The 922,746-nt window shown below is 60.3% G+C and carries 804 protein-coding genes, 11 tRNA genes, 1 other RNA gene and 2 pseudogenes (2 of these 818 cut by a window edge); 426 read left to right on the forward strand and 392 right to left on the reverse strand.

Features of this window, described 5'->3' with window-relative positions; all coding sequences use genetic code 11:
- The 5 genes from FPL22_RS04685 to FPL22_RS04705 all read left to right on the forward strand — a co-directional run.
- Window positions 1-531 carry the end of a methyl-accepting chemotaxis protein gene (locus FPL22_RS04685; RefSeq protein WP_144228944.1) on the forward strand. Its footprint begins 996 nt before the window's first position, so 531 of the gene's 1,527 nt are visible here — the last part of the coding sequence; the start codon falls outside the window, past its left edge; its stop codon occupies window positions 529-531.
- 48 nt (window positions 532-579) lie between these two features.
- Window positions 580-1,728 (forward strand): porin, encoded by a 1,149-nt coding sequence (locus FPL22_RS04690; protein WP_144228945.1) that lies wholly within the window; start codon window positions 580-582, stop codon window positions 1,726-1,728.
- A 24-nt stretch (window positions 1,729-1,752) separates the two neighbouring features.
- The gene (locus FPL22_RS04695; RefSeq protein ID WP_144228946.1) at window positions 1,753-2,292 is read left to right on the forward strand and encodes a hypothetical protein; all 540 of its coding nucleotides are present in this window, start codon (window positions 1,753-1,755) and stop codon (window positions 2,290-2,292) included.
- A gap of 29 nt (window positions 2,293-2,321) precedes the next feature.
- Window positions 2,322-3,737: a methyl-accepting chemotaxis protein gene (locus FPL22_RS04700; RefSeq protein WP_144228947.1), complete on the forward strand. Its 1,416-nt coding sequence runs from the start codon at window positions 2,322-2,324 to the stop codon at window positions 3,735-3,737.
- A 226-nt stretch (window positions 3,738-3,963) separates the two neighbouring features.
- On the forward strand, window positions 3,964-5,472 hold the full coding sequence (locus FPL22_RS04705) for a methyl-accepting chemotaxis protein (protein WP_144228948.1): 1,509 nt from the start codon (window positions 3,964-3,966) through the stop codon (window positions 5,470-5,472).
- 157 nt (window positions 5,473-5,629) lie between these two features.
- Here FPL22_RS04705 and FPL22_RS04710 read toward each other — a convergent pair whose 3' ends face one another.
- The 54 genes from FPL22_RS04710 to flgB all read right to left on the reverse strand — a co-directional run bounded on the left by FPL22_RS04710 (window position 5,630) and on the right by flgB (window position 46,288).
- Window positions 5,630-6,016, reverse strand: a complete 387-nt coding sequence (locus FPL22_RS04710) for a nuclear transport factor 2 family protein (protein WP_144228949.1) — start codon at window positions 6,014-6,016, stop codon at window positions 5,630-5,632.
- Window positions 6,017-6,146: 130 nt separating this feature from the next.
- The gene (locus FPL22_RS04715; protein WP_144228950.1) at window positions 6,147-6,605 is read right to left on the reverse strand and encodes a hypothetical protein; all 459 of its coding nucleotides are present in this window, start codon (window positions 6,603-6,605) and stop codon (window positions 6,147-6,149) included.
- Window positions 6,606-6,742: 137 nt separating this feature from the next.
- A complete protein-coding gene (locus FPL22_RS04720; protein WP_144228951.1) occupies window positions 6,743-7,294 on the reverse strand; it encodes a hypothetical protein in 552 nt (183 codons plus the stop codon).
- Window positions 7,295-7,400: 106 nt separating this feature from the next.
- Entirely contained in the window at window positions 7,401-7,733 is a 333-nt protein-coding gene (locus tag FPL22_RS04725; RefSeq protein WP_144228952.1) for a hypothetical protein, read from the reverse strand.
- A 111-nt stretch (window positions 7,734-7,844) separates the two neighbouring features.
- Window positions 7,845-8,063, reverse strand: a complete 219-nt coding sequence (locus tag FPL22_RS04730; RefSeq protein WP_144228953.1) for a hypothetical protein — start codon at window positions 8,061-8,063, stop codon at window positions 7,845-7,847.
- A gap of 121 nt (window positions 8,064-8,184) precedes the next feature.
- Window positions 8,185-8,583, reverse strand: a complete 399-nt coding sequence (locus tag FPL22_RS04735) for a hypothetical protein (protein ID WP_144228954.1) — start codon at window positions 8,581-8,583, stop codon at window positions 8,185-8,187.
- A gap of 93 nt (window positions 8,584-8,676) precedes the next feature.
- Window positions 8,677-9,129: a hypothetical protein gene (locus tag FPL22_RS04740; protein ID WP_144228955.1), complete on the reverse strand. Its 453-nt coding sequence runs from the start codon at window positions 9,127-9,129 to the stop codon at window positions 8,677-8,679.
- Window positions 9,130-9,257: 128 nt separating this feature from the next.
- Window positions 9,258-9,518 (reverse strand): hypothetical protein, encoded by a 261-nt coding sequence (locus FPL22_RS04745; RefSeq protein ID WP_144228956.1) that lies wholly within the window; start codon window positions 9,516-9,518, stop codon window positions 9,258-9,260.
- 116 nt (window positions 9,519-9,634) lie between these two features.
- Window positions 9,635-10,180, reverse strand: coding sequence for a hypothetical protein (locus FPL22_RS17660; protein ID WP_162525193.1), 546 nt, complete (start codon window positions 10,178-10,180; stop codon window positions 9,635-9,637).
- A complete protein-coding gene (locus tag FPL22_RS04755) occupies window positions 10,131-10,676 on the reverse strand; it encodes a hypothetical protein (protein WP_144228958.1) in 546 nt (181 codons plus the stop codon). Before FPL22_RS04755 ends, FPL22_RS17660 begins: the two co-directional genes overlap by 50 nt.
- Entirely contained in the window at window positions 10,673-11,104 is a 432-nt protein-coding gene (locus FPL22_RS04760; protein WP_144228959.1) for a hypothetical protein, read from the reverse strand. Before FPL22_RS04760 ends, FPL22_RS04755 begins: the two co-directional genes overlap by 4 nt.
- A 31-nt stretch (window positions 11,105-11,135) precedes the next feature.
- Entirely contained in the window at window positions 11,136-11,717 is a 582-nt protein-coding gene (locus FPL22_RS04765; protein ID WP_144228960.1) for a Clp protease N-terminal domain-containing protein, read from the reverse strand.
- Window positions 11,718-11,820: 103 nt separating this feature from the next.
- Window positions 11,821-12,276 carry a hypothetical protein gene (locus tag FPL22_RS04770; RefSeq protein WP_144228961.1) on the reverse strand — a complete coding sequence of 152 codons (456 nt, stop codon included), beginning with the start codon at window positions 12,274-12,276 and terminating at the stop codon, window positions 11,821-11,823.
- Between the two features lie 685 nt (window positions 12,277-12,961).
- Window positions 12,962-13,375 carry an ExbD/TolR family protein gene (locus tag FPL22_RS04780; RefSeq protein ID WP_144228963.1) on the reverse strand — a complete coding sequence of 138 codons (414 nt, stop codon included), beginning with the start codon at window positions 13,373-13,375 and terminating at the stop codon, window positions 12,962-12,964.
- Window positions 13,376-13,806: 431 nt separating this feature from the next.
- Entirely contained in the window at window positions 13,807-14,091 is a 285-nt protein-coding gene (locus FPL22_RS04785) for a hypothetical protein (protein ID WP_144228964.1), read from the reverse strand.
- Window positions 14,092-14,433: 342 nt separating this feature from the next.
- Window positions 14,434-14,688, reverse strand: coding sequence for a carbon storage regulator CsrA (gene csrA, locus FPL22_RS04790; RefSeq protein ID WP_144228965.1), 255 nt, complete (start codon window positions 14,686-14,688; stop codon window positions 14,434-14,436).
- Window positions 14,689-14,700: 12 nt separating this feature from the next.
- Window positions 14,701-15,138: a flagellar assembly protein FliW gene (gene fliW, locus FPL22_RS04795; RefSeq protein WP_144228966.1), complete on the reverse strand. Its 438-nt coding sequence runs from the start codon at window positions 15,136-15,138 to the stop codon at window positions 14,701-14,703.
- A gap of 15 nt (window positions 15,139-15,153) precedes the next feature.
- On the reverse strand, window positions 15,154-16,050 hold the full coding sequence (locus FPL22_RS04800; protein WP_144228967.1) for a flagellin N-terminal helical domain-containing protein: 897 nt from the start codon (window positions 16,048-16,050) through the stop codon (window positions 15,154-15,156).
- A gap of 106 nt (window positions 16,051-16,156) precedes the next feature.
- Window positions 16,157-17,575 (reverse strand): flagellar hook-associated protein FlgK, encoded by a 1,419-nt coding sequence (gene flgK, locus FPL22_RS04805; protein WP_144228968.1) that lies wholly within the window; start codon window positions 17,573-17,575, stop codon window positions 16,157-16,159.
- 54 nt (window positions 17,576-17,629) lie between these two features.
- Window positions 17,630-18,121: a flagellar protein FlgN gene (locus tag FPL22_RS04810; RefSeq protein ID WP_144228969.1), complete on the reverse strand. Its 492-nt coding sequence runs from the start codon at window positions 18,119-18,121 to the stop codon at window positions 17,630-17,632.
- Window positions 18,122-18,139: 18 nt separating this feature from the next.
- Window positions 18,140-18,532 (reverse strand): flagellar biosynthesis protein FlgJ, encoded by a 393-nt coding sequence (locus tag FPL22_RS04815; protein ID WP_144228970.1) that lies wholly within the window; start codon window positions 18,530-18,532, stop codon window positions 18,140-18,142.
- 4 nt (window positions 18,533-18,536) lie between these two features.
- Window positions 18,537-19,637: a flagellar basal body P-ring protein FlgI gene (locus tag FPL22_RS04820; RefSeq protein ID WP_144228971.1), complete on the reverse strand. Its 1,101-nt coding sequence runs from the start codon at window positions 19,635-19,637 to the stop codon at window positions 18,537-18,539.
- A 9-nt stretch (window positions 19,638-19,646) separates the two neighbouring features.
- Window positions 19,647-20,261, reverse strand: a complete 615-nt coding sequence (locus tag FPL22_RS04825) for a flagellar basal body L-ring protein FlgH (protein WP_144228972.1) — start codon at window positions 20,259-20,261, stop codon at window positions 19,647-19,649.
- Between the two features lie 4 nt (window positions 20,262-20,265).
- Window positions 20,266-20,991, reverse strand: coding sequence for a flagellar basal body P-ring formation chaperone FlgA (gene flgA / locus FPL22_RS04830; protein ID WP_144228973.1), 726 nt, complete (start codon window positions 20,989-20,991; stop codon window positions 20,266-20,268).
- 11 nt (window positions 20,992-21,002) lie between these two features.
- Window positions 21,003-21,785, reverse strand: coding sequence for a flagellar basal-body rod protein FlgG (gene flgG / locus FPL22_RS04835; RefSeq protein ID WP_144228974.1), 783 nt, complete (start codon window positions 21,783-21,785; stop codon window positions 21,003-21,005).
- A 47-nt stretch (window positions 21,786-21,832) separates the two neighbouring features.
- On the reverse strand, window positions 21,833-22,582 hold the full coding sequence (locus FPL22_RS04840; protein WP_144228975.1) for a flagellar hook-basal body protein: 750 nt from the start codon (window positions 22,580-22,582) through the stop codon (window positions 21,833-21,835).
- Window positions 22,583-22,804: 222 nt separating this feature from the next.
- Entirely contained in the window at window positions 22,805-23,047 is a 243-nt protein-coding gene (locus tag FPL22_RS04845; RefSeq protein WP_144228976.1) for a hypothetical protein, read from the reverse strand.
- Window positions 23,044-23,823, reverse strand: a complete 780-nt coding sequence (locus FPL22_RS04850; protein WP_144228977.1) for a flagellar motor protein MotB — start codon at window positions 23,821-23,823, stop codon at window positions 23,044-23,046. Before FPL22_RS04850 ends, FPL22_RS04845 begins: the two co-directional genes overlap by 4 nt.
- Before the next feature lie 39 nt (window positions 23,824-23,862).
- Window positions 23,863-24,726 (reverse strand): motility-associated protein, encoded by an 864-nt coding sequence (locus FPL22_RS04855; protein ID WP_144228978.1) that lies wholly within the window; start codon window positions 24,724-24,726, stop codon window positions 23,863-23,865.
- Window positions 24,727-24,790: 64 nt separating this feature from the next.
- Window positions 24,791-25,606 carry a FliA/WhiG family RNA polymerase sigma factor gene (locus FPL22_RS04860; protein WP_144228979.1) on the reverse strand — a complete coding sequence of 272 codons (816 nt, stop codon included), beginning with the start codon at window positions 25,604-25,606 and terminating at the stop codon, window positions 24,791-24,793.
- A 28-nt stretch (window positions 25,607-25,634) separates the two neighbouring features.
- Window positions 25,635-25,910: a hypothetical protein gene (locus FPL22_RS04865; RefSeq protein WP_144228980.1), complete on the reverse strand. Its 276-nt coding sequence runs from the start codon at window positions 25,908-25,910 to the stop codon at window positions 25,635-25,637.
- Window positions 25,907-26,995, reverse strand: a complete 1,089-nt coding sequence (locus FPL22_RS04870) for a flagellar GTP-binding protein (protein ID WP_144228981.1) — start codon at window positions 26,993-26,995, stop codon at window positions 25,907-25,909. Before FPL22_RS04870 ends, FPL22_RS04865 begins: the two co-directional genes overlap by 4 nt.
- A 198-nt stretch (window positions 26,996-27,193) precedes the next feature.
- Window positions 27,194-29,371 carry a flagellar biosynthesis protein FlhA gene (gene flhA, locus FPL22_RS04875; protein WP_144228982.1) on the reverse strand — a complete coding sequence of 726 codons (2,178 nt, stop codon included), beginning with the start codon at window positions 29,369-29,371 and terminating at the stop codon, window positions 27,194-27,196.
- Window positions 29,372-29,397: 26 nt separating this feature from the next.
- Window positions 29,398-30,522, reverse strand: a complete 1,125-nt coding sequence (locus FPL22_RS04880; protein WP_144228983.1) for an EscU/YscU/HrcU family type III secretion system export apparatus switch protein — start codon at window positions 30,520-30,522, stop codon at window positions 29,398-29,400.
- A 150-nt stretch (window positions 30,523-30,672) separates the two neighbouring features.
- On the reverse strand, window positions 30,673-31,407 hold the full coding sequence (locus FPL22_RS04885) for a flagellar biosynthetic protein FliR (RefSeq protein ID WP_238991313.1): 735 nt from the start codon (window positions 31,405-31,407) through the stop codon (window positions 30,673-30,675).
- Between the two features lie 36 nt (window positions 31,408-31,443).
- Window positions 31,444-31,713: a flagellar biosynthetic protein FliQ gene (locus FPL22_RS04890; RefSeq protein ID WP_144228985.1), complete on the reverse strand. Its 270-nt coding sequence runs from the start codon at window positions 31,711-31,713 to the stop codon at window positions 31,444-31,446.
- Window positions 31,714-31,728: 15 nt separating this feature from the next.
- On the reverse strand, window positions 31,729-32,535 hold the full coding sequence (gene fliP, locus FPL22_RS04895; protein WP_144228986.1) for a flagellar type III secretion system pore protein FliP: 807 nt from the start codon (window positions 32,533-32,535) through the stop codon (window positions 31,729-31,731).
- The gene (locus FPL22_RS04900) at window positions 32,532-33,002 is read right to left on the reverse strand and encodes a FliO/MopB family protein (RefSeq protein WP_162525194.1); all 471 of its coding nucleotides are present in this window, start codon (window positions 33,000-33,002) and stop codon (window positions 32,532-32,534) included. Before FPL22_RS04900 ends, fliP begins: the two co-directional genes overlap by 4 nt.
- A gap of 150 nt (window positions 33,003-33,152) precedes the next feature.
- A complete protein-coding gene (locus FPL22_RS04905; protein ID WP_144228988.1) occupies window positions 33,153-34,304 on the reverse strand; it encodes an ATP-binding protein in 1,152 nt (383 codons plus the stop codon).
- Between the two features lie 57 nt (window positions 34,305-34,361).
- Window positions 34,362-34,628, reverse strand: coding sequence for a flagellar motor switch protein FliN (gene fliN / locus FPL22_RS04910; RefSeq protein WP_144228989.1), 267 nt, complete (start codon window positions 34,626-34,628; stop codon window positions 34,362-34,364).
- Window positions 34,612-35,643, reverse strand: a complete 1,032-nt coding sequence (locus FPL22_RS04915; RefSeq protein ID WP_144228990.1) for a flagellar motor switch protein FliM — start codon at window positions 35,641-35,643, stop codon at window positions 34,612-34,614. Before FPL22_RS04915 ends, fliN begins: the two co-directional genes overlap by 17 nt.
- Before the next feature lie 11 nt (window positions 35,644-35,654).
- A complete protein-coding gene (locus tag FPL22_RS04920) occupies window positions 35,655-36,242 on the reverse strand; it encodes a flagellar basal body-associated FliL family protein (RefSeq protein WP_144228991.1) in 588 nt (195 codons plus the stop codon).
- A 9-nt stretch (window positions 36,243-36,251) separates the two neighbouring features.
- Window positions 36,252-37,121 carry a flagellar hook-basal body protein gene (locus FPL22_RS04925; RefSeq protein WP_144228992.1) on the reverse strand — a complete coding sequence of 290 codons (870 nt, stop codon included), beginning with the start codon at window positions 37,119-37,121 and terminating at the stop codon, window positions 36,252-36,254.
- Between the two features lie 36 nt (window positions 37,122-37,157).
- A complete protein-coding gene (locus FPL22_RS04930) occupies window positions 37,158-37,589 on the reverse strand; it encodes a flagellar hook capping FlgD N-terminal domain-containing protein (protein ID WP_144228993.1) in 432 nt (143 codons plus the stop codon).
- A gap of 5 nt (window positions 37,590-37,594) precedes the next feature.
- Window positions 37,595-39,136: a hypothetical protein gene (locus FPL22_RS04935; protein ID WP_144228994.1), complete on the reverse strand. Its 1,542-nt coding sequence runs from the start codon at window positions 39,134-39,136 to the stop codon at window positions 37,595-37,597.
- Window positions 39,137-39,147: 11 nt separating this feature from the next.
- Complete coding sequence (locus tag FPL22_RS04940) at window positions 39,148-39,750, reverse strand: MotE family protein (RefSeq protein ID WP_144228995.1); 603 nt, start codon at window positions 39,748-39,750, stop codon at window positions 39,148-39,150.
- Window positions 39,751-39,759: 9 nt separating this feature from the next.
- Complete coding sequence (locus FPL22_RS04945; RefSeq protein ID WP_144228996.1) at window positions 39,760-40,203, reverse strand: flagellar export protein FliJ; 444 nt, start codon at window positions 40,201-40,203, stop codon at window positions 39,760-39,762.
- A 178-nt stretch (window positions 40,204-40,381) separates the two neighbouring features.
- On the reverse strand, window positions 40,382-41,701 hold the full coding sequence (locus tag FPL22_RS04950; RefSeq protein WP_144228997.1) for a FliI/YscN family ATPase: 1,320 nt from the start codon (window positions 41,699-41,701) through the stop codon (window positions 40,382-40,384).
- Between the two features lie 11 nt (window positions 41,702-41,712).
- Entirely contained in the window at window positions 41,713-42,294 is a 582-nt protein-coding gene (locus FPL22_RS04955; protein ID WP_144228998.1) for a FliH/SctL family protein, read from the reverse strand.
- Between the two features lie 14 nt (window positions 42,295-42,308).
- Window positions 42,309-43,361 carry a flagellar motor switch protein FliG gene (fliG, locus tag FPL22_RS04960; RefSeq protein WP_144228999.1) on the reverse strand — a complete coding sequence of 351 codons (1,053 nt, stop codon included), beginning with the start codon at window positions 43,359-43,361 and terminating at the stop codon, window positions 42,309-42,311.
- Window positions 43,362-43,379: 18 nt separating this feature from the next.
- Window positions 43,380-44,975 carry a flagellar basal-body MS-ring/collar protein FliF gene (gene fliF, locus FPL22_RS04965; protein WP_144229000.1) on the reverse strand — a complete coding sequence of 532 codons (1,596 nt, stop codon included), beginning with the start codon at window positions 44,973-44,975 and terminating at the stop codon, window positions 43,380-43,382.
- A 68-nt stretch (window positions 44,976-45,043) separates the two neighbouring features.
- Window positions 45,044-45,394: a flagellar hook-basal body complex protein FliE gene (fliE, locus tag FPL22_RS04970; RefSeq protein ID WP_144229001.1), complete on the reverse strand. Its 351-nt coding sequence runs from the start codon at window positions 45,392-45,394 to the stop codon at window positions 45,044-45,046.
- A gap of 24 nt (window positions 45,395-45,418) precedes the next feature.
- The gene (gene flgC / locus FPL22_RS04975; protein ID WP_144229002.1) at window positions 45,419-45,838 is read right to left on the reverse strand and encodes a flagellar basal body rod protein FlgC; all 420 of its coding nucleotides are present in this window, start codon (window positions 45,836-45,838) and stop codon (window positions 45,419-45,421) included.
- 36 nt (window positions 45,839-45,874) lie between these two features.
- Window positions 45,875-46,288 (reverse strand): flagellar basal body rod protein FlgB, encoded by a 414-nt coding sequence (gene flgB, locus FPL22_RS04980; RefSeq protein ID WP_238991314.1) that lies wholly within the window; start codon window positions 46,286-46,288, stop codon window positions 45,875-45,877.
- A 188-nt stretch (window positions 46,289-46,476) separates the two neighbouring features.
- On the opposite strand from flgB, the gene FPL22_RS04985 reads away from it, so the two are divergent.
- The 4 genes from FPL22_RS04985 to FPL22_RS05000 all read left to right on the forward strand — a co-directional run bounded on the left by FPL22_RS04985 (window position 46,477) and on the right by FPL22_RS05000 (window position 50,372).
- Window positions 46,477-47,292, forward strand: coding sequence for a CheR family methyltransferase (locus FPL22_RS04985; protein ID WP_144229003.1), 816 nt, complete (start codon window positions 46,477-46,479; stop codon window positions 47,290-47,292).
- A 16-nt stretch (window positions 47,293-47,308) separates the two neighbouring features.
- Entirely contained in the window at window positions 47,309-48,484 is a 1,176-nt protein-coding gene (locus FPL22_RS04990; RefSeq protein WP_144229004.1) for a protein-glutamate methylesterase/protein-glutamine glutaminase, read from the forward strand.
- Between the two features lie 79 nt (window positions 48,485-48,563).
- Window positions 48,564-49,835 carry an HD domain-containing phosphohydrolase gene (locus FPL22_RS04995; RefSeq protein WP_144229005.1) on the forward strand — a complete coding sequence of 424 codons (1,272 nt, stop codon included), beginning with the start codon at window positions 48,564-48,566 and terminating at the stop codon, window positions 49,833-49,835.
- 15 nt (window positions 49,836-49,850) lie between these two features.
- Window positions 49,851-50,372 (forward strand): chemotaxis protein CheD, encoded by a 522-nt coding sequence (locus FPL22_RS05000; RefSeq protein ID WP_144229006.1) that lies wholly within the window; start codon window positions 49,851-49,853, stop codon window positions 50,370-50,372.
- A gap of 58 nt (window positions 50,373-50,430) precedes the next feature.
- On the opposite strand, the gene FPL22_RS05005 is transcribed toward FPL22_RS05000, so the two are convergent.
- Both FPL22_RS05005 and FPL22_RS05010 read right to left on the reverse strand, forming a co-directional pair.
- The gene (locus FPL22_RS05005; protein ID WP_144229007.1) at window positions 50,431-51,303 is read right to left on the reverse strand and encodes an HDOD domain-containing protein; all 873 of its coding nucleotides are present in this window, start codon (window positions 51,301-51,303) and stop codon (window positions 50,431-50,433) included.
- Window positions 51,304-51,313: 10 nt separating this feature from the next.
- Complete coding sequence (locus FPL22_RS05010; RefSeq protein WP_144229008.1) at window positions 51,314-53,446, reverse strand: chemotaxis protein CheA; 2,133 nt, start codon at window positions 53,444-53,446, stop codon at window positions 51,314-51,316.
- A 185-nt stretch (window positions 53,447-53,631) separates the two neighbouring features.
- On the opposite strand from FPL22_RS05010, the gene FPL22_RS05015 reads away from it, so the two are divergent.
- Together FPL22_RS05015 and FPL22_RS05020 are read left to right on the forward strand one after the other, a co-directional pair.
- Complete coding sequence (locus FPL22_RS05015; RefSeq protein WP_238991315.1) at window positions 53,632-55,164, forward strand: methyl-accepting chemotaxis protein; 1,533 nt, start codon at window positions 53,632-53,634, stop codon at window positions 55,162-55,164.
- 27 nt (window positions 55,165-55,191) lie between these two features.
- A complete protein-coding gene (locus FPL22_RS05020) occupies window positions 55,192-55,695 on the forward strand; it encodes a chemotaxis protein CheW (RefSeq protein WP_144229010.1) in 504 nt (167 codons plus the stop codon).
- A gap of 116 nt (window positions 55,696-55,811) precedes the next feature.
- Here the strand turns inward: FPL22_RS05020 and FPL22_RS05025 are convergent, their stop codons facing one another.
- The 3 genes from FPL22_RS05025 to FPL22_RS05035 are packed head-to-tail and all read right to left on the reverse strand — an operon-like array spanning window position 55,812 to window position 60,830.
- A complete protein-coding gene (locus FPL22_RS05025; RefSeq protein ID WP_144229011.1) occupies window positions 55,812-57,710 on the reverse strand; it encodes an ATP-binding protein in 1,899 nt (632 codons plus the stop codon).
- Between the two features lie 54 nt (window positions 57,711-57,764).
- Window positions 57,765-59,906 (reverse strand): hybrid sensor histidine kinase/response regulator, encoded by a 2,142-nt coding sequence (locus FPL22_RS05030; protein ID WP_144229012.1) that lies wholly within the window; start codon window positions 59,904-59,906, stop codon window positions 57,765-57,767.
- Between the two features lie 3 nt (window positions 59,907-59,909).
- On the reverse strand, window positions 59,910-60,830 hold the full coding sequence (locus FPL22_RS05035) for an HDOD domain-containing protein (protein ID WP_144229013.1): 921 nt from the start codon (window positions 60,828-60,830) through the stop codon (window positions 59,910-59,912).
- Between the two features lie 216 nt (window positions 60,831-61,046).
- On the opposite strand from FPL22_RS05035, the gene FPL22_RS05040 reads away from it, so the two are divergent.
- From FPL22_RS05040 to FPL22_RS05190, 31 genes and pseudogenes are all read left to right on the forward strand, one after another.
- Window positions 61,047-61,586, forward strand: coding sequence for a DJ-1 family glyoxalase III (locus tag FPL22_RS05040; protein ID WP_144229014.1), 540 nt, complete (start codon window positions 61,047-61,049; stop codon window positions 61,584-61,586).
- A 179-nt stretch (window positions 61,587-61,765) separates the two neighbouring features.
- Window positions 61,766-63,658, forward strand: a complete 1,893-nt coding sequence (gene asnB, locus FPL22_RS05045; protein WP_144229015.1) for an asparagine synthase (glutamine-hydrolyzing) — start codon at window positions 61,766-61,768, stop codon at window positions 63,656-63,658.
- Complete coding sequence (locus FPL22_RS05050; protein WP_162525195.1) at window positions 63,655-64,734, forward strand: glycosyltransferase family 4 protein; 1,080 nt, start codon at window positions 63,655-63,657, stop codon at window positions 64,732-64,734. The genes asnB and FPL22_RS05050 overlap by 4 nt, the downstream gene beginning before the upstream one ends.
- Complete coding sequence (locus FPL22_RS05055) at window positions 64,731-65,564, forward strand: ABC transporter permease (protein ID WP_144229017.1); 834 nt, start codon at window positions 64,731-64,733, stop codon at window positions 65,562-65,564. Before FPL22_RS05050 ends, FPL22_RS05055 begins: the two co-directional genes overlap by 4 nt.
- Before the next feature lie 3 nt (window positions 65,565-65,567).
- A complete protein-coding gene (locus FPL22_RS05060) occupies window positions 65,568-66,821 on the forward strand; it encodes an ABC transporter ATP-binding protein (RefSeq protein WP_144229018.1) in 1,254 nt (417 codons plus the stop codon).
- Window positions 66,822-66,849: 28 nt separating this feature from the next.
- On the forward strand, window positions 66,850-67,626 hold the full coding sequence (locus tag FPL22_RS05065; RefSeq protein WP_162525196.1) for a DUF268 domain-containing protein: 777 nt from the start codon (window positions 66,850-66,852) through the stop codon (window positions 67,624-67,626).
- 2 nt (window positions 67,627-67,628) lie between these two features.
- On the forward strand, window positions 67,629-68,492 hold the full coding sequence (locus FPL22_RS05070) for an alpha-1,2-fucosyltransferase (protein ID WP_144229020.1): 864 nt from the start codon (window positions 67,629-67,631) through the stop codon (window positions 68,490-68,492).
- Window positions 68,485-69,462 carry a hypothetical protein gene (locus FPL22_RS05075; RefSeq protein WP_144229021.1) on the forward strand — a complete coding sequence of 326 codons (978 nt, stop codon included), beginning with the start codon at window positions 68,485-68,487 and terminating at the stop codon, window positions 69,460-69,462. The genes FPL22_RS05070 and FPL22_RS05075 overlap by 8 nt, the downstream gene beginning before the upstream one ends.
- Window positions 69,450-70,988: a glycosyltransferase gene (locus tag FPL22_RS18080; protein WP_144229022.1), complete on the forward strand. Its 1,539-nt coding sequence runs from the start codon at window positions 69,450-69,452 to the stop codon at window positions 70,986-70,988. Before FPL22_RS05075 ends, FPL22_RS18080 begins: the two co-directional genes overlap by 13 nt.
- 2 nt (window positions 70,989-70,990) lie before the next feature.
- Window positions 70,991-72,271, forward strand: a complete 1,281-nt coding sequence (locus tag FPL22_RS05085; RefSeq protein WP_144229023.1) for a glycosyltransferase — start codon at window positions 70,991-70,993, stop codon at window positions 72,269-72,271.
- 23 nt (window positions 72,272-72,294) lie between these two features.
- Window positions 72,295-73,146, forward strand: coding sequence for a class I SAM-dependent methyltransferase (locus tag FPL22_RS05090; RefSeq protein ID WP_144229024.1), 852 nt, complete (start codon window positions 72,295-72,297; stop codon window positions 73,144-73,146).
- An 18-nt stretch (window positions 73,147-73,164) separates the two neighbouring features.
- Window positions 73,165-73,563: pseudogene (locus FPL22_RS18230) on the forward strand (glycosyltransferase); the annotation flags it as partial.
- A gap of 773 nt (window positions 73,564-74,336) precedes the next feature.
- Window positions 74,337-75,356, forward strand: a complete 1,020-nt coding sequence (locus FPL22_RS05100) for a glycosyltransferase family 2 protein (protein ID WP_144229026.1) — start codon at window positions 74,337-74,339, stop codon at window positions 75,354-75,356.
- Window positions 75,353-76,426: a glycosyltransferase family protein gene (locus FPL22_RS05105; protein WP_144229027.1), complete on the forward strand. Its 1,074-nt coding sequence runs from the start codon at window positions 75,353-75,355 to the stop codon at window positions 76,424-76,426. The genes FPL22_RS05100 and FPL22_RS05105 overlap by 4 nt, the downstream gene beginning before the upstream one ends.
- Window positions 76,410-77,438 (forward strand): hypothetical protein, encoded by a 1,029-nt coding sequence (locus FPL22_RS05110; protein WP_144229028.1) that lies wholly within the window; start codon window positions 76,410-76,412, stop codon window positions 77,436-77,438. Before FPL22_RS05105 ends, FPL22_RS05110 begins: the two co-directional genes overlap by 17 nt.
- Window positions 77,439-77,453: 15 nt before the next feature.
- On the forward strand, window positions 77,454-78,449 hold the full coding sequence (locus tag FPL22_RS17665) for a glycosyltransferase (RefSeq protein WP_162525197.1): 996 nt from the start codon (window positions 77,454-77,456) through the stop codon (window positions 78,447-78,449).
- The gene (locus FPL22_RS05120) at window positions 78,446-79,474 is read left to right on the forward strand and encodes a glycosyltransferase (protein WP_144229029.1); all 1,029 of its coding nucleotides are present in this window, start codon (window positions 78,446-78,448) and stop codon (window positions 79,472-79,474) included. Before FPL22_RS17665 ends, FPL22_RS05120 begins: the two co-directional genes overlap by 4 nt.
- Window positions 79,471-80,595, forward strand: coding sequence for a hypothetical protein (locus FPL22_RS05125; protein WP_144229030.1), 1,125 nt, complete (start codon window positions 79,471-79,473; stop codon window positions 80,593-80,595). Before FPL22_RS05120 ends, FPL22_RS05125 begins: the two co-directional genes overlap by 4 nt.
- Before the next feature lie 118 nt (window positions 80,596-80,713).
- Window positions 80,714-81,430, forward strand: a complete 717-nt coding sequence (locus FPL22_RS05130; RefSeq protein ID WP_162525198.1) for a PIG-L deacetylase family protein — start codon at window positions 80,714-80,716, stop codon at window positions 81,428-81,430.
- A 22-nt stretch (window positions 81,431-81,452) separates the two neighbouring features.
- Window positions 81,453-82,076, forward strand: a complete 624-nt coding sequence (locus tag FPL22_RS05135) for a class I SAM-dependent methyltransferase (protein WP_144229032.1) — start codon at window positions 81,453-81,455, stop codon at window positions 82,074-82,076.
- Between the two features lie 32 nt (window positions 82,077-82,108).
- A complete protein-coding gene (locus FPL22_RS05140) occupies window positions 82,109-83,419 on the forward strand; it encodes a glycosyltransferase (RefSeq protein ID WP_144229033.1) in 1,311 nt (436 codons plus the stop codon).
- The gene (locus FPL22_RS05145; protein WP_144229034.1) at window positions 83,409-84,959 is read left to right on the forward strand and encodes a hypothetical protein; all 1,551 of its coding nucleotides are present in this window, start codon (window positions 83,409-83,411) and stop codon (window positions 84,957-84,959) included. Before FPL22_RS05140 ends, FPL22_RS05145 begins: the two co-directional genes overlap by 11 nt.
- 91 nt (window positions 84,960-85,050) lie before the next feature.
- Window positions 85,051-86,115 (forward strand): acyltransferase family protein, encoded by a 1,065-nt coding sequence (locus tag FPL22_RS05150; protein ID WP_162525199.1) that lies wholly within the window; start codon window positions 85,051-85,053, stop codon window positions 86,113-86,115.
- A gap of 26 nt (window positions 86,116-86,141) precedes the next feature.
- Window positions 86,142-87,305, forward strand: a complete 1,164-nt coding sequence (locus tag FPL22_RS05155) for a glycosyltransferase family 4 protein (protein ID WP_144229036.1) — start codon at window positions 86,142-86,144, stop codon at window positions 87,303-87,305.
- Window positions 87,306-87,493: 188 nt separating this feature from the next.
- Entirely contained in the window at window positions 87,494-87,916 is a 423-nt protein-coding gene (locus tag FPL22_RS05160) for a putative colanic acid biosynthesis acetyltransferase (protein WP_144229037.1), read from the forward strand.
- Window positions 87,913-89,031, forward strand: a complete 1,119-nt coding sequence (locus tag FPL22_RS05165) for a glycosyltransferase (protein WP_144229038.1) — start codon at window positions 87,913-87,915, stop codon at window positions 89,029-89,031. The genes FPL22_RS05160 and FPL22_RS05165 overlap by 4 nt, the downstream gene beginning before the upstream one ends.
- Window positions 89,028-90,446 carry an O-antigen ligase family protein gene (locus FPL22_RS05170; protein WP_162525200.1) on the forward strand — a complete coding sequence of 473 codons (1,419 nt, stop codon included), beginning with the start codon at window positions 89,028-89,030 and terminating at the stop codon, window positions 90,444-90,446. Before FPL22_RS05165 ends, FPL22_RS05170 begins: the two co-directional genes overlap by 4 nt.
- The gene (locus FPL22_RS05175) at window positions 90,439-91,305 is read left to right on the forward strand and encodes a glycosyltransferase family 2 protein (protein ID WP_144229040.1); all 867 of its coding nucleotides are present in this window, start codon (window positions 90,439-90,441) and stop codon (window positions 91,303-91,305) included. Before FPL22_RS05170 ends, FPL22_RS05175 begins: the two co-directional genes overlap by 8 nt.
- A gap of 119 nt (window positions 91,306-91,424) precedes the next feature.
- The gene (locus tag FPL22_RS05180) at window positions 91,425-92,777 is read left to right on the forward strand and encodes an exopolysaccharide biosynthesis polyprenyl glycosylphosphotransferase (RefSeq protein ID WP_144229041.1); all 1,353 of its coding nucleotides are present in this window, start codon (window positions 91,425-91,427) and stop codon (window positions 92,775-92,777) included.
- 18 nt (window positions 92,778-92,795) lie between these two features.
- Window positions 92,796-94,196, forward strand: a complete 1,401-nt coding sequence (locus tag FPL22_RS05185; protein WP_238991316.1) for a dihydrolipoyl dehydrogenase family protein — start codon at window positions 92,796-92,798, stop codon at window positions 94,194-94,196.
- Window positions 94,197-94,209: 13 nt separating this feature from the next.
- Window positions 94,210-95,277, forward strand: coding sequence for a M20/M25/M40 family metallo-hydrolase (locus tag FPL22_RS05190; protein WP_144229043.1), 1,068 nt, complete (start codon window positions 94,210-94,212; stop codon window positions 95,275-95,277).
- A gap of 36 nt (window positions 95,278-95,313) precedes the next feature.
- On the opposite strand, the gene clpX is transcribed toward FPL22_RS05190, so the two are convergent.
- The 3 genes from clpX to tig all read right to left on the reverse strand — a co-directional run bounded on the left by clpX (window position 95,314) and on the right by tig (window position 98,693).
- Entirely contained in the window at window positions 95,314-96,615 is a 1,302-nt protein-coding gene (gene clpX, locus FPL22_RS05195; protein WP_144229044.1) for an ATP-dependent Clp protease ATP-binding subunit ClpX, read from the reverse strand.
- A gap of 97 nt (window positions 96,616-96,712) precedes the next feature.
- Window positions 96,713-97,342, reverse strand: coding sequence for an ATP-dependent Clp protease proteolytic subunit (locus FPL22_RS05200; RefSeq protein ID WP_144229045.1), 630 nt, complete (start codon window positions 97,340-97,342; stop codon window positions 96,713-96,715).
- A gap of 28 nt (window positions 97,343-97,370) precedes the next feature.
- A complete protein-coding gene (tig, locus tag FPL22_RS05205; RefSeq protein ID WP_144229046.1) occupies window positions 97,371-98,693 on the reverse strand; it encodes a trigger factor in 1,323 nt (440 codons plus the stop codon).
- Between the two features lie 126 nt (window positions 98,694-98,819).
- On the opposite strand from tig, the gene FPL22_RS05210 reads away from it, so the two are divergent.
- From FPL22_RS05210 to FPL22_RS05230, 5 genes are all read left to right on the forward strand, one after another.
- Window positions 98,820-99,476, forward strand: a complete 657-nt coding sequence (locus FPL22_RS05210) for a peptidase M22 (protein ID WP_144229047.1) — start codon at window positions 98,820-98,822, stop codon at window positions 99,474-99,476.
- 8 nt (window positions 99,477-99,484) lie between these two features.
- Window positions 99,485-100,633, forward strand: coding sequence for an alanine racemase (gene alr / locus FPL22_RS05215; protein ID WP_144229048.1), 1,149 nt, complete (start codon window positions 99,485-99,487; stop codon window positions 100,631-100,633).
- Between the two features lie 119 nt (window positions 100,634-100,752).
- On the forward strand, window positions 100,753-102,246 hold the full coding sequence (locus FPL22_RS05220) for a DUF1800 domain-containing protein (protein WP_144229049.1): 1,494 nt from the start codon (window positions 100,753-100,755) through the stop codon (window positions 102,244-102,246).
- Window positions 102,247-102,260: 14 nt separating this feature from the next.
- Window positions 102,261-103,514 (forward strand): DUF1501 domain-containing protein, encoded by a 1,254-nt coding sequence (locus tag FPL22_RS05225; protein WP_144229050.1) that lies wholly within the window; start codon window positions 102,261-102,263, stop codon window positions 103,512-103,514.
- A 175-nt stretch (window positions 103,515-103,689) separates the two neighbouring features.
- Entirely contained in the window at window positions 103,690-105,033 is a 1,344-nt protein-coding gene (locus tag FPL22_RS05230; RefSeq protein ID WP_144229051.1) for a PEP-CTERM sorting domain-containing protein, read from the forward strand.
- A 43-nt stretch (window positions 105,034-105,076) separates the two neighbouring features.
- Here FPL22_RS05230 and FPL22_RS05235 read toward each other — a convergent pair whose 3' ends face one another.
- The 5 genes from FPL22_RS05235 to FPL22_RS05255 all read right to left on the reverse strand — a co-directional run bounded on the left by FPL22_RS05235 (window position 105,077) and on the right by FPL22_RS05255 (window position 110,832).
- Window positions 105,077-106,435, reverse strand: a complete 1,359-nt coding sequence (locus FPL22_RS05235) for a UDP-glucose 6-dehydrogenase (RefSeq protein WP_144229052.1) — start codon at window positions 106,433-106,435, stop codon at window positions 105,077-105,079.
- 145 nt (window positions 106,436-106,580) lie between these two features.
- Complete coding sequence (locus FPL22_RS05240; protein WP_144229053.1) at window positions 106,581-107,711, reverse strand: ABC transporter ATP-binding protein; 1,131 nt, start codon at window positions 107,709-107,711, stop codon at window positions 106,581-106,583.
- Window positions 107,712-107,771: 60 nt separating this feature from the next.
- Window positions 107,772-108,761, reverse strand: a complete 990-nt coding sequence (locus FPL22_RS05245) for a carbohydrate ABC transporter permease (protein WP_144229054.1) — start codon at window positions 108,759-108,761, stop codon at window positions 107,772-107,774.
- Between the two features lies 1 nt (window position 108,762).
- Window positions 108,763-109,710, reverse strand: coding sequence for a carbohydrate ABC transporter permease (locus tag FPL22_RS05250; protein ID WP_144229055.1), 948 nt, complete (start codon window positions 109,708-109,710; stop codon window positions 108,763-108,765).
- 126 nt (window positions 109,711-109,836) lie between these two features.
- Window positions 109,837-110,832 carry a zinc-binding dehydrogenase gene (locus tag FPL22_RS05255; RefSeq protein WP_144229056.1) on the reverse strand — a complete coding sequence of 332 codons (996 nt, stop codon included), beginning with the start codon at window positions 110,830-110,832 and terminating at the stop codon, window positions 109,837-109,839.
- Window positions 110,833-110,932: 100 nt separating this feature from the next.
- Between FPL22_RS05255 and FPL22_RS05260 the strand changes: the two genes are divergently transcribed.
- Window positions 110,933-111,499 carry a pseudouridine synthase gene (locus FPL22_RS05260; RefSeq protein ID WP_144229057.1) on the forward strand — a complete coding sequence of 189 codons (567 nt, stop codon included), beginning with the start codon at window positions 110,933-110,935 and terminating at the stop codon, window positions 111,497-111,499.
- Window positions 111,500-111,510: 11 nt separating this feature from the next.
- Here FPL22_RS05260 and FPL22_RS05265 read toward each other — a convergent pair whose 3' ends face one another.
- The 5 genes from FPL22_RS05265 to murJ all read right to left on the reverse strand — a co-directional run bounded on the left by FPL22_RS05265 (window position 111,511) and on the right by murJ (window position 116,615).
- On the reverse strand, window positions 111,511-112,161 hold the full coding sequence (locus FPL22_RS05265; protein ID WP_144229058.1) for an NAD(P)H-dependent oxidoreductase: 651 nt from the start codon (window positions 112,159-112,161) through the stop codon (window positions 111,511-111,513).
- An 80-nt stretch (window positions 112,162-112,241) separates the two neighbouring features.
- Window positions 112,242-113,309: an alkene reductase gene (locus tag FPL22_RS05270; protein ID WP_144229059.1), complete on the reverse strand. Its 1,068-nt coding sequence runs from the start codon at window positions 113,307-113,309 to the stop codon at window positions 112,242-112,244.
- Window positions 113,310-113,385: 76 nt separating this feature from the next.
- On the reverse strand, window positions 113,386-114,000 hold the full coding sequence (locus FPL22_RS05275; protein WP_144229060.1) for a TetR/AcrR family transcriptional regulator: 615 nt from the start codon (window positions 113,998-114,000) through the stop codon (window positions 113,386-113,388).
- A 30-nt stretch (window positions 114,001-114,030) separates the two neighbouring features.
- Window positions 114,031-115,014, reverse strand: coding sequence for a bile acid:sodium symporter family protein (locus tag FPL22_RS05280; protein WP_144229061.1), 984 nt, complete (start codon window positions 115,012-115,014; stop codon window positions 114,031-114,033).
- 11 nt (window positions 115,015-115,025) lie between these two features.
- Window positions 115,026-116,615, reverse strand: coding sequence for a murein biosynthesis integral membrane protein MurJ (gene murJ / locus FPL22_RS05285; RefSeq protein ID WP_144229062.1), 1,590 nt, complete (start codon window positions 116,613-116,615; stop codon window positions 115,026-115,028).
- A 99-nt stretch (window positions 116,616-116,714) separates the two neighbouring features.
- On the opposite strand from murJ, the gene FPL22_RS05290 reads away from it, so the two are divergent.
- The 3 genes from FPL22_RS05290 (at window position 116,715) to FPL22_RS05300 (ending at window position 119,362) form a co-directional block, all read left to right on the forward strand.
- Entirely contained in the window at window positions 116,715-117,746 is a 1,032-nt protein-coding gene (locus FPL22_RS05290; protein ID WP_144229063.1) for a phosphate acyltransferase, read from the forward strand.
- Window positions 117,747-117,809: 63 nt separating this feature from the next.
- Entirely contained in the window at window positions 117,810-118,982 is a 1,173-nt protein-coding gene (locus tag FPL22_RS05295; protein WP_144229064.1) for a phosphotransacetylase family protein, read from the forward strand.
- 95 nt (window positions 118,983-119,077) lie between these two features.
- Complete coding sequence (locus FPL22_RS05300) at window positions 119,078-119,362, forward strand: hypothetical protein (RefSeq protein WP_144229065.1); 285 nt, start codon at window positions 119,078-119,080, stop codon at window positions 119,360-119,362.
- 7 nt (window positions 119,363-119,369) lie between these two features.
- Here FPL22_RS05300 and FPL22_RS05305 read toward each other — a convergent pair whose 3' ends face one another.
- From FPL22_RS05305 to FPL22_RS05315, 3 genes are all read right to left on the reverse strand, one after another.
- Complete coding sequence (locus tag FPL22_RS05305) at window positions 119,370-120,557, reverse strand: hypothetical protein (protein ID WP_144229066.1); 1,188 nt, start codon at window positions 120,555-120,557, stop codon at window positions 119,370-119,372.
- A complete protein-coding gene (locus FPL22_RS05310; protein ID WP_144229067.1) occupies window positions 120,557-121,228 on the reverse strand; it encodes a hypothetical protein in 672 nt (223 codons plus the stop codon). Before FPL22_RS05310 ends, FPL22_RS05305 begins: the two co-directional genes overlap by 1 nt.
- Before the next feature lie 62 nt (window positions 121,229-121,290).
- On the reverse strand, window positions 121,291-121,896 hold the full coding sequence (locus tag FPL22_RS05315; protein WP_144229068.1) for a DUF4013 domain-containing protein: 606 nt from the start codon (window positions 121,894-121,896) through the stop codon (window positions 121,291-121,293).
- 40 nt (window positions 121,897-121,936) lie between these two features.
- Here FPL22_RS05315 and FPL22_RS05320 point away from each other — a divergent pair, with 40 nt between their 5' ends.
- Together FPL22_RS05320 and FPL22_RS05325 are read left to right on the forward strand one after the other, a co-directional pair.
- Entirely contained in the window at window positions 121,937-122,827 is an 891-nt protein-coding gene (locus FPL22_RS05320; protein WP_144229069.1) for a polyprenyl synthetase family protein, read from the forward strand.
- 21 nt (window positions 122,828-122,848) lie between these two features.
- Window positions 122,849-125,416 carry a DUF3857 domain-containing protein gene (locus FPL22_RS05325; protein ID WP_144229070.1) on the forward strand — a complete coding sequence of 856 codons (2,568 nt, stop codon included), beginning with the start codon at window positions 122,849-122,851 and terminating at the stop codon, window positions 125,414-125,416.
- A gap of 42 nt (window positions 125,417-125,458) precedes the next feature.
- Here FPL22_RS05325 and ptsP (FPL22_RS05330) read toward each other — a convergent pair whose 3' ends face one another.
- Both ptsP (FPL22_RS05330) and ispE read right to left on the reverse strand, forming a co-directional pair.
- Complete coding sequence (ptsP, locus tag FPL22_RS05330) at window positions 125,459-127,228, reverse strand: phosphoenolpyruvate--protein phosphotransferase (RefSeq protein ID WP_144229071.1); 1,770 nt, start codon at window positions 127,226-127,228, stop codon at window positions 125,459-125,461.
- A 111-nt stretch (window positions 127,229-127,339) separates the two neighbouring features.
- Entirely contained in the window at window positions 127,340-128,221 is an 882-nt protein-coding gene (gene ispE, locus FPL22_RS05335; RefSeq protein ID WP_144229072.1) for a 4-(cytidine 5'-diphospho)-2-C-methyl-D-erythritol kinase, read from the reverse strand.
- A 95-nt stretch (window positions 128,222-128,316) separates the two neighbouring features.
- On the opposite strand from ispE, the gene pyrF reads away from it, so the two are divergent.
- The 5 genes from pyrF to FPL22_RS05360 are packed head-to-tail and all read left to right on the forward strand — an operon-like array spanning window position 128,317 to window position 132,925.
- On the forward strand, window positions 128,317-129,015 hold the full coding sequence (gene pyrF / locus FPL22_RS05340; RefSeq protein WP_144229073.1) for an orotidine-5'-phosphate decarboxylase: 699 nt from the start codon (window positions 128,317-128,319) through the stop codon (window positions 129,013-129,015).
- A 35-nt stretch (window positions 129,016-129,050) separates the two neighbouring features.
- Complete coding sequence (locus tag FPL22_RS05345; RefSeq protein WP_144229074.1) at window positions 129,051-129,731, forward strand: IspD/TarI family cytidylyltransferase; 681 nt, start codon at window positions 129,051-129,053, stop codon at window positions 129,729-129,731.
- Window positions 129,728-130,210, forward strand: a complete 483-nt coding sequence (ispF, locus tag FPL22_RS05350) for a 2-C-methyl-D-erythritol 2,4-cyclodiphosphate synthase (protein ID WP_144229075.1) — start codon at window positions 129,728-129,730, stop codon at window positions 130,208-130,210. Before FPL22_RS05345 ends, ispF begins: the two co-directional genes overlap by 4 nt.
- Window positions 130,211-130,217: 7 nt before the next feature.
- A complete protein-coding gene (locus tag FPL22_RS05355; protein WP_144229076.1) occupies window positions 130,218-131,858 on the forward strand; it encodes a peptide ABC transporter substrate-binding protein in 1,641 nt (546 codons plus the stop codon).
- Window positions 131,859-131,917: 59 nt separating this feature from the next.
- Window positions 131,918-132,925 carry a carboxypeptidase-like regulatory domain-containing protein gene (locus tag FPL22_RS05360; RefSeq protein ID WP_144229077.1) on the forward strand — a complete coding sequence of 336 codons (1,008 nt, stop codon included), beginning with the start codon at window positions 131,918-131,920 and terminating at the stop codon, window positions 132,923-132,925.
- 288 nt (window positions 132,926-133,213) lie between these two features.
- Here the strand turns inward: FPL22_RS05360 and FPL22_RS05365 are convergent, their stop codons facing one another.
- Complete coding sequence (locus FPL22_RS05365) at window positions 133,214-134,455, reverse strand: Zn-dependent hydrolase (protein ID WP_144229078.1); 1,242 nt, start codon at window positions 134,453-134,455, stop codon at window positions 133,214-133,216.
- 225 nt (window positions 134,456-134,680) lie between these two features.
- Between FPL22_RS05365 and preA the strand changes: the two genes are divergently transcribed.
- The 25 genes from preA to FPL22_RS05490 all read left to right on the forward strand — a co-directional run bounded on the left by preA (window position 134,681) and on the right by FPL22_RS05490 (window position 164,447).
- Window positions 134,681-135,820: an NAD-dependent dihydropyrimidine dehydrogenase subunit PreA gene (gene preA, locus FPL22_RS05370; RefSeq protein ID WP_144229079.1), complete on the forward strand. Its 1,140-nt coding sequence runs from the start codon at window positions 134,681-134,683 to the stop codon at window positions 135,818-135,820.
- A gap of 21 nt (window positions 135,821-135,841) precedes the next feature.
- Window positions 135,842-137,329 (forward strand): CoA-acylating methylmalonate-semialdehyde dehydrogenase, encoded by a 1,488-nt coding sequence (locus FPL22_RS05375; protein ID WP_144229080.1) that lies wholly within the window; start codon window positions 135,842-135,844, stop codon window positions 137,327-137,329.
- A 5-nt stretch (window positions 137,330-137,334) separates the two neighbouring features.
- Window positions 137,335-138,717 (forward strand): dihydropyrimidinase, encoded by a 1,383-nt coding sequence (hydA, locus tag FPL22_RS05380; RefSeq protein WP_144229081.1) that lies wholly within the window; start codon window positions 137,335-137,337, stop codon window positions 138,715-138,717.
- A 13-nt stretch (window positions 138,718-138,730) separates the two neighbouring features.
- Window positions 138,731-140,179, forward strand: coding sequence for an NCS1 family nucleobase:cation symporter-1 (locus FPL22_RS05385; RefSeq protein ID WP_144229082.1), 1,449 nt, complete (start codon window positions 138,731-138,733; stop codon window positions 140,177-140,179).
- Between the two features lie 62 nt (window positions 140,180-140,241).
- Window positions 140,242-141,573 (forward strand): aspartate aminotransferase family protein, encoded by a 1,332-nt coding sequence (locus tag FPL22_RS05390; RefSeq protein WP_144229083.1) that lies wholly within the window; start codon window positions 140,242-140,244, stop codon window positions 141,571-141,573.
- Between the two features lie 86 nt (window positions 141,574-141,659).
- Window positions 141,660-143,279: a peptide ABC transporter substrate-binding protein gene (locus tag FPL22_RS05395; protein WP_144229084.1), complete on the forward strand. Its 1,620-nt coding sequence runs from the start codon at window positions 141,660-141,662 to the stop codon at window positions 143,277-143,279.
- A 50-nt stretch (window positions 143,280-143,329) separates the two neighbouring features.
- Window positions 143,330-144,250 (forward strand): ABC transporter permease, encoded by a 921-nt coding sequence (locus tag FPL22_RS05400; protein ID WP_144229085.1) that lies wholly within the window; start codon window positions 143,330-143,332, stop codon window positions 144,248-144,250.
- A 13-nt stretch (window positions 144,251-144,263) separates the two neighbouring features.
- Window positions 144,264-145,172, forward strand: coding sequence for an ABC transporter permease (locus FPL22_RS05405; protein ID WP_144229086.1), 909 nt, complete (start codon window positions 144,264-144,266; stop codon window positions 145,170-145,172).
- Window positions 145,173-145,211: 39 nt separating this feature from the next.
- Window positions 145,212-146,960, forward strand: a complete 1,749-nt coding sequence (locus tag FPL22_RS05410) for an ABC transporter ATP-binding protein (RefSeq protein ID WP_144229087.1) — start codon at window positions 145,212-145,214, stop codon at window positions 146,958-146,960.
- Between the two features lie 22 nt (window positions 146,961-146,982).
- On the forward strand, window positions 146,983-147,369 hold the full coding sequence (locus FPL22_RS05415) for a DciA family protein (RefSeq protein WP_144229088.1): 387 nt from the start codon (window positions 146,983-146,985) through the stop codon (window positions 147,367-147,369).
- Between the two features lie 264 nt (window positions 147,370-147,633).
- Complete coding sequence (gene rpsO / locus FPL22_RS05420; RefSeq protein WP_144229089.1) at window positions 147,634-147,897, forward strand: 30S ribosomal protein S15; 264 nt, start codon at window positions 147,634-147,636, stop codon at window positions 147,895-147,897.
- 327 nt (window positions 147,898-148,224) lie between these two features.
- Complete coding sequence (gene pnp / locus FPL22_RS05425) at window positions 148,225-150,441, forward strand: polyribonucleotide nucleotidyltransferase (protein ID WP_144229090.1); 2,217 nt, start codon at window positions 148,225-148,227, stop codon at window positions 150,439-150,441.
- A 123-nt stretch (window positions 150,442-150,564) separates the two neighbouring features.
- Entirely contained in the window at window positions 150,565-151,359 is a 795-nt protein-coding gene (surE, locus tag FPL22_RS05430) for a 5'/3'-nucleotidase SurE (RefSeq protein ID WP_144229091.1), read from the forward strand.
- A gap of 25 nt (window positions 151,360-151,384) precedes the next feature.
- Window positions 151,385-152,062, forward strand: a complete 678-nt coding sequence (locus FPL22_RS05435) for a DUF2959 family protein (protein ID WP_144229092.1) — start codon at window positions 151,385-151,387, stop codon at window positions 152,060-152,062.
- 143 nt (window positions 152,063-152,205) lie between these two features.
- Window positions 152,206-153,177, forward strand: a complete 972-nt coding sequence (locus FPL22_RS05440) for an ABC transporter ATP-binding protein (RefSeq protein ID WP_144229093.1) — start codon at window positions 152,206-152,208, stop codon at window positions 153,175-153,177.
- Between the two features lie 12 nt (window positions 153,178-153,189).
- Window positions 153,190-153,663 carry an META domain-containing protein gene (locus FPL22_RS05445; RefSeq protein ID WP_144229094.1) on the forward strand — a complete coding sequence of 158 codons (474 nt, stop codon included), beginning with the start codon at window positions 153,190-153,192 and terminating at the stop codon, window positions 153,661-153,663.
- Window positions 153,664-153,867: 204 nt separating this feature from the next.
- The gene (locus FPL22_RS05450; RefSeq protein ID WP_144229095.1) at window positions 153,868-154,446 is read left to right on the forward strand and encodes a methyltransferase family protein; all 579 of its coding nucleotides are present in this window, start codon (window positions 153,868-153,870) and stop codon (window positions 154,444-154,446) included.
- An 8-nt stretch (window positions 154,447-154,454) separates the two neighbouring features.
- Window positions 154,455-155,705, forward strand: coding sequence for a beta-ketoacyl-[acyl-carrier-protein] synthase family protein (locus tag FPL22_RS05455; RefSeq protein WP_144229096.1), 1,251 nt, complete (start codon window positions 154,455-154,457; stop codon window positions 155,703-155,705).
- The gene (locus FPL22_RS05460) at window positions 155,705-157,855 is read left to right on the forward strand and encodes a sensor histidine kinase (RefSeq protein ID WP_144229097.1); all 2,151 of its coding nucleotides are present in this window, start codon (window positions 155,705-155,707) and stop codon (window positions 157,853-157,855) included. Before FPL22_RS05455 ends, FPL22_RS05460 begins: the two co-directional genes overlap by 1 nt.
- A complete protein-coding gene (locus tag FPL22_RS05465) occupies window positions 157,852-159,849 on the forward strand; it encodes an ATP-binding protein (protein ID WP_144229098.1) in 1,998 nt (665 codons plus the stop codon). The genes FPL22_RS05460 and FPL22_RS05465 overlap by 4 nt, the downstream gene beginning before the upstream one ends.
- Before the next feature lie 29 nt (window positions 159,850-159,878).
- Complete coding sequence (locus FPL22_RS05470; protein ID WP_144229099.1) at window positions 159,879-161,129, forward strand: OmpP1/FadL family transporter; 1,251 nt, start codon at window positions 159,879-159,881, stop codon at window positions 161,127-161,129.
- A gap of 49 nt (window positions 161,130-161,178) precedes the next feature.
- Window positions 161,179-162,453 carry a hybrid sensor histidine kinase/response regulator gene (locus tag FPL22_RS05475; RefSeq protein WP_144229100.1) on the forward strand — a complete coding sequence of 425 codons (1,275 nt, stop codon included), beginning with the start codon at window positions 161,179-161,181 and terminating at the stop codon, window positions 162,451-162,453.
- A gap of 57 nt (window positions 162,454-162,510) precedes the next feature.
- Window positions 162,511-163,818 carry a DNA recombination protein RmuC gene (locus tag FPL22_RS05480; RefSeq protein WP_144229101.1) on the forward strand — a complete coding sequence of 436 codons (1,308 nt, stop codon included), beginning with the start codon at window positions 162,511-162,513 and terminating at the stop codon, window positions 163,816-163,818.
- Window positions 163,815-164,159, forward strand: coding sequence for a TIGR03067 domain-containing protein (locus FPL22_RS05485; RefSeq protein WP_144229102.1), 345 nt, complete (start codon window positions 163,815-163,817; stop codon window positions 164,157-164,159). Before FPL22_RS05480 ends, FPL22_RS05485 begins: the two co-directional genes overlap by 4 nt.
- Window positions 164,160-164,177: 18 nt before the next feature.
- Window positions 164,178-164,447 (forward strand): hypothetical protein, encoded by a 270-nt coding sequence (locus tag FPL22_RS05490; RefSeq protein WP_144229103.1) that lies wholly within the window; start codon window positions 164,178-164,180, stop codon window positions 164,445-164,447.
- On the opposite strand, the gene FPL22_RS05495 is transcribed toward FPL22_RS05490, so the two are convergent.
- Window positions 164,428-164,823 (reverse strand): peptide chain release factor family protein, encoded by a 396-nt coding sequence (locus FPL22_RS05495; RefSeq protein ID WP_144229104.1) that lies wholly within the window; start codon window positions 164,821-164,823, stop codon window positions 164,428-164,430. The genes FPL22_RS05490 and FPL22_RS05495 overlap by 20 nt on opposite strands.
- An 85-nt stretch (window positions 164,824-164,908) precedes the next feature.
- On the opposite strand from FPL22_RS05495, the gene FPL22_RS05500 reads away from it, so the two are divergent.
- Genes FPL22_RS05500 through FPL22_RS05520 form a run of 5 tightly spaced genes read left to right on the forward strand, consistent with a single transcriptional unit; the run spans window position 164,909 to window position 172,242 of the window.
- Window positions 164,909-165,871: an AAA family ATPase gene (locus tag FPL22_RS05500; protein WP_144229105.1), complete on the forward strand. Its 963-nt coding sequence runs from the start codon at window positions 164,909-164,911 to the stop codon at window positions 165,869-165,871.
- Window positions 165,872-165,884: 13 nt separating this feature from the next.
- Window positions 165,885-166,814 carry a DUF58 domain-containing protein gene (locus FPL22_RS05505; protein WP_144229106.1) on the forward strand — a complete coding sequence of 310 codons (930 nt, stop codon included), beginning with the start codon at window positions 165,885-165,887 and terminating at the stop codon, window positions 166,812-166,814.
- 3 nt (window positions 166,815-166,817) lie between these two features.
- Window positions 166,818-167,858: a VWA domain-containing protein gene (locus FPL22_RS05510; protein WP_238991317.1), complete on the forward strand. Its 1,041-nt coding sequence runs from the start codon at window positions 166,818-166,820 to the stop codon at window positions 167,856-167,858.
- Window positions 167,855-169,741, forward strand: a complete 1,887-nt coding sequence (locus FPL22_RS05515) for a VWA domain-containing protein (protein WP_144229107.1) — start codon at window positions 167,855-167,857, stop codon at window positions 169,739-169,741. The genes FPL22_RS05510 and FPL22_RS05515 overlap by 4 nt, the downstream gene beginning before the upstream one ends.
- A 17-nt stretch (window positions 169,742-169,758) precedes the next feature.
- Window positions 169,759-172,242 (forward strand): BatD family protein, encoded by a 2,484-nt coding sequence (locus FPL22_RS05520; protein ID WP_144229108.1) that lies wholly within the window; start codon window positions 169,759-169,761, stop codon window positions 172,240-172,242.
- Here the strand turns inward: FPL22_RS05520 and FPL22_RS05525 are convergent.
- The 3 genes from FPL22_RS05525 to ppc form a co-directional block, all read right to left on the reverse strand.
- A complete protein-coding gene (locus tag FPL22_RS05525; RefSeq protein ID WP_144229109.1) occupies window positions 172,239-174,548 on the reverse strand; it encodes a hybrid sensor histidine kinase/response regulator in 2,310 nt (769 codons plus the stop codon). The two genes, FPL22_RS05520 and FPL22_RS05525, sit on opposite strands and share 4 nt — an antisense overlap.
- A 203-nt stretch (window positions 174,549-174,751) precedes the next feature.
- Window positions 174,752-176,971 (reverse strand): 1,4-alpha-glucan branching protein GlgB, encoded by a 2,220-nt coding sequence (glgB, locus tag FPL22_RS05530; RefSeq protein ID WP_144229110.1) that lies wholly within the window; start codon window positions 176,969-176,971, stop codon window positions 174,752-174,754.
- Between the two features lie 115 nt (window positions 176,972-177,086).
- Window positions 177,087-179,876: a phosphoenolpyruvate carboxylase gene (gene ppc, locus FPL22_RS05535; RefSeq protein WP_144229111.1), complete on the reverse strand. Its 2,790-nt coding sequence runs from the start codon at window positions 179,874-179,876 to the stop codon at window positions 177,087-177,089.
- Window positions 179,877-180,036: 160 nt separating this feature from the next.
- Between ppc and FPL22_RS05540 the strand changes: the two genes are divergently transcribed.
- The 5 genes from FPL22_RS05540 to fabV all read left to right on the forward strand — a co-directional run bounded on the left by FPL22_RS05540 (window position 180,037) and on the right by fabV (window position 186,262).
- The gene (locus FPL22_RS05540) at window positions 180,037-182,124 is read left to right on the forward strand and encodes an LPS-assembly protein LptD (protein ID WP_144229112.1); all 2,088 of its coding nucleotides are present in this window, start codon (window positions 180,037-180,039) and stop codon (window positions 182,122-182,124) included.
- A gap of 6 nt (window positions 182,125-182,130) precedes the next feature.
- On the forward strand, window positions 182,131-183,312 hold the full coding sequence (locus tag FPL22_RS05545; protein ID WP_144229113.1) for an RsmB/NOP family class I SAM-dependent RNA methyltransferase: 1,182 nt from the start codon (window positions 182,131-182,133) through the stop codon (window positions 183,310-183,312).
- Between the two features lie 205 nt (window positions 183,313-183,517).
- The gene (locus tag FPL22_RS05550; RefSeq protein ID WP_144229114.1) at window positions 183,518-184,135 is read left to right on the forward strand and encodes a sigma-70 family RNA polymerase sigma factor; all 618 of its coding nucleotides are present in this window, start codon (window positions 183,518-183,520) and stop codon (window positions 184,133-184,135) included.
- On the forward strand, window positions 184,132-184,974 hold the full coding sequence (locus tag FPL22_RS05555) for an anti-sigma factor domain-containing protein (protein WP_144229115.1): 843 nt from the start codon (window positions 184,132-184,134) through the stop codon (window positions 184,972-184,974). Before FPL22_RS05550 ends, FPL22_RS05555 begins: the two co-directional genes overlap by 4 nt.
- A gap of 97 nt (window positions 184,975-185,071) precedes the next feature.
- Window positions 185,072-186,262 (forward strand): enoyl-ACP reductase FabV, encoded by a 1,191-nt coding sequence (fabV, locus tag FPL22_RS05560; RefSeq protein WP_144229116.1) that lies wholly within the window; start codon window positions 185,072-185,074, stop codon window positions 186,260-186,262.
- A gap of 60 nt (window positions 186,263-186,322) precedes the next feature.
- Here the strand turns inward: fabV and FPL22_RS05565 are convergent, their stop codons facing one another.
- From FPL22_RS05565 to FPL22_RS05630, 14 genes are all read right to left on the reverse strand, one after another.
- Window positions 186,323-187,045, reverse strand: coding sequence for a LysM peptidoglycan-binding domain-containing protein (locus FPL22_RS05565; RefSeq protein WP_144229117.1), 723 nt, complete (start codon window positions 187,043-187,045; stop codon window positions 186,323-186,325).
- A 50-nt stretch (window positions 187,046-187,095) separates the two neighbouring features.
- Complete coding sequence (locus tag FPL22_RS05570; protein ID WP_144229118.1) at window positions 187,096-189,306, reverse strand: SulP family inorganic anion transporter; 2,211 nt, start codon at window positions 189,304-189,306, stop codon at window positions 187,096-187,098.
- 62 nt (window positions 189,307-189,368) lie between these two features.
- Window positions 189,369-190,355, reverse strand: a complete 987-nt coding sequence (locus tag FPL22_RS05575; protein WP_144229119.1) for an amidohydrolase family protein — start codon at window positions 190,353-190,355, stop codon at window positions 189,369-189,371.
- The gene (locus FPL22_RS05580; RefSeq protein ID WP_144229120.1) at window positions 190,352-192,595 is read right to left on the reverse strand and encodes an AMP-binding protein; all 2,244 of its coding nucleotides are present in this window, start codon (window positions 192,593-192,595) and stop codon (window positions 190,352-190,354) included. The genes FPL22_RS05575 and FPL22_RS05580 overlap by 4 nt, the downstream gene beginning before the upstream one ends.
- Before the next feature lie 29 nt (window positions 192,596-192,624).
- Window positions 192,625-193,119 (reverse strand): GDYXXLXY domain-containing protein, encoded by a 495-nt coding sequence (locus FPL22_RS05585; RefSeq protein ID WP_144229121.1) that lies wholly within the window; start codon window positions 193,117-193,119, stop codon window positions 192,625-192,627.
- The gene (locus tag FPL22_RS05590; protein WP_162525201.1) at window positions 193,116-194,315 is read right to left on the reverse strand and encodes a DUF2157 domain-containing protein; all 1,200 of its coding nucleotides are present in this window, start codon (window positions 194,313-194,315) and stop codon (window positions 193,116-193,118) included. Before FPL22_RS05590 ends, FPL22_RS05585 begins: the two co-directional genes overlap by 4 nt.
- Before the next feature lie 23 nt (window positions 194,316-194,338).
- A complete protein-coding gene (locus tag FPL22_RS05595; protein ID WP_144229123.1) occupies window positions 194,339-194,788 on the reverse strand; it encodes a MarR family winged helix-turn-helix transcriptional regulator in 450 nt (149 codons plus the stop codon).
- 32 nt (window positions 194,789-194,820) lie between these two features.
- Window positions 194,821-195,495 (reverse strand): hypothetical protein, encoded by a 675-nt coding sequence (locus FPL22_RS05600; RefSeq protein WP_144229124.1) that lies wholly within the window; start codon window positions 195,493-195,495, stop codon window positions 194,821-194,823.
- Window positions 195,492-196,499, reverse strand: a complete 1,008-nt coding sequence (locus FPL22_RS05605; RefSeq protein WP_144229125.1) for an AAA family ATPase — start codon at window positions 196,497-196,499, stop codon at window positions 195,492-195,494. The genes FPL22_RS05600 and FPL22_RS05605 overlap by 4 nt, the downstream gene beginning before the upstream one ends.
- A gap of 42 nt (window positions 196,500-196,541) precedes the next feature.
- A complete protein-coding gene (locus FPL22_RS05610) occupies window positions 196,542-197,615 on the reverse strand; it encodes an ABC transporter ATP-binding protein (RefSeq protein ID WP_144229126.1) in 1,074 nt (357 codons plus the stop codon).
- Window positions 197,612-198,496, reverse strand: coding sequence for an ABC transporter permease (locus FPL22_RS05615; protein ID WP_144229127.1), 885 nt, complete (start codon window positions 198,494-198,496; stop codon window positions 197,612-197,614). The genes FPL22_RS05610 and FPL22_RS05615 overlap by 4 nt, the downstream gene beginning before the upstream one ends.
- Before the next feature lie 26 nt (window positions 198,497-198,522).
- On the reverse strand, window positions 198,523-199,551 hold the full coding sequence (locus tag FPL22_RS05620) for an ABC transporter substrate-binding protein (RefSeq protein ID WP_144229128.1): 1,029 nt from the start codon (window positions 199,549-199,551) through the stop codon (window positions 198,523-198,525).
- A gap of 50 nt (window positions 199,552-199,601) precedes the next feature.
- Window positions 199,602-200,420, reverse strand: a complete 819-nt coding sequence (locus tag FPL22_RS05625; protein WP_144229129.1) for an ABC transporter permease — start codon at window positions 200,418-200,420, stop codon at window positions 199,602-199,604.
- Between the two features lie 69 nt (window positions 200,421-200,489).
- Window positions 200,490-202,007: a sigma-54-dependent transcriptional regulator gene (locus FPL22_RS05630; protein WP_238991318.1), complete on the reverse strand. Its 1,518-nt coding sequence runs from the start codon at window positions 202,005-202,007 to the stop codon at window positions 200,490-200,492.
- A gap of 144 nt (window positions 202,008-202,151) precedes the next feature.
- Here FPL22_RS05630 and FPL22_RS05635 point away from each other — a divergent pair, with 144 nt between their 5' ends.
- The 3 genes from FPL22_RS05635 to rrtA all read left to right on the forward strand — a co-directional run bounded on the left by FPL22_RS05635 (window position 202,152) and on the right by rrtA (window position 205,235).
- Entirely contained in the window at window positions 202,152-204,185 is a 2,034-nt protein-coding gene (locus FPL22_RS05635; protein ID WP_144229131.1) for a VIT and vWA domain-containing protein, read from the forward strand.
- A 129-nt stretch (window positions 204,186-204,314) separates the two neighbouring features.
- Window positions 204,315-204,596 carry a hypothetical protein gene (locus tag FPL22_RS05640; RefSeq protein WP_144229132.1) on the forward strand — a complete coding sequence of 94 codons (282 nt, stop codon included), beginning with the start codon at window positions 204,315-204,317 and terminating at the stop codon, window positions 204,594-204,596.
- Window positions 204,597-204,611: 15 nt separating this feature from the next.
- Window positions 204,612-205,235, forward strand: a complete 624-nt coding sequence (rrtA, locus tag FPL22_RS05645; protein WP_144229133.1) for a rhombosortase — start codon at window positions 204,612-204,614, stop codon at window positions 205,233-205,235.
- Here rrtA and FPL22_RS05650 read toward each other — a convergent pair.
- From FPL22_RS05650 to FPL22_RS05680, 7 genes are all read right to left on the reverse strand, one after another.
- Window positions 205,173-208,091 carry an AsmA family protein gene (locus FPL22_RS05650; RefSeq protein WP_144229134.1) on the reverse strand — a complete coding sequence of 973 codons (2,919 nt, stop codon included), beginning with the start codon at window positions 208,089-208,091 and terminating at the stop codon, window positions 205,173-205,175. The genes rrtA and FPL22_RS05650 overlap by 63 nt on opposite strands.
- A 183-nt stretch (window positions 208,092-208,274) precedes the next feature.
- Window positions 208,275-209,624: a TolC family protein gene (locus FPL22_RS05655; protein ID WP_144229135.1), complete on the reverse strand. Its 1,350-nt coding sequence runs from the start codon at window positions 209,622-209,624 to the stop codon at window positions 208,275-208,277.
- 27 nt (window positions 209,625-209,651) lie between these two features.
- Window positions 209,652-212,753 carry an efflux RND transporter permease subunit gene (locus tag FPL22_RS05660; RefSeq protein WP_144229136.1) on the reverse strand — a complete coding sequence of 1,034 codons (3,102 nt, stop codon included), beginning with the start codon at window positions 212,751-212,753 and terminating at the stop codon, window positions 209,652-209,654.
- A 154-nt stretch (window positions 212,754-212,907) separates the two neighbouring features.
- On the reverse strand, window positions 212,908-214,053 hold the full coding sequence (locus tag FPL22_RS05665) for an efflux RND transporter periplasmic adaptor subunit (protein ID WP_144229137.1): 1,146 nt from the start codon (window positions 214,051-214,053) through the stop codon (window positions 212,908-212,910).
- A 39-nt stretch (window positions 214,054-214,092) separates the two neighbouring features.
- Window positions 214,093-214,665, reverse strand: a complete 573-nt coding sequence (locus tag FPL22_RS05670) for a MarR family winged helix-turn-helix transcriptional regulator (RefSeq protein ID WP_144229138.1) — start codon at window positions 214,663-214,665, stop codon at window positions 214,093-214,095.
- A gap of 244 nt (window positions 214,666-214,909) precedes the next feature.
- Window positions 214,910-215,380, reverse strand: a complete 471-nt coding sequence (locus FPL22_RS05675; RefSeq protein WP_144229139.1) for a Dps family protein — start codon at window positions 215,378-215,380, stop codon at window positions 214,910-214,912.
- A gap of 252 nt (window positions 215,381-215,632) precedes the next feature.
- Window positions 215,633-216,112 (reverse strand): tetratricopeptide repeat protein, encoded by a 480-nt coding sequence (locus FPL22_RS05680; RefSeq protein WP_144229140.1) that lies wholly within the window; start codon window positions 216,110-216,112, stop codon window positions 215,633-215,635.
- A 112-nt stretch (window positions 216,113-216,224) separates the two neighbouring features.
- Between FPL22_RS05680 and FPL22_RS05685 the strand changes: the two genes are divergently transcribed.
- Both FPL22_RS05685 and FPL22_RS05690 read left to right on the forward strand, forming a co-directional pair.
- Complete coding sequence (locus tag FPL22_RS05685; protein WP_144229141.1) at window positions 216,225-216,650, forward strand: hypothetical protein; 426 nt, start codon at window positions 216,225-216,227, stop codon at window positions 216,648-216,650.
- 322 nt (window positions 216,651-216,972) lie between these two features.
- Window positions 216,973-224,907, forward strand: coding sequence for a S8 family serine peptidase (locus FPL22_RS05690; protein WP_144229142.1), 7,935 nt, complete (start codon window positions 216,973-216,975; stop codon window positions 224,905-224,907).
- An 88-nt stretch (window positions 224,908-224,995) separates the two neighbouring features.
- On the opposite strand, the gene tkt is transcribed toward FPL22_RS05690, so the two are convergent.
- From tkt to rpsP, 4 genes are all read right to left on the reverse strand, one after another.
- Complete coding sequence (tkt, locus tag FPL22_RS05695; protein WP_144229143.1) at window positions 224,996-226,984, reverse strand: transketolase; 1,989 nt, start codon at window positions 226,982-226,984, stop codon at window positions 224,996-224,998.
- Between the two features lie 139 nt (window positions 226,985-227,123).
- On the reverse strand, window positions 227,124-227,498 hold the full coding sequence (rplS, locus tag FPL22_RS05700) for a 50S ribosomal protein L19 (RefSeq protein WP_144229144.1): 375 nt from the start codon (window positions 227,496-227,498) through the stop codon (window positions 227,124-227,126).
- Between the two features lie 17 nt (window positions 227,499-227,515).
- Window positions 227,516-228,190 carry a tRNA (guanosine(37)-N1)-methyltransferase TrmD gene (gene trmD, locus FPL22_RS05705; protein ID WP_144229145.1) on the reverse strand — a complete coding sequence of 225 codons (675 nt, stop codon included), beginning with the start codon at window positions 228,188-228,190 and terminating at the stop codon, window positions 227,516-227,518.
- Window positions 228,191-228,282: 92 nt separating this feature from the next.
- On the reverse strand, window positions 228,283-228,549 hold the full coding sequence (gene rpsP, locus FPL22_RS05710) for a 30S ribosomal protein S16 (protein WP_144229146.1): 267 nt from the start codon (window positions 228,547-228,549) through the stop codon (window positions 228,283-228,285).
- A 155-nt stretch (window positions 228,550-228,704) separates the two neighbouring features.
- Between rpsP and ychF the strand changes: the two genes are divergently transcribed.
- Window positions 228,705-229,811 carry a redox-regulated ATPase YchF gene (gene ychF, locus FPL22_RS05715; RefSeq protein ID WP_144229147.1) on the forward strand — a complete coding sequence of 369 codons (1,107 nt, stop codon included), beginning with the start codon at window positions 228,705-228,707 and terminating at the stop codon, window positions 229,809-229,811.
- Window positions 229,812-229,946: 135 nt separating this feature from the next.
- On the opposite strand, the gene FPL22_RS05720 is transcribed toward ychF, so the two are convergent.
- Window positions 229,947-231,233: a glucose-1-phosphate adenylyltransferase gene (locus FPL22_RS05720; RefSeq protein ID WP_144229148.1), complete on the reverse strand. Its 1,287-nt coding sequence runs from the start codon at window positions 231,231-231,233 to the stop codon at window positions 229,947-229,949.
- A gap of 95 nt (window positions 231,234-231,328) precedes the next feature.
- On the opposite strand from FPL22_RS05720, the gene glmS reads away from it, so the two are divergent.
- Together glmS and trpE are read left to right on the forward strand one after the other, a co-directional pair.
- On the forward strand, window positions 231,329-233,182 hold the full coding sequence (glmS, locus tag FPL22_RS05725; RefSeq protein ID WP_144229149.1) for a glutamine--fructose-6-phosphate transaminase (isomerizing): 1,854 nt from the start codon (window positions 231,329-231,331) through the stop codon (window positions 233,180-233,182).
- Between the two features lie 33 nt (window positions 233,183-233,215).
- Window positions 233,216-234,718, forward strand: a complete 1,503-nt coding sequence (gene trpE / locus FPL22_RS05730) for an anthranilate synthase component I (protein ID WP_144229150.1) — start codon at window positions 233,216-233,218, stop codon at window positions 234,716-234,718.
- Window positions 234,719-234,751: 33 nt separating this feature from the next.
- Here trpE and FPL22_RS05735 read toward each other — a convergent pair whose 3' ends face one another.
- Window positions 234,752-235,681 carry a LysR family transcriptional regulator gene (locus tag FPL22_RS05735; protein WP_144229151.1) on the reverse strand — a complete coding sequence of 310 codons (930 nt, stop codon included), beginning with the start codon at window positions 235,679-235,681 and terminating at the stop codon, window positions 234,752-234,754.
- Window positions 235,682-235,783: 102 nt separating this feature from the next.
- Here FPL22_RS05735 and FPL22_RS05740 point away from each other — a divergent pair, with 102 nt between their 5' ends.
- From FPL22_RS05740 to FPL22_RS05840, 21 genes and pseudogenes are all read left to right on the forward strand, one after another.
- Window positions 235,784-236,875 carry a CmpA/NrtA family ABC transporter substrate-binding protein gene (locus FPL22_RS05740; RefSeq protein WP_144229152.1) on the forward strand — a complete coding sequence of 364 codons (1,092 nt, stop codon included), beginning with the start codon at window positions 235,784-235,786 and terminating at the stop codon, window positions 236,873-236,875.
- The gene (locus tag FPL22_RS05745) at window positions 236,850-238,139 is read left to right on the forward strand and encodes a CmpA/NrtA family ABC transporter substrate-binding protein (protein ID WP_144229153.1); all 1,290 of its coding nucleotides are present in this window, start codon (window positions 236,850-236,852) and stop codon (window positions 238,137-238,139) included. Before FPL22_RS05740 ends, FPL22_RS05745 begins: the two co-directional genes overlap by 26 nt.
- Window positions 238,140-238,170: 31 nt before the next feature.
- Complete coding sequence (gene ntrB / locus FPL22_RS05750; protein WP_144229154.1) at window positions 238,171-238,965, forward strand: nitrate ABC transporter permease; 795 nt, start codon at window positions 238,171-238,173, stop codon at window positions 238,963-238,965.
- Window positions 238,966-238,977: 12 nt separating this feature from the next.
- Window positions 238,978-240,744, forward strand: a pseudogene (locus tag FPL22_RS18160) (ABC transporter ATP-binding protein).
- A 97-nt stretch (window positions 240,745-240,841) separates the two neighbouring features.
- Window positions 240,842-242,089, forward strand: coding sequence for an alginate export family protein (locus FPL22_RS05760; RefSeq protein ID WP_162525202.1), 1,248 nt, complete (start codon window positions 240,842-240,844; stop codon window positions 242,087-242,089).
- Between the two features lie 180 nt (window positions 242,090-242,269).
- Window positions 242,270-244,048, forward strand: a complete 1,779-nt coding sequence (locus FPL22_RS05765) for a NirA family protein (RefSeq protein ID WP_144229156.1) — start codon at window positions 242,270-242,272, stop codon at window positions 244,046-244,048.
- The gene (locus FPL22_RS05770) at window positions 244,045-245,727 is read left to right on the forward strand and encodes a diflavin oxidoreductase (RefSeq protein ID WP_144229157.1); all 1,683 of its coding nucleotides are present in this window, start codon (window positions 244,045-244,047) and stop codon (window positions 245,725-245,727) included. The genes FPL22_RS05765 and FPL22_RS05770 overlap by 4 nt, the downstream gene beginning before the upstream one ends.
- Before the next feature lie 180 nt (window positions 245,728-245,907).
- The gene (locus FPL22_RS05775) at window positions 245,908-247,368 is read left to right on the forward strand and encodes a DmsC/YnfH family molybdoenzyme membrane anchor subunit (RefSeq protein WP_144229158.1); all 1,461 of its coding nucleotides are present in this window, start codon (window positions 245,908-245,910) and stop codon (window positions 247,366-247,368) included.
- A 105-nt stretch (window positions 247,369-247,473) separates the two neighbouring features.
- Complete coding sequence (locus FPL22_RS05780; protein WP_144230267.1) at window positions 247,474-249,657, forward strand: molybdopterin oxidoreductase family protein; 2,184 nt, start codon at window positions 247,474-247,476, stop codon at window positions 249,655-249,657.
- A 49-nt stretch (window positions 249,658-249,706) separates the two neighbouring features.
- On the forward strand, window positions 249,707-250,483 hold the full coding sequence (locus FPL22_RS05785; protein ID WP_162525203.1) for a hypothetical protein: 777 nt from the start codon (window positions 249,707-249,709) through the stop codon (window positions 250,481-250,483).
- Between the two features lie 19 nt (window positions 250,484-250,502).
- A complete protein-coding gene (locus FPL22_RS05790) occupies window positions 250,503-250,856 on the forward strand; it encodes a winged helix-turn-helix domain-containing protein (RefSeq protein ID WP_144229160.1) in 354 nt (117 codons plus the stop codon).
- Window positions 250,857-250,969: 113 nt separating this feature from the next.
- A complete protein-coding gene (locus FPL22_RS05795) occupies window positions 250,970-251,701 on the forward strand; it encodes a sulfite exporter TauE/SafE family protein (RefSeq protein WP_144229161.1) in 732 nt (243 codons plus the stop codon).
- On the forward strand, window positions 251,698-252,669 hold the full coding sequence (gene moaA, locus FPL22_RS05800) for a GTP 3',8-cyclase MoaA (RefSeq protein ID WP_144229162.1): 972 nt from the start codon (window positions 251,698-251,700) through the stop codon (window positions 252,667-252,669). The genes FPL22_RS05795 and moaA overlap by 4 nt, the downstream gene beginning before the upstream one ends.
- Before the next feature lie 48 nt (window positions 252,670-252,717).
- On the forward strand, window positions 252,718-252,957 hold the full coding sequence (locus FPL22_RS05805) for a MoaD/ThiS family protein (protein WP_144229163.1): 240 nt from the start codon (window positions 252,718-252,720) through the stop codon (window positions 252,955-252,957).
- Between the two features lie 53 nt (window positions 252,958-253,010).
- The gene (locus FPL22_RS05810) at window positions 253,011-253,394 is read left to right on the forward strand and encodes a molybdopterin synthase catalytic subunit (RefSeq protein ID WP_144229164.1); all 384 of its coding nucleotides are present in this window, start codon (window positions 253,011-253,013) and stop codon (window positions 253,392-253,394) included.
- Complete coding sequence (locus FPL22_RS05815) at window positions 253,391-254,563, forward strand: molybdopterin molybdotransferase MoeA (RefSeq protein WP_144229165.1); 1,173 nt, start codon at window positions 253,391-253,393, stop codon at window positions 254,561-254,563. Before FPL22_RS05810 ends, FPL22_RS05815 begins: the two co-directional genes overlap by 4 nt.
- 3 nt (window positions 254,564-254,566) lie before the next feature.
- Window positions 254,567-255,013 (forward strand): cyclic pyranopterin monophosphate synthase MoaC, encoded by a 447-nt coding sequence (gene moaC / locus FPL22_RS05820; RefSeq protein WP_144229166.1) that lies wholly within the window; start codon window positions 254,567-254,569, stop codon window positions 255,011-255,013.
- Window positions 255,010-255,483 (forward strand): molybdopterin adenylyltransferase, encoded by a 474-nt coding sequence (mog, locus tag FPL22_RS05825; RefSeq protein ID WP_144229167.1) that lies wholly within the window; start codon window positions 255,010-255,012, stop codon window positions 255,481-255,483. The genes moaC and mog overlap by 4 nt, the downstream gene beginning before the upstream one ends.
- 2 nt (window positions 255,484-255,485) lie before the next feature.
- Window positions 255,486-255,980, forward strand: coding sequence for an MOSC domain-containing protein (locus FPL22_RS05830; RefSeq protein WP_144229168.1), 495 nt, complete (start codon window positions 255,486-255,488; stop codon window positions 255,978-255,980).
- Complete coding sequence (gene mobA / locus FPL22_RS05835) at window positions 255,973-256,563, forward strand: molybdenum cofactor guanylyltransferase (protein WP_162525204.1); 591 nt, start codon at window positions 255,973-255,975, stop codon at window positions 256,561-256,563. Before FPL22_RS05830 ends, mobA begins: the two co-directional genes overlap by 8 nt.
- Before the next feature lie 214 nt (window positions 256,564-256,777).
- Entirely contained in the window at window positions 256,778-257,869 is a 1,092-nt protein-coding gene (locus FPL22_RS05840) for a sigma-70 family RNA polymerase sigma factor (protein WP_144229170.1), read from the forward strand.
- A gap of 201 nt (window positions 257,870-258,070) precedes the next feature.
- Here the strand turns inward: FPL22_RS05840 and rpsA are convergent, their stop codons facing one another.
- The 5 genes from rpsA to hisG all read right to left on the reverse strand — a co-directional run bounded on the left by rpsA (window position 258,071) and on the right by hisG (window position 263,286).
- Complete coding sequence (gene rpsA, locus FPL22_RS05845; RefSeq protein ID WP_238991321.1) at window positions 258,071-259,744, reverse strand: 30S ribosomal protein S1; 1,674 nt, start codon at window positions 259,742-259,744, stop codon at window positions 258,071-258,073.
- Between the two features lie 229 nt (window positions 259,745-259,973).
- On the reverse strand, window positions 259,974-260,453 hold the full coding sequence (locus FPL22_RS05850) for a hypothetical protein (RefSeq protein WP_144229171.1): 480 nt from the start codon (window positions 260,451-260,453) through the stop codon (window positions 259,974-259,976).
- The gene (locus FPL22_RS05855; protein WP_238991322.1) at window positions 260,450-261,502 is read right to left on the reverse strand and encodes an agmatine deiminase family protein; all 1,053 of its coding nucleotides are present in this window, start codon (window positions 261,500-261,502) and stop codon (window positions 260,450-260,452) included. The genes FPL22_RS05850 and FPL22_RS05855 overlap by 4 nt, the downstream gene beginning before the upstream one ends.
- A gap of 2 nt (window positions 261,503-261,504) precedes the next feature.
- Window positions 261,505-262,398, reverse strand: a complete 894-nt coding sequence (locus FPL22_RS05860) for a carbon-nitrogen hydrolase (RefSeq protein WP_144229172.1) — start codon at window positions 262,396-262,398, stop codon at window positions 261,505-261,507.
- A gap of 27 nt (window positions 262,399-262,425) precedes the next feature.
- A complete protein-coding gene (hisG, locus tag FPL22_RS05865; protein ID WP_144230270.1) occupies window positions 262,426-263,286 on the reverse strand; it encodes an ATP phosphoribosyltransferase in 861 nt (286 codons plus the stop codon).
- A 174-nt stretch (window positions 263,287-263,460) separates the two neighbouring features.
- Here hisG and FPL22_RS05870 point away from each other — a divergent pair, with 174 nt between their 5' ends.
- Window positions 263,461-264,201: a response regulator transcription factor gene (locus FPL22_RS05870; protein WP_144229173.1), complete on the forward strand. Its 741-nt coding sequence runs from the start codon at window positions 263,461-263,463 to the stop codon at window positions 264,199-264,201.
- Here FPL22_RS05870 and FPL22_RS05875 read toward each other — a convergent pair whose 3' ends face one another.
- The 7 genes from FPL22_RS05875 to FPL22_RS05905 form a co-directional block, all read right to left on the reverse strand.
- Entirely contained in the window at window positions 264,202-266,532 is a 2,331-nt protein-coding gene (locus FPL22_RS05875) for a hypothetical protein (RefSeq protein ID WP_144229174.1), read from the reverse strand.
- A gap of 24 nt (window positions 266,533-266,556) precedes the next feature.
- Window positions 266,557-267,441 (reverse strand): 5'-3' exonuclease, encoded by an 885-nt coding sequence (locus FPL22_RS05880; protein ID WP_144229175.1) that lies wholly within the window; start codon window positions 267,439-267,441, stop codon window positions 266,557-266,559.
- A gap of 113 nt (window positions 267,442-267,554) precedes the next feature.
- Window positions 267,555-270,320: a FecR domain-containing protein gene (locus FPL22_RS05885; RefSeq protein WP_144229176.1), complete on the reverse strand. Its 2,766-nt coding sequence runs from the start codon at window positions 270,318-270,320 to the stop codon at window positions 267,555-267,557.
- Between the two features lie 60 nt (window positions 270,321-270,380).
- Complete coding sequence (locus tag FPL22_RS05890; RefSeq protein WP_144229177.1) at window positions 270,381-271,295, reverse strand: hypothetical protein; 915 nt, start codon at window positions 271,293-271,295, stop codon at window positions 270,381-270,383.
- 1 nt (window position 271,296) lies between these two features.
- The gene (locus FPL22_RS05895; protein WP_144229178.1) at window positions 271,297-272,304 is read right to left on the reverse strand and encodes an Amuc_1100 family pilus-like protein; all 1,008 of its coding nucleotides are present in this window, start codon (window positions 272,302-272,304) and stop codon (window positions 271,297-271,299) included.
- Between the two features lie 10 nt (window positions 272,305-272,314).
- Window positions 272,315-274,030 (reverse strand): pilus assembly protein PilM, encoded by a 1,716-nt coding sequence (pilM, locus tag FPL22_RS05900; RefSeq protein ID WP_144229179.1) that lies wholly within the window; start codon window positions 274,028-274,030, stop codon window positions 272,315-272,317.
- Between the two features lie 65 nt (window positions 274,031-274,095).
- Complete coding sequence (locus tag FPL22_RS05905) at window positions 274,096-274,731, reverse strand: hypothetical protein (protein ID WP_144229180.1); 636 nt, start codon at window positions 274,729-274,731, stop codon at window positions 274,096-274,098.
- A 103-nt stretch (window positions 274,732-274,834) separates the two neighbouring features.
- On the opposite strand from FPL22_RS05905, the gene FPL22_RS05910 reads away from it, so the two are divergent.
- The 12 genes from FPL22_RS05910 to FPL22_RS05965 all read left to right on the forward strand — a co-directional run bounded on the left by FPL22_RS05910 (window position 274,835) and on the right by FPL22_RS05965 (window position 284,938).
- The gene (locus tag FPL22_RS05910; RefSeq protein WP_144229181.1) at window positions 274,835-275,362 is read left to right on the forward strand and encodes an NUDIX hydrolase; all 528 of its coding nucleotides are present in this window, start codon (window positions 274,835-274,837) and stop codon (window positions 275,360-275,362) included.
- A gap of 66 nt (window positions 275,363-275,428) precedes the next feature.
- Window positions 275,429-276,520, forward strand: a complete 1,092-nt coding sequence (pdhA, locus tag FPL22_RS05915; protein WP_144229182.1) for a pyruvate dehydrogenase (acetyl-transferring) E1 component subunit alpha — start codon at window positions 275,429-275,431, stop codon at window positions 276,518-276,520.
- Between the two features lie 51 nt (window positions 276,521-276,571).
- On the forward strand, window positions 276,572-277,552 hold the full coding sequence (locus FPL22_RS05920; RefSeq protein WP_144229183.1) for an alpha-ketoacid dehydrogenase subunit beta: 981 nt from the start codon (window positions 276,572-276,574) through the stop codon (window positions 277,550-277,552).
- Between the two features lie 54 nt (window positions 277,553-277,606).
- Entirely contained in the window at window positions 277,607-278,935 is a 1,329-nt protein-coding gene (locus tag FPL22_RS05925) for a pyruvate dehydrogenase complex dihydrolipoamide acetyltransferase (RefSeq protein ID WP_144229184.1), read from the forward strand.
- A gap of 144 nt (window positions 278,936-279,079) precedes the next feature.
- On the forward strand, window positions 279,080-280,051 hold the full coding sequence (locus FPL22_RS05930) for a 3-oxoacyl-[acyl-carrier-protein] synthase III C-terminal domain-containing protein (protein ID WP_144229185.1): 972 nt from the start codon (window positions 279,080-279,082) through the stop codon (window positions 280,049-280,051).
- A complete protein-coding gene (locus FPL22_RS05935) occupies window positions 280,048-281,097 on the forward strand; it encodes an SDR family oxidoreductase (RefSeq protein WP_144229186.1) in 1,050 nt (349 codons plus the stop codon). Before FPL22_RS05930 ends, FPL22_RS05935 begins: the two co-directional genes overlap by 4 nt.
- Window positions 281,094-281,441: an acyl carrier protein gene (locus FPL22_RS05940; RefSeq protein WP_162525205.1), complete on the forward strand. Its 348-nt coding sequence runs from the start codon at window positions 281,094-281,096 to the stop codon at window positions 281,439-281,441. Before FPL22_RS05935 ends, FPL22_RS05940 begins: the two co-directional genes overlap by 4 nt.
- Complete coding sequence (locus FPL22_RS05945) at window positions 281,383-282,186, forward strand: class-II aminoacyl-tRNA synthetase family protein (RefSeq protein WP_162525206.1); 804 nt, start codon at window positions 281,383-281,385, stop codon at window positions 282,184-282,186. The genes FPL22_RS05940 and FPL22_RS05945 overlap by 59 nt, the downstream gene beginning before the upstream one ends.
- Window positions 282,187-282,193: 7 nt before the next feature.
- The gene (locus FPL22_RS05950) at window positions 282,194-282,421 is read left to right on the forward strand and encodes an acyl carrier protein (protein WP_144229189.1); all 228 of its coding nucleotides are present in this window, start codon (window positions 282,194-282,196) and stop codon (window positions 282,419-282,421) included.
- Between the two features lie 6 nt (window positions 282,422-282,427).
- Window positions 282,428-283,120, forward strand: a complete 693-nt coding sequence (locus FPL22_RS05955) for a ferritin-like domain-containing protein (RefSeq protein ID WP_144229190.1) — start codon at window positions 282,428-282,430, stop codon at window positions 283,118-283,120.
- 11 nt (window positions 283,121-283,131) lie between these two features.
- On the forward strand, window positions 283,132-283,704 hold the full coding sequence (locus FPL22_RS05960; RefSeq protein ID WP_144229191.1) for a ferritin-like domain-containing protein: 573 nt from the start codon (window positions 283,132-283,134) through the stop codon (window positions 283,702-283,704).
- Entirely contained in the window at window positions 283,697-284,938 is a 1,242-nt protein-coding gene (locus tag FPL22_RS05965; protein ID WP_162525207.1) for a class I SAM-dependent methyltransferase family protein, read from the forward strand. The genes FPL22_RS05960 and FPL22_RS05965 overlap by 8 nt, the downstream gene beginning before the upstream one ends.
- Before the next feature lie 103 nt (window positions 284,939-285,041).
- Here FPL22_RS05965 and FPL22_RS05970 read toward each other — a convergent pair whose 3' ends face one another.
- The 8 genes from FPL22_RS05970 to FPL22_RS06005 form a co-directional block, all read right to left on the reverse strand.
- The gene (locus tag FPL22_RS05970; RefSeq protein WP_144229193.1) at window positions 285,042-287,003 is read right to left on the reverse strand and encodes a phospho-sugar mutase; all 1,962 of its coding nucleotides are present in this window, start codon (window positions 287,001-287,003) and stop codon (window positions 285,042-285,044) included.
- A 19-nt stretch (window positions 287,004-287,022) separates the two neighbouring features.
- A complete protein-coding gene (locus tag FPL22_RS05975; protein WP_144229194.1) occupies window positions 287,023-288,444 on the reverse strand; it encodes a UTP--glucose-1-phosphate uridylyltransferase in 1,422 nt (473 codons plus the stop codon).
- Between the two features lie 112 nt (window positions 288,445-288,556).
- Window positions 288,557-291,097: a glycogen/starch/alpha-glucan phosphorylase gene (locus tag FPL22_RS05980; RefSeq protein ID WP_144229195.1), complete on the reverse strand. Its 2,541-nt coding sequence runs from the start codon at window positions 291,095-291,097 to the stop codon at window positions 288,557-288,559.
- 117 nt (window positions 291,098-291,214) lie between these two features.
- Window positions 291,215-292,999 (reverse strand): DNA mismatch repair endonuclease MutL, encoded by a 1,785-nt coding sequence (mutL, locus tag FPL22_RS05985; RefSeq protein WP_144229196.1) that lies wholly within the window; start codon window positions 292,997-292,999, stop codon window positions 291,215-291,217.
- A gap of 35 nt (window positions 293,000-293,034) precedes the next feature.
- Complete coding sequence (gene argH, locus FPL22_RS05990) at window positions 293,035-294,435, reverse strand: argininosuccinate lyase (RefSeq protein ID WP_144229197.1); 1,401 nt, start codon at window positions 294,433-294,435, stop codon at window positions 293,035-293,037.
- Window positions 294,436-294,495: 60 nt separating this feature from the next.
- Window positions 294,496-296,070 carry an ATP-binding response regulator gene (locus FPL22_RS05995; protein ID WP_162525208.1) on the reverse strand — a complete coding sequence of 525 codons (1,575 nt, stop codon included), beginning with the start codon at window positions 296,068-296,070 and terminating at the stop codon, window positions 294,496-294,498.
- Between the two features lie 8 nt (window positions 296,071-296,078).
- Entirely contained in the window at window positions 296,079-296,489 is a 411-nt protein-coding gene (locus tag FPL22_RS06000; RefSeq protein ID WP_144229199.1) for an OsmC family protein, read from the reverse strand.
- Between the two features lie 52 nt (window positions 296,490-296,541).
- A tRNA-Arg gene (locus tag FPL22_RS06005) sits at window positions 296,542-296,618 on the reverse strand.
- 102 nt (window positions 296,619-296,720) lie between these two features.
- Between FPL22_RS06005 and FPL22_RS06010 the strand changes: the two genes are divergently transcribed.
- The 3 genes from FPL22_RS06010 to FPL22_RS06020 all read left to right on the forward strand — a co-directional run bounded on the left by FPL22_RS06010 (window position 296,721) and on the right by FPL22_RS06020 (window position 298,588).
- Entirely contained in the window at window positions 296,721-297,269 is a 549-nt protein-coding gene (locus FPL22_RS06010; RefSeq protein WP_238991323.1) for a hypothetical protein, read from the forward strand.
- A gap of 77 nt (window positions 297,270-297,346) precedes the next feature.
- A tRNA-Asp gene (locus FPL22_RS06015) sits at window positions 297,347-297,423 on the forward strand.
- Window positions 297,424-297,661: 238 nt separating this feature from the next.
- Window positions 297,662-298,588 (forward strand): transglutaminase-like domain-containing protein, encoded by a 927-nt coding sequence (locus FPL22_RS06020; RefSeq protein WP_162525209.1) that lies wholly within the window; start codon window positions 297,662-297,664, stop codon window positions 298,586-298,588.
- 18 nt (window positions 298,589-298,606) lie between these two features.
- On the opposite strand, the gene FPL22_RS06025 is transcribed toward FPL22_RS06020, so the two are convergent.
- Entirely contained in the window at window positions 298,607-298,879 is a 273-nt protein-coding gene (locus FPL22_RS06025) for a DNA-directed RNA polymerase subunit omega (protein ID WP_238991324.1), read from the reverse strand.
- A gap of 125 nt (window positions 298,880-299,004) precedes the next feature.
- On the opposite strand from FPL22_RS06025, the gene FPL22_RS06030 reads away from it, so the two are divergent.
- Both FPL22_RS06030 and FPL22_RS06035 read left to right on the forward strand, forming a co-directional pair.
- Window positions 299,005-299,361, forward strand: coding sequence for a hypothetical protein (locus FPL22_RS06030; protein ID WP_144229201.1), 357 nt, complete (start codon window positions 299,005-299,007; stop codon window positions 299,359-299,361).
- Window positions 299,362-299,464: 103 nt separating this feature from the next.
- The gene (locus FPL22_RS06035; RefSeq protein WP_144229202.1) at window positions 299,465-299,680 is read left to right on the forward strand and encodes a hypothetical protein; all 216 of its coding nucleotides are present in this window, start codon (window positions 299,465-299,467) and stop codon (window positions 299,678-299,680) included.
- A 17-nt stretch (window positions 299,681-299,697) separates the two neighbouring features.
- Here FPL22_RS06035 and FPL22_RS06040 read toward each other — a convergent pair whose 3' ends face one another.
- Window positions 299,698-301,020 (reverse strand): hemolysin family protein, encoded by a 1,323-nt coding sequence (locus tag FPL22_RS06040; protein WP_144229203.1) that lies wholly within the window; start codon window positions 301,018-301,020, stop codon window positions 299,698-299,700.
- Between the two features lie 141 nt (window positions 301,021-301,161).
- Here FPL22_RS06040 and FPL22_RS06045 point away from each other — a divergent pair, with 141 nt between their 5' ends.
- Window positions 301,162-301,842 carry a lysophospholipid acyltransferase family protein gene (locus FPL22_RS06045; protein WP_162525210.1) on the forward strand — a complete coding sequence of 227 codons (681 nt, stop codon included), beginning with the start codon at window positions 301,162-301,164 and terminating at the stop codon, window positions 301,840-301,842.
- On the opposite strand, the gene FPL22_RS06050 is transcribed toward FPL22_RS06045, so the two are convergent.
- The gene (locus FPL22_RS06050; RefSeq protein ID WP_144229205.1) at window positions 301,839-302,276 is read right to left on the reverse strand and encodes a CBM20 domain-containing protein; all 438 of its coding nucleotides are present in this window, start codon (window positions 302,274-302,276) and stop codon (window positions 301,839-301,841) included. The two genes, FPL22_RS06045 and FPL22_RS06050, sit on opposite strands and share 4 nt — an antisense overlap.
- 197 nt (window positions 302,277-302,473) lie before the next feature.
- On the opposite strand from FPL22_RS06050, the gene FPL22_RS06055 reads away from it, so the two are divergent.
- From FPL22_RS06055 to FPL22_RS06075, 5 genes are all read left to right on the forward strand, one after another.
- A tRNA-Ala gene (locus tag FPL22_RS06055) sits at window positions 302,474-302,549 on the forward strand.
- Window positions 302,550-302,796: 247 nt separating this feature from the next.
- Window positions 302,797-303,231 (forward strand): response regulator, encoded by a 435-nt coding sequence (locus FPL22_RS06060; protein ID WP_203235119.1) that lies wholly within the window; start codon window positions 302,797-302,799, stop codon window positions 303,229-303,231.
- Window positions 303,232-303,304: 73 nt separating this feature from the next.
- Window positions 303,305-304,099: an ElyC/SanA/YdcF family protein gene (locus FPL22_RS06065; protein ID WP_144229207.1), complete on the forward strand. Its 795-nt coding sequence runs from the start codon at window positions 303,305-303,307 to the stop codon at window positions 304,097-304,099.
- Window positions 304,100-304,157: 58 nt separating this feature from the next.
- Window positions 304,158-304,796: a DUF47 domain-containing protein gene (locus tag FPL22_RS06070; RefSeq protein WP_144229208.1), complete on the forward strand. Its 639-nt coding sequence runs from the start codon at window positions 304,158-304,160 to the stop codon at window positions 304,794-304,796.
- A gap of 19 nt (window positions 304,797-304,815) precedes the next feature.
- Window positions 304,816-305,877, forward strand: a complete 1,062-nt coding sequence (locus tag FPL22_RS06075; RefSeq protein WP_144229209.1) for an inorganic phosphate transporter — start codon at window positions 304,816-304,818, stop codon at window positions 305,875-305,877.
- Between the two features lie 51 nt (window positions 305,878-305,928).
- Here the strand turns inward: FPL22_RS06075 and phoU are convergent, their stop codons facing one another.
- The 11 genes from phoU to fabF all read right to left on the reverse strand — a co-directional run bounded on the left by phoU (window position 305,929) and on the right by fabF (window position 319,876).
- Window positions 305,929-306,597, reverse strand: a complete 669-nt coding sequence (gene phoU, locus FPL22_RS06080; RefSeq protein ID WP_144229210.1) for a phosphate signaling complex protein PhoU — start codon at window positions 306,595-306,597, stop codon at window positions 305,929-305,931.
- A gap of 94 nt (window positions 306,598-306,691) precedes the next feature.
- On the reverse strand, window positions 306,692-307,522 hold the full coding sequence (gene pstB, locus FPL22_RS06085; RefSeq protein ID WP_203235120.1) for a phosphate ABC transporter ATP-binding protein PstB: 831 nt from the start codon (window positions 307,520-307,522) through the stop codon (window positions 306,692-306,694).
- 29 nt (window positions 307,523-307,551) lie between these two features.
- Window positions 307,552-308,631, reverse strand: a complete 1,080-nt coding sequence (pstA, locus tag FPL22_RS06090) for a phosphate ABC transporter permease PstA (protein ID WP_144229212.1) — start codon at window positions 308,629-308,631, stop codon at window positions 307,552-307,554.
- Window positions 308,632-308,641: 10 nt separating this feature from the next.
- A complete protein-coding gene (gene pstC, locus FPL22_RS06095) occupies window positions 308,642-310,267 on the reverse strand; it encodes a phosphate ABC transporter permease subunit PstC (RefSeq protein WP_144229213.1) in 1,626 nt (541 codons plus the stop codon).
- Window positions 310,268-310,412: 145 nt separating this feature from the next.
- Window positions 310,413-311,219, reverse strand: coding sequence for a phosphate ABC transporter substrate-binding protein (locus FPL22_RS06100; protein WP_144229214.1), 807 nt, complete (start codon window positions 311,217-311,219; stop codon window positions 310,413-310,415).
- Window positions 311,220-311,294: 75 nt separating this feature from the next.
- Entirely contained in the window at window positions 311,295-312,698 is a 1,404-nt protein-coding gene (locus FPL22_RS06105; protein ID WP_144229215.1) for a putative porin, read from the reverse strand.
- A gap of 154 nt (window positions 312,699-312,852) precedes the next feature.
- Window positions 312,853-315,486, reverse strand: coding sequence for a DEAD/DEAH box helicase (locus FPL22_RS06110; protein ID WP_144229216.1), 2,634 nt, complete (start codon window positions 315,484-315,486; stop codon window positions 312,853-312,855).
- A gap of 48 nt (window positions 315,487-315,534) precedes the next feature.
- Window positions 315,535-316,833: a 3-deoxy-D-manno-octulosonic acid transferase gene (locus FPL22_RS06115; protein WP_144229217.1), complete on the reverse strand. Its 1,299-nt coding sequence runs from the start codon at window positions 316,831-316,833 to the stop codon at window positions 315,535-315,537.
- Between the two features lie 8 nt (window positions 316,834-316,841).
- Window positions 316,842-317,879, reverse strand: a complete 1,038-nt coding sequence (locus FPL22_RS06120) for an exosortase/archaeosortase family protein (RefSeq protein WP_144229218.1) — start codon at window positions 317,877-317,879, stop codon at window positions 316,842-316,844.
- Window positions 317,876-318,544, reverse strand: a complete 669-nt coding sequence (locus FPL22_RS06125) for a DUF2238 domain-containing protein (RefSeq protein ID WP_144229219.1) — start codon at window positions 318,542-318,544, stop codon at window positions 317,876-317,878. The genes FPL22_RS06120 and FPL22_RS06125 overlap by 4 nt, the downstream gene beginning before the upstream one ends.
- 6 nt (window positions 318,545-318,550) lie before the next feature.
- The gene (gene fabF, locus FPL22_RS06130) at window positions 318,551-319,876 is read right to left on the reverse strand and encodes a beta-ketoacyl-ACP synthase II (RefSeq protein ID WP_144229220.1); all 1,326 of its coding nucleotides are present in this window, start codon (window positions 319,874-319,876) and stop codon (window positions 318,551-318,553) included.
- 141 nt (window positions 319,877-320,017) lie between these two features.
- On the opposite strand from fabF, the gene FPL22_RS06135 reads away from it, so the two are divergent.
- The 18 genes from FPL22_RS06135 (at window position 320,018) to tsaE (ending at window position 338,345) form a co-directional block, all read left to right on the forward strand.
- The gene (locus FPL22_RS06135) at window positions 320,018-320,512 is read left to right on the forward strand and encodes an HIT family protein (RefSeq protein WP_144229221.1); all 495 of its coding nucleotides are present in this window, start codon (window positions 320,018-320,020) and stop codon (window positions 320,510-320,512) included.
- Window positions 320,513-320,527: 15 nt separating this feature from the next.
- Entirely contained in the window at window positions 320,528-321,511 is a 984-nt protein-coding gene (locus FPL22_RS06140; protein WP_144229222.1) for a PhoH family protein, read from the forward strand.
- Window positions 321,512-321,517: 6 nt separating this feature from the next.
- Window positions 321,518-323,896, forward strand: a complete 2,379-nt coding sequence (locus tag FPL22_RS06145) for an HD family phosphohydrolase (RefSeq protein ID WP_144229223.1) — start codon at window positions 321,518-321,520, stop codon at window positions 323,894-323,896.
- Window positions 323,897-323,905: 9 nt separating this feature from the next.
- Entirely contained in the window at window positions 323,906-324,376 is a 471-nt protein-coding gene (gene ybeY, locus FPL22_RS06150; protein WP_144229224.1) for an rRNA maturation RNase YbeY, read from the forward strand.
- Window positions 324,377-324,420: 44 nt separating this feature from the next.
- Window positions 324,421-325,041, forward strand: coding sequence for a hypothetical protein (locus FPL22_RS06155; RefSeq protein ID WP_144229225.1), 621 nt, complete (start codon window positions 324,421-324,423; stop codon window positions 325,039-325,041).
- Between the two features lie 150 nt (window positions 325,042-325,191).
- On the forward strand, window positions 325,192-327,696 hold the full coding sequence (locus tag FPL22_RS06160; protein ID WP_144229226.1) for an ATP-dependent DNA helicase: 2,505 nt from the start codon (window positions 325,192-325,194) through the stop codon (window positions 327,694-327,696).
- Window positions 327,697-327,725: 29 nt separating this feature from the next.
- Window positions 327,726-328,127 carry a VOC family protein gene (locus FPL22_RS06165; RefSeq protein ID WP_144229227.1) on the forward strand — a complete coding sequence of 134 codons (402 nt, stop codon included), beginning with the start codon at window positions 327,726-327,728 and terminating at the stop codon, window positions 328,125-328,127.
- A gap of 61 nt (window positions 328,128-328,188) precedes the next feature.
- The gene (locus FPL22_RS06170; RefSeq protein ID WP_144229228.1) at window positions 328,189-329,709 is read left to right on the forward strand and encodes a tetratricopeptide repeat protein; all 1,521 of its coding nucleotides are present in this window, start codon (window positions 328,189-328,191) and stop codon (window positions 329,707-329,709) included.
- 25 nt (window positions 329,710-329,734) lie between these two features.
- Window positions 329,735-330,148: a hypothetical protein gene (locus tag FPL22_RS06175; RefSeq protein ID WP_144229229.1), complete on the forward strand. Its 414-nt coding sequence runs from the start codon at window positions 329,735-329,737 to the stop codon at window positions 330,146-330,148.
- A gap of 63 nt (window positions 330,149-330,211) precedes the next feature.
- Entirely contained in the window at window positions 330,212-331,021 is an 810-nt protein-coding gene (locus FPL22_RS06180) for an NYN domain-containing protein (protein ID WP_144229230.1), read from the forward strand.
- A gap of 55 nt (window positions 331,022-331,076) precedes the next feature.
- The gene (gene pyrR, locus FPL22_RS06185) at window positions 331,077-331,610 is read left to right on the forward strand and encodes a bifunctional pyr operon transcriptional regulator/uracil phosphoribosyltransferase PyrR (RefSeq protein WP_144229231.1); all 534 of its coding nucleotides are present in this window, start codon (window positions 331,077-331,079) and stop codon (window positions 331,608-331,610) included.
- A gap of 65 nt (window positions 331,611-331,675) precedes the next feature.
- The gene (locus FPL22_RS06190) at window positions 331,676-332,617 is read left to right on the forward strand and encodes an aspartate carbamoyltransferase catalytic subunit (protein ID WP_144229232.1); all 942 of its coding nucleotides are present in this window, start codon (window positions 331,676-331,678) and stop codon (window positions 332,615-332,617) included.
- Window positions 332,618-332,635: 18 nt separating this feature from the next.
- A complete protein-coding gene (locus FPL22_RS06195; RefSeq protein ID WP_144229233.1) occupies window positions 332,636-333,928 on the forward strand; it encodes a dihydroorotase in 1,293 nt (430 codons plus the stop codon).
- Between the two features lie 46 nt (window positions 333,929-333,974).
- Window positions 333,975-334,871 (forward strand): DUF2167 domain-containing protein, encoded by an 897-nt coding sequence (locus tag FPL22_RS06200; protein WP_144229234.1) that lies wholly within the window; start codon window positions 333,975-333,977, stop codon window positions 334,869-334,871.
- Window positions 334,872-334,888: 17 nt separating this feature from the next.
- On the forward strand, window positions 334,889-336,070 hold the full coding sequence (locus FPL22_RS06205; RefSeq protein WP_144229235.1) for a hypothetical protein: 1,182 nt from the start codon (window positions 334,889-334,891) through the stop codon (window positions 336,068-336,070).
- A 2-nt stretch (window positions 336,071-336,072) separates the two neighbouring features.
- Window positions 336,073-336,945 (forward strand): CPBP family intramembrane glutamic endopeptidase, encoded by an 873-nt coding sequence (locus tag FPL22_RS06210; RefSeq protein ID WP_144229236.1) that lies wholly within the window; start codon window positions 336,073-336,075, stop codon window positions 336,943-336,945.
- A 31-nt stretch (window positions 336,946-336,976) separates the two neighbouring features.
- Window positions 336,977-337,924, forward strand: coding sequence for a thiamine-phosphate kinase (gene thiL / locus FPL22_RS06215; protein ID WP_144229237.1), 948 nt, complete (start codon window positions 336,977-336,979; stop codon window positions 337,922-337,924).
- Window positions 337,908-338,345 carry a tRNA (adenosine(37)-N6)-threonylcarbamoyltransferase complex ATPase subunit type 1 TsaE gene (tsaE, locus tag FPL22_RS06220; protein ID WP_144229238.1) on the forward strand — a complete coding sequence of 146 codons (438 nt, stop codon included), beginning with the start codon at window positions 337,908-337,910 and terminating at the stop codon, window positions 338,343-338,345. Before thiL ends, tsaE begins: the two co-directional genes overlap by 17 nt.
- A 71-nt stretch (window positions 338,346-338,416) precedes the next feature.
- On the opposite strand, the gene FPL22_RS06225 is transcribed toward tsaE, so the two are convergent.
- Window positions 338,417-340,246: a hypothetical protein gene (locus FPL22_RS06225; RefSeq protein WP_144229239.1), complete on the reverse strand. Its 1,830-nt coding sequence runs from the start codon at window positions 340,244-340,246 to the stop codon at window positions 338,417-338,419.
- A gap of 194 nt (window positions 340,247-340,440) precedes the next feature.
- Between FPL22_RS06225 and FPL22_RS06230 the strand changes: the two genes are divergently transcribed.
- A tRNA-Leu gene (locus FPL22_RS06230) sits at window positions 340,441-340,525 on the forward strand.
- Between the two features lie 33 nt (window positions 340,526-340,558).
- Here FPL22_RS06230 and hisA read toward each other — a convergent pair.
- Window positions 340,559-341,338 carry a phosphoribosylformimino-5-aminoimidazole carboxamide ribotide isomerase gene (gene hisA, locus FPL22_RS06235; RefSeq protein WP_144229240.1) on the reverse strand — a complete coding sequence of 260 codons (780 nt, stop codon included), beginning with the start codon at window positions 341,336-341,338 and terminating at the stop codon, window positions 340,559-340,561.
- A 163-nt stretch (window positions 341,339-341,501) separates the two neighbouring features.
- On the opposite strand from hisA, the gene epsC reads away from it, so the two are divergent.
- On the forward strand, window positions 341,502-342,440 hold the full coding sequence (gene epsC / locus FPL22_RS06240; RefSeq protein WP_144229241.1) for a serine O-acetyltransferase EpsC: 939 nt from the start codon (window positions 341,502-341,504) through the stop codon (window positions 342,438-342,440).
- Between the two features lie 100 nt (window positions 342,441-342,540).
- On the opposite strand, the gene FPL22_RS06245 is transcribed toward epsC, so the two are convergent.
- Window positions 342,541-343,605 carry a quinone-dependent dihydroorotate dehydrogenase gene (locus FPL22_RS06245; protein WP_144229242.1) on the reverse strand — a complete coding sequence of 355 codons (1,065 nt, stop codon included), beginning with the start codon at window positions 343,603-343,605 and terminating at the stop codon, window positions 342,541-342,543.
- Window positions 343,606-343,782: 177 nt separating this feature from the next.
- Between FPL22_RS06245 and FPL22_RS06250 the strand changes: the two genes are divergently transcribed.
- Window positions 343,783-344,598: a hypothetical protein gene (locus tag FPL22_RS06250; RefSeq protein ID WP_144229243.1), complete on the forward strand. Its 816-nt coding sequence runs from the start codon at window positions 343,783-343,785 to the stop codon at window positions 344,596-344,598.
- Between the two features lie 80 nt (window positions 344,599-344,678).
- Here the strand turns inward: FPL22_RS06250 and hemB are convergent, their stop codons facing one another.
- Window positions 344,679-345,689 carry a porphobilinogen synthase gene (gene hemB / locus FPL22_RS06255; RefSeq protein ID WP_203235122.1) on the reverse strand — a complete coding sequence of 337 codons (1,011 nt, stop codon included), beginning with the start codon at window positions 345,687-345,689 and terminating at the stop codon, window positions 344,679-344,681.
- A gap of 99 nt (window positions 345,690-345,788) precedes the next feature.
- Between hemB and cysS the strand changes: the two genes are divergently transcribed.
- The 4 genes from cysS to FPL22_RS06275 all read left to right on the forward strand — a co-directional run bounded on the left by cysS (window position 345,789) and on the right by FPL22_RS06275 (window position 350,825).
- A complete protein-coding gene (gene cysS, locus FPL22_RS06260; RefSeq protein WP_144229245.1) occupies window positions 345,789-347,201 on the forward strand; it encodes a cysteine--tRNA ligase in 1,413 nt (470 codons plus the stop codon).
- 65 nt (window positions 347,202-347,266) lie between these two features.
- Entirely contained in the window at window positions 347,267-348,298 is a 1,032-nt protein-coding gene (locus FPL22_RS06265) for a DoxX protein (RefSeq protein ID WP_144229246.1), read from the forward strand.
- 101 nt (window positions 348,299-348,399) lie between these two features.
- Window positions 348,400-350,337, forward strand: coding sequence for a threonine--tRNA ligase (thrS, locus tag FPL22_RS06270; protein ID WP_144229247.1), 1,938 nt, complete (start codon window positions 348,400-348,402; stop codon window positions 350,335-350,337).
- An 8-nt stretch (window positions 350,338-350,345) separates the two neighbouring features.
- Entirely contained in the window at window positions 350,346-350,825 is a 480-nt protein-coding gene (locus FPL22_RS06275; RefSeq protein ID WP_144229248.1) for a tetratricopeptide repeat protein, read from the forward strand.
- 56 nt (window positions 350,826-350,881) lie between these two features.
- On the opposite strand, the gene FPL22_RS06280 is transcribed toward FPL22_RS06275, so the two are convergent.
- The 6 genes from FPL22_RS06280 to aspS form a co-directional block, all read right to left on the reverse strand.
- Window positions 350,882-351,073, reverse strand: coding sequence for a hypothetical protein (locus FPL22_RS06280; RefSeq protein WP_144229249.1), 192 nt, complete (start codon window positions 351,071-351,073; stop codon window positions 350,882-350,884).
- 449 nt (window positions 351,074-351,522) lie between these two features.
- Entirely contained in the window at window positions 351,523-353,280 is a 1,758-nt protein-coding gene (locus FPL22_RS06285; protein ID WP_144229250.1) for a cation:proton antiporter, read from the reverse strand.
- Window positions 353,281-353,393: 113 nt separating this feature from the next.
- On the reverse strand, window positions 353,394-353,705 hold the full coding sequence (locus tag FPL22_RS06290; RefSeq protein ID WP_144229251.1) for a hypothetical protein: 312 nt from the start codon (window positions 353,703-353,705) through the stop codon (window positions 353,394-353,396).
- Window positions 353,706-353,921: 216 nt separating this feature from the next.
- Entirely contained in the window at window positions 353,922-354,260 is a 339-nt protein-coding gene (locus FPL22_RS06295) for a P-II family nitrogen regulator (RefSeq protein WP_144229252.1), read from the reverse strand.
- A gap of 93 nt (window positions 354,261-354,353) precedes the next feature.
- Window positions 354,354-355,559: an ammonium transporter gene (locus FPL22_RS06300; RefSeq protein ID WP_343160872.1), complete on the reverse strand. Its 1,206-nt coding sequence runs from the start codon at window positions 355,557-355,559 to the stop codon at window positions 354,354-354,356.
- A gap of 424 nt (window positions 355,560-355,983) precedes the next feature.
- The gene (aspS, locus tag FPL22_RS06305; RefSeq protein ID WP_203235124.1) at window positions 355,984-357,780 is read right to left on the reverse strand and encodes an aspartate--tRNA ligase; all 1,797 of its coding nucleotides are present in this window, start codon (window positions 357,778-357,780) and stop codon (window positions 355,984-355,986) included.
- A 188-nt stretch (window positions 357,781-357,968) separates the two neighbouring features.
- On the opposite strand from aspS, the gene FPL22_RS06310 reads away from it, so the two are divergent.
- Window positions 357,969-358,292, forward strand: a complete 324-nt coding sequence (locus FPL22_RS06310; RefSeq protein WP_144229253.1) for a hypothetical protein — start codon at window positions 357,969-357,971, stop codon at window positions 358,290-358,292.
- Between the two features lie 80 nt (window positions 358,293-358,372).
- On the opposite strand, the gene gpmI is transcribed toward FPL22_RS06310, so the two are convergent.
- The gene (gene gpmI, locus FPL22_RS06315) at window positions 358,373-359,965 is read right to left on the reverse strand and encodes a 2,3-bisphosphoglycerate-independent phosphoglycerate mutase (protein WP_144229254.1); all 1,593 of its coding nucleotides are present in this window, start codon (window positions 359,963-359,965) and stop codon (window positions 358,373-358,375) included.
- 154 nt (window positions 359,966-360,119) lie between these two features.
- On the opposite strand from gpmI, the gene FPL22_RS06320 reads away from it, so the two are divergent.
- The 5 genes from FPL22_RS06320 (at window position 360,120) to FPL22_RS06340 (ending at window position 368,709) form a co-directional block, all read left to right on the forward strand.
- Complete coding sequence (locus FPL22_RS06320; protein WP_144229255.1) at window positions 360,120-361,700, forward strand: hypothetical protein; 1,581 nt, start codon at window positions 360,120-360,122, stop codon at window positions 361,698-361,700.
- Window positions 361,701-361,815: 115 nt separating this feature from the next.
- Window positions 361,816-362,904: a PEP-CTERM sorting domain-containing protein gene (locus FPL22_RS06325; RefSeq protein ID WP_162525211.1), complete on the forward strand. Its 1,089-nt coding sequence runs from the start codon at window positions 361,816-361,818 to the stop codon at window positions 362,902-362,904.
- Window positions 362,905-362,983: 79 nt separating this feature from the next.
- Window positions 362,984-364,786, forward strand: coding sequence for a tetratricopeptide repeat protein (locus tag FPL22_RS06330; protein WP_144229257.1), 1,803 nt, complete (start codon window positions 362,984-362,986; stop codon window positions 364,784-364,786).
- 58 nt (window positions 364,787-364,844) lie between these two features.
- Window positions 364,845-365,933, forward strand: a complete 1,089-nt coding sequence (gene hemH, locus FPL22_RS06335) for a ferrochelatase (RefSeq protein ID WP_144229258.1) — start codon at window positions 364,845-364,847, stop codon at window positions 365,931-365,933.
- A 73-nt stretch (window positions 365,934-366,006) separates the two neighbouring features.
- Complete coding sequence (locus FPL22_RS06340; RefSeq protein WP_144229259.1) at window positions 366,007-368,709, forward strand: hybrid sensor histidine kinase/response regulator; 2,703 nt, start codon at window positions 366,007-366,009, stop codon at window positions 368,707-368,709.
- 10 nt (window positions 368,710-368,719) lie between these two features.
- Here FPL22_RS06340 and FPL22_RS06345 read toward each other — a convergent pair whose 3' ends face one another.
- Genes FPL22_RS06345 through recF form a run of 3 tightly spaced genes read right to left on the reverse strand, consistent with a single transcriptional unit; the run spans window position 368,720 to window position 371,159 of the window.
- Entirely contained in the window at window positions 368,720-369,340 is a 621-nt protein-coding gene (locus FPL22_RS06345) for a crossover junction endodeoxyribonuclease RuvC (RefSeq protein WP_144229260.1), read from the reverse strand.
- Between the two features lie 2 nt (window positions 369,341-369,342).
- Window positions 369,343-370,080, reverse strand: coding sequence for a sulfite exporter TauE/SafE family protein (locus FPL22_RS06350; RefSeq protein WP_144229261.1), 738 nt, complete (start codon window positions 370,078-370,080; stop codon window positions 369,343-369,345).
- Window positions 370,077-371,159, reverse strand: coding sequence for a DNA replication/repair protein RecF (gene recF / locus FPL22_RS06355; protein WP_144229262.1), 1,083 nt, complete (start codon window positions 371,157-371,159; stop codon window positions 370,077-370,079). The genes FPL22_RS06350 and recF overlap by 4 nt, the downstream gene beginning before the upstream one ends.
- Before the next feature lie 157 nt (window positions 371,160-371,316).
- On the opposite strand from recF, the gene FPL22_RS06360 reads away from it, so the two are divergent.
- Window positions 371,317-372,474 carry an efflux RND transporter periplasmic adaptor subunit gene (locus FPL22_RS06360; protein ID WP_144229263.1) on the forward strand — a complete coding sequence of 386 codons (1,158 nt, stop codon included), beginning with the start codon at window positions 371,317-371,319 and terminating at the stop codon, window positions 372,472-372,474.
- 50 nt (window positions 372,475-372,524) lie between these two features.
- A complete protein-coding gene (locus FPL22_RS06365; RefSeq protein WP_144229264.1) occupies window positions 372,525-375,641 on the forward strand; it encodes an efflux RND transporter permease subunit in 3,117 nt (1,038 codons plus the stop codon).
- A gap of 1 nt (window position 375,642) precedes the next feature.
- On the opposite strand, the gene FPL22_RS06370 is transcribed toward FPL22_RS06365, so the two are convergent.
- Window positions 375,643-376,821: a cysteine desulfurase family protein gene (locus FPL22_RS06370; RefSeq protein ID WP_144229265.1), complete on the reverse strand. Its 1,179-nt coding sequence runs from the start codon at window positions 376,819-376,821 to the stop codon at window positions 375,643-375,645.
- A gap of 138 nt (window positions 376,822-376,959) precedes the next feature.
- Here FPL22_RS06370 and kdpA point away from each other — a divergent pair, with 138 nt between their 5' ends.
- The 7 genes from kdpA (at window position 376,960) to FPL22_RS06400 (ending at window position 385,519) form a co-directional block, all read left to right on the forward strand.
- Entirely contained in the window at window positions 376,960-378,645 is a 1,686-nt protein-coding gene (gene kdpA, locus FPL22_RS06375; RefSeq protein ID WP_144229266.1) for a potassium-transporting ATPase subunit KdpA, read from the forward strand.
- A gap of 61 nt (window positions 378,646-378,706) precedes the next feature.
- Window positions 378,707-380,782 (forward strand): potassium-transporting ATPase subunit KdpB, encoded by a 2,076-nt coding sequence (gene kdpB, locus FPL22_RS06380; protein WP_144229267.1) that lies wholly within the window; start codon window positions 378,707-378,709, stop codon window positions 380,780-380,782.
- A gap of 97 nt (window positions 380,783-380,879) precedes the next feature.
- Window positions 380,880-381,032 carry a hypothetical protein gene (locus FPL22_RS17670; RefSeq protein WP_162525212.1) on the forward strand — a complete coding sequence of 51 codons (153 nt, stop codon included), beginning with the start codon at window positions 380,880-380,882 and terminating at the stop codon, window positions 381,030-381,032.
- 13 nt (window positions 381,033-381,045) lie between these two features.
- Complete coding sequence (kdpC, locus tag FPL22_RS06385; RefSeq protein WP_144229268.1) at window positions 381,046-381,585, forward strand: K(+)-transporting ATPase subunit C; 540 nt, start codon at window positions 381,046-381,048, stop codon at window positions 381,583-381,585.
- A gap of 3 nt (window positions 381,586-381,588) precedes the next feature.
- The gene (locus FPL22_RS06390) at window positions 381,589-384,249 is read left to right on the forward strand and encodes a sensor histidine kinase (RefSeq protein ID WP_144229269.1); all 2,661 of its coding nucleotides are present in this window, start codon (window positions 381,589-381,591) and stop codon (window positions 384,247-384,249) included.
- On the forward strand, window positions 384,246-384,953 hold the full coding sequence (locus FPL22_RS06395) for a response regulator (RefSeq protein WP_144229270.1): 708 nt from the start codon (window positions 384,246-384,248) through the stop codon (window positions 384,951-384,953). The genes FPL22_RS06390 and FPL22_RS06395 overlap by 4 nt, the downstream gene beginning before the upstream one ends.
- Before the next feature lie 50 nt (window positions 384,954-385,003).
- Complete coding sequence (locus tag FPL22_RS06400; RefSeq protein WP_144229271.1) at window positions 385,004-385,519, forward strand: peptidylprolyl isomerase; 516 nt, start codon at window positions 385,004-385,006, stop codon at window positions 385,517-385,519.
- 372 nt (window positions 385,520-385,891) lie between these two features.
- Here the strand turns inward: FPL22_RS06400 and FPL22_RS06405 are convergent, their stop codons facing one another.
- From FPL22_RS06405 to FPL22_RS06420, 4 genes are all read right to left on the reverse strand, one after another.
- Entirely contained in the window at window positions 385,892-386,416 is a 525-nt protein-coding gene (locus FPL22_RS06405) for a PAS domain S-box protein (RefSeq protein ID WP_144229272.1), read from the reverse strand.
- A 118-nt stretch (window positions 386,417-386,534) separates the two neighbouring features.
- The gene (locus FPL22_RS06410; protein ID WP_144229273.1) at window positions 386,535-388,649 is read right to left on the reverse strand and encodes a hypothetical protein; all 2,115 of its coding nucleotides are present in this window, start codon (window positions 388,647-388,649) and stop codon (window positions 386,535-386,537) included.
- Between the two features lie 2 nt (window positions 388,650-388,651).
- Window positions 388,652-389,017: a hypothetical protein gene (locus FPL22_RS06415; RefSeq protein WP_203235125.1), complete on the reverse strand. Its 366-nt coding sequence runs from the start codon at window positions 389,015-389,017 to the stop codon at window positions 388,652-388,654.
- A gap of 17 nt (window positions 389,018-389,034) precedes the next feature.
- The gene (locus tag FPL22_RS06420) at window positions 389,035-390,720 is read right to left on the reverse strand and encodes an ABC transporter ATP-binding protein/permease (protein ID WP_144229274.1); all 1,686 of its coding nucleotides are present in this window, start codon (window positions 390,718-390,720) and stop codon (window positions 389,035-389,037) included.
- Between the two features lie 91 nt (window positions 390,721-390,811).
- Here FPL22_RS06420 and FPL22_RS06425 point away from each other — a divergent pair, with 91 nt between their 5' ends.
- Both FPL22_RS06425 and FPL22_RS06430 read left to right on the forward strand, forming a co-directional pair.
- On the forward strand, window positions 390,812-392,134 hold the full coding sequence (locus FPL22_RS06425) for a LemA family protein (protein ID WP_162525213.1): 1,323 nt from the start codon (window positions 390,812-390,814) through the stop codon (window positions 392,132-392,134).
- A 183-nt stretch (window positions 392,135-392,317) separates the two neighbouring features.
- The gene (locus FPL22_RS06430; protein ID WP_162525214.1) at window positions 392,318-392,806 is read left to right on the forward strand and encodes a dihydrofolate reductase; all 489 of its coding nucleotides are present in this window, start codon (window positions 392,318-392,320) and stop codon (window positions 392,804-392,806) included.
- Here FPL22_RS06430 and FPL22_RS06435 read toward each other — a convergent pair.
- Complete coding sequence (locus FPL22_RS06435) at window positions 392,803-393,336, reverse strand: gamma carbonic anhydrase family protein (protein ID WP_144229277.1); 534 nt, start codon at window positions 393,334-393,336, stop codon at window positions 392,803-392,805. The genes FPL22_RS06430 and FPL22_RS06435 overlap by 4 nt on opposite strands.
- Window positions 393,337-393,418: 82 nt before the next feature.
- Between FPL22_RS06435 and FPL22_RS06440 the strand changes: the two genes are divergently transcribed.
- On the forward strand, window positions 393,419-394,714 hold the full coding sequence (locus FPL22_RS06440) for a NupC/NupG family nucleoside CNT transporter (RefSeq protein ID WP_144229278.1): 1,296 nt from the start codon (window positions 393,419-393,421) through the stop codon (window positions 394,712-394,714).
- Between the two features lie 120 nt (window positions 394,715-394,834).
- Here FPL22_RS06440 and FPL22_RS06445 read toward each other — a convergent pair whose 3' ends face one another.
- From FPL22_RS06445 to FPL22_RS06460, 4 genes are read right to left on the reverse strand one after another with little or no spacing between them, the layout of a single operon-like run.
- Window positions 394,835-395,203: a YdbL family probable chaperone protein gene (locus tag FPL22_RS06445; protein WP_144229279.1), complete on the reverse strand. Its 369-nt coding sequence runs from the start codon at window positions 395,201-395,203 to the stop codon at window positions 394,835-394,837.
- Window positions 395,204-395,214: 11 nt separating this feature from the next.
- The gene (locus FPL22_RS06450) at window positions 395,215-395,406 is read right to left on the reverse strand and encodes a YnbE family lipoprotein (RefSeq protein WP_144229280.1); all 192 of its coding nucleotides are present in this window, start codon (window positions 395,404-395,406) and stop codon (window positions 395,215-395,217) included.
- A 49-nt stretch (window positions 395,407-395,455) separates the two neighbouring features.
- Window positions 395,456-396,658: a hypothetical protein gene (locus tag FPL22_RS06455; protein ID WP_144229281.1), complete on the reverse strand. Its 1,203-nt coding sequence runs from the start codon at window positions 396,656-396,658 to the stop codon at window positions 395,456-395,458.
- Window positions 396,659-396,661: 3 nt separating this feature from the next.
- The gene (locus tag FPL22_RS06460; RefSeq protein WP_144229282.1) at window positions 396,662-396,943 is read right to left on the reverse strand and encodes an FtsB family cell division protein; all 282 of its coding nucleotides are present in this window, start codon (window positions 396,941-396,943) and stop codon (window positions 396,662-396,664) included.
- A 514-nt stretch (window positions 396,944-397,457) separates the two neighbouring features.
- Here FPL22_RS06460 and FPL22_RS06465 point away from each other — a divergent pair.
- The 4 genes from FPL22_RS06465 to FPL22_RS06480 all read left to right on the forward strand — a co-directional run bounded on the left by FPL22_RS06465 (window position 397,458) and on the right by FPL22_RS06480 (window position 401,527).
- On the forward strand, window positions 397,458-398,273 hold the full coding sequence (locus FPL22_RS06465; RefSeq protein WP_144229283.1) for an ExeA family protein: 816 nt from the start codon (window positions 397,458-397,460) through the stop codon (window positions 398,271-398,273).
- A 57-nt stretch (window positions 398,274-398,330) separates the two neighbouring features.
- Entirely contained in the window at window positions 398,331-398,774 is a 444-nt protein-coding gene (locus tag FPL22_RS06470; protein ID WP_144229284.1) for a GxxExxY protein, read from the forward strand.
- Window positions 398,771-399,451, forward strand: a complete 681-nt coding sequence (locus FPL22_RS06475; RefSeq protein ID WP_144229285.1) for a hypothetical protein — start codon at window positions 398,771-398,773, stop codon at window positions 399,449-399,451. Before FPL22_RS06470 ends, FPL22_RS06475 begins: the two co-directional genes overlap by 4 nt.
- A 546-nt stretch (window positions 399,452-399,997) precedes the next feature.
- Window positions 399,998-401,527, forward strand: coding sequence for an O-antigen ligase family protein (locus FPL22_RS06480; RefSeq protein WP_144229286.1), 1,530 nt, complete (start codon window positions 399,998-400,000; stop codon window positions 401,525-401,527).
- A gap of 120 nt (window positions 401,528-401,647) precedes the next feature.
- Here FPL22_RS06480 and FPL22_RS06485 read toward each other — a convergent pair whose 3' ends face one another.
- Window positions 401,648-401,995, reverse strand: coding sequence for a four helix bundle protein (locus FPL22_RS06485; RefSeq protein WP_144229287.1), 348 nt, complete (start codon window positions 401,993-401,995; stop codon window positions 401,648-401,650).
- A 70-nt stretch (window positions 401,996-402,065) separates the two neighbouring features.
- Between FPL22_RS06485 and FPL22_RS17815 the strand changes: the two genes are divergently transcribed.
- On the forward strand, window positions 402,066-403,037 hold the full coding sequence (locus FPL22_RS17815; protein WP_144229288.1) for a WecB/TagA/CpsF family glycosyltransferase: 972 nt from the start codon (window positions 402,066-402,068) through the stop codon (window positions 403,035-403,037).
- 516 nt (window positions 403,038-403,553) lie between these two features.
- Here the strand turns inward: FPL22_RS17815 and FPL22_RS06495 are convergent.
- The 26 genes from FPL22_RS06495 to FPL22_RS06620 form a co-directional block, all read right to left on the reverse strand.
- Window positions 403,554-406,163: a COG1470 family protein gene (locus FPL22_RS06495; protein ID WP_144229289.1), complete on the reverse strand. Its 2,610-nt coding sequence runs from the start codon at window positions 406,161-406,163 to the stop codon at window positions 403,554-403,556.
- A gap of 180 nt (window positions 406,164-406,343) precedes the next feature.
- A complete protein-coding gene (locus FPL22_RS06500) occupies window positions 406,344-406,742 on the reverse strand; it encodes a type II toxin-antitoxin system VapC family toxin (RefSeq protein ID WP_162525215.1) in 399 nt (132 codons plus the stop codon).
- Window positions 406,739-406,960, reverse strand: coding sequence for a hypothetical protein (locus tag FPL22_RS06505; protein ID WP_144229291.1), 222 nt, complete (start codon window positions 406,958-406,960; stop codon window positions 406,739-406,741). Before FPL22_RS06505 ends, FPL22_RS06500 begins: the two co-directional genes overlap by 4 nt.
- Before the next feature lie 463 nt (window positions 406,961-407,423).
- Window positions 407,424-407,804 carry a hypothetical protein gene (locus FPL22_RS06510; RefSeq protein ID WP_144229292.1) on the reverse strand — a complete coding sequence of 127 codons (381 nt, stop codon included), beginning with the start codon at window positions 407,802-407,804 and terminating at the stop codon, window positions 407,424-407,426.
- 907 nt (window positions 407,805-408,711) lie between these two features.
- Window positions 408,712-410,118, reverse strand: coding sequence for an exopolysaccharide biosynthesis polyprenyl glycosylphosphotransferase (locus tag FPL22_RS06515; protein WP_144229293.1), 1,407 nt, complete (start codon window positions 410,116-410,118; stop codon window positions 408,712-408,714).
- Window positions 410,119-410,188: 70 nt separating this feature from the next.
- On the reverse strand, window positions 410,189-410,938 hold the full coding sequence (locus FPL22_RS06520) for a class I SAM-dependent methyltransferase (RefSeq protein ID WP_144229294.1): 750 nt from the start codon (window positions 410,936-410,938) through the stop codon (window positions 410,189-410,191).
- A gap of 5 nt (window positions 410,939-410,943) precedes the next feature.
- The gene (locus FPL22_RS06525) at window positions 410,944-411,921 is read right to left on the reverse strand and encodes a glycosyltransferase family 4 protein (protein WP_144229295.1); all 978 of its coding nucleotides are present in this window, start codon (window positions 411,919-411,921) and stop codon (window positions 410,944-410,946) included.
- Between the two features lie 3 nt (window positions 411,922-411,924).
- Entirely contained in the window at window positions 411,925-412,974 is a 1,050-nt protein-coding gene (locus tag FPL22_RS06530) for a glycosyltransferase family 4 protein (RefSeq protein WP_162525216.1), read from the reverse strand.
- 2 nt (window positions 412,975-412,976) lie between these two features.
- The gene (locus FPL22_RS06535) at window positions 412,977-413,789 is read right to left on the reverse strand and encodes a glycosyltransferase family 2 protein (protein ID WP_144229297.1); all 813 of its coding nucleotides are present in this window, start codon (window positions 413,787-413,789) and stop codon (window positions 412,977-412,979) included.
- Window positions 413,786-415,225: a hypothetical protein gene (locus tag FPL22_RS06540; RefSeq protein WP_144229298.1), complete on the reverse strand. Its 1,440-nt coding sequence runs from the start codon at window positions 415,223-415,225 to the stop codon at window positions 413,786-413,788. Before FPL22_RS06540 ends, FPL22_RS06535 begins: the two co-directional genes overlap by 4 nt.
- A 243-nt stretch (window positions 415,226-415,468) precedes the next feature.
- Window positions 415,469-416,383, reverse strand: coding sequence for a glycosyltransferase (locus FPL22_RS06545; protein WP_144229299.1), 915 nt, complete (start codon window positions 416,381-416,383; stop codon window positions 415,469-415,471).
- A 10-nt stretch (window positions 416,384-416,393) separates the two neighbouring features.
- A complete protein-coding gene (wzx, locus tag FPL22_RS06550) occupies window positions 416,394-417,740 on the reverse strand; it encodes an O-unit flippase-like protein (protein WP_144229300.1) in 1,347 nt (448 codons plus the stop codon).
- Window positions 417,740-419,092 (reverse strand): protoporphyrinogen/coproporphyrinogen oxidase, encoded by a 1,353-nt coding sequence (locus tag FPL22_RS06555; protein WP_144229301.1) that lies wholly within the window; start codon window positions 419,090-419,092, stop codon window positions 417,740-417,742. Before FPL22_RS06555 ends, wzx begins: the two co-directional genes overlap by 1 nt.
- A complete protein-coding gene (gene rfbD, locus FPL22_RS06560; RefSeq protein WP_144229302.1) occupies window positions 419,092-419,958 on the reverse strand; it encodes a dTDP-4-dehydrorhamnose reductase in 867 nt (288 codons plus the stop codon). The genes FPL22_RS06555 and rfbD overlap by 1 nt, the downstream gene beginning before the upstream one ends.
- A gap of 1 nt (window position 419,959) precedes the next feature.
- Complete coding sequence (locus FPL22_RS06565) at window positions 419,960-420,421, reverse strand: dTDP-4-dehydrorhamnose 3,5-epimerase family protein (RefSeq protein ID WP_144229303.1); 462 nt, start codon at window positions 420,419-420,421, stop codon at window positions 419,960-419,962.
- 16 nt (window positions 420,422-420,437) lie between these two features.
- Window positions 420,438-421,568 (reverse strand): CDP-glucose 4,6-dehydratase, encoded by a 1,131-nt coding sequence (gene rfbG / locus FPL22_RS06570; protein ID WP_238991326.1) that lies wholly within the window; start codon window positions 421,566-421,568, stop codon window positions 420,438-420,440.
- 75 nt (window positions 421,569-421,643) lie between these two features.
- Window positions 421,644-422,726, reverse strand: coding sequence for an acyltransferase family protein (locus FPL22_RS06575; RefSeq protein WP_144229304.1), 1,083 nt, complete (start codon window positions 422,724-422,726; stop codon window positions 421,644-421,646).
- A gap of 54 nt (window positions 422,727-422,780) precedes the next feature.
- Window positions 422,781-423,551, reverse strand: a complete 771-nt coding sequence (rfbF, locus tag FPL22_RS06580) for a glucose-1-phosphate cytidylyltransferase (RefSeq protein ID WP_144229305.1) — start codon at window positions 423,549-423,551, stop codon at window positions 422,781-422,783.
- 20 nt (window positions 423,552-423,571) lie between these two features.
- Window positions 423,572-424,510 carry a hypothetical protein gene (locus FPL22_RS06585; RefSeq protein ID WP_144229306.1) on the reverse strand — a complete coding sequence of 313 codons (939 nt, stop codon included), beginning with the start codon at window positions 424,508-424,510 and terminating at the stop codon, window positions 423,572-423,574.
- Window positions 424,511-424,521: 11 nt separating this feature from the next.
- Window positions 424,522-425,244, reverse strand: coding sequence for a glycosyltransferase family 2 protein (locus tag FPL22_RS06590; protein ID WP_144229307.1), 723 nt, complete (start codon window positions 425,242-425,244; stop codon window positions 424,522-424,524).
- Entirely contained in the window at window positions 425,241-425,645 is a 405-nt protein-coding gene (locus tag FPL22_RS06595; RefSeq protein ID WP_203235126.1) for a hypothetical protein, read from the reverse strand. The genes FPL22_RS06590 and FPL22_RS06595 overlap by 4 nt, the downstream gene beginning before the upstream one ends.
- 19 nt (window positions 425,646-425,664) lie before the next feature.
- Window positions 425,665-427,287, reverse strand: a complete 1,623-nt coding sequence (locus tag FPL22_RS06600) for a sugar phosphate nucleotidyltransferase (protein WP_144229308.1) — start codon at window positions 427,285-427,287, stop codon at window positions 425,665-425,667.
- The gene (locus tag FPL22_RS06605; RefSeq protein WP_144229309.1) at window positions 427,284-428,000 is read right to left on the reverse strand and encodes an exosortase-associated EpsI family protein; all 717 of its coding nucleotides are present in this window, start codon (window positions 427,998-428,000) and stop codon (window positions 427,284-427,286) included. The genes FPL22_RS06600 and FPL22_RS06605 overlap by 4 nt, the downstream gene beginning before the upstream one ends.
- A gap of 145 nt (window positions 428,001-428,145) precedes the next feature.
- Window positions 428,146-428,868: a GbsR/MarR family transcriptional regulator gene (locus tag FPL22_RS06610; protein ID WP_144229310.1), complete on the reverse strand. Its 723-nt coding sequence runs from the start codon at window positions 428,866-428,868 to the stop codon at window positions 428,146-428,148.
- Between the two features lie 682 nt (window positions 428,869-429,550).
- Window positions 429,551-430,183, reverse strand: a complete 633-nt coding sequence (locus FPL22_RS06615; protein WP_144229311.1) for a hypothetical protein — start codon at window positions 430,181-430,183, stop codon at window positions 429,551-429,553.
- Window positions 430,184-430,455: 272 nt separating this feature from the next.
- Complete coding sequence (locus FPL22_RS06620) at window positions 430,456-431,007, reverse strand: transposase (protein ID WP_144229312.1); 552 nt, start codon at window positions 431,005-431,007, stop codon at window positions 430,456-430,458.
- A gap of 283 nt (window positions 431,008-431,290) precedes the next feature.
- Between FPL22_RS06620 and FPL22_RS06625 the strand changes: the two genes are divergently transcribed.
- Window positions 431,291-431,905 carry a hypothetical protein gene (locus tag FPL22_RS06625; protein ID WP_144229313.1) on the forward strand — a complete coding sequence of 205 codons (615 nt, stop codon included), beginning with the start codon at window positions 431,291-431,293 and terminating at the stop codon, window positions 431,903-431,905.
- A gap of 296 nt (window positions 431,906-432,201) precedes the next feature.
- Here FPL22_RS06625 and FPL22_RS06630 read toward each other — a convergent pair whose 3' ends face one another.
- Together FPL22_RS06630 and polX are read right to left on the reverse strand one after the other, a co-directional pair.
- Complete coding sequence (locus FPL22_RS06630; protein ID WP_162525217.1) at window positions 432,202-433,254, reverse strand: ATP-grasp fold amidoligase family protein; 1,053 nt, start codon at window positions 433,252-433,254, stop codon at window positions 432,202-432,204.
- Window positions 433,255-433,628: 374 nt separating this feature from the next.
- On the reverse strand, window positions 433,629-435,386 hold the full coding sequence (gene polX, locus FPL22_RS06635) for a DNA polymerase/3'-5' exonuclease PolX (protein WP_144229315.1): 1,758 nt from the start codon (window positions 435,384-435,386) through the stop codon (window positions 433,629-433,631).
- 156 nt (window positions 435,387-435,542) lie between these two features.
- Between polX and FPL22_RS06640 the strand changes: the two genes are divergently transcribed.
- Window positions 435,543-435,950, forward strand: a complete 408-nt coding sequence (locus tag FPL22_RS06640) for an acyl-CoA thioesterase (RefSeq protein WP_144229316.1) — start codon at window positions 435,543-435,545, stop codon at window positions 435,948-435,950.
- Between the two features lie 12 nt (window positions 435,951-435,962).
- Here FPL22_RS06640 and FPL22_RS06645 read toward each other — a convergent pair whose 3' ends face one another.
- The 5 genes from FPL22_RS06645 to FPL22_RS06665 form a co-directional block, all read right to left on the reverse strand.
- A complete protein-coding gene (locus tag FPL22_RS06645; RefSeq protein WP_144229317.1) occupies window positions 435,963-436,160 on the reverse strand; it encodes a hypothetical protein in 198 nt (65 codons plus the stop codon).
- Complete coding sequence (locus FPL22_RS06650) at window positions 436,150-436,641, reverse strand: nucleotidyl transferase AbiEii/AbiGii toxin family protein (protein WP_144229318.1); 492 nt, start codon at window positions 436,639-436,641, stop codon at window positions 436,150-436,152. The genes FPL22_RS06645 and FPL22_RS06650 overlap by 11 nt, the downstream gene beginning before the upstream one ends.
- 36 nt (window positions 436,642-436,677) lie before the next feature.
- Window positions 436,678-437,949, reverse strand: coding sequence for an AMP-binding protein (locus FPL22_RS06655; protein WP_144229319.1), 1,272 nt, complete (start codon window positions 437,947-437,949; stop codon window positions 436,678-436,680).
- Window positions 437,931-438,974: an o-succinylbenzoate synthase gene (locus tag FPL22_RS06660; protein WP_144229320.1), complete on the reverse strand. Its 1,044-nt coding sequence runs from the start codon at window positions 438,972-438,974 to the stop codon at window positions 437,931-437,933. The genes FPL22_RS06655 and FPL22_RS06660 overlap by 19 nt, the downstream gene beginning before the upstream one ends.
- Window positions 438,975-439,229: 255 nt before the next feature.
- Window positions 439,230-439,787 carry a nucleotidyl transferase AbiEii/AbiGii toxin family protein gene (locus FPL22_RS06665; RefSeq protein ID WP_144229321.1) on the reverse strand — a complete coding sequence of 186 codons (558 nt, stop codon included), beginning with the start codon at window positions 439,785-439,787 and terminating at the stop codon, window positions 439,230-439,232.
- A gap of 185 nt (window positions 439,788-439,972) precedes the next feature.
- Here FPL22_RS06665 and guaB point away from each other — a divergent pair, with 185 nt between their 5' ends.
- From guaB to FPL22_RS06680, 3 genes are all read left to right on the forward strand, one after another.
- Entirely contained in the window at window positions 439,973-441,553 is a 1,581-nt protein-coding gene (gene guaB, locus FPL22_RS06670; RefSeq protein ID WP_144229322.1) for an IMP dehydrogenase, read from the forward strand.
- A gap of 126 nt (window positions 441,554-441,679) precedes the next feature.
- Window positions 441,680-443,224 carry an adenylosuccinate synthetase gene (locus FPL22_RS06675; protein WP_144229323.1) on the forward strand — a complete coding sequence of 515 codons (1,545 nt, stop codon included), beginning with the start codon at window positions 441,680-441,682 and terminating at the stop codon, window positions 443,222-443,224.
- 125 nt (window positions 443,225-443,349) lie between these two features.
- Window positions 443,350-443,562, forward strand: a complete 213-nt coding sequence (locus tag FPL22_RS06680; RefSeq protein ID WP_144229324.1) for a hypothetical protein — start codon at window positions 443,350-443,352, stop codon at window positions 443,560-443,562.
- A 10-nt stretch (window positions 443,563-443,572) separates the two neighbouring features.
- Here the strand turns inward: FPL22_RS06680 and FPL22_RS06685 are convergent, their stop codons facing one another.
- The 7 genes from FPL22_RS06685 to FPL22_RS06715 form a co-directional block, all read right to left on the reverse strand.
- Window positions 443,573-444,880 carry a bifunctional folylpolyglutamate synthase/dihydrofolate synthase gene (locus FPL22_RS06685; protein WP_238991327.1) on the reverse strand — a complete coding sequence of 436 codons (1,308 nt, stop codon included), beginning with the start codon at window positions 444,878-444,880 and terminating at the stop codon, window positions 443,573-443,575.
- 37 nt (window positions 444,881-444,917) lie between these two features.
- Window positions 444,918-445,292 (reverse strand): four helix bundle protein, encoded by a 375-nt coding sequence (locus tag FPL22_RS06690; protein ID WP_144229325.1) that lies wholly within the window; start codon window positions 445,290-445,292, stop codon window positions 444,918-444,920.
- A gap of 62 nt (window positions 445,293-445,354) precedes the next feature.
- Window positions 445,355-446,218, reverse strand: coding sequence for an acetyl-CoA carboxylase, carboxyltransferase subunit beta (gene accD, locus FPL22_RS06695; RefSeq protein ID WP_144229326.1), 864 nt, complete (start codon window positions 446,216-446,218; stop codon window positions 445,355-445,357).
- Between the two features lie 11 nt (window positions 446,219-446,229).
- Window positions 446,230-446,961 carry a double zinc ribbon domain-containing protein gene (locus FPL22_RS06700; RefSeq protein WP_144229327.1) on the reverse strand — a complete coding sequence of 244 codons (732 nt, stop codon included), beginning with the start codon at window positions 446,959-446,961 and terminating at the stop codon, window positions 446,230-446,232.
- 4 nt (window positions 446,962-446,965) lie between these two features.
- On the reverse strand, window positions 446,966-447,730 hold the full coding sequence (gene truA, locus FPL22_RS06705) for a tRNA pseudouridine(38-40) synthase TruA (protein WP_144229328.1): 765 nt from the start codon (window positions 447,728-447,730) through the stop codon (window positions 446,966-446,968).
- Window positions 447,730-448,212: a Holliday junction resolvase RuvX gene (ruvX, locus tag FPL22_RS06710; RefSeq protein ID WP_238991328.1), complete on the reverse strand. Its 483-nt coding sequence runs from the start codon at window positions 448,210-448,212 to the stop codon at window positions 447,730-447,732. Before ruvX ends, truA begins: the two co-directional genes overlap by 1 nt.
- Before the next feature lie 86 nt (window positions 448,213-448,298).
- Window positions 448,299-449,387, reverse strand: coding sequence for a mannose-1-phosphate guanylyltransferase (locus FPL22_RS06715; protein WP_144229330.1), 1,089 nt, complete (start codon window positions 449,385-449,387; stop codon window positions 448,299-448,301).
- An 83-nt stretch (window positions 449,388-449,470) separates the two neighbouring features.
- Here FPL22_RS06715 and FPL22_RS06720 point away from each other — a divergent pair, with 83 nt between their 5' ends.
- A complete protein-coding gene (locus FPL22_RS06720; RefSeq protein ID WP_144229331.1) occupies window positions 449,471-449,806 on the forward strand; it encodes a rhodanese-like domain-containing protein in 336 nt (111 codons plus the stop codon).
- A 32-nt stretch (window positions 449,807-449,838) separates the two neighbouring features.
- Here the strand turns inward: FPL22_RS06720 and FPL22_RS06725 are convergent, their stop codons facing one another.
- From FPL22_RS06725 to FPL22_RS06735, 3 genes are all read right to left on the reverse strand, one after another.
- On the reverse strand, window positions 449,839-450,759 hold the full coding sequence (locus FPL22_RS06725; RefSeq protein WP_144229332.1) for an aminotransferase class IV: 921 nt from the start codon (window positions 450,757-450,759) through the stop codon (window positions 449,839-449,841).
- 123 nt (window positions 450,760-450,882) lie between these two features.
- Entirely contained in the window at window positions 450,883-451,332 is a 450-nt protein-coding gene (locus FPL22_RS06730) for a helix-turn-helix domain-containing protein (protein WP_144229333.1), read from the reverse strand.
- Window positions 451,333-451,412: 80 nt separating this feature from the next.
- Window positions 451,413-452,198 (reverse strand): SDR family oxidoreductase, encoded by a 786-nt coding sequence (locus FPL22_RS06735; RefSeq protein ID WP_144229334.1) that lies wholly within the window; start codon window positions 452,196-452,198, stop codon window positions 451,413-451,415.
- Between the two features lie 154 nt (window positions 452,199-452,352).
- Here FPL22_RS06735 and FPL22_RS06740 point away from each other — a divergent pair, with 154 nt between their 5' ends.
- The 10 genes from FPL22_RS06740 to mfd all read left to right on the forward strand — a co-directional run bounded on the left by FPL22_RS06740 (window position 452,353) and on the right by mfd (window position 463,764).
- On the forward strand, window positions 452,353-453,459 hold the full coding sequence (locus tag FPL22_RS06740; RefSeq protein ID WP_144229335.1) for a Gfo/Idh/MocA family protein: 1,107 nt from the start codon (window positions 452,353-452,355) through the stop codon (window positions 453,457-453,459).
- Between the two features lie 49 nt (window positions 453,460-453,508).
- Entirely contained in the window at window positions 453,509-454,339 is an 831-nt protein-coding gene (locus FPL22_RS06745) for an MBL fold metallo-hydrolase (protein ID WP_144229336.1), read from the forward strand.
- Between the two features lie 54 nt (window positions 454,340-454,393).
- Window positions 454,394-455,284 carry an NAD(P)-dependent oxidoreductase gene (locus tag FPL22_RS06750; protein WP_144229337.1) on the forward strand — a complete coding sequence of 297 codons (891 nt, stop codon included), beginning with the start codon at window positions 454,394-454,396 and terminating at the stop codon, window positions 455,282-455,284.
- Window positions 455,285-455,388: 104 nt separating this feature from the next.
- Window positions 455,389-456,870, forward strand: coding sequence for a PAS domain-containing hybrid sensor histidine kinase/response regulator (locus tag FPL22_RS06755; protein WP_144229338.1), 1,482 nt, complete (start codon window positions 455,389-455,391; stop codon window positions 456,868-456,870).
- Window positions 456,871-456,928: 58 nt separating this feature from the next.
- Window positions 456,929-457,002, forward strand: a tRNA-Cys gene (locus FPL22_RS06760).
- A gap of 82 nt (window positions 457,003-457,084) precedes the next feature.
- The gene (locus FPL22_RS06765; protein ID WP_144229339.1) at window positions 457,085-457,864 is read left to right on the forward strand and encodes a ParA family protein; all 780 of its coding nucleotides are present in this window, start codon (window positions 457,085-457,087) and stop codon (window positions 457,862-457,864) included.
- A gap of 64 nt (window positions 457,865-457,928) precedes the next feature.
- Entirely contained in the window at window positions 457,929-458,732 is an 804-nt protein-coding gene (locus FPL22_RS06770; protein ID WP_144229340.1) for an ABC transporter permease, read from the forward strand.
- A gap of 9 nt (window positions 458,733-458,741) precedes the next feature.
- Window positions 458,742-459,536 carry an ABC transporter permease gene (locus FPL22_RS06775; RefSeq protein WP_238991329.1) on the forward strand — a complete coding sequence of 265 codons (795 nt, stop codon included), beginning with the start codon at window positions 458,742-458,744 and terminating at the stop codon, window positions 459,534-459,536.
- Window positions 459,533-460,210, forward strand: a complete 678-nt coding sequence (rnc, locus tag FPL22_RS06780; RefSeq protein WP_144229341.1) for a ribonuclease III — start codon at window positions 459,533-459,535, stop codon at window positions 460,208-460,210. Before FPL22_RS06775 ends, rnc begins: the two co-directional genes overlap by 4 nt.
- A 107-nt stretch (window positions 460,211-460,317) precedes the next feature.
- Window positions 460,318-463,764, forward strand: coding sequence for a transcription-repair coupling factor (mfd, locus tag FPL22_RS06785; RefSeq protein WP_144229342.1), 3,447 nt, complete (start codon window positions 460,318-460,320; stop codon window positions 463,762-463,764).
- 4 nt (window positions 463,765-463,768) lie between these two features.
- Here mfd and miaA read toward each other — a convergent pair whose 3' ends face one another.
- Window positions 463,769-464,683 carry a tRNA (adenosine(37)-N6)-dimethylallyltransferase MiaA gene (gene miaA, locus FPL22_RS06790; protein WP_144229343.1) on the reverse strand — a complete coding sequence of 305 codons (915 nt, stop codon included), beginning with the start codon at window positions 464,681-464,683 and terminating at the stop codon, window positions 463,769-463,771.
- A gap of 133 nt (window positions 464,684-464,816) precedes the next feature.
- Here miaA and FPL22_RS06795 point away from each other — a divergent pair, with 133 nt between their 5' ends.
- From FPL22_RS06795 to FPL22_RS06815, 6 genes are all read left to right on the forward strand, one after another.
- Window positions 464,817-465,986, forward strand: a complete 1,170-nt coding sequence (locus tag FPL22_RS06795; protein WP_203235127.1) for a glycosyltransferase family 4 protein — start codon at window positions 464,817-464,819, stop codon at window positions 465,984-465,986.
- The gene (locus FPL22_RS06800) at window positions 465,983-466,867 is read left to right on the forward strand and encodes a diacylglycerol/lipid kinase family protein (protein ID WP_144229345.1); all 885 of its coding nucleotides are present in this window, start codon (window positions 465,983-465,985) and stop codon (window positions 466,865-466,867) included. The genes FPL22_RS06795 and FPL22_RS06800 overlap by 4 nt, the downstream gene beginning before the upstream one ends.
- A gap of 65 nt (window positions 466,868-466,932) precedes the next feature.
- On the forward strand, window positions 466,933-467,775 hold the full coding sequence (locus FPL22_RS06805; protein WP_144229346.1) for a UDP-2,3-diacylglucosamine diphosphatase: 843 nt from the start codon (window positions 466,933-466,935) through the stop codon (window positions 467,773-467,775).
- A gap of 70 nt (window positions 467,776-467,845) precedes the next feature.
- A complete protein-coding gene (locus tag FPL22_RS17680; protein ID WP_162525218.1) occupies window positions 467,846-467,986 on the forward strand; it encodes a hypothetical protein in 141 nt (46 codons plus the stop codon).
- A 119-nt stretch (window positions 467,987-468,105) separates the two neighbouring features.
- Window positions 468,106-468,516: an Hsp20/alpha crystallin family protein gene (locus tag FPL22_RS06810; RefSeq protein ID WP_144229347.1), complete on the forward strand. Its 411-nt coding sequence runs from the start codon at window positions 468,106-468,108 to the stop codon at window positions 468,514-468,516.
- Window positions 468,517-468,683: 167 nt separating this feature from the next.
- On the forward strand, window positions 468,684-468,869 hold the full coding sequence (locus tag FPL22_RS06815; protein WP_144229348.1) for a hypothetical protein: 186 nt from the start codon (window positions 468,684-468,686) through the stop codon (window positions 468,867-468,869).
- A gap of 69 nt (window positions 468,870-468,938) precedes the next feature.
- Here the strand turns inward: FPL22_RS06815 and FPL22_RS06820 are convergent, their stop codons facing one another.
- From FPL22_RS06820 to FPL22_RS06835, 4 genes are all read right to left on the reverse strand, one after another.
- Window positions 468,939-469,619, reverse strand: a complete 681-nt coding sequence (locus FPL22_RS06820; RefSeq protein WP_144229349.1) for a DUF4197 family protein — start codon at window positions 469,617-469,619, stop codon at window positions 468,939-468,941.
- 44 nt (window positions 469,620-469,663) lie between these two features.
- On the reverse strand, window positions 469,664-470,533 hold the full coding sequence (locus FPL22_RS06825; RefSeq protein WP_144229350.1) for a 23S rRNA (adenine(2030)-N(6))-methyltransferase RlmJ: 870 nt from the start codon (window positions 470,531-470,533) through the stop codon (window positions 469,664-469,666).
- Window positions 470,530-471,036 carry a NanQ anomerase/TabA/YiaL family protein gene (locus FPL22_RS06830; protein WP_144229351.1) on the reverse strand — a complete coding sequence of 169 codons (507 nt, stop codon included), beginning with the start codon at window positions 471,034-471,036 and terminating at the stop codon, window positions 470,530-470,532. The genes FPL22_RS06825 and FPL22_RS06830 overlap by 4 nt, the downstream gene beginning before the upstream one ends.
- An 86-nt stretch (window positions 471,037-471,122) precedes the next feature.
- A complete protein-coding gene (locus FPL22_RS06835; RefSeq protein ID WP_144229352.1) occupies window positions 471,123-471,851 on the reverse strand; it encodes a LolA-like protein in 729 nt (242 codons plus the stop codon).
- A 114-nt stretch (window positions 471,852-471,965) separates the two neighbouring features.
- Between FPL22_RS06835 and FPL22_RS06840 the strand changes: the two genes are divergently transcribed.
- The 5 genes from FPL22_RS06840 (at window position 471,966) to FPL22_RS06860 (ending at window position 476,704) form a co-directional block, all read left to right on the forward strand.
- The gene (locus FPL22_RS06840; RefSeq protein WP_144229353.1) at window positions 471,966-472,778 is read left to right on the forward strand and encodes a metallophosphoesterase family protein; all 813 of its coding nucleotides are present in this window, start codon (window positions 471,966-471,968) and stop codon (window positions 472,776-472,778) included.
- 25 nt (window positions 472,779-472,803) lie between these two features.
- A complete protein-coding gene (locus FPL22_RS06845; RefSeq protein ID WP_144229354.1) occupies window positions 472,804-473,055 on the forward strand; it encodes a hypothetical protein in 252 nt (83 codons plus the stop codon).
- Between the two features lie 10 nt (window positions 473,056-473,065).
- Window positions 473,066-474,712 (forward strand): cyclic peptide export ABC transporter, encoded by a 1,647-nt coding sequence (locus FPL22_RS06850; RefSeq protein ID WP_144229355.1) that lies wholly within the window; start codon window positions 473,066-473,068, stop codon window positions 474,710-474,712.
- 6 nt (window positions 474,713-474,718) lie between these two features.
- Complete coding sequence (locus FPL22_RS06855; protein ID WP_144229356.1) at window positions 474,719-475,537, forward strand: hypothetical protein; 819 nt, start codon at window positions 474,719-474,721, stop codon at window positions 475,535-475,537.
- Between the two features lie 171 nt (window positions 475,538-475,708).
- Window positions 475,709-476,704, forward strand: coding sequence for an O-fucosyltransferase family protein (locus tag FPL22_RS06860; RefSeq protein WP_144229357.1), 996 nt, complete (start codon window positions 475,709-475,711; stop codon window positions 476,702-476,704).
- On the opposite strand, the gene FPL22_RS06865 is transcribed toward FPL22_RS06860, so the two are convergent.
- Window positions 476,694-477,716 carry a CDP-alcohol phosphatidyltransferase family protein gene (locus FPL22_RS06865; protein ID WP_144229358.1) on the reverse strand — a complete coding sequence of 341 codons (1,023 nt, stop codon included), beginning with the start codon at window positions 477,714-477,716 and terminating at the stop codon, window positions 476,694-476,696. The two genes, FPL22_RS06860 and FPL22_RS06865, sit on opposite strands and share 11 nt — an antisense overlap.
- 121 nt (window positions 477,717-477,837) lie before the next feature.
- Between FPL22_RS06865 and FPL22_RS06870 the strand changes: the two genes are divergently transcribed.
- The gene (locus tag FPL22_RS06870) at window positions 477,838-478,719 is read left to right on the forward strand and encodes a glucosamine inositolphosphorylceramide transferase family protein (RefSeq protein ID WP_144229359.1); all 882 of its coding nucleotides are present in this window, start codon (window positions 477,838-477,840) and stop codon (window positions 478,717-478,719) included.
- Here the strand turns inward: FPL22_RS06870 and FPL22_RS06875 are convergent.
- Window positions 478,703-479,389 carry a TVP38/TMEM64 family protein gene (locus FPL22_RS06875; RefSeq protein WP_144229360.1) on the reverse strand — a complete coding sequence of 229 codons (687 nt, stop codon included), beginning with the start codon at window positions 479,387-479,389 and terminating at the stop codon, window positions 478,703-478,705. The two genes, FPL22_RS06870 and FPL22_RS06875, sit on opposite strands and share 17 nt — an antisense overlap.
- Before the next feature lie 101 nt (window positions 479,390-479,490).
- Here FPL22_RS06875 and FPL22_RS06880 point away from each other — a divergent pair, with 101 nt between their 5' ends.
- A complete protein-coding gene (locus FPL22_RS06880) occupies window positions 479,491-480,408 on the forward strand; it encodes a Stealth CR1 domain-containing protein (protein ID WP_162525219.1) in 918 nt (305 codons plus the stop codon).
- Here FPL22_RS06880 and FPL22_RS06885 read toward each other — a convergent pair.
- A complete protein-coding gene (locus FPL22_RS06885) occupies window positions 480,372-481,445 on the reverse strand; it encodes a glycosyltransferase family 4 protein (RefSeq protein ID WP_144229362.1) in 1,074 nt (357 codons plus the stop codon). The genes FPL22_RS06880 and FPL22_RS06885 overlap by 37 nt on opposite strands.
- A 201-nt stretch (window positions 481,446-481,646) precedes the next feature.
- Between FPL22_RS06885 and FPL22_RS06890 the strand changes: the two genes are divergently transcribed.
- From FPL22_RS06890 to FPL22_RS17685, 5 genes are read left to right on the forward strand one after another with little or no spacing between them, the layout of a single operon-like run.
- Entirely contained in the window at window positions 481,647-483,194 is a 1,548-nt protein-coding gene (locus tag FPL22_RS06890; protein WP_144229363.1) for a TolC family protein, read from the forward strand.
- A 10-nt stretch (window positions 483,195-483,204) separates the two neighbouring features.
- Entirely contained in the window at window positions 483,205-484,128 is a 924-nt protein-coding gene (locus tag FPL22_RS06895) for an HlyD family efflux transporter periplasmic adaptor subunit (RefSeq protein ID WP_144229364.1), read from the forward strand.
- Between the two features lie 42 nt (window positions 484,129-484,170).
- Entirely contained in the window at window positions 484,171-485,301 is a 1,131-nt protein-coding gene (locus FPL22_RS06900) for an FtsX-like permease family protein (RefSeq protein WP_162525220.1), read from the forward strand.
- 3 nt (window positions 485,302-485,304) lie between these two features.
- Complete coding sequence (locus FPL22_RS06905) at window positions 485,305-486,444, forward strand: FtsX-like permease family protein (protein ID WP_144229366.1); 1,140 nt, start codon at window positions 485,305-485,307, stop codon at window positions 486,442-486,444.
- A 24-nt stretch (window positions 486,445-486,468) separates the two neighbouring features.
- Complete coding sequence (locus tag FPL22_RS17685) at window positions 486,469-487,575, forward strand: ATP-binding cassette domain-containing protein (protein WP_162525221.1); 1,107 nt, start codon at window positions 486,469-486,471, stop codon at window positions 487,573-487,575.
- On the opposite strand, the gene FPL22_RS06915 is transcribed toward FPL22_RS17685, so the two are convergent.
- The 4 genes from FPL22_RS06915 to FPL22_RS17820 form a co-directional block, all read right to left on the reverse strand.
- Entirely contained in the window at window positions 487,562-488,521 is a 960-nt protein-coding gene (locus FPL22_RS06915) for a hypothetical protein (protein WP_144229367.1), read from the reverse strand. The two genes, FPL22_RS17685 and FPL22_RS06915, sit on opposite strands and share 14 nt — an antisense overlap.
- A 15-nt stretch (window positions 488,522-488,536) precedes the next feature.
- Window positions 488,537-490,153: a phosphatase PAP2 family protein gene (locus FPL22_RS06920; protein ID WP_238991386.1), complete on the reverse strand. Its 1,617-nt coding sequence runs from the start codon at window positions 490,151-490,153 to the stop codon at window positions 488,537-488,539.
- 113 nt (window positions 490,154-490,266) lie between these two features.
- On the reverse strand, window positions 490,267-491,334 hold the full coding sequence (locus tag FPL22_RS06925) for an N-acetyltransferase (RefSeq protein WP_144229369.1): 1,068 nt from the start codon (window positions 491,332-491,334) through the stop codon (window positions 490,267-490,269).
- Between the two features lie 50 nt (window positions 491,335-491,384).
- Window positions 491,385-495,323, reverse strand: coding sequence for an aminotransferase class I/II-fold pyridoxal phosphate-dependent enzyme (locus FPL22_RS17820; RefSeq protein ID WP_203235128.1), 3,939 nt, complete (start codon window positions 495,321-495,323; stop codon window positions 491,385-491,387).
- A gap of 131 nt (window positions 495,324-495,454) precedes the next feature.
- Here FPL22_RS17820 and FPL22_RS06950 point away from each other — a divergent pair, with 131 nt between their 5' ends.
- The 3 genes from FPL22_RS06950 to FPL22_RS06960 are packed head-to-tail and all read left to right on the forward strand — an operon-like array spanning window position 495,455 to window position 497,670.
- Window positions 495,455-496,282 carry an SDR family oxidoreductase gene (locus FPL22_RS06950; protein ID WP_144229370.1) on the forward strand — a complete coding sequence of 276 codons (828 nt, stop codon included), beginning with the start codon at window positions 495,455-495,457 and terminating at the stop codon, window positions 496,280-496,282.
- A complete protein-coding gene (locus tag FPL22_RS06955) occupies window positions 496,279-497,007 on the forward strand; it encodes a CDP-alcohol phosphatidyltransferase family protein (protein ID WP_144229371.1) in 729 nt (242 codons plus the stop codon). The genes FPL22_RS06950 and FPL22_RS06955 overlap by 4 nt, the downstream gene beginning before the upstream one ends.
- A 12-nt stretch (window positions 497,008-497,019) precedes the next feature.
- Window positions 497,020-497,670, forward strand: coding sequence for a LicD family protein (locus FPL22_RS06960; RefSeq protein WP_144229372.1), 651 nt, complete (start codon window positions 497,020-497,022; stop codon window positions 497,668-497,670).
- Here the strand turns inward: FPL22_RS06960 and FPL22_RS06965 are convergent.
- Window positions 497,654-498,778 (reverse strand): inositol-3-phosphate synthase, encoded by a 1,125-nt coding sequence (locus FPL22_RS06965; RefSeq protein ID WP_144229373.1) that lies wholly within the window; start codon window positions 498,776-498,778, stop codon window positions 497,654-497,656. The two genes, FPL22_RS06960 and FPL22_RS06965, sit on opposite strands and share 17 nt — an antisense overlap.
- Window positions 498,779-498,975: 197 nt before the next feature.
- Between FPL22_RS06965 and FPL22_RS06970 the strand changes: the two genes are divergently transcribed.
- The 4 genes from FPL22_RS06970 (at window position 498,976) to radC (ending at window position 503,781) form a co-directional block, all read left to right on the forward strand.
- Entirely contained in the window at window positions 498,976-501,219 is a 2,244-nt protein-coding gene (locus FPL22_RS06970; RefSeq protein ID WP_144229374.1) for a hypothetical protein, read from the forward strand.
- A 216-nt stretch (window positions 501,220-501,435) separates the two neighbouring features.
- On the forward strand, window positions 501,436-502,455 hold the full coding sequence (locus tag FPL22_RS06975; protein ID WP_144229375.1) for a peptidylprolyl isomerase: 1,020 nt from the start codon (window positions 501,436-501,438) through the stop codon (window positions 502,453-502,455).
- Window positions 502,456-502,573: 118 nt separating this feature from the next.
- On the forward strand, window positions 502,574-503,071 hold the full coding sequence (locus FPL22_RS06980) for a hypothetical protein (RefSeq protein WP_144229376.1): 498 nt from the start codon (window positions 502,574-502,576) through the stop codon (window positions 503,069-503,071).
- Window positions 503,068-503,781, forward strand: coding sequence for a RadC family protein (radC, locus tag FPL22_RS06985; protein ID WP_144229377.1), 714 nt, complete (start codon window positions 503,068-503,070; stop codon window positions 503,779-503,781). Before FPL22_RS06980 ends, radC begins: the two co-directional genes overlap by 4 nt.
- A 54-nt stretch (window positions 503,782-503,835) precedes the next feature.
- Here radC and FPL22_RS06990 read toward each other — a convergent pair.
- Window positions 503,836-503,921: transfer RNA gene (locus FPL22_RS06990), tRNA-Tyr, on the reverse strand.
- Between the two features lie 125 nt (window positions 503,922-504,046).
- Between FPL22_RS06990 and FPL22_RS06995 the strand changes: the two genes are divergently transcribed.
- Complete coding sequence (locus FPL22_RS06995) at window positions 504,047-505,483, forward strand: phospholipase D-like domain-containing protein (protein WP_144229378.1); 1,437 nt, start codon at window positions 504,047-504,049, stop codon at window positions 505,481-505,483.
- Window positions 505,484-505,584: 101 nt separating this feature from the next.
- Here the strand turns inward: FPL22_RS06995 and FPL22_RS07000 are convergent, their stop codons facing one another.
- From FPL22_RS07000 to cimA, 4 genes are read right to left on the reverse strand one after another with little or no spacing between them, the layout of a single operon-like run.
- Window positions 505,585-506,814 carry an ABC transporter permease gene (locus FPL22_RS07000; protein WP_144229379.1) on the reverse strand — a complete coding sequence of 410 codons (1,230 nt, stop codon included), beginning with the start codon at window positions 506,812-506,814 and terminating at the stop codon, window positions 505,585-505,587.
- A complete protein-coding gene (locus FPL22_RS07005) occupies window positions 506,811-507,464 on the reverse strand; it encodes an ABC transporter ATP-binding protein (protein ID WP_238991330.1) in 654 nt (217 codons plus the stop codon). Before FPL22_RS07005 ends, FPL22_RS07000 begins: the two co-directional genes overlap by 4 nt.
- Before the next feature lie 19 nt (window positions 507,465-507,483).
- Window positions 507,484-508,596, reverse strand: a complete 1,113-nt coding sequence (locus tag FPL22_RS07010; RefSeq protein WP_144229381.1) for an efflux RND transporter periplasmic adaptor subunit — start codon at window positions 508,594-508,596, stop codon at window positions 507,484-507,486.
- Between the two features lie 55 nt (window positions 508,597-508,651).
- Window positions 508,652-510,214 carry a citramalate synthase gene (gene cimA / locus FPL22_RS07015; RefSeq protein WP_144229382.1) on the reverse strand — a complete coding sequence of 521 codons (1,563 nt, stop codon included), beginning with the start codon at window positions 510,212-510,214 and terminating at the stop codon, window positions 508,652-508,654.
- Window positions 510,215-510,324: 110 nt separating this feature from the next.
- Between cimA and FPL22_RS07020 the strand changes: the two genes are divergently transcribed.
- Window positions 510,325-512,550 (forward strand): CHASE2 domain-containing protein, encoded by a 2,226-nt coding sequence (locus tag FPL22_RS07020; protein ID WP_144229383.1) that lies wholly within the window; start codon window positions 510,325-510,327, stop codon window positions 512,548-512,550.
- Window positions 512,551-512,592: 42 nt separating this feature from the next.
- On the opposite strand, the gene FPL22_RS07025 is transcribed toward FPL22_RS07020, so the two are convergent.
- The gene (locus FPL22_RS07025; protein ID WP_144229384.1) at window positions 512,593-513,432 is read right to left on the reverse strand and encodes a hypothetical protein; all 840 of its coding nucleotides are present in this window, start codon (window positions 513,430-513,432) and stop codon (window positions 512,593-512,595) included.
- A 254-nt stretch (window positions 513,433-513,686) separates the two neighbouring features.
- Between FPL22_RS07025 and FPL22_RS07030 the strand changes: the two genes are divergently transcribed.
- Both FPL22_RS07030 and FPL22_RS07035 read left to right on the forward strand, forming a co-directional pair.
- Window positions 513,687-515,210, forward strand: a complete 1,524-nt coding sequence (locus FPL22_RS07030; protein ID WP_162525223.1) for an adenylate/guanylate cyclase domain-containing protein — start codon at window positions 513,687-513,689, stop codon at window positions 515,208-515,210.
- A 184-nt stretch (window positions 515,211-515,394) separates the two neighbouring features.
- Window positions 515,395-517,119, forward strand: coding sequence for a methyl-accepting chemotaxis protein (locus tag FPL22_RS07035; protein ID WP_144229386.1), 1,725 nt, complete (start codon window positions 515,395-515,397; stop codon window positions 517,117-517,119).
- A gap of 30 nt (window positions 517,120-517,149) precedes the next feature.
- Here the strand turns inward: FPL22_RS07035 and thrC are convergent, their stop codons facing one another.
- Genes thrC through serA form a run of 5 tightly spaced genes read right to left on the reverse strand, consistent with a single transcriptional unit; the run spans window position 517,150 to window position 523,413 of the window.
- Window positions 517,150-518,511 (reverse strand): threonine synthase, encoded by a 1,362-nt coding sequence (gene thrC / locus FPL22_RS07040; protein ID WP_144229387.1) that lies wholly within the window; start codon window positions 518,509-518,511, stop codon window positions 517,150-517,152.
- Between the two features lie 8 nt (window positions 518,512-518,519).
- Complete coding sequence (locus FPL22_RS07045; RefSeq protein WP_144229388.1) at window positions 518,520-519,737, reverse strand: aspartate kinase; 1,218 nt, start codon at window positions 519,735-519,737, stop codon at window positions 518,520-518,522.
- Between the two features lie 20 nt (window positions 519,738-519,757).
- The gene (locus FPL22_RS07050; RefSeq protein ID WP_144229389.1) at window positions 519,758-521,065 is read right to left on the reverse strand and encodes a homoserine dehydrogenase; all 1,308 of its coding nucleotides are present in this window, start codon (window positions 521,063-521,065) and stop codon (window positions 519,758-519,760) included.
- Entirely contained in the window at window positions 521,062-521,778 is a 717-nt protein-coding gene (gene plsY, locus FPL22_RS07055) for a glycerol-3-phosphate 1-O-acyltransferase PlsY (RefSeq protein WP_144229390.1), read from the reverse strand. Before plsY ends, FPL22_RS07050 begins: the two co-directional genes overlap by 4 nt.
- 48 nt (window positions 521,779-521,826) lie before the next feature.
- Window positions 521,827-523,413: a phosphoglycerate dehydrogenase gene (gene serA / locus FPL22_RS07060; protein WP_144229391.1), complete on the reverse strand. Its 1,587-nt coding sequence runs from the start codon at window positions 523,411-523,413 to the stop codon at window positions 521,827-521,829.
- Between the two features lie 248 nt (window positions 523,414-523,661).
- Here serA and FPL22_RS07065 point away from each other — a divergent pair, with 248 nt between their 5' ends.
- On the forward strand, window positions 523,662-524,258 hold the full coding sequence (locus FPL22_RS07065; protein ID WP_144229392.1) for an HD domain-containing protein: 597 nt from the start codon (window positions 523,662-523,664) through the stop codon (window positions 524,256-524,258).
- 78 nt (window positions 524,259-524,336) lie between these two features.
- On the opposite strand, the gene dgt is transcribed toward FPL22_RS07065, so the two are convergent.
- The gene (gene dgt / locus FPL22_RS07070) at window positions 524,337-525,605 is read right to left on the reverse strand and encodes a dGTP triphosphohydrolase (RefSeq protein ID WP_144229393.1); all 1,269 of its coding nucleotides are present in this window, start codon (window positions 525,603-525,605) and stop codon (window positions 524,337-524,339) included.
- Between the two features lie 49 nt (window positions 525,606-525,654).
- Here dgt and FPL22_RS07075 point away from each other — a divergent pair, with 49 nt between their 5' ends.
- Genes FPL22_RS07075 through FPL22_RS07085 form a run of 3 tightly spaced genes read left to right on the forward strand, consistent with a single transcriptional unit; the run spans window position 525,655 to window position 529,523 of the window.
- A complete protein-coding gene (locus tag FPL22_RS07075) occupies window positions 525,655-528,024 on the forward strand; it encodes a S9 family peptidase (RefSeq protein WP_144229394.1) in 2,370 nt (789 codons plus the stop codon).
- A 49-nt stretch (window positions 528,025-528,073) separates the two neighbouring features.
- On the forward strand, window positions 528,074-529,087 hold the full coding sequence (locus FPL22_RS07080; protein WP_144229395.1) for a magnesium transporter: 1,014 nt from the start codon (window positions 528,074-528,076) through the stop codon (window positions 529,085-529,087).
- Window positions 529,088-529,115: 28 nt separating this feature from the next.
- Window positions 529,116-529,523 carry a cytidine deaminase gene (locus FPL22_RS07085; RefSeq protein WP_144229396.1) on the forward strand — a complete coding sequence of 136 codons (408 nt, stop codon included), beginning with the start codon at window positions 529,116-529,118 and terminating at the stop codon, window positions 529,521-529,523.
- Between the two features lie 32 nt (window positions 529,524-529,555).
- Here FPL22_RS07085 and hisS read toward each other — a convergent pair whose 3' ends face one another.
- On the reverse strand, window positions 529,556-530,878 hold the full coding sequence (gene hisS, locus FPL22_RS07090) for a histidine--tRNA ligase (protein WP_144229397.1): 1,323 nt from the start codon (window positions 530,876-530,878) through the stop codon (window positions 529,556-529,558).
- Window positions 530,879-531,027: 149 nt separating this feature from the next.
- Window positions 531,028-531,336: an HU family DNA-binding protein gene (locus FPL22_RS07095; protein WP_144229398.1), complete on the reverse strand. Its 309-nt coding sequence runs from the start codon at window positions 531,334-531,336 to the stop codon at window positions 531,028-531,030.
- A 345-nt stretch (window positions 531,337-531,681) separates the two neighbouring features.
- Here FPL22_RS07095 and ubiE point away from each other — a divergent pair, with 345 nt between their 5' ends.
- Window positions 531,682-532,377, forward strand: coding sequence for a bifunctional demethylmenaquinone methyltransferase/2-methoxy-6-polyprenyl-1,4-benzoquinol methylase UbiE (gene ubiE / locus FPL22_RS07100; RefSeq protein WP_144229399.1), 696 nt, complete (start codon window positions 531,682-531,684; stop codon window positions 532,375-532,377).
- 68 nt (window positions 532,378-532,445) lie between these two features.
- Here the strand turns inward: ubiE and FPL22_RS07105 are convergent, their stop codons facing one another.
- Window positions 532,446-532,757: a HesB/IscA family protein gene (locus tag FPL22_RS07105; RefSeq protein WP_238991331.1), complete on the reverse strand. Its 312-nt coding sequence runs from the start codon at window positions 532,755-532,757 to the stop codon at window positions 532,446-532,448.
- Window positions 532,758-532,873: 116 nt separating this feature from the next.
- Here FPL22_RS07105 and FPL22_RS07110 point away from each other — a divergent pair, with 116 nt between their 5' ends.
- The 3 genes from FPL22_RS07110 to FPL22_RS07120 are packed head-to-tail and all read left to right on the forward strand — an operon-like array spanning window position 532,874 to window position 536,282.
- The gene (locus tag FPL22_RS07110) at window positions 532,874-533,860 is read left to right on the forward strand and encodes a serine/threonine protein kinase (RefSeq protein ID WP_144229401.1); all 987 of its coding nucleotides are present in this window, start codon (window positions 532,874-532,876) and stop codon (window positions 533,858-533,860) included.
- On the forward strand, window positions 533,857-535,323 hold the full coding sequence (gene rpoN, locus FPL22_RS07115; RefSeq protein ID WP_144229402.1) for an RNA polymerase factor sigma-54: 1,467 nt from the start codon (window positions 533,857-533,859) through the stop codon (window positions 535,321-535,323). The genes FPL22_RS07110 and rpoN overlap by 4 nt, the downstream gene beginning before the upstream one ends.
- A 17-nt stretch (window positions 535,324-535,340) precedes the next feature.
- On the forward strand, window positions 535,341-536,282 hold the full coding sequence (locus tag FPL22_RS07120; protein ID WP_144229403.1) for an ArsR/SmtB family transcription factor: 942 nt from the start codon (window positions 535,341-535,343) through the stop codon (window positions 536,280-536,282).
- Here FPL22_RS07120 and FPL22_RS07125 read toward each other — a convergent pair.
- Window positions 536,279-536,818 (reverse strand): NUDIX hydrolase, encoded by a 540-nt coding sequence (locus FPL22_RS07125; RefSeq protein ID WP_144229404.1) that lies wholly within the window; start codon window positions 536,816-536,818, stop codon window positions 536,279-536,281. The genes FPL22_RS07120 and FPL22_RS07125 overlap by 4 nt on opposite strands.
- 62 nt (window positions 536,819-536,880) lie before the next feature.
- Here FPL22_RS07125 and FPL22_RS07130 point away from each other — a divergent pair, with 62 nt between their 5' ends.
- Window positions 536,881-537,357 carry a hypothetical protein gene (locus FPL22_RS07130; protein ID WP_144229405.1) on the forward strand — a complete coding sequence of 159 codons (477 nt, stop codon included), beginning with the start codon at window positions 536,881-536,883 and terminating at the stop codon, window positions 537,355-537,357.
- 16 nt (window positions 537,358-537,373) lie between these two features.
- On the opposite strand, the gene FPL22_RS07135 is transcribed toward FPL22_RS07130, so the two are convergent.
- Window positions 537,374-537,910: a DUF192 domain-containing protein gene (locus FPL22_RS07135; RefSeq protein WP_238991332.1), complete on the reverse strand. Its 537-nt coding sequence runs from the start codon at window positions 537,908-537,910 to the stop codon at window positions 537,374-537,376.
- Between the two features lie 14 nt (window positions 537,911-537,924).
- Here FPL22_RS07135 and FPL22_RS07140 point away from each other — a divergent pair, with 14 nt between their 5' ends.
- Genes FPL22_RS07140 through FPL22_RS07160 form a run of 5 tightly spaced genes read left to right on the forward strand, consistent with a single transcriptional unit; the run spans window position 537,925 to window position 542,181 of the window.
- A complete protein-coding gene (locus FPL22_RS07140) occupies window positions 537,925-539,082 on the forward strand; it encodes a M24 family metallopeptidase (RefSeq protein ID WP_144229406.1) in 1,158 nt (385 codons plus the stop codon).
- A gap of 3 nt (window positions 539,083-539,085) precedes the next feature.
- Window positions 539,086-539,895, forward strand: coding sequence for an Fpg/Nei family DNA glycosylase (locus FPL22_RS07145; RefSeq protein ID WP_144229407.1), 810 nt, complete (start codon window positions 539,086-539,088; stop codon window positions 539,893-539,895).
- Window positions 539,896-539,917: 22 nt separating this feature from the next.
- A complete protein-coding gene (locus tag FPL22_RS07150; RefSeq protein WP_144229408.1) occupies window positions 539,918-540,568 on the forward strand; it encodes an SGNH/GDSL hydrolase family protein in 651 nt (216 codons plus the stop codon).
- Between the two features lie 2 nt (window positions 540,569-540,570).
- Window positions 540,571-541,320, forward strand: a complete 750-nt coding sequence (locus tag FPL22_RS07155; protein ID WP_238991333.1) for a TlyA family RNA methyltransferase — start codon at window positions 540,571-540,573, stop codon at window positions 541,318-541,320.
- A 21-nt stretch (window positions 541,321-541,341) separates the two neighbouring features.
- The gene (locus tag FPL22_RS07160) at window positions 541,342-542,181 is read left to right on the forward strand and encodes an NAD(+)/NADH kinase (RefSeq protein ID WP_144229409.1); all 840 of its coding nucleotides are present in this window, start codon (window positions 541,342-541,344) and stop codon (window positions 542,179-542,181) included.
- 71 nt (window positions 542,182-542,252) lie between these two features.
- On the opposite strand, the gene FPL22_RS07165 is transcribed toward FPL22_RS07160, so the two are convergent.
- The 3 genes from FPL22_RS07165 to FPL22_RS07175 all read right to left on the reverse strand — a co-directional run bounded on the left by FPL22_RS07165 (window position 542,253) and on the right by FPL22_RS07175 (window position 545,764).
- Window positions 542,253-542,606 (reverse strand): EF-hand domain-containing protein, encoded by a 354-nt coding sequence (locus FPL22_RS07165; protein WP_144229410.1) that lies wholly within the window; start codon window positions 542,604-542,606, stop codon window positions 542,253-542,255.
- A gap of 64 nt (window positions 542,607-542,670) precedes the next feature.
- Window positions 542,671-545,235 (reverse strand): M16 family metallopeptidase, encoded by a 2,565-nt coding sequence (locus FPL22_RS07170; RefSeq protein WP_144229411.1) that lies wholly within the window; start codon window positions 545,233-545,235, stop codon window positions 542,671-542,673.
- An 88-nt stretch (window positions 545,236-545,323) separates the two neighbouring features.
- Window positions 545,324-545,764, reverse strand: coding sequence for a Minf_1886 family protein (locus tag FPL22_RS07175; RefSeq protein WP_144229412.1), 441 nt, complete (start codon window positions 545,762-545,764; stop codon window positions 545,324-545,326).
- 189 nt (window positions 545,765-545,953) lie between these two features.
- Here FPL22_RS07175 and FPL22_RS07180 point away from each other — a divergent pair, with 189 nt between their 5' ends.
- Entirely contained in the window at window positions 545,954-546,475 is a 522-nt protein-coding gene (locus FPL22_RS07180; RefSeq protein WP_144229413.1) for a Fur family transcriptional regulator, read from the forward strand.
- An 86-nt stretch (window positions 546,476-546,561) separates the two neighbouring features.
- Here FPL22_RS07180 and FPL22_RS07185 read toward each other — a convergent pair whose 3' ends face one another.
- The 17 genes from FPL22_RS07185 to gatC all read right to left on the reverse strand — a co-directional run bounded on the left by FPL22_RS07185 (window position 546,562) and on the right by gatC (window position 567,053).
- Complete coding sequence (locus FPL22_RS07185) at window positions 546,562-547,335, reverse strand: superoxide dismutase (RefSeq protein WP_144229414.1); 774 nt, start codon at window positions 547,333-547,335, stop codon at window positions 546,562-546,564.
- A 31-nt stretch (window positions 547,336-547,366) separates the two neighbouring features.
- A complete protein-coding gene (locus FPL22_RS07190) occupies window positions 547,367-548,071 on the reverse strand; it encodes a response regulator transcription factor (RefSeq protein WP_144229415.1) in 705 nt (234 codons plus the stop codon).
- Entirely contained in the window at window positions 548,068-549,648 is a 1,581-nt protein-coding gene (locus tag FPL22_RS07195; RefSeq protein ID WP_238991334.1) for a sensor histidine kinase, read from the reverse strand. The genes FPL22_RS07190 and FPL22_RS07195 overlap by 4 nt, the downstream gene beginning before the upstream one ends.
- Window positions 549,649-549,795: 147 nt before the next feature.
- Complete coding sequence (locus tag FPL22_RS07200; RefSeq protein ID WP_144229416.1) at window positions 549,796-550,647, reverse strand: GumC domain-containing protein; 852 nt, start codon at window positions 550,645-550,647, stop codon at window positions 549,796-549,798.
- An 83-nt stretch (window positions 550,648-550,730) separates the two neighbouring features.
- A complete protein-coding gene (locus FPL22_RS07205; RefSeq protein ID WP_144229417.1) occupies window positions 550,731-551,279 on the reverse strand; it encodes a rhodanese-like domain-containing protein in 549 nt (182 codons plus the stop codon).
- A 104-nt stretch (window positions 551,280-551,383) separates the two neighbouring features.
- On the reverse strand, window positions 551,384-551,743 hold the full coding sequence (locus tag FPL22_RS07210; RefSeq protein WP_144229418.1) for a hypothetical protein: 360 nt from the start codon (window positions 551,741-551,743) through the stop codon (window positions 551,384-551,386).
- 51 nt (window positions 551,744-551,794) lie between these two features.
- Window positions 551,795-552,685, reverse strand: coding sequence for a GumC domain-containing protein (locus FPL22_RS07215; protein WP_144229419.1), 891 nt, complete (start codon window positions 552,683-552,685; stop codon window positions 551,795-551,797).
- Window positions 552,686-552,751: 66 nt separating this feature from the next.
- Entirely contained in the window at window positions 552,752-553,936 is a 1,185-nt protein-coding gene (locus FPL22_RS07220; RefSeq protein ID WP_144229420.1) for a VWA domain-containing protein, read from the reverse strand.
- Window positions 553,933-556,227, reverse strand: coding sequence for a DUF5682 family protein (locus FPL22_RS07225; protein WP_144229421.1), 2,295 nt, complete (start codon window positions 556,225-556,227; stop codon window positions 553,933-553,935). Before FPL22_RS07225 ends, FPL22_RS07220 begins: the two co-directional genes overlap by 4 nt.
- On the reverse strand, window positions 556,224-559,295 hold the full coding sequence (locus tag FPL22_RS07230) for a DUF4132 domain-containing protein (RefSeq protein WP_144229422.1): 3,072 nt from the start codon (window positions 559,293-559,295) through the stop codon (window positions 556,224-556,226). The genes FPL22_RS07225 and FPL22_RS07230 overlap by 4 nt, the downstream gene beginning before the upstream one ends.
- A gap of 38 nt (window positions 559,296-559,333) precedes the next feature.
- Window positions 559,334-560,416 carry an ATP-binding protein gene (locus FPL22_RS07235; protein WP_144229423.1) on the reverse strand — a complete coding sequence of 361 codons (1,083 nt, stop codon included), beginning with the start codon at window positions 560,414-560,416 and terminating at the stop codon, window positions 559,334-559,336.
- Window positions 560,413-561,936: a DUF5691 domain-containing protein gene (locus FPL22_RS07240; protein ID WP_144229424.1), complete on the reverse strand. Its 1,524-nt coding sequence runs from the start codon at window positions 561,934-561,936 to the stop codon at window positions 560,413-560,415. The genes FPL22_RS07235 and FPL22_RS07240 overlap by 4 nt, the downstream gene beginning before the upstream one ends.
- Window positions 561,933-563,285 carry an SWIM zinc finger family protein gene (locus FPL22_RS07245; protein WP_162525224.1) on the reverse strand — a complete coding sequence of 451 codons (1,353 nt, stop codon included), beginning with the start codon at window positions 563,283-563,285 and terminating at the stop codon, window positions 561,933-561,935. Before FPL22_RS07245 ends, FPL22_RS07240 begins: the two co-directional genes overlap by 4 nt.
- 68 nt (window positions 563,286-563,353) lie before the next feature.
- A complete protein-coding gene (gatB, locus tag FPL22_RS07250; protein ID WP_144229426.1) occupies window positions 563,354-564,808 on the reverse strand; it encodes an Asp-tRNA(Asn)/Glu-tRNA(Gln) amidotransferase subunit GatB in 1,455 nt (484 codons plus the stop codon).
- 56 nt (window positions 564,809-564,864) lie between these two features.
- Window positions 564,865-565,242 carry a GxxExxY protein gene (locus tag FPL22_RS07255; RefSeq protein ID WP_144229427.1) on the reverse strand — a complete coding sequence of 126 codons (378 nt, stop codon included), beginning with the start codon at window positions 565,240-565,242 and terminating at the stop codon, window positions 564,865-564,867.
- Window positions 565,243-565,287: 45 nt separating this feature from the next.
- Entirely contained in the window at window positions 565,288-566,766 is a 1,479-nt protein-coding gene (gatA, locus tag FPL22_RS07260) for an Asp-tRNA(Asn)/Glu-tRNA(Gln) amidotransferase subunit GatA (RefSeq protein WP_238991335.1), read from the reverse strand.
- On the reverse strand, window positions 566,763-567,053 hold the full coding sequence (gatC, locus tag FPL22_RS07265) for an Asp-tRNA(Asn)/Glu-tRNA(Gln) amidotransferase subunit GatC (protein ID WP_144229428.1): 291 nt from the start codon (window positions 567,051-567,053) through the stop codon (window positions 566,763-566,765). Before gatC ends, gatA begins: the two co-directional genes overlap by 4 nt.
- A 120-nt stretch (window positions 567,054-567,173) precedes the next feature.
- Here gatC and FPL22_RS07270 point away from each other — a divergent pair, with 120 nt between their 5' ends.
- On the forward strand, window positions 567,174-567,530 hold the full coding sequence (locus FPL22_RS07270; RefSeq protein ID WP_144229429.1) for a DUF3127 domain-containing protein: 357 nt from the start codon (window positions 567,174-567,176) through the stop codon (window positions 567,528-567,530).
- A gap of 49 nt (window positions 567,531-567,579) precedes the next feature.
- Here the strand turns inward: FPL22_RS07270 and pheT are convergent, their stop codons facing one another.
- From pheT to rpmI, 4 genes are all read right to left on the reverse strand, one after another.
- Window positions 567,580-570,045, reverse strand: a complete 2,466-nt coding sequence (gene pheT, locus FPL22_RS07275; RefSeq protein ID WP_144229430.1) for a phenylalanine--tRNA ligase subunit beta — start codon at window positions 570,043-570,045, stop codon at window positions 567,580-567,582.
- Window positions 570,046-570,160: 115 nt separating this feature from the next.
- On the reverse strand, window positions 570,161-571,204 hold the full coding sequence (gene pheS / locus FPL22_RS07280) for a phenylalanine--tRNA ligase subunit alpha (protein WP_144229431.1): 1,044 nt from the start codon (window positions 571,202-571,204) through the stop codon (window positions 570,161-570,163).
- Window positions 571,205-571,354: 150 nt separating this feature from the next.
- A complete protein-coding gene (gene rplT, locus FPL22_RS07285) occupies window positions 571,355-571,744 on the reverse strand; it encodes a 50S ribosomal protein L20 (RefSeq protein ID WP_144229432.1) in 390 nt (129 codons plus the stop codon).
- A gap of 80 nt (window positions 571,745-571,824) precedes the next feature.
- A complete protein-coding gene (rpmI, locus tag FPL22_RS07290) occupies window positions 571,825-572,019 on the reverse strand; it encodes a 50S ribosomal protein L35 (protein ID WP_144229433.1) in 195 nt (64 codons plus the stop codon).
- A 162-nt stretch (window positions 572,020-572,181) separates the two neighbouring features.
- Between rpmI and FPL22_RS07295 the strand changes: the two genes are divergently transcribed.
- The 3 genes from FPL22_RS07295 (at window position 572,182) to FPL22_RS07305 (ending at window position 572,528) form a co-directional block, all read left to right on the forward strand.
- Window positions 572,182-572,256, forward strand: a tRNA-Lys gene (locus FPL22_RS07295).
- A gap of 90 nt (window positions 572,257-572,346) precedes the next feature.
- Window positions 572,347-572,421, forward strand: a tRNA-Thr gene (locus tag FPL22_RS07300).
- Between the two features lie 33 nt (window positions 572,422-572,454).
- Window positions 572,455-572,528, forward strand: a tRNA-Gln gene (locus FPL22_RS07305).
- A 65-nt stretch (window positions 572,529-572,593) separates the two neighbouring features.
- On the opposite strand, the gene FPL22_RS07310 is transcribed toward FPL22_RS07305, so the two are convergent.
- On the reverse strand, window positions 572,594-572,872 hold the full coding sequence (locus tag FPL22_RS07310) for a hypothetical protein (protein WP_144229434.1): 279 nt from the start codon (window positions 572,870-572,872) through the stop codon (window positions 572,594-572,596).
- Between the two features lie 91 nt (window positions 572,873-572,963).
- Between FPL22_RS07310 and nadC the strand changes: the two genes are divergently transcribed.
- From nadC to FPL22_RS07365, 11 genes are all read left to right on the forward strand, one after another.
- Window positions 572,964-573,881, forward strand: coding sequence for a carboxylating nicotinate-nucleotide diphosphorylase (nadC, locus tag FPL22_RS07315; protein ID WP_144229435.1), 918 nt, complete (start codon window positions 572,964-572,966; stop codon window positions 573,879-573,881).
- Window positions 573,878-574,891 (forward strand): biotin--[acetyl-CoA-carboxylase] ligase, encoded by a 1,014-nt coding sequence (locus FPL22_RS07320; RefSeq protein ID WP_144229436.1) that lies wholly within the window; start codon window positions 573,878-573,880, stop codon window positions 574,889-574,891. Before nadC ends, FPL22_RS07320 begins: the two co-directional genes overlap by 4 nt.
- A 77-nt stretch (window positions 574,892-574,968) precedes the next feature.
- Complete coding sequence (locus FPL22_RS07325; RefSeq protein ID WP_144229437.1) at window positions 574,969-575,748, forward strand: type III pantothenate kinase; 780 nt, start codon at window positions 574,969-574,971, stop codon at window positions 575,746-575,748.
- A 50-nt stretch (window positions 575,749-575,798) separates the two neighbouring features.
- Window positions 575,799-576,794, forward strand: a complete 996-nt coding sequence (locus FPL22_RS07330; RefSeq protein WP_144229438.1) for an ABC transporter ATP-binding protein — start codon at window positions 575,799-575,801, stop codon at window positions 576,792-576,794.
- 10 nt (window positions 576,795-576,804) lie between these two features.
- The gene (locus FPL22_RS07335; protein ID WP_144229439.1) at window positions 576,805-577,566 is read left to right on the forward strand and encodes an ABC transporter permease; all 762 of its coding nucleotides are present in this window, start codon (window positions 576,805-576,807) and stop codon (window positions 577,564-577,566) included.
- 2 nt (window positions 577,567-577,568) lie between these two features.
- A complete protein-coding gene (locus FPL22_RS07340) occupies window positions 577,569-579,050 on the forward strand; it encodes a GldG family protein (RefSeq protein ID WP_144229440.1) in 1,482 nt (493 codons plus the stop codon).
- Between the two features lie 52 nt (window positions 579,051-579,102).
- Window positions 579,103-581,070, forward strand: coding sequence for a DUF4340 domain-containing protein (locus tag FPL22_RS07345; RefSeq protein WP_144229441.1), 1,968 nt, complete (start codon window positions 579,103-579,105; stop codon window positions 581,068-581,070).
- Between the two features lie 12 nt (window positions 581,071-581,082).
- The gene (locus FPL22_RS07350) at window positions 581,083-583,854 is read left to right on the forward strand and encodes an AsmA-like C-terminal region-containing protein (RefSeq protein ID WP_144229442.1); all 2,772 of its coding nucleotides are present in this window, start codon (window positions 581,083-581,085) and stop codon (window positions 583,852-583,854) included.
- A gap of 175 nt (window positions 583,855-584,029) precedes the next feature.
- On the forward strand, window positions 584,030-587,899 hold the full coding sequence (locus FPL22_RS07355; RefSeq protein WP_162525225.1) for a response regulator: 3,870 nt from the start codon (window positions 584,030-584,032) through the stop codon (window positions 587,897-587,899).
- 166 nt (window positions 587,900-588,065) lie between these two features.
- Entirely contained in the window at window positions 588,066-588,497 is a 432-nt protein-coding gene (gene sufU, locus FPL22_RS07360; protein ID WP_144229444.1) for a Fe-S cluster assembly sulfur transfer protein SufU, read from the forward strand.
- A 39-nt stretch (window positions 588,498-588,536) separates the two neighbouring features.
- Window positions 588,537-589,772, forward strand: coding sequence for an aminotransferase class V-fold PLP-dependent enzyme (locus FPL22_RS07365; protein ID WP_144229445.1), 1,236 nt, complete (start codon window positions 588,537-588,539; stop codon window positions 589,770-589,772).
- Between the two features lie 28 nt (window positions 589,773-589,800).
- On the opposite strand, the gene FPL22_RS07370 is transcribed toward FPL22_RS07365, so the two are convergent.
- A complete protein-coding gene (locus tag FPL22_RS07370; RefSeq protein ID WP_144229446.1) occupies window positions 589,801-590,841 on the reverse strand; it encodes a hypothetical protein in 1,041 nt (346 codons plus the stop codon).
- Between the two features lie 104 nt (window positions 590,842-590,945).
- Window positions 590,946-592,373 carry a hypothetical protein gene (locus FPL22_RS07375; RefSeq protein ID WP_144229447.1) on the reverse strand — a complete coding sequence of 476 codons (1,428 nt, stop codon included), beginning with the start codon at window positions 592,371-592,373 and terminating at the stop codon, window positions 590,946-590,948.
- Window positions 592,374-592,475: 102 nt separating this feature from the next.
- On the opposite strand from FPL22_RS07375, the gene FPL22_RS07380 reads away from it, so the two are divergent.
- Entirely contained in the window at window positions 592,476-593,576 is a 1,101-nt protein-coding gene (locus FPL22_RS07380) for a hypothetical protein (protein ID WP_144229448.1), read from the forward strand.
- A 48-nt stretch (window positions 593,577-593,624) separates the two neighbouring features.
- Here FPL22_RS07380 and prfB read toward each other — a convergent pair.
- Window positions 593,625-594,771, reverse strand: a protein-coding gene (gene prfB, locus FPL22_RS07385; protein ID WP_144229449.1) for a peptide chain release factor 2 whose coding sequence is annotated in 2 segments (ribosomal slippage) — window positions 593,625-594,698 and window positions 594,700-594,771 — 1,146 coding nt in all. Because the reading frame shifts where the segments join, the coding sequence is not laid out codon by codon here.
- Between the two features lie 112 nt (window positions 594,772-594,883).
- On the reverse strand, window positions 594,884-595,267 hold the full coding sequence (locus FPL22_RS07390; RefSeq protein ID WP_144229450.1) for a DUF4870 domain-containing protein: 384 nt from the start codon (window positions 595,265-595,267) through the stop codon (window positions 594,884-594,886).
- Between the two features lie 226 nt (window positions 595,268-595,493).
- On the opposite strand from FPL22_RS07390, the gene FPL22_RS07395 reads away from it, so the two are divergent.
- Window positions 595,494-596,339 (forward strand): HDOD domain-containing protein, encoded by an 846-nt coding sequence (locus FPL22_RS07395; RefSeq protein ID WP_144229451.1) that lies wholly within the window; start codon window positions 595,494-595,496, stop codon window positions 596,337-596,339.
- A gap of 8 nt (window positions 596,340-596,347) precedes the next feature.
- Window positions 596,348-597,217 (forward strand): HDOD domain-containing protein, encoded by an 870-nt coding sequence (locus FPL22_RS07400; RefSeq protein ID WP_144229452.1) that lies wholly within the window; start codon window positions 596,348-596,350, stop codon window positions 597,215-597,217.
- A gap of 37 nt (window positions 597,218-597,254) precedes the next feature.
- On the opposite strand, the gene FPL22_RS07405 is transcribed toward FPL22_RS07400, so the two are convergent.
- Both FPL22_RS07405 and FPL22_RS07410 read right to left on the reverse strand, forming a co-directional pair.
- Window positions 597,255-597,980 carry a phosphoadenylyl-sulfate reductase gene (locus FPL22_RS07405; RefSeq protein WP_144229453.1) on the reverse strand — a complete coding sequence of 242 codons (726 nt, stop codon included), beginning with the start codon at window positions 597,978-597,980 and terminating at the stop codon, window positions 597,255-597,257.
- Between the two features lie 114 nt (window positions 597,981-598,094).
- Window positions 598,095-600,881 (reverse strand): valine--tRNA ligase, encoded by a 2,787-nt coding sequence (locus FPL22_RS07410; RefSeq protein WP_144229454.1) that lies wholly within the window; start codon window positions 600,879-600,881, stop codon window positions 598,095-598,097.
- Between the two features lie 155 nt (window positions 600,882-601,036).
- Between FPL22_RS07410 and glnD the strand changes: the two genes are divergently transcribed.
- The 4 genes from glnD to FPL22_RS07425 are packed head-to-tail and all read left to right on the forward strand — an operon-like array spanning window position 601,037 to window position 608,013.
- On the forward strand, window positions 601,037-603,841 hold the full coding sequence (gene glnD, locus FPL22_RS07415; protein ID WP_144229455.1) for a [protein-PII] uridylyltransferase: 2,805 nt from the start codon (window positions 601,037-601,039) through the stop codon (window positions 603,839-603,841).
- Window positions 603,842-603,882: 41 nt separating this feature from the next.
- On the forward strand, window positions 603,883-605,592 hold the full coding sequence (locus tag FPL22_RS07420; protein WP_144229456.1) for a GAF domain-containing protein: 1,710 nt from the start codon (window positions 603,883-603,885) through the stop codon (window positions 605,590-605,592).
- A gap of 20 nt (window positions 605,593-605,612) precedes the next feature.
- Window positions 605,613-605,789: a hypothetical protein gene (locus FPL22_RS17690; protein WP_162525226.1), complete on the forward strand. Its 177-nt coding sequence runs from the start codon at window positions 605,613-605,615 to the stop codon at window positions 605,787-605,789.
- A gap of 7 nt (window positions 605,790-605,796) precedes the next feature.
- Entirely contained in the window at window positions 605,797-608,013 is a 2,217-nt protein-coding gene (locus FPL22_RS07425) for a TonB-dependent receptor (protein WP_144229457.1), read from the forward strand.
- 16 nt (window positions 608,014-608,029) lie between these two features.
- On the opposite strand, the gene FPL22_RS07430 is transcribed toward FPL22_RS07425, so the two are convergent.
- The 3 genes from FPL22_RS07430 to FPL22_RS07440 all read right to left on the reverse strand — a co-directional run bounded on the left by FPL22_RS07430 (window position 608,030) and on the right by FPL22_RS07440 (window position 611,490).
- Window positions 608,030-608,734, reverse strand: coding sequence for a response regulator (locus FPL22_RS07430; protein ID WP_144229458.1), 705 nt, complete (start codon window positions 608,732-608,734; stop codon window positions 608,030-608,032).
- 102 nt (window positions 608,735-608,836) lie between these two features.
- Complete coding sequence (locus FPL22_RS07435) at window positions 608,837-609,454, reverse strand: HNH endonuclease (protein ID WP_144229459.1); 618 nt, start codon at window positions 609,452-609,454, stop codon at window positions 608,837-608,839.
- 155 nt (window positions 609,455-609,609) lie between these two features.
- The gene (locus FPL22_RS07440; RefSeq protein ID WP_144229460.1) at window positions 609,610-611,490 is read right to left on the reverse strand and encodes a DEAD/DEAH box helicase; all 1,881 of its coding nucleotides are present in this window, start codon (window positions 611,488-611,490) and stop codon (window positions 609,610-609,612) included.
- Window positions 611,491-611,576: 86 nt separating this feature from the next.
- Here FPL22_RS07440 and FPL22_RS07445 point away from each other — a divergent pair, with 86 nt between their 5' ends.
- Complete coding sequence (locus FPL22_RS07445) at window positions 611,577-612,917, forward strand: DEAD/DEAH box helicase (RefSeq protein WP_144229461.1); 1,341 nt, start codon at window positions 611,577-611,579, stop codon at window positions 612,915-612,917.
- 79 nt (window positions 612,918-612,996) lie between these two features.
- Here FPL22_RS07445 and FPL22_RS07450 read toward each other — a convergent pair whose 3' ends face one another.
- From FPL22_RS07450 to infA, 5 genes are all read right to left on the reverse strand, one after another.
- On the reverse strand, window positions 612,997-614,103 hold the full coding sequence (locus tag FPL22_RS07450; protein WP_144229462.1) for an AIR synthase-related protein: 1,107 nt from the start codon (window positions 614,101-614,103) through the stop codon (window positions 612,997-612,999).
- A 38-nt stretch (window positions 614,104-614,141) separates the two neighbouring features.
- A complete protein-coding gene (locus FPL22_RS07455; protein WP_144229463.1) occupies window positions 614,142-616,049 on the reverse strand; it encodes an amidophosphoribosyltransferase in 1,908 nt (635 codons plus the stop codon).
- 303 nt (window positions 616,050-616,352) lie between these two features.
- On the reverse strand, window positions 616,353-617,108 hold the full coding sequence (locus FPL22_RS07460) for a PLDc N-terminal domain-containing protein (protein ID WP_144229464.1): 756 nt from the start codon (window positions 617,106-617,108) through the stop codon (window positions 616,353-616,355).
- A gap of 67 nt (window positions 617,109-617,175) precedes the next feature.
- A complete protein-coding gene (locus tag FPL22_RS07465; RefSeq protein WP_144229465.1) occupies window positions 617,176-618,174 on the reverse strand; it encodes a site-specific tyrosine recombinase in 999 nt (332 codons plus the stop codon).
- A 67-nt stretch (window positions 618,175-618,241) separates the two neighbouring features.
- A complete protein-coding gene (gene infA / locus FPL22_RS07470; protein WP_144229466.1) occupies window positions 618,242-618,511 on the reverse strand; it encodes a translation initiation factor IF-1 in 270 nt (89 codons plus the stop codon).
- Between the two features lie 146 nt (window positions 618,512-618,657).
- Here infA and FPL22_RS07475 point away from each other — a divergent pair, with 146 nt between their 5' ends.
- Complete coding sequence (locus FPL22_RS07475; protein WP_144229467.1) at window positions 618,658-619,206, forward strand: nucleoside deaminase; 549 nt, start codon at window positions 618,658-618,660, stop codon at window positions 619,204-619,206.
- A 96-nt stretch (window positions 619,207-619,302) separates the two neighbouring features.
- Window positions 619,303-620,757, forward strand: a complete 1,455-nt coding sequence (locus FPL22_RS07480; protein ID WP_144229468.1) for a nitronate monooxygenase — start codon at window positions 619,303-619,305, stop codon at window positions 620,755-620,757.
- Here the strand turns inward: FPL22_RS07480 and FPL22_RS07485 are convergent.
- Complete coding sequence (locus FPL22_RS07485) at window positions 620,721-621,800, reverse strand: lipid A deacylase LpxR family protein (protein ID WP_144229469.1); 1,080 nt, start codon at window positions 621,798-621,800, stop codon at window positions 620,721-620,723. The two genes, FPL22_RS07480 and FPL22_RS07485, sit on opposite strands and share 37 nt — an antisense overlap.
- A gap of 137 nt (window positions 621,801-621,937) precedes the next feature.
- Here FPL22_RS07485 and FPL22_RS07490 point away from each other — a divergent pair, with 137 nt between their 5' ends.
- Window positions 621,938-623,176, forward strand: a complete 1,239-nt coding sequence (locus tag FPL22_RS07490; RefSeq protein ID WP_144229470.1) for a pyrophosphate--fructose-6-phosphate 1-phosphotransferase — start codon at window positions 621,938-621,940, stop codon at window positions 623,174-623,176.
- Here the strand turns inward: FPL22_RS07490 and FPL22_RS07495 are convergent.
- The 3 genes from FPL22_RS07495 to FPL22_RS07505 form a co-directional block, all read right to left on the reverse strand.
- Window positions 623,136-625,880 carry a PAS domain-containing hybrid sensor histidine kinase/response regulator gene (locus FPL22_RS07495; RefSeq protein ID WP_144229471.1) on the reverse strand — a complete coding sequence of 915 codons (2,745 nt, stop codon included), beginning with the start codon at window positions 625,878-625,880 and terminating at the stop codon, window positions 623,136-623,138. The genes FPL22_RS07490 and FPL22_RS07495 overlap by 41 nt on opposite strands.
- 66 nt (window positions 625,881-625,946) lie before the next feature.
- Window positions 625,947-626,375, reverse strand: a complete 429-nt coding sequence (locus tag FPL22_RS07500) for a YajG family lipoprotein (RefSeq protein WP_144229472.1) — start codon at window positions 626,373-626,375, stop codon at window positions 625,947-625,949.
- 25 nt (window positions 626,376-626,400) lie between these two features.
- Window positions 626,401-626,823, reverse strand: coding sequence for a hypothetical protein (locus tag FPL22_RS07505; protein WP_144229473.1), 423 nt, complete (start codon window positions 626,821-626,823; stop codon window positions 626,401-626,403).
- Window positions 626,824-626,928: 105 nt separating this feature from the next.
- Here FPL22_RS07505 and rpiB point away from each other — a divergent pair, with 105 nt between their 5' ends.
- From rpiB to FPL22_RS17695, 12 genes are all read left to right on the forward strand, one after another.
- The gene (rpiB, locus tag FPL22_RS07510; protein ID WP_144229474.1) at window positions 626,929-627,369 is read left to right on the forward strand and encodes a ribose 5-phosphate isomerase B; all 441 of its coding nucleotides are present in this window, start codon (window positions 626,929-626,931) and stop codon (window positions 627,367-627,369) included.
- 74 nt (window positions 627,370-627,443) lie between these two features.
- Window positions 627,444-627,893 carry a DoxX family protein gene (locus FPL22_RS07515; RefSeq protein WP_144229475.1) on the forward strand — a complete coding sequence of 150 codons (450 nt, stop codon included), beginning with the start codon at window positions 627,444-627,446 and terminating at the stop codon, window positions 627,891-627,893.
- 82 nt (window positions 627,894-627,975) lie between these two features.
- Window positions 627,976-628,956, forward strand: coding sequence for a potassium channel beta subunit family protein (locus FPL22_RS07520; protein WP_144230282.1), 981 nt, complete (start codon window positions 627,976-627,978; stop codon window positions 628,954-628,956).
- 38 nt (window positions 628,957-628,994) lie between these two features.
- Window positions 628,995-629,513 carry a DUF4339 domain-containing protein gene (locus FPL22_RS07525; RefSeq protein WP_144229476.1) on the forward strand — a complete coding sequence of 173 codons (519 nt, stop codon included), beginning with the start codon at window positions 628,995-628,997 and terminating at the stop codon, window positions 629,511-629,513.
- Window positions 629,514-629,572: 59 nt separating this feature from the next.
- The gene (locus FPL22_RS07530) at window positions 629,573-631,609 is read left to right on the forward strand and encodes an alpha-ketoacid dehydrogenase subunit alpha/beta (protein ID WP_144229477.1); all 2,037 of its coding nucleotides are present in this window, start codon (window positions 629,573-629,575) and stop codon (window positions 631,607-631,609) included.
- A gap of 8 nt (window positions 631,610-631,617) precedes the next feature.
- Entirely contained in the window at window positions 631,618-632,130 is a 513-nt protein-coding gene (locus FPL22_RS07535; RefSeq protein WP_144229478.1) for a KdsC family phosphatase, read from the forward strand.
- Window positions 632,127-632,576 (forward strand): hypothetical protein, encoded by a 450-nt coding sequence (locus FPL22_RS07540; RefSeq protein ID WP_144229479.1) that lies wholly within the window; start codon window positions 632,127-632,129, stop codon window positions 632,574-632,576. The genes FPL22_RS07535 and FPL22_RS07540 overlap by 4 nt, the downstream gene beginning before the upstream one ends.
- Complete coding sequence (locus FPL22_RS07545; protein WP_144229480.1) at window positions 632,573-633,148, forward strand: LptA/OstA family protein; 576 nt, start codon at window positions 632,573-632,575, stop codon at window positions 633,146-633,148. The genes FPL22_RS07540 and FPL22_RS07545 overlap by 4 nt, the downstream gene beginning before the upstream one ends.
- On the forward strand, window positions 633,145-633,921 hold the full coding sequence (gene lptB, locus FPL22_RS07550; protein ID WP_144229481.1) for an LPS export ABC transporter ATP-binding protein: 777 nt from the start codon (window positions 633,145-633,147) through the stop codon (window positions 633,919-633,921). The genes FPL22_RS07545 and lptB overlap by 4 nt, the downstream gene beginning before the upstream one ends.
- 16 nt (window positions 633,922-633,937) lie before the next feature.
- On the forward strand, window positions 633,938-634,942 hold the full coding sequence (gene hprK / locus FPL22_RS07555; protein ID WP_144229482.1) for an HPr(Ser) kinase/phosphatase: 1,005 nt from the start codon (window positions 633,938-633,940) through the stop codon (window positions 634,940-634,942).
- Window positions 634,943-634,972: 30 nt separating this feature from the next.
- Window positions 634,973-635,431 (forward strand): GNAT family N-acetyltransferase, encoded by a 459-nt coding sequence (locus FPL22_RS07560; protein ID WP_144229483.1) that lies wholly within the window; start codon window positions 634,973-634,975, stop codon window positions 635,429-635,431.
- Window positions 635,432-635,456: 25 nt separating this feature from the next.
- Window positions 635,457-635,615, forward strand: coding sequence for a hypothetical protein (locus FPL22_RS17695; RefSeq protein ID WP_162525227.1), 159 nt, complete (start codon window positions 635,457-635,459; stop codon window positions 635,613-635,615).
- A gap of 33 nt (window positions 635,616-635,648) precedes the next feature.
- Here the strand turns inward: FPL22_RS17695 and FPL22_RS07565 are convergent, their stop codons facing one another.
- Complete coding sequence (locus tag FPL22_RS07565) at window positions 635,649-636,563, reverse strand: hypothetical protein (RefSeq protein ID WP_144229484.1); 915 nt, start codon at window positions 636,561-636,563, stop codon at window positions 635,649-635,651.
- A gap of 277 nt (window positions 636,564-636,840) precedes the next feature.
- On the opposite strand from FPL22_RS07565, the gene FPL22_RS07570 reads away from it, so the two are divergent.
- Complete coding sequence (locus tag FPL22_RS07570) at window positions 636,841-637,473, forward strand: superoxide dismutase (RefSeq protein ID WP_144229485.1); 633 nt, start codon at window positions 636,841-636,843, stop codon at window positions 637,471-637,473.
- A 78-nt stretch (window positions 637,474-637,551) separates the two neighbouring features.
- Here FPL22_RS07570 and FPL22_RS07575 read toward each other — a convergent pair whose 3' ends face one another.
- Window positions 637,552-638,760 carry a PD40 domain-containing protein gene (locus FPL22_RS07575; RefSeq protein ID WP_144229486.1) on the reverse strand — a complete coding sequence of 403 codons (1,209 nt, stop codon included), beginning with the start codon at window positions 638,758-638,760 and terminating at the stop codon, window positions 637,552-637,554.
- 89 nt (window positions 638,761-638,849) lie between these two features.
- Here FPL22_RS07575 and FPL22_RS07580 point away from each other — a divergent pair, with 89 nt between their 5' ends.
- Complete coding sequence (locus FPL22_RS07580; RefSeq protein WP_144229487.1) at window positions 638,850-639,935, forward strand: Mrp/NBP35 family ATP-binding protein; 1,086 nt, start codon at window positions 638,850-638,852, stop codon at window positions 639,933-639,935.
- A 252-nt stretch (window positions 639,936-640,187) separates the two neighbouring features.
- The gene (locus FPL22_RS07585) at window positions 640,188-640,466 is read left to right on the forward strand and encodes a hypothetical protein (protein ID WP_144229488.1); all 279 of its coding nucleotides are present in this window, start codon (window positions 640,188-640,190) and stop codon (window positions 640,464-640,466) included.
- A 152-nt stretch (window positions 640,467-640,618) separates the two neighbouring features.
- On the opposite strand, the gene rpmG is transcribed toward FPL22_RS07585, so the two are convergent.
- The 4 genes from rpmG to FPL22_RS07605 all read right to left on the reverse strand — a co-directional run bounded on the left by rpmG (window position 640,619) and on the right by FPL22_RS07605 (window position 643,754).
- Window positions 640,619-640,786: a 50S ribosomal protein L33 gene (gene rpmG, locus FPL22_RS07590; protein WP_144229489.1), complete on the reverse strand. Its 168-nt coding sequence runs from the start codon at window positions 640,784-640,786 to the stop codon at window positions 640,619-640,621.
- A gap of 92 nt (window positions 640,787-640,878) precedes the next feature.
- On the reverse strand, window positions 640,879-642,237 hold the full coding sequence (locus FPL22_RS07595; RefSeq protein WP_144229490.1) for a diadenylate cyclase: 1,359 nt from the start codon (window positions 642,235-642,237) through the stop codon (window positions 640,879-640,881).
- A 35-nt stretch (window positions 642,238-642,272) separates the two neighbouring features.
- The gene (locus FPL22_RS07600) at window positions 642,273-642,647 is read right to left on the reverse strand and encodes an NADH-quinone oxidoreductase subunit A (RefSeq protein ID WP_238991338.1); all 375 of its coding nucleotides are present in this window, start codon (window positions 642,645-642,647) and stop codon (window positions 642,273-642,275) included.
- A gap of 54 nt (window positions 642,648-642,701) precedes the next feature.
- A complete protein-coding gene (locus tag FPL22_RS07605; RefSeq protein WP_144229492.1) occupies window positions 642,702-643,754 on the reverse strand; it encodes a DUF362 domain-containing protein in 1,053 nt (350 codons plus the stop codon).
- 123 nt (window positions 643,755-643,877) lie between these two features.
- On the opposite strand from FPL22_RS07605, the gene dnaG reads away from it, so the two are divergent.
- The 4 genes from dnaG to FPL22_RS07625 all read left to right on the forward strand — a co-directional run bounded on the left by dnaG (window position 643,878) and on the right by FPL22_RS07625 (window position 648,300).
- Window positions 643,878-645,749 (forward strand): DNA primase, encoded by a 1,872-nt coding sequence (gene dnaG, locus FPL22_RS07610; RefSeq protein WP_144229493.1) that lies wholly within the window; start codon window positions 643,878-643,880, stop codon window positions 645,747-645,749.
- Window positions 645,750-645,774: 25 nt separating this feature from the next.
- Complete coding sequence (rpoD, locus tag FPL22_RS18140) at window positions 645,775-647,577, forward strand: RNA polymerase sigma factor RpoD (protein ID WP_144229494.1); 1,803 nt, start codon at window positions 645,775-645,777, stop codon at window positions 647,575-647,577.
- Window positions 647,578-647,583: 6 nt separating this feature from the next.
- On the forward strand, window positions 647,584-647,970 hold the full coding sequence (locus FPL22_RS07620) for a hypothetical protein (protein ID WP_144229495.1): 387 nt from the start codon (window positions 647,584-647,586) through the stop codon (window positions 647,968-647,970).
- Window positions 647,971-648,048: 78 nt separating this feature from the next.
- Window positions 648,049-648,300: a Sec-independent protein translocase subunit TatA/TatB gene (locus FPL22_RS07625; RefSeq protein WP_144229496.1), complete on the forward strand. Its 252-nt coding sequence runs from the start codon at window positions 648,049-648,051 to the stop codon at window positions 648,298-648,300.
- A 152-nt stretch (window positions 648,301-648,452) separates the two neighbouring features.
- Here the strand turns inward: FPL22_RS07625 and FPL22_RS07630 are convergent, their stop codons facing one another.
- Genes FPL22_RS07630 through FPL22_RS07640 form a run of 3 tightly spaced genes read right to left on the reverse strand, consistent with a single transcriptional unit; the run spans window position 648,453 to window position 650,700 of the window.
- Entirely contained in the window at window positions 648,453-649,793 is a 1,341-nt protein-coding gene (locus FPL22_RS07630) for a DNA-binding transcriptional response regulator (protein ID WP_144229497.1), read from the reverse strand.
- 51 nt (window positions 649,794-649,844) lie between these two features.
- Window positions 649,845-650,390 carry a hypothetical protein gene (locus FPL22_RS07635; RefSeq protein ID WP_144229498.1) on the reverse strand — a complete coding sequence of 182 codons (546 nt, stop codon included), beginning with the start codon at window positions 650,388-650,390 and terminating at the stop codon, window positions 649,845-649,847.
- A gap of 13 nt (window positions 650,391-650,403) precedes the next feature.
- On the reverse strand, window positions 650,404-650,700 hold the full coding sequence (locus FPL22_RS07640) for a hypothetical protein (protein ID WP_144229499.1): 297 nt from the start codon (window positions 650,698-650,700) through the stop codon (window positions 650,404-650,406).
- A 498-nt stretch (window positions 650,701-651,198) separates the two neighbouring features.
- Here FPL22_RS07640 and FPL22_RS07645 point away from each other — a divergent pair, with 498 nt between their 5' ends.
- From FPL22_RS07645 to FPL22_RS07660, 4 genes are all read left to right on the forward strand, one after another.
- Window positions 651,199-652,215: a rod shape-determining protein gene (locus FPL22_RS07645; RefSeq protein ID WP_144229500.1), complete on the forward strand. Its 1,017-nt coding sequence runs from the start codon at window positions 651,199-651,201 to the stop codon at window positions 652,213-652,215.
- 79 nt (window positions 652,216-652,294) lie between these two features.
- The gene (mreC, locus tag FPL22_RS07650; protein WP_238991339.1) at window positions 652,295-653,131 is read left to right on the forward strand and encodes a rod shape-determining protein MreC; all 837 of its coding nucleotides are present in this window, start codon (window positions 652,295-652,297) and stop codon (window positions 653,129-653,131) included.
- A 4-nt stretch (window positions 653,132-653,135) separates the two neighbouring features.
- Window positions 653,136-653,660: a hypothetical protein gene (locus FPL22_RS07655; RefSeq protein ID WP_144229501.1), complete on the forward strand. Its 525-nt coding sequence runs from the start codon at window positions 653,136-653,138 to the stop codon at window positions 653,658-653,660.
- 3 nt (window positions 653,661-653,663) lie between these two features.
- Window positions 653,664-655,646 carry a peptidoglycan D,D-transpeptidase FtsI family protein gene (locus FPL22_RS07660; RefSeq protein WP_144229502.1) on the forward strand — a complete coding sequence of 661 codons (1,983 nt, stop codon included), beginning with the start codon at window positions 653,664-653,666 and terminating at the stop codon, window positions 655,644-655,646.
- A 14-nt stretch (window positions 655,647-655,660) separates the two neighbouring features.
- On the opposite strand, the gene FPL22_RS07665 is transcribed toward FPL22_RS07660, so the two are convergent.
- The 4 genes from FPL22_RS07665 to FPL22_RS07680 form a co-directional block, all read right to left on the reverse strand.
- Window positions 655,661-657,907, reverse strand: coding sequence for a transglutaminase TgpA family protein (locus FPL22_RS07665; RefSeq protein ID WP_144229503.1), 2,247 nt, complete (start codon window positions 657,905-657,907; stop codon window positions 655,661-655,663).
- On the reverse strand, window positions 657,882-659,081 hold the full coding sequence (locus FPL22_RS07670) for a DUF58 domain-containing protein (protein WP_144229504.1): 1,200 nt from the start codon (window positions 659,079-659,081) through the stop codon (window positions 657,882-657,884). Before FPL22_RS07670 ends, FPL22_RS07665 begins: the two co-directional genes overlap by 26 nt.
- A 20-nt stretch (window positions 659,082-659,101) precedes the next feature.
- Entirely contained in the window at window positions 659,102-660,073 is a 972-nt protein-coding gene (locus FPL22_RS07675) for an AAA family ATPase (RefSeq protein WP_144229505.1), read from the reverse strand.
- Between the two features lie 74 nt (window positions 660,074-660,147).
- The gene (locus FPL22_RS07680; RefSeq protein WP_144229506.1) at window positions 660,148-660,972 is read right to left on the reverse strand and encodes an NAD(P)-dependent oxidoreductase; all 825 of its coding nucleotides are present in this window, start codon (window positions 660,970-660,972) and stop codon (window positions 660,148-660,150) included.
- Between the two features lie 127 nt (window positions 660,973-661,099).
- Here FPL22_RS07680 and FPL22_RS07685 point away from each other — a divergent pair, with 127 nt between their 5' ends.
- Window positions 661,100-662,719, forward strand: coding sequence for a Na+/H+ antiporter (locus FPL22_RS07685; RefSeq protein ID WP_144229507.1), 1,620 nt, complete (start codon window positions 661,100-661,102; stop codon window positions 662,717-662,719).
- 24 nt (window positions 662,720-662,743) lie between these two features.
- Here FPL22_RS07685 and FPL22_RS07690 read toward each other — a convergent pair whose 3' ends face one another.
- A complete protein-coding gene (locus FPL22_RS07690) occupies window positions 662,744-663,442 on the reverse strand; it encodes an MTAP family purine nucleoside phosphorylase (protein WP_144229508.1) in 699 nt (232 codons plus the stop codon).
- Between FPL22_RS07690 and FPL22_RS07695 the strand changes: the two genes are divergently transcribed.
- Complete coding sequence (locus FPL22_RS07695; protein ID WP_144229509.1) at window positions 663,441-664,232, forward strand: hypothetical protein; 792 nt, start codon at window positions 663,441-663,443, stop codon at window positions 664,230-664,232. The genes FPL22_RS07690 and FPL22_RS07695 overlap by 2 nt on opposite strands.
- Before the next feature lie 16 nt (window positions 664,233-664,248).
- Complete coding sequence (locus FPL22_RS07700) at window positions 664,249-665,211, forward strand: acetylxylan esterase (protein WP_144229510.1); 963 nt, start codon at window positions 664,249-664,251, stop codon at window positions 665,209-665,211.
- Here FPL22_RS07700 and FPL22_RS07705 read toward each other — a convergent pair.
- Window positions 665,195-665,503: a 4a-hydroxytetrahydrobiopterin dehydratase gene (locus FPL22_RS07705; RefSeq protein ID WP_144229511.1), complete on the reverse strand. Its 309-nt coding sequence runs from the start codon at window positions 665,501-665,503 to the stop codon at window positions 665,195-665,197. The two genes, FPL22_RS07700 and FPL22_RS07705, sit on opposite strands and share 17 nt — an antisense overlap.
- Window positions 665,504-665,572: 69 nt before the next feature.
- Between FPL22_RS07705 and uppS the strand changes: the two genes are divergently transcribed.
- The 7 genes from uppS (at window position 665,573) to FPL22_RS07740 (ending at window position 674,448) form a co-directional block, all read left to right on the forward strand.
- The gene (gene uppS / locus FPL22_RS07710) at window positions 665,573-666,316 is read left to right on the forward strand and encodes an undecaprenyl pyrophosphate synthase (RefSeq protein WP_144229512.1); all 744 of its coding nucleotides are present in this window, start codon (window positions 665,573-665,575) and stop codon (window positions 666,314-666,316) included.
- A gap of 14 nt (window positions 666,317-666,330) precedes the next feature.
- On the forward strand, window positions 666,331-667,158 hold the full coding sequence (locus FPL22_RS07715) for a phosphatidate cytidylyltransferase (RefSeq protein WP_144229513.1): 828 nt from the start codon (window positions 666,331-666,333) through the stop codon (window positions 667,156-667,158).
- Window positions 667,159-667,172: 14 nt separating this feature from the next.
- Window positions 667,173-668,357, forward strand: coding sequence for a 1-deoxy-D-xylulose-5-phosphate reductoisomerase (dxr, locus tag FPL22_RS07720; RefSeq protein WP_144229514.1), 1,185 nt, complete (start codon window positions 667,173-667,175; stop codon window positions 668,355-668,357).
- 17 nt (window positions 668,358-668,374) lie between these two features.
- Window positions 668,375-669,799, forward strand: a complete 1,425-nt coding sequence (gene rseP / locus FPL22_RS07725; RefSeq protein WP_144229515.1) for an RIP metalloprotease RseP — start codon at window positions 668,375-668,377, stop codon at window positions 669,797-669,799.
- A 60-nt stretch (window positions 669,800-669,859) separates the two neighbouring features.
- The gene (gene ispG, locus FPL22_RS07730; protein ID WP_144229516.1) at window positions 669,860-671,920 is read left to right on the forward strand and encodes a (E)-4-hydroxy-3-methylbut-2-enyl-diphosphate synthase; all 2,061 of its coding nucleotides are present in this window, start codon (window positions 669,860-669,862) and stop codon (window positions 671,918-671,920) included.
- A gap of 528 nt (window positions 671,921-672,448) precedes the next feature.
- Window positions 672,449-673,834, forward strand: coding sequence for a chromosomal replication initiator protein DnaA (gene dnaA, locus FPL22_RS07735; RefSeq protein ID WP_144229517.1), 1,386 nt, complete (start codon window positions 672,449-672,451; stop codon window positions 673,832-673,834).
- Between the two features lie 92 nt (window positions 673,835-673,926).
- Entirely contained in the window at window positions 673,927-674,448 is a 522-nt protein-coding gene (locus FPL22_RS07740; protein WP_144229518.1) for a hypothetical protein, read from the forward strand.
- Between the two features lie 148 nt (window positions 674,449-674,596).
- Here FPL22_RS07740 and FPL22_RS07745 read toward each other — a convergent pair whose 3' ends face one another.
- A complete protein-coding gene (locus FPL22_RS07745; protein WP_144229519.1) occupies window positions 674,597-675,484 on the reverse strand; it encodes a helix-turn-helix transcriptional regulator in 888 nt (295 codons plus the stop codon).
- A 149-nt stretch (window positions 675,485-675,633) separates the two neighbouring features.
- On the opposite strand from FPL22_RS07745, the gene FPL22_RS07750 reads away from it, so the two are divergent.
- Together FPL22_RS07750 and FPL22_RS07755 are read left to right on the forward strand one after the other, a co-directional pair.
- Entirely contained in the window at window positions 675,634-676,404 is a 771-nt protein-coding gene (locus FPL22_RS07750) for a ThuA domain-containing protein (RefSeq protein ID WP_144229520.1), read from the forward strand.
- 97 nt (window positions 676,405-676,501) lie between these two features.
- Complete coding sequence (locus FPL22_RS07755; protein WP_144229521.1) at window positions 676,502-677,566, forward strand: Gfo/Idh/MocA family protein; 1,065 nt, start codon at window positions 676,502-676,504, stop codon at window positions 677,564-677,566.
- 69 nt (window positions 677,567-677,635) lie between these two features.
- On the opposite strand, the gene FPL22_RS07760 is transcribed toward FPL22_RS07755, so the two are convergent.
- The 3 genes from FPL22_RS07760 to FPL22_RS07770 are packed head-to-tail and all read right to left on the reverse strand — an operon-like array spanning window position 677,636 to window position 681,337.
- A complete protein-coding gene (locus tag FPL22_RS07760) occupies window positions 677,636-678,814 on the reverse strand; it encodes a glucoamylase family protein (protein ID WP_144229522.1) in 1,179 nt (392 codons plus the stop codon).
- Window positions 678,815-678,818: 4 nt separating this feature from the next.
- On the reverse strand, window positions 678,819-680,885 hold the full coding sequence (gene ligA, locus FPL22_RS07765; RefSeq protein ID WP_144229523.1) for an NAD-dependent DNA ligase LigA: 2,067 nt from the start codon (window positions 680,883-680,885) through the stop codon (window positions 678,819-678,821).
- Complete coding sequence (locus tag FPL22_RS07770; protein ID WP_238991340.1) at window positions 680,882-681,337, reverse strand: VanZ family protein; 456 nt, start codon at window positions 681,335-681,337, stop codon at window positions 680,882-680,884. Before FPL22_RS07770 ends, ligA begins: the two co-directional genes overlap by 4 nt.
- A gap of 103 nt (window positions 681,338-681,440) precedes the next feature.
- On the opposite strand from FPL22_RS07770, the gene FPL22_RS07775 reads away from it, so the two are divergent.
- Window positions 681,441-683,255, forward strand: coding sequence for a tetratricopeptide repeat protein (locus tag FPL22_RS07775; RefSeq protein WP_144229525.1), 1,815 nt, complete (start codon window positions 681,441-681,443; stop codon window positions 683,253-683,255).
- Between the two features lie 24 nt (window positions 683,256-683,279).
- Here the strand turns inward: FPL22_RS07775 and FPL22_RS07780 are convergent, their stop codons facing one another.
- The 4 genes from FPL22_RS07780 to FPL22_RS07795 form a co-directional block, all read right to left on the reverse strand.
- Complete coding sequence (locus FPL22_RS07780; RefSeq protein ID WP_144229526.1) at window positions 683,280-684,230, reverse strand: hypothetical protein; 951 nt, start codon at window positions 684,228-684,230, stop codon at window positions 683,280-683,282.
- A gap of 124 nt (window positions 684,231-684,354) precedes the next feature.
- Window positions 684,355-684,431, reverse strand: a tRNA-Pro gene (locus tag FPL22_RS07785).
- 126 nt (window positions 684,432-684,557) lie between these two features.
- A complete protein-coding gene (locus tag FPL22_RS07790; RefSeq protein ID WP_144229527.1) occupies window positions 684,558-686,114 on the reverse strand; it encodes a hypothetical protein in 1,557 nt (518 codons plus the stop codon).
- Window positions 686,115-686,192: 78 nt separating this feature from the next.
- Window positions 686,193-686,277 (reverse strand) — tRNA-Leu (locus FPL22_RS07795).
- Window positions 686,278-686,353: 76 nt separating this feature from the next.
- Between FPL22_RS07795 and FPL22_RS07800 the strand changes: the two genes are divergently transcribed.
- A complete protein-coding gene (locus tag FPL22_RS07800) occupies window positions 686,354-687,109 on the forward strand; it encodes an RsmE family RNA methyltransferase (RefSeq protein ID WP_144229528.1) in 756 nt (251 codons plus the stop codon).
- 98 nt (window positions 687,110-687,207) lie between these two features.
- Here FPL22_RS07800 and FPL22_RS07805 read toward each other — a convergent pair whose 3' ends face one another.
- From FPL22_RS07805 to FPL22_RS07820, 4 genes are all read right to left on the reverse strand, one after another.
- Window positions 687,208-688,785 carry a beta-ketoacyl-ACP synthase 3 gene (locus tag FPL22_RS07805; RefSeq protein WP_144229529.1) on the reverse strand — a complete coding sequence of 526 codons (1,578 nt, stop codon included), beginning with the start codon at window positions 688,783-688,785 and terminating at the stop codon, window positions 687,208-687,210.
- 111 nt (window positions 688,786-688,896) lie between these two features.
- Window positions 688,897-689,697, reverse strand: a complete 801-nt coding sequence (kdsA, locus tag FPL22_RS07810) for a 3-deoxy-8-phosphooctulonate synthase (RefSeq protein ID WP_144229530.1) — start codon at window positions 689,695-689,697, stop codon at window positions 688,897-688,899.
- Window positions 689,698-689,721: 24 nt separating this feature from the next.
- Window positions 689,722-691,365, reverse strand: coding sequence for a CTP synthase (gene pyrG, locus FPL22_RS07815; protein WP_144229531.1), 1,644 nt, complete (start codon window positions 691,363-691,365; stop codon window positions 689,722-689,724).
- Between the two features lie 81 nt (window positions 691,366-691,446).
- Complete coding sequence (locus tag FPL22_RS07820) at window positions 691,447-691,638, reverse strand: hypothetical protein (protein ID WP_144229532.1); 192 nt, start codon at window positions 691,636-691,638, stop codon at window positions 691,447-691,449.
- 107 nt (window positions 691,639-691,745) lie between these two features.
- On the opposite strand from FPL22_RS07820, the gene FPL22_RS07825 reads away from it, so the two are divergent.
- From FPL22_RS07825 to FPL22_RS07840, 4 genes are all read left to right on the forward strand, one after another.
- On the forward strand, window positions 691,746-692,129 hold the full coding sequence (locus FPL22_RS07825; protein ID WP_144229533.1) for a DUF6941 family protein: 384 nt from the start codon (window positions 691,746-691,748) through the stop codon (window positions 692,127-692,129).
- A 65-nt stretch (window positions 692,130-692,194) separates the two neighbouring features.
- Window positions 692,195-693,202, forward strand: coding sequence for an adenosine kinase (locus tag FPL22_RS07830; RefSeq protein ID WP_144229534.1), 1,008 nt, complete (start codon window positions 692,195-692,197; stop codon window positions 693,200-693,202).
- Window positions 693,203-693,333: 131 nt separating this feature from the next.
- Window positions 693,334-694,008, forward strand: a complete 675-nt coding sequence (locus FPL22_RS07835; protein ID WP_144229535.1) for a lamin tail domain-containing protein — start codon at window positions 693,334-693,336, stop codon at window positions 694,006-694,008.
- Window positions 694,009-694,146: 138 nt separating this feature from the next.
- The gene (locus tag FPL22_RS07840; protein WP_144229536.1) at window positions 694,147-695,448 is read left to right on the forward strand and encodes a glutamate-5-semialdehyde dehydrogenase; all 1,302 of its coding nucleotides are present in this window, start codon (window positions 694,147-694,149) and stop codon (window positions 695,446-695,448) included.
- On the opposite strand, the gene FPL22_RS07845 is transcribed toward FPL22_RS07840, so the two are convergent.
- From FPL22_RS07845 to FPL22_RS07880, 9 genes are all read right to left on the reverse strand, one after another.
- The gene (locus FPL22_RS07845; RefSeq protein WP_415663377.1) at window positions 695,445-697,817 is read right to left on the reverse strand and encodes a heavy metal translocating P-type ATPase metal-binding domain-containing protein; all 2,373 of its coding nucleotides are present in this window, start codon (window positions 697,815-697,817) and stop codon (window positions 695,445-695,447) included. The genes FPL22_RS07840 and FPL22_RS07845 overlap by 4 nt on opposite strands.
- 56 nt (window positions 697,818-697,873) lie before the next feature.
- The gene (locus FPL22_RS07850) at window positions 697,874-698,548 is read right to left on the reverse strand and encodes a sulfite exporter TauE/SafE family protein (protein WP_144229538.1); all 675 of its coding nucleotides are present in this window, start codon (window positions 698,546-698,548) and stop codon (window positions 697,874-697,876) included.
- A 3-nt stretch (window positions 698,549-698,551) separates the two neighbouring features.
- Entirely contained in the window at window positions 698,552-698,710 is a 159-nt protein-coding gene (locus FPL22_RS17700; RefSeq protein WP_162525228.1) for a hypothetical protein, read from the reverse strand.
- Window positions 698,707-700,143 carry a cytochrome c oxidase accessory protein CcoG gene (gene ccoG / locus FPL22_RS07855; protein WP_144229539.1) on the reverse strand — a complete coding sequence of 479 codons (1,437 nt, stop codon included), beginning with the start codon at window positions 700,141-700,143 and terminating at the stop codon, window positions 698,707-698,709. Before ccoG ends, FPL22_RS17700 begins: the two co-directional genes overlap by 4 nt.
- A gap of 36 nt (window positions 700,144-700,179) precedes the next feature.
- Window positions 700,180-700,716 carry a cbb3-type cytochrome c oxidase N-terminal domain-containing protein gene (locus FPL22_RS07860; protein WP_144229540.1) on the reverse strand — a complete coding sequence of 179 codons (537 nt, stop codon included), beginning with the start codon at window positions 700,714-700,716 and terminating at the stop codon, window positions 700,180-700,182.
- The gene (locus FPL22_RS07865; protein ID WP_144229541.1) at window positions 700,703-700,888 is read right to left on the reverse strand and encodes a hypothetical protein; all 186 of its coding nucleotides are present in this window, start codon (window positions 700,886-700,888) and stop codon (window positions 700,703-700,705) included. Before FPL22_RS07865 ends, FPL22_RS07860 begins: the two co-directional genes overlap by 14 nt.
- Window positions 700,889-700,906: 18 nt before the next feature.
- Window positions 700,907-703,216, reverse strand: coding sequence for a cytochrome-c oxidase, cbb3-type subunit I (gene ccoN, locus FPL22_RS07870; RefSeq protein WP_144229542.1), 2,310 nt, complete (start codon window positions 703,214-703,216; stop codon window positions 700,907-700,909).
- A 35-nt stretch (window positions 703,217-703,251) separates the two neighbouring features.
- On the reverse strand, window positions 703,252-703,539 hold the full coding sequence (locus tag FPL22_RS07875; RefSeq protein ID WP_144229543.1) for a hypothetical protein: 288 nt from the start codon (window positions 703,537-703,539) through the stop codon (window positions 703,252-703,254).
- 597 nt (window positions 703,540-704,136) lie between these two features.
- Window positions 704,137-705,042, reverse strand: coding sequence for a PocR ligand-binding domain-containing protein (locus FPL22_RS07880; RefSeq protein ID WP_144229544.1), 906 nt, complete (start codon window positions 705,040-705,042; stop codon window positions 704,137-704,139).
- Window positions 705,043-705,387: 345 nt separating this feature from the next.
- Between FPL22_RS07880 and FPL22_RS07885 the strand changes: the two genes are divergently transcribed.
- The 3 genes from FPL22_RS07885 (at window position 705,388) to FPL22_RS07895 (ending at window position 707,523) form a co-directional block, all read left to right on the forward strand.
- Complete coding sequence (locus FPL22_RS07885; protein WP_144229545.1) at window positions 705,388-705,831, forward strand: Hsp20/alpha crystallin family protein; 444 nt, start codon at window positions 705,388-705,390, stop codon at window positions 705,829-705,831.
- 61 nt (window positions 705,832-705,892) lie between these two features.
- Complete coding sequence (locus FPL22_RS07890; protein ID WP_144229546.1) at window positions 705,893-706,306, forward strand: Hsp20/alpha crystallin family protein; 414 nt, start codon at window positions 705,893-705,895, stop codon at window positions 706,304-706,306.
- Between the two features lie 218 nt (window positions 706,307-706,524).
- Complete coding sequence (locus FPL22_RS07895) at window positions 706,525-707,523, forward strand: 2-hydroxyacid dehydrogenase (RefSeq protein WP_144229547.1); 999 nt, start codon at window positions 706,525-706,527, stop codon at window positions 707,521-707,523.
- Here the strand turns inward: FPL22_RS07895 and chrA are convergent.
- From chrA to FPL22_RS07920, 5 genes are all read right to left on the reverse strand, one after another.
- Window positions 707,520-708,821, reverse strand: a complete 1,302-nt coding sequence (chrA, locus tag FPL22_RS07900) for a chromate efflux transporter (protein ID WP_144229548.1) — start codon at window positions 708,819-708,821, stop codon at window positions 707,520-707,522. The two genes, FPL22_RS07895 and chrA, sit on opposite strands and share 4 nt — an antisense overlap.
- Before the next feature lie 105 nt (window positions 708,822-708,926).
- On the reverse strand, window positions 708,927-710,162 hold the full coding sequence (locus FPL22_RS07905) for a carbohydrate porin (RefSeq protein ID WP_144229549.1): 1,236 nt from the start codon (window positions 710,160-710,162) through the stop codon (window positions 708,927-708,929).
- 72 nt (window positions 710,163-710,234) lie between these two features.
- On the reverse strand, window positions 710,235-711,176 hold the full coding sequence (gene pfkB / locus FPL22_RS07910) for a 1-phosphofructokinase (RefSeq protein WP_144229550.1): 942 nt from the start codon (window positions 711,174-711,176) through the stop codon (window positions 710,235-710,237).
- Between the two features lie 6 nt (window positions 711,177-711,182).
- Window positions 711,183-713,690: a phosphoenolpyruvate--protein phosphotransferase gene (ptsP, locus tag FPL22_RS07915; RefSeq protein ID WP_144229551.1), complete on the reverse strand. Its 2,508-nt coding sequence runs from the start codon at window positions 713,688-713,690 to the stop codon at window positions 711,183-711,185.
- A gap of 20 nt (window positions 713,691-713,710) precedes the next feature.
- The gene (locus FPL22_RS07920) at window positions 713,711-715,501 is read right to left on the reverse strand and encodes a PTS fructose-like transporter subunit IIB (RefSeq protein WP_144229552.1); all 1,791 of its coding nucleotides are present in this window, start codon (window positions 715,499-715,501) and stop codon (window positions 713,711-713,713) included.
- Window positions 715,502-715,680: 179 nt separating this feature from the next.
- On the opposite strand from FPL22_RS07920, the gene FPL22_RS07925 reads away from it, so the two are divergent.
- Window positions 715,681-716,493 (forward strand): DeoR/GlpR family DNA-binding transcription regulator, encoded by an 813-nt coding sequence (locus FPL22_RS07925; RefSeq protein WP_203235129.1) that lies wholly within the window; start codon window positions 715,681-715,683, stop codon window positions 716,491-716,493.
- A 35-nt stretch (window positions 716,494-716,528) separates the two neighbouring features.
- Here the strand turns inward: FPL22_RS07925 and FPL22_RS07930 are convergent, their stop codons facing one another.
- Complete coding sequence (locus FPL22_RS07930; RefSeq protein ID WP_144229553.1) at window positions 716,529-717,689, reverse strand: pyridoxal phosphate-dependent aminotransferase; 1,161 nt, start codon at window positions 717,687-717,689, stop codon at window positions 716,529-716,531.
- 35 nt (window positions 717,690-717,724) lie between these two features.
- Window positions 717,725-718,579: a Cell division protein CpoB gene (locus FPL22_RS07935; RefSeq protein WP_144229554.1), complete on the reverse strand. Its 855-nt coding sequence runs from the start codon at window positions 718,577-718,579 to the stop codon at window positions 717,725-717,727.
- A gap of 76 nt (window positions 718,580-718,655) precedes the next feature.
- Here FPL22_RS07935 and FPL22_RS07940 point away from each other — a divergent pair, with 76 nt between their 5' ends.
- Complete coding sequence (locus tag FPL22_RS07940) at window positions 718,656-719,645, forward strand: KpsF/GutQ family sugar-phosphate isomerase (RefSeq protein ID WP_144229555.1); 990 nt, start codon at window positions 718,656-718,658, stop codon at window positions 719,643-719,645.
- A 114-nt stretch (window positions 719,646-719,759) separates the two neighbouring features.
- Window positions 719,760-721,430: a fumarate hydratase gene (locus FPL22_RS07945; protein WP_144229556.1), complete on the forward strand. Its 1,671-nt coding sequence runs from the start codon at window positions 719,760-719,762 to the stop codon at window positions 721,428-721,430.
- 6 nt (window positions 721,431-721,436) lie between these two features.
- On the opposite strand, the gene FPL22_RS07950 is transcribed toward FPL22_RS07945, so the two are convergent.
- The 5 genes from FPL22_RS07950 to FPL22_RS07970 form a co-directional block, all read right to left on the reverse strand.
- The gene (locus FPL22_RS07950) at window positions 721,437-721,856 is read right to left on the reverse strand and encodes a secondary thiamine-phosphate synthase enzyme YjbQ (protein WP_144229557.1); all 420 of its coding nucleotides are present in this window, start codon (window positions 721,854-721,856) and stop codon (window positions 721,437-721,439) included.
- 10 nt (window positions 721,857-721,866) lie between these two features.
- Complete coding sequence (locus tag FPL22_RS07955; protein WP_144229558.1) at window positions 721,867-723,273, reverse strand: class II fumarate hydratase; 1,407 nt, start codon at window positions 723,271-723,273, stop codon at window positions 721,867-721,869.
- An 82-nt stretch (window positions 723,274-723,355) separates the two neighbouring features.
- A complete protein-coding gene (locus tag FPL22_RS07960; RefSeq protein ID WP_144229559.1) occupies window positions 723,356-724,255 on the reverse strand; it encodes a hypothetical protein in 900 nt (299 codons plus the stop codon).
- Window positions 724,255-724,887: a sigma-70 family RNA polymerase sigma factor gene (locus FPL22_RS07965; protein ID WP_238991342.1), complete on the reverse strand. Its 633-nt coding sequence runs from the start codon at window positions 724,885-724,887 to the stop codon at window positions 724,255-724,257. Before FPL22_RS07965 ends, FPL22_RS07960 begins: the two co-directional genes overlap by 1 nt.
- A 43-nt stretch (window positions 724,888-724,930) precedes the next feature.
- Window positions 724,931-725,968, reverse strand: coding sequence for a polyprenyl synthetase family protein (locus tag FPL22_RS07970; RefSeq protein ID WP_144229560.1), 1,038 nt, complete (start codon window positions 725,966-725,968; stop codon window positions 724,931-724,933).
- 59 nt (window positions 725,969-726,027) lie between these two features.
- Here FPL22_RS07970 and FPL22_RS07975 point away from each other — a divergent pair, with 59 nt between their 5' ends.
- Window positions 726,028-726,639: a CPBP family intramembrane glutamic endopeptidase gene (locus FPL22_RS07975; RefSeq protein WP_144229561.1), complete on the forward strand. Its 612-nt coding sequence runs from the start codon at window positions 726,028-726,030 to the stop codon at window positions 726,637-726,639.
- Window positions 726,640-726,695: 56 nt separating this feature from the next.
- Here FPL22_RS07975 and FPL22_RS07980 read toward each other — a convergent pair whose 3' ends face one another.
- From FPL22_RS07980 to FPL22_RS08035, 12 genes are all read right to left on the reverse strand, one after another.
- Window positions 726,696-728,270 carry a type II secretion system protein GspD gene (locus FPL22_RS07980; protein WP_144229562.1) on the reverse strand — a complete coding sequence of 525 codons (1,575 nt, stop codon included), beginning with the start codon at window positions 728,268-728,270 and terminating at the stop codon, window positions 726,696-726,698.
- 7 nt (window positions 728,271-728,277) lie between these two features.
- Window positions 728,278-728,760, reverse strand: a complete 483-nt coding sequence (locus FPL22_RS07985; RefSeq protein ID WP_144229563.1) for a hypothetical protein — start codon at window positions 728,758-728,760, stop codon at window positions 728,278-728,280.
- Window positions 728,757-729,320: a hypothetical protein gene (locus tag FPL22_RS07990; protein ID WP_144229564.1), complete on the reverse strand. Its 564-nt coding sequence runs from the start codon at window positions 729,318-729,320 to the stop codon at window positions 728,757-728,759. The genes FPL22_RS07985 and FPL22_RS07990 overlap by 4 nt, the downstream gene beginning before the upstream one ends.
- Window positions 729,317-729,955 (reverse strand): PilN domain-containing protein, encoded by a 639-nt coding sequence (locus FPL22_RS07995; protein ID WP_144229565.1) that lies wholly within the window; start codon window positions 729,953-729,955, stop codon window positions 729,317-729,319. Before FPL22_RS07995 ends, FPL22_RS07990 begins: the two co-directional genes overlap by 4 nt.
- Window positions 729,927-730,979, reverse strand: a complete 1,053-nt coding sequence (locus tag FPL22_RS08000; protein WP_144229566.1) for a hypothetical protein — start codon at window positions 730,977-730,979, stop codon at window positions 729,927-729,929. The genes FPL22_RS07995 and FPL22_RS08000 overlap by 29 nt, the downstream gene beginning before the upstream one ends.
- A gap of 247 nt (window positions 730,980-731,226) precedes the next feature.
- On the reverse strand, window positions 731,227-731,328 hold the full coding sequence (locus FPL22_RS18085) for an AURKAIP1/COX24 domain-containing protein (RefSeq protein ID WP_144229567.1): 102 nt from the start codon (window positions 731,326-731,328) through the stop codon (window positions 731,227-731,229).
- A gap of 79 nt (window positions 731,329-731,407) precedes the next feature.
- Window positions 731,408-734,587, reverse strand: coding sequence for a UvrD-helicase domain-containing protein (locus tag FPL22_RS08010; protein WP_162525229.1), 3,180 nt, complete (start codon window positions 734,585-734,587; stop codon window positions 731,408-731,410).
- On the reverse strand, window positions 734,580-737,480 hold the full coding sequence (locus tag FPL22_RS08015; protein WP_144229569.1) for a PD-(D/E)XK nuclease family protein: 2,901 nt from the start codon (window positions 737,478-737,480) through the stop codon (window positions 734,580-734,582). The genes FPL22_RS08010 and FPL22_RS08015 overlap by 8 nt, the downstream gene beginning before the upstream one ends.
- 149 nt (window positions 737,481-737,629) lie before the next feature.
- Window positions 737,630-737,890 (reverse strand): 30S ribosomal protein S20, encoded by a 261-nt coding sequence (gene rpsT, locus FPL22_RS08020; RefSeq protein ID WP_144229570.1) that lies wholly within the window; start codon window positions 737,888-737,890, stop codon window positions 737,630-737,632.
- Window positions 737,891-738,102: 212 nt separating this feature from the next.
- An RNA gene (gene rnpB, locus FPL22_RS08025) (RNase P RNA component class A) lies at window positions 738,103-738,522 on the reverse strand.
- Window positions 738,523-738,588: 66 nt separating this feature from the next.
- A complete protein-coding gene (locus tag FPL22_RS08030) occupies window positions 738,589-739,308 on the reverse strand; it encodes a zinc ribbon domain-containing protein (RefSeq protein ID WP_144229571.1) in 720 nt (239 codons plus the stop codon).
- Window positions 739,309-739,440: 132 nt separating this feature from the next.
- Complete coding sequence (locus tag FPL22_RS08035; RefSeq protein WP_144229572.1) at window positions 739,441-739,854, reverse strand: RrF2 family transcriptional regulator; 414 nt, start codon at window positions 739,852-739,854, stop codon at window positions 739,441-739,443.
- 159 nt (window positions 739,855-740,013) lie between these two features.
- Between FPL22_RS08035 and gyrB the strand changes: the two genes are divergently transcribed.
- The 15 genes from gyrB to FPL22_RS08105 all read left to right on the forward strand — a co-directional run bounded on the left by gyrB (window position 740,014) and on the right by FPL22_RS08105 (window position 756,120).
- Entirely contained in the window at window positions 740,014-742,527 is a 2,514-nt protein-coding gene (gene gyrB, locus FPL22_RS08040) for a DNA topoisomerase (ATP-hydrolyzing) subunit B (RefSeq protein ID WP_144229573.1), read from the forward strand.
- Window positions 742,528-742,642: 115 nt separating this feature from the next.
- Window positions 742,643-745,153 (forward strand): DNA gyrase subunit A, encoded by a 2,511-nt coding sequence (gyrA, locus tag FPL22_RS08045; protein ID WP_144229574.1) that lies wholly within the window; start codon window positions 742,643-742,645, stop codon window positions 745,151-745,153.
- 354 nt (window positions 745,154-745,507) lie between these two features.
- Window positions 745,508-746,410 carry an SIR2 family protein gene (locus FPL22_RS08050; protein WP_144229575.1) on the forward strand — a complete coding sequence of 301 codons (903 nt, stop codon included), beginning with the start codon at window positions 745,508-745,510 and terminating at the stop codon, window positions 746,408-746,410.
- A 4-nt stretch (window positions 746,411-746,414) separates the two neighbouring features.
- Window positions 746,415-749,309, forward strand: coding sequence for a hypothetical protein (locus FPL22_RS08055; protein WP_144229576.1), 2,895 nt, complete (start codon window positions 746,415-746,417; stop codon window positions 749,307-749,309).
- 178 nt (window positions 749,310-749,487) lie between these two features.
- Entirely contained in the window at window positions 749,488-750,006 is a 519-nt protein-coding gene (locus FPL22_RS08060) for a hypothetical protein (RefSeq protein ID WP_144229577.1), read from the forward strand.
- A gap of 87 nt (window positions 750,007-750,093) precedes the next feature.
- Window positions 750,094-750,705, forward strand: coding sequence for a hypothetical protein (locus FPL22_RS08065; protein ID WP_144229578.1), 612 nt, complete (start codon window positions 750,094-750,096; stop codon window positions 750,703-750,705).
- An 87-nt stretch (window positions 750,706-750,792) separates the two neighbouring features.
- A complete protein-coding gene (locus FPL22_RS18090; protein ID WP_275263033.1) occupies window positions 750,793-750,921 on the forward strand; it encodes a hypothetical protein in 129 nt (42 codons plus the stop codon).
- Between the two features lie 39 nt (window positions 750,922-750,960).
- Window positions 750,961-751,515, forward strand: coding sequence for a hypothetical protein (locus FPL22_RS08070; protein WP_144229579.1), 555 nt, complete (start codon window positions 750,961-750,963; stop codon window positions 751,513-751,515).
- An 85-nt stretch (window positions 751,516-751,600) separates the two neighbouring features.
- A complete protein-coding gene (locus FPL22_RS08075) occupies window positions 751,601-752,464 on the forward strand; it encodes a hypothetical protein (RefSeq protein ID WP_144229580.1) in 864 nt (287 codons plus the stop codon).
- A 263-nt stretch (window positions 752,465-752,727) separates the two neighbouring features.
- The gene (locus FPL22_RS08080) at window positions 752,728-753,711 is read left to right on the forward strand and encodes a hypothetical protein (RefSeq protein WP_203235130.1); all 984 of its coding nucleotides are present in this window, start codon (window positions 752,728-752,730) and stop codon (window positions 753,709-753,711) included.
- Between the two features lie 122 nt (window positions 753,712-753,833).
- Window positions 753,834-754,220: a hypothetical protein gene (locus tag FPL22_RS08085; RefSeq protein WP_144229581.1), complete on the forward strand. Its 387-nt coding sequence runs from the start codon at window positions 753,834-753,836 to the stop codon at window positions 754,218-754,220.
- Window positions 754,217-754,654, forward strand: coding sequence for a GNAT family N-acetyltransferase (locus FPL22_RS08090; protein WP_144229582.1), 438 nt, complete (start codon window positions 754,217-754,219; stop codon window positions 754,652-754,654). The genes FPL22_RS08085 and FPL22_RS08090 overlap by 4 nt, the downstream gene beginning before the upstream one ends.
- Before the next feature lie 49 nt (window positions 754,655-754,703).
- Window positions 754,704-754,961, forward strand: a complete 258-nt coding sequence (locus FPL22_RS08095) for a hypothetical protein (RefSeq protein ID WP_144229583.1) — start codon at window positions 754,704-754,706, stop codon at window positions 754,959-754,961.
- Between the two features lie 54 nt (window positions 754,962-755,015).
- The gene (locus FPL22_RS08100; protein ID WP_144229584.1) at window positions 755,016-755,522 is read left to right on the forward strand and encodes a hypothetical protein; all 507 of its coding nucleotides are present in this window, start codon (window positions 755,016-755,018) and stop codon (window positions 755,520-755,522) included.
- A 28-nt stretch (window positions 755,523-755,550) separates the two neighbouring features.
- Entirely contained in the window at window positions 755,551-756,120 is a 570-nt protein-coding gene (locus FPL22_RS08105) for a hypothetical protein (protein ID WP_144229586.1), read from the forward strand.
- 132 nt (window positions 756,121-756,252) lie between these two features.
- Here FPL22_RS08105 and FPL22_RS08110 read toward each other — a convergent pair whose 3' ends face one another.
- Window positions 756,253-757,974: a hypothetical protein gene (locus FPL22_RS08110; protein WP_144229588.1), complete on the reverse strand. Its 1,722-nt coding sequence runs from the start codon at window positions 757,972-757,974 to the stop codon at window positions 756,253-756,255.
- A gap of 167 nt (window positions 757,975-758,141) precedes the next feature.
- Here FPL22_RS08110 and FPL22_RS08115 point away from each other — a divergent pair, with 167 nt between their 5' ends.
- The 6 genes from FPL22_RS08115 to FPL22_RS08140 all read left to right on the forward strand — a co-directional run bounded on the left by FPL22_RS08115 (window position 758,142) and on the right by FPL22_RS08140 (window position 761,616).
- Complete coding sequence (locus FPL22_RS08115; RefSeq protein WP_144229590.1) at window positions 758,142-758,450, forward strand: hypothetical protein; 309 nt, start codon at window positions 758,142-758,144, stop codon at window positions 758,448-758,450.
- 9 nt (window positions 758,451-758,459) lie between these two features.
- Window positions 758,460-758,972 carry a hypothetical protein gene (locus tag FPL22_RS08120; protein ID WP_144229592.1) on the forward strand — a complete coding sequence of 171 codons (513 nt, stop codon included), beginning with the start codon at window positions 758,460-758,462 and terminating at the stop codon, window positions 758,970-758,972.
- A 177-nt stretch (window positions 758,973-759,149) separates the two neighbouring features.
- Window positions 759,150-759,857 (forward strand): hypothetical protein, encoded by a 708-nt coding sequence (locus tag FPL22_RS08125; protein WP_144229594.1) that lies wholly within the window; start codon window positions 759,150-759,152, stop codon window positions 759,855-759,857.
- Window positions 759,858-759,878: 21 nt separating this feature from the next.
- The gene (locus tag FPL22_RS08130) at window positions 759,879-760,628 is read left to right on the forward strand and encodes a hypothetical protein (protein WP_144229596.1); all 750 of its coding nucleotides are present in this window, start codon (window positions 759,879-759,881) and stop codon (window positions 760,626-760,628) included.
- A 31-nt stretch (window positions 760,629-760,659) separates the two neighbouring features.
- Window positions 760,660-761,211 carry a hypothetical protein gene (locus FPL22_RS08135; protein WP_144229598.1) on the forward strand — a complete coding sequence of 184 codons (552 nt, stop codon included), beginning with the start codon at window positions 760,660-760,662 and terminating at the stop codon, window positions 761,209-761,211.
- Window positions 761,212-761,325: 114 nt separating this feature from the next.
- The gene (locus tag FPL22_RS08140) at window positions 761,326-761,616 is read left to right on the forward strand and encodes a toxin-antitoxin system YwqK family antitoxin (protein WP_144229600.1); all 291 of its coding nucleotides are present in this window, start codon (window positions 761,326-761,328) and stop codon (window positions 761,614-761,616) included.
- Window positions 761,617-761,619: 3 nt separating this feature from the next.
- Here the strand turns inward: FPL22_RS08140 and FPL22_RS08145 are convergent, their stop codons facing one another.
- Window positions 761,620-762,033: a DUF5069 domain-containing protein gene (locus tag FPL22_RS08145; protein ID WP_144229603.1), complete on the reverse strand. Its 414-nt coding sequence runs from the start codon at window positions 762,031-762,033 to the stop codon at window positions 761,620-761,622.
- A 176-nt stretch (window positions 762,034-762,209) separates the two neighbouring features.
- Here FPL22_RS08145 and FPL22_RS08150 point away from each other — a divergent pair, with 176 nt between their 5' ends.
- The 3 genes from FPL22_RS08150 to FPL22_RS08160 all read left to right on the forward strand — a co-directional run bounded on the left by FPL22_RS08150 (window position 762,210) and on the right by FPL22_RS08160 (window position 764,243).
- Window positions 762,210-763,238: a methyltransferase domain-containing protein gene (locus tag FPL22_RS08150; protein WP_144229605.1), complete on the forward strand. Its 1,029-nt coding sequence runs from the start codon at window positions 762,210-762,212 to the stop codon at window positions 763,236-763,238.
- Window positions 763,239-763,307: 69 nt separating this feature from the next.
- Window positions 763,308-763,712 carry a DUF6194 family protein gene (locus FPL22_RS08155; protein WP_144229607.1) on the forward strand — a complete coding sequence of 135 codons (405 nt, stop codon included), beginning with the start codon at window positions 763,308-763,310 and terminating at the stop codon, window positions 763,710-763,712.
- Window positions 763,713-763,730: 18 nt separating this feature from the next.
- On the forward strand, window positions 763,731-764,243 hold the full coding sequence (locus tag FPL22_RS08160; RefSeq protein WP_144229609.1) for a DUF1648 domain-containing protein: 513 nt from the start codon (window positions 763,731-763,733) through the stop codon (window positions 764,241-764,243).
- A 6-nt stretch (window positions 764,244-764,249) separates the two neighbouring features.
- On the opposite strand, the gene FPL22_RS08165 is transcribed toward FPL22_RS08160, so the two are convergent.
- Window positions 764,250-764,837 (reverse strand): hypothetical protein, encoded by a 588-nt coding sequence (locus FPL22_RS08165; protein ID WP_144229611.1) that lies wholly within the window; start codon window positions 764,835-764,837, stop codon window positions 764,250-764,252.
- A 174-nt stretch (window positions 764,838-765,011) separates the two neighbouring features.
- On the opposite strand from FPL22_RS08165, the gene FPL22_RS08170 reads away from it, so the two are divergent.
- Both FPL22_RS08170 and FPL22_RS08175 read left to right on the forward strand, forming a co-directional pair.
- Entirely contained in the window at window positions 765,012-765,632 is a 621-nt protein-coding gene (locus tag FPL22_RS08170) for an adenylate/guanylate cyclase domain-containing protein (RefSeq protein ID WP_144229613.1), read from the forward strand.
- A 28-nt stretch (window positions 765,633-765,660) separates the two neighbouring features.
- Window positions 765,661-765,966 carry a hypothetical protein gene (locus FPL22_RS08175; RefSeq protein ID WP_144229615.1) on the forward strand — a complete coding sequence of 102 codons (306 nt, stop codon included), beginning with the start codon at window positions 765,661-765,663 and terminating at the stop codon, window positions 765,964-765,966.
- A gap of 28 nt (window positions 765,967-765,994) precedes the next feature.
- On the opposite strand, the gene FPL22_RS08180 is transcribed toward FPL22_RS08175, so the two are convergent.
- Window positions 765,995-766,648 carry a hypothetical protein gene (locus tag FPL22_RS08180; RefSeq protein ID WP_144229617.1) on the reverse strand — a complete coding sequence of 218 codons (654 nt, stop codon included), beginning with the start codon at window positions 766,646-766,648 and terminating at the stop codon, window positions 765,995-765,997.
- Between the two features lie 88 nt (window positions 766,649-766,736).
- Window positions 766,737-767,219 (reverse strand): hypothetical protein, encoded by a 483-nt coding sequence (locus tag FPL22_RS08185; protein WP_144229620.1) that lies wholly within the window; start codon window positions 767,217-767,219, stop codon window positions 766,737-766,739.
- 173 nt (window positions 767,220-767,392) lie between these two features.
- On the opposite strand from FPL22_RS08185, the gene FPL22_RS08190 reads away from it, so the two are divergent.
- Genes FPL22_RS08190 through FPL22_RS08200 form a run of 3 tightly spaced genes read left to right on the forward strand, consistent with a single transcriptional unit; the run spans window position 767,393 to window position 769,877 of the window.
- Window positions 767,393-767,869 carry a PTS sugar transporter subunit IIA gene (locus tag FPL22_RS08190; RefSeq protein WP_144229622.1) on the forward strand — a complete coding sequence of 159 codons (477 nt, stop codon included), beginning with the start codon at window positions 767,393-767,395 and terminating at the stop codon, window positions 767,867-767,869.
- Window positions 767,870-767,927: 58 nt separating this feature from the next.
- On the forward strand, window positions 767,928-768,896 hold the full coding sequence (corA, locus tag FPL22_RS08195) for a magnesium/cobalt transporter CorA (protein ID WP_144229624.1): 969 nt from the start codon (window positions 767,928-767,930) through the stop codon (window positions 768,894-768,896).
- Between the two features lie 9 nt (window positions 768,897-768,905).
- A complete protein-coding gene (locus FPL22_RS08200) occupies window positions 768,906-769,877 on the forward strand; it encodes a magnesium transporter CorA family protein (RefSeq protein ID WP_144229626.1) in 972 nt (323 codons plus the stop codon).
- A gap of 10 nt (window positions 769,878-769,887) precedes the next feature.
- On the opposite strand, the gene FPL22_RS08205 is transcribed toward FPL22_RS08200, so the two are convergent.
- On the reverse strand, window positions 769,888-770,916 hold the full coding sequence (locus FPL22_RS08205) for a LacI family DNA-binding transcriptional regulator (protein WP_144229628.1): 1,029 nt from the start codon (window positions 770,914-770,916) through the stop codon (window positions 769,888-769,890).
- Window positions 770,917-771,016: 100 nt separating this feature from the next.
- On the opposite strand from FPL22_RS08205, the gene FPL22_RS08210 reads away from it, so the two are divergent.
- A complete protein-coding gene (locus FPL22_RS08210; protein WP_144229630.1) occupies window positions 771,017-772,591 on the forward strand; it encodes an FAD-dependent oxidoreductase in 1,575 nt (524 codons plus the stop codon).
- A 12-nt stretch (window positions 772,592-772,603) separates the two neighbouring features.
- Here the strand turns inward: FPL22_RS08210 and FPL22_RS08215 are convergent, their stop codons facing one another.
- The 3 genes from FPL22_RS08215 to pepF form a co-directional block, all read right to left on the reverse strand.
- A complete protein-coding gene (locus FPL22_RS08215) occupies window positions 772,604-773,269 on the reverse strand; it encodes a lamin tail domain-containing protein (protein WP_144230287.1) in 666 nt (221 codons plus the stop codon).
- Window positions 773,270-773,312: 43 nt separating this feature from the next.
- Entirely contained in the window at window positions 773,313-775,070 is a 1,758-nt protein-coding gene (locus tag FPL22_RS08220; protein ID WP_162525230.1) for a choice-of-anchor I family protein, read from the reverse strand.
- A 121-nt stretch (window positions 775,071-775,191) separates the two neighbouring features.
- On the reverse strand, window positions 775,192-777,036 hold the full coding sequence (gene pepF / locus FPL22_RS08225) for an oligoendopeptidase F (RefSeq protein WP_144229634.1): 1,845 nt from the start codon (window positions 777,034-777,036) through the stop codon (window positions 775,192-775,194).
- Between the two features lie 135 nt (window positions 777,037-777,171).
- On the opposite strand from pepF, the gene FPL22_RS08230 reads away from it, so the two are divergent.
- On the forward strand, window positions 777,172-777,834 hold the full coding sequence (locus tag FPL22_RS08230; protein WP_144229636.1) for an HAD family hydrolase: 663 nt from the start codon (window positions 777,172-777,174) through the stop codon (window positions 777,832-777,834).
- Here FPL22_RS08230 and FPL22_RS18095 read toward each other — a convergent pair.
- Genes FPL22_RS18095 through FPL22_RS08245 form a run of 3 tightly spaced genes read right to left on the reverse strand, consistent with a single transcriptional unit; the run spans window position 777,809 to window position 780,802 of the window.
- The gene (locus FPL22_RS18095) at window positions 777,809-779,368 is read right to left on the reverse strand and encodes a glycerol-3-phosphate dehydrogenase/oxidase (protein ID WP_144229638.1); all 1,560 of its coding nucleotides are present in this window, start codon (window positions 779,366-779,368) and stop codon (window positions 777,809-777,811) included. The genes FPL22_RS08230 and FPL22_RS18095 overlap by 26 nt on opposite strands.
- A gap of 2 nt (window positions 779,369-779,370) precedes the next feature.
- The gene (locus FPL22_RS08240; RefSeq protein WP_238991343.1) at window positions 779,371-780,180 is read right to left on the reverse strand and encodes a glycerophosphodiester phosphodiesterase; all 810 of its coding nucleotides are present in this window, start codon (window positions 780,178-780,180) and stop codon (window positions 779,371-779,373) included.
- The gene (locus tag FPL22_RS08245) at window positions 780,137-780,802 is read right to left on the reverse strand and encodes a 3'-5' exonuclease (RefSeq protein WP_144229642.1); all 666 of its coding nucleotides are present in this window, start codon (window positions 780,800-780,802) and stop codon (window positions 780,137-780,139) included. Before FPL22_RS08245 ends, FPL22_RS08240 begins: the two co-directional genes overlap by 44 nt.
- Before the next feature lie 125 nt (window positions 780,803-780,927).
- Here FPL22_RS08245 and hisN point away from each other — a divergent pair, with 125 nt between their 5' ends.
- Complete coding sequence (gene hisN / locus FPL22_RS08250) at window positions 780,928-781,692, forward strand: histidinol-phosphatase (protein WP_144229644.1); 765 nt, start codon at window positions 780,928-780,930, stop codon at window positions 781,690-781,692.
- Here hisN and FPL22_RS08255 read toward each other — a convergent pair whose 3' ends face one another.
- A complete protein-coding gene (locus FPL22_RS08255) occupies window positions 781,693-782,373 on the reverse strand; it encodes a DUF2059 domain-containing protein (protein ID WP_162525231.1) in 681 nt (226 codons plus the stop codon).
- A 257-nt stretch (window positions 782,374-782,630) separates the two neighbouring features.
- Between FPL22_RS08255 and FPL22_RS08260 the strand changes: the two genes are divergently transcribed.
- A complete protein-coding gene (locus tag FPL22_RS08260; RefSeq protein ID WP_144229648.1) occupies window positions 782,631-783,374 on the forward strand; it encodes a hypothetical protein in 744 nt (247 codons plus the stop codon).
- Between the two features lie 18 nt (window positions 783,375-783,392).
- On the forward strand, window positions 783,393-784,130 hold the full coding sequence (locus FPL22_RS08265; protein ID WP_144229650.1) for a hypothetical protein: 738 nt from the start codon (window positions 783,393-783,395) through the stop codon (window positions 784,128-784,130).
- A gap of 155 nt (window positions 784,131-784,285) precedes the next feature.
- Here FPL22_RS08265 and queF read toward each other — a convergent pair whose 3' ends face one another.
- Together queF and rny are read right to left on the reverse strand one after the other, a co-directional pair.
- Window positions 784,286-784,669: a preQ(1) synthase gene (gene queF, locus FPL22_RS08270; protein WP_144229652.1), complete on the reverse strand. Its 384-nt coding sequence runs from the start codon at window positions 784,667-784,669 to the stop codon at window positions 784,286-784,288.
- 140 nt (window positions 784,670-784,809) lie between these two features.
- Window positions 784,810-786,390: a ribonuclease Y gene (gene rny / locus FPL22_RS08275; RefSeq protein WP_238991344.1), complete on the reverse strand. Its 1,581-nt coding sequence runs from the start codon at window positions 786,388-786,390 to the stop codon at window positions 784,810-784,812.
- A 259-nt stretch (window positions 786,391-786,649) separates the two neighbouring features.
- Here rny and FPL22_RS08280 point away from each other — a divergent pair, with 259 nt between their 5' ends.
- Complete coding sequence (locus FPL22_RS08280) at window positions 786,650-787,642, forward strand: hydroxyacid dehydrogenase (RefSeq protein WP_144229654.1); 993 nt, start codon at window positions 786,650-786,652, stop codon at window positions 787,640-787,642.
- Between the two features lie 84 nt (window positions 787,643-787,726).
- A complete protein-coding gene (locus tag FPL22_RS08285; RefSeq protein WP_144229656.1) occupies window positions 787,727-788,842 on the forward strand; it encodes a LacI family DNA-binding transcriptional regulator in 1,116 nt (371 codons plus the stop codon).
- A 9-nt stretch (window positions 788,843-788,851) separates the two neighbouring features.
- On the opposite strand, the gene FPL22_RS08290 is transcribed toward FPL22_RS08285, so the two are convergent.
- Genes FPL22_RS08290 through FPL22_RS08300 form a run of 3 tightly spaced genes read right to left on the reverse strand, consistent with a single transcriptional unit; the run spans window position 788,852 to window position 794,255 of the window.
- Window positions 788,852-789,973, reverse strand: a complete 1,122-nt coding sequence (locus FPL22_RS08290) for a PEP-CTERM sorting domain-containing protein (protein ID WP_144229658.1) — start codon at window positions 789,971-789,973, stop codon at window positions 788,852-788,854.
- Between the two features lie 59 nt (window positions 789,974-790,032).
- Entirely contained in the window at window positions 790,033-790,827 is a 795-nt protein-coding gene (locus tag FPL22_RS08295; protein WP_144229660.1) for a hypothetical protein, read from the reverse strand.
- Window positions 790,824-794,255: a hypothetical protein gene (locus FPL22_RS08300; RefSeq protein WP_144229662.1), complete on the reverse strand. Its 3,432-nt coding sequence runs from the start codon at window positions 794,253-794,255 to the stop codon at window positions 790,824-790,826. The genes FPL22_RS08295 and FPL22_RS08300 overlap by 4 nt, the downstream gene beginning before the upstream one ends.
- A 184-nt stretch (window positions 794,256-794,439) precedes the next feature.
- On the opposite strand from FPL22_RS08300, the gene FPL22_RS08305 reads away from it, so the two are divergent.
- A complete protein-coding gene (locus FPL22_RS08305) occupies window positions 794,440-796,338 on the forward strand; it encodes a polysaccharide lyase family 20 protein (RefSeq protein WP_144229664.1) in 1,899 nt (632 codons plus the stop codon).
- Window positions 796,339-796,399: 61 nt separating this feature from the next.
- Here the strand turns inward: FPL22_RS08305 and FPL22_RS08310 are convergent, their stop codons facing one another.
- Window positions 796,400-797,137 carry a helix-turn-helix domain-containing protein gene (locus FPL22_RS08310; protein WP_162525232.1) on the reverse strand — a complete coding sequence of 246 codons (738 nt, stop codon included), beginning with the start codon at window positions 797,135-797,137 and terminating at the stop codon, window positions 796,400-796,402.
- Between the two features lie 130 nt (window positions 797,138-797,267).
- Between FPL22_RS08310 and FPL22_RS08315 the strand changes: the two genes are divergently transcribed.
- From FPL22_RS08315 to FPL22_RS08335, 5 genes are all read left to right on the forward strand, one after another.
- A complete protein-coding gene (locus FPL22_RS08315) occupies window positions 797,268-798,356 on the forward strand; it encodes a Gfo/Idh/MocA family protein (RefSeq protein WP_144229669.1) in 1,089 nt (362 codons plus the stop codon).
- A 43-nt stretch (window positions 798,357-798,399) separates the two neighbouring features.
- Entirely contained in the window at window positions 798,400-799,200 is an 801-nt protein-coding gene (locus tag FPL22_RS08320) for a sugar phosphate isomerase/epimerase family protein (RefSeq protein ID WP_144229671.1), read from the forward strand.
- Between the two features lie 66 nt (window positions 799,201-799,266).
- Window positions 799,267-800,145 carry a DMT family transporter gene (locus FPL22_RS08325; protein ID WP_144229673.1) on the forward strand — a complete coding sequence of 293 codons (879 nt, stop codon included), beginning with the start codon at window positions 799,267-799,269 and terminating at the stop codon, window positions 800,143-800,145.
- A 141-nt stretch (window positions 800,146-800,286) separates the two neighbouring features.
- Window positions 800,287-801,105 (forward strand): tetratricopeptide repeat protein, encoded by an 819-nt coding sequence (locus FPL22_RS08330; protein ID WP_144229675.1) that lies wholly within the window; start codon window positions 800,287-800,289, stop codon window positions 801,103-801,105.
- The gene (locus tag FPL22_RS08335; RefSeq protein WP_144229677.1) at window positions 801,102-802,673 is read left to right on the forward strand and encodes an ABC transporter substrate-binding protein; all 1,572 of its coding nucleotides are present in this window, start codon (window positions 801,102-801,104) and stop codon (window positions 802,671-802,673) included. Before FPL22_RS08330 ends, FPL22_RS08335 begins: the two co-directional genes overlap by 4 nt.
- A gap of 10 nt (window positions 802,674-802,683) precedes the next feature.
- Here FPL22_RS08335 and FPL22_RS08340 read toward each other — a convergent pair whose 3' ends face one another.
- Complete coding sequence (locus FPL22_RS08340) at window positions 802,684-803,712, reverse strand: LacI family DNA-binding transcriptional regulator (protein ID WP_162525233.1); 1,029 nt, start codon at window positions 803,710-803,712, stop codon at window positions 802,684-802,686.
- Between the two features lie 48 nt (window positions 803,713-803,760).
- Between FPL22_RS08340 and FPL22_RS08345 the strand changes: the two genes are divergently transcribed.
- From FPL22_RS08345 to FPL22_RS08360, 4 genes are all read left to right on the forward strand, one after another.
- Window positions 803,761-805,167, forward strand: a complete 1,407-nt coding sequence (locus FPL22_RS08345) for a hypothetical protein (protein WP_144229681.1) — start codon at window positions 803,761-803,763, stop codon at window positions 805,165-805,167.
- 141 nt (window positions 805,168-805,308) lie between these two features.
- Complete coding sequence (locus tag FPL22_RS08350) at window positions 805,309-808,566, forward strand: glycoside hydrolase family 2 TIM barrel-domain containing protein (protein WP_144229684.1); 3,258 nt, start codon at window positions 805,309-805,311, stop codon at window positions 808,564-808,566.
- A gap of 143 nt (window positions 808,567-808,709) precedes the next feature.
- Window positions 808,710-809,945 (forward strand): rod shape-determining protein RodA, encoded by a 1,236-nt coding sequence (rodA, locus tag FPL22_RS08355; RefSeq protein ID WP_238991345.1) that lies wholly within the window; start codon window positions 808,710-808,712, stop codon window positions 809,943-809,945.
- A gap of 102 nt (window positions 809,946-810,047) precedes the next feature.
- Window positions 810,048-811,799 carry an Rne/Rng family ribonuclease gene (locus FPL22_RS08360; RefSeq protein ID WP_144229686.1) on the forward strand — a complete coding sequence of 584 codons (1,752 nt, stop codon included), beginning with the start codon at window positions 810,048-810,050 and terminating at the stop codon, window positions 811,797-811,799.
- Window positions 811,800-811,878: 79 nt separating this feature from the next.
- Here FPL22_RS08360 and FPL22_RS08365 read toward each other — a convergent pair whose 3' ends face one another.
- On the reverse strand, window positions 811,879-812,889 hold the full coding sequence (locus FPL22_RS08365; protein WP_144229688.1) for a Gfo/Idh/MocA family protein: 1,011 nt from the start codon (window positions 812,887-812,889) through the stop codon (window positions 811,879-811,881).
- A gap of 44 nt (window positions 812,890-812,933) precedes the next feature.
- The gene (locus tag FPL22_RS08370) at window positions 812,934-814,502 is read right to left on the reverse strand and encodes a sialate O-acetylesterase (RefSeq protein WP_144229690.1); all 1,569 of its coding nucleotides are present in this window, start codon (window positions 814,500-814,502) and stop codon (window positions 812,934-812,936) included.
- Window positions 814,503-814,754: 252 nt separating this feature from the next.
- Here FPL22_RS08370 and FPL22_RS08375 point away from each other — a divergent pair, with 252 nt between their 5' ends.
- Entirely contained in the window at window positions 814,755-818,192 is a 3,438-nt protein-coding gene (locus FPL22_RS08375; RefSeq protein WP_144229693.1) for a CBM96 family carbohydrate-binding protein, read from the forward strand.
- A 315-nt stretch (window positions 818,193-818,507) separates the two neighbouring features.
- Here FPL22_RS08375 and FPL22_RS08380 read toward each other — a convergent pair whose 3' ends face one another.
- Together FPL22_RS08380 and FPL22_RS08385 are read right to left on the reverse strand one after the other, a co-directional pair.
- Window positions 818,508-821,453: a beta strand repeat-containing protein gene (locus FPL22_RS08380; protein WP_144229696.1), complete on the reverse strand. Its 2,946-nt coding sequence runs from the start codon at window positions 821,451-821,453 to the stop codon at window positions 818,508-818,510.
- Between the two features lie 159 nt (window positions 821,454-821,612).
- A complete protein-coding gene (locus FPL22_RS08385) occupies window positions 821,613-823,466 on the reverse strand; it encodes a substrate-binding domain-containing protein (protein WP_144229698.1) in 1,854 nt (617 codons plus the stop codon).
- Between the two features lie 283 nt (window positions 823,467-823,749).
- Between FPL22_RS08385 and FPL22_RS08390 the strand changes: the two genes are divergently transcribed.
- A complete protein-coding gene (locus FPL22_RS08390) occupies window positions 823,750-826,428 on the forward strand; it encodes a carbohydrate-binding protein (protein ID WP_144229700.1) in 2,679 nt (892 codons plus the stop codon).
- Window positions 826,429-826,578: 150 nt separating this feature from the next.
- Here FPL22_RS08390 and FPL22_RS08395 read toward each other — a convergent pair whose 3' ends face one another.
- Window positions 826,579-827,445 (reverse strand): helix-turn-helix domain-containing protein, encoded by an 867-nt coding sequence (locus FPL22_RS08395; protein WP_144229702.1) that lies wholly within the window; start codon window positions 827,443-827,445, stop codon window positions 826,579-826,581.
- A gap of 79 nt (window positions 827,446-827,524) precedes the next feature.
- Here FPL22_RS08395 and FPL22_RS08400 point away from each other — a divergent pair, with 79 nt between their 5' ends.
- Both FPL22_RS08400 and FPL22_RS08405 read left to right on the forward strand, forming a co-directional pair.
- Entirely contained in the window at window positions 827,525-828,880 is a 1,356-nt protein-coding gene (locus FPL22_RS08400; protein ID WP_144229705.1) for an FAD-dependent oxidoreductase, read from the forward strand.
- On the forward strand, window positions 828,877-830,229 hold the full coding sequence (locus tag FPL22_RS08405) for an FAD-dependent oxidoreductase (RefSeq protein ID WP_144229707.1): 1,353 nt from the start codon (window positions 828,877-828,879) through the stop codon (window positions 830,227-830,229). The genes FPL22_RS08400 and FPL22_RS08405 overlap by 4 nt, the downstream gene beginning before the upstream one ends.
- Here the strand turns inward: FPL22_RS08405 and FPL22_RS08410 are convergent.
- Window positions 830,204-831,121: a helix-turn-helix domain-containing protein gene (locus FPL22_RS08410; protein ID WP_144229710.1), complete on the reverse strand. Its 918-nt coding sequence runs from the start codon at window positions 831,119-831,121 to the stop codon at window positions 830,204-830,206. The genes FPL22_RS08405 and FPL22_RS08410 overlap by 26 nt on opposite strands.
- A gap of 91 nt (window positions 831,122-831,212) precedes the next feature.
- Between FPL22_RS08410 and FPL22_RS08415 the strand changes: the two genes are divergently transcribed.
- The 5 genes from FPL22_RS08415 to FPL22_RS08435 all read left to right on the forward strand — a co-directional run bounded on the left by FPL22_RS08415 (window position 831,213) and on the right by FPL22_RS08435 (window position 839,629).
- Window positions 831,213-832,043, forward strand: a complete 831-nt coding sequence (locus FPL22_RS08415) for a PEP-CTERM sorting domain-containing protein (RefSeq protein ID WP_144229712.1) — start codon at window positions 831,213-831,215, stop codon at window positions 832,041-832,043.
- A gap of 145 nt (window positions 832,044-832,188) precedes the next feature.
- The gene (locus tag FPL22_RS08420; protein ID WP_144229714.1) at window positions 832,189-834,150 is read left to right on the forward strand and encodes a glycoside hydrolase family 16 protein; all 1,962 of its coding nucleotides are present in this window, start codon (window positions 832,189-832,191) and stop codon (window positions 834,148-834,150) included.
- Between the two features lie 50 nt (window positions 834,151-834,200).
- Window positions 834,201-835,505 carry an FAD-dependent oxidoreductase gene (locus FPL22_RS08425; protein ID WP_144229716.1) on the forward strand — a complete coding sequence of 435 codons (1,305 nt, stop codon included), beginning with the start codon at window positions 834,201-834,203 and terminating at the stop codon, window positions 835,503-835,505.
- A gap of 74 nt (window positions 835,506-835,579) precedes the next feature.
- Entirely contained in the window at window positions 835,580-838,129 is a 2,550-nt protein-coding gene (locus tag FPL22_RS08430) for a CBM96 family carbohydrate-binding protein (protein WP_144229718.1), read from the forward strand.
- Window positions 838,130-838,141: 12 nt separating this feature from the next.
- Window positions 838,142-839,629 (forward strand): GH39 family glycosyl hydrolase, encoded by a 1,488-nt coding sequence (locus FPL22_RS08435; protein ID WP_144229720.1) that lies wholly within the window; start codon window positions 838,142-838,144, stop codon window positions 839,627-839,629.
- Between the two features lie 3 nt (window positions 839,630-839,632).
- Here FPL22_RS08435 and FPL22_RS08440 read toward each other — a convergent pair whose 3' ends face one another.
- Window positions 839,633-840,370, reverse strand: a complete 738-nt coding sequence (locus tag FPL22_RS08440; RefSeq protein WP_144229722.1) for a TrmH family RNA methyltransferase — start codon at window positions 840,368-840,370, stop codon at window positions 839,633-839,635.
- A gap of 243 nt (window positions 840,371-840,613) precedes the next feature.
- Here FPL22_RS08440 and FPL22_RS08445 point away from each other — a divergent pair, with 243 nt between their 5' ends.
- The 6 genes from FPL22_RS08445 to FPL22_RS08475 all read left to right on the forward strand — a co-directional run bounded on the left by FPL22_RS08445 (window position 840,614) and on the right by FPL22_RS08475 (window position 847,881).
- The gene (locus FPL22_RS08445) at window positions 840,614-841,693 is read left to right on the forward strand and encodes a LacI family DNA-binding transcriptional regulator (RefSeq protein ID WP_144229724.1); all 1,080 of its coding nucleotides are present in this window, start codon (window positions 840,614-840,616) and stop codon (window positions 841,691-841,693) included.
- A gap of 81 nt (window positions 841,694-841,774) precedes the next feature.
- Window positions 841,775-842,524 (forward strand): DUF1559 family PulG-like putative transporter, encoded by a 750-nt coding sequence (locus FPL22_RS17825; RefSeq protein ID WP_203235131.1) that lies wholly within the window; start codon window positions 841,775-841,777, stop codon window positions 842,522-842,524.
- A gap of 20 nt (window positions 842,525-842,544) precedes the next feature.
- Window positions 842,545-843,888, forward strand: a complete 1,344-nt coding sequence (locus FPL22_RS08460; protein ID WP_238991346.1) for a DUF2334 domain-containing protein — start codon at window positions 842,545-842,547, stop codon at window positions 843,886-843,888.
- Between the two features lie 5 nt (window positions 843,889-843,893).
- Window positions 843,894-845,195, forward strand: a complete 1,302-nt coding sequence (locus tag FPL22_RS08465; protein ID WP_162525234.1) for a beta strand repeat-containing protein — start codon at window positions 843,894-843,896, stop codon at window positions 845,193-845,195.
- Window positions 845,195-846,829, forward strand: a complete 1,635-nt coding sequence (locus FPL22_RS08470) for a glycosyl hydrolase family 28-related protein (protein WP_238991347.1) — start codon at window positions 845,195-845,197, stop codon at window positions 846,827-846,829. Before FPL22_RS08465 ends, FPL22_RS08470 begins: the two co-directional genes overlap by 1 nt.
- Complete coding sequence (locus FPL22_RS08475) at window positions 846,826-847,881, forward strand: hydroxyacid dehydrogenase (RefSeq protein WP_144229728.1); 1,056 nt, start codon at window positions 846,826-846,828, stop codon at window positions 847,879-847,881. Before FPL22_RS08470 ends, FPL22_RS08475 begins: the two co-directional genes overlap by 4 nt.
- Here the strand turns inward: FPL22_RS08475 and FPL22_RS08480 are convergent.
- Window positions 847,878-848,516, reverse strand: coding sequence for a hypothetical protein (locus tag FPL22_RS08480; RefSeq protein WP_144229730.1), 639 nt, complete (start codon window positions 848,514-848,516; stop codon window positions 847,878-847,880). The genes FPL22_RS08475 and FPL22_RS08480 overlap by 4 nt on opposite strands.
- Before the next feature lie 123 nt (window positions 848,517-848,639).
- Here FPL22_RS08480 and FPL22_RS08485 point away from each other — a divergent pair, with 123 nt between their 5' ends.
- The 13 genes from FPL22_RS08485 (at window position 848,640) to FPL22_RS08545 (ending at window position 865,475) form a co-directional block, all read left to right on the forward strand.
- On the forward strand, window positions 848,640-849,686 hold the full coding sequence (locus FPL22_RS08485) for a LacI family DNA-binding transcriptional regulator (RefSeq protein ID WP_144229732.1): 1,047 nt from the start codon (window positions 848,640-848,642) through the stop codon (window positions 849,684-849,686).
- 84 nt (window positions 849,687-849,770) lie between these two features.
- Entirely contained in the window at window positions 849,771-850,817 is a 1,047-nt protein-coding gene (locus FPL22_RS08490; RefSeq protein ID WP_144229734.1) for a hydroxyacid dehydrogenase, read from the forward strand.
- 105 nt (window positions 850,818-850,922) lie between these two features.
- Entirely contained in the window at window positions 850,923-852,332 is a 1,410-nt protein-coding gene (locus FPL22_RS08495) for an MFS transporter (protein ID WP_144229737.1), read from the forward strand.
- Window positions 852,333-852,526: 194 nt separating this feature from the next.
- Complete coding sequence (locus tag FPL22_RS08500) at window positions 852,527-853,576, forward strand: LacI family DNA-binding transcriptional regulator (RefSeq protein WP_144229739.1); 1,050 nt, start codon at window positions 852,527-852,529, stop codon at window positions 853,574-853,576.
- 91 nt (window positions 853,577-853,667) lie between these two features.
- Window positions 853,668-854,462, forward strand: coding sequence for a DUF1559 family PulG-like putative transporter (locus FPL22_RS08505; protein WP_144229741.1), 795 nt, complete (start codon window positions 853,668-853,670; stop codon window positions 854,460-854,462).
- 11 nt (window positions 854,463-854,473) lie between these two features.
- Window positions 854,474-855,811, forward strand: coding sequence for a DUF2334 domain-containing protein (locus FPL22_RS08510; protein ID WP_144229743.1), 1,338 nt, complete (start codon window positions 854,474-854,476; stop codon window positions 855,809-855,811).
- Between the two features lie 64 nt (window positions 855,812-855,875).
- Window positions 855,876-857,195: a beta strand repeat-containing protein gene (locus FPL22_RS08515; RefSeq protein ID WP_144229745.1), complete on the forward strand. Its 1,320-nt coding sequence runs from the start codon at window positions 855,876-855,878 to the stop codon at window positions 857,193-857,195.
- A 10-nt stretch (window positions 857,196-857,205) separates the two neighbouring features.
- Entirely contained in the window at window positions 857,206-858,060 is an 855-nt protein-coding gene (locus FPL22_RS08520) for a polysaccharide deacetylase family protein (RefSeq protein WP_144229747.1), read from the forward strand.
- Window positions 858,061-858,073: 13 nt separating this feature from the next.
- Entirely contained in the window at window positions 858,074-859,402 is a 1,329-nt protein-coding gene (locus FPL22_RS08525) for an autotransporter-associated beta strand repeat-containing protein (RefSeq protein WP_144229749.1), read from the forward strand.
- 108 nt (window positions 859,403-859,510) lie between these two features.
- The gene (locus tag FPL22_RS08530) at window positions 859,511-860,320 is read left to right on the forward strand and encodes a LamG domain-containing protein (protein WP_144229751.1); all 810 of its coding nucleotides are present in this window, start codon (window positions 859,511-859,513) and stop codon (window positions 860,318-860,320) included.
- 152 nt (window positions 860,321-860,472) lie between these two features.
- Window positions 860,473-862,584 carry a DUF4962 domain-containing protein gene (locus FPL22_RS08535; protein ID WP_238991348.1) on the forward strand — a complete coding sequence of 704 codons (2,112 nt, stop codon included), beginning with the start codon at window positions 860,473-860,475 and terminating at the stop codon, window positions 862,582-862,584.
- Between the two features lie 88 nt (window positions 862,585-862,672).
- A complete protein-coding gene (locus FPL22_RS08540; RefSeq protein WP_162525235.1) occupies window positions 862,673-863,863 on the forward strand; it encodes an alginate lyase family protein in 1,191 nt (396 codons plus the stop codon).
- A 67-nt stretch (window positions 863,864-863,930) separates the two neighbouring features.
- On the forward strand, window positions 863,931-865,475 hold the full coding sequence (locus FPL22_RS08545; protein WP_144229755.1) for a tannase/feruloyl esterase family alpha/beta hydrolase: 1,545 nt from the start codon (window positions 863,931-863,933) through the stop codon (window positions 865,473-865,475).
- 9 nt (window positions 865,476-865,484) lie between these two features.
- Here the strand turns inward: FPL22_RS08545 and FPL22_RS08550 are convergent, their stop codons facing one another.
- The 7 genes from FPL22_RS08550 to FPL22_RS08580 all read right to left on the reverse strand — a co-directional run bounded on the left by FPL22_RS08550 (window position 865,485) and on the right by FPL22_RS08580 (window position 878,802).
- A complete protein-coding gene (locus FPL22_RS08550; RefSeq protein WP_144229757.1) occupies window positions 865,485-866,471 on the reverse strand; it encodes a DUF4886 domain-containing protein in 987 nt (328 codons plus the stop codon).
- A 9-nt stretch (window positions 866,472-866,480) separates the two neighbouring features.
- Window positions 866,481-868,139, reverse strand: coding sequence for a glycoside hydrolase family 13 protein (locus tag FPL22_RS08555; RefSeq protein WP_144229759.1), 1,659 nt, complete (start codon window positions 868,137-868,139; stop codon window positions 866,481-866,483).
- Window positions 868,140-868,151: 12 nt separating this feature from the next.
- Window positions 868,152-868,721: a hypothetical protein gene (locus FPL22_RS08560; RefSeq protein WP_144229761.1), complete on the reverse strand. Its 570-nt coding sequence runs from the start codon at window positions 868,719-868,721 to the stop codon at window positions 868,152-868,154.
- A 155-nt stretch (window positions 868,722-868,876) separates the two neighbouring features.
- Complete coding sequence (locus FPL22_RS08565) at window positions 868,877-872,422, reverse strand: hypothetical protein (protein ID WP_144229763.1); 3,546 nt, start codon at window positions 872,420-872,422, stop codon at window positions 868,877-868,879.
- Between the two features lie 120 nt (window positions 872,423-872,542).
- On the reverse strand, window positions 872,543-874,549 hold the full coding sequence (locus FPL22_RS08570; RefSeq protein WP_144229765.1) for a sialate O-acetylesterase: 2,007 nt from the start codon (window positions 874,547-874,549) through the stop codon (window positions 872,543-872,545).
- Window positions 874,550-874,631: 82 nt separating this feature from the next.
- Window positions 874,632-875,966: a trehalase family glycosidase gene (locus FPL22_RS08575; RefSeq protein ID WP_144229767.1), complete on the reverse strand. Its 1,335-nt coding sequence runs from the start codon at window positions 875,964-875,966 to the stop codon at window positions 874,632-874,634.
- A 160-nt stretch (window positions 875,967-876,126) separates the two neighbouring features.
- Complete coding sequence (locus FPL22_RS08580; RefSeq protein WP_144229770.1) at window positions 876,127-878,802, reverse strand: heparin lyase I family protein; 2,676 nt, start codon at window positions 878,800-878,802, stop codon at window positions 876,127-876,129.
- Window positions 878,803-878,952: 150 nt separating this feature from the next.
- On the opposite strand from FPL22_RS08580, the gene FPL22_RS08585 reads away from it, so the two are divergent.
- Window positions 878,953-880,026, forward strand: a complete 1,074-nt coding sequence (locus FPL22_RS08585; RefSeq protein ID WP_144229772.1) for a LacI family DNA-binding transcriptional regulator — start codon at window positions 878,953-878,955, stop codon at window positions 880,024-880,026.
- Here FPL22_RS08585 and FPL22_RS08590 read toward each other — a convergent pair.
- Window positions 879,999-881,693 (reverse strand): glycosyl hydrolase family 28-related protein, encoded by a 1,695-nt coding sequence (locus FPL22_RS08590; protein WP_144229774.1) that lies wholly within the window; start codon window positions 881,691-881,693, stop codon window positions 879,999-880,001. The genes FPL22_RS08585 and FPL22_RS08590 overlap by 28 nt on opposite strands.
- Window positions 881,694-881,900: 207 nt before the next feature.
- On the opposite strand from FPL22_RS08590, the gene FPL22_RS08595 reads away from it, so the two are divergent.
- The 9 genes from FPL22_RS08595 (at window position 881,901) to FPL22_RS08635 (ending at window position 891,828) form a co-directional block, all read left to right on the forward strand.
- Window positions 881,901-882,578, forward strand: a complete 678-nt coding sequence (locus FPL22_RS08595; RefSeq protein ID WP_238991349.1) for a prepilin-type N-terminal cleavage/methylation domain-containing protein — start codon at window positions 881,901-881,903, stop codon at window positions 882,576-882,578.
- Between the two features lie 14 nt (window positions 882,579-882,592).
- Window positions 882,593-883,435: a DUF2334 domain-containing protein gene (locus FPL22_RS08600; protein WP_162525236.1), complete on the forward strand. Its 843-nt coding sequence runs from the start codon at window positions 882,593-882,595 to the stop codon at window positions 883,433-883,435.
- 18 nt (window positions 883,436-883,453) lie between these two features.
- Window positions 883,454-884,647, forward strand: coding sequence for an autotransporter-associated beta strand repeat-containing protein (locus FPL22_RS08605; RefSeq protein ID WP_144229780.1), 1,194 nt, complete (start codon window positions 883,454-883,456; stop codon window positions 884,645-884,647).
- A 20-nt stretch (window positions 884,648-884,667) separates the two neighbouring features.
- On the forward strand, window positions 884,668-885,729 hold the full coding sequence (locus tag FPL22_RS08610; protein ID WP_144229782.1) for a hydroxyacid dehydrogenase: 1,062 nt from the start codon (window positions 884,668-884,670) through the stop codon (window positions 885,727-885,729).
- A gap of 74 nt (window positions 885,730-885,803) precedes the next feature.
- A complete protein-coding gene (locus FPL22_RS08615; protein ID WP_162525237.1) occupies window positions 885,804-888,149 on the forward strand; it encodes a carbohydrate binding domain-containing protein in 2,346 nt (781 codons plus the stop codon).
- Window positions 888,150-888,207: 58 nt separating this feature from the next.
- A complete protein-coding gene (locus tag FPL22_RS08620) occupies window positions 888,208-889,968 on the forward strand; it encodes a pectate lyase family protein (protein ID WP_144229786.1) in 1,761 nt (586 codons plus the stop codon).
- Window positions 889,969-890,056: 88 nt separating this feature from the next.
- On the forward strand, window positions 890,057-890,908 hold the full coding sequence (locus FPL22_RS08625) for an SGNH/GDSL hydrolase family protein (protein WP_144229788.1): 852 nt from the start codon (window positions 890,057-890,059) through the stop codon (window positions 890,906-890,908).
- 155 nt (window positions 890,909-891,063) lie between these two features.
- Window positions 891,064-891,558, forward strand: a complete 495-nt coding sequence (locus FPL22_RS18145; RefSeq protein WP_144229791.1) for a type II secretion system protein — start codon at window positions 891,064-891,066, stop codon at window positions 891,556-891,558.
- Window positions 891,559-891,579: 21 nt separating this feature from the next.
- Window positions 891,580-891,828: an H-X9-DG-CTERM domain-containing protein gene (locus FPL22_RS08635; RefSeq protein ID WP_162525238.1), complete on the forward strand. Its 249-nt coding sequence runs from the start codon at window positions 891,580-891,582 to the stop codon at window positions 891,826-891,828.
- A gap of 9 nt (window positions 891,829-891,837) precedes the next feature.
- On the opposite strand, the gene FPL22_RS08640 is transcribed toward FPL22_RS08635, so the two are convergent.
- The gene (locus FPL22_RS08640; protein ID WP_144229795.1) at window positions 891,838-892,842 is read right to left on the reverse strand and encodes an SAM-dependent methyltransferase; all 1,005 of its coding nucleotides are present in this window, start codon (window positions 892,840-892,842) and stop codon (window positions 891,838-891,840) included.
- Between the two features lie 168 nt (window positions 892,843-893,010).
- Here FPL22_RS08640 and FPL22_RS08645 point away from each other — a divergent pair, with 168 nt between their 5' ends.
- On the forward strand, window positions 893,011-893,241 hold the full coding sequence (locus FPL22_RS08645; protein WP_144229797.1) for a hypothetical protein: 231 nt from the start codon (window positions 893,011-893,013) through the stop codon (window positions 893,239-893,241).
- A 224-nt stretch (window positions 893,242-893,465) separates the two neighbouring features.
- Here FPL22_RS08645 and FPL22_RS08650 read toward each other — a convergent pair whose 3' ends face one another.
- Window positions 893,466-895,982 (reverse strand): ATP cone domain-containing protein, encoded by a 2,517-nt coding sequence (locus tag FPL22_RS08650; protein WP_144229799.1) that lies wholly within the window; start codon window positions 895,980-895,982, stop codon window positions 893,466-893,468.
- Window positions 895,983-896,284: 302 nt separating this feature from the next.
- Window positions 896,285-897,067 carry a 3-ketoacyl-ACP reductase gene (locus tag FPL22_RS08655; protein WP_144229801.1) on the reverse strand — a complete coding sequence of 261 codons (783 nt, stop codon included), beginning with the start codon at window positions 897,065-897,067 and terminating at the stop codon, window positions 896,285-896,287.
- A 199-nt stretch (window positions 897,068-897,266) separates the two neighbouring features.
- Between FPL22_RS08655 and FPL22_RS08660 the strand changes: the two genes are divergently transcribed.
- Window positions 897,267-897,803, forward strand: a complete 537-nt coding sequence (locus tag FPL22_RS08660) for a BON domain-containing protein (protein ID WP_144229805.1) — start codon at window positions 897,267-897,269, stop codon at window positions 897,801-897,803.
- 164 nt (window positions 897,804-897,967) lie between these two features.
- Here the strand turns inward: FPL22_RS08660 and FPL22_RS08665 are convergent, their stop codons facing one another.
- Both FPL22_RS08665 and FPL22_RS08670 read right to left on the reverse strand, forming a co-directional pair.
- Window positions 897,968-899,101 carry a DNA glycosylase AlkZ-like family protein gene (locus tag FPL22_RS08665; RefSeq protein WP_144229808.1) on the reverse strand — a complete coding sequence of 378 codons (1,134 nt, stop codon included), beginning with the start codon at window positions 899,099-899,101 and terminating at the stop codon, window positions 897,968-897,970.
- Complete coding sequence (locus tag FPL22_RS08670; protein WP_144229810.1) at window positions 899,098-899,847, reverse strand: alpha/beta hydrolase; 750 nt, start codon at window positions 899,845-899,847, stop codon at window positions 899,098-899,100. The genes FPL22_RS08665 and FPL22_RS08670 overlap by 4 nt, the downstream gene beginning before the upstream one ends.
- Before the next feature lie 81 nt (window positions 899,848-899,928).
- On the opposite strand from FPL22_RS08670, the gene FPL22_RS08675 reads away from it, so the two are divergent.
- The 4 genes from FPL22_RS08675 to FPL22_RS08690 all read left to right on the forward strand — a co-directional run bounded on the left by FPL22_RS08675 (window position 899,929) and on the right by FPL22_RS08690 (window position 904,449).
- A complete protein-coding gene (locus tag FPL22_RS08675; protein WP_144229812.1) occupies window positions 899,929-900,198 on the forward strand; it encodes a DUF1653 domain-containing protein in 270 nt (89 codons plus the stop codon).
- A 61-nt stretch (window positions 900,199-900,259) separates the two neighbouring features.
- The gene (locus FPL22_RS08680; protein WP_238991350.1) at window positions 900,260-901,600 is read left to right on the forward strand and encodes a DUF1343 domain-containing protein; all 1,341 of its coding nucleotides are present in this window, start codon (window positions 900,260-900,262) and stop codon (window positions 901,598-901,600) included.
- Between the two features lie 126 nt (window positions 901,601-901,726).
- Window positions 901,727-902,884, forward strand: a complete 1,158-nt coding sequence (locus tag FPL22_RS08685; RefSeq protein WP_144229814.1) for a Gfo/Idh/MocA family protein — start codon at window positions 901,727-901,729, stop codon at window positions 902,882-902,884.
- A 53-nt stretch (window positions 902,885-902,937) separates the two neighbouring features.
- Window positions 902,938-904,449, forward strand: coding sequence for a hypothetical protein (locus tag FPL22_RS08690; RefSeq protein ID WP_144229816.1), 1,512 nt, complete (start codon window positions 902,938-902,940; stop codon window positions 904,447-904,449).
- A 201-nt stretch (window positions 904,450-904,650) separates the two neighbouring features.
- Here the strand turns inward: FPL22_RS08690 and FPL22_RS08695 are convergent, their stop codons facing one another.
- Entirely contained in the window at window positions 904,651-905,907 is a 1,257-nt protein-coding gene (locus FPL22_RS08695) for an L-rhamnose isomerase (RefSeq protein WP_144229818.1), read from the reverse strand.
- A 102-nt stretch (window positions 905,908-906,009) separates the two neighbouring features.
- Here FPL22_RS08695 and FPL22_RS08700 point away from each other — a divergent pair, with 102 nt between their 5' ends.
- Both FPL22_RS08700 and FPL22_RS08705 read left to right on the forward strand, forming a co-directional pair.
- Window positions 906,010-906,906, forward strand: a complete 897-nt coding sequence (locus FPL22_RS08700) for an AraC family transcriptional regulator (protein ID WP_144229820.1) — start codon at window positions 906,010-906,012, stop codon at window positions 906,904-906,906.
- A 55-nt stretch (window positions 906,907-906,961) separates the two neighbouring features.
- Window positions 906,962-907,951, forward strand: a complete 990-nt coding sequence (locus tag FPL22_RS08705; protein WP_144229822.1) for a DUF4886 domain-containing protein — start codon at window positions 906,962-906,964, stop codon at window positions 907,949-907,951.
- A 2-nt stretch (window positions 907,952-907,953) separates the two neighbouring features.
- Here the strand turns inward: FPL22_RS08705 and xseA are convergent, their stop codons facing one another.
- Window positions 907,954-909,201, reverse strand: a complete 1,248-nt coding sequence (gene xseA / locus FPL22_RS08710) for an exodeoxyribonuclease VII large subunit (protein WP_238991351.1) — start codon at window positions 909,199-909,201, stop codon at window positions 907,954-907,956.
- 210 nt (window positions 909,202-909,411) lie between these two features.
- Here xseA and FPL22_RS08715 point away from each other — a divergent pair, with 210 nt between their 5' ends.
- The 4 genes from FPL22_RS08715 to FPL22_RS08730 all read left to right on the forward strand — a co-directional run bounded on the left by FPL22_RS08715 (window position 909,412) and on the right by FPL22_RS08730 (window position 914,938).
- Window positions 909,412-910,101, forward strand: coding sequence for a glycosyltransferase family 2 protein (locus FPL22_RS08715; protein WP_144229826.1), 690 nt, complete (start codon window positions 909,412-909,414; stop codon window positions 910,099-910,101).
- A 196-nt stretch (window positions 910,102-910,297) separates the two neighbouring features.
- Window positions 910,298-911,758 carry a hypothetical protein gene (locus FPL22_RS08720; protein WP_144229828.1) on the forward strand — a complete coding sequence of 487 codons (1,461 nt, stop codon included), beginning with the start codon at window positions 910,298-910,300 and terminating at the stop codon, window positions 911,756-911,758.
- Complete coding sequence (locus FPL22_RS08725; RefSeq protein ID WP_144229830.1) at window positions 911,722-912,699, forward strand: glycosyltransferase family 2 protein; 978 nt, start codon at window positions 911,722-911,724, stop codon at window positions 912,697-912,699. Before FPL22_RS08720 ends, FPL22_RS08725 begins: the two co-directional genes overlap by 37 nt.
- Window positions 912,700-912,781: 82 nt before the next feature.
- Window positions 912,782-914,938, forward strand: a complete 2,157-nt coding sequence (locus FPL22_RS08730) for a hypothetical protein (protein WP_144229832.1) — start codon at window positions 912,782-912,784, stop codon at window positions 914,936-914,938.
- On the opposite strand, the gene FPL22_RS08735 is transcribed toward FPL22_RS08730, so the two are convergent.
- Window positions 914,935-915,669 carry a class I SAM-dependent methyltransferase gene (locus tag FPL22_RS08735; protein ID WP_162525239.1) on the reverse strand — a complete coding sequence of 245 codons (735 nt, stop codon included), beginning with the start codon at window positions 915,667-915,669 and terminating at the stop codon, window positions 914,935-914,937. The genes FPL22_RS08730 and FPL22_RS08735 overlap by 4 nt on opposite strands.
- Before the next feature lie 70 nt (window positions 915,670-915,739).
- Between FPL22_RS08735 and FPL22_RS08740 the strand changes: the two genes are divergently transcribed.
- A complete protein-coding gene (locus FPL22_RS08740; protein ID WP_162525240.1) occupies window positions 915,740-917,737 on the forward strand; it encodes an ArnT family glycosyltransferase in 1,998 nt (665 codons plus the stop codon).
- A gap of 6 nt (window positions 917,738-917,743) precedes the next feature.
- Here the strand turns inward: FPL22_RS08740 and FPL22_RS08745 are convergent, their stop codons facing one another.
- From FPL22_RS08745 to nadD, 4 genes are all read right to left on the reverse strand, one after another.
- The gene (locus FPL22_RS08745; RefSeq protein ID WP_144229838.1) at window positions 917,744-919,627 is read right to left on the reverse strand and encodes a glycosyltransferase family 39 protein; all 1,884 of its coding nucleotides are present in this window, start codon (window positions 919,625-919,627) and stop codon (window positions 917,744-917,746) included.
- Between the two features lie 284 nt (window positions 919,628-919,911).
- Window positions 919,912-920,262: a prepilin-type N-terminal cleavage/methylation domain-containing protein gene (locus tag FPL22_RS18100; protein WP_144229841.1), complete on the reverse strand. Its 351-nt coding sequence runs from the start codon at window positions 920,260-920,262 to the stop codon at window positions 919,912-919,914.
- Between the two features lie 126 nt (window positions 920,263-920,388).
- On the reverse strand, window positions 920,389-920,925 hold the full coding sequence (gene rsfS / locus FPL22_RS08755) for a ribosome silencing factor (protein WP_144229844.1): 537 nt from the start codon (window positions 920,923-920,925) through the stop codon (window positions 920,389-920,391).
- A gap of 1 nt (window position 920,926) precedes the next feature.
- A complete protein-coding gene (gene nadD, locus FPL22_RS08760) occupies window positions 920,927-921,511 on the reverse strand; it encodes a nicotinate-nucleotide adenylyltransferase (RefSeq protein WP_144229846.1) in 585 nt (194 codons plus the stop codon).
- 182 nt (window positions 921,512-921,693) lie between these two features.
- Between nadD and FPL22_RS08765 the strand changes: the two genes are divergently transcribed.
- Window positions 921,694-922,746: the 5' portion of a MalY/PatB family protein gene (locus FPL22_RS08765; protein WP_144229848.1), read on the forward strand. The gene runs 117 nt beyond the window's last position; 1,053 of the gene's 1,170 nt are visible here — the first part of the coding sequence; the start codon lies at window positions 921,694-921,696; the stop codon falls past the right edge of the window.

The following is a 922,746-nucleotide window of genomic DNA, read 5'->3' on the forward strand; positions in this document are numbered from 1 at the left end:
GCTATGGACGAGATCAAGGCCGCCTCTCTCGGCATCGCAAAAATCATCAAGACCATTGATGAAATCGCCTTCCAGACCAACATCCTCGCGCTCAACGCCGCCGTCGAGGCCGCGCGCGCAGGCGAGGCCGGCGCCGGTTTCTCCGTGGTCGCCGACGAGGTCCGCGCCCTCGCCCAGCGTTCCGCCACCGCTGCTCGCGAAACCGCCGCCAGCATCGCCGACTCCATCCAGAAGAGTGACCACGGCGTCAGCATGAGCGCCAAGGTCACCGTCGGCCTCACCGATATCGCCGAGAAAGCCCGGCGCATGGACACGCTCGTTGCCGCCATCGCCTCCGGTTCGTCCGAACAGCACGCCAGTATCGCGCAGGTCAACGGCGCCATCGGCGAAATCGACAAGGTCACCCAGGTCAACGCCTCCGCCTCCGAGGAAACCGCCGCCGCCGCCCAACAGCTCAACGCCCAGTCGATCGAGCTCAATGCAGCCGTCGTCAACCTCTCCCTGCTCATCTCCGGCGCCGCCAAATCTTAATCGGATCCGCCCTCAAGTCGCGCCGTTTCCACCCGATACCTAAACACCATGATTACCAAAAAGCTCCGCCGGCTGCTCCTCGTTGCATTAGCCCCGATCCCCGCCCTGCTTCCCGCCGCCACAGTCGAGGAACGCCTGCAGGAACTCGAAAACAAAGTCAGCTCGCTCTCCACTGAAAACACCGCCCTGCGCCAGCAACTCGGTGTGGATTCCGCCAAAGGTTCGCCCGTCTTCATCACGGCATTCGGCAAGGAAAAGTCGCTCGCCGTCGGCGGCTACCTGCAATTTCAGGGTGAGTTTGGCGATTCGCCTGACAGCCGTTTTCCCGCCGAGGACCGCCTGCTCATTCGTCGCGCCCGACTCGGCATCAAGGGATCGTTCGTTGAGAACGTTGATTTTGTCATGCAGGCCGAATTCGGCAGCGGCACCCTCTCGCCGTCCGCCGGCTATCGTGCGCAACTCTCCGACGTCTACGTCGTCTGGAACAAGTTCGAACAGGCCAACGTCACCCTCGGCCAATTCAAAACCCCCTACGGTTACGAACAGCTCGCCGCGGATACCAAGCTGCCGCTCATCGAGCGCTCCTTGCCCAGCGACAAGCTCACCCTTTCCCGCCAGATCGGCGCGATGGTGTCAGGCGACTTCCTCGACAAACGCCTTCACTACGCCACCGGCCTTTTCAACGGCACCGGGGTCAACACCAATACCAACGACAACGACTCCTTCACCTACGCCGGTCGCGTCAACGGCGTGCTCGTCAACAAATCCAAGTTCAAGCTCACCGCCGGCACCAACGTTTTCCAGACCCACGACACGGCCACGGCCCCCGGTTTCACCGGCAGTCGCAGCGGTCTCGGCTTCGACCTGCAGGCGGCCTCCGGTCCGCTTACGCTCGCCGCCGAATGGCTGCAAACCAGCTCCGATCCCGATGTCGGCGCGAAATCAAAGTCCGATGGTTGGTCCGCGCTCGCCGGCTACCAGATCATTCCGAAAAAACTCCAGGCCGTCGTGCGCTACGAGACCTTCGATCCCAAGGACACGGTGGCTGGTGACAGCAGCGATCTTTGGACCCTCGGCTTCAACTACTTTCTCAAGGGGGACGAGCTGAAGCTCAGCCTCAACTACCTCCTGGGTGATCCCGCCGGCCCGCTCTCCGACCAGGGCCGTCTCCTCGCCCGCGTCCAGGTCATTTTTTAACCAAACCCCGTCATCTCTGAATCCATGAAAATCCGCATCCTCCTTCTCTCCCTCGTGCTGGGCTCCGGCTTGCTGCACGCCGCCGATATCGACGCCGCCACCCAGGAAAAAATCCACGCCAAGGTCGCCGAGATCAAAGCCTGGGCATCCGACCCCGCCCTCGCCGGAGCTGTCGCCGCTCAAAACGCCTCGCTCCCCGCCGACTATGCCGCGATGACGCAGGACAAATGGAAATCCCTCACCGTGCTCGACCCGTTCGTGCGCTCCTTCTCCAAGAATCCCGCCGGCCTCTTTCTTAAGTCCAAGAAGGCCGACTGGGTGGCCGAGGCGTTCGTCTCCGATGCTCACGGACTGAAGGTCGCCTTTCTCTCCAAGCCTTCCGGCTGGATCCACGCCGGCAAGCCCAAGCACGACCAGCCCATGGCAGGCCATGACTGGCAGGGCGCCGTCGAGCTCGACGACTCCACCGGTCTCCAGCAGGTCCAGATCTCCGTGCCGGTCATTAAAGACGGCGCCGCGATCGGTGCGCTGGTCGTCGGAGTCGCCCTGTCCAAGCTGGAATAATCCCCCCATCCGCTTTGCGGAGTCCGCCTATGAAACGTTTCAGCCTGCCCCTTCAACTGGGTCTCTACATCGCCGCTTCCGTCCTGCTCACCCTCGCCGTGGCCGCCGGTTTGTATTCACTGGTTCGTTACACACAGAGGGACTCCGAAGGACACATCGACATCATCCGAACCAGCAAGGACAGCGCCTATCGCCTGCTCGAGGAATCCTCGCTGGCCCATGCCGCCCTCAACACCTCCCTGCGCATCAAGGACCCGGACGAACTTGAGTCGGCGCTTGCCAAACTCAAGACCGGCACCGAAGCGATCAACGCGCTCATCACCACCTTCGGTGAACCGGGAACTCCCTTAAAAACCGCCTACGGGCGGGAGACCGAGGCAGGGACCAAAAGCATCGGGTTTCTCCTCGCCGGTGAAAACGCCCGCGCGTTTGAAAACCTTCTGGAAGCGGTCAATCCCGCCCACGACAGTTTCCTCAGCGCGTTGAAGGCCTACAATGACCTCTGCGACGCCCGCGTGCGTGAGTCGGAAAACGAAGCCGCCGTCATGCTCGCCAGACGTCTCAAAATCGTCTTCAGCCTCTCTGCCGCCGGTCTGCTCATGATCATCGTGCTCGGCTGGTTTTTCCGCCGTCGCATCACCGCCCGGCTGCGCGTCGTCACCACCGAGATCGCCACCGCCGCCGATCTGGTGGCCAGCCATGCCAGCCGTGCCGCCGAGATGAGCGAGACCCTTTCCCGCGACGCCTGCAGCCAGGCCGCTTCCCTCGAGGAAACCAGCGCCTCGCTCAACGAGATCAGCAGCCTGTCGAAGGCCAACCACGAGCAGTCGCAGACCGCCGCCACCGTTGCCGCGGAAGCACGCTCCGCCGCCGAAGAAGGCACCCGCGAAATCGCCGCGCTCCAAATCGCCATGCGCGACATCGAGTCTTCCAGCGACGCCATCGGTAAAATTATCAAGGGCATCGACGAGATCGCCTTCCAGACCAACATCCTCGCCCTCAACGCCGCCGTCGAGGCCGCCCGCGCGGGTGAGGCCGGCGCAGGGTTTGCCGTCGTCGCCGACGAAGTGCGCGCCCTGGCCCAGCGCGCCGCCGCCGCCTCTCGCGACACCGCCGATCGTATCTCTGAATCCATCGAACGCAGCCGTCGCGGTGCCGCCCTCGGCAATCGCGCCGCCAAATGCCTCGAAACCATCGTCAGTCGCGCCGCCCAGGTCGACGATATCACCCGCCAGATTGCCACCGCCCTCAACGAACAGGATCAGGGTATTCATCAGGTGAATGCCGCCATCAGCCAGATCGACACCCTGACCCAGTCCGGAGCCGCCAACGCCGAGCAAGGCGCCGCCAGCGCGACCGAACTCCAAGGCCAGTCCGCAATCCTCGGCAAATCTGTCGTCACCCTCGAACAGCTCGCCGGCGTCTCGGCTGCGGCCACGACCTGATTCTTGGCGTGGCAGATGATTCTGCGCGAGGTTCTCACGCACGCTCCCGCCCGGCTTGAGCCTGTGCTCAGGTTCGCTCGGGGGTTGGACGTCAAACATTTCAGAATACACCATAAAACCATCACGATGCGCTCAACTTCTTAATCGACGCGACGAACATAAGGGCAAACCACACCGGGATAATGCAGTCGATTAGGCTGCTTTCCCAGGTGCCCACCTTATCATCATGAAAAACTGGACCATCGGAAAACGTATTATTGTCGGCGGGGGCACTCTCCTTGCCCTCTTGCTGATTGTCGCCGCCATCGGCTTCACCGGGCTTGAACGCATCCACACAAAAAGCATCGAATCGCTCAAGGAGGATGCGATCCCCGGCATCACCAACATCGCCGAAATCGCCACCAATACGCTGCGCGCCCATGTGCGCATGCTCACGGCGGGCACGGCGACGACTGTTGAAGCCCGCGAACAAAACCTGGCCACCATGGGCAAGCTTGCCACGGAGATTCAAGGCTTCCTTGAAACTTACGAAAAATACATAACCCAGGATGAGGACCGGAATAACTTTGAACTGCTCAAAAAGAAGCGTGAAGCCTACGTTCTGGAGCGCGCCCGCTACGTCGAACTGGTGCGTGCCGGCAAGCGTGACGAAGCCCACGCCTTCGCCGCGGAAGCGCTGGAGAAAACCTACGGAGAGTATCGCGACCTCACCCTGCTCATGCTTCACTTCAACGAAGATAATGCCGCGAAGGCAACCGACGATTTGGTTTCCATCGCCCGCCGCTCCGTGACCGCTTCGCTCATCGTCGCCATCGCCAGCCTGGCCATCGCGCTCGCCTTGGGTTGGATCATCATACGCAGCATCAACCGTGCGCTCCGCGAAATGGCGCAGACGCTCGACGACGCCTCCTCGCAAGTCGGTGCCGCCGCCGCCCAAGTCTCCGCCAGCAGCCAGTCCCTCGCCGAGGGCTCCAGCGAACAGGCCGCCAGCTTGGAAGAAACCAGTTCGTCCCTCGAAGAGTTCTCTTCGATGACCAAGCGCAACGCCGACAACGCAACCTCCGCCAAATCCCTCTCCGGTGAGACCCGCGCCTCCGCCGAGACTGGCAACACCGACATGACCGAGATGCGCCAGGCCATGGACGCCATCAAGACGTCCTCGAACGACATCGCCAAAATCATCAAGACGATCGACGAGATCGCCTTCCAGACGAACATACTCGCGCTCAACGCGGCCGTCGAAGCCGCGCGCGCCGGCGAAGCCGGTGCCGGATTCGCCGTCGTGGCCGATGAAGTGCGCAACCTCGCCCAACGCTCCGCCCAGTCCGCCAAGGAGACTGCCAGCAAGATCGAAACCGCCATCCAAAGCGGCGAACACGGTGTGCGCATTTCCGACAAAGTCGCCGCCTCACTCGGCATCATCATGGAAAAAGCCCGCCAGGTAGATGAAATCGTCGCCGAAATCGCGGTCGCCTCCCAAGAGCAGACTCAAGGCATCAGTCAGATCAACACCGCGATGAGCCAGATGGACAAAGTCACCCAGTCCAACGCCGGCAGCGCCGAGGAAACCGCCGCCGCCGCCGAAGAGCTCAACAGCCAGGCCGCCGTGTTGCAGGACAACGTCAGCCAGCTCCGTCATCTCGTCGGTGGCACCCAGGCGTCCCCCGTGCCCTCCACGCAAGTTCGCCCGACCACCAAAATCGGCACCGCCCGCGGCCACGCCATGCCCGCCTGATCTCGCTTCGCCAACCCGCAGACAAAAAAGGCCGGACGTCATAAGTGACGCCCGGCCTTTTTATTCATCAAATTATTTGCCGCGTTTTGCGTTCAACCCCCGCTTTCCACGGTGCAATCACGAGACGTGACAACTAATGTCATTCTTGCAGCGCGCACTATTGGGCCGGATTGGTGGATTCAGGAAGTGGGCTGATTTCCATTTTATCGATCAAGCCCTGCGCAACAGTGAACCGATGCCCAACGTGGACATCGGCCAAGATTGTCCCCGCCAAGTCGCGAACAACCTGATGAACATCGACTAAAATCCTTCCGTCATCTTCCAGATAAAATGCTACTGGATCCACGTGTGGGTTGATCTCGCTCCATTGCTCCGTCCAATAAGCACGAATTTCTTCCGGCCCACGGACAAACCCACCCTTAAACGCTTTCGGCCAAGCTACATCTGGTTTCATGGTAGCGAGAGCAGCGTCGATGTCTCGCGCGTTGAATGCGGTGTAGGCCGCACGGAGCAGTGCGATTTCTGATGCAGATGGATTTGGCATAGGCGAAGCGCTGAAGGGATATAAAAGAGGCTAAATGACGACTGCCTTGCGAAATGCTTTAGATCAGACATGACCGTAGCCGGCGTGACAGTGCGGGTCATTGTCTGTAACGACTGGTTGGGCTCCGTTTTCATTTCTTCTCTAATTCGTAAAATGGTGTTTTGGAGTCTATTTTATATAGCTCACCGCCGTCCTTCAGGCTTCTGAATACATCAGGTAAAGGAAGTAGAGTATCTAAATAAGTCAGTGATTCTTTTCCGTCTAAGACGAAAAGACCGGAGCGTCCCGCCCATGTGCTGCAAAATCCACATAAAGTAACCATCCCGCCTTTATTGTCACCTTTCACAATCTCGACCAGATATCCAGGCGAATGACCACAAAAGGGGACGTCGTTGCTTCGGGATAATTCTTTCTTTAATAATTCGGCCAATTTTTCCGATTCTTTAAGCGTAAGATCACGGGTGCCGATTACATCTGCCTGCTTGTCGCCGTAAAATGTAGGCATGAATTTTTCGGTGAATCGAACACCGCGTGGATCAATCGCATAGACGCGATAGCGGATCGATTCCGCTTTTACTGCGGAGATCAATAGAACGAATAAGACTAAAGCTCGAATTTTCATTATATTGCCTACCGTTCTGGGTCAGACATGCGGGCCCTGTGCTATCGCATTCATGGGGAGCGTAAACCGCATTGTCTGTAGCCGCTGGTTGGGCTCCGTGGTTTTCATTTCTTTTCTTCGGTGAAAATTTGGACTTTCACATCGACTGTCCATGACTGTGGTTTTGTGGGAAATGGATTCAGGAAAAATGAACTGTATTCAGAAGCCTCTAATAATACATCGAAATGACTCTGATCTAATTTGGTGATGGTTCCTGTGATCAAACTCTTACTTGAATTCCCTTCTCCGCCACTCTTTCGCTCTCGCGTAAATATTAATGAACTATCGCTTCGGCTTCTTACGGTGACAGGTTCGACCCACATTGGCGGCCTGTCATGATAGCCTAAAACTAGATAAAAAATTTGGGTCTCTGGGTCTTTGCAGATAGAGAAAAAATCTGGCCTATTCGGGTTCGTTGAGACGCCTTGAAGCAGCGTGTTCTCGACAATAGAAGAATTCGCGATCCATTCGGGCGGAGAACCTGAATAGGAAAATACCCCAGAATGCATATCGAAAGGCCCTAAAAATACCACTGGGTGAATCTTCTTTTGAGTGGGCGCGCTACATCCAGATATGAAAAATACTGTAAGCGCCAGAATTGATACGATTATTTTCATTTTTTGCCCAACGTTCCGGGTCAGACATGCCGAGCCAAAGACTTTAAAAGCTGAAAGGGGAAGCGCCGAGGTATTGTCTGTAGCCGCTGGTTGGGCTCCGTGGTTTTCATTTCATTGGTTCACAATTAAATACAACCGTTCGAAATGTTGCTTCTCCATCCATATAAATACGGATAAAGTCATAAGATCGCTCTGGCTCTCGTGGCCATGCTGAAAGAATCTTTCTTATTTCCGCTTCATCGGCATATCGGGCCATATAGTAAAGCCGACCAGTGGATTCATTTTCTAGTGATATAGAAAACACTCGAACTGGCTTTTTAAAATCCGACTGCGCGATTTTCGACTGCGCGATTTTCAAAGCAGCATCGAATTGGAGGATTTCTTCTGCGCTGCAAAATGTCGACAACGAAATAAATAACAGGGTGATGAGTGATTTCATTTTATTGCCCAACGCTTTAGATCAGACATGCGGTTTGCTGGCGCGACGGGTGCGAAGCAGCCGGCGTGACAGCAAACTGCATTGTCTGTAACGCCTGGTTCGGCTCCGTTTTCATTCGTCTATTCCGATGGTTATGATCTTCGCAACCGGAACAGCGGCAAAATAGGATACAGCACCAGCTGCCAATATTGGCAGAAATGCGCCAAGGGCCATTCCTGCCATGCCGCTCATCATCAGCGCAGTAATTAGCAGTGCAACTGCCCCATAACCTAGGAGAAGAATTCCGATAGATCGGAAAATACAAACGAGAACTTTTTGGTATCGTTTCATGATTTTTATTTTGCCGAACGTCAAAGATCAGACACGACCGCAGCTGGCGCGGTGCGTGCGACAGCACGATCCGTGACAGCTGTGATCGTTGTCTGTAACGACTGGTTCGGCTCCGTGGTTTTCATTTGATTCTGATGTATGAAATTACGCTTTCAGGATTTTCCCATTCGGAAATCGGCTTATCGCTCCACTCAAGCACGACCTTGTAGGTAACTTTATGGTATTTCTCTTTCATCTTTTCGATAGCTTCTTTCCCGATTGTTTGGCCGCCCACCTTTTCTTTTCTTCCTTTTTGTGCGGCACTAAACCAGCCGGAGCCAACAATAGAACTTTGATCGAGATTCCAAGAGCCATCGCCATCAGTAGACCAGCCTTCGCAAATTATAGTGAATCTTAGCGGAGCACCTGAGTCATTAAAGCAACTGACGACTAACGACCCATCGGACGCAGAATATGATTCTGAGCGTGGTGCTCCCAGCAGGAAGGACGGCAAGAGTAGCAGTAGAGTTAGGTATTTCATGTTTTATTGCCCAACGTTTCGTATCAGACATGCCGAGCCGGAGACTTTAAATGCTGAAAGTGGAGGCGCCGAGGCATTGTCTGTAGCCGCTGGTTAGGCGAGTTTGATTTTCCCGACTCTTTCTTCGAATGATCCATAAATTGCGACATCGGCTCCGTAGAAGCCCTGTAACGTGGAGATCCTGAGCAGGGTGCGCTGAATCAAACTACTCAAATTTGCCGGAATGCGGCGCGCATCCTCTCCAAGCCAATCGATAAGGGCGATGTAGCAACTCGCGCCATCAGGGTCCAGAGCGCTATCATCCGAGAGCAAGTAGCGCGAATAGGCCTGAAGGTAATAGCAGCATGGGATAAATGGCATCCACATAACATCCTCCTGATAGAGCATCGAATTCTCGCCGAACATCATTTCCGCTTCTTCTAGCGATTTACCAAAGAAATGTTTGTGGGCGGAAGTCGTGTCCAACGTCCACTCCTCGCTGTGCCATTCTGATTCGCGTGGCAGCTTGGTGAGCAAATCACTGGGCAATACTTTCGGAAGGCGCATTTTTTTGCCTAACGCTTTAGATCAGACATTTCGTGCGGTGGCACACAAAGCGGCTCCGCCGCGACTGTGACAGTGCACGAAATTGTCTGTAATGACTGGTTCGGCTCCGTGGTTTTTATTTTCCAAAATCATGAGGTCTGCTTTAGCTTTCGATAGGCAGCTAATAGTCTTCCGCGATTACCCCAGTCCTCCGTCTCATCCTCGACTTTTGGATTTATGAAAGTCCCATCATCAGATATGATAGGAATAGACTCTAATCCCATCGCTGCGGCTGCTTTTTTCTGCTCCGGCGTTTCGCTTCGAATGCCAAGCATCTCTTTTGTATGCATCCAGTCGGCATCGAAGACCTGTTCGAATGCGGCGATAAACTCTTTTGTTTCGGGGCTCATAATTTTGCCGAACGTTATCGGTCAGACATTTCGTGCGGTGGCACACAAAGCGGCTCCGCCGCGACTGTGACACTGCACGAAATTGTCTGTAACGACTGGTTGGGCCTCCGTGGTTTTCATTTTTTGGGTCTTCTATCGGGCCAATCCCACGCTTTATGATTCAGTCGCTTATCTGGAGGAAGTGGACCAAAAGAAAAGGTGGAGGCTGTAGAAAGATACTTCTGCGGTATTTCTTCTCTTTCAATAAAAGCTTTGATGATAATACGCGCATCGCGCATTTGGAGAACCTGGGATGTATCAACTTCGATATAGCCATCCATACTCTCAATTCCGGTTTTTACGCCTGTGCAGATACTGCGGCCCCAAGTCAGATGCTTAAAATTGCGTTCTGAGTCATAGGTTCTCGTTTCAATAGTAAGTTGATTTTTGGACCCCGCGCATTGGACGTAGCTGCCATCCTTCAGCTCAAAAACGATGAAATCGGGGCCTTTATTTGCGAAGTAGGATAATCGGGATAAAACGATCTCCCAGTCGTATAGAAATATGACTCCACCGTTCGCTGGATGGAGGAGGACTTTTCCCGGGAATGGCATTTTATTTTTTGCCCAACGCTCAAGGTGAGACGCGATCTGCGCTGGCGCGGAGCGTGCTGCTCGGAGCACGATCCGTGACAGTGAGGATCGTTGTCTCTGGCGCCTGGTTCGGCTCATTTTTATTCTTCAATTTGATTAAAATCCAAAAAAATCGGCCGCTCTCCGTTCCGAATCTATTTACTTGGTAGTAGTAGCCGGGTTCGGCCGGTGCGTCTACTCTCACGTCCTTCTCATTTTCCTTCCAGCTAAGATTAATCGATTGGTTGGGATTTCCGACAAATCCCCCCACGTCGTTGTAAGGGCCCTCCGAAGGCCCTCCATACCTAACGACTGTGGCTGCTTCGGTATTATATTGGGCCAAGATCTCGGCCTGACTGCGCCCGACGAACTCGCTGCGGTAGCAGCCTGATAGAGCAATCACGGATGCGATAAAAATAACTACGTTTTTCATTTTTGCCGAACGCTTTAGATCAGACATTTCGTGCGGTGGCACACAAAGCGGCTCCGCCGCGACTGTGACACTGCACGAAATTGTCTGTAACGACTGGTTCGGCTCAGTTTTCATTTCTTCTCCTGAAGTATCAACATGAAGCTACCGCGATCGAATGCATGAAAGTGCTCTGTTTTGCATATCCTCACAAAATGCCCGTGGTATACCGCAGGCTGCGTCGAGCTTAGCGATCCAATATACGTGCTGATCCAAACCCCTTCGCGGCCCTTAGTCTTACGTATCACTGAAAAGGAGCTCTCATCCTTTTCGATTACGGAAACCTTCCCATCGCCCTCCTTGATAATAACTAGACCTTCCGGGTTAACTTCGATGACAATCGATTCCGATTGCGCCAGCGAGATAGCTTGATCGTTCAGCTGCCCCTGCTCAACCAGCAGATATGTGCCAGGCTGAATCTGTAGCACTGGCTGAGGCGGTGGTGGTTCAAGCCCATACGAACTCGTATATAAAAGAATGCTAAGTAGTAGGGCTGTGATTTTCATATTTTTGCCGAACGTTTGAGGTCAGACACGACTATGGCTGGCGCGGAGGCTGCGCAGCAGCATCCGTGACAGCCATAGTCGTTGTCTGTAGTGACTGGTTGGGCTCCGTGGTTTGAAATACTATAGACTCCCGATTGGTCATCAGCATCGCGAAATAAGATGCTGCCGCGTGGGCATCGGAAAATAAATTCTGATTCCGCTCCGAAACTTGTCTGAATATATGTGCGACAAAGCTGGTTCTTTCGGTGCACACGGCAGCTATAAAATGCGATGCCGTGATTTCTTTCTTTTTGCCTTGTTTGGCCCAGCGTCCCGCACGCTCTAAAATAAATTGAAGGCGGGGAGTATGGGGCAACGTGACAGGAATCGGCCTTCCGGTGATAACCTGGGCTCCCTTTTCGAGCTCGGCCCAAAATGCGCCCTGATCAATAGGCAACTGACGAAGTATAGCGGCGGCATGGCTTGATTCTGGCAGATCTCGCAGACTAAGAAAAACATGCTCAACGCCAACATAATCATGCGAATAACGCCGAGCACGTTCATGGGCGGCTTTGATAACCGTCGAAAGCTCTGAGCTGATCTTTGGCTTAAAAAAGTGTGCGAACGGGTTCATTATTTTGCCCAACGTTTGAGGTCAGACACGAATCGCGCTGGCGCGGAATGTGCAGCTCGGAGCACATTCCGTGACAGTGCGGTTCGTTGTCTGTAGTGATTGGTTAGGCTCCGTTTTCAACTTCTTGAAGAATTTGGATTAACTTAGCGGGATAGCTTCTGATTTCCTCGTTGGATTCCTGCATATTTCGTAACTCCCGTCGCACGCCAAACCAATATTTTAGTCCTAAATCTTCTGAGTATTTAGTGGATTCGATATCCTTATAAAAACCCTCAAGCTGCGTGATCTGCCCGTTGCATGTGACTATTGCGGACTCAATACTCTTCTTGTATCTGGGGTCTCGTTTGCTAGACGCCAACTGCAGGGCGGTCTCGAATGATTTAAGATGTGATCTAGCCTCGATGATTTGGAGTCGAATGCCACTGAGTGTATCGTCGCGCATTTGCTCAAAGACCTGCTCTGTCTGGAGGCTGCCCATCGAGCGACTTTCGTTCCAAGCCAATGCGGATATTATCAGGGCGCCGAAGGCTATGATATTTGAGATATTTGGCTTGGTCATATGCTTTATGCCTAACGCTTTAGATCAGACATTTCGTGCGGTGGCACACAAAGCGGCTCCGCCGGGACTGTGACACTGCACGAAATTGTCTGTAACGACTGGTTGGGCTCCGTAGGTTTTCATTTCTGGGCGAGCTTTAAATACACGATTATCGGGAAAATCGAGGACAGTGAAAATATGACACCTGCCGTAACTAAAAAAACATCCTGAAATCTAATTCCTCTGAATAAGCGAGATTCGCTAAAACTGATGGGGTCAAAATACACATCCGTCACATCCCCCCTTCTTAAATAAACACATTCCGGATTTGTTCGAGGTCGATATCAGGGAATTCCATTTTCCGGTATAGGCTCTATCATCAACGACATAATGATACTTAACCTTATACTCTATCGCAATTCGTGATCGTCCTTTGCCTTTGGTTCGGTGGGATTCTTCGGATACCTCCTCAATCAATCCATTGGTTTTTGGCCACTTGCGGGAAGCGAGCGCGCGCTTGACGTCCGGAATTCCTGCGTAGATCGCAATCACGCCAAATGCGACGAATACGAAAGCGATCAAAATGGCGGCGGATAATGGCATTTAATTTTTTGCCCAACGCTTTAGATCAGACATTTCGTGCGGTGGCACACAAAGCGGCTCCGCCGCGACTGTGACACCGCACGAAATTGTCTGTAACGACTTGTTAGGCTCCGTTTTTGTTTTCAAAGGATATACGATTAAATCCGAGCTTTTTCAGATCGTCTAGTATCCGAGTAAATATCTGAAAATCATCAACCTCCATGATGATCTTAATGACTCTGGTTCGATCTTCGTTAGTCAGCTTTTCTTTCAGTTCCGTCACCTTGAATCCTGCGCCATCAAGCGATATCTCACCTGCTGATCTGACCCTAATAAATATCGGTTCCGATTTTTCTGGATCTGGCTTTGGTAGAATTGAATTGGGGACTAGCGAGCTATCTATGACGACTTCTTTCTGCTTAAGATCGATAACTGTCTTCGCTCCGATTTTGTGCGCTTCGCGCATGTCGATGTATGCAAATACACCGACGATCAATAGCGCCACTGCGCCTAGCGATATCCAAATCATTTTATTCATTTTGCCTAACGACTAAGATCAGACACGACCGCAGCTGGCGCGGAATGTGCGGCTCGGAGCACATTCCGTGACAGCTGTGGTCGTTGTCTGTAACGCCTGGGTAGGCTCTATAGTCATTCGATGACTAGGGAGATACACAGGCGAGGGTTTGGTGGTTTGGGTGGATCGAAATTGGATCGAGGCGGTGCCGCTGGGTTCGGACTTGAGAAACGTAAGAAGGCTTCGCCCCGTGGCTTCCACGCTTGCGGTCTGTCTTTGGTTTGAATTTCCGACTTTCATATAACTCTGGCTACTCGCTCGCTGCTTCCGTGAATTCCGTTTTGCCTACCGTTTGAAGTCAGACACGAATCGCGCTGGCGCGGAATGTGCGGCTCGGAGCACATTCCGTGACAGTGCGGTTCGTGTCTGTAGTGACTGGTTGGGCTCCGTTTTCATACGGTGATACTGCCATCGAGCCATCCGGAAATCAGCGATGCTCCGTCCTTCGCTTTCCACACGAACTCACGATCAATCGGATAATATGCGAAGATGCCTTCTTCTTCTTTTTTGACGGCGAAAGAAATGCCATCGACTCCAGGGCCGCCAACTTCGAGCCAACCGCCATCTTCATGTAACTTCCAATCTGCGGACGTGCGCAGAAGCCAATATTGTTCGGTCGCAGAATAGAATCCAGCTTCGGGTATCTGTCTGACAGAGAAGGCTTCGAATGCGCTCATTTTATTTGCCCAACAGTGTTATTCGCACAGACTCAGTGCGGCTTTTGCAGGTTTTTGGAAAGAGGGCAGTAAGCATTTTCTGGTTTGTAAGTCATTGAATTCTAAATGGGTAATTTTCGGGTGCGGCTTTTGCCGGGTTGATATCTGACCGGTAAAACCGGGACTCGACGTTGCGGTGTCCTCAAGGCTGACACGGACTTATTTTCATCTGAGTTGCGACTTTAAAAACTAAATCGCGAGCGGCAATTCGCTATGTCCGGGAGTTTGAAGGCACACGACAAAGGCCGGGCATCCAAAGAAGCGCCCAGCCTTTGTCTCCCCCCGCCTGAAAGCACACTGCGGTTATGGCGCCGGTTTGGGCGGCGCGACGATCTTGGGCAGCGCGAGTTTGGGTAGGGCGGCTTTTTGTCCGGGGGCCACGGCGGCGGATTGGTTGGTCGCGGCGATGTCGGCGAGCACTTCCTTCCGGAACACCGGCACCTCGCGCGGGGCGGAAATACCGATCTTCACCGTGTCACCATCGATGCGCGATATGCGGATCTCGATGTTGTCACCGATGACGATCGATTCATTTACCTTGCGGCTGAGAACGAGCATGGCGGATGGCGTTTAGCTGGCGGTGACGAGCGGGTGGCGGACGTTGAAGCGGGCATGGTTGGACAGCACCACTTGCTTGGCAAGACCCGTGCGCCGGTTGATCACGAGCGGACTGACCAGATTGACCGTCGCGGTGGCCGGCAGGGAGCGACTCACCGTGACGATATTGAGGATGAGCGCATCTTCGGGACCGGTTATGCCGAGAAAAGCCGCATCCTCGTCAAAGAGCTCCAACTCGTAATCGGGAATGACGCCGCCCGGCTCGATCACGACGAACTGGATCGTCTCGGGCCCGTGCAATAAGAGCCACCGAAACGGCGCCTGCTCGGGGTCGAGCAACAGTTCGAACGATTTGAACTCGGAGAAACCGATCAGCCCTTGAGGCAAGCTGAAGCTCGGAAACGGGGCCTCGGGGGACGGGGCAACCAGGGAATCGGAAGTGACTTTCATGGTGTCGGGAAAAAATTAACGGAGATAATCGAGTAGGGAAAGGTTCATGATCTTACTGGCGGACGCGAGAGCCGCTTGATACGAGGTCGTGGTCTGGCTGAGTTTGACCATGGTGCCGGCGAGATCGGCATCGGCCTCGGCGGAGGCGAGGTTCTCCAGACTGTCGGCACGCGATGTTTGCTGGGTCTTGGCCACATCGAGCCGCAGCTGAATGGCGCCGTTTTCGCTGATCGCACCCAGGATCGTGTCGGTCGAACCCTCCAGCCCTACTCCCGCGGCATGCACCGTGGTCGTGTCGTTGACGTTGAGCGCATCGCGCAACGCGACCAGCCGGTTGATCAAATCGCGGATGCCCTCGTTGGTCGCACCATCGGTGCGCGGAGCAATCGTCGCAGTCTCCGAAAGCGGGATCGAGGCCCGCTCCAGATTGCCGGCGTAGGTTGCGGCGGTGATCTGACCGGCGCCATCGCGGGCCACGGTGAATGGCGCGGTGTCGAGCGCGGTGCCGGCAAACAGATAGTCGTTTCCAAAGCGGGTGTTGCCCAGATGCACGGCCTGTTCGAGCAGCTGGTTGACCTCGGAGCCATAAGCGCGCGCCGATTCCAGGTTCAACACACCGCCGCCCAGCGTGGAGAGTTCGCCGGCGCGGGTGAGCAGATTATTGAGGCCGGTGAGCCCGCTGTAGCTCGCCTGCGCGAGGTTCGTGCCGACATCGATGTTTCGTTTATACTGGAGGATCTGGCTCTGCTCGTTGCCGATCGAGAGCATGCGCCCCATCGCAGCGGGATCATCGGAAGGGAGGAAGATGCGCTGATTGGTCGAAACCTGTTTCTGCAACTGGGCCTGCTGCGTGCCCAGTTTTTGCAGTTGGGAGATGACGTTTTCCGAGGTGCTACGAGTGGGGACGCGCATAAAATAAGGTGGTGGGGAAAGTTTAAGTTGAAGGGGACGGAAGCGGAATCAGGCCGGAGGGATGGGGCTTAAACTTAATCTTTTCGCTTAATGAGCCGGGCTTCGCTCAGGCGCCGAGCCGGTTGACGACGGTGTCGAGCAATTCGTCGATCACCTGGATGAAACGGGACGAGGCCTGGAAAGAGCGTTGGTATTTCACGAGGTCGGCGAGTTCTTCATCCATCGAGACGCCGCTGACCGAATCACGCTGGGTGGTCACGATGCTCTGAATGTTGATCTGGTCGTCGTATTGATCGGAGGTGCGCGCCGAGATGGAGCCGAAGTTACTGACCATACTGGCGTAATACTGCGCGAACGTGCCGTCGATGGCGTCGCCGCCGGCGGTGGTGAATTTCTTGCCGGCCAGCTGCGCGACGGCGAGCGCCAGTGTATTGCTGCCGGCCGCGCCGCCGTCGGAAGCTTTGAGATTCGTCGCTGTGAGTCCGGCCTGCAGTTTGATGGTGCCGGCGGTGGTTCCGGCAGAGGCGAAAAAATCGCCGGTGGCGCCGGTTGGATTGTAGGCGGCATTCACCGAATCGACGAGTTGGCCCGCCATGTTGTCGAGCTGGTCGCGCAGCAGCTGCACGGTGATGTCACGGGCCTGAAGATTGCCGTGAATAGCACCGGCGGTCACATCCACGGTGGTGGCCGGACTACCGGCCGTGAGCGCGGAACCGGTGAGCGTGACCGGGCCGGTGACCGCGGCGAGCTGCACCAACGGAATCTCGGTGCCGCCGGCATCGCGCACATACACGTCGATCTGACCGGCGGCGGAGGCCGAAGAACGTGTTTCAAAATTAATCTTGGTCGCAAGTTTTTCGAGCGCGGCCTGGCGTTGATCGCGCAGATCGGCGGCGGAGCCCGGGGTGTTGATTTCGAAATGGCCGATCTCGCCGTTCAACTTGGCGATGGTCGAAAGCAATGTGTTCACTTCGCCCACATCGGTATCGAGTTGTTCGGTGAGATCGCTCTGGAGCTGGTCCAGACGCGTGTCCACCTGCTGCAAGGTGTCGGTGAGGATCGACGCCTGTTGCACCAACGTCTGGCGCACGCCCATGTCGGTCGGGCTGGTCGCAAACGAATCAAACGCGGAGAAGAAATCGCCGAGCGCACCGGCTATGCCACCACCGGTGGATGAAGATGTGGAGCTGGCGCTGGCGGAACGATCAATGGACTGCCCCAAGGCGGCCTCGGCTTTTTGGTAAGCCGACTGGCGCGATGAAAGCGACGCCGTCAGCGCGATCTCCCTTGCGGCCTGGCGATCCAGCAACGTGTCGCGGATTTGCTGCACCTGCTTCGCCTCAACGCCCAGTGACTGCGCGCCGAGCGGAGTCTGCACCGTGCCGCGATCACCCAGCAAAACGCGCTGGCGGGCATAGTTGGCGTTGTTGACGTTGGCGATGTTGCGACCGGCGGTCTCAAGGGCACGCGACTGCGCGTTGAGGGCTTTGACACCGGAGGCGAGACTACCGAAGAGGCCGGACATTGTTTTTTAAATTTGAAGTGAAAAGAGAGCGAAGAGCTGTGAAGACGTGCGCCTTTAACCGGCGGCCTGCCAGGCGGGTTGTTCGCCGCCGATGCTCACCGAGCCGTGCGGAGAATAGGTTCGCGTAAACGCGGCCGGGCGCAGCGCACGCAGCGTGTCCTGATGAATCTCCATCGCGCGATGGATCATCTGGTGGTTGCGCTTCACGCCATTGCGGACGCGGCGGATGAGGTGGTTGATCTCGTCGATCAACGCGGAGAGCAACGGGCGCACCTCGTCGGGAAAGAGCGAAAGGAGCTGACGCAGCGTGGAGGTCGCCGGCTGTTTTTTGGATTCCGCAAAGTGCTGCACCGCGTCTTCACGACGGTCACGCAGCTCGGCGGTGACGCGCACCTGCGCCTCGATTTCGTGGGCGTAGGACAGCACGGCATCGGGATCGCCGCGCAGGAGATTATCCTGTTGTTCGGTGAAGAGCTGCAGGAGACCGCCGTAGGCTTGTAGCTCGGAGCGGAGGTTTTCGACGAGGATTTCCCAGTCAGGATGCATGAGGAGGAATTTTTAAAATTACGTGGAGGGTGAAGATACGTCGGCGTCCGTCGTGGCGGGTGCCGGCGGCGCGAGTTGTTTTTCAAGCATGCGGGCGATACCGAGACCGCCCGAGGCTCCAAGCGAACTGCACAACGTGTCGGTGAGCATGTAGCCGTAAACACTGCCGCCTCCGCCACCGGACGAGCTGCCCGAACCTCCGAGACCACCGCTCATCATCGGCTCGATGCTCGGGCCGAGCAGCTGGCGCAGAATGATCGCTTCAAATTGTCCGGCGGCTTTTTTGACGTCGGCCGGCGTGGGCTTGGCGGGCAGGTTTTTGGTCGAAGGCATGCCCATGGGGCCGCCTAATTCACGGGACCAGCTGGCTTCAGGCGCGGCGGCGACGGCGGATGTGGCGGAGATCGACATGGGGTTAGTTGATGACGAGTTCGGCCTGGAGCGCGCCCGCACGTTTGAGGGTTTGGAAGATGGCCATCATCTCACGGGTGGAGACGCCGAGGGCGTTGAGCGCCGAAGCCAGGCGGTCGATGCTCGGTGTTTCGTTGATCACCGAAAAGCCGCCCTTGGATTCCTTCACGTCGGTCTGCGTGGACGGCAGGACAACGGTCTGCCCGGAGTTGTTAAATGAGTTGGGCTGCGAGACGCCGAGATTGGAAGATACGGTGATGGTCAACGCGCCGTGGCTAATCGCCACCTGCGAAAGACGCACCGATGACGTGGCGACAATGGTGCCGGTGCGTTCGTTGATGATGATGCGCGCCTGCAAGTCCGGCACGACCTCGATGGCTCCCACGTCGGAAAGGAAGGCGACCTCGCGCCCGGCATAGGTTGCGGGAAGTTTCACATCGATACTGGCTGCATCGCGGGCGCCGGCGGCGCCTGGATACACGACATTGATCGCATCGGCCATGCGGGCGGCCGAGGTAAAGTCGGGGTTGTGCAATTGAAACGTGAGCATGCCATCCCGCACGAAAACCGCCGGGATCTCCCGCTCGACGATCGCGCCGTTGCTGATCACGCCGACGGTGGGATGATTTTTCTGCACCGTCGCCCCACCCGCGCCACCGGCACCGCCGAGAAAACCGCCGATCGCAATCGGGCCCTGTGAAACGGCGTAAACACGACCGTCAGCACCAAGTAACGGCGTCTGCAAAAGCACGCCGCCCTGAAGCGACTTGGCATCACCCATCGAGGCAACGGTGACATCGATGCGGGAGCCCGGCTTAAGAAACGCCGCGATGTCCGCAGTGATCATCACCGCGGCGGCGTTCTTGGCCTTGATCTGCGAGGAATCCACCGTGAGACCGCTGCGTTGAAGAATGTTGGCCACGGAGCGCAACGTCGTGACGGCGTTGGAATCACCATCGCCGGCCAGGCCGACCACGATGCCGTAGCCGACGAGTTGATTGTCCCGACTGCCGTCGACGTGCGAAAGGTCTTTCACGCGCGAGGCGGACACCGACGTGGCGAACGAACCCGCCAGACCGAGAGAAATTAAAAAACGAAAGATCATGACGGGAAATCAGTAGGGACGGAGCTTTTCGTAGAGTTTGGTGAGCCAGCCTTTTTTCTTCGCATCGGTGAGGCTGCCCTCGCTGATGAATTCGACGCGCGCATCGGCGATGTTACTCGATAAAACCGTATTGCCCGGGTTCACATCGTCGCCGCGAACGACGCCGTGGAGGACGACGTGCTGGGTTTCGCCATCAAAGGAAACGCGGCGCGCGCCCTCGATGACGAGGTTGCCATTGGGCAGCACGGCTGTGACGAGCACGGCGGCACGCGACGTGACGTTTTGCGAAGCACTGACCTCGCCTCCGCCGGAAAAATCGTTTTTCCCGCCCAGCTTGATGCCGGGCAGCGCGCCATTGTGCGTGCCCAGATTGCTGACTGCGGCGGGAAACAACCACTGGTCGACGCCTGCATCGACGCTGGCGGCGGAATCGGTTTTCTTGCGTTGCGACGATTGCGTGCTGGCGGATTCCTGCACGACGACCGTGAGAATATCGCCCACCGACGCGGCCTTGCGATCGGCCGTGATGGCGCGCTCGGTGGAGCCGGGCGCAGTCCAAAGACTGTCGGCGGAGAGACGTCCCATCAGCAGGGTCGAAACGAGAATGATGATAAAAGATTTCATGATGTTAGAAGCGCACCTCGGCGCGGTTTTCGGCGATCACCTTGGCGGTGAATTCGCGTTTGGATTCGATGTTGCGCACCCGCACAGCGTCACCGTGCGAACCGTCCTGCATGGCGAGCGCCTTCATGGTGATGACCAGCGTGCCATCACTCGCGACCACCTCGACCATCTGGCCGCGATGCACGAGCGAACGACGGATCACATCGCGCCACATGAGCGGCCGGCCGGCGGCAACATCACGGGAGAAAACATAATCCGCACCGGCGACCGAGAGCGGAAGTGAATCGCGCTCGCGTAATACATCGACGCGACGCGTTTCCAAGCCCTCCAGCACGACGGCCGCACCGCGTTTGACGGGCGTGGCGGCGGTAAGACCCTCGCGCCACACGTTCGCACGCACGGCTAGGGTTTCCTCGCGAAGGATGACCGTGTCGCGGGTATAACGCACCCGGACGAGCATCGAAGACGCAAGTGCTTCAGGGTAATCCACCACGGTGGTCACGACCGGCGGCTCCCCGGTCTTGTCAGCTTGGGTGGACGCAGGAATCGCCGGGGCCGTCCACGGACGCAGCAGATCAACCTCAAGCGTATCGGTGACCGCATAATGCGCCGAGAGATCGGTCGTCAGCGTCTTGAGCAAAGCTGCGCGATCAAACGTATCCACTGAATCTGCACGCAACAGTGCGGCAGTGAAAAAAAGCAGGGTGAAAAATAAACGAGGAAAAGACATGGCGGGAAGGATCAACGCTTCATCTGGGCGATGTTTTGCAGCATCTCGTCGGAGGTCTGGATCGACTTGCTGTTGATTTCGTAGGCGCGCTGGGCGATGATGAGATTCACCATTTCCTCCACGATGTTGACGTTGGATGTCTCCGTGTAGCCCTGCAGCACGGTGCCGAACCCTTGCTCGCCGGGCGAACCGGTCTCGGGTGTGCCGCTGGCGGGAGTTTCCTCGTAAAGATTGCCACCGAGACTGCCGAGGCCGGACGGATTGGCGAAACGCGTGAGCGTGATCCGGAACGTCTGGGAGCCGTTGGGGCCCTGATAAGTGACATCACCGTTTTCGGAGATGTTGATGTTCGTCGTGCCGGTGGGAACGGATTGGAAACCGTTGAGCACGGGCAAACCGTCTGTGGTGGTGATGGCACCGGTGGGCGAGAGTTTCAACGTGCCGTCGCGGGTGTAAGCCGAGGTGCCATCGGGACGCTGAACCTCGAGAAATCCGTCGCCCTGAATGGCGAGGTCGAGCTTCTCGCCGGTCGCGGTGACCTGGCCCTGGGTGAAGACCTTCGAGGTGGAGGCGACCCGCGAACCGTTGCCGATCTCCACGCCGGTGGGCACCAGATTGCCGCCGCCCGACTCGGCGCCGGCACTGCGCGGCTTCTGGTAGAGCAAGTCTTGAAACTCGATCTTGCTGCGCTTGAAACCGGGCGTATTCACATTCGCCAGATTATTGGAGATCGTATTGAGGTTGAGCTGCTGGGCTTCCATGCCGGTGGCGGCAGAGTAAAGGGAGAGATTCATGGGAAAAGAGGTGCGGCGTGGAGTGAGTTAAAATGGTTGGTGAAAAATCAGCCGAGGGCATCGAGCGTTTTCTGCATGGTCTGATCGTAGCTTTGAATGAGCTTCTGGTTGGCTTCGTAAGCGCGGGAAATATTCACCAGGTTCACCATCTCGTGCAGAGCGGCGACGTTGCTCGATTCGAGGTAACCCTGAAGAACCTGCGGCTTCTCGACGGTCGTGGGATCGGGGCCGCCGTTGGCCACAAACAAACCGGCGGAAATGGGAACGAGCTTTTTTTCGTCGGCAAATTTCACGACGCTGATTCGTCCCACCGGGGTGTCGCCTTGGCGGATCATGCCATCCGTGTTGATGACGATGGTTCCGCCTTGGGGCAGCAGTTGCAGCGGGAATCCGCTGTCAGAGAGAATTGGCTGATCCTGCGACGTCACAATCGTGCGATCAGGGCGCAGATGAAGTTCGCCGGCGCGCGTGTAGCCCTTGCGACCGTCGTTCATCTGAACCTCGAAGAAGCCTTCGCCCTGCAGGGCAACATCGAGCTCGCGGCGGGTCGGCTCAGTTTCGCCACTTTGAAAATTAATGCCGTAAGTCGCCTTGGGGAAATACATCGGCTCGCCCTCGCCATGCCCGATCTTCTGGCGTGGATTGGTCTGCACTTCACCGGCCGCAACCATGGAAAACTCAACCGTGCGCTTCTTGTATCCGGAAACCTGACTCGACGTGATGTTCTGCGTCACGGCATCCTGCCAGCGTTCGAGAGCGGCAAGCGAAGAGGCACTTTGATAGAGTCCGATACTCATGGATAGCAGAGCTTAGCACCCGCAATGCCACGTTTGCATTTATATAATCAACATTGGGTTACGTAACAATAATTACGATAGGCAACTTTTGCCTTCAACCTGCTGACCGCGTCGCTTGCTGCTGTAAAAAGCCAGCTTTCGCATCGATGCGGGATCGCGTGCAACGCCACGCACGCACGGCAAACCTGTGAGAACCGACGGGTTTTCTAGCGCCCGTTTAATTCAGCTCGTGCTGGGGTAAAGGCAGTCCACTTCGATGCGCTCTCCGCAACTGCACGTCACGATCAAGCGCACGACCTTGTCGCCATCCTTCACGCACTCCACGGAATGACCCGCGGCAGAAGCCGCGCGATCAGCCGGACCGGAATGCGCATGCTGCAAACGCGCGAGGCCTTCACCCGAAGCCGTTTCACGGCCGAGCGACGGTTGATCATGTTGCGCGCGATTGGAGAGGAACGATTTCATGGAGTGGTCGGGGAAGCGGGTTTGAGCGACGATGGCTTTTTTGCTCCGCGCACACCGAGCGAAAGGCTGAGCGTAATGCGTTGATTGCCCTCCGAATCCTCGGCCTGAAACGGCACGGGGCGTGTGTCGGCGAAGCCGGTGACGCGCTCAATCAAATCGGGAGAGACCGCGTAATGTGTAAGGGCACGACGCGCGGCATTGGCGCGATCGGATGAAAGTTCCCACGGACCGTAGTCAGGATTGGTCAACACGAGGCCCTTGCGCGTGTGTCCCTCGATGACGACGTGGAATTTATTCCGGTCGATCAGCCAGGACAGACCTTGCATCGCAAAATCGCCCCACGGGGTAAACTCCGCCGAGCCTTCCTTAAAGAGCGGTTTACGCGCGCGATCAAACAGCGTGATGCGCATGCCGTCGCTGGTCACCTGGATATCGATGGGCTTGTCCTGCAAGTCCTCGTCGAGGTGGAGCAACCGGTAAAAATCCTTGGCCAGGGAATTAAGGAACTGGAGATCGATCTCGGCCGCTTCGGTGGCGGATTTTTTGGAATCGGAGTCCTGGCCGGCGCCGTTTTTGGAACTTAATTGGTTCGAATCCTTGTCGAGCACACCCGACGAAGCCTGCAGCGGGGAGTTGAACGGGTTCTGAAAATAACGCGACGTGGCCACGAGGATTTTCTGATCTTGGGAGGAAATCCACAGCACCATGAACAACGCCATCATCGCGGTGACAAAGTCCGCGTAGGCTACCTTCCAAGCTCCTCCTTTTCCGGCCATGGTGAGTTGCGCGTTGAGCGGGTTAAGAGAGGGGCGTGGTCACTTGACCGCAGGCATGGCCTTAAGAATATTTTCCAGCTCCTCGGAGCCGGGCTGGACCGTGCTGTCGAGACCACGACGCGCCACCTCGACGGCGGTAAGCGGCGCCAGGCCTTTGGCAAAGCCGGCGACGGCACTCATGATGCAACGCAGCGTTTGATTTTCCGCGGCGTTGATTCCGGCGATACGCGCACCCAGCGGAATGACAAAACCGTAGGCGACGAAGATGCCGAGCAACGTGCCGGTGAGCGCGGCCGCGACCTTCTCGCCGACGGCTTCGGGACCTTCGGCAATGGCCGACATCGTGTTGATGATGCCGAGCACCGCCGCGACGATACCGATGGCGGGCAACGAATCTCCCACCATGCCAAGCAGGTGAACCGGGTGGCCCTTTTCCTCATCCTTGGCGCGCAACTCCGCCGTCATGAGCTCCTCGAGCTGGTCGGGTTTTATTTTTCCATCGATGACCGGCTTGATGCCGTTGAGCAGAAATTCCATGTGCTCCTTGTTTCCGGTGAACGAAGGATAACGGGTAAAAATCGAGCTCTGACCGGGGTTCATGACGTGTTCTTCGAGAGCGATGAGACCATTGCGACGACCAACCATGAACACTTCGTAAAGCATCTTCAGGATTTCCACATAGTCGCCGCGCCCGGTGGATTTTCCGAAGAGCGCCTGTTTGATCTTATGAATGAGCTCGATCATTGTGTGCATCGGGCTGGCGATGACAACGACGCCCAAGGCGACACCGAGGATGACCACGAATTCCGACACGTGGAGCAGCACCAGCGGGTTGCCACCCGCGATCATAAATCCGCCCAATGTGGACGCGATGACGATGAAGGCTCCGATTAAGATTAACATGGGTGTGTGCCTGATTAACGACGCACGTCCGCCAAGCTTTAGAGCTTAATGCGGGCAGAAGTGATCACCGGTCGCGCTCGCGCTGAATCATGGCGCGGAGAGAAAGGACGGTTTGTGAATGGATCTGGCAGATGCGGGACTCGGTGAGACTAAAAACCGCGGCGATTTCCGCGAGGCGCAGGTTTTCGTGGTAATACATCGCGAGAATTTTGCGCGGGATCGGCGGCAGCGCTTCGATGCAGCGGGCGACCAGTTGCATGAGTTCTTCCTGCTCGAGACGGTCGCGCACCGGAATCTCGGATTGATCGGCGATGATCTCGTGCAACGACGCTCCCCCGCCCTCCTCGTTTTCACCGGGCTGGTCGATCGCCACGAAACAGACGGGACGGGATTCCTCGACCCACTTGGCGTAATCCTTGGCGGAGAGACCGAGCTCGGCGCGAATTTCCTCCTCAGAGGCGGCACGCTTCACGCGTTGCTCGATGGTGTTGATGGACTCCTTGATTTTTTTGGCCTTGGCGCGGGCGCGGCGCGGGCACCAGTCCATGCGGCGCAACTCGTCGAGGATCGCACCGCGTATCCGCGTATTCGCGTAACCGGCGAAGGTCGTGTTCTGGCTCGGGTCGTATTTGCGCACCGCGGCCAGCAGACCGGTGATACCGACGCTGTAGAGATCGTCGGCATCCACATGCGCGGGCAGGTTGATTTTGATGCGGTCGACGACGTTTCGAACGAGCGGCAGGTAACGTTCAATGAGTTCGTTCTCACTGACGGGGCCGGTCGAAACGGTTTGATAGACACGCCAGGCCGCACCCGCAGTGGCAGGAGCTTGGGTGGGTTCGGCGGCGGTGGTGGCTGGTTCGGATAACACTGAGTTCATGGCTTTGTTCGTGAGTTCCTAGATGACGTTAAAGTGAGCGGGCACGGGCCGGTGCAGCGGCGGCGGGAGCCGGTGCAGGCGCGGGAGAAAGTTCAGCGGCGCGGGCCTCGACACGGCGGCGTTCGATGGTGTCCGCGAGGGCCTTGACCACCACCGACCAGAACCAGCGAAACAACAGGGCTCCGACCAGGCAGCCGATGGCCGCATCGCGTAATACCAGCCCGGAATCGCGTCCGGCGCTGAGACCGGCGATGGCCGCTATGACAAATCCGACGAAGCCGCCGGTGAGAAAAACAAACTTCATGACAGGTGGGGAACGGGTGCTCCCGGCAAGGTGCGGCGCATGACAGCCCCGACGACGTCGGGGACGAGGTCTCCGGTCAGACCGGAGCCGGTGGAGAGAAAGAGCGGGCTGAGTTCTCCCTCGATGAGGAAGTCCCACAGGCGTCCCCAGTGCTCGAGTTCATCGAGGTGGGTGAAAACGAGATGGGTCGCACCGAGATCGCGGCCCGCCGCATATGCATCGCGCAGCACCGGCTGGTCATAGAGCGCGTTGAGGATGAGCACACGGCCCTCGATTTGCGCCGTGTCCAGATAACGCAGCAGCGGCCGATTATCCTGCGGACGACGCACCGACATCGCGGGCATGTCCACGTAGGCAAACTCCGTTCCAGACTGCGGAAGCGGACTGTCGGGCACGGCATGCTCAAGGACCAAACCCAGCGCCTCGCAAAACACGCCGAGCCCTTCCGAAGGATTCGGCCGGTCAAACTCGGCTTTGAAGACGCGGCCCGTGCGATGATGGGAAAACATTTCGCGAGCGAGCCACTTGCACAGCGCGGTGGTGCGTCCCGATCCCGGCGAACCGATGAACGCGGCGCGCGACGGCAGCGGACGCGGCGCACGGCGACGTGCCGCCGCACCCAACGTCGTGCCCACATCAACGAGCACGCGATGGAGCGGCTTCATGTCATGGCCGGACAATTCCGGCGCGGCTTCCAAACGACCGACCAACGATGCCGAAAAACCCGAGCGACGCAGCAAGTCGCCAAGACCGGCCGGCATATCGCGAGAACCTAGACGCGAACGATCCAAGGAAAACGGATTCGCCATCGAGGCCGGACGATCATCGGCGGGCAGACCCAGCGCGGGCTGCATGGCCACCGGCAGTTCGGGCGTGGCGATTTGTGCAATGACCTCCAGGCGAGGCCGGCCGAGCAAACCAGCGAGCCCCTGCGACGGAAGTTGGCGCACCGACAACACGCGGGCGTTCTCGCCCAACTGCTCACGAATCGCCTTCACGGCTTCGTCCGCCGAGCGCACCACCAGCTTGTAAGTGGCAGGGGCGGCGGCCTGGGCGACGGTCGTTTCATTAAGCGCGATTGGCATGGGAATGCAGATGTTTAGCTGTGCGCGTGCCAACCGGTTTTATGATTATGTTAATCATTTTATACCATAGTTTTATAAATTTTAATTTTTCCAGATAGCTGATTTTTTACGGCCTCAAAAATCGATGCGGCAAAAACTTCCGGGCACAAAAAAGCGCCGCATGACAACGCATGCGGCGCTTGGAAAACGGAGTTAAACTCAAGCCGCGCGGGCGAGCTCGACACGGGGAGCCGCAGCCATCGGCGGCAGCGTGATGATGCCCAGATTTTCGATCTCGGTGGTATTGGGCAGCTCTTGGTAGGACAGCACCACCAGACGCGGGAACGAGGGTTCAAGAAAGCGTTTGAGCGCGAGCCGGATCTCCGTGCCCGTGACCAGCACCGGCGAAATGCCGGCCTGCGAAAACTCCCCGGAGAGTCGCGTGAGCTCCTGCAAGAGATGACGACCACTGGTCGGATCGATCGAGAGCCCCACCTCGCCGGGCGTGCGATGGACTTTCGTGGCGAGCAATTGCTCCATGCGCGGATCAAGCGTGGCGGCCTTGATGACGCCGGAGCGGCACTCGAGCTCGGGCACGAAATAAAGCCCCAGGCGGCGGCGGATGAGTTCGCTGAGGTCGTCGGGGTTCTTCGTCAACGCGGCGAAATCGCCGATGCCTTCGAGAATGAGCGGCAGGTTGAGGATCGAGATGTTTTCGCGCAGGAGATTCTGCAAGACGCGCTGGATGATGCCGAGGTTCACCAGATCGGGCAGCAACTCGCTGACGAGCGCCGGATTCTTTTCCTTGAGGTGATCGACGAGCGTCTGCACTTCCTGACGGCCGAGGAGCAAATGCGCGACGCCCTTCAACGACTCGGAAAGATGCGTGATCATGACGGACGAAGGATCGACGACCGTGTAGCCGTTTAACTCGGCGGATTTGCGTTCGCCGTCCTCGATCCACACAGCCTCGAGGTTGAAGACCGGCTCGCGCGTCGGCAGGCCGCGCAGCTTCACTTTGCTGCCGGTCACATTCATCGCCATCAGACGGCCCGGCTGCACCTGGCCGCGGCCAATGGATTTTCCGCGAAGGAGGAAACGGTATTCGTTGGATTCCAGCTCCAGGTTGTCGCGCACCGAAATTGGCGGCACGAGAATGCCCTGCGCCTTGGCGAGGGTCTTGCGAACGCCGGTCACGCGGGACAACAAATCGCCGCCCTGCCGCGCATCCGCCAGCGGAAGCAAACCGTAGCCGATCTCGATCGCAAATACATCGAGATCGATGAGCTTCCGGAAGTCGTCACTCAGACCACCCTTGCCCGGAGCGGCGACTTCACCGGCGGCGCCCGGCTTGCCGGATTTGGTCGCGGTGGCGCCCGCGGCATTGGCGGCCTCGGCTTTCGCCGCGACGGCTTCTGATTTTTTCACGGTTTGGGCGACGTAGTAGATGAGTCCGCCCAAAATCAAAAACGGCAGCGCGGGCATGCCCGGCATCAGGCCGAACAGCGCCAGCATGGCGCCGGTGATCTTGAGCGCCTTGGGATAACGCAGGAGTTGTCCGCCGATCTGTTCGCCAAGATCGCCGGTGCCCGAGGCACGCGTGACGAGCAACGCCGCGCCGACCGAAACGATCAGCGCAGGTATCTGCGAAACAAGGCCATCACCGATGGACAATAGCGTGAATTTTGCCGCCGCTTCGCCGAGCGACATGCCCATCTGCATCGCACCGATGGCGAAACCGCCGACGATGTTCACCACGGTGATCAGAATGCCCGCAATGGCATCACCGCGCACAAACTTGGATGCACCGTCCATCGAGCCGTAGAAGTCTGCCTCCTTTTGAATTTTGAGACGACGGGCGGTGGCGGTCTGTTCATCGATGATACCGGCGTTGAGCTCGGCATCGATGGCCATCTGTTTGCCGGGCATAGCATCAAGGGTAAAACGTGCGCTCACCTCGGCGATACGGCCGGCGCCCTTCGTGATGACCACGAAGTTGATCACGATCAAAATCAGGAACACCACGAAGCCCACGACGTAGTTGCCCTGAATCACAAACTTGCCGAACGACTCGATGATGTTGCCCGCGTGACCCTCCGTTAAAATGAGGCGCGTCGAACAGACATTCAATGCGAGTCGGTAGAGCGTGAGGCCCAGCAGCAGCGTGGGAAATCCGGAAAACTCCGGAGCGTCTTTGACATAGACGACGATCAACAGCACCAGCAGCGAAAGGCCGATCTGCAAGGCGAGCATCAGATCGAGCATCAGCGCCGGCACCGGCACGATGAGCATCAGCACGATGGCGAACAGCGCGCCGATGAAGATGAGATCGGCGCGTTTAAGCAGACCGCCGGAAGCGACTGGCGAGGCGGAGGCGGTGATGGAAGCAGTGGCCATGGGTATAGAAATTCGTTGGTGAAAAATCAGGCGGTGGTGCGTGTGGCCGCACCCTCGGCGGCGGCGCGACGGATCTTAAGATCGTGGAAATACAAGCGGTGCGTGCGGTAAACGAACGCGAGTATCTCGGCCACGGCCTGATAGAGATTATTGGGGATCGGCTCGCCGACCTTGCCCAGCGCGTAGAGCGTGCGCGCCACCGGCTTGTTCTCAATCACCGGCACGTTGTGTTGCGCCGCGAGCGCCTTGATGCGACGCGCAAACTGGTTTTCGCCCTTGGCCAGCAACATCGGGGCGCCATCGCGGCCCCGCTCGTATTTTAACGCGACGGCGTAGTGCGTCGGGTTGGTCACGATCACGTCAGCCGTGGGCACGGCGGCGAGCATCTGTTTTTGCATGAGTCGGCGCGCCATGCGCTTCATCGCCGATTTCGTGTGCGCATCGCCCTCGGCCTGCTTGCTCTCATCCTTCACTTCCTGGCGCGACATCATCAAATCCTGATGCGTCTTAAACTTCTCGTAAGAGTAGCTGATCGCCGCGACGATGCCCAGGGCCAGAATGATCTTGGAGAGAAACTCCATCGTGGCACGGCGCAGGAATTCGCCGAGGTAGCCGGCTTCGATCGGGCTCACAAAAATCGGGTCACTGATAAGCGAGCGCGCGCCCAGCCACAACACGAGCCCGATGGAGATGAGTTTGAGGATATCGACGCCGGAGCGCACAAACGCGCTTTTGGAAAACACCCGGCCGATGCCCTTGCTGAAATCCAGATTCTCCAGCTTGAAGCCGATCGCCTTGGGCGACATGCGAAAACCGCTTTGGAAACCGCCCATGAGCAACGTCGCCAGGCCCACCGAAATGATCACGGGCAGCATGACTTTCGAAAACACCTTGGCGCACTCGGCCACTTGCAAGGGCAGCGCACCCGCCTGCATCGGCGCGGCATCGAGATCACTCCACAACGAGGTCGCGAGTGAACTGATGTCGCGGGTTGATGCCGCCAGAAAGAATGCAATCACGCCAAACATCGCCGTCAGCGTTGCCACGACCTGCAGTTCCGCCGACTTCGCGAACTGTCCGTTCTCAAACGCCTCGCTCAAGCGCTTCTCGCTCGGGAGTTCTGTTTTGGAGTCTTTGTCGGTGTCGGACATGTGGGCAACCGGTGCTAATGCAGAGCCGATGCCAGTCGCCTCAACAGCTTCGCATCATCATAATCATAAACGATTAAAACTTAAAATAATCCCACGCCGTTTCAGGTGTCCGCCAACGCAACGGTCACGGGCAAAATCTGCCTCGCCGGATTAACTCACCGCCGCGGGCAACAGTTCGAGCAAGCGAAGCGGCAGCGCGTAGAATTCGGGCCACAGATAACGCGTCAGCAATCCGCCCGAGCCCGCGAGCAACGCGAAGCCTGCGAGCGAGCGCAGCGAGTAGCTCAACACGAACACTTGCATGCGGGGCACCGCACGTCCCAAGACGGCAAAGGCGAGCGTCACTAAAAAGTTCAGCGCTATAAACGGCGCGGCGATACGCAGTCCCAGTTCAAGCACGCGGGACGTCGCCGTCACCAGACGTTCCGGCGCATCGATTCCAAACGCCGCCGCTCCGGCGGGCGCGAAATCAAAGCTGCGCGCGAAGGCCGCCAGTGAGCCCAGGTGTCCGCCCGCGATGAAAAACATCATGCCGGCAAAGGTTACCAGCAGCGTCGCCACGGGTTCCTGCGCCGGTTGCGGAGCATCGATTCCGGGAATGGCGGTGAGGCCGATTTCGCTGGAGATCACACGTCCGCCCATTTCCACGGCGGCGAAAACCAGACGACCCACCCAGCCCATCACCAGGCCCAGAGCCACTTCACAGGCGGACGCCGCGATCAGTCCGCCGAGCGCGCCGGGAATAGCCGTCACGTGCGGCACCAGTGTGTAGAGTAACGTGGCCAGGCACACCGCGATGGCCGAGCGCAACATCACCGGCAGTGGCCGCCCTGCCAGCGTGGGGAACAACAGGATGAGTCCCAGCGCCCGCAGGAAGATCATCATCCACGCAAATAACAGATCGATCGGCATGGCGCTGCGTCACTGCCCCAGCCCGCCGATGCGTGAGATCATTTCCGCGGTAAACTCGGTCAGCGTGCGCAACAACCACGGCGCGAGCAGAATCATCAGCCCTGAAGTCGCGATAAGTTTGGGCGCAAAGGTCAGCGTCTGTTCCTGGATACTCGTGACCGACTGGATGAGGCTGGTGATCAAGCCCACGACCAGCGTGATCGCCAGGAACGGCGCGACGATGTAGAGGGCAAACACCACCACCGTCTTAAAAATATCGACGGCCATTTCGGGATTCATGGCGGGATGAGGGCGTTAGATATGAAAGCTCTCGACGAGGCTCTTCACCACCAGATGCCAGCCGTCGACGAGGACGAAAAGCAGCAGCTTGAACGGCAGCGAAACGATCGACGGCGGCATCATCATCATGCCGAGCGCCATGAGCACCGATGACACGAGGAAATCAATGACGAGGAACGGCAGGAAAAGCAGGAAGCCCATTTGGAACGCAGTCTGGAGTTCGCTGATCACAAACGCCGGCACCACCACACGGATCGGCAGGTCGCTGACCTTGGTCGGCGGAAACCGGCCCAGCTCGAGGAAGAACTCCAAATCGCGGGTGCGGGTTTGCTTGAGCATGAATTCCTTGAGCGGCGTGGTGGCCTTGTCGAGCGCCTCGCTGGAGGTGACTTGTTTCGCAAGATAGGGTTGGAGTGCTTCGTTGTTCACGCGTTCAAACACGGGCCCCATCAGAAACATCGTCAGAAACAATGAGAGTCCCACGATGATTTGATTGGAGGGAGCCGAGGGAACGCCGATCGCGGTGCGCACAAAACCCAACACGATAACGATGCGCGTGAAGCTCGTCATCAACACGATCATCGAGGGCGCGAGCGTGAGCAGCGTCATCACCACGACGAGCTGGATGGCCACGCTCACATCACCGGTGCCGGCGGAACCTTCGAGCCCGATGTTCAGGCGCAGCGGTGTCGATGCGGCCGGCGGCACGGGCAACGCCATCTCGGCGCCAGTGACCGGTGCAGGCTCGGCTTGGGCAAAACCGGCGGCTTGGAAAAAGCACACGCCGACCACACACACGAAAAGAAGATAGAGGCGTTTCATAACTCGGGGGTGTCGTCGTTTTCGTCGAGTGAACTGAGCATTTGAATCTGCCCAGCGGTCACCCCGAGCAGGAAGCGACGGCCTTCGCAGCCGGCGACGACGAGATACTGGCGGTTGCCGAGGGACTTGGTCTCCTCGATGCGAATGAGCCGGTCGGTGCGCCCGACGCGGGCCAGCGGCATGCCGCGGCGGCGAATCAGCATCCAGCCTCCGCCCATCGCGAGCAGGAGTGCGCCGGCCAGCATCCAGGAGCCGCCACGACCTTCATCGGTCGTTGACGCGGACGCCGGACGCGCTGGCGAATCCTTCGGATAAAGCACGGTGTCGGCCGAGCGTGCATCGGCAGGCGATGCGGACGGCTCGGCGGCACTCATCGGCTGCACCGTCTCCAAAACGGCGCAGCCGACTACTACCACTATCAGCCAGCGGGTGACGCTGGGAATTGTTTGAAGGAGTTTCGGCAACACCCGTTTGCTTTAGCGAGGTGCATGCCATCGAAATCACAACATCCGCTAACACTTAACATCCAATCGCTTAAAACTTTTATTATTAAACCTAACCGCCATTCTTCCGGTCACCGCGAAACCCGGGAGAAGGCCGACGGGAAAAAACTGCCGTCAGGCTCGCACCGGTTTGCGAGGCACCGGCAGATACACGCTCACCGTCGCGCCATAGCCGGCTGACGAGATCACTTCGACGGCCCCTTCGTGAAGATTCACGAGATCGCGCACCGCGGTGAGGCCGAGTCCGCTGCTTGAGAACTTGGTCGTGAAAAACGGCGCAAACATCCGTCCGGCGATTTCCGCGCTGATGCCCCCACCGTCGTCCGTGAGCTGGAGGAATGCATAATCTCCGTCAGCGCGCACGGGTGCTCCGGCCATCGCGGCCAGTTCGGCGGAACTCAACCGGCGGTGACCGGTCACGATCTTAAGCGAACCACGCTGGTTGCCGATGGACTCGGAGGCGTTGAGCGCGAGGTTGAAGAGAATCTGGCGCACACTCAATGGAGCCAGATCCAGATGCGGCAAATCCGTGGAGAGCTGGTAATCAATCGTGATGTTTTTCTTAACGATGGTGCGGATCAGCGTCTGCGATTCCCACACGATGGCGGAAAGTTCGGCCACCGGAGGACCACTCACCGCCGTCGATGAATACTGGAGAAACTCGCGGCATAAAGTGGAGCCCTTCATGCCGGCCTCCACGGCCTGGTCGAGCATCTGACGGGACTTGCTTCCGCGCGGCAGATCCATCGAGGCAATCTGGATGTAACCGAGCACGGCATGCAGGCGGTTGTTGAAATCGTGCACGAGGTGACGACTCATCACGCCGAGGCTCTCGGATTTTTGCACGGCGAGCATTTGTTGCTCGAGCCGGCGACGCTCGCCCTCCACTTGATGGCGGACGATTGCGCTTTGCAGGACGGATTGCAGCTCGCGACCTTCAAACGGGAAATGCACGCAACCATAGGATTTCATGGCGTCCGCATACGCATCATCCATCGCATTACCACGACGCGCCACGGTCACCACGGGCAGGTTGTGCTCCGTGCGCAGACGGCTGTAAACGCACCCGCCGCCCTGCCCGCTCTCCAGATGAAGATCCAACAACACCAGATCGGAATCCGCGCCACGCGAACCGATTTCGGCGGGATCATCGAGCACCGCGACCACATCGTAACCCAGTTCCCCGAGATAACGATCAAGCCCGTCATCATCCGCGAGGGTTTTACCCAAAATTATGAGACGGCCGGCGCTCGATGACTTCATCATTTTTTACGCACTGTATCCAACGGATGTCGGGTGGATCTTATCAAAAGGGAGCGTGGCTCAAGACGGACGCGAACCAACCAGTTCGGTAATCTTGATACCGAAACTGTCCTCGACGACGACGACCTCGCCATAGGCGATCAGCTTGTCGTTGACATAGAGACCGACTGGATCGCTCGCGTGTTGGTTGAGCTGGATGATGGCGCCCGGCGCCAGCGCCAGGACTTCGCGCATGGGCAGCTGGCAGGAGCCGAGCTGGACGGTGACCTTGACCTTGACGTCAAGAACGAGATCGAGCGTGGACGTATCATCAATGAGCGTGGGCATGGGAGGTTTCCTCTGTTTTTAGTTTTTCTGAGATTTTCACGACGACCTTGTCATCATCGAGACCGACGGTGCCGTTGAACTTGGGCACACCGGCGAGGCAGATTCGGGTTTTGTCGACGATATCGACCGGCAGTTCGAGCACGTCACCGACTCGAAGCTGGGTGAGTTCGCGCAACGAAAGATCAAACGCGTCCCACTCGGCGTGGGTCGGCAGCGCGATGTGCGCATACACATCTTTCCATTCGGCGGTGGCTCGCGTCTGGGCGGGCGACGAATCGCGGTTACGTTTGGCCTGAATGGACTTCACCATCGGCTCGATCGTGTAGTATGGCACCCCGATCTGAATCGGCTCCGCACAGTCGCCGAAATCAAACTCGATGGTGAGCGCCAGCATGATGGCGTCCTTGGGTGAAGTCTGGAGAAACCGCCCGTTGTTTTCATGACCGATGATTTCCGGATGCAGATCGGTGTCGTGGTGCCATTGGCCGCACCACTCTTCGAGCACGATACGCAGGATGTCCTCCAGCAGTGCGATTTCGATCTCGGTGAGATAACGATCCACCTTCACCGAGTGTCCGCGCCCCCCGAGCATGCGATCAACGAGCGTGAGTGCGAGGCGAGGATTGATGTCCAAAATACCCACGCCCTGCAACGGTTCGACCTTGAACAGACACAAGTGCGTCGGATTCGGCAGACCCTCGGTAAACTTCGCGTAGGTGAGCGTCGTGAGCTTCGACATCTTCATTGTGCACTCCATGCGCAGGAAAAGCGCGAGTCGTGCGGAAAGATAACGAATGAAATCCTCGTGAATGAGACGCAGACGACGCAGATCGACTTCGGTGAGGAAAACCGGATTCCGGAAATCGTAAGCTTCGACCTTAGGAGCGGCCGCATTGGCATCGCGACGGCCATCGGCGCGGTAGATGAGCGGTTTCGCCGGTTCGACGGCTTGCGAAAGCAGGCGGTCAATCTCGCTTTGATCGAGAATGGACGAGAGATCGTTGTCGTCGGACATGGGAAGGACGTTTACTGCACCACGAAGTCGGAGAAGAAAATCTGCTCGGCGACCTTGCGACCCAGCGCCTGATTGTAGGACTGGATCAGTTTTTCACGGATCAGGTTTTTAGAGCCGGCTTCCTCCAGATCGGCGAGCGAGAGCGAGGACAACACGTTGAGCGTCACATCCAGCAATGCGGGGCGTTTCTCATCGAAGATGGACTTGATCGCGCCATCGGAACCGGTGACCAGGAACGTCGTTTTGAGATAACGAGTGCCCATGGTGCCGGACAGATTCACAACGATGTTTTCAAACGTGTATCCACTGGCGGCGGACGCGGCTTCGCCACCTTTGGCCGCCTTGCCGTGACCGCTGGCTTCTTTGCCGTGACCACCTTCGGCCGCAGTCTCGGCGACATGTGCCGGCTCGCCAGCAGCGGCGGAACCCAACTCTTTTTTCAGCTGCGGGATGAGCACGAACTGGCACACCGCCCAGGTGATCGCCGGTGCGGCCACGATCGCCATGATCGCGGGAAGCATTGAGGAGCCTCCGCCTTTCTTGGCGGCGCCCGCCTCGGCCGGAGCCGACGCTTCGGGAGTTTCGGATTTGGAGGACATGGCGGCTTATCAGCGCTTGAGGTTGACGATGTCCTCGAGCACGGAGTCGGAGACCGTGACAAGACGCGAGCTGGCCTGGAAGGAACGTTGCGTCGTGATCATGTTGGCGAACTCCTCGGTGAGATCCACATTAGAGAGTTCGAGTGTGCCTGACTCGATGGTGCCGAGGCCGTTTTGGCCGGCGCCGTTGGCGGCGGTGAGCGCAACACCACCGATCGCACCGGCGGCAGAAAACCCCGTGTAGAGATTGTTGCCCTCTTTTTGGAGTGCACTCGGGTCGGTGTAGTTTTGCAGGAGCAGACGGTTGCTGGTGAGCGAGGAACCGTCGGAGTAAAACTCAACAACGTTGCCGAGGCGGTCCACCGAGTAGGACTGCAACTCGGTGCCGGTCGGCGGCGTTGTATTCAAGCGGATGTCGCCCACGGTGCCCGGAGCCGAAGAGCTGGTGCCACCGGTGAGGCCCTGCACACGATAACCCTCGGAGGTGACCAAGTAGCCCTGGTCGTCGAAGCGGAAGTTGCCGGCACGCGAGGCGTATTCCTGTCCGTCGACGGTGTTAACGACGCGGAAAAAACCATTACCGGAAACACCGAGGTCGCTGCCCACGCCCGTTGTGGTGAGCGCGCCCTGTCCGTAATTCGACGTGATGCCCGCGATGCGCACGCCGGTGCCCACCTGGATCGATGATTGATTGGGAGTAGTGCCGTTTGACGGAGCGGAACCGCGCAGCGTGTTGCTAAAGCTGTCGGCAAAGCTCGCCTGGGAGCTCTTGTAGCCGACGGTGTTCACGTTCGCGATGTTGTTGCCGATGACTTCGAGGCCTTTGGTGAAACTGCGCAGGGCGCTGACGCCTGAGGTAAGAGTGCCGATGAGTGACATGAGAATGCGGATTTTATGGTTGGTTTAGAATGAGGATCAGGCGGCCGGTTGAACCGGAGCCTGGGAAACGCGCATCAGCCCTTCGTAGGAATAAGCCGTGCCGTTGATGGAAAGTAGCGGGCCGGTCTCGGTCTGCTCGACGGAGTCAACGATACCGGTAACGGCCGCGCCGCTCGGATTGACCACCGTGACCTGGCGGCCGAGCAAGGAACCCGCCGAAGCGAGCTGAGTGTCGAGACGCATGGCCTGAAAACTTTTATTGAGCTCGGTTGTCTGCTGCAGGGAGCTGAACTGCGCCATCTGGGCGATCGACTGCGTGTCGTCCATGGGCTTCATCGGGTCCTGCTGTTGAAGCTGCACCGTGAGCAGTTTCAAAAAATCATTCTGCCCGAGCGCCTTTTGCGGAATGCGGTTGGAGGTGTCGGCCGTGGCGGCCGCGCCGAGGGAATTGACGGAGTTTACTTGCATGATTTTTAAGCGAAGGCGTGGAGAAGGCGGTCATGGGAACTGCGAGATCCGGCCGCCGGAAGAACCGTCGCAGGTGAAAAACGGGAGCTCCGCAAGGAGCCGGAAAGAGTCGCATCAGGCTGCGCGGCCGGATCATTCGCGTGAGAAGAATACTGCTGGCGCGCATCGCCACCGGCCGATGAGCCTGCGTTGCGCTGATCGGGAGAACCGGAGAAATCCGCCGTGCGGGTAAACACCGGTTCGGAAACCCGATACTCGCGCGGCTGCTGGATCGCGGCTGCCGCATAACCCTGCCACTCGTGGCTCAACGCCGCGCGCAGCGAATCCGAATCGGTGCGAAACGTCGTCTGCACATCGCCGTCGCGATAAGCGAGCCGCACAGAAAGTTCGGTGTCGTCCTTAAAATTGAACTTCACCTCTACCGAGTTGCGCTCGCGGGCTCGAAACTCGTGCGTCAGCTCGACGACTTCGCGCACCACGCCGGCGGCATCAACCGCGTGGGAAGAGATTTTGAGCTCGGGCTCACTTGAACTCACGCCAGCCGATCCACCGGCAACGATCGCTGGAGATTGCAGCGGAGTGACGGCAGCAAACTCACGCCCCACGCTCACGCCCGGTTCAGCAACCGGCAGAGATGAGAGGGAATCGGGTTTGGTGCGCATGACGTCGCGAGACTTTGCATTTACGGTGCCAAGCGTCTTTTCACTTCCTACATCTACTTTATTATCAACAATTAAAAAATTATTAATTGGTGCTGAATCCACGGTCTTCAACGCCGGCTCCAGCGCTGCAATCACCGGTGCGGCAATTTTTTCCACGCGCATTTCAGGCTGCGCAACGTCCGCCGGAGTCATTGCGGTGGCGACGCGATTGGCCGGTGTGGCCACGGGGGCCATGGCGTTCATCGGAGTCGATGATTTCTCCAGCTCGTTACCGGCCGACACCGGCTCGGGCACGGAAACCGGAACTGCGCTCACATCTCGTATCTCAGGCTGCGCACGCGTCGTCGCATCAGACAATGTATGCACCTCAGCACTAAACGGCCGGGCGGATCGATTACCCGCTGATGGTGCTTCGATGGTCTTCAGCTCGGGCAACGAAACGATCAAGGGCGCACTGATTGCCTCCGAGAGAATTTCGACGGGAACGATCGGCGTCGCCGGCTGCGCGTCATCTGAAACGGTCTTAGTTTCGACGTCGGCCGCCGGCACCTCACTCGCCACATCGGAATCAATCACCGGCTTTTTCTCGATCACTTGAGCGCTGTTGAGTTGAATGGCTCGCGGTGAAGTGGAAAGCGCCGGCGGAACGGCCGCCACGAAACCAGTCCCTGCGGGCGCGCGGCCCGGCGACTCGGCCCGGAGAGGCTGCACGCTAGGAACGGGCGCGGTGTCGGTGCATTCGCCCAACACACTGGAAAAGATATTGCCGGAGTTATCACCAGAATCGTCGGCTAGCAGCGGAACCAGACCGGAAAAATCCGTGCCGTTGAGAGGGGAAACGATGCCGCCATCGGTCGGCGGAAAACCAGCGGGAAGCGTGGTCATGCGGAGGAGATTCAGGGTGTGCGTTTGGCCGCTTTCACCAGACGAAGTCGGTCGGTGAACTGCGCGGCTCGCTTGGTCAGTTCGGGGTCCGGCGATGATCCCATTTCCTGCAAAATCGGGCTCACAACATCGCTCTTCATCAGATAGAGAATTTTAACCGCAGTGGTTTCATCCAGCTTCTGAAGAATACCGACGGCGGCCTTCGGAGTGAGTTCGCTGTAGGTCTTCGCGAGGGTTTTAAGATTTTTGGACTCCTCGGCTTCAAACTCCACCAGCGTGCCCACGGCTTCGACGCGCAACGCTTCGATCTGTTTGCGGGTTTTCTCCAGCTCTCGTTGATCGGCGGAAAAACGCTCCTCACGAGCGGCCACGGCTTGTTCACGCACGGCCAGCGCAGCCTTCTGATCCTTCAACTCGGCGGCGAGATTCTCGATCTCGAGCGTCCAAAAATCCCACGGTTTCTCAGGGCGAACCGGTTCGTGCGCCACGGTCTGCTCCGCTCGAACCACGCGGGCAAGTTTCATCGCCTCACTCCAGAATACACCGATTCCGGTGCCTACGCCGAGCAGTAGACCCAACGCGACACACACAACAGGATTGGAAAGCAATTTCATGGCTAAAGATCAGCTCGCGCGGGCAACGAGGGCGTTGGTGCGATCATCGAGCAGCGCCTGCTCCTCGCGTTCATAAGCCTGGCGATAAGTGGTGCGCGCCTTGGCCTCCAGCGTCTCGATCAACCGCACATCACGACGCGATTCGATCCAGCTTTCGCGGGCACGATCCATCTCGGTGCGGCGTTGGGCGACGAGTTCCGAGGCCTGGGTCTTGAGCGCGATCTCTTCAGACAACGCTTGCATGAATGCGATCTGCGCGGCGGGCCGGAAAAGTCCGCAGCGCTCAGCCGCGATGATCTCCTCAAGCTCGACGATGCGGGTGTTGATGCGGGCAAGGGCCTCCTCGGAGGCGACGTAGGCATGCACAGCGGCGGCAAAGCGCTCGCGTCGATCACTCTCCCTCAACTTGCGTTGGGTGGCCACCGAGTGGAGCGGGAAGCGGAATTTTTTCATGAGATGAACAAAGTTTATCTGCTATTGCACAGCCGGTGCCATTCGCTCCGGTCAATTTGCTTAACGTTTAATTACAGTGTTTTAAAAATTTAATCCTTTCAGATTCATCCGGTAATTAGCCGCCGCACCATTGACCGGCAAAATCTTCCCTCCCCTCGCCCGCAGGCATACCGCGATCTCAGCCGACGATTTTTTTAAGCGCCGCGTAAGTATCCGATCGCTCGATACGGTCATGCGTAGGCTGGCGAAGAAAGGCGCGTAACGGCTCATGCATTGCGACCGCCTGGTCGAGTGATGGGTTCCCGCCCTTTTGATAGGCGCCGATGGTGATCAGATCCTCGCTCTTGCGATAGTTGGCCAGGTGTTCGCGCGCGCGCCCGACCGAGGCGACTTCGTCGGGGGCACACACGTCGTTTACCAGTCGCGAAACGCTTTCGAGCACGTCGATCGCCGGATAATGATTCGCATGGGCGAGCGCACGGGACAGCACGATATGTCCATCGAGAATACCGCGCACGGCATCGGCCACCGGTTCGTTCATATCGTCGCCATCCACCAGCACCGTGTAGATCGCGGTGATCGAGCCGGTTTCACCCGAGCCGGCGCGTTCCAACAGGCGCGGCAGCTTGGCGAAGACCGAGGGCGTGTAGCCGCGCGTCGCTGGTGGCTCGCCCACGGCCAGACCGATTTCACGCTGGGCCATGGCGAAGCGCGTAACGCTGTCCATGAGCAGAAGCACATTGGCACCGGCATCCCGGTAAGACTCGGCGATCGCCGTCGCGGTGTAGGCGGCACGCATGCGCAGCGGCGCCGGTGTATCGCTGGTGGAGACGACGACCACGCTGCGCTTAAGACCTTCTTCACCGAGATCTTTTTCGAGGAACTCACGCAACTCGCGTCCGCGCTCGCCCACGAGGCCCACGACCACGACATCGGCCTCGGCACCGCGGGCGATCATTGAAAGCAAAGTCGATTTACCCACGCCGGAGCCGGCGAAGAGACCGACACGTTGTCCGCGGCCCAGCGGCGTAAAGGCATCGATAGCGCGCACGCCCGAGACAAACGGTTGTTTGATGCGCTGGCGGCGCAACGGATGCGGCGGCTTGGACATCGTGACATCGCCCCGACGCGTGATCAACGGCCCCAATCCATCCATGGGCCGGCCGAGCGCGTCGAGCACACGTCCCAACAATTGCGGTCCGGGCGCGGGCAACGGCGGCATGTCGCACGCCATGACCTCGGCCCCGGCGTGGAGGCCGTTGATTTCATCGAGCGGCATGAGCAGCACATGCTGTCCGCGGAAACCGACCACCTCGGCCAGACTGTCGAAGTCACCGCGCTCGGAACGGATTTTGCAAAGTTCACCCAAGCCTACGTTCGGGCCTTCGCTCTCGATGATGAGACCGGTGACGCCGGTGACGCGACCGATGCGCCGCACAGTGGGCAAGGCGCGCACCTGCGCGCGGAGGCTTTCAATCATCAAGGGAACTTCCGTCATGGGAGATGGGGTCAGGAGGCGAGCAACTCGCGCTCAAGGTTTTCGAGTTTGTCGGAAATGCGGGCGTCGGTGATGCCGAAGCGACTGCGCACCTGGCAGTCGCCCGGCGATAGCGATGCATCGGCGGTCACCCGCAACCCCGGATAACGTGACGACCAGGACGGGTTCAGTTTTTCCAGCAAGCCCGCGTCGCGGGAGCAAATGATCAGCTCCAGATTTTCACGTTCAGGATAGAGCGCCTCAAGCACCTCGCGGCAATGGGCCTGCACCACATCGACCGGCGGCTCGTAGCCCGCGAGCAAACGACGGGCGAGATCGATGGCCAGGGCGGGCAACGCGTTTTGCAACTGCGCGACGATCGCCGGCTCCACGCCGGTGATCCGGCTCAAAAGACCTTCCTGCAATTGCTGCACATCGTGGCGCAGGTCGACCAGCTGCTGATCGGCAAACGCGCGGGCGGCATCGGCTCCCTCGCGATACGCGGCCGCACGGATTTCGGAGAGTTCCCGCTCATCGAGCGCGCGCGATTTTCCGGCAATGGACGCACCGGCGAGCGGACGATCGAACGGAACCAAACGGGTAAAGGAAGGCATGGCAAAAAATGGAATTAACCAACGACTGCGGAGTCGCCTCCATCGAGCGAGATGACGCCCTCATCCTCGAGACGACGCACGACCTGAATGATCGCATCCTGCGCCACCTCGACATCCTTGAGACGCACGGGGCCGAGCATGCTGATTTCGTCCCGCAGGCTCTCGGCGGCACGCTTGGAAATGGATTCGTAGATCTTTTCCTTGATGGGCTCGCTCGCCGATTTCATGGCGATGCCCAGATTGGCGGAATCGACCTCGCGCAATACGCGTTGCAGATCGGCCGGTTGCAGGCGGCTCAGATCCTCGAAGCTGAACATCTTCTTGCGAATGGCGGCACCGAGCTGGGCGTTGCGCTCCTCGAGACGGATCAGCAGACTCTTGGAAATTTCCTTCTCCATGCCATTGAGCAAATCGGCCACCACCCGCACGCCACCGCTTTGATGGAAGGTCGGGCGGGTCTTGTGATCGAGGTGTTTGCCGAGATTGCGCACGATCTTGCCGACCAGATCGATGGACGTGCTGTCGATCGTTCCTAGACGCTCGATGATTTCCTCGCGCAGGTCGGGACTGAACAACGTGAAGACCTCGGCCGCCTTGTCCTTGCCGAGATACGACAACAGGAACGACACAGTCTGCGGCTGCTCGCTCTTGATGAGATTAAAAATCTGACGGCCCTCCATCTCGGCGATTTCTTGAATGATTTCCACGGTGCTGCCCGAAGGCGTGGCGCCCACGCGGCTGAGGATGGCGTTGGCCTTGTAGTCGCCACGGGCGCGCTCCAAGGCGCCACGGGCGAAATCCATGCCTCCGAGCGTGGATGCAACGCTCTCGCCGACGATCGGTGAAAACTCCTCCAACACCTGCCGCGCCAGCACGTCCGTCACCATGGGAAACTGGCTCATCTCACGGCAAAGAACCTCCGCCTCGGCATCATCAAACTGCTTGAGCACCTCGGAGGCGGCCTGCGTGCCGATCACGATGAGGAAAACAGCCAGCTTCTGCTGACGGTTGAGTTTGGAATAGTCCGCAACGGGTGCGGCGGGAGTGGCTTCGGCGGTGGCGCTCATGGGATACGAAGGACGGGTTTAGTTTTTCTTCACCGCCATGTAATCACGGAGGGCATTGCCGATGTTGGCGGGCTTTTGCTGGATGAGCTGGTTCAACATATCGGGCGTGAGCACCGAGTGTCCGTTGGAACCCAGGGATGCGCCACCGGCGGCGGCCGGCACGGAGAGCAGCTCGATCGGAACGGGCTCGGGCTTCTGCCGGCTCAACATGCGAACGAAGAAAAACAGCACCAAGGCACCCACGCCGATCGGCAGATACGCACCAACGGTTTCAATCCAACTCTGGATACGCGTCTCGGATTGGATCTGCTGAATCTGCGCCGACACGGGCTCGGTAAGAAACGGCAGCTCTTGCAGGCTCACGAGACTGTCGAGGCTCTGTCCGTCGACCGCCTTGAGACCGAGCGCGTTGATCACAATCTTGCGCAACGCCTGGATTTCTTCCGGCGTGCGAATCTGCGCCACGGGCTCGGTGCCGGGCGCGGCGCCGGCGGGAACCGGAGCATACCGCTGCGCCACGAACACGGCGGCCGTGACATTGCGAATGGCACCCGGCTGGCGGCTCGTGTTGGTAAGCGTGCGGTTAATCTCGTAGGATGTGGTGCGGTTTTTGCGATTGGTCTCGGTGATGTTACTGGGGCGGGAGGCGGCGGGCTCGGCGCCGGCTTTTTCAGGCGTGTTGGCGGCCACCCCCGTGGAGCCGCCGGAACGTTGTTCGCTGGAATTGGAAATATCCTCGGTCTGTGTCTGGCTGCGCACGACCTGGCCATCCGGATCATACTTTTCCTCGGTGCGCGTCGTGGACTCGGTTTCGATCTCGGCGGAGACACGCACAACGGTGTTGCCGGCGCCCACGACGGGCAGAAGCATCGTCTCCACTTTTTTCGCGAGGTAGTCTTCGATCTGCTGACGGTAGCGCATCTGCGACGAAGCACTGGCGAGGGTCGGGTCCTGTTTCAGATCCTCGGAGAGCACACGGCCCTTCTGGTCAACGACTGCGACCTGGTCGATGAGCAGACCCTGCACGGCGTTGGCCACGAGATTGCGAATGCTGTTCACCGCCTCGGGTTCGAGCCGGGGTTTGGTGAGTTCGACGAAAACGGAAGCGGTGGGCTTCACGCTTTGGTTGGTCACGAGCAGACGATTCTCAGGCTGCACGATCATCACGCGAGCGCTGCGCACGCCGTCGAGTTGTGAGATGGTGCGGGCGAGTTCGCCCTGCAAGGCACGCAGGTAATTGGTGCGCTGCACGAAGTCGGAAAGGCCGAACTGGCCCTTGTCAAAAATCTCAAAACCCACGCCTTCGCCGGAGGGAACGCCCTTGCCGGCGAGATCCATGCGCAACCGGTGAACCCGATCGGCCGGCACGTAGATCGTGTTGCCGCCGTTGGCTATTTTATGAGGGATGTTTTGCGCCTGAAGCTGCGCGATGATCTGGGACGAATCCTTCTCGGAGAGTTTGCCGTAGAGCAACTGGTAGTCGGGCTGATGCGACCAGAGCACGACACCGATCAATCCCGCGACCACGGCGGCGGCGGCCACCACGAGCGTGACGCGCTGGTTGATCCCGAGTTGGGTCCAAAGTCCGAGAAGTGATTGGGTAAAGGCTTTCATGCGGCGGATGCAGGCGGAGTCAGAAAACGAAATGAAAAAGTGTTAGCTAAAATGGACGCGACGGCGGCTCACACCGGCATGCGCATGAGTTCCTGGTAGGATTCGACGACCTTGTTGCGCGTCTCGACCATCAGCTGAAAAGCCACGCCGGCCTCCTGCATCGCGATGACGCTCTGATGGAGCTGGTCGCTGTCGCCCATCAAAACCTTGCGGGTGATGTCGGAGGCTTCGCGCTGTTTGGTATCCACGGCGGAGACCATTTTATCGAAGACCGAACCGAAATCGGCGGGCGCGGCCCCCGATGTGCCGGCCGGAGCATCGGGGCGCAGAATTTGCGTCGGAGCCTCGGCGCCGCCCGCGCCGGGCAGGCGTTGAATAAAGGCCGAGGGGAGATTTCCAATGGAGCCGATGAGTGCCATGATAACGAGGGATCGCAGGCCGGTTTATTTTCCGATTTCGAGGGTTTTCATCGCCATCTGACGGGCGTTTTTCACGACCGAAAGATTCGCCTCATACGCGCGGGATGCGGTGATCAGATCGACCATTTCAAAGGCGAGATTCACGTTGGGCATCTGCACCATGCCATCCGCACCGGCATCCGGATGCTGGGGATCGTAGATGCGCTGGCCCGGGGTCTTGTCGGTGGTGATCTGGGCCACTTTCACCGACTGGAGGGACTGACCCGCCGCCTGCTGCTGGCGCATGAGCTGGGTTTCAAAGGAGACTACACGCCTCTGGTAAGCACGACCATCGGGACCACGGGTCGTCTGGGTGTTGGCGATATTCTGCGCGACAATATCAAGGCGGGTCTTCTGGGCGTTGAGCGCGCCGGTGGTGATATCGATTCCGGAGATAAGATTCATGATCGCAGGAGTTGAATTTCAGGATGAATAACGGGATCAGCCGGCACGACCGGTGATTGCGAGGCGCAGCTGCTTGATGTTTCGGCTGATGACCTCAGAGAGAAAATCATGCTCCACCATGTTGCGGTTCATCTGGAGCAGCTCGCTGTCGATCTGAACGCTGTTGCCGTCGGGACGCATGCTGCGGGCATTGGAGTCCTCGGTCAGCCGGGCTTCCAACCGCGTCGCCGCAGTCATATCGCCGGCGTTGATGCGCGAACGAAGTTCGGTGGCGAAATCCGGAGCCACATCGATGCGGCGGTAACCGGGTGTTTCCGAGTTGGCGATGTTCGAGGCAATGGCTTCCTGACGCAGCACCGACACATCAAGCAGTTTGCTCGCGAGCTGGTAGTTGGGGGACTGGAAAATCGGATCGACCATGCACGGGCTGTAATGCAGCGGACATGCCACGACCGATTAACGTTTTTTTAATCACTAATAATCATAATCTTAAAAGTTAAAAAATCCATTCGTCCCCCAAATCAGAAAGCCTCCTCCTCGTGACTGGCAGGACATCGGCAAAATCTGCCTCGGGATAATTTGCTGATAAATTACGCTTCATTTTCACGGGCCGAGTCCGATCAACCATTCAACTCCCTATGCTTGATCGTGATTATGAATTTATCCGCGGCCTGGTTTACACGCACAGCCGCATCAACCTGGGTGCCGACAAAAAAGAGCTGGTCTCGGCGCGTCTGGGCAAGCGCCTGCGCGCCACCAATCTGACGACGATAACGGACTACTGCCGTTATCTCCAAGGCCCCAAGGCAAGCGATGAAATTTCCCACCTCATCGACGTCATCTCGACGAACCACACTTATTTCTTTCGAGAAAACGCCCACTTCGATTTTCTCACCCAGACGGTTCTCCCCGAGTTCATGAAGGCTCGGCTACCGCGTATCAACATCTGGAGCGCCGCGTGTTCGTCAGGCGAAGAGCCCTACACGCTCGCGCTCCTCCTCGAGCAGTATTTCAGCCAGCACAGTCCCCGCTGCCCGTGGCAGATCGAGGCGACCGACATATCCAATCCCATTTTACTCAAGGCACGCGCGGGCGTGTATAAGACGGAAGCCTTGGATAAAATCTCCCCGACCCAGCTGCGCACCTATTTTAAGGAAGGCACGGGCGCGCAGGCGGGAACACATCAGGTGAAGCCCTCACTGCAGGAGCATATTCGTTTTCGTCAGCTCAATCTGCTCGGTGCATCGCTGCCGTTTTCGGAGCCATTTCAGATCATTTTTTGCCGCAATGTCATGATCTACTTTGACCGGGCGACACAGGAGGAACTGATCACCCGGTTGACTCGCCTGCTGATGCCCGGCGGCTACCTGCTGGTCGGTCATTCGGAGAGCCTCACGAGCATAAAACACTCCCTGCAACCAGTCCGGCCCGCGGTTTACCGCCGCGTCAAATAGCATCGGCCTCCGCCCCATGAGCCCGCCCAAGATTCGTGTGCTGATCGTGGATGACTCCGCCGTGGTGCGGAAACTCGTGACCGAGGCGCTCGCGCATGATCCAGCCATCGAGGTCGTCGGAACCGCTGTGGATCCGATCATCGCACGCACCAAAATCGAGCAGCTCAATCCCGATGTCATCACGCTCGACATCGAGATGCCGCGCATGGACGGGCTGACTTACCTGCGAGAAATCATGGAAACCCGGCCGCGACCGGTGATCATCATGAGTTCGCTTTCCAAAACCGGCTCCACGCAGGCGCTCGAAGCCTTGCGTCTCGGCGCCGTCGATGTGCTGGGAAAACCCGGCGGCGCGTATTCGTTTGGCGATCTCGGCCCCCAGCTCTGCGAAAAAATCAAAGCCGCCGCCGTGGCTCGTTTGCGCCCCAAGGAGCACACGCCGGCGCTCGCAACCGCACCCGCCTCGCTTCGCACCACGGCTGCCACGGCAATAAATTCCGGATCCACCTCCCCTTCCCCCCTGACCGCACGCGAGGTGGTTGCACGGATTCCCCTCAGCACCACGCATCGCCAGCACCATCCACGTCGCATCATTTTGCTGGGTGCTTCCACCGGAGGCACTGAAGCGCTGCGCTCCGTGCTCACGCGTCTGCCCGCAGGACTTCCCGGCATCGCCATTGTGCAGCACATACCGCCGGTATTTTCCAAAGCCTTCGCCGATCGCCTCAACACCTTGTGCGCGTTTCCCGTGCGCGAAGCCGTCGATGGCGACCGCCTCACGCCAAGCCTCGCGCTGATCGCTCCCGGCGGCCGTCACTTGGTTCTGCAGTGGAGCTCCGACGGCTACCGCGTGCGGCTCAGCGACTGGCCCGCCGTCTGGCACCAGCGCCCGGCCGTCGATATCCTGTTCAAATCGGCGGTCGAATGCGCAGGTCCCCAGGCGATTGCCGGCGTGTTTACCGGCATGGGCAAGGACGGCGCCGAGGGGCTGTTGCGCCTGCGCGAAAAAGGTGCACTGACCTTCTCGCAAGACGAGGCCAGCAGTATCGTTTACGGCATGCCGCGCGCAGCGTGGGAACAGGGCGGTTCTCAAAAACAGATCAGCCTGCCGATGGCCGCCCAACACATCGTATCGCTGGTCGAAACCACTTCAGCCGCGCCCCCGATGGCGGGCGACGCCCATCCCGCCTGAAATTATCCTCATTTTTCCCGTTATCCGCGCGCAACTGTGCCGATAAAGAGGCGAAACCATCCGTGCTGATTTCCACTTTATGAACCCGTCCGGTGATCCACATTCTCCGCGTATCCTTGTTGTCGATGACGAGGCCATCGTCTTGGGCGCGCTCAAGGAAACCCTCGAGCGCGACGGGCACCGGGTAACCGCCACCACCAGTCCGATCCGCGCGCTCGAGATGCTGCGTGACCAGGATTTTGCGGTGATCCTTTCCGACCATCGGATGCCCGAGATGATGGGTCTCGATTTCCTGATCGAGTCGCGAAAAATCCGCCCGAACGCCTCGCGTATTCTCATCACCGCGGTGCTCTCGCTGCCCACCATTGTGGAGGCGATCAACAAGGGTGAGATTTTCCGCTTCGTCGCCAAACCGTGGCTGCGCGAAGAGCTGGCCGCGACCATCCGCAACGCATTTCAACGCCACCATCTCGTCAGCGAAAACGAACGCCTCAGTGCCCAAACGCAGGAGCTCAACTCGCGCCTGATGGTCGCCAACGCCTCGCTCGCCCGGCAGGTCAAGGACCTCGAAAAACAAAAGTCGGCCCTCGACGCGGCCAATCAGGATCTCGCCACCAGTTACGACCACTCGCTCGATCTGTGCAGCCGTATTCTCGCGACGTATGACCCCTATCTCGGAGGCCAGACCAAGGCCGTGGTGGAGATCGCCCAATGCATGGCGGACACCAATCACTTCACCGATGGTGAACGTCACGCACTCCGCACCGGCGCGTGGCTGTGCGACCTCGGGCTGATCGGCATCCCGCGCGAGTTGTTGCGCGCTTTCCGCACGCATCCATCGCGCCTCACCGAGCGCGAGCGCGAGAGCATTCAGACCCACCCGATCTACAGCCAGACGCTCGCCTCTTACGTCGACACCAATCCGCTGGTGGCGGAAACGATCCGCGCCCACCACGAGCGTTTTGACGGCACGGGTTTCCCCGACGCCTTGCGCGCCCAATCGATTCCCTGGCCGGCAAGGTGTCTTGCCGTCGCCGTGTGTTTTGTCGAAAGCGGCCTGGCCAAGGAAAAAGCCATCGAAGCGATTCTTGCCGAGTCGGGAAAAGCCTTCGATCCCGAGGCCGTGCGCCTGTTTCTCAAGGTCACCCACCTGGTTCAACTACCACGGCAGGTGCACGAGATCATGCTCGAAGAACTGCAACCCGGCATGGTGCTCGCCAACGGTCTTTACAGTCCGCACGGCCTGCTTCTCGTCGGTGAAGGCCAGACCTTGAGCGCCAGCACCATCGCCAAGATTCGTAATCACAATCTCATCAGTGCGATCAGCCAGCGGCTGCTCGTATATTCCTGATACACCAACCATTTCATGGCGGGCTCCCCCACTATTTCGATGCTGTTTGCGCAGCGTGTGGTCATTGGCGTCGGCGACATCGCCGTTTCCAACAACAACATGGTCACGCTCACCACCTACGCGCTGGGATCCTGCATCGGAGTCGTTGCCTATGATCCCGTGAACAAAGCCGGAGGCATGTTTCATCTGATGCTGCCGGACTCGTCGATCTCCGCCGAGAAAGCCTGCAAGCAGCCCGCCATGTTTGCCGATACCGGCCTGCCTCTTTTTCTCCGTGAACTCGCCGGTGTGAAGGCCGACCGCAATCGCATCAAAATCTACCTCGCCGGAGGTGCCTGCGTGCTCAGCGGTCCCGACACTTTCAAGATCGGCGAACGAAATTCCGTCGCGATCAAAAGCCTGCTGGCTGCCCAGGGACTTCGCATAACGGGCTCCGATCTGGCCGGCACCTTGAATCGCACCTTGCATCTGGAACTCGCCACCGGACTGCTCACGGTTAAGCTTCCCGATCGGTGCGAAAAGATCACCCTCAACTGAGGGCGCGTCAGACTCCGGCGTGATCTGCGCGTTTAAAACGCCGGCAAAAAAATCCGCCTTAGAACGAGAGCTGCCCGTAGGTCAGTTTCTCCTTCATAATCCGGCTCGCGCGATCGAAGATCACCGGCAATGCGGACTCCAGCAACGCATTCGTAATGCCCCATTCCGACAGCAGTGGAGCATTCAGATTAAAGAGGAATCCATCATCGCCGACGCCGGGGCCCATCGAGGTCGCCAGAAACTTCGCCGCATGCACATGCACCAACAGTGGCAGTGCGGCCGCGGGCGCACTCGCCGTCGGCGGATTATATTGCGCCACCGCGATCAGCACCTCCGGAAAATTCCAGCGACGCAGCAGCATCGCCCCGACCTCCGCATGATTGTAACCCAGCACGGATTTTTCCGCCTCCAGCCAGGTGATGCCCTGCGACTCCTGACGCTCGCGAATCTCTCCAAAATGATTCGCACAGCTGTAAGCCACCGCCAGCTTGCCCACTTCGTGCAGCAGACCCGCCGTATAAGCCGTCTGCGGTTCAACGCGTCCGGTCTGTTCGGCCAGGTATTCCGCCGCCACCGCCGTCACGAGTGAGAACCGGCAAAAGTCGCTCGCCTCCCAACCAAAGCCTTTCACTGGGGTGTTCATCCACCGACCGGTCAAAGCCAGCGCCGCCAGGCGGTAAATCTCGCGCTGCCCCAGTCGTTGAATGGCGTCGCCGAGGTTATCCACACGATTATGCCCCGCTGAAAAATAAGCGGAGTTCGCCAGCCGCAACGTGGATACTGCCAGCGCCGTATCCAGTTTCACCACCGACTCGAACTCGGCCACGGACGAATCTTCACGCGACAGCACGTGAAGGATGCGTGGGATCAAAACCGGCGCGGCCGGAAGCCCGAGCGCCTGGGTGCAAACTTCGGCCAGAGTGGGAATCATGGGAATGAGCTCAGGCGGCGATCAGCGACGGGAGATCCAGAATAAGCGCGATGTTGCCATCACCGAGAATCGCGCCACCGGCGATGCCGGGGAGATTGGCGAGATAACCACCGAGGTTCTTTACGACCACCTCCTGCTTGCCCACCAATTCGTCCACCAGCAGCGCGGTGATGCGATCATGCGTCTCGATAATCACGAGGATACCGCTTTCCGGATTCTCGATCGCACCGGGAATCACAAATTGTCGATGCAAACGGCGGACCGGAACGATGTGTCCGCGGTGATCAAAGACTTCTCCACGACCATGCACCGTGATGATCGACTCCTTGTCGGGACGGAGCGCCATTTGCACGCTCGTGCTCGGGAGGATAAACCGGTCCATGCCCACGCGAACCACGAGTCCATCGATAATGGCGGTCGTCAGAGGAAGCTTGATTTTGAAAGTCGTGCCTTTTCCCAGCTCCGTGAGGATCTCGACCTTGCCGCGCAACTTGTCGATGTTGCGCTTCACCACGTCCATCCCGACGCCTCGACCGGAGACGGAGGTGACTTTCTCCGCCGTTGAAAATCCCGGCGCGAAGATGAGCTGTAAAATCTCATCCCGTCCCGGCGTTTCATCCGCCGACACGATACCTTTCTCGATCGCCTTGCGAAGAATGCGTTCGGGATCGATGCCGCGACCATCGTCGATGAGCTCGATGATGATATGAGAACCTTGATTGTAGGCCTTCAAGCTGAGCGAGCCCTGCTCGGACTTTCCGGCGGCGATGCGATCTGCGACGTTCTCAAGTCCGTGGTCGAGTGAATTACGCACCATGTGCACGAGCGGATCGGCGATCTCCTCGACCACGGTGCGATCCACCTCGGTGTCTTCACCCTCGGTTTGAAAAACGACTTTCTTGCCAAAATCCCGGGCCAGATCACGGGCCAGACGTTCCATTTTTTGGAACGTGGGTTTGATCGGCATGAGACGCAGCGACATGGCGTTACGCTGAAGCTCCTTGGTGATTCGGCCAAGTTGGGCGATGTTGCGCGAAAGCGGCGAATTGGGATCGGTCTGCCCCCGGGCGGACTCCGCGATCTGGCTCTGCACGATCACGAGTTCGCCGACCACATTCATCATCGAATCCAACTTCTCGGTGTTGACGCGGACGGTGCTCGAGGAGCCATTCCCGCGTGCTCCGGAGTTCGCCGTATCCACGGCGGTCAGCGGCAGCGGAACGCCATTTCCCATTTCTTCAGCCGGCGCACCGGTCATGGAAATCACCGGAGCCAGTGTTTTCACGGGAGCAGAGGAACCAACGGGTGGAACCGGTGCCGCCACGGAGGCCACGGGATTTTTAACCAAGGCTTTCACTGTGCGGATCAGATGACCGACGGGCACGATGACCGTGGGCGTTTTCCCCTTTTCCAAGGCAACCGTGATCTGGCCGATCATAGACTGCACGGCATCGCGACTCTGGAGCACGGCGGTGACAATCGTCGGGTTAAGCCGCAGTTCACCATTACGCGCAAGATCCAGCAGCGACTCCACTTCGTGGGTCAGCGTGTGCATCGGCGTGAGATGCAGAAAACCCGACACCCCCTTGATTGTATGGAAAGAACGGAAGAGCTGGTTCAGCGCATCACGATCATCGGGAGTTTCGTCCAACTTGAGCAAAGACGACTCGATTTGCGCGAGATGGTCGATGGCCTCGGCGTGAAACTCGGTCAGCAACTCCGCGTTTTCAGCCATGTTCAAATCAAGCACTTGTTCTTGAAAGGGAACTTCGGTTTCAACGGCGGCCGGCGATACTCCGGCGATGCCTTGGCCTTCGTCGGTCGATTGCCACACTGGCACCTCTTGATCCGCAACGCGCGCCTCGATGGCGGGCCTTAACCACGCGAGCAGCGCGTGCAGCGCATCCAGCGTGCCTTGATCAAACGGCCGGGCGCTGTCGAGCAACGCATCCAGACGGGCACGAAGCGCAACCGCGGGCCCATGTAACGCCGCATCATCCTCGGTGGCCGTAACCAGATCCGACATCAGGCTGTAAGCTGGAATGAGACCGTCATCGCGCCCCACCCTGGCCAGGGAAATCTCCGCGGTCAGGCGGTTGCAGGCGTCATCCAGAGCTTGGTGATAGTGTTCGGAAATAGGCATAAGGAGACAGGGATTTATCCCATCTCATTCGTCGCTTTGTGGGAAAAGTTTACCCCCTTTCTATGAATAATTTCATCCGCCGGCATTAAGAAAATCCTCTGCCGTGACGTATGCACCCACACGACCCGCCTCGTCTTTCATCGGGAGCCACACGTCGTCTTTCACACTCACCTCAAGCCACTGTCATGAAAAACTGGAGCATTAAAAACCGTATCATCGCCGGTTTTGGAATCATTTTACTGATCACACTTATCATCGGCGTATTTTCGTATTTTCGCCTGATGATCATTGATCGTAACAAGCAGGCGCTGACAGAGCGCAGCCTGCCGCTCACGCTCGCGCTCAATCGCATCAACCGCAACGTCACGATCAACAGCAGCCTTGTTCTCAAGCACATCCTGACCGTCGAACCCGACCGCATTGCCGAGATCGACAGCTTATCGAAGCAAAATTCCGCCGAGATCAACGAGCTCTACAAGATCGTTGAAACCAGTAATCTGTCCGCTGACGAACGAGCTCTTTACGAGAAAGCCGTCGCCGAGCGCAAAAGCTACGTGAAGGCGCGCGAAGCCGTCTATGTTCTGAGCCGGGCCAATAAAAACGAAGAGGCTTTCGCCGTTTACCGCGAACAGATGGAGCCCGCCTACAAAGCCTATTCCGGAAGCGTCAATGCCATGGTTGACCACTACGAAGCGGCCGGTCGCACTGCGGGAAATAATATCGATAAAGCCATCACCTCGTCGGTCCGCTTCAGCACCGCCGGAGTGGGCACCGCCCTCGCGTTGGCGTTGCTCACGGGCTTTATAATCATTCGCGGAGTCAATCATCGCCTGCTCACGGCCAGCACCACGCTTGAAAGCGGAGCGTCACAGGTCGCCGCCGCCGCCGCCCAAGTCTCCTCGTCCAGCCAGGCTCTCGCCGAAGGTGCCAGCGAACAGGCCGCCAGCCTCGAAGAATCCAGTGCGTCACTCGAAGAAATGTCGTCGATGACCAAGCGCAACGCCGAGAATGCCCAGAAGGCCCGCGAACTCTCCTTGCAAACCCGTGCCTCCACCGAGTCCGGCGCCGGTCGTGTCGACGAGATGCACAAGGCCATGCACGCGATCAAAGCTTCGTCCGACGACATCGCCAAGATCATCAAGACCATCGATGAGATCGCCTTTCAGACCAACATCCTCGCGCTGAACGCCGCGGTCGAAGCCGCCCGTGCCGGCGATGCGGGCGCGGGTTTCTCAGTCGTAGCCGAGGAGGTTCGTAACCTCGCGCAACGGTCCGCCACCGCCTCGCGCGAAACCGCCGGCAAGATCGAATCCGCCATTCAAAAAAGCCAGCAAGGCGTGTCTCTCGCCGATGCTGTTTCGCAGGCTCTGGGCGACATTCTCGAAAAAGCACGCGGCATGGATTCGGTCATCGCCGAGATTGCCCAGGCTTCGAACGAACAAAGTCAGGGCATCTCGCAGATTAACATCTCCATCACCCAGATGGACCAGGTCACCCAGTCCAATGCCGGTAACGCCGAGGAAACCGCCGCCGCCGCCGAAGAACTCAATGCCCAATCGCTCACGTTGCGCGAAGCCGTCGGTGATCTTCGCAGACTGATCGGCGGCAAAACTCCCGCCGGGGATCAAGCATCCGCTAACTCCGGTTCTCACGACCGCCCGAAGCAGCCAGCCAGACTGGGTGGGCGCCTCGGAAAACCCTCCTTTTCCAAGCTCTGATAAACCCTCTCGTAACCAATTAATCCTATGAAAACGACACTCCAAGCACCCTCCGCCACCACGACCAACTCCGGAAAATACCTGACCGTGGTTCTTGAAAACGAAGCCTACGGCATCGCCGTGCTCAAGGTTCGTGAAATCATTCGCATGCAGAAAATCACCCCCATCCCGCAGATGCCTGAATTCGTGAAGGGTGTTATCAATCTGCGCGGTCGCGTGATCCCGGTGCTCGATTTACGCGTGAAATTCGGCCTGCAAGCCTCGTTCGCCGAACGCACCTGCATCGTCGTGGTGCAGGTCACGCTGCCGGCGTCCGTCGTGCAGATGGGCCTGATCGTCGATAGCGTAGAGGAAGTCGTCAGCCTCACCCCGGCTGAAATCGAGCCCACGCCCGACTTCGGCACACGTATCGACACGACCTACATTCTCGGCATGGCCAAGATCAAGGGCATCGTGAAAACCCTCCTGGATATCGATCGCGTCGTGGCACCGGACACCATGGAAGCAATCGCCCGCAGCGCCGCGGCTTAAACAAAACCGCGTCTGAAAGCCTCACGGCCGAGGTTTTCTCCACGCCCGGACTGAGCCCTACTCAGTCCGGGCGTTTTTATGCCTGAGTTACACCTTCTGAATCCGGTTTGGCTGGATCAACTACTCTCGCAGGCCTCAAACCGCGTAAACGCGGCGCGCAACGCATCAATTTTTAGAGGCTTGGTGAGATAATCATTCATCCCGGCACTGATGCATTTTTCACGATCTTCAGGCATTGCGCTCGCGGTCAGGGCGATGATCCAAGGCTGGTGAACCGGATTCAATTCCGTGCGAATCGCACGCGTGGCGTCGAGACCGTTGAGCTCCGGCATGTGCCAGTCCATAAAAACGATTTCGTAATCCCGGCTGCGCAGGGCCTCAAGCGCCTCCAGTCCGTTGCGCGCGACATCGGCGCGATGTCCGAGATTCGAAAGCATCGCCACCACGATCTGCTGGTTGATGCGTTCGTCATCCACGACGAGAATACGTGTGACCAGGGTGCGACCGGTCGGTGCAGTCGGCACCACGACTTCACGGGGCTTTTCCGCAATACCGACGACGAGCGAACAGCGGAACACCGAACCAACGCCCACCGTGCTCTCGAAGCCGATCTCACCATCCATCAACTCCGTGAGCCGGCGGCAGATCGCCAGCCCCAACCCCGTGCCGCCGAAGCGTCGCTGGGTCGATGCGTCGAGCTGGCTGAACGGTTTGAAGAGCAACGATTGCTTCTCGTGCGGAATTCCCATGCCGGTGTCGCGCACCGAAAACTGAATCCGCATCTTTCCGGGCACCGCATAAGACAGACGCGTGACGTTGATCGCCACTTCACCGCGCTCGGTGAACTTGATCGCATTGCTGGTAAAATTACCCAGCACCTGGCGCACGCGGCCCGCATCGCCCATGACCATCTCGGGCACATCCGGATCAACCGTCATTTGCAAGCGGAGCCGGCGCGCCTGCGCCCTTCCATAAAAAAGCTGCAACGTCTCACGCACACAGCGGCTGGGACTGAAGGGGATGTTCTCCAGCGTAAGCTGACCTGACTCGATCCGCGAGAAATCCAGCACGTCGTTGAGAATTGCCAGCAAGTTGTTTCCCGAGTTGCGGATCGTCTCCAGCGAGTGGCGCTGTGAGGGCGTTAGCTCGTCTTCCAGCAACAGATCCGTGGTGCCCAGCACGCCATTCAGCGGAGTGCGGATCTCGTGGCTCATCATCGCCAGAAAGTTACTCTTGGCCTCATTGGCCGTCTCTGCACGAAGCGCGAGGACATTGGTGCGGTCCATCGCATCGAGCAACTGCGCATTGGTCTCCTGCAAACACGCCTGCGACTTTCTAAACTCCATTTCGATGCGCAGCTGGTTGCGGATTTCCTCGGCCATTTTCGCCTGAGACTCCATGACGATGCTTCCGCTTTCCTGAAGCATCGCCTCAAATTTCTGCGTCTTTTTTCTCTCCTGCCGGAGGGCCTGACCCATCGCTTTCGCGCGCAATAGCATCCGCGCCCGTTGTCGCTGCCAGCGCGTTTTCCCAAGAACGAAACCCGCCGCGCCCAAGGTCAAAACGCCCAGCACCATCGCAGACGCCGGCATTCCTGCCATCAGGGCCGCGCCCACCAAAATGCCGCCGCCCGTCAGCGATGACCACACTTCGGTGTGCAGCCCCAGGACTGGCACCAATAAAAACAAGGCTTCGGGCCGTCCGCTCGCGTGAAAACTCATCGCCCCCATCACCCCGGGAGCCACCGCTTGAATCAACCGGGTGAACCGTGAACTCGGTTTCCAATGCCCCGCCACCAGTGTCGTTGCGGTTAAGCCCGCGAGGAAAGCCGGTGGCGTCCAGTCGTGAACGAACCAGAGCGAACAGGCCGTCGATCCCACACCGGTCAGCAGCAACGCCGGACGAAGCAGCCGATTCGAAAACCGCATGTAAGCCGCATGGCTGTGGACACTCACGTTACGCAGATCGGCATCGTGAAAATCGGGCACGGGCATAGCACGTTCAACAGGGCTCATGGACCTCTGCTAGATCGACCCGCCTGTTCAAAACTTGAACGAAGAACGTTGGGTTCAACGCGATGTAACGGCGGGTTTGTCCAGCACTTGGCGCAAGGCTTCCCCCAGCGTGGCCAGACTGAACGGTTTGCTCACGATGGCCGCGTCTCCAGCCTGCTCGATGTCTTGGCGCAGTTCCGGTGGCACGTGTCCGCTCGCGATCACGATACGGGTCGACGGACGCGCACGACGGACATATTCACGCACCTGCAAGCCGCTCATCCGGGGCAGATCGAGATCGAGCACGAGCGCATCCACCGGTTCTTTATGGCCCATAAGAAAGTCCAGCGCCTGTCCGCCATCCTCCGCGCAGAAGACCCGGTATCCGCTGCTCTCCAAAGTCGCGCACAACAAATTGCGAACGCCCTCCTCATCCTCGACCACCAGCACGGTTTCCGTCCCACGAGGAATCAGCGCCGACGAATTTGCCTCGATCACGCCCGGCGTCTCCCCTTCCCGTTCGAGCAAAGGCAGGTGAATCATGAACGTCGTCCCCTTGCCCGCTGCGCTCCGCACATCGATCAACCCTCCGTGTTTGGAAATAATCCCGACGACCACCGCCAGTCCGAGTCCGGTGCCTTGGTTTTTATCCTTCGTCGTGAAAAACGGTTCAAATATCCGCGCGCGCACATCGTCGCTCATGCCGCAGCCGGTGTCGGCCACTTCAATCGTCACATATTTCCCGTGCACATCGGCTCCCTTGCAGGTGATCTCCGAGCCGGCGTGCAAGCGCGTGCGCAATGTGAGGGTGCCGCCGCCTTTCATGGCATCGCGGGCATTCACGCATAGATTCATGACCACTTGCTGCAGCTGGTTGGAATCGGCCCTCACCATGGGTAGCGACGGCAGCGTCTCCACCACGAAATCGATGTCGCGGGGAAACGTCTCTCTGAGCAGTCGCAAGATGTCTTCGACCAGTTGGTTCAATTTCACCTGCCGCACCCCGTCCTCCGGCTTTCGACTAAACGAGAGAATCTGACGCACGAGCGCCGAAGCACGGCTGGTCGCATCGTGGATCTCGCGCAGATAACGCGTGAGCTTTTCATCCGTGGCCGGCACACGCAGTTGCGACATTTCGCAAAAGCCGCTGATGATCGCCAGCAGGTTGTTGAAATCGTGGGAAATGCCGCCGGCCAGCGTGCCGAGAATCTCCATTTTTTGAGCCTGGCGCAGCTGGGCTTCGAGCAACTTTCGATCAGTGATGTCTTCGCACAAACAGAGCAGGTGCGTGACCCGGTCGCGATGATCGTGGATCGCGGAAACCTGCGCCGATTCCCATCGCGCCTCACCGCGTTTCGAAATCGATTGGAACTCGCCGCGCCAGGTCTTGCCGCTTTGCACGGTTCGCAGGAACGCGCCGTAATCCTCATGATTGGTGAAGCCCGTGCGGAGGACTTCGATACCTTGCTCGAAGATCTCCTCGAGTGTGAAACCGCTGACCTGCGTGAAACGCGGGTTCACATATTCCACGCGCCCATCCGGCATCGCGAGCACCACCGAGAGCTGGGTCTGCTCGACGATACTGGCCAGCTTTTGAAAATGTTCCTCGGCCAGCCTGCGACGGGTCACATCGCGACCAATGGCTCGCGTGGCCACGATCGAGCCCGATGCCGTGCGCACGCCCTGCTCTTCCCAGGATAACCAGCGCCAGCCTTGCGCCGTCATCCAACGATGCTCGTGCGCGACTTGATAAGGCGGCTGCCCGAGACGGCCCACGGCTTCCCGCCAGCCCAGAATGTCATCGGCATGAATCAATTCCTCAGGATCGCGTCCGGTCCACTCATCAGCGGCGGAACCAAACTTGCGCGCAAAGGCCGAGTTCACCGCGAGCAACCGGCCATCCGGTCCGCGCAGCACCGCCAGCTCCACGCTGTCGCTCCACGGCGCCAGCCACTCCGCATGCACACCGGTTTCACCAGTGGTGTTCAACGTGATCAAACGCAGTTTGGTGCGCCGCGTGCCGGACTCCAGCGTATGCAGGCGCAACGTCGCGGAGACATCGGACGGGCGCGTGATCTCCACCCACGGGCGTCCGATCAATTCCGCCAGACCCAACCCGAGTAGCGCCCCCGCGCGGGGCGTGGCGGCGCTCACGCGCTCGTAGGCATCGAGCAGGAGAATGGCATCCTCCGCGTCATTGATGACCGGGGCGGACATGACTCAGATCAACCCGCTCACGATCGCGGGGAGTTGTCGCATGCGGTTCAGCAGCGAGGCCTGCGCGAGTAGCGATTCACGCTCGTTGTCACCGTAAAGAATTTTCCATCCGGGCAACTGCAGCCAGGCTTCCTCGCTGAGGGCGGGCACATTTTCAAACCCACCGCGGATTCCCGCCGTGCGCACCACTTGATCGGCGATCTGCACGGCGGCCGTAAAATGCGCACTGTCGCCCCCCGCCGCCGGATTGTTGTGGTGAAGCACCGCGTCCACGATTTCGGGCGCGAGTTGATGGCGCGTCAGATAATAACCGCCCGCACGCGCATGATCCCAGCCGATCAATTCGCGCTCGCGTTCGCAGACGGCGGCGGTGCCGGAATATTCGCCCTCCACGATGCGCCCAAACTCGTCGGGAAACGTCGAAGCGAGGATGACTTTGCCCACATTGTGCAGCAGCCCGACGATGTAATCCGTATCGTCGTCGATATGAAAATTCGTGGTCGCGAGGATCTCGCGTGTCATGATCGCCGATCCAATGGAGTGCTTCCACAAATCGCGCCAGGGCAGCCGGAGATGGGTGCGGTTGATCTTCTCCAAATCCTCGATGACCGGCGTGGCCATGGACAACTCGCGGATCTGGCGAAGACCGAGATAAAAGACGGCCTCCTCGATGTTGTTCACCTTGGCGCTAAGACCAAAATAAACGCTGTTTACCATGCGTAACAAACGGGCCGTCAACGACGGGTCGCGACGGATGATCTCCGCGATCTGGCTGGTGATGCTTTTCTCGGATTTCACGAGGCCGGCGAGCGCACTGTTGATGCTCTGCAACGAGGCAAGCTTCGGACAGGCGTCGATGCGGCGCATGATATCCTGATCCGAGTAACGACGTCGGTCTTCAGATGGCAAAAGGGGCGCGGTCATGGATAACACGGGAAAGAAAATACACGTCGGTATACCCCTCCTCAATCGACTGAATCCGCCCGAAATTTAGGGTGTTTTTCACGAACGGACGGGATTTTTTATCCATCGAAAAGCCAGGAAATAACTTTAGTGCGCAGTCGTTGCAGGTTACTCAAATCACCGGAACAATCCGCCGGTTTTCGAATCCGCTAAACTCAAGCCATCACCCCTTAAATCATGCCCACCGTCCTGGTTATTTTGCCCGAAGGTTTCGAGGAATTGGAAGCCGTCGCCCCCATTGATGTTTTACGACGCGCCGGAGTCGAAGTGACCGTGGCCGCTCTGGGCGACAACCTCGCGGTCCGCGGGCGCAACGCCATGACGCTGCTCGCCGACACGACACTGGCCGCGGTGGGCACCCGGCTGTTCGACCTGCTTTTCCTGCCCGGAGGCCCCGGCGTAAAACTCCTGCGGGCCGATCCTCGCGTGCGCACAACCGTGCTCGCCCACCAATCCGAAGATCGCTGGCTGGCCGCCATCTGCGCGGCCCCCACCGTGCTGCACGATGCCGGCTTGCTGACCGGTCGCCGCTACACCGCCCATTTCTCGGTGGCCGATGAATTGCCCTCCATACTCACCGCAGAACGCACCGTTGCCGATGGACGTCTGCTTACATCGCGCGGCGCGGGCACGGCGACGGATTTTGGACTCCTGCTCGTCGAGAAGCTGACGTCCCCCGAAAAGTCGCGCGAAGTCGCCCAATCCATTTGCGCTTAATCACCGTATTCTGCCAAAACAAAGGCATTGCCGAACATACTCGCATTTCGTCAATTCATGCAGCGACTAGGGGTTTAACCCTAGTCGCTGTTTTTGCACATGGTGCCCACGCATACGCATTCTTCATCGGTTGCTTCCACGGGAAGTGACGGGGCGAAGCCATTACAATTTCACAAACCATGTGTGGAATAGCAGGTTACATTAACCCAGAGCTAGCACCGGTCCTGCGTGTCGAAGCCGTTGAACGCATGAATGCCGCCATGCTCCATCGCGGCCCGGATGACGCCGGCGTGGAGTCTTGGGGTGATGCGACCCTCGGCATGCGGCGTCTGGCGATTTTCGACCCGGCGCATGGCCACCAACCTATGAGCACGCCGAATGGCCGCTGGCATCTGGTGTTTAACGGAGCCATTTATAATTTCCGGGCACTCCGCGCCGAATTGGCGTCGTCGCACGATTTCAAAACCGAGTGCGATACCGAAGTTCTCCTCGCGGCCGTCGCACGCTGGGGCCAAGGCGCCCTGCCCCGTCTCCGCGGCATGTTTGCCTTTGCGGCCTGGGATTCACTTGAGCGCAAACTGCTGATCGCCCGCGACTCCTTTGGCATCAAGCCGATCTACGTTCACACGAAGCCGGATGGCAGCCTGCTCTTCGCCTCGGAGCTCAACGCGCTGCTGGCCTCGGGCTGCGTCGCCGGTGACATCGATCCGCAGGCCGTCAGCGACTACCTGTCCTGGCTGTCCGTCCCTGCTCCGCGCACGATTTACCAGTCGGTGAAAAGCCTGCAGCCGGGCGAATGCGGCGTGTGGCAAAACGGCCGCCTAACAATCACCGCCTACGACACCGCTCGCTCGCTGTTAACTCCGCCGGCCGGCTTTACCGCCGCGCGTTCGAAGCAAGAGTTCACCGCCGGTTTGCGCGCCCAACTCGAAGACACGGTGCGCGCACACATCGTCGCCGATGTGCCGGTCGGGGCGTTCCTCTCCGGCGGACTCGACTCAACCGCACTCGTCGCGTTGATGACCCGGCTCAGCGGCGCACGACTGAAGACCTTCTCGATCGGTTTTGAAGACGCCGGTTATTCCGAGGCCGAAGCCGCTGCGAGCAACGCCCGTTACCTCGGCGCGGATCATCACGCTTCAGTGCTCACCGGTGCACGCGTCGCGACCGACATCAGCACGCTGATCGCATCCCTCGATCAACCCACGGGTGACGGCATCAACACTTATTACGCAAGTCAGGCCGCTCGTGCCGGAGGCGTCACCGTAGCCCTTTCCGGCCTCGGCGCCGACGAGCTGTTCGGCGGCTACTCCTCGCTCGGAAACACCTTCCGCCTGGACCGCTGGTTACCCGTATGGAACGTAGTGCCTGGACCGATACGCAGCGCCCTCCTCACCCGCTGGGATCGTGGCAACACCCGCTCTCGCAAACTGGCCGATACGTTGCGCCACGCGAACTCACCGGCCTCGCTCGCACTGCTGCAACGCCGGGTATTCGCCGAGTCCACCCGCCGGTCCCTGCTCGCATCCGGCATCGCGTCGGCCTACTCGCCACACGCAGCTGAGGCCGCGCTCGCCGGTGACTTGCGCGACGCCAGTCTCTTCTCCGTGGCCAGCATGGCAGATGTGCGCGGCTACATGAGCGACGTGCTGTTGCGCGACAGCGATGTGATGAGCATGCGCCACTCACTCGAGCTCCGCGTGCCCTTCGTCGATCGCCCGTTCGTCAACTGGGTCAGCTGCCAGCCCGCGGCATTTAAACACACACCTAAGCAACCCAAGTCAGCGCTCGCTGATGCCCTGGCCGACCTGTTGCCGCCCGATTTGCTCACCCGCAAAAAACGCGGCTTCACCCTCCCCTACGCCGTCTGGATGCGCGGGCCGTTGAAACCGTTTCTCGAAGACACGTTCTCCTCCGCGAGCGTGGGCCGCAGCGGCCTGTTCGACGCACCGGCCGTGCAGGCCCACTGGCAAAGTTTCCTCGCTGGCAACGACACACTCGAATGGTCGCGCGTGTGGTCGCTGGCGATTCTCGTCGCGTTCATCAACCGGCCACGGCCTGCTTCCGCATGAATACGCTGCTGCTCGCCCCCGAGCTGTTTACGACCGACAGCGGAATTCCCCGCATTATGCGCCTCTACCTGAAGGCCGTGTGCGAGCTCGCCGAAAAAAAAGAGCGCGTGCGTTTCGTCACGTTGAATGACGTCTCCGTCGACTCCGCCGACCTTCGTCCCTACACAACGCCCGCCTCACTCGAACAATGGGAAGCCTGCGGCCGGGACAAACGCCGATTCATTCGCTCCACACTGCGATTAAGCGCCGGCGTAAAGTTGATCATCTGCGGACATGTCGCCCAGTTACCCGTCGCCTGGCTGGCGAGTTGGTTACGCCCGGGACTTCGCTATGTTCTGGTCGCGCACGGCATTGAAGTCTGGCGATCGTTCAACTTCTGGGAGCGTCGCGCCCTCAAAGGCGCCTGGTGCATCTTTTGCGTGAGTGAGTTTACTCGCACCGAGCTATTAAAAAACATCCCGCTGGATCCATCGCGGGTGATCGTTCTCCCCAATGCCCTCGACCCCGAGCTCGATAAAGACCGGGTGGATTCCGCATCGATCACCACCAGCCAGCCCGTGATCCTTACCGTATCCCGGCTATCCTCCACCGACCGCTACAAAGGCATCGATCACTTGATCGAGGCCATGCCCGCGATCCTCAAAACCGCCCCCGCCACGAAACTGCGAATCGTGGGCCGCGGCGACGACTCGCCCCGACTGCAATCACTGGTGCGCGACTGCGGAGTTTCCTCAAATGTGGAGTTCGCCGGATATGTGGACGACGCTCAACTCCGCCACGAATTCACCCGCTGCACGCTCTTTGCGCTGCCGAGCGAAAAAGAAGGTTTCGGCCTCGTGTATCTTGAAGCGATGGCCCACGGCAAACCCTGCATCGCCGCCAACGCCGGCGGCGCCCCCGAAGTTATCACCCCGGAAAGCGGCCTGTTGGTTCCTTATGCGGATCACGACGCGCTGGCGAAGGCCTGTAGTGAAGCCTTGCACCACGAGTGGTCTGCAACCGCGATCCGCGCCTGCGCGGAAAACTACTCGTATCCGAAATTTAAATCCCGACTATCCTCCTTGCTGTCGACATGAGCACGCCCAATCCCAGCGAAACCCTCGTCATTGAAGCCGGCCGGGCCGAACGCCATTATTGGCGCGATCTCTGGCGTTACCGAGAGCTGACTGAGTTTCTCGCCTGGCGGGATATCAAGGTTCGCTACAAGCAGGCTTCGCTCGGCATCGCCTGGGCACTGCTTCAACCGGTCGTCACGCTCGTGGTTTTCACGTTTGTTTTCGGGCGTCTCGCCAAAATGCCTGATGGCGGCATCCCTTACCCGTTGCTGGTTCTAAGCGGGCTTCTGCCTTGGCAACTCTTCTCCTCGGCGTTCAGCAACGCCAGCAACAGCCTGGTCAGCAATACGCACCTGGTATCGAAAGTCTACTTCCCGCGCCTGCTGATCCCACTGTCTTCGATCATGGTCGCGTTAATCGACTTCGCGATCGTAATCGCCCTCTACGCGCTGCTAGCGCTCTGGTTTGGCCTCATCCCGGACTGGCGCATCATCGCCCTGCCCTTTTTTATTCTGCTTGGGCTGTTCGCCGCGTTGGGGGCCGGACTTTGGCTGGCCGCACTCACCGTTAAATTTCGCGATTTCCGTTTCATCGTGCCATTCATTCTCCAAGTGGGCCTATTCCTATCCCCGGTCGGCTTTAGTGCGGCAAACCTGCCGTCTTGGCGCTGGCTCATTTCCATCAACCCGGTTGCCGGCGTAATCGATGGTTTCCGCTGGAGCCTTCTCCAAGGGCAGCAATCGATCTACATGCCAGGTCTATTCATGTCGGTGGGCATAACCCTCCTGCTCGTGTGCACCGGGGTGCGCTATTTCCGCAAGGTCGAACGCTCCTTTGCCGACATCATCTAATCCATGAGCACTCCGATGATTTCCGTAAAAAACCTGAGCAAACATTACGTGCTCAGTCACGACGCGGGCCATGATACTTTGCGTGATCAGATTGCCGGCTCCGCCCGTAATCTCTGGAAAATGCTGGCCCGCAAACAGGCCGGCCAAGCGACCAACGCAGACGATTTTTGGGCGCTCAAGGATGTTGCCTTCGACATCGCCCCCGGCGAAGTCGTCGGCGTTGTCGGGGGAAACGGCGCAGGTAAATCCACGCTTTTAAAAATCCTCTCACGCATTACCGAGCCAACATCCGGCAGCATCACGTTGCGTGGCCGCGTGGCTTCGTTGCTTGAGGTCGGCACAGGTTTTCACCCGGAACTCAGTGGCCGCGAAAACATTTTCTTAAACGGCGCCATCCTCGGGATGAGCCGGGTCGAAATCCGTCGTAAATTCGACGAGATCGTCGCCTTTGCCGAGGTGGAGCGTTTCTTGGACACTCCCGTGAAACGCTACTCGAGTGGCATGTATGTGCGCCTGGCATTCGCGGTCGCAGCTCATCTTGAACCCGAAATTCTCATCGTGGACGAGGTGCTCGCCGTCGGCGACCAGCAGTTCCAGAACAAGTGCATCGGCAAGATGCAGTCGATCGCCCGCAACAGCGGACGCACCGTTCTATTCGTCAGTCATAACATGTCCGCGGTGCTCAGTCTCTGCAGTAGAGCCTTGTTGCTAGAGCAAGGGCGTCTCTTGATTGACGGTCCGGTAGACCAAGTCGTCATGCGCTATATGCAGCGAACCGGATCCTCTAACGGACGATATGTGAGCACGCGTCCCGCCGGCAGTCTGCCCATCTCCATACGGTCCGTTGAAATCCTGGACAGCCACGGACATGTTTCTCCGGCACTTGATAACGGCCGGCCCATCACCGTTCAAATCGAGTTCACCCGCTCCGCTCATTTTACCGACCCGCTGATTCCTTCTGTCGCATTCCAGACACCGGCCGGCATCAAGGTCTTCAACCATCACAGTCAGCTGAACCAGCAGGTATTCACGTCCCTGCCCGAACACGGAACGATCCGTTTCCAGATCGAAAAACTTCCGCTCCCCGGTGCGTCCTATTATGTTTCGGTCTTTTTCGTGGCACGCGGCCGTATCGTCGATCAGGCCGAGAACGCCTTGGAAGTGCGCGTGGTGGACGGCGGATTTTACGCACAGGACGGAATCAATGAAGGCGCGCACGGTCTGGTTCTGGTCGAGGGAAAATGGTCCGCAAGCTGAGCGTCGCATCCCATTTCGCCGCTCTCTCATGTTGAAATCAATCCGAGCGTTTGCTCCGCGGAGCCTGATCAGAAAACTACGGGCGACATTCCGGAGCCATTGTGAGGAACGTCGGCAACTGGCGCATCTCTCATTACAAAGAAACGCTTTCGTGGCCGCCGGTGGCACACGACGATTCGCGCTAGGCTACGACTACCCGTGCCTCAACGACAACAAAGCCCAGATCCCGTTCGAGCCGCATTATTTTTATCATCCCGCCTGGGCCTGTCGCGTTTTGCGCAGCATTAATCCCGCGCATCACATTGATATATCGTCCATTTTTTCTTTTGCGGGGTGTATATCCGCATTCTGGCCAACCGACTACTACGAGTATCAGCCTCCGACTGTAAAACTGGACGGCTTACAAGCCGGCCGGGTTGATCTCTGCGCGCTGCCCTTCGCTGATAAATCAGTGGCCTCCCTATCATGCCTGCATGTCATTGAACACGTGGGACTGGGACGCTATGGCGATCCGCTCGACCCAGACGGTGATATCAAGGCCGCAAGGGAACTTGTCCGTGTTCTCGCTCCCGCGGGCCATTTTCTCTTCGTTACCCCGGTGGCTGAGATTGCCTCGGTGGAGTTCAACGCGCACCGCATCTACTCGTTCGAAGCCGTCATGGCGCTTTTCCCCTCGCTCAAGTTACAGGAGTTCGCGGTGGTCCTTGACGATCATCATCGCGGGCTCATACGACACGCCGACGCCTCCCTTCTCGCCGGACAGCGTTTCGCCTGCGGCTGCTTTCATTTCACCTGCCCGCTGTAGATATGATCCGTGTCCTCCTCGAAGGTCAGCTGGGCAATAATCTTTTCCAGATCGCCACCGCGCTCGCACTCGCGGAAACGCATTGCACCCGGATTATCATCGATGTCTCTAGGCTGCCTCACATGCACACCGAGTTCGATGCCCGCCGAGTCGCCGCCCTCCGGTTTTCATTTCCTCGCCGGGTAGCCTCAGTCACGCTCGACAAGATTAATCTGCGCCTGCGCGGCCGCCACAGCCATGATTTATCACGCCACGTGCGCCACCGTGAAACATCACCGGAGTTTGACCCCGCCGTGCTCACACTTGGCCGCGATGTCATACTCGGCGGGTTCTTCCAGGATGCGCGGTATTTTGCATCCATAGCCCCAAAAATCACCTCATGGTTCGACCTGTCTCCCTGGCTCGCCCTAGCCGATCCGCTCCTGCGCAAATTGGTCGCCTCGACAAACACCATTGGCATCCATGTGCGCCGTGGTGACTACCTCGACCCGGACAAAGCCTGCTTCAACGTCTGCGGTATTGCTTACTACGAACGAGCCATTCTTCGGCTGCGTGAAACCACGCCCGACGCACGGCTGATTATTTTCTCTGATGACCTTGACTGGTGTCGCACGCATTTTGCCAAGCACGCCCCTTTGATTGCTGATCACCGGCACGAGCCCTACGGCATGTTGGTCGATCTCGCTCTTCTTTCATCCTGTCAGCATCAGATTATCGCCAACAGCTCCTTTTCTTGGTGGGCTGCTTGGCTCAATCCCAACCCAGCCCGACGCGTGCTCATGCCCGACCGCTGGGTTATCGACGAAACAGTGCCCATCTCGACCAAATCCATGCGCGGCTGTGAAACTGTTCCCGTTCATGACTGAAGAGTTCATTACTCCTCCTCCGGTCCTGCTGGTGATTTTCAATCGTCCCGAACACGCTGCCCAAACGTTTGCCCGCATCCGCGCCTCACGCCCGGCCAAGCTCTTCATTCACGCCGACGGTCCGCGCGTCTCCCGACCCGGCGAAGACAAGCGTTGCCTGCTCGCCCGCCAAGCCACCGAAGAAATCGACTGGCCTTGCGAAGTCCACCGCCTCTACCGCGATCAAAACCTCGGCTGCGGCCCCGGTGTGTCCTCGGCCATCACTTGGTTTTTCGAACACGTCGAAGAAGGCATTATTCTTGAAGACGACTGCCTTCCCCACCCCGCCTTCTTTACTTTCTGCGCGCTCATGCTGTCCCGGCATCGCGACAATGATCGCATCATGCATGTCGCCGGTTCCGGACTTGCCCTAGATTCGGTCGCCAGCCCCACGATTCATTTATTGCCGTTTCCTTTGATATGGGGCTGGGCCACGTGGCGCCGGGCTTGGAGCCATTATCAATTTAAGCTGCCCTCCGAATCCGAGGTGGAGGCGACTATTCGCCACTACAATCACACCGCATCCGAACGCTCTTATTGGCGGACGACTTTTATCGCGACCCGCACCGGCGCGATCAACACATGGGATTATCAGTGGGTGCTGGCTCTCTGGCGCCAAGGAGGCTTGGCCGTGACGCCCTCGTTTGGTTTGGTTTCCAATGAAGGTCTCGGCGTCGATGCCACCCACACCCAAGGAATCAACTCAACCACCATCGCCCCACTGCTTGAATCCCTATCGTTGCCATCGGACCTCGAACTCACGACAAACTCGGCGGCGGTCAACATGGGATACATCAACCGCCACTTGTTACAGGTGATTCCGTCCACTTGGGATTTTCGTTTTCAATCGTTTGCCAGAAAAACCTCGTGGACCTGGCGCCTCTACCTCGCGCTTCGCAGCCGTTTACGCCCCCTTTTATGCCGACACTAGACGTGATCATGACGGTGAAAGACGGTGCCACCTATCTCCCGGCCGCGCTCGACAGTCTTGCCGCGCAGTCATTCCGCGACTTCCGGTTACTCGCCTGCGATGATGGATCCACCGACGACACCGCAGCCATTTTCCAGCGCGAAACCCGTTTCCCGGTTGTGCTCGTTCGCAATGCAACCAATCGGGGGATTTCGCAGTCCGCCAATAGTCTCCTGGATCTGCCGTCCGATGCACGCTATGTTGCCCGCTTCGACGGGGATGACGTCTGCGCCCCCGAACGGTTTGAGCTTCAGGTTGCCTATCTCGACAGCCATCCGGATGTAGGCGTCGTTGGCAGCAGTTTGTCCATGATGGATGCCGCGGGAACGATCACCGACCACCGGACCTTTCCCTCCACTGATTCGGAACTTCAGATTGAACTGCTGTTCAACTGTCCGCTTGCCCAATCCGCAGTCATGCTCCGCCGCTGTATCATCGGCCAACACGGCGTGCGATACGACCCCGCGCTTCACACGTCGGAAGACTACGATCTCTGGTGCCGTCTCTCCTGTCTGACCCACCTGGCCAATCTACCCAAAGAACTCACCGCATATCGCCGCCACGGTTCGGCCGCTTACTTAAGCGCCCGCAAAGAAGATTCATTGGCCGTCATGCGGAGCGTTCGCCTGCGTCACATCGAGCGCCTCTCTTTTACCGAATCCGAACGCGCTCTGCTCACTCGCGCGCTCGGACTTCAATCATATGCCGACTCTGTTCCCGGCGTCTTGGATGCCAACGGCATCGTGGGGCTTCTGCGCACTCTGGACCGGCTGTATCTAAAACCTGGATTCGCATCTCATGTCTTGGATCGTCGCAACGAAATCGGGCTGCGTCTCCTTCTGGATTTAAGCGGAGCACAAAAACTCTCCCTGCTATTGCGTGACGCCCGCCTTCGTTGCGCCTATCTTCGCGAAAAATACCGCCAGTCCGTCGGCCTCAAGCGGGAGCGTCAGCTGGCTCAATCGTCACGGGCTAAACTGGCTCGCACGATCCGCAAAAAAATCCTGTCGAGCCACGGCTCCTGCGAAAGCGATTTCCGCGTTTACGGTTTTTCAGGCGCAGATGGGACGTCGTTTGCTCCCGGAACCGTGATCGAGCATGGCTGCAGCCTCTGGTTTCCCACACCGGCCGAAGGCGGTGTGGCCACACTGCAAGCCGGTGAAAATCTGTTCCTCGGTTTTAATACACGCATCAATGTCTATCACCCCGTTGTCATCGGGGCACAGGTTTCTATTGGTGCAAACAGCTATATCGCCTCCAACAACCACCGCTATTCCCGCAAGGATGTCGCCATCCAAAATCAGGGATTCACCGGCGCTCCCGTCACCATCGGTGATGATGTCTGGATCGGCTGCCATGTCGTCATTCTGCCCGGCGTTACCATCGGCCGGGGCGCCGTGATCGGTGCGGGTAGTGTCGTGACCCGCGACGTGCCATCCGACGAGGTCTGGGCTGGCGTCCCCGCAAAAAAACTCAAGTCGCGCTGACCGTGTTGCCCATTCGAACATCCGCACCGCTCGTCACCCACCTTGCCTCCACGCTGGGCGGCGGTGCAGGCGTTGCCTTGCAGCGCACCCACTTGGCTTTGCTAAAGTCCGCTCTTCCTTCGCGCGTGCTCACGGGGCAACCGTCACTCCTCGAACAAACCGGAGTTTGCCCTGCTTCTCCACCCCCCCTCCCCGAACGACTGCTTCGGCGTGTGGGAATCCATCTGGATGGCACTGAACGCATGATGGACGAACTGGTGAAATCACGTCCGCCGTCCGCCCGCCCTGGCGACATTGAATTATATTCTCCGCCCTTCAGTCGCCACCACCCCGAACTTCATCCGTGGGTTGTCGAGGCGGACATTGTCCACCTGCACTGGATCGCCGGCTTTGTCGATTGGCCGCGATTTTTCCGAACCACGCGCAAGCCGGTCGTCTTCACTTTGCACGACCAGCAAAATTATCTCGGCGGGGTTCATTATGAAAACGATTTTACCGCCAACCCATGGCTTGCACCCTTGGAGCACCGAACCCGCCAAACAAAAAAAGCCGCCCTTTCCGGGCACTCGGTTTCGGTCATCGGCAACAGCGAATGGAACACCCGCCTCGCCGCCGCCTCGGGATTTTTCCCCCAGGGGACTACATTCCACACCATTCCCTACGCACTGGATACCGAGCTTTACTCCCCCAGGACAAAGACCGAAGCCAAAGCTGCGTTGGGACTTCCTCCGGATCACCTCGTCATCGGTTTCGCCAGCGACGATCTGGGCAACCGGCGCAAGGGCTTTGACGTCCTCATTCAGGCATTGCGTTCGCTGCCTGCCGCTGACTCGAAAGTTTCCCTTCTGAGTTTCGGCCGTTCTCCCGCCAACTCGCTTGCCGCTTCGCTTGAGCTCCCGTGGACGCATCTCGGGTTCATTGATGCAGACCCCGTCAAAGCCGCCGCCTACTCGGCAATGGATGTGTTTATCGTGCCTTCGCGTGCCGAGGCCTTCGGCCAGACTGCCATCGAAGCGATGGCCTGCGGAACCCCGGTCATTGCATCCAATGTCGGCGGCCTGCCTGAAGCGTTGGATTTCGGCCGTTGCGGACTGCTCGTTGAACCGGACCGTCCCGATCTCTTGTGCGAGGCCATTAAATCACTGCTCGATGATCCGGCTCGCCGTGGAAGCCTTGCGGGCGACGCCCGCCGACACGTTGTCTCACAACACGATTCCGTGCGCCATGCATCGGCCTGCGGGCAAGTCTATCGTCAACTGCTTGATCGCGTGCCTGTCATCTAAACCGATTCACGTTCATACTTACCATGCGCACATTCTTAAACAAATTACGCACGCGACTCCGTCGCTTGCGTAATCTCGCCGACGTTTCCGAAAACCCGATTTCGTTCACCAAATATTATTCGGGCCGCCCGCCCGGCACCGAACTGAACCTGCGCTATCAGCCCACTCCAAGCACCGAAGCCCTCCCCGTCCCTCCGCGTGATCTTTGGCTGGGTTACGGCCAGGATGATGCCTCGTATCTTGAGTCTGGGAAAACCGACGTAGATGCCATGCTGGCTATTCTCCAGTCTGTGGGCTGGGCACATCAGCCCGATCAACCGATACTAGACTTGGGCTGCGGAGGCGGGCGCATGATCCGGCACCTCCGCAGTATCGCCGAAAAGACTCCGGTATGGGGCATGGACATCAGCGCACCGCACATCAGCTGGCTGAAAACCCGACTCGTCCCGCCCTTTCATTTCGCGACCAACACCACGCTTCCCCACCTGCCGTTTCCCGATAATCACATCGGGCTGGTCTATTGCGGCTCCGTATTCACGCACATCGACGAACTCGCAGAATCCTGGTTTATGGAGGTGCAGCGCACGCTCGCCCCCGGCGGCTATTTATTTTGCACGCTCCATGACGAGCATACCCGCGAAAAGCTGATGTCGGATCCATCTCAACCTCTCGCCCGCTCCTTACGCGGGCACGATCTGATTAACTCCGGAGTAACCGTGCCCGATATTCTCGTTCTCGGGCAGGATGCGAATTCCAATGTCTTTTACCACAGCCGCTATCTCCACGCGATGCTCGCGCCCCTCTTCGAAGTCGTGAAAATCGTCCCCGGAGCCTACGGTTATCAGACCGCATGGGTGCTGCGCAAACGCGCCTGATTTCCGTTCGACCGCCACATGCCCGACCACCCCCAACCTCTACCAGCGCCCCCGCCCGGGAAATCCGGCTGGCCGTGGATTGGCTTTGAGGTTTCGGGGGGAAATCGCGACGCCTCCTGGCCGCGGATTTCCATCGTCACTCCATCCTACAACCAAGCCGCGTTTATCGAGGAAACCATCCGCTCAGTCCTGCTCCAAGGATATCCAAACTTGCAATACATCGTCATCGACGGTGGCAGCACCGATGGCTCGGTGGACATCATCCAAAAATACACGCCGTGGATCGACTATTGGGAAAGCACGCCTGATCGCGGCCAGTCACACGCAATCAACAAGGGGCTCTCCCGCTGCAACGGCGAGTGGTTCAACTGGCTCAACAGCGACGACTATCTTTTCCCCGGCGCGCTTCAATTCCTGGCGAGCTCCATCCGTGATCAACCTCAAGTGATGATCACCGCCGGCCGCACCCGCAATCTACGCCAAGGAGAACTCCGTGAAAGCTATGGCTGCCGTCTCTCCCAAGGCCGGCCAGAAGGCCTGTTTTCACTGGGACTCAACCAGCCGGGATCACTTTTACGCCTGGCTCCTGTCCGTGAGTGCGGACTCACCGAGGAACTGCACTACACGATGGACCTCGCGCTCTGGATACGCCTGTTGTTACAAGGCGAACTCAAGCTCATCGACCACGAAATCGCCGCTTACCGCTACCACGAAAACTCCAAAACCTGCAGTGCCGCCGATGTATTCGCACCCGAGGAGTTCTCCGTCCTGCACGATCTATTTCTCTCGCTCGTTTCCTCTAGTGCCACCGAGGCCCTTCGCCGGGTGCGCGCCCTCTGCCCCGCACCGCAGCTCGCCTTCACGGCTGCGTCCCCGGTCAATACAACCTCCATCACTCGAGCCTTTTTCGACCGCCTGTTCGTGACCGATAGTTTGCTCTTCCGCGCTCTGCGGGGATTCCTCAAAGATGATCGCCGCGCCTTCCCGGAGTTTCTTCGCCTGATCGACTGCCTGCGGCCCGTGCTCCAATCCGTGTATGCCGGCAATTTCGCCGCCGTTGAAAGCCGTGCGCTGCTCCACGCCCTTCAGGAAACCGGACGCATCACTTCTTGGCCCGCCGCCCGCCGCGTCTTATTCGCCGCCCGCACGCCAGCAACCGTTCGCGCGCTCCTCCGCTTGTGGCTGAAATCATGAACGCAGCCCCCGCCATCACGGTCCTGATGCCTGTTCACAATGCCGCGCCATTCGTCCGCGCCGCGATCGACAGCATTCTCACGCAGTCTTGGACCGAATTTGAGTTTCTCATCATCGATGACGGTTCTTCCGACGACAGCCTTGCCGTCATCAAAGGCATTGCCGACCCACGCATTCGTCTCGTTGAACAAAAGCCCAACCAAGGCATCGTTAGCACGCTCAACTCAGGTCTCGCGCTTGCCCGCGGCCGCTACATCGCCCGCATGGATGCCGACGACCTCGCGCTCCCCGGGCGCCTTGAGCAACAATTCAACTTCATGGAATCGCATCCCGAGGTCGGCCTCTGCGGCACATACTTCCAAAAAATCGGCGACGATCCCGGCCCCGGCTGGATACGCTTTCACGAAAACGCTTCACTCCAGATCGCCCTGCTTTTTGAGAATCCGTTTTGTCACCCCACGGTGATGATGCGTCGTGAAATCCTCTCGCGACATCAGCTGCTCTATCCCGCGGATGCCCCCCACGCCGAAGAATACGCGCTGTGGGCCCGGCTTGCCCGGCACACACACTTCGCCAACCTGCCTGACACCTTGCTTCACTATCGCACCCATGCTCGTCAAGTGAGCCGGCTGCACAACGCAATCCAGTGCCGCTCGATTGATCACGTCATCCGCACGCAGCTCGCTCATCTCGGATTGCTCCGTCTTTCTTCCGGACAACTCGCCCTCCACCAAGTTCTCGGAGGCGGATTTTATCCGCTGCCCGGTTACATCGCGCACCTTAAAAAATGGACTCGCACACTCGTCGTCGCCAACGCACGCACCGGACTTTTTGATCACGCTGAACTCACACGACAGCTTGAAGAGCGGCTCCGTGTGGCGCGTGATTACCATGAACGCATGCTGGCTGAAATGCCCCCTGTTCGTCGTTTGAAATGGCGAATCTCAACTTGGTTAAGACATCACGCCGACTCGCTCCGCCCCCGCGCTGAGGCAACTCCACTCGCATCTCCATGAGATCTTTTTGCACAGTCGTCACTTGGTCGTATCTGCCCTATGTGCGTGCTCTTCGCGATTCCCTGCGTGAATCGGGAAACTCCGAGCCATTTCACGTTCTCGTCACCGATGCCACACGCGCCCAACTGCCCGCCGCCGAAGACGGACTGATCTGCATCACACTCGACGAACTGGCTCCGCAGCCACCGCGCGCAATGCGTTACTACTTCAGCGCGTTCGAACTGTGCAACGCCCTCAAGCCCTTTGTCGTCTCCCATCTGCTCACCGCCGGGTTCGAGCGCGTCATCTATCTCGACTCCGATCTGCTGGCTTCCGGTTCATTCGCTCCTGTCTGGTCCCTGCTCGACGAGGCTCCACTCCTCCTCACGCCCCACCAGCTCACTCCGCCGCCCATCGACCTGCTCTACATCACCGAAATCGACATCGTCGACCAGGGTCTCTTCAACGGCGGTTTCACCGCCTGGAGGCGCGGCCCCGAGTCAGCCCGGATACTCGAATGGATGCATTCACGTTTCCCTGTTTATGGATTTTGCGATCGCCAGCATGGCATGTTCGTTGACCAAAAAATGCTCCCGCTTGTCGCCGAGTATTTCCCCACCTCGGTAAAAATCCTCCGCGATCCCTGCCTCAATATTGCTTTCTGGAACGCCCACGAGCGCGCCGTCCGCCCGGCAGGTGACGGACGCTGGGAGATCGATGGTCGTCCCGTCGTGTTTTTCCACCTCAGCGGCTACCGCACCTCAAAACCCGGCATCATCTGCACTTACATGGCAGCGTCCGACAACGACGCCTTGATCGCCCGCTGCCCGTGGCTAAGCGGCGTGCTCGCACGCTATCACGCAGGTGTCATCCGCCACGAATCCGGCCACCCGGGAATCCGGTATCCTTATTCCCATTACGAGGGCACCCGGCTCACGTCTGATTTCCGCCGCCTGCTCTTCGAAACGGGCGAACTCGACCGCCGTTCCTTCGCCTACTGGCGCATTCGCATTCGTGAATTCCTCCGGCCGATCAAACATTTCTTCACGCGTAATTTCGCCGCACTCCTTAATCGTGTCCGCTCACGCTGAGTCCATTTCAGAATCGCGCGGCGTCATTATCTGGACGTCGTTGCTACCCGACCCGCCCGAACCGGACCTCGTCGAGCGTTTCGGCGTGTTCCCGCTGGAGTTCCATCACAGCGCCCTTCACGCCGGTTTCGATCTGGTGCGTGGCGACACCCTCCCGCTCCTCCGCGCCGCCCTGCGCGCCGCCCGCGCCCAGGGCCGCAAGGTCATGATCTTCGTTTACAGCCTGCGTCCCTACGACGTGCTCGCCCTCGCTCTCTACGCGCACACCGTCCCCATCGTCATCTACTACCAGAACATCGCGCCGGCCCTCCTCCCTTGGCGCAAACGCCTCTTCGTCACCTACGCTCTGCGCCGCGCCCGTCTTGTTCTTGTTCAGGATACGCGCCGTCTCGCCAGTTTCAGCCGAGAGCAAGGCGCACACCGCACGCGTTTTTTCCCGTGGATCGTCGATGACGTTTTTTTCAAACCGGTCCCCGGCATCAAACACACCAAGACTTTGTTTGTCCCCGGTGATCGCGGGCGTCTCGATGACCTCGTCATCGAAATCGCCCGCCGCACCGGTCGTCATATCGTCCGCGTCTCGCGTTATTATCCGCCTCGCGAACTGGCTGCCTATCAAGCCTGCGAACTCATCGACCTTCGCTATTATGTGCGCTGGGAAACTCTTCTCCACCTCTATCAGGAAACCGCGATGGTGCTCAACGTCACCGACGACGCTGAAACCTCTGCCGGCATGACTTCGTTCCTCGAAGGTCTGGCCATGAACGCCCTCGTCCTCACCCCGGCCGGTCACAGCAGCGCCGGTTACGAATTCGCCGACGGCTTCAAGCCTTACATCACCATCGCCCAACCGCGCAGTGTGGATGCTTGGGTCGAGGCCATCGAAGCCGCCGACCGTCATCCGCGCGACTGGCCCGCCGGCCGCACCCCGCGCGATTTATTTCTTCAACTCTCCGGCATGGCCGCCTCCTCGCAGCGCTGGCGCGAACTGTTCGCCGAAGTCACCGCCTAACTCCCGCCGCTCCGCATGACCGCCCCGCTTTCCCTCTTTTACGCCGAACCCGATCCCGACCGCTGGCTGCCCGGAGACCGGTTTCCTCGTCGCTGGATTCGTCGCCTCGCCCGCGGCCCTCGTCGCCCCGGCGGACAAGAGCGCGTGTTTATCAACCTTTGTGCCGGCCTCGACCGTCTCGGCGTTCCCTACACGGTCAACCGCTACCGTCACGCCTTGCGCAATCCCGATATGCCCATCGGTATCATTGGAAAGTCCCACGTTCTCGACCTCCAACCGTGGCACAATCCCATCCTATTCGGTGCGTCGATCATGTCCCATCCGTTGGAAGATCCGAAGCTACTCGAACGCCTTCCCAACATCCGCCGTGTCCTCGTCCCCGGCGAATGGATGCGCGCCATGTGTGCACCTTATTGGGGGGATCGCGTTCAATCTTGGCCCGTCGGTATCGACACGCAGGCGTGGGCACCACCGGCAACTGCAGATCGCGACGTCGACGTGCTCGTATACGACAAGGTCCGCTGGGAACACGACCACTACCAGCGTGAGTTGATCGACCCCATTCTAACCAAACTCCGCTCCCGCGGCCTGCGTGTCGCCACGATTCGTTATGGTTACTACAAAGAGGAGGATTTCGCCGCCTTGCTGCGCCGCACGCGCTCAATGATTTTCCTCTGCGAACACGAAACCCAAGGCATCGCCTATCAGCAGACCCTCGCCTGCGGAATCCCCATCTTCGCCTGGGATCGCGGCGGCTACTGGCAGGACCCTCAATACTACCCCGACCGCATCCGCTTCGGCCCGGTCAGCTCCGTTCCATATTGGGACGAGCGCTGCGGACTTACCTTCTCCGATGCCACCGCATTCACCGCCACTTTCGACGCTTTCTGGGACAACGTCTCCGCACAACGCTACCGTCCGCGCGACTATATCTTGGAAAACCTCACCCTCGAAAAATGCGCGCAACTCTACCTCGACCAGTGGCACACCACCTTCGGCTCCGTCGCATGACCGACTCCTCCCGCAGCCCCCGCGAACCTTTGTTCCTGTTTTACGAGGAACCCGACCCCGACCGCTGGTTCCCCGGCGATCGCCATATCCGTCGTTTCATCCGCCGCCTCGTGCGCGGCCCGCACAAGCCCGGCGGCGTCATGCGCTGGTATCTGAATCTTCGCGCCGGCCTCGATCAACTCGGTGTTACGTATCGGGTAAACGACTACCGAGGCCTCCGCCGCACTCCGGGAGCCTGGGCGCACGTCATCGGGCAGCACCACGTCATCAACAAAATCCCGGCCGGTCACCCCATTGTCTATGGCCCAGCCATCGCCGACCACCCGCGCGAAACTTCATTTTTTGGCCAAGCTGATATCCGCCTACTCCTCATTCCCTGCGCTTGGTTCAAGGCCATGTATGACCGCGATCTTGCCTGGTCCGGCCCGCGTGCCGTCTGGCCCGCCGGAGTCGATGTGGAACTCTGGCATCCACCCGCCACAACGCCTCCATCCAACGAGGTTCTTCTCTACGATAAAATCCACTGGGACCGAGACCGTTACGAACCCGAACTGCTCAATCCAATCATCCAATCACTCACTCAGGCAGGGATGAAGATCCACCATATGCGCTACGGTTTTTATAAGGAGGAAGACTTTCGCGATCTATTGAAACGTATCGGCTCCATGGTGTTTCTCTGCGAACATGAAACCCAGGGTTTCGCCTACCTCCAGACACTTTCTTCCGGCGTGCCCATCCTCGCCTGGGATCGAGGCGGACTCTGGCAGGACCCCAATTACTACCCCGCTCTTGTGGAGTTTGAACCCGTCTGCTCGGTCCCTTACTTCGACGAACGCTGCGGTGAACGCTTCAAAGACTTTACTGAATTCCACGACAAGCTCCCCGCCTTTCTCGACTCCGTTCGCCACGCCCGCTATCAACCCCGCGCCTACGTCACTGAAAACCTCACGCTAGCAGGCCAATCGGCCGCTTATCTCAAACTTTCCCAAGCAGCCATGCACGGCGACCTGCCCAGTCCATCATGACCACCTTCGATCCCCAAATCGCTATCTTAGTCACCGCCTCAGTCGCCCTAAAAAAAGAAGGCGGCGGCGTGCAACGTTGCACCCATGAATACATCACGGTTCTCGAAGCCGCCGGACTGCGCCTTCACACGGTCGCCTACCCTTTCGAGCATCGCCTGCTTGTGCGTATCCTGCGCAAATTCCACAAACGTCCCTATAAAGACTCCATGCCCCGGGGCATGGCCGCCATCGTCCGGGCCGCTGCGATCGAGCACCGCGCCGGTTGGGTGCTCCTGAACCAGACCGAAGCCGCCCCCCTCGCCGCCGAACTCGCCGATCTCCGCGCCAGCGGCGTGCGCATCGGCCTGCTTTCACACGGAACCGACAGTTGTGACTATATTCATCTCGTCCGCGCCCGCGCCGAACTTCACGGAGGTCCCCCGATTTCCGCTCGTGATGCGCGTTGGTTAGGCGGCCTCATCTTCGCCGAGCAGGAACAGCACCGCAACCTGGACGCCATTTTCTGCCTTTCGGAAACCGACCGCCATCTCGAACAATGGCTCGGTGGCAACAATGTCAGCCTCCTGCCCCGCGTGATCGCCGACAAGACCCTCAATTGGTCACCCGTCGCGGGTCGCATCGGCACCGTTGGCACGCTTACACACGGACCCAACTACGAGGGCATCGTGCTGCTGTGCCGCGCGCTTGCCACCCAACCCGCCGGCTCGATTCGTTTCCGCATTGTCGGCACCCCCGTCAATCTGGGCCAGAAACTCGCCGCCGAGTTTCCGTTTGTAGATTATCTGGGCGGCTTGAGTGACACCGATCTAGCCGCCGAAGCCAGCACATGGTGTGCCTTCGCCAATCCCATCTTCTGCTACCCGCGCGGTTGCAGCACCAAGCTAGCTGTCCCCCTCGAATGGCGCATCCCTATCGCCACGACTCGCGCCGGTGCCCGCGGCTACGTGTGGGATGAATCCCTCGTCCCTTTTGTCGAGACACCCTCGGAACTCGCCATCCTCATTCGTCGCCTCGCCGATCCCGCCGAGGCCGCATTGCAACTCCCCGCCGTGCGCACACTCGCCGAACGCAGCCCCCGGCCCGCCGATCTCGCTGCAATAGTCCGCCGGACTCTGCGCTGATACCCGCATGCCGATTCGCCGAACCCTCCTCCTCAGCGCCTTGTTAGCGCCCCTCTTCGGCGTCACACATAAACGAGTAAAGCTGTGGCTGCGGGTCCGTCTAGGTCGGCTCATGTTCATGCTCTTGCGAAACCGCCATCGCCCATGGCCGGCTCGCTCCGATAAGGTGACCTTGGTTTTCGCACCGCACCAAGACGACGAGGCGCTCGGCTGCGGAGGTTTGATCTCCCACCGCATCGCCCTCGGTGAAGCCGTTCACATTGTCTACATCACCGATGGCGCCGGTTCGCACCCCGCTCACCCCGAATATACTCCACCCATGATCTCAGGTCTGCGCGCCGATGAAGCGCGCGTAGCCGCGGGTATTCTCGGCGTGCCTGGTTCGAACCTCGTTTTCCTGAAGGCTCCCGATGGACAGCTCCCGCACCTCGACCCGAACGTGCGTGCCGATTTGGTCACACGTATCGCCGCCTGCGTGGAACGCATCGCCCCTTCGCAAGTTTTCGTGACCTCACGCCTTGATGGCAGCTCCGAGCACACTGCGGCCAGCGCATTGGTTTCCGACGCACTCGCCGTTATCCGCATCGCCCGCCCCCGCCAACTCGAATACGTCGTATGGTCGCTCTGGAGCCCACGCCTTCTACGTCCGGCCCTTCGAATCGCCAAGTTAGTCCACCGCCACACGCTTTCCACAGAGGAATACCGCCTCAAACAAAACGCCATCCGCGCCTACCGTTCCCAAATTGAGCCGCTGGCCCCTTGGCACTACTCAACCCTTCCCGCAAACTTCACCCGGATGTTTCAGGACTCCGAGGAATTCTTCTTTGAATTTTAAGCCACTTTAACAGCCACACCATATGTCCAATCCTCTCAAACGCGCCTGGAATTTTTTCTACTACCGCTTCATTCACGCTCCTCGTGGCGGCGGCAAGCCGGTGCCCGTTTCCGCCTTGGATCACGAATACAGTTCAGGCAACTGGGATCACTTCACCGGACCGTCCGAACAAGCCCGTCATGAGGTCTTGCTCGAGTTAATCTACAAATACAGCGACGGCCTTCCCTCACTCCTTGACCTCGGCTGTGGTAGCGGACGCCTCGCTGCCATGATCGACCCGTCACGCGTATCAGAACACCTCGGCGTCGACCTCTCCGAAGAAGGACTGGCTCGTGCTCGGGCGCTTAACCTTTCGCATGCCCGTTTCGAATCCGGAAATTTCGAAATATGGCGCCCGGCCAAATCTTACGATGTCATCACCTTTAATGAATGCCTTGGCTACGCGGTGCATCCCGCCACCACGGCCGCCACATTTGGTCGTTATCTCACGCCAGGCGGAGTGATGATCATTTCACACTTTCGCTGGGGCAACCACGCAGCGGTGTGGAAGAGCCTCGAGGACCACTTCACCGTAGTCGAAGCTCGCACCGCCACCAATGACCAAGGTCAGATCTGGGACCTTAAGGTGCTGCGACCCAAACAATGATCGGACTCACTTTCGGTTAACCGGTATATTTTGTGAAAAAAGTTCTTATCATCAGTCCGCACTTCGCGCCCACCAATGCCCCAGATATGCAGCGTGCGCGACTGGCGATACCCTACTTGAAGGAACACGGTTGGGAGCCGGTTGTATTGGCCATCGCCCCCGAGTTTATCGAAGGCGGCGTTTTGGATCCGCTGCTCGAGGCAACCTATCCGGCAGATACACGTATTATCCGGGTGCGGGGAATTTCGCCCAAACTTACGCGATGGCTCGGTATCGGCAGCCTCTGGCTGAGATGTGGACGGGCATTCCGCATCGCTGGCGAAAAATTATTGGCCAAAGAAAAATTCGATCTGGTTTTTTTTACGACGACACAGTTTGACGCCTTTAAACTGGGTCCTCTCTGGAAGCGTAAATTCGGGGTGCCTTACGTCCTCGATTATCAAGATCCCTGGGTGAATGATTATTATGAGCGCACACGCACCAAACCGCCCGGAGGCGCCCTGAAATTTGCCTTTGCCCAATGGCGCGCACGCCAGCAGGAGCCCGAAACATTACGGGAATCATCCGGCGTAGTCGCCGTATCGGATGCCTACGGTCGTAATCTCGCCGCACATTACCCTTGGTTTTCAGCCAATCAAGTCCGGCTACTTCCCTTTGGTGCCGCCGCCAAAGATATCGCAACAGCCCGGCAGCACACTCCCGCAAAACCGGTGGTAGATTTTAACGACGGCTGTTTTCATCATATATATGCCGGTCGTTGCGGTCCGGATATGTCTATCTCGCTCACGACTATTTTCCGCGCTTTCAAAAATTTCCGAGAGCACAATCCGCAAAAAGCGGCCAGCATACGTTTCCACTTTATCGGAACGGATTATGCGCCTCCGCCGCTGGGCAGAGAATGGGCTATGCCCATTGCGCGAGCGGAAGGCGTGGCCGACCACGTAACCGAGCATTGTTACCGTGTGCCGTATTTCGATGCACTTTACTACCTTGTTAAGGCCGATGCGCTGCTTGCGGTAGGTTCCAACGATCCCACGTATAGTGCTTCAAAAATATTCCCCTACATACTTGCTGAACGTCCGATGATAGTCGTTTTTAACCGGCACAGCCCGGTCCTCGCTTTCGCCAAACAGGCCGACTGCGGAGAGCGCTTCAGCTTCGATAACGCCGATGATATCGATGAGATTGCGCGCCAAATCGAAGACGTCTGGTTCAATCAAGACCACATGCATCTCGTTAGAGAACCCAACGTCACGGCATTTCTCCCATTTACAGCTGAAAGCATGACGACTCAGCTTGTCAGCTGCTTCAATTCTGCAGTCTCTGCTTCGAATGAGCAATAGCTCCTACAAAGGACCGGTTACGCTGGACCGCTATACTCGAATCAGTGAGTTGGGTGACACCCTGCATTCACTTTTGAACAAGGGTATTCCCATAGTCGGGATTATCATCCTCCTGCTTGTTCTTAAAATGTTCCTGCAAGATGCCCCGGGCTGGCTGGGGCTTTTATGGATAGGTGCTGGCACGTGTATCGGACTGCTGGTCTGGCATAGTGCAGGAATCGGACTGCCGCTGTTGCCATTGTTAGCCATACAGCATTTTGCAGTTTATGGGATACCGCTAATCAATCGCAACGAAACCCTGGCCGACTACTCCGACACACTCCGGGACCGTGCAGGCATGGAGGTGCTTATATTGATGGTAGTGTGCTCGATTTCATGGAGGTTCGGCATGCAGTTATTCCGCCCTTCCCCTCCTGTTGCGCACACACTGCGGATTTTTGTTACAGAAGGGAATAAAGTGCTCAACCGACTTGGAGTCGCCCTCATTCTCACATCCGCAGGTTACGAACTGCTCAACACCCTGCATCTGACATCCGCTGTCCTGTCTTTATTTCCAGCAGGCACTCAATCGATCGTCGTAGCCATAATTGGCGCAGCTGGCATGTCCGGATATTTCCTGGTATCCATGTTTATTGCCAGCGGTGAAGCGCACCGTAACACACGAACCATTTTTGGAGTAGTGCTGGTCAGTCATCTAATCCTGATGACCGCATCCATCCTTTTGTCTTCGGTTATCAATATCATCGGTGCGGTAACACTGGGACTTTTCTGGGGATCTGGCCGCATGCCCAAAATGTTTCTTTTGATATGCGCGATTACCCTGTCATTTCTTAATATAGGTAAGTTTGAAATGCGGGAACGCTATTGGGGCGCATCAGGCCAAGTGACTACCAACGTCTCAATAGCCAAATTCCCCGCTTACTATTGGGAATGGGCCGGCTACAGCACGAACAAAATTTTCGGTCAAACCGATGATTACGTCGGCAAAAAAAATGATAACCGGCAGACCATGCTATCGCGCATGGATAACATGCAAAACCTGCTCTATGTCTCGAATAAAGTAACGGTCGAAAAAACCCCGGTCTTGGGCGGCGAAACCTATAGCCTAATACCTCCGCTTCTCATCCCGCGAATTCTGTGGCCTGACAAACCGCGCGCACATGAAGGCCAGGCATTGCTGAATGTGCATTATGGACGTCAATCGCAGGCAGACACTTTTACCACCTATGTCGCATGGGGACTTTTACCTGAAGCGTATGGCAATTTCGGGCCCATATGGGGCGCAGTCATTTTAGGAGTTACGCTTGGAATTATTTTCGCATGGATCGAAAATGCCACCGCCGCCAAACCGCTATTATCCTTGGAAGGAATGGTCACTTTTTCACTGCTGATTGGTTTTGCCGCCTCGTTCGAAATGGTCTCCAGCGTGCTGGTCACTTCGTTATTTCAATCGATCGTAACCATATCGATGGCCTGCATTCCCTTCGTTCAAAGCACGAGTGTGATCCGCCCCGAAGAGTCAGAAGCTGAATCCGAGTAAATCCGGGTTAACCCACTACATGTCGCAACCACCAAGTAGCAACACTCCTTCGGAAAGCCACTCACATAGGCATTATGTCTTATTGGATTGGATGCGATTCCTCGCCGCCTTCCTTGTCGTATTATGCCATGCTCGACCCGAGCATTGGGTTGCGTGGTCAGAACTAAATAAAGATCACGAAATCATCTCCAAGTTGTTTTTCCTCTTAATTCGTCCTGGGCCGGAGGCCGTGGTAATTTTCTTCGTTCTCAGCGGCTACTTTGTTGGAGGCAAGGTGATGGAACGTTTTGCAAACGGGACATTTAAGCCGGAAGATTATCTGCGAGATCGCATCAGCAGAATTTTTACTCCACTGCTGCCGAGCCTGCTCCTTACCATAATCTGCGTTTGGATAGTAAATCGTGGATTCACAGATGGGTTTGGCTTGGAGCTACTCGGCAATATTTTCCAGATGCAAGGTATCCTGTGTGAGAGGCTCGAAGGAAACGCACCTCTTTGGTCACTCAGTTACGAAGTTTGGTTTTATACATTTGCCGGAGCATTGGCGACCCTATGCCTGCGCCCCCATAAAAAAAACGTCACTTGGCTAATCTCCGGAGCGTTAATTTTGTTTTCAGCATGGTGTCTCACAATGCTCGATACAGTTTATTTTTTCTGCTGGATCATGGGCGCACTTGCCTACGTTTTGCCCATGCCTGACTTTGGCAAAAAGGGCCTGATCGCAGGGCTTGTGTTAGCATTTATAGCCGCTTCAACAAGTCAGGCGACAGGAACCTACCAAGGCGGATTGATCGCAAACTCCGAGCCCATCCATAAAGCTGCCACCCTGTTATTAGCCGCATCCGTCTCCTTTCTCATCCCTATTCTCGCCAATACTGGATGGCGATTTTCATCATCCCGGATAATGCTATCAGGGCCCTATTTAGCAGCTTTTTCCTATACTCTATACCTGACTCATTATCCGTTGTTGCTCGTGATGAACACACTGCATGCCCCATTCCAAGCATTCACCCCGGTTTCGGTGTGCTTATTTTTCATAAAGATCGGTGTTTGCGTGGCGGTTGCATGGCTTGTTTATCTGCCTTTCGAACGAAATACCGCCCGTGTGCGCGGATTCATCCATAAGCATCAATCGCTCCCCCCTGCATCTTTGTGACCCCACCCCGCATCAGACTAGGGGTGATGGTTTCCCATCCCATCCAGTATTACAGCCCGTGGTTTCGATGGATGAGTGCGCACGGATGGACATTGCGGGTGTTTTTTTTATGGGATTTCGGCGTGGTCAAAAAGACGGATCGCGAGTTCGGGCGCGAACTGGCGTGGGATGTCGATCTTCTATCGGGATATGAACATGAATTTGTCCCAAATGCAGCTCGTGATCCCGGCACCCACCATTTGCGCGGTCTCAATAATCCCAGCCTCAACCATCGGATCCAACAGTGGAAACCCGATGCCATTCTCGTTTTTGGATACAAATATGTTTCCCATCTAAAACTCATTCTAAGCACCGACACTCCGCTGATTTTTCGAGGGGATTCGCACCTGCTTGATGTCCCGGCTCCGCGGCCGTTGAAGCGCGGCCTGCTGCGGTGTCTTTACGCCCGCTTTTCTGCGATCACTTACGTGGGACTCGCCAACCGTGATTATTTTCGGACGTTTGGTGTTCCAGAGAAAAAACTCTTTCATGTTCCGCATTGCGTGAATGCTGAACACTTCGTCGCCAGCGAAAGCAATCGCGCTCAAGCGGTCGCGCTCAAGGAATCGCTTGGTTTGTCCGGCTGCAAAATCCTGCTATTTGCCGGCAAGCTCATCCCCAAAAAACAACCTCGCGAACTGCTCGCTGCGTTTCTCTCAACAGACGTGACCACGGGGGACGCAGCCCTCGTATTCGTGGGTGAAGGCGAAGAGCTTGCCGCCCTCCGCCAACTTGCCGCCACGCGAACGGATAAACTCGTGCGCTTTCTTCCCTTTGCCAATCAAAGCGAGATGCCGTCGCGCTATCTGCTCGCGAATATTTTTGCGCTTCCTTCGCGTGGTCCAGAGGAAACCTGGGGATTGGCCGTCAACGAAGCCATGCACCTCGGGGTGCCGTGTCTGGTGAGTGATCGCGTAGGCTGTCAGCGTGACTTGGTAACAGACAAGGAAACCGGTTGGGTATTTTCCGTGGACACGCCCGACGGTCTGCGTGATGCGCTCCATCGTGCCTTTGCCGACATAGATCGCGATGCCGAGGGATTTCGCCAGCGCGTGGCCGCACGCATCGCCGGTTATACCTACGCCACCGCCACCAAGGGTCTCGCCCTCGCAGTGCAGCATGCGGTCGCCCCTTCCGGACGCGTGGTTTAACGGTTGCCCCGCCAGCACGTTCTCAAACACTTTTATACGTGGCGTCACCTACCTCATCACGGCCTTATCTAGGCGAAGGCAATGTCACTCCAAACCCGCGTGCGGAAATCGCACGTCGTTATGTTTGGGCTCTCATTCAAGCCACTCTGTTTCGTTGGAGTCCGCGAGGGTTGCATAGGTTTCGCGTGATGCTTTTACGCATGTTTGGCGCGAACATCTGCGCCGACGGCCATGTGCGCATTTATCCGACCGCGCGAGTGATTTACCCATGGAAGCTCACCTGTGAAGACCGCGTCATGATTGGACCGGACGTAAACATTTACAACCTCGCCCCAGTCACGCTCGGCTATGGTGCACAGCTGAGCCAAGCTGTTCATTTATGCGCAGGAACGCACGATTATACGCGCTGGGCCATGCCGTTGGTCGCCCGTCCGATCACACTTTCCCCGAATGTCTGGCTGGGCGCCGAGGTTTTTGTGGGACCCGGCGTCACCATCGGAGAACTTGCCGTGATCGGTGCGCGTTCTGTCGTCGTCAAGGATCAGCCTGCTCGAATGGTCTGCGCCGGCAACCCGTGCAAACCGCTCAAGTCACGCCCGGATCCGCAATGAAAATTGCCCAGATTGTCCCCAGTCTTGAAGCCCGCCACGGCGGCCCATCAAGGTCGGTGCGTGGACTCGCCGAGGGGCTCGCCCTCTGTGGCCAACAGGTCGAGCTGCTCACCACGGGACCATTGGTAGCAGCCCACACGGGGGCCAGTGCGCTCACCACCTTTGCATTCCCGCGCCAATGCCCCGAGTCGATCGCCCGCTCGACATCGTTGAGCACACATCTGGGTGCCCATTCCTACGATATCATCCATAGCCATGGGCTCTGGCAGCGCACGTTGCATTACGCACATGCCGCCGCACGCAAGACAGGTGCTCCCCTCGTGATTTCTCCGCGTGGCATGATGAGCCCCTGGGCGTGGCGGCACCGGCGATGGAAAAAACGCCTCGCATCCATGCTCGTTCACCCCGGTGCATTTCTCGGTGCCAGCGGCTGGCACGCGACCAGCCATGAGGAAGCCGAAGACATTCGTCAGCTCGGCTTCACCCAACCCATCTGCGTTGCGCATAACGGGGTCATCCCTCCCTCACTCGCCGAAGAGGAGTCCGCCGCCGCAAACTGGCGCACTTTTTTACCTGATTTAAACGGCCGTCGCGTGGCGTTGTTTTACTCACGGTTTCATTCAAAAAAACGGGTATTGGAACTCATTGATCTCTGGCTTTCAAAGCCGCGCAATGACTGGGTCCTGCTGCTGGCGGGGATCCCCGAACAATACTCGGTCAACGAGCTGGATTCTTACATCACCAGCAACGGAGGCTCCGGACGCATCATCGTGCAAGATGGTGCGAACCGTCCTCCGCCTTACGCCCTGGCATCGCTTTTCCTGCTTCCCTCCCATTCGGAAAACTTCGGCCTGGTTATCGCTGAAGCGTTGGTGCGCGGCGTGCCCGTTCTCACAACCGATGCCACGCCATGGCGGGATCTTGCGGTGCAAGGCGCAGGGCTTTGCGTATCCTGGGAAAACTACAGTGACGCACTCGATTCACTGCTCAATGAATCAGCCTTGTCCCTGCAGCAGTCCGGACAACGCGCACGCGTTTGGGCGAGCGAAACCTATTCATGGGAAAAGGCCGCACAAACGATCCTGGCATTTTACGATCAACTCACCCACCGATGAGCAAAACATCGGCCTCCACGTCAGCGCCCTTGGAAAAGGCCGTGTTCATCCATTCGACTGTATTGCTCCTCTGCTCAGCCTGGATCTATGGCGGCAATATTTGGTGGATGCGCATCGCACTCAGTCTTTGGACATCACTGGGCGCCGGACTTACACTGCTTGCTTTTTGCCAACGCGGCTCGCGAGGCGAAGCCGCACGACGCAAAATTTGGTGGCTGACCCCGCTGGCTCTTTTTAGCGGCCTCATTCTGCTCAGCGTATTTAATCCCAGCTTTCGGACGGTCCACATCGATGATGCCGTTTCATATGTGAAGACCACGGTGCAAAAACCGCATTGGCCCAGCACGATCTCCACTGAGTTAACATTACGTGCCTGGTGGTTTGGAGCCGGAGTCTATTTATCCGCATTCAACATTGTCTGCCTGATTCAGAGTCGTTCGATTTTGAGAAAAATCATGGTCTTGATCAGTGTCAGCACCCTGTTGCTGGCGGTGATGGGCACGCTGCAAAAGCTATCCGGCGTTGGTTTTTATTTCGGCGCGACCGAGTCACCCAATCCGCGTTTTTTTGCCACCTTCATCTACTATAACCACTGGGGCGCTTTCATGCTGCTCGGCCTTACGACCGCGATAGGTCTGCTGTTTTACCACGCCCGACGCTACGAAAGTCGTGATCTCTGGCACTCTCCTTTCAGCGCTGCACTCGTCGGGGTCTTGCTTATCGCCACCAGCGCGCCTGTCAGTGCGTCGCGGGCCAGCACCGTGATTACCGCCCTGGTGTTAGCCATCGGCCTCACTCATGCGCTTTCCCGCATCGTCAACTTGCGGCGCGCACGCAGACAGAATCCCTGGCCGCTGTTGTTAACTATCATTACACTGGCGGTCATCACCAGCAGTGCGATCAGCTGGTTGTCCTATCAAACGCTCACGCAACGTTTCAACGAGACCCAACTGGCGATTGATCAAAATCAATCCGTCTTCGGTGGCCGAGCCGAACTCTATCGCGACACTTGGAGTTTAGCGAAAGAGAAACCCGTGTTCGGCTGGGGCCTTGATACCTATTCAATCGGGTTTCAGATGATCAGGCCCTACACGGTCAATTTACGTGATCGCTCGGAGAATATTTTCGCCACCGCGCACAACGACTGGCTCCAGTCCCTCGCCGAAAACGGATTCGCTGGCACCATCCTGCTGATGGCGATGGGGCTTATTCCATTGATCATGATCCCGACCCGGCAGTTTTTTCACCCCTTGGTTATCTACCCGCTACTAGGTTGCGCACTGTTGCTGCTTTATGCCTTGGTCGAGTTTCCTTTCGCGAATGGCGCCGTTATGATCACTTTTTGGACTCTGCTTTTCACCACTGTTGCCTACGCCCGGCTGACCGACACTGCTTCCCGCACCCACCATGAGTGAGCTTTGCCCTATCTCGATTCTCATTCCCGCCAAAAACGAGATTTCGAATATCCGTGCCTGCATCGAGTCCGCTCGCTTCGCCGACGAAATTGTCGTGGTCGACTCGAACAGCACGGATAGCACGCAGGAAATTTCTATTTCTCTCGGCGCACGCGTGGTGGATTTCAAATGGAACGGAGCCTTCCCTAAAAAGAAAAATTGGGCCTTGGCCAACATAGCGTGGAAACACCCATGGGTATTCATTCTGGATGCAGATGAGCGCATCACTCCAGAGCTCGCCGGCGAACTGCGCGCCATAGCCACACAGCCGGCGCCTGCATGCGAAGGCTATTACGTAAACCGGCGTTTTTGGTTTCTCGATGGCTGGCTCATGCACTGCGGCTATTATCCGAGTTGGAATCTTCGTTTCTTTCGCCACGAACTGGGGCGCTACGAACAATTCACTGGCGTCGGTGACACGCAATCCGGCGACAACGAGGTTCACGAGCATGTCATTCTAAACGGACGCTCCGGTCATCTTAAATACGAGATGGAGCACTACGCCTTCCCCACGATTTCCATCTGGATCGAAAAACATAATCGCTACTCCAACTGGGAGGCACGCTTGCTCCGGTCCGAAGAAGGCAGCGCCTCCGCCTCGTCTGCCTCCATCACGCCGGAATTGGCCCGCAAACGCCGCATTAAACACTTCGCCGCCCGACTCCCCTTCAGACCCACGCTCCGCTTCTTTTATCACTATGTCTGGAGACGCGGCTTTCTGGATGGCTATCGTGGCTACGTATTTTGCCGGCTCATGGCTTTTTATGAATTCATGAACGTGACCAAAGCCGCCGAACTTCAACGCACGGGCACCAAGTGAGTTGAGCGAGAATTTTTTGCATATTACTATCACAAAGTCCCGGTGAAGTAAGCTGTTTGACGCGCTAGGGGTTTAACCCCATTCGCACGATTGTTTAAAGCGCACGGCTCACGCTCTCAATGCATCAAAATCGCAAAGCATCCCTCGCACTTGTCCTGCTTGATTTCGTGATGCTGCTGCTGGCCTTCAATGCCGCAGGTTGGATGCGCGGCATCATCAGCCCGGCGGAATGGATCATCCTGCCGTTGTGCGTGCCCCTACTGCTGGTGGTTGCCAGCATCTACCTCATCGATGGCTACAAGGCTCAGACTGACATGATCAGTCTGGACTACACCAGTGAACACATCATCGCGTTGCTCGCTGCCATGGTGGGCACGTTGCTGTTCACCTTCGTATTTCTGACCGGCGGCTATCCTTTGCAGCAAAGTCGCGGTGTCATCCTCCTCAGTTTCCTGATCTACATTCCGCTTTCGCTAGGCTACCGGCGCGCGGTGTATTCGGCCGGGCGCGCCTTGCGCCGCGAACAGTCGCTCGTGTTTGTCGGCGATGCTGAAACCGGCGCAGTTTTTGAACAGGAATGCCTTCGCATGGGCTGCAAGCAGCCCATCGTTCATGCATCGCCCACCCAAGAAAATGAGGCCCCCGACAACTCTCAGATCGATACGGTGCTCGGCAAAATTGAGCGCGGCGAAATCGAGGTTGAAGCCGTCATTCTGCGTGAGAACAACCGCGATCTCAATTCACACATCTCACAACGGCTGGTCGAACTCTACTTCCGCGGAGTTCCCACCTATACGCTCGAACTCTTTCATCAGGTTTATTGGCGCAAAATCCCCCTCTATCGCCTGAACCAGACCTGGCTTTTCCAAGAAGGCTTCAAGATCGCGCGCGAACCGGTGTTTGAACGTCTCAAACGCCTCAGCGACATCTTTCTTTCATTGTTCGCGCTCACCATCGGTGCCCCGTTGTTTTTGGGCATCGCGCTCGCCATCTGGATCGATGACCGCGGTCCCGTGCTGTTTTGCCAGACACGCATTGGAAAAAATCGCGTGCCCTTCCGGCTTTTCAAGTTCCGCACGATGCGTCCCAACGACGGCAAAGACGTCTACACTAAAGTCGGCGACATGCGCATCACCCGCATCGGGAAATTCCTGCGCTCCAGCCGGCTCGATGAACTGCCCCAGATGCTCAACGTGCTCTTCGGTGACATGAGCCTCATCGGTCCCCGCGCCGAATGGGATAAGCTGGTCGACAAATACGAAACCCAAATCCCCTGCTACCACTTCCGCCATTTGGTGAAACCGGGCATCACGGGGTGGGCGCAGGTCAACTATCCCTACGGCGCCAATCTGGACGACACGCTGCGTAAACTGGAATACGACCTATATTACATCCGGCATTTTTCCTTCCTCATCGATGCGGCCATCGTCCTGAAGACGATTCACATCATGCTGTTTGGCAAAGGCCGTTGATCGCGCATAGTTAGTTACATGTCCAAACCCTACGATCTTCTCGTCATCGGCGGTGGCTCCGCCGGCTTCAACGCCGCTCGCGTCGCGGCCTCGCTCGGCAAACGCGTCGCCGTCGTGGACGGTGCCAAGATCATCGCCGGCCTCTGCATCCTCAACGGCTGCATGCCGTCCAAGACCCTGCTCTACTCCACAGAGATTCTTCATCTCGCTCAAAAAGGGAAAATCTTCGGGCTTAAAATCCCCTCGGCCAAAGCCGACATGAAGGCCCTTCACGCACGCAAAAAAAAGATCATCGGCGAATTCGCCGCCTACCGCGCGCAGGCCCTCGAATCCGGCAAATACGACGTTTACCGCAGCTATGCCCGCTTCGTTGATCCGCACACCGTCGAACTCGCGGACGGCACCACGCTCACCGCCAAAAAATTTCTCATCGCCACTGGCTCCAAGGTCAGCGTCCCTGCAGCCGTGCCTGGGCTCGCCGCCACGCCATTTTGGACCAGCGACGATGTCCTCGAACTCGATTTTATTCCCGAGAGCGTAATCGTCCTCGGCGGCGGCATCGTCGCTTGCGAACTCGCCCAGTTCCTCCGTCGCATCGGCTCCAAGGTCACCCTCATCCAACGCAGCAAAAACATCCTCAAAGATCACTCCGCCGCAGCAACTGAAGTCATCCAGCAGGCCTTCCGCGACGAAGGTATCGATCTTCACACCGACACCAAAATCACCGCCATCTCTGGTGATAAAAAAGGTGTCACCGTGAAATTCACCAGCGCCGGTAAATCTGTCATTCGCAAGGCACGTTATCTCTTCAACGCCCTTGGGCGCGAACCCAACACCTCCAGCCTCAACCTCGCCGCCGCCGGCGTGAAACTCACCGGCGAAGGCCGCGTGCGCGTGAACCGCTGGCAGCAATCCTCCGCCAAACATATTTACGCCGGCGGTGACGTGGCCGGCCCGCACGACATCGTCCACCTCGCAGTCGCTCAAGGTGAACTCGCCGCCCGTCACGCTTTCGGCGTGAAAGGCATCAAACCCATCGACCATGCACTCCTGCTCAATGTGGTCTTCACCGAACCGCCGCTGGCCACTATAGGCGTGCAGGAAAGCGAACTCAGCGAACGCGACGAAAAATTCCTCGTCGCCACGTATCCATTCAACGACCACGGCAAATCCATCCTCATGGATGCGAACTATGGCTACGTGAAAGTCATCGCCGAACCGAAACACGGACGCATCCTCGGCGCCGAGATCGTCGGCGCGCAGGCCGGTGATTTGATTCACATCTTCAGCGGCCCCCTCGCCATGAAGGCGACCGTTTTCGATCTCCTCCGAGCCCCGTGGTATCACCCCACCCTCGCTGAAATCCTCACCTATCCGCTCGAAGAAATCGCCGATCAGATCAAAGTCTCGAAAAAATAACTTCTCTTTATCCATGTCTAAATACCAAGCGCCCGCCTTCCTCGTTGACCTCCTCCACGCCCGCTCACCGTCCGGCGCTGAGTTCGAAGCCCAGAAGGTGTTCGATCACTACGTGAAACCTTCGGCCGATTCTTATGCTAAGGATGCAATGGGTAATCGCATAGCCACGCTCAACACGAAGGGCGATCCCGTGCTCATGCTGGCCGGTCACATGGACGAGCTCGGCCTCATCATCACCTTTGTGAACAAGGATGGTTTCATTTATTTTGATACCATCGGCGGCCACGATCGCACTGTCATTTCCGGTCGTCGCGTGGTCATCCAAACCTCCAACGGTCCTATCAAAGGCGTTACCGGCAAGCGCGCCATCCATCTCATGAACGAAGGCGACCGCAAGAAGGTCCCCGAGATTCACGAGATCTGGATCGATATTGGTGCCTCCTCCAAAAAAGAGGCGCTGGAACGCGTCTCCATCGGCGACACGGTCACTTACGACCACGAGTTTGAACTCATCCACGGCAGCATCGGCACCGCGCGTGCGTTCGACAACAAGGTCGGCGCCTACGTCGTCGGCGAAACGTTGATCCGTCTCGCTGCGACCAAGAAAAAACTCGCGGCGAAACTCGTATCCGTTGCCACCGCACAAGAAGAGATCGGCACGCGTGGCGCGATCACCGCCGCGTATGCGGTCAATCCGCATATCGCGCTCGCGGTCGACGTCGGTCACGCCACCGATCACCCCGACTGCGATCAGCGCAAATACGGCGAGACCAAGCTGGGCGGCGGCCCGATCATCTGCCGCGGTCCGAATATCAATCCCAAGGTCTTCGAGAGACTGGTGAAGGCAGCTAAAAAACTAAAAATCCCTTACCAACTCGAAGCCGATCCGCGCCCCACCGGCACGGACGCACGCGCAATCCAAGTCGGTCGCGGCGGCATCGCCACCGGCCTTGTAAGCATCCCGCTTCGCTACATGCATACCCCGAGCGAGATCGTGGATCTCGAGGATGTAGAGCGCACCGTGCAGCTCTTTGTCGAGTTCGCCCTCGATCTGGAAAAAGGCGAATACCTGCACTGGTAAACGCCTGCGGATTAAGGCGCCACCAAGACGCGCAACTTAAGCCGCGTCCTGCGCTTTTTCGCCTTTGGCGGCTTTGCGCATGACAGGGCGGTGCTTGCCAGCGACCACACCGGCGTCGATCACCACTTCGACCACGTCGTCACGGCTAGGCAGGTCATACATAACCTCGAGCATGAGGTTTTCCATGATCGCCCTGAGCGCACGCGCTCCCGTCTTCAACTCGACGGCTTTTGCGGCAATGGCCTTGATGGCGTCACCCGTGAATTTCAACCGCACGCCGTCCATCGCGAAGAGTTTCGAATACTGCTTCACCATCGCGTTCTTCGTGCGTAGCAAAATTTTTTCCAGGTCGGCGATCTGCAATGGTTCCAGCACCGACACGACGGGCAGGCGTCCAATGAACTCGGGGATCATGCCGTAACGCACAAGGTCCCCCGGTTCGATGGACTTCATGATGCTTTCGGCGCTCATCGTAGCTGACTGCGTTTGCTGCGCGGTGATGGAGCCGAAACCGAGTCCACGCTGACCGAGACGTTTCTCGATAATGCCTTCGAGTCCGACAAAGGCGCCTCCGCAAATGAAGAGAATATTGGCCGTGTTGATCTGCACGTATTCCTGGTTCGGGTGCTTGCGTCCTCCCTGTGGAGGAACGTTGCATACGGTGCCTTCCAAAATCTTGAGCAAGGCCTGCTGAACGCCTTCGCCAGACACATCGCGGGTGATGGAAACGTTCTCGGTCTTGCGGCCAATCTTGTCGATTTCGTCGATATAGATGATGCCGCACTCGGCGCGTTTCACATCAAAGTTCGCGGACTGCAAAAGCCGGAGAACCACATTCTCGACGTCTTCGCCGACGTAGCCGGCCTCGGTCAGAGTCGTCGCGTCCGAAATGGCGAAAGGCACGTCGAGCACCTTGGCGAGCGTGCGGGCTAGCAGTGTCTTGCCGGAGCCGGTCGGACCGGTGAGGAGAATGTTACTCTTCTCGATCTCGACCTCGTTGAACTCGGGTGCGAGCGCACCGTTGTCAGAGGGAGTCTGCCCCGCGCCGAACATGAGGCGCTTGTAGTGATTATAGACGGCAACTGATAAAACTTTTTTGGCGTGATCCTGACCGATCACAAAATCATCGAGTGCCGCCTTCACTTCGGCGGGCTTCACCAGACGGAACGCGGGCTTGGCATCAATGGCGGGCTGCTTCACTTCGCGATCGATGATCGTTTTGCAGACGTTCACGCAGGCGTCGCAGATATGCACGCCGGGACCGGCGATGATCTTTTTGACCTCGGCCTGCGATTTACCGCAAAACGAGCAAAGGGTCATACGTGACGATTTGGCCATGAGAAGAAGGTGCGCCCAGTCGTGCGTTCTGTCCAGTGTGCAGAAAAAAGACGGTGACTGTTAGGTCACCGTCTTCGTTAAAAACATCCAAGGCACCTTATGCCGCGCTGGGGATCGCGCTCGGAACGACTTTTGCCACTTCCTTGGTGGACTCGACGACGTGATCGACGAGACCGTAGGCCTTGGCTTCGTGCGCGCTCAGATAGTAATCGCGATCCGAATCCTTCTCGACCTGCTCGGGGGTCTTGCCGGTGTGCTTGGCGATGACGCCGTTGAGCGTCTGGCGCCAGCGGAGGATTTCCTTCGAGGCGATCATGATGTCGGCCGTCTGGCCGCCGGCGCCACCGCTGGGCTGGTGGATCATCACACGGCTATTCGGCAGGGCGAAACGCTTGCCGGGGGTGCCGGCGGCGAGGAGCACCGTCGCCATGCTGGCCGCCTGGCCGATGCAATAGGTGACGATGTCGCACTGCAGGAAGTTCATCGTGTCATAGATGGCCATGCCACCGGTCACGACGCCGCCGGGTGAGTTGATGTAGAAGTGGATGTCCTTCTTCGGGTCTTCCATCTGAAGAAACAACATCTGCGCGATCACCAAATTGGCGACCATGTCGTCGATCGGCGAACCGATGAAGATGATGCGATCCTTCAGGAGACGGCTGAAGACATCCCATTGACGCTCACCGCGGCCGGTGCTCTCGAGGATGGTGGGAACGTAATAACTCACGAAGTTTTCCTTGGTTTAAGTGAACTGATCACGCCTTCGCTGAGGCGGTCGTCACCGTAGCCTTGGAGACCAGTAAATCAAGGGCCTTGTCGAAAATGATCGACTGCTGGATGGAGCGGAGCTTCTCGCGATCCTTGGTCAGTTCCTTGACGAGCTTTTCGGGCTTCTGGTTGTTCATCACGGACTCACGGTAGATGAAGGTGTCTATGTCGCGCTCGGTGACGGAGAGCTTTTCCTGCTCGGCGATTTTCGCGAGGAGGAGCTGCGTCTTCACACGGGTGCGAGCGGCCTTGCTGGCGCTCTCGTGGAGGGCGGCCTTGTCCTTTTCAAACTGGTCGGCGGGAACGCCGCGACGCATGTTTTCCTCGATGAAGTTGCGGAGAACCTGCTGGGTCTCGGACTCGACCAAGCTCTCGGGAACGGCGAATTCGACCTTGGCATTGAGGGCCTCGGTAACCTGACGACGCTGCGCCTGGCGGTTTTCGTAATCCTTGCGCTGTTTGAGATTGTTGCGGGCGTTGGTCTGAAGGCCTTCGAGGTTGTCGGCTTGGTTGGCTTTGAAGAAGGCTTCGTCCATCTCGGGGAGCACGCGCTCGCGGATTTCAAGGACTTCTACGGTGTAAATCGCGGTCTTGCCAGCGAGGGCCGGAACGGCGGCAAAGTCGGTGGGGAACGTGACGGTGACGTCTTTCTTGTCACCCTTGGAGAAACCGGCGAGCTGCTTGCCGAGACCGGGGATGAGACCTTCGTTTTCGCCATCAACTTCTTCCCACGTCTGAGGGACTTTGGCGTAGATCTGCTTCTCGGGAGCGATTTCGAGGATGGATTTGCCATCGACGGTACCTTCGTAGGAAAGCTTCACGTAGTCGCCCTTGGCGGAGGGGCGCTCGGCGATCTTGAAGTCGGCGCGCTCGGCACGGAGGGCATCAATGGCCTTCTCGACCTCGGCGTCGGTGACTTCGACGGACTGGATCTCGGTGGCGAGACCCGCGTAATCGGGCAGCGTGAAGGTGGGGCGCACGTCCAGCGTAATGGTGACGGTGGCGGATTTGTCGGCGGCGATTTCGCCTTCCTGCACGTCGGTGATGTTGAGGGGCTCAAGCTTGGACTGCTCAAGACCGCCGCGGTAGGCCTTGGCCAAAACCTTCTGCTTGAACTCTTCGCTGATCTCCTTGCCGTAACGCTTGATGATCATGGCGGCGGGAGCTTTTCCGGGGCGGAAACCGGGGAGGCGAGCCTGCTTGGAAATCTCACCGATCACAGCTTGGTGTTCGGCGGCGACTTCGGCTTGGTCGAGGGTGACGACGAGGCTTTTACGGGTTTCGGAGACGTCTTTGATTTCGATGTTCACAGTAGAAAAAGAGCAGAGGGTTTTATTGACAGAATTGGCAAAAATACGCGTCCGGCTCAGGTGCGGTCAATGCCTGATTCTACGCGCTTGAAAGCCGCGCGACGGCCCAGCTTGATGCCATCAACCATGCCCAGCCTACGCCAATTGCTCGCCGAGCACCCCACCCTGCTCCTGATCGACACCACATCAGCGCGCGTGCAGATCGGTCTCTGGGAAAATGGCGAATCACGGGCCGCACGCTGGAAAACGAGCGATACGGAAGCGAGCACAGGGCTGTTCGATTGCGTGGAGTCACTTCTTTCAGAGGCCGATCTGCGCATCGCTGATATAAAAGCCTTCGTGTTTTGCGAAGGCCCGGGATCGGTGCTGGGCATCCGGACCGCCGCAGTCGCTTTGCGGAGCTGGCGCGTGCTTGCCCCCGCTTCTGTCTGCTACCGCTACCAGAGCCTCGACCTCGTGGCCCGTGCACTGAACCAACCTGAAAGCCACATCATCGCCGACGCCCGTCGTGATACCTGGCATGTCGCGCGGATCGGTGAACCGCTCAAACGTGTTCCCACGGCCGAGCTGCGCGGCGAGTTGATCATGCCGGAGTTTTTCCGTCACTGGACGCCACTCCCTGCCGGCGTGACCACCACCCGCTACGCGGTGAATCTATTGTTCATGACTTTGATGGATGCTGAACTTTTTCAACCATCTTCTGAACCCGATGCGTTCATGCATGAGGATCCGACTTACGTCACGTGGTCTCCGCAAGTTCACCAAGCGCCGCGCACCAGCTAATTTTACCGATGTCCACTGCTTCACGTCTGCCACTTCGTTGCTGGGCCGAGATCGACCTTGCGGTGCTTGAACGCAACCTGCGCCTCATCCGCGCGTCCCTGCCCGCGCACATGCGCTACGTCGCGGTCGTCAAAGCCGATGCTTACGGCCATGGCCTGCACCAGACCGCCGCTCGACTCATGCACGCCGGCGCGGATTTGTTCGCCGTGGCCAACCTCGCCGAGGCCGCATCCCTGCGCGAACTCGGTCCCGGCTGGCCGATTCTGTTGTTAAGCGCACTTCTCCCCGACGAAGCCCGCCACGTGCTCGACTACGATGTCGCCGTGACCATTTCCTCCGCCGAAGAAGTGGACCGCCTGGATGCCGTCGCCCGCGCCGCCAGCCGCGAACTCAACGTCCACCTTAAAATCGACACCGGCATGGGCCGCCTCGGCGTCTGGCATGAACGCGCGCCCGCGCTCTACCAAAAAATCATCGCCTCCACGAACCTGCGTCTCGCCGGCGTGTTCACGCATTTCTCCAGCCCCGACGACGATCCCGTCTTCACCGCCGAACAACGCCGACGCTTCTTAGCCGCGCTACAAGCCTGCGAGGGCATCAACCTTTCCTCGCTCTTCATCCATGCCGACAACAGCGCCGGCCTCGAAACCATCGAGGTCGCCGGCCCGTTCAACGCCGTGCGGATCGGTCTGCTCCAGTTCGGCATCCTCCCGCACAACGGCGCCCTGCTCTCCCAAGTCCATGCCGAACCTGTATTCAGTTTTCGGACACGTGTCGGTCTCGTGAAGCAACTTCCCGCCGGTTCCACCGTGAGCTACGGCCGAACGCACACGCTCAGTCGCGACACCACCGTCGCGATTCTCACCGCCGGCTACGGCGACGGCGTGCCCCGCGCCCTGAGCAACCGCGGACAGGTGCTCGTGCGCGGACACCATTGCCCTATTCTCGGCCGCGTGACGATGGACCAGACCATCATCGACGTGACCGATGTGCCCGGAGTCGTCGCAGGCGATGAAGCCGTTCTCGTGGGCCATCAGCAAGGTGCGCAAATCGACCTCACCGAATTCAGCCGCTGGGCCGACACCATTCCTTGGGAGACGCTGTGCTCGGTGACAAAGCGCGTGCCCCGACTCTACAAGACTTCACTCGGGCTCTGATCCTCTGATCGCAGGTTTTTCGCATTGGCGGGAAACTTCCGTATAGGTGGAACGTCCTATTGCCGTAGCGCACTAGAACACGCATACTCGTTTACTCAGTTTGCTTCCCAAAACCCCTCATGAAGCTAAATCTTTCACCGCAAGATGCTTGGCAACCGCTACCGGCCTCCCAATGGAACGAAGACGCCGCGCGCCATCTGCTCCGACGCGCCGGTTGGGCCGCGCAGCCTGCTGAAGTGGCGCGCCTTATGTCCGATGGCTTGAAAGCGAGCCTCGACCGCCTGTTTCCCGCCAAAGCCAATCTGCTGCCCACTCCGCGGCTTATTTCCAATCTTCAAGCGGCATCCCCCGCCTACGCGGAAAAAATCCGCAACGCCGAGACCCGCGAGCAACGCCAGGTCCTGCAACGCGAGCAACGCGAACGCCAGCAGCAAGCCGTCCAGGATCTCTCCATCAAATGGCTCCAATTCGCATCACGCCCCGAGAATGCCGTGACCGAAAAGTGGACGTATTTCCTGAGCGACATCTACGTCGTCAGTCAGGAAAAAGTAAATAATCCCGCCTACATCCATCAGCACAACGACACGATTCGCCAAGGCTGTCTGGGACCGGCTCCCACTCTTACCAAGTCCATCTCACGCGATCCCGCGATGATCCGTTTCCTGGATTTGCAGGACAGCAAGAAAGCCGCTCCCAACGAAAACTTTGCACGCGAACTGTTTGAACTCTTCGTGCTCGGCGAGGGCAACTACACCGAGGACGACATCAAGCAGGCCGCCCGCGCCTTCACCGGTTACCGGCTGCGCGGCGATGAATTCGTTTTTGCCGCCAACCAGCACGATGACCGTGAAAAAACCGTGTTCGGAAAGACGGGAAAATTCACCGGCGACGACATCATCGATCTCGCCTACGGCCTTCCGGCCGCCGGCCGCTTCGTGCCCCATGAAATGGCCAAGTTCTATCTGAGCGAAGAACTGCTTTCCGACGCTTATCTCACGCCTTTGGGCGAATGGTGGAAATCCACCGGTTACGACCTGCGCCAGCTGGCCCAGCGCTTTTTCGGAAGCCGGCTCTTTTTCGATGAGGCATTTCGCGGCAACTACATCAAACGTCCGTCGCAATTCTATCTCGGTCTCGTTCAGGACTTGATGATCAATGTGGCGCCCTACCCGCGTCATTCGCTCAACACACTCCGCCTCATGGGCGAAGAACTGTATCGCCCGCCCAATGTTCGCGGCTGGGTCGGCGGACGCCTTTGGATTAATTCCGGCACGCTCAACGCCCGTCGTCAGCTCGTGGAAACGCTCTTCGCGCCCGTCAACGAAGACAACCTCAACGCCGATGAACAGGTCGAGCTCGTCGCCGCCCGTTCTCAAGGCATCGGCACGTTCACCGTCACCGAGGAGCGTCTGGAAAAAATGCTTCAAAGCATGAACAGCGACCAGATCACCTCGCGCTTCGTCGATTACTTCCTGCCGGTAAAGGTAAGCGATGCCTTCCGCACCAACGTGCATTCATTTCTCGACGGCGAAAAAGAGGAGGCCAAGCGCCTCAACCGCCTTCGCAGCACCGCCGTCACCCTCCTGCAGTCCCCCGAATATCAACTCTGCTGAACCCGTCTCGCGCCATGAACAACGCTTTCCAATCTCTTCCCACCACGCGCCGCGAATTCCTTACTTGGGGCAGCAAAGGCATCGGCCTTCTCGCGTTCAGCCAGTTCGCCCCGTCCTTCCTCGTTCAATCCACCCTCGCCGCCACGCCGTCCCCCGAAAAGGACCGCTCCATCCTCGTGTTGGTCCAGCTCGCCGGCGGCAACGATGGCCTCAACACCGTCATCCCTTACGAAGATCCGGAATACTACCGCTTGCGCCCCACCATCGGCATCAAAAAGCAGGAAGCCATCCGTCTCGACGACACGCTCGGCCTCCATCCTTCGCTGGCCGCCTTGCACGGGCTCATGCAGGATGGTAGCGCCGGTATCATTCAAAACGTCGGTTATCCAAACCCCAATCACAGTCACTTCCGTTCCAGCGAAATCTGGGAGACCGGCAGCGAGAGCAATCAGTTCATGCCTACGGGCTGGATCGGGCGTTTCCTAGACAACGATTGCGGCGGCGCACCCGGCACCGCCGGAACCGGTGGCGATCCCGTGGCCGTCCATGTCACCAACGAGCTTCCTCAATCCTTCCAAGCCGACAAACCGCACTCCACGTTCGGTCTGCGCGGTGGTGGCAATCGTAACAACAAGGAGAACCTCGCGTTCCTGGAAAAGCTCGTGAAAGAGGACGACCATCAGGCCAACGCCAACGCTTCGTTCCTTCGCGCCACCATGATGGATGCGCTCGTCACCGAACAACGCGTGCAAAAGGTCATCGGCAGCTACCGCGCTGAATCCGCCTATCCCGGCAACAACTTCGCGCAATCCCTGCGGAACGTCGCCGCGTTGATTTCCTCGGGCATGTCCACCCGCGTTTACTTTGTCTCCCTCGGTGGTTTCGATACCCACAGCAACCAGACAAATAACCACGCCAATCTGCTCAAAACGCTGTCCGAGGGCCTCGCTGCTTTCCAAAAGGATCTCGTCGCCCGTAAACTCGATTCCCAAGTCCTCACGATGACCTTCTCGGAATTCGGTCGCCGCCCCAACGAAAACGAAAGCCGCGGCACCGATCACGGCACGGCCGCTCCGCTCTTTGTAATGGGCAGCCAGATCAAGGGATCCCTTCACGGCACCCCGCCCTCCCTCGCGTTGCAGAAAAACAAGGACTTGGAATTCAGCACCGACTTCCGGCAAGTCTATGCGACCGTTCTTGATAAATGGTTTTCGTGCCCGACCGACCAAGTCCTCGGCAAAACCTACGCGCCATTACCTTTCATCTAAACAGACCACACGGATTCATAATCTGGATACATCAAATACGGGCAGCTAATTGATTATCTTTAAGATGCCCAAAGGGGTTGCGCCAAGCTACGAATAGGGTTTATTACCTAATTCGAAAAACACCTTGAGCTGCTTCTTCCAAAACGTCCGCCCTCTTCGCCTTTGCGCCAGCTTAATGCTGACGCTGGCTGCGGCGTGCGCTCAAGCGGCCACATTTACTTGGGATGGCGGCGGCGGAGACAGCAATTGGGAAACCGCCAATAACTGGAATCCCAACGTTGCCCCCGGCCACAGCAGCAGCGGAGATAACTTTGTCTTCGCCGGCACCACGCGCCTTTCAAACGACGCCAACAGCGGCGGGTGGGACATTGGTTCGCTCACTTTTAACAGCACGGCCGGCGCATTCACGTTGGGCGGCGGAACCCTGACCATCGGCTCAGGCGGGGTGACCAACAACAGCACCAGCACCCAGACGATCAACAATCAGATCACACTCGCGGCCAACCAGACTTGGACTGCCGCCAGCGGTGCGATCACGTCCACGGGCTACTTCAACGCCAACAGCAAGGATCTTACCCTCGCGGGCTCCAAGACCATCACGGTCACCGGCCAGGTAAACAATGTCGCCACTCTGAATCTTACCGGTTCAGGCAACCGCACATTCAGCAGCACCAATCAGGTCGCCGCAACCAGCGTTAATGTCGCCAACACCGGCACCAATACGTTCAACGGCCAGATGAATGTAGGCACTCTCAATGCCTCCGCCGGCACCAGCACCTTTGCCAATGTCCAGGCGTCTTCCGGCATTAATGTAAGCGGCAGTGCCAACGCCAGCTTCACCGGGCCCGTCTCTGGCGGCACCAGCGGCATTTCGATTAGCAGCAGTGGCAACATCAATTTCTCCGGCTCGATCAACAGCGGTTCTCTGACGCTTAACGGCACCGGCACCACCACTCTTTCGGGTAGTGGCAGCAAGAGCACCGGCGCAGTCGTGGTGAACAGCGGAACACTCGTTCTCAACCAGACCGGCGGCGGTGACGCCATTAACAACAGCCTCACGGTCAACTCCGGCGGCACCGTCATCTTTGCAGGCGACAACCAAGTCCCCGAATGGCAGACTGTTACGCTCAACACGGGCAGCACGCTTTACTTGGGTGACACGACCCAGACATTTGCCAGCTTGGTGATCACGGGCGACTCCGTCATCGATTTCGGCTCCAGCGGCTCCCAGCTGAATGTTACCTACGGTGGCATCAGTATCGCTAGCGGTATCACTATCACCATCGTGAACTGGGATGCTTCCGCGGGTGACGTGTTCGCCGGTTCCAATCCCGGAGCTCCGGTTGTGAACGTCCAATATGCCGATAGCAGCGGGCATGTTTATGCCAGCGGCACGTGGAGCGGTGGTTACGTCACTCCCGGCGCACCTGTTCCCGAGCCTGCCACCTACGGTTTGATCATGCTCGGAGCTGGCATCGGCTTCGTCGTGCTACGCCGCCGCCAGCGCGAGAAACAGTAAGATCGTCGAGGAATTCGATTAATTCCCCGACGATCGAGACGATTCAACGGCCGATGCCGTGAGCCCGGAAACCGATCGCCCGAAGCTTGGCCAAATCGACGATGTTACGACCGTCGAAAAGCGATGCGGGTTTGTGCATGTCTGCAAAAATCTTCGTATAATCCAAAGTCTTGAACTCGTCCCATTCCGTCACGATCGCGATGGCGTGTGCATCCAACGCCGCTTCGTAAGCACTGGTCGCGACTGTCAGCCGCGGGTTCGTCTCACCCTTCCCCAGCACATCGGACATAATCTCCGCAGCCGGCACCTTCGGGTCGTAAACCACGACGTTGGCGTGTTCCGCCAGCAAATCACGCACGACATTAATGGCGGCGGATTCACGCGTATCGTTGGTGTCTTTCTTGAAAGCGAACCCGAATACCGCGATGCGCTTATCCGCCACCGTGTTGAACAATGACTTCAATATACGCGCTGAGAACCGGCGCTTTTGGTAGTCGTTCATCGAGACGACTTGATTCCAATAAGCCGCCACTTCGGGCAATCCGAAGCTCTCGCATAGATAAACAAGGTTCAGGATATCCTTCTGAAAACACGATCCGCCGAAGCCCACCGACGCTTTGAGAAACTTGGGGCCGATGCGCGAATCCTTGCCAATGGCGTTGGCGACTTCGTCCACATCAGCGCCGGTAGCTTCACACAGGGCAGAGATCGCATTGATCGACGAAATGCGCTGCGCAAGAAACGCATTGGCTACCAGCTTCGAAAGTTCGGATGACCAGAGATTGGTCGTGATGATACGCTCCCGCGGAACCCAGCGGGCATAGACGCTCACCAGCGTCTCGACGGCAGCATCACCTTCCGGCGTGCGTTCGCCACCGATCAACACCCGGTCCGGGTTAAACAAGTCCGGCACCGCCGTGCCTTCGGCCAGGAACTCGGGATTCGACAGCACTTGGAATTTTGCGCCCGAGGTATTCGCCGCAAGAATCTGCTGAATCGTTTCGGCCGTCTTCACCGGAATCGTCGATTTCTCCACGATGATCTTGGGCGTCGTAGAAACCTCGGCGATCGTGCGGGCAACCGACTCGATGTAGCGCAGATCGGCGGCCCGGCCTGATCCGACGCCATAGGTTTTGGTCGGCGTGTTGACGGACACAAAAATGATGTCGGCGGCCGCGATAGTCGCCTTCACATCGGTCGAGAAAAAGAGATTCCGTCCGCGCGCCTCTTTGACCACATCATCAAGACCCGGCTCGTAAATCGGCAGCGTGTCGGAATTCCACGCGGCAATGCGCGCCGCATTCATATCCACGACGGTCACTTGGATATCCGGAGCTTTTAACGCGATGACCGCCATCGTCGGTCCACCTACATAACCGGCACCAATGCAGCAGATTTTCATAGAATACGTGGGGGTTAAAGTGTCGGCGCCCTTTCAGAAATCCAAGGAGGATTTTGCCCAAGTGCGTTAAATTCAAACGACCCAAAAAAGCCCGCTCCCATAAAGGAAGCGGGCGGGCTCGATCAGGCTGCGAGCAAAGAAAGATTTATTTAAGAACCTTCTCTGTCGCGGCGTCGAACATGTGGGCGTTCTCCAGCTTGAGCGTGACCTTGATCTTCTGGTCGGTGTCAAAGCGGTCGGTGGGATTGACGCGTGCAATGAACGACGAGGCGCCCGTGGTGAGATAGAGGTAGGTTTCCGAGCCCATCGGTTCGGAAACTTCCACTTTCACCTCGATGGTGCGGCCGGCATCAGGGTTGGTGATGGTCAGCGTGTCCTGCACATCTTCCGGACGAATGCCGAAGACGACCGGCTTGCCGACATAACCCGCCGCCTTGGCGGAGAGCTTGGCATCCAGTGTGATGACGATGGGAGCGGCCTTCTCGTTGGTTTCAACGAATTGAAGCGCATTGTCGTTCTGTTTGATCGTGCCCTTGAAGAAGTTCATGGCCGGGCTGCCGATGAAGCCGGCGACGAACAAATTCTCGGGGCTATTGTAAAGTTCGAGCGGCGCGGCGACCTGCATGATGTAGCCGTCCTTCATGACGCAGATGCGATCGCCCATCGTCATCGCCTCGACCTGGTCATGTGTGACGTAAATCATCGTCGCACCCAGCCGGGAATGGAGCTTGGAAATCTCGGTGCGCGTGGTCACGCGCATCTTGGCATCGAGATTGGAGAGCGGTTCGTCGAAGAGGAATACCTTGGGCTTGCGCACGATCGCGCGACCGACGGCGACACGCTGGCGTTGACCGCCGGAAAGCGCCTTGGGCTTACGGTCAAGATACGGGTCGAGGCCGAGCATGGCGGATGCCTCGCGCACGCGCTGGTCGATCTCGGCCTTGGGGAATTTACGCAGCTTCAGGCCGAACGCCATGTTGTCGTAAACCGTCATGTGCGGATACAGCGCGTAGTTCTGGAAAACCATCGCGATGTCACGATCCTTGGGGAGCACGTTGTTCACCACGCGACCATCGATCGAAATCGTGCCGCCCGAAATCTCCTCCAAACCGGCGACCATGCGCAGGGTCGTGGATTTGCCGCAGCCCGACGGACCGACGAGCACCATGAACTCACGATCATTGATCTCGAGGTTGATACCGTGAACGACTTTTACGTCCGGGCCTCCGCTGCCGGGGTAGATTTTAACGAGATCCTTGATTTGAACAGTGGCCATGAGGTTTATGGAATTTTATGCAACTAAGAGTAATTTCAATGATGCGCGCCGAACAAAAAATCAACCTTTCACGGCGCCGGCCGAAAGACCGCGGACGAAAAGACGCATGCAGAATAGGAAGATGACGATCAAGGGGATCGAAGCAATGAAGTAGGCGGCCATCATCTGGCCCCACTGCTTCACGTATTCGCCGTCGAGGTAGATCAGTCCCACGCCGAGGGTGAAGAGCTCCTTGTCGCGCAGAATGATCAGCGAGAGAAGGAAGTCATTCCATTGCCCAAGGAAGCACAGGATTGAAAGCGTGCCGATGATCGAGCCGGACATGGGGATGACCACGTTGCGGATCTGATCGATGTGGGAAGCCCCATCCATTTCAGCGGCTTCGAACAGGTCCTTGGGCAGGTCCTCGATGAAGTTGCGTAGCACAAAAATATTAAACACCTGGCCGCCGGCGACGCCGACGATGACCAGCGCCCAGAGCGTGTTGAGCAACGACAGCTCCTTCAACAGGCTGAACAACGGCACGATGTTGGCCACGCCCGGCATCAGCATGAGCACGAGAAACGCCGACCAAAGCACGTTGGAAAACGGCATCTTGTAACGCGCAAAGAAATACGCGCCAAAAATAGCCAGCGTGAGCGTGAAGAACGTTCCGGTCACCGCCACGAACACAGTGTTGGCGATGTAAGGTCCGATCAGCTTCAGACCGAAGTTCCAGTTTTTGACTTTGTAGACGGACAGATCGAAGGACTTCTCCGCCGTCTTGACGGAAGGGTCGGACGGCTTGGCCGACGAAAAGGCCTCACTCCAGTCGGCGACGCGTGTTTTCACAGTCTCCGTGCCGTCGGCCGCCTGTCGCGTCTCGACCACACTGAAGGGCGGAGTCGGCGCCCACGGGTTGCGCAGGAAGCTGGCGTTGTCCTTAAAGGACACTTGAAACATCATGTAGAGCGGGAACAGCTCGATGATGATAAATGCACAAATGATAAGGTGCTTGGGCCAGTCCTTCTGCTTGTGCGAACCGACGAAATCCTTGGGAGCGGTGCTCATATTATTTGTCCACCCTCACGTATTTGTTATTTAGGAAAGTCAGCAGGAGAATGAACACGAAGAGGATCATGCCCACCGCGCACGCGTAACCGAATTCACCGGCCACGAACGCTTTGTTATACATCCACAAGCCGGGAACCATGCCACGGCCGCCCGCGCCGCCGGACTCGCCAAGGAGCAACAGCTGCAAGCCGTAACCCTGCAGCGTGCCGATCACCAGCAGCACGAGGGAAAGACGCACCTGCGTGAGAATCAGCGGCAGTTCGATGTAGATAAATTTCTTAAAAGGACCGACGCCATCCAGCTCGGCGGCTTCGTAGATTTCCTGGCCGATCGACTGCAAACCGGCGAGGTAGATGAGCACGCCCACCGCACCGATCCAAGGGAAGCCCCAGATGAAGAGCGAAGGCAGGATCAAGTCCGGTTGCGAAAGCCAGCCAATCGGGGCGTTTTCAAAAAACAGCCCCCAACCAAACACTTGGTCGAGCGATACGAGCAGGGTCTTGATGCCGGTAAAATCGAGGATGTTATTCAACACACCCATGTTCGGATCGAAAAAGAATTTCCAGATGAAGAGCGTCACCAGGCTCGGCACGATCATCGGCACCACGAGCATGACACGGTAAAGATACTGCCACCGGTCGCTTTTCACGCGATGGATGAGCACGGCCATGATGATCGAAGGGATCATCTTGAAGAGATTGAAAACGATCAGGATAGAAACCGTCTTAAACGAGCCCCAGAGCACTTGGTCTCCGAACGCGCGCTTGAAGTTGTCCAAACCGATCAACTGCTTGGTCTCGCCACCGGCCCAATCAAAAAAACTGTGGTAAATGGCACTGGCCGCAGGGAAGTAAGAAAAGGTTACGACGAGCAGCAGCGAGGGCACGATGAGGAAATAGAGTTTCCACTCGCGCAAAGCTTTCTGTCGGGAAATGGGGAATGCCATTGGGTCGGGTTAACAAAGGGTAAAGTCATCCGGTAAACCGGCAGATTTTTAAGACACACCTATGCACGCGCCGCCGTCCACCCTTTTTTACGCGGAAACCAAAAACCAACGCCGCCCCCTTTGGACTTATGCGAACGTAATCACGATTTTGCCGAACTGACCGCCCTTCTCCATCAGATCAAAAGCCGCTTCCGCCTCGGTCAGCGGAAACGTGTCGCTCACCACCGGCACGATCCGGTGGCGGTCAACCAACACCATCATTGCCTCCCAGTCCCCCGGGCTGCCCATCGTCGTCCCCAAAAGCGAAAGCTGACGCCAGAAAATCTTCCGCATCGGTAGCACCGGCGGATTACCCCGCGTCGCTCCAAAAAACACCAAGCGACCGCCCGGCGCCGCCAGATCGACCAGCGACTCAAACCCGTCACCACCCGCGCTGTCCACGATCACATCAAACGCATGCCCCGCGTGAACCGCCGTCTTGGCCCATCCCGTGTGCGTATAATTAAATCCGCCCGCCGCACCCAATTGAATGGCCTTGGCGATTTTTTCATCGCTGCCCGAGGTCACATAGACCTGCGCGCCGTGCGCGACCGCAAATTGCAAAGCGAACAACGCCACGCCGCCGCCCACGCCGCTGATCAGCACTTTCTCACCGGGACGGACTGCCGCCCGACTGAATAACGCCCGATACGCCGTCAGTCCTGCCAAAGGTAACGCCGCCGCCTCGGTCCATGATAGATGCGACGGTTTTACGGCGAGCTGAGTCACCGGCACCGAAATGACCTCGGCCAGCGTGCCGTCGCGCGGCAATCCGAGGATGGTGAAATCGGGGCTTTGCGCGCGCTCCTGCGCCCCCCAGCCAAATGACGGATTTATAATCACCTCGCTGCCCACCCAGACGGGATCGACTCCGGCGCCCACGCTTTCCACCACGCCGGCGCCGTCTGAACCCGGTTGCGCCGGAAACTTCAGCCCGGCGTATTGCCCAAGTTTGATCCATACATCGCGATGATTGAGTGCGGCCGCTTTGAGCCGCACCCGGGCTTCACCCGCCACCGGTTCCGGAGCAGGAATCTCCACAATAGAAAGGGCGTTAATGGCGGTGAGATGGACGGCGCGCATGATTGCCCATCCTATCCCGAAATCGCTCCAACGCCAAAAAAAACATCAAATTCCTGACTTCTGCCCGTTCGCTTCCTGCCCATAAGCTACCGCCCTTCCCGTGCTCCTCGCATTCAACAAACCTTACGGCGTGCTTTCCCAGTTCACGCCCGAGCCCGGCTCGGCCTGGCGCACGCTGGCCGACTTCAAGCTCCCTAAAAACGTCTATGCGCTCGGCCGTCTCGACGCCGATTCCGAGGGTCTGCTCCTGCTCTCCGACGAACCCGGATTAAACTCCCGCTTGCTTGATCCCAAAAACGCCCACCGCCGCGAATACTGGGTGCACGTTGAAGGAGTGCCCTCCGACACCGCTCTCGCTCAACTCGCCGGTGGCGTAAAAATCGGCGACCACCTCACCCTGCCCGCGCAAGCCCGCCGGCTCGATCCCGCACCGGCCATCCCGCCTCGCGATCCACCGGTTCGCTTTCGTAAAACCGTCCCCGACTCCTGGATCGCGATTGAATTGATCGAGGGCAAAAACCGCCAGGTGCGCCGTATGACTGCTGCCGTGGGCCATCCCACCCTCCGCTTGGTGCGCGCGCGGATCGGCACACTTGAATTGGGCCAGTTAAAAGCCGGGGCATGGCGTGAGCTCACCCCGGCCGAACGCACCGCAGTCTTTGGTTAACTACGCGCCGTTCAGATGTGCGTGATCACATCCGCGATCGGGAAACGCACCTTGGGCAGCGCCGCGTATTTATCATCCGCAGCGCGATAACCCGCCGGACACGCACACAGCGTCGTGTAGCCAGTTCCCGTCAGTCCGAGCAGCTCGTCATACTTGGCTGGCTCGATGCCTTCCATCGGGCAGGTATCGATCCCCAACAAAGCGGCCGACGCCATGAACTGTCCCAGCGCGATGTAAACCTGACGCGATTGCCATGTATCCAGAAACCCCTTGGCGCGTGCGCCATCGAGACTGCCCATGATCACCTTTTTGAAAGGTGCCATCGCTTCCGTTGTGATTCCGCGCACCTCGGCAGTGCGCTCCATGTAACGGTCGATATGCGCCTCATCGAGGTTCGTCTTGAAAACAAAAATCACTAGATGCGAGGCCTCCGCGACCTGCGTTTGTCCCCACGAACAGGAAACCAATTTCGCGCGAAGCTCGGCATTATCGACGACGATAAACTTCCACGGTTGAGCGCCAAAGGACGACGGCGACAACACGAGTGATTCCTCGAGCGCGGTCCAGGTTTCAGCAGGTATCTTTTTTTGCGCATCAAACTTCTTGGTGGCGTAGCGCCATTTCAAAGCATCGAGCAACTGGCCGGTCGGAATGGTAGTCATGGTATATAAAAGGAATTAACGCCGCCATCGGCTGATGAGGGAATCAGTATCAATCTGCGCAAATGGCGAGCCCAAGACCGTTACGCCAACGCGGGATAATCGGTATAACCACGGCTGCGATCTCCCGCCTCGCCATTACTATAAAACGTGCCGCTATCCGGCGCGTTCAGTGCAGCCCCGGTGCTAAACCGCTCCGGTAAATCAGGATTGGCAATGAAGAGCTTTCCCCACGCCACCGCATCAGCATTGCCGGCGGCAATCTCCGCTTCCGCGCTTTCGGCGGTGAACCCCTGATTGGCAATAAACACCCCGCCAAACGCCTTCTTCAACGCCGGTCCGAGTCGGGGCTCCGCCTCACCTTCGCGTGCGCACAAGAAAGCAAGTCCCCGCCGCCCGGCTTCACGGGCAACATAACCGAACGTCTCCGCCGGGTTCGAATCCTTCATATCGTGGCTGTCACTGCGCGGAGCGAGATGCAGACCCACACGATCCGCGCCCCACACCGAAACCGCGGCATCCACCGCGGCCAGCATCAACCGCGCACGATTCTCGATCGAACCGCCGTAGTTGTCCGTGCGTGTATTCGTTCCGTCCTGTAAAAACTGATCGAGCAAATAACCGTTGGCCCCATGAATTTCTACGCCATCGAAACCGGCATCCTTCGCGTTTTGCGCACCACGGCGATAAGCCTCAATCACACCGTCAATTTCCGCCAGCGTCAGCGCACGCGGCACGGGGAAATCCTGATAGGGGCGCAACAGGCTCACATGGCCCGCTGCGGCAATCGCGCTCGGAGCGACCGGCTGCGCACCGTTCAGATAAACCGGATGCGAAATGCGTCCGACATGCCAGAGCTGCAAGACGATCAATCCGCCCGCTTCGTGCACGGCCTTCGTGACCGTCTTCCAACCTTCGACCTGTTCTTGGGACCAGATTCCCGGAGTGTCCGGATAACCCACGCCCATCGGGTCGACCGCCGTAGCCTCGGAAATAATCAAACCCGCGGACGCCCGCTGGCGGTAATACTCCGCCATGAGCAGGGTCGGCACGCGGCCGGCGCCTGCACGGCAGCGCGTGAGCGGAGCCATGACGATACGATTGCGAAGGTTGAACGCGCCCGCGCGCAAAGGTGTGTGAAGCTGGGACATGCATCCCATGCTAATTGGCCGCCTCCGCGTAACAAGTGGCCTGCGACGATTTTTCGCAGGAATTTTGTTCTCCGGCTCAGGCCACCTGCGCCTCGGGGCACTTGGCGTGTAAATGCGCCAGCACCTGTTCGCCCAGATCGCGGAGCATCTCCGCATCATTATGAATGCGGGCCTGCGTGATCATGCCGGCGTAATACGCCAGCGCACAACGCGCCTTGGCCGCAGGGTCGCCCGCGCCGATCAGTCCGAGTTCCTGCGCATCGCGGATAGCCGTCTCCCAATACTTCGCGTTTCGCGCCAGGATTTCCTGTATTTTTTCGCGAATACGTTCGTCCTGGTTGCAAATCTCGGAGCCTACCGAACAGAGCGGACAACCCAGAACCTTGCCCGTGCGCACCTTGATATCGACCTGCTTCTGATAGCTGTAGGCGCAGCGCGCACGAATGCGATCCAGCGGATGAACCGCCGGCGAAAAATGTTCGTCCCAAAGAGCGCGTTGGTTGTTGGAATTCAGCTCCAACGCAGCCACGGCGAGATCGGACTTAGATTCGTAGAAGTAGTAAAAGCTGCCTTTTTTGACCTTCGCGCGCTGGCAGATGTCGTCGATCGTGACCGCGCCATAGCTCTCTTCCCACATCAGGTCGAGGGCGGCGGTCATCAGACGTTCGCTGGCATCACTGGTTCTACCCATGGGCGCAACTTGCGCACCGTCCGCTTAAGATCAAGCCGTCTCTCGTAAATCGTCACCTGTCCGTCGCTCCCAGCGCCCCGCCAGAACCCCGCAAATCACCAGTTGCAACGGGTGATAGATCATCAGCGGCAGGAGAATGAGCCCCAACCGCGGATCACCGGCAAAAATCAACTGCGCCATCGGCACGCCCGCCGCGATCGACTTCTTCGAACCGCAAAAAATCGCGGCGATCCGGTCCGGCGCATTGAATCCCGCCGTCTTGGAAATCGCGCTCACCGCGTAAAAAACCACATAGAACAACACCACCGAACCCAATACCGCCGTGATGACCGCCTCGCTTTTTCCCGACCACACGCCGCGCACGATCGAATCGCAAAACGACGTATAAATAATGAACAGGATCGTGCTGCGATCGATCTTGTTGATCAGCTTCTTGTTTTTCACCGCCCACTCTTTCAGCCACGGGCGGCACGCCTGCCCGAGCGCCAACGGCAGCAAGAGCCACAGTAACAGATCAAGGATCACCTTGCCCAGCGGGATACCCGCGCCATCCGTGTGCAGCCACCAGCCGATCAACAGCGGTGTCACGAAAATACCAATCACACTCGAGAGCGTCGCATTGAACACTGCGACCGGCACGTTGCCCCGCGCCGCCGCCGTCATCACCACCGAGGATGAAACCGTCGAGGGCACGACGCATAAATAAAAGAAGCCGATCGCCAGCTCCGGAGCCATCCACTGCGACGGCACCAGCATCATCAGCATGCCCACCAGCGGAAAAATCACGTAGGTGGTCGACTGCACGACTATGTGCACCGGCCAACGGCTCGCCCCGGCTTTCATCGCCACAAACGACAACGAAACACCGTTGAGGAAAAAGATCACCGCGACGCCGAGCTTGTTGACCAACTCCGGATGCAACCAGCCACCGGGCGCGCCCGCCGCCGGGAAAACCCAGGCCAGCGCCACCGCCACCGCCATGCCCACCAGAAACCAATCGAATTTCAAACGCATGAGAATGCGCGCTATTTGGAGCCCTTTATCCGTCTTTGCAACAGAGCCGACACCTCATCGCGTCCTTCCACTCTGAATACCCAGACCAGTCCTGCATAAACACTCGCGCCCAGGACGATCAGCACCGCCAAGGCGACCGCATCGATGAACAAGGCCGGTGACGCAAACCGGCTGCGCACCCACCAGCCTGCCGCCACCACCGCGCCCATCAGCAAACTCGCCAGCAACACCTTCGCCGCATCCTTGGCGAGATGATGAAACGCCAGTGACTGCTGTTTGCGCGCCAGATGCACCTGCAAATACCAGGCTTGCACCACGACCGCTACATTGCTCGCGATGGCCAAGCCCACCGTGGACAGCGGTCCCATCAACGCGAAGCTCAGTCCGAGATTAACCACAAAACTGATACACGCCGCCCGCACCGGAGTCGTCGTGTCCTTCTGCGCATAGAACGCGCGCAGCACCAGATTCACGAATGAGAAAAACGGCAGTCCCAGCGCAAACACGGCCATGATTGGCACCATCAACTTCGTATCATCCGCCGTGAACGCCCCGCGTTGAAACAGCAGCCGGATGATCGCCGGCGCCAGCACCGCCAGCCCGACCGCCGCCGGTGTATTGATCAGCAGGATAAACCGCATGCCTTTCCGATAAGCGGCAGCCAGATTCACGTAATCGCCCTGCGCCGCATATTTCGAAATCAACGGAAACACCACCGTCGACACCGCGATGGCAAACACCCCGATCGGCAGTTCCATCAAGCGCGTTGCCAGGTTCAACACCGACGCCGCCGCGTCGTTGAGCGAAAGCCCCACCATGCGCGACACCGCCATGTTCACGAGGTAGATCGCCGAGCCGAACAGCGTGGGCACCATCAAGCGCACGATGCCGCGCAGCGGATCGCTGGCCCCCAAATCAAACCGCGGACGCCAACCTTCACGCATCAACGCCACCGCCGGCACCACCATCTGCAAAAATCCGCCGATCAACACGCCTGCGCACAACCAGCGCATCGCCCCGTTCAGATCATCCGCCCAACCCAGATAGGCCGCGCCCGCCAGCAGCGAGATCATCGACAGGTTCAGCCAGATCGGCGAAAGCGCCGGTTCCAAAAAGCGATTCAACGTCTGCAACGCCGCGCTGAACGCCGCGGCCAGACACACAAAAATCATGTAAGGGAAAAGCACTACGGCGAGATCCGCGCCTTGCAGCCAGCGTTGAGTCGTTCCCTCCGACACGCCCCAGTCCACCGCCGCCTTGGCCAGATGGCCCGCCTGGCTCAGCGCAATCATCGCCACCACCACGACACTCACCGTAATAATCAGCAGCCAGCTCGCCACCTGGCTCACCAACGCAAACGCACCTTCGCGCTGCTTTTTCTGCATCTCGTCGTGCAACGTCGGCACCAACGCCGCCGTCAGCGCGCCTTCGCCCAGCAGACGTCGAAACAAATTCGGGAGCGTAAACGCCGTCACAAACGCCGAATTCAACGCACCCGCACCGAACACCGCCGTCGTCAGCATGTCCCGGCCCAGACCGAGCACGCGCGACACCAGAGTCGCCGACGCCACGATGCCGATGTGTTTGAGGTTCTTGGACACGCGCGCCGTTTTTTGAAGCGGCCTTGCGGGTTAGCAAGTTCTTTACCCGGAAGCGGCATTGACGCTGCTAAGTTGGACAGACAATTTCCCTCATCCCCTATGCCCATCGTCCCGAAGCTCGTTGAGAAACTCCAGCGCCACCCCAAGCGCATCGTTTTCCCTGAAGGCGGAGACCCCCGCATTCTTCAAGCCGCCCGCCAATGGGTGACCAAGCGTATGGGTGCCCCCATCCTGCTCGGCGATCGTGCCGCCATCAAAGCCGCCGCCGCCAAGCTCGATATCAATCTCCAGGGCATGCGCATCATCGAACCCGAGCGCAGTGAAGAGTTCGAAGCGCTTGCCGTGCAGCTCGAACAGATCCGCCGCATCAAGGGCCTGCGCAGCACCGAAGCCCGCGAAGCGCTCAAAAACACGAGCTACTACGCGACCATGATGCTCGTTACCGGCCAGGCCGATGCGCTCGTCTCCGGCGCCACCGCCAGCGCCGCCAGCGGCCTCCGTCCTATTTTCCAAATCGTGCCGCGCTTCGAGCACGTTCAGACCGCCTCTTCGCTCATCGTCCTCGATTTTGATGAGAAAAAGGTCGGCAGCGACGGTTCTCTCTTCCTCGCCGATTGCGGCGTCATCCCCGAGCCCACCGCCGAGCAGCTTTGCGACATCGCCATCTCGACCGCGATGATCGCCCGCCATCTCACCGGCGAAACGCCGCGCGTGGCCATGCTCAGCTATGCCTCGAAGAGCGCGTCCAACCATCCTTCGCTCATCAAGGTCCGCCAGGCCACCGAGCTCGCCCGCGCCCGCGCCCGTTCCGCGTTTCTCGATCTTGAAATCGACGGCGAACTCCAGGTGGACGCCGCTCTCGACGCGGTTGTCGCCGACATGAAGGGCGTCACCAGCTCGGTCGCCGGCAAGGCCAACGTGCTTGTGTTCCCCGACCTCAACTCGGGCAACATCGCCTTCAAGCTCGTCCACGCCCTCGCCGGTGCGAACGCCTACGGCCAGATTCTCACCGGCCTCACCAAGCCGGCCGCCGAGATCAGCCGCGGTGCCAGCGCCCATGATGTTTTTGGCGCCGCCGCCATCGTCGGCTGCCAGGCCATCGACCGTCGCTTGCTGTTCGGCTCCGCTTAATAAGTCCCGTCAGGAAAGTCCGCCACGGGGAACCCAACCGCCCGTCACCTTACACTCTTCTTCATGCCTAATTCCGACTCGGTCTCGCAAAATCCGTTTCTCCAACCTCCCCTGCCGTTGCTCCCCGCACCGACCAACCGGGAAACGAAACGCGTTTTCGTCGCCGCGACGCGCATGAACGATGGCAAGACGACCACCTGCCTCGGTCTCTTCGCCGCCCTCCAGTCCATCTACCCGCGCGTCGGTTTCATCAAGCCCGTCGGCCAGCGCTTCGTCGATGTGCAGGGCCAGCAGGTGGACGAAGATTCATTCCTCCTCGATACGATCTACGACGTGCGCGTGCCCATCCAGAGCATGAGCCCGGTCACGATCGACGCGACCTTCACGCGCCGCTACTTGAAAAACCCCGGCCAGCTTCTCCCCGAGCTAAAGGACAAAATCTGCCGCGCCTTCGACCGCGTTTCTTGGGAAAAAGATTTCACCCTTATTGAAGGCACCGGTCACGCCGGCGTTGGCTCGGTGTTCGACCTTTCCAACGCCAGCGTCGCCAAACTTCTCAAGTCTCCCGTCGTCCTCGTCTGCCCCGGCGGCATCGGCCGCCCCGTGGACGAAATCGCGCTCAACAAAGCCCTCTTCGACAAGGCCGGCGTCGAGGTCATCGGTGCGATCCTCAACAAAATCGAACACGACAAAATCGACATCGTGCGCGAATACGCCGGCCTCGGCCTGCAACGTCTCGGAGTTCCGCTCCTCGGCGTGCTGCCCATCGAGAAAATCCTCACCGCGCCCAATCTCACGCAGATTGCCGAAGACATCGAGGGCCAGTGGCTCAATGGTCGCAAAGGCGGCGCCAAACAGCGCGTCCAACGTGTCATCGTCGGCGCGATGACCGCCAAGGGCATTGTCGATTACCTCACGCCTGGCACGCTCATCATCACCCCAGGCGACCGCGACGACATCATCCTCGCCGCCGTCTCTAGCGCACGACTCTCCGGTGGCAGCACCATCGCCGGTCTCATTCTCACGAATGACATCCTGCCCCACCCGAAGCTGGCCGAGCTCCTCGCGCAGACCGACATTCCGGTCATCGCGGCCAAGGAGGAAAGCTACACGGTCACCTCGATCATCAATCGCATGACCGTGAAGACCCAGCCGCAGGACACCGACAAGATCCCGGTCATCAAAAAACTGATCACCGACAACGTGGATCTGCAAAGCCTGCTGTCCCGCGTCTAACGCACGACCGCAGTTCCGCCGGTCAGCAACCCGTGCAACTCTTTCAACTCAAGACCTGGCACCGACTGTGTGCCACGGCGTTCATTCTCTTTCCCGTGATTGTTGTCGGCTGGATGCTCACCGAGCGTCCACTCATCCAGACAATCGTCGCGCCCTTTTTCTTTTTATTTATGGTTCTCGGCGTGCTGGGCGCATTTCAAGGGATCCTCTTTGCCTTCAAAAAACTGCATGTCGGCTGCCCGTTATGTCGCAAAAAATCCCACGTCGTCGACGGCAACAAACAGGCCATCTGGCTCGATTGCCCTGATTGCGGCCGGCTTCACGTTACCCATGGACTGGTCCGCTTGAAAATCACCCGGTGCAGATTCGGCCAGGGTTAAACCGCCATCACTTCCTCGGCGCGGTGTCCAACATCGCCCCCACGGCGTCTTCCAGTTCCCGCGCGTCAATCGCGTCTCGTTCCAATGCGGTCATCGCCTCCTTGAGGTTGCCCGCATCGCCCTTCAATGCGGCCGAGTAAACCCGCCCCATCGAGATCGCCGCGTTCGCATAAAACGGATGGATCACGCCGAGAACCGACCGTGTCTGCTGGACCCGCTCGGTCAGTTCAGTTTTCACCCACGGTTCTTTTCTCAGGTCTGCCAATTCCGACAGCGGAAGAACGACCTCACGACCATTGCGTCCGGCCAGCCAGCGACTGCGATCCGCGAGCCAGCTGCGCGACGCCGCCGCCGTCATCACCGGCAAACCCGGCAGCGTGCGCTGATGATGGAATGCAGTCTGCCACCACAGTTCCATCGTGAGGGCATCCGTCCACAATCCCGAATAAGAACGCGGCAGTGTATCCAACGGATCAGCACCGCCGACAATTCCGCGCACCCACCCGCCCCAGCGTGCCGGATCGGTGGCCTCGGCCTGCAATTGCAAAAACAACCACAGCGAGGACAGCTCCCAACCGCGTGATTCGACCGCACCCCGCTCCCACAACAAGAGCGAACGCAGAGGCGGCACCGTGATGCCCGCCGACTCCTGCTGAAATAAATCCCTCATCGCCGGACGCTCGCGCACCAGACTCCACGCCGTGCAGGCCTGCTCCAGCCATAGCGGCACGGTCAGGTTCGGATTGGTCCCATTCCAGGATACCGCCTGCCTCAAAATCACTCCTTGCACAAACGCCCGCCGCACAAACAGCGGATCGGCATCTTTTGACCAGCGCACACTCACGTTAACCTGCCCGCCCGCCTCGACCGTGATGATAAATGGCGAGGGCGATGTCCACTGGTCCGCCGGCACCAACCGCACACTCACCGACGAAGAAAATCCGTCGGCGGGCAATCCCAGTGGAGCTTCCAACGCTCGCCAGACCGAACGCCCCAATGCCAGCGCCTGCTGGGCCTCATCGGCATTGAGCACGATGATCTCAAACTGGCCTTTTTTCGTATAAAATATCCGCGGCACGGGCTGCTCGGCCGCGGCTCGCAACGGCATGGGGGCCGCCTCCTGCGCGCTCGCGAACACGCCACCCGCCGCCAACAAAAAACCGGCCGTCAGCCAGCGCACGCAGGCGATTCCCATCACGGCAGCACGAGGCGCAGCGAATTATCCTCCACCGCGACCAGCTTGAGTTTCTTCCACATGATTCGCAGGTCTTCGGGCAACTCCTGGGCGGCCAATATCCGCTTCATGAGCATCGGCGTCAGACCCGGCACGATGTGCGTGGGCAGCGAACCGATGTAGAGTTCGTCGGCAACAAACTCATATCCATCGGCACCTTGGGCAAACGTCCCGCTCGTCTGGAAAACAAGATCCTGGTTCAGCCCCACGGCCTTCAGCTTTCCTAGCAGGCCCACGTGAAGCACACCTTCGCGGATACGGAAATTAACCCGCTCCGGCGTGAACAATTCCGAGGCGCCCGCCGAACCGGCCTGGGGTTGCTGGGTCGCGCTGGCCATCCACGCGTTCAATTCCTCTTCATTAAAACTTACATCCGCAGAATTACCTTCGGCCAGCATCTGGCGCTTGCGCGTGCCTTGGCGCGCTTTGCTGGTGTTCGAAGAGCCTTCGACAAAATAAACTTGGCCGCGCTCGGGAGCCTCCACCGGCTTGTCCACGATCTCGACGGGCTTAAAAATCAGGTGAAGCGCGGCGAGCAGCACGCCCAGTGTCAGGCTCAGCAGCACGCCCAAGGTGATTTCAAACATTCCCGGACCATTTAAGGCGCGGTCGATCTTCTTATTGGAAGCCATGTGAGTATGCTAAAATTAGAATAGGCCGGCGGTTCCAAGTGGACGCCAGCATCGCGAAAGGTTCAGAGGCGGACCGTGCGTTTGCGAGATTCTTCCACGAAGCGGAACGAGACGGTGTAATACGTCCAACTGGCCGCCAGACCCACAAAAATGGTGAAGGTCATCAGCGGATATCCGGCCACCAGAAAGCCGATCAGGGCAAACGTCGGCACCCAGAAATACGATTTGGTCGAGCGCAACATCGCGATCAGGATCGATAGGCGGAACGCATCACGAAACTCCTCGTGCTTCTGATACTGGTAAATACCCGCCACCGTGAGCGGGCCGGCCAGCATGATCGCCGGCACCAAAGGCAGATAAATAAACGCCCCATAGTTCAAAAAGTGCAGTGGCCACACCAGCGCCCACGCCAGCAAAATCGGAATCACGCCCAGCACCATAAAAATCGCAAAAGCCGCCAGTCCATTGAGAAACAAACGTTTCCAATCGCCCCATTCAGGGAAATCCAGCGTCTCGCCGCGTCGGGCCTGCTCGATCATCGCATACAGGTATCCGAAGGCCAGAAAGTGGGCCACGGGCACGATTAACAACAGGGCTCCGAGGATGGCTTTAAGGAACCACGACTGGTCGGAAAAGAGGCGTTTGCAAACTTGTTCAAGGGAAGGCATTGCGGCGGGCGAAATTTGCCCAAAAGGTAGGTGCGCGCCGATGGACTTCACAACCAAATTAAACCAGCTCATCACCCGGGTCGAAGCCTCGCTTGACCAGCTCGTCCCTGCCCACGTCGGCACCGAGCCCGGCCCCGTCCGCATCCACGCGGCGATGCGCTACACATTGCAAGCCGGCGGCAAACGCCTCCGTCCCGTCCTCGCACTCTCCGCCGCCGAACTCTTCCAACCGCAGGCGTCCGCCCTGCCCGCCGCCGTCGCCTTGGAATGTATTCACACCTATTCGCTCGTGCACGACGACCTGCCGTGCATGGACAACGATGACCTGCGCCGCGGCCGCCCCACGGCCCACAAACAATTCGACGAAGCCACCGCCCTGCTCGCCGGCGATGGTCTCCTCACCCACGCCTTTCTGATTCTCGCAACACACTACGCCGCGGATCCCCGGCTCGTCACCGCCCTCGTCCGCGAACTCGCCGACGCCGCCGGCTCAGCCCGCCTCGTCGGCGGACAAATGCAGGACTTGCTCGCCGAGAAAAAATCCGACGCCACCGCCGCGGAGCTCGATTTCATTCATCTCAACAAAACCGCCGCCATGCTTGAAGCCTCGCTGGTCATGGGCGGGCTCGTGGGCGGCGCCGATGAGGCCACACTCAGCGGATTGCGCACCGCGGGCCGTCACCTCGGTCTCGCTTTTCAAATCATCGACGACGTCCTCGATGCCACCGCCGACAGTGCGACTCTCGGCAAGACCGCCGGCAAAGACGCCAAGTCTGGCAAAACCACCTACGTGAGTTTGCACGGGATCGATGCCGCCCGTCGCATGGCCAAGGATCAAACTGAAGCCGCGCTCGCCGCGATTCGCGCCTTGCCCGGCGACACCAGCTTTCTCCTGCAGCTCGCCGAATCGATGCTCCGCCGCTCCAAGTAATCTCATCATACCAGCACTCGCATGCGCCTGATTTTTTCGTTCCTCGCCTTGATTATCACGAGCGGCGCATGGGGTGCGTCGTTCACCATCGCGCCGCCCTCGTCGTGGGTGGACCCGATAACGCTTCCCGACACCACGACCCTCAAGGCGGCGGATCCCGCCTATGGTTACGACTACTTGTTGATCAACCATCAGGTGAACGTGGCCGAATCCGAGACGTTTGATCAAAACGCCTACCGCCTCACCTCCGCCAGCGCCCTCGGTTCCGGCGCACGGATCACCTGGTCCTTCGACCCCACCTACGAAACGCTGACCCTTCATCACCTCCGCGTGATCCGCGACGGCGTAGTGCAGGAACGCCTGCGCGAGGGCGTCGTGCAAATCATCCAGCAGGAGCGCGATCTCGACCGCCACATGCTCAACGGACGGCTCACGGCCTTTGTGTTGCTTGAGGATGTTCGCGTGGGCGATGTGATCGACTACGCCTCCTCGCGTCGCGGCGCCAATCCCGTCTTCGGCGGGAAATACATGGAGGATCTCAGCACCGGCTGGTCCGTGCCGGTGCGCCACCAACGCATCCGCATCATCGTGCCTTCGGATCGCCCCTTGACCCATAAACAGCTGGGCGACTCCGTGCTCATCCCCAGCTCCATCCGCAGCGGCAACGACACTATTCTCACATGGGAAGGCCGCGATTTGCCCGTGATCCAAGGCGAGGGCGAACTCCCGTCCTGGTATACACCGTATCCCTCGCTTCAACTCACCGAGTTTAAATCCTGGGCCGAAGTCGCCTCGTGGGCGGTCCCGCTCTACGCACTGCCCGATGTGGTGCCCGAATCCGTAGCCACCAAAGCCGCCGAACTCACCGAGGGCCTGTCCACCGCTGAGGACAAAACCATCGCGCTGCTCAACTTCGTTCAGCAGGAGATCCGTTATCTGGGCTTGGAACTCGGGCCCGGCACGCATCGCCCCACCGCGCCCGCCGACGTCCTCGCCCGGCGCTTCGGCGATTGCAAAGACAAGACGCTCCTCTTCTGCACGCTCATGCGCGCATCCGGCCTCAAGGCCTGGCCTGCATTGGTCAACACTGACTACCGCGACCACATCAAAGACTGGGTGCCTTCACCCTACGCCTTCGATCACGTCATCGCCTGCGTTTCTCGCGGTCAGGCGCTCTGGTGGGTCGATCCCACGCTCACCAATCAAAAGGGCGGCGCGCTCTACCGCGGACTTCCCGATTACCGGCTGTCACTCCCCGTCGACCGCAACACCGATGCGCTCGCCCCGATCACCCGGCCCGAACTCGCCCAGCGTCGCATGGAAATCGATGAACGCTTCGACGTCACCGCCTTTGACGCTCCCGCCCGCTTCAAGGTTGTCAGCCGTTACACCGGCCTCAGCGCGGACAGCATTCGCGCCTACTTCGCACGCACGTCCCTCGACGAGATCACCAAGGAATACGTCAACTACTACGCCACGGCCTACCCCGGCCTCACGAGCACGAAGCCCGTTTCGATCAGCGACCGAGCGGAGACCAACACCGTGACGATCGAGGAAAACTACAGCGTTCCCGACCTCTGGAAATCCGAGGACTCCGAGCCCAATATCCTCAAGGCCAATTTCTATCCACAAATCATTTCCGACTACGCTACCCAGCCTTCGACCCGCGTGCGCACGATGCCGCTCGGCATTTCGTATCCGGTGAACGTGCTGCTCACCACACGCATTCATCTGCATAAAGACTGGGAGGTTCCGCTCACCGAAAGCACCGTCACCGATCACGCGTTCCGCCTCACCGACAAGATGGTCGGCACCGGCCGGCTGGTCACGATCAACTATCGCTGGGAGTCGCTCGCCGACAACGTGCCCGCCGATAAAATCGCCTCGCACGTTTCCGCCATCAGCCGCGTGCGCGGCACGCTCGGCTACAACCTCACGCACAACAAAGCCATCGCCGCCGCCAACGCCAACACCGCCGGGACCTCCGATGTCGTCCCTCGCTTTCGTTTCAACTGGATGCCCATCGTGCTCATTCTGGTGACCTCGGTGGTCATGTTTTACGTCGGCCGTCACTTCTACGCATTGCCCGCATTGATGCCGCCTCCCGTGCCCGCTCCCGATGAAACCAACCTCGTCGGCCTCGGCGGCTGGCTCATTGTGGTCGCCTTGGGCGTCATCGGTCGGCCCATCTTCTGCATCGTTCAACTCATCCGCGAGTTTGGCGCCGTCTTCAACCTGGACACCTGGGAAGCGATCACCACGCCGGGCTCGGCAACCTATCAAGCCGCGTTCGGCCCGATCATCATCACGGAGGTCATCGGCAACACCCTGCTCATCACCGGCGGGCTCTGGCTCGCGGTGTTTTTCTTCAAACGCAAACGGGCTTTCCCCGGAGCGTTCATCGCCTTGATGGTTTTCATTCTACTCTTCCTCAGCGTCGATACCTGGGCCGTCGACACGCTGCTCAAATCCGACGAACCGGAAAAGACCAAGACCATCTCAGAAATCACCAAGGTGGTGATTCAATGCGCCATCTGGATTCCCTACATGCTCAAATCGCGGCGCGTAAAACTCACCTTTACCCGCTAAATCAATGCACTCGCTTTCCGCGCAACACGGAAAGCGCGGCGCTCAATTCAACTTCACGCGCATGCGGCTGAACTCATTGCACAGCGTGAAGATTTCCTTCGCGGAGGTGAGTTTCAACGCATCCTCGGCGAGCTTCTGGGAATCGCTGAGCTTCATGGAACGAATCAGGTATTTAACCGCCGGGATCAGCGGGGGCGTCATACTCAATTCATCGACTCCGAGTCCGAGCAACAGCGGCGCATAAACCGAATCACCGGCCATCTCGCCGCACACGCTGACCTTGATCTTGTTCTTGTGGGCTTCATCGACCACGAGCTTCAACATGCGAATCACCGCCGGATGCGTTGGCTCGTAGAGATGCGCGATCCGGTTGTTCACGCGGTCCACCGCGAGCAGGTATTGAATCAGGTCATTCGTCCCGATGCTGAAAAAATCGCAATCCTTCGCCAGCACGTCCGACGTGATGGCGGCGCTGGGGATCTCGATCATGGCGCCGACCTGCACCGCGGCATTGAAGGGGATTTTCTTGGCCTTCAGCTCTTCCTTGCACTCGGTGAGCATGACGTTCGCGCGCGTGAGTTCATCGCGCCCGCTGATCATCGGATACATCATCCGGATGTCACCGTGGGCGCTCGCGCGCAGGATGGCGCGCAACTGGTCTTTGAAAATTTCCGGATGATCCAGGCAGAACCGAATCGCGCGGTAGCCGAGGAAGGGATTGTCCTCCTTCGGGAAAAGGTGCGGGTGGCCCGCCATCGGTTTATCACCGCCGAGATCGAGCGTGCGAATGACGACCGGCGAGGGAGCGAGCGACTCGGCCACGGCTTTGTAAGCGTGAAACTGGTCTTCCTCGCTGGGGATGTGGCCCGCGTTGAGATAAAGAAACTCGGTGCGGAAAAGCCCCACGCCGTCTGCGAGGTATTCCTTCACCAGCGCACACTCGTCGACCTTTTCGATGTTGGCGCGCAGCGTGATCGTGACGCCGTCCAGCGTGGTGGCGGGACGACGGTTGGCCTCCATGAGGCGCTGCTCGAAGCCTTTCTTCTGAATCTGAATCTGTCCGTAACGGAAAAGCGTCTGCTGGGTCGGGTTGAGAATGACCAGGCCTTCGTAACCATCCACGAGCACCCAGTCGCCGGGCATCACTTGCTTCGTCAGGTCGCGCACGGCGACCACGGCGGGCACTTTCATCGAACGCGCCACAATCACCGCATGGCTCGTTTTGCTGCCGGAATCGGTGACGATCGCCAATGCCTGCGAGCTGTCGATACCGGCCGCGTCCGAGGGCGAGATGTCATTGGCGATGACCACGCGTTTTTCCACGAGCTGGCTGAGATTCTGGCTGGAGTGTCCGAGAAGATTCTGGAGAACGCGTTGCGCGACATCGCGGATGTCACCGGAACGCTCGCGCAGGTATTCATCATCGATCTCGGAGAACGCCTTGATGTAACGCTGCGAAACTTTGTTGAAGCAGGTCTCGATGTTTCGCCCGCTCGTCTCGAACTCGCGGATCGTTTCCGAAATCAGCGCCTGGTCTTCGAGGACGAGGAGATGTGCATCAAAAATCTGGGCTTCCTCGGGCCCGAGATTCTTGTCCACCTCGGACATGATCTTCTGGATCTGCTGGCGCGTAACCAAGATCGCGTGATCGAAGCGCGAGATCTCCTGCATGCGTTTCTCGGGCTCGACCTGATAGGCCGGCACTTCGACGTCGCTCTGCAGATACAAAAACGCCTGGCCATAAGCGATTCCCTGCGAGGCGGCGATGCCTTGCACCAGAGTCTCGGTTTTACCGCGTTTATCCGTGGACATTCAGAGTGTCCGTTTGGCCGGGGTTGGACTCGGGACGCACTACGATAACGGCTCCGCGTCGCGCAGCGTCAACTCGCTTTTGTTAATGAGTGCGTGGTTTTTCCACACAAGTCAGGCCAGACGCGTCTCCGTCACAAATGCCTCCGCGCCCCAAAGCTCCCGAATCCGGGCCGTGATTGCGGCGACCGGGGCGTTTTCCGGCAGAAAAGCAAAGCACGCGCTCCCGCTGCCACTCATACGCGGCGCCAGATCGAATTCCTCCCGCAAGCACTCCAATGCCACCGGCAGGGCAATATGTTTGGTGAACGCGGGCACTTCCATATTGTTAAACAACAACTCTTCGGCCGGCGCCGTAGCATCATCCATCCATGTCATCAACTGAGTCTCGGCCGCCACCGACGGCAGGTAACTGGCCGGCGCACCGGCCGCCAGTTGGCGGTAAGCCCAGACGGTGCTGATGCCAAACGCCGGCTTGAAGACCAACACGCGCCGTCCGCGCAACCGGTCGATCGCCTGCGGCGGCGGCACGCGCAACGACTCCCCTCGCCCGCGCATGATGACCGGCCCATCCTGCAAAAACAGCGGACAATCCGAGCCCAGCGTCGCGGCGACCGTCCCGAGTTCTTCCATCGTGAGCACGCCACCGGCCAGTTGATTCAACGCCAGCAGCGCCGTGGATGCATTGCTGCTGCCTCCACCCAAACCTGCTCCCATGGGAATGCGTTTCTGCAAAGAGAAATGCGCTCCACCCGTCCACGAGGCCGCCTCCGCGAAAGCCTGCGCCGCGCGCAGCACCAGATTCGTCCCGTCGATTTCCAAGGCCGGATCGTCACATTCGAGAGAGAATCCCGCCGGCCGCAGTTCGACCGTGAGCGTATCGCCGAACTCCAAAGGCGCCGCCACCGACACGAGGTCGTGAAAGCCGTCTGCCCTCCGCCCCGTGATCGCGAGGAAGAGGTTTAACTTGGCGGGACTGGATAAGACGAGCGTCACAAAATTGTGACCATAACCTTAACCGTGCGCGGGACCGATTCGAACGAATTTTCTTTCGATTGGCGGATATTAGCGTGGATTAGCACCTCAACATCATGCCTTGCGATCTCATCCTCGCCCTCGACGTCCCCACCCGTGAAGAAGCCGCGCCGATTCTCCGTCAGCTCCGTGGCGAACTGCGCTGGGTCAAGATCGGTCTTCAAATGTTCACCGCCTACGGTCCTGATTATGTGAAGGCCGTCGCCGATGAAGGTTTTAATATCTTTCTCGATCTTAAGCTCCACGACATCCCCAACACCGTCGCCAAGGCCGTCGAGTCCCTCGCCCCGCTTCCCATCGGCATGCTCACGCTCCACGCCTCCGGTGGCCGCGAGATGATGACCTACGCCCGCAAAGCCCAGCTTGCCTCCAAGCCCGACTTGCTGCTCCTCGGCGTCACCGTGCTCACCTCGATGGACGCCACCGGCCTCTGCGAACTCGGCGTCTCCGTGTCTCCCGAATCACAGGTCTCGCGTCTCGGCCAGCTCGCCTCCGACTCCGGCCTCACCGGTCTCGTTTGTTCGCCGCTCGAAGTCTCCATGCTCCGCAAACATCTTCCCGCCGGCATCCAGCTCGTCACGCCCGGCATCCGTCCCGCCGGTGAAGCCGGTGGCGATGACCAGAAACGTATCATGACTCCCGGCGACGCCGCCCGCGCCGGCTCCAGTTATATCGTTGTCGGGCGCCCGATTCTCAAAGCCAAGGACCCCGTCGCCGCCACCCGTGCCATCCTCGCCGACCTCGCCTCTGCCTGATCTTCAACTTAAACTTTGAACTTAAACTAAAAAACATGCCACGCACCGCCGCCATCCTTCTCGCCGCAGGCAGCGGCCATCGCATGAACGGGACCGTCGAGGACAAGATCCTCGCCCCCCTCGGTGGTCGCCCGCTCTTCGTGCACTCGGCCACCGCGTTCGCCGAGAGCGGTGTCGCGGATTTCTACGTCATCGTTTACCGTGATCAGAAGCAGATGCTCGAGCTATCTGCCTACGCCCCGACTCCCGCCCTCTTCGTCCCCGGCGGCGAAGAGCGTCAGGACTCCGTGGCCGCCGCGCTCGCTGCTCTCCCGCCCGACATCGGCAAGGTGTTTATCCACGACTGCGCACGCCCGTTTGTCCGCGTCGACCAGCTCATCGCCCTGCACAAGATCGTTCTGCGCGAAGATGCCGTCGTCCTCGCCCATCGCGTGACCGACTCTATTAAAGAGCACCGTGCCGACGGCCACCTCAAGTCCCTCAACCGCGACAAACTCTGGGCCATGGAAACCCCCCAGGTTTTTGCCCGCGATCTGATCGACGCCGCCTACGCCAAGGTCGCCAAGAAAAAGCTCCACATCACTGACGACGCCGCCGCCGTGGAACTCCTTAAACACCCCGTCGCCATCTTGGAAAACTCGCACGCCAACCCCAAGCTCACCACGCCCGCCGACCTGCCTTGGTTCGAGTATCTCCTCTCGCAATCGCAGTCATGACCTCCCTCCGCATCGGTCACGGTTACGACATCCACCGCATCGTCGCGGGACGTCCGATGATCCTCGGCGGTGTGCGCTTCGAAGCCGACTACGGCCTCGACGGTCACTCCGATGCCGACGCCCTCACCCACGCGATTTGCGACGCGCTCCTCGGCGCCGCCGCCCTGCCCGACATCGGTCATTTTTTCCCCAACACCGATCCCGCCTACAAGAACATCGATTCGCAGGTTCTGCTCCAACGCGTGACCGCCGAGCTCGCCAAGCTCGGTTGGCGCATCGTCAACATCGACGCCTCGGTCATCGCCGAAAAACCCAAGATCTACCCGCGCCTCGCCGAGATGAAGTCCGCCCTCGCGCGCTCCACCGGACTCGGCGTCGGCCAGATCGGCCTTAAGGCCACCACCAACGAGGGCGTTGACCAAATCGGCGAGGGTCTCGCCATCGCCGCCCACGCCGTCGCGCTCATCGAGCACGTTTAACTTATCCATGCGTCCGTCCGCCGCCCGTCCTCCGTCCTCCGTCCTCTGTCTTCTGTCCGCCGTCCTCTGTCTTCTGTCCATCACCGGCTGCACCAAACGCGAAACCGCCGTCGAACGCGGTAACCGCGAACAGATTCTCATCCGCGGCATGGGCCCCGAGGTCGCCGATCTCGACCCGCACCTCGCCACCACCGCCAACGATTATACCGTCCTCTCCGCTCTCTTCGAGGGACTCGTGGCCGAAGACCCGCAGACTCTCGCCCCCGTCCCCGGTGTCGCCGAACGCTGGGAACTGTCCGCCGACGGGCTCACCTATACGTTTCACCTTCGCGCCAACGCCCGCTGGTCTAACGGCGAGCCGGTCACCTCGCGCGATTTCATCGGCTCCTGGAAACGCGTGCTCACGCCGTCCCTCGCCGCCGACAACGCGTATCTTCTCTACATCGTCCAGAACGCCGAGGCGTTTCACAAAGCCAAGCTCACGAATTTTTCCCAGGTCGGCTTCTCCGCACCCGACGACCGCACCGTCCGCATCACGCTCGAGCACCCCGCCGCCTCCTTCCTCTCCATGGTGCAGCACTGGGTGTGGTGGCCCGTGCACGTGCCCACGCTCGAAAAATCCGGCTCACCCTACACGCGCGGCAACCGCTGGACGCTCCCCGCCACGTTCGTCGGCAATGGTCCGTTCGCCCTCAAGGAATGGCGCACCGGCCAGCACATCGACGTGGTCAAGTCCGCCACCTACTGGGACGCCGCGACCGTCCGCCTGAACGGCATTCGCTTCCTGCCCATCGAGGATCTCAACGCCGAGGAACGCGCGTTCCGCTCCGGCCAGCTTCACCTCACCGAGGCCATGCCCGTCGCCAAGGTCGACGCCTACCGCAAGGACAACCCCGCCGTCCTCCGCATCGATCCGTATCTCGGCACCTACTACTACACGCTCAACACCAACCGACCTTTCCTTAACGACGTCAAAGTCCGCCGCGCCCTCGCCCTCGCCGTGGACCGCGCAGGCATCGCCGAAAAAATCCTTCGCGCCGGCCAGCAACCCGCCCACGCCTTCACCCCTCCAGGCACCGCCGGCTACACGTCCACCTCCGGCATTGCCACCGACTTCAACGAAGCCCGCCGCCTGCTCACCGAAGCCGGTTATCCCGAAGGCAAAGGCGCGCCCGTCCTCGAAATCCTGCTCAACACCTCCGACAACCATCGCATCATCGCCGAGGCCATGCAGGCGACCTGGCGCGCCGAGCTCGGCTTGGAAATCCGCCTGCTCAACATGGAAGGCAAAAGCGTGCTCGCCGCCCGCCGCGCAAAAGATTTCCAGATCCTGCGTTCGTCCTGGATCGGTGACTACAACGACCCCGCGACGTTCCTCTCCGTGTGGACGGCCGACAGCGGCAACAACCACAGCGGCTGGAGCAACCCCGCCTACGACCAGTTGCTCTTCCAAGCCGCCCGCACCTCCGACGCCACCGCTCGCAACGCACTCTTTGAACAAGCCGAAGCGATCCTCATCGCCGATGCACCGTTCGTCCCGATCTATCATTACACGCACGTCTTCCTGTTAAACCCATCCGTGCAAGGCTGGCATCCAACGATCCTCGATCACCACCCCTACAAGCACGTTTGGCTTCAAAGCCAGTAGTCCACACTGACGGCGCTCCAAACTTTTTATAGAACTATATTTGAGAATGTTCGCTAATTATGAAATCCAAACGAATCTTTTTTGTCGCGATATTTTTATTAATACTAGGTGTCAGCTTATGGTGGTCTATATCCCCAAAAAAGCCGGCCGAATCGTCGCATGCGGCTGCGTTAATCGAACCCTCACAAGAACCAACGCAGCAAATCACGGAACCGACCTTAATCGTTCCGCCTCCTCGCAACGCAAGCCCTGAGGATCTGCATCAATGGTGGCTTAAAATGTCTAAGCTAGATCAAAAATTTGAATGGAAGATGCCAATAGAGTTTTACGGAAAAGTCATAGATGATGAAGGGCTTCCAGTATCGGCCGCAATCGTAAGCATGCATTGGACCGATATCTCTCCCAATGGCACCTCCGAACGGACTATGACAGCTGATACTCAGGGAAATTTTAGTTTAAACGGAGTTAACGGTAAGCGCTTAATTATTCGTATAAAGAAAGATGGTTACAGAATATATGATAGCGGCAACCGATTCAGCTTTGAATACGCTGCCTACTATGAACCGGAGTGGCACGTTCCGAATGCAGGCAACCCGGTCATCTTTAAGATGCATAAAAACCGCCAGGCCGACCCGCTTGTTGTTCGTGAAAATCAAGAGGCTGAACTTTCCTCAGGTCAAAAGCGTTCCTTTGTTATAGGCCCCAAAGGTGCGGCCGTGATGGTGGAACGTTTGCCCAATATAGATACTAGCCGCAAGGGTTGGGCGGCCCGTATAAGCGTTCCCGGTGGTGGTCTCGTTATATCGACAGTAGAGTTTCCGATTGAGGCTCCAGAAACTGATTACATGGAAACCATTGAGGTAACAGATAAAACACCCAAGCCAGTTGTTTGGCAGGGCGATAACGGCGCAGCCTTTTTTGTTAAAACGCAGCAAGGGTATGGTCGGGTCACAGTGCGCAACACACCTGGCGCGGCTTGGGTCTATGTCACGTCCTACTTTAATCCGAACCCGGCCAGCCGGAACTTGGAATTTGATCCCGCCAAAGTGATAAAGCCCGCGCCGTAACGTCTGCGCAACGTCCCCAATCACCAAACGGCACACGTCGCGCCAGCCCTCCGCAGCCTCCGAGCCGTCAAGCAGTCTACTTCCTCCTCCGCCCGCGATAACGCGTGCTCCGTCCGGTGGAGTGCAACCCCGCTGGGAGCGGCCTGGACGGTGCAGTGGCTCGCGCGAAGCGGCACTCCGCCAGTCCGCGCCGTCACGTCTACGACGACCGTGCTCTGTGCCGCCTGTGCACGGAGGTATGCCCTCTTAAAGGTGACCGAAGGACACTTCAGATCCCGCCCAGCCTGCTTATGCGCTATGCTTGATCCACGTCATTGTTTTTTCCGCGAGGCGGTCGAACGCAACCACGCAGGCTTCGAGGTGTTCTTCTTTCGTGTCTTCGATTTTGTTGTGACTGATGCCGTGCAAACTTTGCACGAACATCATCACCGTCGGCACGCCCGCTCCGCACATTTCCGCCGCATCGTGCAACGGGCCCGACGGCATGCGGTGCGATACTCCGCACGTTTCCTTAATCGCCTCGTCGCAGAGTTCGATTAACTCCGGCGCAAACGGACGCGGTTCGATGTGCCACAACCGTTCCCACTCCACGGTCATGCCTCCCTCCATCGCGAAGCGTTCGCTGGCCGCCTTCGCCTCGGCCAGCATGCGCGCCAGCGCGTCCGCATCCAGATGCCGTTGATCGAGCGTGATCCGGCACTCCGCCACCACACTTGTCACGATCCCCGGCTTCGTCGTGCAGGATCCGATCGTGCACACGCCGCCGTTCCGGTCCGTGATCGCATAAATTTCCGGACTCATCCGTGCCGCCGCCAGGAACGCATCCTTGCGCCGATTCATCGGCGTGCTGCCCGAGTGCGCCGCCTGGCCGCGAAACGTGATCGCATGCCGTTCCACGCCGAACGTCCCCAGCACTGCGGCCAGCGGCAGGTCGAGGTCCAGCAGCACCGGACCTTGCTCGATGTGCAATTCGATGTAGGCGGCCGCGGACTTCAACTCCACGCCGCTGTCCTTCACGCTCTCAAACTCCAGATCACACGCCTGCAACGCCTCGGGCAACCTCGTGCCCGTTTTGTCCGTCAACTTTCGTGCCTCGTCCATGTCGAGCGTGCCCGCGCATGCCGACGAACCGAATAAACTTTTCCCAAAGCGCGCACCTTCTTCGTCCGCCCAATCCACGAGCCGCACCGTCACCGGCGGGCGTCCACCATATTGCGTTACGATGCGCCGCAGAATCTCCACGCCCGCGACCACGTTGAGGCAGCCGTCGAGCCAGCCGCCGTTCGGAACCGAATCCAGATGACCGCCGATCACCAGCGCGCGCTCGGAATCACCCTTCAACGTCGCCCAGAAATTCCCCGCCGCGTCCGTGTGCATTTCCACCGGCAGCTCCTCGAGCTTGGCGCGCAGCCACGCGCGCGCGCTCAACCACGTTCCGCCAAACGCCACGCGTTGCGCACCGTTTTCATCACCGGTGAGCCGGCGCAATTCCTTCAGCTCGGCCACTGTTCGCTTCGGATCTAAGGTCATGACATGTCGTGAGGTTGAGGCGGCCGGCATGCCCCGCTGCAGTTTAGGCACGGCCGATGCTAGAACCATGAGTCAGCAACTAATGAGCCAGCCCGCGTTCTCGCCCGCTCGCTCTCGCACGAATGATCTTTCAACAAGACACGCCCGCCGAGCACCCCCGGAGAACCTCACTCCCCATCCAGCGGCTCATTCCTGCGCACACCCACCGCGCACCGATTTTTTAACATGCCCACCCTATCCACTGTCGTCGACGGCCTGAAGCTTCCCAATCCTTTCATCATCGGCTCCGGCCCTCCCGGCACCAACCTCAGTGTGATCAACCGCGCGTTTCGCGAGGGCTGGGGCGGCGTCATTGCCAAGACCGTCAGTCTCGACGCCTCGAAGGTCGTCAACGTTTCCCCCCGCTACGCCAAACTCCACTCCAACAACGGCGAGATCATCGGCTGGGAAAACATCGAGCTCATCAGCGACCGTCCCTTCAAAATCTGGGAGGACGAATTCAAGCGCTGCAAAGATGCCCAGCCTCCCGGTGCGTTGATCGCCTCCATCATGGAGGAGTTCAACAAGGACGCGTGGATCGAGCTCGTGCAGCGTTGCGAGGCGGCCGGCGTCGATGCGTTCGAACTCAACTTCTCCTGCCCTCACGGTTTGCCTGAACGCAAGATGGGCGCCGCCATGGGCCAGGACCCCGCGATTCTCGAGGAAGTGTGCGGTTGGGTGAAGTCCGCCACCAAGCTCCCCGTCTGGGCAAAGATGACGCCCAACATCACCCACATCGAAGATCCGGGCCGCGCCGCACTTCGCGGCGGCGCCACCGGTCTCGCAGCCATCAACACGATCCGCAGCGTGATGGGCGTTAACCTCGAAACGCTGCGCCCCGAACCCACCGTCGAGGGCTACACCACGCCCGGCGGCTATTCGTCGAAAGCCGTGAAACCCATCGCACTTCGCATGGTCATGGAGCTCGCGACCATGATTCAGAAAGAATTCCCCGATCGCAGTCTCTCCGGCCTCGGCGGAATCGAAACGGGCGAGGACGCCGCGCAGTTTATTCTCCTCGGTGCCGACACCGTTCAAGTCTGCACAGGCGTCATGAAGTTCGGCTACGAATGCGTGAAGCCCATGCAGGACCAGCTCCTCGCGTTCATGGAAAAACACAAATTCGAGACCATCGCGGACTTCAAAGGCAAGAGTCTCCCCTACTTCACCACGCACGCCGATCTCGTCGTCAAACAAACCGCCCGCAAGGACGCCCAAAAAGCCGCGGTCGCCGCCTCCGCTTCAGCCACGAAAAAAATGGTCGCCAACGATGCGGAATGGACCGGCGACGATTTCGTCAAGCAGTCCAACGACCTCGCCCGCTAACGTCCGACCAACGGACGCGTCATGTCCCTTCCCATCTGTCAGAACTACATCGGCGGCCAGTGGATGCCCGCGTCGTCTTCAGCGACGACGCCCGTGTTCAATCCGTCGACCGGTGAGATTATCGCCACTTGTCCCGTCGGCACCTGCGTCGACGCCGAGGCCGCGATCGCAGCTGCTGCTGCCGCATTTCCTGCGTGGCGCGACACACCGCCTGTTGATCGCGCACGTGTATTTTTCCGCTATCGCCATCTGATCGAACAAAACTTCGAACGCATCACTGCGTTGATCTGCCGCGAACACGGCAAGACCGCCATCGAAGCCAAAGGCGACCTGCATCGCGGACTCGAAAACGTCGAATACGCCTGTGGGATCCCCACGTTGCTCATGGGCGACACGCTCGAAAATATCGCCCGCGGCGTGGATTGCGAAACAATGAACCAGCCGCTCGGCGTCTGCGTCGGCATCACGCCGTTTAACTTTCCTGCAATGGTTCCGCTCTGGATGTTCCCGTTGGGAATCGCGTGCGGAAACACCTTCGTTTTCAAGCCGAGCGAAAAAGTCCCGCTCACCGCCATCGCACTCGTCGAACTCCTCATCGAAGCCGGCCTGCCCAAAGGCGTGATGAACCTCGTTCACGGTGGTCGTGAAGTCGTGGACACGCTCCTCACCCATCCGACCGTCAAAGCCATTTCCTTCGTCGGCTCAACTCCCGTCGCCAAACACATCCACGAGACCGGCACGCGCCACGGCAAGCGCGTCCAAGCCAACGGCGGCGCCAAAAACTACATCGTCATCATGCCCGATGCCGACATGGGCAAAACCGTCGAAAACCTCGCCACCGCCGCCTTCGGTTGCGCCGGCGAGCGCTGCATGGCGGGCTCCACCGCGATCACTGTGGGCGCCGCCGCCGATAAACTTCTCCCCGATCTCATCACCGCAGCCAAGGCCATCAAGGTCGGCCCCACCGATCGCGCCGCGCAACCACACATGGGCGCCGTTATCACCGCAGCCCACCGCGATCGCATCGCCAGCCTGGTCGACAGCGGCGAATCCGAAGGCGCCAAAATTCTGGCCGACGGCCGCACACTCAAAGTTTCCGAAGCGCCCGCCGGTTTTTATTTTGGACCGACCATTGTCGACGACGTTCGAGACCACATGGCACTCGCCCGCGAAGAAGTTTTCGGCCCTGTGCTCAACGTCATCCGCATGGACGACCTTGATGCCGCCATCGAGACGACCAACCGATCCGCCTTCGGCAACGGTGCGGCGATTTTCACCAATTCAGGTCAGGCGGCCCGTGAGTTCAAACACCGCGTGAAGGCGGGCATGATTGGCATCAACGTGGGCGTGCCCGCCACCATGGCGATGTTCCCGTTCACCGGCTGGGACGATTCTTTCTTCGGCGACCTCCACATTCAGGGCAAGGAAGCCGTCCAATTCTACACGCGCCAAAAAGTCGTCAGCACCCGCTGGTTCTCCGAAGGCGTCGGCGATGTCTGGAAAAAGTAACGCCCATGAGCCTCTTCATTAAAAACGGCGAAATCGTCACCGCCACCGAACGCTACATCGCCGACATTTATTGCGAGGGTGAAACCATTTCAGCCATCGGCCGGAATCTCCCTGCGCCGACCGGAGCCGAGATCATTGATGCCACCGGAAAATACATCTTCCCCGGCTTCATCGATCCGCACACGCACATCTATCTTCCGTTCATGGGAACGTATTCGAAAGATACTTACACCACAGGAACGCAGGCCGCTCTGGTGGGAGGAACCACCACCATCTTTGACATGTGCTGCCCTTCGCGCGCGATGTCAGCCAAGGAGGGCTTCGACACCTGGAATACCCAGTCCGACGGCAAAGCCTGCTGCGATTACAGCTACCACATGGGCGTGACCAAATTCGATGACGCCTCGGCCAATCAACTCCGCGCCATCGTTGCGGCAGGCGTATCGTCTTTCAAAATCTTCCTGGCCTACAAAGGCGCGTTCGGCATCGACGACACGGAACTTTACCGGACCCTCAAACTGGCCAAGGAACTGGGCGTCATCGTCACCGCCCACTGCGAAAACGAGACGCTTATCGCCGAGCGTCAAAAGGAACTGCTCGCCGCGGGAAAAACCGATCCCGCCCAACATCACGAGAGCCGTCCGCCACTCGTCGAGGCCGAGGGCGTCCACCACTTGATGACGTTCGCCGAGTTGACCGGCACTTCCGTTTACATCGTTCACCTGAGTTGCGAAGAAGCCCTCAAGAACGCCGTTGATGCCCGCCTCCGCGGCGTCGATGTCTCCGTCGAAACACTCATCCAATATCTGCTCATCGACAAAACCTACGCCGAAAAAACCGACTTAGAGGGTGCCAAATTTGTCATGTCCCCACCGCTGCGCGACGCCCGCAACCAGCCCGTGCTCTGGAACGCTCTTCGCACCGGCCTCATTCAAACCGTCGCCACGGACCACGCTCCGTTTGATTTCAAAGATCAAAAACCCATGGGTGCCGCCGATTTCACGAAGATACCCAACGGAATCCCCGCGCTCGAGGACCGCATCAACCTACTCTACACGTATGGCGTTAAAACCGGCCGCCTCGACCTGAATACCTTCGTGAATGTCGCCAGCACTCAAGCCGCCAAACTCTTCGGTCTTTTCCCTCGCAAGGGCTGCATTCAAATCGGCGCGGACGCCGATCTCGTCATCTACGATCCGGCTTATCGTGGTAAAATTTCTGCCGCCACCCAGACGATGAACGTGGATTACAGCGGCTTCGAAGGCTGGCCCATCGAAGGTCGTCCGTCCGTCGTCACCGTTCGCGGAGAGGTCGCCGTCCGTGGCGGCAAATTCACCGGAACCATCGGCCGCGGCCAATTCCTGAAACGCGCTCCGAACCATTTCTGATCCGTTAGCCCGCATGGCCGAAATCACCTCCAGCCCTCTCTACAACGCCGACCTCGCCCCCGTCGATCCGGCGAAACGCACGTGGACCACCTGGCACATCGCCGCGCTCTGGGTCGGCATGGCCGTGTGCATCCCGACTTACACGATGGCGGGCAACCTCATTGGCACCGGCATGAACTGGTGGCAGGCTCTCATCACCATCTTCCTCGGCAACGTCATCGTGCTCATCCCGATGACCCTCAACGCCCATCCCGGCACCGCCTATGGTATCCCGTTTCCCGTCCTCCTCCGCGCCAGCTTCGGAACACGCGGTGCCAACATCGCCGCCGTCATGCGCGGTATCGTCGCCTGCGGTTGGTTTGGTATCCAGACATGGATCGGGGGCTCCGCCATCTACGCCACCGCCGCGCTCATCTTCAGTTTCGATCCGGCCACCGCCCCCGCGCTCCCCGTCCTCGGCATCAGCGCCGGACAATTTTTCTGCTTCCTCCTCTTCTGGGCGCTCAACATCTACTTCATCGTGCGCGGCATGGACTCGATCAAATGGCTCGAAGCCCTGTCCGCGCCGTTTCTCCTTCTCGTCGGCGCCGCGCTCATCGTATGGGCCTACAACGCCGCCCACGGCTTCGGCCCCATCTTTTCACAACCCTCCAAGTTCGCTACTACCTCCGAATTCTGGCCGGTCTTCGGCGCCAGCCTTACCGCACAGGTCGGCTTCTGGGCCACGCTCTCGCTCAACATCCCCGACTTCTCCCGCTTCGCCAAAAACCAGCGCTCCCAGATCATCGGCCAGGCCATTGGTCTTCCGCCGACCATGGTGCTCTATTCCTTTGTCGGCATCGTCGCGACCAGCGCAACCATCGTAGTCTTCGGCGAAGCCATCTGGGATCCCGTCCAGCTCATCGCCAGGTTCAACAGCCCCGTCCTCTCCGTCATCGCATTACTCGCGCTTTCCATCGCGACGCTCTCCACCAACATCGCCGCCAATGTCGTTTCACCCGCCAACGACTTCGCCAACCTCGCTCCTCGACTCATCAGTTTCAAAACCGGCGGCATCATCACCGCTGTTATTGGCGTAGCGATGTTTCCGTGGAAGCTCATGGCTGATCCCACCGGCTACATTTTCACCTGGCTCATCGGCTACGGAGCGCTCCTCGGCCCCATCGCCGGCATCATGATCGCCGACTACTTCGTCATCCGCAAACGCCGCCTCGACGTCGACGCCCTCTACGACCCGACCGGCTCCTACAGCTTCACCAAAGGCTTCAGTCTCGCCGGACTCGGTGCGTTCACCCTCGCCGTGCTGCCCAACCTGCCCGGCTTTCTCGCCGTCACTCACGTCATAGCGGCGGATTCGATCCCGCCGATCTTCCACACCCTCTACAACCAAGCGTGGTTCGTCGGCTTCGCCCTCGCCTTCGCCCTCTACATTGCCTTCCGCAAACTCTCCAAACCCGCCTGACCTCAGCCTTTCCCACATTAGTGCCCATTAGTGTTCATTAGTGGTTAAAAATTCACTCCTCCATGCCCACTCTCCCTCCCTGCTCCTACGTCCCTCAGCCCTACACCGGTCCCACTCCCGACGAAATTCTCGCGATGCGTCAGGCGCACGTGAACCCGGGCATTTTTCATTATTATAAAAAGCCACTCACCATCGTTGAGGGCAAAGGCCAGTGGCTCTTCGACGAAACCGGCCGCCGTTATCTCGATGGTTTTGGTGGCATCGTCACCGTCTCCGTCGGCCATTGCCACCCGCACGTCAACGCCGCCGCCAATGCCCAGAACGCGCTCATCCAGCACACGACGACGATCTACCTGAATCCCAACATCGCGCTCTACGCCCGCGACCTCGCGGCCAAGATGCCCGGCGATTTGAAGGTCGTTTACTTCGTCAACTCCGGCTCCGAGGCCAACGACCTCGCCCTCCTGATGGCCCGCGCCTACACCGGCAACTACGACGTCGTCGCCCTGCGCAACGCCTACCACGGCGGCAGCCAGTCCACCATGGGCCTCACCTCCCACCACACCTGGAAATACAACGTTCCCGGCGGCTTCGGCGTCCACCACGCGCTCATGCCCGACTCCTACCGCGGCCCCTTCGTCGGTGATCCCGATGCCGCCACCAAATATGCCGATGACATCCAGAACCTGATCCAATTCGGCACTAGCGGCCGCATCGCAGCCTTCTTCGCCGAATCCATCCAGGGAGTCGGCGGCACCATTGTCTTCCCTGACGGGTATTTGAAAAAGGCTTACGCCCACGCCCGCGCCGCCGGCGGTCTCTGCGTGGCCGACGAAGTTCAGGCCGGCTTCGGTCGCACCGGCACGCACTACTGGGGTTTCGAAACCCAAGGCGTCATTCCCGACATCGTCACCATGGCCAAGGGCATCGGCAACGGCTGCCCGCTCGCCGCCGTCGTCACCACGCCCGAGATCGCCAAAACCCTCGCAGCCCGCATCCACTTCAACACCTACGGCGGCAACCCCGTTTGCACCGCGATGGGTCGCGCCGTCCTCGAGGTCATCGACCAGGAAGGTCTTCAGGCCAACAGCCTCGCTCGCGGCGCCCAACTCAAAGCGGGCTTCGCCAAACTCGCCGAGAAACATACCTTGATCGGCGACATTCGCGGACTCGGCCTGATGCTGGGCGTCGAGCTGGTCAAAGACCGCACCACCAAGGAACCCGCCACCGCCGAGTGTCTCGCCGTCTTCGAAAAATGCCGCGAGCTAGGGCTGCTCATCGGCAAAGGAGGACTCAAGGGCAACACCCTCCGCATCAAACCCCCGATGTGCATCACCGAGGCCGACGCCGACTTCCTCCTCGCCGTCCTTGATGAGGCGCTGGCCGGTGTTTAAGCGGCGTTGATTCAAACAAAAGTTTCCTCGTTAAAAATACATGGGGACTCCCTTGCCGGACGCCCGTCAGACGTTTAACTCGGCGCATGTTCACGCCCCTTTTTCGTCGTGCCGGCCTGCTCGCCACCGCCTTTCTGCTGATCTTCATCGCCGGCTGTTCTAAAAAAGAAGTCTCCACCGAAACCGCGAACGGCAAAGTTCTCCGCATCGGCAACGGCGCTGAACCCGAGGATATCGATCCGCAGGTCGTGACCGGTGTCGGGGAAAACAAGATCATCACCGCGCTCATCGAAGGGCTCGTCACCTACTCGCCCGACGGTGGCATCGCCCCCGGTGTTGCGGAAACCTGGGAAATTTCCGCCGACGGCCTGCTCTACACGTTCCACCTGCGAGACAATGCAAAATGGTCCAACGGCGATCCCGTCACCGCCCAGGATTTCGTGCGTTCATTCCAACGCATGCTCACGCCGTCGCTTGGTGCCGAATACGCCTATAAACTTTTCCATCTCGTCAACGGCGAGGAGTTCAACACCGGGAAAATCACCGATTTCGCCCAAGTCGGCGCCAAGGCCCTCGATGCCCGCACGCTGCAACTCACGCTCAAGCACCGCACGCCCTTCCTCCTCGAATCACTCAAGCACTACGCGTGGTTTCCCGTGCATATTCCCACCGTCGAAAAATTTGGCGGACTCACCCGCAAGGGCAGCGCATGGACCCGTCCCGGCAACTACGTGGGCAATGGCCCGTTCAACCTCGTTAGCTGGAAACCCAACCAGAAAATCACCGTCACCCGTTCCGCGACTTATTGGGACCACGCGACGGTGAAGCTCGATGGCATTGAGTTCTACGCGATCGACAAGGACGACACCGAGGAGCGCCTCTTCCGCACCGGCGAACTCGATTATTCCTACACGCTCCCGCTCAACAAAATCGAGACCTACCGCCGCGAACATCAGGACACTTACCGGCAGACGCCTTACTACGGCGTTTACTTTTATCGCCTCAACACCACCCGAAAACCGCTCGACGACAAACGCGTTCGTCGCGCCCTCGCCCTCGCCATCGATCGTGAATCCTTGATCAAAAATATTCTGCGCAGCGGCGGCCAAAGTCCTGCGCTTAACTTCACGCCCCCTTCCGATAAATTCACCTCGAATGCTCGCATCGCCGGCGATCTCGACGAAGCCAAACGCCTGCTCGTCGAAGCGGGTTACCCTGAGGGCAAGAACATGCCGCCGGTTGAGATTCTCTTTAATACTTCGGAGAGCCACCGCGTCATCGCCGAAGCCATTCAACAGATGTGGAAGACCCGTCTGGGTGTGAATGCCCTGATCGTAAATCAGGAGTGGAAAGTGTATCTCAACTCCCAGCAGACCCTGAATTATCAGGTCGCCCGCGCAGGTTGGATTGGCGACTACGATGATCCCAACACCTTCCTTGATATGTGGGTGACCGGCGGAGGCAACAACCAGACCGGCTGGTCCAACGCCGAATACGATCGCCTGCTTCACGGCGCACTGGCCACGCCCACCGAAGAAGCCCGCATGGCTGTATATCAAAAACTAGAAGCAATCTTGGCCGACGAAGTGCCGGTCATCCCGATTTATTTTTACTCCCGCATCTATGCGATCAGCCCCAAGGTCAAAAACTGGATCACCACGCCGCTCGACAACCGTGCATGGAAGTGGGTGGACTTGGCCGATTAATTCATGTCTGCCTTGGGGTGAGTATTCGCTTTTCACTTTAACCGCCTTCCATGTTTCGCTTCATCGCCCGACGTCTTCTGGAGACGATTCCCGTCCTCTTCATCATCGTCACGGCCACTTTTTTCATGGTGCGGTTCGTCCCCGGCGGTCCCTTTGACAGCGAGAAGGCCACGACGCCCGAGATCCGCGCCAACCTCGAAGCCTACTACGGCCTGAACCTCCCGCTTCACCAGCAATACACCAACTACCTGAAGGCCGTCGTGCTCCACGGTGATCTTGGCCGCTCGACCAAATACGCCAGCCGCACCGTTAACGAAATCATCGCCGACAAGCTCCCGGCGTCCCTCCAACTCGGCGGGCTGTCCCTCCTCATCGCGCTGGCCCTCGGACTCACCGCCGGAGTGATCGCTGCGGTAAAGCGCAACACGAAGATTGATTACTTTGCATCGTCCTTCGCGATGGTAGGCATCTGCGTGCCGACTTTCGTGCTCGGGCCGTTACTGGTTCTCGTGTTCGCCATTCACCTCGGCTGGTTCAGCGCCTCGGGCTGGTATGAATGGCAGGATCGCATTTTGCCCTCAATCACCCTCGGCATCGTTTACGCCGCCGGCATCGCGCGCCTGACACGCGGAGGCATGCTGGAGGTTCTCAACCTTGATTACATTCGCACTGCCCGCGCCAAGGGAGCTTCCGAAACCCGGATCATTTTCAAACACGCGCTACGCGGAGGCCTGCTGCCCGTGGTTTCTTATCTCGGGCCCGCGATCGCAGGTATTCTCACGGGTTCGTTTGTCATCGAGACGATTTTCCAGATCCCCGGCCTCGGCCGCGAATTCGTCAACAGCGCCTTCAACCGAGACTACACCTTGGTGCTCGGCACCGTGATTCTTTACGCAGTCCTTATCATTGCCCTCAACCTCGTCGTCGACGTGGTCCAGGTGTGGCTCAACCCGAAACTCAAATTTGAGTAAGCCACGCGCCCCCATGTTATCGCCCGCCCCCGAAAAATTACCGTCCGCTGATCTCACGATCGCGCAGCTCGAAAAAGGCGTCTCCCCGTGGCGCGACGCCTGGCACCGCCTTCGCCGCAACCGCCTCGCCGTTTTCAGCGGAATAGTGCTGATCACTCTGGGCATCCTCTGCGTGGTCGGCCCTTGGCTCAGTCCTTATGGTTACGAGGACAACAATCTCGACAACACGTTCTCGCCTCCTTCGTTCACGCACTGGCTGGGCACGGATCAGTTGGGCCGCGACCTGTTTACGCGGTTGATGTATGGTGGTCGCATCTCGCTCATGGTCGGCCTCGTCGCGACATTTGTCGCGCTCACCATCGGCGTGATTTACGGAGCCGTTTCCGGTTACGCCGGCGGCAAGCTGGATCGCGTCATGATGCGCATCGTTGATATCATCTACGCACTTCCGTTCACCATTTTCGTGATTTTGCTCACGGTGATGTTCGGGCGGGACATCAAACTCATCTTCATCGCAATCGGCGCGGTTGAATGGCTCACGATGGCCCGCATCGTTCGCGGTCAGATCATGTCGATTAAGCGCATGGAGTTCATCGAAGCCGCCCGCTCGCTCGGACTTTCGCGGCCGCGCATCCTGTTTCGCCACATGATCCCCAACATCCTTGGACCGATCATCGTCTACACGACGCTCACCATCCCGGGCGTCATGTTGCTGGAGGCCTTCCTCGGATTCCTCGGCCTCGGCGTGCAACCGCCCATGAGTTCCTGGGGCGTTCTCATCAAAGATGGAGCCGAGCGTATGGAAGAATACCCGTGGCTGCTCATGTTTCCCGGCACGGTATTTTCGTTAACCCTCTTCTCCCTCAACTTCCTCGGTGACGGCCTCCGCGACGCCCTCGACGTGCGCTCGGCCAAAGATTGAGGTGGAATGCTAGGGTTTCGCAGGGTTTAGTGACTTTTCATGCGTCGTTTCCGTCCCTACTTTTCCTACCTCAAAGCGGTTCGCGGATCCATCATCCTGGCGCTTCTGTGCGGCATCGTCTACGGCGCCGCCAACGGCGCCGGCCTGCCATTGATGGTAAAGAAAATCTTCCCCAAGATTTTCGATCCTGAAGCGGCGCGCCTGACCGATTGGCAGCTTATGCTGATCGCGCTGTGGCTGCCCACCATCTTTGCGCTGCGTGGAGTCGCCGGATACTTCAACAGCTACCTGATCCAATACGCCGGCACCCGCATTCTGGAGGCTTTGCGTCTGGACTACTTCCGCAAGCTGCAGGTGTTGCCCGTATCGTTTCTGCAGCGGCAAAAAACCGGCGACCTCATCTCGCGAGGCATGACCGATACGCAGACGCTGCAGACCGCGCTCACGACGTTCGCCAACGATATTTTCAAACAGCCGACCACCCTGATCGGCGCACTGGGTTATCTGGGTTATCTGGCCTACACGGAACGCGGCGTCTGGCTGGTATTGGTGAGTATGGCGGTGATCCCGCTGTGTATCCTGCCCATTCGCTATGTAGGCAAACGCCTGATCAATCGCGCGCGCCAATTGCAAGGCCAGCTCGGTCAGGTTAGTGAACGCTTCAGCGAGAATCTCAACGCCGCCCGCGAAGTGCGAGCTTTCAGCCTCGAGGAAATCGAAATCAACCGTCTGCGCACGCTCACCAACAGTCTGGTGGTTTCGCAGATGAAGGTGACCAAATATACCCAGGCACTCACGCCTTCGATCGAGCTCATATCGGCCGCCGGCATCTCAATGACCCTAGTGTATGCCTACAAGACCGGCCTGTCCCTGCCGGCGTTTGTCTCCATCATCACCGCACTCTACACCTGCTACGATCCCATCAAGAAACTGGGCGCGCTGCAGAACATTACCAAGATCGGCTCGGCCGCACTGGACCGTCTGGAAGTGGTGTTAAACGCCCCCAACTCCATCGCCGACCCGGTGAATCCCGTGCCCCTTGGCCGCGCCCAAGGCAATCTCGCGTTCGAGCATGTAGTGCTCACGTATGACAACGACACCGCGGCGTTGCGCGATGTGAGCATTTCCATTCCGGCCGGCACCACCTGCGCACTGGTCGGTCCGAGCGGCGCCGGCAAATCGACCTTCGCCAACCTCGTGCCGCGGTTTTACGATGTGTCCTCGGGTCGCATCACGTTGGATGGTGTTGATATTCGCGATGTCTCCCTCGCTGACCTTCGTCGCAATATCGCCATCGTATCCCAGGAGCCGGTGCTTTTTAACGACACTGTCTACAACAACCTTCTCCTCGGCCGCCACGACGCCACGCGCGAAGAAGTCGAACAAGCCGCGCGCGATGCGTTCGCCCACGATTTTATCTTAACCCTGCCGCAAGGCTACGAAACCATCGTGGGAGAGCGCGGCGCCACGCTCTCCGGAGGCCAGCGCCAGCGTCTCGCGGTGGCCCGTGCCTTCCTGCGAAACGCACCGATCCTCATCCTTGATGAGGCCACCAGCGCCCTCGACAGCGAAAGCGAAGCCGCCATTCAGCTCGCGCTTCGCAAACTCGTCGTGGGCAAGACTGTGCTGATTATTGCGCATCGCTTCAGCACCATTCGCGATGCCTCGTTGATCCTGGTGTTTGATCAAGGCCGGATCATCGATGCGGGCCCGCACACCGAGTTGTATGAGCGCAACCCTCTCTACAAGGGTCTCTATAACCGCCAAGGTTCGTTTGAGACGGCCTGATCTACGCCGCCGGCCCCGTCCAATGCCTCCGGAACCAGCACCTTTTTCCTTCCAGGCGGAAAAACTCATCGCCGCGTTACGCCGTGTGCCCGACACCACGCCGGCGCGTATGAAAAAGCGTCCGACCAAGGAACTCTCCGGCTTGGTCGAGGAGCTGATGATCAAATTCCAGATCGGCCGCGACTCCCCCGAACAGTTGATTCGCGATAACTGGGCCGAGCTCGTCGGCGCCGCCAATGCACATTATTCGCACGCCGTGCAGATCGATGCGCGCGGTCGTCTCACGATTCTCGCCGGCCACGCCGTGGTTCGCAACGAGCTCTTCATTCATCGCAAGATGATCGTCGACCGCATCAAAAAGCTTCCAGGCTGCGGACACGTGAAGGAACTGAACATCCGCGCCGGCTGATTCCCCGCAGATCTCCTGCAAATAGATACACCAAACCCAACGCGGGCGAAATTTTCGCTTGCCGACGCCTTGATGATTCGGGAAGTTGGCTCCTTGCGTTAGTGAAGCTCCGTCGGTTACGGGGCTCCACCATGACTGGTTTGGCACTCCGCCAAATTGGAACGGTGACGCCGGCAAACGCCGTGGTTTTCGCCACGTCGGGAGCGGGTGGCACGGGGCCTGCAAATGGTCCCCTACAGTCGTGTAACCCAGTTAAACTAAACCATGTCAACGATCGCCAAACCCGAAATCATCTCCAACTACAAAATCCACGATACGGACACCGGTTCTTCCGAAGTCCAGGTCGCGCTGCTGACCGCTCGCATCAATCACTTGACCGAGCACCTCCGCACCCACCGCAAGGATTTCCATAGCCGCCGTGGCCTTCTCCAGATGGCCTCCCGCCGCCGCAAGCTGCTGGACTATCTGAAGCGCCACAACCTGCCGAAGTATAACGAACTTCTGCAGCGTCTCAGCCTCCGCAAGTAATTGCCCCTTTAGCAACACGGGCGCCCTCATCCGGAGGGCGCCCGTTGTCTATCCGACACTCGAGACTAGCGCGGGACATTTCTGATTGCCGCCGACCATCCGTCGGAACCAACCAGAAATCTCTCGTCCAAGACGAGGATTGCGAGACGGGTCACCCGTTCAGTTCAGATTTCAAAAATTTTCCGCCGACACCCGCGCCTCCGTGCGCGGCCTTCGCCCGCCCTTCCGGCTGGCCTGTCGTCGAAATCCCCGAGCCGTCCCTGCCGCGTGTCGCAGGCCGTCTCTTCTATCCGCGACGCGCAACCGTATCCGAAACAGAACTACATCATGTCCCTTAAGCAGAAACACTCCGTCACGATCCCCGAACTCGGGATCACCCTGTCCACCGGCACCTACGCCGCCCTAGCCAATGGCGCGGTCAACGTTGCCGTCGGTGAGACCAACGTCTTCGTCACCGCTTGCGTCGCCGCCAGCATGAAACCCGGCCAGGACTTCTTCCCCCTCACTGTCGATTACCGCGAGAAATACGCCGCCGCCGGCCGCTTCCCCGGCGGTTACTTCAAGCGCGAAGGCCGTCCGTCCGAAAAGGAAATCCTCACCTCCCGCCTTTGCGACCGTCCTTGCCGCCCCCTCTTCCCCGAGGGTTTCCTCAATGAGGTCCAGATCATCGGCCAGCTGATGTCGGCCGACCAGATCAACGAGGCCGACATCCCCATGGTCAACGGCGCCTCCGCCGCCCTCGCCATCTCCGACATTCCGTGGAACGGACCGATCGCCGCCGTGCGCGTTGCCGAAATCGACGGCGTGTTCGTCGCCAACCCGACCATCGAACAGATGTTCCAATCCTCCCTCGACCTCATCTACGTGGGCAACGAGAAGGACATGCTCATGATCGAAGGCTCCGCCGATCAGATCCCCGAAGACCGTTTCATCGAGGCCCTCGAATTCGCGCACAACGCCATCCAGCCGATCATCCGCGGCATCAAGGAACTCGTCGCCCTCGTCGGCAAGCCCAAGGCCCACTTCGCCCTCGTCGGCGCCAGCCCCGAGGCCCGCGCCATCATCGAGCGCGTCGTCCCCACCGAGCGCATCGTCACCGCGATCTTCGGCCACGAAAAAGCCGTCCGCTCCGCCAACGTCAAGGGCCTCAAGGCCGAAGCCCACGCCGCCCTCTCGCTCGAGCTCGGCGCCGGCCGCTTCAGCGACGTGGACCTCAACGTTGTCTTCGAAGACCTCCAATACAAAGCCTACCGCAAAGCCGTCCTCGAGCGCGGCGTCCGCGCCGATGGCCGCGATGCCAAGAGCCTCCGCCCGCTCCACTCCGAGGTCGGCATTCTCCCCCGCGTCCACGGTTCCGCCTCCTTCAAACGTGGCGACACCCAGAGCATAGTTCTCACGACCCTCGGGCCGACCAAGGAGGCCCAGGACCTCGACGCCCTCACCGGCGGCGTGAAGTCCAAGAGCTTCATCCTCCACTACAACTTCCCGCCGTTCTCCGTCGGTGAAACCGGTCGCTTCGGTTCCCCCGGTCGCCGCGAAGTCGGCCACGGCGCCCTCGCTGAGCGTTCCCTCGTCCCCGTCCTCCCGCCCGAGGATGTGTTCCCCTACTCCATCCGCGTCGTCTCCGAGATCATGGCCTCCAACGGCTCGACCTCGATGGCCTCGATCTGCGGCGGCTGCTTGTCCCTCATGGACGCCGGCGTGCCCATCATCGCCCCCGTCGCCGGTATTTCCTGCGGTCTCATGACCGAGACCGCCGCCGACGGCTCCATCGCCAAGTGGACCACCATCACCGACATCATCGGTGAGGAAGACCATTTCGGTGACATGGACTTCAAGCTCGCCGGCACCACCAAGGGCATCACTGGCTTCCAGCTCGATCTGAAGATCAACGGTCTTCCCTTCGAGATCGCCAAGGTCGCCATCCACCAGGCCCGCGAAGCCCGCGTCGAGATCCTCAAGAACATGATGGCCTCGATCCCCGCGCCCCGCAAAGACCTCAGCGCCTTCGCCCCCCGCATCCAGACCGTGCAGATCGATCCCGAAAAGATCGGCCTCCTCATCGGACCCGGCGGCAAAACCATCCGTCGCATCGTGGAAACGACCGGCGCGCAGATCGACATCGCCGACGACGATTCAGGCAAGGTGTTTATCTACTCCAACAACGCTGAAGCCTCGGCCCGCGCCCTCCAGGAAATCGACTCCCTCTGCGGTGGCGGCAGCGGTGGTGGCGGTCGCGGCGGCAACGCCGGCGGCCCTCCCATCGAGGAAGGCAAGATCTACACCGGTCGCGTAACCGGCGTGAAAGAATTCGGCGCCTTCGTCGAATGCTTGCCCGGCAAGGAAGGCCTCTGCCACATCAGCGAACTCGCCGACTTCCGCGTGCGCCGCACCGAAGACGTCGTGAAGATGGGCGACAGCATCACCGTAAAGTGCATCGGCATCGACGAGCGCTCCGGCAAGGTCCGCCTCAGCCGCAAAGCCGCGATGAAAGAACTCGAAGGCCAGGGCCAGCCCGCTGCCTCCGAAGCCCCCGTCGCCTAATCGGCACCGCTCCCCACAAAGCCGCAGCCTCACCGCTGCGGCTTTTTTGCGTCGTCTGACTCCGTCTCCTTTCCGTCTACTCGCTACCCGCTGCTCACTACTCTCTACTTCTCCAGCCTCCCCATGCGCCTCCTCATCACCAACGACGACGGCATCGACAGTCCGTTCCTCCACGCGCTCACCGACGCCCTCCGCGCCGCCCGCCACGACCTGCGCATCGCCGCACCCAAGACCGAGCAAAGCTGGATCGGCTGCGCCAAATCCCGTCTTCGTCCCGTCGCCTCCGCCGTCGCCATCCGCGACTTCGGCTGCCCCGCCTGGATGATCGATGGCACGCCCAGCGACTGCGTGAGCATCGCCCTCGCCCACCTCCTCCCGCCCGACGAACCCATCGATGCCGTCGTCTCCGGCATCAACATCGGCCGCAACGCCTCCCTCGGCTTCATCCTCGCCAGCGGCACCATCGCCGGCGCCTGGGAAGGCGCCGTCCACGGGCTTCCCGCCATCGCGTTTTCACAAGACCTCACCGCCGCGCAATTCGAGGCCTACCGCACCTCCGGTCACCGCGCCGACGCCGATCTTCAACACACGCTCGACGCCTCCGCCACCCGCGCTGCGCAACTCGTGCCCGGCCTGGTCGCCTCCACGCCCGCACGCGGCTTCATCGTTCACAACGTCAACTTCCCGTATCCATGCGGGCATGACACACCCGTTCATCGCACGATTCCCGCCCGCGTGATCGTCCCCGGCCTCTTCGGCCCCGCCGCCGATGACGGCACGCATCGCTTCATCTTCAAATTTGGCGAAGACATCTCGCCGCCCTCCCCGCTTACCGACGCCGCCGCGCTCTCCGCCGGCTTCATCAGCCACACCGTTCTTGATTACACAGCGTTGGGAACAAACGGGTTCCCAAGCTGACAATGGTAAGGAACAACCCCTTATTATGATGAAACCTCGCACCTCACTCTTTGCCCTTTCGTTTTCGGCCGGTCTCCTCGCGCTGACTTTGACTGGATGCTCGTCCTTCTCCGGTCGCTCCGCCGGCCCCGATGCCACCAAGCCTGTTGGAGGCAAGGCCATCAACCTCCTGCAGCTTCGCGACAACGTAAAAGCCACCCGCGTTTCGCTCAATCGCACGACCGATGCGCTCAACCGCATCCCTACCGCACCGAACGCCCAGGAAGCTTACGCATCCTTCAGCTTGGAGCTGGCCGCCTTCAAGAAACTGTCCGCAGAAACTCTTCAGGACTCAGCCGATGTCCGTAATCGCGGCCGCGAACTGTTCACCCAGTGGGACCTCGAAACCCAATCGATCAAGAACCCCGATATCCGCGCGATTGCCGAGAAGCGCCGTAGCGCTCTTTCCGCCTCCTATAATGAGATGATCACGCCCTTGATCACCGCTCGCGTTGATCTCGCCGATGTCACCTCCGATCTCACCGACATCCAGAAGGCCCTCTCGCTTGATCTCACTCCCGCCGGTATCGACGCCGTCAAAAAGCCCATCGATAAGATCAACCGCTCCGCCAAAACCTCGGCCAACAGCCTTGATGCATTTGCGGACAAGCTGGACAAGATCGTCGCCGAACTTCCCTCGGCCACCGTCGCTCCGGTAAAATAATCGGCATCTAGTCACCGATTCACCCGCCCGGCCCGAAACGGCCGGGCTTTTCATTGCATCCGCCCGACCACTGCGGCGAAAACCGTAACAATCCCCTTTGCGTCAGCTTAGCTTTGCGTCACGTTGAACGACTCCGCTTTCCCATGATCGAAGTTCGCAATCTCACCCGGGTCTTTCGCACCTATAAAAAACAGCCCGGTTTCTGGGGCGGCATCAAAGGGCTCTTTAAACGCGAGTTCGAGGAAACCGCCGCGGCGAAAGATATCACGTTCGACATCGCCGAGGGTGAATTCGTCGGCTTCCTCGGTCCCAACGGCGCCGGCAAGACCACGACCCTCAAAATGCTCTCGGGCTTGATTTACCCGACCAGCGGCACGGCCCGCGTGGCCGGTTACGATCCCACCAAACGCGAAAACGCCTACCGCCGTCTCTTCGCCTTGGTCCTCGGCCAAAAAAATCAACTTTGGTGGGATCTGCCCGCGCAGGAATCTTTCCTCCTGCTCCGCCATATTTACGGCATCCCCGCCAAACAGTATCAAGACACCCTCGACGAACTCGTCGACCTCCTCGATGTCCGCGCCAAGCTCAACGTCATGGTGCGCGAGCTTTCGCTGGGCGAACGCATGAAGATGGAGCTCATCGCCGCCCTGCTTCATCGTCCGCGCGTGCTGTTTCTCGACGAGCCCACCATCGGCCTCGACGTCGTTTCGCAGAAGGCCGTCCGCAATTTTCTCCGCGAGTATAATCGCAAATACAAGGTCACGATCCTGCTCACGAGCCACTACATGGCCGACATCAAAGAACTTTGCGAACGCGTGATCGTGATCCACAAGGGCATCAAGATTTACGACGGCGCACTTGACCGCCTGGAAGCCACCGGCGGTCGCAAAAAGATCATCAAGTTCCGTCCCGCCCAGCTGCCGTTCCCCGCACTGGACGAACTCGCCGGAGGCAAATCGACCGTCGCTGACGACGGTGAAGTCGTTCTGCACGTGCCCAGCGATCAGGTGGTTTCCATTTCGCAACGCATCCTCGCCGCCGGCCCCGTCGCCGACATCACGATCGAAGATGTGCCGCTTGAGGATGTTATCACCGAACTTTTCAACGCGCACTGAGTCTTACGCTTTATGTCACCTACCACCGCCTCCCGCCTGCTCGCCGTTCTTTTTGTCTTCGGTGGTCTCATCGCCTTATCCGGTTGCTTCAGCAGCACTTCACCTGCCAGCGGACAAAGTTCGATCCGCACACTGACCACATTGGGCAACACCAACTGGGTTCTGTCCTCCTGGACATCTGCGGATGGAAAAAAACAGCCCATCCTCAGTCCCGCGCCCACGCTTACGATCGGTTATCAAGGCCGCATCAGCGGCCAGTCCGGCGTGAACAACTATGTGGGCAACGTCCGGGTCTACGATGATCGGCTCAATTGGGGTGAGCATCTGGGAGTCACCCGCATGGCGGGCTCGCCCGAATTGATGGCCAGTGAAAATCGCTACCTCTCGGATTTGAAGCTGACCCAAAGCGTAACCGTGCGCGGCAACCTTTTGGTTTTCATGGGCAAAAAGAGCCCCCGTTTGGAATACGTCCGCGCTGATCCGTAAATCGTAAGCCTGTCTCTCTCGGACCAAACGCCTGAGTGATTCCACCAACCATATCTAGTGAATTCACACTAGCCTTGATGCGAACCAGCTGTAACTCAGGTTAAAGCGTTTTCACATCACGAACATACAGCGCAATTTTTTGAAGTTTCTCCGAGGATAAGTTCGCAATTATTTACTCAGGGCGATTTGAACCTGAACGTATATATGTCCATGCAACCCACCTTGGATTTACTCCCTGTTTTTTGCGCAATCGCTCTCTACATCGCACGCATCCGGGAGTTTTTTGTTAAACGGAATGTCATCGCCGGACAGGTGAATGAACGGGCTACTTTTCTCGCACTTTTGATCAGCGGCACGCTGGTGGTCACCCTCGCCTTGGTTGAGTATTTGGTGCGCGGGACCGGGTTTCATGCGCTGCCGTTTATCTGCGGCCTGATCGTGGCCGGATCGGCCTTCGTCATTCGCGCCGCCGCGGTTCGCGCCCTCGGCCGCATGTGGAGCGTTCATATTGAAATTCGTCGCGAGCACGAACTCGTGCGCGGAGGCCCATTTGCGTGGGTGCGCCATCCGATCTATCTGGCCGCCATTCTTGAACTCGTCGGAGCGATGTTATTGATGAACTCGCTCTATACTTGGATCGTCTTTGTGTTTTTCTTCATCCCGAGTTTATTTGCCCGCATTCGCCTGGAGGAACGCGCCATGATAGCCCAATTCGGCGACGCTTATGTGCGCTACCGTCAAACCACCCCCGCTGTCCTTCCCTGGCGAGGCCGCACCCACTGATTCATCACATGGACAATCCTGAGCGCAGAGTCGTCATCACCGGTATCGGACTGCTCGCTCCCAATGGTCTCACGGTCGAAGCCTTTTGGGAAAGCCTCTGCGCGGGCCGCAGCGGCGCGGCCCCCATCACGCACTTCGACGCCTCCAAGCTGCCCACCCGCATTGCCTGCGAACTCAAGGGTTTTGAAGCCGGCGACTACATCGATGCCAAAAAGGCCAAGCGGCTCGACCCGTCGCTGCAGTTTGGCGTCATCGCCGCCAAGACCGCCTTTGCCGATGCCGGCCTCACCGCCCAGACAGTCGACCCCTCGCGTGTTTCCATTTTCGAGGGCACGTCGGTCGGCGGCATGCGCAGCACACTTGAAGGCAACCTGACGTATTTGGAAAAAGGTTACCGGGCCATGAGTCCGTTCGGCCTCATCAACGCCTACTGCGGTGGCGGCAGCTCCGAAATCGCCTTGGAACTCGAATTACCCGGCCGCGCAGTGACCATTTGCACCGCGTGCTCATCAGGCAACGACGCCATTGGTTTCGGCCTTCAGGCCATTCGCGAGGATGATAGCGACATCGTGATCGCCGGTGCCACCGAGGCTCCCATCGTGGGTGGTTACGTCGGCATCTTCTCCTCCGCCAAATCCCTCGCCCGCGGCAACGACAACCCGCAGACGGCGATGAAGCCCTTTGACCGCAAGCGCGATGGATTCCTGCTCGGCGAAGGCGCCGCCTTTGTCGTTCTCGAAGAATTGTCCCACGCCCTCGCCCGTAATGCGCGGATCTATGCCGAGGTGCTCGGGCAGGGTTCGAGCTGCGAAGCCTATCACTCGGTCGCGCAAAACCCCGAAGGCACCGGCCTGTTTCGCGCCATGCAGAAAGCGATGCGCCTCGCCCGCATCACGCCCGACGAAGTGGACTATATTAACGCCCACGCGTCAGCTACTGAGAGCAACGATTTGGTGGAGACACGCGCCATCAAGCGACTCTTCGGCGTTCACGCCCGTCGCGTCGCCATCAGCGGAACCAAGCCGGTCACCGGCCATCTCGCCGGTGCCGCCGGCGCTCTGGAATCGGTCATTTGCGCGCTGGCCGTGCATCGCAAAGTGATCCCGCCCACCATCAATCTGACGGAGCCAGAGGAGGGTTGTGATCTTGATTATACCCCCAACGTGGCCCGCCCGTATCCGGTGCGCGTCGCCATGAATCTCAATGCCGGATTTGGCGGAAAAAATTCCTGCCTGATTCTCCGGGAGTTCGTCGCCTGATGAACTTTTTTTCGACCGCGCCGCTGATAGCAGCCGCCGGCAACCTGCTAATTGCCATCTTTGTTCTGCTCCAGGCGCCCGGCCAGAAGCTGAACCGGATTTTTTTCTTCTTCGGCATCTGTCTTACGCTTTGGACGTTTGGTGCGTTCATGATGTTTCGGGTTTCCGACGCCGAGGATGCTCTGGTGTGGGCGCGGCTTCTTCATGTCGGGGTCATTTTTCTACCGATCCTGCTTTTCGAACTTTCAATGCAGATCACGCGCTCGCCGCTGATCAAATTCATGCCGTTGCTGTATTGCCTCGGCTTCTTTTTTTTAATCGCCGACGCCACTCCGTATTTCATCCGCGACGTGCACTACGTCGGCTACGGTTATTTCGGAACCGTCGGGCCTCTTTATTGGTTATTCAGTCTCACCATTCCGTCTCTTTCCGTCCCCTCTTTGATCACGCTGATAAAGAAGCGGCAGACGGCTGTCTCCATTCAAAGACACCGGCTTACCCTGCTGATTCTGGCGGTGAGCATGCTGCTTGTTTTCGGTCTGCACGATGTCGGGCCTTTGTTCGGTTTCGATTATTACCCGGGCACCCGCATTCCCGTTTACCCGCTGGGAACCGCGGCCGCGTTGGTCTATGGCGGACTGGTTGCCTATAGCGTGTTGCAACATCAGTTGCTGGACATCCGCCTGGGACTGGGCCGGGTGGCTGCAACCTTCACGCGTTTGCTCTTCTTTTGCGGCATCGGTTTCATGCTGATATTTGTGCTGGCGTTGGGATTCCCTCATTTATTTTCGCTGGGCTCGATTCTCGGATTTTTGATGGTTCTGGCCCTCAGCGGATTGGTGAGTTCAGTGCTCTTTCCCCGGTTATTGGGTGGAAACACCGAGACCTTGGAGCGCCGTATTCTGGGAGACCGGTTCGAGTATCGGGACAAGGTCACCGCATTCATCGACAGCCTGCCGCAATACCGGCTCGTCGCCCCGTTGCTCGATGATTTGTTCACGCTACTTTCCGAAACGGTCAAAATAAACCGGTTTCAACTGACCCTCTTCGCCCCCTCCACCCGCGAAGTTCTCATCGGCCGTGTCTTTCCACCCACGCTATCCGGCACCACCCCGCCTGACTACAATTGCACGCTGATGCAGATCATCCAACAGCACCCGGAAAAACCTTGGTTCGACTTCTCAGACCTTCCCGGACCGACCGGTGAAAAATCCGGCGATGTGCAGAAAATCCGCGACCAGTTCGCCAGCCTTGAGCCGGCCTTCTGTTTCCCGCTTCGCTCCGCCGACGATATTTCGGGACTGCTCATTCTGGGCGAAAAAAGCGACCGCAGCTACTATACCGCTGTAGACCTCGAGGTGATCAGCGAGCTAACCCAGAACATCAGCACGTTGATCGACCAGATCCGTCTCAAGGATCAGATTGGCATGGCCGAGAAACTGGAGTCACTCGCCGTGATGTCGCGAGGACTCGCGCACGATCTCAACAATCTACTGACGCCGATTAACACTTACATCCAGCTCACCGGCTCGTCTCATCAAGTGGAAGATCCCGACCGCGAACTGCTCCAGATCGTATCCAAAAACATCACTGCAATAAAAACGTATGTGCGCGAGGCGGTGTTCTTCTCCACCACGCTGGCTCCCAAAATCGGTCCGCTGCCAATTCGAATGCTACTGGATGGGCTCGCTTCGATCTGCCTGCACCAGCTCAACAAAAAACAAATCGGCCTGCTCTTCGAAGTCCCCGAACCCTTCGAGTTCCGTGGCGACGCCGTCCTGCTGGAACGCCTGCTTTCAAATCTGGTTTTCAACGCCGTCGACGCATCCCCTGTCGATTCATCAATCACAGTTCGCGCCATCCGGTTGCCACGCGTGCCCGGACGTCCGCTCTGGATGCGCCTGCAGGTGATCGACCAAGGCACCGGTATATCACCTGACAATCTGGGGAAAGTATTCGCGCCTTATTTCACAACCAAGGACCTCGGCGATCAAACACGAGGTTTCGGACTGGGCCTGACTATCTGTCAAAAGATTGTTCACCTTCACCACGGCACGATCACTTTGCACAGCATCGAAGGACAGGGAACCACCATTCAAATCGACCTACCGACCGACCCTGACGCCCCGCCCGCCGCCTCCCCTTCATGAACCGGATATTAGTAATCGCAGCCCACGCCCATACCGCCGAGTCACTCAAGACCCTGATCCCCGCCGATCGCTTCAGCATCGTTCACCTGCCGCGTGCCGAGTTGATCCGCGAAACCTTGCCGCCGGCTTGCATCGATCTGTGTGTGCTCGACACCGACCTGATCGACACCGGCGCAATCCGCCTGATCAACGAAGTGCGCCGACATTTGCCCGATGTGCCTTTAGTCGTGGCCGCGTCCGCATCCCTGCGCGAATGGGAGGAAGACGCCATTCTTCATGGAGTTTCGTTCGTCCTCAAAAAACCACTACGCAGCGCACTCGCCATCACAGTCCTTGACCGTCTGCTGGCTGGAAACGCGAGCTCTCCTTCGCGGACGGATGTTCCGGTCGAACCCCCGGCACGCACAGTGGCCGAGCCCACCGCAAGCATGGTCGGCGTGCCGTCCAACCTAGAAATTCTGCGGGATTTTTCACGGCTCTTCAGCCACTCGCTCAATGTGCGCAGTCTCCTTCAAGAGTTCGTCCTGAAGCTGCGCGAGGTCATAAGCGTCAACCGGATCGCGCTCTTCTTGCACCCGCCGCAAAATCCCTTTTTGCCCGGTCCTGTAGCGGCCTCCCGCCGCCTGCCCTGCGCTTGTTCCGCCGGAATCGCCACCGACCTTTATCGTTTTTTTGAACTTTCTCTGGAAGGCGGCATTGGCGCGGCCATAGCCACGCATGGCCGCATCCTCCGTGCCGATGATGGACCGGGGCTGCCCGCCGACGCCCGTCGCGAGTTCGAGATTCTCGGCGGCCACATCGCGATTCCCATTCTTGATCGTGAACGTCTCCTCGGCATCGCCGTGCTCGGCGGCCGCCTCACCGGACTTCGCTTGAACGATCAGGAGCTTCAACTCCTGTTTCATCTCCTCGAAGAACTCGGCCTGGCGATCAAGAACAGCTGGCTCCACGACCAGCTCTCCACCAATCACCGCCTGCTCGCCAACATCCTCGGGCAGATGGGTGCAGGCTGCCTCGTCGTTGCCCGCGATCTCACCATTCTCCAGGCCAATCCCGCGCTTGGGAAAATTCTCAACATCGCGCCGACCGTGGGTCGCGGCCTGGAATTTGCCGATCTCCCTCAACGTCTCGCGAGCATGCTATATGAGGTGCTCAACGGTGGACGCGAATCCGCCTGCTCTCACTATCTTCACGAAACGCGCACGCTCCTCGTCACCATCACCGCGTTTCGCCTGGACGACCAAGCCGCCACCTCGGCCATTCTTGTTACCATTGAGGATCATACCGCGATCGAAGCCGCCCGTCGTGCCGAGGTCGGCAAGGAACACGCCCGCCTCATCGCGCTCATCGCGGAAAAGTTTTCCCACGAGATTCGCAACGCCTTGCTTTCGCTGGAGACGCACCGCCAGTTGTTGCCCACCGATTATGCGCGTGAAGATTTCCGCACTTCACTGGAAACCTCCATCGGTCGCGAAACCGTGCGCATTCTGCGTTGCGTGGATCAACTCACGTTTCTTTCGCGTCCGCTCAATGAGCCCGTGGAAACCCATTCGCTGGGTGACCTCCTCCGGCAGTCCGGCGAATACGCCTCGGCTCATCTGCCCGCGCCGGTGACGATCAAGCTCGCGAATCCCTCCGGTGAAAAACTGCGTATTCTCTGCGAACCTCGCAGCCTGCGCCACGCCTTGGGCGAAGTCATGTTCAACGCCGCCCAGTCCGCCCCCGGCGCCACCGAGATTACCGTGCGCACCGAAACCGTGCTCACTGACGGCGTGCGCCGCTGCCGCATCGGCGTGGTCAACCCCGCTCAAGGGTTTTCAGCCGAGGCCGCGACCCGCGCCTTCGAACCTTTCTACACCACGCGCAGCGTCGGCTTGGGGCTCGGTCTTTCCGTAACCAGGAAAATTCTACGCGATCACGGCGGTGATGCGGAGATTTACTCTCGCCCTCACGGAGCCATCGGCGACATCGTCATCACACTGCCAATTCAGTGATCATCCATTGACCGGTGACCAGCTTTTCGATGAACCACCCCGTCCCGAATATGCACACGACTTCCCTCTACTCGCGTAATCGCGCTTTGCTTGCCCTTTTCCCGCTCGCTCTCGCGGCGATCTTCACGCCCGCAACCGCGTTTGCCAACGGCACGCGGCTGCCCAATCAAGACGCCGAGGCTACCGCGCGAGGCAATGCCTTCGTTGCCACGGCTGACAACCCGTCGGCCATCTACTACAATCCCGCCGGCCTCACCCAGCTTTCGGGTGTGCAAGTGCTGGCCGGCAGTTACGTCATCGAGACGCAGAATGACTATCACCCGACCACCGGCGGCACCGTGGAGGCCAAACGCGAGATCGCGATCATCCCTCATCTCTACGCATCATTTACCCCTGAGAATTCACCCTTGAGCTACGGTCTGGGCGTTTACTCCCCGTTCGGCCAGGCTTCCGAGTGGCCCGACAACTCCGGATTTCGCACCATCGCGACGCGCAACGAAATCACTTTCATCACCATCGCGCCCACCATCGCGTGGAAGATTTCAGACAGTCTATCCATCGGCGCCGGCCTTCAGATCAACTCGGTCGAGGCCAAGCTGCGCAACGGTCTGACGCCGGTCCCTCCCGGCGAACTCCGCTTCGAGGGCGACGACACATCCTACGGCTACAATATCGGCATCATGTGGAAGCCCAGCGAGCACCACGTCTTCGGCCTTAATTATCAAAGCCGCTCCACCAGTCATTTCAAAGGCTCCGTCGAACTCACCTCATTCGGCCTGAGCGCACCCGCATCCGTGGATCTACCGTTCCCCGATGTGATCACGCTCGGCTACTCTTGGCGCCCGACTCCAAAATGGAATTTCGAAGTCGGCGTCGACCGCACCAACTGGGATCTGCTCAACACCGCCACGCTCGATTCGGCCCTGCTTACCGTTCCGATTAACTTCGATTGGAAGCCGAGCTATTATTATCTCTTCGGCGTGACGCGCTACCTGCCCGATGGCTGGCGCGTGAGCGCCGGTTATTGCTACAGCCAGAACTCGGTGCCCTCCGACACCTTCACGCCCGCGGTTCCCGACATGAGCCGTCATCTCGCGAGCGTCGGCGTAGGCCGCACGTTTGGTGCGCTATCGTGCTACCTCACCTATCAACACGGATTCAAAGCATCGCGCTCCGTTTCAGGTTCCCCCACCGGTCCCGCACCCTTCAACCAGTCCGCCGATGGTCGCTATGAAAACACCATCAACGCGATCAGCCTCTCCGGCGGCTACGCATTCTAAATTGTAGCCCGCCCTTCTCGTCCTCACGCCACTTATCCAACGATTTCCCATGAACTACGAGCCGGCCTTCAAATCCATGTCACCCGTTTCCGCCACACCCGCCGTTCCCGTTGAAAACCGTAAATTCACCTTGCTGGTCGTGGACGACGAAGAGGGCCCGCGCCAGTCGTTGCGCATGGTGTTTCGCAACGAGTTCAACGTTCACACCGTGGAGAGCGGCGAAAAAGCCCTCGCCTACGCCCGTGAAAACGTCGTGCACATCGCCATCCTGGACATCCGTATGTCCGGCAGCACCGGCATCGAGGTGCTTCAAGATCTCAAGCTGATCGATTCGCGCATCGAGGTCATCATGCTCACCGCCTACGAGACGCTGGAGACCGCCCGCCAGGCGTTGCGCCTGGGCGCCTGCGATTATCTCAGCAAGCCTTTCGATCTTTCCACCATTCGCAGCGCCGCCGCCCGCGCCCTGCACTTGCGCAAAATTTCCGACACGCTCGCGAACACCTCCGAGCGTCTGCAGGAGCTGAATCAACGCCTCAGCGACATCGCCCTCCGCGAGGAAATGGCCCGCACCACGAACGAGATTTACGCCGGCGTCATCCACGACATCAACAACCCGCTCACCGTCATCGCGGGTTACGTCCAGTTGCTGGAAGAGCGTCTCAAAAACGTCTCCTTCCTCCACGGCAGCGATCTCGACAAGGTCCGCTCCAGCCTCGAATACATCAGCAAACAGGTCGTCACCTGCACCGCCATCGCCTCGCGCTACCTGCGGTTCATCCACAACAACGACACGCCCGGTCGCCAGCTCGCGGTTAACCAGGTGATCGCCGATCTCCAGTCGTTGATGAAAGCGCATCCCGAGGTCCGCTTCAACCGTCTCTGCGTCAAGCCGCTTGACATCGACATGGTGCCGCGCATCGACGCTACCGACCTCATCCAGATTCTGCTCAATCTCACGATCAACGCTTTCCAGAGCACCGAGCAGAAACAGACCGTCTGGGTCGTCGCTGATAACGTCGACCGCCTGCCTGAAAGCCTTTCGCACATCGATCCGGCCACCGAATTGGTGATTGGCCGTGAAAACTTCAAACACGAAGGACCGCTGATCAGCATCAGCGTGCTCGACCAGGGCTCGGGCGTTTCCGCCGAAACGCTGTCGCGCATGTTCGAGCCGTATTTTACCACCAAGGCCAGCCATGGCACCGGTCTCGGCCTCGCGATCGTGTCCCGCCTCATTCAGACCCACAGCGCACTCCTGCATCTCAAGACCCGCCGCAACGAAGGCACCACCGTGACGATTTTCCTGCCGCGGCAGGACTGATCACCGAACGGCGTTTTCTGTCTTTGACGCGCCTCCCGCACCCCTCACGATTGAGGGGTGACTTTGCTTTTCGTCCTCATCGCCGCCGTCGTCGGCGCCATCACGGCCTGGCTTTTTCTTAACGCGCAGCTCGGCGAACGCCTCCGTGCCCGTGAATCCGACATCGCGCGCATCACCGCCGCGCTCGCCGCCGCCGAGAGTTCCGTCGCTCAACTCTCAACCCTCAACACTCAACTCAGCTCCTCACTCGCCGCCGATCGCGCATCGTTTTCCGCCCAGCTCGCCGCCGGCGAACAACGCCTCGCCGAGCGCGAAACCCTCGCCGCCCGTTATCTGGCCGACGCCGAGAAATTAAAGGCCACGCTTCAAACCGAATTCCAGGTTCTCGCCGGCAAGATCCTCGACGAGAAATCCGCCAAGTTCACCGAGCACAATAAAACGCAGGTCGAAAACATCCTGCATCCGCTTCGCCAGCAGCTCACCGATTTCCGCCAACGCGTTGACCTCGTCTATAAATCCGACGGCGAGGATCGCACCGCCCTCAAGACCCAGATCGAACAGCTCCGCCAGCTCAACGTCCGCATCACCGACGAAGCCCGCGCACTCACCACGGCCTTGAAGGGCCAGTCACAGGCCCGCGGCGCCTGGGGCGAACTCATCCTTGAGCGCCTGCTTGATTCCGCCGGTCTGATCAAGGGACAGGATTACCTCACGCAAGAATCGCTCACCACCGACGACGGCCGCCGCCTGCGCCCGGACGTGATCCTGCGTTTGCCCGATGCCCGTCATCTCGTGATCGATTCCAAGGTTTCGCTCATCGCGTATGAACGCGCCGTAAACGCGACCGAAGATCTTGCGCGCACCGCCGCTACCACGGAACACGCGCGCGCCGTCCGCACCCACGTCGAACAGCTCTCCGAAAAAAAATACGAGGATACCGGCAAACTCGTCACCCCGGACTACGTCCTGATGTTTGTCCCGCTCGAACCCGCATTCACCCTCGCGCTCGAAACCGACCGCCAGCTCTACGAATGGGCCTTTGATCGCCGCGTCATCCTTTGCACTGCGCCCACGTTGCTGGTCACGTTGAAAACCGTCGCCAGTCTCTGGAAACAGGACCGGCAGACGAAAAATGTGCAGGCCATCGCCGACCGCGGCGGTGCTCTCTACGACAAGTTCGCCGGTCTCATCGACGACCTCGAATCCCTCGGTCTCCAGCTCGGTCGCAGCCGCGAGAGCTACGATGCAGCCATGAGCAAACTCAAGACCGGCAAGGGCAACTTGATCGCCCAGGTCGAGGATCTCAAAAAGCTCGGCGCCAAGGCCAAGAAATCCCTGCCCGCATCCGACACCACCGAATCATGAGTCTGCACGGAAAATGGCGCCCCGTCCGCGCCGAACTCGACGGAGAACATGCACCCGAACTCGCCTTGGAGCGCATGGAACTCCACCTCGCCGTCACCACTTACGCCGTGCATTTCGCCGGCGAGGTCCATGATCGCGGCGACGTCGTTTACACCGAAACCACCATCACGCTAAACGGCAAACATGGCGAACAGGCCGGCCGCGTGATTCCCGCGATTTACCAGCTCGCCGGAGACCGTCTGCGAATTTGCTACGGGCTCGATGGCACCACGCCGGCCGAGTTCAAAACGCAAACCGGCAGCGCCCGCTATCTCGTCACTTATCGCCGTCAGGCCGAATGAACGCTCACCGCTTTGTCCATGGATCAACCTGAACTTGAAAAAGACCGTCCGTCGCGGCCCGCATCCGAAAACCTGATCGTTCAGGTGATCGACATCATGCCGGTGCGCGTCGTATGCGCGGTGGTCTTCGTGTCCTTCTTTTTCGTCTGGGGCGGCGTGAACAACGTCATCAAGTTCTTCGGCCGCGACATCGCGTCCTTGGAAACCAACTACGGCGTCATTGCCGGTGCGGTCGCCGCCGTTGTCGTCCCCGTCGTGATCGTCTGCGTCAAGCGTCGCGGCCGCTGATCTTCCGACCTGCCTTGATCTCGGCGCGATGGCGTTTGCCCGCCACAAGAATCCCCTTCTGCCGTTTGCTCCGTTTGCGATTTTGCACGCGTTTCTTCGCCGCCTCTTTTTGACGCCCGTGTTCGGCGACGCGCAGAATGGTTTCCAGTTTCGTGCAGAGGTCGGCCCACGCCGTCTCGCGGTTGGCGGCTTGTGAACGTTCGCGCTGGCACCGCACTTCGACCCCGGTCGGTCGGTGTTTCACGCACACCGTGGAGCTGGTTTTGTTAATCTTTTGCCCACCCGGCCCCGAACCGCGCACAAACCGCTCCTCCACGTCGGCCGCCAATACGCCGAGAGCATCCAGCCTGTCCTGAATTTGAGTTGGTAAATCCACGCCACCGCCGTTTTCTCAACGAAACACTTTGGGCGCAAGCGAGTCCCACTACCCTTCGCATCCGCCACAGTCCCTAGTCCCACCCATGATTACCGGTCCCACTTGGTCCCAGAAACTCCGCGACGAAATCGGCAAGGCCGTCATCGGCCAGGACGCCGTCATCGAGCGCCTGCTCGTCGCGCTCCTCGCCAACGGCCACGTCCTCCTTGAGGGCATGCCCGGCCTCGCGAAAACCTTGCTCATCAAGTCCCTCGGCACCGCCCTCGGCGTCCAGTTCGAGCGCATCCAATTTACGCCCGACCTGCTCCCGAGCGATGTCGTCGGCACCATGGTGTTCTCGCCCAAGGACGGCGGCTTCACCCCGCATCGCGGTCCCATTTTCGCCAATCTCGTCCTCGCCGACGAAATCAACCGCGCGCCCGCCAAGGTCCAGTCCGCGTTGCTCGAGGCCATGCAGGAACGCCAGGTCACCATTGGTGGCCACACGCATCCGCTCCCCCGCCCGTTCTTCGTCATGGCGACCCAGAATCCGGTCGAACAAGAAGGCACCTACCCGTTGCCCGAGGCGCAGACCGATCGTTTCCTTTTCAAGCTCATCGTCGATTACCCCTCCATTGAGGAAGAATCGATCATGATGCAGCGCTGGGGCCAGGTAACCCGCCAGCCCGCCCTAGGCGCCGTGGCCAACGGCGACGAACTCCTCGAGCTCCGCACGGATGTCGATAAAGTCCATCTCTCGCCTGCCGTCCAAGCCTACATCCTCGCCCTCGTTCGCGCCACCCGCGACCTCGCCGCGCCCGTCGCCGGCAAAAAACGTTATCTCAGTTTCGGCGCCTCGCCCCGCGCCTCGCTCGCGCTCTACCAAGCCGCCCGCGCCCTCGCCTGGTTGCGCGGACTCGACTACGTTACGCCCGGTCTCGTGCAGGAGATCGCGCCCGACGTTCTCCGCCATCGCGTCGGCCTCACCTATGAAGCCGAGGCCGAGGAAATCACCACCGATCATCTCATCGCACAGGTAATCGAAAAGACCCCGGTCCCCGAAGCCTGAGCCTTCCGCCTCCGTGGCTCTCAACTCTCAGCTCTCAACTCTCAACTCCAAGGGTGACGCCCAAGCGTCTCCCTTGGCTCTCCTGCGCCGTCTCGAATGGCGCGTGCGCCACGCGGTCGAGAACGTGTTGAGCGGCGAATACCGCTCCGCTTTTCGCGGACGCGGCATGGAGTTTGATCAAGTCGTCAAATACGAGTTTGGCGACGACGTCCGCGACATCGATTGGAACGTCACCGCCCGTCTCGGTGAGCCCTATCGCAAAAAATTCGTCGAGGAGCGCGAGGTCACCGTGATGCTCGTCCTCGAAGACACGCCCAGCCTCCAATTCGGCTCCGGCGAGCAATCCAAACGTGAGGCCCTCCTCGAACTCGCCGGGCTCGTCATGCTGCTCGGCGCGGTCAACCGCGACCGCGTCGGTTTTCTGCATGTCAAACCTGATGGCTACACGCTCCGTGAACCTGTTCGCGGACGCGGCCCCATCCTCCACGCCGCCGCCAGTCTCCTCGGCGCCCCCGCTCCGTCTCTCCATCCTCAGTCCTCCGCCCTCAGTCCCTCAGCTATTCCGTGGCGTCTGCTGAGCCGCGCCGCGCCAAAACACAGCATCCTCATCTGGCTCGGTGATTTTGCTCCGCGCCCCGAACCCGATGGCTGGGCCGTCATGCGCAAGCGTTATCAACCGATGGGCTTCCGCGTCGAAGATCTGTGGGAGCGTGCCTTGCCCGAAGGCGATGCATTCGCCGCCTACGATCCGGTCAGCGGCCAGCTCGTCACCCTCGAAAACTCCGCCGCCGAACGCCTTGCCCATGCCCGCTGGCGCGAAGCACGCGACGAATCCTGGCGTAACCTGTTTCCGGATACACTCACGCGTCTCGTCGTCGGCACCGACGAAGACCGACTCGAAGCCCTCGTGCGTTTCTTTCACGCCCGCCAATCCCGCCGCTAACCGGTGAACAACCTCGTTCTCCATTCTCCTTTCTGGCTCCTAGCCTTGCTGCTGATTCCCGGCGTCATGTGGTTTCGACGCCGTCGCTCCGTGCCGGTCCTGCTCGTGCCTTTCGCCGCGGCCTGGCACCGCCCTTCGCTCGCCTCGACTTCACGCTGGCCCGCCGGCCTCGCCGTGCTCGGGTTGGTTTTGCTCATCGTTGCCCTCGCCCGCCCGCAACGCGTCGAGGACAAACGCGAAATCCGCACCGAGGGTTACGACATCATGCTGGCGATCGACCTCTCGGGATCGATGCTCGCCGAGGACTACGAAAAAGGCGACGTGCGCATCAACCGTCTCGAAGCGATCAAGCCGGTCATCAAAGCCTTCATCACCCAACGGCCCAGTGATCGCATCGGCATCGTGGTGTTTTCCGGACGCGCCTACACGCTCGCTCCGCTGACCTTTGACCACGACTGGCTCGCTCGTCAGGTCGAGCGTCTCAAAATCGGTCTCATCGAAGACGGCACCGCCATCGGCGACGGACTCGGCCTTGCCCTCACCCGTCTTGAACAAGCCGCCCGCGAACAAGCGGGTCGTCGCCAGGGCGCATTCGCCGTCCTGCTCACCGATGGTGCCAACAACCGCGGCGCTCTCACTCCGATGCAATCCGCCGCCGTCGCCAAGAGCCGCGGTATTCCTGTTTACACGATCGGCGCGGGTCGTGACGGAATCGTGCCGTTTCCCGTGTTCGACCAACAGGGCGAACGAATCGGCTATCGTCGCGTGACCTCTGACCTTGATCAGAGCACGCTCATCGAAATTGCCAATCTCACCGGCGGACGCTCCTACCGCGCCGACGATTCCAAGACCATCGAGTCCGCCTTCAAGGCCATTGATCGCGCCCAGAAAATCGAATTTCAGGCCAAGAGTTATCTGATCACCACCGAGCTCTTCGTTTGGCTCGCCGCGCCCGGACTCGCCTGTCTCCTGCTCGCCGCATTGCTGTCCACCGGTCTCCGCCAGTCGTCCGCCGTCCTCCGTTCTCCGTCCTCCTCCCGATGACCTTTTACTGGCCCCACGCATTCTGGCTTCTGATGCTCCCGCTCGCGTTGCTGCTGCGCGATCTCCTGCGTCAGCGCACACTCGGTGCCAACACCCACCCGAAAATCACCCAGGCCGAAGCAAAGCATTCGTCGTTGGTCATCCGCTCTGCATCGTCCCAACGGAGTTCACCGCGCGTTCGCATCTTTCTTTATATCGGCCTCGTCGCGGCAACGTTTGCGGTCGCCCGCCCGCAGTGGGGACGCCTTGAAGAACCGGTCTTCGATCAGGCCCGCGAAATCATCATCGCCCTCGATTTGTCGCGCAGCATGTTGGCCCAGGACGTCAAACCCACCCGCCTCGAACGCGCGCGCCTGCTGATCACGAGTCTCCTCGAACGCCTCAAAGGCGAACGCGTCGGTCTCATCGTTTTCTCCGGCACCGCTTTCCTGCAAAGCCCGCTCAGCTCCGACTACGAAATCCTGCGCGAGTTTTTACCCGTCCTCGATTCCGGCTATCTTCCCGAGGGCGGCACGGATTACGATGCGCTGCTCGAAACCACCATCACCGCCTTCAGTTCCTCCAATGCGGCCGATCGTTTCCTCATCGTGCTAAGTGACGGCGAAGCCCAAACCGACACTTGGCGCAAACATCTCGATGACCTCAAGACCAAGGGTATTCGCGTGCTCGGCCTCGGCATCGGCACGAGCGATGGCGCGATGATTCCCGACGGAGCCGGCGCCTTTATGAAAGACGAACGTGGTGCCGTTGTCCTCTCCAAACTCAATCCGTCCACGCTTCGGGAACTCGCCGATAAAACCAACGGCGTTTACTCCGACGCCAGCTCGTGGGTGGATCTCTCGCAACTCATCCAGACCACCGTCGAGCAGGGCAAACAAGGTGAGTTCAAGGAGACCAACCGCGTGCGTCTCGCCGAACGTTTCCAGTGGCCACTCGCCGCCGCACTCGCCTGTTTCCTCTTCAGCTTCTGGCGCGAATTCCCCGTCCGCCCCAAGCCACGCGCCATCCAGCTGGCCGCCAAGGCCGCCGCGCTCGCGTTGATCACGTCACTCATCAGCCCGCCCTCGGCCGACGCCGCCGAACCGTCAACGGCCGCCGAACCCGTGACCCAGATTATCGGCCGGCTCGCCACGCGTGAACAGGCTGACGCCAAAGACTACGCCGAGCTCGCCCGTGCAACCGTGACCTACGGAAGTCGTGCTCAAGCCTCGCAGGAAAAAATCCCCGAGGGCGTCGTGCGCGACGCTCTCGCCGCCGTCAGCAAAGGCGCTGCGCTCGATCCCAAAGCCGCCGACTGGCCTGCGTTGCGTGAAGAGCTCGAAACGCTCCTGCCCAAAAAAGATCCGCCTCCGCCCAAGCAGGATAAACCCAAACCCGACGAGAAAAAGCCGGAGCAAAACAAGGACGGTAAGTCCGACCAGAAAGACTCCGCAAAAGGCGAATCCTCCGACCAGTCCAAAAGCGACAAAAAATCCGAAGACTCCAAATCCAACTCCCCCCAACCTGATGACCAGAAATCGGGCGGTGGCGACAAGTCTGGCGGTTCCCAAGCTCCCCAAGACGACGCACAGAAAAAACCGGGGACTCAGGGCCAGTCCGCATTTGGTGACATGAAGAAGGACGACCCCGCCCAGCCGAAGCCCGCCAAATCTGAGTCACAAGCGGGCCAGCCCGAGCCAGCGCCAACCGACCCCAGCGAGATGCAGCAGGTCGGTGGCACGCCCACAGGACAGTCGTCCGATCCCGCCCGCCAGGATGCGTCTCTGACGATACCCTTGCAAAAACTCGATCAGGTGAAGCAAGGCGACTCACCCGCCCACCTCTTTCAACTCCTCCAAGGTCCTTCCACTGCTCCGTCCGCGCCCAAGGGCAAAGACTGGTGACCCTTCTTTCGTTTCCGATGCCACGCCTTTTTATCCGCTTCCCGTTCCTGCTCCTTTTCGCCGTCTCCCTGCACGCCCAAACCGTTCGCTGGGAGCCCGGCTCTGGCACGCTCGCGCGCAACCAGCTCAGCGAACTCAGCCTCGTGTTTGAACAATGCGAACCCACCGACGATGTGACGCTGCCGACCGTCCCCGGACTCACGTTCAGCCAACCTCCGGCCAAGTCGCAGCAGAGCAGCTACAACGTCGTCAATTTCAAGACCACTTCATTGAAGATCGTCACGTTCACCTACCGTGTGCGTCCAACCGGCAACGACCGGATCACCATCCCCGCATTCGCCGTCGACACCGACAAGGGCCGCCAGCCGGTTGCTTCCGCCACCTTCGATATGGGCACCGCCACCGTCGGCCAGTCCAGTCTCTCGCTCGAATCCGTTGTCCAATCCCGCTTCACGCTTCCCCCCGGCGAACTCTGGGCCGGTGAAGTCTTCCCGCTGACCTATTCCCTAAACGCCGCCAAACGCTACCTCTATCAGCTCGGCAGCGAACCTGAATGGAACCCTGCGCCCCTCACCGTTGAACCTTGGACCAAGCCCGAGCAGGTCGAGGCAGTCGTCAACAACGAGCAGCGCATCTCCCTCATCTACAAAACGCGCGCCTACGCCAAAGCCCCGGGCACGGTTAATCTCAATACCGCCACCCAACTCGTAAATCTCACGACCGGCTCCTCGAGTTTCAGCGTCTTCGCCCGCGCCAACCTCGAACAGTTTTCCATCACCAGCCAACCCGCTTCCCTCACGGTCAAGCCGCTGCCCGCACCCGCACCCGCGGCCTTCAAGGGCGCCGTCGGCAAGTTCACTCTCGATTCCAAAGTCGTCCCCGCCACCGCCACAGTCGGCGAGCCGATCACCTGGACACTGACGCTCGATGGCACCGGCAACTGGCCCGACATCTCCGGCCTCCCCCCGCGCTCCGTATCCAAGGATTTCCGCATCGTCCAACCCCAGGCCAAGCGCGTGAACAAAAACGATGCGCTCTACGACGCCTCGATCACCGAGGACATCGTGCTCATTCCCACGAAACCCGGCGCCTACACGATCGGTCCTGTCACCTACACGTTCTTCAATCCCGGCACCGGCGCCTACGAGACGCTGCAAACCCAGCCCGTCACGCTTCAGATCACCGCCGCAGCAGGTCAGCCCACCGCTCCCTCAACCGGAAAACCCGCATTACCCGAGTCCACCACTCCGTCCATCGCACAACCGGCTCCTTCCACCCCGCAATCTCCCGCCGCCCTGCCGCGTGATCCGATCACCTCAACCGGCCATTCCTCGGCCCCGATCTCGCGCACCCCATTCGTAATCGCCCTCATTGCCTCCCTCCTTGTGCCCGTGGGCATCTGGTTCGCTCTCGCCTTGCGTCGCGCCCGGCAGACCGATCCCGCACGTCTCCTCCGTGAAGCCCATATCCGTTTGGCGAATACACTTCACCGGCTCTCCGCCGACACCGGCAACCTCCAGCTCATCCAAAACTGGCAAAGCGACACCGCCATCCTCTGGCGCCTCACGCAGGCCGTTCCCACGCCCGCCAGTTTCCCTGACGAAACCTGGTCGACGCTCTGGTCGGAAGCCGATCGCACGCTCTACGGCGCCACTGCACTGCCCGGCGATTGGCCATCGCGCGCCACCACCGCCCTCGCCGCCCGTCGTGCCCCCGTATTCTCGGCATTCCAACTTTTCCTGCCGCGCAATCTGCTCCCGATCATCGCCGTGCTTTCGCTGCTGGTTCCCGGCCTGTCATCGTTCGCTGCCGACACCCCGGCCGCCTCTTATGCCCAAGGCGATTTCAGCGCGGCCGAAACCGCCTGGAAGGAAACCTTGAAAACCACGCCGACCGATTGGGCCGCCCGCCACAATCTCTCGCTTGCGCTCCTCCAGCAGAACCACTCCGGCGAAGCCGCCGGTCACGCCCTCGCCGCCTTCGTGCAGCAACCGCAAAACCCCTCGGTTCGCGGCAATCTCGTCTATGCGTTCAAGACCGTCGGAGTCACCCCCGCCGCGCTCAAGCCCTTCCTTACCGATTCGCCGGCGGCTTCACTCGCGCGGATCGCCTCGCCGACGTGCTGGCAGGCCGTGGCGATCGCTTCCGCCTGGCTCACGGCGTTCGCGCTATCACTCGGTATCTATGGCGCCTACACCCGCCGTCGCCTCAAGTGGATCAGCGGCACTGTGCTCGTTTTCGCCACACTGCTCGGCCTCGCCTCGGTCATCAGCCTGCATACTTACGGTCCGCTGACCGACACGAGCACGGTGATGGTCGTCACGCCGACCACGCTTCGCTCAATCCCGACCGACCTTGATACGCCGCAAAAATCCAGCCCGCTCGCCTTGGGAGTGATCGCCACCACCGACAAGGCCTTCCTCGGCTGGCGTCGCATCCGTTTTGACGACGGCCAGACCGGCTGGGTCCGCTCCGAAACGCTGGTTGCCCTCTGGCGTTAAGCCTTGGGGCGATCCAGCACTTCGCGAAGCAGTTTGAGCATCGTCTCGGCGCTGTAGGGCTTCGCGAGGAAATCGCCGACTCCCTTGACCACCTCACGTTTGATCTCAAGTCCGCTGGCCGCGATGATGCGCACCTGCGGATTAATCCCCAGCAAGGCGTTGATCGTCGAGATGCCGTCACAGTTGGGCATCATCATGTCGGTGATCACCACATCGATTGATTTCAGATTTCGCACGTAGAGAGCGATGCCCTCGATACCGTCGCCCGCGACCAACACGTGGTAGCCAAACCCCTCCAGCGTCTGTTGCGCGATGTCGCGGATAGAACGTTCATCATCGATCAAGAGCACCGTTTCGCCCTTCCCTCGCTGGTTGTCGATCATCATGGGCGCGCGCGAATCGGAACGCAGTGACGGGTCCACCGGAAAATAAATCTTAAACGTCGTTCCCACGCCGACCTCGCTGGTGACGTTTATAAAGCCATGGTATTTCTTCACGATCGCATAAACCGAAGCCAGTCCGAGTCCGGTCCCCTTGCCCTCTCCTTTCGTGGTGAAGAACGCCTCAAACATACGCTCAAGCACCTCCGGCGTCATCCCTGTGCCCGAATCCATTACGACCAGCTCGACATAGGAACCGGCAGGCGTTTCGGCCTCGAGCCCCGGGAAATCCGCATCGACCGCCTTATTGTTCGCTTCAAACATGAGCTTGCCGCCCACCGGCATGGCATCACGCGCGTTCACGGCCAGATTCAACAAGACTTGATGGAGCTGCGACGCATCGCCCATGACCGGCCACAGATTGGCCTGCGCGTTAAACTCGATCTCGATGTTTCGGGGAAAGGTTTCCCTCACGATATTTTCGAGCTCGTTAAAAAGATGCCGGAAACTGATGGCCATGTATTCGCCGTCGGCCCCGCGTGAGAACGTCAATACCTGCCGCACCAGATCCGCGCCTCGCTGCGCGCTCGCCCGGACGATCTCCAACATGCGGTGCGCGTGTTCCTTGCCGCGTGAATCCTGCTTCAGGATGTCGATCGACATGAGGATCGGTGCCAGAATATTGTTCAAGTCATGCGCGATGCCACCCGCGAGCACGCCGATGCTTTCCATGCGTTGTGATCGCAGAAGCCGGGCCTCGAAGTTTTTGCGTTCGGTGAGATCGCGCACACCACCGACCATACGCACCGCTATACCGGCGGGATCACGGACGATCTGGGCGTGGTCTTCCACAAAAGCATAACTGCCGTCCCGGCGCAGCACGCGGTATTCCTCGGTCCACGTCTGAAGCGGGCTCATGATCGCAGTCTTCATACTGGCCGCGATGCGCGCGCGGTCATCTTCATGGATGAGCTGTTCCCAACTCGTCTGCAGTTCATCTTCCTCGGATGCAGCCAAACCAAATGCATTTTCGAAACCATCGCTGCGCCAGATAACATTGGAGCGGAGATTCCAGTCCCAGATCACGTCCCCAATCGTCTTGGCGACCAGTTTGAACCGTTCCTGACTGCCCCGTAGCGAGAGCTCCACGATTTTTTTCGAGGTGATGTCGCGGAAGGTCCAGATGCGTCCGTGATAACGACCATCCTTCCCGATGACGGGAGCGGTGTAGCGATCCAGGACGGTGCCATCGATCATCTCCAGTTCATCACGGCTGACCTCGTTCGGATGGGAATCCAAATGAGTGAGCCGCATCCCGAACTCCTCGGGATTTTTCATCAAGGTCATGACGTGCTGCACCTGCAGTTTGTCGTGCTCGAGTTCTGAAATTTCGCGGGGTATCTTGCAGACGACGGCGAAGCGGTCGTTTTGCAGGATGCTTCGGCCCTCTGCATCCACAATCAGGATACCGTCGATCGAGGTGTTTAATTGCGCTTCCAGGACTGCGGTTTTTCCACGCAGCTCTTCCTCTGCCGCCTTGAGTTCGGTGATGTCCTGCAGTGTGCCGATCACACGGGTCGGTTCCGCATCAGGTTCAAGGATCAGCTCCGAGCGCTGCTGCACATAACGGATTTCTCCATCGGGGCGGATGATGCGATGATCGAAGGTGATCCGGGGTAATCCCGGGCAGAGGGTTTGCTGACGCTGCCGGACCGACTCCAGGTCATCGGGGTGGATACGCTCGATAAAGGTTTCCGCCAACCGCTCCGGACTTCCATGAGCAACACCGAGAATATCATACACCTGACTCGAGCAGTCACGGTAGACGTGCTGCGTATCGCTTTCCCAATCACCAATCGTTGCGATTCGTTGCGAGGCTTCCAAACGCGTGCGCAAGAGATCCGCTTCGCTGAGAGAATAACTCATATAGAGGGGGTTGCGTCCGTGGAAATTGCGGAGCCGAGAGTCTCCTTAATTTGGGGGCGCAACCGATTAATAATCCCCGAAGAAAAACGTGTCGATATTGTTATATCGATACTCCAACGAATTACGCATCCCTAGTTCTATCTAGACAACGCGGCGCACCCTGCGCCCGACAGAGTAACTGCCGGGCATTCACCAAGAGTTGATCAAGCGTCGGCCGACCACTTAAAGATCAGCGTGGTGAGCGGCGGAATCGTGAGGCTCAAGCTGTGTGGATAGCCATTGCAGGGAATGTCGTCGGCCAGACGGCCGCCTTCGTTACCCGCGCCGGTTCCGCCATAATAAGCACTGTTCGTATTGAGCACTTCCTTCCACCAACCACCACGTGGCACGCCGACCCGGAAGTTTCCACGCATCACAGGCGTGAAGTGGCCCACCACCGCGAAGAAGGTCTGCTGGAATTCGTCCTGACGCAGGTAGCTCACGACACTGGCGCCGCCATCATGCGAATTGATCCAGCGAAAGCCGCGTCCATCGAGATCGTTGCAGCTGAGCACCGGCTCGTTTTTGTAGAGATGATTGAGCTCACGGACCAGCAGACGGATGCCTTCATGGTCTTTGTATTGCAGCAAGTGCCAGTCGAGGCTGCTGGCGTAGGCCCACTCGCGTGACTGGCCGAATTCGCAGCCCATGAAGAGCAGCTTCTTGCCGGGCCACGCCCACATGTGCCCGTAAAGCGAACGGAGCGTGGCGGCTTTTTCAGCAATATCCCAGGCGCCCATTTTATTGAGCATGGAGCCTTTCCCGTGAACGACTTCATCGTGCGAAAACACCGTGACGAAGTTTTCCGAATACTGATAAAGCGCGCCGAAGGTGAGGTCGTTATGGTGCCACTTGCGATGAATCGGCTCTTTCTGAAAATACTTCAGCGTGTCGTGCATCCAGCCCATGTTCCACTTGAAGTCGAAACCGATGCCGCCGTGCTCGACCGCTCGCGAGATGCCCGAGAAGGACGTGGACTCCTCGGCGATCGTGAGCACGCCGGGATAATACGAGTGAACCAGCTGGTTGGTCTGGCGCAGGAAATCGATGGCCTCGAGATTTTCGCGTCCGCCGAACTTGTTAGGAATCCACTCGCCGTCCTTGCGTGAGTAATCGAGGTAAAGCATCGACGCGACCGCATCCACGCGCAGGCCGTCGAGATGGTAGAGATCAAGCCACGCGAGCGCGTTCGCGATGAGGAAGCAACGGACCTCGTTGCGACCGAAGTTAAAAATGAGCGTGCCCCAATCCATGTGCGCGCCCTGGCGCGGATCAGCATGCTCGTAGAGATGCGTGCCGTCGAACTCGGCGAGGGCAAAGCTGTCGCGCGGGAAATGCGCGGGCACCCAGTCGAGAATCACGCCGATGCCGCGCTGGTGCAGGTGGTCGACGAAGAAAGCGAAATCCGCCGGCGTTCCGAAGCGCTGCGTCGGAGCGAAAAAGCCGGTGACCTGATAACCCCACGAGCCGTCGAACGGATGCTCAGCCAAGGGCATGACCTCGATGTGCGTGAAGCCCATTTCGGTCACGTAGTCAGCGAGCATCGGAGCGAGTTCGCGATAGCTGAACGGACGATTGCCGTCCTCGACCTTGCGTTTCCACGAGCCGAGGTGGACTTCGTAAATGGAAAGAGGCCGGTCGATGCGGCCGGCATCGGCGGCACGTTTTTGCATCCACTCCGAATCCTTCCACGCATGGGTGCGCGGGTTGTAAACGATGGATGCGTTGCCGGGAGGCGCCTCGAAATAAGCACCGTAGGGATCGGTCTTGATGAGGATGTTTTGGGACTGGTCGAGGAGCTCGTATTTATAGAGCTCGCCCTCGCCCAAACCGGGAATGAACAACTCCCAGACACCGGAGCCGCCGAGCGGACGCATCGGATGATAGCGGCCATCCCAGTGGTTGAAATTACCGACAACCGACACGCGGGCGGCGCTCGGGGCCCAGACCGCGAAGGACACGCCGGGAATCCCGTCGATCACGCGCAGGTGCGAACCAAGTTTTTCGTAGATGCGGTGTTCGTTGCCCTCGTTGAAGAGATAGAGATCCTGTTCACCCAGCGTAGGGAGAAATGAATACGGATCAAAAAACTGGCGGATCTCGCCGCTGTGCAAGGTGGCACGCAGTTGATAGCGGAAGACGTCTTTTACCTTGGGGATGAAAACCTCGAACAAACCCTCGGGGGCGAGCAACTCCATCTCGACGCCGGGTGCCGTCTTCTTACTGACATCGACCACTTCGCAGGCCTTCGCCTCGCGAATAAAAGCGCGAACCAACACGCCCTGACTGCGTCCTTGTTTGAAGGGCCGCATGCCCAGAAAATCATGGGGGCAGGCGTTGCGGGCTTCGATGAAGGAGGCGAGTTCTACGGGAGTAAGGATCACGCTTGGTTGGGGGGTTGTGTGAAGTGTGCGGCCAGCAGCTAACTGCGTCCAGAGCGGGTTTTACAAAAACCAACAAATCAGGGCACGCCCCGATGGCTCCGGACGCAGACAAAGATCAACCGGTATTCTTGAGACCGCCCGAGATGCCATTGATTGTAAGTTCAACGACGCCGCGCGTGGCTTCGTCCTCGGACTTCGAAAGCTTTCCGCCGCGCAGTCGGCGCATCATCTCGACTTGGAGATAATTGAGCGGGTCGATGTAGGGATTGCGCAGTTGCACGGACTTCAGGAGGACGGGCTCACGGGCGAGGAGCTGCTTTTGGCCGGTGATCGCCAGGATGGCTTTCTCAGTGCGATCAAACTCCGCCATGAGGATGCCGAAGATCCGAGAGCGGATCGCGGGTTCCTCGACGAGGCCAGCGTAGAGCTCGGCAATGCCCATGTCGGCCTTGCGCATGGTGAGCTGCGCGTTGTCGATCATCGTCTGGAAGAACGGCCACTCGGCGTGGAGCGTGCGCAGGAGTTTTTTGCCCTTCGGTCCGCGCTTGAGCACGGCGTCGAGCGCGGAGCCGAGGCCATACCAGCCGGGGAAGTTAAAGCGGCTCTGCATCCATGAGAAGACCCAGGGGATTGCGCGCAGATCTTCGACGCTCGTGGTGTTGCGACGGAACGTGGGACGCGAACCGAATTTAAGATTACTGATCTCGTCGATGGGCGTGGCTTGTTTCCAGAACACGAGGAACTCGGGATCCTTGTGCACGAGTTTTTCGTAAGCCGCAAAACCGGCGGCACTCATCGTCTCCATCGCATCGGTCCACTCGGCGGGCGGCACGAACGGTTTCTGCGCGGCATGCGAACCGAGGAGAACGCCATAGGCCATCTGCTCGAGGATACGATGGGCGAGGTCGGCATCGTGATAACGCGTGGAAAGCACTTCGCCCTGTTCGGTGACGCGAATGCCGCCATCGCGCAGGCCGATGGGTTGCGCGAGAATGGCCTTCGCAGCCGGACCGCCGCCGCGCGCGATACTGCCGCCGCGTCCGTGGAAAAGCGTGACGCGCACATCATGTTCGCGGCAGACGGCGGTGATGGTTTCCTGGGCCTTGTAGAGCGCCCAATTAGCCGTGAGGTAACCGCAGTCCTTATTCGAGTCGGAGTAGCCGAGCATGACGTGCTGATGATCAGACGCGGCCTTCAAGATCGGAGCATACGCGGGATGCGTGAAGAGCGTGCCGAGAACTTCCGGCGCGAGGTTCAAGTCGTCGAGCGTCTCGAAGAGCGGAGCGATCGGCAGGTTGGTGCCGGTGAGCTTCATCAGGTAAACCACCTCCAGAATATCGGAGACGGCGTCGGTCATGCTGATGATGTAGATACCGAGCGAGGACGGGCCGAACTTCGCGGCGGCCAGCGAGGCGACGCGGAGCGGATCGAGGACGTTGCGCGTGGGAGCGGAGAGTTTGCCGAGCGCCGTCACTCCGAGCGGACGCGCGGAGTCGATGGCGGCGGTGAGCAGTTCACGTTTCGTGTTCTCGTCGAGTTTCGCGTAATCGGCGCGGTCGAGCAATTCGGTGACGGCCGCCTCGTGGTGGCTGGAGTGCTGGCGCAGGTCGAGATGCGATGCGTGCAGGCCGAAAATATCGATCTGGTTACGGAGTGCCTGAAGATCGCCATCGGCCAGCAAAGCACCGCGGCCAGCGAGCAGGCTGTCGCGCATGGTTTCAACGGCTTCACGCAGCGTCTCGACGGGCAGTGCCGGCTCGTCGTCGGCCGTCTCAGGCATCAACACGGTGCCATCGCGCGCCTCGTCAGTGGCGCGGCCCAGACGTTCGCGCAGACCGCCCAGCAGGAGACGATACGGCTCGTGCGGATAGCGGCTCATGAGCTGCTCGACATACGGGGAAAGGTGGCGGCTTTCCTTGAGCAGACGGCGCACGGCCGGCGAGACGGTGTCGCGCAAATCCGAGACCGTCAGCGTGTGCAACAGATGCGACACGGCGGCGTGCATTTTATCGACAGCGGTGCGGCGATGCAGCGTGAGGATGTCGGCGGTGACGCGGGCGTTGACGTTCGGATTGCCATCACGATCGCCACCGATCCAGGAACCGAACACGAGCCAGCGAGCGGGCGCCTTGACCTCGGGATAATGGAGCTTGAGGGCGCTCTCCATGTCGGCGTGAAGACGCGGGAGGGTCTGATAAAGCGTGGAGTCGAGATACCAAAGACCCGTGCGGGCCTCGTCGGCCACTTCGGGACGCGCGGTGCGGCTGCGATCCGTGAGCCAGAGGCAGGCGATCTCACGTTCGACGCAAGCGGGATCGGCAAAGGCGAGGCCGTTGACCTCGGGATAAGCGCGCTGGCGCAGCACCTCACCGAGACTCTGGAGTTTCGCCAGCAACGTGCGGCGCTTCGATTCGGTCGGATGCGCGGTGAACACGAGGTCGATGTTGATGCGATCGACCAATTGTTGCATCGCCGCGCTATCGACGCCGCGCTTTTTGAGTTCAACCACGGCGGCCTCGATGGACTCGCGAATGGGCCGGGCATCAGCGGACTTCGGGTCGGCCCCGAGACGAGCGGCACGACGACGGCGAAGCAGCAGAATGCGGAAGTTTTCCTCGGCCAGGTTCACCAGCTCGAAATAAAGCGTGAAGGCCATGGCCTGGCTGAAGGCCTCGGTCGGCGTGAGGTCGGCGATCGCGCGGCTCAATGCGGGGGCGGCGGCGGCGTCCCCGGCGCGACTGGCTTTGGCCAGCGTGCGCAGGCGCTCGACGGTTTCAAGGGCCTCGGGCCCTTCGATTCGGGTGATCACCCGTCCCAACGCGGCCCCCAAGGTGCGGATCTCGGTCCGGAGCTGGGCAAGTTCTTTGAGCGCGGTGGAGGAGCGGGAGACAGTGGAGCGGGCCATGTGGAATTTAAAGCGGGGGCGGGTCGGGAAGATGGAAGGATGATTGCCGCACGCCTGAAAGCGAAAAGTGCGCCAGTCTGCGTGTTTCCCCGAAGTCTCGGGTATTGAAAGAGTGGGAGCTTGCTAGCCGCCGGACGTCCCGCCTTATTTGCGGGCCACCGTGACCAGACGCTTACTCCCCGTCCTTCTTCTTGCCAGTGCGCCGCTTCTTAATGGAGCTTCCCCCGCCCTGCCCGAAATCACCGCCACCCGCACCGAGATCACCGACGCCGGCACGGTTTTCAATGGTGACGCCCGTCTGAACTACGACGGCGCGCTGCTCCTCGCGGATCAGATTTCCTACGACCCAAAGACCCAGGTAGCCCGTGCCACCGGCCATGTCTCGCTCACCCGCGGCCCGCAGCGCCTCCTCGCCGACGAACTCATCTACAATCTGGAGACTCGCAGCTACAGTGTTAAAGACATGCGCGTCGGCCAGGACCCGATTTATATCTCGGGCAGCAGCCTCGAAGGCACCCCCGACAAGGTCGTCATCGAAGACGCCGTCATCACGTTTTCAGACCCCGGCCTCGCTACGCCCACGGTGCGCGCCAGCTCGGTGACCTATATTCCCAGCGATAGCATCACCGCCAAAAGCGCCCGCGTAGGCGTGGGCCCGGTCATGCCGATCCCGGTTCCGCTCTACAGCCAGACGATCAACGATCCCCTGCTCTCGCACGTAAAGGCCCGCGCCGGTTTCAGTTCCAATTTGGGCGGTGAGCTCGACCTCGGCCTGCTCGCGCCGTTCACCCGCACGGTCAAACTCGGCGGCGATCTCGGTATCTACACGAAACGCGGTGTCATGTTCGGCCCGGCCGGCGCCTACGCGTTTGATAACGCCAACCAATCTTTCCACGGTTCGCTCCGCAGCGGTTACATCAGCGACAGCGGTGATCGCGGTAACGACATTCTGCTCAAGCCGATTCCCAAAGAGCGCGGTTTCGTATCCTGGGAACACTACCAGACCGTGGGTGACGACGTCACGTTGCTCGGCCAGGTCAACTACTGGTCCGACTCCGATGTGCTCCGCGACTTCCGTGAGCGCGAATTCCGCGATGTTCAGACGCCCGACAACTTCTTCGAAGGTTATAAGACCGGCGATAATTACGTCGTGTCGGCCTTCACCCGTTTTCAACCCAACGACTACCACGTCGTCCAGCGCCGCCTCCCCGAAATTCGTTTCGACGGTCTGCCCGTGGATGCCGGCGCCGGCATTTATCATCGCGTCAACGCCAGCATCGCTTCCCTCGAAGACAAGTCCCTCCCCGCCCTTTCCGATCCGGTCAACCGTGTGGATACTTACTACGCGCTCACCCGTCCGTTCACCCCGCGCGAATGGCTTTCCATCAAGCCCGTGGCCGGCGCCCGCTTCACTTACTATGACCGCGCCCTCGGCGGCAAAAGCGACTACACCCGCGTGCTCGGCGAAATCGGTTTCGATGCGGATCTCCAGGCCAGCTCGACCTATGACTACAAAAACGAACGCTGGGACATCGATGGCATCCGCCACGTCGTGAAGCCCTATGTTTCCTACCGCGCCATCGGCAATGCCGACCAGGGCCAGGCCTACATTCCGCCCATCGATCGCGACGCGTTTTCCACCTACCTGCAGCCGCTCGGCCTCGGTGATCGCCGCGACATCGACACCCTCGACAAGACCAACACCCTTCGCCTCGGCTTGGACAACGCGATCCAAACCCGCGATCGCGTTTACGGCTCCCGCAATCTCGCCGAATTGAACGTGGCGACCGACTGGCGTTTCGACCGGGCCGCCAACCAGAGCCACTTCTCCGCCATTCAAACCGAAGCCGCGCTCACTCCCGTCAACTGGCTTCGCTTCGATGTTTACAGCAACATCACGCCGAGCGACCTCACGATGCGCGAGATCAACACCGGCGTGACCTTCCGCGACGCCGGCGTGTGGTCCGCACGCGTGAGCACCGACTTCCTCCGGAGCGATCCCGCCGCCGGCGTGGTCGGCATCCAGGAATACAACCTCGATGTGCGTTACACGCTCAACGAAGCCTACCAGCTGCTTTTCCAGCTCAGCTACGACACCCGCCTCGGCAGCTTCAGCCAGCAGACGTTCGGCCTCCGCCAAAACATCCGTAATATCTGGTTCATCGACTACGTTCTCTCGCTTCGTGAGGGCAACTCCCGCGCCGGCTCCACCAGCTTCAGCGTGAGCATCGAACTCGCCAGCTTCTAAGCCGCAATGGACCGCCCTTCACCCGCCGCCAGCCAAGGTCGGTCTTTCCTGCAACTGTTCTCCGCGCTTCGTCCGCACGTCGCCACCGACCGCAACCTTCCCTCGCGCCTGCAACAACTGCTCGCCCGCGAGAAACGGTTCGGCTCCCGCGACCGCCGCCTTTATCGCGAGCTGCTCTACACCGCGCTCCGCCACTTGCCGTGGATCGACGCCCGTCTCGCCACCGATACACCCGACGACGCCATTCGCGCCACCGCCTGGCTCGCCGCTGACACTGCGGCCACCCGCGCCTTCCGCGCTCATTGGACGGCCGGCTGGCCCGAGGTTCCCGCGACTGTCGCCGAAAGGGCCCGCCACCTTTCCGCCGATCCCGCCGCGTTGCTCCCCGCGTGGTTCGCCGAACATTGCCCCGCCGCGTTTCAATCGCCCGCCTTCGATGCGTTGCACACCCGTGCCCCGCTCTGGATTCGACTCCAAACCGATGATGCCACGCCCGTGCTCGCCGAGTTCGAAGCTCGCGGCTGGTCCGTGCAACCCGCCCCCGTTTTATCCACCGCACTTGAGGTGCTTGCCGAGGCCGATCTCACCACGACCGACGCCTACGCCCGCGGCCTGATCGAGATCCAGGATCTCGGTTCACAACTCCTGCTCGCACGGCTTTCCCCCGCGCCCGCCGGTCACTGGCTCGACGCCTGTGCCGGTGCCGGTGGCAAAACCCTCCAACTCGCCCGCCTGCTCGGCACCTCGGGCAAGGTCGATGCCCACGACATCCGCGCCTCCGCGCTCGATGAACTCGGCACCCGCGCTGCCCGCGCCCGCATTGCCAACATCCGTATTTTGTCCGCCGCTCCGTCCGGCACTTACGACGGTGTCTTGATCGACGCCCCATGCAGCGGCACCGGCACCTGGCGTCGCGCCCCGCATCTGAAATGGTGCACCACACCGCAGACCATCACGAATTCCGCCACCGTCCAACGCCAGCTGCTCGAACGCTACGCGCCGCTCGTGAGCGCCGGCGGGCAGCTCGTTTACGCCACCTGCTCCCTCAGCCGTCAGGAAAACGAAGACGTCATCACCGCCTTTCTCGCGGCGCACCCGGAGTTCACCGCCGCCGCCCCCGCGAGCATGTTGCTGCCGTCCGATTATAACACCGACGGTTATTTCGTCGCCCCGTTACGTCGGGTCTGAGCCTTAACCGCGCCGTTCTCCACCACTCGTGCGCGTCTTCCACCCTTGCCTCCGTTCCTGAAATTCGGAATCACTGCATCCCGCACGACCCGTCGCACGTTTCAATTATGAAGTGCTCACCCTCAACCTCACAGCGTTTGACCGCTTTGACTCCGTCGCCAGCTGGCAACGGGCTGAGGACCATCCTGCGCTTCCTGCCCGCCGCATGAGCAAACCGTCGTCCATCGACGCCGCCTCGCCGGCCGACGACTCCCGCCACGCGCACGATGCGCAACTCGTTCGCCGCGTTGGCACCGGCGATCAATCCGCCCTCGGTGAACTCTACGACCGCTGGGTCCGCCCCTTGCACGCACTCGCCAGCAACATCCTTCACGATCCCACCGAGGCCGAAGATGTGCTCCACGACGTTTTCCTGACTCTCTGGCGCAAGTCCGCCGACTTCGACACCACGCGCGGCCACGCTTTTTCTTGGGCCGCCACGCTCACGCGCAATCGTGCCATCGACCGTCTGCGTTCCCGCTCGCGTCGTTCGGAGCTGCTTAATCAAGCCGCGCCAGCCGATCTCGGCTACGACGAATCCAACCCCGGTGCCGACGGCACGGATTCCGCCGGCCACCTCTGGCTTAAGGAAAAATCCTCCGCCGTCCGGCGCGCCCTCGCCACCCTCCCCGGCGATCAACGCGACGTCCTCCAGCTCGCCTACTTCGGCGGCCTCACCCAGTTGGAAATCGCCGAAAAACTTTCCCAGCCTCTCGGCACCGTCAAAGCCCGCATCCGCCGCGGCTTGCTCAAACTTCGCGACGTGCTCGCGCCGCAGTTATGATCGACGAACGCCACGAAGAACTCGCCGCGCTCTACGCCTTCGACCTGCTCGAAGGTGCGGAACTCTCCGCGTTTGAAACCGCGCTCGCCGGTGATGCCGATCTACGCGCCCTCGTCGATTCGCTGCGCACCACCGCCGCCGATCTCGCCTTCGCCGCACCCGCCGCCCCTGCCCCGTCGGCCGATCTCCGCGCCCGCATCCTCAACTCGGCCGTTCCGGTCGAGCCCGCCGCAGGCCACGTCCTGCCCTTCGCGCCCCCCGCCTGGTTTGGCTGGGCGGCCGCCGCGTGCTTCTTCTTCGCCGCCATTTTCTTCGCGGCCAAGAGCTTCAACGTCCGCGGCGAACTCCAGTCCGCGATCGAGTCCGAACGCGTGGCCCGCCTCGAAGCCGGCACGTTTAAAAACCTGCTCGAAGCCGAGCGTATTCTCTCACGCGGACAGCTCGATCACCTCGCCTCCGCCGACCGGCTCATCGCCGATCTCCGCAACCAGGCTGATGTTGCCCATCTCAAGATCGCGTCGCTCACCTCGCTGGCCGGCAACTCCCCGCAGGCCCGCGCCATCGCCGTGTGGAATCCCGACCGTCAGGAAGGCGTGCTCGTCGTTTCCAAGCTCCCCGCCCTCGCCATCGACAAAGATTATCAACTCTGGGTCATCGACCCGCAATACCCCATCCCCGTCGATGGTGGCGTATTCACCGTCGATGCCGCCACCGGCGACGCCCGCGTGAATTTCAAGCCCGGCAAAAACGTGAAGGCCGCGCAGGTGTTCGCCGTTTCGCTCGAGCGCAAGGGCGGCGTCCCCAAGGCCGAGGGCCCGATGATGCTCATCAGCAACTGAGCCAAGGCTCTTTGCTGGTTGTCCGCGCCCGATTTGGGCTCCGTTTTGTTACTTGCCCCCCGCGCTTCCGACGCGAAACCTGTCGGGCTTTAATCCTATGGTCATCAAACCCAAAGTCCGTGGCTTCGTCTGTGTCACCGCCCACCCCGCCGGCTGCGCCGCGCACGTTCAGGAATGGATCGACTACGTGAAGGCCAAGGGCCCCGTGAAAAACGGTCCCAAGAAGGTCCTCGTGATCGGTTCCTCCACCGGCTACGGCCTCGCCTCCCGCATCTCGGCCGCCTTCGGTTCCGGCGCCGCCACGATCGGCGTCTTCTTCGAGCGCCCGTCCGAGCCCGACAAGACCGCCACCCCCGGCTGGTATAACACCGCCGCGTTCACCACCGCCGCGAAGAAGGCCGGCCTCTACGTCAAAAACTTTAACGGCGACGCCTTCTCCGACCAGCTCAAGACCGACGTCCTCGCCGCCATCAAGGCCGATCTGGGCCAGATCGACCTCGTCGTCTACTCCCTCGCCTCGCCCCGCCGCACGCACCCGAAGACCGGCGTCGTCCACAAATCCTGCCTCAAGCCCGTCGGTCAGACCTATTCCAACAAGACCGTCGATACCGACAAGGGCATCGTCTCCACTATCACCATCGAGCCCGCCAACGAGGCCGAGATCGCCGACACCAAGGCCGTCATGGGTGGCGAAGACTGGGAGATGTGGATCAACGCCCTCGACGAGGCCAAGCTCCTCGCCCCCGGCGCCACCTCCGTCGCCTATTCCTACATCGGACCCGAGCTCACCTGGCCCATCTACAAAAACGGCACCATCGGTCTCGCCAAGAACGACCTCGAGCGCGCCGGCAAGTCAATCAACGCCACGCTCAAGACCAACGGTTACGGCCGCGCCTTTATCTCCGTCAACAAGGCGCTCGTTACCCAGGCCAGCTCCGCCATTCCCGTCGTTCCCCTCTACATTTCGATCCTCTACAAGATCATGAAAGCCAAGGGCAGCCACGAGGGTTGCATCGAACAGATCGACCGTCTCTTCCGCACCCAGATGTTCGGCGGCACCGGTCTCGACTTCGATGATGCCGGCCGCGTCCGCATCGACGACTGGGAAATGAAGCCCGACGTCCAGGCCGAGGTCGCCGCTCTCTGGCCCGAGGTCACGACCGAGAACCTCGCCGCTCTGACCGACATCGCCGGTTACCGCACCGAGTTCTTGAAGCTCTTCGGCTTCGGTCTCCCCGGTATCGATTACGAGGCCGACATCGATCCGCACGTCGAGCTGCCCGCCTAAAAAGCGCACCTCGTTCGCCTCCCCAGCCCGGCCCCACCAAGGCCGGGCTTTTTCGCGCCTTTACGCGTAGCGTTTCTTCATCGCCGCATACGGGAAATAACGTCCCGGACACACTGTGTGGTTTTTGTCCACCCAGCGGTGCACGGTGAATTTCGGTTTCACTCCGAGCGGTGCCTCGTTGCGCAACCAATCCACGAGCGAAATAAACGACGACAACTGCCGCACCCCGGGCCGGCGTTTTTCGAAATTACCCACGAGGCAGATTCCGATGCCGTGCGCATTGTAGAAATCACTGCGCACATGCCCGCCGTCGATCTGCTTGAGCCAGCGCGGACCGATCTCGATCTCGCCGTCGCCTGAATCACGGCCATTCCCGATTACAAAATCATACGCGAGCCCGTTCTCCATACCTCGCCTCCGGTGCGCCGCTCCATAGCTGCGCGCATTACCCGCCTCGATTCCGCTGTGATGCGCGACCACATGCCGCCAACGCCCTCGCGCAATGTTCAAGCCCGCCGTCGCCGCGATCACGTGCGAGATCACCGACACACCGGGAATAATCAAAACCTGCCCGACCATAATGCGGTCGTTCTTCAGGCCGTTAGCGGTCTTCAACGCGACCACCGTGATGTCATGATGAGCCGCGATACGTCCGAGCGTATCTCCGCGCACCACCCTATACGTGCGCCGGCCACTGGAGTCCGCCAGCAAGGAGGGACCGCCCAAGACCAGACCGGCCAGACCGAGTCCGAGGGTATTTATAAATTCACGCCGCGTCGCCACCCGTTAAACCTAACATGCCCGTCAACCCCTTCGCGCGTGTCGCGTATCATTCAAAGAATCGCCGTCTCCATGAGCCGGTTTGCCTCGGACAATCGCTCGGCCAGTTGACGCGCCAGTGTCTCGTGAAACCGCGCCGCTGCCGCCGGATACTGCACCGCAAGCCGGTCCAGAGATTCGCGCGTCAACTTGTAGCCGTGCACCGGCGATTCTGTAATCACCGCCGCGCTCCGCAGCGTTCCCAGATAAAATGCCATCTCTCCGATCACCGTGCCCGCCCGCAGTGTGCGCAGACGGATCGTCTGCCCGTTCTTCATCTCCAGCCGGATGGTGAGCAACCCGTCCTCGACCAGATAAATCTCATCCGATCGCTCGCCTTGTTTCACCAGCACTTCACCCGCCCCCATCTTAAACGGCTCCGCAAACGCGAGCGCCGGCCGCAATCCATCCATAAACGAAAGCGACGCCGCATCCGCGCTCGGCGGACGCTCGCGCACCAGCAGGCGCTCTTCGCACCACTCGAGTCCGCGATCCAGATCATCGAAGCGCCGCAGCTGTGATCCTTCCGTCAATCGCAGTCCGCCCCGCTCCAGACGCTTCAGCACGCCCGTCGAAAATCCCGTGAGTAAAATCGATACCCGCCGCTCCACCGCAATCTGCGAGAGGCGCATGAGTGCATAAGCCGCCGAAGCATCCACTCCACTGACTCTGCGTCCGTCGAGAATCAAAAAACGCACTTCCGGTATATCCACCGCGATATGACGCAACCGCGCCAACAACTGCGTCGCCGTTCCGAAAAAAACGAATCCGTGCAGACGCAACACCTGGATCGCCTTGCCTTGTTCACCCAGCCAGGCGCGATCCGACGGAGACCGTTCCACCGAGCTGCGCAGGTTGCTTCCATCCGTCTGCATCGTGACCACATCCACCAGGCTGAAACTCACGATAAACAGCACCACCGCCCCCGCGATTCCCGCCGCGACCGCCGGCAACAAACCAAACACCACCGTCACCGCCAGAACGATGAGCACCAGCGCGAGATCGAGCGGCGCAAAGCGTTTCCATCCGCCCACCACCCAATCGAGCAGATAACCCAGTCCCGTCGCCAGCGTCACACCGCTCACCACAAACGAGGGCATCCACGACAAGACACTGGAGCCGCCCGCCAGCGCCACCACGCACACCGCCGTGGCAATCCAGCCCACCGTCCGCGTCACCGGCGCCAGTGCCCGCGCCAGCGTCGTGCTCGTCGCCGAGACAAATCCCGGCAGGCCTCCGCCCAACCCTGCTAAAATATTGGCCGATCCCGTCACCTGAAGTTCGCGATTCAAATCGATCTCGGTGCGCGTGCTCACTTCGACTCCGCTTAATGTGAGCAGCAACGCCACCACACCCACGAGCACCAGCGTGCCGAGCTGCGGCAGGATGCTCCACATCGCATCCGGCGGCACATGAAACAGCGCAAACAAGCCTTCGTGATGCCACAGGCTGCCGCCACTGCCTTGACCGATGATCAAGAGTCCCGCCTCGCGCAACGCAGCCTCTGAATGGCCATACATAAACGCCCAGCCATGAAACAACCCGACCGCCGCGATCAACAGCACCGGCACGCCCATACGTTTTTTATACACCCGCTGCGCCGCGACCAAAGCCGCCGCCAGCATGACCGCCAGAGCGCAGGTTCCCGCGTGTGCTCTCACGGCTTCCCACGACCACGGGTGCGGCAACACGATCAACGCGCCGCTCTTGGTGAGCACCCAGCCTACTCCCGCGAGAAATCCGCCAATCACGGGATACGGCACGAAGCGGATAAAATTCCCCCACCCCATCCGGCCCATCATCCACAACACCGCGCCAAATACCCCCGCCGCCAGCGCGCAACACGCCAATAACAATCCGCCAAGTTCTGGCCCCGACGGCAGCACCGCCGATGCCGCAACCATCATCACCGCCAGCGCCGCGCTCGTCTCCGGACTGGCCGTCGCAATCGTGCCCCGATACGCGCTGAACGTCGCCAGCAAGCCGCCGATCACGACTTGGCTGATCAGCGCCGCGCCCAGGCCGATCTCAAAATTAGAGGCCAGCGCTCCTGCAAAAATCACTGCCGACGCCGAAAACGCCCGCACCACCATGACCGCACCCACCGTGATGCCAGCCATGCCCGTGGACACCGCCGCGCCCGCCCAGCCGGCCGGCGGACGCACCGCCGGTTGCACGGAAAGCGTGTTGGCTGAAGGAACGGTCGGAGGATGGGAGGCGGACATCGCAGTAGTGCCTTTCGACTACACAAAGTAGTCTCAATTTCCTTGCGGTTCCAAACCGTAAATCACGCCCTCGTCGGAAGTCTCAACACTCGGCCCGCCCGCGTAAAAGTATCCGGACTAAAGCCCAGCGCCTCTTTCAGTTTCGCATCCCGTTCCAACGGATTCTTAATGCGCGCCGTTTCACGATGCGCCCGCCACGACAACATGCCACCGGCCCACGGCAGCAATCCGCTTGAAGGCACCGGTAGATCGCTTCCGTGCAGAATACGCTCCGCCAGCGCACCTTGTTTCAAGCGACGTAACGCCGAGGGGCGCAGGCGAAAGTTCAGCGCCGCCAGCGCACTGTTATCACCATAAAGATTCGGGAAGCGCTCGGTCATCTCTACAAACACGTCGAGGTAATCGGGATCGAGCAGCATCATGCCGGTCCCGCAATGCGCCGCGATACAGGTCACCCCGATTTCCAGCGGTCGCGTGAGCACACGCGGCGACGCCAGTTTCGCATCCATCACCGGCATCGTGCGTTCACTGCCGGTATGCGCGAGCAGTGGCAGACCCGCCTCCGCCATCAGTTCCAAAAACCGAGTATGTCGCGGATCGTTCCAGTCAATGCCTTGCACATTCGGCAGGCACTTCAGCGCAGCCGCTCCGCCCGTCAGACATTTTTCCAACTCCTCGAAGGCATCCCGTCGCGAGGGGTGAATCGAAACACCTGCCAGAAACTCCGGATGCTTTTGCGCGAGATCCAGCACGTGATCGTTCGACACATAGAACGAGGCGCGATCCGGCAACGGCGTGCCGTCGTCACGATAAGGCAGCTCATGCGCCAGCAGCATCGCCCGATCAATCGACGGCGCGCCCTGCACATAAGCCAGCAAGCGTTCCGCATAAATCCGGTCAAAGTCCGGCCCGTGCAGATCGCGCATCGTCAGCCCGACCGCTCGCACCAGAAACGGCGCACCAATCCGCGTGAGCCCGCGTGGCCGATACCAGCAGCCCGTGCCGCTCGTGCCGGTGCCGACCACGTGGACGTGGCAGTCGATTCTCATGATACGCCCGCGGCCTTCAGCGCGAGATCCTTGCAGCTCTTGAGATCAAGTTTGCCCGTTCCCAGCACCGGGATTTTTTCCACGCGCTCGACGGTCTTCGGTATCCATAGATTGGGAACGCCCGCAGCCGTGAGCTTTTCTTTCACGCTCTCGGCCGTGATCGCATCGTTGGCGGACAACAACACGAGCTGCTCGCCCTTGCCCGGATCAGGCACGCCCATCACCACGAGCGCGTAGCCTTCCGATTGATCGAGCGCAAAAGCCTCGATCAGTTTTTGCTCCACCGTTCCATGCGGCACCATCTCGCCGGCAATTTTTGAGAAACGTGAAAGGCGTCCTTCTATAAAAAGGAAACCGTCTTCGTCGAACCGCCCCAAATCACCGGTGATATACCAACCGTCGTGGAACACTTCGGCGGTCTTCTTTGGATCATCGAGATAACCGCCAAACATATTGGCACCACGAAATGCCACGATACCCGTCTCGCCTGCGGGCAGCTCGTTGCGTGTTTCCGGATCGAGCACCCGCGCTGTCATACCCGCCATCATGCGACCGACCGAACCCAGACGCTTTCCATCCTGATGCCCCGCAGCCTGCGTCGGCACAGCCGGATCCGGCTGGTTGACATTGGTCGCAGGCGACGCCTCGGTCATGCCGTAGCCCTGCATGATCTCGATTTTAAATTTCTCCAGGAAGCTTTCGTAGAGATCCATCGGCATTTTTTCGGCGCCTGATACCAGAACCTCGAGCGAAGTCAGATCGGCGACTTCGGCTTTTTTGAGGATCGGACGCATAAACGTCGGTGCGCCCACCATCACCGTGACTTTTTCTTCGCGGATCGCCTCGATAATTTTCTTGGTGTCGAGCGGACTCGGGACCGTGACCGAACGGCACGGGCGCAGCAGCGGATACCACATGTTCACGGTAAATCCGAAGCTGTGAAACACCGGCAGGCAGCTCAACATGACCGAGCTCGAAGGGAAAATAGACAACGTCGAAAACTGCCAGCAGTTGGCGAGGATGTTGCGATGCGTGAGCGGCACGCCCTTAGGCTCGCCCGAACTGCCGCTGGTGAACAGCAGACCCGCTTCCGCCCGATCCCCTTTGCGCGGCAACCCGAGCAACACCGGCAGCAATTGATTGGGCAGGATCCACGCCGCCAGGAACCAGGGAAACAGCGCGCGCTTGCCGCCGATTTCCTTGATCGTCGTGGTCAGATCAAGCGTGCGCTCAGGCCATGGAAATCCGGCGGCTTTGGACTTCATCGCATCCGCCGAGATGATCGTCTTCACACCCGACATACGCAGGCTCGACTCCACAGCGGAGCGTCCCGCGGTAAAATTAAAATTCACCGGCACCTTGCCCGCGCATAACACGGCGAGGTTGACGATGCTGGCACCGGCCCCCGGCGGCAGCACAATGCCCACGCGCGATTCCGGCACGGTCTTCCTGATGTGACGCGAAAGTGCAGCCGCCGCCGCGAACAGTTGCGCCGCCTTGAGCTCCCGCCGTGACGCGGTGCGATCCACGAGCGCCAGCCGGCCCGGATGCCGTCCGAGGCGACGCACGATTTCACTGCCGAGGTGACGCTTCAGCTGCGGACGTTCCTCGAACGCCTCACATCCGAGATCGAGCAAAGCGCGGCGAACCGTGGAAGCATCGGCTTGAGCGGCGGGAATCGGTTCGCCCCACGCCACGCACACTGCCGTGCGCATGAGACGCGGGGACTTGAATAGATACTTGTTATCCGAGAAGGAAAACAAGGAGCCCCAAAGACCGTCGTGAGCGGCGGGCACCACCGGCACACCCGCCTTGCGCGCCATCATCTCGAAACCGCGCTGAAGTTTCATCAGTTGACCGGTCCGTGAAATGCCACCCTCGGCGAAGACCAGCACGAGTTCGCCGGCTTGGAGTAATTTGGAAACGCGGCGGACGGTTTCGAGTGCGTTGGCCGGCGAAACGGGAACGGTGCCGGTGAGTTTGTAGATGACGCGAAACAGCCAGCTGCGCCGAGGAAACGCTTCATGTCCGACGAACCGGATCGGCCGCGGGCAGGCCAGCTGCATCACGAGGACATCGGCATACGACAGGTGATTCGTCACGATGAGCGCCCCACCCTGCGCGGGGATGCGGTCCACGTTCAGCGCGCGCACTTTGTAAAGTAACCGGCTCAACACGATCACGGGCCAGCCGATGAACCAGGGAGCATGTGCGCGGGGAAATAAAGGAATGTCAGCCATGATAAAAACAACGGAAGTGTTTCGAGTCTTTACGGGAATTTTTTCCCGTCGAGCCACACGTGACGGATATAGAGCCGATGCGCCCCACTGACCGCCGCCTCAACTTCCAGCGTGGTGAACCGCGGTGTGCCCCGACCTTCGGGCACGAAGAACCGCTCGATTCCGTAATCAAGTCGCAGGTTGTTTCCATTCTGCCAAGCCCGCGCATACACCCACAGACGCGGATCGTCGGCGGCAGGCTCCTCCGTGAGAACATCGGCCACTACATGATGCGCGCCCTCGGGCTTGAGCACGACGAACACGTCGCCATTTGCCGCGATCGGAAATTTTTCCGTCCGGCTGATCTCGTAGTTCAAGATCATGTAATCGCCGCGCAGGATATCGCGCGGATCAACCGGCAATGTTTTCAAACGGACCGTCGGCGCAGTGTGCCTCACGCCTTCGTGATAACCCGCCCACGCGAGGAGGAAAACCACCTGCGCCAGCACCACCGCCCAGACCCAACGTGCAGATTTAATATTCATGCGACCTCCTTTTCCGCACGCATGGCGGTGAGCCAGCCGCGACGTTTGCGTTCCAGATAAATTCCCAGCGTCAGGACGATCACGCCCGAAATCACAAAGAACACCCCGCCTTCCAGCATCGTGCCGAAGAGATCGAAGTAGCGCGTGACGATGTTGATCGCGATGAAACCCAGACCGAGGTTAACCCAGCTCTCACGACCCGTCGCCAGACCCAACCGGATCATAAACACATTGAGCACAAACAACGCGGTCCAAGACCACGCGCTCCACAACCAGCCGCCGTCGCCGGTATTCCAGCCAGTCAGCACTGCACCGACCGGAACCAGCGCGATCACTATCCACACACCCAACGACAACATATCACGACGGCTGTGCTTCCACGCGCCCCAGGCACCTAGCGCAATGAGCAGTGCGACAAACCCCACGGGAATCGGCGAGACCGTCCATTCATCACTTCCCCTCGGCCAGAAATGCCGGATGAAACCGAGCACATATAGGCCCGAGCAAAAGAGCAGCGCTCCCCATTTTTCATGGAGCGAGGCAAAGACGTCGTGACGTGTGCCGCGCAAAGCGAGACCGGACATCCATACGGCAACACCCAGCGCCGTCATGATTGCCACCAGACAAATCACATCTTCAAAACGCAGGTTGCCCGTCTGCAGGGAGAGCCACGAACCTTGGGTCGTAAACTCCATACCCAACCACACCAGAAAGGCCAATAAGCTGACCGCCTGCGCGCCCTTTGATCGAACCAGCCACGGCACCGCCACAATGCCCAGCCACCAAGTCAGCACGCCCGAAGCCGGTCGCGAGTTGAGGTGGAAGATCTGACTCACCAGTGCAATTCCGGCCATGAAGAGGCCCGCCCCCAGCATAAAAAACGCATCCCCGGTTTTTGGATACAGCCCTGGCGCGACCTTGAGCCGCCAGCCTGCGAAATACGAACCCGCCAAAAGTGCGACCAGGCCACCGATCTTCAACCAATCCCCGAGGTCCTGCCAGTTCGCACTGATCAACAAACACACGCCGGCCAGCAGCAGTCCGCCGCCGACCGCGCCCAGAATGGCGATAAACCGCCCGCCACCCGCCGCAGCCGGATGCCGGGCCAGCAGCGCGCCGCGTTGCGATTCAGTCAGCAACCCGTCGCCCACCCAATCTGCCGATTCAACGCGGAGGCGTTCTTCGAATGATTTCATCTGTGAATAATTGGAAGTGGAACTCACTCCTCGGGCAGTCGCCATGCCACCGCGCCCGCCTGCAATTCCTTCAATGACTGCAACGTCTCGCGCGCCTGCTTTTGCGTGAGCGCCCCGACGACCTGCATCACCACCGCCTGATAGGCGGGCGAAACTTTTTCCCACAACCGCCGGCCGGCCGGCGTCAGTATCACTCGATACACACGACGATCGGCGGGATCGTCCTCACGCTTCACCCAGCCGGCTTTTTCCATGCGATCGACCAAACCAGTGACGTTCGACCGGTCCACGACCAAAACATCGCCCAGTTCACGCTGACTGATGCCTTCGCCCGCCGACGCCAGCGCACTAAACACGTTATACTGCGCGGCGGTAATCCCGTGCGGACGGAAGAGGCGCTGACTCTCCCGCAGAAAAACATCCGCGGTTGTCATCACCGCACGGGTCAATTCGTGGCCAAGTTCAGGCTGCATGAGAGTCTGTTCTGCCGCCTATTGTTGATACGTCAACTAGTTTCAGGCCACGACTTCAAATCCCAAGCCAGCGAGGCAAAGCCGGGAAAATCATTCTCCAACCGGCGAAGATCGTGCGCATGCCGGCGAGCTTCACGGAGTGCGATTTCAGTTTCGTGCTGTAAGTTGGGTCGCTCGGTTCCGTAGACACGCTGCTTGAGTTCACGCCTCGTGTAGGGCGCGCGACCAAACTCCGGTCCCGCGATCCAGTTTTGTTCAGTCACGGTTTCCTCAAGTCCGCACAGATACCACGCCTCGACCGCCGGCACGGCTACGCCTACCCCGCGCAACACCCGCTCACGGCCGTGCGCCGGCGGCAGCTTCTTCGTTGACTGCCGAAAAATCGCCCGCAGCTGGCACATCCGGCAGAGCGGATGATAATACTCCGGCGCATCGTGCGCGGCGGTATGCACGACCGAGTCATCACTATCGACCACCACCACCAGCCCGTCGGTATCGGTGTTAAAATGCAGGTGTCGCACGATCGATGGCAGCACCTGTGCCACCGACGGCCAGCCACGGGCACGCAGCGCGGGCTGCACGCGCGTAAAGGGTCGCCTCAGCACCGCCTCGATCAACACCGCCACGGCTGCTTCATCGGCCGGCGACTCGCTCAGGATCGCCAGTTTCAATTTGCGCGCGGCGGGTGACGTCGGAGCGTTGCTCATTTGTCTTCGGGGACACCGCCGATCACTCCGGAAAACCACAGGTCACCCAGCGAACCCGAGGACAACATACCGGCAAGATCGGCGCGTTCATCGAGCCGGGTGAAACGGGCCGCATTCCCCTGCTTTTCCGCGATGACGACCTCTTCGGGATGATCGCGAAAGAGATCGAGTAGATAAGGCGAATGGGTCGTCGCGATCACTTGCACCGGCGTGCATTGTGCGCCGGCCTCGGAGGGATAACTCAGCCGGTAAAGTGTATCCCGAATCTCGCGCAACATGCGCGGATGCACGCCACGATCGACTTCTTCGATACACACGATGGCCGGTGGCGCGGGGTCGTAGGCGAGCGTAAGCATCGCGAGCAAGTAGAGTGTCCCTTGTGAAAGATTTTCCGCGGCGATCAACTCCCCTCCCTCAGCCATTCGCAAGCGCAGCTCCACGGTCTGATCGGCACGAATGGAAAGATCGAGGTCATCATACTCAGGCAGCAGTCGGATCAACTCGGTCGTCATACGCGCAAATGCCTCCGGATGCGCATCGCGCCGGGCGGCGAGCACCGCGGCCACATTGCCTCCGTTGGAGACGAGTTCCGTGCCGTCCTTGAGCAACGCGGGCGAAGCGATCGCGTAATGGTCGAACAGATAGCTGCGCATGCTCAACAGGCGCGCGCGCAAACCCGTCCAGTCATCCACGCCTTCCCCGGTGGGCAGCGGCACAACCTGAAGAAGGTCGCAAACCGTGTCCGATACGCAGCTGAGCACCGCTTCAAGACCGTCATGCGGAGCATCAAAACGAAACGTGATCTCGGCACCTTCGGGCCGGCGTTCGGCATCCGCCGTGGCTTGCGCCAGCGGAAGCTTGGCCAGCGCACGCAGACGCAAAATCGCCTGAATGAGGCTGGTTTTACCCGAGCCATTCGGACCGATGAGTAGGTTGAACGGCGACAGCGCAAGACTCGTGCTGCGCAGCGCCTTGAAATTCCGGAAAACAACGGAAGCGATCACGGCTTCACTCTGATTAAACTCCTACCCTTCCGCCAGCCTGCATTACTCCGTTCGCACGACCACCAGATCGTCGGTATGCAACCCGCACCACACGCGGTCGCCTTCATGAATCGCCTCAAGTAACGCGCTCTCGTTGGCGACCACCGCGGTGAGCCGCGTGCCTCCGGTAAACTCAATCAGCAGCCGATCCAGCGCGCCTTGAAACAGCTCCTCGGTCACACGCGCCTCGAAAACATTCTCACAATCGACCGGCTTTTTGGAAACATGCACTTTCTCCGGGCGCACCGAGATGAGCGCGCGTGTTGCGTCCGCCGGCCACTGCGCGGCGTTCACGGAGAGTTCCAGCCCGCCTTCGATCCGCACGCGCGCCGTGGTTGCGTCGCGTGCAACCAACTCCGCCGGCAGCAAATTCGCCTCGCCGATGAAGTCGGCCACGAACGCCGTGCGCGGTTGGTGATAGATTTCCGTCGCGGTGCCGAGTTGCTCCAGACGACCTTTGTTGAACACCGCGATGCGGTCGCTCATGGACAGCGCCTCCTCCTGATCGTGCGTCACGAAGACAAAGGTCATGCCGAGGATTTTCTGGAGTCGCTTCAGCTCGATCTGCATTTGCCCGCGTAGCTTGGCATCAAGCGCGGAGAGCGGTTCGTCGAGCAACAGAACCGACGGACGCGGCACGATGGCACGCGCAAGGGCGACGCGCTGGCGTTGTCCGCCGGAAAGTTGCGCGGGCTTGCGGTTCTCGAAACCTGTCAGCGCCACCAGCTCGATCACTTCCGCAATGCGCACGGCCGCCTCGGCAGCGGGAACTTTCTGCATGCGCAGGCCAAAGCCTATATTCTCGCGCACCGTCATGTGCGGGAAGAGCGCGTAGCTCTGGAAAACCTGGTTCACGTTACGACGATACGGCGCGAGATGCGTGACATCCTCGCCGCCGATTCGAATGAGACCTTCGTCGGGTGTCTCGAAGCCTGACAACATGCGTAGCAACGTGGTTTTCCCGCAACCGGACGGTCCGAGCAACGTGATGAACTCCCCGGCTTTGATATGCAGGTTGACGTCGTGCACGGCGGTGAAATCGCCGAAGCGTTTGGTGACTCCGTTGATTTCGATCATGAGTGCGAATCGCGCGAACCGCGGCGCTGGATTAGCGCGTAGGCGATAATGAACATGAGGGTAAAGACGACGCCGAGCGCGGCGCCGAACGGCCAGTTACGGGCCTTGAAAAACTGATTCTGAATGACGTTGCCGATCATCGGCACCTTGGCGCCGCCCATGAGATCGGTAATCGCAAACATTCCAATCGCCGGCACGAACACGAGGAGGATACCCGCCGCGATGCCCGGCCAAGTCAGCGGCACGATGACTTCGGAAAATGCCCGCACCGGTCCGGCGCCCAGATCATGGGCCGCCTCGACCAGTGCATTATCGAGTTTCTCCGCACTGCCGTAAATCGGCAGAATCATAAACGGCAGATAAGCGTAAACCAAACCGATCACCACGGCGGCCGGCGTGTAGAGAATTTCCAACGGCTCGGGAATCACGCCGGCGGAAAGCAGGAAGCCGTTGAGCAGCCCTTCGCTTTTCAGAATCGTGATCCACGCGTAGGTGCGGATGAGGAAGCTCGTCCAAAACGGAATCATCACGAGCAGCAGCAGCCGGTTGCGAACCGCCTCGCGTTGCCGCGCGATGAACCACGCGACCGGATAGCCAAGCATCACGCACAACGCAGTCGTGAGCGCGGCATAACAAATGGAACGCCAGAGGACGTTCAGGTAGATAGGATCGAAAACGCGTTGGTAATTTTCAAAGGTGAACTCAAACACCACGCGCCCGAGATCATCGCGGGAGCAAAAGCTGTAAACGAACAGGATAGCCATCGGCACGATCACAAACAGAACGAGCCAGGCGAGCATAGGCGCCAGCAGCACCCAGCCCCACAGGCGCGGGCTGCGCGCATGCGGGCTGTCGGAAGATGCCGATGGCAGCGTCTGCATCAGAAATCAGACTGCGAAACGCCGGCTCACTTGGCGTTCTTCAAATCCGTGACCAGTTCGTCGATCAGGGCGCCACTTTCGCCGAGATGACGGAAGGTATCGAGCTTGCGATCGGTCTTCGGGTAGCTGGCGGGATTGGCGAGCTGCTCGGGCGTGAGCTGCTTACGGGCTTCGCCATTGGGATTCGTGTAGGGAAACTCTTCGGAGATCAGCACGCTCACTTCGGGACGCAGGATGTAATCCAGGAATTTGTGAGCGGCGGTCTGGTTCTTCGAGCCCTTGGGGATCGCGAGGATATCGACAAACATGTGGGCGCCTTCGGAAGGCAGGTGATATTGGAATTTCTTGTTTTCGTTCCAGAGGATCGCGGCTTCACCACCCCAGACGAGACCGAGGTCGACATCGCCGTTGAGCAACGCGGTCTTGGGGCTATCGGAGTCGAACAGCTTGATATTCTTAAACCAGCCAGCGAGGACCGGACGGGCTTTTTCGAGGTTGGCAGAGGTGATGTCGTTCAAACCGATGCCGAGCGTGTAGAGCGCACCCACCACGAGTTCGCGGCCGTCATCCAAGGCAACGATGCGTCCCTTATATTTATTAGAGAAAAGATCGGCGTAGCCCTTGACCGGCTCCTTCACTTTTTCGGTGTTCACCACGATGCCAACCGTGCCGGCCATGTAGGGAATCGTAAACGCCTGCTCGGGATCGTGAGGCATCTTCGTAAACTCCGGCAGGATGTTTTTGAAGTTCGGGAGTTTCTTGTAATCGAGAGGGATGAGCAGCTTGTTTTTGATAAGCGCCTCGGCGATGTAATCGGGTGGCTGGATCAGGTCGTAACGCGTGCCGCCGGCGAGCAACTTGGCGAGCATCTCCTCACCGGAGGCGAAGGTCTCGTAGTTGACCTTGATGCCCGTCTCTTTTGTGAAGCCGTCGAGCACGGTCTGCGGGATGTATTCGGACCAGGCGTAAAGGTTGAGTTCTTTGTCGGCAGCGCGACCAGTGACGGCGAACGTCGCGGCCAGCACGAATAGAGGGAGAAGACGGAGGAGTTTCATGGTAAGAAGATTGAAGGTAAAATCGCTTGAGCGGGAAGCGCGCCAGTGGCTCAGCGGGCCGATAGTTTTTTGAGGTGATTGGAGAACAACACGAACGCGACCGTCGTGAGAATAAAAAGGGCTGAAAGCGCGTTGAGCATCGGATTGAGGCCGATCTTGGCCATGCCGAAAACCACCGTTGGCAGCGTCGCCGAGCCGGGGCCGGTGGTGAACACCGTGATGATGAGTTCGTCCATAGAGAGCGTGAACGCCATCAACGCGCCCGAAATAATCGCCGGCCGCAGGCACGGCACGATCACGAGCCAAAAGGCCTTCAGCGGTGACGCTCCTAGGTCCAAAGCAGCCTCTTCCAGTGCCGGGTCCAGTCCCTGCAACCGCGCCTGCACCGCTACCATGACGAACGGGAAGCAAAACGTCACGTGCGCCAGAATCACCGTGAGGTAGCCCAGCTCAAGATGCACCACGGTGAAAAATATCAACAGGCTGATGCCCATCACGATTTCCGGCATGATCATCGGCACGCAGATGAGCGTCTGGATCGTCCGCGTAAACCGGTAGCGATACCGGTGCAACAACCACGCACCGCCGGTCCCGATCACGACTGAAGCTACCGTGGTGAACGCCGCGATGATCAGGCTGTTTTTGAGCGAGCGGATGATGCGCACGTTGTCCCACACATCGGCATACCACCGGACCGTGAAGCCCTCCCATACGATGTTGAGCTTCGACGTGTTGAACGAATACGCCACCAGCACGAGGATCGGCAGGTAGAGGAAGATAAACACTCCCGTCGTCCAGACGCCAAAGCCGAGGTTCAACAACCTCAGGCCCGAAGGCATCAACGGACGCGACGTGGACGATTTCGGCATGGCGCTGCCCTGTGTTTTGCGGGCACCACGGACCGAAGCAAGCGGTTTGGCGAGCGAACTGCCGGCAACTTATAACCGCGCCTTCACCGTGCGACGGTCGAGATCGAGACGGCGTGCGGTCTCCTCCACCGTGCCGACCTGCGCGTGCACCTGCCTCGTGTAACGCCGCAACACCTCCTCCGCCGTAAGCCGTCCGCCCGCCAGCAGCGTGTTCCAGTCCTCCCCTGCCCCGACGCCCAGCGCCGCCGGCCGGTAGCTGCCTCGCACGAGCAGATTGCGCATGCATTGCTCCAGCTCACGGAAGTTGCCCGGCCACGCGTAATCCGCTCCGAGGTTTTTCCCGATCCAGTCCACCGTCTCTCTCGCAAAAGCAGATCCCTCGCCCGCCCCGAGCAAACGCGTGGACACATAACCCACCAGCACCGGCAATTCATCCGGACTGTCATCCAATTGATCGCGCAACGAGGGCGTCTGAATCAAGTCCGAGCACAACCGGTAGTAAAAATCCTCGCGAAAACGCCCCGCGCGGATTTCCGCCGCCAGATCGCGATTGGTCGCCGCGATGATTTTGCCTTTAAACGTGCGCGTCTCGGTATCGCCGAGTCGTTGAAAGGTCCGCGATTGCAGCACACGCAACAGCTTCACCTGGATGCCCGTCTCGACGTCGCCGATTTCATCGAGGAACACCGAGCCCGCGGCCGGACACGTTTCCATCCAGCCTTCACGATCCGCCAGCGCGCCGGTAAACGCCCCGCGCCGGTGACCGAACAACTCCGACTCGATGAGCGTCGGCGACAATGCCGACAGATTGAGCGGGAAAAACGCCGCCGTTGAAAAATCATCCGTGAAGCCGCCCCGGCGCGGATCAAACGGCAAATAACGCGACAGCGCGATCGCCCGCGCGACCAGCTCCTTGCCCGTGCCAGACGGCCCCGTGATCAGCGTCGCAAAGTCCCCCATGCTCGTGTGCAGCACCCGGCGATAACGCTTCAGGTCATGCGTGAACACCGACTGCCAGATCGCCGCGCGCAACCGCGCCATCGGTGCCGAGCCGCCCGCCAGCGAACGAAAAATGTGATGGAATGCCCGGCGGATTTGAAACGCGCACGCGAAGAGGTGCGGTGCCGGTTGCGTGTCCAAAAGCGCCAGTCCCGGCAACGTCAGCAAACGGTCCACATCGGCTTTGAACGCCGGATAAAACTCCACGCGCATTCCCCCCGCACCCCCGTTTTCAGAAAGCTCCGTGCGGATCACCGCGTCGAAGCGCAGCGCATACGTCTGATAAAGCCAGAAGCCCGCCAGCTCCTCGTAGTTGGTCGCCTCGGCTTTCGCTACACGGCCATCTCGCGGCCACCGCGCACGCACCTGTTCGAGCACCGCTGCGGCGCGTTCCGTGAGCCGCAGGTGATTGGGATGCGACGCCTCCGCAGGCGGCAGTTTGTTCCACTCCGCACCCGCCGCCACGAAACCCGCGCCCAAGGCCGCGCGCTCTCCCTCGACCCGCTCAGGCAGGAATGGATTGGTCGTGTTAATCAGCGCCACCGCTTCGGCAAACCGCCGTTCTTCAGCCGTGAACAAGGAAGACATATACATTTTATGTCATACGGCTGTTCTTTTTATGTCAATTAAGCCAACCAATTAAATACTCACAATAACCACTAAACACTCATCATCATGTAGTTAATAAAACTCGCCTCACCTTGGCATCCGCTGAGCAAAGCAAGCGATGTCATGAAAACCAAATCGCTCATTCTCACCGGCCTGCTCGCCTTCGCCGCCGCGCTTACACCTGCGGCGTTTGCGGGCGGCACACTGACGCCTGTCGGCTCTCCGCACGCACCGATCCAGATTCGCTCTCATCAGGTCAACGTGACCATCAACAACGGTTTCGCCCAAACCGAGGTGCTGCAGACGTTCTTCAATCCCAACCCGACCGATCTCGAAGCCCTCTACGTCTTCCCGGTTCCAAAGAGCGCGAGTCTCTCCGAGGTCACGATCACCTCAGGCGAAAAAACCTTGAACGGCGAAGTGCTCCCCAAAAAGGAAGCCGAGACGATCTACGAAGAAGAAAAGTCCAAGGGCAACGATGCCGGCCTCACCACTAAAAACGGTTACCAAAACTACGAGTTCAAGATCACGCCCGTCCGCGCCAACGCCGAGACTCAGTTGCGCTTCGTGTATTACCAACCTCTCGAAATCGACACCGGCGTGGGTCGCTATGTTTACCCGCTCGAGGAAGGCGGCACCGACGAGGTCGCCAAGAGTTTCTGGCAGCCCGCCCACTCGACCGTCGAGGGTCGCTTCGCCATTAACGTCACGCTCAAATCCGCCTGGCCCGTCGCCGATGTGCGCGTCCCCGGATTCGAAAACGCCACCGTCACCAACAAACTCGACGCCGGTCACTACACGCTTTCGCTCGATCGCACCGGCGCGAAGCTCGATCGCGACTTTGTGCTCTACTATCGCCTGGCCGACAACCTCCCCGGCCGCGTAGAGGTCATTCCTTACCGCGCCGACAAGTCCAAGCCCGGCACCTTCATGATGGTCGTCACCCCCGGCATCGATCTGCAGCCCATCACGAGCGCCGACTACACCTACGTCCTCGACGTGTCGGGCTCCATGCAGGGAAAAATCGCCACGCTCGCCAACGGCATCAGCCAGGCCCTCGGCCAGATGCGCCCCGCCGACCGTTTTCGCATCATCACATTTAACAACAACGCCACTGAGATCCTCGGCTGGACGACCGCCACTCCCGAAAACGTCGCCAACGCTACCACGCTGGTGAAAGCCATGCAGCCCAACGGCGGCACCAACATCTACGCCGGCCTGCAGCTCGCCCTCAAAAACCTCGATGCCGACCGCGCCAGCAGTGTCGTCCTCGTCACCGACGGTGTGACCAACGAGGGCATCGTCGATCCCGCCAAGTTCCACGCGCTCTTGAAACAGCAGGACGTGCGCTTCTTCGGATTCCTCATGGGCAACAACGCCAACTGGCCGCTCATGCGCGCCATGGGTGATGCGACCGGCGGTTTCTACACTGGTGTATCCAACTCCGATGACATCGTCGGACAGCTCCTCCTCGCCAAATCCAAGATCGCCTTCGAGTCACTCCATGACGCCTCGTTCAAATTCACCGGTGCCCGCGTGTCCGAGACGACCGGCGATCTCCCGCAGAAAATCTACCGCGGCCAGCAACTCGTGATCTTCGGCCGCTACGACGGCGCCGGCCCGGCCACGGTCTCGCTCAAAGCCAGACTCACCGGCGAAGACAAAACCTACACCACCACGTTCAACTTCCCCGAGGTCGACACCGACAACCCTGAGATCGAACGTCTCTGGGCGCTCGCCCAGATCGAGCAGATCGAACTCAAGGAAGCCATCGGCCAGATGCCCGCCTCTGAATCGAAGGATGCCATCATCAGCCTCGGCGTTACCTACCAGCTCGTGACCGATCACACCGCGATGCTCGTCCTTGATGATGCCACGCACGCGAGCCGCGGTATTGATCGCAAGAATCAGCAACGCACCGCCACCGAGCGCACCGCGCAGAGCGTCCGCTCCTCGCGGCCTGTTAAGAGTTACCAAGTCGATGCCCAACAGCCCACCTACTCCGCTCCGGCTCCTCATGTGAGCCACTCGGGTGGTGGTGGTGGCGGTGGTGCCCTTGATCGCAAGGACATCGTCATGCTCGCCGTCATCATCGGTCTGGTCGGAGGCGCCTACGCCGGTCGCCAAGCCATGAAACGCAAATCGGATAAAGAGTAACCTGCCTCATAAAACCGCGGGCGTGGACGAGCCACGCCCCTACCCACTCCGACGTAGGGGCGCGCCTCGTGCGCGCCCGCTCCGCGAAAAAATTCACTCGACTCACATCTGTTTAAAATTCCAGCCCACATGTCGCTCACACCTCCTCCACTTCCCGAGATGCCCGGACTCACTCCGATCCCAAAGCTACCCAAGCACGGCTTTTTCCCGCCGGAGATCATCAAGGCAGTGGCCTTTTATATCATCTCCTTATGCATCCTGGCCGGCGTCATCGTGTGCATTCTTGCCATCTGGGATTTTGCAAATCGGGACACGTTGTGGCGCTTCGCATCGTCATTCCTCGTCGTGGCCGCCGGCAGCGTGCTGTTTGCTTACGTGAACGGCATGTTTGGCGACAAACGCGGGCTTTAACATTCATCGCCCGTCATGAAACGCCTGCCTTGGTCCACCCTCACCGTCTCCGTGCTCGCAGTGATCATTCACTTCGTGCCGGCGCTGGGTAACGTGTTGCAGTTTGACCGCGCGGCCGTCGCACACGGACAGGTATGGCGTTTCTTCAGCGCGCATCTCACCCACTTCGGCGATGATCATCTGCGCTGGGACCTGCTCGCGTTTGTCATTCTGGGCGCGATGGCCGAACGCATTTCGCGGCGCGCCTTTCTGCTCACGCTGGGTGTGTCCGCGCTCATCATCAGCACCGGCGTGTGGGTCGCCCAACCGCAGTTCACCACCTACCGCGGACTCTCCGGTATCGACTCGGCATTGTTCAGTTTCGTCATCGCGGATCTACTGGCGACCGGCTGGCGCGAACGCCACCGGTTTTCGCTCATCGTAGGTGTCGCAGCACTCGGCGGATTTCTCGCCAAGTGCGTGTTTGAAGTCCTCACTGGCAACACGGTTTTTGTCGAAGCAGGCGAAGTCTTCGCGCCCGTGCCGCTGGCCCATCTCCTCGGCGGAGCCGTGGGCGCGGCCGTGGTGATGTGGCAATCAGTTCGCCATCGCGCGATCCAGCAACCGCTGCAATTGCGAGGTGCCGATCGCCTGCAGTGAGCCATCCAGCTTCAACTCCTCAACCAACGGGGAGTAACCGAGTTTGTCAGGCTGACCTTCGATCAACTTCAACGTGCGCAAGTCGGCGGCGAGTTTGTCCTTTGCGCCTACCTGTAGATTCACTAGCAAAGGCTGCTGCATCAAAGGCACGCCGGGTTGATAAGTGATCTCACCCGAGCCCGTGAGATGAATGAGCGGAGAGATTACGGAAAGAGTTTTGATGCCCAGGTTGTTTTTCTCGTCACGACCGACAACCAGTTCGAGCTGATCAAATTGGATCGAAGTAAACTGCTTGGTCACATCCGCGGCGGCACGCACGCGATCGGCATATTTCACCGTGGAATCGCTGCCGGCGAGCGCGCCGAAAAGCCCCGCCACCGCAGCGACACGGCCGGCATTCTCGGCATTAGCACCCGCTTTCACACTGATTGCTTTCAGTGTGCCTTGGCGACTGGAGAGCTTGATATCGCCGACCACGCTTTCAGTAAAACCCGCAGGCTCAATCGCGCGGCCGGCCAGTTGAGTCGTCAGGTTGAACTTGCCCTCGACCGGCGAAGGCTTGCCCGGTGAAAGCGCCCGCAGAATCGGCGCGGGTTCCACATCCGTGAGCGCGACATCCGCCTTGAGGGCGTAGGGCTGCTTTTGCTTCGCATCGAATTGCAAATCACCGCCGGCCTTAAACGTGCCACCGGTCTTTAAGGCGGCGCCGATGTTTTCCAAGGTCAGCGCAGCGGGCGTGATTTTGATCATTCCTTCCACGCCGGTGACCTGAATATCGCCGGTGTAAATGATCTTCTTGAATGCGATCTTCAACTCGCCCGTCACACCGTCCCACAACGGTGCGGTGGGAGCGGGAGCAGCAGGAGGCGTGACCGGTTTCGTCGGCGCGGGCACCGGTGCGGCCGGGGCCGTCGCCTGGGCCGGTGATGGTGACACCGAAGAGAACAGCATGAGATCGGCGACGTTGAGCGTATCACCGGTGAGCTGGGCTTTGATGTCGGTGTTCTTTTCGGCGGGCGTGATGACCGCGCCGAGCGTCAGGTCGGAACGACGGCCCGCCTGCGTGATCACGATCGGCACCGTGGCATCAATGCGGCCCGCCGCGTTTATGTCGGCCCTCGCCTGCAGCGCGACTGACGGCAGCGCCGAGGACACATCGTTGGCAGCGACCAGATCGGCGAGTTGCAGCGTAAACGTGGCTGACTGCAGCTTGGCAATCGACGCACTGAAATCTCCGCGTGCCAGACCGCGCTTAAGCGCGACCGAACCCGCGGCGACCGGCTGCGTCAGCGCAACTGGCAGATTGATCTCGTAAGCGCCTTCCGCCTTGAGTGGTTGATCGGTGCGCTCGGTTTCCTGCGAAGCGCGCGCAGTGAACTTGAGCAAGGGCGCGGCGGCGCTGAGCACGGTCAGATCGGTGACCTGGGCGGTCCAGCCCTTCGGCGTGTAATCGGCCTCGGTCGCGAGCGAAATGTTCAGCCCGCTCACAATTGGCTTGCCGGCCTTCGAGGCGGAAAAATTCACGAGCGTGATCGGCGTGACCGGACGCAGCTTAAAGCCGCCGTCGCTGGTGATATCGGCGGAGAATTCTCCGCGCACCGGCTCTCCGGTGATCGCGAGATCCCCGAGAAACGGACGCGACCAGGTGAGCGGAATCGCATCCAGTTTCACCCGCAACCATGCAGCCGATTGGTCGCCGGTTTTCAGCACGCCCGTGGTGGTGTTCAGCTCCAAGGAGCTGGCCGCGCTTGCGCTGAAAACGGGCTTGGGGTTCGACACGCGCACATCGAAACCGCTCAGGCGAACAACCTCGCCGTCCTTGGCTGCATCAAAGGTCAGTTCGAAATTGAGCGGACCAAACGCGGAGAACTCCGGCTGGATCGCGTCCAGTTTATCGACGGAAGCGGTGATCATGCCCTTGGCATTCACGAGTGTAAAAGCTCGGTTGGAGCCCAGCGTGCCTGAGCCTTTCACCACAAATTCCGGCAACGGCTTGCCCAGTGAAAACGGCGCGACATCCGCGCTGACTACATCGAGTTTCCATGAGCCGACCACCGGCGCGGCACCTTCCGCGAGTTTGATTTCGACCGCCACGAGTTCGCGCATACCGGAGCGGACATCGGCCTTGTAGTTTTCAACTGCACCGTCGCGGGCGGCCGACAATGCAAAGTTCATCTTGGCGCCAGCCGGCAGCTGCGGGTCGGTCGCCGTCGCGGCGGCGTCGATAGTAAATCGGTCAAAGGTGCGCGGTGAATTCATGCGTGCGCCCAGCACCGCATTCACGGACACGCTCGACGCGCCGGTCTTAAGATCGCTGGTAAGCGTGAACTTACCGTCTTTGCCCGAGGCGATGCCGCCGCCGGTGATCGAAACCTGCGCACGGCCTTCGGGCAGGAAGACTTCGCCGGAGAGATCAACGCCGTCCACCGCGAGGTCCACGGGCAGTTCGATGAGTTTAAAGATGCCGTCGAAGGCGGACTTCGCGGATTCGGCCGGATCTGATGCGGTCGGCCTGACGACCGATCCTGAACGTGGGATCAGGTCGAGCACCCAGCCCTTGGCGACGAGGCGGCGGACTTCGACTTTGCCGCCGACGGCGTCGACGACGTTCACCTCGATCTCGGCAGAGGGAATCGTGAGCACGAGGCCGGGCTGGATGACGCGGATGTTGTCGATACGGGTTTTGTTGATGCCCGCATCCACCCGGCCGATCGCCACGGTGAGCTCCGGCGTGGCGGGAGCGAATTTATGCGCGGCCCACGTTTGCACGCCGGGGGTGAAAGCGAGGGCGATGACGATCAGCACCAGCACTGCGAAGGATGCCAGACCGATGAAAAGAAGACGGAGAGGTTTCATGGCGAAAGGGTTCCGAGGGGACGCCAGCGTGCCCTCATTCAAGGGGACATAGCAAGCGGCGCGGCGTTCCGGTTTTTGCGTTAATCTTTCCGGCTATCATCCGCGCAACTGCCGCACGTGCCCAAAAAAGAGCCGCGAAGGATTTCTCCTTCGCGGCTTTGGGTATCGGACTCGCTGGCGGCGTTACTTCGCGGCGGCCGGATCGGCGAGGTAAACATCCGGCTCGCCCAAGGCGCGGCGGAGGTTGGCCAGCGCCACGTTGTAGCTGTAATTGGCTTGAAGCTGATTGTTGCGAGCCTGGGTCAACGCGACCTGCGCCTGCAACACATCGAGCTGCGTCGCGCTGCCGGCACCGTAGCGGGCATCGGAGAGGCGCACCGACTCCTCGGCCTGACCGACCACCTTCACGGCGGCCTCGGCGAGTTCGGCGGCTTCTTGAAGCGACGACAATGCGGTGCGCACTTCGACTTCCACAGCGAGGGTCTGCTCGCTCAGAGTGAGACCGGCCTGACGCGCCTGCGAGCGGGCCTGCGCCACGCGGCCGGCGGTGGCGCGACCATCGAAGATCGCCCAGTTGGACTCGACGCCGACGGTCCAGCCCTTGCGGGAGTCGTCAAACTCATCGGAGCGCGTGTCTTTGAAGAGACCGTAGCTGCCCACGAGATCGAGCGTGGGGCGATAGGTGGACTTCGCGAAGTCGATATTGCGCTCCTGCGCCTGCACGATCTTCGCAAAACGGAGCAACTCGGGGCGGTTCACGCGGGCGCTGTCGAGGGACGCCTGCAAGTCGTAGGACGCAGGAGTGAACTCCAGCGTGCCGACGAACTCAGGCGTGCGACGGAGGTTTTCCTTCGTGGTATTGATGTAACCAATCGACTGGCGGAGCTGATCGGTCGAGGTGCGGAAGGTGTTGCGAGCGCGAATGAGCTGGGGCTTGGCATTGGCGAGTTCGACCTCGGCGCGGAGCACTTCGAAGTTCGACACGCTGCCGGCTTCGAAACGGTTCTTCGCGTTGGTGAGCTGCTCTTCCAAGAGCTTCACGTTCTGCTCCTGCACCTTGATCGTTTCGCGGGCGAGGAGGACGTTGAAGAAGCGCGTGCGCACTTCGAGCAACGCGTTGTTGATCACGGAACGCAGCTCAAGCAACGAGGCCTCGCGGATAACCTTCTGGGCATCCAGCGCGGACTTGATACCACCGCCGGCGTAGAGGGCCTGGCGCGCCTCGATGGCGATGCTCCAGTTCTGGTCACTAGGCGGAGCGGACTGCGAAATCTCCTCGTCGTTGCGCGTGTAGGAACCCACGGCGGCCACGTTGGGCAGCGCGCGGGCCTTCACTTCAACGATGAGACCTTCCTGCTCCTTGATGCGCTCGCGCGCCTGACGGATGGCGAAGTTGTTTTCGACGGCGTAGATGACCGCCGTGCGCAGATCGAGTTGAACGGGAACATCGGGCACCGGAGCCGGCGCGGGTTGTTGGGCGAAGATCGCCGGAGCAGCCAGCAGGGCGAGCGAAAGACTGAACACTGATTTCATAAATGGAGGAATGAGAACGAGGTTTGATTAATGCGCAACTTGCGGAGGTGAAACCTCCGAGGATTTCACGCCGGCGGCGGAGTTTCCTTTATTATGCTCCTTGGCGATCAACATGTAGAAGGCGGGCACCACCAGGAGGGTGAAGAACGAGCCGACCGCCATGCCCACCACGAGCACCCAGCCGATGCTGTTACGCGAACCGGCGCCGGGGCCGGAGACGAAAATCAGCATGATGTGACCGAAGACCGTCGCGGCCGAGGTCATCAACACCGGGCGAAGACGCGTGGCCGCAGCCTCTCGAATGGCGTCACGCTTGGAACGGCCCTGCTCCTGAAGCTGGTTGGCAAACTCCACGATTAAGATGCCGTTCTTCGCAATCAGGCCCACCAGCGTGATCAGACCGATCTGCGAATAGATGTTGAGCGTCGTTTCCCACAGGAAGATCGGGAGCATCGCGCCGACCAGCGCCAGCGGCACCGAGCCGAGAATGATGATGAACGGATCGCGGAAGCTGTTAAACTGCGCCGCCAGCACGAGAATGATCAGCAGCAGCGCCAGGGCGAATGAGGTCCAGAGTGCACTTCCTTCAGACCGCAACTGGCGAGACTGGCCGCCGTAATCGACCGAGTAGTCGGGAGGGAGAATCTCCTTCGCCTTCGCCTCGAGCTTCTTCAAAGCGACGTCGATGGACGGGCCCACTCCGGTGATCTTGACCGCGTTGAGCTGCTGGAAACGGTTCAGCCCGCGGGGCTCGACCGTGTCCTTGAGCGTGGCGATCGTGGAGAGCGGGATGAGCGAACCATTCGGCCCGCGCACATGGTAATCGAGGAGCTGCGCCGCGTTGAGACGGTCAACACGCTCGACTTGCGGGATGACGCGGTAGCTGCGTCCGTCGTTGACGAAGCGGTTGACGTAGCCACCGCCGAGCAACGAACCGAGGTCCTGCGAGATGTCGCTCAGGTTCAGTCCCATCGCGGCGACCTTGTCCTTGTCGATCACGATCTCGACCTGCGGAAGGTCGAACTTCAGATCGCTGTCGGCGAAGAAGAACGTCGGCATGCCGTTCGGATCGTTGGCTTCGCCGTTCGCATAAATGAGGAGCTGGTTGGCAAACTCATTCATCTGGCGATGGTCGGCGGTGGAGCGGATCACGAACTCGATCGGAAACTGTCCGCTCGCGGGCAAGGGCTCGGGCGTGCTCACGACCGCCTGCATGCCGGCGATTTTCGTGGCCGGGCCTTGCAAGGCCAGCTGGATTTCCTCGGTGGAACGCGTGCGTTCCGAAAAGGGCTTCAGGATGACGCCGCCGAAGCCGAACGCGGTCGAGGTGATCTGGAACGAGTTGGCGTATTCAGGCAGCGTCTTGAACATCGCCTGCACCTCCTCGGCAAACATCTGGTTGTGCTCGATCGTGCCGTTGGGCGGAGGCAGCAGGAAGGTCTGCACGAAGCCTTGGTCCTCCTTGGGAGCCAGTTCGTTTTGCGCCATCATGATAAACGGCACCAGCAGCAGGGAGCAGAGAAACGCCACGGTGATCGTGACCGGCACCCAGTTGAGGCTGTGGTCGATCAGGCGGTCGTAACGCGCGCGCAGCCGGTCGAAGGCGCGGTTGATCTTGCCCGAGAAACCCTTGCCCTCGTGGTCATGGTCCTGGAGCAGGTAGGCGCTCATCATCGGCGAGAGCGTGAGCGCGACGACACCGGAAACCAGCACCGCGCCGGCCAGCGTGAAGGCGAACTCGCGGAACAGCGCGCCGGTCAGGCCGCCTTGGAAACCGATCGGGGCGTAAACCGCCGCCAGCGTGATGGTCATCGAGATGACCGGGCCGACCAGTTCGCGTGCGCCGAGGATCGCCGCATCGATGCGGGATTTACCCTCGCGGATGTGACGCTCGATATTTTCCACCACGACGATGGCGTCGTCCACCACGATACCGACCGCCAGCACGATCGCGAGGAGCGTGAGCAGGTTGATCGTGAACCCGGCGATCAGCATGATGAACAGCGCGCCGATCAGCGACAGCGGCATGGCCACGATCGGAATCAGCACGGAGCGCAGCGAGCCGAGGAAGAAGAAGATCACGATCGAAACAATCAGCAGCGTCTCAAGGAGCGTCTTCACGATCTCCTTGAGCGCGTCGTCGATGTAGGCGGTTCCGTCGTAACCGATCTCGGCATTCAGGCCGGCGGGCAGGCGCTGTTGCAGATCGGGGATCGCCTCGCGCACGCGCTGGATCACCTCGAGTGTGGACTCCGTCGGCAGCACCCAGATGCCCATGAAGGTCGCCTTCTTTCCACCGAAACGAACCGCGTCGTCATAGCTCTCGGCGCCCAGTTCAACTTCGGAGACGTCCTGCAACCGGATGACCGCACCATTCCGCTCGGCAACGACGAGTTGTTTGAATTGATCGACGTTCTTGAGGTCGGTGTCGGCCACGAGGCTCACCGAGATCATCGAACCCTTGGTCGAGCCCACCGCGGCGAGCGCGTTGTTGCTGGCCAGTGCGGCGCGCACTTCGGAGGCGCTGATGCCGCGGGCGGCGAGTTGCTCGGGCTTGAGCCACACGCGCATCGCGAAGACGCGGCCGCCGAGGATGTCGGCGCGCTGCACGCCCTTGATGGACGCGAGCTGCGGCTGGACAACGCGGTTCAGGTAGTCGGTGACTTGGTTTGGCTCAAGCGTGTCGGAGTAGAAACTCAGATACATCGAGGCGAACTGGTTGTCGCTGGTCTCGACGTTGATGGTCGGGGCCTCGGACTCCGGCGGGAGTTCGCTGCGCACCTGGTCGATCTTGGAACTGATCTGCGCGAGCGCCGCGTTGGTGTCGTAGTTGAGGCGCAGATACACGTTGATCGTGCTCATGCCCGCCACGCTCGTGGAGTCCATGTAGTCGATGCCATCGGCACTGGCGATGACGCGCTCGAGCTGCGTGGTGATGTAGCCGCGCACCGTCTCGGCGCTGGCGCCGAAATAGGTCGTGGTCACCTTCACCACCGCGCTGTCACTGCGGGGATACTGGCGGACGTTCAGCTTGCCGTAGGACACCAAGCCGATGACGAGGATCGCTATGCTGACCACCAGTGCGATGACTGGTTTGCGAACGAAGAGGTCGGTAAAACTGGATTTCATTGATATGCCCTCAACGGGGCTGCGGACGGGAAAGGAAAGAGATCGTGATGAGTGATCAGTGAAGAGTGATCAGGAAAAAGCCTGGTTTGCCGGAGTGCCGCGGGATCGGTCTACTCGCTACCCACTACCCGCTGCTCACTCCTTCATCAGCAGCTCAGGTATTATCCGGCTTGGGATTGGGATTGCTGCTCGGCGTGCGACTGTTGTTCACCTCGACGTGGGCACCGTTGCGGAGTTTGAACACACCGGAAGTGACGATGGTCTCGCCGGCCTTGAGGCCGTCGATGATCGCAACCTGGTCGCCGCGGGCGTCGCCGATTTTCACGAACTGCTGGCGGGCGCCGAGGTATTCCTCCTCGGTTTCCTTCCCGTCTTTGCCCTTGGTCTTCTTCTTCATTTTTTCGATCACGTAGATCGAGTTGCCGTAGGAGGCATAGGCGATGGCCGTGGCGGGCACGATCACGGCGGGCTTGTCGGCGGGCATCTCAACCTCGACGCGGGCAAACATACCCGAGCGCAGGATCTCGCCGGGGTTTTCAATCGTGGCCTGGGCCGAGACATTGCGGGAGGAGGCGTCGACCTCGGGGTTGATCGCGGTGATCTTGCCGGCGAACACGCGGTCGGTGAACGCATCCACGCGCACCTTGATCGACTGGTCGACCTTGAGCTGCGGCAGGTAACGCTGCGGGATGGTGAAGTTGACGTAGATCGGGTTGAGCTTCTGCAACGGCAGCAGGGCCGCACCGCGGGAAACATACTGGCCCACGTTCACCAGGCGGATGCCGATGCGCCCGTCGAACGGAGCGCGCACCTTCTTCTTCGCGACTTGGGCGCGGAGGGCTTCGACATCGGCGGCGGTCTGCTTGAGCTGGGCGTCGTTCTGGTCGAGCTCGGCCTGGCTGATGGTGTTCTTCTCGCGCAATTCGACAGCGCGGTCGCGGTCCAGCTTCACGATGGCGAGGCGGGCCTCGCTGGCGGCGAGCTGGGCGGCTTCGACCGTGGTGTCGAACTCGACGAGCAAGTCGCCGGCCTTCACAGCGGCGCCGTTCTCGACCGCGATGCGGGCGATGGTGCCATCGGCATCGGCGCCGAGGGTCACACCCTCGACCGGAGCCAGCGTGGCGATGGCGCTCAACACCGGAGTCCAGGTCTCCTGCACCGCCTCGGCGGAAGTGACCGACGACGGCGGCATGACGTGAGGCACGGACATGGCCTTCTTGATTTGCGAATACTTGACGAGGCCGAGCACGGCGACGACTGCAAGGAACCCGACGATGGCGATGATAAACTTCTTTAACATGGGAGGAAGACTTGGAGTGAAAGTGTGTGTTGGAAAAAATCAGGCCTGCGCAGCGGCGGGCTGCTCGACCTTGGTGAAAATATCGGCGCCGCTCGCGCTGAGCGTGGCCACCTGCATCGAGACCTTGGTCAACAGGCGGGAAAGCGTCTGCTGCTCGTTGTGCGACAGGCTGCCCATGATCTGGGTAATCAACCGGAAATGCTCGGGGATGATGCCGTGCATGAACGCCTGCCCCTTTAACGTCAGGTGGACCGACATCTGACGGCGGTCGGCCGGATCCGGCTCGCGACGCACGAACCCATCGCGCTCCAGCGTATCAAGCAGGCCGGTGATCGTGGCGCGCGACACCGAGGCGAAGTCAGCCAGCTCGGCCGGCGTGCTCGCACGGGGACAGTCCCCGCCCTTGTCCATCAGCAGCATCATCACCAGGAACCTTCCATGGGTGATGTTATGGGAGGCGAAATGGGTGTTCATCACCCGCATGACATCCTCACTGGCCCGCACCATGTGCATAAACGCCTCGCACGCGGCCGGTTCGAGATCCGGAAACTGCTTCGAAGCCTCGACTAGGCATTCGTAGCGCGGGAGTTCTTTGAGGACGAGGCGTTGCATGCGGTGTTGTTAAGCAGTGTCTATTAGAACAGAAACAAGTAAGGAAGCTGATAGTTAGCCTCCTTACTATAAAGGCAAGAACCGTCTTCTTAATTTCTCAAATTAACACCGCTTTCAGACTCGGAAGTTGAATCGCAAAGACGCGAAGTCGCTAAGTCAGATCAATCCAAGGTCCCAATCACTTCCGGACTTTGCTCTCAACTTAGCACCTTGGCGTCTTTGCGATTAGATCGACTCAGAAACCTCACTCGAGGTGTGCGCGTAGCATCCAAGCCGTCTTCTCATGGGCTTCCAGGATGCCCGTGAGGAAATCCGCGGTGCCTTCGTCGCCATGTTTGTCGGCGAGTTCGATCGAACCGCGCAGTGCGCGGGCGATGGATTCGTGGTCGGCCAGCAAGGCGCCGATCATCTCCACATCCTTCGGCGGCTTGCCGGTGGCCTCGGAGAGACGCGCTAGTTTGAGGAACGCCGCCATCGAGCCGGGAGCAATGCAACCCAGCGACCGGATGCGCTCGGCGATCTCGTCGATGGTCTCGGCCAGTTCGTCGTATTGCTTTTCGAAGAGCACGTGCAGCGCACCGAAATGAGCGCCGGTGACATTCCAGTGGAAATTGCGGGTCTTGACGTAGAGCACATGCTCATCGGCCAGCAAGACGGCCAGGGCATCGACTACGGATTCACGGGCTTTGGACGAGAGACCGGTGTTTGTTTTCATGAAGTAGTGAGTAGCGAGTAGCGGGTAGTGAGCAAGTTGCCGAACCAAAAAGTAGCAGACTTGGACCGAGAACTGAGTCGGCGTTAAACACAAAGACGCAAAGGCGCTAAGTTTCGATCTGCCGAAATTTGACCGAGCCGTGACAGTGATTGCGGCTGAAAGAACAAACGCGAAGAGGTCGATCCAAGGTTCGATCACCCTGAATTGTCTCTAACACTTGCTCCGAACTTAGCCCCTTCGCGTCTTTGCGATTCAAGATTGAATCCGCAGCGGCTCCAGGTCCGGGTCGGTTTTACTTAAAGCGACAAACTCCTCCTCCAGCCCGCAAGCCGTATCCAGAAACACCCGCGCATCGTCGAGGTGGCCGAGCTGGGCCTCGTAGCAGGCGAGGTTGAAGTGGAAGACTGCTTCCGTCGGATGTTGCCCCACCCCGCGCATGAGGATTTCACGCGCCTCGGTGAGTCCCTTATGCCGCCGCGCGGCATAGGCCCACTGGATCCAGTGCCCGGGCACATTGGGTTCGCGCTCGCACAACACCGCCCCGATCGCCGCCGCCGGCTTCCAGTCCGCCCGCTCGACATGCACCGCCAGCGACAAAATCAAAACCGAAGTCTCTTTGCGCTGAGCCGCCTCGATTTCCTTCAACGCCGCCGCTGCATCGTCCTTCATGCCGAGCGCCAGATACCCCTCGGCATAACTCAACTGGCGTTTCGTATGCGTGGTAAGATCCATTCGCCCTACCCTCGCGAACTCAAACTTAAGAGACAAGGACACGCTGCGCCGGCGCAGGCCAAACCTTGCCCTGATCATTGCACCTTCGCGTCTTTACTATTCAATTCCGGACATGAAATCCGTCCGCGCTTCCTCCGTGCGACCAAAGGCTGTGAAGGCCGAGCATCCGTTGCAGTGGCTGGCGGATCCCGTGAGTGGCGAGCCGACGTTTGTCTTCAAAGCGTGGTTTGGCGGGCGCTCGATCATGTTGCACGGCATGCATACGCTTTTCCTGACGACGCAGGGCGAGCCGTGGCAGGGCGTGTTGGTGTGCACGTTTCACGAACACCACGAGAGCCTGCTCGCAGAGTTTCCATCGCTGGTGAAACACCCAGTGCTGGGCAAGTGGCTCTACCTGCCGGAGACCAGCGAGACCTTTGAGCGCGATGCGAAGAAGCTGGTTCAACTGGCCCGGGCGCGCGACCCGCGCATCGGCATCCTGCCCTCCCCGCGGAAAAAGAAGGCCGTGAAGAAAGTGCGGTTTGGTGACGCGCTGTAGGCGCGTTGCGCGTGCACAAAGTAGTGAGTTGCGGTAGTGGGTAGCGAGTAGTCGGAATTCGATCTTGAAACGCAAAGACGCGAAGGCGCTAAGCGGGGCGTTCCAAGGTTCGATCCGCCTAAACCTCCCCTATTCGCAACTTTGCGCCTCGGCGCGCCTTATGGTCAAAAATCGACTTGGTTATACGGCAATTAAGACGATTTCGTGAATTGCCACCGGTTGGCCTAAGCTCATCGTCGGCTTTGGAATTACCTATTTTTCCAGCCACTTACCCAAGTCCACCGATACCCCATAACGGTTCGCCGCCAGGCATCTTTTCCGCATGCATTCCCCCCGCCCCTTGAGTCGTGTTGTCTACGTCGTAGCTACGCTTGCCCTGCTCGCCGGCGTTCTGTCGGTCCGGCACCGCGGGCGTTCTGCAACTGAGTTACCGCACACTACGTCCGCAGCGAAGGAAATTATTGCAGCCAATTTACCCATAACACCGGCGGCTCCGATGGAGATACGCCAGGAAGCCGCCCCTACCCTCCGCGACCAACCGGCGTCGTTGCGCACGGAAGACCCGAAGGCCAGCCGTGATCGCTGGGCCAAAAGATTGGACGCCATCCGCATCGTGGAGACCCATGAGTTCCCGGCGGATGAAAACGGCATCGTCCGGCAAATCACCTGGTTTGAAACCGCGCTCAAACAACCGCTGGTGCGACTAGAGCAACGTTGGGGTCGGAGCGACGCAACCGACGGCCCGGGGATGAAACTCTTGAGCGAAGAAGCCGTGTCGGCGGGCCATTTGCTCGTGGGGCTGGATCAAGGCGTGACTACCGAAGCGGCCATCAGAGGTCTGAGCGAAGCCGGTTTCACCGTTTCACCCGTGGCCCAAACGCCGAATCTTCTCTCAGTCGAAGTGCCTAATCCGACACAGGCGGAGTCCTTCGATGCCACGCTGGTCGCCCTGCGTCGTTCCCCCTATCACGTGGTTTATGCCGAGGCCGATCCGCTTATCTTGATAGATGCGGTGCCTTCCGATCCGAAATACGGGTCCCAATGGAATCTGACTTCCTCGGGTGAAGATGCGGACGCCTCCCTGAATGCCGAGGCCGGCTGGCAGGTAAGAACCGATGCCTCCAATGTAGTCGTAGCCGTGACCGATACCGGAACGCGCACGACTCATGAAGATCTCGCCGCCAACCTGTGGATCAATCTCGGTGAAACCCCCGGAAACAATATCGACGACGACAACAATGGGGTGATCGACGACATTAACGGATTCAATGCCATCACCACATCCGGCAATATATCCGACGACAACGGTCATGGCACGCATGTGGCCGGCATCATCGGTGCCCGGGGAAACAATAACCTCGGCATCACCGGTGTCGCCTGGAACGTGCGCCTGCTGACGTGCAAATTCCTCAACAACCGCGGTGTCGGCACGACTTCGGACGCCGTCGCGGCAATCCACTACGCACGTCTTCATGGCGCAGACATTATCAATGCCAGCTGGAGCATGGGGTCGCGCAGCCTCGCGCTTGAAGAGGCCATCCGCCAGGCGGGAGCAGCCGGCATCGTTTTCGTGGCGGCGGCGGGCAACCAAGCGACCGATATCGATGCGGCCCCGCGTTATCCGGCCGCATCCGATCTACCCAATATCGTGGCCATCGGCGCGACGGATCGTAACCGCGCGCTGACCGCCTTCTCCAACTACGGACGTGACCGCGTCCACCTCGCCGCACCCGGCGAAGGTATCCTCTCCAGTTACAACCAGAGCGACAACCAATACGTGCTTCTCAGCGGCACCTCCATGGCCGCACCCCAAGCGGCCGGTGCCCTGGCTCTGCTCAAGGCGATGCACCCATCCGAGGATGGCTTGCAACTCATCCAACGACTACTGGCCGGCACGCGCCTTGCCCCGGCTCTCTCGGGTCTGGTGCAGACCGGAGGCATCCTGCATTTGCCCACGCTGCTGGCCACCGAGTCCGCCGCGACACCTCATGACCTGTGTGAAAGCCCGTATCTATTCACCGGATACCAAGGCGTCTGGAGCGGATCAACCGCCCATGCCGGCCGCTCGCCGAGTGATCCCGCCGGCCTCACCGGCACCCGCACGCTCTGGTTTTCGTGGACCGCGCCGGTCTCCGGACACGCCGAATGGCAGGTGAATGCCACCGACGAGGCGACCTTCGCCACAATCTACCGTCTCGACGGGACGACTCTGTCGTCGTTGCAAACAGACTCCGGCTCCACGCAGAAAATACGTGTATGGGTGGATGCCGGCCGCACCTATCTCCTCGGTGTCGGCACGACGAGTGCCGACGGTCACGCGGTCACCGTCAACCTCGCCCTGCCCCCCGCCAACGACTTGATCGCCGCGGCAGCTCTCTTGACCGGTGAAAGTTTCTCCGCGACCGGCAACAATCGCGGCGCCACTCGGGAAAGCGGAGAACCCCGCCATGCCCGCGTGGGCGCAGGCCGCAGCGTGTGGTGGAGCTGGACCGCTCCGCGCACCACCCGCCAGGTGATCACGACGCTGGACTCGTCCTTTGACACGGTGCTGGCGGTCTATCGTCAGGGCAACGACGGCGCGTTGATCGAGGTATCCTCCAACGATGACTCAGGGTATAATCTTCTCACCAGCCGCGTGGCCTTTGATGCCACCGAAGGAGTGCGATATCTCATCGCCGTGGACTCATGGGGTGGCGATTCCGCATCGGGCGCAATCCGGCTCGGGGGTTACGGACTGGGCAACATCCTCATCCTGAATGGTCCGAGATCACAGTCAGTGCAGCTCGGTTCCTCCATCTCGTTACAGGTGCGCTTCCTTTCCACGATCGATACAACCGTGCACTGGTTCAAGGATGCCCAGCCCATCGGAGGCGGGCGCGACGGCACCCTGGTCATTGGCAATGTCGGGGCGAACGACCTCGGCAGTTATCACGCCGTGCTCTCCAATGCCGATGAATCGGTCACCTCGGAGGCCGCCCTGCTCACCGAACGCATTTCCGCACCCTTCATCACGTGGTCCACGGGCAACCTGAACGAGGTCGTCGGCAACCCGATCACGTTGCGCGTCGTCGCCCAAGGCTCCCAGCCATGGACCCTGCAATGGTTGAAAGATGGCCAACCCATCGACGGCGCGACATCGGAAAGCCTCTTCTTTGGCTCGCTCGCCGCGGGCGACGCAGGGCAATACGAAGTCGTTATTACCAACGCCTCCGGGGTGACCCGCTCCACGGCCTTTAAAGTCACCGTCGCGAACTCGCCGTTCACCGCCTGGAACTGGGTAACCGCACCCGACCAAGGCTGGCCGATCCAGGACATCCGCTACCTTGATACGACCTACCACGCGATCGCCAGCGCCGGTGGCTCCACCAAAGTCCTTCGGTCCACCGACGGTGTAAACTGGCAGGCGCAAATGCTGCCGCCCGCCTTCGATGGCTACCAAATCGACCGGGGCAACAATACGCTCATCATCGCGGGTCGCGACCACACGACGTCGGGTAACGGCAGCATCTACCGCTCCACCGACGGCGGTGAAACCTGGTCGTTGAGCGGACTGCCCTTCCGAGGCAACGTGACTTCGCTGCAATTTGGCGGCGGATACTTTGTCGCTTTGAACAATTACGACGGCACATTGCGCCGCTCCACCAACGGGACGTCATGGCAGGCTCCGGTCACACCGCCCGCCAACGGGATGAACCAGCTGACATTCCAAGGCGGCACTTTCTTCACTTACAACAGCAGCAACAGCACGCTCTACCGCTCCACCGACGGCGGAGCTTGGAGTGCTTATGCAGCAGGCGGCGCCATCCGCGGCATCCTGCACAACGCGGGAGTCTTTCACCTCTGGACCGCCACCACCTACCTCCAATCAAGCGACGGCATCACTTGGACTCTAATCGGCTCAAGCGCCAGCCCGGACACCCCGTTGCTCATCCATGACGGGACCCGCATCATCAGCGCCAGCTCGTCGCAGCTGTCCCTGCGCTTCTCTGATACAGGCATCAGCTGGGCCACCCAAACCATCCTCAACACGGGCGCATCCACGACCATCAAAAAACTGCTGCGCGGTGGTGGACGCACGCTCGCCGGCTGTGCCAACGGAATGATCCTTTCGTCGCCGGATTCAACGCTCCTGGAAAACACGTTCTCCCCGTTCGCCTGGACGGGCGGAGCCTCCAGTCGTGTCGAATTCTGCGAAGACGAGTTCATCCTGACGAGCCGCAGCAACACCACTCCCCACGTCGCCCTGTCCTCCGATGGCCAGACTTGGAAAAAATATGTCATCCCTGATCAGACTGATCTCGCCGGCAGCCGGATTTGGAAAGCGGGCGGTTATTATTGGGCCAACTCCCGCGGCGCTCTTTCGACAAACACCTTCTGGCGCGGCCGTTCGCCCCTCGATCTCAAACGCGTGGCGGGCACTCCTTCCGACTCGCTTAGCAGCATCCTGTTTAAAGACGGGCGTTTCTTCGCCGTAGCCGGCACCCAGTTGATCACTTCGACTAACGAAGGCCTGACTTGGTCGTCTATCAACCCCGGCTTCAGCCTGCCTTCCGGCACGCAACTGTATCGAGCCGGCAGCCGCTGGTTTCTAATCGGATACAATACGCTGGCCTCATCGACCGACGGCTTCTCGTGGAGCCTTGCGTCCAGGCCCAACACCAACTCCCACGACTTCCTCGGCTTTGCGGAAAACAACGGGAAGTTCTATGTGGTCACAGGCAGCTATAACCAGATCTGGGAATCCACCGACGGCATCAACTGGACCATCAACCCGCTCACCTTCAGCACGAGCGGCTTTGGGGGCATCTATGCGCATCGCGGAACCCTGCTGCTCCTGCCCTACCCGAATGTCACCGGTGAACAATTCCTCGCCACCACCGACCTCACCACGTGGCAGACGATCAACACCGGCATAAGCGCCGGCTCCTTCGCCACCGGAAGAGGCATCATGGTGGGAGTGAGCCCCACGCCACACATCGTTTACAACGGGCAGACTCCTTCCCGCGCTCCCGTGTGCCGCCTGCTATCGCCGCTGCCTGATGTTCAGTTCACCGTTAACAATCTGGTCGAACTCAGCGTAAACGCCTCCGCGCCCGATGGAACCTTTGACCGGGTCGAACTCTATGTGGACGACCTGCTGGTTGCGACCTCGACCACCCCGGGTGTTTTCCGCTACGGCTTTTCGGCCACCGAGAACCGCTCCTACAGCTTCCACGCTCGCGCCTACAACACCGATGGCCTCGTCACCACCGATTCGACGCGCGCCACCGCCAAGTCCCCCATGGCCGCACCGCTGTTCGTCACCAGCGATACGCTTACCAGCAGCAATGTGTTCAGTGATGATGACGCCTATTACGCCGTTTCCGGCACTTCGCTTTATCGATCGATCGACGGCATCCACTGGGAATTCCACTCCATCACCACGAGCCTGAGTTCGATCAACGAGTTCAGTTTGGACGATAACTACACGCGACTGCACTACACGAACGGAACTGGAATGGTGGTCTCCCGTGACGGCCTCGACTGGATCAGCATCACAACGAACTCGCCCGTGCAATACCGCTCCGGCGTTTACTTCCGCTATACCAGTTCCGGAGGCAGCGGGACGGGCAGCGTCTCCTTATCCTCCAATGGCAGCGCATGGGTGACCACGCCGGCACGCGCCCAGACGTATTTCACAACAGTCCTCATGGGCGATGGTCCTCGTTATCTGGGCTGGAGCTCGACCATCCACCCCTATGTTCGTCGCTCCGACGACGGAATCAACTGGGTCAACATGATCGACCTTCCCCGTCCCGCGGCCGGCATCGAGGCGTTGGGACGTTTCATCCTGCGTTATCTGGACAACAAGGTCCGCACCTCGTCCGATGGCGGTGTCACCTGGACCACGTCTGATCTCGGTGTCACTGTGGACAAGCTCCTCCCGGTGGGAGACGTCGTGTTCGCGGTTTACGGTTCTTCGATTAAAAAAATCTCCACCGACGGCATCGTCTGGCAAACCCATCAGGTCCCCGATCTCTCGGCCAACGTAGCCTATGGAGACGGGCTCTATGTCAGCGTCGGTTCAAACAACGCCCGGGTGTCTACCGACGGCGTTAACTGGACCACGCACACGCCTCCGTGGGCGGTCCTTAACTCCACGCCCTTCATCGTTCACGGCCCCGCCGGTTTCATCGCATTCCACAGCGGACAGCCCGGCTGGATATCAACGGATGGCGTGAATTGGACCGAAGCGGGACTGACCGCCAGCGATGGTGGCTCCTGGCAAAAATATGCCGCCATCGGCGACACCCAGATCGCGATTCGCGATGTGACCGTTCCATTAAACCCCATCAAACGATCACTGGATGCCGGCAAGACCTGGAGCTTTTCCTCTCCGCCTTATGCACACCCCGTGATGACCCGGGACGTTTACTCCACGGGCTCGTCCTTCGTGCTGCGCGATTCCAACGGAAAACTCTACCGCTCCAACGACGGCACCGCCTGGACCTCGGTCCCGGTGGTCGCTGAAGGCACCAACATCGCCGTGACCCAGCTTATCACCCGCGCCAATCTGTGGCATGCCGTGGCCAACAACGGCTACATGTATCGCTCCACCGACGACGGAGTTTCTTGGAACCGGTATCTGGTCTCCGCTACCCCCGGGGTAAACCTGGTCGAGATTCACTTCTCGGGTTTGCACTACCTCGCGGTGGCCTATGCCTCGTCATCGGCGGTTCCGCCGGTCTTCCGGTCTGACGATGGCGTCACCTGGACGCCCACCACACTCCCCGCAACCGTGACATTTAGCAGCCGGCGCAGTGCCGGCCTCGGCCAGTTCGTCATCATCCAAGGTATCAAGACCTACCTGTCCAACAATGGGACCGATTGGACCGCGGCCGCTTCATCTCCTGTGGTGGATGGCCTCGCCTATCCGGCCAGCGATGCCTTTTACCTGCTTAACAATGGCAGCCTGTATCGCTCCGTAAACGCGGACGGATGGACCCTCATCCGCACCGGGGTGACCGGAGGGCTGGTTGAACTGAACGGTGTTCTCCATGCCTTTGGCGGCACCGCCACTACTCCGCTTTATTTCGCGGACGCTGCCATTCAGGCCGTGCAGGTTTCCTCAGGCACCTACGGCATCGGCGATACACTCACCGCCCAGGTCACCATCGCCAACCTCGGCGCGACTCTGCTGCCCGAAATGGACGCGGAACTCTATCTCTCGCGTGACACCTTCCACGGTAACGGGGACGACATTCGGCTTGGCGCACTCACGATAGCTGCAGCCAGTCTGCCCCCACCGGGAGAGACCCGTATCATCGCACTCTCCCTCGTCCTGCCGCCCAACTTGGAAGGCGGGGAGTTTTATACTGGCATTCGTCTTGATCCCGCCGGACGGGTTGGAGAGTTCAGCAAGTCCAATAACCGCCGCTTCACGACCACGTCGCCCATCAACGTCCCCGAATGGACGCTCGATCTGGAAACAACTGGAAACGGAGGCGTGGCCCAAAGCGTCTCGGCCGTGCGTTATGTGCACGGCTCGACCGTGACTCTCTCGCCCAGCGCGGGTAAAAACGCCTCGTTTGCCGGCTGGTCGGGTAGCGAGTCAAGCGACCGGCCCGACCTCACTCTGACCATGCGCGACAACAAGGTGCTGACCGCGTCATTTGCGGAGATGCGCCAACTTTCGGTTACCGTGCGGGGCGCCGGCGCTGTTCAACTGGATCAAGCTGGCGGACGTTACGCGCAAGGTGCCCAAGCCACGCTACAGGCCATCCCCTCGGCGGGCTGGCGCTTTGTCGAATGGCAGGAAGACCTTGCCGGTGGCACCCCCACCCGCACGCTTTTGATGAACACGGATCGCGCCGTCGTCGCCAAATTCGACTACCCTCTAGAAAACTGGAAGGCCGTCCATTTCACCCCGACTGAACTTGCCGATCCTGCAATCTCGGGCGACGACGCCAGACCCGATCCCCATGGCATCTCCAATCTGATGTCCTACCTCTCGGGCCGTGCACCGCGTTCCAACGAACCGTTCAACACCGCGCCCGAAGTGCAGGGCTCAACTCTGTTCTACCGCTATACACGCAACACCGGAGCCGTGGGCTCCAGCCTGATTGCCGAAGTATCCACTGATTTGGTCAACTGGACGGTTTCGCTGAGTGAACGAGTGATCGATGAAAGCCAAGGTGTGGAAACCGTGGAGGTGGTCGTTCCGCGTGAAAGCCGGCCCCGCCTTTTTATCCGCCTTCGCTCCGTGCCCAATCCCTAATCTCAAAGCCTGATAACCCGACCAACAAAAAGGCCGGCCCCTTTCGCGGGCCGGCCTTTTGCAGCAACAATCAATCCACGCCGCAAGCTCAGCTCAGGCTCTGCACGGCGGTCACCACGGCTTCGGTGGTGATACCGAGTTCCTTGAAGACGGTCGCGCCCGGAGCGCTCATGCCGAAGCGGTCGATGCCGATCACCTTGCCGTCGAGACCAACGTATTGATACCAGAGACCGGTGACGCCGGCCTCGATCGCGACGCGTTTGCGCACGGCGGTCGGGAGGATGGCCTCGCGGTATTCGGCGGGCTGGCGATTAAAGCGCTCGAAGCACGGCATCGAGACGACGCGGGTGCCTTCGCCGAGGATCTTGGCGGCGTTGACGGCGTATTGGAGTTCGCTGCCGCTGGCCATGAGGATGGTCGTGAGCGGGGCGGTCTCCTGCACAGCGACGTATCCACCTTTCAATACACCGGCGCGGCGGATGTGCGGAGGGATGTCGTTGAGGAGGGGGATCGCCTGGCGCGTAAGCGAGAGGAGCGTCGGGCCATCGGTGCGCTCGAGGGCGGCGGCGTAGGCACCGGCGGCCTCTTCGGGATCGCCGGGGCGGATGACGTCGAAGCCGGGGATGACGCGCAGGCCGGAGACAGTTTCGACGGGCTGGTGGGTCGGGCCGTCTTCACCTACGCCGACGGAGTCGTGGGTGTAGATGTAGAGGACGGGCAGCTTGGAGAGCGAAGCGAGGCGCATCGCGGGGCGGGAGTAGTCGGCGAACACGAGGAACGTGGCGACCGAGGGACGGAAAATGCCGTCGTAGGCGATGCCGTTGGCGATTGAAGCCATGGCGTGTTCGCGGATGCCGAAGCGGATGTTGCGACCGGCGCGGTTGGTCTCATCGAAGTCCTTGTCGGAGGCGATGTAGTTCAGCGTGGAACCGTAGAGGTCGGCGCTGCCACCGATGAGCAGCGGGAGCTCGGCGGCGACGGCTTGCAGGATTTGCTGGCCGGCGGCGCGGGTGGCGAGCTTGGCATCGGCCGGGAAGAGCGGGGTCTTCTCGAGGAGGTGCGCGGCGCTGATGCGGGCGTTGCGGCTGTCGAGGAGCGCGGCCTTCTCAGGGTTGGCGGCTTTCCAAGCTTCGAAGGTCTTGACCCACTTCTTGTAGTTACGGACGAGCTTCTTCTTGTGGCCGGCGAAATAGGCGCGGACGTCGTCGCTGACGAAGAAATGCTGGTCGGCGGGCAGACCGAGACCGGAGCGGGCGCCGTCGGAGAACTTTGCGCCACCTTCGCCGTGGCCCTTGGCGGTGCCGGCGACTTCGGGGATGCCCTTGGCGATGGTGGTCTTGGCGATGATGAGCTGGGGCTTGCCGGTGGCCTTCTTGGCTTTGTTGAAGGCTTTCAACACCGCATTGAGATCGTGGCCGTCGATGGTCTGGACGTCCCAGCCGAGGGCTTTGAAGCGCTTGGCGTCATCGCCGCCCTGTGACTTGTTGGCCATGGCGTCGAGGGTGACGTCGTTGGAGTCGTAGATGAGGATGAGGTTGTCGAGTTTCTGGTGGGCGGCGAAGGAGATCGCCTCGAGGGCGACGCCCTCCTGCATGCAACCGTCACCGGCGAGGGCGACGACATGGTTGTCGAAAATGGTGTGCTCCGCGGTGTTGAAACGGGCGGCGGCGGCGGCTTGCGAGAGGGCGAGGCCGGTGGCGTTGGCGATACCCTGGCCGAGGGGACCGGTGGTGCACTCGATGCCGGGGGTCTCGTGGAACTCGGGGTGGCCGGGGGTCTTGCTGTGAAGGGCGCGGAAGTTCTTCAGGTCTTCGAGCGAGAGATCAAAGCCGCTCAGATGGAGCCAGCTGTAGATGAACATCGAACCGTGGCCGGCCGAGAGCACGAAACGGTCGCGATTGAGCCAACGGGGAGCGTCGGGGTTGAACGCAAGGACGTTGCCGAAGAGGACGGCGCCGATCTCGGCGCAGCCGAGCGGAAGGCCGAGGTGGCCGGAGTTGCACTTATGGACGGCGTCGATGGCGAGGCCGCGGGCCTGGTTGGCAGCGAGGGACAGGATGTCGGTCTGGAGTGGCATGGTGTGAAAGGGATGCGGTTCGTGAAATGAAGGATTAAGAATTAGCCATTCTCATGAGCGTGGGGGAAGTCCAAAGGGCATGAAAAAAGCGAGTCTGGAAGACTCGCTTGATTCATACAGCAAAAGGAACTGAAAACAGTTACTTGGTGGCGACGGGCTTCTCGCGCTTCTGGACCTTGACGGCGACGGCGGCTTTGCCGAGACGGTCGCGGAGGTAGTAGAGGCGGGCGCGCATGGGCTCGGAGGTCTGCTCGATCTCGATCTTCTCGATGTTCGGGGAGCTGCTGGGGAAAACGCGCTCGACGCCCTCGCCGTAGCTGATGCGACGGACCGTGAATGTCTCGTGGATGCCAGAGCCTTTGATGGCGATGACGATGCCGGCGAAAATCTGCACGCGCTCTTTATCACCTTCGCGCACTTTGGTGTGCACTTTGACGCCGTCGCCCACCTTGAAGGGAGGGAGGTCTTTTTTGACCTGGCTGGCGGTGATTTCTCTGATGATCGGGTTGCTCATGACGGTTAAATGTTAAGTTATTTAAGTAAATCGGGTCGGACTAGGCGGGTTTTCTCAATACGTTGTGCGTTTCGCCACTCTTCGATCTTGGCATGGTCGCCGGAAAGGAGGACATCCGGCACGGACATGCCGCGGAATTCGGCGGGACGCGTGTATTGAGGAAAGTCGAGCAACTTGCCGGTGAAGGATTCGTGCGTCAATGACTTTTCTTCCCCGAGCACACCGGGAATCAAACGCGCGAGTGCATCGATGACCACGGCGGCCGGGAGCGTGCCGTTCGTGAGCACATAATCCCCGATGCTGATCTCCTGATCGATGACCTTTTCGCGGATGCGTTGATCGATGCCCTCATAATGTCCGCTGAGAAGAATCAAGTGCGTCTCCTGCGCCAGTTCGCCGGCGATTTTTTGCGAATAAGGCGTGCCGTCCGGCGTCAGATAAATGCGGCGGCAACCGGGAGTCTGGAGTTGCTCGATGGCCGCGAAGACGGGCTCGGGCTTCATGACCATGCCGGCACCACCGCCAAAGGGACGGTCATCGGCATTCTTGTGTTTGCTGGTCGCCCAATCGCGGACGTCGTGAACTTTGACGGTCAGCAGGCCGCTTTCGATGCCCTTACCCAAGATGCTCTCGACCAAAAAGCCGTCGAGCATACGCGGAAACAGCGTAAGAACATCGATATGGAGAGGCATGAGAGGAAGCGGGAGAAAGCGGCGGAGAATGGCAAAAAAAATCGCCCGAGCCGTGAAGGCCGGGCGATTCAGAAGCGATTTAAGCCGGAAGCTTAGGCGACGGGGGTCGCAGCGGCGGCCTTGCGGGCCTTCTTAATCAGGGACAGAGCGGTGTCCGTGGGGGTCGCACCCTTGCTAATCCAATACTCGGCGCGCTCGACATTTAAGGTCAGGGCGTCGGCACGGTTGGAGCGGGGGTTATGGGTGCCGAGGAGCTCGACAGCAGCGCCATCACGACGCGAACGGGCTTCGGCGACGACCACGTGATAAATCGGGTTGTGCGTGGAGCCGATGCGGGAGAGACGAATTTTGAGTGCCATGTGAAAAGGTGTGCTGACAGGTTCTTTAGTTGAAAAGCCGTGGAATCCACCGAACGGGCCGAGCGATGTCAAGCAGCCATTTCCCGTGATAATCTCGCGATACGGGCAAACAGACCTTGACCCCTCCCCCACCCGGTCTGAACGTGCGCCCTCTTATGCTCAAAGCTGGCATCGTCGGACTCCCGAATGTGGGCAAGTCCACTCTCTTCAACGCACTCACCCGCTCCCGCAAGGCAGAAGCGGCCAACTATCCGTTCTGCACCATCGACCCGAACGTGGGCGTGGTGGTCGTGCCGGATGAGCGTGCCTATGTATTGAAGGGAATCGCCAAGACCAACGTCGTCGTCCCCGCCGCCATCGAATTCGTCGATATCGCGGGTCTCGTCGCCGGCGCCAGCAAGGGCGAAGGCCTGGGTAACAAGTTCCTCGCCAACATTCGCGAGACCGATGCGATCGTGCACGTCGTGCGTTGCTTCGTGGACGACGACATCATCCACACCATGGGTGCCGTCGATCCGGTGCGTGACATCGAAGTCATCACCACCGAGCTCGTGCTCGCCGACCTCGACGCCGTCGAGAAACGCCTGAGCAAGACCCAGAAGCTGGCCAAGGGCGGCGACAAAGACGCGGCGGCCGAATTCGCGCTACTCGAGCGTCTCCAGCCGCACCTCAACCAAGGCAAGCCGGCCAACGTCCTCCCCGACACCACGGACGACGAGAAGAAGCTCCTCCAATTTTTCCAGCTGCTCAGCGCCAAGCCCGTCATCTACGCGTGCAATGTTGCCGAGGGCGATCTCGCCACCGCAGAGGAAAATCCGTTCGTGAAACAAGTGGCCGCCTTCGTGAAGGCCCACCACGATGCCGCCTATGTGCCGATCAGCGCGCACATCGAGGCGGAGTTGATCGACCTGTCCGCCGAAGAGGCCAAGGAGTTCCTGAAGGATCTCGGCGTCTCCGACTCGGGCGTGTCGCAGCTCATCAAGGGCACCTACAATTTGCTCGGCCTGCAGACCTACTTCACCGCCGGTGAAAAAGAGGTGCGTTGCTGGACGATCAAAAAGGGATGGAAAGCTCCGCAAGCAGCGGGCGTCATCCACACTGATTTCGAGAAGGGTTTCATCAAGGCCGAGGTCGTCGCCTACGACGATCTCACCCGCCTTGGCAGCACGGCCGCGGCTCGTGACGCTGGGAAATACCGGATCGAAGGTAAGGAATATGTCTTTCAGGACGGCGACGTCGTATTGTTCAGATTTAATAACTGAACCTGCGGCGCCCAACCGGCCTGTTCTGGTATGCGCAAAACGAAAAGCGCGCCCCTAGGGATGGGGGCGCGCTTTTTATTGTCCGGTGGCCGGGCACGCCATCGTGCCGGCAGAGCGGAAGGCTCGTGCGGTTCCTTACAACACGGTGCCGCTGGGAACGATCACGCCCTTGGGCACGACCAGCACGCCGTCGCGGATGATGATGCCGTGAGCATAATCACCATCGGGCTTGTCCTTGGGGGAGAGCTTCACGTTGTCACCGATGCGGGCGTTTTTATCGATGATGGTGTGCTCGATGTAGCAGTTGGCGCCCACGCCGATGCTGAAGATGCCCTTCGCTGCGTTGTCGGCCTGCTGCTCGGGCGTCTCGTAATAGTCGGCGCCCATCATGACCACGTTGGACAGATGGGTGTTCTCGCCAACGAAGGAGCGAATACCGAGCACGCAACGGGTGAGCTTCGAATCGGTGATGATCGAACCGTCACCAATCACGACGTGGTCGATGTCGCACTTGTTGAGCTTGGAGGCCGGCAGGTAGCGGTCCTGCGTGTAGATCGGCGCAGTCGGGTCGAAGAAGTTAAACGGAGGCAGCGGATCGGACAGCGCGAGGTTGGTGTCGAAGAAGGCCTTCACGGTGCCGATATCTTCCCAATAGCCCTCGAAGATGTGGGCGAAGAGACGCTTGTTTCCGAGGAGGCTCGGGATGACTTCCTTGCCGAAGTCGGTCATGTTGTTATCGAGCGCGTCGGCCAGAACTTGGCGGTTGAACACGTAGATACCCATCGACGCGAGACAGTGCTTCTCGCCGCTCGAAGAGTGCAGGCCGGCTTCGAGTTTCGGGCTGAGCGTGAGGCTGTCGATGACGGCCGGATCCTTCGGTTTTTCGACGAAGCGGTTAATGGAAAGGTCGTCGTTGACCTGCATAAGACCGAGGCCTTCGACCTTGGAAACGGGGAACGGAATGGCCGCGAGGCTGACGTCGGCTTTGCTCGCGATGTGGTCGGCGATGATCTTGCGGAAATCCATCCGGTAAAGCTGGTCACCGGAGAGGATCAACACCAAGTCGTGAGGGAAGCTGCGGAAGTGTTGAAGATTACGACGGACGGCATCGGCGGTGCCTTGATACCAGTTGGCGTTCTTCTCGGTCTGCTCGGCGGAGAGGATGTCCACAAAGCCGCCGCCGAACGGGTCAAAGTGGTAGGTGTTCTGCGTGTGGCGATGTAGCGACGCGGTGTGAAACTGCGTCAGCAGGAAGATGCGGTTGATCTCGGAGTTGATACAGTTGCTGATCGGAATATCGACCAGACGATACTTGCCCGCGAGAGGGACCGCCGGTTTGCACCGTTCTGCAGTCAGAGGATAAAGACGGGTTCCGCGCCCGCCGCCCATGACCACTGCCAAGACTTGTTTCTGCATGCTCATACGAGTTGATAAGAGAGGATTAGGGATAGTGGGTATTACCTTGCGCCACGTTTAAAGCGGCCCGTAAATTCGCGAGCTTAAACAGGTAAAAATTTATGTGTGGAATCGTAGGCTATGTTGGTCGTCAAAAAGCATCTCCCATCCTGCTCGAGGGCTTAAAGCGCCTCGAATATCGCGGCTATGACTCCGCGGGCGTTGCCATCCAGCAGGATGGCCAGCTGGAACTGGTGCGCCGCGTAGGTCGCGTGGACAACCTCGTCAAAGAAGCCGCCAAACACCGCTTCACCGGCACGACCGGCATCTGCCACACCCGCTGGGCCACCCACGGCGGCGTCACCGAGGCCAACGCCCACCCGCACATCAGCAGCGACGGCATGATCGCCCTCGTTCACAACGGTGTAATCGAGAACTACTCGGCCATTAAGAAATTCCTCCAGACCAAGGGCTATACCTTCCACTCCGAGACGGACACCGAGGTGCTTTCGAACCTCATCGCCTACCACTACGCCAAGGAGCCCGCCGCTCCCGCCGGCGAGAGCCGTTTCCTGCACGCCGTCCGCAAAACCCTCCGCCACGTCGAAGGCACCTACGGCATCGCCGTGCTGTGCAAAGACTGCACCAGCGAAATCGTGGCCGCCCGCAAAGGCTCGCCCCTGATCCTCGGCGTAGGCGAAAACGAATACATCCTCGCCTCCGACGTTTCCGCCCTCGTGAGCCGCACCCAGAACGTCGTTTACCTCAAGGACGGCGAGGTCGTGCACGTCACCGCCAAGCAGTTCTCCATCTCGACCCTCGACATGGAAGACGTGTCGCCGGTCGTGGACAAAGTCACTTGGGCCATCGATGCCGCCGAGCTCAACGGCTACGCGCACTTCATGGAGAAGGAGATCTTCGAGCAGCCCGCCGCTCTCGAGAACTCCATGCGCGGCCGCTTCTCCGAAGACGGCTCCACCGCCAAATTCGGCGGCCTTAACCTCGGCCCCGTGGACTTCCGCCAGATCGACCGCTTTGCGTTCCTCGGCTGCGGCACCGCCTGGCACTCCTGCTTGGTGGCCGAGCACTTGATCGAGCGTTTCGCCCGCGTGCCCGTAGAGGTCGATTACGCCTCCGAGTTCCGCTATCGCAACGCCCCGCTTTCCGGCAACCCGCTCTTCTTCGTAATGAGCCAGTCCGGCGAAACCATCGATACGCTGGGCGCGCTCCGCGAAGCCCAGCGCAAGGGCTACAAGGTTCTCGCGATCAACAACACCGTCGGCTCCACCATCGCCCGCGAAGCTGATGGCGGCATCTACCAGCATGTCGGCCCCGAGATCGGCGTCGCCTCGACGAAGGCATTTACCTCGCAGCTGCTCATTGGAGCGATGCTCGCGCTCCACGTTGCGCGTATGCGTGACATGAGTTTCGCCGACGGCGTCGAATACGTAAACGCCCTCAAATCCGCGCCCAACCTTGTTCGCAAGGCGCTCGAACAAGCCGGCCACATCAAGGCCATCGCGCAACGGTTGGCCAAGTATAACGACATGCTGTTCCTCGGACGCCTGTCGCTCTTCCCTATCGCACTCGAAGGTGCGCTGAAGCTGAAGGAAATTTCCTACATCCACGCCGAGGGTTATCCCGCAGCCGAGATGAAACACGGCCCCATCGCCCTCATCAACGAGCTGTGCCCCAGCGTGTTCTTCGCGCCCAAGGGCGAGATTTTCAACAAGGTCGTTTCCTCCATGCAGGAAGTGAAGGCGCGCAAGGGTCCGGTCATCGCCATCATCACCGAAGGTTGCGAACTCCCCGAAGGCCTGGCCGACGAAGTCATCACGATTCCGGACTGCCACGAAGCCGTGTTGCCCATCGTCGCGACCATTCCCGTGCAGTTGCTCAGCTATTACATCGCCGTCGCCCGCGACTGCGATGTGGACAAGCCCCGCAACCTCGCGAAGTCCGTCACGGTGGAATAACGACCACTGCCGCGCGTCCAACACCGCCCGCCCATGAACATTTTCCCCCGCCGAGAGGACTTCCTGAAACTCGCCGCCCAAGGCAACGTCATCCCCGTTTACACCGACCTCATGGCGGACTTCGAGACGCCGGTCTCCGCCTACGCCAAGCTCAAGACCGCCGGCCCGTCCTACCTCCTCGAATCCGTCGAGGGCGGCGAACAGCTCTCGCGTTACAGCTTCATCGGCTGCCGCCCGCGCAAGCTCTTCATCTGCGGTCCCCAAACCACCGAGATCCGCATCCCCGCGCAGTCCGGCCAGCCCCCGCGTGTTGAAACCGTCCCGACTCCGCAGGACCCTCTCAAGCTGATCGAGGCCGAGATGGCCGGCCACCATCCCGTCAACATTCCCGGCCTCCCCCGCTTCACCGGTGGCGCCGTAGGGTTTATTGGATACGAATACGTCACGCGCATCGAGCCCACCGTGCCCGCCGCGAAAACCGACGAGCTGGGCATGCCCCTGCTCTATTTCATGCTGTCGGACTCGCTCCTGATCTTCGACCGCGCCAAGCAAACCCTCCGTCTCTGCGTCAACGCCCACCTGCGCACCGCTGCCGATCCCGCCGCCGCCTACGACGCCGCGGTCGCCGAGCTCAACTCCCTCTACGCCCTACTACGCGAACCCAGCGCGCTCGCTCCCGCGCCCATCGCCGAACCGGCCAAAGTCGAAGTCCCCGCCGGCAATTTCACCAAGCCCGCCTTCGAGGCCGTGGTCGAAAACTGCAAGGAGTTCATCCGCTCCGGCGACATCATCCAGTTCGTCCCGTCGCAGCGCTTCACCAAGCCGTTCACCAAGTCCCCGCTCGATCTCTACCGAGCCCTCCGCACGGTCAACCCGTCGCCCTACATGTTCATCTTGGAGGCCGACGACTTCGCCATCGTCGGCGCATCGCCCGAGGTGCACGTGCGCCTCACCGACGGACTCGTTGAGATCCGCCCCATCGCCGGCACCCGCAAACGCGGCGTCACCCACGCCGACGACCTCGCGCTGGAGCAAGACCTGCTCGCCGACGAAAAAGAACGCGCCGAGCATCTCATGCTCGTCGATCTCGCCCGCAACGACATTGGCCGCGTCTGCCAATACGGCACCGTCACCGTCCCCGAGAGCTTCGTCATCGAACGCTACTCGCACGTCATGCACATCGTCTCCCAGGTCGAAGGTAAAATCGCCTCTGGCAAGACCGCCTACGACCTCATGCGCGCCACCTTCCCGGCAGGCACCGTCAGCGGAGCGCCCAAGATCCGCGCCATGCAGATCATCGCCCAAAACGAACCGTCCCAACGCGGTTTTTACGCCGGCGCCCTCGGTTACTTTGGCTACGACGGCAACAGTGACACCTGCATCATGCTGCGCACCTCGCTCATCAAGGATGGAAAAATCCACATCCAGGCCGGCGCCGGTGTAGTGGCCGACTCGATACCAACCTCCGAATACCAGGAAACCGTCAACAAGGCCTCAGCCCTCTTCAAGGCAGTCGCCATGGCCGAGCAATTCTAACAACCAATATGCCCGCGCGTGCGGGCGCGTTGGTTAGGCGCCCAGCTCGGATACGCGCCCGAAATCCTGCGTCACCGCTTCGCACAAACCGGCAAACGTTTCCTCGGCCAGCGGCAGTTTACGTCCTTTCAGAAACGACACGCCCCACCGGCGTTTCAGTTTTCGTTTCCCGAGTGGAATCGAAACCAGCGCACCTTTCGCCAGCTCCTCACGTGCGATCCATGGTGCCAGCACGCCCGCCCCCATGCCGATCTTCACCAGCTCCTTGATCGCCTCCATGCTGCCCAGTTCGATCACATTCTGCATCGAGACCCCTTCCTCGCGGAAATACTCGTCCACCAACCGGAACGTATAACTGCTCTTGTTGTAGAGCACCAACGTTTCGGCCGCGATGTCCTCTCGTGGCGCCTTCCGCTTGGCCGCCCAAGGATGCATCGGAGAGACTAAGAACCTCAGCTCGTCCTCAAACAACGGACGAAACACCAGATCCGCCGCGTTCGATTCCGATTCGAGCGTGAGCGCGATATCCACCTGGTTACTGCGCAGGAGTTCCAGCTGTCGCGGATGATCACCGGATTCAATTTTGATCACACACGAGGGGAAGCTCTGCTTAAATTCGCGCAGCACTGTAGGGAGAATGTGGTGACACGCCGTCGTGCTGGCGCCTACACGCAGTCGTCCCTGCCCCCAGTTCTGCAGCTCTTCCAACGCCGTGCGCGCGTCCTGCATCTCCCGCAAAATACGCTCCACAGGGGGAAGCAATTGCTCGCCCGCCTGCGTCAGATGCACTTTTTTGCCCACGCGATCAAAAAGACGCACGCCCATCTCGCGCTCGAAGGTCTTGATGGTATGGCTGACCGCCGACTGCGTCAGGAACAGATCTTTCGCCGCCATGGTAAAACTTCCCCGTCGGGCGAGAGTTGCAAAGGCCAGCATCTGCCGGCTGTCGAGAGTGGCGCTCATCGATGAAGATTCCTCATCATTTTCATTAAATGTTTGAAAAGCATTTCTTGTTCCAAACGCAGTTGGTGGCACGTCGGAGGCTTAACGCAAGGACATCTGCGTATGACCTCGACCATTCGAAAAACACCGGCAACCGCCGCGCCACGCCGCCCATTGCGCATCGGTTTCATCGCGCTCAACGACGCCGCCCCGATCATCGTCGCACATGAAAACGGCTTCTTCCAGAAGCACGGCCTGAGTGTCGAACTCAGCCGCGAGGTCGGCTGGGCCACGGTTCGTGACAAGGTCATTCATCGCGAACTCGACGCCGCCCACGCCCTCGGCGCGATGGTGATCAGCACCAACCTCGGTCTCAACTGCCTGCCCTGCGAGTGCCTCACTGGCTTCGTCCTCAACACCAACGGCAACTGCGTCACCCTTTCCGAGGATCTCTGGAACCGCGGCGTGCGCGATGCCGTCACCATGCGCGACGAGATTATCCGCTCCCGCCACGATCGCACCTATGTCTTCGGCGTCGTGTTCGCCCACTCCTCCCACCGCATTCACATTTGCGACTGGCTGCGCAGCGGCGGCATCGATCCGGAGAAGGACGTGCGCATCGTCGTCGTTCCGCCGCCCCAGCTTTTTCGCAATCTCGCCGCCGGCACCATCGACGGCTACTGCGTCGGCGATCCGTGGAACTCCCTAGCCGTCCGCGAAAAAATCGGCTGGTGCCCCGCCATCAGTCCTGACCTCGCCCCCGGCCACGCGGAAAAAGTGGTCATGGTCCGCAGCGACTTCGCCGAAACCCGCGCCGAAGAACACCTCGCCATGATCGCCGCCCTTTCCGAGGCCGCCGCCCTGTGCGACCAAACCAATTTCCGTCCTGAGCTCTGCAAGATTCTCGCCCGCCGCGAATACATGAACGTTCCCGCGCGCGTCATCCAGTCGAGTCTCGTCGGTCCCTTTGACTACGGCCACGGCCGCACGGTCTCCGCCGACGACTTCATCCATTACCACCGCAACGGCGCCAACGACCCCACCGCCGCCAAAGCCGCCTGGCTCATCGATGGTTTTAACCGCCACCGGTTCCTGCCCGCCGGCATCACGGTTCCCGCCGATCTCGGCGCCCGCTCTTTCCGCTCCGATCTTTACCACCTTGCCCAGAAGCCTTCCCGCACTTCCCGCCATGACAAAACACTCGTTCACGCCTGATTCATTTCGTCCCCGCCAACCGTCGCGACGCTCTTTCATCGCAACCACCGCCGCCTCCCTCGGTCTCGCTGCGCTTCTCAGCCTAGCGCCTTCGATTGCCCACGCCGCGCCCGACTACACTCCCGAGCAATCCGAGGTCTCCTTCGGCTTCATCGCCCTGACCGACTGCTCGCCCATCGTCATCGCCCACGAAAAAGGCTTCTTCGCCAAATACGGTATCAAAGCCACTATCAAGAAAGGCGCCAGCTGGGCCGCCATCCGCGACATGCTCAGCTCGGGTGACATCCAATCCACCCACATGCTGATCGGTATGCCGTTCGCCTCCACCATGGGCCTCGGCGGCGCGACCCCCAAGCCGATGATCATCCCTTGGATGCTCAATCGCAACGGCCAGGCCATCACCTTGTCCAACGATTTCAAGGGCAAGGTCGGTGCTGATCCCAAAGCACTGAAACCCTTCGTGGACGCCGCCAAGGCCAAGGGCACACCCCTCACGTTCGCGATGACGTTCCCTCCCGGCACCCACGCCATGTGGATGCGCTACTATCTCGCCGCCGGCGGCATCAACCCCGACTCCGACGTCTCTCTCGTCACCATCCCGCCTCCCCAGATGGTTGCCAACATGAAGGTCGGCAAGATGGACGGCTTCTGCGTCGGCGAGCCTTGGAACGCCCGCTCCATCGCCGACAACATCGGCTACACGTCCGTCACCACGCAGGACATGTGGAAGGACCACCCGGAAAAAGTCCTCGCCTTCACCGAAGAGTGGGCGACCAAGAATCCCAAGACGGTTAAAGCCATCCTCAAAGCCATCCACGAAGCCTCCGTCTGGCTCGACGACATGGGTAACCGCGACGAGGCCTGCACCATCGTATCCAAACCCAACTACATCAATTGCCCCAAGAATATCATCCTCGGCCGCATGCTCGGTCAGCTCGACTACGGTGACGGCCGCAAGGTTACCGACGAAGCCCCGATGCACTTCTCCATCCGCAACGCCAACTATCCCCAGCCCAAGTTCGGCCTCTGGTGGCTCACCCAGTTCCGCCGCTGGGGCTTGGTCACCGGCGCCCCCGATTACGAAGGTGTCGTGAAGCGCGTCATGCGCCCCGACATCTACGAGGAAGCCATGGCCGAGCTCGGCGTCACCGACCGCAAGATCGACAACTCCCCCGTCACGCTCTTCGACGGCGTCACGTTCGACCCCAAGGGCGACCTCGAAGCCTACGCCACGGGCTTCCCCGTCAACTCACTGAAAAACTGATCCGCTCTCCCGCACCAAGCCGCCGAATCCCATGAACGCCAACGTCCGCAATTTCCTCATCAACTGCGCCTGCCTCCTTGCGGGCGTTGTGCTCACCCTCGGTTTCTGGTCCCTGCTCAGCGCCACCGTCGCCAAAGAACTTCCCACTCCCGCCGCCACGTGGGAAGTAGCCAAGCCCTACGTCCTGGAGCCGCTCGCCAAGCGCGGTGAACAGGACCAGGGCATTCTCCGCCTCGTCGGTTATTCCCTGGCGCTCGTCGCCAAGGGCTACGCCATCGCCCTCATCGTCGGCACGCCGATCGGCTTCTTCCTCGGTCTCTCGAAGGGCTTCTCACGTCTCTTCGATCCGATCGTCCAGGTGCTACGTCCGGTTTCGCCTCTCGCCTGGTTACCGCTCGGCATGGTGCTTTTCCTCAGCACCGGAAAACAGGCCCTCGAAAACGGCGCCCTCTTCACCATTGCGATCTGTGCAATGTGGCCAACCGTCCTCAATACCGCCGTCGGCGTCCGCGCGATTCCTCAGGACTATCTCAACGTCGGTCGCGTGCTTAAACTCTCCCGCACCCAGATGCTCTTCAAGATCATGGTGCCCTCCACGCTGCCTTACATGTTCACCGGTTTCCGTCTCTCCCTCGGCATCGCGTGGCTCGTGATCGTCGCTGCCGAGATGCTCACGGGCCGCACCGGCGTCGGCTCCTTCCTTTGGAACGAATACAACAACGCCAACTACGGAAACATCATCTTCTCCATCCTCACCATCGGCATCATCGGGTTCATCCTCGATCGCCTGATGAGCTTGGTTGAGAGCCGCCTCAAGACCGCCTGATTTCCGCACACCATGGCCTTTCTCGAACTCAAAAACGTCTCCAAGTCCTACGGCGGCACGCCCGTGCTGAGCGACGTGAACCTCTCCATCATCGAGGGTGAATTCGTCGCGATCGTCGGCTACTCCGGCCAGGGTAAAACCACGCTCATGTCGCTCATCGCGGGCCTCATCAAGCCCGACTCCGGCACCCTCACCCTCTCCGGCCAGCCCATCACCGGCCCGAGTCCGGATCGCGGTCTCGTCTTTCAAAACTACTCGCTCCTCCCGTGGCTCACCGTCGGCGAAAACATCGACCTCGCCGTCAAATCCGTCTTCCCCGAAAAAACGTCCGCCGAACGCGCCGCCCACATCGATCGCTACATCGCGATGGTGAAGCTCTCACACGCCAAGGACCGCCGCCCGAGTCAACTATCCGGCGGTATGAAGCAGCGCGTATCCGTCGCCCGCACGCTCTCCATCCAGCCGAGCATTTTGCTCCTCGATGAACCGCTCTCCGCCCTCGACGCCCTCACCCGCGCCAACCTCCAGGACGAGATCAACGACATCTGCCAGTCTGACAAAAAGACCGTCGTCCTCATCACCAACTCCGTAGACGAAGCTCTCCTCCTCGCCGACCGCGTCATCCCGCTCACCATCGGCCCCGGTGCTACTCTCGCCGCGCCCATCACCATCGATCTGCCCCGTCCCCGCGACCGCAAGGCCCTCAACCACGAGCCCGAATTCAAGCGCCTGCGAGCCCAGATCACCGACCAGCTCCTCGGTTTCAATGCCGCCCGCAAGTCCTCGCTTTCCCGCAAGCTCATCCTGCCCGACATCCTCCCGGAAAACCTCGACGCCCCCCGCGTCAACCGCCCGCCCCGCCGTCTCTCCGAGGAAAAGAACGAAACCGTCATCTCCGTCTAAGCCATGAGCTCCTTCCTCGAAATCTCCCAGCTTCACAAAACCTTCCCGACTCCGAAGGGTCCGCTCACGGTCGTCGAGGACTTCAATCTCAAGGTTCGCAAAGGCGAATTCATCGCCCTCATCGGCCACTCCGGCTGCGGCAAGAGCACCGTCCTTTCCATGATCGCCGGCCTCGCCGACGTCTCGCAGGGCGGCATCATCCTCTCCGGCAAAGAGGTCACCGCCGCCGGACCCGACCGCGGCGTCGTGTTTCAATCGCCGTGTCTGCTCCCGTGGTTCACCGCCTTTGAAAACGTCATGCTCGGCGTGAACCAGGTTTACTACACCGCCAGCAAATCCGAGCGCATCCAGATCGCCGAATACTACCTCACCGTCGTCGGCCTCGGTGACGCCATGCACAAGCGCCCCGGCGAACTTTCCCAAGGCATGCGTCAACGCTGCGGCATCGCCCGCGCCTTTGCGCTCAGCCCCAAGATGCTCCTCCTCGACGAGCCGTTCGGCATGTTGGACAACCTAACCAAGATGGAGCTCCAGGATGTGCTCCTCGATCTCTGGCAGCGCGACCAGAAGACCGCCCTCATCGTGACCCACGACGTCGATGAAGCCCTCTATCTCGCCGACCGTGTCGTCATGATGTCCGACGGACCCAACGCCACTGTCGGTGATATTTTGGAGATCAATTTCCCTCGTCCACGCAATCGCAAGCAGCTCCTCGAAGATCCCGCCTACTACGCCGCTCGTGAGCACCTGATCACCTTCCTCGAAGAACGCTCCCACCACCGTCCCGAGAAGAGCGCCCACGCCACGCCTCCCACACCGCCCGCCAAGCCGAGCGGCATGCGCAAGCTCTTCGGAGCACTCGCCGCCACCACCTAACCACCGCCCGCACCGCTCCTTTTCCGAGACCTCACGGGTCACCAAGGCCACTGCCTTGGCCTCACGCCACCACTTCCCGCCAGCAATGACACACACCATGAAATCGCACCTCCTCCATATCGCGCTCCTCGCCTCCATCGGCGCAAGCGCCCTCATCGCCGATCCGGCCCCCGCGCCCGCTTCGTTCACCGAATCCCTCACCCACGGAAAAGTCTCCATCAACGCCCGTCTCCGCTACGAGACCGTCGATCAAGACGGTTTCGCCGATGCCGACGCCCTCACCGCCCGCCTGCGTCTCGGCTACACGACCAAGGCCTACAAAGGCTTTCAGGCCATGATCGAGGGCGAAGCCGTCACGCCGATCGTGAAGGACTACTTCGACAGCACCGGCACCAACGGCTCCAACTACGCCGCCGTGGCCGATCCCGAGGTCTATCACGTCAACCAGGCCTGGCTTGCCTACACCTACGAAAAAACCAAGGGCACGCTCGGCCGCCAGAAGCTTATTCTTGATAACGCCCGCTTCATCGGCGACGTCGGTTGGCGCCAGAACGACCAGACGTTCGACGCCTTTGTCGTGCAGGATAAATCATTTGAGAAGACCACGCTAACCTACGCCTACCTCGAACGCATCAACCGCATCTTCGACGACTCAGGCGCCCAGCCAGATTGGGATTCCAACTCGCATGTATTCAACGCCAGCTATGCCGGTTTCCCCATCGGCACCCTGACCGCCTACGCCTACTTGCTCGACTTTGACGCCGACTCCGCTCCCGCCGTCAAAACCGCCGTCCGCAATAATTCCAACGCCACCTACGGCCTGAGTCTCGCCGGCACCCGTCCCTTCAACAAGGACTGGAAGGCGTCTTACCGCCTCGAATACGCCACCCAGTCCGACTACGGCAACAGCGCCCTCGGCTACAACGCCGATTACTACGTCGCCGAACTCGGCGGTGCCTACAAAACCTACACGCTCACCGCCGGCTACGAGGTGCTCGGTTCCGATAACGGCCTCGTCGGCTTCAAAGCCCCGCTCGCCACCATGCACGCCTTCAATGGCTGGGCCGATGCCTTCCTCGCCACACCCGCCGGCGGCCTCACCGACACCTACCTGAAAGCCGGCGCCAAAGCCCCCGGCCCCGTCCAGCTCCTCGCCGGCTACCATTTCTTCGGCACCGAAGACGCCGCCACCACGCTCGCACAGGAGTTCGACGCCTTGGCCGTCTACAAGCTCAACAAGCAACTGAGCTTCACCGCCAAGTTCGCCAAGTTCTGGAGCGACCAGACCGGTGCCGCCACCGCCGACCGCACCAAGTTCTGGCTCCAGGCCGACTACGCCTACTGATCCCCATTCGCGCCCGACGATTCGCCCCGCTCCTTATTTCCAGAGCGGGGCGTTTCAGCCTCCTTCGCAGACGCTTAACGATGATGAGAAAAACTCATCATTTTTAAAAATACTATTCACGCCCTTAATTAACCGAATGCCGTTCATGGCATCGGCGGTGCTCCCTCAACGCACGCACTCATGACCGAGACATCGACCACATTTCCCGCAGGCACCCCCGGCTCTTTCACCGCCGCGCAGAAGGAATACCTCCAAGGTTTCATGGCCGGCGCAGGTGTCTCGTTTCCTTTCTCCGTAGCCAGCGAGCTCGGCCAAGCTCCAGCCCCTCTGGCCCCCGAACCCACGATCTACGGCACCGCCCTCGCCGATCTCTGCAAAGAGGAACTCTGGAAACACAAAGAGGATCCGCTCGACTCTTGGGAGCGCCTCATCGCCCACGCCGACGCCAACAGGTTTCCCGATGCCGAGAACATGTATCGGTTTAAAACCCACGGCCTCTTCTACGTCGCCCCCGCGCAGGACAGTTTTATGATCCGCCTGCGCGTCCCCGCCTGCGAGATCACCGCCCACCAATTTCACGGTCTCGCCGACCTCGCCTCCGAAATCGGTAACGGCCACGTCGACCTCACCACGCGCGGCAACGTCCAGCTCCGCGAGCTCAAGCCCCGCGACCTCGTCACCGTGCTCACCCGCGTGCAGGAGCTCGGTCTTACTTCGCGCGGTGCCGGCGCGGACAACATCCGCAACGTCACCGCTTCCCCCAACTGCGGTTTCGACCCATCCGAGGTCCTTGATGTGCGCCCCTACGCCAAAGCGGTTCACCACTACATCATGAACCACCGCGACTGCTACGGACTCCCGCGCAAATTCAACATCGCCTTCGACAACGGAGGCAGCCTCACCGTCGCCGCCGACACCAACGACATCGCCTTCATCGCCACCCGCATCAGCGAAAAATCCGTTTCCCAGGTTTCAGGCCTCAACCCTCAGGTTTCTCTCGGCACTTACTTCCGCGTCCAACTCGGCGGCATCAGCGGACACCAGGACTTCGCCCGCGACACCGGCCTGCTCATCAAACCGTCCGAAGCCACTGCCGTCTCCGCCGCCATCGTCCGCGTCTTCGCCGAAAACGGCGACCGCACCAACCGCAAGAAGGCCCGCCTCAAATACGTCCTCGATAAGTGGGGCTTCGACCGCTTTTTCGCCGAGGTTCAGAAAAAACTCTCCTTTCCTCTCGTCCGCGTTCCTCTCACCGCCTGCGAACCGCGCCGCCCGCTCATCAAGCACGGCTGGATCGGCCCCTACAAACAGGCGCAAAAAGGATTCACCTCCATCGGCATCGGCGTCCCCGTCGGCCGCATGTCCGCGAAACAGATGCACGGCCTCGCCACGCTCGCCGCTAACTTCGGCAAGTCCGAGTTGCGCCTCACCATCTGGCAAAACGTGATCATCCCCCACGTCCCCGACGCCCTCGTCGCCTCCGCCTGCCGCCAACTCCAACACCTCGGCTTCACCACCGAAGCCTCCAGCACCACCAGCGGCATCATCGCCTGCACCGGAAGCCGAGGCTGCAAATACGCCGCAGCCGATACCAAAGGAGCCGCCACCAAGCTCGCCAAACACTTCACATCCTCCGACCTCGTCGTCGAGCAACCCGTCAACATCCACTTCACCGGCTGCTCCAACAGCTGTGCCCAGCACTACTGCGGCGACATCGGCCTGATCGGCGCAAAACAACCCGACGGTGCCGACGGTTTTCACATGGTCCTCGGGGGCGGCATGGACCACGAGCAAGGCATCGCCCGCGAGATCTTCCGCGGGGTCCGCGCCACCGAGGTCCCCGCCCTCACCGAAAGAATTCTACGCACCTACAACGCGAAAAAGTCTTCCGGAGAGACCTTCGTCCAATGGACCCGCCGCCACTCCGACAAAGAGCTTCAAGAGTTTCTCTCCGTATGAGCACCATCCCGCAAATTCCCGACAGCGCTCCTTTCTCTCCCGAGCAACGCGCCTGGCTCAACGGCTTCCTCGCCGGAATCTTCAACCGTGCCCCCGTTGCCGGCTCTCAACCCGCAACTCTCACCGCTCAACTCACGCCCCTCACCATCCTCTTCGCCTCGCAGACCGGCACCTCCGAAGCCCTCGCCAAGCAAGCCGCCAAAGAAGCCGGCAAACGCGGCTTCGCCCCCGCCATCCTCGACATGGCCGAAGTATCCGCCGAACAACTACCCAACCACGCCAACCTCCTCGTCATCACCAGCACCTATGGCGACGGCGAACCACCCGATACCGCCAAGGCCCTCCACACCGTCCTCCGCGAAGGCAGCCACGCGTTCGCTGGACTCCGCTACAGCGTCTGCGCCCTCGGTGACACCAACTACACGCTCTTCTGCCAGGCCGGCAAAGATTTCGACGCTTACTTCGAGAAGCACGGCGCCACCCGCATCAGTCCCCGCACCGACTGCGACGTGGACTACGAAGCCCCCTTCAACGCCTGGCTCGACACCACCCTCAACGCCCTCGGAGCATCCTCAGCAGCGCCCGTCCCGGTCACTGAGGCGTCACCACCTTCCGCACCCGTCGCCTACGATAAGAAAAACCCTTTTCCTGCCCCGGTCCTCGCCATCCGCAATCTGAACGGCCCCGGTTCCGCCAAGGAGGTCAACCACGTCGAGTTCGACCTCACCGGCTCAGGCCTCGTTTACGAAGCCGGCGACGCCCTCGGTGTCATCCCGCAAAACTGCCCCGACCTCGTCTCCGCCATAATAGCGTCCCTCGACTGCGACGGCGAGGAAGCCGTCCCCACCCCCGTCGGCGAACTCCCCCTGCGCACCGCCCTCACCGTTCACTACGAACTCGGCAAACCCGCCCCCGCCCTGCTCGAACTCCTCAACGTCACGACCCCCGTCCACCACGTCCTCGACGCCCTCCACGCCACCGCCACCAAACCCGCTCCCTCCGCCTTCGTAGCCACGCTGAAAAAAATCCAGCCCCGTCTCTACTCTATCTCCTCCTCGCCCAAGGCCCACCCGACCCAGGTCCACCTCACAGTCGGCGCTGTCCGCTACGAACTGAACGGACTCCCGCGCAAAGGCGTGTGCTCCACCTTCCTTGCCGAGCGCGCCCTCGCCCACGGCACCGCCGGCATCTTCGTCCACAGCAACAAAGCCTTCCGCCCGCCCGCCGACCTTAACGCCCCGATAATCATGGTCGGCCCAGGCACCGGCATCGCCCCTTTCCGCGCCTTCCTCGAAGAACGCGCCGCTACCCAGGCACCCGGCAAAAACTGGCTCTTCTTCGGCGACCAGAAAGCGTCCTCCGATTTCCTCTACCAAAACGAACTCACCGCGCTCCAGTCCGCCGGCGTTCTCACCCGCCTCGACCTAGCGTTCTCCCGCGACCAACCCGAGAAGATCTACGTCCAGACCAAGATGCTCGCCGCCGCCGACGAACTCTACGCGTGGCTCGAGCAAGGCGCCTACTTCTACGTCTGCGGCGACGCCTCCCGCATGGCCAAGGACGTCGATGCTGCCCTCCACAAAGCGATCGAACTCGCCGGAAAAAAATCCCCCGAGGAAGCCACCGCCTACGTCCAATCCCTCAAGACCGCCAAGCGCTACCAGCGGGACGTTTACTAGGGTGTGTCTTTGAAATAAGCCCATGCTTTGTAACTTCAAAACCATGCTCGGCCAAGGCGGCCGAGACGGAGGCGGGCCAAAGGCCCGTGCCGGCGAGGACAACGCCGGTCCAGCTTGGTTTTCAAGTTACCCGAAGGGCGTAAGCAGAGCGTGGGATTATTTTAAAGACACACCCCAAAAATGACCGACCCGGTCCGCACGCTCATCGACGAACTTATCGAGTCGCAACGCCGCCTCGACACTCCTGTCGCCCGCTTCGCGACGGCCCACGACTCCGGCAACGCTCCGCGCTCCCAGCTCATCCCGCTCTCCGCCCCCGTCCCCGGCGAGCAATACGCCTTCCAAGTCGATCTCGACAGCTGCACCGGCTGCAAAGCCTGCGTCGCCGGCTGCCACTCCCTCAACGGTCTCGACGAAAACGAAACCTGGCGCGACGTCGGCCTCGTCCTCGGCGGCACCGAAGTCCATCCCTTCCAGCAAACCGTAACGACCGCCTGCCACCACTGCGAAGACCCCGCATGCCTCAACGGCTGCCCCGTTCTCGCCTACGAGAAAGATCCGGTCACCGGCATCGTGGTCCACCTCGACGACCAGTGCATCGGCTGCAGCTACTGCGTGCTCAAGTGCCCCTACGACGTCCCCAAGTTCAACGACCGCCTCGGCATCGTCCGCAAGTGCGACATGTGCCACGGCCGCCTCGCCGCCGGCGAAGCCCCCGCGTGCGTCCAGTCCTGCCCCACCGAGGCCATCACCATCATCAAGGTCACCTCCGCCACCGAACCCAGCCAGTGGCTCCATGCCGCCCCGGATCCCTCCTACACGAAGCCCACCACGCGCTACGTATCCAAAAATCCGTTACCCCATAACCTCCGTGCCGCCGACGCCGACACCCTCCGCCCCCAGCACGCCCACTACGCCCTCGTCGTCCTCTTAGTCCTCACCCAACTCGGCCTCGGTCTCTTGATCGGCTCTCTGCTCTGGACCCTAGACTCTGGACTTCCCCTCCTGGCTCTCACCCTCTTCACCGCCGGCCTCGTCGCCAGCGTCGCCCACTTGGGCCAACCTTTCCGCGCTTGGCGTATTTTTCTCGGACTCCGCCGCAGCTGGCTCAGCCGCGAAGCCGTCCTCCTCGGCACCGCGTTTCCCCTCTTTCTCACCTCGGCCATCAGTGAATGGATCGTTCCTTACGTTCCGTCCCTTCTCCGTCCTCTGATCGCTGTCCTCAGTCCCACCGCGATTCTGATCGCGACTGCCGGCGTCTTCTGCAGCGCCATGATCTACACTGACACCCGCCGCCATTTCTGGCGTCTCTCCCAGACTCTCGGCCGCATGGCCGGCACCGTCGTCATCGCCGCCCTCGCCTTCTACAACCCCAAGCTCGCCGCCCTCGCCCTCGCGGCAAAGCTCGCGATCGAACTCATCACCTACCGCGGCGACTCCGTCTCGGCCCGCCTGCAGCAAGGCCCGCTCCGCCGCCTGTGGGGTGCACGTCTCATCCTCGCCTTCCTCACCGCCGGACTCTTCCTCTCCAACCACGCCGCCATCGGCTTCTTCTTCCTCCTCATCGGCGAACTCATCGAACGGACCCTCTTCTTCCAAGCTGTGGACTCCCCAAAAATGCCCGGCGTCCCCTCTTCCTAATCCGTCCGCCCTCCGTCCTCTGTCTTCCGCTCTACGTCCTCCGCGCCCTCCGTGTCCTCTGTGTTAAACACCACTCTCCTCGCGCTCCGCGCCCGCACCGGTCCCATGACCACGGAGCTCGTGCGCCACCCCTCCGACTTCGGCCTCGGCATTCCGCAGCACCCCTCCCGCCTCACCCCCGCCTCGACCACCCAATCCATCTGCGGCTTCTGCAGCACCGGCTGCTCGCTCAACATCCACCGCGACGCCTCCGGCCAGGCCATCAACCTCAGCCCCGACCCCGCCTACCCCGTCAACCTCGGCATGGCCTGCCCCAAAGGCTGGGAAGCCCTCACCCCGCTCGCCGCCACCGACCGCCTCACCACTCCCCTCCTTCGCAACAAAATCACCGGCCTCCTCGAACCCGTCTCCTGGCCCGTCGCCCTCGCCGCGTTCGTCGAAAACTTTAAACGCATCCAGCAAACCCACGGCCCGCACGCGCTCTCCTTCCTCAGCACCGGCCAGATCGTTATGGAGGAAATGGCGCTCCTCGGCGCCCTCGCGAAATTCGGCATGGGCATGCTCCACGTGGACTCCAACACGCGCCAGTGCATGGCCACGTCCCACGTCGCCTACAAACAATCCTTCGGCTTCGACGCCCCGCCCTTCAGCTACGCCGACTTCGAGGAAAGCGACGCCCTCATCTTCATCGGCGCCAACCCCTGCATCGCCCACCCCATCATGTGGCAGCGCGTGATGATGAATAAGCGCAAACCCGAGATCATCGTCATCGACCCCCGCCGCACCGAGACCGCCGTCGCCGCCACCCTCCACGTCCCGCTCCTCCCCAAAAGCGACCTCACGCTCCTCTACGGTTTCGCCCACCTCCTCATCCAACGCGGCGCCGTCCAACGCGACTTCATCGACGCCCACACGTCCAACTACCCCGCGTTCGCCTCCTTCCTCGCCGCCTTCACCCCCGAGCGCGTCTCCACCGAAACCGGCCTGCCCGTCGAGACCCTCCACCGCGTCGTCGAGATCATCGCCACCAAGGAACGCGTCTCCTTCTGGTGGACGATGGGAGTCAACCAAGGCCACGAATCCACCCGCACCGCCCAAGCCATCATCAACCTCGCCCTGATGACCGGCAACATCGGCCGCCCCGGCACCGGCGCCAACTCCATCACCGGCCAGTGCAACGCCATGGGTTCGCGCCTCTTTGGCAACGCCTCGTCCTTGCTCGGTGGATACGACTTCGCCAACGACGCCCACCGCACCCACGTCGCCGCCATCCTCGGAATCGACGCGCAAAAAATTCCCTCCGAAAAAAGCTGGGCCTACGACCAGATTATAGACGGCATCGACAGCGGCGCCATCAAAGGCCTCTGGGTCATCGCCACAAACACCGCGCACTCTTGGATCAACCAAAAGCGTTTCCCCGAACTCCGCCGCAAACTCGAGTTCATGGTCGTGCAGGACATGTATGCCACGACGGAGACCGCGCAGATGGCCGACCTCGTCCTCCCCGCCGCCGGCTGGGGAGAGAAGGAAGGCGTCTTCATCAACAGCGAACGCCGCCTCGGCGTTTCCCGCAAAGTCTCCCGCGCCCCTGGCGAAGCCCTCAGCGATTTCGCCATCTTCCAACTCGTCGCCGAAGCCTGGGGCTGCGGAGACATGTTCCGCCAATGGTCGTCCCCCGAAGCCGCCTTCCGCATCCTCCGCGAACTCACCCGCGGACAACCCTGCAACATCACCGGCATCGAAGGTTACGACCACATCCAACACTCCGGCGGGATCCAGTGGCCCTACCCCGCTGATTCCAGCTCTCAGCTCCCAGCTCTTGGCTCTAAGCTTGGTTCGCATCGCCGCCTCTTCACCGACGGCCATTTCTACACTGCCGACCAGCGCGCCGTCTTCCACTTCGACGAACCGCGCCCCATGCCCGAGCCGCCGGACAAAGCGTATCCCTTCCTCCTCAACACCGGCCGCGGCAGCTCCGCGCAGTGGCACACCGGCAGCCGCACCAACAAAAGCGATGTTCTCGTCAAACTCGCCCCGACCTCCCTCTACGTCGAAATCAACCCCGCCGACGCCGCTCGTCTCGGCATCGCCAACAACGACGATGTCCTCGTGAGTTCCCGCCGCGGCGACGCCGAAGCCTTCGCCGTCGTCACGTCCACCGTGCAACCCGGCCAGCTCTTCATGCCGATGCACTTCGACGCCGTGAACCGCCTCACCTTCCCGTCCTTCGACCCGCACTCCCGCCAGCCGTCCTACAAAGCCTGCGCCGTCCGCCTTGCCCGCAGCTGACCTACGTTCTCATTTGCCCCACCTTGCATTCCGCGTTGGCCTTATCTGTATGCCCTCTCCTTGCTTCAGAAGCCTTCCGGTCATAATCGCGATTCTGATAGCCGCTCCAGTCTTTGGCTCAATCATGGGAGGCAACTCCCTCGAAATCGATTTTACCAAACCCGACGACGCCAAGCTCAAGTCCACGTGGTCAGACACTATCGATATTAGCCCTCAAGGTCTCGGGTGGGATTCATCCCCAGCCTCAGCTAGGAACGGGTGGATTCAAACATCCCCGCTCGCCACCGGACTTTCATGGCGCCCCGCTTCCTCGGTCACCGCAAGAGTGATGATCGAACCGGACAGCCAACCCATTCAGCTCGCCAGCGGACAAACTTCCACACCATGGATCGGCTCTGTGTTCGCACGCTACAGCCCCGATCGCAAAAACTGGTCTAGTTGGCAGGCGCTCACTCCGGCTTACTCCACTGATGGCACACCCACAACAAAACGAATTTTTACTGCCCTGCTGAGCGTGCCAGACCGTGAGCAAAAAGAATATAGAGCCTTGATTAGTGCCTACAGCCAACTCGACGTGGAGTGGAAGAGTGACGAGGAAGCGGCCGTAAAATGGATACTCAAAAAGGATCCCCGTTTCTTTGAGCGCTCCTTGCCGTTTGTAGGCTACGTGGAGTTCTTATTCGAAGCATCATTCTACGGCAGTCAGCGAATTACATCCTTCAAATCCAGTGTAAGCTACGGAATCGGGGGAATGGCATCCGTCCCAAAAGACCCAAAAAACAAAAGAAATCAGGATTTTAGCCCTTGGCGGTTCCAAGCGCCCTAATTTCACAACCTCATCCCCCATGTCCGCCCCCCTCACCGTCGAAGCCAAGATCCGCATGAACTCCGGCCGCCGCTTCGCCTTCGGCCCGGGCAAAGCCGATCTCCTCGCCCGCATCGACGCGACCGGCTCCATCAGCGAAGCCGCCAAGACGATGGAGATGTCTTACATGCGCGCCTGGCAGATCGTGAAGAGCCTGGACGGAGCCTTCGCCGAACCCCTCGTCCTCAAATCCCGCGGAGGCAAAGCCAAAGGCGGCGCCACCCTCTCCGAAACCGGCCGCGAAGTCCTCCGCCTCTACCGCGAAATGGAAACCGCCGCCCAATCCGCCTGCGAAAAATCCGGCGCCCGCATCGCCGACCTGCTGAAGTCCTGACCGTTCGACCGCACGCGAGCCGCTCATCCAAATCCCGCGCAACTTTCATGATCCCGACCGTTATATCCATTTGAATATAACGCCTCCGCCGCCACCTTGGTAACCATCGGCCCATGACCACCGACTGGCTCATCCTCCTGGCTCCCTTGCTTCTCGTCGCCGTCCTCTACGGCGCCGTCGGCCACGGCGGTGCCTCGGGCTACCTCGCCGTCATGGCGCTCGCGGGCATCGCCCCCGCCGTGATGAAGCCCACCGCGCTCACGCTCAACCTCGCGGTCTCCCTCATCGGCACCGTGCTCTTCTTCCGCGCCGGACATTTTGCCTGGCGCCTCTTCTGGCCCTTCGCCGTCACCTCGATCCCCTTCGCCTTCCTCGGCGGACGCCTCTCCCTCCCCACTCCCGCCTTCAAACTCCTGCTCGCCCTCGCTCTCGGCTTCGCCGCCCTGCGCTTGCTCCTCCCCGCACCCAAGACCGACGCCCTCCGCCCCGCCCCGATCCTTCTCGTTCTCATCTTCGGTGCCGTGATGGGCCTCGCCTCCGGTCTCATCGGAGTCGGCGGCGGCATTTTTCTCACGCCACTCCTCCTGCTCATGCGCTGGTCCAACACCAAGACCGCCGCCGCCGTCTCCGCACCGTTCATTTTCGTCAACTCCGCCGCCGGCCTCGCCGGACACTCCGCCTCACTCCATCACCTGCCCTCCGCCTGGCCGCTCCTCGCCCTCGCCGTCATCGCCGGCGGGTTTCTCGGCGCCCTCTGGGGCAGCCGCAACGCACGCCTCTCCCAACTCCGCCCCGTCCTCGCCGCCGTCCTCGGTATCGCCTCGCTCAAACTCGTCATCACATGAACGACCCCTTCGGACGGAAAATCGACTACCTGCGCATCTCCGTCACCGACCGGTGCAACGAGCGCTGCCTCTACTGCATGCCCGAAGGCTACAAGGGCTGGGCGCAACGCCCCGACCACCTCACCGCCGAAGAACTCATCCGCATCGCCACCTCCGCCTCCCGACTCGGCTTCAAAAAATTCCGGCTCACCGGCGGCGAACCACTCCTCCGTCCCGACCTCGCCACCATCGCCGCAGGTATCGCCGCGTTACCTACGACCACATCCCTCGGCCTCTCCACCAACGGCACCCGCCTCGCCTCCGCCGCCCGCGACCTCAGCAACGCCGGCGTTACCTCCGTCAACGTCTCACTCGACGCGCTCGACACCGACACCTACCGCCGCGTCACCGGCGGACGCCTCGCCGACGCCCTCGCCGGCATCCACGCCGCCCTCACCGCCGACTTCGAATCCGTAAAACTCAACGTCGTCCTCATGCGCGGCGTGAACGAAGACCAACTCGTCCCCCTCGTTCGTTTCGCCGCCGAGCACCGCACTCCGGTCCGTTTCATCGAGTTGATGCCGCTCACCCGCACCGACGTCCTCAGCTCCGAAAACTTCCTCTCCTGCGAAGACGCTCGCGCCCGCATCGAGTCCGAACTCGGCCCGCTCGAAACCCTGCCCGACTACCGCGCCGGCCACGGCCCCGCTCGTTACACCCGCGCGCAAAATGGCGCACTCGTCGGCTTCATCGGTGCCTTAACCACTCCTGATTTCTGCGGCACCTGCAACAAGCTCCGCCTCACCGCCGACGGCAAACTCCGCCCCTGCCTCGGCCGCCACGGCGAGATCGACCTCCTCGCCCCCTTGCGCGCCGGCCACGCCGACCTCGACGCGCTCCTCACCGAAGCCATCGCCAACAAACCCGAAGACCACACCTTCCAAACTGACTACGTCCCCTCCCGCCCCATGACCGCCATCGGTGGCTAATCTACACAATCCAAAGTGTAACCTATTAGGTTACACTTCCTCCGAAAAATGACCGTCCTCTACTTCGCCAACGCCCGCCGTATCACCGGCTTCTCCGAGGAAGAAATCCCTGCCACCGAGCCCCTCTCCATCTCCGCCTTTTGGGAGCAACTCGTTCAACGCCACCCAGACCTCGCCAGTCTCCGCTCCTCCTCACGCCTCGCCCGCAACAACGACTTCCTGACTTCCTCCGCACACATCGAACCAACCGACGAGATCGCGGTCATTCCGCCCGTCTCCGGAGGCTGATTTACCTTCGCGTCCTTTGCGTCCTTCGCGAGACACCCGATTGAAATAAACCCGTGCACATCGAGATCCTCATCTCCCCCTCCGTCATCACCCCGCCCGCTTCATCCGTGGACGCCGGTGTCGGCGCGCTCGCCACCTTCACCGGCACGGTCCGCGGCTCCGAAAACGACCAACCCATCTCCGCCCTTGTTTACGAAGCCTATCAACCGATGGCCGAGACCGTGATGCATCGCCTCCTCACCGAACTCGCCGCCACACACCCCTGCCACTTCGTCTTCGTCCAACACCGCACCGGCACCGTCCCCGTCGGCGAAGCCGCCATCCACATCGCCGTCCAAGCCAAACACCGCGCCCCCGCCTTCGCCCTCCTCGCCGCCTTCATGGACCGCCTAAAGCAAGACGTCCCCATCTGGAAAACCGACACCCTGCCCGCATGATTTCCGTCGCCGATCTCTGGATACAACTCGACGCCTTGGTCCCGTCGCCCCTTCCCTCCGAGCGCATCCCCCTCGCCTCCGCCCAAGGCCGCATCCTCCGCGAAACCATCCTCGCTCCCGAAGACCAGCCGCCCTTCGACCGCTCCGCCATCGACGGCTACCTCGTCCACACCGACCAACCCGCCGGCCTCGTCACCCTCGAAGGCACGATCCACCCCGGCGCTCCCGCGCCCGCCTCCGCGCCCTCCCCCGGCACCGCCTACCGCATCCTCACCGGCAGCGCCCTCCCTCCCGAGAAAGCCGCACTCATCATGCAAGAGGACACCAAGGCCACCGACACCGGCCGCGTCCACCTCCTCCAATCTCCGTCCACCAAACACATCCGCCGCCGCGCCTCCCAAGCCCGTGCCGGCGACACCCTAATCTCCCCCGGCCAGCTCCTCAACGCCGGCGCCCTCGCCCTCCTCGCCTCCGTCGGCGCGACCGCCCCGCTCGTCTCCCGTCGCGCCCGCGTCGCGCACCTCGTCACCGGCGGCGAACTCGTCTCTCCTGACGCCACGCCCGCCTCCGGCCAGATCCGCGACTCCAACTCCACGCTCATCGCCGCACTCCTCCGCGATTCCCACGCCGACCTGATCTGGCAGCAACGCGTCTCCGACTCCCGTTCAGCCACCGCCGAAGCCCTTGCCGCCGCGCTCGCGCTCCAGCCTGACATCCTCCTCGTCAGTGGCGGTGCCAGCGTCGGCGACCACGACCACACGGGCGCGCTCCTTGCCGACGCCGGCTTCACGATTCACTGCGACAAAGTCGCCAGCCGCCCCGGCAAACCCTTCATCGCCGCCTCGCGCGAAGGCTGCCTCGCGTTCGGACTCCCCGGCAACCCGCTCTCCCACTTCGTCTGCTTCCACCTCTTCGTCCGCCGCGTCCTCGCCCGCCTCGCCGGAACGGAACCCGTCGCACTTATCCGCGCCAAACTCGCGCCCCGTTCCGAACTCCGCCCCGACCCGCGCGAAACCTGGTGGCCCGCGCTCCTCACCCACGACTCCGTCACTGCGCTACCTTGGCGTGACTCTTCCGATCTCACTGTTCTCGCCCGTGCCAACGCCCTGCTCCGCGTGCCCTCGACTCCATCCGCGAGTTCCCAAGTCGAAGTCCTTTGCTGCTCCTAATTCATGAAAAAATTCTCCCACCTCGACACCACCGGCGCCGCCACGATGGTCGATGTCGGCGCCAAGCCGCCGCAACTCCGCCGCGCCGTCGCCACCGGCGAACTCCGCTGCGCCCCCGCCACGATCCGCCTGCTCAAAAAGCAGGCCCTCCCCAAAGGCGACGTCCTCGCCTGCGCCCGCCTCGCCGGCATCATGGCCGCCAAAAAAACCGCCGATCTCATCCCCCTCTGCCACCCACTGGCTCTCGATAAAGTCTCCGTTGATTTCACCATCAAAGCCGACCGCATCCTCATCACCGCCGAAGCCCGCCTCACCGGAAAAACCGGCGTCGAGATGGAAGCCCTCACCGCCGTCTCCGTTGCCGCGCTCACCCTCTACGACATGATGAAGGCCGTGGACAAACAAATGGTCATCGGCGAAGTCCGCGTTTCACTGAAAGAGAAGAAATGAAAATCGCCCGCGTCACCCTCAGCGACCGCGCCTCTGCCGGCATCTACGCCGACCTCAGCGGTCCCGAAATCGAACGCATCCTCGCCCCCGCATTCGAGCCCGCGCCCGCGTTTCTTTCGTGCCTCATCCCGGACGACCGCGCCACCATCGCTGACACGTTGCGCACGCTCTGCGACACCGAGCACTGCGATCTCATCGTCACCACGGGCGGCACCGGCCCCGCGCCGCGCGACGTCACGCCCGAGGCGACTCGCGACGTCCTCGAACGCGAACTCCCCGGCTTTGGCGAAGCCATGCGCGCCGTGAGTTTCGCCAAAGTCCCCACCGCCATCCTCTCCCGCGCCACCGCCGGCACGCGCGGTCGCACGCTCATCATCAACCTCCCCGGCAACCCCCGCGCCATCGGCGAATGCCTCCCACCGCTCCTCCCCGCGATCCGCGAATGCCTGAAACACCTCAACGGTTCCTAACGATGATCCGCATCGAACATCTTTACGTTTCACCGGGCCACAATTACTTCGGTCATCACGGCCAGCCCGCCGGCGAACATCCGATTCTCTCCGTCTCCGAAATCGAGTGCGTCGCCGGACACGGCATCCGCGGAGACCGCTACTTCGATTACAAACCCGACTACAAAGGCCAAATCACCTTCTTCGCCGCCGAAATCTATGACGAACTCTGCGCCACGTTTCTTCCACTGGCCGGCACTCATCCCGAGCCTTCGGCATTCCGCCGCAATGTCATCACTCGCGGAATCGACCTGAACACGCTCATTGGCCAGCAATTCACGATTCAGGGGATCACGTTTCTCGGCACTGCCGAATGCTCTCCCTGCCATTGGATGGACCAAGCCTTTGCCCCCAGAGCGCACGCTGCACTCAAAGATCATGGCGGCCTCCGCGCCAAGATCCTTACAGATGGTTGGCTGCGGGTTTCGCCGGCCAGTTCCATTTCCACTCATGCCTGATTTCGCGATCACGGGTGCCATTCTCGCCGGCGGACGCTCCTCGCGCATGGGGCGTGACAAGGCATTCCTGCCCTTCCCCGCGCCGGACGGCCCGCCTCTCATCGCCCACCAAGCTGCACTGCTCCGCAGCCTGGGAATCACCGATCTCATCATCTCCGGCCGCCTCGACACGGACTATGCGACCACCCTCCCCAACGCCCGAGTGGTTCACGATACCGTGCCTGATGCCGGCCCCCTCGCCGGACTCATCGCAATCCTAGCGGCCGCGAGCCATCCCTGGGTGCTAATCCTGGCCGTGGATCTCCCACAATTAACCCCCACCTACCTCCAAAAAATGATTTCCACCGGAGGAGGACGCATCGGGGTCGTTCCTTATGGCCCTCACGGCTACGAGCCTTTGGCTGGACTTTACCCCCGAACTCTTCTCCCCCGCCTGCAAGCCGCATTGGACGCAGGCCATTTTAGACTTCAAAAGCTGCTCCACGAATCCACTCAAGAAGCTTTAATAAAAGCACTTCCATTGGAACCAGCCGAAATAGACCTCTTCTCGAACTGGAATACGCCTGCCGACGCGGGCATTTAGGCGTATCTGTGCCTTACCTGCGCATGGCACAGCGCTCGCGCACCTAAAATTGAGCCAAAGTGTCGCCACTAAATTTTGCATTTTTTTGCGTCCACCACTGATAGTTGACCGTTTATCTAGTTGGAACGAATTCAGCTTCCACTAGTCTCATTCTATAACCGCCGATGGCCGGATTTGCCGGGAATAACGGTTACAACGCTCAACTCTTACTATCATGGCCGCCAAATCGAAATCCGCCCGTAAGTATTCCGCCGAAACCGACGAAGTCGACACCCTTGCCCCTGCGGCAACTGCCGTCGTCACCGCCGAGTTGGATGCGCCGCCCTCATTTCTCGAAAAGTCCGATACCGCCGCCGCCCGTGAGCCCCAGCCCGCCCATGGTGACCGTAGTAACCTGCAGCTCTATCTACAGGAAATCGGAAAAACCGCTCTGCTCACCATTCAGGAAGAGGTAAAGCTTGCCCGTCGCATCCGCAAGGGTGACAAGGCCGCCCGCGATCACATGATCTCGGCCAACCTGCGTCTCGTCGTGAAGATCGCGATGGATTATAAGGACTTTGGCCTCCCGCTGCTCGACCTCATCTCCGAGGGCAACATCGGCCTCATCAAAGCCGTGGAACGCTTCGACCCACGCAAAGGTGGCAAGCTCTCCACCTACGCCGCCTGGTGGATCAAACAGTCCATCAAGCGCGCCCTCGCCAACCAATCGAAGACCATCCGCCTGCCCGTTCACTTGGTCGACAAGATCTCCAAGATGCGCAAAACCGCGATGAAGCTCACCGAAGAGTTCGGCCGCGAACCCACGGACGAAGAAATCGCAATCGAGCTCCAGGTCCCCACCAGCCGCGTCGCCCACTTGAAGTCGGTCAGCGTGCGTCCGGCCTCGCTCGACGCGCCCATCGGCGAATCGGGTGACTCGGGCACGTTTGGAGAGATTGTCGGCGATGAAAACGCCGCCAGCCCCTTCGAGTCGTTGACCGAAAAGACCCGCAACTCCGATCTCTACGAAATGATCTCCACGCTCGAACCGCGTGAAGCCGAGATCATCAAATATCGCTTCGGTCTCGACGGCCGCGACGAGCTCACCCTCGAAGAGGTCGGCGAGAAGTTCAAGGTCACCCGCGAACGCGTGCGTCAGCTCCAGAACATCGCCCTCTCGAAGATGCGCAAGGCGATGGCCTCCCACGAGCACCAGCGCACCGTCGAGGAGATCGAACTCGAGGAGCAGGTCCGCGCCCGCCACGAGGTCATCCGTGACTTCATGACGGCAAAGTCCGCCAAGGTCGGTGACGCTCAGCGCAACTAATCGTTTGCGATCTCAAACAAGTAAGGATCCAAAGCCGCCCGGTCCAAACCGGGCGGCTTTTTTGTATCCAGAATTTTTGGACAAGGTGAACCGGATCGGCGCCGGTTACCTCACCGCACAAAAAAAGCGCCCGGTCTTTCGACCGGGCGCTTCGTATCAAACGCGAACTACGTGACTCGATGAACGAATCGACGAAGGAGATTAGTCCTTCTTGTCCGAGGCGGCATCGAGGATGTCGCCGAGGTTCATCATGTCGCCCGAGCTGTCGCGGTTGAGGGCCTCGAAGGAGGCGGTCTCGGCGGCGAGCTGCTGCTCGGAGTAGTTGGCGGCCTTGACGGAGAGGCCGAGGCGGCGCTCTTCGCGGTCGATCTTGATCACGCGGGCGGTGATTTCCTGGCCGGGCTTGAGCACGTCCTTCACCTTCTCGATGCGCTCCTCGCTGATCTGCGAGATGTGCACGAGACCGTCGATACCGTCCTTGAGCTCCACGAAGGCGCCGAAGGAGGTGATCTTCGAGACAACGCCGGTGACGACGTCGCCGATCTTGAAGAAGGCGTCGATGTCGGTCCAAGGATCGACCGCGAGCTGCTTGACGCCGAGGCTGATGCGCTGCTGGGAAGCATCGACATCGAGAACGATGGCTTCGACTTCGTCGCCCTTCTTGAGGATTTCGGTCGGGTGGTTGACCTTGCGGGTCCAGCTGAGGTCGGACACGTGGACCATACCGTCGATACCTTCCTCGAGTTCGATGAAGGCGCCGTAGGTGGTCATGTTGCGAACCTTGCCGCGGACGCGAGCGCCGATCGGGTAGTTGTGGCGGGCCATGTCCCACGGATTGGGCTCGAGCTGGCGGAGGCCGAGGGAGATCTTCTGGTCTTCCTTCTGGATACCGAGGACAACCGCATCCAATTCCTGGCCGACTTTGAGGAGCTCGGAGGGCTTGGTGATGCGCTTGGTCCAGGACATCTCGGTGATGTGCACGAGACCTTCGACGCCGGGCTCGATCTCGATGAACGCGCCGTAGGGAACGAGGTTGACGACTTTGCCGTGAACCTTCGCGCCGACGGGGAACTTGTGCTCGATCTCGTCCCAAGGATTCTTGGTGGTCTGCTTGAGACCAAGGGAAACGCGCTCTTTCTCGCGGTTCACTTCGATGATCATGACGTTGATCTCTTCACCCTGCTTGAGGATCTCGCTCGGGTGAGCGATACGGCCCCAGGACATGTCGGTGATGTGGAGGAGACCGTCCATGCCGTCGAGGTCGATGAACGCACCGAAGTCGGTGATGTTCTTGACGACGCCCTTGCGGACTTGGCCGGGCTGGATGGAGTCGAGGAGGTTCTTGCGCTTGTTGGTGCGCTGTTCCTCGATCAGTTCGCGACGGGAAAGAACGATGTTCTTACGGTCGAGATTGATCTTGAGGACCTTGAAATCGTAGGTCTGGCCGACGTATTGATCGAGGTTCTTCGGGGGCTGGATGTCGATGTGCGAAGCGGGCAGGAAGGAATCGACGCCGATCGAAACGATCAGGCCGCCCTTGACCTTGGCCTTGACGCGACCCGCGGCGATGGAGCCCTCGGGGAACTTGGTGAGAATGTTATCCCAGTTCTTCTTTTGCTCGGCCTTGTCGAAGGAGAGGACCGGCGCGCCGGACTTGTCTTCGAGCTTCTCGACGTAGACGTCGATGGAGGAGCCGATCTGGAGATCACCGATATCGATGAACTCGTTGGCGGGGATGACGCCTTCGGATTTGCCACCGATGTCGACGACAACGTCGTTCTGACGGATTTCGGTGATCGTGGCGGTGACGATTGCGCCCTCTTTCAGCTTATCAAAGCCGGACGAGGCGAGCAGGTCTTGCATTATGGAACTCATGTGAACAGATCGAAAAAACGTCGCGTGCTCCGAAGCGCCGGCTTTCCGAGATGACGCCGGTAAAAGCGCCGTGGGTTGATGGTTATACTGACAAAGAGGGCCGATGGGAGCGTCGCGACGACACCGGCCTGAACCTGAAAAATGCCGCGAACGGTCAGAATCGCTGATTTACGAGGGAAACGGCAAGGGCAAACTTGCCCTGCCGCCACTGCCGCCGGCCCTAGGGCGATCAACGCACTAACTGGCTGCTCATCCCAGCCCAGAACGACTCATACAACGGATGGTCGCGCAAACTGGTTTCAGTCCCCTGCCCTGCGCCTTTATTGAAATCATCCTCCACGACTTCCGTAAAAAGCACTCCGACCTCGATGCTGCCATCCGCCGTGGTTTCCAACCGCACCTTGATGGTGCGCTGGCGCGTGCCACGGAGAGCGGCATCACTGGCCAGACCGGAAACGCCTTCGATCACACCTTGCGCGGCGCCCGAACGGGTGATCCGAAAACCAAGTTGACCCGCCGTAGCAACCGCCGCGTCAAAAACCGCCCTCGATTCGCCGGTGAACACGCGCACTTTGTAGCTGGGCCCGGAGAATTTTTCGCGCACGCCCGCACCGAAGTCGTTGCGAACGGACTCACAGCCCGTGAATCCCAGACAGGTCACGGCAAGCAAAACACCCGCCGCCCCACGTATGTGTGCGATGATGCTCACGCGGGTTGCTGCTGAGAGATGCAATGCAGTGTGCCCAGACCCCAGATAAGCTCGTAACAATCAATCGGGATGACCTCACGTCCGGGGAAACACGATGCAATGATGGCATTGGCCTCGGCGTCGCGTTTCTTCTGACGGAAATTCGGCACGAGCACCGCGCCATTGATGATGAGGAAATTCGCGTAGCTCGCCGGCACCGGCTGGCCTTGGAATGCGAAGGGCTTCGGCATCGGCAATTCAACGATGTCGAACTTCTTGCCCTTCGGCGTGCGGAAGGCTTTCAGGCGCTCCAGATTTTCTGCGAGGATTTTGTGGTTCGGATCACGCTTGTTCGACTCTACCACGGTGATGAAACCGTCGGCTTTGTAGAAGCGCGTGATGTCGTCGATGTGGCCGTCGGTGTCATCACCGATGATGCCATCGCCCACCCAGAGAACTTGGGTAACACCGAGGTAATCCTTGAGGTTCTGCTCGATCTGCTCGCGCGTCAGATGAGGATTCCGGTTCTTGTTGAGCAGGCACTGTTCACTGGTGAGCAGCAGTCCCTCGCCGTTCACCTCGATGGAGCCGCCTTCGAGGACCATGTCGTTTTCGAAGCGACGCAGTTTGAGTTTTTTGGCGACGAGCGGAGGGATCGTGTTGTCGAGGTCATAAGGCGGGTATTTCCCACCCCACGCAGTGTGCACCCAATCGGTTACGGCGATCTCGCCGGACTTCTGGTTTTTAACGAAGATAGGGCCGTGATCGCGGCACCACGCATCGTTGGTCGGATGATCGTAGAGCGTGACCTTCGTCAAGTCCGCGCCGGCCTTGGTGATGAGCGACCACGCGCGTTTTTGAAGCGGCGCGCCGATGTTGATGCGCACTTCTTGGAAGCGGCTGATCTGCGCGACAATCTTAGCGAACACGTAGGGAATCGCGCGAAACTGGCCCGGCCACGAAGCACGCTTGTGCGGCCACGAAAGCCAGATGGCGGTCTGCGGAGCCCACTCGGCGGGCATGCGAAAACCAAGTTTCGCCGGAGTCTCCTTCAATTTTTTAGCGGCCATGCTCAGTCGATGAAACGCTTCGTGAGATTTTCGTAGGCGTCGATGCGGCGGTCGCGCAAGAACGGCCAGTGCGTGCGGGTCACGTCCACTTTGCTCATTTCAACCGGGACAACGAGAACCTCTTCCTTATCGACGCTGGCCTTGGCGAGAATCTGTCCGCTCGTGCCGGCGACAAAGGTCTGGCCCCAGAACTCGAGTCCGTCGCCGCCCACGCCATCGATGACTTCGTGACCGATGCGATTGATCGCCGCGACATAGCAACCGTTGGCCACGGCGTGCGAACGCTGGATGGTTTCCCAGGCGCCGTGCTGGTTGACGCCGTATTCGGATTTCTCCGACGGATGCCAGCCGATCGCCGTCGGATAAAACAGAATCTCGGCGCCCTGCATCGCCGTGAGGCGGGCGGCCTCGGGATACCACTGATCCCAGCAGATGAGCACGCCGATACGGCCGAATTTGGTGTCCCAAGCCTTGAAGCCGGTGTCACCGGGCGTGAAGTAGAACTTTTCGTAGAAGAGAGGATCGTCCGGAATGTGCATCTTCCGGTAGATGCCCAGCAATGTGCCGTCGGCATCGATGATCGCGGCCGTGTTATGATAAAGACCGGAGGCGCGCTTCTCGAAGAGCGAGGCGATCACCACAACGCCATGCTTCTTGGCTGCCTTTTGGAAGGCGGCCGTAGTCGGGCCGGGAATCGGCTCGGCAAGATCGAAGAAACGGTGCTCCTCGCTCTGGCAGAAATACTGCGAGGTCACCATTTCCTGCGTGCAGATAATCTGCGCGCCCTTTTTCGCCGCCTGGTCGAGCAGCGAAAGGGTTTTCTTCAGATTGGCCTTGGGGTCGGCAACACAGGCGTGCTGCAGCAGACCGAGTTTGACGATCTTGGGTTTGGGCATGGTCGTGGTCGGAGAAAAAACGGACGCTTAATAAACGACTTTGTTCAGAGGATATTCCACGATGCCTTCGGCACCGAGTTCCTTGAGCTGGGGAATAATTTCGCGGACAACACTCTCGTCGATGATCGTCTCGACGGCAACCCACTCGGGCGAGCTGAGCGGAGACACCGTGGGATTACGCAGCGAAGGCAGCGCCTTGAGCAATGCATCGAGCGACGACTTGGGAAGGTTAAGCTTAAGGCCGACTTTGCTGCCGGCTTCGAGCGCGCCGCGCAGGAGAAGCGCGATGGTCTCGATCTTCTTGCGCTTCGCCGGATTCGCCCAGCTGGCCTTGTTGGCGATCAGCTTGGTGTTGGTATAAAGGAGCGTATCAACAATACGAAGTTTGTTCGCGCGCAGCGACGAGCCGGTCTCGGTAATATCCACGATCGCATCGACGAGATCGGGCACCTTGACTTCGGTAGCGCCCCAGGAGAACTCGATGTCGGCGACGACGCCCTTGTCGGCGAAGAAGCGCTTGGTCGTGTTCATCAGCTCGGTGGCGATGCGCTTGCCGGCGAGATCCTTGATGGTCTGCACGGGAGACGACTCGGGCACGCAGAGAACCCAGCGTGATTTCAAGGTCGAGGCTTTGCTGTAAACCAAGTCGCAAACCTCAACGACGTCGGAGTTGTTTTCCAACACCCAGTCGTGGCCGGTGAGGCCGCAGTCGAAGAACCCGTGCTCGACATAGCGACTCACTTCCTGGGCACGCACGAAGCGGCCATCAAGTTCCGGGTCGTCAATCGACGGCTTATAAGAGCGGGAACTCGTCGTTATTTTCCAACCCGCTTTTGCAAACAGGTTTTTAGTGGATTCCTCGAGGCTGCCCTTCGGCAGTCCGAGCATAAGCAAGGGAGCATTTGCAGACACGCGGCCAAGGGACACGCCGACGAAAGGCCCTTCAAGTTTATTCGCGACCGACACGGAACTGACACGAACACCACGTTTCTTTTGACATCGGTAGTTGAATTGTAAAAAACCTCTCCAGTCTCCTTCCACACGTTTACTTTATCTCCTCACATGCGCGCCGAACCCAAGCCTCTCATTCTCGTCATCGAGGACGAAGAAGAACTGGCTAAACTGATCTGCCTGCATCTGGAAGAAGCCGGGATGCAAACCCAGGTTTACAACCGTTGCGCCCTCGCCCTTCGGTTCCTTAAAAAGAATTTCGCAAACCTTCTGCTACTCGACGTCAACCTCCCCGATCAATCGGGCTTTGCGCTCCTCGAAGAACTTAAGTCCAACGACATTAACGTCCCCACGATTTTCCTGACCGGCAACGCCCTTGAGGTAAACAAGGTCCGCGGCCTCGAACTCGGTGGCGACGACTACATCACCAAGCCGTTCGGTTTCCCCGAACTGGTTGCCCGCATCCGCGCCGTGCTCCGCCGTGCCGAGTCGAACACGGACATGAATCTCACCAAAAATGTGCGCGTGCTCGACGAGCCCTTTGAGTTCTGCGGTGCTCAAATCGTCCCCGTCCGCCTCGAAATTGAATTCGGCAAAGGCAAAAACGAAAAGATCGGCCGCAAGGAACTCGGTATTCTCGCCTACATTCACGAGAACCGCGGTTCCGTGATCACTCGCAAGGCGCTCATTCATTCCGTCTGGGGCATCCACGCTGACGTAAAAAGCCGTTCCCTGGATCAATACATCGTCAAGGTGCGCGAATTATTTAAGCGCAACGGCCTCAGCCTCGATGCCTTTCGCACCGTTCACGGTGTCGGCTACATTCTCGGCACCGACGAGGAATCGAAATAATCACTGCGGGTTAGCCTGAATCCCGAGTAAGGCATCGGCTTGCTCGGCGCCTTCCGGTCCTTGGCTGCGAAACAAAGTCGCGGCATCTCGCACCAGCCGGCCACGTTCGGCAGCCGGCACCCGTTCAATACCCGCGCGGACAAAGTTAAACGCCTCTTTCACCCGCCCCGAGGCCAGCGCGAGTTCACCTAACCGCAACCACGGTTCCGGTCGCGAGACGTCCGCCGTCATCGCAGCCATAAAACTCGCCTCGGCCAGCCGGCGCTCGCCCAACGAAAGCTGATACCTACCGATGCGTTCATGCGCGATGGACACCGGCGCTTCAAAATCGACCGCGAACACCGCCACCTTGAATCCCAAGGGCGCCAACGGAGTCGGCACGCGATAATTCAACGGACGCAGCCAGACCGGCACTTGATGCCCGTAAAGCAACCGGTAGCCCAACGTCGTTCGATCCTCAACCGGCCCGTCTCCACCGCGCAGCGCATAGTTATATTCCGGCAGGAAATCATAACTTGAAATCAGCACCACGTGCGTGATTCCACGGGCATAGATCCGCGCGGCGGCATCCGCCTCATCGCGTGCACTCAAAATCTCCGCCGCCGCCAAAAGACCGTCACGATTTTCCCAATACAAGGTGCCGACGGTGCGGAGACGCCCGTAATAGCCCACCCCCACCGATGCATTCGGATCACTCAGCACGATGGATTTCTCATTGGCACCGGCTTTCCCCAAAAAGCCGGCGATGTCCCGATAAAGCAGCTGCATCGTTTCCCCCAGTTGAACATCCCGAACTTGCTCTACGTGCAATCGCTCCCGCGCCAATGTCCACGGCCCGGATATAAACAACAGCAAGCCGGCTCCGACTAGAGACCACGTCCATCCCCTCGCTGGATTCCGCATCGAAAAAGTCGCCACCAGAAAGACCGCTAGCACGACCTGCGGTGCACTTCCCGTCAGTAGCCATCGATTCTGATACAAGCCCAGAAGCAAAGCCAGCAACGCCACGGCACTCGAAAACAATACCATCGCCCGTTCATCCCTGGACGGTCTTTTCACCACCCAAATGCCCAATAAATTTAGGATGCCCGCCACGATAATCACCTGATCGCCATAAACACCCCACCCTTTTTTTGATGCTTCCACCCACCACGGTTGAAACTCATGTATCGACTCATGGATACGACCCAGAAACGGATCCAGCGGGCCAAACACCGCCACCCCGCGCCCCCAGATGATTAACGGCACCGCCAGCACCGGCGCACTCCATCCCGCTGCACGCACAGCCAGCCACTTCAACGGACGTGCCTCAATCCGCCATTCGATGATCACCGCAATGAGTTCGCCGGCCGCCCACCACGCCAACGCATAAAGCGGATGATTCACCTCCAGCCGCCAACCGAGCCGGTCAGGAAAGTTTTCCACCAAATAAAAGGCCACGCTTAACGTCGCGCCGATCCTTCCCCATAAACGCCAAGCGTGTGGCACCGCCGTAAAGCTGCCGGGGGCCTTGCCGCCAAGCATAAGCCCGACCACCAGTCCCGCTCCACCCGTAAACGCAATCGTCATCACCAATGATGCGGCGCTCACCCACAAACCAATCGCGCCACATATGGCGGATACCACCATAGAACGCATCACAGTCTTGTTCGTTTTGGGCAGCATAGAAACGTCCATGTGCCCATCAGACGTTCGCCAACCAGCCCCTCCCAACAAAGCACTCAAAACCACGCCCAGCACGGTCGCACTGATCAAGCCATGATGGTCGCAATAGGCTGGATAAAATGCCGCATAAAACCCGCGGTGCCCAACCAGCGCCAAGGCAGTCCAAGCCCCCGCCACGTCGCCCCATCGTTGCCAGACCGAAAACGACGCCAGCGTAATCACTATCAGAAAAAAAGGCAGATTCGCCCACAAGGATGCCTCTTCAATCGCGGTTGCCAATGGCTCACCCGTAAAGGCTTTCCTCACCCGTCCGCATGCTTCCAGCCAAAGCGCCCAGCCCGAGTTCCAATAAATGGACCGGCCGTCCGGCGCATTATCAATCTCAGTGGTGCGTAATCTCCACGCACCGGTTTCGGCCAGCCCCAGTGCATGGCGAACCCATACTTGTCCGTCGGGTGCGATCGCTTGGGGAACTCGCTTCAAGGGCGTCTCCAGCACTTCGTCCGTGAAGCGCGTAGCCGTGACCCGATCCAGATAGCGCTCCACCGCAACCGCGTGCCAGGTTGCAAAGCTCGCTGCGAGCAACCAGCCGCACAACCAGAGCCAAAATCCACGGTAATCCGCACACGCAGGCATCTTTGATGGAGAGCAAGGTTCGGACTTCATACAGACAACAACCGCATGGAACTTTTAGAACAAAAACTCCGGCTGCCCATAGCGGGTGCGCGCTTCATTGAGACTGCCCTTCATCTCAAATCCCTCCAGCAAAACGAACAGCTGCTCCGGATTACTCTTCGGTTTTTCCGCCACGATCGTTGGGAGCGACAGATTGAGCGTCGTTAATTTTAAGTTGCGGCGTAGGTCGTCAGCACGATCCCGCACGGCGTCACGGAACCGTTCGGGAACGATCTCCGCTGCATTCGCAATGACACCTTCAATGTCGCGATATTGCTGCAGCCACTTTACCGCCGTCTTGGGTCCGACACCCGAGATGCCGGGAATGTTATCCGAACTGTCGCCCACCAATGCCAGGTAGTCCGCGATTTGTTCGGGCGGCACTCCGAACTTTTCGACCACTCCGGCCTCATCGCGGAATCGCCAGCCGAGCTTGGGATTCGCCGAAGGCGGCGGCAGCAGTATTTTGATCCGCTCGTTCACGACCTGCGCGAAGTCCTTGTCTGAACTTACAATCAACACGTCGTGTCCCTCTTTGGCTAATGCGACCGCTTGTGCAGCGAGCAAGTCATCGCTTTCGACTCCATGAATCTCGACTCCGACATGCCCCATGGCACGAGTGAGTGCCTTGATCGGCTCGATCTGCTTGCTCAAGGCTTCTGGCATTTCCTCACGCTGCGCTTTGTATTCCGGCAGTAAAACTAAGCGGTCCTGCGATCCGCCAAGATCGAAAAAAACCAGCGTTCCATCCGGTTTCTCTTGATCCTCCAGCTTCCAGAGCGACTTGACCCAGCCATGCAAGGCATTGGTCGGAAATCCATCTGCACGCGTTAATTCAGGCACCGCGTGAAAGCAGCGGTAGGCCAGATTAAACCCGTCGATAAGTAGCCATTTAGACATAAAAAAACCAAGAGCCACGCACTCCATCATGGCAAAGGCAAAGGCTCAAAAAAATCGCCGCCACCCTCTCGGGTGACGGCGATTTGGCCTGATGGAATCCGTCCGGAGAGGAATTACTTGGTGCCGCGGTTACGCGATTCGGCGCTGCCCGGAGTAACGATCGTCGGATTCTGGAAGATCGAGCTCGGAGCAACATTCTTCAGCTGCTGCTTCTTCGGCGAGCCACCGGGGCTGACCAAGTTGGCAGTGACGAAGATCAGCAGGTTGCGCTTGCTGGAGGACTCGCCCTTCGAGCGGAACAGACGCCCGACCAAAGGAATGTCGCCGAGCAAAGGAACCTTGTCATTGGTCTTTTTGACTTCTTCGCGGGTGAGACCACCCATGACGAGAGTCGCACCATCCCAGACTGTGACCTTGGTGGTAACCTCACGCGTCGAGAAGATCGGCTGATAGAAACCGGAAGGCACCGTGACCGTGGTGGTGCCACCGATAGCCACGCTCTGACCACCGTATTCGATGAACCCTTCGAACTCGGTTACCTTCGGATTCAGGTCCAAGCTAATGCTGTAATCGTCTTCCTCAACCGTTGGGGTTACCTTCAGTTCCACACCGACATTGCGCGTGGTGAATTCCTGAGGGGTGCCGGCCGTGATACTAATGGCGGAGCCACCGGTATTGCTGGAGCTCACCGTGCTCTGGGTCTCACCATAGCTCTGCGGATAACGAAGTTCCTGAGCGACAACGATGTTTGCCGGATTACCAGAAAGCACCGTGACTTTCGGGGAACTCAACAGATCCGTGCCCGACTTCTGTGAAAGGGCACGAATGGTAGCAGTAACATCAAAGGCACCCAACACGGCACTCACTCCAAGCAAGTTACCAGAAGCAGCACCCAAGGCAGCAGCACCAGGAACGCCAGGCGCGGCGTTCACAATCGGAGTGGTATTGCTCGTTGTCGTGACAACACCCGTGACCGGGTCAAATCCCGAGATGTCTTGCGTTACAATGCTGCCCTGAGCACTCGTGGCTCCCGAGGAAAACGCATTGGCAAGCGTGCGGTTACTGGTCATCGCATTACGTCCGCTGGCGACGCCTGGGATAAGCGAAGCCGTGTTACGATTATTCTGCTGAACGGCCCAATTCATACCGAGCTCTTCGAGGGCACCCTCTTGGACGTCCATGAACTTGGCTTCAATCTCGACCTGGCGAACGTCGTTATAGCGATTCAGGATATTACGGATACGCTCAATGTTGCGCGATGTCTGGGTGACGATGATCGAAGCACCGTCATAGGCCAGGCTGGAGCCTTCGGTGCCTTCGAAGGGCACGCCGGCCTGTTGAAGGAACGCACGCAGGGCACCGGCTTCACCGCCGCCGCCACCGCCGCCGCCACCGGCCGCCGGCGCAGCTGCAAACGGATCGGAGCTGGCCGCAGGCGTAGCCGCAGCGGAACCAATGCCGGTCATACGGATCACCGTGGACTTTGTCACCGCGAAGAACGCGGTTTCCAAGGAGGTGTTCTTATCGCCGCCTGGCTTGACCGTGATGATGTCGCCTTCGATCTCATACTGGAAGCCGGCGGTGCGGGTGATAAGATCAAGAATCGTCTTCAGCGGCTGATTGCGAAGGGTGATGTTGATAGTGGGGTTTTTGTTGCTCGGATCGAGCAGCACAATGTTCACGCCCTTGTTGGTGGGGGCCGCATCATACTCTTCGGAAATCACCGTCAAAGTTTGAACAACTTTGCTCAACTGAACATCGCTAAAGTTGACGCTCGGGATGATGATGGACTTGAGCTTCTGATCGAGTGCCGAATTGCCGACGAGAGGGCCGACATTACGCGCCTGATCTTGGTAAACACCAGGGCGCTGCCACGAGTTGGCAACTTCTTCCAGCATCTGGTTGCGGGTCTTATCGCGGTTCAGCTCACCGATTTTAGCCTTTTCCTTGGCGATGCGGCTAAGGAAGGACTTGGCCTCGGGATTGTTAGGATCGATGGCTTCAATCTGACGGAAGGTTTCCTGTGCACCATCGGCGTCAGCGGCCAGATACTGGCTGCGACCTTTCGCTGCCAGCTTGGCGATTTCCTTCTGGTCGGCGATAAACCCAGGGCTGACCTTCTCGATCGGGGGCAAGGCCGGATCAAATTCGGCATTGCTGATGGACTTGCTAACGCTCGCAGCCTTCTTCACATCAGGCGAAGAGTTGGACTGCGCGTAGGCGTCGAGGGCGGCGCGGGCACCATCGGTGTCGCCTTGCTTGAGGAGATACTGCGCCTTTTCCAGCTGAAGACCGTTCTTCTCGGCCTGCAGGTTGGCGATCACTTCAGTGGTCGCAGGGTTGGCGGGAAGCGAAGCAATCGCGGTATCCAAGACCGTCGCAGCCTCGTCAAACTTGCCAGCTTTAGCCAGATCGCGGGCGGTGCCACGCTTGGCATTCGCATCGGCAATCAAGCCTTTGATGCGCTGGTTTTCCTGTTTAGCCAGGGAGTCGGCTTGTGAAAGAGAAGCCTCGGCAGGGGTTTTCACCTCGCCAGATGCGCCAGGGAACGTGACGGCAACCGGCTCGGAGGGAGCAGCGGCAACAGACGTGTCGGCTGCAGGCGCACCGGAAGCACGGGCGGCGATGGAGGAATTCACTCCGGACAAAAGGCGCTGCACGGTTGCATCGTTGGGGGCAAGAGCGAGCAACTCTTCCAGGTTCTTCTTGGCGGTATCAAGGTCACCACTGTCACGCGCACGGAGGGCGTCGGCCATGAGACGGATTTTCGTCTCGGTCTGGCCTTGGGCCAGGGCGTGACCGGCGGGAATAACCATCGCGAGAAGCGCTGGTGCGGCCACGGTGACAAGGAGGGACTTGGGGAGCTTTAGCTTTTTCATTTAGGAGATGCTCTGCTGATCTGGGTATGAGACTAAGGAATACAGGGGTTGAAAACGATTTCAGTTACCAAAAGGGAAAGGTGTGGCGGGAGCCGGAGTCGCCGGCTGCTCGGTAGCAGGCTGCGAAGCGGGCACTGGGTCAACAGGAACGAACGGCGTCAAGGTCTTCGTTTCAGGTTCCTTCAACTCAGGTGATTCTTTCACGACTTCAGCCGATGGGGGCTCGCTGGAGACGTTACGAACGGTGTAGGTGACGTTACCGATCGTAAATTTCGAGCCCACCTTGTGTTCGGTGGTTTCAGAGGCGCCGGTGGTCTTGAGAATGGCAAGGGGCGAGCCCTTGATCAGACGGCGTTTGTTGGTCAAAGTGACTTCTTCGCCGGTCTTGCTGTCCACGACCACGGCGGTGGCCTCGGTATCATAGATCGGCATGCTGTCGGGGCTGATGGTCTTGTTACGCTTCACGGTAAAGCTCTTGATCGTCAGACCAAGATCAGCGAACACCTTGCCGGTGCGACCAATCACGGTCTCACCGGAAATGGTATTCTCAAAGGTGCCGCGATAGTCGCCTTCGCCACCAATATAACCAACTAACTGGAGGCGGTAGGCGTCCTGCTTGATGGAGACCAGTTCAAGTCCGAACGGGATCTCTTTCGGCACCTCAACAATAACGGTGACGGGCGGCGTAACACTAAACTTTTTGGTGCTTTCGTTGTAGTAAATCTCCGGCGGAGTGAACACGTCGTAGACCCATTCGGCACCGGTGGGTTGTGAGGGGGCGATCGGCCAAGTGCTGGTGCTGACGGTCGGCGCATCAATGCCGGCCGGAACATAAGGCGATGCGGTGATGCTGGCGTCGGCCGAGGCTCGCAGCTTGGCGAGTTTCGAGCCTTGGAGCGCCATCCAACCGGCGGATGCCAGCAGGAGAACGAGCGCTACGCCAAAGAATATCTTGTCTTGAGATTTTGCGGCCATGTCAGGAAGTCGGGGTGGCTTCAGTCGCGGGGGCTTCGATCAAGTCGATCAACTCGACCGTGACCGTAAATTTGGAAAGGACTTTTTCAACAAGCGGCTTGGGCTCGGGAGCAGCGGCAGGCGTGGAAGACGGAGCGTTACCAAAAATGCTGCTGAGTGAGTTGCTCTGGACGGGAGCGGCGCTCGATTGAGACTTGGGCATGGGCTCGACTTCCACACTTCGAACCACGAGCGGCAGTTCGAAGCTCGCAAGCTTGTTGAGCAGAACGCGCAGCGATTCGGTTTCGCTGACGAAAGTGAGGCGGAAAGCACTCGCACCAACAAAGCCCGGCACACGAGCGGAAATGCGTGGGTCAATATCGAAGAAATCGTTATTCGTGGAATTGCTGTTGGCAGCCGAAGCGGACGACTGGGGAGCAGGCTGTCCCGCGGCAATTGCGGCGAGCGCAGCTTTCGTGAGAGGGCGTTCACGATTGACGGCCAGCAACTCACTCGGGGTTGCCTCGATGAGAGCATCGACCAGATACTCGATAACCTGGCGTTGCTTGAAGACCTGCGGAATCAAATCACGATCAGGGCCCGTGCGATCGTAGGTGTAAAAGCCGAAGCGTTCGTCAGCCTTGATCTTCACCTTGGCGGCCTCCGCCTTTTGGCGGGTCTTCTCAACGAACGTCTCAAGATTAAAGAAGACATCGGTCGGCTCGGAAGGCGCCGGCGTGTTGCGCAGGGCCTCGGCGAACGGACCACTGCCCTTCAGTTCGGCACGCATCTTGACGAGCGCAGCTTCGGTGCGAAGCAAATCAGCCTCGACGGCCGCCTTGCTCACCTCGCTGGGTGCCGGATTGACGGCTTGAAGAGAGTTCAGCTCATTGCGCTTTTGAACCAGCAATGCGGCACTTTTTTCAGAGGCCGCATGGCGATCGTAGATTCCCCAGCCGGCGGCCAAGACCGCCAGACCGAGGACGCCGAGCACGGAGCAATAAATGGGATTGGACTTAAAACTGGCCATGGGGCTGGGGTCAGAGAGGTTTCTTGGGATCAACGACCAGGATGAAGTCGAAGCTCAAGATGCCCGGCTGGTTGGTATTAAAGGTTTCTTTCTCCACGGAAGAGATAAACTGCGAGTCGGCAAAACTCGCGAGCAGGGAGCGGACACGATTCAAGGAATCAGGGCTGACTTTAGACGTCGGGTTAGCTCTATCCAACAGACGCCCGCTGAGGTTGAGTCGCAGCACCGTCGCGACGGGCTGCACAGAGGCGTTGTTTGCACCCGATGTGTCAGCACCAAAAAATCCGCCTGCGGATGCTGTCACGGTGTCCCCGGGAGCCGGACGCAGCACTTGGAGTTTCTCCAGCCAAACGTCCTGAACTTTCACCAAACGCTGCTGCAGATCGGTAAAGAAGTTAATCCAGTTGGATTTCGACTCCACCAAGCCCTGGATCGCAGTGATCTCGTTTTTGAGCGTCTCGATTTTAGCCAGGTTTGCAGTGTCCGCATTTTTAAGGGCCCGCAAGGGCTGCAAACGCGCCTCAAGCAGCTGAGCCTGCTCTGCAGAGACGGCTGCGCGCTGATTGAAATGCACAATGGGGAGCGCGAGCGCCAAGACGACCAAGGCGGCCGCACCGATGTAGAAAGGCTGCTGCTTACGGAAGGCAATCGCCTCGCCAATGGCCGGAGGAAGCAGCGTGAAGCTCTTTTCCCCTGCGGCGTTACCGACAGCCAAACCGATCAGATCGGCCAGAACCGGAGCGTAGTCGCGAGCCAAAGCCGCCGAGGCAGACACTTCCACATTACGCAGAGGATCGAAGACCTCGACGGAGATCTTCAACTTGTCGGCCAGCGTCGTCGTGAGATCAGGAACCAAGGAACCGCCACCGGTGACATAGATCGTGGCGGGCTGCTCGGCACCATTCTGACGGCGGTAGTTCACCGTGGAGCGGGTGATCTCCATGTGCAAACGGCCGATGAACGACTGCGCCGCATGAAGCACGGTGGTGCGAGCAGGCGAGCTCTCTGGGAGATCGCTCGTGCCGCCCAACACCTGAAGCTTGAGGCTCTCCGCATGGGAGAACTCCTGCTTCAACTCGTCGGCAATCGTCTGCGTGACACTGTTACCCGCCAAGGCGATCGTGCGGATGAAAAACCGGTTGCCGTCAATGAACAGCAAATTGGTCGAACGTGCGCCGATGTTGACCACCAGCACCGGACCGGAGGCGTCCGGGTAGTTGTATTTAAAAGAGCGATACAGGGCGACCGTCGAAGGGGCGATCGAAGAAGCGGAAACGCCGGCATCCTGGATCGAGTGGCAAAGCGCCTCGGCGACATCCAGCTTGACCGCGGCAAGCATGACTTCGAGGTCAAGGCCGTCATCGCTGACCGTCAGGTAATCCCAGACCACTTCGGGCAGCGGGTAAGGGATGTTTTGCTGCGCCTCGAATTGAATGACCTTGTCGCGCTTGGCCTTATCAACCGCGGGGGTCTTTACAAACTTCGTGAGGGTATGATGGCCGGGGACGGACAACACGGCCGAGCCCGAAGCGCCGGCGCGCCTCGCAGCTGCCGAAAGAGACTGGGAGACCAGCTCGGTCCATTGCGCCTCCAATGAGGCGTCCGGATTAAAGGATTCCAAGGCAAACTGCTCGAGCACGAGCCGACCGTTTTTTGCGGAAGAAAACAGACCGCAAGCAACATGGCCGGCACCGCTGTCAACAGCAAGGACGCGGGGGGATGACATAGGGGGAGATGGAGTCGATTTCAGAACTGCCGAAATGCGGCAAGCAGAATTTGGGTATTCGCCACTTAGCGAGTCGTTTCGATGCGGATATACGAGGGCGCCTGGCGCGAGTTATCGAATGCAAACGGGGTGAGATATTGCGGGAGCAATATGCCCTCGTTCGCACCGGCTTCGCTCGAAACCTTGGAGCGGAAGCTTTCAACATACTCGGGCTTGGACAGAGTCGAAACAGGGAACTGGTTTTTACCCAGCGGCAACGGCTTACCGTCAACCGACAACTCAACCAGATAATAACGAAGATCGCCGGTGATCTGATCACGCTTCACGATTTCGGGAGGCAGATAAAAACGATAAAGAGTGCGGCCTCCATTTGCCTCGACCGCGACGGCTTCGGCGGAAGCACGATAATACGTGTCGGGGATCTTGGAACCAGCGGGAGCCTTAACGCTAAACACGCCCACGCTCAACGTCACTTTGACGCGATTCACAAACTGACGGTTATCCGCCGCGACACCACCACGAGGCTGAACCTGAACTTCAGTCTCATACCAGGTCCCGGAGTTTATGCGGACGGAATTAAATTTAACATCAAGCACCTCCACAGGGGCAGGCGCAGCGGGAGGAGTCGGTTGGGCAATGGCTGGGGCAACGACCAAGGAGGTGATTACACCGAGCAGGGCAAGACATGCTAGGGGTTTCATACGGGGGATAGTGAGCAAAACATTGTGCATCGCCACGGCTCCGTCACGCTCAAAGTCCGCCCCTCGCATATTATTTTTCGGATACGTTACTTCATTGCATCTCATGACCGTCACGACCGCCTACAAGATCGCCGTCCTTGTATTCATTAAAAATGACAACGATGAACATCTCCTGCTGTTGCGCGCCAAACCGCCAAACCTCGGCTCATGGAGCCCGATTGGCGGAAAACTGGAAACTGCAGTCGGTGAATCACCGTTCGAATGCGCTGCACGCGAGACCGGCGAAGAAACCGGACACATCGTCATGACAGCCGACCTTCATCTCTTTGCCATGATCGCAGAAAAGTCCTACGAGGGCGACGCACACTGGCTGCTTTTTTTATTCAACTGCACGCTCCCCATCAAGTCCCTGCCGCCCGCGATGGCCGAGGGCCGCTTCGGCTTTTTCTCGCGCGGCGAAATCGATTCACTCCCCCTTCCTGAAACCGACCGCACCGCGCTTTGGCCCATTTATGACCAGCATAAAGACAGCTTCATCGCACTGCGCGCCGACTGCGATCCCGCCAGACCGCTGCAAATCACCGTCGAACAAATCACTCCGTCCCCCGCGAATGCCGGCCCGCTTGCTTAAACAACTCTTGATTTCTTAACTGTCTCCCAAAGACTTCCTCTTTTAACACTCAACACGACTCAACCTGTGAGCAAAAAAGCAGCACCCACCGCCGAACCCAAAGCATCTTGCGCAGGCCTGTCCGCCGCGGCTCCGATCAACGCCAGTCTCACCAAAGAGGAAAAGATCGAGCTCCATCGCAAGATGGTGCGCATCCGTCGTTTTGAGGAACGCTCCCTGCGCGCTTACCTCTCGAAAAAAATCGGTGGCTTCCTCCACCTTTACATCGGACAGGAAGCCGTCGCCGTCGGTTGCTGCACGCTCATGGGCAAGGACGACCACGTCATCACTGCGTATCGAGATCATGGACACGCGATGGCCGTCGGTATGGACACCAAAGCCCTCATGGCCGAGCTCTACGGCAAGATCACCGGTTGCTCCAAAGGTAAGGGCGGCTCCATGCATTATTTCGCTCCCTCCCTCAACTACTGGGGCGGCCACGGCATCGTCGGCGGTCAAATTCCCTTGGGCACCGGTCTTGCCTACGCTCTCAAATACAAAAAGCTCAAAGGCGCCGCGATGGCCTTCATGGGTGATGGCGCAGTCAATCAAGGTGCCGTCCACGAGGCCTACAATCTCGCCGCCCTTTGGAATCTCCCCGTGATCTTTGTTATCGAAAACAACGGCTATTCCATGGGCACCTCGCAGGAGCGCTCCTCCGCCGGTCCCGGCCTCGCCAAACGCGCTGAAGCCTACGGCATGAACTGGGGCACCTGCTTCGGTCACGACGTTTACGAGGTCCGCGCTACGATGGACAAGTTCCTCACCCTCGCCCGCGAGAAAAACCAGCCCTCCGTCGTCGAGATCGATACCTATCGTTACCGCGGCCACTCCGTCGCCGATCCCGATCAAACCTACCGCACCCGCGAGGAAATCGAGGAATACCGCAACACCAAGGATCCCATCCAGCTGTTCCAAAAGACCCTTCTCGCCGAAGGCGTGCTGACCGAAGCGCTCATCGAACAGATCGACACTGAAGCCAAGGCCGAGGCCGACCTCGCCGCTGACTTCGCGGAAGCCAGCCCCTTCCCCACGACCGACGACATCCAGAAGGATGTCTATTGGGAGACCGATAATCCCGAAAAGCGCACCTCCAAGGGCCGCATTTTCTTCGACTGATCGCCGCCCGGTCTCTCAACACTCAACCCTCAGCTTTCAACTTTCACTCACATGGCCGTTATCTCTTACCGCGAAGCCATCCGCGCCGCTCTCGCCGAGGAACTCACCCGCGACGAAAACGTCGTCCTCATGGGCGAGGAAGTCGCCAACTTCCACGGCGCCTACAAGGTCTCCGAAGGCCTCCTCGAAAAATTCGGCCCCGACCGCATCGTGGACACGCCCATCTCCGAAGCCGGTTTCATCGGCATGGGCGTCGGCGCCTCCATGCTCGGCGTCCGTCCCGTGATGGAGCTCATGTTCTGGTCCTTCTACTCCGTCGCCTTCGACCAGATCCTTAACAACGCCGCCAACGTCCGCTACATGTCCGGCGGTCTCATCAACTGCCCGATCGTCATCCGCGGCCCCGCCAACGGCGGCACCAATGTCGGTGCCACCCACTCCCACACACCCGAGAACGTCCTCGCCAACCACCCTGGTGTTAAGGTGATCGTTCCCGCCACCGCCGCCGACGCCAAGGGCCTCCTCAAGTCCGCCATCCGCGACAACGACCCCTGCTTTTTCCTAGAGAACACCATTCTCTACGGCGAAAAGGGCGAAGTCTCCGATGATCCCGAGCTGCTCATCCCGCTCGGCGTCGCCGACGTGAAACGTCAGGGCACCGATCTCACCATCGTCACCTACGGGCGTTGCGTTCTCCACTCCCTCGTTGCCGCAGACATCCTTGAAAAAGAACACGATGTGTCCGTCGAGGTCATCGACTTGCGAACCATCCGCCCGCTCGACATCGACACCGTGCTCGCCTCGGTGAAGAAGACCCACCGCGTCCTCATCGTCGAAGAGCAAAAGCCCTTCGCCAGCGTCGGCTCGCAGCTCGCCTATATGATCCAGCGCGAAGCCTTCGACGAACTCGACGGTCCCATCCACCGTCTCGCGACCATCGACGCGCCCGCCATCTACAGCCCGCCCGTCGAAGTCGAACAGCTCCCCAACCCCCAGCGCGTCCTTAAAGCCGCCCTCGCCGCCGTCGAATAATTCTCGCCGCCGTCTACTCACTACCCGCTACTCGCTACTCACTACTTTTCAAAAATGGCCAACATCATCGAAATGCCGAAACTCAGCGACACCATGACGGTGGGCACGCTGGTCAAGTGGCTCAAAAAAGAAGGCGACGTCGTTAAATCCGGCGACAACCTCGCCGAAGTCGAAACCGACAAGGCCACGATGGAGCTCGAGTGCTTCTTTGATGGCACCCTCCTCAAAATCTTCGCCGAAGCCGGTTCCCAAGTCGCACTAGGCGCCCCGCTCTGCGCCGTCGGCAAGGCCGGCGAAACCGTCGAGGCCCCCGCCTCCACCGCTCCTGCTCCGGCCGCCAAGGAAGAACCCAAGAAAGAAGCCTCCGCCAAGGCCGAAGCCGCCCCCGCTCCCGCCGCCTCTGGGGAAAAGAAGGAAGCCGAACTCAAGAAACCGTCCGCCGACACCGCGCCCGCTCCCTCCGCCCCGGCCCGCGCCGAAGGCGAACGCGTCAAGATCTCCCCTCTCGCCAAAAAGCTCGCCGACGAAAAAGGCATCGATCTCTCCTCCGTCACCGGCTCCGGCCCCGGCGGACGCATCGTTCGAGCCGACATTGAAGCCGCTGCCAAAAACCCCAAGCCCGCCGCGTCCGCCAAGAGCGGTGCACCCGCCGCCTCCTTCTCCGGCGGCACCGTCGGCGCCAAGGGTCCGATCCAGGACGAACGCACCGTCACCGTCTCCACGATGCGCGGCGTCATCGGCAAACGCCTCCTCGAGTCGAAGACCACCATCCCGCACTTCTACCTCGAAATCGAAGTGGACGCCGAGCCCCTCATGGCGCTCCGCGAGCAGCTCAACAAAGGCCTCGAAAAGGCCGGCGTTAAACTCTCCGTCAACGACTTCATCCTCAAGGGCAGCGCTGAAGCCCTTCGTCGCGTCCCCGATGTCAACGCCGCTTGGGAAGGCACGCAGATCCGTTACTTCGGCTCTGCCCATGTCTCCTTCGCCGTGGCCCTCCCCGACGGTCTCATCACCCCGGTCGTCCGCGACGCCCATGACAAGTCGATCTTCCAAGTCAGCTCCGAAGCCAAGTCCCTCGGCAAACTCGCCAAGGACAAGAAGCTCAAGCCCGACCAGTTCACCGGCGGCACCTTCTGCGTGTCCAACCTCGGCATGATGGGCATCCCGAAGTTCTTCCCGATCATCAACCCGCCCAACGCCGCCATCCTCGGCGTCGGCACCACGGTAACGAAGCCCGTCGTGAAAAACGGTCAGATCGTCATCGGCCAGACCCTCACGCTGACCCTCTCCGCCGACCACCGCGTGGTCGATGGAGCCGTCGGCGCACAGTTCCTCGCCGCCTTGAAGGCCGTCCTCGAGAGCCCTGCCCTGCTCCTCGTCTAAACGAGGCCGCAAGAACTCGCCCGATAAAAGCCCGGCCTGATCAGCCGGGCTTTTTCGTGCCCATTTCTGCGCGCTTCTCCATGTAAATCAGGAACCCAATCATTTAGTTGACATATCAACCATTTATCTATTCTCATTATTTCCATGCCTGAAATGGATACAGCCGGAATCGGCCTGGGAGGAATTGCCGCCATACTTCCCCCGAATCGCAGCCACCTCGATTCACTGCACGCAAACGGCCTGCTGATCTCAAAACCAGCCGATCTCGTCGCCCTCGGCTTCAGCCACGCCCACCTCGCCGACGCCACCCATGATGCCGCCTGGTTGGCAGCTACCGCCGCCTCAGCCGCGTTAAACGATGCTGGTCTGTCAGCGATCGACATCGACGCCCTCATCTGGGCAAGCGCCCTTCCGGCCAATCATGTTGTCTCCGGCAACCACCCGTCATCCTTCCTCGCCGCGTTCAACTCTCCGGCCAGCCAGCTGCAAGACTCATTGGGGATGGATCGCGCAATCGTTCACGGTATAGCCCAACAGGGCTGCGGAGGCATGTTTGCTGCCCTGCGCAGTGCCCGTGCTTTGCTTGTAGCCGAACCCCAACTACAGCACGTGCTCTGCGTGGGCGTGGATATTCTACCAGTTGGTTCACCACGCGAAATCCTCTACAACGTTATCAGCGATGCCGCTGCTGCGGTTGTTGTCTCACGCTCGGGCGCAAGGCTGCGCTGGATCGACTGCCATCAAGTATCCAAAGGCTATTACTGGGACGTCCCCGCACGCCAAAAAGAGATTATCGCCTCCTATTTTCCGACCTCCCGCTTGGTCATTACTGAACTGCTTGCCCGCAACCAGCTCAGTGGATCCGGACTCGCCCATGTGGTGCCAAACGGCATCGGTGCCGGCAGCTGGGAAATCCTCTGCCAACTGTGCGGTATTCCGATTGATCGGATTCGTAAACCCGCTGGCGAATTCGGCCACACCATAGCCGCCGACAACATCCTTCACTTGGCGGCGCTGAGCAAAACGCAGGCACTTCACACCGGGGATAAACTGCTGCTTTTCACCTACGGTTTCGGCTCGAGCTGGTGCGGCATTTTGCTGGAGCAAATCTCATGAATCGCCCGTCTCTATTGATAACCGGCGCCACCGGTGCAGTCGGCCGTCCGCTTCTGTCCGCACTGCTGGCTTCGGAGCAATTCCACACGATACACGCCTTGGTGCGCGATCCTTCGTCGCTGGCTGCCTCACCCGGCTTAAACCTCATCGTGGGAGATCTCGCGGATCCAACTTGGTCCTGCTTCACGTTGCCGTGCGTCGATGTGATCATCCATGCCGCCGCGAGCACACGTTTCCGCGACACAGCCGAGACGTTGCTAGCCATCAATCTCGCCGGCACCGCCCGCTTGCTTTCGTGGGCCGAATCCCTCGGTAACGCCCCCCGTTTTATTCATCTCAGCACCTGCTGCGTCGCAGGAAAAAGGAGCGGAGAAATCCTCGAAACCCCGCTCTCACACGAGACGGATTTCGTAAACACCTACGAGCTCACGAAGTGGCAGGCCGAACAGCGCGTGCATTCCTCCCCTCTCGGACCCGAGATCGTTCGTCTCGCCACCGTGGCCGGATCGGAGATCGACGGAACTCTCAGCCGCCCCGGTGCTCTTCACGCCTCCCTTAAATGGTTTCGCCGCGGCCTGCTCCCGCTCATTCCCGGAGCAAGCGACACACCCATTGACCTGATCTCAACCGAACTCGTCACGCGTTTCATCACCAAACTGTTAAACACCGCTCCCACTCCTCACGCGATCTATCACCTCTCTGCGGGCTCCCATGCACTATCACTTTCCAAACTGCTCGAACTAGCCGCCTCGCAGTGCCGGATGAGCGATCAGGCCTGGCGGCGCGGTCAAATTCTCGCGCCCGTCATCGCCACAAAAGAGACCTTCGATGCGTTCAGAATCTCCATCATGAAAAGCCGAGATCTCCTCTTCAATGAGGTGCTCGCCTCCGCCGATTTGTTTCTTCCCGTTCTGCTATTTTCCAAGCGTTTTTCCACGAGCCAAGCCGAACACATATGGGGAGGGAAACTCCCGCTGCCAGACCCGACGACCTTCGTTTCGCGGGTGGTCGCCGCCGCCATTCCAACACCGCTTCCTATATTATGAATGCATCTCTTGCGCATGCGAATTCGGCAGAGTTTTCCGCCGCCTTGCGCGATTTCATCAACGTCGAGTTACCCAAGCTCAATCCGCGCATCACCACCTCTCCAGGCGTGGATGCGGCCACACCACTCTTCGAGACCGGCATTATCGATAGTCTCGGAATCCTCCACCTCATCGCCTGGGTCGAGCGCGCCACCGGTCATGAAATTCCGATCGGCAAGGTCGTGATGAAGCATTTCCAGACAATCACCGCCATCACCGAAACTTTTTATTCAACCGACTCCTGCCATGAAAATTGCCACCGCTGCCCTCACTGCAAACGCCGCGCCGATTCGCATGAGCACTGAAATCGCCCGCTTCGAACGCATCGATCAGGCCTTCGTCGCCTGGGCACAAGACTGGCAAGCCGACATTGCTCAATTCCCCGCCTTGATCGCTTCGTCGACTCTTTGCCACGCCGGTTATCCCGCTTCCTTTCCCCATTTGTTGATGAGCGCCTGCGCCTGCGCAGATCCCGCTCAACCACTGACACATTTACTGGCCTCCGAAAATCTCGCGCCCACCGACTGGCTACTGTCCCCCGCCGTCTGCTATCACGCTTACGCCCAATGGAGCGGACAACAACTACCTGAAGGCTCGGGCCGCATTTTGACGGCCCGTGGCCGCTGCTTCCGTCGTGAAATCGAGTTCATCCCCGGACGTCGTCAGATCGAATTTGAAATGCGCGAGATCATCCTCTGTGGAGATCCCGAATGGATGGAACCCTTCCTGACGAATGCTGTAACGCGTATCGACGAGATCGCTACATCCAGCAACCTCTCTGGGGTTTGGGCTCTCGCCGAAGATCCTTTCTTTTTACCGGTCGCCCAAGGAAAAGCGCTCATCCAGCGGCTGCAGGAAACCAAAAAAGAATTCCTCGTTCGCTCAAGCGCTCAACTCGATCCGCTCGCGATCGCCAGCATCAACCGTCACGGGACGTTCTTCGGCGAGCGCTTTGATCTTCGTCTCGCCAACGGAGCGCCCGCCCACACCGCCTGCATCGCCTTCGGACTTGATCGGTGGGCCTCTGCCACCGCCAACGCTGCCGCCTGAACACCACATGGAAACTTCCATTAAACTTCGTCTCGCACGCGTGTGCCCGACCCTCGCTCCAAGACTTTCGCCCGACGTCCCGCTGATTGCCTGTGGCTTGGACAGTTTGGAGTTCGTCGAACTGCTGTGCGCCATCGAGTCCGAATTTCAAGTCCGTCTCAGCGTAGACGATCTCACGCCTGAAACCACCGCCCGAAATCTTTTCGATCTCATCACCAACCGCATGATCCGCTAATTTCCCATGACCTACGCCGATTATCTTTCCCAGTCCGAACGCCAACGCTGGCTCATCGAAACCGACATCGACTGGGACAACGTCAACGCGCCCGCTTCGCTCACGCAGCCAGACTTGCTCAAACGTCTGCGCGACGCCGCCCTCATCGAATCATTTTTCCCCATTCTCACGCCCCGTGTGCTCGACGTTCTCTGGGACGATCCCGCCGCCACCGCCATCTTCAGCGTTCAACTTTACGAAAGCTATAAACACTTCCACGTCTTCAATCTCTACTTGGAAAAAATCGGCTGGAATCCGCTCAACGACGACGACCTCGTGGCCGTCCGCCGTCGCAACATCGACCTGCATTACGATTCCCCCACCCGCGTCCTGACCCAGTATTTCATGAGCGAACATTTCGCTGCTCACGCGTTCTTCAAAGACTCGCGGGCCGCACTCGATCCCGTTCTCAAACGCATTCTCCACCTCGTCGCGCAGGACGAAGTCCGCCACTCCCAATTCGGCTACGAATTACTCTCCGCCCGTATTGAGCGCCACCCAGCCGAGCGAGCCATCGTGATCGAAGCCGCCCGCTCCTACACGCACTTCGGTGCGTTAGTGGTGGACGAAGTTCCCATCGCCGAAAAAAACGACTTCACCGCGATCGTCGGACTCAACCAACGCCTCGTCCGTCTCTGCGGCGAGGGCATAGCCGTTTAACTGGTCTCCGGATGAATACCACCACCCGCAACCTCGCCTGGAAACTCAATTGGTATCGGCAGAGCGAACTCGAGGGCGCACTGTTGCTCGGACGCATGGTGCGTTTCGCACCAGACGGAGATACCGCCTCGCGCCTGCTCAAGCACTGTGCTGACGAGGCTCGTCACGCCCAACTCTGGAGCGAATGCATCGCCACACTCGGCCTGCCGCACGTGCGCATCCACCGCAGCTATCAATCGCTTTTCGCCGATCACGGTGGCACGCCGGCCAACCTTACCGAAGTTCTGTCATTCACCCAAATCTTCGAGCGTCGCGTGCATAAACGATTCACCACCGAGCGCACGCAACCCGAACTACCCGAAATCGTGCGGTCAACTTACGACATCATGATCCGCGACGAACATGATCACCTCGACTGGGTTCACACGTGGCTGCTGTCCCAACCAGAGACGCAGGCCTTGATGAATCGTTATCTCCATATCGACGAAATCGTTTATCGCACCGTCCTCCCCCACGAAGCCGCCCTCTGGGAAATCACGGGGTTAGGCGATGAACTTAAATCGGCCGCGATTACCCATGAATAATCTCTCCGCATTCGCGCTCATCATCACACCCGCCTTCACGTCGTGGTTTGTGCCCTGCATGCTGAATCATCGTCGCGGTGCCTGGACGTTCTCCGCGCTCTCGATGACCACCCTAAGTCTTATCGTTTTCCTTTTTGAGCCCACACTCATCTCCCGCGTTGCGATTCCGCTGATAGCGTCAGCCGTGTTTTTCGGATTTCTGGGCTGCATTTCATGCATCGTCGGTTTTCACGACAAACGCACATCAACGCCGTGGCTGCTCACGGCCTTCGTCTCGCTGGTTATAACTTTTTTCACAGCGTCCAAGGTCGCCCTATCGCTTATGATCATCTTCTCGTTGATAGCCGTTTTGGTAGCGTGGTTTCAACGCGACACCGTTCAACACAACGACCAGCTTCCCGCACTAGCTGCAAATAATCGCACGCGGCGCGCCGGCAGCCTTCCTCGAAAATTTGTTCGCGAGGGCGCGTTCCATTGGCTGCCGATTTATGCGATTGCCCGACTGAGTGACCTTGCCCGAGAAGGCATTGAACATTCCGGCAGTTACCGTTTTGCCGATCACATTTATCGCAATGTCCCGTCTGGGCGCACCGCACTCGGACGCTGGATCGATGCACGTTTTCTGGCCTCGGCCGCATCGCGCGCCTTCCGCTTGCGCAACGACGAAGCCAGCCGCGCACTCGAAGCCGCCTGCGATTGCGATACCACCACCGACCGCACGGTTCGTATGCTCGCGGTTCCCTGCGGTCTGCCTCGTGATTTAAATTCGCTCGTCAAACGCCGCCCTGATGTCGCCTCGAAAATCGACTACCATGGTCTCGATATCGATCCCAATTTGCTCGGCCTGGCCGGGCAGTTCATCGCACCCAGCGCGGCTGCTGGCGCGAAGTGCACGTTTCACGAAGGCAACGCACTGAACCGCACGGATTATCCACGCAACGATTTCGATGTGATCGTGAGCACGGGTCTCGGTGAATTTTTGGACGACGCGCAACTGGCACTTTTCTATCGGAATATCCATGCATCGCTTATTCCCGGCGGCCGATTCTTCACGAGTGCCACCCGCCGCGAAGCACGCACGGAAGCATTTTTAAAGGCATTCGAATTGGATACCAATTATCGCACCCAACCCGATCTCGAACGTGCGCTCGCCTCGGTCGAACAACCGTGGTCACGACTCGAATTTACCACCGATGAAACCGGCCTCCAAACGTTCGTGATCGCCACCAAGTAGGTGTCACGGCGGTTTAGCGGGTAACCAAGCCATAAAAAAGCAGACGGTTCAAAACGAACACGTCTGCTTTTGAATCAACGGACCGAATTCGCCGGTGTTCAGTTCAGCCTTCGGCGCGTTTTTGTGCGTCGGCCTCGATCAGTGCTTTTACACGATCGAGTTCGGCTTTCACCTGCATTTTCACGGTCGCGAGCTCGGCGGAGTTTTTCACCGGTGCGCTGGCGAACACGTAGAACTTCATCTTTGGCTCGGTGCCGCTGCCGCGCGCGGCAAAACTGTAGCCGTTTGATAGCGTGACCAGATACAGATCCTGCTTCGGAATCGCCTCGCCGTCGGCATCCATGAACACCTCGACACCGAAGTCCTGGAATTTCGTCACGCCCACATCGCCAAACACCTTGGGCGGAGCCGAACGATAGGTTTCGAGGATGCGCTTGATCTTGGCCGCACCCGTCGCGCCTTCGTAATACAGGTTGATCACGCCTTCCAGGTAGAAGCCGTATTTGAGATAAATCTCGTCGAGATACTCCGGCACCGTTTTGCCCTGAGCTTTCACGGCGGCACAGACCTCGGCAAACATCAGACAAGCGGCGTTGCCATCCTTGTCGCGCACCGCGTCGTTGGGGAGATAACCGTAGCTCTCTTCGCAGCCGAACGCATAAAACGTGCTGTATTTCTGAAGTAGTTTCGCACGCGCCTCGAACGAGGTCGCATCATAATCAAGAGCGATGCCCTGCTCTTTGAAAAACGCGCCCTTCAACTGCTCTTCGTAGCCCTTGATCTTGGAGGCGATCCATTTGAAACCTGTGAGGGTGTTGATGACTTTGACGCCATGGCCGTGGCCGATCGCGTCTTGCAGCGAGGTGGTCACAAACGTCTTCACAATCGCCACACGGTCGGAACCGGCCGCGGGGATCACGCCTGTCTCCTTGTATTTGGACAGACGATACTCGGCCATCAGCGAACCAATCTGGTTGCCGGTGAGCAGGTGCATCTGGCCGTCCGGTCCGCGCACCGCGCAGCCCATGCGATCACAGTCCGGATCGGTGGCCAGCACGAGATCGAGCCCCTTTTCGTCGGCCAGTTTGACCGCCAGCGAAAGCGCCTCGGCGTTCTCCGGATTCGGCGACTTGACCGTCGGAAAACGCGGGTCGTGAACCGACTGCGCGCCGACTTGGTGCACCTCGCAACCGGCGTGAAGCAGCAGCGGCACCGACATGATGTCGCCCGTCGCGTGGATGTTGGTAAACGCGATCTTGAGCTTGGTCTTCTTGAAGACACCCGGATCAATGGCCGCCTTGGTGGCAACCGCCAGATAAGCATCGTCCGCCGGACGACCCAGCGTGACCACGCGAGCCAAGTCTTTCTCCAAAAACACCGAGAGCCCGGAAAGCGGCACGGCGTTTACTTCGTCGACGATGCCCTTGTCATGCGGGGCAACCACCTGCGCGCCGTCTTCGAAGTAGGCTTTGAATCCGTTGTCGTGCGGAGGATTGTGGCTGGCGGTGATGACCACACCGGCGTGGGCGCGCAGATAACGCACCGTGAAGCTCAGCTGAGGAGTCGAGCGCGGGCCTTCAAAAATATAGGCATTACCGCCGAGTTTCGTCCAAGCCGAGGCGGCCAGCTCGCAGAAATGACGCGAGAAATGACGCACGTCATGCGCGATCACCAGCACGGGCACATCCGCGCGACCGGACAGCGTCAGATAGCTCTTCGTATATTTGAACAGGCCGATCGTCGCGCGCGTGAGCGTGAAATCGTTGAGGATGTTGCTGCCGATGGCCGCGTGCGCAGGAGTGCCTTGGGCGCTCGGCGTGCCGATTTCGTCAACGGTCGGGGTGAAGCCAATCGTGCGGCCGCGAATGCCGCCGGTGCCAAACTCGAGGTCACGATAGAAACGGTTGTTGAGTTCTTCCCACGCACCTTTGGCAACGAGTTCATCGATGCTGGCGACCGCCCAGGCGGGGAGCGAAGCCCCGAGCCAGATGCCGAGGTTTTTGACGGTGTCGGGCAAAAGATTTCCGGCCTGGCCGGCGGCTTGGATGAGGGAGAGCGTGCTCATGCGGGTGGCGTTTGGGTGATTATTCGAGATACAGACCGGCGGTGATGGCGGGCTTGGCCGGAAATTTATTCCAGGCATCGGCAAAAGAGTCTTCGTCGTAACCGAACAGCGGCGACACCTCGATGGCTACGGACGGCAGGCCCGTGTCATCGGTGGTGACTGCAGCATTGTTCTGCTTAAGCCAGCGTGCGAACTGGCGGAGCTGGTCGTCGCTGCAGGTCTTGGGAGAATCGAGACCCTCGGCATTTTTCACCGGGGAGAAATCGTCTTGGCGCCGCGTCTCGATGACCACGGGATTATTGGCAAAGGGCAGCGCATCGAAAACGAACATCTCGAATTTCACGCCATTAGCCTTGTCGGGCTTCACAGGATTGCCGGCAGCATCCACGGTGGGAATCTTTTTATCTGCACGGTGGAAGGGCAGCGAATCGTCACCATGCGCCATGCGCCGGATAAATTTCGTATCCAAAATATGGATAGCTATGCTGCCGGCAATGTAGCGTAGCGCGCCGGTCACGGGGTCGATCTGCTCCTGATACTCCTTGGGCAGGTCGGAGTATTCGATCACGATATTCTTGCCGTGCTGGGTGCAGAAGTGCCCCACCTTTTCGCCCGCGTAGGCCTTGGCGACCATCTTGCTGGACATCTCGGAGCCGCGCAGGATGTGCCAGCCGATGAAAGTCGGATCGATGCCGCGCACCAGCGGGTTATCCACCTGGAAATAGCTGAGGATATCGATGCCTTCCTTGGCCATGAGATCGAGCGCGCCACTGCGATCCAAGGCGCGGAGCGAGCCGCCGTGTCCGTCGGGCGACATGGCAATGGTGCTCTTCGTTTCCAACATGATTTTGCCCTCGATCGTAACGGCGGGCATGCGTCCCTGGCGGAAGAAATGAACGTGGTCTTCGGCCAGACCAAAGAAGCCGTTATCCTTGAAAAACGACTCGGTCTGACCGTGATTCGCGTTGCTGGTCATGATGAACCAGTGGATCGGCTTGCCGTAGCGCACACCGGCGGCGCGGACCTTTTCAGCAAACACTTGGAAAAGCGTCTTCTGCTTGATGGGCGTCACCGGAAAGGTGCCCTTGGGTCCGTCATAACCGAGGCGCGTGCCCTGTCCGCCGGCAACCGTGAAGGCAGCGACTCGGCCGGCCTTGAGCGCGGCTTCACCGGTGGTTTTAGCCGAAGCCCAAGCTGCGGCATCGCCACCGTTTTCGGGACGGCACTCATACGGAGCGGGAGCGAGTCCGGTCAGATCGATGCCTGCCGTTGCGCCCTTGGCCAGCAACGTGCGCGTGAGACGATCAACCTCGGTGAGATCAATCTCGGCCGCCTCGGAGAGCAGATGCTGCTGCTCATTGGGGGTGAGTTCGTTATAAAACGCAAAAACGTGCCCCTGTCCGGCACGCTCAAATTCTTCGATCAACGGAGGTTTGGCCATGATTGGAAGCAAGCAGTCAGCAAGGCGCACAGAGGCGGAGCAACGCCTTTTTGCACTTACATAAACAAGAAAGGCCCGACACGAGGTCGGGCCTTTGCAGGAACGAATGAACTCAGATCGCCACCGAGGGCAGCGACCAGATGTCCTTGGCGTATTCGCGGATGGTGCGATCGCTCGAGAACTTGCCGACACGGGCCGTGTTGAGGATCGCCATCTTCGCCCAGCGCGAGGTGTCGCGATAAGCCGCATCGACCTTCTCCTGCGCCTGCACGTAGCTGCGATAATCGGCCAGCACCTTGTAGGGATCGCCACCGTCTAGCAGGCTGTGGTGCAGCGCGCCGAAGGCATGGCTTTCGCCCGGAGTGAAGTAATCGGAACCGAGCCAATCGACAATGGCGCGGAGTTCGTCGTCGGCACCGTAGTAGTTCCAAGGGTTGTAGCCCTCGGCGTCCAGTTTCTCCACGTCGGGCACCTTGAGGCCGAAGATGAAGATGTTGTCGTCACCGACTTCCTCGCCGATTTCGACATTGGCGCCATCGAGCGTGCCGATGGTGAGCGAACCGTTGAGGGCGAGCTTCATGTTGCCCGTGCCGGAAGCTTCCTTGCCGGCGGTCGAGATCTGCTCCGAAAGATCGGAGGCGGGAATGATCTTCTCGGCGAGCGAGACGCGGTAGTTGGGCAGGAAGGCGACCTTCAATTTCCCATTGATGCGGTCGTCCTTGTTGATGCGGTCGCCGATGACGTTGATCGCGCGAATAATGTTTTTCGCGAGGTCGTAGCCGGGAGCGGCCTTGGCGCCGAAGACGAATACGCGAGGCACGATGTCGAGCGACGGGTTCTGCAACAGGCGGCGGTAAAGCGTGAGGATGTGCAGCAGGTTCAAGTGCTGGCGCTTGTATTCATGGAGGCGCTTGATCTGCACGTCGAAGAGCGCATCGGGCGACACATCGACGCCGCAATCGGCTTTGATGACCGTCGCGAGGTCCTGCTTGTTGGCGCGCTTGATCGCCATGAACTCCTTCTGGAAGGCCTTGTCGTCGGCGAATTTTTCGAGTCCGCGGAGGACGTCGAGATCGCGGGCCCAGATGGTGGGCGAACCGAGTTTTTCGGTGATGAGTTTGGTGAGGCGCGGATTACAATCGAGCAGCCAGCGACGCGGCGTGATGCCGTTGGTCTTGTTCTGGAATTTGCCCGGGTAGAGATTGTCGAAATCGGGGAAGAGATCCTTCTTCAGGAGTTCGGTGTGCAGCGCGGCGACACCGTTGACGGCGTGCGAACCGACCACCGCGAGATTGGCCATGCGGAAGGCCTTGGCACCGCCCTCTTCGACGAGGGAGAGGATGGCTTTCTTTTTGTTGTCACCCGGCCACTTGGCCTCGACCACTTCCATCAGGCGGCGGTTGATCTCGTAAACGATCTGGGTGTGGCGCGGGAGCACACGCGTGAAGAGCGGAACGCCCCACTTTTCCAAGGCTTCGGGAAGCAGCGTGTGATTAGTGTAGCCGAAGGTGTTGGTGACGATCGACCAGGCTTTTTCCCAAGCGAAATTATGTTCGTCGAGGAGGATGCGGAGAAGCTCGGCGACGGCGACGGCGGGATGCGTGTCGTTGAGCTGGACGGCGACCTTGTCGTCGAAGTTTTCCCACGAGTTGCCCTCGTGGCGGAAGTGACGGCGGATGATGTCGCGGAGTGAGCACGAAACGAAGAAATACTGCTGCACCAGACGCAGTTCCTTGCCGTTCTCAGTCTTGTCATTCGGGTAAAGAACCTTCGAAACGGTTTCGCCGATGGCTTTCTCGCGGACGGCATCCACATAGCCGCCGCTGTTGAACGCCACCAAGTCGAATTCCTCGGTCGAGCGCGAGGCCCAGAGGCGGAGCAAGTTGACCGTGGCGGTGCCGTAACCGGCGATCGGAATGTCGTAGGGGACGCCGAGAATGGTCTTGGTGTCGGTCCAGCGCGGGTGTGAGTTGCCGTTGTTGTCGAAGACGTTTTCGACGCGGCCGTAGATTTTGACGTCGGTCGTGTATTCGGGACGGACGACTTCCCACGGGGTTCCGAAAATCATCCAGTTGTCCGGATGCTCCACCTGATGACCGTGGACGAACTCCTGCTTGAAGAGACCGAATTCGTAATGGATGCCGTAGCCGATCGCGGGGAAATCCAGCGTGGCGAGCGAGTCGAGGAAACACGCGGCAAGACGGCCGAGACCGCCGTTGCCCAAGCCCATGTCCACTTCGCTCTCGCGAACGGACTCCCAGTCAACGCCGAGGTCTTTCAACGCGGTGCGGGCTTCATCATAGAGACCGGTATTGTAGAGATTATTCTCAAACAGACGGCCCATCAGATACTCGAGGGAGAGGTAATAAAGACGGCGGACATTCTCTTTGTTATGGACGCCCTGGGTCTTGATCAGGCGGGTAAGGATCTGTTCGCGGACGGCCAGCGAGGTGGCGATCCACCAGTCACGCGGCTTGGCGGTGACCCGGTCACGAGCGAGTGCCGAAGTGAGGTTGCGAAGGATGGCCTGCTGCAAGGACTGCACGGGGTCATCCGTGGAGCGTCGCTGCGGAACCGCGGCCGGCGAGACCGGTGCGGAAGCAGGAGCAATGGCAGGAGCGGTCTTCGACGTGGATTTTTTAGGAGCGGGCATGCGTTATAAAGAAGGAAGTGATTAACCAAGAAGCGTGCCAGCCGGAAGCGGTTGGTCAGGTTCTTTCTACGATAAAAAATTTAAAACAGGCGGAAACCGGGGTGCGTCACCGAAATGTTACCGCTGAAAGCGTCGGGAAAGCTCCCCATGACTGAATTCGATGTGGGTCGGCGTGCCGCCCGGACTGGTCAAAGGAGCCCGGCAGGCGAACAATTGAGCCACGAGCGACTGCATCGCCTCCTCGCTGACAACCTCGCCCAGGCGAATCGCACGTGAGGCCGCCAGTCGTGCAAGTTGCTCCCGCGCGACATCGAGTTTGCGCTCCTGCAATTGTCCGTCTCGCAAAGCCCCCAGCAATTCACGCACAAAGGGCTCTGAATCGGCCGGCTCCATCCACGCCGGCACGCCTTCGATTCGGAAAAAATTACGGCCAAACTCAACGACTTCGAACCCGTGGCCGTTGAGAAACTCCAGCCGGTCCAGCAGCAACGCGCTCGCGATCGGGTCCAGCTCAACAGGAATCGGCAGCAGCAAACGCTGACTCGGCACCGCGCCTTCACTAAACTGGGCCTGCAGGCGCTCGAACCAGATGCGTTCATGCGCCGCCCGACGATCCAGCAGCACGAGTCCGGCTTTCGTTTCAAACAGACCGTAGCTGCCGTGAGCCAAACCCAAGAATCGCCACGCCGGTGCCGAAACCACCGGCGGCGAAATCGGGCGAACGATTTCCGGCAAAACCTGCGGCGCCTGATCATCCATTCGTCGCTCCACGCGCGCTGGCAGGACCGGAGCGAGTTTCGGCGCAGTCGTCGGCGATGGCACAACCGGCGTTCTCATCGCAAAAGGCGGCAGCGTAATACTCCGCGCCGCCACCGGAACAAATACTTCGGGAGCAACCGGCACACTCACCTCGCCGAGCTCGCGCAACCGCATCAGCACACTGCGAATAATGAAGCCACGCACTGCTGTTTCAGAGCGAAAACGCACTTCGCGCTTCGATGGATGCACATTCACGTCGACCGCCGCCGGATCGAGTTCAAAGAAGACAAACGCCAGCGGATACCGCCCCTTTGGCAACGATTCATGGTAACTCTCGATCAACGCGTAGTTGATCGCACGGCTGTCCACAGGACGTTGGTTGATGAACGTGATCATCTCATGGCGCGACGATCTCCCCTGCCCCGGCAAACCGATCAAGCCGCTCAAGCGCATGCCATTCTCCGAGACATCAATCGGGGTGAGCTGGCCGGCGAGCTGACGTCCAAAAATTTCCGTCACGCGTCCCAGCAGATCAACGCATTCCGGAGAACGAAAAATCACCCGTCCATCTTCGATCAACGTGAAGGCGACCTGCGGAAACGCCAAGGCGTAGAGCCGCACGCCGGTGATGATGTGCGCGGCCTCGGTCTGGTCGGTCTTGAGAAACTTGCGGCGGGCAGGAACCGAGTTGAACAGCTGCGACACCTCGATGCGCGTGCCCACCGGACGACCGCAGTCCCGCACGTGCACAAACTTGCCGCCGTTGACGAGAATCTCCGAACCCACGTCCGTGCCGGCCTCGCGAGTTTGTAGTATAAAACGGGATACACTCGCGATGGACGGCAGTGCTTCGCCGCGAAAACCGAAACTCGCGAGACGGTTGAGATCATCGGCCTCGCTGATCTTGCTGGTCGCGTGGCGCTCAAGCGCGAGCAGCGCATCATCGCGCGACATGCCATGGCCGTTGTCCTCTACACTCATCAACGAACGCCCGCCATGCCGGAACTCGACCTCGATGCGTGTCGCACCGGCATCGACTGCATTCTCGACGAGCTCTTTCACCACCGCTGCCGGACGCTCGATCACTTCGCCTGCGGCGATTTGATTGGCGACCCGGTCGGAGAGGATGCGGACTTTGGCCATGAGCAATTGCCGCGACTGGTGCGGGCGGACTCCGGTCAGCCCAGCACTTTGGCCCAACGCGCGAACTGCTTCTTCACTTGCGCGGGGCCGGGCATGCCGGTGCCGCGACGTTTTTCCATGGCGCGCTTCAAGTCGAACACCACGGCCCAGTCATCGCCATAGCCGGCGTGGATTTTTTTCACCTCGGCAGTGGGCAGTTTATCGAGAGGAAGCTTCAGCGTCTCGGCGAGTTTCACGACCGAACCCACCGCGTGATGGGCTTCGCGGAAAGGAACGCCGCGATCCACGAGATAATCGGCAAGATCGGTCGCCAGCAGCGCGGGATCGGCCACGGCTTCGGCGCAACGCGCACGGAAAACTGTCAGTCCTTCGATCGTGCCGGCGAGCACATCGGCGGAGAGCGCAGTCTGGTCAAAGCTGTCAAACACCGGCGGCTTGTCCTCTTGCAAATCGCGATTGTAGGTAAGCGGCAGACCCTTCGTGAGGACGAAGAGCGTGTGAAGATTACCCTGAAGACGCGCCGACTTGCCGCGAAGAAGTTCGCAGGAATCGGGGTTCTTTTTCTGCGGCATCAACGAGGAGCCGGTGCAGAACGTGTCCGGCAGATCGATGAACTTAAACTCGACGCTGGACCAGATGATGAGGTCCTCGGCGATACGCGACATGTGCACGCCGAAGAGCGCGCAAGCCGTCGCAAACTCGATGAACAGGTCGCGGTCGGCCACCGTGTCCATGGAGTTCTGCGTGACGCGCGGACGACCCTTGGCATCAACGAACCCGAGTTGTTTCGCGGTGAATTCACGGTCGATGGGCAGCGTGGTGCCGGCGATGGCGCCAGACCCGAGCGGGCACCAGTTGGCATGATCGGCCACCTCGACGAAACGGGCGCGGTCGCGCTCCAGCATTTCAAGGTAGGCGAAGAGGTGATGCGAAAGGAAAACCGGCTGGGCGCGCTGGAGGTGCGTGTAACCGGGGATGAGCACGTCGCCGTCGCGTTTCGCCACGGAGAGGATGGCGCGTTGGGCGCCGAGAATTTTGTCGGCGAGGACGGCGCAAGCGTGTTTGAACCACAGGCGCATATCGGTCGCAACCTGGTCGTTGCGGCTGCGGGCGGTGTGTAATTTGGCGGCGGCGGGCACGTTTTTCGTGAGCGCCTGCTCGATGTTCATGTGAACGTCTTCGAGCTGCGTGCTCCAAGTGAACTTGCCCGCCGCGATCTGCGCGAGAATGGCGTCGAGGCCGGAGTGAATCGAATCGCGCTCCTTGGCGGTGATCAGGCCGACATGCGCCAGCATGGCCGAGTGGGCTTTGCTGCCGGCGATGTCGAACGGCGCGAGCCGGTGATCGAACGAGACGGACTCGCTAAATTTCAACATCAGATCGGCGGGGCCGGCGGTGAACCGTCCGCCCCAGGTCGCTTGGGATTTCTTCGCCATAAAAATGAACCGTGAGCACACGCGCCCGCCCCACCCTGCGCAATGCGAAATAAGCTCCGATCAGGTGACGGTCTTGAAAAACCGGTTCACCTCGGCCAGTGCCTCGCTCATCGCGAAGGGCTTTTGCAAGTAGCCTTTTGCGCCGGCCCGAAGGATCTCGGTCTTCAGATTCGCTTCCAAGTGTCCGCTCATGATCACCGCATTCACGGAGGGCGTATGATCTTTGATTTTCAAAAACGCCTCCCATCCGCTCATGCGCGGCAGGCCGAGATCGATCACCACGAGCGCGATGCGTTCGGCGTTGCGGGTGAACTCGTCCACCGCCTCCACGCCATCGCGGGCCTTCAACACCGTGAAACCGTTTCGCGTGAGCAAAAAGCTCAGCGCCTGCAGCAACGTGTCTTCATCATCCACGACCAGCACGATTCGCTCGGGGGCCGACGCCGCGGGTGCCACCGGCACGGGTAACTCGGGTGCAGGCGCCGCCTCGATCAATGCCGGCAGATAAAGACGGAACACCAGCGCCGGCCCGGACCATGTGTCGATTTCCAAGTGAGCGCGGTGGCTGGCCATGATGCTGTGCACCACGAGCACCGCCAGATCGCGCCGGCGTTCGGAGAAACGCACCGCGGCATCCCAGGTCCCCGGATTCTCTCCTACGACAAACGCATCGACCGACGGCTCGACGCGCAACGTGAGCGTCACATACGACGGCTCCCGCGCATCGGAAAACTTCGTGCGCACCTCGGCCCCGTCCACCTGGCGGGTCGTAAATGTAATGCGTCCCCCCTCGCCGGTAAGATCGCGCGCCTTCTGGCCGAGATTGGCGAGCACGTGGTGAAACTGTTGCGGATCGAGCGACACCGGCGGCAAATCCTGCGCCAGATCGAGCCGCACTTCGATACCCGGCGTCAGCGTCTCGCCGGCCATGCGAAAAAATTCGCGCACAAATTCGCCCACCGCGATGCGTTGAAAACACAGCTCGTCACGACGCGACAAGTGCAGCGTCTGGCGGATCAGATTGGCCGCACGGCGCACCGCGTGATCGATGCCACCAACCGCGGTGTTGAGACGGTTCACATCGAGCGTGCCGTCCTGCAAAAACGCCGTGTAGCCGAGGATGATCGAAAGCAGGTTGTTGAAATCGTTGCTGATGTCGGATGCCAGCGCGGTGAAGTTTTCCGCCTGCTGGTTCTGTCGCAACTGCTGCACGCCACCGACCTGCCGGCTGAGATCAATCAACGTCGTGACGCGATATACCCGACCATCCAGCGAGTGCACCCGCGTGTCGGAAGCATGCGCAAATAATGGCCGCCCGCTGCGATGAAGATACGTGGTCTCCGCCGTGGCCTGATCATTTCCCGCGATGAACGATGCATGCGCAACCGAACCGCGCACCGCGGCCTCCGCCGCAAACAACCGCATGATGTGGAGCCCCGCCAACTCATCGACTGCGTAGCCCACCGCCTCGGCAAACGCAGTGTTCGTCGAAACGATGATCCCGCGGTCATCCGTGAGACACAGTCCGATGGAGGAGCTCGCCCAGAATTCCGTGAGCATGCCGCCCAAGCCCGCCGGTGCACCAGTAGTCGCTACGCCTTGGACGGGCGTCGTCGTGATGAACGTTTTTTCCATGCCTGAAATCATTCGGCCCAATGAAACACCACCGGTTTATCCACCTGCGGATGGAGACTCTGATGCACCGGGCAGTGATGCGCGGCGTGCTCGAGCAGCTTTGCCAGGTCATCGGTGCGCGCGATCGGCAACCACACCGTCGTGGCGAGCCGCACGATGCGTCGCGGCGCATCGGTGGACATCTCTTTCGTCACTTCGTAACGCAGTCCCTTGAGTTCGACGCCGTGCTTGCGCGCGATGATCGCCATCGTCGTGGCGATACAAGTGGCCAGTGACGTCGCCACCAAGTCCGTCGGGGAAAACGCTTCGCCGCGGCCCTGATTATCCTTCGGCGCATCGGTGACCAACATAGTTCCGGACGGTCCGTGCGTGGCGACGCAATGCAAGTCGCCCTGGTATTCGCCGGTGATTTTAACCATGCCGAAAAACCTCAAGTGTTTTGCGAAGCTGGCAACAGCCAACTTACGAAAATGGCGCGCCTGGCGGGATTCGAACCCACGACCACCAGCTTAGAAGGCAGGTGCTCTATCCAGCTGAGCTACAGGCGCCCTTGAGAAGCCACCGAGCGTTATCGGTCCACCTCCCACGCGACAAGGGCAAAGGCGGGCGTTGACCGCGCGCGCCTCTCAACGATACCAACACGCTTCCTCATGAGCGTTTCCCTGCCTCCTTGTCCGCACCTGCCCAAGCCCCGTGAAAAAATGGACTGGCGGGACTTCAACTCACACGGCGATTCGCGCGACATTGATTTCTATCTCACGGCCCTCGAATACGGCCACTACCTCTGGCAACAGGGTTACGCCGCCCGCGCGATCCTGTGCCTCGACCGCGCGATGGGCGCCGATGTGCGCGCCACCGACATCGCCGTTCAAACCTGGCCGATGCCCTACGCCGCCATGGCCTGGTTCCTCACCCACACGCCGGCCGACGTGTTCATCGGCAACCCGCGCGTTCATTTCCAACACTACGCCGATCGCCTCAAGGCCCCGCGTCGCGATGAACGTCGCTGGCGCGCCTGGGCCTGCTGGGCGCTCGCCCGTCGTTTGCTGCCCCACCTGCCCGCCGATCCCCGCCACGCCGTGACCGAGCCCACCGAAAACGAAATCGCCACCGGCCTCGATCATCACGGACTGCCCGGCGAAACCACTGTTTGGCGCAGCGTCCTGCAAGGCTGCGAACCGTTTTCCGGGGCGATTTAAATAAGAAAAGAAAACGTCCGAAAGGACGCTTGACAGTCGTTAATCGGATTCTACGTTCAGCCCCCTTTCCCCTTTCCGGGGTGATAGCTCAGCTGGTTAGAGCGTCTGCCTGTCACGCAGAAGGTCGCGGGTTCGAGTCCCGTTCATCCCGCCATTTTGGCGAAGCCCGTTTCTCACGAAACGGGCTTTTTCGTTTCCACCAGCCAGGCCGCCTTCGCGCGGGTGCTTCAAACCGTTTGGCCTGAGCACGAGTTACCATTAAATCACTTATTGCGGAGGTATCCATCGCGTGCGGCAGAACCGGCGGCGATAATCGAGGTCCAGATGTCCGTCGCCATGGAGCAGTTCCTGCTAACATCATCCGGCTTCAGACGAATCGCTTCATTCCTATTTTGATCTCTCCTCCCTTCGACCTCACCTTACGCGTCGGCTGCAGCCTCTCTTATGAGGTCACCGGCACAGCTTCGCTCCTCCTGAATTTGCAACCTCTCCCCGATCGCAATCATGCGGTCGTCTTCGAAGCACTCACGCTGGGCGACAACCTTCCCTCCGAGCAATTCACCGACAGTCACGGCAACCGCGTTCATCGCGTGAAGCTGGCGCCCGGCACCAATTTTTTCCGTCACGACGCCATCGTCGCCGTCTCTTCGCACCCCGACAACCAAGACCTGCCCGACTCCGAGCCACTCGCGCCCGATGCCATTCCCGCCGATCTGCTCCGCTACGTTTTGCCGAGCCGCTATTGCGATTCCGACAAGCTGACTGATTTCGCGTGGCAGAAATTCGGCCAGGTTGAACACGGCTTGCCGCGCGTCACGGCCATCAGCCAGTGGATTCACGACAACATCGAGTATCGCTACATGTCGGGCCGCTCCGATCTCTCCGCGTGGGATATCCTGCAACGCGGTTACGGCGTGTGTCGCGACTTCGCCCATCTGGCCATCGCGCTCAATCGCACGTTCAACATTCCCGCCCGCTATGTCACCGGACACATGCCCGATGTCGGCGTCCCTGATCCGGAGAACCACATGGATTTCCATGCCTACGCCGAAGTCTATCTCGGCGGACACTGGTTCACGACGGACGCACGCTTTCACAAGCCTCGCATCGGTCGCATCAAAATCTCCTGCGGACAGGATGCCGTGGACGGCGCATTTTCCACCATCTACGGCGGTGCGATGCTCACTTACTTCCAAGTCTGGGCCTATCAAGTGGCCCGCGGCACGGTCGGCGTCGGCGACCCGCTCGATTTCTCGAAGCGGCTCGATAACCGCACGACGGTGCAGACCGAGCCGCCCTACACCGTCAATCCGACCTGAGTCGGAAGACCCACGTAGTTAGAGACGCGCCAACTCTTCGGCCGTCGCCAGCTGATAAGTGATCTTGCCTTCGGCAACTTCACGCAGCGCGGTGTCTTCCGGAGACAGTTTTTCCAATGACTCGACCAACGGACGGCTGCCACGGCGCAGTTGTTTCACGCGAAGCGAGATGACGTTGATCAGAATATTGGGGTCGGAAATGACCAACAGTGCGTTTTTCAGATAATCGTCTCTCATATAATCGGTAGGATTCAGGTATAATACAGCCGTGTTTTCGGCAGATTCGGCCATTTTAGAAATTAATCGTTATGAACACGATATATATCTGAAATCCGGGCGACGCTCGGCATGAATGGATTGCGCGACCATGCGTTTAGCCGGTTTAATAACTGGCATCGCCAATGCTTAATAGAGGCATGAAGCTCTGCGGACATTGGCTGTCCTTGCTCTGGGTCGCGGTCACCTTGATGTGCCCGCAGATTCAAGCTTCAACGTCGTCGCCCCGTGAGGAAACGACCCGCTGCCTGAATCAGCTTCAAGAGCGTCCGTTGCCCTTGATCAGCGACTTCACGCTTTCGGACCTTAAGAAAACCGAGGATAAAAAAAGCGAAGCAGACCGGCAACCGACCGGACTCATGCTCCCCGAACAGCCGGACCGGTTCCCCGATCCCGCCTTCAGAATTTGCGGACGTATCAATGAACGTGAGTTCCACGCCCGATGCTTGGATGAAATCGGACTGCCGTTGATCTGCGGTCCGCCGGCCCTGGCCTGAGATAGCCCCCGCCGTTTACGCGGACGGAGCCTGTGCGCTCCGCTCCCTGCTCCTGTCAGCAACCGTCCTGAAATCGCATCAGGCAACCGCAGCATTCCACACCATGTCTTTTCTTTCTTCTCATCGTCTTCACTGGGGCGTTCACCACGAGCTCTCCGATAACTTCTGGGTTCACCTCCAGGAAATGGTCCAAGGTCCGGCGAACTCAGCCCACCTTTCAGCAGGCAACCCTGACACAGGTTCACCGAGCGAGGGCATCACCCACACCGGCGGGCTATCCGAGCCCGTCGCGCCCAGTCCCGAAGCACTCGGGCCCTGAGCGATCCCGGTCGCCGGTTATTCGGCGGCCGGAGCCAGTCGCTGCACTTTCACACGGCGCACGCGCTCGGCGTGAACATCGACCACGGTCACGAGATAATCTCCGACCGTGATTGTCTCGCCGCGCTTGGGCAGACCGCCAAATTGACGCTGCGTCCAGAGCGCGACCGTCTCCTTCGGTTGCCATTCAAACGTCCAGCCGGTTTCCGCCTGCAATTCGCGCATGGTGAGCGCGCCGCTCACGACGATGAACTGCTCGTTGAGCTCAAAAATCGGCCCGTGCTCGATATCGAATTCGTCGCGGATATCGCCGACGATTTCCTCGAGCACGTCCTCAAAGCTCACGATGCCCGCGGTGTTGCCCGCATCGTCGAGCACGAGCGCGAGGTGATTACGCGAGGAACGGAACAGCTCGAGCATCGTGTGAATCGGCGTCTTCAGCGTGAACGTGATCACCGGGCGCACCAACGGCTCAAACGAGGCCTGCGGCCCAAGCGCGTGGATCTGCCACAACCACTCGCGCACGAGCAGCACGCCTTCCGCCTGGTCAAACGAATCGCCCCGGCACACCGGAAACCGGCTGTGGCCGCTCATCTGGGCGATGCGCAGATTTTCTTCCATCGGCTTATCAATCCACAACGCCACGATCTGTTCACGCGGACGCATGATCTGGTGCGCGCGGATTTCACGCAGACGCAGCGAACGGATCATGAGTTTGTTGATCAACGAATCGCCCGGATGCGAATGACGCGCATGGCTCAACACGTATTCCAGTTCCTCCGAACTGAACGCGCCCTCGCCCTCGCCCGCCGGATCAAGCCCCGCCCATTTTAGGAAAAGATTGGCGGTGCCATTCAGCGTCCAGATGAACGGAAACAGAATGTAATAAAAAACGATGAGCGGTGCCGCCGTGGCCAGTGAAACCGCCTTAGGCCGCTGAATCGCCAGTGACTTCGGTGCCAGCTCGCCAAAAATAATGTGGAGAAACGTGATCACCAAAAACGCCACGATGAAGGAAACCGACGACACCGTGCTGGCCTCGGTGATACCAAACTTCCCCATCAACGGAGCGATACGATGCGCGATAAACGGCTCGCCGACCCAGCCGAGACCGAGACTCGCCAGCGTGATGCCGAGCTGCGTGGCCGAGAGCGCGGCATCGAGCTTGTTGGTCGCGGCGAGCGCGAATTTCACCCGCCAGCCTCCGGTTTTCACCATCGGCTGAAGCTGGCTCGCGCGAACTTTCACGAGCGCGAATTCCGCCGCCACGAAAAAACCATTGGCGGCCACCAGGGCGAGGACGATGAAAACCTCCAACGCGATACCGAAAAAAGAGTGCATTAGTTAAAGAAAGATTGGCGGCTAAACCCGCGAGCCGTCGAGCGCCAACATGCAAGCCGCGCGCCACGTCGCGTCAGCTGAATGAGTTGAATGAACTTTCGCTTGGCGGCGCGGGCATTCGCAGGCCAACATCCGCGCTTCATGTCACTCCCCACGCGCCCATCCAAGATCCACGGCCTGCGCGGCTGGCGTCGGGCTGCGCTCTGGCCGCTGGGTCTGCTCATGCAGTTGTGGGGACGATCGCTGCACTTGGAAATGTCGCCGGAGTCACTTCGCGCCGTATCCAAAATCGACCAGCCCGTCGCTTTCACGCTTTGGCACAACCGGCTCTTTATCACCGCCGAGATTTTCCGCCGCTATCGCCAGGGCCGGCCGGTTTACGGCTTGGTCAGTCCGAGTAAAGACGGCGCGTGGCTGGAAGCGTTCTTCTCCTTGATAGGCATCCGTGCCGTGCGCGGATCCAGTCATAAACTGGGACGTGAAGCCGTCACCGCGCTCGTTGACGTGATGAGGGCGGGCAACGACATCGGCATCACACCCGACGGACCGCGCGGTCCCATCTACGAATTCAAAGCTGGCGGACTGATCGTCGCGCGCCGCGTGCAGGCACCGCTGCTGCTGTTGGGCTGTGCCTACGAAACTTCTTGGCAACTGCCGAGCTGGGACCGCTTTCACCTGCCGCGTCCTTTTTCACGCATTCGCGTTTACTGCGCTGAAGTGCCCAGCGCTACCTTGGGTGATCGCGAAGCAAGCGCCCTGACATTGCAGGCGCGCTTGCTGGCGATGAGCCCCGATCCCGTCGGCGGACGGGCAGTCGTTTAGAACGAAGGAACCACCGAGGCCTTCACGCCGGACTCGGCGATAAAATCAGCACCCTCGGACCAGCTGAGGTCGTTGATGAGAAGTTTGTAGACCACGGGCTTGCTGGAAGCCGGAAGCGAGATGCTCCACTTGTCGTCGGAGACGCAGTCGAGCGCGATGCCCGCATCCCAGCTCAGGCCGGCACCTTCGCCGCGCACGTAAAGCGTGTTGCCGAAACCGATGTCGATGAGAGCAGTGATCACCGTGGCGGACTGCTTGGCGGCGGAGGCTTTCACAGCAGGTGCTTTGGCCGAAGGAGCCTTCTTCACCGCAGGAGCTTTGGCGGGAGCGACGGAACGCTTCACCGGGGCAGCCACCGGCTTTTTGGCGGCTTTGGCGGGAGCTTTTTTGGCGGTTGCGGTTGGCTTGGCGGCTTTGACCGTGGATTTCTTCATGACTTCAATTCAGACGTTAATTTTTAATACGAGTCGGCCTGAGTGTTGGCCGTCAGTTTTGAGCTTCAATAGCAAATTGGAGACCAAACCATCGCGGCGCGCATATTTTACCGTTCCGTCAAATTACTCAAAGCGAGCTCCTGAAAATTGATGTTTACTCGCACGAGTCGTCTCCCCAAAACATCCCCTTCCTGCATGGGGCAGTAGCTCAGTTGATAGAGCGCGTCGTTCGCAATGACGAGGTCGTCGGTTTGATCCCGATCTGCTCCACCATGATTTGTCGGCAATAATCCGACCCGGCCGGAGATTCCATCGGCCAACTAAAATCAGTTCAGGTATCATCTCTGCGAATGCAGGATTGTCTGTGGGCCGTTGATTGCGCAGAACGCTTCCAGCTCGATTCCATTTCCTGTCCATGACTCACCAAGAAAAGCCGCTTGCGTCCTCATTTAGAGATCCGGCGGACCATGTCGGCAGAGAATCTCGGGGTCATATCTCAGCGCAGCCGAAAACCGTTCTCTTGGTCGAAGATGGAGAAGACGAAATCCTGATTTTCAAAGTCGCCTGCAAGCGCGCCGCCGCCACGTTCGCCCTGCAATTCGCCCGCGACGGTCGCGAGGCGATTGAATACTTTTCGGGCACCGGCCCGTATGCCGATCGTCAGCAACACCCGATTCCCGCCTTGGTGATTTTGGACATCAACATGCCCTCCGTTTCGGGTTTTGAGGTGCTCGAATGGATCCGTAAGCATCCACAGTTTAAAAACGTGCCCGTCGTCATGCTAACGACCTCGATGTTCGATACCGATGTGTCCCGTGCGTATGCACTCGGCGCGAATTCCTATCTGGTAAAACCCGTCGATACCAAGGTGCTGGTTGAAATGATTCCGATGCTCGAACGCTACTGGATCGGCATGAACCGCGTGCCGGGCAACGTGCTCGACCAGCGTTCGTGAGCCCTTCGCGCCCTCGGCACGCGGCTCGGTTTTTTGTTGGGCGCGAACGGAGTTCAGCTCCACGCTGCGCACCATGTTGTTCTGGTTAAAGAAAGTCGCGGGCTACTGGCTCATGCCGCTGCCGTTGTCAGTCGCATTGATCATCGGCGGCGTGGTGTTGATGCGTTTCACCCGGCGGAAACGACTCGGCCGCGGATTCGCACTGGTTGGCGGACTCTGGCTGCTCGTGTGTAGCAACTCCGGTATCGGCACCTGGTTCGTGCGCGGACTCGAAGCCGAATACCCGTCGCAACCCACGCTCACGGCGGGCGCCCCCCTGCCCGATGATCTCGCGCGTTGCGAATTCGTAGTGGTGCTCGGCGGAGGCAATACCCATGCGCCGGAATGGCCGGCCAACAACCAGCTGAGCGCCTCGGCGTTGTCACGGATCGTCGAGGGTGTTCGATTGGTGCGACAGATGCCGCAGGCCCGCCTGATCGTGAGCGGGCCAAACGATGCAGCCATCGGCGGGCCGTCGCACGCACGCTTGCTGGCGGATGTCGCCGTGTCACTCGGCGTGCCGCGCGAGCGTATTTTGGAAATCTCCAGCGCACGCGACACCGAGCAGGAAGCCGTGGCCATCCGCGCACTCGCCGGCGACGCCCCCGTGGCATTGGTCACCTCGGCGTGGCACCTGCCGCGAGCAATGGCACTGTGTCGCCGCCAGGGAATCGATGCAGTCGCCTGCCCGGCCGACTACGCGGGACGTGATATTCACCCCCGATTCTTTGATTTTTTCACATGGAATGTCGGCGGTTTGGAACGGAGCACCAAGGCGGTTTACGAGGTGATCGGGGCAACTTGGTCCCAGTTGCGGGGAAAGACCTGAATCGGCCCAAAAAGCCGGTGTTTACAAATGTGACAGGACTGCTACCGCATGACTTGCCATGCTCTCGCTCAAAAAACTCTTTGGTAAAGACGAGAAGTTCTACGACCTTCTCGAAGCCAGCGCGGAAGAAGCGCTCACCAGCACCAAGCTGCTGGCCAGCTACCTCCAACGCAGCCAGGCCTTTACCTCGGCCAATGACCTCGACGAGTTCATCCAGAGCCGCCGCAAGGACAAGCGCATCACCCAGCAGATCACCGAGGAACTCTGCAAAACCTTCGTCACGCCCATCGAGCGCGAAGACATCGAATCCCTTTCCCTCGCCCTCTACCGCATCCCGAAGATCGTCGAGAAGCTGGTCGAGCGTCTCTCCATTTATCCCGGTCGCGTGCCCACCGAGGGTTTTCAGCGCCAGGCCGCCCTCCTCTGCCAGGCCGGCGAAGCGGTCGCCTTCATGGTGAAACAGCTGCGCCGCGGCGCAAAGTTGGAAAACGTGCAGGAAGCCAACGAGCGCCTGCAATTCGCCGAGGGCGAGGCCGACAAGGTCATGCTCGGCCTGATCAAAGATCTCTACAACGGTCCGTATGACGCCAAGGAGACGATGATTCTCCAGGATCTTTTCGAAATGATGGAGAAAGCCGTGGATCGCTGTCGCGACGCCGGAGCCGTCGTTTTCCAGATCGTGCTGAAATACTCGTAAGCGTCCGCCCGTCCGTCCCATGACGCTTTTCCTGATCGTTCTGTTCGCGGCCTTGGTGTTTGAATACATCAACGGTTTCCACGACGCGGCCAACGCCATCGCCACGGTCGTCTCGACCAAGGTGCTCACACCCCGCCAGGCCATCATGATGGCGGCGTTTTTCAATCTGCTCGGCGCGCTCATGGGCACCGCCGTCGCCAAGACCATCGGCGGCGGCCTCGTGGATGCCAACGTCGCTACCATGCCGACCATCCTGGCGGCGTTGATCAGTGCGATCATCTGGGGCCTCTTCACGTGGTGGCTCGGTCTGCCCTCCAGCTCCAGCCACGCGCTGGTCGGCGGCTTGTGCGGCGCGGCACTCGCCACCGCCAAGGGCAACTGGGGCGTGCTTCACTGGAGCGAGATGGTCGATGGCAAACACATCGGCATCTGGCCCAAGATCGTCATGCCGATGCTGCTCTCTCCGCTCATCGGTTTCGTCGGCGGCGGGTTGCTCATGCTGTTTCTCTACGCCGTGCTCAAGCGCGCGACGCCGCACTTCATCAACAAATGGTTTGGCAAGCTGCAGATCGTCAGCGCGAGCTGGATGGGCTTTTCCCACGGCACCAACGACGCGCAAAAAACCATGGGCATCATCGCCCTCGCGTTGTTCACCGGCACGCAGGCAGGCGCGTTCGACGATGTGCCGTCCTGGCTTCATTTTTTGCGCACGCCGGAGTTTGAAGTTCATCGCTGGGTCATGCTCACCTGCGCCATTGTGATGGCCGCGGGCACCGCCGGCGGCGGCTGGCGCATCATCAAGACGATGGGCCACAAGATGGTGAAACTTCAGCCCATCCACGGCTTCGCCGCCGAGACCACCGCAGCAGCCATCATCGGCGTGGCGTCGCACATCGGCATCCCGCTTTCGACCACGCACGTCATCTCGACATCCATCATGGGCGTCGGCGCCACCAAGCGCCTCAGCGCCGTCAAATGGGGTGTCGTTTCCCGAATCGTGTGGGCGTGGGTGCTCACCCTGCCGATCACCGGTCTGCTCGGTTATCTGGTCTGCCGCTGCTTGCACTCGGCTGGATACTAAAAAAGCGCGGCTTTCAAAGCCGCGCTTTTTTGTGCCCGTATTGGCGAATGCTCAGCCCTTCTTGAGCTCTTCGCGGTGGCGGATGTCCTGGGCCTTCGCGAGGAACACCATTTCCTCGGCGATATTGCAGGCGTGGTCGGCGATGCGCTCGATCGACTTCGAGATGAACATGAGTTCCAGCGCACGCGTGGTCGTAGCGGGATTCTCGATCATGAAGCTGCTCAGCTCACGGTAGAGCTGCTTGTTGATCGCATCGACCTCGGAGTCGCGACGAACGATGGCGAGCGCCTTGTCGGTGTCGCCGTGAAGGAAACAATCCATCGCGTCGCGCAGCATCTCGACCGCGATGTTGGCCATGCGAGGGATGTCGACGTAAGCCTTGAGCGGAGGCGAACCGGCGAGGCGCACGGCCCGCTTGGCGATCGTGGTGCATTCGTCGCCCACGCGCTCGAGATCGTGCGAAGCCTTCATGCCGACGATCACGAGACGCAGTTCGGTCGCGACGGGAGCGCGCAGGTTCATGTAGCGAATGGCCTCGTCGTCGATGCTCATCTCCAGGTTGTCGAGCTCGTCGTCGGCCGCGATCACGCGATCAGCCAGCGCCACGTCGGCATCGACGAGCGCCTTGAGCGAATCGCGCACCTGGCGGATGGCGGTCTCGCCCATGATCATCAGATGGGAGCGGAAGGTTTCGAGTTCGGCGTCAAAAAAACGTTTCATAGAATAAATTGAAAATTAAACACAGGGGTCACGGAGAACACAGAGACGGAAGTTTAAAACTCCGCGATCTCTGAGTCCTCTGTGTTAAGAAAACTCAGCCAAAGCGACCCGAGACGTAGGCTTCGGTCTGGGGGTTGCCGGGGTTCATGAAGATCGTGCGGGTGTCGGCATATTCAATCAACTTGCCCATGTAGAAGAACGCGGTCTTGTCGGAGCAACGGGCGGCCTGCTGCATCGAGTGCGTCACGATGATAATGGTGAACTCTTTCTTCAGATCGTGGATGAGTTCCTCGACCTTGGCGGTCGCGATGGGATCCAGTGCGGAGCAAGGCTCGTCCATGAGGATGACCTCGGGGGAAACGGCGATCGTGCGGGCGATGCAGAGGCGCTGCTGTTGTCCGCCCGAGAGGCCGAGGCCGCTCTCGTGCAGGCGGTCCTTAACCTCGTCCCACAGCGCGGCGCCGCGCAGGGATTTCTCAACCACTTCGTCGAGCTTTGCCTTGTTGGTTTCACCCTGGATGCGCAGGCCGTAAATGACGTTTTCGTAGATGGATTTCGGGAAGGGATTGGACTTCTGGAAAACCATGCCGACGCGTTTGCGCAGCTCGATGGAATCGACGTCGCGACCGTTGATGTCGACGCCGCGGATCTTGACGCCACCGCGCTTCACGCTGGTGCCGTCGATGAGATCGTTCATGCGGTTGAGGCAGCGCAGCAACGTGGATTTACCGCAACCGGACGGTCCGATGAACGCGGTGACGCGCTTGTCGTCGAGCTTCAGGTTGATGTCGAAAAGCGCCTGTTTGGCACCGTAGTAGAAATCGAAATTATCGATCTCAATGAGGGTGTCGGCCTTTTCTTTATCAGTGGCGCGGGTGGGCACCTGAAAAGAACGGGAGGCGGGAGTGGCGGAGGGAGTTTCCATGGGCGCGGCGGTGAGAAGTGTGGAGGCGGTTACCATTGGTAGCGGCTGCGGAGCTTGTTGCGGAAAATGATGGAGGCGGTGGCGATGAGGGCGACGATGCCCAGAAAGACGAAGGCGGTGCCGTATTGGACGCGTGCGGTGTATTCATTCTGCGGGATCTTCGAGGAGACCACGTAGATGTGATACGGCAGCGCCATCACGCCTTGGAAAAAGAAGTCGCTGACCTTCTCGACGTCCCACGGCAGCTTGTCGCGGACGACGTAGGCGGCGGTGAACATGATCGGTGCGGTTTCGCCGGCGACACGGGCGATACCCAAAATGGAGGAAGTCAAAATGCCCGGGAGGGCGTAAGGCAGCACGTTCTTGCGGATCGTCTGCCACTTGGTGGCGCCGAGCGCGAGCGAGCCCTCACGGAAGCCCTTGGGCACGGCCTTGAGCGATTCCTCGGAGGCCGTGATGACCACGGGCAACACCATGAAAGCGAGCGTGAACCAGCCGGCGAGAAGCGAGACGTTCCAGTCGAAGAAAATGACAAACATGCCGAAGCCGAAGAGGCCGAAAACGATCGAAGGCACGCCGGCGAGATTGAGAATCGCGAGACGGATGAAGCGCACGACCGTCCCGTCCTTCGCATATTCATTCAGGTAGATCGCACTGCACACACCGAGGAAAAGCGCGATCGTCATCGAGCCCACCACGAGCAACACGGTGCCCACGATGCACGGCCAGATCCCGCCCGCGGAGTAAACGTAGCTGGAGGATTTGAAGACCGGTGCGGGCTGTCCGGCAGAGGCGGCCTTGGCGGTTTCCGACTCACGGAAGGCGCGATACTCCTTGTCACCCATCTCCATCTTCTGGCCGTTGTGCTCGAAAACGTAGAGCGACTCAGGGGCTTCGAAGAGAAATGTGTTGGTGACGTAGGGAAACGACGAGGTGGTCTTGAATGCGTTGGTGACGGTCGGCAGGCCTTTGAAGATGATGTCGGCGAAAACGATGACGCCGCACAGCAGCACGAAATATGTCGCGAAGCGGAAAACGCCGAGAATGACCTTCTCGAAGGAACGGCTGCGGCTGGGCTTGGTGGCGAAAGGATTAATAGGAGTGCTCATGGTAACAGGCTCAGCCGATGGACACGCGGTATTTGCGCACGATCTTTTGCGCGAGGAAGTTGATCAGCAGGGCGATGAAGAAAAGGACGAGGCCGACCATAAAGAGAGCGCGGTAGTGGATCTCACCACGGACCACCTCACCCATCTCCTGGGCAATGATGCCGGTCATGGTGTGCACCGGCTGGACGAAGGCGGTCAGGCCCTTGGTGAAGTCGGGAATCGCGATACGATTACCGGCGCACAGAAGCACGACCATCGTCTCGCCGATCACGCGACCGAGACCCAGAAGGATCGCCGAAACGATACCGGAGAGCGAAGCCGGAACGATGATGCGGAGAATCGTCTGCATGCGTGAGGCACCGAGGGCGAAGGACGCTTCTTTAAACGAACGCGGCACATTGTTCAGCGCATCTTCGGCGAGGGTGAAGATCGTCGGCACGGCGATGAGCGCGAGCAGACAGCCGGCGGTCAACGCATTGAGACGCTCGGAGAACGGAAAGCCTGGGACCCAGCTCAGTGCCTCGATCTGAGACAAGGCGCGGAGGACCTGGCCCAGCACGGCGATGCCGAAGAAACCGAGCACCACCGAAGGAATCGCCGAGATGAACTCGATAGCGGGCTTGATGAGTTTTTGCTCACGGACACTGGCAAACTGGTTAATGTAGATCGCGGCGCCAACCCCGAGCGGCACGGCGAGGAAAAGCGCGATCACCGAGACCATCAGCGAGCCGATGAAGAGAGGAACGACTCCATACCAATCCTGCCAGAAGCTGGCGGTGAGCCATTCCTTGCCGAAGAGAAACCCGGTGACGGTGTCGAGGAGCGGAACAGGCTTCTGGTAGTCCCACGACTCCAGCTTGCGGCGTGTCTCGGGGAAGGTAGCGAGGTAGTCGGCGTTGAGCTCTTTGAAACGGGTCATGCGCGTTTCGAGTTCGGGCACGGACAACACGGGAGCGGTGGCGAGCACGTCTTTGATGGCGGTGGCCACACCATTGGCGGCCTCAACGTAGGCCGGGGTGACGCCAACCAAGGGAGCCAGCTCCGTCTTAAAATCGACGGTGATGATGTTCACCGCATCGGCCTCGGCGGTCATGCCGGCGGCGAGAAACTGGGCGCGTTCCTTCTTGGCGTCCTCGTTGATTTTATACTTTTCCTTGATGGCGACGGCGACATCGGTGAGTTCGGAAACGAGTCCGCGCACGGGCTCGATGGTGTCGCTGTAACGTCCGGAAAAATCGTCGAACGCGGCGAGCTTCGCATTGGCATCGGCCAGCGAGAGGCCTTCGTTTTCCGTCATCTGCTTCACGGCGCGCATGCGAATATCGAAGAGATAACGCGTGAGTGCGGTGTGCCCTTCCTGGTCGGCGCGCATGTAGTCCACGTATTCGAGACCCGCGGTGCGGTAGAGAGTAATGCTCTCACGGTTCTGACCGAAGAAGGCGGAGCCTTCGCGGAAAAGAAACACCGTGATCAGCGCGAGAACGACGACCGCCATGAAGGCGTTGCCGCCGAAAAAGGCGCGGATTGTCTCGTCCAGAGTGAGGCCGAAAAAGCGGGTGCGCTCCTTTTGAATAAGGAACGGCTTGGGCGGCAGAGGCTGCTTCTGCGGCGGAGGTGTGACGGGCGCGGTCAACATGCGAAACGAGGGCGGCGAAAGTGGTGGAAAAGGGAGAATGGCGCGTAGTTGCGTCCGTTAAAAAAGCAGAGGCCCGCCTGAAAAACCGTCAAGCGGGCCTCTGTGACAATACCGTTACAAACCTACACAAAACACATGGAAACGCTTACTTGACCGGGATGAACCCGACCTTCTCGACGATCTTTTGACCGGCTTCGCTGTGCGTGAACTCGATGAACTTCGCGGCTTCGCCGGAGGGTTCGCCGTTGGTGTAGTAGAAGTTCGGACGGGCGTAGGGATACTTCTTGGAGAGAACCTCTTCCTTGGTGGGCAGGTGGCCTTCGATCGGGATCACCTTCACGCCGGGAGCGTGGATGTAGGCGACGCCGACGTAGCCGATGCCGTTGGCATTCTTGCCGATTTCAGCGGCGATCTGCTCGTTGCCGGCCATCTTCTGGGAGGTGGAGGCGTAGTCGCGCTTCTTCATGGCGAGGTCCTTCCAGTCCGAGTAGGTGCCGGAGGAGGTGTTGCGGGTGTAGAGCGAGAACTTGCCGGGCTTGCCGCCGACAGCGGACCAATCGGTGACGTCGCCGGTGAAGATCTGTTCAACCTGGCGCTTGGTGAGCGTGGTGATGGGATTGTTCTCGTTCACGATGACAGCCATGCCGTCGTAGCAGACGATCGTGGGCTTCATGGCGACGCCCTTGGCGGCGGCGGCGGAGACCTCGGTGGACTTGGCGCGGCGGGACGACATGCCGATGGCGGCGGTGCCGTCGGTGATGGCGGCGATGCCGGTGGTGGAACCTTCAGCGGCGATTTCGAACGAGACGCCGGGGTGGCTGGCCTTATACTCTTCGGAGAGCATGGGCACCAATTTTGCACCGAGGGTATCGGAGCCCTTGATGACGAGCTTCTGGGCCTGCACGGAAGCGGCGGCGACCAGGGCGGCGAGAATGACGAATGATTTTTTCATGATACGGAAAACTGCTCTTTTAAATTAAAGGAAAACCAAGGCGCGGACTCGGAGCCCGCGCCTTGATCGTAAGGGTTAGAACTTGGCGGACAGGTCGATCTGGAGGACCTGGGCCTCACCGAGACCGTTACCACGGGCGCCTGCCACGGAGGAAGGAACGCGGTTACCCTCGATGTTGAACGAGTTGAAGTAGGTGATGGTGGCGGTGATCGCGTTGGTCAGGCTGTAGGAACCCGAGAGGATAAATCCTTCGCCGTTCAGGAGACCGCCGTTGAAGTCGGAATCGAGCAGCAGCGACGAGTAGGAGCCGTTACCAACATGGCGGTATTCGCCGACCAACTGGTAATCACCGGCATTCTTGTTCTCACCGTAACGAACGCCCAAGTTATACATCTGGGAGTCATCATCGACCAGGTTCTTCTGGGCCGTGGTGACCGCAGAAGCTAGGCGCTGAGCGCGCTCCTCACCCTTGAAGTTATATCCGTAGGTGGCATACACCGCAGCGGGCTTGCTGCCCAACTTGAAGCTGTATTCGAAGGGCAGGAGAACGGTCGCGAGGTCATTATAGACAGCGGCGTCCGTGGACTGGGGATTGCCAGCGGGAACGTTGGTGTTCGCGAGACTGCGGTCATGATCGGACGGAGCGGCAAACGCGACAATCGTGGGAGCAACCTTCCACTTCTTGGTCGCATACTCGACCTGGCCCATCAGCAGCAACGAGGGGCTGACACTCTTGTTGACCGCACCGCCAGGGCCGGCACCCGAGTTGGCAGCGTTGTTATTCAAAACAAACTGGCCGGCACGCACTGAGAGGGTGGAGTCCTTCAGGCCGATGTCGCTGTAAACAACCTCTTGGGCGGCACCCTCAAAGTTGATATCGGAGTCGATCCAGAAACCGTTGACGCCGGGATTGAAGAACTTGTGGGGCAATTTGCCAAGACGCACATCGACGGAGTCAGCACCGAGAACGCCCGTGTCTTTGTAGTTCAAGTAGGCCTGACCAAAGAAAGCACCATCGCCGACTTTATCGAAGTTGTCAGTGCCGGCGCCGAGATCGGCATTGGTCGAGGTCGCGCTGCTGGCGGTCTCCAAGCGAAGACCGGCGGACCACTTGGGTCCGAGGTCAGCAAGGAACCCGAGGCGAACACGGTAACGATAGCGGTTACGATCGCGATCGCCTGCGGTGCTGGGGGCACCCGCCGTGTTGGGCTGCTCGTTGTCGTATTGATAACGAACGCGGGCGTCACCGGCGATCTTGAGCTTGGTGACGGCGGAGGAAATTTCGAGTTTACCAGGGGACGTGGTGCCGAAGTCCTTCAGGAGTTCGACGCGGAGGTCTTCGCCTTCCTGGTCGGTCAGGATGCCCTTCTTGACGAGGGTATCGATAAGCGGACCGCTGTCCTGGGCAACAGCCAGGGAGGCCGAGCCGGCGGCGAGGCCGCCGAGCAGCGCGAGCCATTTGAGTGAGTTAAGAGCCATGTTCTTCTTGGGTGTTGGTGTGTTAGCTGAACACGCACTAGGCCGTGCGTTTCAGGCCCCAAGATGACAGGCGATTGTTACGGTTTCGTGGCGGCTTTGTTACGAAGCCGTCATAACCCCTCAATTTGAACGGATTTAAAACCCGTGCGTCTGATTACGACGACTGCTCCGTCTCTTCCTGCGTCGTCGTGAGTTGCACCAGTTCGTGCAACGACGAGAAATGCCGGCTGAGATCGAAATCCCCACCCAGCCCGCCCACGACCTTGTTGAAGAGATCCTTCTTCGACGCCTGCAGCGCCTGAATACGCTCCTCGATCGTGCCGGCCGTCACCATGCGATACACAAACACCGTGCTCTTCTGGCCGATGCGGTGAACGCGATCGACAGCCTGCGCCTCGACCGCGGGATTCCACCACGGGTCGAGCAGGAAAACGTAATCCGCGGCGTGCAACGTGATGCCGGTGCCGGCGGCCTTAAGCGAGACGAGCATCACCGCGGCACCCTCGGCGCCCTGGAACGATTGCACGGGCTTGAGGCGGTCCAGAGTCATGCCAGTGAGCTCGTAACGCGGCAGGTCAGGGAAACTCTCCGCAAGAGCGGCGCGCACGCGGTCGAGCAACATCACGAACTGCGAAAAGATGACGACCTTGTGACCGCTGCCGATGACCTCGGCGAGTTTCTCGACGAGCAGCGTAATCTTGCCGGAGTCGGACAACGGCGCGTGCAACCACGGCAGCATGTCGGGATCGCAGCACACCTGGCGCAGGCGTGTGAGCAACGCGAGGAAGCCAAAGGACTTCTCACGCATGGCCGCACCGACGTCGTCACCGAGGCGGTTGAGACCCTCGGAGCAAATGCGCGCGTATTCGGAGCGTTGCACATCGGTGAGCGGGCACAGCAGGTCGATCTCGACCTTCTGTGGAAGCTCGGTGGCGACGGCGTTTTTGGTGCGGCGCAGGATGAACGGCGCGAGCTGCGCGCGGAGGCGATCCAGCGTGCCGGCGCGGTCGGCGTTGAGCGAAGCCTCAAACGTGACGCGCGTGCCGAGCAATCCGGGAAGCAGGAAACGGAAGATCGACCACAGATCGAGCTGGCGGTTTTCCAGCGGCGTGCCGGTGAGCACGATCCGATGGCGGGCGCGGATCGCGAAACACGTCTGCGTGACCTTCGCATCGGGGTTCTTGATGAACTGGCCTTCGTCGAGCACGGCGTAACCGAACTCGTGTTTGTCGAGCAGCGGGCGGTGCTTGCGGAGCTGCGTGTAGCTCGCGAGCCAGATGACCGGCTCCTTGCGCGTCGTGAAGTCGTTGCCGGTCTTCAGGACATCAACCGCGAGGTGCGGATAAAAACGCAGGATCTCCTCGCGCCACACCGGCACCACGCTGGCCGGACACACGATGATGCTCGAACGATCCGGCAGCGGCCGCGTCGCAAGCAGCGTGAGCACCTGCAGCGTTTTACCGAGACCCATTTCGTCGGCCAGCAGACCGTGGCAACCGACGTCGCAGAGGTGATGCATCCACTCTACGCCGCGACGTTGATACGGACGCAACAGCTCGGGCAGCGTGGGATTCGCCGCGGTGGCGGTAAGCACATTCTGGCGCCAGGCCTCCAACTCGGCGGAGAGCGTGAGTTTGACGCGGCTGTCGCTGTAGAGGGAAAAAATCAGGTAAGGCGAAAGCTCGCCCGTGCTGCGCGCCTCGGCGGCGGTGCGATGCCACGCGCTGATGGAAGCGAGGCGCTCGACGGGCAACGACACGATGCCGATGTCGGGAATGATCATCGTGGACGTCGCCTTGCGCGTGAGCAGGGAAACTTCCTCGTCGGTCAGCATGCGTTCGCCGGCTTTGAAGATCCAGCGGAGGTCGAGCCCCTGCCCGTCCGTCTTGCCCTTGCGCGTGGTGGCCACGGCTTCGACGGAGATTTCCTTGGTGCCTTGGAGCAACTTGCCGGACTGCGCGTCGAGCTCGACGGAGAACAATTTTTTCCACGCGGGCAGCGTTGTGCGCAGGAAGTTGGGAATCTCCACCACCGAGGCGAGGACGTAGAGGCCCGTGACCTGGTTGTAGGCGAAGTGGGCTTTGCGCGCGTAGGCCGCGAGGCCGATCAACTTCGCGCGTTCGCTGGAGCTGACGGTCGCATGACCCTGGCCGGCCGCTTGCGCGGCTTGTCCGAGGGCGGGCACGCGTTTCTTGTCGGGATTGATCCAGTTGGCTTGGAACGTGAGGCCGTCCGCCGTCGTCGTGAAAACGAGAATGAGCGTGCGTGAAACCGCGCGGGCGGCGGCACCCGCAGGTGTGCGACGCGAAGCGGCCGGTGCGCGGGATGCAACCGGAGCCGCCGGCGGATTGGCAAAGGCGTGGCCGTTGCCAAAGCCGTTGCCGTGATGCTGCACGCCGTTGCCAGCCGAGGTCGATGCGGCGGGCGCAGGCGGCGGAGCGTCGTCGGGCAGCGGTGAAATTTCATCGGCCACCAGTTCCTCGATTTCGTGCAGACCGGCCACGGCGAGGGAATGCGCGAGAGCGATGTCGGTGGACGACGATCGCACGGAAACACCGGCGTCGTTCCACTCGATGACGGCGTATTCGTCCTTCTTGTCGATGCGACGGTGGATGATCGCGTCGGAGGCGGTCAGCTCGAGTTCGCGCACTTCGCCGTCACGGTAGATGCGATGGCCTTCCTCCAATTGGGAGTCGCTGAAGTGACGCTCCCAATCGTGTTCGAGTTTACCGAACCAAAATTCAAGCGACTGCGGAGTATAGACTCGTTTCGGGCCGTGCGTTTGCATCCAACGTAAAAGGTCCGACCGTAGGCCGCGCCGGAGGTCCGGCAACCTTTAATTCTCCAGCAACGCCAGTTCCTCGCGAATGACGGCCAGCGTGCGGCCCACCGCGCCTTGATTCGCCTGCCGCCAAACTTGCGCCGCCGCCGCCATGCGCGCCTTCGCGGGAGCATCCGCCCACAGCGAACGCACCGCCTCGCGCAAACCTGCGGCATCCGGCACCGAAAGAGCCGCGCCCATCTGGCGCATGTCGCGCGCGATCACGCGGAAATTCGTGAGCTCCGGACCGAACACGATCGGTTTGCCCAACGCAGCCGCTTCGACCGGCGTCTGTCCTTCGTGATGCGGGGGCAGGCTCTTGCCGACAAACACCAACTCGGCGAGTTGGGTCAACCGGCGCAACTCGCCCGTAGTGTCACCCACCGCTACATCGACCGACAGGCCGGCCGGAGCCGCGCCGCGCGAGCGGAAATGATACGTCAGCCCGCTGGTTTGCAGCAGCGCCTCGATCTCGGCACGACGTTCCGCATGACGCGGCACGATCAACAACCGCACCGCCCTGCCCTCGGCCCGCAACGTCTTGAAGCTTTCAATCAACGCCGCCTCTTCACCCGGCCACGTCGAGGAGCCGAGCAACACCGGGTCGGTTCCCGCGAAACCCAGTTCGGCGCGCAACGCGGACTTCTCGTCATCCGTGAGCAGCGGAATCGTCACGTCGAACTTGATGTTGCCGGTCGTGCTGATGCTGGCCGGATTAAAACCGATCTGGCGGAAACGCTCCGCATCATGCTCTGAACACGCGAGCACACGCGTGATGCCACGAAACAGCAGTGCTGACACCGTGCGCAGTTTCATCATGCGACGGAAGCTGCGGTCCGAGAGACGTGCATTGACCGCCAGCACCGGCACGCCGCGCACCGCCGCCTGCCGCATGTGTTCGGGCCAGCGTTCGCCCTCGGTCAAAATCACCAGATCCGGCGCGATACGTTTCCACGCACGCCGCGAGAACGCCCACCAATCCAGCGGAAAATACCCGAGCGCGATGACCAGCGATGAATAGCGTTCGCGAGCCAGCGCGTAGCCGGTGCTCGTCGTCGTGGTGAGGTAAACTTCCACCGCGGGGTCAGCACGCAGCGACTCCAGCAGCGGAGCGATCGCCAGCATCTCGCCGACGCTCACCGCTTGCAGCCACACACGGCGCACACCGTCGCGTTTCGCCGGCAGCGCCGGAACCGCGCCGAAGCGTTGGCCGAAGTGTTCGCCGTAGCCGCCGCGGCGACGCATGCGAAGCAAGTAATACGGCGAGGCCAGCAACATCACCGGCGGAAACAAAAACCGATAGAGCCAGATCATCGCGTCGCTCAACCCGTCTTGCGATTCGTCACCGGAGCGTCTTCGCCGTCGTGCGATCCGTCGCCCGATACAAACGTTAGATTAAAGAGCGGCAGCAGGCACAGCAGGCCGATCACCGTGAGGCCGAGCACCGCGTAACCGGCGATATCGTGCACCTTGCCCTCGATCGCCTTGGGTCCGTAGTTATAAGCCCAAGCCGTCAGAAAAAGGCTGCGAATCAAATTGGTCATGAAGGCGAACACGATCGCCGAGGCCACGAGACCGACTTTTTTCCAGAGCTTGTCGAGGAACACCGCCGCGAGAAACGAGCCGGCGAACAAACACGCCGTGAACGAGCGAATACCCGAGCACGCCTCGGCCACGCCGACGTCGCCAAGGGGCAGCTTTAGCACGTTGCCCTGTTGCTCAATGGCGAGGCCGAGCGTGTCGAAGGTGAAGAACACCACCGAGGCCACGCGATTGAGCATGAAGAGACTCAGGTTGTTTTCGATGACCGACACCATCGGGGCCGACACCAGCCACACCAGCGCGGGAAACAAAAACGGTGCGACCAACCGCACGCGTCCGTCTTCAAAAAAGCCCACCTTGCCCGTCGTCACGCCAGCCCCTGCTGCCGGCGTGGTCTCCGGTGTGTTGAGCAACAGCAACGGCAGGATCATCGCTCCCGTGCCGAGTGAGAGCGCGAGCGTGCCGGGATAGGACGGCCCCGCACCGGCGCGATACAGCGCACCGATCAAAAACAACAACGCCCCGCCGGCCAGCGCGGCATACGTCAAAAAACTTAATGTGAATTGCGCTCCACCGGACACGCGCGGACTGCCGGGCGCGGCGCAGGCTTTCAGCGCGGCAAGAATTTTCGGCCAGCGGTCATACACCACGAACGCCACGAACGCCGGCACGAGCCAGCCGAAGCCGTAATCTTCCTTCGTGCTCCACCAGTGCGACTGGTCCCAGGCAACGAAGCCCATGAATCCCGCGCCAAGAAACAGCGCGCTCAAAAACGGGGCGGGCACGGTGGCGGTCCATTGCTTCCAGAGGCGCGTCATGGGGAACGTTCGGATTGCCCGATCACCCGCCTCGCGGCCAGCACTTTCTCAATGGAGCGCGTGTGCAGTTTCGCCAGCAACACCACGGCGCACACCGCTCCGGCCAGCGCGAAGGCCATGTCCGACTGCGTGTCCCAGATGTAACCTTGCGTGCCGAGAAAACTTTCCGCGCCTTCACCGCTGAGCTCGGCCACCAGCCACTCGACCAACTCGTAAATCGCGCTGAATGCGAGGCACACGCTCACGACGAGAAATCCCAGCCAGCGGCTCGAGCGTCCGTCACCGCGATCGCGCAGCGGCGAGGTGCGCAACAAAATCTCCCGCGTCAAAATCGCCGGCACGAAGCCCTGCACAAAATGCCCGAGCTTGTCGTAGTTGTTGCGCGTCCCGTCCGTCACCTCGCGCAACCAGTCGAACGCCGGCACGAGCGCATAGGTATAATGCGCGCCCACCAGCAGCACCACGCAATGCACCCACGCGAGCCCGAGCAGCAGCGTGGACAACGGAAACCGTTTCCGAGTCGCCACCAGCAAAACCGCCGCGACCACGACCGGCCCCGCTTCCAACCACCACGTGAACCGGTCGTGCGGCGCGATCCACGACCACGCGACCACCGGCGCAAGCAGCGCAAAGAACCAGAGCAGCCGTCGGTCGTAAGATTTCACGAATGGTTAAACCGCCGTGAACACCACCGAGCAGTTGGTGCCGCCGAAGCCGAAGCTGTTGGCGAGCGCGGCACGCACGGTTTTTTTGACTGCGACGTTGGGCGTCACGTTCAGGCCGAGCGCCTCAATTTCAGGATCCATCGTTTCCTGGTTGATGGTCGGAGGCACCAGGCCCTCGTGAATGGCTTTCACCGCGGCAAACGCACCCATCGCACCCGCGCCGCCGAGCAGATGGCCGGTCATCGATTTCACGCCGCTCACGTGGAGCGTGGCCTTGTTCTCCGCAAACACCGCGGCGATCGCGGCCGATTCCTCGCCGTCGCCGCCGGGGGTCGAGGTCGCATGCGCCGACACATAATCAATCGCTGTCGCCGGCAGTTCCGCATTCGCCAGTGCCGCGCGCATGGAGCGCTGCGAGCCTTCCGCACCCGGAGCGAGCGACGACAAGTGATAGGCGTCGGCCGACGCGCCATAACCACGTAGTTCGGCATAGATGCGCGCGCCGCGTTTCACCGCATGCTCATATTCTTCGAGCACAAACACCACGGCGCCCTCCGAGAGAACGAAGCCGTCACGGTCCTTGTCATAGGGACGCGAGGCTTTCTCCGGCGCGTCATTGCGGGTCGAGAGCGCGCGCATCTGGGCAAACGCACCGACCGCCAGCGGCGTCACCGTGGACTCCGCGCCACCCGCGATCATCACCTCGGCATCACCGCGGGCGATGGCCGCCGCCGACTCGCCCAGCGAGTGCCCGCTCGTCGCGCAAGCCGAGGCGACCGCCATGTTGGGGCCGCGAAAATCGAGCAACAGGCTCACCTGGCCGGCGAGCAGGTTGGGCGCGATTTGAAAAATAAAGTAGGGCGAGATTTTACGAAAGCCGCCGGTTTTAAAGGTTTCCTGCATCGCTTCGATTTCCGGCAAGCCGCCGAGACCGACGCCAAGATTCACGCCCATGCGTTCCGGATTGAGCGAGGCGCGATGGGCATCGAGGCCCGAATCCGCATAAGCCTCGACCGCCGCCGCCGTGCCGAGGTGGGTAAAACGGCCGAATTTCTTCGCATCCTTCAACGTGAAGGCCGACAGCACCGGTTCGCCTTGGGCACCGCGCGGATACAGCGGCTGGGCCAACGGCTTGGTCGGCTCGAAACCTTTAACCTCGCCGGCGATCTTCGCCGTGCAACCGCTCGCATCGAACCGCGTGATCGGGCCGATGCCGGAGCGCCCGGCGGCCATACCTTCCCAGGTTTCCCCCGCGGTTAAGCCCAACGGGCTGACCACGCCCAAGCCGGTGACCACTACGCGACGACGCACAACAGGTTTAAAAGCATGCATGTTTTATAAGTAGAACCCCGATTCATCGCCGCACAAACCCGTCGCGACAATTTCAAATTACCGCAAATACCCGGCGACAGCCTGCGCACAGGGCTTTGACTTTGCCGCGGGCGGACTTTTACCTGTTCGTCCTTTTTACTGATGTCGCAGCTCCATCCTTACTGGCGCATGGAATATATCGAGGCGCCGCGCATGCCTGATCTCAAGCGGCCCTTTACCGAGTTGCCCGCATTGGGCGATGATCGCACCGCGTTCATCGTGCATCGCAGCTCCCTCTCCTACTTGATGCTCAACCGGTTTCCCTACAACCCGGGTCACTTGCTCGCGATTCCTTTACGCGACGTCACCGACATCGAAGAACTCACGCCCGCCGAGAGCGCAGATCTCTTCGCCATCATCACCTTCGGCAAAAAAGTCCTCAAAGCCGCCCTCAAGCCCGACGGCTTCAACATCGGCTTCAACCTCGGCTCGGCCTCCGGTGGCAGCATCCCCCACCTGCACGGGCACATCGTTCCGCGTTGGAACGGCGACAACAACTTCATGCCCGTTCTCGGCCAGACCCGCATCCTTCCGCAGGCACTCGAGTCCACGTGGGAACGCTTGTCCGCCGAAGCCGCCCGTCTCGCCTCCGCCTAAATCATACGCACCCGCATGGCGTCCAAGACCCTTCACTTCCCTTCCGCCCGCCACCTTCACCAGCTCTACGCGAGCCGTGAGGAAAACCTCGCCGTCATTGAGAAACACCTCGGCGTGACCCTCGTTAGCCGCGACGACTGGCTGCAGATCGACGGTCCCGACGCCGCCATCGCGCAGACCGAATCGTTACTCGGCTTCCTTAACGAGGCCCGCACCCAAGGCGTGCAAATCCGCAGCACAGATCTCACGCGCTTCGTCGAGATGATTGCCCGCGGTGAATCCGACCAGTTGAAGGAGCTCTTCGGCAAACCCCTCGTCGTCGCCACCAATCGCAAGACGATCGTCCCTAAAACCCTGGGCCAAAAACTCTACCTCCAGTCGATCCAGACGCACTCGCTCGTCTTCGGCATCGGCCCAGCCGGCACTGGCAAGACTTACCTCGCCATGGCTGCCGCGGTCTCGGCGCTCCTTAAAAACCAGGTCCAGCGCATCATCCTCACCCGCCCCGCCGTCGAGGCCGGCGAAGCTCTCGGGTTCCTACCCGGCGATCTCAACGAAAAAATCCTGCCTTACCTCCGCCCACTCTATGACGCGATGGGCGACATGTTGGACAACGAAGACGTCGCCCGCCTCACCGAAAAAGGCGTCATCGAAATCGCCCCGCTCGCCTACATGCGCGGACGCACCTTGAGCAACGCGTTCATCATTCTCGACGAGGCGCAGAACACCACACCCGAACAGATGATGATGTTCCTCACCCGTCTCGGCGAAGAATCCCGCATGGTCGTCACCGGTGACATCACCCAGATCGACCTGCCCCGCGCCAAACAATCCGGCCTGCTTGAGGTCCAACGCATCCTGCGCGACGTTCCCGGCATCGAATTCCATCAGTTCAGCGGCGCCGACGTGGTCCGCCATCCGCTCGTCCTCAAAATCATCGAAGCCTACGAGCGCTACAAGAATCCCATCGCCGGCGACGAGAGCGGCTCCACTCGTTAAATCCAGATGCTCGCCTTCCTCCACAAGCTGCTCGATCGCAACCAGCCTCGCACCCGCAAGACCGCCGTGGTCTCGGGCACCGTCGAGTTCCTGGAGACGAGCCGTCTCGTCACGATGTTGATCTTCACCGCGACCACCGCGGCCATCGTGCTCATCAGTTTCGTTGGCATTTCCACCGCCAACCTCCCGGTGCTGGAAAATCAAATCGCCAGCCTGCGCATCGTCTCCAGCGCGCCTTTCACCTACGCCAGCAAAGAAAAAACCCGTCTCGCCGGAGAACAAATCCGCGACCGTCTCCCGCCGGTTTACCGCCTCGACTTCGAATCCTTCAACCAGTTCGAAACCCACATGCGCGAGCTCCTCGTCGCGCTCGACGCCTTCGATAAACGCCAGGCCGAGGACGTTATCCTCCCCGCCAAGCGCAAGGAGGACTTCACCGCATTGGTCGCCGCCTTCAACGCCAAGGGCCCCTACCAGGTCTCGCCCACCGACATCACCGTCCTCCACAAGTCGGGTCCTTCCGCTACCCGCACCGCGCTCGTCGAGAGCGGGCTGCGCGTCCTGCGCGACATTTATAACGACGGTATTCATGATGGCCATACACTCGCACCCGACTCGGCCGGACGCGTAACGGTCACCCAGGTCGTCGGCACGGACGGCTCCATCACCCGCCGCTCCTCCGCCTCATTGGAGCAGGCGTTCACCGCACTGCGCATCAATCTCGCCGCCGAAGCCGGCGGACGCGAACTCGGCCTCCCGCTTTTCCGCATCTTCCGCAACGGCGTCACCACGAACCTCATCTTCGACCTCGAAGCCACCCGCCGCCTCCAGGAAAACGCCCTGCGCGAACTCAGCCCGGTCATCGTCGAAGTCGCCCGCGGGCAGACGCTCATCGAACCCGGCATCCGCGTCTCCGCCGAGCAATACGAGATGCTCAACGCTCACCGGAAGTATCTCCTCGAACACGGCGAAATCGCCCTCGAAGAAGGCCTGCAACTCTTCGGCCGCGTGCTGCTCGTGCTGGCCATGGTGATCGCGAGCGTTCTCTACATTCGCATCGAGGACCGCGAAACCCTTCTCAGCAACGGACGCCTCGGCCTGCTCGCGCTCGTCGTTATTCTCAACCTCGCGTTGGTCCGCGCGACCTACGCGCTCGGCAGCCTGCCGTTCTTTATCGGCAACTCCTCGGCCGCCTCGATGCTGCCGTTCCTCGCGCCAGTCGCGATCGCGCCGCTCATCGTGGCCATCCTCATCAATGCCGGCTCCGCCATCTTCATGGCGTTGTTCATCTCGATTTTCACGAGCGTCATTTACGGCAACCGCCTCGACATCCTGGTGCTGACGTTCCTCGCCTCGGTGGTAGCGATTTTCTGCAGTCGCAACACCCGCAAGCGCGGCAACGTCGTGCGCGCCTCGGTCTTCGCCGGAATCACCGTCGCCGCATTCGCCCTGCTGATCGGTTTCGTCGACCGTCTGGAATACATCACGATTCTCAAACACATGGCCGCCGGCCTCGCGACCGGTCTGCTCACCGGCGTGATCGTGGTCGGTCTGCTGCCCGTGCTGGAAGGTCTTTTCAAACGCACCACCGACATCACCCTGCTCGAGCTCACCGACTACAACCATCCGTTGTTGCGCCTCATGCAGCTCGAAGCACCTGGCACCTACCATCATTCGCTCGTCGTCGCGCAACTCTCCGAGAATGCCGCCGCCGAGATCGGCGCCAACCCGCTCCTCGCCCGCGTATGCGCGCTTTTTCACGACATCGGCAAGACCGCCAAGCCCGAGTATTTCGCCGAGAACCAGCGCGACGGAGTCAACCCGCACGACCTGAGCAACCCGTCGTTGTCCGCCCTCATCATCAAGAGCCATGTGAAGGACGGCGTGGACCTCGCCCTCAAGCATAAACTTCCCCGCTCGGTGATCGATGTCATCCAGCAGCACCACGGCACCAGTCTCATCCGCTATTTCTACCATCGCGCCGTGAGTCACACGCGCCCGCCCATTCCGGTTCCAAGCTCCAGCACGCCCTCCAAGGATCCCTTCATCCCCGCGCTTCCGGGACTCGGCCCTGTTCCCGTGAGCGAAAGCACTTACCGTTACGACGGTCCCCGCCCCCGCTTCAAAGAGAGCGCCATCATCCATCTCGCCGACGGCGTCGAGGCCGCCTCGCGCTCCCTGCGCAAAGTCACGCCGCAACACCTCGGCGAGATCATCGACCAGATTTTTCTCGATCGCATGGAGGACGGCCAGCTCGACGAAGCCCCCGTCACGTTTGAGGAACTCGCCAAGATCAAGACGAGCTTCACCTTCACGCTCCTCAATATGCTCCACGGCCGCGTCGCCTACCCGAAGGCCGACGAAGAAGCTCCCGCCAACGCCTGATTTCTCCCCGTGCCTCGCTCACTCGACATCCACAACGCCCACCCGCGCCTGCGCATCGACAAAAAGGCCATCAGCCGCGTCATCACGATTCTTGATGAACATCGCGCCAAGTTCCTCGGCGGCTGTCCCGACGGCGAACTCTCCTTGGCGTTCCTGACCGACGCCAAACTCGCCAAGCTCCACGACGACTTCCTCGACGATCCCACCACGACCGACGTGATCACGTTCGAAGGCGAGCCGGGCTTCGGAGTCGCCGGCGAGATCTGCGTCTCGGCCGACACCGCCGGCACGTATTCAAAAACCAACGACCGCGACTTCAGCGAAGAACTCACGCTCTATATCGTCCACGGCTGGCTGCACCTCGCCGGCTACGACGACCTCGAGCCCGCCAAAAAGCGCAAGATGCGCGCAGCCGAAGCCCGCGCCATGAAGCTGCTCCACGCCGCCAAATCCGTCCCCGACTTCACTCTGAAGCGCTGACGCTCCGTCCGTATTCCGTCCTCGGTCAGTCCCGTCCTCCGTCCGTGCCCGGCCCTCCCCTTACCACCGAAGCGTTCGTCCTGCGTCACTGGCCGCCGACCGATACCTTCCAGTCCTTCACCGTCTTCACGCCGGAACACGGCGCGCTTCGCATCATCCAGCGCCTGCCCGCTAAAAAGCCCTCAGCCGCCCACCTCGCGATCGATCTCTTCGACGAGGTCAACCTGCTCTTGGAAGGCACGCCATCCGGCGACGCTTGGTTCGTGAAGGAAGCGACGCTCATCACCCGCCACGCCGGCATCGGCCGCCGCTACGAATCCCTTCTAAACGCCTCGTCGTTGGCCTCGTTTATCGCGCGTAATCCGGGAGCCGACGAAAGCCACGGCACCATCCACGCGTTGTTGCGCACCGCCTTCACCGCTTTTGCGGCCTCGGATCGCCCCGACATCGTGTATTTGAAAAGCCTCTACTGCTTCGCGCGCGACGAAGGTCACCCGTTAAAACAGCAGTGGTTCCCCGCCCTGCCCGAAGCCGATCGCCCTCTCGCCATCGCGCTCATCAACCAGCCGCTCGCCACGCAAACCGCCGCCCCCGCCGACGTCGCCCGCCTCCTCCACCGCCTCGAGGACTACCTCCGCCAGCACACCGAAATCCATTTGGATTAACCGGCCTTCGCACCCGCGCCGACCCAACATCCGATCAATCCCATTTGTAACTTAATAAGTTACAAACTGCCTTTCAGTTCTTTTACGCCTGACGGCTTTCTTTCGTGTATTTCGTGAGTTTCGTGGTGAACTTTTCCCTTTCGCCCACGCATGGACTTCGACCTCGATCAACGCACCGCCTCGCTGAGCATCGGCGAGTTCTCCGCGTTCACCATCGGTCCGCGTGAACCCGGCGACTCCTCCGGCAACCAAGGTCTTTGGCGAGCCCGTCTCGGCATGCGCTGGCACCAGGAACTGCGCACGTCCACCGCCGCCATCACGCCGGCGGCCACCTTCGAAGTGCCGATCACCGGACGCGTTTTTCACGGCGGCTGGACGCTCACCCTCACCGGTCGCATCGATCAGTTTCTCCCTGCCACCAAGACTTCGCCCGCGATCCTGCGTGAAATAAAAACCACCCTCGATCCGCTCCCCGCGGCCCCCGAGGACCTGCGTGCCGCGCATCCCGAATATTTTGCGCAACTCGCCACTTATCTCGCCCTGCGCCACATCGCCGATCCTGCCGAAAAAATCCGCGGCGAACTCGTCTTCGTTGAAGCCGGCAGCGGTCTCATCCAGACGATCGCCTTCAACGCGATCGATGAAGCCCCTTTCCGCGTTCAACTCGAACGAGTCGCCGAATTCCTCAGCCTTCGCTTGCGCGCCCGTGAGCGCCTGCGTGGCCTCGCCTACCACTCTCCATTCCCAGAGTTGCGCGCCGGTCAGCAGACGACGCAGGCCGACCTCGCCGCCGCGCTCGCCAGTCATCAACACGTGCTCTTCACCGCGCCCACCGGCTTCGGCAAAACCGGCGCGCTCCTCGAATGCGCGCTCGGTGCCATGAAGTCCGGTCGCTACGCCCGCCTGCTCTACCTCACCAGCAAAGCCACCGGCCAACTCCAGGTGTTGCGCACCCTCCGCGACATGACCACCGCGTCCGCCCCAAAACCGGTTTGTAACTTAATAAGTGACAAACCAGCTGGAGCGTCATCCGTCGAGACGTCCGCCACGCCGGTCGCCGCGTGGCATGTGCGGCCGAAACACGAGCACTGCCTCGATCCCGTGTGCTACTGCCAGCGCCGCGAATTCACGCATCCCGACACGATCGCGCAGCGTTGGACGGCGCACGGTTTGTCCCGCTTTTATCTGTTCGAAGACGAGGCTCGCGATCTCCCCGCCCTCCGCTCCGCCGGTCGCACCGCACAAATTTGTCCCTACGAGATCACCCGCACCGCCCTCGCGTTTCAGGATGTCTGGATCGGCGACTACAACTACGTCTTCGCTCCCGCCAATCGCGGTCTCTTCTACAACCAGCCCGGCTTTAATCCCGCCGAGACGCTGCTCGTCATCGACGAGGCTCACAACTTGCCCGCCCGCGCGGCCGACGCTCGTTCGCACGCCGTTCTCGCCGACGATGCCCGTCGCGTCCTGTCCGAACTCGATCACGTCCGCGCCCCGTCCGCACTCCAGCGCGCTTGGGAAACCTGGACACTTCTCCTCGCCTCGCTGCCTGTGTGCGAAGCACTCGATCTCGCCCTCGAGGATGACGTTGCCGACACCCTCCGCCGCCTCGCCGAGTTGATCACGTTACAGCCGCTTCCTTACGAGGAAATCGAACAGCCCGTCCGCGAACTTCTCTGGCAAATCCCGTCGCTCGCCGAGTGGTTCACGCAACCGTTTCCACGTCTCGTGTGGAGCCCGCGCGCCGGCGAACTCCGCCTCACGTGTCTCGACGCCGCGATTCCCACTGGCGAGATCCTGCGCGACTACGCCGGTGTGATTTTTGCCACCGCCACGCCCGGTCCCGCGCAAACCTTTTCCGAAGCCTGCGGATTGTCGGAGAACCTGAAACCCGACACGCGAAACCTGAAGCTCCAGTCCTCCGCATCCGTCTCCCCTGCCTCAGGTTTCAAGTCCCCGATCTCAGGCCTCTCCGCCGTCACCGCGCACACGCCGTGGCGCGACGATGCCTACGACATCGCGTATGACGTGCGCGTGGACACGACGTTCCAGCAACGCGCCCGCCACGCCGGCACCACCGCCGACACCATCGCCGCACTCCACGCCGCCGCGCAGGGTCCGGTCGCGGTTTTCTTTCCCAGCTACGCCTACGCCGAGGCCATCGAGAAAACCCTCCAGCAACGCCAGCCACACTTGCGCGCTTCGCTGCAACCGCGTCTCTCCGACCTCGCCGCGCAAACCGCGTGGGTGGACCAATCCCTCGCCTTCTCAGACGCGCTTTTTCTCGTGCTCGGCAGCAGTTTTGCCGAGGGCATCGACACGCTCGGCGGACGCATCAGCCACGCCATGGTCGTCGGCCCCGCTCTGCCCGAGGTCAACGCTGTGCAAAAGGCCCGTCTCGATGCGCTTTCCACCCACACTCGCGAAGCCGCTTTCCAACGTGTCTATCAGGTCCCCGGCATCCAAAAAGTGAATCAGGCCCTCGGCCGTCTCGTGCGTGCGCCCGGCCAGCGCGCCAAGGTCATCATCCAGTGCCGCCGCTTCATAGAGCCCGCTTACGCCTCGCTGCTCGACCACGATTACCAGTTCGGCACCACGCTCACGAGCGAGACCGGTTTGCGCGCATGGTTGCAAGCACCGCAAGTTTCTCCCTGATCAGCACCGGCCCGCAAAGGCCCGCGACCATGCAACACCTGAGCGCCCTTTCCCTGCTGGTCCGCGACTACGACGAAGCCCTCGCGTATTACACCGGCAGCCTCGGGTTCACGCTCATCGAAGACACCCCGATGACTCCGGAAAAACGCTGGGTGGTCGTCGCTCCGCCCGGCTCTCGCGAAACCCGTCTGCTCCTCGCCAAGGCCAAAAACGCCTCCGAACTCGCCGCACTCGGCAATCAATCCGGCGGACGCGTTTTCCTCTTTCTCCAAACCGACGACTTCGACCGCGATTACCGCGCTTACCTCGCGAAGGGTGTTAAATTTCTCGAAGCTCCACGCCACGAGACCTACGCCACCGTCGCCGTCTTCGAGGATCTCTACGGCAACCGCTGGGACCTTCTTCAGCTCAACCCGTCAACACCCCGCTGAGCCCGCACCACGTCATCTATTTCAGATACCTTCAGCCCGCGTCCGCGTCTTTCCCTTCACCATGAACGTCTCTTCCTCCTTCGCTGCCAGACTGCTCGCCGGTCTGTTGTCCCTGTGCATGGTTTCCCTCCCGAGCTTCGCCACCTGCGGCGGCGGTGGTGGCGGTGGCAAGGGCGGTGTCGTCCCCAACTCAAAACCGACCGATACCTTCCGCGTCTCGTGGAAAAGCCTCCCGCCCGGAAAACCCGCGCCCAAGGACGCCGGCGTTTCCCTCGTCATTCTGTGGTTCCCCGTCGCGCTTGATGTCGCCGCGACTTCACCGCTGCAACGCTCCGCCGAACTCACCGCGCTCGGTGCGCGTTGCGTGTTCACCGGCTTGGTGACGCCCGGCAATCGCGAGCTGCGCAAAGCCCACGGCATCGCCGATGACAAGGAAGCCGTTGTCATCACCACGCGCGAAGGCGTGGAGCTCAACCGCGTCGTCGCCACGCCTGATCCCGTGCTGACGCTTGAGCAGGTCGAAGGGCTCACCCGCAGCGCCCTCGCGTCGCGCGAAGCCCAGCTCGAAGCCTTGTTCGCCAGCGCCGCAAAAAAGAAATCCGCCGGTGACACCGCAGGCGCCGCCGCCGATTTAAAAACCATCTGGGCCGAACGCTGCCTCTTCGCCCCGCAGGCCCAGCGCGCCGCCGATGCCCTCAAGGTTCTCGGCATCATCGTCACCGCGTCCGCCTCCGATCAACGCCTGCTCGATCCCGCCTTTGCCCCGCTCACCGGCCCCGCGCTTCAAACCGTGCGCACCGCCCTCGAGTCCGGACTCAAAGCGGAACTCGAAGCCCGTTACGCCGAAGCCGAGGAACACTACGTCCACGCCGTCACGCTCGCTCCGAACGATGCGACCGCGCTCCGTTTTCTCGGCGAATTCTACCGCCATCAAACCGGCCAGTGGGACCGCGCCGGCCGTCTCTTTAATCGCATCCTCGAAAACCCATCCGACCCGATCGCCCGCGCCGTCGCGTTGCATGGCTTGGGCAAGATGACGATTCACGCCGGCCGCTTCGCCGAGGGTCTCGCGATGTTCGAGCAATCCCTCGATGCCTACCCGTTGCCCATCACCTACCGGAATCTCGCCGTGTATTGGTTCTCCGAAAAACAAAGCGACAAGGCAGCCGGCTACATGCGCCAGGCTCTCGCGCTTGATCTCGCGGACACCTACAACCAGATCTTCGCCGCCGTATATTTGGCCGCAGCCGGACAAACCGAGGACGCGCTCAAAGTTGCCCGCGCCAACGAGCATGTCCTCGAAGCCAGTTACAATCTCGCCGCCATCTGGGCGCAGGCCGGTGACCGCGCGAAAGCCATGGAACTGCTCCGCCGCCAGTTCTACACCTACGAGCAATACGACGCCGTTCGCGCCATGGAGATGAAGGAAGCGCGCGAAGATTACATGTTCACCAGCCTGCACGCCGACGCCGCGTTCGACACGCTCACGAAGGACGCCAAAAACGCGTGGATGATCGGCCGCGAATTCTGCGCCCCCGACCAACTCATCCCGCTCACCGCCGCGCCGGGGCCGCGCATGTGATTCGATAAACTCCCCGCCCGCACCCATGCCCGACTCCACGCCTCCTTCGATCTCCTTGCCCGCCATGGGCGAGATCGTCCCGCTCCCCCAAATCAAGGAAATCTGCGCCTTCTACGGACTCACCACGCTCTGGAAAAAAATCGAGTCCGATCCGCCCGTGCGTCCGTTCAAAAGCGACGGCTGCACCGGTTGGGTCAACGAGTGGAAGGGCATCAGCATCTACTCCGCCGGCTTTCTTCACGACTTGAAGTATTGGGCTGGTTATCCTGACGAAGACGTCGAGCGCCTCGTCGCCGATGCCGAGCTCATGATCGACGTGGCGCGTCTGCTCAAAGCCACGACCATGGCCGAGACGATGTTTCACGGCGTCCGCATCGGCGGACACGAACACTTGCAGGCCGGCTTCTCCTGGGGTTTCGGCCGGCGGCCGGTTGTCTAATAAGCACCCTCGCGCCCGTAATCAGCCATCGCCATCGGCCTCCGCACACCTAGCCTCCCCGCCATGACATCGCACGATTCGACCTACACCCTCGCGGTTTTTCTCGATCTCGAAAACATCGCGCTCGGCGCCCAGGACGCCCGCTTCCCCCAGTTCGATATCGCCAAGGTCTTCGAGCGCCTGCTCATCAAGGGCAACATCGTCGTCAAAAAAGCCTACTGCGACTTCGCCCGCTACGAGGCCTTCAAGCGCCCGCTGCACGAGGCCGCCTTTGAACTCATTGAGATTCCCCACGTGCGCCAGTCTGGCAAAAACTCCGCCGACATCCGCATGGTCGTCGATGCCCTCGACCTTTGTTACACCAACGAGCACGTCGACGCGTTCGCCATCATCAGCGGCGATTCCGACTTTTCCCCGCTCGTCAGCAAACTCCGCGAGAACGGCAAAACCGTCATCGGCGTAGGCGTTAAAAACTCCACGTCCGACCTGTTCATCGCCAACTGCGACGAGTTCATCTACTACGACGACCTCGTCCGTGTCGCCCCGGCCAAGACCACCCCGCGCTCCACCAAGGCCGCCAGCGCCGCGCCGAAAGCCGCCGCCAACACCAATTCCGAGCCCAAGCGCCCCGATCCCGCCAAGGCACTCGATCTCGTCCTAGCCACGGTCAACGCCTTGATCGACGAGCGCGGTGCCGACGAGAGCATCTGGGCGTCCATGGTCAAGCAGGCCATCAAGCGCCAAAACCCCGGTTTTAACGAGCGCGCCTACGGTTTCAGCGCCTTCACCGACCTCCTCCGCGAGGGCCAGAAACGAGGCCTGTTGAAGCTCGAGGAAAAGGCCGGCAACTGCATGGTCCGCCTGGCGGATTAAACAGGGCGGATTTCCCGCTTGTCCGCCCCTGCGCACACCGGCACAACCAACCGCTGTGCCCGCACCGAAAAGCCTACCCGCCGCCGAGATCCAAGCCGCCATCGACCGGCTCGCCCAAGCCATTGGTGAACGCCACGCCAAGACCAAGTCGCTGATTCTCCTCGGAATCGCCAACGGCGGCATCGAGCTCGCCCGCCGTCTTGCTCTAAAACTGGGCGTCAAATCCGGCGTCCTAGACATCTCGTTTCACCGCGACGACATCGACCGCAACCCGATCCCCAAGGAGTTCGTTCCCACTCTCATTCCCGTCGATGTCACCGGCGCCACCGTCGTTCTCGTCGACGACGTCCTGTTCTCCGGCCGCACCGTCAAAGCCGCCCTCGATGAACTCTTCGACCACGGCCGTCCTGCCAAAGTCGAACTCGCCATCCTGATCGACCGCGGCGGCCGCAAGCTGCCCGTCGCCGCCGACTACACCGGTCTCACTTTCGACGTCACTTCGGCCTGCAAGATCGTCGTCCAACTCGACACCGCCAAGCCGCCTCGCGACTCCGTCACGATCCTCCCTTCCAAACCCGCCGCCAAGTAACGTAGCTCGCCTCCGACTACTCACGACTCGCGACCCGCCACCCACTCCTTCTCCTCCGCCCTCTCATGCCCTGGACCCGCCGCCATCTCCTCACCCTCGAGGAACTCTCCCTTCACGAGATCGACCAGATCCACGCCACCGCCGCCGCGTTTAAAAAAATCCTCGGCCGCAGCGTGAAAAAAGTCCCCGCTCTCCGCGGCAAGACCATCGTCAATCTCTTCCTCGAACCCAGCACGCGCACCCGCATGGCGTTTGACATGGCCGCCAAGCGCCTCAGCGCCGACGTCATCTCGCTCGACGGCTCCAGCTCTTCGACGACCAAGGGCGAGACGCTTCGCGACACGGCGCAAAACATCGAGGCCCTTCAGGCCGACATGATCGTCATCCGCCACTCCGCGGCCGGCTCGCCGCTCTATCTCTCCAAGATCCTCGGCATCCCCGTCATCAACGCCGGCGACGGTTCCCACGAGCATCCCACGCAGGGCCTGCTCGACACGTTCACGATGCGCGAACACCTCGGCTCCCTCAAGGGCCGCAAGGTCGTCATCCTCGGTGACATTCTCTTCAGCCGCGTCGCCCGCTCCAACATCCACGCGCTCACCAAGTTTGGCGCCAATGTCACCATCGTCGGCCCGTCGACTCTCGTCCCGCGCACCTTCGAGGCCCTCGGCGTCACCGTCTCCCACGACTTGAAGAGCGCGCTCTCCGACGCCGATGTCGTCATGCTCCTGCGGATACAGCACGAGCGCCAGACCGCCGGCATGTTCCCTTCCCTCGGCGAATACACCGGTCTCTTCGGCCTCAACAAAACCCGCGCCAGCTGGCTCAACCCGAAGGCGATCATCATGCACCCCGGCCCCATCAACCGCGGCGTCGAAATCGACAGCGAACTGGCTGACGGCAACAACAGCGTCATCCTTGAACAGGTCACCAACGGCATCGCCGTCCGCATGGCCGTCCTCTACCTCTGCTCCGGCGGCCAGCCCGAGAGCGTCGTTTCAGCCTAATTTAAATTTTCCCGCGCCATGCCTTCCCTCTGGATTTCCAACGCCCGCGTCATCGATCCCGCCTCCAAGCGCGACGCCGTCGGCGACCTCTTCATCTCCAACGGCAAAATCGTCGCCTCGCTCTCCTCCGCCGAAAAGAAAAAGGCCAAAAAGATCGATGCCAAGGGCCTTGTCGCCTGCCCCGGCCTCGTGGATATCCACGTCCACTTCCGCGAGCCCGGCCAGATGCACAAGGAGACCATTGAAACCGGCTCCCGCGCCGCCGCCGCCGGTGGTTTCACCTCGGTCGTCTGCATGCCCAACACCGCCCCGGTCGCCGACACCGCCGGCACCATCCAGCAGATCAAAGACGCCATCGCCCGCACGGCCTGCATCAAGGTTTACCAGACCGGCTGCATCACCGTTGGCATGAAAGGCCAGGCCCTCGCCCCCATCGGCTCGCTCAAACGCGCCGGCGTCATCGCCATCACCGACGACGGTGATTGCGTGCAATCGAACGACCTCATGCGCCGCGCGTGCGAATACGCCAAGATGTTCGACCTGCCTCTCATGGATCACTGTCAGGACCACTCCATGACCGTCGGCGCCGTGATGAACGAGGGCGTCGTCTCCACGCGTCTCGGCCTCAAGGGTTGGCCCAACGCCGCAGAAGACATCATCGTCTCGCGCAACGTGATTCTCGCCACCTACACCGGCGCGCACATTCACATGCAGCACATCTCGTCGAAGGCCTCCGTCGAGCTGCTCCGCCGCGCCAAGGCCCGTGGCGTCTCCGTCACCGCCGAGGCCACCCCGCACCATATCGCCCTCACCGACGAGGCCTGCGGCACCTACGACACGCATTTCAAGATGAACCCGCCCCTCCGCACCGAGGAGGACCGCATCGCCATCATCGAAGGTCTGCGCGACGGCACGCTCGACATTCTCGCCACCGACCACGCCCCCCACACCGACTACGAGAAGGACAAGGAATTCGACTACGCGCCCAACGGCATCCTCGGCCTTGAAACCGCCCTCGCCGTCTCGCTCGAAATCCTCGTGCGCAAAAACAAGTTCAAGCTCGCGACGGTCGTTGATCTTTTCACCCGCAAGCCCGCGCAACTCCTCAAGCTCGAGGCCGGCACCCTCGCCGATGGCGCCCCTGCCGATGTGTGTCTCTTCGATCCCAACGAGAAATGGGTTTACGACGCGAAGGCCGGTTTCAGCAAATCCAGCAACAGCCCCTGGCACGGGCAGGAACTCCGCGGTCGCGTGAAGACCACCATCGTCGACGGCAAGGTGGTTTTTAACAACGGCAAGATCTCTGCCTGATCCGTCCCTCTTTCTCCGCAACGCTCCCGTCCGCTTCATCCATACTATGTTCGCTCGCCTCCTCGGCCGTTCCGGCCTGCTGATCGCCCTCTCCTGCGCTGCTTCCGGTCTGTTCGCCCAAGAGCAGCCCGTCGTCGAAGCACCGCAGCAAGAAACCTTCGTCCAGGCCCTCGAAGCCAACGGCATCAAACTCGCCGCCAGTCCTGCAAAGGTAAAGCTGGGCGACATTGCCGAGATCACGCTACCCGAAGGTTTCCACGCCGTGGAGCGTGGCTCGTTGAAAAAATTCTACGAGTTCACCCGCAATTCCATGGGTGGCAGTGAAGTCGGCGTGCTCATCGCCCCCGGCGGATGGATGCTCTTCTTCGATTACGACGACTCGGGCTACGTAAAGGACGACGACAAGAACTCCCTCGAAGCCCCCAAGCTCATGAAGTCGATGACGTCCAATCAGGACGCGGCCAACAAGGAGCGCGTGAAGCGTGGTTGGGACGAAATGAAAATCGCCGGCTGGGCCGCCGAGCCGCATTACGACACCAAGACCAACAACCTCAAGTGGGCCATCAAGCTCACCTCTTCGCGCGACAACCACCAGAGCTACTGGATTAACGAAAGCATCCGCCTGCTCGGTCGTGGCGGCGTCATGGAAGTCACCCTCGTGACCGACAACGAGACCTTCGCCGCCGACTCCGCCGCCGCCGATTCCCTGCTGACCAACCGCTACACCTATGTCTCCGGCCAGCGTTACGCCGAATTCAAGGAGGGCGACAAAATCGCCGAATACGGTCTCGCCGCCCTCGTGCTCGGCGGTGCCGGCGCCGTCGCGCTCAAACTCGGTTTCTTCCAGAAATTCTGGAAGTTCCTCGTCTTCGGTGCCGTCGCCCTGTTCGGCGCCATCGGCAAACTCTGGAACAAGATCACCGGGCGTAATCCCGACGCCTGATCTTGGCGTCCGCATCCATGTCCTCCGAATGGTGGTCGATCCTTGCTGTATTCTGGGGTCTCTACCTTGCGGATGGACTGCGTGGCGGCCGGCGTGACCGCCTTTTCTTTTACGCCTGGTTTGGCGATCGCACCTCGCACCTGCGCGTCACGCAGAGTTCATGGTTTTTGATTCCGCCGTTGTCCGATGCGTGCGCGCTGATCGCCGAGGATCTCCCCGCTTCACTGGCACCGGAAGGCCTCACCAACTGGCCGTCTGTCTCCGCCTCGCGTCCACCACCCTTGCCCCAGCATGTCGCGATTTTTCGCTGGGAGGATATCCAGCGCATCGAAGACCGGAGCGGCTGGATTTTCATCAATGAACGTCGCTTCACACCGGCCTCACCCGGCCTTACAGCCAAAGCGCTCGAAGCACTCGCCCGAGAACTCGCACCGCTATCGCCCGAGGCGCGCACCACACGATTGACCGCGTGGCAGACAGGCCGGTTTTCCAGCGCCCGCCTTCGCCGCCGCTTCCAATCCATCATGGTGCGCAGCCGCAGTCTCGCTTTTTTGAATACGGTGCAGCTGCTGTTTGCCGCCGGTCTGAGTGCGTATGTGTTGCTCGACGTTCCGTCGCACATTCCGCCCGTAATGCACGACGCACTCGTCGGCGTGCTTCCGGTCTATCTGGTCGCCTACGCGGCGGCTCACGTCACCGCATTGGTATTATTTTACCGGCTGCACCGGCGCTTTTTTCCAAAGGCCGGACAAGAGCGCGCCAGTGCCTTGTTCACCGCCCTGCTCGTTCCTCCGCAAGCCTTACGTCTGCGCCTGCACCTGACCGCCAAGCTCGCCGGTGGTCTTCATCCGCTGGCGGTCGCGCTGGCCTGCTCCCGCCCCGGTGTCGCGCAGACCTTTGCCGCCGACACTCTGCGTGATCTGCATTGGCCACTCAGGCCCGCCGGACTTCCAGCCGATATCAGCGCGCTTGCAGATTCGTCCGCGCGACTCCTTGAGCCGGTCGTGCTCGCCGCGTTTGCGAGCCAGACTCCGCCGGTTTCCCCTGATGATTTACTGGCGCCACCACTGCGCGAATCGCCGGAGGCCTGCGCGTATTGTCCACGTTGCGGCGACCAATTCACGCGGCCCGACTCGCATTGCAGCCACGGCGTTGCGCTCTTGCCGCTCCCGCCGATTATTAACGACCGCCGCTCCTGACCATGCCCGATCCTGTCAATCCGCCCACTTTGATCATCGTTGCCGAAATCGGCTGCTGGCTGGCTGGATTGCTTTTGCTGGTCCGACTGTTCACGGGACGGCTTGGTTCACACCGGCCTACGCTCAGGCCTTGGACTGTATCCGTAGAGGGCTTTGTCATGAGTATTCTGCTGGTCGTCGCCGGCGGACTTTTACTGCCGCACGCCGCAACCTACCTGAACGACGACATTCTCGGTCCCGCCGCCCGCAACGGAGACTGGTGGCAAATCGTGCAAGGCGCCGCTTTTCAACTAGGTATGCTTGGCGGCGGTTTCATCAGCATTATTATCTCACGCTTTGCCAAGACCAGCCAGCCACCGCCGCTGCCGGAACCCGCCGTCACCGCATCCGCTGCGCGGGCACCAGCACCACGCACGCCCAATTTTCTCATAGCCGGCATCGCTACATTTGCGATCGCCCTGCCGGTGATCGGCGGCATCGGCTTCGTCTGGAAAATCGTGGTCGAGTCACTCGGTTTCCCCATGGAAGAACAGGAAATGGTCGATCTGTTTCGCAATGCCGAAAGCCCGTCCTTCCTAGTGGCGATGATCGTGCTGGCGTCCGTAATCGCCCCCGTCACCGAGGAGATGATTTTTCGCGCCGGACTGTTTCGCTACTTGCGCACCCGTATTCCGCGCTGGCTCGCGCTCATCCTGCCCGCAGTGATCTTCGCAGTCCTGCACGGCAACGTCGTCGCCTTCCTGCCGCTCTTTGCGCTCGGGCTTTTTTTCGCCCTGGCCTACGAGCGCACCGGCAACATCGCGGTGCCGATGATCGCCCACGCGCTCTTCAACCTGCACACCATCGTCCTGGTGATGGCCGGAGTCACCGCTTGATTCCCGCCACCGCTTGTCCTGTGTAAATAGCGTGCACCCCTTCACCGCCAACACCGCCGATTCCGTCAGCTCGCTGGGAGAGCTGCGTTTGATCGCGGCGATCCGGCGCTGGTTGGGCAAGGCCACACCTCCATCACCGTTTGGCATCGGCGACGACTGCGCCGTGCTGCCGGCCTCGCGCCATCCGCAATTGGTAACCGTTGATCCCGTAGTTTACGGCGAACACTTCGACGATTCCATTCCTGCGCGCGCCGTCGCCGCCAAGCTCCTCAAGCGCAACCTCAGCGACATCGCCGCGATGGGCGGACACCCGCGCGCCGCCGTGATCGCCCTCGCGCTCGATCCGAAGGTAAGCACGCGCTGGCTTGAACAATTTTATCGTGGTCTCGCCGCGACCGCACGCAGCTACGGCGTGCCCATCGCCGGCGGCGACATCACGCGCCAACAGGGCGGACTCGCCGCAACCCTCACCCTCATCGGCGAAGCCCGCGGTCCCCGCGCCCTCACGCGTCGCGGCGCGAAAATCGGCGACTGGATCTACGTCACCGGCACACTCGGCGGCAGTATCCTCGGCCACCATCACAGGTTCACTCCACGCCTCGCCGAAGGCAGCTGGCTCGCCGATCGTCGCGACGTGCGCTCGCTCATGGACCTCAGCGACGGCCTCGCCAAAGATCTGCACGCCCTCACTCCAGAACGCGCAGTGCCATCACTCATCGGGGCTGCGATTCCCATCAGCGCCGCCGCACGCACGCTCGCCAAACGCGACCAACGCTCCGCGCTTACCCACGCATTATCCGACGGCGAAGATTTCGAATTGTTGTTCACCGTTGCCGCACGCACCGATCGCTCCGCCTTCGAAACGGCCTGGCGCAAAAAATTCAAGACCCGCCTCACCTGCATCGGCCGCTTTACGCGCACGCTCGAGGCCGGCGCGCTTAACCCCGACGATTTCACCGGCTATGAGCATCTTCGCTAAACTCCGCGAGGGCGTCACCACCGCGTCCGCCGCCGAGACGCATGCGCTCGCGCGCGAACTCGCCGCCGCGTTGCCACCCGACAGCACGCTCGCACTTCACGGCGATCTCGGCGTGGGCAAAACGACCTTTGTGCAAGGCCTAGCACGCGGCCTTGGGGTGACTGATCCGGTGACGAGCCCGACGTTCAACATCTTCACGCTCTACAAAGGCGGCGCGCGCACGCTCGTGCACATGGACGCCTATCGCCTCGAAAACGACTGGCAGATCGATGCACTCATGCTCGAGGATTTTCTGGTGAGCCCGTGGTGCCTCGCCGTTGAGTGGCCCGAAAAAATCGCCGCGTGGATTCCCGCCAACGCGCTTCATCTGGAACTCGGTATCACCCCGGACCAGCGCCACACGATTCGCCTGCTGGGTTGATCAAATAAAAAAAGCCGCCCGTTTCAGGGCGGCCTTTGAAACTCACAATCGGCTTCAGCGATCAGCGGATTTTATTCCGATGCAGGAGCGGATTCGGTAGCGGGAGCCTCGGGGAAGTTCTCCGGATCGTGCTCGGCGCTCTCGATTTCCTTCTTGCGCGACTCAACCACGGGGGCCGGTGCGAACAGACGTCCATCGATGAACTCGGTGACGTAGCCTTCGCTCACCAACCAGCGCAGGTCGCCATTGAGGCGGTTGAGCTTGGCGGACTGTTCCGGGCTGAGCGCGGGCGCGGCCGGAGCAACTGTCTCGGGCGCGGCACCTTCCGCGGCCTTCGCCGGAGCGGCAGGAGCGGAGAAGCCGAGGAACTTGTCGGACAGTTCGCTAGCCTTGATCATCGGATGAGTCTCGATGAACGCGATCAGCGCGCCGATGGAATCGGAGAACGTCTGGTTCGGGATGCGGAACTTACGCTTCACCGCGCAGACGTAGCTGATGCCCTTCGAGCCCTTCTTGAAGATCGTGAAGCTCTCACGACGCAGACGGCCGCGGAGCGCATTGGCGGTATCTAGCGGGAACCGGCGCTGACGCTCGAGTGCGCCTTCGATCGTGCGGCGGAGTTCGCCGGCGGGAAGGTTTTCGAGGTTCTTGCCGGAGAAGCGCAGGGACTCGACCGTGCGGACGATCTTATCCTTGGCGGTGCCGAGCAGATATTCGCGGGCTTCTTCGAGCGAATCGAATGAAGGAGCTTGGGGAGCCTCGGGAGCCGAAGGCACCTCGGCGGCAACTTCAGGCGCAGCGGCTTCACCTTCGGCGGGCGCAACGGCATCGGCGGAAGCCTCGACCGCAGGAGCCGGAGCCGCGACCGCAGCGACGGCGGACGAAGCGAGCTTCAACGTATAACGCGTGGCCTTCTTCATCTTCTCCAGCCACTGCGCGATCACCTCGGGCTCACGGACGGACTCGATCTTGTTACGATACACCTCGAACGGCAGCTTGATGTTGGCTGCATGGTGCTGCTGCACGATCTGGTTGTAGCGGTGGTAATTGGGAGGTCCGAGCAATTCACCGGTGACGGTGCACTTGTTAATGACCTGGAAGTTGCCCTTGGGCGCATCGATCTCGACCTCGGCGGAGTCAAAGAACTGGCCGAGATGTTTCTCGAGGACGTGATTGATGGCGGCCTCTTCGTTTTCGAAGGGAATGCCATCCGGCACGGAGATCGCGAACGGAGCGGGCTTGGTCGCGGGAGCGGCACCCTCGGAGGGCTTGTGCTGAACGACGGCGATGAAGCGGTCGTTCTTGCCGATGATCACGCGGGCGATCTCAAAGAGCTCGTAGGTGCGGCAGGAGGCGCGAATCGCCTTGGCCAGCGCGGAGAAGCCGGTGTCTTCCGGATAGAAAGTAACGTTGAAAAACGGGCTGATATAGGGGCCCTGCTCGCGGGGAGCGAAGCCGCCTTCGCGGGGGCCGCCGAAACGGGGACCACCACCCTGGCCGCCGCCGCGGTATTCACCACGGGGAGCACCGCCGCCGGGACCCTCGCGACGCGGGCCGCGGGAATCGAAGCCACCTTCACGACGTTCGCGAGGGGCTTGGGACGGAGCAGCAGAGTTGTCACCTGCGGGAGCCGAAGAAGGTGCGCCACCTTCAACCGGACCGGCGGGCTTGCGGAAACCGCGACGATCGCGGGGCGCGCCGGCGGAATCGCCTTCACGGCGGGGACGGTCATCGCGACGCGGACGGTCGTCACGACGTGGTTCACGTGAGCCTCCCGAGTTGCCGGCGGGGTCGGCTTTGTCTTGGGACCATTGCGTGCCAAAGCTGAAGCTTTGGAGTTGGGCCAAATCGATTTTGTTAAAATCTTTGGCCGGTTTATCGTTGGGAGGCGTCTCGGACATTCGGAGCGATGCGGGCTTATAAGCCTGCGTAGGTGTTTGACTGAAGGCGGTCTTGGGAGGCGCTAATGCGCTCGGGCAGTCTCCATGCGCGCGGAGGAGTAGCAAGCTGTTTCCCGACGTGAGAAAAATGCATTTCGGGGCTTTACACGGCCCGAGAGATTTATCTTAGTCCGCCTTCCCTTCGTTAGAAACATGCTCGGGTGGTGGAATTGGTAGACACACACGTTTGAGGGGCGTGTGCCGAAAGGCGTAAGGGTTCGAGTCCCTTCCCGAGCACCATTTTAGAACCCGCACTTTTATAGTGCGGTTTTTTTATGCCTGCTCCGGACGCTGGTTCCACAACACCAAGTCTGTGTAGCACACACCTCGACCGCCGAAGATATCCAGCGCACTACCCACGGTGAGATCGAGTTTTCCGCCGCTGGCGTGCTCTACTTTTAAAACGTCATCCATCGTGGCGACGCCGCCGGCGTAGGTCATGGGAATCTTTCCCCATCCGCCCAAAAGGGCGACGAGGTCGGCGTCGATGCCGCCACACAGTCCTTCAACATCCGCCGCGTGAATCAGAAACTCCGCGCAACTCCCCGCCAGACGGTCGAGTATCTCCGGCGTCACGTGCAAATCCGTCAGCGTCTGCCAACGGTTCATGGCCACCGTCCAGCCACTCGCGGTGCGACGGCAACTGAGATCGAGCACGAGGCGCTCCGCGCCCACGCGGCGCTTCAGTGTTTCCAGCCGGTCGTCGAGAAACCGTCCGTCCGCATCAAAGAGCCACGAGGTCACGATCACATGGCTCGCGCCCGCTTCCAGCCACTGCGTCGCATTGTCAGCGTTGATACCACCACCAATGTGAAGCCCGCCCGGAAACGCCGCCAGCGCCTCGCGCGCAGCCTCGTCGTTGCCCTGCCCCAGCTTGATGACATGCCCGCCGAACAGCCCGTCAGCCTGGTAACGCGCGGCAAACGAAGCTGCGCTTTCATCGCTCACAAAATTCTCGCGCAGCCCCGCGCCATCATCGCGCAACGAACCGCCGACGATCTGCTTCACTTTACCGTCGTGGAGGTCGATGCAGGGGCGGAACTTGGTTGGCATAGAAGAAAACACCGCACCGTAGGTCCGCCGACGCGTTAGGCAATGCAGCTTTCAGCCAACCGTTTTCGGTGCCCTCCCACCGGCGCCGCGAGCAAGCGCGGTCTTCACCGTCTCGCATCTGGATTTGACCCCGCGCCCCCCCGCGTGGAATGTCCGCCATCCCATGACGTTGGACGACATCACGAAGGCACTGCTCGCCTCCTACGAAACCGAGGGCGGCATCAACCACCTCGACGGCATCAACCTGCCCTCCGACGAATCGGTGAACCGCCTCGCGTCCGATTTCATGCACCTGCTTTTCCCGGGGTTTTTCGAGCAAAAGCCCGTCACGAAGAAAGAGGTTCCCGCGCTCACCGCGTCGCGTCTCGGCGCGATTCAGACCAGCCTTTCGTCCAACATCGAGAAGGCCCTTTCGCACGCCCGCACCGAGGACGCCTCCGTCCGCGCCGCGTCGATCACCACCGAGCTCCTCAGCCGCCTGCCCGACATCCGCCGTATCGTGCAAACCGATGTGCAGGCCGCCTACAACGGCGACCCCGCCGCCCGCAGCACCGAGGAAATCATCCTCGCCTACCCGTGCGTCCTCGTGATCTCGCTCCAGCGCATCGCCCACGAACTCTACAAACTCGGCGTGCCCATCCTCCCTCGCATGCTCACCGAGTATGCCCACGAACGCACCGGCACCGACATCCATCCGGGCGCGCAGATCGGCACGCACTTTTTTATCGATCACTGCACCGGCGTTGTCATTGGCGAGACCGCCCGCATCGGCAACCACGTCAAGATCTACCAAGGCGTCACCCTCGGCGCGAAGTCCTTCGAGGTCGATAACGACGGCAACCCGATCAAGGGCGTGAAACGCCATCCCGACATCGACGACAACGTCACCATCTACGCGCACGCCACCATCCTCGGCGGCGACACCAAGATCGGCGCGCACTCCATCATCGGTGCCAACGTCTGGATCCTCGAACCGGTTCCCTCGAACAGCATCGCCTACTACAAAAACGAGAACCTCGTTATCCGCTCGCGGCGTAAAAAAGAAAAAGCACTCGAGTGCCGCGAAGCCGCCGAGATGCAGGCGTGGGATTGGAGCATCTGAGCGGCGCAGCGCCTCTCAAAAGTAGCGAGTAGCGGGTAGTGAGTAGCGAGCATTCAAACCTCAGCGCTCCCGAGTCCGAACCTACCCGCTACTTCCCGCGTCAGCGCCGCTGCCGATCCGCCACTCCCCGCGCCAGCTCCTTCGCAAAAAACGGCCCGCGATAAATCATCCCTGAGTAAACCTGCACCAACGTCGCGCCTGCATCGAGTTTCTCGGACGCACCGCGCGTGTCGCAGATTCCGCCCACGCCGATAATCGGCAGCTTTCCGTCCGTCGTGCGCGAGATGTATTTCACGATCTCCGTGGACTTGCGCTCCACCGGACGCCCGCTCAGGCCACCCATCTGGTTCACGTCCGCAAAATACCCCGGCCGCGCCAGCGTTGTATTCGTCGCGATCACGCCCGCGAGTCCGAATTCCGCGATCACGCCCAGCGCCGCGTCGATCTGCGGCCACGTGAGATCGGGCGCGATTTTCAAGAGCACCGGCAGCAACGCCCCGCCCTTTTTCGCCGCGCGCTCGCGGTTCGCCGCCATGATCGCGCCCAGCAACTCACGCAGCGGTTTTTCGTCCTGCAGCGTCCGCAACCCGGGCGTGTTCGGACTCGACACATTCAACACCAGATAATCCGCGTAATCCGCCAACCGTGCAAAGCTCGCCAGATAATCCGCCGTCGCGCCGTCGAGCGGGGCAACCTTCGATTTGCCCAGATTCACGCCCAGCGGAATGCGACGCATGCCCACGCCCGGTTGTTTCGCGAGACGCGCCGCGACCGCCTCGGAGCCCTCGTTGTTGAAGCCCATGCGGTTGATCACCGCCTCTTCCGACGGATAACGGAACATGCGCGGCTTCTCGTTGCCCGGCTGCGCGAGCGCCGTGACCGTGCCGATTTCAACGTGACCAAAACCGAGCGCCGCCGCCGCTTCCCAGGCGCGCGCGTTTTTATCGAAACCCGCCGCGAGCCCGATCGCGTTGGGAAACTGCAGCCCGAACGCCTCGACCGGTTTGTAGAGCGAGGAAGGCAGTTGGTTGCACGCCTCCATCAGGCGGCACAACGGCGTGAGCTTGCCGAGCAACGCCAGCGCGTTGACGCCAAATTCATGCGCAGGCTCCGAGTCCATCTTGAACAAAAACGGGCGCATTACCTTCTCATAGAAAAAATCCATAGATGTGCGCACACTGGTAATCACCGCCCTAAAAATCAAGTATCGCGCCATCCGTTTCCATCTACGTTCCCCACGGGGCCCGCGACAGGCCGGAAAACTTTTCAAGAAAGTTGTTTTCGCGGTTTGACTCCTTCACTCCACGCGCTCTTTGCTCCGACCAATCTTTCAGAAACCCGTATGGCAAAATCCTCCGCAACTCTCGACTGGTGCATCGTTCGTCTAGGTGAAGACCACAACTGGTGGGTCGACGAAGTCAGTGACTCCGTCCGTTGGGACGTCGATGGCCTCAGCATCATCGACCCCCGCCAGATGTCCCACCTCATCGACCTCGTCGAGCCCCTGCGCGACTACGGTTTCGACCAGGACATGATGGAAGCCGCGTTTATCGCCTTCCGCATCGAGAAGGAAGCCGGCGAACAACGCGTGCGCCTCAAGCGCGTCAAAGACTCCTTCTTCGAGTCCGAGGAAAAACTCTTCGCCCTAGCCGACATCCTCGACGAAGAAAACGGACCCTACGCCGACCTCTTGGACCATCTCACCCGCTGCCGCGTGAAGATGCTCAACGACATCTTCGACTTCGAGTCGAAGCTCACCGTCGATGAAGTCGAGGACGAGATCCGCGAAGACCAGAACACCAGTTTCATTGAAGGCAAAGCCATCCACACCTTCGACGAACTCAGCGCGATCCTGGACTACGTCCCCGCCGGCTGGGAATCCGAAGAAGGCGAAGAGCGCGCCAGCAAGGGCGACGACGACATCGACGAAGACGATCTCCCCGACCTCGACGAAGAGGACGAAAAGTCCCTCGAAGGCGACTCTTCCCTCAAGTGGGATGAAGATGACGAGGACAAGGACGACGAAGACGGCGTCAAAAAGAAGTCCGGCGACGACGACGAAGACGAGGATTCCGACGACGACGAAAAACCGTCGAAAGACGATGATGACGACGACGAGGACGAAAAGCCCAAGCCCGCCAAAAAGAAGAAGCGCTAAACAAAGAGCGGCTCCCCAAAGGAGCCGCTTTTTTGTGCCTAAAGGTGGAGAGCGTTGTCCCTAACGCGCTGGCTCGCCCCTCACCTCAACTCCGCCGCCATCTCCTTCGCGAAATAAGTGAGGATCATGTCCGCCCCCGCCCGCTTGATCGCCAGCAACGACTCGTGGCGCGTCTTTGCCAGATCCAGCCAACCCAGCTGCGATGCCGCCATGATCTGCGCATATTCGCCCGACACTTGATACGCCGCCACCGGCTTCTTCGTCGCTTCGCGCACCTCACGGATGATGTCCAGATACGCGCCCGCCGGTTTCACCATCAACACATCCGCGCCCTCGGCTTCATCCAACGCCACTTCGATCAGCGCCTCGCGCCGATTCGCCGGATTAAGCTGATACGTGCGCTTGTCGAGGCCACGCGTCCCAGCGGCCGCCGCGCTACCCACCGCATCACGAAACGGCCCGTAATACGCCGAGGCGAACTTAGCCGAATATGCCATGATCGACGTCTGCGTATTACCCGCAGCATCGAGCGCCTGCCGGATCGCCCCGATGCGCCCGTCCATCATGTCCGACGGCGCCACAAAATCCACCCCCGCTCCCGCGTGCAGCACCGCCATCTTGGTCAAAATTTCCACCGTGGCATCGTTCGCCACATCGCCCCCATCCGCCGTCAGCACGCCGTCGTGCCCGTGCGTCGTGTAAGGATCGAGCGCGATGTCCGTCATCACGACCAACTCCGGCAACGCCTTCTTCACCGCCCGCACCGCGCGCAAAATCAGCGCATCTTCATCCAACGCCGCCGTGCCCGTGTCGTTCTTGAATTTCTTATCCAGCTTCGGAAACAGCGCCACCGCCGGCACGCCCAGCTTAGCCAGCGCCCGGCATTCTTTGACGAGATCCGCCACGTTGTAGCGCAATACGCCGGGCATCGACGCGATGGCCTCGGGGGCACCTTTGCCGTCCACCACGAAGAGCGGCGCAATGAAGTCCGCCGGACGCAAAACGGTCTCCTCGACGAGGGAACGCACGGTGGCATTCCGGCGGAGACGACGCGGACGATGGGTCAAATCGAGCTTGAAGGCGGCACTCATGGGAAAATGGACCGCCATCAAAGCACGCCCGGCGCCTCGTCGCCACCCATTTTTCCCCTTTCCGCCCGCCGCCAAAGCCTGTTAACCGTTACGGCTTCCATGGCCATCAAGCTCCACGACTCGCTCACCCGCGAGACCCGCGAACTCCGCCCCGCGCAACCCGACGGCGTTTTCCGCTTCTACAACTGCGGACCGACCGTCTATGCCGCCGCGCACATCGGCAACTTTCGCACCTTCGTGGTCAACGACCTTCTCCGCCGCCTCCTCGAACTCGAGTTCGGCGCCGACAAGATCAAACACGTCCGCAACCTCACCGATGTGGATGACAAAACCATCCGTCGTTCCCGCGAAGAAGGCCGCCCCCTCGCCGATGTGACCCGCCAGTGGACCGAAAAATTTCACGCCGACTGCGCCGCGCTCAACTGCCTTTCCCCGCACGTCGAGCCTGCCGCCACCACACACATTCCCGAGCAGATCGACATGATTTCGATCCTCGAAAAGAAAGGTCACGCCTACCGCACCGAGGACGGCTCCGTGTATTTCAAAGTCTCCTCCGATCCCGACTACGGCAGTCTTTCCCGCGTCAAAGAGCGTGAGTTGAAACAAGCCGCGCCCTCGAACAAACCGCAGACCCACGACGCCGACGAAAAGGAAGACGGCTCCGATTTCGCGCTCTGGAAGGGCCACAAGCCCGACGACGGCGACGTCTTCTGGCCAAGCCCGTGGGGCCAGGGCCGCCCCGGCTGGCACATCGAGTGCAGCGCGATGAGCAAGAAACACCTCGGCGACACCATCGACCTCCACACCGGCGGCGTGGACCTGCTTTTCCCCCACCACGAAAACGAGATCGCCCAAAGCGAATGCTGCAACGGCACGACCTTTGCCCACCACTGGTATCACAGCGAACACCTCCTCGTTGACGGCAAGAAGATGAGCAAGTCGCTCGGCAACCTCTACACGCTCGACGACCTCAAAGCCAAAGGCTTCAGCCCCGCCGCGCTCCGCTACGCCCTCCTCGCCGGCCACCCGCGCAAGCAACTCAACTTCACCCTCGATTCCCTCCACGCCGCCGAAAAAGCACTAGGAACTCTGCGTAAGTATTATACTTCCATTAAACAACGAGCTGGCACCGCTATTCCTGTTAATGAGAGCAGTATGTTTGCCCTCGTATACCTATCGCTGCTTGAGGACTTAAATTCACCTGCTGCTCTAGGTGAATTATTCAGTGAAATACACGAGTGGGCACCCGAGAAAGTCTTCCCTGAACAAGCAGCTTTGATCGTTCACCGCCTAGATAAAATTCTCTTCGCCCTCGGCCTCGATCTCACCGAGCCCGTCACCCCGAAAGCCGACATCCCCGCCGACATCGCCGCCCTCGCCGAAAAACGCTGGGCCGCAAAGCAGTCCAAGGATTTCGCCGCCGCCGACACCCTCCGCAAAGACCTGACCGCCGCCGGCTGGACCATGCTCGACCGCAAAGACGGCTACTCTCTCGAACCGGCGAAAAAGTAATCCGACAGCGACCGCTCGGCGCCGCGGCCATTGACCGCCCGACGTCCGTTCATCATGAAAACCGCATGCGTTCCATCGGTTCCGACCAGACCTTCATGAAGACGATCACGGCCGGACTCGCGGGCCTGATGCTCGCGACGTCGGCCAGCGCCCACGAAAAATGGTTTGTCGCCGGACAACCGCCGGCACTGGAACCGAGCGGTTTCATCTCCCCATTCTGCCTCTCGGCCGTAGGAGCCGCCGTGGCGATCACGCTGGTCGCCGCGTTTTTCTGGCGGAAACGAAACAAGCGCGACCTCATCCCCGGCCCCGAGCGACTCGGCGCGACCGATGAAGGACTCGCCCGTTTCTACGGTTGGGTCCCCGTCGTGCTCGGCGTTCACTTCGCGGTGCCGCTCTTGGTGCTCGGCGTGCAAGGCCGGCTTTTTTCCCCCAACAACGCGCCCGCCGCACCGTTGAATTACCTGCTGGGCACCGTCGAGATCGCGATCGCCCTGAGTTTTCTCTACGGCGGACTGACCCGTCTCTTCGCGGTTGCGCTCGGCCTGCTCTGGGTCGCGGGTGCCGCCTTGCTCGGCTGGGAAATCGCCTTGGAAAATCTCCACTACCTCGGCGTCGCGATCTTCTTCTACTGCACCGGTCGCGGCCCCTGCTCCATCGACCGCCTGATCTTCCCCAATCTGGAACCCTCCCCCGCGCTCCTCGACCGCGGCATGACCGCGCTGCGCATTTCCATCGGCGCAGGTTTCGCCTTCGTGGCGCTGACCGAAAAACTGGCCAATCCCGCGCTCGCCCAGCTATTCCTTGAACAACATCAGCTCAACTTCACCGGCGCGCTCGGCCTGGCCATGTCGGACACCGCGTTCATCTGGTGTGCCGGCACCACCGAACTACTCATCGGCCTCTTCCTGGCCTTCGGGATTTTCCCGCGCACGATCATCATCGCCGCCTGGGGCGTCATCAACCTCACGCTCACCCTCTTCAGCTGGGTCGAACTCGTCGGACACCTGCCCATTTACGGCATCATGGCGGTCCTGCTGGTCTGGGCGCCGTCCGAAAAGACCACCATCCTCTGGCGCCGCGGCATCGCGCGTTGATCGCCCTGCCCGCCGCCTTGCTTGACGGGCGGCGCGTCGCCTCGCCAAGCTACCCGTTCGACCCTGCAATCGTAGGCAGGATCGTTTAAACACCACACGCCATGTCCCACGTTATGTCCCCGCTCGAAGAGCTCCGCCACTCCGCCTCGCACATCCTCGCGACGGCCATCTTGCGCATCTATCCCGATGCCAAACTCGACATCGGACCGCCCACCGACACCGGCTTTTACTACGACATCGATCTCGATAAAAAACTCACCCTCGACGATCTCCCGGCCCTCGAAGCCGAGATGAAAAAAATCGCCGGTGAAAATCAGGCCTTCTACCGCAAGGAAGTCTCCCGCGAAGAAGCCGTCGAGATCATCACCTCCCGCGGACAAGAGCGCTACAAACTCGGCCGTCTCGCCGACATTCCCGAAGGCGAACAAATCTCCTTCTACCAAAACGGCGAGTTCATGGACCTCTGCGCCGGCACGCACATCCGCTACTCCGCGAAACTGAAAGCCTTCAAGCTCCTCTCCATCGCCGGCGCCTACCACCGCGGCGACGAGAAGAACAAGCAGCTCCAGCGCATCTACGGCACCGCCTTCCCCACCAAGGAAGAACTCGCCCAATTCCTCGAACGCCAAGAGCAGGCCAAGGCCCGCGACCACCGCAAGCTCGGCAAGGAACTCCAGCTTTTCCACATCGACGAAGACGTCGGCCAGGGCCTCATCCTCTGGACGCCCAACGGCGCGGTCATCCGCCAGGAGTTGCAGGACTTCATCGGCGGCGAACTCCGCAAGCAGGGCTACTCGCAAGTCTTCACGCCGCACATCGGCAAGCTCGCGCTCTACAAGACCTCCGGTCACTTCCCCTACTACAAGGAGTCGCAATTCCCCGCCATCCCCGAGCCCGACCAGCTCGCGCAAATCGCCTCCGAAGGCTGCGGCTGCGCCGAGATGACCGCCCGCCTCGAAGCCGTGTCCGCGCACTTCGCCGCCGGCATTAACGAGCGCGCCGGTAAGGAAGTCATCGGTGCCGAGCGTGTGATGGACCCGACCAAGCTCCTCGACGGCTTCATGCTGAAGCCGATGAACTGCCCCCATCACATCAAGATCTTCGCCTCGCAGCCGCACTCCTACCGCGACCTTCCCGTGCGCCTCGCCGAGTTCGGCACCGTTTATCGCTGGGAGCAGTCCGGCGAACTCAACGGCATGACGCGCGTCCGCGGCTTCACGCAGGACGACGCCCACCTCTTCTGCACGCAGGAGCAGGTCGCCGCCGAAATCCAAGGCTGTCTCACGCTCGTCAAAACCGTGCTCACCACGCTCGGCATGTCCGACTACCGCGTGCGCGTCGGCCTCCGCGACCCCGACGGCAAGAAATTCGCCGGCAACCCCGAGCAGTGGGACCTCGCCGAAAACGCCTGCCGCGACGCCGCCAAGACCCTCGGCGTTCCTTTCACCGAGGAGCCCGGCGAGGCCGCGTTCTACGGACCGAAGATCGACTTCGTCATCAAAGACGTGATCGGCCGCGAATGGCAGCTCGGCACCGTCCAGGTGGACTACGTTCTCCCCGTGCGTTTCGACCTGCACTACATCGGCGCCGACAACGAAAAACACCGCCCCGTGATGATTCACCGCGCGCCCTTCGGCTCGATGGAACGTTTCTGCGGCGTGCTCATCGAACACTTCGCCGGCGACTTCCCCGTGTGGCTCGCCCCCGAGCAAGTGCGCCTCGCGCCCATCAGCGACAAGATTGGCGACTACGGTCCGCAACTGCTCAAGCAACTCCGCGACGCCGGCATCCGTGCCACGCTCGACGACCGCAACGAAAAGCTCGGCGCCAAACTCCGCCGCGCCGAACTGGACAAGATTCCCTACACGCTCGTCCTCGGCGGCAAGGAAGCCGAAACGCTCTCCGTCAGCGTCCGCAGCCGCGCCAAAGGCGACGAAGGCACGATGCTCTTCGCCGACTACCTCACGCGCGTAGTGGACGAAATCAAAACCCGCGCCCTGCCGGTGAAGATCGAGCGCACCCTCGAAAAGAAGGCCTAAGTCCCGAAATGTCCGACTGGAAACCCGAACTCGACGCCATCGTCGGCGCCCGCCACAGCGGACGCGCCGACCATGTGCCCGACTTGCTGCGTAAGATGGACGCGCGTTTCCCCAACGTCGCAGAAATCAACTACCAGCTCGCGTGGACGCTCGACACCGCCGGCAAGCCCGCCGACGCCCTGCCCCACTACGAAAAAGCCGTCGCGCTCGGCCTTGAGCCCAACGAACACGCCAACGCCTTGATCGGCCTCGCGACCACGTTGCGCACCCTGGGCAAACCCGCCCGCGCCGCCGACGTGCTTCGCTCGGGACAACTCCAGTTCCCCGACAACCGCGAATTCGACGTCTTCCTCTCGCTCGCGCTGCACGACCTCGGCGACCACGCCGAAGCTCTGCGCTTGGCGCTCCTCGCGCTCTGCGACACATCCGAAGATCCCGGACTCACCGCGCACCAGCGCGCGATCCGTTACGCGGCCGGACGTCTCTGAGACGACCCAGCTAAAATCGTCCGGGCGGATTCACCGCCCGGACGATCCGTTAGCACTTACCTGCGGCTGCGATCTATCAAAGCGCCGATGATATAACCGGTGATACCGGCCGCGATCGCGTTGGAATACCAACGACCGATCACCAGAGTTGCCACCAGCCCGAGTAAGATGCCGATAAAGCATCCCCACGCGCTGAATAACGATTCACCGGAAGATGAATCGGATTTTAGAGGAGTCACATTTTTCATTTTTTCGAGAGAGCGGTGCCATGCACCATTAACCCGCGAACACGCGGGCATACTGTGGAATTCGTTTAAACCAACTGATCCCCGTCCTCGAAAAATCAGACCCTCAACTCAATCACTCCGACCCAAGGAACCTGCTCCAGGTCCGGGGCCTCCGGACATCTGAGAAAACCTGCGCTCGTGTTTCCGGTAAAACGCACCACGTCGTTACCATCGGCCGCCGCGTGCGGCCACATCGGCTCAATACTACGGTGCTTTGCCTCACACTTTACCGGCTCCGAGACAGACACCGCCGGCAGGACCCTCGACGCACTGCGTGCTTTTCCAAAAACCGCCTCACCTGAGACGGCCAGCGACGGCCTGTCGTCCACGCAGGCCAGGCCTGCGCACCACAACAGGCACGCCATCCACAAAGAAATCACAGGAACGGACATGACGTTAAACGCCCGCTCTTAATGAGCCACCGCAAGTTCGCGACGAATGCGAACCACCTCCGCCTCGATGCGCGCCTGCGGAGCCTGCACTTCGGTGAGCAACACCTCGGCCAGCCCCACTGCTGACTCGGCTTCATCGTAGCTGATCACCATGGCTCCCGCGTCCTCCAACGCCTCGCGTTCACGCAGATAACGGGCGCGCGTCAGCACACGAATGTGAGGATTAAGAGCACGCGCAGCCGTGATCACCGCGATCGCTACATCGGTCTTTGGCAGTGTCACCACAAGGTAGGATGCCGACTTGATACCCGCTTCCTGCAGCAATGCACCGCGGGTAGCATCACCGTAGAGTGCGCGCCGTCCGGCGCCTTGCAGCTCCAGCACCGTGTCGATGTTCGTTTCGATGATCGTCGGATCGATTTTAAATTCACCGAGCAGACGCGTGAGCGTCTGCCCCACCGGACCATAGCCGATCACGATCGCCTTGACGGCCGAATCCGACGGCGCCGTATCCGACATCGCTGCGTTAACGCCCAGACCTCGGGCCTCGCTCCCCCGATTTACCAAGCTCGCCAAACGTGGGTGCTTTTGCACCCAAGGCTCCAGCGCCAGCAGGCCCTTGAACAACGCAGGATTGATGCTGATCGAAAAAATCGCGCCTGCGACCAGCACGTCGTGGCCTTCGCCCGGCATGAGCTTCAGCGACTTCGCCAGCTCGGCCAGAATGAATGAAAACTCACCAATCTGCGCGAGGCCACCCGCCACCGTAAGTCCCGTGCGCAAAGAACGCCCGCTAACGATGACAATCAACAGCGCAACCACCGGCTTCACGACGACGATGATCGCAAACACCCCGAGAACCAACCCAGGCGCTTTCCACAGGATCGAGTAGTCGAAGAACATGCCGACCGAAACGAAGAACAACACCGCAAACGCATCGCGCATCGGCAACGCATCCGCACCCGCCTGATGGCTGACTTTGGATTGGCCGACCATCATGCCGGCCAGAAATGCACCCAGCGCCATCGAGGCGTCAAAAATCAAATAAGATAACACCGCCACGGCCATCGCCATCACTAGCACAGTGAGCGTGAACAACTCGGGTGAACGCAGGCGCGTTACCCGCAGCAAAAGCCACGGCACAAACTTCGCTCCAGCCAAGGCGACAACTCCGCCCAATAAAACCAGTTTCAACACGGCTATACCGAGCGCCGCCCAGATGCTGGAGCCTTCGGCAACCGCCGCATCCACGGCACCGGAAGCCGCCAAGGCGGGCAGCATCACCAGCACGAGCACCGTGATGATATCCTCGACGACCAGCCAGCCGATGGCCACATGCCCCTCCGGCGTGTCAACAAGGCCATGATCCATGAGCACGCGCAGCAGCACGACGGTGCTGGCCACCGACGTGGCGGCGCCGAGCACGAGACCGCTCTTCCAATCAAACCCCGCGGCGATTGCCACGCCCAGACAGCATACCGTCGCCGCCGCGCTTTGGCCCAGCGCTCCGGGCACCGCGATTTTACGCACCGCGAGCAAATCTTTGAGGTGAAAATGAAGGCCTACGCCGAACATCAGCAAGATCACGCCGATCTCCGCGAGCTGCGACGCCAGCGCTGCGTTGCCCACAAAACCGGGCGTATGCGGTCCCACCATAAGACCGCCCAAAAGGTATCCGACAATCGGTGACAGACCGATACGTTTGGCCAAAAGGCCAAAGACGAGCGCCGCGGTAAGACCGAAGGCGATCGTAGTGATAAGCGAAATATCGTGCATAAAAACGAATTGAGAAACCAACCATGAACACCCGCACAATCGCTGCGCGGGCTAACTACCAGATAACACGCCGGAACACATTTACCTGTCCGGCGCCCTCCCTGCTGGTTTTCTCAAACGTGCATCACGACCCGGCCGGTCAACGTCGGCGGCGGGGGAATATCCGCTCGCAAACGGATAAAAGCAGGAACCGGAATTCCCCAAACCAGCGGAGCAACCGGTGTCAGCACCGACATTTCCGAACGGGGATCAATACCTGCAAAAGTCGGCGCAATCCGGCGCACGAGCACGCAGGAAGAAATCTGAGCCTTATATGAATCGATGCGCGACTCACCTTGGACTCCATCGGGTGCGCCCGCACAATGTTTTGAAAAATCCATCAGGTCCGCAGCCTTCCCCATCGTCAGCCAAGAGGTGACGATCATGAGAATGAAAAGCGGATAGAAACGGTGCACGCCCCCATCGAATGCCGGGGAAAACTGCTGTCAAGGCGGGGAGGCAATTCGGCGCATGCACCGCACGTATCCGACAAAAATCATCACGAAACGCGTATTCTTCGAGAGGCAAAATCCATCCACAAAAAAGGCCCCGTCTTTCGACGGGGCCTTTTGTTTGACGAGCAGTCCGAATCGCGGAAGCGATTAGACGGCGGCGTCGCCGCGCTCGTCGGTGCGGATGCGGACCGCTTCTTCGAGGGCGAGAACGAACACCTTGCCGTCACCGATCTTGCCGGTCTTGGCGGCTTTCACGATGGCGTCCACGGTCTTGGAGACGAGATCGTCGGTGACGACGATTTCGACCTTCACCTTGGGGAGGAAATCAACGGTGTATTCAGAACCGCGGTAGATTTCAGTGTGGCCCTTCTGGCGGCCGAAGCCTTTGACCTCGGTCACGGTCATACCTTCGATACCGATGGAAGAAAGGGCTTCCTTAACTTCCTCGAGTTTGAAGGGCTTGATGATGGCGATGATGAGTTTCATACGAGATTATTTATTGAGGTTTCGCTACGATGTAGGGCCATCCGGACAACTGGCGCAAGCTTGTGTTCCTGCGCCAGTTCAGGATGGAACGAATTAGCCGTGATGAGCCTGGGTGAAGTCAGGGTAGGCTTCGTTGCCATGCTCGCCGATATCGAGACCCTCGATTTCTTCCTCGGCGCTCACGCGGAGACCCATGATGGCCTTGATGACCAGGAAGGAGATGAGACAGAACACGAAGGTAAAGGCGCCGATGGCGGCGATACCCTTGAGCTGGGAGACGATCTGAGCGCCACCCTTGAGGTTACCGAAGAGACCGACCGCCAAGGTGCCCCAGATACCGTTGGCCAAGTGCACCGAGGTGGCACCGACCGGATCGTCGAGCTTGATCTTGTCGAAGAAGAAGACCGAGAACACCACGAGGATGCCGCCGATACCACCGATGATGACGGAGTCACCAGGGCTCATTTGGTCAGCGCCGGCCGTGATGGCGACGAGACCGGCGAGGATACCGTTGAGGGCCATCGAGACGTCAGGCTTCTTGAGCATGATCCAGGAGGTCAGCGTAGCGCCCACACCACCGGCAGCAGCAGCGAGGGAGGTCGTGACGAGCACGAGGGAAACCAGACCGGGGTTGGCGGAGAGAACCGAACCGCCGTTGAAACCGAACCAGCCGAGCCAGAGGACGAACACGCCGATGGTGGCGAGAGGCAGGGAGTGGCCGAGGAGAGGGAGAACGCGACCGTCCTTGAACTTGCCGATACGGGGTCCGAGGATGATGATACCAGCGAGAGCGCCCCAACCGCCCACCGAGTGAACGAGGGTGGAACCAGCGAAGTCGTAGAAGGGAGTCTCCATCGTGTTCAACCAACCGTTACCCCATTTCCACATACCGGTGATCGGATAGGAGATGGTGACGAACAGAACGGTGAACACCAGGAAGGAGCTGAGCTTGACGCGCTCGGCAACCGCACCGGACACGATGGTCGCGGCGGTGGCGGCGAACATGGCTTGGAAGAGGAAGTCGGTCCAGTAGGTGTAACCGGCGTTATAAACGCTGGTCAGACCGCTGACGTCATCGGCAAAGCCGAGGCCGAATCCGGCAAAGCCGAACCAGCCGCCGCCATCGCCACCCGGATACATGAGATTGAAGCCCATGAGTGCATAGGTAAGGATACCGATACAGGGAATGATGGTGTTCTTGAAGAGAATGTTGGCCGTGTTCTTGGAACGGGTAAGACCGGTCTCAACGCACGCGAAACCCAGGTTCATGAAGAACACAAGGGCGGCAGCGACCATCATCCACGTGTTGTTCACGGTGAAGAGGGTGTAGCCGGGTGAGGCTTCGAAAGCCGCGAGATCTGCAAATGCAGGAGCATCGGCGGCAGGAGCGGCGGCAACAGCCTCCGCGACAGCGGGAGCGGCTTCTTGCGCGCTCACCGGATGAACAAGGGCCAGCGTAGCGAAGATGGCGGTCATCTTCAGCAGGCTAGTCAGAGGCTTAGACCATAGCTTCATAATAATATCGTGTGTTGATGTCGTGTGTTTGAGTCCTGTCGTGTGTGGGCTTAAATCATTAAGCGTGACTCGCAAAAGCAGAGCGTATGCCAAGCCGCTATCTGGAGTGAATTTTATGCATATCTACCTCTAAACATAAAAAAACCGGTGCACGTCAGACGTGCACCGGTCGCAATTAATTTGTTTTCAGCTGCTTAAATCATCCCACTCATAATTTAACTTCCGGAATTACCGTCTGGATGTGAAGCTCCTTGAGCTGTTTCGCGGTAACCGGTGTCGGGCTTTGGGCCATCAGATCCTGCCCTTTCTGGGTTTTCGGGAACGCAATCACGTCGCGGATGCTGGTCGTGCCGCAGAGCAGCGCGACCATGCGGTCCAGACCAAAGGCGATACCGCCGTGAGGAGGCGCACCGTAAGTAAAGGCCTTCAGCATGTAGCCAAAACGTGTTTCGACGACGTCGGCCGGGATCTTGAGGACTTCCTCGAAGATTTTCTTCTGCAGCGCGGGCTGGTGAATACGGATCGAGCCGCCGCCGAGTTCCATGCCGTTAAGCACGAGGTCGTAGTGCTGGCCGCGGACGCGCTTCGGATCGCTGTCGAGATACTCGACGTCTTCCGGCACCGGAGAGGTGAACGGATGATGCGTGGCTGCGTAACCGCCCCGCTCTTCGTCGTAAGACATGAGAGGGAAATCGATCACCCAAAGGAATTTCCAGTCGTCGGCGCGAATGGTCATCTTACCGCGTTTGACGAGGAGTTGTGCGGCTTCGAGACGGATGCGGCCGAGGATGGCGCAGGCCTTTTCCCACGGAGCGGCGGCGAAGAACACCATGTCGCCTTCTTCGATCGCGAGCTGCTCGGTGATCGCGGCTTTCTCGGCGTCCGAGAAGAATTTCACGATCGGGGACTTCCACTCGCCCTTCTCGGCTTTAATGAAAGCGAGTCCTTTGGCGCCGAGGGATTTTGCGATGTCTTCAAGCGCCTTGAGTTCGCCCTGCGTGAGGTCGGCGAGGCCCTTGGCATTGAAAGCCTTGATCGAACCGCCGCTGGCGACGGTGCCTTGGAATACCTTGAAAGCGGACTCTTTGAACGTCGCGGAAAGGTCCGTGAGCTCCATGCCGAAACGCATGTCGGGTTTATCAACGCCATAGCGGTTCATCGCATCGACGAACGGCATGCGGAGGAAGGGCGCGGGGATCTCGATATCGAGCACGTCTTTCCACACCTTTTTGATCATGCCTTCGAAGAGGCGGTAAACGTCTTCGCGGGTAATGAAGGAGGCCTCGACGTCGACTTGGGTGAACTCCATCTGACGATCGGAGCGCAGGTCTTCATCGCGGAAACAGCGGGCGATTTGGAAATATTTTTCCACACCGGCGACCATCAGGATTTGCTTAAACTGCTGTGGCGACTGCGAGAGCGCGTAGAATTCACCGGGGTGGATGCGCGAGGGCACGAGGTATTCGCGAGCGCCTTCAGGCGTGGATTTGAAGAGCGCGGGTGTCTCGACCTCGATGAACTCCTGGGAATCGAAGTAATCGCGGATCGACTTCGCGGCGCGGTGGCGCACCTGAAGATTTTTGCGCATTTTTGGACGACGCAGGTCGAGGTAACGGTAGGTGAGACGCAGGTCTTCGTTGACCTTGTCGCCGCCGATGTCGTCGAGCGGGAACGGAGGCGTGTCGGACAAGTTGTGAATCGTGAGCGCGGTCGCATCGACTTCGATCGCACCGGTCGGCAGCGTCTTGTTGATGGTGCCGTCAGGACGGGCGACGATGACGCCATCGACGCCGATGACGGACTCGGGCTTGATGGTGGCGGCCTGCGCAGCGAGCGCGGCGTTTACCTGCGGATCGAACTTCACCTGCGTGATGCCTTTGCGGTCACGCAAGTCGATGAAGAGAATGCCGCCGTGGTCACGGATGGAGTCCACCCAGCCAAGGAGCGAAACGCTGGAGTTGAGTTCGGCCAGGGTGAGCTGGGCACAATGATGGGTGCGCTTCATGATAAATCGAAAGTCGTTCACCTAAGCGCACGCCTCGGGGCGACGGCAAATCTAAAGTCCGCTCCCGATCGCACCCCCGACTCCATTCAGGGTGTTTACCTCGCACGAACGGGAGGGAACGCCCGATGGACGAAAGCGCGTCCGGAAGGCATGCTCATCGCAGTAACAACCACCGCGTTTCCACCGCCATGCGCTCCCACTCTACCCTTCACTACAGCCCCGCCATCGTCTCTGTCCGGGTGCACGAGGTGCCTGCGCAATTGATTTTCGTGGTGACCGCCAACCCCATGCTGGTCGGTGCCGTCAGCGATTTCCTGCGTCAAACCGACCGTCATTTTTCTGCGATCTGGATGCCGTCGGTTGCCAGCGCCTGTCGCCGCCTCGGTCGTGAGCGCGCCGCGATGGTGGTATTGGACGACGAAAGCGCCGCCCCCCCCGACGCCTTGGACGCCCTGCACAACGCGTCGCCTGATACCAAAGTCTTGGTGCTGGATAAACACTCCGCCCGTTAAGCGCGGATCCAGCCGGGGTATTTGCAGGGAGATGAACACCTCCCCGCAAACACGCGGCCATCCGTTTAATCTAATACGGTTCAGCTGATGATCAGACTTTCGCCGGTCATTTCGGCCGGTTTCTGCAAGCCCATCAGCGCAAGGACGGTCGGCGCGATGTCGGCCAGACGTCCACCCGAACGCATCTGGGTGCCGGTCTTCGTCAGGCCGTCGCCCACCACAAACACGTCAACTAGGTTGAGCGTATGTGCGGTGTGCGGACCATTGATTTCGGCATCCCACATCTGCTCGGCATTACCGTGGTCAGCGCAGACGACGGCCTTGCCGTCCACTTGCTTGAGGGCGGCGAGCAGCTCCGCCACGCCTGCATCAGTCGTCTCGCAGGCCTTGATCGCTGCTGGGAGCGAACCGGTATGCCCCACCATGTCGGGGTTGGCGTAGTTCACGGCAATGAAGCCGTATTTACCGGAGAGAATCGCCTCCTTGGTGAGCGCGGTGACTTCGGCGGCGGACATCTCGGGCTGCATGTCGTAGGTCGGCACCTTGGGGCTGGCCGGACAAGCGTTGACCTGACCAGGGAACGGGTCCTTGCGGTAATTATTAAAGAAGAACGTGACGTGCGGATTCTTCTCCGTCTCGGCACAACGGAACTGCTGTATCCCTGCATCCGATACAACCTCGCCGAGGATGTTCTTCAAACGCGCCGGCTTCGGGGAGATGATCTTCACGGGCAGGCCGGCCTCGTATTCGGTCATCGTCGCATAGTAGAGGTCCAGTTTAGGACCGCGGTCGAACTCGGCGAAACCATCCAAAACGAAGGCCTTGGTAATCTCGCGCGGACGGTCGCCACGATAGTTGTAGAACACCACGGCATCGCCGTCCTGGAACGTCGCCAGCGGCTTGCCGGCGGCATCTACGATCGCGGTGGCCGGCACAAACTCGTCGCCCTTCTGCGTTTCGCTGAGCGGATGATCGTAGTAATTTTGAACGGCGGCCTCGGCGGAGGTCGCGGTCGCGGCGAAGGCTCGGCCGGTCAGGAGATCGTAGCCTTTCTGCACACGCTCCCAGCGGTTGTCGCGGTCCATGATCCAGAAGCGGCCGCAGATGGACGCGATGCGACCGTAGCCGAGTTCCTTGATCTTCGCCTCGACCTGGCGGACGTAGCCCAAGCCACCGGAAGGAGGCGTGTCACGACCGTCGGTAAACCCGTGAACGAACACACGGTCGGCCGGAATGCCGTCGAGCTTGGCCTGCACGAGCAGACCGTAGAGATGTTCCAGCATGCCGTGCACGCCGCCGTCAGAAATGATGCCCATCAAGTGGAGCTTCGCGGTGGGCGAGGCCTTGATGCGTGCCACGACGCCATGCCACGTGGTGTTGTTGGCGAGCTGCTTCTCAGAAAAAAGTTTATTCAGACGCACGAGCTCTTGATCTACGATGCGGCCGGCACCGATGTTTTCGTGGCCAACCTCGGAGTTGCCCATCTGGCCGTCAGGCAAGCCCACATCAAGACCGCTCGCAGATACCTGTGCGAGCGGCGCGGTAGCGCGAAGGAGATCGTCCGCGGGTTTTTTGGCGAGAGCCACGGCATTGGTCGAGGCCTGCTCGGGGTGCGGGTTGCTGCCCCAGCCATCACGGATAATAAGAAGAACAGGTTTGCGAGGTGAGTTCATAAAATGTGCGCGAATCCACGCATGGTTGGCCACTGTTGCAGGCAACTCAAAGGGAAAAATCAAACACCTCCGCAAGTTGGAACAACCGTGTCGGAAGCAGCGCCAAGGATACAAAAGCTCGCCGACGACAAGACCCTGCGTAGTTTTTTGGCCAATGATCTTCGATACCCAAAACCCACGCATGCGCCTCGCGCTCAGGGTGGTGGTGGGACTGATCATCGCCCTAGTCATCGCCGTGGCTTATCCATGGATACGCGACCGCTATAGCGCACCATCAGCCTCACGAAGTCCGGCCACGCATCCAATAAAAGGCGCCCAGACGACAATCGATTTTGTGACCGGCAGCCTGATGGCTTTCCAAGCCAACAGCCCAGGCACACCGGCGGCACTCCGCCTGTCCGCAGACTTTTTGGAACAGGCCGGTGATTCCCGCGCCATCCTGGTTCGTGCGCGGCTCCTCGCTCTGCAACCGGAGTCCGGCGTCAACCGGTTGGAACTCGCCGCCACCAAGCGACGGTTTCAAGAACCCGAAGCCACGGATTCCAACGTGCCGGCAAACGACCTTCGCAAACGCACCGAAACCGCCCTGCGAGCGAACGATTTCCCCACTGCAACCGCCTCGGCCGATGCCCTGTGCGCGACCAGCCGTGCCACATTCAGTGATCATTTTTTGCGCATGCAGGTCGGTCTGGCGGCCGGCCGTCTCACCTTGGACGAATCCCTGGCAGCCTTGGAAAAACGCGCGCGGGCCCATCCTGAAGACACCGCCGAATTCACGGGCTGGTTGATCGCGCTGGGACGCACGTCGCAGGCGCTGGACTGGCTCGCGCGTCTTCCTGTATCCACATTAAAATTACCGATTTTTGAATCCGCCCGTGCGGATGCTCTCGCGGCCGCCGGGCTTTGGGACGATGCCCGAGGGCCGATCTCACGCGGAGCTTGGGGCGCCGTTCCTCCCGATGCGCTCCAGCTGGCGTTTTCCGTCCGTCTTCTTGACCGGCAGACCCGTTCGCAACTCCAGCAGGACCTTTGGAACGAAGCGTTGCGTGCCTCCGCCAAAAGCCTCACCGGCCTGCAAATATTGAACCGCTTGGCCGTCACTTGGAGCTGGGGTCCGGAAACGGCCACCACGCTTCTTGTCATCATCCGCCAGCACCCTTCCGCAACGTGGGCCTATGCCGCGCTCGCCGATCACTACGCGGCCGGCAAAGACACACCCAACCTCAAAGGTGTCATCGCTCTTTGGCGCGAGGCCGAACCGGCGCGCAACGATGTCGAGGCCCGCTGGGCACGCCTGCAGTTGCTCACTGAACCGCCGATTCTCACCGGCTCCGCCCAAGCTTCACTCGCCCGCCTGCACGCCGCCGATCACGCGAACCCGGATGTCACCACTTCGCTCGCGCTGCTTCGCTGGCAGCAGAAAAAAGTCCCGGAAGCCCTCGTGCTTTTGGAAACGCTTCCCGCCATCACGCGCCGGCGTCCCGACATTGCGCTTTATAACGGGCTTTTTCTTTCAGCAGCCGGTCGCCGGGCGGAGGCACGCGAAGTGCTGAGCGGTGTCGATCCCGACAACCTGCTTCGCGAGGAAGTGGCTCTACTTCAGACCGCCAATCAAGCCAGCCGCGAACCCAAGGCCCCATCCGTGATACCTCCCCGCCCCTCACCCAAACCTTCGCCCGTGCCCGCGCGGCCTTCAACTCAACCCATTCCCCCAATCGAAGACGTTGCAAAATAAGGCCGTCCGTCCCCCAACTAACTTTACTCGGAAAAAATAAAACTTTGACTAGGTGTTTCACCCTACTAGCACCTTCAACAAGGCAATGGGTTCAAAAACGGGCATTTTCAACAAAATGATCCGACCAGTTTATCTGGCCGGCGTGCTTGGTTTGACACTGACCGGCACCGTCTATGCGCAGTTCAACCCCATCGGTTTCGAGGGTTCGAGCACGATCACGAACATCCCTTACTCCACCTCGAGCGGCATCCCTAACGGCACGCCCGCCAACACACCTTACAGTTACACGTTCGTAGACGGTAACAACATCCAGTCTTTCAAAAACAGCTCTGCCGGCACGGTGGATTCGGATGATGGCACCGGCGGCACCAGCGCCGTCCCCGATTACTACAAGTCCCCGGAGTTCGGCTGGGCCATCAACGGCTACCAGGCCACCAATAACAGTTCGGGCACCACCAACACGCCCGTCTGGAACTCCTTCAATTCATCCCACACCGGCAACGGCATGGGTGACGGCATCGATTATCCCGGCGGTGGCACCGGTCAAAACACCCAGTTCAGCGAAGCCATTAATATCAACCAGAAGTTCTCCCCGGCCAACGGTAATCTCGCCGCCGCCCCCGGCCTCGGCGACCACTTCCTCGATGTTTACGATGTAGTCGGTTACACCGCGCAGCTCTCGCTCAATTTCCAGGCCACGACCAACGATGTGTTTTTCGTGACGCTCGCCTTCGGCGGACGCGACGGCGGCTCCGAAAACCAAAAAGGCTACTACCGCCTTATTGAAACCGGCACCGGCACCGTCGTATTCAGCGGCAACACCGGTTACAACGGCTCCACGCCGATCACCGCTGGCGCCGGCACACCTGGCGTCACCCAGTTCGAAACATGGACCCCGAATGGCAGCGGCGCCTCGGCGGCCTCTTCCAGCACCAACATCGGCGTCACGCAGCGCGACTGGGAGTATTTTAAGGAAACCTATGCCGTCACTGCGGGCACCACTTACACGCTCCAGATTCTCCTGCCCGAAGAGCTCAACTTCGATATGGCGATCGGCTCCCAGTATTCCTACACGCCGAACATCATCACCAATTTTTCGGTTGTCCCCGAAGCGTCCACGTTCGGTCTGGCCGGAGTCGGCATGCTGGGTCTTCTGCTTGCGACGCGTAGAATGAAACGCCGCGTCTTGGTGGCCGCGAAATAACTCGCCCGCGTTTCGCGGCCAAGAAGGTTGCCAGGTTAAACTGCCGGTTTCTTGATCAGTCCCTGAAACCCACCACGGCATGCTGCACGATCCCAAGGACGAACTGGCCGCCAAGCGCAGGTTGATCGCGCTTATCATCACCGCCGTCATCCTCGTGGCGGCGGCGATCATTCTCTGGATTTATCGCGATGATCTGCGCTCCGCCTACCGTCGTTGGCGGCAGGACCGCAGCTTTGATCAGGCTCGCGCCTTCGCCGCAAACAACGACGCGGCCAGCACCGTATTCGCCCTCAAGGCCGCCCTCGAAGCCGACAGTGCAAATCCGGTTGCCTGGCGCACCGCCGCCGATTTTTTTGAACAGGCCGGCGACCGGCAGGCCATCAAGCTGCGCGAACAGGTGCTGGTCCTCGAGCCGGCGTCCGCCGTCAACCGCCTTGCCCTGATCAACACCGCGCTTCGCTTTCGCGAGTTCACCACGGCGCAGCAAGCCTTTGATGAAGCTTCGTCCGCAGATCGCGACACCCTCGATTATCGCAAGACCGCCGCCTCCCTCGCCTATGCACTCGGGCGCCCCGCAGAGGCGGAAGCACTGCTCGCCGCGATCCTGAAGGATCACCCCGACGACCGGCGCATCCGTCTCGACCGGGCCGTGATCATGCTGCGTTACGCGCCGCCCGAGTTGGCCGCGACCGCCGAAACCGAACTGGAAACACTCATCGCATCCGACAATACCCGGGCCAGTGCCTTGCGCGAACTCGCCATCGCGTCCTTGCGCACCAACCGCCCGGCCCGCGCCCTCGCCTACGCCGACCAGCTCGCCGCGCTCACCGAGGCCACGTTCAACGATTTACTGCTGCGAGGCGCAGCATCCCTGGCCACCGGCGCAACTCTCGACGACGTGCTGCGCCCCCTTCAATCGCGTGTTCTTCAAAACCCCGCCGAGGCCATTCCGCTTTCCACCTGGCTGCTGGCCACGGGGCGTTCACGCGCAGTCCGCTCTTGGATAGAGACGCTACCCGAAGCCACCCGCAACCTGCCGCCCATTCGTGCCGCCGAAGTCGATTGCCTCAATGCCCTCGGCGAATGGCGCCAGGCCGCCGCGCTCATCGCTCTCGGAGCCTGGGGGCCGATCCCTGCCGAAGCCATGCAGCTGGCCGTCACCGCCCGCACCCTCCGCGAACGCGGACGCGCCAAGTTGCAGGAAAACGCCTGGAACGAAGCCGTCCGCCTCGCCTCCGGCAATCTCGCCAGCCTCCGCGTGCTTCACCGCCTCGCGTTAAGTTGGGGCTGGGAAGACGAGGCTCGCGGCGTGCTTCTGGCGGTGGCGCGCACACGCCCCAACCAGACATGGGCGCATCGCGCGCTGGTCCGACATGCTTACCAGATCGGCGACACCGCCACCCTCAAGGAGGTTTATCGCCTTTGGCGCGAAGCCGAACCCAATAACCCGCTCGTCGAGGGCAACTGGACCATGCTCACCTTGCTCACCGAGCCCGGTTCGCGGCCCACGCTAGCCAAGACCACCGCCGCCAAGCTTTACGCTTCTTCACCTGAAAATCCGTTCTACGCGACGACCCAAGCCTTCGCCTTGTGGCAACTCGAACGTCCCGCCGAGGCCGTGAAGATCATGGAGAAACTTCCGGCCGAAGAACGCGGCGCCCCCGCCCGCGCTTTTTATTACGCCCTGTTTCTCGCCAGTGCGAACCGGCCGGCCGAGGCACTTCGTTATCTCTCGCTGTCCGACCGCAAAAATCTCCTGCCGGAAGAACGCCGTCTGCTGATCAACGCTTACGAGAGAACCCAGGTCGTTTCTCCGCCGCCGAAAAGCGAGCCGGCAACCGTCGCCCCGCGTCCTTCGCCCGTTCCGATAAAGTCGCCTTAATTTTGCATCGTCGCCGTCGTTTGACTTTGGCTGAAAATCCGCGACCAATCTCGCTCTCATGTCCAAGCGCGCCGTCCTCCTCGTCAATCTCGGGTCCCCCGACTCCACGTCCGTTCCCGACGTGCGTCGCTATTTGAACGAATTCCTCGGTGACGAACGGGTGATCGACAAACCGCGCTCCAAGCTCCTGCGCACGATCCTCGTCAACGGCATCATCACCCCTTTCCGCTCCCCCAAATCCTCCAAGGCCTACCAGGAAATCTGGACCGCCGAGGGTTCGCCGCTCGTCGTCACCTCGCAAAAGGTCCGCGAAAAACTCGCCAACGAGCTGGGCGCCGAGGCTCCCGTGTATCTGGCAATGCGATACGGCAACCCGTCCATCGCCTCGGTGCTCGCGAAGATTGTCGCAGACGGCGTGACCGACATCCTGCTCTTCCCCCAATACCCGCACTACGCCATGTCGTCGTGGGAAACCGTTGTCGTAAAGGTCCAGGAGGAAGCCGCCCGCCTGGCCAAGCCTCTCAACGTCGAAACCGTCCAGCCGTTCTTCGAGGACGCCGACTACATCGAAGCGCTTTATCAAGTCAGCGCGCCTTACCTTTCCCTGCCCCACGACATGCTGCTCGTGAGCTACCACAGCATTCCCGAGCGCCACTTGCGCGAAGCCGATTCATCCCGCGCCCACTGCACGGTGATGAAGGATTGTTGCAGCACCTGCAGTCCCATTCACGGCACTTGCTACAAGGCCCAGGTTCTCAAAACCACCCAGGCTTTCGTCAAACGCGCCGGCATCTCCGCCGATAAACACACCGTGTCGTTCCAGTCGCGCCTCGCCGGCGAACCGTGGCTCACACCTTACACCGATTACGAACTCGAGCGCCTTCCCAAGGAGGGCAAAAAACGGTTGCTCGTGATGACGCCCGCCTTCGTGGCCGACTGCTTGGAAACGCTCGAAGAAATCGCCGGCGAAGGCAAAGAGGAGTTCCTGCACGCCGGTGGTGACTGGTTCCAACACATTCCATGTCTGAACGACCAGCCTCCTTACATCGATTTTCTGGCCGGTCGCGTGCGCGCCTGGCTCGGCGGCCGCAAGCCGGTGGAGATACAGGCAGGCCAGCGTGCGCAGACCCTCGCCGCGGCTGAATAAGGTTGTCGCGCTGCGTCCCCACGCAAACAGTCGCGACATCCTTTTCGCCTCCGCCATTGCCTAAAGTCGCAGAGTGAATCCTTCCGCATCGAACTCACTTTTTCCTGATACCGCGCTCCTGGTGCTCGACGCAACCGGCACGGTGCGCGCCGCCAACGATGCAGCCGGCCGCATCTGGCAAACGCCCTGCGAAGACCTGATCGGCCAGCTGGTCGTCACCTTGTTTGCATTCGAGGTTACCTCCAGCGAACCCGGCTGGCGTGAATCGCAATGGGAAGTCCTCGTGGCCACCGCGCTCGGACGTCCTTTAAAGCTCCAAGTCCAGCCGTTCGAACCCGTCTCCGCCTTCGATGTGCGCATCGAGCTTCAAGCCGCCCATGGCACCGACGCCGCCTACTTCGCACGTATCCAACTCGTCACGACAGACGCGACCCCGTCCGCATCTGCCGCGGTGAGTGCGTCCGTTGGTTCGCCGGCCGCCAATGTCACCACCGCCGCCTCGTCCCCCGCGGTCGAGGGCACCACATTGCTCGCCACGCAGGGCCCGCTCGGTTTCTTCGATCTGGATCTCGCCACCGGCGTCATCACCCCGTCGCCCGCTTGGGAAAAAATGCTCGGCTACGCCCCCGGCCAGGCCCCGCGCACCCATGAAAGTTGGGCCGCCTTGATTCATCCTGACGATACCGCGGCACTGCCCGATCGCGTCGCGAAACCACCCGCCACCGGCAACCGCGATTTCTCCGCCGAATTCCGCCTTCGCCACCGCTTGGGCCACTACGTCTGGGTGCACTCCTCCGGCCTGCAATTATTCGGGCCCGACCGTTCCCTGCAACGCGTGCTCGGCGTCAATTTCGACATCACCGAGCGCAAGGAATCCGAAGAGCTCGGCGTCGCCAGTGAGGATCGTCTTGAACGTATCGCCGAGTCCGGCCCGCTCGCCTTGTTCGATCTCGATTTCACCAGTTCCGAACACTGGTTTTCCTCCGCACTGACCAGCCTCATCGGTGAAGACGATGTTGAGCCCTCCGTCCACTCGCTGCTCAAAATCCTCCCCGAATCCGTCGCCGAGCAGGGCCTCGTCGCATGGCTTTCGTCCATCGATCCCGGCACGGCGTTTTTCACCAGCTCGCTCAGCCTTCGCTCCCCCGATGGACGCCAGATACCGGTGATCATCGGCACCCACCGCCAGTGGTCGCGCAAGCGCGAGTTGCTCCGCGCCGTCGGCTTCATCCTGCCGTTGCCACCCGGCACCGGCGGAGGTCTCGTCCCGCCCACACTGCTTCCCGGCCTGCTCGATACACTCAACGAAGCCGTGGTCGTCACCGATGCCCACGCGCAGGTGATTTACCTCAACGAAAAAGCCGCCAAGCTCACCGGCTGGACTCTCCCCGAGGCCCGTAATCTCAAGCTCACCGAGGTCTTCAAGCTCGTCCGTCGCAACGATGGCTGCCCCGACGACACCGCCGTCGACCTCGTGCTCGCCGCAGAGGAACAGCCGCGTCTCTACGCCGAGCACTCGCTTGTATCCAATAACCACGACAAGCCCGCGCTACCCGTCATCTGGACCACGCGCCAGCTCCGGGCCGAGGACGACGGCTCCTCCGGCATCGTCGTCGTTTTCCGCGATCCGCAGGAGATGACCCTCACGCCCGAGGAAATTATCCGAGCCAACCGCTTCGATTCACTCGGTCAACTCGCCGGCGGTATCGCCCACGATTTCAACAACCTTCTCACCACCATCCTCGGTGGTATTTCCACCGCCAAGGACAACCGCGACTACACCAAGCTCGAGGACGCCGAAAGCGCGTGCATGGCCGCCAAATCGCTCACGCGCCAGCTCCTCACGTTCGCCAAAGGCAGCGCCTCCGCCGTCCAGCAGGTCATCGACACCGGTGACATTCTTCAGGATGCCGTGCGCATCGCCGCCGCCGGCACCACCGCGGTCGTGACCGTGACGGCGCCCGAAACCGTCGCCCCGATCCAAGTGGATCGCGGACAGATCATCCAGGTTTTCCAAAATCTGATCATCAACGCGCTTCAAGCGATGCCCGACGTCAGCAAAGGCCGCGTGCAACTGCGCGCCACCAACGTCCGCCTCGCCGAAAATGACGTCCCGCCGCTGCCCGCCGGCAACTACGTGCAGATCGAGGTGCAGGACAACGGCAGCGGCATTCCGCCCGGTCACATCGAAAAAATCTTCGAACCGTTCTACACCACCAAGAAAACCGGCACCGGTTTGGGCCTCGCCACCGTTCTCTCCATCGTCCGCCAGCATGGCGGCCAGATCGGCGTCGATTCCACCGTCGGCACCGGCACGACCTTTACGCTGTTCTTCCCCACGGCCGACCGTCCGGTCGAAGAAGAGGTCCGCACGGCACCCGCGCTGCGCTTCGGCACGGGCCGCATCTTGTTCCTCGATGACGACGTCAAGATCTGCGAGCTCACCGCCGGCATGCTCACGAGCCTCGACTACACGCACGACGTCGTGCGCACCGGCGAGGACGCGATCACCTTCTACCGTCGCTACCTCAATGTCGGCCGCCCCTACGACGCCGTCATCCTCGACCTCAACGTCGTCGGCGGCATGGGCGGCGAGGAGTGTTTCAAACAGCTCCGCGATCTCCACCCCGAGGTGCGCGCCATCGTCAACAGCGGCTACGACAGCGAAGACATGGCCCGTCGTTATCTCGACATGGGCTTCGTCGGCTATCTCACCAAGCCCTACCGTGTCGGCGATCTCGGCCGCGTCCTGAAAGCCGCGTTAGGGAAGAGCTGAGCAACCCCGCTCACTCCCGCCAGGTGAACGCGTGACACAGCGCCACGCCCGCCGCGTCCGCCTCGTCGCTGGCCAGCACTGCTCCGTGACCGAGCATCGACATCACCGTGCGCGCCATCTGCTCTTTGCTCGCGCGGCCCGCGCCGGTCACCGCCTGCTTCACGCGCAACGGAGCGTATTCAAAAATATCCAGCCCCGCCAGCGCCGCCGCCGAGATCGCCGCACCGCGCGCTGCGCCGAGAATTTGCGCCGTCTGGAAATTCTGCACGTAGATCGTCTGTTCCAACGCCACATGCTTCACTTGAAAATCGTTTAGAAACGTCGCCACCGCCCGGTGAATTTCGCCGAGAGCATACGACATCGGCCGGCTCGCCGGAATCTTCAGCGTGCGGCAGCGCAACAACACCGGCTGCTTCGTCGGAGAAAACTCGATCAACGCCAGACCCGTTCCGCGCAACGACGGATCGATGCCCAGCACCGCTCCGGAAAATGGCGCGCGTTGCAACGAAAACACCGCCTGCGTCCCCACGGATGCTCCCGTCACACGCGAGGGGCCGCCGGCCTTCGGCGCAGGCACCGCCCCGCCCGCCAGTTTCGCCGCCCACATCTGCCTCACGTTCATGCGCGCCATGTTTAGAACAAGAGTCTTATGCCCGCCACCGCGCTCAGGCCAAGCGCCAGATTTTCAAAGAGCTTCTGATTGATCTTCGGCAGCAGTTTCCGCCCCATCATCGCCCCGAGGAACACCGCCGGCGCCAGCATCAGGTTGAAGCCAAAACTGTCCGTGGTGATCAGTCCGAGGTTCACCATGAACGGAACCTTGAAGCAGTTGAGCAGCAGGAAAAATACCGCGCCCGTGCCCACGTATTCCATCTTCGGCAGTCGCATCGCCAGCAGATAAATTGCCATCAGCGGACCCGCCGCATTCGCGATCAGCGTGGTGAATCCCGCCAGCACGCCGATGGTCGGCGCGAACCAGGCACCATGCTCCGCCAACTCGCCTGGCTTCGCGCGCCAGCGCCGCCACAACTGCACGGTCACCATCACGAGAATGATCACGCCGATCAGCACACGCGCCTGCCGGTCGTCGATACGCCCCATCGCAAAATACCCGAGCACCACGCCCGCCGCCGTCCATGGCATCAGCCGGAAAACATGCGCCCACTTCGCGTGCGCTCGATACGACCACACCGCGACCACGTCACCGAAGATCAGCAGCGGCAGCACGAAGCCGCTCGATTGTTTCGCCGGAATGACGTTCGCAAACATCACGACGAACAGCATGCCGAGTCCTGCGATGCCGGTCTTCGACACGCCCACCAGCACCGCCCCGACAATCGCCAGCACCAGTTGCCACGGTTCAAGATTCATAAAGTAGTCTCCTTCGCAAATGCGCCGGCCGCCACGCGAAATACTTCCCATGAGCCCAGCTCGGCGTCCGGCAGGCTCGTGCCCGTTGCGATCACCTGACGCGACTCACCCAACGTCGCCCAAAACCGTTTCCGCCGCTCCGGATCGAGTTCGCCCAGCACGTCGTCCGCCAGCAGCAACGGCTCCACGCCCATGCGCGCGCGGAAAAAACTCACCTGCGCCAGCTGCAACGACAGAACCAAGCTGCGTTGCTGCCCTTCCGATCCATAGTCCTTCGCCGTGCGGCCGTTCAGCGTGAACAACAAATCATCACGGTGCGGCCCCGCCAGCGTCGTGCGAAACTGCGCGTCACGCGCCCGCCCGCGTTCGAACACGCCGAGCCACGCGTGCGCGTTCTCCGCCGTGATATCCGGCGCCAGCCGCAGCCCCGCCTGCTCCGCGTCGTCCGCGATCTGCGCATACGCCGTCGCCACATGCGCCGCCAGCTCCGCGACACCTGCCTCGCGCTTCACCTGCAACTCCGCCGCGGCCGTCGCCAGCGGTTTTTCAAACGCACCCAACTCCCCACCGCCCGCGCCGCGTTTGAGCAACGCATTCCGCTCCGCCAGCGCCTTGTGATAAGTCTGCAGCGCGCGCAAATAAGCCGTGTCCATCGCCGCCAGCGTGAAGTCCAGCCACCGCCGACGCAGTCCCGGCGCGCCGCGCACGAGTTGCTGGTCTTGCGAAGAAAATACCACGGTGGGAAACCGGCCGAGATAGTCCCCAAGTCGTGTCACTTTTTCGCCATCGCACCACACTTCTTTTCCGCCCGGACGCAGCTTGATCACCAGCTTGGTCACCCCGAATTTTTCGTGCTCAAACTCACAGGCCAGTGCCGCTTCCGTCTGCCCTTGCGCGATCAGCACCCGCGTGTCCGCCGTGCGAAACGAGCGCAACGCACTCACGAAACCGGCCGCCTCCAGCAAATTGGTTTTCCCCTGCCCATTATCGCCGACAAAAAACTGCTGCCGTCCCTCGAATGCCAGTTCGGCAAGGGGGATATTGCGAAAGTGCTGCAACGTGATCCGGCGAAGACGCATGAAAGACGCGCATTAGGCCGACATCACCCCGCGACCGGAATCAAATTCATAAGATAAATGATCCGTCCATCGCCTCGGTCGTTTTTTTTACTACAAATCTCCCCAAGCGGTTGCCATCGATCACTTCCTGATTCCAGTCCCAGCTTAATTTTTCCACATGTCGCTGAAACACGTCCTTCTGCCCGCCGCCTTTGCCTCCATTCTTGTGCTCGCGGGGTGTTCCAAAAAAACCGCCGCCGCTCCGGCCGCGCCCGCCGAGGTCGGCGTGATTTCCGTAGCTCCGTCGGCCATCACCCTCACCCGTGAACTGCCCGGCCGCACCTCCGCCTTTCTCGTCGCCGAAGTGCGCGCCCGCGTCAGCGGCATCGTGCTCCAGCGTCACTTCACCGAGGGCGGCGACGTGAAGGAGGGCCAGCTTCTCTACACGATCGATCCGGCTCCTTATCAGGCAGCCCTTGACAGCGCCAAGGCCAACCTCGCCCGAGCCGATGCCAACGCCGCCGTGATCCGCCTCCAGGCTGATCGCTCCAAAAAGCTCATCGATGCCCGCGCCATCAGCCAGCAGGAATACGATGACGTTGCCGCCTCCCACCTCGCCGCCGAGGCCGACGTCGCCGCCGCCAAAGCCGCCGTGCAGACCGCCGACATCAACATCGGCTACACGCGCGTCGCCGCCCCCGTCTCCGGTCGCATCGGACTCTCGCAGGTCACCCAGGGCGCCTATGTGCAGCAAGGCACCGCAACCTTGCTCGCCACCATCCAGCAGCTCGACCCGCTTTACGTCGACCTCACCCAATCCAGCACCGATGTGCTCCGCCTCCGCCGCGACCTCGCCGCCGGCAAACTCCAGCGCGCCGGCGAAAGCGCCGCCAAGGCCGAACTGCTTCTCGATGACAACAGCGTCTACTCCCAGAACGGCACCCTCCAGTTCTCCGATGTGACCGTCAACGCCTCGACCAACTCGATCACCCTCCGCGCGATTTTCCCCAATCCGAAAAACGAACTCCTCCCCGGCATGTTCGTCCGCGCGCGTCTCCAGGAAGGCACCACCCCCGACGCGATTCTCGTTCCGCAGCTCGCCATCACCCGTAATTCCAAGGGCGAGGCCACCGCGCTGGTCGTCGGCGCCGAAAACAAGGTCGAGCTGCGCGTCCTCCGCACCGATCGCGCCGTGGGCAACCAATGGCTCATCGCCGACGGACTCAAAGCGGGCGATCAGGTCATCGTGCAAAACCTTCAGCGCATCCGTCCCGGCGCCGTCGTGAAACCGGTTCCCGCCACCAACGTCCCGGCCTCCACCGTCGCCGCCCGCTGAGCGAACGCCGCTCCGTCCGTCCTCAGTCCTCCGTAATCCGTCCTCCGCTCATGGCCCGCTTCTTCATCGACCGTCCCATCTTCGCCTGGGTCATCGCCATCGTCATCATGGTGGCCGGCGTCCTTTCCATCGTCGGCCTGCCGATCTCGCAATACCCAAGCATCGCCCCGCCCGCGATCACCATCAATGCCGTCTATCCCGGCGCCTCCGCCAAGACCCTCGAAGACACCGTCACGCAGGTCATCGAGCAAAAGCTCAGCGGCATCGACAACCTCCGCTACATGGAGGCCACCAGTGACTCCGCCGGCAACGTCGCGATCACCCTCACGTTCAACAACGGCACCAACGCCGACACCGCCCAGGTCCAGGTTCAGAACAAGCTTTCCCTCGCCATGCCGCTCCTCCCGCAGGAGGTGCAGCAGCAGGGCGTGCGCGTCGACAAATCCGTCCGCAACTTCCTGCTCGTCGTCGGCTTCATTTCCACCGACGGCTCCCTCAACACCGCCGACCTTGGTGACTTGGTCGTCGGTTCTATTCAGGATCCGCTCAGCCGCGTTCCCGGCGTCGGCGACATTCAGGTATTCGGAACCCAATACGCCATGCGCGTGTGGCTCGACCCGAACAAGCTCGTCAACTTCCGGCTCACCACCGCCGAGGTGGCCGACGCCATCCGCGCCCAAAACGCCCAGGTCTCCGCCGGTCAGCTCGGCGGTCTGCCTGCGGTGAAAGAACAGCTCCTCAACGCCACCATCGTCGCCCAGACCCGCCTGCAGACGGCCGGCGAGTTCGAGAAGATTCTCCTGCGCGTCAATCCCGACGGCTCCCGCGTGCTTCTCAAAGATGTCGCCCGCATCGAACTGGGCAGCGAGAGCTACACCCGTGACGCCCGATTCAGCGGACAACCCGCGGTCGGCATGGCCATTCGTCCCGCCACCGGTTCCAACGCCCTTGAAACCGTCGACGCCATCCGCGCCCGTATCGCCGAACTCGAACCGTTTTTTCCGCCCGGCGTAAAGACCGTGTATCCGTTGGATACGACGCCGTTCGTCCGACTCTCCATTCACGAGGTGATCAAGACCCTCGTCGAGGCCGTCATCCTGGTGTTCCTGGTGATGTATCTCTTCCTTCAAAATTTCCGCGCCACGCTCATTCCGACCATCGCGGTGCCGGTCGTGTTGCTAGGCACGTTCGCCATCATGGCGATTGCCGGTTTCTCCATCAACACCCTCACGCTCTTCGGCGTAGTGCTGGCGATCGGTCTCCTCGTGGACGACGCCATCGTCGTCGTCGAAAACGTGGAGCGTATCATGTCCGAGGAAGGACTGTCTCCCGTCGAGGCCACGCGAAAATCCATGGACCAGATCACCGGCGCCCTCGTCGGAATCGGCATGGTGCTCTCCGCCGTGTTTATCCCGATGGCGTTTTTCGGCGGCTCCACCGGCGTGATTTACCGCCAGTTCTCCATCACCATCGTGTCGGCCATGGCCCTGTCCGTAATCGTCGCCATCGTGCTCACACCCGCGCTCTGCGCCACGATGCTCAAGCCCATCGCCAAGGGCCACCACGCCTCTGATCGCGGTTTCTTCGGCTGGTTCAACAAGATCTTTGATCGCAACGCCGACCGTTACGCCAAGGGCGTCGGCGGCCTCGTGAAACGCGGCAAGCGTTCGATGCTGGTCTACACCATTCTCCTTGTCGTGCTCGGCTGGCTCTTCGTCCGCACTCCCACGGGCTTTCTGCCCGCCGAGGACCAGGGCATCATGTATGTGCAGGCGCAGCTTCCTCCCGGCTCCACCGTGGCGCAGTCGCTGGCCGTTCTCGAAAAAATCGAGCACCACTTCCTCGTGGACGAAAAGGAATCCGTCGAAGGCATGTTCGGCGTCACCGGCTTCAGTTTCTCCGGCTCCGGCCAAAACCAGGTCTTCGGCTTCGTCCGTCTCAAGGACTGGGACGAGCGCAAACGCGCCGACCAAAAAGTCGATGCCATCCAAAAGCGTGCCATGGGTAAGTTCTCGCAAATCAAAGAGGCTTTCACCGTCGCCTTCGTGCCACCCGCCGTGTTCGAACTCGGCAGCGCCACCGGTTTCGATTTCCGCCTCACCGACAACGCCAACCAGGGCCACGAGGCGCTCATGGCCGCGCGCGATCAATTCCTCGGGCTCGCCCGCCAGCATCCCGCGCTCGCCAGCGTGCGCGCCAACGGTCTCGACGACACCCCGCAGTATCGTCTCGCGATCGATCAGGAAAAAGCCGGTGCCCTCGGTCTGTCCCTCGCCGAAATCAACCGCACGCTCTCGACCGTCTGGGGATCCTCCTACGTCAACGACTTCATCGACAAGGGCCGCGTGAAAAAAGTCTACCTTCAGGGTGACGCCCCGTTCCGCATGCTGCCGTCCGACGTCGATCTTTGGTATGTGCGCAATTCCACCGGCGGCATGGTGCCGTTCTCCGCCTTCTCCACCGCGAGCTGGACCTATGGCTCGCCCAAGCTGGAGCGTTTCAACGGCACGCCTTCGATCGCCATTCTCGGCGAACCCGCCCCCGGCCACAGTTCGGGCGAAGCGATGGACACCATTGTCGAACTCTCCAAAAAACTCCCGCCCGGCTTCGGCATCCAGTGGAGCGGCCTGTCGTATGAAGAGCGTCTCTCCGGCTCGCAGGCGCCCGCGCTCTACGCGATCTCGATCCTCATCGTGTTCCTGTGTCTTGCCGCGCTCTACGAGAGTTGGTCCATCCCCGCGTCGGTCATCATGGTCATCCCGCTCGGCGTGCTTGGCACGCTCATCGGCGCTCTCCTGCGCAGCATGCCCAACGACGTTTATTTCCAGGTCGGCCTGCTCACCATCGCCGGTCTCTCCGCGAAAAACGCCATCCTCATCGTCGAGTTCGCCAAGGAAAACTACGAGAAAGGCATGAGCCTCGCCGAAGCGGCCGTCCACGCCGCCCGTCAGCGTCTGCGCCCGATCCTGATGACCTCACTTGCCTTCGGTCTCGGCGTGACTCCGCTCGCCATCGCCAGCGGCGCCGGCTCGGGCAGTCAAAACGCCATCGGCACCGGCGTCCTCGCCGGCACGATCAGCGCAACCATCCTCGGTATTTTCCTTATCCCGGTATTTTTCGTGGTCGTGCTCAGCGTCTTCCACGTGAAGCCGAAAAAGACCGAGTAAGTCAGCGCAACTCACCGGCCACCGCACCGAATGCGGTGGCCAGAGCCTGCCAGTCCTCGCGCGTGGTCTCCCAGCCGGAGCTCACGCGCACCACGCGCTTCGCCGTCTCCGCATCGAAGCCCATCGCCGCGAGCACATGCGAAGGCCCGCCCTTCCCCGTCGCGCACGCCGAGCCTGTGGACACCTGAAACCCGCGTTTATCGAGCCGCGTGACCCACCGCGTGTTATCCGCAAACGGCATCACCAGCGACACCGTATTCCACAGCCGGTCGGCACCCGCCGCGACCACGCGCACACCCGGCACCATCGCAGCAACTTCGCGCTCAAACTCTTCGCGCCACGTCAGGCGTTCGGTCTCTAAGAAAACCTTCTTCTGTTCGGCATCCGCGAGCGCCGCACCCATCGCCGCGATCCCCGGAAAATCCTCCGTGCCCCCGCGCTGCCCGCGTTCCTGACCACCGCCAAGCTGCGCGCGCAATCCCTCGCTTTGAGGAGCGAGCTTGAGCAAGCCGACTCCCTTCGGACCGCCAAATTTATGCCCCGCCGCGATGACAAATCCGGTGCCACCGACCCCGCCCGCCGGAAGCTTTCCGAGCCATTGCGACGCGTCGCAGAGATACGCCACCCCTGCCTCCGCGCACGCTACAGCGATCTCATTCCAAGGCTGCAACACCCCCGTCTCATTATTCGCCGCCATCACCACCACCGCCGCCACTTTGCCCGGTCTACTCGCAATCTCCGCGCCCAGAACACCCGCAGAACGATCCAGTTTGTCACTTAATAAGTTACAAACCCTCAGATCATTGAAATCAACAATGCCTTCCGAATTCAACTTCAGCCACTTGATACGGTTTCCAAAATGGTTCTTTAACGGCTCCAGCACACACGGATGCTCGGTCGGGTTCACCGCGATCACCGCATCGGCGGGCAAGGTTTTCGCCCACCACGCGATCACCGCATTCGCCGCCTCGGTCGCGCCCGACGTGAACACATAACGCTCTGCTTCATCGCCCAGCAAAATCGCAAACTTCTCCCTCGCCGCCTCCAGCCGTATCTTCGCCTGCGCTCCCGTGCGATACGGACTCGACGGATTATGCCAAGCCTCGTCCTGCGCACGCAGCCACGTCTCGCGGGCAACCGCTGCCAGCGGCGTTGTGGCATTGTGATCGAAGTAAGGCATCAGTCCGTCACTGAAATCCCAAACGCCCCCAGGCCCAACTCCAAAAATGCCTCCATTGTCCTCGCGTTAACGTTTTCTTAACGCCCCCGCGCCTCCTCTTAATTACCCAAGTCCGCCCCGCTCCGCTATTCTGCGGACATGACCGCATCCGACTTCGCGTATCTCGCGCTCTTCCTGCTCTCGCTCCTCGCCGTGACGCCGCTCCTCGGCCGCTGGCTCGCCGGCGTCCTCGAAGGCACACCGCCAAGATTTCTCCGCTGGCTGCTCCCCGTCGAGCGCGTGATCTACCGCCTTGGCGGCATCGACGCCCGCGCCGACATGACCTGGAAACACTACGCCGGCGCACTCATCATCTTCAACGTGCTGGGCTTCGTCACCGTGTTCGCGCTCCAACTCCTCCAAGCCCGCCTGCCGCTCAACCCCGCCGACTTCTCGGCCGTCCCGCTCGGTGTCGCCGTCAACACCGCTGTGTCGTTCATGACGAACACCAACTGGCAGGCCTATTCCGGTGAAGCCTCTCTCGGCTATCTCACGCAGATGGCCGGCCTCGGCGTGCAAAACTTCCTCAGCGCCGCCACCGGCCTCGCCGTCATGGCCGTCCTCGCCCGCGGTCTCACCCGCAAATCTACCCGAGGCCTCGGCAACGTCTGGGCCGATCTCGTTCGCACCACGCTCTACGTGCTCGTGCCCCTCAGCTTCCTCCTCGCCGTCGTCCTCGTTTCACAGGGCGTCGTCATGTCGTTCTCCGGCTACACCACCGCCACGACCCTCGAAGGCGCGCAGCAGATCATCCCGTCCGGCCCCGCCGCCTCACAGATCGCCATCAAACAACTCGGCACCAACGGCGGTGGTTTCTTCGGGCTCAACTCCGCCCACCCCTTCGAAAACCCCACACCGCTCTCCAACTTTCTCCAAACCCTCGCCATCCTCGCCCTGCCCGCCGGCTGCGTTTACGCCTTCGGCCGCCTCACCGGCGCACGCCGTCACGCCTGGGTGCTCTTCGGCGTGATGACCGCTTTCTTAATCGGCGCGCTCAGTCTGTCATTGTGGAGTGAATACAGCTCGCCCGGGTCCGCTTCTCTCGCGCTGGAGGGCAAGGAAGTGCGCTTCGGCATCACGCCGTCGTTGCTCTGGGCCAACGCCACGACCGTCGCCTCCAACGGCTCCGTCAACGCCATGCACTCGTCCCTCTCTCCGCTGGCGGGCGGCATCGCGCTCTTCAACATGCTGCTCGGAGAAATCATCTTCGGCGGCATCGGCTCAGGCCTCTACGGCATGGTCATGATCGTGATCCTCACCGTGTTCCTCGCCGGACTCATGGTCGGTCGCACCCCCGAATACCTCGGCAAAAAAATCGAGTCCTTCGAGGTCAAGATGGCTGCGATCGCCGTCCTCGTGCCGTGTCTCGCCGTGCTCGTCGGTTGCGCCGCGTCGTTCGCCACCGAGGCCGGACGCACCGCCGTGGGCAACGGCGGACCGCACGCCCTCACCGAAATCCTCTACGCCTGGGGTTCGATGGCCAACAACAACGGCTCCGCCTTCGGTAGCCTCACCGCGACCGGTAATCTCTACACTTACGGCGGTGCGCTCGCCATGCTCATCGGCCGTTTCGCCGTCCTCATCCCCGTCATTGCGCTCGCCGGCAGTCTCGCCGCCAAAAAAACCACGCCACCGTCCGACGGCACGTTCCCCACCGACGGCAGCCTCTTCGCCGCCCTCCTCATCGGCGTCATCGTGATCGTCGCCGCCCTCACCTACTTCCCCGCGCTCACCCTCGGCCCCGTCCTCGAACACCTCCTCCTCACCTCTGGCCGCACATTCTAAACCAAGCCGGTTTGTAACTTAATAAGTTACAAACTCCGGTCCCTCCATTTCCGATTATTTTATGAAATCAAATTCCTCCACCTGGAATTCAGCTCTTTTCACCCGCGCCGTGCTCGACTCGTTTCGTAAGCTCGACCCGCGCGTCCTGCGTCGCAATACGGTCATGTTCATCACCGCCCTCGGTGCGCTGTTGGTCACAATTGTCGCCATCCACGACGCGCTCGCCGGCGCACTTTCCGGTTTCACCGTGCAGATCACGTTGTGGCTGTGGTTCACCGTCCTCTTCGCCAATTTTTCCGAGGCCATCGCCGAGGGGCGCGGCAAGGCCCAGGCCGACACCCTTAAACGCCTTCGCACCAAAACCACCGCACGCCGCCTGATCGGCAACCGCGAAGAATCCGTCTCCGCCGCCGACCTGCGCAAGGGCGACATCGTCGTCTGCGAAACCGGCGACACCATTCCCGCCGACGGCGAGGTCACCGAGGGTATCGCCAGCGTGGACGAGTCCGCCATCACCGGCGAATCCGCCCCCGTTATCCGCGAGAGCGGTGGCGACCGCAGTGCCGTCACCGGTGGAACGCGCGTCTTGAGTGATCGCATCGTGGTCCGCGTCTCCGTCGAACCCGGCGGTGGTTTTATCGACCGCATGATCGGCCTCGTCGAAGGTGCCTCGCGCCAGCGCACACCCAACGAGATTTCCCTCGGCATCCTCCTGGTTGCGCTCACCGCCGTCTTCCTCGTGGTCGTCGCCACGCTGCCTTTCTTCGCGCGTTTCTCCGAACAACTCGCCGGACAACCGGGCGCCGTCAGCGATTCGATTCCCGTGCTCGTCTCGCTGCTCGTGTGCCTCATTCCCACGACCATCGGCGGCCTGCTCAGCGCCATCGGCATCAGTGGCATCGACCGCCTCACCCGTCGCAATGTCATCGCCACGTCCGGCCGCGCCGTCGAAGCCGCTGGCGACATCGACGTCCTCCTGCTCGACAAGACCGGCACCATCACCCTCGGCAACCGCCAGGCCGTCGAGTTCATTCCCGCGCCCGGCTTCACTGCCGCCGACACCGCCGCCGCCGCCCGTCTCGCCTCCCTCGCCGACGAAACGCCCGAGGGCCGCAGCATCGTCGTCCTCGCCAAGGAGTCGTTCAACTTGCGCCAGCCCGAGCCCGCCACTGCCCAAGCCGTATTCGTTCCCTTCACCGCGCAAACCCGCATGAGCGGCGTAGACCTGCCGGGTGGCCGCTCCCTCCGCAAAGGCGCCGCCGACAACGTCCGCGCCTGGATCGAATCCCAGCACGGCACGTGGCCCGCCGAAGTCACCGCCTCGGTTGATCGCGTCGCCCGCGCCGGCGGCACACCACTCGTTGTCTCCGACGGCCCGCAGGTCCTCGGCGTCGTTTACTTAAAAGACGTCGTCAAAGGCGGCATCAAAGAGCGTTTCGCCGAGCTGCGCCGCATGGGCATCCGCACCATCATGATCACGGGCGACAACCCGCTCACCGCCGCGGCCATCGCCGCCGAGGCCGGTGTGGACGACTTCCTCGCGCAAGCCACGCCCGAGATGAAGCTCGCGCGCATCCGCGAAGAACAGGCCGGCGGCCGCCTCGTCGCCATGACCGGTGACGGCACCAACGACGCCCCCGCGCTCGCCCAGGCTGATGTCGGCGTCGCCATGAACACCGGCACGCAAGCCGCCCGCGAGGCCGGCAACATGGTCGATCTGGACAGTAATCCCACGAAGCTCATCGAGATCGTTTCCATCGGCAAACAACTGCTCATGACCCGCGGCGCGCTCACCACGTTCTCCATCGCCAACGACGTCGCCAAATACTTCGCGATCATCCCCGCACTCTTCGCCGGTCTCTACGCCGTCTCCGGCGGCGCCACCGGCCCGCTCTCGATCTTGAACTTCATGGGCCTGCACTCCGCCGAGAGCGCGATCCTCAGCGCGGTGATTTTCAACGCCCTGATCATCATCGCCCTCGTGCCCCTCGCCCTCCGCGGCGTGCGTTACCGTGCGGGTTCCACCCGGTCCCTGCTCGCCCGCAATCTCCTCATCTACGGCGTCGGCGGCGTGATCGCCCCGTTCATCGGCATCAAGCTCATCGATGTCGCCCTCGTCACATTGCACCTCGCCTAACGGAGGACGGACCTCCTGGTCCGTCCCCTTCATCATCGCCCTCCTCACTCATCCAAACCGACGGACCAGGAGGTTCGTCCTCCTAAAGACGCCCTCCATGAAACCCCGCCGCTTCACCGACGCCCTCACCGTGCTCCTTCTGCTCACCGCGGGCATTCTGCTTTTCTCCCTCGGTCGCTGGAGCGGATTACATTCAAACGATCACGACCACCCGGCCGACTCCCGCGTCGACTGGCCGGCCAAAAACTAAACTCCCTCTCTTCATGAAAACTCTCCTTCAATCCCTGCGCCTCTTCCTCGTTCTCACCGTTCTGACCGGTGTCGTTTACCCCCTGGCCGTCTGGGCCGTCGGCCGCCTCTCCTTCCACGATGCCGCCGAGGGTTCGCTCCTCACGCGTGACGGCCGGGTCGTCGGCTCCGCGCTTCTCGCGCAAAAGTTCACCAGCAACCGTTACTTCACCTCGCGCCCGTCGGCCGGCGATTTTGCCACCGTCGCCTCCGGTGCCAGCAACCTCGCGTGGACCAGCGCCAAGCTCCGCGACCGCCTCGCCGCCGCGCCCGCCGGACAACCCGCCGACCTCGCCACCACCAGCGGCAGCGGACTCGATCCGCACCTCTCGCCCGAAGCCGTCGCCGTGCAACTCGACCGCGTCGCCACCGCCCGCCACCTCGATGCCGCCCGTCGCGCCCAACTCAACGAACTGGTTGCCCGCCACACCGAAGGCGGTCAGCTTACCCCCCAGCGCGTGAACATCCTCCAGCTCAACCTCGCCCTCGACGCCGCCTTCCCGTCCACGCCTTGATCGATGCACGCCGTTCGCCCCGATCCCGATGAATTGCTGGCGGCCCTCCCGCCCGACGACTCGCGCCCGCGCCCCGGACGTCTGAAAATCTTCCTCGGGATGAGCCCCGGCGTGGGCAAGACCTACGCCATGCTCCGCGCCGGGCACGCCGAACTCGCCGACGGCGGCGACGTCGTGATCGCCTTCGTCGAAACCCACGGCCGCGCCGAAACCACCGCGCTCACCGCCAATCTCCCCGCCATCCCCCGCCGTCGTATCGAACATCGCGGCACCTGGATCGAGGAGATGGATGTCGATGCCGTCCGCACCCGCAGGCCGCAGTTCGCGCTCGTCGACGAACTCGCCCACACCAACGCCGCCGGCTCCCGTCACGCCAAGCGCTGGCAGGACGTCCTCGAGTTGCTCGAAAACGGTATCAGTGTTTTCACTACGCTCAACATCCAGCACGTCGAGTCCCGCGCCGACGCCGTGCGCCAGATCACCGGCGCCACCCAGCACGAGACCGTCCCCGACTCCCTCCTCGACCGCGCCGACGAACTCGAGCTCGTCGACCTCACCCCCGAGGCGCTCCTCGAACGTCTGCGCGAGGGCAAAGTCTACGATCCCGCCCGCGCCGCCGCCGCGCAGGAAGGTTTTTTCCGCGAGACGCATCTCACCGCATTGCGCGAACTGGCTCTCCGCACGACCGCCGAACGCGTTGACCGCCAGCTCCGCACCCTCCGCGCCGGCGGCGAACGCCACACCGTCTGGCGCAGCGGCGAACGCCTCCTCGTCGCCGTCGGCCCGAGTCCGTTTTCCACCCAACTCGTCCGCTGGACCCGCCGCATGGCCGCCGTGCAGGGCGCACCGTGGGTCGCCGTCCACGTCGAGACGTCCGGCACGTTGTCCGACGACGCCCAGCGTCTCCTCGACCGCAACCTCGCGCTCGCCCGCGAACTCGGCGCCGAGGTCGTCATCACCCACGACGAGCACGTTCCCACCGCCCTCGTGCGCACCGCCCTCCGCCACAACGCCACGCAGATCGTCGTCGGCAAACCCCGCGGCTCGATCCTTTGGGAAACGCTGCGCGGCGGTTCGCTGGTGGACCGCCTGCTCCGCCTCGGCGGCAACATCGACATCCACGTCGTCCCCGCCGAAACCAAATCACCGCGCCTCCCCGCGTTTTTCGACAAATCCCTCCGCAGCCGTCCCTCTGAATACGGTCTCGTCGCCGGCGTGCTCGCCATCATCACCGCCTTGGGACTGCTCCTGCCCGCCGACACCTACCTCGCCGTCGGTCTCGTTTATTTACTCGCCGTGATCGCCCTCAGCCTTCGCACCGGTCGCGGGCCCGTGCTCGCCGCGGGCCTGTTGAGCGCGCTCACCTGGAACTTCCTCTTCATTCCGCCGCGCTTCACGTTTCACATCAGCAAAATCGAGGAAGCCACGCTCTTCGTGACTTACTTTATCGTCGCGATCATTGCCGGACAACTCACTTCGCGCATCCGTGCGCAAGGCGCCAACGAACGCAAACGCGAGGAGCGCGCCACCGCCTTGTTCGAGCTCACCCGCGCCCTCGCCGCCGCCCGCACGCTCGACGACGCCGTATTCAGCGCGCTGCGACAAGCCGACCAGCTCTTCTCCGCGCAGACCACTTTGCTGCTCCCCGACGCAGACGACCGGCAGCTGATTCCGCACTTCGCCGCCTCGTTCACGCTCACCGAAAAAGAACTCGGCGTGGCCTCCTGGTCGTGGCGCCAAGCCCGCCCCGCCGGCCGTTTCACCGACACGTTGCCGGGCAGCGCCGGTTTTTATTTTCCGCTGATTCGCGAAGAACGCGCCATCGGCGTGCTAGGCGTCGTCGTTCCCGCCGGACGCGATCTCACACTCGCGCAACGCGACTTGGTGGAAGCCTTCGCCCGCCAGCTCGCGCTCAGCGTGGAGAGCGACCAGCTCCGCGCCGCGCAGGAACGCGAAAAACTCCTCGCCGCCTCCGACAAACTCCACCGCGTCCTCCTCGACAGCGTCTCGCACGAACTGCGCACACCCCTTGCCGTGATTTCGTCGTCGCTCGAAAATCTCGAACAAGCCGACGCCTCCCTGCGCAACGATCTTCTCGCCGAGGCCCGCACCGCCACGCATCGCCTCAACCGCCTCGTCGGCAACCTGCTTGACCAGACCCGCCTCGAAAGCGGCGCGCTCAAACCCCGCGTCGATTGGTGCGATGTCGGAGATCTGCTCAACGCTGCCGTGGATCAGGTGCGCGATGCGCTGGTCGATCATCCGCTCACCCTCGACGCCGCGCCCGACCTCCCGCCCATCCGCGCCGACTTCGCCCTCACCGAGCAGGCCCTCGTCAACCTGCTGCTCAACGCTGCGCGCCACACGCCAGCCGGCACGGCTGTCACGTTGTCCGCGCAACTTAATGCCGAGGCCTCGCGCATTCTCTTCTCGGTCGCCGACCGCGGCCCGGGTCTCCCTCCCGCAATGACCGGTAACCTCTTCGCCAAATTTGCGCGCGGCGACCACGCCCGCGCCGGCGGACTCGGACTCGGCCTGTCGATCGTGCGCGGTTTCATCCGCTCCCAAGGCGGCGACGTTACCGCCGAGAACCGCCCCGATGGCGGCGCTGTCTTCACCCTTTACCTGCCCTACGCGCGGGCCGACGCTCGCGAACCGTCATGACCACACCCGCCGCCCTGCCCGCGCCCGCTTTGCTCGTGATCGACGACGAGGCGCAGATCCGTCGCCTGCTGCGGGTCACTCTCGAAGCCGGTGGCTACCGCGTTCGCGAAGCCGAGACCGGCGCGCAAGGTCTCCACGAAATCGCTCTCAACGCGCCCGATGGCATCATCCTTGATCTTGGCCTGCCCGACATGGACGGCGGCGAAGTCGTCCGCCGTCTGCGCGAATGGTCACGCCTGCCCGTGCTCGTGCTCTCGGTGCGCGGCTCCGAGGACGACAAAATCGCCGCCCTCGACGCGGGTGCCGACGACTACCTCACCAAGCCTTTCGGCGGGCGCGAACTGCTCGCCCGCGTGCGTGCCATCCTGCGCCGCGTGCAGTCCACCGGCGAACAAGCCATCGTCCAAATCGGTGACATCGAGATCGACCAGGTCGCCCGCCTCGTGCGCCGTAAAGGCGAAGAGGTTCACCTCACCGCCAAGGAATACGCGCTGCTCCGCCTGCTCGTTCAACATCGCGGCAAGGTCGTCACTCACCGCCAGATCCTCCGCGAGCTTTGGGGTCCGCAGGCCGAGGAGAACACGCACTACCTGCGCGTGCAGATGACGCATCTGCGCCAAAAACTCGAAGCGAACCCGCAGACTCCGCAGCTCCTTAAAACCGAACCCGGCGTAGGTTACCGCCTGATCGACGCCACGGCCTGAGTTCAAGGCTTGCGAAGGCCATTTCGCGGAGGCTTGCTTGGACCTTTCCCATGAGCAATTCCAACGAACAAGCCATCATCAAGACCGCCTACGGCGAAATGACCGTCGAATTCTGGTCCGACGTCGCCCCTAAGACTGTCGAAAACTTCAAAAAACTCGCCAACGAGAAGTTCTACGACGGCACTGCGTTTCATCGCATCATCAAGGGCTTCATGATCCAGGGCGGCTGCCCCAACACCAAGAAGGGTGCCCGCGGCATCCCCGGCACCGGCGACCCCGGCTACAAGATCAAGGCCGAGTTCAATGACCGCCACCACGACCGCGGCGTCCTCTCGATGGCCCGCTCCTCCAGCCCCGATTCCGCCGGCTGCCAGTTCTTCATCTGCAACGGCAACGCCCGCTTCCTCGACAAACAATACACCGCCTTCGGCAAGGTCATCGCCGGCGACGACGTCCTCGAGAAGATCTCCAATCTCCCCACCACCCACGGCGGCGGCGGCGAAAAGAGCACCCCGATCGAGCGCGTCGAGGTCGAGAGCATCCGTATCGTTCCCGGCAAGGAATAATCCTCCCGCGCACGGATCGCACACGCGACTCCTGCCCTTTCAAAACCGGCTCCCGTTCACGGGCGCCGGTTTTTTCATGTCTCGTTTCAAGGCCTTTTTAACACAGAGGTCGCAGAGGACACTGAGGCGCGGAGGGCGGACTGAAGACGGACTACAGAGGACTGAGGACGGACGGAACCGAGAGGCCGAGGGAGCAATACGGAGTGACGGAGAACAGAGTTGGAAACATGAAAGTCAGAGAGAACCCGTCTGTTTTCTGTTCTTAGTAGTCTGTTCTCTGTTCTCTGTAGTCCGTCGTGTCCGCCCTCTGTGTTCTCTGCGACCTCTGCGTTTAAACTTCTGATGCTCCGGCGAAGCGTTCTCACCCGCTGATCAACGCCTCGCGAGCAGCGCAGGCAGCGACGCTTCAAAAGCGTGCAACTGACTGTGCGTGACACCCGGCTCGCGCCGGATGGTTTCCAACAGGTGGTTGCGCGTATCTTCCATCGCACTTTCGTCCTGCATGGCGATGCGGCGCACGATGCCCACGAGCCCGAGGGTCTCACCGCGCGAGTTGGCGACGATCTGCTTGATTGCGGACGAGAAGAACCGCTCGCCGTTCGCGTTCTGCGATTCCTGCATTTTGATCACCGGAATGCGCGTGTCGAAAAGCCGCGTCTCGTCGGCAAAAAACGCCTCGGCCAGTTCACGCGGGAAAAGATCGAAATCGTTTTTTCCGACCACCTCTTTTTGCTTTCGCCCGAGGTTGGCCAGATGCGCGCGGTTGTTGTAGAGAAAGCGGCTGTCGGTATCCTTGATGAAGACGAAATCACGGACCTCATCGAGGATGGAAAGGAGGAGGCTGCAGTGCGTGTTTTTGACGTAAATCGCCAAATCGGAGGTATCGATGGTCAGCATGGGGGTATGGGGTTGAAGCGATAAAGTTCTTAGCTCTGAGACGCTTCGAATCCAAGCGAGGAAACACGCAAAACCACGAATCCGGAAAAATCCCGATATCCGTCCCCGCGCCGCCCGTTTACTTCTCGACCGTGACCGGCACTTCCGTCGCCAGCTGGGTCATGATCGACTCACTCACGCGGGTCAGTCCAGTGCGGGCGATCTGGCTGGCGGGATGAATATCTTGGGCAGCCAGATACTGGGTGAGGCTGGCGGCGTAGCGTTGTTCGGTCTCGTAGCGTTTGGCCTGGTCGAGCCTGCCGATAAACTCCGCCACGCGCGGGGCGAGCTGCGCCATGCGCTGGTTGAGAATCACGTCGTTGGGCGCAAACGCGGTCGCGGCAGCCAGCGCTTCCCAGGCGGAATACGCGTTGTTTTGGGCGAGCAGTTCCTCGGTCTGGGCGAGGTAGATTTCCACGCGAGCCATGCGGTCGATCACGGCCTTGAGCTGCGGTCCGCGGACATTGTCGTTGAGGAACGCCACCGCGAGTTCGGCGCGTTTTTCATAGATACGGCGGAAGTCGTCCCGCTTGAACGCATCGTCAAACACCACGCCGGCCTGGGTGCCGAGGTCGGCCTGAGAGGCCATGTTCTCGGTGTAGTTCTTAATGGCGGGATTGAGCGGCCAGAGTTGTGCGGCTTTTTCGACAAACTCCTGGGCCTTCGAATAGTTTCCGGTGGCGGCGGCTTGCTGCGCGGCGTTGAGCGAGAGCGTGCTCATGCGCTGGGCGGAGCGCACGGCGGCGTTCACCTCGGGTGCGCGGAAATCCTTCGTCAGCGTGCCGATCTCCTCGGTAAGACCGATCACCGCATCGTAGTCGCGCAGGTCGGCGAGCTTACGGGCTTCATCGACCTTGCGGTAAAGCGTGAGCAACGCCTCTTTGCGCGCCGGCTCGAACTGGGTGACGGCCGGCATGTATTCGCCGAGGAAGAACGTTTCCTGCAGGCGTTCGAGCGCGGCGACCTTGCGGCCGTCGTCATAGTTGGAGCGCACGGCCGCCATGCCGCTATTGATGTCATTGATCGCCTCGCGCGAGAGGAACTCGATCGTCTCGACGGTTAGCGCGAGATCGGTCGAAGGAAGAAACGACGACAGCTCTTTCTTGCCCACTTCGAGGTTCTGGTGGGAACCCTTGAAAATGTAACGGTAGAAACTCGAGGCGATCAGCGCATGTTGAAAACGGCGCTGGAGAAAAAGGCTCATGATCTGGCTCTGAAACTGGAGCTTGGCCTGGGTGACGGAGAGCAGACCCGCCGCCTCAAGCGACTTGATCTTGGCCTCGGTCTCGGCGAGTTCGCGCGCGCGGAAAAGCTGGCCGACCGGCCCTACCGTGGAACTGCCGCCGATCGTCTGCTTCGGCTGGGTGTTCCCGTTGTTGTTATTATTATTGTTGTTGTTCCGGCTACCGTTCTGGCCGCCCGTGGTGGTCGTAGTGCCGTTGTTGCCGGTCGTCGTCGTGGTGCCGCCGGAATCGTTGGAATTGCCGGTGCTGAGATTGCCCAGGATCGCCGAACCCGAAATGGCGTCGGCCGCATTCTTGCCGGTTTCAGCCGCCATCGTATCACCCGCATAAACCACGCTCGCCGACTGCTGGCGGCGGATGCGCTGGAGCTCCGTCTGCGTCACGGTGAACGCCTGCTTCTCGTCGCGGATGCGCCAGGCGTTGAAAATCTGGTTGGCCACGCCGAGGCTGTTGCCGCCGTCCGCGTCGTATTCGGATGCCCGATACAGGAGCTTCCAGGCCTCGACGACCGAGTCTTGGGAGCCGTTGGCGGTGCGAGTCGAGAGGAGTTTGAAAATCTCATCGAGCGTCGCGCCGTAAACATCCTGATCGCGGGTGGGAGGCAGCGACAGGTAGCGCTCGAAGCGCCCGCGGAAGACGCGGAACTGGCCCATGTCGTAAGAATGGCCTTTCCAGTTCATCGTGCCGTTCTCGGGATTGATCGAGTCGGAGTTGGTGTCGAACGCCTGATTGATGATCTGCAGCAGCGTGCCGCTTTCGAGGCTGTTGATGTTCACCGCACGGGCGAGCGACTCGGTGGCGCCTGCGCGGCTGCCGGTGGCGTTGGCGGCAGTGCCGGTGGCGGCGGCCGGAGCGGCGGTGCCGGTGTTGGGGGCGTTAAACAGATCGGACTGCGCGCGTGCTGCCGTGACGGTAGCGAGGGCGGCAAAAATCAGGGTAAAGCGGCGCATGATCAGAGTTTTTTGAGGCGTTCGACGTAGAGGAGTCCGCCTTTGCGCACGGTGATTTCGAAGCGGTAGCGCTGGGCCACGAGCAGGTTCGCCTTCAGCGAATCGGCGATGAATACCGGCAGGCGGGCGTCGTCGCGCAGCGTGCGCACCGCGATAAGCCGGCCCACGCCTTCGCGCCAGTTGAGTTGCGCGTCGATCTCGGCCTCCAGCGAGTAACGGTTGCCCTGCAAGTTGTCCGGTGCCGAGAGAAAGGCGCGGACCGGAAAAGGCTCGCCGGAGCGCCCGCAACCGGACGCAAAAAACATCGGGACGACCAAGGCCGCCAAGATCCAGAAACGAGTCACAAAACGTTTAGACGACGGCGACATAGGGGTGGTTTCAAACGTCACGGCCAGCATTTTCTCTGGCAACCCCAAAACACCAGCGCGGCTCCCGTCAGCAAGTGTGCACCGAGGACACCGACCGCGACCAGCGGCGGCGACAACCAGCCTTTGTCCAGCGTGCCCACCGCGTCGTAAAAACTGGAGTCGGTCATCGCCGTGAGGTAACCCGCCCAGCCCCAGTAGGTCGCGATGAACGGCCGCACCGCCCAGACCAGCGCGGCCGGCAGCGCCAGCACCACGCCGGAGAGCGGCAGTTGAAAGCCCACGAGATAAATCGACAGGAGCGAGGCCTTGTCCGGCGAGGACAACATGGCCGACAACCCGAGGCACACCACGCTCATCGACGCACCGGTCACGCTCAGCACCGCGAGTTGCGCGCCCCACCCGCCCGGGAATTCGCAGAGAAGTTTCACGAAGACCGTCATCCACGCACCCTGCGCCGCGCCGAGCAGCGCCGTGTAGAGGAGTTTGGACCACGCGTAGGCGACCGGACGCAGGCCCGACATGCGTTCCTTTTCATAGAGCGTGCGCTCGGCCGCGATCTCGCGTGCGCCGTTGTTGCTGCCCATCAGGCACAGCAGGATCACTTGGAAAATAATCAACCCCGAGACCAGCGTGGCCGTCTCCGCCGCCGCCTGCCGGTGGGACGCCTTTGCCTGTAACATCTCCAGGAATCCGCCCGTCGTTTCCAACGCCAGTCCCTTCATCTGCGGCAGTCCGCCCAGCGCAAAAATCACCACGAGACAGGGAAACCCAAACGTGATCGCCATCGTGAGCAACAAGTAGCCGCGATCGCGCACCAGCAGTCGCCAGCGACGCGCCAGCAAGGTGACCAGTTGCGAGCCGACCGAGGGCCGCGCCGATACCCGACGCGAACCGGCCGGCAACGGTGCGGGCGAAACGGAGCCGGCGTGGCTTTCGCCCTGCGCGGCGACCACGGCCGCCCAGCGGTCGCGCCACTCCTCCTGCGTCTGTTCGCTCAGGCGGTCGTAGAGTTCGAGCGCATCGGAAATGCCAAAGTGTTCCAGCATGGCCGCCAGCGGGCCCTGCCACACGACCACGCCTTCGAAGACCACGGTGACGGTGTCGAACTGGGAGAGCTTCGCGAGATTGTGGATCACGCACACGACCGTCTTCCCACGTTGTTCGACCAGCGCACGCAACACCGCGATGATTTGATCCTCCGAGCGCGGATCGAGTCCGCTGGTGACCTCATCGCACAGCAGGCACCGCGGATCGGTCGTGAGCTCGAGCGCGAGACCAAGGCGGCGCAATTGTCCGCCACTGAGTTTTTCGACCAGGGTCGCGCCGCGTTCCTGCAACCCGACGAGCTGGAGTAATTCGTCGTTGCGCGCGGCCAGCGTGGCTTCGTCGGTTTTCTGATAGAGTTTCAGCGCGTATCCCACGGCCTCGGCCACCGTGAGTTTGCCATGGGCGATGCTGAACTGCGGGGCAAAGGCCACGTCGCGCAGCAACTCCTCGCGCGAAGCGAGCGGGTGTCCGTGCAGGAGCACTTCGCCCTCGGATGGGAGGATGTCGAGGATGCCCTTGAGCAGCGTCGTCTTGCCGCAACCCGAGGGGCCGATCAGCGCGTGCAGACCGCCGGCGGCAAAATGGGCGGTGGCGCCATGCACGAGGGCCGGCGCATTGGGTTTCGGACGAACGGTGAGGTTGCGGCAGGAAAGCATGGGGCTACTGGGCCGCATCATCACGGAAGCATCGAAAGACGGAAGCCCTGAAACAATTACCTGTATAAATTCGTCGTTTCGCCCACAACCCATGCGACCGATGCATGATGCCCATATCGTCGTCCTGATTGGATCCCTGCTCGCCGCGGCCTGCCTGTGGGCCAGCTTGCGATTGCGCCGTCGCCAGCGTCTGCTTCACGACCTGCCCACGTCCAAGACGCTCGGCGTTTTCATCGGCATGGTGGAGCTCAAGGGCTCCGCCGAGAGCGAAGAGCCGCTCTCCAGCCATCTCGCCGAGTGCCCGTGCGTGATCTACTCCTGGAAAGTCGAGGAACACTGGTCGCGCACCGTGACGAGCACCGACAGCAAAGGCCGCACAACCACACGGCGCGAGAGCGGTTGGAAAACCGTCGATGAGGGCGGCCAGTCGATCCCGTTTTATCTGCGCGATGAAGAGGGCGTGGTGCTCATCCGGCCCGAGGGTGCGAGCTACGAACTGCTGACCGTGTTCGACCAGACGGTGAATGATAACGAGCCGCTTTATTACGCGAAGGGTCCGCGTCACGCCGTGTCGCACTCCGACTACCGGCGCCGGTTCACCGAGCAAGCCATCCGCCTGCACGCGCCGGTTTACATCGTCGGTCCGGCCCGCGAACGCGACGACATCGTCGCCCCCGAAATCGCCGCGCAGGATGATGCGCCGCTTTACCTGATCTCCGTGCGCAGCGAGGAACGCGTGCAATCAAGCCTCGCCGGTTGGTCGTGGTTTTGGTGGGCGCTCGGCCTGATCATCGCAGCCGTGCCGTTGATCATCCTGTTCGTCTCCGAGGCCCGCGACTGGCAGACTTCGCCCGAAAACGGCGGACTGCTGCTCACCGGTTATCTCGTCGTCTGGAGTGCGACGTGGGTCTGGATGGTTTACAACAGCCTCGTCGGCCTGCGCGAACGCGTTCGTCAGGGCGCGTCGTTGATCGATGTGCAGCTCAAGCGCCGCCACGATTTGCTGCCCGCGCTCACGGCCACCATCGGCGGACTCGGTTCGCACGAACGCACCGTGCAGGAAACACTCGCCTCCCTTCGCGCCCAGACCACCGCCACCCCACGCGGTGCCGCCGGCCCCGATTTCGCGGGCGTCGCCGCGCAACTCCGCGTCGTGATTGAGAACTACCCCGCGCTCACCGCGCAGACCGGCTTCTCCGCGCTCCATGACCAACTGGTCGAGACCGAGCAACGCATCGCCCTCGCCCGCGCTTACTACAATGACATCGCCACCCAGTTCGCCACCCGTCTGGAAATCGTCCCCGATCGCTGGGTCGCAAGCCTCGGCTCCATGAAACCCGAGCCCTTGCTCGCCGCCGCCCACTTCGAACGCGCCGCGGTGAACGTAAATTTTACGGACACAAACCGGATTTAACGCAGAGGACACAGAGCCCGCAGAGAGCAAACACTTCATAATACAGAATTAAATATCGATGTCCGTTCTGGGTTTTCTTTTCTCCGCGTCCTCTGCGGCCTCTGCGTTTAAACTCCATCCTCCGTTGTTTATTGATCGTTGTCCTTCCGTCCTCTGTCCTCCGCAGTCCTCTGTCTACCGCCCGTGCCCAAGTCCACACACCTCATCGTCGCCTGCTCTGAAAACCGCGTCATCGGCCGTCGCGGCGGCCTGCCGTGGTCGATTCCGGAGGACACGAAATTCTTCCAGGAAAAAACCTTGGGCAACACCGTGATCATGGGCTCGCGCTCCTTCGGCGAATGGCCGAGCTGCGTCAAAGGTCGCGATGTGATCGTCATCACCCACGAGCCCGAAAAAATCCCGTCCGGCGTTCTCGCCGTCACGTCACTGGCCGAGGCGATGTGGCGGGCCGACGGATTGCGCGGCGACATTTACCTGTGCGGCGGCCAGCGCGTTTACGAGGAAGGCCTGCCTTTCGGCGACGTCCTCGACCTCACACTCGTCCACACCACCATCGACGACGGCGACACGTTTTTCCCCGACTGGCGCAAAGACTTCCCCAAGGAAATCGCCCGTCGCGAAAGCAACGACGCCCGCTGGCGCTATACCTTCCTTACGCTGGCCCGCGCTTAGCCGCCGCCGTGCAACGCCGCATGCGCCTTCGCCACTTCAATGTATTTGGCGGAGAGCCGGCGCCCCGTCTCCAACTCATCGCCCGATAGTTGACGCACCACGCGTGCCGGTGAACCGAAGACCAGTGAGCCGGGCGGACATGTGAATCCCTGCGGCACGAGCGCGTTGGCGCCCACCAGACTGTCCGCACCGATGTGCGCGTGATCAAGGATCGTCGCGCCCATGCCGATGAGGCAGCCGTCGTCGATCGTGCAGGCATGGATGATGGCCGCGTGGCCGACCGTGACATGATCGCCGATGTGCACGCCGGCATCGTCGGAGAGATGCACGACCACGTTGTCCTGCAGATTACTCTCCTCGCCCACCACGATGCGGTTGATGTCACCGCGCAACACCGCGCCATAAAACACGCTGCTGTTTTTACCCAGCTTCACATCGCCGATCACCGTGGCGTTGGCCGCGACAAACAACGCGCCGCTCACGTCCGGCGTTTTACCCAAATACTGCGCGAGTCGTTCCTGAAGCGTCATGATTCATCTTTTCTCTCCGCGCCGTCCCGTGCGCGCAAGCCTGCCCGGCATGGAACCGGCTAAAGGCACGGCAACCATTTCAATGGACTCTTTGATCCACATCGGTCGCGGGCTGCTCGGCATTTTCGTTTTCACCGGCATCGCCGTGGCCTTCAGCACCAACCGGCGCGCGATCAACTGGCGGTTGGTCGGCTCCGCGTTGCTGCTGCAACTGATCTTCGCCGCTCTCGTCATCCACGTCGCGCCAGTCCGCTGGGTCATCGAAATGGCCGGCGGTTTTTTTGTGCGCATCCTCGGCTTCTCCGCCGAGGGCACCGCGTTTCTTTTCGGGTCTCTCGCCAGCAAAGAAAAACACGGCTTCGTCATCGCGCTCGTCGTGCTGCCCTCGGTCGTGTTTTTCTCCGCGCTCACCTCCCTGCTTTACTACCTCGGCGTGCTGCAAAAAATCGTCATGGGGTTCGCCTGGATCATGTCGAAAACCATGAATCTTTCCGGCGCCGAGAGCCTGTCCACGGCGGCCAATATTTTCCTCGGCCAGACCGAGGCGCCTCTGATCATCAAGCCCTACCTCGGCACGATGACCCGCTCCGAACTGCTCGCCGTGATGGTTGGCGGCATGGCCACGATCGCCGGCGGAGTGATGATCGCCTACATCAGTTTTCTCGGCGGTGACGATCCACAACAACAGATCCGCTTCGCCACGCACCTCATCACCGCGTCAGTGATCTCCGCGCCCGCCGCGCTTATGGTGTCCAAGATCCTGCTGCCGCAGACCGAGACCGTGAGCCGCGATTTGCATGTTCCCAGAGAACGCCTCGGCGCCAACTTCATCGACGCGATCTGCGTGGGCACGACCGATGGTCTCAAACTCGCGCTCAACCTCGCGGGTATGCTCATCGTGTTCACCGCGCTCGTGGCGATGGCCAACTACATTTTGTCGGGCTGGATCGGCGCGCCGTTCGGGCTCAACGAGTGGATCGCTCAGGCGACCGGCGGCGTTTACCGGAGCTTCTCCCTTGAGTTCATCCTCGGCATGATCTGCGCCCCCGTGGCGTGGCTCATCGGCATCGATTCGGGACACCTGATGGTTTCCGGACAACTGCTCGGCACGCGCACCGTGCTCAATGAGTTCATCAGCTACCTGCAACTCGGGCAGATGAAAGCCGCCGGCACGTTTACCGACGAACGCGCGACCATCATTCTCACGTATGCGCTGTGCGGATTTGCCAACCTCGTCTCCATCGGAATTCAGGTCGGCGGCATCGGTGCGCTCGCGCCGGATAAACGCAGCGATCTCGCCCGCCTCGGCGGACGCGCCCTGCTCGGCGGAAGCCTAGCGTGCTTCCTCACCGCCTGCGTCGCGGGCATCTTGATCTAAGGGCTACGTGCGCTAGGCCGCCTGCCACACCTCACCCCTCCAACCCGGTTTGTAACTTAATACGTTACAAACCGGATCGAACTCAGAGCCGTCACGTTTAGGATGAAACCGTCCGACGCGTTACTTCTGCGCCCACGAACCGTTTTCGGCCTGCACCCATACGCCCTTGGCGCTGGCGCCGGCAATTTGCTTCGCGCGGGCCTTGCCCACGGCATCGGCGGTCGAACCGGTTTTCTGCGCGATGGCGGCGTAAACGACGGAGCGGTCGGCATTCTCCGCGGCGGCCACACCTTGATCGTCGCCCGAACGCACCTCGAGAAAGCCACGGTTGTTTTCACCGAGCACGCCCTGGGTTTTAAGTGCGTCGATCGAGGAGATGCGTTTCTCCATGCGGCCGCGGAGCGCGTTGAGATCCTGCGCCTGCGTCAACGGCGCGGCGGCGAGCAACAATGCGGACACAAACAGCAGACGGGTAAAAAGTGTTTTCATGCGGATCACGATTAGTTGGCGGGGGTGTTGATGGTCGTGGATTTCTTGTCGATATCGCCGAAGAAATCGTCGAGCGCACGATCTACTTTCACGTTCACATCGACGGTGATGTGGATGGGCTTCACTTCGATCGGCTCGGTTTTAACGGTAAGGCAGCCGCACAACATCAGCGGGGCCGCGAGAAGGAGAAGGCGAGGCTTCATGTGGGATAAAGGGATAATCAGGGAACGCCTGGGCACAATCAAAGTTTCCTCATTTCGCACCACTCAAACCCAGTCCCGGAGTGGAGCCGAACTTCAGCAAGGGTGCCAGCGGGCCCCGCACGTTGATGGTCAGCACCAAGGGAGCCTTGAGAGAAGTGTCCACCGGCCCGCCGGCAATATTAACCGTAGCCGTGCGTCCTTCCGCATCGCCCTCGGGAGAAAATCGCACGTCGAAACGCTCTGCCAGCAACGAAGCCTGGCCCATTTCCACATTCGTAAGGCCGGGATAATATTTAAGAATGGCCGGCGGCAAACTGCCCGTCAGCAAGCCCGGATTGGGCCGGAATCGCACTTCAGCGCGCTCTTCCGGATCAATGGAAATATGCCCCAACCCCACCGACACCCCGTCACGCTGACTCCAGTTAAGTCGCACCGCGCCGTTCACCCTTCCACGGCCGTCAGCGAGAAAATCAGGCACGAGCGCAGCGATGTCCTGCAAGCCCACTTTGATCATCGAAATATCCACCGCCAGCCGGGGTTCCTTCAGCTCAACTCCAAACGGCTGTGTGATCACTTTACCACCGGCAATCTCAACCTCCGCCGCCGCCACATCAGCACGGGTAAAATCGATCAACATCGCGCTCATCCTTAACGCACGCGCACCAAAACGCGCCGTGGAGATCGTCCCCACTTTCAACTCAAGCGGCACGTTGCCCTTGGCCAGCGCCGCCACCTCGCCACCCGCGTGCAACGTCACGCCCGCCAGCGACCACCCTTGCGTGTCGTTGCGTGCCGTGCCCTCGCGCCAGTCGATGGACAACGTGCCCGTCGGCACGCTCCCGATCAGGTCCCCCTCGCCGGTGATTTCCAAGGCTCCCGTCACGGTGGTCCCGTCCAACGCCGCCAGCTCCGGTCGGGCCGCCAGTGCCGGCAACCACGCCGCCAGATCAACGCGTCCCTCGGTTACCCGCCACACCAGCCGGTTGTCCGCCGCGTGAAATTTCAGCGCCACGCGCAGCATCATGTCCGGCCCGGCCACCTTGATTTCTCCGCTACGCACCGCTCCGTCGTCACCCGACCACGTCAGGCTCCACGCCAACGCCCGCCCTTCAACCGGCGTGTAAACACCCTTCAGCCCGCCCGTGAACCGCGTCAGCCAAGGGGCCATTTCCACCAAGCCCGCACCCTGCACCGCCGTTGCCCCCGCGAACCAGCTCAGCACGACGAAAACGAAGGCTGCGGCGACACGCATCTTTTAATCCTCGAACCGAAAGATGAACTCCTCCGGGCGTGCATAACCGAGGCGCTGACGGATCTTCATTTCCACATAGGCCGGATCGGTGCGCAGTCGTTTAAGAATACGCTCCTGATCCCGCAACCGCTCCTCGGCTTCGACCAGCCGGCGTTGAGTCGACAGTTCGACTTGGCGCAACTGGTTGTATTCCTGCCGCGTTTTCCAAAAAAACGCCGCCGATCCCGCTCCCACGCTCAGAAAGAGCAGGAGGTAAAATGCGACGATAATCTGGCGGATGGGCATGGGATGAAACGCTGCTTCAACACAGAGCACACGACGGCCTCAGCGAAAGCTTTTTCGATTCCCTGAATTTTAACGCAGAGGCCGCAGAGCACGCAGAGGTCGGACCATCTAGCTGCTAGTGACTCGTTGCTAGCTACTAGATCCTAGCTGCTAGCCACTAGATCCTAGCTGCTTTCATCCGTCGTAGGGCCCGACCTTGTGTCGGGCCGGTGCGGCTTCATCTTTCATTCTTCATCTGGCGCCTCAGGCGCCTCCACCCTTCAACTTTCTGTTAGGGTATGTTTGCTAAATAAACCAGACCAGCGGGAGCGAGAAAGGGTGCTCGGCCAAGGCGACCGAGGCGGAGGCGGGCCAGCGGCCCATGCCGCCGAGGGCAACGCCGGCCCAGTGCCTTTTCCGCTTCCCTCGCAGAGCTTCAGCGATGGACTGGTTTATTTAGCAAACACACCCTAATCAGGAACCGCTCCTGCTTTGGGCGTGCTTTCCTTCCCGCACTCACCTACTGCCTTTCACCATGTATCAGAGTTACTACGGGCTGAACGAAATGCCGTTCAACATTACTCCCGATCCCAAGTTTCTCTACCTCAGTCCCACCCATCAGGAAGCACTCCAACACCTCAAATACGGGGTCTCCGAGCGCAAGGGTTTCATCGTGCTCATCGGCGAGGTCGGTTGCGGTAAGACCACCCTTTGCCGCCGCTTCCTCAACGAGCTCGACCCCGCCCGCTACGACACCGCGCTGATCCTCAATCCCCGCGTCACCGAGACGCAGATGTTGAAGGCCATCCTCACCGAGCTCGGCGAAACCAAGCTCTCCCGCAGCCAGAACGACCTCGTGGCCCAGATGAACCGCGTCCTCCTCGAACGCATCGAACGCGGCCGCGACATCGTCCTCATCATCGACGAGGCCCAAAACCTCTCCTTCGAGGTCCTCGAGCAGATCCGTCTCCTCTCCAACCTCGAGACCGACCAGCAAAAACTCCTTCAGATCGTCCTCATGGGCCAGACCGAGCTCAAAGCCGTGCTTGCCCGCGAAGAACTGCGTCAGCTCCGCCAGCGCATCCTGGTCCACCACGAGTTGAAACCGCTCACCTTGGGAGATGTGCAACACTACGTGCAGCACCGCCTCACCCTAGCCGGCGGCATGGGCCGCCCCTCCTTCACCCGCTGGGCGCTGAGGGCGGTGCATCGTTACAGCAAAGGCATCCCGCGCATTATCAATAATCTGTGCGACAAAGCGATGCTTGCGGCCTTCATCCGCGACTCCGACGAAGTCACCTGGTGGGACGTCCGCCGCGCCCACAAGGACATGCGCAATCTCACGGAGTGACGGATCTTGGACTACACTGTTTTTTAACACAGAGGTCGCAGAGAACACAGAGAGCTCATGGAAGCGCTAAATTCATTAACCGATAAAATCATTGGGGCAGCCATTGAGGTTCACCGCCACAAAGGCCCCGGATTGCTGGAATCGACCTATGAAAGTTGCCTCGCCCAAGAACTCACGCTGCGGAATCTTCGTTTTGAACGACAAGTGGCAGTTCCCTTGCTATATAAGGGACTAACCCTAGATGTGGCTTTCCGTGCAGATATGATCATAGAAAATAAAATCCTGATCGAATTAAAGGCGCTGGAAGCCATTTTACCCGTGCACAAAGCCCAAGTCCTCTCCTACCTCCGCGAAACCGGGCTTAGCTTGGGGCTGTTGATCAATTTTCATGTCCCCAAACTGGTGGATGGAGTTCATCGTTTCATCAATGATCGTGCCCTCTCTGTGAACTCTGCGCCCTCTGTGTTAAATAATCCCGCCGAGTCCATTACAGCGACATGAGTTTAATCAACGAAGCCCTCAAAAAAGCCCAACGCCAGCGGACCGAGGATCCGGTGGTCGTGGTTCAGCCTGCTCCCGGCACCGCCAGCGCTCCGGTCGTTCGCATCGCCAAGCGCAAGGACCCGATGGCGGCCCGCACCTTGGTGCTGTTGGTCGGCGGCAGCGTGGCCCTTCTGCTCATGTGCGGCGTGGTCACCTTTATGTATTTGGGTTCCGAAACCCCGCCGCCGGCGGCACCCGCTCCGGTCGCGCCAGTGGCGGCCGTGCCTACGCCTCCCCCGATCGCCCCCCTGCCTGCTCCGCCTGCGGTCGCGCCGGCCATAAAACCCGCCGATCCGGTGGTTACGGTTACGCTGCCCGCCGTGACTCCCGTGGCCACGGTCACACCGCCGCCGGTCGCGATCGCACCCACCCCCGCCCCCGTGGTTCCGGTTACCCCGCCAAGGCCGATCGCCCTCGTTCCGACCGCCAACCCCAAGGTGTATCAATTTCTGGAGACGCTCCGCATCTCGGGTATCCGCGTATCTGATACCGATCCCAAGGTCATCATGAACGACCGCGTTTTCCGCCTGAACGACCTGGTGGATCGCCCCACCCAGTTACGTCTCATCCGCGTGGACACCGCCAGCCTCACCTTCGCCGACGCCACGGGCTACGAATATCAAAAGAACTTCTGACGTTTTCGGATCGATGTAGGGCCTCACCTCGCGTGAGGCCGCTCACTCTTTGCGTCCAGCATACCCAACCACGGCCTGACACAAGGTCAGGCCCTACACGAGCCGTCGCGTCCGATCCCGCAGGGCCTCACCTCGCGTGAGGTCGCTCCCTCTTTGCACATGTGAGCCTATCGGCTCGACACGAGGTCGAGCCCTACAATGCGACAACATTAACGTTACAGCCCTATCAGCGATGGCCTGGATTCTTTCCCCGCCACACCCGAGGTTCTAGTTGCCAGTTTCCAGCGCCTAGTCTGCGCTCCGTGTCCTCCGCGACCTCTGCGTTAAAAAATCAGTTCCCCGTCTCTCGCCTCCGTCCATCTTCCGTTCGTCAGTTGCCTCTTAAACTTAATCTTAAGTCTTCGACTGCGTCAAAGCCGCCCCCGTCCGCGCTCCGCCCCTTAAACTTAATCTTAAGTCTTCCCCTGCGTCGAAGACGCCGCCCGCCCGCCGGACCCTTCATCTTAATCTTTCACCTTAACCTCGGGCGCTTTGCGCCCGCACCCCGTGCCTCCCTCTCGCCCTCCCCGCACCGCTTCCCCTTCTGCTGATTCGTCGCTGCAAGCCTTCCGGGGCGACCTGCGCGCCGCCACGGGGCTGCATCCACTGGAGACCACCGTGGTCGTCATTACCGGAGTCCTGCTCTGCTTCATGCCGTGGGCATTCGGAACCATGGCCGTATGGAGCCAGCTGATCTCCTTGGGTCTGGCCCTGTCGGTCTTCGTCGTGGCGCTGATCAACCGCCACTATCGAGGACACCTCGCACCCGAGGGGGATTTCAAACTCATCATGTGGCCCAAGCTGGTGCGCTTCCCCCTCTTCTGGCTGGGCCTCGTGTTTCTCGGTTACATCCTCACTCAGGCGCTCAACCCCGCGTGGACGTATATGACTGAGGACCGCGTCTGGTGGCTCGACCCGACGGAGCACATCTCCTGGTTACCTGCCGGCATGAAGACGCCTTTCGCCGACATGAATCCGTGGCGCGTGCTCCTCATCTACAGTGCCGCCTGGCTGCTGGGTAGCGCGTTATGGGTCGGCATCACCCGCCGTGCCGCCGTGCAACTCTTATTCACCGTGATTGTGTCGAATGGAGCCGTCTTCGCGATCATTGGTATTCTTCAAAATGTCACCGGTGCAAAATACGTTCTGTGGAGCTTAAAGGGCGTAAACAACACAGGGAATTTCTTCGCCACGATCATCTACAAAAATCACGCCGGCGCCTATCTGAATCTGGTGCTGATGCTCTGCACGGGGCTGCTTTACTGGCATTTCTCACGGGCGGAACGTCGAATGGAGCGCACCAGCCCTGCGCCGGTTTTTGGATTCTTCGGGGTGCTACTGGGAATCGGCGTGCTGCTCACCGGTTCACGCGCCGCCACCTTACTCCTCATGGCATTTACGCTGATCGCGTTCATCGGTTTCATCGTCCGTTGCACGCTCTATCGGAGCGAAGGTCGCAGCCCGTGGGTCATCACCGTGCTTTGCGCCGTTTTTGCACTTTTTATTGGATTAGGCGCCTATTTCCTCAACACCGGCCAAGCCTTTGATCGTATTGGACAACTCCTCGAATCCGGAAAGTCCGATTCTTCGGTCTCAAGCCGCCTGTTGGCCCGACAAGCCACTTGGGAGATGGCGCAAGACAACATCGTGACCGGCTGGGGTGCCGGCAGTTTCCGTCACTACTTCCCCGTTTATCAGCGTAATTACCAAGAAATCTATACTTACCCCGGACGTCCTGATCTGAAATTCCGCTGGGAATACGCTCACAACGACTATGTGCAGCTACTCGCCGAGTTGGGTTTGATTGGCGCAGGTATCCTCCTCGCGATGCTCGTCTGCGGAGCCGTTCACCTGATTCGTAAGCGGGTTTATCTGAAACCACACCTCATGTTCATCGTGCTGGCCCTCGTGATTACCGCCGCGCACGCGTGGGTGGATTTCCCCTTCCAGAACCCCGCGATTCTTATGCTCTGGTGTGCTTCGGCCGCTTTAGTCGGCCGCTGGGCCGAGCTTGAAGCGAGGAGTGCGCGGCGCTGATGCGCGCTCCTCGCTTCAAGCAGATTAATGGGAAAGATTAAGTTTAAGGTATCTGAGAAAGATCTGGGCTAGCGTGAGGAAGAAAGGGTGCTTGCTCGGCCTCGTATTTGATCACGGCACTCATTTCAAACTGTGGTAAAGGCCGTGCAACATACGGGAGATTTCTTGGAGTTCGGTAATCAAGCGATCACCGGTTGTTAGCGTCATATATCCCAACGCTCTTGCCCGAAGCACTTGGGACCGAGTTTCCCCGGCCGATCCCTTCGCATAGCCCACAAACTGCCGATATTCGGCGGGGCCCGGTCTTTCTGATCCTTCAGCGACATTATCCGAGATACTGTTGGCCGATCGTGTAATCTGATCCTTGAAACCCCAATCGCGACAATCAGCCAGAAGCTGGTAAATCTCGATGCTCAGTGCATGACTGCGCTGCCAAACAACCAGCTTCTCAAACGTCTCATTCGTCATAACATTGGATAAAGCATTGGTGATGCCGGCCTGCTGCCTTCACCTTAACCTTTTACCTTAAACTCTATTCATGTCCGTCTCTCCCACACGCCGCGTATTAGGCGTCGATTTTTTCATCGGCTCTCTTGACGACGCCGTTGATCACGCCGTCGGCGTGAGTTTAAGGGAGAAGTTTAAGGTGAAGAATGAATCCGAATCCGACGGCTTGAGCCTTCAGCTTAATCTTAAATCTTCATCTGGCGCGCGGAACGCGCGCCTCGTCGTCGCTCCTTCCGCCCCCGGCCTGGCTGTCGACTTGGTGAAGTCGGAATCCTATCGGGAGGCTCTTACGACCGCTGATCTCGTGCTCACCGATTCCGGTTTTATGGTGCTGCTCTGGCGCGCCTTCACCGGCGAAAAATTACCGCGCCACTCCGGGCTCAAATTCATTCGTGCTGTGCTCGACCGCCCCGAGCTCAAACAACCCGGCGCCGTATTTTGGGTCATGCCCTCCGCCGAAGAAGATGCGCGCAACCGTGCCTGGCTCGTCGCGCAAGGATTTCCGGTGACGTCCGACGATGTGTATTTGGCTCCCCACTACGCGGCGGGCCCGATTCACGATCCCGAGTTGGTCCGCCGGATTGAGGCCCGCAGTCCGCGTATCGTGATGCTGGCAATCGGCGGCGGCGTTCAGGAGCGTGTCGGGCTCATGCTGAGGACGGAGCTGCGCTACAGCGCAGCTGCCGCAGTTGAAGGGGAAAGCTTAAGTGGAAGCTCCGAATTTGCACCGGATACCTCCGCCTTAAACTTCAACTTGGCCCTTAATCGGACCTCTCCTGCCCTTCGGCGGGAAGGTCCGTCGATTCTCTGCTTGGGTGCAGCCATCGCGTTTCTCACCGGTGGGCAGGCCAACATCCCCCCTTGGGCGGATAAACTCATCTTGGGATGGCTCTTCAGGCTGCTATCCAACCCACGCAAATTTTGGCGCCGCTACTGGGATGCCCTCTCCTTGGCCCGGCTGCTGTGGCGAAACCGAGATCGCCTGCCGCCGATGGGCACGTGAATGTGGAGGTTAAGTAGAAAGATTAAGATGAAGGGGGCAATCGCTGTTAGTGGCTAGGAACCTCCGTCCATTAAACTTAATCTTCAGTCTTCCACTGCTCAGCAGAGCCCAGAGGTCACAGAGCACACAGAGATCGGACACGACGGATTACAGAGAACGGAATACCGACGAGCCCTCTCTCACTTTCCGGTTTCAGAACACCTCCGCTCCATCAGACCTCGTCTTGCTCCCTCGCCCGCCCAAAGGGCACCCGCGCTCACTCACCCACTCCGCTCACGCTCCGGGGCCACACGCTTCGCATGTGACCATCTTCGCCTCTCGGCTTCGGCCGCCCTCCGACACCTCCGCGACCTCTGCGCTCTCTGCGTTTAAAATTCTGATTTTTAAGACACAAAGGTTAACCCAGAGGTCACGGAGATCTCAGAGATAGAATTCCAACGTCAGACCTCAAACCTTCGCCTGTCGGCTCCGTCGTCTGTCTTCCGTAATCTGTCCTCTGTCATCCTCCCCTTAAACTCACTCCTCCCTAAACCGCACGATTCGCGCATCGCGGATTTCAAACACCGCCGGCAGTTGAGAGGGGCGCAGGTAAATGAACAGCGAAACCGGCGTGTTATCCGAAAAACGCCAAGGGAGCGCGGCGCGTCCAAAAAATCCCATCGTGAAATCCTGTGAAGGGCGTGTGTAAGTCCCCCACTCGGCCGTCAGCGGCAAACGCCCGCCGGCAAAATACAAGTTGCCGTTCGCCGTGCGGAAATAAACCCCCATCGCATCACCATGCACTCCCGACAAAGGCTTAAACCGCATCGGATCGATCCGAACAGGCTTGTTCGACACTCCGTTCATCGTCCGTCGTCCGTCCGCGGTCACCTTCAGGTTTCCAGACTCAGATGTCACAGTTCCGTCTGTCATCTGTCCCCTGTCCTCTGTCCCTCTGCTCAACACTCCGCTCCGCCCGTCATCCGTCCCTCCGACCTTCCCAATCCGATACCGAAAACTGAACAGGGTATCCTGAGGGAAAACAAAGCCACGTGGCAGCGGCAATTCGACCGCAGCGGGACGCAATGAGGTATCGGCGAGGTAATCGATATGGATGCGCCATAATCCGTCCTTTTCCTCCACCCGCACGCCATCCGTCGCCAGCCAGCGTCCACCTTGATCATACAACTGGGGCTCTTCACTCGCCAGCGGACGCGCCCCCACCTGTGCGCGCGCTTCGCGGTTATCCATAAACGTGAAGGACTCGATGGTCTCGGTCACCATTCCGTAAGCCGCCGGATAAAGCACCGTGGTAAACACCGCCGGGCTCACAGTTTTAATGCGTGGAACAAACCTCACCGTGAACGCATGCGCCGTCCACACCGAGCCATCGATCGTCAACTCCACTGGGATCTCCCGTCGCTCACCTGGGGCCAACGTCATCACCGGATCGTAAGTCGAAGTCACCGGAGTCGGCGCGGCGATCTCCAGAGCCCCAGTTATGGGCACCGCACCGAAATTATAAAGCACCCATCTCCCGCGCCCCTTGCGCAGCGGCAGAGGTGTCCATTCGGCCGAAAGCCCTTGGAGCCGATACCCACCCGAAGCCTTGAGCTGTGTAAGATCGGCGTCGGCGATAAAGTCGATCACCACCGGCGAAGACGGCGCCACTTTGACCGTCCAGTCACGAGACCGGTAAGGATTTCGCTCCGCATAATCCCACAGGTAAGCGAGCGCCGGAGAAGCATAGGCATCGCCCACCTTTTTGCCGATCCCCGCCATCCAAGGCTGAGCGTGCTTCGCGCCGAAATCATCCGGAGAGAATTTTAACACAGAGTTCGCAGAGACCGCAGAGTCCTGGCCCCCGTCCTCTGTCGTCTGTCCTCTGTCCTCCGTATTGTTCACTCGACCACCCAGCAGGTGCCCGGTCTCGTTCACCCCATCGCTGCCGCTCCGGGGCCGCGTGCTTTGCACGTGACCATCTTCGCCTCTCGGCTCCGTCCATTCTCCGTCCTCTGTCTTCTGCCCTCCGTCCCCCTGCTTCTCCTTAACCTTAATCTTATGACTTAAACTGCCGCGCAACTCCGGCTGCGCGGCCATCCCCAACCCAAACTCATTCAAACCCGCCTCGTAATACGGATTGAGCACAAACGCCATCGGCCCCTCGGGGCGCAGGATGCGCACTTGTTTCGCCACGCTGGCAAACCACCGCCACTGCCGCACGCGCCCCTCAACCGTATTCCGGGCCTCCCCATCCAGTAAGCCGTAACCGTATTCGGTGATGAAGACAGGGAATTTCTTTTTTAACACAGAGGTCACGGAGTTCACAGAGGATGATGAAGTATACCTCTCTGCGCGCTCCGCAGTCTCTGCGTTTAAAATGCTGATCGCATTTTCAAACTGCCGATACACTCCGGTGAAATCATCGGAGTAGCCGTAGTAATGGAAATTAAACCCGTCGGTGTAGCTGGCGATTCCATTGGCCCAAAGGCGCTCCAGGTAAGGACCGGGGGGGAGCGCAAGGGGAGCCATGATCACGAGCGGCTCGCGCCGCTCGTGAGTTGAAGAGGAAAGGTTAAGTTGAAGGTCAGACCACCCGCGTTTCTGCGTCCGCCAGGTAGATTGCACCGATTGCCACTTAAACTTAACCTTATGACTTAAACTCACCGCCGAAGCACTCGCTCCATTTTTTAATCCTAGGTAGAGTGCTTTATGGAAGGCGGTGTATGTCTCGGGATTGTCGGCGACGAAGCCGATGTCGGGCTCGTTTTCGATTTCCCACACATCCACCAGGTCGCCGTAAGCTGCACCTAGGATTCTCCCGCGCTCATACGCCTCGCGTAAATCAAGGGGCAATCTACGGCCCGGCCCTGATCTCACTCCTTTAGAACCAACTGGTGGATGCCACAAAACTAGAACTGCGGTTTTGATTCCCTGTCGCCTCAGTTTGGCCAAGCCCGCACGATCTGTTTCCACGGTTCGCCCTCCCACTGCAGTGGCTGCCGTCGGCTCAATCAAACCACGCACCCGCATCCAAGTTCCCGCTTGGCCGGACAACCCTGCCGCCTCCAAATCCACCGCATAGGCAGCAGGCGGTGTGAGAACATCAAACCCATAGCCAGCGGCTCGCACGATCGGGACCAGCAAGCCCCATATAACAGAAAGTGATACGACGGTCTTTAGCACAGGGACACGAGCTAGGGCTTCGCCCGTTGAAGTTGGAAGTTTAAGATGAAGGACACGGACAGATAGCTGCTAGCTAGCTTAAGACGGTTTAACGCAGAGGTCACAGAGACCGCAGAGATCCTAGCTGCTAGGGGCTAGTGGCTACCAAATCGTCGTCACCACACCCGAATCGGTGATATTGCCGTCTTTGGTGATCAGCGGCACTCCGTGAATTTTTGCAGTGGCGGTGATGATACGATCAAACTGATCGCCATGGGGCAGGCTTAACGCCGGCGCGGCGATGGCGATCTCCAGTGTAATGGGTAATACGGTGACATAATCCAGCATGACAGCCAGAACGGTGCTGGCCTTTCCCCTGAAGGAAAGCCGGTCCGAATGCAGCAGTAGTCCGATTTCCTGCAACGTCACATCGGCAATCCCCAAATGCTCGTAAGGCGTCGTGCTGATCACGCGGGCTGCCTTGCCGCCGAGCATCGGCTCATCGGTGGCCGCCCACAGAAAGGCATGCGTGTCTAAAATGTATTTGATCCGGGTCTTCACAGTGACGGTTTCCAATCATCGTTGCTCAGCGTCGGTGCGGTAATATCCGCATGAAATGTGATCTTCCCCTTTGCCGCGCCCAAGAGAGACTTTCGAGTTTTCACCACCGTGAAAAGAAATTCCCCCTCCTTGTCTTGCACGCGAACCATCTCCCCAGAACGAGCCTTTGCTTTGAATGCCGCGAAATCCCTCAGAAACTGACGGGTATTGGTGACCATGCCCTTATTTGTCTGACAAATTTTAATCCGTCAAGCATGTGGGCCAGGGGCTAGTCGCGAGTTTCTAGGTGCTAGTCACCAGGGGCTATCCGGATTTTTTTAACCACGGATTACACCGATGAACACGGATAACGATCATGAGGCGCTCCGTTTTCCGTATCGCCCCAAGGAGGACGGACCTCCCGGTCCGACTTGATCGCGCTTTCTGTGCCGCCGACCAAGACGACGGACCGGGAGGTCCGTCCTCCTTCAAGCCCGGCCTGACGCAAGGTCAGGCCCTACATTTCAGACCGCCCCTCCCGCCCCTTAAACTTAATCTTAACTCTTCCGCCGCGTCGAAGACGCGCTGACTCGACAAGCCAGCTTGTCTTTGTAGGGTGCGTGCAGGTTTTTGCGCACAAAAAAGCCGGTGAAGGCATGCCCGCCCTCACCGGCTGTGTGTTTCAAACCAGATCCCCTCGGATCAGGCTGCGTTGGCGATTCCGGTCGTCGACGCAGCTGTCGAGCGGACCGGCCGCTTGCGTTCCGACTTCTTCACGCCACCCGCCTGGGCATAAACGTCGCTGTTTTTTCCGTAATAGGCGCCAACGCCGGCCAGCATACGATCCGACCAATCGGCCAACTTTCGTTCAGCTATGACGAAGTCCCTGCGAGCCTGATCGGCATCCGCCAGCACCGAGTTGTAGTTGGCCAGCTTCGTGCGCGTGCCGGTGATCTCTGTCTGATAGGCGGTGAGCGTAAGCTCTCCGCCGAGTTCCAACGGTTGCGGGAGGGTGGCAATTGCCGCCGCTCTCGTTTCTGCATTTTCAAGCACTGCAGAGCGTGTGCGTTTGATTCGAGCCATGGGCTATTATCGTTCTAACCTCACTGCGGCCCGAGAACTCGAGAATGAGCTTCTTCGGCAGTGCAATTAAAGAACCAAGGCCGAAATGAAACTAGTTCAATATATATGTTATCAGTCTTATTATGCCCTGTGAGTAACTCAAACTACACGGAAACACAGGAAACAAACCTTAGACTTAAAATCCTACAATAAGTTAACTATGAACCATTTATTTTAAAAAAAACAATAAGTGAATTGTTTTCATCCCATGTCACTAACTGCCACATCCTAGCTCAATTCAACTTTCACCAACCCCAAATCCTTGGGCCTCTTCTCAAAAACAGATTCAATAAGCCCAATAAGGCAGGAAATGAACCCAAAGAGCTTCAAGGGGTAGGCATATGGAACTAATGCGAACGCAAAGAAGCTTACTCATTAAGCAACTAGCTTCAGGTTTGTCGCCTCTGCGACCTCTGCGTTAAAGTCGGTTCCATCCGTCCTCTGTCTTCTGCCTCTATATTCCGTCCTCCGTATTGCTCCCTCGGCCCGCCCCGCCTTAAACTTAATCTTGAGCCTTAATCTGTGGCGACCACGTCTCCTCTGCGACCTCCGCGATCTCTGTGTTTAAAAAACTTCGATTTCAGAATTCCTGATTTTTAACGCAGGAGGCACAGAGACCGCAGAGATCGACCTTGTCCCACTTCTCAGGTTTCCAGTTTCAAGTCTCAGGTTTCACACCTCCCCCTGCCCTCTAAATTTAATCTTCAGTCTTAATCTGTGACGAACTCCTCACCCTCTGCGCTCTCCGCGACCTCTGTGTTAAAGTCCGTTCCATCCGTCCTCTGTCTTCTGTCCCCTGTATTGCTCCCTCACCCGCCCCCCCTTCCCCTTAAACTTTCGTCTTCATCTGAGCGGCGCTACGCGCCGCTCAATACGCCGACTTCGGCGGAAACACCACCTGCCAGGCCGTGCGCAGGATGATCTGCAGATCCATCGCCAATGACCAGTTGCTCACGTAGTAGAGATCCCAATACACGCGCCGGTGCAGTTTTTCCGGTTCGGTGATTTCGCCGCGATAACCGCTTACCTGCGCCAGCCCGGTGATGCCCGGCTTGACCAGGGAGCGCACCCGGTAGGTTTTGCTGATCAGACTGAATTCGATATCGTGCTGCGGCAGATGCGGACGTGGCCCCACGATGCTCATATCCCCAATGAGCACGTTGATGAACTGGGGGAATTCATCGAGACTGCTCATGCGCAGGAACCGGCCGAAGGGAAAGATACGGGTGTCACCGGATGTCGCCTGCTTGTTGATGTCGTGGTCCCGCGCATACATCGACCGAAACTTTAGCATGTGAAACTCCAGTCGGTTACGCCCGCCCCGCGGTTTCACAAAGAACATGGGGCCGGGTGCCTGAAACCGCTGGATGAGCCAGACCATCGCACAAAGCGGAGGAAGAATGAACAGGACGACCGGCAAAGACACGACGATATCCAACACACGCTTGAGTGCGCGGTTTATCGGATCTTCGAGAGGTTCGTTCTGGAGCGTGAGAAAATGGATACCCGCTTCCTCCACGGGAATAAACGTGCGGGCATAGCGGGCACCATAATCGTTATGAATGAGGAAACGGCAGCCCTCCTGCTCGCACAACTCTATCATCTTCTCGACCTTGGCCGAGTCGTCGAACCACTCCAGCAAGATTACCTGGCCGATACGCCGCTCCTGCAAGATAGTCGCGAGCTGATCAATTTTTCCCAAGTAAGGAGCGATGGCCAACTCAGCACGAGTCGGTGCCTCATCGGCTAAAAACCCTACCGGCTGCACGCCAATATGCATGCGGTTGGTAATCCAGTGATCCAGATTTCCCAACCGATCACCTCGCCCAATAAATAAGGTCGGCATCTTAGCCGTTTCGCCAAACAAGAGCGCAGCGAGATCGCGAGGCACCCGTGCATGCATCAAAGCAAGTAACCCAGTAAGCAACACGAGATAGCTGCCGAGGAAGAGACGACTGACTTGTTGGTCTTTTGTAGCAAAGACCAAGGTAAACACACAGGCTGAAACATAAAGGCCTTGTCGGATGGCGATACCCAACGCGGTCCACTTGGTCAAAGAGTGCAACCGACCATGGTTACGTCGTAAATGCCCGGAACTCGCCGCCATACCTACCGCTACCGCCATACAATAAGGCACGAGCGACACATTCTCCGAAAGCTGCACATAGGTAATCGAAGGCAATAACGCCGCATAAGCAGGCATCAGTGCAACCGCAGCCGCATTAGCAAAAACGGCATACACATTGGCGAGCCCTCGCTGACGATAAGTAATCATGAGTTTGAGCTAACTATCTACGGCCCGAGAGAATCCATGGTGAAACGAGTCAAATGCTGTTCGATCAAAATTAACAGCTAGACTTAAATCTAATCTCTTCACCTTCGCGCTGAAGCCAAGGGAAAAGCTTAGTCGGCTTAAAAGCCACCATACAGAACGAATTGCTCTGCTTTTTGAAGATGGAGGAGAACACCAGTCCACTCAGCACCGCGATCTTATAGACCACGGTTTTTAAGCCTGAGTAATTCCGCACTGGCGCATTAAAACCGTAGAAATACTTGAACGAGGGCTTACCCGTTGGATCGGCGCAGGAAATCGCCTTTTCAAAATCCCGCTCGGTCCAGCGATACACAAAATTGGGCACACACGTGTAATTGACCCCCGCACACACGCCTCCGTTGCCGATCACTGCCGATAACTCATAATCCTCCACCCAGCCCAGTTTTACGCCCCAGCGCATGAGCAGATTGTCGCGTGACTCAAAGACAATCACTCCCCGCGTCGCCACCCGATACATCTCCAGCAAGGCTGCATGCGGAGAGTCGCAATGGTGCAAGCCGTCCGAAACAAACACCCACTCAAACGCCCCGTCGCCAAACGGCAATTTGCGCACATCGGCCAGACTGCCCGTAAACGGTGCCATCACGCCGCTCGTCACCACCGGATCGAGACTCGTAATCGTCACGTTTTTGAGCCCCAGCGAAGCAAACAAATCTCGCTCCGCTTCACCCGCGCACACCGCCAGCATGGAGCCCTGCGGAGAAAGGGCTCCGGCTTCCATCAAACGCTGCACCACGGACCGGCTGAATTCAAAACGCATAAAGATCAGTTGGCTGACTTGCTCATTAAACGACTCACACCCGTTCGATAGGCTGCACGAGAAAAATCCTGCCGATACACCTCTTTGGCCGCCTGAGAATAAGACGCATAGTTTGCATAGACCGACTCGACCGCCGACACCCACTGCTCCACAGGCGCCGCTGACTCGATGCACACGCCCGCCGGCATGGCCGCAGAGCCTCCTCGCATCACCTTGATGCCGCCAATGGTGCTCGCCACAAAGGGAATGCCATTAGCCAATGCCTCGATGATCGAGAGAGGCTGCGTTTCATTCACGTAGCTGGAGGGTAGAATGAAAATCCCCCCGGCATCGAGAGCCGCCTGTTTTTCAGCATCCTGCGTGAACCCATGAAAATGCACGTCGGGAAAACGTGCGCTGTCCATGGAGAGAGGGCCCGCCCCGTAAACGTCCAAACGCCAGTCGTGATGTTGAGCCCTAAGCTTCAAGAAAACACTGTAAGCGATCGGAAACCCTTTTTCCACCGTCACGGCACTCATCCACAAAAGTCGCCGCACCGGTGCACGGGATTCAGCCGCGTCCGGTTCACTGCCATCCGCCAGAGTATTATTCAGCCGGATCGCCGGCAGGCCTGCGGACTCAAGCGCCCCGGAGATTTCATCGGTTAAAACCACAAAACGAAAATTCCCTTTGCCTAAAAACCGCCAGAACCACGCGTGCTTTTTAAAATTTCTCCAGGAAATGTTGTGGATATAAATATTCACCTGACATCCGCACAACCGCCACCACACCAACCATAGCACATCACGAAGGTGCCCGATTTTTTTGCCACCCGCCGCCAACCAGATCGAAGAACGCCACAACAGAAGATTACGCACGTCCGACCGTGAACGAGACATCACCTCTCTCCCCAAATCCCTCAAGGTGACCTCAAGCTGACGCAGACACAGATTCTCACCCGTGACAGGAGGCGGCCGATGACCGATGACATAGACGCGTTCCATTGATTAAACTGCTACCGTATCAGTTATTCTACCCAGCGTCTCAGCCCAGCGCCTAGGTGAGAAGTCAGCCGCTTTGGACAGCGAAACCCGGCTTCCCTCACTCATTTGCTCGGCACTCAAACCATCCAACCACTCAAGCGCGCGTGCAATTTCTACCGAAGAAGACTCACGCATAATGTAACCATTCACTTCGTGGACGACCAGATCATCCACGGCACCACATTGCTTCGTCGCCAAAATCAAGCATCCGCACAAAGCCGCTTCATGGACGACCACGCCCCAATGATCCATCTGGCTGGGCAATAAAAGAGCCCTGGCGCCGCGATAGGCTGTCGCCAGTTCTTCGGCTTGCATAAACGGTTCGAGCCGCATTCCGGCAGCCAATAGTCCCTCGGTAAGTGGACCGTGCCCTATCATGCGGATACGATTGCGCCAGGACGCCCCCGCGTTCGTATTCAAAAAATCAAGGATCTTATCCACCCCTTTTCTATATATAAATTGGCCTACAAAAACGACTTTATCACGATTCACACCCGCGCCTGAATTATGAAATACAGCCGGAGAAGCACTATAAAGTCCTTCCAAAATCCTCGAATCAGGCATTCCGAGAAAGCGCATAAACCGACGTCCCCGACGCCCTGGAACCCACATGAAGTCAAACAATGACCGCAACCGGAGCCTGAAATACAAGGCTCCAGCCCACTGCTTCAATGTGCCGTGAAAGTAATTGTCCACCATCGATACAACCACGGCATTCTTGTTTTTCTTGGCCTCGATGGACAAAGCCGAGTAAGCGCGATGATTCCACGATGTAATCACACACACATCAGGAATATCCAACCCCAAGTCGGACCACTTGAGATCAGCCATTGAATCAATCCACATGACAGGTGCGCCACAGGCGATATCAATGTCCTTGTAAGGCACTCCCACGTTGGTCGCGATCACCACAATCCGATGATCGGGGAAAGCGCGTATCGCTGCGCTGATGCAGCTCGCCGCATAATAAGGAAGTCCATACCAAAGTATGGCTATGTATTTGGATTTTCCCACGGTTAACTGCGACAGGAAAAACGATTGAGCATCGTTCCCCAAAAACGTCCGGCTCGGGCACCAGCCCATAAGGCGATACGCGTCGAATAAACACTTTTAGGCACGTCAACATGGACTGACCGCCGCGGAATCGACTTGGGAACAATCATATCTTCCCGTCCACCGGTAAATCCCTTCATGAAGCAGCACCACACGCCGCCGGTATGTCGATAAGCCACGGGCACCGAACCTGAGAAAATCAATTTTTCTCCGCGACCCACTGCATCCACACACCAATGCCAATCCTCTCCATAATTTAACGATTCATCAAAACGACGCTGCTGCCATGCGCTTCGTCGGTATGCGCAATTTGAATTCCCTGAGTATAATCCCAAAAAAAGCTCCATGCCGTCACCGTGCACAACAAGCTCTTCATCCGCACAAGGAACTATTTTTTTAAGCATCGAAGCAGCCCCGGCCACACAGGTCACCGAACTTTCAGCACGAGAGAATGTTCGGGCATAATTCCCCACATACTCATCGCTCACAGGGATACAATGCGAACTCAAACAGATCACCCAGTCTGTATCTGCAACCTCAAAGCCTACATTTAACGCACGGCTGTAGCTGAACGGGCCTTTCAACTTTACCAAGCGGCAACCAAACCCGCCAATAATCGAAAGGGTATTATCCGAAGAACCCGAATCCACACATATGATTCGCGAGGAAGGAAGTTTCCCCGTCAATTTTCCCAATACCAAAGGAAGCGTCTTTTGGCTGTTAAAAACCCGTATCAGAATACTTATGCTAGGCCCCGAAAAATCAGATCTGTTCATTTTTTGATACGAGACGTGTTCACGTCCGAACGCCTAGGTTGCCGATTGAACATGCCTGGCGGGTGAACCAAGGGAGCTTTTAAAAACGTAATCCCCGCCAAGCCGAGGAGACCTCCCAGATAAACAAAACGCATGGTCGTTCGTATGGGATACTGGTGGGCCTGAATTAAAGCCGAGAACAGCAGCACCAGGATAATGACCGATAACAGCACCCCCACCCAGCTGGTCGACTGAAGTTTTCTTATCATCACTAAATAGCTCCAAAACCATATCACGGGAAGGCCAAGAAACAGGAAAATCGAAAGAACATAGAGTTCGGCAAAGGCACTGAACGGCGTGTAGAAATTCACAAATGGAGTATATTGAACGTATCTGCCACCAAACCCATCGATGAGACTAATGGTAGGAGAAAACGACAAAACCCAATACATCGCAGGATTCTCCGACATAAGCTCTTCACCACCGGACTGGCGTGCGATCGTATCCACTAAAATAGGAAATCCCTGTGAAAGGTTTTGGCCGACCGCAGAAAGCATTTCCGAGTATCGTGCCTCGCCATCAAACAATAATGCATTTTGCCTGAAAAAGACCATCATACCCGTGTCCGGCTGACCGCGAAGGCCAAGCGGCATATATAAACTGTATGCAAACAAAAGAGTAAGTATACATAATGCAATTACACGAGGCAGACGCCAGCGATACATCAATGCCACGACTGTAAACGGCACTAATACAGAAAATCCGCGGGATGCCTGACTGATGAAGGGCATAAGGCAGAACAAAATGGCAGTGATTGACCACCATGGCCTGGAAGCAACCGCCAAAGCCGCAGCCGCCAACGTGCCGCCCAACAATAATAAAGGGAGGAAAATTTTCAGATCCTCCAAAAATGAAAAAAGTTGGATATAAGACTGATCGAAACGGCCCAAGTCACTATGCCATAACCGGCCCCAGCCATTTGCGGTAAAGTATAATGCAAAAACCAAAAAACACGCGATACACAACCATTTGTCCAAGTTTCGCTCGCGGACAATCATGGTCCAACGCTGGGGCAAAGTGCTGACGCCCACCGCACCCATAAGCTGTATTGGAGGTTTTGTAGCAGAATAAACAACTGCGCCCATAATCCCGACTACGCTGATCGTGGATAATAAAAGCAACGCACGCCTGTAATACTCATACTGGATGCCAAATACACCACCGCCGATACCGAACATTTCCGGGCTTGCCAGTGAATGCCGAGAAGGAAACAGAGAGATAATCCACACACACGGCAATAACACCAACGCAACTTGGAAAGCAAGTATAGCTATGTAGCCAATAAACCCATAGCAGGAGACAAATCGCTTTCTCAATAAGACACACAGCCACCCAACGAGTAAAACCAATGATAGCGACAGCATCAAGGCTTGATTATAGTTCTTAAGGTCGTCCACGTTTTAAATTAATACTAAAATCACATTTATAATAAAAGTCCAAGAAATCTAGAGCGGGCGGATCAAAAATAAAAATAAAAGATAAAAAGTAAAGATAACTACACCTAAATACGGTCTTTCTTCGGCTAAAAATCGGATTTCCCAGCCCCGCCCCCACCCCCAACTACTTATATTAAATTAATGGTTCACACAAAATAAATTCCATAAAGACAAAACTTTTCCAAATGCGAACTATAGCACAAATCAAATATTGCTACCAGCAACCATCGATTGCGTTCTAAAACTTAGCCACGCAACCTCCATAACAGCATGGATCTGATTCACGAATAATGTCAGATTACCTCGAGCCAAGCCACGGATTGCAGTTTTGATGCCGGAAAGAATTACTTGCCGCGCAGCGGCATTACAAAGTTCATTGGTATTGCCTAGGTCGTATCGCAGGATTAGCTCACGCGAAGTTCTATATGACTCTATTACGGTCACGCCACTCAACTCCAACTTACTTGTGCCGTTCTGATCAGATACCCGATAACACGATAAATGTTCCGGTGAATATGCAACAGAACCAATTGCACATACCCTTGCCCACATTTCCCAATCAGCAGTATAAAAAAAGCTTTCATTGAAATCACCAACGATTTCATATGCAGTTTTCCTGACGACGATTGATGGCGGCTGAAAGCAATTCCCCAAGGCCAATAATTGCATAATATCCACCAGGACGCCTTGGGTTTTTACGATCGGCGCCACCTTGTAGATTTCGTTATCCCCAGGCCCAATTACAATAGAAGGAGATGCAATCATCACTACCTTCGGATATTTTATCGCAAGCGAAAAATACTTTATATAAAATTCACTGCCCACCATGTCATCATCATGCAGTATATGAACCCACTCTCCACTAGCTAGTGCTATACACTTATTCCAGTTCCCAAACATTCCGATATTCACGGAGTTTTTGATATAGTTTACACTCGGATACTTCGCAACAATTCCTGAGATGCCATCCCCTAATGTTGCGTTATCCACGACCATAATCTCGAAACCAACACCCAATCCAGATGTCGCACTAATTACACTATCCAAGCAGCGACCGAGATATTCACTACGATTATACGCAGGAATTACTATAGAAATGAATTTTTTATTGTTAGTCACATTAAATTTTTTATCTCACGCCTTTAACAGCCCTGTATACAGTCCACCAATTATTCCACAATAGCTGAACAAGTCCTTGGGCTAGTATTAGCCCTAACACACCCCAACGTTCCGCCCCAAACCAAGCCAATGCAACTATCGCAACTCCGGAAATTAACGAAGGAAGAATAAAAGGGTTCTGATTCTCGGTGAGAATTAAATTTGCATACTGGGAATGATGCATCTCCAGAAGCCAAATTGCACCAAGGAGAAGAACTAAACTTTGTGCCACAGTTCCAGTCTTCGCAGAAATCACTTCAAGAATAAGATTACCACCAAACGCTAGAATCAAAACCAAAATCAACCCCACGAATAGTCCTAAATATAAGCGCGGCAAGAATAGAGTCCATATTTTATGCCGGTCGCCAACAATCCTAAGTCGAACGATTTCCGGCATGACAATAGACACAGGAATACTAGCGATCTGAAAAATCACGGTGATTAGATACACAGTCAACCCATATTCCGCAGTTTCATCGAGCCCTACTTTCAATGAACAAATTAATGTAGTTGTCCGTTGAATCATAAAAGCTCCAAGCATTACAACCCCTTGCCTCCAAGCCATTGGCCATAGAGTCTTCACACCATTAAATGCTTTAGAGAAGTTCTTTTGAGGCAACCTGGGATTAACTAATTTCAGAAAAAAGCGCCTATAAAGCCATAGGTTTATACACGATGTGAATACACCACTAATACCATATGCCCAGATTGACGATTTCAATCCCAATAGCACACATAGTGTAAAGACCGACAATAATTGACTCCAGATTGTAATGATCGCAAAAGCTCTCAGCTGGCCCGAGCCTATTAATAAATTACTCCAACTACTAGCGTAAAAAAGACCTGCCTGCCCACAGGAAAATAGCAGCCATGCCCCCATCAGCGATTCGGATAATGACTCTGCTACTATACGAGTATATATATAATAAGACCCCCCACTAAACAAGAGAATTGCGAGAACGGCGCTCGCCCAACGATAATAGATTTCAACGGAAGTCGTTAACTCACCAAGCAAATTTAAATTCACGCCTCCGATTCCCAAGGGTGGTATTCCATGACTAGTAAGCTTTTCAGCCCCCCCCATCGCATAACCCGCGTTACGACTTACTGCTGGTGCAAATCCAAAATCCAACAGATTAACTAAACCAGAAACAGCCAAAAACGTATAATAAAGTCCCATTTCCTGCTTAGGAATCAACCTTAATGCAAGAGGAAGGACTAAAACACCGCCGGCCATTCTAAGTCCATGCGCTATGAATATTAGTCCTGTTGGACTAGCCCACAACTTTTTGAAAAGCTCTCCGACAGATCTTTTCATTAAAAAATGTGCTTTCCACGCATCACACAATCATCAGTCCAGTAGTATTTCCATTGACCGAAGCGTCCAGCCATTACAACGGGGCCGCGCTCGGCCTTACTGATTTTTTCCCAATCTGTGAGGGGATGAAGGTCGTCAGACTCTCTAGTGAGACCATAGCCCGCAAGCCAATCCCATATCACGCAGAGCGCCGGTCTTGTCTGATGGTCGAAAATAACATTTGCCCAAGGTGCATAGGAGGTCGATGCATTTACTAATCCTTTTCGATATGCGTCCTCTTCCACCAAGCCCATTTCAACCAACTCTTTTTTTACCCGCTCGACGACTTCAGATGGATTGAGCAACAAGGGCTTGTGTCGACTGAAATAGACTTCTGCCTGAACTCCTGTCTTACCAACTGGAGCATTACCTAAAGTTAATTTTTCCGTGCAGTTGATTCGGGTGGACAGCTTATCTTCGTCGTAAACATACATCCAATTTTCAGGCCGTTTAGTTGGGTGAGGAGCAGTTACATTGACGATCATCAACTGGGAACAACTCAACTGCCGACATGCCTCCAAAACAGGAGGCGTTGCCTGCTTGCACATTGAGATAAAAACCGGTAGGGGCAACGTATTTACTAAACGCGAATACGGATAGCGGGAGCCATCCGTCGTAAATACACATTTCTCAATTAAATCAACTTGGCAAACCTCTGCGCCGAACAAGATATTTGCATTATCGGCTAAACTCTTCACAAAACTTTGGTATCCACCTTTTTTAGGATAACGTATTTTGGTTATGTAATGAGTTTTCCGATCCAATGGCCCCTTACTTCCCTGTAAAACGTCATCAATTTCAGGGTAAAACACCCTTTGACCAATCCACTCAGTGGTAAGTTCCCGGGGTTCACGCGTCCAGTATTTTCTAGTATAAGCAGCGGGGAAAGTATCCGCAAATTTAGCTCCCATCGCCCGTTCAAGCCATTCGGCATAATTAGCCGGAACAGAATTACTCAATCCGGAGGAACGACTTTCAAGAAACGAACTGACGCAGGCCGCTCTGAGGTCCGCGGGTAACTGATAAAGAGAAGACTGAGCGGGATGATCAATCCAATGCCCCTTATAATAGTTACTCGCCTTAATTGCGTATTCCTCAAATTCTCCACCTACACTGTTAGCGAATAACTCTCGCACATAATCGTGCTTGGTAAAGGATACATGAGGTCCTTGATCCCAGGTGAAGCCATCCCTATACTCGGCATGCAGGTGTCCAAAGGCGTGCAGACTCTTTTCAAGAATAATGCAATTTTCATGGCCCAAATGATAGGAACATGAAAGGCCAGACAGGCCGGCACCCAGTATTAGATTCATCACGGAGTTTTGATAGCGGCGTATATTTTAACGTAGTCTGCCAACGCTTCCTGCCAGCTGGGGAGAGGAGACATCCCCCAATCTTTATTTCTCACACTGGAAATCGCTTCGAAATCGGGAACGGGCGCAGCACGTTTAAAGTTGGAGGAATCCACCGCTTGCACAGTGGCTGTCGAATTTAAGGCGGCAAGAATGCCACAAACATACTCGTGCCTGCTGACAACCCCGGCATTGGCAACATGCGCCACCCCGCCGGCGGAGATATCAATCAAATCAACAATTCGATCAGCCGCATGTTTTGCCCAAGTAGGACTACCCCACTTATCATTGGCCGACATCATTGGCTTACCCGTAAGCGCTTCTTTACGGCGGGCTTCGACGAAGTTTTTTTTCTGGGTCAGACTTCCTCCAAAGAGCCAGCCTACACGACAGACTAGAAAATCAGGATTAGTTTCCTGCACCCTCAACTCCCCGTGATATTTGCTGGCTGCATAAATGGTTCGAGGCTTCGGAATGTCGGTTTCCAAATAGGAAACGCGACTGTCACCTGAAAAAATACCGCAACTGCTGATATAAACGAGCCTCGATCCGGCTGCTTGAATCGCTGCAGCCAAGGCCGCGGTCGCGTCTTCGTTGATCAGTTTGGCCCAATCCGGCTCAAGTTCGCATTTATCGACGTTAGTCTCTGCTGCGCAATGAACAGTGACATCGGGCTTATATTTGCCAATTAAATACGCCGCTTCCTCCGGCTTTGCCAGGTCCCAATCCACTCTTGATGCTGCGATAGATTCCCATCCCTTTGCTTGAACTGATTGAACGAGTTCATTGCCCAAAAGACCTGCGGCCCCTGTGATTAATATTCTCATCTTACCCGTGTTTGATATCCCAGGAATAGGGGATTTTTTGGGTAAACGGATCCATTCTATCTATTTCATCAGCACGATGGGAGATATCCGTGCAATTAGCAACTATGGCCATCTTTTCTCCAATCCCCTTGAATCCGTTCCAAACAAAAGGCGGAACCGTTACCAAACAATAATTGGACTCACCAATGAAAAGTTCCTGCAAAACGCCTTTTGTAGGGGACCCCTCGCGATCATCGTATAAAACAAATTTTATATTCCCCCACACCACGGCATAATTAAGGGTCATTTCTTTGTGTATGTGCCAAGCCTTGATCGCACCTGGATTTACACACGAGAAGTATATCTCGCCAAACGCTTTAAAATGCGGCGCATCAGCACGCAGCATGTGCATAATTTTACCACGTTCATCCGGGATCTGACGCAATGGCGTGATAACGACTCCTTCGATTTTTGAAGTGCTCATGTTTATTGTAGAAAAATTATTTTGCCCAACGGATACCCATTTTGAAGGCATCTTCCGAATACTCGTTGATGTGTTGTCTGGTGCAGTTTGCGGCTTCTGCTTCCGCAACGATTGCATTGTGATACCAATCAACCGTCTTCTCAATGGTTGTGCCAAAAGACCAAGCAGGGGACCACTCAAGGAAATGATGGGCCTTGTCAGTGGCGAGGTTGAGCAGTTTGGCCTCGTGAACAGCCTTTGGATCGCTCTTGTCCGTCCAATCACCTGGCCAGTGTTTTAGGATTTCCTGAACGAGTTCGGCCACCGTGCGGTTGGAAGCGAGAGCCGGACCGAAATTAAAAGCGCCAGGGAGCTGTGAGCTAAAAGCTGTGAGTTCAGAGTTATGCAAACAGGCACCTAGCCAGAGATAACCGGAGAGCGGCTCCAGCACATGCTGCCAGGGGCGGGTCGCGATCTTGTTGCGCACCGGGATGGTTTCTCCGCGCTGCAGCGCACGGATACAATCGGGCACAATGCGATCCAATGCCCAATCCCCGCCGCCGATGACGTTGCCGGCACGCGCCGAGGCGAGTTTGATCGGGGAGTCGGCGGCCGAAAAATACGATTTCCGGTAAGATGCGATCACTAGCTCCGCGGCTCCCTTGGACGAGCTGTAGGGATCGTAACCGCCCATCGGATCTTCTTCCCGATAACTATGCACCCATTCCTTGTTCTCGTAGCACTTGTCGGTGGTGATGGCCACGACGCTACACGGACGGTGGACGAGACGCACCGCCTCAAGCACGTTCACCGTGCCCATGACATTAGTCGCATATGTCTCGACAGGCTGATCATAAGAGAGCCGGACCAAAGGCTGCGCTGCGAGATGGAATATAAACTCGGGCTTTGTGTCGTCCACAACTTTGCGCACGGCGGAAAGGTCACGAACGTCGCCTTCGATGTGCCGGAGTCGTGAATCGAGTCCCAATTGAGTGAACAGCGACGGTTGAGTAGAGGGAGGAAGCGCAAACCCGGTGACATCAGCACCAAGTGAAATCAGCCACTCAGCAAGCCATGAACCTTTAAAACCGGTGTGGCCGGTAAGTAAAACGCGTTTTTTTCTATACACGCCGCAGAAGGCCGCACTTGGTTTAATTTCAGATTTCAATTTCTAGAATACTACGAATCGATTTTGATTTGCCCATTGCTTAGAACAACGCGACGAAGCTACTATTCAATAATTTTATTGGGCTATTAATGGCACTATTACTGGCCGCTTTACATGGAACATTTTCTCAAGGACGGATCGGCACCACGATGAAAGAGGCCTCTCAATAATTCCATACATTAAAAGCCCACCCAAAATAGAAATAAAAACGAAAGCTACTCCTGCCAATACACTGCTACCCAAAGAGACCTTTCGTGCAACTAAAAGCGCAAACGGCTGTATCAAATACAGAGAATACGAAGCATCACCTAAATAAATCACAAAACCTGGAAATCTCAAGCCCTTAATTTTATCTACGTATACTGCACACAATGTGACACACAAACCAAACCCACCCCAGATAAGTAATCGATAAAAACTCAATAGGTGATCAGCCAATACTTCAATATGCCAACCAAGCCTCTCAGTCACAAAAACACCGTATGTAAAAATAGGCAAAGCACACACGCATATAATAAATACAAACTTATTCAGCCTATCAATGTATTTAAATAGCAGTATACCGGAACAAAATTCAAGAACCATGGGATTAAATAAAAATGACGGCAAAAACCAACTGCAGTCATACAACGGAAAGATAAAGATTACAGTAACACCCAAAAAAACAGGAACCATGAACACTGTTCGTTGAGCACCGAAAAATGCTACTCCACACCCAAATATAAGATAAAACCAAACTTCAAATGACAACGTCCATCCGTAATCATGATAATGACCAGAGAGTGAGTCAAAATCAAAGATCGGTAAAAACATAACCGTGTTCCATAGTCGCTGTAAACACAAACCTTCATTGGAATACAATGCCCTTGCTACTAAAAATAGCGACACAAACCAAAACAACGGAACAACACGTGCAATGCGATGCGCAAAAAAGAGTTTATAATTCGACCCAATTTTACTAGCAGACAAACTTATCACAAAACCACTTATGACAAAAAAGACATCTACACCGACAGCCCCAAATCCACCATCTAATAGTAAGTAGCCTGTATACCCGGTTGCAAACTTAAGGTGCGTTAATAAGACAAGAGCCGCAGCAACAAAACGCAGTGCTTGGACATTCAAAAATTTTCCATGACTTCCTAAATTCGTGCTCATATTGCAACTAATACTTCGGACCGTCTTAGATGTGCACTAACTCGAATAGGAGATTTACCCCCAAGCTTTCCAAGGAGCCTTGCCACTAGCCCATAGCTCCTCGAGAAGCTGTTTATCCCGCAGAGTGTCCATTGGCTGCCAAAAGCCAGCATGTTTATAGATACCAAGTTGCCCAGCCCTAGCCAGCGCCTCCACCGGCTGCCTCTCCCATGTCGTAGAATCACCTTCGATCAAATCGATAACCGAGGGTTCTAATACGAAAAAGCCACCGTTAATCCAGCTGCCATCACCATCGGGTTTTTCCTGAAAGCTATTCACTTGATTACCAATAAGATCCAATGCACCAAAACGACCAGGAGGTTGAACGCCAGTCAGCGTAGCTTTGCGCCCTTCGCGTTTATGAAATGCGATAGACTCGGTAATGTCTACATTGCCCACACCATCGCCGTAGGTGAAGCAGAACGTCTCGTGGTCCAAGTAATCACGGACACGTTTGAGACGGCCGCCGGTCATAGTTGAATCACCTGTGTCGACGATCGTCACGCGCCAAGGCTCAGAGCGGCGCTGGTGAACCTCCATGCGGTTTTCCTTCATATCAAATGTAACGTCTGACATATGAAGGAAGTAATTGGCGAAATATTCTTTAATCACATAGCCCTTGTAGCCGGCACAAATGACAAAGTCATTGATACCGTGGGACGAATAACACTTGAGCACATGCCAAAGAATCGGACGGCCGCCGATCTCAATCATGGGCTTGGGCTTAAGGTGAGTCTCTTCACTAATCCGAGTGCCAAGACCGCCGGCAAGAATGACTGCTTTCATAATGTATGTATCAAAACACTTTAGTTAAATGATGCTATGTATTTACGCAAACGATCATCGATATCCCGAGGTATACGTTTAACACCAAAAGAATGGGCTACAGCAAAACGGCGAACATTTAAGCTTTTACCATAAAAGCAATACCACCCCAAATCCTCACGCCTAATTCGATTTACCAGCCCCTTGCTTATGGAAACAGGTCCGATAATCTTGAGTATCCGACCGAATGCACGGGCAAAAATATTATAACCCAGCAATCGATGTCGGATTTCGATATACTTCATCTGTATCGCAATCTCCGACAAAATATACGGCAATCCCATACGACCGCGCCCGGCGAGCACATGATGCAGCAGTGTCGGCAACATGACTTCCTCCGCAAAATAGGATCTCTTGGCCGACATATCAAAGTTCGCTGTTTCAATAATCTGCAACACCGCGCGTAAATCCTTCACCTGCGCGTAAAGGCCTTCGATCTGAGACTTTATAATAATCGGGCAATTCAAGGATTTCAGAAGATCCAGAAAGGGCTGATCCTCACGGACCCGGGTGGCATAAACCGCCTCGTTTTTTTCATCCAAATACCCATCCGAAAAATACCCGGCATCATAGGACTGCAAGTGCTCTTCCAGACCATGCCTCACCAACAGATCGTTCGATGCCTGAAATGAAATAAAGTCAGTCCCGGCCGGAGCAAGAGTCAGAATATGTTTAATATTCAGCAGATGAGGGTAAAGCAGGTTCACCTTATTGGTGGCCACGCTCTCGGGATTAAAATACACCTGCCCCAGCGCCTTTGCCTCAGCTATGAATGACTCAGGGGGATTGAAGCCCAACGATAGGTGCACAACCACGACTGCACCCGGTGCGAAACGTCTGAAGTTCCTGAGCTGATCCATGATCACTTCAGGTTTTTCGTGAACCAGAAGCGAAATATATAAACGCTTGGTTTGTTGCATACTCAATCCGTTTATGAGTTTTTCAATTGTTGCTCAAATAGCGCGAGCGCCTCAGGAGTGCCTAAATCATGCATCGCATGAACCGGCACCGCTTTGATGCGTTCACCCCGCGCCAGCATGCGGCCGTAGAGGGGCATGACATAAAATTCTCCCTTAACACGCTCATCTCCTTCCACCATCCGCCGGGCGTCTTCAAGGAAACGTCCGGTATGCGCAAAATAATAGAGCCCTGTGCTGGCCCATTCACTGATGCGCACTTTTTCCGTCACGCGACTTACGTTCCAATCGGCATCGCAATCGGCAAAGCTCCAACGGTCTCCCGGCATGGATGCAACGGAGACAATCCCGCGCACATCAGCGTTGCCGGAACCAGTCAGCGATGCCGGGACGGGCAGCGGACCTTCAATCATCGTATCGCACGGCGCAATCAGCAGCGGTGCATCCGTATCCAGTCGCTCTGCGGCGCACAGCACGGTGCAAAGCTGACCTTGGGTCACCTCGGGGATCAGCAGACATCCCGCGCCGGGCATGTGCGCGGCCACGGTAGCCACCAGCCCAAAATCACGCTCATGCTCCTCAAGCGCGATCACAGTCACCCGGGCCTCGGGCAGGCCGGCCAGCCAGCGGGTTGACCAAGCCAGCAAGGGCTTGCCCGCCACCTCAACCAGTGGTTTGGGAGCGCCGAGTGCCGAAAGACGGGATCCCCTCCCCGCCATGGGAATGACAACGTTCATTTAACGGATGAAACAACGGGCGCGGCTGCTTTCATGCGTTTCTCATGGCTGACCGGAAGATCGGAGCCATCACCGGCAATTTTATCCCAGCCCGTGAAACGATAGGCGTTGTCGTCGATGTAAACGTCGGCATGCGGCTTGCCGAACCAGAGTTCGTCATAGACGAATCCGTGTTCCGCGAGCCAGTCGATCAGGGTTTTGCCCTGGCGGGCGACAACCAAGCCGACGTTGCTGTTGCAAGTCGCCATGTGGCGCGCGGTGTTGAGGATGAGGTAATGGCCGGCGGCTTTGAGCGCCTGGAGCTTTTCAACTGCGCCCGGCAGCGGACGCACTTGCGCGTAGGTTTCTTCAGGCTGGCGGAGAGTGCAAAGCACGCCGTCGATATCGATGCAGATTTTCATAAAAATTCAGGAAAGTGCTTTAGAGCTCTTCGTTCAAAATACAAATGCCGGAGAGCAACATGGCCAGTTGGCGACGCGGGTGGTCTGCATGCAACGGCAACATGGAGAGGAATAGGCTCCCCTCAATGAGACGCACTTCACGTTTTGATATCCCTGCGGGAAGGATCGCCTCGAGTCGGCGAAGCACATGTTCACGGGCGCGTGGCCGGTAGCAGTCGAACTCGGCGGCATCACCCGTCACCCGAACGCTAAACATATCGTTGATGATGGCGTCATAATGTCCGTCCACCGAATGCCAGAGCTTGGCATAGTCGTAACGGGCATCGCCGAATACGCCGACTTCGTGGAATGACCCGCGAGGGTCAATCAGCCGAAGCGTTTTGTTGAGGGGCTCCAGCAGGATGTTGGCAAAGCAGAGGTCGCCGTGAATCACGGAGCCCGTCACGTTGCGACTCAAGCCGGCCAGTTCCTTCAGGAGGGAATCCAACAGGGCGGGAACGCCGCGCATCACGGCTCCGTTAATCCTTATTTCATCAAGCTCCAGGAGTCGGCCTAATTCACCTGATTGTGCCCGGGCGTCGCCGAGCCGGCGGGAAAGTTTCGAAGTATAAAACGCCGCGCAATCCGCCGCCGTAATGACCGCCCGTCGTTTTGAAAACTCGGCCAGCACCGCCCCCAACTTGTCGATCACGGCCGTCCAAAAATAGTCCCCATACTCCTCGTAGATGTAAACTTCACTGATAGTTGGGTAGGCGTAATACTCGAGTTCCACATGAGCGTCGGGCTGGGAAGTCTCATGTGAAATCAGGCGAGGGAAAAACACCGCGAGGTCATGCGGCAGCAGGCGGTAATAATTGATCTCATGGCGAAACTTGTCGCCGTGGGTGGAACGCTTGCGAACGGTCCCTCGCAGTTCGTCGATCACTAAGGAATTAAACGAGCGCGCGGCGATCATCCTGCGACGTGTGGCCACAAGAAGATCGACGTTTCCACAATCGAGCCAGCCTGTGATGCGCCTCCGAGAAAGTCCTTGGGCAATCCGCACACGCTCAAGAATCGCGGAGATTTCAATGCGCGCACCAGGAATCTGCGTGATTGCGCTCCACGTGGCGGCATCGACACGGCCAAACCAGTAACAGCCGACCGCCGCCTCGGCCTCTGCATCCGATCTGGAGGGTTTATCCACGAGCGCGGTGACCGAGCCATCGCCCGCAGCCGAAACCATACACCACCGCTGAGGCTCCTCAACCGGTGAAGTAAAGACGGCGTTCTCAGAACCCAGCTTAAAGGAACCGTCGCGCTCGATCAATGTATCACCCAATAGGACCAGTGCGCCTTTTTCAAAATCCTCAGGACAGAGCGCCTCGACCATGGTGCCACCAGGACCGCGATCTGAAGTAATTTCCACAATACTGACCGGCACCTCGAACAATCGGGCATATTGGGCCAAATATTCACGCAGACGGCTGTCTCGGCTGCGTAGGGCAACGCTGATCTCGGTGGCACCGAGCTGTTTCAGAAAATCTATCTGTAATGCGATCAACGGCCGTCCATTGATTGGAATCAAGCCAACCGATGGGCACCTGAAGAGGGCCGTAATTTCATGAGGAACCGATCCGGCGCTAAGAATAACTGCCTTCATTGCTTAACAGTATATAAATTCTCACCACCTATAACACGGTCCATCAGTCCGGTGCAGGCTCGTATCGGAGGTTCATTAAGTTGCTGTGTAATATCTCGATTGCTCGAAATGCGGATAAAGAGCTGCTGCTGTGCTGGTGTGGTGACCGAAGTCCACACTTGATAGATTCGGCGCTTCGTGCGCTCAACCATGCCCATTCCCTCTTCAAATACGCTGAACGACTGACGAATTTTATGGCCGTTAATATGCCAAAAAAGGACGGTCAGATCCTGACCTCCAGCCATGAATCGCCGGTTATTGGGCACTGCCAAAGAACGACCGGATTCTAATACTTGGTCAGTGAGCTTGGGAAGCTTTGTCATTTTCCAACCATTATTAGGCCAACAAATATCAGGAGTATGAGCATCAACGCCTTGTGGATGTATTTTCCCCGGAAGCCAATATGCCATATAAACCGTTATTTCATCGCTACCTCTTCTATATACCCGAAACACAGCGCTATCGAAATTAAGAACCTCACTCACGGCACGCTGCATCTCAGGAGACTCCGCGATAGGTTTATCTTCCACCAACCAACCAGGAATCGAATTGGGAATCAGCCGGCTAACATCAGGTGAGATTAAGTTTTTTCGTTGATTGGCTAAACCAAAAAACTGAAAGCCTGTAGCTAAAATCAATCCGCCCCCTAAGAAGCATAGTAAAAATTTCCTCATTATATACGATGCGTTTTTATAAAAATCTTTTAAAAACAACCGAGCTTCGCCCCGTCACTTCCCGAAGGAAATAACCGAGGTATTGAAATTCGACTTTTCTGATCGCTGACAAAAATGAGCCCGTTGCAGCCAACGGTAACCGACCCTACCCTAGCAACTTGCCGATCATGGGTAACACCGTGTTGGCGCGCTTGTGCCACGTTTTGAGCTTATCGAGGCGGTTGGATAGCGTCTCTTGCTGGTCGGTCGCCGCAGTTGAAGACGAAAGTTTAAAATTAAGCGCCACCGCCGTCTTCTGTTCGCCGTCCTCCGTCCTCTGTCCTCTGTCATCCGTATCCCGTCTTCCCTCCTCCGCCTTCGCGAAGTCTTCAATGCGAAGCGTCTTAACCCGAGCACCCCACTCTTCCAGTTGCGGGTTCAGGCGTTCCTTCAAAAAACCACCGACCAGGGCTCGCAGCTCCACCACCGGTTCAAAAAACTCACGTCGATCCTGGGCGATGACCACCGGCTTGATTGCCCCCACCGTGCGCAAGAACCGCAGCCCTTGGCTCACGGATCCTTTGCTCAATTTGAGACGATCGGCGATTTCCTGAAACGGTAGTGGCTCCGGTGTGGCAAACAGGAGCCCGTAAATTTCCCCCAGCGAGCGCGGTGCACCCAGTGCTTGGGACATCTGCACGAAAATCGCGATCACTTCACGTTCACCGATGGAGAGGGTTGAAACCTGAGACTTGAAACCTGACTCAGAAGGGTCGGTCGAAACAGCCGAACGGGTCCCGCCAAAAGGAGAGCGGGACGCCCGTCGCACGGCAGGATCGGCAACCGGCAGCGGCGAACGGCTATTGGACGTGGGGGTGGATCGTGACATCAATCGTGAACTACCAGCTAACTTCCCTCACTAAGCCGAGTGGTTTCATCGAGTTCAATTCAAAATGAACAAAATGAGTTTGGTTCATCAGGGCGAAGCGCGCGCACCCGGAATTCTTAACGCAGAGGGCGCGGAGAACGCGGAGGACTGAGGACGGAAGACGGAGTCACGGAAGACTGAGGACAGACGGAGCCGAGAGGCGGAGATGGTCACATGCGAAGCATGTGGCCCTGGAGCGTGAGCGGAATGGGTGAGTGAGCGCGGGTGCCCTTTGGGCGGGCGAGGGAGCAATACGGAGGGACGGAACCGTTTATCAGGATTTTTAAACGCAGAGGTCGCCGAGAACGCAGAGGACAGATTTACGGAGAACTGAGAAGAGACAGAATAGAGGACAGAGCACGGAGGACGGACGAAGCTGTGAAACTTGAGGGCGGACGGATGGGTTGTCGGTCACATCCGATCTCTGCGGGCTCTGCGCTCTCTGCGTTAAACCGGTATTGAACTGGGAGTTTTAAATACAGCGATCTCCGCCTATCGGATTCGTCCGTGCTCAGTCATTCCGCACTCCGTGTCCTCTGTGCCCTCTGTGTTTAAAACTCCGATCTCAGGAGGCAGTCGTGCGCCGTTTCTCATTCAGGCCTCCCCGCCTCCGGTCTCAGGTTTCAGATTTCAGATTTCAGGTTCAACTAGTTCCTAGTTTTCTAACGACCAGCTCTCCTCGTGAAATCGGCAACCGGAGCTGACGGCGAACCAGCAGGCTTAATAACAGCGGTTCAATCAGGAGCAGCACCGTGGCCGCCATCCAAACATCCACTTTGAGAATCAGGTATCCAAAGATCCCCGCCGCTGCCGAACCGCAGAAAAAGAACGCTCCCCAGCCTCGAAACGCCATCAGGCAGGCGCCGGCCAAAACCACCACCAAGATGGCAACCTCGGGCGGCATTAAGCCAAAAACGATCCCCGCGGTGTAACCCACGGGGGCAAACAAGACGCCATCATCGCGACGGGTGTGCATCTGCACCCCGACGGCCAACGCCAGCACCACAACGGTCGCGAGGAGCGGCAGATGACGCCAGAGCCCCGGCAGCGGCGGCTCGATCACCCAGGCATTGCGCAAAAGCCAGGAGCCAGCAAACGCCCGCAAAGGGTCCACCCAAAACCAAGGCTGCCGCCACCACGCATCCGGCGCGTCCAGCCGGTCCTCGCGCAGGCGCTCATAATCACGCAGTCGCACATGATGGCCGTGAAGCCAATTATCCAACGGATAAAACACGAGCAGCAGTGCCGGAAGAAACAGGAGCCAGTTGATTTCCATAATCGAATGAACAGTTACCTCCGTCCATAACAGCACATGCAATGCACAATGACTGCAACTAGGGTGTTTACCTGTGTAAAACCTGTATCCGCACCGTCACCACCCTACTGGGGTCTGGCCACTAGTCACTAGCCAGGGGGACAGAGGACCGAGAACGGAGGACAGAGGACTGAGGACGGACGAGGTAGCCCCGTAGGGCCTCACCTTGTGTGAGGCCGCTCCGTCCTTCGTGCCTCGGCACAACCGATCAAGGCCTGACGCAAGATCAGGCCCTACGTCGAAATTTGGATGCAGGCGTCCACGTCCTTGACGTGATCCAGCCATTCAACCGAAGGCGCTCCATCCGTGCTCAACCCCTCCTCAAACCGCCAGCGCGCGTCCGCACCACTCAACCATCCCATCCACCGGGTGTTCACGGCCATGAGCCCAGCCCGATACGGATTCATGAAGATATAAAATGCGTAATCCTCCGCGTCTTCGTCGGCGCGCAAGCGATGCTCAAACACATTCGCTTGCCAGCGCCAAACCGCATCCGCGATACGAGCACGCGACTTCAATTTCGCGATCACGCGATCAAGCGGTAAACGCTCACCCAACGTAAACAAGATGTGCACATGATCCGGCATAACCGTAGCCGCGAGCAGCCGCCAGTCACCCGCCAGCGTCAACTCGTTGATCCCTGCCAAAACTCGTTTCAATGGTGCATCCCCCGCCAGCACGGATTCACGACCCGCGACACACGCCGTGATAAAATACCGCGCACCCGGAACTGAAACGCGACCGCTCCGAAGACGTTCAGTTTGGCGCACAGGCAATTCGGCCATGATCGCCAAACTACGTCGCGGCTCGACACAAGGTCGAGCCCTACCTTTTCAGCCGACCTGCCCCGAACACGGCCTGACGCAAGGTCAGGCCCTACACGCACCGCAGTGCTTGACCGTAGGGCCTCACCTCGCGTGAGGCCGTTCCGTCATTGTGCCTCCGCACGGCGCCCCCACCCATCACAGCCTGTGACGCAAGATCAGGCCCTACATCGAACAGCACCCGCGCCTCTCCGATCATAATTGATCAGAAGCTTTGGCTTCCTTATGCCATTTTCGGACAAACATGATCATTCACTGGTTGCCGCTCTTGTGCGGACTTTTTTTCGGACTCATCCCACCCCGCCTGCTGATCAACAGTGAGTGCCGCTACCTGAGCTGCGAGGGGCTGTGGAGCCGAGTCGTCACGCGGGAGAAATCGAATCAGCGGCGCCGTCGTTGGTGGAAGCTGCCAATCGTGTGGATCGATCCGGTGCGCGGCTTTGTAACCGCCATGCTGATCACCACCGCCTTCGAGGTCGTGGACAAACCCACCGCTCTGCAAAAACTCGCGCCGGTAGCGGCTACATTTCTCACGTTGCTCGTGGTGCTGTGGATCCAATGCCGGGGACGAAATACCGACCGAGAAACGCTTTCACCGTCGGCCTTTCTGGCCGGCCTGATGCTGGGCATGCTGCCGCCGGTCGTGGCCTTGTCGGCAATCGTCATCGGCATCACGACAGCCATCGCCATGACCAGTTTTATGGCCGGCTATGTGGTCGCGACCCTCACGACCGCCGTGATCGGTTACGTTTTCCTCGGACGCAGCCCGTGGCTGGCTGCGTATACGATTCTCGTCGCGAGCCCGCTGCTCATCAACTGGCTGCGCCGCACGCAGCTGGTGATGCCGGTCAGATGCTAGCCGCGCCACGCGCGGCTAAAAACCTGAAACCTGAGGGATGAAACCTGAAGGTGACAGCGGACGGAAAGACTGAGGACAGCGTAACAGAGGACTGACGGAACCAAGAGAAGTCGGAATTTTTAACACAGAGAGCGCAGAGGACACGGAGGACGGCCTAAAACCAAAAGGCAGATAGACGGGTAGCAGACAGCACTAATTGCTAGCAACGAGTCACTAGCAGCTATCCGATCTCTGTGGTCTCTGCGACCTCTGCGTTAAAACTCCGCTTTTGTTCGCGGTTGGTGATTTGAACACGCTCAAGCCTTCGGCCTAAGGCGCCTGAGGGTGCGTTTGACGAACCGGAGCGGAGAGGTGACGCGCCAGCTGAACGAGGTTTGCATGCGGGTGACCTTGTCCTCCCAGTAGCAAGCCACCTTACCCGTTTTGGCGCCCGCAGAAACAGACAAGGGCTCCGCCATATCAAGGAGCGCAGGCAGGGCTTCGCGGGGAACTTCCACTGCACGGCCGGTTGCCTCGGAGAATAACAGCGCGTGCTCGGGCAGATGCAGCAAAGCCCCCAGCTCATCTTCAACGTGATCGGGCTTGAACGGTGAAATGCCGTTGCCCGGATAAAACGTGAGTTCTCCAAAGAGGACTTGGTGTTCGTGATAATAAAGGTCCACACGAACAAAGGAAAAATCCGCCGAGAGCGTCCGCGCCACCGCGCACATCTCGGCGAATTTTTCCGGTCGGGCTACGGCATACGGGATGGGCGCATTCGAACCGCGCCGGTAAGGCAGCCGGTTCCACTCCAAGTCGAAGTAGTCCACGTGAAGCACGCCGGAGATGCGCGTCGCGACATAGAGGAGCTTGGGCTCTCCATGGAAACAGAGGAACTTGTAGTCATCGAGTTTACCGAGTCCGGGCACCAAGGGTTCCACGAGCATCGTCGGCTGGATGTAGCGGTAAGCCCATTCGTAGTTCTGGGCATAGTAAGAGAACGTGGGGCCGAGCCAGTCCTCGATCAGCTCCTTGATGCGGGCTTCGCTGAACGAGTGCGGACCTTCATAAAACAGCATCGCACCGGAGCCATTGTTGAGCTTGAGCACAAACTTCGGCGGCATCTCCGCCAGGTTGAAGTCCGCCACGGAGCGAAAGGTCTTGAGCGTGGGGATGCAGATGTCGCGCCCGAGTTTTTCCCTGACGTAATTTTTAACCGCGACCTTGTCGGAGCAGAGGGTGACGAGCGGGTCTTGGTTGAAGAGTTTCAACCACTGGATTTTTTCGCAAAACGTTTTGGGGTTGATGAGATTCAACTCAAAGCCCACGGAGCTCTTAAATTGAGATTGAATGTAACTTATCTTGTTCAAGGCGCGGATGAAAAAAGGGGAAACGGGGAACTCAAGACCGGACTCCGCCCCTGCCAAAATTCGAAATCATCGGACGGATGGATGACTGAGGACAGAGGACAGAGAACGGAGAACGGATGACTGAGGACTGAGGACGGAGGACGGACGGATTGTTAACACGGAGACGCCGACGGCGCGGATGAAGACTCAAGATTAAGTTTAAGGATGATGGGAAGGTAGCAGTCAGAACCTAATGGCTATCCGATCCGATCTCTGCGCTCTCTGCGTTAAACCGGTATTTAAGTCGGAGATTTAAACACAGAGGTCGCAGAGAACACAGAGGATGCAGAGAGCGGAATGGACGATCATCCTTAAACTTAATCTTCCCCCTTAAACTACCGCGCACCAAACGCGCGTTTCACCTCCGCCAGGGGACGCGCGTTGAGCACGTGTTCGCGGGTGAGCCAGCCTTTGCGCGCCGAGTTAATGCCCGCACGGACGTGTTCAAGGCCGGAGGTTTCGTGGGCATCGGGATTGATCGCGCAGAGTAGTCCGCGCTCGGCGGCTTTGCGCCAATGACGCCAGTCCATGTCGAGGCGCCAAGGGCTCGCGTTGAGTTCGATGATCACGTCGTTGGCGATGGCGGCGTCGATGATCTGGGTGAAATCCACCTGGTAACCTTCACGCCGCAGCAACAGGCGCCCCGTGACGTGGCCTAGCATGGTGGTGTAAGGGTTCTCGATGGCCCGGATGATGCGTGCCGTCATGTCGGCCGATGACTGCGTGAAGGCCGCGTGAACCGACACGACAACGTAGTCCAACGTAGCCAGCATCGCGTCGTCATAGTCGAGCCGGCCGTCGCTCAGAATGTCGCACTCGGTGCCGGTGAAAACGTGGGTCTTAAAGCGGCCGGAGGCGTTGAGTGCATGGATCTCGGCCACTTGGGCGGCAAGGCGTTCTTCACTGAGACCCTTGGCTTGCACACTGGATTTGGAGTGGTCGGCGATACCGAGATACTCCCAGCCCAGCGCCTCGGCGGCAGCGGTCATCTCGACGAGTGTATTGCGGCCGTCGGACGCGGTCGTGTGGTTGTGAAACGCACCGCGCAGGTCGGCGAGTTCAATGAGCCGCGGGAGTTCACCGGCCTCAGCCGCTTCGATTTCCCCGAGACCTTCGCGCAACTCAGGCGGAATGAAGCGCAGGTCGAGCGCGGCGAAGAGCGCGGTTTCATCCTTGGCCTTCACGCCGTGTGCGCCGCCTTCGGCTTTGGCCTTTGCAGTGCCCTCGCCCTCCGCCGGCACCAGACCCCATTCGCTCAGCGACAGGCCGCGGGCGAGCGCACGTTGACGCATGAGGACGTTGTGATCTTTCGAGCCGGTGAAATGATGCAGCGCAAAGGCGAACTGCTCGGGCGGCACGAGGCGCAGGTCCGCCTGCAGTCCGCTCACAAAGCGCACGCTGGCCTTGGTCTCGCCGCGCGCGGTGATCTCCTGCACGCCCGGCTGCGTCACAAACCATTCGACCACGGGAGCGACGTCCACCGCCGCAACGATGAAGTCGAGATCGCCCACCGTTTCGAGTCCGCGACGCAGACTGCCTGCCGCCTCGGCTTGCGATACCTGCGGCAATGCACGCAATCCGGCCACGATGGGCGTCGCTATGGCCCCGGCCTCCCACCACATGTGGCGTTTGCCATAGGCCTCGCGGTTGCGGATGCCTGCGAGGATTTTTTCCTGGGATTTTTCGCCAAAGCCGGCGAGCGCGGCCACGCGACCATCGGTGCACGCGGACGCCAGACCCTCGATCGTGGTAACGCCAAGCTGGTCGTGGATGGCTTTGATTTTTTTGGGCCCGAGCCCGGGCACATCGAGCATCTCCACCAGACCGGGCTCGATGGAGGCCTTCAGCTTATCAAAAAACTCCAAGCGCCCCGTAGAGTGAAGTTCGCCGATTTTCTGAGCAAGGGCGTCGCCGATGCCTTTGACGGACTTGAGCCGTTCCTCGCGGATCAGGGTGTCGAGCTCGTCCTGCTCCATGGATTCCAGCACACGCGCACCAGCCTGGTAGGCACGTGTCTTGAAAGGATTTTCTCCTTTGAGTTCGAGCAGGGTTCCGATCTCGGTGAGCACGTCGGCGATCTCGTTTTTAGTCATGGGATTTTTCAGAAGTAGCGAGTATCGGGTAGTGTGTAGCCAGTAGGTCGAGCCTTTGATCTCTCACAGAAAATTCAATCACGACGTCGTCCAATAAGCTACTTTCCAACCTACTCACGACCGGTTACTCACTACTCGCTACTTCAAGCCGCCCCCATGCCTTTCGCCTATTCACGCACCGTGCACTTTCCCGACACCGATGCCGCCGGCGTGGTGTTTTTCGCGCGCTACCTGTCGATCTGCCACGAGGCTTACGAAGAGTCACTGGCGGCCGCAGGCGTGCCGTTGGGGACGTTTTTCGCCGATTACGGCGTGGTGGTGCCGGTGGCCAAAAGCGAGGCGACCTATCTGCGCCCTTTGGTGTGCGGAGACAAGTTGCGCATCGATGTGACACCCGTGGCGCTCTCTGAAAACAGCTACGCGATCGACTACGTCATCTGGAAAACGGGTGCCGCCGAAAAACGCGCCGCCGTGGTCCGCACCGAACACGTGTGTATCTCGTCGAAGACCCGCGAACGTCTCCCCCTCCCCGCTTCCGTAGCCGTGTGGGTTCAGGCGGGGTGAAGCGACCAGACCCTAAACTGTTTTCCGCAAAGAAGTTTTCCGGCTTAAAATAAACTCCGCCGCCTGCTCCAACCAACGCAGCCTGGCTCCTGGAGTCATTCTGGAAAATTCGGTGTGCCCGTCATAATCCTGCGGGGTGCTCTGCTTCAACGCAGCCCAATCGGCTTTCGACGCAAAGGACGAATCCCGCGAATTGAGTTCAATTTTCATGACGGCTTAAAAATTCGATATCCAAGGCATCTTTGGCGCGTGCCGGAATAATGGCCAGCTTGATAGCCAGCAATCGCGGGCGATTTATAATTCTCACCGCCATACCATCTACATCCACCCACTGCGAATCTGGCAGCAGTGATTCGTAGCCGAGATCGGCCTTAAGAAAAATATCCACGTGGCGGACAGGCCGGTCCGGATCAAGAAAGCTAAACACCAAAGCATGTTTATCTTCGATCATCATGCGAATAAATGCCGGCTCGAGCAAAGCGGAAGGAGCAATGGGCACACGTGGTTTCAATCCCAAGGTCGCCATCACATCGATGAACTCACGCAAATTATCCGGCACCATGTGCACGGAAAGATCGATATCCATGGTCACACGCTCAACCCCATGCAGCACACAGGCCACTCCACCGCCGACAATGAAATCAACTCGTGCGTCGGTGAGGGCCTTGAGGATTTCAGTGTAAGGTCCCATGGGCAATATGCGTAACAACCTGAGCCTTCCGATCGCCTAAGTCGAGACTCCGCCCTCCAATGATACCCGCAGCGTCGCGCGATTGACCTTCCCTTGCGCGTTGCGGGGCCAGCGGTCGAGGGCGACATAACGCTTGGGGTGCTTGAAAGCCGCCAGGTGACTCGCAAGCACGCGCGCCACCGCCTCCAAATCATGCGGAGCAAACTCCGCCGGATAACACGCAACCACGACTTCGCCCCACTGCGTATCGGACACGCCGATCACGGCCACATCGGTAAACTGACCCGTGCCACGCAACACCCGCTCCACCTCCGCCGGATCCACTTTTTCGCCTCCCGTGATGATCAACGCATCGCGCCGTCCGCTCACCTGCAGGCTGCCGCTTTCGTCCATCCGCCCGAGATCCTCCGTAAGCCAGATATCTCCCGTGCGCAGCTCGGGCCAGTATCCACGAAACAACGACGCGCCGGCGATCCCGATGCGGCCCTCCGCATCAAACGTGATTCGCGCATGCGGCATCACCGCGCCATTGCCACGCGCACCGGATAAAAACTCCTCCGGCTTCAAGGCCGCGATCATCGCCGCCGTCTCGGTCATGCCATAAGAAAACGCCAGCGGCAGCCGCGCCTTCGCCCCGGCCTCGATCAACTCCGGCCACGCCGGGGCGCCACCGATGAACACCGCCCGAAACCCGCGCAACCAGTCCTCGGCTTCGGCATCGCCCAGCAGGCGTTGCAACTGGGTCGGCACCAGCGACAGGAACCAATCGCCATCATCCGCGGGCAACGCCGGACGCTCCCCCGACTCCACAGCTTTCCAACTGCACGGCAGGTAACTCCCACCCGTCAAAACCGTGCGCATCCACGCCATGAATCCACTTACATGATACAGCGGGAGCAGCCCGACCACGTTGACCTTCGTCACGCCGAAGTGGGCGCAAAATCCGTTCACCGCGGCCGAGATGGTTTGCTCATCGTGCCGCGCCAGCTTGAGCCGACCCGACGAACCGCCGGTCGGAATACACAGCCAGCCGGAAGTCGCAGCAGGCAGACCTGAAACTTGAGATGCGAGACCTGAAGACGCACCGGCGGAGCGCGCCACCGGTTGAGCAGACGTGAGCGCGTTGAATTGTGCCCGCTCACTTTCGCCCCACGAGGGATCAGCCAAAAACACCGTGCCGCCGGCCGCGACCGCATCGGAAAACGATTCGATAAACACGGCCGGCTCGCGTTCCTCCACGATGACATCGCGCATCTCCGCCACGACCGGTGGCATGCCCAGCAGACGGATCAGGTCAGCGCGTTCCATACGGCCTCCGCGTTGAGTTTTTCGACATCTTCCTTGCGAATAAACGGTGCGACATACGGCCCGTCGAATACGCTTTCATGAAACAGCGGCCACACGCCGAACCCGAGCGCGCGGGGCTTTTCGCCCGGCCAGGCGAGCGCCAGCTGCAACGCGGCCCGTGCGCCCACCGCCGTCTCCAGCGCCGAGGAGAACACCACGTCGGCCTTGGCCGCGGCCAGGCGCGCCATCACCGGGGTGGGATCACCGAAGAGCGCGGGCTTGATCACAAACACCCCGCGCCAGCCCTCGGCCAGCCAATGCTCCACGTCCTGCGCACCGACCAATGATTCGTCGAGGGCGAGCGGCGTCGGATAATCCTCGGCCAGCCCTCGCAACACATCGTCCATGCGGCGACGCGTGCCGGCATCCTCGTTTTTCCCGGCAAAACACGGTTGCTCGATATACTCGATAGGCCGGTCCGCCGTGCGTTCCAGCCAGCGACGCGCCACCCGCGCATCCCAACCCCCATTGGCATCCAGTCGCAACCGTGCGCCCGCTGGAAGTTGTCCCAAGAGGTCATCCAAAATCGCCAGTTCGTCGGCCGGATCGCCCACGCCCACCTTCCATTTAAAGGTGCGAAAACCGAGTTCCGCCTTGGCCGCCACCGCCGTGAGCACCGCGCGACCGGCGGGCAGCAAGGCCGCCACAGGCAGATACGCGTGCCCGGCGTCCGACGATGATTCCGAGCCGCGCAATGCGGACAACGCGCCGGCGATGGCAAACCGCAGACAACCGAGCCGCGCAGGCACGGCCACGAGTTGTTCTTCGGTCACCCATTCTCCGAAGCTCGCCAACGCCGCCTCGATTTCGTCAGGCGTCTCCGTGCCGAACCACGGAATCGGCGCGGCTTCGCCGTGACCGGCCCGTCCGCTTTCATCGGTGAGCCGCACCAGCACACCTTCGCGCTCCGCCCAGACCCCGTGCGCCGTGCGCACTGGAGTGCGAAACGGCAGCAAATAACGGCGGTAGGCGAGTCGCAGGCGCATGTGGATTTACATCAAGCCGGACGATCCCCCCGACCTCAAGAGCGCACCGACAAAGACCAAATGATACCACCCTTGGCAGCCAAGCTCGCTTATAGCTTCCAGTGATCCCCGCCGGTAATAAATTTACGCGGAGCCGTCGGCACAAACTGTGATGAAAAACGGAGGAAATCCAGATACTCCGCCAAATCCCACTTCACAAATTTCGCAGGCCTCGCCGCATCAGGCCGAACCTGAGAAATCTGTTGTCGTTCGATTTTACTGAGCCGAGGCATAGTAGCTTTTTAGCTCAGCAAGCTTGGTTTCCAAATTAAAAATCCCGAGATAATCGCCGACTAACAGCCAATTGATCGCCACACCCTGCCCTGCCGCAGCTTCCAATATCATCCGAATATCCGACCAATCACGAGCCGCCCTATTCGGGTCATTTACCGAAGCCTGCACCTTCAGGCCGATCAGATCTTCGATATGCACCACACGAATACTAAAGTCGCCCAAGACCGGCATCACTTCGGCACGCTCAAGCATTCCAAGGGTAGGTCCGCGAAATGCATGCAAGATATCAATACGCCCCCAGCTTTTATCAGCCGAAATATAATGCGATACGTTGGCCGACTGAAACACCCGTTCATATCCGCATGACTTCAGGATGGCATCGGTTTTTTCCATGTCTTCGAGCATCAGGATAAAATCCAAATCCATCGTCGCCCGCTGCACGCCTCGCAACGCCATGGCAAACCCGCCAATCAATGCATAATGAATACCTGATTCTTCCAATGCTCCCACTACACGGCGTATAACGACTTCGAAATTCATGGGATGCGACGACCGCTATGGTCGGTTAAAAATAGATAGCCTTCGAGTCCCCTCCTTCGTCAACGCCCAAGGTGAACCAACCATTCCCAGAGGAACGCCCCGCCGCTGTTGAGGCTTCCCCCCGCGCCAAATCGAAAAACGATTTGCCCTTTAACGGGTCAGGCTTATTACGTTCACGGCAACTCATGACAAAGGTTGCCACTCCTTCCGCCGCGGCGTTCGACGCCGAATTCTACCAGCCGGCCGACGCCTTCTTCCGCGCCAACCGCCCCGTCGCGCTCACGTTTGACGACGTTTCCCTGGCGACGCTCTATTCGGAAATCCTTCCCAAGGATGCGGATACCTCCACCGCACTCTCCGAGGTGCTTAAGCTATCCATCCCCGTCATTTCGTCGGACATGGACACCGTCACCGAGGCCCGCATGGCCATCGCCATGGCCCTCAACGGCGGCCTCGGCCTCATCCATTACAACATGCCGGCCCGCGACCAGGTGAAGGAAGTCGCCCGCGTCAAACGCCACATCCACGGCCTCATCCAGGATCCGATCACGGTTTCCCCCACCCAGCATGTGGGTGACGTGCTCGCCCTCATCGAAACCCGCCGCTTCGATTTCCGCACGTTCCCCGTCGTGGATGCCGATGGCAAACTCGTCGGCCTCCTCTCCGGCAGCACCGTGCGCGAGCGCTACAAATCCAAGACCGTCGCCGAGGCCATGACGCCCCGCGCCGACATCCTCACGATCCACGAAAAGGCCCTCAAACCCGATCCCATCAAGGCCGCCGACGCCTTCTTCACCGAGCATGTGGGCATCCACAAGATGCTCGTGGTCGACGACGAAGACCGCCTGCGCGGCTTGGTTACGTTCTCCGATATCGACCGCATCCTCACGGAATCGAAGTCGCGTCGTAAACCCGCCCGTGACGCCGATTTCCGCCTCGTGGTCGGTGCCGCCATCGCTCCCGTCCGCCTGCCCGATGGCACGCTCGACGACGAAAAAATCATCACCCACGTCAGCCAGCTGGTCGATGAACACATCGACGCCGTCGCGGTCTCCACCGCTCATGGCCACACCGCCGGCGTCGGCGACATCGTTAAGCTCGTCCGCGACGCCTTCCCCGACCTCACCATCATCGCCGGCAACGTCACCAGCGCCTCCGGCGTCGATTACCTCGCCGCCTGCGGTGCCAACGCCGTCAAGGTCGGCCAGGGCCCCGGCTCGATCTGCACCACGCGCGTCGTCGCCGGCGTCGGCATCCCGCAACTCACCGCCCTCTACGTCGCCGCCCAAGGTGCCAAGGCTCGCGGCGTGAAGATCATCGCCGACGGCGGTATCACCAAGTCCGGTGACATCGTGAAGGCCCTCACCCTCGCCGACGCCGTCATCCTCGGAGGTCTTCTTGCGGGTTGCCGCGAAGCCCCCGGCGAGATCATGGAAATCAACGGTAAATTGTATAAGCAGTATCGCGGCATGGGTTCGCTCAGCGCGATGAAAGCCGGCAGCGCCGCGCGCTACGGCCACGACAAGACCGACAACGCCCGCAAACTCACCGCCGAAGGCATCGAGGCGCTCAAGGAAGTATCCGGCTCGGCCGATGACGTGCTGGGCAACTTGGTCGGTGGTGTGCAAAGCGGCATGGGCTACCTTGGCGCGAAAGACCTCAAGTCGCTGCGCGAAAAGGCCCGCTACATCCGTGTCTCCCCCGCCGGCCAAAAAGAAGCCGCCCCCCACGACGTCGTCGAAATCAAGACCCAAGCCAAAGGCTGATTTTTTTAAACACAGAGGCCGCAGAGGACACGGAGGTATTCAATCCTCTGTGCGCTCTGCGGCCTCTGCGTTTAAAATTCCGCGATTGAACCGCGCCGCCCCGCCCGCTTTCGTTGGCGGTTTGCCATGTCGCTACTCCCTTTTTCCAGCCAGCTCATCGCCGATGTCGGCATCTCCCTCGGTGACGAGGGCAAAGGCCGCCTGATTCCCGAGGTCGTCCACGAGTTGCGCGATGGCGCCCACCCCGTCTCCACCGTCCTCAAGGTCAACGGTGGCGCCAACTCCGGCCACACCGCCGCCGGCATCAAGCTCAACCTCCTCCCCTCCGGCGTCGTCGAAAAGGAACTCGCCCACCTCGCCATCGGCGCCGGTGTCGTCGCCGACCCGCGCAAAGCCTGGTGGGAGGCCATGCCCCTCGAAAAGAAGGGTTATCCCGTCCTCAACCGCCTCGTGATCGACGAACGCACCCTCGTCTCCGATCTCACCCACCGCCTGCTCGACCTCGCGTGGGAAGATTACCGCGTCAACGTCCTCCAGGAAGAGCCCCGCGGCTCCACCGGCCGTGGCATCACGCCCGCCTACCAGGACGAAGTCGGCCAGTGGCAGATCACCTACGCCGATTTCCTCGGCTCCCGCGAAGCTTACGCCAAAAAACTCGCCCAGCGCGCCGACCGCGCCGTCGCGACCATCCAGCACGTTTGCAAAGTCTCCGCCGAAACCTTCGCCGGCTTCTTCCAAAAACTCGGCGACGCCGAACTCCGCGCCAACACCGAGGCCATCGAACTCGGCGTGTTCACCAAAGAAGACTTCGATTTTACGATCTTCCGCGGTGACGGCCCGTTCTCCATCAACCTTGCGACGCTCACCGAGACCTATTGGCTGGCCGGCCAGCGCCTCGCCAAAAACATCGGCGAAGTCCGCGAACTCATCCTCCGCGAGCTCCGCGCCGGCCACACCATCATCGGCGAATTCGGCCAAGCCTACTGGCTCGACAAACGCCACGGCTACTCGCCCAACGTCACCGCCTCGCACACCTTCACACCCGAGTTCTTCGAGAGCGCCGGCATTCCCGTGCAGCGCATCCACACCTTCGGCGTCGCCAAGGCCTACGACACCAAGGTCGGCACCCACGTGTTCCTCACGCAGATGGACGACGCGCACCCGCTCTCCGTCCTCCTCAAGAAACTCGAATTCGGCACCTCCACCGGACGCCAGCGCATGGTCGGCTGGTATGACGCCGTGGAAAAAGGCGATGCCCTCCGCTACGGCGGCTACCAGGACGTGATGATCAACAAACTCGACGCCCTCACCCACCGCGGCGAGTGGAACAGCGAGCTCCTCATCTGCACCTCCTACGAAGATGTCTCAGGCAAACGTTACCATCACGTCCCCCGCAACGACGCCATTCGCAAGACGCTCAAACCCGTTTACACGAAACACGCCGGCTGGACCGAAGATGTTTCGACGGTCCGCCACTTCGCCGATCTCCCGAAGAACGCCCAGCGCTACGTCGCCGCCATGGTGAAGTCCCTCCTCGATGTCGCCTTCCACGGCGAACCGCTGCCCGCGTGCGAAAAGCTCCCGAATCTGCGCTACCTCGGCGTCGGCCCCGAGCCGTCCCAGATCATCAAAGACGTCCCCGCGACGTCTGAGCTGATCAAGCTGGTTTAAAATTAAAGTTCATTAAACACAGAGGCCGCAGAGAACACGGAGCACGCGCTCGGTGAACTCTGCGGCCTTTGCATTTTACCGTTCACCGGTTGCAACCTTCCGCTCCAATTCGAGTCTCTCGTAGCATGCAGATCATCCGCTTCATCATCGCTGGTATCGTGGTCATTGTCGGCCTGCTTGCCGCCATCGCGGTGATGCTGTTCGGCGTAGCCTTTTACATCGTGCAACGCTTGCGCGGTCGCCCTGCAACGCGTCCCGCATTCCGCACGTCAGCACGCCCGCGCCCGATGCGGACCGCCGACGTGATCGACATCGAAGCAACGGAAGTGAAGAGCTGAGCACCCGACCTCAAAAATCCTGCAGCCGGTTCTCGATCGCACCACGTTCAGGCTGGATGCGGGCCATGACTTCGCCGAGCAAATAAATCGAGCCCGTCACCACCACCGTATCGTCGGGCCCGCCCACGGTGCAGGTCTGCGCATCGGGAAACACTCCGGCGACGGTCGCTCGGCTCACGCGCCCCGTGAACGTTTTCGGGATCAACGCCTCCAGTTCCTCGAAACCGCTCGCCCGTGACTGCTGCGGCATCACCAGGTGAATCTCCGCCGCGCAGCGACTGATCGTCTCCAGCAACGGTCGCGCCCGCGCCGCGCCCAACACGCCCGTCACCACCACCGGCTTGCGTCCCGTCTCCACCACCAGAGCGCGTAATTGATTCTCCAATACGCCGGCACCTTCCGGATTGTGCGACGCATCTAGGATCAAATCCCGCCCACCGATCTTCGCCCGCTGCCAGCGCCCGGGCCAGCGAGCCGCGTGCAGGCCGCGCTTGATGACATCCTCGGTCAGTTTCCAACGCGTATCGAAACAGCGTGCCACCAACACCGCAGTCGCGGCATTCCAGCGCTGATAATCCCCCTCGAATGCCGCCGTCGGATATCCCTCGATAGCTTCGCCGAACACGTCGCGCACCGAAATCACCGGAGCGCCCTGCTCCGCCGCCACCCGGCGAATCACCGCCTCCGCTTCCGCCGGCAGCCGTCCGATCACCACCGGTTTTCCCGGCTTGATGATGCCCGCCTTCTCGGCAGCGATTTGCGCGATCGTGTCGCCCAGCATGTCGCAATGATCGAGTCCGATCGACGTGATCACCGCCACCTCCGGATCAACCACATTGGTCGCATCAAGGCGTCCGCCGAGACCGGTCTCGATGATGGCGATATCGCAACGCTTCCGGGCGAATTGGAGAAACGCCATCGCGGTCATGAACTCGAAAAAGCTCGGATGATCGTCCGGACTTCCATGGCTCACCGCCTCGGCGACCGGCAGCAACTCCTGCGTAAACGCCACGATCTCCACCTCGCTCAAAATCTCCCGCGCCACCTGCACGCGTTCGCCGAGTTTCACCAGATGCGGCGACGTGTAGAGGCCGGTGCGCCAGCCCGCGGTCGAAAAAATCGCCTCCAGCATCGCTGCGACGGAGCCCTTGCCGTTGGTGCCGGCCAGGTGAATGACCGGCGTGGCGAGCTCCGGATGCCCGATGCCCGCAACGAGCAGGCGCATCCGGTCGATGCCGAACTTCACTCCCTTCGCCTTGAGCGAAAAAAGATAATCCTGCGTCGCGTTGTAACCAGTGATTCCGGAATCAACGTTCAACGTTCAACCTCCAACATCCAACGCTCATAATGAGCCGTCATTTTGTGCCTTTCTTGCGGGCGGTTTTAAGACTCGAAAAGAAAATACGAATCAGCTCTTCGGTTTCCGCCAACAAAGGCAGCACGATATCCGGCTTGGGGATCAAGGGAACCCTTTGGATCAATCGCAGCCAACGACGGGTCTCTCTCAACTCCTTAAGACATATGCTCAGCTTATGAATAAAATCCGCGTTGGATTCGGCCGCTTGCGCCTCACCATGATTAGGTAAGACTGCAGTTCCTGAACGCAGCATTTGGTTGGCGACATGCGTTCCAGCTGGCGAACGGCGAATCGACTCCGCCAGACGCACGATATTCGCCACGTAGTCTAACAGGCGGTCCTCCAAATCAAAACGCGACGTCTTCTCATCCATTGAACGTTGAGTGTTGAACGTTGGATGTTGGACGTTGAATCCGGACCCGAGGCATCAAGCCTTCACTTCTTCGCCGTGGGCAGCTTGCGCAGATACAAAGCCTGCAGGATGTCCCGCAAGCGGTCGCGCATATCGAGGCGGCTCACGATCTGGTCGATCAAGCCGTGCTTCTGCAGAAACTCCGCCGTCTGGAAACCAGGAGGCAGGGTCTGCTTCACGGTGTCTTTGATCACGCGCGCACCGGCAAAGCCGATCAAGGCGCCCGGCTCGGCGATGTTGATATCGCCCAGCACCGCGAAGCTGGCGGTGACGCCACCCATGGTCGGATGCGTAAGAATCGAGATGTAGGGCAGCTTTGCCTCGGCGAGACGGCCCAGCGCGGCGCTGGTCTTGGCCATCTGCATGAGGGAGAAAATACCTTCCTGCATACGCGCGCCACCCGAGGCGCTGAAAATCAAACACGGCGTCTTGTTCTTGAGCGCGATTTCGATGGCGCGGGTGATCTTCTCACCGACCGCCGAACCCATCGCGCCGCCGCAGAAACGAAAATCCATCACCGCCACAGACACCGGAATGCCGTGGATTTTGCCCGTGCCGCAAACGACCGCCTCGGTCAGGCCGCTTTCCTTTTCGTATTTCTTGATACGGTCGGGATACTTTTGCGAGTCGACGAACTTAAGCGGATCGGCCGAGCGGATGCTGGCATCGATCTCCTCAAAGGTGCCCTCATCGAAGAGCGCCGTGATGCGCTGGCGGGCCCCGATCGGGAAGTGATAACCGGACTTCGGGACGACCATCTGGTTCTCCTCGAGTTCCTGATTGAAGACGATCTCTCCAGAGATGGGACACTTGGTCCACATACCCTTGGGGATGTCCTTCTTTTTGACGACGACCGTCGAATACTTCGGTTTGCTAAAGAGCGACATGCGGGAAAAAATTAACCGTGGCCGAACGTGACGACGTTCAGGTTCAACGCACCTGCACGGCGGAGAACGCCAGCGCAGGAATTGAGGGTTGAGCCTGTTGTAAAAACGTCATCGACGAGGATGTAGGGTGAGGCGGGATTTATGGTCGCCCCTTTGGCGAGTGCAAAGGCATTTTTCAGGTTCGCCCGACGGGCCTTGCGGTCGAAAGTCGTTTGCGATGGCGTATCCACCACCCTATCCAGCAGTGCCTCAATTCGCGTCGTGCCTCCCGCCGCTCGCGCCAAGGCACCAGCCAGCAACGCAGTCTGGTTGTAGCCGCGCTCACGTTCCTTCCGCGGATGCAGCGGCACCGGCACCAATATCGACCCACGGACAAATTCCATCACATGCGCAGAACCGCGCACGACCTCCTCTACATCCGCCAGCACGTGGTGACCTTTGTGATATTTGAGCTCATGGATGAGCGCCCGCGCCGGACCTTTGAACAACGTCACCGTGCGGCCTTCGCCATATTGAGGATGCAGGCCTTCGCAGTGGGGACACATCCGCTCGCCCTCGACCTCGCCAAAAAACGGACTGCCGCAGGTCGAACAACTCGGTGGTTCGACCAAATAAATCATCGGCTCGCACTTCACGCATATATGACGCAAGCGGCCACCCTCGACCAAGCCTCCGCAGCCCAGGCACACCGGCGGAAACACCATGTCGGTCATTCCCCGCAGGATCTCACGCGCGGCGTTCATCGCTTCAATAAAACACCTTCACCAGACACAATCCCTGTGGCGGTGCCGTGAACACGCGTTGGGTGCGCACCTGGCTGGCCAGAATTTCCGTCATGTCGTCGGGCTTCAACCGGCCCGCGCCCACATCGACCAAGGCCCCGGTGAGGCTGCGCACCATCTTGTAGAGAAAGCCGTTGCCCTCGGCCGCGATGCGCAGGCGCGTGCCGCGTCCGGTGATATCGAGACGTTTCACCGTGCGCACGGTATCTTCCTTTTCCACGCCGCTGCCGGGCATCGCGGTAAACGCACGAAAATCATGCGTCCCCACGAGCAACTTCGCCGCTGCGCGCATCGCCTCGATGTCGAGCGTGCGCGCCATCGACCACGTGTAAGCCTGCGTAAACGGATCGGCGAACGCCCCATGACAGATGTCGTAGTGGTAGATTTTCCCCTTGGCCGAAAACCGCGCATGAAACGTCGCCGGCACTTTTTTCGCCGTGAGAATCTGAATCGTCGGCGGCAGTCCGATGCGCATCGCGGTGAGCAGCTTCGCCGGATCGTGCGACCACTGTGCGTCGAAGTGAAAGACCTGCCCGCGCGCATGCACCCCCGAGTCGGTGCGGCCGCTGCCGGTGATATCGACCGGCGTTTTAAACACCGCCGCCAGTCGAGCCTCGATGACCGACTGCACGGTCTCGGCGTTGGGCTGAATCTGCCAGCCAGCCAACGCCGAACCGTCGTAAGCGACGGTGCATTTCCAGCGGGAAACCTCGGTCGGTTGCGCACTCATCACGCTTCGGGACCGGACAACGCCGGCGGGAAACGTTGGTCCAGATAATCCTGCAGGATGATGGCCGCCGCACGTGAATCGACGATCCCCTGACCGCGGATTTCACGGAGCTGTTTCTGATTCAGTCCGGCTTCGGCCATGTGCGAGGTCAGCCGTTCGTCGATGAAGTGCACGGGCAGCGCAAACTCGCGCTTCAAACTCTCCGCGAAGCCCTCGACTTCCTTCGCCTTGAAGCCGACCGAGCCGTCCATGTTGTAAGGAAATCCAATGACCAGCTCGGTGATCCGGCGCTGCTTCACGACGGCGGCCAGACCCTCGCGGCGTTGCTTCGGCTCCGCCTCGATGAGCGCGGGCAACGGCGTGGCGATGCCGAGCTCGTCCCCGTAGGCGAGCCCGATGCGCCGCGTGCCGTAATCGATGCCGAGGAATCGCATGAGTAGAGGAATCTCAACGTCCAACATCCAACGCCCAACGTTCAACATCCAAGGAGAGAATGTTCGGAGCGTTCATTGAAAGTTGGAGGTTCGATGTTGAGTGTTGAACGTTGCACAGACCGTGGCGCCGCAGCTCAGAGCCACTTCGCGCCGCCCTTGAGCGCTTCGACTTTTTTGAGGAGCGCTTTGATCTCCTGTGATTTCGACTTGGGGCAGACGAGGGTCGCATCAGCGGTGTGCACCACGATCAAATCATCCAGGCCGACGACGGTCACGAGATGCCCTCCTTCGCTGAATACGAGGTTGTTGCTCCCCTGCTCCACCACGGCGAGTCCGCGCGAGACATTGCCCGCTGAATCCGGCGTGAAGTGCTTGCAGACCGCCGGCCAGGCCCCGACGTCGTCCCAATCAAACGATGACGGCAGCACCACGACATTCTTGGATTTTTCCAAGAGCGCGTAGTCCACGGAAATCTTCGGCAACGTCGGATAAGCCTTTTTGAGGACGCCGGCCAGCGGACGCTTTTTTGCCAGCGCGACACGGATCGGCTTCAGCGCGGCATCGAGCTCGGGCGCGTGCTGTGCGAGGGCCGTCTCCACCACCGGAACGCTCCACACAAACATGCCGGCGTTCCACACGTAGTCGCCGGCTTTGAGGTAATCCTCGGCTACCGCTTGTTTCGGTTTTTCCACGAAACGCTTCACGCGAAACACCGGACGGCGGTTGAAGGATTTCCATTTTTCACCGCGCTGGATGTAGCCAAAACCGGTGGCCGGTTCGGTCGGCGTGATACCGATGGTAACCATGACCGCATCGGCCTCGGCCGCCGCGAACGCCGCCCTGAGATCAGCCTCGTAAGACTTACCGTCATGGATGACGTGGTCGGCGGGCAACACCGCAAAAATACCCTGCGGATCGCGCACGGCCACGATCGCGGCGGCCAAGCCCACGGCAGCGGCGGTGTCACGTCCGACGGGCTCGGCGATGATGTTGGCGGCAGGGATCCCTTTGCAGACCTCGCGCACGGCCTTCGCCTGAATGGCGCTGGTGATGACGTAAATATTCTTGGCGGGAACCAGCGGCTTAACGCGATCGATGGTTTGGGCGAGCAACGGCTTGGAACCGACCACGGGCAGAAGATGTTTCGGACGAGGGGCGCGACTCTGGGGCCAGAAACGCTCTCCTTTACCGCCGGCGATAATGACAATGAAATGCTGAGGCATGTGGGAGGATTTTGCGCGGTGGAGGGAGCTTGGTGCAATTTCCATTTGCGGGCCCCCGCCGAACGGTTGTCGTGACCGTCATCATGTCCGACACCCACCCGATCGAAGTCTCCGTTGAAGAAACCAAGCGCCTCCTGGATGAAACGCCCGGCGACGTGGTGCTCATCGATGTGCGCGAGCCGTTCGAAGTGGAAACCTGCCGCATCGCCGGCGCCGAGCACATCCCGATGCGCCAGATCCCGGAGCACGTCGGTTCACTGCCGAAGGACAAACATTTGCTCATCCACTGCCACCACGGCGGACGCAGCCTGCGCGTGACCCAATACCTGCGGGCCAACGGCTACGATGCCGTGAGCAACGTCGCCGGCGGCATCGATGCGTGGTCACTGGTCATCGACCCGACGGTGCCCCGTTATTGAACGAGAGGCTCGGCGCACGAGCGCGGTCCGCATCACACCAGTTGCTGCGGACGCTCCTCGATATAGGCGGCCACATACGCGGCGAAGGCGGTTTTCAGCCGCAACGTCAGCGTGTCGGCGCCGGTCGTGAACACGACGTCATCGATCGCGTGCACGGGCACGATATCCTTGGTCGTGGCGGTGAGAAAACACTCCTGCATACCGGCCAAATCCTCGGGCCGCACCGTCTGTTCACGCACCGTGACGCCGACCGCCGGCGCGAGGTGATCAATCAATATACGACGCGTAATCCCTTCCAGAATACCCGCCTCCACCGGCGGCAGAACCAGTTCACCGTCACGCACAAAACCGATATTGCTCACGGCCGCCTCGGTGATCTGACCCGCAAGATTGGTGATCACCACTTCATCCGCTCCGCGTGAACGCGCTTCGCGCAGACAGAGGAGATTATTAAGATAATTACCCGTCTTCCACGCGGGGTTGAGCGTGCCCGGATGGTTGCGATGCAATGTGCGCGCCAACGAGAGTGTGATCCCCTTCGCTTCCACCTCCGCCGTCAGTAACGGACACGGTTGCACCAGCAGCACAAAATCTTCGCCATCGGATAGCGCGACATCGAGCCCGATGGCCCCACCCCCGCGCGTGATTTGCAGGCGGATATAGAGTTCCACCGCATCGCCTCCGGTCTTCGTCCGCCAGGCCGCGACCGTCTTTTTAACCTCGGCGAGCATCTGCTCCTGAGACCACCGCAACGTCATATATAGCGACGCAGCCGAACGTTCGAGACGCTGCCAATGTTCATCCCAGGCAAAAACCACTCCATTATAAGTCCGCCAAACCTCATAGATGGCATCGCCATAAAGAAATCCACGATTGAGCGGAGCGATGGACGGTTCGTCGGCGGAGTGGAGGCGGCCATTGGTATTGGCCTGTATAAAATGGGCGGGAGGCATGAGGATTTGGCTGACCTGAACCCACACCCGCACGGGCCGGTGGCGCAAGCGGTAAAACAAAAACGCCCCCGTGTAATTAAACACGGGGGCGTCGCAATAAAAGCGGACGAAGACCGGAAGGTCTTACGAAGCAGCGGGAGCCTCGGGAGCAGCGGCGGTGTCGCCGGAGTTACCACGAGCCTTCACGAGGCCGGCTTCCTTCTTGATGTTCTGCACGCTCGGGAGCGAGAGGCCCAAGGAGGAGGCGATTTCAGCACCGGACTGACCGGCCTGAACGGCGGCGATCACCTGCTGCTTGAGCTCGGGGGTGATCTTGGCGCGGGTGCGCTTGCCTGCCTTGGGAGCCTTCGGGGCCTTGGCGACTTTCGCGCCCTTGACCTTCTTGCCTTTACCTTTGCCAGCCTTACCAGCGGCGGCCTTCAGGGCCTTGATAAATTCATTAAGGTTTCCGTAACCATACTCAGCGGGGAGTTTGGCGAGAGCCGACACGCGGTCGGAAGCGAGTTTGGCTTCGGCTTGAGCAATCTTGGCTTTGGCCTTGGCGAGTTCTGCAATTTGGTCGGTGAATGACATATCGAGGCGAATATCAAAACAGATGGCGGCTTTATCAAGTCTATATTATCGAATAATAAAACCGCCAGCCGACCGCTAAATCAAATGGTCATCGCATGATAACCGCCGTCCACCACAATCTCCGCACCGGTGATAAAGCTGCCCGCATCTCCCGCCAGTAATAGCGTGGCACCAATCAGTTCCTTGGCTTCACCAAAGCGCTTGGCCGGCGTATGACCGAGGATGGAAGCGACGCGTTCCGGCGTGAGAACCTTGCGATTCTGTTCGGCGGGAAAGAATCCGGGCACGAGAATATTAACGCGCACATTCTTCGGAGCCCACTCACGGGCGAGGTTTTTGGAGAGATTATGCACGGCCGCCTTGCTGGCCGAATAGGTGAATACACGCGAAAGCGGGACGAGGCCGGACATCGATCCCAAGTTGATAATAGAGCCGCCTTGGCCACGCTCGGTCAGGTATTTACCAAATACCTGGCAACCGAGAAACACGCCTTTGACATTGATATCCATAATGCGTTCGAACTCCTCTTCCGTGATATCCAGGAATGGCGTAGGCGAGTTCACGCCCGCGCCGTTGACCACTATATCAACGTGGCCGGAGCGCTTGAGCACGGCTTCGAGCAAGTTGTTTAATTGCGCTTTATCACTCGCTTCCGAAGGCAGAAAGTAGGCTTTGCCTCCCGCCGCGTGGATTTTAGCGAGACGGGCGGACGCCTTTTCTTCATTGCGACCCACCAGCACCACTTCAGCGCCCGCGCCCGCCAGACCTTCCGCCATGGCTCCGCATAATTCACCGGTGCCACCAATCACGACGGCCACTTTGCCGGCCAGGGAAAACAAGGAGGTAAGATAATCAGGGGAGCTCATATGGATATAGATAGGATTGGCGCCAGACAACAGGTCCGGCGGGCCGGCGCCCAGCATGCTGTTGTGAATCAATTTTCAGTTAAGTGCACGGCGGGAAGCGTCTGCATACTTGCCAGCATGGCCGGCTCCTTATTCAGATAAGGACTTCCCTTTCATGGACTCCTCATCGTCCCCTCTCACTTTCGCCATCGTCGGTTGCGGCAGTATTTCGCCGACTCATGCCAAAGCGTTGCGCGCCTTGCCGCCCGCCGATGCCCGCCTCACCCACTGTTGCGATATCAACACCACGCTGGCCGAGGCCTTCGCCAAGCAGTTTGACCTGAAGATCGCCTCGTTCGAGGAACTCCTCGCCGACCCCGCGATCGACGTGCTGACCTTTTGCACACCCAGCGGATTGCACGCCTCGCTCGGTGCCCGCGCCCTCGCCGCCGGTAAACACGTGGTGATCGAGAAGCCCATGGAAATCACTGCGGCGGCCTGCGAACCCTTGATCGCCGCGCAACGCGCCGCCGGCTGCAAACTCGCGATCATTTCGCAGCATCGTTTCGACCCCTCCAGCCAGCAGGTCCGCGGCGCCATCGACCGCGGCGAACTCGGCTCGCTGGTCCTCGCCGAAGCGCGCGTGCCCTGGCACCGCAGCCAGGAGTATTATGACTCCGGCGACTGGCGCGGCACGTGGGCGCTGGACGGCGGCGGCTGTCTCATGAATCAAGGCGTGCACACCGTTGACCTGCTGCTCTGGCTGGCCGGTCCCGTGAAGACGGTTTACGCGCAGATGCGCACCGCCGCCCATGAGCGCATCGAGGTGGAAGACGTCGTCACCGCCACGCTCACCTTTGCCAATGGCGCCATCGGCAACCTCATGGCGACCACGTCGGCTTATCCCGGTTTCCCCGCTTATCTCGGACTGCACGGCACTCAGGGCTCGGCCGTCATCGAGGGCGACGAACTGCACCTGCTCGCCATCAAAGGGCGCGATACCATCCACGGCAAAACCGCCACGGCCCACGCCCTCCAAGTCGCCACCGGCGGCACCAAATCCGCCACGGCCAACGCGTCCGCCATTCCCGCGACTGCGCCCGCCGACGGAGCGTGGGCCTGGGGCGATGCGCACCGCGAACAATTTGCCGATTTTATCCGCGCCGTGCGCACCGACGGCACGCCACTCGTCGATGGCGTTGCCGGCCGTGCCGCCGTGGCGTTGATCAATGCTGTTTATGAGTCCGCCCGCACGGGTCGTGTGATCATCCTCGCGGACTGATTCCGGCCTTCCTGCTTGCGCGATCCGGCGGAGCACCCGTTATTAACGCATGGCCCGCCTCCCCCTCGAAGATAATTTCACCGACGTCATCGCCAAAGCCCAGCGCGGCCTGAAAATCAGCGACGAACAACTCGCCGAGCGCGCCGAGGTTTCCGTCGAGGCACTCGCCGCCGTGAAAGCCGGCGAGGTCAACGATGTCGTCATCCGCCGCATCTCGCGCCACCTCAAGCTCAGCGCCAACGCCCTCGACGACCTCGCCCACAAGCGCTTTTACCCCGTTGCGCCCGTCTTCCCCCGCGGCTTCGTGATGTTCAACACCGCGTTCGAAGACATGACGGTGAACAGCTACCTGCTCTGGGATGCCCGCTCGCGCTTCGCCGCCGTCTTCGACACCGGCGCCAATGCCGACGGTCTCATCGACATGATCGAGGCCGAGGACCTCGATGTGCGCCACATCTTCATCACGCACACTCACGACGATCATATCGCCGCCCTGCCCGCTCTTGCCGCCGCCTGCCCCCGCGCCGAAGTCTGGGCCAGCGAACTCGAGCCGGTGGACTTCCCCGGAGCCAGGACGTTCGCCGAAAACGCGCACTTCCACGTGGGCAACGAGCTCGCCATCAAGACCCTGTTCACCTGGGGCCACTCACCGGGCATGACCACGTTCTTCGTGACCGGCCTCAGCTGGCCCGTCGCCATCGTGGGCGATTCGCTCTTCGCCTCCTCGATGGGCGGGAGTCCGACTCATTACGCCGACCAGTTGCGCAACAACCACGAGAAGATTTTCACCCTCCCGCGCAACACCGTGATCGCCCCCGGCCACGGCCCGCTCACGACCCTCGCCCTCGAGAAACAACATAACCCGTTTTTCGCACGCTAAGGTTCAGATTCGCGATACGCCCTCTTCTCAAGTCCAACCACCCACCGGATATTTATGTCTGAGACCATCGCCTTTGTCGGAGTCGGCCGCATGGGAGCCAACATGGCCCGCCGCCTCAAAGATTGCGGACACACCATCGCCGCCGTTTACGATGTCCACGCCCCCTCAGCCGCCGCCCTCGCCGCCGAATTGGGTGCCCGCCACGCCACCTCGCTGGCCGAAGTCACCGCGTCAGCCGATCTGATTTTGACCGTCGTCACCGACGATGCCGCGCAGCTCGCCGTCTTCGGCGCACCCGCCGCCGGTGATTCACTGCTCATCAGCGCCAAGGGCAAAACCTTCGTCAACTGCGCCACGCTCACGCCCAAGGTTCACGTTGAAACCGCCCGCCTCGCCGCCGAAGCCGGCGCCTCCGCCCTCGAAGCCTGCATGGCTTCGTCCATCCCGCAGGCCCGCAACGGCACGCTCTATCTGATGTGCGCCGGTGAACGCACCACGTTTGACCGCCTCGAGCCCGTGTTGCTCCACCTCAGCAACGCCCTCCGCTACATCGGCCCCGCCGGCCAGGCCGCCCAGGTCAAAGCCCTCGTCAACATGGTCATGAATATCAACACCGCCGCGCTCGCCGAAGGCTTGGGCCTCGGCAACGCGCTGGGCTTGGACCTGGATATGTTGCGCGAAGTATTCGCCCAGACCGGCGCCAATTCCCAAGTCCTCAAAACCGACGGCGAGGACATGCAAAATCGCGCCCACGATTGCTACTTCTCCGGCGCTCACGCCGCCAAGGATTCCACCATCGCCTGGACGCTCGGCGCCGAAGCGGGCCTGAGCCTGCCGCTGGCCGCCGCCACCAAACTCCAATACGACCGCCTCGTCGCCCTCGGTCGCGGCGCCCTCGATAAATCCGCCGTGGCCGAACTCACCTTCCCCGGCCGTCTCGACTGATTCGTCCGTCCCGCCTAACCGTCCGCAAAGTTTTACAAGGCCCTATCAACCTGCGGTGCATTTGGCATAGACTAGGCTCACGTTATCAGCCAGTGATTACCCCCATGAGTTCAGCCCAGCGCAGGAAATCAGTTCTGATCTTCGCACTGGCTTTTGCCCTCCTCGCTTCCCTCGGCGCGATCATTATTCCGTCGATTGACAGCAACACGGAGGTTTCGCCGCAGTATTATATTCTCTGTCTCTCCGTCATCGGGTGCGTGCTGCTCGTTCTCGGTGGTTACGTGTGGGACCGCTCTCTCATGCAGCGCCTGCGCGACATGAATCATAGCGCGGAGACACAAGTCCCCGAGGCTGATAACGACGAGATTCACGACGAAGTCATCGGTCTCGCGCGCAAGATCGAGCGCATGGCCCAGTCGCTGCAAAAACTCGAAGCCAGCTATCGCGCCGTCGTCGAGGACCAGTCCGACCTCATCTGCCGTTATGCGCCCGACGGTAAACTCACTTTCGTCAACGGTGCCTATGCCCGTTTCCTGGGCCGCAAGCGTCTTGAACTTATCGGTCATCCCTGCCTGTTGGTCACCTCAGGCCTGATCAAGCCACACACCGCCGCCCTACCCGAAGCCGCTCTTTTCGAACAAACTTCAACGGATGCCAGCCAGACGGCCGTCATCCTTTCTTGGACACATCGCGCCATTAAAGACAGCGAAGGCACCATCATCGAATACCAGGCCGTCGGTCACGACGTGACCACTCGCAAGGAAGCCGAGCTCGCGCTGATCGCCGCCAAGGAAGCCGCGGAATCCGCCGACCGCGCCAAGAGCGAATTCCTCGCCATCGTCAGCCACGAGATCCGCACGCCGATCAACGGCGTCATCGGCTTCGGCAAACTGCTGCGCGACTCCAATCTCACCGCCGAGCAACGGTCATTTGTCGATATGATCACCAGCAGCGGCCAGACGCTGGAAACCCTCATCAGCGACATCCTTGATCTCTCCAAAATCGAAGCCGGCAAGATCGAGATCGAACACGCCCCGTTCGCACTCCGTGATTGCATCGACGAGATCAGCGCGCTCTTCGGCCCCCGCGCCCGCGAAGCCGGCCTCACCATCACCACATCTCTCGCCCCCGGTATGCCCGCGCTGGTCAACAGCGACCACGGCCGCCTCCGCCAGATCCTCAGCAACCTCGTGGGCAACGCCATCAAGTTCACCGAAAAAGGCGGCATCACCATCTCCGTCGCCGCCGCCCCCGAGGAAATCCTTTCCGGCGGCGTCCACCGCGCCGTGCGCCTCCAATTCAGCGTGCGCGACACCGGTATCGGCATCCCCGCCGATAAGATCAACCAACTCTTCCGCCCGTTCAGCCAGGTGGACACCTCTGCCAAACGCCGTCGCGGCGGCACCGGCCTCGGTCTGATCATCGCCAAACGTCTCTGCGAACGCATGGGCGGCGCCATCTCCGTCGAAAGCCGCGTGGGCGAAGGCTCGGTTTTTTACTTCAGCATTCTGGCTGATTACGAAATCGGCCACAGCCTCGCGCCGTTCAACACGACCGACGCAAAAAAAGCATCCCTCACAAGCTGAGTTTCCGTTCTTGCGGAGGACTCTTTTTTCACACAAGTTCCGCGCTCCTTCAGTCCAAGGCGCGATAGCCAAGTGGTAAGGCCGAGCTCTGCAAAAGCTCTACCGCCGGTTCGATTCCGGCTCGCGCCTCCAAATTTTAAAACCGCCGGTCCCTCGACCGGCGGTTTTTCTTTGCCCCCCGCCCATTCGTCATTGGTCATGGGGCATTACCAAAATGTCCTCCCTCGTCTTCACCATCGCCAACCAGAAGGGCGGCGTCGGCAAAACCACCACCGCCGTCAATCTCGCCGCCGCGCTCGCCGAGAAGAAAATCCACACCCTGCTGATCGATCTCGACCCCCAGGCCAACGCCACCAGCGCCATCGGTGTTGAGAAAATCCCCGGTCGCTCCCTCTACGGCCCGCTCAACGGTGAAGGGACCGCGCTCGAGATGGTTGTCCCCACTCAATACGAGCATCTCGCACTCATTCCGTCCGAGGAAGATCTCGCGGCCGCCGAAATCGAGATCGCCCAGTCCGAAAACTACCTCGCCAAGCTCCGCACCGTCCTCGAGCCGCTCAAAACCTCGGGTGGCTTTAAAGTCATCATCATCGATTGCCCGCCTTCCATGGGCATGCTGTCGATGAACAGTCTCGCCGCCGCCGACTACCTGCTCATCGCGCTCCAGTGCGAATACATGGCCCTTGAGGGTCTCGGGCAGATTCTGCGCAACCTCGAGCGCATCAAAAACGCCGGCATCAACGGCGGTCTCGAACTCGGTGGCGTCGTCATGACGATGTTCGATATCCGCACCAATCTCTCGCGCCAAGTCGTCGAGGAAGTGAAGAAGCACCTGCCCGAAAAAATCTTCAACACGGTCATCCCCCGCACCATTCGCCTCAGCGAGGCACCCAGCTTCGGCAAGACGATCTTCGACTACGATCCGCTTTCCCCTGGAGCCACCGCCTACAAGAACCTCGCCAAAGAGGTCATCGCCCGCTTCGGCCTTAAGTAATTGCCCGGATTCCGCTCCGCGCCCTTTGCGACTTGGCGTCTTTGCGTTAAACCTCCGCCTCCGCATGTCTTTCGCCAAATACCGGCACGCCTTCCTGATAGGCCTTCAGAGTAACATCGTTTATCGATGGAACTTCGGTATCCGCGCGCTCTTTTCGCTCTTCCACCTCGCGTTCGTCTTCATTCTTTGGGGTGCCGCGTATCAAGGTCAGACGGAAATCGCCGGCTTCAGCCTCGACCAGACGCTGACCTACTTCGTGGTCATTCTGATCATGCAGTTCTTCATCGGTGCGTTCAACGAGGACTACCAGATCAGCGAAGATATCCGCAACGGCATCATCAATCAGTTCCTGCTGAAACCGATTAACTACTACCTCTACCGGTTTAGTATTTTCGTCGCCGCGCGACTGGTTTCCGGACTCCTCGCCCTCCTGCCCATTCTTATCGCTCTACCCCTTCTCAAAGACCACATCGCCCTGCCCGATGAACTGTGGCGCCTGATGCTCGGCCTGCCCGCCATGCTCATGGCCGCATTGATCCAGTTCACCATCGCCTACATCTTCGGCCTGCTGACGTTCTGGTTCCTCGAAATCCAGTCCTTCATCATTCTCTCGCTCGCGATCGAAACCGTTCTCGGCGGCCAGATGTTCCCGCTCGATCTGATGCCCGGCTGGTTCTACCGCATCTCGCAGTGGCTGCCGTATTACTACCAGATGTATTTCCCAACGGCGATTTTCACCGGACGTCTTGATCATACCTCCGCGTTGAACGGCCTCGCGATCCAATCGTTCTGGGTCGTCGCCTTGTTGATCCTAGCCCAATTCCTCTGGACCCGCGGTCTGCGCCGCCACACCGCCGTCGGCGGCTGATTCCCCATCGTGAAACTCATCGATTACATCCGCATCTGGCTCGCCTGCGCCCGCTACTCGGTCGTGCGCACGATGATGTTTCGTTTTGATTTCATCATGTGGGCGCTGGTGGAGTTTTTCTGGATGGGCGTGAACCTCCTGCTGATCCAGGTCGTCTACGATCACACCGATTCCATCGCTGGCTGGAGCAAATACCAGATGCTGCTCCTCGTCGGCAGTTCGATGCTCGTGCAACGGTTCATCATGGGCTTCGTGTGGACGAATCTCTTCGAAATGGCGCGCAACATCCGCACCGGCCACTTCGACTTCTTCCTGGCCCAGCCCGGCAACCCGTTGATCATGGTCTCCACGCGCAAGCTCGACCTCGACGGGCTCTCCAACGCCGTCGTCGCCACCGCCGTGGTCATCTATGCCGCCAACCGGCTCGGCATCGACCCGTCACTGCTCGATCTCCTCGCCTACGCCGCGATGATTTTTTGCGGCTTCCTCATCAATTACGCGATTTTGCTCATCACCGTGTCGCTCACGTTCTGGCTGGGTGCGGCCCAGGGCATTGAGGGCAGTTATTTCACATTGATGGAGTTCTCACGCCTCCCCCGCCAGGCCTTCAAGGGCGCTGCCGGCGTCCTCTTCGTATGGATTCTTCCCGCCGTCGTCGTGAGCAATGTCCCGGCTTCCACGCTCATTCACGGCTTCAGCCTGACCAACGCGTGCTGGTTGCTGGCCGTCACCGTTTTCTGGATGAGCCTGGCTCTCTTTGTTTTCAACCGCGGTCTCCGTCGCTACGCCAGCGCCTCGTCATGACCGATTCACTTCAGCATCGCCTCGGCCACACGTTCGCCCGGCCCGCGCTCCTTCAGCAGGCCCTCACCCATCCGGGCTACTCCAACGAGCACCCCGATGACGGCGACCATTATCAACGTCTCGAATTTCTCGGCGACGCCGTGATTCAATTCGTCGTCACCGCCGCGCTCTTCCAACTGCGCCCCGTCGAACGTGAAGGCGAACTCAGCCGCCTGCGCGTCGCGTTGACCAACGGTCTTTTCCTCGGCGAACTCGCGCGCGAGCTCGAACTGCCCGCCCACCTGCGCCTTTCCGCCGCCGAGCAAAAAACCGGCGGTTCACCCACCGTCGCCGGCGACGCCTATGAAGCCGTGGTCGGCGCCGTTTTCCTCGATGCCGGACTGTCCGTCGCCCAGGCGTTTATTATGCGCACCTACGGCGACCTCGAAACCCGTCTCGCCAGTCTCCGCCTCGACGAAGCCAACCCCAAGGGTCGTCTCCAAGAGCGCGTGCAGCCCACCCACGGCACCGGCGCCTTGCGCTACGAAACCGTCCTGTCCGGCGGCCCTGACCACGCCAAGGAATACACCTCCACCATCTTTCTCGCCGACCGGGTCCTCGGCACCGGTTCAGGCTCCTCCAAAAAAGCCGCCGAAGAATCCGCCGCCCGCGCCGCCTTGGTCTCCAAAATGTAGTCGGCGCACTTGCAGCCCGTTCCGCTGTCCATTCCGTCCGTCTTCCGTCTTCCGTCTTCCGTCTTCCGTCCTCGGTTCTCTGTCCTCCGTCCTCGTCAGCGTCGTCCATGTCCGTCACCGCCCACCTCACCCGCATCAAGCTCACCGGTGTCTGCCCGCCCGCCCGCGGTGCCGTCATCGCCGAGCTCACGCGCGGACACCCTGCCCCCGTGTGGCTGGTCATCACCGAGGATCTTAAACACGCCGAGCAACTCGCCGAGGACATCTCGTTTTTTCATCGTTCCGCCGGTGGAAATCCCGCCGCCGTCGAGACCCTCATCTTTCCCGAGTCGATGCCCGACAGCCGCGATATGCGCGAAGCCTTTGCCGCCTCCGCCGATCGCACCACCGTCCTCAGCCGGCTCCGCTCCGCCCGCTCGATCACTCAGGTTTCAGGTTTCAGTCCTCAGGTTTCTCTCGTAGTCCTGACGACGCCCGCCGCCCTCCTCCAACCCGTTCCCGCCCTCGAAGCGTTTTCCAACCGTGAAATCACGCTTAAGCGCGGACAATCCCAACCCTTCAAAGCCCTGCTCGAAACGCTCCACGGCCTCGACTACGACAGCGAAGCCGTCTGCGAATCCCCGGGCCACTACGCGATCCGCGGCGGCATCATCGACGTTTACCCTATCACCGCCACTCAGCCCTACCGCCTCGATTTTTTCGGAGACGAAATCGAAGACATCCGCGCCTTCGACCCCGTCACCCAACGTTCCGGCGAACAGATCGACACGATCACACTCTCCGCCTCACCGCGCCTCAAACTCGACGCCTCCAAAACCGGCCTCGCCGACTACCTCTCGCCTCTCACCCAGCTTGTCTTCGTCGAGCCCGCCTCCCTCGACGAGGAATTCTCCTCCTTCGCGCGCGAGGGCTTCGACGGACTCTCCCCGCTACTCCTCAAAGCCTCCGGCGCCTTCGGCCTCGCCGACATCGACGAAGCCGCCGCGCTCTTCGACGGCGAGGGCGTCACCGAGATCACTTGGGACACCGAGAGCCTTGTTCACCACCGCACCTACCCCTCCGACGACCTCGTCGCCCAAGAACGCCTCTCCGCCGAAGAAGACGCCCGCCGCACGTTTCTCACCCAACTTGTCGCCTGGAAAAAAGACGGTTACGGCCTCGCCTTCGTCGTCTCCAAGGAAGGCGAAGAACAACGCGTCAAAGAAATCCTCGCCGAGGACCCGCGCTTCAAAGGCCTGCAACCCCTCTGGGTCCGCGGCACGCTGAACGAAGGTTTCCGCTGCACCTACCGCGCCGGCGCCGGGCTCCTTTGGTCCACGCTCCCCAAGCGCAAACTCGGCGAGATCGGCGGACTCGTTCTCGTCACCGAAACCGAACTCTTCGGCCGCCAGCGCACCCGCCGCGTCACCGGCACGCAACAACGCGCCCTCGTCACCCGCGCCCAGGTCGACCAGCTCCTCGACTTCTCCGAACTCGTCGAAGGCGATTTCGTCGTCCACCTCCAGCACGGAATCGCCCTCTACCGCGGTCTCACGAAACTGGATACACGTGACGGACAACGCGAAGTCATCTCCCTCGAATTCGACGACGGCGTCACCCTCCACGTCCCGCTCCAAGAATCGCACCTCATCAGCCGCTACGTCGGCCTCGGCAAAGCCAAGCCCCAACTCGGCAAAGTCGGCTCCGGCCGCTGGGAAAAAACCCGCCAGGCCGCCGAACGCGCCACCATCGACCTCGCCGCCGACCTCCTCAAAATCCAAGCCCAGCGCGAAGCCCAACCCGGCCACGCTTTCCCGCCCGATAACGACTGGCAGAAAGAATTCGAAGGCTCGTTCCCCTTCACCGAAACCAAGGACCAGCTCACCGCCATCGAGGCCACCAAAGCCGACCTCGAGCGCGCCCGCCCGATGGACCGCCTCATCTGCGGCGACGTCGGTTTCGGCAAAACCGAGGTCGCCATCCGTGCCGCCTTCAAAGTCGTCCAAGGCGGCAAGCAGGTCGCCATCCTCGTCCCCACCACGATCCTCGCGCAGCAACACCTCAACACGTTCCGCGAACGCATGGCCGGCTACCCTATCGCCGTCGAGATGATCAGCCGCTTCCGCACCAAGGGCGAAGTCAACCGTATCCTCGCCGCCACCTCCTCGGGCCAGGTCGATATCCTCATCGGCACTCACGCCCTCCTCACCGACCGCGTCGCCTTCAAAGACCTCGGCTTGGTGATAGTGGACGAAGAGCAACGCTTCGGCGTGAAACACAAAGAGCGCCTCAAAGCCATGCGCACCTCCGTGGACATTCTCTCCATGTCCGCCACGCCCATCCCGCGCACACTCTACATGGCCATGACCGGCGCTCGCGACATGTCCGTCATCGAAACCGCGCCCGTCAACCGCCACCCGATCCAGACCATCGTCAAAACCTACGACGAAAAACTCGTCGTGGACGCCATCCGCCACGAGCTCCGCCGCGGCGGACAAGTCTTTTACCTCCACAACCGCGTGCAGACGATCAACCTCGTCGCCGCCCGCCTCCGCGAGATGTTGCCCGACGTCACCATCGGCGTCGGCCACGGCCAGATGGACGAACACGAACTCGAGCGCGAGATGACCGACTTCGTCGCCGGCAAACACCAGGTCCTCGTCTGCACCACGATCATCGAAACCGGCCTCGATATCCCCAACTGCAACACAATCATCATCGAAGGCGCGGACCGCTTCGGCCTCTCGCAACTCTACCAACTCCGCGGACGCGTCGGCCGCTTCAAACACCAGGCCTACGCCTACCTCCTCCTCCACCGCCACACGCGTCTGGTCGAGATCACCCGCGAACGCCTCAACGCCCTGCGCACCCACAACCAACTCGGCGCAGGTTTCCGCATCGCCATGCGCGACCTAGAACTCCGAGGCGCCGGCAACCTCCTCGGCTCCCAACAAAGCGGCCACATCATCGGCGTCGGCTTCGAACTCTACTGCCAACTCCTCCGCCAATCCGTCGCCCGCTTGAAAGGCGACAAACACGCCGCGGCCATCCGCGCCAACGTGAAGCTCGATTTCGTCTTCGTCGGCGAATCCGCCGCTTCCGGCCTTCAAGTCTCAGGTCTCAACCCTCAGGTTTCTCAGTCCTCCTACCAAGCGATCAAAGCCGCCGAGCAATCCGCCGACGGAGCCGTCGAGGTCGCTAAAATCCAGGCCCGCATTCCGTCCACTTACATCACCGAAACGCGTCTCCGCATCGACTTTTACCGCCGCCTGGCGATGGCCGCCGGCGCGCTCCAGCTCAAAGAAATCGAAGCCGATCTCCATGACCGCTTCGGCAAATTCGGCGACGAAGTCCGCGCGTTGCTGCTCATCACCGAGATCCGCATCCGCGCCGAGCAAAAGGGCATCATCAACGTCGAGACGGAATCATCCCGCCTCAAGTGCCTCCGAGGTTCCGGCGTCCGCGACGACTACGTCATGCTCGCTGGGTCCCGTTTCCCTCGCCTAGTCGCCCCGAAGGCCCTGGCCCGCCTTAAGGAAATCCTCACCTTCCTCGGCAACCTGCCGTCGGCCTAAGCGATCATCCACCGAACACGCTTTCCACGGTCGCCAACTGTGCCGACAGCACACGATGCTCAGGAAGCTGCGTGCGAAACCAGGTGCGCTGTTTTTTCACCAACGCACGCGTGTTCTTAACAATCTCCGCCGCGAGTTCCGTGCGTGGCAGCACACCGTCGAGCATCGCCAGCGTCTCGCGGTAACCAATCGCCCGCGCTGCGCTCAGGTTTTTCTCCAGGCCCTCCACGCGCAAACGCTCCACTTCGTCCACGAGTCCGTCGTCAATCATCCCATCCACACGACTTGCAACGCGATTATCCAACTCCGCCGCCTCACGGTCCAGTTGCGTGCAGCGCACATCCCAACCGGCAAAGGGCGATGGCATGCGCGCGAATTCCGCCGCCAGCACATCAAGCGGTTTACCCGAAGCGCGACAGCGCTCCAACGCCCGTGTCACCCGTCGCGGATTCGCCACATCAAGCGCACCCAGACCTTGCGGATTCAGCGCATGCAAATCCGCGACCAAGGCCGCCAGCCCTTCGTTCGCCAGCTTCGCATTGATCTCCCCACGCAGCTCCGCAGGCACTTCGACGTCGTCGGCCACCGGCGCAAAAAAACTCTTCAGATAAAACCCGCTGCCACCCGCCACCAGCACGCGTTTGCCGCGCGCCGTGATGTCCGCCACCGCCGCCTGGGCTTTCGCGACATACGCGGTTACGTCCATGCCTTCGCTCACCGCACACAAATCAATCAGATGATGCGGCACCCGCGCCCGTTCGTCCGCCGTGGGTTTCGCCGTGCCGATGTCCATGCCGCGATAAAACAACAACGCGTCGCACGACACGATTTCGGCGTCATTCGTCTCCGCCCAGCGCAAAGCCAGCTCGGTCTTGCCGACCGCCGTGGGCCCTGTGAGCACATGAATGATTCCCTTCATTGAAGGCCTTAATTCCTTCGCACCCTTCGCGTCCTTCGCGAGACATTCCTTTTGTTACGCTCAGGTAATATCCAACCGTCCGCCGACGTTTCCCCTCGCGCCCGCCGCTCCGCGCGTTTCCAACGCTCTTCGCGTGAATATCGCCCTCGTCACCGAAACCTTTCCGCCTGAGATCAACGGAGTGGCCATGACGCTCGCCCATCTGGTCGAGGGTCTCGCCCGGCGTGGTCATCGCGTCACGGTCATCCGCCCGCGCCAGAATTCCCGCGATCTCCCGCGCTCCGACGGACTCTACGAGGAGTTGCTTTGCCCCAGCGTGCCAATCCCCGGTTATTCGTTTCTTCGCGCCGGCCTGCCCGTGCGTGGACGCCTGCTCAAGTCCTGGCGCTCCGACCGGCCCGATCTCGTGCACATCGCCACCGAGGGCCCGCTCGGTTACGCCGCGCTCTCCGCCGCCGATAAACTCGGCCTGCCGCTCACGTCGAGTTTTCACACCAACTTCCACAGCTACTCCAAACACTACGGTTTCGCCTTTCTCACGCGTCCCGCCCTCGCCTACCTGCGGCATTTTCACAACCGCACACGCATCACGCTTTCGCCCACTGCCGAGCTCAACGCCGAGCTCACCCGCGACGGTTTCCACGGCATGCGCCTGCTCTCCCGGGGCGTGAACACCGAGGTCTTCACACCTGCCGTCCGTGACGACGCCCTGCGCCGTTCGTGGGGCGCCGGCTCTGAGGATTTGGTCGTCGTCCATGTCAGCCGTCTCGCCGCGGAGAAGAACTACCCGGCGTTGTTCGAAGCGTTCGCCCGCATACGCGCTTCGCAACCATCCGCCCGTTTCGTCGTGGTCGGCGACGGCCCGCTGCGCAAAAAACTCATCCGCGCCTACCCGTGGATTCGCTTCACCGGCTTTCTTTCGCGCGCCGATCTCGCACGCCACTACGCCTCGGGTGACGCATTTCTCTACGCGAGTCTCACCGAGACATTTGGCAACGTCGTCACCGAGGCCATGGCCAGCGGGCTGCCCGTGCTGGCCTTCGACTACGCCGCGCCCGCCCGCTATATTCGCAATCTTGAAAACGGCCTAACCGTTCCCTTTGGCAATCTCACGGCCTGGCATCACGCCGCCGACACGCTCGCCGCGAATCCGTCGCTCCGTCGCCGCATCGGCGAAGCCGCCCGTCGCACCGCCGAGGGCATTTCGTGGAACCACGTCATCGACGGGTTCGAACGCGATCTGCATGAGGTCGCCGGTTTGACCGTGCCAAACGCCGTCCCCGCGGCCATCGTCGCCTCGTGATCAAGACGCGGTTCATCTTCAACCCCCGCTCCGGGCATAACGCCAAGAATCCCCACCTCCTCGAACGCGCGCGTGCCTTTATCCGTGAACGCTCGCTCGATGCCGATGTCGTGCTCACCGAGCGCCCGCGTCACGCCACCGAGTTGGCCCGCCGTGCCGTGATCGACGGCTGCGGCCTCGTGGTCGCCATCGGCGGCGACGGCACGCTCAACGAAGTGGCCGCCGGTCTCGTCGGCACGTCCGCCGTCTTTGGCCTCATCCCGTGTGGCTCCGGCAACGGCCTTGGCCGCCACCTCGGCATCCCCGGTCCCGGCAAGGGCGCCTTTCGCACGCTGGTCGAAGGCCGCGTGCGCGTGATCGATACCGGCGAGGTCAACGGCATCCCGTTTTTCAACGCGATGGGCATCGGCTTCGATGCCGAGATCGCCGATCGCTTTAACCACCTCACGCGCCGCGGTCTCGCCTCCTACGTGCGCACCACGCTTGGCACGCTCTTCCATTACAAGCCGCAAACCTACCTGATCCGCAACGGCGTCGCCTCGCTGGAGACGCCCGCCTTCATCCTCACCGTCGCCAACTCCGACCAATACGGCAACGACTGCTACATCGCCCCCGGCGCCTCGGTCGATGACGGCTTGCTCGACCTCACGGTCATCAAACGCGCCAACGCCTTCAACGCCGCACCGCTGGCCGCCCGCCTGTTCCTCAAAAAAATCGACGGCAGTTCTTCCGTGTCCCGTATGCGGGGCAACCACTTCACCATCGAGCGAGCCGCTCCCGGCCTCATCCACACCGATGGCGAAACCCACCAGGCCGCCGCCTCGCTCGATATTACCGTGCGTCCCCGCAGCCTGCGCATCATGGTTCCAGCCACTTCGTGACGTTCGCGTGACTAATCACCCCACCCCCTAGTCAGCGGCCGTCACATTTGTTAAACTCCTCACCGATGGACACCAAGCCACTCCAGTTTCGGACGATCATTATTTCCGACGTCCACCTCGGCACTCACGACTGCAAAATTCGTGAGGTGAATCATTTTCTCAAATACACGCAGTCCGAGAAACTGATTCTAAACGGCGACATCATCGACGGCTGGAAACTCAAACAAGGCGGCCACTGGCCGAAAACGCACACGCGTTTCATCCGCCTCATCCTGAAAAAACTCGAGAAGAAGGACACCGAGGTCGTCTACCTGCGCGGCAACCACGACGACGTGCTCGCCAAGTTCCTCCCGATCGCCTTCGAGAATCTCGTGATCGTCGAGGATCACGTTCACCACGCTGTGCGCGGCGATTACTTCGTTCTTCACGGCGACGTGTTCGACACCATCACCAAGAATTTTGTGTTCCTCGCCTACGCCGGCGACTGGGGCTACCGCGCACTCATGCGCATCAACCGCCTCTACAACAAATGGCGCGCCTGGCGCGGCAAGGACTACTACTCGCTCTCCAAGGCCATCAAGGCCCGCGTCAAACAGGCCGTGAATCACGTCTCGAATTTCGAGGACCACATCGCCGAGCTCGCCAAGAGCCGCGGGTGCATCGGCGTCATGTGCGGCCACATTCACACCGCCGCCGATCGCATGATCGGCGATGTCCACTATCTGAACTCCGGCGACTGGGTTGAATCGCTCACCGCCGTGGTCGAGCACTTTGACGGACGTTTTGAAATCGTCGATTTCGCCGACTTCCGGAAACAGTTCCCCCTCGAAGACGAGGCCGTGGAAACCGACGAGGCGACCGCCGCCTCCGTCGCGGCCGATGCAAATCGCGCGCTCGCCACTGCGTGACGTTTTTGTGAATCGCGCAAAGCCAGTTGGCACGCGTGATGCATTGTGTAGAGTAACTCACAATTACTCAATGAACCGGACAAACCACCATCTCCTCAGCACCGCCGGCACTTCGATCACGAAGGCCGTCGTCCAATGCTGCGCACAGATGCGTCCGGCCACCTGCCAACGTTGGAGCAAATCCAAACAAGGCGCGGGCTCACAGGCCTAAACTTCCTCCTAGAAGGACCGAAGTTACCACCTGATGAAGCCCGGAGGCCACAAGCCCCAGGAAGCCACCGCTTAGTCCCGATCACTCAAAAACCAATTTTCACTTTTTCTCCTTTTCCCATGAACACCATCATCCACCCGCTGAAGCCCGCCAGTCGCAGCACCCGCAGCCCGGACGCCACGGTTAACACCGTCGACGCCCGAAAGCCGCACTATGACTGCCAGGAGCTGCAGGACGCGCTGAAGGTCGTCGTCTATGTTCCGGGCGTGGACGCAGCCGGCGTGGAAATCACCACCCGCGGTCCCGACCTCCTGGTCACCGCCCGCAAGAGCCACTTCGTCCGCGTCAACTTCGGTGCCCTCAACCTTGAAAGCGTGCAGCGCGACTACTCGCTGAGCCTCCGGCTCGGTCGCAACCTCGACTACACCGCCCTCCAGGCCGAAATCCACGAGGGCGTCCTCACCTTGACCGTTCCCAAGAAGATCCCCGCCCAGTTTCCCACCCGCGAGGCTCTCTCCTTTGTAGCCTGATTAGCCTAATACTTGCAGGAAGGCGTCTCGACGCCCCTGTCGGTCTGTTGTCCGCCGGCCTTTTTTTGGCCGGCGGACTTTTTTTATTATTCGCCGCACTTTTCCGCTAAATTCCTGTCGCTCTCGTAACGATAAAAGGTTCAATCCATCTCACCCCGCTTACCCCAATGATCTCGCAAACCCATACCCTCCCGCCCAAGCCCGCCGTGTCCGTTGAAGCCTCCGCACCGTTCGATGTGCTCTGGGGCAAACCCATTTTTCGCGCTCCCGACATGCTCCCGCGCGTCGCCGTCGCCGCCAGCGTTCCGTTCACCGCCCATCGCGTGACCGAGACCCGCCGCTCGGCCAAATAAAAAACCTCGCGGTCACCCGCGAGGTTAGCCCGGTCCACTTTCAACGCGCCGTTTTTCACGGCGCGTTTTTTATTTCTTAAACAGCGCGAAGGCTTTTTGCGCGAGAGGATTGCTGCTCAGCAGCGCAGGGTTGGCGCGCACCGCGGCCTCCTGTTTCGACATCAGCGCAAAGCTCTGGGCGATCACCTGGTCGCACACATAACCATCGAGATCGCTCACGGCTTTGCTGCCGCCAAAACCCGCCAGCGGTCCGGCCAGTGCCAGCATGTCCTTGGCCTTGGTCGCGAGACCGGTCGAAGCCGTCGCCTGCTTCACGAGCGGCAATAATTTTTCGCGCAGCGCGGGAGCGGCGGATTTTTTCAAAAACTGCGTGGCCGCATCGGTGCCACCACCGAGCACGCTCGACGCATCAGCCACCGAAAGATCCTTCACCGAGGTCTGCAGCAGGCTGCTCATCTGCGGAGACAGCTTGGCCACCGTCGCCGCGAGTGCGTCACTGAAACCCGAAGCCGTCTCGGCTTTGTCGGTTTTCGAAAGCGCCGTTTGAAGCTTGGCCAGAGCGGGCGGAGGCGTGACGGACAACTTACCTTCGCCGAGTGCCTGGCTGATGATGGCACCGAGACCCGACTTGAGTCCTTCGGTGAGTTGAGCGGCGGGAATCACCGTCTGCGTGGCGGCGGGCTTGGTTTCAGCCACGAGCGCGAGCGGTGCGAAAAAGATGATCGATGCGAGGAGAAGCGGGGATTTCATGCGCCCGCCAACTTGCCGTGTGCCCGAGCACGCGGCAAGCCCGCTCACGCCTCCTTCACCAACCAACGCAGCTCCGCACGGCCGCCTTGATCCTGCGCCAGCATCTCGGCCATCCACGTGCAGCAAGGCGTCAACTCCTTGTCTATTTCGTAGGGCGGATTGATCACCACGAGGCCGCAGCCTTTCATCTTCATCGGATGCATCGGGCCGACGACCGTCAGCTCCAGTGAAAACGTCGGCGGCAACGACAGCGCGGCCAGATCATCAAAAAACATATCCACCCGCGCGCGCTCGGTCAGCGGATACCACACCATGATCGTCGCCGCCGGGGAGCGCTTCAACGCATCGGCGACCGTCGCGGCCACGCGTTCAAACTCGTCCTTCGATTCGAACGGCGGATCGATCAGCACCAGAGCGCGTTTTTCAGGGGGCGGCAGTTGTCCGCGCAGGCCGGCGTAGCCATCCGCCGACTGGATTCCCACGCCGCTCGAACGGGCAAACTCCGCGCGCAATTCGCCTGCTTCGTCGTGTTGTTTTTCAAACAACGAAAGCCGGTCCTGCGGACGCGCCAGCGCACGCACGATGCGCGGCGAGCCCGGATAAAAACGCGGCAGCGCCTCGAGGTTGCCCATCTTCTGGTCGTATGCTTTCACCTGCGCGACATAGTCCGCCAGCACCTCGGGCATGCGCGTGCGGTTCCAGAGGCGGCCGATGCCGTCCGGCCACTCGGGCTTGCGCTCCAGCGTGTCCCCGCGCGCGGCCGATGCCAGATCGTAGCGACCGCGGCCCGCATGCGTATCGACATAAAGAAACCCGCGTTCCTTGCGCTGCATCGCACGCACGACGCGCACGAGCACCGCATGCTTCATGACGTCCGCGAAATTCCCCGCGTGATAACTGTGGCGGTAGTTCACGAGACGGAAGCGACCGGCACCTTGACGACGGTCTTGCGCACCAGCGCGGCCGGCACGCCGGCAGCGAGCGAGGGCTTGTGGGCATCGACGGGATAAAACACCGCGAGTTCGCCGGCGCGCATGCGCAGCACCGAGCCTTCGAGGTTCTGTTCAAAAAATAAAATATCCTTGGCCGGTGTATGATCCTCCGCGACCGCGAGGCGCGACACATCGGTCACTTCCATGAGTTCGTCGCCGCTCACGATCACCTGCACGTCGATATAAACGCGGTGCGCCTCCCAACGCCCTTCGGCGGGCGGCTTGGCAATGTAGGCCTGCTCCAGGGCAAACACCCCGTCGCCCAGTTCAACGCGCCCCGTGTCGCCGGTCGCGACCGCCAGCAGGCGTTGATGCGCCTCGGAGCCGGGACGGAGAATTTCCTCCACATAAGCCAGCGCCTTTTGAAACGAAGGGCTGCCGGCGAGTTGCGTGCGAACGGTGGCGAGGGATCCAAAAAGTGCCATAAATCGTCATCGACTCCAACCCACCGCGTGAGGAGCTGGCAAGTGCCGAAACCGCGCCGGCCCGCGATCCGCCGCCGGACGAGCCTTTAGCGACCGACCACCACGGGCGCCCTGAAGACACTGTCTGGCAATTCCACGTTGGCCTCGATCCGGTCGATCACCGTTTCATGAATGCGTTTCCCGTCCTGCGAAACCACCAGCCGGTGCGGCAAAATCACGCCGGCCACCGCGCGGAAATCACTGTAGTCCGTCCGAATCAGTTTATCGCCGCTTTTACGACGGCGCACCACGTCGCGACGCGCGATCATATAGGTCACCGCATCGAGATAAACGAACGAGGTTTCCGTGAAGTTCTGCGTCACCACGACCTTCAAATACTCGCGGCCTTCCATCTGCACGGTGCCCGCGTAATCAAGGGAGATCTGGCGCTTGGCGCCGCCCTGAAGCAACGGATCGTCGAACTCGGCATCCACTTTGAAATCGGCGGCCGACAGACCGTAGAGCATCGTGACGCGACGCGACTTTGAATCGGCGGACCACGGTTCGCTTTCGCCGTCCCATCCCTGAGTGATCGTGTGCGAGCCCGACATCACTTCGGTGCGGATGCGGTTCGGCCGTGCAGCCAGCAACACGAATTTAAACTCGCTGGTTTCGCTCCGCGTGGTCCCCGTGGCGCGAAGACTCTTCAACGCCGCGACGCGCGCCTGCCCGCCGGTCGCCTCCGTATGAATGCGCGCGAGGTCGCGCACAAAGTCAGCCCGCGTCACCGACGCGAAGCCCGCCACCACCAGAATCAAAGTGATAAAGATACGCACAGTTCATCATCCCACACGAACCGCCCGCCGGTCTCAAGCTCGCAACGGATCCACCCGGTTGGCCGCCTTAAAGGTTGCCGCCCGCAACGGTGACGCTTGCTTCAAGGGCACGCGATGCCCGGACCGGTTATACGTATTTTTTCAGACCTGCATTTTCGCGATGGCGAGAGTCGTCTCCAGCACCTCGACGCCCTGGCTCCGTTACTCGAAGGCGCCGACCAGCTGGTGTTCAACGGCGACACGGTTGACTCGCAGGATCCCGCGCCCGGCGGCGGATTTCCAGAAGTGCAGGCGTTTTTCGCGCGGTATTCCGATCACGTTACATTCCTCACCGGTAATCACGACCCCGACATCTCTCCGCACGCCGAGCTTTCGCTCAACAACGGCCGCGTATGGATCACCCATGGCGACGTGTTGTTCGACGGCATCGCCCCGTGGAGTGAATTGCGCCCCATCATGGCCGCACGTATCCAGGCCAACGCCCACGGCATCCCGCCCGGCGAGCTCGCGTTGATCGAAACCCGGCTGCGTCTTAACCGGCTCGCGTGCATCGGGCTGGTCGAATCGCATTCCCGTTCCCGCCGCACTCCGGCGGCCATCGCCATCCGGCTGGCCCACGAACTGATTTCACCGAGCCGGATATTCGCCATGTTGAAGGTCTGGCGAACGACTCCCCAACTCGCCCGCCGGCTCGCCCGGGCGCAGCGTCCTGCGGCCCAGCTCGTCGTGCTCGGCCACACGCACTACCCCGGCGTGTGGCGGCACACCGACGGTCCTGTCGTGGTCAACACCGGCTCGTTTTCGCGTCCGTTGGGCAACCTCTTCGTCGAACTTCGCGGCGATCACGTGCGCGTCATAAAAATCACCCGTCGCCACGGCAAATTTCACCCCGGCCGGCTCGTCACCGAGTTTCCGCTGGCTCCGTGAGCCCGCGTGGTTACTCCTAGCGCATATGGCAATGGAGTTTGGCTGGTGGGAAAAAAATCCCGAAGAGGGTAAATATCAGGTCTTGGTGCGCATTCACGCCGGCAAGGCTGAATGGACGCGTCATCAGGGCCACAACACCGGCTGGCATCCGCACACTCCCAACGAGGACAACTGGGACCGCCTCGTCAGCGAAGCCAGCCGCCGCGTGCCCCGCCGCCTGATCTCGACGAAGCAATTCGCCGACATCGAAGCCTTGCGCACAAAGGCTCTGAGGTAGGACTTCGCTCATGCGCGTCCTGCTCCTGTTGCTCCGCACCTCTCGCTGGGATGCGATCACCGGTATTCTGGCAGGAGCCGCGACCGGCTTGGCCACCAGTGGCTTTGCGTGGATTCTGCAAGCGGTGATCGCCCGGCGCGGCGAAAACTGGCATCTCTACGCCGTCGCGTTCGCCGGTTGCTGGCTGGTCTATGGCGCCGGGGCCGTCCTCGCCGACAACCGCCTCACCCGTGTAGCCCAGCGCGCGGTGCGAGAACTGCGGTTATCTGTCAGCCGACGTATTCTCGCGGTGCCATTGCCCGTGCTCGAGCGTGAACAAAACCGCATTTTCCCCGTGTTGGTGGAGGACATCGCCGCTATTTCGCGCGCGGCCGAACGACTGCCCACGGTCATCTCCGGGCTCGTTACCGTAATCGGGTGTTTTGTGCTGCTCACCGTGGTCTCCTGGCAACTCGCGGTTGCCTGCCTGGTGCTCGTCGCCCTGGCGCTGGGCGGATATGTCCTACCTCTGCATCGTTTCCAGAAACACCTCGCCCGCTGGCGCGCCGACTGGGATGGCATCAGCACCTTGCTCGACGCCATCGTGCGCGGTCACAAGGAACTGCTTCAGGACGATCGTAAACGCAGCGTGTTTTTCGACCGTCATCTGGAACCGGTCTGCCGTCGCCAGGAAGTCGAGCTCACCCGCGCCAACACTTGGGAAACCCTCGTCAAACGCTGGGGCGAACTACTGCTCCTGCTCGGCGTCGGCTTGCTCCTGTTCACTTTGCCCCTGCACGGCTGGGCTACGCACGAACAGTTCGGGCGCTTCCTGTTCATTGCGCTTTTCATGCTCGCGCCGCTTTCTAATCTCGTCGGCTTCAGCACTTACCTCAGCCGCGTCGCCCTCGCCATGGATCGCGCCGAGCAGATCGGTATTGTGCTTGGTCAGGATGATCCGGCATCCGCGACGCCGCCCGCGCACCGCACCGACACTCCGACCCCGAATCCGGCCGCGATTCAATTCGGTTTGCGCGAGGTTTCCTACCGCCACTCCCGCGACGATGCCGCACCGTTCGACCTCGGTCCGGTTTCACTCACCTTCGACCGCGCCGAAGTGGTTTTCGTCTGCGGTGGCAACGGCAGCGGTAAAACCACGCTCCTTAAATTAATCTGCGGTTTGTATCCGCCTTCGCACGGAGAACTGGTTTCTGCCGGACGCACCGTTGATGACGCCGCACTCGCCGGTCACCGCCGCCGCTTCGGGGTGATCTTTGCCGACTTCTTCCTGTTCAGTAGCCTGCTCGGTTATGAGGACGCACCCGCGGCCGCGGCGCAAAAACTCCTGAAGGACGTTCATCTCGAAAAACTGGTTTCCATCGGAGCCGACGGTGCGTTTTCGACCACCAAGCTTTCCCAAGGCCAGCGCAAGCGCCTCGCCCTCGTCGCCACCTTGCTCGAGGACAAACCCGTCTACGTTTTCGACGAGTGGGCAGCCGATCAGGACCCCGAGTTTCGCCGCTGGTTTTACGAGCATATCCTGCCGGGCCTTCGTGCGCGCGGCAAACTCGTGATCGCCATCACGCACGACGATGCGTTCTACCCGACGGCGGATCGTATCGTGCGATTGTCGGAAGGACGGATCGTGTCCGACACGAGACAAACCGCCGTCAGCTGATTCGTCATGTCGCTCCATCTGATCTGCTATGCGGATGGCGCCCACATTCACTTCGCGAATCAGGCTGCGCTGATCGCCTCGGCCCGCCGACATGGCGTCGCCCACATCTCGGCCCTCGATTCATCCACTGCCGATAATAATTTCGCCGCAGCCCACCGTGAAACGCTCAGCGAGCGCGAGGGAGCCGGCTACTGGCTCTGGAAACCACGCATCATCCTCGATGCACTCGAACGTGCGGCGGAGAACGATCTCGTGGTTTACGTCGACTCAGGTTCCGACCTGCGCGGTCCGCTCGAAGCTCTGGCAACCTCGGCAAACGGTCGCGATGGCGTGCTTTTCTGGAACGACTATCCGAACCGGATGCACGTCAAACGCGACGCCTTCGTCCTCACCGGCACGGATGCAACGCACTTCCACAATGCCCGCCAGCTCGACGCCGCGTTTCTCGTTTTTCGAAACAACGAACGCGTCCGCGCCTTTGTCCGGCTGTGGCTGGAGCATTGCGCGGATCCGCGCCAACTCACTGATCGCGCCAACACCTGCGGTCTTCCCGATTTGCCCGGATTCGTCGGTCATCGCCATGACCAGTCGTTGCTCACCCTGCTCTATCTCCGCGAACGGGAACGACTCGATTTCAAGACCTTCGCCCGTCGCATAAAACACCATCATTTCCGCCATCATCGCCGCCGCATCACGTGGATGCCCATCTGGCTCTGGGACGTATTTCACGATGGCGGCGAAACCAGGCTCCTTCGCATGCGCCGCCGGTTTTCGATTATCAAACGACGGCTGCGCCGGTTCGTCGCCACTCTGGCTGCGGATTGACAGCAAGTCCCCGATGACTCGCGCACCGTTCAAACGATTCTCTGGTTTCTTCCAACGCTTCGGTTGTTTCTCCCGGCGCGATTCTTTGATCGCGAATTTCAACCGCATCCTGAAAGCACGCTATCCGGATCTCGCCCCGTTGCCGCGTTTCGGCAAAAACTCAGTTGCCCGATGAACGCTCCTTCGCCGTCCACTCCCCCGCCGCGCCGTCGGCGCTCACCATTGCCCGAGCCTGGGGTGCGCGACCGCCTGCTGGTCATCCGTCACCGCAGTGACACGCTCGGAGGCTGGTTGAGCAAACAGCAGGGACTTTTCTCGGAGTTTTTCGCCGTGCTGGGCGCATTGCATTACGCCGAGCGCAACGGCGCCGCCGGCGTGCGTATCGAATTCACTTCAAAACTCTATCGAGATCCGGCCCGCGACACCAACTGGTGGGGATATTTTTTTGAGCCGGTCATGTGGCTGGGCGAACCCCGCCCCGGTGCCCGCAAGGTGCATTGCAACGGCTGGCATCGCTTCGGTCCGCACGCATGGAACGAATCGTGGACCACGTTGAGCATCCCCGGCAACACCGCCCTGCAGCCCTACCCGATCAACGCCGAACACGAGGTGCGCGAAGTCAACCGGCTCACCGCGCGCCACATTCGTGTCCGCCCCGAATGGACGGCCCGCGTCGACGAGTTTTTATCCGCGCACACGCAGCCGTCCGACTTCCTGATCGGCGTCCACTATCGCGGCACGGACAAAATTAACGTCTTCCCCTATCGTTCTCCCGACTACAGCGTCTACGCCGAGCAAATCGACCGAGTGCTCGCCCGACACCAGCCGCAATCGTGGCGACTGTTTGTTGCCACCGACGAAACCGAATTCGCCGACTGGGCCGCGGCCCGCTACGGCGATCGCGTGATCTCGCTCTCAGATGCACCGCGCCTTTCCGCCAGCGATCCGGATGGACGCAAGAACGGCACGCATAAAAATCTTTCGCTATCCGGCGTCGTCAAGGGCGGCACCGCGGTGCTCGACTGCCTGCTGCTCTCACGTTGCCATCATCTCATTAAAAATCGTTCGAGCCTGTCCGACATCTCACTCGCTTTCAACGCGGCCTTGCCGTGGACCTTCATCCTCGACGACACCCTCGTCCACGAGGGAACCGGCATCAGTTCTTGACCGCATCGTTGACGACCACCGCCGGCGGATTCAGCCAGCGCCAATGATGCCCGAACACCATCAGCATGCCGCCGGTTGAGCGCACGACGCGGGAAGCCAGGTAAGCCGCCGCACCCCAGGCCCACACCATCGAGGGCACCCCGCACAGCGAGACGCCGAGCATCAAGATCGGCACCACAAAATCCGGCCACGGCCGTTTCGTTCCGAGCAAGTGCCCCGCGATCACACGGCCTGTGTAATCGGCTCCGTGGAGCGTCAACAGGAGCGCCGTCTCCCACCACGTCACATCGAAATACAAACCCCGCGCGCACAGCAACGCGCTCATGAGAGCATAGGCCGCCAGTCCGGCTGGCAGTCGCTTGATACGCAGCACGCAGGCGGCCGAGGTCATCACACTTCCGATCGCACCGGCGATCATCACGCACTCGAACACCGTGCGCCCGCCCACCAGCGGCGCGTGCCACCACTCCGCCGCACCCGGCCAGCACCAGCTCGCGAAAAACACCAGCGTGAGCAACATGGCCTCGAGGGGCCCGGTCAGCCCGAAATAGAGCTCCTTGCGCTCCCTTTCCTCGGCCATCGTCGCCGCACCGGCCATCAACACCGCCCACAGCACGATGAGGCACACGGCCGAGTCGGCGCGGCCTGCCACCAGAAACATGACCACCACCGCGATCGCCCCGTGAAAAACATCGGTGAAATGATCTAGGTATTCACCGAGCGGACTGCTCGTGCCCGTGCGCCGCGAATGCATGCCGTCCGCATGGTCGTAGATCACATAACCGGCCATCAAAATCAAAAAGGCGGGCGCCAGCACCGCAGCGTTATCCGCCGCCAGCGCCATCGCCAGCATCACCCACATGCAAGCCGAGGATCCCAGCGTCAGCAGATTGGCCGGCACCGCCGGCGGCATCCAAACGACGAACCAATGCACAAAATAACGGCAGAACGGACGCACCAGCAACGAGCGGTCCACGCAAGTGTAGCTGTAGGTCGGCACGTCTGAACGCATGGCTCGTAATGGGACTGATTCCCGATATCGTGTCGCTACTATAATACTGCACTTTCTGACCTGTTAAAAACGAATCCGCAATGGTTCGAAACGAACCGCGCCACATCCTTGGCTTTCAGCGATGATCTCTCTACTCCGACACATTCACGGCACATTTCTTTCCGGTTGGTGGCGCTGGCAGAAAGAACACTATGATGTTTTCGCCGGTCCGCAGAAAGGCCCCCTGTCACGCGTGCGGGCTCCGTTCGGATGCTACTTTGCCGATCCCTTTCTTCATTTTCATGCGGGTGAATACTGGCTCCTGATGGAACAGTTTTTGTATTCAAAAAACCGCGGGCGTCTCGTGGCGCGACGGGCATCCGGCGGTCCCGTGATCCCCATCACACTCGCCGGACCGGGCCATGCGTCCTTCCCCTGCGTCTTCGAAGAGGGCGGACACCTTTACCTCATCCCCGAGACCGGCAACACCGGCACGCTCGACCTCTATATTTGCGAACGTTTTCCCGATCAATGGCGGCTCGTGCGCCGGCTGGCCGACAACCTGGATGCCGCTGACACCGTGCCGCTCCGCCATGCCGGACGTTGGTGGTTGCTCACCTCGATCCGCCGGTCGCGCGCCGATGACGGACATCGTTCCTGGGCAATTTTCCACACGGACAATCTCCTCACCGGCGAATTGATCCCGCATCCGGTGAACGACGAACGCCGCCACGCCGAATCGCCTTTCTCCGCCGGCCGCAACGCCGGAGCGGTCATCCCCATGCCCGATGGCCGCCTGCTGCGCCCGTTTCACGACAGCCACCGTTACTACGGTGAAAACCTGGGCTGGACGCGAATCGACATGCTTACGCCGTCCACATTTATCGAGACCGTGCTCACCGAAACACCGGTGGAATTTACGGCTTTGCCGAAGCTCCCGCTGCACCATGTTTCCACTCATTCGGGATGGATGGCCTGCGACACCCGCAATCGCATCCCCTACGGAATCAATCGCGGGAAATAAGCGTCGCCTCGCCTCTCGACTTCCAGCGCCGGCGGAACAACCGCACGGCGATCACCAAAACGATCAGCAGGCCCGCCCCCGCGGCCGCCGGCGCGAAACGACCACTTAAAAGTCCCTGGCCAAATATCACCCCAGCGCATACCCAGGGCAGCGCAACCAGCGCGGACAACAGCAGGTAGATCGCGAACGGCGTCCTTGCCAGCGCGAGCAGGCAGCTACCCAAAATCATCGGTGGTCCGGGCAGCACTCTCACCAGCATGACCACGCTCACGGCATTGGCGGGCGTCACTTGGGGAACCTTGTAACCGCGACCGTGCAACAACCGCTCCACCATCGGTCGCAGGGCATACCTTGCTACCACATAGCTCAGCGAAAGCTGCACCAGCACCGCAACCATGCACGCCGCGATGACGCCCGGCACCGTGAGCTGTCCGGCAAACAACTCGCCCGCGGGCACCGTGAACCAGGCCAGCGGCAACGGCAGCAAGGCCATCGCCACAAAATACGGAACCGGTCCGGCCGCGCGGATCGTTTCGATTCCCCCGCCCGCCACGCTCTTCAGCTCGGCACGAAATATCCACACCACGGCCGCGACCACCAAGGCGAGGACGATGCCAGCGATCAGCCTGCGGGACGGACTGCCTGGGACAGGCTGCGAATGGTTCGACATGCGTTCGGTCAGCCTGCCCCGGCCGGATGGCTCGTCAAGTTGCGCGCAAAAACACTGGCCTCCGCCGGACGTTTCTGACGCGCTCGCCCGTGTTGCCCGCCATGTCCACTCCCGACTCCTCCATCGACGTCGTCTACACCTGGGTCGATGGCACGCGTCCCGATTATCTGGAGCAGCTGGGCCGTCACGCCAAAGGCACGCGCGATCTCAACCCCGAGCGTTACCGCGATGCTTACGACTGCCTGCGCCACAGCCTGCGCTCTCTAGAACTGCACGCGCCTTGGGTGCGCAACGTCTACCTCGTCACCTGTCGCCCCCAAGTGCCCGCGTGGCTGCGAATCGATCACCCGCGTCTGCGTATCGTGCACCACGACGAGATCATGTCGGCCGATGTCGCCCAGCCCACTTTCAACAGCAACGTCATCGAGTGCTCTCTCCATAAACTGCCGGGCATCTCGAAGCGTTTCATCTATTTCAACGACGACTACTTCCTCGGCTCCCCGGCCACTCTGGAGGATTTTCAAACCGCCGACGGTCGCATCAAAATCTTTGGCACCCTCGTCGGCGAACGCGCCCGCCGACTCGTTTACGAAAAACAACCCGTCTACTTCGGCTTGGTTGAACACGGTCCCATCCTTATCGACTGCGATGAATGGGCCGAGATGCAGCGGCTCGTTTACGATGAATTAAAGGGGTTCCTTCAGCACCGCTTTCGCACGCCCGCCGATTTTCGCCCGGAGCGGCTCTACCGCTGGCACCTTTTAACGCACCGCCGCGCACAGACGCGGATCGTCCCGTTCTGGGAATACCTGCGCCATTCCGCGTTTCACAAGATCAAGCCCGGTCCCGCCCGCCAGCGGCTCCTGCTCGATCGCATCGCCCGCCGCCGTCCGCGCTTCCTCTGCCTCAACGATGACCTCGGTTTCCCCGCCGATCCCGCAGTGATTGCGGAGGTCCGGTCATTTCTCGCCCGGATGTTTCCTCAACCTTCGTCGTTCGAGACCGGCGCACCTTCGTAAATTCTCAACAACCTCTCCACGCCGCGGTTCCAGTCGTAGCGCGACGCCACTTCGCGGGCTCGGTCCGCACACGCGGCATACGCCGCCGCATACGCGGTCACCGCGCGCAATGCCTCCGCCAGTGCCGCGGCGTCTCCCGCCGTCACCAGCCTCCCCGTCCCCGTGCCATCAAGCCAGTCCGCGTATCCACGGATTCGTGACGCCACCACCGGCACGCCGTGAGCCAGCGCCTCCAGCGCTACCAGCCCGAAACTCTCGCCACCTCTCGACGGAACCGCGCATACATCTGCCGCGGCATACGCCGCCGACAACTCGGCCGCACTGACTTCACCGCGCGCCGTGGCCGGCCCGACCGCATCGAGCGTGAACGCTCCCGGGGTTTCCGCATCGAGGCGGCGCATCGCCTCTTTCAACACATCGAAGCCTTTGCGCGGTTCATCGGCGCGTCCGACAAACAGCACCCGCACCGGCCGGCCCGCCGCCCGCGACGGGCGCATCGCCGCGGCATCAGGCAACCGCACACCGTTGGGCACGACCGCAAACGGCCGCGGATGCCAGCGTGTCGCGAACTCCCGAGCCGAAGCTGAGACCGCGACCCGCGCATCCAGCCGGCGGTTGACCCACCGGCACCACGGCCACGCCCACAGGTATCCGCGACTCGTTTCAGAATAAGTATGAAACGTGCCCACCGTTCGCGCCCCACCCGCATGGATCAGCGCGAAGGTGTTCAGCGTCGGCAAAAACGGTTCCTGCAGATGAATGACATCCGGACGAAAATCGCGGATTAGCCGCTTCACCTCTGTCCCGATACCCAAGTCCAGGGTTACCCGGCTGCGCGCACCGTTGAGCGCGCCAACCCAGATGCGCCCGATACGATGGATGGAAGGGTTCGCGATTTCGGGTGTTTCCGCCGATGACGGCCCGATCAGGCGGACCTCGATCCCCTTCCGCAGGAGCGTTTCAAGCAGATCGAGCGCGTGGCGGTTTACCCCTCCGGGAACCGCAAGATCGTAAGGAGTCGTGAGGAGGACGCGCATGATCGCAGAATGGCGCAGAGTGGTGCACAACCTGTCCTCGAAGAAAGCTGAAAACCATTTCTCCTCCCAAGATCACCTTTCAATCGCATTGACAGGACCGGCAGGCGACTTGCTGATGACCGTCCTCTAAGTCTCCCTAACGCGGTGCAATCATACGGCTTTAAGGCGATTCGACACATCCAGCCCTCCGCTCCTGTTATCGTGACTTTTACTCTGCGCCACCTCCCGTTTGCGATCTGCGTGCTGATGTCTCCACTGGCCGCCCAGACTGCGGAATCACCGCCCGTAATTACCCGGCCCGGCCTTTCTCTGCGCGATGCACTCACCGCTTCTCTGCGCGACAATCCCGCCCTCCGTGTCAATGAAACCGTGATCGAGCAGCGCTCCGGCTTCCTCGATCAAACCGCCGGCGCCTTTGACTGGAATACGTTCGCCACCGTCGCCGCCACCGAGAACCGCACGCCGCTGGCTCCCGTGATCCCGGGCAGCACCCCGACCGCCCATTCACACGGCCTCACTTATACCGCCGGTGTTTCCCGCCTGTTGCGCAACGGCGTCGTTCTCCGTCCCAATGCCGCCGTCAGCGTGGACGACCAGGTTTCCCCCGTCTCCTCCGCCGCCGGCCGGTCCAGCGTCAACTTTGAGATTCTCGTCCCGCTCCTGCGCGGTCTTGGTCGCGACAGCACTGGCGCCGTGGAGGCCGCCGCCCGCGGCGATGTGAAAGTCGCCAAGCTTCTCTACCAGCACGCACTCTCGACGCAGGCCTTCAACACCGCCGTCAGCTACTGGTCGAGCCGCGCCGCCGACGACGCCTATCTCGTGCAACGCGACGTCGAACGCTCCGCCGCCCGCCTCGTCGAATCGACCAAGGTCCTCGTCGACAGCCGCATCTTTCCGCCTGCCTACCTGTTGCAAGCCGAGGCCAACCTTCGCGAAAAACGCACCGTGCGCATCAACGCGGAACTCGAATCGCGCTCCGCCCGTTTCACGCTCGGCCAGCAACTCGGCCTCGCCCCCGAACAGATCGCCGAGACTCCTGCGCCCAACGATGGGTTTCCTCCGGTCACCGAAGCCGGCGCACTCACCTCGGACGCGATGCGCACGCCGATGATCCGCCGCGCCTTGGTCGCGCGCGCCGATTACGTTGCCTCCCAAGAGAGCCTCGTTCCGCTCAACCTCCTTGCCCGTCAGGCGCAGATCGATCTCAAGCCCCGCCTCGACCTCACCGTCAGCGCCGGCTACCGCGGCCTGAGCAACGATGACAACGCGACCGACCCGCTTCGTGAACGCATGACCGGCGGCAACGGCCTCGTCGGCCTCTCCCTCGACTGGCCTTTTAACAACAGTTACCAGCGCGGCCTGCTGCGTGAACGCCGCGCCAACATCGCCCAAGTCGAAGCCCAGACCATCCAGCTTTCCCAGCTCATCGCCGGCCAGGTGCTTCTCGCCCTCGAACAAGTCCGCCTTCGCGCCGACGCCGTGCGCTCCGCCCAGGACACGGTCGATCTCTCCAAGCGCGCGCTCGCCGCTCAATACGAGCAGCTCAAAACCGGCGACGGCACCATCCTCGATGTCATCAGCCTGGAAAACATCTCCTCCGGCGCCCGCATCCGCTACATCAACGCCCATGCGTCCTACGCCACCGCGCTCGCCCAGCTTCGCTTCACCCTCGGCTTGATCTTCAAGGAAACCGGCATCGCCGGCGCCAGCCTCTCCCTCGAAGACCTCACCACCCAGCCCGCCCTCTGATTTTTTCCCGATGAAACACGCCTCCTTCCTGCGCCTCTCGCTTGCTTCCGTCCTGCTGGCCGCCGGCCTGCACGCCGCCGACACCGTCTCCGCCCTCGGACGGGTCCTCCCCAAATCCGGCATCATCGATCTCTCCGGACCTCCCGGCGACACCGTGTCCGAAATTCTCGTGACCGAGGGCGACTGGGTGCAACCGGGCCAGCCGCTGGTCCGCCTTTCCTCCACCGCCGGTGCCGTCAACCGCCTCAAGCAAGCCGAGGCCGATCTCACCGCCACCCGCGCCAGCACCGCCAAGGATATCGAGATCGCCCGCGCCCGCCTCGCCACCGTCGCCACCGAAACCAAGTTCGCCCAAGGCCGCTACGACCGCATCGCCGCCGCCCGGGACAGCGAATTCGTTTCCCCCGACCAGATAGAGGACCGCACGCTCGGCAAACAGACCGCCGAGTTGAAACTCGCCCAGACCACCCAGAATCTCGACCTCGCTATCAACGAAGCCGCCAAAACCGTGCGTGCCGCCGAGGCCGATGTCGCCGCCGCCAAGGCCCAGCTCGCCGCCTCCGAGGTGCGTTCACCCATCAAGGCCCGCATCCTCAAGATCCGAGCCCGCGCCGGAGCCCCGGCCGGCGGCCGCGCCGAGTTGTTCAAGATCGGCGACACCTCCGGCATGATCGTCGTCGCCGAGGTCTACGAGTCCGACATTCTCAAGGTGAAAGCCGGTCAGAAAGCCGTCGTCACTTCCTCCGCGCTCCCCAAGAAAATGACCGGCACCGTCATCGGCGTGAGCAACATCGTTTTCCGCAATAACATCGAGAGCATGGATCCCAACAGCACCACGCAGGGCCGCGTGGTCGAGGCGACCATCCGCATGGACGAGAACGAGCCGCTCGACCGCCTCGTGTTCCTGCAGGTCGACGTGAGCATCTCGCTCTGAGTTTTTCGCCCGGCCGTTCACGTCACTTCCTTGCCGATGCCCATGCGCACGCCCCTGGCTTGGTTAAACACCATCCAGAATAAAAAGCGCACCGCCACCGCGGTGGGCGGCATCTGCTTTGCCGTTCTCCTCATCTTCATGCAGGCCGGCTTCCTCGGCGCCGCGCGGCTCAACTCCTCGCTCACCTACCGCCAGCTGGACTTCAATCTGATGATCGTCTCGCGCGGTTACCTGATGCTCACGCGCAGCGAGTCGATCGACATCTACCGCGTGATCCAGGCCCGCAGTGTCCCCGGCGTGGCTTCGGTCGAAGGCCTGCTCCTCGAAGGCGGACGATGGAGCAACCAGGTCTCCAACTCCTCGGAGTCCTGCTTCATCTTCGGTCTGCGTCCCGGCGGTCACTACTTCCTCGATCCCGCCCTCAACGACTCGATCGGCCTCCTCAACGAACGCCAGACCGTGCTCGTCGACCGGCTCGCCCGCTCCAGCTACGGGCCGTGGCACACCGGCGGCCCCGCCATCGTCAACCGTCAGGAACTTTCCATTCGCGGCGATTACGCCCTCGGCATGGGCCTGCTCGCCGACGGCAGCGTGATCACCAGCCTCGATACTTACCTGCGGCTCTACGGCATTCCCCAGTTGCGCGAATATCAATTCGGTCTCGTCCGCACCGCTCCCGGTGCCGACGTCAACGCCGTCGCTACTGCACTCCGCGAGGCCCTGCCCCGCGATGTGCTCGTGCTGACCAAGCCCGATCTCATCGAGCGCGAGGAAAACTATTTCGTGAACGTGAAGCCCGTCGGCGTCATGTTTCAGGTCGGCATGTTCGTGGCCTTTCTCGTCGGCGCTGTCATCCTGTATCAGATCCTCTCCAGCGAAATCGCCAACCGCCTTCGCGAATTCGCAACGCTCAAAGCCATGGGCTACACCGAGCGTTACATCTACGCGGTCGGCATCCGTCAGGGTCTGATCTTTTCACTGATGGGTTACTTCCCGTCGCTGATCCTGTCGTTCGGTCTCTACCGTTTGCTGCGCGCCTTGTCGTCCTTCCCTGTTTACATGGATCTCACGCGCGCGTTGTTCGTCCTCGGTCTCACCCTCGCGATGTGCGCCATCGCCGCGGTCTTCGCCCTCGGCAAGATCAAGCGCGCCGATCCGGCCGATCTGTTCTGAGCCATGCGTTTCCTGCGTCCATTGCCCATCGCCTGGAACATGCTGATCGACAAGCCGTCGCGTCTCGCCCTGTCCGTCATGGCCGTGGCGTTTTCGGTAGTGATCATGTTTATGGAGCTCGGTTTTTTCAACGGCTCCAACGACAGCGCCGCCAACCTGCCGCCCCACTTCGACTGCGACCTCATCCTCTCGCACAAAGAGAAAAACCATCTCAAGACCGGCGAAGAATTCCCCATCGACTGGATCTACAAGGCCCGCGATGTCGCCGGCGTCGCCGCCTCCGTCCCGCTTTATAGCGGCGCCGATTACTGGTGGAACCCGCAGGACGGTTCCCGCAACCGTGTCTTCACGCTTGGCGTCAACCTCGACGATCCGATGTTCACCACCGCGATCATCGCCGCCAACCGTAGAGCCCTTCAGAAACCCGGCGCGGTCATCTACGACCGCCTTTCCCGTCACGAACTCGGCCAGGTGGAAAGCGGCACGACCACCACGCTCGGGAGGATCAAGGTCACGGTCGTCGGACTCTGCGAACTCGGGCCCAACTTCAGCTACGAGGGGCACGTTATCATGAGCGCCGATACGTTTCTGCTCATGCAAAACCAGCCTCGTGACGTGATCGATCTCGGCCTGATCCGCGTCCAGCCCGGCGCCGATGTAAACGAGGTCCGCCAGCGTCTGCTCGCCGCGCTTCCGCCCCAGGCATTGCTACTCACTCCGGCCGAGATCAACACCCGCGAGATCCGCGTCACCACCCAACGAAGCCCCGCCGGCATCGTCTTCGGCATCGGCCTGGTCGTCGGCTTCGCCATCGGCGTGATCATCTGCTACCAGATTTTGTTTAACGAGGTGAACGATCACCTCCCCCAGTTCGCCACGCTCAAGGCCATGGGCCACCCGCCCCGTTTCATCAGCGGCATCGTCCTCCACGAGGCCGTGCTGATGGCGCTGGCCGGTTTTATTCCCGGGCTCATCGCCGGCTTCGGCCTCTACATGCTCATCGAGCACTTCACCCAGATTCGCATGTTCCTCACCCCGGGCCGCGTGTTGTTAATCTTCGTGCTCACGAGCGGCATGTGCCTGCTCGCCGGCCACCTCGCCCTCAAGAAAGTCCACTCCACCGATCCTGCGGATCTCTTCTGATCCAATCCTTCCTTAGACACCGCCATGAGCCTTTCCTCCCACCAAGAAGTCGCGATCGAAGTTGTCGGCGTGAACCACCACTACGGCAAGGGCGACGCACGCAAACAGGCCCTCCACAACAACACTCTCACCATCCACAAGGGTGAGATCGTCATCATGACCGGCCCGTCCGGTTCGGGCAAAACCACGCTGCTCACCCTCATCGGCGCGCTCCGCTCCGTGCAGGAAGGCGGCATCAAGCTGTGGGGCACCGAGCTCGCCGGCCTCAATCCCGTCCAGCAGGTCGAGATGCGTCGCAACCTGGGTTTCATTTTCCAGGCGCACAACCTCCTCGACTCGCTCACCGCCCGTCAGAACGTGCGCATGGCCATCGAGCTGACCGACGCCCCGCGCGCCGACTATGACAAAATCGCCGATGCCATGCTTGCGAGCGTCGGTCTCGCCGATCGCGCCGGTTACAAGCCCCGTAACCTCTCAGGCGGACAACGCCAGCGCGTCGCCATCGCCCGTGCACTCGTCAACCAGCCCAAGCTCATCCTCGCCGACGAACCCACCGCAGCCCTCGACAAGGAATCCGGCGCCAACGTCGTGAAGCTCCTGCGCAAACTCGCCGATGAACGCGGCTCCGCCGTGATGATCGTCACCCATGACAACCGCATCCTCAACGTCGCCGACCGCATCGTGAACATGATCGACGGCCACATCGTCTCCGACATCCGCGTAAAGGAGACCATGATCATCTGCGCCATTCTCAAAAAGTGCACCCTCTTCAAAGACCTCAGCCCCTCCGATCTCACCGACATCGCCCAGAAGATGAACGAGGAGCGTTTCGACAAGGACACCAACATCATCCGTCAGGGCGAAACCGGTGATAAATTCTACGTCATCGCCGAGGGTCGCGCCAACATCATCATCGACTCCGACACCGGCACGCGCGTCGTCGCCAACATCGAGAGCGGTGGTTTCTTCGGCGAAGTCGCCCTCCTGAAAGACCAGCCGCGCAACGCCACCGTCCGCGCCGCCGAACCGGTCGTCACCTACACGTTGTCGAAGTCCGATTTCCTTGCCTCCGTGAAAGCCCACAAATCCTTCGAGGAACAGATGAGCGGCTCCCTGTTCACCCGCGGTTGAGTGTGCCCTCGCCGCGTTTTCGCCAGCGATCGCTCAGGTATTTCAACGCGATCGAGTTACTTCGCTGCTCCGGATTTTCAGCGCGGTTCAAACGCCCCAGACTCGTAGTCGCCTGAAGTTTCCGATTCCGCCACGGCAGAAAATCGGTGTAGCCCAGGCGCATCGGATGCACGCGCTTCGGCACCTGGCAATGTGCGCTAACCCACACGTCATCCACCCGTCGAACCGAGTCCGGAGCCGCAGTGAAATCGCCCAGTTCCTTAAGATCAAAAAAACGTGGTCGCACCACGTAGCTGTGGACGCCTTGCACGATGTCTACTTCCCGCACGCGCCCGAGTTGATTGGCCCGCACCGGCACATGAGGAGCCCGCCGCAAACGGCCGCTCAACGTCGTCGGGCGATCAATCAAATCCGCCGGCACGTTCCACCCCGCACCGCTGACGACTTCGTGCGGATTCGCCGCAGTGAGTGAAACGTAACGCTCCAACAAGCGGGCATGGTAGATACGGTCGTCGTCCACGATGAGCACGGCTTGATCGGGTGCGACCTCTTGCAACGTCGGCAAGAATTTCGTGGCCGGTCCTTTGTCCTCACAGCGCACGATTTTCACGCACCTCAGCTGAGCCAGCCACGCCGGGACTTCGTAAAGTCGCTGCTCCCGCGTGCTCCAAGCCGGAAGACACAAACGAATTTCCGTCGGACGGCAGCTTTGCCGCAACAAGCTCTTGATCGTCAGCTCCAGCGCCACGATCCGCGACGGGATCGTGGTCAGGCTCACCACCAAGCCCGATGACCGCATATTCGCCGCGCAAGCCGCATCGAGTTCCGCCAACGATCTCCTGCTTAACCTCCACTCATCCCACCACGTCGCGATCAGATTCTCTCCCGTCAAATAACATGCGCCGACATAGCCTGCCGCCAACATCGCCCCCGCCGAAAAAATCATGATCCCCGTCATCGTTCAGCGACTCGCCGCTTTGAAACGCAGCACGGCACGGTCACCGGCTTTGTAGATCACATACCACGCGCGCGCAAAGGGGTCGGCCCAGACCGGCAGCCACATCGGCACCTTGTTGCGCGAACTCACCCAACGCACCGGATTCGACGAGCTGATGTCGATGTCAGCGGAGTTAACCGTGAGTTCGCCCGACATCACGCCTTGCCGCACCAAAATCGTGAGCAACACCTGCTCGGGATTGTTCCCCGCATGACGCGGCGGACAATCCCGCGCATCAAGCGCCAGCTGTTGCCATTCAACCAGCAACACGCGCACTGCCGGCCGGCGTGTATCCACGCCTACCAAGCCACTCACGAATTCACGCTGGTCCATCGTCTCCTCCGGCACCGCCAACCTGGCCACCACCGCCGGATCACAGCGCAGCCGCAGAGCCGATTGGCCTGCCAACAAATACAGGCCATGCTGATCGATGGACTCAGTCATCTCCGTCCATGGCCCGCGAATAATCGCCGCGCTGTCCAGCCACAGCAATTTACCTCCGTAAATTTCCATCGTCCGATGAATGACCACCGGCTTCCACGCATAGGTGCGCTTCTCCGGTTTCACATGCTCCGGCAGCTGAGAAAAATCGAGCGTATGGAATAACGCCCATGGAAAACGTCGCTTTAACCGTGCGAGTGTTTTCGCGCTCAACCCCAAATCCCAAACCACCACCCGTTGCCGCAGGTTTAATTCGTGTCGTTCTACACTGAGCAATAACTGATACAGACAACGCCAAAAAGGCTCGTCTGCCGCCGTCACCAAAGTCGGCTCATGAAACTCAATCCGCTCCTCGCTTCGTCTCATTACCGCCCACGCGACCGTCGCCAGTGCCATCCCCGCCAGTCCGTCGACCAGATAGTGGTGATTCAAATACACCGACGAAAACATCACCAGCAGCCAGAAGCCCGTCATCACGATGCGCAGCGACCGGAAGCGCCACGCAAACAGCGCCGCGAGAAAAGTCTGCCCCACGTGCAACGAGGGAATCGCCCCGAACACATTGGTGTTTTTCGCGTAGTAATCCGCAAACCAGGTCACCCCAAGCAACGCATCGAAACGCGCCGCGCCCGCCGCCTCGGGTGCCGCCGTCAGCACAGCCGGCCCGAGTCCGTAATGATCCGCATACCACGGAGGCGCCGCCGGATAAATCATCCAAATGACATATGCCGCGAGATTGAGCCACAGCATCGCCCACATGACTCCTTCCGCACCCGGTATTTTTTTAACGAATCGCCACCACGCCGCCACGAGGAGAAACACCGGCACAAACGCCAGGTAGGCCACCCCGCACACGAGGTCGAGCAGCGCATGCGTGTGCGTCTGCAACCAGGCGGACAGCGTCGTCACCGCGTCACCGTCGCGCACCCCGAACAGAGCCAATTCCAGCGCGTGCGGACCGGCCACGTTGACCGTAGCGCGCAACGACAGGGCCCAATACTGCTGCGAATCATAGACCGTCACCATGATCAGCAGCGGCAGCAAAAACCGCCCTGCCGCCCGCAGCCTCGGCCCCGCGTAATAAACCGCCAGCGCTGCGAGCACCAACCACGCATGATCTCCACGCAATCCGCCGAGCACCGTGTGCAACGCCAGAAAAACCGCGCCCATCGCAACCGGAACCCAACGACCCGCCGCACCCGCACCACGCCACCAGTCGCGCCATTCAGCGATGATTCTCTCGCCCCGCATGTTCACAGCGCCTTGTCGTAAAGCCGCAAGGTCTGCACGCGATGTCCGCCCAACCGGTTCACCAAAGCCAGGGTCTCTTTGTTATCCTCCAAGATCCATGAAAACTCCAGGCTCTGGTAATCCGATTGCTTCAACAGCGCGTGCATGTTGCGCATGAACAGCGCCGGCAGTCCGAGAATCCGCGCCTTCTTTTTAACGCCGAGCAGGAACAATCGGATTCCCTTCAGCTTTTTCCGTTTGGTCAGCAGGTGCCACCAGCCCAGCGGAAACATCCGCCCGTCGATGCGTTGGATGATTTCGTTCATGTCCGGAATCGCCACCATGATCGCGAGCGTCTCGCCGTCTTTCTCTGCAAACAACACCGTGCGCGGATCAATGAACAACCGGTATTGCTCCGCGTATTTCAAAAACTCCGCCTGTGAGATCGGCTGCGCGCCCCAGTTTTCGCGCCACGCCTCGGCAAACACCTCCGCAAGTCGCCCCGCTTCGCCGGGCAGATCCGCCATGTTCAACTCGCGCACATTCACTCCCGGCGCCATCCGGCTCGTCACCGCGATGATCCGGTCATACTGTTCCGTGTTCCAATGCGCCCAGTCGATCCGGCACACCAATAGATCCTTCGCCTTCGTGTAACCCGCCGCTTCGATGAGCGCGCGATAATACGGCGGCGTGTAACCCATGCCCGCCATCGGCGCATGCTCGAAACCATCGAGCAACACGCCCGCTTCATCCTGGATGCTGAAATTGGCCGGACCGCGCGCGACCGTAAGTCCGCGACCTCGCAACCACGCTTCGGCTGTCTCCAGCAACGCCCGCGCTGTCTCCGCATTATCCTCGCATTCGAAGAACCCGAAGAACCCCGCCCCGTCCGCATGCGCATCCAGATGCCGCTGATTGTGCATCGCCGCGATGCGGCCGACCACGTCATCACCCCGTCGTGCCAGAAAAAATTCCGCCTGCGAATGTTTGAAAAATTCCCCGCGCTTCGGGTCGGTCTGCGTGCGCACATCGAACAACATCGGGGGAACCCACGCCGTGTTCCCGCGATAAAACCTCCAGGGCAGTTTCAAGAAAACCTCTTTCTCTTTCCGACCGGTCACGCGGCTTACCTTAACGTCGCTCATGTGCTCAACTTCTCCTGGGTTTCGTTGAGCGCCGCAAGCTCACGCCCCAACAACACCGCCGTCCGCGTCAACTGCACCTCGGTGTGTTCCGCCGTGATGAAGAACCGCAGTCGCGCCCGTCCCTCCTCCACCGCCGGATAAAAAATCGGCTGCACATTCACGCCCGCCGCACCGAGCGCCTCCGCCAGTCGCAGCGCCTTGGTCGACGAACCCGTGATGCACGGCACCACCGCCGATTCCGCGCTGAGCCCGATATCGACCCCTTGCTCACGACACGCCCGACGGAAAAAATCTGCACGCTCGCGCAACGTGGCGGGCAACCCCGGGCGCGCCTGCAACAATTGCAGCGCCGCCAGCGCCGCCGCCGCATTGGCCGGTGACAGGCCCACGCTGTAAACAAAACCCGGCATCGTAAATTTGAGATAGTCGATCAACGCGGCATCGCCCGCCACATAACCGCCGCAACTCGCCAGCGTCTTCGACAACGTGCCCATCCACAGGTCCACGTCACCGCGCGTCACGCCAAAATGCTCGCCCGCACCCGCACCGGTCGCGCCCAGCACGCCGAGGGAATGCGCTTCGTCCACCAGCAGCATGGCATCGTATTTTTTCTTCAACGCGACCACGCCGGGAAGCGGAGCCAGGTCGCCATCCATGCTATAAACGCCTTCGACTGCGATCAGCACGCGCCGCGCCTTGGAGCGTTCCGCCGAGAGCAACGCTTCGAGCGCGGCCAGATCGTTGTGCGCGAAAGCCAGGCGTCGCGCGCCGGAAAGCCTTGCCCCCGTCACGATGCTGTCATGCGCCAGGCTGTCATGAATCACCAGATCCTCCGGCCCGAACAAATGCCCGATCAGCGCCACGTTGATCGAATGGCCGCTCACCGTGGCGAGTGCGCCGCCGCAGCCGAGGAACTCTGCCAGCGCGCGTTCGAGTTCACCGTGAACAGGCCGTTCGCCCGAAGCCACGCGACTGGCCGAGGCCGATGTGCCGTAGCGTAACACGGCCGCGGTTGCCGCTGCGTTCACCACCGGATCACCGGCAAGCCCGAGATAATTATAAGACGAAAAATTAACCACCTCGCGCCCGCCAATACTCGTCATCGCGCCAGCCGTGCCGTCATGCGCCTGAAAATACGGCATCGCAAATCCCGCCTGAGCCAGCGCCGCTTTGCGGGCCGCCAGTTCACGCACCTCGGGCAATCCGCCCGTTGCCACGCCCGCCAGCACTCGCGCATCGACGCCGCGCCACTGCGCGATCAATCCGCCGTTTTCATCCGCGAGATCGAAGTCCCCGCGCACGCCATCCGCACCTTCGCTCGTCAGGATCGCCGTGCACCGCACCGTGCCGCGCACCGGCCACTCGCGCAGCTGCCGATAGTCCGCGAATCCAGTCACCAGTGCCGCCCGGCGTCGCGTATCCGCCAACCAATACAGTGCGAGTTGCAACGCCCCGTCCAAAATCGTCACCGCATCTCCCTCCGCCGCGATCACGCCCTCGACCGAGGTCGCACCGACCCGCGGCGCACCCGCCAGCGCCTGCAACGCCGGTCCGTGAAAACCAAACTCCGCATAAAACGAAACCAACGATAATTCCCCGGGCAGCGTATCCGCCCGCGCCAGCGGCTGCTCCCATCCCGACACCTTAACTGTCCGTCCCGTCGCCGCCCGCACACCCGCGTCGGTGCAAAGCGTAAACGCACCGTCCGCTCCCGTCTCGGCGTGCAACGCCACGCGGTCACCCGTCACTTCCACCGGCGCCGTCACACGGAAATCCGCCACCGCCTCCGCGCCCGTGAGCTGTCGTGCCGCCTGGAGCATCGCCGCCATCGGCAGCAACCGCCGCCCGCCCGGACGATGCTCGCCCAGCCACGCATGCGTCGTCGTCTCGAACACCACCGCCGGCCCCGTCGTTTCCGCTGTCGCCCGTGGTGCCGCCGCAATCCACCCCGCCAGTTCGCCCACCGTGAGTGCGTGCGTAAAAATCGTGCGGGGCGGCGGCGTCATTCCCGGCAGGCTGCGTCCGAGCACCGTCATCAACTCCAAGGTCGTCAACGAATCGAAACCCAGGTCCGCCACGAACCAGTGCTCCGGTTTCACATCGCCCGGCTGCCATGCCGTGACGGCGCAGACCGAGGCCACGACCACCGCCAATGCATCGTCGCCATCCACCGTCTCTTCTGCCGTGAGCACGTCCGCCCCGCCGCCGGCTGCTGTCGCGCGCGCGACTTTGTTTTCATCAATCAACCAATACCGGCGCTGCGCCAGCGGTGACGGCGGCAACGAGATCAAATTTCCCGCAGACCGCTCCTTCACCGTGGCCGGCGGCGGCGTTTCACCGCACGCCACCTGCTCCAGACGTTCGATCAATTCCACCGTGTCCGCCGCGTCAAAATCCACCGCCTCGGTTTCCGTGCGACGAGTCGCCAGCGTGAACGCCGTGTCGCCGACCGTCGCTCCGCTGTCACGCACGGCGCTCGCCAGCTCGCCCGCATACGTCGCTAGCAACTCCCGATTGGGTGCCGACACCGTCACGCGCTGCTGTCCGCGCACCGGCTGGTGCGTCACCGCCACCGGAGGTTCTTCAATCACGACGTGCACATTCGTTCCGCCAAAACCAAACGCGCTCACCCCCGCGCGACGCGGCGTGTCGCCTTGTCGCTTCCACGCCTCGGCCGTCACCGGCACACGCAACCGCGCCGTCGTCGACGACAATTCCTGGCGCAGCGGTCCGCTCACTGGTTGAGGAAAAATCAGGCCCGACTCGACCGCGCACACCGCTTTGAGCAGCGACGCCATGCCCGCCGACGAAAGCCCGTGCCCGATATTGGCCTTGATCGACGACACCGGCACCGGAGCCGCCGCGCCGCCAAACACATCCGCCAGCGCCGCCAGTTCGCTGCCATCGCCCGCCTGCGTCGCCGTCGCATGCGCCTCCAGCAGGCCTGCACTCGCCGGATCACAACCCGCGTCCCGCCAGGCATCGCGCATGACCGCCGCCTGCCCGCTCGCACTCGGGGTGAGCGGGCCCTGTCCGCGCCCGTCGTTATTCATCGCCACACCGCGGATCACTGCAACTACACGGTCGCCGTCGCGTTGCGCGTCGGCCAACCGTTTTAACACCACCGCGCCCGCACCTTCACCGAGGACGAAGCCGTTTGCCTCCGTCTGAAACGGCGCGCAGCGATCCGTGAACGACAATGCCCCGATGCGGCTGAAGCACACCATCATTGTCGGATCGATGATCGTATAGACACCGCCCACGAGCGCCGCGTCCACGATGCCCGTGCGCAGGTGCAGCACTGCCTCGTGCAACGCCGCCAGCGCCGAGCTGCACGCCGTGTCCAACGCAAACGCCGGCCCGCGAAAATCAAACGCCTGGCTCACGTTCGCCGCGATCATGTTGAGCTGCGCGCCCGTGATCGTGTAGGCCGATATCGCCGGCACTCCCGCAAACACCGCGGCCTGCTCCTCCGACGTAAGGTTGGCCGCCACCCCGGAATGTCCGGACAAATTCACCGGCCCCGTCACCGCCCCGGTCAACCAAGTGCGGTGATCCTGCGACGACGCACCCACATAAACTCCGACCCGCCCATCCGCCAAAACGCGTCGCGCATAACCCGCGTCTTCCAACGCTTGTCGCGCCATCTCCAACATCAGGCGTTGCTGCGGGTCCATCAACCGCGCGCGTTTCGGGGTCACTCCAAAAAATTCCGGCGCGAACCATTCGATGTCATCGATGAATGCACCGGCCTGCGCAGGCGTTTTGTTCGCATGACGCGGATTCGCGCTATGCACGGTCGCGTGGTTCCACCGCAACGCGGGAACCGGACTCGTGTGAACCGAACCGGCCGCAATCATGCGCCGGAAGGCGACCAGGTCGCGAGCACCGGGGAATTTTGCCCCGGATCCGATAATAGCCACAGCGTCACGCATGGATAACAGGGATTCAGGAACTTGGTAAAACGCCACGCTCGCAAGTGAATTCCCAGTTGCTGCGCCGGTGGTTTTTGTGTCGTCTGCCGCGCCGGTCCGCGCTCGTCGCACCTTCCCGGCTCACCCACCCAATGGAACTGCGCAACCAGCACGTGTTCATCACCGGAGGCTCCAGCGGCATCGGCCTTTCCCTGGCCCGCCAAGCCGCCGCCGCGGGAGCACGCCTGAGCCTCGTGGGTCGCGATCCGGCCAAGCTCGCCACGGCCGCCGCCGCCGTGCGGGCAAACACACCGACCACGCCGGAAGTCGTTGTTTTTCCTGCCGATGTCTCCAGCGAATCCGCCGTGCTCGCCGCCTTGCAGGCTGCCGAAGCCGTCCACGGTCCCGTTGATATTTTAATCACCTCGGCCGGTGTCGCCCGCCCGGGTTATTTCGAGGAAATCCCCGTCTCCGTCTTCGAGCGCACCATGGCGGTAAACTATTTCGGCACGCTCTACGCCATCAAGGCCGTGGTGCCGGGCATGCGCGCCCGCGGACGCGGTGCCGTCGTGTTGGTTTCATCCGGCGCCGGCCTCGTCGGTCTTTTTGGCTATACGCCTTACGCCCCCAGCAAATTCGCGCTGCGCGGCTTGGCCGAGGCATTGCGCGGCGAACTCAAACCGGCCGGCATCGCGGTGACCATCGTGTATCCGCCGGATACCGACACGCCCCAACTCGTCGAAGAAAACCTCACCAAGCCGCCCGAGACCAAGGCCCTCACCGCCGGCGGCGGGCTTTGGACCGCCGATGCCGTCGCCCGCGTGACGCTGGACGCCGTGCGCTGCGGACGTTTTTCCGTCACCCCCGGCTTCCAACTCACCGTCTTGTCCTGGTTGCACAGCCTGATCGCGCCCGTGCTTCACTGGAGTTTTGATCGCGTCGCGACCCGCGCCCGCCGCGAGGCCGATTCCCAACGATGACCGCCACGGATCATCAAGCAGGCATCGCACTGATCGCGGGCGCGCTGATCCTGCTCGTCATCGCCACGCTTCGCGCCCCGGGTGCCCGCCATGCGCGGGTGTTGCGCGAGGGCGGCACCGCCTTCCTCGGCGAACGCCTGATGCACCTCGGCTACGGCTGGATCGACACGCTCGCCCGCCTGTGTGCCCGCGCCGGATTAAGCGCGACCACGGTGTCGTGGCTCTCACTCGCCCTCGGTCTCGTTGCAGGTATCGCCGCAGGCTTGGGCCGCCCCGGTGCGGCCGCCTGGGCGCTCACGCTTAGCGGGCTCGGCGACGGACTCGACGGCGCCATCGCCCGCTTGCAAGGCACCGCCTCGCGGGGCGGCGCGGTGCTCGATTCGGCTCTCGACCGCTACGTGGAGTTCTTTCTGTTCGCAGGGCTCCTGTTCTTTTTTCGTGGCGAACCTCTCGCCCAACTCGTCGTTGTCACCGCGCTTTTTGGCGGCTTCATGGTCACCTACTCGACCGCCAAGGCCGAGGCGCTTCAGGTCAAACCGCCCCGTGGTTGGATGAAGCGTGCCGAACGTGTCGTATGGCTCACCGGCGGCTGTGCGATCGCCGCCGCCGCCGGACAATTCGGCTTCGGTCCCGCCCCCATCCTGATCGGCGTGTGCGCGGTGATCGCCGTTTTCGCGAATCTCTCCGCCATCGTGCGCCTGCGCGCCCTGTGCCGCTCCGTCTGAGTCCCGCCGCCGATGTCGCTCACTCATCAATGGGACTATCTCCGCCGTCAGCTCCGGGTGCTCGTCCGCCACGTGCGCTACGCCGACGCCGCCTGGAGTGAGTCCGGCCGGCGCGCCCGGGCCGAGGCACTCGCCACCCTTTTCCACACCGTCAATTCATGGCTGCGTGAGAGCGGTGCCGAACATTGGATCTGCTACGGCACGCTGCTCGGCTACTGGCGCGAAGGATGCATTCTCTCGCACGATCGCGACGTTGATTTTGCAGCGCCAGCCGGAGCTTATGAACACCTGAAAGCCGCGGCCTCACGGCTGCCGGACGGCTTTACGTTGCACGACACATCGCACCGTCACGGAGGCCCAAAACTCTACATTAACTATCGCGGCTGGGAGGCGGATATTTACTTTCTCGTCGAGGAGCGCGGCACGTTGCGCACCATCCTCAACAGTCCCAACCCGGGCGATACCGCGCCTTTCCCACGCGATTGGTTTTATCCGGCGCGCACGGCTGATTTTCTCGGAACGCCAACGCAAGTCCCGCCCGAGCCGGAATTGTATTTGAAACACACCTACGGCTACACCGGCCCCGACGCGGAGATGGACCCCGTCACACGCTACTACCGGCCGCGGGCCGGAGCCGCGCCGGCGGTCAAGCCCCGCGAATGAACGCCGCGGTGCGCTCGCGCGCCTCGTGATCCGTGTATTGGACCGGCGGCGACTTCATGAAATAACTGGAAGGCGCGTCGAGTTGCCCCGACAGGCCGCGATCAAGCGCGAGTTTAATGCAGCGAACCGCATCGATGACCACACCGGCGGAGTTCGGCGAATCCCAGACTTCGAGCTTCACTTCGCACTTCAACGGCACGTTTCCGAAGGTCGTTCCTTCCATGTGGATGTGGCACCACTTGCGATCCTTCAGCCAGGGAACGTAATCGCTCGGGCCCACATGAACGTCGTCGGCCAGCATCGGTTCGCCGAGCTGGCTGGTGACCGCGTTGGTCTTGGAGATTTTCTTCGAGTCGAGACGCTCGCGCTCGAGCATGTTGAGGAAGTCGGTGTTGCCGCCGAAATTGAGCTGGTAGGTTTTGTCGAGACGCACGCCCCGCTCGCGAAACAGGTTCACCAGCGTGCGGTGCGTGATCGTCGCGCCCACCTGGGATTTGATGTCGTCACCGATGATGGGAAGACCGCGGTCTTTGAATCGCTTTTGCCATTCCGCTTTTGATGCAATGAACACCGGAATGCAGTTCACGAAGCCGCAACCGGCCGCGAGCACCTGCTCGACATACCACTTCGTCGCCTGCTCGGAGCCAACGGGAAGATAAGAAATCACAACATCGGTGCGCGTGTCCTTGAGGATCTTGGCCACGTCCACCACCGCGGCGGACGACTCGGTGACCTTCTCACTCACGTATTTGCCCAAACCATCGAGGGTCATGCCGCGCTGCACGGTCACACCCGACGCCGGCACATTGGCAAACTGGATGGTGTTGTTCGGCTCGACCAAAATGGCTTCGGCGAGATCCTTACCCACCTTGTTGGCATCGATGTCAAAGGCCGCGCTGAACTCGATGTCGCCGACATGGTAACCGCCCAGCACGACATTCATGAGCCCCGGCACCACTTCGTCCGCAGGTGAATTCCGGTAAAAGTGAACGCCTTGGATCAAAGAGGACGCACAATTGCCCACACCGATGATGGCTACCCGGACTTTTCGGCGACCATCGGAAGGCGGGCTGGTTTCGGCGATCGCGGGCGTGGGGATGGATGTCATGCGGCTTTGATAAAAGTGACGAAAGCCTGCAAAGACGCCCCCGCGCCACAAGATTCTAATCAGGCGCCCATCCGTCGAAAGACGTGCCGGCCCGATTAAAATCGCGAGTCGCCCCTCCGTTTCTTTAAAACCCTGCATCGTCCTCGTCGACATGAGCCGGAGCTAAACTGAACCGGTTCCTCTACCTTCAAAACCCCATGAAGTCATATCTGTCCTGCAGTCTCATCTCACTGCTGGCTTCGTTGATATTTTTCACAGGACTCACTGCGCACGCCGCCGAGCTCGTGCCGCGATCGCCCACGAGAACGCTCACGCTGCCCGCTTCCGCCGCGACCGTCACCGAGGGCGCGGCCTGGCTTATCCCGACCAGCCGCGGTCAGAGCCTCCATTTCAACGGCGCAGCGGCCGTCACGTTTGATCTGTCGCCGCTTAAACTCTACGCCGGTCACTACCGCTTCGGCCTGATCGTCCGCAGCGGCGTGCATTGGATAAATCCCAACGGGCAAATCCCTCATTATCGCTGGCGCGTGCTGCCCGCATCCGGACCGCCGACCGCGCCCGACCGGTTTATCTCGCTCGACCAGGCTCCGTTCCAACCCGTGCGCGAATCAGGCCAGCCCGACTCCTGGGCGAACTGGTATGCGACCGTGCAGGCGTCGCGCATGCTGAGACTCAAGGGCAACGAGAAGCTCGAGATCGCCAACACGCAGGATCACGGAGGCGTCATCGAACTGTGGCTGCAGCCCGTGTCCGCGTTGAATGCCGTCGATCTCCAGCTGAAGACCGACGCTCCCGACAACACGTTTACCCACGGCACCCGGCCCACGCTCAAGCTGAGCCTTGCCGTGCCCGAAGGCTTGCCCCGCATCGACGCCCTGCTCGCGCTCGAATGGCTCGACCTGCTCACCGCAAAAACCGTCGTCACGCGCTCGGCCATCACGCTTCAGGGCGGAACCCCGCAGGAGCTCACGCTCAAGCAAGACCTCAAGCCCGGCGTGTATCGTGTTCGCGCGACCATCGAATCCAAAGATCGCACCGCCATCGATGAACTCGCTCACACCGCGCAATGCCTGCTCGCCTATTCGCCGGCACGCCTCACCGCGGATCTGCCTGACGACTGGCCCCTCGGTGCCCACATTGACAAAAAACTCCCGCCCATGCCGGGCTTCCGTTGGTTCCGGTATTTCACGCCGTGGTCGGATATCCACAAAGCACCGGGCGTCTACGATTGGGCTGAGTTTGATCGCGTTTTCAAATCCGTGAAAGACGTCGGCGGCCGCGTGATGATCGCCTATGACGGCTCGCCGTTATGGACGAGTGCGCGTCCCAAAGCGGGTCTGCCGTGGTCCGCGTCCGGCACTGCCAATCCCCCGGACGACTGGGACGTTCAACGCGATTACTTGATCGAGCTGATCAAACGCACGCAGGACGAACGCGGCACGCTCGCCGCATTGGAACTGTGCAACGAAGCCAACACCGTCGAGCGCTGGCAGGGCACGCCGCAGGACATGCTTGCGATGGCGCGCACCTTTCGCACCGCCGCCCGCACGTCCCGCACTCCGGTCAAAATCGTCGGCCTCGCCGTGAGTGCCGGCCATCAGCAAAAATTCGTGGAAGATCAGATTAACGCCGGCCTGCTTCCGCTCGTGGACGAGGTTTCCGGCCATTTCTACGAAGAGGTGATGAGCCCCGAACTCGCGACCCCGATCAACAATCTCCCGCGGCACGTGAGCTTGATCAAAGACCCGATGCACGCCGCCGGTTTCAACCTGCCCTTGCTCAACACCGAAACCGGCATCGACTTCGCCGCGCGCGTCAACGGCCTTCCCCCCGCGCAGGACACGCTCAATCAAATCCACCGCGCCGATCCCCGCTTCAACCCCAAGGAACCGTGGTTGCTGGGAAGCAACTGGACCCAGGTCAGCGAGCGCCGCGCCGCCGCCACTTACGTGACCGGCACCACTCAACTCATGGGACTCGGCGTAACCCGCTCGTTTTATTTTAATTACTTCGCGTTCACGATCGACGATGCCCCGAGCCTGCCGTGGGTCGCCCTCGGACGCTTCGGAGACGTCATCTACAACGTTGATTACAAGGTCATCCAGCCGCTTGAGGCCGCTTATCCGGACAGCGATGGCAAAGACGGCAGCCCCAAGGCGCTCGCCTACATCCTCGGTCGGCCCGGTGAACGGCAGGTCATCGTGGCATGGGGATTTCTCAGCGATACCAGCATCGGGCGTTCGAAACACTGGCAGCGCTGGCTCGATCCTTTGCCCATGCGCGTAAAGGCCGATGTCCACGACGCCGTGCTCAGCGACCTCTACGCACGCACGACGTCCACGATTAACAGCACCGGCGGTTCGCTCCAGTTCACCTGCGGCGAAGAGCCCGTGTTCATCGAGATCAACCCGGCGCAGGCCTCCACCGGCCGTGTAAAATAACTGTCCGCGCATCCGTTCTTACACAGGTTATATACACGATTACTGCACGCCGGGCTGAACATTCCCTGAAATTGGGCGTCAGACCCCCACCCACTGGCTGACTCAAAAAACCGACTCCGTCACTCCTCGCGGCCTCCGGTTTCCACAGTTGACCGCCCCCCCGTGCCTCCTACCGTTAAAAGCAATTCTCTCGTTTCTGCCCAATCTGCACACTCCATGACGTTCCGCCGTCTCCGTTTCCTCGGCTCCCTTGCCGCTCTCGCCCCGCTCGCCGCTCTTGCGCAGACCCCGACGCCGACCCCGGCTGCCACCCCCAACCCCGTCGACAGCATCTCGTTGCGTTTTGCCAACGGCGTCGTGGCGGTCGCTGAGGACAAGGTTATCACCGTCGATGACCTCCGCCGCGAAATCGCCCCGCGCGTGCCCGCCCTCCAGCGCTCCGCCCGCAACGAAAAGGACTTCAACGAGCGCCTCGAAACCCTACAGGACGAAATCATCCAGCAGATGATCGATCGCATCCTGATCGTGAAAGAGTTCAAAAAGGACGAAAAGCGCCGCGTCCCCGAAAGCTTCATCAACAACGCCATCGCCGAGGAACAGATCCGCCGTTTCGACGGCGATCGCGCCAAGTTCCTCGCCTACCTGCGCAACAGCGGCCTCACCTATCGCGACTACCGCAAGAAGGTCGAAGACGACATGATCTACGACTACATGCGCGGCCAGCAGCGCAAGAACCAGAACATCGTCAGCCCCGCCCGCGTCGAGGCGTTCTACAACGAGAACAAAGACCGTTTCATGCAGGACGACCAGGTCCACATGCGCCTGCTCTCCCTCACCCGCCAGCCCGGCGACACCGACGAGCAGCTCCTCGCCCGCGCCGCCGTGGTCACCGACCGCTTCAAGGCCGGCACCAAATTCGAAGACCTCGCCCGCGAACTCAGCCAGGACTCCAAACGCACCAAGGGCGGCGACTGGGGCTGGCAGCCTCGCGCCGACCTCAAGCCCGAGTTCAGCGAGCCGTTGTTCAAACTCGAAAAAGGCCAGATCACCGCGCCGATCGTCGCGCCCGAAGCCGTTTACGTTCTTTACGTCGAAGACCGTAAATTCGCCGGCACCCAGTCCCTCGCCGATGTGCGCGAGCAGATCGAGCGCACCCTCATCAATCAGATGGCCCGCGAATCCGAAGAGCGCTGGATCGAGCGTCTCCGCCGCAACGCCTACGTGAAGATTTACTGAGTCATTCACCGCCCCGAGCATCAGCCGGTCCCGAAACGGACCGGCTTTTTTGCGTCCATTTACGAAGCCCCTGACCTCGCCTCTTGCCTACGGATCACGCCGCGCCTATCGTTTGCTTATGACGAACTTGGAATGGCTCGAAGCCCTCAGCTACATCGTCACCATCGTCGGTTTGCCCTTCGCGATCTGGGTGTTCCTCAAAGAACAGCGCAAGGAACGCATCAACGACGACGAAGACCTCTACCTGCAGCTCTCCGACGAATACTCGAAATTTCTCCGGCTCGTCCTCGACAACGCCGATCTGCGCCTGATGACCCAAGCGGAGCCATCCACGCCGTTTAATCCCGAACAGATCGAGCGTCGCGACATCCTCTTTGAAATCCTGATCTCCATTTTCGAGCGCGCCTACATCCTCGTCTACGAAGACGAGATGAACCGCCAGACCGCCCGTCTCTGGCAGACGTGGGAAGATTACATGCGCTACTGGTGCCGCCGGAGTGATTTCCGCGACCGCCTCCCGCTCCTCCTTGAAGGCGAAGATCCGGACTTCCAGCGCCACATCACCGCGATTGCCGACAACGAATCCCGCGCCCCCAAACCCGCTTATACGCCGTGACCCCGCCAACCAATCGCCTCCAAACCCTCGCCACCGGCGACCGCCCGCAGGAGCGCTTGGAAAAGCACGGCGCGGGCGTGCTCAGCGACAGCGAACTGCTCGCCATGCTGCTGCGCAGCGGCACCAAGGGCCACGACGTTCTCACGCTCTCGAACCGCCTCATCGCCGAGGCCGGTTCACTCGCCGGCCTGATTCAGTGGCGCGAAACCGACTTCAAAAAACTCAAGGGCATCGGCCGCGTCAAAGCCCTCCAGCTTATCACCGTGATGGAGGTCGCCCGCCGCATTCTGGCGCACGCCGGCAGCCACACACCGCCACTCATCGACAGTGCCGACAAAGCCGCCGAGTTCCTGCGCGCCTACACCCACGGCCTCGTGGTTGAAAAATTCTGGGTGCTTTGCCTCAACCGCAAAAACCGGCTGATCAAGTGCGTTGAAATCACCTCCGGCACCGCCAGCGCCACACTTGCCCACCCGCGCGAGGTGTTTCGCGAAGCCATCAAGGAATCCGCCTCGGCCATCATTTGTGCGCACAATCATCCTTCGGGTGACCCGACCCCGAGTTCCGCCGACATCAAAATGACCCGTCAGCTCCGCGACGCCGGCCAGACCGTGGACATCACGCTGCTCGACCACGTCGTTCTCGGGCAGACCGGCTCCGACCCCAGCGGTCTGGGCTACTACAGTTTCCGCAGCGCGGGCCTGATCTAAGTCATTCGCGCCAAGCGGACATAAAAAAACCTTCCCGGCCACAGGAAGGTAAACTGGTGGTGGAAGCCGGAGTCGAACCAGCGAACGCGTGAGCGGGAGGATTTACAGTCCCCATCCTTTGGCCACTTGGATATTCCACCAAACAGAAGGGTCAAAAAGGCGTTTCCCCGTCCTTAGTTCAAGTCCCAATTTGCCCTAATTTCCGGCCCTCCCCCTGTCTTGCTTCAGGCCGCGCAACCGCCACCGTCAACCGCACATACCGCGCATGACCGAGGAAGTCTCCCAAGCCGTCGGCACCAGCCTGCTCACCCACCTTCTTACGGTGGGCGGCTTTCTGTTGGCCGTGTTCGCCCTCGCCCGACTCGCCAGCGAGAAACGCCAGCCCAGCAACACCGTCGCGTGGTTGCTGATGATCATCCTCATTCCTTACGTTGGCGTGCCGCTTTTTCTCCTGTTTGGCGGACGTAAGATCCAGCGTCTCGCGCGCAACAAACGCCCCGTCGTGCCCCGTTTGCAGGGTATCCCTGCGATCAGCCCCGCCCTCGCCGCGCAGCCCACGCCGCACACCATCACCTCCACCGGTGCGGGCGCCCCCGCCGGCGGCAACACCGTGCGGCTCATCACCACCGGCGAACAGGCGTTCACCGAACTCGAGACGCTGATCAACGAAGCCAAGCATTCCATCCACATCGCCACGTTCATTCTCGGTCGCGACGACACCGGCCGGCGCATCATCAATCTTCTGGCCAAACGCGCCCGCGAGGGCGTGAAGGTCCGCCTGCAACTTGACGCCCTCGGCTGCCTGTTCTCCAGTCGCGGCTTCGCCGACGTGCTTCGCAACGCCGGCGGCGAGGTTGTGCGTTTCATGCCGGTCGTCCCGCTTTCGACCCGCAGCTCGGCCAATCTGCGCAATCACCGCAAGATCGCCGTCTTCGACCAGCACACCGCCATCGTGGGCGGCCACAACCTCGCCCACGAATACATGGGCGCACAGCCGCTGAAAAAACGCTGGGCCGACTTTGGCGCCGTCATCAGCGGTCCCGCCGCGGCACTACTCAACGAGGTGTTCCTCGCCGACTGGTCTTTCGCCAGCCGCCAGCCGATCGAAACCCTCCGCGGGGAAGCCGACTCCACCGCCGTGCGCACCGAGGGCGATAGCGCCGTGCACATTGTCGCCAGCGGCCCCGATGTTCACGGCGATCCGCTTTACGAGGGCATCATCTCGATGATCCAGGAAGCCGAGACGAGCATCCTGATTATCACGCCTTACTTCATTCCCGACGAGGTCCTGCTGCGTTCGCTCATCGTCAAGGCGCGCTCCGGTAAAAACGTCACGCTCGTCATCCCCGCCAAGTCCAACCACCCGGTCACCGACTTCGCCCGCCGCCACTATGTGCGCCAGATGACCAAGGCCGGCGCACGCGTGCTCCACCACACCGGCCGCATGATGCACTCGAAGGCCGTGATCGTGGACGATCGTATCGGCCTGCTGGGCTCCGCCAATTTCGACCTGCGCAGTCTCTTCGTGAATTTTGAAATCGGCGTGTTCCTCTACTCCGAGGCCGACGTCCGCGCGATGCGCGCCTGGGCCGACGAATTGCTCGCCACGTGCAGCGAGCCCAAGCCCGAACCGCGTCCCCGCACACGTCTGCTCGGCAACCTCGCCGAGGACCTCAGCCGCCTCTTCGCGCCGTTACTCTGAGCTGAGCTCAGTTTAAGTTCAGAGTTTAAGATTAAGTCAGACCTCCGGCGGTCCGAACTTAAACTTAATCTTCAAACCTCAACTGAATGAGCGCGACGCGCTCATTCATACCGCAACGCCTCGATCGGATCGAGCCGGGCCGCCTGGATCGCCGGATACACGCCGGCCAATACGCCGGCGGTGACACTGAACGCAAAGCCCACGAAAAACGCCGAGCTCACCAGCAACGGCCTGCTTCCCGAGGGCAACACCGCCTGCAATCCCTCGATCACGCCCACCGCCACGGTGATGCCAAGTATGCCGCCGAGCAGGCTGAGCGTCACCGCTTCGGCAAGGAACTGGCAGAAGATGTTAAACGGCGATGCACCGACCGCCTTGCGCACCCCGATCTCACGCACGCGTTCGTTGATCGACGCCAGCATCAGATTCATGATGCCGATGCCGCTCACCAGCAGTGACACACCGGCGACCGCCGCACCGCCGAGCACGAATGCCGTCTTCATCTGGTTATAGCTCGCCAGCTGCTGTTGCTGCGTATCGACCTTGAAATCCAGCACCCCGCGATGGCGGTGATAATACAGGTTTTGCACCGCATCGACCGCCTCATCGAGGCGCGCGACGTCATCGATCTTATGATTCAACCACGACAGGCGCACCGTGTTCTGCAGCTTGATCGCCATCGTGGAAACCGGGATGAACGCGATGCGGTTTTTACCCTCCATCACGTTGTAACTCCCGTAATACAGTTCGTAATTTTTGAGCAGTCCGATGACGAGAAAGGGGCGCCCGTTTACGTTGATGTATTGGCCGACCGGATCTTCCTGGGGCTCGAACAACTCCTCGAACACCTTCGTGCCAATGATGACCACGTTGGATGCATCTCGCTGGTCCAGATCACTGAACGGGCGACCCGCGACGATCTCGTAGCGGTTGATTTCAAAGATGTCGTTTTCAACGCCCTGCACACGCTGCGCCGTCCGCCGGTTGCCGCGGGTGAGCTGCGCATTACTCAGGTCGATCTCAGGGGAAACAAACCGCACGCCGGGGATCAACGCCTTCACGGCCCGCGCATCATCAAGAGTGAGGCCGGACGAAAGACTCGTCAGCGGCTTCTGTCGCTCGGGCACGGCGTCGGGGGCGCTGGAAAGTTTTTCGAGCCCGCCCGATTCATCGAGGGATACTTTCCACGTTTCGAAAAGCCCTTCCATGAATCCGGTCGTCACCACCATCGAAGCGACGCCCAGGAGCACACACGCGATGGTGAGCGCCGAGCGCAATTTGTGCGCCCAGACCTCGCCCAGTCCATTGATCACGCCGGTGAACCAGTTCATGCGAAACGCTCCTCGATGCGCCCGTCGAGCACATGCAACCGGCGCTTGAAATGCGACGCGATCTCCGGCGAATGCGTCACTAGGATGATCGTGCGGCCCTGCGCGTTCAGCTCTTTGAAGAGATTCAAAATCGAGGCCGCCGTGTGGCTGTCGAGGTTGCCGGTCGGCTCGTCGGCCAGCAAAATGCGCGGCTCGTTGACGAGTGCCCGGGCGATGGCGACGCGCTGCCGTTGTCCGCCCGAAAGCTGGCCGGGCCGGTGATGCGCACGATCCGTCATGCCCACGCTCGCCAGCGCCCGCTCAACGCGTTCATCGGCATCGGCCGGTGGCTCCGGATTATAAGAAAGCGGCAGGCGCACATTGGCGCGCACCGTCAGGCGCGGGAGCAGATTAAACGCCTGAAACACGAAGCCGATCTTCGCCGCCCGCACGCGCGCCCGACCGGTTTCGGTGAGCACGGAAACCGGTTTCCCTTCGAATAAAATCTCTCCCTCGGTCGGAGAATCGAGGAATCCGAGCAGGTGCATGAGCGTGGATTTTCCCGAGCCCGACGGACCGAGGATCGCCACGAAGTCGCCTTCGTTGATCACAAAGTTCGCGTCGGCCAGCGCCGTGACCGTGTTCTCACCCATGCGATAGCGCTTCGACACGCCAGACAGCCTGAGCACTTCAGAAGGCATCGGGCTTGATCGCCGGACGGGACGCAGCCGGACGCTTGGTGGACACCTCATCGGTCTCTTTCAGTCCGTCGGTGATTTCGACATATTGGTCATTCCGCACGCCGATTTTCACGATGGTTTTAACCGGCTCGGTGGCGGGCGGCTTCGGGCGGATGAAGACAAACGTCTCGTCCGTCTTGTTGTCGAAAAACACCGCGGTGGTTTCCACCGACAGCGCTTTTTGCGAAGCGGCGACCTGGATATGCACGCGCGCCGTCATGCCGGGCTTCACGCGCGGATGCGATTTCTCGATGCCGATCTGCACCGGGAAATCGCGGGTGCGCGCATCGCCCGCGGCCTTGGCGGCAGCCGGCGAAATAAACGTGATGCGACCGCTCGCGCGCGCCTCGGGCACGGACTCGAACGTGATCTCGACCGGTTGACCGAGCACCAGCGTGGCCGCGTCGATTTCGTTGAGCGACAACTCGACGCGCAGACGCTTGAGATCGGCCAGTTCGATAAGCGTGACACTCTCGCGACCGGCATCCGCGCCCGTGACCACCATGCCCGGGCGCGCGGCCACGCTCAACGCGGTGCCATCGTAAGGCGCGGCAATGGATGTCTTGGCCAGCGAACGCTCCAGCAGACGCATGCGCGCGCGTTGCGATTCCAAATCGGTCTCGGCGAGCCGGCGCGAGATACCGGCCTCCTGCTGCTCCTTCGTGTTCACATACGACTGATTCGCGAGGCGATCAATGCGTTGAAATTCCAACGTCGCGCGCTCGACGCGCAGTTGCGACGACTCGATCGCGAGGCGGGCCTCGTCGATCTGCACCTGCAGCGTGCTCTGATCGAGTTCGATGAGCGGTTGGCCGGAGCGAACGGCATCACCCGGATTCACCAGCACGGTCAGAATGCGGCCGCTAACCTCCGAACGAATGTCGGTCGAAAGGATGGGCGTGATCGAGCCGTTGGCGGTCACCGTCTGCACGAGATCGCGACGCAGCGGTTTGAGCCAGGTGTAGGTCACTTCATTTGCGCGCGAGGCCCGCGCGTGCAACACCCATGCAATGCCGCCAGCGACCACGGCCAAAGCCACGACGATCCACAGAAGACGTTTCATAAATAACGGGTGAGGTATAAAAAGAAGACCCGACACAGGTCGGGTCTCGGGATGCTCAGGCTTGCAGCAATTTGTAATTTATCGCGTCCGTGAGGGCCTCCCACGAGGCGTCGATGATGTTATCGCTCACGCCAACGGTGCCCCAGATATCCTTGCCGTCACCGCTCTCAATGAAGACGCGGGTGCGGGCATTGGCGCCGGCGCGGCTGTCGAGAATGCGCACCTTGTAGTCGCGCAGTTCGAGTTGCTTGAGCTGCGGGTAGATATTTTCGAGCGCGAGGCGCAGGGCCTTGTCGAGCGCGCCCACCGGACCGGTGCACTCGGCGACCGTGTGCAGGGATTCGCCGTTGATCTTCAGTTTCACGGTGGCCTCGGACACGGTATCGGAACCGCGACGCTCGACACTCACGCGGTAACCTTCGACCTCGAAAAACGACTTCGCCTGGCCGAGCGCGCGGGACATGAGGAGCTTGAGCGAAGCATCGGCGGCTTCGAATTCGTAGCCGCGAAACTCGAGCTCCTTGAGCTCGTCGATGAGGGTCTTCATCGCGGGATCTTTTTCATCAATCGCGAAGCCAAGTTCCCGCGCCTTCATGGCGATGCTGGAACGCCCGGCCATGTCGGAGACCAGCACGCGCGTGTGGTTGCCGACGAGCGACGGGTCGATGTGCTCGTAGGATGATTTCACCTTCTGCGCGGCGTTCGCGTGAAGGCCGCCTTTGTGCGCGAAAGCCGAGGCACCGATGTAGGGCGCCTTGGTGTCGGGCTTCAGATTGGCGAGTTCGTCAAAGTAGAGCGACAGTTCGCGCAGCTCGTGGAGATTCTTCGCGCAGTTCGCCGTGCGATTCATCTTAAGGAACAGGCTGGGCAGCACCGTGAACAAATTGGCGTTGCCCGTGCGCTCGCCATAACCGTTCGCTGTGCCTTGCACCAGCACCGCTCCGGCATCGATACCGGCAAGCGTAAGGGCCACGCCGAGGCCGCTGTCATTATGGCAATGCACGCCGACTTTGTCGCCGCCGAATTCCTTCACGACGCGGGCGATGATCGACTTGAAATCATCGACCAGGGTGCCGCCGTTGGTATCGCACAGCGTAAGGTTGCTGGCGCCACCGCGAAGCACAGCGGCGAGGGTTTTAAATGCGTAATCGGGGTCGAGCTTGTAGCCGTCGAAAAAATGCTCGGCGTCATAGATGACCTCGCGGCCCTGCGAAACGAGGTAGCTCACGGAGTCTTCGATCATCGCGAGGTTTTCCTCGAGCGTGGTGCGCAGAATCTCGGTGACGTGCAGCGTCGAGGTTTTGCCGACGATGGTCACGACCGGCGTATCGCTATCGAGGAGGGTTTTAAGCTGGGCGTCCTCGGAGGCCTTGATGCCGGCGCGACGGGTCGAACCGAAGGCGGCGAGCTTGGCGTGCTTGAGTTTCAGCTTACGCACTTCCTGAAAATACGTGATGTCGCGCGGGTTGGAGCCGGGAAAGCCGCCCTCGATGTAATCCACGCCAAACTGGTCGAGCTTCTCGGTAATCAGGAGTTTATCGGTGACCGAGAAGCTGATGCCTTCACCCTGCGTGCCATCGCGCAGAGTGGTGTCGTAGATTTTAACGGCGGAACTCATGGGAAGGTTGAGGTTTGCGCCTGAGGCGTCCGCTGGCAAGCGGCGGTTTCCCCGAAACCAGGCCCCTTTCAGGTTGCCCCCGCAAAGCTCTTCAACCACCCCTTTCACCCATGAAGCCGCGCCTTGTAAGCTTTCTGAAAGAACAACTTGTGCCCGTGGTTATTTGCTTCGGTCTGGCCGTGGCGCTGGGCTCCACGTCGTGGCTGCAACGCCTCGAAAACACCACCCTCGATCTGGTCACCCAGTTCCGATCGAATCCCAAGGTTCGCAACCTCCTTTCGTTGCCCGCCTCATCCGCCGATCCGCGCGTCGTGACCGTGGGCATCGACGATTCAAGCATCGAGGGTTACGGACGCTGGCCGTGGGACCGTAAGGTGCACGCGAAATTCATGTATGGCGTGTCGTTCGGAAAACCTCCGGTCGTCGCCTGGGATATACTTTTCGTGGAGCCCTCCGCCGACCAGTCGAGCGACGAGGTGTTGCAGGCCGCCGCCGCCGAGTTGAAGGGACGGGTGGTGTTTGGTGCTTATGCCACGAATGACGATCCGAGTCAGCCGGCGCTCGAGCACGCCCACAACCAACCGTTGACCCGCATTGAGGGAGACCTGTCGCGCCTGCCCACGTCGGATTTCGCGTTACGTCCGATTCCACAGCTTCAACAGGTCGGCCAGACGGCGTTCTGCGATACGCCTCCCGGCACGGATGGCATGCGACGCACCGTTCCCATGCTTCAACAGGTCGGCGGCCAGGTTTACCCCAGTCTTTCACTGCAAACCTTGATGGTTTACGCGGGCATCAGACCCGAGCAGGTCCGCATCGTCCTCGGTGATGCGATTTATCTGGAAGGAGACACCTTCAAACGTCGCATCCCGATCAACGAAAAGGGCCTTTATTTCGTCAATTACCGCTACGCCATCAAAGGTGCCAACATCGTTTCCTACGAGCGTCTCACCGAGAATTATTACGCGAATTACGTTAAAAATGAGCCGGTCGACGGGCTCCCTGTGATAGACGATAAAATCCTCATCGTCGGTCAGGTTTCCACGGGATTGAGCGATAACGGCGTCACTCCGTTTGGTGCAGAGACGCCGCTGGTGCTCGTGCATGCCAACGTCATCGACAATATCCTTAACGAAGACTACGCGTATGTGTGTCCGCAGCTGCCTATTTTTCTCATCGGTGTCCTGCTGGGTGTGTGCGGACTGGTGTTTCTCAGCAAACGCTCCCTGGCCGCGAAATGCACCTACGCCCTCAGCCTGCTGGTTCTCTATTTCGTCACGGCTGCCGCGCTGTGGGTATGCAAAGGCGCGGTGCTCCCGTTTCTGTGGCCGACACTCGGCTTCCTTGGCCTGCAAATATTCATGATCGTTCAGCAGCTCATCCGCGAACAACGGTCCAAGCAGCACATCAAGGGCATGTTCGGCACCTACGTTTCGCCCGATCTCGTCAACCGCATGATCGAGTCCGGCCAATCACCGCAGCTAGGTGGCCACGAAGAGACCATCACCGCGTATTTCTCCGACATCCAGGCCTTCTCGGCATTCTCTGAAAAACTCCCGCCCGACCGGCTCGGCGAGTTGATGAACGAATATCTCACCGCCTGCACCGACATCATTCAGGAGGAAGGCGGCACGCTCGACAAATACATCGGCGACGCGGTCGTCGCCATGTTCGGTGCTCCCCTGCCCTTGCCCGATCACGCCTTCCGTGCGTGCGTCGCCGGTCAGCGCATCCACCTCAAGCTCGCCGAACTGCGCGCCAAGTGGAAATCACAAGGCGCCCTCTGGCCCGAGATCGTCCACGAGATGCAATCACGTATTGGACTGAACACCGGCTCGGCGATCGTGGGCAACTTCGGCAGCCGCACACGCTTCGCCTATACCATGCTCGGCGACAACGTGAACCTCGCCGCCCGCATGGAATCAGGCGCGAAGAGTTGGGGCGTGTATTCGATGTGCACCGAAGCCACGCGCACCGCGTGCGAACGCGACGGCGGTGATCGCGTGGTCTTCCGCGCCCTCGGGCGGATCGTGGTCAAGGGCCGCACCAGCGCCGTGCCGATTTTTGAAATCGTCGGCCTCAAGGAAAACGTGTCCGACCAAACCCGTGAATGCCTGCGCCTCTTCGAGGCAGGTCTGGCCCGCTACTACGTGCGTGACTGGGAAGGCGCACTCGCGCTGTTCAGCCAAAGCCAGGCCTTGGAGCCGAACCAGCCCGGCATCACTCCCGGCGTGGGCAGCAATCCGTCCCGCATCTACACGGAGATCGTTGGCCGCTACCAGATCGCGCCACCGCCCGAAAACTGGGAAGGCGAATACGTGATGACCGTCAAGTGACCCGGCGTTGCGCGGGTTTAGCCCGCGTAACCGGCCTCCAGATCAAACCGGCCGCTTGGCCATTTCCTCGATGCGGGCGAGATTCGCCTCCACCGCGTCCAGGTAGGGATTGCTGCCATCGGCTTGGCCCAGCATCCGGTAAATACCAGCGTAGTCTTTTTCCAGTTTGGGCAGCGCGAAATTATTCCAAAACGCCGTCGTCTTCGCCATCAGCTCCTGGGCTGATCGAAACAGGCGGCTCTCAAACGGCACGCGGCTGAAATTAGCCGACTCTTCAAACTCTTCGAAAAGTCCGGGCAGTTTCGACGGATAATCGGGGTCGGCCATCTGACCGAGATAATCGGCCGTCGCGACCATGAAACCGGCCTGGCGTTCGTAGTCGTTACGAAACTCGATCTGGCTGATCTGGCTGTTGACCCCGGTGCAACGAATCGCGTTCAGCACGCCGTCGATCTCGCTTAACGTGCAACCGAGTTCGGGCAGTGAAGCCGCCGCGAGTGCGCAGCTGCGAAACACATGGGACGAAGTGTATTTGGCCCCCGTGCCCGAAAGATCATCGCGCATCTTCAGGTAACCGCTGTCGTGCAAAAGAATCGCCGCGTAACCGAGCGAAAATTCACGCGCGGTGAACACCGGCTTCGCCCCGTGCCGCACCCGTCCTTCGGCCAAATCGATGAAGCACTGCGTCGCGAGCAACGTATGCTCCAGCGTGTGATACTTCATGTCGGCCTTCTGGTAAGCCGGATGCCGGCCTTCAAAAAGTTTTTCAACCAATGCCGAGACGGATTCCACCAGCGCCGTGGATGCCGACGGAGAAATCTCCAACACGTGCGCCTTGGCCGCCGCCACCGTCGAAGAAACCGTGCAGTATTGGGAGAGCATGTCGGTGAATAAGCGAAAACGCCGTTTGTGCAAACCGGCAGGCGTTCCGGAAACCCAAGCGAATCAAGGACTGGAATAGGTTCGCAAGGTCAATTCTCGCCGGCCCGAACCAGCCCGCTTGGTATTTTTCATACCATTACATCGTTTTTACCTCATGAGACCGTTTCATCCGGCAACCCCACTTAAATCGAAGGCCAGCCTTGATGTCCCCGCCGTGCATTACCACGGTGCGTCATCCGCAAATCGATTTCGCCATGGATTCCCTCGCTCATTTGACCGCGCCGGACGCACGCCAGTCTTTCATCAAACTACCGTGGTGGCGCCGCTTTGATTTTCGTATCGCCGCGATTCTCGTCGGCACTTCGAGCGTCATCATCGTCCTCGTCGGTTTGTTTGCCTACCAGTCCATCGTAAACACCCGGCTGGATCTTTTTGAGAAACGCCTGCGCATGATCGCAGTCACGCTTTCCGAAACGATCAATACCGACGAACTCGCATCCGTGCCCGCGAGTGCCGATCAGCACACTCCGGTCATCGCCTCCCTCTGGCGCCGGCTCAAAAACATCGCCGACGCGGAACCGGGCATCGAGTCCATCTACATTCTTCAGGCCACGGAAACTCCGGGTAAACTGCGCTTCCTGCTCGATGCGTCCAAGGTCAGCCGCATCGCGCAAACCGGCGAACTCTACGACGCAACCGAACTGCCCTTCATGTTGCAGGGCTTCGAACGTGTATCCGTCGAAGATCGTGTCTACGGCGACGATTTCGGCCAGACCCAGTCTTCCTACGCTCCGCTGAAAACGTCCGATGGCCGGGTCATCGGCATCATCGGCGTGGATGTGCTCGCACTGCGTCTCGCGGAAATCCGCTGGCAGGTCGTGCGATTCTGCGCCGCCGTGTTCGGCATCGCATTCATCGCGGTCCTCGTGATCACGATGGTTGTGCGTCGTCAGGTTCGGCAGCCGCTCGCCCGCGTGCTGGAAGCCGCCTCGGCCATCGCCGCCGGCAAGCTCGATACCCGCCTCCACGCGCCGTCGCGAGATGAATTCGGCCTGCTGGCCGACGAGTTCGACACCATGGCGAGCCACCTGCGCGACCGTGAACGCCTGCGCGAAACCTTTGGGCTTTATGTGAGTCGCGAGCTGGCCAGCGCCCTCATGAAGGATGGCAAGCTGCCCGCGCTCGGCGGCGTCGAATGCGTGGCCACGGTCATTTTTTGCGACCTGGGCAACTACACGCGCATCAGCGAGGCGTTCTCCCCGCAGGAAGTCATTTCACTGATCAACGAATACCTCGCCGCGATGTGCACGATCATCGAGGCGCACCGCGGATGCCTGCTCGATTTCACGGGCGACGGCATCATCGCCGGCTTTGGTCTGCCCCTGCCCGATCCCGATCACGCCCACAACGCCGTGCAATGCGCGATCAAGATGCGCCAGCGTCTCACCCAGCTCAATGGCGAGTGGGAAGCCCGCGGCCTCGCCGCGCGCTGGCAGGTCATCGGCGTCGACCGCATCGAGGCACGCATGGGCATCCACACCGGCCCGCTCGTGGCCGGCAACATCGGCAGCTCCTCCCGCATGAAATACTGCGTCATGGGCGACACCGTAAACATCGCCGCCCGCCTCGAAGAGATGAACAAGGATTTCAACTCCACGATCCTGCTCAGCGATCAGGTAAAAATCCGCGTGCCCTCCGCGATGACCGATACCTTCGCCGACTACGGCGTGGTCAACATCCGCGGACGCGTGCAGGCCGTCGGAGCGTATAGCGTTTAAGCCCGCGTCTCCGACCCGACAGTTAGTTGGAAAACAGCCAGGTCCGACCTCGATCTGACGGTCAGTAACCACTCAAGCCGGTCCGTTTTTGCGCCGATAGTAAGGACGCACTGTGGAATCAGCACTTCCTTCACGCTCCCGGCGTGTCGGGAATGCGCGGGCACATGCACCCCAATCTCCCAACATGAATGTTAACCAAAAAATCTGGATCGGCTTCGGCAGCGTTCTTTTGCTCATCGGCCTTGGCTCCACGGTTTCCTACCTGAAATCCAGTGAGGCAGAACAGAGCAGCTCCCGTCTCGTGAAGGTGGACATCGCCGAATTCAGAGCCGCGAAATTCGCCGATGAAGAGATCTCGATGGCACGGCTCTATGAGCAAAAATTTGCCGGCACGCGCGACGAGAAATGGGTTCAACAGCTGAATGCCCGGACCGATTCCGTTAAGCAGAACATGCTCTCTTTGAAAGCGGTGACGACCAATACCGCCCACGCAGCGACCGCCGACGAGATTATTGTCGCGACCGACAAATACACCGCCCTGTTTGCCCGCTATCACGAATTCATGGTGAAACGCGGCCTCACTCCCGACACCGGCTATGAAGGCCAGCTGCGCACTGCCGTTCACGCCGTGGAATCCAAAGTCCGCGATCAAGGGCTGGCCGACCTGACGGTCATCATGCTCATGGTTCGGCGCCACGAAAAAGACTACCTCCTGCGTAGCGATCCCAAGTATCTCACCGAGATCGATGCCCGCATCACGGAGTTCACGAAAACAATGGCCGAACTAAACCTGCCCGCCGACTTGCAGTCCGACATCAATGCCAAGTGGACCGCCTACGCCGATGCGATGCGTAAACTCGTGGAGACCGAGCAGGCGGCACTCAAAACCAGTGCGGATCTCACCATCGCCGGCGACAAGGTCGAAGAACTCGTCGGAAAACTGGCCGCATCCAGCACGCAGTCCATCGACGCAACCCAGGCACTGACGCTGAGCACTCTCGCCGGCGGACGACAGACGGTGGTCACCATCGGCTTAGGATCCGGCATCATTGGTGCAGCCATGGCGGTGTGGATCGCGTTCAGCCTGAATTCCCTCAATCGAAGCATTCACAATGCAACCCGGCGCATCGACAACGGCTCCGGCGAAATTCTCTCAGCCAGCCAGCAACTCTCCAATTCCAGCCAGACACTTGCCCAAGGCTCATCCGAGCAGGCGGCCTCGCTCGAGGAAACCAGCGCCTCGCTGGAAGAAATCTCATCGATGACCCGCCGCAATGCCGACAGCGCCAACCGCGCCAAGGAATTGACCGCCCAGACCGTGGCTGCTGCCGACAACGGCACGCTTGAGATCAATCAAATGAAAGTCGCTATGGACGACATCAAAGCCTCCTCGGACGACATTTCGAATATCATCAAGACCATCGATCAAATCGCCTTCCAAACCAACATCCTCGCACTTAACGCTGCGGTCGAGGCGGCGCGTGCCGGCGAAGCCGGGGCTGGATTTGCCGTGGTGGCCGACGAGGTCCGCAGTCTTGCCCAACGCGCCGCCCAGTCGGCCCGCGAAACCGCCGAGAAAATCGAGAACTCCAAACGCAAGAGCGACCATGGCGTGAGTATCTCCCAAAAAGTATCCATCTCATTTCTTGAGATCGTTACCAAGGCACGTGAAGTCGACAGCCTCGTCGCGGAAATTGCACAGGCATCCAACGAACAATCCACGGGTATTTCACAGGTTAACTCATCCGTGACTCAAATCGACAAGATTACCCAATCCAACGCCGCCGCCGCCGAAGAAAGCGCCAGCGCGTCCGAAGAACTCAACGCTCAGGCGACCATGCTCAAGTCCACTGTCGGCGACCTCCTCAGCGTAGTCGGCGGCTCGGCCATGGCGAACGCCACAGCGTAACCACGGCACTTCGGGGGCGAAAATCGCGAATCAGACCGCATTCGCGTCGATGAAGGCGCGGATCGCGCCGGCATCGGCCTTCAAGAGGTGCTTCTTCAGCGGACGCTGCTTGAGCGCCTCCAAGCTCGGATCCTTCGGCTCCACGCCGATCGCGGAGATGATCGTGTCGGGGAACTTCGCCGGGCTCGCCGTGGCCAGCACGAGGCTAGGACGATCCTTGGACAAATCAGCAAACGCACACGCCGTGTGCGGATCCACGACGTAACCATACTTCTGATACACGTCTTTGATGATGCTGGGAATCTGCGCATCACTGCAGCGCGAGGCGCTAAACGTGTCGCGGTCGAAGTTTTCGAATTTGTAGCCGCCGGTTTTTTTGAAGGTCTCCATGACCTCGCGAACCTTCGCGGAATCACGGCCGATGCTCAGATAAAGGAAGCGCTCAAAGTTGCTCGAAACCTGAATATCCATCGACGGCGCGAGCGAGGGCGCGACCGCCGACACGCGGTAATCGCCCGTCGTGAACAGGCGGTAGAGAATGTCGTTCTGGTTGGTGGCGACTTTGAAGCTGTGGATCGGCACACCCATTTTCTGGAGCGTCCAACCGGCGAGCACGTTACCGAAATTACCGGTCGGCACCACAAACTCGGTCTCGGCTCGCGTCGCAGCCGGAAGGCGCAGATAGGCGTAGAGATAGTAAACACACTGGGCCAAAACGCGGGCCAGATTGATGGAGTTCACCGCCGAGAGACGGTGGCGTGTGCGGAAATCCTGATCGGCAAACAGGTCCTTCAACGCGGCCTGCGCGTCGTCGAACGAGCCGTCGATCGCGAGGGCGTAAACGTTGTCCGCGCCGGTGCAGGCCATCTGGCGCTCCTGGAGCGGAGACGTGCGGCCGTCCGGGTAGAGAATAAAAATCGCGGTGCCGGGTTTGCCAAGCAGACCGTGGATCGCGGCCGAGCCGGTGTCGCCGGACGTGGCACCGAGAACGTTGATCGTCTGTCCGCGCGTGGCGCACTGGTGTTCGTAGAGATTGCCGAGGAGCTGGAGGGCGAAGTCTTTGAACGCGAGCGTGGGGCCATGAAAGAGTTCGAGGACGGAGGTGCGCTCATCGAGTTTGATGATCGGCGCGATGCGCGGATCGGAGAACGTCGTGTAGCTCTTGGCGATGATCGCACGGAGGACGGACGGCTCGATGTCGGTTGCGAAGAGTTTTAAAAACTCAAAGCACAGCTCCGCGTAAGGCAGCGGTTCGAAGCGAGCCAGGTCAGCCGCGGAAAACTGCGGGAGTGTCTCGGGCAGGTAGAGGCCGCCGTCCGGCGCAAGGCCGGTGGCGACGGCGTCGGAGAAGCCGAGAGGAGGAGTTTGTCCGCGTGTGCTGACGAAGCGCATGCTCGGAATCAGAGCTTCTCAAGTTCGAAGGCGGCGTGGGCGACGCGGGCGGCTTCCTCGGCCTTCGACTTGTCGATCACGACGGAGATTTTGATCTCGGAGGTGCTGATGAGCTCGATGTTGATCGAGGCATCAGCGAGCGCCTGGAAGAGCGTGGCGGCGACGCCGGAGTGCGTCTTCATGCCAACGCCGACCACGGAGAGCTTGGCGATGTTTTCGTGGATCGCGACCTGGCCGCCACCGATGGCGTCGAGGACGGGCTCAAGAGTCTTCTGGGCCTTGGCGCTGTCGGTAAGAGGAACGGTAAAGGTGAGGTTCGCGATGCCGTTACGGCCCACGTTCTGCACGATCATGTCGACGATGATACTGGCGTCGGCGAGGGCACGGAAGACCTTCGCGGCGGAGCCGGGTTTATCAAGGATGTTGGAGACGATGACCTTGGCCTGGTCCTTGTCGACGGCGACGCCGCGCACGACGACTTTTTCCATGTAGGCGATTTCCTGTTTCACGATGGTTCCTGGGTTGTAATTAAATGAGGAGCGGACTTCGAAAACGACGCCATACTTGGCGGCGAATTCCACGGAGCGGGACTGCATGACCTTCGAGCCGGACGAGGCCAGCTCGAGCATTTCGTCGTAGGAGATTTCCTGGAGTTTCTTGGCATCTTTCACGACGCGGGGATCGGCGGTGTAAACGCCATCCACGTCGGTGTATATCTCGCACTTGTCGGCCTTGAGGGCGGCGGCGAGCGCGATGGCGGTGAGGTCGGAACCGCCGCGGCCGAGCGTGGTGATCTGACCCTCTTCGTTGATGCCCTGAAAGCCGGCGACGATGACCACTTTGCCGGCCTTGAGGTCGGCCTCGATGGGCTTGGCGTTGATCGTTTTGATCTTGGCCTTGGTGTGAACTTTGTCGGTGAAGATACCGGCCTGCGCTCCGGTGTAGGATACCGCGTCGGCGCCGACGCCGTGCAGGGCCATCGCGGTGAGGGCGATGGTTTCCTGTTCGCCGACGGAGAGGAGCTGGTCCATCTCGCGCTCGCTGGGATTCGCGCAAAGCGCCTTGGCGCGGGCGATGAGTTCGTTGGTCACACCGGCGCGGGCGGAGACGACGATGACGAGCTCGTTGCCTTCGTCGCGGATCGCCTTGATGCGTTCGGCGACCTTGCGGATGCGTTCGACGTCACCAACCGAGGTGCCGCCATATTTTTGGACAATTCTGGCCATGGGTTTTTGGAAAGGAAAAATCAGCCTGCGAAGTCGGCGATGCGGATGAGGACGGGTTCGCCGAGCACGCTGGAAAGTCGCTTGAGGCGGGAAACGGTGGCGCGGATCGCCTTCTCGTTGGCCTGATGGGTCGTAAGGATGAGCGAGGCGGCGCCGGCCGTTTCGCTGGGGCGCTGCAACACGCTGCTGATGCTCACGTCGCAGCCGGCCGTGGCGCTGGCGATCTTGGCCAGCACGCCGGGCTCGTCCTTCACCTCAAGACGCAGGTAGTAACGACCGGTGATGCGTTGCAACGGCGTGAGCGACGCACGCGTCTCAACCGGCTCCGGCAGATGCGTGTTGCCGCGATTGAGCAGAATCACGGCGTCCGCGATGTCACTGATCACCGCGCTCGCGGTCGGATCCTGACCGGCGCCACGGCCGATGTAGACGGTTTCACCCACGACGTCGCCGGTGACGGAGATGCCGTTGTAAACCTCGTTCACATTCGCGAGCACCTTGGTCTTCGGAATGAGTGTCGGATGGACGCGCACAAAAACTTCGCCGGTGTCGGCCTCGCGCGTGATGACCGCGAGCAGCTTGATCGCGTAGCCATTTTCACGGGCAAAAGAAAGGTCGGCCTGCGTGATCTGCGTGATGCCCTCGACGAGCATCTTCTCGGTGGGCACCCAGGTCCCGTGCGCGAGAAACGCGAGAATGGAGGCCTTGTGCGCGGTGTCCCAACCCTCGACATCGAGCGCCTCATCAGCCTCGGCGTAACCCAGTTCCTTGGCCTCTTTGAGGATCACCGGATACGACAAGCCCTCGCGCTCCATGCGCGTGAGAATGTAGTTACAGGTTCCGTTGAGGATGCCGTAGATGAGCTTGAAACGATTCGCGACCAGACCCTCGCGCAGGGCCTTGATGATCGGGATGCCGCCGGCAACCGAGGCCTCGAAGAAAAAGTGTCCGCCGTGCTTGCGGGCGGCGGCGAAGATCTCGGGGCCGTGTTTACAAAGGAGCGCCTTGTTGGCGGAGACCACGGTCTTGCCGGCCTTGAGCGCGGCGATCGTGACCTGGCGGGCCAGCGTGGTGCCACCGATCAATTCGCACACGATGTGGATCGAGGGATCGGTCGCGATGGAAAGCGGATCAAGCGTGAGCGCGCCGGCCGAGACGCGCACGGTGCGCTTTTTCTTGAGATCGCGAACGGAGGCGCGCGCGAGGTTGAGCGTGACGCCGAGACGCGACTCAAGCGCGACGCGGTTGGAGTCGATGTGCTTCCACACGCCCTGACCGACAGTGCCGAGGCCGCAAATACCGATATTGATCGTGGAGAGAGTGCTCATGATTGGGCGGGAGTGTCGGAGGAAACGACGGCGGATTTTTTAACGAAACGGTTTTCAGTGCCGCTCAGCAGGCGCTTGATGTTGGCGCGGTGCAGAATGATCACGAAGGCGCCGATGACGGCGGCAAGAATCACGACGAGCGTGTGCTGCTTGAGAAAAAACGCGGCGACCGGCATGGCGATGGCCGCGAAGATCGAAGCGAGCGACACGTAACGTGAGGTGTAGAACGTCGCCAGCCACACCGCGAGGGCGATGAGCGTGACGACCGGCATCAGCACGATGAAACCGCCGGCGGAGGTCGCGACACCCTTGCCACCTTTGAATCGCGTGAAACACGAGAAGCTGTGACCGAGAACGGCAAACAGCAGGCCCGTGACGGCGACCGGGATGACGAGATCGGGGGTAAGGACTTTGACGTTGGCGGTGAAGACGGTCCAACCCGCGGGGTCTTTCACCGAGGCAGCCGCCTGGTGTGCGGCCCATTTGGCGAGCAGCAACGGCCAGCCGGCAGCTAACGCGCCTTTCACTGCGTCGAGCGCGAAGACGGTGTTGCCCGCCTTCTTGCCAAGGACGCGTTTCACATTGGTCGCACCGGGGCTCTTGCTCCCGTGCTCGAAGATGTTGATGCCATACGCGCGCGCCACGAGGTAGCCGAAGGGAATCGCTCCCAACAGATAACCCGTGACGGCCGCGATGATGAGGGGGATCAACATGAATCGAATTCGGCAAAGGCGCGTTGTCCCCAACGCGCCTTGCGCTCTTTAGAGCTGGATGAACTTGGCCTGCTTGATGGCCGGATTGTCCTTGAGCGCCTTGCGGGCGGCTTCACTCGGCTCGGTGTCCACGCGCACCACCATGTAAGCGGTGCTGCCGGGCGTGAGGCGCGAGAGGGACATGTCGGCGATGTTAACCTTGTCGTTGCCGAGCAGCATGCCGACGGCGCCGACCATACCGGGCTGGTCGATATTTTCGAGAACGAGGAGTTTACCCTCGGCGGCGACTTCGACCTCGCGGCCGTTGATGCCGACGATGCGGGGTTCGTTGGTCTTGCCGAGGATGGTGCCGGAGGCGCTGAACACGGCACCGGTCAGATCAACTGCCTCGACGGTGATCAACTCCGAGTAGTCGCAGGATGCGCTGCTCTTAATGACCTGCGCGTCGATACCAAGGCGCTGGAGGACGATGGGCGCGTTGACGGTGTTAACCGAGTCGCTGATCTGGCGGAGGTAGCCGCGCTGAATGGAACGGGTGATGGCGTTGGCATCGAGGTCCACGATCTTGCCGGCGTAGGTGATGCGCAGCGAAGCGATCTGCTTCGGAGCGATCTGCTGAACGAGCGTGCCGAGCTTGGTGCCGAGGTCGATGTAGGGCGCGAGGAGCTTGGCGGTGGCGGCATCAACCGAGGGAAGGTTGACGGCGTTGCGCACGGCGCCGCTCACGAGGAGGTCGGCGATCTGCTCGGCAACTTCGATGCCAACGGTCTCCTGCGCTTCGGCGGTGGAAGCGGCGATGTGAGGAGTGAGAATGATGTTCGGAGCGGAACGGAGTTCGCTATCCTTGGGAAGCGGCTCGGTCTCGTAAACGTCGAGACCGGCGGCGCCGACCTGGCCACTCTTGAGGGCGGCGACGAGGGCTTTTTCGTTAACGATACCGCCACGGGCGCAGTTGACGATGCGGACGCCCTTCTTGCACTTCGCGAGGGCGGCCTCGTCGAGCATGTTGTTGGTCTCGTCCGTCAAGGGCATGTGAACCGTGATGTAATCCGAGCCGGCGAGAAGTGCGTCGAGCGTGACGGACTCGACCTGCATGGCGCTGGCGCGGGCGGGCGTCAGGTAGGGATCATAAGCGAGAACCTTCATGCCGAAAGCCTGCGCACGCTTGGCGACCTCGCTGCCGATGCGGCCGAGACCGATGATGCCGATGTTTTTGCGGAGCAGCTCGACGCCGCTGAGGGTCTTGCGATCCCAGTTGCCGGCCTTCATCGAGGCGGCGCCTTGGGCGATCGGACGGGCGCAGCAGAGAATATGCGTGAACGTGAGCTCGGCGGTCGAGATGGTGTTGCCGGCCGGGGTGTTCATGACGATCACACCGCGCTCAGTGGCGGCATCGACATCGACGTTGTCCACGCCTACGCCGGCGCGGCCGACGACCTTCAGAAGAGGAGCGGCCTCGATGACGGCGCGGGAAACCTTGGTTTCCGAGCGCACGGCGATGGCATGCACGTCTTTGACAAGCTCAAGGACCTGCTCCGGAGTGGAGCCGTAAGCCTCAATGACTTCAAAGCCCGGCTGCTGACGCAGGTAGGCAACTCCCTTGGGTGAGATCTTGTCGGCGACGAGGATTTTCATGGGAAAATAGCCCGCAATCGAAGAGCCCCCCGCCCCGGCAAGCAAGGAAAAGGTTGCCCCCTCCCCTTTCCCCGCCGTATCGCCCGAAATCACCCTCGAACACGGCCCGTTTGTAACTTATTAAGTTACAAACTGGTTTTCGAATACCTTCGGGCGACCTCGACCAACCTCGATCAATCTCAAATCAGGCAGATCCTCAGCCGAATCGAAACTCGCCAACGTTTGGGTCGCGCGGCATTCGTGCGGACATGTCTACGCATGCGCGGCTGGCGCAACAGATCCGGTTCATTATCGAGGTCGACAAACTCAAGGAGGTCTTCCGCCAAACGCTCCTCACCCAAAGCCGCCGCCAGGAAAATGATGCAGAACATTCCTGGCACTTGTGCCTGATGGTGATCGTGCTCGCCGAACACGCCAACTCACCCGAAATCGATGTCCTGCGCGTGCTTAAAATGCTCTTGATTCACGACATCGTCGAAATCGACGCCGGCGACACGTTTGCCTACGACACCGCCCGCATGGCCGACCAACATGAGCGCGAAGCCTTGGCCGCCGACCGGATTTTCGGGCTGTTACCCGCCGACCAAACGTCGGAGTTCCGCGGCTTATGGGACGAATTTGAAGCCAAGGAGACCGCCGAGGCCAAGTTCGCCACGGCCATCGACCGGTTTCAACCCGTGTTGCAAAACTGCCTGACCGAGGGCGCCGCATGGCGTCAGCATGGCGTGACCAGCGACCGGGTCATCGCTCGCAATCAGCACATCGCCGACGGCGCGGCCGATGTCTGGACCTACGCCGCCCAGATGATCGCCGACGCCGTTAAGGCCGGTCACCTGCCCGCGTAATTCAAAAAAACCGGTGCGCATCCGCATCGTGCACGGCCAACATCCGGCTCAGCCCAACTCACTTCGGTTCGACTCGGCTCAGCTCAAATCTCGAATCGACCCGAAGTCGGGATCGTTGAGTCGTTTGTAAGTCCGCACGATCAGCCCGTCGGTCAGGCCCGCGAGCCAGTCGCAGATGCGACGCGCTTTGCCGGCGACTTCCGTTTCCGCGTCGACCAACCGGCCAACGCGTGGCGGCAGGATGTTGATCACCCGCGCGCCTTTATCGACGTAGTTATTCCACGACGACTCCCACAAACTGAAGAGAACCTTGCGGGCCTTGTGTTCGATTTGCTGGAGCTGCGGGCTCTCGAAAATAATGTCGTTGGCCATCCTCTTAAAGAACTTCGCCTCACGCATCGCCTCGGGCGCAATCACCAGATCGAAAGCATAACGGTGGGTCTTCGCCGCCATGAAATTATCACGCGGACGCAGACGGCACGCCGTGATGAAGCCGCCAATCTTGCTCGCGAAAACCGCCTCCAGTTTATCACCGCGGATCGCATTGATGAGCGTTTCGAGATGCCGCTGCTGCTCCGCATCGATGCCCTCCGACGCCGCCCAGCTTTCGATGCGATCAATGGTCAGAAACCCGGCTTTCACCCCATCAACGATGTCATTGAGTGAGTAGGCAGCATCGTCCGCCCAATCCATGATCTGGCATTCGACGCTCTTGAAACTGTTCAGCGCCTCGCCCTCGTGCAAAGCCGGCGGAATCGCCGCGCCGCCAAACACGAAATCGCGATAAGTTCCCTGCGGATCGTAGAGAAAATGATTCTGCGGCGACTCGGGAAACTCACTGTAGAGCTTCTTGTATTTGAGCACGCCATCGAGCAACGCACGCGTCGGCAGCATGCCGCGCACGCTGGACTCATTTTGATACATCGTCTCCGTAAGCAGGTGCAGCGTCTGCGCGTTGCCCTCGAAACCACCGTGCGGCTGCATCAACTCCTGCAACGTGCGTTCGCCGGAATGCCCGAACGGCGGATGCCCCAGATCGTGCGAGAGACAGACCGCCTCGACCAGATCGCTATCAATGTAGAAATCCGGCGCCAGCGGTTCGCCGCGCGAGAGCAGATAGTTGCAGATCGAGCGGCCGATCTGCGCAACTTCCATCGAGTGCGTCAGCCGCGTGCGGTAGAAATCGTATTCGCCCGACAGAAAAACCTGCGTTTTCGACTGAAGTTTCCGAAAAGCGTGCGCGTGGATCACGCGATCACGGTCAATTTGGAACGCCGTGCGATAGTCGCTCTTACGCACGCCACCCCACGCCTCCTCGTCAAAAGAACTATAAAAACGATTCGTCATGGTTTGAGAATGGAAACGTTTTCCAAGTTTGGCAGTCTGCCAATCCTATATGCGTTTCCCGTTTACCCCGATCTGGGCGTTCGCGTTGCTTTGCACCGCGCTCATCGCAGAGCCCATTGACACATTGATCACGGCCAGCGACCTGCTCAAAATCTCCTATCCCGCCTCTCCGGTCATCTCGCCCGATGGCCAAAAAATCGCCTACACGGTGCGCACGATGGAAGCGCCGGACTCCGGCGACATCGCCTATCGCAACCGTCTCTGGCTGGCCTCGGTCGATGGTGACATCGCCCCCCGCGAGTTGTTGGCCGCCGGCACCAATGCGCACCAACCCGCCTGGCATCCTTCGGGTGATCGCATCGCCTACGTCCGCCCCGAAGCTGACGACCGCGCCCGCATCTGGGTGCTCCCGCTCAACGGAAGCGACGCGTATGCCGTGACGCCTCCTCTGCGCGATGCCGCCACGCCCCTGTGGTCGCCCGACGGCACCCGCCTGCTTTTCACCGCCACCGTCACCTACGACGAAGTCAAAACCTCCCTCGAAAAAAACAAATCCGCCGTCACCTCGCCCGCTTGGGCACTCGAAAAGCCCGCGCTGCCCCCCGCCCCGCCCCAACCCGTTGACCCGAAAACCGCCGCGAAACCTGACGCCAAAAAACCCGCTCCCGCCAAACCCGTTCCGCCCCCAGCGCCTCCCTCACCGGACGGCACACTCACCGACCGCCGCTCATGGCTCTCGTTAAACGAAAACCGCGATAACCCCGCCGTCAGTCACCGGCTCGATCTCACCACCAGCCCTGATGCCGACGACCACCCGCGCTTCACCCACCTCTTTGTCGTCGAACGCGCCGGCGCCGCCCCCATCGACCTCACTCCGGGTTACCGTTCGCATACCCACGCCACGTGGTCGCCCGATGGCAAAACCATCGTGTGCAACGGCCCGTCGAGCGACACCGAGCACCCCGATCGTATCAACACCACCCAGCTCTTCATCTTGAACGCCGACGGCACGGGCTTCCGTCCGTTGCTCGCATCCGACGACTATTCCCTCGATTACCCCGTGGTTTCGCCTGACGGCACCCAAGTCGCCTTCACCGCCCAACCCGACAAAGATCCCGCTGATCTTAGCTACGGTCAGACGCGCATCGCCACCGCCAGCCTCGACGCTCCCAAGCTGAAGCTGCTCACCGAAAAATTCGACCGTTCCGCCGACCGCCCGCAATGGTCTGCCGACGGCAAGTTCCTCTACTTCACCGCCGAAACAAACGGCGGCCTCGCCCTTCATCGCATGGCCTCCTCGGGCGGAAACCCCGAGCGTATCACCTCTACGGATACTTGGGTCAGCAGCTGGTCGGCCGGCAAAGACGATCTCGCGATGGTCATCGGCCGTTCCACCAACCCCGGCGAACTCTATCGCACCCGCCTCACCGGAAAATCCTCACGCATTCTCACCTCCCACAACAGCGAATGGCTGCGTGACAAAAAAACGTCCTCCCCCGAGCGCCGGAAACTCAAACAACCCGACGGCACCGAAATCGAATACTGGGTCGTAAAACCACCCTACCTCGAAGGCGGTTTCTATTATCCACTACTCGTCATGGTTCACGGCGGCCCCGCTTCGATGTGGGGACCGGGCAATCCTTCCGTGTGGCACGACATCCAGTTTTTCGCCGCGCGTGGCTACGGGGTGGTCTATGTGAATCCCCGCGGCTCCTCCGGCTACGGCGCCAAATTCCAACGCGCCAGTTTTCAAAACTGGGGCCCCGGCCCCGCCGGCGACGTTCTCGCCGCGGCCACCGCGGTCGCCAAGGAAAACTGGGTCGATTCAGACCGCCAGGTCATCCTCGGCGGAAGTTATGGCGGCTATCTCACGGCGTGGATCATTTCCACCGATCAACGCTTCAAAGCCGCCGTCGCCGCCCGCGGTGTGTATGACCTGACGACGTTCCTCGGCGAAGGCGACGCCTGGCCGCTCGTGCCGTGGCATTTTGGCGGTTATCCGTGGCAGCCCGAAATTCGCAAACTCCTCGACGCCCAATCCCCCATTACTCGCGCCGACTCGATTCGCACCCCGCTGCTCATCAAGCAAAACGACGCCGATCACCAGACCGGCACCGCGCAAGGCGAGTTGCTCTACCGCAGCCTAAAAATCCTCAAGCGCCCCGTCGAGCTTGTGCGCTACCCGCGTGCCTCGCACAACCTCAGCCGCAGCGGCGAGCCTGCGCAGCGCATCGATCGTCTCGTTCGTTTCGACGAGTTCTTCCAACGCTTCATCGGCACACCCGCGCAGCCTATCCCTCTGCCGCCGATCCCGCCCGCGCCTTCCCCGACTCCGACCCCGCCACCGGCGTCCAAACCGCCCGAGGAAAAAGATAAAAAAGCTCCCGCCCCCGACATGATGATGATGTCCGGAAGTTAGTCTCCTTCATCGGCATCACCTCACTCGAAACCCTAAATCAACCTGAGCCATGAATGCCGAAATCCCCATCGTCACGCCGCTGGCCGCTTCCGACAACACCCTCAATCGCCTGCTGGAGAACCCCGCCGCGATTTTCCCGCCCGAGCTCACGGTGCACGAAGCCACCGAGCGCATTCGTGAAATCATCAAGACGCACTTCGTCACCTACGTTTACGTGACCGATCGCGACAACCGCCTGCTCGGCATCGTGACCATGCGCGATCTCTTGCTCGCCGCGCCCGACACGCGACTCGACACGATTATGCTTCACGATCCGTTCCTCTTGAAACCGGACATGCCGCTCATGGACGCGATCAAACTCACCGTGAACAAACACTTCCCGTGTTATCCGGTTTGTGATGACGACGGCCGTCTGGCCGGCATCGTATGGGGCGCGAAATTATTCGCCGCGCAGGCCATCGAGATCAGTGCGCAAGCCGGCAGCATGGTCGGCGTGGACAAGGAAGAACACACCACGACGCACTGGAAGCGCAGTTTCCGTTTCCGCCATCCGTGGTTGCTGATCAACCTCGTGACCGCGGGCATGGCCGCCAGCGTCGTCGGCGCATTTCAAGGCTCCATCAGCAAAATCGTCGCGCTCGCCGTATTCCTTCCGTTGATCGCCGGTCAATCCGGCAACACCGGTTGCCAATCCCTCGCCGTCGCCTTGCGCGGCATGACTCTCGGCGAACTCAAACCGGGACGCGCACGCTTCCTCCTCGCCAAGGAAGCCATCCTCGGCGCCCTCAACGGTTTCGTGGTCGGCATACTCGCCGGCATCGGCATGTGGATGTTCGCCACGTCGCAACACACGGCTGAACCTCCGCTCATCCTAGGCATCACCGTGTGCATGGCCATGACCATCGCCTGCACCGCCAGCAGCATGGCCGGCGTGATGGTTCCTGTCATCCTCCGCCGTTGCGGTGCCGACCCCGTGACGGCCTCCAGCATCTTCGTCACCACGTCGAACGACATTATCAGCATGGGATGTTTTCTCGGATTGGCCACATTGCTGCTGTTATAGCCGTCATCGTCCAAGCATCCCTGTCTTCATGAAAATTTCCGCCACCCTTCTCACCCGCCTCGAACGTCTCGCCCGCCGCGCGGCCAAAACTTCGTATTCGCCCTACTCGCAATTCGCCGTGGGCGCCGCCCTCGTCGCCGGATCCGGCAAAGTCTATACCGGTTGCAACGTCGAGAATGCCTCCTACGGCCTGTGCAACTGCGCCGAGCGCACCGCGATCTTCACCGCCGCCGCCGCAGGCGAACGAAAGATCACCTGTGTGGTCGTCTACACCTCCACCGAATCCGCCACGCCTCCGTGCGGCGCGTGCCGTCAGGTCATCAATGAATTCGGCCCGCAGGCCCGCGTCATCTCCATTTGCGATTCCGACGAGCGCATCGAAACCACGCTCGATGCGCTGCTGCCCGGCGCTTTCGGTCCGGCCAACCTGCTCTGATTCAACCGCCGCGCAGATCGCGGCGGCGTCACTTACTCCGCACCCGCCGAGAAGAAATCGCGCACCATCGCCGCGACTTGATCACAGGGCACGTCCATCTCGGTGCGCGCACCGAGGTCGCGCACTTTGACCACACCCTTGGCGAGTTCATCGCCACCATAGATGAGCGCGAGTTTCGCGCCCGCCTCGGTCGCGGCTTTGAACTGTTTTCCAAAGGCCAGATCCTTGAGCGGATACTCGACGCGAAAGCCGTTCGCACGCAGCGCATGGATATCGGCAAACGCCGCCGCACGCTCCGCCTCGCCGCCCCCGATCACCGCATAAATATCCGTAGAGTTGGCGAAGGTCGGCATCAGACCGCGTTGCTCCAGCAACAGCGCCATGGTCACGTCACCGATCGCAAAGCCCACGGCCGGCAAAGCCGGTCCGCCGAGCTTCTGCACCAGATCATCGTAACGTCCGCCGCCCGCGATCGCGCGCAGCTCGCCTTTGCGATCAAACGCCTCGAACACGAAGCCCGTATAATAGGCGAGGCCGCGCACGACGCCGAAATCCACCTCGATGAATTCCGCCAGGCCCATGGACTGGAGCCCGCCGAGCAGCTTGCGCCAGTCGGCCAGACGCGCGGCGATTTTTTCGCCGGCGATGGACGCGAGCGTCTCTTCGAGCACGGCCAGGCTCTTCACTTTCAGGAAGGCGATGATCTTGTCTTTTTTCTCCGGCTCGAGCGCGCCGTGCGCCTCGATATAGCCCTTGAAGGCATCTTCGCCGACCTTCTCGTATTTATCGATCGCACCGAGAATGGAGCGCGTCTGCGCCTCGTCGAAGCCGAGCGCTTCGAGGTAATAAAACCACAGATTGCGGTCGCTCAGGCGCACATAAAAATCCTGCGCCGAAAGTCCGAAGCCGCGGATCGACTGCACGAGCAGCGCGATGAGCTCGATCTCGGCCTCCGGACCGGGTTCGCCGAAGATGTCGCAGTTGTATTGGAAAAATGCGCGCTCACGGCCCTTCTGCGCGCGTTCGTAGCGGTAGAATTCCGCGATGCTGAACCACTTGATCGGACGCTTGAGCGCGTTGGCTTTGGCGCCGACAAGACGGCAGACCGTCGGGGTCATCTCGGGACGCAGCGCGACCTCGCGGCCGCCCTTGTCGGTGAAACTGAAAAGCTGCGTTTCGATTTCGTCGCCCGACTTGGCCTTGTAGAGATCGAGCGGCTCCAGCACGGGCGCATCGTATTCTTGAAATCCAAACGTGTGCGCAGTCTGCCGCCACAAGCGGAACACATGATTCCGGCGCGCGAACGCATCGGGATAGAACTCACGAAAACCGGGCAATGACTGAAACTGGGCCATGGAAATGGAGAAATTGAAAACCGCCGCCGCCGAGGGCGAATCTAAAACACGAACCGCTTCACCGTTGAAATTACACGGACACAAAAAAAGCCGGCCCAAAGGCCGGCCTAGCTAGAAGTGACTAGATTTCGTTGGATCGCGTCGCCTGCTCAGAGCTTGGCGATGTCGATCTTCTTGAGCATCTGCTTTAGGATCTTGCCGGCCTTGAACTTGACGACGGCGCGCTCGGGGATGACGACCTCGGCTTCGGGCTTGTTCGGATTGCGACCGATGCGGGACTTGCGACGCTGCACTTCGAGGACGCCGAAGTTACGAAGTTCCACATTACGGCCATCAGCCAAGGCCTTCTGGATGATGTCGAGGGTCAGCTGCACAGTCGCGACAACTTCCTTTTGGGGGAAGGCGGTCTTTTCGTAGATTTCGAGAACGATCTCACGTTTGGTCAGGTTGTTGGACATAGTGTTTTTTCCTTTTTTAAGCGATGCGGGTTTATCTAAGTTATTTCCCAGTCTTTAATTACGTCAACCATCAGAACGGTTTTAATTGCAAAAAAAGCGTAAAAATCGAAATGATTATATTGAATAAGTTATTACACAGAGGCGACTTCCACGAAAAGGTTCCGCGGTTCCAAAATTTTTAATGGATTTCACGGGATGCCAAAAATGCACCCATAGAATTGAACGAGGGAGACTTGGGTGCGGATGCATCAACCCGTAATGACCGCATCACTTGAAGATGGTGCCCCTCGGCTTTAAGCTCGTCGCGCTTGGTCCGCCGCTTAGTGATTACGAACCTTTGCCTCCATGCCTGATCCCGTTGCCGTCAACTCCATGTTCTCCCGCATCGCCCGTCGCTATGACGTGGCGAACCATTTGTTGAGCGGAGGCGTCGATGTGTGGTGGCGTCGCCGGCTGGTATCCGCCGTGCGCCGACATGGCCCCACGGATGTTCTGGATCTAGCGACTGGCAGCGGCGACGTGGCCTTCGCCATGAGCAAAGGCCTGCCGTCCACGATCGCGATCACCGGCATGGATTTCTGCCAGCCCATGCTCGACGAAGCCGTGATCAAACAGGAAACGCGCGGCGGGTTTGCCAACATCACTTTTCGCCAGGGCGACGGCATGGCCCTCCCGCTGGCCGATCAATCATTCGACGCCATCACCATTTCCTTCGGACTGCGCAACATGGGCGACCGCCATCGCGCACTCAGCGAAATGCACCGCGTGCTCCGTCCGGGCGGACGGCTGTTCGTCCTCGAATTTTCACAGCCTTACCGCTGGTTCCGGCCGTTTTATTATCTTTATTTAAAAAAGCTGCTGCCGGCCATCGCCGCACTGGTGACGGGTGACCGCGGAGCCTACGAATATCTGTGCGGCTCCATCGAACAATACCCCGACCATAAAGCCATGAGTGGGGAAATCACCCGCGCCGGCTTTGGCACGGTGGCCGTAACCCGCATGACCTTCGGCTCGGTGGCGCTGCACGCAGCCACGAAATAAGGGAACGCGCTCGCGGCACGGGTGGCGCACAGCTAGCGGCCGACACCCGATCAGCGCCGAATACCGATTCAGTTAAACGACTTGCCGCAGCCACAGGTGCTCTGGGCGTTGGGGTTCTTAATCTCGAAGCCTTTGCCGTGCAGGCCGTCGTCGAAGTCGATGGTCGAGCCGTCCAGATACGCGAGGCTGGTTGCATCGATGACGATTTGAACGCCTTCACTTTCAAAGCGCGTATCATCGGCCTTCGGTTCGTCGAACGACATGCCATATTGGAATCCGGAGCAGCCGCCGGTTTCCATCAGCAGGCGCAACGCTTGGTTGGCTACGGGTAAATCGGCCTGCATGACACGGACTTGGGCGGCGGCGCGGGGACTGAGCATGATCATAAGGGAAAACTACCCTCCGCTCCTCTGCTGTCAATCGATGTAGCAGTTCCCGTGCTAGGGACGATTTCGCCTCTTGCCAGCGCCGCCCGTCTCCCCTTGGCTCCTGTTCCGTGGCAGCCATCAAACACATCTTCAACGAACTGCACTACGAGATGACCCGCACCATCGCAGAAGGCGGCATGGGTGTGGTTTACGAAGCCGTCCAGCGCGGCGCAGGTGGGTTCACCAAGGTCGTCGCCGTAAAGCTGATTCGCGAGGAATACTCGACCATCACCGAGTTCCAAAAAAATTTCATCGGTGAGGCGCGACTGGTCGCCAATTTAATTCATACCAACATCGTCCAGACCTACCACCTCGGCCAGATCGGCGGGCAGTATTTCATGGTGATGGAATACGTCTCGGGCGTTAATCTGGAGCAATTGATCGAGCGCCACACCGCCCTCGGCCGCCTGATGCCGGTCACGATCGCGGCCTTCATCATTTCCCGTATCGCCCGCGGCCTCACCTACGCTCATCAAAAGTGCGATCGCGAAGGCCGCCCGCTGGGTATCGTCCACCGCGACATCGGTCCGAAGAACGTCATGATCGCCGAAGAAGGCGACGTAAAGCTCACCGACTTCGGTATAGCGAAGGCCCTCGATCTTATGTATAACGAGGAAGGCAAGGTCATCGCCGGCAAAGACGAATACCTCTCTCCGGAACAGGCCAACTACGCCGTCACCGACGGACGCGCCGACCTCTTCCCCCTCGGCATCGTTCTTACGGAACTCCTGTTGGGTCGTAACATCTTCCGCGACGCCGACCGCATGGTCTCGCGCCAGAATATCCTCACGATGCCGATCCCGCGGTTTTCCAATCTGCGCCCCGAGATCGATCCGAAGCTTGAAGCCATCCTCCAAAAGGCCCTGCAGCGCGACCGTGAAAAGCGTTACCAAAGCGCCTACGAGATGCTCAACGATCTCGAGGTCTACCTTTACAGCGACGGCTACGGTCCCACCAACGAGAAGCTCGGTGCCTATCTCAAAACGATCATGAACGAGCCGCTGCCCGCGGCCAAAGCTCCCCTGCCCCGGCTGAGCTTGCGCCCGAATTCATGAGCGGCCCCGGCTTCAGCCAAGACCTCCGCCAGCGTCAGAATCAATCCCTGGTTCTCGCGCCGCAGCTCCGGCATTCCCTGAAAATCCTTCAGGTTGCCGCACTGGATCTGCGTTCGGTGATCCAGGAAGAACTACAAAGCAACCCCACGCTCGAAGAGTTGCCCATGGACGGCGTCAGCCTCGACCAGGAGCAACAGGAAGGTGCCGCCGAAAACAATGAAAGTGGCGAAGGCGCGGACAACCGCGAGGAGATGGATTTCTCCAAAGAATACGACATCCTCACCAAGCTCGACGACGACTGGAAGGACTACATGTCCCAAGCCGGCGGTGCCCAACCCTACACCAGCGAGGACGCCGAGCGTCGCCAGCACTTCTTCGATTCACTCGTCAGCGAAACCTCGCTGCAGGAACACCTGATCCGTCAGGCCGAACTCGCCGACACGCCCGACGATGTGCTGAAAGCCATGAGCTACCTCGTCGGCAGTCTCGACGACCGCGGCTTCCTGACTCAGACGCCCAACGACGTCGCCCTCCAGACCGGTCTTCCACTCGACTGCGTGCAGGAAGCCGCCCGCCAGTTAAAGACCTTCGAGCCCGCCGGCATCGGCGCATCCAGCTTGGAAGAATGCCTGATTCTCCAACTCGCGGTCAAAGGCCGTAGTGATAGCCTCGCTGCCCGCATCATCCGCGAACACTTCGCACTCCTCACGCGCCGACGCATTCCTGAAATCGCACGCAAGCTCGGCGTTCACACCGATGACGTGCAGGACGCCATCGAGGAAATCGGCGCTCTCGATCCCGCGCCCGGCCGCCGCTTCGCCGAGGATAGCAATCGCGTGGTCGTGCCCGATGTCACCATCGAGAAAGACGGCGACGAGTGGAAGATTCACCTCAACAGCGACTACATCCCCAAGCTGCGCATCTCCAGCACCTACAAGGATCTCATCGCCAAGGGTTCCCTCTCCAAACAGGAGCGCGACTATCTCCGCGAACGCATTCGCTCCGGTAAATTCCTGATCAACTCCATCGATCAGCGTCAGCAGACGATTGAGCGTATCACCCGCGAAATCATCAAGGTGCAGCTCGATTTCTTCGAGCAAGGCGTCTCCAAGCTCCGCCCGCTCACCATGACGCAGATCGCCGATGTCGTCGGCGTGCACGAGACCACCGTCAGCCGCGCCATCGCCAATAAATACATCAAGACCCCCCACGGCGTCTTCGATTTCAAGTTCTTCTTCACGCCCGGTTACCAGTCCGAAAGCGGCGCCTCGGTTTCCAACACGAGCGTGAAGGACATGATCAACGACCTCATCGCCGGCGAAGACCGCAGCCAGCCCCTCAGCGACCAGGAAATCGTCGTGAAGCTCGAAGAAAAAGGCATCAAGATCGCTCGCCGCACCGTCGCCAAATACCGCGAGGAACTCGGACTGCTTCCGAGCAACCTCCGCCGCGAATATCTCTAACTTCCGCCCTGCCCCGCGTGAACGCTTCTTGGGACACCCTTAAACTTCTCTCCGACCCGACTCGCCTGCGTTTGCTCGCGCTGCTGCTTCGCGAGGAGCTCTCCGTCGCCGAGCTGCAGGAAATCCTCGGCATGGCCCAGTCGCGCATCTCATCGCAACTCGCCTTGCTCCGCCAAGCCGATGTCGTGATCGACCGGCGCGACGGCAAAAAAGCATTCTACTCCCTGCGCCCCGCGCTCGACACCCGCACCCTCGCCTTGCTCCACGCAGCCTGCGATTCCGTCGCCGAGCTCCCGGAGATCTCAGAAGACCGCGCCAACCTCGATCGCATCCTCAAAAAACGCCGCGATCAACAGGAACAGTATTTCAACCTCATCGCCGGCAAGCTGGGCAAAAATTACTGCCCCGGCCGTTCTTGGGAAGCCATCGGCCACCTCGCGCTGCGCCTCACTCCGCACATCGTCATCGCCGATCTCGGCGCCGGCGAAGGCCTGCTCTCCCAGCTCCTCGCCCGTCGCGCCAACAAGGTCTGGTGCATCGATAATTCACCTCGCATGATCGAGGTCGGCACCGAACTCGCCGATAAAAACGGCCTCGCCAATCTGTCCTATAAACTGGGCGATATCGAAAACGTCCCGCTTCCCGACAAATCCGTAGACCTCGCCATTCTCAGTCAGGCGCTTCACCACGCCCAGCACCCCGAGACCGCCGTCAAGGAAGCCTACCGCATCCTCAAGCCCGGCGGTCAGATCCTCATTCTCGATCTGAAGGAGCACACCTTCGAAAAAGCCCACGAGCTCTACGCCGACGTGTGGCTCGGCTTCAAGGAAAGCGCGTTGCACGCCTTCCTCAAAAAATCCGGCTTTCAACAGGTCGATGTAGCCACCGTCGCCCGCGAAGAAAACGAACCGTGGTTCGAGACCTTGCTCGCCAGTGGCGTAAAACCCGCCCGCGGTTAAACGCCGATTGCCGCCCTCACCCGCGGCCAGATCAGCCTGAACGGACGCGTGAATTCCAGCGGACGCTCCGCCATTCCTCGCGTAATATCGTCCGCCGTGAACCAATCACCCCGCTCGATCTCCGCTGGGTGCAGCACGAACGGCCCTTCGCTGCGCAACCGGTAAACCCACACAAATTCCCAACCGGTATCGAGACTCGGCGGCAGCTTGAACAGCGGCTCCAGTCCGTGTTCCGGCGTGACCACCAGCCCGATTTCCTCTCCCAATTCGCGCACCACAGCGGCGTCGTAGTGCTCGCCGCCGTCCACATGCCCCGAACACGACGCATCCCATTTGCCCGGCGACGAGTCCTTGAGCATCGAGCGTTTTTGTAAAAACACCCGGCCATCGCCCCCAAAAACCAGTGCATGAATGGACCGGTGCATCAACCGCTGGCGATGAACCTCCTTGCGCGTGGATTGCCCGGTCACTTCGTCGCGGTCGTTGACCACGTCAAAAATCTCATCGTCACGCTGGGCGGTTAAAATCAGGTCCATGTTTTTAATGTCGCTTCGCGGGAAGCGGACTCTTTCGTCTGTCAAAACTGTCCTAAGTTCCCATGCCCAAAATCGACGTCAACAAGGTAGCTGAAATTCTTAAACGCAACGAGCTGGATCCCGCCCTCCTGCGCACGATCGTCGAAGAGATGAACCTGCTCGTGCAGCCCGAGGTGGACGAAGAAAAGCCGCCCGCACAAAAGAAACAATTCGTCATCCTCATCTCCGACCCCGACAAGCGTCTTCCCGAAGGCAATGATTTCGCCGGCTGGGTCTTGCAGGTCCCCGAGAACGAGAGCGTGATGACCACGCAGGAACGCATTTTCAAAGCCGTTTACGAATTCAACACGACCAAGAAAGGCCGCCTCATGCCCGCTAAAACCGTGGGTGAAGCCCTGGAACACGTCCCCGCCAAACACTTCAAGGAAGCCGGCGTCTTCGTGAAGACCAAAAACGCGGTCCTGATGCTCAAGACCGACAACGAAATCCCGACCGACGAAGCCAAGGGCAAAGACGCCCGCCGCGGTCGCATGGAATAACGTCGCGGAAAGCGGTTTACCGCACTCCGTATTCCCACGGCTCAAAGCCGCGGGCCTTCAAGGCCGCGGCCAAAGCCTTCAGGTCGAGCTTGGCGCCGACCTTCACTTTGTTGGCCGAGAACCAGCCTTGGTTCATCTCGAGCGCAAATTTCAGTTGTTCGCTCTGCGAACGCACCGGCGTCTCGTCGTAAGGATACATCGGATAGATTTCCTTCAACACGCCATCGGCCGTGAAGAAACCGATGTCGAGTGGCGTGGGCGTATTGCGCATCCAAAAGCTCATCTGCTGCGGCGTGAGATAAAGGAACAGCATCCCCTCGTCGGCCTTGAGGTCGCGCCGGTCCATCAAACCGCGCTCCATTTCCCGAGGGCGCACCGCCAGCTGCATGTTTACCGGCTTGTCGCCCACGGTGATGACAAAGAAATCCGCGACCGTTTTGGGCGCGCTTTGCTCAAGTGCCGCATCGCTGCGGCCACAGCCCGTGGTCATCAAGAGCGCTGCGAACAGCACCACCACGCGCAACAGCATCGAAACCGGATTTGCGTTTTTCACTCCGCAGGTGACTGATGGTTTCCCAAACCAAACACAACTTCATCGTGGCCCGCACCGCACCTTCCCCGCTCCTCTACGCCGACACCGCCCGCAGCGCCGATATGCTTTACTTCGGCCGTTTCAGTGTGCCCGATCCGTTCATTGCCTTCGGTGTGCGCGGCAAAAAAATCGCGGTCCTCAACGCCCTCGAATTCGGCCGCGCCCAAAAATCCTCCGGCTTCGACACCGTCCTCCCACTCGAACCCTGGCTCGAGAAGGCCCGCGCCAAATCCCCCAAGGCCGGTGCCGCCGAGGTCATCGGCCTCCTCGCCAAACATTACAAACTCTCCGCCTTCGAGGTGGCTTCTGATTTCCCGCTCGCCCTCGCCGACAAACTCCGCGCGCTCGGCCTGAAACTCACGCCCGTCCCCGCCCTTTTCCCTGAACGCGAGATCAAGACTGCCGCCGAGGCCGCCGCCCTCCGCGAAGGCAATCGCTGCAGCGCCACCGGCATCGCCGCCGCCGAGCAATTCCTCCGCCGCAGCAAAATCAAAGCCGGCCAACTCATGCTCGACGGCAAGCCGCTCACATCCGAGCGCCTCAAAACCGCCATCGAGATCGCGTGCCTCGAAGCCGGCGCCCTTTCCATCGACACCATCGCCGCCGGCGGCGACCAGGCCTGCGATCCACATGAACGCGGACACGGTCCGCTCCGTGCCCACGAGCTCATCGTCGTCGACGTGTTCCCCCGCGTAACATCCACCGGTTACCACGGCGACATGACGCGCACGTTTCTCAAAGGCCGCGCCAGCGAAAAGCAACAGCACCTCGTCGCCGCCGTGCGCACCGCCCAACTCGCCGCACTCGATGCCGTTCGCGCCGGTGTCAACGGACGCCACGTGCATCAACAATGTCTCAACACCTTCGAACGCCACGGTTTTGAAACCAAACGCACGCCCAAGGGTAGCGTCGGCTTTTTCCACGGCACCGGCCACGGTCTCGGCCTCGAAGTCCACGAAGCGCCGCGCATGAGCTCGGTCGATTACATCCTAAAAAAAGGCTCCGTCGTCACCGTTGAACCCGGCTTGTATTATCCGGGTCTGGGCGGTTGCCGCATCGAGGACGTCGTGCAGGTCACCGACGGCAAACCAAAGATGCTCTCGTCTTACCACTACGATTGGGAAATCCGCTAAACCGTGCCCGAACTCGCCGAAGTCGAATTCTACCGCCGCCGCTGGAACGCCGGCCTGGGCGCACGCATCGAGACCGTGCTGGTCCATCCGAAGGCCGGCGTTTTCAAGACCAGTGATCCCGCGCTCATCGTCAGCCATGTTACCGGGGCAAAACTCGTTTCTTCCGCCGCCGCCGCGAAACAGATGCTCTTCCGCACCGGCAAGGATGGCTGGCTCGGTATCCATCTCGGAATGACCGGCGAACTCACCGTGCAGCCCGCAGACTTCGTTCCGCGCAAGAGCGACCACCTCGTCCTCGTGCAACGCGACCGTTCCCTCGTGTTCACCGATCCGCGCATGTTTGGACGCGTGCAATTTCACATCGGCTCCGACGCACCCGAGTGGTGGTCTTCCATCGCACCGGCCATTCTCTCCGCGGAATTCACGGTCGGCGCGGTCTCAGCGTTTCTTCGCCGCCGGGCCCGCACACCGATCAAACCGGTGTTGCTCATGCAAGAGCGCTTCCCCGGCATCGGCAACTGGATGGCCGACGAAATTCTCTGGCGCGCAGCCCTTCACCCCAAGCGCCTCGCCGGCTCGCTCACCGCAGCCGAAGTCGTCACGCTTCATCGCGAAATCATCTGGGTAACCAGGCACGCCCTCAAAATCATCGGCTCGGCCGACACGCCGGTGACACCTGATCCGCCCAAAAGCTGGCTGTTCCCCCACCGTTGGCAAAACGGCGGTAAATGCCCCAAGACCGGCGCCCCACTCGTTCGCGAAGAAATCGGCGGACGCACTACCTGCTGGTCACCCGCCCGCCAAAAGCTGTAAGATCCATCCTCTTTTTCTTCCCATGAAGCTACCTCCCAACACCAAGTTTGTCCTCATCGGCGATTCCATTACCGACGCCGGCCGCGATCCCTCCGGCGAAGCCACTCCTTGGGGCGCGCCCGGTCATGGTCGTGGTTACGTGGGTTTGATCGAGGCATGGATCGGCGCAACGCGTCCTGCGGATCACATCCGCCTCATCAATCGCGGCACCGGCGGACACACTGTGCGCGATCTAAAGAACCGCTGGCAGACCGATGTCCTCGATCTCAAGCCCGACTGGGTTTCGATCATGATCGGCGTCAACGATGTCTGGCGCCAGTATGACACGCCCCTCCGTCCCGAGGGCCACGTATTGATCGACGAATACACGCGCACGCTCGAGGAACTTGTCACCCGCACCCGTCCGCACGTCAAAGGTCTCGTGCTCGCCACTCCGTTCCTGATCGAAGGTCATCGTGGCGACGCCATGCGCAAAACCATGGATGCCTACAGCGACGTTGTCCGCACGCTCGCCAAAAAACATGACGCCGTTTTCGTGGACATCCAAGGCGCCTTCGACGAGGTGCTCGTGCACACGCATCCCATGACGCTCGCGTGGGATCGCATTCATCCGAATACCACCGGCCACATGATCATCGCCCGCGCCTTCCTAAAGGCCCTCGGCGCACTCTGAGCATGGCCGCCAAACGTCAACGTCTCGACGAACTTCTCGTCACCCGCGGTCTCGCCGAATCCCGGTCGCAGGCCAAGGCGTTGATCATGTCCGGCCGCGTGCTCCACGGCACCGAACGCCTCGACAAACCCGGCAAGGAATTCGCCGGCGACATCGAACTCATCGTGGAACAGCCGCCGCGCTTCGTCTCCCGCGGTGGCGAAAAACTTCTCGGTTTCATCAGCCGGTTTTCCATCGATCTGAACGGAGCCCAGGTGCTCGATGTAGGCGCATCCACCGGCGGTTTTACCGATTCTTCTCTGCAAGCCGGCGCGACCTCCGTCGTCTGCGTCGATGTCGGGCGGGCGCAACTTCACCCGAAGCTCCAGAAAGACCCCCGCGTCACCAATCTCGAAAAGATCAACGCCCGCCACCTCCGGGCCACCGATCTCCCGCAGCCCGACTACGACGCAATCGTGATGGATCTGTCTTTCATCTCCCTCAAGAGCGTGCTCCCCGCCGTCTGGCCGCTTTTGCGTCCCAGCGGCATATTGATTGCTCTCGTGAAACCCCAGTTCGAAGCGGGCAAGGCCGAGGTGGACAAAGGCCGCGGCATCATCCGTGACGCCGCCGTGCAGGACGCCGTTCTCGCCGACATCCAAGCCTTCGCGCTCGGTCAGCTTCCCGGCGCCACCCTCGTCGGCACGATGGACTCGCCCATCACCGGAACCGATGGCAATCGCGAGTTTTTGCTCGGACTGCGCAGGGCTTGAACGCAGATTGTCGCCACTGCCATGCCGCCCATCCGCAAACTTGCCTTCGTGGTCAACGAGCCCAAAGCCGGCGCACCCGAGTTGGCCGATGCATTGATCGCGCTCGCCCAGGCAGCCGGCGTCACCGTAAAGCGCGCCGACAGCCATCCGGTAGCCGATGATTTTCTCGCCGGTCAGGACGCCTGCTGCGTCATCGGTGGCGATGGCACGCTCCTCGGTATCGCCGCGCAAGCCGCTCGCGCCCAAGTTCCGATTATCGGCGTGAATCGCGGCAGCCTCGGCTTCCTCACCACATTTTCCGCCGACGATATTCGCGACTGTTTTCCCACGCTTCTTTCCGGCGATTTTCAAATCGCCCAGCGCGCCCTCCTCTCCTGCTCGACCGGCCCCGGCCACTCCGACCTCGCGCTCAATGACGTGCTCATCAAAGCCAAGGTCAACTCACGCCTGGTCGGTCTCGAGGTGATTGCCGACGGCGAACTCGTCACAAACTACGATTGCGACGGTCTCATTTTTTCCACGCCGACTGGTTCGACCGCCTACAATCTCTCCGCCGGCGGCCCGTTGATTCACCCCTCGGCCGAAGTCGTCGCCCTCACGCCGATCTGTCCGCATACGCTGAGCAACCGTTCGATCATCTTTCGAGCCGGCGTAAAACTCGTTGTGCGCAACCTCGATGCGACGTCGACATTGATGGTGACCGTGGACGGCCAGCGCGACCACCCGGTGTCCGACGGACGCCCCATCACCATCACGCTCGCCGCCGAACGCCTGCCCCTCGTGCAACGTCGTGATTACGCCCATTTCGCCGTGGTTCGCAGCAAGCTTAACTGGAGCGGCGGCGTAGTCGCCCGCAGTTAAGCGGGCATGAAAAAAGCGCGGGGTTAACCGCGCTCGAATCATACGGCGAAGACCCAACTTCTGACTCAGTTTTACTGAGTGCCGGCTGCCTTTTCAGCCTTCTTCTTTTCAGCGGCTTCCTTGGCGTCCTTCTTCGCCTTTTTTTCAGCGGCGATCTCGGACTCGTCCAGCTTGCCGTCTTTGTTGGTGTCGAATTTTTCCAGACGTTTGGCTTCGGCTTCAGCCTTTTTCTTGGCTTTCGCAGCCTCCATCACGGCCTTCTCGCTCTCATCGAGCTTACCGTCGTTATTGGCGTCGTATTTTTTCAGAACCGAATCAGGGACTTTCTTTTCGGTAGGTTCTTCGGCTCGGGAGACCGAGACCGCGCACAAGGCAACAACTGCAAATAGCGCAGAGCGCAGGATCGAAATAGTAGGGTTTTTCATTTCGTCATTATGTATAACCGACTCCCTCTGAACGGCAAGCGCGTTACCGCCTGCCGTCCAGAATTCACGGACGCACCACCAATTGCGTGCGTAGCGTCTTCTGGAAGCGCTGTTTGGCGAAGGCCTTCAGGTCGGCGATCGTCACCGCGTCGATGTGCGCATCATAGGTCGCCGCATCATCCACGGGCAGACCATAGAGCGTGTTCAAACCGGCGTGCATCGCACGGGAACCATTCGTTTGAAGTCCCATGCGGCGCCCAGCCTTGAGTCGCGTCTGGCAGCGGATCAGCTCGGTTTTCTCCACTTTGCCGGCCTGCACGCGGGCGATCTCGGCATCGATTTCCACCAACACTTCGTCAGCCGTGGCCGGCGCCGTGCCCGCGTAGAACGTGAACATGCCTGTATCGATTCCGGTGATACGGCTCGAGCGCACAAAATACGCCAGTCCCTTCTCTTCGCGCACGCGTTCAAACAGACGCGACGACATGCCGCTGAACAATTCGTCGGCCACTTCGCCGATGTAGTAGTCCGCCGACTTCAGCCCCGGCCCCGGAAATGACTGAAACACCACCGCTTGCTCGCGCGGCTGTTTTTCCACGAAGTTACCCACTTCGCCCGGCGCCATGAATTTCGCCGTGCCCACGGGAGCGGATCCACGCGGAAGTCGGGCAAGGAACGCCTTCAATTTCGGGGTCAGCACCTTCGGATCGAAAGCACCGGCGGCCACCAAAACCACATTGCCGGAAACACCGAGCCGTTTCCACAGCGCGGAAAGATCGGCCGCCTTCAACGCCTTGATGCCTTCGATCGTCCCGTGGGAATCAATGGCCAGCGGATGCGTGCCGAAGAACTTCCGGCGAACCAGTTTGCGTCCCACCGTGACCACGTCGTCGGCGTCTTGCTGCAAGTCGGCGAGCTGGGCATCGCGTTCGATTTCGAACGTGGCCTTCGCAAACGCCGGCGCGAGCACCGCATCCGCCATCGCTTCCAATGCGCGCGCGTAGTCACCCGGCAGCACTTCGGCGGCGAGACCAAAACTATTATTTCCGGAGAATGGATAAAACGAACCGCCCACCTCTTCGATGAACCGGGCGACTTCCGCCGCGGTGCGTTTCTTCGTATCTTTGGTCAGCAACGTGGCCATCAACGACGTCGCGCCCCGCAACGCGGCGGGCTCATGCACCGGTCCGCCTTCACAGAGGAGGCGCAAATGGAGATTAGGCAGACGCCGGTCGGGCCGCAGCAGGAGGCGCGCACCATTGGCCAGCGTGTGCTCGGTAAATGCATCCGAGACACGATCCACACCGGCGGCAGTCGAGACCACCGGCGCGTTGTTTTTCGGATTAAGCGAGACCTCGGTCACGCGGTCCGCGCCGAGATAGGTGCGCACGGCGCGACGGAGATCGGTCGTCGTTACCCGCGCAATCCGCGCAAAATAAGTCTTCGAAAAATCAACATCACCCGCCACCACCTCGGCCGCACCGAGTCGCGAAGCCTGGCCGGACATGGTCTTGCGTGTGTTGATTTCCCCCACCACGAGCTGGCGCAGCGCCTTGCGGATCAGTGCGGGCGCAAAGCCCTGCGCGGCCACCCGGTCCAGTTCGCGTCGCACCGCTTTGGTCGCGGCTTCGCGATGCTTGGACTCACAGATAAACGATACGTAGAACAAACCGGTCTCACCGGGATTCCAGCAGGTCGCATCGATGGAGTGAACGAGGCGCGCCTTCTCGCGAATCGCCTGCCACAGAACGGAGCTGTCGCCCTGCCCCAACAGCACGCCCAGCAAATCCAGCACGGGTGCGTCTGCATGGGTGAGGCCGGGAATCTGCCACGACAAACCGGCGCGCGTCAGCTCCACATCCTCGTGCCGGTGCAGGGCGCGCGGTGCGAGTTGCGGCGGCTCGGACAATACCAGCACGGAAGCGAGTTTCGCGCGCGGCGCGGAACCGAAATGCGTTTCCACCAATGCCTGCACGGCCGCGACATCGACATCACCGGCCACGACAACCACGAGGTTGTTGGGAACGTAGCGCGCCTTGTAATACGCAACGAGGTCATCGCGCGTCACCGCAGTGAACACATCTTTGTAACCAATGATCGGATACCGATACGGATGCTGGCGGAATGCGGTGTCGAACAGCGCCTCGCCGAGACGGTGATCTGGATCGTCATTGCCCATGGCAATCTCGCGCAGGATGACGTCTTTTTCGCGGGCGACTTCATCGGCCGGCAACGTCGAGTGGAGCACGGCATCGGCCAGCACATCGAGGGCGACACCGACATGATCCGACGGCAGATCGATGTAATAAACGGTGCGATCAAACGTGGTGTAGGCGTTGATGTTGCCGCCGTGCTCCTGGACGGTCGTGGAAATCTCACGGCCCGCACGCCGTTCGGTGCCCTTGAAGAGCAGATGCTCCAGATAGTGCGAGAGACCCGCACCCAGCAGACCGCCTTCGTGGATGCTGCCGGTTTTAACCCACACTTGCACCGATGCCACCGGAGCCGAGGTATCGCGCTGCACCAGCAACGTCAGACCATTGGCGAGCACGGTCCGGACCGGCGGTTGTTTCCAAAAGGTCTCCAAGAGTCTGAGATCGGAGGCGAACGAAGGGGCGGATTTAGGCATGTAAAAACAAGACGATGCGCACGAGCGAACGAGGCGCGAGCGACTTCAACACAAGATTCGCATCGCCAGCCACGCTGACTCGACGAGCTCAGGCCGAGGGAGCCTGCGATGCCGAAACAGTCCCACCCGTGCGCGGATGCTTGGGTTGGAACGGTTTTACAAATGCCTCTTCGAAGGTGTAAACCTCCGAAAAATCCTCACGACGATCGTTCTCGGTCTTACTGAACACGTTATATTCGATCAGATTAAAAACAATCTCACCGAAATCGCCGCAACGATTTATTCCCCATGAGTTTAACACGGTAATAGCCAAGGGCCCAAATTGATCGAGCGCATATGCACGAATGCCCATCAGCAACTCGGCGCCGGATACATGCAGCGACTGCTTGGCGCGCTCATTTTCCTTCTTCTTCAGTTCCTTGACTGCATAATCAAGTCCTTCACGTAGAAAGCCATAAGCTTTCCGGTCGTAGCGTGAATCCTCTTTGCAAATGAGATTTACAATCTCGTTGAAATCCAAATCCGACATGGTGGTAATCGCGGAGTGTGCAGACCGCTCTTCGCTGCGCAATCCGCAACCTAGCGAAAGAGAATCTCCACGAGATGTAAAATTCGCCGGCGCTCAATTGTAAACAAAGAGTAAAAATCACCAGCCTTTTTACATTACGCCTTTCAATTGTGTAACAATAGGCTGAAGTAGCTATAAATCACTATATCCATGATCTCATCGACCCAAACCAATCATCCGTTGAACAGCTTCGCCTCCTCCTCCCAGTCCGTCGGCAGCGCCCTTGAGCATGCCTGCAGCCGCCTCAAGTCCGCCGGCCTCCGCATCACCCAGCCGCGTATCGCGATCCTCACCGCGCTCATCAACCGCACCGAGCCTGCCACCATCGAGCAGATCCATCTCGATCTCAAAGACAGCGCCTGCGATCTCGTCACCGTTTACCGCTGCCTCGCCGCCTTTGAAGACCTCGGCCTCGTTCGCCGCTGCTTCTTCCACAACGGCACCAGCCTCTACCAGATCCAGCTCAGCGACGAGCCCGTCTATCACGTCGTCAGCAAAGAAGGCTCCATCCTCGAGACCCTCCCCGCCGAACTCGCCAAGGAACTTAGCGCCGTCATCGTCAAGATCGAGGCCGACCTGAAAGCCCGCGGCTACGCCGATGTTACCAACATGGCTGCGTTCTTCGCAACCGCCAGTGCCCGCCAGCCGGCCGCTGTCGCCGAGAAGGCCTAATAGCTTCAAGCGCCCAACGCGCTTAAAACAAAAGCCACGACCGATCAGGCCGTGGCTTTTTTGCGTCTGCTTTTTTAAGCCGAAGCTTAGCTGGCAAAGGCCTCGTAGCGGCGTCCAGCGGCGTCCCAATCCACGACGTTCCAATACGCCGTGATGTAGTCGGCCCGACGGTTCTGATACTTCAGGTAATAAGCATGCTCCCACACATCGAGACCGAGCACCGGCTGCGCGCCTTCCATAAGCGGTGAATCCTGATTGGCTGTGGAGCTGATCGCGAGTTTGCCGTCTTTGACCACCAGCCAGGCCCAGCCGCTGCCAAACCGCTTCGTGGCCGCTTCAGCAAACTGCGTCTTGAACGCATCGAAAGAGTCGAAGGATTTCTCAATGGCCTTGGCCAGATCATCTCCCGGCGCACCACCGCCCTTGGGACTGAGTGACGACCAGAAAAACGAATGATTCAGGTGGCCGCCCACATTGTTGCGCAACGTCGTGCGCAACGGTTCTTCCACACGATCAAGTCGCGAAATAATCGCCTCTCCGCTGAGCGCGCCCAACTCCGGATGCCCGGCCAGAGCCTTGTTCGCATTGGTGATGTAGGCCTGGTGATGCTTTCCATGATGGATCTCCATCGTGCGCGCATCGAAGTGCGGCTCGAGGGCGTCATATGCGTAGGGCAGCTTTGGCAGGCTGAACGGTTGATCGGTGGCACCGCCCGGATTCGCGCTTGTGCCTGTGGCCGCCACTGCACGACCGGCACCCGAAAGTCCCATTCCCAGCAACACAGCACCCGCTCCCAAGGTTTTCAAAACGTCACGACGGCTCAAGGATGCGGAACGATCAAGCGATGGAGTTGTTTTCATAAGAGGATGTCACCCTGACCTCAAAAATGGTTCAAGGTTCATAAAGATAACCTATTCCGTGGACCGTCTGAATAACGGACTCACCGCTTTCAAGCGGCTCCAGTTTTTTCCTCAACTGCGCCACATGCTGGTCCAGCGTGCGCGTCGTCCCGAAATAATCCACGCCCCACACCGCGTTGAGCAACACATCCCGCGTGAGCACTTCCCCTGGATGCGCCGCAAACACCTCCGCCAGCTTCATCTCTCGCGCCGTGACTGCCTCCGTGCGTCCTCCTCTCGAAACGACGAACCTGCGTCGGTCGATCTCCGCTGAACCCAGATAGAAAACCGGCGCCAGAGCAGCCGCGCTTTCCGACACCGCAATCGTCGCCCGCGAACGCCGTAGCAACGCCTCCACACGGGCCAGCAACTCCTGCACGCCGAAGGGCTTCGTCACGTAGTCATCCGCGCCGAGTTTCAGACCCACCACCTTGTCGATTTCCTCGCCCTTCGCCGTGAGAAACAACACCGGCGTGCGCCCGCCGCCCGCACGCAATTCGCGGCACACATCGTAACCGCTCATCTTCGGCATCATCACATCCAGAATCACCAAATCAAACTTGCCCTGCGGGTAGAGCTTCAGCGCCTGCACTCCGTCCGCCGCGGCGATCACCTCGTAACTTTCACTTTCTAGCGTGGCGATGAGCCCCAGACGGATGGGCGTGTCGTCTTCGGCGATCAAGATTCGGGCCTTCATGGTAATTCGAGAATAAATTCGGCGCCGCCGCCCGCTCGTGGCGAATGACTCAACTCTCCGCCCATCCCGCGTGCAAGTTGACGCGCGATGCTCAAGCCCAGGCCCGCGCCGTCCCTTTCCCTCGTCAGCGTTTCGTCCACCCGGTGGAATTTATGGAAAATACGACTGCGATGCTCCGCCGGCACGCCGGGCCCGCGATCACTCACGCGCACCTCCGCGCCACCGCCCGCCCGCATGATCAGTGACACAGTCACTTCGCCTCCATCCGCCGCGTATTTGCAGGCGTTATCAATGAGGTTGATCACGATCTGTCCGACCGCGTCGCGATCCGTCTTCACCACGCCGCCCGCTTCAGGGAAATCCCTTAGCAACGTCAACCCCGACTCGGCTACACGGGGCGCATGCATATCGCACAACGCCGCCAACTCCGCCACCAGATCAATCTCTGCAAGTTCGAACCGCTTTTGCCCCTGCTCCAGCCGGCTGAAATCCAAAACATTGTTCACCAACCGCGCCAACCGCTGCGTCTCGCGTCCGATAGTGCGGAGGTAGTCCTGCCGCTTTCCCTCGTCGGGCACACGCCCCTGCTCCAGCAATTCCGAATAAAGCCGGATGGTCGTGAGCGGAGTTTTAAATTCGTGGGACACATTCGCGACGAACGAGATTTTTTGCACCGCCTCCTCTTCGCTGCGCCGCGCGTGCCGCAATAACAGCGTGCCGCCCACCAGAATCGCCGAGACCAAGGTTCCCGCCAAAACCCCGCTCAACGCCATCAAAACTCCGTTGGAAATCTGAGTCGATTCGCTCTCCTCCAAAAACCCCACCACCTCCCACCCCGGCAGCACCGCCTCCGAGACCGGCACAGTGATCAGAGGCGTGCGTGCCGATACCGCGCGGTCCTGCGAGGACAGCATCTTCTGCGTATACACCGCCCCTCCGATTTCACGCAGTTCGTAAATTTCACCCGGTTCGCGATCCGCCGGAAGCACATCCCCGAGACGCGCCGCGATCTGCGAAAGCTCCACCTCGACGCCGATCACCCGCCCAAACGTCAACCGTCGCCAGCCGATCAAGTGCAAGCTCCCGCCACTCTCACGCGACGGCACCCAGCCGGTCCGCTGCGGAGAACCCACCGCCCCACCCTTGAGTTTGGCGGTTACATTGAATTCGTTGCGCAATGCGTTCACTTGAGACGCGTTTGAACCCGACCAGTCTTGTTGCGCAACAGGAGCGGCGGCCTGCGACGATGTTTGATTCTTGGCAGCCTCCAACTCGATCAAACGCGCCATCCTTTCTTTTTCCTCACCCGTGGACGTGTGATTGATGGTCGCTTTAACCAACGGGTTCGTGCGTTTCCATTCGGCAAGATAGCCGTCCAGCCTGGACTCGTCTTCGGGTGCTTCGAGCAGCGTCGCCATCAACCCGCTCTGCACATCGCCGACCAGCAGCTCCACATTTTCCGCGATGAGCCGCGCCCGCGCACCGACGGCCGCCTGACGTGTTTCCACCGCCGCGCGCGTCTGCTCATCCAGCCGCGCCTGTTCACGCCCCAACAACCACAACACGCCGCCGCCCACCGCCAGCGTCGGCAGCAGGAGAAGCACCCAGTAAAGCAGCACGCGCCGCGAGCCGGAGGTCATAGGCATGGGATTACGGGGTGTTCTCCGACAACACAACGCCGAGCTGACGCGCCCGTTCGCGATAAGGGAGCAAGTCGCGGTCGTTCATACCTGACACGCCGCAGTCTTTTCGGAAACAGCCCTGCGTTTGAATATGACGGCAGCAAGCACGCCTGTCATGACCGCAATCGCCGCACCCCACGCCGCGGTGACGATCAACGGTGCCAGCAGATATTCACCTTCGTCGGGAGTCGTCGGCAACAGGCTGATTCGCCAAGCGTCCGCCTCATACTTTTCCAATGCCTGCATACGGGCGATTCGGTCAAAATTCATTTTGTCCATCTTATACAAACCCTTCTCCTCATCTGCATTTTTGACCAACACCTGATATTGTTTATCCTTTTCCAGTTCATCGCCTCTCAATTCCGATCGACTTTCTCGATAAGTAACGACCGCACGCTCGCAGTTCTGAACCTGCTGCTCCATCTCCTCCACCCGCTTTTGATAATAAGCGATATCTGCGTCAGAAATTCGCCCACTTGCATTGGAAGCCACGGCCTCTTGCAGAAAAAAATCAACGATTCGCGTAGCTAGATAGCGGTCGGGGTGACGGTAACGTATCTCCACCGTCCTCGTCTTTGAGTCGATTACCAGAATCCGGTTGGCCAAAATCCGTCGATTAATGAAATCGTCTGAATCATCCGCCAATCCATAAGGCCAAAAAAAAGCCTTCCGATCTTCGACCGAAAAACGGTCGATCACGAGTGATTGCATTTTTCTCGAATTCAAAACCGCGTGTGCCGTGTCTATGTTTGCCCTACTTCTATCAACGAAGAATGAAAAGACGGTGGGCACCATGTCCACATGATCCCGAATCTGTGTTCTAGGAATCTCCAGTGCCCCACGGGCTTCATACAAACGCGTCTGTCCCGAAACATAGATCGCGGTGGCGATCATGATGACGAAGAAAACCCACCCGAAGATATGCCAATCAAATCGGATCACCCAGTAGCGCATCGAAAGGGGTATCGAATTGATCTTCATTTTCCTCCAGCCGCACGCTCCGCCATTTCAGTGCCGGCCAGCGGCAGCAAGGTGGTCTTCACATCCAACAACGGCCCGAGCTCATAAATATTGGTATAGCCATAAGAGTTGAGTGTCACGTAGGTGGAGACGTTGAGCGAAGCGGGCGCGATCTTCGACGCCATCGCCACCGGACTGCCGAGAAAGTTGTTGTTACAATAAATCAGCACGAGCGTGTCCTTGGTCGGAATGATCTTCGCCAACCGCTCCTCAGTGAAATCCGGAAAGGTCAGATTGACCGCGCCGCCGATATGAAGCCGCCCAAACATCGGTCCGCTGCGGGCGTCGAACAACACGGCACCGGGCTCGCGCATCTTGGCCTGAAACTCCGCCTCGGTCAGCCGACGCTGAGCCCGTATCGGTCCGGTCTTCAGAACGGCATTTTGAAACGCACTGTAATCGATCAGCGGATTGGAAAGTCCTTTGGATGAGGCGGACTCGTCGGCACAAAACGCCGCGAAGGGAAGGCTAACAACACAGGCGAACAGACAGAGGATGTTTTTCATGGGTAGTAGTGGTTCGCCAGCAGTGAACCACAAATAGCCCCGTCAGTTGTCAGCCGAACATAAGGAAGTTGTCAGGAGATTGTCAGGCCACACGGGCTCATCAGTTAAATCATCGTGGCTTTACGTCGAAAGATTAGAGCCGCCATCAGTCCGGCTAAGGCCGAAATCGCCAATCTCCATCGAACAAAACCTAAAATAGAATGCCGCACGTATTCGTCAGGCTTTGCCAACACCGGATGATCCACGACCCGTAAAAGAGGTTTTAGTGATTCCGCAGACATCGTTTCCTGACGCGCCTTCAAGTTGCCCAAAAACTCCCTGTTCAACGCAAGTCTGCGTTCATACGCCTCAACATCCAAAGGCTGGTGCGTTTTCGCATTCTTTAACTCCTCCACGTCACGAGCCTGTTGCCCAACACGTATGTTCAACTCCTCGACCCTCTGTGCTATTTCCTGCTCACGCAACAGAAGACCCGAAAATCGAAGCGTCGCATAATTTGAGTTAAGCGGAACATGTCAGTGTGCGTCCGCCCATCCGCGCTTTCGCGTAAAAAAAGTCCTCACTCCCACCGCCAAAAGCCCGCCAACCACGGCCAGTGCAAATCCCACCGCCAAGCACTTCGCAATGGGTGCGATCAAGTAGTCGGCTTCATCAGGAGGCACTGCCTTTTTATTAGGACGCCAAAACTCCGTCACCGGGCCCGAGATCATCGAAATATCGCGCATTCTCATGATGAGCTTATCCAGCAAATTTTCCTCATTCGTGTGCCGTTGCTGCATCGCCTCAAAACCCTGATCCGCAACAAACGCAGCCCCTGTAGTTTTTTCGCTTCTCTCACGGTAGGCCGTCATCGCCTCCGCCAGTTCTTGCACGTGCCGCTGCTGCGCCTGCACTCGCGGCTTCAGTTCCTCCACCTCCTTCATCGACTCATCAATTCGCTTCCGCGCCTGATAGCCGATCACTTCATCCACCAGCACACTCACCACCCGCGCCGCGACCAACCGGTCCGGATGCTGAAACTCAATGGTCAACTCGCCCTTCACCCCATCAAAGGAAACCCGCTGGTTTGCTCCCATCACCTGCTCGATAAACATCGCCGCCGCCTGCTCCGATTGAGCGGCATAAGGCGCGATGAATCCGGTTCTCTCCTCTTCGCTCATCCGCTCGATTGCACGACGAATAAGTTCGGGTGATTTGAGCGCCAACCGCAGCTCATTCCAGTCCCATCCTGACAGGCGCGCCTCACGCTCCCCTGTAATTATTGCACGATGACATTTCAACGTCCCGATCGCCTCATGCCAACGCGGTTGCCTCACCACATGTATAACTGCCACCACCATAATCGCAGTAAAAACCAGGCCAAAAATCCACAGGTCAGACTTAACGAGAGAGTGTAAAAGGTTCATAGAATAAGCCCCGACAGGGCACCAATCAGTGAACCTTAAAAAACGCCGCCGGTTGTCAGCGGCGCGTCATGGAGTTGTCAGAGATTTGTCAGCCGAGGCCAGTTTGATACCGTGCTGTGCCGCCCATTGGCCGAGTTCCCGCTTCGCGAGCGCGGCGGCCATCAACGCAGGGAAATGATCCGGCGTGCAGGCGAACACCGGCACTCCCAACGCCGCATACGCTGCCGCATTTCTCGCGTCATACGAGGGACGTCCATCGTCGCTCAACGCCAGTAGCGCGATCATGCGCACACCCGCCAGCACAAGTCGGGCGACCGTCTTGATCATCTGCGCTTGATTGCCGCCTTCAAACAAATCGCTAACCAGCACGAGCACCGTGTCGGCCGGACGCGTCATCAGACCTTCGCAATACACAAGCGCACGGTGGATGTCCGTGCCACCACCCAACTGGGCACCGAAGAGTAGATCAACCGGATCGCGAAGATCGGCGGTCAGATCCACCACCGCTGTATCAAACACCACCATGCGCGTGCTCACTGCGGGCAACGACGCCAGCACCGCGCCGAAGATCGATGAATACACCACCGACGTCGCCATCGATCCGCTTTGATCCACACACAGGATAACATCCCGCAAAGAGGCGCGCTTCCTCCCGTAACCGATCAGCTTCTCCGGAATGATCGTGCGCTGTGCCGGTTGATAATGACGCAGGTTCGCCTGAATCGTCCTCGCCCAATCGATCTCGCGCAAACGCGGACGGTTGTTGCGCACATTGCGCGCCAGCGCTCCGCCTACCGCCTGCCTCATCGGCTCGGCCAGCCGGCGCAGGATTTCATCCACGATGCGACCCACCACCAGACGAGCGGTCTCCCGCGTCTTTTCCGGCATGGCACGATTGAGCGAGATAAGGGTCGCCGCCAGGTGCACGTCGGGCTCCGCGGCTGAAAGCATCTCCGGCTCAAGCAACAACTGCTTCAAGTCGAGTCGATCCATCGCATCGCGCTGCAGAATACTCACCACGCTGGATGGGAAAAAGCGCCGTATGTCACCCAACCAACGCGCCACCTGGGGTGCACTGGCCCCGAGCCCGCCCCGCTGCGACTTCGGGTGCTCGCCGGCCTGATACAACGCACCGAGAGCTTCATCCATGCGCGACTCTTCCAACGAAAGTTCAACCTCCAACGAGGTCGCACTCTCTTCGCCTAGCACCAGCCGCCACCGCCGAGCCTCCTCTGTGTTTAAGGTTTTCATGATGCGTTTCGAGAAACTGTGGAAAGTCCGAGCAACCGCGCCGTCATATCCACCGCAGGTCTCGCCCGCGTTTCGTCGAGCACCAGGGTGCCGGCGTCGGCCGCCACGCGCCCTCCTACCCCACCTGCGCCCAGTTGCGCCACCGACTGCCCGATCTGGCCTCGTTCGGGTCCGGTGAAGCGACTGAAGGTCCGCCGCAACAACGGCAGCACTGCTTGAAAATAATCCGCCGGCACGCGACTCAACCAGGCATGCAACAAGCCCAGCAGTTCAGGATCGTGCACCAACACTGCCCCGCCGCCGCTCAAAAACCCGTCCAACCACGCCGCCGCCGCATCGGGCGTCTGGGCCGCCGACAGCGCATGAGAAAGCCGCGTGGCCGCCTCGTCGCCTTCGAGTGCGTCCGCATCCCGCTGCATCCGCGTGCAAAGTCCGCGCAGCAACGGATGCGCCGAACCGTGTTCCATGATCCGGCGCGTAACCGCTCTCCACTCCTCCGCCAGCGCGGCGTCCTCTAGCAGACGAATCGCTTCGTCGTGCCCTCCGATCAACTTCGCAAGCGCCTCCGCCGCCTCATCCGCAAGGCCCGACACGGACGCCGGCAGCTCCACATGCGCACGGGTCGCCAGACCCGTGACGATGGCCCGCACCTGATTCAAATCCGTCTGCCGCACGCTCCCGTAGCGGGCCAGCCGTGCCAGCGGTGCGATGGCGCGAAGCAATCCCGGCGGGTCATCAACCATCGCTGCGGCCGCTTGCACCCGCCCCAAAATGACTTCACCCGCGCCGGGTAACTCCGCCAGCAACGCGTGCTCCAGTAATGTCACGAGATTCTCCAGCGTCGGATCGGCCGCTGCGGCACGCACCAGCCGGGCTTCGGCGGCGGCAACCAGCGTATTGCCGAACGACGATGCATCCACAACCGCGAGCACCATATCCGCCTCCCACTTGAGCGACCATTGCTCTTTAAATGTGCCCTTGCCCCCGCGCGTGTCCGCCTTGCGCCCCCAGTTGATCTTCACCGCCAGCAGGCGATGCAAAAACACGCTGCGCGCCCGTCCTCCCGGCTCGCGCAGATCGAGTTCCAGTGGAGTCACGCTCGCCGTCGGTTTCAACCGCAGCGTCTTCTGCTGCCGCTCAATGTCTTCCTGCAAAGGCAGCTGCGCGAGCCCCTCCGGCAGTTCGCCCAACCGCTCGCCAATCAAGAGCGGTCTTCGCAACAAACTCAGCGCCATCGGATCGCCTTCGCAAAACACCGCGCGCATCGCCTCCAGCGTCTCGGGCAGTCCCGGCTTCGGCCGCCCCCGTAATCCCGCCAAAGCCTCCGCCAGCCGCACCGCCTCGATGGAGTTCGCACTCGATGCCGACATATCCGCCTCACGCAGCACCCGTGCAGCCTTCGTCATCCAACGCACCGTCGTATCGCTCCCGCCCTGCCAAAGATGCTCATACCAGCCGGGCGATTCGATGCCCGCTCCATAGCCGCTGGCCGTCGCCAGCCGTTCATAAGTCCACGGTGCCCACGTCGCGCGCACCTTCGTCTTGGGCAACCCCTTCAACAATGCCGCGTCGTCGGACGCACGCACCGTCCGGCGCAGCGCCGGCACGTGCCACGCCCCGCAGACGACCGCGATGTTCTGTGCGCCGGATTTTTCCGCCTCGCGGATGCCCCGCCGCATCCACGCCTCGCGCCGTAGGTCGCGCTCCGATTCCGGTAATGCCAGCTCGGTGCGCAATGCCGTCAGCGCCTCCGCCACCGCCGCAAACAAATCGCCGTCATGCTCGCGCTCCTCCACGCGATCGTTCCACCAACGTTCGCCGTCGCTGTAACCATCCGCCTTGGCCAGCCATTGCAACGGATCATGACGCGCGGAACCCGGCTCCTCCGTTTCCCGAACCTCTGACTCCGCCTCCTTCGTGTTCTCGGCGTTCGCAGCGGCGGCCGCCTCCGCGCGAGCCTGCTCCTTCGCAGCGTCGATTCCATAATGGTGCGCGCACGGCAGGTCGAGGAACCGCATCGTGACCGCGTTCGCCGCAGCCCATTTCATCGCCTGCCACTCGGGCGAAAACTCCGCGAAGGGATAAAACGCCGCGCGACGCGGACTCTCCGCATCGTAAACCAAAATCGCCACCGGCGGCTTCAACGACGCATCGGCCACCGCACCCATTAATTCGTCCGCATCCGGCGGCCCCTCGATCAGGACAAGATCGGGCCGCAACGCATCGAGCGACTTCACCAGGCTGCGTGCGCAACCCGGTCCATGGTGACGAATGCCAAAAACCGTCGTCATACCTCCGCACTCCCTTCATCCACCGCCGCGACGATGCCGGCGATGGCCTTCAGGTCTCCCACCGTTTCCGAATACACCACGGGCGGCACGTCACCAAAGGCCAGCACGCGCACGTCGCCCGCCTGCGGATCGTCATACGTGTAACTGCCGCGCTTCACGCTGTCCGCACGCACGAAGCGCGCCGCACCCAGCGTGATCGTCTCCATCGGATCCACGCCGATGTAGAGTCCTTCGATTTCGAGCGACACTTCCACACCCGCGCCGGGAAACGCCTTGAAATATCCGGCCACCCCGCCCGCATCGACCACCGATCCGCGCATCCAGCCGCGTCGTTCCGCCCGCGAACGGAATGTGCCCGCGCCTACGGACCGATCCTTGGCCACGGCCAGTTCGCGCCGGTTCGCATGCAGCGGATCAAGCCTCTCAACCGCCCGATCCAGTTGCGGAAACGGAGGCGTCACCTTGAAGCGCCCCAAGTGCGCGCGCCAGGCCGACACCGCCTCGGTCTCCAGTTCCAGCGGATGCACCATCCCGATGCATGCATCCTTCTCGGGCAGTTCCTCCAACGCGCCCGCCGCATCCGCGAGCAGCCCGTTCGGATAACGACGGAAGCACCGCAGCAACGCGCCGTCGATTCCATACACGCCCCACACCAGACGCGTGGCATACGCCCGCAGCACCGGATGGGTTTCATACAGTTCGCGCCACCGCGCTACCGGCCAACGCCGCTGCCGCACGAGCGCGAGTTCCAGCCGCACCGCCTGCCCCTTGGCGGCCTCGCGAAGCAGTTTCCCGAGTTCCTTAACCTCGGCCTTGAGTGCATCGGGAGCGGACGTCGGCAATCCCTTAAGCGTCTTGTCCGAATCGGGATCGGACCAACTCAACTTCAGCTCGACGCCCAGTTCCGCCCGCGCCATACCGCCCTCCCAGGCAAAATCACGCACGCCTTCCGCATCGAAGCCAAACGTCGGCACGACCACGTCGCCCAGTTCATCCGCCGACAGGCCGCGCGCCGCGGCCGCCGCCTGAAACGCCTGCGCCGCCGCCGTGCCGATGTTGCGCTGCTTGCTGCGATACCGCGTCGCCAATGCGTCGAGCAACATGAGCGCCTCGTTGCTCCCCTGAAGCGCGATGGCCTGCGCCGCATATTCCGCGAGTTTTCCACGCGACGCCTCGCACCACTTTGGTATCCAGGAATTCAACACCGACAAAATCCGCGTGTCGCCGAGCACTCCCGCCACCGCCAGCGCCCAACGATCCTTCGCGTCCTGCGGAGAAACCAGCCACGCGTTCAGGATCCCGAGCGCAAAGTCCCCGGACCGCGCCCGGTCGAGCTGCGACAGCACGCCGTTCAGATCGGGAGCGGCTTCAATCGCCTTGTGCGCAGCCTGCGTCGCCAGCACATGCGCAATCACAGCCTCCCCTACCCGCACACCTTCGGCTCCGTAAAGCGGCGGCAACACTGTCACGTCGATCCAACCAGCTCCCGGTGTCTTCGTCACACGCTTCTGCCCTGCGAGTCGTTTCTCCAGCTCCGCCAATCCGGCCGGCAATGCGGCCGTTCCAGCGACCACCGGCCCCGCTCCCTTCACTCCCAGGGCTTCACGGATCGCCGCGCGCACTGCGGACGACTTCTCCGCCTCAAGGGCGGCCCCCAATGCGACGATCACCTTGGGATCGTCAATTTGGTTCAACAAGGCGACTGCACCGAGCCGGCTATCCGCCTTGCGTGAACCGAGACGCTCGATCGCAGGCCAGAGCGCCTCTTTCCCCATTACGTGAAACAACGCCCCTGCGGCATGGGCACGAATCTGCTTCGACGAATCGGCCAGACACTCCCACCAAGCGGCGACAAACCACGCCGGCCGATGCTGCGCCAAAACCGCGAGAATCGGCTCGCGCTCGTTGACCACCGTCACCGTAGCGAGCAGTCCAAGACTAAGCTCAGTCGCTTTCGGCGCTACGTCCTCCGACGCGTGGACGACCAACGCCTTTACAGCCGCTTGCTTCCCTTGCCAGCTGGACTCACTCAACAACGCGAACACTTCTGCGCCCCCAGTCGAAAGTGCGCGAGCAGCCGCGGCATAACCGGCCTCATATTGTTCCGGTCCGACATACGGATGCCCCTGATAAAGCTTTCGCTTCAGTATCTCACCCAATACACCCACCGCGAGTTTCGGAGCGCTTTCGGCAAGCATTTCGAGCAAAGCAGGAGATGCGGAGATCTCTGGTCGGGCCGCATACTTCAGGAAATCAGGATGATGCTTTATCCCGCGTAGTTTGATCAGGTCCACCAAAACCTCCGCCTGATTTGCGGGCGTCGGACACTGCTCCATATAAAGAATGCCATCCGCATCAAACAATGCGTTGCCCGCGATTAATGCGTTGATCCGCTTCGGTTCGATCTTAGCCAAGCCCCCGTTGACGGCCACGGCTTGATCGAGCCAGAACCGGGCGTCGGCCGGACGTTCCATCGCCACGGCTGTCAGCAAGTATTGGCACAAACCGTCGTCCACATCGATTGCGTCGCTCAGCTCCGCCTGACTTAGGCCCAAAATATACGTCTCAAATGTGGTAGGCCGCAACGGCGGGCGGCCAGGCCGGTCCCAACCGCGCACCCAGCCGCTGAACGAACTCGAATAAGATGTCCACGAGATCAAATTCATCAGGTCGTCGATGTGCTGCAAGGGCTTCAAAACTATCTCCAGAAGCTTTCGCCCCTCTGCCTCAACCCCTTCGCTTTCCCGATCCACCACAACACGCATCACACCGTCGATGAGGCCATGAAAATTAGGCCAGCGACGACTCGGATGCGCCGCATAAAGTCCCGCCGCGAATTCAGCCACACGTTCTTCGATAACGCCCCACGGATAAGTCGCCCCCACGCGGCGGCCCAACTTGTTTATTTCTTCCGCATGTGACGGAGTGGCAATGCGCGTGATCCACGCAAAATCTCCGGATTCGATGAACGCCTGAAGGCACTTGGCAAACTCCACGTCTTCGCTCTTCGCACTCGCGGCGAGACGTTGGATATATTCCGGCAAGGACAGATCGTCGTTCTTCGACATAGGAAAACAGATCGGATTTTACTCAGGATTCGCCTCTTTCACTTCATCTGATCCCGGCACGCGCGATACAGGTCTTTCCAGCCGTCGCGTTCCTTGACGACAGTCTCGAGGTATTCGCGAAAAACCACCGGATCCTGCACCGGATCTTTCACAATCGCACCCACCATGCTGGAGGCGATGTCGGCGGCCTTCAGCGTGCCGTCGCCAAAATGCGCGGCGAGCGCGAGTCCGCTCGTCACCACGCTGATCGCCTCCGCCGTGCTCAGCGTGCCGCTCGGGCTCTTCACCTTCGACTTGCCGTCCTCTGTCGAACCGCTGCGCAACTCACGGAAAATCGCCACCACGCGGCGGATCTCCTGCAACGCCGGCGGCTGCGCCGGCAGCGAAAGCGCCTTGCTCATCGAGGCAACCCGCTGGCTCACAATCGCCACTTCTTCGTCGATGGTCGCAGGCAGCGGAAGCACCACGACGTTGAAGCGCCGCTGCAACGCGCTCGACAGCTCGTTCACGCCGCGGTCGCGGTTGTTCGCAGTGGCGATCACGTTAAACCCCTTCGCGGCCAGCACCTCGCGGCCGAGCTCGGGCACGGGCAGGGTTTTCTCGGAGAGAATGGTGATTAACGTATCCTGCACGTCGGAAGGCATGCGCGTCAGTTCCTCGACCCGGCACAGGCGCCCTTCACGCATCGCCCGCATGATCGGACTCGGCACCAGCGCGGCGTCGCTCGGCCCCTCGGCAATGAGTCGCGCGTAATTCCATCCGTAACGCATCGCCTCCTCACCCGTGCCCGCCGTGCCTTGCACCAGCAAGGTCGAGTCGCCGCTGATCGCCGCCGCGAGGTGCTCCGACACCCAGCTCTTCGCCGTGCCGGGCACGCCGAGCAACAACAGCGCCCTGTCCGTCGCCAACGTGGACACCGCCACCTCGATGGTGCGCCGGTCGCCGATGTATTTCGGCGTGATCACCGTGCCGTCGGCGAGCGTCTTGCCGAGCAGGTAGTCGGTCACCGCCCACGGCGACAATTTCCACTGCGGCGGACGCGGACGGTCGTCCTGCGCCCCGAGGGCGGTGAGTTCGTGGGCGTAGTCGGTCTCGGCGTGGGCGCGCAGCGCGGTGTTCATGATGGAATGGAAACGGTGAAGGCTTGATGGACTTGCTGACGAAATTCGATGGCTCGCAAGAGTTCCTCCGCCGGTGAGGACAGTTCGGACAGCGCGGCGAGCCGGCGCACCGCCTCGCCCGCCGTCGCCAGCGGCAGACGGCGGGCGAGCTCCCGGGCGTGGTTCGATTGCAGGCGGGGATACGGCTTGGCCTGAAACGCCGCCAGACAGCGTTGTAGCGCCTCCCGCGCGGCGGCATCCGGCAGGTGAAACCTCGTGCAAAACAACAACTCGAAATACAGCCCCTCGCCCGCATCCGTCGCCGGCACGGCGGCCAGCACGCGCGCGCCCGCCTCGGGATCGAGCACCGTCAACAAACGCGGCAACACCTCGGCAGGCGACGGCGCGGCCTTGGGCCAGTCGGCGAGTCCGATGAGATGCAGTGCAAATGCCTCTGCGTTTTCCTTCTCCGGCGCGGCGGTCGCCGCGTCGATCCAACCGAGCAAAATGATCTCGCGCCACTCGTCGTCACGATTGAGTGCGAAGAGTTTTTCCACACCCACATCAAGCCGGCTCGTCCACGCGGAGAGCGGCACGCTCGCAATCCATTGCCGCGCCCAGAACGCTCGCGGCCCCGTGCCCGCCGGTGGTTTTTCTTCGATTCCGTCCGCCTTCCACGCGGCGTCAAAAGTCTCCGGCAGGCGTAACGCAAGCCGGCGCATCATCAGCATGCCCTCAATCACGACCATGGAGGCGACCAGTGTCCGCGCCCGCTGGGAAAACGCCGATTCGGGCAGTCTCAGCAGACTCGCGCGCGCGGACAACCGCACCTCGCGGCGGCGATCACGCAGCGCCTCGCCCTCGAGTAGCGCAACGTCCTGCGACGTCGGTGCCTCGGCCAACACCGTGGTGAAACGCTCGCGCTCCTCACCCGTGGCCCCCGCCCAGGCCTTGGCCAGCGCCTCCGCCGCGCGAGTCGGATCGCTGGCGCGGGTTTGCCTCAGCCAGGCGATCCGCTCGGACAACTCTCCCGTCTCCCACGCCGTGTCCTCGACCTTCGCGGTTTCAAGCACCCGCCGCCACTCGTCGGCACGACGCGCCAGCCACACACCTCGCTCGCCCAACACCGGCAGCACCGCCTCGCGCAAGGAGCGTTCCCGCGAGGCCACTCGCAGGAGCGCCGGCAAATCACGAAAACGCACCCGGCATTTGCGCGCCGCCGCCAAGGCAAGCCACTCGGACAGCACTACCGCGTGCTCACCCGCCAGCATGCGCCGCAGCAATGCGGACGCGCCCGCCGGACACGCAGACAAGCTTTCCTCCGGCGCTGGATCGGGCTCGGGTGCAGAGTCTTTCACGGCCACCGCCCCTGCACCTCGCGCCGAGGCAACCAGCGCCATCGCCGAGAGCGCGGCGGTTTCGCGTGCCGTCCAGTCCAATCCCGCCCACGCCTCGGCCAGCACCGGATGCGGCGCGGACGGCGGCGCAGTCATGCGTTCGGTGCCCAGCAAGGTGAGGATGCTGAAGGGATCGCGGTTCATCGTTCCAGATTCTGCCGGGTGAGCGGCACCCACTCGTCGCCATCCGCAACCGCAAGGGGATCGAGTGCCTCGCCATCCCAAAGCACGGACATCGACGCAGCGTGCCCGCCGGTGATCGCCAGCAGCAGATCCCGCGTGTCCTCATCGGCGCTCAAGGGCAATGCGTCGCCACATGCATCGAGCAACGCGGCACCGCCCCCGCGCAAAACGCCGAGACGCGCCGAAATCAGGACAGGCACCCGCGTGCGCCACGGGTTGAGCGCAAGCCCCGACGCATAGCGGACCAGCAAGCCCTCGATCGATTCCTCGCCGGGCGATTCTTTTTGCGCGGGGTTCGCCTGCGGATCAGAGCGCCATAAGGCGCGCAACGGTTCGACTCCCGGATAAAAACACAGTTCGCCGGTCAAACTCCGGCCAGGCGGCCAGGTATCCACCGCCGGCTGCACCAGCGGACTCGTCCGGACCAGCTGAGCCCAGCGTCCGCTCGTCGATCCGCGCAACCAGGTATTGGAGACGACCAGACGATCTTCTTCGCGCACAGTGCGCGCGGCGACGAACCAAGTGTCTTGCACCGGCGTCCCCGCCAACACCTGTTCCTGAGGCAGTGTCCAGCCGACCTGTTGTTCCAGTTCGATGCGCAGATCTTCGTCACATGCCTCGCGCTTCGCGTAGGCGACGAGCAGGAGGTGCAACCGTCCGAGATGCTCGGCGAGCCCGGCCTCCCACCCCGCACCGCCTCGCGCCGTCTCGGCGGCGTAACGCAGGCGGCGCGCCAAGCCGGTCGCCTGCGCATCGACCATGCGGCGGATGATGTCGTCCCACGCGGCATGGGCGTTGAGTCCGGAATCGGCGAGGCCGCGTCGCGCCAAATCGGCCAGCCACTGCGAAAGCAACGCCACGCCGTCGTCCACGCGTCCGGCGCGCTTTTCCTGACGCTTTGCCTTCGCGGCTTCGTCAACTGGAGTGGCCGCGCCGGTGGCTTTTTGCTCGGCGCGTTCCTTGCTTTTTTCCTGGCGCTCGGCACGGCCTTCCAACCATTCGACCAGCCAGGCAGGACGGTTTTTATCGGTGAGCGCAGCGGGTGTGGTCGCCGCAATGAAAAGCAACCCGAGCGCGTGTTTGCAGGGGAATTTACGACTCGGACACGAGCACTTGGTGGACAACCCGTCGAGAGCAACGCGGGTTTGATACGGCTCTTTGCCTGATCCTTGGGCGAGTCCCCACAGTGCATCCGCGTCGGCACCCAAAAGCGTCCATTTGCGAGGTGCAGCCAGATCCCGGCCAGCCTTCAGCGACGCCGCATCCGGTGCCAGTGCGGTGATTTGATCGGGTGTGGGAAGGGCGGCCACGCGCACGGAGCGTGTGTGCTAGCGCGACAGGATCAAGTTTTTGCCGGCTGCTTGCGCAAAGAATTTAATTATTCCGCCAACAGACGGCGCAGGGTTTCGTCCACCAGCTTGGGGTTGGCCTTGCCCTTTGATGCTTTCATGATCGGGCCCTTCAGGCCGTTGATCGCGCTTTCCTTGCCGGCTTTGAACTCAGCGACGGACTTCGCGTTGGCGGCGATGGCGTCGCGGCACCAGCCTTCCAGCTCGGCCGTATCGGTCGGGGCGGCGGCGAGACCTTTGCGAGCCACGATAGAAGCGGGCGGCTCGCCAGTGGCGAACATCTCAATGAAGACTTCCTTCGCTGTGTTATTGAGCAGCGTGCCGGCGTCGATGAGAGTGACCAAGTCGGCGATGTGCTGCGGGCGCACTTTGGATACAGCGAGATCAAGCTTGGCGGCTCCGAGTTCACGCTGGAGATCGTTGACGATCCAGTTGCCCACGGCCTGGGCTTTGCCGGGACCGGCGAACTTCGCGGCTTCCTCAAAATAATCGGCCAACGTGCGATCCCACACGAGGACTGACGTCAGCGTGTAAGGCAGCGAATACTGGGTGAAGAAGCGCGTCTGCTTGGCGAACGGCAACTCCGGGCACTCGGCTTGGATGCGGGCCTTCCACGCGGCATCGACCTTCACGGGCATAAGGTCGGGATCGGGGAAGTAGCGGTAGTCGTGCGCCATTTCTTTCGAGCGGAGCGACTGTGAAACGCCGGCTTCGCCGTCGTAGTCACGCGTCTCTTGAACGATGGTGCCGCCGGCTTGGGTCACGGCGAGCTGGCGCTGGATTTCGTGGGCGATGCCGTCGCGCACGTAGGAGATCGAATTGAGATTTTTAAGCTCAACCTTGGTGCCGAGCTTGGTCTCGCCGACGGGGCGGATGGAGATGTTGGCGTCGCAACGCAGCTGCCCCTTCTCCATGTCACAGTCGGAGATACCGCCGTAGATCATGGTCGCACGCAGCGACGTGAGGTAGGCGTAGGCTTCCTCTGCGGATTTGATGACGGGCTCGGATACGATCTCCATGAGCGGAGTGCCCGCGCGGTTGTAGTCCACCAACGAATCAAACGCCTCGTGGTTCAACTTGCCTACGTCTTCCTCGAGGTGGATGCGGGTAAGCGCGATTTTCTTGTGCTCGCCTTGGATGTTACGGGCGGCGCCGGGGAGTTCAATTTCGACCGAGCCGTTGAGGCAGATCGGTTGGTCGAACTGGGAGATTTGGTAGTTCTTCGGAGAGTCCGGGTAGAAGTAGTTTTTGCGGTCCCACTTGCAGACGGGCGCGATGTCGCAGCCGAGGAGCAGGCCGGCTTTGATGATGGCGTCGAGCGCGGCCTTGTTCATGACCGGCAGCACGCCGGGCAGCGCGAGGACGACGGGATCGGTGAGCGTGTTCGCGGGCTGGCCGTAGCCGGCGGCGACGCGGGTGAACATCTTCGAGTGGGTCTTGATCTGGACGTGAACCTCAAGACCGATGACGGCTTCGTATTTCATTTAAAGTGGAGGAATCAGAGTTGGGTCACGGAGACGGAAGGAGGTTGCACAGAGCGTCACAGAGCGAGGCGACGGAGGCCACGTGTGAGGACGGTAGAGCGGAAGTTCATCAAGAGGCCCACATGGCAGTTAGAGAATTTGAGATAAGTCAGCACCTGTGAATCGTGGATTTCTAAAAGCGACTCGACGGTTTTGATTTCAACCACGACCACTCCGTTGATCAGGAAGTCCAAACGATAGGCGTCCTCGATTAAGAGATCTTTGTATTTAATCGGGCAGAGCTTTTGTTCCTCGAAAGGCACATTCCGCAACATCAACTCATGCGCCAGCGCACGTTGGTAAGCTGACTCCAAAAGCCCGGGCCCCAGCTCACGGTGAACCTCAATGGCCGCCCCAATCACCTGCTCGGTAAGTGCATTGATCTCGGTATTCATCTCTGTGGCGCTCTGTGCATCCTCTTTCTGCCTCTGTGACAAAAATCAGAGATTGGGAGTTTTACGGCTCCAGTCGTGCTTCGAGTCGTAAGCATGTGCGATGGCCAGCAAATCGGCTTCCTTGAACGGCTGGCCGATCAATTGCATGCCAATGGGCAGGCCACTCGATGAGAAACCGCAGGGCACGCTGATGCCGGGTAAACCCGCCAAGTTTACGCCGATGGTGTAAACATCGCACAGATACATCGCCAAGGGGTCGGCCTTGGCTCCGCGTTTGAACGCGGGCGTGGGCGTCGTAGGCGTGATGATCGCATCGACCTCGTTGTAGGCGTTGAGGAAATCCTGACGGATCAGCGTGCGGACTTTTTGTGCGCGCAGATAATACGCGTCGTAGTAACCGCTGCTCAGCACGTAGGTGCCGAGGATGATGCGGCGCTTCACCTCGGGACCAAAACCTTCGGCGCGCGACTTGTAGTATAGATCGACAATGTCCTTCGCGTCGGCCGAACGGTGCCCGTAGCGAATGCCGTCGTAGCGACTCAGATTCGAGGAACACTCGGCGGTCGCGATGATGTAGTAAACGCCGACGCCATACTCGGTGTGCGGCAGCGAGACCGGTTTGATTTCGCAGCCGAGCGATTTGTAGAACTCGATCGCTTTCTCGACGGCGGCGGCGACCTCGGGATCGAGGCCTTCGCCGAAGTATTCCTTCGGGATGCCGATGCGCCACGGACCTTTCTTTTCCTTCAACGCGGCGCGATAGTCGGGGATCTCAACTTTGACCGAGGTCGAATCGTTTTCGTCGTAACCGGCAATTGCTTGAAGCGTGATCGCGGCGTCTTCGACTGTGCGATTGAAGGGGCCGATCTGGTCGAGCGACGAGGCGAAGGCGATCAGGCCGAAACGCGAAACGAGGCCGTAGGTCGGCTTGAGACCGACGACATTGCAGAGCGCGGCCGGCTGGCGGATGGATCCGCCGGTGTCGGAGCCGAGCGTGGCGATGGCTTCACCGGCCGCGAGCGCGGCGGCGCTGCCGCCGGAGGAACCGCCTGGGACGCAATCGAGGTTGTAGGGATTGCGCGTGGTGTGGAACGCGGAGTTCTCCGTGGAGGAACCCATGGCGAATTCGTCGAGATTCAGACGGCCCCAGATAACGGCACCGGCTTTTTTAAGCTTCTGTGTGACGGTCGCATCGTAGGGCGAAACGAAGTTCGCCAGCATCTTCGAGGATGCGGTGAGCGGCTGGCCGGTGACGGCGATTACGTCTTTGATACCGATCGGGATACCATCGAGCGGTCCGAGGGCTTGGCCGGCGGTGCGGCGCGCGTCGGACGCGGCGGCTTGCGCGAGGGCATCGGCGGCATCGAAGGAGTTAAACGCTTTGACGCGCTCATCGACCGCCTGCGTGCGGGCGATGACGGCCTGCGTGAGTTCAACCGACGTGATCTTGCCCGAGGCAAGTTCGTCGGCGAGCTGTGCGATGGTTTGGTTGAAAAGTTCGGTGGACATGGCGGCTGTGCTCATTCGACGACCTTGGGAACGACGATCATGTTGTCGCGCTGGGCGGGAGCGTTGCGGAGAACGTCTTCAACGGAGAGGCCCGGCTTGGCGACGTCGTCGGCCCAGACGTTGTAAATCGGGAAGGCGTGAGCGGTCGGTTCGACGCCATCGACGTTCACCTGCTTAAGCTTCTCGATGTTGGTCAGCACATCGGCGAGTTGGGCGGAGAATTTGACCTTTTCCTCGGGAGTGAGCGCGAGCCGGGCGAGGTTCGCGATGCGGTCGATGTTGAGATCTTCGTTGGCTGCCATGGAGTTTGGATGAACCGATAGGGTGCAAGCCAACGCCCCCCGAGTGCAAGCCATGCCTATCTACAAAAATGAGGGAAAAGTGGCTGGCCCCCGTCCGGCCGAACCGTTCATCGTGGGCGCATGTTTGAAATCACCGGCACGGTCAAAAAAGTCTTCGAAGAGCAAACGTTCGGCAGCGGCTTCAACAAGCGCGAGTTCGTGCTCACCACCGAAGCGGGCAAATTCCCGCAGGACATCAAATTCGAGTGCGTAAAGGATAAAGTCGCCCTCGTCGGCGCCCTCAAGACAGGCGAAAAAGCCAAGGTCTTTTTCGACCTGCGCGGACGCGAATGGAAAGAGAGCTATTTCGTGAACCTCAACTGCTGGAAAATCGAATCGCTCGGCGGCGGTGCTGCCGACGCGCCTCCTGTCGATGATGACGGCGCGCCCCTGCCCGAAGAGCCCGGTGCCTCGGTGGACGAAGACGTGCCGTTCTAAATCGGCAGACACAAAAAAAGGCGCTCACAAAATGAGCGCCTTTTTTATGTTATTTGCGGATCTGGTAGCCGGTGGCTTTTACCAGTTCGTCCTGGATCTTGGTGAAGACGGCGTTCACTTCGTCGTCGGTCAACGTGCGGTCGGCGGCACGGAAGACCAGGCTGTAGGCCAGGCTCTTGGTGCCTTCGGGCAGGCCCTTGCCTTGGTAAACGTCGAACACGTTCACGGCTTCGAGAGCGAAGGTGTTGCCCACTGCCGCACGGACGACTTTGGCGAGGGCCTTCTGGACTTCGGACGACGAAGCCGCTTCGGGCACGATCAGCGCGAGGTCGCGGAGCGCGGCGGGTTGCAGGCCGAAGGGCTTGTAGCTGCGGCGGTCGGCGTCGGCGGTGACTTTCTCCGACACGATGGCGAAGAAGCCGGCGTAAACTTTGCCAGTGATGCCGAGCGCCTTGAGGTGCGCTAGGCTCACGAGGCCGAAGGTGGACGTCCAACCGTGCTGGATGTTGCCGGCGGTGGCGGCGTGGCCTTCCTGCCAGCCGAGCGCGGGCGCGGCGACGAGCGTCGTGGGCTGACGTTCCAGTTCGATGCCGGCGAAGGACGCGATAGTGGCGGTGTGGCGTTTCACGGTGTAGAAATCGGCGGCCTCGCGTGTGCGCCAGCTGCGTTCGCCGGTGTCTTCGGCGATGATGAAGGCGGCAGCGACGCACTCGGAGAGTGATCCGTTGCGCTCGATGAAGACGCGGCCGGTTTCGAAGAAGTGCGAGGCGGCGACTCCGCGGGATTGGTTGAGCTTCAGCGATTCGAGCAGACCCGAGACGAGGTTGTTGCGCAGGTGCGACTGGTCCTCGACGAAGGGATTCGAGAGCGCGAGATCGGCGATGGCGGCAGGCGTGGCCCATGCGGCGAGTTCCTTGGCGGGACGCAGCGTGTAGTTGACGCACTCGTTGAAACCCTGGCCGACGAGAGCGGCGGACACGGCGCGGTTGAAGAGCACGATGGGATCGTCGTTGCCGACGAGGCCGGGCGCGCTGACTACGGATGACGGGATTTTCTCGGCGCCGTAGAGACGGACAACTTCCTCGACGAGGTCGATGGGGCGGTCGAGGTCGTCGCGCCAGCTGGGGACGGAGAACGTCCAGGCGGGGCCGCGGCTTTCGGTGGGCTCTTCGCGGACGACGGCGAGTTCGAGGGATTCGAGCGCGGCGCGTTGTTCGGCGGCAGGGATTTCGAAGCCGAGCTTTTCGTTGATGTAGGCAGGCGTGACGGTGATCTCGCGTTCCCAAGGAATGTCGGCGCCGACGCGGTGAATCGGACCAGCGACTACGCCGCCGGCGTGAGCAAGGATGAGGTCGATGAAGCGGTGCGCGGCTTCGTCGAGCGAATGAACATCGACGCCGCGCTCGTAGCGGTAGGACGAGTCCGAGGCGAGGCCGAGACGCTTGACGGTCGCGCGGACGGACTGGCGTTTGAAGTAGGCGACTTCGAGAACGAGGTCGGTCGTTTCGGCGGACACGCCGGAGTCGGCGGAACCCATGATACCAGCGATGACGACGGGGTTTTGGGCGTCGGCGATCACGAGTGTGGTGGCGGAGAGCACGCGCTCTTTGTTGTCGAGCGTGGTGATCTTTTCGCCCTCGGCGGCGTGGCGGACGATGATCTCGGCACCGGCGAGTTTCTTGGCGTCGAACGCGTGCACGGGCTGACCGTATTCGAGCATCACGTAGTTGCCGATATCGACGATGTTGTTGATCGGGCGCAGGCCGATGGCGGTGAGGCGCGCCTGAATCCAATCGGGCGATGGACCGACTTTGACGCCGGTGACGACGGTCGCGGTATAGAGCGGGCAATCGGTCGCGGCCTCGACGCGGACGGACTTGAGCAAGTCGGCGCGCGGGTCGGCGGTAATCGCAGCGGGCGTGAACCTGACGGTCGGATAGGTGAGGTCTTTCTTGAACCAAGCGGCGAGTTCGCGGGCGACGCCGAGGTGGGACAACGCGTCGGGGCGGTTGGGCGTGATCTCGATGTCGAACACGGTGTCGCCAGCAGGGAGCACGTCGTTGATCGCGGTGCCGACGTCGGGCGTGCCGGTGAGGAGGAGCAGACCCTGAGCGTCTTCGGCGAGAGTGAGTTCCTTGGCGGAGCACATCATGCCGGACGAAGGTTGTCCGCGGACCTTGGCTTCTTTGATGACGAAGTCGCCGGGGAGCACGGCGCCGGGGAGCGCGACGGGGACGCGGTTACCGATGTCGCAGTTGGGCGCGCCGCAGACGATGGTGCGCACGCCGCCATTGGCGGAGCCGACATCGACGGTGCAGACGGAGAGCTTGTCGGCGTTGGGGTGTTTGTCGCGCGTGAGGATGTGGCCGACGACAACGTTGTTGAACTTGGGGGCGCCGGTGCGGATGACCTGCTCGACCTCGAAGCCTAGGAAGGTGATCGCGCCCGAAATGTCATCGGCGGAAACACCGGTGAGATCGACGTAGGACTGGAGCCAAGAGAGGGAAACTTTCATCGGGGATGAGAAATCTGAAATTTAAACGCAGAGGTCGCAGAGAGCGCAGAGGAAATGCCTGTCAGTTGTGTGATCTCAGTGACCTCCGTGCGCTGTGTGTTGAATTCGTTTTTATTTAGGCGAATTGGCGGAGGAAGCGGGCGTCGTTTTGGTAGAAGTAACGGATGTCATCGATGCCGTAGAGGAGCATCGCGAGGCGTTCGAGGCCCATGCCGAAGGCGTAGCCGCTCCAGACTTCAGGATCGTAGCCGACATCCTTGAAGACGATGGGATCGACCATGCCACAGCCGCCGATTTCGATCCACGGTTTGTTAACCTTGGGAAGATGCGTGGCGGAGAGATCCACCTCGAAGCTCGGCTCGGTGTAGCCAAAGTAGTGCGGACGGAAACGGGTCTTGGTGTCTTTGCCGAGGAGCGAGGCGAAGATGTAATCGAGGAGCGCCTTCAGGTCGCGGACGGTGACGTTTTTATCCACGTAGAGACACTCGAGCTGGTGGAAGTTGGCGGAGTGCGTGGCGTCGGTGGTGTCGCGGCGATACACGCGTCCAGGGGAGACGATGCGGATGGGCGGCTCGCCTTTGAGCATCGTGCGGATCTGCACGGAGGACGTGTGCGTGCGGAGAAGGTATTTCTCGTTCGGATTCTTTTTGGAGACGTTGCCGAAGCGGGCCGACTCGGGGAGGTAGAACGTGTCCTGCGCGTCGCGGGCCGGGTGGTCGGCGGGGGTGTTGAGCGCGTCGAAGCAGTAATACTCGGTCTCGACCTCGGGGCCTTCGACGACGGTGAAGCCGACTTTGCGGAGGATGCGGGTCATCTCCTCGCGGACGAGGGTGAGCGGGTGATGCGTGCCGAGGGCGCGGTCAGGCGACGGGAGCGTGGGATCGACGGACGGCCCGAGTTGGGCGGCGAGCGCGGCGGCTTCGATGCGGGCGAGCGCGGCGTCGAGGTGGGCCTGGAGCGCGGTCTTGGCCTCGTTGACGAGTTTGCCGACGACGGGCTTCTGCTCCTTGGGCACGGAGCCCATCTGCTTCATGAGCGCGGTGAGTTCGCCGTTGGGGCCGACGAAGCGGGCCTTGGCGGCCTCGAAGTCGGGGCGCGTGGCGACAGCGGGGAATTCGGCGGCGGCTTTAGCGAGGAGGGCGGAGAGCTGGTCTTGCATGGAAAAGAAAGAGTCGGAAGCAAACGATCCGTGTAGAAAAACAAAAAGGACGGCGCCTCAAAAAATGAGGCCCGTCCTTCGGGAGGGCGGCCCGCCTTGCGGCGGACCGTGCCTTTGGGAGCGAGCCGGGCGGGCTCGCGTTTTTAAGAGTTAGGCTTTCGCAGCGGTAGCGGCGGCGGCCTTGGTCTTCAACGCGTCCTTAACCTGGTTAACGACGGCGGTGAAAGCGGCTTCGTCACGGATCGCGAGATCGGACAGAACCTTGCGGTCGAGACCGATGTTGGCGGCGTGAAGGCCTTCGATGAAGCGGCTGTAGCTGAGATCGTGGGCGCGAACGGCGGCGTTCAAGCGGATGATCCAGAGGCTGCGACGGTCGCCCTTCTTCTTTTTACGAGCGGCGTAAGCATACTGCCAGGCGTGCTGGACAGCGTCTTTGGCGTAGCGGAAAAGCTTCGACTTGTTGCCGAAATAGCCACGGGCGTATTTCAGCGTTTTCTTGTGCCGCTTACGGGAAGCGGGTGAGTTTGTTGCACGAGGCATGTTATTTTATATGTATTTTTGAGCCTTCAGGTCGTCTCGTTAGGATTCACCTGACTGGCAGTTATGGTTGCGCCTGGTTCTTAGAGGCCGAACGGCAAGCAGCGCTTAAGCGGCTTGGCGTGGCCGGGAGCCACGAGCTTGTCTTTGGAGGCACGACGCTTCTGCTTCGTGCTCTTCGCGGCAAGCAAGTGACGGAAACCGGGCGTGCGGCGAATCAGCTTACCGGTGGCGGATAGCTTGAAGCGCTTGGCGACGGACTTTTTGGTCTTTTGCATGGAGGGAGCGGAAGAAAACAGGGGGTGCGCCCGCGGTTGGCAAGGGGAAAGTTGCGGACGCTTGAATCATCTAACTGGAAATCTGGGGTGGCTACGTGAGAATCTTCAAAAAGACCGTTGACAAAGTGGTCCGTGTTTTGAGTTTCTCACCCCTCGTTTTTTGGTTTCCTAGCTCAATGGTAGAGCAGTTGACTCTTAATCAATTGGTTCCGGGTTCGAGTCCCGGGGGAACCACCAAATTTTCCCGCCCGCGGCCAACGCCAAGGGCGGTTTTAGTTAGCTGACAGCGTTCTTTATCTCACTTCTTATCGTGTCGGCTTCAGTTTCGCCGGCGTAGCTCAATGGTAGAGCACCTGTTTTGTAAACAGGCGGTTGCGGGTTCGAATCCCATCGCCGGCTCCACTTTCCGTGAGCACAACTCACACACGATTTTACTGCTCGATGGTGTAATGGTAGCACAAGCGACTCTGACTCGCTTAGTCTAGGTTCGATCCCTAGTCGGGCAGCCACTTTTACCCGCAAGACCTTCGTTGGTTTTGCGGGTTTTTTTATGCCCAAAGCCCGCGCTCCGGTATCAGCCCAGTTCGATCACGATAGCCGCCCACTCGGCATCGAGCGTCACCGATTCCAAAGGCATGCGGCGCCCCGCACGCGAATACCAATAACCCGCATTGCCGGGGTCGCCTTCCTTGCGATGCAGGTAGGCATGCACCCAATCGCCTTCGCGGCTCTTGGCCTGTTGGGAAACCTCGTGCGCGCGATCCCAATCACCGTGTGCATCATGCCACAATGCCTGCAACGGCAGGCTCAATTTCACGGGATCCACGAGCACTTTGAGTTCAGCTGGAGTCATGCTTCCCTACCTGCCTGATCCACAGCCGCAGGGCAATCTCCGCAACAGGCCTTGCCTTGACCGCCGGTCCTTGGTCTTTGGTCACTTAACGATGCCCGCGCCCGCCGATACTTTGCTCAAACGCCTCTCTTGGGACGATCTCGACATCGCGGCCCTTCGCAAACTCATCGAACTGGCCCGCGACGAAGATCTCGCCGGCCTCGGCCTGCGCATCAAACCGCGCATCACCGGCGATCGTTCAACCGCCTCGCTCGCGACCGCACCCCGTCAAAGCTCCGCCGATCTCGTCGCCCGTGAACCGCTCGTCGCGTGCGGACTTCCGCTGATCCCGCTGATTCTCTCCGCCTACGGTGGTAACGCCTCCGTGCAACTCCGCGCTCGTGATGGCCGCGCCGTCGCCAAGGGGGATATTCTCGCCACCCTTTCCGGCGATCCGCGCATCCTGCTTTCCGCTGAACGCGTCATCCTCAATTTCCTCCAGCGCCTTTCAGGTATCTCCACCCAAACGCACACCTACGCCGTCGCGCTCGGCGAGGGACGCACGCGCCTCCTCGACACCCGCAAAACCACCCCCGGCTACCGCATGCTGGAAAAATACGCGGTCGCCTGCGGTGGTGGTTGGAATCACCGGCTCGGCCTGTTCGACCGCGTTATGCTGAAGGACAACCACCTCGCCTTGCTTGGCTCGGCCGACGACCTCGCCTCCGCCGTCGCCCGCGCCAAAAAAGCCGCCCCCGATCTCGCCGTCGAAGTCGAGGTGGACGACATCGCCCAGATACAGCCCGTGCTCGCCGCCGGCGCCGATGTCATCCTGCTGGATAACTTCACTCCCGCGCGTATCAAGAAAGCGGTTACACTCATCGCCGGCCGCGCCTTCACCGAGGCGAGCGGCGGCATAACATTGAAAACCCTCCCCCGCTTCGCCGATCTCGGACTCGACTTCATATCGACCGGCGCACTTGTCCACCAGAGCATCTGGGTCGACATCGGTCTCGATTGGCGCCCATGAAGAAAAACACACCCTCCGCCCCGCCCGAGACCGTCATTCTCACCGAGCTCATCGCCGCCGAGCCCGAATTTGTATCCGGCAGCACACTCGCCAAGAAGCTGGGCATCAGCCGTGTCGCCATCTGGCAATACATGGAGAAACTCCGCGAACAGGGCTTCGCCTTCGAAGCCGTCCGTGCCCGCGGCTACCGTCTCACCGCCCGCCCCGCCGGCCTGAGCGCCGCGTTGGTCCAGGCCTACCGTCGCGACCGCGCCGGTGATTTCCCGATGCAACTGCTGGCCGAAATCGACAGCACCAATGACGAGGCCGCCCGCCAGCTCGCCGCGGGCAAGGAGGCTCCGTTTGCCATCATCGCCCAGCGCCAGACCAAGGGCCGCGGACGCTTCGGTCGCGTCTGGCACAGCGAGGACAACGGCAACCTCTACGCGAGCTTCGCATTCCGTCCGCGCTTGGAGCCGGCGCGCATGCAGATGTTCACCCTTTGGATGGGCGCCAACGTCTGCGAACTCGTCGCCAATTTCTGCCGCACTGCGCCGGGCCTGAAGTGGCCCAACGATCTGCTATTCGACGGACGCAAGGCCGGCGGCATGTTGACCGAGGCGCGCATGGACGCCGACCAGATCCGCGATCTCGTCTTCGGCCTCGGTCTCAACGTCAACAGCCCCGCCGGCGGCTGGCCTGCCGACCTTGAGGATCGCGCCGTGTCGCTCGCCGAACACACCCGCCAGCCGCTCGATCTCAATAAATTCACCGCCGCACTCATCGGCCGCGTATTGCAAGCCTACGACCGTTTCGTGGACGGCTCTTACGCAACCACGTTTGCCGATCTGTGGAATCGCTACGATGTGCTGCGCAACCGTCCTGTCGCCGTGCTCACACCGACGCAACGCGTGGCCGGCATCGCGTTGGGAATCGACGACGAAGGCTCATTCATGGTCCGCACCGACAAAGGCCGCACCGAGCGTTTCCGCGCTGGCGAGGTCACGTTGGAAAAACCGGTCAGAAACTAAGCGCGCGGGCCGTTGCGGAGTTCGTGATTCTCAGGTCTGGACTCGCAGCGTCCGACTCTAGACTATCGACTCTCCGCATGCCCCTTCTCTGCATCGACATTGGCAACACCCACACGCACTACGGCGTCGTCAACCCTGACGGCTCCGTCCGCGAACAAGGCGTGGTCGTCACCACGTTTCTCGATGATCCGCAAGAAGGCCTTCCGGCACGGCTCAACGCACTTTTTCGCGCACCGTCACAGATCGAGGGCATAGCGTTCTGCTCCGTGGTCCCCGTCTTGAACCGCCGCCTGCGCGATGTGCTCGCGGCCGCCACGACACTACCGGTTTTTCAGCTCACCCATGAGTGTCAGCTCGGCGTTGCGATCACTTACCCCAAGCCTGCCGAGATCGGTCAGGACCGGCTCGCCAACGCCGCCGCGGCCCACGCACTCGGCGGCAGCCCCGCCATCGTCATCGACTCCGGCACCGCGGTGACTTTCGACATCATCACGCAAAAGGGTGGCTACGAGGGCGGCATCATCGCTCCCGGCCTCGAACTCACGCGGCGTTATCTGCACGAACGCACCGCGCAACTTCCGTTGCTCGACGATTCTCTTGAGATCAAAGGCATGATCGGCAAATCCACGAGCGAAGCCATGCGCATCGGCACGGTCGTGGGATTCCCGGGCCTCATCCAAGCGCTGCTCGACGGCGTGCTCGCCGAACTCACGGGCCGTGGCGAAAAACCGCCTCATATTTTCATCACCGGTGGCAACGCCGCGTTCCTCCAAAGCCGTCTGCGCCAGCCCGTGAGCATGGTGCCCGATCTCACCTTGATCGGCCTCGCCGCCGCCCGTCGTTTAAACACGATATAAACCTTTCGTGTTTATCCGTGTCGGAGCCATATCATCCCGCCTGTAAATCCATGTCAGACGAATCCCCCGCCATCGAAGTCCGCGACCTTGTGAAAATCTACTCCGGCCACACCGCCGTCAGTAAGATCAGTTTCACCGTGGCCCGTGGCGAGATCCTCGGGTTCCTCGGACCCAACGGCGCCGGCAAGTCCACCACGATGCGCATCCTCACCGGTTACCTCCCCGCCACCGCCGGAGAGGTCAACGTGTGCGGGGTTCCGGTCGCTTCGCGTTCCTCCGAGATCAAAAAACTCATCGGCTACATGCCGGAGAACAACCCGCTGCCCGAGGACATGCGCGTCTCCGAATATCTGCACTACCGCGGACGCCTCAAAGAGATCCCCCGCCGCAAGCTCGGCCCGCGCATCGACGAGGTCCTTGAGCTGTGCGATCTCACCCGCGTCCGCCACCGCATCATCGGTAAACTCTCCAAGGGTTTCCGCCAGCGTGTCGGCATCGCCGAGGCAATTCTCGCCGAACCTCCGGTCATCATCATGGACGAGCCGACCATCGGCCTCGATCCGCACCAGATTCTGATTGTCCGCGATCTCATCGCCAGCCTGCGCGGTCGCATGACGGTCATCATTTCCTCGCACATTCTCCCCGAGATCGAGATGACCTGCGACCGCGTGCTCATCATTAATCAAGGCCGCGTCGTTGCCGCCGGCAAACCTTCGGACCTGCGCCGCGAGGTGTTCGGCCAGGCACGCTACATCCTCGAAATCGCCGGCGACATTACGCTCCTGCCCGCCGCGCTGACTTCCGTCGAGCCCACGCTCAGCATCAACGAATCCGGCGAGCCCGACGCCGCCGGATTCCGCAAACTCACCCTCACCACCGACCGCGCCGACGACATCGGCGAACCGTTGCTCCACGCCCTCGCCACCGACAGTCGCTTCCGCGTCCGCTCGCTCGGCCGGTCCCAACCGTCCCTGGAAGACGTCTTCCTCGCCGCCACCAAACGCGGCTGGGAAACCGTCGACGCGCCCGTCACCCCGTCGAAATGAACGCCCCCGCATGAAACATTTCACCACCATTCTCAGTCACGAAATCCGCATGTTGCTGGTCAGCGCCAGCACCTACATCGCGGCCGTGCTCTTCCTCGCCTTCATGGGCTTCATCTTCTCCGGCGTGCTGGAAAGCTACAGCTCGTCCGCGCAGGAAACCTCGCCGGCCTCCGTGTTTTTCCAGCTCTTCTGGCTGCCCGTGTGGTTCATGGTGCCGCTGCTCACCATGAAGTGCCTCGCGGAAGAACGCCGCCTCGGCACCCTCGAAACCCTGCTCACCGCGCCCGTTTCCACCACCGAAGTCGTGCTCGGGAAATACTTCGCCGCTTACTTCCTCTACATGTTGCTCTGGGGCTCGACCGGCGGATTTTTCTACATCCTGCACCGGTTTGCCGGCGACTCGCGCTTCATCGATATGGGGCCGCTGCTCGGCGGTTATTTGTTCATCGCCGTGTCCGGCCTGCTCTATGTCGCGCTCGGTGTGTTCGCCAGCTCGCTCACCCGCAATCAAGCCGTCGCCGGCATTTTTGCCTTCGTGATGCTCTTCGCGATCACCATCGGCCTGCGCTTCGTCAGCACGATGGAAGTTTTCAATCTCGAATCGATGTCCGGCATCCGCGCCGCGATCGATTACTCGATGGTCTTCCGCCATCTGGATGACTTCACCCGCGGCGTCGTCGATACGCGCCAGCTCCTCTTCTATGTGAGCGGCACCGTGCTCGCCCTCATCTTCAGCATCCTCGGCGTCGAGGCCAAACTCATCCATAGCTGATCATGGCCAAGATTCCTACTTTCCGTTCCGTCCGCTGGGTCCGCACCCTCAACCTCCTCGCGCAGGCCGTTCTCTTTGTAACGCTTTTCGCCGGCCTCAACTACCTCGCGGTCAATTACGCATGGCGCTTCGATCTCACCGAGAATCGCAGCCACTCGCTTTCGCCCGAGACGACCGCCTACCTGAAGAACCTCAGCCAGCCGGTCCGCATCATCGTCACGCTCACCGAAACCAGTGACAACGCCGACGTCACCCAGGCTTATCGCGATGTGAGCGGCCTGCTCCGCGAATACGTTTACACCACCGCCGGCAACGAGCGCGGTAAAATCTCAGTCGAGTTCCTCGATGTGTATCAACGCCGTCGTGACGCCGAAGCGCTCGGCATCGAGCAGCCCAACACCATCGTCGTGCTCGTCGGCAACAAACCACGCATCATCCAGCTCGATGAACTCTACCAGGTGGAAAACAACGAGAAGAAAGCCTTCCGCGGAGAACAGATTTTCACCTCCGCCATCCTCGAGCTTTCCAGTCCGACCCAGAAAAAAATCTACTTCCTCACCGGCCACGGCGAGATGTCCCTCGACGATGTCAGCGCCGAGCGCGGCCTCTCCGGCCTCGAAGCCGAGTTGAAGGCACGCAACTTTGCCGTCGAACCGATCGACCTCGCCCAGTCCCGCAAAATCCCCGACGACGCCGCTGTCATCGTCATCGCCGGACCCCAAGGCCGGTTCGATGCGATCGAGGAAGAGCTCCTGCGCCAGTATCTCTCCAACCGCGCCGGCCGTGTGCTCGCGCTGCTCGCTCCCGGCTACCCCACGGGTCTCGACAACCTGTTGTTCGACTGGGGCGTGCTCGTGGACGACGTGTTGATTTATGATCGCAGCGCCTCCGGCCAGACCGAAACCGGCGACCTCATTCTCCCCGCCCTCGACGAAAAACACGCACTCACCCGCTCGCTCCTGAGTTACAAGATCCCGCTGCGCTTCGGCCTCTCGCGCTCCGTGCGTCCCGATCCGGGTCGCACGCTCGACCCCAACCTCGTGGTCACTCCGCTCGTCGCCACCACCGAACAAGCCTGGGGTGAACGCAACTACCGCGAGCGCGTCACGCCTTCCTATGATGTGGGCGTGGACCTGCCGGGTCGCGTCATCGTCGTGACCGCCTCCGAACGCCTGCCTTCCCGGAAGATCCTTAACACGCCCGATTTCAGCGTTCCCAGCGGCCGCCTCGTCGCCTACGGCAGTGCCGACTGGATCGCCAACGGTCGTCTCGGCGTCATCGGCAATCTCTCGTTTTTTCTCTCCGCCGTAAACTGGGCGACCGACCGCGACATCGACTTCAAAGTCCCCGCGCGCCCCATCGCCAAGTTCCAGCTCTCGCTCAGCGAGGAGCAACTCCAGCGTCTCCGCTACAGCCTGATCTTCGCCCTCCCCGGCCTCGCCGCCGTCATCGGGCTCATCGTTTATTGGACACGCCGCAACTAACGTCGCCCACCCGCTCCGGCTTTAAACTCAATCTCCTGACTTCCCCTTCGTAATGCGCACCAAAGTCACGCTCATCCTGATTCTCCTGAATGTCGCGCTGCTGGCCGTCATCATCTACTCGCGCCGCGAATGGAAACACCAGCAAGACCTCGCCCGCATCAGCAAACGCGTGCTCGGCGACGAGGCCATCGGCATGAAGTCCCTCGAGATCACCGCTTCGGGCAGCACGGGGAAAATCCGCCTTGAACGCGCCGACGAAAACGCCTCGTGGAACCTCAAGTCGCCGATCGACTGGCCCGCCAATGAACACGCCATCCGTCGCATCGTCCATGAACTCGAATTCCTGGAACCCATAAACAGTTTCGACGTGGACGGTCTGGCCAAGAACGGCCAATCGCTCGCCGATTATGGTCTGAAGCCACCGAAACTTACCCTCGATTTCACCCGCCCGTCCCGCACCCCCGGCGGCCCCGACATCGCGACCCGTCTGGAGATCGGCGATACCACCAAGGTCGGCGGCGAACGCCTCTACGTTCTTTCGCCCGACGGCAAAACCGTGCACGTCGTCAACCGCAGTCTCGCCCAAAGCCTCATCGTCGGCATGGACGAACTTCGCACCGACACGCTCTTCACTATTCCCGTGTTCGAAGTGCGTTCCCTCGGTCTGCAAAACGCCGCTCCCGCCCCCCGTGTCCGCCTTCGCCGCGACGGCGCCCGCTGGTCCTTTGAAGCCCCCATCGTCACCCGCGCCTCCAAGTCCGATGCCGAGGTTGTCATCAGCGGACTCAATCGTCTGCGCGCACTCGACTTTATCAACGACGTTCCCACGGCCGACACCGGCCTCGACAAGCCGTCCCTCCGCGTGACCCTCGAGGGCAACAGTCGTCGCGAAACCCTTCTCCTCGGTCTGCCGTATCCGGAGTCGCCCGCGTTCAAAAAAGAAACGCTCGTCCCCACCACCGCTTACTACGCCCGCATGGAGGAACGTTCGCAGGTATTCGTTACTTCGATACCCGATGGTTTGCTGACCACCCTCCGTCGCGCCCAGGAAAAACTCCGCGACACCCGCGTGCTCGATTTTGAACCGACGTCCGTCTCCGCCATTTCCCTCATCGCCGCCGGCCAGACCGAACCCCTCGTGTTGCGTCGCGATGATGCCGCGGCCGATGTCTGGCGGATCGTGCGCCCCGGTGGAGCACCCGCCCTCCCCGCCGACGCCAAATTCGTGGGCAATCTCCTCCAGCGTCTCTCCCTCCTCACCGCCACTCCGCACAACTCAAAGGATTCCGCCTTCCTCCGTGACGCGCCTTCCGATGCCGAGGTGGAAAACTACGGGTTCAACCTGCCGCAGCGCGAAATCACCCTCACCCTCGCCGCCGGAAAAACCATTACGCTCCAGATCGGCGTGAGCGGTGCCAATGGCGGCACCGTGCAGGCCCGCGTGCGCGGCCAGCCGTTCATCTACGCCGTCCCCGCCGATACGCTCAACGAGCTGCCGGTCGCCGCCAATGTTTACCGCGAACGCACTTTACGCGCCCTCCCCGAGGGCACCCGCATCACAAGCCTCACCCTCACCGCCAACGATGCCGCGGACAAACCGCTCGTGTCACTCAAGCCCGCCGACAATCAATCCTGGGACGAGGCGCTCGCCACGGAAACCGAACCCCGTCGCGAAGCGTTGAAAACCGTGCTCGCCAGCATGGCCACGCTCCGCGCCAAGGAATTCGTAAACGACGTGTTCACCGAGACCACGCTCGTTGACGGCAGGCCCACGCCGTGGAAATACACGCTTGCGGTGACCTTTACCTCCGGCACCGGCGCCACCCAGACAGGCACCACCACATTGCAGGTGGCCGAACGCTCCGGCGGTGGCGCCCAGCTCGCCGGATCCAAGGAATTCAACACCGTCTTCGTCATCGAGCAGTCGATGCTGGATGCCCTTTGGACGCTCACCTATGGCGCACGCGATCCCGGCCCTCCCGCCGCCGTCGTGCCCGCAACACGCGCCGCGGCTCCCTGAGTCGCTTCCTGAATGAGGAGGCTCCGACAGGCATGGAAGGTCTGCGGCTGGTGCACACGTCATGGTTTCCGCGCGTCCCTATGGACAACCTGGCTGCTGCTGCTGGCCGCACTCGCCGGACAGATTCACTTGCTTTCGTCGCGGCGCGTGCCGGTGCCGGATCCACTGCACCAAATCGCCCTACGCCAACTCGCTGTTCACGGCGTGCACTTCGATTACGATCGGGCGCTCATGGATTTCTACGGCCATGTGATTTTAGAAAACGTCCGCATTGGCTCGATCAAAACACCGGCCACGCCATTGATCACGGCCCGATCGGTTTACGTGCATATCGATCCGTGGCTCGCACTGGCCGGACGAATCGAAATCGAAGAGATCCGTGTCGGCGGTCTTGATCTTCACCTGCCGCCGTCACTTTCGCCGTCAGGCATCGACGAAGTGCCCGTGAGCAACATCGATCTGGGCATTCGCCCCCGTGGCCGCCGCATGGAGTTGTCCTACTTCACTGGATACATCGGTCGCCTTCCCGTGCAGGTCTCCGGGCTGTTCGACATACCCGAGCAACAATCCGGCGACACCACTCCCGATCCCACCATTGAAAGCATCACGCGGGCGTGGGTGGGCGTCGCCCGTCATGCCGCCACCGCGCAGGCGTGGCTGGCCCCGGTGGAGGCACCTCGCCTTCACATCCGCCTGGATGAGACCAGTGCAGCGATCAGCATTCACGCCGACTCCATCGACGTCGGCGCGTTTCCTTCCAGCCGGTTCGCCGGAAAGCTGACTGACATTGAAGTCCGCACCACGCTGCCCATTGCGTCCCTGCTCACGTCGTCGCTTGTGCTTCAAGGGTCGATCGGCGAACTCGCACTGGACCGGCAGATCACCGCCGGCGGCCTCATCTTCCAATTAAACACCGCTGCCGGTTTCGATCCGCGCAGTCTTGAGCTGCAGCTCGGCTCGTTGCGCTGGAAAAACATCGAAGTCGGTCCGCTGGCCATCACCGCCGCGCAACCCACTTCAGGGTTCATCACTACCGACACGTCTTTCACCCTCGCGGGTGCCGCCTGGAGGCTTCAGGCCAGCGCAACTCCGGCCAACGGCACCGCCCAGGTCAGTCTGAATGGATTTATCGGTGACGACACGCTCGCCTTCGCCGGCGGCCTCATCGACCGCGACCTCTCCTCGTTACTCGACCCCGATCAACCCGCGCCGGTTTACGCCACGGCCTCCTTCGGCCCCGGCTGGAAACTCACGCATGCATCCGGCCGGCTGCACAGCGGCTTCGTGCTCGTGGGCGGAGTGCCGCTGGATGAGACCGGCACCGAGTTCACTTACGATGGCGCCTATGTCGTTTGCGACAACCTCGTGCTTCGCCTCGGCAACAGCCTCGCCCACGGTAGCTACGAAATGGATACGAAGACGATGGACTTCCGTTTCCTGCTCACGGGCAGTCTTCGGCCGGATGGCATTTCACCGTGGTTTCATGCCTGGTGGACTAATTTTTGGCGCACGTTCGATTTCAGCCGCGGCCTGCCAGTCGCCGATGTCGATGTGCGCGGTCGCTGGGGTGACCTGACCGCCACGCAAGTATTCGTGCAGGCCGACGGTCCGGACATCGGACTCAAGGGCGTGGATTTCGATCGCGTGCGCACGCGCCTTTTCCTGAGACCGCACTGGTTCGACATCCGCTACTTCGAAGTCAATCGCGCCGGCAACGAAGCCAGCGGCTGGCTCAGCCGGTCCCTCGATCTTCAGAAGGACACCTGGACTTACATGGAATTCGACGTCGATTCCGGTCTGCCGCTGGAAACGATTTCCCGTCTGTTTCCCGACGAGTCCGCTGAACTCCTCGCACCCTATAAATTCAGCCAGCCTCCGAGCCTCCGTTTGAGCGGCCGGGTCGACAGCGACGCATCTCCTTCCGGCAAGCAGGAGCATATCGACATCGGCCTGACGTCGACCGGCGCGATGACTTATCACGACTTCCCCCTATCGGACCTGGAAGTGCAGGCGCGCCTGCGTGACGACCGGATCGAGCTGCCCGCCCTGGCCGTGAATTTTGCCGGAGGCCATGCAACCGGCCAGGCGCGGCTCTGGGGCGAACCCGATAAGCGCAGACTGGCCTTCGACATCAGCCTCGCCAAAGCCAACCTCGGCTCCGTCACCCAGGCCCTCACCTTGCTGCAACCTGCGCCCGTCGCCCCCGTCGCTCCACTTACGGCAAAGGCCGCCGAGGCCGCCCGCATCCGCCAGGAACGCCTGGATCGCGGCAGCCTCGATTTCAATCTCGCAGCCGAAGGCTTGTATTCGGATTTCTATACCTACAAGGGCGGCGGCCGAGCCAGAATCACCGGCGCCGAGCTCGCGCAGCTCAACCTGTTTGGACCGCTCTCCGAGGCGTTGCACGGGACCTTTTTTAATCTGGGTAGTTTTTCTCTCAATACAGTCGACGCGCCCTTCACCCTAGACGGCGAACAAGTGCACTTCGACAACCTGCGCGTGACCGGTCCCAGCGCGCTGCTTCAAGCCAAGGGCGATTACCATCTGCGCGACAGCCGGCTCGCCTTTAACGCCAAAATCCACCCCTTCGATGAAAACCCCTCAATGGTCGGCACCGCCGTGGATTTCGTGCTCACGCCTTTCTCCAAGGTCTTTGAAGTGAAGCTCCAAGGCACCTTGGCGAAACCCTCCTGGATCTTTGCCTACGGCCCGAGCCGCTGGATTAATACCATCACCGGCGGTGAGAAAACCGCCGCCCCCGCGCCGGTCAGCAAAGGTCCCTGAGCGAGTTGCATGACACCTGCATCGGGAGGTAAAAGCCCATGCATCCCTATCACCAATAAAGTCCTGCAAGAGACTAGCGTTGTTAGCCATAAAATCGGTTGCGCAAACAACCCGCCGCATACTAGGGTGAAACACCCAGATGCTACACCCGCAAAAAAATCCACGTAAGTCATGGATGCGACGTGCTGTCATCGGCTTGGCGAGCATTACGAGTCTTTTAGCGTTATGTATCCTTTTTCTCGGAATTGATCCGCTGGGCCACGGTGAGGTTCAAAACGTCGAAACGATCCCCGCTGTCCTCGGTTTTGGAATTTTCGCCGCCATCCTGATCGCACTGGAGCTCGGTCATCGCAAAGCCGCCTGGCTCGCCCTTGGTCCCGCGTTCATCGGACTGATTTCGCTGTTCGAACATTGGTTTGGACTGAGTCACGAACTCGAATCTCGCATCACCGCTTTCATTACCGCGGAGCCCGTGCGCATCCCGGGACCGATGCCGATGATCGCCGCAATCTCGCTGTTGATCGTGGGCGTCCTGCTGCCCTGGCTCGTCCTAAGATACGGAGAGAAGCGTCGCCTGCTATCCATCGCCTTGGGCGGTTCACTGCTCGGCGCCGTCGGCATGACCAGTCTCGCTGGTTATGCACTCAACATGCCCCTCGCCTACCGTTGGGGCTCATCGACCAGCCTCCCGCCGTCTGTCGCCGCCATCATGCTCCTGACCGGCGGAGCCCTGCTGGCGCTTGCCTGGGCCGAACACGGCTTACGTCACAACACCACACCCGTGTGGCTGCCCGTTCCCGTCGTCGTCGCGTGCGGCACGTTCACGATTCTTTTTTGGGCTGGTCTGCGCGAACGTGAAACCGCCTACCTCGGCACCAATGCCCAGATCGCGATCAACAACTTCGCGAGTAACATCAACCTTGAGTTCGAACGCCAGGCCGCCGCTCTTGAACGCATCGCCCGCCGTTGGAACTCCGACAGCACGCCCGCCGTCTGGGAATCCGATGCGGTGCCTTGGTTGATCGATGCCCCCGGCGCCCACTCACTCGCCCGTATCGCGACCAATGGCCAGACGTCCTGGTATTATCCGCATGCCGGCAACGAAGGCCTGATTTCCTTCAACCAGTTCAGCGAAGCCGAGCGCCGCTCGACCATCGAAGCCATCGGCAACACCGGCACGCCCCTGGCCACCAGCACCATCGAGATCGCCGGTCGCGGTCCGGGTTTTGTCATCTACGCTCCCATTTATCGATCCAGTGTTCTGGTCGGTTACATCAGCGCCGAGTTCACCTACCAGCGCTTCCTCGAGGTCCTTGATCAACGCCTTAAACTCAGCCCCAACCACCGTTGCGCCGTCTATCTCGGCTCGGATCCGATCTATACTTCGGTCAAGCCCGGCCCGCCTTCCCGCGATAATCCCCGCGCCCTCGAATCCGTCTTCACGCTCCAGAACCGCCGCATGCGGATCATCATGGAGCCCACCGAGGAATACCTGACCAACAACCGCCGTTTCCTCCCCGAAATCTCCCTCGCCGCCGGTATCGGCATCACGCTGCTGCTCGGCCTCAGCATCCATCTAGCCCGCGCCGCCCGCGCCAGTCTCGGCGCCATCGAAACGACCAACCGGTTGCTCCTCGATGAAAACGAAGAGCGCCGGCGCATCGAAGAGATGCTCAAGGTCTCCGACGAACGTCTCCGTCTCGCCCTCGACGCGACCGTGATCGGTATCTTCGAATGGGACTGCGTCGCCAACAGCCTCCACTACAGCACCGGCCTCTGGGCCATGCTCGGCCTGCCTCCGGGCAACGAGGCCTCCACGCCCGAAGCCTGGCAGACGCTCATCCATCCCGATGACTTGGCCGCCTACCAGGCGTCGATGCACACGCAGCTCAGCGGCGCCCAGTCGTTCATCGATCCCGAATACCGCGTGCGCACCGTCGCCGGCGAATGGCGCTGGCTATATATGCGCTCCAAGACCGTCGGCTACTCCGACAGCGGCGCCACCATCCGCATCGTCGGCACGTTGCAGGACGTCACCGCCCGCCGTGAGGCCGAGCAGGCGTTGCTCTCCAGCCAGTCCGCCGCGCGCAAACTCTCCCTCGTGGCCAGCCGCACGGACAATCTCGTGCTCATCGCCACCCCCGGCGGCACGATCGAATGGGTCAACGAATCCTTCGAGCGCGTCATGGAATATTCGATACACGAGGTCGTGGGCCGCAACCCCACCACCTTCATGATCGGCCCCGAGACGAACCCGAGCACCATCCGCCGTATCAAAGCCGCACTCGCCCAAGGCGAAGGCATCTCGACCGACATCGTCAACTACTCGAAGTCCGGTCGAAAATATCACCTGCACCTCGAAATCCAGCCCGTCCGCAACGAGCGCGGCGTCCTGGAAAACTTCATCGCCATCGAGGCCGACATCACTGCACGCGTTGAAACCGAAAACGCCCTCCGCCGCGCCAAGGCCGAGGCCGACACCGCATCCCGCGCCAAGAGCGAATTCCTCGCCTCCATGTCGCACGAAATCCGCACGCCCATGAACGGCGTCATCGGCATGACGAGCCTCCTGCTGGAAACCCCGCTCAACCACGAGCAGCGCGATTCGGTGAACACCATCCGCACCAGCGGCGAGGCGCTCCTCACCATCATCAACGACCTGCTCGACTTCTCCAAGATCGAGTCCGGCAAACTCGAGCTCGAGCATCAGCCCTTCGAACTCGCCAACTGCATCGAGGAAACCCTCGACCTCTTCGCCGGCCAGGCGGCCTCCCGCCAGATCGAGGTTGCCCACCACATCGATTCCGATGTGCCGCCGGTCGTCCTCGGCGACGTCAACCGCCTCCGCCAGGTCCTCTCCAACCTCGTCAACAACGCCATCAAGTTCACCCCGCGCGGCACCGTTACGCTCACGGTCTCGCTCGCCGGCAAAGACGAGGCCTCTCAACCCCTGCGCATCGGCCACACGCTGCTCTCCATCGCCATTCACGACAGCGGCATCGGCATTCCCCACGAGCGTCTCGACCGTCTCTTCAAGCCGTTCTCCCAGGTCGATTCGTCCACCACCCGCAAATACGGCGGCACCGGCCTCGGTCTCGTCATCTGCCATCGTCTCTGCGGCCTCATGGGCGGTGACATCCGCGTGAACAGCGACACCAACCAGGGCTCCACGTTCACGTTCACCGTGCAGGTCGAAGCCGCCGGCTCCTCCCCCATTCACGCACCACGCATTCCCGCGGCACTCCATCTGGGGCCCGTTCTCTGCGTCGACGACAACCCCGTCAACCTCCGCCGTCTCGCCACGTTCTTCCAATCCGTCGGCGTATCCGTGCTCCCCGCCGCCAGCACCAGCATCGCCGCGGGCATTCTCGCCACGACACGTCCGACGGCCGCCGTCATCGACCTTGATTTACCCGAGACTCCCGGTGATTCGCCGCTGCATGAGGTGCTCGTTCGTTCCGACATCCCAATCATCGGACAACTCTCCACCGGCATCGCCGCGGCGCCTTCGTGGACCGAGAAAGCCCGTTTCGCCGCCGTCCCGCGCCCGCTGCGCACACTCGCCCTCGTGCGCGCCTTGCATGCCTTGTTCCCGTCCGACACGCCCATCACCGCGACCACCACGATCCGCGAGCACGTTGATCTCGCCACGCGCATTCCGCTCAACGTGCTCCTCGTCGAGGACAACCCCGTCAACCAGAAGGTCGCCCTTCGCTTCCTCGAACGCCTCGGTTACCGCGCCGATGCCGTCGCCAATGGCATCGAGGCGATTAACGCCATCGGCTCCCACCACTATCAGCTCGTGTTCATGGATCTCCAGATGCCCGAAATGGACGGCTTCGAGGCCACCCGTCACATCCGACTGAACCTGCCCGAGCACCGCCAGCCCTGCATTATCGCGCTCACTGCGAACGCGCTGAAGAGCGACCGCGACCTGTGTCTTGCCGCCGGCATGAACGACTTCATCACGAAGCCCATCAAGCTGGCCGACATCACCGAGACCATCCGCCGCCACTTCGGCGCCACCCAGTCCGCCGAAGTCTGAGCCCCCGCCCCCGCTAATCCTGCCGCGGGCCTCATCAGCCGACACTGCCAGCGCCGTCACCAAGCCGGTTTGTAACTTAATAAGTTACAAACTCCGGCTGCGTAAGTCCTCGGGGCAGTTTGCGCTTCATTCATTCCTGGGCATTCGTCATTGCTCACTCTTTCCCATGTCCGATCTCACCGATCTCTATCAGGCGGTCATCCTCGATCACAACAAGCGCCCGCGCAATCGCGGCAAGCCGCCGACCGCCAACCGCGTCGCCACCGGTGACAATCCCAGCTGCGGCGACAACTGCACCGTTTACCTGCACCTCACCGACGACGGCCGCATCGACGCCATCGGTTTCGAAGGTTCCGGTTGCGCCATTTCGCAGGCCAGCACGTCGCTCATGACCACCCAGGTCAAAGGCAAGAACGCCGCCGAAGCCGAGACGCTTTTCAACGAGTTCAAACACATCGTCACCAGCGGAGAGTCCCCCGAAGAGCTGAGCGACCTCGCCGCTTTCGCCGGCGTCCACGCCTTCCCAGCCCGCATCAAGTGCGCCACCCTCGGCTGGCACGCCGCTCTCGAAGCCATCAAACAGCCGCCCTCCGCCTAACTCCGTCCTCTGTAGTCCGTCCTTCGTTTTCCGTCCTCCATGTCTTTGTCTCCGAATCTCCGCATCGATTTCCCCGCCCTTGACCAGCACGTCGGCGGCAAGCCGCTCGTCTATCTCGACAACGGAGCCACCACGCAAAAGCCGCGCTCCGTCATCGATGCGGTCGCCCGCTTCTACGAACGCGACAACTCCAACGTCCACCGCGGCCTCCACGCGCTCTCCATGCGCGCCACCGATGGCTACGAAGCCGCCCGCGCCCGCGCCGCCCAGTTCATTAACGCCGCCGATCCCGCCGAAATCATTTTCACGCGCGGCACGACCGAGTCCGTCAACCTCGTCGCCTCCTCGTGGGGCAACACCAACCTCAAGCCCGGTGACGTCATCCTCACCACCGAGATGGAGCACCACTCCAACTTAGTCCCGTGGCAGCAGCTCGCCGCCCGCACCGGTGCCACGCTCAAATACGTGCCCGTCGCCGGTGCCGACGCCGAACACGGCCTCGACCTCGATGCCCTCGACAAGCTCCTCACTCCACAGGTGAAGCTCTTCGCGTTCACCCATCTCTCCAACACCCTCGGCGTCCTCAACGAAGCCACCGCGCTCTGCGCCAAGGCCCGCGCCGTCGGCGCCCTCACGCTCATCGATGCCGCGCAGTCCATCGGACACGAGCCCATCGACGTCCAGGCCATCGGTTGCGATTTCATGGCTTTCAGCGGCCACAAGATGGCCGGCCCCACCGGCATCGGCGTGCTCTACGGCAAAAAAGCCCTGCTCAACGCCATGCCTCCCTACCAGACCGGTGGCGGCATCGTCGTCAACGTGACCTACGAGGGCGCCACGTGGAAACCCTCTCCCGAGCGCTTCGAAGCCGGCACGCCCAACGTCGCCGACGCCATCGGCCTGCACGCCGCATTTGATTATCTGGACGCCCTCGGCCGCCCCGCCATCGCCGCGCACGATTATCACCTCGGCGAACTCGCCTGCACCGCCTTGGCCGAACTGCCCGGCATCCGTATCCTCGGACCCAAGTCCGGCCAGAAACGCGGCGGCCTCGTCAGTTTTGCCTTCGCCGAAGCCCACGCCCACGACGTAGTCACCTTTGCCGACCAGGACGGCGTCGCCCTCCGCGGCGGCCATCACTGCAACCAGCCACTCATGCGCAAACTCGGCCTCGCCTCCACGACCCGCGCCAGTTTCTACGTCTACAACACCGAGGCGGAAATCGAGATCCTCGTGAAATCGATGCGCCGCATCCTGAAGTTCTTCGCGGGCTGATTATGCCGCGCAGCCGGGCGTAAAAACCTTACGTCTGGCGCGCGCGCGTGCGTCGCATCCAGACGATCAAGCCCGCGCCGAACACCACGGCGGAGAAGGCAAACGTCGAGGGTTCAGGAATAGCCAGCACGCTAAACCCAAGGTCATCCAGCATGGCCACGTCGAGATCGGTGAGATAGCGACGCGTCCCGGCCGCAATCGAAGGATTCATCACCGAGACTTGGGATTGTGAGTCCATGAACACTTCACTGAAGACGCCACTGGCCACATGGTCCTGGCCGGCGCTCAACAGGCCCGAACCTGATCCGTTATTGGCCGCGACACCGTTGGCGCCGGTCCAAGTGGTTCCGGTGTGATTTTCGTTCCAAGTCACGCCGCTTCCAAAACCCAGTGAATGCAGTATCTCGTGCAACGCCACGGAGTAAAAATCAAACAGTCCCTCACCCACGCCTATGGTATGATCAAATTGCCAGTTCGTGGTGTTGTCGAAAGCCAGCGAGCCGGCCAGCAATCCAAACTGAAGTGAATACGCCTGATTGGAGGCACCTAACGTCGCGTTTCCAGCAATAACGCCGATCACCGGACCCGCGCCTCTTGTCATGACTGCATTCGATGCGGTCTGCATCTGGGAGATGGCCCCGGCCCATTCGCCGTCGGAACCTGCGCCTCCCAAAGCCAAGCCTGCGCCGGCTGCGCCGCCCAAACCCAGCGTGCCACCTCCAATGCTTCGCGATCCAACAAAGATGCGGTATTCGTTGGCCGCCGCACTGAAGTTATTGAGCTGAATAGCTCCACCCGACGTGGGGTTGGTAAAGTTAACCGACCAGTCTGCCGTGGCGGTAGTCCCGCCATTCACGCCTGAAAAGCTCAACGTGGACGGGGTCAACGCCCCGAGGGAAGACGTGATTACCGCGCTCACATCGGAGGCCGCTTGATTCAGCGCAGCCGAGGCGCCGGCATTTGAGCCGAAAAAATTGTCCGTGTCATACGTGTAATCCACCACGATCGTCAGCGCCGAGGCGCTTTGCAGGGCGGTTATAGCGAGCAGTCCGAGAAGAACACGTTTCATGGAAACGTGGTTCTGCAAGTATCATGCCCGAAATCAACATCCGCGTTTCCACTCGGTCTCCGGTCGCTCCGAAAACTTCCGCCCAACGCTAAAATTCATCGCGATTAAGCTGTCTGAACCACCGGCGCCGGCGGCACCACCGCCACCACGCGGCTCGGCAGGAGCGCGGCGTCCTGCATGCCGTGGATAATCTTTTTGTCGGGCGGGCAAAAGGTCGCGAGCGCACCGGCGAGCGTCGCCTTGCCGCCCTTCACGAAATAATACGGGCACAGGCGCAGGCGTCCGTCTACTTCGCGCACCTGCTGCTCCTTGTCATAAACGCGGTGCTTGGCGCGGCGTGGCTTTTTATACTCCTGCAGAATGTGCGGGTTGCGCGGCGAATCCTCAATCGCGACATCGATGCCGCCCTGCCACTCTTCGCGTGAGCAATCACTGCCCAACACCACACTGCGCGCGCCCCACGCGCTTTCATGGTAACCGGAGATTTTAATGATGAGATCGCGCTCTTTCTGCGAAGCCCCGGCGAGTTGACGCCAGTCGGTCAGCGAGCGTCCGCCCACCTTCGGTCCATCGAGCACGGCCCCCGGAGGCAGCGGCGTGGAGTCGATCACCCAGGACGCCGGGATGAGTTTGCGCAGAAGCTTCAGCGTGCGACCGCCCAGCGCCTCGGCCCAGTAATCCTGCAACAGGTGGTGATGAAAAAGCGCGAGCCCGAGTTTCTCCTCCTGGTAGGGGCGCATCGGCGGCACGATGGCCACCTCGCCCGCGGCCCACGCCTCAAAAAAGTAGTGCGCCGTCGGGATGTTCGCCAAATCGAACAGCTCAAAAAAACGGTAGATGATGTCGATCTTCTCGGGGTTGCCTTCGACGTCGAAGCACAGTGACGAGCCGAGCGGAAACACGTCGTCGGGTTCGAGGCAGAACACCCGCCGGCCTTGCAGCTGGAGCTGCTCTGCGAGCCAGCGCATTTCGGGCCGGTAGGTCGCCGCCTCGTCCGAGACCACTATGGCGATGAGCGGATTGCGGATGTCGGGCCGGAGCGCGACCAGCGATTCATAGAAACCCTGGATCATCGCATCACCCGCCCCCACGACGTCACCAGCGGATGAATACAACCGGTTGAGGAAAGCGGTCAGCCCGATGCCGCCGGGAACGGAATCGAGTTCGGTCATCACAAAACCCTCATCCGTGAGCAAAAGATCCGGACGCAGGACGGTCGGATAAACGCCGCGGTTCTTGGGATCACGCGCATGGGCGACGAGATGGGCGGGTTTACCGCGATCAAGATAATCAGCCACCCACGGGGCGAGCAGCGGTTTGTTGCGCAGGAGATTTTTCCCGGCGGCCGAGCGCAGATAAAGTGTTTCGAGCGCCTGATGATATTCGATGCAGGCCGCTCCGATGGCTTCCAACTCCGACGCCTGCTCCGGCGTCAGCGCCCACGCCTCGGGCGACAGCTGCCACGACTTGTCCTCAAACAACGACGTGGCGGCAAAGGCGGCTTTAAGATCGGTGTAAGCGAGATCAGGCATGGCGGCGCGAACTATCGAATTACAAACGGCCAATGTCCAACGACCAAAACAAATTAATCACCAGAAGCCCTTGAGCATACCCGCCGCGGTCAGGCACTGCACTTGCTCCACGCCCTCAACCCTATGTCGATTCTTGGAAAACTGGCCGGCTCCTCTATCGTCCTTTTGATCAGCGTTCTTTCGGAAACCACCCTGCTTTCCGACACAGTCAAAGTCTACGATCTCTCCCTCAGCGGGCAGGTTCATCGCTCCGGATTTTATGGTCTGGCTGGTGAGGTCAGCGCCCCCTCTTCGGTCGATGGCTACAAAGTCGTCGCCCAAGGTAAACTCACGCTGAGTGAAGACGTCGTGGTGAGCGTAAGCGTGAGCCCCACCGGCATTTTTCTGTTACAGCTTCCCCCGACCCAAGACCGTCATTGGGCGGTTTCCCTGATGGAAGGTGACCACGTGATGGCGGGACCGGTCAGCGTTGAAGTGTCTCAACCCGGCGTAGGCTTGGACTGGAACCTCGCTTCAAAGCCTTCGGCCACCAACGCCCCGACGGACGTTGAACGTGACGCCAAACTCAACCGCGCCGTCGCCAAGGCAATCGTGGAAATAGCTCCGTCTTTTGCATCGAACATCGCGGCGAAGAATAAGCGGGAAACTCCGATGCCGCGCCCGGCACATATCAAAATACTCGAAGCGGGAGATCCTCCCCAACTTGAGCCCAAGCGACTGGCGCGCGACGTCGACCGCTTGGAAGACGAACGCCTGATCAGCCTCGCCGAGAAACTCCAAACAAAGGAATGGTCGGATCGGATCGTTCAAAAAATCGGCAAGCCCGCCCTAACCATAAACCTCTATGGCTATAACGGAGCCCATTTTGATGAAGCGATCGATCTTCAGGTATATTGGATGGAAGATAAAAGCCGCGCATTTTTATCCCTACGTGTCGCCAAACTGGATTCGGCAACCTTGGAAGCGGACAAAAACAGCCGGGCCAGATTTCTTCTGCGTGATAATTCACGCGCTGTCCCGCCGGCTCGCACGGAGCGCATCGCCGGCTATAACGCCGTATATTTAACCTGGATCTCCAATTGCTGCGTGCTCGCCGTGTGGAAAGATTACCACGTGACGATCAACCTCGCCTCAGCCGACGCCGCGTTGATCTCGCAGGAATCCTTAACCGGATTTCTGACGCTGATTCTGGAAGGAATATGACCAACCACGTCGTGGTCCGGCGCATCGCCGGACCACGCACGCACAGGATCACTCCTCGTCGATCTGGATGTCTTTGTTGCGATGGCGCGGACAACCGGCGCGGAGCCATCCCGTGATGAAGCGGTCGATGTCGCCATCAAGCACCCCCTGCGTGTCGGAGGTCGAGACGCCGGTGCGCAGGTCCTTCACCATCTGGTAAGGCTGCAACACGTAGCTGCGGATCTGGGCGCCGAAACCGATTTCGCCCTTGTCGCCGTAGAACTTGTCCATCTCGGCGCGCTGCTCGTCCTGACGTTTTTCGTAGAGACGCGCTTTCAAGACGTTCATCGCAGTCGCCTTGTTCTTGATCTGCGAACGTTCGTTTTGGCAGACCACCACGGTATTCGTCGGTATGTGCGTGATACGCACGGCGGAGTCGGTCGTGTTAACGCCCTGACCGCCCTTGCCGGATGAACGATACACGTCGATGCGCAGCTCGTCTTCGGGGATCTCGATTTTGATGTCGTCGGTCACCTCGGCGATCACGTCCACCGCGCAAAACGAGGTATGGCGGCGTGCGTTGGAATCGAACGGTGAGATGCGCACGAGGCGGTGAACACCACGCTCGGCCTTGCAGTAACCGTAGGCGTTTTCGCCTTTGATCAGGATGGTCGCCTTGGCGATGCCGGCGGTGTCGCCCGGCTGCACGTCCATGAGCTCGGCTTGGAAACCGCGGCGTTCGGCCCAGCGGTTATACATGCGATAAAGGATGTCGGCCCAGTCGTTGGACTCGGTGCCACCCGCGCCTGCCTGGATGGAGAAGATCGCGTTGTTGCGATCGAACTGGCCGTTCAGGAACGCGCCGATTTCGATCTTGTCGATCTCGGGCACCATGGCCTCAACCTGCGAGGTTAGCTCGGCGCCGAACTCGTCCTTCTCTTCCGGAGAACCGGCGTCGATCAGCTCGAGCATGACATCGAGGTCGGCCACGCGTTTGCTGAAATCAACCACGGGCAGGACGGAACGTTTTAAGGCGTTCACCTTGCCGATGTGTTTTTGGGCACGCTCGTTGTTATCCCAGAACGTGGGATCGCCCATCTGCGCCTCGAGGGCCTCTATTTCGCGAAGCTTTTGTTCGCAGTCAAAGAAACCTCCATAGATGCCCTGCGCGCTTCTTTATGTTTTCGATGTGGTTGAACGTTTCGGGTGAGACCATGACTTAAAAAAATGAAGGGTTATGACCGCAACGCACGGCGGGCGGCGCAAGGACGAAAAAGGCCGCCCGCGGGAATGCAGGCGGCCGATAACGTAAACAATCAAGGCTTCGCTCAGACAAACGTGCCGGCAAACCACTTCTGGAAATGCTCACCAATCACCGGAACCGGCTTCTGCTGACCGGAGGCGGCGGCGATCAGGCCGATCAGCGCGAACACCAGAAAACCGATGCCGACGACCGGAATCAGAACCACATTGAGGAGTTGGATCAAGGGGATGAACGCGATGATCATCAGCCCGATCCAGACCGCGAAGCCTGCAACGATCAGGCCGAGGACCTGGCGAAGGTGAAACGCACCGAGGGCGGTTTTTTTGCCGTTGTGCATCACAATCGCGACGATGAAGCCGATAATGGTGATGTAGCTGAGGATGGCGACCGTGCGGTCTTCTTGGACGACAGCGGTCTCGGGAGTGACGGTGAAGGGAGAGTTCGACATAAAAAGGATGTAGGTTGAGGGACCAAGGGTCCGACAACCGGTTGCGTATCCGTTGGCCGAATCAGCGTCAACGGGACAAAAACACCCCATGGTTCGGGCCCCAGAGGTTTCAGGTGAATACCTCAATTTCGTTAAACCGCCTAAAGTCATCTCCCTGTGATCCGTAGGGGGCAGGTGTTCACCGAAATCGGCCCGTTTACCTTAAACTGAAAATCAAAATCAGAAAATGACTACTGCTACGCCTCCCGTCCCGGATCTCAGCATGCTGGTGCAGCTCGCCGACTCGATGTCGGTTTCCGCCCAAGTTCTCGCCCGCATGAACCAGCTCATGCTGTCCCCCATGTCCACCTTGGTGGATATAGCCCAGGTGTTACGCACCGATCCGTCGCTGGCGGCCCGGGTGGTGCGCATCGCCAACAGCGCTTTTTTCGCCACCAAGACGCGCGCCAGCAGCCTCGAGGAAGCATTGCAACGCGTAGGCCTCCGCGAAGTTTACCGCATCGTCGGCACGGCGGCACTGGGACGGCTCACGCCCGTCAACCTCCGCGCCTACGGCATCAGCGGTGATACGTTTCTCAAAGCCGCGCTTTTTTCCGCGACCTCCAGCCAGTTGCTCGCCGTGCGCGCAGGCATGGATGGATCTTCCGCTTATCTCGCCGGACTGATGCGGCCGCTGGGTGTGCTCGTGCTGAATCACTACGGTGAAACTCATTTCAACCACGTCGATGAACTCGCCTGCGATGCCGCGCCTTCCCTGGAGAGTTGGGAGCGCGACCACTTTGGATTCAATCACTCCGAGGTATCCGCCCAGATCATCGATCACTGGGGATTTTCCGAACACTTGGTCCACAGCGTCGGGGCCTACTCCCGCCGCGACGATGCGGATCCGCTTTCCATCGTGTTGCATGCCGCGGGCGCGCTGGCTGTAAGCAGTCACGCAACGCTGCATCCACGCGACCACGACATCGGCCTCGAGCGCAACTGGCTCGCCAAGGTCGGCATCCCCTCCTCCGCCCTGCCTGAGATCAGCCTGAAAGCCCTGCGCGCCGCGCGTTCGATCGGGGCCAACTGAGACCCGCCATGCATCTCGCTGAAGCCTCCCCGATTCATCTGGATTTATTCAAGGCGGCCGCGCGCCTGCCCGCGTCGGCGCAAATCTTCGAACGCATCAACGCCGCGTTGCGAAACCCTGATGTGCGCAGTCACGAGATCATCGATATCCTGAGCCAGGATCCCGCCACCGCGTTGCGCGTGCTACGGCTGGCCAACAGCGTGCAGTTCGTGCGCGGCGAACCTTTTGCCAGCCTGGAGCGAGCCGTCGATTGGATCGGCATCACCCATGTTTACCACCTGCTCGCGGTCACCGTGTCGGCCAATCTGTTTTGCAAAAGCCTGCCGCACTACGACGTCACGAGCGATCAACTGTGGCGCAACGCCGTCGCCACCGGCACCGCGATGCATCTCATCGCCGAGGCCGGCGGCGCGGATCCGCGTCGCGCCTACTCGGTCGGGTTGTTTCGCCCCGTGGGCCGGATGCTGTTTCAACAACTCGCCACGCAGCGCGAGTTGCCACTGCCCAAGCGCATGCTCCGCGACAACGGCGAGACGCTCGCCTGGGAAAAGTCCTGCTTTGAAGTGCACAACGCCGAAGCCGTCGCCTATCTGTTTGAAATCTGGGGACTGAACCGGTCGATGGGCGAAATCATCGGGCACCACTACGAGCCGCTGGAGGCGAGCCACTCGCCCGAAGCGTCCGGCACCGCTCTGCTGCATGTGGCCTGTTGGATGGCACGCGAAGCCGGCTACGGGCTCTCGATCGAATCCAACGCCTGGAACATCAATCCCGCCGTGCTCCAGCAAGCCTGCCTGCCGTCATTTAATCTGGCGCCCTATGTTAAGCGCACCAAAGAAATCACCGCGCGGCTGACCGTCACGCCGTCGAATAATTAACCGAGCGCGTCCGCCAACTGCCGCCGCCGCATCCGTCTCAGATCTGAAAATCGCCGCGACCGCTGCTTTCGTGCAGGCCGCACTCGCGTTTCAAACCGCCGAAACGCGTCTGCTCTTCGGTCATGCCGGCTTCGAGTTTCGACGTGCTGTGCCAGTCGCCGACGGACACATAGCCTTCTTCCCAAAGCGGATGATAATTGAGTCCGTTTTCCATGAGGTAACGGTGGATCGTGCGGTTGTCCCAATCGATGATCGGATGAACCTTGGTGATCTTGTTTTGATGCTGCACGACCGGCAGCTGTCCGCGCGTGCTCGCCTGCGAACGACGCAGACCGGCAAGCCAGGCCGTGGCGCCGAGTTCGCGCACGGCGCGGTCCATCGGCTCGACTTTGTTGAGGTGATTGTAGCGCTTCAGGCCTTCGAGTCCCTGCTCCCACTGTTTGCCATGGAGCGCCTCTTGATGAGCGGCAGTCTGGAGAGCGGCGTAGGTTTTGAGATTGAGATCAAGCTTCTTGGTAAGATCCGCCGCGAACCGATACGTTTCAGGAAACAGGTAACCCGTATCGATGAAGATGACCGGGACTTTCGGGACGATGCGCGTGACCAGATGCAACATCACCGCCGCCTGAATACCGAAGCTCGTGGTGAGCACGAGGCCGTCGCCGTAAGTATCCACCGCCCACTGCACCCGCTCTTGCGCCGTCGCTTTTTCGAGGTCCACCGCGCGGTCGGAAAGCGCGGGATTAACGGCGGTGGCGTTCATTTGAATAACGAAGAGATACTTAGTTTATGTCCAAAGTAAAGATTTGAGCCATGATTGGGTTTAACCTGCTTTGATAAAGCAGGTTAAATCCACGCAAAAACGAGGATTTGCTACTTACAGGGCGTTGAGCAAGCGCGTGATCTCGTCGCGTTTCATCTTTTGATCGGCGAGTTGTTTGCGCGCTCCTTCGAGCACGGCCGGCGGGGCTTTGCTGGTGAACGCTTCATTCGACAGACGTGCTTCGGTGCCGGCGATGTGCTTGGTGACGGCATCGAGTTCCTTGGTGAGACGCGTGCGCTCGGCAGCCGGATCGACTTTCACGCCGGTATCCAGATAGAGCGTGCCGAGAGGAGTCACGATGGCGGGCAACGCAACCTCTTCGGTCGTGCGTGAAATCTCAGCCGCACCGACGAGGCGCGTGAGTTTGGCGGCGGCTTTCTCTAGCACCAGCCACTCGGACTGGCCTGATAGGGCGAGGAATTTCACGTCGCGTTTTTGAGCGACGGACTGGTCGGCCTTTAGCTGGCGGGCAAACGTGGCGACCTGCTTCAACTGGTCCACGCGGGTGGAGGCGTCGGCATCGATCTGGACGCCGCGCGCGTTGAGCGTAGCGATCAGACCGTCGGCGGTCTCGATACGCGTGTCCTGCACGAAGGTTTTTCCGGCCGGCGCGTAACCGAGCAGCGACCAGAGTTCCTCCGTGATGAACGGCGCGAACGGCTCGAACATCAGTAAGAACTCGCGGATGACGAGGTCCTGCATGGCGAGCGCGTGATCCTTCGCGGCCGGGTCTTGCACGCGGGTCTTGGCGACCTCGACATACCAGTCACAAAAGTCGTTCCAGAAAAACGAATACAAGCGCTGGGTCGCACCGGCGAATTCAAAGCCGGTGAAGCCGCGTTCGACGGTTTTCATCGTATCGGTCAGCGCAGCGAGGAGCGCATGGTCGTCGTCATCGAGCTTCGAGGCGTCGATGCGGGCGAGAATCGCTTCGAGCGAGGAGTTGTCGCTCATCGGTCCGCTCATCTGGCGGAAACGGCAGGCATTCCAGATCTTGTTGCAGAAGTTTTTTCCGCTCTCGATGCGGTCCTCGTCGAACTTCACGTCCTGGCCGAGCGGCGCGATTTGCAGCAGTCCGAAGCGCAGACCGTCGGCACCGTATTTCTGAATGAGGTCGAGCGGATCAGGCGAGTTGCCGAGCGTCTTCGACATCTTGCGGCCCTGCTTGTCGCGCACGATACCGTTGAAGTAAACGTGCTTGAACGGAATGCGTTCCTCGGCGGGCGCGCCGGGCTTCGCGAATTCGAGGCCGGCCATGATCATGCGGGCGACCCAGAAGAAAATGATGTCCGCGCCCGTCGCGAGCGTGGTCGTCGGGTAAAACTGTGCGAAGTTCGCCTTGGCCTGTTCCTCGGCGTTGGGCCAGCCGAGCGTGGCGAAAGGCCAGAGCCAGGAGGATGCCCACGTATCGAGAACATCGTCTTCCTGCGTCCAGTTTTCGGGGTCGGCGGGACCTTCGAGCGAAACGTGGATGATCTTCGGATCGCGCAGATCGGCCTCGGTGAGTTTCTCGCGGTCGATGCCCTTCGCATACCACACGGGAATGCGGTGACCCCACCAGAGTTGGCGGCTGATGCACCAGTCCTGGATGTTATCGAGCCAGTTGAGGTAAACCTTCGTCCAACGCTCGGGGTGCATCTGGATCAAGCCGTCGCGCACGACCTGCTTGGCTTCTTCGACGCGCGGATAACGCAGCCACCACTGCTGGGTGAGACGCGGCTCGATGGGCACGCCAGCGCGCTGCGAGTAACCGACGTTGTTCTCGTAAGGCTTCGCCTCGATGAGATTGCCGCGCTCGGTGAGGATTTCGGCGGCTTTTTTGCGCGCGGCGAAACGATCCATGCCGGCCAGTTCGGGGCCGGCGAACTCGTTCATCGTGCCGTCGGCATTGAGCGCATCGATGACCGGCAGCTTGTGGCGCTGGCCGATTTCGAAGTCCACTTTATCGTGGGCGGGCGTGACTTTGAGCGCACCGGCGGCGAAGGCCGGATCCACCGCAGCATCGGCGATGATCGGGATCTGCACGCGGTTGCCGAGCGGGCGCCAGACGAATTTGCCGACGAGATGCTGATAGCGTTCGTCATCGGGATGCACGGCCACGGCGACGTCGGCCGCAATGGTCTCGGGGCGCGTGGTTTCGAGGACGAGGTGCGTGAGCGGGATCACGTTGCCCTCGGCGTCCTTGGTCGTGGTCGGCTCGACGAGTTCGTAGCGGAGTTGATAAATGAAGCCCTTGGTCGGACGCATCTCGACCTCTTCATCCGACAAAGCGGTGAGCGAAACCGGGCACCAGTTGACCATGCGTTTGCCGCGGTAAATATGCGCACGGCCCTCCGAATCGGTGCTGTTAAAAAGCTTCACGAAGGACGTGAGCACGGCCTTCGAATAGCCGGGATCCATCGTGAAATGCGTGCGGTCCCAATCACACGAGCAACCGAGTTCGCGGAGCTGCTTGAGAATGTGGTCACCCTTCTCGTCGCGCCAGGTCCACACGCGTTTGAGGAACTCCTCGCGACCGAGATCGCGACGGCCCTTGCCCTCGGTTTTCTTGAGGTGCTTCTCGACCATCGTCTGCGTGGCGATGCCCGCGTGGTCGGTGCCGGGAATCCAGCACGCGGCCTTGCCTTCAAGACGGGCGCGGCGGATGAGCGCGTCTTGCAACGTGTTGTTCAGCACGTGGCCCATGTGCAGGATGCCGGTGACGTTCGGCGGAGGGATGACGATCGAGTAAGTCTCCTGTCCGGGCTCGGCACGACCGGCGAAGCACTTGGCTTCCTGCCAGGCGGCATACCACTTCGTCTCAACATCGCGCGCTTCGTAGCTCTTGGTGATCTCGGCCATGATTAAAAATTAAGCCTTCCAGCCAACCGTCCGCCGGCGCGGCTGGCAAGCATCGGGATTAGGCCCCGCGGTGGCACGAACGTTGCAAGCGGGCGGCCTCACGCGCGGCTTGCCAACCAACCGCCCTCCAACTGATTCTCGCACCTTTACCACCTGTGATCGGCCGCATCCAAAAACACGCCCGCGAACGCCTGAACTTCGTCGGCGAGGTCCCCACCGCCAAACGCCTTTTGGCCTGCAAGACCTTCTTGCGACTCGAAAGCGCCATGATCCGCATGCGCCACGACGCCGGTGAGTCGGGCCTGGCCATCACCCGCGCACGCAGCGCGATGATCGATGTGATGCTGTCGCACCTGTTCAATTACGCGATCGCTTCGTGGGAGCGAAAAAACGGCCACCTTTACACGCCCGTCGCACTGCTAGCACTCGGCGGTTACGGGCGCTGCGAACTGAGCCCGCTCAGCGATATCGACATCATGTTTCTCTTTCCTTCCAAGATGAAGGAAGCGGCCATCAAGCCCCTCCAGGAACACCTCACCAACGAGATTCTCTACATCTTGTGGGACTGCGGGCTGAAGGTCGGACATTCCACGCGCACAATCGACGAGGTCTTCATCGAGGCGCGCAAAGATATCCAAAACAAAACCGCACTCCTTGAGGCGCGACTCATCGCTGGCTCGGAATCGCTGTTCGATGGTTTTGCGCATACCTATAAGGCCTACTACACCGTCGAGGATCCGAAGGCCTACATCTCCGCCCGCCTCGAAGACCAAAAAAACCGCCGCAATAAACACGGCGATTCCGTCTTCCTCCAGGAGCCCGACATCAAGAACGGCGTGGGCGGTCTGCGCGATTATCAGAACACATTGTGGATGGCCCGCGTGAAGCTCGGCATCTCTGAAATCAAGGAACTGGGCGCGCAAAACTACCTTCGTCACAACGAACTCCGCGACTTCCAGCGCGCCTACGAATTTCTCCATCGCGTTCGCAACGAACTGCACCTCCAGAAAAAACGCCCGACCGACGTCCTCGATCTCGAAGCCCAGCCGCGCATCGCCCTCGGCCTCGGCTACACGAACCGCGACATGCTCGGCCGCGTCGAGCAGTTCATGCGCGATTATTACCGCGCCGCCCAGACCATCTATCGCATCTCCAAACTGGTCGAAAACCGCCTCGCCCTGACGCTAGAAAAACCCAGCCGCTTCCTTTCTTTCCGCGAGGTCGTGCGCTCCCGCCGCCACGAACGCGTGAAACGCATCGACGGCTTCGTGTTGCGCAACCGCGAGCTCAGCTCTGAGACGCCCAACGTCTTCCGTGAAGATCCTGCCCGCCTCATCCGCGTCTTCCGCCACTGCCAGAGTCTGGACGCGCAGATGGATTTCGCCCTGCAAACCCTGGTTCGCGAATGCCTGCCGCTCATCACCCGCCGCGTCTCGGAATCGATCGATGCCAACACGAGTTTCAAGGCCATCCTCGATGAGGCCGGCAACGTCCACCCCACGCTCGCGCTCATGCACGAGCTCGGCGTGCTCGGACGGTTCATCCCCGAATTCGACGGCCTGACCTGCCTCGTGCAGCACGAATATTACCACCGTTACACGGCGGATATTCATACGCTGAACGCCATCCGCGAACTGGATAATATTTTCACGCAGGCCGAGCCGATCACACTCAAATACCGCGAAGCCCTGCACGAGACGCCTGAGCCCACGTTGCTTTACTTAATCTTGCTGCTCCACGACATCGGCAAGGCCAAGGGCATCCAGGGGCACGCCGAAAGCGGCGTGGTCATCGCCCAACCCATCCTCAAACGGCTCAACGTCAGTCCTGAAAATAGTGAGTTGGTTATCTTCGTAATCAAAAATCATCTCATCATGGCACGCTTTTGGCAGAAGCGGGATGTAGATGATCCCAACACAGCCGCTGCTTTCGCCGAGATGGTCATGGATGCCGACAAACTCCGGCACCTCTACGTCCACACGTTCTGCGATGCGCGCGGCACTGCCGCAGGACTCTGGAACGGCTACAAAGACGCCCTGCACACCAGCCTCTTCCGTGCCACCCTCGATCAACTGATCCACGGCGCCGCCCTCGTTACCCACAATTCGCAACGCCTGCAAATGACCTACCAGGACCTCGTCTCGAAAACCATTCCCGGCATCAGCCAGGACGAGATTACCGCCCACTTTAATCTGCTGCCCGAACGGTATTTCATCCACACCGATCCGGCCGAGATCTCGCTGCACATCAGCATGGTCAACCGCCTGCTGAAATCCATCACGCAGGCCGATTCCGTCGGCACCTTGCGCCCCGTGATCGAGTGGAAAGACGACCTCAACCGCTCCCTCACCGTCGTCAACGTCGTCACCTGGGACCGCGCCGGTTTGTTCTACAAGCTCGCCGGCGCCTTCAGCGTCGCCGGCCTCTCCATTCTCGGCGCCAAGGTCATTTCACGCTCCGACCACATCGCGATCGACACGTTCTACGTCGTCGAGCCCGGCCGCGGCATCGTGCAAAGCACCAAGGCCCAGGAAATCTTCGCCCGCACCGTCGAGGAAGCACTCGTCACCAACAAAGACCTTTATCCGGATATCGTCGCACAGGCCCGCAAGCACGCCCCGCCGCGCTACACCCAGCCCTCCGGCGGCGAGATCCTCCACGCCTCCTTCCCGCCCACGGTCGAGGTTTACCACGAGCTCTCGATGCAACGCACCATCGTCGAGGTGCAGGCCCGCGACGAGATCGGCCTCCTCTTCCGTCTGGCCAAAACCATCAGCGATCACGGCTTCGACATCACCTTCGCCCGCATCGGCACCGAACGCGGCATCGCCATCGATACGTTCTATATCGAGAATGCCGCCCCCGAATCCACCGAGGAAAACGCCCGCCTGCACGTTCTACGCGACGCACTCTCCGCCATCATCACGCCGGCGGATAACGCCGCCGCTGCCGCGATCTGAGTTTGCCCGCGGGGCTTCGCGCCCGATAATGACGCCACAACATGGACGTCGAATCTGATCCACGCACCGACCGCGCGCTCTATCGCATCAGCAGCCTCGCCGGTCGCATCGACGATCCTCACGTCGCGCTCAAAACGATCCTGGCCGTTTGCATCGAGACGCTCGGTGCTTCCTCGGGATCGGTTTCGTTGCTCAATCCCGACACCGGCAAACTCGAGATCGACGTCCACCAAGGTCTCTTCAAAACCACCGACGAGGTCAGCCTTCGCCTGGGTCAGGGTATCACCGGCTGGGTCGCCTTTCATGGCCGCCCGCAGCTCGTGACCGATGTCACCGCCGACTCCCGCTACATTTCCATCCGCAAGGAAGTCCGCAGCGAAATGGCCGCACCCATGGTCGAGGCCGGCGGACAAATCATCGGCGTCATCAACGTCGATAGCGACCGGCTCGGCGGGTTCAATGATACCGATCTGGCCTTCCTGATCCGGCTCTGCGAAGAAGCCACCGCGGTCATGCAACGCCTCTGGCAGTTGCGCCATCTCCGCGGCAAGGCCCGCCAGCTCGAATCGCTCATCACCATCGGTCAGCGCCTCGTCGGCAAACTTGAGCAACAGGAGCTCTTCGACACCATCACGCGTGACGCCCACGGCATCACCAACACGCGCGCGTGCGCCTTTTATCTGTTCGATTCGACGCGCCAGATTCTGCGCATGCTGTCGCTCACGCACAACGGCATCATCACCAACACGCCCGAGGAGGATTTCCCCATCGCGTCGTGTCTGGTCGCCTCGGCCATCCACACGCGCAAGCAGATCGAGTTCCTCAACATCCAATCGCCCGAGTTCCTCGATGTCGTGGACCTGCCGCGCGATCCCTCGCTGCGTTCCCTGCTCGCCGCGCCCGTCCTCTACGAAAACGAGGTCATCGGCGTCCTCGCGGTCTTCACCGATCACGTCCACCGCTTCAACAACGACGAGAAACGCCTCCTCGCCGCTCTCGCCTCGCTCGGTGCCGTCGCGCTGCAAAACTCGCGCCTCTACTCCCGCGTTTTCCAAAGCGAAGAATCCCTCCGCAAAAACGAACAGCTCACCACGCTCGGCCTGCTCGCCGCGGAGATCGCCCACGAGATCCGCAATCCGCTCACGGTGATCAAGCTGCTCTTCGGCTATCTGGATCTGGATTTCCCGGCAGATGATCCCCGCCGCACCGACGTGCGCGTCATCAGCGAAAAACTCGATCAGCTCGAAGCCATCGTCTCCCGCGTGCTCAACTTCGCCAAAGCCCCGTCGAGCCTGCATTCGCGCTGGGGCCTGGCCGACATGGTGGGCGACACGATCGTGCTCATCCGTCTCAAACTCGCGCAGAGCAAGATCCAGCTCCGCTTCGAACCGCCGAACCGTCCGCTCGTCGTCGATGTTCACAAAGGCCAGATTCAACAGGTGTTGCTCAACCTGTTGATCAACTCCACGCAGGCCATGAACGACGGCGGCACCATCACCGTGCGTTGCTTCACCGAAAAACGCGGCGAATCCGACTTTGCGCTCATCGACCTGACGGACACCGGCCGCGGCATCCCCGAGGAATTGCGCGCGCATATCTTTGATTCGTTCCTCTCCGGACGCACCGACGGCACCGGTCTCGGTCTCGCCATCGCCAAGCGCATCATGCTGTCACACCACGGTGACATTACGTTGCTTGATTCCGGTCCCGGCGGCACCACGATGCGCATCGCTCTGCCGCTCGTCAGTTAAACATCAGCCCGTTCCCGCCCATGTCCGCCGCACCGGAAAAACGTCCCGTGATGATCGTCGCCATAATCGCCCTGCTTCTGGCCGGCGTCGTGGTGCTGTGTATTTTTCGACTGCCGCTTCCCCTGCGCCTCGCCGTCGCTGGAACGGATCTGATCGCGGCCGCCATCCTCTTTGCCGCCTCCCGGCAAAATCGTTAATTCCGCCATGTCCGTCCGTCCATTCCTGCGCCTTCTCCCCGCAGCCTTGGTTGCGTTCACCGCGCTGCATGCCGACGAACCCGTGGTGCTTGATCCCGTCGAGGTCACCGGCTCCGTGCCTGGCTATCTGCGGCTTGACTCGCCCACGACGGTCACGAGCCACACCGGCTCTTTTCTTAAAACCACCGGCGTCTCTACCTACGCGGATCTCGCACCGCTCGTTCCCGGCTTGTTCATCTCCGAACAATCCGTCGCCAACTCCAGCCTCTACCTGCGCGGCATCGGCACCGATAACGGCGACCCTCGCACGACCCAGCGAGTCGCCGTTTTTCAGGACAATGTTCTGCTCGCCAACAACGCGGGGCTCAACGTCGCGCTCTTTGATCTGGATCGCGTGGACATCCTCAAGGGCCCGCAACCCGCAGTCTTTGGACGCGGCACACAGATTGGTGCCGTCTCGTTTGTCACCAACAAGGCCCGCAACGAAACCTCCACCGAGCTCACCGCCGGCGTCGGTAGTTTCAACGCTCGCACCGTCTCCGGCTACACCAACCTGCCCGTCATCACGGACAAGCTCTTCGTCCGCGCCGCCTTCACTATCGATCAAGCCGACGGTTACGTGGACAACCTCGCCGACGGCTCCGATCTTCAGGGACGCGATACCGTCGCCTTCCGTGGCAGTCTCCGCTGGCAACCCTCCGCCGAAACGACGGCCGATCTCATCGTCAACGTGCAGCACGACACGCCCCCCGGCATCGCGTTTAAGAGCATGAGTCCCCTGCTCTCCGACGGTAATCCTTACACCGCGGCCAACCTCAATCGCGGTCGTGCACTCGGCGCGGACCGCACCGTTTTCGGCCTTACCGGCATTATCTCCCATCAACTCAACGAAGCCTGGACCCTCACATCCACCACCGGCTGGCGTGATGTCGATGCCGCTGAAGAATTCGACGCCGACGGCTCTCCGCTCTTCCTGCTCGAAGCCGGTGAATACACCCAAGCCCATCAATTCAGCCATGACGTGCGCCTCAGTTACGATGCCGATGAACGTTTTAAAAGCTCCATCGGCGCGGGTGTGTTCTGGCAAAAAGCCTCCCAACGCCTGCCCCTCAGCAGCGACCTCAATCAATTGTTTCAAGCCTTGGCCGGCGTCGCGCCTCCATTTCCGCTTCCCACCAATTACCAGGAGGAGTTCACCAACTACGGAGAGAGCAAGGCGGCCGATCTTTTTGGTGACGCCAGCTACAAGCTCACCTCCAAGTTCACCGTCGGAGCCAGCCTGCGTCTCACCCACGAAAAGCTCACCTCCGGCTACGAATCGATCAATACACCCACGCCCACCTTGTTCCCTCTGCCGATTTTGCCCACCGCCGGTGGTGGCAACAGTTTGTTTGCCCCCACCACGCTTCGGCAGACCAGCGAAAGCTACAACTCCTGGACCGGCGCCCTCAACGGCAGCTACGAAATCACCAAGCAACACACCGCCTATGCCAGCGTCGGCAAAGGCCGCCGTCCGCCCAGCCTCACCTACAGCCAGGATCCCGCCTTTAATCTGATCGAGCTGAAAGAAGAAGTGGTCTGGAACTATGAAGCCGGCCTCAAAGGCACGCTGGCCAACCAGCGCATCGCCTACGACGTCGCGGTGTTCCAATACTACTACTCCAATTTTCAAACCCAAAACAGTCTGGCCCCGCCGCCCGCACCCACGGTTGCCACCGATGGCGGACGCGCCCGCGGCCAGGGTTTCGAGACGTCGCTCCAAGGCACCGTCAACGATCACCTCACGTTGTTTGGTTCCTACGGTTTCACTGACGCTCAGTTTTCCGCCCTCGATGAAGACGGCCAGCCGCAAACCTACGCCGGCAACTCCTTCCGACTCACCTCACGCCACGTGATCGCCTTGGGCGGAACCGTGAGCCTGCCCGTGGATGCCGTCGGCACGTTCTTCGTGACCCCGTCGTGGGAATATAAATCCGAGCACTTCTTCGAGGATAACAACCAGAAGTCCGGCGGCACCCTTCGCCAGGGCGGCTTTGGGCTGATGAATCTACGCGTAGGCTACCGCACGCCCGACAACCGCTGGGAAGTCGTCCTGTGGGCGCGCAATCTCCTCGACCACGATTACCTGATCGACGCCGGCAACATCGCCGCCGACTTCGGTTTCCCCACCTCCGTCCGCGGCGCCCCCCGCACGCTAGGCCTGAACATCACCGCGCGCTTCTGAGTAGAAACGGCCCCCTTCAGATCGAAGGCATGAACGACGACGTCGATGAACCGTCGCGCTCGATACGTTGATTGGTCCAGACCACCGCCAGCTCCACCATTTGCGCGAAGGTATGCACATCCAGCTTCATGCGGATATTCTCCCGATGAGCCTCGATCGTCTTCACGCTTAATCCCAGTTGCGCCGCAATCCGCCGCGGGCTGCAGCCTTCTCCGATCAGGCGAAACACGTGCAATTCACGATCGGTAAAACTATCAATGCCCGTCCCTTCGCGCTCGGGCTCTGCGCTAAACGCCCGTCGCGCGAGCGCCGACGCCAACACGCGGCTCACGTAGATTTGACCGGCCACCACCATGCGCAGCGCCACCATCATTTCTGCGGTGGTCTCCCGTTTCATCAAAAACCCGCTGGCCCCCGCACGGATCGCCCGCTCCGCATACACTTCTTCCTCGTGATTCGAGAACACCAGAATGGGCATTGTAGAACGGCGCGCACGCAGCTCCTCGATGAACGGCAGACCGTCGCTTCCATCCGCCATCATCAAATCCAGGATGACCACATCGACCGCATCACTCTTCAGTTGTTTGCGCGCCTCATCATACGTGGCCACCTGCCCGACCACGGAAAACCCGACTTGCGAGTTCAACAAGCTGACCAGCCCGTCGCGAATAACCGGAAAATCCTCGACGATAAAAATTTTAAGCGGGGCAATTTCAAACATGGCTCAAACGCAAAGGCGTGGCCCTTGAGCTAAGGAGCCCAACAGAACATGCAAGCCGCCAGACGCCCAGCGCAGCGAATCATTCACGACGTCCGCATTCCATCAGTCTTCCAGCTCTACGTTCCAGTAGGCCAGATCGAGGAAATCCTTCCAGCGCTCGCGCTCCTTATTGCCGAGCACCAATGAAATCACCGGACGCCACTTGGGTCGCACCGGCTTGCGGATGAGCCGCATGTTGGCCTGGTGCGGCAGGCGGTTCGCTTTTCTCGAGTTACACTTAATGCAGGAGCACACGATGTTCTCCCACGTCGTTTTCCCGCCGAAATCACGTGGAATCACGTGATCGAGATTCAGGTCTTCGCGCTCAAAACTATGTCCGCAATACTGGCAGGTCTCCTTGTCGCGCTCGAAGACATTGTTGCGCGTAAGCTTCAGCTCCTTGCACGGCAGCCGGTCGAAATACGCCAGCAGGATCACCCGCGGCAACCGGATCGTCGTCCGCGGCGTGTGCACCTGATCCATGGCTTCGAGCGGCGGATTGCTCTGCGAAAAATCCACCCAGTCCATGAGATTGAAGACGCGGAAGTCATCATCGTGGTGATGAACAACGCTCGCGTGACCTCTCGACAACAAACCAAAGGCGCGTTTTGCGCCGATCACATTCACCGCCTGCCACAGGCGATTGAGAACCAGAACCGGTTGGTCTAGCACAGCCTCCATATGGGCTCTGACGAGTAGTTGCCGCGTGGAGACGTGTCAAGGACCGCGCCCGTAAACTTCGTGTGACGGGGAAAAGTTGAGAGATGAGAGTTGAGAGATGAGAGCTCCGATCAGCTCCGATCCCTCAACTCTCATCCCTCAATCTCAACTATGCCTCACTCCGCCGCCCGATCCGCATCCGTCGCCAGCGCGGGCTCCAGCGCGATGTTCTTCACGCGGATGCCCTTCATTTTTTGCATGATCAATTCGACGTGCTCGCTGGTTACATCGACCAGCGTGTGACGCTGGTGAATGTCCATCGCGCCGACGACATTGGCGGGCAGACGCGTGACACCCGCCACCTTGCCGACGATGTCGGCCGGCGTGATGAGCTGCTTGCGACCCACATTAAAGAACAACGTGGTCATGTTCGGCTCACGACCCGTGCGGGCTGCGCGCTGAAACTTCTGCTTCGACGGACGCACCGCGGCGGGTTCTTCGTTTTCAAACAACGCCTTCTCCTTTTCGGAGGGCTCGACTGATACGGGAGCATCCTCGGCCTGCTTGTGCGGGGCATTCTGAAACGCCGGACGGTCTTCTTGGGCGGCAGGCGGAGCGATCTTGGGCTTGTTCGCAACCTTGGCAAAAGCGGCCGGAGCCGGACGCGGCGCCTCAGGCACGTAAGCCGGTGCCGGCGTATGCGCGGCCGGTTTTGTCGCTATCGCCTTCACGCCAGCTTTGGCGGGTGCCGGGGCAGCATCGGGTTTTTCGCCGCCATGCATCATGTGCAACAGCGCGGAAACCACATCGGTGCTCGGATAACCCTGCTCCATCAAGCGATCGATAAAGCGGTCCTGCTTGATGAACTTGGCCGCTTCGAGCACGCCGCGCACCTTTTCAAAAAACACGTTCTCACGCGCCTCTTCGACTTGGTCGAGCGACGGCACATTCTCACGACGGATCTTCAATTTTCCGTAGCGGATCATGTTCTGCAAACCATAGAGCTCGCGGCCGGCGACGAACGTGAAGGCCTTGCCTTCGCGACCGGCGCGACCCGTGCGGCCCACGCGATGCGTGTAATCCTCGGCGTCATTCGGCAGGTCGAAGTTAAACACCACTTCAAGGTCATCGACGTCGAGACCGCGCGCAGCGACATCCGTCGCCACGAGGAACTCGAAACCGCGGCGCTTGAACTTGTCCATCACGCGCGTGCGGGTCGACTGCGTGATGTCGCCATGCAGACGGTCGGTCGCATAACCGCGCGCGTGCAAGTGTTCGTCGAGCTCATCCACCATGACCTTGGTGGAACAGAAAATGATGCCGTAGCGGAAATCATGCAGATCGATCAGGCGCGTGAGCACGTCGATCTTGTAGCGGCGATCCACCTCGAAATAGACCTGATCCACCTTCGGCGCATTCTGCGCGAGCGCGGCGATCTTGACCCACTCCGGATTCGGCAGGAAGCGATTGATCATCGCCTGAATCGCTGGAGGCATCGTGGCCGAGAAGAACAGCGACTGGCGCGTGGCCGGTGTCTCGGAAAGGATCTTCTCGATGTCATCGCGGAAGCCCATGTCCAACATGCGATCGCACTCGTCCAAGATGATCATCTTGAGGTTATCGAGACGCAGCGTGCCGCGCTCCATGTGGTCCATCACGCGACCGGGCGTGCCAATCACGATCTGAGCACCGCCCTCAAGGGCACGGATCTGGCGGTCATACGGCTGGCCGCCGAAAATCGGCACCTCGCGCACGCCGGTTTTGAAGAACGCGAGTTTAGCGATTTCCTCGGCCACCTGAACGGCGAGTTCGCGCGTCGGGCAAAGGATCAAGACCTGCACGGCCTTCTTCTTCGCATCCACCTTCTCGACGGCGGGAATGCCGAACGCGGCGGTTTTACCCGAACCGGTGGCCGACTGGCCGACCACGTCTTTGCCCGAGAGCAACAGCGGAATAACGGCGGTTTGGATCGGCGAAGCCTCTTCAAACCCCATCTTGTCCACGGCCTTCAATACCTCGGCGGACAGCCCGAGCTCGGCAAATTTCAGTTTTTCCATGCGACACCTTATGCAGCCCCGCCGCGAAATGAGAGCCTAAAGATTTCCCCTCGCCATCGTCGGTGTTCCCCCCGCCAATCTGCGCCATGCCTTTTTCCAAACTCGGTCTCTACTCCAGCCTCGTGCGCGGCGCGCAAGCCTTGGGCTATACCGAGCCCACGCCGATCCAGGCGCAGGCCATCCCCGTTGTGCTCTCCGGGCGTGATTTGATCGCTTCCGCGCAGACCGGCACCGGAAAAACCGCCGCATTCGCCCTCCCCATTCTCAACCGCCTCGGCCCCCACCGCGCCACCGGCCCCCGCGTGCTCGTGCTCGAACCCACCCGCGAACTCGCCGCGCAGGTCGATGAATCGTTCCACGCCCTCGGTAAATTCACCGATTTCAAATCCGTCGTGCTCCACGGCGGCGTCACCCTCGGACCTCAGCGCAACGCCCTGCGCGCCGGCGTCGATGTGATCGTCGCCACCACCGGCCGTCTCCGTGAGTTCCTCGACGGCACGCTCATCAACCTCTCGTCCATCGAGGTGCTCGTCCTCGATGAAGTGGACCGCATGTTGGACATGGGTTTCATCGAAGACGTCAAAGCCATCGTGAAACTCTGCCCTGCCACGCGGCAGACGCTCCTCTTCTCCGCCACGATTCCGCCGAAGCTCGAAGAGGTCGCCAAGTTCGCCTTGCGCAACGCCCACCGCATCGAGATCGCCCGCACGCGCCCCGTGACCGAGTCGGTCAACCACGTGATCCACCCGGTCTCCGAAAACCAAAAGCTCGACCTGCTCTACACGCTGCTCAAGCGCGACGATTTCAAGAGCGTGATCGTCTTCACCCGCACGCGCAAAGGCGCCGACCGCGTCGCCCACCAGCTGCGCCTCGAAAACCAGGCCTGCGTCGTCATCCATGCCGAACGCACGCAAGGCCAGCGCGTGGATGCCCTGGATAAATTCAAGACCGGGCGCTGCGGCGTGCTCGTCGCCACCGACATCGCCGCGCGCGGCATCGACGTCGCCGGCGTGTCGCATGTCATCAATTTCGACGTGCCGCTCCACGCCGAGGATTATGTCCACCGCATCGGCCGCACGGGTCGCGCCGCCGCCACGGGTGATGCCGTGACGCTCGTCACTCCGCAGGAAGCCAACGAGATCGTCGCCATCGAGAAACTCATCGGCCAGTCCATCCCGGTCGTGCCCGTGGAAGGTTTTGCTTACGAAGGCGGAGCCGCCCCGCGCGTCGATCCGGCCAACTCGCTCGCCAACTCACCGAAGCGCGCCGGACACCAGCAATCCCTCGGCAAGGGCGGCAAACAAAAGGGCGACGCCGGCAACAATCAGGATAAGACCTACAAGGGCAAAGCCTTCGGCGGCGGTCATCCGACTTGGCACTCGAAGGGCAAACCCGGTGCCCACTGGCGCGACCGCAAGGGCCGTTAAGACCCGCGGAATTTAGACAGAATTAACAGGATGGAAGCAGGATGTCGGAGCCAGCGTTCATCCTGTCCCAAACTCCGCCTCAGCGCACCTGCAGCGTGCTGCCGTCGTATTCGAGACCGAGCGACGGAATCACCACAGCCTTGCGGTCGCCGTCTTTCTTCACGGTGCCGGCGTGCCACGCGGTGTAGCCCGAGGCCTTGGCGGCGGCGAGGGTTGCGTCGAGCGCGTCGGGTGACACGTAGGCGGCGAAACCGATGCCTTGGTTAAAGGTCGCATACGCCTCGCGCAGCGTGATCGGACCGGCTTCACGGAGGAACTTGAAGAGCGCCGGCTCTTCGCCGGGGTTCGTAATCTCGTAAACAAACGGCTCGTCGAGACGCATCAGCTTGCGCCAACCGTGGCCGGTGACGTGCGAGACGTAGTTGAGTTTGATGCCGGCCTTTTGGCAGGCCGCGACGAACTTCACGTAGATGACCGACGGCGCGAGTAACGCTTCGCCGTAGGTGCGTGAATCGCCGTGGCCGATCGGCGTTTGATAACCTTGCGGCAGTTTCGAAGCGATCAGACGGCAGAGCGACAGGCCGTTGGTCTGCACGCCGGACGAGGCAAGGAACACGATGGCGTCGCCGTCTTTCACGTCGCCGGTAATGCGCTGGGACTTCGGCTCAACTTTGCCAATCGCGGAACCGGCGAGCACGATGGCGTCGGCATTGACGATGCCGCGGAGCGTGGGCGTTTCGCCACCGCCCCAGACAGCGCCGGCTTGGCGGCAGCCTTCGGCCCAGCCCTCGACGAGCGCTTCCATGCGCTTCGCGTCCGTGAACCATGCGGACTCGCCGACCGCCGCATGCATGGCGACCGAGATCGGCAGGGCGCCGCAGGTCACCAGGTCATTGACGATGGTCGCGACGGTATCGATGGAGATCTCGCTGTAAAAATTCTTGCCCGTCTGCGCATAGACGGCGTCAGCCACGAGGTTCTTGGTGCCGAGACCTTCCTCGACGTGGGCGAGGAAGTGGGTGTCGGCCTCCATGAGGTAGCAGCTTTCGCCGCGCGTGTTGGCAGGCTCGGCGTAACCGTGCGAAGCGAGGAGCGGCGCGGTGGTCTTGGCTGCCTTCTGGCAGGCGCGCTTGAAGGCGTCGAGTTGGTCGTAGTTAACGCCGGAGGATTCGTAGCTGAGGGACATGCAGAAGTGGACTCGTGGTTGTCAGGAATGGAAGACGCTCAGTAGCTGCGTCCGTCGCCTTTTTCGAAGTAGTTCAGGTAGGCCTGATTCACGACGCGAAAGCCGCCGGGGGTCGGATACTTGCCGGTGAAATACCAGTCGCCCGTGTGGTTCGGCACGGCGGCGTGCAGGTTTTCGATGGTCTGGAAGATCACCTCAAACTCACCCTTCCATTCGATGTTCTTCGGGCGCACCAGCTCGGTGATCTTAGCGGAAATCTGCTCGGGGGTGAACGGCTCGTAGATCTTGCGGACGTGGTTCACGCACTCGCCCTTCGCGACGGCCTGGCGACAGAGCTCGTAAACTTCCTGGAGGATGTGGCCTTGGCCGCTTTCCTTGAGGAGCGCGACGGTTGCCTCGAAGGCGACGAATTTGCCGAGCTCCGACATGTCGATGCCGTAGCAATCGGGGAAACGGATCTGCGGCGCGGTCGAGACGATCACGATCTTCTTCGGGTTGAGCCGCGAGAGGATGCGCAGAATCGAGCGACGCAGCGTGGTGCCGCGCACGATAGAGTCGTCCACGCACACGAGGTGATCCTTGGGCTTCACCGAGCCGTAGGTGATGTCGTAAACGTGGCTCGCGAGCTGGTTGCGCATGCCTTCCTGTCCGATGAAGGTGCGGATTTTGATGTCCTTCGACACGACCTTCTCACCGCGCGGCCAGTTGTGCAGAATGAGGTCGTCGATGAGTTCATCGGTGAGCGTGCCGGCCTTGGCGGCTTCACGCAGAGCGGTCTTCACCTCGATACGGCGCTTCTCACGCAGACCGTGCATCAGGCCATAGAAGGCGACTTCGGCCGTGTTCGGCACGAAGCTGAATACGGTGTTTTCCCAGTCGTGATTGACGGCTTTGAGGACCTGCTCGGTGAGGCGGCTGCCGAGGAGCTTACGCTCCTTGTAGATCTCAATGTCGTTACCGCGGGAGAAATAAATGCGCTCGAAGGAGCACGAGGTGCGCGGGAGCGGCGGGGTGAACGGCGCGGTGCTGATGGCGCCGTTGCGCTTCATCACGATCACGTTGCCGGGCGGGACTTCCTTCGGCTCTTCCAGCGTGAGATCGAACACTGTCATGAGCGGCGCGCGCTCGGAGGCGAAGGCGATGACTTCGTCGTTCTGGAAATACCAGCAGGGGCGGATGCCCGACGGGTCGCGGGCGACGAAGGCGTCGCCGTTGCCGATGAGTCCGCAGAGGGTGTAACCGCCGTCCCACTTCGTCGCGGAGCGGGTGATGACGCGCGTCAGGTCGAGTTCGTCGCTGATCTTGCGCGAGGTCTCTTCGGGCGTGAGGCCTTCGCTGCGGAATTTGCGGAAGAGCTCGTCGTGTTCCTCGTCGAGGAAGAAGCCGATTTTTTCGAGCATCGCCTGGGTGTCGGTGGCGAAGATCGGGTGCTGGCCCATGGCGATGAGCGAGCGGTTGAGCTCCTCGGTGTTCGTCATGTTGAAGTTGCCGCACAGCGCGAGATTGCGCGTGGGCCAGGGCGAGCGGCGGAAAAACGGATGGCAGGACGAGATGTTGTAGCCGCCGCTGGTGCCGTAGCGCAGATGGCCCATGAGGAGCTCGCCACCGAAGTCGAAGTGCTTCTTCACCGTGTCGGCGAACTCGGGATGGATGATCCCCTCGGCGACTTTCTCGTTATACTGCCCGAGGAGGGTTTTGAAAATCTTGTCGAGCGGGTTGGTCTTCACGCAACGCTCGCGGAACATGAACGGATCGCCCGCGGCGATGTCGCTCTTCACGCAGGCCACACCGGCGCCGTCCTGGCCGCGATTGTGTTGCTTCTCCATGAGGAGAAACAGCTTCGTGAAGCCCCACAGCGGCGTGCCGTATTTTTCCTGGTAGTAGGAAAGCGGCTTCAGCAGCCGGACCATCGCAATACCGCATTCGTGGGTGATCTTGTCGCTCATGTGTGGGAACAGAAATCCGTGGTCGTAACCACCTGCCGTTGGAAACGCTGGAAAGGGTTAAACATCGCGCACCTTAGCACAGAAACCAAATTCGTGCCGAAGAACCTGTCGCGCACTGCCATTTTCCCGCGTCAAAACCTCGCGGGTTGCGCGGTTGGCGGGAGTGGACGAATGCGTTATGTTCACGGCCGTTAAAAGAAAACCATGACGCCTTGAATCCCCGACCGGTCAAGGGGTTTTTGCCTGCCGCGTTAACGCCGTGCTTCTTGCAATACGCCGCACAGAAACGCGCGATCGATTCGGCTAAACCTTGGCCACGTGGGCCTTGGCGACTTTAATCCACTCGCCGTTTAGCCGACGATAGTGACGATCACCGTGTTTGGCGTGGCTGATAATTTCCCGAAACAGCCGGCCGGCTTCATCCGTGCGGCCGGTTTTGTTAAGCAGTTGCGCATATCGACTGCGCGCCTCTTCGCCCGAACCGACCGAAACGGCCTCTTCATACGTGCGTAGCGCCAAGGTCTCGTCCCCAAGCGCCTCATGGCAGCGAGCCGCCAGCAAAAACCGGGCGGGCGCCGCATGCCGCGACCGGAGTTCATCAAGGCGGGTGAGATCGGCCAGCGCTTCGTCATAGCGGCCGGCGGCAAAATAAACCTGCGCTCGTTCGTAGGTCAGGAGCGGGTCGTCTTTGAAGACGCCCTGCAGACAGTCGTTGAGCGTATCAAGCGCCTCAGGAAAGCGTTTGGCCGAGGCCAACGCCTGGGCAAGCCGCGTGCGGTTTTGCGTGGTATTGGAAAACTCCAGTTGCTCCCGCATCTTCGAAATCGTGCGCGCCGAGGTCTGCGGAACCTTAAACGATGCACCGCCACGACGGCCACCGGTCTTCAGGCCGGGCAGGATTTCCATGCAGAAATAAATCGCCGATCCGAAAAATGGCAGAAACAGGATGAGCATGATCCAGAGGTAGCTCCGGTCGTTGCGGATCACGTGCACGATACAAAAAATCTTAAGCGCGACTTCGAGCGCCGTGGGCAGGGAGTAGATGCCGAAAAATTCCATCGTCCCACCGCTACCAAGAGAACGGGATCACGCAAGGCCTTCCCGCGCAGCTTTCCCGCCTCGAAAATCAGCGGCCGGTTTGGTTGCGCGGATGGAATTTCGCGTGCTGGTCGAGCAGACGTTTTTCCTCCACCGCGGTGTAGATCTGGGTCGTCGCGATATTAACGTGTCCGAGCATCTCTTGGATCGCACGCAGGTCCGCCCCGCCGCCGAGCAAATGCGTCGCAAAGGAATGCCGCAGCAAATGCGGTTTCACCGGTTTGGTGATGCCGGCCTGCTTCGCGTATTTTTTCACGAGCACCCACAACATCTGTCGCGAGATCGCCGTGCCGCGTTCACTCAGGAAGAGCTGGCTGCTCGTCTTCGGTTTCACGAAATGCGGACGCCCCGCCGTCAAATAAGCACCCAGCGCCTCGGACGCTTTACCGCCCACCGGCACCACGCGCTCCTTCGAGCCTTTGCCGAACACACGCAGGAAACCGGCTTCGAGATCGACTTGCTGGATGTTGAGTCCCGCGAGTTCCGACACGCGCAGTCCGCTCGAATAAAACAACTCCAGGATCGCCCGGTCGCGCAGCGCATGCGCATCGCCGCCGACCGGCGCGGACAACAGCGCATCGATCTCCGTCGTGTTGAGCGTGCCTGGCATTTTGCGCCGCAACTTCGGCCCTTGAAGCAACTCCGTAAAATCATCGGTCCTGACCCGCTCGCGCACGAGGTGACGGGCAAACATGCGGAGCGCGGAGAGTTTTCGAGCGAGGCTGGCCACGGAGTAGTCCGTGCTCTCCGCATCATCCGGCGCATTCGATGCCGGCTCGATCTTCAGGGAATACAACCACGCCATCACGTGGTCCCCCGTCGCGGCCTTCCAACTTTTCACTCCGACGCGGGCGAGGTGCGCGGCGCACTGTCGCAGATCACTCTCGTAGGCTTCGAGCGTGCGGTCGGAGCGACCGCGTTCGAGCGTGAGCGAGTTGCCGAAATCGCGGATCGGATCATCGAGGTCGTCGGGCAATCCGCCGCCGGCCGCGTCGGGCGCATCAGGATGTGAAAAAGGGTCGGCCACCGGACACAAAAAAGACGCCGTCGGATGGACGGCGTCGATTGAAATAAGCGGATGCTCCGGAGATCGCTCAGTAGCGACGCTTGCGGGCCTGGAACGGCTGGGCGTTCACGTCCTTCATGCGGTAGGTGATGCGCGCCTTCTCGAGATCATAGGGGCTCATCTCCATCTTCACGCCGTCGCCGGCCGCGATCTTGATGAAGTTCTTGCGGAGCTTGCCGGAGATGTGCGCGAGCACGATGTGACCGTTGGACAACTGGACCTTGAACATCGTGCCGGGGAGGACGGTCACGACTTTACCTTCAACTTCGATGGACTTGCCGTCAGAGGATTCAGACATGGTTAACAGCGGCAACGAGGCCAGGGACAGGGATGATCATGCGTTCAGGTCGGTGTATAAAAGCTACTTGTAAGGCATCTGCCCCCCTCGTAAGTCAAGGTTTTCCTCGGAAGGCCGGTTGCGGCTCACCACCCGTCCGCGCACCCATGACACCTCCCAACTCCCAAGATTGCCCGTTTGAAAAACGTTTCCCGTCCCAGCTCGTGCGTGACGACACGTTCTTCATGAGCCTCGCCTACAACCAGGCGATCGACGCCTGGCGTCAGGACGAGGTGCCCATCGGCTGCGTGATCGAGCATGGCGGCGAGGTCATCGCCTTCTCCCATAATACGGTGGAGAGTTCGCAGGATCCAACCGCGCACGCCGAGATGCTCGCGATCACCCAGGCCGCCACGAAGCTTGGCAACTGGCGTCTCGAAAACTGCACACTCTACGTGACCAAGGAGCCTTGCCCGATGTGCTCGGGCGCCACGCTCATGTCGCGGTTGAAACGCGTCTGCTACGCCGTCCCCGATCCCAAGATGGGCTGCCTCGGGGGCGCGACGGATTTGAACGCCCTGCCCCGCGTCAACCACACGCTCGATCTCACCGCGGGCGGCGTGCTCGAAGACGAATGCCGCACGTTGATCCAGGCGTTTTTCAAACTGAAGCGCGCGGTGGACAAAGACGGCACGCTGCCACCGACCGACGCATAAGCGTTTCGATTGGTCCTTAATCAGGACCCATCACAATGCGTCCGCAGGAGAGATGCCGCTTTCACGGCAAGGCGGCTGTCCGTTGAGTTGGCGGACATGTCACTGCCGATTATTATTCAGGGAGGAATGGGTGTGGGTGTCTCCAACTGGAAACTGGCCCTCGCCGTATCGCGACAAGGTCAGCTCGGCGTGGTTTCCGGCACGCTGCTCACCGTCGTGCTAGCGCGGCGCCTCCAGCAAGGCGATCCCGGCGGCGAGTTGCGGCGCGCACTCGCGAACTTCCCTTTTCCCGAGATGGCGGAACGCGTATTGGCCGCTTGGTTTGTCGAAGGAGGCAAAGCCGCCGACCGCCCCTTCAAGTCCGTCGAGATGCCCACGTATACCGCGACGGCGGCATTCATTGAGCTCACCGTGATAGCTAACTTCGTCGAGGTCTTCCTCTCGAAGGAAGGTCACACGGGCGTCGTCGGCATCAACCTGCTGGAAAAAATCCAGCTCCCCACTCTGCCGTCGTTGTTCGGCGCGATGCTCGCCGGTGTGGACTACGTGCTGATGGGCGCCGGCATCCCGCGCACGATTCCCGGCGTGCTCGACCAGTTTGCCGCGGGCGAAGCGGCCGAGATAAAAATCGACGTGTCCGACGCCGCCGGCGCGAACGAACCGGTGCTACGGTTTGATCCAGTCACATTTTGCGGCGGCACTGCGCCCGCCCTGAAGCGTCCGCGTTTTCTCGCGATCATCAGCTCGGCCACACTGGCCACGACCCTCGCCCGCAAATCCACCGGCCGCGTAGATGGCTTTATCGTCGAGGGCGAATCCGCCGGCGGTCACAACGCCCCGCCGCGCGGCGCCCTGCAACTGACCGCTCAAGGTGAGCCAATCTATGGTCCTCGCGACACGGCCGATCTAGAAAAAATCCGCGCGCTCGGCCTGCCTTTCTGGCTGGCCGGCGCCCACGCGACTCCCGGCCAACTCGCAGCCGCCCTCGCCCAAGGCGCGACCGGCGTGCAAATCGGCACCGCCTTCGCTTTCTGTGAAGAATCCGGCATCATGACCGCGCTGAAGAAGCAGGTTCTTTCATTCAGTTTTCGCGGCACGACGCATCTCCACACCGATCCGTTCGCCTCGCCCACGGGATTCCCGTTCAAAGTGCTCCAGCACTCCGACACGTTGTCCAACACCACGCGCTACGCCGGACGTCCGCGCGTATGCGATCTTGGATACCTGCGTGAAGCCTTCGCCAAACCCGACGGCACGATTGGCTATCGCTGCGGAGCCGAACCACTCGGAAATTATTTCCGCAAGGGTGGCGAAGCCTCGTCCGCCGTCGGCCGCAAATGCCTCTGTAACGGCCTGCTCGCCACCGTCGGTCTCGGGCAAATCCAAGGCAACTATCGCGAGCCCGCCTTGATCACCGCGGGCGCCGACGTCGCCCACATCTCGCGGTATGTGCCGGCGGGCGAAACTCTTTATCGCGCCGCCGACGTGCTCAACACCGTGCTTTCCCGACAAACTCAGAAGGTCTTGGAAAGCGTCACCGAGCCGAAATAGCTCTTATCATCCTGCCCCTTGAATTCGATCGTGCGCACCGCTTCGGTATAGGTCAGCTGCCAGGTCCCGAGGATCACACCGATACCGTAGTAGGCGTCGCCGACGAAGTTCTTTTTGTCCACGCTCGGGCCATCGCGAAACGTATTTCCATCGAGGAAAATATCGCGGCCCACGGCACGGCCATCACCGCCACCGAATACGAAAAGGCTCCAGTTGCGCTTCGCAGAGACGCGGGGATCATCGTCATTCACCGGCGCACTCACCGCGCCGCCGCCACGGATCAGATCCACGCCGAAATCGCTCGGCAGGTTCAGGCCGATACGCGCCATACCGCCGGCGTTGGCGTAGGTTTGCACGTTACCGAGACTGGCGCCGACGTGCGGCACAAAATCCACACCCAGCGTCTTGCCAAACGTGCGGCCGTAGAGGCGCCATTTACGCTCGAAAACCAAGTTCACGCCGGGCTCGTCCTTGAGCTGCGAATTCCAGCCGCGCGGCACGTCGTCGTTGATCCACTCGTGGACGATGCGTTGCGTGTCCTCCGCGTAAGAATGCGGACCGACGATGCCCAGCTGAATCGACACGGTGTCCATCACGCGGTCGGTCTTGCTCACAAAGCTAAACTCAAGGTAGGTCCAGCCCGCATAGGGACGGTCCGTCGGATCAGGAACAGCCAGATTGGTGTCCTGAGGCGTGTAGATATTCTGGCCGAGCGACACACCGATATTTTTCTGGCGGTCGGGCTTGTTCACGAAAGGCAGGGATTCGATGAAGCCCTTGCGCCAGCCTTCCTGGCCCCACTCGCTGAGATCGCCGCTGACCCACGACAACTTCACGCCATTGGTGTAGTGCTGGTCTTCGCCACCGAAGTAGTCGTTTTCAAAATAAATAGTGAACACCGGCGCATTGCGCGCCCGCTCCACTGGAATCGTCTGCTCCACCGGGGCAACCGGTTCGGGCTCGGTCTGGGCGTTCTGCGCGTGCGCGGAGGAGACCGAAAGGATAAATGAAGTTGTTAATATCGCTGGAAGAAGCGTTTTCATGCACCCGAAGAGTGCACTAAATCCCTGTTCAGTTCCGTAGAGCTAAACCCGATACGCAGCATAATACATTTTCCCTAGATCACCGGCCTTCTGGCCGACATAGTGCTAATTCGTCCCTCCACTTTTCCCGACACCACATGACAACTCCCTCCCGTCCCAAGAAAGTCGCTCTTCTCACCGCAGGTGGCCTCGCGCCCTGCCTTAGCTCCGCCGTCGGCGGATTGATCGAGCGCTACACCGAGATCGCGCCCGACATCGAGATCATCGCCTACCACGGCGGCTACAAAGGTCTCCTCCTCGGCGACAGCTACAAGATCGGCCCCGCCGAGCGCGCCGCCGCTCCTATCCTTCACAAGCACGGCGGCAGCCCCATCGGCAACTCCCGCGTCAAACTCACCAACGTCAAAGACTGCGTGAAACGCGGCCTCGTTAAAGAAGGCCAGGACCCGCAAAAAGTCGCCGCCGACCAGCTCATCAAAGACGGCGTGGACATCCTCCACACCATCGGTGGTGACGATACCAACACCGCCGCCGCCGACCTCGCCGCCTTCCTCGCTAAAAATAACTACGGCCTCACCGTCATCGGTCTGCCCAAGACGATCGACAACGACGTGTTCCCCATCCGCCAATCACTCGGCGCCTACACTGCCGCCGAACACGGCGCGCGTTACTTCCGCAACGTCGTCTCCGAGCACAACGCCAACCCTCGCATGCTCATCATCCACGAGGTCATGGGCCGTTCCTGCGGCTGGCTCACTGCCGCCACCGCCGTCGAATACCGCAAGCTCCTCGATCGCGAGGAATTCGTCCCCGGCCTCGGTCTCTCGCGCGAAAACCTCGAGGTCCACGCCATCTATCTCCCCGAGCTCGCCATCGACCTCAACGCCGAGGCCGCCCGCCTCAAGGCGATCATGGACAAGCATGACAACGTAAACATCTTCATCAGCGAAGGCGCCGGCGTGGAGTCCATCGTCGCCGAGATGCAGGCCAAGGGCCAGGAGGTCCCGCGCGACGCGTTCGGCCACGTGAAACTCGACGCCGTCAACCCCGGCAAATGGTTCGGCGAACAATTCGCCAAACAACTCGGAGCCGAAAAAGTTCTCGTCCAAAAGTCCGGCTACTACGCCCGCGCCGCCGCCGCCAACGCCGACGACCTGCGCCTCATCAAGAGCTGCACCGATCTCGCCGTCGAATGCGCCCTGCGTCGCGAGAGCGGCGTCATCGGCCACGATGAGGACCAGAAGAACGTGCTCCGCGCGATCGAGTTTCCCCGCATCAAGGGCGGCAAGCCGTTCGACACCACCCTGCCCTGGTTCGGCGATCTCCTGAAGCAGATCAACCAGCCGAAGGGCGAGGCTGTTCACGTGAAGCACTGACCGACGCCGCGACCATCGCCATCAGTTCCTTTTGTGTGAACGGCTTCGCCAGCAGGCCGTTCACGCCGAGGGAATTCAGCTCCTTGGTCAGCTCCGCGGACAAGTGTCCGCTCACCACGACTACGCGCACGGTCGAACCGGCCTTGCGCAGCGTGCGAACCAGTTCCACGCCCGTCATCACGGGCATGTTCTGGTCGGTCATGATCAGATCAAACGCGCCGTCCTTGCCATCGGAGCACAGCTCCCAGGCCTCTTCGCCATTTTGCGCATAGGTCACGTTGTGCCCTTCGCGCGTAAGCAACCGGTTGATCGTTTCGGCCACGAAGATATTGTCGTCCACCAGCAGGATGTTCAGCCCGTTGCCGACGGAGCTCGAGACGGCCGCCACCGGCGATGGCGGACCCGATAAAAAGACCGGCGGCGGCGCATCGGGCACCGGAAAATAAACATGAAACGACGTGCCCTCACCGGGCTGACTTTCGATCTCGATCCAGCCATTGAGGTTCTTCACGACGTTCCATACCACCGCCAGACCAAGCCCGGTGCCCTGCCCCGGTGATTTGGTTGTGTAGAACGGCTCGAAGACATGCGACCTCACCTCGGTCGTCATGCCCGCGCCGTTGTCAGAAACCGTCAGCCGCTGGCAGGCACGCATGAACGGCGCATAAGACGCCCCTTCGACCGGTGCCGCCGCCTGCACCATTGTAGTCGAAACCTCGATACGCGGAATCCAATCGGTGCCGGCGAAGGTCGGATATTTTTCGAGCAAGGTATCGCGCGCATTCAGCGTGAGATTAACCACGATCTGCGCCACTTGTGAGCGGTCCAGGAGCAGCGGCCCGAGCCCTGCGGCCAGTTTCATGTCGAGCGCGATACGACGGTCCACCGTGTGCCGCAAAAGCCCGATCGTGTCGTCCACCACCGGATTAAGCGCCATCAACTCACGTTTGCCGCTGGACCGGCGCCCGACTGCCAGAATGCGTTGATTCAATTGCGCGGCCTGTTCGATCGCATCTTCGATGGAGCGCAAAGCCGCCAGCAAGTCAGGGTCGCCTTCGCGGTCGGCTCGCAGCATTTCCAAGCGGAGCAACATCGGCGTCAGCAGGTTGTTGAATTCATGCGCGACACCCGCCGCAAGCTGGCCCAGTGACTCGATTTTTTGCGTCTGCCGCAGTTGTTTCTCCAAGATTTCACGCTGGGTGATATCTTCACAATGCGAAGCCACGCCGATCACGCGGCCATCGTCATCCACCAGCGGCGTGTTATACCAGTCGCACAGGATCACGCGGCCGTCCTTCGTGCAGTTTTCGTTGGTGTTGCGCCAGCCGCCGCGACGATTGATGACCGATTGCCAGACCTCGGCGACTTGCTCGCGGGCACTTTCGACCACGATGAAAGGCGTCGCGACCTTGCCCAGCATCTCGGCCGCCGTGAACCCAAAGATGCGCTCGGCCGAGGGATTCCACGCCGTCACGCGAAACTCCGTATCCCATTCGATCACCGCGAGCGGAGTCTGCATCACATGCAGCGCGAACCGGCGCTCTGATTTACGCAGCGCCTCCTCGGCCTTGAAGCGTTCGGTGAAGTCCACATTCAGACCGATGATACCCAGGACCTTGTCGGCCACTCGCACCGGCGCGATGATGCTGTGAAGGAGCCGGCTCTCACCATCGACCATCTGGAAAACCTCCGACCGCACCACTTCGCCCGCAAACGCCCGGAGGTTTTTCTCCTCCCACATTTTCAGCGCTTCTGGAGTCAGCCCAAGATCCGCCAGGCCTTTACCGACGCACTCGCCCCAATTCTCGCGTGAAGACGCGTTGGTCAGCACATACCGGTTCGTCAGATCCATCACCCAAACATCAAACGGAATGCCATCGATCGCCGTGCGCAACCGCGCCTCACTCTCACGAAGCTGTTTTTCAATGCTGCGCCGCGCATCCACTTCCGTGCGCAACGCCCCGGTCGTCGCCGTCGCAAATCCCAAGATCAAAACCGGCACCGCCATCAGCCAGATCATGCGCTGCCGCCCGACGGAAATCGCCGCGATCCACTTCTCGGCGGGATAATCAACGCCCAGCGCGCCCTCGATTTTTCCCTGCTCATCGAACAACGGCACTTGGGCGCTGACCCAGACGCCCCACTCGTCATGCACCGGCTCGTCGGAGAACGTGCGTTCACCCGCGAGGGCGCGCAGCATGTTTTCGTCAGCTTGCGGGTATTCCTTGCCGAGCGGCACGCGTTGTTCGCGCGGACCTTCAAACTTACCATCACGATCGTAGTCCGTCTCGCTGGAGACGAAGAGCCTCACCACACCGTCAATTTTGCGAAACGTATAAACATCGCTGATCACCGGATTGACCGCTTTCCAACGCTTCGTGGCGGCGATCATCCGCTGGTAGTTGGTATCGTCCGGCGGCGTGTCCAGCGTCAGACCCGCATGGCCCATGCGCGTCATCTCCTGCGCATAAGTCGGCGCCACTCCCTGCATGAAATCCTGGATGCGGCGGCTTTCGGATTGTCCGCCATTCTCGACCAAAAACCAGCCGGAGCATAGCAGCACTCCCAACGCCGGCCACGCCATCCAAGGCAAGCATCCGTGCGGAGTGCGGCGGCGCAACCATGTTTCCAACAACCCGAAAAGAGTCAGGCATGCCAAAACGAAAAAGAGGTAGTCGCGGTTTTCCGCTATCCAGCCGGGCATAAGATAAAAGCAACCAGTCCGATGCTCCAATGCAAGAGCTAGCCTATCCCCACTTTATACCATTTTTCAGCCGTGAGTATCTTCTTCGATGACGGAAACTTTTCGGTCGGCACCAAAGATCACTTTGAAATACTCACGCTCACGGCGGGCAGGATAGTTCAAATAATAAACCGGCGAAAAGTCCGGACTCAGATGATACCATCCGCGATAAAGCGGCTGGCCCAAATCGTTTTCCCAAGTCGTATAACTCCACACTTCCTGGGTGCCTTTGGCATCCGTCCGCGTCCACTTGCGGTCCGGCAAACCGAGGGCGAGCATCACGGCGTCTTCATCGAAGCCAATGGCCACACGGCCTTCCTTGACGAGCGCCTGCTGGTCCGGACTGAGCCGGGCAAACACTTCCGGTGATCGTTTGATGCGCGCATCCGGTGTCGCGCAGCCCGCAAAACCCAGGGTCATCGCCAACAACGCCACCAACAGGCCGAAGGGTTTCATTTTTTATTAAAAGCGGACGGTTCGTTCAGCGCTCAGTCTGCTCGATCGCCGTCACACGTCCAGCTGTGAAAACCACCCGCATTTTTTCGTCGGGGAACTCGCGTCCCGACGTGTTGACGCCTGCGCCTACTCCCACGGGGCCGCCGCCCAAGCCCACGCCCAAACCAAGACCGAAGCTCGGGCTCTTATCACGGTAAACCCATACTTCGGAATCACCCGAACTGCTCTTGCGAGTCAGCACGCGATCAGGCGCACCCAAGGCCAGCTTCACTTGGTCAGGGTTAAACCCGACCTGCACTTCGCCCTTGCTGATCGCGGTGCGCACCTCGGCCGGATAACTGTCGTAGGCCCCCTGGTTTTTACTGATTCTCGACTGGGGCGAGGAGGAGCAACCCGCGCTCAACGTGATCAGCATGAGGGACAGACAAAACGGAAGAGGAGTTTTCATGGGATAAGGTTAAAACCGGACGTAAGCGTTTTGATTTGCTGCCAGCGGAAGCGCGCAGAATAACGACATTCCAGACATCGCCCCGCCTGTTGTAATATATTTTTCATGAAGACCTATTCCATCGCAATCGGTTCCGACCACGCCGGTTTCACTTATAAGGAAGCCATCAAAGCCGCGCTCCTCGCCGACGGCCACACCGTCCGCGATTTCGGCACTTACTCCGACGCGTCGTGCGATTATCCCGATTTCATCCGTCCCACCGCCGAGGCGGTCGCCCGTGGCGAATACCAGCGCGGCATCGTGCTCGGCGGCTCCGGCAACGGCGAAGCCATCGTCGCCAACAAAGTGAAGGGCATCCGCTGCGGCCTGTGCTGGAACGAACAGGTCGCCATCTGGAACCGCTCGCACAACGACGGCAACGTCCTCTCCCTCGGCCAACGCACCGTCACCGAAGCCGAGGCCATCACGATCACGCGCACCTGGCTCGCCACCGAGTTCGAAGGCGGCCGCCACATCGCCCGTATCCAAAAAATCGAGACAGTTTAACTCCGCCTTTCTTTGTCCGTCCTCTGTCCTCAGTCTTCCGTTCTCCGTATTCCGTCCTCAGCCCCCCAACCACCATGAGCATCAAAGCCCGTCTCGTCCGCACCAACGCCAGCCTCTGGTCCCCGCTTGTCCTCCGCCTCGTCGTCGGCGCGGTCATGGCCGGCCACGGTTCGCAAAAACTGTTCGGCTGGTTCGGCGGCAAGGGTTTCGAGGCCACCGTCAACGGCTTTTCTAGCATGGGCCTCAACCCCGCGCCCGTCATGGCTGGCCTCGCGGCAGGCGGTGAGTTCATCGGCGGCATCCTGCTTATTCTTGGCCTGTTCACCCGCCTGGCTGCGTTGAGCACCGTCGTGATCATGGCGGTGGCCATCTTCACCGTGCACTCCAGCGCCTTCTTCCTGCCCGCCGGCATGGAATACGCGCTGACGCTCCTCGCCGCCGCCCTCGTCCTGCTTGAAACCGGCGGCGGCGCGCTTTCCGCCGATAGTAAAATCGGCGCGGGCGTCTCCACGATCAAAGCCTGATCCCCGCGCCGGGGCGGCGGTTTTCTCGATTCGTCATTAGACAATCGAGTTTCGCCGTTTCATGGTCATGCCCAGCATGAACATGATTTACCGCCCCCTCGGCCGTTCCGGCCTGCAAGTCTCCGCGCTTTCTTTTGGTGCCTGGGTTACCTTCGGCAAACAAATCGGCGATCCCGTCGCCAAGAAGCTCCTGCACACCGCCTACGATGCGGGCGTCAATTTCTTCGACAACGCCGAGGCCTACGCCGACGGCAAGGCCGAGCTCGTCATGGGCGACATCCTCAAAAAAAGCGGATGGCGCCGCAGCAGCTACATCGTTTCGTCGAAGGCCTTTTTCGGCTGGGAAGACGACAAGCCCAACCAGACCGGGCTCTCGCGCAAACACCTCGTCGAAGCCTGTCACGATGCGTTGAAGCGCCTGCAAGTTGACTACCTCGATCTTTACTACTGCCACCGCCCCGATCCCGCCACGCCGATCCTAGAAACCTGCCGCGCGATGCATGATCTCATCACGCAGGGCAAAGTCCTCTACTGGGGCACTAGCGAATGGTCCGCAGCCCAGCTCACCGAGGCCTTTGCCATCTGCGATCGTCTCGGCCTGCACGCGCCCGTCACCGAACAGCCCCAATACAACCTGTTCCACCGCGCCCGTCTCGAAAAGGAATACGCGCCCGTCTTCAAAGCCCGCGGCCTCGGCACCACCATCTGGTCTCCGTTGGCCAGCGGTCTGCTCACCGGCAAATATAACGACGGCATTCCGAAAGACTCCCGCCTCGACACCAAGGGCATGGAATGGCTCCGCGACGGCGTCCTCGGGACCGGCTCCAAACAGAAACTCGCCGCCGTCAAAAAACTGGCCGCCGTCGCCAAGTCGCTCGACACCTCCCTCCCCCGTCTCGGCGTCGCCTGGTGCCTCGCCAACCCGCGCGTCAGCACCGTCATCCTCGGCGCCTCCCGTCCGGAGCAGCTGGTGGAAAACCTCGGTGCCCTCGACGTCCTTCCTCGCCTGACTCCCGCCATCCTCAAAAAAATCGACGCCATCTCGCGCCCCGTCGCCGCGTAAGCCGGCTTCGCTCTTTCTTACTACCCCTACCCCAACCAATGGCCACGCCCCCTCGTTATTTCATGATGGAGGACGGTCAACGCACCGGCCCGCACAGTCTCGCGGTCCTGCTGCAAAAAGCGGAGATGCATGCCCTCACCGCCGACACCTTGATCGCCCCTGAAAACGAGCCTGGCATCATGCTCCCGTTGCGCGATTTTCAGGTGCTTTGCAGCGAGCTCCTGCCCGAGCGCGTGCATTACACGCTCGGCGCCCACGCCATTGACCGGGTCAACACCACGGAAATCCCCGCCGCGCTCTCGGTGCAGGAAATTCTCAGCGACAACCTCGCCCGCGAACGTGCCGTTGAAGGCCAATTGCTCAAATCCGCCCGCGCACGCACCAACAACCGCCGTCGCGATTACGTGCTCCTCACCGTCGCCGGCAACGCCTTTGCCGCCCTCGCCTGGGTGTTGTTTCCCGGCACGCCCATGGTCGTCGTTTCCCTGCTCGGTTTTGTGGTGATCTACAATGTCAGCCTCGCGTGGGTGCTCTACGGCGTGATGGATCGTTACTAAGCCCGCCAAATCTATCGCTTGCCGAGCCTGCGGACGCTCCCCACCGTCACGGCCTAGACATGGCCTTTCCCACACCTCCTGCCATCCTCTCCGAGCGCGACCTCAACGCCTCCGAGCTCAATTCTCCCGCCGCCCTCCTGCGTATCTATGCGTGGATGCACCTCGCCCGCACCGGCGACAACCGCATCCTCGACCTCTTTCGCCAGGGCTTGATCAAGGGCACCGTCACCGGCGGTCAGGGCAACGAGGCCATGATCATCCCCTTGATCCTGCTCGCCGACAAAGCCATCGACGCGGTCTCGTTCACCCACCGCGATTTCGGCGGACACCTGATCTGGAGCGATCATCTCTGCGAGCACCTGAACCAGTATTTTGCCAACGCCGACAGCCCGACGAAAGCCCGGGAGGGCAACGTCCACCACGGCGACGTCAAAAACCGCTCTCTGCCGATGATCTCCCATCTCGGCTCCATGTTGTCACACGTCCTCGGCGTAACCGACTCCCAACGCCGACACGGCAAACCCGCCGTCGGCTTCACTTTCTTCGGCGACGGTGGATCCAGCACCGGCGACATCCACGAGTCCCTCAACCTGGCGTCCGTCCTCTCGCTCCCGATCGTCTTCGTTATCGAGAACAACAAATACGCCTACTCGACCCCCGTCAGCGAGCAGTTCACCGCCGGCACCGAGCTCTACCAACGCGCCGCCGGCTACGGCATGGAGGGCTTCTCCATCGACACCACGTCGGGCGACATGGTCGCGATCACCAACACGCTCGCCGCCGCCATCGAGAAGGTCCGCACCACGTCGCGCCCCGTCCTCATCGAAGCCCATATCCTGCGTATGCGCGGACACGCCGCTTACGACACCTGCGACTACCTTGTCCCCGGTGAACTCGACGCGATCCTCGCACAAGATCCGCTCCCCAAGTTCCGAGCCAAACTCGTTGCCGACGGCCACACCGCCGCCGTCGATAAAATCGACGCCGACATCCACGCCTGGCTCGAAGCCTGTATCCAGGTTTCGCTACACGTCCCCCGCCCCGTCGCCGACGCCTCCCTCCTCGCCGATGTCTTCGCCCCTGAAGCCCCCGCGATCCCGTGGAAGCCCGTCCCCGCCGCGACCGAACAGCTCACCTTCGCCCAAGCGATCACCACCGCCCTGCGCAAAGTCCTCTCCGAAGACCCGCGCTCCCTGATCCTCGGCCAGGACATCGGCACCTACGGCGGTGCCTTCAAGGTCACCGACGGTCTTCTGAAGGACTTCGGTCGCGCCCGCGTTTTCAACACGCCGCTCGCCGAAAGCGCCTGCACCGGCTGGGCCATCGGCCTCGCCATCAACGGACACCGCCCCATCGAGGAATTCCAATTCGCCGACTTCTCCACTGAAGCCGTCACCCAGATCACCCTCAACGCCGCGACCTACCACTTCCGCTCCGGCGCCGCCGTTCCGCTGGTCTTCCGTCTCCCCTGCGGCGGTGGCCTCACCATGGGCTCCTTTCACTCGCAGGAACTCGAGTCGCTCTTCCTCTCGATGCCTGGTCTCAAGGCGATTTATCCGAGCACACCGCAAGATGCCTTCAACGCCATCCTCGCCGCCTACGAAGACAACAACCCCGTTCTCATCTTCGAACACAAGGGCCTCTACCGCCGCGGCAAACACCCCGTCACGTGGGACAAAAACTACCGCGACGTCTGGCAGCCCAAGCTCCTCCGCTCCGGCACCTACGCGACGTTTGTCACCTACGGCGAGATGACCATCCCCGCCGCCGAAGCCTGCGCGTATTTCGAATCCGAATACGAAAAATCCTTCGACCTCTTCGACCTCCGCGGACTCGCCCCGCTCAACCTCGAGGCCATCAAAGCCTCCCTCGAGCGCACTCACCGCCTGATCGTCCTCCACGAAGGCCGCCGCACCCACGGCTTCGGCGCAGAATTGGTCGCCCGCCTCACCGAAGAACACTTCTTCAGCCTGGAGGCTGCCCCCCTCCGCATCGCGTCCGCCGACATGCCCGTCCCCTTCGCCCCCGAGCTGGAACTCGCCTACCGCCCCACCCGCGAAAAACTCATCGAACAAATCGCCGCCTGGATCGGCTGATTCGCCAAATGAAAGCCCTTATCCCTCCCGCCCGCTGGGCTGCCATCCGTCTCTTCGCCATGGATGTCGATGGCATTCTCACCGACGGCACCATCCACGTCTCCTCCGACGGCGTGGAAACCAAGACATTCTCCATCCTCGACGGTATGGGTCTCGTCCAGCTTCGCAAAGCCGACGTCATCACCGCGTGGATCAGCGGACGCGCCTCGGGCGCCACCTCCGTCCGCGCCGAGGAGCTCAAGATTCCCCATCTCGTCCAAGGTCGCGTCGACAAAATCACCGCCCTCAAGGAACTCGCCGCCACGCTCAAACTCACCGCCGACCAGATCGTTTACATGGGTGACGACGACATCGACACCGCCGCCATTGCGTGGGCTGGCATCGGCGTGAGCGTCCCCGACGCCATGCCCTCGCCTTTCACCGCCGCCGATTACATTACCCGCCGCCCCGCTGGAAAAGGCGCCGTGCGAGAAGTCTGTGAACATATCCTCGCCGCCCGTGGTCACACCCCTCACGCGTGAAACGCCTGCTCTTCCTTTTTCTGCTGCCCGCCCTCGCCCTTCCGGTCTGCGCCCAAAGCCTTACCTCCAAGGTAAAGACCAGCGCGCCCATTAAAGACTTCCGCCTGCCATCCTTCGACAAGAACGGCAAACGCTCCATATTTATGCGAGCCGGCGAAGCGCTTATTGTCAGCCCCACGCGCATCGACGTGAAGGACATGCAACTCACATCGTTCACCAAAGACGGCACCGGCGCCTTCGACACCGTCATCCTCGCCCCGTCCGCCACGTTTATCCCCGTCAAAGACAAAGAATTCGTGAGCGGCAACGAATCCGTGCGCCTCATTCGCGAAAACCTCGAGGTCACCGGCGAGCAGTGGTCCTACAACCATCCCGAGAAAAGAGTTTTGATCGGCAACAACGCCCGCGTCACGTTCCAGGACGAGCTTAAAGACATCATCAAATGAACCTTATCCGCCGCATACTTTGCCTGTCTTCGCTCCCGCTGCTCCTCGCAACGGCCCGCGCCCAGACCCCGCCCGCCGCCATCATCCCCACGGTCATCACCAGCACCAAGATGGAGATGTGGAGCACCGACACCGAGACCCGCTCCGTCTTCCAGCAAAACGTCGTCGTCACAGGTAACAACATCAAGATCACCTGCGACAACCTCGACGTCACCGCCACCCGTCTCGACGACCCGAAGAACAAAGGCGCCACCGTCGGCACCTTGGAAAAATTCAAGACCCTCGTGGCCACTGGCAACGTCCACATCGTCCAAGGCGACCGCGAGGTCACCTGTGGCCGCGCCGAGGTCTTCCCAGCCGAAGACCGCGTCGTCCTCACCGAAAAACCCGTCGTGATCGACAGCTCGGGGCCCTACGTCGCCACCGGCACGCGCATCGTGCTCCTGCGTGGCGAACGCCGCCTCTTTGGCGACAACATCAAACTCCAGGGCCCGCCCATCCGCGACCTCGGTTTCGACAAGAACAAGCCCGTCCAAGCCCCCGCGCCCCTCCCCCGCCTCCCCAAGACATGAGCGCCTCCGCCGAAACCGCCCCGTCGCCTGCCGCCGACCTGCAGTCCTCGCGCTCTGAAATTCAGGCTGTAGGACTGGTCAAAAACTATGGCGAACGCGCCGTAGTCAACGGCATCGATCTCCGCGTGCACGCCGGTGAAATCGTCGGCCTGCTTGGCCCCAACGGTGCCGGCAAAACCACCACGTTCTACATGGTCGTGGGCCTCGTCCCCGCCACCCGTGGTCGTGTCCTCCTTGACGGACGTGACATCACTCATCTGCGCATGCACGAGCGCGCCCGCCTCGGTCTCGGTTATCTCCCGCAAGAGCCTTCTACCTTCCGCAAGCTGACCGTTACCGAAAACATTCTCGCCATCGCCGAGGCGATTAAGATCCCTCGTCGCGAACGTGCCGGCATCGTCAATTCGCACCTTGAGGAACTCCACCTCACGCATGTCGCGAAGCAGCCCGCTTACACGCTTTCCGGTGGCGAGCGCCGCCGCCTCGAAATCGCCCGCGCCCTCGTCACCAAGCCGAAGTTTCTGCTTCTCGACGAACCGTTCGCCGCCATCGATCCGATCTCGGTCTCCGAGGTCCAAAAAATCATCCTCCAGCTCAAAGCACGTGGCATCGGTGTCATCATCACCGACCACAACGTCCGCGAAACCCTCCGAATCGTCGATCGCGCCTACCTGATCCATCAAGGCCGCGTCCTCAGCGAAGGCACCGGCGCCTTCCTCATCAACGACCCGCAAGCCCGCGAATTCTACCTCGGCAAGGACTTCAACCTCTGAGCCAACTTTCTGAAAAATGCAAAAAGCCATCCACGGCATCACGGTCGCACACTTTGAGGACACCTATCGCGAGAAGCTCAAACTCGAGCTCATCTCCGGCGCCGAGGGCGTTCACCGCCTCATTCGTGAAGGCTCCATCAACCGCCCGTCGCTAGCGCTCACCGGCTTCTTCAAATATTTCGCTAATAAGCGCATTCAAGTTCTCGGCGCCGCCGAGATGACGTTCTTCAAAACCCTCCCTCCCGAGAAGCAGACCGCCATCCTCACCGAGATGGTCGATCGCAACGTTCCTTGCCTCGTCCTCACGCGCAATTTCCACCCCACGCCCGCGATGGAGCAGATCTCCCGCGAACGGAAGCTGCCCATTTTCCGCACGCCGATGATCACCATGAACTGGGTGAATCTGGCCACGCTGTGCATCGACAACGAGTTCGCCCCGTCCTCGACCGAACACGCCACCACCCTCGATGTGAAGGGCGTCGGCGTCATGCTGCGCGGCGACTCCGGCGTAGGCAAAAGCGAATGCGCCCTCGCCCTCATCGAGCGCGGTCACTCCCTAGTCGCCGACGACCTCACCGTCATCAAGCTCCTTGACGAGCGTGATCTCATCGCCTCCAGCCGTCCGCTCAATCGCGGCTACATGGAGTGCCGCGGCATCGGCATCATCAACATCGCCGAAATGTTCGGCGTGAAGAGTGTGCGCGTGGAGCAACGCATCGACATGGTCGTCTCCCTCAAGGAATGGACGCCCGACGCCATCGAGGAGCGCACCGGCCTCGAGGAAAACCACTACGAAATCCTCGGCATGAGCATCCCGCACGTGGAGCTCTATGTGCGCCCCGGCCGTGACATCGCCCGCCTCGTCGAAGTCGCCGCCCTGGTGCAAGCCCTCAAGAAAATCGGCCACGATCCCGCTAAGACTTTCAATGACCGCCTGATCGAATTCATGGCCAAACAATCCGAGGAAAAACCTCGCGTCATCAAACCCGTCGAACGCTCCCGCCCTCCGTTCGCGTCCTGATCGGCGGCTTCCGCTTCCGTCCCGATTATCATGGCCGCCGACGCACTTCACCATCGGCCCGCCGGTCCGGAAGATGAAGAGATCGTGTTCATGCTCATGCGTGAATTCTACACGGAAGAACACTTGGTTTTCGACGAGCTGCTCACCCTCCGCGCTGTTCGTGAACTTATCGCCCAGCCGGCGCTCGGTCTGATTATCTTACTCGAATCCGCCGGCACCGTGGCCGGCTACTTCACGCTCACGTTCGGCTTCAGCTTGGAATTTCACGGACGTTTCGCGCTCCTCGATGAACTCTATCTGATTCCATCCGCCCGCGGCCGCGGATGGGGTAAACATTGCCTCACGTTGGCTGCCGACACCGCACGTGCCCGCGACGTCGCCACCCTGCGGCTCGAGGTCAATCACGCCAACGCCCGCGCACGCTCCGTCTATCTCAAGGCCGGTTTTCAGGATAATCAGCGCGATATTTTCACGCAGTGGCTTCGCTAAATCCGCGCAGCGCCTTCGCGCCGTCATGAAACTCCTGATCTTCGTCTGCTCCACGCTCCTGAGCTATGTCGGCTGGTATCTCGGCGACCCACTCGGGTTCATCTGGGCGTTTTTCATCAGCAGCTTTGGCGCACTCCTTGGCGTTTACGTCGGCTGGAAACTGGCTCGTCACTTCGGGCTCTGATCAGAGTCCCGAAGCGACGCTTCAGGCAATGGCTCAAGCCATCGCAAACGAGGAATCGACCAAATAAGTGCGCTCGGTCTGCTCGACGACGGCACCGATGTGTTCGACGTCAACGCTGTGCGCCACCGCATGGGCATGAAGCTGGTTCCACGCGTCACGCACGTAGCTGTGGGTGCGGCCCGCATGTTCCTGCGCGGCATCCCGCACGCGGGCCCGCAAGGCATCGAGTTCGCGGGTGATAAGATCTTCGACCGCGGTGATCACGCGGGTGAACTCCGTTTGCGCGGCCACGGGCGGCAGGCTGGCGATCTGCGCCACGACGGCGGCATACGGCTCCTGCACAAGACGGGGCATCGGATCATTGAACACCGTTTTGCCCAAAAGTTTGTCGTGCTCTTCAGCGATGGCATTCGTGGCGACGATCTCGCCCTCGACCCTCAACGCCGCGGCGTGGGCATTGCTGATCGCCTCGTAGGTGCTGGGTGAAAACACCCCGCGCACGCGATCATAGCCCGCCGGCGCCATGTTACGCGCTGAGCCCAGCGCCTGGATAAACATATGGGCATGCTCCGTAAAACGCATGAGCGATTGCTCCCAATCCACCGAAAAATGTCCCGCGGCCAGACCCAGGCGATACTCCTCGCAATGAGTGCGCAGCCACTTCTCAAGCAACTCCTCGGACCGCGTCCGCAGGTGGTCGCTCAGATTTTTGTTAATCGCCAGAGCCTTGTCCAAGGCTGTGAGATCCTCCGAAGTGTCGCGCGAAGCGACTTTGAAAGCCACGCGTGTTTCCTTCGGACGTAAGAATAAAAAAGGCGGTTGGGTTGCCTTCACCGTTTCGAGACGCACCGCTTGCTCACGACGACTATGCTCCAACTCGCGTGCGCTGTGCTCCAGATAAGCACCACGAACGAGCATATCCTCCAAAGCACCGGGGATTTTGTGCACTGCTTCAGCTAAGTTAAAGGAACGCATAACGGTCTTTTACAATTTCCTTACATAGCATTTAGCCTACCAACGCTAGGTAATTTCCCCCAAAAGGCCTAAAATTGTCATTAATGACCAGTCGTCATAATGCAGGGTTATTGCACGCCGCTTCCTACATTAGTTTTAGTCAACGACCTACGGGAAATCCCCCAAAAAATCGTGCAAGGTTGACGATTTTGACCACGGCTCCCAAGTTGCTGCTCTTCTTTAGTCACATCATCTCAACCCGCGAATCATCATGGCTTACGAACTTCCAAAACTGGCTTACGCCTACGACGCCCTCGTCCCGCATATCGATGCCAAAACGATGGAAATCCATCATTCCAAGCATCATCAGGCTTATATCACCAATGTGAACAAAGCGTTGGCCGATGCCGGTGTCACCGCCGCCGACTGCGTATGCGACCTCATTTCTGATCTTTCCAAGGTCCCTGAATCCATCCGCGGCGCCGTTCGCAACAACGGTGGTGGCCACGCCAACCACTCTTTCTTCTGGACGATCATCGGTCCGGGCAAGGGCGGCGCCCCCAAGGGCAAACTCGCCGAGGCCATCACCGCCACGTTCGGCAGCTTCGACAAGTTCAAGGAAGAGTTCGCCAAGGCCGGCGCCACGCGCTTCGGCTCCGGCTGGGCCTGGCTCTACGTGACTGCCGACAAGAAAATCGCCGTCGGTTCCACCGCCAATCAGGACAGCCCCGTGATGGGCAAGGCCGTCGCCGGTATCGAAGGCAAGCCGGTCCTCGCCCTCGACGTCTGGGAGCACGCCTACTACCTCAACTACCAGAACCGCCGCCCCGATTACATCGCCGCCTTCTGGAACGTCGCCGACTGGGATGCCGCCGAGGAGAAATACCTCAAGGCCATCGCCTGAGTCCGACGCCCGTCGCCTTAAAAAACAACAAAGCCGCACCGGAATTCCGGTGCGGCTTTTTATTGGAGCTCGTTCGTCTTAACGAATCCAGACGCTCGCCTGGGAGGTCTGCTTGAGCTGCGGAGGGCTCAGTCGGGTGGTCTTGCCGGTTTCCGTATCAAGAATGCAAATACTGCGGCTGTTGGCGGCGCGCTCGGTGTAAACCAAGTGGCGGCCGTCGGCCAGCCAAGCCGGCTCCACTGCGTCCACCGGCGCCTTGGAAACAACCTTCGTGGGCGAGCGGCCCGCCAAATCATAGACGGCGATCTGATAACCGCGACCGATGCGCGTGGTGAACGCGATCTTGTTGGGATCGCCCAGGCTCCAGTCCGGCTCCGCGCAGTAGCCGCTGATGTTCGTCGGCAGACGCTGACCGGTGCCGCCCGCGGCCGGCATGACGTAGAGCTGCGGACCACCTGCGGCATCCGAAGTGAAAACGATCCGCGAGCCGTCCGGCGACCACGCTGGCGAGGCCTCGACCGAACCCGTGCGTGTGCGACGCGCCACGCCGCGGCCCTGCGCATTGCTCACGTAAATCTCAGGATTGCCTTCGCCGGAGAGCACCATCGCAACCTGCGAACCATTCGGACTGAAACGCGCGCCACTGTTGGTTCCTTTGAAGCTCACGAAGGTCGAACGCTGCATGCTATTTAGATCGAGCAGGAAGATGTCAGGAAAGCCCGACTTGTAGAAACTGGTATAAAGAATCTTGCCGCCATCCGGCGACCAGCGAGGACGGATAGCCTGGGCGTTGTCCTTGGTGATCTGGCGCACTTCGCCAAAGAAAAGATCGCCGGTGAAAACCTCCGACTTGCCTGAGTATTCGCTGATAAAAGCGAGACGCGAAGCGAAGATACCCTTGAGCCCGCTGGTGGCGGTGACCGCCGCATCCGCCGCACGGAAGAAGGCGTTGCGCGTGCTAGTTCCTTGGGCGACTTGGTTCAATGCCACCGCGCCAGCTTTCGTGACCGTGACCTGAACCTGATTGGCCGCGACCGCGGTAAACTTGATGTCGAAGGTGCCGCCGCTGGCCACGCGACGGTAGCGACCGTGGGCATTGAAGGCGAGATTGGCCAGACCATCGAGTTCGGTCGTGGAACCCGACACCGTTACCGAAATGGTCTTAAGATCAGCACGGATAACCACGTCGCCGAGGTTTCGGCTGGTTTGCGCCACAAGTGAAACCGAGGTAAAAGCGATGCCGGCCGCCAGCACGCGAAGAAATTTGTTAAGGGAAAAAGGGGACATGATAATTGCAGGGGAGCAGGGCATTTCTATTTACACCCCCTCCCCCCTTAACAACGTAAAACCTCCCGCGTTCCCATTTTTCTCATACCGTGACTCCCGAAGACATCAAAGAAGCCCTCAAGCAAGTAAAGTATCCCGGCTTCAGTCGCGACATCGTGTCGTTTGGACTGGTGCGCTCCGCCACACTTGATGGCGACACCGCCAAGGTTTCACTCACACTCACCACGTCCGACCCGAAAATCCCCCTGCACATCAAACAGGAGGTCGACAAGTGCCTGCGCGCCCTGCCGGGCGTTAAGGCCACCGTCATCGATCTGGCCGTCACGCCCGCACGCTCCGCCTCCGCACCCGGCGGCGGTAATCTCGGTGGCAACACCGCCGCGCCTAAAACCATCCAACACGCCGTCGCCATCGCCTCCGGCAAAGGCGGCGTCGGCAAGAGCACATTCGCCGTCAATCTCGCGTGCGCACTCGCCCAGTTGCTCACCGCCAAAGGCCGCCCGGGTCGCGTCGGCCTCATGGACTGCGATATCTACGGCCCGTCGGTTCCACTGATGATCGGCATCGAAGGTCGCCCCCAAGTCGAGGGCGACAGCCTCATCCCCATGGAGAATCACGGCGTGAAGGTCATGAGCATGGGCTTCCTCGTGGACGACAACACGCCCGTCGTCTGGCGCGGTCCGATGATCATGAAGACCATCCAGCAGTTCGTCCAAAACGTGAAATGGGGCGAGTTGGACATTCTGCTCGTCGATCTCCCGCCCGGCACCGGCGACGCCCAACTCTCGCTTGTGCAGACGCTCCCGCTCGACGGCGCCGTGCTCGTCACGACTCCGCAACCCGCCGCCACCAACGTGGCTCGCAAGGGCGGTCTCATGTTCCAAAAGGTCAACGTGCCGCTCTTGGGCGTAGCCGAAAACATGAGCTACTTCCTCGATCCCGCCGGACAAAAGCACGCCATCTTCGGCGAAGGCGGCGGCCAGAAAACCGCCGACTCCCTCGGCACCGTGCTGCTTGGCCAAGTGCCACTCATCCCTGAAATCCGTGCAGGTGGCGATGCCGGCAAACCCATCGTGGTCACCAATCCCGACAGCCCTGCCGCCTCAACTTTCCGGGAAATCGGCGAAGCCATTTTGCTCCAACTTTCCCGCAAGCCCATGCCCGCAACGAGCTAACGGGCTTCACTAAATTTGTAAGTAATAGGCAAGAAACCCGGTGGAGGTTGCAGGCATTGACAGACCCCGCCGTAAACTTAGCGTTTGTTCCAGACATGATGGAGATTTCGAAAAACGACACCTGCTTCTTTTTTCATTTCCCTTCCGCTTTGAGCCTCTCGTTTTCGCATCCATCCACCCAACCGAATCTCATTCGGTCACTGGAGAAACCAACCGCCTAAGCAGCTTTGCTGTATCACCGCCGTGGTCGCCATGCATTCTTCCCATCCTCACGAGTCCGACAAATCTTCCCGTGAATTCGTGAAGCAATCGAGCCTCTACCAGGAGTTCCTCGCGGAACGTGAAGAGATTCTCCGCCATAAATGGCTGGAATCAGAACGCCTGGGTCACGACATCGGCTTCGAACGCGCCTTGCTCGATTGGATCCGTAAACATCGCGAAAGCTGGCGCTCCGCCCGCCGCTCGCAACCCGCCTCATCCGCCGGCACGAACTCGCCTCACCCCAAAAAAGCGGTCGCCAGCCATCGCTAATCCCACCTCGGTTCACGTTTCTCCCACGCTCCACCCGACTTTTATCAGTCGGGTTTTTTCATGCCTTGATTAAGCCTGCACGGGGAGAAATCAGGGCATGAAAAAAGCCGACCCTCGCGGACCGGCTTTTGAAATTAGACGCGTAACTTACGTTACTTGATTTCCTTGTGAAGGGTGTGGCGCTTAAGGAAGGGGTTATACTTCTTCTTTTCGATGCGCTCGGTGACGGTCTTCTTGTTACGCTTGGTGAGGTAACGGGAAACGGGCTTACCCTCTTTACGGGCCTCGGTGCATTCCAGGGTGACGGTTTCTTGTGCCATGATGTTTAAATGTTGAAGGGTCAGACAAAAGCCTGCGCCCCGACCGGTGCAACCTCAAAGTTTACGCCCACGTAGCGTTACTTTCGACCGGCTCAGCCAGCCGCATCCATCTTCTTTTCCGTCAACGGCAGCATCACGCCACGGCGGAACAGGGTCACCTGCCCCGTGCTCGACGACACGACGATCGAGATGCACTCCGTCGCCACCGAGATCGCCGCCGCCGCTGCATGCCGGCTACCCAGCCCGCTCGGCAGGACATGGTCGCTGTCCGCCGCCTGGATCAGGCTGCCCGCCGAGGACACCACGCCGTCGCCACGAATAATGAACGCCCCGTCGATCGAGGAAAACTCCTTCACCGTCTCGTCCATGAACGGACTGAGGATATTGCGATCCTCCTCCTTGTATCCATAAAACGGATTCAAAACGAGCGGCTTGATCAGCTTCTCCACCTTGGCGGTGTCGCCCAGCACAAAAAGACAGCCCACCGGCTTTCCCTCGCGGCCTTCAACGGCCAGCTCGGTGGCGATGGCGATCACGCGCTCAAGCACCTCGGGCTTCACGTCATCAGGCATCAGGTCGGCGTGGCCGGTGAGCAGCGTCTGAAATTCGCGCTCCACATCGACGATCACGACCGTGTCGAACTGGTTGCTGCCAGCGATGCCGCCCACGCAACACACACGATCGCTGAACGAAATCATCTCGCGCGTCAGCGCCACAAACATCGCGCTGCGCAGTTGGGCGAGCCGGCGCTGTGAATACGAACGCACCTGGATCACACCGGCGAAATATTTATCGTCCTCCTCGAGCTCCACGAGGTTGCGCGTCACCAGGATCGTTTTGCTCTTGGGGAACCACGCACCCGGCTCGATGCCGCCGACAAAAACATCGCCAAAAACCATGATCGCACCGCAACCGGCACCCTTGGCGACCCGATCCGCTTCATGGATCATCAGGCGGTTGATGCGGTTTTGCTGGGCCTGCACCGGCTTCGCGAGAATGCCGCCGAATCCGGCGACCAACCGGTCAAACACATCATTCGTCGTCGCCTCCTGCATGACCGCGCGGACGAGTTCCTCGTCTTTCAACAGACGGGCGATCGAGGCCAGTAATTGCAGATAATCCCGCGCCTTGTCATCGGCCAGCAACATGAAGATCAGGTGGATCTTCTCATCATCGACGGTGTTCTCGTTGTGGATGCCCTCACGACTGCGGCCAATGGCGAGCACATAGCGGCGGCTCATTTTCACCCGCACGTGCGGCAACGCCACGCCCGAGCCGAGGTAAGTCGTCATCGTGCTCTCGCGCTGGAGCAAACCGCGCAGCAAAGCATCCGGCTTGAGATCGGAAAACTTGCTCGCAGACACCGCCAGAAGCTCGGTGAGAGCTCCTTTCATATCCGTGCTCCGCAAATCAATGATGCGGCTGCGGGCGATGATCTTGTCGAGTTTCATGGGGGTTAGCCTCGATCAAGTCGCGAGGTTCGCGATCACTTCTCCCACTCGAGCGCGCCCTTCTTCACTTCGTAGAACAGACCAAGGACGAGCACGCCGAAAAAGAAAAGGATCGGTCCGAGAATCGACAGGTTGTTGGCGAGGAAATCGCGATAGATGAACGCCCACGGAATCAGGAAAACCACCTCGATATCGAACAGGATGAACAGCATCGCGGTGACGTAAAACTTCACCGAGAAACGCGTGTGCAGGAGCGGCTCGACCTTCACGCCGCATTCGTAGGCGGTGTCGGTGATGGCGGTGCGTTTTTTACTACGCTCACCGAGCAAGTGACTCACACCGACAATCAAAACGGCCAAGCCGGTTGCCAGAATGAGTTGAATGAGAAGCGGCAGATACGCGTCGGACATAATTAGGCTTTAGAAATGGGCCGATGAGCTCGGGTGAGACAAGGGCATTTTACATCAATTCCCCACAGGCACGAACTTGGCGTCGCCCACTTTCCGCGATCCCACGCCGAGGATTGAAGCAAACTCGAGCGTGCGGATGTCATCCGACACCGGCTTAAAACCGTCGAGCACCCGGTAGCGGTTGATGCGTTCCAGCATCAGGGCATCGAGCAACACCGGATCCGTGCCCAGCCACAAACGCGGTTCGGAAATCGTGTAAAGCGAGTTGAACCAGGGTCCGCCGATGAATTGATAACGCTCCAGACTCGCCAGCGTAAACATCCACGTGCCACGCAATTCAGGGATGGCGCTCATTTCCGCCACCGCTGCCGGCGCGCTCGCCGGACTGCGGAAAAACCGCGCGGTATTCGATGCGTTCCACAATGTCGCGTTCACCAGCGCACCGTTTACACCCAGCACCGGGTGATCGGTGTAAACCGGCAGATTGATCCAAAAATCAGCATCTACAAAAAGCGGCGTCGCCAGAAAGCTTTTACGATCCTGCTCCAACGTCGTCTCGGAATCGAAGTTCTCGACGCTTTTCTGCGCCAGAATCGGATCGAAGCGCGAAGGCAACGGGCTGTCATAAAACCACACCGGATCGAAGTAACGTTCCGATTCGAGCACATAGACCGGATGCCCGTCGAAGGCAGACTTGCCTGTGACCAGCGACGGCAGATAGCCCGTAAACCGCAGCCGCTGCTGATTCAGGCCAACCAGAAAAATCTTATCCTTCGTGTAGCCCCGCCGCTCAAGCGCCGCGATCACCGCCTTGGTGAGCCCCAGCGGCGTGGCGAGCCCGGGACCGGAGTCGGCGTAAATTTTGAGGCCCACTTTGCCCTTCTCCCCCGGCACGAGTTTGTGCCCGACCGACACTTCAAAGCGTTCCATCAGCTGCTCGACCTGTCGTGCATAGACCGCATCGGAGAAGTCGCCCAATTTCGCCTCCCAGATCACCGGCGATACCGCCGGCGCCGCCGGAGCCGGAACCACGTCGGCGGCAAACAGCCGGACGGAGCCCGCGAGGAGCACCAGTGCACAATTAAACGCGAATCGAAAGTAGAGCATGGGAAAAGGAGCGGCCGGCGATCAGGGCATCGCTAACAGTCCAGCCCGCAGTTCTTGACAGACCCGACATGGGGGTAAAAGTGCAAACTTCGTCGCAGCTCCCTTCGCGACATCCGCCGATCCATGCCCGTCATCAAACCCACCTGTCTCCGCGATCTGAAGCTTCGCGTGAACATCGTCGATGTCGTGGGCCGGGTCGCCACCTTGCGCAAAGCCGGGTCTCGCTTCAAAGGCCTCTGCCCCTTTCACAACGAAAAATCGCCGTCCTTCCACGTCGATCCCGACAAGGGTTTCTACAAGTGCTTCGGTTGCGGAAAAGCGGGAGACATCATCAGCTTCGTCCGCGAAACCGAGCAGCTCACCTTCACCGAGGCCATCGAAACTCTCGGTAAACGCTTCAACGTTCCCATCGAATACGAGGAAGGCTCCGGCGGACCCAGTCGCGAGGAACGTTCGCTGCGCCAGGAGATTTTCGACATCCACGAAACCGCCGCCGAGCACTTTCACCAAGTATTCAAATCCGCCACGCTCACCGGCGACTGGATGCGCGATTATTGGACCGAAAAACGCCACTTCACCCACGAGATCTCCGACGAATTTAAAATCGGTGCCGCCGAGCCTACCGGCTCCGAACTCGCCGCCGCGTTACTCAAAAAAAAGCACTCCGAGGAAGCCCTCCGCCAATGCGGTCTCTTCTTTGTGCGCGATGGCGCGATGCTTAGTCTCAACTCCTTCAAATCCCGTTTCCGCGGACGCCTGATGATTCCCATCCGCGACCATCAGGGCCGCGTCGTGGCTTTTACCGCGCGTCAAACCGATCTGACCCCCGAAGACGATCCCGCCCGCGAAGCCAAATACGTCAACTCGCCCGAGACGCCGATTTTCACCAAGGGTAATCTGCTCTTCAACCTCGACCGCGCTCGGAGCAATGTCGGCGAAGGCAAACCGTTCGTCCTCGTCGAGGGTCAGCTCGATGCCCTGCGCAGCTGGAGCGTCGGCCTCAAGACCGCCATCGCGCCCCAAGGCACGTCGATCACCGAGGGACAGCTCGTCTTGCTTCGTCGCTATCACACGCAGGTTGAATGCTTTTTCGACGGCGACAGCGCCGGCCAAAAAGCCGCCCTGCGCTTCCTTCCAATGGCACTCAAAGCCGGCCTCGAAGTGCGCTTTCTCGGCGGTGCTACCGACACCAAGATCGATCCCGATTTGCTCTTCCTTGAAAAAGGTCTCGCCGGCTACGAGGAGGTCAAAAAATCCGCGCTGTCTTCGATGGCCTTTGCCTGCCGCGCCTTGTTGCCTTCACCCGAGACCGCCACTCCGGAGCAGAAGGCTCGTATCGCCACCGAGATTCACGCGCTCATCCTCAACGTCGAATCCGAGGTCGCCCGCTCCCAATTTCTCGCAGAAGCGGCCTCGATTCTCCGTCTGCCGCTTTCGGCCCTGCAAAAAGATTTTGATCACCAGCGCCTCCGCCATGACCGGCAGCAAACGGCCCGCCCCGCCCAACTTTCGTCCGAAGAACCGCTTGAGGTGCCTGCTCCCAAAATCGACACCCGCGACACGCCGGAGCATCACCTGCTCATTCTCATTCTTCACTTCGAGCAGTTGGGCGCTCCGCTCGGTCGGACGTTGCCGCACGAATGGATCGATCTGACCCACCCCGCCGGCGTGCTGCTCAACCGCTTTCTGGCTGAATTCGAACAGGATGCCTGGCCGGGCCGGGATCACTTGGACGATTTGCTGGAAACCGCCGAAGAACGCACACTCGTTGCATCATTACTTTTTGAGACACCTCAAATTGATGACCCCGCAAAAGTTGCGAATTTCGGATTGGCTCAACTTCAGAGCCGCCGGCTCGAACCCCGCATTCGCCAGATAGAACTTGCCCTAGCCAATACCACTGCGGACAGTAACGTTGACGCAAATTCTCTATTTAAGGAACTCCTAGATATCAAACGCCAGCTGCGCGCGCCTTTGAGGCTGCCCGCGGCTTAATTTATTTTCCCCGATTCACGATACCATGCCGCGCAAAGCCAAGTCCGCCGATACCGATTCCCACTCCGAAGCCGTCGAGGCCGCCATTGAACGCATCCGCCCCGCGTCGGGCGATGCGTCCGCTCCGGGCGTTGATCTCCCGGCCGGTGGTATTAACGACAAGATCCGCAACCTCATCCGTCTCTCGAAGGAACAGGGTTACCTGACCTTCGACGACATCAACGAGGCCCTGCCCGACTCCGTGGAAAACCAGGAGGAAATCGATAACGTCCTCTCGATTCTGCAGAATCTTGAAATCGAAATTCTCGAGCCCGATCAGGTCGAGGATTACAAGCAGCGCCAGGAAGAAGCCGAGGAAGAAGAGTCGCGCTCCTCGCAGCACGACATCCTCGACGACCCGGTTCGCATGTATCTCAAGCAGATGGGCCAGGTCCCCCTGCTCACCCGCGAACAAGAAGTTGAAATCTCCAAGCGTATCGAAAACGCCGAGCTCAAGGCCCAGACCGCCCTCTTTGAAACCGCGATCATCGGCAAATACATCGCCATCCTCGGTGCAAAGCTCATCAACCGCGAAGAGCGTTTTGACCGCATCGTCATCGACAAGAAAATCGAGAGCCGCGACGCCTATTTCAAAGGCCTGCCCAAGCTCGTCGAGCTCACCCAGAAAAACGAAGAGTCCGTCGCCGACTCGTGGGAAGAATACCTGAAGGCCCGCTCCGAGGCCGACCGCAAAAAGGTCCTCGCCAAGCACACCAAACGCGAAGCCACCCTGCGCGCGAATTTCTCCAAGTTTTATTTCAAGCTGAAGGTTTACGAAGAGTGGCTCGAAGCCCTCCAACCCGTCCTCAGCGAAATCGAACAGCTCCACCACCAGCTCGACCGCGCCAAGCACCCGAAGACCAAGAAGGATGCCGCCATCGACACGAAGGCGATCCAGGCCCGCATCAAACAGATCGAGGCCGAACAGCGTATCGCGCCGGCCGACCTGCAGCGCGTCGTCACCCAGACCAACGTCCACGTCCGCGAAGCCCACAAGGCCAAGACCGAGATGGTCGAGGCCAACCTTCGTCTCGTGATCTCCATCGCGAAGAAATACACGAACCGCGGCCTCTCGTTCCTCGACCTCATTCAAGAGGGCAACATGGGCCTCATGAAGGCCGTCGAGAAATTCGAATATCGCCGCGGCTACAAGTTCTCCACTTACGCCACGTGGTGGATCCGCCAGGCCATCACGCGCTCGATCGCCGACCAGGCCCGCACCATCCGTATTCCGGTGCACATGATCGAGACCTTGAACAAGGTCATGCAGGTCCAGAAGCAGCTCCTCCAGGAATTCGGCCACGAGCCAACGCCCGAGGAAGTCGCCGACGAAATGAACCTGCCAGTCGAGCGCGTGCAGCAGATCATGAAGATGGCGCAGCAGCCCATCTCCCTGCAGTCGCCCGTGGGCGATGGCGACGACACGTCCTTCGGTGACTTCATCGAGGACAAATCCGCCGAGAATCCCTACGACATGACCGCCTACTCGCTCCTTCGCGAGAAGATCATCGACGTGCTCGATTCCCTCACTGATCGCGAACGTCGCGTGCTCTCGCTGCGCTTCGGTCTGGTGGACGGTTACAGCCGCACGCTCGAGGAAGTCGGCAAGCAGTTTAAGGTGACCCGCGAACGTATCCGTCAGATTGAGGCCAAGGCGCTCCGCAAGATGCGTCACCCGACGCGCATTCGCCAGCTGCACGGCTTCTTCGACGCCGAGCAGATCGACAACGCGCAGAACCTGCTCAAGCAGGTTCAGGCCAACAAGCCGGTCATCCCGCAGCACCCCTGAGTCGCCATGCGACGCGCGCTCACCTTCGCGCTTTGCAGCGTCCTGCTCGGAGGCTGCGCGACCCGTGGCGGCAAATCAGCCGCCCCGGGTGGTGAGGCCAAAGGTGCGGAGCCCACGAAGGCATCCGTCACCGTTCCAGGCCCTGTCATGGTCGTCGGTCGCGTGATCGCGATCGATTCACGCAGCCTCTCGGTGATCGTCGAACTCGCGCCTTATGCCGTGATGCCTGCGAGTTATAACGGCAGTATTTTGATCGCCCGCCGCGATGATCTGCAACCGGTTGCCCGTCTCCAAGCTTCGGCCTATATCCGCGGGCGCACGCTTGGAACCCGTCTGTTGGCCGGTAATCCGCAAGTCGGTGACGAAGTGGTCTTCGCTCCCGTTGCTCCCTGATTGCACCCTGAGTGAGTAGCGCGCAAAAGCGCTTTCCACCTTGCTTCAACGCCCTGTCAGCCTAACCCTGTTGGCAATATGAACAGTCTCTCCACCACCGTAGCCGCCGTCTTTGGTTTGGGCGGCATGGAACTCTTTCTCATCCTCGCCGTAGTGATGTTGCTCTTCGGCGCGAAGAAGCTTCCCGAGCTCGCCAAGGGCCTCGGCAAGTCGATCAAGGAGTTCAAAAAAGCGTCCAACGAAACGGACAACGAAGACGAAGACGGCGAGCCTTCTGTAAAAAAACCCGTTTCCAAACCGGAGACCACCAAGACACACGGCTCCAACTAAGCCGTCTCACCGATCTGACTTCATAAAACGCGCCCTTTATCGGGCGCGTTTTTTTATTGGCCACGTGCTGGTTGAGCCGCGAGTGCTTCTAATAAACGCACGATATGCGGTGGTCAACCGACGACGGCCTACATCCCTGCCAGCGAGTTAACTCAACGCACCTTCGCGAGCAGTTCCTTCGCCGTCAGTCGACCGGTTGAGGCCGGCCTTTCGCTGCCGCCAAACGGAGGGTTCGTGCCCGCAATCACCGGCTTTAACAACGGCTGAGGCACCGGCACGGCCGCTGTGGCCACAGTCGTATCCAAGGACGTGGTGGTCGTCAGCGGAGGCGGCAGACCATTGTTCGAACGACCGGCCATGGCAGCCTCCCGCGTATTGAGGTAAGCCATGCTGACTTCACGACTCGGGCACTCCATGATCACTTGGCGCAAATAAGCGCAAAACTCATCGTGATTACCGCGCCACAGACGGCCGGCCAACCACTCCACCACGCCGGTCTTCATCGAACGCACGCGGTATTCGGGATAGATCGCAGTCAGGTCGAGCAGGAGTTTACGCGTAAGCGGCTCGATATCCGCCTTGCGATCGCGCAACGCCGGCAGTTTCACCACGACGGGAACCACAAACAACATCTCCTCGATAAACGGAAGATCGAGATTTCGTCCCTGATCGTCGCACTCGGCCACGGTAAAAACGAAGCGCAAGGGCCGGTCACGATCACGACGGCGTTTGGCCAGACGAAGAAAATCGAGCAGCTGCGCCTGTTGCGACGCAGGTAGCAACTCAAGGTCCCTGATCAAAAATGTGCGGGGAATCCCGTCATTCAGTCGATCAAGCGACGCAGCCGTGGCCAAACCCTCGGATGTGATCTCATGATGACCCAGCACGCACAGGTAGCCACTCGGGTCACCGCACATGGACTGGTATTCACGGGCGATAAGCTCAAATTCAGAGCCAGGCTCCCCTCTCAAAATGATGCCCAGCGATTCCTGACGCGCCTGCCAAAGCTGGCTGACGACCGCTCGCATGGCGGGACTACGGGCAACGATGTGCTGGGTGCGCTGGCCCGCGCCAGATTGTGCACCGGCTTGATCCGCGCCTTCATCCGCCGCCTCGGCCGCCGCCTCGATCTGCTGTGAATCGATCAGCTTGTGAATGGCCGAAATCGCCTTCTTCGGGTTGATCGGCTGCAACAACACTTCGCTGATACCCAGAGGGAAAAGCGGAATGATTTGTTCAACATCGTCCTTGTTCGCGATGAGCAGGATGCGGGTATCCGGCGAGAGATACCGGACCGTTTTGATAAAGCCCGCCATGTCCGTATTCGCATCCAGGGTGATCGCGCACAGATCATAGAAACGCGTCACCAGCACCCGCTGAAACTCATCGCTGTCGTGACACGAGGTGACTTGAGCGTCGCCGTCGGTCAGCAAAAGCGAAAAGAGACTGCGCAGGCGCGCATCAGGAATACAGAGCAGGGCTTGGGAGCTCATTCAGGCTTTCGAAAAATAAACACGGGGTGCGATGGCACCCCATGCGGAATATCAATAAGCGCGGCCGCGGAACATGCGGACGGTTTTGTGGACCTCGGTTGCAGGCGCGGCAGCAGCAGGTGCAACCGGCTCAGGCGCAATCGCCGCCGGAGGGAACGGAGGGGCGGAAAACGGCGTGGCGGTGGAACCCGTGGGAACACGGGCCGCGACGGCGACGGGAGCAGCCGCAACCGGAGACTCAGGGCTGAACTCAGCCAGGGCGGCCGGAGTCAGGTGCTTCAGGGCCATGTTGGTGACCATGCGCGTCGAGGCGAAATTCGCGGTCTCGGCGGCCATGACCAGCAACACGGCTTGGTCGGTGCGACGGAAGAGAATCCACTTCTCCGAAAAACGGAGCAGGTAGTCGTCACATGGGAGGAAGTTTTCATCCATCGTCTCGTAGAGCGCGGTGATGCGGCGCAGGGCGTCGGCAAACACCTCGGGGGAAAGGAAGGAGGGCATCCGGTTCAAGAACACCTGACCGGAAAGGCCGAAGAGGCACACGCCATCCACGCCGGGAATATCCAAAACGTTATCAAAAACCTTATTAAGGACCATGACGGGTAATAAATTAGCTGATGTTGAGAATAACGCGCATCTGGGTGACGATCTCATTCACGCGGGCGCGGGAGTTTAGAATCACGCCGACCACCTCGTTATTGAGGGGGATGCAAACCACGGTGAGTGACTTGCCTTGGATTTGCGCCTCATGGAAGTGCTCGAGCCCGAAGGACTCGCCGATGAGCACTGCGATTTGTTGGAAGTAAACGATGACGTTGGCCAGGACATCGACTTCGTTGCCTTCCTGCTCGATGACATCACCGGCCTCTGAACAGCGGACATACCCAATAACATTGGGAGCCTGCATGATTTGGTTAATAGCTAGATTGTTTCCCATAATGAGATGGTGTGTTCTGGGCAATATACCACGTCGCGTGCCAGCTAGGCTCATTCAGGCCATTTGGCCTTGGTTTTGACCTGTTTCTCCTCTCAAAACAAAATCTGTAGTGATTTTGTGGCGACGCACTTTTCTGGTGTTTTCTGCGTCCCCCGATTCGACCTGCAAGTGATGTTATCACCCTAGAATTGGTAAAATTTTCGTAAACGACCCACAGCTCAACGCAGTTCCCCCTCACCCGCCGCACCTAATGCCTGCATTTTGCTCAAAAGCGGACATGGGCGTCGTCCTGTGGTTTGAACTTAGGTTAAAAACCAGCGCTCAAAAACCCCTTCCGGTGTCACGATCTTCCCTCGAACCCCGTCCATAAACAGATGTCTTTGAGGCAGACCGTTTTCACCTTTGACACTCACAAGCTTCGCTCGTTTGTAGTCTCAACGGCGCAGGCGTCGTCGTATCCTCACGCACATGGCATCGAATTTATTTGGCTACTTCTCCAACGACATCGGTATCGACCTAGGCACCGCCAACACCCTCGTTTACGTGAAGGACAAGGGCATCATCCTGCGTGAGCCCAGCGTCGTCGCTCTCGATACGGTGACCCGCAAAGTCCGCGCGGTCGGCGAAGAAGCCAAAAAGATGCTCGGGCGCACCCCCGGCAACATCACCGCCATCCGTCCGATGAAAGACGGCGTCATCGCCGACTTCGACGTCACGGAGGAGATGCTGCGCTATTTCATCCGCAAGGTGCACAATAACTCCCTGCGCGTCGCACCCCGCGTCGTCATCGCAATTCCCTCCGGCATCACCGAGGTCGAAAAACGCGCCGTCAAAGACTCCGCCACCCATGCCGGCGCACGCGACGTCATCACCATTCCCGAGCCCATGGCAGCCGCGATCGGCGTAGGCCTTCCGATCGACGAACCGGCCGCCAACATGATCGTCGACATCGGCGGCGGCACCACCGAGATCGCCATCATCTCCCTCTCCGGTATTGTATTCTCCAAATCGATACGCGTCGCCGGCGACGAGCTCGACAGCTCCATCGTCAACTACATGAAGCGCGCCTACAATCTCCTCATCGGTGAACGCACCGCCGAGGAAATCAAGGTCCGCATCGGTTCCGCCTATCCGCTCGACGAAGAGCTCACCATGGAGGTCAAGGGCCGCGATTCCGTCGCCGGCCTTCCCAAGACCATCCACATCACCTCCCAGGAAATCCGCGAGGCGCTCAACGACCCGATCTCGGCCATCGTGGACGCCGTGCGCTCCACGCTCGAGCGCTGCCCGCCCGAACTTTCCGCCGACTTGGTGGATCGCGGTTTTGTCATGGCCGGCGGCGGTGCCCTTATCCGCGGCATCGACCGTCTCCTCAGCGACAAGACCGGCCTGCCGGTGATCATCGCCGACGACCCCCTTTCCGCCGTCGCCAATGGCACGGGTGCCGTCTTGAACGACCTCAACTGGGTGCTTCAGAACGTCTGATCACGCCCGGTAGCCAAGAGCACCGGCCCGCGGCCCTCCATCGAATCACCGCAGGCGCGTCCAGCCTTCCGACTTTCCCGTGCTCCCCCCGCGTTTCGACCAAGCCAAACCGTTTCTCACCCTCGGCATCGTATTGCTCGCGTGGTTGTTGATACCCACCGCGCTTAAACGTGTCGCCCGCACCAGTTTTTTCGAACTGCAGGCTCCCTTCGAAACAACCGCGTCCTACGTCCGTGATTTGCAGGATTTCTGGTCGCTCAAAACCCGCCCGAAAAACGACTTGATCGAGGCAGGCCGCGATCTCGCCCGCCTGAACGCCGCATACGAGGTGCGCCTCCAGCAAGATTCCGCGCTGCGCAACGAACTCGAACGCCTTGAGCGTATTCTCAAGCTTCCCACGCCGTCCGGCTACCGCGCCGAACCCGCCCGCGTGGTGAAACGCGAATTTTCCTCGTGGTGGCAGCAACTCGTCATTCGCAAGGGCAGCAACCACGGCATCACCGTCGGTTCGCCGGTGATTTATGCCGGCGGCGTGGTCGGCCGGGTGCGCGAGGTGTTCACCTATACCTCCGTCGTTGAATTAATCAGCAGCCCAGGCGTGCGCATTGCCGCCACCGCCGAGGGCGACATCCGCCCGATCAGCTATCAGGGCGCCGTGAACCCGTCCTACGGCCCCGCCGTCGGCTCCGTCGAATACGTGCCGCTCGATGTTTTCGTCACCGCCTCCAGCCCGCGCAAACTCGTCACTTCGGGCCTCGGTGGCGTTTTCCCTCCCAATCTCACGGTCGGCTACATCACCCGCGTGGAACCCAGCTCCGACGGACTCTTCAAATCCGGTGACGTGCGTCTCGATCCCGAGCTCTCCTCGCTCAACGAGGTAACCGTGCTCGTGCCGGAAGTCCTGCCCCCGCGTTGATCGCATGAAACGCCGGGTGCTCATTCTCACCGTCGCCTCGCTGCTGCTCGCACTGCTGCTGGGCCAGCTCAACCATTACCTCGCGGTCTGGCAGATCCATGTCTGGTGCGGCGGATTGTTCGTGGCGTTCGCCGCTCTCCGGCTTGGCTACCGCACGGGGGCAACCGCCGCTTTCATTGCGGGCTTGATTCTCGATGCCGGTGAACCCGTGGCCTTCGGCACCCAAGCCTTCCTTTTTCTCGCCGCCCACGCCGTCATTTTCACTGTCCGCGCCCGGGCTCCGCGCGAAGAAACCATCGTCGGCGTCGTGGTCGCGCTCCTCGCCAACCTCGGACTCTTCCTCGCGTTGAGTTTCGTTCGCATTGATCCGGGACTGCATCCCGCGACCGCGTGGATGCGCGTGTTCGCCGATCTACTGGTATCCCAAATCGTGATCGCCGTGATCGCGCCGTGGTTCTTCGCCGTGCAAAACCGGCTCCTTGAGGCGACCGGCACCAACCTCCGCGATTTTTCGCGTCGCGCCCTCTGAGCCATGCCCGATCTTGGTTCTGAACGCGGCAGTCTGGTCGAAACACACAAGGGCTATAACCCGCGGGTGATCGTCTTTTATCTGTTTATCACCGCCTTGCTGCTCATCTTGATCAGCGGACTCGCCTACCAGCAGCTCATCCGCAGCGACAGCTTCCACGAAAGCGAGCGCAAGCAGAACCAGCGCCGCGTCCTCGTCCCCGGCCCGCGGGGCAATATCTACGACCGCGACGGGCGTCCCTTGGTGGCCAACCGTCCGCGCTTCGCCGTCAACCTCTACCTCGGCGAGCTGCGTAAGGAATTTCGCACCGAGTATATCCGCATTCGCAAAGCGTATCGCGAAGCCGACGACAAAAACCTCCCCACGTCCACGCAGATGGAACGCATCGCCCGTTTCACCGTCGTCAAACGCTACCTCGATCAAATCAACCGCACACTCGGTCGCGAAGAAAAACTCGATTCCGACGACCTCGAAAAACACTTCCGCCAGCAGCTCCTCCTGCCCTACCTCCTGGTCGATGATCTCGAACCCGGCGAATACGCGCGGCTCATCGAACAACTTCCGGTTACTTCGCCGCTCCAGGTTTACGCGTCCAGCATTCGTGATTATCCGTCCGGTTCCATCGCCGCGCAAACACTCGGCTACGTCACCGCCAACGACGCCATCGAAGCCGCCGAGGATTTCCCCGGAGCCGAGCTCACCACCTTCAAGATGAAGGGCACGTTGGGTCGCGAAGGTCTCGAATCGCGTTTCGATTCACTGCTGCAAGGCGAGACCGGCGGCGCCATCTACCGCGTCGATCCCGCCGGCTACCGCATCAACCCGCCGCTCTCCAAACGCCAGCCCGTCCACGGACACAATCTGCGCACGTCCATTGACGCCGATTTCCAGACCGCCGCCGAAAAAGCCATGGCCGATACCGAGCTCGCCGGTGCCGCCGCCGCCATCGATATCCGCACGGGCGAGGTGCTCGTCCTCGCCAGCAAGCCCGACTACAACCTCAAGGACTTCATTCCGCGCCTCGGTTATGCCGCCGCCCGCGACATCACCGAGCGCGGAGCCTGGCTCAACCGAGCGACCCACGGCCTCTACCCGCCTGGGTCTTCGTTCAAGATTCTCACCGCCATCGCCGGTCTGCGCGCGCAAACCACTGATCCCGAAGTGCTGATCAACTGTCCCGGCTTCTACCAAGTCGGCGGCCGCCGTTTCCCCTGCCACGACGGCCACGCCCACGGCGAGATCAACCTTGCGACCGCCATCGAGAAAAGCTGCAACGTTTACTTCTACAAAGTCGGCCTCGACATGGGCGTCGAGGCGCTCGCCGCCGAAGCGAAGCGCCACGGTTTTGACAAACCCACCGGTATCGAAATTTCGGAGACACGCGGCATGTTGATCCCCGACCCCGCGTGGAAAAAGGAACGTCGCGACGAACGCTGGTTCCCCGGCGACACCGCCAACATGGCGATCGGCCAGGGCGACGTGCTGGTCACCCCGTTGCAGATGGCCGCCTTCACCGCATCGATCGCCCGCGATGAACTCACCACCACGCCCACGCTGCTCCACGAGGAAAATCGTCTCTCCCAACACTCCGCCCGCAGCGGCCTGACCTCCGCGCAATACGCCGCACTCGTTGCCGGAATGGAAGCGTGCACCGTCACCGGCACTTCTAAAGTCCTCCAGGCCCCGTTCATGAAAATCCCCGGCCTGCGCATCGCAGGCAAGACCGGCACCGCGCAAAAACAGACTGCCAAGGGCACCATTAATTTCGCCTGGTTCATCTGCTTTGCCCCCATCGAAAACCCACAGATTGCCATCGCCGTGGTCATCGAGGGTGACACGCCTGGCGAAGAAACCGCCGGTGGTCGTTACGCCGTGCCCATCGCCCGAGCCATTCTCAAAAAGTGGGACGACAAACAAAAGGCCCCGCCGTCCGCCTTTAAAAACTTCGCTCCCAGCAATCCGGCATCCGTTGCGCCCGCGCCCTGACGCGGCATCGCGGATTAATCCGTAGCTTGGTTCGCCATGCCCGACTTGAGAGCGCGTTTAGCCCGCCGAAATACACCTTGCGGGTTCGGCCAGCTGGAACGCGGACCATAGCGCAACCGCTCCAACTCGGCGCGCACGTCCCCCGTGTGCAGACCGCGCGCGCTAAGTTTGCGAAGCCAGCGTCCGGCTTCACGACGCACGGGATCGACTCCGTTCCGCGTAAGCCCGCTGCGCCAGCGAAGCCACAGGCCGCGACCGTAACTGCGCCAGCCCAACACAACGCCAAACGCCGTCCCGATCACGAATAACCACGCACCCAGCCGCGCCACATCCCACGGTTCTTGCAACCACTCGCTGATCCGCTCCAAGCGGTGGTTGATCCACTTCTTGAGTTTCTTTGCCTGGCTCTCGATCGCGCTCTTGGCATCCCGTGCCAGCTCCACCTGCGAGCTCTGGTCGAAATCAACGATGCGCCGATACCAGAACATGCGCACCGTATCCAATTTGGCCGACCAGGTGTTGTCCCGGATGCGTGCCAGCACCGCCTCGGTGGTTTCCTGCACCGCCGATGCCTGCTCCGGTCCGCGGGCACCGGGCGTGGGGTCCACGCGCATCCAGGTCTTCGATGCTGCATCATAAATTTCACACCACGCATGCGCATCCGAATTTCGGATACTCAAGTGCCCGCTGCCTTCGTTCCAGCTGCCACCATGAAACCCGGTGACCATGCGCGAGGGATAACCCGCGGTTCGGGCCAGCAGCGTAAACGAGCCGGCGAACAGTTCGCAATGCCCGGGCAGCGACGAGCCCATCCACCTGACGAGCGGATCATCCCGCCCCTCGCCCTGCTCCATTCTCAGCGAATACGCATGGTTTTGATTGAGCCAGGCAGACGCCAGCCGCGCGAACGTCCGCACATCTCCCGGTGGCGCACCGATCATCTTCACCCATTGTTCCACCTTGGCCGCGTCTTCCGGCTCCAGCTTGATCGTAAGAAACGTCGGCGGTCCGGACGGTTCGCGCTTACGTCCGTCAATCTCATCGGGGAATTCCTGGGGAGGCGCAATCGGATCACGCTTTTGCGCAATTTCGATTTTGCCCAGCTCCGGCTCGAACCGCATTCCCTCGACCCGATACGCGAACATCTTCGGCGGCACTTTCTCCAACCTCAATATGCGCAGCTCGTCGTTGATCGCATACTCCTGCGCTCCTCCATCGAACTGCACCTGGTTGAAGCTGCCGAGCAACGGAAGGTAACGGCTGATACCTCCTTCCAGATAAAAGACCCACACCGGCTCATTGAGGCGCGGGCGCGCGCTGCCGACAACGCGTGCGGATTTTTTCTTTTGCGGAAGCACCTGCTGGCTCAGGGAATTCGAAACACTGAAGACTCCGTCGGCATAACTATCCAGCACCAGCATGCGCCAATAAGGGTCCGCTGGAATCGCCCGCAAATCAGAAACCTGCACGCGCAAAGCAACGCTGGTGTCCTGCTGGATATCCGTCACATCGCCAAAGCGCACACTCTCGCTGAAGCCCGTGCGCGACTTCTTGCTGATCATGTTATCGAGAAAAAAACTGTTCCCGATTTCAAAACGCGGCAGCGCAAAGAACAGCAGCGCCGACAACCCCACGACTCCGGCGAACAATCCCGACGCCAGCGAAACCACGCGCCAGTCGCTCGTTTCACGCAGGCGCCGCGCCAGCCGCAACCATTCGATGCGCATCCACGGCGGCGGTGCAGCCGCCGAGAATGGCGCTGACACCTGCCCCGCCTCGGCCGAGTCGATCAACGTGATCACGAGCAAGAACAGCAGCGTGCATCCCGTGAACACCACGATTTGCAGCGCAAAAGCCAGCGACACCGAGAGCACGCCCGCGACCACCACCAGAAACAATCCCAGCACGATGAGCTGCAAATCATCGCGTCGTTTCCGTGGCGTCACCGCCCGGTAAAACACCAGCATCAGCGCCAGCCGGATCATCGCCGGCAACGGCTCACGATTAAAATAATAGTCCGTCGCGAACAGCGCCACAAACAGCGGGAATGCCAGCCGGTGCGCCCAGCGCGGCACATACAAGGTGAGCACCGGCCAGCGCATCACCACGGGCACGGTCACCGTGATCAGCACCAGCCACAGCCAGGCCTCGACGTCCATGTAGAGGACGGTCCAGGCCGACAGCACCGCGAGCAGGCCGCCAAGGACCCACTTGAGCTGGTAAAGCTCGGTGAGATTAAGCTGAGGCCGCTTTTTCTCCATCGACGTAAGCGAGCACTCCCCGCGCGCCGTCGGGCGCGAAGGTCAGCACGTTGGCCCGGCGCACCGGGGGGGTGTCGCCGGATGTTTGATAAGCTTGCACCGCGGGCTTCACGATCGCCAGCCGGTCCATAAAACGCTCCAGGTCGTGCATGCGGCGCACCGGCAGCGGTGCCTCGTCATCCACCGCCACCGATACCAGCCGGCCCGCACGGAACAGGTCCTCCGCCATCGTCGCGGCCAGGCTGCACATGAGTTCAAACTGCTCGGGGCGTTTCCACTCGCTGGCCGGCGTCTGCACCCACATCGAAAACCCCGTCTGCGTCTCCGCCGCGTATTGCCGCACCATCAGACGCCGCAACCGCGCGCTGGCCTTCCAATGCACCAGCCGGTTCGAGTCACCGTGCGCATACGCCCGCAGGGCAAACAGATCACCGCCCTGCCCCGCCCGCGATGCGCGTTCGACGTGACCTGGCTGATGCCACGATGCCAAGGGGAAACGCTGGTATTCCACCGGTGCCGGCCACACCAGCACGTCCCGCTTGAGTTCGCTGCCGATGAGTTTCTTCAGGAACCCAAAGGGAAACAGCGAGCCCACCGTGAGCAACTCCACGGTTAGCCGGCCGCGCGCCGCCGGTCGTAAAGTCCATTCCAGCACCGCCGTGCCCTGCGCATCGAGTCGTTCGCGCAAGGGCAGCCGCGTCGCCCGTTTTTCGCCCGTGGCGGTCGCCTCAAACCACAAACCGTAAGCCGGCAGCATCTGCCGGCCGTTGTGCAGTTCGATCAATACCGGATGATCGCGTCCCGCCCGCAGCGGTGGTTGCACCCGCAGGCGCCACGACATGGTTTTAAAATTCAACCACGACAACAGGCCGCTGAACACCAGGCATGCCAGCAACAGCGAGAGCGCGATGAACAGAATATTGTTGGCCGTGTTGTAGGCCGCCGCCGCGATCCCCATCGCCACCGCGATCACGATGCCGCCGGGCAACGTGAGCAACAGGCGGTTGCCGCGATGTGGATACACCAAGGACCACATGAACGCGCGCCAGCGGTAATTGCGGACCTTGCCCGGGCGCGCGCCGGTCGCCTGCCAGCCGGTCACGCCGCCATCCATCGGTGGCGAAGCCGCGACCAAGGGCCGGGAGCGAACGGTGCTCGGGGTGGACAACGACATGAACGCGTGGTGCGAACCCGTTAGACCGGAGTCGGCAGGCTGCCCACGATGCGTCGCAGAGCCGCAGTCACCGCCCGGCGTTCTTCCATCGGGTCGGAGCTTTGACGGAGCAGCGAAAGACGATGGGCGAGCACCGGCACGATGAGTTCCTGCACATCCTCGGGAATCACGAAATCACGGCCGAACAACAACGCCCGGCTCTGGGCCGCATGCTTGAGCGCCAGGCTGCCGCGCACCGAGATACCGGCTTTGAATTCGGCCTCCGTGCGCGTGGCGCCGACGATCTTGAGCATGTATTCGAGCACCGAATCTTCCACGAACACCTGCTGGGAGGTTTCCTGCAAGTGCAGGACCTGCTCACGCGTCGCGACCGCGTTGAGCGCGATCGAATCGTAGGCATGGCGCGTGGCGCGAAGGATATCCAGTTCGTCGGCTTCCTTCGGATAACCCATGTGCAGACGCATGAGAAAACGGTCCATCTGGCTCTCCGGCAGCGGGAAGGTGCCTTCGTAATCCACGGGATTCTGCGTGGCGAATACCATGAACGGCGCCCCCACATCATGCGGTTCGCCATCCACGGTAACCTTGGCGCGATCCATCACTTCGAGCAGCGCCGACTGCGTCTTCGGCGTGGCGCGGTTGATTTCGTCCGCGAGCACGACGTTGGCAAACACCGGGCCTTTCTTGAAAATGAAACGCTTCTCCAGATCGTCGTAGATCGAAACGCCGGTCACATCCGACGGGAGCAGATCGCTCGTGAACTGGATGCGGGCAAACGCACAGTCCATCGAACGCGCCAGCGAGTAGGCCAGCGTGGTTTTACCCACGCCAGGAAGGTCCTCGATGAGCGGGTGGCCGGCGGCGGCGAGACAGATCAAAATCTGATCAATGACCTCGTCCTTGCCCTTGATCGTCTGCCGCATCGAAGTGCGCAGACGGTCGATGGTTTGCTTGGCATCGGTAACCGCGGGGCCGGAGACGAAGTCGCTCATGAGTGCAGTGTGGAGATAAGCGCCTCCGCGTCAACGGAAGCGCCTGCTTCATCCGAATAAAAAACGGTCTGCGTTTAGCCGAGCAGCTTGATCAGCGCCGCGAAATCTTCGTCGGCATAACCCGCCCGGTCGGCAGCCGCGAGACAGTCGCGCACCGTATCCAGCACGGGAAAGTCTTCGCAACCGTTGATACGCGAAGCCAGACGCACGTCCTTAAGCATATGTTTGACCGAAAATTGCGGCGAAAAATCCCCCGCCCGCAGTTTCGGCTCCTTCAATTTGGTGAGTCCGGAATAGCCCGCGTTTTTGCCCAACGCGCCGAAAAATACGTCGTCCGAAATGCCCGCGCGGCGCGCCAGCACCAGCGACTCGGACAACGCCTGCATCTGCACCGCGAGATTAAGGTTCATGGCCAGCTTGAGCGTCGCCGCCTGTTTATGGTCGCCAATGTGAAACCGCGTGGCCGACACCGTCGCCAGCAACGGTTCGAGTTTTGCGATAAGCTCCGCCTCGCCGCCCAGGTAAAACACGCTCTGGGCCTGCTCCGCCGCCGGCTTGCTGCCCGTGAATGGCGCTTCGAGATAACGTGCGCCCGTCGCCTTCACCAAAGTGCGAAACTCATCGCTGCTTTGCGGATCGATGGTGCTCGATTGCACCACGACCTTGCCCGGACCGAGCGCGGGTAGAATCCGCTCAATCACCGCGCGCACGGCCGGAGGATCCGCCACGACGATCTGCACCACGTCGGCCGCGCTCGCTACAGCCTCGGGAGATTCTTTCCACTGGGGGAAATCCGGCTGCGGCGTGCGGTTCCACGCTCCCGCTAGCTTGTCGGCAGCCTGATAATGCCGCGCCCACACCCCACCGATGATGCCCAGACCGATAACGCCGATTTTCATAATTACCCACGCAATGCAGGAATCGGGCAAAAACAAATCCGAGTTTCATCGGCCCGCTTTTTAAGGATTCATGCAAGCGCCCGCTTGAAGCCGCGCAGCACCCGCGCTCTGCTCGCCGCACCACCACATGGCCGCCTTCGAACACGCGCTGATCCTCATCCTCCTGTTAACGGTGCTCAGCGTGCTCGGTCGCCGACTGCCCTGGCCGATGCCCATCACGCAAGTGGTCGGAGCCGGCTTGATCGCGCTCTGGCCGGAGTTCCCCCGCGTCGAACTCGATCCCGGATTCTTCTTTCTGTGTTTCGTGCCGCCGCTGCTGTTCGCTGACGGCTGGCTCATGCCGTTGCGCGACTTTATGGCGGCGAAGCGCTCCATCCTCACGCTCGCCACCGGGCTGGTCGTTTTTACGACCATCGCCGTGGGCCTCGTCGCGCATTGGCTGATCCCGAGCCTGCCGCTGGCCATGGCGTTTGCACTCGGCGCCGTCGTGTCACCCACCGATGCGGTCGCGGTCGGTGCCATCACGCAACGGCTCAAAGTCCCCGCGCGTCTCAATACGATTCTCAACGGCGAGAGCCTCATGAATGACGCCACCGGCCTCGTGGCGTTCAAGTTCGCGATCGCCGCCGTGATTGCGGGCACGTTTTCCGTGCGCGCCGCGGCGATTGATTTCGTGTGGCTCGCCGTCGGCGGCGTGGCGGTGGGATTCGCCCTCGGCTGGCTGGTCGGGCGCGGGCGCGATTTCCTGCGCACGCATCAAGGCTCGGATATTTTTGTCGAAACCACCTTGTCGTTGCTTACGCCTTACGCCGCCTACCTGGCCGCGGATGCACTCGGGCTTTCCAGCATTCTCGCCGTGGTCACGGCGGGTCTCTACTCGGGCATGCGCGATCCTCTGCGCACCGATGTGGAAACCCGCCAGACCTCGCTCGCCGTATGGTCCGTCGTGCTCTTCTGGCTTAACGGCCTCGCCTTCATCCTGCTCGGCCTGCAACTGCCGTCCGTGCTCGCCGCCGTGAGCAAACTCCACCCGACCGGCGAACTCCTCTGGTTCACCGCCGCGGTCGCCGGTGCGGCCATCCTCACGCGCCTGATCTGGATTTTCCCCGGCGCCTACCTGCCCTTTGTTTTCTTCAAGAAAAGCAAACGCCTCGGCCTGCGTCCGCCCTGGCAGTCCGTGATGGTCACGGGTTGGGCCGGCATGCGCGGCACGGTCACACTCGCGGCGGCGCTTTCGATTCCGAAATTACTGGCCGATGGCTCGCCGTTCCCCGGACGCGACATGGTGATTTTTCTGTCGCTGGGCGTGATCATGGTCACGTTGCTCCTGCAGGGCACCACGCTCGAATGGTTGATCTGCAAACTCGGCGTGCGCGCCGACAATTCGCAGCTGAACGAAGACCGCATCGCGCGCATCGCCGCCGTCGAAGCCGGACTGAAAGTCCTGCGCGCCTCCGAAAATCTGGAGTCACGCCCCGAGGAAGTCGCCGCGCTCGGCAACGTGCTCGCCGAATACGAACACCGCCTCGCCGAGCTCACCGCCGAGGGGGAAACACGCACCAGCGCACGCCTGCGCCAGACCACTTCCAGGCATCATCGCCTGCAGGCGCTCCATGCGGAACGCGCCGCCGTCGATGACCTCTGGCAACGCGACATCATCACCGACGAAACCCACCACCCGTTGCAGAGCCTCCTCGACCACGAGGAGTCCATGCTGAAGGCCCGTCCCGCCGAAACCATCAGCTGATCCGTCGGAATGGCGTGATTCTCCTCAACCCAGGATTTCCAGCAAGCGTGTGAACAGCCGGTTCACCTTCACCTGATTCTCCTTCACGAGGTCTTTGAACTTCGCGAAGTCGATCTCGGTCCCGCCGAGGCCGTTCGCATAATTGTCGATGATCGCGAGGGAATTGTAGCGTAATCCCAGCTCGGTGCAGAGATCCGCCTCGTGCGCGAGCGTCATGCCGACCACGTCGCCCCAGTCTTTGATGATGCGGATTTCCGCCTTCGTTTCAAAACGCGGACCACGCATCTGCACATACACTTTGCCCGTCTCGATACGGAACTCAGGCGCGAGTTTTTCTACCAGCAACGGAATCAGATTATTCGCGATGCCCGGCGCACCGCCTTTCAACTCCTCGTCAAAATAAGTCGCGGGCCCTTGCTGCAACGCCACGTAGTCCGCGCACGAAACCAATGTGCCCGGCGGCAGATCCCGATGAAGCGAACCGACCGAGTTCAACGACACGACATCCTTCACGCCGAGTCCGGCCAGTGCGGCGATGTTTGCCCTGCAATTGATCGCATGAGGCGGCAGCGGCACGCCAAAGCCATGGCGATTCAGCAAAACCTGGTCTCCGCGTGTCTTATACGTGACGACGCCGTGTTTAGTCTCGACGCTGCGCACCTCCCAGGCCGAAAACAGCGGTGAATTGACAATGCTCGTCCCACTGATGAAGGCGATTTTCATGCCGCGACTCACGCGTCCGGCCACCGTGTTGACAACGCGAAAACACGGCTTGCTGGGCGCAACCCTGGCGTTGGCCGCGCTCGCCTTGGGTGGTTGCTCCACTCCCGGGCCCAACCACGCCTACCTCGCCCGCCTCGCCGAGGAACCGATCATCGACGTGCTCCCCGGCGCGCCCGACGTCGACATCCCGACTTATTTATCCGGTCTGCAAGATCTCTACGGTATCGCCTACGATCCGTTCACCGATCATCTTTTTCTACGGATTTATCCCGGCGATTTCATCCGCGTGATCGACCGCCCCGCCCGTAAAATCAAACGCAGCTTCGTCGTCAAAGATCTCCCGCCCGGTCCAGGCGACCTCGCGATCCGCTCCAGCGACCGCCACCTGTTCTTCGTTCACCCCACCGAGCCCGCCGTCATCGAAACCACGCTCTACGGCGTGATCGTGCGCACCATCACATTCGAAAACGTCCAGGGCTCTCCCGCCGGCGTCGCCTATGATCAAAAGCGAGACCAGCTCCTGATTCTTCAGGGCGGTGACCTCGCCCACGTCGGCCGCTACGATCTCAAAGGCAAACGCCTCTCGGGCGTCGCGCTCGATCGTAATGTCCGCCTTGTTTCCCTCGCGTATGATTCCGTCGCCGCCGAGTTCTACGTGCCGTTGCTCGACGAAGCCGCCGTCGGTATTTTCGACGCGAAGGGCCACTTTTTGCGCAAGCTCTCCACGCCCGACGGCACCGCCCACGATTTCGTTGACGTAGGCGAACGCTCGTTGATCCGGATGTTTTAACTTTTCCCCGCAATCCATGCCACTCGTAGACAAACCTCTCTCCGAACTCCGCACTTATCAGGGCCGCAACCCTCGCCCCGCCGACTTCGACGCCTATTGGTCCGAAGCCCTCCGCGAACTCGACGCGACTCCGCCGAAACCCGAACTCGTCCCGTCCACCGCCATCGCGCCCAAGGGCGTTGAGTGCTTCGATCTCTGGTTCACCGGCGTCGGCGGCGCCCGCATCTACGCCAAATATCTCCGCCCCGCCGGCGCGAAAAACGCCCCCGCCGTCCTTCAGTTTCACGGTTACTCCGGCAACGGCGGCGACTGGGCCGGCAAGCTCGGTTACGTGGGTCAGGGCTTCTGCGTCGCCTCAATGGATGCCCGCGGTCAAGGCGGTCGCTCCGAGGACAAGGGCGGCGTGCAGGGCACGACCCTCAACGGCCATATCATCCGCGGCCTCGACGATCCCAACCCGCACAACCTGCTTTTCCGTAATATTTATCTGGATACCGCCCAGCTCGCCCGCGCCGTCATGAGCCTGCCCGAAGTCGACGCCGCGCGTGTGGGCGCGATGGGCGGCTCGCAAGGTGGCGCCCTCACCATCGCCTGTGCCGCACTGGAACCCCGCATCAAGCGCGCCTCGACGGTTTTCCCCTTCCTCTGCGATTACCAGCGCGTCTGGGAAATGGATCAGGCCAAGGATGCCTACGCCGAGTTGAAATACTTCTTCCGCAACTTCGATCCCCGCCACGAACGCGAAGTGGAGATTTTCACCAAGCTCGGCTACATCGATCTCCAGTTTCTCGCCCCGCGCATCAAGGCCGAGGTGCTCATGTTCACCGGTCTCATGGACACGATCTGCCCGCCCAGTTCGCAGTTCGCCGCCTACAACAAGATGACCTGCAAGAAGGACGTCGTGATCTATCCTGACTTCGGCCACGAGGGCCTGCCGGCCGAAGGCGACCGCACCTTCAACTTCATGCTCGGCCTGTAAGGGACGCGCGCAGCTTCTCCATCCGTCCCGCCAGTTCGACGTCCTTCGCGGTCACTTTGTTGCCCGCGTCATGCGTCGCGAGACGGATGGAGACCTTATTGTAAACGTTGGTCCATTCCGGATGGTGATCCAGGGCGTCCGCCTCGAAACCGGCCCGCAGCATAAATCCCATCGCCTCGCGGAAATCGCCAAACTCCAGCGTCTTCACGAGCGCGTCGCAGTTCCAGGCCCACCCGGACAGGTGGGTCAACGCGTGTTCGATTTCAGCAGGCGTCAATGGCTGGGTTTTCATGCCGCAAAACTGCCTTCGTAAGCCTGCTTGTCAAAGCCCGCCGTCACGCCCTAACTCGCTCCTCCGCCCATGCCTGTCACGCCCGCCCAAGTCCCTGCCCACGTCGCCATCATCATGGACGGCAACGGTCGCTGGGCCAAACAACGAGGTCTCCCGCGCATCGAAGGCCACCGTCGCGGGGTCGAAACCGTCCGCAGCATCATCGACGCCGCCAAGGAGCTCGGCATCCGTTATCTCACGCTTTACGCTTTTTCCGTCGAGAACTGGAAGCGTCCGCAGGACGAGGTCGGCGCGCTCATGTCGTTGCTGGAATATTTCCTGAAACGCGAAACCGCCACCTTGGTTAAAAACAAGGTCCGCCTGCTCACCATCGGCCGCACGCAAGATCTGCCCGAGGTCGTCCGCCGCCAGCTCGACGCCGCCATCGCAGCCACGGCCGGCTTCACCGATCATACGCTCGTTCTCGCGCTCAACTACGGCTCGCGCACCGAGGTGATCGACGCCGCCCGCGCCTATGCCACGGCCGTCGCCGCCGGCGAGATCAGCCCCAATGACAGCTCGTGGGAGACGTTCGCCCGCCACCTTTACACCCGCGATCTGCCCGACCCCGACCTCGTCATCCGCACTTCGGGCGAACACCGCGTCAGCAACTTTCTCCTGCTTCAGGCCGCCTACGCCGAATTCGTGTTCACTCCCGTGCCCTGGCCCGATTTCACCAAAGCCGATCTCGTCGCCGCCATCGAAGTTTACAACAAACGCGAACGCCGTTTCGGCCAGACCAGCGAACAGCTCAAACCCGTCACCACCGCCTGATCCCGCCAACCACCATGGCCAAACGTATTTTCAGCACCGTCCTCCTCTGGCTCATCATCCTGGCGACGATGTATTTCTTCCAGGCACGCGGCGGCATCGTGCTGCTCGTCCTCGTTTCCACACTCACCTTGCGTGAGTTTTACCAGATGGTCGTTCGCATGGGCCACGCACCCTTCGCCCGCATCGGCCTGCTCTTCGGTGCCGCCATCACGCTGGCCCCGGTCGCCGTCGGCCACTGCGCATTGATCACTCCGGAAAACCTCCTCGCCGTCGCCGCGATCTCCTTCGCGATTTTGATCATCAGCGCACGCACGCCGGAAAATCGCGTCGAGTCCCTCGGCTGGACGCTCTTCGGCCTGGTTTACGTGCCGTTCATGCTGCAATTCCTCGTGCGCATCCTGCTCATCGAGGGACCTCACGCCGGCACCGGACTCGCCCTCGTGCTCTGGCTCATCGCCGTCTCAAAATTCTGCGACGTCGGCGCGCTTCTCAGCGGCATGGCGTTTGGCAAACACAAGATGGCCCCGGTCATCAGCCCCAAGAAAACCTGGGAAGGCGCCATCGGCGGTCTGATCACTTCCGCCGCCCTCGGCGCCGGCATCGTGTATGCGTTTGGCCAATACTTTCCCGCCACCCTCACGCCGTTGGTGGCCGCCGCCATCGCGCTGCCCATCGCCGCGCTCGGCATCATCTCCGATCTCGTCGAATCCGTGATCAAGCGCCGCGCCAACACCAAGGACTCTGGCGCCACCATCCCCGGCATCGGCGGCATGTTCGACCTCTCCGACAGCCTCATCCTCACCGCGCCCGCCGGCTACCTGATCTTCATCAGCCTGTTGTGAGTCGAACGCCTCTCGTGCCCACCGCCTCTCGCAAACGCGTCGTCCTCCTCGGCGCCACCGGCTCCATCGGTGAAAACACCTTGCGCGTGATCGCCGCGCATCCCGACAAACTCGAACTCGTCGCCATCGCCGCGCGTGGCAATTGGGAAAAACTCGCCGCCATCGCCCAGAAATTCCGCGTGCCTCACGTCGGTTTGTTTGACGACTCCGCCCTCGCCGCCGCCCGCACGTCCGCCGCGTTTCCTGCCGGCACCGTTTTCCACGGCGGACTCTCCGGCCTCACCGATCTCGCCCGCCTGCCCGAGGCCGACACCGTCCTCGTCGCCGTCGTCGGCACCACCGGTCTCGAACCGGCGCTCGCCGCCCTCGCCTCCGGCAAAAATCTCGCCCTCGCCTCCAAGGAAATCCTCGTCCTCGCCGGCAAGTTCGTGATGGCCGCCGCTCGTGCCTCCGGTGCGCAACTCCTGCCGGTCGACAGCGAACACAACGCCGTTTTCCAGTGCCTGCAGGGTCATTCCTCGGCCGACATCGCCCGCATCACGCTCACCGCCAGCGGCGGCGCGTTTCGCGATTGGCCCGTCGAACGTCTCGCGCACGTCACCCCCGCCGACGCGACCAAACACCCCAACTGGTCGATGGGCCCCAAGATCACCGTGGACTCCGCCACGCTCGCCAACAAAGGCCTCGAACTCATCGAAGCCCGCGAGCTCTTCGGCCTGCGCGCCGACCAGTGCCACGCCGTCATCCATCCGCAAAGCATCGTCCACGCGCTCGTTGGTTTTAACGACGGCTCGACCCTTGCCCAACTGTGCCCGCCTTCGATGACGTTCCCGATCCAGCACGCGTTGCTGCATCCGGCCCGCGCGCCCGGCACCGACGCCGCCCTCGATTTCAGCCAACTCCTCTCGCTCGAATTCCGCCCCATCGACGAAACGCGCTTCCCCATGATGCGCCTCGCCCGCGAAGCCATGCATGCCGGCGGAGTCGCCCCCGCCATCTACAACGCCGCCAACGAAGTGGCCGTCGCCGCCTTCCTCGCCGGCCACGTTCCCTTTGTTGCGATTCCACACGTCGTGGATAAAACTCTGGCCAAGCTCGATTCCTTTGAACCTTCCGACCTCGCCGCAGTCCTAGCCGTTGACGCCGAAGCCCGCCGCGTCGCCACTTCCGAACTCCCCGCCCTCAGCTCCCAGCTCTAGACTCTCAGCTTTCCCGTATGGACATCTTCCACACCCTCTTCTCCAGCGCCTGGTCGATCCTGCTTGTTGCCGTGTTTTTCGGCGGCTCCATCTTCGTCCACGAGCTCGGCCACTTCCTCGCCGCACGCCGTCGCGGTGTCATTGTGGAACGGTTCTCCATCGGTTTCGGTCCCAAGATTTTTTCATGGAAGGGCAAGGACGGCGTCGAATACCGCCTCTCATGGCTGCCGCTCGGCGGTTATGTCGCCCTGCCGCAGCTCGCCGACATGCGCGGCATCGAAGGCGAAAGCCACGCCGATCTCAAAAAGACGCCTCCGCCCAATTACTCCACGCGCATGATCGTTTTTGGCGCCGGCGCATTCTTTAACATCATCTTCGCCTTCGCCCTCGCCTGCATCATCTGGGGCGTAGGTCTGCCCACGAGCAGCGAACAAGCCACCACCCGCATCGGCTACGTTGTGGATACGGTCACCACGTCCGACGGCGCCAAGGTCACCAGTCCCGCCGTCGAAGCCGGTCTGCGCATCGGTGACACCGTGCGGGCCATCGACGGACACAAAATCGAAACCTGGCAGGAACTCATGCAGGTTCTCCTCACCAGCGCCGGCCGCACGACCGACGGCACGCGCCGCGAAGCCATTTTCACCATCGAGCGCGACGGCCAGCTCCTCGATCTTACCGTTCACCCCGTTCTCGCCGGCAATGAAAAAGACCGCCGCGTGGGCATCGCACCGGGTTACGAATTGGTCATCCATCAGGCCGCCGCCGGCAGCTTCGGAGCCACCGCCGGTTTCCAGCCGAAGGACCGCCTCGCTGCGTTGAACGACACTCCCATCCTCAACATCCAGACCTACGGCGACATCCTCAAAGCCACCGCCGACCAGCCCGTGCGCGCTCTCGTAAAACGCGGCGAAGGCACCGTCACCCTCACCATCCCCGCCCGCACCGGCAGCAAGGACGCAACGGAGCTCGGCCTGTCCTTCACGACCGACTCCAGCCTGACCTATCCGAACCCGTTCAAGCAGCTCGGCGACAACATTTCGATGACCTACCGGACGTTCGCCAGTCTGGTCAACCCGCAGTCCGATGTCGGCATTTCGAAGCTCAGCGGTCCCGTCGGCATCGCCCGCGTCTTCCACATGGCTGCGCAGGCCGACATCCGCTACGTCCTCTGGTTTACGATTCTGGTCAACGTGAACCTCGCTATCATGAATCTCCTGCCGATCCCGGTATTGGACGGCGGCCACATGCTCTTCGCCACCATCGGAAAACTTCGCGGCCGCAACCTGCCCGCCCAGTTCATCGCGACGACCCAAAGCGTGTTCATGGTCCTGCTCTTCTCGATGATGATTTACGTGAGCTTCTTCGACGTCCGCCGCTGGAACCGTGACTCCCGCGCCGAACGTGCCGAGCAAACCGCCCCGGCCGAGCCCGCGAAGTAAATCAGGCTTCATCATTGGTCACTGGACATTAGACGGGAGTCATTCGAGCGTTAGCTCGCCATGTCCTACTGCGCATCCCGTTTTCACACCGTCCGTCGTCTCACGCATGAAGTGATGGTCGGTCAGGTCGGCGTCGGCGGCGTCAACCCCGTCCGCGTCCAGTCGATGACGACCAGTGACACGCAGGACATCGCCGCCACCGTCAAGCAGTCCATCGCGCTGGCCGAGGTCGGCTGCGAAATCATCCGCATCACCGCGCCCAACGTGCCCGCCGCGAAATGCCTTAAGGACATTCGCGAGCAATTCAGCGCCGCCGGCTTCGGCCACATCCCGCTCGTGGCCGACATTCATTTCCTCCCCTCGGCCGCCATGGAGGCCGTCGAACACGTCGAAAAAGTCCGCGTCAACCCGGGCAACTACGCCGACAAAAAGAAATTCGCCGTCAAAGAGTATTCGGATTCCGACTACGATCTCGAACTCCAGCGTCTCCACGAGTCCTTCTCCCCACTGGTCCTTCGAGCCAAGACGCTCGGGCGCTCCCTGCGCATCGGCACCAACCACGGGTCCCTCTCCGATCGCATCATGAATCGTTACGGCGACACGCCGCTCGGCATGGTGGAGAGTGCGCTAGAGTTTCTCCGCATCGGCGAAAGCCACGGCTTCAAACAGATGATCCTCTCGATGAAGTCATCGAATCCGAAGGTCATGATCGAGGCCTACCGCCTGCTCGTGGAGCACATGAACCGCGCCGGTATGAATTACCCGCTCCACCTCGGCGTCACCGAGGCCGGTGACGGCGAGGACGGTCGCATCAAGAGCGCCATCGGCATCGGCAGTCTCCTCTACGACGGACTCGGCGACACCATCCGCGTCTCGCTCACCGAGGACAGCGTTTACGAAGTGCCCGTCGCCCAGGCACTCGTCAAAAAAGCCATGTCGCTGTGGCAACCTCCCTCGACGCTCACCGCCTCGCCATTCGCCCGCTTCACCGCGACGGCGGACGCGATTGATCCGTTCCATTTCTCGCGACGCCCGGTTCAGTCCCTCCCGCTGTCCGCCACCGCCCCGGTCGGACCTGAACAACCGCCTCGTGTCATCGTGCGCGCGGCTTCGATCGACGCGTTGCCCGAAACCCTCACCCAACTCGCCTCGCCTCGCCTCGCCGACACGCCCGCCGAAGGCGTGCTCATCGCCATCGACAGCGCCTCCGACCTGCAAGCCGTCGCCCGCATCCTCGCCGCAGCAACCCAGCCACCTATCGCCGTGCTTGAGTTGTCCGCCTCACTGGCACCCGCCGCCGTCGCCGCCGCCTCCGAGGATTTCAAATCACCCGCGATTTTCCTGCGCAGCTTTGGCGAGGATGACGTCGAACCGCTGCTCTCATTCGTAGAGTTCACGCGCGCCCGCGGCCACACGCTCGCCATCGCCACCACCGCCTGCGCCCTCGCCTCGCTCGCCCCCGCCCTGCCCGCGCTCGGCGACGACCGCCTCATCTTCACGCTCTCCAATCCGGCGGCCTCGCTGGGCAATGCGCACCCTCATCCCACCGGCGCCTACCGCGCCCTCGTCGAGCAGCTCCGTCTCGCCGGCTCGCGCGCTCCGCTCTGGATTCGCAACACCGCCGCCACCACCGTCCACGGCGATCCGTCCTTTCTCTCGCGTCTGCTCGACGCCGCCATCCTCACCGGCTCGCTGTTGTGCGACGGACTCGGCGACCTCGTTTCCATCGAGACCGAAGCCGACGCACCACGCGCCACCAAGGTTGCTTACAACGTCCTTCAAGGCGCCGGCGCGCGCATCTCGAAAACCGAGTTCGTCGCCTGCCCCTCCTGCGGCCGCACGCTCTTCGATCTGCAAACGACCACGCAACGCATCCGCGCCCAGACCGGCCACCTGAAGGGCGTGAAGCTCGCCATCATGGGATGCATCGTGAACGGCCCCGGCGAGATGGCCGACGCCGACTTCGGCTACGTCGGCGGCGCGCCCGGCAAGATCAACCTCTACGTCGGCAAAACCTGCGTCCAATACAACATCCCTCAGGTCGAGGCCGACGCCCGCCTTATTTCTCTCATCAAAGAACACGGCAAATGGTTCGATCCGGCGCCTGTCACCGCCCCGTAACCGGTTCGTCACTCCGGCTCCAAAAACCGCCTGACCCGTCAAGCCTTGGTCACACATTCGTTGCAATTCGCAGTGATTACCTAGGTAAAATAAGCCGCGTAATGCCGGAGCCCCTACAACCCCGCAGTTTTTTTGCCTCTGGCCCGAAAGTTGCGTTTTCGTGGCAAACAAAAAACCAAAAAACTTATCCGCAAATACGATGTGAATAACTTGTCGGAAAGTTGCTCTTGAAACCCTTTTCCGCTTCACCGTTATTCGCTCCCCGCCCGCTTCAACTGGGCTTTCCGTTCGGTTCTTTAACACGTCCTTTTCGAGTCCACTCCGGCACCCCTCGCGCCCCCAAGCGCAACCTGCTGTCCGTCAAATAATTAATAAGCCCTTAAAGCTCCTTTGATTTACTGGCGGCCCGCCTCCCCCCTTTTCTTTGTTTGGTGCCTGGTTTTATTCGTGATGACGTGCCTCTGACCGCCCTCGGATCGCCCAGTGTGAATAATCCCAAATCTCGCACCTTCTTTCGTCCTCACGTCCATGCCTTCAGCCGTCACGTCTCCGAACCTTTGGGAAACCGTCAAAAGCGATTTCAAAGGGCTTTTCCCTGAAGACGTGTATCAACTGTGGTTCGAGCCCATCACGTGCCTCGAAGCCGGCGAAGACACCTTGGTCCTCGGCGTTCCCAACGATTTTGCGGCGATTTGGATCAACGACAACTACCTCGATCTGATCGTTCAGCGCCTGCGCCTGACCTCCGGCCGCCTGATCGACGTCAAACTCAAGAAGTCCGGCGCCGTCACCGGCAACCCGTCCCGCACCGAATCCGAGGTTTCCGCCCCCCGCGCCAAGCCCGCCGCCCCCAAGCGCACCACCCGTTACGACGAAAAGGGCACCGCCTACGTCGGCTCGCTCAACCCGCGCAACACCTTCGAAACCTTCGTCGTCGGCTCCAACAACCAGATGGCGCACGCCGCCGCCATGGCCGTCGCCCAGTCTCCCGCGCAGGCCTACAACCCTCTCTTCCTCTACGGTGACACCGGCCTCGGCAAGACGCACCTGATGCACGCCATCGGCCACGCGATCCTCCGCGCCAAGCCCGACACCAAGGTCGCCTACCTCTCCACGGAAAAATTCACCAACGAGTTCATTCAGGCCCTCCAGGAGAACCAGCTCACCAAGTTCCGCCAGCGCTACCGTTGCGTGGACATCCTCCTCGTTGACGACGTGCAATTCCTCGCCGGCAAAGAGCGCATCCAGGAAGAATTTTTCCACACCTTCAACGACCTCTTCGAGTCGGGTAAGCAGATCATCCTCTCCAGCGACCGCCGCGCCGCCGAGATCCAGAAACTCGAAGCCCGTCTCGTCTCCCGCTTCGAATGGGGACTCCCTGCCGACATCCAGGCCCCCGATTTCGAGACCCGCCTCGCGATCCTCCGCACCAAAGCCGCGACCCTGAAGTTCAGCATCCCCGCCGATGTCGCCAACTTCATCGCCCAGCACATCGCCAAAAACATCCGTCGCCTCGAAGGCGCGCTGATCAAGGTCGCCAGCTACGCCACGCTTACCGGCAAGCCCATCGACATGGCGGCCACCGAGATGCTGCTGCAGGACGTCTTGATGGAGCAGGCGCAAAACCAGCTCACCATCGAGATCATCCAAAAGAAAGTCGCCGATCACTACCAGATCCGCCACAGCGACATGACCAGCAAACGTCGCCCCAACAACATCGCCATCCCCCGTCAGATCGCGATGTATCTAGCCCGCTCGCTCACCAAACATTCCCTCCAGGAAATCGGCGACGCCTTCGGTGGTCGCGATCACGGCACCGTCATCCACGCCTGCAAATCCGTGGACAACATGCTTGAGCAAGACACCACCGCCCGCGGCTCGATCGAGTTCCTCCGTAATCAACTCAGCCGCTGATCGATTTTTAACCGCAGATTACGCAGATAGTCGCAGATAAGATTTTGAATCTGCGCCCATCTGCGTAATCTGCGGTTAATTATTTTTCACCCATGAGCCTCACTCCCGAACAATCCGCCGCCGTCTCCACGTGGGTCGCCTCCGGAGACAACCTCTCCGTCATCCAGAAAAAGCTCCGCGAAGAGTTCCAAGTTGCCATGACCTACATGGACGTCCGCTTTCTGGTGGACGACCTCAACCTCCAGCTCAAAGACGCGCCCGCCAAGGTGGATACCAGCGACGTGAGCAAAACCCAACCGAAGGCCGCCCCCGCTGGAGCCGCGACGCCCTCCTCCCCATCCGACCAGCCTCCCGGCGAAGATGACCTCGCCGACGAAGCCGCCCTCCCCGGCGGCAGCGTGATCTTGGACGTGGACGGCGTGACGCTCATACCCGGCGCCATCGCCAGCGGCAAAGTGACCTTTAGCGACGGCGTGACCGGCAAGTGGATCATCGACAACCAAGGCCGCCCCGGCTTCACCGAAATCAGCCAGCCCGGTTACCGCCCCACGCCCGAAGACGCGAAGTCCTTCATGAACCAGCTCGAAGCCGAGCTCCAACGCCGCGGCCTCTGAGCACAAAGGTTCACGCGATCCCCCAAAGCCCGACGCGCCCCGTCGGGCTTTTTTTACGCCCAACACCCTGCGCCTGTTTTCCCGCCCCTAATATCCTAGTGTTCAGCCAGAGCCCGGAACACACCTTTGTAACTTAATACGTTACAAACTACCCCGTGACGCTCCGGCGTTCCACCACGCGCCACTCCCTCGGAGTCATGCCGGTATGCGTGCGAAACACCCGGATAAAATACGAGGCCGTGCTAAACCCGCACGCCCAGCCCACCTCGGCCACATTGTAGCGAGCATCCGCCAGCAAATCCTTGGCCAACGTCACCCGCTCCTTCGTGATCCACGTTGTCAACGTGACCCCGCGCTCACGATGAAACTGCCGCGATAGCGTATCCGTCGCGCATCCCGCCGACGCCGCCAGCCGCTCCACCGACAGCTCCGGATCCGCCAGCATCGTCCTCGCCAGCTTCTCCGCCTCGCGCACAAACGGCGACCGCGCATCGCTCACCACCGCCGGCCGGTGCAACTCGCTGAGCAACGTCACCACAAACGCATCCACCAGGCCCGCCACATAACGCTCGCGGTGCACCACCGGCACTTTGTCAGCCTCCGCCACATCGTCGAGATAGCGAAACGCCTCCCGCCCCCGCACACTCACCAACCGCTCCGATCCCCAGCCTTGAATCTCGCGATCCGCCGTAGCCCGCCCGCGATGCAGCACAAAACCTTCCTGCGCGTGGATGCACACCAACACGCCATAAGGCGTGCGCCGGTCCACCGGAGTTTCCGCATGAGGCACGCCCCGCGGCATCACCGCCAGTTCTCCCGCGCCCAGCGTGAAACGATCCGCCGGACACTCGAATACCGTCGCCCCGCCCGTCTGCACAAACAGTTCCGGCACCGGATGAAAGTGAGACCGCGGGCGTTTGCGATGCAGCTCCACCGATTGCGGCACGCGCACCCTTGTCTTGCCCGCACGCAGCCGCACCAGCGCCGATTCGAGGTCCCGCTCATACGCCGCTTGTTGCTCGGGGATATTTATCACGAAGTCGGATTTTTACTATAAATCACAGGTAAATACGATATCCGATTATTGCCCGTTTTCATCCAACACCCTTCCATGGACCGCGTTTACCTAGGGAATGCATTCCGGCTCCCTAACCCAACAAACCCCGTCCACATCGTAAAAGTGTTATGAGCAAAACCATCCGCGTCACCGTCTGGGGCGAATTCCGCCACGAGAAAAAGAACCCTAAAGTCGCCGCCCTCTACCCGCAGGGCATGCACGAAACCATCGCGGACTTCCTCCGCCCGAACACCGACTTCACCGTGCGCACCGCCTGGCTCGACCAGCCCGAGCACGGTCTCACCGATGCCATTCTCGCCGACACCGATGTGCTCATCTGGTGGGGCCACATGGCCCACGGTGACGTGCAGGACGCCATCGTTGCCAAGGTCAAAACCCGCGTGCTCGAGGGCATGGGCCTCATCGCCCTTCACTCCGCCCACTACGCCAAGATTTTCAAAGCCCTTCTCGGCACCACCTGCTCCCTCAAGTGGCGCGAAGCGACCGACAAGGAACGCCTCTGGAACATCAATCCCGCCCATCCGATCACCCAGGGCATCGGCGAATATTTTGAAATCCCCGCCGAGGAAATGTATGGCGAACCCTTTGGCATTCCCGAGCCCGACCAGTTGATCTTCATCTCCTGGTTCACCGGCGGCGAAGTCTTCCGCAGCGGTGCCACCTGGCAGCGCGGCAACGGCCGTATCTTCTACTTCCGTCCCGGCCACGAAACCTACCCGACCTACCACCAAAAAGAGGTGCAGATGGTCATCACCAACGCTGTTCGCTGGGCCCGCGCCACCGTGTGCATTCCCGACGTCTGCCCCAACGCCAAGCCGCTCGAGCCGCTCCCGGATGACACCGAAGCCGCCGCCCGCCCCACCATCGGCCACAAGTAATCGTTACAAAACCTGAAACTTGAGACCTGAAATCTGAAAACAGTCCGCTGCATTTCAGGTCTCCGGTTTCAATCTTCACCCCTTCACTTTCCCCTTCATGCCTTCTCCTAAAAAATCCTCCGTCCGCATCGCCATCATCGGCACCGGCGGCATGGCTGCCAACCACGCCAAGCGCTTCAAAGAAGTCCCCGGCTGCACCCTCGTCGCCGCCGTCGATGTCAGCCGTGAACGCGTTGAGAAATTCGCCGCCGATCACGGCATCCCCGCCACCTTCCTCTCGCTGGACGAGCTCCTCAAGGGTGCCGAATTCGATGCCGTGTCCATCGTCACGCCCGACCCGTTCCACGCCGCGCAATCCATTCAGTGTCTCAAGGCGGGCAAACACGTTCTCTGCGAAAAGCCCCTCGCTCTCAACCACTCCGACGCGAGCAAGATGGTCGCCGCCGCGCAAAAGGCCGGGGTCATCAACATGGTGAACCTGTCCTACCGCGACTGGCCCGCCATTCAGGCCGTCGCCAAGGTCATCGCCGCCGGTCGCATCGGCGAGATCCGCCATGTCGAGGCCAACTACCTCCAATCCTGGCTCCCCAGCAAGATCTGGGGCGACTGGCGCACCACGCCCGCCTGGCTCTGGCGCCTCTCCACCAAGCACGGCAGCCGCGGCGTCCTCGGTGACGTGGGCGTGCACATCGTCGACTTCGCGACGTTCCCCGCCGGCCCGGTCAAAAACGTCTACTGCAAGCTCAAGACCTTCGACAAAGCCCCGGGCAACATCGTTGGCGAATACACGCTCGACGCCAACGACTCCGCCGTGATGACCGTCGAGTTCGCCAACGGCGCGCTCGGCACCATTCACACCACCCGCTGGTCGGGCGGACACGCGAACCGTCTGTTCCTCAAGATCTCCGGCACCAAGGGTTCGATCGAGATCGACTCCGAGCGCTCCACCACGAGCTACAAGTTCTGCGCCGGCCACGATCTGGACAAAGCCCAGTGGATCACCATCGACACGAAGCCCACGCCCAACAACTACGCGCGTTTCATCAAGAGCATCCGCACCGGCAAACAGGACCAGCCCGACTTCGCCCGCGGAGCCGAGGTTCAAAAGGTCCTCGACGCCTGCATCACCTCCGACGCCAAGGGTCGCCCGATCAACGTCTGAGCAACCTCAGGCATCCTGCCTCACGCAACGGTCTCACGCCGGCCTCTCCCCGAGGCCGGCGTTTTTATTTTATTGCGGACGCCACGGCTCCATCAGCTTCCACACAAAACCCGTCCGCAGGTTCTCCGCCATGAGCAACGTAATGCCTTGATCGATCCCGATGACATCCGTGCCCACCCAGCCCGTCACCGGATTAAACGCATCGGCAAATCCATACGGTCCGTAAACGGTTTCACCGAAGCGCGCGTGCATCGTCCGCAACGCCGCCAGGCATTCCTCGGGCGCAAAGGGTAGCGATCCCGCCGCCGCGCAGGGCACCACCGTGCCGTCGATGCGCGTATCCGCAGCTCCGATACCTTGGCCGTTCACCGGCGGACCACCCCAGTCCATGTAGCCCGCCGCGCCATCCGACGACGTGAGCCCCCAGACATTTTCATCGTAACCCGGATAATGCCCGCGCAGATCGATGCAAAACTGCCGCTGCGCCAGCGTGGCCTCGCGCGCGTTCTCAAAAAAATCCACGCCCGTCACCGAGTCCGCAAACCCGCGCCAATCCAGCCACGCCTGCGGAAACTGGTGCACGAACAACGGCGGATGATGCAAAAACCGCCGGCCCGCATACGTCACCCACGGCATGCGTTTCCAAGCCGTCCATGCACTCGCCGGCAACGGATGCGTCGGCGAAGCCATCGCCAGCCGTGTCATGCCCCAATGCTCCGAAAACTGATTCCAGCTCCACGGGAAGAATCCTTTCTCCGGAGTCCAGCCGTGGCAGATCAAACCCTCTTCGTTCGTCATCCACGGCCAGTCAACGCGGTCGTAAAGTTCCTGCGCCAACGCCGCCGTCTCGCCGCCAAAATAACGCCCCGCCGACAACGCCCCGAACAGCCCCAGCGCCGTGTCGATACTCGACGCCTCGCAATTCCACGCCCGCTCGCAAGTCGCCGCATCAATGAAGTGATACCAAAACCCATGCTCGTGCGGCACCCGGTCGCGCAACGTGCGCAATGTCTGGTTCACGCGCGTCTGCGCATCCGCCCGCGATTCCCAGCACCGCTCCGCGCCGATCGCCAGTGCGGTCAGACCGAAGCCTACCGCGGCCACGCTCGCCATCCCGCCCGGCTTTGACCCATCCGCGCGAGCCCGATCCGGAATCAGCCCGGTGTCCGCATGCGCCGATTCCCAGAAAAGCCGGAATGCCCGTCGTTCAAGATCTTCAAGAAAGGCATCGTCTGAGGGGTTGAGCATAAAATTAATTTTCACCGATCAGTTTCAAAAACTCCGCTTCATCGAGAACCGGAACGCCGAGCGACTTCGCCTTCTCCAGCTTCGATCCGGCTTCTTCACCCGCCAGCACGTAATGGGTTTTCCGCGACACGCTCCCGCTGACTTTCCCACCGGCGGTCTCGATTTTCTCGGTCGCCTGTTCACGTGACAACGTCGGCAACGTGCCCGTGAGCACCACGGTTTTACCGACCAGCGCGCCACCCGCCGCGGCTTCCGCCGGAGGCGTGGGCGCCAGCCCCGCCACCTGCAACTCGGCCACCATCGCCCGATTCGTCTCCTCCCCAAACCACTTGCGAACCGCCTCCGCAGTCTTCTCTCCGAAACCTTCGATCTGCACCAACTCATTCAAGCCCGCCGTCGCCAACGCATCCAGCGAACGGAACCGGCGCGCCAGATCCTTGGCCGACGCTGCACCGACCTGCGGAATCCCCAGTCCGTGAATCACGCGCCACAAATCCGCGGTGCGCCGCGCCGCGATACCATTGACGAGATTCGTAGCCCACACTTCACCGGACTTTTTGAGCGGCAACAAATCTTCCACCTTCAATCGGAACAGGTCAGGAATCGTTTTGATCAGCCCTTTTGTGAGCAACAAATCCACGACTTCTTCGCCCAAGCCGTCGATGTCGAGACTAGCCTTGGATGCGAAGTGCTCGATCTTGCGACGCACTTTTTCGGGACACGCGACATTCGGACACATCCACTTCACGCCGCCTTCTTCGCGAACCAGCGGAGTTTCGCACACCGGACATTCCGTCGGGAAAACATACGCCACGCATTCCGGCGTGCGCTTCGCCATAACGACCTCGATCACCGCCGGGATGATCTCACCCGCCTTCTCAACGAGCACGAAATCACCCACGCGCACATCCTTGCGCGCGATTTCATCGGCGTTATGCAACGTCGCGCGTTTCACTGTAGTGCCTGCGAGCAATACCGGCTCCAGCTCCGCAACTGGCGTCACCGCACCCGTGCGGCCCACTTGGAGCGAGATCGCATTGATCCGCGTCTCCGCGCGATCCGGCGCGAACTTGTAGGCGCATGCCCAGCGTGGCGACAACTTGCGCGCCGCCTGCCCGGCTCCGCGATAACCCACGACAGCCTGCTGTAAAAATTGATCGAGCTTCACCACCGCACCATCAGTCGCATAGGCAAACCCGCGGCGCATCGCGTCCAACTCGCCGATGGACGCCCACACCGCATCGATGCCGCGCACCGCCCAGAATTTTTCAACCACGGGCAATCCCCACGCGCGAAGTTGCGCCTGAAACGATGACTGCGAATCGAAGCCCGCCTGTATCGGTTTACATGCACCGAGCCCGTAGAGCACGATCTCCAGCCGACGCGTCGCCACTAACTTTGAATCCAGCTGCTTGATCGTCCCCGCCGCGAGATTACGCGGATTCGCGTAGAGCGCCTCGCCGGCTTCTTCCTGGATTTGGTTGATACGCGTAAACTCTGCATCGCGCAAAAAAATCTCCCCGCGAATCTCGATCACTTCAGGAAATGCCGCGGTAACAAACAGGTCATCACCGGACTTCTCGTCCGCCTTCAACGCATGGGGCAGGCCCCGAATCGTCTTCACGTTAGCGGTGACATCGTCGCCTTCCTCGCCGTCGCCGCGCGTCACGGCACGCATCAGTTTTCCATTTTCGTAAGTCAGGCTCACGGCGACACCGTCGATCTTCGGTTCAACCGTGTAAGCAAGATCATCGCTACCGATCGCCTTGACGAGGCGGGCGTGAAACTCCCGCAGCTCCGTCTCATCGTAAGTGTTGTCCAGCGTGGTCATCGCCATCCGGTGCTTCACGCGCACAAAGCCCTCGCTGCGATCATCGCCTACGCGTTGGGTCGGAGTTTCGCCCGCTGCCAACTCGGGAAACTTCGTCTCCAGCTCAGCGAGTTCTTTCTTCAGTGCATCGTATTCGAAGTCACCAATCTCAGGCCGCGCCTCGCGGTAGTAACGCTCATCATGGCGGACGAGTTCGGCACGGAGTTGTTCAATGCGGGCTTGGGCCTGGGCGGTCGTCATAGGGCGGACACGGTTTTCGCGGAAACAAGCACGGCTTCAATCTTCGGTTTACGTTTCCACAAAGGCGTTTCGAGCAGGCGGCGATACCAGGGCCAGAACGTGTAAACCGTCACCGCCACCACAGCGCCGATCGTGTCGGCGATCCAGTCCGCCAGCTCCATCGAGCGGCCGGGTGTGAGGCTTTGGCGCAACTCGTCCGACACTCCGAAAAGCGACACGATCACCACGGCCCACCACGCGTGACCTCCACGAAACGGCCGGAGCACCAGCGTCGCCATCAAACCAAACACCGAAAAATGGGCGACTTTGTCGAAGTTCACGATACTCGTCGCCGCCACTTGGCCATTACCCGAAGCCCACACAATGGTCGCGGCCAGAGCGACGGCATAGGCCCATTGCCAGCGTGAAGGTATTTTGGAGATCAACACTCGCGTCATGCTTGATTCGCGCACGGCAAAATCCAAGGGATAATCCAACGCATATTCTCCACCGTCGGCGTAACCCAGCTTGTGATTTCCGGGCGTCGTCGATCAGCTGATGTGCACCACGTCCTCCATGAGCACTTCGCAACACCCCGACGACCGGCCGGACCGCTTGGACGACAATTCATTTTCCAAACGCATGGCTCGGCGTCTCGCGCGGCTGCAAGAAAACGGGCCGCGCGATCTTTGGTGGCAGTTACTCGATCTGCTCGAAAAATACCGCGCACTCCGCCTCGCCCTCTATGCCACCGCGCTGCTGATCGTTCTCGGGTTCGTGACATCGATCTGGGTTTACCCGTGGTGGCGCCAGCGCACCGCCGTCAGCATGGCCCGCCAATGGCTCGAGGCCGGCCGCCTCGACCAAGCCTCAGAATTTATTCAGACCGCCCTCAAGGTCGCGCCCGAGCGCCCCGAATCGTGGAAACTCGCCAGCGACCTCGCCCGCCGCCTCGGCAACCAAGCCAGCGCCACGGGTTATTCGCGGAAAGCCGCCGAACTTGCCCCGGAGGACAAAGACCTCGTGCTTGCATGGGCGGCCGACGCCTTGCTCTCGAATCAGCCCGAAGAAACCGAACGCGCCCTCGCCACTCTTCCCGCCAACACTGTCGCCGAATCCTCCCACGCGCAGCGTCTCCTCGGCGAACTCGCCCGCCGCAAAATCGACCTCACCACCGCGAGCAACCACTTCGAACAGGCGCTGCGCATCGACGGCCCCGGCACGGCGATCGACGAGGTGCCGCTCGGAACTATTTTGCTGAAATCCCGTGATCCCGTCGAACGCCAGCGCGGCCTCGACCTGCTGATGAAATGGACCACCAGCGTCGAATGGGGCGCCAACGTCCTGCGCACGCTGCTCTCCGATGCGCTCCTGCGTGATGATCGCGCCGCGATGTTACGTTGGGCCGATGCGCTTCGCGGCCATCCTCGCTGCACCTTGGGCGACATCCCCAACTGCCTGCGAGCCCTTTCCATCTCGAACGAAACCCGCTTCGCCGAAGCACTGGCCTTGATGGAGAAACACCACGCGGTGGACCCGGGAAATATCGCGCTGCTGGTGAGCTGGCTCAACCAAATCGGCCGCAGCCGCGAAGCCGTCACGTGGGTGAAGACGCTCCCGCCCGCACTGACACGGAAACCGCCGGCATCCGTAGGCATCGCCGAATCACTGCGCCAGTCCGCAGATTGGGATGCGCTTCTGGAGTGGACCGGACGCGCTGACTGGGGACGCGATCTCGAGGCTGTCCGTCTGTGCTACACATTAAAAGCCGCGCATGAGTCCGGCCGAAAAGAAACGGAAAAGGAATTATGGAGCACGCTGCAGACGCGTGCCGGCACGGATGGCGAACGCACCTTATTCACCGCCGATACCCTCTACAGCTGGGGTCTGCGCGACTACGCACTCACCCTGCTGTGGTCGGCCGCCGATGATCCCGGCATCGCGGTTCAAGTTTTGGGCACGCTCGCCCGCCACTATCAAGTCGAGCTGAATGCCGACGGCCAATATCGCGTCTTTAAACGGCTGAACTCGTTGCGTCCCCAAGATACGGCGATCGCCAACAACTACGTTTTCTTCGCCGCTCTCACCGGCAATGATCTGCGCAAAATCGAGAATCTGGCCGCCGCCAACTTTAAGCAGGCTCCCGACAGCCCGGTCTATCGTTCGACTTATGCGTTCGTGCTGTGCATCCGAACCCGTGCGCCCGAAGCGCTCGCCTTGCTCAAACCCGTCTCGGCCGACTGGCAGAATACTCCCGTGGTCACACTCGCCTACGGACTCGCCCTCGCCGGAACCGGCCGGAACGCCGAGGCGCGCACGGTGCTTTCATCGCTTTCCACGGACACCCTGACCCAGCAGGAAATCGCCCTGATTGAGAAGGCCCTCAGGTAGCACGGCGGGCATCGCCCGAAAAGCTCAGGCGGCAAACACCGGAGCCGACGACCGGCGACCGCGACGCAAAGAGAACGCGCCATACAAACCCACCGCGCCGAGTAACGGCAGCATCGTGCCTACTTCGGGAACAGGATTGCCGTTGATGGTCGCCAAGGCACCGACCTGATACACCAAAAGACCGCTGGGATTAAGGTCCGCATTGGAGCTGCTTCCATCGACGCTGTTCGAATTGCGAACCACGATCGTCAGGTAGTTGGTGCCGATGTTAAAAGTCGTGTTATCCGCACTGCTCGAACCGTAGTTCTGCAGGCTGACCGCCGTAGTGTTGTTCCATGCAGCGGTGCCGGAAGCGGAAATGCCATAATCGGAAGTAATCGAACCGCCACTACTCACGCTCACCTGATTCTTGCTGACATAAATATCGTAAGAATCGTCCGCCGCGATCGTCAGGCTGATTGAAATATTATTCGTAGCCACGCCCGAGCCCGTGCCGACGATGGTGAAGGCAAGTTGATAGACGTAGAACGCGCTATTGCTGCCGCTAGTGCCGTTACCGGGCAGAAAGTCACCACCGGCATTGGCCGTGCCACCTGTCGCAGTCGTCATGGCACCGGGAGCTGTGATCCATTGGGCCGAACTGGTGTTGGGGGTGTAGGCACCGTCGATATAATTATTGGCACCGCCGCTGTTGGCCGTGCTGCTCAAAACATAAGCTCCGTTAACGCTGGTATACGTGGTGTCGGCGTAGCTGTTGTTCGACGTGCTGCGATAACGCGTGCCGTTCACATAGGCATACGTCACATCCCAATGCGCATCGCGTCCGCCGCCCGACTGCAAGCTACCCGTGCTCGTCTGACCCGTATAATACAAACCGGCGATATCAGTTGCTGAACCAGCAGCCTGAACCTCGACAGCGCCCAAACCCAAAAAGGCGAGCGTTACAGCGAGCAAAGAGTGACGGATCAGCTTCACAACGCAATAACTAGGGTCTTCACCCTATACTTCAACATCTATTACGCAGTCCAACTCTAGAAATTGATAAACAATGACTTTCACCGAAAACGCTTACAAATAAACCGCTAAGCGGCGGGGAAAATGGTCGGGATGGTGAGATTCGAACTCACGACCTCTTGCACCCCATGCAAGCGCGCTACCAGGCTACGCTACATCCCGAGAACCAAGGAGGGGTCACAAAGCCGGACGCCTGCGCCGGAAGCAAGCGGTTTTTTCGGTAATTCCCCGCCGCAGGCTGCACCGGCGAGTTCGACCGATGAAACCTTCGGCGAACCCGCGGCAACCTCACCAACGTTTCAAACGCACCGCCCTACCCGACTTCGTGACGACCACGATTTCCTTATCCGTGGAGCGGATGATCAGCTTCGTGTAATCCTCTCCATCCACCGGCGTAAGCGAGCGGATGTATTTATCCGATCCGACCAGTTGCCCATAACGTGCGGCCGACACTCCGGTTTCCAGCATGTGCTGCTGAGCCGCGGCATCGAGCTGTCGCAGATTGTTGATGATCGCCTTCTCTTGCGAAGCCATGCGCACCTTCTGAAAAGCCGGGATCGCCATCGCCGCCATGAGACCGACCGTCACCGGATTGTAGACGCCGATCATCGCGACATCCTGTTTAAGCGAACGATGCCAGCGGGCGCGGTAAAGAATACCTTCGGGCAGATTGATGCGCACCGCCACCAGCGGCTGCGGAGAGGCCGGCAGGCTCGCCAGGATAAAATCCATCCCCTTCAACGTGTCCGCCGGCAACTCCGGGTTCAGCAACTTGAGACGGCGCAATTGGTCGAAAAATCGCGGACTCACATAGGTGACGCCATTACCGCGGTCACCCAGTTCAGCCAATGCGTCCATAAACGCGGGCGTCTTCGCGAGACCACCGGTGCTGCCCAGTGATGCCTTCAAAAACTCCATGTCCGACGCGACGTAGAGCGCGCCATTCTCCACAGCCAGCACCGGCTGCAAACCGTCGATCGGCAACGCCGCCTTCAACTCGTAGAACCGGATCAGTCCTTCTTGTGAAGCCGTGAACACCGGCAGGCCGGACAACGCCGGTTCCAGCGCCGCCGCCAGCCCGTCGACACGCACGAGAAATTGCGTGTAAGGCATCGTGAACGGCTTCGGCCCGGGAAGCGTCACCGTGCGAACCTTGTCGGTGCGCAACACCACGGTCGCCCGTCCCTTGAGAGTTTCAATCAACGCCAGCGGAGTGATCCCCAGCCCCGACTTGTCCAAGCGTAGTTGAGATTCAAATACATCGGCCTGCGCCTCTCCAGCCACGCGGACGATCAGCGAACGAATCGCCGCATAAAGCGCCGGGGCATCCACATCGGTTTCCGCATAGAGATCGGCATCGGCCGGTGCCAGCCGCGCGTTAACGAAGGGAGTCGGCGCGCCACCCAGGCCCGCCAGCAACCCGCGCCGTCCGTCCGGCGTGTGCAAATACACACGATTGCGGAATCCGCCGCCGGCCGAAGGCACCGAGCTGAACCCCACCGCGCGCACATCATTCAAACCGAGGTCGGTGATGATCTGCGTGAAGTCCTGCTTCAGAAAAGGCGCGGCAGGCGACTGCTGCTGCGCAAGCGTATCGCCCAGCGTGCGCAGATAAGGAACGACCTTGAGGATGTCTCCGTCGATATCCACATAGCCGTAAAGCGTGCCACCGAGTTCCAGCTGCGCGTTCACCGCCTCAAAATGCCGGCTGCGTTCCGTGACGGGAACCAGAGCCACTTCGCCGGCCTTGGTCGTTGCCGCGCCCGCTCCGGGCTCCTTGGGTTTACATCCTGCGAACAGGATTACGAATGCGAGTAAACCAGTCCCGACAAAGGTAAGTTTCATTACCATCATGAGTTGCCACTTTTCAGCTCGGGAAAAGCAGAAAATGCCGATCTATTGCAAAATCGCGCGTTTTTTCGTTGGTGCCCAGGGTGGGAATCGAACCCACAAGGATTTCTCCGGAAGATTTTGAGTCTACTGCGTCTGCCAATTCCGCCACCTGGGCGGCACCGAAACGAGCCGTCAAGCTACGTCCGCCCCCAAGCTTGTAAATGGAAAACTCAAACGTTCCACTCGCCCGCATGTCAGACTTTCGCGTTTTCGCACCGGCGCCCGCCCAAGACACCATCTCCCTACCGCCTGCCGAATCGCATCATCTCGTCACCGTCAACCGTGCCCGCACCGGTGATACGATCATCGCTTTCGACGGTCGCGGCACCGAATGGACGTGTGAACTCACCGATGCCCGCAAATCCGGCGCCACCCTGCGCGTCACGGCCACACACACCCGCGCGCCCCTGCCCTGCGCCATCACGCTGGCCCAGGCGCTGCCCAAGGGCGGCGTCATGGATGACATTATCCGTCACGCCACGGAGCTCGGCACCGCGCGCATCGTGCCCCTCTCCACCGAGCGGACCCAGGTTCATCTCGACGGCGACCGCTCAGATAAAAAAATCGAGAAATGGCGCACCACCGCGCTTGAAGCCGCCAAACAATGCGGCAACCCGTTCCTGCCGGAGATCACCGGCGTGCAGTCGCTCAACGATTTCCTCGCGGGCGATAGCGTGCGCGGCGCGGAACTCCGGCTTGTAGCCAGCCTGCACGACGGCGCGAAATCACTAAAACGCGTGCTCGTGGATTTCCGCGACGCACACGAAGGCCGTTCACCGGCCAATGTCATTTGGTTGGTCGGGCCCGAGGGCGATTTCTCACCTGCAGAAATGGCTGCCATAACTGCCGCGAGCGTTGTGCCCGTCACGCTCGGTCCGCTTGTGCTTCGGTGCGATACGGCCGCCACCGCCGCCCTCAGCGTGTTGATCCACGAAACGACGGCGTGAAAGGATGTCGGACCTCCTGGTCCGACCCTGGCCATCTCAGCAGGCTCTCACGCGTTCGAAGGGACGGACCGGGAGGTCCGTCCTCCTTGGTGAGGATCTCACCACACCAGCAAGCCGCCGGCGAATGTCAGACCCGCACCGACGGAGCAGAAGATAATTTTGTCACCGGCCTTGAAGATACCTTCCTCGGCGGCCCAACCGAGCGCCATCGATACGGACGCGCCCGACGTGTTGCCGTATTTGGCGATGGTCACGACGAACTTCTCGAAGGGAATTCCCACGCGTTTGCCCACGGCTTTAAGGATGCGTTCGTTGGCCTGGTGAGGCACGATCCAGGCGATGTCGTCGGGCTTGAGGCCGTGGCGTTGCATAGCCGATTCGATCTCGTTGGCGAAGGCGATGACCGCGCTCTTGAAGACCGCACCGCCATCCATCTGGAGATAAAAATCATCACGGTCGCTGCCGTCCGCATTCGGGATCGGACGGTTCGCACCGCCGCCCGGACGCTGGATCGCTTCGAAAGCCGACGCATCGCCGGACAACGCCATGCGGTGCAGGCGATGACCGTCCGGAGCATCCGTCAGGATCGCGGCACCCGCGCCGTCACCAAAGAGAAACGCCGTCTCGTGATCGTTGGGATTGGTGATGCGCGAGAGCAGTTCGGCGGTGACCACGATCACGTTCTTCGCCGTGCCGCCACGGATGAAGGCGCGACCGACTTCGAGGGCGTAGAGCCAGCCGGAACAGGCGGCATTGACGTCAAACGCCAGCGCTTTCGTGCAGCCGAGCAAACGCGCGAGCGCGCTGGCCATCGAAGGCACCGGCTGGTCGGGAATGATCGTGGCGAGAATGATACCGTCGATCTGCGCGGCGGTCATGCCGGCCTGAGCGAGGGCGTGGTTCACCGCGGTGGCGGCGAGCGAAGTCGCGCTCTCGTCGGCATCGGCATAGCGGCGCTCATGAATGCCGGTGAGCTTGTGCATCTCGGCCTCGGTGCGACCGGGAAACGCCTTCAAAATCTCGCTCGTGGGACGCACGTTTTTTGGCACGGCGTAACCGACACCGGCGATGCAGACGGTCTCGGCTCCCGCAGCGGGGGCGGACGATGAGAGTTGCGAGCTCAGCGTGGAAAGACCGGAACCTGCAGCCTTGGGGTTGGCCGCGAGGTAGGCGGTGATGTCGTCGCCGGAAACGCGTCCACCGGGACCCGTGGCGGCGATTCCCGTAAGCGTGGCGGGATCGAGCCCGGCTTCCTGCGCGAGCTTGGCGGCGCGCGGTGTCCACTGAAGACCGGAAGGAGTGGAGGCCGGCGTGCCGATCTTGGCCACGACCGGAGCCGGCGCGACCGAGACCGTGGCGGGAGCGGGAGTCAAGGGCTTGGCGACGACGGGCGCGTCATCTTTGACCTGCAGGTTTTTGAGCGAGATATCCGCCGTGCGGATGCGCAGGAACGGCGAGCCGCTGGGCAGGATGTCGCCAGCTCGGGCCTGCACGATTTCGATGGTGCCATCGCACGGGGCTTCGAACTCGAATACCGATTTATCGCTCTCCAATTCGGCGATTTTCTCGCCTTTGGCGATATGCACGCCGGAGACGACCTTGATGTCGATGACTGTGAGTTCGCTGACGGTCGCCCCCATGGAGGGGATGGCAACGTCGATGAGAAAGGTGTCCATCAGGGTTAAATTTATCGGGTTATGTTGAGTCCGGAGGAGTCACCGTCAACCACTTGGGCGGAATTAAAACCCGAGCTGAGCCTGCCTAAATTTGAACGTTTCTCAAAACGCTCAGGCAGAACGGGCGAGTTTCCAGAACGCGAGGCACTTCGCGAGCAAGGCTTCAAGCTCGTCGAGCGGCACCATGTTCGGGCCGTCGGACAGGGCATTATCCGGATCGGGATGCGTTTCGAGAAAAAGGCCGTCGGCACCCGCGGCGAGCGCGGCGAAGCTGAGCGTGGGCACGAACTCGCGTTGTCCGCCACTCTTGCCACCGCCGGCACCGGGGAGCTGCACGCTGTGCGTCGCGTCGAGGATCACGGGGTAACCGTTCTTCGCCATGATCGGGAAGCCGCGCATGTCGACGACGAGGTTGTTGTAACCAAAGGTCGCGCCGCGCTCGCACTGCCAGATTTCGGCCGCGCCACCGTGCTTCAATTTACCGACCACATGGACCATGTCGTTGGGTGAAAGAAACTGGCCCTTCTTCACGTTGACCGTCTTGCCCGTGGCGGCGGCCGCAAGGAGGAGATCGGTCTGACGGCAGAGGTAGGCGGGGATCTGCAAGACATCGCATACTTCGGCGACGGGCGCGCACTGCGAAGCGTCATGGACATCGGTCACGCAAGGCAGCCCGTAGTCTTTTTTGACGAGGGCGTGAAGTGCGAGGCCCTCTTCGAGACCGGTGCCGCGACCGCCGGCGATGGAGGTGCGGTTGGCTTTGTCGAAGGAGCCTTTGAACACGAGGTTCAGCTCGGGATACTTCGCGCGGATCGAGATCAGTTTCTCGGCCACGGAGCGCACGACCTTCTCGTTTTCCAGCGAGCAGGGACCGGCGAGGATGAGGAGTTTTTTGGAATCGAAGAGAGGCATGAGGTGGGAGCTGCGAACTTACGCTTACTTCTTCTTCGCCTTCACGGCAGGCTTGGACTTAACGGCTTTCTTACCCGTCTTCTTGTTCTTCAGCGCGGCGCCGATGAACGCGGCGAAGAGCGGATGCGCCTTGTTGGGCTTCGACTGGAATTCGGGGTGGAACTGGACCGCGAGGAACCACGGGTGGTCTTTGATTTCGACGATCTCGACGAGATTGCGGCGCGGGTTGATGCCGCTGATCACGAGGCCGCCACGCTGGAGCTGGCCGACGTAGGCGTTGTTCACCTCGAAGCGGTGGCGGTGGCGCTCGCGGATGTTCGGCGCCTTGTAGGCTTTCGCGGCGTTGGAGCCGGGCGTGAGCGCGCACTCGTAGCTGCCGAGGCGCATGGTCGCGCCTTTATCGATGATCTTCTTCTGCTCCTCCATCATGTTGATGACGGGGTGCGGTGCGTTGGCATCGAACTCGGTGGAGTTGGCGCCTTTCAACTTGAGGACGTTACGCGCGTATTCGATCACCGCGATCTGCAAGCCAAGGCAGAGACCGTAGTAAGGCACCTTGTTTTCGCGGGCGTATTTGGCGGCGGCGATTTTGCCTTCGGTGCCGCGGTCGCCGAAGCCACCGGGGACAAGAATACCGTCGAGCCCTTTGAGAATGGAGAGACCGTTTTTCTTTTCGAGATCCTCTGCGTCGATGCGGACGATGTTAACGCGGGTATTGTTCGCGATGCCGCCGTGCGTGATGGATTCGTAGACGGACTTGTAGGCGTCCTGGAGCTCGATGTATTTGCCGACGACGCCGATTTTAACCTCGTTGGCGGGGTTCTTCACGCGACGCACGATCTCGGTCCAGATGTTCTTCTCGGGCGCGGGATTTTTCAGCCCGAAGAGATCGATCACGAGGTCGTCCATGCGCTCCTTCTGGAGGGCGAGAGGGAGTTCGTAGATGGAATCAACGTCGCCGCACTCGATCACGGCTTTGACCGGGACGTTGCAGAACATGGAAATCTTGTCGCGCAGGCCGGCTTCGAGCGGATGGTCGCAACGGCACACCAAGATGTCGGGCTGGATACCAATCTCGCGGAGCTTCGCAACGGATTGCTGCGTGGGCTTGGTCTTCAATTCGCCGGCTGCCTTCAAGTAAGGCACCAGCGTAACGTGGATAAAAATGCAATCGGTCGGCCCGACTTCGAGGGCGAACTGACGCATCGCTTCGAGGAACGGCAGGCCCTCGATGTCGCCGGTGGTGCCGCCGATTTCGGTGATGAGGACGTCGACGTCTTTACCGCCGGCGTAGATGCGCTCTTTGATCTCGTTGGTGACGTGTGGGATCACCTGCACGGTCTTGCCGAGATAAACGCCGCGGCGCTCCTTGGAGATCACGCTCTCATAGACTTGGCCGGAACTGAGCGAGTTGAGCTTGGAGAGCTTGCCGCTGGTGAAACGCTCGTAGTGGCCGAGGTCGAGGTCGGTTTCCGCACCATCTTCCAACACATAGACTTCGCCATGTTGGAACGGGCTCATCGTGCCCGGATCGACGTTCAGGTAGGGGTCGAATTTCTGGATGCGCACGGTGAGACCGCGCAGCTCCAAAAGAGCGCCCAGCGCGGCTGCCGTGAGGCCTTTGCCCAACGACGAGACCACTCCGCCTGTCACGAAGATGTATTTCATCGGACATCAATAGGCGGTGCCCCGAAAGCCTGACAAGCAAAAGCTAGCTTTCACATGCACCCACCCCCTTGCCGTCAGCCCTTATACCCACAACCACAACGCAAACGCTCCGGTCACTCCGGCGAATACCAGCATCGCCACGCTATAGATCGACCACTTGAGGGCCTTGGCGATCGTCCAGATGATCGCCCCCGCCGTCAGGGCGAAGCACGCCAGCACAAACCCGCGCGGATAAGCGCGCAGCGGGTGGAGCCAGGAATCGAGCAACGACATCACCCCAAACACAAAACACCCGACACGCATCCGCCAAGCCTGCGATTTACCCGCTTGCCCCTCGCCGAAACCCGCCAGTAAATCCCTGAATCCATTTTACTTAACCGATGCAATCCACTCCTCAAGTCCTCGCCTGGCTCACCTGCGACGGCGTGCATGTCGATCCCGGCACGGGCAAACACACCATTCTCGGCGTTTTCTCGAACATCCGCGGCCGCCAGTTCCCCGTCGTCCACCCCTTCATGGTGTGGTTCCTCACGTTGAGCGACGTCCCTTCCGGCAAGCACAAGATCAAGATCTCCCTCGGGCTCGACGCCACCCACCCCCAGTCGCTCATCGAACGCGACTTCGAGTCCCAGAGCCCTCTCCAACGCATCAATCTCATCAACGAGATCCGCAACCTGTCGTTCCCGCAACCCGGCGATTACTCGATCATCATCGAGGTCGATGAGGAACCGCTGCTGGTCACCAGCATCACGGTTTCCAACTAAGCCGGCCTCCCGCACGTCCAACTAGGCCGTATTTCCCGTCAACCTGTCTTTCTCATCTCCGTTTCATGCCTGCTTCCGCTCATTCGTTTGAACTCATCGGCGTCGGTTCACCCATCATGGATTTGCTCGCGCAAATCCCCGACACCTTCCTGACCACCCTGACCGGCGCCAAAGGCGGTATGGTGCTCGTGGATGCCCAGGAGATGGAAGCCATCGTTACGCGTCTTGAGAACCACCCGGCCACCGTCGCCGGCGGCTCCGCCGGCAACACCGCCGTGAGCGCCGCGCGCCTCGGCATCCGCACCACCTTCCTCGGCAAGCTCGGCAACGACGCCACCGCCCGCGCCTACAAGGAAAACTTTGCCCACGCCGGCGGCGATGTATCCCGTTTCAAATACGCCGATCTCGCCAACGCCCGCTGCGTTTCCCTCATCACGCCCGACGCCGCCCGCACCATGCGCACCTGCCTCGGCGCCGCGATGACCTTGGCCGCCGGTGAAATCAGTCCCGCCGACTTCCACGGCTGCCGTCACGCCCACATCGAGGGCTACCTTCTGTTTAACCGCGATCTCGCCAACGCCGTGATCACCGCCGCCCGCGCCGCTGGTTGCACCATCAGCATAGACCTCGCCTCCTTCGAGGTCGTCAACGCCGCCCGCGACTGGATCCTCGCCCAGCTCCACCACGGCATCGACATCGTGTTCGCTAACGAGGACGAGATCCACGCGCTCTTCCCCGCCGTCGGCCAGGACTACCCCGCCCTAGCCAAACGCCTCGCCGAATTCGGCGGACTCGCCGCCGTGAAAATCGGCAAAGACGGCGCCTGGATCGCCAAAGGCACCGAACTCCACCGCATCCTGCCCGTTCCGGCTCCCACGGTGATCGACACCACTGGCGCCGGCGACGCTTGGGCCGCCGGTTTTCTCTACGGTTACCTGCGCGGTTGGACGCCCCTCGCCTCCGGCGCGCTCGGCTCCCGACTCGGCTCCGAATGCGTCCGCCACCTCGGCCCCGCCATTCCGGCGGCCCAATGGCCCGCCATTCACGCCGAAGCCGCAAAGCTCTCGGGCTGACGCACGCCTTAGTTGCGGGTGGTTGATGTAGGCGAAATTGCTCCATCGTTTTGCATGTATCCACATGTAAACTACGACCCGTTTTCCATTCTCGACATAGGCAAAGCCACCTGCATTTTGCCCCGTTTCACATGAAAAGATTCTTCCTTTTTGCCGCCATGCTCGCATCGGCGGCCTCCTCTTTCTCGCAGGTTTATATCACCGAGTTCATGTGGAGAGGCAACACACGCCTTGGCGATCAATTCGTCGAACTTACCAATTTCGGCCCCGCCGCGGTCGATGTGAGCGGATGGCGTTTATGGAACAAGGGTAACGTAACTAATGGATGGTCCCTTGATAACTTGGATTCGATCGCTCCGGGCGAGTCCGTGGTTATTTTGAGCCAATATGTCGGCGACGAAGAATTCCGCGATGTATGGCCGGATTTAACGAGCGGCGTGCAGTTTGAGCCAGGCGGCACGGATATGGCCCGCGAGGATTTTATTCTTATTCGCGACGAAAACGGCGATCCTGTGGATCGGATAGACTTTTACGACATCAACAACCCTGACCTGATCAATGCCCGTGGTGTCAGCGCGGTGACCACTTTCGGAAATCTGGGCAAGAACATCTTCGCAGACTGGTTCCTTTCCAACGATGCTCCCGATGGCTCTGACGACTTTACCAATCTCACCTCGATCTACAACGACATCGGCACCCCCGGTTATCTCAACTTCGCCTACACACCCGTTCCCGAGCCGGCGTCCGCCGCCGCGCTCCTCGGACTTCTTGCGCTCGGTGCCGCCTCTTTGCGCCGCCGCCGCTGATCGCTCGCGATCCCGCTTCCTCCTCACGCCTCGCGTTCCCTTCCGGACGCGGGGCTTTTTATTGACCGCGCAGCACTTGCAAACTGCCTCCGAGGCTTGCCATTCGTCAGGGGTCATTCGTCATTGAGCCTTTCCGCCATGTCCGCCGACCTCGCCCAACTCGTCACCTTGATCGCCCAACGCGCCCGCGCCGCGTCCCTCGTGCTCGCCACGACCCCGACCACGCGCAAAGACGCCGCGCTCCTGCGCCTCGCCGAGTTGCTGCCCGCCGCCTCCGCTGAACTGCTGGCCGCCAACGCCAAGGACCTCGCCGCCGCCGAAGCCAACGGCCTCGCCAAACACGAGATCGAACGCCTCACCCTTACGCCCGCCAAGCTCGACCACCTCGCCGAATCCGTCCGCCAGGTCGCCGCGTTGCCCGATCCCGTCGGCACCGTGCTCGAAGACTGGACCCGCCCCAACGGCATCCACATCCGCAAACGCCGCGTGCCCATCGGCGTCATCGGCATCATCTACGAAGCGCGCCCCAACGTCACCATCGACTGCGCCATCCTCTGCTTGAAGTCCGGCAACGCCGCCATCCTCCGCGGCGGTAAGGAAATTTTCAATACGAACACCGCCTTCGCCGCGCTCATTACGCAGGCCCTCGCCGACACCGGCCTGCCCGCCGACGCCGTGCAACTCATCCCCACGACCGACCGTGCCGCGCTCAACACCTTGCTGAAGCTCGACACGCTCATCCACTGCATCATCCCCCGCGGCGGCGAGAGCCTCATCCGCTTCGTCGCGCAGAACTCCACCATCCCCGTCATCAAGCACTACACCGGTGTGTGCTTCGTCTACGTGGACAAAGCCGCCGACCTCACGATGGCGGAGAACATCCTCATCAACTCCAAGACCCAGCGCCCCGGCGTGTGCAACACCGCCGAGCAACTCCTCGTCCACGCCGACATCGCCGCAACCGCACTGCCCCGCCTTGCCTCCGCACTCGCGGCCAAAGGCGTCCAACTCCGCTGCGACCCCGCGTCCCTCGCGATCCTGCAAAGCGCCGCCTCCAGTTCTCAACTCTCAGCTCTCAAGTCTCAACTGTCCGCAGCCTCCGCAGCGGACTACACCGCCGAGTTCCTCGACCTCATTCTGGCCGTGCGCGTGGTCCCCTCCATCGACGAAGCCATCGCCACGATCAACCGCGACAGCTCCGGTCACACCGAATCGATCATCACCGCCGACGCCGAAGCCGCCGCGCGTTTCCAACTCGCGATCGACAGCGCCGTGGTCGCGTGGAACGCCAGCACCCGTTTCAACGACGGCTTCGAGTTCGGTTTCGGCGCCGAGATCGGTATCAGCACCGACCGCCTCCACGCCCGCGGCCCGATGGGTTTGAACGAGCTCTGCTCCTACAAATACGTCATCGATGGCACCGGCCAAGTGCGAGCTTAACGCCTCCACACGCCCCGCATTCCCCAACCGACGATCGCCAGCGTCGCGAGCGAGCTGAGCGGCATCAGGATCGCCGCGATCAGCGGACTCATTCGTCCCGACACCGCCATGCCCACCGCCAGCAGGTTGTAGGAGACCATGAATACCAGCAGCGCCATCTGCGTGCGGTGGCGCGCATCGTTGATTTCAAACAGCGCGCGGATGCCCGCCACACCTCTGCCCAAGTAATAAAAATCCGCCTTCTGCTCAAGCATCCCTCGATGCACCGCCGGCGTTCCGCGACACAGCGCCCGGTCAAACGCCAGGCTATCGTTCGCCCCATCGCCCAGCATCATCGCGTCGTCATGCGCGATAAACCAGTCCGCCTTCTCGCGCGGCGATAGCTCCGCGAAACCGTTATCCGGCGGCAGTGCCAACTCGCGCATAAGACGCGCCACTTTCTCACGTCGGTCGCCACTCAGCACCACCACTTGCAAGCCGCGCCGCATCAGCGCCTCGACCTCCACCCGCGCATCCGCCCTCGCCCGATCTGCAAACTCAAAACTCCCCACCGCCCGCCCTCCCCGCGCCAACACCACGCCTTCGGCAAGTTTGTAACTTAATACGTTACAAATATCCGGCTCCATCGCCTCACTCGAATCATCCTCCCGGGAAACTGTTCTCCAGCCCGGACGGCCGAGCGTCCACTGGCCGAGCGTGACTCCGTGGCCGATGGTTTCGATGACTTCGCCTTCGAGCGCGTCAACCTGTCCTTGCGCTAGCAACGCTTCGTGCAACGACCGGCTCACCGGATGCGGGTTGTCGCGCACCAACGCCAGCAATGCCGCCCGCGCTTCCATGTTCAACGCCTCCAGCTCCTGCGGATTTTGCAGCACCGGCGTCTCCAGCGTGAGCGTTCCTGTTTTATCAAAGGCGAGCACGCGCACCCGGCGCAGTCGCGACCACAAATCTCCCGCACGCACAAACACCCCGCGCCGTCGCAAGGCCACCGTCGCGATCTCCTCCGCCAGCGGATAAGCCAGTCCCAGCGCACACGGACACGATACGACTAGAACCGCTGTGACAATTGCCCCCGCGCGCAGCCAGCCAACTCCCGCCAACATCCATCCGCCGCCCGCCAATCCCGCCACCACCAGTATCACCAGCAGGTAACAACGTATCACCTGCTCGATCAGCTTATGCTCCTGGGTTGCCCGCACCATCGGTCGCAGCAGTTCGGCCAGCAATGATTCATCCCATCCTTGTGTCGCCACCAACCGAATACACTGACGCCCGATATTCTGCGCACCGGCTGGAATCCGCTGGCCGGCTCGAAACGTCCGTGGCTCGGCCTCGCCGTTGATCCACGCGAGGCTCATCGACGCTTCATCTGACTCGAGTTTCGCCTCCACGGGAATCGTCTGTCCGGTCGTCACTTCGAAGTTCATTCCCGTGCGCAGCGTTTCTACCGCCGCCTCGGTCACCGTGCCATCCGCCGCCCACACCCGCACATGCGGTGTTGCCGGCTGGCGGCTGAGCAACCGGCGTTGATTACGCTCCACCGCCACGACCTGCGCCCAGCGTCCGACCAGCATCAACACGATGAACGCGCTCACAAAATCAAAATACACGTAGCTCTCTTCGCCCCGCAGCCAGCCATACAGCGACCCGAGATACGCTCCCGTGATGCCCAGCGCGATCGGTAGATCGATGTGCAGCACCCGTTCGCGCAACGCCCGCAGCGCCCGCGCCAAAAAATAACCGCCGCCCGCCAGCAGGCTGAGCGTCGCAAACACCAGCTGCAGCGTGCCAAACAAGCGGGCATACTCCTCCGTGCTCTTCATGCCGAAATAGGCCGGCAGCGCGAAGAGCATCACGTTCATCGAAAACGCCGTGCACAGCCCCACGCGCCGGATCAGCACGCGGCTCTCCGCTTGCTCCGCGTTCACCTTGCCCGCCGGCCCGACGAGATAATTAAACTTCTGCAACGTCCGCCCAAAGGACACGCCGTCAAATTTCCCCGGCTCCCAACTCCAGCGTATCTGGCCCGTCTGCGCATTCACATCCAGTCGCCCCGCGCCCGGCTGTTTATTGAATAGTTTTTCAATCAGCCAAACGCAGCCCGCACACGAGATCCCCTGAATCTCCATCACCAGCTGCGCCGCCCGTCCGCGCTGGTCCGCGACTGCGGCTTCAGCCTCGCGCATCGCATCGGCCAGCCAGTGATAGTCACGCGGTTGGAGCAGCGCAGGATCCGCGGGAGCGCTCACGTCATCGCGGATGCGATAATAGGCATCGAGCCCTTCTTCGTGCACGAGTCGGAAAACATACGCGCAGCCCGCGCAGCAAAACTCTCCTTGCGGCGATGGCGCACCGCAGTGTTTGCACACCAGCTTCCCCTTTACCGTGGTCCGCGGTTCTTTTCGTTCTGAATCAAGAGTCGCGTTCACCGACATAAAAAATCGCCTCCTTGCGCGCTCAACCGCCACGTCAACACGAGCGCCGTTACCAGTGCCAATCCCGCTTGCACCCGGCCGAGCACTGCAGGCGTGAGCTTCAACTGAAGCCGTCCGTAATTCGCCTGCACGAGCCAGAGCAAGGGCACCGTCCCCAAACCAAACGCCAACATAAACTCCGCCCCGCGCACCCCCGATCCGGCGAAGGCGGAAATCGCGATGAGGAAATAAAGCGGCCCGCACGGCAGGATCGGCGTCGCCGCGCCCATCACCGCAGCCATGCGTAATCGCGAGCGTCCACGCAGCGCGCTTTGCAGTTTCCACTGGAGCCGGGTGAGCACGGCCAGCCGCGGCAGTCGTTTTTCCAAGCGCAGTCCCACCACCAAAAAGAATCCGACCAGCACCCATGGCAGCACGCTCACCGCCGAGCCTCCCGCGAGGTCAAATGGCAGCCGCCCCAGACCACCCGCCACCGCACCCAAAATCGCATACCCCACCAGACGTGCGCCGTGATAGACCGTCGCTACCGTGAACGGATCGACCCGGTCTTCGCGCGCCGGCGCCATCATACAGGTGAGCGGACCGCACATGCCCGCGCAATGCAGGCTCGTCACGAGTCCCGCCACGAAGGCCGCCGCCGGAGTGTTGATGCTCGCGAATTCCATGGGTCAGCGCGGCACGTGATTTTCGAGCGGCACGTCGTTTGGCCGGTGCTTGGTCGCAAAATAAAACATGGCCGTCCACGCCATCGCCATCAGTGCAAATACCACGCCGACACCGATCCACATGCCGACTGCCCTGGGGTTTTTCACAGGTGGGTTTGTCATGGATGCTGCTCCTTTTTTTCACGGGCGTCTTCGTCGAGGAGCTCTTTGTCCGGACCTACAAACTGCGCCGTTCGCTCTAGGGAAAACGTGCCCGCCTCATCGGCCAGACGCACCGTGAGCACGAAACCTCCTTCGTAATGCGAACGCGGCATCTGCAACACCAGCGAACGAACGTCTTCCGCCAGCGGCGCGAGTTCCACGCCTTCGTCCAAGCCGGTGCGCATCAGCGCGGCGGGGGCACCGGGCAGCGTGATCACGAAACGGGCAGCGTGATCGGTCTTGTTCACGATACGCACGAGGAACTGATTTCGCACCACGTCGTCGGTCACGAAATACGGCGCACCGGTCAGCCGCGTGATGGCCAGATTGGCCGGACGCACCGTCGAGAGTGCCCATACCGCCACGGTCGCACCCACCATCAACAGCACCGCATAAACGATTGTCCTCGGACGCAGCCAGCGGGTGCGTCCACCTGCAAAACCGGCGAGCGAATCGTAACGCACCAGTCCCTGCGGACGGTGGACCTTGTCCATCACTTCGTCGCATGCATCCACGCACGCCGCGCAGCCGATGCACTCGAGTTGAAGCCCTTGGCGGATATCGATGCCCGTCGGGCAGACTTGCACGCAGCGATTGCAATCGATGCAGGCACCGGCATCAGGCGTGCCCAGTTTACCGCGGGGCTCGCCGCGCGTGGCATCATAGCCAATCACCAGCGAATGGTCATCGATCAGCGCCGATTGCAGGCGACCGTAAGGACAGATGACGATGCACAACTGCTCACGGAACCACGCAAAGTTGAAGTAGAGAATACTCGTGAAGATGAACACAAAGACAAATGCCGCCCAGTGCGTGGCGGGTGCATCGCTCATCATCGTCCACAACTCGGTAATCGAAACGTAGTAGGCTAGAAACAAGTGCGCGATCACCGCCGAGAGCACGAAGAAGATCACCTGTTTCCCTCCGCGGCGGATGATCTTCAAGGCCGTCCATGGCTGCGCATCAAGCTGCCGGCGACGCACCGCATCGCCTTCGAGCCAGCGCTCCACACGGCGATACACGTGCTCGAGAAATACCGTTTGCGGACAAGCCCAGCCGCACCACAAGCGACCGAGCAACGCCGTGATAAAAAACAAGCCAAACCCCAGACCGGTGATGCCGAAAAACATCAGCCACGTGTCCTGAAATGCCAGCGTGAACCCGAAGAGGTGGAATCGCCGGTCCGCGATATCCAGAAAAACCGCGGGATGTCCGCCCACCGGAATCCACGGCAGCGAAAGATAGATCGCGATCAACAACCACCCCGACCACCGGCGTGCTTGGGTGAACAGTCCGCGCACATCCGCCGGATGCAAAAAAAGCCGCGATCCATCCTCGCGAATCGTGGTGACGAAATCGCGGTTGGGTCGGACAAAGGGGACGGGAGTTTTCATAAAGAGCGCGCATCGAGCGCAACGCGCGAAGCCGATTTAAGGCTCCTGATGATGACTGAGAATAAACGCAGTGACCTCGGAGACCTTTTTTCCGCCCAGAACCGGACCCCACGTCGGCATGCCTTTGGCAGGCACGCCTTCGTTGATCGTGCGCAGCACATCGATCGGCGTGCCGCCGTGAATCCAAATACTGTCGATGAGGTTAGGACCGATGCCTCCGGTGAGCGCGGCATTGTGGCAACTGGCACACGTGGACTGGAACGTGGCGCGCCCTGCTTCCACGAACACGGGGTTACGGCTCATCTTCCAGAGCGTGGCGTCATCCAGCACACCGCCGGAGTTGCTGATTTTCTCTGCTTCAATGCGCTGCATCTCCACGGCGAGCCGTGTCTCATCGGTCGCATGACTGAAATGTTGCGTCACCATCCAATAGAGGATCGCGAAGACGATGCCGGCATAGAGCGTCGCCAGCCACCAGTTGGGCAGACGCCGGTCATATTCGGCGATTCCGTCAAACACGTGCTCACGAATCGGATCTTCGCCGGGAATGGATTCAGGTTTATTCGGATTCATCGGCGGAGATGGCGGTTTCAGATTCGAACGGGAGTCCGGCCATGCGATCGATCTGGCCGCTCTTCATGCGAACGGCGCGATAGAAGATCGTCACATAGACCGAACCGGCGGTGATCAGGGCAATCAGCGGAAACAAGCTGACCCAGTTTTCAAAAAGAATACGGCGGAACATGGGAATGAGTGGTCAGAATTATTTTTCGGATGTTTTGAGCGGCAGGACCGTCTCGTATTTTCCGAGCTTCTGAAGGTAGGCGATCAGCGCCACGATCTCACGGTCGTGAGCAACGTAGGCACCCGAAGCCTTGAGATCAGCGGCGATGGCTTTCTCCTGCGTTTCGATCAACGCGGTGAGTTCACCGGCCTTATATTCCGGATACGGGACGCCGAGGATGCGCTGCACGGCGAGTTTCGAAGTCAGCGCATCGGCATCGGTCTTTTGTTTCAGGAGCCAGGGATAATTGGGCATATTGGAATCAGGAGAAACGTCGCGTGGATTCTCCATGTGGCGATAATGCCAGACGTTCGGATACTTGCCGCCCACGCGGGCGAGATCCGGACCGGTGCGCTTCGATCCCCACTGAAAAGGATAATCGTAGATCGACTCGCCAAGGCGTGAGTAATCGCCGTAGCGGAGCACGTCCGGCACGATCGTGCGGATCATCTGCGAGTGACAGTTGTAGCAACCCTCACGGATAAAAATATCGCGGCCCGCAAGTTCGAGCGGTGTGTAGGGCAACTGCCGCCGGCCTTCTACATTGCTCGCACGGTTTACCAGGGTCGTCGGAATGATCTGAATCAACCCACCGGCGGCGACCGCGATAAACGTGAGGATCGTAAACGGCAGCGCGTTGACCAGGAGCCGGTCATACCACGCGGCCCAACGACTTGTGCGCGTGCCGAAATGCACCCACGCCAGCATCACGCAGAGCGCGGTCCCCAAAAGGCCGGCGAGCTTCAGGAAATCTCCGCCAAACATCCAGGCGCAGGCGAAAATCGTGCCGAATACCGAGAACAGCACCGGCGGATTAAACACCATGCCGCCGAGACCTAGACGCTCCGGCGCCGTGGGCTCGCTCTCGAACACCTCGACGGTTCCATTGACAGCCTTCGCGCCCCGAATGGTGCGATAGAGATTGTAGCAGAGCAGGAACCAACCGGCGAGATACAGGGTGCCGCCCACGACACGGAACAGCATCATCGGCCGGATCGCGTTCAGTGTATCGAGGAAGTTGGGATAGGCCAGCAACGTGCCGTGCTCCGTCGTGGCATTGAGCATGAGACCTTGGGTGATGCCCGAGGTCCACATGGCCGCGACGTAGAGAAGGATGCCGACCAGCCCCACCCAGAAATGGAGATTGGCGAGCGCGATGGAATGCAGCGGCTTGTTCCAGAGGCGCGGCAGCAACCAGTAGATCATACCCGCGGCCATGAAGCCGTTCCAACCCAGCGTGCCTGCGTGCACGTGGCCGATAATCCAGTCCGTGTAGTGGCCGAGCGCGTTGACTGATTTAATGGAAAGCAGCGGTCCTTCAAACGTCGCCATTCCGTAGAACGTGATCGCCGCCGCGAAGAACTTGAGCACGGGATCGGTGCGGAGCTTGTGCCACGCACCGCGAATGGTGAGCAGACCGTTCAACATGCCGCCCCACGAAGGCGCCCAGAGCATCAGAGAGAACGTCATACCCAGCGCCTGCAACCAGCCGGGCAACGCGGTGTTGAGCAGGTGATGCGGTCCCGCCCAGATATAAACAAACACCAGCGACCAAAAGTGAATGACCGACAACCGGTAACTGTAAACGGGACGTTCGGCCGCCTTCGGCACGAAGTAATACATGATGCCCAAAATCGGTGTGGTCAGGAAGAACGCCACGGCGTTGTGCCCATACCACCACTGCACCAGCGCATCCTGCACGCCTCCAAAAACCGGATACGAATGCAGCAGGCTCGTGGGAATCGAGAGGTGATTCACGATGTAAAGCATCGCCACCGTGATGATCGTCCCGATGTAGAACCAGATTGCCACGTAGAGCGCCGGCTCGTGACGCTTGGCGAGCGTCCAGAAAAAGTTTACCGCAAACACGACCCAGATGAACGCCACCGCGATGTTGATCGGCCAGATGAGCTCCGCATATTCCTTGCCGCGCGAGAATCCCAGCGGGAGCGTGATCGCCGCAGCCACGATGATGAGCTGCCAGCCCCAGAAATGAAGCGTGGAGAGAAAATTACTCGCCAGCCGCGCCTTTACCAGTCGCTGCGTGGAGTAATAGACACCGGCGAACATCATGTTGCCCACGAAGGCAAAAATCACGGCATTGGTGTGCAGCGGACGCAGTCGCCCGAAGGTCAGCCACGGCAGGTCAAAATTGAGCCGCCAGTAGTTGAGTTGTGAGGCGACAATCAGGCCGACCAGCATGCCCACCGCGCCCCAGATGACGGAGGCGAGCAGGAATTGGCGGACGACATGGTCGTTGTATTCGATCGTGATCTTACGGTCGGTCATAGAGGATAAGGTCGAGGAGTCGCGAAGCGTGCTAATCAAACAGGCGCCTGTGCGGCACGACGGGTGGCACGATGCAGGCACGAAGCACAGGAACCGTTGCCGTGGCACACATGACCGGCTCCGTGCGCGTGGCGTTGGTCTTCGGCGACCGGGAGTCGCTCAGAGGCCCCCGCGACGATTCGCGGCGTTTCATCATCCAGCGGTAGCAGCGACTCGCGCTCCGCGCCACTGAATGGGCGTCGCGAGTATTCGCGCAGGAAAAAAAGCACGAAGGTAAAAACCAGGCAGAGGCTGATGGTCAGAGTGAGCGGAACGACGGACATGGTGGGATGGATTAGCGTCAACAAGGAGGTCTTATGGCTCCGGCAGTTTACTCATGTTCACCCGGCGCATCTCCGCGCGCTTTGGCCACGACTGCGCATTTCTTGTCATTAGCGGAACGTCACCCGCAAAAGATGCGCGCAGTATCGCAAACCATGCGAAGCGGCCCGCGACCGCTTCCGGCATACTGTAATCCATGAACGAGCGAATACTCCTCGCTTTAAAAATGCATCGTTCCGCCCTGCATGAAGGCTGGGCGGCGCGTCTGCATGCCGCGCCAGTCACCTCGCCCCTCGCCCACCCCGATACATTGGTTTACCTCATGAAAACCACGATCGACCAAGTCTTCCACGAGCTGGCCCAACCTTCCGCCCGCCTGCGCCAGCCTCCGGTCCCGCGGGACATGTGCCGCTGCGGGTTAAATCCTTTGCTCAGTTACTTCGCGACCGCGGCGCTTTCATTCCAACATACTATGGCGCAAAGCGCCGACGACCAGGCTGTCTCTCTGCATGACCTCGACATTGTGGACCGCGCGGTGACCCGAGTCGCCCGTCGTGAGATCACTATTTTTTGCGCACTATGCCGGCACGACCTAAAGACTACGCCGCGCGTCCGTGAATGCGTTCACGATAAGCCGTCGGAGCTTCACCCGCCACTTTCCGAAAGACCCGGTTAAACTGCGACAACGACTGGAACCCCGCCTCGAACGCCGCCTCGCTGATCCGCTTGTGCGGATTGAGCAGGAGATTCTTCACCTTCTCCACGCGCACCCGCGCCAGATAATCGGTAAACGTGATGCCCGTCGCCTGCTTGAACATCTTGCAAAAATAAAACGCGCTCATGTTCACCGCCTTTGCCACATCGCCCAGCGAAAGATCGTCGCCATGTTTCTCCGAGATGTAGATGCGCGCACGACTGATGGCCGGAGCCTCGGCATTCTCCTCGGTCACGGAGAGCTGGTTGCTGAGCGTCGCGAGATGCTGCGCAAAAATCTCCAGCAGACGGAGGATCGAGGTGTATTGTTTCTGTGTGACGACGCGGGACTGGAAAAACGCCTCCTCCAGCCTCTTCAGATCCACATCGGTGCCAAACTTCAGAATCTCCCGCGTGGTCTTCGCAAACTGCGCCTCGGTCGGTTTGTGCAGCAGCACCTGACCGGTTTGCAGAAACGCGATAAGATTCTCCCCCACGCGCACCGGCACCGCCGAGTCGCACAACCCCGCGAAACACTTGAGCGTCTTTGGCTCGAGGCGGGCCTCGACCTCCACGCGTCGCTGCAATTGTAAACACGCAGAGCAACTCTGATTGCTCTTGGCCATCAGTGCACAAAACGGATTTTCGTTGGGATCACCCCGGTGTGTAAGATCAAACGCCTCCAGCGCCCTCAACCGGAACGGCAGTCCCGTCGTCTCGCGAAAGGCCTGCTCATAGTCGCGATAAATCTGCGAGCGCTTGAGCTGCTCGACCAGAAGGCGGCTGCGTTGGGTGGGCGATTCAGACGACATGTTGGGCGCAGGCTACACATGGCTTCGCGCATGAGCAACGGCTAAGCCTGCGGCTTTCTCCAAATCAACGGGTTTCATTTTTTATAATAGACCCGATTTCCCCCGCTTTCAGGAGCTGAACAGCGCCAAAACATTTCGCCCGCCAGACCGCGTCTATTTTTCCCACGGCGCGTCACACTGAAACGACAGAGTAACCCACTGCGTTTTCACCCGCTGGACGCAACCCGCCTCGCTGCGGCGACTTAGCTCTGCCCACCCGCGCGGCACTCCTCATGCAATCTCGGTGGACTGAAAGTTTATTCACAGACCCTCACTACAAACCAAAGAAATCCAAACCCACCTACCATGAGATTCGTTCGCTACACCTATCCGTCCGCCCGCAACGTCAACTTCTTCAACGGCGCCGCTTCCCGCGGTCTTGAGAACGAGGTAGATCGCCTCTTTAACACCGCACTCGGCAACTTTTCCGACCGCGGCATTCCCGTCGACCTCTACGAGGACAAGGACAACACCTACGTCCGCGCCGAGTTGCCGGGAGTCGATCGTGAGGCCATCACCGTTGAACACGCCGACGGCCGCCTGAGCATCAGCGCCTCGCGTCAACCCACGGCGCCTCAAGCCGGCGACAAATCCGCCGAGCCTGTCACCTTCACCCGCAACGTCAGCGTGCCCGATCAAATCGTGCAGGCCGACAAGATCTCTGCCGCGTATGAAAACGGCGTGCTCACCGTCACCCTGCCCAAACGCGAGGAAACCAAGCCGCGCAAAGTCAGCGTCACCGTCGCCTGAACAACCAACGCCTCAACCTCCTTCATCCAACCCAGTCCGTCTTAATCCTTCTTAAATCACCATGTCTCTCCTCAGCTCCTTCCTTCCTTCGTCCGCCAATTCCTCCGCCTGCGCTCCGGGTTCTGCCTGCGGCGTCACCGACCAGCAAACCGCATCGGTCCGCCCGACTTACCGTCTCGATCAAACCGCCGAGGCCTACACGGTCACGGTCAACCTTCCCGGCGTGACCAAGGACAACCTCACCGTCGATGCCGAGGACGGCGTTCTCACAGTCACCGGTCGTCGTTCCTGGCAAAAACCCGGGGGCTGGACGGCCCTCTATCGTGAGTCCGCCGACGCCGGCTATACGCTCTCGCTCGCCTACGACGATGCGGTCGATACCGACAAGATCTCCGCCGCGCTCACCGATGGCGTGCTACGCCTGACTTTGCCCAAGGCTGAGGCTCGCAAGCCGCGTAAGATCGCCGTCGCGTAATCTCATCCACGTTCTCCGCATCAGTCGCGTTCAACCTCAACCCTGCCGCCCGCCGCTTCACCGCGGCGGGCGGTTTTTTTGACTCGTCCTCAGGCCAATTAATTAACGCTACATCGGTTTCTGATTCACCTGATTCCAAATGCTCATTTCAAAACCAAATTAACCACGCCCCGCGTTTGCTCCTAGTGTCAGCCCGACGTAATCGCTAATCTGCTCGCGTGAAAGTCATCGTTTACAGCACCCGCGCCTACGACCGCAGCCATCTCGATTCAGTCAACAGTTCCGGCGCCCATCAATTTACGTGGACCGCGGAACGGCTTTCACTCAAGACCACCGCACTCGCCCGTGGACACGAGGCCGTGTGCAGTTTCGTCAACGATCCACTCGACGCACCCATACTTGAAGCCCTCGCCGCCGGCGGCATCCGGCTGATCACTCTTCGTTGCGCCGGTTACAACCACGTAGATCTATCCGCCGCGATCGCTCTGGGCCTCACGGTGGCCAACGTTCCCGCCTACTCACCTCACGCCGTCGCCGAGCACGCCATCGCGCTGCTGCTCACGCTCAACCGACACACGCACCTCGCCTACAATCGCGTGCGCCGCGGCGACTTCACGCTCTCCGGTCTTCAGGGCATTGATCTCCACGGCAAGACCGCCGGCCTCGTCGGCACGGGTCGCATCGGCACGATCACCGGCCGCATCCTCCAGGGTTTCGGCTGCCGCGTGCTCGCCTATGATCCCTTTCCGACACAGGAAGCGCGCGATGCCGGCTTCGAATTAGTCGCACTCGATGAGGTGCTCACCCGCTCCGATATCATTTCACTCCACTGCCCGCTGCTGCCTGCGACCAAGCACATCATCAACGCCTCGTCGCTCGCCCGCCTGAAGCCCTCGGCCTTGTTGATCAACACCAGCCGCGGCGGCCTCATCGAGACCAACGCAGTCATCGCCGCTCTGGAAAACAAACAACTTCGCGGATTGGGCATCGACGTCTACGAACACGAAGCCGCGCTCTTCTTCGAAGACCATTCCGCCACCGGTATTCCTGATCCGCTCTTCGCCCGTCTCGTCGCCAATGAAAACGTGGTCGCCACCGGACACCAGGCGTTCCTGACCGACGATGCTCTGGCCAATATTGCCAGCACCGTGATCAGCAGCCTCGACGCCTTCGCTGCCGGCCACGCCGTGCCCTTCGCGCTCAAGCCGCGCGCCTAAAGAACCGACCACACCCAGCCGGCCGCGCCGCTGGCGGCAATCACCGCGATCAAGTTTACCTTGAAACGGTGCAGCGCCACGAACGCGATCAGACCGACGGCCACCGCAAACCCATCGACGCTTGCCCACGTCTGTTGAGGAAACAGCACGCGACCACCGAACCACACGGCGAGGTTCAGGATCACGCCCACCACGCTCGCTGTCACCGCCGCCAGCGCCGCCGTGAGCAGTTTGTTTCCTCGCAACTGTTCGATGTGGGGCGCACCTAGAAAAATCCACAAGAAACACGGCACGAAGGTCACCCACGTCGTCACCGCCGCGCCCAACGCCGCCGCCGCCCACGGGCTCAGCATCCCCGGATGATTCCAACCGCCCATGAATCCCACGAACTGCAGCACCATGATGAGCGGCCCCGGCGTCGTCTCGGCAAACGCCAGTCCATCGAGCATCTGCGGCGCGCTCAACCACGCATGCGTCTCCACCGCTTGCTGCGCCACATACGGCAGCACCGCGTAAGCCCCGCCAAACGTCACCATCGCCGCCTTGCTGAAGAACACGCCTTCCATCACCCACGTGCATTTCCAGCCCTGCCACGCCCCGATCAGCACCAACGGCGCCACCCACAACGCCACGCCGGCGGCCGTCACCCGCACCGCACGTCCCCAGGATGGTTTCACCACAGGGCTCTCGGCCGCATCATCAATCACCGCCGCCTCCTCCGCCACCGCACCATGGCCACCGCTCGCAGGAAACCAGCGCGGCGCATATTTCCCGCCCGCGAAGCCCGCCAGCAGCGCGCCAAACACGATTAACGGAAAGGGCACCTTCAAAAAAAAGATCAGCACAAACGCCATCGCCGCGATAGCCCACATCACTTCGTTTTTAAGCGCCTTTTTCCCGATGCGCAGCACCGCCGCGAACACGATCGCCATGACCGCCGGCTTGAGCCCGTAAAAAACCGCGCCCACCCACGCCACGTGGCCGTAAGATACATACACCTGGCTCAGCCCCCACAGCATAAACGCCGATGGCAGCACGAAGAGCGCCCCCGCCGCGATTCCGCCCCACGTGCGATGTAGCAGCCAGCCGCAGTAGATCGCCAGTTGCTGAGCCTCGGGCCCCGGCAGCAGCATGCAAAAATTCAACGCATGCAGAAATCGCTCCTGCCCGATCCATTTTTTTCGCTCCACCAATTCGGTCTGCATGATCGCAATCTGCCCTGCCGGTCCGCCGAAGCTGATGAACCCGAGCTTAAGCCAGAACTTGATCGCTTCGCGAAACGTGGGATGCGCCGACATATGCCGCGCAGTGTCCCGAAAAACAAAACAGGCGCAAAGCCCGAAAGCCTTGCGCCCGTAAAACGTAACCTGTGCGGGAAAATCCCGTGCGGTCCTGACCTACACTCAGAAGCTCGCACCAAACTGCACACCGAGGACAACCGCGTCGTCGATGTTACCCGAACCGCCCGGACGTTTGATGAACTGGATGTCCGGCTGGATGTAGGCGAACTTCGTCAGCTGCACGCGGTGGCCGACTTCGAAGACCATCTCGTAATCAACCGGACTGCCGCCACCCGCGACCACCTGATTCGAAAACGCATCGCTGAACCCGCCGTAGGTCACGAAGGCCACCGTCCGGTCGTCGGGACGGCCCGGCAGCAGGCCTTTGTAATTCGCACCGAGCGTGGACTGGACAGGGATGATCGCGACTTTGTCCTGCGACGTGTAAGCAAAGGTTGCGAAGAGTGTGAGGCCTTCGTCGGTGGTGCCCGCCTCACGATAAACCTGATAATCACCGTGCGCATAGAAACGCGTGAAGTGATCGGTCGTGCCGGCGGTGTTGAACTGCGGCAGATCCATCAAAAACGTATTGTTCATACCCACGAAGAAGTGCGCCGGCCGGCCCGCCAGCTCGGGATTCCAGTCGAACTGCGTGAAGACCGAAACGCCATCATCACTCGCGATGCTCATATCCAGGCCGCGTTTCGACGGATCAAACATGTCCGGCGAGATTTGAAACACGCCGACTTGCACAAAACTGTCGTCGGAGGTTTTGGCCTTCACGCGACCGCCCCACACGGCGAACGGATACGACGTCATCACGCCGTCGAACAACACCGCGCGAATCTGGCCGTTCACCGCGTTGTTGAGCGAATAGCTGTAGAGCGATGAACCCACGAAGTCATCGGTCGCCGTCATGCGGCCGAATTTCACGGAGAGATCACCGTCTTTGAAGAGTTTCTCCAGTGTCACGTTGTAGAGAAACGTGGTCTGGCCGCCCACGAGCTGCATGACGCTGTATTGGCTGCCCACCGACGGAGTGATATCGCTGCCGTGACGGTTGATGCCCGAGAGCGTGAACGTCGTGTCCGTCCATCCGATCAGTTTCTCCAGATCCAGTTTCACACCGGTGAAAAGATCGCCCGCAAAGTTCGTCTCGCTGCGGATGCCGCCGGAGACGTTGGAAGCGACGATGGCGTTGTAGTAGGCGAAGACGTCGACGCCTTCGTCGGCGAATTGTGAACGCGCACCACCCCAATCACCGGTGAGGCGATCGGCAAAGCGCGCGTCGGGAGTGGAGTCCGCCGCCATAAGCGCGGCCGAACTGGCGAGAAGAGAGAGCAGGAGTTTGGTTTTCATGATCGGGGTTGGTTGGGGAAATTGGCAAAGCAGTAGCTGGCGCGGCGCGGATGCGCCGCTCGATGAGGAGGTTTACGAGCTGGGGTTGCTGATCTGAACGCGACTCACGAACGCTTCTACGACGGCCCCTAAATCGGAGCCATCCTCGGTGCGCGTGAGCGCGGAAAGTGAAAAAGCGGTGGCGAGGCGCGCAGTGTCGGCCAGCGACAGGTTGCGCAGTTGCGCGGTCAGAATGCCGGCGACCATGGCATCACCCGCGCCGACTGTGCTGCGAACCGTTACGACCGGCGGACGGGCGATCACGGTTTCGTTGGCCGTGACGAAACACGCGCCCTCGGCACCCCGCGAAACCACCACCAGGTGCACGCCACCCGCCACGATCTCGCGCGCGGCGGCAATCACATCAGCCTCGGTCGGCAAGGCACGTCCGAGATGGGCTTCCAACTCATGCACGTTGGGCTTGATGCAATCGGGCCCGGCCTTGAGCGCCTGGCGCAACGCCTCTCCACTCGAGTCGAGCACGGTGCGCACGCCGTTCGTTTTGAGCGTGGTGATGAACTCGCGGTAAATGCTGGTCGGCACTTCAGGCGGCAGACTCCCCGCCAGCACGCACCAGCCGCCTTTAAGCGCCGCGATCTGCGCCCGAAGCGCGGTGAGATCGGTGAACGTGGGCGTGAGTCCGGGAAAATTAATATCGGTCGTCTCGTGGCGCACGGGATCGGTGATCTTGATCCCGACACGGGTCGAACCGTTCAACCGCAGGCAATGATCCTCAATGCCCCGCTTGGCGAAAAACGTCGTGAACGCGGTCTCGTTGTCGCGACCTAGAAAACCAAGCGCCGCCACGGAGTTGCCGTGTTCGGCCAGCGCGGCGGCGACATTGATGCCCTTGCCGCCCGGACGGTCGCTGGTGGACTCGACCCGGTTGACCGCCCCGGCGGTAAAAACCGGAATCGTCACCGTGCGATCAATGGCCGGGTTGAGCGTGAGAGTGGTGATGGAAGGAAACGACATGGCGGTTTATTTGGAGAGTGCGCGCACTTCGGCCGCGGTCGAGCAGGCAAGCGCGCGCTGCGCCAGCGCACGCAAAGCTTTAAGCGAAGTCCCGCGAAGCTTCGCTTTTACGGCAGCCAGCGACGGCGCGCTCATGCTGAGTTCGGCAACGCCGAGGCCCGTGAGAATTGATGCGCCCAACGGTTCGCCGGCGGCACCGCCGCACACGCCGACCCATTTGCCCTCGGCGGTCGCGGCTTTCACCGTGAGATCGATCAGACGAAGCACCGCGGGATGCAGCGCATCGGCCTCCTTGCCCAGCTCCGGATGCTGGCGGTCGATCGCGAGCGCGTATTGCGTGAGGTCGTTGGTGCCAACCGAGAAAAAGTCCGCCTCGCGGGCAAACTCGCGGGCCATCAACACGACCGAAGGGACTTCGACCATGATGCCCAGCTCGCAGGCCGGACCGCCGATTTCGGCACGCACGGCTTCCGCCAGTTTTTTGGCGGAGCGCAGGTCTTCAAGCGTGGTCACCATGGGGAACATGATCTTCACCGCACCTGCTTCGGCCGTGGCCGCGGCCCGATAAATGGCACGAAGTTGAGTTTTGAATACGTCAGGCCGGCGCAAGCACAGGCGAATGCCGCGCACGCCGAGGAACGGATTCTCCTCATGCGCGAGGCCAAGGTAAGGCACGATCTTGTCACCACCGATATCGAGCGTGCGGATGATCAACGGAAGGCCGTTGAGCGCACGGATCATCTCGGTGTAGGCGAGAAATTGCTCCTCTTCGGTCGGTGCGGTTTCGCGGCCAAGAAAAAGGAACTCGGTGCGCAGCAAGCCCACGCCCTCGGCACCCGCTTCGACCGCAGCGGCGGCCTCTTCGGCGTGACCGATGTTGGCGACGATTTCGACGCGATGGCCATCAGTCGTGAACGCCGGACGAAAGCGATCGGCGTCAGCCGCGGCCTGATGATGAGCGAGCTCGGCCTGAAATTGTTTGGCCGAGGCGACCGCGAACTCTTCCGGATGTGGATAAAGCCGGCCGGCTCCGCCATCGAGAATCGCCAGGGTGCCATCGGCTAGCGAAAGCACTTCGCTGCCTGCGCCCACCACGGCGGGAAGACCGCGCGCACGGGCGATGATCGCGGTGTGCGACGTCGGACCACCGGCGGCGGTGCAGATGCCGAGGATCTTTTTAGGATCGAGCCGAGCGGTGTCGGATGGCGTGAGATCGTCCGCGACGAGAATGCATTTGCCCGAGGGCAATACCGGATCGCGGCTCACGACACCGGAGAACAGCCGCAACACGCGCTGACCGATGTCGCGCAGATCCGCGGCACGTCCCGCGAGGCGTTCATTTTTAAGACGGCGCACTTCATCGACCCGACGCTCGATCACCTGCTGCCAAGACCACGGTGCGCTGTGGCCTTCTTCAATCAAAGCCACCACATCCGCGTGCAGATCCGCATCGGCGATCAAGGCCTGATGGGCTTTGAAAATTTCGGCTTCGGCGGCCACCGGACACGCCTCGGCGTCGGCGCCCAAGCGTTCAAGCTCGGCGTTGGCTTCAGCGATCACCTTGTCGAGACGACGGCGTTCGGCGGCAGGTTCGCCGCGCGTATCCTCGACCGACAGCATCTCGGCGCGGAAACGAAAGATCGGCGCAATCGCCATGCCGGGAGCGGCTGATGTGCCGATGATCACCGCGGTCACCGTCTCGGGAGGTGTCCATGCCTGCACGGGTGAGGTCGCTTCAGCGAGTTCATCGGCATCGCCGAGTCCACTTTCCACCGCTTCACGCAACACCGCCAGCGCGGCGTCGGCGTCACTGCCGCGCGCCTCGATGCGCAACGTGCTGCCGCTCTCCACGCCGAGACGCAGGAGCGAAGCCATCGCCTTGCCATTGGCGGCACGGTCACCGTGGATCACGCGAATCTCAGACGAAAAATCGGCGGCAGTCTCGGCAAACTTCGTTGCAGGTCGTGCGTGCAGACCGGCGTGCCCCTGCAACACAACATCCACGCTGACCGCACCGGCCCACGGTTCGACGGCTGCGGCGGCCGGTTTTGCAGAGGGCGAACCCCGGCGAAGCGCGGCTAGAATATCGTTGGCATGCGTCGTAGTCGCGAGGCGTTGCGCGGCTGCATCGTCATCAAGCACGTCGGTGAGTGCGGCGAGGATTTCCAGATGTTCATCACCGCGTGCGGCGATGCCGATGACCACATGGACAATCTGCGTGTCATTCCAGCGGACACCCTCGGGGATTTGCAGGACGGCGAGGCCGGTTTGCTTGATGAGCGTGCGGTCCTTTTGCTGGCCGTGCGGAATTGCGATGCCGTGGCCGAGGCAGGTGTTGGCCTGCCCTTCGCGGGCGAGCATGCTGTCGATATAGCCAGGCTCGATGTAGCCGGCGTCGACGAGCAGTTGTCCAGCGGCACGAATGGCGGCGGCCTTGTCAGCCACGGTGGCACCGAGACGGATGGTCCGCAGTGTCAGCGGAAGGTCGGCAGAAGAGGTATCGGTGGTCGTCATTATCTGTGAAGTTTAACCTATCAGGCGTTGGCCGGAACTCCGGCAGATGAAGATTTGGGGAGCGTAATCAGCAGCGCACCGGTGGTGACCACCGTGCCGGCAACAATGGCGAGCAAGTAGGGAATCAGGTGCGTGACCGCGCCGGGAATGAGCAGTGCGAACAAGCCGCCATGCGGCACGAGGAGTTGCACACCCGAGACCATGCTGAGTGCACCGGTGACTGCCGAGCCGAGCACGAGCGCAGGGATGACGCGGAGAGGATTTTTCGCAGCGAAAGGAATCGCTCCTTCGGTGATGAAGGCGAGCCCCAGCACCGCGGCGGCGGCACCGGCTTTGCGTTCGTCGGCATCGAACCGGTTTTTGGCGATGAGCACGGCGAGCGCGATGCCCAGTGGTGGTGTCATGCCGGCAGCCATGATCGCAGCCATAGGAGTATAAACCTGGCTGCCGAGCAGACCCACGCCGAAGGTGTAGGCGGCTTTGTTGATCGGTCCGCCCATATCGAAGGCCATCATTGAGCCGAGGATCACACCGAGGAGAAGCGCATTGGCACCGCGCATCGAGTTGAGCCACTCCGTCATCGTGGAGAGAACCACCTGCACCGGCGGAGCGATCACAAAAATCATCAGCAAGCCAATCGTAAGCGTGGAAAGGAACGGCAGGATGAGCACGGGCTTCAGGCCTTCAAGGTTGTCGGGCAGCTTGATTTTGCGCGCGAGAAACAGCGTCAGATAACCGGCGAGAAAGCCCGATACAATGCCGCCAAGAAAACCGGCACCGAGTTGTTGCGCGAGAAAACCGCCAACCAGACCCGGCGCGAGACCCGGACGATCCGCGATGGAAAACGCAATGTATCCGGACAGCACCGCGACCATCAGCTGGAAAGCGGCGCCTCCACCGATCTGGCTGAGCGCGGCGGCGAAAGTGCCTTTCTCGTTACCCGCGTAAATGCCACCGATCGCAAAGGCCAGCGCGATGGCCAGGCCACCCGCAATCACGATGGGAAGCATGTGGGAAACACCCGTCATGAGGTGCTTGTAAGGACCGCTGCGGGCACTGCCGCGATTCGCTTTGAGCTGCTCGACGTTTTTCGCGAGACCGGCGGAGCCTGCGGCGGGCACGGGCAACACAAGGGCAGCAGCGATGACTTGTTTACCGTCGTGCATCGCTTCCTTGGTCGAGACGCGGTTCAGGCGTTTACCATCGAAACGGGAGAGATCGACATTGGTATCGGCGGCGATGACGACCGCGTCGGCCGCCGTAATCTCCGCGGCAGTAAGCTGGGTTTTCGCCCCGACTGAACCCTGCGTCTCGACCCGGATCTCGTGGCCGAGTGCGGCGGCGGCTTTCTTGAGCGCTTCAGCCGCCATGAACGTATGAGCAATCCCCGTGGGACATGAGGTGATGGCGACGAGACGCTTTACCGCCGTCGCGACGAGAGCCGCCGGGGCAGGGACGGCCGCAACCGGTGCCGGTGCGGACGACACAGCCGGCGTGACGGGAGAAACCTTGGCGAGAGCCGCATCGATGATCGCCTGCGGATGGCGGATAGCCGCACTCGTGCGGGTTTCGTAAATGGGTTTGTCGGCGAAACGTGATGTTTCCACCGAAGCATCGACGGCCAGCAGGACGACATCGGCCGCGGCAATATCAGCGGCGGTCAACACACCGGTCGAACCGGCGGTGGCATCGGCTACTTCGACTTTAAAGCCGTGGCCGGACTGGGCGGCAACCGCTCGAAGCGCTTCGGCGGCGAGACGGGCATGGGCGGATCCGGCAGGGGACGCCGTAAGAGCGACAATCTGTTTCATGGGGTAAACGGGGTTGCGAAAACTTTCGATAGCCTCCGTTAATTTTCCGAAACGTCAAGCAAATGCCTTCATTTTCCTTATTAAATCACTTTCGATATCAGCAAAGGAGCTTATTTTTACTTTCGCAGTCTTTCGTTTTCAGCCATTTAGAGGCTACGACTTTCGATTCCTTTCGCACCATGCCCTCCCCTGCTTCCACTTCAGCCGACTCGGATGACAAAATTCTCATGACCGGCCATCGGCGCGCCCGGATCGTCGAACAGGTGCAGCGCGAAGGCTCCATGCGCGTGGCCGACCTGGCGGCCCGCTTCGATGTATCCGAGGTTACGATACGCAGCGATCTGGTGATTCTTGAGCGCGAGGGACGCTTGCTGCGCGATCGCGGCGGCGCGGTCGCCAAGGGCAGCCACCACTTCGTCACGTCTCTCCTCGGTGTGGATCAGCGCGCTTCACTTCATCTCGATAAAAAACGCCGTATCGGTGCGGCCGCCGCGCAACGCGTATCGCCCGGTGACGCCATCCTGATCGATGCCGGCACGACTGCGGTCGAGATCGCCCGACAACTCACGCACGTCTCGCCGCTCACCGTTGTCACCAACGCCCTCAACGTCGCCCTCGAGCTCGGCGCGGCCGCCGGCCAGCGGTTGATCATGCTGGGCGGCACGTTCAACCGCGAATCCGCCAGCACCGTGGGCGCGCTCACCGAACAAAGCCTCGCCGAACTCTCCGTGCAGAAACTCTTCCTCGGCACACAGGCGATGGATGCCGACGGCCTCACCGACTCGACCATGGAAATCGCCCAGGCAAAGCGCGCCATGATCCGCTCGGCACGTCAGGTGATCCTCGTCACCGACTCGAGCAAGTGGGGCACGTCCAGCCTTACCAAGGTCTGCCCGCTCACCGAGGTCGACACGATCATCACGGATAACGAGCTCCCCGCCGACGCCCGCACCCAGATCGAAGCCCTCGGCATCGAACTGGTGCTGGTTTAACGAAGGAAAAATCGCCACCGTCCGCGGGCGGAAAATTATCCGCGTTTCAACTTGAGCAACCGCTCGCCCGCCGCGTGCAGCGTGGCCGGTTTCTTGGCGAAATTCAGGCGCACGTAACGGTTTTCACCGTTGGCAAAAAAACTCGATCCCGGCACCGGCGCGACACCGATCTCTTTCGCCATCCAGTGCGCGAACTCCACGTCACTCGCGTAGCCGAAGGGCGAAATATCCAGCATCACGAAATAGGCACCTTCGGGTCGCGTGTAGGTCAGCCCGGTGCGATCCAGATAGCCGAGCAACACATCGCGTTGCGACTGATACTCGGCCGCAAGTCCCGCGTAATAATCCGCGCCCCAGCCGAGCGCCGTGACCACCGCGTGTTGCAACGGAGCCGCCGCGCCCACCGTGAGGAAATCGTGGACCTTGCGCGCCTGCGCGATGATCTCCGGCGCTGCGTGCAGATAACCGAGACGCCAGCCGGTGATTGAAAACGTTTTCGAAAGCGACGACACGCTCAGCGTGCGTTTGGCCATGCCGGGGAGCGTCGCGAAATACACATGCTGACGTCCGTCGAACACCAAGTGCTCATACACTTCGTCAGTGATGACGAAGGTATCGAACTCCTCGGCGAGCGCGGCGATTTGCAGCAATTCCTCGCGCGTGAACACCCGTCCACACGGGTTCGAAGGATTGCACAAAATGAAAGCCTTCAATCCTCCGCCCGTCGCAAACGCCGCGCGCAATTCCGCCGGATCAAAACCATACTGCGGCGGATGCAGCGGCACGTGCACCGCTGTCGCGCCACTGAGAATCGCGTCGGCGTTATAGTTTTCGTAAAACGGCGAAAACATGCCAATGCGGTCGCCCGGATCGCATACCGTCATGACGGCGGCGAGCATTGCCTCGGTCGCACCGCACGTAACGACAAGCTCGCGCAACGGATCCACGGGAAGGCCGGTAAACCGCGTGAGTTTTGCCGCCAGCGCATCGCGCAGTTCGGGCGATCCCCAAGTGATCGCGTATTGGTGACGACCGGCATCCATCGCGTCCTTCGCCGCCTGCACGAGCGCCGCGGGCGGATCCCCATCAGGAAAACCTTGCGAGAGGTTGATCGCGCCGTGTTGCGCGGCGACCCGCGACATCTCGCGAATGAGCGACTCGGTAAAAACAGACGTGCGGCGGGAGGTGCGCGGCATGGAGAATACGCCGGCGTGCGGCGAAGGGTTTCAGTTTATGGAATGATCAGCGTCATACCCGGCTGCAATGCCCCCGCATTCGGCAGCACCGCGCGGTTGGCATTGAGGATGGCCTGCACGCGCGCGTTGTTGGCCGTGCCGTAGTGGCGCTTGGCAATCGCATACAGCGAGTCGCCCTTGGCCACCACGTAGCGACGGCCGGAAACCGCCGGAGGCGGCGTGGCCACCGGAGTCGGCCGATTCACCGCCACAGACGGAACGACCGCCGGTTGCTCAACCACGGCAGCAGGTTCGGGATCCGGCACGGCAATCGGAGACTCGGCCGTGGAAACTGCCAGCGGCGCGAGCTGATCCGGATCCGCCGCCGCGACTACCGATGACGGACGCGGTGTGTTGATCGCCTGCGTGCGCACACCGATGAGCTGATCCTTCAGCTGAATATTTTCACGCTGCAACTGGTCGACTTTCTCCAGGAGATCGAGGCGCTCCATCTGGTTGTCGAGTGGTTGGGCTGGAAGAGTGCGGGCAAACTCCCGCGTGGCCGCATCGATACGCTGGCGCACGAGATCCGACTGCGGAGAGTTGCGCTTCAATTCACGGAATTTCCGGTAGTGATAAATCGCCGCGATCGGATCCTTGATGTGCTGCTGGTAAAGAATGCCGATTTCGAGGTGGGATTCGGGCGCATCGTCGCCGCGTTTTTCAACCACTTTCAGGAATGCGGCGAGCGCCTCCTGGTTGCGCCCCTGACGGAGCAGATCCTTGCCACGGCGGTAGTTGGATTCGTCGATTTCCGCGGTAAACGGAGACGAGTCATAGCGGCCGCAACCCGCGACAAAAAGCAACGTCGCGAGCGCGCACAGACAAAGCGGAAGAAAGCGGAACCTCATCGGTGGCGGTGAAATGGTTTGAACGAAAAAAAGTTGCTCCTAAGTCTCGCAGACAGTCCGACGACTCAAACCCTAAATGGCCCTCGACTCCAAAACCACCCTCGCTCGCGCCCGAGCCGCGATTAAAATCGAACAAGAGGCCCTCACCGCGACCGCCCGCGACTTGGACGGGAAATTCGTGGACGTGTCCCGCGCCGTGCAGTCCACCAACGCCGCCGGCCGCAAACTCATCTTCACCGGCATCGGCAAATCGGCCCACATCGCGAACAAGCTCGTCGGCACCTTCAACAGCACCGGCCTTTCCACCTGTTTTCTCGATGCCACTCAGGCTCTTCACGGCGATCTCGGCCTATGCAGTGAAGGCGACCTCGTTTTCCTCCTGAGCAACAGCGGCCAGTCCGAGGAAATCCTGCGCCTCATCCCCGGCTTTCGCCGCCTCGGCGTGCGAACCGTCGCCTTCACCAGCAATCCCGCCTCCGACCTCGCCAAAAACTCCGAGCTGCAACTCATCTACAGCGTGCCGCGCGAGGCTTGTCCGCTCCGGCTCGCGCCGACCGCCAGCACCACCGCCGCCCTCGCCCTCGGTGATGCCCTCGCGATGGTTCTCCTCGATGAACGCGGCCTCACGCGCGACGACTTCGCGAAGTTCCACCCCGCCGGCAACCTCGGCCGCGTCCTGCTCCTTCGCGTCAAAGACATTATGCGCAGCGGCGCCCGCCTGCCCATCGTCACCGAAAAAGCCACCACGCAGGAGGCCATCCTAGCGATGACCAAGTCCAAGAGCGGCAGCATCGCCATCGTCCATCCGAAGTCTGGAAAACTCACCGGCATCTTCACCGACGGCGACTTCCGCCGCAGCGCACTCACCGGCCCCGGCTTCTTGGAGAAACCCGTGATCACGTTCATGACCCCTTCCCCAAAGACCGTGGGCGAAGACGCGCTGGGCGTGGATGCTTTGCGCCTGTTTCAGGCTCACAAAATCGATGACCTCATCGTCGTCGATTCGAAGGGTAAGCCCACCGGCCTCGTTGACGGTCAGGATCTACCCAAACTCAAAATCGTCTGAGGCAAAAAAAGGATGGCTAACGCCCTCCGCAATTCTTGCTAATTTTTCCGCACGGCGGCGTTTTTCGTCGTCCCGCGCACCGCGGTTGTGGCTAACTCATCGACGACCCGACCTATGGCCACGCCCGCTTTCTCCTACCAAGACCCCTTCCCCCTCGGCCCCGATAACACCGAGTATCGCCTGCTCTCCAACGAGGGCATCTCGACCACCACGTTCGAAGGTCGCGAGATCCTGAAGGTCGATCCCGACGTCCTCGCCTTCCTCGCGCAACAAGCCACGCGCGACATCTCTTTCCTGCTTCGCCCCAAACATCTCACCCAAGTCGCCGCCATCCTCGACGACCCCGAGGCTTCCGCCAACGACCGCTACGTTGCCACGACTCTTCTCAAAAACGCCGAGATTTCCGCCGAGGGCATTCTCCCGTTCTGCCAGGACACCGGCACTGCGACCGTCGTCGCCAAGAAGGGCCAGCAGGTCTGGACCGGCGCCAACGACGCCGAATTCATCTCGAAGGGCATCTACGAGACCTACACCAAGGAAAACCTCCGCTACTCGCAGACCGCCCCGCTCGACATGTTCAACGAGGTCAACACCGGCACCAACCTGCCGGCTCAGATCGACCTCTACGCGACCGAGGGCAACGAGTATAAATTCCTCTTCGTCGCCAAGGGTGGCGGCTCGGCCAACAAGACGTTTCTCTTCCAGGAAACCAAGGCGCTCCTCAATCCCAAGGGCCTCGAAAAATTCGTCACCGACAAGCTCTCCTACCTCGGCACCGCCGCCTGCCCACCCTACCACCTCGCCCTCGTCATCGGCGGCACCAGCGCCGAAGCTTGCTTGAAAACCGTCAAGCTCGCCTCGACCAAATACCTCGATCACCTCCCCACCACCGGCAACAACGAGGGCCGCGCTTTCCGTTGCCTGGAGACCGAAAAACTCGTCCTGAAAATCGCCCAGAACAGCGGCATCGGCGCCCAGTTCGGCGGCAAGTATTTCGCCCTCGATGTGCGCGTCATCCGTCTGCCCCGTCACGGCGCGAGTTGCCCGGTCGGCCTCGGCGTTTCCTGCTCCGCCGATCGCAACATCAAAGCCAAGATCAACAAGGATGGTATCTGGCTCGAAAAACTCGAAACCAATCCCGGCCGCTTCATCCCTGCCAGCGAACGCACCATCAAGGATGACAAGGTCGTCCGCATCGACCTCAACCAGCCGATGCCCGCCATCCTCGCCGAGTTGTCGAAACATCCCGTGACCACGCGCGTGCTCCTTAACGGTCCGCTCGTCGTGGCCCGCGACATCGCCCACGCCAAGCTACAGGAGCGCATCGACGCCGGCCAGGGCCTGCCCGACTACATCAAAGCCCACCCCGTTTATTACGCCGGCCCCGCGAAAACCCCGAAGGGTTATGCCAGCGGCAGTTTTGGCCCCACAACTGCCGGTCGCATGGACAGCTATGTGGACAGCTTCCAATCACTCGGTGGCTCGATGGTCATGCTCGCCAAGGGCAACCGCAGCCCCGCCGTGACCAAGGCCTGCAAAACCCACGGCGGCTTTTACCTCGGCAGCATCGGCGGCCCCGCCGCGATCCTAGCCAAGGAAAACATCAAGCACGTCGAGGTCCTCGAATACCCTGAACTCGGCATGGAAGCCGTGTGGAAAATCGACGTGGTAGACTTCCCTGCGTTCATCCTCGTGGACGACAAGGGCAACGACTTCTTCGTCAATGGCTGCGGCGCCTGCCTCCCCGGTGGCATCACCGCCGCCGCCGAAAAAGCGAAAGCCTAAACGGGTTCAATCGCCCATCACCGTCACGACCACCCGCCGCGAATGCGGTGCGCGGCGGTGTTCCCAGAGAAAAAGTCCCTGCCACGTCCCGAGCAACATTCGTCCCTCGGCGAACGGCACGCTTTCGCTCGTGCGCGTCAGCGCCATCTTGATGTGACTCGGCATGTCGTCCGGACCTTCCTGGGTGTGGACGAAGTGCCGGTCATTCTCCGGCACGAGCCGGTTCAGCCAGGCTTCAAGATCGCGACGCGCACTCGGATCGGCGTTTTCCATGATCACCAGCGAACAGCTCGTATGCTGGCAAAACACCGTGACCACGCCAGCCTTCAGCCGGCTTCGCATCACCTCGCGAGCAACGGCATCCGTGATTTCCTGCATCCCCTGACCCGGCGTGCGCAGCGTAAGTGTGACTTGATGAATACCCATGGTGTCATCCTCAACCACCGCCGGCCAGCGAACTCTCGCCCGGCCGAGTCATGGAACGTGGCTCCAGCGCGACATCGAGTTCGGTCGCAGTCATCAAACCCTTTGCCAGCACCACTTCCTTGAGTGTTTTCCCCGTGGCGAGCGCTTCCTTGGCCACCGCCGCCGCATTGTCGTATCCGATATGTGGATTCAAGGCGGTCACCAGCATGAGCGAACGGTCCACCAGCTCCTTGCAACGCGCCTCATCCGCCTCGAGTCCGGCGATGCAGCCGTCGGCAAACTGACGCGCCCCATTCGCCAGCACGTGAACCGACTCATGCAGCGCGTAAGCAATCAGCGGGATCGTTACGTTGAGCTCAAAATGTCCGTCGCGTCCGCACATCACGACCATCTGCGAAAGTCCCTGCGTGTAGATGCACACCTGCACGAGCATCTCGCTCATCACCGGATTGACCTTGCCCGGCATGATTGACGAGCCCGGCTGCGTCGCCGGCAGCTTCAACTCCCCCAGCCCGCTGCGCGGTCCCGAACCCAGCAGACGGATATCATTGGCGATCTTCGTAAGACTCGCCGCGATGGTCGCCAGATGTCCGGCCACCTCAATCGCATCGTCACGACCCGCCTGCGCCTCGAAATGATTACGCGCCTCAATGAAATCGATGCCGGTTTCCTCGCTAAGGATACGCACCACTTTGCTGGCAAACTCAGGATGACAGTTAATCCCCGTGCCGACCGCCGTGCCGCCCACGGCGAGTTCGCGCAGAGCGACGATCCCCTTGTCCGTGCGTTCAATCGCCTTCGCCACCTGCGCCGCATAACCGGAAAACTCCTGCCCTAGTGTAACCGGCGTGGCATCCATCAGGTGAGTTCGACCGATCTTGATGATCGGCTCGAATACCCGCGCCTTCGCATCAAGTGCTGCGTGCAAGTGAACCAAAGCCGGACGGAGGTTTTCCTTCAACGCCACCGCCGCACTCACATGCAGCACGGTCGGAATGATGTCGTTGGATGACTGGCTCAGGTTGACGTCGTCGTTGGGATGAACGGGCTTCTTCGATCCGATCGCCTCGCCCGCGAGCTGGCTCGCACGATTGGCGATCACCTCGTTCGCGTTCATGTTCGTCGAGGTTCCTGAACCGGTCTGAAACACATCCACGGGGAAATGCGCATTCAGTTTCCCATCGGCCACTTCACGTGCGACTTGTTGAATGAACCGGCTTTTTTCCGGCGATAATTTCCCGAGCTCCTCATTGGCGCGCGCGCAGGCGATCTTCACCAAACCCAGCCCACGAATAAAACCATCCGGCATCGGACGTCCGCTGATCGGAAAATTAAGCACCGCACGCTGCGTGGAGGCACCGTAGAGCGCATCGTCGGAAACAGGCATCGCGCCCATGGAGTCTTTTTCAGTTCTCATGTGATGAGGGTAGGCAATTGAGGGCTAAAAGCAAAAAAGCCGCGCGAGGTTTTCGCGCGGCTTCACAACACAGCAAACAGACTTAAAACTTAAGAGTGAGTCGGTCGCCCACCATACCGAGACGACGCACACTGTCGTAGAGGCGGTCATCATCGAGCGAGCTCGTCAGCACTTCGCGCCCTTGGCCGGAACGGGACCTCTCGGCATCGGAATTATTATCCGCCACCACGAGGCTCGAAAGGATCCGGTTGCGACGGACCTCGCGTGGAGACACCGGCGAAACTTGAGCAACCGCGACGGGCTCCGCGACATCCGACACCGCGGAGACGGCCACCGGTTCAACCTCAACGCGGCCTTCAAAGTTGTGCTCACGCCCTGGATTCATGGCCGAAGCAAAGTGCACCTGAGGCAATTCGCCCAAGGTCACCGGAGGACTCGAAACATCCGCGACTGCGACCTGTTGCGGTGCCGCCCAAGGAATCATCGCCATCAGGCCTCCGGAACCGACTGCACTCGGCTCTTCTGCGAGCATGTCGGCAACCGATGCAGTATGCTTGGATGGAGCCGATGACACAGCCACGGTAACCGATACGCCTTGGGTATCGGCCAAGGGTTGCTCCACTGCAGCCACGGTATCAACCGAAGTGTCGATCGCGTTGGTCACATTAATAACCGGAACGGACACTGGAATTTCATCCGACAACGTTGCCGGACGGTATTCGCGCACGACGACAAAAGTTAATGCGAGCACGGCGGCCGCGCCCATCGGAATCTGGAAGCGCGCCAACGCCCGCGTCGCTTGGGGCAAACGCATCGAGATCCACCAAGGACGGGGCTCAACGATGGCGGCCAGTTGCTTGGCGCGCAGGTCTTGTTCAAAACGGCCCCAAAACTCGGGTGCCGGACGCTCGGCGCGCTTGAGGCGCAAGAGCTCCTCGAGAGTTACTTTACGGTCACTGTCGTGTTCAGGCTGGTTGATCATCAACGGACGTAGGATTGGAGTTCGGCCTGCAAAAATTGTTTAGCGTAGTGAAGACGGGAACGCACGGTGCCCACCGAGCAATTCATGATCTCGGCGATCTCCTCATGACTGAGGCCGTCTATTTCGAACAAAGTTACCACGGTTCTGTGGGGGATAGACAATTTGGCCATCGCTTCGTTCAATTTTTCCTGAAGTTCGTTCACGAAGACTTCCCGCTCCACATCCTTTTTGTCTGTCAACTGGTTGAGAATCGCTGAAACCGTGGCGTCTTCATGAACTTTATCGAAGCTAAAGAAAGAACGTAACTTACTGCGCCGAATGTGAGTTAGTGCAGAATTGATCGCAATGCGGTAAAGCCAGGTAAAAAACGAAGACTGCCCCTGAAACCGGTTGATCGATTGAAAAGCTTTGATGAACGCATCCTGGGTGAGATCGGCCGCATCTTCGCGATTCGAGGTCATGTTGTAGACCATCGCATACACCCGCTCGCGGTATTTGAGGATCAGTTGGTCGAACGCAGCCACATCCCCCGCTTGCACGCGCTGCACAATCATCCAGTCAGAACCCGCCTCCTGCTGGCGCTCGGGCGACGCCACCAGCGTTTTGGCGAGAACTTTGGTAGATGCATTCACAGGGAGCTAGGAACGATGCACGCTTCTGCGTCCAAGGGCAAACCTAGACGCCTGCCGGCGCCCGCAGGTTCCGCACTTGATAACGCAACGTTTCGCACAGCTGCATTAAAAGACCGACCGGGGCCAACGATCCATGCGGGCCCAGCGCGGCCTCCGCGTGAACCAGCTCAGTCTCCACTTCAGCCGCCACCATGTCGAAAATCCCCAATTCGCTCATTTGCCGAAGACGTCCCGCCAGATCGGGTTCACGACGGCGAAGAATTTCGTCCACCAACAAGGCACGATCGTCCGCCGGCAAACGCTCCAACAGCGCCAGCAGCGGCAGGGTGACTTTGCCGCTTTGCAAATCAGTGCCGAGTGTCTTGCCGATTTGTTTTTCCTGTCCAAAAAAATCCGCCAGATCGTCGTAAATTTGATAGGCGATTCCCAAATGCCGGCCAAACCGGCTCGCTGCATCGACGAACTCAGATGGAAATCCACCCAGCTTGGATCCCAGAAAACAGGAGATGCGGAAAAGCTCCGCCGTCTTCAAATCGATCACCCGGAAATAATCCTCACGCGTGATGTTGGTCGTCCCTCGACGCAGTGTTTGCACAATCTCGCCGGCGCATACTTTCCGCGTGGAATCTGAAACCGCATAGCACACTTCAGTCGTGGGAAATTGTGCCGCGAGATGAAGCGCATGGGCAAAGAGTGCATCGCCCAGCAACACCGCCGCCTCGGGCCCGTATTGCCGCGAAGCCGTGCGGCGACTCCGGCGCAGGTCCGCCTCGTCCATGATATCATCATGCACGAGCGTCGCGAGGTGCACCAACTCAACCACCCCGGCCACTCGCACGAGTTCCTGCGCAGGAACCTCGCTTCCATTCCAACCACTCAAAAAAACCAAGGCTGGACGGATGCGTTTGCCGGATGTGTCGATGCAGTAATCCGCCATTTCGCGAATCTCGGGTTCAAACGACTCGAGCTGTCCGCGCAGGAAAACATCGAGCACACCCATGTGCGGCTTGAGGCGCGCGAACACCGTGGCGAAATCTTTCACCATCGTTGGATCGGAGGGGATAAGAGTCGTGGCAGACATAAACACCTTGCACCCTAGGAATGAGTGGCCAAATGGCTAATCAATAACTCACGCATAAGATGAACGATCAACCCATCCTCCTTATCCTGATGATCGCCGTCGGGCTCTATACGTTCAACCTGTGGAGGGAGGACTGCAAAAACGCCCAAGCCGGGAAGCCAAGCCCAAGTGCATTGCCGGGGGCCACCCCCGCCTCGGCCAAGGCCTGCATCATTGCCGCTTTGGGAGCATTGGTGATTCTCATTGCTGAAACCTGGGGCGAACTCCGCCTCGGTCTCAGTGATCAGCAGTCCAAGATCACCGTTTTATTCGGCATCTACACCCTGATCGCCGCGTTCATCGAAGAACTCATCTTTCGAGGATTTATTGTGATCGAAAACAAGGGTAGAGCTCTCCGTTGGGCCGGAGTGGCGATGGCCTCGGTCCTATTTGCCGCGCTCCATCCCTTCCTTTGGAAATGGGAAGATGGCGTATTTGCCTGGACATTTTCAGCCAAAGGATGGTTCAGCACGGCCGCCGTTTTTGCGAGCTCGCTCTGGTTCTACACCGTGCGCTTCGCCTCGTTCAACCCCCACCGCTCGTTGCTCCCTTGTATCGTGGCACACGCCACCAAAAACATGGGGGTCATCCTAATTAAAGGCGCCCAAGGATTCGTAGTCGGATTATTTTAAATAAAAAAGCCACGGCATACGCCGTGGCTTTTAAATGTGATCCCCTCACCGATTGCTTACTTATTGGTCGGCTTGGCTTCTAGTTTAGCAGCCTTTTCCTTCTCGAGCTTTGCAGTGATTTCAGCGTCTTGCTTTTGCTGACGAGCAGCCTCAACGCCGGAGTAAAGCTCCACTTCAGCCTCAGGAATTTTATAGGTTATACCCTGAATTTCCCGAGCAGAAATATCCAGCGCATTGATCTGTGCCGGCGTGGCCAGATTACGATACGTCGTCTTGCTGGGCTCCAGAATAGATGCCGTGATAAAAATAATCAGATTGGTCTCAACCTTCTGATCACTCTTGGACTTAAACAGATTCCCCAAAACAGGAATATCTCCAAGAATCGGCACCTTGGTATCGGTTTTAGTATTTTTGGTGTCCATCAACCCGCCAATCGCGGCGGTCTGGCCATCCTTAAGAATCATATTCAAGCTACCTTCGCGCTTGTTGATGTCGTAAAACTTCTGAGCGCTAACACCGGCACCCACCGTGAATGGCGTCGCGTTGCTCTTTTCTGTTTTTAAAGCCAGTGAAACCAATTTGTTACTAGTGATCTGCGGGGTCACTTCAACCTTCACACCTTCAAAGATTTTTTCGCCGGCAGTATAGGTAACAGTAGGAGTGCCGCCGCCTGTGGGAGCGGTCTGCGTAGCGGTCACCAACTGGAAGTCAGTGCCGATGTTGATCTGCGACTTACTACCATTGATAGCGACGATGGTCGGGTTGGAAACAATACGGGTTCCGCTCAAGGAATCGAAAGCTCGGAGAAGTATTGAATAATCCTTCGAGTCCAAAACCGCATTAAACGAACCGGTGCCGCCCAATTGAGGCGCACCTGTCGCCACACCACCCGTGGGCAATATTTGGCCCAACGTGTTGAGCGCACCGGCAGCAGTTCCAGCTCCGCCACCAATATTCTGTTTCCCGGCCAAACCGACCGCCAATTCCTTGCCTTGATTTTTCGTCAATTCAACGAACTTGGTTTCGATTACCACTTGACGAGGTTCTGAATCCAGACGCTTCGCTGTTTCAATAACGCGACTGACCGCAGCAGGCTGATCAGTTATAATCAGTTCATTAGCTAATGAGTTAAGCACAATCGATCCACCCGTAACGCCCGGTTCTGTGGCGGTAGCAGCACGACCTGGCGTCAAAATCGGCGTAAGTAAGGGCTGAATACTGGCAGCAGCGACATTCTCAAGAATCACACTACTGGTGATAAATGGCTCGGCGGACAACGCATCGCGGCTGACGATTTTAATGATATTTCCATCCTCAACAAAAGTGTATCCCACCGGAGACAGCACGACTTGGAAAATCTGGCGCCAAGTGACCTCACGCAACTTCAACGACGTGCGTCCCTGTAATTTGTCAGGGATAACCAAATTTAGCTCAAAGAGATCCGCAACGTTGCGCAAGATAGTGCGAATTTCCTCATCAGGAAAATCCACTGAGAGCGTATCCTTGCTCTTGGAAACGCTGGCCGATGTCTCGGTAGCAGTTGCAACGGGGGGGGCGGATACTTGAGCCTCTTGAGCACGAAGCTGGCTAGCGACGGTCAATGAGGCCAATAATATTAAATGTGTTCTCATGGCTTGGTTAAAGTTTAATTGGCCGCGTAATTTCTTCTTTATTTAAACGAAGGGTGAAACTGGTTCTATCTACACCGACGAGCTCTAGCTCATATGAGGTATCTTGAAATACAATTGGGAGCACATCTCCCACTTTGAGCTTTTTTTGACCAAACAGCAAAAATTGAGTATCCCCCAGCTTCATGGTTCCCGTCGGTCTGACGCCCTCGGCTATGGCAGCAAGAATGTCTCGATCCGAAGTCCCAACCACAACGGGAGCAGGACTATCCGCCTTATCGGGCCCACTTGATTCAACAACCACCGGCAACGGATTAAATGGGTTTTTTCGGGCAATATCATCAACAGAAGTTTCAACAGATTTCGTTGTCAGCAATTTGCGCGCTAAATCAAGAACCTCAGTGCGCTTCTGGGGTGCAGCAATATCAGAAGCAGGCTCACCAAAAAGTGAACTGCTCAATAATAACGAAAAGATAAAAATGCGGAGCTTCATGGTATGCCGAGCAAATCGAGATTAAGGTTCAGCGTTAAGCCGGTGCCCGTATTGGAAGCCACTGCACTATTAACACGGCAAAAATAAACTCCCTGCTCCAACCGCCTAAGAAATAAAATAATCTGAGGGAAATCGCCCTGAACATTTACTATATAGTTTAAAGGCACATACACAGGAGCCGGTCCTTTGGTCACAGCACCACGGACAGGAGGTTTGGCCGCTGGACGTAAATCTGAATACTTAACACCCGTCTCAAGCTCGAGACGGTAAAAATACTGAAGATTTTGAGCCAAGCCCTCAATATCCATCGCTCTATTCTTCACGGCATCATTGGCTTGAATCAAAAAAGCCAGCTGCTCCTGGAGCTGTGCAGAATTGGAGATATTAGAACGATAACGCTCACTCTCAGCCGACACCCTAGCCAATTCGATCTGTTGTTCGTCGATCTTACCGCCACGAAAATATAAGGCCATCAGCAATCCGACGGCTATCAGCCCCGAGACCGCAACAACCGGATATTTCTTGATACCGGCAACTAAAGTTTTGGAATCAATACTCATTTCTTTGGCACCGCTTTGGTGGGAAGCGACTTGAATGTAAGATCAATCTGGAAGCGCATTTGTCCCGTGCCCGGATCACGCACGATGCTGCTCAAGGAGACTTCTCCAAATAGTTTAGAAAACGCCTCATCTTTGCGCAACGTATCAACGAACGCAACGGCCCGTCCACTGGCCTCATCGGAGGCTCCTTCAATTCGACCACGAATGAGAACCGCGGTTGATTGGTATTCTATATTATTAAGAGTGATTGACGCCGGCAAAGCCGAACCCAATCGCAAAATCAAATCCGAAAGAGGCATCCCTGAAGTGGAAAGAAAATCCCTGAGAGCCAGAACCTTTTTTTCCTGTTCCTGAAACTTTTTATATTCAACAACCGCCTGATCACTGGCAGGTTTGTTTTTCCGGATGGCACTGGATGCGTTTTCAGTCTCAATGGTCATCTCGCGCAACGCATATTCCTTATACCCGACGTATACGGCCAAGACGCAGGCAATGAATACAGCCAAGCCATTTGTGAAAAATGAAGTGCGAACAACCTTGGTATCAGGAAGTCGCTCAAAATTACGGAAATTAGGGTGCCATGCAGGCACCGTCACCGCAGATTTATCACTGGGTTTTTTCAGGGATGACAACATGACTGTTATTATACTGAACCATTAAACCAAAAAGACCGAGGCGGCGAATATCCTGAGCCCCAACCGGTAAAGAGTCAGCCAAGGTAATATGACGCGACTGCAACCAAGCCGGAATATCTGCTTTTAGAACAGACACACCCAAATCCGCAGCTATCGCATTTTCCAACCAGCTCAATTTCGAGGGCAGCAGCGTGCAGGCCACTTGTGCGATCGATTGACCGGTTTGAACTTCGTAAAAACCGATGGAAGACTGAAGCTCTTTGATTAGTTTTTTAATCAAAACCGAGCCCATCCCCGTAAAGTCGAAGGTGTTGGATAAAAATAACTTCCGCGCGGATGCCTCATCCTTCAACCCCAATTCTTTCTGAACCACCGGGATCATCGCTTCAAGGCCTTGCTGTATCGGCCGCGATGCTTCCAGGCCGGATGCCGTGACAATAAACGAATTGGTCATCTCCGCCTCGATTTCCAACATGAGCACGGGTGTCTTGATTTTTGCAAACGCCAAGTAGTCAACCATGGCACCCACACTGGACACCGTGCTTAGCTCCATGCTTTCAGGGTAGATTCCGCCCGCCAGAAGATTGTCCTGTAGTAAATTAATATCAGCGGTCGGCATTCCACAGATGATCGCGTCTTTCTGCGCAGCCTTCACTGTATCATAATCCGTCCCTTGGTTTGAATTAAGAATAGCCAGCGTGTATTGCTCAGGGTCAATGCGCAGCTGCTGGGCTGTCGCTTCATTCAAATACGTCGGCTCCTTCAGACGCTTGGTTTCAAGAGTCACCTTACGAACCACCCGGCGAGGCGCATTAACGCCACAATTGGCATGAAGATACCCGCTGGCATTCTTCGCGGGCTGCAATGCCTTCAATGCCTCTGCCAGCGCAGGCTGATCACCCGGCGCACATTCAATGATCTCCTCCACAACAAAGGGTGCTGTCTGCTTGGACGTGCGCGCCAAGAGAACAACGTGATCATTAAAATCCAAAAAAAAGTTTTTTGTTTTTGCGGAGAAAAACATGTGAACAGGGTCACGCCTAAATCAGGCCGATTATTTGTTAATTTATGGCGTTAAGGGCAGGAATACCGTAAGTTATCCCCTTCAAGTGAAGTCCGGAACGCTCATAGCAGAAACCGTGCACTTCAAGGTAATTCACCCTAAGTAAATTCCCCGATGCTTATTTACCCTTATTTAATGAACGACATAAAAAAGCCCGCCAACACGAAGGAGGCGGGCTAAAATCAGTTTTAGAGCAAGGCCCAGAGCCTTACTTCTGCCACGTGCGCTTCTTATGGCGATTAGACTTCAAGCGCTTTTTGCGCTTGTGCTTGTTCATCTGGAGGCGGCGTTTCTTTTTGAGGTTACCCATGTGGTGTCAGGATTGAAATGAAAGTGTCGTGTAGAAACCGTCCGTGAAACAGCCTGCGCCCCCCCATGTAAAGCTCAATCTACCCTCGAGGTGTTTCGATCCACTTTCCAACGCCCGTGCTGTAGACCAATAACCGCACTTCACAGCCCGGAAAAAACGCCTGCACGCTCGTCCCATAAGCGGATAATTGAGGCTCATACTCCCTCGCCAGTCGCGCGAGCATGTCATCGTCACTTTCGTTTTTTCGGCGTCGGTTGGTCTTCCAGTCAAGCACCCACACCTTCCCCGCAGCCTCGTCGTGCAACACCAGGTCGATCACGCCGTCCATCCACGTGATCTTATCCAAGGGAGCAAAGACCGCCAGCTCTGCCTGCCGCGTCCATCGCGCATCACTTAACTCTTTGCGCGCCTCACTCTCCAACCAGCGTTGCCACTCCACCGCCGCCCGTTCGCCAAAGCCCTGCGCTTCCGCCGCCGCCAGTCGCGTCGCTCCATGCGCAGCGATGTCCACCGCGTTTCCGACCCACGGCATGAACTCCAGCGTCTCGTGCCACCAAAGTCCGTAGTCGATCGCATCGTCCGCCAACGCCCGAGCCGACACCGGCTCATCCGCGCCCGACTCATGCCGCGCGATCCGCGTCAGGTCCGGCTTGTGTGCCAGCTGATGCGGTAGCACGCGCCGGGGTAACACCGGCGCTTCCGCCCCAAGCGGTAGTTCCGGTCCCTGTTCCTTCTGCGTGTCTGCGATTCTTTTATTAATAGAGCTGTTCTTCACCGACTCGCCCTCCGATTCCGGCGTCGCCAACGCAGCGGTCTTCGCCAGCTCGTCCACCTCATGCAGCTTCGCGCCCCAGAGCGTTGAGAAACTCCCCGGCTTCACTTTGCCACCAAAGCCCTCCACCCACGGTATCACCAACACCTGCCGCGGTCGTGTCAGCGTCACGTAGAGCAACCGCACGAGTTCCCTCAACCGTTCCCGTTCGCGCGCTTCTTTCGTGTCTGCCGGCACGCTCGCCCCGTCGTAAAACACGTTCATCGCCCCGGTGGAGTCCGGAATCAGTCGCAACCCGCGCGCCGTCACCGTGCCCGGCTCACGCCACAGGCCCAGCACCACCACCACCGGCCACTCCAGCCCTTTGGCCGAGTGCGCCGTCAGCAAATTGATCGCATCCTCCGTCGGCTTGCCCGCCGGTCGCCCATCATCGAGGTGCGCCGCCAGTTCGTGCCACCAATCCCGCGGCCCCGCCCCTTCCAAACCCAGCTCCGCCGCCTGCGCCAGTAATCGCTCCAACTCCCCCGTCACGCCGCCGCTCGGATCCACCAGCCACGTGCGCTCTTCCAACCGCGTCGCCTTGACCAGGTCCGCCGCGAACCTCTCCAGCGTCACGCCTTCGTCCTGCGCCGACAAAATAAACGGCCGCAACACCTCCAGCGCCCCGCGCAACGGCTCCGGATGCGCCTCCGGCTCCGCCCAGTTAAACGCCTCATTCGCGCCGCCTTCGCGCTTCCGTTCCACCGCCAAGAGCGCATCGCTCACCCCAAAAATCTCCCGCAACACGCCCACCCATTCGAACGCGTTGTCCGGATCGCAAATCACCGCCAGCAGCCCCGCCAGCCACGCATACGCCGGATTGTCGCCATTACGATTCCTCCGCGTCTGCAACGCCACCTCAAGCCCCGCCGCCTCAAATCCTTTGCGCGCCTCCAACAGCCAGCCGTTCCGCGGCGCGATCACGCACACGTCGCCCCAGCAACGCGCGCCCACGCCTGCCGGACCGTGCTCGTTGAAAAACGCCGCGACTTGCCGGATCTCCTCCGACTGCCAGGCATCCACCCCGCTCGCGGACACCGGCATCACCAGCGGCAGTCGCATCGCCACGCCTTCCACATTCCCCGGCCCCGCCTCCAGGTTTTCATAGGGCACCTGCAACATCGGCGCCGGCGCGCCCTCCTCCACCGGCAGCCCGAAGCTATGCGCGCGCCCTTCACCAAACGCCTCCGGCAGCGTCGCGTTGAGCAACCGCACCACCGCGTGCGGCGCGCGGAACGTCACCTTGAAATTCAACAACTCCCCGCCTTCGCCCCGCGCAAACGCCTCTGTGTGCCTCCGGAAATTCCGGATGTCCGCCCGGCTCCCATAAATCGCCTGCTGCCCGTCGCCCACCAGACAAAAATGCCCCGCCCGCGGCCCCAACGCGTTCGGCAGCCCCGGCCACGCGCCCAGCGGCGCCCCCGGCGGCCGCGTGATTTCCACCAGCACCGCGAACTGCTGCGGATCCGTGTCCTGCGCCTCGTCCAAAATAATCCTCCACCCTTCCGCGCGAATCCGCTCCAAAATCTCGCGATCCCGCAGCACCGCCATCGCCGCATCGATCTGGTCCGCGTAAGTCTGCACCCCGCGCTCAAATCGCCACGCGCGGAACCGTCCCGCCAGCTCCGCCGCCAGCACCGAGCCCGCCTTCGCCAGCCAGTCTTTCAACGGTGCAAAAAAACGATCGAACAACACGTCCATTCCGGCCGCCGTCCCCTCCGGATCGATCAGCGGCAGATACCGTTTCTCGTCCTGCCAAGCCCGCAGCCACTCCTCCGCCGCACGCTGGTTGGCCGCCACCTTTGGCAGCGAGCTCTTCTGCTTCGGGACGACCGCCAAAATCTCCTTCAAGACCGCCTGCGCCGGTCCGGCCGCGCGCCCCGGCACCTGTTTCAGAAACCGTCGCGCCGTCGCATCGTCCAACTGTCGTGCCAGCGCGAATACATCTTCCAACGGCACATGCCTCAAAAACGCCGCCAGCTGCCCCGCCGGCAGCGCCGAGAACTGCATCGAGTCCTGCTCGATAAACGCCTCCCACAACGTCTCGTCGTTGTCATCGCCCACCACCTCCGGATTCAGGTTGATGCCGAGCGTCTGCCCATAGGTCTGCGCCAGCTTCAAACAGAAGCTGTGAATCGTCCCAAAAAACGCCCGCTCCAGGTGATCGAGCGGCGCCAGATCTTTCCCGCCCGTCTCCCCCACCCGCTTCAACAACACCGCGCGCGCCCGCTGCCCGATCTGCGCCGCCGCCTTCTTCGTAAACGTGACCACCGCCGTCTTGCCCAGCAGCTCCGCCCCCGTCGGCGCCAGCGCCATCGCCGCCAGGCGCTCCGAAATCGCCGTCGTCTTGCCCGAGCCCGCGTTCGCGCTCACCGCAAAATTACGATGCCACTCGGTGCGGAATCGCTCGCGCGCCTCCTGATCAATCAACGGCTTCACGTCAGACATCGGCGTCCTCCATTTCCCGGCCAAACGTCTTTTCAAACTTCTCCGCCAACACCGCCGCCGGCACCGGCACGCAGGCCAGCGGCCAGGTGTAACCATAAGGCGGATACTCCGCGCGATCCGCCGTCAGCGCGCCATACGTTCCGCTCGCCAGCATCTTTTCCAATCGCCCCAGCGAGGCCAGCGCGAGATCGAGTTCCTCCATCCCAAGCGACGTCGTGCCGCCCGCCTCGATCTTCACCATCCATACGCGGCCGCCGTCTGCGCCCAGTGCCTTCAATGCGGCCAGATACAGCGCCAGCTGCAGCGATTTCCCATCCCGCGCCATCCGCGATGCGCTCAGTTTCGCATCTCCGCCCGTCTTGAAATCCAGGATCTCCACGATCGCGCCCTTGAACCCCGCACGGTCGCTCAACACCAGGTCCACGCGCCCGCCCACTTCGATTCGTTGCGCTCCGCAAGCCACCGTCGCCCCGCGCGGCACGTTCCATTCCGCCGCCACAAATGCATTCTCAGGCGCCAGTTCATAAACGCGCGCCAGCAACACTTCGCATGCATGCGCCAGCTCCGCATGAAACGAATCCCAGTAACGATCCTCCGGCCAGCCCGCGCGCTTGTGCGCCAGCGCCTGCGCCAGCCGCTCCGCCGCGTCCGCCTGCCCCGGCAGCGGACCAAACCCGCCCGCGCCGATCTGCCCCGCCGTCAGCGCGTAAGCCAGCAACGCATGCGCCAGCTGCCCCAGCGCCTTGGCCCTCACGCGCACCAGCGGCTCCCACGGCACGCGTTGCACCCCGAGCACGCTCTCAAACCACAGCACCGCCGGATCCTGCACGCCTTGCTCCACCCGCCGCGCCGACCATTTCTCCGGCGTGATCACCGCCGGATCCCCCGCAAAAAAGTAGTCATCAAAGACCCGTCCCGCATCGCGACGCCCGTCCCAGATTTTTTTCCACGCCAAATCCTCCGCGTTCGGCTCCGGCGACACCGCAGTCACCCGAGCCGCCTCCGCAAACGCCTCTTCCAAGCCGCCCGCCTCCGCCGCCGCGCCGCTCGCCCACAACACGCGCTCAACCCAGCTGTTAGGCGCCAACGGCAACTCCGGATTCTCCTCATCGAAAAGCGCCGCCGAAAAAATCACTTCCGTCCGCGTGTCGCGCGCCAGTTGCGCGTAACCCGCCTTCTCGAACGCCGCCCGTTGCTCGCTCGTGAAAAGACCAAGCGTGAACCGTCCGCGTTTGTTCAACTCCTCGCGATGTTCGTCCGTCAGCCACGGACTCGGCTGCCCGCGATCCGGCCACACGCCCGCGTTCGACTCCGCCAAAAACAGATGAGACCACGCAATCCCCTCCGCGCGCCGCCGCGTCGTGATCGTCACCCGCGCAAACGTCCCCTTGCCCGAGCGATCGGTCGGCGGACTCTTCGAGGGCAAAAATTCCTCCAGCGTCGACAGCACCACCGCGCCAGGAAACAGCTCGCCGTCCGCCTTCTTCGCAAACGCCGTCAACGCCCCCAGCCCCTCCGGCTCCACGATCCCCAGCGCCGTGCAAACCTGCTCCAGCCGCGCCAACGCGTCGTCCAGCGTCAGCTCTTCCGGCCACGCCGGCAGCAGCTTGCCCGCGATCTCCGCCAGCGCCGGCTGCGCCTTCTTCCAATGCTCCACATGCGGCGCCAGCGCATGCGTGTGCAACTCGTCAAAGCTCCGCTCACACGCCTTACGCACCGCTGCCAGCGTGAGGTTCACGTGCTCGTCGTTGCCCGCACCCAGCGCCCGCAGCAACGGCCACAGCTCCAGCAAATCGTCCACCCGCGCCCCGCCCTTGTAGAACGCGATCAACGCCCGTTGCGCCTGCGTGTCCACCGGCGGCATCGCCGCGCCTTCGAGCATATCCGCATACTGGATACCGCGCGCCCGCAACAATCCCGTCAGCCGCAGATACCCCGCGTCCGCCTTCGGAAAAATCACGCCGATGTTCTCCGCCCCACCCGCCAGCCGTTCAGCAATCGCGTCGGCCACCAACACCATTTCGTCGGCCCGCGCGCGCCCGACCAGCACCGTCGCGCGCTCGGTCGCATCGTCCGCCGGTTCACGCGTCCACAGCGCTCCCACTGCCTCACACGTCTCCTCGGGCGGCTCCGCATCAACGGGTTCAGCCATGACGCCTAGTAAGAGTGCCTGCCACAACTCAACCCACTTCTCGTCGCCATCCGCGCGCCCGCGAAACGCCGGCTCTGGCAACACCACTGTCACGTCTTCCATCCGCCGCACGAACGCCGCCACGTTGAAAAATTCGCCCCACAACTCCGCGCTCAGCCCGCACACCAGCAACCGTCCGCCGATCCGCGTCGCGCCGGCGTCGAGTTTCGTGAGGCCGGCTTTCTCCGCCTCAATAGGCGCCACGCCCGCGCCATGCGCCGCGATCCACGTCGTCAGTTCGCCAAAGATTTCCCGCAACGGCTCCAACGGAAAATCCTCCGCGCGGAAACCACCTTTCAGCAACGTATCAAAATCGTCGAGCGCCCGCTCCGGGTCGCTTTGCAGGCTTTTCCAAAATCCCCACTCAGTGTCCGCGATCGTCAGCGGCTCCAGCCGTTTCGCGATCAGCGTGCGCAGGCCAAGCAGCAACAATTCGCGTCCCAGCACAGGCTTCGGATCCGTCGCCAGCGAACGCCATTTCTGACGCGCCAGTCCGGGCGTGAGAAACTCCACCCCGAGCAGCGGAATCCCCTCCATCAGGCAGCGTTGTTTAAACCCGTGCGCCTGCCCGCGCGTGGCCACCACCACAAACGCCCGCGCCAGTTGCCCGCGGCCGGCTTCGAGCCACGGACGCACCACTTCCGCCCAGGCCGTGTCGGCGTGGCGGGTGAGCAGCAATTCGATTTGCGGAGGGTTCGCCACAGTTGGGTGGGCCTACACTCAGAATCCCGCGCACCGGCTCAACTCAAACCACGCAACCCGCCCACAAAAAAGCCCCCGCCGCCAAAGGCAGCGAGGGCTGAAAAGTGGAACGTCCACTCCGGCGCGAAGCCGGGGAGGGCGCCGAATCCTTACTTCGCGAAGACGACCTTCGAGACGTGGGACTTGGCGCGGGAGGCGGCGTTCTTGTGAACGACACCGGACTTGGTGGCCTTGTCCATGGCGGAAACGTAGGCGGCGGCGGCGACCTTGGTATCCTCGATCTTGCCGGCCTTCTCAGCAGCGATGAGCTTCTTGTGGAGGGTCTTCAGGCGGGTCTTGGTCGCCTTGTTACGGGTGGTGAGGCGCGCCGATTTGCGGGCGGCTTTGATAGCTGATTTGGTGTTGGCCATGTCGGTTTAAAAGTTAAAGCCGGACAGAAACCCAAACCTGCGGGTTTGAGTCAAGGGCAATTGCGGCACGGTTTCCTCCCGCGCCGAACGTTCAACGCCCAATTTTGAACGCTCAACGTCCAACTCAATAATCCCTCGAACGCATCCCGCCGATTGAACCTTGGATGTTGAGCGTTGGACGTTGAACGTTGGCCCGAAGGGGCTGAAAAAGATTGGTTTTGGGGCCTGTAAGCCGGATTTTGTGCCCCGCCTTGCGGCGTGCGGTCGTCATTTCTCTCAAATCCGCCTTGCGACGGACCTGGCCTGAGTCACCCGCTTGCGCGAACGAAACAAGCTGCGGCATACCCGTGGCTATAGGACGAGCAGCCCAGCCACCTATTTTGCCTTGCACCGGAAGGGGTTTGTCCTGCCGCCGTCATTACTGACGACGCGGTGGGCTCTTACCCCACCTTTTCACCCTTACCCCGCGGTTGCCCGCGTGGCGGTATATTCTCTGTGACACTTTCCGTCAGCGCGTTTTGAAACGCACTGCCCGCACTTGCCGTGAAGCTCGTGCGGCATCCTGCCCTGCGGTGTCCGGACTTTCCTCTCCATTGATCAAAGAACAAGGGAGCGGCGACCCGGCCCCAAAACCAAGGGAAGACGTTAATTTACCGGAATTCCCAATGTCCACCGCCGAATCACGGCGCGTGTCCGCCTCAGGCGTGATCCCACCACACGATACGGCCGCATTGGTCGCACGTCGGCAGCGCGCCCGTGGCGTCGCCCTTGCCGCGCACCGCCGACTCGACCTCGGCCGAAACTTTGAGATGGCAACCGCCGCAGGTATTCCCACGCACCGGCACGCACGCAGGCTGCTGGCGCGCCGCGATGCGGTCATACACGCGCAATGCCCGCTCCTCGACCGGCTCCCGCGCGATCACCACTTCGCCCTGCGCCGCTTTCAACTCGCCCCCAAGATTCGTCTCACGTTCGCGCAACGTGCGAATGCGCGCCTCGTGGCCGGAAATATTCTGCTTCAAAACCGCCTCGGCCTCCGCGAATTTTTTCTTCGCCTCGTCGATCGAATACATGACTTCGAGTTCCTGCCCCTCGAGCACCGCGATGGCCGCCTCGGTGTGTTCGATCTCGAGCCCGAGCGCCTTGAATTCATCGTTTTTGCGCACCTGCACCTGCTGCGTCTTGTATTTGCCGAGTTTCGTCTCCGTGGAACCGATCTCGGTCTCGATGAGTTTCTTTTTCGATTCGAGCGTCATCAACTCAAACTTGGCCGCCTCGATCGCGCCTTTCTCGGTGGCGATTTTTTTCTCCACGAGGGCGACTTCTCCCGGCACGGCTTTTAACTGTGCCTCCAGTCCCAGTCGTTTCGTATCGCGATCCTGAAGCACCAGCAGCTTTTCAAGCGTCGGAGTAAGCATGAACGCCGACACTGCCCCGCGCTCCCCGACCGTCAAATCCCTTTCTCCCGTCACCGCTTTGAAACTCCGCCGACTCCGAACCTACTCGCTACCCACTACTCACTACCCGCTACTTCACCATCTGAGCTTCGCTCAGATGTAATACATCTCGTCGTCACTCTTGGCCGCAAACTGGTCGAGGGAGTAACTCCGGCACTTCGCTTCCAACGCCCCGCGCACTTCGCGCCAGATCGCGTTCACCCGGCGTCCCGAATGCCCTTCGCCCGTGCCGTTCAGCTCCAGCAGATCGCCTTCGATCAGCTTCACGATGTCGTAGAGCGTAATCTCCGTCGGCGGCCTCGCCAGCGCATAACCGCCTTGCTTGCCGCGTCGGCTGTTAATGAGCCCGCCATTGCGCAATTCGCCCAGGATCTGGACCAGATAATTCGCCGGCACAGCCTCCACCGCCGCGAGCTGCTCGATATGGGCCAGCTCGTCGGTCCCGTAATACTTGGCCATCTGGGCCAGAACCCGGCAGGCATAATCGACTTTGACGGAGAGTTTCACGTTTCGGGCAAAATACTTCCGAATCTTAGGTCGGCAACCTAAAATACCTTTAAATGCCGCGAAAAATTGAGTGTCGAACGTGTAAAAATAGGGGTTGTCGCCCCCCCTGTTTTCCTATGCGATTTTACCTTTAGATTTCACATCGTTCTCCCCCACTAAATGTCCGACCAATCCGACTCCTCGATTCCCACCCATAATGCAGCGGGTGAAGAAAACTACGACGCTTCCAAACTGAGCCAGCTCAAGGGCCTCGAAGCCGTCCGCAAGAAGCCCGGCATGTATATCGGCGGCACCGACGAACGCGCGCTCCACCACTGCGTTTCCGAGGTTCTGGACAACTCCGTCGACGAACATCTCGCCGGCCATTGCAAACGGATCGAGGTCAACATCCACGTCGATGGCTCCATCTCCATCCGCGACGATGGCCGCGGCATTCCCGTCGATATCAACAAGGACTCCGGCCTCCCCGGCGTTGAGCTCGTGCTCACCACGCTGCACTCCGGCGGCAAATACGGCCAGGGTGGCTACAAATTCTCCGGCGGCACCCACGGCGTCGGCGCCAAGTGCGTCAACGCCGTCTCCGAGTGGTTCGAGGTCGAGGTCTCGCGCAACGGCCAGGTCCACCACATGCGCTTCGAGCAGGGCAAAACCATCAAGAAGCTCGAGGTCATCGGCAAAGCCACGCGCACCGGCACCTACGTCACCTTCAAGCCCGACGCCGAGATCTTCAAGGAAACGACCGTCTTCGTCACCGCCCGCATCGCCCAGCGTCTCCGCGAACTCGCCTTCCTCAACTCCGGCCTCGAAATCGTCTTCACCGACGAACGTCCCGCCGAGCCGAAGGTCGAGACCTACCTCTACAAGGACGGCGTCTCCGAGTTCGTGAAGCAGCTCAACCAGGGCAAGAACGTCGTCCATCCGCAGCCCGTGCGCATGACGAAAGAGACCAAGCTCATGCTCGATGACAAACCCATCGAGATCCACTGCGAGGTCGTTTTCCAATACAACGACACTTACAACGACCAGGTCCTCTGTTACACCAACACGATCAACAATCCCGACGGCGGCACGCATCTCTCCGGCTTCCGCTCCGCCCTCACCCGCGCGATCAACCAGTTCGCGAAGTCCAACAATCTCCTCAAGGACAAGGACCCGCAGATCACCGGTGACGACGTCCGCGAAGGCCTCGCCGCCGTCATCTCCATCAAGCACTCCGACCCCAAGTTCGAGTCGCAGACCAAGGTCAAGCTCCTCTCCCCCGAGGTCGAGTCGGTCGTAGGTTCCTCCACCTACGAGGGCCTAATGATGTATTTCGAGACCAACCCCCAGATGGGCAAGCGCATCATCGACAAGGGTCTCAACGCCGCCCGCGCCCGCGAAGCCGCCCGCAAGGCCCGTGAGACCGTCCGCAAGGGCGCCCTCTCCGGCGGCGGCCTCCCCGGCAAGCTCGCTGACTGCTCCGAGCGCGATCCCGCGCAGACCGAGCTCTACATCGTCGAGGGCGACTCCGCCGGCGGCTCCGCCAAGCAGGGCCGCGACCGCCGCTACCAGGCGATCCTCCCGCTCCGCGGCAAGCTCATCAACACCGAGAAAGCCCGCCTCGACAAGGTGCTCTCCAACGAGGAAATCCGCACCCTCATCACCGCCTGCGGCACCGGCATCGGCGAGGGCGACGAATCCATCGGCGGCTTCAACGCCGACAAAGCCCGTTACCACAAGATCATCATCATGACGGACGCCGATGTGGACGGCTCCCACATCCGCACGCTCCTCCTCACGTTCCTCTATCGCCAGATGAAGGGACTCATCGAGCGCGGCTTCATCTACATCGCCCAGCCGCCTCTCTATAAGATCAAGCGCAAGAAGCGTGAGCAATACGTGGACAACGACGAGCAGCTCAACCGCATCCTCCTCGAGCTCGGCTCCGAAGACGTGACCCTCACGCGTATCCGCGACGGCCATACATTCGCCACCACGCAGATCGACCAGATCGTCGAAAACCTCGCGGCCCTCGAAAAACTCGGCGGCGGCGTCACCCGCTACGGCGTCGAACTGCCGGCCTACCTCGACCAGCACGACAAGACCACGCAGGTCCTCCCCCGCTACATCGCCCGCATCCGCGAGGGCAACAAAGAGTCCCACGAGTTCCTCCTGGACGAACACGCCCGCGCCGCGTTCATCGCCCGCGAAGGCCTCGACGCCGATCCCACGATCGACGCCCCGAAGCCCACCGGCCCGATCCGTCGCGTCACGCTGCACGAGATCTTCGAATCCAACGAAATGGCCAAGCTCCTCCGCGCCATCGCCGCCATCGGACTCGAGATCAACCAGTTCACCACCACGTCCGAGGCCCGCTACGCGATCACCGAAAACGTCGGCCAGAAAGGCGAAACCCGCGTCGAGCTCGCCTCGCCGCTCGACATCGTCACCCACATCCGCGGCAACGGACGCAAGGGCCTGCATATTCAACGCTACAAAGGTCTGGGTGAAATGAACCCGAAGCAGCTCTTCGAAACGACGATGGACCCCGAGAAACGCCGCCTCCTGAAAGTGGACATCACCGACGCCGCCAAGGCCGACGCCCTGTTCACCCTCCTCATGGGCGACGAAGTCCCCCCCCGCCGCCAGTTCATCGAAGACAATGCTTTGAACGTCCAGTATCTGGACGTTTGAGCGTAGAAGTAGCGAGTAGCGGGTAGTGAGTAGCGAGCATCTCGCCAACTCCCCCCCCGCCACTCGGTCATCAACACCAAGCAACTCGCTTCACACATTTTATCCCTTTCAAACCGTGTATACAGGTAACGAAAAACTCGCGACGGCCAACATCACCGACATCATGCAGTCGGCCTACATCGAATACTCGATGTCGGTCATCATCTCGCGCGCCCTCCCCGACGCGCGCGACGGCCTGAAGCCCGTGCAACGCCGCATCCTCTACGCGATGCTCCGCGAAGGCCTCCTGCACAACCGCTCCTTCGACAAGTGCGCCGGCGTCGTCGGTGAAGTCCTCAAAAACTACCACCCCCACGGCGACTCCTCCGTTTACGACACCCTCGTCCGCCTCGCGCAGAATTGGGTCATGCGCTACACGCTCATCGACCCGCAGGGCAACTTCGGCTCCGTCGACGGCGACCCCGCCGCCGCCTACCGCTACACCGAGGCCCGCCTCAAGAACATCGCCGAAGACCTCCTCGCCGACATCGAGGAAGACACCGTCGACTTCGCGCCCAACTACAAAGAGTCCACCACCGAGCCCACCGTCCTCCCGTCCGCCCTGCCGAATCTCCTGATGAACGGCTCGACCGGCATCGCGGTCGGCATGGCGACCAACATCCCGCCGCACAACCTGCACGAGATCATCGCCGCCACCTGCGCGATCATCGACAACCCCCGCGTCTCCGTCGACGAACTCTGCACCCTCATCCAGGGCCCCGACTTCCCCACCGGCGGCATCATCGCCGGCCGCGAAGGCATCCTCTCCTACCTCAAGACCGGCAAAGGCATCGTCCGCATCCGCGGCAAAGCCCACACCGAAGAGACCAAGACCGGCTCGGAGCAGATCATCATCACCGAGATCCCGTATAACGTTAACCGCGCCAACCTCGTCCTCCGCATCGCCGAACTCGTCGGCGAGAAATCCCTCGAAGGCATCCGTGACCTCCGCGACGAGTCCGACGAAAACACCCGCATCGTCATCGAGCTCAAACGCGGCGAACAGTCCCGCGTCGTCATCAACCAGCTCTTCCAGAAAACCGCCCTCGAATCCTCCTTCGGCGTCACGCTCCTTGCCATCGACAAGAAGCGCCCGAAGCAGATGAACATCAAGGAACTCATCGAGTGCTTCATCGAACACCGCCGCGACGTCGTCACCCGCCGCACCCAGTTCCGCCTCAAGAAAGCCCTCGACCGCGCGCACATCCTCGAAGGCTACATCATCGCCCTCGATAACCTCGACGACTTCGTCAAAATCATCCGCGCCTCCTCCAACCGCGACGAGGCCAAGACGAAGCTCATGGCCAAGTATCCGCTCTCCGAGCGCCAGACCGACGCCATCCTCGAACTCCGCCTCTACCAGCTCACCGGCCTGGAGCGCGGCAAGATCGAAGCCGAATACCTCGAACTTCAGAACCTGATCGCCTACCTCCGCGAGATCCTCGAGTCCGACGCCCGCCTGATGGAAATCATCAAGACCGAGCTCCTCGCCATGAAGGACAAATACGGCGACCAGCGCAAAACCCAGATCGTCGCCGCCGCCGGCGAATTCCGCATGGAAGACGTCATCCCCAACGAAGGCTGCGTCATCACCGTCTCCCACCTCGGCTTCATCAAACGCACCCCCGTCGCCGACTACCGCTCCCAGAAACGCGGCGGCAAGGGCGTCATCGGTGCCGAAACCTACGAAGAGGATTTTGTGGAGAACCTCTTCACCGCCTCCACCCACGACTACATCCTCTTCATCACCAGCCACGGCCAGTGCATGGCGAAGAAAGTTTACGACGTCCCCGAGGGCAACCGCACCTCCAAGGGCAAATCCGTCAAATCCTTCCTCGCCCTCGACGAAGGCGAAAAGATCGCCGCCATGCTCACCATGGCCGACTTCGTCCCCGACCGCTACCTCGTCATGGCGACCAAGGCCGGCACCATTAAGAAGACCGCGCTCACCGACTACACCAACGCCACGCGCGAGTCCGGCCTCATCGGTATCAACCTCGCCGAAGGTGACACCGTGATCGGCTGCGTGCTCACCACCGGCAACGACGAACTCATCCTCGTTTCGCACCAAGGCCTCGCCGTCCGCTTCCGCGAAAAAGACGAAAACGGCGAAGTCCTCTTCCGCGACACCGGCCGCGCGACGGGCGGCGTCACCGGCATGCGCTTCAAGTTGGACAGCGATTATTTGGAAGTCCTCGAAGTCGTGGACCACACGAGCAAGTTCCTCGTCGCGAGCCAGGCGGGTCTAGGTGTCCGCACCCGCTTCGAAGATTACCGCCTCATCAACCGCGGCGGCAGCGGCGTGTGGGCGATTGATCTACCGGAAGACGGCTCGATCAACATCGCCGGTGCCCTGAGCGTCAAAGACACCGACGAAATCATGCTCCTCACCGCCAAAGGCCAGAGTGTCCGCTGCCCGGTGAACACCATCCGCGAAGTCAACCGCGGCGGTAAAGGCGTCAAACTCCTCACCCTCGCCGAAGGCGACAAACTCCTCAGCATCGCCCGAGTAGTCGAAACCGACGAAGAACAAGCCGCCGCCGCAGCCGGAGCCCCCACCGAGCCCCCGGCCCCCGAAACCACCTAACAAGCAAAGCAACATTAGGTCTTCCAAGGTGCACCTTAACCGGTGCGCCTTTTTTCATATCCTTGGAGGGCGGACCGCTGTGTCCGCCGTCTTGGTGCCGGAAAAACCGCGTGGGCAAAGCCTTATACGCGGCCGCCGTCCACTTGCAGCTTGCTCCGCCGCCCCGAACCTGTCGCGCTCACCCCAGAATGAGGGTTCCTTTATACCACGCAGTGCAGAGCGTATTTAGGCCGCAATGCCGCTGACACCACCCCCGTCCAAGCACTTCCGAAGGATCATGCTAATGTATTTCGCCGTGTTCCATTTTCTGAAACCAGATTCCACCGATGCGTCACTTTCCCTTTTTACAAATTCATGAATGAGATGAATGAAAGGGCTGCGGCAGAGCTAACTAAGCTCCTCGATAAATCACCCATCCTTTTTGTAGGAGCAGGACTGACGATTCCGCCATATTGGATATGGTCGAGGCTCATTCATGAAATTGCGGTATTAATGGGACTGCCCAGCCCAACCGAAACGGATCCGCTTCTAGCATCCCAATCCCTATATAATACGAACCCCACAGCATTTGATCAGGCCGTAATTCAGCTCTTTCAGCCAAGGCCATCAGAATGCAGAGACGCACTTTTACATATTGTTAATATAGGATTCAAATCCATACTCACAACCAACTTCGACAGAACAATCGAAGAAGCATTCGCCTACACAAATCAAGAGCCACCTCAAATTCTAGCATACCCTCGCCTGCTACCCACCTTATGCGAGGCAGGGACAGTGCACTACATACATGGCAGAGTGCCCGACGAAAAAGAATCAGGCACAGGCATCATATTACACCGAGAATCCTACCAGAAATCATACCACGACGAACCGCGAAACATCCCGACATATTTATTCCAAGTTCTTTTATCAAACAACGTTATATTTACCGGCTATAGCCTATCACCGCACGAACCCCTCAATCACATTTTCACAGCAATCAAAAAATTTTCCAACGAACCCAGCAATCAAAAACTCGCATCACGATTTCCACCTAAAACCAGAACAATCCTACTCCCATTTGAGGCTAACAATCAGGAATCAAAACAAAGACTGGAAGGCTTGGGCATCGATATAATAGAATACGACAAATTAGACGAAAACTACACAGGCCTAGATTTAGTCTGGCGCGATGTTTTCATGAAGAGCAAGCGAAGTTCAAAAACCAAGAGCGCATTGGCTTACGATCCATTTTCCAACATGCCGAATCTGCCGTAATATCATGACCACTTACCATAAGTTATCATACCTCAGGCAGGTCGCGACCATTGATGAGCCGCCCAGCCAGGCACAAGCAGACTCAGTCAGAATCCTAATTCAAGAACCGCTTATGGCTTCTTATTTTTTTAGCGTAGCTACCAGCAAATACTGGATAGATGATCTCATAAATGGGATGGACAAGCACCAGACCAACCCAGAAATTTTTCGTTACTACTATCCATATATATTCAATCTAGCAGAAACCGACTCCGACCGATTCATAGAAATCACAAATCAATTCAAGCACTCCTTTGATTATTATGGGTATATTCAAATAATAAAGATTGCCTGCGGACTGAGCAGCACAGAGGCCATAAATTTATATCCCGTAATCGAATCATATCTAAATCGAAGCGGACAAAAATCGGCAGGCAGTATAGTGGACTACATTCGGCACATAAGCCAAACGAACGAGGGCTTAAATTTGAGCCTATCGATAATTCCAGCCCTTATTTCATTTCGGCCGATTAAACCTGAGACACACGATGAATTACATCCATATTTCTCTTCCCAGAAAGCAGCACCTGTAATTGATTCATCTTCTTACAAAGATCTTTTAGTGGATGCTGTTCATCCATTAGCCCTAACACGGCCACGCGAAACCACTAGACTATTAATAGAGTCCGTAGATGAAATGCTTCACTTGGTAACTGAACCCCAAGAAGCCGCGAGCACCGTCAGGTCCGATCACTCCGAAATTTGGTGCCGAAGACTCGACGAAGTCGGCGAATACGATGATGCAAAAGCAGCCTTAGTCTACACCTTAACATTTTCATGCGAGAATCTTTTTCGCAACTCAACCGAAGACGCATTACATTTAGATTCGGCTTTGCGCGGACAGCCTTGGCTTGTTTTCAAACGCCTACGGCAACACTTATATGCAAATTTCATCACGGAACTCGTAAAGCCGTGGATTCGCGAATTTATACTAACGCATACAGACTATTCCGAGTGGGACCATCACTACGAATTCCAGCAGATGGTCCAAAAAGCATGCGAGACCTTTGGCGAAGACCTTTTAACGAAACCTGAACGCAAAACAATTTTTGATGCGATCTTAAGCGGGCCATCCAAAGATCGGGCTCGCGAGTGGATGGGAGATCGCTTCACAGAAGAAGGCTTCAAGAAAAGACAGGACTACTTTCATCGCAAGCAGCTTCGCCCATTTGCCTCCATATTGTTTGGAAGGTATAAGCAGATTTATAAAATCCTAATTTCAACTGGCGAAGAAAATCTCACTGATGATGATTATTCTCCAGTTGGCAGATCTCAAAGCGGTTTCGTTTCTTACCGCAGCCCCCTCCCTCCTGATGAAATCGAGCAACTTAGAGACGAAGATCTACTTAATTACATCAATACCTGGGAGGCGTCGCACCGCGATATAAAGGACTGGCTAATTGAGATCAACATCTCAGCCCTCGCAGGAGCTTTCGAAACAGTTCTACGTCAAAAAATTTTCCCTGATGCGAGTCGCGCTAAGTTTTGGTTTGATAACAAGGGTCTTATTTTACGCCCCATCTACGTTCGGTTCCTCCTGAAAGCCCTCCAAGGCGAGATAAAGGACGGGAATTTTACATATCTCGATGCCGCTTTGGATATTTGCCAGTGGGTATTAATGATGCCACAGAATTCCAACCCAAATGACAGCACGGTCGATGGACACGAAGAATCAAGTGAACGCCCCGAATGGAGCCCTGTTCGTCGCGGTGTAGTAGATTTCGTTGGTGCTTGTGTCGGTAAAGATGCAAAAACGCCGATAACAGCACGAGCAGTTCTTAGCGAGTTACTTACTGCGCTATGCACTCAACCCGATCTTCGACTGGATCAGGTAAAGGATACTACCCAAAACCAACGCGACTACCTCACCGATGCCATCAATAATACTCGCGGTATTGCCTTAGAAAACGTGATCGACCTTGGATTCTGGCTACTTCGCGAATCCCCCAATGGGCCCACTCCAGAGGTAGGAACAATTTTAGATCACCGCTTTGCAATATCCGATTCACTACCAGTAACCTTTCCGGAATATGCACTGCTTGGGCGACAATTTGGCAACTTGGTCATCTTAGACGATAAATGGGCCACATCCCATAAGAATTTAATTTTCCCCAAGGATAATAATGATCTCTGGGAGATCGCTTTTGGCACATTTGTTCGCTTCAACAACCCTTACAAGCGCCCATTTAATATCCTATATAACGATTATATTTTCGCATTGGACCAACTTGATCCGACTGCTGAAGACGACCAAGGGAGAAAGGGATGGACCCAAGCATTAGGTAATCACGTATTCATGTTTTACATTTGGGGCGACTACTCTCTTACAGGTTCAGACAGCTTACTAAATAAATTTTACGAAAAGACAATCAGCCACCCTAAGTGCTGGGCAAATTTATTCGACCACGTCGGCCGATTACTAAGGAACACAACAGAAAATCTAGCTACAGCACTGAAAGTAAGGATTATCGCATTCGCTGAATGGCGGTTGGCGCAACAAAACCAAGAGGAACTCGCAGCTTACACTTTCTGGCTGGAAGCCGAGTCACTCGATCCTGAGTGGCGTTTGAAAACATTTTCTAAAATCCTCGATTTTGCTCCAGGTAGAGATGTCGCTACGAGCATTAAATTAGATGCAATGAACGAACTTCTTCCTTCATATCCGGATCTAGTAGCAGAATGTTTCTACAAACTTACGCGTGGCCTCGAAAAAAATGACTTCATTTACCTTCAGCCTGAGAAAGCAAAACCAATACTTAGTTCCGGCTTAAAAAGTCGCAACAAAGAGACTATTATATACGCCGAACAGGCCCGTGAATTACTTCTTCAGGCAGGTCGCTTCACTTTCCTTGAAGTATGATCGGTCGAGCCGAGGGTGTCGAGCCAATGGGGTCAGGCCTTCAGTATTCGAAAAATAAGGGTCGGGTCGAGCCAACGGGGTCGGGTCGAGCCAACGGGGTCAGGCCGAGTATTGTTGTATTACAGCGAATTTAATCGAAAGCCCCAGAAATTTGGCGCACTAAAACCTTACAACCATCATGAAATTAAAACTATCTTTGGCAGTCCTTCTCCTGTCCGCAGGCCTTTCAGGCTGCGCAACACGGCCCTACGGGCCTCAAGAATATCCACTCCGGGACGGTCTCATACCTCCGTTGACCCTAGCAGGGGATGTAAACGTAATAAATGCGCAAGACTCCACCTCGGAAACAATCGTCTATTCATACGCAGGCACTAAACTGGGCTCTAATTATAAAGCGATAACCCAGACGATGGTCGATCAGACGAAGAAGGAGATTAATAAAAACCAGAAAAACAAATTCGACGGAGCAGTTAAGAGCATCGACATTAAAGTGACGTATCTTAAAAGCACTTATATCGCTTTTTATTGGAAGAGTGAGCTGAGATATACAGCAATTCTGGGTGGCTCCGTCACCTTAGAGAGAACCGTAAATCATTCCAGCGGAATCCTGATTCAGGATCTTAATGGCTGTATCGCTGAATCGGTCATGAATCTACTCAACGAACCTGAGGTAATTGCTTACCTTGCCAAAAAATAATCCAACGACGAGCCGATGAGGTCGGGTCGAGCCAATGGAGTCAGGCCGCTAGTTGCTAGTTTTTAACCCTAATCAAAATACCAAAACATGACGGCATTCCTTCGCCTGATTCTCGTCTTCTTGCTCGGCGCGAGCATTCACGCTGCAGAAACCCTATCTACCTCCAACGCGGCGAATTTGGTTGGCAATCAAACCGGCGTCGTCACCCGCGTGATCTTCGTCAAAATATACGGCGGCGAATCCCAATCCTACCTCGTTGAATCCAAAGGCGATACTTTGGTGGTGCAGAGAAACCTCGGCTCCCCAAGCGCTCCGCTCAAGGTCGGCGACTCCATCACGTTCGACATTCTCCAATACAAAAATCCCGCCTCCAAGCAGCCGGTCTTGGTGTTTCTCGAAGAGCCGAATGCGGAGTTTCAAGAGCGATACAGAAAAGCTTCAGCCAAAGCGGCTCCGGCGGCGGACTCCCGGCCCAATGTAGATCTAGTGATCAAACAGGATGGCACGTTTACTGTCGGCGGCGTCGCAACCAAACAGGAAGGCCTTTCCGGTTTAATTCAAAAAATCCCCAAAGACGCCGTTGTGACGCTGCATTCACATCCAGAGTCGAGCTACACACTCACCGTAAAAGTCCTCGAACTTCTGGCTGCGGAAAACATCAAAAACGTAACCTTCACGGCCGACTCAGAAACACCTTAAGGGAATAAGGGGCGCGTCAGGACGAAACAAAAGGGGAAACAAAAGGGGGCAGGCCGTGTTTTGTTGGTTTTCTATCCGTTTAAAGACATGACCGAAGCCGCTATCACTCGCTACATCACCGAGACGTTTCCGGGCGTTTCGGTCGTCGACGCGGAGGGCAATGCCTTCTTTTTCTACAACCCCGCCCGCATGCTCCGCGCATGCTTCATGCGCTAAACTATGACATCGCATAGCAACAAGAGCAGAATAATCTCGGTGATCTTAATTATTGTCGGCGGCTTCGTTGCGCTTATTGGCTCACTCTTTGTCTATTTCTCATGGCATGTCACAATTCGAGAATCCAAATACCGTCCCGCAACTTTCATCGTCGAACGAGCCGAATATTATAAGGCTCGGCGCGGTTTCGAATATAACGCATACGGCACCGTCGATGGCAGCTCTGAGATCCTTCCTTTAAGCGATTTTGCCCCGCCCCCCAATTCTGATACTGAACTGTTAACAACCTTCCCCAAAGGGCGAAAACTTGAAATTCTCTTCGATTCAGGTGCCCCCAAAGGATTTGTTCTTGAAGGGACCTCGTTAAGGCTACTGCCCGCTTCCTACAACATTCACAACGCTCTCAAAAAGGCGTTACTCAAGATGGCCGGCATCTACGGGCCTTTCACTTTGGGATTATGCATGCATTTTTTCATAACCCGCCGCGAAAAAATTGAGCTAAAACAAAAACGAGATTTATACGAAGCGAAACGAGATGCGAAAAAACAAAGACGCGCATTACTTACTCCTGGCAGACGGTTTAAGAAAAGATGATCGAGCCAAAGAGATCAGGACGCTAGTTGCTACTTCCACCGGCGAATTCTCCAGGCGAACTTCATAATCCTGACAATCGAATCCAATGATATCTCGTTATCCGTTGCTGCTGGCTTTGGCTTTTAACGCGACCCTGGCCCTGTCACCCGAACTTCATGCGGGCAGGCCAAATCCAGGCGCCCCACGTGATCGCGTTCTCCCTCGTCCGCTGACTGGCATCGAGAAATACGGTGACCCAAAATCCATCAGCAGCAAAGATGTCGCTCGCCTCCCCGACCACCTGACGCTGGATAAGCTTTATAAAAAATGGGGCTATGCCCACTTGGGTGATCCACCCCTATTCCTCCAGTATCATGCAGACGGAGATTTTTGGTTTTACGTGAGCTTCGATCTGGACGACATCCCCACGATCTTGGCTGGCGATTATCATAAAGTAGAGATCCTCGGCGTGACTTTGGTCGGCGTTGGCCGCTACGAACAGTTTCCATTTGCTAAAGTCTGGACCTCAACGCGGGTTTCACCCGCAACCAAGGTCAGCATTGAGCAGATCCGAGATCTACCCGATGAACTTTATTTCGATCAGATCCAAAGCTGGTGGGGCAAGAGTCGCATCAGTGGTTTGGCATCAGACGCTACCGTGGCCATGTTCGGACGCCACAGTCGGGATATGTTTCCTCCCGTCGCGTCAGTCGCTTACCACACGCCTATGGATGGTTATCGTTTGGTGTTCTTTCTTGATTGGGCGTCGGCCGCTGAGTCCGTTGCCGGCAAGAAGACCCGCGTAAAGGTAACCAGTATTTATACGATGGGACCAAATTCCAAAGCGATTCTCGAATGGGGCAGCTACATTAACCTCAAAACAGGTTCTCTTTATAATCCACCGCCCAAGAAAGATCCCTTCGCCCCTGACACCGAACCACGGCCAAAAGGATTTCTAGGCTTGGAATAGGCGTCGAATCGGGGTCAAGCCAATGGGGTAATCGAGCCAATGGGGTCAATCGAGCCAATGGGGTCAATCGAGCCAATGGGGTCAGGCCGAGTATTGTTGTATTTTGAAAAAAGTTTCTGGGATCAATTATCCTTCATAGCTCAACCCACCTCGTAATACATGAATCCCCAGTTAAAGCCCATTTTTCCAACACCAAGTCCTGGTCCGGCTACACGCTAAAACCAGTTTCCATTAGGCCAGTCATAACTACCTTAAATTCAATAATGAGTGGCATTTCCATCTTCAGACTTTTCCCTCTCACCTTCTCATTGCTATTCGCAGGATGCGACCTTTCGGGATACGGCGGGAGCTTGTCTACGCCGACCGCAGCACATGTAGATTTCACCGATGAAACCCTTCTCAAATTCAATTCGAGTCTATGCTCTACACTATTCCGCTATCTTGCCGGAAACCCACGATGGGAAATTCGTGAAGAACGCGGCCTCAAATATGCCGTCCGGCTTGAGCTCGTTAATGGCACTTATGAAACCACTCTGAATGGTTTCTACAGCTCCAGCGATTATGAAAATTATCACCAAACCCGAGTCCTCCTTTCCTTTGGTAGACCTTACGGATTTGGAGTCGAACGCGGGAACACCACAAAAGTAAGGCCCGGGGCAAAAGACGTTCCCCTTACAATAGAAGCAGAACACGCGGGCACTCCGGGCAATTCCTCGTATGCCATTATCGAGGGTGCTGGGTTTTTCCTAGAGATCTACGATCAAGCACCGGGCTTACGTAGAGAGTTCACACAAGCTGCGTTTAACGAAGTCTGCACAGAACTCAAAGACGTGCTATCCTATCGTGAAGAAATCGATAAAACGGGCGTCTTGCCCGTGCCGGCCCGCTACCCCGCTCCCTTGCCCGTAGAAAAGAAGTTCGTCGTCAAAGATGGCATGCAGCCCGGCATTTACCTCATCGACGCGGCCATTGCTCCCACTCAACAAGGCTTCGCCTACGTAAAAGCTTTCGATGTCAAAACGGGAGCCCGGCTTTCAGCCCAACGAATGACTCCAAGAACAACCCGCCACGTGGGGTGGTCCAACGAAGGAAAGTCGTTCTTTCCTTATAAATCGGAGTTGACGGTATACGAAGGCGACTGGAGCCACACTTACGAAGCCCGGTTTGAACTTTGGCACAGCCCCCTCAAAGGCCCCGAAATGAAACTCGCAGAAGCAACCAGGACTATAAACGGATGGGAAAGATAACCGTCGAGCCAAAGGGGTCAGGCCTTCAGTATTCGAAAAAATAGATATTCCGCATGATCGAAGCCGCCATGAACTGCTCAGAACCTAGAAGTCCAGCGTAAGAGGCCCATTATCTGACGCCCGTGAATTACTATCGCTACTGCTCCGCCGCCATCAGCCCTTACACTCGGGAACGGTATGGCATTTTCATCTCCGTCTGGCATCTGATCCGCGACAAAAAGGTGACTGCCGAGGAAGAGGCCGCCTACTGGAAAGCCCGCGCCTGGTTCGAGACGCACCTGATCATTCCCCCTTTCTACAAAGAGGGGAATCCCGACCGCGCACTTACGTGGTTCAAAGCAACGGCCATGGACTGCCACATCGTTCAGGAACTGAAATTCTACCGGGATCTTGCGCAGAAATACGGCGTGCAGATCGACCTCGTCTCCACCGATGCGCCTGGCGAAATTATTTACGAAGACGACTATCAGATCGGGGCTTTGCAAAAGAAGGCCTTACAATCGACATGACCATTCGCGACCTCGCCCTCGCCGACATTCCGCCCTGCGCACGACTCTTCACAGACGTTTTCTCCAATCCGCCGTGGAGCGAACACTGGACAGAGACCTCGGCTCTTCGGCGTCTGGATGATTGCGCGCGCACCCCGCACTTTCTCGGACTTCTCGTCGAGGATGAACGCGGACTGTGCGGCTTCGCCTTCGGCTATTCCCAATACTATCTCGACGAGCAGCACTATTACCTGCTCGAGCTATGCATCGACACCGCCCGGCAACGGCAAGGCGTGGGCGGCGCTTTGTTGACCGCGTTGAAGGGCAAAGCCATTGAATCCGGCATCTCACGTCTTTACACGCTCACGGCTCGCGACACTCCCGCGCAGGATTTTTATGCAAAACACGGTTTCTACGTGAGTCCCAAGATGATCATGATGGCCCACCGCCTGTAACTGGAGTCCGGTTGATCAGACCCCATCGGCATCGCACGCACAACCCGCCATGAAACTCACCGAGGACCTGAAATCGCCGCGGCTCATCCACGCGAAAGGGTTTCTCTTTCTTCTGCTCGGGCTCATCGGTGTCACCGGAATCTTACTTGAGTCCCCGCATTTCCGCACGGTGGTGCTGCTGGGGGTCTCGATCTGGGCGTTCTGCCGTTTCTACTACTATCTCTTTTACGTCCTCGAACGCTACCTCGGCAAATCCACGCCTTACGCCGGCATCTGGGACGCGCTTCGGTTTGTTTTTAAGCGATAATACCCATCGACCTGAAACCAGCGGATCGAATCCGTTAACACCTTCCCTTACATCATGACCAAATCCATTCCTGTGTTGTTCGCACTCGTAACGCTGCTCGGCTTGTCCGGCTGCGTCACTCAGCCAACGGCCACCACGCCTACGGCGGCCACCTCCACGCTGGGCGATCGAGCCACCTATAAATTGGAGGAAATCGTGGTTTCGCTTCCCTTGGCCGGAAGTCAGGGCCCATATCAAAATCTGCATATCACGTTGGCGGTTTTCATCAACCCGCTGCGCGAAAGCTATTCCTACGACTACGAAGCCCAAGGCCTCGTCCGCCGCCTGGAGCCTCGGATCAACTCCACCGTGTCAGCCTCCTTGCTCGAGTTGGACACCCAAACCATCGCCAACACCAAGGCTCTGCGGATCAAGGCAATCGCCGAGGCCGAAAAAGTCCTGGCTAACACACTCCGCAACTGGACGTATGCCGCGGACTATAAAATCGAGATCAATGTTCTGAACATCTATTGGACGGATTCTTCCGGCGGCCGCGAACCCAGCCCGGCATCCCGCTGGTAATTCACCCTTTTCCCATAAGTCCCTTTCCATGAAAAAAGTCCTCTTCCTCCTTTCCCTCTCGTTCATCACCCTGCTTACCTCGGGTTGCGCCACGTTCGGCAAACCGAAGGAGATCGATCCGGCTACTGGCCGAATCAAAACCCAATCAATTTACGGTCAGGTCAAACCGACCGTATTACGAAGCGACAGCATTCATATCGGCACCTATCGCGACATGATTCTCGTCCTCGGTGGTGACGACTTTGTGGTCCAGCAAACCATCAACTTTGGCTTTTTCAAAGAAGTCGTCACCCGTGAACAGCTGGAGCAAAAACTCATCCGCGACAAAAAGACGGATATCGTATCAGACGTGAGCGGCCTCCTTTCCTGGAAAAAAGTGGCCGACAACTACAAGCCGTTTCTCGTCCTAAAACCCGCAATTCGCCGTGAGGGCCGAGATACGTTTATGAAGTTTACCGTGTATGCCGCCGACACCGCCACCCAAGTGTTCGAGGCCGAAATCGAAATGGATTTCGTCTGGAAAGGCATCAACGACGACATCGTTTTTTATCCGCTCTACAACTCCTTCATCGATTGGGTCAAAGCCCAGAAGGAGTAGACACTCGAAGCCATTCGCTATGGCGCACACTTAAGCTAAAAAGCCGCAGCGGCTGATCTCGCCTCGTCGTTTATCGGCTGTTTTTTGGCCGCTGGTTTCAGCACGGGTTGCCCTTAAAAGTGCCCCCGCCGCTCAATCTCTTTCCGCCACCACGTAAGTGTCCTCGCGCTTCGGTTTGTCGTCGCGGCGATAGAGAATCTTGAAATCCGCCCGTTGCTCCAGCTCCACGCCCGAGGCATTGCAGGCCACCACTCGCGCCGGACCCGTGATTTCGTCCGCACTGCCGACAAATCGCACGCGGCTGCGGTCATAGAGAAAATACGCCTCGCCCCGAGACTTCTCGGTGAGGCCGGGCGAAATCAGGTAAAGCGGGGCTGTCTGCGGCAGCGCCTGCTGTTTTTGGATTTCCACCGCGACGAGCACGCAGAACTCATAGTGCTGATCCCTCAATTCCTGATCGTAAACGGTCGAGCTGAAAAACGACCATAGATTCCACCCCGCCAACACGAGCACGAAGCCTGCGACCGCCACCTTGATCGCTGGTGCGAAGCGAACCGGTTTCCATTCCAGCATCGCCTGGATCAACCCGGCCATGAGCAGGAGGCAGCAGGGCACCACGCAATAAACGCGGTAACGCGCCACCACCGGAGTCATCACGCCCGCCAGCGCGATGGTGGCCAAAATCGCCAGCACCGGAAACCAGCGCGACGGATTCGCCCTCGCCCGCACCAAAGCGAAAACGATGGCCGCCAGACACAGCGCGCTGGTTCCCCAATCAAATATCCCGCGGCGGTCGGTGATCACCCCGGGAACGGCATCCTTCACCCAAAGCGTCATGCCCTGCTCCCAAACGCGCCCTGCCATCTCGGCGACTTGCACGCCGATGGGTTTTGCGGCCGAACGCGCCAGCACATCGTTTACGAAATTGCGCTCCACGCCCTCGGCGAGGTTGAGCCAGCCCGTATTGGCCAGCGCGATCCAGCACGGCAGCGCGACCACGCACATCAGCACCGCATACGCGAGTGCCAGTCGTCTCGCGGCCCAGAGTGCATGCAGACGCGGACGCACCGCGCACGTCCACGGCGCTTCGGCGGATAAGCCCTGCGCCAGCAACAGCAGCATCCAGATAAAGATCAGCCCGCCCGTGAGCCGGAACGACAGATACTCGATCAGGAGTAATCCGTTGCACACACCCGCCAGGCCAAATGCAAATAGCGAACGCCGGTCGCGCGCATACAGCAAAGCGGCCAGCGACAGCGCGACCGTGGTGACCGGCGCGTAAGTTTCCATCGCGGTGCGCCCGCTCGCGATCACGTAGGTGTTGGTCGCCAGCAACAGCGTGACCAGCAAGGCGGCGCCCTCGTGCCGGCAGAACCGCAACGCCGCCAGAAAAAACACCGGCACCGCCAGGCACGACCAGATGACAAACGGCCAGCGCAATCCCAGCATCGTGCCGCCGTTTAAGCGCAGGCCGGCTTCGCCCAATAAATTGATAATCGGGAAATCGGGATCGAGGAGATGCTTGTGGATCGAGTCATGTGAGAGCTCCCCCGTCTGCGTCTCCTCCACGACGCTGACGTCCGCCGGCGGGTAAACCTCCAGCTGCGTGACGCGCGCGGTCACCGCGATCACCATCACCAGCGCCAAACCCAGCCACCCCGCGCGGCTGAGCTTTAAGGGTGGAGCCGCGCTTTGCACCGGTTTGCACAACCACCCAAACAGCGCCAACCAGAGAGCGATGATGCCAAACTGAAGAAAAAAACCGGCCCTGAAATTAAGATTCCACGCGTTGACATACCAGGCGTTGGCGAGCACCAGCAGCACGGGACTTAGAAGGATAAACGTCTTTTTCATCGCCACAGGTAAGATGCCCAACGGCCTGCGAACGAAGGCGGTTAGCATGTAGCGATGCAATCCTTAGGAACGCGCGCCGGGCGCGGATCAACCACTATTGAGTTCGTCCAAAATACCCGTTCAACATCACCGCCCACCCAAGAAGGTCGGAGTAACCCCAAAAAAACATGTCACTTCACGACGCCATCGAGATTAAACAGCGAGAAGCCGATTTGAAGAAGAGCCCCTGGCTGAAACTGGCGGGCGTTGGTCTCTTTGTCATCGGCATGCTCATCCTCGTTTCCACCACGACCGATGCTCACGGCAGGCCTCCGCAAGCGAAGGATCTCTATACTTGGGTGATGATCGCAGGCGGAGTCCTTTATCTCGCCTACTGCCATCACCAGCACAGCCGGCGGATCGATGTTCTGGAGTTGGAGCTCCTGAAACTCCGACGTGAACGCTCATTCAAAACCCAGAATGACCAGCAGGGCTAAACGCTCCCGATGAAAAAACTGCTCACCACGTTGCTGCTTTGTTTGATCGCATGGGTCACGCGCGCCGAAGACGTCATCCCAAGCAGCGGAGACTGGCTCCTGCCCAAGGACGTTTATGGCCAGTTTCGATTGGTCCCCAGCAAGCAGATCCGCCATGTCACCAAGGAAACCGAATGGAACGGCCCGTGGTCCCGCTATCCGCGGTTTTCGCTGAAGGTCGGCTCCGAGCACGGCCATCAAACCAGCCCCGGTGATTTCCATTACGTTGACCCGAAAATCACCCTGCAAGGCTTCACCCAGACGAGTAAGGAAACCCACTCGACCACCGTTAAATTATTCGACCGCGCCTCCAGACCGGCCGACATCAAGGTTAACTTTTATCCGGCGCCAGAGCTCGTGAGTCTTAACCAAGACTATCTGGCGGCCACGGTTTCCGGCGACAACGCACTGGTAACGTGGAATCTCTTCGTGCGATTCACGGAGGAGAAACCCGACTACATTAAAGAGGCACCTAAAAAGTGACCCATTCCTGTCGGCCGGTTAAGACCAACACCCTCCGCTCCAAGGCGCACTTTAGCCCGTGCGCCTTTTTTGTGCTTTTAGGTCGTCGTCCAGCCTGCGCCCCCCTGAACCGATTATCGCAAATCAGCTAATTAAACATAGCCAACCAACCAGCGTCTTGCATCTTTCATAAAAAGCATGCCCGAACCGACTTCCCCCACCTACTTTCGTCGCCTGAAGGCGATTTGTATGGGGCGCGTGGAGGAGATCATTCCGATACTGGAGGATCGTTCGCCTCGCTGGGGGCTGTTTTGCGCGGCGGTCATTTTGGTTGGTTGCGGTCTGTATGGAACGTCCGTGGGTCTGTGGCGCTCACCGCTTCAATCGGTTTATACCGGCGTTAAAATCCCTCTGCTGATTTTCCTTACCTGTGCAGGCAACGCCCTCCTTAACGGCATGCTCGGACAAGTGCTCGGCTCGGGACTCGGGTTTCGGCAGGTGTCCACCGTGATCATCCTGAGCTTCACCACGGCGGCCTGCATCCTGGGTGCATTCAGTCCGCTCGCTTTCTTCGTCCTCTACAACACACCGCCACTCGAATCCCTCGACGGCAGCACCGGTCATAGCATCACGCTGGTCACGCACGTCGTGCTCATCGCCTACGCAGGCATCATGGCCAATTACCGGCTGCTGGCCCTGCTTCGGCATTTTGCCCCCAACCGCACCACGGCACTGACCACACTTCTCGCCTGGCTCGGCGGCAATCTCTTGCTCGGCACGCAACTCTCCTGGGTGCTGCGGCCGTTCATCGGCTCGCCTAGTCTGCCTGTGGAGTTTCTCCGCGCCGCACCCCTGCGCGGCAATTTTTTCGAAGCACTCTGGGCCGCCCTCCAAAATCTTTCGTAAGCCATTCAACTCATCCACACCATGTCCGACGCCAATTCCCAACCCACCCCGCCCGCCATCCCCCACTCCGAACCCCTGCCCACCGGGGCAACTTCGCCCAAGCCCGTCGCGCCGATGAACTACACGAGCCTGGCGGGAATTCTTGAGGCGTTGCTCAAGCAACCCGGCGCGTTGCTCAACGAGCTCAGCGGAGACCGCCGCGGCGGCATCATCAGCCGGCTCATCGCCCTCATCCTGATCTGCGGCTGTATCTATGGCGTGGTCATGGGGAGTTTGAGCGGAGGCACCCAACTCTGGGCCGCGCCCGTGAAGCTCACCACGGGCTTGTTCTTCAGCGTGCTGCTCTGCCTTCCCAGTCTTTATATTTTTCTGTGTCTCAACGGCGCTGATGTGCGTCTGGGCCAGATCTGCGGCGCCCTCCTTGGCATGGTCGCACTCGTTACGTTGCTCTTGATCGGCTTCGCGCCGGTCGCGTGGATTTTTTCCCAGTCCACGGACTCGGTCGTGGTGATGGGCATGCTGCACCTCGTTTTCTGGATCATCGGCCTGTGGTTCGGCATGCGCATGATCAAAGGCCTGCTCGCCTACAGCGAAAGCGCCGATCACGGCCACCTGAAGGTATGGATTATCATCTTCGTTTTGGTGTCGCTGCAAATGACCGCCGTGCTCCGTCCCCTCATCGGCACCGCCCCGACGCTTCTGCCGACCGAAAAGAAATTCTTCATTCAACACTGGTTCGACAACATGAACGAAAAAGACCGTTCACGTTGATATCCCCTTCCTCGGTTATTCCATGAATCTCATGAAAATCCTCTCACTGCTTTTTCTTGCCGCTTCTTTCGCCTCAGCCGAAGTGGTCACTCAACTGTCCGTGGACGGCACGAATCTACCAACCACCGTCCAAGGCATTCCTTGGATTAGGATCACCAACTATGGAGGTCCCAGCGGCAATCCTGATCAGGGCATCGGCGTAAGCTACCGCAGCGAAGCCATGAAAATAGACCTCTACGTCTATGACTCCCTAAACTCCGATTGGGCCAAGCTTCCACTCAAAGAAAAGATCCAGCACGAAAACAAAAGCATCCCTGAACTCTTTAATCAGCTCACCGAACGAGGAGACTATTCCAACGTGGTCATAAAGCCTTCCGAAACCCTGCGCGTTGGCAACCGGACCTTCATACACACCGAGCTCAGTTTCACAGATAAAGACGCAGGCGATCTCAACTCCCATTACTATCTGGCGGAGCTGAACGGAAGAATTCTAAAAATACGCATCTCCTGTCCGCTAAAATCCGATCCGGCCCTCGTCCAAAAAGCTTTCAAGGAAATAGCCGCCTCTGTCGCTGGTAAGTAATAATCTAATCCGTTTAAGCCGAATCCGTGAGCTCGATTCATTAGCTGCTGAATCGTCATCCGGTCATCGTCCACGGCGGATCCGTGGAATTGTGCGAGCTCCCCAAATCCTAAAATGGCCAGACGCCTTCCTGAAAAGCCATCAGCCCAGACCAGCGAGCCCTTCATCCAAAACCACAAGGACGGCAGTCTGTGGGCGACGGGCCAAACCAAGGACGGACAACCCACCGGCTACTGGGAATGGTTTCGCCGCGATGGCACCCGGCTCCGCTCCGGCCATTTCACCGCGGGCGTTCAGACCGGCGAGTGGACCACCTACGACAAAACCGGCCAGGTTTATAAAGTCACCGTCATGAAGCCCAAGAAGCCCGCCGTGCGCTCAAGCCCGGGCGGCGCCGGTAGCTGACGATTATTTGCGACCTTCGTCGGCATCGTGGATGTCGAAGCAGGTCTGCAGGTCATCACGATGGCCCAGCCCCAGATTGATTTTGCGCTGACGGATGTCGTCGGATTGCTCGTCGCGCCACCCGCGTTTCGTCATGAATGCGTTGAAAATCAGGCTCTCTTCTGCGGACGGGCGCCGTCCTTGTTCAAAGCACTGTTCCAGTGCGCGCAAGTCGTCCGGTTCTGACAGCGCCACCGCGACGATGCGGTCGTAATCCAATTGGAGAAACGTGCAGATCCGTGCATCCATGCCGCCCCGGCGATTATAGTCAGATGGTAGGCGACCGGCGGCGTGCAGCCGGATTTTATCCAGCATCCGGCCAAAGAAAACCAACCCACCCACCTGGTCATACGGCGATCTCAATCCTTCAATGTGCATACGAAACCTTCGTCACAACCCGTTCCAAATACCATTCTCTTTTAGCCAACGCGCACAACGCCGCCTCGCGATTATTTACGAAATCGAGTGACGTGGACCGCAGTCCCTGTGTCTTCTCAGCCCCTCCTGCATTCGCAGCGAGCCAGCCGTAACACGCGCACACGTCTCATTTTTTCATGCCCACTCCTTTTCTCGCACGCGCCGTGTCCGCCCTTCGCCGCTTCTTCGGTCGCCCCCCTTCGGCTGAGGACGCGCATCGCGATAACAACCGGCTCTACTTTTCAGGCATGCACCAACAGGAGCGCATGCTGGCCGATCGGCCGCGCATGGATTTCTACCACACTGCGATCGAACGTCACATCCACCCCGGCGACCATGTGATCGATCTCGGCACGGGCACAGGCATCCTCGCTGCATTTGCCTCGCGTCGCGGTGCCGCCCGCGTCCACGCGCTCGACCACTCACCCATCCTGAAACACGCCCGCAGTCTCGCCGTCGACAATGAGATCAAAAACGTCGATTTCATTTCCGGCCACAGCAGCAAGTTCACCCTCGATAAACCGGTCGATGTGATCCTCCACGAACAGATGGGCGACTACCTGTTCGACGAGGCCATGATCCCCAACGTATGCGATCTGCGCGATCGCTTGCTCAAGCCCGGCGGCCGCATCCTGCCCGCGTGCTTCGAGTTCTATTGCGAGCCGGTGCAACTCGACACCACCCGTCACGTTCCGTTCATCTGGAACCTCAACGTCAAGGGCTACGATTTCTCCTCGATGGAGCGTCAGCGTCCGCAAGACACCGACTACTACCGCCTTTGTGGCAACGACGGCACGCTGGTTGAGCATTTCCTCGCAGAGCCGGCGCCGGCCCTCACCTTCGATTTGCACACAGTCAACGAAGCCACGCTGCCCAAGGATCTGCGTATCCAAAAAACCGTGACCAGTCCGGGGCGTATCGACGGTCTCGTGGTTTACTTTCGCACGACGGTGGACGACGACCTGCAACTCAGCTCGGCACCCCATGATCCGGGCCGCGCGCCGCACTGGGGCTTTCGCATCCTGCGCACCGAACCGGCCGACTACGCCCTTGGTGACGTGATCGAGGTGAGCCTCACCGTGGCCCGCTGGCACGACGTGGACACCTGGCGCTGGGCCCATGCCCCCGCAGCCGTGTCAGTGTCCACGGAACCGGCCCTCGTCTGAGCGACCTGCAGACGCCCTCAAGCTCGACAACCCGAGGCACTGGTGAAGCCTCACGTCACTCGAAATCACATGAACGAAGCCGAGATCATCCGTTACATCGTAGAGAACTTTCCCGGGGTTGAAGCCGCCACCGCCGACGGCAACACCTTCTTTTTCTACGATCCTGAGCGCAAGTTGCCCTTTGCTACGATCGTCGCCAACGACGACTACGACACGGTATCCAACTTGGGCCGACCCGATGTTTTTCGACTCAATGTCGGCGTGAGCAAAGCAACCTGCGCACAATTGTTCTCCGTGGAAAACGCCACCTTCGACTACACCGCGCTGGATACGCTGATGCCCCACCCGATCTACGCGAAGATGCACTGGCTGTGCATCCTCAGTCCTTCGTCAGCCACGTGGGAAACCACGATCATCCCGCTCGTCATGGAAGCCTACACGCTGGATGTCGGCCGGCAGGCACGGCGCGCATAAATTTCGCCCTTCTTACTTATGAAATCCTCCAAGTTTCCTTTCTACATATGGCTCGGCGCCCTGCCGTTCTTCGTCGCCAATATCTGGCTCGGCACGCGCAATCTGCCTGATCGTATCGCCACGCATTTCAACGCCGCCGGCGAGGCCGACGGTTGGATGTCCCGCGATGCGCACTTGGTCAGCTTTATCGCACTCGGTCTCGGCATGTCGGCCTTCATCATCGGGCTCTGCTTCGCAATTCGCTGGTTTCCCGCGGACAAGCTCAACGTGCCCAACAAGGCGTTCTGGCAAAAACCCGCCAACCGCGCCGTCGCGATGGGTTTTCTATTTTATCACGCCTTCTGGCTCGGCGCGCTGTCCTTCGCATTTATCGCGGCGGTGAACTACTTCATCGTGGCCGCCAACCAAAACTCCGCCTCAATGCTGGCCACGCGTGGACTGCAAATCACCTCGGGCCTGTTCATCGTCGGCGTGATCGCGTGGAGCTTCCTCCTCGTGCGATTTTTCCAGAAAACCAAGCCGGGCGCCTGAAGCAGTTTAGGTAGCGCGGTTGATGAAGATCATCAGCACGCGCACGGCCTGCACGCTCGCGAGCAAGATCGCGACGACGAGGAAGATTTTGGAGAACCCGAATTTCACCTTGGGTGTGTCCGCCACGACCTGCTGGTAGTTTTTGGACAGGATCTGTTTTCCCTGCGGGCAATAGGCCAGATACACGCCATAAAGCGTGATGAGCAGACCGACGGGCAGCGCGAAGATTTTGATCAGCGCGATCGACACGATGAGTGCCGGTTGCCCCTCGGGACGCGTGATCATCGAAGCGATGCAGATCAACGCCAGCGCGCCCACCGCGTAACGCGACCACGGGGCCAGCGTTCGAAAACCGTAGCCCACGACGGCATAAAGCGCACCGAGACCGGCGAACACGCCCGCCGCCCACAACGTGTGCGGCCACGTAAACGCGCCGTGCCACGGTTTCACGATCACGCCGGTCAACGCGGCCAGCACCAATCCCGCCGCCATGAAATAATAGAGCTGGCCCGTGGCCAGGATCGTGCCCTCGTGCCGGGAATTCGTCCCGCGGACGCCCGTGGCTTTTTTAGTGGTGCTGTTGGCTTTGCTCATAAAATGGAGTGTAAAACGCAGGCGGCAATCAATGGGATCACGTCTTGCGCAGCCGTCATGCGGCCCAAACCACCGAATGAATGCGAGCCCATTTCTTGCCGGCAACTATTGGGAATCTTCACCTGCCTGCTCGCCTCGACGGCGACACTTGGTTTGCTCGCACCACCGACTATTATGACGAACGATCAGCCGATGCAGGAGTTCTACGACTGTCTTGATCGTTGCAATGAGACGACCACGATCGAGGCGCGCGCCACGTTGGAAGCCGGCCTGTGGGCGCGCTTCGGCACCGAGCAGACGGTTCTGGTGCTCGATATGGCCGGGTTCACCACCAAGGTGCAAACACACGGGCTGCTCTTCTTCCTGCGAAAAATCCGCTACATGCAAAAAACCGTCGGTCCGTTGCTCACACAGTGGAACGGCCGGCTTGTAAAGTTCGAGGCCGACAACGTCTATGCAGTCTTCACCTCCAGTCTCGACGCGGTGCGGTGCGCGTTGAGCATCCACGAAGCCTTTCACAATCTCACCAACGGCCTGCCCGACGTGGACAACGTGGTGGTGAGCATCGGGATCGCGCGCGGTCGCATCCTGATGATTCCCGGTCACGATTTTTTCGGAGACGCGGTCAACCTCGCCTCCAAACTCGGCGAGGATCTGGCCGGTCATCGCGAGACGTTTATCAGTGCTGATCTACTGGCCGACGTGAGCGGCGAGCCAGGGATCAAAGTCGAGCCCTTGGACATGGCGGTGGGTGGCATCCGACTCGCGGCCGCCCGCGTTTCGCGCATTGCGTGAGGAGGGACAACTCATTCGCATCAGACCGATGACAATCCGTATCAAAAAAATCTCCCCCGTTCAGTTGGGCAAGATGCTGGCGGTGATCTACGGACTGGCCTCGCTGATTTTCGTGCCGTTTTTCCTGATCATGGGATTGCTGGCCAGTTTCGCACCCGGCCCCGTCGAAGGCTCGGCCTTGCCGGCGGCAATCGGCCTGGGGCTCGGCATCGCGTTCACGCTCCTGTTTCCGGTGATGTATGCGTTTATGGGCTTCATCACCGGACTGATCGGCGCGCTAATCTATAACCTCGTCGCCGGCTGGATCGGCGGGATTGAAGTCGAAGTCGAGTAACCCCGCCGCGCCGTCTTAAGCGGCGCGTTTAGTTGGAGCGAAACCCGAGCGCATCCAGTTCGCTCAATTGGAACGGCGCGCTGGCGATCACCTCCTCCAACTTGGATAACGCATCCGCCTGTGAAGGCACGTCGCACATCGCCGCGCCGTCCTCGCCGTCGTGAATGCTCAACGACCACGAACCGGCGCCCGTCTCCGCGGAAGCCTCCAACACCGAGCCATAAAGATAATTACCCGGAAGTCCGGTGTGCGGACCGCAGCCGGGCACCAGAAAAAGCGAATGCACCGGATCACGGGTGACTTCGCCGCCGTGCTTGACGCGGTGATGCAGGGTGCGGCCGACGACCAACGTGCGGCGTTCCTCGGCCTTGGCCCGCAGTGCCTCGGGCAACGACTGCACATAGCGGCTGAAGATGCTGGCGTCGGGCTCGAGTTGGCCGACTTCCACCGTTCCCGCCTGAACCGCCTCAAAGTTATTCGCGTAAAAAGCAGGCTGCGTTGCCAGCGAGCGCACGGTCACGTGGCCGCCCTTGTGGTCCGCCGACACATAGACTTGGTGCGAAGCGATCAGGCGCTTGAGGGCATCCTGATAAGTGGGCGTGTGCGGCACCGCTCCCACGGGGCTGCGCTCAATCATATCAAGGACGGTCTGATCACTCTGGGCATGGGGGTCGTGGGACATCGTCCTGACTCATAATTCGGCAAAATGCCGAACACGAGGCCCATTTACACTGGCGGTTGCGCGCCGTCCGGCGCCACCCGTCACACGCTCACTCCACCACTCGGCGCACGATCGCGCGGCGAGGCACGGATTGAATGGTCATCACGTAATCACCGTTGCTCAACGGGAACAGCTCGACCTTCGGCGCGCGGCGCACCGGAGCGGCCCGATAGGTGCCTTTGTCCAGGACTGTCCAGCGCTGGCCATCTTCCAAGACCAGCACGGTGCCTTCCGACCAGCCCGACATCGTCCCGGCAATCTTGCCGTTCAAAATCGCGGGCTTGGCCGGTGCGGCAGGAGCGACCGGAGCGACCGGAGCGGTGGCGGCGGGCACAGACACGGCAACGACTTCGGCGGCCGCACGCGTTTTGGCGGCGACCAACTCATCCAGGCGCGCGCGTTCGGCGGCGGTGAGTTTGTCCAGTCCGGACTCCTTGATTTCGACCTCGGAAAGGCCGTGGGAAAACGACTTTTCCTCCGCGCCCGCGAGCGGGATCGACAGGGCGCAGCAGATCAAAAGGAATCGCATCATGAACCCCATCTCAACGCGGCACGCCCGACGGCGCAACGGAGTTTTCCCGAGGCCTGCAACGCCCGCAATTTGCGTCACCTGATTAATACCTGAAAACCGGCACTCCACGCTTGCCAATGTTTTTTCAGGGGCGTCACTTTGCCTCTCCGTAAACGCCTTAACTCGTAGTTCGCATGGCCGGCCGACTCTCCACTCTTCTAGATCCCTCCCGCATCCGCCTGCAGGTGCAAAGCAACAAGCGCACCGTGGCGCTCAACGAGATCGCGCGTCTGCTCGACGGTCATTCCGACGTCACCAATTTCCAGGGGTTCTATAACGAGCTGCTCGCCCGCGAACGCCTCGATACGACCTGCCTCGGCAACGAGATCGCCCTGCCCCACGCCCGCACCGAGCACGTCCAGAAAATCGTCATGGCCGTCGGCCGCAGCGACAGCGGCGTGTTGTTCGAAAACAGCAACCAGACCGTGAAGCTGATGTTCGTCCTCGGCACCCCGAAGTCCAACCCCACCGACTACCTCCAGGTCGTCAGCGCGCTCTGCAAGATTTTCAAGGACCCGTCCAACCGTGACGCGCTCATGAACGCCGCCACGCCCGAGCAATTCATCCAGGCGATCGTCACCGCCGAGGAAAAGCTCCTGTCTCCGGCCTGAACAATGCCCAGCTTGGGCTTGCCGCCTGTCATTCCCGCGCAATCCTCCTCCGCGCGGCATGATTCATTCGTTTATCTTTAGTGACGGCAAACTCGTCGGGCGCGATCTCGAGATCGAAGCCCTGCGCCTCGTGCGTTCCGACAAGGGACTCGTCCTGTGGGTGGACCTCGAAAACCCCACCGACGAGGAGATCAAGTTTGTCCTCAGCGAAGTCTTTCAATTTCACCCGCTCGCCATCGAGGACTGCGTCACGCCCAGCGCGCTGCCCAAGCTCGAGGACTACGATGATTACCTTTTCATCGTGATGCATGCGGTGGACTTCACCCGCACCGAGAAGTTCAACACCACCGAAATCGATTTCTTCCTCGGCAAGGACTACCTCGTCACCTTCCACCACACGCCGCTTAAATCCGTGACGTCCGTCATGGACCGCTGCGTCAAATCCACCGGCATCGTCGCCCGCGGCCCCGACCGCATCGCCCACATGGTGCTCGACGCCCTGGTCGACAACTTCAAGCCCATCACCGACGAGCTCCGCGGCGAACTCGAGCTCATCGAGGAAACCGTGCTCGGCGAAGGCAGCGACAACCTCACGTCGAAACTCCTCGAGGTGCGCGGTGAGTTGAACCACCTGCGCCAGATCGTGCGCCCCCAGCGCGACATCGCCGCCCGCCTCGCCCACGGCGAGTCGAAGATCATCCGCTCGATCATGTATCCATATTTTCGCGACTTGCGCGACAACCTCGTGCGCATCGACGAAACCGCGGCCAGCTACGCCGACCAGCTGCTCATCTCCTTCGATCTTTACCTGAGCAAATCGGGCTTTGCCGCCAACGAAGGCATCAAGGTCCTCACCGCGCTCACCGCCATCACCCTGCCCGCGATCCTCATCGGCACGTGGTATGGCATGAACTTTTCGCACATGCCGGAGCTGCAATCGCGCTACGGCTACCCGATCGTGGTCGGCCTGACCGGCACGCTCACCGTCATCATGTGGACGTGGTGCAAACGCCGCCGCTGGATCTGACCCGCCGTCATGATCACCACGCTCGTCTATCGCGACACCAAGCTCGCCGGCTACAACCCGCCGGTCGAGTCACTGGCGGCCCTGCATCAAGAGCCCAACGTCATGCTGTGGATCGATCTCGCGGCGCCGACGCCCGAGGAGATCAAGGCCATCTTCGAAGATCTCTTCTCATTTCATCCGCTCGTCATCGAGGACTGCGTGAGTGATTCACCGCTGCCTAAACTCGAGTCCTACGACGACTACCTCTACTTCGTCATGCATGCGGTGGACTATTCGAAGACCGACAAGTTCACCACGACGGAGCTCGACCTCATCCTCGGTAAAAATTTCCTCGTCACCTTCCACCGGTTGCCCCTCAAGCCCGTGCAACAGGCCATCGAGCGATGCCAGCGCATGACCTCCATGCCCGTGCGCGGGCCCGACCGCTTCGCCCATACGCTGCTCGACTACATGGTCGAGGCCTACAAGCCCGCCCTTGAAGAACTGCGTGGCGAGCTCGAGGAAATCGAAAGCGCCGTGCTTGCCAACACCAACGCCCGCGAACTGTTCCCGCGCGTCGTCGCGTTGCGCAAAGAGCTCGCGCAACTCCGCCAGATCGTGCGCCCGCAGCGCGAGGTCGCCACGGAGCTCGCGCAGGGCAAAGCCCGCCTCGTCCGCCCCGCCATTCTACCCTACCTCCGCGATCTCTCCGAGGATCTCGCGCACATCGAAAATCAGGCGATCTCCTGGGCCGACCAGTTGATCCTGTCATTCCGCGTCTACCTCAACAAATCCAGCCATGAGGCCAACGAAGGCATCCGCGTGCTCACCGCGTTGACCGCGCTGACGATTCCTCCGCTTCTCGTCGGCGGCTGGTTCGGCATGAACTTCGCCCACATGACGGAGCTGGAAGGCCGCTTCGCCTACCCGCTCGCCGCCGTCTTCACGCTCGCCAGCATCGGCGGCATGGTCGTGTTCATGCGCAAAAAGCGCTGGTTATAACCGCCGCCGTTTAACGTCGCGGAAAACTCGCGCCTTCACGCCAGCGTCCTTCCACCTGCACGATTTTCGGGTCCGCCGGCACACCCCATTCATCGTGTTGCAACTGCCCCGTGAGCAGATTCACCGCCGCGCCGCCGAGACGGTCATAACCGGGTAACACACCCGCCTCTCCCGTGTCATCCGCCCACAGGAGCAACTTCACCAGCGCCGTATCCTGCGGCACCCGAATGCCTGCGCTCGCAAATTCATCCACGCCGTCCGCCGTGCTCAGCACGACATCGGGCCGGTGCCTCGCAAACCACTCCGACAATTCACGCGGGCTCGCCTGATCACGTCGCAAGGGCGGCACGCGCTGCACCGCCGGCACCTCCTGCTGATAGGCAAGAAACGCCGCGAGATGCAGATCCTCCATCGCCGCCTCGGCATCGCGACCGGTGACCAGACCGATCTTGCGCGCGCCGTCCGCCGTAGCCTTGGCCAGCGCCAGCCGCGTGTTCCGATAATGATGCGTCACCACGCGATGCAACGCCGGCACCGCCACCGAATACCCCACGGTGACCGCCGCAAATTTTGCCCAGGGAAAATCCACCACCGAGCCATGTCTGCCGGTCGAGCCCACCACCAATCCGCGGATGCCGCGCGCGATCAACATCTGCGCAAGCCGCTTCGGCGTGCGCCCCGGTTCATACAGCCAGAACTCCTCCGTTTCATAACCCAATTCGCCGGCCCGCGTCTCGGCGCTGCGCCGGAAATCGCTCAACGCCGGCACATCGCGCCAGTAATCGCAATCCTCGTGCACATTTAAAAATGCCAGCTTCCCCGCATACCGCCGACCGCGGCCCCCATGCAGATGCGCCATGAGTTTGGCCAGCGTAGGATCGGGCCGGTAGCCGAGCGCATCGGCCACCTTGCGAATGCGCTCCCGGGTCGCCACCGCGATGTTCGGATCATCGCGCAGCGCATACGACACCGCCGTCCGCGACACACCCGCGCGTCGTGCGACTTCGGCAATCGTGATCCGTTTTTTTACGTCAGCCATCTGAACGATTCAGAAAACCCTTCATTGCTCCCGCTGTCACGCCCGCAATCCTGCTGGTTTTATTACTTAAACTTTCCCCTTAAACTTAATCTGCGAAGCGATGTCCGCCCCCTACTATTTCAAGCCCGCCGCCCACGTTGGGCCCGATCATCCCGTCCTCACCGCCGACCTGTGCGTTTACAACGCCAACGCCGCCGGTGTCGCCGCCGCCATTCAGGGCGTGCGCGACGGGTTGAGCGTCCTCCTGCTCAATCCCGGCTGGCATGTGGGCGGACTTTCCTCCGGCGGTCTCGGCTTCACCGACTTCGGCAACAAGGCCGCCGTCGGCGGTATCGCCCTCGAATTTTATAAACGCATGGGCGTTCATTATGGCGTCGAAGCCGAGTGGCGCTTCGAACCGCACGTCGCCGAAAAAACGCTCACCGACTGGCTCGCCGAAATCGGCGTCACCGTTCACCACGGCTATTACCTCGAATCCGCCGTCGTCGCCGATGGTCGCATCACCGAGATCAGCTTCACCCACGGCGCCCGCGCACGCGCCGCCCAGTTCATCGATGCCTCTTACGAAGGCGACTTGCTCGCCGCCGCCGGCGCGAAGTTCACCGTCGGCCGCGAGGGCAACGCGAAGTATGGCGAGACGCTCAACGGAGCCATCGTCCACCCCAAGCATCAGTTCAACAATCCCGTCGATCCCTACGTCGTCTCCGGCGATCCCGCCAGCGGACTCCTTCCCGGCATCGAGCCCGGCGAACCCGAAACCGGCGCCGGCGACCATCGCGTGCAGGCTTACAACTTTCGCATTTGCATGACGCAGCGCGAAGACATCCGCGTGCCGTTCCCGCAACCCGCGCACTACGATCGTTCCCGCTACGAACTCCTCGCCCGCTACATCAAGACCGGCTGGGACCAGATGTTCTGGAAGTTCGATATGATCCGCGGACTCAAGACGGACACCAATAACCACGGTGCCGTCTCCAGCGATTTTATCGGCGAGAATTACGCCTGGCCCGAAGCCAGCCACGAGGAGCGCGAAAAAATCTTTCAGGCCCACGTCAACTACGTGCAGGGCCTCTGGTGGTTCTATCGCACCGATCCCGCCGTGCCCGCCGACGTGCAGGCCAAGGTCAACACGTGGGGTCTCGCCCGCGATGAGTTTGCCGACACCGGCCATTGGCCGCACCAGCTCTACGTTCGCGAAGCCCGCCGCCTCGTCGGCGCGTTCGTCATGACGGAACAGCACTGCCTGTCCAAGACGCTCGTCGAAGACGTGATCGGTCTCGCCGCCTACACGATGGATTCGCACAACTGCCGTCGCTTCGTCAAAGACGGCCGCGTCTACAACGAGGGCGACGTGCAGGTTCATCTGCCCAAGCCTTACGGCATCAGCTACCGCACGCTCGTCCCGCAACGCGGCGAGGTCACCAATCTGCTCGTTCCCGTGTGTCTCTCCGCGTCCCACATCGCCTACGGCAGCATCCGCATGGAGCCGGTTTTTATGGTGCTCGCCCAGTCCGCCGCGACCGCCGCAGCCCTCGCCATCAAAGGCCAAGTCGCCGTGCAGGACGTTCCCTACGACGAGCTCCGCAACCGGCTCGAAGCCGGCAAGCAGGTCCTCGTCTGGGACGACGCCCTGCCCCACGGCAACGGCAACGACGGCAGTCCGATCGGTCGCTGATCGCGGTTCACCTCACGCCGCAACCCGACGACGACGGAACAGTGCGAAACCGAGCACGCCCGCGCCAAAGAGGGCCGCGTAGGTGGAAGGCTCAGGGATCGCACCGGGAGATCCAATATTGCCGAGCACATTGGCCGAGACAAACGCACCAGCCACACCATTGGCACTCACCTCGGTCAGTACCGTGGTGTTGCCGGTGAAAGCGCCGCCGTTGTAGTAAAAACTACGTCCTTCGGTTGCTGCCCCGAAGGACGCACCGGTGATAAACGTTCCGACGGAATCGAACACATTGACCGCGTCGCTTCCGGAACTCAGCCCGATGCCGCCACCACTGTAGGAACCGACCTGAACAGAACCCACGCCGCCCCAGAACGACCTGAACGAAGCAATCGTGGTGGAATCTCCTTCGATAAAGATGACCGACTCGCCTGCGGCGATGGAGGTGACGCCAAGCAAACTCAGGGAAGTGGCAAAGGCATTGCTGGCATCGTCGACCTTGAAACCTGTAACATCAATGGCGCTGCCGCTCATATTGGTCAGCTCGAACCAGTCGGCGGTGCCGCCGGTTCCCGAAGAGGACATCGCCTCGGTAACGATTAACACCGGAGCGGAGCGAACGACCGCGGTAAACGCGCCGAATGAAAGCAGCGCGCAAAGAAGTTTGGATGAATAATTCATGATAAGTGTGATGATGGATTTAAAGTATGCGGACGGAAAATGATCAGCGGCGGCGGCGGCAAAGCACCAAGCCCAGGGAGGCTGCACCCAACAAAGCGGCGGCACTCGCCGGCTCGGGGATCGCCGAGATTCCGCTCAGGTCGAACACCGCAATCGATCCGCTGATTTCGAAACCGGCGATCAGGAGCGCCTTTCCGGTCGGGCTGTCGGCGGCGGAAATGAAGAGCAACGACTCGGGGGCGCGGTAATCGCCGCCGCCGTTTTCGCCGGTGAGCAAGTTGTAGTAATCGACGATCTGGATGTTGTTCAGATCGGTGACATCGAAGGCGAAAATACCGTTCTGACGCTCGGCGGCGGCGAAGATGTAATCATGCCCGTCAACCGAGCCAAAGGCCACGGCTTCGATCTCCGGGCCCTTGTCGCGCGAGCGGCTGTCGAGCGTGCCGGCGAAGTTCGCCATCGTGGAACCCTCGGCGTTGATGTTGAAGGTCGTGGGATCGTTGGCCGCCACGAAATCCTCGATCATCGATCCGCTGTCGAACACGACCGCACCGGTATTGCCGTTGACGATGCTGATGCTGCGCGAGCTGATCGTGGTGACGACGTCGATCTTGCCGTCGCCATTGGTGTCACCGTCGATCTTTGAAATGCGCAGATTGCCGAGCGCTCCGGGAGCGGTGGAATTGCCGGCGTATTGGGCATCGAGCGCGGCCTTGGTCGCGGGATCAACCAGACCGGCGGTCACGGCGGCGGCGTAGGTGATACGATCGGCGTCATCAGGGCGGTAGTCGCCCTCGTTGGCGGTGACGATGTAGGTCGTGCCCGCGCGCTCGAACTTCGCAATCGTGTCGGGGCTGCGCAGCGCGGCGACCGTGTCGTTCACATTGATGCCGTCCCCTCCGGCGTTGGAGGCATCCATGCGCTGGTTAACCGTGCCGAGATCGTGGATCGCCGTGATCTTGTCAGTCGCGAGATCGTAAACGGCGATCGCATTGTTCTCCTGCAGGGAAATGTAGGCGGTGGTGTTGGTCGTCGTGATGTATTCCGGCTCGATGTCGAGATAACGGTCGCCGGAAGCGATACGGGAAACTCCGCCCAGCGTGGCCGCAATGGGCACATCGCGATTGTTGCGCAGATTCTCGATGGAAACGCCGTTGGCGAGATTGGCTGCTTCGAAAGTCTTCGTCGTCACGGCCGAGCCGGTCAGTCCCTGAATGCCGGCGGTGTTGGTGATGCCCGAAAGGTTGATCACGCTGATCGAACCGGCAGCGGGCGTCGTGCTGACGTTGGACGGATTATCGGGATTGCCCGTGGCCTCGCCCTCGTTGGCGATGACGATGCGCGTGCCGTCGGGCGTGATCGTCACCGAGTCGGGATGATAACCCACATCCAGCGTGGTGAGCACTGTGCCAGTGGACACCTGGAAGAACACAGCCTTGCCCTGCGTGGTGTTGTTGGCCTTGGGAATGAGCGTGGCCACCGCGAAGTCGCGGTTCTGCGTATCCACGACCACACTGCTCAGCGAGAAAGTGTCATTGAGCGCAAACGCCGCGCCGGAGAGGTTGACGTTGCGCACCGCACCCAGCGCACCGTTGGAACCCAGCGTGTAGATCTGCACACCCTGTCCCGTGGCGGACGAGTAAGTGCTCAGCAGGCTCGAGGTGGCCTTGTCGTAGGAAAGAATCTCCGCGCTGTTGGGAAGTGAAACACCACCGAGGAAGTTAAGCTCGGCATGCGCAGGAACAGCAAACGGTGCAACCGCTGCGAGTGCGGTGATAAGGAGACGGGCTGGATGGTTCATTGAAAAGAACCACCGATTGAGCGCAGCTTGTGCGCACATGCACGCCACGGATTGTTAAACCGCGGCGACGCCGTAACACGGAATTAACGCAGGCTAACACGCGAGCCCGTGCCCGCGGGCTTCACTTGATCTTTTCCGCCTCGGCTTCGAGACGCGTGACCAGCTCGTCCATCTGGTCGATCACCGCCTGCACGGTTTCGCGCTTGGAGAGATCCACGCCGGCTTTGCGCAACTGTTCCATCGGGTGGTCGTTGCCGCCGCTCTTGAGCAACGTGAGATAACGGTCCGTCGCGGCGGCGCGTTCGCCGGTCGTGCCCGTGTTCATCGTCTTGTAGAGCTGCGCTGATGAAGCGAAACACGTTGCGTATTGATAGACGTAATACGGCGAGTTGTAGAAATGAGGGATGCGCGTCCACGTGTAACGGTAAAGTTCATCCAGCGAAACCGCTTCGCCGTAATAGCTCTTCAGCAGACTGCCGTAGAGTTCGCTGAACACATCGGCCGTGAGCGGCTCGCCTTTCTCGGCGAGCGTATGAGCACGATACTCGAAGTCCGCGAACAACACCTGCGTGTAGAACGTGCCCACGATGGAATCGATGGCGTGCTGAAGCAGGAGAAAGCGCTCCTTAGGATCCTTGCTCTCGGCGAGCAGTTTCTCGAGGAGCAGGCGCTCGTTGATTGTCGAGGCCACCTCGGCCACGAAGATCGTGTAGTCCGCGGTGACAAACGGCTGGTTTTCCTCGGACAACCGCGTGTGCATCGCGTGGCCCATCTCGTGCGCGAAGGTAAACACCGCGTCCTGCGTGTCGTTGTAATTCATCAACACATACGGGCCCACGCCGTAAACGCCCGCGCTGTAGGCACCGGAGCGCTTGCCCTCGTTTTCGTAAACATCGAGGCGGTTGCCATCGAGAAGCTCGGACAGTTTCGCCTGATACTCAGCACCGAGCGGCGCGACGGAAGCACGCACGATATCGCGGGCCGGCTGGTAGGGCCACACCGTGTCGTCCTTCACGAGCGGAATCTGCCCGTCGTAGAGGTGATAGGTTTTAAGCCCGAGGATTTTTTGGCGGAGCTTGAAGTAACGTTGCAACGGCATCGTGCCGGCGCGAACGGTGTCGACCAGCGTGGTGTAAACTTCGACGGGGATCGCATTGCCATCGAGCGCGCGCGCCAGCGTCGTCGGATAATCGCGGGCCTGTGACATGAACCAACCGCGCTCTAGGATGCCGCGATAAATGGCCGCGTAGGTGTTCTTGGTCGCCTCGTAAGTTTTCAGGTAGGCCTCAAACGCCTTCGCGCGATCGGCCTGATTGTAGTTGGTCGCGAGGATCGACTGATATGCGCCCGGCGTGAGCGTGACTTCCTTGCCATCGGACAACGTGATCGTCGGAAATTTGATGTCCGAGGTGCTGAGCTCCGAATAAACGGAGCGCGGCGTCTCGTTGAAGCGCGTGGCGTAGGAGAGCAACTTCTCGCCCTTCTCGTCCAAGACATGTTGTTGCTGGCGGTAAGCGTCGAGAATCGGAAAGCGGTAGGGCGCGAGATCGGGCGTGGTATCGAGCCAGCCTCGCATCGTAGGTTCGGGAATCGCCAGCAACTCGGGGTTGAACCACGCGGTGGCCGTCCCGAATTTCGCGAAGAGCGATTGCACGCGTTGCAGACGGCCGGCGATTTCTTGGTTGCGCGTGTCGGTGTCGCGCTGGAGTTGGGGATAACGGAAGACGCGATACTGAATGATGCCAATTTCGTCATAGAGCCGATAAGCGTGCAGGATCGCGGCGGCGCCGTCCTTGAGCGTGCCTTTGAGTGCGGCAAACGCCTCCATCTTTGCCTCCATGTCTTTCATGCCCTGCTCCCAGGCGGTCCAGTCGGCGTAGATCGGGGCAAAGTCCCATTTGTAGCCGGCGGCAATCTCGGCGCGGTTGCGGGTCGTGGGTTTGGTATCGGCGAGAGCGTGGGTCATCAGAAAAAGGGAGGCGGTTGCGAGAGTGAATGAGCGCACAAAGGAAGGGGAGAAAAGGCCGTTCATTCCCGCCACTAATAATGCTTTCATCGCTTGCGTCGAGCCGCCCTCCGCAAAAGGTGGGAAACATTATTTATGCTGCGCGCACTCATATTTGATTTTGACGGGCTCTTGGTGGACACCGAAACCGTGCTCATCGATGCATGGGTTCAGCTACACGATGAAGATGGGCTCAAGGCCGACCGCGGCATTCTGCACCACATCGTCGGCCACACCGATGTCGTGCACGACTACTGGACCGCCTACGCCCCAGATATCGACCGCGCCACGCTGGAAGAACGTTATCGCACAACCGCACGACAACTCACGCTCGCCGCTCCGCCCCTGCCCGGTGCGCTCGCTTTGCTCAACGCCGCCCGCGATGCCGGCCTCAAGATCGGCCTCGCTTCCAACTCCACTCACGCTCACGTCGAGGGCCACCTCGCGCATCGCGGCATGCTAAAGCTTTTTGATTTCATCGCGTGTCGCGACGATGTCGCCATCGGCAAACCCGAGCCCGACGTCTACCTCGCCGCTTTGCGCGGACTAGGCGTGGATGCGAACGAGGCCGTCGCTTTCGAAGACTCGGTGCCCGGCCATGTCGCCGCCCATCGCGCCGGTCTGCGCGTCGTCGTCGTGCCGAACCCTTCGACGCGTCACTGCGAATTCCCGTATGGGGGTATCATACTCGAATCACTCGCCGATATTTCGCTGAAAAGCCTGACAGATATTCTCAACCGCGACTCGCAGGGTCGGTAAACACATAGCCCCGGGCCAGCCCTGTGTAAGCGGAAACCTGCGCCCGCTCCCACGCCGCATCGCGACCCAGTTCGCGTGCGAGCAACCCGGCCACCACCGGCGCGGCCTCGATCGAGGCACATGCATTGAGCAACAAGGCGCGCGTCCGCCGCGCCAGCACATCTTCCACCGTGCGCGCCATTTCGCGCCTCGCGTGCCAGACCACCTCGACCTTGCGAAATGAAAACGCCGGATGCACCCGCTCGCTCAACTCCGTCTCTGCGCCAGCCAACTCGTGGATCGCGGCCGCATCGGAACCATAAACATCTGACGCCGACTCCATCCAACCGTGCACCTTCAAATCCGCCGTGTGGCTTTCGCGTCGGGGCCAGCCCGCCGACACTTCCGCGTGATTGATGACGTCTTCGCCCATCTTGCGATAAGTTGTCCACTTCCCGCCGGTGATGGTCAGCAATCCGCCCGCACTGTTCACAATAGTGTGATCGCGTGATAACGAAGCGGTGCGCCCCGTGCCCGCCATCTTCACCAGCGGCCGTAGTCCTGCATACACACTGAGCACGTCCGCGTCTGATGGATCCGTCGTGAGATACTTGCGGGCGTGCTCCATGACAAATGCCCGCTCTTCATCCAGTGCGCGCGGTTCAATCGAGGCATGAGGCACTGGCGTATCCGTCGTGCCCACGATCACGCAATCATGCCACGGCACCGCAAACAACACGCGCCCGTCAGCAGTCTTCGGCACCATCAACGCCGCTTCTCCCGGCAAAAACCGGCGAGGCAAAACCACGTGAATGCCTTGGCTCGCCGTTACCAGGGGCACCGCCGCAGCCTCATCCAGTTTCCTCAGTTCATCGACAAACACACCCGTCGCATTGATGATGATTCGGGCGTTCACCGTGAACTCCGCACCGGTTTCTTCATCGCACACCTCAACTCCGGTAATCCGTCCCGACTCCTTAATAAAACCGGTGCACGCACAATAATTCACCAGCACCGCGCCTTGATCAGCCGCCGTCTGCGCCAGATTGATCGCCAGTCGCGCATCATCGAACTGGCCGTCATGATAAACGACCCCGCCCACCAATCCCGCAGGCTCCACCGTGGGCAGGAGCCGCAACGCTTCCGCGCGATCCACCCGGCGCGAAGCCCCCAGATTCAGCTCGCCCGCCAGACAATCGTAAGCGGTGAGTCCGGTGCCATAGAAAAACCGGTTCCATCGCGTATAGCTTGGAATCACGAACGCCTGATTACGCGCCAGATGCGGCGCGTTGCGCAAAAGCCGGCCGCGTTCCCGCAACGCATCGCGCACAAGCGAAATGTTGCCCTGCTTCAAATAACGCACGCCTCCGTGCACCAGCTTGGTTGATCGGCTGGAGGTGCCTTTCGCGAAATCACTCCGCTCGATCAACGCAACCCGGTAACCACGTGTCGCCGCCTCGACTGCCGCGCCCAAGCCCGTCGCTCCTCCACCGATAATGAGAACATCAAACGCATCCGTCGCGCGCAGTTGATCGAGCATCGGTGCGCGTTGCATGATCAAGCCTCCGCCAGTTGATTCCGCAACCAGCCAGGGCGGTCGGTCGTGATGCTCACCACCCCCGCTTGCGCGAGTTCACAGGCACGGCGCGGGTCGTTCACCGTCCACACATGCAACTGCAATCCATGCGTCCGCAGCCGGTCAACCAGCCGCGCATCGATCGCCCAGCCGGCGCTCACATCGAGCCCATCAAAGCCGCTGACCTGGCACAATGCGATCCACTCGGGCAGCCGCTCGGGCGCACCTTCAGGCGTATCCAACAACAGCAGTGCGCGGCAACCAGGTAGCGCGTGTTTTGCATCCAGCAGCGCAGTCGCATCAAAGCTGATCAACACCATGGCCGACGCCGCGAGGGCAGAACGTTCCGCCACTTTCTTCAAGGCCGGCACGAGCCCGGGCGTTTCCTTGAGTTCGATGAAAATCTTCTTCCCCGCCGGCACCGTGGCCAGCACCGCGGCCAGCGTCGGCACGCGTTCGCCCCGATAGGCCGCCGCTTTCCAGATGCCCGCATCGAGCCCCTGAATGTCGGCAAGCGTCAGTTCATCCACCCGCGCATCGCGTCCAGTCGTCCGCAAAAGCGTGGGGTCATGGATCGCCACCACTTCGCCGTCCTGCGTGAGGTGCACATCGATCTCCACAGCATCGGCATTTTGCGCCCAGCCCAAATTGACAGACGCCAGCGTATTTTCCGGGGCCTCGTGCGAGGCGCCGCGATGCGCAACAATTTCAACCGTGGAGTTCATTATACGGCCAGACACCAACGGCTCAAAAAAGTCCGCCTTGGCGCAACGCATCGCGTTTTTCTCCATCCAACGTGCTCATTTCCAGCAACCACCCGCAGGTTTGTGTCGCCAGTGCGGGCTCCTCCGCGAGTCGCGCGAGCAGCAATGCCCCGGCAAGCGCGTCATACAACGCGCAGTGGTAATGACGTCGGTCCGCCGGACAATGCGTGGCTGCGAGCGCATCGAGGCGTGGCTGCAACGCAAAGGCCGCCACCACGTCGGCCAGTTTCGCCGACGCGAGCGATGGATAAAATTGCGGATACAACCGTCCCGTATCCACCCACGGCCCCCAGTCGGTCGCGACCGCCCCCGGACGCGCGAAATCCGGCGAGGTGCGCGGATAAGGCCAGACGGATTTGATCAACGTATTTTCAGCGTTGGCAAAATGCGCGGCCAGCGGAGCAGTTTCCCGCCAGTGCGCGAACTTCTCGAAATCATCGGAGAACGGCGCGTGCCCCGCAACCGTCGCGGCATCTAGCCCGTGAACCGCCGCATCTTCCGTGCGCACGCGTCCCGTCGCCCTGCACAGCCGTGTGTGCGTTTCCAGGATCTCAGCCCCTCGCAAAGTAACCACGCCGTATTCGAGGATGCCGGACGCGATGCTTCCCTCAAAATCCACAAAATGAATGAGCTGGTCGGTCCAAGACATCGTGGATCAAGAAACACACGAACCACCCGAAATCCAAACATTACTCCACATCGCCCGCCTACCTGCCCTCGGCATCGGGAGGCTTTTTTCGTGTGTTTCGCACGTTTCGTGGTTTCTAAGACATCGTGGATCTTACGCCTTACCGCACGTTTTTGAATGAACTCGCCATCCAAAGCGGGGAATTCATCCGTCCCTACTTTGCCAATCCCGCGCTGGCGGTAGAAATCAAGTCCGACGACTCACCCGTCACCGCCGCCGACAAAGGCGCGGAGCAACTCCTGCGCGCGTTGATCGCCAAAAAATTCCCCTCGCATGGCATCATCGGCGAAGAGTTCGGCGAAGACCGGCCCGATGCCGAGTTCACTTGGGTCCTCGACCCGATCGACGGCACGAAGTCCTTCATCACCGGCGTGCCGCTCTGGGGCACTCTCATCGCGCTTTTGCACAACGGCCAACCGGTGCTCGGCGCCATCCACCAGCCGATTCTCAATCAGCTGATGATCGGCGACAACACGACCACCACGCTCAACGGCCGGCCCGTGCGCGTGCGTGACTGCGCCCGTATCGAAGAAGCCACTCTGCTCACCAGCGATATCTACAACCCCGCCAAATACCAGAATGGGGCCGCCTACGAGGCCTTCGCCCGCCGGGCACGCATCACCCGCACCTGGGCGGATTGCTACGGCTACCTGTTGTTGTCGGCCGGCTTTGCCGACATCGCGGTCGATCCGATCATGAATCTCTGGGATCTCGCCGCCGTGGTGCCCGTGGTGCGCGGCGCCGGCGGCGTCATCACCGACTGGCAGGGCGGCGATCCGATGAAAGGCACCTCGACCGTCGCCACCTGCCCGTCGCTTCATGCCGCGACGATCGCGGCCCTCAATCCCTGATCACGGGCTCACCACCGGCGTAGCCTGCGCGGCAGCTTCGGCGGCGGCTGCTTTCTTTTTTGCAGCCTGCTGCTTCGTAAACTCGGCCGTCATCGGGCCGATTTTGGCCATGCCCGCCATCATGCGCGGCATCATGACTTCCATGGTCTTTTTTTGCACGTCCGGCTGCTTGTCGATCATCGCCTGACCGGCCGGTGTGCCGTAAAAATCGCCCAGTCCCTTCAACTCGGACTTGGTGAAGACGTCGCTGTAGATTTGCGCGATCTCGATCTTCATTTCCTCCGGCTTCATCTCCGCAAAAATCATATCCATGACCTTGGCTTGGAACTCGGCCACATCCGCCGAATCGGCGCCTTTCATTTTTCCGGTCATGGACTTCGTCATTTCGATGACAGACCTCTTTTGCTGTTCGATGATTTTCCCGAACATTTCCTCGAACTTCATTTTATTCAAAACCTCTTCAGCATCGGCCAGCGTCGCCTTGGTGTCGGCTGCGCCGATAGTGCTCGATGAGAGTTTCAAAACCGTTTCGCGTCCGTCTTTGACCAACACGATGGCATCTTGAGCTGCGCGGTATTCGCTCAGCGTCCAGCCGGAAAACTTGCCGCCCACGCCGATCCAAGCCGTATCACCGCCAGGAATCGCCAAGGCGAACCGTCGGTCCGTCCCGGTGGCGAGCATGCCCCTCAACTCGGGGATCACTGGTTCTGCCGCTGACAACGCGGAGACTAACCCTAAAAAGCAAAACAAGGCGCGCCAACGGGGTAGTTTTGACATGAAACCACCGTGAATTACGCCTAAAAGAAAGCAATCCGGCGCATCCCGTGCCGTCGCACAGGCTCGCTCCGTGATTAATTCGCATCAAATCCACCAAGGACTTGCATCAAGCCAATCCAATTCTTTTTCATAGGGATAGCTTATTTTATCCGCCCGCCGCCATGAACCCTTCTTCCTGCTCGATCATTTTCAAAGCCTTGGCACTCGCCGCCCTGTTGACAGCCTTCACAGCCCACGCCGAGAGCTTCACGCTGAACGACAAGCAAGGCCGCTCCATCAAAGCCGATGTGATCGAAGTCACCGGCGATCAGGTGAAAATCAAACGTGACGACGGCCAGACGTTTAATGTTTCGCTCTCCACACTCGCCGCAGACGATCAGACAAAACTGAAGGCTTGGGCTGAGAAGGAATCCAAAAAATCGCTACCTCCCGGCGCACTTCAAGTGGAACTGAGCCGAGGCAATTTCAAAACCATCAAGGTTGACAGCGATGTCACCCTGGTCGGGGGAGAGATCGTCAAAAACGGCCGCACGACCACCGAAGAGAAATGGGGTTATGCCGTCACGATCATCAACAAGACCTCAAAGCCCATCGACAACCTGCGGACGGAATACCGGCTTTTTGCGACTGTGGACAACGTCCATGTGAAGGAAAAAGAAGGCCTGAAAAAGAAAGCCTACCAGAGCCAGATTGAAAACATCCCGGAGCTTGGCCGCACCGTCTTCCGCACGGAAACAATCTCCGCCTTGAAAATGAAATACAACGGCAACATCGTCTCGGCAAAGACCGGTGACAGCAACAGCCGCGAAACCCTCACTGGCATCTGGATGCGCATTTATCTTGGTGACGAGCTCGTCTACGAAGCTGCCATGCCGGAAAAATTACGCACCACTGAAAAATGGTGAGCCAGACATCCTGAGACTATGTATATCCGGCGCTTATCCCTCGTTGCACTGGCCGCTGTTCTCACCAGCTCGCTCTTTGCTGAAATCTTCACCCTAACCGACAAGCAGGGTCGGTCGATCACGGCCGACGTGTTGTCCGTGGAAGACGATAAAGCGCGGATCAAGCGCTCCGACGGACAACAATTTGACCTGTCGCTCTCGCTGCTCACCGATGAAGATCAGAAAAAACTGAATGAGTGGGATGCCCTAGAAGATGCGAAGCCCAAGCCGATTCCGGCCAACGCCATCGAAGTCATCACCAGCCGCGCAAAGTTCAGCTCCAACAAAGTCGAAACAACCGAGACCTATCAGGAACAGGTATTCCGCAGTGACGGAATGGGAGGCGGGAGAACCGTCATGGAGACCCGCACCCGTATCCTCGTCACCACTACGGAACAATGGGGCTACAGTGTCACCGTGACCAATCGGCTGCTCGGCCCTCTCACGGGGCTTCGCGCCGAATACGCGCTGTTTACCAACAGCAATAACCCCACTCGCGGCGCTTCAGGCCCCTTGGCTATCGGCACGCTCAAGAGTCGCGGCAATATCATTCTCAAAACCACCTCTGTTCCGCTCGTTAAGTCCGCCTACAAAGGCACCAGTCCCAAACCGGCCGGTGGACAGCTTTATGGTATCTGGGTGCGGGTTTATCGAGGTGACGAACTCATCCACGAAAGTTCTTCCCCTGACACGCTCCGAACCAAAGCGACTTGGTAATTCCAGATAGCTAGACGGGGCTGAGACGCGGCCAACCATCACGCACACCTCACGCACCCGTCTTTACTTTCAACAAACTGCACAAAAAACGGCGTCCTTTCGGCACGCCGTTTTTTTGTGCGCCTGAACGCAGGAAAGCAAAAAGATCCGATCGTTTAGCGACTAGCTTTCTTCGATGATTTTTTCACCGGAGCGGCTTTGTAGTCAGCCGTCACGACCGAGGAAAAACCACCGCGCGCCTTGAAGTCGGCGATGATCGTGAGCGAACGCGGCTTGAGCACTTTGCCGAGGTCATCGCAGATCTTGTTGGTCGCACCCTCGAAGAAGATGCCTTCGTTGCGATAGGCGTGAAAATAGAGCTTCAGCGACTTCAGCTCGACGCAGGTTTTATCAGCCACGTAGCGCACCGTGATGGTCGCGAAATCAGGATGCCCCGTCATCGGGCACATCGACGTGAATTCGTGATGCGTATGCGCGATGATAAAATCGCGATGCGGTGCGGGATTCGGAAAGGTTTCGAGGATCTTCAGGTCGGCCATGGTCGGAAGACAGAATACAGAGGACGGTAAACGGCAAGACGAAGCAAAATTTCCATCCGTCTACCGTCTTTTCTGTCCTCCGTTCTCAGTCCTCTGCCCTCTGTATTCTGTCCTCCGTCCTCCGTATTCCGTCCTCCGCCTTAAGTCGCCGTCTCCGTAAAGCGCGACTCACGGATCACCGTGACCTTGATCGTGCTCGGATACTGCAGCTCCGACTCGATGCGCAGGCGAAGTTCCTTGGCGATGTCATGCGCCTGTTCGTCAGTGACACTCTGCGGGTTGACTACCACGCGGACCTCACGACCCGCCTGAATGGCGTAGGCTTGATGCACGCCGTGGATGGACATCGCCAGTTTCTCCAGGCGATCGAGACGCTGGATGTAGCCGGTCATCGACTCGGCGCGTGCGCCCGGGCGCACGGCGGAAACCGTGTCGGCCAGAATCACCAGGCCCGCGTAAACCGTCTCGGGCTTCACCTCTTCATGGTGCGCGGCAATCGCGTTCACCACAATCGGGGTCTCGCCATAACGCTTCACCAAGGCCGCACCGATGGAGGCGTGGCTGCCCTCATAGTCGCCCTCGACCGCCTTGCCGATGTCATGCAACAGGCCGGCGCGTTTCGCGAGATTCGGATCGAGCCCGGTCTCACTGGCCAGCATCGAACAGAGGAACCCCACCTCGATGGAGTGATCCAGAGCGTTCTGCGTGTAAGAGAAACGGTATTTGAGGCGGCCGAGCACCTTGATGATTTCGGGATGCAGGCCGTTGATACCGAGCTTTTGCAGCGCATCTTCACCGGACTGCTGGACGTTGAGCTCAACGTCTTCCTTGGCGCGGGCGTAAAACTCTTCAATGGATGCCGGGTGAATGCGACCGTCTTTGACCAACCCTTCCAAGGCGATGCGGGCGATTTCACGGCGCACGGGATCAAAGGACGAGATGAGCACCATCTGCGGTGATTCATCGATCAGCAGCGTCACCCCCGTGGTGGCCTCGAAGGACTTAATGTTGCGACCTTCGCGGCCGATGATGCGGCCCTTCATCTCCTCGCTGGGCAACTGCACGATCGTTGCCGTGATGTCGTTGTTGGGCTTCGAGGCGAGCCGCTGCATCGCGGTGATCAGGATGCGCTTGGCCTCGTTGTTCAGATCCTGTTCCGAACGATCCAGAATCTGGTGGCGCATCGCGCGCAACTCGTCCTGACACTCCAGCTGAACTTCTTCGCGGAGGGCTCGCTTGATCTCCTCGGCATCCATCTGGGAAACGCCTTCAAGGCGTTTGCGGAGGGACTTCGAAAGGGTGCGGATGGCGTCGCGGGCCTGTGTGATGGCGGAGTTTTCGCGGGCGAGGCGCTCGGCCTTTTGCTCCATTTGGTAATCGAGCAGACCCAGGGATTCCTCGTGCGCGCGGATTTCGCGCAACTTCACTTCACTCTCGATTTCGCGACGGTCGAGTTCGCGGTTCACCTCGGCCCGCTTGGCCACAAGTTCCTCCTCGGCGTGTTGCTTGATCTCTTGGGTGGCCACGGCGGCTTCGCGACGGGCGACCTCCATCATCTCGGCGGCGCGGTCAACGGCGGAGGTGCGCGTGTGCCGGGTGATCAACCACACGGCCAGGAAACCGGCGCTCACGCCGATGGTAATCGCCGCCGCAAGCGTCCACCACGTCGGGTCGGCTGCGGCCAGTAGGTTAACGTAAATATCGGGACCGGCTGAATTCAAGGAAGCCGGATGGTGCGGGTCAGCGGCCAAAGTTCAACCCCGCAATGCCAATGCGTCTCAGCACCGCCGGCATGCCGGTTCGCGTGTCGGGGTGGCCTTGATCGGCCTGTTTTCGGAAAACCGCCTTCCAGACCTTTCGTCCACCACCTACGGCACCGTTGCTTCGCCCGTTTCCGCATGACCACGGTTTTACGGGTAAACCTCGGGCACAATTGTGACCTGCCCCTGTTTAGGATGCCCATAGGGCACCCCTTTTTTCATGCACCAAGGCCTTATCATCCTCGATTCGCACGCCTACGAACGGATCTATGGGCAGGAGCATCTGGAGGCGATCTCCAGTCGCGTGCGCCTGCTGGCCAAACCCATGACCCGGGACGAAGCCCTCAGCCGCCCGGATCTGTTGGCGCAGGCGGATGTTATTTTTTCCGGATGGGGGGCGCCCAAGATGGATGTCGCCTTTCTCGCGACGGCACAGCGGTTGAAGGCCGTGTTTTATGGCGCGGGCAGCATTCGCTACTTCACCAGCGACGAGTTCTGGGCGCGCGACATCGCCGTCTCCAGCGCCTATGCGATGAACGCCGTGCCCGTGGCCGAATATACGCTGGCGACCATTCTGCTCAGCCTGAAAAACTACTGGTTTCACGCCGGCGAGATCAAACGCCTCGGCCGCCTCACCGAACGCATCCCCTGCGCCGGCGCCTACGGCAGCAAGATCGGACTCATCTCCCTCGGCATGATTGGACGCCTGGTCCGTGACCGTCTGCGCGCCTTCGATCTGGAGGTCCTGGCCTATGATCCCTACGTGACCTCCGACGAGGCCGACCGTCTCGGCGTCGAACTGGTTTCACTCGATGATATTTTCCGTCAATGCGACGTGGTCAGCTTGCACACGCCTTGGCTCAAGGAAACCGAGGGCATGATCCAAGGCCGCCACTTCGAACTGATGAAACCTCGAGCCAGCTTCATCAACACCGCCCGCGGCGCGGTCATTCGCGAAAACGAGATGTGCGAGGTGCTGCAACGCCGCCCCGATCTCACCGCCTTGCTCGACGTCATCTGGCCTGAGCCCCCCGCTCCAGACTCCCTGTTGTTTTCCCTGCCCAACATCATCCTCACTCCGCACATCGCCGGCTCGCGGGATCGTGAATGCCGGCGCATGGGCCGCCTGATGATCGATGAATTCGACCGCTGGAACCGCGGCGAAAAACTTCAGTGGGCCATCTCCGAGGAAAAATCCCTCACCCTCGCTTGAGCCGGACAGCCCCGCGCACCGTGCCCGCGGATCGTTGACAGGACCCCGACCGCAACCAGCCTCGCCTCAACGTCACCCCACGCCATGTCCTCAAACAACCCCAGCACCGCTCTCACCATGAGCGAACTGGCCAAGGTCGCCGGGGTCTCGAAGATGACCGTCTCCCTCGCCCTGCGGGGTAACGAAAAAATCTCAGCCGCCACCCGCGAACGCATCCGCGCCCTCGCCGATAAAATGGGCTACCGGCCGAATCCGCTCGTGCAGACGCTCATGGCCAACCTGCGCTCCTCGCGCCCCGCCAACTATCACTCGACCATCGCCTGGGTCACCGCCTTCCCCACCCGTGACGGCTGGTCCAAGCACTGGGTGCATAAACTTTATCATCAAGGCGCCGTCGCCCGCGCCGCCGCCCTCGGCTACAAGATCGAAACCTTCTGGGCCCTCGCCCCGCGCATGAACGGCGCCGCACTCACCCGCATGCTCCGTGCGCGCGGCATCCGTGGTCTGGTCATCCCCCCGGTCGCCGATCCCGGCACTCGTCTCGATATCGACTGGGCGCATTTTTCCTGCGCGACCATCGGCTACAGCTTCACCGAGCCCCGCCTCCACCGCGCCGCGGCGAACCTTCGCGAAGGCATGACGCGCGCCCTCACCGAATGTCTCCAACGCGGCTTTAAACGCATCGGTTTCGCCCTTCCCGCCAACACCGATGCCCGCGTGAACCACAGCTGGCTGGCCGGCTACCTCGCCTGGCAGCAGTTCATCCCCGCCAAAGACCGCCTGCCTGTGCTGCTCGCCCCGGACCGGCTCGAAGACCTGCTGCCCAAATGGCTCGGCGCGCACCGCCCCGATGTCATCATCAGCCCGAATTTCGAGTTCCTCAAATGGTTGCCTTCGCTGGGTAAACGCATCCCTGAAGACATCAGTCTGGTCACCCTTAGTTATCCCGACGCCGAAGATGCCTCCATCGCGCACATCAGCGGAATCAATCAAAACAACGTCACCATCGGCGAAGCCGCCGTGGATCTGGTCGTATCACAACTCCAGCACAACGACGCCGGCATTCCCGCCCACCCCCGCGTCATGCTGATCGACGGCTTCTGGAACGAAGGCGCCACCCTCGCGACCACAGCCAAAGAACCGGCTGTGCGTCTGATCAAGCCCGCAGGTCGCAAGCGCACCAAAAACAATGCACTCTGAGTAACGTGCTCAGACTGCGTAAGCGCGCCGTTTGCGCCGCGCCGCCACCCAACCCAGCGAAAGCGCACCGACGAACGCCGCATAAGTCGTCGGCTCGGGAATGGCGGAAATGGCCAGAAAGCCGTTGGAATCGATCGTCGCCGCCAGACCGTTGATGGTGATCTGTCCAAGTTGCGTCACCGTGAGGCCGTTGGAATTCGTGCCGATCTTGATACTGTCCACGCCAGCGTCGAAATTGATAAAGCTCAGGCCAATGGATGGGTCCCACGCCACGCCACTGCTGTCACTGAAAACCAACGCCGATGCAGCAGATCCGAGATCAATGACCGAGGCAGCGGTCAAGACGCTGAGCGTCCCCAATGTCTCGCTGAAACCGGCGGTCGCAAACGTGCCGCCCGACATGACCAGATTGCTGGCATCGGCGATACGATTGTTATTCCCCAAGGTCAGCGTGCCGGAAGAAACCGTGGTCGCGCCCGTGTAGGAATTATTGCCGAGCATGTTCACGTTGTAGGAACCGCTCACGGTGATTCCGCCCAGACCGGAAACGATTCCCGTGCCGGTGTTGCCCAAAGTAATGGTATTCGTGCCGGCTCCGTTGAACGTGATCCCCGCGTTGTTGGTGATGATGCTCGAGATGATCGTCGAGTTGGCGTTCGGTGAGCTGGTATTGACCGTCGACGTGACGGTGAGTGCATCGGTCACCGTAAAAGCGACGGAAATCGTGGTCGTGCCCGCACTATTGTTGCTTTTTGCGAGCACGATGGTCGGCAGTGCATTGCTGCTGTTTTTGACAAAATCGAGGCTGTTACCTGCTACGCTAAAATTTTGGCCGTTTGAATTGCTCGAGGTGTTGTTGATGCTGAGCTTGTTCAACTGAAAACCAGCGCCCAAGTTGTTGGTCGTAACCATACGCTGACCGGTAGCCGCAGTGAAAAAAAGCTCATTGTCCAAGCTACTGGAAGGGGTGGCTGAAGTCCAAGCACCCGCCGACCAATTGGTCACACCGGTCGCGGTATAGGTGTAGTCCGTAGCCTGCGCCGATGGCGTAACCAGCAGGGCGAGCGACATCGCTATGGCGGGGAGGACGAACGCGACCGAAGAAATCAACGGGGTATTGAGAGCTTTCATGGGGAAAAGGGGTAGCCAACGCAGGGGTTTCACCGAGCAAAGATCTCTAAGGGTAAAATTCAACGGATGCGGGGGTTTACCCGTAAACCTGAAACTCCCGCCACCAAGTCCTGTGCCGGCGCCTGGGGCTCGATTTCCACGCGATCCCTCAACAGCACCATTTCCGCACGGCCCGGGCGCATCGGATCATCGATCAAAAATACCAGCACCCGCAGCCCTGCCGTCATCGGGAGACCCGTAGATCGTAGTTTTTTCCACGCACCGGCTTCGTCACGACGCGCCAGCTTGAACGGCAGCAACCGGTTTTCCTCTGGCAGACTCGCTGGCACCACTTGATCCCGGCCCGGCGCGACCTCAAAGGCTTGCACGCCCACCGAACCACCGAGGCTCATCCGCGAATAGTTGAGCAAGCGCACCGACTGGCCTGGGAACACCGGGTAACTGTCGTCGATCACCATGACTCGGATCGCCGATTCTCCCGCGGCCGGCCGGGCATTTTTTCCAAACACCAGCAGCGCCCGCGTCATTCCTTCCGGGATAATCGCCGTTGCCACCGGCACCTCGACCGGCTTGCCCTCGCGCTGCACGGTGCGTGTGAAAACCAACTCGCCAGCCCCCTCCAGCGGCAACGCCTGCGACCGGTCGCGCCACGGGATCTGCACCGGTTTGAGTTTCTTTTTGTGCGTGTAATTAAGCACCAGCTCTTCGTCCGGATCGAAGACATCCCAGGCCAGCGCCGTGAACCGGATTTCCGGCTTGGGCGCGACTGGAACGGGCTCTTGCGCCTTGGTCACGAGGACGGACACCGCCATTAAGAACGGATAAAACAAAAGGTAAAAACGAGACGGTTTCATATTTCGCCGGGGCCGAGCCACCTGAATTGAGTGATGATAAATTTGCGGCCAAAGGCCTTGCTGTTCGCACCGAGTGCCGCGGCATCGATTCGCAATTCCGCAGCCTCGCCGCCCACAAACTCAGGCAGCCGTTGCACAACCGCCTCGCACCAGGCACGTCCGGAAATCTCACCCGTCGCCGGATTGCGCGTCTCACCATAAGTGCGCACGCGAAACGTGTCCGAACGGGCCGACATCGCCGGCGCGAGCGGTGTGAGCAAGTCGCTTTGCAGCAGGAAACCCGGCGCACCTGCCGAGCGTAATTTCCCGCGCGCCGCGTCGGGATTATCTGCAATGCTGAAAGCCGTCGGCACGATCCTGGAGATGTTTAGTCCCGGCAGATCAGTCAGGCCGGGTCCGCCCGAGGCGGGCTTGTCGGTATTGATCACCGTATCGATCGCCGCTTGCACGACCCCCATCTGGTTAAGCGTATCGGTCGAAGGCTTGGACAGATCGCGATTCATGAACTCGGCCAGACTGCGCGCCGGGCGTCCACGCGCCTTGATGCCATCCACGATCTTCGCGGCGAGTTGCTTAAGCTGCGCACCGCTCAACCGGCGATAACCGGTCCATTCATTCATATCGCCCGAAACTTCCGTCGGATCGGCTTCATGAAAATTACGCAGCCGAGGGAAGGGCCGCACAGCATTGTCCGTGCGATTGCCCGACTGCGTCGCATAGGCATAATCCGCTGCCTGCACGCTGCCGAGAAACGCCGACCACGCCTCAACCGAAGTCGAGTTGATGTTGAATGCGCCGTCGATCATCAGACGCGCCGCGGCGAGTTGATAACCCGCTTCGCCCTCCAACGATGTGAGGGAATTCGAGGCACCTGCCGGATCGTGAAACCGCAAACGCGAGTTGGGTAAATTCGCCGGACGCGCCGCCAGGGATGTCGGCAACGAGGAAACAAAAAACCGGTCCCACAGCGCCTCGTTGAGCGCATAGCCGTAATCGGGCGAACCCGCCGGATAAAAGATGGAGGCAAAACTATTGCCGAGCGGATAAGCGGGGTGTTTGCCATCGACGCCCCAATTGACCTGTCCGAGCCGTCCAAGAGAAACAACTTCCTCATTAGCACGCAGCACGTCGAAGAGAATGGAGTAATTGGAGCCATCGGCGCTCTCCATCGAACCGCCCCAGAAGCCGAGCGTGCTTGCGCCGGCCTGCTCATAGTCGATATCCGAATAACCGGATCCGTTCAGAAGTTGCACCGCATAATGGGCCACGTCATCCCGGCCGCCAAGCCGTTGCGAGATGATCGCGCGAGGATTGCCATCGATTAGAAACCGGGCACCCGACACCGTATCGGTGGGCGCTGTGCCTGTCTCCCCCTGTGTGATCATGTTGGTGTTGGGATAAGCCAGCAGATTCAGCTCCGCATGCCTCAGCGTGTAGCGAAGCGTGCGCATCTGTCGGGCTGCACCCGCCGCACCGGTTCCCAACAACGCGGTCACATTCTTCGGGCTGGCGTTGGTCCCGTAGAGATAACTCGAAGCGGTTTGAATATAACGTGCAGTGGTCGATGGCACGGCGACCGTTGTCGCAGTCGCTGCTCCAAGTGAAAGGCTGATGCGGGGATGATCCGCCGGGATTTTCGACCACTGGATGCTGGTGGTGTCGCGCAAGGCTGGATCATAACCCGTGGGCACCGCCGTGCCGGTCTCCAAGTAAGCCCGGTTGGTGGTCAAACCTGGGGCGAGATTAAAGACTCCGTCATTAACCTGAAAACTTCCCGTCGCCGGCAACGAATAGACACGAACCTCACCGGGGCCAAAACTGTCCGTGATGTTAAATGACATCCGCCGGTCCCCGCTGCCTGGATTGACCGCCACCAACCCGCCCGTGCCCGCCGACAGAAAATGATCCATGGATGGATGCGCCGGCAGGCTTCCCTGCGTCATCCTGAACGTCAGGTGCGAGTCGCTGGTCACCGACGACTGATAGGTCACGCTGTAAGTGGCCGCATTCAACGTCACGTTGTAAGGATTCATGAGAACCACCACCGGACGTATCATGATGCGGTAGGTGCGGCCCACGTCGTCCACATCGAGACCGTAGCCGAGCTCAAGCAGCGTCACGACCGGCATGATTGCGTGACCGCTTGTGGACGGAATCGTGATGCCGTTACGAGTGACCGCAACCAGCGGAGCCGCAACGGGGCTCATCGCGGAGCCTCCAGCCGGCACACGGGTATTTGTCCACGCGCGCACCTCGCTCCACGTTGGTGCATGGGGCTCGCCACTGTTGGTTCCGCCACTGGATATATTGGAAGGAGTCCAAGTCCCCGTGAGCGCAGTGCGTCCGTAAGGTCCGGGGGTTGGCAGTGTGAACACCGCGACATCCTCACCGATTTCGCTGGTTCCAATTGCCGCCGTGGGCGGAGCCGCCAGCCCGCGCGTCAGGTCGCGGCGCAAACCACCGCGCAGGGTATCTGCCAGCACGCCCTGCCCCACCGAGGTCAAGTCATGGAAATATCCCCCCGTCTGCTTGCGTCCATCGACACCGGCCAGATCTGCGTGCAACAAGGGCAGTTGATCAAGCGACAATACGCTCTCTCTTAAAGCGTCAAACGCCACAGTCGGGTTGGCGAAAGCTGTCTGATAAGCAGTCCCGACGAGCAGCGTTGCATCAGGTTTCGGCGCAGCTTCGCGCCGGTAAGCCGCCTCGACCGCGGTGTTGGCAGCGCTGCGATACGGATCAGACAAATTGACCCTGGCCTTCACGCCTTCATCACCCACCCACCAGGCATAAGCGCCAATGGTCACATCGGCGCCTGCGGAGCCAGCTCCCGGCACCAGACTGGGCGCAGCCTTGATCAAGCTCTTCGCAAGACGCACGCCCATATCGGACGGATATACACTCGTATCCGAAATATCGTTACCGACTGATTTCTTTACAAGCCACACCGCGTCATTGTTGGTTGCAGGCACAACCACGGCCGGCGTCACCGGCGTCAACGCCGTTCCGTTAGTCTCATTGCCGCTCACCAACCACGCGAGTGGTGTGTTAGAAGACGGGGCAACCGCATGCGTCGGATTGGCGGCACTGGCAGGACGCGAGTCCCACACGCCCGTCCACAACGGGTTGCCTGTATTCGCCGTCTGAATATCCGCCCGCGCAGTCACGCGTTGGTCGGGACCCGCATATTTCTGCAACTGGCCGACAGCGAGATTGAGGGCGAAGAGCGCGTTTGCCCTCGCCTGGGCCAGCTGCGTGTTGTTCGCAGCCACCTGGGTTTCCACACGCGTCAACGACGCCAGCGACACCAGCAGCAACACGAGAAATGCGAGTAGAGTAATCGTGATCAACAACGCGAACCCGTCACGACTTGCGGATGCGCGCAGCCGGCGGCGAACGGGAAGACTCGGGGTGGAGCGACGGGACACTGAGAAAGGAGAAGGCACTGTATCCGGGGTGGGATTTCGCTGCTGTCAGCGGGAGTGCCTGCAACTCATCGCATCAGAAAATCATTCGCAAACGAACCAAAAGTTTACGCGTAATCCAAACCGGTCTTTGCTGTCCTTTAGTTGCACCTGCAACGTCCGCCGCTGTTCCCCGTTCCCTTTACCCATGAACCAAACCCTACCCTGCTGGCGGCGCGGCTTGCTCCTCGCCACTCTCTGCCTCGGCGCCACCGCGCTCGTCGCCCAAACTGCAAATCTGGTTAAAAACCCGACGTTCACCGATGCCGACGGCGACGGTGACCCCGATGGCTGGAAGGCCTACCCTCCCGGCAACGGCGACACCCTCGTCCTCGCCTCCAAAGCCGGCGGCGGCCTTGTATTCAAAGATAATGACAAGAACAACGGCCTCGGTCTCGAGCAGTGGATCGCCGTCAAGGAAGGCCACCGCTACACCGCCTCCGCCACCGTCTCCGGCACCGGCGCGGTTAATCTCAATCTCATCTTCGCGCCGAACATCCCCAACCGCCCCGGCGACCTGAGCAAAGTTAAACTCGCCGAGAAGTCCGTCCGGGCCGAAGCCGGCAAGACCAGCGAGGTCATCGCCGTCGCCCCCGCCGGAGCCAAATGGATGAAAGTCTGGCTCTACTACCCGAAGATCGGCACCACCGATGTCGTCGTTGAAAGCATCGCATTGTCCGCCACGGACGCACCGGTGATTGACACGACCGCCGCCGCTCCCGCCGCGTCTGCCGCGACGCCGTCGCCGGCAGCCGTAGCCCCCGCCGCTGTCTCCGCATCCGTCGGCCCCGCGCCCGCAGGCAACCTGCTCAAAAACGCCACCTTCACCGATGCCGACGGCGACCGCACTCCCGACGGCTGGAATCCCTACCCTCCCGGCAACGGCGACACGCTCGTCCTCGCCCCCGCCCCCGGCGGCGGACTTGTATTCAAGGATAATGACAAAAACGCCGGTCTGGGCCTGGAACAGTGGGTGCCTGTCCAGGAAGGCTTGCGCTACACCGCGTCCGCCACGGTTTCCGGCAGCGGAGGTGTCGGTCTTAATCTCATCTTCGCGCCGAAGATCCCCAACAAGCCGGGCGATCTGAAGTCCATCCAGCTGTCCGACAAATCCAGCCATGCCGCCGCCGGCAAAACGACCCAGACCATCGGAGTCGCCCCCGCCGGCGCCAAGTGGGTCAAGGTCTGGCTCTATTGCCCGAAGATCGGCGTCGCCGATGTCGTCGTAAACCAGATCTCCCTCACCGCCGATGCGCCGGCCGCAGGCTCGGCTGCCCCTGTCGCCGCTCCCGTGGTTGCCAAACCGCTTCCCGCAGGCCTGGCCTCGGTGATTGATTTCGAAACTGGCGACCTTTCCCAAGGCCACCAAGGCAAGGCCGAAGGCGGCGACGTGACCGTCATCACTGCCGCCGAGGGTCCCGTCCGCGAAGGCAAATACTCCGCCAAGATCGCCATCAAGGCCGACAAACATCGCGCCGAGGTCCCCGGCTACCGCTCCGATGCCTACGGCGTCGCCCGCTACGGCTGGAGCATTTATATCCCAAAGGAATTCGATGCGCAGACCTTCTTCAGCATCATCACCCAGTGGCACAGCTGGGGCAGCGGACGCGAGTCCCCCAAGGACGGCGGTCCTCCCACCTGCATAACCATCTCCAAGGGCAAACTTCACTTGAAGCTTCTCGCCCAAGGCGACGACGGCTGGACGAGCAAGGCCACCTACATCGATATATGCGACGTGGACGAGATGCGCGGCCGCTGGAACGACTTTGTCATGGAGGTCAACTGGCAGGGCCCCGGCAAGGGCGGCTGGCTCAAGCTCTACAAGGACGGCAAGCTCGCCATCGATTTCAAGGGCACGACTTGGTATGACGACAAGGACAAGGGCCCTTACTTCAAGTTCGGCACCTACAAGGGCGGCGGCAAATGGCGCGGCACCGAGGAGGGCGCCATCCTTTACGTCGACTCCGCCCGCATGGCCCTCGGCGAATCTTCGACCTACAAAATGGTCGATCCCGCCGCCTACGCCCCCAAGCCCGTCAAAGAATAAACCCTCACGGTTCCCTTCCTCGCAAACGCGCGCAACGTTCTCCGTTGCGCGCGTTTTTTGTTTATCCCAACAACCGCACCCTCCGCCGATACGTTGCCGGCGGCACTTGATACTCCCGCCGATACATGCGGGAAAAGTGATACTCGTCATAAAACCCGCAGCGCTCCGCCACGACCTTGAGCGGGAGATCCGTTGTCCGTAGCAGCAACTCCGCGTGCGCCGTCCTCGCGCGCACCAAAAACCGATGCGGCGGCAAACCCGCCTGCTCCGCAAACAGCCGTCGGAAATGCACCGGCGACAATCCCAGCCGCCGAGCCTCCGCCACTTCGTCAAACGGCACAGCCGGCTTTGCCTTCACACGCGCCGCCAGCCGGCTTAACGCCTGAGCACGCAGATCCGGCGCCGTCGTCGCCTCCGGCTCATGCAGGTCGAGCAATACATCCTGCAAAACCGCCAGCGCGCGATCCGGTCTTTCTCTGCCGAGCCATCCGATCATGCGCTCGAATTTCTCCTTCACCGCCTCCGGTTCCGCCGGCAATCGCCAGCCCCGGGTCCTCGCCGGCGGCAGCAGTCCGCTCTTTCTCCACTCCTCGGCGCGCTTCCCCGCAAAACACACATAGTAGTGATTCCAGCCCGATCGCTCGCGGTTGCCATACGTGAAACGCGGCCCCGGCTCCGTCCACCACATCACCGGGCGCGTGAACACCTGCTCCTCCCCGTCTCCGCAGCGATATTTCACCGTGCCCGTGTGCGCATAGTTCAACGCCACATAATCTGGAAACACCTTGTCGATCCACACCGTGAAATCAGGCAGGTGGTTGAACAGGGTGAACCGGAAATCTTTTCCCCCAAGGAAGATCAAATTGTGCATGGGATTCAGTTTTCCATCCATTTTAACCAATGAATTTATGCGCTAGGATAGCGCAACCATGAGTGAAACGTCTATCCCGGAAAAACCGCTTGTCCGCATCGCCCTCATCGGACTCGGTGCCGTCGGCCAGCAGCACCTCGACTCCGCAACGAAACTGATCGACGGCGTCATCACCGTCGTTTGCGACGCCCGCGTCGAGGTCGCCGAATCCACCGCCACGGCACACAACATCCCTCGATGGACCGCCTCCGCCGACGACGTGCTCGCCGATCCCGACGTGGACGCCGTTTTGCTCGCCCTGCCCACCGGCATCCGCACGCCCCTCGCCATCGCCGCGCTCCACGCCGGCAAACACATCCTGATCGAGAAACCCGTCGCCATGAACGCCGCCGAGGTCCGCTCGATCCTCGACGCGCAAGGCGACCGCATCGCCGCCTGCTGCTCCTCACGCCTCCGCTACTTCTCTTCGGCACGCGCCGCCCGTGACCATGTGGCCAGCGGTGCCCTCGGCCCGATACGCGCCATCACCTGCCGCGTGATCGCCCCCGCCGGCGCCCCACCTGCCAAAACTCCTCCCGCGTGGCGCCTCAGCCGCGCCCTCAACGGCGGCGGCATCCTCGTCAACTGGGGTAGTTACGACCTCGACTACCTCCTTGGTATCCTCGGTTTTGATTTCGAACCCACGCACGTCCTCGCCCGCACGTGGCAAACCCCGCCGCCTTTCTCCCACTACCCCGCGCCCGGCTCCGACGCCGAGACGCACGTCGTGGCCACCATCGGTTTCACCAACGGCGCCGTCCTCCACTACGAACGGGCCGAGTGCGCCATCGAAGCCGAATCCCGCAGCTGGCGCATTTCCGGCGACCACGGTGCCCTCATCCTTCAGATGGCACCGAGCAAAGGAGCCGTCGTGCAAATCAGCGAACCCGACCCCGCACGCGGCACCGTCACCCGCACGCTCTGGGAAGGCGACGAATCCGGCTGGGCCACGTTCAACGACGGCCCCCTCCTCGATTTCGCCACGGCCATCCGCCAAAACCGACCTCCCCTCACCAGCCTGCGCGACTCCCTCCTCATCGCCCGCCTCACCGAAGGCATTTACCGCTCCGCCGACACCGGCCGACCCGTTTCGTTCTCAGATCTGTAGTCCTACTCTGTCTACGCACTACTCGCTACTCACTACTTCAGCCATGCTCTACTCCTTCATGTCCTTCAGCTCCACCCAGCTGAACCTCACCGACACCCTCGCCCTCGCCAAGCGCCTCGGCTACGACGCCATCGAACCGCGCCCGGGCTGGGACCACCGCCACGGTATCGAGCTTTCAACTACGCCCTCCGAACGCGCAGCCATCCGCCGCCAGATCACCGACTCCGGCATCGCCGTCGCCTGCCTCGCTCCCGGCCTTCGCTTCGCCAACCCCGCAACCGCCTCGCAACAACTCGCCGAAGCCTCCGCCTACATCGATCTCGCTGCCGACATCGGCGCCCCGCTCCTCCGCGTCTTCGGCGGCGAACTCGGCGCCGGCATCGACCGCGACACCGCCATCGTCAACGTCGCCGACGCCCTTCGTTCCCTCGTCCCTCAAGCCCGCGCCCGCGGCGTGAAAATCTGTATGGAAACCCACGACGCCTGGACCAACCCCGACCACGTCGCCGCCGTCCTCGAACGCGTCAATGACCCGCACGTCCGCGCCGTCTGGGACGTCATGCACCCGCTCCGCGCCTCCGGCTGGTCGATCCGCGACGCTTTCGATCGACTCCGCCCGTGGATCGAACACGTCCACATCCACGACGGCACCTTCGAAAAATCCAAACTCGAATTCGCCCCCATCGGCCGCGGACTCTACGACATCCCCGCCGTCTTCGCCTGCCTCGCCGAGATGAACTACACCGGATACCTGAGCGGCGAATGGATCAATTGCGACGACACCATCGACCTAGCTACCGAACTAGCCGCCATGAAATCCCTCGAATCAGCCGCCCGCGCCTGATTCCGTATTCTGTTCTCTGTTCTCTGTCCTCTGTATTCCGTCTTCCGTCCCCGTCCTCCGCCGCCCATGCCCGCCCATCTCCTGTTCCCTGTCGCCGCCAGTATCGCCTACGTCTTCGCGATGCTGGCCTTCAAGCGCTCGGGCAACTGGGGCGTCGGCGTGTGGCGCACCGCGTTCGTCTCCAATATCGCCATCGGTCTCGCCTTCGCCCCGTTCTGGCTGCTCGGCGGACACGACCAGCCCGTCACTCAACTCTGGCAACCGCTCCTCGTCGCCCTGCTTTTTCTCTTCGGCCAGATCTTCACTTTTCTCTCACTCCATTACGGCGATGTCTCCGTCGGCACGCCCGTCATGGGCCTGAAAATCATCCTCGTCGCCCTCGGCAGCGCACTGCTCCTGCCCGACCCCATTCCGCTTAAATGGTGGATCGCCGCCTTCCTCAGCACCGCCGCGATCATCCTTCTCAGTCGCGGAGAATCACGTCCGCGTCATGCCGTCGGGCGCACCGTGCTCGCCGCTGCGCTTGCCGCCACGAGCTTCGCGCTCTTCGACGTCCTCATCCAAAAATGGTCGCCGGCCTGGGGCGTGGGTCGCTTCCTCCCGCTCACCTGCGGCGCGGTGGCGGTGCTTTCGTTCGGCTTCATCCCGTTGTTCAACGCCCCGCTGAGCGCCATCCCACGTCCCGCCTGGCGCTGGCTCGGCGGCGGCAGCCTCCTGCTCGCCCTGCAATCCTCCCTTTTTGTCTACGCGATCGGCGCCTTCGGTGATGCCACCGTGATGAACATCGTCTATTCATCCCGCGGACTCTGGAGCGTCGTTGCCGTGTGGCTGATCGGCCACTGGTTCGCCAACGAAGAGCAAACCCTCGCCCCCGCGATTCTGCGCAGCCGTCTTATAGGCGCGATGCTCATCCTGGCCGCAATCGCCCTCGTGGTGCTTCGATAAAAACGGGGTTCAGTTTACGAGTAATCCGCAGCCGCCTTTGCAGGTCGCCACGGCGAATCTAAGTTCCTCGGAAAATGACTTCACATGAAGGCGCATGCGGTAGCTTGACCCGCCGCACGCCTTCGCGGTCTCATTCACCTTATGCCCCGCCGGTTACTACCCCTTGCCCTCGGCTTGCTTTGCGCACTCCCGCTTGCAGCCTACGAAAAATCCGCCGCCCCCGATCCCTGGCAGTCCGCGCTCACGTTTGATTACAACGTCGCGGCGGAACGCTTTCAAAAGCTTCACCAAGCCTCGCCCAAGGATGCGCGCATCGCCATCGCCTACGCCTCGAGCCTGCTCGTCAAACAACCTCGCACCGAATCCAACATCCAGTCCGCGCGCGATCTCTTGATCAGCGCCCGTGAAAACGCGCCCGCTTCATCCGAGGACGCCATTCTCGCCCTTTACCTGCTCGCCCGCGTCGAGCTCGATCACCTCGATCCCGCTCAACCGGAATCCGCCCGCAAGCACTTCGACCAACTCCGCCGCGAACATCCCGCGCATCCACTCGCCGACCACGCCGCCGTCGAGCTCGCCTACCTCGCCGCCTATCCCGAGTCCGGTGCGGATGTCACCGCGATCCCCGCCATCCAAAAACTCCTCGATTCCGTGAAGGACTCCGGAGCCGCCCGCGACCTGCATTCGCTGCTCGCCTCCCTTTATCTGCGCGAATCAAAGGATCCCGCCTCGGCCCTTCCTCATTACGTCGCCGCGCGCGCTATCGGCTATGAGCAACCGCTCCGCGATGCCGACATCGATCTCACCATCGCCAACCTCGCCCGCGAAACCGGTGACCTTGCCCTCGCTCGCAAACACTACGCCGCCTTCCTCGCCGCCACGCCCCGTGATGTCCGCGCCAGCACGGTCCGCGGAATCCTCGCCTCCCTCGACGCAACCCCGGCCCCTTCCATCCGATGAACCGCTTCCGCAACCTCATCGCCGTGGTCGTCCTGCTCGGCGCCTTCGCCTACTCCGCCTGGCACGTCCTCACCCATCGCCGCACCGAAAACGCCTCCGGCAAGATCACCATCCGCGTCGGCCACTGGCTGCTCCACGCCGGCATGCGCGAGGCGTTTGACGAAGCCGCCGCCGAATACTCCAAGCTCCACCCCGACGTATCCATCGAACAGATACCCGTTCCCATCCGCGCCTGGCCGTCGTGGATGCGCACCCAGTTGATCGGCGGCACCGCCCCGGACATCACCGGCATGCTCGGCGCCAACGAAGACATCGCCGTCCGCTATTTCATCCCCCTCACCGACGAACTTCGTCCGCCCAACCCCTACAACGCCGGCACCTCCCTCGCCGGCGTGCCTTGGGTCAACACCTTCGTCGATGGCATGACCGCCATGCGAAACCTCACGCCGACTTCGGGTGATATCCATAGCGTCAATCTCCAGATCAACACCCTGCGTCTTTACTACAACAAGCCGCTCCTCAAAGAAATCACCGGCAGCGACGAACCGCCCGCCGACTACGCCACGTTGCGGAAACTCGAAGGCCAGGTCGCCCGTTACAATGAGAAGAATGGCCGCCGTCTCGTGCCTATCGCCTCCTGCGGTCCTTATTCGCAATACCTCTTCGAGCGCCTGCTGCCTTCGCAGACCCAGCAACTCTCGATCGATCTCAGCCCTTCCCGCAACTTTGCCATCCAGCCGGTCGAACTCGCGCGACTGGTGCTCGCAGGGAAACTCTCCTACCGGAACACGCCCGAACTCCACTCCAGCATCAATCTGCTGCACGACGTGGGCGCGTTGATGAGCCCCGGCTATGCCTCACGCCAGCGTGACGATGCCTTGTTCGATTTTCTCCAGTCCAAGGCCGTCATGATTTGCGCCGGCAGTTGGGACTACGCGGTCTTTGAACGTGATGGCGATTTCCCCGTCGGCATCATGCCCGTGGTGCTACCCGCGAAAGACGATCCCGAATACGGCCGCTTTGTCCTCGGTCTCGCCTCCGAGGCCAACGGCACGCCCGAGGCCACCCTCGGCGTTGTTCGCTCCAGTAAACATCCCGAAGTCGCCCTCGATTTTCTGCGTTTCCTCACCAGCCGCGGCATCGCTCAAAAATTCTCCGACTTGAGCCTGCGCACGTCCGCAATCGCCGATGTCGTTCCGCCCGCACAAGCCGCCGCGCTCGCCCCGCGTCTCGAAGGCGCGATCAACGGCTTCACGCCCGATTTCAATTATTTCGGCGGCAGCAACGCCAACCGCATTTTCAAAAACAACCTCTACCGTCTCGACGGCCCGAACGGCAGCACCGAAGACTTCGTCACCACCCTTGATGCAGAACTCCCGAAGGCCCTGAAGCAGGACGCCGGCATCCACCTCACGCGCGTTCACCGTGACATCCAGCGCCTCGACGCCCACCTCGGCCTGTTGCTCACGCAACCCGAAGCCGAGCGCGAGCAGACGTGGACGCGCCTCATGGAAACCCGTCACGCGCGTCAGAACGAATACCTCGTCTACCTTCCGCTGGCCAAGTGACCGCCGGCGGTCACTCCCGCCATTCGCCCTCGAGCAGCAGCGTTTTTGGCCGCTCCGGCACACCGCGTTCGTTGCGATGAAGCTGCGCCACGACCAGATCCACCGCGCCCGCCGCAACCAGGTCCTCGCGCATGTCCATTCCCGGCATTCCCGTTGATGACGCCCCCAGCGACACGATGCTGCGCAGCGTTTTGATTCCAGCCAACTCCCGGCTGAATTCCGCCGGCGGCGTAACCACAAAAATCAACGCATCGGCCTTCACCTTCGCGATCCACGTGCGCAACGCGGCTCCGCTTGCCGGCAATCCAAACCTCGTCATGCCCAACGCCTGTTCAGGCAACGGATGATTCGTCAGAAACGCCGCCTGATGCACCCCGTGAATGCGCCGGTGATGCGGTTCGTGCAACACCACTGCCGGCCGCAAACATCCGGCCAACCTCAGCTTCTCCATCGCCGTCCACATGCTGCGGTAATGATAATGCCCCGCCCGGTGCAGCGACGGATGAAACTCCGAGTTCCCGATGATCGCCGCCGCGAAGCATCCCCAGTTCCAGTCCACCGTCACCTCCATGTCTCTCAACGGTGCCGAGAACACCACGCCGGTGATCCCGCGCGTAACCAGAATTTTCTCCAGCCGCGCCTCCGTCATTCCACCGTCGTGCAACCAAAATTCATCCAACGCACAGCCCAGTTCCTCGGCGCGGCGTTTTGCCCCCGCCAGACTCGCTTGGCAAAATCCCTCGCGTCGCGTGTCAGCCCGCGTCGCACTCACCCAGACAAACGCCAGCCTCTCCCGGTCCGGCGCACCCTTCGCTCGCCGGATGCGCGCCATAAGCGACCCCATCCGCAAATCCGCGCGGTAACCGAGCCGCTCCGCCACCGCCTTCACGCGCTCCGCCGTCGCCGCTTTCACGAGCGGACTTCCCCGCATCGCCAGCGACGCCGTGGACAACGCCACGCCCGCCTCGCGCGCCACTTTCACCAATGAACTCGTCTGAATTTGAGCCATAAAATCGAACGGTTTCGATTTCAGGCGCATTGGCCCGAACGCGCCAGTCTTTAGTTTCTCCATCGCAGTTCACTTCCCATGAAAAAATCCTCCTCCGCCCCGCACCCCACCCTTCCGCCAAACGTCAGCGGTGTCATCCCCGCCTTTGCCCAGGTCGCCGACTTCGGTCCCGCCCGCAGCGAGATTGGCATCGGCTGTCTCATGCCTTGGCTGGGCAAGCTCTACATCCTCAATTACGTCTCGCACCGCAAACAGACCGGCACCGGCACCGGTCTCCGAGTCATCGACGAAAACTTCCAGATGTCTCGCCACCCCGCCGGCGTGGACGGCACCTACGCCAACCGCTTCGTCCACGACCAGTCCAGCCAGCTCATCATCGGTCCGCACGTCATCGACACGAAACACAAGGTCCGCACCGTCAAAGAGCTCACCGAAATCCGTCTCTGCGGCACCGCCACGCACCTCACCGATCCGAAGAACCTCGTCTACATGCTCGGCATGGAAGGCGAGCTGTTCGAACTCAACGTCCGCACGCTGAAGGTAAAACACCTCTTCGATCTCACCAAGGAACTCGGCACGCCCGGCGAGATGAGCTGCCACTTCAAAGATTGTTATACCGAGGGTGGACGTCTCGTCGTCGCCAACAACGACTACAGCGAGCCCGACTTCCTCGGCAAACAGACCGAAGGCACCCTCGCCGAATTCGACGGCGTCAAATGGACCGTCATCGAGCGCAAACCCTACGTCGGTCTCGGCGGACTCGGACCCTACGGAAACAACATCTTCGCGACCGGCTGGGACCGCGCGTCCGCCATCCTCAAGGTCTTCACCGGCGGTGACAAAAAGTGGACCACCTACCGCCTGCCAAAAGCCTCCCACTGCTGGGAGCACAAGTGGCAGACCGAGTGGCCGCGCATCCGCTCCACCGAGCACGAGCGTCTGCTCATGGATCACCACGGCATGTTCTACGAACTCTCGCCTTGGGCCTTCGGCAATCGCATCTGGGGCATTCGCCCGATTTCGACACACCTCTGGGTGCACGGCGATTTCTGCTCGTGGAAGGGCATGCTCATCATCGGCGGCGACAACACCAGCCACGAGAGCGGCGGAAACCTCCAGTGCGCCGAGCCGCAATCCGGCCTCTGGTTCGGCAAGACCGACGACCTCTGGAAACTCGGTAAGCCCAAAGGCTGGGGCGGCCCGTGGTGGGAGACGCCCGTCAAAGCCAACGAGCCCAGCGATCCTTACCTGATGACCGGCTTCGACCAGAAGTGCGTGCACCTCTCGCACGACGCGAAAAAACCCGTCGCCATCACCATCGAAGTGGACGCCCTCGGCCACGGAAAATTCCACCCGTGGCGCACGATCGACGTCGCCGCCAACGCCTCCGAAGTCGTGACCTTCCCTCCCGGCTTTAGCGCCCACTGGGTCCGCGTCGTGGCCAACAAATCCTGCAACGCCACCGCCCACTTCCACTACACCTGATCTGGTTAAGGCCATCGTTGTATTTAATAAACAAAATCTACCATCACACCGCTCTCATCGTTTATTCATACAATTTTTCTCCATCGCCAGCAGGGCCCTTTCGGTGCCTTGCTGGCGTTTTTATTTACCCCCTCTTTTGCCATGCTTAAAAACGGCCTCATCCACGCTTGGGAAAACCCCGAGCTCACTTCGCTCAACAAGCTCGCTCCCCACGCTTCATTCGATGCGTTTGCGACCGCTGCACAGGCCAAGTCCCGCGCCCGCGACAAGTCCGCGTGGTCACAATCCCTGAATGGCGAATGGCAGTTCCGTCTCGAGCGCCGCCCCGAAGATGCCCAGCCGTTCGCCGAGGGACGTCCCTTCAACGACAGCGCGCAGTGGGGTGTGATTCCCGTGCCGTCCAACTGGCAGATGCACGGCCACGGTCGCCCGCACTACACCAACGTCACGATGCCATTCCGCGAGGAAGCGCCCTTCACGCCCAAGGACAATCCCACCGGCGTTTACCGCCGCTTCTTCCGCATCCCGTCCGCGTGGCAGGGCAACCGCATCGTCCTCCACTTCGGCGGCGCCGACAGCGTGCTCGCCGTTTACATCGATGGCGTTGCCGTCGGCCTGAGCAAGGACTCCCGACTCCCCGCTGAGTTCGACATCTCCGCCCTCGTGCGTCCCGGCATCGAACACGAACTCGTCGCCATCGTCGTCCAATACTCCGACGCCACCGCCATTGAGGACCAGGATCAATGGCGTCTCGGCGGCCTCCACCGCGAAGTTCGGCTCTACGCCACGCCCGTCATCCACATCGCCGACATCAAGGCCACGCCCGACGTCAATCTCGCCGCCGGCACCGCCGCGCTCGATCTCCTCGTAACCGCCGGTTTCCCTCATAACCTCCCGCTGCCCGACACCAAGGTCAGCGTGCAGATTTTTGATCAACACGGTCGCCCCGTGCTCGCCAAACCCGCCGTTGCCGAGATCGGCCACAAGCGCGCCGCGGTGGGCTTTGACCGCGGCGCCGTGCGCCTGCGCCTCGAAATCCCCTCGTCGAAACTCCGCCTCTGGTCCCATGAAGACCCCGCGCTCTACACCGTCGTCGTCTCCCTCACGCCGCCGAAATCCTCTGGCGCCGCTCCTTCACACGCCTCGATCCGCACCGGCTTCCGTCGCATCGAAATCCGCGACCGCGATCTTCTCATCAACGGCCGCCGCGTCCTCATCAAGGGTGTCAACCGCCACGACCACCACCCCGACGTCGCCAAGGCGCTCACCTCCGAAACCATGGAGCGCGACGTGGTGCTGATGAAGCAGTTCAACTTCAACGCCGTCCGCACGTCTCATTATCCGAACGATCCGCGCTTCCTCGATTTCTGCGACCAGCACGGTCTCTACGTCATCGACGAAACCAACGCCGAGTCGCACGACTTCCACAATTCCCTCTGCCAGGACCCACGCTACGCCACGCCGTGGCTCGACCGCGCCATGCGCATGGTCGTGCGCGACATCAACCACCCGTCCATTGTCCTCTGGTCGCTCGGCAACGAATCCGGCTACGGCCCCAACCACGACGCCGCCGCCGGCTGGATCCGCCACTACGATCCGTCGCGCCCGCTCCACTACGAGGGTGCCATTTCCCTCTGGCAGGGTTCCGCGACTTTCGCGCACGGCTCGGCCTCCACCGACGTGATCTGTCCGATGTATACGAGCATCAAAGATCTCACTGACTGGCTCGACTTCGCGGACAAGCACGCTCCCTCCTCCGCCGCTTCCTACACGGACCTAGTGCCCGCGATGGACAAAGCCGGACTTCACTTTGCCCGTGACGCCCGCCCGCGTCCTCCGCTGCCCACACCTCTCCATCCGCTCAACCGTCCCGTCATCCTCTGCGAATACTCGCACGCGATGGGCAACTCCAACGGCTCGCTCTCCGACTACTTCGATCTCTTCAAGTCCCGTGCCGGCATTCAGGGCGGCTTCATCTGGGAATGGCTCGACCACGGCCTCCGCCAAAAAACCGCCGACGGCAAAGAGTTCTTCGCCTACGGCGGCGACTTCGGCGACACGCCCAACGACGCCAACTTCGTCTGCGACGGTCTCGTATCAGCCGACCGGATACCTCACCCCGCCATGTGGGAGTTCAAGCACCTCGCCCAGCCCGTCACGGTCTCTCTCGTGAAGGGCAAGCCCGGCCGCCTCCGCATCCGCAACGACCACGACTTCACCTCCCTCGCCCGCCTCCAAGGCCATTGGGAACTCCTTATCGACGGCGTCGCCACCAAGCACGGCAACCTGCCGAAACTCGACCTCGCCCCCGGCGCTTCGAAAGACACCACCGTCGCCTTCGGCAAACTTCCCGCCGGTGCCGAGGCCCACCTCAATATCACCTGGACCACAGCCGCCGATACGACCTTCGCCAAACGCGGCCACGAAACCGCCTGGACGCAGCTCGCGCTCACTCCGACGCCCAAGGCCAAGCCCTCCGTCCCTGCGAAAAAATCCGCGCCCGTCCTCGTCGAGGAAACCGTCGGCGGCGTTATACTGCTAGCCGGCGACACCGCCGCGACGTTCGATCGCGCCACGTCCACGTTGTCCTCCCTCCGCGTTCGCGGCGTCGAGCTCCTCGCCCGCGCCCCGCTCGTTGAACTCAACCGCGCCGCCACCGACAACGATGGTGTTAAGCTCTGGTCCGGCCAGGACGGAAAAGCCCTCGGTCGCTGGCAAAAGCTCGGCCTCATTGCGAAACCCATCCAACACCAACCGGACGCCTTCTCCCACAAAGCCAACAAGGACGGCTCCGTCACCGTCACGCTGTCGCACGCCGCCTCCGGTCGCGAAAACTGGAAGGACTGCACGCACACGCATCGCTACACGCTGCACGCCGACGGCCGTCTGGTCGTGGACAACGACATCGTGTTCTCCGGTGCCGATGTCACCGACCTCCCCCGCGCCGGCGTCCGCTTCGATCTCGTCGCCGGTTACGAAAACCTCGCCTACTTCGGACGCGGTCCCGTCGAGAACTACGCCGACCGCAAAACCGGCAGCCTCGTCGCCCGCTACGAGACGACCGTGACCGACGAATACGTGGACTACGTCATGCCGCAGGAACACGGCCACCACACCGAAACCCGCTGGCTCGAACTCTCCGCCGGCCGCAAAGCCAAGGCCTCCGCCCTCCGCATCACCGCCGCGCCGCTCTTCGAGTTTAACGCCACGCACTTCGCCGCCGAGGATCTCTACGCCGCCAAGCACACGACCGACCTCACGCCCCGCGCCGAGACGATCGTGTATCTCGACGCCGCCCACCGCGGCCTCGGCACGCAGAGCTGCGGACCCGACGCCCTCGACCAGTATAAGCTGAACGCCAAGCGCTACACCTTCAGCTACACGCTGACCGCACGCTGATCCGCCGTCCCGCACGCCGCAGGTGCGGCCGGTCTTCCTGGCAACGGGAAGGGCCGGCCGCACCTGCGGTTTTTTTGCGCTTAAACCACGACGTATCGCAGTCCGCCGTTGCGCCGCTCTGTTCAACGCCTTTCTTCTGACCCGTGGCCGGCACCCTGCGCACTCCCCTCGAACTTCTCGGCGTCTTTAAAACGACGACCCGGGTCCGCTTCGACTGGATCACGCCGCTGGCCGTGGCCGCCCTCAGTGCGATCGGCGTCGCCTTTATATATAGCGCGCAATTCACCACCGCTCAGAACAACTGGATCACGCAGCTCGTCTGGTTGGCGGCGGGTGCGATGCTCTATATCGCGGTCTCCCTCATCGACTACCGTTTCTGGCTGAGTTTCTCCCACTGGTTCTATGTGGCCTGTATCGTCGCGCTATTGCTCGTGCTGCTACCCGGCGTGGGCACGGAACGTTATGGAGCCCAACGCTGGCTGGATTTCGGGTTCTTCGCGTTTCAACCGTCGGAGCCGACCAAAGCCGCCGTGCTGCTGGTCACCGCCGGCATCCTCGTCCGGTCCAAGGTCGGCACCATCGCGCAATCGCTCGGGACGCTGGGTAAATTGGCACTTGCTGCGGGTTTGCCCATCTTCCTTATCCTTCTGCAACCCGATATTAAATCGGCGATTGTGCTGCCTCCCGTGATCTTCTCGATGCTCTATGTCTCCAAGCTGTCCACCCGCTTTTTCGCGGCGGCACTCGGTGCGTTTCTCATCCTGATGAGCATCGTGACGTTCGATTGCATTCGTTACGTCAGATTCATGGAGACCAACAACTTGTCCTACACGAACGACAAGGGGAAATTCGAGCCGCACACCTTCGTTCCGCTGCACGATTATCAGCGCAACCGCATCATCTCCTTCGCCATGCCCGACAAGATCGACCCCACGGGCGCGGGCTGGAATCTGACGCAGTCGCGCATCTCGGTGGGTTCCGGAGGATTGACCGGCAAGGGCTGGACGCTGGGCACACAGGCCCAGCTCGGCTACCTGCCCCGCGCCGTGGCGCACAACGACTTTATTTTCCCGGTTATCGCCGAGGAAAAAGGATTTTTGGGAAGTGTTACAGTTTTGGGTTTGTTTGGTATAGTGATGTTCAACGGCATACGCATTGCGGGCCTGTCGAGAGACCGGTTCGGCACTTTGATCGCCATAGGCGTTACAGTGCTCTTCGCCGTGCACGTCTTCGTTAACATCGCGATGACCATCGGACTCGTGCCCATCACGGGCATACCGCTTCCCTTTATCAGCTACGGTGGCTCCTTTGTGCTGAGTTGCTGCTTGCTGCAAGGACTGGTTCAAAGCGTCTATCGCTTCCGCAAGGACTTCACATGAAACTGAAGCCTGGATTCGATATGGACCGCTCTGCCGGAATTTCCTGCGCCGCAACTTTCGCCCACGGGTGCCCCGTCCACCACAACCAGGACCCTACCCACCATGAGCGATCAACCCGCCTCACCCAACAACCCGTCCGGCTCCCCGGCCCCCCGCAATTACGATGAGGAACTCACCCAGCCTCCCGAACATCACGAACCCGATCCCGTCAACCGCGACGAACTGAAGGCCGACGCCGTCACGCGTTCCAAAGACCGTCCCCTACTCGAGAAAATCCTCTCCGTTTTCAAGAAGGAGAAAACCTCCTTCCGCGAACTCATCATCAATTCCGAGCCCCTCGAAAAGCGCGTCGCGCTGCTCGTGGACGGCGTTCTGGAAAAGTTCGAAATCGAACGCGAGTCCGACAGCCGCATGGTTGGCGGCATCTACAAGGGCAAGATCAAGAACCTCGATCCCGGCCTCAAAGCCGCCTTTGTCGATATCGGTTACAGCAAAAACGCGTTCCTTCACTACTGGGACATGCTCCCGGCCGCCGCCGATTCCTCCGTGGAAATCGTCCGCGTTAACAAAAAGAAGAACGCCCCGCCGCGTCCCACCGAGCCGACCGTCAAGGACATCCCCGGCCTTTACCCGCCCGGCAGCGAGATCGTCATCCAAGTCACCAAGGGCCCCATCGGCACCAAGGGTCCGCGCACCACGACCAACCTCGCCCTCCCCGGCCGTTATCTGGTGCTCATGCCGTTCTCCGACCAGTGCGGCATCTCCCGCAAGATCGAGGACCCGAAGGAGCGCGCCCGTCTCAAGCAGATGATCAACGAGCTCACCATTCCGGAAGGCATGGGCGTGATCGTCCGCACCGCCGGCGAGGGCAAAAAGACCCGCTACTTCATCCGCGACCTCCACATCATGTTGAAGAAGTGGGAGGAGATTCAGCGCAAGATGCAGTCCGACCGCGCCCCCGCCTGCCTCTACCAGGAGCCCGATCTCGTTGAACGCACCGTGCGCGACTTCCTCACCGAGGAAGTGGACCGCGTGCTCATCGACGACGAAGCCGGCCACAAGCACACCCAGGACCTCGTAGGCCAGATCTCCAAGCGTTCGCGCAGCAAGATCGCCCTCTACAAGGACAACATCCCGATCTTCGAGCGCTTCAACATCGAGCGCCAGATCGAGCAGACCTTCCAGCGCAAGGTCCAGCTCCCCTCCGGCGGCGAAATCATCATCGACGAAACCGAGGCCTTGATCGCCATCGACGTGAACACCGGTTCACACAAGAACCGCGGCGGCGAAGAGAAAAACGTCATCTACGCCGTCAACCTGGAAGCCGCCGTCGAGGCCGCCCGCCAGATCCGCCTGCGCAATCTCGGCGGTCTCATCATCATCGACTTCATCGACATGAAGGAGCGCCGCCACCGCAACGGCGTTTACGACAAGATGATCGAGGCCATGTCCACCGACAAGGCCAAGAACCACATCCTGCCCATCAGCCAGCTCGGCATCCTCCAGATGACCCGCCAGCGCCAGCAAGAGTCGCTCTCGTCCAACCTCTACACCGACTGCCCTTACTGCCGTGGCCGTGGCATCGTGAAGAGTGCGACGACCATGTCGGTCGAGTTGCAGCGCAAGCTCAGCTCCATCATCCGCCGCCTCACCGGCCGCAACGATGGCAAGGACTACAGCCTCCGCGTGATGGTGCATCCGTCGATTCTCGAGCGCCTCCGCGTCGAAGATGCCGACCTCCTCGTGCGCATGGAAAAGCTGTTTGGCGTCAAATTGGCCTTCCGCGCCGATCCCGCCTACCACCAGGAAAACTACAAGATCATCAACGCCATCACCGGCGAAGAATACCGCTAAGCATTTTGTAGTAACAGGGCACAAAAGGGCCGGCGTCTTTTCAGACGCCGGCCCTTTTTTGTGCACGCTAACACAGGTCCTAGCCGTGCCGGCTGGCGATGACGCCGTCGGTCGCCTGTCGGGCGATCTCCACCACGCGCTGGCCTTCCTCGCCCGTGGTCAGCAACGCGGACGCCCCGCTTTCCAGCGCGCGCGCCCATTCTTCATACATGCCCTCAAAGTTCTTCTCCGGCGCGAACGGGAACTCCTGAAGGCCGTCCCCCGTCTCCATGGTGAAACGTTCCGTCTCCCGATTATAGCGGATCACGCCTCCCGTGCCGATCAGTTCATAGGTGAACTCGGACCGGTTGTTTTTCGCGGTGTGGTGATAGGAGTAGCTGATTTCCACGACCGTGTGCGCACCGTTCTCGTGATCGAGATGCACCCACATGTGATCGGGCGCCTCGTAGTCGTCCACCCACGCACCGTGCGCGTTGAAGGAACGCACCGGCGAGCCCAGCCAAAAACCGGCGAGATCGATCTGGTGCGTGCCGCAATCCACCATCGGCCCGCCTTCGAGCATGCGGTCCTCGCGCCGCTTCTGGATGATCCGGTTTCCGGCTGCATCCGTAGTGAACTTGCCATGAAGCGACCAGTTGTAGATCAGGCGCAGCGAGCGAACCTTCCCGATGGCCCCGTCACGCACCAATTCGCGAATCTTAAGCGCGCACGGACTGAACCGGTAACAAAATCCTGAATACAGCGACGCGCTGGCCGTCTTCATCGCAGCTATCATCTCCTCGGCCTCGGTCCGGTTAGTCGCAAGCGGTTTTTCGCAGAGCACGGGCAATCCATGCGCAGCCGCGTGGAGCACGTTGGCGTGATGGCACGGCGCGGGCGAGGTGATGCTCACACCATCGAGCCCGCATTTGAAAAATGCCTCCTCGTCGGTGAATCCATGTGGAATCCCAAACTTCTCCTGCGTCCGACGCAGGTTGTCTTCGTTCGGGTCGAAGACCGCGTGCAAGATCAGTCCCGGCACCGCCTGGATCGCGGGAATATGTCCATACTGGGCGACCATGCCGCAGCCCATCAGTCCGATGCGTTTCATTGTTTTGAAAGGTAGAAAAACTTGGTCCTCACAGTCGATCCGGTTCACGGATCTGTTCTGAATGGCGCGGCCGGAAGATTCGCCGTGTTGACGAGGGTGTTCTTGGGATCGTTGCGCCAGGCGTAGCGCACATAAACAGGCGGCGTCACTCCGGCGGGCGCGGTCACCAGCACGGTTCCCGCCGTGGCGTTTTCGATGCGCGCCGTGGCTGCACTGAAGACCTTGTCCTTGCCCGCAACTTCGAAACCAAGAACCGATTCCTTGTCGGCTGCGTTGGAGTTTTTAAGTCCGCCGGCCACGTCTTTGAAGTGAACGCGCACACGACCGGATGCGCCGGCGTTGAGTTCAACCTTCGCGAAGATCGGACCGGAATCGACAACGTCCTTTTGGCCGTAGGTGCGGTGAAGCGCGAGCAAGGCGAGACGACGGCCGACATCCAATTTGTTCTTCGGGTGAATGTCCGTGGAATCGCCGATGTCGATGGCGAGCGCCTGGCCGGTTTTCGGCACGGACAGGGTCTGCGTCTGCGCCTCGCGCATGGTGGGAATACCCAGTCCGTCCGGATCACCGTTGGCGCCCCAGCTGGCGAGCTGCACCCAGTAAAACGGCAATTCCCCTCCGGCAAATACCTCGCGCCAGCCCGCGATCAGCGACGGGAAGAACGTGCGGTATTGGTTCGCACCCGCGTTGGTCTCGCCCTGATACCAGATGAAGCCACGCAACGCATAAGGCACCACCGGATGAATCATCGCGTTGTAGGAACCGGAGGGAACGTTCTTGTGGCCGGGACCGAACGGGAATCGCGGGCCCGGTTTGTTGAAGCGCTCGCCGGCTTTCGCCGCGGCGGCCTTGGCTTCGTCCCACGCGGCTTTTTCCGCGTCGTAGCGCGCTTTGTTCGCGGGGAAATCCGCAGTCTTGGTTTTCCACGCCTTGATCGCACCGGGACCGTTGGGATCGGCGGCGAGCGAGGCAGGCGTCATAAAGGGCTCGATCGGCGAACCACTCCACGCGGCGTTAATGATGCCGACCGGGACGTTGAGTTTTTGGTGGAGATCGCGCGCAAAGTAATACGCCACCGCGCTGAAATCACCGACGGTGGCCGGAGTGCAGACGCGCCATGCTCCCTTCCCTGTTTCCTGAGGTGTCTCGGCCGACACCGGCGGCATCTTGAGCTCGCGGATTTGCGGATAATTGGCCGCCGCCACTTCGGCCACCGCGTTGGTGATGAAGTAGCCCCAACCACCGAGCCCGCCCATGCCGAGTTCCATGTTGGACTGGCCGGACGCGAGCCACACTTCGCCCACGAGAATGTCGTTAAGCTTAATGGTGTTCTTTCCGACAAACGTGAGCGTGGCCGGTTGCGCCGACGCGGGAATCGCGGGCAGATCGACACGCCAGCGACCATCCGCACCCGCCACCGCCGTGGCCGTGCGCGACGTAGTGCCGGAGTAGGTCACTGTGATTTTTTCACCCACCGCCGCTCGGCCCCACACCGGAATCGCGCGGCCTTGCTGAAGCACCGCGTGGTCTTGAAACGGCACCGCCGGAGTGACGTCCGCACGCACCAAAGCACCCAGACACAAAAAGAGTAACCAACCCGAGGGGTAACGCATGAGGGTGTGAGTTCAGACTTAACCCACGTCCCCGCCAATCGTGACGACGCCAAAAGCCTTGGATTCTCAGCCTATTGATCGGGCAAATTTACGTGATAAAATCGCGAGTCCCCGCCTGCGGTTGAGGCCTTCTGCAGACGGCCTGATGCAAGGGATAAGCCTTGCTGGCATCTACCCCCGCCATCGTGACGCCTGCATCCCCTGTGCCGACAACCTGGCTCCGGGCGAATGCCAAAAGGGCCCCAAATACCCATGAAATTGCCAGATACCCACGGGCCCGCGGTCCCGAAAAAAATCCGCCGTCTCGCCACCTTGTCCTCGCTTTGCTTCGCGCTAGCCGGATGGGGCGTTTCCACCGCCCACGCCCTCACCGGCACGATCAACAGCAACGCCGCCGACGCCGCGGTCAACGACCTTGCCGGCGTCACCAGCGTCTCCGGAGCGACCTCGACCTTTTGCAAGGTCGGCAACAGTTCGGCTGACGCCACCCAGCTCGGCGTCGTCCATGTGTTCGAAATTCCCGCAGCTCTTCTGAGCGATCCCACGCAGCAGTTCGACACCGCAACCTACAGCGCGCGTCTCGTCTCGCTCGCTTCCTCCACACGCAACGCCGATCTCTACGGACTCGGCTATCGCACCAGCCCCACCGTGCTCGCCAGCGATTCCTACGTGGGCGCTCTCGACGGCTCCGCCACACTGCTCAAGGACAACTTCCTCGTGCCCGGCATGAGCGCCAGCATCCAAACCGTCTCCAACACCACCTTGGTTGCCTATTTGAACACGCAGCTCTTCGCCGCCCGCGCCGCCGGCGCGACGTCCGCCTACGTGTTTTTCCGCACGAGCCCCGAATCCACCGCCGGCAACTGGCAATGGTTCCAACTCGGCATGGTTGAAGGCGGCGGTTCCAGCATCCCCACGCTCGCTTACTCAAGCTCCACCATTCCCGCTCCGGCCTGGGTGCCGATTCCGCTCGGCGGCGGCGGCTGGGTGACCGGCCTCATCTGTGACGCCACCGGCACCGACATCTATTGCCGGACCGACAACGGCGGCGCGTTCCGCTGGGTGCCGTCGACCGGCGAATGGATTTCGATCACCGACACCATTGTCCCGGTCACCACGGTCAATTCCGCCGACCTGATGGGCATCGCCGGACTCGCGATCGATCCCGCCAATTCCAACAACCTCTACGTCGCCGCCGGCGGTGCGACCTCAAGTGTGCTCCACGGCATCTACGCCTCCACCGACAAAGGCGCGACATGGACCGCCATCAATTCCTCGATCGTCGTCGCGGGCAACGAGGTCCCCAAGGCCTTCGGCGAACGCCTTCAGGTTGATCCCAATAACTCCAACATCCTCTGGTATGGCTCGACTCAAGACGGCCTCCAAAAGGGCGTGAAGTCCGGATCCACCTGGACGTGGACGCAGATTCCCGCGACCTCCGTGCCTTTCGGCGCAGTGCCTTCCGGCAGCAAGGCCGGCGTCTCGTTCGTCGCCTTCGATAAAAACGGCGGCAGCCCGATCATGTATGTCGGCGTGTATGACAGCACGGTCGGCGGCACCACCGGCGGCGTCTACCAGAGCACCGACAGCGGCGTCACGTGGTCCAAAGTCTCCGGCGTCACCCTCTCCACACCCGCCCGCGGCGAAGTCGCCGCCAATGGCACACTCTACGTGACCGCCAACGGTCTCGTCGCCAAGATGCCGCGCGGCGGCTCGCTCTCCGCGATCACCCCGCTCGCCGCCACCAACTACCGCGCCCTCGCCGTCGATCCCAACGACTCCAGCGGCAACACCGTTTACATGGGTCTCTCCAGCGGCGGTTCCAACAGCAAAATCTGGCGCACCGCCGACGGCGGCGCCACGTGGTCCACCCAGTCCACCAACTTTAACAATGCGCTCTCCATCGCTGCGCAGGAACCCGACGGCACGCCCAGCGTGATCGGCTACTGGTTCGGAGCGATCTCCGACCTGCTCGTGCGTCCGGGTAACTCCAGCGAACTCTGGGCCGGCGATTTCTTCGGCGTCGCCCGCAGCCAGAACGCCCAGCTCCTCGGCGGCCCCACCGGCAATCAAGCCATCTGGTATCGTCTCCAAAAAAACCAAGAGCAGACGATTTCCAGCACGCTCCGCAACGCGCCCACCGGTCCTGAACTCATGGCCGGCCTGATCGATGTCGGCGGCTTCCGCTACAACGATATCTCGCACCGTCCTTACGGATCCTACGGCAACGCGATGAAGAACCCGATCGATTGCGCCAATGTCACCGGTCTCGATTTCAGCGAGTCCAACAACGCCATCTGGGCGCGCGTCAGCACCAACAACACCGCCGGCGGTTCCACCTACTACGGCACCGGTTCCTACACCCGCGACGGTGGACTCAACTGGACCGCCTTCGGCGAGATCGACCGCAAGCAGATCACGATGGGCGCCGCCGGCTGGCAGACGTGGGACCTCACCACCTACCTCGCCACGCAAAAGGCCAAAGGCATCAACACGGTCACGCTACTCATCAGCACCGACCAAAATTCCTCCCGCAGCACCAGCGTGGTGAATTTCGCCTCCAAGGAAAACGCCACCACCACGATCCGTCCTTACCTGCTCGTCAACGGCGCGACTTCGCTCGCGCCATCTCACGACGCCCAGGTTTACGCCAACACGCCGACCACCGCCGATACCAACACCACGGGCAACATCGGGGTTTCGTTCTCCTACGCCTACCTCACCGCCGATCAACGCTTCAGCTATCTAAAGTTTGATCTCAGCGGCGTCAGCACGATCACCTCCGCCGTGCTGAATCTCTACCGCCAGTCCGGCACTCCGGTCGGAGTGATCTACCCGGTAGGCATCTACGCGTGCGCCAACACCACGTGGACCGAGACTGCGGTCACTTGGAACACCCGTCCTTATCCCTACGCGAGCGGTATCGGCGAACCCAATGTTTCCGGTCGCTACCTCACCGCCGCCGGACAAAACCTCAGCGGCGGTCGTATCGCGATCTCCGGCACCAATCCCAGCCAGCTGGTGTGGCTGCCGTTCAAAGGCCTCAGCTCGACTCCGCACTACAGCAACGACTGCGGCGTCACTTGGTCGCCCGCCGCCGGACTTCCCTCGAACATCAACGGCACCATCGATAAATCCAACCCCGGCTACACCATCCAGCAACTGGCCGCCGACCGCCTGAACGGAAACTTCTACCTCGCGCTCTTCGGCGGGGGCGGCAGCGGCAACCACGGCATCTATCGCAGCACAGACGGCGGCGCCAACTGGTCGCTGGCCGGCACGGTCGCGGCGGGCACCTACAACGTCTATCGCGCGCAAATCATGGCCGCTCCCCAAGCCAACGATATCTGGGTGTGCGACGACGGCGTGGCCGGCTCCACCGCCGGCGGTCTCTGGCGCTCCACCAACGGCGGCACCACGTGGTCCGCCAAACTGCCCAACATCACCGCGGTCGGACTGGTTTCCTTCGGCAAGCCGCCCGTCGGTTCGTCCTACCTGTATTCCGTGTATTTCTACGGATACTACAACGGCGTGAAAGGCATCTACCGCTCCGACAACTACGGATCCACCTGGGTCGCGATGCCCACGTTGCCCACCGATGCCAACATCCAAGGCCTCGCCGGAGACCGCCAGACGCCCGCCAGCGTCTTCATCGGCACCGGCGGTCGCGGCATGTTCCAAGGCCAGTAAAAAACGAGAATCAATCGCTTCAGCTGAGCCATAAATTCAGCCTGTAAACGAGCCCGGGGATCTAAAGTCCCCGGGCTTTTTCGCGCATCGATCTTCATGCCGCCCGACCTTTTCCGAAACTTCGCGTCCTTCGCTCCCTTCGCGAGACAACTTCCGGAATTCAGAGTTCAGAGTGGGTCTCGCGAAGGACGCGAAGACGGCAGCAGGTTCGAACCAACGGGAACGAAACGACCTCCTCGCATCAAGATACCCGGCCAATAAAAAAGGCGTCCGGAAAACCCCTCGGTCTCCCAGACGTCTTTGCTTCAAAAAAACTCAGCCGCGACGCTTGCGATTGCGCAAGGTTGCACCCGCGAGCGCAAAGGCACCGGCCATCAACGCATAAGTGGAGGGCTCGGGAACGGCCGAAACACTGAGAGTGCCATTCGACTCGGTGAAGGTGAAGGCGAGTCCTGCATTGCTGCCTGTCCAGACTCCGCCGGCATTGGAGAACGTCGGAGTGTAGGTGCCCGTCATGACCACGCTCGTGAAACCCGAAGTGTAGGTGCCGCCGGCACTGAAGAGCTGGAAGCTTTCCCCGCCCACCAATCCGGCAAGACCGGTGGTGTTGATGTTCAGGGTCCCGTTAAATGTCACAGCTCCCGATACGACCACTTGGTCAAAGTCTGTGCCCGCCACCGGCGCGCCACCGTTGCGGCTGACGATTTCCAGGTTGGACGTGCTGGCCGAGCCCAGTGCAAGCGCACCCGTGATGTTGACGATGCCGGCGCTGTTGCCGGGAGCCAGGACACCGTTGACCGTGACCACCTTGCTACCGCCGATGTTCACCGTGCCGTAGCCCGACAGGGTCTGGCTGGCGCCAAAGGCAAAGCTGCTCTTTGCGGTGAGATCCAGCGTGCCTTGCGAACCCGATGTGCCAAGGTTGATGACCGTGCTGTTGGCGATAGTTCCGCTCGACCCCAAGGCCAGCGTGCCGGCCGAGATCGTGGTGGTTCCCGTGTAGGTGTTCGCCCGGGTGAGCGTCTGGGTGCCGCTGCCAGTCTTGGTCAGGCCGCCTCCGGTTCCCGAGATAACGCCATCATACGTGGTGCTCGTATTATTGCCGCCGGTGGTCAGGGTCGCCGCACCGAGCGTGACATTGCCGCCGTTTGCTCCACCACCGGCCAATGAGCCGATCGCATTGTTGAACCCGGTGATATCCAGGATAACGCCCGCCGTGTTGGACAAGGTCACCGCCGAGTTGGAGCCAAACGCATTGGTTGCCCGGCCGGCCTTGAGCGTGCCGCCGCTGACAGTCGTCACACCTTGGTAGAGATTGTTACCGGTCACCAACATCAAGCCGGCGCCCGACTTGACCAGGCTTCCATTGGCGCCAGATGTGGTCACAGCTCCACTAAAAAGCAGATCTACCTCGGCGGCACCGTCCGCCACTTGGAATCCGAAATTGGTCCGGGTGTTTCCCGAAACGACCGCGGTGGAGGAACTGGCATTAATGATGAACGTATTATTGAATCCGTTTCCGGCGACGTTGGGAGCAAAAGATCCGCCGGTCATGTTGATCGCGGTATTGTTGACGACGAGCTGATTGCCACCGGTGGCCGCGCCGCCAAAAATAAAAATTCCGCTATTAATGTTCTGCGCTCCCCCGCCGAAATTCACGGTTCCGTTGCTGTAAATCGTAACGCTTTTGTTGGCGTTAAGGCCAACGATCAAACTGTTGTTCGTGAAAGAAGCAGTGGCTCCTCCCCCAACCGCGCCCACCACCAGATTGCCATCAACGGCGCCGGCCACCGTTGCGGTCACGGCGCCTTCATGGATGATGGTATTTCCGGTGAAGGTGTTGTTGGCTCCCAGTGTCAGCGCGCCCGAGCCGGTCTTGATCAGCGTCAGCGCTCCGGTGTTGTCGGCGATGATGGAGTTGATCGTGATGGCGTTGCTTCCGGCGTTGACGTAAAAATTAGCCGCTGCCGTGCCTTGTTGCTGGATCAATCCTCCGCCCGAAATGGTCAACAGGCCGGAACCCGCATTCAAAATGCCGTTGGTTTCCAAGTTGAAAGTCCCCAGTGCCAAAGTCGTCGCACCACCGGTGTAACGGAGCGAATTCATGTTACGCGTGGCGGTGAGAGCGGACGCTCCGCCCAGCGTATTATTCGCCGTGGCTCCGCTGGCCCAGAGCGTTTCGGCGGATGCCGCGATATTGGCCGCAAGGACATTTCCGTTTGCATCATAGACGGCATAGTCCGTCTGCGACGTGCTGCTGATGCCTACAGTCGCCCAAGGTCCGATGATCTGCCCGGTGGCGGTCGCGGTGGCGCCCGTCACCACGATTTGGTTGGTGCCCGTGTTCAGACCACCACCCGCTCCAAAGGCAACGGTCGATGTCCCGGTCTGCGTGAGGCCGCCCAGCGTCAGCACCTGCGTGCCGCCCTCGTTGGCATGGGTCGAAACGATTTTCAACTGGCCGCTGGTCAAGGCGACCGCGCCAAGCGTTTCCGCATAAGCCGTGGCGCCACCGCTGGTGTTGGTCACGGTGATGCTGCCACCATTGGAGGTGATCGCCGCGCTGTCGTTCACCCGGTTCAGCGCAGCCTCCCCGCCGCTGGTATTGGCGAGCGTGATGTTGCCGCCATTGAGCGTAACAGCCGAGGTGCTCACCAAAGCCTGATTGTTGGCGGAGAGTGACAGGGTCGTGCCGTTGCCGATCGTGGTTGCGCCCGACCACCCGGCGGTCGAAGTGCCGTTGAGATTCAATGTGCCCGCCGTGAAAACACCCGCGCTGTCGCTCGAACGACTGAGCGAAACGCTGCCCGTGCCGCCGACCGCGCCCGTGATGGTTGCCGCGGCGACACCGCCCAAATCGATCGCGCTGTCAGAACCGAAGGTCAACGCGTTGACGCTGGCGTCGAGCATGTAGCCGGTCGTCCTGAACTGCAGTCCGCCGACGGTGATAGGAGCGGTGAGTGAAACCGTTCCTGCCGTCGGGCCCCAAAAAACGGCCGTGTTGGTTCCATTGGTCCAAGTGGTATCGATCGTGCCGGAACCGGACCACCAATTGCCAAGCAAAGTATCCCAGTTGCCAGAGCCTCCCAGTCCCGTGCCTGCCGTAATGCTGTTGCCGGTGCCAGCCGCATCGCTGTCCCAATAAAGCGACGCCGCATGAACGAACGGTGAAGATGAAAAAGCGGAGAGAACGGCGAGGCCTAAAACGGACGCAGACTTAAACGGGCGAAGACGCATGCGATGGCAATGGAGTGCTTTCATGATTTTACGACGTTGAGGTAGGGGCGGGTAACGAGCACGGAGCTCACTTATACGCCAACCCAGTGCCTCTCCGTCCGGAAAGCACCACGGCGAAGCAACTCGTCGCGGCGTTTCTAATAAAATTGACCGGTCAATTTCCCGGCCTCGCCACCCATGCACTCAGCCCTTGCGTGGCTTGACGATCGTGACCGCCAGCATCCCCAGCGTGGTCGGCACCGTCGGATCGGCAGTGATTTCCAGATGCGTGACCAGCCGCTTCGGAAACGGATTGATCCACTCTAACGTGTAGAGAAACACATGGCGTTTAACCGGGCCGTCGCCGTCGTCCAGCAAGGGAACCATGCGCGAATGCGGAAAGTCCACATGGGGGAAATCCGACCACCAGTCTTGGATGTTCGCGTTCGCCGCCGCCGCGGTTTCAGCGAGGTGCTCGTCATTTTTTTGCCGGCCGAGACCGACCAGCGGCACCGTGCCCAGCGGTCCCTTCGCGCCGTGAAACGTGTAGCGGGCAAACGGCTCCAACGGCTTCGCATAACCACAGCCATGCAAAATATAAACCGCTTCCACGTGAACCCCGATCGGGATGCACAGTTTGCCGGGCAACGTGCGCGCATTCCCCGTTTGATTGATCGCCGAACGAAAAACCACCGCCCCCATGTCGGTGCGTTTTGAACCGCCGAGAATCTCAAACGGCACGCCGTGAATTTCCCGCTTACCCGAAGGCAGACTGAGCAAAGGCAGATCGCCCAGCCACCCGCGTCGGAATCGCAGCGGACGATTGGCGAACGGCCGCAGATCAACCGAGGCAAAACGCGGACGCTCCGCCAGCGACGCCTTCGCCGCGAGTGAATACGGACGTCGGATCGCTTGCTCCAAGTCCGCCAAAGACTCGCGCACGCCCGCCGGTGTAACCGGTTCGCTGCCCACCGTGTCGGCGACCGGCCGGGCAACACCCGCCCGCGCAGCCGTGGACTCCCGCAGCTGGAGGCGCGGCATCACCTGCAAGACGGCCGGAGGTGGCAACACGCCGACCCGCTCAATCATTCGCATTTCGCGTTGCAACAGATCGAAGGTCATCTCGATCCAGAGCGTCATGTCGATGCTGGCGGAGGTGATCCGCGGCTGCACCGTTTGCAGACTTGGCGCGTTGCCCACTGCGAAAATCGAGAGGCCGTCCGGCACGCGACGTCCCTTGCGCGCCAATTCTCCCAACAGCCGTTGCAACTCGCTCCGGTGACTGATGCGCACCACCAGCCCGGTGACCGCCCGCCACTCGCCCGCCAAGACATCCGACAAGGCATCAACATCGGACCGGCTGCTCAGCCAGGAAAAATCATGGCGAATGCGGTCGTTCGAACTCTCCCGCTGATTATCCGCGCAACACCGGCGCCAACAGGCTCTCACCGCACTGTCATCCTCGCACACCAGCGCCAGCTCCTGATGCCCCAAACCCGTCAGATGCTTCACTCCCAATTCAATGCCATGCTCCACGCTACCCGTGATGGAGGACAACTCATCGCCCACCCGTGAATTGCTCACGACCGGAATGCCATGCTTCGCCAACTGCCGCGCCGCCGGCACCCAAGATTCCTGGCCGGGCGCGGAAGGCGGATCGCAGATCACTCCGCCCACTCCCGACCGGTCGAGTTGATAAAGCAGCGCCGCCGCTTCCTCGGTGGATTCCCATGTATGCACCGTTAAATCGATCTGACGATCGCGCGCGATGCGCCGATACGCAGCCAGATATTCCGAACGCCGCGATACCACCAGATGGCAGGCCGGCCGAACGGGCACACGCACGGCTCCGGCTAGAAAATTCTTGTAGCCCTGCCGCTCCACGCGTCCTTCCGCAATGCAGAGCGCCATCGCGCGGTTGAGCGCATAAAGGCTCACATCCAGAGTGCGCGCGAGGCTGCGTTCGGACGGCAGCCGGTCGCCCGCCTTGACGTGTGCAGCCACGATCCAGTCGGTCAGGCGTTTGGTTGCTTCGGTCGCGAGTTGGGCGGTTGCCATTCGATGAAGGGGTAAAAACTACACAGGCTTACAATCCGTGTTTACTGCGAGAAACTCATCATCCGTCGCAACTCAAATGTCATTGGAACCCGGCAGGACACGTCCAATGCCCCACTCCATCGCCCACGCAAAGGCTGTTCCCACTCTTCGCTCTTCGTAAGGCGTCCGCATGCATGGCCTCGCTGATCACGCTCGTCGCCACGAAGAAACGAAATGATCCCTTTTCAGCCCGCGCCCGCGCCGAGGTTGCCACGACGGGCCGTGACGGATTTGCTCGGCCGATATGCGATGGATACCCCTCTTCGTGATGTTGGTGGCGTGGGTGAGCCCGGTTTTTTCAGCGTGGGTCTGGGTCGAGGGCGAGCAGGCGACCCGGACCAATATCGGCCGGCATCCGTGGTATGCGGGACAGGTCAAAACAGACCAGTTGTCAGGCGGAAATTTTCTGGCCCATTTCGATGCGGATAAAGCGGGCGAGGCGACCTACGAGGTGCAGATAGCGGAAGCCGGCACTTACACGCTGTGGCTGCGGGCCAACCCCGTGCAAAGCTCGATGACCTGTTCGATCGACGGCGCGGCTCCGGTGCCGGTTGATTTCAAACGAAACCAAAGCGGCAACACCAACATCGCCGCCAACGATGCGCCGGATCTTCGTTTTCTGGCCTGGTGCGAGGTCGGTCAATTCCCACTCAAGGCCGGCCCGCACAGCCTGCGTTTTGTGATGAACAGCGCCAACAGTCACCACGGGGCGATCGATTGTTTTGTGCTCACGACCGAACCCTTTGCGCCGAATGGCCTCATGAAGCCCGATCAACTCGCCGCTTACACCAAGGAACTGGCCGCCGCCAACGCCGGTTGGATTCCGTGGATCGCCAAGCCCGACGACTTCAAGGCGAGTGCGATCGACCTTCGTTTTCTCAACGAAACGTTCGCCGGTGAAAACGGCCGGATCATCGCACGCGGCGAACAGTTCATTCATGCCGCGAACGGACAACCGGTGCGATTTTGGGGCGTGAACGGCCCGCCTCACGATATGGCGGGAGCCGATCTGGAGACGTGTGCACGCATGATGGCCAAGCATGGCGTGAACCTGGTTCGCATCCACGGGGCGCTGTTTGACGCGAAGACCGGCGCGATCCAGCCGGACGAAATCAAGCGGCGCCAGGCCGTCGTCGCGGCCATGGGCAAGGAAGGCATCTACTCGCTGCTCTCGATTTACTTCCCCTTGTGGATGACTCCGGAAAACGGGCCCGGCTGGCGCGAGGGTTACGACGGAAAACAGCATCCGTTCGCGTTGCTCTACTTTGAGCCCGGGTTTCAGGCGCTGTATCAAAGCTGGTGGCGCGAGTTGTTGATCCAGCCCGATGCCAGCGGAAAGCGGTTGGTGGACGATCCGGCGATCATGGCGCTGGAACTGGTGAACGAAGATTCGTTCTTTTTCTGGACGTTTAAATACGACGCCGTGCCCGCTCCGCAGATGCGCAAGCTGGAAGCCTTGTTCGGTGACTGGGCGAAACGAAAGCACGGCTCGCTGGAAAAGGCCCTCGCCGCGTGGAACGGGCTGCGCGACGAACACGACGATGTGGCCGGCGGTCGTTTGGGTTTTCGTCCGCTCTACGAGATGTTTACGCGCAAAACTCCACGTGACCAGGATACCGCGGCGTTCCTCCTGGAGACACAGCGTAAATTTTATGCGGACACGGTGAGCTTTCTGCGCGGGCTCGGTTACAAAGGCATGATCACGGCTTCGAACTGGATCACCGCCAACGACGACGTTCTGGGCCCTCTGGAAAAATTCAGCTACATGCCGGGCGACTTCGTGGATCACCACGGCTACTTCGGCAGCAATCACCGCGGCAACGAATCGGCGTGGTCGATTCGCACGGGACACACCTATTCAGACGTGAGCGCATTGCGGTTCGATGCGGAGAAGCCGGGCGCGTCCAGGCAGTTTCGGCATCCCGCGATGGACCCGATGTATAACGGTCGGCCCTCGACGATCTCCGAGACTACGTGGAACCGGCCGAACCGGTATCGCGGGGAGGCACCGTTGTTTTACGCAGTCTATGGCGCGTTGCAGGACACGGATGCCGTCATGCACTTCGCCCTCGATAGCGGCACGTGGAGCGTGAAGCCGGGATTCTTCATGCAACCGTGGACGCTGATGTCGCCCACGCAGATGGGACAGTTTCCCGCCGCCGCCCTGATTTATCGGCAGGGATTGATCAGGACAGGCGACCTGATGGCCGACCTGCCGCTGAAACTCACGGATGCGTTGGCGTTGAAAGGTTCGAAACTGGTGCAACAGGCCAACCTCGACGAACTGCGCAAGACCGACGTGAAGAAGGCCGGCGGTGAATCCGCCGACACCGGTATCGACCCGCTGATCCACTGGGTCGGACGCACCAATATCCGCATCGACGACAAAGGCGGCCCCGCAGTGATCAAGGACACGGCGCCGTTTATTGATCGTGGTGCGCAGACGGTGTTGAGCTCCACGCGCGAGGTGAAACTGGATTATGGCAAAGGCGTGCTCTATCTCAACGCACCCGCCGCTCAAGGGGTCAGCGGCAACCTCAAGCTCGCGGGCTCGGTGGCGTTGCGCGACATCGTGATGGAGTCGGAGTTGGAGCTGGGACAGATCGTGGCGGTATCGCTGGACGGACGTCCGTTGGCGGAGTCGGGTAAAATTTTGGTGCAAGCAATGACCGAGGAAAAGCCGACGGATTTCGCCACCGAGCCAGCCAGTGACGGCGTGAAGCGTATCACTAACCTCGGTCACGATCCCTGGTTGATTCGGGAGATTCAGGGAACGCTGCGCTTCAAACGGACAGACGCAGCCCGGCTCAAGGTGACGGCCCTGGACATCAACGGTTATCCGCTCGCTGTCCGCGGCGCGACAACTACGGCCGATCAATTCAAGCTCCTGCCCGGAGTGGTGTATTACCTGATTGAGAGGTAACAGCTCGGCCGCGAAGTGCCGATAATCGTGCCCGGCCTTCGAGGCCGACAAGCGACGATTCTTCCGATCAACGGCTACGACCGCAGGATCTTTTCAATCGCCTTACCCTTCGCCAACTCGACCGCATCCTGTTTTTTATTCATTACCGCATCACGCCACGCTGCCCGTCACTCGATCCGCCGTCGCCGGCCGGCCCCAGAACTTTCGATACTGGTTCGAAAAATACAGCGGATCCGCATGTCCCGTCTCCGCCGCGATCTGCTTCATCGGCATCGCGGTCTCCTGCACCAGATACCGCGCCCGGCGCAGACGCAGGCGCGCCAACATCGCCTGCACGGTTTCACCGGTCTCGCGCTTGAACAGCAGCCTGAAGTGATTCGGGCTCATCCCCACGGTCCGATAAAACGCCTCCAACGCGTCCACCTCCGCAAAATGCCGTTCCAACCAGTTCACCGAACGCGCCACCTCCGGATGCACAGCCTTCCCGCGCATTGACTCGCCTTCCTCCGCCTGTGCCTCGCTCCAGAATCGCGCCAGGCATGCCTTCAACTCGCCTTCCATCCACAACGCCGTCGCGCGCTCAGCGAGGTCACCCGCCGTTTTGCGCATACCCTCAAACGCCGCCACTTCTCCGCGCATTTCCTTCGGGCGACGCCAGCATAGCACCGCCGGCAGCGTCACCGTTCCCGACGAAAATGCGCACCACAACAGCCTGCATCCTTCCGGCCCTTTCGGCACCGTCCACTCGCGCCGCGACCAAGCCGGCACAAACACCTGCGTCCCTTCCGTCAGCCGTCGTTTCAATCCTTCCACCGTATAATCCATCGCTCCTTTCTGGATGAGGATAAACCGGTGCGTCACGATCACCTCGTCGGGTGTCACCCAGCGCCCGGCGAACACCCGGCTACTGAATTCGGTCACCTGCAAAGGCGCACGCAAAAGCGCCTGCAAGACATCCAGCCGGTTGATGGCTTCACTCATGAGTCTGATCACACCTGAATCGTTTGTTTTGTCCATGATATGATTTCTTTGCTCCACTACTCCCGACTTTCACCCGCATGCGCCACGGACATCGTTGTCTCCACCCCGCCGGACCATGCCTCTCCTCATTCACGAACCCGCACGTGCCACATCCGTCTGCCATGAGGCCGACCTCTGCGTCGTCGGCGGTTCCTGCACCGGCGTTTTCGCCGCCGTTCGCGCCGCCCGACTCGGCCTCTCCGTCGCCATTATCGAGCAAAATACCCTCCTCGGCGGCATGGCCGTTGCCGCTCAGGTCAACGAGTGGCACTCCGTCAGCGACACCTCCGGCACGGTTCCCATCATCGGCGGACTCACCCGCGAGGTCGTCGAACGCCTTCGCAAACGCGGCGTGCTCCAAGAGCTTCATCCCGTTTATCGCGGACAATTCCGCTTCAACAGCGCCGAGCTTGCCATCGAACTCGACGAACTGATCCGCGAACACCGCATCCGCGTCTTCCTCGCCGCCCGCTGCGTCGCCGCCACCCGTGACGGAGCACGCGTCACGTCCGTGATCATCGAAGACCGTTCCGGACGCCGTGCGATCACCGCCCCGCTCTTCATCGACGCTTCCGGCGACGGCAACCTCCTCCGCCACGCCGGCTTCGCCGCCGAAAAACCCGCCGTCCTCCAACCGGTAAACCTTCAGGCCATCGTCGCCGGCACCTCCACCCCCGACGGTTCCGTCCCTTGGCCCGACCTCGAGCCGCTCCTCGCTACGCACAACTACCCCGCCGCCAACAGCCGCCCGTGGCATTTCCCCGTCCCCGGAGCACCCGCCCTCACCAACCTCTTCGGCGCCCGCCTCAACGGCATCGACGCCAGCGACGCCGACGCCTACACCGCCGCGCTCGTTGAAGGACGTCGGCTGCACCGCGCCTATCTCGACATTCTCCGCACACATTCCGCCGACCTTCATCCCGTCATCGTCGCCTGGGCCCACGCCCTCGGCGTCCGCGAAACGTGGCACGCCCGCTGTCACCACCGCCTCACCGGCGACGAAATCCTCCGCGGCCAACCCTTCGCCGATTCCATCGCCCAAGGCACCTACCCCGTGGACATTCACTCGACCGAAGGCACCGTGCTGCGCTACCTCGACGGACGTGAAGAAGTCGTCGCCAAGGACGGCTCGCACGCCTGGCATCGCTGGCAACCCGACAACGCCCCCGTCCCCGCATGCTACCACATCCCCTACCGCACGCTGCTTCCCCTCGAAGCCGAAAATCTCCTCGTCGCCGGCCGCCTCTTGGATGCCGACCGCGAGGCCTTTGGCGGCGTGCGCGTGATGGTGAACATGAACCAGACCGGCGAAGCCGCCGGTGTCGCCGCCGCCCTCGCCCACCGCACCGGCACGACCTTTCCGCAACTCAACCCGTCCCTCATCCGCGCCGAACTCAACGCCGGCGGCTCCCTCCTTCTTCCCGTCTCATGAACACCCTCCACGAACCTGCTCGCGATCTTCCCGTCATTCATGAAGCCGATGTCTGCGTCCTCGGCGGCAGTTGCACCGGCCTCTTCGCCGCCATTCGCGCGGCCCGCCTCGGCGCGCGCGTCGTTATCGTCGAAAAAGACAACTGCTTCGGCGGCGTCGCCACCACCGCGATGGTCAACGTCTGGCACTCGCTCCACGACACCGAGGGCAAAAAACAGATCATCGCCGGCCTCACCGAGGAAACCATGAACCGCCTCGACCGCCGCGGAGCCGTCAAACGCCACGAGCTCACCAACCCGTCGCGCGGCTTCACCTTCAACTCCGAGGAACTCAAAATCGAACTCGACGAGCTCGCCCGCGAAGCCGGCATCAAAATCTATCTCCACACCCAGTTCGCCGCCCCTGCCCCGCTCCGCGATTCCTCCGGACGCCTTGAAGCCGTCTTCGTTGAAAACAAATCCGGTCGCGGCGCCATCCGTGCCCGCGTCTTCATTGACGCCACAGGTGACGCCGATCTGGCCGCGCGGCTGGGCTGCGAAACTTACTTCGCCAACCACCTCCAGCCTGCCACCGCCTGCGCCCGTTTCGCCGGCTGGGGCACCCTCAGCGAATCAGACGTAGGCGCACTCATCCGCGAACACGGTCCCGCGTATGGCCTGCCGCCCACGTTTTCCTGGGGCAACTACGTGCCCAATTCTGATGTCTACATGCTCGCCGCCACGCGCATCCACGGCATCAATCCCGCAAACGCCGACGACCTTACCCACGGCGAAATCGAGGGCCGCCGCCAGGTCCGCGCCATCGCCGACATCCTTCGCGCCCACGCTCCCGGCTGCCGCCTTTCCCTTGAAGCCCTGCCCTCGCGCCTTGGCATCCGCGAATCCCGCCACATTCGGTCACCGTATCAACTCACCGGAGACGACGTGCTCTCCGGCCATGAGTTCGACGACGCTATCGCCCAAGGCAGCTACCGCGTCGATGTCCACCACCAGGACAAGCCCGGCATCACCCTCCGCTACCTAGATGGCACTGAAGAATTCCACCAGCCTGGCGTCGCTTCCACCCGCAGCCGCTGGCGTCCCGAGACCGCGGTCAACCCCACGTATTACCAAATCCCCTACCGCACTCTTCTCCCGCTCAACGGTCCCGACAACGTCATCGTCGCCGGCCGCATGCTCGATGTTGATCCGGTCGCCCACGCCGCCGTGCGCGTGATGGTCAACATGAACCAGACCGGTGAAGCCGCCGGCGTCGCCGCCGTGCTCGCACTCGAAACCAACCAACCCCTCCGCGCCCTCAACGTCGCCACCCTCCGCGCCCGCCTCATCGCCGGCGGCTCGGCACTTTGAGCGGACTCGTTTCTTGGGCTGGCTTGATTTTTGTCCGCCACGCCCGCGGTGATACTCCGACGCGCTTTGTGAACCAGTTCGCAAAATGCGGAGGTGAGCTGAAGCCGAGTTCAAAGCTCACTTCCTTGATCGGCAACGTGCTGTCTTTGAGGGTCTGTTGCGCCAATTCCACCCGCCGATACTCGTAGTATTGAAACGGAGAGATCCCTTGGTCGGCACGAAAAAGACGCCCCAGCTGGTTGATTCCCAAGCCGCAGCGTTTTGCAAGTTTGGCCTCTGAAAACTTTGTGCGCATCGGATGATCTTCGATCCAGATAAGCGCCTTGGTCACCCGTGCATCGCGCCGGCTCGCCGCCTCGGGTTTTTCACCTTCCGCCTGCATCGTTTCGACGTAACAGCCCAGCCAATGCATGAACGCCGCCTCGATGCGGAAGTTGTCCACCATGCTTAGCCGGCTTCGAACCACAAAGACCGTTCCCGGCGCAGACACGCGGTCGAATTCCTTCACCAATTTATGTGCCGCCTGTTGAAGCTTCGTTGAATCGCCCGTCTTCACCACGACATCGCGCCGGCGGGCGAACAGCGGTTTACCTCCACGCAAACGCAGGTGAAAGCGCAGCGACATCAATCGCGTCCCCGCCGTGAAATGCTGGCTGCCGTTGGCCGCGCGCAACAACAGCCATTCACCCGCGCGGGCATTCACCACGCCACCGCGCGGATAGGTGACGGTTACTTCGCCTTCCTCGATAAACCAAGCGACGGTTTCGTCCTCTGCGGCGGTGGTTTCCATATCCAGAAACTCCTGGGTAAGAGTCCGTTCGTTGGCCCAAACCAAACGAGGCTGAAGCCCGTAAAAATCCAACGTGAACCGGTTGGCGTGCTGTCTTGGCATGAAAGGATTCTGTAAGTTTTAAGTAACTTTCAGCAAGCCTCTAAACTTTCGCCAGACGACCTCATTGGTAACCTAGCTCCAAAGTTACCCCATGAAAAACTCCATCATCACCTCCGTGCTTGTCGGCGCCCTTGGCCTCGTTGTCGCCCCTTCCGCTTCTGCCATCGTTCTCATGTTGGATTTCGGCGCCAACCCCAATGGTGCGCCCACCGGAAACACCGCCGACGCCAGTCCCTATCACACCGTAGCCGGAGCGGGATTCACCGATACCTCTTGGAATCAAGTCCGCTTGGCCGACATCAATTCCGGCTTGGTCTATAGCAACAACACAGCCGCCACCGGCGTCAGCGTAAACCTAGGCCGTAACTCGACGACGGACACCATCATCAACCTCTCGTCGCAGCCCGTCTCCGAGCTGGCAGGCAGCGCCACCACCACGGGTGTTTACGCCGGCAATTCTGCAGCCCGCGACGGCATCTTCGGCACCACCACCACCAATCCCCGCATCGGCCTCCAGGTCGGCGGACTTACCGCGGGCACCTACGATGTCTATATCACGGCGCGCAATACCAACACGGGTGACGGTCAAGCTGCCTACGATCAAATCATCTACGCCGGTTCATCCGCATCTGGAAACTTCAACTTCGGAAGCTACTCCAACTCGACTTTAACCTACCCCGGCAGCAGCTCACAGACGACGACCTTTGTATCCTCGTGGGTTGCGGGCGAAAACTACGTGAAGCTGACCGTCTCGGTCGCATCCGGAGAATACCTTAACATCGCTGTCGCTGGCGATGGCACCAACCGCGGTTTCCTCAATTCCGTGCAGATCGTCTCGGCCATTCCCGAGCCTTCCACCTACGCCGCGATCGGCGGTCTCACCGTCCTCGGTCTCGCCACGCTTCGCCGCCGTCGCGACTGATCATTCCGTCACTCGACGGATATAAATTTGTCCGGCCGCGCAGACGACGGCGGTCCTTTACTCACACGCCCACGCACGATGTTCAGACCATCGATGCAGACGTCCCGTGTGTTCGCCCTCTCTCTTTAATATCAATCATAGCCCCATGCTTTCACGCCGCCACTTAGTCCATTCGTTGCTGTTCGTCCTCGCGGCGCTGGCCCTTCCGTTCGCCGCCTCCGCCCAACTGGCACTCCCGTCCACCGCGGAAGCTATCGCCACGATCCGCACCGAGAAAAACGCCGTCGCCACCCTCGACACCTCCACCGGCCAACCCGCGCTCCGCGTCGAACTTCCCGCCGACTCCGGCTATCCCGGTGTCAACTTCCCGCTCGCGTCGTCCCCGCTTGATCTCTCCGCGTTCAACGCGATCGAGCTTGAGGTGAGCAACATCAGCCAGACTCGCGTGCGTCTGCATCTCCGCGTGGACAACCCCGGCGACTGGAAAAGTTCTCCGTGGAATACCGAGCGCGCCATGCTCGCTCCCGGTGAAACCAAAACCATCCGTCTCTTCTTCGGCCTGAGCCAGGGCCAACCCGCCTACGCCTTGGACCCGAAACGCATCAGCGGCATCAAACTGTTCGCCGACGCCCCCAAGCAGACCAATGCAACGCTCCTCATCAAGCGTCTCGCCGCCGTCACCGCCCAGCCGCCCGTTCCTCCACCCGCCGCCAACGCCACTCCGGCCGCACCCCGCCCCTCCACGTCTGCGCTGCCCGAGACCAACAGCCAGTTCTCCCCGCCTATCTCCGGCGAACTCGTTGATCTGAAATCCCCCGACGCTCTCGCCAAACTCAAATTCAACCACGCCTCCGGCACGATCGCCGACGGCAAACTCACCGTAGCTTTCGCCACCACCAGCAGTTATCCCAATCTCTACATTCTGATCCCCAAGGACGGCCTCGACCTGACTGCTTTCGCGGGCATCGAGCTCACCGCCACCAACACCGGAACCGCGGCCGCCGTCACCAATCTGCGCGTTGAAAACCGCCCCAACGCCCGCGCCGACGAGCTCGGTCAGAAGCCGTGGAACACCGAGAAGCTCACCATCAAGCCCGGCGAAACCGTCCCCCTCCGCCTCACCTTCGGCCAGAACAACGGCTCGCCCGGCTACGATCTCCACGCCGGCCGCGTCTCCGCCATCCAGCTGTTCCTGATCAACCCCAAGCCCGGCACCACCCTCGTCCTCTCCGACATCAAGGGCTGGGGCAGCGCGAGCGACCGCAGCGTCAACACTGTCCTCACCAAACCCGCCGATCGCACCATCCCGGTCACTCCGCCCTCCTGGATCGGACAACGTCCGCCCGTGGACGGGGACTGGGTGCGGACGCTCGACGAAAATTTCGATGGTGAAAAACTGAACGACAAACTCTGGACGCCCAGCTTCCCGTGGGACGGCCTTCAGCCCGGCCAGCTCCAGCGTTATTCCGCCGAGAACGTCACCGTCTCCGGCGGCCAGGCCAGCTTCAAGGCCGAGAAACGCCGCGGCCATCACAACGATGACCCCGCCCGCCCCGCCCGTGATTACACGTCCGGCATCATCCAGAGTTACGACAAGTTCACCCAGCTTTACGGTTACATGGAGTCGCGTATCAAGCTTCCCACTACACGTGGACTCTGGCCCGCCTTCTGGACCATGCCCGACCGCGGCGCCGCCTCCGGCCTGAACATCTGGCAGCGTCGCAGCACCAGCAAAGGCGCCATGGAAATCGACATCATGGAGCACCTCTGCGAATGGGGCCCCGGCCGCCACAACGCCGCCATCCACTGGGACGACTACGGTGAGAACCACAAGGCCTGGGGCACCGGCATCTTCTACGGTCCCACGCCCGACGGCTGGCATGTCTTCGGTCTGCTCTGGGAACCCGGAAAACTCACCTGGTTCATCGACGGAAAAAAGGCTGCCGAGTGGGAAAACGAACGCGTCTCCGTCGTCCCCGCCTACATCAAGCTCAACATCCAGATCGGCGGCTGGGCCACCAAGAACGTCGATGACGCCAAGCTCCCCGATTACATGACCGTGGACTACGTGCGCGTCTGGCAACTCCGCGACCGCCTGAAGAATTAACCACAGCACCCGGCATCAGCCACTGATCGAACCAACTTTACCTATCTGCCATGAATCAAAATTCCCGTTTTTATGAAGAGCCCGCGCGCAGCCTGCCCGTCATCGCCGAGTGCGATGTCCTGGTGATCGGTGGCGGTCCCGGCGGTATCGGTGCCGCCGTCGCCGCCGCCCGCAATGGCGCCAAAACCATCCTCGTCGAACGCTTCGGTTCCTTCGGCGGAACTTGGACCGCCGGACTGCTCAGCGCCATCATGCCCTATCCGTTTGTGAAGGGCCTCTTCCTCGAACTGGTCGAGCGTTGGACCCAGGCCGGCGGTTGGAACACGTGGGGCGATAAATACGGCGCCGGTGGCAGCTACGACAGCGAGGCCGCCAAGGTCGTCTTGGATCGTTTCATCGTCGATGCCGGCATCACCCCGTTTTTCTTCGCGCAAGCCACCGCGGTCATCCGCGAGGGTTCGCGTCTCACCGGCGTCATCATCGAATCCAAGGAAGGCCGCCAGGTCATCCGCGCCAAGATGATCATCGACTCCTCCGGTGACGGTGACGTGTCCGCCCTCGCCGGTGTTCCCGTTGAGCAAGGCCGCGCCGGTGACGGCGCCGTGCAGCCGATGAGCATGCTGTTTAAGATGACCGGTGTGGACGACGAGGCGCTCGAGGCTTACCGCAAGATCGACCTACAGCTCACCACCGAGTGGCAGGCCGCCAAGGCCCGCGGCGAGGTCACCGTCCCGCGCGAAGACGTGCTCCTCGGACGCAACCCGCGTGCCGGCGAATGGAATTTTAACACCACGCGTATCGTCAACAAGGACGGCACCAAGCTGCGCGATGTCACCGACGCCATGATCGAGGGTCGCCGCCAGGTCTTCGAGGTCGCCGCCTTCCTGCGCAAACGCATCCCCGGCTTCGCCAACGCCGTCGTTTCCGAAACCGCCCCGCACATCGGCGTCCGCGAAACCCGCCGCGTTCGCTGCGACTACACCATCACCGCCGACGACATCATGGGCGTCCTGCCCGTCGAAGACTGCATCGCCCGTGGCAACTGGTTCATCGACATCCACAGCCCCACCGGCGAGGGCACCGAGCGCGCCCACCCGCCTGCGGGCAGTTGGTATGAGATTCCCTACCGCAGCATCCGCGCACAGGGCCTCGACAATCTCCTCGTCGCTTCGCGTTGCATCGACAGCAGCCACGAGGCCCACGCCGCCATTCGTATTACTCCGCAGGTCATGGCCATCGGCGAAGGCGCCGGCACCGCCGCCGCCCTCGCCGTCGCCCAAGGCCACTGCGACACGCGTCAGGTCGATGTGAAACTCCTGCGCGACACGCTGCGCACCAAAGGCGCGTTCGTCTGAGTTCGCCGGCGATTTTCGGCCGCTCCACGGCTCACACCCGCGGAGCGGTTTTCCTTACAGTTTACCCTACCCCCATGAATACCCCTCCCCCCCGTCTACTCCGCCTTCAGTCCGTCTTCCGCCCTCTGTCCTCCGTCCTCTGTCTTCTGCTGGCTTCCGTGCTCCACGCCCAACCCACCCCGCCGATTCCCGGCACGTGGACACTTACTTTCCAAGACGAGTTCGACGGCACCGCCCTCGACGGTTCCAAGTGGAAACTTGGCCAGGGTGACGCCGGCATCGAGGGCCCCGGCGGCAACAACCCCGCCAACACCACCGTCGGCGGCGGAAAACTCACTCTTCGCGCGTCCACCGATCCGGTCGTTTTCGCCGGCACCAATTTCGCCTACTCCACCGGCGAGATCTCCAGTTACATGCGCTTCAAGCAGACCGGCGGCTATCTCGAGGCCCGCATGCGTTGGGATCAGGCCACCGGCCTCTGGCCCGCGTTTTGGGTCATGCCCGAACGCGATGGCTACGGCACCAAGGAGTGGTTCAGCCGCGCCTTCCTCAAATTCAACCTCGCCGGCTCCGGCGTCTCGTCGATCACCAGCGCAAAGCTGCGCATCAAGACCATCGTTGTCGGCAACAGCTCGTCCAACCCCAACAACCTCCAGACTCTCGCCGTCACCGACGATTCTTGGACCGAGACCGGCATCAACTGGAACAACCAGCCCGCGCTCAACCCGCTCCACCTCGACCACAAGTGGGGCTTCAATTCCGCCGCCGGCGACATCGTAGAGATCGACGTCACCGCCTGGGCGCAGGCCCAGCTCGCCGGCGACGGCGTCATGTCCGTCGCCCTCTCCGACGAATTCCGCCGCGCCCGCGCCATGCGTTTCCACAGTCGCAACGCCGTCAACGCCGCCGACCGCCCCGTCCTCGTCATCAACGGCTCCGTAAATGTCGCCCCCGCCGCCGACGCCGCCGTCAAATGGGGTTCGTATTCGTCCACCAACTACGGCAGCAATGCCGAGCTCGAAGTCCGCACCGACTACGCCCAGTCCCCCAACAACAGCACCACTGCCGACGGCGGCATGGAGCTCGACATCATGGAAGCGCTCGGTGTCTGGGGTAAAAACGTCGCCTCCCACGCGATCCACTGGGACGGCTATGGCGCCAGCCAGCAGTCCCGCGGCTGGGGCCCCGTGCCCGCCCTCAACACCGACACCACCTACCGCACTTACGGCTGCTACTGGGTGCCCGGCGAACTCATCGAATTCTACGTCGATGGCGTAAAGACCGGCTCTTACACTGACTCCCGCGTGATGACCGTGCCCGGCTACCTCATCCTCTCGCTCCAGCTCGGCGGCTGGGATGCCAATAACGTCACCTCCGCCATCCACAACAAGACCGTCGATGTCGATTACGTGCGCGTCTGGTCCGGCACCAAGAGCACCCCGGCGATACCCTCCGCCACCTCCCGCGCCGCCAACGGTGCCATCTCCTTCGGCACCGACTACTCCGTCTATTCCGCGCAGCCCAACGCCACCGGCCAGGTCACCATCGCCGACGGCGGCGCCGCTGTCACCGTCCACAAGGACTCTTGGTGGAAATTCCCGCTCAATTACACCGTCACCCCCGACACCGTGATCGAGGTTACTGTCGAATCCGCCGCCCCTGGCGAGATCATCGCCTTCGGCCTTGAGAACAACGACAGCCATACCGACGCCAAACGCCTCTTCCACTTCGCCGGCTCGCAGGTCTGGACCGGTGCGTGGACCGACTTCAAAGACTACGTCTCCGCCTCCGGCCCCAAGACCTACCTCATCCCCGTCGGCCAGTTCTACACCGGCGCGATGACCCACCTCGCCATCGCCAATGACAACGACGCCGGCAACAAGGCCGTCGCCGCCCGCTACTCCAACGTGCGTATCCACGAGGGACTACAATCCGTCAACTTCACCTCCGTCGAGGGCTACGCCAACGGCACGTTGCACAACCAGCCCGCCTCCGCCCCCGCCTGGCAGCTCGTGTCGGGCTCCGGCAGCTTCAACATCAACCTCGCCTCCGGTCTCACCGTAAACACCGCCCAGACCACCGCTCAAAACGCCGTCTGGCAGACACCCGTCAGCTACACCGCCACGCCTTCGCGCACCACCGTGATGGACTTCGGGTTCACCCAGTCGGCCGCCACCGGAGGCACCGCCACCATCGTCTCCCTCGGGCACTTCTACAACGCCACCTCAGCCACCACCAACCTGCGCGCTTACTTCGGCCGGGCCTCCGGCACCGACGCCTACCGCATCGGTTTTTATCAAAACAACGGCTCACCCGCGACCAGCCTCACCGCCAACGTCGCTGGCTCCGCCCTCGGCCTCAACTCCACCGGCGGTGACAATGTCTCGGCTCCGCTCCAACTAAGCTTCACACTCAATCGCGGGGCCACTTTCTCCGACTGGACCGCGACGGTCACACTCAAAAACCTTACCTCGGGCTCGACGGTGGCGACGCTCAACGTCCCCGCATTCATCACTTCCGCCACGTTCTTCAGCGACACTTCGCTCTACCCATCGATCTCCAGCGAATCCATCCAGAGCACCGCGCTCAGCCAGTTCGCCATCACCGGCTACACCTCGCCCTGATTTTCACGCACCATGCCCGCCACCGTCATCGATCTCCAATCGTCCTCCCTTCCCCTCGACCGCTTCTTCCAGCGCGGCATCGGCTCCTGCCATGCCTACCTCACGTTGCGCGAGGATTACCGCGAGCACGTGCGCCTCGCCCAGCGCGAGATCGGTTTCGGTGGCGTGCGTTTCCACGGCATTTTCAACGACTACGTCGGCGTCGTTCATCCCGGTGGTGAAGACCCCGATGGCGGCCCGCGTCTCAACTTCCAAAACGTCACCAAAATCTACGAGTTCTTCGTCGCCCAAGGCATGAAGCCCTTCGTCGAGCTCGGCTTCATGCCCGCCCGGCTCGCCAGCGGCACGCAGACAATTTTTGACTACCGCGCCAACGTCACACCGCCCAAGGACTACGCCCAATGGAGCCGCCTCGTCCGCCGCTTCACTCAACATCTCGTCAACCATTTCGGTATCGAAGAAGTCCTCACCTGGCACTTCGAAGTCTGGAACGAACCCGACTTGATCGGCGCCTTCTGGACCGGCACGCAGGGCGACTATTTTCAACTCTACGCCGAATCCGTCCGCGCCGTGAAGTCCGTTGACGCACGCCTGCGCGTCGGCGGTCCCGCCACCTCCAAAACCATGTGGGTGCCCGATCTCCTTGCTTACTGCAAAGAGCACAACCTGCCCCTCGATTTTATCTCCACGCATCACTACTGCGTGGACGCCGATCTCGTCCAAGGCGTGCCCGACGGGCCCATGCATTACCGCGGTGTCGGCGCGATGCGCCGCGACATCGAACGCGTGCGTTCCCAGATCGCCGCCTCGGCTTTCCCCAACGCAGAACTCCACTTCACCGAGTGGAACACCTGCCCCGCCCACGAAGATGTTTACGGCAAAGACTCCCTCTTCACCGCCGTGTTCGCTCTGCAAAATCTCAAAGACGTTTCCGGTCTCGTTGACTCCTACATGTGGTGGACCGTCAGCGACATTTTCGAGGAAACCGGCCTGAGCGCCCTGCCCTTCACCGGCAAATATGGACTCGTGAACATCCACGGCATCAAAAAGCCCGTCTTCCACGCCTACCGCTGGCTCGCCGGTATGCACGACACCGAACTCCCGCTCGATCACGCCTCCGCCCGCGCCACCGTTTCCTCCTCCGGCGATGTGCGTGTCCTCGCGTGGAATCTCCCCGAGGTCGAGGAAACCGATCTCGGCGGCGGCGACTGGCACGTGAGCGGCGAACTCCGCCACGACACGTTCGCCCTGCGCGGTCTGCGCCCCGGACGTTATCGCATCCGCATTTATCAAGTCGATGCCACCCAGGGCGACGCCTTGGGAGCCTGGCGCTCCGCCGGTTCGCCCGCCTATCCCACGCCCGCGCAACTCGCCGCTCTCCAAGCCGGCGCCGAACCCGCCCTCCTCAGCGACGAAACCCTTGATCTCACCGGCGAGTTCAGCCTCTCGCTCGCCTTCGCCCCCTGCGCCTTCGCCTGCGCCGATCTGGAGCGCGTCTAAACCTTACCGTCCCGCCAGCAGCGCGTAGATCAACACCGCGCCCGCCACCGACACATTGAGCGACTCCACGCGGCCGCTGCCGGGAATCGTCACGAGTCGCGTGCATGCGCGCTCCACATCGGCCGCGAGTCCGTGCTCCTCATTGCCGAGCACGACCGCCACCGGCTTGGCCGGTCCGGCCAGCAACACCGGCTTGCCGCCGCGCGCCGCCGCGCCCGCCACGTCGTAACCGGCCGCCGCGAGTTCGCGCATGAGTTTCGCCAGATCCGGCGTGCGCCACACCTCGACTTGCTCGAGTCCGCCTTCCGACACACGAAACGCCGCCTCGCCCGGCAGAGCCGCCTGCGGATGCGCCGGGATCACAATATTTTCGACGCCAAAAAACGCCGCCGTCCGCGCGATCGCCCCGAGGTTGTGCGCGTTGCCAATCCGGTCGAGCAACACGAGCGGAGTCCGCTTGGCCGCCCAATTCGCCACCGTGCGCGCATCCGGTGCGCGCAGCTTGGGAGCATCGATCACCGCCACAATGCCGCCGTGGTGGATGCTGCCCGCAATTTTCTCCAACTCCGCCGCCGGAACGCAGCGATACACTTTTCGCCCCGCCGCGAGCGCCTTGCAGATCACGCCCACCTTGCGTCCCGTAGCCTCGTCGAAGAACAGCCGCTTGATCGACGCCGGGTCCTTCTCGAAACGCGACCGCACCGCCACCAGACCGCAAAGATTAAGCTCGGGAGATTTCACTGCCCGATGCTGACAAATAGGTTCGCCCGTTGTCGAGCGAACCTCCGGTTCAATCACGGCACCCACTTCACGTCATCGAAGAAAAACTGTCCGCTGCCGCGCTCCGAGCCAATCGCCGCGCGATCCAATTTATTGTAATTCAAGATCGTCGCCCCCGCTCGGCCCTTGCATTCAACACAGGAGCCCTCTTTCAGTAGCCGCCGGGCTTCCGTCACCCCATCCTCAGGATCGTTCGCACCGCCCATGCCCCGCCGCATCACTCTTCGAGACATCGCCATCAAAGCCGATGTTGATATTTCGACCGTCAGCCGCGCTCTGCACAACAGCGCCAGCGTCCACTTAGAGACTCGCGCTCAAATCCAAAAAATTGCGACGGACCTCGGCTACCGACCCGATCCCGCCTTGTCGGCGCTGGCTGCTTATCGGAAGAGCCTGCAACCCTCCTCGTCCTATCAGTCCACACTCGCCTGGCTGGACAACTGGCCCCTGCGCGGCGCGATGCGGGAAATCCAGTCGTTCAACGAATATTTCCTCGGCGCAACCGAACGAGCCAACCGCTACGGCTACAAACTCGAGGAGTTTTTTCTGCGGGGAAAAGACATGACGCCCGCCCGCATGGGTTCCATTCTGCGCGCACGAAATATCCAAGGCATCATCGTTCCTCCGCAACAGCACGACGGAGGGAAGCTGGACTTTGATTTCACTCATTTTTCAGCCGTCGCGCTCGGCTACAGCCTGCGACCCGCCCTGCTGCACGTGGTCACCAACCACCAGTTTCTCTCCATCACGCTGGTCGTAAAAAAACTTCGCGACCTCGGCTACCGTCGCATCGCGCTCTACCTCTACGCCGATTGGGATAAAAAGGTAAACGAGGGCTACAGCACCGGCTTTTTATCCGCGCAAAAAAACCTTCCCGCGAAGGACCGCATCCCCGCCTACCTCTATGAAGGCAGCGAGTCGGTCGCGGAAGAAATCATCGCCGCCAAATTCCGGGACTGGTTCACCCGCGCCCGTCCGGAAGTCATCATCACCCAGGGCCTCTACCCCGAGATCGTCAACTGGCTCAAGCCTCTGCGCATTCGTGTGCCTCGTGACGTCGGTATCGTGGACCTCAGCACGCATCCCGACAAACCCCAGGTCTCCGGCATCTATCAAAACGACCGCCTCATCGGTGCCACCGCGGCGGACATCGTGATCGGCATGTTACAACGCAACGAGCAGGGTCTCCCCGCCACGCTCATTTACACGCAGGTGGACGGCGTGTGGCAGCCCGGCGAAAGCGTGCGTTCCATCGAGGGCTCAATCGTTCGGCCACACTCGTAAAAACGGTATTTACCCACGAAATCCAATTGTTTGGATTCCGTCGCACTTTCAAGATTTGAGCGGTGGACGCAACGTGGCTTCATGCTTCGTTACCCCTCACTGAAGTCGCTCCGCGTCAGCCGTCGCGGCTTTACGCTCATCGAGCTTCTCGCGGTCATCGCCATCATCGCCGTGCTCGCCGGCCTCACCATCACCGGCCTCGGGCGCATCCGCGAATCGGCCCGCCGCACCAAGTGCAGCTCCAACCTCCGCCAGATTGGCGGTGCCTTTCAACTTTACGCAGCCGATAATCGCGGTGTTTTCCCCGCCTTGCGTGGTAACGCGACGGGCATCAACCCGAATCCTTCCGGCGGAAACTGGATGCGCGAAATCAGTCCTTACGTTTTTCGTGACACCAACGCAGCCGGCCAGGTCGTCAGCACCGCCGACATCAAAAAGGTCGGTGAGACCTCCAACATTATCCACTGCCCGGCCTACGATCTCCTTTTCCCCACCATCGGCGATTTGGTGGCAACCCCGTATCAGACTTCCGGCTACGGCATGAACGCCGCCCTGAATATCCCAGGAGTCGGCGGCAGCATGACCTACGATAATCGTTACAAGGTCGCGGCCTTGAGCATCCCTTCCCGCACCGTGCTCGTAGGTGACAGCGTCAATTACCACATCGACGTGCAAACCCCCAACTGGACGACCGCGACCAATACCGTCGAGGGTTATTACTCCGGAGCGCCCACACGGCACGGCTCCAACGCCAACTACCTTTTCTGCGACGGGCACGTCGAGTCGCTCAGTCCGGATGCCGCCCTCAAGGTGCTTCCTCCGCGCTCGTAAGGCACAGCCCGATCCGTCGCATGAATCTCCCTCGTTTCCCTCGCGCGCTGGGCCTTTACCTAGCCACTCTCGCCCTCACTGTTTTTGCATCAGCGGCAGAGCCCGCAGTCGCTCCGGCGCAAATGCTGGCCAATCCCGGGTTTGAACAGGAATTCGCGGGTTGGATCGTAGCTGAAAACAATTCTGCCATGAGCACGGTGCTCCCGGCCGCCGCCCATCAAGGAAATTTTGGGCTGCGTATCCTTGATACCGATACCGTCAACGGATCCAGCGTCGAAAGCGTTTCGCTTCCCGCCGTGCCCGGTCATCATTATCGGGTCACCTTCCAAGTTCGTTCCCTGGAGAAGAGCAATGCCTGCGGCGTCTATGTGCGTCTCCGCAACGCCTCCGGTAAATTTTTACCCAATGCGCCCACCATCAGCGTGCCTTCGCAAGCAGTGTCCGCGTGGGAGCAAGTCACTCTAGACGCACTCGCACCGAGCGACGCTGTCGCCGTCTCGCTCTGGATTCATTCCTACGGGAAAACCACCGGCTCCTGGGATCTCGATGACTTCACCTTGGTTGACCTCGACGCAACTTCAGCCGGCACAACGACTCCGGCTGCACCTACAACGGTAGCGGCCAGTCCCTCCGTTTCCACTCCGCCCGCACTGCCTTCTCCGCTCGTTCCCGTCGTGCTCAAACTCGACGACCTCATCAGCACGCCCACCGGCGGAATTCCCGAGCGTTGGAAGCGCATCGCCGATCTGGCCGTTGAAAGAAAAATCAAGCTCTCCATCGGCATCATCGCCAACTCACTGGAGGGCGAAAAACCCGCCTACTTTGCGTGGATAAAACAACTGCAGGCCACCGGCCTGTTCGAGTTCTGGTTCCACGGCTACGACCACAAGGCGTGGAAGGAAGGCGACCGCAACGTGAGCGAGTTCCAAGGCCCGCCTTATGAACAACAGAAGGACCACTTCGTGCGTTCGCAGGCCCTCGCCCGCGAGAAACTCGGCTTTGCCTTCAAGACGTTCGGATCACCGTTCAATGTTTCCGATGCCAACACCGCCCGCGTGCTGGCCGAGGACAACGACATCAAAGTCTGGCTCTACGGCGAACGCGCCAATCCCGCCGGAAAAACCCTCCTTGATCGTGTCGGCGCGGTGAGCATCGAGCAACCGCTGTTCGTGCCGAACTCCGCCAAGTTCATCGAAGGCTACACCAAATACGCCGCCGGCCGCACCGCCTACACGATCCAAGGCCACCCCGCGCAATGGGACGACGCCCGCTGGGCCGAGTTCGTGCGCATCATCGATTTCCTCGTCCAGAACCACATTCCCATCGTCACCCCCGTAGAAGCCGCCTCGGCCCAACAACACTGATCCCCATGCATACCTCCACCCTCTCCCGTTTGCCCGTCGCCGCCGGCCTCCTAGCACTGGTTTTTTCCGCCGTCCTGCCGGCCACATTATCGGCCGACACTTTCACTTGGAATAGCAGCGCCGCGGGCACTTGGGATACCACCAGCACTTCGGCCTGGAGCAGCGGAGTCGCCTGGAACAATGCGGGCAACGACACCGCCAGCTTCGGCGGCAGCGCCGCTACCTATACCGTTTCGATCGCCCCGGCCGTCGCCATTTCCGCGGGAGGCATCACGGTCTCAACAGGCAACAATGTGACCATCGGCGGTGGCGTAGGCTCGTCATTCACGCTCGCCGGAACCACCCCGACCATTGGCGGCGCTGGCAACACCACACTCGATATTGTCCTCGCCGGATCGAACGGTCTCACCAAATCAGGCGGCGGCACGCTTCGGTTCAAACAAACCTCCACTTACACCGGCGACACCGCACTCAGTGGCGGTCAGCTGACGCTTGAGGCCAACGACGGCGTGGGTTCGACCGGAAAACTGACGATCTCGGGCGGCGCCACGTTCAGCATGCAGGGCAAAAACCAGTCCCTCGCCGGACTAAGCGGCGTCTCCGGAACCACCATCCGCAGCACCAGCGCGAACACCACCTCCACGCTTACGATCACCGGCGGCACCAACACGTTTGCCGGCACGTTGAGCAACTCCGGCACCAACGCCTTGCTCAGTCTCACCAATTCCGGTGGAACGCTCGCCTTGACCGGCACCAACAGTTACAGCGGAGCCACCATCGTCTCCGGCGGCACGCTGAACCTCGGGTCCAGCCTCGCTAACACCAATTCGGTTACCGTCAGCGGCGGCACGCTCAACAGCTCCGTCTCGACCGCCGTGGCCCTCGGCACCGGCGCGTTCTCTCTGACTTCCGGCGCACTCGCAATCAACGGCACTTCGATCGGTTCGTTCACCCTCGCCACCGGCCAGAACTTCACCGCCTCCATCGGCACGCTCAACTTCACCCTCGGCGCGTCCAACACCTCCGACCAGATCATCGGTTCGGGCGCCTTCAATCTCAGCAGCCTCACCCTCGCCCTCAACGGCACCACCTCCGTCGCCGGCTCCTACACGCTCTTCAGCGGCTTCACCGGCAACTCGGTGTCCGACATCACCATCACCGGTCTCGATCCGGGCTTCACCGGCGTCTTCGGCACCAACGGCATCCTCACCGTCTCCGCGATTCCCGAACCCTCGACCTTCGCCGCCCTCTTCGGTGTCGCCGCTCTTGGCGTGGCCGCTTTGCGTCGTCGCGAAACTCGCGCCTGATGTCTCGGGCGAAGACATTTGTCATCGTCACACTCCTGCTGGCCGGCGGCCTGCACGCCGCGGTGCCTTGGCGCTCCACGCTCTATCCCGACCAGTGGGAGCCCGGTTACTCCGATGATGCCGGCCGGTTCCTCCATGATTTCTCCCGCGCCGGTTATCATTCGGGCGACATCCCTGTCCCTGCGCTGACTTCGCCCGTAACCGATGTTACCCGTCCGCCTTACAACGCGGATTCCTCCGGCAAAACCGACACCACCGCCGCCATCCAAAAAGCGCTCGATACCATAGGGCTTTCTGGAGGCGGCATCGTTTATCTGCCTCCAGGCTCCTACCGGATTTCCCCGCAAGCCGACAACAACTCCGCCCTGCTGATCCGCGATGATCATGTGATCCTCCGTGGTGCCGGCCCCGATCGCACTTTTCTCTTCAACACGTCGGTGAAGATGCGTGGAAAGCGCGTCATCAGCCTCGAGCCGCGCACGTCCGCATGGTGGAACACCGGCTCCGGCGACCCGTCCGGAATCGCCCTGTCCGCCGATCTGCCGCAACCGTCCTCCATCATTCCCGTGACCGATGTCAGTTCGTTCGCCGTTGGTGAGCTCGTGGCCATCCGCAACACGATCACCCAATCTTACATCGACCGGCTCGGTATGACCGGAAAATGGCAGGCCGGAAATCCCGCCAACCGTCCTTTGGCTTACTGCCGGCGTATTGTTTCCATCGATACCAACGCCCGCACGCTCACCGTCGATATTCCTGTGCGTGGATTTCTCTTCACCACCGACCGCGCCCGCGTCGTCAAAACCTCCGGTCGCATGCTCTCCGAAGTCGGTTTGGAAGATTTTTCAATCGGCATGGTCCAGCATCCCGACGCCACGCTCGACGAGGGCGCCTACGACACACCCGGCACTGCCGCTTACGACACCCACGGCTCGATCGCGCTCTCACTCTCCTTTGTCGAAAACGCCTGGGTCCGCCGCGTGCACACCTACGCGCCCGCCGGCAACGCTCCCAAAGTTCACATCCTTTCCAATGCCCTTCGCCTCTGGAACACCCGGCTCGTCACCGTCTCCGACTGCGATTTTAAATTTCCTCAATACCGTGGCGGCGGTGGCAACGGCTACCTCTATTGTCTGAACGCGCAGGACAATCTGATCCGCGACTGCCGCGCCGAGGGCGGACGCCACAACTACGACTTTGGAACCATGGCTTCGAGCGGCAACGTCATCCTCGATTGCACGGCGAAGGACGGGGATCTCGCGTCCGATTTTCACATGTATCTGTCGCTCGCCAACCTCATCGACAACCTCACCTGCGACGGTGATTTCATCGAGGCGCGTGCGCTGCGTCCCTGGGGCGCGCCTATGCATGGCGTGACCACCACGCAGTCCGTTTTCTGGAACACCCGAGGTCTTCGCTACGCGGCCAAACACCTCGGCGATTCACCCGCGCTCGTTTACTCGCACCAATTTGGCGACGGCTACGTTATCGGGACGCGCGGTCCCGCCCACGACGTGGACTCGGATGATTTCGTAGAGGGCGTGGGCACCGGCGATTCGCTCCAGCCGCGTTCCCTCTATCTCGATCAATTGAGCCGCCGTCTCGCCCGCGAATCCACTCCTCCCTCTCCATGAATTCATTGCTCGAAACCAAACCGGTCGCCGCGCCGCACAAGGGAGAAGAACGCATTCTGTTCTCCCTCGGCCCCAAGGAAAAAAACCTGTTCCTGCCGGAGACCGATCTGACGCGTTTCAACGATCAATCCTGCGCTCATATCAACCCCGATGGCATCAGCGCCGGAGACTGGGAAAAAACGCTCCGCCAACACCGCCCCACCGTGCTGGTCACCGCCTGGAACACGCCTCCCATTCCCGTTTCGTGGATCGAGTCCGACGACTTCTCGTTGCGTTATCTCTGCAACATCACCGGCTCCGTAAAATCCGTCGCACCCCGCATCCTGTTTTCACGCGGTGTCCGCATGACGAACTGGGGCACGCTCATCAATCATACCATCGCCGAGCACGCATTGCTCATGGTGCTGTCGTTGTTGCGCAACACCCCCGCCTGGCCCGCCGCCGCGGTGTCAGGCAGTTACAGTGCCGATCTCATGCCCGTTTTGCGCACCCGTTCCTTGCGCGGAAAACGCGTCGGCCTGCACGGCTTCGGCGCCATCGCCCGCGAAATCATCGCTCTACTAAAACCCTTCCAGGTAGAAATCGCCGCCTGCTCCCAAGGCGTTCCCCGCGCCGTCTTAGAAGCCCAGGGCGTCGAACCCGTCGCCGATCTCGAAACCTTGTTCGCGCGCAGCGAGGTGTTGATCGAATGCGAAAGCCTTACGCCGCACAGCCGCGGCAGCGTGACCGCTGCGGTGCTCGCGCGCCTCCCGCATGACGCCGTGTTCGTCAACGTGGGCCGCGGCCTGATCGTGGATGAAATCGCACTCGGCCGTCTCGCCACCGAGAAACAGCTCCGCGTCGGCCTCGATGTTTTCCATCAGGAGCCGCTCCCGCCGGATTCACCCCTCGCGAAAATCCCCGGTCTGTTGCTCTCGCCCCACATCGCCGGACCGACGTGGGACGCGTTTCCCCTTTGCGGTGACCACGCGCTGACCAATCTCCAGCGCTATCTCAACCGCGAGCCGCTGACCGACGAGATCACGGTCGAGATCTACGACCGCGCCACTTAAGGCACGTTCGTCACCATCAGTGCGCCCACCTTCGCCACCGCCGAGCCTTCGCCCGGACGACGCACCACGCGCACCTGCAAATACGGCGCCTGGCCTTTCCACACCGCCGGATTAAATTCCGTCGTCCATTTGCCCGCACCGGAAAACTCACGCTCCGCATCCACGCCCTTGATACTGAAATCCGCGGCCGACAACCGCACCTTCAGGCTCTTCACGGGAAACACCAACTGCGAAGCCAGGCGATGGACGACCACCTCTTTTGATCCGGCCACGCCATACATCAACATCAGCCCGCCATCGTCGCTAAAACGCAGCTTGAGATAGCCGGTGGAATTACCCTCACCCTGCGTGTCCGCCGAAAGCACCCAGACAATCACGCCATCGCCTGACACACCCGGGCCGGTGAGATCCAGCTCGCGCAATTCAATCTCAACCGGCTTGGCCGTAAAATCCAAAGCCGGTGCACCCGCCTTCGTCACGATACCCGAGTTGGCATAGGTTTCGACTCCACCGGTCGCGGTCAAAATCAACGCACCGTCTTTCACCGTCACCGACGGATCGACCTTCCATTTTTCGACCGCTGGCGGTTTGTCGAACGTCTCGGAAATAATCGGAGCGGCGCGGAGCGAAAGCACGGCGCACGCGAAAACAAGACCAGCCTTCAAAATTAATGTCGGGGTTTTCATGAGGTGGCGCATATTGTTCATTTTTCATTTGCCGCGACAACCACACGCGCACTTACACGGGTGAGTTGCCCTATGAAGCCCCCCCGCCGCGTCACCCAGCAGGACATCGCCCGAGCCGCCAAGGTAAACCGCGCGACCGTTTCGCTCGCGCTGCGTGAACACGCCAGCATCCCCGTCACCACGCGCGCACGCATCCAAAAGCTGGCCAAAAAACTCGGCTACCAGCCCGACCCGATGCTGTCGGCGCTCGCCACCTACCGTCACGGCCGCCGCCCCGCCGGCTTCCGCGGCACACTCGGCTGGCTCGCTCAAACCACGAAAGAACTCGCCTGGCGCGAGATCCCCCATTTCGCCACTTACCTCACCGCCGCGTGTGAACGCGCCGAGACCCACGGCTACCGCGTCGAGGTCATCGATTTGAACGACATGGGCATCAACTGGCAGCGCGCCGCCGCCGTCGCCAAATCCCGCGGCATCGACGGCATCCTGCTTTGCCCGCAGCCGCACGCCGCGACCAACCTCGAACAATTCCCCTGGCAGGACTTCGCGGCCGTCACGTTTGGCTACACCATGATCAAGCCGAAGCTCCACCGCATCGCCTCGGCCCAATATGCCGCCACCTTCCGCACCATGCAGGAGTTGCTCGCGCGCGGCTACCGGCGCATCGGCTTTGTGTTCAATCACCAGCACGACGAACGCACCAACCACCACTACCTCGCCGGCTATCTCACCGCGCGCGAGTTGCACGATCCGCACTCCGACATGCCTCCCTGTATCGACGACAGCCACGATCCCGCGCAACCGGGTTTCTGGCGCTGGTTCGAACGCTATCAACCCGACGCCATTATCACCGGCGACCGTCATTTCGAAGCCGTGCTGCGCACCCGAAAACTCCGCGCACCCGATGATATCGGCATCGCCTGCCCCGGTCTGGCCGACACCAGCGGATCGATGGCGGGTGTCTGTGAGGACAACCACCAGCTCGGCCTCATCGCCGTCGATTTTCTGGTGTCGATGATGCACCGCGGCGAACGCGGCGTCCCGGTTCATGCCCAGCAGGTTCTCGTGGAGGGACTCTGGACTCCCGGCCGCACCCTGAGGTCGTTGCCCAACGACTAGAATCCCATCCGCCAATGCTCGCACTCACCCGTGTGAGTATCAGCCGCCTCGTGCCATGGCCATCGTTCTGGAAAAACGGTGGCCATGACCCCGCTTACCCAAAGCGAACCCCTTGTCGCCACCCCGTCCGCCGCACCTGAAGGCCGCATTCTATTCGCGCTCGCGAGTGACGAACGAAACCTCTTTTTCCCCGGTGAATTGCCCGACGGCGCCATCTGGCAGGATGCCCGCGGCCTCGGCCAGGCCAGCTGGAACCGTCTGCTCGCCACGCATCGCCCGCGCGTTCTCGTGACGGGCTGGACCACGCCCTTGCTCGACTCCGCGCTCACCACCCTCGCCGGACAAAATGGTCCCGTGGATTACGTCTGCCATGCCTCCGGTTCGATCCGCCACGTCGTCACTCGCGAACAAATCGCCGCCGGCCTCAAGGTCACCAACTGGGGCACGCTCGTCGCTCCCGTCGTCGCCGAACATGCGTTGCTGCTGATCATGGCCTCGCTGCGCCAGCTCCCAGCGTGGCGCGACCACATGCTGCTGCCGCCCACCGCCTGGCGCGCCCAGCTGCTCACCCGCACGCTTCACGGCGCTCGCGTTTCGATCCACGGCTTCGGGGCCATCGCCCGTGAACTCATCCGCCTGCTGCAACCGTTCAACGTGACTGTCACGGTGTATTCCGCCGGTGTCCCCGAGGCGCTCATTCGCGAACACGGTGCCACGCCCGCGGCTTCACTTCACGAGCTCGCCCGCCATGCGGATATTTTCGTGACGTGCGAAGCCCTCACCGATCTCTCCCGCAAGTCCATCAACGCTTCCGTGCTCGCCGAACTCGCCGAGGGTGCGGTCTTCGTCAACGTAGGCCGCGGCGCCGTCGCCGACGAAACCGATTTGATCGAAGCCGCGCAGACCCGCGGGCTGCGTATCGGCAGCGATGTATTTCAAAACGAACCCCTGCCGCCCGACTCGCCTTTTTTCAGTCTGCCCTCGGCGGTTCTCTCACCGCACATCGCCGGTCCGACGCTCGATTACTTCGCCGCCTGCGGGCGCCACTCACTGCAAAACATCGCCCGTTACCTCGCCGGCGAAAAGCCCGTCGGCCTGATCACTCCGGAAATTTTTGACCGCTCCACGTGAGTTTTTTCTCACCGGTCGGGATTTCCTTCAACAGGTAGAACAAAGGCGTTCTTCCTCCCCTCCCCGCCTTCAGGTCTAGTGCTCTTTCCGCCCACTTCCCCCATCGTGCATACCCCTCCCGCCCCGCTTCCCGAAGCCAACTCCGCCGGCGAACCCACCTCGCCCGGCAGCCCCAAAATCTGGCGCGCAGGCACGCTCACTTACACATCGGGAACCCTGATCGTCCTCTTCCTCTGGCTGCTATGGGGTGATTTCTCATGGGCCATGCGCGACCGCTCCGTCGCCCCTCTGGCGCAGTGGTATCTCAAATCCATCGAGGTCCCCAATCTCCTCTTCGCGCTCCTCATCAGCACCTTTCCCGCCGCGGTCGGCTTGGTGCTCGGCCCGATCATCAGCTACAAATCAGACCGCCATCGCGGACCTCGCGGCCGACGCATTCCGTTTCTGCTCATCACCACGCCCATCGCCGCGTTCGGCATGCTGGGCCTCGCCGCCACGCCTTACATCTCGCGCTGGGTTCACGGCCACTTCCCTGAACAAAGTGAAATGCTCGTCGCCGTGTTGTGCTTCGGCGTTTTCTGGGCCGCCTTCGAATTTGCCACCATCGTGGCGAGTTCGGTCTTCGGCGGTCTGATCGGCGACGTCGTGCCCGCTCCGCTCCTCGGACGTTTTTACGGACTCTTCCGCGCGGTCAGCCTGATCGACGGCATGATTTTCAATTACTGGCTTATCGGCAAAGCCGACACGCATTACACCGTGATCCTGACGGTCATCGCGGTTTTCTACGGCGTCGGTTTCATGTGGGTTTGCTACAAAGTAAAGGAGGGCAACTACCCGCCGCCTCCGCCGGAGCCGGAGAACGCACCCGGTCCGCTGGTCGGATTTTTCGTGGGCGCGAAGACCTACTTCCGCGAGTGCTTCAGCCATTCGTATTATATCTGGGTCTTCATCCTCTTAACGATCGCCAGCATCTGCTTCATGCCGGTGAACACCTTCATGATTCCCTACGCCACGAGCCTGGGCATGAGCATGGACGCCTATGGAAAATACATGGCGCTCACCTTCACGATCTCGCTCATTCTCGCCTACCCGCTCGGGTGGCTGGCGGATATTTTTCACCCGCTCCGCATGGCCATCGGCTGCCTGCTGGGCTACGTTGTCGTGACCGCCTGGGGTGCCTTGTATGCACGCGATGCCAGCACCTTCGCGATCGCTCTCGTGCTGCACGGTGTGCTCTCCGGCTGCTATTTCACCAGCGCGGCATCACTCGGGCTGCGCCTGTTTCCTCGTTCCAAATTCGCACAGTTTGCCAGTGCCGCGGGTCTCATGGGCTCGGTGTTCGGCATGGTGATCGGCCCGCTCATCGGCAAGCTGATCGATGTATCCGGCAATCTCTACCACTACACCTTCACCTCGGGCTGCGTGATCAGCACCATCGCCCTGCTGGCCGCTTTGCACGTGCACGGGAAATTCATGCGGTTGGGCGGCCCCAAAAACTACGTCGCGCCGCTTTGATCCCCACGCACCTTTCGCAACCCACTCGCGAGTAAGAAATCACACTTGAAGTCAGCGACGCACACGCATCATTTTTTGAATACAAACTACGGACAGTTCCCCCGTCCTCCTGCTGTTCGTAGTATCCGCCGCTTCATTCCTTTCGCGCCCGCCCCGGCCGTCGACCGTCCCCGCAACCCGTAGCTTTCCCCGCCATGCCCCGCATCACCCTCCGTGACATTGCCGAACGGGCCGGTGTGCATCTTTCGACCGTCAGCCTGGCGCTGAACCACAGTCCGAAGCTCCGTCCCGAGATGCGCGCCCGCATTCTCAAGGTCGCCGAAGAAATGGGCTACACGCCCGACCCGATGCTGTCGGCGCTCGTAGCCTACCGGAAAAAAATCCAGCCCACCTCGTATCACGCCACACTCGCGTGGATCAATAATTGGGCTGATCGCGACAACATGCGAAGCGTCAAAGTATTCGATGAATATTTCCTCGGCGCCAAAGAACGCTCGCGCGAGCTCGGCTACAAACTCGAGGAGTTCTGGCTGCACGCCCCCGGCATCACCCCCGCCCGCGTCGCCGCGATCCTCAGGGCACGCAACATTCAGGGCCTGATCGTAGCACCGCAGGAACACGACGGCGGCAAACTCAACTTCGACTTCACTTCGTTCTCGTCCGTCGCCCTGGGCTATACGCTGCGTCCGCCCCTCCTCCACATCGTCACCAACCACCAGACCCAGTCCACCATGCTCCTCGTGGAAAAACTTGCGGGCATGGGTTACCGGCGCATCGGGCTCTACATCCACCCCGGCTGGGACAGCAAGGTCAACCACTCCTACGTGGCCGGCTACACCATCGCCCAGCAGACGCTTGCTCCAAAGAACCGCCTCAAGCCCCACCTCCCCGAGGACCTCAATGCCGCCGACTTCCTCGCCTGGCGCCGGCGCTGCCGCCCCGATGTTGTCATCACCCAGGGCATCGCCCGCGAAATCGTCTCCTGGCTCAAACCCTTGCGCGTCCCCGAGGACATCGGCATCGCCACCCTCACCGCCCGCGACGACGAGCCCGACATCGCCGGAGTCTATCAAAACGACACGCTCATCGGTGCCACCGCCGCCGAGGTCGTCATCGGCATGCTTCAACGCAACGAGCGAGGCCTCCCGCCCAACATCATCTACACCTTGGTTGGCGGCATCTGGAAACCCGGAGCCAGCCTGCGCGATTCCAGCAGCCCTTCCCCCTCTCGCTCCCCTCGTTAGCCGCCAGTTCACCCCTCGTCACGCGGCCTTTCTTCAATAGTTTGAAAGCCGGCATCCTTCCACCCTCCGGTTTACCGGATAGTTTATCCCCATGTTCCGCTCTACCCCTCGGAAGTCCCCCGTAGTTTCCGCGCGCCCCCGCCACGCGTTCACCTTGGTCGAACTCCTCAGCGTCATCGCCATCGTCGGCATTCTCGCGGCGATTATACTGCCCGTCGTCGGCTCGATGCGCAACACGGCGCGTTCCACTCAATGCATGAGTAATCTCCGCCAGATTGGCGTGGCGTTTAATGGTTACGCTGCTGACAACCGCGGACTCTATCCCGCACCACGCTTGATGCGCCAAAGCGACATGCCGGCCGGCTACACCGTGGCAAATCCGCCGCCTCTGGCCAATCGCACGCTCGAAAACTGGTCGGTGGAAATCAGTCCCTACGTGACCAATGGCAGCTTTAAACTCAACGGAACTGCAACCGGCGCACAATCGGTTGGCGATCTCAAGGACACCGTCTCCATCGGACACTGCCCCGCTTACGACCAACTGTTCAACGCATCGCAAAAACTGACCGCTCAAAGCAACTACAGCACGGCCGGCTACGGCATGAACTGGGGGCTTAAGGTCGGCGGAGCCAAAATTCCTGACGTTAAACTCCGATTCCGAGCCGTCTCCATCGACAATCCCGGACGCACCGTGCTCGTGGGCGACAGCAGTGATTATTACCTCGATTCAACCCCCACCCCCACTACCGATCCCGCAAAGCCGGATGGCTACAACGCCAGCGCGCCCAAGCGTCATGGGAAAGGAGCCAACTACCTGTTCGTCGATGGCCGTGTTGGCATGCTCACACCCGAGCAAGCCCTTGTGACTCTTAATCCCACCTTCTGACCCTTCGACTGATGTCACTCCTTCGCGCCTGCCTGCTGCTTTCTTCCATTGTTGCCCTCGGCATGGCGCCGGCGTTTTCCGCCGACGCCCCCGCCAAGCCCCTCGCCCTCGTCAATCCCGGCTTCGAGGACGGCCTCAAGAACTGGGTTCCGCTCGAAGGCACCCATCCCATGAGCCGCACGGACGCCGCATCCGCCCGCACCGGCAAGCTTGGCCTGCGCATCGAAGACAATGACGCGATCGCCGGCTCGAGCCTCGAAAGCACCGCGCTTCCCGCCACCCCCGGCGCCACCTACCGCCTCTCGTTCCAAGCCCGCTCCTACGCGACCACTTGGGGACTCGGCGCCTACCTGCGCTTCCGCGATGCCTCCGGCAAATTCATCGGTGAAGCCAAGGACAAGGCCGTCCCACCCCATGTCGAAACCTGGGCACCCTACACGCTCGACGCCACCGCTCCCGCCGGCGCCGTCAGCGTCATCGTGTGGTTTCATTCCTTCAGCACCTCGACCGGCTCCTGGGACATCGATGACATCACCGTCGAGGAAAGCGCCGGCCTCGCGGGAGCCCCGTCCGCCGCCGCTGCCGCTCCGGTCAAGGCCGCGCTCGATTTCTCCAAGCTCCCTCCGCTCCCCGCGAATCCGCCCGTCGTTGTCCTCAAGGTGGACGACCTCGCCACCGGCGGCGGCAACGTTCCCCGCGGTTGGAAGCGCATCACTGACTTTGCCATCGAGCGTAAGATCAAACTCTCCGTCGGTATTATCGCCGAGTCCCTCGGCACGGCTAATCCGACCTACATCAACTACATTAAAGATCTCCAGAAAACCGGACTCATCGAGTTCTGGTTTCACGGCTGGAACCACAAACAGTGGGAAGAAAACGGCGTGAAACTCCAGGAGTTCAAAGGCACGACCTACGAACAGCAGAAAGCCAGCTTCGTAAAATCGCAGGCCCTCGCCAAAGAGAAACTCGGCTTCGGCTTCACCACCTTTGGCTCGCCGTTCAACGGCTTCGACGACGCGACCTTCAAGGTCTTCGCCGAAGATCCCGACATGAAGATTTTCCTGTATGCCAATCGTTCGGACCAGGCCAAGATTCCCGGCAAGGTCATCCTCGAGCGCGTCGGCGGCGTGAACATCGAAGATCCGCTCTTCGTGCCCAACGCCGACAAATTCATCACCGGCTATCTGAAGAACGCTAAGGGCCGTAGTTATTATGTGATACAAGGCCACCCCAACCAATGGAACGACGAGCGCTGGGCCGAGTTCGTGAAGCTCATCGATTACCTACAAGCCAACAAAATCCCCATCGTCACCCCCACCGAAGCCGCCGCGCTGGTGGCCAAACCCTGATTCTCCTGTGTAGGTGCGCAGCTAGTGCGCACCCGCGCCGGTTCCACCCCCATCCTCAAAAGCCATGAAATCACGCCCCAACCGCTTTCTCTCCGCAGCGCTCGTTTTGCTAGCACTCATTGCACCTCTCAAAGCAGCCACCTATACTTGGACCTCAGCCACTACTGGCGGAGCATGGGACACCACCTCTTCAAACTGGAGCGGAGCCGGCAGCACTTGGGTCAACGGCAACGACGCCACGTTCGGCTTCACCACGGGCACCACGGTAACTTTGAGTTCTGCTATCACGACAACAGGGATCACGAGCAATGGAACCGCGACTCTCGGCATCGGAGCTGGCAGCCTGATCGCCCCCTCCTTCACATTTACCAACACTGGGTATATTGATCTGAGCTCCACACTCGGCGGCACTGGAGGACTTTCTATTTCAAGTAGCAGCACCGGACGCCTTAATCTCAAGGCAGCCGCCAGCTATACAGGCGATACCTTCCTCACCGGTTCGGCTTATCTAAATCTGGATGGCAATCCCGATAACTTACTTCCCACCGGAACGACTGTAAATATGGCCGCCGGCACCACAGTGCGATTAGGAAAGGCCGCAGGTAATCAGCAGATTTCCGGATTGGTAAGCACAACGGCTAATGCGGGCACGGTTACGATTACTGCTGCAGGCTATAATCTGACTCTCTCCACCAAATCCGGCACCACAACCACCTTTTCCGGCACGATCAGTGGCAACAGCACCAACACTCTGAATCTGGTAATCAACGGCTCCGGCACCCAGGCGCTCAACGGAACAAACAGTTTCTACGGCACCACCACCGTCTCCAGCGGCACCCTCAGTCTCGGATCCAATCTTACGAACACCGGTTCCATCTCTGTATCCGGCGGAACTCTTACCAGTTCCATCGCCAACGTAAACCTCGGCACAGGCGGCGTGTCCGTGTCTAACGGCGGCACCATCGATACCCGTGGCAGCGCTATCGGATCCTTCACTCTCGCGGCCGGCCAGGACTTCATGTCCAACGGCGGCACGCTTAAGTTCGACCTCGATACCACCTCTTCTCTTGACCAGATTAAAGGCTCCGGTGCCGGTTCTTCATTCAACCTCACCAACACATCGCTGACGCTCAACCTGATCAGTTGGAACGTGGGCGACTACAATAACAGCTACAGCCTTTTCAGTGGTTTCATCGACAGTGGAAGTGTCTCCGGCGTCACCATCACCGGCTACGACACCACCAACTGGGTAGCCTCTCTCTCCAATACCGGCGTGCTCTCCTTCTCCGCCTCCGCCGTCCCCGAGCCCTCCACCTACGCCATGCTCGCCGGTGCCGCCATGCTCGGCTTCGCGGCTCTCCGCCGTCGCCGCACAATTGTTTAAAGAACGGATCATGATCTCCCGTCTCCGGCCGTTCGTTCTCGCCGCCTTTGCCTGTTCAGGCGTGGCGGCATTTGCCGTCCCAGAGGCCAGGCTGCCCGCGCCGCTCATTCCGGTTGTTTTAAAAGTAGACGACCTGTCCGTGCGCGGCAACGGAGCCGCCTCCGCACGATGGAAACGCATCACCGACTTTGCGCTAGAGCGTAAATTCAAACTCTCCATCGGAATCATCGCCAACTCGCTCGAAGGCGACAAACCCGCCTACTCCGCCTACCTTAAAAATCTTCAGAAAAGTGGCCTGATTGAGTTTTGGTTTCACGGTTATGATCACGGGGTTCACAAGGACGGAGAGCCCGGCAAAGACTACGCCGAATTCGCCAACCGTCCCTACGAAGAACAAAAGCGCCGTTTCGAGATCAGCCAGAAACTCGCCGTCGAAAAACTTGGCGCTCCATTCACTTGCTTCGGTCCGCCCGGCGGCGGCAACACGCAGGCCTCCGATGCGGACTGGGAAGCCACCACGCGCGTGATGGCCCAAGACCCCGCAATGAAGCTCTGGCTCTATCCCAAGGCGCTCGATGAACGCGGCGCCAAGCTGCAGTCCGCCGGCAAGGTCACCATCCTCGACCGCGTGTATCAGGTGAACATCGAGCAACCACTCTTCGTTCCCAACCCCGAGAAGTTCATCGAGGCCTACGCCAAACACGCGCCGGGACGCCGTTATTTTATTCTGCAAGGCCACCCCGATCAATGGGACGACGCCCGCTGGGCCGCCTTCGTGAAACTCATCGATTACCTTCAGACCAACCATATCCCCATCCTCACGCCTTCCGAACTCGTCGCCTCACTTTCCACCCCCGTCTCCTGACTATTCCCGCACCATGAAAACACGCCTATCTTTCCCTCCATTCTTTGCATTGATCGCAGCCACTTCACCATTCATCCAAGCCGCGTCATTCACCTGGGATCCCACCGGCGCGCCTGAGACTCCTGTCGGCGGCAGCGGAGACTGGAGCACCTCCATCGCCAACTGGAGCAACGGAACAGCCGACGTTTCATGGGCCAACGCCACCGGCGTCAACACCCACAACGCCATCATCAGCGCCTCTTCCGCCCTCTCGCTCACCACCGCCATCCGGGTCCGCAACATCACCAGCGCGGGCACCACCACGATCTCCGGCGGCACCCTCACCTTGGATTCGGATGCCAACACCGGCACGGGAGGCGGCAACACCGGTCCAATTATAGGCGGCGCCGGCACCCTCACCATTTCGTCCGTGATAGCCGGCTCCAGAGGCCTTGGCGTGAGCACTACCGGCACCGTTGTTATTTCCGGCGCCAACACCTACACCGGCAACACACTTGTCAGCAACGGCACACTCAAGCTCGGCGCCAGCAATACGCTGACCACTTCGACCTCCCTTTATATCTTCGGCTCTGGCCGCACAGTCGATCTCGGCGGCTTCAATCAAACGGTCGCCCTCATCGGTGGCTCCAATGGCTACATCAAAAACACCGGCGGCTCCGCCTCGACCCTGACCATCAACGGCTCTGGCAATTCCACCACCGGTATCGCCATTCAGAACTCCATCAACCTCATCAAACAAGGCACGGGCACACTCGGTCTGTCCGGAGGCCAGGGAGCCATTAATTACACCGGCACCACCACCCTCTCCGACGGCACCCTCAAGCTCACCACCGCCAGCTCCGGCCTCACCGGCACCAGTGCCATCACCATCGACGGTGGCTCTCTCGCCAGCGTTGCTGCCGGCAATCTTTCTCTGGGCACGGGTCACTTTCTCATGAGCGCCGGCTCGATCACCCCCGGTGAATCCGGCGTCGCTTCTTCCTTCACCCTCGCTGCCAACAGAAACTTCACAACCAATGGCGGCACGCTCAACTTCGATATCGGCACGAGCTTTGACCAGATTCTTGGTTCGGGCACCGGCACATTTAGCCTGACCAATACCACGCTCGCACTCAGCGGCGACGTTTCGGTCGCCGGCTCTTACACACTGTTCAGTGGGTTCTCATCCGGCGCGGTCTCCAACCTCACGATCACCGGCCTGGCCGGCGGCTTCACCGGCTCCCTCGCCAACACGGGCATCCTCACCATCTCCGCCATCCCCGAACCCTCCACCTATGCCGCTTTTGCCGGTGCCGCCATGCTCGGCCTCGCCACCCTGCGCCGCCGCTCGATTCGCCGTTAAACACGGCACGACACCGCATCTCTCCGCGTGCCATCCGCCAACGCGGGTGCACGCGGTTTTTGTTTCATCATCCCATCTCCACTCGGTTTTCCTCCTGATTTTCCCACCATGAAATCCACCGCACTTCTGCCCTTTCTTGCACTCTTCGGCACCAGTCTGTCCGCCCAGTCAGCCCCGCTTCTCTCGTGGAATTTCAACGAAGGCGGCGGTGCCTACACCGCGAATCTCGGTTCTGCAGGTGACGCCAATCTCTACACGGTGGCCGTGGGTGGGGACGGCATGCCGTTCTTCAGTGCCGATGCCAAAGGCGTTTCCGAAAAAACCGGTGACTACGCCTTGGATCTCACCAGCGCCACCGGCATGGGCGCGACCACTCCCAACTCCACCGGCCCGGCCGCCGTGGTTTGGTCCAATTCAACCGGTCTTTCCGCACTCTCCGGCCTCTCCTCCTTCACCCTCACCGGCTGGATCAACCCCGCAGTCCCTCTGAACGCATCCGCCCGCATCGTGGTCGCAGGTCCGATCACCTTGATGGCCGGCACCGAGGATCGCCTCTCCCTTCAAGTCAACGGCACGCACAGCGATGTCCAAAGCGAACCGTCCTTCAACAAGCCGGGGGCATGGATCTTCTTCGCCGCCGTGTATGACGGCACCCGCACCACCGACAACGTCACCTACTACGTCGCCACCACCACCCCGGGCACCTTGACCGTCGCCGGCACCACCACCATCGCCGCCGGCAAGCTCAAGCCTTTCTCCGGCCAGTTTCTCGTCGGCAACAACGCCACCAAAAGCGCGACCACGCGTCCGTTCAAGGGTCTCATCGACAACCTCGCGGTCCACGGCGCGAAAGACGACGCCAGTGGCGCCCTCACCAAAGAAAAAATCGAAGCCATCCGTGCGGCGGCCACCCGCTGATTTTCTCACGACCCACCTCCTATTCTATCTCCGTGATTTCGACCGCTTCAATAATCCGGCACACCTTCGCGACGATCTGTATATTCACCTTTGGGTTATTGAACGCACGAGCAGCTGTTCCCAATCACGCGACCATCACTCAAGCAGAGGTCTTGAAATCACTGGAGACTCAATCTCCCTCCTGGACCGCCACCATCCGCGAAAACAGGCCGCGTCTCTATTTTTCGGATACACAGTGGCCGCAGGTCGTCCGCGAACTCGCCGCCCTTCCCGCCCCCCGTGCAGCCTTGCGCGACGCGTTTTACTCGTCGATGGACAAGGTCGTCGCCGAACCGCCCCCCGAATACCTGCCTCCCGAGCAGATGGTCGGCAAACGCGGCGACACCAAGACACTCTATAGCGCGATGGAAGAACTCTGGCAGCGCGAGGTCGGCAACCAGATCTTCGCCCTCGCCGTCGCCGCCCGCCTCAAGCCCGATGCACCCTACCGCGCGAAGATGCGCGAACTCACTCTCGCCGCCATCGCCTTCGAAACCTGGGGCCGCAACACCTCGAAAATGGGCAACAATGCCGACCTCGCCGCCGGCCACATCGGCCGCGGCATCGCCGTCGCCTACGACTGGCATCGCGACGCCTTCACCGACGCCGAACGCCAGCAGATCCGCGACGTCATCGCTGCCCGCATGCCCTGCCTGCTAAAAGGTCTCTATGGCGATGCCTTCTGGGCACGTGGATTCGAGGAAAACCACAACCAGGTCAGCGTCGCCGCCCTCGCCTTCTGCGGCATCGCTTTCTACGGCGAACTCCCTGGCGCGCCCGAATGGCTCGCCGCCGCCCGCCTGAATTTCCAGCGCGTGGCCGACCACGCTTCCGACGACGGCAGCTCCGTCGAGGGCGTCTCCTATTGGACCTACGGAATGAACTACATCCTCCAATACATCGAGGCGACCCGCCTGATCACCGACTCCGCCGATCTCTACCAACGCCCGTTCCTCAAAAACGCCGCCGCCTACCGCCTCAACGCGTCCACGTCCGGACTCACCGGCAACCTTCCGTGGGGCGACGCCGTCACTCGCGATTGGTCCACGCCACACGCCATCATCTACCGCCTCGCCTCGGAATACACCGACTCCGACGCCGCCTGGTTTGCCGACAATCTGCCGACCCCGCGCGGCGGTGCCGATGACCGCGCGCTCAACTTCCTCTGGGCCCGCACCGCACCCGCCTCCGGCTCCGGCCCCCGCGCCCTCGACCACCGCCTCACCGTCAACGATCTCGTCACCACCCGTTCCGGCTGGTCCTCCACCGACTACCTGCTCTCCATTAAAGCCGGCCCTACCAATCGTAACCACAGCCATCTCGACGCCGGCGCCCTCGCTCTCGCCTTTGGCGACGAATGGGTGCTCGTCGCTCCCGGCTACGGCAAAGGCTCGGGCGAAGGCGCCTTCTGGCAGTCGGGCGGCTCGCGCTGGACCTATTTCTCCAACGCCACCGAGTCCCACGCCACGCTCCTCGTGAACGGAAAAAACCAGCGCTTCGACCGCGACGCCCGCGCCACCATCACCGGTTTTTTCAGCTCTCCCGATTGGAACGCCACCACTGTCGATCTCACCCGCGCTTATTCCGACGTCACCTCGCTCACCCGCGAAGTGCTCCATCGTCGTGGCGACTACATCCTCGTGTTCGACACCGCGACCGCCACGCAACCCGTCACCATCGAATGGCTCGCCCAGTTCCGCACCGATCCCATAAAACCCAACAGCAGCACGCTTCTCGCCGAAGGCAAAAACGGCCGTCTCCTCACCACGCTCCTCGCGCCCGCCGAACAACTGACGCTTCGCGAACCCACCACGCCGAAAGTCGACGTCACCCAAGGCCGTCACTTCACCTATGCCGCCAAGCAATCCGGCGAAGCCCTCGGCTTCACCGCACTTTTCCAACCCGTCCCGGCCGCCAAAACCACATCCGCACTGACCACCCGCGTCACCGGCAACCACATCGAAATCTTCGGCGAAGGTTGGACCGATCATCTCGCCCGCTCTGAAAAAACCTCCGAGCTCCGTTTCTCTCTTACATCCGACCAAACCACCGCGCACATAAGCGCCCGTCTCGCTATCATCCGCACGACCTCCGCCGGCATCGTCTCGTTCATCGCACTGGATGCCGCCTCGATTAATCTACCCGGCCTCTCACGCACCTTTGGCGCTCCCAAAAACCTTACCGGACAACGCAACGCCGACGGCACCTGGACCATCTCACAGTAATCACCTCCGCCGTAGGGGCGCGGCTCGACCGCGCCCGCTCCGAAATCCCCCATCCTGCCCTTTCATCCTGTCCATCCTGTCGAAAACCATGCCCCTCCGCATTTCCGCCCTCCTCGCCTCTCTGCTCTTCGCATCAATCCTCACCGCCGCCGATGAACCGAAGCGCAACCCCAACTATACCGGCCCAAGCGCGCCCACCGAGATTCTTCCCGAACAGTCCGTCCCGGCGAACCACGTCTTCACGCATCCCGGCATCCTCCACAGCCAGTCCGACCTCGACTTCGTCCGCTCTCGTCTCGCCGCCAAAGAAGAACCCTGGACGTCCGCCCTCGCCGCCATGCGCACAAGCGAGTTCACCCAGCTCGCCTACAGGCCCAAGATCATCCCCGTCATCAATCCGCACGACAACTCCGTCGGCTACCTGATGAAGGACGCGTCCGCCGCTTACGGTCATGCCCTGCTCTGGGCCATCACCGGCGAACGCGCCCACGCCGACAAAGCCATCGAAATCCTCGATGCCAGCGGCGACCAGCTCGTCGAAATCCAGATCGGTCGCAGCGACCAGGGCAAAGTCACCGCCGGCTTCGTCGGCGGAAAATTCGCCAGCGCCGCCGAGCTCATCGCACACTACCGCCAGCCCGATGGCTCCACCGCAGGCTGGCCGAAAGCATCCGCCGATCGTTTCCGCAAAATGCTGCTCACCGTGTTTTATCCGCGCGTGGAAACCTTCAAGCCCACGTTCAACGGCAACTGGGACGCCTGCATGATCGCCACCATGATGTCGCTCGCGGTCTTCTGCGACGACCAGCCCAAGTTCAACCGCGCCGTCGCCTACTACCTCAACGGCCAAGGTCACGGCTCGCTCACCCACTACATCTACGCCCACGGTGAAAACCAGGAATCCGGCCGCGACCAAATCCACGGCCAGATGGGCCTCGGCTCCCTCGCCGCCTCCGCCGAGATCGCCAAGAAGCAGGGCCTCGATCTCTACAGTGCCGCCGACAACCGTCTCGCCGCCGGCTACGAACACATGGCGAAATACCTCGCCGGCCACGATGTGAAGATCGTCGGCCCCGTGCCCATCAGCCCGCACGGCCGCGATCGTTTCATGCCCATCTTCGAACTGGCCTACCAACACTACGTCATCGAAAAGAAACTCGATCTGCCCTTCCTCCGCGAAGCCGCCGAAAAACACCGCCCCGAGGGCAACGACCTCATCGTCCTCCAAAGCTGGGGCACGCTCACCAACTACCGCGGCCCCGCGATCAAATCCCCCTGACACTCCGCCGTAGGGGCGTGGCTTGACCACGCCCGCTCCGTTGCCATCCAATCGCAGCTCTCCCTTCATGAAAAAGCTTCTGCCCCTCTGCGCCGCCCTCCTCCTCGGCTGCGCCTCGACCTACGCCCAGACTCCGACTATCGCCCCCGCAACGGCTTCGCCCGCCACGGACGCCCGCGTGTCAGCGATCAAAGCACTCCAAATTCCCAACGGCACGATCACGTTCGCGCAACGTGACGAGTCGCCGACGTTCACCGCGCCCGACGGCAAAGTTCAAAACAACCTTCCGCCGCGCACCATCGTAAAGCTGGTGCTCAACCCCGCCAAAGGCTCCAACATCAACGTCGAGCTCTGGCTGCCTGATGCGGAAAAATGGAACGCCCGCTTCCTCGGCCTCGGCAACGGTGGCTCCGCCGGCCGCATCAATCCCCTGAGCCTCGCCTGGCCCGCCGCCAGCGGTTACGCCGTCGCCACGACTGACATGGGAACCGCTCCCAACGCTGACTCTGGCGTCAACAACCGCGAGGTTTGGAAAGACTTCGGCTTCCGCGCCACTCACCTCATGACGGTTGCCGCCAAACAGATCATTACCGCCCACTACGGCAAAGCCCCCGAGTTCTCCTACTTCAACGGCGGCTCCACCGGCGGACAGCAAGGCCTGCAGGAAGCGCAACGCTACCCCCAAGACTACGACGGCATCATCACCGCGATCCCCGCGCATTGCCGCACTCCGCTGCACGCCTACTTCCTCTGGAACGATCAGATCCTCAAAAAAACTCCGTTCACCAAAGAGCAGGAAGCCGCCGTCATCGCCGCGGGTAACGAATACATGGCCGCACGCGAAACTCCACCCGTCGCCGGCAAGTTCGTCTCCGACCCGCGCTACACCGGCAAAGACGCCGAGGCGGTCATCGCGCTCGCACTGAAAAAAGATCCGTCGCTCACGCCCGCGCACGCCGACGCCCTCCGCAAACTCTTCGACGGACCCAGGCACACCGTTACCGGCGAACGCATCTTCAACGGCATCCCGTTCGGCAGCTCCATCAGCTCCGCCCACGGCCACCTCTATCTCTTCAAGTGGGTTTTCGGGGCGAACAAGAAACTCGAAGACATTAATTTCGGCAACGACATCGACACCTATACCGCCGCGCTCGGGCCGTATCTGAACGCGGAGAACCCCGATCTGAGCGCCTTCGAAAAACGCGGCGGCAAAATCATCATGACCTCCGGCTCCGTGGATTCCATCGTGCCCACACACGCGACGCTCGATTACTACGAGCGCGTGATCACGCATGTCGGCAGCCTTGAAAAAACGCAGTCGTTCTTTCGCTTCTACATTATTCCCGGCATGGGCCACGGCGGCGGTCCCGGCATCCAGAACACACCCAACCTGCTCGATGTCGTGCGCGCCTGGCGCGAAAAAGGCACCGTCCCCGAAATGCTCCACGGCAAGCGCGTCGTGAACGGAAAAACCGAATTGGAAATGCCGCTCTACCCCTATCCGGCCAAAACCGGCTGGGACGCCGCGACCTCCAGCTTCAAGGCCGTGGACGGCCCGCGCGGCGGAGTCGAACGCGTCGCCCCCGCCTTCCGCCCCGCCGCCGCCGAATAAGGCGGAGGATTATTTCGCTACCCTCGTCGAGGTCGCGCGCAGGCGCTCGACCTTGACCGCCTCGCTGGCATGGGAGCGAAGATCCGCCGTATCCTCGGCTGTAAGTCCGCGAGGCACAAAACTCGCGGGCGCCGAATCCGCGTTAAACATCACCTGATACCAAACGACGGCACCCAGATATTTGCCCGCTATACTGGTGTGCTTGGCGTCCAGCAGAAGCTTGGGTTCGCCGGTCGCCGGCTTCGACCAACTCCAGCCCGCCCACAGACTGCCCGACTCGTCGGGCAATTTCCCAACAGGCGGATTTTTGAAGTCAAAATTCGCATCCGCCACGAAGGTCCAGCGAGGGCTCTTGCGCGCCAGCTCCATCGCGTCACCCGAGGGAATAATCCGAAACCCATTTTCCGCCGCGAGCTGGTGATAAGCCGCGCGCAGACCTTCATACATCTTCTGTTGAGTCATGTTTTCTTTGCCCTGAAAGAGAGGGTGATCATCGCGGTAAATCCAGGTCTCCTGAACAACGATCTCCGCCTGGGGCGCAAATTTGCAGATGGCCGCAATGATCTGGTCAACGGCGGGATGATAGGTCTCAGGCTTGTAGCTATCAAAACTCGCCTGCTGGATCGTCACGATTTCCCAAGCCTGCGCGGCCAGCGCTTCGGGCAGGCTTACGGTCTCCCGACCCGGCAGATTAAACACTGAACCATTTTTATAGAGACGCCCTTTCGGATCGGCAGGATTGGCCAGCGCGGCAGCAAGATACTCCGCGTGGCGCGCCAGCGTGCAATCGCCCGGATTCGCCCGACCGAGCACGAGTGTCTTGCCGCCTGCCTTCGCGAGATCGGGCAGATAAGAGAGCGGATAGTCGGCAAAGCTGTTGCCGATTGTCAGAAGCTTGAGCGATTCACGCTCGGCCGCCGACAGCGTCACAGCCGAGACAAACAGGGTGATCGCGAGCGCGAAAATCTGGCGAGAGCGGACTAAAGAGGAGATCATAAATTTATCTTAGAAAATCACCGCTTCCCAAGGGCGCAGACACTCCCCATCGACGGCCCCGCAATTAGCAAACAACGGCGTTCCCGCCGGCACCACCACCGGCCACGGCTGCGACGATCCGCCCCAGTTGAGCACCACGGTCACGGTCGGATGTTCACCCCATGCGCCTCGCCGGTAAGCGAGCACGTCGCCCGACTCGGTGATCGGCGTGAGTTCACCGTAAACGAGCGACTTCACTTTTTTGCGCAGAGCGAGCAGTGCCGCGTAACCGTGAAAGATCGAAGTCGCATCCGCCTCCGCGCCCGCCGCATGAAGCGGCCGATGCACATTCGCCAGGGTAATCCACGGTTTCCCTTCACTGAAACCCGCACCTGCCGTGGCGTCCCACGGCATCGGTGTGCGGCTGTTGTCCCGACTGTCGCGGCTCAACACAGCCAGCGCTTCGGCGGACGTTTTCCCCTCCGCGATCATCATATGATAACGGTTCACCATCGAAATGTCCCGGTAGTCCTCGATGGAATCGAACACCACATCGGTCAGGCCCAGCTCCTCGCCTTGAAAAAGGAACGGCGTCGCCGGCAGCGTCAGCAACCAAGCAGCGAGCAAAGTCGCCGAGGCATAACGGTGGTTCACCGGATCGCCGAAACGGGAGATAATCCGCCGCGAATCGTGATTGCCCAGTGTGACCGTGAGCCAGCTCTTCCCGCGCGTGACCCGGTAGAGTTTCATAAACTCCGTGAAGTGCTCGCGGCCCGATTTGCACCCATGGAAGTAAAAGTAGAAACAGCCGTTCAGTTCGCAACGGTCGTAAGCAGTGAAATCGAGCGTGTTGGTCGAATCGACCCACCACGTCTCGCCGACCGAGTAGAGATCTTTGCATTCGAACACCTCGCGGTTCATCTCGCGCAGGTAGTCGTGCAGCGGCGGCTGGTTGACGCCATGAGTGTCGAGTCCGATCAATTTGTCCGTGTTTCCCGGTGGGCGCGGCACGTCGGGATAACCCTCGGCCTTCGCCACCATGTTGATGACATCGAGACGGAAGCCGTCCGTGCCACGGGCGACCCACGTATTCAGCACATCATGACACGCCTTTCTTACCTCCGGGTTCTTCCAGTTGAGGTCAGGTTGCTTCCGCGAAAAACAATGCAGGTAGAACTGGCCGGTAAGTTCGTCCCACTCCCACGCCGGCCCCTCGAAGACGGATTTCCAGTTGTTGGGCAGAATGGGCTTTCCGTCGGAATCGAAGCCTTTCGCATCAACCCAGTGATACCAGTCCCGCTTTGGATTGGTGCGCGACGAGCGGCTTTCGATGAACCACGCGTGCTCGTCCGAAGAGTGATTGAGAACCTGATCCAGGATGAGTTTGAGTCCGCGCTCCTTCAGGCCCGCGGTGAGTTTCAGGAAGTCGTCCAGCGAACCGTATTCAGGGCCGATCGCCTCATAATCGGATACATCGTAACCGTTGTCGTCGTTGGGCGAGGCGTAGATCGGCGAAATCCACAGCGCATCCACGCCAAGGCGTTTGATGTAGTCGAGTTTGCCGGTGATGCCGGCGAGATCACCGACGCCGTCACCGTTCGAGTCGGCGAAACTGCGCGGATAAATCTGATAAAAAACAGCTTCTTTCCACCAGGCGGCGGATTCCGGAACAGAGGACAACTGCGACATGAATTTTAAAGATTACGGCACGGGCGTTGCCGGCACGACGTCGATGAATTTGACCAAATCCAGTTCCCGCGTGAGCGGACGATCCGGAGTCGGTTTTTGATCGAACAAGATGGCCGTGATGCGAGTTTTCGGTGGAGAGACCTGGGGCGCGCTCACACGCATCACCCAGCCCTCCGGCTCCTGGGTCGCCGCCTGAAACCAGAACTGGCCGGTCGTGCCATAGGGCAATACACGGTCCTTGCCGGACAGGAGTTCAACAACGAGTTCCTTGATCACGATTTTGACCACGACATTTCGACGGGAAAAATTGAACAAACGAATCGTTTCAACCGGATGGCTTTCCCAGGAATCATCCACGATCTGCAGCGCCAGCTCGGCTGAATCAGGGCGCTCCGCCATAAATAGCAGGAACGGGCCGGTTCCGCCCAGGTTCACATCGGCAACGGTAACACGCCGCGGTTTGGCTTCGGAGTTCTCGGCTGGCTGCAAACGGTAGAAGACGATCCGCCCGCCCGCCGGCACTTCGTTAGGGATGGATAACCCGGAAGTCGCCGCCGTGACCTGCACAGCCTTGCCGCGCAAATCGTAAAACACATCCGGAACGTCCGCGCTGATCGCGAGGGTTCGAAATGTGGCGGGCGAAGGTTCAGGCTGTGCGTGAGCGTCCGGTGAAAAAAACGAGACAAGGCACAGCACAACCACAAACGAAAGAGCGGAGCGGGCGCTGGAAATAGAATTCAAATATCGTTCGAGGAAAGCCATCGGAAGGAGATGATTTTGTAGCGTCGGCCGAATTTTTTATTGTCGGCATTCTGCAGCGAGGTCGGTGACGCGATCGCCGGATCACCCGCCGCAGAGCTGCTCGCGGCATCGTTCATATATTCAGGGAGGCGCTGGACGACGGCTTCACACCAAGCCCGGCCGGAAATCTCGGTGGTGACGGGGTTTTGCGCCTCACCATACGTGCGAATCGTAAACGTATCCGACCGGGCGCTGAGTCCGCCGCCAATCGCGGACAGGATGTCGGCTTGAGTGACAATCTGCGGAGCAAAGTTGGCTCGCGAGCCGTAAGGAGCGACTCGCGACACACCCCCTTGCATCAACTGAACATCAAAATCCGGATAGGAACTGTTGACCGGATCGATCGGATACAGGGGCGCATCGTTAAAAGGAGCGGTCGCCGCATTCACCGAGACAGAGGTATCGAGCGCAGCTTGGAGCACGCCTTTGATTCGCTCGTCAACCAGACTGGTCGGGGCAGCGTTGTCCACCAGACGACGGTTCACAAAATCAGCCAGCGAAACAAACGGACCGCGATTGCGAATCTCGGCGACGATGCTGGTCGCAAGTTGGGCGATCTGCGCTTCGTCGAGAGCCCGGTAACCTTGCCAGGGTGCACTGGCCGAATTGGCCGGAGTCGTCGGCTTGGCGAAACGAGGCAGCGCCGCTTGCAGCTTCGTCGAGGTCGCCGTGGACCCGCTCTCCGGAATGTAAGTGAGCTGGTTAATGCCGCCCAACACCGCTCGCCAGGCCTGCTCCGAAGTGGAGTTGATGTTGAAGCCGCCTTTAAGCAGCAGGTTCGCGGCCGCCTTGTCGGCATCGTGAAGATCGACTGCGGCAGCCGTGCCATATTTCACATGCCGGGGATTCGGGAGAAGATCGGAGACGGAGGTCGAAGCAACCACCGAGGCGTCCGCAGCCGTGCCGGTTCCGCGGTTCGGCACGGAGGATACGAAGTAGCGATCCCACAGAACCCGGTTCAGCAACCAGGAGACGTCGTAGTAGGAAGTCATCTGCGTATTGGGTGGATTATCCACACTTGAGGTCATCGTGTAGGGCACGAGAACCTGATCACGCCGGTTCACAAAATGAAAATCGGCCAGGCTGTTTCCTATCGGGTAAGCAGGATAGTTGCTGTGCAAAGAAAGATTGGCGTGCTGCAGCTGGCCGATGCCCAGCAAGGGCTGCGTATCGGGCCGGAAATCGAACAGCGTGGTATCCACGATTGCCGTGCTCGAATTAAGCGACGTTCCGGTAGAGGCCCGCAGACCACCGGTGTCCAGATTTATGACCGGCCAGTTCTGAAATCCGCTGGATGATTGGAAATTCAGGACGTTGTGTCCGCCGGGCGTGGCGATGTGAAGACCTGCGCGCGGGTTGGTTTGAGCGATCCAGCGCACATTGGGATAGTTGGCTGAGCCGTCGACTTGATAGCCAAAACCCATCCGAAGCTCGCATACCAAGGCGGGCGTCGGATAGATCGCGCCGCCGATCAATGGATCAAAAAACGTAGACGCCAGTTGTCCGGCCGCGCCCCCCTGCCAGTAGGGTTCCGGATTAAGCCTCGCTGGGGAGAGTCCGCAGATAAACTGGTGCCACTGATAATTATTGCTCCCGTTATTATCTAAAAAATTGGCCGCACCCGACACGCCGACCGAAGCAACCTCGCCCAAATACGCGGCGATTCCGGAGCCTCCACCCATGCCGCTCGCCTGAAATGTTCCGGTCAAATCAGCGGAGGTAAACGAAGCCGATCCCGCCAGCACATAGCCCAAGGCATTAAATCCATTGGTAAGCGTGTTGCTTGGCTGGCCGGCAGTCGGAGGACTTGGAGTCGTGTAAGCATCTCCACCCGTAGGCAGTGTAAACACCAGACTGGCCCCCGGGGGAATACCGCCGGCCGGAAGCTGAACTTTGAAGCGAATGTAGGTGGTGGTGCCTGTGGTCAGAAGATTTTTGGTGAAATTGATATCCTGTTTCGTGACGCCATCCACGGCGATACGGGCCAGTGTGCGCGGAGTGGGCGCAACCGAATCTCCGAAGCGACGTATGATGCCCACCTCGTAGGTATGCTGGGGGATCGTAGAGGTGTAAGGATTCCAAAGCACCACCATCGGGAAGACCGCCAGCCTGATCGGACTGTTTACTGCAACGCCCTGAGGAGCTACGAACTTCATACCCAGCGCAACATATGTCATCACCGGTGCGATCCCGATCCTCGTGGAAGTGGGCAGAACCATCTGCGAAGTCGGCAAGACCCCGGACGACGACATCGTTTGGGCAAACGACCGGAGCTGCCCCCAGCTCGGCACGCCAAAAGAGTCGGTGGACACGGTATTCTCCGGCGTGAACAAGTAATCACTGTTCAACGGACTCGCTGCGCCTGTGGCCAGCACGGCGGATAAATCCTTCTTCAATCCTCCTGCATAGGCGTCTGCCAGCACCGTGGTCGAAGACGCCGTGAGATCGTGGAAACGCACCTTCAATGCGACCGGTAGCGTGGTCGCCGCCGTCGGCGTGAGCATCGAGAGTTGCTTGGGCGAAACCAGATTGGGCAACGTCGTCAAAGCGGGGTCGTAAGCGGTCGTGCCGATCAAATCGGTGGCGTTGGTGCCGCCGACTTGGTTTTGCCTGTCCATCAATTCAATCGCCGTGCGCTGCGCGGAGACAAACGCCTGCGGAGCCTGTGCGGCCGAGGCCATCGGGAGGTTGACGCGTGCCTTCGCGCCTTCATCACCCACCCACCATGCGTAACGACCGATGGGAGCCGCCGTGGTGAGACCCGGAACGGTGCCCGCCGCGGCGTTGATCGGCACCAATGGCGCGGCGACGTAATCGCTGGGCGCGGTGGCCGAATTGGCTCCCACCAGCAGCGCCTGCGTGTCCGCCGTCGCCGGCGTGGCGCTGGCCGTCGTGAGATCAACCGCGCTTGCCGGAGTGTAGGTGATCGACGACGGAGCGGCGACGATGTGCCCGTCGGCACCCACCGTCGCAGTCGAGGACGGATCGAAGACGGTGCCTTCGTTGCCGCTCACCAGCCAGTTGAGCAGCTTGGCCTGCGAACCTTTGGCATCGGCGTTGGCACCGGTGAGAGTCGCGGGAATTTGCGAGGGCTTCAGCGCATAGGTCGTATCCACCGGCGCACCGTTGCCATACGCCCCGAGCCAACGCCCATTCACATTTGTGGCGGCGTAGGTGTTCGTAACCACCCAAGCTGCGTTCATATCCGCACGCGCCGTGGTGCGTTGATCGGGCCCGGTGAATTTCTGCAGCTGCCCCACCGCGATGTTGAGCGCCATCAGCGCATTCTGGCGCGCCTGCGAGATCTGCTGGTTGTTGCTGGCAACCTGGGTTTCGACGCGCGTGAGCGAAGCCAGCGACACCAGCAGCAAAACCAGAAAGGCCAGCAGGGTAATGGTGATGAGTAAGGCGAAGCCCGACTCGCGATGCCGACGCGCGCCGTTCACTCCGCCGATCACTGGGGTGTGATGATCGGGAATCATTCTTAATCTCCATCAAACAGCCTGTTTCCCGAGTAGCCACCTGCCAGGTTTTCAAACAGTTGAAAGCGCATCAATTTCAACCGAACCAGCACCCGGCCACTCTCGGGTTTCCCGCCTTTCTCAGTATTTGTTCTTTTCCGAAATCATCGGGAAATCATCTGTTCGAAACGGCCCCGCCGGGAGGCCTCCACCATTGTAGAGATTGCACAGCGGGTTGTTCGACCAGGCGTAGCGCACCGCAACGGGCTTCGGCACCTGGGCGCTGCGGACCACCACGGTGTCGCCGTCGATTCTGGCGTCGGCCCACTCCCACTTGCGGTCTTCGCCGCAGATCGCAAAACCTTCGAGTTCCCCACCGGGACTGTTGCGCACGAGTGGAGCCGCATTGGGCTCACTCGAAACCGGCTTCGCCACCAGACCGCCGTGCGTATGGGTAAAGCGCAGGCGGATCTTGTCCGCCTCGACGACCATCGCCGAATAAACCGGCCCCGAGTAAACAAGATCGCGACCATAGGTCTTCGCCAGCGCGATGCGGGCAAGACGGTCGCCCACTTCCATTTTGTTAGCCGGATGGATGTTCCACTCCTCGCCAATGTCGATCAGGATGGCTTGGCCCGTGTTGGGCAGTGACAGCGCCATCGACTGCGCCTCGCGCAACTCGGCCTGCCAGTCGTTGCCAGGCTTCTTAGGACGCGCCTGAAAGTTCGCGACCTGACAGTAGTAGAACGGGAAATCCCCCTGTCCCCACTTCGCACGCCAGTCTTTGATGAGCGCGGGAAACTCGGTGCGGTATTGATAGCCCCGGTTCCAGTTCCCCTCGCCCTGATACCAGATCGCACCGCGCATGCCGTAAGGAATCACGGGGCTGATCATGCCGTTGAACAGATAACTCGCCACGTTCTGCGGATCATACGGAGTGGCCGTCGGACGCGCAGGCAACGCGCTCAACGCCTCACCCTTCAACGGAGGCAGAGCCGTCTCGACCTTCGCGAGCCACTCACCTTTCAGCATGTAATGATTCCCTTGGAAACGTCCCTTCGCCGCAATTTCAGCGCCTTTAGCCGGATTAAAAATGCGCACGGCCAAAACACCGTCGCCCGCCATCACCAAATTTCCGCGTATGCCGTAGCGATGCGCCACATCGGTCAGATCGCTGGTGCCGATTTTCCGTCCGTTCCAGTAGATCTCCGCGTAATCGCGAATGCCTTCGAGAAAGAGATCGATGCCTTTTCCGAGGACGACGTCTGCAGACGGCACCGGGATCGTCTTGCGCAACCAAATCGCGCCGCCTTCGGGAATCCCCGCCGTGTCCAACGCGCCGGGCAACATCACCGGTTTCCAATCACTCGTATCAATGCCCGCTGCCGCGAAGACAGGGGCATCCGCGGCGCGGCGGTCTTCGCGACCGAACTTCGTCTGCCACGCCTTGTGGTCGGCGACATAGGTGTCGAATGCCAGCCGCTCCGCCCGCGCGCGATTCGCGCCTTCGGTAATGCCAGGGTCGGACGCGAGCGCCTCGCGGCTCATCCACGTTTCGATGAACGTGCCGCCGATGCAGCTGGTCAGTAATCCCACCGGCGTCTGCAATGTCTTCTGCAGGTTCTTGCCGTAAAAATATCCCACCGCACTAAAGGTTCCCGAGGTCTGAGGCCCCGCGATCACCCACTTGCCCTCGACGTCCTCAAGAGGCTCGGCGGACGTCGCTTTCTTCACGCGAAATTCGCGCAGCTGCGGATTCGTCGAGTTGGGCACTTCGGTCTTGGCGATCGGAAAAGCCGACAAGGGAAAATCCATATTGGACTGCCCGCCACACAACCAGACTTCGCCCACGAGGACATCACTCGCGACAAGGCGGTTGCGGCCCTGCACCACCAGTTCGCGAGGCTCCGCGCCCTCGGCCTTCAGATTGAGAAACACCCGCCAGCGTCCGTCAGCGCCCGTGGTGGTCGTCGCCTTGGCCTTGCCCAGCGTAACCGTCACGGACTCACCCGGCTCGGCCTTGCCCCACACCGGCACGCGCTCGGATTTCTGCAGCACGGCGCGGTCGGAGAACAGTGCAGGCAGTTTCACATCGGCGTGCAGAACGGAGGCAGCACACAACGAAAGGAAGAGAAAGGGGTATTTCATAAGATCAGAAAAATGTGAGGTGAGCCGGACGTGGAAAATAGGGAACGGGCGTGGTCAAACCACACCCGTTCTGAGTTAGATTCTATTTCAGCGGTGCCAGCCAGTAGGGGCTCTGATTCGCCAAAAATCCAACCGCATCCACAAACACGCCCGCGGTCCAACCCATCATCGACGGCGGCACCTCGGTCGCGGAGGCATCCGCCTCACCGGTGACAAGGTTGACCGGGTTGATGAGATAACCGGCCTCACCGACCGTGTGGTGCGAGCCGTCGAGCACGTTGTATTTCTCCCAAAGATCGCCGGTCGCCGCGAAGGCGCGGCAAACGCTGGCGATGTATTTCTCGGCAATGCGGCGTGCTTCGGCCTGGTAGCCGTAGCGCTCGAGCCCGCGGTAAACCAGGTGCTGGATGCACGGCCAGCCGTTCGGATGATCCCACTGGTAGGGACTCGGCTTGGCACCCGGCGCGACTGATGAAACGCCGAATGCAAACTCCAGCTTCGGCAGCATGTTTTTCACCACCGCCGCCGCCTGCTCGGGCGTGGCCAGTCCGGCCCACAGCGGCTGGAATGTCGCGGCGCTCACCACGGTGCTCCGGCGTTGGTTGACATGGTCGTAATCAAAGAACCCGCCCCGCTCCGCGTCCCAGCAGTAAGTGTTGATCAGGTCGCGACGTTTGTCCGCGCACGCCTGCCAGTGCGAGCGGTCGGCGCCCTCGGTCCAGCGGGTAAGCAACGTCTCCAGCAACCAGAGCGTGCTGTTCAGGTCGGCCTGGCAGAAATTCGCGCAGTGTTTGTCGTAGCGCGAATTCAGATCCCAGCCGGTCTCGCACTCGGCCATGGTGCGCGAGGCGAGGTCCACGTTGTCCTCGGCCTTCGCGTCGGGTAACCCGAGACGGTGCTGCACCGTGGGGAAAAACTCGATGAGCTCTTCGTGCGTCGCGTGATTGCCGTGATGCGAGAGTCCCGTCGAGGTCATGCGGCGGGTCGTCCAGAAGGCGTGCTCGAGTTTCAGCATCGGCACGGCGTCGCGGATCAACGTCGTGTCGCCCGTGGCATCGGCAACGAGCCCGACGAGCGGCCCGAGGTAAGGCGGCTGCGAGCGGCTCGTGTAGTAGGTGCGATTGCCATTGGGCACGAAGCCGAGGCGCGCCACCAGCGAGAGGAGATTGCGGGTGTTGGCCACCGCCAGGTCCGGACGTCCGGTGCCGAGCAATCCGAGCGCGGTGAAGTAAGTGTCCCAGTAATACAGCTCTTGGAACGCATCTTTGCGGCACGGGATCGTGTAGGGATGCGGCAGGCCGATCAGCGTGCCTTCGTCCTTCGGACAGGAACGCACGGTGTCATCCCAGTGCGTGGTAATGAACGTAGTGACATCGGCAATACTGGCGGAAGCAAATGAAGCAGTGGGAGCAGTCATGTTTGAAAAATAAGCCTGGATGAGCGGACGAACGCGCACGTGAAGACGCGGACAGGGCAAAGGGGAACCTTACGTATGCCCCCTCGTCCACCTAAGCCAAGGAACCCTCGATTCAAATTATTGAAACGACTGTAATCGAGGGCCCCGGTGCCGGCGACACTCAGAGCGTCGCAGCTAACTCGGCCGAAGTCATGATCGGGAAGTTGTTCGCCTTGAGCCAGTCGATGAGTCGCACAAACTCATACCAACGCGCATCGGTCCAGTTTCCGGGATGTCCCTGAATCACGAAGAACTGGCGGCCCGAGTAACTCGACAAGTAGCCGCTGATAAATTTCTCCGGATTCGGGACAAACGTGGGCGACTCAATGTTCACCGCGCCGACCCGGTCGAGAACACGTTTGCCTGCAGGACGAGCCAGATCGCCGTAAAGCCACGCATTCATCGCTGAATCTTCCGACATCACCTGCACCGTGGTGTTGTCGAAGGCGTTCTCGGGCGCGCCGAACGCAGCGAATTGAAAGCCGAGCTTGGTCATCGCCAGCGTCTGCGAGGTCGTGAAGCGGTTTTTCTGATCGGTGTAAGTCGTGCCGTTGAACTCCTGGCCGACATGATCGTAACCGTGAAACCAGAACTCCGCGATGCCGCTGTTCCTCAATCCCTGAATGTAGGAAATGTAGGACGGCGTGCCGATCTCCAGCGACTTGGCGATCAAGCCGACGGAGATCTTCATCTGCCGGGCCGTGGCGAAATCGCTGACTCGACGCCAGCCCGCCGGCACGTTGCCACCTCCGGTGCTGAGATCGTCGAGCTTCAGCACGATCGGCACGCGCGGGATGCCGGCGGCCAGCAGGGCAAGCGGCGGAGCACCGGCCGCCGTGATCACGACATTATCCACGTAATAATGGTAAGTCGCGGAGACATCGCTCGTGCTAAAAACAATGCGGTCCACTGAAGTAACGGCGGAACGCAGGCTTTGGTTGCTGAGTTTCAGCACATCGTTGACGTAAACATCCGCCTGCGTGGTCGCTGGATTCACGATCACCTTCACGTTATACCAGACATTCGCAGGGATCGCCTGGATGAACACGTTGGTGCCGGCTCCGTTTTTATAGACGAGGTTACCGCCCGAGGTAAGCACCTCGACCGCCGTCGTTGTAGTGCCGGCCATCAGCGCCATGCGATGCCCCTCGGCCGTGCCGGTCTGACGGAACGACCAGCTAGCGGAAAGGCGCGAAGACAACGGGACAAAGGTGGCGTAAGCCTCGCCCTTGGTCGTCGTGCTCGCGTCGTAGAACTGCATGCTCTTGTCCGTCGCACTCGGCACTTCACGCACGGTGAGCGCGGTGCTGGCCATTCTCACCCAGCGCAAAGGTGAGCTGCCGGTGGTCATCGTATTGAAGTTCTCCGAAAACGCCGCCGGTGCCTGTGTGATGGCGATGTCGTTGATATAAAAATGCCATGTCGCCGACGCATCGCTGGTGCCAAAGCGAATCGCATCGAAGCTGGTCGTAGCGTTGCGGAAACTCGCACCGGTCAACTTGCGAATGCCGCCGACATACACGTCGGCCTTGAAGGTCGCGGGGTTCACATCGACATCGACGTCATACCACACGCCCGAAGGGATCGCCTGCAGGATGTGATTGGTGCCCGCGCCGTCGCGATAAACCAGATTTCCGCCGATCGTGTAGAGCTCGATCGCCGAGAGCGTGCCTGAGCGCAGTGAAACAAAGTGTCCGTCCGCCGTGCCGTTCTGTCGGACGCTGAAGCTCGCGGTAAAACGCGAGGTCTGCGCCGGGAATGTTTTCGTAGCCTCGCCGTGCCCTGCGGGATTGGGATCGTAGAACTGCATGCACTTGTCGGTGACGCTGGGGATGTCGCGCACGGTGAGCGCGGTGCCGGAGTTCACGATCGTGAAACCCGTCGGAGGCGCGCCAGTCGTCATTGTATCAAATGTCTCGACCATCACCGCCGGCCCCGCTTCAGGGACGGCGTAACCGGTCCCGTAGCCGGTGGGTTTCACGAGGTCGAACGCCCCGGTGGGATTACCGATCTGGTAGGTGATCTCGTCGTAGAAAATTTCGCGACTCTCGCCGGTCGTGTAGTTGGCGCTGTCCCAGCAATACGGGCCCCACTTGATGTAGGCGCCATTGGTCATGAGCGTGTCGTTGGTCCACGCGCCGTTGCCTAGATTGATGCCGGTGAAACTCGCGGTGGGCGCGGTCTCGGGCGCGCCGTCCAGCCACGCTTTCAGCACGCCGGTGTTGTTACGCGCAAACTTCACATAGAGCACGACGTCGTGCCACGAACCCTTGGCGAGCTTGGCCGCGAGCGTCGTCTGCACGGTCACGGTCTTGCCGCCGTCACCGACGCCGTAAGCGCCTTCGAGATACATGCGCCCGTCAGCCTCGACGCCGACGACGCAGGTGATGTTGGTGTTGGGCAGGCTGCCGTGCCACGCGTGAATCTGGCCGAGCACCATGGTTTTTCCGGGCACCGGAAAACTCGCCGGCATGTAGAAACTAAAACCATACCAGCCCTCGCTGGTGATCTTGGCCGAGCCTGACAGGCCCTCGACGCTTTTACTGGCGCGAGTGCCGTTGTAGTTCGCCGCGTTCCATACAAAGCGATGAACCTTCGTGCCCGCACGTGCGGAGAAACCGGATGGAGTGACGACCTCGGACGTGTTGCCCGGGACGATCTCGATGCTGAACGGACTGCTGACCGCACCATCTTCAAAATCCTCGGCGTAGAGCTGCGCACGCAGCGCAGAAGAACCGAGGACGCAAAAACCAACCAGCGCGACGAAGCCGCGCGAACGGAAGAATTCGTAGATCATAGGGGTAAGGGGTTGACCGACGCGCGCACCCTACGACTCACACGCCGCAGGCCAAGGTGCACGGCTTTCAAACCTTTGAATGAACGTGAAGCCCGCGTTCGGTGATTGCCGAATCCGCCGCACTGGCGTTCGGTGTGGCACCTCAAGCCCATGCCCCGTCGCATCACCATCCGAGACATCGCCGCGCGCGCCGGAGTTCACTTCTCGACCGTCAGCCTCGCGTTGCGCAACAGCCCCAAGCTACGTCCCGAGGTCTGCAAACGCATACGCATGGTGGCCGACGAACTCGGTTACGTCCCCGATCCCGCGATGGCCGCCCTCACCGCCTATCGCAACAGCACGCGTCCCGTAAATTATCAGGCCACCCTCGCCTGGGTGAACAACTGGCCGGTCCAGTCCGAGCTGCGTCGGATCAAAACCTTCGATCTTTATTTCCAAGGCGCCCTCGAGCGTGCCAGCCAGCTCGGTTACCGCATCGATGAACTGTGGTTGCACGGTCCCGCGATGACCGCGCACGCCGCCCACGCCATTCTCAAGGCGCGCAACATCACCGGCCTCCTGCTCGCGCCGCAGCCGTTCGCGCACACTCCGCTCGGTCTCGATCTCTCGGGGTTCTCTCCACTCGCCTTCGGCTACAGTCTGCAGCCGTCCAACCTGCACGTCGTCACCAACCACCAATACCAATCCGCCTCCCTCATGATGCGCAGTCTCGCCGAGCTGGGCTATCGTCGCATTGGACTTTTCTTGCGCTCCGACTGGGACGAGAAGGTCAACGGCAGCTACCTCAGCGGTTTGCTGTTCATGCAACATCACCTACCCCTCGCCGACCGCGTGCCGCCCCTTCTCACCAAGGAGGGCTTGGAGGAGGAATTCGTCACTTGGTTTAAACGACACAAGCCCGACGTCGTCGTCGCGGTGGATCGCGCGGTGCGCCCGTGGATCGAAAAAACCCTGAAGCTGCGCATTCCGCATGACGTCGGTCTGGCTAATCTCAACGTGGATCCCAAAGACCCGTGGCTCGCCGGCATTTATCAAAACGACCGGCTGATCGGCGCCACCGCCGTGGACTTTCTCGCGGGCATGCTGCAACGCAACGAACGCGGCGTCCCCGCCACGCCCATCCGCACGCTCGTCGAGGGCGAATGGAAACTTGGACCCAGTGTGCGCGATGCCACCGCAGACCGCCCCGCGAAGCCTCAGCGGCGTAAACGGCGCGCGAGCTGATCGACGTAGAGTGACTGCGGTTGCAGCGAGTCGCCGCGGCCTTCGCCTTCGACAAAAGCGCCTTCGTCGGCCGAGACCTTCGATGCCGGTCCGCGCGTTCCCACGATGTAATTATCGCGCAGTCCCTTCGTCAGGATGAGCACTTGTTTGCGCGTAAATGAGGAGTCCTCCCACGGCACCGTATCGGTGGAATAACGCAGTCCGTTCAAATTCCAAAAAACCGACTGCGTCGTGCTCATCCCGTGCATGGGCGTGCCGCCATACGGACGGAAATTCGCCTCAAACGAATCTCCGTCGCAGGTGACATTATCGATGAGATTCGCCGCCGAGAGATACATGTGAAAATCTGAAAACAGCCGTCCGTCCTTCGCCGTGCAGTGGTAGATCACGTTGCCGCTGCTCGTCATCAACCCGAAGTCGAAATTATGCCGTCCACCCTCGGCGCGAGAGTCGCGGATCAGCCCGTCGTTGCCGTGCAACACATACATGTAGCCGTTGCCGCCGCCGCCGCGGTATTGCGGAAACCCGATGTCGCAATCCGCCACGGTCATGAATCGCCCGCGCCCCATGAGCACGCCGTTGGAGAGTAGATGGATCTTAGGGTCATTGCCGTCCGGCGCATACGTGTGCACGCGACGCAGCCAGCAATTCTCCATGCCTTCGAAGGCAATCGCGTAGGATTGATGCACGTCATACGGCCCCGTGCCGGTTTTCTCGTAGCCTTCTTCCTTCGACCAATCGGTGGCCGGATGTTGTTTCATCCCGATCGAAAAATCCTCCAGGCCCGTCTCACGCAGCGTATGTCCGCCGATTTTTTGCACACGTGCTCCATCCGCGGTTCGCAGCGGCAATCGTGTCGGCACGTCGAGGACCAGCGTGTTCCCCTCCACCGCGACGATGCGTCGGGGATAGACCAGCGTGAGGTTGTTACGCTTTGCCTTGGGCGTTTTCTCATCGACGGTCCACTTGCCGGTCATGCCGGCTTCTTCGATGAATCGAGGAGTCGGATCACTGCGCACGATCACGAAATCCCCCGCCTTAAAAATCGTCCCGTCCAAGACGGCCACGCGCAACGAGGGCTTGATCACGTCGCCCGCCAATACACTGGCCGTTCCCTTGGCCGCATCAGCGAACCACCACGGCGAATCCTTCGCTTTCACTTGGATGACGCGCTTCGCACGCATGTCCGTCGAATCGTTGAACACAAACGTCCGTCCCGTCCCCGCTCCGCGCAACACGATGTGGTCGCCTTCCACACGCAACGCCGCCATCGCTCCCGCCGGCGGAGCCACGCGGTAGGTTCCTTCGGGCAGATACACCACGCCTCCACCCGCCAGCATCGCCGCGTCCAACGCAGCTTGGATCGCCGCCGTCGCATCCTTCACTCCACTCGCATCGGCCAGAAAAGGCGCCTGCGTCACATCGATCACCGGGCCCTTCACCTCGGGCAGCGCGAGTTCGCCGCGGTGATAGCCTGCATAGGAAAAATCATGGAGATACCGGCCGTCCGCGTCGGCATATCCGGGCGCCCATTTTTCCGGATAAAGCGTGGAGCGCCACTCCGCACCGGACGCCGAGGCCACCGCCAAAATTCCCAGAAGAATGCGGCAGACAAAAGCAGGAGGAATGGTCGAGGCTGGGGAAGAAGAGGCGGTCGGGGTATTCATCAAGGCACGGTAAGGATCGATTCAGCGCGACCGAAGATCGACGAAAGTCAAATTGTTGAAGCCTCGCGTCACCACCCGGATGACGCCCGACACACTCATCAGTTCAACAATTTGACCAGCCCCTCGCTTTTTAAGCCGGTCGATTGGGTTTAGGTTCGCCTCATGCCCCACCTGTGTCGCCCCCCACGGCAGCTTACCCCGTCGCCTTTGCGCGCCTTTACCCTGGTCGAACTCCTTACGGTCATCGCCATCGTCGGTATCCTTGCAGCCATTTTAATCCCTGTCGTCGGTAATGTCCGCAAGAGCGCCCGCACCGCCAACTGCGTTCGCAATCTCTCCAGCACCGGCGTCGCGTTCCAACTCTACGCCGCCGACAACAAAGGTCTTTATCCCGCCCTGCGCTTTAAGAACAGCAATGCGGGCGTCGCCGGCACCAACCCCACCGAGGACAACTGGCAGGGCGAACTCAGCCCCTACCAAAGTCGCACGGTCAAAGATTTCAGCCAGCTCAAGGCCGGCAGCGATGCCTATGCATTTTGCCCCGAATTCGTTTCAACCTATCAAGACGACGCCAAGTGGAAGAGCACCATCACCACAACCGGCGGTTACGGTATGAGTCCCAACCTTGGCACCGGAGGAAATCCTTGGGACATTCGATTCAAGGCCACCCAAATCGCCCGTCCCGCACGCACCATTCTGGCCGGAGACAGCGGGAGTTATCACCTGAATGTAGTCGGGAGCTGGAAAGCCGACACGTCACAGCTGGGCGGATACACCAGCGGCGACCCCGTTCGTCATTCCGGCAAGGCCAACTACCTCTATGCCGACGGTCATGTCGCCACCCTCGACTCCGACGCCGCCTTGCTCGCCCTCCTTAATCCCTGATGCCCCGGTCTCCCATGCGTTCGCTTTTCTTCGCCCTCACTGCGCTTGCCTGCATCGCCCCTGCGTTGCGCGCACAAACACCTCCGCCCGCTCACATCGTTCCGGTTGTATTCAAACTCGACGACGTCCGCACCAACGACAGCGGCTACCTCTCCGACCGCTGGCGGAAACTGCTCCCGCTCGTCCGTGAACGCCAGATCAAGCTCTCCCTCGGCGTCATCGCCAACTCCCTCGAAAATCCCAAGCCCGCCTACATCGCCTGGTTAAAGGAAATGCACGCCACCGGCCTCGTGGAATTCTGGTTTCACGGCTACGACCACGGCGTCCGCAAGGTCGGCGACGTCGAAGCCGCCGAGTTTACCGCCCTCACCTACGGGGAGCAGAAGGAGCGTTTCGATAAATCCCAGAAACTCGCGCAGGAAAAACTCGGCTTCACCTTCCAGACCTTCGGCCCTCCCGGCGGCGGAAAACTCGCCGCCACCGATGCCGATCTCGACGCCACGGCCAGGGTCCTCACCGACGATCCGTCGATGAAGGTCTGGCTCTATCCCTCACCCATCGACGCACGCGGCGAAAAGCTCAACGCCGCCGGCAAGGTCACCGTCCTTGATCGCGTATGGGCCGTGAACATAGAGCAACCGCTCTTCGTTCCCAATTCCGAAAAATTCATCGCCGGCTACAACAAGCACGCCGCCAATCGCCGCTACTTCATCCTTCAGGGCCACGCCAACAAGTGGGATGAACCCCGCTGGGCCGAGTTCCTGAAGATCGTGGACTACATCACCCAAAACAAAATCCCGACCCTGCTTCCGACCGAACTCGCCGCTTCGCTGAAGACCTCCGCATCCAAGAACTGACCCCACATCCTTTAAAAAATGAAGACCTCCCTCCACCCGCTTTCACTCGTTTTACTGTCAGCCATCACGGCCCTCTCCGCCCACGCAGCCAATCTCGCATGGAGTCCTTCCGGCACGTTCGGAGGCACCGTCAGCGCCCCCACCGGATCCGGCGGCGCCGGGACTTGGGACACCACCAGCGCATTTTGGAGCAACAGCTCCGGCGTCGTCGCCTGGAATAATGCCAACGGAGACACCGCTATCTTTGGCGGCACCGCTGCCACCGTCACACTCGGGTCAGACATCACGGTCAATGACATCACGATCACTCCCGCCAGCTACGTTATAGCCAGAGACACCGGCAACGCTTTTTCTCTAAATGTAACCGGCACCATCACCAATGCTAATGCCGCAACCATCACCGCCAAACTCAGCGGATCTAGCGGGCTCACCAAATCCGGCATCGGCACCTTGGGCCTCTTTGGGACGGTGGCCAATACCTACACCGGCAACACCGTGATCAATGCCGGCACCTTGCAGCCACGCGCCAACGGAGCACTTCCCACGGGAACGACCGTCATCATCGGCACCGGAACCAACGTCGCCACCTTGGACGTGCGAGTGAGTCAAACCATCGCCGGCCTGACCACCGGAGGCACCGGTGCCGCTACGGTCACCAATAATCAGACCAACGGCACCACCACATTGACCGTAAGCTCCACCAGCACCGACTCCACCTTCAGCGGTGTTATCAAGGACGGCGACGCCACGAAATTTATCGCCCTCACCAAGTCCGGCTCCAGCACGTTCACACTCACCGGCGCCAACACTTACTCTGGCGCCACCACCGTTAACGCCGGCACCCTCGCCACCGGCTCCACCGGCACATTTGGCGGAGGCAATGTCTCCGTTGCCGCCGGTGCCGCGCTCACCTTTGGCAACAACGCCTCGATCGGTGATCTTAAAGCCCTCACCTTCGCCAGCACGTCCTCCATCGCGCTCAATTTCACGGGGGCCGAAACCGTCGGCTCGGTCTTTAATTCCGTCACCGCCACGTTTCTGGCCGACGGCACCTACGACGCCACCGGCCTCAACAACTTCTTCGGCGTATCGGCGTTCTCGGGCACCGGTTCCCTCACCGTCTCCGCGATCCCCGAGCCCGCCACCGTCGCGATGCTCGCCGGTCTCGCCGGTCTCGGACTCGCCGCCACTCGCCGCCGTCGCCACGCCTGAGCCGTCCTCGTTCGCCGACGATGCACGTGCTTCCTCAAGTCGATAGCTCCCCTTCACTCCCCCGCACGAAGCGGGTCTTTTTCGCGCTTAACGATTACGAGCGCCGCGTATTTTTCCCCGAATATCTCGCGGCCGAGCTCGACGCGCTCAACGGCGAAGCTCACTGGCGCACCGACGAACTTCCTTCACCTGCTTACTGGCAGACGATGATGCAGGAACTGCAACCAGACGTGATCGTCTCGTGCTGGTCCACGCCGGCCGTCCCATTCTCTCTCGCCAACGCCGGTTCTCCGCTGGCCTACGTCTGCCATCTGGTCGGCTCCGTTCGCAATCTCGTGCCGCGCACCTTTCTCGAACGTGGCGGTCTTCTTACCAACTGGGGCGACATCGCCGGTAAAACCGTCGCCGAACACGCCTTGCTGCTCGCCCTCGCCGCCTTGCGCAACCAACCCGGCTGGCGCCCGATCATCAACGGCCCAAAGGCCGTTCCCTGGCGTTCCGGCACCATGCGCCTGCAACCCCGCTCCCTTTACGGGCGTCGGGTCGGCATCCACGGCTTCGGCCATGTTGCCCGCGCGCTCATACGTCTGCTCCAACCGTTTGATGTCGAAATCTCCGCCTACTCCGCAGGTGTCCCCACCGGCTTGATGCGCTCCGCCGGTGTCACCCCTTTCACTTCATTGCTCGAACTCGCCACACGCAGTGAAGTGTTTTTCGATTGCGAGGCACTCACCCCGCAAAGCACCGCCAGTATCAACGCGACCGTGCTCGCCGCGCTCCCCGATGATGCCGTCTTCGTCAACGTCGGACGCGGCCCCGTCGTCGATGAACCAGCGTTGGTGCGTGAAGCCGCTAGCGGACGCATCCAGGTCGCGCTCGATGTCGTCTGCAAAGAGCCCATTGATCCCGCCTCACCGCTGGCCTCGCTGCCCGGAGTGATTCTTTCGCCGCATATCGGTGGCCCCACATTCGACCATTTCCCCCACTGCGGACAACGCGCCTTGGAAAATCTCGCCCGCTATCTTCGCGGCGAATCGCCGGAAGCCTTGATCACCCCCGAGCTCTACGACCGCTCCACCTGAACGCCGTCCCGCGTTCCCCACACTTTGCTTTCGCACGCACTCCGCGTGTGCACGTCACCCCCATGTCTGCCCCCATGAACACCCCCAAACATCCCCACCTCCGTAGAGCCCTTGTGGCACTGACGTTGTCCGCCCTGTTCACCACCGTTCCCGCCCGCGCCATCAACGCCATCGTCAACGACGCTTTCACCAGCGACACCGCCCCGTGGACTCTCCAGCGCGCCTCGGGCATCGGCATCGACGCCAACCTCACCAGCAGCCTCGGCTGGGGTCGCGTCATGATCGGCTACGGCGGCACCTCCAAGTCGCATGTGAATCTTGAGCATACGCTCAGCCAGCCGCTCGTCACCAACGCCTACTACACCATCTCCTTCGACGCCTACTCCTCCGTCAACAAGTCGATCGACGTCCTCCTTCGCAACACCTCGGCGATCTACCACTCCTCCTACGGCGTGGCCCTCACGACCGCCCCCACCCATTTCAGCATTACTTACCAGCACACCGCGGCCACGACCACGGATGTGGACCTCAGCTTCCGCATCGGCGGCAACACCGCCACCTTCTACGTGGACAACGTCGTCGTCACCCGTCAGGGCCAGACATCGTCGCTGATGACCCGGACCTCCCCCACCGCCCCGTGGACCTTTCCCTCGGTTTCCGTTAACATCAACGGCACGTCCAACCCGGTCCAAACCAAGCCCTTCAAAGCCGACGCCTTCGACTTCTCCTACGCCGGCTACAACTACGGCGAACGCGAGATCTTCGTCGGCATCCCCACCGCCGCCGACAACCCCGCGTGCGTCCAAACTATCGTCGCCGCGCAGAACACCGACATCACGCAAAAAATCATCGACGCCATCGCCGCCTTGCCTGCCACCCTCGGCGGCACGGTGAATATTCCCGCAGGAAACTACTTCATCGGTGAAAACAAAATCGGCGACGCCATCGTCGTCTCGAAAAACAACGTCGTGATCAAGGGCGCCGGCATGGGCCTGACCATCCTCAACGTCCATCCCACTTATCATTCGGCCGCACTCGTCGCCGACCGGCAGGATGCGACTTTCGGAAAGGCCGTGATCAATTTCGTGCTGCCCTTGTCCAACGGCAACGACAGCGGCGACTGGATCAACGGCAACGTGCTAAGCAACGCCGCCTTCGTCACCGTGCCCATCCTCCTCGGTGACAAACTCATCACCGTATCCGATCCAAGCAACACCCTCATCGAGGGCGCGACCGTCAACATCCGCCAGATCATGTGGCCCGCCTTCGTCGAGGCCAACGCCTATGTCGCCGGCGCCACCAAACCTTGGAAGTGGACGACCTACAACGCCGCGAACGAACCGCTCTTCAACGTTCCCAAATACGGCTTGAGCTACATTCGCAAGATCGAGAAGCGCGAGGGCAACGTCCTGACCCTCGACATCCCACTCCCCCATGCTCTCGACCCCGCCAACAAGGCAAATGCCACGGACAAAGGCATCACCGTCGTCCCCCGCGCCCTCTCCAACTTTGTGCAAAACTCCGGCCTGCAAGACCTGTCCTTCGCCGGAACCGCCGAGGACGGTGTCAGCAGCTCCGAGTCCTCCATGGGCACCACGGTCATGGCCACCGGCCTGATGAACGGTCTCTTCAAAAACGTGTCCGTCCTTAGTTTCCGCAGCCTCGGACTCGCCACGGGCTTCTCCGTCAACACGTCGTTCATCAACTGCTCCGTCAGCAACGCCGCCAACTGCGGCGGTGGCGGCGCCGGCTACGGCTTCTACATCCGCGGCCAGAATCTCCTCTATAAAAACTGCTTCGCCGACAACGTCCGCCACGGCTACACCACCGCCGCCCCGCAGACGTCCAATATCGTCATCAAAAACTGCTCCGCCCTGAACTACCGGTTCAATACCGGGATCAACACCGGCGAGACGGTTGACGACACGCACCTCCAATATTCCCACGGCATCCTCTGGGACAACCACTACTCCAAGGGCGCTGGCTTGATGATGGTCCATCGTGGCAATCAAAGCGGCCTCGCCTATCAGACCTGCGGCTGGGGCATCGTCTGGAATTACGAAAACGAGGGCATCAACCCCCTCAGCCCCACCGGCAACGACCTTCGTCGCAACCTGATTGGCATCACCCCCGGCCTCTTCGGCATCGTCGTCGGCGCACACTCCGCACACGGCCTCGGCCTCGTCACCAACGTCCAGAGCAAGACAAGTCCGGGCATCCGTGTGGCCGACAACTACACCCGCATCAACGGCGACAACATGCAGCCCGCTGACTGGGGCTCTGCCATTACCTCCGCAGCCGCCCAGGTCGGCGGCGGCTCCAAACGCGTCCTGTTCGAACACTCCGGCTCCCCCGTAGCCGAGTCGATCTACGACATCCAGTTCGCCCAACGCGCCAAAGTGCTGCCCCTCGTCCCGTAATTATCCAAGCTGCCCGTAGGGGCGCGCCTAGTGCGCGCCCGCTCAGTCTCCTCCACCCATGAAACACCGCCCGCTCCCGTCCTTCGCCTTCACCGCTTTCGTCCGCCTCGGACTGATCGCCTTGCTCGCCCTCGGGAGCGGGCTCTTTGCCGCCAACTCCCAACTGCTCGTTAAAAAACCCGACGGCTCCTGGAATTTCCCCACGCTCACAGTCGGCGGAAAATCTTGGAACGCCGGCACCTTCGATTTCTCCTACGCCGGCTACCACTACGGCGAACGCGAAGACCTCACCGGCATTCCCGCCGCCACGCAGACGATCTCCGCTGCCGCCAACGAGGATATCACCGACAAACTCAACGCCGCCCTCGCCGCGCTTCCTTCCGGCGGCACCGTAATTATTCCCGCCGGCACCTTCCGCATCGGCACCGGCGGAAAGTCCGTCAACGTCACCACTGACAACACCGTGATCAAAGGCGCCGGCATCGGTCGCACCACGCTCCAAGTGGACGCTACCTACCACGCCGCCGAAGCCGCCGCCGACCGCCAGAACGCCGCGTTCGGCACCGGCGTCGTCAATTTCCAAAAAGCCGAAAGCTCCTCGTGGCACTACGCCCGCGCCACCGGCGGAACCACCGTGAAGTCTCCGGTCACGCTCGGCACGCGCACGCTCACCGTCGCCAGCGCCGCCGCGCTCAACGTCGGCGATCAAATCGTCATCCGCCAGATCATGTCGGAAAAATTCGTCCGCCAAAACGCCTTCAATCCCGCCAAGGCCCCGCGCGCGCTCCGCTGGACCAACTACGATTCCGACAACCAGCCCAAGTTCACCGACGCCAGCCACGCCTTCGCCTTCCTCCGCTGCATCGTAGCCAAAAAAGGCGACGCCCTCCTCCTTGATGTGCCCATCCCCCGCGACCTCGATCCGGCCGAGATGGCCGTCACCGTCTCGCCGCTCTCCGTCGAACTCCTTCGCAATTGCGGACTCCAAGACCTCACCTTCACCGCCGCACCCGAGGAAGGCGTGACCACTCCCGAGTCCGACATCGGCACCACCGTCGCCATCAAGGGCCTCCACAACGGTCTTTTCAAAAACGTCGAGATCGCATCCTTCCGCACCCAGGCGTTCATGACTTCGCACTCGGTCAACGTCACGTTTCTCAACTGCATCGCCGCCAACGCGCACAACAGCGGCGGCGGCGGTTCCGGCTACGGCTTCTACATCAAGGGACAAAACCTCCTCTACAAAAACTGCACCGCCAGCCAGACGCGCCACGGCTTCACTACCGCCGCGCCGCAGACCAGCAACATCGTTATCAAGGGCTGCAAATCCCTCGACTCGCGCTTCAACACCGACATCACCACCGGCGAATGTGTGGACGACACGCACCTCAAATACGCCTACGCCATCCTCTGGGATAATCATTACTCCAAAGAGTCCGGCCTGCTCATGGTGAATCGCGGCACGCTCAGCGGCGACGCCTACGAAACCTGCGGCTGGGCCATCGTCTGGAACTACGAAAGCGCCGGCCTTAACACCCGGAGTTCAACCAACAACGATCTCCGCCGCAACCTGGTCGGCGTCACGCCCGCCGAATTTGGAATCGTAGTCGGTGCCCACGCCACCACCGGCCCCGACGGCATCCGCGTGCAAGACGGCTACGCCCGTTTTCCCGCCACCACCCAAGGCACCCGAATCACCACACCCGATCTTCAGGTCGGCCCCGTCTCCAAACGCGTCCTCTTCGAACTCACCGGCCAACCCGTCACCGGATCGATCTACGACATCCAGCTCGCCCAGCGAGCCAGGTTGCTGCCTTGAGTCGCATTCCGCGCCGATCTCAGTCGTGCTATTGAATGACATGGAAAAGCGTTCCCGCCCGCGAAAAAATCGCCCAATGTGCGGGTGTATGCACCCCCTGCGCCCCGTCCGTTTACTGGCGATCTCCGCCTTTCTTTTCACCGCCTGCCTGCAGGCCCAGAACATTCTCTTCGTCGGGAATAGTTTCACCTTCGTCCCCAGCCCGCTCGACATCGGCACCGTCACCGATCTGAACGCAGGCAAACCAGGCGGCGTCCCCGCCATCTTCGAGGTCCTCGCTGTCGCCGGCGGTAAAACCCCGACGGTCTCCATGGAAACCGTCGGTGGAAAAACCCTTCAGTTTCACTACGAAACCAAAAGGGAGCTCATCGATAAAGCGTGGGACATCGTCATTCTCCAGGATTACAGCACCGGCCCTATTCCCGAGGCGAACGGCGGCACCAAGTCCTTCGATTCCTTCCGCGCCCACGTGCCGAAACTCAAAGAGTTGTTCACCGCCCAAAACCCCAAGGTCAAAATCTGGCTCTACGAAACCTGGGCGCGTCCAGATGTCGTCATGAAGGGCCGCTTCGCCACTATCGAGGACATGCAGGCCGGCCTGCGCTCCGCCTACTCGGCTGCCGCCAAGGACAACGCCCTGCAAGGCTGGGTCCCCGTGGGCGACACGTTCCTCGCCGCGGTAAAACAAGGTCTCGCCGACAACCCCGCCACACCCGACTCCGAGGGGCCGCTCAAAATCTGGGGCAAGGACAATTACCACCAGAGCGCCATCGGTGCCTACATCTCCGCGTTGCTCTTCTACGGACGCATCTACGACGCCGACCCGCGCGACCTCCCGTCCGACAACGCCGCCGCCGTTCGCATCAAGCTCTCCACCGAAGACAGCAAAAAACTCCAAGCCCTCGCCTGGGAGCAGCTACAACTCGTGAAGCAACCCTGAGCGTTAAGAGTTATACGGAGGGCGGGCGCCTTCCGCCTCGCTAAGGCGCCCCATTCTATTGTGAGAACGTAGCCATCCTTCCGGTTTTTATCCGAGTGGCTAGGGTGTGGATACGCTCCGAGTTACCCCTTGGAAACCCTCCACCCCTTCCGGCCATGCGTTCACGTTCCCGCGCTTTCACCCTCATTGAGTTACTGACCGTCATTGCGATCATCGGAGTTCTTGCCGCCGTCATCATCGGCAGCGTCTCCAAAGTCCGCGACGCCGCCCGCCGCTCCACTTGCGTCAGCAACCTGCGTCAGCTCGGTGCAGCCTTTCCTCTCTACGCGGCAGACAATAACGGATTTTATCCTGCGGTCCGCCAAGCCACCTATCCTTATCCGGGAGATGCATCCGGATCCTACAAGAAGCAAAACCCGCCTCCCGGCGTTAATCCTTCAGGCGAAAACTGGCAGGTTGAAATCAGCCGTTACATCATCCGCGAACAGACCACCATTCAGCAGGTTCAGAATGCTTACGGCACATCCAACGTCGCCCACTGCCCGACTTACGACCTCCTGTTCAACACGTCCGCAACGATGTCCTCCCAAAGCAACATCAGCACCGCCGGGTATGGCATGAATCTGAATATGAAATGTAGGGGGTGTTAACTACAGCGCCGGCACCTGGGCTTGGAAAACACCCGCCGGTTTAAAGCCGCTGCACTCACCACCCCGTCAAAAACCGTTCTCGTCGGCGACAGTTCCGAATTCTTCATCAACGTGTCCACCGCCTGGACCGTGGACACCTCGCACCTCGACGGCTACGGAAACGGCGCGCCCAAGCGTCACGGCGCCAGCGCCAATTACCTGTTCGCCGACGGCCACGTGGAAAGCCTGACGCCTGAAGCCGCCATCATCGTCGCGGCCTTCAGAAACTGACCCGCAGGGTCACTTTAGCTCGCCCACGATCGTGAACTCCTCACGGTCGTGGTAGAGATGACGCACGCGGATATTCGTCGCGCAACGCGAGAACACCGAGTCCGGCGAACGCACATCGCGTAACAACGCCAGCGGGTCCACTCGACCGAATTTCAAAATAATCACAAAACGCCGGCACCAACCGCGTTCCAACCACGGCTGTATCAGGTTCTCCATGACGTGATGCGGCTCCTCGACGAGGTCGCAGAACATCCAGTCGAACACTTGGTCCGGCGCCGGACGGAACGTAAACGCGTCCTCCATGCGGTGCTCGATCTTGTAGTTGTTATACGCGCCGCCCTTGAGCGGACCATTGTCCACCGCGACGATCTTCGCTCCGCGCTTGGACGCACTGTAACTCCACCCACCCGGCGCCGCACCGAGATCGGCGACCGTCTCCTCAAACCCAGGCTCACGCCCGAGCACGATGTAAGCCTCTTCGATTTTCAGATAAGAACGCGACGGAGCCTGTTCGTCGTCAGCCATGCGGCGCTGTCCGCCGAAGAATGCCTCGCGCGAAACATACGCCCGCTTAAAATCCACGAAGAACACATACAACCCTCGCAGTTGGGCCACACCGCGCGGCTTGTCCGCCACCGCCAGCCTGGCGACCCGGCTCATGCGCTTCTTGAGGTTTTCCTGAACCATCTTTTCAACACCTTTCACGCGACGACCGAGGCCGTCCATCTCGGCGGCTTCTTCAAAGAGAAACGGCCACTCGCCCTCAAAACGCTCGGTCTTGGCCGACGCCAGAAATTGTTCCGTGATCTTCGCCGCGAGCGCATTCACCGAATCCGCCGCAATCTCCACCGGATCAAACAGGGCCATCTGCGGAAAGCACAGATCGGGCAGCTCGGTCTTCGGGCCACCTTCCGTCCGCACCCAACCCGCGCCTTGTTCCACCGGTGAAAAACCATGCGTGCTCAGCTCGCCGGCGAGCAGGTCCGTGAATCCGGGTTGGCAGGTAAAAATCATTGGAGCCGCAGCGTGCCGCGCGTGCCACGACGCGGCGAGAAATTTTACTTCACAGTCGATTCGCTCAACCGCTCCCAATCAGTTCCGGTGTTGAGCATCCCTGAAAGTTAATTAGTCGTAGTATATCTGATTAGCGGTCCGCCCCAAATTCACTCCAAAAAAACACCCATGAAAACACTCCGTCTCTCCCTCGCCCTGATCGTCGCCTCGTTCGCCTTCGCCAACCTCGTTCGCTCCGAAGAAACGAAACCTGCAGGCAAGCCCGCCAAGTGCTGCGAAAAAGCCGCCGCCGAAGGCAAGAGCTGCACGCATGGTTGCTGCGCGGCCAATGCCAAGGATGACAAAAACTGCGAGAAATGCGGCGGCAAAAACGAGGCGAAAGCCGAGAAGGCCATGTAATCCAGGCCTTGGCACCACGCCATCGGTTTCAACATCAACCGCGCCTCTTTTCCGGCGCGGTTTTTTCATGTCCGAATCCCTGCAAGTCCCAATCCTCCAAACCCCATCAAGCGCAGTTACCACACAAACCGGTTTGTAACTTAATAGGTTACAAACCGGTTTGGACGCAAACGCCGCCTACCCATTCCGCTCGCGGCCGGTTCGCATTCTCGTGTGCACACGTTTCAAGGTAGTTCACACGCGCCGCCCGCGCATGCGACGATGTCTTTCAGGCTGGTTTCATCGGTGTGCTCCCGGAGCTTCGTGTAGTCTACCGGCCGCGGGCGCAGCGCGTTCCAGCGGGCGATGTCGGCATCCGTCATGACCTCCTCGCGCGGAGCCTGTGCGTAGGCTTTGTCACCCGCATCTTGAAGCAGCGAAACTCCCGTGAAGAGCGTGCGGTTGGCCCAGATGAAATCCGCCACCGCCGCCCACTCGTCGGCGCGCACCGTGCAGGTGTTCGACACGTTATGATGCAGCCCCGCGCTGCGCGACAAGGGATCACCGCCGGGAATCACCCAGGCTTGCTGCACGAGCATCACGAGTTGGAGGAATTGGAGCGCGTTCAAATCCTTGCGCAGAATTGCCCCTTCCGGCGCCGACACGGGGAACGTGATCACATCATCCGTCTGCGGACTATACACGGAGGGCTCGGTCATCTGCGCGTTGATAGACTTGAAGAACGCGTAAATCGGTTCCTTGCGATTCGCCTGCACCCGACGGAAATACTGACGCGCGTGATGCGGGTGAATCCCCGACGCCGCATCGAGCAACAACGAAGCCGTGCCCTCCGGTTTGCACGTCGTGATCTTCGCGGCGTGCTTGATGCCGAGCACTTCCGCCACGAAACGATTGGTCGCACGGCAGAGGTTGGCGCCTTTGCGCAGAATCTCGGGATCAAAGAGGACGTTGGGATTATCCATGAATCCACAGATCGACACCCCCAGCAGCGCATCATGTTCGTTGATGAGGCGCGTCACCGGTCCGAGATACGGCATGTCGGTGTAGGCGGCCTGCAACGTGCCGATGGTCGTCGCGGCGATGCACGCTTCATAAAAACGCTCAGGCGTGGTCGCGGCGCGTCCGTTGATCGTCGTGAGATTGCAGTGCTGGAAACCCGAGAGGCGCGCCATGCCGGGCAGGTCGCCCTTGTAGCCCCAGGCAAAAAGCTTCGAGAGTTCCTCACCCGAAAGTTCCCAATCGATGACCGGCAGCAGGTTGATCTCGGCGCACGGATTGCAACCCGCCTCGGGATGGTCACAGAAAAAGAATCCGGGCTCGCCGAATTCCTTCTGCGCTTTGAAGAGCCGGTGGAAGTGCACGGCGTTGTCCTCGTCGCGCGCGAGCGCCGCGGAGTTGTTCGAGGCGGAGCGCTGCGGGTTGGTCTCAAACCAGTTGCCCGTCTTCGCATCCATCATCTCCTCATCGTCGGGCGAGAAGAGACAGATTGTCGCCGAACGACGGATACCGCCCGCGAGCACGGCCTTCGCCGTGAACATGTTGATGTCGTAAACCTCGATGGGCCGTAGCGAGCGTCCCGTAGCTCCGTCCAGGATGGCTTCGATGCGAATGAGCGCCTGCTTAAGCGGAAGATGCCCGGGCGCCTTGCCGCCGGAGGTGCGCAGGTGGGCTCCGCGCGGGCGGATGGCGGCGTAGCTGAACTCGATTTTTTTGCCTTCGTAGAATGACTGGAAAAGCGCGTGCAACGCATCGGCCCAGCCTTCGATGGTGTCCATAACATGAAAATGCCACACCGGCAGATCGTGCGCCGACGCGCGTGCGGGCAGCGGCGGCAAGAGCGCGATGTGATGCTTCTGCACGGAGAATCCGACGCCGCAGCCGCTCAGCAGCAGGAAAAAATACTCACGAAAAAACTCCACGCGATCCACGTTGGAGAAGCTGCAATTGAACATGCGGCTGTTGTTCGAGAGGATCGCTTCGCCGCCGAACTGCATCGACCGCATACTGGGCAACACGCGCTTCGCGGTCACATCGGCGAACACACTTTCGATCACGTCACCGAGCGGGCGTGCGCTGAGCATTTTCTCGAGTAGCGTGGCATTGTCGCCAGCCAGCGCGACAAGCGACGTCGGTAGCTTGGCCGGAAAACGTTTGTCCAGTTTCGCGGAGAAAAATGACTGGTGCATTTCCATCACGCGCTCGACGCCTTCGGCGAACGTTTCACGGCGCCCCAAGTCGGCGCGGTGACGCGAGTATTTGGCCATCGCTATGTAATCGGCGAGACCGCTCTCGTTGTAAGTCGCAAGGCGCGTGAGCGCGCGACGTTCGCGATAAAGCATGTAGGCACGCGCGACTTCCCAATGGCCGGCGCCGGCGATGGATTTCTCCACGGAATCCTGCACTTGCTCGATGGTCGGATGCAGACCCTGGCGGTAGTAAAGTTCGAGCATCTGCGAAACCGCCTCGGCGATTTTCGTGGCTTCGATAAAGCGGTCGCTGTCCAGGCCGAAGCACGCGAGCATGTCGTCGCGATAGGGATTTGCGTCGTTTTCCGTATGAACTTCGCGAAACGCGAGTGCGATGGCCCGGGTGACTTTGTTTTGGTCGTAGCGAACGCGGGAACCGTCGCGCTTGATGACCTCGCGATCAGCGGCGGCGATGTGACGCTGGAGGACTTGCGAACCGTGGCGCGGTTTAATGGCAGCGTGCGGGGACAGTGGGGAACGAGACGCGGAATTCATGGGGATGCGGACGGACGGAACAGGTTTGAAATATACACAGAAAACGCAGGAGTGCGGCTTCCGATGGATTTATGCTCCCTGCGTGCAGGCCTCGGTTTTACCGAAATAAAACGACTGCGGCCGGGACATGAGTCACGAGACATTCCATTAACCGGCCGGTCAAACTACCGCATCCCCCATATCCCGGTTATTACCCGATGTTCTGAACCGGTTCAGAACATCGATCTGCTGTTTCCGCTAACAATGCTCAGCCACAAAAAAAGCGCACCGAAGTGCGCTTTTGGAAATGAAGAGCGGGCTGATCAAAGCCGTTGCAGGTGGAAACCGCCGTCCACATCGAACGCCGTGCCGGTCGTGAACGGGAAGCGGTCCTCGGCGATCGCGCGCACGGCACGACCGATGTCCTCCGGCTTGCCCCAGCGGCGGATGGGCGTGATCCCGCGTTCATCCTGCAAGATGAGCTTGTCGTATTTTTCCTTCACGGCACCGGTCATGTCGGTGGCGATCACACCCGGGCGGATTTCGTAAACGTTGATGCCATCGTTGGCCAAACGGTCGGCGAAGAGTTTCGTCATCATCGCAAGGCCGGCCTTCACCATGCAGTAGTCGCCGCGATTGATCGACGCCGTGTAAACCGAGATCGAGGTGATGTTCACAATACGGCCGCGGAAACCTTCCTCATCCGTCCCCTGCGAGAGCATCTGCTTGGCGACGAGTTGCGTGAGAAAATACGGTCCCTTGAGGTTGATGTTGAACAGGCGGTCAAAACTCTCCTCACCGGCGTCGAGCAAGTCGGCGCGCACTTTTGGAGCCACACCGGCGTTGTTCACCAAAAGATCGATGCGCCCAAACTGCTGCACGGTTTCCGCCACCAGCCGCTCGCGATCCGCCGCCACGGAAACGTCGCCTTGCACGATGAAACCTTCGCCGCCCGCACCCTTCACGAGCTCAAGCGCCTCGGCCGCCGCTTCGGCGTTGCCGGCATAATTGATCGCCACGCGATAACCTGCGCGGGCGAGCTCGATGGCGATACCACGGCCGATGCCGCGCGATGCTCCCGTAACGAGTGCGGATTTTTTAATCATGAGATCAGGCAACGCAGCGCGTGCTTTCGCGGCAAAAGCAAAACCACGTCCCGACAGCACATTCCCGCCAAACGCTAGCACGAATCCGGAACCCAACGGGCTGAGGCGTAATTAAAATCAGCGGCGAACCGATCGCCCAAACCTCTGTCCATCGTTGCGGATAGATTATCCACACAACCCTGATTCCTATTACCATATTATGAAAACGTCCCTACTGCTTCCCCTGCCCTTGATCGCTCTTTTCTTCGCCGGCTGCTCGAAGAACCACGATGCAAACGATACCACTCCGGCCCATTCACCCACGCTTTCCGAGCGCGCTGATTCCGCCGCAGAGAAAACCAAGGATGCAGCCGTCGATGCCAAGGATGCCGTTGCCGCCAAGCTTACCGAATGGAAACTCACCCCGTCCGACATCAAGTCCGACCTCGAAAAGTCCGGCCGCGTGGTGCGTGAGAAAACCCTCGCTGCTGGCGAGAAGGTCGGCGGAGCCCTCGACAACGCCCGCATCGTCACCGTCATCAACGGCAAGTTCGTCGCCGACAGCAATCTCTCCGCCCTCAAGATCAACGTCGATGCCGACAACGGTATCGTCACCCTCACCGGCGAAGTTGCCACGCTTGATCTGGTCGGTCGCGCCGTCGCCGTCGCTCTCAATACCGATGGCGTCTCCCAAGTTATCGCCCTCTTGAAGGTCGAAAGCGCCGAAGTCGTCGTCCCCGCCGCCGACAAGATGTAATCACTGTCGATTACCTTACGTTCCTTAAAGAAGGCCGCCTTTGGGCGGCCTTCTTTTTTTGTGAATGCACCGCACACACACAGACACTCACGTCTGCCGTTCATTATTAAGCACACACGTGGCAGCCCGCTGGCAGTGGCGCGTCAGACAACGTAAATGTGCGCTCACCGCAGTTCTAAAAAACGCGCGAGTTCCTTCAGCGCCACATTCGCCGCCTTCGTATATCCGCGTTTCACTTCGCGAGAGACGGCCTGCAGTTTCCCCGCCTTGCGATCCGCCTTCGGATCGACGTGACCCACCAGCGCATCGCCCGACAGCAAGGGCAGCGCGTAGTAGCCGCGTCTGCGCCGCAACGGTGACGTATATACCTCCCAGGTGTAATCGAAACCCCACAGCGCCCGCGTCACCGTGCGGTCGTAAATCAACGGGTCCAACGGTGCCAGCAGTCGCGCGCTGGCCGCACCCGCAGACGTGATTCCGCCCGCAGCACGTTCAATCAACTCCGCATCAGATCTGAGCGCATACAACAGCGGCGCGCCCTCGACCCGAATCGGTTGCACGAGGTCCGCCACGTGCGCGAGTTCACCGCGCTTGAGCGGGGTAAGTCTGCGCTGACGGAGCTTCAGCAACGTCTCCCAGCGCGCAACTTCGTCCGGAGAGGCCGCGCCTTGGCGCAACACCGCAGCCGGCAACACCCGCTCCGGCAGGTCGTAAAGCCGCCGCCCCGCCTCGCGCCTCGCGATTAAAATGCGTCCGTGGAAAAAGAGCTTTTGCAACGTGGCTTTCACCAGCGTCGCTGTTCCCCACGTGCGCACGCCTGCACGCGGATCATCGATCATATCCGATCCCAGCGGACCCCGTGCCGACAACTCCGCCAGCAAACGCGGCGCCAGTTCCGCCTCGCGCGCCGTAAGTTTCCCCGACCACGCGCCCGCCCGCCGCGATCGCGCCCGCATCGCCACCTGCAGGTAGGGCCACGCGGAGTTTTCCAACACCACCAAAATTCCCGTCGAAGGCAGATGATGTTCGAACGCCGTCCGCTGCTCCGCCGCCAGTGACGCGGATTCTCCGTGCACAAATCGCAATAGATCACCTTCGCGATACTCGCTGAGTCGCGAACGCAAAATCAGATCATGCATGCGCCCGCAGACATTGATCGGATCGATCTGCACATACCCATGATGCGCCAGCACGCCCGCGATCGATGCATGCGCCTCGACCAGCCCGAGTGCGTGCAACGCAAACCAGCGCGCATGCCCGGGGCTCAACTTAATCGGCTCGGGCAGCAGAGTCTTCATCCGGCAAACAACTCCACCAGTCCCGTGCGAAAGCTCACCGCGATGGCGTTGAAATGATTGCACTCGGGGAACCGCGCACCGCTCACCGTGAGTTCACGCACCGGCCGCGCCGCGAGTTGTGCCTCCAGCAAATCCAGGTCGCCCGTCATCGACTGCGAGTCCTTCAAACCCACGCTCAAAAAGAGCCTCGCGGGCAACGCCTCATCCCTGTCCTGCAACACTACCAACGGTGCCAACACCGCGCGTTCGCCCCACCAGATCGATGGCGACGCCGCCAGCACGCGGTTAAAGAACGGCTGCGGCTTGAACAGCGCATGCAGCGCCAGCAACCCGCTCAGCGAATACCCCGCGATGCCGCGAATCTCCGGATGCACCGGATAACGCCGCGCCAATTCCGTCCACACCGTGCCCGTTAAAAACTCCAGAAACGCATCCGCCCCGCCCGCATCCGGCGCTTCCGTGATCGCCACCGGCGTGTAGTCGCGCGAACGCTTGTTGCCCGGCTTCCCATAGCTCGCGCCATAACCGATTCCGACCAGCAACAACGGCGGCAACGCGTGGGTCTTGGCAACCACCTTACGCGCTTTGCACAAGTCCGCAAATTGATCGTCGCCATCCAGACACAGCACCGTGATCCACGGCTCGCCCGCATCCGGTTTGGAGCCTTCCGGCAGATCAACGTAGATCGCGTAATCCGTCCCCAATCCAGAAAGATGAAACGCGGCAGGCACCGGTGACTTCGACATACATCTAAAGGAGCACGCCGCGCATGAAGGTCAAATCCCCCGCCTTGCGCCCTTCCCGCGCATTCCCACATTGAACGCACCATGTCCGCCGACTCCCTTTCATCCGCGCCCGTCCCGCCCATTCCCGTTCATCCCGCCGGCCCGCTCCCCGGCCGCTACCGCCACTACAAGGGCAAGGAATACCTCGTTCTCGGCGTCGCCCGCCATTCCGAGACCGAGGAGGAACTCGTCACCTATCGGCTTCTCTACGGCGACTACGGGCTCTGGGTCCGCCCGCGCGCCATGTTCCTCGAAACCATCGAAATCGACGGACGCATCCAGCCGCGTTTCGCCTACGTCGGCGCCGAATAACTTTCGCTCGCGGCCATTACTCCTCGACGCATCCCGCCTCGGTCGCAAAGTCGTTCTGCGTATGTCCGGCCTCCCCCGCTTTCTTTCCCTCTCGCTGCTCTTTGCTTTCACCGGACTCGTCGGCTGCCGCTCCACGTCTCCGGCCCCCCTGCCCACGCCCGCCAGCACCCTTCCCAGACCCGCGTTAGCACCTGCCCCCGCCCCGCAGCCTGTCGTGTATCCCGTCATGCTCGGCATCGATGTGCTGGAGGCGACCGGCTTCCGCGCCATTGCCGGTAAAAAGGTCGGACTGCTCACCCATCCCGCCGGCGTCAACCGTCGCGGCGAAAGCACCATCGATGTTCTCCGCCGCGCGCCTAACGCCCGCCTCGTCGCCCTCTTCGCCCCCGAGCACAGCCTCAGCGGCGACGTGAAGGCCTCCGTCAATTTCGAGGACGTCATCGATCCGCGCACCAAGCTGCCCGTCTATTCGCTGCACGGCAAAAACCGTAAACCCACCCCCTCCCAGCTCAAGGGCCTCGATGCTCTCGTCATCGATCTGCAGGACATCGGCGTGCGCAGCTACACTTACAACGTGGTCATGCGCTACGCGATCGAGGCATGTTTCGAAAACGGCGTCGAGGTCATCGTTCTCGACCGCCCCAACCCCCTCGGCGGCTTCAAGGTCGACGGTCCCATCCTTGATCGCGAATGGTTCAGCGGCGTCGGTGCTTACCAGATGCCTTACGTCCACGGTCTCACCATGGCCGAGATCGCCCGCCTCGCCGCCAGCGAACCCGGCATTCTCGCCGTTCCTGAATCTGTCCGCCGCAAGGGCCGCATCACCCTCGTTCCGATGCGCGGCTGGAAGCGTTCGATGCGTTGGCCCGATACCGGCCTGAAGTTTATTCCGACCTCGCCGCTCGTCCGCGATTTCCCCGCCGTGATGGGCTACGCCATGATCGGCCTCGGCTGCGAATACAGCGGTTTCAAACACGGCGTCGGCACGAGTTTCCCTTTCCGCGGACTCACCTTCAAGGGCGTGACCGCCGACCGCCTTATTCGCGATCTCAAGGCTTTGAACATCGCCGGTCTTTCCTATCGCAAGATCACTGTGCCCGATGCCGCCGGCAAACCCAAGGAGGGCGTCTACGTCGACGTTTCCGACTGGCAGGCGTGGCGTCCGACCGAGCTCAGCTTTGAACTCATGCGCCTCGCCTGTCGCTACGATCCGCCCAACCCGTTTCTCAAAGTCACTTCGGTGCAGGCGCGCAGCTTCAACATCCACGTCGGCTCCACCGCGTGGTGGACCGCTCTCAAGCGCGACGGCGCCAACGTGAACGTCGAGGCCAACATCGCCGCCTGGCGCAATCAGGCCCTCTCCTACCAGCAGTTGACGCGGAAATACTGGCTCTACAACTAAGCCTCGGTTCGCCAAAAAAATTCGTAACCAGCAGGAGCGAATAGCCTCTGGTGAGTAGCACGCCTGCTACCTCTTTTTATATCCACTCGTTACCCGTCACGACCGACTCGTTACTTTTCTCCATCTATGAATCGCAAACTTCGTTACGGCATGATCGGCGGCGGACGCGGTGCCTTCATCGGCGCCGTCCATCGCATCGCCGCCTCCCTCGATAACCAGGCCGAGCTCGTCGCCGGCGCGTTCTCCTCCGACGCCGAGCGTTCCAAGGCTTCCGGTGCCGACTTGTTCCTCGATCCGGCGCGTGTCTACGGCTCCTACGCCGAGATGGCCAAGCTCGAGAGCCGCAAGCCCGCCGGCGAACGCCTCGACTTCGTCGTCATCGTCACACCCAACCACCAGCACTTCCCGCCCGCGCAGCTGTTCCTCGAAAGCGGCTTCAACGTCGTCTGCGACAAGCCCGTCACCTTCAACCTCAAGGAAGCGGTCACCCTGCGCAAAATCATCGCGAAGACCAAAAAGGTTTTTGTCCTTACCCATAATTACACCGGCAACGCCATGGTGAAACAGGCGCGCCATCTCGTGAGCACCGGTGCGCTTGGCGATATCCGCAAGGTCGTCGTCGAATATCCGCAAGGCTGGCTGTCCACCGCCCTTGAGAAGACCGACCAAAAACAAGCCGCCTGGCGCACCGACCCCAAGCGCAGCGGAGCCGCCGGCTCGATGGGCGACATCGGCACTCACGCCGAAAACCTCGCCCACTACGTCACGGGTCTGAAAATCGACTCTCTCTGCGCCGACCTCACCGCCTTCGTGAAAGGCCGCGCCCTCGACGACGACGGCAACATTCTCCTCCGCTTCAAAGGCGGCGCCAAAGGCATCCTCCACGCCTCGCAAATCTGCGTCGGCGAAGAGAACAACCTTAGCCTCCGCGTTTACGGCACCAAGGCCGGACTCGAATGGAAGCAGGAGCACCCCAACCAGCTCGTCGTCAAATACGCCGACAAACCCACCGAAGTCTGGGGCCGCGCCCAAGGCTACAACGCCCCCGCCGCCAACTCCGCTACGCGCACCCCGCCCGGTCATCCAGAAGGTTATCTCGAAGCGTTTGCCAACATTTACCGCGAAGCCTTCCGCGCCATCTCCGCCGAAGTATCCGGCTTGCGCCAGCCCAAGGATCTCGACTTCCCGACCATCGAAGACGGCATCGAAGGCATGGCTTTCATCGAGACCGTCGTGAAGTCTTCCAAGCTCGGCGCCAAGTGGGTCAAGTTTCCCAACCCGTAATCCTCTTCAATCAAGCCAGCAGGCATGTCGGCGGGCTTTTGTTATCATTTCAAATGCGCAGGCTCCGCGTCATCGCCTTCTTCATCTTCGCAACGCTTGTCCCGCTCTCGGGACAACCAGACCCGACCGAACGCGTTTCCCACCTGCCAGAGGCAAACCCCTACCGGGCCGTCGCCCTGCGCTGGCTTTCTCTACCCGAGAGTGACCGCGAGGTGCTCTCTAACTGGCTGTCGCCCGACGCCTCCAAAGAAAATGCCTCCGCACCGCTCGACGCATCACATCAGGTGATCGCACGCGCCCTGGCCAACGACCTCGCCGCCGCCTCAAAAATCGGCGCCTCTCAATCCGAACTCTGGCCACCCAAGCAAGACCCCAAAAATCCGGATAATCCCTTCCATCTCTTAATCCCCGATGTCGGTGCCATGCTCGATCTAGCGCGAATCACGACCAAAGTTGCCGACACTTCGCCGGCCGCCGACGCCATTCCGCTCTACGCCGCGACCGCCCGTTTTGGTCGCGACATTCGCTCCGGTGCCACACTCATTCAGGGTCTGACCGGCGTTGCCATCGAAGGAATCGCCTCCGCCGGGACGGCCCGCCGTCTCACCGCGTTCTCACCGCAAGAACTCGAATTGCTCTCCTCCACTTGGCGCCAGCTCCCTCAACCAGCCGGCATCGAACACGCCCTGCAATCAGAGCGAAATGTATTTTTTATACCCCTGCTCGAGCGGATCATCCTGCCGGGATTACTCGCCCTCCAAGCGGAGGGCATCGACACACTTGATGCCTCCTCGGGCTCCGCAGTCTCGCCTGCGCTCAAAAACCTCCGCCTCAGCGGACTGATCGACGCTGATGGTGAGCAGCTCATCCATCTCGAAAACATTGCCACCGGACACTCGTTCTCCGTCACCAACAAACGATCCGCCGAAGGCGTGAAATTGATCCGCTTCGACGCCAAATCAGGGCGCGCCTGGATGCGCATAAATGGCACGCCCGCCGTGCTCGACCTCCAGTCGAAACAATTCGTATCAGCACGCGACGATATCGCCCGGTTGCGAAAATTCCTCGGCGAAGACCTGGGGAATGAGCCGCCGTCAAAGACTCCTGAATGGGTGCGTCGCGCCCTCGCCCATCCCGACGGGCCCGAAGGCTATGCGATCGATCTGATTGAAGAATACGACCGGCGCATGGCCGAACAGGTCCTCAGTGCCCAACAAAGTAAAAAGCCTCAACCCGTGACGCCCGCCCCATCCACCGATCCTCTGCTTGCCATGATCATGCCCACAATCAGTCAGGTCGCGCGCACCCTGAACGCCGCCTCACTGCAACCCACCTTGCTTGAGGCTGCCATCCGCCACCGTCTCGGCCAGTCCGGTGCCACTCCTCCCGACCCATGGGGGCTAAAAGGCTCCGCCGAGACGACCGCGCCTTTTGCGTTCGAAAAAACACCCGATGGCGGTTTCCTGCTCCGCTCCGCTTACGAGAACCGCAGCGGTGAACCTTACACCTACAAATTCGGCGCGCCCGACGCTGGCGTTCAGCGAAAGCCCAGCTCTGCCCAATAATGCTCCGCGCGTGAGGACCGATGCAGAATAAACCATCTCAACACCTCCTGGAATTATACGCGTAACGCTGCGGTCAACGCCGCCATCCACCGGCGAAGCTCGGCGCCAAATGGGTCAAGTTTCCCAATCCGTAATCCCCGCCCTGCCCACAAACACAAAAAAGCCCCGGCCACTTAGCCTGGGCTTTTTCGCGCCGGATGCTTAAGCGCGTTTGCTCAACACGGCCTTCTCGTAGGCCTTCACTTCGCCGATCCACGCCGCGCCCACCGGGGCGTTCTCACGGCGGCAGAACTCGTCCCAGACTTCACCGAAGGGCAGCGTCTTGAGTTCTTCCATCAGCGCGAGGCGCGTCGTGTTGTCCCCCGCCGCTTCGGCCGCGCGCAGTTGCTTCGCCGGCTCGAGCAGTGCGAGCAGCAGCGCCTTCTGCGCCGAGCGCGTCCCGATCGTCCACGCCGCGATGCGATTGATGCTCGCATCAAAGAAATCCAACCCGATAGCCGTGCGCGGCAGATACTCACCACGCACCAGCTCCTCGAAAATCGCCTTTGTAGGATCATCGAGCGTCACCACATGGTCGCTGTCCCAACGCACGCCGCGGCTCACGTGCAGCAGCACGCCCGGAACGTATTGCATCACCGCTGAAATCTTGTCCGCGATCGTCTCCGTCGGGTGAAAGTGTCCGGCATCCAGACAGAGCCATTTCTGACGCGTGACCGCATACCCCATATAGAACTCATGCGAACCGACCACGTAGCTTTCAGAGCCGATGCCAAACAGCTTGCACTCCACCGCGTCCACGTTGTGCGACTCATCGATCTTCTCCGCAAAAATCGTGTCGAGCGACGATGCCAGCCTCTCACGCGGCGCCTTCCGGTCGGCGGGCAGATCCTTCTGGCCGTCCGGTATCCACACATTGGTGACAGCACGCGAACCGAGCTGCTTGCCCGCGGCCTCAGCGATCTTGCGACACGCTATGCCGTGTGAGATCCAGTAATCGCGCACCGCCTTGTCGGCGCTGCTCAGCGTGAATCCGTCGTTCGCCAGCGGATGCGAAAAATAGCTCGGGTTAAAATCCATGCCCCACGCCTGCGCCTTGCACCAGTCGATCCACGACTGGAAATGCTCCACGCCATAATCGCTGCGCTCCACCTTCTTGCCTCCAAGGTCTGCATACAGCGCGTGAAGGTTCAGTCGTTTTTTCCCGGGGATGAGCTTTGCCGCCTGCTCCAGATCCGCACGCAGCTCGACAATCGTGCGCGCCTTGCCCGGATAGTTGCCGGTCGCCTGAATGCCGCCGCCGGAAAGTCCGGCGCCCGGTTTTTCAAAGCCTCCGACATCGTCCCCTTGCCAGCAATGCAACGAAATCGGCGTCGCCGCCAACGTGGCCAGAACGCTTTCAACATCCACGCCCAGCGCGGCGTAACGGTCACGGGCCTCGGCAAAAAACGAAGTGCTCATAATATACAGAATGATACGGGGGTTTGATCGGGGTTTAGCGTCTCATATTAGACCTATTTTAGCGTCTTGTGAATGCACCCAATGACTCTTTTCATATAGAAATTGAGCCATCCTGAAACTCACTTCTCTCGTTACCTTCCGCGCCCTCGTGAAGCGGATATCTGGGGCGTTGCGGTAACGGGTGGCGGCCGACTTAAAAGCCCTCCGTCCGCCCCGTATCCACCTGCGGGTCACCCCGCCGATCACGCTTTTTCCTGGGATCACGGTCGCGTCCTCGGGGCCTGGCAATGGGTGGCTATCACCGCTGGTCGCGGTTGGTTTGAATCCGCCCGCCAACCGCTCACCTCCGTTTCCAAAGGCGATCTGCTGCTACTCTTCCCCGACGAATGGCACCGCTATCGCCCCGACCCTGAAACCGGCTGGACCGAACTCTGGTTGGAGTTGCAAGGGCCCGCACTCGAGCGCCTCCAATCCGCCGGGATTCTTTCGCCCGATCAACCCGTGCAATCTTTCACCGGCACTTCGGCCGAATCGCTCCTCACGCGATTGCACGCACGGCTGCGCGAAAACGAATCCGGCTTTGATCCCGAACTCACCGGCTGGGCGTGGCAACTGCTCACCCAACTCGACACCGTCCGCCGGCAAGTCAACGCACCCGAAAGCGATATCGCACGGGCCATTCGCCGTGCCGAAGTCCTGCTCGCTGAACGCCTCGAAAATCCACCCGCCATGCCCGCCCTCGCCCGTGAACTCGGAGTGGCCTATTCATATTTTCGTCGTGAATTCGCGAAGCAAACCGGCCTCGCTCCGCACGCCTACCTGCTCCGCCTCCGCTTGGAAAAAGCCCGTCGTCTCCTCGGCAACGGCACCGCACCATTGAAAGACATTGCCGCGCAACTCGGCTTCAGTTCGCCCTATCACCTCTCTGCCGCTTTCAAGCAGGCGTTCGGCACGTCACCAGCCCACTGGCGCCGCCGGCCGGTTAAAACATCCAGTTAGACAAAGGCGCCGGGATTTGACGCCTGCCACTTTCCCCCGTCACCGTATCCACTCCATGAACCCCGCATCCCCTCGCTCGTTGGCACGACTCAGCGGCCTGATTCTCGCCGTTGTCCTGCTCACTCCTTCTCTTTTTTCCGCTGAGCGCGAATCGCTCAAACTCCTTGCGATCGGCAACAGCTTTTCCGACGATGCCACCCGACTCCTCCCACAAGTCGTCAAGGCCGCCGGCAAAGAGCTCATCATCGGCCGCGCCAGCATCGGCGGTTGCCCGCTCGAACGCCACGCGCGCCACCTTAAAGAAGCCGAATCCGGCAATCCCAACGGTCACGCTTACAAGGGCGCCACCGACCCCAAGACCGGAGAGAAGCGCGACATGTCACTCCCCGAATTACTCTCCGCTCAAGCCTGGGATGTCGTCACTATCCAGCAATGGAGCCAATTGAGTTTTAAGCCCGAGACCTTTCAGCCCTTCGCCGACGAACTCATCGCCGCCATCCATAAATACGCGCCCACCGCCGAGATCGTCGTCCATCAAACCTGGGCCTACCGCGAAGATCACGACTGGTTCAAAAAAGACGACGGCTTCACCCCCGCCAAGATGTATACCGGCCTGACCTCGACCTACAAAAATTTCGCCGACGGCAAAGGCTTCCGTGTCCTCCCCGTGGGCGATGCCCTGAACCTCGCCCGCCAGACCCCGCGCTGGACCTACGTCACGGATCCGAATTTCGACTTCAAAAATCCTCCCGCCGGCCAGCTGCCCGATCAGCGCACCAGCCTGAACATCGGCTGGCATTGGAAGAAAAACAAAGCAGGCGCCACCGCCTTCACGCTCGACGCCATCCACTGCAACCCCGCCGGCCAATACCTCGGTGCCAACGTCTGGTATTCGATACTCTATCAGACCGACACGCTACCCGATTCCTACGCGCCCATCGGCATGACCGCCGAAGACGCCGCCGATCTCCGCGCCCACGCCCTCACCGCCGTCAAAGCCGAGCGCGCCCGCGAAGCCGCGCTGCACCCCGTCGTCGCCAAATAATCTCAGCCTTCCGCCTTAACCGCCACCGTTCCATCGGCGAACTCCGCCGCCAGCCGCTGTCCTTTTTGGACCGCGGCTTTTTTCTGCACCGGCTTCCCGTCCGCATCGCGCATGATCACGAACCCGCGATTCAAGACCGATGCCGGACTCGCCGCCTGCAAGCGTTTCCACAACGCCAGCAACCGCTGCGACTCCGACTCCACGCGCCGCTGCGGCGAACGCTCGCGCAACAACGACCGCACCTCGCTCAACCGTTGTCTCCTCGTCTGCACCGTCGCACTCAGCGCCCCGCTCAACCGGTTCGCCAAATCATCCAGCCGTAAAAACCCACGCTCCACCTGTGCCGATGGTGCCAACAAACGCAGCCGCGACCGCGCATGATCCAGACGATCGGCCGCTGACTCCAACGCCGCATCGACATGGTGATTCAAATCCTCATCTAACCGCGCCGCGCGCTCCGTCGCCGCGACGAAGCCGCTTGAGATCAACTCCGCCGCCGCACTCGGCGTCTCCGCGCGCACGTCCGCCGCGAAGTCACCGAGAGTAAAATCAATCTCGTGCCCCACCGCCGAAATAATCGGCAACCGGCACGCCGCCACCGCCCGCACCAGCGGCTCCTCGTTGAATGCCCACAAGTCTTCCAGCGAACCGCCGCCGCGCCCGATCACCAGCAAATCAAAACGCACCCCGCACGCCGCCTCATCCTGGGCGAGCTGCAACATCTCGATTATCTCCGCCGCCGCGCCATCACCCTGCACCTTGGCCGGTAGCACGACGACCCGCCCTCGCCAGCCACGACGAATCAATATCCGCAAAAAATCCTGCACCGCCGCGCCCGTCGGCGACGTGATAAAGCCCACCGTCTGCGGCATCGCCGGAATCGCCACTTTGTTTTCCGCCGCGAACAGCCCTTCATCCGCCAGCCGTCGCTTCAGCGCTTCAAATTCTTTCTGCAATCGCCCCACGCCGTCCTCGATGACCGCACGCACGATCAGCTGGTAATTCCCACGCGCCTCATAAACCGAGATCTCGCCATAGACGACCACCTGCAGCCCGTCGCGGAGCTTCACATCCTGTCGCGCCGCATCCCCGCGAAACATCACGGAGGAAAGCTGCGCCCCCGCATCCTTCAGTGAAAAATAAACATGCCCGCTCGCCTGTGCCCGCAAGTTGGAGACTTCGCCCCGAACCCACCCCGGCCGAACTTGCGACTCCAGCACCGTCTTCACCCGCCGCGTGAACTCACTCACGCTCTCAATGCGCGCACTGCTATCGATCAAGTCGTCCGGGAGCGGCATGTAATCAACTCGGTCTTTTTACCTTTACCACTAAGCATAAGCGTTGCATCCCGCAGCCTGCCAACCGCCACTCCCGACCGTCAAGCGTCAGTCGATTCTGGTATATCAACTCAGAAATGAGCTTCCGTCCGACCTCTCGGTGATTAAGTTGCCCCCGCAGGCATGAAACTCTCCATCATAATTCCTTGTTACAACGAAGTCGGCACCATTCGCACAATCGTGGACCGAGTGCGCTCGGCCCCTGTAACGCACAAGGAAATCATCATCGTCGATGACTGCTCGATTGATGGCACCCGCGACATTCTCCGTATCGAAATCGCCTCACTCGTCGACCGCATCATCTATCACGATGTCAACCAAGGGAAGGGTGCGGCCTTGCGCACTGGTTTCGCCGCCGCCACCGGCGATGTGGTAATTGTCCAAGACGCCGATCTCGAATACGATCCCAACGAATACCCGCGGCTGCTCGCACCCATCGAAAGCGGCCGGGCCGACGTGGTTTTCGGCTCCCGGTTTTCCGGCGGCGACGCCCACCGCGTCGTTTATTTCTGGCACATGGTAGGCAACAAGCTCCTCACGCTGCTTTCCAACATGTTCACCAACCTCAATCTCACCGACATGGAAACCTGCTATAAGGTTTTCAAGCGCGACGTGATCCAGAAGATCGAGATTAAGGAGAACCGCTTTGGCTTTGAACCCGAGATCACCGCCAAGGTGGCCAAACTCGACATAGTCATCTACGAGGTCGGCATTAGCTACTACGGACGCACTTACAAAGAGGGAAAGAAGATCGGCTGGCGCGATGGCTTTCGCGCCTTATATGCAATCATTAAATACAACATGTTTCGATGATTCACGCTGCGTGGACCCGGCTGCCTTTCATGGAAATTTATCGCCTGCATCTGATCATCCCAAGCAAACAATCGGTCCGCCAACACGCACACACATGACGGATGCCCAAATGAACATCGGCTTCGAGCTTACAGCTGCAGGGCAAATTACTTGGGCCTCGTTTCCATGAAATCGCTGTCCGACTAACTCCGATCCGATGACCGCTCCCCCTATTGTTCCAGCTTGCGCCAACGGATCGGCTTCTTCGGTAAAAATCGTTTTGATCGCCAGCGCCGTCCTTATTTTGGGGCTGCTTTGGACATGGATCAACTATTGCGCATTTCCCAGCCTGTCATGGAACGAATGCCGCCTCACCCCCAGCTTCATGGTTGCTGCCGGCGCAAACACATATCCCGCTCCCAACGAAGGTCCTGTCACCACTTGGATCTACGGCCCGGTTCCTCTGCTACTGCAACTGCCGGCTACTTTCGCGCCCAGCGCCCTCTCCGCGCTGCTCATCGCAGGTGCGCTCAATCTGTTGTATGTGCTAGCTCCGATCTGGTTTGTAATACGTGCACTCGGCAGGGATGAAATCTTAACGACTCAACTCACAGCCTTGGGCCTAGCACTGGCAGCGTGGCCTTCGGCCAGCCTTTCGTTTATTCAAGCGGACAATCAAGCCGTCTCGCTAGGACTGCTTTCCCTAGTTATATTACATCCGGCGAATGCCAGCAAAGATGGCCGACGCCTCTGGCTGGCAGCTGGAGCCGCAACACTTTCCTTATGGTGCAAGCCCACTGAACTAGGCCCCGTCCTTGCACAGTTAATATGGATAAGCTGCCATCAACGGCTCTCCGGACTGATCGCCCACATCGGGAGGTGCCTCGCCACCGGCGCCGCTGCCGGCGTGGTCTTCCTCTTAGCGTTCGGTGCTCCCGGACTGATTTACAACATGTTTGTGATCCCATCCCGAATCCCCTTTGAAAACATCTGGAGCAAGGCTACCCATCCCTTGTATTTTTCTTCTACGATTATGTGCGTCTTTGTGCCCCTGCTTATTTTGGGACTCGTCGGTAAAAAAGTCTTTAATACGGAGCGTCCGCTTTTTTTATACAGCCTGGCTTTTCTTGTTTCCCTGCCATTCAATCTACTCGGTTTCGCAACGGTGGGCGGAAACATAAACTCTCTCCACGGATATCTTTATCTGATTCCAATTACCGCTATCTGGCTGGCACGAACGCTTGGGCGCTCAATCAATATCCCTTCTTGGGGCGTGTTGATGGCAAGCCTCATTATCTTTGGATTTCAAATAGTATTGCTCGGGAATTTTTCCATTAAGCCGCAAACTGAATTACCAAAGCAAGGCGAGGCAATTGCCGCCCAGCTTGAGGGTCTGGTCTATTTCCCGTGGAATCCGTTGATCACCTATTTCACGGATAAAACATTTTACCACGCAGACGATGGCCTGGCCACACGCTCCCTCATCGGATCACCAGTGATCGGAACGGCGTTGAGCACACATCTGCCGCCCCGCCTCTGCGTGGTCGCCTATCCTCGTTTTTTGGTCAAAGGTTTTTACCGTTCTTATTGCCTTCCGTCTTACGCTAAAGAAGACCTCTTTGGGCTCTGGACGTTGTTTTCATGGCCGCCTCCCGCCGACGTCCATTCAACACCATGAAGCCTCTTCCAACAATTGCCTTGGTCATCCCAGTGTTCAATGAAGTGCCTGTCCTACCAGAGCTTTTCCAACGCTTGGAAGCCCTTTTCACTTCCACGCACGACATCAACTGGCTCGTGGTTTTCATCAACGACGGCAGCCGCGACCATACGCGAGACCTTGTCGCGGCCCAAATCGCCCGGGATTCTCGTTTCAGACTCGTGGATTTCTCCCGTAATTTCGGCCATCAGGCCGCTCTTACAGCCGGACTGGCCAGCATCGCCGAGGCCGACGCCGCCATCACCATGGATGCCGACCTGCAGGATCCACCTGAGCTTATTCCGGAGATGATTGCCGCTTGGAGAGCCGGCGCCGAGGTCGTGCTCGCCGTGCGCAGGTCGCGCCAAGAAACAGGATTTCGCCGGATAGGCTTTGATTTCTTCCACAAGGTCTTCAGCCACCTCATAGACTTCCCCATTGAGGCCAACACCGGCACTTTCGGCCTTCTTGGTCGCAACGCAGTCAATGCATTCAACCAATTGTCTGAAAAGCACCGGTTTTTCCCAGGCCTGCGGAGTTGGATAGGCTTTCGCCATGCCGAGATTTTGTATGATCGTAACGAGCGTGCCGCTGGCACGCCCGCCGTCACACTGCGCAAACTTGTGCGCTACGCATTGGACGGCATTTTCAGTTTTTCCCACCTTCCGTTGAGGGTGCTGACCTATGCGGGTATCTTGATCGCGGGTCTGGGTTTTGCCGTGGGATCGTTTTTTGTCGTCCGTCGTATTCTGGGTATCGAGGTTGCCCAGACCGGGTTCACAACCTTGGTCACCCTGGTCCTCTTTTTAGGTGGAGTTCAGCTCATCGGCATTGGTGTGCTGGGCGAGTATCTCGGACGTATTTATGACGAGGTAAAACGCCGCCCTCACTATATCGTAAAAAGCAGGATCGGTTTTGATTAAGAAACTCCTAATCCTTATCGCGTGCGCCGTAATTGGCGTGACTCTTGTCCGAGCTGGACACCTTTTTCTATTTAGCCTTTTCATGGTCTATGACGATGAAGGATACGTCCTCATCTCGCTGCGGGATTTCGGCACGCATGGATCGCTCTACAATCAGGTTTATTCACAATATGGCCCGGCGTTTTACCTGATCTACGACACACTGCATCGACTGTTGGGATTCGCATGGAACAATACGACCGGACGCTGGATCACTCTGTTTAACTGGACTTGCACCGCGTTTTTTTGCGCATTGTTAGTGCGACGTGCGCGCGGGTCATGGCCTGCCGTTTTTTGCGTTTTTTCAGGAGCCTTTAGTTTTCTATGGATCATGGCCCGGGAGCCCATGCATCCCGGCAGCACTATCGCGCTTATTGTCGCCGCCACAGCCTGGCTTGGCTGGGAAATGCTGCGCACGGGCCGCATTAACGGATTCGGTATCGTAACCGGTGTCGCCGGGGCACTTCTCGCGCTGATAAAAATCAACGTCGGTGTTTTTCTGATCCTCAGCTCTGTATTCTGGCTGATACTTAGCTTACCTGCGGACCGAGGGCGTCAGCATCACATACTTCTAGGTGCATTGGGATTGTTACTGCCCATGATCCTTATGCAAAGCCGGATTGCCGATGGGTGGGTGCAAACTTTTGCGGCAGTGTCCGGACTATCCATTGCCGGAGCCATCTTGGCCGTTACATCAACCGCGCAACGTCAACCGGCCGGACTCGCGGCATGGGGCTGGCTTGTAGGTGCCGGCATTACGGTGGTTGTGACGGCTACCGGTCTGCTGTTGCCGCGCGACACGAATCTAACCGAACTTTGGCACGGGGTCATCGTGGCCCCGCTGAAACATCCCGGGGTGTATGCTTTCTCCCCCACTTGGTTCCCCGGAACAATTTGGACGGCGATCGGAGCAGTCGGACTGCTGTTAATCATCTGTCGCCTTCCTCATGATCACCGAATCACCCAGTCGGTCGCGTGGATCAAGATTCTGGCGACAATTGCATATGTCTTTTTTATTTTAAGAGACTTGGTAGTGGCACCGAGTCCTTTGGCTTTCAATTATGGACTGCCACTAGCCGGTCTATTTGCATGGCCGCTTGATCGAGAAAAACGCGATGCGCAGCCTGCGAATCAGGCGCGAGCATGGCTTGCGCTGCTTCTGGTTTTCCAAAGTTTACACGCTTTTCCCGTGGCAGGCAGTCAGTTGACTTGGGGGGTTTTTCTTTGGATCCCACTAATGGCCCTTGGATTTGAAGAAGCCGTAAATAATGTCTCACTGAGGCTTCCTTCGAAAATTGGGGGCCGGGCACAAGCCGCCCTGTTGGTCTGCATGATCGCCCTTTCCGCTTATTTGACCCTCAGTTTCGTAAAGCTGGGGGATTTCGCCCGAGATGGAGGCGAGGCTTTGGAGCAGCCCGGAGCCGAGCAAATCTACATGCCCGCCAACTACAGTTCGGCCCTGCGCATCATCTCTGAAAATGCCCGGGTGCACGGCGACATGCTTTTTAGTCTTCCTGGTTCCTATAGCTTCAATTTGTGGTCGGGACTAGAAACCCCTACGATGACCAACGCCACCCATTGGTTTTCACTTCTCACCGAAAAGCAGCAGATCGAGATAATCGGGAGACTTGAGGCGGCCAAACGTCCAATCTTGGTGGTCCAACAAATGATCTTATCAGATTTAATCCAATCAGGTTTTCGTCCACATGGGCTGCTGATGGATTATCTACGAAATCATTTTCGCCGATGCTTTACGATTGAGGGCACTTCGTTCTGGGTGCGCAAAGGAAGGTCCATCGCGCCAGTTTCGACTGCTACAGTATCAACCTCGGCGGATACCGTCAATTTGGCTCTTATATTGGCTCCACATGAAGGCAAGAAGGTGTCTCGAGCCGAACTATGGATCATCGTGGAAAAACCGCAACGAAAGCTAACCCTCGATGCTTCACAAACAAAAGTGACCGTTACTCCACTCAATGTCGACGGCACCGTGTCCGGCCCCACCCATGCGGTAGATTGGCCTTGGACCAATAACCAAATCGCACGGATCACGCTCACTTTTAGCACTCCTTCAAAACTTCCGCCAGATCACATGCTCGAAGTCATTCTGTATGCCGATAACGGTCAAAGGCTGGCTTCCGCCCGCATCATACCTGATAGCGGTGCGGAACTCGCCACGGGAAATCGAGTAACACCTTAGCGTCGACGTGCGACGAGCACAAGGCTTACGCCAAATGGAAAAGGTATCTTGACCATCGCCAGCTCTACAAATACCCGCTTAAGCATCCCGTTCAACCAGCTCGGCGGCAACCGGTCCTCCGAACGCGGCCGGTCCTCCCGCAAAGGAAACCTGCGGCGCCATTTGCGCACCAGCCAGACAGCCGGATAAACTACAATATTGGTGTAGTTCACCTGCAAGACCTCCCACTTGGAATCATCAAAAAGCGTTCTGAGCTGCGCACGATGATAACGCCGGTAATGATGCAAAGCCTCATCCCAATCACTCCATAGAGCCATGCTTGCGGGCACCGTGATCACCACAATGCCATCTTTCTTAAGCAGGCGATGAAAGCCGCTCACCACCGCTGCATCGTCAGGCACATGCTCCAGCACATCGAGAGCAGTCACATAATCGAGCGACTCATCAGGCAGCGGCACACGATCGCCGGCAAGACTCAAAATCTGCTCTGAGCCGAACCGCGTTTTAAGAATGCGCAAAGCCTCCTCATGATCATCCAGCACCATGACCCTGCAGATGCCCTGCATCTCTTGGGCAAAAAGACCTGTTCCCGCTCCACAATCAAGCAGCAGGTCCTCGCGCCGCGGAGGACGGGCGCGGCTGATCCACCGGCGCACCATTTCTCGTTTACCAGCATAATACCAGTGAGTGGGCTCGATGCGTTCTAAGTTTGCGTATTCTTCGGCGTTCATGGGAACGGTTCGTGGATTGACGAGAGTCCAAGCAACACAAAGCTCTGTCCACGTTATTGTCGCCCGCCGCATGCCTCTTCCGAGCCGCTCCGCTTTTATCACCGCCTGTGTCGCCATGCTGCTGGCGTTCCACTTCTGGCTGGGTGTAAGCGCTACGTTTGAGAAATGTGTGACCAACGATGAAACCGCCCACCTCACCGCTGGATATAGCTATTGGAAGTTTAACGACTACCGGCTTCAGCCCGAAAACGGCAACCTTCCGCAGCGTTGGGCCGCACTTCCCCTTTTATTTCAAAAACCCCGACTGAAACCCGCTGACCGCCCGCTTTGGTGGGAAGTCTCCGACGTTTGGATGATCAGTAACGCGTTTTTTTTTAAATCAGGAAACAACACCGACTTCATGTTGGCATCCGCCCGCGCGATGATGATGCTCTGGAGCGTCGCCACGGGTCTGCTCGTATTTATTTGGGGCCGACGCTTATGGGGAGATGCAGGTGGCTTACTGGGATTGGCCCTTTATGTGTTTTCAGCTACCACGCTGGCACATGGGCCACTCGTCACCTCTGACATGACGGTAACATTTTTCCTGCTGGCCGCAGTAGGTGCTTATTGGCGTCACATGGAGCATATGAACGCCGGGTCCGTCTGCCTCAGCCTAGTAGTTACTGGTATTGCCGCAGTGGCCAAGTTCTCTTTCCTGATACTATTACCTGTCTACGGGATACTGATTCTCTGGCGACTGGCTGAATCTACTCCGATTAGCATCGCATGGGGCCGAAAAGTTTGGCTTGCCCAAACACTTAAGTCTCGAGCTGGTTATATTTTAGTATCGGTCATACTTCACGCAAGCACCGCTTGGTTTGTCATATGGATGTCATTTGGGTTTCGGTTTGACGCATGTGGATCCACAGTTCCCTCGCTTACTCAATATTACATGTCCTGGGATATGGTAATGCCAACCCATGGGTTCTGGCATGTGCTCATAAGCGTTTCACGCAATTGCCATCTATTGCCCGACGCCTACCTCCAAGGATTTTCCTATGTTTTACATGCCTCACAAGAACGCAGTGCCTTCTTAAATGGAGAATACAGTAATACAGGATGGGTCTCTTTTTTCCCGTTCACATTTCTTGTCAAAACTCCGCCTGCCGAGCTACTCGCGATAGTTCTCACTGGTTGTGCCATCATTGCGCACTGGCGGGCGAAATGTTTATCACTCGCCAATGTCCGGCGCGTCGCCCCCCTACTGGTTTTATTCGTTGTTTACTGGGCATTCTCTTTGACCAGTAATTTAAATATTGGTCATCGCCACATTTTACCGGTCTACCCAGCGCTGTTTATCATCTGTGGACTGCTGGTGCGTCCGGCTGCATCTGCAGTTATAAAATGGCTAGCGGGAACCATCATAGTCATTGCAGCCATAACCGCCTTCAACAGCTACCCCAACTATTTATCCTATTTCAACTTTATTTGCGGCGGCCCCACCCAAGGATATAAGCACTTAGTAGACAGCTCACTAGACTGGGGCCAAGACTTGCCCGGCTTGCAACTCTGGTTACAAGCCCATCGCAAACAAGACGAGAATGTTTATCTATCCTACTGCGGAATGGGAAATCCGCGCTATGAGGGGATCCAAGCCGACACACTCTCGCCGTTTTATGATAATCACCAGCAGAAAAATTGGATTGAACTACAGCCTGGCCTATACTGCATCAGCGCAACGCTACTTCAAGACACTTACAGTCCATGGCGCGGGGCTTGGACATTGCAACACGAGCAGTCCTATCAGATGATGCTTCACCGCATCCGACCAGAAATTGCTGCCGGCAAACGCTCCTCCTTAATCACACAATATGGAGACAGTGATGCACAAGCAGTCTGGGCTCTGGACCGTCTTCGCTTTGCCCGACTTACCACTTATCTCCGCCTACGTAAGCCGGATGCGATGGTTAACTACAGCATTTTGGTCTATAAGTTGAGCCAGGATGAAGTATACACCGCAGTTGACGGATCGCTCAGTTCCTTAGCTCACATGATTGAAGATACGGTTAACTCGCCCAAGCCCTGACCAAGCTCAGGGCAAATTTTTCAGCCATAGCACCAAGGAATTCGGATCAGCGGTATCCATAGTCTTCACAGTCGTTGTCGTGGTTGCTAAAGACTTGGCCTTGGCATCCTTTTTATCCTGCTCAAGCCGAGTTGCAACCCATGCTTTAAATATCGGTTCATCCACAGATAGCACACGGCTTAAACGCACAAGATAAATCGGCGAAAATGCCTTTTCTTCAATAAGTTCCAATTTTACTCCTGGTCCTAGATCATCAGAAACCGAGACAAAACGATTGCCAGTCTTTATATCGAGACCTGCGCGCTGCACCACCAAGACTTCATCAAAACTGTGTCGCTTGAAATGAAAAATAAATTCATCGGGGCGATTAAGTAATAACGCCGGGTTTACACAGGACTTACGATAAAGAAACCACTGAAGACCAGAATTGTTATCAATCGCCAAAGCTGTCTTTTCACCCAAACCGCGAACATACCCCGCAATCCAATTCGTAGTCCGTGCAGCGAAATTTTCCTGAGTGAATCGATGCATGGCCGATGAAGGCACCGTGAAGCAAATTATATACAACCCCGCAATACTAGCCAAAACACGCCAACGACCGGGATTGCCCACCAACTTTGGAAGCACAAAAATGACACAAAAAATCAACAACAATTGAGTAGGCAAACTCAACCTTCGAATAATCGGGTCATCCCAATGCCCCCAAAAATAACATAGCATAATCCCCGTATGCACTATGAGAGTAAGAACAAACAAACAGGCTACCGCTTTCTCCGGCTCACGAATGAACACCTGAAGATGTTCTTTATAGAGCATCAAAACAAAAAACCCAACAGCAGGCAAACCAACCAAACCAAGCAACCATGAACTCGGTTGAGTTCCATCGAAACTAAAAAAGAAATTCATCGCATGCCCAATATTATTATAAAAATAACGTAAGGCGAAAGGGGTCGTCGCACCCGCAACATCTGCCATTTGCCAGCTACCTTCCGAAAGGTCGAAGACCTTGTGCTGCAAAGGATAAATTATCAATAGAAGCGGAGCCGCCAATAATGGCCAAGGTATATTAACCCGCCCCCCCTTCCACCATAGATAAAGAATAGATACCGCCACCGGAAGCAAGAAAAGCACTGATTCATAGCGCGTTTGAGACAACAGCACTCCGGAAAGGGCAAACGCACATAATCGGTCGTCATCGTCAGGCCGTTCCGCATACCGAAGTCCAAGCCAAAATGTAACCGTAATCATTGCAATATTTAGAAGCTCGAAGCCCCCACCTACTGCATTCTGAGCGACCAATGGAATACCGCATAAAAGCAACACTGCACCTACGCCGGCCCATGGACCACCCAGCCGTCGGGCTAACAAAAACAAGAACGAAATCAAAACAAGTGAAACAAAAGCATTAAGAGCAAAAACATTCCCTACACGATACCCAGTAAAATCATGAACCAACGAAAGCAATAAAGGAAAAAATAGTGGACGCTTGTCCACAAAAACCTGCATTGGTATGAAATTACCCGCGTATTCATATCCGCGTAGCACCACCGCAGCCTCCCGCTCAAAATGCATTTGCATCGCCGTCGAACTCAACACGACCTCGTCTGCTACGATCTTAAATTCATGCCGCTCGTGCAAATGCAGAAAAATCGTTGCGGAGATGATCAAAAGTAACACCCCTCCCATTTTCCTCCAGAGCAGAACCGACAATCGGACATCGCGGAGGCTCCGAACCAGATAATAGAGGAAAAGTGCGAATGCCCCGAGAATTGACCAATAACCGTAATATCTCACCAATTCGACTGCCTTGGCCGGAGAAAAACTAAAAACACCCAAGATCGCTGAAAAAATGCATAATAAAATCAGCAGAACAAGACGATGTGACATCATATAAGAGAACCGTCCATAACTTATCCGGACGATGAATGATCAAAAGTTGAAATAATTGGCGCAAATGAAATTTATTTGCGAATCTTAATCAAATTATTAAAAACAAATAGACCGACCGACTAGATTGAGAATCAACAATTCAAAACGCTACCAAATACCTCAATTGAACACAGAGTCTATTGACCCTCATTTATTTTCCACCAGCTGCAAAACAAAACATTAATAATTATCAAAAAAAAAGCCGTCTGTATATAACAGACGGCCGAAAATAAGATTATACCAGCTTATTGGGAGTAGGTGACTGTGCGGGCTCCAGCAATGCTGTAAACTGTGATCGTAACACCTTGGGTGTAAGCAGCGGGATAGGCTTCATTAGCCACAGTATTTAGTGCTTTAATGTAGTTAGAGGAACCCACCAAATTTGCGATAGCTGCAGTGGAAGTGCCGTTTTCGAGGAAATATTGGTCGGCAGCAGCACCCAGCTGGCGCATATTATTCGCAACAGCTTTATCTTGCGAGGAGGCGCGAACCTTCTGGAAGGCAGGGATGGCCATGGCGGCGAGGAGGCCGATGATGACGACCACGATCATGATTTCGACGAGGGTGAAACCCTTGTTGGAGCGAATATTTTTCATATGAATCCTAGGATGTATGTTAAGGCTCAAAAGCGAGCAGTTCCAAAATGCATAGACTAGGCCAACTTACTCGCAAGGCGGAATTGGTTAGCTTTTTGTAAAACGAACTCGTTAAAAGCAAACCGATTACTTCGCCTTCTTCTTGGCTACCGGCTTTTTGGCAACGGTAACCGTCTTCTTTTTAGCCGGTGCCTTCTTCACCGAGACCTTGGTCTTGGACGCCGTCTTCTTAACCACAGCTTTCTTCTTAACCGCCTTTTTTGCAGCAGGCTTATCAACTTTGGGTTGGGCGACCAAGGCAGCCACATTCAGGACTTCAGCATCCTTCCAGAGCTTCTCGAGCGCGTAGTTGGCACGCTGCTCAGGCGTAAAGAGGTGCGTCATGATCTGGTAGGCGTCCACTACGGTCCAGCCGCTGCCATACGTGCCCACTTCCATGCCCGCGATCGGATGTTTTACCTCATCCAGCACGCGCTCAACCTCGATGCGCAAGGCGCGCAGATGCGGTTCGGAGTTACCCGTGGCCAGCACGATGTAGTCGGTGATCGTGGACTTCGCGCTCACCTTGAGCACGCGCAGATCACCGACCTTTTTTTCATCAAGGGCGCGGACCAGCTGCTTGAGCAATAGAAACGTGGAATCAGACGGAAGCGTGTTCGACATGTTAGATAGAACGATAGAGGCCGGTTTTCTCGATATACTCAACCGTCTTGTGAGGAATCAAAAAATCCACCGGTAATCCGGTCGCGATGCGTTCGCGCACCTCGGTGGAACTGACTTCCAGCAAATGCCCTTGGCACCACCTCAAACGCAGTCCCGCAATATCCGTGCGTTCGGATTTAGGCCAGCCCGGCCGCGCCAAAACGATGAACTCAACCAGCTTCACCAATTCTCCAATCTCACGCCACAAGTGCAGCCGCTCCAGTTGATCCGCTCCGATCACCCAGGCGAGTTCATCATCGGGAAACTGGGTGCGCAGGTATCTCACCGTATCAATCGTGTAGCTGATCCCGCCTTTGCGAATCTCGTGATCTGAAATTTCAAAACGCGCATCGGTTGAAACCGCCGCGTGCAACATGGTCAGCCGTGCATCCGCGGAAGCCCTCACGGCGCCCGGTTTTAAGGGCGCCTGAGCCGCCGGCACGAAAACCAACCGATCAAGCCCGCCGTGCTCATAAGCATCCTGTGCCGCGACCAAATGGCCGAAGTGCACTGGATCGAAACTGCCCCCCATAAAACCAATCTTCATCGCCCGCCAAACAATCCATCCAAGCCGAACGCCGCAAGGCCGCGCTTCCGGCCACTGCTCTGCTCACCGACAATTCCCATCGTATTGGTTAGTGAGCGGAAAAACTTTTTCCCTACTCCGCTGAAAACCGTCGCGCCAGCGTTTGCGTTTCCTGCAAACTCAGCCTCCCCTTTTTCAACAGCATGAGCTTCGACTTCGACACCGTTCCGCAGCGCCTCGGCACTGACTCGCAAAAGTGGCAGAAATACGCCGACAAAGACATTCTCCCGCTTTGGGTGGCTGACATGGATTTCCGCTCATCACCGGCGATCATCGCGGCCCTGCACGAACGCGTGGAGCACGGCATCTTTGGCTACGCCCGCCCCGTCGCCTCCACCGTGAGCGCCGTTACCGATGCCCTCTCCTCACGTTACGGCTGGACCATTGATCCCTCGTGGATCGTCTGGCTGCCCGGTCTCGTCTGCGGACTTAATGTCACCTCGCAGGCGTTTGCCCAACTGGGAGAGGAAGTCCTGTGCCTCACGCCGGTCTATCCGCCGTTTATGACCGCTCCTAAAAACAGCGGCCGAGTCTCCATCACCGTGCCGTTCGCCTTGAACTCATCGATCTCCCCCGCCCGCTGGGACATCGATTGGGATGCGCTTGAGAGCGCCGTAACACCCAAAACCAAACTCTTCTTCCTGTGCAATCCGCACAACCCCCTCGCCCGTGTCTGGCGCCGCGCCGAACTCGTGCGTCTCGGGGAATTCTGCGTGCGTCATGACCTGATTCTCTGCTCCGACGAGATCCACTGCGACCTCATCCTCGACGCATCGCTTCCGCACATTCCCACGGCGACTCTTTCGCCTGAAATCGCCGCCCGCAGCGTCACCCTGATGGCACCCAGCAAGACCTACAACGTCCCGGGCCTAGGCACTTCGTTCGCCGTCATCCCCGATGCCGCACTGCGTGCACGCTTCGTGCGCGCGACCGCAGGCATCGTGGCCGAAGTGACCACGCTCGGCTTTGCCGCGTGTGAAGCCGCCTACCGTGATAGCGAAGAATGGCGTCAGGATCTTCTGGCCTATCTACGCGGCAATCGCGACTTCCTCATCGATTTCCTTGCTCGCGAACTTCCCGGCCTGCACATCGCCGCACCCGTCGAAGCAACTTATCTAGCTTGGATCAACATCGAGTCGCTTAAGCTGACCGATCCCATCGCGCACTTTGAACAGCACGGTGTCGGCCTCAGTGAA

Source organism: Rariglobus hedericola, assembly GCF_007559335.1.
Taxonomy (GTDB): domain Bacteria; phylum Verrucomicrobiota; class Verrucomicrobiia; order Opitutales; family Opitutaceae; genus Rariglobus; species Rariglobus hedericola.

Excerpts from the sequence above, each read along its gene's own strand:
- FPL22_RS06425 (WP_162525213.1), top strand. The coding sequence starts at position 390,812 with ATGCGACCGATGCATGATGCCCATATCGTCGTCCTGATTGGATCCCTG.
- FPL22_RS05955 (WP_144229190.1), top strand. The coding sequence starts at position 282,428 with ATGACCTACGCCGATTATCTTTCCCAGTCCGAACGCCAACGCTGGCTC.
- FPL22_RS07335 (WP_144229439.1), top strand. The coding sequence starts at position 576,805 with ATGAAACATTTCACCACCATTCTCAGTCACGAAATCCGCATGTTGCTG.
- FPL22_RS08260 (WP_144229648.1), top strand. The coding sequence starts at position 782,631 with ATGAACCCTTCTTCCTGCTCGATCATTTTCAAAGCCTTGGCACTCGCC.
- FPL22_RS17685 (WP_162525221.1), top strand. The coding sequence starts at position 486,469 with ATGAGCCTTTCCTCCCACCAAGAAGTCGCGATCGAAGTTGTCGGCGTG.
- FPL22_RS05230 (WP_144229051.1), top strand. The coding sequence starts at position 103,690 with ATGCTGACGCTGGCTGCGGCGTGCGCTCAAGCGGCCACATTTACTTGG.
- FPL22_RS08590 (WP_144229774.1), bottom strand. The coding sequence starts at position 881,693 with ATGAATACCCCGACCGCCTCTTCTTCCCCAGCCTCGACCATTCCTCCT.
- FPL22_RS05010 (WP_144229008.1), bottom strand. The coding sequence starts at position 53,446 with ATGCCTATTTCCGAACACTATCACCAAGCTCTGGATGACGCCTGCAAC.
- FPL22_RS04850 (WP_144228977.1), bottom strand. The coding sequence starts at position 23,823 with ATGGCCGGAAAAGGAGGAGCTTGGAAGGTAGCCTACGCGGACTTTGTC.
- FPL22_RS08525 (WP_144229749.1), top strand. The coding sequence starts at position 858,074 with ATGAAAACACGCCTATCTTTCCCTCCATTCTTTGCATTGATCGCAGCC.
- FPL22_RS06445 (WP_144229279.1), bottom strand. The coding sequence starts at position 395,203 with ATGAAAACACTTTTTACCCGTCTGCTGTTTGTGTCCGCATTGTTGCTC.
- FPL22_RS05175 (WP_144229040.1), top strand. The coding sequence starts at position 90,439 with ATGAGTGAGCTTTGCCCTATCTCGATTCTCATTCCCGCCAAAAACGAG.
- FPL22_RS04720 (WP_144228951.1), bottom strand. The coding sequence starts at position 7,294 with ATGAAAATAATCGTATCAATTCTGGCGCTTACAGTATTTTTCATATCT.
- FPL22_RS04760 (WP_144228959.1), bottom strand. The coding sequence starts at position 11,104 with ATGAAAATCACAGCCCTACTACTTAGCATTCTTTTATATACGAGTTCG.
- infA (WP_144229466.1), bottom strand. The coding sequence starts at position 618,511 with ATGTCTGAATCCTCTGACGGCAAGTCCATCGAAGTTGAAGGTAAAGTC.
- FPL22_RS08335 (WP_144229677.1), top strand. The coding sequence starts at position 801,102 with ATGAACCGCTTCCGCAACCTCATCGCCGTGGTCGTCCTGCTCGGCGCC.
- recF (WP_144229262.1), bottom strand. The coding sequence starts at position 371,159 with ATGCGTCTTCGCCGGATCACGTTGCAGCACTTTCGCAATATCCCCCTT.
- FPL22_RS04865 (WP_144228980.1), bottom strand. The coding sequence starts at position 25,910 with ATGAAGTTTGTTTTTCTCACCGGCGGCTTCGTCGGATTTGTCATAGCG.
- FPL22_RS06715 (WP_144229330.1), bottom strand. The coding sequence starts at position 449,387 with ATGCCTCAGCATTTCATTGTCATTATCGCCGGCGGTAAAGGAGAGCGT.
- FPL22_RS04765 (WP_144228960.1), bottom strand. The coding sequence starts at position 11,717 with ATGAACCCGTTCGCACACTTTTTTAAGCCAAAGATCAGCTCAGAGCTT.
- guaB (WP_144229322.1), top strand. The coding sequence starts at position 439,973 with ATGACAAAGGTTGCCACTCCTTCCGCCGCGGCGTTCGACGCCGAATTC.
- FPL22_RS06275 (WP_144229248.1), top strand. The coding sequence starts at position 350,346 with ATGTCCGACTGGAAACCCGAACTCGACGCCATCGTCGGCGCCCGCCAC.
- lptB (WP_144229481.1), top strand. The coding sequence starts at position 633,145 with ATGAGCGCCTCCGCCGAAACCGCCCCGTCGCCTGCCGCCGACCTGCAG.
- FPL22_RS06205 (WP_144229235.1), top strand. The coding sequence starts at position 334,889 with ATGTCCTCCGAATGGTGGTCGATCCTTGCTGTATTCTGGGGTCTCTAC.
- FPL22_RS05290 (WP_144229063.1), top strand. The coding sequence starts at position 116,715 with ATGCCCATCGTCCCGAAGCTCGTTGAGAAACTCCAGCGCCACCCCAAG.
- FPL22_RS05745 (WP_144229153.1), top strand. The coding sequence starts at position 236,850 with ATGACAAAACACTCGTTCACGCCTGATTCATTTCGTCCCCGCCAACCG.
- FPL22_RS07695 (WP_144229509.1), top strand. The coding sequence starts at position 663,441 with ATGCCGCGACTCACGCGTCCGGCCACCGTGTTGACAACGCGAAAACAC.
- FPL22_RS05640 (WP_144229132.1), top strand. The coding sequence starts at position 204,315 with ATGTCGCTCACACCTCCTCCACTTCCCGAGATGCCCGGACTCACTCCG.
- FPL22_RS08585 (WP_144229772.1), top strand. The coding sequence starts at position 878,953 with ATGCCCCGTCGCATCACCATCCGAGACATCGCCGCGCGCGCCGGAGTT.
- FPL22_RS07045 (WP_144229388.1), bottom strand. The coding sequence starts at position 519,737 with ATGGCCAGAATTGTCCAAAAATATGGCGGCACCTCGGTTGGTGACGTC.
- FPL22_RS06045 (WP_162525210.1), top strand. The coding sequence starts at position 301,162 with ATGTCACTCCCCACGCGCCCATCCAAGATCCACGGCCTGCGCGGCTGG.
- FPL22_RS06745 (WP_144229336.1), top strand. The coding sequence starts at position 453,509 with ATGGCCCGCCTCCCCCTCGAAGATAATTTCACCGACGTCATCGCCAAA.
- rpoD (WP_144229494.1), top strand. The coding sequence starts at position 645,775 with ATGCCGCGCAAAGCCAAGTCCGCCGATACCGATTCCCACTCCGAAGCC.
- FPL22_RS07460 (WP_144229464.1), bottom strand. The coding sequence starts at position 617,108 with ATGGAATTTTTCGGCATCTACTCCCTGCCCACGGCGCTCGAAGTCGCG.
- FPL22_RS06565 (WP_144229303.1), bottom strand. The coding sequence starts at position 420,421 with ATGAGCACTTCAAAAATCGAAGGAGTCGTTATCACGCCATTGCGTCAG.
- FPL22_RS04860 (WP_144228979.1), bottom strand. The coding sequence starts at position 25,606 with ATGAACTCAGTGTTATCCGAACCAGCCACCACCGCCGCCGAACCCACC.
- FPL22_RS06300 (WP_343160872.1), bottom strand. The coding sequence starts at position 355,559 with ATGATGGTCGCTGCCGCCCTTGTGTTCTTCATGAACCTGGGTTTCGCG.
- FPL22_RS04925 (WP_144228992.1), bottom strand. The coding sequence starts at position 37,121 with ATGTCACTCATCGGCACTCTTACCTCAGGCGTCAGCGCCCTGCGCAGT.
- FPL22_RS08090 (WP_144229582.1), top strand. The coding sequence starts at position 754,217 with ATGACCATTCGCGACCTCGCCCTCGCCGACATTCCGCCCTGCGCACGA.
- serA (WP_144229391.1), bottom strand. The coding sequence starts at position 523,413 with ATGAAAATCCTCGTCGCCGACAAGATCTCACCCAAGGGAGTTGCCTAC.
- FPL22_RS05600 (WP_144229124.1), bottom strand. The coding sequence starts at position 195,495 with ATGAGCAACGCTCCGACGTCACCCGCCGCGCGCAAATTGAAACTGGCG.
- FPL22_RS06640 (WP_144229316.1), top strand. The coding sequence starts at position 435,543 with ATGCCTTTCGCCTATTCACGCACCGTGCACTTTCCCGACACCGATGCC.
- FPL22_RS08125 (WP_144229594.1), top strand. The coding sequence starts at position 759,150 with ATGCCCGAACCGACTTCCCCCACCTACTTTCGTCGCCTGAAGGCGATT.
- FPL22_RS07600 (WP_238991338.1), bottom strand. The coding sequence starts at position 642,647 with ATGTCCGACGCGTATCTGCCGCTTCTCATTCAACTCATTCTGGCAACC.
- FPL22_RS05295 (WP_144229064.1), top strand. The coding sequence starts at position 117,810 with ATGCCTAATTCCGACTCGGTCTCGCAAAATCCGTTTCTCCAACCTCCC.
- FPL22_RS05490 (WP_144229103.1), top strand. The coding sequence starts at position 164,178 with ATGGATCAACCTGAACTTGAAAAAGACCGTCCGTCGCGGCCCGCATCC.
- FPL22_RS05570 (WP_144229118.1), bottom strand. The coding sequence starts at position 189,306 with ATGTCCGCCTCCCATCCTCCGACCGTTCCTTCAGCCAACACGCTTTCC.
- FPL22_RS07035 (WP_144229386.1), top strand. The coding sequence starts at position 515,395 with ATGAATGTTAACCAAAAAATCTGGATCGGCTTCGGCAGCGTTCTTTTG.
- FPL22_RS05740 (WP_144229152.1), top strand. The coding sequence starts at position 235,784 with ATGACCTCGACCATTCGAAAAACACCGGCAACCGCCGCGCCACGCCGC.
- FPL22_RS06160 (WP_144229226.1), top strand. The coding sequence starts at position 325,192 with ATGGACTTCGACCTCGATCAACGCACCGCCTCGCTGAGCATCGGCGAG.
- FPL22_RS05500 (WP_144229105.1), top strand. The coding sequence starts at position 164,909 with ATGATTACCGGTCCCACTTGGTCCCAGAAACTCCGCGACGAAATCGGC.
- FPL22_RS07630 (WP_144229497.1), bottom strand. The coding sequence starts at position 649,793 with ATGAGCTCCCAAGCCCTGCTCTGTATTCCTGATGCGCGCCTGCGCAGT.
- FPL22_RS06680 (WP_144229324.1), top strand. The coding sequence starts at position 443,350 with ATGCAGATCATCCGCTTCATCATCGCTGGTATCGTGGTCATTGTCGGC.
- FPL22_RS08375 (WP_144229693.1), top strand. The coding sequence starts at position 814,755 with ATGAAATTGCCAGATACCCACGGGCCCGCGGTCCCGAAAAAAATCCGC.
- FPL22_RS05365 (WP_144229078.1), bottom strand. The coding sequence starts at position 134,455 with ATGACCTTAGATCCGAAGCGAACAGTGGCCGAGCTGAAGGAATTGCGC.
- FPL22_RS07880 (WP_144229544.1), bottom strand. The coding sequence starts at position 705,042 with ATGTCGTCTGAATCGCCCACCCAACGCAGCCGCCTTCTGGTCGAGCAG.
- FPL22_RS06815 (WP_144229348.1), top strand. The coding sequence starts at position 468,684 with ATGATCTCGCAAACCCATACCCTCCCGCCCAAGCCCGCCGTGTCCGTT.
- gyrB (WP_144229573.1), top strand. The coding sequence starts at position 740,014 with ATGTCCGACCAATCCGACTCCTCGATTCCCACCCATAATGCAGCGGGT.
- FPL22_RS08105 (WP_144229586.1), top strand. The coding sequence starts at position 755,551 with ATGAAAAAAGTCCTCTTCCTCCTTTCCCTCTCGTTCATCACCCTGCTT.
- FPL22_RS06265 (WP_144229246.1), top strand. The coding sequence starts at position 347,267 with ATGCGTTCCATCGGTTCCGACCAGACCTTCATGAAGACGATCACGGCC.
- rpsT (WP_144229570.1), bottom strand. The coding sequence starts at position 737,890 with ATGGCCAACACCAAATCAGCTATCAAAGCCGCCCGCAAATCGGCGCGC.
- FPL22_RS07825 (WP_144229533.1), top strand. The coding sequence starts at position 691,746 with ATGCAATCCACTCCTCAAGTCCTCGCCTGGCTCACCTGCGACGGCGTG.
- FPL22_RS06655 (WP_144229319.1), bottom strand. The coding sequence starts at position 437,949 with ATGGAACGCGCTGACCTGATCCGTCTGCTGGGCATGCCACCGGTCGTG.
- FPL22_RS06895 (WP_144229364.1), top strand. The coding sequence starts at position 483,205 with ATGAAACACGCCTCCTTCCTGCGCCTCTCGCTTGCTTCCGTCCTGCTG.
- FPL22_RS06690 (WP_144229325.1), bottom strand. The coding sequence starts at position 445,292 with ATGGATGAGAAGACGTCGCGTTTTGATTTGGAGGACCGCCTGTTAGAC.
- FPL22_RS06040 (WP_144229203.1), bottom strand. The coding sequence starts at position 301,020 with ATGCACTCTTTTTTCGGTATCGCGTTGGAGGTTTTCATCGTCCTCGCC.
- flgA (WP_144228973.1), bottom strand. The coding sequence starts at position 20,991 with ATGTCTTTTCCTCGTTTATTTTTCACCCTGCTTTTTTTCACTGCCGCA.
- FPL22_RS07925 (WP_203235129.1), top strand. The coding sequence starts at position 715,681 with ATGCCCTCCCCTGCTTCCACTTCAGCCGACTCGGATGACAAAATTCTC.
- FPL22_RS08220 (WP_162525230.1), bottom strand. The coding sequence starts at position 775,070 with ATGAACCATCCAGCCCGTCTCCTTATCACCGCACTCGCAGCGGTTGCA.
- FPL22_RS08600 (WP_162525236.1), top strand. The coding sequence starts at position 882,593 with ATGCGTTCGCTTTTCTTCGCCCTCACTGCGCTTGCCTGCATCGCCCCT.
- FPL22_RS05375 (WP_144229080.1), top strand. The coding sequence starts at position 135,842 with ATGTCCCTTCCCATCTGTCAGAACTACATCGGCGGCCAGTGGATGCCC.
- fliF (WP_144229000.1), bottom strand. The coding sequence starts at position 44,975 with ATGAAAGCCTTTACCCAATCACTTCTCGGACTTTGGACCCAACTCGGG.
- FPL22_RS06510 (WP_144229292.1), bottom strand. The coding sequence starts at position 407,804 with ATGGCTCGAATCAAACGCACACGCTCTGCAGTGCTTGAAAATGCAGAA.
- FPL22_RS05240 (WP_144229053.1), bottom strand. The coding sequence starts at position 107,711 with ATGGCCACTGTTCAAATCAAGGATCTCGTTAAAATCTACCCCGGCAGC.
- flgC (WP_144229002.1), bottom strand. The coding sequence starts at position 45,838 with ATGAATCTTATCTCCGGAATCGATATCACCACCGGCGCGCTCAACGCC.
- FPL22_RS06360 (WP_144229263.1), top strand. The coding sequence starts at position 371,317 with ATGTCGCTGAAACACGTCCTTCTGCCCGCCGCCTTTGCCTCCATTCTT.
- truA (WP_144229328.1), bottom strand. The coding sequence starts at position 447,730 with ATGAGTGCGCAACCGACCGAGGTTTCCCGCTGGAAATGCACCGTCGCT.
- FPL22_RS08155 (WP_144229607.1), top strand. The coding sequence starts at position 763,308 with ATGAACGAAGCCGAGATCATCCGTTACATCGTAGAGAACTTTCCCGGG.
- FPL22_RS08530 (WP_144229751.1), top strand. The coding sequence starts at position 859,511 with ATGAAATCCACCGCACTTCTGCCCTTTCTTGCACTCTTCGGCACCAGT.
- FPL22_RS06395 (WP_144229270.1), top strand. The coding sequence starts at position 384,246 with ATGACCACACCCGCCGCCCTGCCCGCGCCCGCTTTGCTCGTGATCGAC.
- ppc (WP_144229111.1), bottom strand. The coding sequence starts at position 179,876 with ATGGCCCGCTCCACTGTCTCCCGCTCCTCCACCGCGCTCAAAGAACTT.
- FPL22_RS07495 (WP_144229471.1), bottom strand. The coding sequence starts at position 625,880 with ATGCCCGGCTGGATAGCGGAAAACCGCGACTACCTCTTTTTCGTTTTG.
- FPL22_RS08570 (WP_144229765.1), bottom strand. The coding sequence starts at position 874,549 with ATGAAATACCCCTTTCTCTTCCTTTCGTTGTGTGCTGCCTCCGTTCTG.
- FPL22_RS06165 (WP_144229227.1), top strand. The coding sequence starts at position 327,726 with ATGCAACACCTGAGCGCCCTTTCCCTGCTGGTCCGCGACTACGACGAA.
- FPL22_RS06905 (WP_144229366.1), top strand. The coding sequence starts at position 485,305 with ATGCGTTTCCTGCGTCCATTGCCCATCGCCTGGAACATGCTGATCGAC.
- FPL22_RS05275 (WP_144229060.1), bottom strand. The coding sequence starts at position 114,000 with ATGGGTAGAACCAGTGATGCCAGCGAACGTCTGATGACCGCCGCCCTC.
- nadD (WP_144229846.1), bottom strand. The coding sequence starts at position 921,511 with ATGAAGATTGGTTTTATGGGGGGCAGTTTCGATCCAGTGCACTTCGGC.
- FPL22_RS07065 (WP_144229392.1), top strand. The coding sequence starts at position 523,662 with ATGTCTACGCATGCGCGGCTGGCGCAACAGATCCGGTTCATTATCGAG.
- FPL22_RS06885 (WP_144229362.1), bottom strand. The coding sequence starts at position 481,445 with ATGCGCGTCCTCCTCACGACTCCTTACGATCTTGCGGTTCCCGGAGGG.
- ccoN (WP_144229542.1), bottom strand. The coding sequence starts at position 703,216 with ATGACCGACCGTAAGATCACGATCGAATACAACGACCATGTCGTCCGC.
- FPL22_RS05150 (WP_162525199.1), top strand. The coding sequence starts at position 85,051 with ATGCGATTCCTCGCCGCCTTCCTTGTCGTATTATGCCATGCTCGACCC.
- FPL22_RS06700 (WP_144229327.1), bottom strand. The coding sequence starts at position 446,961 with ATGAACGCCGCGCGTGAGATCCTGCGGGGAATGACCGACATGGTGTTT.
- FPL22_RS05525 (WP_144229109.1), bottom strand. The coding sequence starts at position 174,548 with ATGAGTTATTCTCTCAGCGAAGCGGATCTCTTGCGCACGCGTTTGGAA.
- kdsA (WP_144229530.1), bottom strand. The coding sequence starts at position 689,697 with ATGCCTCTCTTCGATTCCAAAAAACTCCTCATCCTCGCCGGTCCCTGC.
- FPL22_RS08160 (WP_144229609.1), top strand. The coding sequence starts at position 763,731 with ATGAAATCCTCCAAGTTTCCTTTCTACATATGGCTCGGCGCCCTGCCG.
- ptsP (WP_144229071.1), bottom strand. The coding sequence starts at position 127,228 with ATGTCCACGGATAAACGCGGTAAAACCGAGACTCTGGTGCAAGGCATC.
- FPL22_RS07425 (WP_144229457.1), top strand. The coding sequence starts at position 605,797 with ATGTCCGTCCGTCCATTCCTGCGCCTTCTCCCCGCAGCCTTGGTTGCG.
- FPL22_RS08615 (WP_162525237.1), top strand. The coding sequence starts at position 885,804 with ATGAACACCCCCAAACATCCCCACCTCCGTAGAGCCCTTGTGGCACTG.
- FPL22_RS08000 (WP_144229566.1), bottom strand. The coding sequence starts at position 730,979 with ATGTTTTTCTCCGCAAAAACAAAAAACTTTTTTTTGGATTTTAATGAT.
- FPL22_RS07150 (WP_144229408.1), top strand. The coding sequence starts at position 539,918 with ATGAAGCTACCTCCCAACACCAAGTTTGTCCTCATCGGCGATTCCATT.
- FPL22_RS08325 (WP_144229673.1), top strand. The coding sequence starts at position 799,267 with ATGCCCGCCCATCTCCTGTTCCCTGTCGCCGCCAGTATCGCCTACGTC.
- FPL22_RS06965 (WP_144229373.1), bottom strand. The coding sequence starts at position 498,778 with ATGACATCCATCCCCACGCCCGCGATCGCCGAAACCAGCCCGCCTTCC.
- flgG (WP_144228974.1), bottom strand. The coding sequence starts at position 21,785 with ATGAATCTCTCCCTTTACTCTGCCGCCACCGGCATGGAAGCCCAGCAG.
- FPL22_RS04995 (WP_144229005.1), top strand. The coding sequence starts at position 48,564 with ATGAACCCGTCCGGTGATCCACATTCTCCGCGTATCCTTGTTGTCGAT.
- hisS (WP_144229397.1), bottom strand. The coding sequence starts at position 530,878 with ATGGCCCAGTTTCAGTCATTGCCCGGTTTTCGTGAGTTCTATCCCGAT.
- FPL22_RS06170 (WP_144229228.1), top strand. The coding sequence starts at position 328,189 with ATGAACGTCTCTTCCTCCTTCGCTGCCAGACTGCTCGCCGGTCTGTTG.
- rseP (WP_144229515.1), top strand. The coding sequence starts at position 668,375 with ATGGACATCTTCCACACCCTCTTCTCCAGCGCCTGGTCGATCCTGCTT.
- FPL22_RS06845 (WP_144229354.1), top strand. The coding sequence starts at position 472,804 with ATGGCAATGGAGTTTGGCTGGTGGGAAAAAAATCCCGAAGAGGGTAAA.
- FPL22_RS08465 (WP_162525234.1), top strand. The coding sequence starts at position 843,894 with ATGCATACCTCCACCCTCTCCCGTTTGCCCGTCGCCGCCGGCCTCCTA.
- FPL22_RS04880 (WP_144228983.1), bottom strand. The coding sequence starts at position 30,522 with ATGTCCGACACCGACAAAGACTCCAAAACAGAACTCCCGAGCGAGAAG.
- FPL22_RS08150 (WP_144229605.1), top strand. The coding sequence starts at position 762,210 with ATGCCCACTCCTTTTCTCGCACGCGCCGTGTCCGCCCTTCGCCGCTTC.
- FPL22_RS06365 (WP_144229264.1), top strand. The coding sequence starts at position 372,525 with ATGGCCCGCTTCTTCATCGACCGTCCCATCTTCGCCTGGGTCATCGCC.
- FPL22_RS07450 (WP_144229462.1), bottom strand. The coding sequence starts at position 614,103 with ATGTCCCTCAGCTACGAATCCTCCGGCGTTAACTACGACCAACTCGAC.
- FPL22_RS06100 (WP_144229214.1), bottom strand. The coding sequence starts at position 311,219 with ATGAAAAAATCATTCGTCATTCTCGCCGCCCTGGTCGCCGCCGCTTCC.
- FPL22_RS06515 (WP_144229293.1), bottom strand. The coding sequence starts at position 410,118 with ATGATTACTTATCGTCAGCGAGGGCTCGCCAATGTGTATGCCGTTTTT.
- FPL22_RS05225 (WP_144229050.1), top strand. The coding sequence starts at position 102,261 with ATGAACAACGCTTTCCAATCTCTTCCCACCACGCGCCGCGAATTCCTT.
- FPL22_RS08540 (WP_162525235.1), top strand. The coding sequence starts at position 862,673 with ATGCCCCTCCGCATTTCCGCCCTCCTCGCCTCTCTGCTCTTCGCATCA.
- FPL22_RS05180 (WP_144229041.1), top strand. The coding sequence starts at position 91,425 with ATGCATCAAAATCGCAAAGCATCCCTCGCACTTGTCCTGCTTGATTTC.
- FPL22_RS05860 (WP_144229172.1), bottom strand. The coding sequence starts at position 262,398 with ATGCCCAAACCCAAGATCGTCAAACTCGGTCTGCTGCAGCACGCCTGT.
- FPL22_RS05005 (WP_144229007.1), bottom strand. The coding sequence starts at position 51,303 with ATGATTCCCACTCTGGCCGAAGTTTGCACCCAGGCGCTCGGGCTTCCG.
- FPL22_RS18085 (WP_144229567.1), bottom strand. The coding sequence starts at position 731,328 with ATGGGTAACCTCAAAAAGAAACGCCGCCTCCAGATGAACAAGCACAAG.
- pyrF (WP_144229073.1), top strand. The coding sequence starts at position 128,317 with ATGCCTTGCGATCTCATCCTCGCCCTCGACGTCCCCACCCGTGAAGAA.
- FPL22_RS05855 (WP_238991322.1), bottom strand. The coding sequence starts at position 261,502 with ATGGCCGCTAAAAAATTGAAGGAGACTCCGGCGAAACTTGGTTTTCGC.
- FPL22_RS05410 (WP_144229087.1), top strand. The coding sequence starts at position 145,212 with ATGCGTCGTTTCCGTCCCTACTTTTCCTACCTCAAAGCGGTTCGCGGA.
- FPL22_RS06460 (WP_144229282.1), bottom strand. The coding sequence starts at position 396,943 with ATGCCCATCCGCCAGATTATCGTCGCATTTTACCTCCTGCTCTTTCTG.
- FPL22_RS08385 (WP_144229698.1), bottom strand. The coding sequence starts at position 823,466 with ATGGCAACCGCCCAACTCGCGACCGAAGCAACCAAACGCCTGACCGAC.
- FPL22_RS07755 (WP_144229521.1), top strand. The coding sequence starts at position 676,502 with ATGCCTTCTCCTAAAAAATCCTCCGTCCGCATCGCCATCATCGGCACC.
- FPL22_RS07875 (WP_144229543.1), bottom strand. The coding sequence starts at position 703,539 with ATGTCCGTCGTTCCGCTCACTCTGACCATCAGCCTCTGCCTGGTTTTT.
- FPL22_RS05680 (WP_144229140.1), bottom strand. The coding sequence starts at position 216,112 with ATGGATCTTACCACGCATACGAAACGCCAGTTGAGTTATGCCGAGGGG.
- ispF (WP_144229075.1), top strand. The coding sequence starts at position 129,728 with ATGACCTCCCTCCGCATCGGTCACGGTTACGACATCCACCGCATCGTC.
- pheS (WP_144229431.1), bottom strand. The coding sequence starts at position 571,204 with ATGCAAGACCAGCTCTCCGCCCTCCTCGCTAAAGCCGCCGCCGAATTC.
- FPL22_RS07340 (WP_144229440.1), top strand. The coding sequence starts at position 577,569 with ATGGCCAAGATTCCTACTTTCCGTTCCGTCCGCTGGGTCCGCACCCTC.
- FPL22_RS07355 (WP_162525225.1), top strand. The coding sequence starts at position 584,030 with ATGCGACGTGCTGTCATCGGCTTGGCGAGCATTACGAGTCTTTTAGCG.
- FPL22_RS07655 (WP_144229501.1), top strand. The coding sequence starts at position 653,136 with ATGAAACGCCGGGTGCTCATTCTCACCGTCGCCTCGCTGCTGCTCGCA.
- FPL22_RS05485 (WP_144229102.1), top strand. The coding sequence starts at position 163,815 with ATGAGTCTGCACGGAAAATGGCGCCCCGTCCGCGCCGAACTCGACGGA.
- gatA (WP_238991335.1), bottom strand. The coding sequence starts at position 566,766 with ATGAGCACAGCCGCCATGTCCACCGAACTTTTCAACCAAACCATCGCA.
- trmD (WP_144229145.1), bottom strand. The coding sequence starts at position 228,190 with ATGCCTCTCCATATCGATGTTCTTACGCTGTTTCCGCGTATGCTCGAC.
- FPL22_RS07345 (WP_144229441.1), top strand. The coding sequence starts at position 579,103 with ATGCGCACCAAAGTCACGCTCATCCTGATTCTCCTGAATGTCGCGCTG.
- FPL22_RS04695 (WP_144228946.1), top strand. The coding sequence starts at position 1,753 with ATGAAAATCCGCATCCTCCTTCTCTCCCTCGTGCTGGGCTCCGGCTTG.
- FPL22_RS07350 (WP_144229442.1), top strand. The coding sequence starts at position 581,083 with ATGAGGAGGCTCCGACAGGCATGGAAGGTCTGCGGCTGGTGCACACGT.
- FPL22_RS07475 (WP_144229467.1), top strand. The coding sequence starts at position 618,658 with ATGACACCTCCCAACTCCCAAGATTGCCCGTTTGAAAAACGTTTCCCG.
- kdpB (WP_144229267.1), top strand. The coding sequence starts at position 378,707 with ATGAAATCAAATTCCTCCACCTGGAATTCAGCTCTTTTCACCCGCGCC.
- FPL22_RS08695 (WP_144229818.1), bottom strand. The coding sequence starts at position 905,907 with ATGAGCACTTCGTTTTTTGCCGAGGCCCGTGACCGTTACGCCGCGCTG.
- mutL (WP_144229196.1), bottom strand. The coding sequence starts at position 292,999 with ATGGCCAAAGTCCGCATCCTCTCCGACCGGGTCGCCAATCAAATCGCC.
- glmS (WP_144229149.1), top strand. The coding sequence starts at position 231,329 with ATGTGTGGAATCGTAGGCTATGTTGGTCGTCAAAAAGCATCTCCCATC.
- FPL22_RS06755 (WP_144229338.1), top strand. The coding sequence starts at position 455,389 with ATGAGTTCAGCCCAGCGCAGGAAATCAGTTCTGATCTTCGCACTGGCT.
- FPL22_RS06590 (WP_144229307.1), bottom strand. The coding sequence starts at position 425,244 with ATGAACGTTGTCATTCCCATGGCGGGGAGGGGATCCCGTCTTTCGGCA.
- FPL22_RS07515 (WP_144229475.1), top strand. The coding sequence starts at position 627,444 with ATGAGCATCAAAGCCCGTCTCGTCCGCACCAACGCCAGCCTCTGGTCC.
- FPL22_RS06610 (WP_144229310.1), bottom strand. The coding sequence starts at position 428,868 with ATGTCACGATCCACCCCCACGTCCAATAGCCGTTCGCCGCTGCCGGTT.
- FPL22_RS08500 (WP_144229739.1), top strand. The coding sequence starts at position 852,527 with ATGCCCCGCATCACCCTCCGTGACATTGCCGAACGGGCCGGTGTGCAT.
- FPL22_RS07180 (WP_144229413.1), top strand. The coding sequence starts at position 545,954 with ATGATCTCATCGACCCAAACCAATCATCCGTTGAACAGCTTCGCCTCC.
- FPL22_RS07435 (WP_144229459.1), bottom strand. The coding sequence starts at position 609,454 with ATGGAGGCTGTGCTAGACCAACCGGTTCTGGTTCTCAATCGCCTGTGG.
- gpmI (WP_144229254.1), bottom strand. The coding sequence starts at position 359,965 with ATGAACTCACCTCGCAAACCTGTTCTTCTTATTATCCGTGATGGCTGG.
- FPL22_RS07220 (WP_144229420.1), bottom strand. The coding sequence starts at position 553,936 with ATGAAAACCTTAAACACAGAGGAGGCTCGGCGGTGGCGGCTGGTGCTA.
- FPL22_RS07500 (WP_144229472.1), bottom strand. The coding sequence starts at position 626,375 with ATGAAACCCTTCGGCCTGTTGGTGGCGTTGTTGGCGATGACCCTGGGT.
- FPL22_RS07085 (WP_144229396.1), top strand. The coding sequence starts at position 529,116 with ATGAAAATTTCCGCCACCCTTCTCACCCGCCTCGAACGTCTCGCCCGC.
- FPL22_RS07140 (WP_144229406.1), top strand. The coding sequence starts at position 537,925 with ATGGTTTCCCAAACCAAACACAACTTCATCGTGGCCCGCACCGCACCT.
- FPL22_RS07560 (WP_144229483.1), top strand. The coding sequence starts at position 634,973 with ATGGCCGCCGACGCACTTCACCATCGGCCCGCCGGTCCGGAAGATGAA.
- FPL22_RS04740 (WP_144228955.1), bottom strand. The coding sequence starts at position 9,129 with ATGCGCCTTCCGAAAGTATTGCCCAGTGATTTGCTCACCAAGCTGCCA.
- miaA (WP_144229343.1), bottom strand. The coding sequence starts at position 464,683 with ATGAAGGGAATCATTCATGTGCTCACAGGGCCCACGGCGGTCGGCAAG.
- FPL22_RS07430 (WP_144229458.1), bottom strand. The coding sequence starts at position 608,734 with ATGTTTGAAATTGCCCCGCTTAAAATTTTTATCGTCGAGGATTTTCCG.
- FPL22_RS07020 (WP_144229383.1), top strand. The coding sequence starts at position 510,325 with ATGAAGCCGCGCCTTGTAAGCTTTCTGAAAGAACAACTTGTGCCCGTG.
- FPL22_RS06870 (WP_144229359.1), top strand. The coding sequence starts at position 477,838 with ATGATCTCTCTACTCCGACACATTCACGGCACATTTCTTTCCGGTTGG.
- FPL22_RS05995 (WP_162525208.1), bottom strand. The coding sequence starts at position 296,070 with ATGGAAAAAACGTTCATCACGACGACGCCCGTCCAAGGCGTAGCGACT.
- FPL22_RS07715 (WP_144229513.1), top strand. The coding sequence starts at position 666,331 with ATGGCCAAACGTATTTTCAGCACCGTCCTCCTCTGGCTCATCATCCTG.
- FPL22_RS04945 (WP_144228996.1), bottom strand. The coding sequence starts at position 40,203 with ATGAAAAAATTCCGCTTCCCGCTCCACTCGGTGGCCACCCAACGCAAG.
- FPL22_RS07905 (WP_144229549.1), bottom strand. The coding sequence starts at position 710,162 with ATGAAAACCAAACTCCTGCTCTCTCTTCTCGCCAGTTCGGCCGCGCTT.
- FPL22_RS07170 (WP_144229411.1), bottom strand. The coding sequence starts at position 545,235 with ATGCCTAAATCCGCCCCTTCGTTCGCCTCCGATCTCAGACTCTTGGAG.
- FPL22_RS06525 (WP_144229295.1), bottom strand. The coding sequence starts at position 411,921 with ATGGAACGCGTCTATGTCATCGGTCATCGGCCGCCTCCTGTCACGGGT.
- FPL22_RS06720 (WP_144229331.1), top strand. The coding sequence starts at position 449,471 with ATGTCCGACACCCACCCGATCGAAGTCTCCGTTGAAGAAACCAAGCGC.
- FPL22_RS08285 (WP_144229656.1), top strand. The coding sequence starts at position 787,727 with ATGTCCTCAAACAACCCCAGCACCGCTCTCACCATGAGCGAACTGGCC.
- FPL22_RS06010 (WP_238991323.1), top strand. The coding sequence starts at position 296,721 with ATGAGCGTTTCCCTGCCTCCTTGTCCGCACCTGCCCAAGCCCCGTGAA.
- FPL22_RS08510 (WP_144229743.1), top strand. The coding sequence starts at position 854,474 with ATGTCACTCCTTCGCGCCTGCCTGCTGCTTTCTTCCATTGTTGCCCTC.
- rpsO (WP_144229089.1), top strand. The coding sequence starts at position 147,634 with ATGTCAACGATCGCCAAACCCGAAATCATCTCCAACTACAAAATCCAC.
- FPL22_RS05590 (WP_162525201.1), bottom strand. The coding sequence starts at position 194,315 with ATGAAATCATTCGAAGAACGCCTCCGCGTTGAATCGGCAGATTGGGTG.
- FPL22_RS08435 (WP_144229720.1), top strand. The coding sequence starts at position 838,142 with ATGCCCGCCACCGTCATCGATCTCCAATCGTCCTCCCTTCCCCTCGAC.
- FPL22_RS05090 (WP_144229024.1), top strand. The coding sequence starts at position 72,295 with ATGCGCACATTCTTAAACAAATTACGCACGCGACTCCGTCGCTTGCGT.
- FPL22_RS07805 (WP_144229529.1), bottom strand. The coding sequence starts at position 688,785 with ATGGACACCTTTCTCATCGACGTTGCCATCCCCTCCATGGGGGCGACC.
- FPL22_RS07010 (WP_144229381.1), bottom strand. The coding sequence starts at position 508,596 with ATGAAACGTCTTCTGTGGATCGTCGTGGCTTTGGCCGTGGTCGCTGGC.
- FPL22_RS07205 (WP_144229417.1), bottom strand. The coding sequence starts at position 551,279 with ATGAAAAACATCCTCTGTCTGTTCGCCTGTGTTGTTAGCCTTCCCTTC.
- rplT (WP_144229432.1), bottom strand. The coding sequence starts at position 571,744 with ATGCCTCGTGCAACAAACTCACCCGCTTCCCGTAAGCGGCACAAGAAA.
- FPL22_RS05025 (WP_144229011.1), bottom strand. The coding sequence starts at position 57,710 with ATGAGCCCTGTTGAACGTGCTATGCCCGTGCCCGATTTTCACGATGCC.
- FPL22_RS07950 (WP_144229557.1), bottom strand. The coding sequence starts at position 721,856 with ATGGGTATTCATCAAGTCACACTTACGCTGCGCACGCCGGGTCAGGGG.
- FPL22_RS18100 (WP_144229841.1), bottom strand. The coding sequence starts at position 920,262 with ATGAAAAATATTCGCTCCAACAAGGGTTTCACCCTCGTCGAAATCATG.
- FPL22_RS08205 (WP_144229628.1), bottom strand. The coding sequence starts at position 770,916 with ATGGCTGACGTAAAAAAACGGATCACGATTGCCGAAGTCGCACGACGC.
- FPL22_RS05795 (WP_144229161.1), top strand. The coding sequence starts at position 250,970 with ATGACCACCGACTGGCTCATCCTCCTGGCTCCCTTGCTTCTCGTCGCC.
- FPL22_RS05815 (WP_144229165.1), top strand. The coding sequence starts at position 253,391 with ATGATTTCCGTCGCCGATCTCTGGATACAACTCGACGCCTTGGTCCCG.
- flhA (WP_144228982.1), bottom strand. The coding sequence starts at position 29,371 with ATGGCCACTGCTTCCATCACCGCCTCCGCCTCGCCAGTCGCTTCCGGC.
- FPL22_RS06820 (WP_144229349.1), bottom strand. The coding sequence starts at position 469,619 with ATGAAATCCCCGCTTCTCCTCGCATCGATCATCTTTTTCGCACCGCTC.
- FPL22_RS06675 (WP_144229323.1), top strand. The coding sequence starts at position 441,680 with ATGTCGCTACTCCCTTTTTCCAGCCAGCTCATCGCCGATGTCGGCATC.
- FPL22_RS05035 (WP_144229013.1), bottom strand. The coding sequence starts at position 60,830 with ATGACCGCGCCCCTTTTGCCATCTGAAGACCGACGTCGTTACTCGGAT.
- FPL22_RS05130 (WP_162525198.1), top strand. The coding sequence starts at position 80,714 with ATGCTCTTGCGAAACCGCCATCGCCCATGGCCGGCTCGCTCCGATAAG.
- FPL22_RS07865 (WP_144229541.1), bottom strand. The coding sequence starts at position 700,888 with ATGTTCCGCCGTATTCTTTTTGAAAACTGGGTCAGCTTGTTTCCGCTG.
- trpE (WP_144229150.1), top strand. The coding sequence starts at position 233,216 with ATGAACATTTTCCCCCGCCGAGAGGACTTCCTGAAACTCGCCGCCCAA.
- FPL22_RS05070 (WP_144229020.1), top strand. The coding sequence starts at position 67,629 with ATGATCCGTGTCCTCCTCGAAGGTCAGCTGGGCAATAATCTTTTCCAG.
- FPL22_RS08460 (WP_238991346.1), top strand. The coding sequence starts at position 842,545 with ATGAATCTCCCTCGTTTCCCTCGCGCGCTGGGCCTTTACCTAGCCACT.
- FPL22_RS06660 (WP_144229320.1), bottom strand. The coding sequence starts at position 438,974 with ATGCGCCTGCGACTCGCCTACCGCCGTTATTTGCTGCCGTTTCGCACT.
- FPL22_RS06400 (WP_144229271.1), top strand. The coding sequence starts at position 385,004 with ATGAGCAATTCCAACGAACAAGCCATCATCAAGACCGCCTACGGCGAA.
- FPL22_RS07975 (WP_144229561.1), top strand. The coding sequence starts at position 726,028 with ATGAACGATCAACCCATCCTCCTTATCCTGATGATCGCCGTCGGGCTC.
- FPL22_RS07520 (WP_144230282.1), top strand. The coding sequence starts at position 627,976 with ATGATTTACCGCCCCCTCGGCCGTTCCGGCCTGCAAGTCTCCGCGCTT.
- FPL22_RS06975 (WP_144229375.1), top strand. The coding sequence starts at position 501,436 with ATGACGTTCCGCCGTCTCCGTTTCCTCGGCTCCCTTGCCGCTCTCGCC.
- mfd (WP_144229342.1), top strand. The coding sequence starts at position 460,318 with ATGTCCGTCACCGCCCACCTCACCCGCATCAAGCTCACCGGTGTCTGC.
- FPL22_RS07490 (WP_144229470.1), top strand. The coding sequence starts at position 621,938 with ATGACAACTCCCTCCCGTCCCAAGAAAGTCGCTCTTCTCACCGCAGGT.
- FPL22_RS08055 (WP_144229576.1), top strand. The coding sequence starts at position 746,415 with ATGACCACTTACCATAAGTTATCATACCTCAGGCAGGTCGCGACCATT.
- FPL22_RS07025 (WP_144229384.1), bottom strand. The coding sequence starts at position 513,432 with ATGCTCTCCCAATACTGCACGGTTTCTTCGACGGTGGCGGCGGCCAAG.
- FPL22_RS07105 (WP_238991331.1), bottom strand. The coding sequence starts at position 532,757 with ATGCTCAGTCCCCGCGCCGCCGCCCAAGTCCGTGTCATGCAGGCCGAT.
- FPL22_RS08660 (WP_144229805.1), top strand. The coding sequence starts at position 897,267 with ATGAAAACGTCCCTACTGCTTCCCCTGCCCTTGATCGCTCTTTTCTTC.
- dgt (WP_144229393.1), bottom strand. The coding sequence starts at position 525,605 with ATGACGAATCGTTTTTATAGTTCTTTTGACGAGGAGGCGTGGGGTGGC.
- FPL22_RS07830 (WP_144229534.1), top strand. The coding sequence starts at position 692,195 with ATGCCTGCTTCCGCTCATTCGTTTGAACTCATCGGCGTCGGTTCACCC.
- FPL22_RS06180 (WP_144229230.1), top strand. The coding sequence starts at position 330,212 with ATGACATCGCACGATTCGACCTACACCCTCGCGGTTTTTCTCGATCTC.
- FPL22_RS07585 (WP_144229488.1), top strand. The coding sequence starts at position 640,188 with ATGCATTCTTCCCATCCTCACGAGTCCGACAAATCTTCCCGTGAATTC.
- FPL22_RS07445 (WP_144229461.1), top strand. The coding sequence starts at position 611,577 with ATGCCTTTTTCCAAACTCGGTCTCTACTCCAGCCTCGTGCGCGGCGCG.
- FPL22_RS05870 (WP_144229173.1), top strand. The coding sequence starts at position 263,461 with ATGCGCGCCGAACCCAAGCCTCTCATTCTCGTCATCGAGGACGAAGAA.
- FPL22_RS08320 (WP_144229671.1), top strand. The coding sequence starts at position 798,400 with ATGCTCTACTCCTTCATGTCCTTCAGCTCCACCCAGCTGAACCTCACC.
- FPL22_RS05690 (WP_144229142.1), top strand. The coding sequence starts at position 216,973 with ATGCATTCCCCCCGCCCCTTGAGTCGTGTTGTCTACGTCGTAGCTACG.
- FPL22_RS06320 (WP_144229255.1), top strand. The coding sequence starts at position 360,120 with ATGATCTTCGATACCCAAAACCCACGCATGCGCCTCGCGCTCAGGGTG.
- FPL22_RS06280 (WP_144229249.1), bottom strand. The coding sequence starts at position 351,073 with ATGAAAAATGTGACTCCTCTAAAATCCGATTCATCTTCCGGTGAATCG.
- FPL22_RS06025 (WP_238991324.1), bottom strand. The coding sequence starts at position 298,879 with ATGGCCGAATCTGCCGAAAACACGGCTGTATTATACCTGAATCCTACC.
- FPL22_RS07920 (WP_144229552.1), bottom strand. The coding sequence starts at position 715,501 with ATGAAACAGATTGTCGCTCTTACGGCGTCCCCTGCCGGATCCGCCCAT.
- FPL22_RS06000 (WP_144229199.1), bottom strand. The coding sequence starts at position 296,489 with ATGGTTAAAATCACCGGCGAATACCAGGGCGACTTGCATTGCGTCGCC.
- FPL22_RS05765 (WP_144229156.1), top strand. The coding sequence starts at position 242,270 with ATGACCGAGACATCGACCACATTTCCCGCAGGCACCCCCGGCTCTTTC.
- FPL22_RS04905 (WP_144228988.1), bottom strand. The coding sequence starts at position 34,304 with ATGATGAAGTCATCGAGCGCCGGCCGTCTCATAATTTTGGGTAAAACC.
- FPL22_RS08190 (WP_144229622.1), top strand. The coding sequence starts at position 767,393 with ATGGCCGGCCGACTCTCCACTCTTCTAGATCCCTCCCGCATCCGCCTG.
- FPL22_RS07485 (WP_144229469.1), bottom strand. The coding sequence starts at position 621,800 with ATGAAAACGCTTCTTCCAGCGATATTAACAACTTCATTTATCCTTTCG.
- FPL22_RS08340 (WP_162525233.1), bottom strand. The coding sequence starts at position 803,712 with ATGCGCCTGAAATCGAAACCGTTCGATTTTATGGCTCAAATTCAGACG.
- FPL22_RS05125 (WP_144229030.1), top strand. The coding sequence starts at position 79,471 with ATGACCACCTTCGATCCCCAAATCGCTATCTTAGTCACCGCCTCAGTC.
- FPL22_RS05980 (WP_144229195.1), bottom strand. The coding sequence starts at position 291,097 with ATGCCCGCTCCTAAAAAATCCACGTCGAAGACCGCTCCTGCCATTGCT.
- FPL22_RS08010 (WP_162525229.1), bottom strand. The coding sequence starts at position 734,587 with ATGTCTGACGTGAAGCCGTTGATTGATCAGGAGGCGCGCGAGCGATTC.
- uppS (WP_144229512.1), top strand. The coding sequence starts at position 665,573 with ATGCCTGTCACGCCCGCCCAAGTCCCTGCCCACGTCGCCATCATCATG.
- FPL22_RS05190 (WP_144229043.1), top strand. The coding sequence starts at position 94,210 with ATGTCTAAATACCAAGCGCCCGCCTTCCTCGTTGACCTCCTCCACGCC.
- FPL22_RS05245 (WP_144229054.1), bottom strand. The coding sequence starts at position 108,761 with ATGAGCACCGCTCCCAAGGATTTCGTCGGTTCGCACAAGCAGAAGGAC.
- FPL22_RS08130 (WP_144229596.1), top strand. The coding sequence starts at position 759,879 with ATGTCCGACGCCAATTCCCAACCCACCCCGCCCGCCATCCCCCACTCC.
- FPL22_RS05515 (WP_144229107.1), top strand. The coding sequence starts at position 167,855 with ATGACCTTTTACTGGCCCCACGCATTCTGGCTTCTGATGCTCCCGCTC.
- FPL22_RS08395 (WP_144229702.1), bottom strand. The coding sequence starts at position 827,445 with ATGGACAAAACAAACGATTCAGGTGTGATCAGACTCATGAGTGAAGCC.
- FPL22_RS08680 (WP_238991350.1), top strand. The coding sequence starts at position 900,260 with ATGTCCGGCCTCCCCCGCTTTCTTTCCCTCTCGCTGCTCTTTGCTTTC.
- FPL22_RS07075 (WP_144229394.1), top strand. The coding sequence starts at position 525,655 with ATGCGTTTCCCGTTTACCCCGATCTGGGCGTTCGCGTTGCTTTGCACC.
- FPL22_RS05100 (WP_144229026.1), top strand. The coding sequence starts at position 74,337 with ATGAACGCAGCCCCCGCCATCACGGTCCTGATGCCTGTTCACAATGCC.
- FPL22_RS08140 (WP_144229600.1), top strand. The coding sequence starts at position 761,326 with ATGGCCAGACGCCTTCCTGAAAAGCCATCAGCCCAGACCAGCGAGCCC.
- fliN (WP_144228989.1), bottom strand. The coding sequence starts at position 34,628 with ATGCCCACGCTCATTGATGATACGTCCACGCTCGATCTCGTTCTTGAC.
- FPL22_RS07320 (WP_144229436.1), top strand. The coding sequence starts at position 573,878 with ATGAAGAAAAACACACCCTCCGCCCCGCCCGAGACCGTCATTCTCACC.
- FPL22_RS17690 (WP_162525226.1), top strand. The coding sequence starts at position 605,613 with ATGTCCGCCGCACCGGAAAAACGTCCCGTGATGATCGTCGCCATAATC.
- FPL22_RS04890 (WP_144228985.1), bottom strand. The coding sequence starts at position 31,713 with ATGAATCCCGAAATGGCCGTCGATATTTTTAAGACGGTGGTGGTGTTT.
- FPL22_RS06730 (WP_144229333.1), bottom strand. The coding sequence starts at position 451,332 with ATGTCATTCACCGACCAAATTGCAGAACTCGCCAAGGCCAAAGCCAAG.
- FPL22_RS08645 (WP_144229797.1), top strand. The coding sequence starts at position 893,011 with ATGAAAACACTCCGTCTCTCCCTCGCCCTGATCGTCGCCTCGTTCGCC.
- FPL22_RS07575 (WP_144229486.1), bottom strand. The coding sequence starts at position 638,760 with ATGTCCCCTTTTTCCCTTAACAAATTTCTTCGCGTGCTGGCGGCCGGC.
- FPL22_RS05030 (WP_144229012.1), bottom strand. The coding sequence starts at position 59,906 with ATGTCCGCCCCGGTCATCAATGACGCGGAGGATGCCATTCTCCTGCTC.
- FPL22_RS05875 (WP_144229174.1), bottom strand. The coding sequence starts at position 266,532 with ATGAAGTCCGAACCTTGCTCTCCATCAAAGATGCCTGCGTGTGCGGAT.
- pyrG (WP_144229531.1), bottom strand. The coding sequence starts at position 691,365 with ATGAAATACATCTTCGTGACAGGCGGAGTGGTCTCGTCGTTGGGCAAA.
- FPL22_RS05250 (WP_144229055.1), bottom strand. The coding sequence starts at position 109,710 with ATGGCATTCCCCATTTCCCGACAGAAAGCTTTGCGCGAGTGGAAACTC.
- FPL22_RS05585 (WP_144229121.1), bottom strand. The coding sequence starts at position 193,119 with ATGAATATTAAATCTGCACGTTGGGTCTGGGCGGTGGTGCTGGCGCAG.
- FPL22_RS04730 (WP_144228953.1), bottom strand. The coding sequence starts at position 8,063 with ATGAAACGATACCAAAAAGTTCTCGTTTGTATTTTCCGATCTATCGGA.
- FPL22_RS07760 (WP_144229522.1), bottom strand. The coding sequence starts at position 678,814 with ATGCTCAACCCCTCAGACGATGCCTTTCTTGAAGATCTTGAACGACGG.
- FPL22_RS05050 (WP_162525195.1), top strand. The coding sequence starts at position 63,655 with ATGAATACGCTGCTGCTCGCCCCCGAGCTGTTTACGACCGACAGCGGA.
- FPL22_RS06285 (WP_144229250.1), bottom strand. The coding sequence starts at position 353,280 with ATGCACGATATTTCGCTTATCACTACGATCGCCTTCGGTCTTACCGCG.
- FPL22_RS07985 (WP_144229563.1), bottom strand. The coding sequence starts at position 728,760 with ATGAAGCTCCGCATTTTTATCTTTTCGTTATTATTGAGCAGTTCACTT.
- FPL22_RS07835 (WP_144229535.1), top strand. The coding sequence starts at position 693,334 with ATGAAAAGATTCTTCCTTTTTGCCGCCATGCTCGCATCGGCGGCCTCC.
- rrtA (WP_144229133.1), top strand. The coding sequence starts at position 204,612 with ATGAAACGCCTGCCTTGGTCCACCCTCACCGTCTCCGTGCTCGCAGTG.
- FPL22_RS07160 (WP_144229409.1), top strand. The coding sequence starts at position 541,342 with ATGCCGCCCATCCGCAAACTTGCCTTCGTGGTCAACGAGCCCAAAGCC.
- FPL22_RS06505 (WP_144229291.1), bottom strand. The coding sequence starts at position 406,960 with ATGGTCACCAATACCCGTCAGTTTCTGAGGGATTTCGCGGCATTCAAA.
- FPL22_RS05265 (WP_144229058.1), bottom strand. The coding sequence starts at position 112,161 with ATGACTACCATTCCGACCGGCCAGTTGCTCGATGCTTTGAAATGGCGC.
- FPL22_RS05805 (WP_144229163.1), top strand. The coding sequence starts at position 252,718 with ATGACCGTCCTCTACTTCGCCAACGCCCGCCGTATCACCGGCTTCTCC.
- FPL22_RS08520 (WP_144229747.1), top strand. The coding sequence starts at position 857,206 with ATGATCTCCCGTCTCCGGCCGTTCGTTCTCGCCGCCTTTGCCTGTTCA.
- FPL22_RS05460 (WP_144229097.1), top strand. The coding sequence starts at position 155,705 with ATGAACTTTTTTTCGACCGCGCCGCTGATAGCAGCCGCCGGCAACCTG.
- FPL22_RS04705 (WP_144228948.1), top strand. The coding sequence starts at position 3,964 with ATGAAAAACTGGACCATCGGAAAACGTATTATTGTCGGCGGGGGCACT.
- FPL22_RS05320 (WP_144229069.1), top strand. The coding sequence starts at position 121,937 with ATGGACTTCACAACCAAATTAAACCAGCTCATCACCCGGGTCGAAGCC.
- FPL22_RS05555 (WP_144229115.1), top strand. The coding sequence starts at position 184,132 with ATGATCGACGAACGCCACGAAGAACTCGCCGCGCTCTACGCCTTCGAC.
- hisG (WP_144230270.1), bottom strand. The coding sequence starts at position 263,286 with ATGCTCGGACTGCCGAAGGGCAGCCTCGAGGAATCCACTAAAAACCTG.
- FPL22_RS17670 (WP_162525212.1), top strand. The coding sequence starts at position 380,880 with ATGAAACCCCGCCGCTTCACCGACGCCCTCACCGTGCTCCTTCTGCTC.
- FPL22_RS06860 (WP_144229357.1), top strand. The coding sequence starts at position 475,709 with ATGAACGCTCCTTCGCCGTCCACTCCCCCGCCGCGCCGTCGGCGCTCA.
- rpmI (WP_144229433.1), bottom strand. The coding sequence starts at position 572,019 with ATGCAAAAGACCAAAAAGTCCGTCGCCAAGCGCTTCAAGCTATCCGCC.
- FPL22_RS05305 (WP_144229066.1), bottom strand. The coding sequence starts at position 120,557 with ATGGGAATCGCCTGCGTGCGCTGGCTGACGGCCGGTTTTTTGTTGGCG.
- csrA (WP_144228965.1), bottom strand. The coding sequence starts at position 14,688 with ATGCTCGTTCTCAGCCGCAAGGTAAATGAATCGATCGTCATCGGTGAC.
- FPL22_RS05020 (WP_144229010.1), top strand. The coding sequence starts at position 55,192 with ATGAAAACGACACTCCAAGCACCCTCCGCCACCACGACCAACTCCGGA.
- FPL22_RS07525 (WP_144229476.1), top strand. The coding sequence starts at position 628,995 with ATGGCCACGCCCCCTCGTTATTTCATGATGGAGGACGGTCAACGCACC.
- hemB (WP_203235122.1), bottom strand. The coding sequence starts at position 345,689 with ATGAGTGCCGCCTTCAAGCTCGATTTGACCCATCGTCCGCGTCGTCTC.
- FPL22_RS05120 (WP_144229029.1), top strand. The coding sequence starts at position 78,446 with ATGACCGACTCCTCCCGCAGCCCCCGCGAACCTTTGTTCCTGTTTTAC.
- FPL22_RS07700 (WP_144229510.1), top strand. The coding sequence starts at position 664,249 with ATGCCACTCGTAGACAAACCTCTCTCCGAACTCCGCACTTATCAGGGC.
- FPL22_RS04855 (WP_144228978.1), bottom strand. The coding sequence starts at position 24,726 with ATGTTAATCTTAATCGGAGCCTTCATCGTCATCGCGTCCACATTGGGC.
- FPL22_RS08095 (WP_144229583.1), top strand. The coding sequence starts at position 754,704 with ATGAAACTCACCGAGGACCTGAAATCGCCGCGGCTCATCCACGCGAAA.
- FPL22_RS05280 (WP_144229061.1), bottom strand. The coding sequence starts at position 115,014 with ATGCGTTTGAAATTCGATTGGTTTCTGGTGGGCATGGCGGTGGCGGTG.
- FPL22_RS08605 (WP_144229780.1), top strand. The coding sequence starts at position 883,454 with ATGAAGACCTCCCTCCACCCGCTTTCACTCGTTTTACTGTCAGCCATC.
- FPL22_RS17820 (WP_203235128.1), bottom strand. The coding sequence starts at position 495,323 with ATGCGTGACGCTGTGGCTATTATCGGATCCGGGGCAAAATTCCCCGGT.
- FPL22_RS08030 (WP_144229571.1), bottom strand. The coding sequence starts at position 739,308 with ATGCTTACTCCGACGCTTGAAAAGCTGCTGGTGCTTCAGGATCGCGAT.
- FPL22_RS06750 (WP_144229337.1), top strand. The coding sequence starts at position 454,394 with ATGTCTGAGACCATCGCCTTTGTCGGAGTCGGCCGCATGGGAGCCAAC.
- FPL22_RS04950 (WP_144228997.1), bottom strand. The coding sequence starts at position 41,701 with ATGACGGAAGTTCCCTTGATGATTGAAAGCCTCCGCGCGCAGGTGCGC.
- FPL22_RS04725 (WP_144228952.1), bottom strand. The coding sequence starts at position 7,733 with ATGAAATCACTCATCACCCTGTTATTTATTTCGTTGTCGACATTTTGC.
- thrC (WP_144229387.1), bottom strand. The coding sequence starts at position 518,511 with ATGCGCTTCGTCAGCACACGCGGACAAACTCCTCCTCTCGGCTTCTCC.
- FPL22_RS08555 (WP_144229759.1), bottom strand. The coding sequence starts at position 868,139 with ATGTCGCAGTTGTCCTCTGTTCCGGAATCCGCCGCCTGGTGGAAAGAA.
- FPL22_RS07705 (WP_144229511.1), bottom strand. The coding sequence starts at position 665,503 with ATGAAAACCCAGCCATTGACGCCTGCTGAAATCGAACACGCGTTGACC.
- FPL22_RS05885 (WP_144229176.1), bottom strand. The coding sequence starts at position 270,320 with ATGAAAAAGCTAAAGCTCCCCAAGTCCCTCCTTGTCACCGTGGCCGCA.
- FPL22_RS04840 (WP_144228975.1), bottom strand. The coding sequence starts at position 22,582 with ATGAGTATCGGACTCTATCAAAGTGCCTCTTCGCTTGCCGCTCTCGAA.
- FPL22_RS05015 (WP_238991315.1), top strand. The coding sequence starts at position 53,632 with ATGAAAAACTGGAGCATTAAAAACCGTATCATCGCCGGTTTTGGAATC.
- FPL22_RS07605 (WP_144229492.1), bottom strand. The coding sequence starts at position 643,754 with ATGCTCTACTTTCGATTCGCGTTTAATTGTGCACTGGTGCTCCTCGCG.
- aspS (WP_203235124.1), bottom strand. The coding sequence starts at position 357,780 with ATGAAGCGCACCCATCATTGTGCCCAGCTCACCCTGGCCGAACTCAAC.
- FPL22_RS05235 (WP_144229052.1), bottom strand. The coding sequence starts at position 106,435 with ATGAAAATCTGCTGCATTGGTGCCGGTTATGTAGGTGGACCGACGATG.
- moaC (WP_144229166.1), top strand. The coding sequence starts at position 254,567 with ATGAAAAAATTCTCCCACCTCGACACCACCGGCGCCGCCACGATGGTC.
- FPL22_RS04955 (WP_144228998.1), bottom strand. The coding sequence starts at position 42,294 with ATGCCTTCCTTTACCCGTTTGGTTCCGTTCGATCGTCCGCTCGCCGGT.
- FPL22_RS05040 (WP_144229014.1), top strand. The coding sequence starts at position 61,047 with ATGCCCACCGTCCTGGTTATTTTGCCCGAAGGTTTCGAGGAATTGGAA.
- FPL22_RS06535 (WP_144229297.1), bottom strand. The coding sequence starts at position 413,789 with ATGAACAGATCTGATTTTTCGGGGCCTAGCATAAGTATTCTGATACGG.
- FPL22_RS08575 (WP_144229767.1), bottom strand. The coding sequence starts at position 875,966 with ATGACTGCTCCCACTGCTTCATTTGCTTCCGCCAGTATTGCCGATGTC.
- rpsP (WP_144229146.1), bottom strand. The coding sequence starts at position 228,549 with ATGGCACTCAAAATTCGTCTCTCCCGCATCGGCTCCACGCACAACCCG.
- rfbD (WP_144229302.1), bottom strand. The coding sequence starts at position 419,958 with ATGAGAATATTAATCACAGGGGCCGCAGGTCTTTTGGGCAATGAACTC.
- FPL22_RS04825 (WP_144228972.1), bottom strand. The coding sequence starts at position 20,261 with ATGAAATCTTTTATCATCATTCTCGTTTCGACCCTGCTGATGGGACGT.
- FPL22_RS07635 (WP_144229498.1), bottom strand. The coding sequence starts at position 650,390 with ATGGTCCTTAATAAGGTTTTTGATAACGTTTTGGATATTCCCGGCGTG.
- ruvX (WP_238991328.1), bottom strand. The coding sequence starts at position 448,212 with ATGTTGAACGTTGGGCGTTGGATGTTGGACGTTGAGATTCCTCTACTC.
- FPL22_RS08430 (WP_144229718.1), top strand. The coding sequence starts at position 835,580 with ATGAATACCCCTCCCCCCCGTCTACTCCGCCTTCAGTCCGTCTTCCGC.
- FPL22_RS06855 (WP_144229356.1), top strand. The coding sequence starts at position 474,719 with ATGTCGCTCCATCTGATCTGCTATGCGGATGGCGCCCACATTCACTTC.
- FPL22_RS06420 (WP_144229274.1), bottom strand. The coding sequence starts at position 390,720 with ATGCTTTCCTGCCGCAACCTCACCGTTCGTCCGAAACCCAATGCGCCG.
- FPL22_RS05455 (WP_144229096.1), top strand. The coding sequence starts at position 154,455 with ATGGACAATCCTGAGCGCAGAGTCGTCATCACCGGTATCGGACTGCTC.
- FPL22_RS06350 (WP_144229261.1), bottom strand. The coding sequence starts at position 370,080 with ATGAATCTTGAACCGTGGCAACTGGTGCTGGCGATTGTCGGGGCGGTG.
- FPL22_RS05675 (WP_144229139.1), bottom strand. The coding sequence starts at position 215,380 with ATGAAAACAAACACCGGTCTCTCGTCCAAAGCCCGTGAATCCGTAGTC.
- FPL22_RS07255 (WP_144229427.1), bottom strand. The coding sequence starts at position 565,242 with ATGAATACCGAGATCAATGCACTTACCGAGCAGGTGATTGGGGCGGCC.
- FPL22_RS07225 (WP_144229421.1), bottom strand. The coding sequence starts at position 556,227 with ATGACGACGGTTTTTGGCATTCGTCACCATGGACCGGGTTGCGCACGC.
- gatB (WP_144229426.1), bottom strand. The coding sequence starts at position 564,808 with ATGAAATACGAAGCCGTCATCGGTCTTGAGGTTCACGTCCAGATCAAG.
- FPL22_RS07890 (WP_144229546.1), top strand. The coding sequence starts at position 705,893 with ATGTCTCTCCTCAGCTCCTTCCTTCCTTCGTCCGCCAATTCCTCCGCC.
- fabF (WP_144229220.1), bottom strand. The coding sequence starts at position 319,876 with ATGCATGCTTTTAAACCTGTTGTGCGTCGTCGCGTAGTGGTCACCGGC.
- rfbF (WP_144229305.1), bottom strand. The coding sequence starts at position 423,551 with ATGAAAGCAGTCATTCTTGCCGGCGGTCTTGGCACTCGGATTAGTGAA.
- FPL22_RS04780 (WP_144228963.1), bottom strand. The coding sequence starts at position 13,375 with ATGAATAAAATGATTTGGATATCGCTAGGCGCAGTGGCGCTATTGATC.
- FPL22_RS06555 (WP_144229301.1), bottom strand. The coding sequence starts at position 419,092 with ATGAATCTAATACTGGGTGCCGGCCTGTCTGGCCTTTCATGTTCCTAT.
- FPL22_RS07675 (WP_144229505.1), bottom strand. The coding sequence starts at position 660,073 with ATGAGCGACTTCGTCTCCGGCCCCGCGGTTACCGATGCCAAGCAAACC.
- FPL22_RS05625 (WP_144229129.1), bottom strand. The coding sequence starts at position 200,420 with ATGCCGAAATCGTCCACGTCGCGTCCGTTGATGCCTTCGGGCCTGAGG.
- FPL22_RS06110 (WP_144229216.1), bottom strand. The coding sequence starts at position 315,486 with ATGCAAACGCACGGCCCGAAACGAGTCTATACTCCGCAGTCGCTTGAA.
- fliE (WP_144229001.1), bottom strand. The coding sequence starts at position 45,394 with ATGGCACTCATCGGCTCCATTGGAAATCTCCCCTCGGCCTTTATTCAA.
- FPL22_RS04915 (WP_144228990.1), bottom strand. The coding sequence starts at position 35,643 with ATGTCCGACGACAACGATCTCTCGTCCATTCTCGATCAAAGCGAGATT.
- FPL22_RS07660 (WP_144229502.1), top strand. The coding sequence starts at position 653,664 with ATGCCCGATCTTGGTTCTGAACGCGGCAGTCTGGTCGAAACACACAAG.
- FPL22_RS07235 (WP_144229423.1), bottom strand. The coding sequence starts at position 560,416 with ATGAACACCGCGCTGCGCGCCCACGCCGAGACCGACTACGCCCACGAA.
- FPL22_RS04870 (WP_144228981.1), bottom strand. The coding sequence starts at position 26,995 with ATGCCAATCGCGCTTAATGAAACGACCGTCGCCCAGGCCGCCGCCCCT.
- FPL22_RS07885 (WP_144229545.1), top strand. The coding sequence starts at position 705,388 with ATGAGATTCGTTCGCTACACCTATCCGTCCGCCCGCAACGTCAACTTC.
- fliG (WP_144228999.1), bottom strand. The coding sequence starts at position 43,361 with ATGAGCGCCACCGCCGAAGCCACTCCCGCCGCACCCGTTGCGGACTAT.
- FPL22_RS08490 (WP_144229734.1), top strand. The coding sequence starts at position 849,771 with ATGACCCCGCTTACCCAAAGCGAACCCCTTGTCGCCACCCCGTCCGCC.
- FPL22_RS06960 (WP_144229372.1), top strand. The coding sequence starts at position 497,020 with ATGTCGCTCACTCATCAATGGGACTATCTCCGCCGTCAGCTCCGGGTG.
- FPL22_RS08415 (WP_144229712.1), top strand. The coding sequence starts at position 831,213 with ATGAAAAACTCCATCATCACCTCCGTGCTTGTCGGCGCCCTTGGCCTC.
- FPL22_RS05575 (WP_144229119.1), bottom strand. The coding sequence starts at position 190,355 with ATGAGAATCGACTGCCACGTCCACGTGGTCGGCACCGGCACGAGCGGC.
- FPL22_RS18095 (WP_144229638.1), bottom strand. The coding sequence starts at position 779,368 with ATGCAACGCGCACCGATGCTCGATCAACTGCGCGCGACGGATGCGTTT.
- FPL22_RS17815 (WP_144229288.1), top strand. The coding sequence starts at position 402,066 with ATGTCCGTCTCTCCCACACGCCGCGTATTAGGCGTCGATTTTTTCATC.
- rplS (WP_144229144.1), bottom strand. The coding sequence starts at position 227,498 with ATGAGCAACCCGATCATCAGAGAAATCACCGCCAGCCAGGTCAAAAAA.
- FPL22_RS05595 (WP_144229123.1), bottom strand. The coding sequence starts at position 194,788 with ATGCAGCCTGAACTTGGCCACGAATTGACCCGTGCGGTGATGACAACC.
- plsY (WP_144229390.1), bottom strand. The coding sequence starts at position 521,778 with ATGTTGATCCCCCTCATCATCGCGGCCGTCACGGGTTATCTGTTGGGA.
- thrS (WP_144229247.1), top strand. The coding sequence starts at position 348,400 with ATGTCCCACGTTATGTCCCCGCTCGAAGAGCTCCGCCACTCCGCCTCG.
- FPL22_RS07640 (WP_144229499.1), bottom strand. The coding sequence starts at position 650,700 with ATGCAGGCTCCCAATGTTATTGGGTATGTCCGCTGTTCAGAGGCCGGT.
- FPL22_RS08545 (WP_144229755.1), top strand. The coding sequence starts at position 863,931 with ATGAAAAAGCTTCTGCCCCTCTGCGCCGCCCTCCTCCTCGGCTGCGCC.
- FPL22_RS05520 (WP_144229108.1), top strand. The coding sequence starts at position 169,759 with ATGCCACGCCTTTTTATCCGCTTCCCGTTCCTGCTCCTTTTCGCCGTC.
- FPL22_RS06135 (WP_144229221.1), top strand. The coding sequence starts at position 320,018 with ATGTCGCAGCTCCATCCTTACTGGCGCATGGAATATATCGAGGCGCCG.
- FPL22_RS08740 (WP_162525240.1), top strand. The coding sequence starts at position 915,740 with ATGCCTCTTCCGAGCCGCTCCGCTTTTATCACCGCCTGTGTCGCCATG.
- FPL22_RS08565 (WP_144229763.1), bottom strand. The coding sequence starts at position 872,422 with ATGATTCCCGATCATCACACCCCAGTGATCGGCGGAGTGAACGGCGCG.
- FPL22_RS05880 (WP_144229175.1), bottom strand. The coding sequence starts at position 267,441 with ATGTCTAAATGGCTACTTATCGACGGGTTTAATCTGGCCTACCGCTGC.
- FPL22_RS08425 (WP_144229716.1), top strand. The coding sequence starts at position 834,201 with ATGAATCAAAATTCCCGTTTTTATGAAGAGCCCGCGCGCAGCCTGCCC.
- ychF (WP_144229147.1), top strand. The coding sequence starts at position 228,705 with ATGCTCAAAGCTGGCATCGTCGGACTCCCGAATGTGGGCAAGTCCACT.
- FPL22_RS06250 (WP_144229243.1), top strand. The coding sequence starts at position 343,783 with ATGGCAAAATCCTCCGCAACTCTCGACTGGTGCATCGTTCGTCTAGGT.
- argH (WP_144229197.1), bottom strand. The coding sequence starts at position 294,435 with ATGGCGAAGAAATCCCAAGCGACCTGGGGCGGACGGTTCACCGCCGGC.
- FPL22_RS05610 (WP_144229126.1), bottom strand. The coding sequence starts at position 197,615 with ATGATCGAAATCAACGGAGTCACCAAACGCTTCGGCGATTTCACCGCC.
- FPL22_RS07570 (WP_144229485.1), top strand. The coding sequence starts at position 636,841 with ATGGCTTACGAACTTCCAAAACTGGCTTACGCCTACGACGCCCTCGTC.
- FPL22_RS08350 (WP_144229684.1), top strand. The coding sequence starts at position 805,309 with ATGCTTAAAAACGGCCTCATCCACGCTTGGGAAAACCCCGAGCTCACT.
- FPL22_RS08445 (WP_144229724.1), top strand. The coding sequence starts at position 840,614 with ATGCCCCGCCGCATCACTCTTCGAGACATCGCCATCAAAGCCGATGTT.
- FPL22_RS05395 (WP_144229084.1), top strand. The coding sequence starts at position 141,660 with ATGTTCACGCCCCTTTTTCGTCGTGCCGGCCTGCTCGCCACCGCCTTT.
- FPL22_RS08060 (WP_144229577.1), top strand. The coding sequence starts at position 749,488 with ATGAAATTAAAACTATCTTTGGCAGTCCTTCTCCTGTCCGCAGGCCTT.
- FPL22_RS05065 (WP_162525196.1), top strand. The coding sequence starts at position 66,850 with ATGTTGAAATCAATCCGAGCGTTTGCTCCGCGGAGCCTGATCAGAAAA.
- FPL22_RS04745 (WP_144228956.1), bottom strand. The coding sequence starts at position 9,518 with ATGAGCCCCGAAACAAAAGAGTTTATCGCCGCATTCGAACAGGTCTTC.
- FPL22_RS07840 (WP_144229536.1), top strand. The coding sequence starts at position 694,147 with ATGTCCGCCGACCTCGCCCAACTCGTCACCTTGATCGCCCAACGCGCC.
- pfkB (WP_144229550.1), bottom strand. The coding sequence starts at position 711,176 with ATGTCGTTTCCTTCCATCACCACTCTCACGCTCAACCCGGCCATTGAT.
- FPL22_RS06995 (WP_144229378.1), top strand. The coding sequence starts at position 504,047 with ATGACCGAGGAAGTCTCCCAAGCCGTCGGCACCAGCCTGCTCACCCAC.
- FPL22_RS07410 (WP_144229454.1), bottom strand. The coding sequence starts at position 600,881 with ATGGCCGAGATCACCAAGAGCTACGAAGCGCGCGATGTTGAGACGAAG.
- sufU (WP_144229444.1), top strand. The coding sequence starts at position 588,066 with ATGTCCGATCTCACCGATCTCTATCAGGCGGTCATCCTCGATCACAAC.
- FPL22_RS06070 (WP_144229208.1), top strand. The coding sequence starts at position 304,158 with ATGCTCTCGCTCAAAAAACTCTTTGGTAAAGACGAGAAGTTCTACGAC.
- pilM (WP_144229179.1), bottom strand. The coding sequence starts at position 274,030 with ATGTCATCCCCCCGCGTCCTTGCTGTTGACAGCGGTGCCGGCCATGTT.
- dnaG (WP_144229493.1), top strand. The coding sequence starts at position 643,878 with ATGCCCGTCATCAAACCCACCTGTCTCCGCGATCTGAAGCTTCGCGTG.
- FPL22_RS08245 (WP_144229642.1), bottom strand. The coding sequence starts at position 780,802 with ATGTCTTGGACCGACCAGCTCATTCATTTTGTGGATTTTGAGGGAAGC.
- FPL22_RS08305 (WP_144229664.1), top strand. The coding sequence starts at position 794,440 with ATGAACCAAACCCTACCCTGCTGGCGGCGCGGCTTGCTCCTCGCCACT.
- FPL22_RS08075 (WP_144229580.1), top strand. The coding sequence starts at position 751,601 with ATGATATCTCGTTATCCGTTGCTGCTGGCTTTGGCTTTTAACGCGACC.
- FPL22_RS05780 (WP_144230267.1), top strand. The coding sequence starts at position 247,474 with ATGACCACGGAGCTCGTGCGCCACCCCTCCGACTTCGGCCTCGGCATT.
- FPL22_RS05830 (WP_144229168.1), top strand. The coding sequence starts at position 255,486 with ATGATCCGCATCGAACATCTTTACGTTTCACCGGGCCACAATTACTTC.
- FPL22_RS05435 (WP_144229092.1), top strand. The coding sequence starts at position 151,385 with ATGATGAAACCTCGCACCTCACTCTTTGCCCTTTCGTTTTCGGCCGGT.
- FPL22_RS07740 (WP_144229518.1), top strand. The coding sequence starts at position 673,927 with ATGAGCCTCACTCCCGAACAATCCGCCGCCGTCTCCACGTGGGTCGCC.
- FPL22_RS05775 (WP_144229158.1), top strand. The coding sequence starts at position 245,908 with ATGACCGACCCGGTCCGCACGCTCATCGACGAACTTATCGAGTCGCAA.
- FPL22_RS05840 (WP_144229170.1), top strand. The coding sequence starts at position 256,778 with ATGGCCGCCAAATCGAAATCCGCCCGTAAGTATTCCGCCGAAACCGAC.
- FPL22_RS08200 (WP_144229626.1), top strand. The coding sequence starts at position 768,906 with ATGATCACCACGCTCGTCTATCGCGACACCAAGCTCGCCGGCTACAAC.
- chrA (WP_144229548.1), bottom strand. The coding sequence starts at position 708,821 with ATGTCGGCGCATCCCACGTTTCGCGAAGCGATCAAGTTCTGGCTTAAG.
- FPL22_RS18080 (WP_144229022.1), top strand. The coding sequence starts at position 69,450 with ATGCCGACACTAGACGTGATCATGACGGTGAAAGACGGTGCCACCTAT.
- FPL22_RS06330 (WP_144229257.1), top strand. The coding sequence starts at position 362,984 with ATGCTGCACGATCCCAAGGACGAACTGGCCGCCAAGCGCAGGTTGATC.
- clpX (WP_144229044.1), bottom strand. The coding sequence starts at position 96,615 with ATGGCCAAATCGTCACGTATGACCCTTTGCTCGTTTTGCGGTAAATCG.
- FPL22_RS05630 (WP_238991318.1), bottom strand. The coding sequence starts at position 202,007 with ATGTCTTCCTTGTTCACGGCTGAAGAACGGCGGTTTGCCGAAGCGGTG.
- FPL22_RS06980 (WP_144229376.1), top strand. The coding sequence starts at position 502,574 with ATGACGAACTTGGAATGGCTCGAAGCCCTCAGCTACATCGTCACCATC.
- FPL22_RS07545 (WP_144229480.1), top strand. The coding sequence starts at position 632,573 with ATGAACCTTATCCGCCGCATACTTTGCCTGTCTTCGCTCCCGCTGCTC.
- FPL22_RS08360 (WP_144229686.1), top strand. The coding sequence starts at position 810,048 with ATGAGCGATCAACCCGCCTCACCCAACAACCCGTCCGGCTCCCCGGCC.
- FPL22_RS05470 (WP_144229099.1), top strand. The coding sequence starts at position 159,879 with ATGAACCACCCCGTCCCGAATATGCACACGACTTCCCTCTACTCGCGT.
- FPL22_RS06035 (WP_144229202.1), top strand. The coding sequence starts at position 299,465 with ATGTCTTTTCTTTCTTCTCATCGTCTTCACTGGGGCGTTCACCACGAG.
- FPL22_RS05785 (WP_162525203.1), top strand. The coding sequence starts at position 249,707 with ATGCCCTCTCCTTGCTTCAGAAGCCTTCCGGTCATAATCGCGATTCTG.
- FPL22_RS05890 (WP_144229177.1), bottom strand. The coding sequence starts at position 271,295 with ATGGCCGCAAAATCTCAAGACAAGATATTCTTTGGCGTAGCGCTCGTT.
- fliP (WP_144228986.1), bottom strand. The coding sequence starts at position 32,535 with ATGAAACGCCTCTATCTTCTTTTCGTGTGTGTGGTCGGCGTGTGCTTT.
- FPL22_RS06880 (WP_162525219.1), top strand. The coding sequence starts at position 479,491 with ATGTCCACTCCCGACTCCTCCATCGACGTCGTCTACACCTGGGTCGAT.
- FPL22_RS08080 (WP_203235130.1), top strand. The coding sequence starts at position 752,728 with ATGAGTGGCATTTCCATCTTCAGACTTTTCCCTCTCACCTTCTCATTG.
- FPL22_RS06370 (WP_144229265.1), bottom strand. The coding sequence starts at position 376,821 with ATGCCTTACTTCGATCACAATGCCACAACGCCGCTGGCAGCGGTTGCC.
- FPL22_RS08390 (WP_144229700.1), top strand. The coding sequence starts at position 823,750 with ATGCGATGGATACCCCTCTTCGTGATGTTGGTGGCGTGGGTGAGCCCG.
- FPL22_RS05935 (WP_144229186.1), top strand. The coding sequence starts at position 280,048 with ATGAATCGCCCGTCTCTATTGATAACCGGCGCCACCGGTGCAGTCGGC.
- pstA (WP_144229212.1), bottom strand. The coding sequence starts at position 308,631 with ATGAGCACTCCTATTAATCCTTTCGCCACCAAGCCCAGCCGCAGCCGT.
- FPL22_RS05930 (WP_144229185.1), top strand. The coding sequence starts at position 279,080 with ATGCCTGAAATGGATACAGCCGGAATCGGCCTGGGAGGAATTGCCGCC.
- FPL22_RS08315 (WP_144229669.1), top strand. The coding sequence starts at position 797,268 with ATGAGTGAAACGTCTATCCCGGAAAAACCGCTTGTCCGCATCGCCCTC.
- FPL22_RS05385 (WP_144229082.1), top strand. The coding sequence starts at position 138,731 with ATGGCCGAAATCACCTCCAGCCCTCTCTACAACGCCGACCTCGCCCCC.
- FPL22_RS06600 (WP_144229308.1), bottom strand. The coding sequence starts at position 427,287 with ATGAAGGCAGTTATTCTTAGCGCCGGATCGGTTCCTCATGAAATTACG.
- FPL22_RS05165 (WP_144229038.1), top strand. The coding sequence starts at position 87,913 with ATGAAAATTGCCCAGATTGTCCCCAGTCTTGAAGCCCGCCACGGCGGC.
- FPL22_RS05580 (WP_144229120.1), bottom strand. The coding sequence starts at position 192,595 with ATGGCTGACATTCCTTTATTTCCCCGCGCACATGCTCCCTGGTTCATC.
- FPL22_RS06390 (WP_144229269.1), top strand. The coding sequence starts at position 381,589 with ATGCACGCCGTTCGCCCCGATCCCGATGAATTGCTGGCGGCCCTCCCG.
- FPL22_RS05345 (WP_144229074.1), top strand. The coding sequence starts at position 129,051 with ATGCCACGCACCGCCGCCATCCTTCTCGCCGCAGGCAGCGGCCATCGC.
- FPL22_RS06145 (WP_144229223.1), top strand. The coding sequence starts at position 321,518 with ATGCTCGCCTTCCTCCACAAGCTGCTCGATCGCAACCAGCCTCGCACC.
- FPL22_RS06225 (WP_144229239.1), bottom strand. The coding sequence starts at position 340,246 with ATGTCCGAGACGCCTCCCAACGATAAACCGGCCAAAGATTTTAACAAA.
- rpmG (WP_144229489.1), bottom strand. The coding sequence starts at position 640,786 with ATGGCACAAGAAACCGTCACCCTGGAATGCACCGAGGCCCGTAAAGAG.
- mobA (WP_162525204.1), top strand. The coding sequence starts at position 255,973 with ATGCCTGATTTCGCGATCACGGGTGCCATTCTCGCCGGCGGACGCTCC.
- FPL22_RS05405 (WP_144229086.1), top strand. The coding sequence starts at position 144,264 with ATGTTATCGCCCGCCCCCGAAAAATTACCGTCCGCTGATCTCACGATC.
- FPL22_RS05760 (WP_162525202.1), top strand. The coding sequence starts at position 240,842 with ATGAAATCGCACCTCCTCCATATCGCGCTCCTCGCCTCCATCGGCGCA.
- FPL22_RS06470 (WP_144229284.1), top strand. The coding sequence starts at position 398,331 with ATGGAAGCGCTAAATTCATTAACCGATAAAATCATTGGGGCAGCCATT.
- FPL22_RS04885 (WP_238991313.1), bottom strand. The coding sequence starts at position 31,407 with ATGATGATCTTCCTGCGGGCGCTGGGACTCATCCTGTTGTTCCCCACG.
- FPL22_RS07480 (WP_144229468.1), top strand. The coding sequence starts at position 619,303 with ATGTCACTGCCGATTATTATTCAGGGAGGAATGGGTGTGGGTGTCTCC.
- FPL22_RS07625 (WP_144229496.1), top strand. The coding sequence starts at position 648,049 with ATGAACAGTCTCTCCACCACCGTAGCCGCCGTCTTTGGTTTGGGCGGC.
- FPL22_RS07270 (WP_144229429.1), top strand. The coding sequence starts at position 567,174 with ATGTTTGAAATCACCGGCACGGTCAAAAAAGTCTTCGAAGAGCAAACG.
- FPL22_RS17700 (WP_162525228.1), bottom strand. The coding sequence starts at position 698,710 with ATGACAAACCCACCTGTGAAAAACCCCAGGGCAGTCGGCATGTGGATC.
- FPL22_RS07935 (WP_144229554.1), bottom strand. The coding sequence starts at position 718,579 with ATGAGGTTCCGCTTTCTTCCGCTTTGTCTGTGCGCGCTCGCGACGTTG.
- FPL22_RS05155 (WP_144229036.1), top strand. The coding sequence starts at position 86,142 with ATGGTTTCCCATCCCATCCAGTATTACAGCCCGTGGTTTCGATGGATG.
- FPL22_RS04845 (WP_144228976.1), bottom strand. The coding sequence starts at position 23,047 with ATGAAATCGTTCCTCTCCAATCGCGCGCAACATGATCAACCGTCGCTC.
- FPL22_RS05450 (WP_144229095.1), top strand. The coding sequence starts at position 153,868 with ATGTCCATGCAACCCACCTTGGATTTACTCCCTGTTTTTTGCGCAATC.
- FPL22_RS04935 (WP_144228994.1), bottom strand. The coding sequence starts at position 39,136 with ATGACCACGCTTCCCGCTGGTTTTCCGCCGACCGATGGCGGCATCGTT.
- FPL22_RS08705 (WP_144229822.1), top strand. The coding sequence starts at position 906,962 with ATGAACCCCGCATCCCCTCGCTCGTTGGCACGACTCAGCGGCCTGATT.
- alr (WP_144229048.1), top strand. The coding sequence starts at position 99,485 with ATGTCCACTGCTTCACGTCTGCCACTTCGTTGCTGGGCCGAGATCGAC.
- FPL22_RS05970 (WP_144229193.1), bottom strand. The coding sequence starts at position 287,003 with ATGAGCACGCTCTCCCTCATCCAAGCCGCCGGCCAGGCCGGAAATCTT.
- FPL22_RS06585 (WP_144229306.1), bottom strand. The coding sequence starts at position 424,510 with ATGCAACAAACCAAGCGTTTATATATTTCGCTTCTGGTTCACGAAAAA.
- FPL22_RS08290 (WP_144229658.1), bottom strand. The coding sequence starts at position 789,973 with ATGAAAGCTCTCAATACCCCGTTGATTTCTTCGGTCGCGTTCGTCCTC.
- FPL22_RS08050 (WP_144229575.1), top strand. The coding sequence starts at position 745,508 with ATGAATGAGATGAATGAAAGGGCTGCGGCAGAGCTAACTAAGCTCCTC.
- FPL22_RS05660 (WP_144229136.1), bottom strand. The coding sequence starts at position 212,753 with ATGAAATCCAGTTTTACCGACCTCTTCGTTCGCAAACCAGTCATCGCA.
- FPL22_RS08330 (WP_144229675.1), top strand. The coding sequence starts at position 800,287 with ATGCCCCGCCGGTTACTACCCCTTGCCCTCGGCTTGCTTTGCGCACTC.
- FPL22_RS17680 (WP_162525218.1), top strand. The coding sequence starts at position 467,846 with ATGAACCGGACAAACCACCATCTCCTCAGCACCGCCGGCACTTCGATC.
- hprK (WP_144229482.1), top strand. The coding sequence starts at position 633,938 with ATGCAAAAAGCCATCCACGGCATCACGGTCGCACACTTTGAGGACACC.
- FPL22_RS08145 (WP_144229603.1), bottom strand. The coding sequence starts at position 762,033 with ATGCACATTGAAGGATTGAGATCGCCGTATGACCAGGTGGGTGGGTTG.
- FPL22_RS04700 (WP_144228947.1), top strand. The coding sequence starts at position 2,322 with ATGAAACGTTTCAGCCTGCCCCTTCAACTGGGTCTCTACATCGCCGCT.
- FPL22_RS08650 (WP_144229799.1), bottom strand. The coding sequence starts at position 895,982 with ATGAATTCCGCGTCTCGTTCCCCACTGTCCCCGCACGCTGCCATTAAA.
- FPL22_RS07030 (WP_162525223.1), top strand. The coding sequence starts at position 513,687 with ATGGATTCCCTCGCTCATTTGACCGCGCCGGACGCACGCCAGTCTTTC.
- FPL22_RS06065 (WP_144229207.1), top strand. The coding sequence starts at position 303,305 with ATGTTGTTCTGGTTAAAGAAAGTCGCGGGCTACTGGCTCATGCCGCTG.
- FPL22_RS08110 (WP_144229588.1), bottom strand. The coding sequence starts at position 757,974 with ATGAAAAAGACGTTTATCCTTCTAAGTCCCGTGCTGCTGGTGCTCGCC.
- FPL22_RS04800 (WP_144228967.1), bottom strand. The coding sequence starts at position 16,050 with ATGCGCGTCCCCACTCGTAGCACCTCGGAAAACGTCATCTCCCAACTG.
- FPL22_RS07175 (WP_144229412.1), bottom strand. The coding sequence starts at position 545,764 with ATGTCGGATTTGGATTTCAACGAGATTGTAAATCTCATTTGCAAAGAG.
- pepF (WP_144229634.1), bottom strand. The coding sequence starts at position 777,036 with ATGACCCACGCTCTCGCCGATACCAAACCCACGACCCGCAACCGCGCC.
- FPL22_RS08505 (WP_144229741.1), top strand. The coding sequence starts at position 853,668 with ATGTTCCGCTCTACCCCTCGGAAGTCCCCCGTAGTTTCCGCGCGCCCC.
- FPL22_RS07370 (WP_144229446.1), bottom strand. The coding sequence starts at position 590,841 with ATGAAACGTGTTCTTCTCGGACTGCTCGCTATAACCGCCCTGCAAAGC.
- FPL22_RS06620 (WP_144229312.1), bottom strand. The coding sequence starts at position 431,007 with ATGGCCGAATTGCCTGTGCGCCAAACTGAACGTCTTCGGAGCGGTCGC.
- FPL22_RS05355 (WP_144229076.1), top strand. The coding sequence starts at position 130,218 with ATGCGTCCGTCCGCCGCCCGTCCTCCGTCCTCCGTCCTCTGTCTTCTG.
- pnp (WP_144229090.1), top strand. The coding sequence starts at position 148,225 with ATGTCCCTTAAGCAGAAACACTCCGTCACGATCCCCGAACTCGGGATC.
- FPL22_RS05475 (WP_144229100.1), top strand. The coding sequence starts at position 161,179 with ATGAACTACGAGCCGGCCTTCAAATCCATGTCACCCGTTTCCGCCACA.
- FPL22_RS06295 (WP_144229252.1), bottom strand. The coding sequence starts at position 354,260 with ATGAAACTCATCATCGCCATCATCAAGCCCTTCAAACTCGAGGAAGTT.
- FPL22_RS08625 (WP_144229788.1), top strand. The coding sequence starts at position 890,057 with ATGCACCCCCTGCGCCCCGTCCGTTTACTGGCGATCTCCGCCTTTCTT.
- FPL22_RS04735 (WP_144228954.1), bottom strand. The coding sequence starts at position 8,583 with ATGAAATACCTAACTCTACTGCTACTCTTGCCGTCCTTCCTGCTGGGA.
- FPL22_RS08365 (WP_144229688.1), bottom strand. The coding sequence starts at position 812,889 with ATGAAACGCATCGGACTGATGGGCTGCGGCATGGTCGCCCAGTATGGA.
- FPL22_RS06405 (WP_144229272.1), bottom strand. The coding sequence starts at position 386,416 with ATGCTGACCATCGATACCTCCGATTTGGCGATTTACGTCAAAAACACG.
- ubiE (WP_144229399.1), top strand. The coding sequence starts at position 531,682 with ATGCCTGATCCCGTTGCCGTCAACTCCATGTTCTCCCGCATCGCCCGT.
- pheT (WP_144229430.1), bottom strand. The coding sequence starts at position 570,045 with ATGAAAGTTTCCCTCTCTTGGCTCCAGTCCTACGTCGATCTCACCGGT.
- FPL22_RS06465 (WP_144229283.1), top strand. The coding sequence starts at position 397,458 with ATGTATCAGAGTTACTACGGGCTGAACGAAATGCCGTTCAACATTACT.
- ptsP (WP_144229551.1), bottom strand. The coding sequence starts at position 713,690 with ATGACGACCACCGATACCTCTTCTGCCGACCTTCCGCTGACACTGCGG.
- FPL22_RS06410 (WP_144229273.1), bottom strand. The coding sequence starts at position 388,649 with ATGCGCCGCTTTACCCTGATTTTTGCCGCCCTCGCTACCGTCACGGCA.
- FPL22_RS05770 (WP_144229157.1), top strand. The coding sequence starts at position 244,045 with ATGAGCACCATCCCGCAAATTCCCGACAGCGCTCCTTTCTCTCCCGAG.
- cimA (WP_144229382.1), bottom strand. The coding sequence starts at position 510,214 with ATGAGTTCCGCCGTTAAAATCTACGACACCACTCTGCGCGATGGCACG.
- FPL22_RS07645 (WP_144229500.1), top strand. The coding sequence starts at position 651,199 with ATGGCATCGAATTTATTTGGCTACTTCTCCAACGACATCGGTATCGAC.
- FPL22_RS07955 (WP_144229558.1), bottom strand. The coding sequence starts at position 723,273 with ATGAGAACTGAAAAAGACTCCATGGGCGCGATGCCTGTTTCCGACGAT.
- surE (WP_144229091.1), top strand. The coding sequence starts at position 150,565 with ATGCGCCTCCTCATCACCAACGACGACGGCATCGACAGTCCGTTCCTC.
- FPL22_RS08280 (WP_144229654.1), top strand. The coding sequence starts at position 786,650 with ATGCACCAAGGCCTTATCATCCTCGATTCGCACGCCTACGAACGGATC.
- FPL22_RS05315 (WP_144229068.1), bottom strand. The coding sequence starts at position 121,896 with ATGCCTTCCCTTGAACAAGTTTGCAAACGCCTCTTTTCCGACCAGTCG.
- FPL22_RS04990 (WP_144229004.1), top strand. The coding sequence starts at position 47,309 with ATGAGCCCGCCCAAGATTCGTGTGCTGATCGTGGATGACTCCGCCGTG.
- FPL22_RS05160 (WP_144229037.1), top strand. The coding sequence starts at position 87,494 with ATGCTTTTACGCATGTTTGGCGCGAACATCTGCGCCGACGGCCATGTG.
- FPL22_RS07680 (WP_144229506.1), bottom strand. The coding sequence starts at position 660,972 with ATGAAAATCGGCGTTATCGGTCTGGGCATCATCGGTGGGGTGTGGGCG.
- FPL22_RS04930 (WP_144228993.1), bottom strand. The coding sequence starts at position 37,589 with ATGCAAGTAAACTCCGTCAATTCCCTCGGCGCGGCCGCCACGGCCGAC.
- FPL22_RS06955 (WP_144229371.1), top strand. The coding sequence starts at position 496,279 with ATGACCGCCACGGATCATCAAGCAGGCATCGCACTGATCGCGGGCGCG.
- FPL22_RS08715 (WP_144229826.1), top strand. The coding sequence starts at position 909,412 with ATGAAACTCTCCATCATAATTCCTTGTTACAACGAAGTCGGCACCATT.
- FPL22_RS06075 (WP_144229209.1), top strand. The coding sequence starts at position 304,816 with ATGACGCTTTTCCTGATCGTTCTGTTCGCGGCCTTGGTGTTTGAATAC.
- FPL22_RS08690 (WP_144229816.1), top strand. The coding sequence starts at position 902,938 with ATGCGCAGGCTCCGCGTCATCGCCTTCTTCATCTTCGCAACGCTTGTC.
- FPL22_RS05650 (WP_144229134.1), bottom strand. The coding sequence starts at position 208,091 with ATGAAACCTCTCCGTCTTCTTTTCATCGGTCTGGCATCCTTCGCAGTG.
- phoU (WP_144229210.1), bottom strand. The coding sequence starts at position 306,597 with ATGAAACGTTTTTTTGACGCCGAACTCGAAACCTTCCGCTCCCATCTG.
- FPL22_RS04710 (WP_144228949.1), bottom strand. The coding sequence starts at position 6,016 with ATGCCAAATCCATCTGCATCAGAAATCGCACTGCTCCGTGCGGCCTAC.
- FPL22_RS06665 (WP_144229321.1), bottom strand. The coding sequence starts at position 439,787 with ATGAATTTCGAAGTCGTTATACGCCGTGTAGTGGGAGCATTGGAAGAA.
- fabV (WP_144229116.1), top strand. The coding sequence starts at position 185,072 with ATGGTCATCAAACCCAAAGTCCGTGGCTTCGTCTGTGTCACCGCCCAC.
- flgK (WP_144228968.1), bottom strand. The coding sequence starts at position 17,575 with ATGTCCGGCCTCTTCGGTAGTCTCGCCTCCGGTGTCAAAGCCCTCAAC.
- FPL22_RS07800 (WP_144229528.1), top strand. The coding sequence starts at position 686,354 with ATGTCAGACTTTCGCGTTTTCGCACCGGCGCCCGCCCAAGACACCATC.
- FPL22_RS06875 (WP_144229360.1), bottom strand. The coding sequence starts at position 479,389 with ATGTCGAACCATTCGCAGCCTGTCCCAGGCAGTCCGTCCCGCAGGCTG.
- kdpA (WP_144229266.1), top strand. The coding sequence starts at position 376,960 with ATGACCGCATCCGACTTCGCGTATCTCGCGCTCTTCCTGCTCTCGCTC.
- FPL22_RS04785 (WP_144228964.1), bottom strand. The coding sequence starts at position 14,091 with ATGAGCGCATTCGAAGCCTTCTCTGTCAGACAGATACCCGAAGCTGGA.
- fliW (WP_144228966.1), bottom strand. The coding sequence starts at position 15,138 with ATGAAAGTCACTTCCGATTCCCTGGTTGCCCCGTCCCCCGAGGCCCCG.
- FPL22_RS06030 (WP_144229201.1), top strand. The coding sequence starts at position 299,005 with ATGAAGCTCTGCGGACATTGGCTGTCCTTGCTCTGGGTCGCGGTCACC.
- FPL22_RS06765 (WP_144229339.1), top strand. The coding sequence starts at position 457,085 with ATGTCCTCCCTCGTCTTCACCATCGCCAACCAGAAGGGCGGCGTCGGC.
- FPL22_RS08400 (WP_144229705.1), top strand. The coding sequence starts at position 827,525 with ATGCCTCTCCTCATTCACGAACCCGCACGTGCCACATCCGTCTGCCAT.
- FPL22_RS08580 (WP_144229770.1), bottom strand. The coding sequence starts at position 878,802 with ATGATCTACGAATTCTTCCGTTCGCGCGGCTTCGTCGCGCTGGTTGGT.
- FPL22_RS08295 (WP_144229660.1), bottom strand. The coding sequence starts at position 790,827 with ATGAAACCGTCTCGTTTTTACCTTTTGTTTTATCCGTTCTTAATGGCG.
- FPL22_RS06435 (WP_144229277.1), bottom strand. The coding sequence starts at position 393,336 with ATGACGCTTCAGGAACGACTCGCGCAGTATTTGGGTAAAACGCCGGAC.
- FPL22_RS06050 (WP_144229205.1), bottom strand. The coding sequence starts at position 302,276 with ATGAAGAAATCCACGGTCAAAGCCGCCAAGCCAACCGCAACCGCCAAA.
- FPL22_RS06645 (WP_144229317.1), bottom strand. The coding sequence starts at position 436,160 with ATGAAAATTGAACTCAATTCGCGGGATTCGTCCTTTGCGTCGAAAGCC.
- FPL22_RS05720 (WP_144229148.1), bottom strand. The coding sequence starts at position 231,233 with ATGAGCATGCAGAAACAAGTCTTGGCAGTGGTCATGGGCGGCGGGCGC.
- FPL22_RS06310 (WP_144229253.1), top strand. The coding sequence starts at position 357,969 with ATGCGCTCCCACTCTACCCTTCACTACAGCCCCGCCATCGTCTCTGTC.
- FPL22_RS07960 (WP_144229559.1), bottom strand. The coding sequence starts at position 724,255 with ATGATCAACCAGCCTGAACACGACAGTGACCGTAAAGTAACTCTCGAG.
- asnB (WP_144229015.1), top strand. The coding sequence starts at position 61,766 with ATGTGTGGAATAGCAGGTTACATTAACCCAGAGCTAGCACCGGTCCTG.
- FPL22_RS06345 (WP_144229260.1), bottom strand. The coding sequence starts at position 369,340 with ATGGCGCGCATGAACGTGAGGCAGATGTGGGCGGCGAAACTGGCGGGC.
- ntrB (WP_144229154.1), top strand. The coding sequence starts at position 238,171 with ATGAACGCCAACGTCCGCAATTTCCTCATCAACTGCGCCTGCCTCCTT.
- FPL22_RS08410 (WP_144229710.1), bottom strand. The coding sequence starts at position 831,121 with ATGCCAAGACAGCACGCCAACCGGTTCACGTTGGATTTTTACGGGCTT.
- FPL22_RS05105 (WP_144229027.1), top strand. The coding sequence starts at position 75,353 with ATGAGATCTTTTTGCACAGTCGTCACTTGGTCGTATCTGCCCTATGTG.
- FPL22_RS07970 (WP_144229560.1), bottom strand. The coding sequence starts at position 725,968 with ATGTCTGCCACGACTCTTATCCCCTCCGATCCAACGATGGTGAAAGAT.
- FPL22_RS04815 (WP_144228970.1), bottom strand. The coding sequence starts at position 18,532 with ATGTCGATCTCCGCCACATCCGCCGTCGCCGCCGCGCCTGAAGCCAGC.
- dnaA (WP_144229517.1), top strand. The coding sequence starts at position 672,449 with ATGCCTTCAGCCGTCACGTCTCCGAACCTTTGGGAAACCGTCAAAAGC.
- FPL22_RS08165 (WP_144229611.1), bottom strand. The coding sequence starts at position 764,837 with ATGAGCAAAGCCAACAGCACCACTAAAAAAGCCACGGGCGTCCGCGGG.
- corA (WP_144229624.1), top strand. The coding sequence starts at position 767,928 with ATGATTCATTCGTTTATCTTTAGTGACGGCAAACTCGTCGGGCGCGAT.
- tsaE (WP_144229238.1), top strand. The coding sequence starts at position 337,908 with ATGAGCATCTTCGCTAAACTCCGCGAGGGCGTCACCACCGCGTCCGCC.
- FPL22_RS05210 (WP_144229047.1), top strand. The coding sequence starts at position 98,820 with ATGCCCAGCCTACGCCAATTGCTCGCCGAGCACCCCACCCTGCTCCTG.
- FPL22_RS17695 (WP_162525227.1), top strand. The coding sequence starts at position 635,457 with ATGAAACTCCTGATCTTCGTCTGCTCCACGCTCCTGAGCTATGTCGGC.
- rpoN (WP_144229402.1), top strand. The coding sequence starts at position 533,857 with ATGAGCGGCCCCGGCTTCAGCCAAGACCTCCGCCAGCGTCAGAATCAA.
- FPL22_RS07230 (WP_144229422.1), bottom strand. The coding sequence starts at position 559,295 with ATGTCGAAGAACGACGATCTGTCCTTGCCGGAATATATCCAACGTCTC.
- FPL22_RS07200 (WP_144229416.1), bottom strand. The coding sequence starts at position 550,647 with ATGATCGCCACCGCGATCTATGTTTCGGGACAGACGCGTTTGTATGAA.
- ispG (WP_144229516.1), top strand. The coding sequence starts at position 669,860 with ATGTCCTACTGCGCATCCCGTTTTCACACCGTCCGTCGTCTCACGCAT.
- moaA (WP_144229162.1), top strand. The coding sequence starts at position 251,698 with ATGAACGACCCCTTCGGACGGAAAATCGACTACCTGCGCATCTCCGTC.
- FPL22_RS04820 (WP_144228971.1), bottom strand. The coding sequence starts at position 19,637 with ATGATCTTTCGTTTTTTAATTTCTCTCGGTCTGGCGGGTTCGTTCGCC.
- FPL22_RS08230 (WP_144229636.1), top strand. The coding sequence starts at position 777,172 with ATGCTGCGCGCACTCATATTTGATTTTGACGGGCTCTTGGTGGACACC.
- FPL22_RS06850 (WP_144229355.1), top strand. The coding sequence starts at position 473,066 with ATGCGCGTCCTGCTCCTGTTGCTCCGCACCTCTCGCTGGGATGCGATC.
- FPL22_RS07995 (WP_144229565.1), bottom strand. The coding sequence starts at position 729,955 with ATGTTGTCATCCCTGAAAAAACCCAGTGATAAATCTGCGGTGACGGTG.
- FPL22_RS04985 (WP_144229003.1), top strand. The coding sequence starts at position 46,477 with ATGCTTGATCGTGATTATGAATTTATCCGCGGCCTGGTTTACACGCAC.
- FPL22_RS07945 (WP_144229556.1), top strand. The coding sequence starts at position 719,760 with ATGGCCACGCCCGCTTTCTCCTACCAAGACCCCTTCCCCCTCGGCCCC.
- FPL22_RS07325 (WP_144229437.1), top strand. The coding sequence starts at position 574,969 with ATGCCCCTTCTCTGCATCGACATTGGCAACACCCACACGCACTACGGC.
- FPL22_RS08730 (WP_144229832.1), top strand. The coding sequence starts at position 912,782 with ATGGTCTATGACGATGAAGGATACGTCCTCATCTCGCTGCGGGATTTC.
- FPL22_RS06900 (WP_162525220.1), top strand. The coding sequence starts at position 484,171 with ATGCGCACGCCCCTGGCTTGGTTAAACACCATCCAGAATAAAAAGCGC.
- FPL22_RS05185 (WP_238991316.1), top strand. The coding sequence starts at position 92,796 with ATGTCCAAACCCTACGATCTTCTCGTCATCGGCGGTGGCTCCGCCGGC.
- FPL22_RS06105 (WP_144229215.1), bottom strand. The coding sequence starts at position 312,698 with ATGGCTCTTAACTCACTCAAATGGCTCGCGCTGCTCGGCGGCCTCGCC.
- FPL22_RS08475 (WP_144229728.1), top strand. The coding sequence starts at position 846,826 with ATGAATTCATTGCTCGAAACCAAACCGGTCGCCGCGCCGCACAAGGGA.
- FPL22_RS08485 (WP_144229732.1), top strand. The coding sequence starts at position 848,640 with ATGAAGCCCCCCCGCCGCGTCACCCAGCAGGACATCGCCCGAGCCGCC.
- FPL22_RS05390 (WP_144229083.1), top strand. The coding sequence starts at position 140,242 with ATGCCCACTCTCCCTCCCTGCTCCTACGTCCCTCAGCCCTACACCGGT.
- FPL22_RS08100 (WP_144229584.1), top strand. The coding sequence starts at position 755,016 with ATGACCAAATCCATTCCTGTGTTGTTCGCACTCGTAACGCTGCTCGGC.
- FPL22_RS05550 (WP_144229114.1), top strand. The coding sequence starts at position 183,518 with ATGAGCAAACCGTCGTCCATCGACGCCGCCTCGCCGGCCGACGACTCC.
- FPL22_RS05220 (WP_144229049.1), top strand. The coding sequence starts at position 100,753 with ATGAAGCTAAATCTTTCACCGCAAGATGCTTGGCAACCGCTACCGGCC.
- FPL22_RS06950 (WP_144229370.1), top strand. The coding sequence starts at position 495,455 with ATGGAACTGCGCAACCAGCACGTGTTCATCACCGGAGGCTCCAGCGGC.
- FPL22_RS07310 (WP_144229434.1), bottom strand. The coding sequence starts at position 572,872 with ATGACTCCAGCTGAACTCAAAGTGCTCGTGGATCCCGTGAAATTGAGC.
- FPL22_RS08175 (WP_144229615.1), top strand. The coding sequence starts at position 765,661 with ATGACAATCCGTATCAAAAAAATCTCCCCCGTTCAGTTGGGCAAGATG.
- FPL22_RS05665 (WP_144229137.1), bottom strand. The coding sequence starts at position 214,053 with ATGTTAAAGAAGTTTATCATCGCCATCGTCGGGTTCCTTGCAGTCGTC.
- FPL22_RS06175 (WP_144229229.1), top strand. The coding sequence starts at position 329,735 with ATGCCCGACTCCACGCCTCCTTCGATCTCCTTGCCCGCCATGGGCGAG.
- FPL22_RS05950 (WP_144229189.1), top strand. The coding sequence starts at position 282,194 with ATGGAAACTTCCATTAAACTTCGTCTCGCACGCGTGTGCCCGACCCTC.
- FPL22_RS17665 (WP_162525197.1), top strand. The coding sequence starts at position 77,454 with ATGACCGCCCCGCTTTCCCTCTTTTACGCCGAACCCGATCCCGACCGC.
- FPL22_RS05310 (WP_144229067.1), bottom strand. The coding sequence starts at position 121,228 with ATGGCTTCCAATAAGAAGATCGACCGCGCCTTAAATGGTCCGGGAATG.
- FPL22_RS07095 (WP_144229398.1), bottom strand. The coding sequence starts at position 531,336 with ATGTCCAACAACCTGACCAAACGTGAGATCGTTCTCGAAATCTACGAA.
- FPL22_RS05400 (WP_144229085.1), top strand. The coding sequence starts at position 143,330 with ATGTTTCGCTTCATCGCCCGACGTCTTCTGGAGACGATTCCCGTCCTC.
- FPL22_RS08380 (WP_144229696.1), bottom strand. The coding sequence starts at position 821,453 with ATGAAAGCACTCCATTGCCATCGCATGCGTCTTCGCCCGTTTAAGTCT.
- FPL22_RS05445 (WP_144229094.1), top strand. The coding sequence starts at position 153,190 with ATGTCACCTACCACCGCCTCCCGCCTGCTCGCCGTTCTTTTTGTCTTC.
- FPL22_RS06970 (WP_144229374.1), top strand. The coding sequence starts at position 498,976 with ATGAAGTCATATCTGTCCTGCAGTCTCATCTCACTGCTGGCTTCGTTG.
- FPL22_RS08720 (WP_144229828.1), top strand. The coding sequence starts at position 910,298 with ATGACCGCTCCCCCTATTGTTCCAGCTTGCGCCAACGGATCGGCTTCT.
- FPL22_RS08685 (WP_144229814.1), top strand. The coding sequence starts at position 901,727 with ATGAATCGCAAACTTCGTTACGGCATGATCGGCGGCGGACGCGGTGCC.
- FPL22_RS05440 (WP_144229093.1), top strand. The coding sequence starts at position 152,206 with ATGATCGAAGTTCGCAATCTCACCCGGGTCTTTCGCACCTATAAAAAA.
- polX (WP_144229315.1), bottom strand. The coding sequence starts at position 435,386 with ATGACTAAAAACGAGATCGCCGACGTGCTCACCGAGATCGGAACCCTG.
- FPL22_RS07850 (WP_144229538.1), bottom strand. The coding sequence starts at position 698,548 with ATGGAATTCGCGAGCATCAACACTCCGGCGGCGGCCTTCGTGGCGGGA.
- FPL22_RS05790 (WP_144229160.1), top strand. The coding sequence starts at position 250,503 with ATGTCCGCCCCCCTCACCGTCGAAGCCAAGATCCGCATGAACTCCGGC.
- FPL22_RS07820 (WP_144229532.1), bottom strand. The coding sequence starts at position 691,638 with ATGTCGTTGCTCGATTCCTGGCTCCACCCGCTGCGCGCTTATCCGCGC.
- FPL22_RS08185 (WP_144229620.1), bottom strand. The coding sequence starts at position 767,219 with ATGATGCGATTCCTTTTGATCTGCTGCGCCCTGTCGATCCCGCTCGCG.
- FPL22_RS06115 (WP_144229217.1), bottom strand. The coding sequence starts at position 316,833 with ATGATCTGGCTCTATCGGTTTTTGTTTCCGCCGGTGATGTTGCTGGCC.
- FPL22_RS06865 (WP_144229358.1), bottom strand. The coding sequence starts at position 477,716 with ATGCGTTCAGACGTGCCGACCTACAGCTACACTTGCGTGGACCGCTCG.
- FPL22_RS07775 (WP_144229525.1), top strand. The coding sequence starts at position 681,441 with ATGAGCACTTCGCAACACCCCGACGACCGGCCGGACCGCTTGGACGAC.
- FPL22_RS06195 (WP_144229233.1), top strand. The coding sequence starts at position 332,636 with ATGCCTTCCCTCTGGATTTCCAACGCCCGCGTCATCGATCCCGCCTCC.
- FPL22_RS05655 (WP_144229135.1), bottom strand. The coding sequence starts at position 209,624 with ATGAAATCAGTGTTCAGTCTTTCGCTCGCCCTGCTGGCTGCTCCGGCG.
- FPL22_RS06735 (WP_144229334.1), bottom strand. The coding sequence starts at position 452,198 with ATGAGCTCCCCTGATTATCTTACCTCCTTGTTTTCCCTGGCCGGCAAA.
- FPL22_RS18090 (WP_275263033.1), top strand. The coding sequence starts at position 750,793 with ATGACCGAAGCCGCTATCACTCGCTACATCACCGAGACGTTTCCGGGC.
- FPL22_RS05735 (WP_144229151.1), bottom strand. The coding sequence starts at position 235,681 with ATGAGCGCCACTCTCGACAGCCGGCAGATGCTGGCCTTTGCAACTCTC.
- FPL22_RS07050 (WP_144229389.1), bottom strand. The coding sequence starts at position 521,065 with ATGAGCACTCTCTCCACGATCAATATCGGTATTTGCGGCCTCGGCACT.
- FPL22_RS04920 (WP_144228991.1), bottom strand. The coding sequence starts at position 36,242 with ATGTCCTCCAAATCCGAAACTCCCGAAGCGTCGGCTCCGGCCGAGGCG.
- FPL22_RS08610 (WP_144229782.1), top strand. The coding sequence starts at position 884,668 with ATGCACGTGCTTCCTCAAGTCGATAGCTCCCCTTCACTCCCCCGCACG.
- FPL22_RS07790 (WP_144229527.1), bottom strand. The coding sequence starts at position 686,114 with ATGAAACTTACCTTTGTCGGGACTGGTTTACTCGCATTCGTAATCCTG.
- FPL22_RS04690 (WP_144228945.1), top strand. The coding sequence starts at position 580 with ATGATTACCAAAAAGCTCCGCCGGCTGCTCCTCGTTGCATTAGCCCCG.
- FPL22_RS05960 (WP_144229191.1), top strand. The coding sequence starts at position 283,132 with ATGAATACCACCACCCGCAACCTCGCCTGGAAACTCAATTGGTATCGG.
- FPL22_RS06455 (WP_144229281.1), bottom strand. The coding sequence starts at position 396,658 with ATGCGTGTCGCCGCAGCCTTCGTTTTCGTCGTGCTGAGCTGGTTCGCG.
- FPL22_RS06450 (WP_144229280.1), bottom strand. The coding sequence starts at position 395,406 with ATGAAGCCTCGCCTTCTCCTTCTCGCGGCCCCGCTGATGTTGTGCGGC.
- FPL22_RS08120 (WP_144229592.1), top strand. The coding sequence starts at position 758,460 with ATGAAAAAACTGCTCACCACGTTGCTGCTTTGTTTGATCGCATGGGTC.
- FPL22_RS06840 (WP_144229353.1), top strand. The coding sequence starts at position 471,966 with ATGCCCGGACCGGTTATACGTATTTTTTCAGACCTGCATTTTCGCGAT.
- FPL22_RS05060 (WP_144229018.1), top strand. The coding sequence starts at position 65,568 with ATGAGCACTCCGATGATTTCCGTAAAAAACCTGAGCAAACATTACGTG.
- FPL22_RS08470 (WP_238991347.1), top strand. The coding sequence starts at position 845,195 with ATGTCTCGGGCGAAGACATTTGTCATCGTCACACTCCTGCTGGCCGGC.
- FPL22_RS05055 (WP_144229017.1), top strand. The coding sequence starts at position 64,731 with ATGAGCACGCCCAATCCCAGCGAAACCCTCGTCATTGAAGCCGGCCGG.
- FPL22_RS07240 (WP_144229424.1), bottom strand. The coding sequence starts at position 561,936 with ATGAACCGCGATCCCTTCAGCATCCTCACCTTGCTGGGCACCGAACGC.
- FPL22_RS07365 (WP_144229445.1), top strand. The coding sequence starts at position 588,537 with ATGTCTTTGTCTCCGAATCTCCGCATCGATTTCCCCGCCCTTGACCAG.
- hydA (WP_144229081.1), top strand. The coding sequence starts at position 137,335 with ATGAGCCTCTTCATTAAAAACGGCGAAATCGTCACCGCCACCGAACGC.
- FPL22_RS06915 (WP_144229367.1), bottom strand. The coding sequence starts at position 488,521 with ATGATTTTTTCGGCGGGGGCGATGTTGGCGGCAGGCTATGTCGGCGCA.
- FPL22_RS05270 (WP_144229059.1), bottom strand. The coding sequence starts at position 113,309 with ATGTCCCAGCTTCACACACCTTTGCGCGCGGGCGCGTTCAACCTTCGC.
- FPL22_RS07750 (WP_144229520.1), top strand. The coding sequence starts at position 675,634 with ATGAGCAAAACCATCCGCGTCACCGTCTGGGGCGAATTCCGCCACGAG.
- cysS (WP_144229245.1), top strand. The coding sequence starts at position 345,789 with ATGGCCATCAAGCTCCACGACTCGCTCACCCGCGAGACCCGCGAACTC.
- FPL22_RS07665 (WP_144229503.1), bottom strand. The coding sequence starts at position 657,907 with ATGGAGAAAAAGCGGCCTCAGCTTAATCTCACCGAGCTTTACCAGCTC.
- FPL22_RS04770 (WP_144228961.1), bottom strand. The coding sequence starts at position 12,276 with ATGACCAAGCCAAATATCTCAAATATCATAGCCTTCGGCGCCCTGATA.
- FPL22_RS08370 (WP_144229690.1), bottom strand. The coding sequence starts at position 814,502 with ATGCGTTACCCCTCGGGTTGGTTACTCTTTTTGTGTCTGGGTGCTTTG.
- queF (WP_144229652.1), bottom strand. The coding sequence starts at position 784,669 with ATGGCCGACCTGAAGATCCTCGAAACCTTTCCGAATCCCGCACCGCAT.
- FPL22_RS05075 (WP_144229021.1), top strand. The coding sequence starts at position 68,485 with ATGACTGAAGAGTTCATTACTCCTCCTCCGGTCCTGCTGGTGATTTTC.
- FPL22_RS06725 (WP_144229332.1), bottom strand. The coding sequence starts at position 450,759 with ATGCCTCCCGCCCATTTTATACAGGCCAATACCAATGGCCGCCTCCAC.
- FPL22_RS07215 (WP_144229419.1), bottom strand. The coding sequence starts at position 552,685 with ATGAACCTTTTACACTCTCTCGTTAAGTCTGACCTGTGGATTTTTGGC.
- FPL22_RS08210 (WP_144229630.1), top strand. The coding sequence starts at position 771,017 with ATGTCCGCCCCCTACTATTTCAAGCCCGCCGCCCACGTTGGGCCCGAT.
- FPL22_RS18145 (WP_144229791.1), top strand. The coding sequence starts at position 891,064 with ATGCGTTCACGTTCCCGCGCTTTCACCCTCATTGAGTTACTGACCGTC.
- FPL22_RS05635 (WP_144229131.1), top strand. The coding sequence starts at position 202,152 with ATGAAAACCAAATCGCTCATTCTCACCGGCCTGCTCGCCTTCGCCGCC.
- tkt (WP_144229143.1), bottom strand. The coding sequence starts at position 226,984 with ATGCCACTCCAGACCGACATCCTGTCCCTCGCTGCCAACCAGGCCCGC.
- FPL22_RS07535 (WP_144229478.1), top strand. The coding sequence starts at position 631,618 with ATGAAAGCCCTTATCCCTCCCGCCCGCTGGGCTGCCATCCGTCTCTTC.
- FPL22_RS07190 (WP_144229415.1), bottom strand. The coding sequence starts at position 548,071 with ATGAAGGCCCGAATCTTGATCGCCGAAGACGACACGCCCATCCGTCTG.
- FPL22_RS07980 (WP_144229562.1), bottom strand. The coding sequence starts at position 728,270 with ATGAGAACACATTTAATATTATTGGCCTCATTGACCGTCGCTAGCCAG.
- FPL22_RS05545 (WP_144229113.1), top strand. The coding sequence starts at position 182,131 with ATGGACCGCCCTTCACCCGCCGCCAGCCAAGGTCGGTCTTTCCTGCAA.
- hemH (WP_144229258.1), top strand. The coding sequence starts at position 364,845 with ATGTCCAAGCGCGCCGTCCTCCTCGTCAATCTCGGGTCCCCCGACTCC.
- FPL22_RS07595 (WP_144229490.1), bottom strand. The coding sequence starts at position 642,237 with ATGAAACTCGACAAGATCATCGCCCGCAGCCGCATCATTGATTTGCGG.
- FPL22_RS07395 (WP_144229451.1), top strand. The coding sequence starts at position 595,494 with ATGACTACTGCTACGCCTCCCGTCCCGGATCTCAGCATGCTGGTGCAG.
- FPL22_RS07620 (WP_144229495.1), top strand. The coding sequence starts at position 647,584 with ATGCGACGCGCGCTCACCTTCGCGCTTTGCAGCGTCCTGCTCGGAGGC.
- FPL22_RS08405 (WP_144229707.1), top strand. The coding sequence starts at position 828,877 with ATGAACACCCTCCACGAACCTGCTCGCGATCTTCCCGTCATTCATGAA.
- FPL22_RS07405 (WP_144229453.1), bottom strand. The coding sequence starts at position 597,980 with ATGAACGCCACCGCCGTTAATCCCGCGCTTTCCGACCGCGCGGTGGAC.
- FPL22_RS05170 (WP_162525200.1), top strand. The coding sequence starts at position 89,028 with ATGAGCAAAACATCGGCCTCCACGTCAGCGCCCTTGGAAAAGGCCGTG.
- FPL22_RS07685 (WP_144229507.1), top strand. The coding sequence starts at position 661,100 with ATGGCCGCCTTCGAACACGCGCTGATCCTCATCCTCCTGTTAACGGTG.
- FPL22_RS06810 (WP_144229347.1), top strand. The coding sequence starts at position 468,106 with ATGAACACCATCATCCACCCGCTGAAGCCCGCCAGTCGCAGCACCCGC.
- FPL22_RS05620 (WP_144229128.1), bottom strand. The coding sequence starts at position 199,551 with ATGAAACTCCTCCGTCTTCTCCCTCTATTCGTGCTGGCCGCGACGTTC.
- FPL22_RS06325 (WP_162525211.1), top strand. The coding sequence starts at position 361,816 with ATGATCCGACCAGTTTATCTGGCCGGCGTGCTTGGTTTGACACTGACC.
- FPL22_RS08725 (WP_144229830.1), top strand. The coding sequence starts at position 911,722 with ATGGCCGCCTCCCGCCGACGTCCATTCAACACCATGAAGCCTCTTCCA.
- rnc (WP_144229341.1), top strand. The coding sequence starts at position 459,533 with ATGACCGATTCACTTCAGCATCGCCTCGGCCACACGTTCGCCCGGCCC.
- FPL22_RS06650 (WP_144229318.1), bottom strand. The coding sequence starts at position 436,641 with ATGGGACCTTACACTGAAATCCTCAAGGCCCTCACCGACGCACGAGTT.
- FPL22_RS08620 (WP_144229786.1), top strand. The coding sequence starts at position 888,208 with ATGAAACACCGCCCGCTCCCGTCCTTCGCCTTCACCGCTTTCGTCCGC.
- FPL22_RS07940 (WP_144229555.1), top strand. The coding sequence starts at position 718,656 with ATGGCCCTCGACTCCAAAACCACCCTCGCTCGCGCCCGAGCCGCGATT.
- FPL22_RS05945 (WP_162525206.1), top strand. The coding sequence starts at position 281,383 with ATGAAAATTGCCACCGCTGCCCTCACTGCAAACGCCGCGCCGATTCGC.
- FPL22_RS06190 (WP_144229232.1), top strand. The coding sequence starts at position 331,676 with ATGCCCTGGACCCGCCGCCATCTCCTCACCCTCGAGGAACTCTCCCTT.
- FPL22_RS07670 (WP_144229504.1), bottom strand. The coding sequence starts at position 659,081 with ATGTCGTTGTCCACCCCGAGCACCGTTCGCTCCCGGCCCTTGGTCGCG.
- pstC (WP_144229213.1), bottom strand. The coding sequence starts at position 310,267 with ATGTTGACCGCGCCCGTCACACCTCCGCCGCAGAAGCAGCCTCTGCCG.
- FPL22_RS07130 (WP_144229405.1), top strand. The coding sequence starts at position 536,881 with ATGCCCAAAATCGACGTCAACAAGGTAGCTGAAATTCTTAAACGCAAC.
- FPL22_RS07690 (WP_144229508.1), bottom strand. The coding sequence starts at position 663,442 with ATGAAAATCGCCTTCATCAGTGGGACGAGCATTGTCAATTCACCGCTG.
- FPL22_RS07165 (WP_144229410.1), bottom strand. The coding sequence starts at position 542,606 with ATGAAAAACCCTACTATTTCGATCCTGCGCTCTGCGCTATTTGCAGTT.
- FPL22_RS08550 (WP_144229757.1), bottom strand. The coding sequence starts at position 866,471 with ATGATCTCCTCTTTAGTCCGCTCTCGCCAGATTTTCGCGCTCGCGATC.
- FPL22_RS06520 (WP_144229294.1), bottom strand. The coding sequence starts at position 410,938 with ATGCGTTTTGAATTCAGCCGGTCCGTGGTGCAGCGTTTGATGGAAGCC.
- FPL22_RS05905 (WP_144229180.1), bottom strand. The coding sequence starts at position 274,731 with ATGAAACCCCTAGCATGTCTTGCCCTGCTCGGTGTAATCACCTCCTTG.
- FPL22_RS06575 (WP_144229304.1), bottom strand. The coding sequence starts at position 422,726 with ATGAGCACGAATTTAGGAAGTCATGGAAAATTTTTGAATGTCCAAGCA.
- FPL22_RS06475 (WP_144229285.1), top strand. The coding sequence starts at position 398,771 with ATGAGTTTAATCAACGAAGCCCTCAAAAAAGCCCAACGCCAGCGGACC.
- FPL22_RS06245 (WP_144229242.1), bottom strand. The coding sequence starts at position 343,605 with ATGGATTTTTTCTATGAGAAGGTAATGCGCCCGTTTTTGTTCAAGATG.
- FPL22_RS08265 (WP_144229650.1), top strand. The coding sequence starts at position 783,393 with ATGTATATCCGGCGCTTATCCCTCGTTGCACTGGCCGCTGTTCTCACC.
- FPL22_RS06805 (WP_144229346.1), top strand. The coding sequence starts at position 466,933 with ATGGACACCAAGCCACTCCAGTTTCGGACGATCATTATTTCCGACGTC.
- FPL22_RS07185 (WP_144229414.1), bottom strand. The coding sequence starts at position 547,335 with ATGAAAACAACTCCATCGCTTGATCGTTCCGCATCCTTGAGCCGTCGT.
- FPL22_RS08180 (WP_144229617.1), bottom strand. The coding sequence starts at position 766,648 with ATGTCCCACGACCCCCATGCCCAGAGTGATCAGACCGTCCTTGATATG.
- pstB (WP_203235120.1), bottom strand. The coding sequence starts at position 307,522 with ATGGAAACTCCCTCCGCCACTCCCGCCTCCCGTTCTTTTCAGGTGCCC.
- FPL22_RS05925 (WP_144229184.1), top strand. The coding sequence starts at position 277,607 with ATGGCCAACATCATCGAAATGCCGAAACTCAGCGACACCATGACGGTG.
- FPL22_RS04755 (WP_144228958.1), bottom strand. The coding sequence starts at position 10,676 with ATGAAAACTGAGCCGAACCAGTCGTTACAGACAATTTCGTGCAGTGTC.
- FPL22_RS07455 (WP_144229463.1), bottom strand. The coding sequence starts at position 616,049 with ATGAGCGACAAGATCACCCACGAATGCGGTATTGCGATGGTCCGGCTG.
- rpsA (WP_238991321.1), bottom strand. The coding sequence starts at position 259,744 with ATGAGTTCCATAATGCAAGACCTGCTCGCCTCGTCCGGCTTTGATAAG.
- rpiB (WP_144229474.1), top strand. The coding sequence starts at position 626,929 with ATGAAGACCTATTCCATCGCAATCGGTTCCGACCACGCCGGTTTCACT.
- FPL22_RS08170 (WP_144229613.1), top strand. The coding sequence starts at position 765,012 with ATGACGAACGATCAGCCGATGCAGGAGTTCTACGACTGTCTTGATCGT.
- FPL22_RS07080 (WP_144229395.1), top strand. The coding sequence starts at position 528,074 with ATGAATGCCGAAATCCCCATCGTCACGCCGCTGGCCGCTTCCGACAAC.
- FPL22_RS05920 (WP_144229183.1), top strand. The coding sequence starts at position 276,572 with ATGGCCGTTATCTCTTACCGCGAAGCCATCCGCGCCGCTCTCGCCGAG.
- FPL22_RS08065 (WP_144229578.1), top strand. The coding sequence starts at position 750,094 with ATGACGGCATTCCTTCGCCTGATTCTCGTCTTCTTGCTCGGCGCGAGC.
- FPL22_RS07375 (WP_144229447.1), bottom strand. The coding sequence starts at position 592,373 with ATGCCTGATCTCGCTTACACCGATCTTAAAGCCGCCTTTGCCGCCACG.
- FPL22_RS08255 (WP_162525231.1), bottom strand. The coding sequence starts at position 782,373 with ATGCTCGCCACCGGGACGGACCGACGGTTCGCCTTGGCGATTCCTGGC.
- hisA (WP_144229240.1), bottom strand. The coding sequence starts at position 341,338 with ATGCCAACCAAGTTCCGCCCCTGCATCGACCTCCACGACGGTAAAGTG.
- ccoG (WP_144229539.1), bottom strand. The coding sequence starts at position 700,143 with ATGAAAACTCCCGTCCCCTTTGTCCGACCCAACCGCGATTTCGTCACC.
- FPL22_RS05975 (WP_144229194.1), bottom strand. The coding sequence starts at position 288,444 with ATGGCCAAACCTCCGTTGATCGAAGAATTTGAGCGTGCCGGACAGGGG.
- FPL22_RS08215 (WP_144230287.1), bottom strand. The coding sequence starts at position 773,269 with ATGAATTATTCATCCAAACTTCTTTGCGCGCTGCTTTCATTCGGCGCG.
- FPL22_RS04810 (WP_144228969.1), bottom strand. The coding sequence starts at position 18,121 with ATGCATCCTGACTGGGAAATCCTCGTCGAAAACCTCCGCTCCGAGCTA.
- FPL22_RS07505 (WP_144229473.1), bottom strand. The coding sequence starts at position 626,823 with ATGAAAACTCCTCTTCCGTTTTGTCTGTCCCTCATGCTGATCACGTTG.
- FPL22_RS07420 (WP_144229456.1), top strand. The coding sequence starts at position 603,883 with ATGGACGTCGAATCTGATCCACGCACCGACCGCGCGCTCTATCGCATC.
- ligA (WP_144229523.1), bottom strand. The coding sequence starts at position 680,885 with ATGACGACCGCCCAGGCCCAAGCCCGCATTGAACAACTCCGTGCCGAA.
- FPL22_RS08345 (WP_144229681.1), top strand. The coding sequence starts at position 803,761 with ATGAAAAAATCCTCCTCCGCCCCGCACCCCACCCTTCCGCCAAACGTC.
- FPL22_RS06615 (WP_144229311.1), bottom strand. The coding sequence starts at position 430,183 with ATGGAAATCAACTGGCTCCTGTTTCTTCCGGCACTGCTGCTCGTGTTT.
- FPL22_RS08745 (WP_144229838.1), bottom strand. The coding sequence starts at position 919,627 with ATGATGTCACATCGTCTTGTTCTGCTGATTTTATTATGCATTTTTTCA.
- FPL22_RS06120 (WP_144229218.1), bottom strand. The coding sequence starts at position 317,879 with ATGACGCGCCTCTGGAAGCAATGGACCGCCACCGTGCCCGCCCCGTTT.
- FPL22_RS06200 (WP_144229234.1), top strand. The coding sequence starts at position 333,975 with ATGTTCGCTCGCCTCCTCGGCCGTTCCGGCCTGCTGATCGCCCTCTCC.
- FPL22_RS08670 (WP_144229810.1), bottom strand. The coding sequence starts at position 899,847 with ATGTCGAAGTCACCGGTGCCTGCCGCGTTTCATCTTTCTGGATTGGGG.
- rsfS (WP_144229844.1), bottom strand. The coding sequence starts at position 920,925 with ATGTCGAACACGCTTCCGTCTGATTCCACGTTTCTATTGCTCAAGCAG.
- FPL22_RS05615 (WP_144229127.1), bottom strand. The coding sequence starts at position 198,496 with ATGCAGACGCTGCCATCGGCATCTTCCGACAGCCCGCATGCGCGCAGC.
- FPL22_RS07400 (WP_144229452.1), top strand. The coding sequence starts at position 596,348 with ATGCATCTCGCTGAAGCCTCCCCGATTCATCTGGATTTATTCAAGGCG.
- FPL22_RS08640 (WP_144229795.1), bottom strand. The coding sequence starts at position 892,842 with ATGATTTTTACCTGCCAACCCGGATTCACGGACCTGCTCGCCGGCGAG.
- FPL22_RS08240 (WP_238991343.1), bottom strand. The coding sequence starts at position 780,180 with ATGGAGAAAAACGCGATGCGTTGCGCCAAGGCGGACTTTTTTGAGCCG.
- FPL22_RS08515 (WP_144229745.1), top strand. The coding sequence starts at position 855,876 with ATGAAATCACGCCCCAACCGCTTTCTCTCCGCAGCGCTCGTTTTGCTA.
- FPL22_RS05910 (WP_144229181.1), top strand. The coding sequence starts at position 274,835 with ATGACCGTCACGACCGCCTACAAGATCGCCGTCCTTGTATTCATTAAA.
- FPL22_RS05255 (WP_144229056.1), bottom strand. The coding sequence starts at position 110,832 with ATGCGCGCCGTCCATCTCACCGCCATTAACGCCCTTTCTATTGTGGAG.
- FPL22_RS06140 (WP_144229222.1), top strand. The coding sequence starts at position 320,528 with ATGGCGTCCAAGACCCTTCACTTCCCTTCCGCCCGCCACCTTCACCAG.
- FPL22_RS08655 (WP_144229801.1), bottom strand. The coding sequence starts at position 897,067 with ATGATTAAAAAATCCGCACTCGTTACGGGAGCATCGCGCGGCATCGGC.
- FPL22_RS07440 (WP_144229460.1), bottom strand. The coding sequence starts at position 611,490 with ATGGAAAAACTGAAATTTGCCGAGCTCGGGCTGTCCGCCGAGGTATTG.
- FPL22_RS06440 (WP_144229278.1), top strand. The coding sequence starts at position 393,419 with ATGGACTCTTTGATCCACATCGGTCGCGGGCTGCTCGGCATTTTCGTT.
- FPL22_RS07125 (WP_144229404.1), bottom strand. The coding sequence starts at position 536,818 with ATGGACCTGATTTTAACCGCCCAGCGTGACGATGAGATTTTTGACGTG.
- wzx (WP_144229300.1), bottom strand. The coding sequence starts at position 417,740 with ATGAAAAGATCTGTCGGAGAGCTTTTCAAAAAGTTGTGGGCTAGTCCA.
- FPL22_RS08735 (WP_162525239.1), bottom strand. The coding sequence starts at position 915,669 with ATGAACGCCGAAGAATACGCAAACTTAGAACGCATCGAGCCCACTCAC.
- FPL22_RS08115 (WP_144229590.1), top strand. The coding sequence starts at position 758,142 with ATGTCACTTCACGACGCCATCGAGATTAAACAGCGAGAAGCCGATTTG.
- FPL22_RS05325 (WP_144229070.1), top strand. The coding sequence starts at position 122,849 with ATGCGCCTGATTTTTTCGTTCCTCGCCTTGATTATCACGAGCGGCGCA.
- FPL22_RS08135 (WP_144229598.1), top strand. The coding sequence starts at position 760,660 with ATGAAAATCCTCTCACTGCTTTTTCTTGCCGCTTCTTTCGCCTCAGCC.
- FPL22_RS08675 (WP_144229812.1), top strand. The coding sequence starts at position 899,929 with ATGTCCGCCGACTCCCTTTCATCCGCGCCCGTCCCGCCCATTCCCGTT.
- FPL22_RS07530 (WP_144229477.1), top strand. The coding sequence starts at position 629,573 with ATGGCCTTTCCCACACCTCCTGCCATCCTCTCCGAGCGCGACCTCAAC.
- FPL22_RS06740 (WP_144229335.1), top strand. The coding sequence starts at position 452,353 with ATGGACTCCTCATCGTCCCCTCTCACTTTCGCCATCGTCGGTTGCGGC.
- FPL22_RS08420 (WP_144229714.1), top strand. The coding sequence starts at position 832,189 with ATGCTTTCACGCCGCCACTTAGTCCATTCGTTGCTGTTCGTCCTCGCG.
- FPL22_RS06770 (WP_144229340.1), top strand. The coding sequence starts at position 457,929 with ATGTCTTTCGCCAAATACCGGCACGCCTTCCTGATAGGCCTTCAGAGT.
- FPL22_RS06210 (WP_144229236.1), top strand. The coding sequence starts at position 336,073 with ATGCCCGATCCTGTCAATCCGCCCACTTTGATCATCGTTGCCGAAATC.
- FPL22_RS06415 (WP_203235125.1), bottom strand. The coding sequence starts at position 389,017 with ATGTCGCCGTCGTCTAAACGTTTTGTGACTCGTTTCTGGATCTTGGCG.
- FPL22_RS06485 (WP_144229287.1), bottom strand. The coding sequence starts at position 401,995 with ATGACGAATGAGACGTTTGAGAAGCTGGTTGTTTGGCAGCGCAGTCAT.
- nadC (WP_144229435.1), top strand. The coding sequence starts at position 572,964 with ATGCCCGCGCCCGCCGATACTTTGCTCAAACGCCTCTCTTGGGACGAT.
- FPL22_RS07330 (WP_144229438.1), top strand. The coding sequence starts at position 575,799 with ATGTCAGACGAATCCCCCGCCATCGAAGTCCGCGACCTTGTGAAAATC.
- epsC (WP_144229241.1), top strand. The coding sequence starts at position 341,502 with ATGACGTTGGACGACATCACGAAGGCACTGCTCGCCTCCTACGAAACC.
- FPL22_RS05685 (WP_144229141.1), top strand. The coding sequence starts at position 216,225 with ATGAAATCCGTCCGCGCTTCCTCCGTGCGACCAAAGGCTGTGAAGGCC.
- FPL22_RS05465 (WP_144229098.1), top strand. The coding sequence starts at position 157,852 with ATGAACCGGATATTAGTAATCGCAGCCCACGCCCATACCGCCGAGTCA.
- FPL22_RS07930 (WP_144229553.1), bottom strand. The coding sequence starts at position 717,689 with ATGCCGCGCACCTCCCGCCGCACGTCTGTTTTTACCGAGTCGCTCATT.
- FPL22_RS05670 (WP_144229138.1), bottom strand. The coding sequence starts at position 214,665 with ATGCAACGCCTCGTCCTCAAAGAACTCCCGCGCTACGAATGCCTAGTC.
- FPL22_RS08665 (WP_144229808.1), bottom strand. The coding sequence starts at position 899,101 with ATGAAGACTCTGCTGCCCGAGCCGATTAAGTTGAGCCCCGGGCATGCG.
- FPL22_RS05145 (WP_144229034.1), top strand. The coding sequence starts at position 83,409 with ATGAGCAATAGCTCCTACAAAGGACCGGTTACGCTGGACCGCTATACT.
- FPL22_RS07390 (WP_144229450.1), bottom strand. The coding sequence starts at position 595,267 with ATGTCGAACTCTCCCTTCACCGTCACTCCCGAGACCGCTGTCGTCCAA.
- FPL22_RS05965 (WP_162525207.1), top strand. The coding sequence starts at position 283,697 with ATGAATAATCTCTCCGCATTCGCGCTCATCATCACACCCGCCTTCACG.
- FPL22_RS05360 (WP_144229077.1), top strand. The coding sequence starts at position 131,918 with ATGAAATCCAAACGAATCTTTTTTGTCGCGATATTTTTATTAATACTA.
- preA (WP_144229079.1), top strand. The coding sequence starts at position 134,681 with ATGCCCACCCTATCCACTGTCGTCGACGGCCTGAAGCTTCCCAATCCT.
- mog (WP_144229167.1), top strand. The coding sequence starts at position 255,010 with ATGAAAATCGCCCGCGTCACCCTCAGCGACCGCGCCTCTGCCGGCATC.
- FPL22_RS06625 (WP_144229313.1), top strand. The coding sequence starts at position 431,291 with ATGATCATTCACTGGTTGCCGCTCTTGTGCGGACTTTTTTTCGGACTC.
- FPL22_RS06830 (WP_144229351.1), bottom strand. The coding sequence starts at position 471,036 with ATGGCACTTTTTGGATCCCTCGCCACCGTTCGCACGCAACTCGCCGGC.
- FPL22_RS05135 (WP_144229032.1), top strand. The coding sequence starts at position 81,453 with ATGTCCAATCCTCTCAAACGCGCCTGGAATTTTTTCTACTACCGCTTC.
- FPL22_RS17825 (WP_203235131.1), top strand. The coding sequence starts at position 841,775 with ATGCTTCGTTACCCCTCACTGAAGTCGCTCCGCGTCAGCCGTCGCGGC.
- FPL22_RS06605 (WP_144229309.1), bottom strand. The coding sequence starts at position 428,000 with ATGAGGAAATTTTTACTATGCTTCTTAGGGGGCGGATTGATTTTAGCT.
- FPL22_RS05415 (WP_144229088.1), top strand. The coding sequence starts at position 146,983 with ATGCCTCCGGAACCAGCACCTTTTTCCTTCCAGGCGGAAAAACTCATC.
- kdpC (WP_144229268.1), top strand. The coding sequence starts at position 381,046 with ATGAAAACTCTCCTTCAATCCCTGCGCCTCTTCCTCGTTCTCACCGTT.
- gatC (WP_144229428.1), bottom strand. The coding sequence starts at position 567,053 with ATGGCAGCCAACGAAGATCTCAACATCGACCGCATCGCGAACCTCGCC.
- FPL22_RS07000 (WP_144229379.1), bottom strand. The coding sequence starts at position 506,814 with ATGAACTGGTTCACCGGCGTGATCAATGGACTGGGCGAGGTCTGGGCG.
- accD (WP_144229326.1), bottom strand. The coding sequence starts at position 446,218 with ATGTCGCTCTTTAGCAAACCGAAGTATTCGACGGTCGTCGTCAAAAAG.
- FPL22_RS06290 (WP_144229251.1), bottom strand. The coding sequence starts at position 353,705 with ATGATCGTCACCTCTTGGCTGACGATGGGGAAGGCTGCGGACCTGATG.
- FPL22_RS07155 (WP_238991333.1), top strand. The coding sequence starts at position 540,571 with ATGGCCGCCAAACGTCAACGTCTCGACGAACTTCTCGTCACCCGCGGT.
- FPL22_RS05000 (WP_144229006.1), top strand. The coding sequence starts at position 49,851 with ATGGCGGGCTCCCCCACTATTTCGATGCTGTTTGCGCAGCGTGTGGTC.
- FPL22_RS04940 (WP_144228995.1), bottom strand. The coding sequence starts at position 39,750 with ATGAAATTGCTTTCCAATCCTGTTGTGTGTGTCGCGTTGGGTCTACTG.
- FPL22_RS05895 (WP_144229178.1), bottom strand. The coding sequence starts at position 272,304 with ATGGCCAGTTTTAAGTCCAATCCCATTTATTGCTCCGTGCTCGGCGTC.
- FPL22_RS07990 (WP_144229564.1), bottom strand. The coding sequence starts at position 729,320 with ATGAGTATTGATTCCAAAACTTTAGTTGCCGGTATCAAGAAATATCCG.
- FPL22_RS07860 (WP_144229540.1), bottom strand. The coding sequence starts at position 700,716 with ATGAATCCGAATAAACCTGAATCCATTCCCGGCGAAGATCCGATTCGT.
- FPL22_RS05940 (WP_162525205.1), top strand. The coding sequence starts at position 281,094 with ATGAATGCATCTCTTGCGCATGCGAATTCGGCAGAGTTTTCCGCCGCC.
- FPL22_RS06595 (WP_203235126.1), bottom strand. The coding sequence starts at position 425,645 with ATGAAAATCTGCATCGATATCGACGGCGTGCTTTGCACTCTCCGCCAG.